Source organism: Cellvibrio japonicus Ueda107 (assembly GCF_000019225.1).
GTDB classification, from domain to species: domain Bacteria; phylum Pseudomonadota; class Gammaproteobacteria; order Pseudomonadales; family Cellvibrionaceae; genus Cellvibrio; species Cellvibrio japonicus.
Window position 1 is genome coordinate 2,561,958 of record NC_010995.1, and the last position, 922,746, is coordinate 3,484,703.

Below are 922,746 nucleotides of genomic sequence, written 5' to 3' on the forward strand. Positions count from 1 at the left end.
CACCGGGAACCAAAATAGCATCGGCATCACTGAGAATCCCCACACCTTCTGTCTCGACACGCTCGGCATCTATGTAGTTGATTTTGACTTTGGTGCTGGTGTGAATACCTGCATGGGTTAAAGCTTCAATCAGCGACTTATAAGCATCTAACAATTCCATGTATTTTCCCACCATGGAAATAGTGATCTGATTAGTGGGGTGCAACTTGCCTTGAACAACCTTATCCCACTCACTCAAATCGGCTTCAGGGCAATCAAGTCCAAGTTGCTCAACAACAATTTGATCGAGGCCGAAACTCTTTAGCAAACTGGGAATAGAGTAGATTGTGTCAGCATCAGGTAATGGAACTACGGCGCGCTCTGCCACGTTGGTAAAGAGTGCGATCTTACGGCGCGAGTCTTCATCAACCATTTTTTCCGAGCGGCATAGCAGGATATCTGGCTGCAAACCAATTGAGCGCAACTCTTTAACAGAGTGCTGGGTTGGTTTTGTTTTGGTCTCACCGGCTGTAGCAATATAGGGGACCAGTGTCAAATGCATCAATAATGAGCGGGATAACCCCAATTCAACTTTGAGCTGACGGACCGCCTCCAAAAAGGGTTGGGACTCAATATCCCCCACCGTACCACCGATTTCCACCAGTGCCACATCGACATCTTTGCCCCCCTCAAGAATACGACGCTTAATTTCATCCGTGATGTGCGGAATCACTTGTACAGTACCACCGAGGTAGTCTCCGCGGCGCTCCTTACGCAGGACAGTTTCGTATACTCGCCCCGTAGTAAAGTTGTTGCGGCGCGTCATTTTGGTACGAATAAAACGCTCGTAATGCCCAAGATCAAGGTCAGTTTCAGCGCCATCTTCCGTTACAAATACCTCGCCATGCTGGAATGGACTCATGGTACCTGGATCCACATTGATATAGGGATCCAGCTTCATGATGGTGACTTTCAGACCACGAGCCTCAAGAATAGCGGCCAATGAGGCCGAGGCTATACCTTTGCCCAATGAAGAAACAACACCACCGGTAACGAATATATATCGCGTCATGTAAAACCTGATTAACGTTGATAAGCGAAGCAGATAAGAAGATAAAACCCCCTGGAGTCCATGTAAGGCCAGAGGTTTCATCGTAAGGACGGGGCGTCAGGGTACCAGAAAGCCCCTTTGCGCTCAATGAAAAGCTGGTTCTCACCGATTAACGTCGCCGGTATCCTAAAGGCTATTGCATGAAAATCCGACCGAACGCACAAAAAATAAACACAACAAAAACAATCAGTTAGAGAAAGTCATCGCAATCCTGTGTCGATAGGGCCGTACGGATATGTACATTGCCAAACCCCCTCATTGCCAGGAAACGCTGCTGACGGGCTCGCTCTTTTGCCTCGGAGGGAAAGGCAGCACCAAAACGCTTTTGACGCTGCTGGCAGGCAGAATCAGCCCAATTGAAGGTATGACCGGAAAGTGTGTCTGCAATTACATCAGAAGTTATACCACGCGCTTTAAGCTCTTGTGCAATAAGAAGAGGCCCTTTACCCTGGCGGTAACGCATGACAGCAAATGCTTCCGCAAAGCGGCTATCACTTTGCAACCCTTCCTCGACTAAACGCTGAACCTCCTGATAAGCGTACTCAGAAGCTGCTTCACCAGGATATTTGCGACGGAGCTTATCCAATAACTCTTGCTGGGAGTGCTCACGCATGGCAAGCAAATCCATTGCTGCCATACGAATTTGTTGGGGGGTACTTGGGGTCAAGGAGAAATTATTTAACAGGAGGAAACTTCGCCAATACCTCAGTGACAGCCATGGACAGGATTTCACGCTGCTTTTGAGGCGACAGGCCACGACTCAGGCGTTTTTGTGATACACCACGCCACAAAGGCTTATCTGTTTTACCGTCTACGATGTCAATAATAAGACTGCCCTGTTCATAGACACGCACACCGGAGTTGACACCATAGAAGAAGGGACGTGGATAGGGGTAGTAATAGCCGCGACCATACCAGCCATAACCATACAACTCGTTGTAGCTGCGAGGATCAATTTTCTCCTCAACTACAACATGGTAATTAACGACAAAGTCAGGCTTGCTGTCTGCCGCTGGTGCCTGGTAGCGTTTTGCCAACTCTGCATCCACTGCTGTATGAATATGACTGAGGGTGAAGGGCGAAATTAGCAGATTTTCTTTAACATCCTGCCGGGTTTCAGCCACTTTAAAGGTTTTTAGTTGGGAAAAGTCATACCCGGATTCATAATCAGTTTCAACATAGGGTTTGGTGCTACATCCCACCAGCAGCATCACCAATACCAAAAAGCCACCGATAACCGAACGTTTCATATATGTGCTCCTCAATCGCATCGTCTATCTGCAATTGTTGAATCGCTATTAACTAAGTTCCATTGAGCCAGCTGCACACTTAACCCTCGCTGAAGCAGCCCACAAAAAAGCCCCGTTATGGGGCTTTGAGAGGAGTTGCTAAATTTACAGTATTTCTGCCTCATCGGAAACATCCTCTCCACCAGCACTTAATGAGAGTGCCTGTGTGGCCAGGAGTTCCGAGCGCACTTTTTGCTCCAGTTCCTGGGCAATTGCCTGGTTTTCCTGGAGGAACTTGATAACGTTGTTTTTGCCCTGGCCGATTTTGTTCCCCTGGTAACTGTACCAGGCGCCCGCTTTGTCAATCAGCCCTAACTTAACGCCATAATCAACAATTTCCCCCATGCGGTTGATACCCGAACCATAAAGGATTTGAAACTCTGCTTGCTTAAAGGGAGGGGCCACCTTGTTTTTAACTACCTTGACGCGAGTTTCAGAGCCAATAACTTCCTCCCCCTCTTTAACTGCACCAACACGACGGATATCAAGGCGTACAGAAGCATAAAACTTGAGCGCATTACCGCCCGTGGTGGTTTCCGGATTACCGAACATAACACCGATTTTCATACGGATCTGGTTAATAAATATCACCAGACAGTTGGCATTTTTGATATTACCAGTGATTTTCCGCAGGGCTTGGGACATCAGGCGAGCCTGTAAGCCGACATGGTGATCGCCCATTTCCCCTTCAATTTCAGCCCGGGGAGTCAGGGCCGCAACCGAGTCAACCACCAAAACGTCGATAGCGCCGGAACGGACCAGCATATCGGTCACTTCCAAGGCCTGCTCACCGGTATCAGGTTGGGAGACAATCAAATCGCCTACATTAACGCCAAGCTTGGTTGCATAAATGGGGTCAAGGGCATGTTCGGCATCAATAAATGCACAGGTTCCACCCTGGCGTTGGGCTTCAGCAATCACTTGCAGGGTTAAGGTCGTCTTACCGGAGGATTCTGGCCCATAAATTTCTATAATGCGGCCTTTAGGTAGTCCCCCGATACCCAATGCAACGTCCAGCCCCAGGGAACCGGTAGAAATAGCGGGGATTACCATTTGCTCGCGGTCCCCCATACGCATCACAGTTCCCTTGCCAAACTGACGCTCGATCTGGCCTAACGCAGCTTGCAACGCTTTCTCTTTATTCGCATCCATTGAACACCTCAACAATTCATCAAAAGGTTAATCTAATCTGGTTATAGCTGGTGCGTGGAATCGGTATGCCGGAAAGCACCAATGGACACAGCATACACCAAAAACCTGTATACGCAAACAGTACTAGTAATTTATACAGTGGTACTTTTGCCGCTAGTCCCAAGTCTGGCGATTAACCCTTCCAAGGCAACAATCACCGCCTGCCGCTGGATCTGCTGGCGATCCCCGGTCAAATGCAGCAGTTTTGCTTCACACCAACCATCCAAACTGCCCCAGGCAAACCATACACTACCCACAGGCTTTTCGACGCTGCCTCCACCCGGCCCGGCAACACCGCTAATAGCAACGGCAATTTGAGCCCCTGATATATTCAGGGCTCCGGTAACCATCTGCTGCACCACAGGTTTACTGACAGCGCCATGCTCTTCAAGCACGTGGGGATCAACTCCTAGCAGATGTTGTTTGGCCTGATTGGCGTAGGTTACAAGGCCATACTCAAACCAGTTGGACGAACCAGCCACTGCAGTAATAGCGGCGGCAACACCACCGCCGGTACAAGACTCTGCCGTTGCCACACGCCAATGGCGAGCGTTTAGCAGCTGCCCCAGAGTTTGGGCCAATTGATATACCCTATCCTGATCACTCATGAACAGCTCCCCGGATCTATACTCATTGCACCAAACCATCCCCTATGGCGATTCCCCCAGTACTATCCAGATCATCGATCAGGACCTGGCAGGACAGGGCTTGCCCTACTTTATTATGCTTTACGTTTTGCGTCACCTTCCCTAAAACATTGCAAAGATTATGCTGCAAATGCTCGAAACCAATCCAGCCAAACGCCTGGCCAGAACCGAGCTGGCCACACAGGCTTCTTATTAAATACAGGGGCAACAGGGATTCTTGAGCGTATTATTGGCTGCTAATGGCTGGTGTATTGTTTGGGGATATTAAAAAATAAAATCTCCGGCAAGACACTTACCGGAGATTAACTATAGCAACCCATTGGCGGGATTGTTAATTCATTAGCCTTTACGAACTCTGGCCAGCCGATCAACAACACTGATCAACAGATCGATCTCTTCACAGGTATTATAAAAAGCAAAACTGGGACGAACAGTGGTCTCTACACCAAAGCGACGCAAGATAGGCTGTGCACAATGATGACCTGAGCGCACCGCTATACCTTCGCGGTTTAATTCAGTTCCCACCTCTTCCGTTTTATATCCAGCCAGTGTGAAAGACAACACACTGGCTTTGTTAGCCGCAGTACCTATGATACGTACACCGGGGATATGTTGAATGCGCTGGGTTGCATAGGCGAGCAAGTCATGCTCATAGCGCGCAATACGCTCTATACCCACACGGTCCACATAATCCAGCGCTGCACCTAAACCTACAGCATCGGCAATATTACCGGTACCGGCTTCAAAACGGTTAGGTGGGTCCTGGAAAATCACCTTGTCGAACGTGACATCGGCAATCATGTTTCCACCGCCTTGCCAAGGTTCCAGTTGTTTCAGGTGTTCAGCTTTGCCATAAACAACACCGATACCCGTAGGGCCAAATATTTTGTGACCCGAAAACACAAAGAAGTCTGCATCCAATGCCTGTACATTAACGCGCATGTGAGACACGGATTGAGCTCCATCAACAATGACAGGAACACCAAAACTGTGGCCGATATCAATAATATCCTTGATCGGGGTCACCGTGCCCAATGCATTAGATACCTGGGTCACAGCAATAATCCGGGTACGACTATTGATTAACTTGCGATAGTCATCGAGCAGGATCTGACCCGTATCATCTACAGGAATCACACGAATTTTTGCTCCAACCCGCTGGGCCAGCAAATACCAGGGTACGATATTAGCGTGGTGCTCCAGTTGCGACACAATAATCTCATCGCCCTCACCCACACGTTGCTTACCAAACGTATTGGCCAGGAGGTTAATAGCTTCCGTAGCACCACGCACAAAAATAATATCGTCTGCAGAACGCGCCCCGATAAACTTGGCCACTTTATTGCGCGCACCTTCATAGGCGTCCGTAGCACGGGCGGCAAGCTCGTGGGCAGCACGATGGATATTGGAATTTTCGTGCTCATAAAAGTAACTGATACGATCGATTACGGCTTTCGGCTTATGGGTCGTAGCAGCATTATCAAACCACACTAATGGCTTGCCGTTTACCCTTTCTGCAAGAATGGGGAAATCGCGCCGAATAGCCTGTACATCAAAGCCCTGTTGCTGGGGCGCAAACAGGTTTTGCTTCGGCCCATTACCAAATACCGGCTGAACACCTGAATCCAAAAAATAAAAATGTGAATCCGGTACGGGTGATACTGTACCTGTTGGTGCGTCAAGGCGGGCAAACCCGAATTCGGCAGAGAGCAATGCCTGGACATCTTTTTCACCAGGCAGGGATAAACTTTGCACGGCGGTGCGATCACTGCCGGACAATTGTGCTTGATGGTAATTCGTCGACTGCGACTCCAGCGTATGGGGGACACCTGATACTGGAGTAACGGCTTTTTCCGAGGGTGTTTCCAAGTGGGTAATAAAACGATGATCGGCCAAAAGCTCGCGCAATTCGTCATCGCCCGGCAACCCAAAAGCCTGGGGCGAAACCTGCTGACCCAGTTGATCCAGTGAAATGCCGGCCAGAGGGTATTGATTGGCATTGTCAGCAAAGTAATAACCGGGCACAGCCGCAAGTTGCTTGTCCAGGGTCGGGCTGGTGACAGCCGGCTGCGCAGCACTGGCCCCAGCCTGGGGCCGTGCACCAGGATTCGTGGCAGATGCAGCTTGTAGCGCGGAAATACCCGATAAAAAAGGAACTGCATTCGGCAAGGACTGAAACATCTCATTGGCTAATGCGGCTAGATTTTCAAGGCTGGGCAAGTCCTGCAAATCAGCCGGTCCTTGATATTCACTCATATGCGATACTCAGGATTGTGTTGTGGAAATCACAGAGGCCACCCCCGGTATCATCGGCGAATAACGGATGATACTGAAATGGCACCCAGTCACCGTGCGAATGCCGTTACTTATAAGTATCGGGATAATCGTGATACTTGCCGACATCCACATCTTCCAACACAGCCACAGCGTCTTCTGTCAGGATAGCCAAAGAGCAGTAAAGTGAAATCAAATAGGAGGCGATGGCATTGCGACCAATTCCCATAAAACGCACAGACAAGCCAGGGCTTTGTTGCCCGGCCAATCCCGGTTGATAAAGGCCGATAACACCCTGGCGTTTATCGCCAACCCGCAGCAACAAAATCTTGGTTTTGCCATCCTCATCAATAGGTAACTTATCAGATGGGATCAGTGGTACACCGCGCCAGGTAATAAATTGCGAACCAAACAGGCTGACGGTTGGTGGCGGTACCCCGCGACGGGTGCACTCGCGGCCAAATGCCGCAATTGCCAGAGGATGAGCCAAAAAGAAGCCGGGTTCCTTCCACACTTTAACCAATAATTCATCCAGGTCATCCGGTGTTGGAGCCCCCGTCAGGGTAGAAATTTTTTGGGTTTCATCCACATTGGCAAGCAGTCCATATTCAGGGTTGTTAATTAATTCACTTTCCTGGCGCTCTTTGATTGTTTCGATGGTCAGGCGCAGTTGCTCTTTAATTTGGTCATGTGGGCTGTTATATAAATCTGAAACCCGTGTGTGTACATCAACCACACTGGTCACCGCATTCAGGAAATATTCGCGCGGTTTCTCATCATAATCGACAAAGGTAGGTTTGATTTCCGACTCGTCGCGCTGGGAACAGGTGACGGATACCCGCGTTGGGTTTTTCACACGGTTCAAGCGGAAAATACCGGCTTCCACAGGAACCCACTGTAACAGGTGCACTAACCAGCGCGGCGTAATGGTAGAGAGTTGCGGGGTGGTTTTGGTGGCATTGGCTAGCTGGCGGGCGGCATTATCACCAAGCGCCAGTTGGACTTCATTTTCGCTGGACATGCAAAACTCCTTTAGAGAAAGCGGGAACTGTAGAAAAAGTGGAAACAACCCATAGAAGAAAACGTACTAAGCTAAGATCGCATTGATCTAAACAGCGCTCAACCTGCTATAGCCGTCAGGATGAAGGAAGCCCCGCGCCTCCATGGCCTGCAAGGCTATCGCTGATGTCGCCGAATAAACCATCGACACAGCAAGTGTTGCCTAATCAACACGTGCCAGTTCGGAGCGTGATTTTTCGTCGTGCAATAAACGCTCGCTGCGCGCTATCAAATCAGACGTCGGAAGGTTCAATGCAGTGGCGATTTTGGATATGGTTGCCAGTGATGGAATGGCAACGCCCCGCTCTACTTCCCCTAGATAAGTACGATTTAAATCTGCCCGTTCAGCCAAAGCTTCCTGGGACAAACGATTGGTATCGCGCAATTGTTTTACGACACGACCAAAATAAATATTGATGCTCATACATCGATCTCCTGAGGTGCCTGCTGACAGCTACTGGCTTGAGTGATACTGGACCCGGGCGGCACACTGCGAGTAAGCCAGACATTACCGCCAATAACAGATCCCTTACCAATGGTGATACGGCCAAGAACAGTGGCACCGGCATAGATCACCACGTCATCCTCTACGATCGGATGCCGCGGCAGGCCTTTTTGCAGATGTCCCTTGTCATCGGTTGGGAATGTTTTAGCGCCCAGGGTAACAGCCTGATAAATACGCACACGCTCACCGATGACAGCGGTTTCACCAATCACCACACCTGTGCCGTGATCAATGAAAAAACCGCGACCTATTTCTGCACCGGGGTGGATGTCGATCCCGGTCAGTGAATGGGCCATTTCTGCAACAATACGTGCTAGTAAAGGAACACCCAATTGATACAGGGTATGGGCCAAACGGTGATGGATAATGGCAAGGACACCGGGATAGCAAAGCAGCACTTCGTCGACACTGCGCGCTGCCGGATCGCCCTGATAAGCCGCCTGAATATCCACATCAAGGGTGCGACGCAGCTCGGGTAATGCCGCCGCAAACAAACGCACAATTTGATTAGCCTGGACGTTGAGTTGCAGTTCCACCGTCAGGTTATGGTGCAACCGCGCGAAATAGTTCAGCTCCAATTGCACCTGCCTGAGCAGTTCATTCAAGGCTGCATCCAATGTGTGGCCAACGTAATAATCCTCGGTTTCTTCGCGTAGTTCCTGGGGCCCTAAACGCATGGGAAAAAGTGCCCCGCACAAATCGCGAATGATATGCTGCAATACATCGCGGGAGGGCAACTCACGCAATCCCGGTTCACGCGAACGACCGCGCTGCTTACGCCAGTCGTTACGCGCACTGCGCAACTCCTGCACAATTTTGTCCAGCTCCCAACTGGTTCCGTTAGGGAGCAGAGGCTCGGTCAAAGAATGGTCGCTCATGAAAAAATCCACACCTGATATTATTGTTTTTTGTCAACTCAATCCTGAACCCAAGGCAATCCCCGTTGACGCCAACCACTAATACGTCCACGCTGCTGGTTATCGTCCAAATCACCCTCAAAACCTTCACAAACGTTATACACACGAGTGAATCCGGCCTTGGTCGCGGCAATAGCGGCAGCAGCGGAACGTTTACCGCTCCGGCATAACAACAGGATGGCAGCGTCCCTGGGCAGTTTATTTTCCAGTTCACGTAAAAAGCGGGGATTTTTTATCAGCGCCGGCCCGGTTTGCCAGGCGATATGCAAGGTATTGGGTACATGCCCAACAAACTTGCGCTCTTCCGATGTGCGCACATCAATTAAATGGGCCTGGCCACCGACAAAGAGTTTCCAGGCATCTTCCGGGTTTACCGTACCGGCATAACCCAATTCACTATTAAGGGCTTCCTGTGTAGCAGCTAATAAAATAGCGGGGATTTCGCTCTCCCCGCTTTTCTTTTCTTCAGGTGTTGGGCTCTCAACAGTGTGGTTTAACGGAATCACTGTCATGGTATGTCCTCGATAAGGCGTTATGTGTTATCCATTAGCAGACGAATGGAGGAACACGGCGGATGGCTCGAGGCAACTATAGAGACGGCTATAACCGATGGGAAAGAATATATATCTATATCCTTATAATCGGACGCTAATCTGGATTTCGTCTGAAATCACATGGAAGCAACCCCCAAAAAATCAGCGTTATAAGCTAGGAATATTTAATTCTTTTATAATTTTTTCACGGCTACCTATGATGCTCGACAATATTTTTTGCATTAAAAGGCCGTTATATGCCCTTGACTGAATTAATGAATTATTTCAACGATCAACTGCAACAGCGCGCTAAAGCACAATCGCTCCCCAAAACCGGTTTTTTCAAGGTAAAAAATAATTATTGGGCACGCTTTGGCAATTTAATCCTGGGCAGCAGGCTTAATCCGTTACTAAGCCTGGAAACCAAAGAACAACTGGGTTACGACGCTGAATTATTGATTCGCACCACAACCGGCAACTTGCTGGATATCGATAGCGTTTTTACCTCGCTGGATGATCGCGAACAGGTTGTGCATCTCGACCGCCTGGTGAGGACGCTTCATTCACTCAACTATTTGCAGCAATATGACGGCCGCACGGATTTGCTTTCCCTGTCGGTACACCCCAGGCATATCATCAGCGTCGCGACCGATCACGGCAAAATCTTTGAAAAAATCCTCAGCGATTGCGGACTTGGCCCCGAGCGGGTGCTGCTGACCACCCGGTTACTGGATAGCGCCAGCCTGCCCCATTTCCATAATGCCCTGGGCAATTACCAGCGGCGCGGCTACCTGCTGGGTATCAGCTTATCCAGGGTCGATGAGCTGGACCTGCTGAAAAGGCTGAATGTCTCGCCCTATGCCTTAGTGGTGGATAACAGGAATATTGGAGCAGAGGTCCAGCAGTTTGCGCAGCACAGCCAGGAAGCATTTACCCTGCTGACACGCGCCACAATAGCTGCCGTTTCCGATGATGGAGACAATAACCTTCAGATACCCGCCTGAGTTCCGCTGGCTGATTTTTGAGATAGCATCTACAAAAAAACCAACACCGAAGTGTTGGTTTTTTTGTCAGTGGATACAGCGCAAAACAACTTGCGGACAGGAACACTAGCCCGCTAAAAACACCTTGGAATTTGTCGGCCGCGCATACACACTCGCGCCGATTTCCAGGTTCAGGGAGCGCTCCTGTGCGCGCGGCAATTCCACCTGCAACACCTGATCGCTGAGCTGATGTTGCAATTCGATACGCAAGACTGCACCGGCGGTACTGACATGGCTGACGCGGGCCTCGATAGCCCCCTCAATCGGTTGCGCAGAGAGTTCAATATCGTGGGGGCGGACATAGGCAATAGCCGCCCGGTCGCGCGCTTCAGCGTGTTCCGGGGCGGGCAACTTATAATCGCCGATATGCGCCCAGCCATTATCGACCCGGCTGTGAAACAAATTCACCTGGCCGATAAAGTCATACACAAAGGGGCTGGCCGGATTATTGTAGATTTCATCCGGTGTGCCTATTTGCTCGATCTGCCCTTTATTCAGTACCACAATCTTATCCGCCACTTCCATCGCCTCTTCCTGGTCGTGGGTGACGAAAATGGAAGTGATATGCAGCTCGTCGTGCAGGCGGCGCAGCCAGCGGCGAAGGTCTTTGCGCACCTTGGCATCCAGGGCGCCGAAAGGCTCATCCAGCAGCAAGACCTTGGGCTCCACCGCCAGCGCCCGCGCCAGGGCGATACGCTGCCGCTGGCCGCCCGAGAGCTGATCGGGGTAGCGGTCTGCCAGCCAGTCCAGTTGCACCAGATTCAATAATTCATGGACACGCGCGGCGATCTGGTCTTTGCTCGGGCGGCGGTCACGCGGCCTGACGTTCAAGCCGAAGGCAACATTGTCGAATACCGTCATATGGCGGAACAGCGCATAGTGCTGAAACACGAAACCGACCTGCCGCTGGCGTACATGCACATGGGTGGCGTCTTCGCCGTGGAATTCCACCACCCCGACATCGGGCTGTTCCAGACCGGCGATAATGCGCAGCAAGGTGGTTTTTCCGCAGCCGGACGGCCCCAGCAGGGCGACCAGTTCGCCGGTAGGGAAATCCAGTGATACATCGTTTAACGCCGCAAAATTGCCAAATTTTTTGTGAATGTTCTTAACCTGAATGCTCATAGGGTATCTCTTTAAAAAATTGTATTCCTGTGTGGCGGTTTTCCGCTCCCATACTTAACACGTGGCACGATTTCAGCTCAGGTCTCCTGCGCGGCCGCACGGGCCGCTTTTTCGCGGTCGCGTACATGCTGCCATTCAAGCAGGGATTTTACGAGCAGCGTTATCAGAGCCAATCCCGCCAGCAGGGAGGCGGCAGCAAAGGCGGCCGCAAACTGGTATTCGTTGTAGAGAATCTCAATGTGCAACGGCAGAGTGTTGGTCTGGCCGCGAATATGACCAGACACCACACTGACCGCGCCAAACTCACCCATGGCGCGGGCATTACACAGGATAATGCCATAGAGCAGCCCCCATTTGATGGAGGGCAGCGTCACCCGCCAAAAAGTCTGCCAACCGCTGGCGCCCAGGGTTAAGGACGCCTCCTCATAGGAAGTGCCCTGCTCTTCCATCAGGGGAATCAGTTCCCGGGCAATGAACGGAAAGGTGACAAATATGGTCGCCAGCACAATGCCCGGCACCGCAAAGATAATCTTGATATCGTTATCGAGCAGCCAGACGCCCAGCCAGGAATGCGCACCGAACAGCAGCACATAAATCAAACCAGCCACAACCGGCGATACGGCAAATGGCAGATCGATCAGGGTAACCAGTGCCTGTTTACCGCGGAACTGGAACTTGGTGATTGACCAGGCGGCAGCCACACCGAAAACCACATTCAAAGGCACGCTGATTGCCGCTGCCAGCAAGGTCAGCTTGATGGCGTGCCAGGCATCAGGTTCGGTAATCGCCGCCCAATAAACCTGGGTTCCGCGTGAAAAGGCTTCGACAAAAACGGCGATCAGGGGAATCACCAGAAACAGCGCCAGAAACACCAGGGCAACAACAATCAATAAAACTCTTACCCACAGCGGCTCCGTGGTAGCCTCGTTGGCGCGGCTAAAGCGGCGCCCGAAAGCAGAAACTGCACCGGCCATATCAACCTCCCGCCCGCTTGGCGCTCCAGTGCTGCAGCAAATTAATCAGCAACAGCAGAATAAAAGAGAAAACCAGCAGTACCACAGCCAGGGCTGCGGCACCGGCATAGTTGTACTGCTCCAGTTTGGTCACGATCAGCAGCGGTGTGATTTCGGTGCGGAAAGGCATGTTGCCCGCAATAAAAATCACCGAGCCGTATTCACCCACGGCGCGGGCAAAGGACAGGGCAAAGCCAGTGAGCAGCGCGGGCAAAAGCGCGGGAAACAGGATGCGGCGAAAGGTATGCCAGCGATTGGCGCCGAGGCTGGCGGCAGCCTCCTCGATTTCCTTCTCCAGTTCTTCGAGTACCGGCTGCACCGTGCGCACCACGAATGGCAAACCGATAAAAGTCAGGGCCACGATTACCCCCAGGGGCGTATAGGCAACCTTGATACCCAGCGGTGTCAGCCACTGGCCGATCCAGCCCTGGGGCGCATAGAGCGCGGTGAGGGCTATACCGGCTACCGCCGTGGGCAAGGCAAAGGGAAGGTCCACCAGGGCATCGATGATACGCTTGCCAAAAAACTGGTAGCGCACCAACACCCAGGCGACCACGAAACCGAAACATAAATTGATCAGCGCACCGACAAAGGCAGCGCCCAGGCTCAGGCGATAACTGGCGATGGCTTGCGGGTCCAGCACGGTTTTCCAAAACTCTGCCCAGGTCAGGGTAAAGGCCTTGGCAAATAACACCGCTAAAGGAATAAAGACTATCAGGCTCGCATAAAATGCAGCGCAACCCAGAGACAACCCGAAACCGGGTATCACAGATGGACGACGACTCATGTAACACCCTTGTGGTTGTATGGTGTTTTTAAGGTAAAAAACGTGTTGTAGAAAAACAGCACCGGCGTATGACAACCGGCGATGCCGGTTGGTCGGCACAGCGCTATCCAGCACAGCATTATCCAGGTGATAGACACGTCCCTGTGTCCATCCAGCAAATTACGTATTAATTGCCCGGCTTATAAATCTGGTCAAAGACACCGCCATCATTGAAGTGTTCTTTCTGGGCTTTCTGCCAACCGCCGAACTCATCGTCGATGGTAATCAGGTCAACCTTGATAAATTGGCTGGCGTACTTGGCCGCGATTTCCGGGTCGCGCGGGCGGTAGAAGTGCTTGCCGGCAATGTCCTGGCCGGTTTTGCTGTAAAGGAACTCAAGATAAGCCTGGGCTACTTTGCGGGTGCCGTGCTTATCCACGTTCTTATCGACAATGGTGACCGGTGGTTCAGCCAGGATTGACAAGGAGGGGACGACGATTTCAAACGCGCCTTCACCAAATTCCTTACCCGCCAGGAAGGCTTCGTTTTCCCAGGACAGGAACACATCGCCAATACCGCGCTGGGCAAAGGTAGTCAAACTGCCGCGCGCGCCTGAATCGAGTACCGGAACATTTTTGTAAAGCTGCGCTACGAATTCGCGCGCTTTCTCATCGGAACCCAGCTTCTTCTTGGCGAAGGCCCAGGCAGCCAGGTAGTTCCAGCGCGCACCGCCAGAGGTTTTGGGGTTGGGCGTAATGACTTGAATATCTGACTTGACCAGGTCATCCCAGTCCTTGACGTTTTTCGGGTTGCCCTTGCGCACCAGGAATACGATAGTGGAGGTGTAAGGTGAGCTGTTGTGCGGCAAACGCGATTGCCAGTCCTTGGGGATCAACCCGGCTTCTTCGTGGATGGCATCAATGTCATAGGCCAGGGCTAATGTCACCACATCCGCCGCCAAGCCATCAATAACCGCGCGCGCCTGCTTGCCCGCACCGCCATGCGACTGGCTGATATTCACTTTTTGTTTTTCAGTTTTTTGCCAATGCTCGGCAAAAGCGCGGTTGAAATCCACGTAAAGCTCACGCGTGGGGTCGTAGGAAACGTTCAACAGGTTTACATCCTTGGCGAGCACAGCGCTCGCTGCCAGACTGGTCGCTGCTACGGCAAGCCATTTAGTAAAAGCGTTCATTGCTATTCCTCAAATTCAGTTATCACTTCAAATACGCCACCGGCAGATACCGGAGCACAGAGTTCATCCCTCGCGGGACGGGCCAGATCGCGGCAATTTTTGCCTGACAGGCCACCGGTGTGGTCATGACAGCTACGAGGCCGTCATTCACACATCACTTCCGGCAGTCCGGTCAGTGCTTTAACAAAACAGTTTGTAAGGTTTATGCACCGGGATTATTTGGCGTTGACGCTTCTGTCCAGGCGCTTCTTTTCACGGCGTTCGAGCTGTACAACCTGACCGTTATGCACCTGGATCTCCAGCGAGCCAAATTGCAGATTGGCCAGCTGTTGTTTGATTTCTTCCAGTACATCGTCGGCGAGGGTGGCAGGCTCAGGGCGATGGTTTGCCATAGGGCCTCCTTCACACACCGGGCCCAATGCCCGGCAACGACGCCATCCTATAATCATCCGGATTAAAACAAAAAATACTGAATTTTTATTAGCTTATAACTTCAGTCAGAATAAAGATGGGTATAGACACCAACAAAAAGAGGCCAGGCAAGGAAATACAATGGAAACGCAGGAGGGAAATACGGCACATCCCTGTGCCCGGGGAATAATCCAAACCGGTTAAACCACATTCAAAACTTATAGTTCACCTGCAGCCCCCAGGTCTTGGGAGCGCTGATGCTATTGGGTTGGGTACCCGTATTGGGATTAGCGATTTGACGTAAATATACCGGCGCCTTATCCGTCACGTTGTTAATGAAGCCGGTAAATACCCAATTGCCATTGGCTGTTTCATAGGAGGCACGCACACTGCCAATCCAGTAACCGGAGGTTTCCTGCCATGGATCGTTTTGCACGGTGGCATTGTGGTAAATATGGCTGCGGTAGGACCAATCGGTTGCCAGGATAATGTTGCCGCTGGCCAGGGGAATAGTGTAATCCGTATCCAGGCGCACAGAGGTTTCGGGCGTGCGATAGAAGCTGTTGCCACTGGCATCAAATGGCCCGCCGTCACCAATGTAGTAAATGAAATCTGTGTATTCAGATTTCAGAAACCCCAGGGATCCACCGATACGCCAATTAACCGTTGCCAGGGCATTGAACTCCACTTCGATGCCCTTGACATTACCATCGGATTCACCAGCGGTACTGGTGGTATAGGTATTGGTACTGGTATTCAAATACGCACGCTGGATATTCAACTGCAGGTTTTTGATATCGTAGTAAAACACCGCCGTGTTCACGGTTAATTGACCATCGAGCCAGGCCGTTTTCAAACCAGCTTCGTAATCGGTCAGGGTTTCCGGATTGGTTTCAACGATATCACCATTAGTAATGGCCTGGTTAAAACCACCGGAACGGAAACCAGTCGCAATCCGGAAATAACCCAGAACATCGTCACTAAAGCGATATTCCGGTGTGATATCCCAAGTAAATTCATCCCAGGTATTGCTCTTGCTCACCAGGGTTACATTGGAAAATGCGGGGAGGATGCTGACACCGCCGGGCAAATACCAGCCGTTTTCACTGACAAAGGTGACGCGGTTACTGGTAGCCGTGTCGGTGACCGTCAGGGCTGTCTCGGTAATATCTTTTTTCTCTTCGGTGTAGCGTGCCCCCAGGGTAATGGATGCCTGCTCATTGAATTGGTATTTCACATTACCAAACAGGGCTTTGCTAAACGCATCCTGGTCCCAGGAGGACTCCGAATACTGCTCGCGTGTAGTGCCCACGGCAAAGCGCGCCGAGCGACTGTCATTGCGCGCATTCAGGTGATAGTAATAGGCGCCGAGAATCCAGCTGACCTGTTGATCTTTAGGCGAGGTTAAGCGCACTTCTTGCGATACCTGCTGCGAATCCAGTTCAGCCGTGGAACTGGTGCGATTCAGGGTGGTGTCCAGCGGCACACCAACCAGGGTTAAACCATTGGAATCGCGCGTACTGTATCCCGTCACCGATGACAGGGTATTTTCACCCAATTGCCAGTTCACCTTCAGGGTAGCGCTGTGATCCGTTTTATGGTCATAGCCATCACCACCCCAATAATCACTGTATACCGTTGGATTATTCCCGTAGGGCGGAATATAGGGTGTGCCACCCTGGTTAATGGTGCCATTGGGATCAACCTGGGTAACATCGGTTCCTGGCAAGGTGGTTGCACCCACGACATACGAGGGTGAGTCACCCGCATTGATTTCACGTGTAGACAAAATGAGTTGCGCATCCAGCGTAGGCGAAAAATTACCTAAAAACTGCACGCGGACGTTTTGGTCTTTCAGGCTTGGCCCCTCATTACCGGTCACAATATTGGTCGCCCAACCATCGTAAGATTCGTTGTAAATCGAAATACGGCCTGCCAGGGTATCGTCAATAATGGCACCGCCAAATGCAGATTCAACAATGCGGGTGTTATAGCTACCGTAAGTGAGTTTTGCATAGCCCTCGTTATTAAACGAGGCTTTGCGCGTGATGTAGTGAATCGCACCGCCGGTATTGTTCTTGCCCCACAGGGTTCCCTGGGGGCCGCGCAACACTTCTACCCGCTCCAGGTCATATAAAGGGAAACTTTGTAATTGCTGAAACCCAACAACAACTTCATCCACATAGATGGCTAAAGGGCCATCCTGGTTTTGGTTTGGATCATTGGTACCTATACCGCGTAAAAACCAGCGCGGTTTTCCGGTGCGGCCACCGCCCTGGGCTGACAGGTTAGGCGCCAGTCGCTCAATATCGGTTGATAAGACAACCTGCTTTTCATCAACATCCTTACCACTGACCGCCGTCAAGGTTGTCGGCACTTCCTGGATATTTTCAGCACGCTTCTGCGCGGTTACAACAACCGCTGCCAGCTTCTTGGTGGTGGTTGCCTCAACGTTTTTCTCCTCAATAGAATCCGCCGGTGCCTGTGCATAGGAATAACCGGAAAATGCCAGGTTGGCAATCAACAAAGGCAATAGTTTTTTCGACAAGCGAACAGGTTTTTTAATGTGGTGAGAATGCATAACTTCCTCTGGAAATGGATTTTGAAACTCCACTTCCCTTTAGCAGAACCTATGCCAATATAGAATTGTTTTGTAACTGACTGTTTTTATTGCGAATAGCAAAAAATCAAGCAAAAGATACTGATTAAATTCAAACAAATGGCACACAAAAAACTGTGTAAAACAAAACAATACTGCAATCTACCGAGCCAGAATGTCATTGTATTCCGGGAAGGGGATGTAAAAAATGCCCATCGTTTATCACGATGGGCATCACTAAAAGGTGCCGTATCAATATTGTTAAAAACTTCCTCGCCAATCAGTGCTTCCCTGATAATTAACTGATACCGACCAAGGGTTTCCTCCCCTGGGTTTGCAGGGCAAACAAATGGGCATAGAGCCCGCCAGGTTTATTGGCCAACTCAGCGTGGGTTCCTGACTCCAGGATTTCACCATTGCGCAACACCAGGATATTGGTTGCGTTCATCACGGTACTTAACCGGTGGGCAATGACAATTGATGTCCGCTCTGACATCAACTTCTCCAACCCCTGCTGCACCAGATACTCCGACTCGGAATCCAGGGCACTGGTCGCTTCATCGAGAATGATCAATTGCGGGTTCTTTAAAATAGCACGGGATATAGCAACACGTTGCTTTTCACCCCCCGACAGTTTGATTCCACGTTCACCGACCATGGTCTCATAACCCTTTTCCATACGTGCAATAAACTGGTGGGCATTCGCCGCCTCGGCAGCCGCCTTGATATCCAGCTCGGATGCACCGGGCTTGGCAAAGGCAATATTCTCACCAATGCTATCGTTAAACAGTGCCACATCCTGTAGTACAACCCCCATAATGGCACGGACACTGCGCTGCTGGTAATCGCGCAAATCGCGGCCATTAATCAGGATAACGCCTTTGGTCGGCTCATAAAAACGCATGAGTAATTTAACAATGGTCGTCTTGCCACTGCCACTGCTCCCCACCAATGCCAGAGTTTCGCCGGCATCCAGATGAAAGGAAATCCGCTTGAGCGCGTACTCTTCCGTCCCTGGATAACGGAAACTGACATCCGCAAAGGTAATACTTTTTAATTGTGTCAGTGGAATAGCATCTGGCTTATCAGCCTGTTCTGACGCTACATCCAGTAGTTCCACCAAACGCTCGGAAGCACTTTCAATTTCACTCGCCTGGTTGATCTGGCGCGAAATCGGAGAGATAGATGTGATCAGGGTTTGAGTTAAGGTGAGTACCAGCAAAATATCACCGGTTGTAAACCGGCCATGCAACGCACCATGGGTGATAATCGCAACCGCAATAAAAACCCCAAAGGTATTGACAACATTCAGTGCCTGTTCCGAGCGCCACTGGGTTTTATGCAGGTTATCCCTGGCTACCTTCCACTGTGCCTGGGTATCGTCGTAGCGCTGCTTAACCGCAGGCTCACCACCGAAGCTGCGCACGGTGGCAATATTCCCCACCATTTCCGCTAACAAACCGGTCATACGTCCGGCAAATTCCTGCCAACCGCGCCTATGCGGTTTGGTCCAGCCAATCGTGCGATACGAAATCCAAAAGTTAAACAGCAAAATACCCGTCATCATCAACCCCACAACAGGTACCTTGAGGGTGAGCACCACCAGGATAAAAAACATTTGCAGTATGTTGGCCAGGGTACCCTCCGTCAGGGACGATAACCACATGGTGATCGTGGTGATATTGCCGAACCTGTCCATGATTTCGCCGACCCGGGTTTTCTCAAAATAATCAATCGACTTTTGTGTCATATTGTCGAAAACACGCTGGCGAAACGTACTCACCGTATCCAGCCACAAATCATCAGCCTGTTTATTTTGCAAGGCACCAAAGAGCACAACGCCCAGGCGCAAGGCAAAAAAGCCGAGCAGCAACCAGATTACCGACGCTGTAGCGGAATCAAGGGTAATTTTCCCGGAGAATAATTGGGAAATAACATCGACAATGCCCTTATAGATATAGGGGGTTGCCGTACCGATAAACCCAAGGAAGGTACCCACCAGGATGACCCCTGCCACCCTGCCCCGGTACTCGGGTATAAATTGGATAACACGCCACAGGTTTTTCATCGACTGACCACTTCGCGAACAGCCAGGTCGTCAGCAAAGGAAAAAATACCCTCTGCGGTAAAACTATTCACCGGGTTGCGTGGTGTCGGCCTTTCCCGCTCAAGGAATTCTTCCGCTAATGAGGTGGCATCTCCCTGCTTGCCAACAGCAATCGCCAACTCCACCTGGAACCCTGCGGGAACCTGTAATAGCTCACGTGCTTTTTCACGGTCAAAACCGCCGATGGCATGGGTTTTCCAACCGAGGAATTCAGCTTGCAACGCAAGGTTGGCCCAGGCAGCGCCTGCATCCAGGGAATGATTGCGCAACGGCGTCGCCTCACTCGCTCCCTTACGTACATGTGTTGTCTTTGAAACCAGGATCACCAGGGCCGATGCCTTACTGGCCCACAAGCGATTTTTTTCATTCAGCAAATCGGCAAATGAATCCCAGTGTATCGAATCGCGCCTGGCATAAATAAAGCGCCAGGGTTGGGAGTTATTGCCCGAGGGCGCCCAGCGCGCTGCTTCAAACAGGCTAAACAATGTAGCATCGTCAATCACCTCGTTGCTAAATGAGCGGGGCGACCAACGCGCGACAAATATCGGATGTACTTCGTAGTCAGGGATACGCATATCTGAGGTCATTGCTATTACCTTTCATAAGTAAGTTTTTTAAGCGCCTGTCATCAGGAGCGCTATTCAAGGTTGTACCCGCTGGTACTTGTCGATATAAAACGGCTGCTTGCTTTCGGTCATGTGCAAAGCGGTGATATGTGGTTGTGGTGCAGCAGCCGTCGATGAAAACGCAAACGTGTCTTTATCCGCATCTCCATCCCACCAGGTGCGCACTGCCCAATCCGTTGCGGCATAGTACAGTGGCAAGGTATCGGGATACTGCAAACGCTGGTTGAACATCACATAGTGATTTTTCAGGTAGCGCCAGGGAATAAAATAGTGGTTGTGGATTAGCACCCTATCCAATGCCCTGGCCAGGGTTTCCAGCTCCTGCTGGCTCTCTGCATTCAGCAGCTGCTTAATCAAGGCATCCACCACCGGCGATTTCACACCGGCGAGGTTTTCTGAGCCGGGGCGATCCGCCGCTGCACTGTTAAAGACACGCCATAGCTCATCGCCCGGCATACGCGCTTCACGCAAACTGACCGAGGTGTAATCAAAATCGAAATTGCGCAAACGTGCGCGCAAGGTGGCGGCATCGGCAAGGTTATTCCTGACCTGGATACCGATTTTGGCAAGGTTGCGATAAATAGGATCGGTAAACGGGCTCTGCCGACGGCTGCCTGCAACCTCAATCACAAACGGTTCGCCCTTGTCGTTTTGCAAGACCCCATCGCGATAATGCCAACCCGCTTCCGCCAATAATTGCAGGGCAATATCCAGGTTATCGCGCAAGCGCAGTGGGGGCACAGTTGTCGGCTGCACAAACATGGGGCCAAATACCTCCGGCGGCAACTGATCGCGCCAGGGTTCAAGTACGGCTAATTCCTGCTCACTGGGATAGCCGGTAGCGGCCAATCTGGTATTGGAAAAATAACTATCGATACGACTAAACTCGCCATCAAAGATTTTGTCGTTGATCCATTCGAAATCCAGCGCATAATTCAATGCCTTGCGCACACGGATATCCTGGAAACGCTCCTTGCGGGTATTCACGACCCATCCGTTCATGGCTGGTGGGTTCGCATGGAGGAAACGCCGCTTCTGTATTTCTCCCGTGTCAAAACGCTTGCCAATATACTGGCAGCACCAATAGCGCATTTGGTTTTCGCTCAGGAAATCGTAATCGCCAGCGCGCAATGCCGCGACCTGGGTATCGCGATCCTTATAGAGTTTGTACACAATTCTGTCGAAATTAAATGAGCCCCGCTGCACCGGGATATCCCTGCCCCAATAATCCGGGTTGCGCGTATAGATAATGTCGCGACCGCTACGTGCCAGTTCAATAATATAAGGGCCAGTCGCCACAGGCTTTTCAAAACGCAAATCGGCAAAGTCGATATTCTCTTCCTGGCCCTGGCCCCACTTGGAAGAAAAAACCGGCAGGCTGCCCGCAATAAATGACAGATCCCGCCCCTTGCGCTTGTACACAAAGCGGATATGGCGTTCGTCGATCACTTCCACATCATCAATTTCACTGAAATAAGCAGAATAGCGTGGACTAACCGCCTTACTGGTCATCACCCTGAAAGAGTATTCGACATCGCGCGCGGTGACAGGATCACCATTGGAAAAACGCGCTTTGGGATGAAGGCGAAATACCGTAGAACCAAAGTCCGGGGCAACCTCAATATCATCCGCCAACAAACCATATTGGGTATTCAGTTCATCCAGGCCATTCACCGTCAGGGTTTCAAATACCAGTTCTACCAATCCGGGGGCCGGGACACCGCGCAAGCTATAGGGGTTGAACTTATCAAAGCTGCTGTTCAGTGTCACCAGCGACAACACCAGGCTGCCGCCCTTGGGAGCATCGGGATTAACGTAATCAAAATGGGAGAAATGGGCCGGATATTTGGGCTCGCCAAAAAATGCAAGGGCATGGGCAGCCCATGCAGACGATGGAGCAAACAGGACAGCAGCAAACAATAACGCAATTAATTTCATATATATGGCAATTACAATGAGGCCTGTATCAGGCTTTGGGTATAGGTGTGTTGTGGTTGGGCAATAATGGCTTCGGTATCACCTGACTCCACAATAACGCCATCCTTGAGTACATAAAGTCGATGTGCGAGGGCATTAACAACCTGCAAGTCATGGGTAATCAGCAAATAGCTCAGTGAGTATTTCTTTTGCAGACTAACCAGGAGTTCCAATACCTGATTCTGGATAGATACATCCAGCGCCGAAGTGGGTTCGTCCAGCACCAGGATTTTGGGCTTGAGCACAATGGCCCGCGCGATTGCGATGCGCTGGCGCTGGCCGCCGGAAAATTCATGGGGATAACGATCCAGCACAGATTCCGACAAGCCCACATCGCGCAACACATCCACAATACGCTGATAGTGTTCCGACTCACTGAGTTCGGGAAAGTGTAAATGCAGGCCCTCACCGACAATTTGCTCAATGGTTTGACGCGGGGACAGGGAGCCGAAAGGATCCTGGAAAACAACTTGCAAGCGCGCAGACAGTGCGCGCCTTGCGCGTTTTGGCAGCCGGTTGCACGCAATGCCTTCCACATGCAGGTCACCGCCCTGGGTGCGGATTAATCCCAGTATTGCCTGTGCCAGGGTGGACTTGCCCGACCCGGATTCACCGACAACACCGATGGTTTCACCCGCGCGCAGGGAAACACTGGCGCCCTGCAGGGCCACAAAACGCTCATCGCGGAACAGGCCGCGCCAACCGGTTATTTTTTTCGGGTATTCAACGCGCAAATTACGGGTTTCCAGCAACAAGGGCGCAGCGCTGGTAACAGGTGCTATACGCCTGACCGGGATGCTATTCAACAATTTGATGGTATAGGGATGGCGCGGCGCTGCAAATAAGGCCTCCGTGGTATTGGTCTCAACCAGCTTACCCTGCTCCATGACGGCAACCCGTTGGGCGAAACGGCGCACCAGGTTCAAATCGTGGGTAATCAACAAAATAGACATGCCCTCACCGGGCTTGCCCGCTTGGCGATTACGTTCCAGGTCTTCCTGTTGTAAATCCAACAACAACTTAACAATACGTGCCCGCACGGTCATATCCAGTGCCGTAGTGGGTTCATCGGCAATCAACAATTTGGGCTTGCAGGCCAGTGCCATGGCGATAACTGCACGCTGCAATTGCCCACCGGATAATTGATGCGGATAACTATCAACACGGCGCTCCGGTTCGCGGATGCCGGTGCGCGCCAGCAGCGCAATGGTTTTTTCACGCGCTGCGCGCGGGGTCAGGTTTTCATGCAGGATCAGGCTCTCGCTGATCTGGTTGCCGATGGTATAGAGCGGGTTAAGGGCTGACATGGGCTCCTGGAATACCATGGCGATATCGGCGCCGCGCACCTGGCGAATTTGCGCTTCCGATTTATCCAGTAACTCTTCACCCTGCAAGCGAATGCTGCCACTCACCCTGGCCTGTTGGGCCAGGCGCAAAATAGACAAGGCGGTGATAGTTTTTCCCGAACCTGATTCCCCCACCAGCGCCAGGCGCTCACCCGGTGCTATCTGCAGGCTGAGGTTATTGACAACCGCCTTGTTACCAAAAGCGATGTTGAGATTTTCAATTTCCAATAGCGGAGTTGATACACTCATCGTGAACTGCCACCTGTGTTTGCGTCAGACATGCGGGTATCAATGGCATTGCGCAATGCCTCACCCATAAAGGTCAGTAATAACAAGGTTGATACCAGAACCGTAAATGCGGCTACCGCAATCCACCAGGCATCCAGGTTTTCCTTGCCCTGTAATAACAATTGACCGAGGCTCGGGGCCGGGGCTTGCACACCCAGGCCAAGAAAGTCCAGGCTGGCCAGGGCCATAATCGCAGCGCTCATACGGAAAGGCAGAAACGTAATTACCGGGGTAAGGCTGTTGGGTAAAATATGGCGCCAGATAATTTGCGCGTGGGATAGCCCCATGGCTTTGGCAGCCTTGATATATTCCAGCTGGCGATTGCGCAAAAACTCGGCGCGCACATAATCCGAAAGAAAAATCCAGCCAAACAGGGACAACAAAACAAACAGCAACAGCAGGCTGGGTTCAAACAGTGAAGAAAAAATAATCAGCAGATACAGCTCGGGCATGGAACCCCAGATCTCAATCAAACGCTGGGTAATTAAATCCACCTTGCCGGCAAAATATCCCTGTATTGCACCTATAACAACACCGAGGATAGTCCCCACTATCGTCAGCCCCAAACCGAATGTCACCGATGTGCGAAACCCATAAATCAGGCGCGCCAAAATATCGTAACCGGCGATGTCCGTACCAAGCACATTATGGCGATCCGGAGGACCGGGATAATGGCCTGTATCGGAATAGTAATTGAGCGTGTCGTAATAAAAAGGGTTGGGTGGATAAAGGGCAAAACTTTGTTGCTCTTTAAACAGCTGGCGGATATAGGGATCGTTATAGTCGGTATAGATAGGTAACTTGCCGCCAAACACGGTCTCCGGATAATCCTTAAATAAGGGGAAATACCATTGCTGCCCATGATGGATCAGCAGGGGCTTGTCATTGGAAATAAACTCCCCCAGTAAACTCAACAGGTACAGGCTGGAAAAAATAATCAAGCTCCAGTAACCCAGGCGATTGCTCTTGAAGCGCAACCAGATACGACGGCGCGGTGACATTTTTTCCTGTACGTCAACTGCGCCGGTATCCACAGGTGTTAAACCGCTATCTAACGCAGGGGATTCGTCAACCGGTACATCCACAAGCGAACCATCGCGCTTTAGCAAGAAGCGCTGCCAAAAACGGCTTGGTTGCCCTTTAATGAGCGGTGGATTGGCAATCAGTGGTTGGTTAACAGGAGAGTTCATCGGGCCTCCACAGCATCAAATTTAATGCGCGGATCAATCAGCACATAGGCAATATCACCGACTAATTTGGTCATCAGGGCGATCAGGGTAAACAGATACAAACTGCCCATGACCACGGGATAATCGCGACTGTTAATAGACTCATAGGACAACAGACCAAGGCCATCCAATGAAAAAAGCGTTTCAATTAACAAGCTGCCGGTAAAAAATGCAGCAATGAAAGTGCCGGGAAAACCGGTCACCAAAGGTAAAAGTGCATTGCGGAAGACATGCTTCCACAACACGCGGCGTTCGGATAACCCCTTGGCACGCGCGGTAAACACATATTGACGGCGGATTTCTTCCAGGAAGGTATTTTTGGTCAGCAATGTCTTGAGTGCAAAACTGCTCACAACCGCGGCGGTAACCGGCAGGGCCACATGCCACAAATAATCCGTGACCTTGCCCCACGCACTGAGGTCATCCCAATTATCGGAAGTCAATCCACGCAAGGGAAAGACATCCCAGAATGATCCGCCACCAAACAGTACAATAAGCAATACCCCCAACACAAAACCGGGAACAGCATAACCTGTCAACACCAGCAAACTGGTCACGAAATCAAAACGCGATCCGGCGCGCACGGCCTTGGCAACGCCCAGGGGAACAGACACAAGATAGGTCAGCAGGAATGTCCAGATCCCCAGGGACACTGACACACCCAGTTTGGATTGGATCAGCGACCAGACACTTTCATTGCGAAAATAACTTTCACCAAAATCAAACACCAGAAAATTGCCCAGCATCTGGATATACCTATCCCACAAGGGTTGATCAAAACCATACAGGCTGGTGAGGTGCGCAATTTGCTGGTCATCAATACCCTGGCGGCCACTGTAACTCCAGCCACCACCGCTGGCTCCCCCTTCTACCCCTGTGCGTGCACTCTCGCCATCAATAGCAGCGAGCATATTTTCCACCGGGCCACCAGGTACGAACTGGGTCACCAAAAAAGTCAGCGTAAGTACACCTAGCAGGGTCGGGATCATGACCAGCAGGCGTTTAATCAGGTAATACCACATAGCCGTTCAGGGTTCCGTTAAAAACCGGGAATATCCATACCGTTTTAACGACGGCAGGACGATGACAGGCTGATAGCAGAAACCACGCCAACTTTTTGTGACGCACGAAATACAGGGTTAGCCATGGAAAAATCAGGGTTTGTGCAAAAAACAACAACGGGCAAGCAATCTGTTGCTGTTACAAAAGCAACACTTTAGAAATGCAGCTGTTGAAGCCGTAACAGCTGCCTTCACATCCAGTATGCTGGTTATATGCTTATAAAATTTTGATCCTTGCCACACAAAATACACCTGCCTATACTCGCGCCAACTTGTTATAACAAGTAATAATGCCAACACAGAGATAAAAACCATGCGAAAAAAATCGCCCAAACTGGTGCCCCTGTCACCAGTGCCCTTGTATAACCAGCTCAAGGAGCTTTTGCGCGGGCAAATCCTGGATGGAAGCTATCCTCCACTCAGTCGCATGCCATCCGAAAATGAACTGGGCAATGCTTATCAGGTGAGCCGTATCACCGTTCGCCAGGCCTTGAATGACCTGCAAAAAGAAGGGCTGATTTTTAAAATTCACGGCAAGGGAACCTTTGTGGCAAAGCCGAAGACGTTCCAAAACGTCAGCACCCTGCAGGGCCTTGCAGAATCTTTATCACAATTGGGCTATGAGGTTATCAACCGGGTGCATAGCTTTAAAACCGTAACGGCCAACACGATGGTTGCGCAACGTTTGCAGATGGCTGAAGGCACCAAGGTGACGGAAATAAAACGCGTGCGCCTGATTAACCGGGAGCCGGTCTCGCTGGAGGTCAGCTACCTTCCCCTGGCCCTGGGTGAAAAATTGGAAAAAGCCGATCTAATCACACGCGATATCTTTTTGATTCTGGAAAACGACTGCCATATCAACCTCGGCCATGCCGAACTGGCCATAGATGCCGTCCTGGCAGAAAGCGAATTAACGCACGCCCTGCATATCGAAGAAGGATCACCCATCATGCGCATTGAGCGCTTGACCCACTCGGACGATGGCACACCGGTTGATTTTGAATATCTCTATTACCGCGGTGATGCCTTCCAATACCGTTTGCGTATCGACCGCCAACGCCATGAGCGTCCACTGGCTGGCCATGGAGGTCTGGCACCATGAATCCCGACACGATCAATACGCATGGACAGGAATACGACATAGTCGTGATCGGCGGTGGCACTGCCGGCCCTATGGCAGCCATCAAGGCCAAAGAGCGCAATCCGTCATTGCGCATCCTGTTAATCGACAAGGCCAATGTAAAACGCTCCGGGGCTATCAGCATGGGCATGGATGGCCTGAATAATGCCGTCATCCCCGGCCATGCAACCCCCGAGCAATACACCAAGGAAATTACGATTGCCAACGATGGCATCGTTAACCAGGCCACCGTCTATGCCTATGCCAAGCACAGTTTCGCCACCATTGAGCAACTGGATCGCTGGGGGGTGAAATTTGAAAAAGATGAAACCGGTGATTACGCCGTTAAAAAAGTCCATCACATGGGCTCCTATGTGTTGCCCATGCCGGAAGGCCACGACATTAAAAAAGTCTTGTATCGCCAATTGAAGCGCGCGCGCATCAGTATCAGCAACCGCATCGTCAGCACACGCCTGCTCACCGACAACAGCGGCGGCGTGTGTGGCGTGATGGGATTTGACTGCCGCAGCGGTGATTTTCACCTGGTGCGCGCCAAGGCTGTCATCTTGTGTTGCGGTGCTGCCGGCCGCCTGGGCCTGCCCGCCTCCGGCTATTTGATGGGAACCTACGAAAATCCGACCAATGCCGGCGATGGCTATGCCATGGCCTATCACGCCGGTGCGGAATTGGCGAACCTTGAATGCTTCCAGATCAATCCGTTAATCAAGGATTACAACGGCCCGGCGTGCGCTTATGTGACCGGCCCCCTCGGCGGTTATACCGCCAATAACAAAGGCGAGCGATTTATCGAGTGCGATTACTGGAGTGGCCAAATGATGTGGGAGTTCTATCAGGAACTCCAGGGCGGCAATGGCCCGGTATTCCTGAAACTTAATCACCTGGCCGAAGAAACCATACAAACCATTGAGACCATCCTGCACAGCAACGAACGCCCGAGTCGCGGCCAGTTCCATACCAATCGCGGTACGGATTATCGCGAACAGATGGTGGAAATGCATATTTCTGAAATCGGCTTTTGTTCCGGCCATAGTGCCTCCGGTGTGTGGGTCAATGAAAAAGCCGAAACATCGGTAAAGGGTTTGTATGCCGCCGGCGATATGGCGGCCGTACCGCACAACTATATGCTGGGTGCTTTTACCTATGGCTGGTTTGCCGGTGAGAACGCTGCTGATTATGTCGCCGGGCGCGAGTACGCACTGCCCGACCAACAACAGATCGAACGGGAAAAAGCGCGTATCTATGCCCCGCTCTTGCGCGAACAAGGCCTGCCACCGGCGCAGGTGGAATACAAATTGCGTCGCTTTGTGAACGATTACCTGCAACCGCCCAAGGTCACACGCAAGATGGAAATTGGCCTGGAACGCTTCGCAATGATTGCGCAAGACATCGAGCAGATGAAAGCCAACAATCCCCACGAATTAATGCGCGCCATGGAGGTCGCCGTGATTCGCGACTGCGCCGAAATGGCTGCCAGGGCTTCGCTCTTTCGCGCCGAAAGCCGCTGGGGCCTGTACCACCATCGCGTGGACTATCCCGCACGCAATGACCGGGACTGGTTTTGCCATTGCCATCTCAAAAAAGATGAACAGGGCCGTATGGTGAGTTTCAAAAAATCTGTGGAACCCTACCTTGTTCCCTTGAATGAGCAGGAGCAAACCGCTTACCAGCACCTGCGCCTGAAATTGGCGACGGCCTGACCGGAGGTTAATGATTATGTCGCAACAAGCCCAGAATATTTTCTTTCGCAGCAATGCCCCGGTGACAGTCGATGAAGAAAAATGTATCGCCCATAAAGGCTGTACCGTATGCGTCGATGTCTGCCCCATGGATTTGCTGGCGATTAATCCGGTTACACAAAAAGCTTTTATGCAATACGACGAGTGCTGGTACTGCATGCCCTGTGAAACCGATTGCCCGACCGGAGCCGTCAAGGTGGACATTCCCTACCTGCTGCGCTGATTTACCGAATTGATATTTGCTACCCGAAAACTTCGGATGCTTTTTTCACAATACCTCTCGTAGCCCACCTCGCACCCGGGGCGGAGACGATTCCGACAATGACTTTAGAGAGGATGCTCCATGCGTTTTCATACCCGTGTATTAGCCTTGATATTTGCTACTGCTGCCAGCTTGACCGTACAGGCAGAAACCATCCGTGTTGCCATAGGTACCCAGGACACCACCATCAATTGCGCAGCGGGTGGTTTGATCGTGCGCGAATTAAACCTGCTGGATAAATATTTACCCAAAACCGGCAAATATAAGGATGTCAAATACGATATCCAATGGCGTAATTTCACCAGCGGCGCACCGCTGACCAATGAAATGGTTGCAGGAAAACTGGACTTTGGCGCTATGGCGGACTTTCCAGCATCGTTCAATGGCGTCGCCTTTCTCGATGCCGGCAAGCGCAGCCTGTTTATCAATGTACTCTCCGGCAGTATCAAGGGCAGCGGCAACGGCATAGTGGTACCGGCCGCATCACCGGTGCAATCCCTGAGTGAACTCAAAGGTAAAACCATTTCTGTGCCCTTCGCATCAACAGCCCATGGGGTGTTATTGCGTGCAATCCGCGCCCAGGGTTGGGACCCGGAACGGGATGTACGTATTATTGCCCAGGCACCGGAAATTGCCGGCTCAGCCCTGAAAAGCAATCGTATTGATGCCCACGCTAACTTTGTTCCCTTTGCTGACCTGTTTCCCAACCGCGGTTTCGCACGCAAAATTTTTGATGGATCACAAACCAATGCCCCAACCTTCCACGGCGGTTTGGTCGATGCCGCCTATGCAGAAAAATACCCGGAAATTGTCGTCGCTTATTTGCGTGCAGTGATAGAGGCCGACCAATTGTTAGCAGCAGAACCGGAGAAATACAGCGAGCTGATTGAAAAGGTAACCGGCATAGAAGCGGAAGTTAATTACCTGTTCCATGGCCCATTAGGTCTGCAAACCCGCGACCTGACCTGGAAACCGGAATTCCGCCAGGCTACCCAAACCGCGATCGAAACACTCAAAAGTATGAAACGCACCGAGCGCGACCTGGACATCAATCGTTTCATTAGCGATCAATACATTCGCACGGCATTCAAAGCAGCGGGCAAAGATTACGATAAGGCGCTGAACAATTACGAACCTGTGCCCCTGGCAGCCAATGATAATGTGACCGGAGAGCCGATTACCGATGTCAAACGCCTCGCCCAAATCTGGGTAAAGGATGAACCCAAGGTACGTCACTACGCCTCGCCGGAAGCCGCCTTTGCAGCACTGGCAGACCTGGAAAATGAAGGCAAGGGTATTCGCGCCGTTTACGCCCAGGCTTACGACAGTGGTATTAAACTGCTGGCAACCCAGGCCTGGTTTGTTGCCGATGACAAGGGCCAGCTCAACGCCTTCCTGCTCAGGGAACACGCCACTGCCTACGCCAGCAAGAACGGTGGCCAGGTACGCGACTTCGTGGCGGCCAGCCGCTAGGAATGAGCCATGAATACCCGAGCACACAGGCCACGCCAGTGGCAGCGCCTCGCCTTGCAGACCAGCTCCCTGCTGGCCTGCCTGGCCTTCTGGTACCTGGCCTCAACCTATAAATTCAATTTTGGCGTTATTGCCTTCACCTATGTACCTACACCTGGCGCGGTAGCGGATGCCGCCTGGAACCTGGTGATTTCCAGCAAGCTGCTGCCGCACCTTGGCAGCAGTTTAAGCCGTGTCTTTGCCGGTTATTTTTCAGCAGCACTGCTGGGTATTGCACTGGGTTTGTTAATTGGCCGCTCACACCGGGTCGAATCTTTTTTACTACCGCCCCTGGAAGTGCTCCGCCCTATTCCTGCCGTCGCCTGGATTCCCTTGGCCATATTGATGTTTCCCTCGTCAGAATTGTCGATGATTTTCATCACCTTTACCGGCGCACTCTTTCCCATCCTGCTCAATACCATCCACGGTGTTGAAGCAGTGGACAAACGCCTGATTGCCTCGGCTAAAAGCCTTGGGGCTTCCGCGTCGGCTATCTTGCGCGAAGTGATCCTGCCCGGCGCTGCACCCAGCATTATCACCGGCCTGACCATCGGCATGGGAACCTCCTGGTTCTGCCTGGTAACCGCAGAAATGATTTCCGGCCAATGGGGCATCGGCTATTACACCTGGGAATCCTATGTGATCCAGAATTACGCCGATATTGTCGTCGGTATGCTGCTGATTGGTGTACTGGGTATGGGCAGCAGCTTGCTGGTAAAAACCCTTGGTAATCTGTTTATTCCCTGGTACTACTTGCGGAGGCAAGTGTGATGAACGCATCCGAACAATTTCCCGGCAATATCAGCCTGCAACATATTTCCATCCATTTAGGACAGGATAAGGATCGCTTCCAGGCCGTCCAGGATGTATCAGTCAAGATTAAATCCGGCGAATTTATTTGCATCCTCGGGCCATCCGGTTGCGGTAAATCCACCTTGCTGGGCGCCCTTGCCGGCCACCTATTACCCAGTGGTGGAGAATTGCACGTGGATAACCAACCAATCCAGGGGCCTTCGCCAGAGCGAGGTATGGTATTCCAGCAACACACGCTCTTTCCCTGGCGCAAGGTTATCGACAATGTTGCGTTTGGACTCAAGATGCGCGGGCTCAACAAAAGCGAACGCTATCAGCAGGCGCGCGACATTATTTCACTGGTTGGCCTGGCGGGGTTTGAAGATCGCTGGCCCAGCCAATTATCCGGTGGCATGCAACAGCGGGTGGAGATTGCACGGGTATTGGTGAATCGCCCTCGCCTGCTGCTGATGGATGAGCCTTTCGGTGCATTGGATGCGCAGTGCCGTATGGATATGCAACAACTGCTGTTGGATATTTGGACGCGAATTCGCACCACAGTTATTTTTGTAACGCACGATATTGATGAGGCCCTGTTCCTCGCCGATCGCATCCTGGTCATGAGTCCCCGCCCCGGCCGTATTATTGAAGACTTGCCGGTGGATTTTGCCCGCCCACGCCACACAGAACTGGTAACCAGTGCTGCATTTATGCAGCTCAAGCGCCACTGCCTGGAATTGTTGCGCCATGAAGAAGGACAGGCATTGCCGCGTCTGTCCCCCCTGGGTTTACCCAAGGACACAACACCGCGTTTTGCAATTTAAAAAACATTATTCACCGTGAGCCGATATGTTTACCGACAATAGCGCTATCCTCGACCTGCAACCCCGCCTTGAACACGACGATGCCGGCGTGCGCCGCATCGCCCTGATCGAACTGGCTGACCTTGAAGACCCCGATGCCCTGCCCTGGCTGGTGAATGCCCTGCGCCTGGATAAAGACCCTCAGGTACGCAGCGAAGCTGCACGCCTGTTGGAAGCCTGGGAAGAGCCCGATGTCGTCGAAGCCCTGTGCCATGCATTAACCGATGCGGAAGCTATGGTTAACCAAACAGCAGCGCAAAGCCTGAGCCAATTGAAAAACCCCGACAGCGGGCGAATTATCCTGCCCTGGGTAAAGCATCCCAACACCAATGTGCGGCACAGCGCCTTGCGCGCACTGCGCGAAATACGCCTGCCGGAAAGTGCAGTGGTTGCACTGGAATCCCTGAACGATAGCGATGCGGGTATTCGACGCGAAGCCGTAGGTGTACTTGGCTGGTTGAAATACCAACCCGCACTGCCGCAACTGGCACAATTAGCCAGCGGCGATAACAACGCCGATGTGCGCCGTGCGGCCGTGGGCGCCCTGGGCTTTGCAGAAGATGCCAGTGTACTGTCCTCTCTGAACCAGGCATTGGCTGACAGCGATTGGCGAGTGCGTGAAGAAAGCGCCAGCACCCTGGGCAAATTACGCCATCACGACAGCGGCGGGATATTGATCCAGGCACTGCATGACGATTACTGGCAGGTGCGCCTGCAAGCGGCACGGGCCTTGGGTAAATTGCGTTTTGGCCAAGCATTGGCCGCCTTGATCGACACCCTGGGTCACAGCATCAGCAACCTGCGCAAAGAAGCAGCGCTGTCCCTGGGTGAATTGGGTAATGCACAAGCCCTGTCCGCATTACAACACACCGAACAGGATGCTGATCCCGAAGTTCGCAAAGCCGCGCGTATTGCCATACAGCAAATTACCCAGGCAACAGCATGAACCTGCCCGGCAATTGCCCTGCGCCTTTGGCAATTCGCAACCGGCGCAACACCCGCTCACTGGTTATCCAATGGACGGAAACTGACGCACACGAAATCTCCTGGATCGAGTTGCGTGGCAGCTGCCCCTGCGCAGGCTGCCGCGCCAACCGTCTGCGCGGAAACATATCACTGGTTGCGGAGGATATTGCAATCACCGCTATCCATCATATGGGGTATGGTGTGCAACTGGTGTTCAGCGATGGCCATGACCGGGGAATTTTTCCCTGGGTTTATCTCGCTAAAAAGCGTTGCTGAATGGCGACGTGTTTATCGCGCCTTTTCATACAAATAGCTTGCGCGGGGCTCTGGTGAAATATTGGGGTGAATGATATGGTTTTCCAAACGCCCCTTCCAGATAAACCCGCACTTCTCCAGTACCCGGGCCGAATTTTTATTTTCTATATCACATGTCGCTTGCACACGATTTATGGCAGGATCGGCCAAGGCTTTTTCTGCCAACATATTGATAACTTCAGGGATATAACTTTGGCCCCAATAATCGCGCCCCAACACATAACCGAAATCAACCTGGCAGCCATTTACCCTGACACTGCACATCCCCAACAATGTATTGGAAACCTTTTGTTCAACTACATAATCGAACCGCTCACCGGCATCCCAGGCATCCAACACACCCGCTAAAAAATCCCGGGTATCCGCCAGAGATACATGAGGTTTCCAGATCAAATAGCGTGTCACTTCCCGATCCTGGGCGTAGGTGGTAAAAATGGCCTCTGCATCCTCGAGGCTTGGTTTGCGCAACCGTAAACGCGCGGTATCCATGGTTTCTGTAAAGATATTTGGCATATAAACCTTAAATTAAAAAAGTTTTTTCCATCGCAAGAGAAAATCACACTCCCCCCACCCATTTGCATAGTCTTACGCCCACTGTACCACTAGCAAGATCAACAGGATCAACGAAATACACTGCCACACCAATACCGGATTGCGCTCCATCAACGGCGGGCGGTCCTTGTTGACAAAAGTGCTGTTCGGGTGATGCAGATCATGGATGAACTCCGACAAAACCTGGTAACGCTTGAGCGGGTGGATATGCACCGCCTTGCGCAGGCATTCATCCACCCAGACGGGAATGTTTTTATGCGATGTGTGCAGGCTGCGGTAGCGCAGCTTGCGTTGCGCCGTCAACTTCTGTGCCCTGGCGATACCAGCGCCGTAAGGCAGGCCGCCTCCCAGCATCTGGTAGGTGATGACACCCAGTGAATAAATATCCCCACGGGCATCGCTTTGCTCACCGAGAAAACATTCGGGGGCGGTGTAGAGCGCTGTGCCGTGGATAGTCTGGTCTTCGCTGCGACTTTCGCTGATGCCCGCCACCCAGGTGGAACCAAAGTCGATAATTTTCACGGTACCACTGGCATCGATCATGATGTTGTTGGGGCGTAGATCGCGGTGCACCATCTCCTGCCGATGAAATGCCTGCAAGCCTTTGGCGATCTGCTCCACAACCTGCCGCACCTTTGGCAGGCCGGGATTGGGGTTGTCCTGCATCCACTGGGTGAGGGTCTGACCGTCGATATATTCCGTCACCAGATAAAGAAAACGGCGCATGCGGGTTTGTGTGATGGCTTTGAGCACATGGGTGTTATCCAGCCGCCGGGCAATCCAGTCCTCCATCAAAAACCGCTCAAGGTATTGGGGATTTTCCCGGCCCTCGGTGGAGGGCACCTTGATCACCACCAGTTGCTGGTTCTGATTGTCCTGCGCCACATACACATGGCTGCGAGGACTGATATAGAGTTCGCGGATAATGGTGTAGCCATCAAACGCCGTGCGCGCTTCCAGCCGGGGCGGCAGCGGCATGGCTGACGCCTGCCGGGAAAGATCACTGACGTGATGATCCGGCAGGGATTCCACGCGCACCAGTTGCACACTGAGATTGTCCCGGCTACCGGATTCCAGCGCCTGCTGGCCAATCATTTTGGCCACCCGGTTCAAATCATCGGCCTGCGGCAATATCCCGGCCAGGGTTTGCGGATCAAAAAAATCGTATACACCGTCACTGGCCAGGACAAAAATATCGCCGGGCTCGAGATCAATCTGGCGATAGTCCAGCTCCAGATTCGGACGAATACCCAAAGCCGAGGTGAGGTAACTGGTTTCCTCATCCACCACACGGCGGTGATCCTGGGTCAGCAGTTCCAGGTGTTTGCCTGCCAGACGGTAAATGCGCGTATCGCCTGAATGCAGAATATGCGCCTTGCGCGATTTGATAATCAGCGTGCTGAAAGCACAGATATATCCCTTGTCCTTATCAAAACGATAGGGGCTATTGTGAGTCTGGGAAAACAGCCAGGAATTGATCGCCTGCAACACCCGCTGCGCTGAATGCCGGGTTGACCAGGCATCGGGTGTGGAATAGTAATCCTCGATAAAACCACTCACGGCGGTTTCACTCGCTATCTGGCTGACCTGACTGCTGCTGATACCATCCGCAATAGCCAATACAATTCCCTTGGCACCTAACAATGGCTCGCGCGGCAGGCGTGCGCCGATGAAATCCTGATTCACCGCCTTGCTGCCGCGCGATGTGTACTGGCCGATGCTGACGCGAAGTTGTTGTGAATCCATTATCAGGCATGACTATCAAGCAAGGCGACGCGCCGGGCTGGTACGTACATGGGTCAGATACAGCGGCAATCCCACCAGCAGGAAACCGCCCACCAGATTGCCCAGCGCCGTGGGCAATTCATTCCACAGCATATAGTCGGCCACGGAAAAATCACCGCCCATGATCATGGCGAAGGGAAAGAGAAACATATTGACGATGGAATGCTCAAAACCCATGTAGAAGAACAGCATCACCGGCATCCACATAGCCGCCATTTTGCTGCCCGCCGAAGTGGAAATCATCGCGCCCACAACCCCCATGGACACCATCCAGTTACACAGAATGCCGCGCACGAAAATCGTCAACCAACCCGCCACGCCATGGGACTGATAGCCCAGTGTCCGCGACTCACCAATATTACCGACCTTGGCGGCTATCTCACCGCCATCAACACTGTAGCCGTAAGTCAGCACAAACGACATAAAGAAGGCCACCGTCAGCGCACCGGCAAAGTTACCCACAAACACCAGCCCCCAATTGCGCAATACCTGTTGGATAGTCACACCTGTGCGTTTGTCGAGCCAGGCAAGAGGTACCAGGGTAAACACGCCGGTCAGCAGGTCGAACTTCATCAGGTAGAGCATGATGAAACCGACAGGGAATAGCACTGCACCCAGCAGGGGCGAACCGGTATTGATGGTCACGGTAATGGCGAACATGGCCGCCAGACCCAAAATAGCCCCCGCCATGAACGCCCGGATCAGCGTGTCCTTGCTGGACATATAAACCTTCTGCTCACCGGAGTCGACCATCTTGGTGACAAATTCACTGGGTTCGATATAAGCCATGATGTTGTATCTCCCAAACAGGAATGATTAGTAATACCCCTGTTGAGCAACCATCATGCCAGCCACCGTTATGACGTGTTTTCACAGGTTTAACGGCGATACGAAGACGTTTTATCAGGTTTATTGCCCCGGCAATGCACCAAAAATGACACGCACAGATGAAAAACAACCCTTAATGGAACACAAAAAATTTATATAAAGCACTATTAATGATCACATCGCATACACAAAGCACCTAATAAGTGCATATCTACTGTATTCATGGGACCTGGCAATCAAATCCGCCCAGACCAGGATGCGCTCCCTTTCAGGGTATCTCTACGGCTAATCCTTAATGCACAACCTCTATCTGCAAATATTTACCCAATTGCCTGGCAAGGGTGGATTTACCGGAACCACCGCTGCCAATGATCAGAATTTTTTTCACGAATACAGTCTCAGAACTTTGTTTATCTTATTCAGGGTGCTTCAAACTCCAGTGCTGCGATCACCGATGAGCAGGCGTTTTTAGTATCGTCACAGCACCAGCCGAGGCTATGAACGCAACCAGATATTGTCAAAGCGCCAGGTGGAAAAGTGTGAGCATTCTGCAGTAAGGCCGCCTACCCTATCGGTATAACCATCGAGGAAATTGGTAAAGCCCCAAATCAATAATCCGCCACGACTGTGCTGGATTTCCTGCGCCTCATGCACCAGTGGTGTACGCAATCCAAGGTCGGGTTGCGCCTGGGCAGCAAAATACAGCTGGGTAAAACGCTCATCACGGAAATTGGTTCGATTGGATGCCGAGGTAGGGCCATCCTGGCTGGTGGCCTGCGCCAGGAATGGTTGTCCCAATGAGCCGCCGGTACTCATTACCCATTCATTTTTACGTGGGCCATTGAAGGTAGCGTTATCAATTTTTTTCACATGGATCCTGACATCTGCCAAACGTGCCTGCTCGGCAAATACCAGTGCTGCATTGGCACCGGCTGCATCTGTGGTCAATTCCAGGGTGAGCTTGTCATGGCCCGCAGAACGCAATAGAGATTTTGCCTCGGCAATATCCAGTTGACGCTGCGGAATATGGCGGTTAAAGGTGGGATCATGGGGCGCATAAAGATCGTTGGCGATGCGCCCTTCACCGATCAATACCCGATCAACCAACTCCTGGCGATTGGTCAGTAAACGAAATGCCTGGCGAACACGCACATCATCAAACGGCGCTTTCGCCGTATTCATATTGAATGCGCGCCAGGTTCCACTCTCGGATACCAGCAATTTGGCTTTGGGATTATTATCAAACAGTGTTTTCTGTTCAGGGGCGATCGCATTGGCAATGTCAATTTGCCCACCGACCAAGGCCGCATAGCGGGATATCTGATCCTTAAAATCGATAATTTCCAATTCATCAGCATAGGGTTGGCCCGGCTTGAAATAATGCTCAAAGCGGGTAAATAGCGAGCGCTGCCCCGGTAAAAATTGTTTGAGTTTATAGGGCCCTGCCCCTACCGGATTATTCACCGGATGATAATCCACCGGCACTATGCCGCCAAAATTTACCCAGGTATCCGGCAGCGACAAAAACGAACGCCCCTCTTTAAAGCGAATACGCACGGTTCTGTTGTCAAGTTTTTCGAGATTGTCCCGATCGACAATATTGACATAATTTCCATAGGGCGATGCCAATTGCGGATCACTCAGGCGGCGAATGGAAAAAATTAAATCATCCGCATCAATGGTTTTTCCATGATGAAACTCCAGGCCCGGTTTCAGCCGTATAATCCAGGCTGTCGCATCTGCATTGACCTCCGCTTCCTCAGCCAGCGCCAGGCGAGGAAACATATTTTCATCCCATTCCCACAACTTGCTGTAAAGCGCAAAACCACGAATGGTACTGCCGGTACTGGTTGGCTTATGCACATCCAGTGAGCCCGTCTGGTCACCATCAATAACACCCAAACGCAAACGCCCACCATAGCGCGGTTCCGAGGTGTTGAGATCAAGCAAAGGCACAACAGGCGTATCCTGGCTGCAACCGGAAAGTCCACCGCCAAGCAGCAGCGAACCTCCCAACGCAGCACCTGATACCAAAAAACCACGGCGGGTTAATTCTTTATACATAAGCGGCCTTTTGCGTTGGTGTGGATTCAACGGCAGTGGCCTTTCTCGCCGCCAAGCGGCTTTTGTTGAGGATAGGTACGTCAAAACCGTGATCGAGATCCAGCAAGGGGAACAGCAAATCCGCTACGCGATGGGCTTCTTCAATCAGCGGCCAGCCGGACAGGATAAAGGCCTCCGCCCCCTCAGCTTCAAATTCGCGGATACGCGTTGCAATATTTTCCGCACTACCCACCAGGGTAGTACCTGCCAGCGGGCCCAGTACGTTAAAGCCATGCAATGCAGGCCCGGTCCAGATGTTGGGATAGATTTCAAAATCTTTTGCCGCAGGCAGGCGACCAGAGCGAATCACGTCCAGGTTTCTTTGCACCTGCGGGTCGGGGCTTTGATAGGTTTCAAGGGTTTCTCCCGGCGGCAACTGGCGCTTAATCGACTCAATAGCATATTCAACCGAGGTGTTATCCACCAGCCATTGCGCATAGTCCCATGCCTCTTGCTCGGTTTCGCGCACAATGATTTGCAAGCGTGTACCAAAACGCAATGTACGCCCCAGCTTGGCAGCCTCGGCAGCGACACGGCGGAATTTCTCACCCAGCTTTGGCGGCGTATTGGCAAAGCTGAGATACACATCAAGCAACTCTACCGAATGGGCAACACCGGGGGCCGAAGTACCGGCGCCCCATAACTCAACCCCATTGGGTTGAACGGGTTTTAAACCGCCACCACCGGCCACACCGCGGCGTGAACCGGCAGCAAGTTGCGGGCGCGGCGCCAGCTGGACAAATTTACCCTGGTAGCCATGTTCCTGACCCAAATAGGACTCCTTGAACGCCTGCCAGTATTCGCGGCTGAAGTCGTAGCGTTCGTCATGGCCATAGTGCACACCAAAGGCATGGGATGTAGCATCATTGCCATTTACCGCATTGAGCAACAGGCGGCCGCCGGAAAAATTATCAAACGTCAGTGCAATTTGTGCGAGCTTGGCTGGTGATAATAATCCCGGATGAATCGCAGCAAGGAATTTCATCCGCTTGGTCACCGACAGGGTAGCCGAGGCTACCGTAAGGACTTCATTGCCGCCAAAACCGGTAGCCAGCAATGCACCGTAATAACCCAGCTTGTCAATCGTCGCGGCCAACTGTTGCAGGTGATCAAAGCCCGTATCCCAACGCCCATCAGGCTCCCAGGGAACAGTGCCATCCGGTGCAGTCAGGTACCAGAGTATTTTCACCGCCATGATCAAGCTCCTTAAAATTTGTACTCAAATTGCGCCTGCACTGAACGACCCCGCATAGGTTGCAGAAAGGTGTTGGTTGGCGCCGATAGCCCATTTACAAAGTTCAATTCATCGGTCAGGTTAAGTACCTGTAATGCAGCACTCCAGTTGTCGGCGCGGTAGTAAAACGTGGAATCAATATTAAATTCATTGGGGATTTTCACTGTTTTACTCAGGTTTACATACCAATCACTGGTCCACCAGGCAGAGAGTTCTACACCAAAACCGGACGTAAAACGGTAATCGACAAAACCACTCAGGGTATATTCAGGAATTTGTACCGCATCAAAACGGCCGGCGGGCAATAGATTCAGAACATTGTTGTCACTGAATACCGTACTGCCATCCGCAACAAAGCCGCGTGGCGCAAAACCGGCTTGTGATTGGTATTCGTTATAGCCTTCAATTTTTGTCAGGTTCAATCCCGAGCGCAACTGTTCGCTAAATTGATAACGCAATACCGATTCAACACCAGTTACATGAAAACGGGCAATATTGTTGAATTGATCCGGATTGGTATCCCTGGCTTGCTCAAACCAGGCGATAGACCAAAAAAGGTTATCGCCAATATTGGTTTTGTAACCTACCTCATAGAGCTCACTCAAACTGTCAAACGCGAGGTCATTTAATTCGTTGGCACCATTCGGGTTTGCCGTTGAATTAGCCCCCCAGCTTAGGGTACTGGCAAAACCGCCGGTATTAATCGCAATAGAGCGATCATAGGTTACATAAACCGAGCTATTTTCGGTGGGTTTGACATACAGGCTGACCTGGCCGGCATAAAGGCTGTAGCTATCACTGTCCTTACGCTCACGCCCTTGCGGATCGAGATCGGCCAGCGGGTTTTTAATACTGGCATCAACATAGCTGCGGCTTGCGCCCAGGTTCAAACCATAGCGATTTTCAAACAGGAAATTATGCTGGGTAAATGCCGTGACCGTGGTCCAATCTGCCTGGGATGTATAAGACGCATAAGTCTCGGCATAGAGTTTTTTGCCATTTTCAATAGCGACCATACCCGGGAAGTTTAAATAACCGAAATACTCGGAATAAACCCTCACACCGGCGTTTTCACCAATCCAGGCAGCATTACCACCGGCAGGGTTTAGGTCTGTAATACCAAACAGGTATTGCGGACTTTTGGTCGAAGTATCCAGGGAAATATCATAGGCATTGATATGGAAAAAACTGTTATTGGCCGCGATTGAGCGATTTTTCTCGTTGCGGTAGATCACACCGGTGTTGGTGTCATGAACCACAGAGAGATTGAACAAGTTATATTCCCCCTTCCACAGGAACTCGGTGCGATTATCAACAATCTTGTCTTTGGACTGCACCTGGAAGGTGGCTGTTGCATCGGTGGTGTCGGCCGAGTCCTGGAAATAGGTGCTGTTAACCAGGCTGATATTGGCTGCCAAATCCCACTGTAAACGCAATTGGCTCTTGGTACGCTCGGAAGTATTTTGGTCTTCAGCGCGCTGCGAAACCTGGGGTGACAATTTCACCAGCTCATTACCTGCCAAAGTCGGGTCATAAATCCATCCACGCACCACGCCGGGCGACTGCAGGGTATTGGGTGATGTTGTCTGGAAGCTATCCTCAACAACCAGGTATTTTCCCGTAGCCGTATCGCGGCTGCGACGTACCCAGCCCAGCACGGTCGAATCTGCCGCACCGGTTGCAAAAACAGGGGACCAGTAATTACTGCCATTCTGGATAATCGGCGTAGCACGCCCGGCCCAGTATTGGCTGCTGTCTACCAGTTCCTGCGATGCACGGTTCCAGCCGTGGGTAATATTCCAGTCAAAATAATCGTCATAGCTGACATTCCAATCAAGGCGAAAATTCGAACTGGGCTGCCAGGCAATCGCGCCATAATAAGCATCAAAATTGCTTTCAACATTATCGTAATAATCCTCCCAGCGTTGACGGGTGATACTGACGCGGTATGCCAGGTCTTCACTGATTGGGCCTGTAGTATCCAGCGTTACGCGGGAACCGCTGCGTGAATCGCCATCGGGAACCCAGGTTCCCAATACACCGTTGATACGTGTTTGCTGCTGGTCGAACTTAGGTTTCTTGGTCAAATAGTTGATGTAACCACCGCTACCTGTTGCAGAGCCAAACACAACCGACGATGGGCCAGCCACAATATCCGCCCCTTCGTAGGCATTCAGGTTCGCGGGGTGACGCACACTGTAGCCACGCTGTCCATCCTGGAATACCTCGGAACCCTGGGCGCGAAAAATAGGCGCAATACCGGCATTTTGTCCACCGCCCTTGGTTAAACCGGGTGTGTACTTAATTAAATCGTCAGCGCTGAAAATGGGGTCTTTTGCCAGTTGTTCTGCGTTAATTTGTGACACTGAGCGCGGCGTATCCACAACAGAGGTCTCAGTGCCATAAATTCCCCTGACCTTGCGGCCCGGCAACACATCGTCAGCGCTGTTGACTTTATTGCCATGTACAATCACGGTTTCCAGGGTTTTGGATTCCTGCGTTTTTTTCCTGTCATCGACCTGGGCCACAACAGCTCCTGCCGAAAAAACACTTAACACCACAGCGCTATACAACAGGGTATGCGAAAAAGACTTATCGCGTGGATTCAAAAACAGCTTGGCTGACACTACCAACTCCTCAATGATATGAATATTGACGTATTGCTTATTCGCACCGGGATTTATAAAACGTGCAAACAAACTGGAATTAGCAGGCGGTCAGCAATACCTATGCCATATAAAATAAATAATTTTCCAGTGTGGAAATGGTGATTTATAAACATCCCTGTTTCCTGTTATTACACCTACCCGCACAGAAACAGGACCTATTGTTTACTTTTCAACAAGACCACAGATAGCACTGGAAAAATATCAACATCCGGGGTTTAACCTATCGCGTAAACTCACTGTTTGTTTTTACACAATTACCAAATTCGTTGTTGGCAAAAAGACAGGAGTGGCATCAAAAACCAACATTATCCAACCCAACAGCGTGAAGGAATGTATTGCCCGGCGCGCTAACCTATTCGTTGAAAATTATTATTTCCCCATATAAAACAATTATTTATTAGCTCAGTTCTTTGCCGGTTTAACTCCTTGGCAAAAACAGGCACACAAGCTGCTATGCAACCTATTATTTTATTTGGCCATTAAAGGTTTGTGTGATGGGTATTTCCGAAGCTAGCGCCACAACAGCCATTCCTACAGAGTTACGCCACTCATCATCTATTGCCACACCGGCTTCAGTGATAACGCCCATAACAGCAGCTGTCATTAGCAGCGAAGAGGAAGCGATTGCGATTGCCCATCAGGTTGCTGAGGATATTGCCGCGATCGCCAGGGATGCCAGCGAAAATAACCAGATCCCCTGGCGCCAGGCAGAGCGCCTGTCGCAATCCGGGCTGACCGCTATTTTTGTACCGCGGCACCTCGGTGGATTGGGCGCGTCGATCAAGACAGTGGTTGATGTGGTAAGAATCATCTCACGCGCTGATGGTGGTGTTGGCCAATTGCTGCAAATCCATAACGTCATGATTCGCGGTGTCTTTACCCGTCCGGACGATGCGTTTCGCCAAAGGTTAGTGAGCGATATCCTGAATGGAAAACGCTTTGGCAATGCACTGGCAGAAACAGGGGGCAAGAATAAATTTGCGCATAACACGCGTGTTGAAAAAACGGCAGATGGAAAATATGTACTGAATGGGCGTAAGTTTTATTCAACAGGCTCCTACCTGGCCGAATGGATATCCCTGACAGCCTCATCCGATTTGGGCCCTGTAGGTGTGCTTTTACACAGGGATACGCCGGGCTTGACCCTGGTAGATGACTGGCGTGCCTTTGGCCAGCAGCATTCTGTCAGTGGAACGGTTATTTTTGACAATGTCACCGTTGATGAGCGTTTTATCCCCAAACCCGGAAGTCCCGCCAGGGCAATGGCACGCACAGGATTAACCTGGCCGCAGATTTTGCACGCGGCGATCGATACAGGTATTGCCCGTGGTGCCCTGGCGGCAGCAACCGATTATTTACGCAATCACTCGCGCCCCTGGGTCGATGCAGACGTGGAGCGTGCCGCCGATGAGCCGCATATTATTAAACGCATTGGCGAATACGCAGTGGCGGTGCGCGGCGCCGAAGCATTATTGCGTTACGCCGCCGATATATTTGACCAGCACCTGCTTGACCCTGACAACACTGAATTACAAGACGAACTTATTCTTGCAGTTGCATCCGCCAGGGCACAATCCGATCACGCCTCCCTGTTTGTTTCCAGCGATATGTTTTCCCTGCTCGGTGCCAGCGCATCGCTGACGAAATGGAACCTGGATCGCTTCTGGTCCGATGCGCGCGTGCACACCACCCACGATCCGATTCGCTGGCGCCTGCACCATGTCGGCAACTATTACCTGAATGGTGTCCCGCCGGATGAATATGGTGCTGCCATTCGCGCCAAGCGCGCCGAACTGGCAGCGGCGGCCAACCCGGATGCCTGACTCTTTTTATGGTTAACCCACAACTGATTTTTCACGATTTTTTAAGGAGGTATCATGCCTGTTGAATTTGTCGGTGGGCTTTTCCCACGCAACCAATTAGCCGGCCCCGGCGGCAGTAACCAGGGCGGTATTGACCTTGAATATTTGCGCGACCTGGCACGGGCACACGAGCATGCCGGATTTGACAGTGTACTGACCCTAACCCACGATCCCTTGCTAACAGCCAGTTACGCCGCTGCACATACCGAGCGACTTAAATTTATGATCGCCCACCGCCCGGCACTCATCGCGCCTACCATTGCAGCGCGCGCATTTGCCACAGCCGACCATTACACCGGTGGCGGTCGCCTGCGCCTGCATGCGATTACCGGTATCACCGCGGAACCGGGACACGGGGAATTCCTGCTTGACAAGGATGAGCGCTATGCGCGTACCAGTGAATACCTGGATATTGTCAAACTGGCCTGGACCTCCGATAAACCCTTCGATTACGAAGGCAAATACTTCAACGTCAAAGACGCATTCATTCCATTAAAGCCGTTAACCAAACCACATATTCCTATTTCCCTCGGAGGCTCTTCTGATGCGGCCTACCCGGTGGCTGCACGCCATACCGATCTTTATGCGCTATGGGGTGAACCACTGGCCGATGTCAAAGAACAGATCGGGAAATTACGTGCAGCGGCGCAACAAGCCGGTGTCGAAACACCGCGTGTCAGCTTATCGGTACGCCTGATTATTGGCCCGACGGAAGAATTGGCCTGGAAAAAAGCCCGGGAGATTCAGGCAACCCTGGAAAAAAATTACCAACCTATTGCCGGTCGTGTTCCCGGTACCGGCACCAAGCGCCTGCTTGCGGCAGCTTCACGCGGCGAACGCCACGATAAAGCCCTGTGGTTATCGACCGCCACAGCCGTCGGGGCAACCCACGATTCCACTGCCCTGGTAGGGACACCGGACACCATTGTTGAAGCCCTGCTGGATTACTACGACATAGGTGTTACCACCTTCCTGAATCGCGGTTATGAGCCGCTGTATGACGCCCTGGATTACGGCCGCTGGATTATTCCCGCCGTGCGTGAGGAAGTGAAAAAACGCGAACAACAGGCAGCAAAAAAAAGCGCCTGACAACCCATCCAACATCGGTACTAACAACATTTGCACTAACGAGGTTTACCATGTCTACATCCAATACCGCCCGTGCTATTGATCAGCTGGCACTCAGTGAAGACGTTCTTGCCTTTATCGAAAAAACCCGCGATGAAGCCAGCCTGGCATTCCAGGTTTTCCGCGAAACCAACACCATTACCGCCAACGGTACGGTTGGTTTCGTCGAGCGGATACCCGGCCATGAACTGCTGGTTGAGCTGGGCGATTACACCCTGGTGGGCGCGCGTGCCGGTATTCAAACCGACCGCTGGAGTTTATTCCTGTTTGCCAACAACCTGACTAACACCCTGGCTAAAACCTCATCCGGCAATGTACTGGGAGGCTCAATTGAAGCCATTACCAGCGCGCCGCCGCGCACCCTGGGAATTAACCTCAACACCCAATTCTAGGCTCCACTCCCCTCGTGCCGGGAACATTTCCCTCCCGGCACGCCCTGCAGGGCAGGCCTCCAGCGCATATTCCACCAAACTCTATAGCTATAACTTTTACCGGAATAAGCTAAGAAAAAATCAGTATTTCTCGTTATAAATCGCGCTGATTAGTATGGCCCCGCTGTCGGCTAATCAGTCATCCCGCAGCACGAGTTAAGACGCGAACTGAACGCGCTACCTCTAATAACCCTTGAGCTTGCATAAAACACACACCACTGACCGGGCAACCGGACGTGACGTTAATCTGGAGATAACTATGTCATCTAATTTATTGTCGCGGTCAAATGGATCCTTGGGTAACCAGCATTCATTCGCTCGCAAAACCTTACCTGCCACTATCGGTATTGTTCTCAGCCTGCTCGCCGCACACCAGGCATCTGCCAATACAGCGGGATTGAATTTCTACGGCCGTGCCAACGTCTCTGCTGACTTCCTGGACAATGGTACAGACAGTGACCTCAACGTCTCCAGTAACTCCAGCCGCATCGGTGTACGCGCCAGTACCGACATTGCGGAAGGATTGAAAGGCCTGCTCCAGGTAGAGACCCAGATCAATTACGACAATGGCAGTGGCAACCTGGCCAACCGCGATACGTTCATCGGCCTTGAAGGCGGTTTTGGTCGCGTACGCCTTGGCCAGATTGATACACCACTTAAACAAATTCGCTCTGCCGTCGATTTCTTTGGCGACCAGATCGGTGACCTGCGCAACGTAACCCGCCTTAACGGCAGCACCGGCGCACCTTACACCAGCCAGGATTTCGATGCGCGTTTCAGAAACGGGGTTTACTACAACACCCCGGCATTTGGTGGCGGTTTTGTATTCAACCTGCACTACACGCCACAAGTGAACGAAGGCGCTAACCTGGAAGAAGATACCGCGGCCTACAGCACCTCTCTTACTTACGAAGCGGGCAACCTGTATTTCTCTGTTGCCACTGAGCAATGGGAAACGACCAATGACTCCAACGCCCTGCGCGTCGGTGCCCGTTACAAATTCACCAACCTGACATTGAGCGGCCTGTTCCAGCAAGCCACCATCAAAAACCAGGCGCTTGAAGAAGATGTACAAACCTTTGGTATCGGTGCCAGCTACAAGCTGTCATCCACCTGGGTTGCCAAAGGCCAGATTTATACCCTGGACCCCAAAGACCGGGATGACAGTGGTACTACCCTGGCTGTAGTCGGTGCCGATTACATCCTGAGCAACCAGTTCCGTTTGTTATTCGCCTATGCACAGGCTGATAACGATGAACTGGCGCGTTACCGTATTACCGGTGGTGGCGGTTATGGCGATGCAGTTGCCACTACAGTTGGTGAAACGGCAAGCGGCTTCTCCCTGGGCCTGCGTTACGATTTCTAAGTAGAATTGCTTCGCACATTCTGCGGTGTAAGTAACAAGGGGTGGGCCAATAAAAGCCTGCCTCTTGTTTTTTTGCAGGTGCGCTAACAAGGTCGCGGACACACGCCAATGTTGTACGACTACAGAGAACCACTGGAGATTGCCATGCATTTGCTCGGCGCCCTGGTTGCCGGTGGCGTTATCGGGCTTGAGCGCAGCTATCACGGACGACCTGCCGGTTTTCGCACACATACCCTGGTGTGCCTTGCATCCAGCCTGTTGATGACACTGACCTTCTATCAATCCAGCTGGCTGCCGGATGTCCCGCTCAATACCGTCAGGGCCGACCCGGCACGGATGGCTCAAGGCATCATGACCGGCATAGGTTTTCTCGGGGCCGGGGTTATTTTCAAAGAGGGATTGAGTGTTCGCGGACTGACGACTGCCGCCTCTATCTGGATTACCGCGGCGATTGGCATCCTGATTGGCGTCGGCTTTTATTTTCCGGCAGGTGTTGCAGTGATCCTTACCCTGGGCACACTGTCGCTGTTTCGCCTTATCGAAGCCAGGATGCCCAGTCAATCCTATGTCCATCACCAGATCAGTTTTGCGCGCAACCACATCATGCCCGAAACCGAATTAATTACCCTGCTTAACCGACAGGGTTTTACGGTATCCAATATCAGCTATCGCATTAATGGTGACAGTCAATTCGAATACCGCATGGTGTTGCAAACCCGCAACCTCGCCAACGTATCCCACCTGGCCAATATGTGGCGACAAGATACCAGTGTCCGTGAATTCCGTATTTCTCCAACGGGAGACTAGGCCATAGCGGTTTACGCGTGGCCGTTTCGTTATAAGCAAGGTCTAAATCGATATTTTGAACCGGTGCTGTCCCTCTTTATGATGCCAGGGTGTTTATTGTTTTGTTACAGAGTGGATCATTAAGCCCATGTGTCAATTGCTGGGAATGAGTTGCCGAGAACCCGCCACCATCAACTTTTCGCTGGAAGGGTTCCAGGCCCGTGGCGGCCTGACTGACGAGCATAAAGATGGTTGGGGCATTGCCTTTTTTGAAACCGATTCAGCGCATAATCGCTGCCGGATTTTTCTCGACCACCAACCCGCGGCTAATTCAGCCCTGCTTGATAACATCAAAGCGCAGCAGATTAAATCGCGCCTTATCCTGGCACATATCCGCAAGGCAACCTTTGGCGATGTCAGCCTGCGCAACTGCCATCCATTCCAGCGCGAGCTCTGGGGCCAGACCTGGGTGTTCTCACACAATGGCGACCTACACAATTTTCATCCGCTGTTGAGCGGTCGCTATCTTCCTGTGGGCGAAACAGACAGTGAACGCGCCTTCTGTTATTTGCTGGAACGACTGGAACAGTATTTTCCGCAGGCAACCGCACAAAAACCGCCGGATTATCGGGCGATCTACCAGGCCCTGCGCGCCTTGAGCCAGGAAATTGCCGCCTTTGGCACCTTCAATATGATGCTGTCCAACGGCGACCTGCTGTTTACCCACTGCTCCACCCATTTGGCGTATGTGGAGCGCCGCTATCCTTTTACACGGGTCACCCTGGTCGATAGTGAAACCAGCCTGGACTTGAGTGCGCACAATTCACCTGCAGACCAGATGATTGTGATTGCCACCAAACCGCTGACGCGCGACGAAACCTGGACCTGCTATCAACCGGGTGAAAGTTTACTGTTTCGCGCCGGTTCAGCGGTGGCAGGTAGCCATCGCTACCCGCTTTCACCTACAACAGAACAATCCATGGAACAATCTACGCAACCCTCTTTAACACTGCACACCGGCTACCCTGCTGTCACCATAAATTGGGCAATGGCATGAGTGTTATTGGCAGGCGACTGACACACAGGTCAGTCAGCACCTTTGCGATGCCCTGTATCGAATAACACAATATTGCCGTTGGCACTGACCGCAATCAATTGCTGGTTTACCCATATGGGAGATGCCACAAAAGCCCCCAGAGCCTTGACCTGCTCCACCGCCGCCTGCATTTGCACATCGGGAGCAAATAATTTTTCACTGCGCAATTTACCGGTGTGGTTATCCACAATATCGTTAATATCCCGACGTCCTTCCACCGTCTGGTAATACCACTGCTCCTGGCCGGTATTCTTGTCATAGGCATAGATTTCACCGGCCATAGTTGCGGCAAAGACATAGCGGTTTTCAGCAATGACCGGCGACGCATAGGTCCATAAACGGGTATTTTTGCGGTATTTCTCCTGGCCGGTTTTTTTATCCAGCGCGAGGAATAAACCGGTATCGGATGTGCCCAGGTAAACCTGTTTATCATCGATAGCCGCACTGCTGAGTACCCAGCTGCTGGCGGCATCGTATTTCCAGGCAAGGCTGCCATCGGTTAAACGCAGCGCATAAAAGAAACCATCGCGCGCGCCGATATAAACCCGCTGCGAATCGACGCGCGGCGAGGCGGTGAAGCCCTGCATGGCACTGTATTGCGGATCAGTCCCACCCTGGAATTGCCAGCGCTCGCTGCCCGTTTGTGCATCCAGGGCGTAGAGTTTGGTCTCCCAGTTGCCAATCAAAATATTTCCGCCGGCATACACAGGAGATGAGTGTACCGGCGCACCGGTATTAAAACGCCAGCGCTGATCGCCTGTAGCAGCATCCAGTGCATAGACGTGATGATCGCTGCTGCCGACATACAGGGTGCCGTCGATGACCAGGGGCGACGAGCCATAAAAATCCCAGGGATCGGGCACAGGCCCGGCGCTGGCGGGATAGCCATAGCCGCCAATAGCCGCAAAACGCTGTTCACCGCCAGTGGCAAATCGCCACAGGAGTTTTCCGCTGTGCTGCTCCAATGCGTAGACAAAACCATCACGGCTTAAAAAATGCACTCGCCCATCGGCAACAACAGGGGTAGACACTATGGCGGCCTCAGTGTGATACAACCATTGCAGGCGCCGCGCCTTTACGTCAAAGGCGTAGAGATTGCCATTTTCTGCCGCTACCCACAGTTGTTCACCCACCACCACCGGTGTTGCCGATACAGGTGCATATAGCGGGTAAGTCCAGCGCTGGGTTAATTTGCGCACATCGACCGTTTTATCCGCGTGCTTTTTGCCCACAGGCGATGACCCGACAGAGGCTGTCGTGCTACAGGCACTGGCGGCCATCAGCAGGGAAACAAACAGGGATGAATAAAAACGGGGACGAACATGGATAGATCTATGAAATAGCTTCATCGCAAAAGGCTCCTGGTGGTAAATACCCACTCAGGCTAGGCAGTTGCGCAGGCGGTGACTAATTAAGCCTTATTAATTTGTTTGAACCGGTTTTTGCAAACGCGTGACCAGGGTGCGAAAGCGCGGCTCATCACTCAGTGTGCTATAGGCCGGGTCAACGGCAATCCACAGCAGCGGCACTTGCGGCAGGGCCGCCGCCTGCTCCAGAAATTCCAGTGCCTGGGTTGTTTCACCAGCGGCCAGGGCATAGCGCGCCCAGGACAGGGGTGGCAGGTATTGGCCTAAATCGGCAGTGTCGCGCGTCTCTAGTAACCAGCGATTAACACCGGACAATCCCGCTTCGGCAAAGGCTGCTTGCACCGCTTGCAGTTTGTCGTCATCAAAACCGGCATCGGCCATTAACCACTGCCAATGGGCGAAGGACTCTTCTTCGCGCCCCATGCTGGCAAGTACACGCTGGGCAGATACGTGGTAATAGCGATCATCGGGTTCGGCCCGGGTGATGCGTTGCAGCTCTGCCCAGGCCAGATCCTGGCGCCGGTTCATTTGATAGATCCACACCACCATGGGTACCGAATAGTTGAGCGGATTATGCTGGCGCGCCAGGTCCATCAGCGCCAGGGATTCCTCAAAACGCCCCTGGGCAAGCCGCAGCTGGGCCAATTGCATCGGCGCCGTATCGCCCTCCGGTGCCAGGGCCATGGCGCGCTGGTAATTGGCCTCCGCCGTCAGGGTGTCGCGCCGACACCAGAAATACGCATTGCCGCGCTCGCGCCAGGCATCAACCAGGGATGAATCTATCTGGATCGCTTTATCGAGCAGCCCGATGACTTCGTCGCAGTGTGCGGGCTGGGCCAGCTGTTCCCCCAACAACCACATCTTGGCCTGGGCGATACCCAGGTAGGCGGCTGCCGTCCGCGGCTGGAGTTTAAGCACCTGCCTGAAACTGCCGATGGCCTGGCGCCAGCCCTCCGCCTGGCCACTGGCCAGTTGGGTGCCCGCCAGGACCAGGAGTTCATCCGGGGACGATACCGGCTTTTTTTCATCGCGGGCATACCAGGCTGTCAGCAACACCAGGCACGCAAGCAGGATAGGAATCCACAGTCCGGGAGACCTGGGGAATCGTCGGTGGGGATACCCGCGCTCCGCTATAACCGGGTTTAACGGAGCTGCTTCAGGGACAGGGGCTGGTGTGGCAGGAGCTTCTTCAACTGGTGCGGCGGAGGCAATAAATTGGTAGCCCACACCGGGAATGGTTTTGATATAGCGCGGACTGCGCGGATTATCCCCCAGCGCCTTGCGCAAATGACTGATTGCCACCGCCAGGCTGTCGTCGTTAACCACCTTGCCCTGCCAGATGGTGGCCAGGATACGCTCCTTTTCCAAGACCTCACCGGGATGGTCGATAAACATCAGCAGCAGAGCCACCAGGCGATGCTCCAGCTCTACCCGCTGGTCGCCGGAACTCAGGCTGTTGCTGTGCACACACAGGCGCCAGCTATCAATTGCAAAGACTTTCGCCGGGTGTTTGGGAAGATAGGTTTTGAGCGGGGATGCGCTGGTCTGGGACATGGGCCGATGGAATCCTGGGCAACAGGCGCACGACCTTAATCGCCCCTGTGTCCATTTGTCCAGCCATTGGGAGATTAAAGGCCCTTAAGAATCCTTAAGTCCCCCTGGTATTGGGTCCGCGGAGTTTAGCCACCGGTTTAAGCAGTTGCCGATTGCGCCAGGAGGGATTCCATGGCCAGCGCCAGTTTGACATCCAGATCACTGACCTGGTTACCCAGGCTGAAGGTGGTCAGGCGGATTTCCACACGGTTATAGGTATTGCACCAATGGGGATGGTGGTCCAGCCGGGACACAACCACCGCCGCTTGCCGCATAAAATCCATGGCCAGCTCAAAACTGCTGAACGTGTGAAAGCGACAAAGCTCGCGCTTAAGCCCCTGGCTGGATTTGATATCGGTAGTCTCAAGGATTTGCCAATCGGAAAGCTGGGCCAGGGCGGCAAGTTCCTGCTCCCGTGTTAACAACTCGGCACTACTGCTCATGATTCACCTCAATAACGGATAGGTTAAACGCCACACCCTCTGCCTGATGATTCGCAAACGAGATTTATCATACTCCTTCCCCAACCAGGAGCCCAAGTTCCCCCTGTGCAAGTCCGGGGCTCTGGCATAAAAAAGCCCACTCAAGGAGTGGGCCAGGCAGGTTTCAAACACAAGATCATCAAAAGGTTATTGGCAAACTGCACCGATGATCACGGATACAGAAATGCGAAAAGTACGGCTACCGAACCACATCACCTCTCCCTTCACGGGTATGTGGCTCGATAGCCGCAAAAAACTCGCCCATGGGCAAGGCATCAGCCTCACCAAACACCGATTCGTCACGCAGATACAGCTTGATTGCCAACCGGAGAGAGGGTGCCGGGCAACTCACACCGCTCGTTTGAACAGCTCAATCGCTTTCTTATTTTTATATACGGCATTGATTTTACTGATTAAATCATACTGATCATACTAGATGATCAAACCCAGATCACAAAACACTGATTTGTTATAGTCAAAATAACAATTAAAACTTATGGTTATCAGATAAACCGAAGGAAAGGCGATCAGGAAAGGAATAGAGGAAGGTAATCGCGGAGCCTATCAGGCCCCGGCGTAGATCTCGCGCACCAACTCACCCATGATCCTTGCCCCCTGCTCCACACGGGTTTCATCCTGGCAATAGGTTACCCGGATACATTCATGGCAGTGGCGCCAATCATCCTCCAGTCCGGGAAAGAAATGGTGTCCGGATACCACCAGCACACCGCGTGCCTTGAGCCGCTCATACAGCTGCTGGCTGCTGATCGGTAAATCCTTAAACCACAGCCAGAGGAAAATCGCCCCTTCGGGTTTGTGGATAGATACCGGTAAATCGCCCAGGTGTCGCTTGAAACAAGCCACGGCCGATTCCATGCGCTGGCGATAGAAAGGAGCAACCTGTGTACGGCTCAGGGGCAAGACCTGGTCATCGAGTAATAACTGGTGCAACAGGGCCGGCCCGAAATTGCCACAGGCGAGGTTGAGGATGGTATTGGCACGGGCAAAGGCCTGGATTAACTCGGGGCGGGCAACCACAATCCCGGTTCGCGCCCCCGGCAGGCCAAGCTTGGACAAGCTCAGCACCAGCACCGTATTGTCGTTCCAGGTTGGAGTGGCATGGGCGAACAGGATATTGGGGAAAGGTGTCCCATAAGCCCCATCCACAATAAACGGCACCCGGTGCTCGCGCGCCAGGGCATCCAGCCTGGCCATTTCATCGTCGCTGATGACATTGCCGGTGGGATTGGTCGGGCGGGATACGCACAGGGCTCCGGTATTGGATGTGATGCGCAGTTGGGTAAAGTCCACATGGTATTTAAAGAAGCCATCGGGTAATGCTTCGATACTCGGACGCGTCGCCAGAAAGGTATCGCCCTGGATTCCCTGGTCGCTATACCCCAGGTATTCGGGCGTTAGCGGTAACTGGATACGCTTGCGTGCCCCCTCGGCATAATCGCCGGAAAACAAATTGAACAGGATAAAAAAAGCTGACTGGCTGCCATTGGATAAGGCGATATTGTCGCGCGTGAGCGGCCAGCCATATTCCCTGGCCAGCAGCTTCGCCAGGGCATCCAACACCTGGGTATCGCCCTGGGGAGCCTGGTAAACCCCCAGCAATTGGTGAGCCCGCAGCGGATCTTGCAGGACTTTTGCCAATGCCTGCTCAAACACCTGCTCCATTGCCGGAATACGCGCCGGGTTACCGCCTCCCATAAAAATCATATCCGGGTTAACGCGCAGCGCCTCCCCAAGATCATCCATCAGGGTGACTATGCCAGCCTCTGTGCAGAGTTTTTGACCAAAGCGGGAAAACTGCATGGCGCCTCGCAGAATAGGGGGTACCCCAAAAAGGCGCGGATTATACGACAGACAGGGACAACACCCGCGTTAAATAAGCCCGAACTTCTTCAGCGTTTCTTCCAACTTTTCGGGGTTGACCGGCTTGCGGATAAAGTCCATCGCCCCCAGGGCAGTGACGCGCGCATGGGCTTCGGGTTGAACATCGCCGGAAATCACAATCACCATGGTATCAAGGCCTTCGTTTTTTACGGCCTCCAATACCTGGTAACCGTCCATATCGGGCATGGTCAGGTCGAGGAACACCATTTCCCCCTTGCCAGCGCGAATAGCCTGCAAGCCTTCCACACCATTGGTTGCAAAGGTGATATCAACATCCCAGTCTGGAGGCAGTGAGCGCGCTACCTGCTTGCGCGCCATCATGGAGTCATCACAGATCAACAGGGGTATGGTCATAAGGTGTTCAGTTGGGTTGATATCTTCACTGTGGTTTTATACCCCCTGGCTTCAACCGGGGTCTTGCCTGAGTATAGCCACAGATTAAACAAGGGTAAGATTTTTCACAGAAATTAACGCGCCAATGGCGGTGCATTATCAAGTGCTTGATTTACTGCAAAAAATGCCGATAACGTCAGATCCCAGGACTGGGCACGGGCATTATCCACTGCCCCCAATACCTGTTCGCTGGCCTGCCCCCAGGGCAATTCGCGGGTTAACTCATCCACACCGGGCCAATCGGGACGCTGGCCAATCCATTCCGCCAGCGTACTCAGCGTCAAAAGGCTCAGGTCGTAGCACAATACAAAATCACCCTGTTGGGTCTGGGCGATAACGTGCCGGCCCAGCAAACGCTTGCTCAGTCGCTGCCATTGCTGAGTGGATAAACCCAACAGCAATATTTGCCATTCACTCATGCTCTGGCCGCGCAAGGAGGCCTGGTGCAGGTGCCAAATCACCAGCAAACTGGCAAACACATCGGGATAGGCACGGTCGCGCAAACCGATCTGATAGAACTTGATGCTGTGGACAAATACAGCGCCGCCCAGAATCACCATCCAGGTCATATTCACCCACAACAGGAACAGCGGTAAGGCAGCAAAGGCCCCATAGACCAGGGTGAAGGACGAATGGCTGACAATCCAGGCAAAGATGGCCTTGAGAGCCTGGAACGCTATCGTCGTTAGCAAACCGCCAACCAGGGCGTGGCGTGTCGGCACCTTGCAATTGGGGACAGCAACAAACAACAGGGTGAAGGCCGCCCAATTCAACAACCAGGGCACATACTGGAAGACCAGCTCCAGTACCCCCAGGCTATCGTAAGACCCCACTAACAAGCGGAAGGATGTCAGGTAGGTACTCATCGCCAGGGCGACACCCAATAGCAGTGGCCCCAGGCTCAGGATGGCCCAGTACAGCAGGAAGTTGGCAATCCCGCGGCGCCCCTGGGCAACACCCCAGATAGCGTTAAAGTTCTTCTCGATATTCTTCAGCATCAAATAAGCCGATACCACCAGGAATACCCCGCCCAGCCAGGTTAGCTGGCGCGCCTGGGCAGAAAAGTTTTTGAGGTAGCGACTGATATCCTGCTCGTTGTTGGGGAGTACATGGGTAAAGATCAGGTTTTGCAATTGATCGCCCAGGTGCTGGAATGCGGGGATGATGGAAAACATGGCATAGGTCACCGTCATCATGGGAACGGTGGCGAAAAGCGTCATATAGGTCAGGGATGCCGCACTCTTTTGGCAAGCCTTGGCCTGATACTGCTGAACAATCAAATACAAAAAGCCCTTGAGCCAGTTCAACTGTTGCAGGAAACCTTGCTTGAAGTCCGTAACCGGGGTCGATAAAGCCATGGGAATGACATTCCTTAATAGTCAGGGAGAGTCTAGCCGCTATAATCAGCGCCCGACTGTTGTAAAACCAATTTTTGTAAAACCACAATCCGGGGCAAACACACGCCCACAGCGCTTGCGAGTTATTGAATGATCACACTCTACCACAACCCCCGCTGCTCAAAATCCCGCGATGCCCTGGCGCTGTTGCGCGCTAAAGGACAGGAGCCCGAGATAGTGCTCTACCTGGAAACCCCACCTACAGCCAAACAGCTCAAAGCCCTGTTGAAAAAACTGGGGATCAGCGCACGCGAGTTGCTGCGCAAGGGTGAAGATGCCTACCAGGAACTTAACCTGTCAGCCCCCGGCTTGAGTGAAACCGCGTTGATTGAGGCCATGGTCAGCAACCCCAGGCTGATTGAACGCCCTATTGCCATCACCGGAGACAAGGCGGTGATCGGCCGCCCCCCCGAAAACGTTTTGTCGCTGGTATAAGCGGAGTATTTTATGTCAGCCACTACCCCATACATCCTTATCCTCTACTACAGCCGCACCGGTTCTACCCTGGCCATGGCGCAACAGATCGCGCGCGGTGTCGAACAGGTGACCGGTATCGAAGCCCGTTTGCGCACGGTACCTGCCGTCTCACCGGTGACAGAGGCAAGTGAGCCAGCAATTCCCCCGTCGGGCGCGCTGTATTGCAGTGAAGATGACCTCAAGCAATGTGCCGGCCTGATCCTGGGCAGCCCTACCCGCTTTGGCAACATGGCAGCGCCGCTTAAGTATTTCCTCGATAACACCTCCAGCCTATGGCTCAATGGGGATTTGATTGACAAGCCAGCAGCGGTGTTCACCTCAACCTCCACCCTGCATGGCGGCCAGGAGTCCACCCTGTTGAGTATGATGATCCCCCTGCTCCACCAGGGCATGGTGCTGGCAGGCATTCCCTACAGTGAAGCCGGTTTGCACCACACCCGCACCGGCGGAACACCTTACGGCGCATCCCACCTGGCCAGCCAAACCCAGGGCAGCAGGCTCAGTGACGATGAAACCGGCCTGTGCCAGGCACTGGGTAAACGCATTGCACGCCTGGCCCTTGCGCTGTCCCGGCAGCCAGGATAAATCCCATTCAACCTGAAGAAGATATACGCATGACTGATATTCGCGAACCACAGGCTTCGAGTAGCGACCCCCCCCCCCTGGTGATTAGCCTGGAACAGGCACAGGTCATTTATCGCAAACTGCAAATAGGCCGCTGGATAGCCTGGCTGAGCTATGCCGGCCTGCTGGTGTTGTTTACCTTATTGAATCTGTTGCGCGACACCGGCAGTGTTAAATTCTGGCTGGTGCAAGTCATTCCGCTGTTAATTTTTATTCCCGGCCTGATACGCAATACCCATCGCACCTACAGCTGGTTGTGTTTTGTGGTGCTGATTTATTTTGTGGCCATCATCCCTATCCTCATGGGCCGCGGCTGGTGGAGTGACTGGTTCATTACCCTGCTCACCACCAGCCTGTTCCTCAGTGCCATGATGACCAGTCGCTGGTTGCAGTATTGGAATTACTACCTGGCCACCAAAGACAAGCCACCGGTCAATACCTAACCTTTTCCAGCAAAACATGTACTCAAAAATACTCACTTAACAAAAACACACACTTAAAAAGGAATCCCATCGTGTCTGTGAATCACTACGAACCAGCGCATGCGCGCGAACCCCAGCCGTCCGGCCCGGCGCCGAAAAAACGCGGTTTCATTCGCCGCTTGTTCAGTTTTATTGGCGCCAGCATTACCTGGCTGCGCAATACATTGCTGAACCTGTTTTTTATACTGATTGTTATTGCCATTATTGCCGCACTGGGTGCGGGAGCCCCCAAACCCCTGCCCACAGAATTTGCCCTGCGCCTGGCGCCTACCGGCATCCTGGTGGACCAACGCACCTACATAGATCCGACCAGCATGTTGCTATCGGATGAAAACCTGCAAGAACAGGAAACCCTGGTGCGCGATCTGATCGAAGCCATACAACAGGCCGCCACTGATAAACGTGTCAGCATGATTGTGATTGAACCGGGCAAGCTGCTCGGCGGCGGCATCAGTAAAATCAACGAAATTGGACAGGCGCTGGAAGCCTTTAAAGCCAGCGGCAAAAAAATCATTGCTGCCAGCCATTACTACTCACAGGATCAATATTACCTCGCCAGTTTTGCCGACGACATTTATCTACACGATATGGGCAGTGTTGAAGTCACCGGCTACGGTCGCTACATGGCCTATTACAAAACCGCACTGGACAAACTGGGGATCACCATTCACGCCTTCCGCTCCGGCAAATATAAAGATTTCCTGGAGCCCTTCCTGCGCGACAACATGTCCGACGAATCGCGCGAGCACAATAGCGCCTGGTTAAATGCACTTTGGCACAGTTACACCCAACAGGTGGAAAAAGCGCGCAACCTGGAGCCGGGCAGCCTGAATGATTTTATTAACAACATGGACACTTACCTGAAGCAGACCCGGGGCGACAGTGCCAAATTGGCGCTGGAAAAGGGCCTGGTTGATAAATTACTCAGCCGCCAGGATATGGAGCAATTGCTCGCCGACACAGTCGGTAAGAAAAACAGCAAAGGGCTTTATAAAAATGTAAGCGTAAAACGCTACCTGGCCGATGTGCGCAGCCAGGTTTCCCCGGAGCCAAACCTGGTGGGATTGATCACCGCTGTCGGTGGCATCCAGGATGGATCGCAGCGCCCCGGCAGCATAGGCAGTGAAAGTATGCTTAAACTGCTGCGCCAGGCGAAGGAAAATGACAATCTCAAAGCCCTGGTGATTCGGGTGGATTCGGGCGGAGGCAGCGCCTTCGCCTCAGAAATTATCCGCACAGAAATAAATGCGCTGCGCGACAAAGGCATTCCGGTATTTATCTCCATGGGCAGCGTTGCCGCGTCCGGTGGTTACTGGATTGCCACTGCCAGTGATGAAATCTGGGCACAGCCCACCACTATCACAGGATCCATTGGTGTGTTCGGTGCGTTTCCAACCCTTGAAAAAACACTCGGTAACATGGGCATCACCAGCGATGGCATTGCCACCACCGAACTGGCAGGCAGTATGAGCATCAGCCGCCCCCTGTCACCCAAGATGGGCGATATCGTCCAGCAAAGCGTGGACAATATATACCAGCGCTTTATCCATCTGGTTGCCGAAACCCGCCAGCAAACGCCGGAGCAAATCGATGCGGTTGCACAGGGTCACGTATGGACAGGAGCCAGGGCAAAAGAATTGGGGCTGGTTGATAACCTGGGTACCCTGGAGGACACCATTGCCGCTGTTGCAGAACGTGCTGGATTGGAGACCTACCGTGTCGAATTGGTTGAGCCACCCTTATCACCGCGCGAAGAATTACTGCGTTCCCTGGCAGAAAACAGCGCCTGGGGGTTCATACCCCATTCACTGTTGGAGTCATTGGCCTCCCTGCAACTCCTGAATAGCGTCAGCCCGATTATTAAACCGTTGCAGGAATTGCAACAGCTGAATGACCCGCAAGGTGTTTACGTAAAATGCCTGGAATGTGTGGCGCCCTAGCGCCACCCACTCCCCGCGTCCCTGCCATCACCCGGTATATCAAAACCGGGTGATAACCCCCACTTGCACAAAACGCGGCGTCCCCAGCGAAACCGGATAACTGGGTGAAGCCGCCGTCGCATTCACAACATAGTTTTCATCTGCCGCATTCTGCACCTCAATAAAATATTCAATACGCTCATCGCGGGTCAGATACGCCGCACGCGCATTGCCAATCCAATAGGCACCCTGTTCCTGCCACTCACGTTGGTAGACATTGCCATCCAATGCACGGGCCACTTCACCCTGGGCGGCACCCTGGCGCGCCGCATCATAGTATTGATGGCTGCGATATACCCAATCGGTTGACAATATGTAGGTACCGGCGCTGTCCGTGGGGATGCGGTATTGTGCATCCACCGAAAATTGGTGCTTGGGGGTACGGAAATAACGGTTACCACTGCGATCGACCGTTTGGGTAACACCACTCACAGACAACAACGGATAGAAATCCACATACCTGGCATCCACCAGGCTGTAAGCCGCACGCAATTGCAGGTTCGCAGTGGGGACCCAATGAGCCTCCAGTTCCAAGCCTTTTATTTCCCCCTGGGAAGCATTTTGCGAGAAAGAGCCGGAGGGTGGATTAATCAGGTTGAGCGGATTAGGTGCCTGCACATTAAGCTGGATATCCTTGTGGTCATAATAAAAAACGGCGGAATTGACATTGAGTGTGCCATCCAGCCAGGTGCTTTTCAGTCCCAACTCATAAGCATCCAGATATTCAGGCTCCACAACCGGGATATAAGGAACAACACCCGCAGCGATCTGCGCCGAATTCAAGGTAGGGATACTGGCGCCAAAGCCACCGGAACGATAACCGCGCGCGTAGCGGAAATAGGCCAGCGCATCGCGGTTGATTTGCCATTCCGGTGTAATATCACCCGTGACTTCATTCCAGCTATCCGCGGCACTGACTGCTTCATCGTAATTAAATGCCGTATTCAATGCAGCGGTATTCCACCAACTGGATACATTATTGAAGGTCGTTGCACCTGTCGGAGTACGCACTGTGTGAATGGTGATGTCCTTGTCTTCATCCGTCCAGCGCAAACCTGCATTCAGGCGGAAGCTATCGGTAAACTCATATTTAACACTGCCAAAAACGGCATAGCTCTCCGCGTCCTGCCCGCGCCATGTGCGCGAATAATTACTGCGGGTCGAAGGTGCAAAAGTAGCGCTGGCGGAATCCTGGACAAAAGAGTAGCGGAAAAAATGCAACCCACCGATCCAGGTCAATGGGCCATCCTGGGGCGAAACCAGGCGCACTTCCTGAGACGCTTGTCGGGAATAATCCTCACCACGGCCAGACGTTGTGTCACGTGTCCCGGTGTAAGTGGGCGGATGGCCGGAAAAGGATTTTGAGTGACCTTCACTCTCATCATAGGAACTAATGGATGTCAGCGTAGCACCACCCAATGCCCAATTCAGTTTTACCAACGCACCTTCGGTATTGGTAATATCTTCACTTTCACCAGCGTAATAATCATCACCTGCTTTTGGGTTGGTGCCATAGGCTGGCGTAAAACCAAAGCGGTCAGCACCGCCCGGCTCACTGTGCACCTGATAGGAATAACCACCGCCCGGTTCACGCTTGTGCAAATGCACTTTAACCAAGGCATTAAACGTATCTGTCACGTTAGTAAGCCACTGTACACGCAATGCATTCTCTTCAAAGCTTGGGCCATCATTACCGGTTGCCAGGTTCCTGGCATAGCCATCATAACTATTGTGATAAAACGCAATGCGTCCGGCAGTATGCTCATTGATAGCACCGCCCAAACCACCCTGGATGGCTTTAGCCCCCCAATCGCCCAAACTGGCACGCACATAGCCACTGGTGGCAAAATCCGGACGACGGGAAATGTAATTCACTGCACCGGCGGTAGTGTTCTTACCCCACAGGGTTCCCTGGGGACCACGCAATACTTCCACCCGCTCCAGGTCAAAGATGGGAAAAGACTGCAGGGAAGTCAGCGCCGTAAAAACTTCATCGTTATACACGCCCAACGGACTTTCTGTCGTCAGGTTTGGATCGTTGGAACCTATGCCGCGAATAAACCAGCGCGGACGCGAAAAACCGCTCTGCTGCCCGGATAAACCCGGCGCCAGGCGTTGCACATCATTGGAACTGGAGAGGCCTCGCTCAAGCACCTGGTCACCGCCGATGACCGCAATTGCCAAGGGTACCGATTGCACAGACTGCTCGCGTTTTTGTGCGGTAACAACAACGGCCTTGAGGCGTTTTGCATCCTGGCTTTGCGCTTCTTCGTTCGTTTTTTTACTCTCTTGCGCTTGGCTGCTGAGCGATATGGATGCAGTAGCCAACAGCGCGGCATACAGCACATTAGATTTAAATGGCATGCGACTTTCCCTCATTGTTCCAGGCTATGGTCATAGCAATTAATAATTACTTAACACAACAAATCGCCACCAAAGCAAATAACACGCCAATAAAAAAACGGAGGAAAATCAATGCGGATAATCAATTTACACAGATTGTATTGTTGTTGAATCAACGCGCGCTGTTTAAATATCAACAACATTTCCTGCCATCACCGATCGACAAACAGAAAAACTTTCCTTTACAACTGCTACGTCACTGCCTGTGTGAATAGAAATAACATTGGTATGAATTCTGCCTAATAGCCCCACAATAGAAATAAGTGTGCAAAAAGCAAAACCTCATCCAGGTTTCTATGCTCACAACCAGGAATCTAAATTCATGTGGCAATACTTAATCAAGCGCTTACTTGTCATGGTGCCCACGCTGTTGGGCATACTGACGCTCACCTTTATTGTGATGCAATTTATGCCCGGCGGCCCGGTAGAACATATGCTGGCGCAATTGGATAGCCATGGCGCCCGCTCCGGTGCCGACACCGGTGAAAGCGCCAGTGGAGGCTGGAACTACAGCGGCCGGCGCGGCATAGATGCACAACAGGTGGAGCAAATCAAAACCCTGTATGGTTTTGATCAGCCGCCGCTGGAACGCTATTGGCATATGTTAAAGAATTTCCTGCACTTTGAGCTGGGCGATAGCTATTACCACCACCAGAGTGTGGCGTCGCTTATCCAGGAAAAGCTGGCAGTCACCGTTTCCCTCGGCGTATGGACATTTTTCCTGACCTATCTGATCTCTGTACCCCTGGGTGTTGCCAAAGCCGTGCGCGCCGGCTCGCGCTTCGATTTTATTACCAGCCTGCTGGTATTAATCGGCTATGCCATGCCAGGATTTATTTTGGGTGTAATGCTCATTGTGTTGTTTGGCGGAGGTTCTTTCTGGGACATCTTTCCCCTGCGTGGTTTAACTTCCGATAACTGGCATGAGCTGGGCACCAGCGACAAGATCCTCGATTACCTCTGGCATGTCACGCTGCCGGTGACAGCGTCGGTAGTTAGCCTGTTCGCCATTAAAACCCTGCTGACCAAAAACATGTTCCTCGAAGAAATTCGCCGCCAATATGTGCTTACAGCACGCGCCAAGGGACTCTCGGAGCGACGCGTTCTCTGGAAACATATATTCCGCAATGCCCTGCTGCCGCTGGTGACCGGTTTTCCCGGCACCTTTATCGGTGCGTTTTTTACCGGCAGCCTATTAATTGAAACCCTGTTCTCGCTCGACGGTTTAGGGCTGCTGTCGTACGAGTCCATCAACAATCGCGATTATCCTGTCGTGCTGGGCACCCTCTACTTATTTACCCTGATAGGTTTGCTGATCAAATTATTGGGGGATATTGCCTATGTCCTGGTGGATCCACGCATCAAGTTCTCGGCACAGGAAGCATGACCATGAATGCCCCACTGTTATCCCCCACCGCTATCGAGCGGACCACCCTGTCTCCCACTCAAACCTCCACTGCAGATGTTGAGCCGATTACCCGAGCTGCACGATTATCACCGGGCCAACGTATTTGGCAGCGCATGGTTTTGCGCAGTTCGGCAATCCCAAATATCCATCCGGTTTTAGCCATTTCGAGTATGTAAATCCCGATGCTCCCAAAGGTGGTGTACTCAACCTGTCCAACACCGGTGCCAATAGCAGCTTCGATAAATTCAATCCCTTTAGCCTGAAAGGGCGGCCGGCACCCGGCCTGATGGAATTAATATTTGAAACACTCACTGTATACAGCCTGGACGAACGCAATACCCAATACGGCCTGCTGGCAGATGACATCGATGTTGCCGGGGATTTTACCTGGGTCATCTTTCGCCTTAATTCCCAGGCACGCTTTTCCAACGGCGACCCGGTAACGGCAGAGGATGTGAAATATTCCTATGATACGTTAAGCAGCCCTGCTGCCAGCCCCATCTTTGCCGCCTATTTTTCCGAGATTAAGCGTGTAGAAATTATCGACCCGTTGAAAGTGCGTTTTGTCTTTTCCCGCCCAGGTCGCGACCTGCCCTTTGTTGCAGGCAGCTTGCCGGTCTTTTCCCCCAAATGGGGTTTAACGGAAAACGGTGAGCGAGTTCCCTTTGCGCAATTGCGCAATGAACCTCCCATTGCCACCGGCCCCTATCGCATTGAACGCGCCATCGAATCGCGCGGTATCACCTATGCCCGCAACCCCGATTACTGGGGCAAGGATATTCCCGTCCGCCGCGGGACACTCAACTTCGACCAGGTGGTTTACAAACTCTACAAAGACCGCGATACCCAGGTATCTGCATTGCGTGCCGGGCAATACGATTTCTTTATGGAACACCAGATGCGCTACTGGTGTTGCCAATATATTGGGCACCGTTTCGATACAGGCGAATTAATCAAAGAGAAAGTACCCCACCAAAATCCACCGGCCATGGTCGGCCATGGTTTTAACCTGCGCCACGAGCGCTTCCAGAACCCCAAGGTACGTGAAGCACTGAATTACGCACTGGATTTTGAATGGGTAAACCAAAAAATTTTCGATAATCACTTTGGCCGGGTATACAGTTATTTTGCTACGACACCACTGGCGGCCAGCGGTCTGCCTAGCAAAGCGGAATTGGCAATACTGGCGCCCTGGCGCAACCAGCTGGACCCGGCTGTTTTTGGCCCGATGGTGGAACTGCCAAGCACCAAACCACCCTCCAGCCTGCGTAAAAACCTGTTGCATGCCCTTAAACTTTTTGGCGAAGCCGGCTGGTATTATCGCGACAATGCCCTGCGCAATGACCAAGGGGAACCCTTTGTCATTGAAGTCAGTGGTGCGCGCGGTGCCAATATGCTGATGGATCCCTATTACCTCAACCTGGGCAAGATCGGTATTGAAGTCAAGCGCCGCCAATCCGACCCGGCCACCGGGCGCAAGCTGATGCAGGAATTCAAATTCGACTTTGCGCCTATCGGTTTGCGCGAAGCGCGCATGCCCGGCGCGGAACTCTGGCGCAAATTCAACAGCGCCGATGCCGATGTGCAGGGCTCGGAAAACATCCTTGGCGTAAAATCGCCGGTGATCGATGCGCTGATTCTGAAATTGATGGATGCGCAGTCCTACGAGGAAATGGAAACCACTGCGCGGGCGCTGGATCGCGTATTGATGCACGGCCATTACATCCAGCCCTGGCGCTACCTCACCCACCACCACATCATCTACCACAAGCGCCTGCAACGGCCGGCTACCCTGCCGCTTTACTTCAACGCCAATGAATGGGTGATCAGCACCTGGTGGGATTCAACCCTGGAAACGCCATAGTACATAAGCCTGTTGATTCCATAGGGCAGCTTGTATATCCATATCCAACAATAGATTTTATGGCATGATCCAGCTACGCCCGCAGGCCTCGCTGGATCATCGGTTGGCAATAGCGTCAGAAGCTGTATTTCAGATTAAGGAAAACACTGCGTGACTCACCAAACCAGCCTTCGTTGCGAATGCTGGTGAAGTAGGTCTTATCAAACAGGTTATTGATATTGAGGGTCGCGCTCAGCTGCGAATTGAACTCATAGCGTGCCATGACATCCACCACCGTCACACTGCCCTGGGTAAAACCCGTCCAGTCGCTGATGGTCCCATCCAGCCAGCGCAGGTTGCCGCCAATACTCAAACCATCCAGCCATTCATGCGCGCGATACTGGGTAAAAAACTTGAAGGTTTTTTGCGCAACATGCGTCAGGCGCGGTTTTCCTTTGGCGTCGCGCGGATCGTTATCGCTGTACCCACCACCCACTTGCCAACTGCCGGAGAGCTGGCCTGAAATTTCCAGTTCGTAACCGGTGGTTTCCGTTCCATCGATACCTTGATACACGTAGCGGCCGGTCGGCCCGTAATTCACCGAACCACCGGGGCCTGGCACATACTCGGGCACATTGTCCTGTTGGGTTTTGTAGTAAGTCGCGAGGATATTGAGCTTGTCATCAAAAAATGCCAGTTTGGCACCACCCTCAAGGTTTGAACCTTCCGCAGGTTCAAGCAGGTCGCCATTGGCATCGTAAACAGTGGCGGGATTAAAAATATCGGTGTAGCTGGCATAGAGCGAAAGGTAGTCGGTGAAATCAAGCACTATGCCGGCATAGGGTGTCACCACCGAAGATTCCCTGCTGGTTGTGCCGCGCGTAACACCACCACCAGCGCTAGTAGAATCCGAGCGCGTTTCCCAGTTGCTGAGGCGGCTGCCCAAAATCACAGAGACGGAATCCGTCGGTTTCAAACGGGTGGCCATATAGGCGCCGCTCTGCTCTTCATAGGTCGCCCAGCCGCCTCCCGAGGGGCTGACATCCAGCTTTTTAAATTTACCCGTTTTGATGAGCGCATCCAGGTCATCAATCGGCTCCTCGCTGTAGTTGTAGTTCAAACCATCCTCTTCGAGCCGTAAATAGCTGCCCCCCAACACCAGGTCATGTTGGCGGCCGAATAAGTGGTAAGTTCCCACCGCATGTAAATTGACGGAGTCCTGCTCGGGTTTTCCTCCCCAGCGATTGGCCGCCACCACATCCTCTAAAAACCAGTCGCCATCCGCCAACGCGGTAGTTGGCATGACGCTGTCGTATTCGCGTTTGGATTTTTCCAGGTCGAGCTTCACGCGCCAGCCGTTATCAAAATAATGTTCCAGGGTTGAAAATACCGAGAGGTTTTCACGGGTGTGATAACCCCAGTCCGGGGTGAGGTTGGTACTGGCGGTAAAGTGGGTACGAGTGCCATCGGGGTAAAAAATCGGCGCGCCGAAACGGTCGCCACCGGTGGATTCGTGGTGCTGGTATTCAATACCGAAGGACAACAAGGTGGATTCTGCAATATTGGTTTCAATCACGCCGTAGAGAATGTCTTTCTGCAATGCCAGGCGATCCATTTCCAATTCATTGTCTTGCCATACAGCAACCAAGCGACCGCGCAGATTACCGCTCTCGGTTAAGGGGCCGCTCACATCCCCTTCAAGGCGCTGGTGATTCCATGAACCGTATTTGCCGGACACATAAGCCTGGAATTCGGTGGTTGGTAATTTGCGTACCAGGTTAACCGCCCCGGATGGCTGGCCGACACCGTTCAGCAAACCACTCGCGCCGCGCACCACTTCCACCCGGTCAAAAATCGCCATATCGGCAATATCATTCTGGAAACCAAAACGGGTCGAGCGGGCAACACCATCCACCTGATAGTTTTCCAAAGGAAAACCGCGTGAATAGATAATATTGTTATCCGATCCGGTCGGCCCGCTCTTGCTGAGTACCAGGCCCACGGTCTGGTCGAGGGCTTCGGATATTTCGTCCATACCCTGATCCTCAATCCGCTGGCGGGTAATCACCGTGACCGATTGCGGGGTTTCGCGGATTGACATATCCAGGCGTGTTGCCGTGTTGGTCAAACCGGTGGTGTAGGAGCCAGTGCCTTCGGTGGTACTTTCTACACGCACAGTTGGCAATATCACTTTGGGCGCTGCTTTTTCCAAGCGATAACTGCCGCTTGCTGCGTGATAGCGCGCTTCCAATCCTGTGCCGCGCAATAAAATGCCAAAGCCTTCATCCAGGCTGTAATTGCCTTTTAATCCAGCCGATTGTTGATTGGCAATTTCCTGTGGATCAAAGGTGAAGGATACGCCAGACGCAAGCGCGAAACGATTCAGGGTATCAGCCAGAGAACCGGCAGGAATATCGTAAACCCGTTGCTGGTGGGCTTCGCCCGCCGCCTGTCCTTGGGTAGTCGTCTGGGCAACCGCTGTCAGCACCGGCAAGCTGGATGCGCACAGCAGACTGGCCAAAAGCATGGATGGCACAGGATAGCGTGAAGCGGAAAGGCGCTGTTTCATAATCATGAGAGTCCTGTTTTTGGGGATGTGTGTGTTTTTGCATCCTCAAAGCCGGACAAACGAAAAAAAAGGGCAGATTTTTTTAAAAATTTTTATGGTGCCAACTCAATACGGATCCAGTAGGGAGTGGTGGCATTGATCCGGATGGGAAAGCGGCTGGCCAGAACTGCCAGGGTGCGGTCAGTATCCTTCACAGGGAATACGCCCGATACCCGGATCGCCGACGCCTCGGGCGATATACGCAAAATCCCGGGGCGATAGCGCGCCAGTTCGGTAATCACCTCACCCAGCGGTTGGTCATTGACCGCCAACTGGCCATGAACCCAGGCATCGGCATTGGCAGAAACGGGTTGCGGCTGCTCTACGCGCTCACGACTGAAGCGAACCTGTTGGCCCGCCTCAAGACGCACGGGAGCCGATCGGTTTTGCAGACGGATTTCCACCGCATGTTCCAGCACAGTCACCAGCGTGTAATCCTGCTGATCACGCACCACAAAACGTGTCCCTAAGGCGCGGATACGCCCCTGTGCCGTCTGGATTTCAAACGGACGGGACGCTTTACGCGAGCGGGACTCGTCAAACGAGCCGGATTGGTCCGCAGCGGTCTGGATAAGCACCTCACCGTGCAACAAGTGCAGCAGGCGCGTGTGATTGCTAAAACGTAAATCGATTTGCGTATCGGTATTGAGCAGCAATTGGCTGCCATCGTCCAGGGTAAATTGGCGCTGCTCACCGGTGCGGGTTTTAAAATCCGCCATGTACGTCCGCCAAGGCTGCTCGCGCCACATAAGCGCTCCACTGCCTAACCCCAATGCTAACCAGGCCCCCCCTTTCAGCAAACCGCGGCGGTTGGTGTTGCCACCGGTCAGCGTTGGAATAGCAATATTGCCCGGAACGCCTGCAAGGGCGTTGCGTACTGAATCCAACCGGCTCCAGGCGTCGGCGTGTTGCGGATGCAACGCCAACCAGTGTTCACATGCCGAACGCTCGGCAGCTGTCGCCTCACCGGAATTCATCAGCACATACCACGCAATCGCCTGGCGGCGAATATCGGGATCAATCACTTTTGCAGACGCGATAGGGTTCTCCATCGCCCCCTACCCCGCAACCATATCAAAACAATGCCCAAACGCAGTCGCCATGTCGCTTTTAACGGTGCGCAAGCTCACATCCAACCGGGCGGCGATATCGGCATAGGTCATGCCATCCAACTGGGACATTAAAAACACCTTGCGCACCCGTGGCTTGAGTCCATCCAGCAAGGCGTCGATCCGGATCAATACGTCCAGGATCTCCGCCTGCTCTTCCGGTGAAGGCCATTCGTCTTGCGCAAGCCCCGCCAGCGCCTCCAGATAGGCCCGCTCCACCGTCCGGCGCCGGAAAAAATCGATTAATAACGCACCGGCGATAGTCGAGAGATAGGATCTGGGTTCACGGATAGGAGCCGCCGCCAGCTGATGGGATTTGAGGATACGGACAAAGGTGTCATGGGCCAGGTCCTCCACCTGCACAGGACAATCCAAACGCCGCCGCAACCAGCGCTTGAGCCAGTGATGGTGATCGCTATACAGCGACTCGGTGAAGGAATGGGAAGATTGGCTGGGCATGGCGGACACAGGGTGATCTGTTTAACGATGCGCCATGCTGTCACAAATGAGACTTGTTCGCAATAATATCCATTTCGCAAAGCGCCAGTGCCAATCCCGTCGCCCCCTCCCTGGGACACTATGTACCTTAGAACTCTGTCCTCATAGAGAACGCAATATTGCGCGGTATACCGAGTTGCCAGTAAGAGGACCAGTAATCTTCATTGGTCAGGTTAGTGATATTCAGGGTAAATGAGGTCGGAAAGCGGGATAGTTGAGTTTGGTATCTGGCTCCGACATCAAACAGGGTGTAGGCATCAATCTCTTGCGTGTTCATGCTGTCCTTGTATTTCTTACCGGTGTAATACATACCGCCGGTAAGTGTTAGGCCGGGTATTTGTGCAACCGAATATTCGCTGTAGAGTTTCGCCATTGTCGATGCGGCGCCAATAGGTTTCTTCCCTTCCAGATTGGCATTGGTGGATTTTTCCACACTAAGGTCCATCAGCGTCCCACCCGCAATAATGGTGAGGTTATCCGTTACTTTGCCCGTGAGGGTTAATTCAATTCCCCGGTGTACTTGTTCGCCATCCTGGTTGCGCGTAATTTTCCCATCGGCTGTGCGCTCATCGAATGAATTGGCTTTGGCAATATTGAACACTGCTGAACTCAGTAGGATATGTTCGTTAATCGAATATTTTGCACCCAGCTCATATTGGGTACTGATGAATGGATCGAGGATTTCACCCGGGTTGTTGTAGATCGCCGGGTCATCAGGTACTACACTGCCAGGCTCCAGGCCTTCGATTGCACTTACATACAATGACAAATTTTGAATCGGTTTATAAATCACAGATGCTGTCGGCGTTAATGCGGAATTATCATAGGCAGAAGTGGTTAATCCAGCGGCGCTGAAATTTTTGGTTTTGATGGTTGTATAATTAAGCCCGACAATAGAACTCCACTGTTCATTAAAGGTAATGCTATCACCAAGCATGATATTGGTATTTTGCGTGTCGTTGGATTTATAGCGTGGACCGTAATCGGTTGAGCGCAAACCGGCAGGCATTTCCAAATCCATAAATTGCTCAAGGGTCAGGTTGGTGGGTACAACAAAGCTACTGTCGTAAACATAACTGGTGACATGGGTATTTTGTGTTGATGTATCACCCGATATGCCGAATGTGAGGTTATGTTGTACCGGTCCTGTGTTAAACAGGCTGTCCATGTAGGCATAGGCACCTTCGGATACCACAGTATAAGGTGCTGCTTTACCGGGGTTATAGAGGGTCCAGCCGGTCTCACTATAAATAGGGTAAATGATGATATGGTGCCGCTCATCTTCCTTGTACAAATAGGCTGAGCGGAAGCTGAGGCTGTCATTAATAGCAAAACTTGCCTTGATACTCGCGCGATCTGTCCTGGTATCGTTGTAGTTCCAATCGGGTGTGTAGGTTTCGCTGACATCAAACGCATCTGGCCAATAACTGATACCGGCTGAATAAAAGCGTGTATCCGGTTTATCAACATGCAAGGTGGTGTGCGCCGCTTCAAATTGCAGTAAAAAATCTTTGGTAAGATTCCAATCCAGTGCACCGCTCAGTAATTTTCGCTCAATGCTTTGTCCCTCTTTAGCCGTATCTCCATCGCTATATAAAGCGTTAACGCGATAAGCAAAGGTTCCGTCTTCATTCATCCTGTCGGACAGATCGGCGTGGACATAACCTTGCTGATTGCCGTAACTGCCAATGGTCAAGTTGGTGAGGCGATCATAGGTTGGTCGTTTCAACACATAATTGACTGTGCCGCCCACATTGCCTGCACCATACATAAAGCCGGTTAGGCCATTGATCACTTCAACCCTTTCCAATTCCTCGGTGCTCAAGCCGTAGGTGTAGCTGGACAATTTGACACCATCAACAACACCGGTACTTTGCGCAAAGCCGCGTACAGCCAGTGTTGGGTAACCAAATACAGTGAAAGGGGCATTGTTCTGCACAACAGGTGTCATTTTAAATAGCTGGTCAAAGCTGCCTGATGCCGTATTTTCAATGAGTTCTTCGGATACCACACTGATGGAAAAGGGGGTGTCCTGCAGGCTACGTGCTGCCAAAGGGCCTATCCCCTGGGTATTGGTTGCTCTATAGCCTTCAGCACTGGTGCCGGTATGGATGGCACCGGCGCTGACTTTAACAGTCTTTAGTTGCCCTACGGATTTTCGCTTTACTAACGTAATAACCTGATCCTCACTCAGGTGATAATCCAGTTCAGTGCCTGCAAGAATTTTTTCCAAGGCTGCTTTTCGTGTGTAAGTTCCACTTAATCCCTGACTCGTTTTTCCCGCAGAGAGTGTTCCATCAATCGCTAACATAACCCCGGCAGATGCCGCAAAGCCGTTAAGTACCTGATCCAGAGTGCCAGCGGGAATATTAAAGGTAATTAGGGTTTCCACCTGCGCCGCAGCGGGTGTTTGTGCGAATGCCGGAGCTGAAACGGCACCCCCTAGACAAGCCAGGAAAACAGCTTGTGGCAACAGGGCGCGACACAATAAGTGGTTAAAATAACGGGGGCGTTGGTCTGGCATGGTGCTTCCTCGAAAATGGCATTTGGATTCCGCCATAGGGCGTTAACGCATATCCCGAACGAGAAAGAAAAAGTGCTACGGATGACGTAAAAAATGCAGTGTGGCCTTCAACGCAGGCTAAGTGTGGTCCAATAGCCCAGCCGCGTATCAACCCTGACCGGCAATACCTGTTCCAGGGTACGCAAAATGCTATGGGTATCTTTTAACAAGTAAACACCGGAAACGATTAAATCGGCTGCCGCCGGATCACAACGCAAAATCCCGGTATGGTAGCGACTGAGGTTGGCAATAAAGTCGCCCAACCTTTGCTGCTCAGCAATCAACAAGCCGCGCGTCCAGGCGCTATCCGTGGCTACCGCCGTTTGGATGCTGCTTACCTGCTGTCGGCTGAATTGTGCAGCCTGGCCCGCCTCCAAACGTATCCCCTGCCCTTGTTTGGGCAGCAGCTCCACTGCCCCCTCAGCCACATCCACCTTCACGTCTTTACCACACTGGCGCAAGGTGAATTGCGTACCTATCGGGCGCACGACACCCGCAGCGGTTTCTACCCATAAGGGTCTGGCGATGCCTGCACCTGTATCAGCACCTGTCACTATCTGGACTTCACCGCGATACAAAATCAAACGCCGGCTGTCCGCACTAAACACAACATCCATCGCACTGGCGGTATTGAGCATGAGCTGGGTGCCATCGGGCAGTATCAGCTCGCGGCGCTGCCCACGCCCGGTGCGATAATCCGCACTCGCCATTTGCCATTGAGGGGATTGGCTGACGCCAAATCCTAAAGCGCCAAGGCTGCCTATGATTCCCAAGCCTACAAGCAACTGACGACGGCGGTGATCGACAACAGCGGTTTGACGCAACACACGACTGGCCAGCTGGTCGGGAACCTGCCCCAGTTGTTGGTTAACCTGTTGCACCTTGTGCCAGGCCAACTGGTGCTGCTGGCTAACCTGCAACCAGCACTCAAAGGCGCGCATGTCCTGCGGACTGACCTCACCCGACCAGAGTGTCACCTGCCATTCCATCGCCCTGTGAAGAATGTCCTGTGACAGGTCCGCGGTGTTAGCCGACTCGATCATGTCAGGCGCACTCACTATCGGTCACGGCAGACATGCAAGACTGGATCGCCATCAGCATGTATTTACGCACCGTCGCCACCGCAATATCCAAACGCAGGGCAATTTCACGGTAAGTCAGCCCCTCGAAGCGCGAAAGCAGGAAGGTCTCCCGTACCACCGGCTTAAGCCTGGCAAGTGCGCTATCAATACGCACCAGTACCTCAACAACCAAAGCCGTTTCCTCCGGTGAAGGTGCCAGGGTTTCCGGTTGGCTCGCCAACGCATCCAGATAAGCCTGTTCGATTAAGCGCCGACGATGACGATCAATCACCAACCCCTTGGCAATTTGCAGCAGGTACGGACGCGCCTGATCCTGGCTGGGAAAGCGGCCGGAATTGAGCAGCCGGACGTAGGTATCCTGCGCCAAGTCAGCGGCATTGTGTGAACAGCCCATACGCCTTCGCAACCAAGCATATAGCCAGCCGTGGTGGTCGCTGTAAAGTCGGGTAAGACCGGTGTCGGGATGCGTAGGCATAGGGTCGTCGCTGGGGGAAATTTGCGCGACATTTTCTTACAAATAAGACTCATTATCAATAATGAATGGCACGATGACTGTCTAATATCCTATAAGTGATTCCAAGTGCCAGAGTTGTATCACTGCGCTGGTGGTTATACACCCAGCACGCACACCCATCCCTGGGACAAGAGGTAAAGCTCCACCAGGTGATTCACTAAAACTCAACAGTTGCAGAGACCATCAATGTGCGAGGGTCGCCTATGCGGGTGCCGTTGAAGCCATTCCAGTAGTGCTCATTGGTCAGGTTGTGCAGATCAGCGCGGAAGGTTACCAGCTTTTTCGCCACATCCATTTGGTAACGGGCGCCGATATCGAACAAGGTATAACCGGGAACCTTGTCGGTATTCATGGTATTGCCGTAGCTGGAACCGTTGTAGCTCGCCGAAGCCGACAGGTTGAGGTTAGGCACAAAAGGAGCAGCATATTCAAACCTCACTTTCATAATCCGCTCGGCAACATCGACTGGTGTTTTGCCTTCCAACGCCGGGTTCTCATTTTGCTCCTCCACTTGTGCATCAAGCCAGGTAAAGCCACCAATAATGTTGAGGTTATCAGTCAGGTTTCCAATAGCTGTGAGTTCAATACCTTGATGCACTTGTTGCCCGTCCTGTACAAACCTGACGTTGGCTGGATCAATCATCACGTAATACTGCAACCCCTTTTCGATACGAAACACCGCAGCATCCAGCGCCAATTGGCTCACTTTGGCTTTTACACCTACCTCAACTTGTTTGCTGGTCAATGGATCAAAAACACCGGGATAATTCACCACAGTGACACTCTGGTTATTGTTGTAATACTGTGGAACCACTACGCCGGCCTCCAATGCTTCGATGTAACTTATATAAGTTGTGAGTGTTTCCACCGGCTTGAACAGAATTGACACCGAAGGCGTGAGTGCAGACTCATCATATCCCGTCCCGGTTTTTTGGGTGATGCTGGTATAGGCAGCCCCCAACAGCGCCGACCATTGCTCGTTAAAAGTGATGTCATCGCCAATCACCAAGTTGCGATATTCAGTATTGCTGCTCAGGATAAGTACACCGCGGTTGACCGGCGCCACATTAGTCGGGTGGGGGATGTAAGTCGGTGATGACATAGACAACCCAGAAAGGTTGATAGGGGCAGCATTGGTAGCAACGCCATTCTGATTCTGATACCGATACTGAAAGCTGTCGTTGTACTGGTATCCCGCCGTGAGTTTGTGTTCTACCGCACCGGTTTCAAACAACACGTCGAGATAGGCCGCCGCGCCTGAATCCTTCTGCTCACTGAGCAGCGTGTCCAAGCCCGGTGCATAGACCCCGGAAATCTGCTGGTTATAAGTGCCGGCGGAGGTGATGGTGTTGCTTGTACTTTCCGACCCGCGCGTGCCCCGGTTATCGATGTAGGCTGCACGCAATGCCACACGCTCACTGATTTGCCATTTCACATTGGAACCATAGCGATTGTAGTCGTACCAGCGGTTGGTCCAGGGTTGTCCCCAGGAGATGTCATTATCGATGCTATCAGCTGAAGGTCTTTTAACACCGCTGGCAAAATACCAGTAGGTTTGCGAGCCGTTCACATCGTAGGTGTAATCCATACCATGGATTTGCACCCAGAAGTCGTCAAACAAATAACCGTCGAACGCCAGGCTGTAGAAGGTTTTCTCAATTTCCTGGTTCTTGATGGCGCCATCGCCGCCCTGCTCTACCAGATTGACCCTATAGCCATACTTACCTTCGCTATCGAACTTGCCGCCAAAATCGCCGTGGGTGTACCAACTATCCCCACCCAAGCTGCTCAGTGTGAGCTGATTTACCCGCTCATCAGTCGAACGCTTGGTCACGTAGTTGGTAACACCTCCAACATTGTTTGCACCGTACAAAAAGCCTGATAGCCCGTTCAGGACTTCAATACGGGCAGTGTCTTCCATGGTTGCACTGTGGTTGTATTGATCATCCGGCACACCATCGCGATACGAGCGTTGTACCGAAAAGCCGCGCATCATGATGCGCGGCTGGTTGTTCTCATGTTGTGCCCGCACCAGCTGTGTCGTCGGATTGACGCGGTAAACCTGGTCTGGCGTAGTAGCTTGCAGGTTCTCAATCAGCTCTTCTGAATAGACATTGAGCGAGTAAGGTGTGTCTTGCAGGCTACGCCCCTGCCAGGCACCCACGCCGGAAACCGTTTCGGTACGATAGCCATTGTCTACCCCACCGTCCGTCGCCGTCGCGTTTACCTTTACTGTTTTCAAGCGCGCTGCCGCTTCCGGCTTTTTCCCGGCGGCTTGTGAATCTTCCGTCACAGTATCAGCCAGACTCAACGGACTGGCTGATACACCGGCCAGCAGCAGGCTGAAGCTGGTGTTGCGTAGTACGCGCATGGGTAGATGGAATTGTTGCAATCTACCGTGAGATTGTTGTCGCATGAAGATTTCCCCAAGTGAGTGATGTAATAGATAGAAGCTCGACCTACATCCACTCCTGCGATGGTGTTTCCAACTATAGGTTTGGATCAGGAAATACAGGAGAGGCTAGCCGCGAACAGGGCTAAAAGGCGCATTATCCTACAACTAATGATAATAATTTTCATTAACACTTGGTAAATATTTCATTTATCTTTATAGTCATAGCTTCAATGCCCTAACCAGATCCTGGAGCCGTTATTCCATGCAACCCCAGACAAACCCTGTGTCCCATGCAGAACTTGTACATATCCGCCGCAAAATCCGCTGGGGCGAGGAACCGGATAACTCCTTGTTGATCTCCCGTTGGCTGGCACAGGAAAATCAGGATCTGGAATCCACACGCGAGGAACTGCGCCAGCGCTACAAAACCCAATTTACGCTGTTGATGGAAACCATCGTTGATGAACTGGTTCCCGCCCACTGGCGCTGCCTGTGTCTCGACAATATCCACAGGCCATTGCAGTCCCTCAAGCAAATTTCGGATAGTTCACAAAGTGAAGGCCAGATTCGGCAACTGACGCGCGAACTGGCTATACAGAGCTATTACGTGCGCCACAGTTTGCGCTTTTAATCCCATTTAGCGATCTATCCACCTATCCTATACACACACCAATCTGAGGCCGGTTTGACGGTCATTAAGGTCAGCATTATGAAAACACGAAGTGAGCGCGATACATTTGGTCCTATTGATGTTCCCGCCGAACGCTTGTGGGGAGCGCAAACACAGCGCTCGCTGCAAAACTTTGATATTTCCGGCGAGCGTCAGCCACTGGAAATTATCCGCGCCCTGGCGCAAGTAAAACGCGCCTCAGCCAAGGTGAATTGCGCACTGGGTTTACAGGACAGTAAGAAAACGGACGCGATCATCGCTGCTGCCGATGAAGTTATTGCCGGCAAACATCCCGATGAATTTCCCCTGGTGGTGTGGCAAACCGGTTCAGGCACCCAAACCAATATGAATTTAAATGAAGTGATTGCCAATCGCGCGAGCGAACTTTTGGGCGGCCCGCGCGGCGATGAACGCCTGGTGCATCCGAATGATGATGTGAATCGCAGCCAATCCAGCAACGATGTGTTCCCCACGGCAATGCATGTCGCCGCCGTTGAGGCACTTACCAATCACCTATTGCCCGCCATTGCAACATTGCGAACAACACTGGAAAGCAAAGCGCGCGAGTTTGATGACATCGTCAAGATTGGCCGTACCCATTTGCAAGATGCCACACCGCTCACCTTGGGCCAGGAAATTTCCGGTTGGGTCGCACAGCTGCATCACGGCGAAAAACATGTGCGCGATGCCCTGCCACACCTGTGTGAACTGGCATTGGGCGGCACTGCCGTGGGAACCGGTTTGAACGCGCCCAAAGGCTATGCGGAACAAGTGGCCGCCGAACTGGCGCAGCTCACCCAATTGCCGTTCATCACAGCCCCCAGTAAATTTGAGGCGCTCGCCTCGTGCGATGCGTTAGTACATGCCCATGGCGCCCTGAAAACTCTCGCGGCCAGCCTGATGAAAATTGCCAACGATGTGCGCTGGCTGGCCAGTGGCCCCCGCAGCGGCATCGGCGAAATCAGTATTCCGGAAAATGAGCCGGGTTCATCGATCATGCCCGGCAAAGTAAATCCCACCCAAAGCGAAGCATTGACCATGTTAGCCGCACAGGTAATGGGCAACGATGTCGCCATCAACATTGGTGGTGCCTCGGGCAATTTTGAACTCAACGTATTCCGCCCGATGGTCGCACATAACTTTTTACAAAGCGTGCGCCTGTTGGCCGATGGCATGGCGAGTTTCAACAATCATTGTGCGGTAGGCATAGAACCGAACCGCACCCGTATTAACGAGCTGGTGGAGCGATCGCTGATGTTAGTGACAGCGTTGAACACCCATATCGGTTACGACAAGGCCGCACAGATTGCCAAAAAGGCACACAAAGAAGGCACCAGCCTGCGTGAATCTGCCCTGTCACTGGGCTACGTCACCGCCGCGCAATTTGATGAGTGGGTAGTACCATCAAAAATGGTGGGGCGTTGATCAAGGTACGCACTGTACAGTGCTAGAGTGGTATCAGGTGTCTTTCTAGCGAAAGGCGCCTGAATTAACTGTGCTGAACAAAGGAAAATGTGAAAAAACTCCTATAAAAAATCCCTAAGGCATACACCAAAGGGATTTTTTGGCAAGAAACCATTTAATAAAAATAATACTAGAACCTGTACTTCCCACTCACCGTCACACTGCGCGGTTCACCAAAGTCGGCGTAACCCCACATGGAGCGGTTGTAGAATTCGTCGAACAGATTGTCGATATTGAGTGAAACAGAAAAGGCTTCATTCAGGTTATAACGGGCCATAACATCCACCAACCAATAAGCCGGTTGATCCTGGCGCACATTGATTCGTTCGCCTGTTGCGCTGACGTCGGCAGCAATAGAAGATTCGTAGTAGGAATCACTTTGCCAGCGGGCGCTGCCACCTAATGTCAATCCCTCCCAGGCACCAACAAAGCGGTAGGTGTTGGTGATTTTAAACATTTTGCCCGGAATATAGGTATCGCGCACATTGCCGTCTTTATCTTCAGCTTTGTTGTAGGTAAAACCACCACTGATATTCCACTGCTCACTCAATGAACCGGCGATTTCAATTTCATAGCCATCGGTTTTAATGCCATCAATACTCTCGTAAATCCAGTTGCCATTCGGTAGTTGGCCCAAATCAGCCCACTGCGCGACATTGTCCTTATTTGCGCGATAAACAGCGGCGGAAATATTCAGGTCGTTATCGAAAAACGCCATCTTGATACCGGCTTCCGTATTGGTACCTTCTGTGGGTTCCAAAATATTGCCATCGGCACCGTATTGGCTTACCGGTTTGAAAATACCGGTGTAACTGGTGTAGAGCGAGAGGAATTCATTAACGTCGTACACAATGCCGGCATAAGGCGTCACCACATTGTCTTTGGATACATAGACCGCATCACCGCCATTGAGCAGATCAACACTTTTGTAACTCCAATCGCTGACACGACCGCCCAACATGAGTTTCAGTGGATCGGCAATACTAAAGCGCACTGTACCAAATACACCGGACTGGGTACCGGTTTCCCGGGTGAAGGAGCTGTTGAAAGCATTACTGTAATCCGGCGCTGCGGGTGTGGTATTCGTGTAAAAATTTAATGGGTCAACAGCGGCGTAATCGAATCCTAAATCAAATTCGTTACGGCTATAACTGTAACCAAAAACCAGGTCGTGGTTGCGCTCCAGGAACGAGAAATCGCCATTCACCATCAGGTTAACACTATCGGTATCCGATTCACGATCGGAGTACAGCGAATTGGGCGTGTTCCAACCACCCACATAGCTACCGGTTTCCTTATCAATATAATTGCCAAAGCTGGCATTACTCACATCCTGTGTCGCGTTTGAATAGCGGTAGGCGCTACGCACTATCCAGCCATTGCCGAAATCGTGTTTGACCTCGGGAGCAATACTCCACTGTTTAATGTTGCGATAAGCCCATTTTTGCCCGGTAGAAAAAGAGACATCGTGATCAATCAATGAACCATCGGTATAAAACGCCGGGTTGGAACTCCAGTTGTATACACCGCTGGCATTCACTTCGGTGTTATCAATCACCAGCGATAACAGGGTTTGTTCACTGACATCGGCTTCGAGGATACCGTAGAGCACCTTTTTTTCACGGGAGTAGCGATCAATGTAGGAGTCGCCATCGGAATAGGCACCTAAAAAACGGCCGCGGACACTGCCGCTGTCATTCAATGCACCAGACACATCGCCTTCCATGCGCCAGTTATTCCAGGAGCCGGCAGCCGCCTGAAGCGATGCCTGGAAATCGCGTGTGGGGCGTTTGCGAATCATATTCACCGTTGCCGAAGGCTCACCCTGCCCGCCCAGGATACCTGCCGCGCCTTTTAACACTTCGATACGCTCGGCCAGCATGGGGTCGATACTTTGGCTCACATCACCGGAATAGGTAGCGTTGGCCGGTGTCGTAATTAACCCATCCACCTGGACACCGGTATCCAATTGGAAACCGCGCACATACATCAAACTGTACTCAGAGGCATCACCCACCTTGCTGATGCCGGGAACATGGTCAAGTACCTGCTCCATATCCACCAGCCCTTTGTCTTCAATCATTTGGCTGGTCATGATGGTGACAGTTTGCGGGGTTTCACGCAGGGTCATATCCAGGCCGGTAGCGCCATTCATGGAGCGGGTGGTATAGCTGCCCGTTACCAAAACCTCCTCTGTCTGTTGCGATGTTTTTGCCACCGCCGCTTTTGGCTGGGCGGCTTTGACCACAGCAGGCGGCACACTATCGGCGGCCAGGCCACTGCCAGAAAAGCCCAAACCACAGAGAATACTGGCAATCGCCAGGGGTAATTTTTGCTGGTACATAATGAAAAAGCGCTCGAACGCGAGGAGACTAGAAAGGAAACACGCGGGCACTCACCACTACACCCCGTGTCGTTCGGCGCCTATTTTTACATTTATTAACAATAATTATCAGTTGAACATGCGTATCAATTGCGCAAAAAAGATGGAAGTTTTCACAAATTGAGCTGCGCCCTGTCAGCAGCCTGAGTCCCGTTGGGATAGATGCCCCCTGTCGGAGCCTGCTGTAGAAAAATGGATTCTTTTCTGTACAAGAATGTATGCCAAAGGATTTCAATCCCAACAAATAGACAAACACACTTACCCCAAGCTGCCCGCAAAACGCCGCGCATAATCCTCGCGGATAAAGGCTTCAACAACATAATCGATAAAAACGCGCGTTTTTCTTGGCAGCAGGTTTCTGCTGGCGTAATACAGTGAAATGGCGCCTGCATCGGCCCACCATTGTGGCAATACTCGAATCAACTCCCCCGATTCCAGGCACGGCAGAACATCGGGAACCGCCAACAGCGCCACCCCCAAGCCCAAGCGGGCCGCTTCGCGCAATGCGGCAGGATCGTTGACGACGATCGTCTCACGCAAGGCGGCAGTCACCTCGTCGCCCCGGGCATTGCGCATTACCCAGGTTCGGATTCGTCCGGTTGAAAGCGAGCGCATCACTATGCCATCCAGCGCTACCAACCCCGAAGGCTCAACCGGTGGTGTGAGGCCAGCGAGATAGGCGGGTGACGCCACGGCAATAATGTGCGCCGGAGCCAGGGTGCGCGCCACCAGGCCCGGCATCAAATCGAAGCCCCCGCCGATGGCGGCATCATATCCCTCGGCAACCACATCTACCGCCCGGTTCTCAAAATGCCATTCGGGGCGAATACGCGGATAACGCGCCAAAAACGTCGGTAATAAGGGCAATAAGTGGCTCACACCAAAACTGGGCGCCAGACTCACCTTGAGAACCCCCGTTGGTTCACCTTCTTCCACCGATACCGCTGCAATGGCCTCCTGCAAGGCAGCCAGATTGCCGCTGACAGATGCCAGAAAATGCTCCCCCGCCTCGGTCAAGGCCAGCTTGCGGGTGGAGCGATGGAACAGCCGTACCCCCAGATTGCGTTCCAGCATGGCCACATTGCGGCTGACGGCGGCCGGGGTCAACGCCAGGCGTCGCGCCGCCGCCGAGAAGCTACCGCTTTCGGCACTGCGCACAAAGGATTCAAGGTTGGCGAGGGTTTCCATTCGCTCATATTAAATTAATGCTTGAAAATAATTCAAATAATTACCATCTAATCATATGGAAATAAAAGCGCGATAGTGGCTCCACCCAACAAAACCCTGTAACACAATGGAGTCAATCATGAACAGTATCGCAACTAACCAACACCTTCCCCTGACTGGCAAAACCGCTCTCGTCACCGGGGGTTCCCGCTCAATGGGTGCGGCTATCGCCAAGCGCCTGGCGGCAGAGGGAGCAAGCGTCGCCTTTACCTACGCCGGTTCAAGGGCGCAAGCCGAAGAAACAGCGCGAGCGATTGAAGCTGCCGGAGGCCGTGCGCTGGCCATCCAGGCCGACGCAGGCGACCCCGATGCTGTCCGCGCCGCCATTGCCAGGACGGTTGAAGCCTTTGGCGGATTGGACATCCTGGTCAATAACGCGGGTATTGCCCTGGGTGGCCCGATTGACCAGATCACCTTTGAAGACTATCAGCGCATGATCGCCGTCAACGTGACCGGGGTCTTCGTGGCAACCCAGGAGGCTGTGCGCCATATGCCTGCGGGAGGCCGCGTCATTCATATCGGCAGCTCGATGACACGTTACGCCTCATTCCCCGGCGCGTCGCTCTATACGCTCACCAAGGGCGCTGTGACCGGCTTCAACCGCAGCCTGGTACGCGACCTGGGGCCACGGGGTATCACTGTCAATACGGTACACCCAGGCCCAACGGATACCGATATGAATCCTGCCGAGGGCGATCTCGCCAAATTATTGATCCCCAATATGGCCGTTGGGCGCTATGGACAAGCCAGTGAAATCGCCGATGTGGTGGCTTACCTGGCCAGCCCCGGCGCGGCCTTTGTGACCGGTGCCGACATAGTCGTCGATGGCGGTTTTACCGCATAAATCATTGTAAAGAGAACCAAGCCGGTTCTCTCCCTGTTGCAACCTTTTTACTTTTTTGAGGAGTCCCATCATGAGTACAACTTCCCCCATCGGCATCATTGGTGCCGGCAAGATCGGCACCGCTTTTGCACGCGCCCTGGCACGCCGCCATATACCGGCGATCATTGCCAACAGCCGTGGGCCAGACAGCCTGCGCGCCTTGACAGAATCGCTTGGCCCCGGCATCCGCGCTGGCACTCGCGAAGAAGCCGCCGCGCAAGCGCTGGTGCTGGTTGCGGTGAGCTGGTCGAAATTACCGGTAGCCCTGGCTGGATTGCCAGACTTTGGCGGGCGCATTGTAATAGACGCGAACAATCCCATAGAGGCACCGCTGTTCAAACCGGCGGAGTTGAACGGCCAGACATCGAGCGAAGTCTTTGCACGCCTGGTACCCGGCGCGCGGGTGGTCAAAGCTTTCAATCACCTGCGCCCTGAATTGCTGGCCGCCGACCCCGGCGTCCAGGGCGGGCAACGGGTTCTTTTCTATGTGGGAGATGATCCCCAGGCTAAGGCTGAGGTCGGTTCCCTGATCCGGCAATTGGGTTTTGCCGATATTGATTTGGGTGAGTTGATCCCCGGTGGAAAGCTGACACAGTTCCCCGGCGGCCCCTTGCCTGCCCTTGACCTTGTGCGGTTTGGCTAACGCTGGAGAACTTCATCATGTCTGCAACCCTGTTATTTATTCACGGTGCCTGGCTGACCCCGGCCATATGGCAGCCCTGGCAACGCCGCTATGAAGCACTCGGATACACCACCTTGGCACCCGCTTGGCCCTTGTTGGATCGCCCCATAGCCCAGTTGCGTGATGCGCCTGATTCCGAGCTGGGCCAGCTCACCCTCGGTCGAATCCTTGACCACTATGCCACCATCATCGCTACCTTGCCTGAGCCGCCCATCCTTATCGGGCATTCCTACGGCGGATTGATCGCGCAGATGCTGTTGGATCGGGGGCTTGGCAAAGCCGCTGTTTCCATCGCACCAGCACCCGCTGCCGGTATTTGGCCTGGCCTTAAAGCGTTTCGCTCAGCTTTACCGGTGTTCCTCGCCTGGCGCGGTTGGAGCCGCGCCCTGACCATGAGCCAGGAATCCTTTGCAAGGCATTTTGCTAATGGCCTGGATGAGTACGCACAACGTAAGGTTTATGAGGAGCATCTGGTGCCGACACCAGGACGCATCTACTACCAATCGGTACTGGGCATTAATTCATCCATTAATTGGCGTAAATCCGACAGGGCGCCACTGTTATTGATTGCTGCACAAAATGACCGGATTGTCGAACCGGGGATGGTGAAGCAGCAGTTTGAGCGCTACCGTGCTGCCTCTGCACATACAGAGCTGCATTCATTTCCGGAGCGGGGGCATTGGTTAATAGCCGACCAACGTTGGGAGGAAGTCGCCGATGCGGTATTGGCCTGGGCAAAGTTGCAATAGTGTATTGATGAATAACCATCAAGCCAGGGATCGGCTTTCAATCTGAACCGTTCAACTTTGCTGAAAAATGATATTGTCGATATGGTTGAACCTGCACTGAAAAACGCTCCGCAAACCAACCCGGCATTTAACTTCAGAGAAACCGATTGTGAACGATGAATCTAGCTGGCTATGCCTTATTTTCTTCATCGTTGCCCTGTTGTATGCCGCTGTTGGTCAAGCGGGTGCTTCAGGTTACCTGGCAGCCATGGGTTTGTTTGAGTTTTCACCCGACGCCATGAAAACCACTGCACTTTCACTTAATCTGTTAGTCGCCGGGATAGGAACTTTGCTGTTTTGGTGAGGTGGGCTGTTATCCTGGAGGACATTTTATCCCTTCGGCATTTTAGGGATTCCATTTTCCTTTCTCGGAGGTTTGATTCAACTACCGCCCCATTTTTATTACCCTGCTGTTGGTGCAATATTGCTGGTGTCTGCATTGCAGATGTTTCGCTCATCGCGCAAAAAAAACGTCAACCCACCCACAATTCCCACTCACCCGCCTTTCGCTCCCGCGTTATTAACGGGGGCCCTGATTGGGTTAATATCCGGTATGACCGGAACAGGCGGGGGTATTTTTCTCGCCCCCATCATCCTTACCATGAATTGGGTCAGCATGCGCAAAACAGCCGCCGTAACAGCGGCCTATAATCTCTTGAATTCAGCGGCAGCATTAGTCGGTTCTTATGCTGTTATTGATGCAATTCCACAAGCCTTACCACTCTGGCTTGTTGCCGTCGCTATAGGGGGCGCAATAGGTGCGTTCATCGGGAGCCGCTACCTACCGGAGCACCTGTTACGTTACCTGCTATCAATTATTCTGCTGGCATCAGGTATCAAATTAATACTGACATAACACTTCACATAAGTAGCTGAAGAAATACACATGCCATGTCGGCCCCAACCACAACAGCAGAATTCAACCATTACTTGTGACTGAGTATCAAGCGGGGTACTGCAGGATGCTCAGCGCTCGGTTTTAGGCAGCCACAGCACCAGGGGTGCAAGCAGCCTGGGTTGCCAGGCCAGTACAAGGGCAATGGTAAGTGCCGCTACTGCCAGCAGCATGACCCACACCAGGGACGCCATGGTGGCGTGATCCACTGCCAGGCAAAACACCAGGGAGATAAACAGCGAGGTTCCCCCCAAATAACGCAACAAGCGCACAGTCGCAGGCGACGGCAAGCCGCTCCGGACTTGCTTCCAGTGACTATCCATCGCCAATGCCAACCAGCCCATACCACAGATACCCAGGATGACCGCCGCCAGTAACAGCAGATTAGCCATGTTGCACCTCCGTCCCATTGGCGGAATTGGTCACTGGTGCAGGAATTGCCGCCTGCGCCTTGCGCCCCAAATGCCGCGCTGCAACCAGCGCCAGGCCGGCAGCAACCAGCAGTACCAAATCCAGGCCGGCTACCGGCCAATAACCCTCACCCAGGGTTTTACCCAGGTGATCACCTGTCGTCACCCAATTAAACAGCACCGCCAATGGTGCCAGCACAACCAATGCCAAACACTGCTCGCGCCAGGCCGGGTTAAGTCGTCCCTGGGCCACAGGTGCACTGCGCCAGAAGGCATGGGCCATCGCCAGCACCCAGGTGCCCCAGAAGCAATATTGCTCCAGGCTGCCACGCCCCGGCCAGGTGTCCGGTAAGGTTTCGGGCAGCAGGCGATTGGCAATCAGGATACCCAGGGTTGCAAGCAGCATACCTGTCACTGTAGTGACCGCCAGGGCATCTACCACGCGCGCGCCCTGGCTGCCCTGTTTGGCATGCTGGCGTTTGCGCTTTTCCACAAAAAAGATAAAGCCGGTAGCAATACACACACAGCCGGCCAAGCCGCCAAAGACATAGAGCCAGCGCAGCAGCCAATGGCGGAAATGCTGCAGGTGTAATCCGGTCAAGAACTCGTTGATATCGTCAACCAAACTGGGGGGAGGATCTTCACGCAGTACCTCACCGGTACTGGCTTTGAAATGGATACCCTCACCAGTCAGCGCAATACGATCCGTGCCCGCGCGATAAATACTCACATAGCCGTTGGCATCGCCCACATGGCGCAGGGCGAGAAAGCCAACCTCGCCCGCCATTCCCCGCTCGGCCCAGCGTCGCTGGGCCTCAGCCACCATGGCATCTACCGAGGCAATGGGCGCCGCAGTACCTGCGCGGTCGTGGGGCAGGCCGGTTTCTTCCGCGTCCAACACCTCGTGCTGTTCATGCAGCGGCTCCAGCTGGGTGTGGGAGACCGGGAAATAAATGCCGGCAAAAATCACCAGGCCGGTAAAGGCAAAGAAGAAGTGGAACGGCAAGGCGACAACACCGGTGAGGTTATGTAAATCCAGGGTGCTGCGCTGGGTGGTTTTTTTGGGGCGGAAGGTAAACAGCTCGCGGAATAGCTTGCGGTGCATGATCACCCCGCTAACCAGTGCCGCTAACATCACCAGCGAGGCAAACCCCACGATCCAGTAACCCAGGCTCATCCAGTGAAAATTCAGGCTGTAATGCAGCGGATAAAAAAACTGGCTGCCGATCTTCAATTGGTCGTCGGGGAAGGCAGTGCCTGTGCGCGGATCTATGGTGCGCGATCCCCACACGCTCTCTTCCGGATCTTTGGCATTGGGCACTATATAGCCGGCAAACAGGTTAAGTACCGGGTCGCGATGGGTGGTATAGGCGCCCCAGGTACGAACCGTGTCGTAATACTCGGGCATAGGGCCATCTACCCGGCTGCGCATGAACTCAATACTTTCCTTGCTCGGCTGCATATCTTCAAAAATCGGACGCAATAACTTATCAAAGGACGGCATGGGCTGCGGCTCATAGCGGGATTCGGGAATGGCCCAGCGATCTATCTCCCGATCAAACACCGACAAGGCGCCGAAGAAAAACACCGCCATCAACACAAAACCCAACACCAAGCCAAACCAGGTGTGTAACCAAGCCATGGATAAACGCAAATTCTGGAACATGGGTATCTCCTCACACCAACCAATGCTGGATTAACGATGCCAGAATAGTCATGAGTACACCGCCACCAACCAATACCAGCCAGGCGCGGCTAAGCGAGCGCACGGCAAAGGCCCACAAGAACACCGTCAGGTACAACAAAAAGCCCAGCATGCTGGACAGGTGCTCAGCATCATGGAAAGGCATTCCCAAGGCATAGAGCCCGGCCAGCGCCAAACCTATAAAACCCCAGATAAATACGTAGCCGCCCAGAATGGCAGCAGTAATCCGGATAAGGATGTGACGTCCCGAAGGAGTGGCCGATGAAACGGAAGAGGATCGTGCGGACATAAGCAATAACAAGGCTCGGCTAAAAACAGGAATTATTACATAAATGATAACTATTCGTATGAATAACGCCTAAATTCTTTTTCCAGCTACTTACGCCCCTTTAAATGACACAAAATACCAAATAGAAATTATTATTATTTACATGCCAAATTACGCTAGCTATAGTGCCTCCGTTTTTATAACAACAGCCCTTTTTACTGAAAGCGATCCTTGGGGAACCTATGACTACCTCCACTCCAGTATGTACCACTCGAATTAAACCGCTGGCCCTGGCTATCCTGACCATCGCCACACAAGGATTGATCATCAGCCCATGGGCCCAGGCTGCACAAAGCGCCGACGATGGAACCGGCAACAAGGCTGTGATGCCTACCGTCGTTGTTGAGGCCATGAGCGAACAAGACCCAAGCAAGAGCTACATCAACTACAAACAAGCCAGCGTGACCCGCAACGGACTGGATGTAAAAGACACACCGCAAACTATCGATACTATTGATGTACAGAAATACAAACTCTACGGAGTGAATGACCTGAGCGTGATGCTCACCGGCACCCCCGGCGTCAACACCCAATACGATATGCGCGGCGATGGCATTATGATCCGCGGCTTCAGTGCCGATAGCAGCGATATTTACCGCGATGGTATTCGCGAGAGCGGCCAGGTACGACGCAGTACATCCAATGTCGAGCGCATCGAAATCCTGAAAGGCCCAGCTTCCCTGCTCTACGGCCGCAGTGCCGGCGGCGGCGTGGTTAACATGGTGAGCAAGTACGCCAACTTTGAATCCTTCAGCAACGCTGGCCTTTACCTGGGCAGTTGGGGCAATCGCGGTTTCACCCTGGATATCAATCAGGTCAACAGCGAAAACCTGGCGGTGCGAGTGACTGCCGAAGCCGGTGACAGCGAAAGCTTCCGCGATGGCATTAGCAATGAAATCAACATGGTTTCCCCCAGCTTTACCTACAACAATCGCGCCGGCCTGGAGTGGACGGTACAGTACACCTACGACAAGTTAACCCGGGTTCCCGACCGCGGCCCCGCCTATGACAGCCTGCCCTCCGGCACCTCCATTCGTACCGGCTTTGCGCAGGAGGGTGATTATGTGGAAGATATCCTGAATTCCGTGCGCTCCGATGTCCGCTATCAGTTAACCGATAACTGGAACCTGCATTGGGTTATTGCCCACCGCGAAGCTGAACAAAACTTTGATCACTTTTTTGCCGGTACCTGGTGTAACGACCTGGGCAAAACCCTGGCAGGGGCAAACTGTACCTGGAATGGTTATGTACGCCAAAACTACGCCTGGCAGGAAACCATCAACAAAACCAACTCCCACATTATCGAGCTCAGCGGCCAATTCAATACCGGCAGCCTGGAACACCGCCTATTGGTTGGCATAGATTCCGCCTGGGAAGTGCGTGAACCCGAGTTGTTTAGCAACAGTGGCTCCAATAGCATCTATGGCTACATCAATCCGTTTAACAATGAGGATCGCTATAACGAACTGGCAACCAAGGGGCATCCTGCTGCATCGCAACACAACTTCCACCAAGCCGAAGCCCATGCCGCGTTTATCCAGGATGTAATTACCCCGGTTCCCGATGTAAAACTCATTGTGGGCGCGCGTTATGACTGGTATGAATTTGAATCCACCAACCGTTTGCTCGCACCGGGAGCTGCCAACCGCCAGCGCGGCTACAGCGATGGCAATGTCAGCCCCAGTGTGGGGTTAACCTGGCAACCTGTACCGGCACACAGCCTTTACGTTTCCTACAACGAAAGTTTCGCACCCTACGGTGGTCGCGGCATGTTGAGCGTGTCGCCCAGCAGTACCGCGGTATACGACGATGAACCGCAATTCCAAAACCAATACGAACTGGGCATTAAAAGTGACTGGCTGGACGGACGCCTGAATACCCAATTCGCCTTGTTTTCCATCGAGAAAAACAATATCCGCTATCGCCCCGACCCGGATAACGATCCCTTCACCTGGGCAGTCCAGGGCGAACAGCGTTCACGCGGTGCCGAGTTCAGTTTTATTGGCCGGGTTATTGATACCGTTTATGTACGCGGTGGCTTTGGCTGGCTGGACGCGACAGTAGAGGAAGACGTGGTATCACCGCTGTTGGTGGGTAATTATTTGGCCAATACCAGCAAGGAAAGCGGCAACCTGTTTATTCGCTATGTGCCCAGCGACCGCTGGTACGGCGAGGTGGGCGTAACCCACGCTGGCGACCAGTGGACGAACATTGCCAACACCAGCAAGCTGGATGGCTACCAGCGCATCGATGCAGCCCTGGGCTACAGCCTGAACAACATCAACATTACGCTGGCGCTTTCCAACCTGACCGACGAGGAATACTGGCGCTCATCCTCCATGCCCGGCTCACCCCGCAGCCTGCTGCTGCGCGCCAATTATCAGTTCTAACCCGCAATACAGAGATTATTGGCAAAAGGAGTTGCCCCTTCCCCTCAAAAACGTCAATCCGCCAACTCATCAAACGATGATTGGTTACTGGTATTGAGCTGGTAATACAAACCACCCTGCTGCATTAACTGTTGATGGTTGCCCTGCTCCACCAGGCGACCATGGTTTAGCACCAGTATTTGGTCTGCTGCGCGGATGGTTGCCAGGCGATGGGCAATGATAATACTGGTGCGACCTGCGCAGAGTACACGCAGTGCGCGCTGGATTTCCGCCTCGGTAAAGCTGTCGATATTGGCGGTGGCCTCATCGAGGATAAGTATGCGCGGATTCATCAACAAGGTGCGGGCAAAACTCAGCAACTGGCGCTGGCCAATCGACAGGTTGCGACCGCGCTGGCCCAGCGGGGTTTGGTACCCCTGGGGCAGGCGTTCAATAAAATCGTGGGCGCGCACGGCTTTGGCTGCGGCAATCACCTCTTCATCACTGGCGTTTGTAGAACCGTAACGCAGGTTATCCATAATGCTGCCAGAAAATAAAAACGGCTCCTGTAACACCATGCCAATCACATGGCCGAGGGAATCCTGGGTAAGGTCGCGCACATCCTGTCCATCAATCAATACCTGCCCTTGCCATACATCATAAAAACGGTGCAACAAAGCAGTAATACTGGTTTTGCCCGAGCCGGTGGGGCCGACCAGTGCAGCGGTGGTATAAGGTGCGATATGAAAACTGATGTTGTGCAATACCGGTTGATTGGGTTTGTAACCAAAAGTCACTGCACGGAACTCAATATCCGGCACTGGATTATCCAGCACGCGCGCATTGGGCTTATCCTGCAGGGTGACCGGCAAATCCAATACTTCGAAAATCCGGTAGGCCGCGGCCATGGCGCGCTGCAATACCGTGTATTGCATAGACAGGGTGCGAATGGGATCGAAAAAGCGCTGCACATAAAACAGGTAAGCAACCATCACACCAACCTCCACACGGCTGTGCAATACCGCTACACCACCTGCCACCACCACGATGGCCATGGCAAACCCGGTGAGGATATCCACACTCGGCACCATGATCTGCGAGGCGCGCGACGAGCCCAGCTGGGCGTCCAGGTTTTCCCGCGCTATAGGTTCATAGCGATTAAAGTTGAAGGATTCGCGGCGGTTTTCCTGCACAGTGCGAATACCATTGATATTTTCTGCAAGTGCGGAGTTGACGCGCGACGATGCCTCGCGCGCGCGGCGAAACTGGCGCCTGGCCCAGGGCAGCCACACCAGGCGGATCAAGACCAATACGGGCAATACTGCCAGCGTCAGCAATCCCAACTGCCAATCGAGCACCAACAGCACCACAACAATTCCCAACAGCAGGCATAGATCACCCAGCGCAGAAATGGAACTCTCCATAAATTCCTGCAAGGCATTTACATCGCCCTGCAAGCGCGCCATCAGGCGCCCTACCTGGGTTTGGTCAAGCAGGCCCAAAGACACCTGCTGTAAATGGGCAAACATGGCGCGGCGCAAATTAAAAATGACTCGCTGGGCAATACGTGCAGTGCCCCACTCCTGCAGGAAATTAAACGCAAAATTCAATAGTACCAGCACAGCAAATATCGCCAGGGCAAATGGCAGCGCTGTGGATAATGGCAGCACTGTGGATAGTGCAGCGGTTTCCGCCGCATTATCCACTACGCCGCGAATTGCCAGAGGGATTGCAACCTGTACCAGGGCGTAAAGCACCACAGCTAACATGCAGCCCGTTAATGGCAATCGATAAGGGCGGATATAACCCCACAAACGTCCCATAATGCCGCTGTCAAAACGGATAAAAATATCATCGTCAAGGTTGACACCATCCTGGTCGGGAGTACCCAAACGACCGCCACCGCCCGGGAAACGCCCCGCAGGTTGATCGTTAAGCAAGGACGATGACAAGGGTGAAGGAGAAGCCGGCATAGTCATGAACAACGTGTCCCTATATCTAACCGCGACGCGGTATCTGGCCGCAGTTGGTCGGGCAACTGTGCACTGGCGTATTGCAATTGCCAGAGCGCGGCATACTGGCCACCCTGGGCGAGCAATTGGTCGTGGTTGCCCCGCTCCACAATGCGCCCCTGCTCCAGCACCAGGATTTCATCGGCGTGTTTTACCGAAGACAGCCGGTGGGCAATGATGATGGTAGCGCGCTCATTGGCCTGGTCGCGCAGTCGCTCGCGCACCCGCGCTTCCGTGAGTGCATCTATTGCGGCAGTGGCATCGTCGAGGATTAGCAAGCCGGGTTTATTTAACAGGCCGCGTGCAATCGACATGCGCTGGCGCTGACCGCCGGACAGCGCGACACCGCGCTCGCCGACACGGGTTTCATAAGCCGCCGGCAAGCGTGCGATATGCTCATGGATTTGTGCTTGCTCAGCGACATCGCGTACATCGGCAGCGTCTGCCAGTGGCTCGCTGTAGGCCAGGTTGTGATACACACTGGTGTCAAATAAAAATACATCCTGTTGTACCAGGTTGACATGTTCACGCAATGACGCCAGGGTCAGTTGGCGAATGTCCTGGCCATCAATAGCAATACAACCCTGGTCCACATCATAGAAGCGGGGAATCAGTTGGGCGATGGTGGATTTGCCGCTTCCCGGCGGGCCGACAATAGCCAATGTCTGGCCAATACGCACCTGGAAACTGATATCGTACAAAGCGGGTGAATCTGTACCGGGATAGGTAAAACCCACGCGCTCGAAACGCAATTCTCCCTGGCCAAGTTGTAAGGGTTGTGCACCAGCTGCATCGCTGATTGCGGGTTGGGCATCGAGGATTTCAAACAGGCGACCACCGGCAGAACTGGCGCGTGCGCCGGCATTCACAATCATCCCCACCTGGCGCACCGGCTGTTGCAGGATCAACATAAATGTCAGGAATTCCGTCAGCAATCCCAAACTGAAACTGCCTTCGGCAACACGCTTACCCCCAAACCAAAGCACCAATCCCATCGCCGTATAAAATGCCAGGTTCATAATACTCATGGACCAGACCCGCGCACTGATACGTTCATCAGCTACCTTGAGCGCGCGCGCCGATACTTCGTCGAAGCGCTGCAATTCATATTGCTGGCGGGAAAAAGCGCGCACAACCCGCACCCCTTGCAGGTTCTCCTCCATTTTTAACGTCATATCTGACATTAGCTCTTGCAGGCGCAACCAGGTGCGGCGCAGGCGTATTCCCATAGAGCTTGCACGCACCAATACCACCGGAACAAAACTCAGCGCCAAGGCTCCCAGTGCCGGGTCAACACCCAGCAAACGCCAACTGCCAACCCCCAGCAATAACACCAGGGTGATAATGCGCAGCACACCCATTTCGAGGAAGGCGCGCACGCCCTCCAGGTCAAGCATCCCGCGCGCGATCAAATCGCCGGAGTGACGCAGATCGTGAAAGGTAAAATCCAGTTTTTGCAGTTTGTCAAAAAACGCCAGGCGCAAATCGTAGCCGACACGCTGGGCAATGTTTTCGCCCAAATAGCCCTGCACGCCGGTACACACACCACGCAGGCTGGCCGCTACCACAATCAATCCGGCTGAAAGCCATAACGCGTGGGTTGCACTGCCAACTACCGCGTGTGAACCTGCCAGCAACACCATGGCATGGTTAATCGATTCCCCCAGCAGGCGCGGTGTTACCAGGCCCAATATGGCAGCGCCCAGGGCACAGCTAATCGCTGCAGCAAAACGCCAGGGATAATTCAATGCCAGGCGGTTAAGGCGCCAGAGCACCTGGGGCATGGTTTTAAAATCAATAGCGGGGACTACCGCAACAGCAGCATCCCCGGAAGAAGGTTTGGCCATACGTCTATCATCAAAAAAAGGGGCTAAATCAACTAGCCAACAAGCTTCAGGCCACGCGATGTTTTTGGGTATTGTGTCGCTGGCTGTAAGGGTTCTCAGGTCGATCCAATCCCAGGCTTTCACGGAAAGTCCCGCCTTCGTACTCAGTGCGGAAAATACCGCGACGCTGCAATTCAGGTACCACCAGGCGGGTGAAATCCTCAAAGCCCTGGGGCAGATAAGGTGGTACCACGTTAAAGCCATCTGCACCGCGCTCGACAAACCATTGTTCGATAGTGTCCGCCACGGTTTTCACCGAACCTATGGCCTGCAAATGACCGCGCGCGACACGGAATCGCAGCACCAATTGACGAATAGACAGGTTCTCACGGCGCGCTAATTCCAATTGCTGCTGGAAACGGCCACGGCCATTTTCGCCACTCTGGTAGGGCAAATCAGGCAAGGGACCATCGACGTCATAGGCGGAAAGGTCAAATCCGCCGAAGTGTACGTTGCTGACATCGACCAGATCCTGCAACTCGCCAAATTTATCCTGCGCTTCCTGATCCGTTTCGGCCACAACGACCGATAGGCCGGGAGTGATTTTCAACTGGTCTTCGGCGCGACCATATTTGGCCATACGGCTTTTTACATCCTTGTAAAACGCCTGTGCCACTTCCAGCGATTGCGCTGAGCAGTAACTCATTTCAGCGATACGCGCAGCAAACTCGCGCCCGGTATCCGAATTACCGGCCTGCACCAGCACCGGATAACCCTGGATAGGCCGCGGAAAATCCAGCAGACCATCTGAGCCCAGGTACTCGCCCTTGAATTGCAGTGGATGCGCTGACGCAGGATCGTAAAATTGCCCTGCTGCACGATCGGGATGGTCAAAGGCATCATCATCCCAGGAATCCCACAAGCGCTTGGATAACTCGACAAATTCTGCGGCGCGCTCATAGCGATCTTCGTGGGCACGAGGCTCATCCAAACCGAAATTCAATGCGGTGTGCGGTGAAAAGGAAGACACAATATTCCAGCCGGCGCGGCCATTGCTTAAATGATCCAGCGAGGTAAATTTGCGCGCGACATGGTAGGGATGGTCGTAATTGGTATTCACCGTCGCCACCAGGCCTATGTGTTTGGTTTTCATGGCAATCGCCGATAACAGGGTGAAGGGCTCAAACTGGTAGCTGATGCCGCTGCGTCCGGTATCGGCCGTTATTTCACCCGAGCGCCCAATAAAATCGGCGAGGAAAAAGGTGTGGAATTTCGCGGCTTCTGCCAGCTGCGCACCGCGCACCCACCAATCGAGGCTGGGGCGGCCATTGTCTGCGGAGCTGGGATGGCGCCAGGCCGCCAGGTGATGGCCAAAGCGCTGCAGGAATACGTTGAGAATCAATTGACGTTTTTGGGTGGTCACGGTCGCATATCTCAGCAAAAAAATAATTTACGGGGAGAGGGACAACCCTTCCCCCTCGATTAAACCGGGTTATTAACCCGCGTAGGCGTAAGACTTTTCCAACAGGCCAGTGCGCTTCCATTGCAGTTCCAGCGCGCCGGGTGTGTATACCTGGGCACCGCCAATCTGCTCGGCAATCGCCTGATAGCGTGCCGCCTCTTCAATAAACAGGATCAGCTCCGACGTCTTGATAATGCCTTTACCCCAGAAATTGGCACCGCCGTTGGATTCGAGCAGCGCCGGTGGTGGAGCCAGTTCCGGGTGATTATCCAGGCGCTCGCGAATTACCTCCAACACACTGCGGGTACGCTCCAGGTGGTTGGGAATTTCACGCGCAAGCAGGTGGCGCGCCGCGGCCACATACAGGATTGGAAACGGCTTGTGTGCCAACGACCAACCCGACAGGAAATTGGTATGGGCGTGGATCACGGTATCGGCATCCAGGCGCGCTTCGTGCAGTACCAGGTTTTTGTTTTCCGCAAAGGAAGACAAACTCACTTTGGGGCTTTGGTCGCGCGCCAAACCGCCGGGAAAACGAATATTCAACAGGTGGTCGGTCTCGGGAATACGATGGGTAATGTGAAAGGTAAGACTGGCCGACAAGGTGCCATTCCTGCTCAGGGTTTGGAATGCATGGATTGCATCGGATTTGGCTTGCTCAATATAGGCAACCAGTTCAGCTTCATGGGTAACAGACATAATTTCTACCTTTAAAAATTTTCGATCAATTAACGATTGCGGTGGGTAATCACTATCAGGCTGCCTTGTTAGCCGCACGCGCAGCTTTGCGCTCTTCATAGAGTTTTTGCGCACGTGCCAATGGCCAGTATTCAATCCAGGTTCTCACGCTGAAGTCTTTTTCAAAGTAACCCCAGCGATGCAGGAAATCCTTTTGCACTTCCAACCCGAGCACATATTCAGGAATCAGTTTTGGCTCAAAATGCAGATGCAGTTGGTCGCCATGGGAACCGATGACTTCCTCGCGGGTAATATCACTGCCATCGGCGCGCAGCAGTTCAATCACTTCATCGGGATGCTCCCTGGCCCAATCAGCGGTTTCCAGCAATACCGCCAGGTAGCGCACAACCACCTCCGGATTTTTTTCCAGGAACGCGCGATCGACAGTGACCGGGCGCGGTGTGCCGTTGTTTACCCGCAGCAAGTGATCCGGCAAATCATTAATGTTAATGACCTGATGGAAGCGCGGATCTTGTGACAGGCGATAACCGCGTGCAAAACGCAGGAAAATGGCATCCACCTCACCGGCTTCCAATGCCGCTACTTCAACCGAACGACCGGATTCGCGCGGCTCCCGGCGCGGGCCATCCTGGGTGTCATAACTGGGCGCTTCTATATCTACCAGGGTGACGTCCTCTACGCTCAAGTCCGCCAAGCGCAGCGCCGTTTCATAACCGTGCTGCGCAGCACCGCGCTGGAAATCAATGACAGCATTGCGGTGCAAAGGCACGCCCAGGCGTTTGCCTTTTAAATCGGCAACCGTGCGGATACCACTGTCAGCGCGGGTGAGGATGCCCTGGTATTCATCCAGCCAGGTAATGCCTACCACGACGGTATCCTGCCCTGAACCCTTGGCCCAAATGGGCGGGATATTTCCACCTTCGCGGAACATGCCGGACTGGTTGTGGTTGTAATGGGAATTGCGTGTTGCCAGGCTGTGTGATTCACGCAGTGAGTGAAGTGTTGTACCGGGTTTGGCAAATTCCTCTTGCAGCCAGCCTTTGCGAATGGCCAGTGCAGAAGCTGTTGCTGCACCGCAGCGGGTGTACCAAAGCTCCACGGTATTTAAATCCTGTTGCGTCATAATCTGTACTCCGTTTGAGTCGATAACCAATGTCAAAACGGGTGTTAGCAGCTTCTATGCCAGAAAAAATTCCAGTATCAATTGCACTGGAAAAATCGCAGGGAATTGGTGGAAGTTTTTTTCTATTGCCTTGATTTCTCGCTAATTCCTGCCGATTTACACCAGTCCGTTAACATCATCGCGAACGACATGCCCGTATCAGCCAGAAAAAATTCTGCTGCTTTGCCAACAGATTACCCCTGCAAAAATCGGTACAGGCTGTGCAAAAGACAACAATCAACAAAAATAAAATGTTTAAAAAGGCACAGCTATTTTTGCTAACAACGCAACAGCAACTGTTGTTTTTATAACAACTGCACAGCAACTGCTGCGGTAAAAACCATACCCGGGTATCTGCAATGACCCATTTGCAGCCAGGTCCCGGCCCTCAGGATCAAGTGGTATGCATATTGCTCCCGCACCTGCCGGATCGCTTATGTGTTGCCCGCTGAATAACCGCTCATTCCGGCAGGTACACGCAAAGCAGCCATTCTGATTATTTTTGTTGTTGCGGATTTTGTGGATACCCCGATGAGTAGCCGATATACAGCGCTGTTGCGCAAAAAAACGTTCTGGTACGGGCTGGCCAGTTTGCTGGTGATCGCCGCCATCGCGGGTACCTTGTGGACAGACAAAAGCGCCAGAACAGATCCCCGAACTCCCGTTACAGGGGCACGCAATACACCTGCTGTGCCGGTATTGGTCGCCAGGGTTGAGCGGCGGCTCCTGAATATCGTGCAAACAGGCCTGGGCACTGTTATACCCGCGGCCAGTGTAGAAGTGCGCGCACGCGTTGCCGGGCAATTGCAACAGGTGCTGTTTGAAGAAGGGCAAGAAGTGCAGCAAGGGCAGTTGCTCGCACGCATTGATAACCGCCCGTTTACCGCCGCCCTGGAGCAAGTCAAAGGCCAGCTGGAGCGCAATCGCGCTTTGCTGGCTAACGCGCGCCGCGATTTGCAGCGCTACCAGGCCTTGCACCAGCAACAAAGTTTGTCGCAACAACAGATCGACGCCCAGTCCTCCCTGGTAGCGCAATACCAGGGAACAGTGAACGCCGATGAAGGCGCCCTGGCCCAGGCGCAATTGCAAGTGGAATTTACCCGGATTACAGCGCCCATCAGCGGCCGTATTGGCCTGCGCCAGGTGGATGCCGGCAACAACATTACCCCTGGTGACAGTGCTCCCCTGGCAATTGAAAACCGGCGACTGGGCAAGCCAGCATCCGCAGGCGGCACTCAAGCTGGTCGCCACGGAAACCGGCAGCAGCGAAGCCGATGCGGCGGCGGCTTACGGTGCGGAATTGCATCAGCACCTGATTCCTTCACTGAATGACGATGTGGTCGCCGGGCTTGAGCATCAGAAACGTTTCCTGCATCAATGGGGTTTCCTCGCCGCCGATTTTGATTTCGCCGCCTGGATTGTCCATGAACCGTTAAACCTCGCCCGCCAGTTGGTTGCCGAACAACCGCTGTTACCCCGCACGCCTCGCCAAGCCACCGCCTGAGGAATACCACCATGAGCATGAGATTGTTCTGGCGTTACGGCGATGACAATCGCCATCCGCCGCAGATGCTGGCGCGAGCCCTGGATCACCTGGGCTACACCGGCTACCTGCTCGCCATAGGCGCCGGCGGTGCCGATATGTGGACCACTGCCGCGGCCCTGGCGCAACACACCGAGCGGGTGAAATTCCTGGTGGCGGCTTATGCCGGGGTCACCTCGCCGCTGCAACTGGCCTCGCAGGCGGCCACCCTGGATAAATTGTCCAAGGGGCGGCTAGTGATCAACGCTATCCTCGGTGAAACGCGCATCGCGCTGGCCCATGGTTTATTTCTCGAACACGACGAGCGCTATGCCATGGCCGAGGAATACTGGTCGCTGTTCCGCCAGTTGTTCAGCGGCGAGCAGACAACCTTCGAGGGCAAATACATCCGGGCGCGCGGTGCCCAGTTGCAGGTCGAATCGGTACAACAGCCGCACCCGGAATTATTTTTCGCCGGCTCATCGGACCCCGCAATTCAATTGGCGGCGCGGCAAATGCAGACCTACCTTACCTGGGGTGAGCCGGTGGAGATGGCCGCGGAAAAAATCCAGCGGGTAAAAGAGGAAGCGGGCAAGCTGGGGCGCACACTGAAATACGGTATGCGCCTGCATTTGATTGTGCGCGATACCGATGAGCTGGCCTGGGCGGAAACCCAGCGGATTTACGACGGCTTCGACAAGGAAAAAATTGAGGTCGCGCTCAAGGTCAGGGCCACCTCGGATTCGGTCGGCGTGCAGCGCACAACGGAACTGGTAAAAAATAAATCCCTGAGCAAGGATGCACGGGAGTTCGAGGTCGCCCCCAACCTCTGGGCCGGTTACACCCTGACCGGCAAGGGGCCGGGCACAGCCCTGGTCGGCTCGCCGCAGACCGTTGCCGACCGTTTGCTGGAGTATTACAACGCGGGCATAGACACCTTTATCCTCTCGGGCAGCCCGCGCCTGGAAGAAGCCTACCGCGTCGCCGAACAGGTATTTCCGCTGTTGCCGTTCGAGGTGGACAAACCGGTTTCCATGCGGCGAACAGAAAGGTCACTGCGCGCCATCCTGGATACCAAAGACCTGGTGTCTGCCGGCTAAGGCTTTCCCCGCCAGCGCAGCAAATAATTACCCAACACAGAAACTGCATAATTCATCACCACGCCCAGCAGGGTGACCACCAGCGCACAAATCAGGATGATATCCATGCGTGCGGAAGCCTCAGCGGTCATCATCAGGTTGCCAAGGCCAGCTCCGGCATTGAACAGTAACTCACTGCCAATACAGGTGATCCAGGCGAACGGAATCGCCAACAATAAACCCGTAACCAGATTCGGCAATGCCGCCGGCCACAGTACCAGGCGAAATTGCTGCCAGCGACTAAAACCGTAAATCTGACCCACCTCGCGAAAGCGCCCATCGACATTGCGCAAACCTTCATAACTGTTCAGCACCATGGGATAAAACGCGGCCAGTGCAATAATAAACACCTTGGCCTCATCGCCATTGCCAAACCACAAGCCGATCAAAGGGGTTAAGCCCAACAGTGGAACCTGGCGGAGCGCGTTGTAGAGCGGATTCACCAGCAGCGCAACCAGGCGCGCGTAATACATCAACAAACCAAGGGATACTCCCGCAACAACTCCCAACGAAAGCCCCAGGGCTGTTCGCTCCAGGCTGCCACAAAAGTTAATCCATAATTCACCGGAATAAACCAGTTCCAGGAATGTACGGCCGACATCCTGTAAAGGAACAAAAGCATAGGCATGGGTTGCACTGCGACTCGATGTATATTGCCAAAGTACAACAATCAACAAGGGCAATAACAAGCCGCTCCAACCACTAAGCCATGTCTGCAACGGGATGAGCCTATTATTTTTTAATGCAGGTACTGCCACCCTGTTTTCTCCTGTCATCACAGATTATCGTTGGGGTTAGAGGGTTTCCAGCGCATCAGGCGATGCTCCAACAGGCGCAAACTTTTATCCAGGCCAAAGCCAATAAGCCCGGTTAGCACCACACCCACCAAAACAATATCGAGGCGCAACATTTGCCGTGCGAACTCCATCATCTGACCAATACCTGTATCCGCTGCCAGCAGCTCCACCGCCACCAGGATTAACCAAGCACGCCCCAAGGCTATACGCATTCCGGTAAGCACCGGCGGTACAGTGGCAGGCAGTAAGATATCGCGATACAACGCCAGGGGTTTAAGCTGATAGACTCGCCCCACTTCGATAAAACCACGGGGAATATTGCGCACTGCATCGGTTGCGGCTTGTGCAACCGGAAAGAAAACCGCCTTTACCAAAATTACAATTTTGAAGGTTTCGCCTATACCCAATAACAAAATCAGCATAGGGACCATAACCAGCGTGGGAATATGACGCAAAAGCTCAAAGGTAAGGCCAAGGTAAGCCCGAACCTGGGGAGAAATAGCGAGCAACACACCAACAATAACCCCCGCAACTGCCCCTATCCCAAAGCCACTGAATAACCGAAATAAACTGATACTGAGGTTATCCTGCAGTTCACCGCTCTCCGCTAGCTCAACAAAACTGGCCCACACCAGGGCGGGCGACGGCAATATCTGCTCCGGAACCCACTGCTGCAATGTCGCCCAATACCACAGCCATAAAAGCGCCAGGGGCGATATCCAGGCGGCCAGTGGCTGCAAAGGCCTTAGGGAAATATGGCGCAGGACAGCAAACCCGATGACCGGTTCTTTTACCTGCGCCTTGGCATCGACACCAGGGCTCAGCGGATTCATTCATTCGCCTCGACCGGGACTGGCCAATAATGTTCCAGTCCAAGGGCTTGAATAGCCACACTCACAAAACCGGCCTCAATCAATTCCTCTGCGGCGACAGGCTTGCGAATCAGGCGTGCACTCCGGGCATATGCATTCAAATCACGGTAATGCTCCAGCAAGTCAGGCCCCACCAGCGGTGACCAATAATTTTTCCAGCTGATATTGTCATCAAGGATATCCAGGCGGATCAGGGATTCAGGCAAGCCCATGCGCGCCTGCTCACGGATATAAGCATCCTGGTTCTCCGGTTGTGACACCCAATGCACAGCGCGCACAGTCGCTGTGGCCAGCAATTGGGTAATCTCGGGATAAGTGTCTACAAAGGATTTACTGCCCCAAAGTTCGGCACGCATACGCCAGGATACAGGTGCGACCTTGGTCGACCAGATAATTTTCCCCACGCCTTTTTCTGTCAGGGCATGGGCATCACTCAAGGTAAAAAAGCCATCGACATTGCCGGCAGACACTGCCGCTGCGCCGGCCTGGGGATTGAGGTTCATAATACGGAAATCGCGCAGCGTTAAACCCTCCGCGGCCACCAACTTGGCAAAGGTTGCCTCCCAGGGGCGCCCTCGATGCAAGGCGATACGCTTACCCTTTAAATCGCGAATCGTTTTTGCTATGGAATTTTGCGGTACGACCAGATAAGTATTGTTGCCGACACTACCCGGTACAATAAGGCGAGTGCTGATACCTGATGCATTTAAAATCAACGATGGCAAGTCACCGTAAAAGGCAAAATCAATTTTACCACTGGCAAAACTCTCATTGACCAGGGTCGCCACTGCCGCCGTGGACACCGGAATCCATTCAATTCGATACTTATGTTTTGCCAGCGCCTCGCGAAATAACTCATCGCGCGCAACGACTTGCGGAATACCCGCAAACGTCAATTCACCGGAACTGGCATTGGCCACTACAGCAACACGCAACACCTGCTCTGCCGCACTTGCACATACACTCCTGGCCAATACCACTATAATGAATACAGCAAACCACAAACGCGCTATATCAACTTTCAAAAACGTCATAAAAAACCACACAACCCTACAAACCATTGTTTGACACTGATTGCCAATCGATAACCGTTGATTGACCACCTTCTACCCCTCCCGCAAGCGGCAGAGAGTTAACAGTTAATAAATAGCAAGATATGAACCAGCTTATAGGGAAGGCGTAACTATCGTTTTGATTCCATCCCGCAATCATTGCCAGGCATTTACGGTAAAACTCACTAAAACAAGGCCTGTATTAAATCCCGGGTTTTAAAAAATAACATTTACTGCCAACAGCACCCGGGCAAATGTGCAAAACAAAACACTTGGGCAGCAATACCCGCTGTTGCATTACAAGCACATGCAGTGTTTGTTTTTAAACACAGGCGATTAAAATCAATCAAAATAACAGCCCGTGATGCGGCAGTGCTGAAAATTGCACACACAGGGCAGAGTGCAACAAAAAATTTCCAGCATGGCATATTTTCTGCTTTGAAACAGATATGACTAATGACCAGACCCTGGCAGGTTTTATCTACCACCACACTGACACAGTCAAGAGTACAACACCTGGAATCACCGCCCTGCAGTACAGCTGATCGAACAGCGCAGGCATTAACGCAATGGGAGTTATCATGAGCGCACATGCTTATTCAGCAGCAAGCCGACGTCATGCCCGCTATTACGTTCGCGACCTTGCGGTCGAGCAGCGCGCTTTACCGCGCAAAAAAGCCGATGTCGTGGTGTTGGTGCCACGCCAACAAAAACTCGGCGAACTTACACCACCCAAGCAGCACCGTGGAAGTTTCCTTCTGGCGCTACTACTGGTCGGCGCTGCGCACCTGGCTGTCGCCTGGCAACTGCTCAGCCAGCCTGAGCCAGTGATTACCAAGGCAGAAATTCCGCCCATGACGGTAGAGTTTTATCGCCCGCCGGTAGAGCAACCACCTCAGCCTGAGCAACCGAAAGAAGAGCCTCCTCCACCAAAACCAGAGCCAGTGGTCGAAAAACCCAAGCCTGTAGTGAAGAAAGAGCCACCCAAACCTGTGGAGAAAAAACCTGAGCCTGTGCAGGACGTTATTGTGCCAGAACCTGTTCCAGCACCACCGCCGCCACCTGCCGAGCCAGTGTTAACCAAAGCCACTGCCGATGCGGGCTACCTGCGCAATCCAGCGCCCCGCTATCCGGACTTTGCCCAGCAGCAAGGCTGGGAAGGCACAGTGCTGTTGAATGTTCATGTACTGGCCAATGGCAAACCCAAAGCCGTGGAAATCAAACAATCCAGCGGTCGTAAAATCCTCGACGACTCCGCTGTACAAGCGGTAAAACGCTGGACATTTGTACCCGCAAAGCTGGGCGAGACGGCAACGGACTCCTGGGTAGAAGTGCCGATTGATTTCCGTCTGGCCAACTAAATACCCAATCCATTGAACAATTAATTTTTGATGTAAGTGAGTAAGATTATGAATGAGCTTTATACCTTTGCTGTAGAACTGACCTTTTGGTTATTGATCGCCTTTTCGATCATCACCTGGGCGTTAATTCTGATAAAGGGCGTACAAAATATATTGGCCAGTAACCGCAATCGCCGTTTTACCCGCGCCTTTTGGAGCGCGACAGACCTGAATGCAGCCGCTGCATTGGAAAACCATCAGGGTTCTGCCGCACAGGTTGCACAGGTCGGTTTCCGCACCCTGCGCAGTGCAGATTCCAGTTACGGACTCGACCTTGAACACAGCTGGGATCGCCAGGATTTACTGGAGCGCCACCTGCGCCAGCAAATCCAGAAAGAGCGCCGCTCACTGGAAAGCGGCCTAGCGGTCCTGGCCTCCATCGGCACCACAGCTCCCTTCGTCGGTCTGTTTGGAACCGTGTTCGGGATTATCGAGGCATTGACAGCCATCACCAGCAATTCGTCGGCCAGCATCGAAGTGGTGGCCGGCCCCATTGGCCATGCGCTGGTCGCTACCGGTTTCGGCATCGCTGTGGCTATTCCCTCGGTACTGGCTTACAACTACTTCCTGCGCCGCCTGAAACTGATCGCCGCCGACCTGGATGATTTCGCTACCGACTTTGTTACCCTGGTGCAAAAAGCCGGTTTCCGCATCAAGCCCACCGCTATCACTACCAAACTGCCCAGCCGCAACAGCGAAAACAACACCGGCACCGATAAATCCACCGAGGTATTTGCATAATGGCTATTTCCAGTAGTAACAACGATAGTGACGAAGTATTGAGTGAAATCAACATCACACCCATGGTGGATGTTATGTTGGTATTGCTGGTGGTATTTATTATCACGGCTCCCTTGATGACCAACTCCATCACCGTCAACCTGCCCAAAACCGAATCCACGCCCCAGGTGCAGCAACCGGAAAAACCCCTGACCTTAAGCATCGATGCCAACGGATTGATTTTTCTCGATAAGGAAGAATTTCCGATCCAGTTTGTGGAAGAGGAACTCGCCGCACGCAAGGCGGCCAATCCGGATATACGCCTGAGCCTGAATGCCGATGAAGCCGTATCCTACGGTGTAGTGGCGAAAATCATGGTGATTATCGAGCGCGCCGGCATCGATAAATTGGCGGTGATTACACAACAGGATTCCCTGTAATTTTTTCTGATCGGAAAAGACCAAAAAGACGGTGAAAATACCGCCTTTTTGGTCTTTTAATTCCACCCTGTCAAATAGCGCTGTAGATATCCAGTCGATGAAACTCTGGCACGTCAGTGAAACACCCGGCATTAACCTTTTTGAACCGCGCCTGCCGCCAAGCCCCGATGCAGGCATAGATTATCCTGTCGTCTGGGCTATTGCAGAGTCACACCTGGTCAACTACCTGCTTCCGCGCGATTGTCCAAGGATTGCCATTCGCCGCGCGCCACATTCCACAGAAAGCGATATCCACTATTTTTTTGGCGCGGCGTCCGCCGAGGTGATTATCTATATCGAAGCCCCCTGGCTTTATCAATCGCTCAATACACCGGTATGGCTTTATGAAATGCCCGCCGAATCCTTTGCATGTGCCGATACCACGGCGGGCTATTTTGTAGCCTGCCAAACAGTTGCACCTATTTCGGCCCGTCAAATTGATTCGCCCTTATCCGAGCTGCTGAACCGGGAAGTTGAATTGCGCATAGTCTCCCGGCTTCGCACCATGGCGGAAACCATCAAAACGTCCTCCCTCACCTTTTCAATTATCCGCCTGCGCAATGCCCTGCCGTGAGGTGTGAAATTTTTTTCGTCTTCACAATTTCCATAGCTAAAAAAAGGGAGCACCAGGCTCCCCGAAACATTACGTGGCTAAATCAGGCGGCAGATTGTTTTATATTTGCCAATACGGTTTCCAGCGGACGCGGATCTATCCACTGACGGGCATCCACCAGGTTGGGGATAAAATTCCAGCGATGCAGGAAGCTGATAAAATCCTGCAAACCGGCGATTGAGGTTTCGGATAAATCGGTTTTCAAACGCAGATGCGCATCCTTGCCATAGGCCTGGGTTACCCAATACTCGCTGCTATTCGTCTCGCGCGCGAGGAAGCGGCGCGTATCGTCTGGATGCTGCCAGGCCCACTGCTCTGCGCGCAGCACTTGCTCAACGATATTCACCGCCGAATCAAAGTGCTTGTCGAGCAGGTTGATATCGACTGTCAGGGTACGCGGCGTACCGTTGTTGGCGCGGATCAGAGGCTCCGGGTGCGAACCTGTATCTATAACAACATGTAAACCGAACTGGTGAGCGGTGTGTGCCGCCGAAGCGCCTTTCAGGAAGATCGCGTCCACTTCGCCGCGCAACAGCCCCAACAATTCCGCACCGCGGCCACCCTGGCGACGGCCGCTGAAGGTATTGGTGCCGGTTTCGGATTTAGCGGCGGGCTCATCGCTGTAAGTACCGCCAATCACATAATCCACCAGCTCCACGTCGGCTACACTCAGCCCTTCCAGTTTGAGCGCATTTTCCAAACCGCGCAGTGCCTGTGCGCGGGAGAAATCAATTTGTACTTTTTCCCACTTGGGTAAACCGAATTTGCGGCCTTTGAGATCCTTGACGGTTTTAATACCGGATTCAGGCAGTGTCAGAATCAGTTGTACCTCATCCGCCCAGGACAAACCCAATACACGGGTTTCGCGACCGACGGAACGCGCCCAGATAGCGGGAATATTGCCGCCATGGCGCACGGAGTTAACCAGGGTGTGATCGAAATGTGATTCGCGCACCGCCTGGTCATTGGATTCACGCAACGATTTAATGTCGGTGCATTGGGATTTGAAACTTTCTTCCAGCCAACCTTTTTGGACGGCGATTCCCAAACCGGTTGGAACCGGGCAGCGGGTATACCACAGGACATCGAGCGGCTCTGAGTGACTCATGTGTGATTGCTCCTTTAAAAAGCCAATGGGTTAATTCAGTTGCAATTGGCTCAAAAGCAAGGCCCATGCCAGAGTCTGTTACAGAATAAACACCGCGATAACCCTGTATTTTCACGCAGCAGATACAGGCATTATCTATTGGGCTGTGCAATTAAAAACATCGCCCGTCACATTGATGTGCAAAATTCAGCATTACCCCAAGCGATGCTCTGTTGCCAGGGATGCACCATCGCGTGAAGATTCATCAAAAGAAGAATCGCGCAGCAAACCATGGCGTTTTAACAAGGTGCGCATCACATTGCGCGATATTCCCAGTAAAGCAGCGGTATGAACCTGGTTGTGGCTGCTGTAACCAAACGCCTCATGGACAATCAAACTTTCCAGGCAATCAAAATACGCGTCGTCCCCCCCCTGCTTGAATAAACGGCGCAGTTGCGTCGCAATAATATCCAGGGGACTTTCATTTAGGCTGACGCCTATACCATTCGACACAGAGCCAGGCACATGATCATTCCAACTGGATGGACGACGCCCATCCAGGTGTTCCCAACCACCAGTAACCTTCAGGTGTTCCGGCTTTATCACGTCCTCACCGGATACCAGCAGGGCAAAATGGATCACATTTTCCAGCTCGCGGATATTGCCGGGCCAGGCGTACTTTAACATCAGGTCAATGGACTGCTCGGAAAACACCGGTTTCTTATAACTCATCCTTTGGCTGTAATTCCGTAAAAAATATTCAGCCAGGGGCAAAATATCACCAGGACGCTCACGCAAGGGGGGAAGGCGAACATGGGCGATATTAATTCTATAAAGCAAGTCGCGTCGGAAGTGCCCGGCGTTCACGGCATAATCCAAATCGACGTTGGTTGCCGCCACCAGTCGCACATCGACTGGAATACTTTTGCGCGAGCCGATGCGAACGACTTCACGCTCCTGTAAGACACGCAGCAGCTTGACCTGCAAAGGCAGGGGTAAATCGCCAATCTCATCGAGGAACAGGGTTCCGCCATTGGCTGCTTCGAACCATCCCTCGCGCTTGCCGGTCGCTCCGGTAAATGAACCTGCCTCATGGCCAAACAATTCGCTTTCTGCCAACTGGTCACTGATTGCACCGCAATTAACAGCCAGGAAAGGCCCTTTCCGGCCACTCAGGTGGTGAATATGGCGGGCCACCAATTCCTTACCGGTTCCCGTTTCCCCACCAATCAGCACAGGCGCCTCACTCGGTGCTATACGCTCAATATAATCGAGCAGCTCTGCTGAGACGGGATCAGAGAAAACCAATGCCTTGGCCCTGACAGACAACGGCTGGGCGTTGCCTCCTTCCAACGACAGGATCATGGGTTGCTTGATATCTTCGCTCACAATAATTACTCAATGCTGGAAAGCTGTGCTGGGTTTTGGATAGCTGGAACAAGTGGCGCCAGTGTAAAAGCTGATCATCCATTTCTTAAGGAATTTATAACTATAAACTTATAACTGATTTCTTGTTATACCGATTAAAAAGCAACAGCCTGCTAACGCACCGCTCCAATCCCTGCTGGATAACCAGCAAATTTTGCATCTCCCCAACCAAAATGATCAAAAAGCAACATTGCATAAAAATTATGTTGAAAATGAAACAGACGGGACAGTTCACATAATTTTTAAAAAAACTTTTTTCGAAATAATTCGCGGTTTTTTTAGGGAATCCAGACGACTTATCACCTTCTTAAGGTGGCACAGATAGTGCTATCCGGTCTCCATCTGTATGCGAATTTTATCCCATACAGTGTTGGTTTATTTTTTTCCGGGGAATGTGTATGCGTTTTAGTAAAAAGCCCTTATCGATTATTGTGGGCGGACTCATTGGTATCAGTGCCACAATTCAATTGGCCAGTGCAGAAGAGGTTCAACAGGTATCAGCCTATCAGGAGGCAGATTCAGCCAAGGCAGGAAGTTCAACTTCCAATGCGTCATCAGCCGGGGCAAATGCGTCAAATCGTTTGGAAAATGTGTTGGTTACCGCGCAGCGGCGCAAGGAAAATATCCAGCAGGTACCCTCTGCCGTTAGTGTGATTGGCGGCGACAAATTGGTAGCAACCGGTGTTGGTCGCACAGCGGCAGAAATTACCCAATTCGTACCCAACACCTCCGCCGGCCAAAGCAATGGACACAGTCGGCCACGCTGGTGGATCCGCGGTGTGGGGACTGGTACCCAGGGACTGGACTCTCCCAGCCCGGTGGGTATTTACCTGGATGATGTCTATATCAGCAACGCCAGTGCTACTGCGTTCCCCCTGTTCGACCTGGAACGGGTTGAAGTATTGCGCGGCCCGCAGGGAACCCTGTGGGGTAAAAATACAACCGGTGGTGCGATCAACCTGATCTCACAAAAACCCAGGTTCACACCGGACGGTTACCTAAAGCTGGACCAGGGCAGCCATGACAGCACCCTGATCCAGGGTGCTGTTGGTGGCGCTATTATTGAAGACAGCCTGGCGGCGCGAATTTCTATCCACCAGGATACGCGCGATGGTCTTTTCAATAACAGTTTTACCGGCGAGAAAGATTTCGCTTACCGCGACTCTGCCACCCGTATCCAATTACTGAGTCGCCCTGCCGATGATGTGGAACTCCTGTTTAATCTGCACTACCGCGATTATCGTACCGATGGTGCCAATGCCACCGTCATAGGCACAGGAACAAACGGTGCCTTCTGGACCAACGGTGCCACCTATATCCCCAGCAAAGATCGCACAATCGTGTCCAGCAATGTCGACCAGTTCAGCGATATTAGCCAGGATGGAGCACTGCTCAACCTTAACTGGGCTTTGCCGGGCGGTTATGAATTAACATCTATCACGGCCTATGAAGGCTATGACAGTCAATCACTCAGCGACAGCGATAACACCCCGCTGGAAATTTCCCGTGGTTACACCGATGCCAAAACCAGCCAACGCTCACAGGAGATTCGCCTCGCATCCCCCAAAGACGGTAATTACCATTGGGTAGCCGGTGTGCATTATTTTACCGACCGCATTAATTCCGATGCTGCCAGCGGCACCTTGCCTACGGCACAAAAACCGGTTGGGCGCGCGGATGCCTACAGTGATACGGTGTATCGCCATGACAGTGAGAGCTATGCCATCTTTGGCAACCTCACCTATAACGTCACCGATCGTTTTTCCTTCACGTCCGGTTTGCGTTGGTCGCGCGAAGAGAAATCCATCGACCTGTATTACTACCAGGCGACGCCCAATCCGGTCATCTTTAATGATCAAACCCGCTGGTGGCTTCCCTCCTCAGTGTCCTCACCTATTGCATTGCGTGTACGCCAAGATGACACCAATGACTGGAGCGATTGGACCTACGACCTGACCCCCGCCTATGAACTGAGCGACAGCTCCCGTGTTTACGCACGTGTTGCGCGCGGTTTCCGCGGCGGCGGCTATAACAGTGCGCCACGCACCCAGGACAGCATCAGCGTACTGGAGCCGGAATACCTGACCTCTTATGAGGTGGGTTATAAATCAGAATGGCTCGATGGCCAGTTGCTGTTGAATGCCAATGTCTTTACCTACGAATACGAAGACATCCAAATCAATGCCGTATTGCCCTCCCCCACCGGTGCACTGTCGCAATTGCGCAATGCAGCAGAGGGTGACGCCCGCGGTGCCGAACTTGAAATCCAGGCATTGGTTACAGCCAATTTACAGGTGCGTATCGGTTTGGGATGGCTGGATACCGAGTTCAGCAATTTCAGTGATGTGAATGGCGATTATTCTGGTAATCGCTTCGTGCGCTCGCCGGAATTCTCCGGTGTTCTTTCATTGGATTACCAGTACCCGCTGGAAAATGGCAGCAGCCTCACCTTGGGTACCGATTGGAACTACCAAACCCGATATTATTTCTACACCAATAACCAGACAGATCCCAACCTGGCCCAGGACGACTACGGCACAGGCTCGGCACGTATTTCCTGGAAATCGGTCGATGAGCGAATAACCCTTTCGATCTACGCCAATAACCTGAATGACAAGCAGTATAAATTGCATACCTTGCCACCGGCAGCGGGGGCAGCCGGTAATACGGTCAACTGGTCTGAGCCGAGGAATTACGGCGTGTCGTTGGTCACACGTTTCTAAGCGGAAAAAATACAGGAGGATGGATTATCCAATCTACCTCCTGGACACAGGCCTGTTGCCGCCGATGTCCCGCGCCTTGTCAGCGCAGGTGGCATATGAATGGGATACCGACCACTATGGATACCGATAATTTTATGCCCAACAGATCCGGACGATTAAATCAACTGCTCTACGCCCGATGTCCTGTACCCTCACCGCTGGCACTTGCCATGCAATTGGGCTGGATTGAAGAAGCCATGTACCAATTGGCAGGCATCGAGGTTCGCTCGCTGTTTGAAAGTAATAACCCCGCCGACATGCCACGGCATTTCGAGATCAACCAGGTCAATGCGTTTCGCCAGGGTGGCAGCGCACCTGTCATCTGGGCCAAGTCCAAACACCAGGACACCCGCGTCATTGGTCTCACCTGGACCGATGAATACCAGACCCTGATTGCCCTGCCGCAATCCGGCATACACCAGGTCAAGGATTTACGCGGCCGTCGCATAGGCCTACCGCAACACAATATCCAACTGGATCACTCCCGCGCAGCGGCTTTGCGCGGCTTTTGTGTGATGTTGGAAAGTGAAGGCTTATCGCTAAAAGATGTGGATATTATCGATCTGCCCGACCATGAAATTCCCACCCAGGTACGCGATGGACAGGTTGTGTCTACCGGCACCGGACGGCGTGGACGCTACAGCTATAGCAGTGAAATCCATGCGATCAGCCACGGTTTGGTCGATGCTGTCTATGTGAAAGATGTACGCGGTGCCCAGGCGACCCATTTATTGGGGGCACAGGTGATCGCCGATATCAATCACCATCCCGACCCTTATATTCGCCTTAACAACTGTACACCGCGGCCCTTAACCGTTAATACCTGGTTACTGGATCATTACCCGCATTTGGTGGATTGCCTATTGCAACAAACCTATACCGCCGGCGAGTGGGCGTTGCGCCACCCGGATGAAACCCTGTCGCTCCTGAGTCGCGAGGTAGGCTGGTCGGAGAGTTGGGTTAGCTACGCCTATGGCAAAGAAGTGCATCGCAGTTTGCAATTGGATTTGAGCCAGGAAAATATTAAACGCCTGGGTTTGTATAAGGATTTTTTATTGAAATACCATTTTATTGAGCAGGATTTTTCCGTCAGCCAGTGGATCGATCCGGAACCCATGGAGCGTTTGCTTAAACAACTCAAGCACGGTAATAAACGCTCCCGGGTATTGCTCAATAGCAAAAGGCCAGCAGGGTTTAGCGGATTGATCCATTAAACAATAAAGCCCTTTTACCGGGCTTTATTGTTATCCCTTGGTCGATTCACTCACGCCGACAATGACAAGCTTTCCGGCGCAGTGACGACACTGGCACGACCTCGCACCAGGGGCAAGACTTCCTCGCCGACGCGATAGGCTTCTTCCAGGTGCGGGGTACTCGCCAGGATAAATGCATCGGCGCCCAGGGCAATCAAGTCATCCAGACGTCGGGCAACCTGTTCATAACTGCCAACAATTCCCTGCCCCTGGCCACCGCGCAACAGATTAAAACCCGACCAGATATTAGGCTCGATAATTAAATCCTTGTAGCTGTTAACCTGGCTGGGGCGAAAGCCGCTTTGGCGGCTGGCACCGACAGAATCCCCCTGGCGAGCCAGTTGCTGGCGATAGCGCTCCAACTGAACCGGGTCCAGGTTTTCAAAACCGCGGCGAACTTCGCGCCAGGCTTCCTCTTCCGTAGCACGGGCAACAATATCCACACGCACGGCGCACTTGATCTTGCGCCCCAATTGATCGGTCTTCGCTTTAACGCGATCGAATTTTTCACGCAGTTGTGCCAAAGGCTCCAGCCAGGACAAGTAATAGTCGGCGTGCCTGGAGGCAGAGACCAGCGCCGCATCAGACGAACCGGAAAAATAAATTTCCGGGAAGGTTTCGTGATTCAGGGGAAATGGCAAGCTGGCCTCTTCCACCTGATAAAAACGCCCCTGGTAACTAAAGGGTTTACCTTGCCAAACACCGCGCAAAATATCGAGGAACTCGGTCGTGCGTGTGTAGCGATCATCATGGCTGAACGAGTCCCCCCACCACAACTGCGCAGGTCCACCGCCGCCGGTAATAATATTAAACAGTGCGCGTCCACCCGTGGCACGCTGCAAACTGGCAGTCATGCGCGCGGCCGTTACCGGATTCAAAAAACCCGGCTGGAAGGCAATCATAAAACGAAAGCGACGGGTCTCCCGCGCCAGGAACGACGAAATCGCCCAGGGTTCATCTGTCATCGGAAAGGATGGCAGCAAACCGCCATGAAAACCGGATATTTCAGCGGCATGGGCGACTTCAGCAATATAATCAATGTAGCTAAAGCCATCCTGTCCACCACCACCCAAACCCGGATGGCGAATATGGTCCTGCCCCTGATACCAATCACCGCGATAAGGCAAGCGTGAGCGATGGGAACCCGGTTCACCATGGGTTGGAATACGCCAGAAAAAATCAATGCTCATTGTCTATCCTCTTAAAAATGCTCAGGCTGCCAGGGGTGAAGACGCCGACAGCGCTTTACGCAACAACGGCAACACATGCTGGCCAATACGATAGGCCTCTTCCAAATGGGGGCTGGCAGCCAGCACAAAACTCTCGATACCTGCACGGTGGTAAGCCAACAACCACTCAACGACTTGTGCATAGCTCCCCACTAAAGCAGCCGATGCGCCGGTATTGGCAACAGGCTGCGACCACAAGCCGGGCGCCAGGGATGCCACCGCACCCACATCGGCCTGCTGCCAAAAGCGCTGTGCATCGGCCAGGGCTTCCGCTTCTGACTCACGGGCCAATACATCAATGCGCAAACCCATCACTAAAGTGCGTTCCTGTTGATGAGCCAGTTGTTGCAATACAGTAATGGCCGGTACGAGCTTATCCACAGGCGCCGCCTCCAAAAGATGCACATCGGCCTGGCGTGCTGATAAGTCATAAGCTTCCTGCGTATCGCCGCTGAGATAGACGCGCGGAACCGGATTGCCCCCCAGAGGCCCCTGGAAGCCCCCGTCCAGCACTTCAAAAAATTCCCCCTTAAAACTAAAAGGCGCCTGGGTGATAACACCTTTGGCAACCGTTAAAAACTCATCGATACGCGCATGGCGTTTTGCGTTGGGCACAAAGTCTCCCAACTGGCGCCGCGCCGGTTCATCACCGCCCTTTGTCAATTGCCAGGCAAAGCGCTGGTTGCTAAAACGCTGGTAACTCACGGCATTTTTAGCGGCATATACCGACGAGCCACGCGAAGCTTCAAACTCGGTCAGCAATCGCAGGTGACGGGTAGAACGCGCCAGGTAACCGGCGATAATCCAGGATTCATCGCCCTGGGGGTCATGCGGAATCTGTATACCGTCAAAACCGGTCAAGTCCGCAGCGCGCGCAATTTGCAGCAGATAATCAAAATAGCTAAAGCTGTTACCACGCGGATCGGTAATGTCCTTGTGATAGGGGTAAGCCTCTCCGGGTAAACGCTCGCCACGTTTATAATGACGCGCATCGGCGTAGCGGGAATCGCGCGCACCAGGCAATTGCCACATAAATTCAACAGACATATCAACTCCTGATAATCAAACATCACCGGTAGACAGCAGCATATGTGCCAGATCAGGCAGGCGGGGCCAAGGGCAGGAAACAAGCTTGCGTTAGATCAAATAATCGCACTATTCGCCTGAAAAATGGGCTGCCACAACCCTGCTTAGGAAAGGCAGCCCGGAAAGCAGTGTTTAATTACCAACAAAACAATCCATAAATTGCTGGAAATTAAACAGCATGCGAGAGAAACAATCAGGCTTTACCACCTTGACGCCAGAGCTGCAGTAATTCGTGGGCGGCCTCCAATGGACGCGGATCAACCCAATCGGCAAAATCAAAATCGTTTTCCAGGAAACCGTGTAACCATAAGGATTTTTTCTGCTGCTCAAACCAGGCTAAACGCTGGGGCGACAAATCCGGATGGAGCTTTTTATGGAAATCATCGCGATAGGCTTCTACAACCGCACTGCTGCTGCCGCGCGTTTCTCCCTGCAAAATACGATGGACGTCTGCTTCATGGTCTACGGCCCAATCCGCTGCACGCAGGGTCTGGGCTAAAAAGCGCACCAGGGAATCGAAATGGTTGTTAATAAAATCTTCATGGACAGTAATAGGACGCGGTGTTCCGTTATTCACGCGATAGCCCGGGTCAGGTAAACGATCCAGGTCTATACCGACCACGACACCGGCAGCACGGGCTGCGTCAACCGCTGAGGCGCCCTTTACATAGACGGCATCTACCTTGCCCTGTACCAGGTAATCAATGCCACGCCATAAACGCAACCCGTCCTGCAGGTGCGATTCCAGATTTTCTGTGCGTGTGGGATTTTTACGATTGGAGGGCACCTCAACCAACTCCACATCGTCGAAAGTCAGGCCAGCGTAGTGCAGCACCCCGCGGTAACCCTGCAACGACATGCCCCGCGCAATACTGGTGCCGCGCTGGTGTGAAGCAAGCGCGTGCTCATTCCAGTCAGGTAGTGCCAAACGCTTGCCTTTCAAATCTTTCGGCTCACGGATAGCGGAATCCGGGCGAACCAGAATCGCTTGCCACTCCTCGATCCAGGTTAAACCGATCAAACGTGTGCGGGCACCCTGGGCGCGGGCGGCAAGTGCGAGGATATTACCGCCCTCACGAATCAGTGAGGGCAAATCGTGATCGTAGTGATGGCGGCCCAGATCGCGATTTTCCTGTAGCGTATCAATCGCAATCTTGTCATTGGCAAATTCATCGCCCAGCCAGCCCAATTTATAGGCAAGGCCAGTCGCTGTGGGTACAGGGCAGCGGGTAAACCAAATATTATCCAGCGCTGTTGCGACAGTTTGCTGGTCGAGTTGTTGTGGTGCTGTCATCGGGAACTCCTTGCTTGCATTGGGATATCGTAAAAAACTGCCGATACGGCAGTGTTCAATAAACACAAGCGCCCAAGCAGAAACTGTTCCACAAGCTCAGGGGAAACACCAAACCTGCCCTGCAACAGCTTGCCAGGTATCGGGAGGCAACACCCCAATATAAAAATCCGTGCGTCCTGCTGTGCGAAACACAACAGAACACAGGCATGGCGTGTTAACAAAGCAACAGCAAAAGGGTTTATCACATCCGTGCAACCTCAATACAACATAAGCACAGGTATTGTTTAGCCCACACACCAAGGCGTTGCCGGCAATCGCCGCGCCTCTATTTTTATCCGTTATTTTGGCCTGCGCCTTGCTATAAACATGCGCTGCGCTGTGTTGTTCCGAACACCGGATAACCCTCCTGTGCAGATACCAACAGCCACCTGGATAGGTTTTTTAACCACAGGCTGGCACATCAAGCTGACTTAATTATTGGTTTCAGGATTTTGCTTCCATGACATTTTCACTCACCCAACTTTTGCATTACTCATCCCTGGGTTCCGCCCTGTTATTACTGGGTTGCCTGGGCTGCCCGGCACAGGAAATCCACTGGCATGAGTAAATCCTATCCCCTTTTGCGCTGCCTTGCGCTCTACCGCGAAATGCCCTGGCGCTTCGCATTAACGGCTACTCTTTTTGCCGCCAGCAATTTGAGTATGGCCTGGCAACAATGGTTATTGGGACGCGCTATTCACGATGTGGAACTGGGTAAGGCAGTGGTTGCCCAGGCCGATGGTTCGCTGGATTATTCCGTGGCGCTCGGCTGGCTGGCCATTTTGGTGGCAGTGGCCCTGGGGCGAGGTTTGATCCAATACCTGGGTGGATTACTGGCCCTGATTATTGGACAGGATTTATTATTTATTTTGCGCGAACGGATTTTCGCCCAGGTACAGCACCTGGATTTGGCCTACCACCGCGAACACGGTGTTGGCGGCATGGTGACACGCACCACCCGCGACAGCGACAAGTTGCGCGATGCCCTGGTGAATTTCTGGCGCCAGGTGTTTGAAACAGCCCTGCTGATTATTGCCACGGTTGGCATGCTCTGCTGGTACAGCCCACTACTTGGATTGGTACCCCTGGTCATTACCCTGGGCGGCATGGCCATTTTGGTTAAGCAAACTGACAAACTGGTGACACTGGACCGCGCGGTTGGACAGGCCTACGACAACGTCAACCAAAATCTCACCGAAGGGGTTAGCGGTGTGCGTGTTATTAAAGCCTTTGGCCTGGAGCCATCACGCGTTGCCGATTTTACAACCCAGGTAAATCAGTTTGCATTTCACTCGCGCCAGGCGCTGGCTTATGCCTGCTCACACATTCCCCTGCCACAAATCATTATTGCACTGGGTCATGTGTGGGTATTGGCCTATGGTGCACACCTGGTCGGCAAAGGTGAATTGAATATCGGTGAATTGGTAGCGTCCGTGCTATTAGCCAATACCCTGGTATTGCGTGTGGAGGGTATCGGCAGGGTTATGCAGGTTTTTGCCGATGCCCGCGCGTCTGCTGCACGCATTTGGGAATTGTTGGATGCCCGCCCGACGATTGTCAGTGGCCAACACAAATTACCGGATGGTGAACTGGGTGTACGCCTGGACAAGGTTAGTGTCCATCCCGCGCAAAAAGACAAAGCGATCTTGCAGCAATGCGACCTCAACCTGAGGCCCGGAGAAATCATTGCACTGGTGGGGACTACCGGCAGTGGGAAAAGTACCCTGCTGGGATTATTGCCACGCCTGATCGAAGCCGATGAGGGACTCATCCAATTAGGTAATGACCAGCAAGGTTGGCAAGACATCACACAACTGGACACAGAAAACCTGCGCCGCCGTGTCCATGTTGTAGCGCAGGAAAGTTTTTTATTTTCCGATACCCTGGCGGCCAATATGCGCCTCGCCAAACCCGATGCCAGTGATGAAGACATCCTGGAGGCGCTGCGCCTGGCCAGTGCCGACGATGTGTTGCTGCGCCTGGAAAACGGTTTGGACACCCGCATCGGCGACCGCGGTATTACCTTGTCCGGCGGCCAGCGCCAGCGCATCTGCCTTGCCCGCGCACTGTTGGGGCAAGCGTCTCTGCTCGGATTGGACGACGCCACCAGCGCCCTGGATGCCGCTACCGAGCAGCGCATTATCGACAACATCCGCCAACTTAAACATTCCCAGGGGCGCAGCCTGAGCTTGCTGATCGTATCCAGCAAACTCTCAACCGTACTGCTGGCAGATAAAGTAGCCCTGCTGGAGCAGGGGCGCATTGTTGCCGTGGGTACACACCAGGAATTGGCGCAGCACAATTCCGTTTACCGTGAATTAATGGGAGTTTCCAGTGGCCAATAATTTTCGTGGCAATACTGCCCTCAGCGATATCCAACTGGAAGAAGCCTTGGCAAAAACATCGCTGGAACGCGGCATGTTCTCGCGCCTGGTCCCCCTGCTGGGACCGGTCAAACAACTGGTATTAGGCGCGGTGTTGATCGAAACCCTGCTGGTGGCTGCAATTTTTATGCGCCCCTGGCTGGTCAGCGAAGTGATCGACAAAGGCTTTGACCGCCAGGCAGCCAGCATCGCGGTGGATTACCAGGTCATCCTGTGGACCGCCATTGCCTTTGCCCTCACCTGGACAGCGCGTTTTATGTTCGCGGGCCTGGGACAATACCTGGCGGGTCGCGCCGCTATCCATGTGATTAACCAATTGCGCATTCGTGTTTTCACCCATGTGCAACAACTCAGTGTGGGCTATTTCGACCGCACCAAGGCCGGTCGTATTACGGCGCGCGCCGATAGCGATGTCAACGCCCTGGAACCGCTGCTGATCCAGGGACCGCCAGAGCTGCTCTCTGCCCTGTTGCGCTGCCTGGTTGCCGGTATCATGCTCTGGCTGATCTCCCCCCTGCTGTTTGCCAGCATTGCCGCCATAGTGCCCATCATGGTTATCGCCACGGTGATTTTTAAAAAAATCTCCCAGCGCAATTGGGGAATAGTGGCAGAAAATCGCAGCCGATTTACCGCCCATTTGGTAGAAACAGTAGCGGGTGTGCGAGTGATCAAACAAACCGCGTATGAACCAGCCAACCAGCAGCGCTACCATACCCTGGTCGATAACTTTAACAAGGCATTAGTACATGGAAACATGCGCGCCAGCTGGTTTGCCCCCTTCACAGCCGTGTTAACCACAGCCGCGATGGCGGTGCTCCTTGTTGTTGGCGGGCGCGCCATCGCACTGGACCAAATTACACTGGGCCAATTGGCTGCCAGTTTATTTTATGTATTTATTTTCCTGGCGCCGCTACAGGAGTTGAGCGATTTGTTCGAGCGCTATGCCAATGGCTCTGCGTGCGCCCAGCGTATTTTCCTGCTGCTGGATACCCAGCCGGAGATTGTCGATCCGGAGCACGCCCAGGCGTTGCAGGACATCAAAGGTGCAGTGTCTTTTAACCGGGTACAGTTTGCCTATTCCCCCCAGGCAAGCCGCTGGGTATTGGATGATTTGGACCTGCATTTACCAGCGGGAGAAGTCCTCGCCATTGTCGGGCCGACAGGGCATGGCAAAAGTACCCTGGTGCAATTGCTGACCCGTTTTTACGATGTCAGCCACGGCAGTGTCACCGTTGACGGCATTGATGTGCGCGCCCTGCGCCAAACCGATCTGCGTCGCCATGTGGGTGTGGTCCTGCAAGATAATGTCCTGTTCAGCGGCAGCATTCTCGATAACTTGCACCTGGCCGCGCCTGAGGCAAAGGATGAACAGTTGATCGATGCGGCCAAAGCCCTGGATGCCCATGACTTGCTCAATGCCCTGCCCGATGGTTATCACACACAGGTCGGCCCCTTGGGATCACTACTCAGCCACGGCCAGCGACAACTGGTGTGCCTGGTGCGCGCCTATTTGGCCAATCCAACCATACTGGTCCTGGATGAAGCAACCTCCGCTGTCGATGTTAAAACCGAGCGGCGCTTGCAAATCGCCTTGCGTCGGCTCTGCGAAGGTCGCACAGCGATTATTATCGCTCACCGCTTATCAACTATTCGCGATGCCGACCGTATTGCCGTCATTCGCGAAGGCAAGGTAGTGGAATTGGGCAAGCACGACCAATTGCTTAACGCACAGGGTTTCTACGCATCCCTGTACCAAGCCTATGAGGAAAACAGCCTGGGCGTATACCATCAACTCCCGACACGCCATGAGCTTGGGGCAAGCGATCGAAATAATCGCGCACAAGACCAACCAGAAAAACAGGCAATGCCGGTTTAAATGGCGTCCAAAAATAACCCGGCAATTGCCGGGTTATTTTTAGTATCAAGCTGTAACTGGATGGATTACTGCATTGATAAAACAACTAAAACACAGCCACCGACACTTCGGTGGACTTAATCAGGGCAACGACTTCCTTACCGACAACCAAGCCCAGGTCATCCACTGAACGCGTTGTGATTACTGAAGTAATAATGCCCGCCGGTGTTTCTATATCGACTTCGGACACCACCGAGCCCCGGACAATTTCCTTGATCTTGCCGTGGAATTGATTGCGAACATTCACTGCGCTGATAGCCATAATATTTTTACCTTAAAACCTATTCACCAGGATAAACGAACTTCGCCCAAACGGCCGAAATCCACAAATGTTGGCGCAGGTACCTTACTGGTATCCTCGCCGCTGATCTCCGCCAATGCCTGGCGTTTGATACTGTTAAATTGTGCGCTATTGCGATCGCGCGGATGGGGACTGGGCACACTGATGACACGTTTGATACGCCCGGGATTGGGCTCCATCACCACAATGCGATCCGCCAGGAATACCGCCTCTTCCACATCGTGGGTTACCAGGATCATGGTGATATTTTCCTTGCGCCAAATATGCTGCAGCTCCTGTTGCAGATAACCGCGTGTCATGGCATCCAGTGCACCAAAAGGCTCATCCAGCAATAAAACATCGGGGCGATTGACCAGGGCCCGGGCAATAGCAACACGCTGCGACATACCGCCGGAGAGCTGGTGGGGCCAGGCATTCTCAAACCCCTGTAATCCCACCAATGCAATATGTTGCTGCACCAGGTCTTTTTTCTCTGCGACAGAGGCTGAGGAGTTTTTCAAAGCGATGCCCACGTTATCAGCCACGGTTAACCAGGGCAGCAGGCGATGTTCCTGAAATACAATACCGCGCGTTAGGCTTGGGCCAGTTACGGCAGCCCCGCCCAGGGAAATTTCACCGGAGTAATCTACATCCAGGCCCACCAGCAAACGCAGCAGTGTGGATTTCCCGCAACCACTACTGCCCAAAATGCTGACGAACTCTCCCGGCAATACTGTGAGGTTAATATCCTTGAGAACTTCCAGGGACGAACCCTGGTGATGAAAATGTTTACCAATATTCTTTAAACGAAGAACCCGATCCTGGATGTGATGTACCACCATTACACCAGCGCCTCCACAGGCGTCGCTACCTCTGCAGTACGGCGATAAATACCCGATTGCAAACGGAATACTTCCTGGATAGCAATATCGATTCGCTCCTGCACCGTTGCACTGGTTAAGTCGTACCCCTCAAAATCCGAGGCCTGGCTGTAAATCCCTGTGGGCACGGTAAAAGCCCCCAGGCTATTAAATAAGGGACGCAAATGGCTTTCCAGGATCAGCGCATGATGGGCACTGCCACCATTAGCGGCCAGGATAACAGCCTTGCCCTCCAGGGCATCGCGCTCTACCAGGTCAAACACATGTTTGAACAGGCCGGGATAAGCGGCGCGATAAACCGGAGAGGCCACCACAAGCACATCCGCAGCTTCAATGCGTTGCAGCACCGCTTCCTGTTCAACCGGCAACTGCTGGCGATACAGTGCACCGCCAAATCCGGTCGCTACCTGCGCCAAATCAATCACCTCAGCCTCGACCTTTGCCAGGTGGGCAAAACGCTCTACGATGGCATTTACCAACCCATGGGTTTTGGAGGGACTGCTCACCCCCCCGGAAAAACCTAAAACTCGCATAACAATTAACTCCGCGAACATAAATTCAATAATACTGTTGTAAACACCTATCCAAAATTCATGTCCAGCAATACTTGTGCCATTGAATTTTTAATGAAATATCTTCAATCGCACACAACCATTGCTGAAAAACAAACACCACCCCGCTCCGCCTGCTTAAAAACCAACATTGTTAAAAGGCATTGTGCTATTCAAAAACATCGAGCTATATGGATATAAAAAAGCATTATTTTATTTTTAATGACGATGGCCCTACTGTTTTAACAGAATTTTTACGTTACCCGCTTAATCCACTTAAGGAAAAAATCATGTCGATTTATAAATACATCAGTTATGGCCTTGGTGTTGTTCTGGTATCGATGAGTGCTGCTGCACAGGCAGCCAGTGAATACCTGGTTAGCACTGAATGGCTGGAAAAAAACCTGAACAACAAAAACCTGCGCATCCTTGAAGTCAGCGTAGACCCGGGACAATTTGAACGCGGCCATATTCCCAATGCGAGCAATATTAATTGGCACACAGACCTGGTTGATCCGGTAAAGCGCGATATTGCCTCACGTGAAAATTTTGAAAAGCTGCTGCGTAATGCCGGCGTCAACCAGGATTCCACTGTGATCCTGTACGGCGACAACAACAATTGGTTTGCAGCCTGGGGCGCCTGGGTATTTGATGTGTACGGAGTCAAGAACGTTAAGTTGCTCGATGGCGGCCGCAAAAAGTGGGAAAGCGAATCTCGTCCACTCTCGGTAAAAGTTGCCAGTACAAAACCGGGCAATATCAAGGTAGCAGACGCTAACCAGGCATTGCGCGCCTTCCTGCCGGATGTGGTCAGTGTTGCAACGCAGGAAAATCCCGCGACCAAACTGGTAGACATTCGTTCACCCGATGAATACAACGGCAAGATTTTCGCACCGGCAGGTGTACAGGAATTGTCGGTACGTGCCGGCCATATTCCCGGCGCGGTGAATGTCCCCTGGGGCCAGGCAGTTGCAGAAGATGGCACCTTCAAGTCCCCTGAAGAACTGCGCAAGGTATATGCGGCTGTGGGTATCGATGGCACCAAACCGATTATTACCTATTGCCGAATTGGTGAGCGCTCCAGCCACACCTGGTTCGCACTCAAGAAAATCCTGGGCTACGATGTGAAAAACTACGATGGCTCCTGGACTGAATATGGCAACGCTGTAGGGGTCCCGGTTGCCAATGTAGCCGGCACAGTGTGGGGCGGTAAATAATCTATTCCCGCACCTGCTATCAACCATAAAGCTCCCCCATCGGGGAGCTTTTTATTTAAGAAGATAATCCATGGCTTTTTTGTTATCTCCCGGGGTATTAACACGCGGCCTTGCCCTGTTGGTTGCCAGCCTGTTGATCGGTGCCAGTTGGTACCTTGCCAATCTCCATGAGCGGGAACTCTCACTCGCGCTGCTATTGGGTGCCCTGTTCGGTTTTGTATTGCAGCGTTCCAAATTTTGCTTTTTTTGCATCACACGTGATTTTGTAGCGCAGCGCAATAGCCTGGGGTTGCTGGGACTGGTTGCCGCCCTGGCAACAGGTATTTTGGGCTACAGTGCCGTTTACGGTGCAATCCTTCCCACACCGGTTGAGGGCCGCTTGCCTCCGGATGCCCATATAGGCCCGGTATCCTGGGTACTGGTATTTGCTGCGCTGGTTTTTGGTTCGGGCATGAGCCTGTCCGGCTCCTGTATCAGTGCGCACTTGTACCGTTTGGGCGAAGGTGCCCTGGCCTCCGCTGTGGCACTTATTGGTGTCATCCTGGGTTTTATCCTTGGCTTTGCAACCTGGAATGATCTTTACCTGCGTTTTATCCAGGAGGCTCCTGTTGTATGGCTACCCCATTATTGGGGATATGGCGGCGCCTTGTTAATCCAATTGGGATTGCTGGGTTTTATTGCCTGGCTCCTGGTGAAGCATCACCGCACAGTTGATACACAACATACGCCAGTGTCTTTTTTTACGGCATGGTTTGTAAATCGATGGCCAACCTACCTCGGTGGAATGTTGATTGGCTCTCTCGCCACAGTGGCCTATTTTCGCATTGCCCCCTTGGGGGTTACCGCCGAATTGGGCAGCCTTGCACGCACCCTTGGCAGCGAGGCCAATATACTGCCCAGCCGTCTCGAAGGCCTGGATAGTTTTTCAGGTTGCGCTACGGCCATCAAGGAAACCCTGCTTTCCACGAATGGTGTTTTTATTGTAGGACTGGTGTTTGCTTCATTCGCGGCCAGCTTATTCAGTGGTCAGTTCGCGTTTGATCTACCCGACCTGCGCAAAGTGTTGCGTCATTTTGTCGGAGGTATCTTGATGGGATGGGCCAGCATGACCGCGCTGGGATGTACGGTGGGCACCCTGCTGTCGGGTATTATGGCAGGCGCCTTATCTGGCTGGATATTCGCCGTATTTTGCATTATCGGCTTGTGGCTAACCCTGAAGCTGCGCACCCGGATCGCCTGGCTGAAATAAGAGAAATGGCGCCGTCAAAAATAGCGGCTAACACCCATCGCCGGGCAGCGCCATTAATGCACATCCTGTGTCTTTTGCTGCTGGAAATATTCAAAGATAAATTTCAGGATCAAAGTTAACAAAGCGATGGAAGCCAGGAGCAAGGCCGCTGTAAAGGCGCCAATGCTGTTGTAATCCTGATGCAGTAACTGCACATGTAGCGGTAAGGTATTAGTCTGCCCGCGAATGGAACCGGAAATCACTGCCACCGAACCAAACTCACCTACCGCGCGGGCGGTTGTCAGTACAGAGCCATAGAGTAAAGCCCATTTAATATTGGGCAGGGTTATCTGCCAAAACAAACGCCAACCATTGGACCCCAGTAAGACCGCAGCCTCCTCTTCCTCATGTCCCTGGGTCTCCATCAGTGGAATCAACTCACGCGCCACATAGGGGCTGGTCACAAAGACAGTGACTAACACAATGCCCGGCCAGGCGAATACAAATTGAATTCCATAATCAGCCAACCAACTGCCAAGCCACCCCTGGTTGCCATACAACAATAAATAGCACAGGCCGGCAACCACCGGAGAAATAGCATAGGGAGCATCGATCAGGGCAATTAACAGGCGCCGCCCCCAAAAACGGAAACGGGTAACACACCAGGCGATCATGATGCCGAACACCATATTCACCGGCAAAGTAATTAATACCACCAACAAGGTCAGTCGAATCGCTGCCAACATATCCTTATCAAGCAGGTTCCGGGAAAAGAGGGTCCAGCCACCCTGGAATGCGGCGAAAAATATTAGCAGCAATGGCAGTATCAAAAAAATAAAGACAACAATAAGCCCCAACCACACCAAAAGGCGGGCATAGCCGATGGGTTTGCGAGGTGTATATTTCACGGCAACTACCTAAGTTTGGGGGAGAGATAAAACCGCTGTGCGATTTGCAGCAATAACAGTAATACCAGGGATACCGTCAAAATAAACAAGGCAACGGCCGCTGCGGCCACATAGTTGTATTCGCCAATATAGGTAAATACCATCAACGAAATCACTTCTGTGCTGTAAGGCATATTACCGGCGATAAAAATAATCGCCCCGAACTCGCCCAGGCAACGCACATAGGACAAGCCTACACCCTGCACAAAAGCCGGAAAAATATGCGGCCACACAACACGCCGGAATATTTGCCAGCGATTAGCACCCAGTGACTCTGCAGCCTCCTCAAATTCCGGTGACAAATCTTCCAGCACCGGCTGGAGACTCCTGACCACAAAAGGCAGGCTGGTAAAAAACATCGCAACCACTATGCCATAAAACGTGTAGGAGACTTTGATATCCACAGGCGCAAGCCACTGCCCTATCCAGCCATTGGTCGCAAATAGCGCCGATAAGGTAAGGCCCGCCACCGCTGTGGGCAAGGCAAATGGCAAGTCGATTAAACTATCGATTAGCCGCCTGCCGGGAAATTCATAGCGCACCAGGATCCAGGCCAACAGCAGACCTAATACCCCATTAAAAAACGTGGCCACTGCCGCTGTCAGGAAGGTGACCTTAAAACTGGCCAACAGGCGCGGATCGGTAAAATAAAATACCAGCTCATTCCAGCTAATTTCCGCCGCTTTGAGTATCAGGGTAATAGCCGGCAGGAGTACGATGAGGCTCAAATAAAAAACACTCAGCCCTAGGCTGAGTGTTAATCCGGGTAAAACGCGCTTAGGTCTGGAGAGCAAACGCGACGGTGATTTCAACAATGACGATTCCTCTCACAGACCAGGGTAATACACTTACTTTTTCGCCTGGCGCAACAATTGGTCGAGCACACCGCCAGTACCAAAATGCTCCTGGTTGATCTTGTCCCAGCTACCGAAGACATCTTCCACGGCAACCAGCTTCAACGCCGGGAAGTTGCTGGCATATTCTGCCTTAACCTTGGTATCGTGGATACGGTAGAAGAAATCGGCCAATACCCGTTGGGCGTCTTCCGTGTAGAGATAGTTCAGGTAGGCGGTTGCCACTTTTTCAGTACCCTTTTCGTTGGCAACTTTCTCTACCACAGCCACCGGGAATTCCGCCAGTACGCTGATTTTGGGCACAACGATATCATATTTGTCTTCACCATACTGTTTGCGGATCAGGTTGACCTCTGATTCAAAGGTCAATAATACATCGCCCAATTCACGCTCGACAAAGGATGTGGTTGCGCCGCGACCACCGGTATCGAATACCACCACATTACCCAGGATTTTGCTAACGAAATCCTTGCCCTTGGCATCATCATTCTTGAACTTGTCCTTGGCATAGATCCAGGCAGCGAGGTAAGTGTAACGGGCATTACCGGAAGTTTTCGGGTTGGGGAATACCAGCTTGACATCGCTGCGTGCCAAATCATCCCAGTCTTTTATACCCTTAGGGTTACCCTTGCGCACCAGGAATGCAGTGGTGGAGTAAAAGGGTGAGCTGTTATTGGGAAATTTTTTCCGCCAGTCAGTACTCACAAAATTGCCCTTTTCATGCAGTACATCAATATCCGTTGACTGGTTAAAGGTTACCACGTCGGCCTTTAACCCTTGCAGGATAGAGGCTGCCTGCGCGGAAGAACCCGCGTGAGATTGTTGAACCACAATAGGGGTTCCGTGCTGTTTCTGCCAATGCTCCTGGAATTTGGGATTAATAACCGCAAACAGTTCGCGCGATACATCATAGGATGCATTGAGGATTTCCTGCGCTGCACTGGCAGTACCCGAAAATACCAGCAAGGCAGCAAGTCCGAGTGCCTTCAAGCCTTTTGTGTGACTCATGTTTAGCTCCTGAAAAAGAATGTGGATGTCATCGGGTAATGATTTAAACACATAAACGAAAGCGAATTTATACTGATATTTTCTATGCTTATAGCTGCCCATCCACATGGCTCACACCAATATCAACAGCCCCTTAATTCTGCCTCTTACCTAAACATATTCCCCACAACAACAACCCTGCCAATATCGGCAGCCACATTAAAAATACACACGGCAAGCCCTGGTATTGTCCAAGGATACTCCCTGCCAAGGCACCCACCAGGGAACCGGATATGGTAAATAAATTATACACACCGGAGATTTTTCCCTTGTCCATACTGACCTTGCTGAGCTGCAGGGTTTTAATCAGGCTAACCAATGCAGAGCCGCAGGCCAGCATCAGTGCACCGGCTATTAGCCCGGCAAAATTGCTTACTAATCCCAACAATCCCAGACCCAATATGCTGAGTACATAACTGGCATTCTGCAGCCCCTGTAGTGAAAAATGATTCAGTAGATAACCCAGTACAAAGGAGGCGCCCACCATGGCCATACCATGCAGGGTAAGCAAGCTAACCGCCTGGTTTTTTGACAGTGACAGGGCATTAACCGCGAGCACAATAATAAACGTGGTAAACACCGTGTTAATGGCGCTGTTAATAAATTCAATCACACAGCCTTCCTTGACCACAGGGATATGCCACAACTGTTTAAGTTGGGTACCGAGGGCTTCTGATTCGGCTGATGATTCGCGAACCGGCTGTACAGTCGCTCCTGCTTCACCGGGCAGTACATTGCCACTGCCAAATACCATGACACCGAAGAGTGCTGCAATCAGTGCGTAACACCACAGGTAATCCACACTGCCCAATAATACGCTGGCCAAGAAAGGCCCCAGGATCATCATGCCAAAGGTCTGCGACCCGCGGTACCAACCCGCACGCGATACACTGACTTGCGACAGGTAATGTAAAAAAGCGCTGTTCATCGACACCACCCGGAAAGGCACGGCCAATGCAATCAATCCACGCAGCAAGGCAATGGTGTACCAGAGGTTTACCCATGGCATCAATGCATTTAGCAACATAGGCACCAGGCTGGATATGGCGTAAATCCGCCGCGCACCATAGCGCGCAATAATAAATCCCGCAGGCAGGGTTACCAGCAAACGCCCGATGGCTTCACATACCGCGATATAGCCTATCTGCGCATCTGTTGCTCCTTTATCCAGCGCATAAAATGTAGTCACTACCCTTCCCATACCGATGGCAATACCACCAATAATGGCGAGCAGCATAAAACGACCCAAGGTGAAATTAGCGCTCAACAATCAGCCCCAACAAAATAACCACTATTTGATAACTCCCACACAGTGCAATAGGCAACGCACTTTTTGCTTGCGCAAAAAACAAGGGCGCCTAAAGCGCCCTTACAAAAATAACACTGACGAATATATCAAATGCGTGGATCCGGTGTTAAGCGCAGGTAAGGCTTAACCGCTTTGTAGCCTTTCGGGAAGCGACGGGCAATTTCATCGGCATCTTGCAAAGCAGGGACAATCACCACATCCTCACCCGGTTTCCAGTTACCGGGTGTCGCCACCTTGTGATGCTCGGTGAGTTGCAACGAATCAATCACCCGCAAAATTTCATCAAAATTTCTGCCGGTGCTGGCAGGGTAAGTAATGATCAGGCGGATTTTTTTCGCCGGGTCGATAATAAACAGCGAGCGCACCGTCAGCGTGGCGTTAGCATTGGGGTGAATCATGTCGTACAGGCTGGATACCTTGCGATCTGCATCGGCCAGGATCGGGAAATTTACCTGGGTCAGTTGGGTTTCATTGATGTCATTAATCCATTGGTTGTGGGAATCCACCGGATCCACACTCAGGGCAATCGCCTTCACATTGCGCTTGCTGAATTCGTCCTTGAGTTTGGCTGTCAGGCCCAGCTCCGTAGTGCATACGGGCGTGAAATCTGCCGGGTGGGAAAAGAGTACGCCCCAGCCATCACCCAGCCATTGGTGAAAACTGATGGTTCCCTGGGTAGATTCCTGGACAAAATCCGGTGCTTCATCACCTAAACGCAAGCTCATTTCTGACTCCTGTTAGTCATGGTAGGAATGTTGGCGTTTATGCTAGGCGTTTATAGCCGCCGGGAAAAATACTCTTTTGGAACTTGCTTAGAACCAAATGCATATCGCAAATGGTTATATATGAATAACTTCTAATTATTTCCCAAGGCATTTTCAGCCCTCTAGCATGCGCGACTTTGACTGCTATACCAGACAACTGGATACCTAAGCCAATGAAAATACGCGACCTGGATTTATCCAACAGCCCCGTCAATCAGGAACATGAAGCACTGGGCCTGCCACCGGTGGAACAAATTCCCCTCCATCCGGTGATTCGCGCGGCGGTATGGTTTGCCGTACTCACCCTGATTGGCCTGGTTGTCCTAGGCCTAACCCAATTGTTTGGCGGCAGCTGGCAACAAGGGGTAGATAACATCAAGGCCACCCTCGACGACCGCATGTTCTGGAGTGCCCTGCTGGTCGGCCTGCTGGCGCAAATCGTCGATGGCGCATTGGGTATGGCCTATGGCCTTACCTCCACCAGCTTCCTGTTGGCCACAGGTGCTTCACCGGCACTGGCAAGCGCTTCGGTGCATATGGCAGAGGTATTTACCACAGGCATTTCGGGGGTATCCCACGCCAAGTTCGGCAATGTCGATAAAAAACTGTTTGTGCGCTTGCTGGTGCCCGGTATCGTCGGCGGCCTGCTGGGCGCCGTGCTGGTCACGCAAATTGATGGCGACACCCTCAAGCCTTTTATTACGGTATACCTGCTGTTGATGGGCGCTTATGTGCTCAGCAAAGCCTTTCGCAAACACATAGCCACCCGCAAGGGCGAGCCCAAACACGTCGCCAAGCTGGCGCTGCTGGGCGGGTTTGTCGACACCTCCGGCGGTGGCGGCTGGGGCCCGGTCGTTACTACAACCCTGGTAGGCACTGGCCATGACCCGCGCACCACCATAGGCTCAGTTAACTTCGCCGAGTTTTTCCTCACCCTCACCAGCGCCGCCTCGCTATTTATCCTGGTGGAAGAAAGTATTTGGCATGTGGTGATCGGCCTGATTGTCGGCGGCCTTTTTGCAGCGCCCTTTGCCGCTTATGCCTGCAAGAAGTTCTCGACGCGCACACTCCTGATCCTGGTAGGCCTGCTGATTAGCGGCATTTCGCTGTTTAACCTTTATAAAGCCCTGCTCGCCTGATTCAGCATCAATGTACCGCCCTTCAATGCGAAGGTATCATCAACAAACACCAATGGTGCAACCTGCATGAGCAGGCGGGCAGTATCAAGATAAACAGGATTCATGATTTAAGCACCAGCAGACCATCGGCTGAGCGGGATACCCAAGGCTGGTCGCTGCCTGTCGGAAGAGTAGCCGGATCAAGCTTTTTTACCCAAGGTAGCGAACCTTCCCAGCCAAGTTGAAGGCACAGTCGTACCGTCTTGACGCTTGTGCAGTGCTGCAACAGCTCGCGCAACACACCGACACGCAAGCTGTAGGTGCTTTCAACCAGTTCGCGGGCTTCCTGCAACGACTGGCGCACACCGACTTCGCTTAACAGTTCCAGCAGCGCACGCTCCGGTGTCGAAACCTGTGGCGCCCCACTACGCTTTTCAAAGGGAGTCACATGCAGTAAGGCATCCGGCTGTTCGTCGAACAAGCGCTTGCGACGGTACTCAGCCGGAAAGCGTTCAGTGAACCACTCCGGCAATCGACCAGCCGTCCAGCCGTACAAGTGCAGCATAGGCTGCTGCGATACGTATTGGCGCAGGCCATACCAATCAAGTGCTGATTTACCACCGACATGTAACCCGGAGAGCCTGCGTTGTAGCAGCAGTAAACTGGAATACAGCGCCAGAGGGTCATTGGGACGACAAAACACTCCACGCGCTAAACGTGTAAGCCAACCAGCCCGAACGTAGTGAACGGCAAGGTCTGCAGAGATGCCCAGCGCCGCCAAATCTTCCGATGTGATCGGCATCCCCGGCGTTAACCGGGTATAGAGCAAATTTAATTTACTTGAGTTAGTCGTAGCCATACTACGATTATGGCAATATTTTCAAAAAAAGCCAATTTGGCTTGATAGAAAAAGTCGTAGCCAAACTACGACAACCGCAAATAAGTCAAAAACCTGCCAGGTGCCAAAAACGCGCTGCTGTAACTCATATCAACATCAACGCGACAGAAACTATCGCTCAGCGGACTAGATCCTGACGTTTTAACTGGCGTTTTCTTGCCGTAGAATGCCGCCTCTCTCTGTATTTGTGTTCAATGAGTCAACCTATGTCCAGCACCCTCGAAGCCCACGACAGCCATACTCCCATGATGCAGCAGTACCTGCGTATTAAAGCCCAGCATCGCGATGATCTGGTGTTTTATCGCATGGGGGATTTTTATGAGCTGTTTTTCGAGGATGCCAAGCGCGCGTCCGAGCTGCTGGACGTTACCCTCACTGCGCGCGGCAAAAGCAATGGCGAGCCCATTCCCATGGCGGGAATTCCCTTCCATGCCGCCGATGGCTATCTGGCCAAGTTGGTGAAAGCCGGCGTTTCGGTCGCCATTGCCGAGCAAATCGGCGACCCGGCCACCAGCAAGGGCCCGGTGGAGCGCAAAGTGGTGCGTATAGTGACGCCAGGCACCGTCAGCGATGAAGCCCTGCTGGATTCGCGCCGCGATAATTTATTGGTCGCCCTGCACCAGGCGGGCGACACCTTTGGCATTGCTTCTTTAGATATGGCCAGCGGTCGCTTTCTGGTGCTGGAGGTAGAGGGACTGGAGGCCGCCCTGGGCGAACTGCAACGCCTGAACCCGGCAGAGCTGCTGATCAGCGATCACCTGACCACCCCCGAACTGGTGGAAAACCGCAAGGGTCTGCGCCGCCGCGGCCCCTGGGAATACGACCTGGAAACAGCCGAGCGTTTGCTCGTGCAACAGTTTGCCGTGAAAGACCTGGCCGGCTTCGGCTGCGACCACCTGAAAACCGCACTCTGCGCCGCTGGCTGCCTGCTCAGCTACGCGCGCGAAACCCAGCGCACCGCCCTGCCCCATGTGCGCAGCCTGGCCCACGAAAATCGCGATGAAGCGGTCATCCTCGACGCCGCCACCCGCCGCAACCTGGAGCTGGATACCAACCTTACCGGCGGCGATGAACACACCCTGTTTTGGGTGCTGAACCGCTGCGCGACCAGTATGGGCAGCCGCCTGTTACGCCGCTGGCTCAACCGCCCGCTGCGCGATATCGCCCTGCTGCGTGGCCGCCAGGGTGCGATTGCCGAGCTACAACAGAATTACGCCTTTGAGCTAGTGAACAACATCCTTAAACGTGTGGGCGATATGGAGCGTATCCTGGGCCGCCTGGCACTGCGTTCGGCACGCCCGCGCGACCTGTCACGGCTGTTAATGTCGCTCGCCACCTACCCGGAATTGCAAAGTGAACTGGCCCAGCGCCAGGCGCCACAATTGACGCTGCTCGCCCAGCAGATTTCCACCTTTCCCGATCTGGTGGATCTATTGGGCCGCGCCATCATCGATAACCCGCCAGTGGTGATTCGCGATGGCGGCGTGATTGCCGAAGGCTACGATGCCGAGCTGGACGAGCTGCGCAATATCAGCACCAACGCCGGCCAATACCTGCTGGATTTGGAAACCCGCGAGCGCGAGCGCACGGGCATCCCTACCCTGAAAGTGGGGTACAACCGCATTCACGGCTACTACATAGAACTCACCAGCGCCCAGTCGGAAAAAGCCCCTGCCGATTACATTCGCCGCCAAACCCTGAAAAATGCCGAGCGCTATATCACGCCGGAATTAAAGGCATTTGAAGATAAGGCACTGTCGGCCCAAAGCCGCGCCCTGGCGCGCGAAAAAGCCTTGTACGAAGAGCTGCTGGATATCCTCAACCAACAGTTAGTGCCGCTGCAGGACTCTGCAGCTGCCGTTGCTGAGCTGGACGTACTGGCCACCCTGGCCGAGCGCGCCGATGCCCTGAGCCTGAGCCGCCCGGAACTGAGTGAAACACCGGGTATTGAGATCCAGGGGGGGCGCCACCCGGTGGTGGAGCAGGTCACCAGCGCACCCTTTGTGCCCAATGACCTGGTGTTTAATCCCCAGCGCCATATGTTGATCATTACCGGCCCCAACATGGGCGGTAAATCGACTTATATGCGCCAGGCGGCGCTGATTGCCCTGCTCGCCCATATCGGCAGTTTTGTGCCTGCCCAGTCGGCGCGCATCGGCATTGTGGATCGCATCTTTACCCGTATCGGCTCCTCCGATGACCTGGCCGGTGGCCGCTCTACCTTTATGGTGGAAATGACCGAAACCGCCAACATCCTGCACAATGCCACCGCCAAAAGCCTGGTACTGATGGACGAAATCGGTCGCGGCACCAGCACTTTCGACGGCTTGTCACTGGCCTGGGCCTGTGCCAAGCATTTGGCCGAAAAAGTACGCGCCTTTACCCTGTTTGCCACCCACTATTTTGAAATTACCAGCCTGCCGGAAACCGTACCCGGCATAGTCAACGTGCACTTAAATGCCACCGAGCACCAGGACAAGATTGTGTTTTTGCATAAAGTACAGGAGGGCCCGGCCAGCAAAAGTTACGGCTTGCAAGTGGCCAAGCTGGCCGGCATTCCTGCAGAGGTATTGCGCGAAGCGCAAACCCAATTGCATTTGCTGGAAAACGGCGAACATCCGCATTCGATTAAAACCACAACGGCAGAATCCACAGTGGCTGACCCTACCAGTGTCGATGTATTACCCACTTCCCCACTGCAATCCGGTTTGTTTGATGCACTGCCCAACCCTGCGCTGGACGCCTTGAAAAAAATCAATCCGGACAATCTCAGTCCCCGCGAAGCACTGGAGCATATCTATCGCTTGAAAGAGCTATATTCAAAAGGCAAATAAGGTAAAAAGAATCATTCTTAATTAAGTATTTTCGCGACAAATCATCGCCCACTTTATGCTATTTGACGGTGATAACCGCTACCCAAACAGAGTCCGGCTGTTTAGAATGCGCGCCTCTGTTAAAATTACACACCTTGAATTGGTTAAGCTCTGGAGTCTCCTATGACGTTTGTAGTTGGGGAAAACTGCATCAAATGTAAACACACAGACTGCGTGGAAGTCTGCCCTGTGGATTGCTTTTACGAAGGCCCCAATTTTCTGGTGATTAATCCGGATGAATGCATCGATTGTGCCCTGTGCGAACCAGAGTGCCCAGTGAGTGCTATTTTCTCCGAAGACGAATTACCCGAAGACCAGGCAGTATTCCTTGAATTGAATGCCGAGTTATCGCAAGTCTGGCCAAACATCACCGAAATTAAAGATGCACCGGCAGATGCTGCCGACTGGGATGGTGTCCCTGGCAAGCTCCAGCACCTGGAGCGTTAATAGGTCGCTCAACACCCATAGCGATGCCCAAAGACCGCGCATATGCGCGGTTTTTTATTGCCGGCTATTTTTTATGCCCAGGATTTACCAAATCCCTGTTAATCAGAACCTTTTCTTCCATCTGCGTAAATTTGCCCTCCATCACTGGCGAAAAAGGTCGCTGTGCTACACTCAACAGTGATTTAGACCTGCCTCTTCCTTCTCTATAAGAAAGGCACTCGCTTTTAAAAAAGACTCTCGCTTTCCCGGAACAACCGTCACAAGAGGAATCTGTATGGGCATTCTCGATAAAAACTATAGTGAAAAACGCGATTTTATTCGGATGAAAATCAGTGCCCCACTCAACGCCAAACTATCCCTTGACAGTGACACCATTGAAGGACAATGCCGCGATTTAAGCGGTGGAGGCATGCAGGTAGAAACCACCACACCGGTTGCCGTGGGTACAGAGCTGGAAGTGGAAATCAGCTCTGCACACGGCCATAACCCAACCCTTAGAGCCAGGGCGCGTGTGGTTCGCAGTACGGCGGGAGAAAATGAAACCCATATCCTGGGCCTGGAAATTACCCAGGTTCTACAATAACCCAATAAACGCCATACCGCTCGCAACGCGGTATGGCCAATCGATGGCCTAGAACTCCTCGCTGTCAAAATCCTCAAACTCAAACGATTCTCCAGTTCCAAAGCTGTCTTCTATTTCACCGTTGTGGATCAGGTATTCCCGACGCTGTAAGTAAGCATCGCGAATAAACGTATATTTGTCGCCCGTCAGATTTTTTTCCAGCTCCAGCAAACTTGCCCGTGTGTTCAGGATGGATACGCCCAGCACGGTATTTTCCGTACGCACATGATCGATATAAGTAGTGGGATCAGCATACCAATCCACCGGACGGGCAAAACCATCACGCACTGTGCTCGGCCCCAGGAAAGGTAGTACCACATAGGGGCCGGCGTTTACGCCCCATACTGCCAGGGTCTGGCCAAAGTCCTCGCGATCACGTGCAGGCAGGTTCATATGCTGGGCCACATCCAGCAAGCCCCCCAGGCCCAGGGTGGTATTGACCAGCAGACGCCCGGAGTAATAAGCAGCACCGCTAAAATTCCCCTGAAGGCTGCCATTAATAATACTGGGCACCTCCATCACGTTATTGAAAATATTGGAAACCCCGCGCTCGAGCGGATCGGGCATGATGGTTTTATAACCAATAGCCAACGGCCGCAATAGATAGCGGTCAGTGACATCATTAAACGCAAACATGCGGCGATTGAACCCCTGCCAGGGGTCTACCTCATCAACAGCTACTGTTTGTACAACCTGTTCCTGCTGTTGTGGCTGTTCCTGTACCGGCTCGCCGGCAGCCTCTTCTGCCTGTGCCCCAACGGGCAACAGCCCCCCCCCTAAAACCATGCCAAGGGCCAACACCGTGGCAAGACCTGACAGCCTGGGGTTAATTGATGGGGTAAAAGGTATATACAAAGAAAGAGCGTTCATGAAAATCCCTGGAGATCTAGTCAGCCGAAGGGCCATAACCCTGAATAAATGGCGTCACTCTATCGAATCAGCTCTGGGGCAACAACTGGCAATTGTCACTGCCCCCACCGCTTTTACATCCTGTCGCGCATCCCACCCACGGAAAGTATCGCCCCATCGGACAGTACACGCGTCATCAAAATGACATCCAACTGCAACCAAACCTTCACCGTTCTGTAGCCCAAGCTTCACATTTGTCATCAAAGATAGCACCCACAAATGCGGGATGAGACCGCGTTGGCAGATTTACTTCACCTATAGATACAAGAGAGTTAAAGCTCATGAAAATCAAAACCTTGTTTGCGTTGAATGTGTTGGCAGCAACCCTGGCCGCTTGTGGTGGTGGCGATATTAATCTGAACCCGAGCAACACGGTCACCAACTCAAATAACACCACCAATAACAACACTGGCGGTGGAAATGGCACGACCAATCCCTGTGCAACCTACACTGCATCCGGCCAGCAATTCCAGGGAGTGTATGCCAGTAATAACTGTACCTATAGTGTTAACTTTGTAAGTGACACCCGTCCACTGAGCGTGGATCTGTTTATCCCTGAATTGCCTGATAACGGACTGCATATTTTTGAAGACAGCCTGTTCGTAGGTCGCGATGTTAGCGAAGCCGATGCGAATGCCGGTGTACGCGTCCCACAAAATGGTGAAGGCCCAACCCTGACTATCGCTGCCGGTGCCAAACTGGCTTTCTCTTCACCAGAAGATTACATGATGATCGCTCGCGGTTCGCGCATTATCGCAGAAGGTACGGCAGCCAAACCAATCATTCTGAGTGCGGTCACTGACTTGCGTGATAACGATGCGACAGAAGCTGATCGCGGTCTGTGGGGTGGATTGCTGATTAACGGTAATGGCCTTACTAACAAATGTACCGACGCACAGCGTTTGTCCAGTGGTGTAAACCCACATAATTGTCACATTACTGCTGAAGGCCGCCCCTCTACCTATGGTGGCAATAACAACAGTGAAAGTTCTGGCAGCCTGAGATATGTAGTTGTGAAACACGCCGGTTACGAAGTCGTAGACGGCAGTGAGTTAAACGGTATCACCTTCAACGCAGTAGGCTCAGGCACTATTGTTGAGTATGTACAAACCTATACAACGCAAGACGATGGCTTTGAAATGTTCGGCGGTGCCGTCAACCTGAAATACGTTGTGGGTGTCAATATCGGTGACGACACCTATGACTTCTCTGAAGGTTGGACAGGTAACATCCAATTTGCACTTTCCCTGGCTACCTCTGGTTCAAATACCTGTGTGGAAGCAGATAATACCGGTTCCGGTCGCGCGGATGACTTGCAACCTTTCACCAAAGGCCGCATTTCCAACCTGACCTGTATCACATCCAATGTTGACCGTGGTTTGGGTGATTCTCCCTCTGCCAAAGGTGACTCCGAAGGTCCTCTGTACCGCGAAGGGGTTTTCTTTGAAATGTATAACTCAATTATCACTTCCAATGCTGAAGGCATGGCCTCTAACGAATGTCTTGAGATTGTTGACTCTGAAGGTCCACAAACTATTGCAGCAGCAAAAGCCGGTTGGTCAGCGGCATCCAGTAACTTTATCGCCTGTACCGAAGCCCTTAAACAAGGCGTTGACCCAGCTAACAGCGATTTCTCATTTGCAACATGGCTGAATACTGGTAGCAACCAAAATAACGTGGTTGTCGATGGCAGTGTCGCTGGCAGCTTGCCCGTTACCATTCTCGACGGTTTGGCAACCAACCCACGTGCTTACCTGACAGCACCGGCATTTGCCGATGGCAACACCACACCAATCACTATTCCGGTATTTGATGTTACTCGCCTGGAAGACGACTTTACTCCCAATGCAGTACCTGCACTGGGCAGCGCGGGCAGCAGCAGTTTCTTCTCTGAAGTGGATTTCATCGGTGCAGTAAAAGCAGGGGATGACTGGACACTTGGTTGGACAGTAGGTCTGCACGACTAAGACGAGTCTGCGTCCTTGCTGTAAACGGCATCAACAGGGGCGCCTATGGGCGCCTCTGTTCTTAAGGCCAACAGTGAACAGGGTTCATCGTCTTCAGACCACCAGCAACGAAAAGGTCAGGATCATGCAAAAAAAATCGCTCAATCGACACAAATTATTTATCGCACTCTCCGCTGTCAGCGTGTCGCTTTCCGCAGCAGCCCAAGCCCAAACCGAAACAGCATCCGGCTCACAGACAATCATTGATGCTCCCGTACTTGAAGAAATGCTCGTGACGGGTCGTCAAGTCAGTGGTGCCCAATCCATTATTGACCAACGCCTGGAGGAAGCTTTTTCCGCCGATATTCTCGGTGGTGAACAAATCGCCAGAGCAGGTGATTCCAACATCGCTATTGCACTGACTCGTGTTCCTGGTGTTACTTTGGTGGATGGTCAATATGTCTATGTACGCAGCCTGGGTGAGCGCTATTCCAGTGTGCAGCTCAATGGCGCCGCTGTACCCTCCCCCGAGCTGACGCGCAATGTATTGCCGCTGGATTTATTGCCCTCGTCCATCGTAAAGACATTGAAAGTCCAAAAAGCCTACTCTCCCGACTTACCTGCACATTTTGGCGGTGGTAATGTCGATATACGCACTACCAGTATTCCCGAAGATTTCGTGTTTGAATTATCCTTGGGCACGGGCTCTAACAGCGAGTCATCAGGTGACGGCCTGGGCTATGCGAGTAACAAACGCAACGGTTTACCCCATGACATCGATCAGGCATTGGATTTGTACCAAGGTAAAATCAATGTCAACGGTATTATTGATATTATCGATACCGATGGCGGCTCACCAACTCCGGAACAATTAACCGAAGCGCGAACGATCAACCGCAATCTGATGCTGTCACTGGATCGCGATATCGAAATTGAAAAAAAATCCAACGACCTAGATTTAAGTGGCAACTTGACCTTGGGAAACTCCTGGGCACTTACCGATGACCTCAGTATTGGCGCACTCCTGAACCTTTCGCGCGATGAGTCGGTTCGCAACAAAAACCAACACCGCAAAGCCATCGGCGATCCCGAGCAGATTTATTCGTTTATTGAACGTACCATAGACGAAACACGTGAGCTGGCCGGACTTAATGCCGGCATCAATTACCAGGACATGCATCAGATAGCGGTGAATGCCTACAACATCCGCATCGAAGAAGATGAAGCCCAAATAGATACAGGGCATGATGCCAGCAACCGCGCCCAGGACGGAAGCCAGACCGTTGATTACTCAACACGCTATGAAGAACGTGAACTGGAAGTGTACCAAGTATTGGGAGATCATAAATTCGACCAGCTCAGTGGCGGCTTATTCGGCGACCTGAAAGTTGATTGGTTTTATTCCGATGCAACCGCGACGACCAATATTCCCGGAAAAACGTCCGTTAAAGGCAATAACCGCATCGACACAACAACAGGCGAACTTATTTCTACCCGTTTACTGGCCACATCTGCCATGGCCAGCGTTGCCTTTCTAAACCTCGAAGACCAGGTGGAAAGTTACGGGGTTAACGCCGCTCTGCCGCTATTGTTTGAAAATGCCGAAATTACCCTTTCCGGTGGGTACAGTTATAACGATAAAGCGCGCCAATATTATGGTTATACAGCCAATATTAATGCTATTGGTGTTTCAGGTAATGTCCTTGCCGGAACACCGGGGACAGTGCTGACAGACGCAACCCTCAGTAATCTGGCTAATCCCTTTGAACTCACCATGGGTGGTGGCCTGGGTACTGAAAGTTACCTGGCAGCGCAAATGATCGATGCAGCCTATGGGATGTTTGACGCTAAGTGGGATGATACCTGGCGCCTGACAGCCGGTGCGCGTTATGAGGATTATCGCCAGGCCGTCTTGCCTATCGACCTACTGGACTATTCCGGTGAGTACCTTGGTAAATTAATTGAAGACCTGCAAAACGATGGACAGCGCTTTGCTATTCGTGATGACGGTTGGAAACCATCCGTTGCCCTGACTTACATGAACCAAGGCTTCATGGGAGCAGAAGACTTCCAGATTCGCGCCAGCTACGCGAAAACCCTGGTGCGCCCTGACTTGCGGGAACTATCCGAAGTGTTTTACATAGACCCGGAATTGGGAATACAGGTGCAGGGTAATCCCAATCTGCAAAGCTCTGAGCTGGATCATTACGATCTGCGTACAGAATGGGTCTATGACAGCGGCGATAACTTTACCTTCTCGCTGTTCTATAAAGACGTGGCCAACCCCATTGAGCAAAGTCGCGTTCCCGGCTCAGATGACTCCATTGTGTTGACCTTCTACAACGCCATATCCGGAAAGATTTATGGTGCAGAGTTCGAAGGTTTAAAAACCCTCGGGGCAGGCTTCTTTATAACAGGGAATATCACACTGACAGATTCGGAAATCGTCTCTCCTGCCGATGGTGGCTTTACCAATATTTCACGCAAAATGACTGGTCAATCTGACTATGTTATCAACGCACAATTGGGCTACGACTCTGACAATGGAATGCATAGTGCTTCTCTGGTGTACAACGTTTTTGGTGAGCGGATCTACTACGCCGCACGCCTAAACGGACACGATGATGCATTCGAGCAACCCTTTAACTCATTGGATCTTATCTACTCGTTTTTCCCTACAGAGCAGCTGACTGCCAAAATAAAATTAGGCAACCTGCTTAACGAAAAACGTACCTTTGAACAAGTGAACTCAAATGGACAAAGTGTCACAATCCTTGAACAGGAAGTCGGTACCAGTTACAGCTTGGATGTGAAATATCGCTTCTAACCAACCTGTGTAATAAGAAACCCCAAAGCGGCTCTTGTAGCCGCTTTTTTACATTTTCAAGACAGGGGTTTTATCCGGAAATACATTCTTCTTAATCCAAACAGCATTTTTTATCCGAAGCCATGATTATTTTTTCGAAAAAAAGGCAGAAATTGTCACAATATATTCACATAAATGTGCATGGTGCAGTGCTAATCTAACAACAAGATCGACGCCAAAGCACTTTTTCGGTGCCCTAGCGCGGCGGTTGACCCACAATGGCCCATCAGCCCTTACGCCTTTTAAGGAGCACCCACATGAACAACAACAGCTCAAAAAACATGATTCGCTCGCTATTGATTATGGCAGCCATGGGTTCACTCGCCAGTTACGCCACAGAATATACACCGGCCAAATTTGGCGATGCCGCATCAGTATTAACCCAACACATTACCCTGCCCTCCAGTTTTGGTGAGGGGGTTAAAACGGTCGCGGTTTACTGCCAGGCCGATGTACTCACTACCGGTGACCTGAACAATATTAACTGTTACGAAAACAACTCTCTGCTCTCTATGAAAGCGTCTACCGAATCGGCACTGAAATCAGCCACATTTAGTGCAGCCAGTATTGATAGCCAGGCGATTCCGGTCAGGATGCAATTCCGGGTTATCTACTCTATCAGCGGAACCCAGGCACCTATTGTACTTTTACCCAACCTGGGAACCCTGCAAGCCAAGTATGGAGTGGATTACTTTGCCCCCCAGGAACGTTTGGATAAACACGACTGGTACGTCCAGTACTCCACGAAAACGCGCGGTGACGGCAAACTCTTCTTTGCCGATTCAAAAGTGACCCGTGTCATGGCCAATATCGAAGCAGATGGCGTCGTTGAGTCAGTCAGCACCATAGAAGCGGCTGCGCGCAAGAAAGCCGATGCCGATACCATCGAGAGCGCCTTGAAAAAATCCCGTTTTATTCCCGGATTTGTACAAGACAAGGCAACACCTATGCACTATATCGCCGTGGTGAATTACGAAAAATAATCACCGATTTCAGCAATAAAAAAGCCGCATAACTGCGGCTTTTTTATTGCGCCTGACCCGTCCTGAATAAAGTTGACACATTACAAAACACACTCAAACTCTATGGTCAATTGGATGCGCCCCATCGCCAGTGGTTTGTAACTCTCACTCAGTAAACGAAAACCTTTAGGGCACTCCGCCATCGCGCGCGGCAACAGCTGTGTACGGGCAAGAGACGTATTCGCCCATTGATCAACTTCTACCGACAGCGAAAAACGTTTGGATGTTACCGCAACAGCGGGCGCTGCCTCGGCTTTCGCCAAGGTTTTAGTGGATGTTCCCGGCCCTGTATCCAATACCGCCCCACCCTCGGCATTTTTTTTGAATGCCCGGTGTAATACACCATTCAGCCCGCGATTTGAGTAATCGCAGCCAGAGTGATTAACATTCATAGAGTCAGCCACATCAACCGCTGCTGCGCATTTGTCGTCAGAATTCTTTTCTGCATTGGTGTTGTCATCAGCTGTCGCCAGCACAGGTAACACACACAAACCCAGGATTGAAAAAACGCTCTTCATTTTACGCATAGCCATCACTCTGATCGAATTTAGAATATTTCGGTTTGAACCCGCTTTTCACTCCGGCATTCCCCTACCCGTCCATCAAAAGCCCGATTGTGGCAATTCCGGCCCCAAAGCACAAAGGGTGCCGAAGCACCCTTTGTTATCCTGACCAGGCCTGATTAGAATTTCAGGTCCAGGCCTATGCCGAGATAATCATCATCGCGGGCAGTGGCCGCCGGTAAATCAATGCTGTTTTCAACATGGGTGTAGTAGCCAAACAGGGTTACGTTTTTGGACAGTTTATAGTCCGCCCCCAAGCTGGCAGTTTCACCATCCGCCATTCTGACATCAGACTGGCCGTACTGTGCTTTCAGGACCCACTGGTCGTTCAGGTTCCACAGAACAGAACCCAGTACGCCATTTTCCTTGTCATTAACACCATCGTCATAAGACTCGCCCAATACACCTAACTGCACAGGGCCCAGGGTAAAGCGGCCAACCAGGCGCACAAGATCCACCCCTTCAGCTTCAACGTCCTGATCAACGGCAACACCCAGATAAAAACTGTCGGCAGTGTAACCAAAAGAGGCTGAAATACCATTATCAACATCATTGGTTTCTTTAGTGATGTAAGCCACCGAACCGGAGAAACCACCACCAAAGCCCGGAGTCACGTACTGAACGATGTTGCTGGCGCGAATTTCACCTTTAAAAATCGTGGTGATATCCCCTTCCAGATCATTAAACAAATCCACTTTTTCCTGAAGCACTTTGGTCGGTGTATCAAAGTGGCCGCCCATGATAGTACCGGCAGATCCCTGGAGACCTACATAAATATTTCGTTGACTAAAGGTGCCACTGCTACCTACGCCATCATCTACCTCAGTTTGATATTCAAACTGGTAGATCGCCTTGATACCAGACGTGATTTCCTCCCCGCCTTTGATACCAATACGCGAGGCGTTACTCACCAATTCGATCTTGTCTTCACCAACCGCTTCATCAGCATTTTGCAAAGATACATTGGCTTTACCGTAAACAATTACTTCGGCAGCTGCCGTTAGCGGCAGGGTTGAAGCAATCAGCAGAGCAAGTAAGGATTTTTTCATGGAGTCTTCTCCTTGAAGAGTCTATATGTTGTTTGGGAGTAAAAGCTGAACATCGAACGTTAGACACCGGCAGGTGACACCCGGATGACAGTTTGGCGACTATTATGTTAATAATTTATGACAATAATGTGACCAACAACAATTGTTAGCGATTTAGATTGCCAGAAATGCCCCATAATCAGGCCAGGAATACAAGGCGGGGGGATTTTGCCCAATTTTCGCCCAGCAAGAAAGACCTATAAGCGCTTTATTCGATGTGGCTCACCAAATGAAGGTCAAATAATTTCCTGATCAATTCTTCACCAGCGGTAAATAATTCCTCTGGATTAGCGTGATTAAGCTCCGCAGCAATCTGTTGTAGAACATCGCGCAAACATGCATCGGGTGTTGATTGCAAGAGGCATAACAGACGCTGGGTTAAGGCATTGGACTCCATGAATTTAACCTGATCCAGGCGATTGCGATATACCAATAAATAGGTCTGCTGTTCTTGCGTAGGTTGAAAATCAGGCGATATTTTATGCACTGGAAACTGATACAGCAGATTCATCACCAGTGGTGATACCCGAGGTTTGGCCCTGAGCAAGTTTGCAGGAGGAAAATCCCCTGCGTCAGGCAGCTCGACATGAGCAACATCCAGCGCCAACTCTACCCATTCATAATGGGCCAACTCAATTAAGAACGGAGGATCTGTCTCCTGCCGTCCTCGCTCATGGAGTAAATAAGCCAGGAACTCCTGGCTTATTTCCAAAAAATAGGGGGTTTGTGCCCGGTGCCGGGCAACAAAGCCTCGCACCAGCGCCAGCCAGCTGACATCATCCATCAGGCTGCGCAATACTGGAAAAGCACCTGCAATAAAATGCTCGATATTATTAAAAATCAAATCGCGATAAATCGCCAAACGCCGGTCCTCGATGTCAACCGGAGGTGGAAATTGTTGCGGATCGCGTAAATGTGCCGTAAAAATATATTGTGTTTGCTGAAATGATTTCATAAAACCAGAGACAATCCCGCGTTTTTATTCCGGTTACGTTGATCAGTCGCAATAGCCTGCAAGGCGGTGATCTGCTGTAACTCCGCCAACAACTCAGATATGGGCGGTATATTGAAATCACGCTCCAGCAACGTGGGTTTGACGCCGAAAAATTCGTAGCTATGGGCCAAGAGTTGCCACACAGGATCAATCACCGGAGCACCGTGCGTATCTACCCGCAAATCCTCTGCCTCGAGGAAGTGGCCTGCAATATGGATATAAGCCGTACGCTCACCCGGCAGTGCCCGCAAAAACTCAACCGGGTCATAGCCGTGATTGATACTGTTGACGTATACATTATTGACATCCAGCAAGAGGGCGCAGTCTGCCTCCCGGATAACGGCATTTATAAATTCCGCTTCACTCATCTCCTGCTGGGGAGCGCAATAATAAGAGGCATTTTCAATGGCAATACGCTGGCCAAGAATATCCTGCGCTTCGCGAATACGCCCGGCCACATAATGAACGGCCTCTTCCGTGAAAGGAATGGGCAACAAATCATAAAGCTGCCCTTGATCACTGGAATAACTCAGATGCTCGGAGTAATAGCGAATCTGGTGCTGCGCCATAAAATCCCGGATGTCACCCAGCAACTCGCGATTTAGCGGCGCAGGCGAACCTATGGATAAAGACAAGCCATGGCAGACAAAGGGGAAACGCTCGGTGTAGGCACGAAATTCTTTTCCCAGTCGCCCACCAACACGAATCCAGTTCTCCGGTGCGACCTCCATAAACTGGATTTCATCTGTGCCAAGATGGTTGAGTGGATGTAATAAACTCCGGCGCAAGCCTAAACCTGCACCGGATACCTCTGCGGTGAAATTATTCACTGCCATTATTGGGCATTACTCGGCTTTTTTATCGCCACCGCATTTGCCCTCACCACACTTGCCTTCGCCGCATTTACCTTCTGCACTTTTATCGTCTGATTTTTTATGGCCGGCACATTTACCTTCTCCGCATTTTCCCTCGCCGCATTTACCTTCTTCGGCTTTTTTGTTTTCAGCGCCACATTTGGCTTCACCGCATTTTCCTTCGCCGTCTTTATGGGCAAGGGTATAGCCTGCTGGCAGTGTATTGGCGGTAAAGCTGGCATCTGCAGCAGATGCCATCGGGGAAAGTACCGCAGACGTTGCAAAAGCAGCCCCGATCATCAGGGACAAAGAGGATGGTTTGTTATTCATGGGAATCTCCTTGGTAGGGTTTAAATGAATACAACGGGCACAACGAACGTAAATTATCACAGCCCCTGGCGAAAAATTACCCTTGGGACAATACCTGCTCCCATTGTTTATCCAGGCGCTTGTCAGAGACAGGTATGCGCGTCTTAAGTGTTTGGGCAAACAGGGACACGCGCAACTCCTCAACCCACCAGCGGTAGTCCATCAGGGACGATTGCTGGTTGATCACATAATCGCCCTCTTTTGCCAGGTAATCAACCCAGCGCTGGCGGTATGGTGTTATCTGCTGGATGGTCAGCTTGTCTTTTTGTGGATTCAGTTGGGCTTTCTCCAGGCGCAACAGGATTGCCTGCAAATAGCGCGGGTATTGGGCAAACCAGTCACGGGGCGTTTTGTATACCAATCCCGGATAAAAAAGTTCCGCCAACTGCTGCTGTATATCGCTCAGGGTATAGGCTAACAACAACATATTCTTTTGCTGTTTCAGCTGTTTTTTAAGGTCGACCAACAGGACCAGGCTGCTCTGCAACAGTTCTGCCAGGGACTGTGCAGTCGGAATTAACTGCTCATTGACTTGTTGCAAGCATGTCTCAAAAGCAGCCTGGGTACGTGGCATAGCGGTTTGATCTGATAACACCAGGTGTTTGATTGCCGCCATTACAAGGTCATCAATCACTTGCTCACGATTGCCAATACCCGCCAGGGTCAAGGCAACCTGTTGGGTTTTGAAGAGTTCCTTTTGTAAGTACTTCACTTTGGCAGCACTGCCAAGGAACAACAACCTGGCCAAACCGCGCTGGGTTATATCCAGTGCCTGCATCGGGTTATCCGTAACCTGCAAAGATACAGAGGTATGTTTATCGACCAATGCGGGGTAGGCGCGAATACTGACCCCTGCGCGAGGTAACTGGATCGACTGGGACAATTCACCAAAATCCCACTGGGTAATGGCATCACGCTCAATATTACTCGCTGCCGATTGGATATTTTGCTGTACACGTTCGCGATACTGTTCACGTAAAGGCGCCAGCTCACGGCCACTGGCCATTATTTTTCCACGCTCATCGAGTACATGGATATTAAATTGGTAAAACGCATCCAGGGGCGCATCCAGCCAGGCTTCCCTGGGTATCTCGATGCCTGTCAGTCGCTTTAGCTGTAACGCCAGGACTTCCGTTAATGGCTTATTGTCGGGAGTCACACTGGCAAGCACTTTATCCACCACATCGGGAACCGGGACAAAATGTTTACGCCATTGCTTGGGCAGGCCTTTAACCAGGGCAATACATTTATCGCGCAACATGCCCGGCACCAGCCACTCCAGACGCTGCTCAGGCACCTGGTGCAGCAAACTAACGGGCACCTGGATACTGACACCATCATGGGGGTGCCCGGGCTCAAAGTGATAACTCAGCGGGAACTCCATGCCGCGCCACTCAAGCTTGTTGGGGAATTGCGCCTGGGTAATATCCCCTGCCCCATGGCGCATCAAGGTCTCGCGATTTATATATAGAAGTTGGGGGTTTTGCTGTTCCGCTTTTTTACGCCAGGATTCAAACCCTGACCAATTCACCACATGGCTGGGAATGCGCTCGTTGTAAAAGTCAAAGATGACTTGCTCATCCACCAGGATATCGCGTCGACGCGCTTTGGATTCCAACTCATCCAGGTCTGCCAGGAGCTTTTGCTGGTGGGCAAAAAAATCGTCTTTAGCCTGGTGGCGACGTTTGGGGTGTTGTGCATATTGCCCTTCGACCAGGGCCGCCCGTATAAAAATTTCACGCGCTTGCGGAGGGTCTATATGGCTATAGCTAACGGCTTTTTTCTCGACAACGGTGAGCCCATAGAGACTGATTTTCTCATAGGCCATGACCTGGCCACTGCGGCTATCGTAGTGCGGTTCAAAATGCTGGCGTTTGATCAGGTGTTGCGCGGCCGCAATCACCCACTCTGGCTCTATCTTTGCAACGGTATGGGCAAATAATCGGGAGGTCTCAATCAGCTCGGCCGCCATAATCCACTTGGGTGTTTTTTTATGCAGGGATGAGCCGGGAAAAATCGTAAATTTGCGATTGCGCGCACCGAGGTATTCGCGCTCTTCATGGTTAAAACCAAGGTTTCCCAATAACCCCGTAAGCAACGCTTGGTGGATAGCCTCATAGGAGGCCGGTTCGGTATTCATCCTGAATCCGAGGTCTTTGATAGCCAAACAGAGTTGGTGATGCACATCGCGCCATTCGCGCAGGCGCAAATAAGAGAGAAACTCCTTTTTACAGAGCTTGCGCAACTGGTTTTGCGACAGTTCCTGGCGCTGCATTTCAAAATAATCCCACAGGCTGACATAGCCGAGGAAATCGGAATGTTCCGCATGGAAACGGCGATGCATCTGGTCTGCGGCCTGTTGTTTTTCAACCGGCCGCTCACGCGGATCCTGCACAGACAAGGCACTGACAATAACCAGGAGTTCGCGGATACAGGCATGTTGCTGCGCCGCCAGGAGCATCCTGGCAAGGCGTGGATCGAGCGGCAGTTTGCTCAGTTGCTGGCCAACAGCAGTCAATTGGTTTTTGGCATTGACCGCCTGTAATTCTTCCAGCAGTTTAAAGCCATCGCTAATCAGGCGATGATCAGGGGCATCAATGAATGGAAACTGATGGATATCCCCCATACGCAACTGCAACATTTGCAAAATAACGGCGGCAAGATTGGTGCGCAGAATTTCTGCATCAGTAAATGCGGGGCGAGCGTTAAAATCCTCTTCGCTGTAAAGGCGGATACAAATCCCCTCGGCGACACGTCCGCAGCGCCCCTTACGCTGATTGGCACTGGCTTGTGAAATTGGCTCTATAGGCAAGCGCTGCACTTTAGTGCGATAGGAATAGCGACTGATACGTGCAAACCCGGGGTCAATCACATAGCGAATGCCGGGAACGGTAATGGAGGTTTCAGCCACATTGGTAGCCAATACAATACGTCGTCCGGTATGCTGGGCAAAGACTTTTTGCTGCTCGGCCAAACTCAGGCGCGCATAAAAAGGCACGACCTCCAAATGGCTAAACTGTGCTTTGCGCAGGGCATCAGCCGCTTCGCGGATTTCGCGTTCGCCACTTAAAAAGACCAGTATGTCACCACCGCGCATGCCCCCGGCTTGCTTCTCATGGTCTTCAATTTCATGCACGGCATCCACCAGCGCGCTGTAAATATCCGGCTCTGCCTCAGACTCCTCATCAGCGCTGTATTCGTAAAGTGGTCGATACCAAACCTCTACCGGATAGGTTCGCCCGGACACCTCAATAATCGGTGCATTATTAAAATGGCGGGAAAAGCGCTCCAGGTCAATAGTCGCCGAGGTAATGATTAACTTTAGATCAGGACGCTTGGGTAACAGTTGTTTCAAATAGCCCAATAGAAAATCAATATTGAGACTGCGCTCGTGGGCTTCATCAATGATGAGAGTGTCATAACGGGTCAGGAATGGATCATGCTGGATTTCAGCCAGCAAAATACCATCTGTCATGACTTTAATCAGGGTGTTATCGTTAGAGTGATCAGTAAAGCGTACCTGATACCCGACTTTATCTCCCAGCGGGCTATGCAATTCTTCAGCGATACGGTTGGCAACGGTATTAGCGGCAATACGACGCGGTTGGGTATGGCCAATCAAGCCATGAACACCGCGACCAATGGTCAGGCATATCTTGGGCAGTTGCGTTGTTTTACCCGAGCCTGTTTCACCCGCGAGGACAACGACCTGGTGCTGATCAAGCAGCGCAGCAATTTCTTCACGCCGTTCACAAACCGGTAGTGGGGGAAATTCAATCTGCGCGGGCACCTGGGCATAGCGGGCAGCCGCCCGGGACTGGGATTGCGCCGCGAGTAGCAACCATTTTTCCAGGCCCTGCTCATAAGGTTTGCCCGCACGCGCTGTTTTTTCCAACTCTTGCAGTCGACGTGACAGGCGATGCCGGTCACAGGTCATCACCAACTTGAGAACTTGTTTATATTCTGACCACTCACTCATAACAGATGCCCGCCTTTCAGGGGCAGGCATCATAGCAAAAATTCACCGCCCTAACGCGCCGCCACTGCACCCAGCAAGACAAACTCCGTTGGTTGCAAGCGTTTGGGCGTAATAGCCACCTTGGCAATCGCTCCATTAAACCAATGGATCTGGTTCATCCGCGACCCGATAGAGGTTTTGGCATGGGCAGCAATCGGCAAGTAATCAACCTCGCCGGTTAATTCCTGTATGCCATTGACATAGGAAATAAATTCTCGCGACTGGTAAGTCACTGCCGCGTGATACCACTCACCAACCTTATGTACCCTGGCAGGATCAATTAACGTGTATTGGGACAGTTCGGATTTGATATAGGCATCCAGGTACCACTGGCGCTGGTCGTTCAAGCGCAATTCAATCGTAATACGGCGGTTGGGATTATCTTCTGCCTCGATATGGAAAAAGCGCGGCTCAGGATTAGCCGGAAAGACATCATTGGGTTTAAACAAAATTTCAATGGTAAATTCAGTAGCTCCGCTCAGGGGATTCGCATCCACCAACAGGCGATCACCATCGCCATCGAAATGAACAACCTGTTTGCCAACACGGGGATTATCGGCAGCAATGACCTGTGGATTGCCCAAGACAGCCACGGGTGCACCGCCGATCTCTGCCAATGAATCCAACGTCCAGATCACCGACATAGCAGGCGCCGGGGTATCGGGCAAGGGCGCAACGGCCGTTTTGGCACAACCGGCAACTAATGCCAACAGGATAAAAACTGCACCAAGGTTTATATTTTTTTTCATAGCTACGCGCCTATCAATGTAATAGTAGTCAATACCAGAAACCTGGCCCTAGGACACCGAAAGAATTTATGCCGATAAAAATCCTGTGACAGGATAAAAACCGGGGGCATCTCTCAATGCCCCCGGTGCGCAGATTATTCGTCGAGATTATTATAGCTGCTTTGTTGTTGCTGTAAGGTGCGCTCAACATCACCTGGCGAGCCGGTATGCCGGGCGAGCAGGCTGTATGCCACAGGGACAAAAAATAATGTCAGGAAGGTGGCCAGCAGAATACCGAAAATCACCACAATACCTATCACAAAACGCGTCTCTGCACCGGCTCCTGATGAAATCACCAAAGGAATGGCACCGGCAACCGCCGTCAAGCTGGTCATCAGGATCGGTCGCAGACGCGCCGAAGAGGCATCCAGTAGCGCTTCGGTAAATTCCATACCGCGATCGCGCAACTGGTTGGCAAACTCCACAATTAAAATACCATTTTTTGCTGCCATCCCGATTAGCATAATCAACCCTATCTGCGAATAGAGATTGAAAGTACTACCTGTTACATACAATCCAATCATGCCTCCCAGTATCGCCAGTGGAACTGTCAGCATAATCACCAGGGGATGCACATAACTTTCAAACTGCGCAGCCAGTACCAGGAAAGTCACCAGAATACCCAGCACAAAAATAAACATAATGGAGCCACTGGCGGTCTGGTAATCGCGCGAAAGCCCTTTGTAATCAACAACCACCGTAGATGGCAAATGCTCGCGCACAAGCCCATTCAGATGATCCAGAGCCTCACTCAATGTCAGGTTATCTGCCAGGTTGGCCTCAATAGTTAATGAACGCATACGGTTGTAGCGATTAAGGCGACTGGCATCAGCAATTTCACGCAGCGACACCACATTGGAAAGCGGGATTAATTCACCGCTGCGCTCCGAGCGAACATACATATTTTGCAGACTGGTTGTTGTGCGCTGCTCATTGCGCTCCCCCTGCAAAATCACATCGTACTCTTCACCATCATCGATATAGGTGGTCGCACGACGCGACCCCAACATGGCTTCCAGGGTCCTCCCGATATTATTAACACTTACACCCAAATCTGCGGCGCGATTGGTATCAATCACCACTTCGATCTGCGGCTTGGTCTCCTTGTAATCCCAATCAATACCAGTTAACCCCGGATTATCCTGCTCCAGTTTTTCCAGCAAGGTATCGCGCCATTGGGCCAGCTCTTCATAGGTTCCACCACCCAGTACAAACTGAACCGGCTTTTGCGCCTGGGAGCCAAACCCCTGGCGCATGACCGGTGCTGCAGTCACACCCGGTAAATCTGCTAATGCTGCGCGGATTTCATCCATGACAACAAAGGCGTTGCGACGCAGGCTCCAGTCATTCATGACAGCAATGATCATCCCGGAATTAAAACTTTCAATAGCGCCAAAAGAGCGTGGAGCACGCACCATCAGGCGAGTCACCTCACCGCTATCCACATAGCGCATCATGCGTTTCTCAATTTCCGCCATATAGTCTTCCATGTAGGCATAACTCGCTCCCTCGGGGCCATTGACCATGACAAAAAATGTTCCCCGATCTTCACGTGGTGCATATTCCGATGGAATCACTCGCATCAAAAGAAACATCACACCCACCATGGCGACAAAAACAATCACCATTGGCGTTTTATGGGTTAAACACCAACGAATGGTTTTTTTATAGCGCACACGCAGTGCCTGCATACCCTCGTTGATCTTTTCAACAACCGGATTTTTGGTGTCGTGTGATTTTAATACCTTGGAGGCCATCATGGGAGACAGTGTCAATGCCACCAGCGACGAAAAGCCCACTGCTGCTGCCATGGTAATCGCAAACTCGGAAAACAAACGACCGATATCTCCCTTGAGGAATACAATCGGAACAAAAATAGCGATCAAAACCAGAGTCGTTGCGATAACAGCGAAGCCAACCTCCTTAACACCATCGTAGGCCGCCAGTAATGAAGGCTTGGCTTTTTCCTCCATGTGGCGAACAATATTTTCCAGTACCACAATAGCATCGTCCACCACCAATCCAATCGCTAACACCAACGCAAGCAGCGTTAACATATTGACGGAAAAGCCCATCACCGCCAGGACGGTAAAGGTCGCAATAATCGAAACCGGCACTGCCACCGCCGGCACCAGGGTAGCTCGCACACTCCCCAGAAACAGGTAAATAACAATCACAACCAGCACTAATGCAATACTTAGCGTGAGGTACACTTCATGAATCGCACGCTCAACAAATACTGAACTATCGTAGCTGTCCCTCAGGGCCATTCCCTCGGGCAGTATGGCATTGATTTTGTCGCGCTCGGCTTTAACACCACGCGCCACATCAATTGTGTTGGCAGTAGATTGTTTTACGATACCGATACCCACCTGGGTAACACCATTACCGCGGAACAGGGTTCGATCCTCTTCAGTACCTTTTTCCACCCGGGCAACATCGCCCAAACGCACCAAATAGCCATCATTACCACGCTTGATAACCAGTTGGTTGAACTGATCCACTGTGCGATAGGAGCGCGCCATACGCACGGTAAATTGTCGTTCCAGGGATTCAATGCTGCCAGCGGGCAACTCCACATTTTCAGCGCGCAAGGCCATTTCCACATCATTAACGGTCAGGTCGCGTGCCGCGAGTTCGCGCCGGTCCAGCCACACACGCATGGCATAGCGTTGTTCACCGCCAATACGCACACGTGCCACACCATCAATCACTGAAAAGCGATCAATTAAGTAGCGCTGTGCATAATCGGTCAGTTCCGGCATGGTCATGTTTTCACCGGCAAAATTGAACCAGATAATCACGTCCTCATCGGAGCTGACCTTTTGCACTTCCGGTGGATCAGCCTCATCCGGCAAGTTACCCAGAGCGCGGGATACACGATCGCGAATATCGTTGGCGGCAGCATCCATATCGTGCCCGGTATCAAACTGAACCACGATATTGGAAATACCGTTCTCACTGGACGATTCAATAAAACGTATCCCTTCCACACCCGAGATACGATCTTCGAGCACCTTGGTAATACGGGTTTCAACAATGTTGGCCGCAGCACCGGGATAAGTCGTGCGAATAGAAACAACAGGTGGGTCAATATTGGGGTATTCGCGCAATGTCAGCCGCTCAAAGGCAACCAAACCAAACGCGATCAACAGCATGGACAGTACAGAGGCAAATACCGGTCGCTTGATAGAAACATCCGAGAGTATCATCAGCGGCTACCCTCAATGCTTTTTCTGTGTTAACAGGTCAGATAAAGAACTGGCTTCACCGGATTGCTGCTCGGCAACAGATTTTTCCTCGGCGATAACACTGACTTTTTGCCCACCCCGAACTTTTTGCAAACCATGGGTAACCAGTTTTTCCCCTGGCGTTAAACCGTTTAATACTTCAACAGCTCCTGCCAGGCGCTCGCCAATGGTAATCTGGCGACGCTCAAGTACCCTGTCGCCATCCTGGTCGTGCACCACAAAAACAAAATTGTTACTTCCCAGGGGAACCAGGGCCGATTCGGAAATCACCATCGCTTCACGCTCAGCAGCGTTAAGGTTTACCAGCATCAACATTCCCTGCTTGAGTTCATGTCGGGGGTTATCCAGCAGAGCGCGAACGGTAATGGCCCGGGTCACCTGGTCGATCTGGTTATCGATACTGAATACCTTTCCCTTGAAAATCTTTCCGCCCAAATCATCACTTTTTGCCTCAATTGACAGGCCAACTGTCAGGTTGCGCATATAAATAGCCGGCACGGTAAAATCCAGCTTCATCCGGCTGTCATCATTCAATGTCGTAATCTGATCCCCCGGGGAAACCAAAGCTCCCACACTTACATTGCGCAAACCCACAACGCCATTAAAAGGAGCCAGTAGAATCAAATCCTTCAGGCGCGATTCCGTGGCGTTATAACGAGCGCGCGCCGCCTCATATTCACGAACGCGCTGGTCTAATAGCGCATGGGATGCGGCCCCGCGTTTGACCAGGGCATCAACCCGATCCAACTGTTTCCTGGCTTCATCTGTATTAAAGCGAGCCTCCTCCAGAAGTGCGGACTCCTCCCGACTGGTCATTTCAACCAGTACTTGCCCCTTGGCGACGCGCTGGCCATCTTCAAAGTTAATGCGCGTAACCGTCTTGGTAACATTGGGAGTCAGGGTAATGGATTCATTCGCGCGCAAAGTCCCCAGGGCTTCAATGCGTGTAGATAAGTTTTTAATACTCACAGGTTGAGTAATTACGTCGACCAGCTGTGCTCCCGGCGTTTGGGCATGCAAACCGGCAGCTAGCAATAATGTGCAAAAACCGCTCAAAAGGCAGGGCGGTAATCGTCTCATGGTGTACTCCCTATCAGGAGCCGTCCGGGATGTCTTGTCATTGATACCGGCAGGCTAAAATGTGGTTGATGGTCATTGATCTCTGTTATTAACGGCAGCTTATATATCAATATTTATCAGGCGCGTTTCGCCTTCTTTCAGGTGGCAGCCTGCCGCTGGATTTTTCTGGTACGACCGAAGTGGGATAAAGGATAAATGCTGCCATGATACAGCCAGCAACTTTAACACTAGTTTACAAAAAACAAGGACTTAAGCCGGTTTCACAAGGTGGAGGGTGTAAAGCTGACCTGTTCAGAATCAAGCACAATAGAAGCCGAATTAATGCAATAGCGCAGCCCTGTGGGCTCCGGGCCATCGGTAAACACATGTCCCAGGTGGCAATCGCACCGACGGCACAACACCTCTGTGCGATACATACCGTGGCTGGTATCCAATTGCTCGCGAACAGCTGTTTTAGTCGCCGGCGTATAAAAGCTGGGCCAACCGCAACCGGCATCAAATTTGGTATCCGCATCAAACAGCAGCTCACCACAGCAGCGGCAGTGATAACGGCCTGGACGAAACTCTTGCCAGTACTCCCCGGTAAAAGGCCGTTCTGTACCTTTTTCGCGACAGATGCGGTACTGCTCGGGCGTTAGTTTTTCGCGCCAGAGGGCATCATTGAATTTTTCGTTATCACTCATGATGATTTCCTTGACAGATCAACTAGTTAAGGTCGATTATTGAACACATTTCCAAGCCCGCTACAACCCGATTAACTCCAGCCATGCAAGGCATCTTACTGTAAATGAACCTGATTAAGAAATCCGACAAACTCAACGGGGTTTGTTATGACATTCGCGGCCCGGTACTCGAACACGCTAACCGCCTGGAAGAGGAAGGCCATCGTATTCTCAAGCTGAACATTGGCAACCCTGCCCCTTTCGGTTTTTCCGCCCCGGATGAAATCATCCAGGATGTTATCCACAACCTCTCCGCCGCCGAAGGTTATACCGCTTCCAAAGGCCTATTCGCCGCACGCAAGGCCGTGATGCATGAGTGCCAGCGCCTGAGCATCCCCGGCGTGGACATCGACGATATTTTCCTCGGCAATGGTGCCAGCGAATTAATCGTGATGGCGATGCAGGCATTGCTGAATAACGGTGATGAAGTCCTGGTGCCCGCCCCCGACTACCCGCTCTGGACTGCCGCTGTCAATTTGGCGGGCGGCAAGGCTCGCCACTATTTGTGTGACGAGGAGTCCGACTGGTTCCCCGATCTGGCCGATATTGAAAGCAAAATTACCGACAGAACCCGCGGCATAGTGGTGATCAACCCGAATAACCCCACGGGCGCGGTATACAGCCAGGATGTGTTAGAGCGCATTGTGGATATAGCGCGTCGCCATAACCTGATTATTTTTGCTGACGAAATCTACAGCAAAATCCTGTACGACGATGCCGAGTTTATCCCCATGGGCCGCCTGGCCCAGGATGTGCTCTGCATCAGCTTTAATGGTTTGTCAAAAGCCTATCGCCTGGCAGGTTTCCGCTCTGGTTGGCTGGTGATCAGCGGCGCCAAGCATCGCGCTAAAAGTTACATAGAAGGCCTGGAAATGCTTGCGTCCATGCGCCTGTGCGCGAATGTGCCGGCCATGTTTGCCGTACAGACCGCCCTGGGCGGCTATCAAAGTATTAATGAATTGATCCTCCCCGGTGGTCGATTGCGCGATCAGCGCGATGCAGCCATGAAAGCCATTTCGGCAATTCCCGGAGTTTCCTGCGTAAAACCCCGTGGTGCACTCTACCTGTTCCCCAAAATCGACTTGAACCGCTACTCCATTAAAGATGACCAGCAAATGGTGTTGGACTTCCTGATTCAGGAAAAAGTATTGCTGGTACAAGGAACAGCTTTTAACTGGCCTAATCGCGATCACTTCCGCATCGTGTTCCTGCCACGTGAAGATGATCTCAATAAAGCCATCTATAAATTTGGCGATTTCCTCTCGCGCTATGCACAGTAATTATCACCTGCAAAAAAGCCAGCATCTGCTGGCTTTTTTTGTTTGTCCTATTCGGGTTCGTTAATACCTGGCGGCAACTGATAAACCAATAATTTCAATTGCCGCTCTGGTTGCGCGTCAGGAAAGTCCGTGTGTGGAACCAGCCGCTCAAGTAATTTTGCCTCCGGGCAGGATGCTGCAAAAACGGCTTTTAAAAAGTCATCTCCCAATTCCGGGGCATTCAGGCAGGCCAGTACCAGCCCACCTGCCGGCATTAACTCCGGCAAACGCCGCACCAGCTTGGCGTAATCCTTCTGCGCGATAAAACTGCCCTTTTGATAAGAAGGCGGATCAAGAATCACCAGATCAAAAGGCCCACGACGCTTGATCCTCCCCCAGGACTTCAAGATATCTTCTGCAAGAAACTCAGCGCCGCGCTTATCCAGATTATTTAATTGATGATTGGCACGACCAAGGTTGAGTGCCGCACTACTCATATCCACATTCACGACTTTCTCCGCACCTGCCGCCAGGGCCACCACAGAAAAAGCACAGGTGTAGGCAAATAAATTCAATACACGCTTGTTGATGGCTTGTTGCTCAAGCCACTGGCGCCCCGGTTCCATATCGAGAAAAAAGCCGGCATTTTGCTGGCGAGCCAAATGCACATGAAAACACAACCTGCCACGACGGGCATACAGCGGTTCTGGTAAGTCGCCCCAAAACACCTGGCTGGGAGCACCCACCTGATAGCGGTGTTGTACGACCAATGCCTGCACTCCGGGAGCCAATGGACGCGCCGCAGAAGCCACCCTATCCACCCAATCAGGTGCAGGTGGTGTCTCGTAAAGCGTGAGCAGAAGTACAGGAGAGAAATAATCGAGCGTGACAAATTCCAAACCGGGAAAGCAGCGACCGCGACCGTGAAAAAGTCGCCGGCTTTCCTGCGCACGTGAAGGCCATGAGCCCAAGGCGTCAAGGATGGCTTGCATCGGCAACCTCCCCCATCACCGCACCATAGCCCACCGGATATAACACCGACTCCTGATAACCCGTGATAACCGGGCGATAGCCACAAAAAGCCCGATCCAATTCAGGATCGTTGGTATCCACCAGGAGCGGACGGCCGTTCAATGCCAGGATTTTTCCGCGAGCGGCGATCACCAACAGATTGTCGATGCCCACCCGACGCAACACCGCAGGTGATAACTGCTGGTTACCACGCCCCAATATATGCCCCTGCCCACCAATGGCGGTCACGATAATTTTGCAAGGCCCTTTGTGTTCATCCAGCAGGGCCAACAATTGTGTGGCAGACACATCACAGGCAATCAATTGGTTATTCAGCAACACATCAACGCCCAGTAAACTGCCTTGCAGTCCCAGCTGTTGCAAAAATACTTGTGTCGTAGAGCCTGGCCCGACGATATACAGGGTATCGTCTTGCAATTGTTCAATCAGGGTTTCCGCAGCATCCAACTGTGCCAACTCATCGCGCTCCGTACCGGCATTTTTCACCTGTTGCAGGAGCTGCGAATCTTCCGGCACTAGCAGTGTTCCATAAAAACGCGCGCGCACCAGGCCCTGGCGAAATGCGTCTTCGTCGATATCTTTCACATCGCGCTCGGCAATATTAACCAGTTTTCCAGTGAGGAATTGCTGCAAGATATCGCCTGCCGCTTCGGGAGAAATGGCATAAACCCCCGAATGCATTTTGACGCCGGAAGGAACACCCAGGACAGGTTGGCGGATACCCGCAACATCGGCAATCAGGCGCGCCGTTCCATCACCACCGGCAAACAGGATTAAATCCACACCTGCCGCCATCAGCGCACGAGCGGCAGCACAGGTGTCTTCTGCCTGCGTCGGTTGATACTGGGCCTGCCCGACAATCACCGTGGCAAAACCCAAGGCTTGGGCCACATCGGCGCCCATGTCCTGCGCAAAGCAATAAATCGCAATGCGATCGGCAAACGCAGTCACAGCATTCAATGTACGAGCCATGCGTGCGGGGGCACGCTGTTCGGCACCGCGAGCCAATGCCTCGCGGCGAATCGCTTCACCATCAGTTCCTTTCAACCCCACACTGCCGCCCAGGCCCGCATAGGGATTAATGATCACACCTAATTTAAACACAACGGAATCCCAGTACCGTCAACCAATGGCGTGCGGCTTCAGCCTGGGCTGACAAGCGAACCTGATAGTTATGAAATTCACGACGGCGCGGATAGTGTTTACGCAAATGATCAAATCCGGCCCCAAACTCACTGTTTCCGGCGCATGCCAACTGTGCCTGTTCACGCAAACGCGCATCGTCCGCCGCTATGTCATATACCTGTTTAATCAGGTGTTTGGCCAATGGCCAAGGCTGGGTCAATCCGGCAGTATCCAGAAGATTATCGTCCAGGGGGGGTACCAGTTCAGACAAGTCTGCCTGCGGAGCAACACCAATATGCTTGCAACAGGCCTGGTAGATCATTGCAGTACCATTTAACTTTCCATCATAGCTATAGCCGGCAATATGGGGAGAGCCAATAGCAACCTCGTTCAACAATTCGAGGGATATATCCGGTTCGGGTTCCCACACATCGAGGACTACGCGCACATCATGGCGCACACGCAAACAATCCAGTAACGCCTGGTTGTCCACTACGGCACCACGTCCGGCATTAATAAGTATGGCACCGGGGCGCAACTGGGCCAGCTCCCGCTCACCGACCAGGTGAAAGCTGGGATAGGAGCCAGTGGTGACCAAGGGTGTATGCATACTGATAAAGTCGCAGGCGAGTACATCCTCAAGGGACGTGAGATCCGGGTTTTGCGCCAAAGTCAGGTTTGGATCGTAACAGCGAACATCCACCCCCTGGGCCTTGAGCCGACGGTAAAGCAGGCCGCCAACATTACCGCAACCAATAATGCCAAAACGCCCATGCAGCCAATGAATATCCAGATGGCAAAGTGCCGCATAAACGTATTCCACGACGGAATTGGCATTGCATCCGGGCGCACTGGACCAGGCGATGCCCTGTTGCTCCAGCCAAGCCTGGTCCAGATGATCTACACCTATAGTGCATGTGCCCACAAAGCGGACACGACTTCCCTCAAGAAGAGCCGCATTAACGGGTGTTACCGAACGCACAATTAACACATCGGCAGCGCGAACATCCTCAGCTGTCATGGAGCGTCCCGGAAGGCGTGTTATTTCACCCAAATGCCCAAAGAATTCATTAACCAGGGGGATATTTTCGTCAGCAACAATCTTCATAACATCTCAATAACATTGGAGTAAGGTGCGAGCCGTCAAGACAGGTTAAACAACACTCAACAGCACATCGGACAAGTGCTTTTGGGTACCCTGTTTTTAGACCTTGGGGTAATCGCGGAAAAAAGTAATCCGCAGCAGTTGTGCTTTGGGGGTTTAGCATATACCTTATATAGTGATGGCGGCCTTTTATGCCATCTCCCGGGACTTGTCTCCCAGCTCACTAGGGGGGTGTATTATGAAGACCTCGAACACTGGCCACAACATGGATAATGTGGTTGATATCTTCACTCGGAAAACCTACTCAGCCCTTCACGACGAGCGTTTTATCCGCCTGGCTCCCGAGCTGGATGGCCTGGAAATGCTCTACTCCAATGACAGCTCCTCCGAAAAGCTCTATAGCCTGAAAATCCTCTGCTGGGGTTTGCGTGCCAATGGTGAAGTTGTCGGCCTGGTGCCCTGGTTGAATGATATTGTCCCCTGCCCCGAACTTTGTGACCCATTGAATGGACACTGGGAGGGCTATTATGACCCGGGTATTGATGAAGTTTTTTTCGACGCCCCCATGCACAAAGTCATCGAGCTGGAAACCGCTGCCGAGTACTACGAAGTCCAGTGCGAAAGTGGCGATGATGTGATCCAGGAACTGCCGGATACTATAGGTACCCACGCCGTGCTGGCAATGCCAGGTACCAAACGTTTAGCCTTGGTCGAAGTCGTTAGCTGGTGCCTGCATTACGATGGCAGTATCTACGCCATGATTACTGACCAGAGCAAAGTTGTCAGTACACCAGTGTTACCGGGCGACGAGTGTTTATACGAAGCCCAGGCTAACGAAAACTTCCGCTATTTCTTCCAGCATCAGATCGCTAACAAGATCAAAGCAGAAGATCCGGAGGCCCTGGCAGCTATATCCATGCTGGTAGATGGGCTCTAGCTTCATACCTTCCCCCATAAAAAAACGCCGCAAAAGCGGCGTTTTTTTATGGTAATGGCCAAATATTACTCGCCACTCAATCCGTAGGATTGCAGCACGCCATTCTGGAATACCATATTCAGCAAGCCATCAATATCCGGCGTTTGTACACCAAATGCACTGGCTACTGCCTGGGCCGTCATGATTTTTTCCACAATACCGTTTGCCTTGTACTGAAGGGTTTGGGTCTGGCCTTCAGTGGCGGAAGACACTGGCTCTCCCAAGAGCTGAACCACCTGTTCCTGCGTACTGACCCCGGGTTTAAGGTAATTGGACAGCGCCTGGTTAAGCAAAGCTTCCGGAGATGACACCTGCTGTTCAACAGCCTGGGCTTGGGTTGCCACACTCTGCGCCTGGGTATTCACTTCATTAGCCTTGTTAACGGCCTTATTCAAACCGCCCAACAAATCCACAGCCATAACGGGTGAGGACAAGGCGCCGATCAAAAGCGCAATACTGATAGATTGCTTCATAACATCTCCCTAAAACATCAGATTAAACTTCATCAATATCTCTTAATTGACTGATCAGACAGCAATTAAGGCGGCGCATAGTAACGCATATCCCATCAAGAAACTGTGTCATTTCTTACGAATTACGTAGATATAGGTGTCATCATCCTGCCTTTGTTCCAACATCTCATGACCCAAAAACAGGCAAAACTTGGGGACATCGCGTGTTGTTGAAGGGTCTGTCGCCGTCACTTGAATAATATCTCCACTATCCAGCTCCCTGACAGCCTTGTGCAATAACATCACAGGCTCAGGGCACAAAAGGCCACTTGTATCTAAATACTTCTTAATGTGTTGATTCATAGTTTCAAAACGTCTATCAAATTTCAGGCAAATAGCGATTTGGTTGCTATGCTTGGTTTAAATGGATGCTAAAGGGAGGGGATGAGTTTAATACCGGGGAACCCTGTTCGATGTCTCGGAAAATACCAGATTATTGTATGCCTGCCGATTTCTTTTGTCGCCACAACCTGGAGCTAAGCTTCCGCTTGTTGCGCAACAAACACCCACTGCTAGCCAACGCGCTGAAAATAGCGCTCGATGAGCTAACACCCGTTGATTACCAGGATTTGCATGCCAGTTATACCGGCGAGATGCTGCTTAACAGCGAGCTGATTGAAAAACTTTCACCCCAAGTAATTGGCCAAATAGTATCCAGTCTTACCAACCTTGGCCGCCAGGCACTCCAGCAGCAGGATTTACCTCCGCGGCATATAGCCGTAATGCGCACCTTGATTGAGGATTGGGTAGCCCTAACCGAGTGGATTCTTAACCACTCCAGCGCCGATACCGGCGACAAAACCTCATACCATTAATCAACGCCGCCTCGTGCATCAAAAGACGCGCAGGTAGCCCGTCACTTCTTCCCGGTCATGGTAGAGCTGTTTGAAATCCAGCTCCGCCCGCATACCGAGTGAGCCCAACTCCCCCAGTATCCGTGTCCGGCATTTCTGGACTTCCATATAGCGCTGTTTCATCGGCAACTTGAGATTAAAAATGGCTTGGCGACAATGTCCCTTGCTAAACCATTTGATCACCATACTGGATACCCGCGCCGGCTTATCCACGATATCGCACACCAACCAGTCAACAGGCTTTTTAGGTTCAAACAAAAAACCGTCGGCCAACACATGGGTCACCAATCCGGAATCCAGCAGGTCTTTGTCCATGGGGCCATTGTCGATGGCTTCTACATAGATGCTGCGCTGTACCAGCTGCCATGTCCAACCACCGGGCGCTGCACCAAGATCCACTGCGCGCATACCCGGTGCCAATCGTCTATCCCAATCGGCAGCGGGAATAAAATGGTGCCAAGCCTCTTCCAGCTTCAACGTTGCCCGACTGGGCGCAGATTTGGGAAGGCGCAAACGCGGAATTCCCATAGGCCAGGCTGAACTGTTATTGACGGGGGCTACACCAAGATAAGCTTCCGTACCTGACAGGAATACCAGGTGCAAGCGCCACGGACTTTTGCGATCCAGGCATTTATGTGCATCCAATGCCTTACCAAAAGGAAGCAGAAATTTTTTAACCAATGCAGACAGCGCTTTACCTTCGTTGGTATCAACTGTTTCGCCCGTTAAGTCACTAGTTTTCGGCAGTGCTCGCGCCGCTTCCAGCAACGGACTTACCCGGTCGGTTACAGGCAGGTCGCTCAGATTGCCAAAACCCGCAAACCACTGACGTACAAAAATCAATGACTGGAACGGAAGCTGCCGTATTAGCGTTTCAGCGCCTCGTTCATCCTGGGTGATAAAGACGACAAAAGCCGCATTATCTTTAGTCTTGCTATAACCATAAATTCCCTGGGCGGCAGCCAACTCTGTGATTTCAGCAGCGCATTCCTTTTCAAACCCGGGACGACAATGAAGGAATAATTGGTTCACAATGATCTCAAGTTATCAGGATAAAAATTGTTCAGCATCACGTTTAGGTAACAATGTAACACTCTCGGTTTTCTCATCAAACACAATGACAATATCACCGCATTCAAGCTGATACCTTACCTGCGACACTTTTGTACCCAGGGGGACTTCTTCCCAGCCGTAATCCGTACCCTCGCGGGTAATGAATTCTTCGATGAGTCCCTGCAGGGCCTCGGGAGATAAACGTTGATAAGGAATGATCATGTTAGCCAGTTGATAAATTGCAGGTTAGTATCAATCAGAGTAGTCTTTGAGCATCAAACCGCTTTACTCTACCCATAATCCCACGATAAAACAGAAGAAGGACAGATTGTGAATAGCCAATTGATTCTCACCGTTATTTGCGACGATAAACCGGGCATCGTCGAACAACTCGCACAAACTATCAGCAATCACCAGGGTAACTGGCTGGAAAGCCGCATGTCCCATCTCGCCGGGAAATTTGCGGGCATATTGCAAGTAGCTGTCAATGAAATTCATAAGGCCAGCTTGCGCCAGGCCTTGACTGACCTGCACAGTAAGGGCTTTAAAATCATCGTTGAAGATGCCTTATCTGTCACACCAAGTGACTGCCGTCAATTCAGCTTTACGGTTGTCGGTGCCGATAGGCCCGGCATTGTACGCGAAATAGCCCAGGCTTTCTCTGTGCGCCATATTAACATGGGCGAACTGGAAACTGCTTGCTCCAGTATGCCATGGTCGGGTGAGCCTTTATTTGAAGCCAGCGGCATTATCGAGGTCCCCAAATCAGTCAACCTTAACGATCTCTATGACCAACTGGATAAGATTGCAGATGACCTGGCCATTGACATACGCCTCGAATCCTCCAGTGAGCAGTCGGTATAATCTCACCGCAAGGCATTAGGTGGATAGAACATCAGGGATGATGGTGCTTTTTATGCTCGTGTAATTTTTCGTCAAATTTTTCCAGCTCGATATTAATCGCCGTGGTAGAAATATTGACCTCATAAAAAGAAAATAATAGCGAAATCACCAGGAAAATCAGACTGGCTGCAAACAAGAATTTTCCCTCTATCGCCCAGCCTAATAGCAGAGCAAACATAGACAGGGTACAGAGCACAAACGACAAAACCCCAAAAGCCTGCATCAGGCGAATCACCTTCATGCGTATGCGCAAATTATGAATCTGGCGGATGACAACGGCTTTCGATGGCGCATCCTCCAGGTTACTCAATTGGCGAATCACATTGGCCAATACCACAAAGCGATTGGTATAAGCCAGCATTAACAATGAAATAGCCGGAAACAGCAGGCTTGGGGTTGTAACAGTTATTTCCATAAAAACAGATCATCACGTTAATCAAAACGTTCACGCCAGTAAATGATACGGTCGTGGCCGCGGTATTGCCCAAAGCCAAAGCGAGCGGTGGGCAATGAGGCATCAGAGTAATCGCCATCCTGGTTCCAGTCATAGCGAAGCCAGGGGTAGCTGGTGAGATTGATATCGACATCGAAATCGCCGGTACCGGAACCCGGTGCCTGGAAATAATGGGCAGCATTGCCACCCTGGAAAACGATATTCAGGGGATTCGCAGCCGAATGTCCGTAAATGCCGGTGGTTGATCCTCCGGCCAAGGGCACCACCAAATGGGCCGGATTGAGCAGAATCCCGGAAGGGTAATTGATGGCGCCGCGCGAAATTAATGTGCAATTATCTGCGCTGTTGATTGAAAATAAATTGCCCGTCCAATACTCCGTCACAAAATTCACCGGCAAATCGACAGACTCAGGTCCAAAGGCATCATCCAGGCGCAGGCGGCCAAAGCGCAGGTTAAGCGGCACAGAACCCAATTGCACGGCATTGCATGAAGTCCCCACACAGGCTGCCGCGCTATCGGCATTCATATTTTTTCCTGCCAGCTCACGCATATCGAAGCTATCCGTCAACCCCAGTCCCCAGCGTAAATCCGTGTAGGGGCCGTCGGGCGCGGCAGCCCGGTTGAAGGTGGCATTGGTGTTGACCTGCAAAATCCCCGCCGACCAATTTTTGGGGCTGCCCTCAACAATACGGGAACTGAGTAAAGCGCCATCGCCCATATCGGCATTTTCCGCCACATAATTGAGCGCCGGGCCGGCACTATAGGCAGGGCCATAATTGGATAGCACAGCACCGCTGGCACTCAACGCCTGCAACTCATAATTGAGCGGAATAGCCCCATGCGACATATAGGAAAAACTGCCGCAACTATTGGCCAGGAAACTCGCCACCATGGAAAAGCGATCGGGGTAAAAGCGCCCGATGGTATTACTTGCAATATAGTCCGGTGCGCCTGCGCCCATGTAATTGTTATCGGCAAGCTCCGGGCGCACGGTTAAACTGCCGACCTGCTCCCAGCTTATATTGGCGTTTTGAAAACTGCCTGCCGGTGCAGTGCTGGTAAAACTGCCGGCAATGGCGTTTGCCAGAATGGTAAGCGCGCCTCCACCCGGATAATCCAACGTAAACTCTTTCAGCACAATATTATTTTCCGTAGACGCCTCCCGCCCAAAATTCGGCGTCGGTTGCTGGTTGGCATTTTGCGCCTGCACGACCACCCGGAAAGGCGCGCCAGCGGCGACAAAACCGGCGGCAGCCCCGGGCGCCGAGGTTGCCCCCGGGTTAGCCTTTCCATCGAGCCCTTCAACCAGAGTGACCGCCAGGCGCTCGGGCCTTACCACAAAGGCATCGCTGCTGCCGCTTAGCGTAATCGCCGGATCATTGCCAGACGCCGCCAGGGGCAGCGCCGCATGCAGGCGAACCATGCCCACATCGGAATAATTTATCGGTACGGATGCTACCCCCGCTGCATTAAAGGTGAGTGACACCGGGGCGTAATTGATGATGCCCAGCGCACTATTCCCGGTAATCGCGGCACCGGCAGCGGTGAATACCTGGCCAGCGATGCAAGTGGACGGATCAACGCATTCATAAGCCAGATTGACGGTTCTGGTTCCTGTCACCCTCGCCTCGCAGGCGCCGGTGTTTTCGTTGGTGCGCATGGCTCTGAGTACAGGTGCCGAGTCTGTAATACCGGCGCGCTGATTGGGTATGGGTAAAAAACCACTGGCATTGGCGTAGAACTTGAGCCCGGCATTGGCAAAGGTTATCGGTGGATCCAGGGCGACGCTCTCGCTGACCACGCCATCGGTAAGATTGATATTCAGTGTGGCCGCCGTTGTCTGGCGCAGATAGGCAGTAAAACTGGTTTCGGCACCGGAAAATATGTAGGTGGGACTCACCCAGGAACCCGTCGCTGGCGCGGTGGATAACAGCACCTGTGTGCCTGCATTAGGCGCTACCAGATTGCCTGCCGCATCATAGGCGCGAATGGTGACAGGTTCCGCCGCGCAGGTTATGCCGGAACCACTGTGGAATATGCCGTAATAGCTCACTGCTGCCGGGCAGCCGACGATTGGCGAAAAGGTGGAGTCGCCGGGTCGCTGCCAGCGCAATGAAATCACGGCATGCACGCCCTGCTCATAAAATTCCAGCCTGAGCGGATAAACCGTGCCCGCGGTCAGGTTAATCGGCACACTAGTGTCCGTTGTCACCGCGTGATCACTCCAGTTATTAATCAATAATTGATTATTGACCCACAACCTCACACCGTCATCCGACAGGGTCTGGAATTGGTAGCTGCCGGTGGTTCCCACCCTGAGATTGGCATCCCAGCGCACCGAAAAAGTATCGTTGCCAATACCGGCAGGTCCCGGCGGCCCGGTGCCCCAATCAAAATCAATGATGGTGTCCTGGCGCGTTGCAACGGGGGTGCCGGACAAACTGGTATTGTTAAAAAACTGGCCGGTGGCGCTGCCGACAAAACCGCTGCTGCAATCCTGCGCGGGAACCTCACAGTAATTTGCCGTACTGGGATTGGGATCCGCCGCCGTGCCCAGCACATTGAACATATCTGCGCCCGGCATGCTCCACAGCAGGCGTATTACCGCCTGGCCACCATTTTCGTAATATTCGAGGCGCAGGTCATAGGCATAACCCGCTTCGAGCGTAATCGTCCCGCTGGTATTGGTCGTGGCGGAGTGATCGTTCCAGTTATCGATAAGCAGCTGATTGTTCACCCACAGCCGCACGCCATCATCCGACACCGTTTGGAAGCGGTAATTGCCGGTTACCGGGGCGCGCACGCGCCCGTTCCAGCGCGCGGAAAACTGATCGCTGCCAATGCCGCTGACACCGGGCGAACCGCTGCCCCAATTAAAATCCACACGGGTATCCACGCGCGTGCCTGCGGCAGTCCCCGACAGATTCACATTATTGAAGTAGGCGCCGGTAAGTCCGCCGATCAATCCCGTGGTACACACCGGCGGGGCGGCATTGCAGGCATTGGCAGGGGTCGAGTTCGGCAGGCAGGTTCCGTAGACCGCCCCGCCGTTAGTGACACGCACTGTCGCATAGCTCGGCGCCGTCAGGTCACCGTAGACCGTTGAATTGTTGACGGTAATGTCACCGCTATTGCTGCTGATCGCAATCGCCGAAGACGCAGAGCCCAGGACACTGCCATTTTGAATAGTGACAGTGCTCGCCCCCGAAATACTGCCGCCGGTCATAGTGACCCCCGATAGTGTGATTGGATTGGCGGACGTCATTACAAAATTGCCCGAGAGGGTTCCGCCGGTAAGCGACATGCCCGATTGCGCCCTGGCACCGCCAGCCAAGGTAGTGCCATTGGTCGTGATGGTGTTATTGTTGCTGGTTACCAGGCCGCCGACACTGCCGCCGGTCAAATTAATATTGCCGCCCGTGGTAATCGCTCCCGTCACCGCCGTATTCACCAGGGTCACCTCGCCGCTGGCAGCGGTGATACTGCCATTGATGGTATTAGTTCCCGCTGAAACCACCGTACCGTAACTGGAGACAAGATTGATATTGGCGGCAGCCGTGCCAATCGTACTGCCCGTCAGCGAAAAGCCGTTATTGGCAGAAATAGTAATATTCGTATTCGCTGTCAGTACATCGCCATTGGCAAGCGTCACGCGGCCGTGGCCAGTGCAGGTATAGGTTGTACCGCTAACACTCCAACTGGTGTCGCAAGGTGGATATTGACCGCTGGTCAAATTGTAGGTCGCCGCATTTACTCCAACAGCGATGAATAACAATAGCCCCGATACTATTCGCCTTAACAGGTTGCCTCGCGGTTTCAGGGAGTAGCTGTGCATTTATTCTTGCTCCAGGTAAGCACCGGCCTGAATCCTTCGCTCGGCAAGAAAGGTATCTGCACCACAACGCCCCTGGCTAGTTACTGTGTAGAAACTGGGTTGCCGGGTTGTCGTTTCTGAATAATTGGCAGAGTCTGATGGTGCACAATTACTGGCATCTGCATAAGTACACTGGCAATTCACCTGTGCAGAGCACAGGTTTAAGCCATCGATGCCACTAAGATTGTAAGTTTGGTTGAGGGAGACACAGCGGGCATCCACTGCAGCACGATTGGTTGCATCTGGAAAAAATAATACTTGCATAGCACGTTGCGCACCTGTTTCGGCGGCATAAAATGCCTGCACACTCAACAATTCCTGGGTAAAACTGCGGTTGGATTGTTCACTGGTACGTGCCACTACCAGCGCCAGGATTCCCATGACCACTAAAATAAAAATAGAAAGCGGGATTAAAAAACCCCGTTGGTATTTTCCCATCGCTGGACAGCGGTATCGATTAGGGAACATTGCGGATCATCGCCTCCTGGATAAAGGACAGGGATTCTCCGCGTCGACTAAATATCAATGAAATAACAACACCGGCATTACGGTTTTCCGTCCCTGTCTTTAACTCAAAGGGTGCACCGCCGGAACTGACACCATGCGCCATTAATCCATGGGCCTGATCGACATTGATAACATTATCGTTAACATCAAGACCTTCATAAAAGCGCAACTCATCCCCCGCCAGGCAAAAAGCCTGGGGGTTAGACAACAAATAAAAACGCTTGCGAATCGAGTTGCGCAACCACTGTTTTGCAGGCACCAGTTGTAATTGCGTTGTCGATGAGCCAGCGCCGTAACCCGTTCGGGAACCTGCATTAGCACCATAGAGTTCTACTGGAGATAAGGCGCCAATACTGACAAAACTGGCACTGCCAAATTCAATCGCGTGTGAGGAGACACCTATCACTGCTAATACCGGTGCCCCATTCGCCTGGTCAGGTACCGGTAAAATATAATTTCCCCCACCCGCTATCGGCATAAATTGCAGGCAGGCGCCATCATTGATAATACGCACCGAATAAGGCAAGGCACCACGCAACTGGCGAGTCATACGCTCCAGTGCCGACCGGGCAGTATTCACCAGTAATGCCCGCTCCTGGGTAGAGCGATAAGAATCCACCACACGCACTACAAATGCCGCGCTGGTGGTTGCCAATATCGCCAGCACAACCAACACCACAATCAACTCAATTAATGTAAAACCGCGCGAACCTAACGGGCGCAATCTGCTGCCGCACGTGCAGGAAGCCATCAGAAATTTGCCCTCTGGGCACTGAGGCGAATAACCTCTCCCATAGGAGTGCGAACACTAACGGTAATGGTTTTGAGGTTATCAGCCGCTGTAACCGTTACTGAGCGCTGATAGCCATCGAAGCTATCTGACCAGTTATGGAAATCATCGACATCATTCATATCAGGATCGGGGCTATTGTCACAGCTCTGTCCACCTGCAGTACCGCAGGCAGGAATTCCTCCAGTGGGTGTACCCTGGTCGTATTTCAGGGCAATAATTTCATCGAGTTTGGATTGGGTGGCCTCCAGGGCACGCATTCGAATCAGGGGATCGGCATTGGCACGTGCGGCCTGGTTAAACACGCCAATCAGCGCAACCAGGGCAATTCCCACAACGACGATAAATACAATCAATTCAATCAGGGTAACACCTGATTGCCAGCGATAATGTCTGTTTGCTCGATTAATAGCTGCCATAGGCATAGCCCGTGGACTCAACCGTTATGGTGGCCGACACCCCCGAACCACTCACCGTCACTAACCCCGCCTGCGTCTTACCCAGCCGATCAAACACAAAGACCGTTGCAGGTTGTCCGGATTGTTCGGAAGACAAACGAATTCCGTTAGGCATTTCCAAAGGGTAATAACCGATATTAACCGGGACGTTATCCTGATTCACACTGACACTGTTTTCCTGGATTTCCAGGCTGATACCACCACGGGCCATGGCCAGTTGTTGCGCCAATGAAAAAGCCGCGATGATGTCATCGCGGCTTCCTTGTACCCCAGCAGTGTTAATGCCCCCAAGACGAGAGAACAAAACAACGGATAATGTTCCCAGTAACACCATGACAGCAATCAACTCAATGAGGGTAAATCCCTTATTGCGATCAGCCATGATGGGAGCCTAACATCACCTAGAAATCAAGGTGCACCAAATCCCTGAAAATTAGCAGTACGACTTGAAGCTGTTTGAGTGACTGTACATACTGCAGTATCACCCAAATTGGTTAGTGCTACTGATCCAACCGTATAACCTGTAGGAATTCCACCAACCAGAACTCCACCAACATCATCGCAATCGGTCACTGGCATATGAGTCGTTCCGCCAGTCACACCAGCATTAGTAGCTACTGCCGCAGCATAGTTTAATGCCATCGCACTGCCCATATTACCGGCAATACCATCGACGGTAGCCTGTTCAGCTGCATCAGACATATCAATAAATCGCGGCAGGGCAGTAGCTGCCAAGATACCCAGAATCACAATAACCGCAATCAGCTCGATCAGGGTAAAACCAGATTGTTTCGTCATACAGCAAGCCTCCAGGGAGAGAAAATACATTAAGGATTGTTTACCGGTAAAACCGACATCCCTGAACGTGGACAAGACTACAAAGTCACTTCTGACAACCTTGGACAAGGATTTATCACGAACCGGCGGTCTTAGTCGAAACTATAGACGAGCTTTCGATGAATGCCAGTTTTCGCCCATGTTTATAGCGTGTAATTATTAGGGAATCACCAGGCGCACCTGACCTGTGTTTATCGAGTAATCAAAATAATACTCACCGGTCGATGTACCCAGCCAAAAATAACGGCACAGATGCCCCTGTACTGCCACATGGTAAGAGTATGCCCCACGCTGCTCCGGCTGTGCACTGAGCGGCGGCGGGTTTTGCAACAAGCTGTCCCATAAGGCTTTGCAATCCGCAGCCGTCAACCCTTGTCGCTCCACCGGCCCGGGTGAAACTGCCGCAGGCCATCCCTGGGGTGAAAAATACAAGAGGGTTATAGGGTCATCCTGTTGATTAATTGATGGGGAAACCGGATTGGTTGCTTTCTCCAGCAACCAATGTACACGAGCATTTACCACCGCCTGCAGGAAATGGTGCGATATAACCTCAAAACGTAAATTGCGCGCTTGCTCCGCCAGGTGTACATAGCGATTGAGCCCAACTGCCGCGATAATGCCAATGGCTATAGCGACAGTAAAATACTCGAAACGCCCAAGGCTGTAGTGTTTATTCAATCCGTCTTATCTCCGATCGAAATAGCCGGAATTGCGCTAACGCAAGGTTATTTTTGAATAGCGTACATATCCCACATCGGCAAAAATATACCTAGCGCAATAATAGTGACAAAACCCGCAAGCATCACAATCATGATCGGCTCGATCCGGTCACTGAGCTGCTTAACGTCGTACTCCACTTCACTTTCATAAAAACTGGCCACTTCCGCCAACAGTGCATCCACCTGCCCACTTTCTTCGCCCACGGCAATCATTTGCAATACCAGTGGTGTGAACATGCCGCTGACCAAATGGGTTTGATACAACCCCTCCCCGCGTTCAACACCCGCACGAATAGCGCGAATTTTATCGCCCAGATAAGGGTTATCGATGGCGCGCGCACTTAACTCCAACGCATTGGACAGGGGTAAACCGGCATTGAGCATCAATCCAAAAGAGCGGGCATAGCGCGCCAGGGAAGCGCGCTCAATAATATCGCCGACAATAATCAGGCGAAGCTTTTTTTGGCCCCATACACGACTGCCCTCCGGGGTTTTGATGTAGTGCAGGCACCAGGCCACAGCAGCCACCAGCACAAGCAAAATATACATCCAGTAATTCACAAAAAAATCGGATACGGTAATAAGGATGCGTGTTGGCAGGGGCAATTGCGCACCAAATTTCTCAAACAAACCGGCAAATGCAGGAATCACATAAATATTGATCACCGCAATGGCTACTGTCATCGCAATCAGTACAAAGGATGGGTAACGCAGGGCTGTTTTGATACTTTTTAAAGTGGAGTGGTCTCGTTCAAGGTACTCACTTAATTGTTTGAATACCACATCGAGTCGCCCGGCGTTTTCACCGACACTGACCATACTCACTATCATATTATTAAAAATCTTGGGATGGGCGCGCATGGCACTGGACAATTCTACACCCGCCTCCAAACGTTCCACTATGTCATTTAATGCCTGTTGGAAGGCGTAGTTGCGAATCGAGGCCGACAGACCGCGCAACCCCTTTACCAAGGGTATACCGGCGCGAGAAATGGTGTGCATCTGCCGGCAAAACATAATCAGTTCAACACTGCTAACCCGCCCTGCATTGAGCGAGCGGGAAATCCGGTCCGACAGGGTTAACTCTTCAACATGGGGCTCGATGCTGACCGGGGTAATACCACGCCCCAACAATTGGTTAACAGCACCATCCTGGGTAGAGGCATCCAACTGGCCGGTAACCAACCGGCCATCGCTGTTGCGACCTTTAAAATCATAAATGGCCATTGTCGTTATGCCTCATTCAAAGTTCATCAATCTGTGCCGAAATGGCCATGACTTCCTCAAGGGTTGTGACTCCCTTTGCAGCATAGTCCAACGCTGACTCACTCAGGGTTGTAAAATGAGGGCTGTTATAAGCTGCCTGTGTAAAGGCATTCATATCGTTCACCCGCAATGCCTCCGCCATCGGCTGGGTCAGCTCCAGCATCTCAAACACACCCAGGCGACCGCGATAACCCGTGTTGTGGCAATGCGGGCAACCTGCACCCCGCTTGAAACTCACCTCACTAAAGTCGCGTCCCTTGCCTATCGCTAACAATAACGCCTGTTCCTGAACATCGGGGGTGTGCGGCTGGATACAGCTATTGCAAATACGCCGCACCAGTCGCTGCGCGATAATCGCTTTAAGCGCCGCAGCCACCAGATAACCGTCCACACCTATATCCATCAGGCGCATGGCGGAACTGACGGCGTCATTGGTATGCAAGGTTGACAACACCATATGGCCGGTCATTGACGCGCGCAGGGCAATTTCTGCCGACTCGGCATCGCGGATTTCCCCCACCAGCAAAATATCCGGATCCTGGCGCAGGGTCGCGCGCAATACACTGGCGAAGGTCAGACCGATTTTTTCATGCAGCTGCACCTGACTGATACGAGGCAGGCGATATTCCACTGGGTCTTCAACGGTAATGATTTTTTTCTCAGGGCTATTCAGTTCTGACAAAGCCCCATAGAGGGTGGTGGTTTTACCACTACCTGTAGGCCCGGTAACCAGTACCAATCCATGGGGGCGCGTAATCACCTTGCGAAAGCGGCTGATCAGGTTGGGCGGCATACCCACCTTATCCAGGGCCAACACACCATCGGTATGATCCAGTAACCGCATCACAACGGACTCACCAAATTGTACGGGCATGGTGGAAATACGCACATCGATATTGCGCTGTTTGACTTTGAGGTTAAAGCGCCCATCCTGGGGCAGTCGTTTTTCCGAAATATCCAGGCCGGCCATCAATTTCAAACGAACAACGAGCGCCGATGCGATACGCTTTTCATTCATCACCTGTTCCAGTAATACACCATCGATACGATTGCGGATACGCAATACTTTTTCATCCGGCTCTATATGGATATCCGATGATTTTGCTGCAATGGCTTCCTCGAAAATCTTTTGCAGCAACTTGACCACGGGGGCTTCACTGTCAGTGGCATCGCTAATGAAATCTGCCAGGTCTACGGCGGATTCCTGCAGTTCCTCATCCAGCTCTGTCGCCAGGCTGGCAATTTCGCTGGCGCGGGTATAGGCGATATCCAGAACATCCAGCAGTTCGGATTCCCGCACGACCGCCGGCTTAAGGTTTTTCTGCAGTACACGCTGTAATTCGTCCAGGCAAAAAATATCCGTTGGGTCAGCCATGCCCAGCAACAGGCCGTCAAAATCCTCGCGCAGCAGAATCACCCGGTAGCGGCGTGCACTGGTTTCAGGCAGGCGTTGTACCAGTTCGCGATCAAAACGAAATTGCTTTAACTCGACGAAGGGAATATTCAATTGCGCCGACAGCAGGTTGAGCAGTGCGTTTTCATCGACATAACCCAACTCGACCAGCGTGGCCCCCAGTTTACGCCCGGTCAGCTTTTGCTCTTGCAAGGCATGTTGCAACTGGCTCTCGCTGATCATTTGTTTTTCGACCAGTAAATCACCAATGCGAATGCGTTTTTGAAGCGTTGTGTTCATGGGTGCTTATCTCAAGGCTAACCGCGCAATGCGGCGATACGCTGCTGAATATAATCGCGAACTTCTACTTGCAAATCACTGTATTCGGCCAAACGCTGGTAAGCACGCAAAGCACCTGTACGCTCATCCATCGCATCCAGTGCCAGGGCATAGCCCAACCAGTACGCCGGTTTTTCACCAAAGGTTTCCAGTAAGGCTTTATAGCTCTGCGCTGCTTTGGCGTATTGGACATGTTTTTGGTACAAACCTGCCAGCAGGGCCCGGTAATGCTCACCCTGCGCTGTGGCTGGATGCCGCTCCAACAGGTTAAGCGCCTGTTGGCCATCGCCCTCCAGCAAGGCCAGACGGGCCTGAAAATAATCCCGTTCAGCCGGATTCAGGGCCGGCATCGCAGAAATGCTGAGTGCCAGCTGTTCGCGATTTTCCTGCTGTACATAAAAATCCAATAATTGCCAACTGGATAACTCACTGGTTTGAGGGTTGCTGGCTACGAACTGTTCAAGTTGGGTCACAGCAATTGTTGTTTGGCCAGCCGTCCACAGTCTGCGTGCCTGCTCAACCTGCTGTGTATCCTGCCACTGGGGATTGGGCGCAACCGATAAGTGTGCTGGCATATTGTCATTTACAGGGGAATGGGACTGGGCAGCAAAAGGCTCCTGGATACTGACAGATTTTTCTACAGGGGCGGCTACAGCGGGGGATGACTCCTGGTTAGCTGATTTACTTGCCTCCGATACGGCGCCTGCGACACTAGCCCCGGGCGATTCGAGCAAGAGCGATGCGAAATGCTGCACAGGTTCATAAGCGGGAGCAACCAATTGCGCACGGGCTATCAGTGCCCTGGCCTCCTCGACATTATCCTGGTGATATTGGCGCTGTGCCATTGCCAGGTAGCGCTCAGCCAATTGCAAAATCCCCTGCTGTGCCAGGGGATTTGTTGCATCCAGGGACAGTATTTGTTGGTAGTAACGATAGGCGTTATCTTCAAAGGGAGAGGTCAAGCGATCACGGGCCAAGGCCTGGCGCGCTTGCGCCAGCAGGTTGTCAATATCGCGTTGGTGTTGGACCTGTTGGGTAATATCCGTCGCAGGCTCACCCTGTTCCTGCAGCTCGCCCCCAGTGTCTGTTGGCGCTGAAGATTCGGCATCCGCTGCTTCTGCAGCAACTTCATGATCGACCATCGCCAGGGGTATTCCGCTGGAATCGCTAACAACCGCGGGCTCATCGATCGGCGCTTGAAAGGACGCCACTATCCAGGGACGCAATAGCCAGAGCACGACGAGTACCAATAGAAATGTGGTGAGTGTTAACAACCAGGGAAAACCCGCAGGCCTGAACAGGCCGGAGGATTGCAACTCCGCCCGCCCATGGTCAACGGCTGCCTTTGTGAGCGCATCTTGCTCATGGGGGTTGTGGGCATGGGCAGACCCCTGAACCTGCGTCGACAGATCGCGCAACATATCGTTTAGCAGGCTCACTGCACAGCTCCCGCCAATACCGGGATAAACACCAGCGCAGCGGCTGCACTGGCTGCCAGGGCTGGCCACAACCAGTAATCGCGCCGGGCCAAAACCTGTCCCAGCTTTTTACTTTCGGCAGTATCCTTGATCGCACTCACCATATGGCGCCGTTCAACATGCGGGCTCGCCTGGCCATAGGCGGCAAGCATTGCCTTGTGTGCCATGACATTAATCAGGCGCGGTACACCGCCGGATGCCTTGTATAACAGCCGTACGGCGGCGGGTGAAAACAGTGAGGGACCTCGATAGCCCGCTGACTGCAAACGATAATTCAGGTAAGCCGCTACGCTGGGCTGGGCGATACCCTGTAAATATTCACTGAATACGATGCGCTGTTTGAGCTGGCGTAAATCCGGGCGCTCCAACAGGGTGTCCAATTCCGGTTGGCCAAATAACACCACTTGCAACAACTTGCTTTTTTCAGTTTCCAGATTCGTTAACAGGCGCAACGCTTCTATAGTTTCACGCGGCATGGCCTGGGCTTCATCAACCACCAACACCACCTGGCGCTTTTGTTGCGCCAAGTGCACCAGGCGCAAATTAATATCTTTTAATAATTGATAGGACGGTAATTCCGGTGAATAGGCAATGCCTATCTCTTCTGCCAAAAACCATTTCAATTCATCGGGTGTCAGATAGGGATTAGGAATATAGGCAGTGATGAAATGGTCGCCCAGGCTGGCCAGCAGCTTGCGGCTGAGCAGGGTTTTGCCCGTACCCACCTCACCAACGACCTTGATAAACCCCTCGCTATGGCGCAAGGCGAGCAGCAAGGTGCTCAATACTTCGCGATGGCTTTGGTTGTGAAAGAAAAACTGGGTATCGGGAGTGAGCGAAAACGGGTGCTCCTTTAATCCAAAATGTTGACGGTACATAACAGACCTCGCCGCAGCGTAATTTTCCCCGCGCAATCCCGCACAACTCAGGGATTGCGATAGGCCTCACCCATTATCTGCATGCTATCGCGCGACTCACGCAATTGAGCATCCCAGGTGGTATCATCCACAACAATAGGACGAAGCAATATCACCAGTTCGGTTTTACTTTTGGATTTGTTTTTGGTGCGAAACAAACTGTTGACGATAGGAATATCACCGAGTAGCGGGCGCTTGCCATCGGTTTGCCTGTTACTTTCCGTCATCAAACCACCTAATACAATCACCTGCCCGTTAGCCGCCTTTACAATACTGTCGGACTCGCGGATACCGCGTAGCGCGAGGGGCAGCGAGAAATTTTCATCGCCCACGGTAAACACCTTAAGTTGGTCCGTCACCTCACTGACAATGGGATGAATATGGAGGATAACCTCTCCCGCCTCAGAAATCTGCGGGGTGACATCCAGCGAAATACCGCTGAAAAATGGCGACAACTCAATATTCGGTGTATTGGTGATAGCGGCGGCATTGGTAGTGGTATTGCTGGAAATGCCTGTGACAAAGTATTCATCGTAACCCACGCGAATAACGGCTTTCTGGTTATTGACGGTAGAGACACGCGGACTGGACAGAACCTGTACCGCCCCCTGGGTTTCCAGTAATGACAGGAGCTTGGTGATATCAGCTACCTGCACCAAACCGGCAAACAGATCCTTACCCCCATACTCCGAACTTTCAGTAATGGTTCGGGTTGCATCGGTCATTTGAAAGCCTGGGCCGTAGTTCATTTCAAGAGAATCAGAAGCACTGATAGTGCCCCGACCGGAACCGTAACTGTACCCCAGTTGCCCGCTAATAGCCCCCCAGTTAACACCTGCTTCAAATCCTTCGCTTAACCGAACCTCAAGGATTTTGGTTTCCAAAATTACCTGGCGTTTTGCGCTCAATTCCGAACGCTCCAGATAATCGCGCACGGAACTCAATTCATGGGGCAAGGCTTTCACCACGACCATGCCTGCCTGGGGTGAGATCATTACCGAGCGCTCCCCCTCTTTTCCGCCAATAATGGATAGGATGGTTTTTTCCAGTGAATGCCAGAAATCAGTACGATTCAGGGTTTGTACCCGCGATCCCGGTGTTAAACCCGCACCGCTGACCTTTTCCTTGGCATTGCTTAACATGCCCAGCAGGTTGGCGGTATCTCCCGCACTTCCACTCGAATTATTGGTGTTGCCCCCCATGTTATTGCTGGTGGACTGGGCACGACCGACAAGAACACTGGTGTCCGATACCCCTACCCTCTGCACATCCAGATAATTAATTTGGAATACCTGGGTACGCAACTCATTGGCGTAGATGGTGTAAATATTCCTGTCGCGCTTAAATTCGTAGCCATAGATATCGCGGGTGACACGCAGCACATCGTCAACCGTGACATTTTTCAGATCCAATGTTACTGACCCGCTAACACCGGGATGTACAACAACATTGACTCCTGTGCCGTTTACCAACCCCAGGAAAAAATCCCGCGCGGAAACATTGTGCACGGAAACATCAAAGCGCTCCGCGGATTTGGGAGCGGAGTAAGCGCCAGAGGGATTCTGTAACAGGGATTGGGTTACCGCTGCTGGTGGAGACGCTGTTGCTGGCGAGCTATTCACCGCTTTGTCCAGCTCTTGCTCGGCGACCAGTTTTCCATCGCGGGTGTTACTGCAGGCTGCTAATACCATTAACAGGGGCAACAGGATGAATGGCAACAGCGGATGTTTTGTCACAGGCGACATGCTTATGGCCTCAAGAACAGAAATTTAGGGATGTCTTTTGATCACACTGGGTGCCAGGCGTAATACCTTCTGTCGCCCACCATCCGCCACAACCACACCTTGGGAATCTATTCGCATGAGTTTCATACCATTGGATTGGGGAATAATTTGTCCTTCACGCAAACTATGCCCATTAATAATGGCTAGCTTGCGCTGGTCGCTGATTAATACCGATGATAGGTGCAATTTTACTGCAGCCGGTTTTGCGACTGGCTTGTGATAATCCAGCGGCTCTGTAGGGTCGCGCCCCTGCTCGCCTGATTCAGCAAAGGCAGCCAACACTAAAAGCAGGAGAGCCAATAATAAAATGGGGCGTTTATACACCGAGCAGGCCCTCCTCTGAACTCAAGGTAAACACGCGCACTTCGATTTCCGCGGCAGGATAGGTATCGACACGGTAGTTCAGCGAATCCCAATAAAATTTCCACGAGAGGGATTCCAGCTGCTTTAGCAATGCCAGTAATTCAAAGTAACTGCCGCGAATACGCAATACCACCATATGCTGATAAACCCCGGCATCCGCTGAAGCGCTGGCCGTCGCCGCAGGGGCAATACCCGGCAACTGCAGCTGGCGCGCGGGCAAGGTTTTAACCCCCAACACCTCTACACGACTTAATGGAGAAAGTATTTCCTGCAATACTCTGGGTAGTTGATCAGCACTGATCAGGCCTTGGGACATATTCGATAATTGCGCTTCAACTTCATTGATGCGCTGCTCCAGTGCCCGAATTTCTTTTTGCTTTAATACGGCCGGGCTATTGGCTGCTGCCATTGTCAAATTGGCAATGTCCGTTTCCAGTTTTTTACGTTCACTGGCGATCAATTCCACATCGCCCTTAAGTTTGCTGCGCTGTTTATCAACCGGGGCTTGCACGAACAGACTCCATACCATCAAAAGTACGGCTAATACCGTCAACAGCAACAGAACCCGCTCGCGTAAAACGCGTCCATCTATTGCTTCTTGCAAGCGAACCAGCTGTTCTTTCCATTGATTCATGGGCGCTGTCCTCGCATTTTTTCATTCAATTCCAGCAAATGCTGCACGGCCGTTTTTTCGGCACTTCTGACACCTGTGTCCGGCAAAGGCTCTGCCAGCGAAAAATCAAATGTATCGCCAGCCTGTTCATCCGGTGATAACTGCAAAATACCGAAAGCCGTGCCGACAAACGATGGCTCGGTGCGCAAACGCTGTACATACAATGGAATTTCTTCTCCCGCACGGGTTTTCCCCAGCATCTCCGCGTAAGCACCCCCACGTGTTAACGAGAAGACACTTAATGAAAACCGGTCATTGGATTGGCGCGACATAGCCTCCAATTGTGCCGAGAAGCCGGTGCTGTTACCCAGGCTGCGACTCGATACCAGCATCACCAGGCGCTCGCGGCGCTCCAGTTCAGTGTGAGTCTTTAATATGTGTGCGTCCAACACGGCAAGATCAACCTGGGGCTGGTTGCGGCGCAACTGATCCACTTGCTGCTTGATTTGCTCAAGTTGTACTCGCTGTTGTCCTGCTTCATGCACCAATGAAAGGTTGTAACGGTGACTCAAGATACTGGCAAGAATAAGCAATACGACAAAAGCCAGGCTTATCCAGAACATGTGTATAGCGCGCAGGGGTTCACGGTTAGGCTGGAATTCCGGCAGGTAGAGATTGATCTGCTGCATACTAGCCTCCCACCTGATCCTGGCGCAGGGCAGCACCCAGGGCATTCAGGCACAACGACAAATAATGCTCGGGAATTCCCTCGGCAATTTGCAGCCCGGCGCGCAGGTCCAGCATATCGATCGTCATCGGCAGGCCTGCGCGTATTTCGGCGGTCAATTTGTCCGCGGTGACATTGTCGCCACAGAGATAAATATGGCTTGGAGGCACCTGGCGCATTTGCCGCTCGAAATAATCCAGCGAGCGCTGCAGGTCAAGAATTAATGCCTCTGCGGGTAAATCATCCAACAGGCCGGCGTTATAGGAGAGGACAAACTGGCGAGTAAGGTAAAGGTTGCCATCGCGTTGGATCTGCAAATTGCCACCACCCTGGACCAGTTTAACCAGGGCTACCCCGCGCTGGGTGTCGCAACAGGTTTCCACCAGATTGCGCAGGGCCATTTCCGGGATATCAATAGCCTTGAGTTCAAGCCCGGCAGTTTTGGCATAGTCCACCAGGGTTTCGATGTGTTTCTTCTGGGTGACCACAGCATAGGCCATGCGGCTGGTGCCACGGGCACTGTCCTCGGGCAGTAAAATGCCATCCACGACTGCCTCGGTAATCGGGAAATGCACTAGGTCTTTCACACGGTAACGCAGGGCTTCGGCCAGTTCCTCACGCGGTACCTTGGGGGCTTCCCCCAACAGCATCTGATAACTGCCGACACTCATCACCAGGTTGCAGGGAACCGTTTGCAACCCCAATTTGGCAATGCGCTGACGGAGCTGTTCAGCCGGATTATCCCCTGCATTGACCGGAATAAATTCGCAATGGACTAAATGCGGTTGCTGGGTTGCTGGTCGGTGGATATGAGCGAGGGCAACACCATCCGGGGTAAACTCAACCCCCAGGCATTGATGTTGCCCCTGTGAGCGATTAACCCAGTGGGTCAGGGTTTCGAACAGTTGCTTCAACAGCGTACCCTCGGGCTGTGGTAATGGTACTGGTTGTTTGTTATACGGCAGAATTTGGATGAAGCAACCTGCCAATTAATAACTGTTGTTTATAATTGACCGCTCAAACATAACGTTTACAAAGAACATAGACCATATAGGTAAAAACGCCAAATGTTTCACATAGTTCTATTCGAGCCGGAGATTCCCCCCAATACCGGCAACATTATTCGCCTGGCAGCCAACACCGGTTGCCAGTTACATTTAATTGAACCGCTAGGCTTTAACTTAGATGAAAAAAGCGTAACCCGCGCCGGAATGGATTACGCCGAAACCCAGGATGTGCGTATTCATGCCAGCTGGGAGCACTTTTTGGTACAAGAGCAACCAACGCGTTTATTTGCATTGAGTACAAAAGGAAGCCAATGCCACAGTGATGCACAGTTTGCCGCAGGCGATTATTTATTGTTCGGCCCCGAGTCGCGCGGCCTGCCCGCAGACATCCGAGAATCATTGCCCGCCAACCAGGTGCTGCGGATTCCGATGGCGGCCAATAGCCGCAGCATGAACCTGTCCAACGCGGTTGCCGTGATGGTTTATGAAGCTTGGCGTCAATTGGGGTATGCTGGCGCACTTTAGAGCAGTTGCCCCACAGTGAAAGTCATCTGTCCTGTCCAGTGAGTAGTTGTATGAGCAAGATCCAGATTATGGTAGGAAGTGTCTATGGCGGTGCCGAACAAGTGGCTGACATTGCCGCTGACCTGCTGCGCACCAAAGGCCATGAAGTCAGTATCAACACCTATGCGCGCCCGCAAGACCTGACGCGCGATGCCAGTGAAATTATCCTCCTGTGCCATTCCAATACCGGCTCCGGCGAGCTGCCCGATAACATCCAGCCTTTATATTTGCATATCACCCGCGACTATCCGCGCATTGCCGGTCGCCATTACGGCGTGATTAACCTGGGCGACAGTTGCTACACCACCTTTAACGAAGCTGGGGTGATGCTGGACGCCGCCTTCGCCGACCTGGGCGCGGTGCGTATCGGCGAGCCGCTGGTACTGGATGCCAGCAGCGGCGATGACGCCGCCAGCCTGACACGCGACTGGGTTGAACAGTGGTCGCTGTTGTTACCTTGATCGCACAGCTGTTGTTCCTGATCGCGATGCCTTACTTGAATTGATGCCTTACTTGAGTTGTATCCATGTCTGACCCCAAACCTATCGGCCTTTTCTATGGCACTTCCACTTGCTACACCGAAATGGCCGGCGAAAAAATCCGCAAGCATATCGGCGAAGAACGTGTTGATATGTTCAATATTGCCGAAACCCCGCTTGTCCAGGCAGAGTTTTACGATTACCTGATCTTTGGTATTCCCACCTGGGATTACGGCGAACTGCAAGAGCACTGGGAAGAGATTTGGGATGACCTGGAAACAGTGAGTTTTGCCGGGCGCAAATTTGCTATCTATGGCCTGGGCGATCAGGTGGGTTACCCGGAATGGTTCCTGGATGCCATGGGTTACCTCCACGCCAAACTGGTACACCGCGGCGGTATTCCCTGTGGTTATTGGCCGCGCGCCGGTTACGAGTTTGAAGCCTCAAAAGCACTCACATCCGATGGAGAATGGTTTGTCGGCCTGGCACTGGATGAAGAAAACGAATTCCAGCTAAGTGAAACCCGTATCCAACAGTGGTGCGCCCAAATCCTGCGCGAGTTTGAGTTGTGAACGATCATCCAGAATCCATGAGTAACGCCCGGTTTGACCTGCGTAACGCACAAATTGAATGGGACGATGAAGGCCAACCCCTCTCCAGTGAATTTGGCGATGTCTATTTCTCGCGCGCCAATGGCCTGGAAGAAACCCGCCACGTATTCCTCCATCACAACCAGTTGCCGGAGCGCTGGGCGGCGCTGGCTCCCGGCAGCCATTTCACCATCGGGGAAACCGGCTTTGGTTCCGGATTGAATTTCCTTGCCGCCTGGCAACTCTGGTTACAAGCCGCCCCGGCAGATGCGCGGCTGCATTTTGTGACGGTGGAAAAATTTCCCCTCACCAAACCGGACCTGATCCGCGCCCTCGCCCTCTGGCCGGAACTGGAGGCGCTGTCTACTCCCTTGATTGATGCCTATCCCTGCATCACCGACACCGGCTTCTATCGCCTGCATTTTATGGGCGGCCGCGTCAGGCTCACCTTGATTATCGAGGATGCCGCCCATGGGTTTAGCCAATTGCTCGGCAGCGCCGACCCCCGCTTTGCCCATGTTTGCGCCAAGGTAGATGCCTGGTTCCTCGACGGTTTTGCGCCGGCCAAGAACCCGCACATGTGGAGCGAGCAACTCTTTGAGGCTATAGGCACACTCAGCCAGGCAGGTACCACTGCAGCCACCTTCAGCGCGGCAGGCATTGTCAAAAACGGCCTGCGCTCGGCGGGTTTTACCGTGCAAAAAGTCCCCGGCTACGGTCGCAAGCGCGACATGGTGCGCGCACAAAAGCTGACTGATCGCCTCCTGCCCGTCCATGACGGTTCGCTCGATGCCAATGAGCTGGATAATACTCCCAGCTACTCGCCCTACCCGCTGCCCTGGACGGTGGACGGTACCAATAGCACTCCTACCGACAAGCGCGCCCTGGTCATTGGCGGTGGACTGGCCGGTTGCACCAGCGCGCGCGCCCTGGCAGAGCGCGGCTGGCAAGTCACCCTGCTGGAACGCCATGAACACCTGGCGGAGGAAGCCTCAGGCAATCCCCAGGGAGTGCTCTATGCCAGGCTATCGCGCAAGGCCGAGCCCCAGGCGGTGTTTAACCTTAACTGCCTGGACTTCGCCCAGCGCTTTTACCAACCCTATTGGACTATGGCCGGCAGCCGTTGCGGCGTACTGCAGCTGGCAGCGGATGCTGACGAGCAGCAACTCCAAACATTGCTCAGGGATAAGTTCAGGGATTGCAGCGAGCTGGTCCAGTTTGTCAGCGCCGACGAGGCCAGCGAGCTGGCGGGTGTTGCCCTGGCACATGGCGGGCTCTACTTTCCCCAGTCCGGTTGGATCAATCCCCCGCGCCTCTGCACCGCCCTGGTCAACCACCCCAATATCCGGGTTGAATACCGGCAAGCGGTGACTGCACTGGCACAGGCTGATGAAGGCGGATGGCATATACACACGGACCATACTGATCATGGCCTGTGGCAAAGCCCGGTGGTGATTATTGCCAACGCACGCGATGCCAGGCACTTTGATGAGACACGCGAATTGCCAATCAAATCGATTCGCGGCCAAATCAGTTACCTGCCTGCGACCTCCCTGAGCCAACCGCTGAAAACCGTCATCTGTGGCGATGGCTATCTTGCCCCGGCCGTTGATGGCCGGCACTGTGCCGGTGCGACATTTAATTTACGCGAGCAAACAGACCTACTGCGCGCACAGGATCACCAGGCCAACCTGGATAAGCTGTCGCAGGTATTGCCCAGCCTCGCCGAGGCCTGGAACCCCCTCAGGCTCGACCAACTTGATGGCCGTGTCGCCTTCCGCTGTACCTTTCCCGACTACCTGCCCCTGGTGGGTTCCGTCGCGGATACGCCCGCCATGGAAACCGATTTTGCCCCCCTGCGCCGCAATGCCCGCGCCTGGCTGGATACCCCCGGCAGCTATGTGCGCGGGCTCTACCTCAACATTGGCCATGGATCGCGCGGGCTGGCCTATACACCGCTCTGCGCAGAGTTGCTAGCCTGCCACATCAACCAGGAACCACTGCCGATTCCCCGCGAACTCGCCAATGCGTTGAACCCGTCACGCTTTCTGATTCGCGACCTGATCAAAAACCGGCGTTAGCAGCCTCGGGGGCCATCCCAGGGTCTATACTCTCAAAAAACCATTGGGAGACCAGGATCATGCTGACCAGCCGCGCCTATGCGATAGAAGATGATGCCGACTTTATCCATAATTTTTATGAGCGCCTGGTGGTGCAGGAAGCCTTCGACCAGAGTCCGCGCATCCAGCAGGGCGACCGCGATTTCCTCGCCGATGTCGCCTGTGTAGCCCTCAACCGCCTGCCGCCGCGCTATATACGCCACGATGTGGATATGACGTTCTTTATGTCGCCCCAGGACATGATGGAAATCGAAAACAAAGTGGCCACCGCCGTGGGCGATGCACTCCATTATGTGGAAGCGCGCGAGCGCGGCGAAGACCCCAGGCTACCGCCACTGGAAGTCTCCCTGATTGCAACACGCGCCGATAAACCGGTGAAAAATCCCGCGAAGGCCGCCGCTAAAAAAACTGACGATAAACCGGAAAAAACCAAAAATACCAGCGCCGCAAAAGACACCGGCAAAAAATCACCCGCCAAAACTACACGCAAAAAAACCTAGGGAACTTCTGAAATAACCTGGGAACCGCTGCCACAGGCGATTACCGTGCGCATCGCCTCTTCCACGCTCACATGGGGCAACAAATCAACACACTCGGACGCCAGGTGATAGACAAACCCGGAGGTCGGGATAGGTGCGGTGGGCGCATAGACCGTATAGTCACCATTGGCATGCTTGGCAGTGACTATGGCTGTGACCGACACACCCGCTGCGCGCCCCATCAGGTAAGCGCGACAGACCTCACCCTTTAGTAAAGACGTATTACCCTCGCCGCCCAGTAATTGGGTGATCACATCGCGAATAGTTTTGTAACCGGGTGCCAGGCGGGCCAGCCAATCATCAATCAGGTCATGCAGCCAGCCACCAATACTGGTGGATACAAACAGGCCGATTAAAAACAGGCCCAGCAGCAATAATCCAACGCCGATAATATCCGCTACATAACCGCTCACCAGGGTTTGCTCTACCAACCATTGGCTGAGGGGTTGTATCAGGTTCCTGATAGTGCGCAGCAACCATTCAACCAACCAGACAAAAATCAGCATCGGCAGTACCACCATAAAACCACCGATAAAGGTAATACTGACAAATGATCGCAAACGCTTCATGATGTGGGCCTTTTACACGACGGGATAATCAGGGTGAAACAGCTCGTAAAAACACTGGCGCTATTGTGCATGAGTCTCTGGCTGATAGCGATGAGTCCCGGGTCGGGCGCCGCGCCGACAATCCCCTACAAGATCATTACCGAGCGCACTCACAAGCCCACCCTCTTTACCCAGGGCCTGCAAATCGAAAACGACCAGTTTTATGAAAGCAGCGGCCTCTATGGCAAATCGCTGTTGGTATCCTACCCGGTGGAGGAACCGGAAGGCAGCACCTGGGCCAGGCTCTCTGCGCCCTTCACCCATAAACAGCCCCTGCCCGAACGTTTTTTTGCCGAGGGTTTAACCCTGTTGGATGACAAGCTGTACCTGCTTACCTGGAAAGAAGGCACCCTGCTGGTTTATGACAAAACCACCCTGCACTACCAGAAAAGCCTGGGCTATACCGGTGAGGGTTGGGGACTGACCACAGATGGCGAATACCTGATCCGCAGCGATGGCAGCGACACCCTGTTTTTCCATGCCCCACAGGACTTCAGGCTAGAAAAAACCATGAAAGTCCAGGACCAGGGCAAGGCCATTACGCGCATCAACGAACTGGAATATCACGCCGGTTTTATCTGGGCCAATATCTGGCATGAAGATCGTATTATCAGGATTGACCCAAATACGGGCGACGCGACCGGTGAGCTGGTGTTAAGCGCACTGCGCAACACCATGAAACTCAACAACCCGGAACAGGTACTCAACGGCATTGCCTGGGATGAAAAGCGCAACGGCTTTTGGATAACCGGCAAACTCTGGCCAAAGATGTTCTTGATCCAGCCTGGCGATTAACCGCTCACTGGGTCGCAGGCAATCATCAGGATCGTTTCAGCATCTCAGCCAAACCGGCCCCCACCACTGCGGCCCCGCCCTGCGCCCAACCGCCATCCACAGGAATAACCGCACCTGTGATGTAGCTGGCGTAATCCGATGCCAGAAACAGGCAGGCATTGGCAATATCTGCCGTTGAGCCCATACGCTGCAAAGGCACCGACTTTTCGACAGCGGCACGCATGGCAGGTGTCGGTGCAAGGCGTGCCATGCCCTCGGTATCGTCGATAGGCCCCGGAATGATCGAATTGATACGCACCCCCTCAGCGCCCCATTCCAGGCACAGGCTGCGGGTGATCATATCGACTCCTGCCTTGGCAGCACACACATGGCTCTGGCCCGCCATGGGAATCACCGCCTGGGGCGCGGAAATATTGATGATCGAAGCCCCCGGTTTACGCAGGTGGGGATATACCGCCTGCATCACATGAAAGGTGCCCAGCAGGTCTATTTCCACCACCGAGCGAAAACCGTTGGCCGACATACCTGTTGCCAGTGCCGGAAAGTTGCCGGCGGCACCGGACACCACCAGGTCCCATTGGCCCCAGGCCTGGCTCAGGGCATCAATCGCCTGCTTGAGCGCATCGGCCTGGCGCACATCCGCGCTGGCGCCATCGGCGGCTGCCGCACCGGCGGATAGCAAGGCCGCTACCGTGTCCGCCACCTTGTCTGCCGAACGGCTGATCACCGCCACCCTGGCCTCCAAACGGGCGAAGGTCTCGGCGATACCGCGATTGATACCGCTGGTACCCCCCACAACCAATACATTTTTCTGTGCAAACTCAAACGGCGTAGACATGGCAATCGCCTCAACTGTCATAAGGAAAGAAAATGGCTATCAGGAGAAACGGGAAAAATCCGGTGCGCGCTTTTCAAAGAAAGCCATGACCGATTCCTTGCATTCCTCCGAGCCAAGCCCCTCGGCAAAGCCGCGGTACTCGGCTTGCAAGCTGGCCTCAACCGCTGGCTGGGTCGCCTCGCGCAACAAAGCCTTGGTGCGCCGCACCGCTGCGGGAGGCTGCTGCGCCAGGCGCGCAATCCTGGCCTGGGCATAGGTATCCAGCTCTTCACCGGGCAAGGCGCGCGTTACCAGTCCCATAGCCGCCGCCTCTGCTCCGGAAAAGGCTTCGCCCAGCAGGAATAGTTCGGCCGCTTTCTGCTGGCCCACCACCCTCGGCACCAGGTAGCTGCTGGCATATTCAGGGCAGAGGCCAAGGTTGACAAATGGCAACTGCAAACGCGCATCCGCCGCCACATAGGCCAGGTCGCAATGCAACAGCAAGGTAGTGCCTATCCCCACCGCATGGCCACGCACCACGGCGACGACGGGTTTGGCGCAAAAACGCAGGGCATCAATAAAGCGCACCACCGGATGGCTGGGCGTTATCTCCGGGTCATTCATAAAGTCCATCAGGTCATTGCCTGCGGTAAAAAACTCGCGGGTACCGGTCAGTACCAATACCCGTACGCCAACATCCTTGTCCGCGGCGGCAATCAGCCCGGCAAGGGCTGAATACATCTCCAGGGTCAGGGCATTTTTACGTTCGGGGCGATTAAGGCTCAAAGTCAGTACACGTTCATCAAGGCTGGCCTGGACCTGGGAACTGGGGCTGCTGATCATGGAAAAATCCCTGGTGTTATTGTGAATGGCGGAGCAGGGAGTATAGACCCGCCTTGTCCGGGTCGCCCCGTATTACCCCACAAACGGAGAAGGCACACAGAGTTTCCCACCTTAACAGGGGCACAGGAGCATACAGAGGCATGGCACGGACCGGGTGTGACAGGTACAATTCGCCCCCTTGACAACTCCTGCCGTGACAAATCGAAAACCCTATGAATATCCGCGACTTACTTAACCAGCGTGTCCTCGCTGCCATGGCCACCTGCGGTGTGCCTGCCGATCTTCCCGCCCTGATTGCACCCGGCAAAAAAGCCGGTTTTGGCGATTACCAGGCCAACGGCGCCATGGGGGCGGCCAAAGCCATGGGTACCAATCCACGCGATCTGGCCGGCAAGATAGTCGCGGCCCTGGATCTGGAGGGTATCGCCGACAAGCTGGAAATTGCCGGTCCCGGCTTTATCAATATCTATCTCAAACCGGCATGGCTGGGCAAACAAATTGCCCTGGCACAAACCGATGCTCGCCTGGCGGTTCCCCAGGCGGAACACGCGCAAACCGTGGTGATCGATTATTCAGGCCCCAACCTCGCCAAGGAAATGCACGTCGGGCATTTGCGCTCCACCATTATTGGCGACTCACTCGCGCGACTGCTCGAATTCCTCGGCCATCAGGTGATCCGCCAAAACCATGTGGGCGACTGGGGCACCCAGTTCGGTATGCTGATTGCCGAGCTGGAAGAGCAACTCGGTGCTAAGGGTGATGCCGCGCTCGAATTAAAAGACCTGGAAGTGTTTTACCAGCAGGCCAAAAAACATTTCGACGATGACGCAGCCTTTGCCGACAAGGCGCGCGATTATGTTGTACGCCTGCAGGGCGGCGACGCACAGATGCTCAAGCTGTGGCAGCAATTCAAGGATATTTCCCTGCATCACAGCAGCGAAATATACCAACAGCTGAACGTCACCCTGACGGATGCCGATGTGCGCGGTGAAAGTTTTTATAACGACGACCTGGCACCGCTGGTTAAAGCGCTGCAAGACCAGGGCCTGGCGGTGGAAAGCGAAGGCGCCCAGGTGGTTTTCCTGCCGGAACTGGCCGATAAAGATGGCAATCCTTCCCCGGTGATTATCCAAAAACAGGGCGGCGGCTTCCTCTATGCCACCACCGACCTGGCGGCCCTGCGCTATCGCGTCAACACACTTAACGCCAAGCGCATCATGTACTTTATCGATGCGCGCCAATCGCTGCACATGCAGCAAGTCTTTACCATTTCGCGCAAAGCCGGGTTCGTTAGCGATGCTGTGAGCCTGGAGCACCTGGCCTTCGGCACCATGATGGGCAGTGATGGCAAGCCGTTCAAAACCCGCACAGGCGGCACCGTCAAACTCGCCGAGTTACTCAGCGAAGCAGTTGACCGTGCGGCCAGTGTTGTGAGCGAAAAGAACCCTGAGTTAGCCGGCGAGGATATTGCAGAAATTGCACGCAAGGTGGGCATAGGAGCGGTGAAATACGCCGACCTGTGTAAAACACGTACCAATGATTATGTATTCAGTTGGGAATCCATGCTCAGCTTCGAAGGCAATACCGCACCCTATCTGCAATATGCTTATACGCGCGTACAAAGTATTTTCCGCAAGGCGGGCGTTGCGCCGGAAACACTGGGCAGCCCTATCCTGTTAGGTAGCGAGCAGGAAAAAGCACTGGCCATTAAATTATTGCAATTCAGCGAAGTGCTGGACCAGATGGCGCGCGAAGCCATGCCCCACTTGCTCTGTACCTACCTGTACGATATTGCCAGCCTTTACATGAGTTTCTATGAGGCCTGCCCAATCCTCAAGGAGGGCGTGGACGCGGAGGTGCGCGACAGCCGTTTGCGCCTCTGCCATCTGGTAGCGAGAACTATCGCACAAGGCCTCGGCCTGTTGGGTATTGAAGTTATGGAGCGGATGTAATCTAATCTCCCACCAGCAGCAAGCGACACCCCAGGGGACCAGCTCCTGGGTGTGTTTACAGCACTGCATTACAAGATACAGCCCTACAATAATAATTTGCTGACGTAGGAGCCTCTTCAGAGGCTCTCTCAAACATCAGACTGCCCTGCGGCATTAGCACTTCGGTCAAGATTACCTCACTCCCACAATAACGATGGCAACACTGCGGAGGTAAGGATGAAACTACTCTGTGCACTCTTAGGCTTGTTATTACTCGGGCTGGGCATTCATTACATCACCCTGCGCGCCGATTTCAGCAACCTGGAACAACAACTATTCCAACAGCAGCAAAGCCAGCAAATGGCACTGGACCAGCAGCGCCAGGACTATGAAAAACAAATCCGGGATCTGCGCGAATTCATCGCCTTCGGCCAGGCCAGCCTGAATCAAACCCGAGCCGGTGGCACAACCGCCACGGCAGAATTATCGTCCAGCCAACGCGATACCTTTAGCGCCATCCAGGCGGATAATATCGCCCGCACCATCGATAAAAAATACCAGTTCCTGTTGGGCAGCCTGTCGCTCTCCAGCCAGGACCAACACAAGCTCCACGAACTCCTGCGCGAGCGCGAGCAAATACTGGGCAGCAACAGCGTCGGCTATTTTTCTTCACCGGAAGACATCGATAAAGCCATTCGCCAACAGCAGGAAGCCTTGGCGGATATTGATTATCGTATTACCCAACTGCTGCGCCCTGACGAAGTTAAAACCTATGAGCTGCTCAAGGACTCCAGCTATGAGCAATACCAAATGAATGATTTTTACAATCAATTGGGAGACGTATCATCGCTCACCGAAGACAAACGCCGAACCCTGTTGTTAAATAAACTCGAACAAAAGCAGGCCTTTAACAAGCAATTGGAAATTACCGGTACCGCCATTAACAAAGCGCATGGAGAAGAAAAACAATATTTACTGACGCAGGCCCACCAGGCCTTGCATGACTACAAGGACAATTATTTGCGCCAGGCGCGCGAGCAATTAACCCCGGAACAATTCGATAGGTTACGTGAATACGAACAGCAGCATTTCGATGAGATCTGGCAAAGCCTGAAAGCGGGATGGGGGGTCGAATAAACCCTCTCTGTTACCAGAGAGGGGCTACTGATTTTTGCGAGCCGATTAAAGGTTTATTGTTATAAAAATCAGAAAGCCGTTACATCAGATTTGCTAACATCGCAATTGGCGGTGTTCCAGTATTCACCGTACTTGGTAGATTCACTTCCTTTTTGTACACCCTTGAACTCCTCGCACACCTTGGGAGAGCCGGATTTGTAACCCTTGATTTTCAGGTTGCGAATCGTGGCTTTATCGCCAAAGTTACGGTTTACACCGGCAATACTGCCAATCGTTCCATCGACGGTTACGTTGTTAACAACCAGGTTGCGTGGACCGCCGTTGCTTGAGCAGTTGCCGCAAGAACGCCACAATTTTCCGTTCACACCCTTGGCAGTAAACCCGTTGATTACTTCAAAGGTACTGTTTTTGGAATTGTGTTGGAAAATCTTATCTGGTTTGCCACCAGGTGAGTTGCTGGTATTGTTATACGCAGAACCACCGGAAATGGTAAATTTTGTACCGCTGCTGATCAAAGAGGCTGCATCTTCACAGATATCCTCCCAGACCACATTCTCTGCACGACAGCTACCGCTCGTACAGTGAATACCGTCTGCACCACCACTGGCTGCAATACGCACATTTTTAATGGTCGCATTTTTCAGGGTAATGACAGGCGGTTGACCTTCCGCGTCACCAGGGCACGACAGACCGATTGTCTTGCCACCACAGTCGACGGTTTTGTTCTCAATAGTTGCACCAGCTTTACACTCCGCACTGCCGCCTGTCGAAGTGCTGGAAGTCGATGAACTGGACTTCGAAGAACTTGACGAAGAAACACTACTGGAGGATACACCCGTACCACTGGAAGGAATGGAACATTCTTTCACGGTTTTATCTGGAGCTGGATCAGAACCAAAAGTTGCTACGCTACAACTGAAAGAGCCGTTAAGCACTTTATAGACAAATCTGTCGTCTGCCCCAAAGGCCACGTTGGTGGATTGGCTTACAGAACAGGTTTGCCCAATTTTACAGATGGTTACGTAACCACTCGGGCGGTTGGCTGCCAAAGCAACTGCAGACACACCAACAAGAACACCCGTTATCATTATTTTTTTTAACATACTAAACTCCTAACGACAGATCATAATGATCGGAGAGGAGCAGATTTTGCACACAACAGGCAGAAAAAATACATCCACTGCATTCTGTTACTGCTGCGGCATAAACTGCTATGGTTTATGCCCGCAAAAATCCTAGCCGGAAAAATATAGCAGTTCGCTGCATGAGGTGAAACACTTTTTATGATTATTCATATAAAATAAAACGCTCACAGCAATGCGCGACCTCACTGGCCCTTATAAAGCCAGGCACGTGCAGGTTCCATAACATTCACTATAACGATTGCCATGCTGTTAGCCAGAAGTCATGCGGATCGCTTTCGAGATGACCGCTAACCAATAAGAATCGAATGACCGGTCAATGCCTTGGGGATAGTGTTACGCAGGAAGCTGCTTCATATTCCAGTCAACCACATGGGTCTGTTACATACAGCCACGTGCGACCGGAAGCAGCTGCCCGGCCTCCCACCACCATCCTGAATCACTAAAAAGCCAAGGGCTTCAAGGGCGCAATATGGGTTTTTCTCGATTTTTTTACGTTTATCTACCCGGTTTTTCGCGGGTTTTTCTCGTCGCGTTGGTGGGTACATCATTACTGGGTGGCTGCAGTAAACGCGATACCCACACACCGATTACCGAACAGCCGCCGACAATCAAGCTTGCACCTGTAGTAGACCAGCAGCGCTTCCATACGACCTATCTCGCCCATGTAACAACTGAAACAAATAGCCTGATAACCGGTACGGATGGCAGCATACTGTTACATAACCAGGCTGAAGGTTATTGGCGCGCCCTGCCCACGGCAGGCCTGACATCGAGTATTTTTGCAATAGCGGCTACGGATGATGGCCAGCAGATGATGGCGGTTGGCGAGGACGGGTTGATCATTATGTCCAACAACGCTGGCATTGATTGGGAACAACTGGCCGCTCCCACCACAGCGCATTTACGCACACTGGTTTTTGATCCGCTCAGGCAGGCCTGGTGGATCGGGGGGGATCAGGGTACCCTGCTAAAAACCCCGCGCGATCTTAGCCGTTGGCAAGCGGAGTCCTGGCCACAGGGAAAAAGTATTACCCAACTCAGTTATCATCCGGCGCAACAGCGATTAACCGCCAGCGGGGATGAAGGATTGATTGCCCTGCTCAATACCGATTCGCATTTCTGGCAACAGCAAAATATTCCTGCCAGCACCCGGATTACACAACACGCCGTTAATGACCAAAACACCACCATTGCCCTGACGACTGAAGGTAATGTCTTACGCAAAAATGCTGGCAGCATATCTTCCGCTTGGCAGATGGTCACCTTATCCCCCAATACCTATTTAAGTGGCAGTGTTTATGATGCTTTCCATCGCACCTGGATTGTGTTTGATAGCGAGGGGCACATTTACCTGAGCGATGACCAGGGCGAACACTGGGCAGCCGTTGCCGGGGTTGATACTTACCTCAATCGGGGTATTTACCTTGCACACATCCATCGGCTTTTACTCGTTGGGGACCGGGGCCTTGTTGCACTGTCGGATGATGGTGGCCGCACCTGGAGCCAACAATGGTTAAGCGATCAGGCTATCGAAGGTATTGTTGCACTCAATCCGCAAACATTACTCGCCTACGGCAATAAGGGGCTGTTGCTCGAATCCCTGGATGCAGGGAAACACTGGCATTTACTGCAGACACCTATAGACCCTTTTATCCACGAAGTGATTGCCATTAATCCCGATAAGCAGCGCTGGTTGGCGGTAGGCGCAAAAGGCTTGATGCTGGTTTCGGATGACCAGGGTAAAAGCTGGCAGCGACAGGAGAGTGCAACCCACCAGGATGATTACCTGTTCACGGTTATCCAGGAGCCCACAACCCATACGCTACTCAGCGCAGGGCCACCGGGCACCTTGTTGCGCTCAACCGATGCGGGCCATCACTGGGAGCGACAACTGAACCTGGACAACGCTGGTGAAGGCTATTTCCATCAACTGCTCAGCAATCGCAGGGGAACACTGGTCGCCCTCGCCGGCCCCGGTAAAACCCTCTACTCCGAAGACGATGGCCTCAACTGGCAAGCCGCACAAATAATCGGCGAACAACATTTGTACGCAGGCGTCTACGTCGACAAGGCCGAGGTATTTATTGCGGTTGGGCAATCCGGCGCTATCCAGCGCTCACACGATGGGAAAGTCTGGGAAGCCATTACTTCCAACGCCGGGCAGGACTTATACAGCCTGCTAGCCGATGGCAATCATATTTGGATTGGCGGCAATCGCGGCACGCTGCTTCACTCCATAGATGCTGGACAGCACTGGACGCTGGTGGACACAGGTACGACCAAAACACTGCAATACCTGACACAAACCCCCAAGGGCAGTTTAATCGCGACAGGTTCCCAGGGGTTAGTGCTCATCTCCCGAGATGCCGGCAAACACTGGCAACACATAGAGCCGCCCACAGCGACCAACCTGCGTCGGATTTACCATCGCCCCAATGGCGATTTATGGGTTGCCAGTCGCGCCGGGGAAATTTTCCGGTCGCAGGACGATGGCCAACACTGGCAGGCCTTACCTGCACTCACTAGCGCATCCATTAAAGGATTATTGATCGATGAATCCAGTCAAACCCTGATAGGTTACGGTGAAGCCCTGGTACGTATTCCCCTTCCTTAATCGTCATTAGAGCAGGTATCACAATGACAAGAGTTATCCTCCGTTTATTCATGATAGGCAGCGTTTTATGCGCTGTCTGCGCATGCAGCCTTTTCTCTGCCTCATCCACAATGCAAGGCTATGCCATAGAACAGCAACCATTAGCTAATGGCCTGGTGCAGATCCGTGATGCCAATGGGCAGGTGCAGACCACAACCACACGTGCAGATGGTTTTTACCGGATTTCAACCACCCATTTAACCGCGCCATTGCTGCTGAGCGTGAGCGCACAGGGTAACGCGGAAGATTGCCACCGCAACGATCAGCTGCGCCCTATTTGCCTGGCCAGTGTCGTGATGAAACTGGAACAGACAACCTATGGCAACATCAATCCGCTGACAGATCGTGTCGCGTCGGATATTGCCGTAACACTGGGCCATATCGGACCACAGCAATGGGTTAACCAACAGGGTGCGGTAAGCATTCCCGCCAGTGTGCATCAACAGGCCCTGGAAAATTTACATTCCGGTTTTGCAGATGCGCTGACACAGATAGGAATCGATACGACCAGCTTTGATGCCGCCCGTTTTCCAATGGAGCGCAACTCACAGCTTGCAGACTTGCTGTCACTGCTGCACCACAACCGCAATTACGACAACAACACCGGCAAAACCGGCCATGCAACCCTCAGCGATTTCAGCTTTCGCCCTATTGTGGGCCTGAGTGCAACAGGTGCCTATGAGCGCTTTGATATTGTGCGCGCACGCGCTGAACGGAATGCACTTGCCAAGGCCCGTACCCGTATTTTTATCGTCGGTGACTCCACCTCGGCGGTTTATGAACAATTGCGTTTTCCGCGCATGGGCTGGGGCCAGGTCTTTGAGCAGGAATTTACTGCAAACAGTGGTATCAAGGTGGTGACAGGCTCACGCGCCGGACGCAGTTCGCGCGATTTTTATAACGGCCGCTGGTTTGCCCAAATGGAATCGCTGATCCAGCCGGGCGATTATGTGTTTATCAACCATGGCCACAATGACCAGAACTGTGATAGCAATAAACCCGTTCGCGGTATGGCTGATGTCAGGAACCTCTGCACCTATCCCAACAGCGATAAGGGCGACCCCCAGTTCCCTGCCAACCAGCCCGAATTAAGCTTTCAATATTCGCTTGAACGCTACATCGAGATTGCGCGCAGCAAGGGTGCCATTCCGGTGATGTTTACCCCCACGGCACGTATCAAAAATGCCCGGGGCGAACAAACAACACCCGTGGTTCATACGCACCTTATCCGCGCTGCCTCAGGTAAACACTATCTGTTCACTGGCGATTACACCCAAACGATCAAAGACGTTGCCAGGAAACACCAACTGCCCTTAATCGACCTGGAGGCAAGGAGTATTGAATTTGCAAATCGTGTCGGCAATCCGGGTTGGAAGGATTATTGGTTGGTCGTGGACCCCGCGATCAATCCCTTCTATGCCAACAACGTTTCCGGCAGCCCGCAGGCACCCGACGGCACGCACTTCCAACAGCGCGGTGCCGAAGCCATGGCAAAACTGGTTGCAGAGGAAATTCGCAAACAACCAGCACTGACAGCCTTGGCTAAACACGTAAAGGGTGACCGCTGATCAGGATCGGGTTAACAACCTATCTATCTGTTGCAAATGGTCGATCAAAGGCGATGTGTTCAGTGATAAAGGCGCAAAGTATTGTTCGGCCATAGGCGCAATACCGCAGTTGCCGGGAAGCGGTAACTGCTGTTCAACCAGCGTGTACATGCGCGGCAAGAATATAAATTGCAGCCACTGCGGAAAGCTCATGGTGTCTATGGCAAATGGTTGCTGGCTGAGCAGCGCAGCCTCGGGTAAGGCATCACATTCCCACAGGCGCAATTCACGCAACTCCTTTTCCACGTCCATCAATATTTCCGCAAGGGCGATATGGAGATTGTGTGACATGGTTTTACCTCAATATCGGATATACATTTATCAGCGGCCAGGCGTGAGCATTTATGGATAAGCTGGCGCAATTATTTATGGATAACCTGGGTAAACGGCGGCAGTGAATTCAGTATGGCTTTGCCATAGCGCTTGGTAATGATGCGGCGATCCAGCAAGCTGATACGGCCGGTATCGGTTTCGGTGCGCAACAGCCGACCGCAGGCCTGGATTAACTTCAGGGATGCATCAGGCACAGTGATTTCCATAAAGGCATTACCGCCGCGCGATTCCACCCATTCAGACAGGGCCGCTTCAATCGGATCATCCGGCACCGCAAAGGGTAATTTGGCAATAATCACATGGGTACAGTAGCGGCCCGGTAAGTCCACGCCTTCGGCAAAGCTGGCCAAGCCAAACAATATACTGCCCTCACCCCCATCCAGTTTTGCTTTGTGCTGTTGCAGCATTTCCTGCTTGGAGCTATCACCCTGGATCAGAATGCGCTCGCGCAATGAGGCGGGCACAGCGTCATACACATCCAGCATTTGTTTGCGCGAGGAAAACAACACCAGGCTGCCCTCATCCACATCCACCAACTGCGGCAGCTCGGCAATAATGGCCTGTGTATGCTGCTCGGCATGGGTAGCTTCGATGGTTGCCGCCGGAATTTCCAGGGTAGCCTGCTGGAAATTAAAGGGACTGGGAACCTGGTGGTAACTGGCACCTGCCGGCGTACCGGCGCGCATTTGAAAACGCTGGAAATTGCCCAATGCGGTGAGGGTTGCCGAGGTAACAACGGCGCCGCAGACTTTTTCCCAGAGTGAATACTCCAGGGTTTTGGCTGCCAGGATCGGGCTGGAACACACCTCAAGGTCAAGGCTGCCATTTTGATCCACCGGCGTGAGCCAGCGCGCGCGCGGCACACTGCCCGGGCTGTCGGGTGTTGCAAAGGTAAACCAGAGATCGCGGTTCGCCTCGGCGCGCGCCAGCCAGGTTGCCACCACCGGATAGTGATTTTCCAAATCCACCTTGGGCACCGGGCAATGGGGATCTTCCATCGCCTCGCTTAATTCATTGGACATTTTGTTGAGCAGCTCGGCCAGTCGCTCAACGCTTTTATAAATCTCCACACAATCGAGCTGCAAATCGTCAGGCACGATCCCCTGGGGAAAACGGTAATGCGACTGGCGCTCTTCCAGGGCGATACGCTGTGCCAGTTGCTCAAAGCGCGGATAGAGTCGATCCAGGTATTGTTTGGTCTCCATAAACTGCGCCGGCAATTGCTCAGCATAGCGATCGACATTCCCTGCCCCACTGATATGGCCCAACATAGTGCCAAGGGATTTGTTGCACTGGTCCAGCCATTTGCTCGTGGCCAGCATACGGCTGTGGTGGGCGAAATGGTTCAAGGCTTTTTGCGGCAGGTGATGGCCTTCGTCAAAGACAAAGATGGCCTCTTCCGGCGCCGGTAGAATAGCGCCACCGCCAAGGGCGAGGTCCGCCAGCACCAGGTCATGGTTGGTCACGATGCAATCCACAGCATGGAGCGAATCGCGCGCGCGGAAAAAACTGCATACCGATACATTAGAGCAGCGCCGCCCCGTGCATTGGCGATGATCGGTGGTAATCACTTGCCAGGCATCCTGCTCCAGCGCCTGCGGCCAGGTATCGCGCTCCCCGTTCCATTTGTTACCGGCCAGGGCTTCCACCATGGACTGGTAGAGTTTGATGCTCTGCGCCGAAACGCTGGGATACTCGTCCTCGTAGAGTGCACGGGTGGGATTGATACCACTTTCGTACTCCGCAATCACATTATCCAGTTTGCTCAAACACAGATAACGACTGCGGCCTTTAGCCAGGGTAAACGAAAACGAGAGGCCGCTGTGGCGCATTAACTCGGGCAAATCCTTATTCACAATTTGCTCTTGCAAGGCCACTGTCGCCGTTGACACCACCAGTTTTTTGCCCAGGTATTTGGCGATCACCAGCGCGGGCAGCAAATAGGCGATGGTTTTTCCCGTCCCCGTCCCCGCCTCTACGACACAAATGTGGGCCCCGGCTTGCGCAGAAGGCACACGCTGATTATCTTCATCGAGTTCGATAGTGCCGAGGCTTTTGGCAATCTCGGCAATCATCAACTTTTGGCCGTAGCGGGGCTTCAGGCCTTTGCTGTCGAGAAACTGGCTATAGGCCGCCTGGATTTGCTTTTTTACTGCCTCAGTCAGCATGCGCGAGTTTACTCACCACGGGATTGGCGTAGATACCCAGGGCGATATCGCGATAGGCAGCGGGGATGGCATTAATACGCGCTTCAAATTCTGCACGCTCTGCCCCCAGGGAGGCACCCTCATACGGGGTTTGCGGGTGGCCGTAGGTTACCGCTGGCGCTTTGCCGTGGAGCATTTCGTAGGCAAAACAATTGGTCGCATGCAACACATAGTTACCCAGGATTTCGCGATCCAGATCTTCCACCAGGGCATCGGTATCCGCGTAATTACTTTCCAGGACCTTGCCAAACGCCAAATGGATATGGCCTTTTTGGCCAGCGATGCCCATCGCAATACTTTTTACATCTTCGTGTTCTTCCTTTTGATAATTCCCCTGGGTGCGCTGGTGATACAGCTCGCGCGCCTTGGCAGCATCGCAAGGATCAAGCTCATAGGAAATGGAGACAGGCACTATGCGCAATTGCCCGACGTAAGTCGCCAGCTCTTCCGTTTTAGGTTTGTTGAGGGTGAGCATGCCGAGCACGGCGGAATTGGTTTTATCGCAGCCATCTTTGGCGCGCCCTTCGCGCTGGGCGATCCAGATATTGGCATTGTCATTCACAATGGAATGGTAAATGTACGCTGACAGGTGCTTGGCCGCCTTGAGTTTTTCACGCGGCGCCTTGGCCGAGCGATTTACAATAAAACTTTTGTTGAGGCGCATCAGGTCAGAAACGTAAGGCTTGGTCAGCAGGTTATCGCCAATAGCAATGCGCAGGGTATTGCAATCGTTGTGGTACAACACCCAATTGACAAATGCCGGGTCCATGGCGATGTCGCGGTGATTGCTGATAAACAGATAGGCCTGCTGCGGATCGAGTTTTTCCAGGCCGGAGACCGTCAGGCTTTTGGTGGTGGTTTTGATCATGGCAGCCATGTACTTTTCCACCACATGCTGGAATCCCGCCACATCCTGCACCCCCGCCAACTCGCGTGTCAGCCGGTTCTTGGCCAAGGGGCGCAACAGCCAGCCCAACCACTGGCTGGCGTTGGGAAACTTGAGTTTTACCACCGCATCACTGAGTTCAGCATCGGCGAGGATACGGTCAAGTACAGGGCGAACTTCGTCGTCGTTATAAGGGCGGATATCGTCAAATTCGTTCATGGGAAAGCTCATTGCAAAGGCGTCTTGGCACCGGGAAAACACTCCCTGGCAGCCGTGAGCCAGGTCGGCGAAAATAGCCGCACAACATACCGAAAAGAGGCCCAAAATGCCACCGCAGCCGCCCCCGGCAGGAACTCGGGTGCGATGATGCCGTCCGCTTCGGGCAGCCCCCACGCGCAGCCTGTTGTGTGGATCAGATCCCCCCCAAGACGCCGATCAGCGCAAGCCTGAACTGTGACCTGGCGACCAGGCGCAAGAAAAAGCCACCGCTGGTCTGCCAGGGAAATCGACTCATCCACCAAGCCCCCCTAAAATCTGCCGTTCTCAATAAAATGCGCCATGCCAAAAACCGTCTAGACTCTCAGGCGACTATCCAGCAAAAAAACCTCCACAAAAATAAAACGGACCGGTTATTCAGCGGACGAGCAGACTTAAGGGCGACATCAAGCGTTATGAAGATACTTCTGGTTGAAGACAGCGCAACCCTGCGCCATGCCATGCGCAATTACATTATTGAGGCAGGCCATGAACCCCTGATCGCACGCAGCGGCGAAGAAGCCTTGCAAATGCTGGAAAACACACCGGTCGATATGATCATCATGGATGTGGAAATGCCCGGCCTGAATGGTTTTGAAACCACACGCTTGATTCGCGAATGGCTCGGTGGCCACTGGATTCCCATCATTTTTGTCACAGGCCTGAATGAGGATGAAAGTTATCGCGAAGGTATCGAAGCCGGTGGCGATGACTATCTGATCAAACCTGTCAGTTTTATGATTATCAAGGCAAAAATCCGCGCTATGGAGCGTATTGCCGAGATGCGCGACCAGCTTAACCAGCTCAATACCGAACTGGAGGCCCTGAGCCAACTGGATAGCCTCACCCAGATTTACAATCGCCGCACCTTCAATGACCTTGCCGAGCAGCAATGGGCGCTTGCCAAACGCCACCAGCTGCCTATCAGTGCACTGATGATCGATGTGGATCACTTCAAGCTGTTTAACGACCACTACGGCCACCCGGCAGGTGACAGTTGCCTGAAAAAAATCAGCCAGGCCATCAAAAGCTGCCTGCATCGCAGCGCCGACCTGTTCGGCCGCTATGGCGGTGAGGAATTTATCGTATTACTGCCGGAAACCGACACCCAGGGCGCCCTGCATGTGGCCCAGAGCATCAACCAGGCCATTGAGGCCCTGAACCTGCGCCACGATGTTTCTCCCAGCAGCCACCTGGTCACCGCCAGTATTGGCGGGGCTACCTGTGTACGCACCACCGGGCACAGTTTGGAGGAATTAATCAAAAGCGCCGACCGGGCGCTTTACAAAGTCAAACGCAGCGGACGCAACCGCGCGTTAATCGACGAGGTAGTCACCCACAAAACGCTCTTGATTGCCGATGAAACCGGCGAGAACAGCCGTCATTTCAGCAGCCTGTTGCAACAGCATTTCAACATTTTGCACTGTGACTCCCCGGAAGAATGCCTGGAACTGGCACTGGAGCTGCGCCCGGACATGATCCTGATTGATACGGGGATGGCCAGTGCTGCCAGCCACCTGCTCTGCCTGAGCCTGGCGGAACACCAGCGCACCGGAGGTATTCCCCTGGCCATCATGGCCGACCCTGCTGCCATCCCGACCTACCCCCAGGACAACCCCTGGGGCATACGCCTGGTACTGGACCGCCAGCAAAGCGGTCCGACCATCCTCAACAAAATCAGCCAGTTGATTGGCTAATTAGCGCGCAGCGAGCTGAACCAACGCACCTCGCGCGCGTACTTGTCCACCTGGTCCGCCACATCCAATACCAGGGCAAACAGGGCCATGCGAACCAGCACACCATTATCTGCCTGGCGGAAGATCGCCAGGTTGGGATTGGTATTCAGGTCGTTATCCAACTCATTGGCTTCCGCGCGCGAATCCCGCGGCAGGGGATGCATGATGACGGTATTGGGTTCACAGAATTGGGTATAGATAGCCTGGTTAAGGCGGAATCGGCCGCGGTAACTGTCCGCTTCCTCCTTGCTGGCAAAACGCTCTTCCTGGATGCGTGTGGAATACGCGATATCGATATGGGTAATGCTGGTGGGCAGATCATCGGTGATAGTGACCTTGTGCCCCGCCTGGCGCAAATCCTCAACAATATAGTCCGGCATGGCCAATTCCTTAGGCGATACCAGGGTGATACTTACATTGTTAAACAGGCCCAGGAGTTTGCACAGGGAGTGCACCGTGCGACCGTGTTTCAGATCGCCAATCATGGCAATGCGCAGGTCGTCGATACCGCGCCCCTTGGAGCGCAGCTCCTTGCGAATGGTGTAGAGGTCGAGCAGCGCCTGGGTCGGGTGTTCATTGGGGCCATCGCCACCGTTGATAACCGGCACCCGGCTGCCCTCGGCAAACTCGGCCACGGAACCGGCAGCAGGATGGCGCATACAAATAACATCGCTATAACCGGACAATACGCGAGCCGTATCGAAGAGGGATTCCCCCTTGGTCAGTGATGAACTCTCAAAACCGGTGGTTTCACGTACATTGCCGCCCAACAGGTTAAAGGCAGCGCCAAAGCTTACACGGGTGCGGGTGCTGGGCTCAAAAAACATATTGCCAAGAATGGCCCCCTCCAGCACACGCGTCACACGGCGACGCAGGGCGTAGGGTTCCATAGCGTCGGCCACATCGAAGATACGATTGATATCCTCGCGCTGAAATTGCTGGATGGAGAGAATATGGGCACCGGTGAAATTCACAGTAGGTCCTTAGCGGTTTACCGCTATCGCAAGGGGAGGGGGAAAACGGGCGACATTGTAGAGCCAGTCTCCCCGGATGGGAATTGCACCGGTGCGATTGCCGGGATTAACCGTCCCTAGTGCACCGGAATCAACGGCAGATGGGCCGTATCGGCACGCTTATCCTTGGCGGGTAGTGATGGCTTGATCCTGGCCAATGCCATCTGCGCCGTGGCGCGATAGGTGGTCAACTTACCCCCCATAATCGATAACACACGCGGGCGAAGCGGATCATCCACCTCAAACATCACTTCACGCGGACGGGAAAATGCCTGCTGGTCACTGCGCGGCAAAACCCGTAAACCGGCAAAGCTTTCTACCTGTTGTGGATCTATGTGCAAATGGGGGAAGTAATGCCTGAGGGTCGCCAACAGGTAGTCTTGCTCCTCCTGGCTACAGTGGGATTTTTCGGGGATGTCCTGATGGATTTTTTCTGTGGTTCCCACCAACAGCTTGCCCTCCCAGGGCAAGACAAAAACAGCGCGCTTGTCGGCTGGCGCCTCCAGGTAGAAATATTGATCCAACAGGGGCGGCAACAACAGATGGCTACCTTGCACCAACTCAACCCCCGGTGCCGATAAGGCGGGATCGACCCCGGCCAACACCTGGCTAACCCAGGGGCCGGCACAGTTAACCAATACCCGGCAACTGACAGCATGGCTGCCGCGCGCATCCTCATACTCCACCCGGCAGCGCTGGCCATTGCGATGGGCAGCTATAAAACGGGCCGGCATTTGCAATTCAGCGCCCAGGGTAACTGCCGATTGCAATACCGCCCGGGTTAAGGCGGCATCATCGGTTTGCGCTTCGTAATAGCGAAATACCGCCTTGAGCCCGTCCTGGCGCAAGCCCTTCAACTGATCCCATTCACGGCGTGGCAATTGGCGGAAACGCGAATGATGATTGAGCCCGGCCAGGAGCGAATACAGGCTCAGGCCAGCGCGAATAGTGAAGACACTGCGCACTGAATGTTCGTAAATAGGGATATGCAGGGGTTGGAGTTTGACCAGATCCGGTGCCAACTTCAATAACAGCTCGCGCTCGCGCAAACTCTCGCGTACCAGTCCGAACTGGGCGGACTCCAAATAACGCAAACCACCGTGAATCAGCTTGGAAGATTTACTGGATGTACCCGCTGCCGGTGCTGTTTGCTCCAGCACCAGCACAGAATAACCGGCGGCCGCCGCGGCCTGGGCTACACCTGCCCCCTGGATACCGGCCCCAATCACGACCAAATCGTATTTCATGCTTGCTATCCGCTTTTAACCCTGCAGTGCGCAATTGTAGTTGATAGGAAAATCGACATATCAAGACATCGCACAGATTCATGACAATTTATCGTTTATTTGCGCGACATCTCAAACTGATCATTTTGTATCGTCAAAAAGCCGTCGAAACACTGCTACAAACATAGTGTCGGAATCCTGTCGGGGTGCTCCAACCAGCCGCTGGGAAACCGGTTCAAATGCCGGATGTCTTGCACAAAAAGCGTCTGCCTGGGCTTCGTTTTCAGCGTATTGCCAACTGCAGGTCGCATAGACCAGATGCCCGCCCGGGCGCACCGACAGCGCGGCCAAATCCAGCAGCCGTCGCTGGATATCCACCAGTTCCTGCGTATCGGCGGGATTAAAACGCCAGCGGGCATCCGGGTTGCGCCGCCAGGTGCCCGAGGCGGTACAGGGTGCATCGACCAATACCCAATCAAAGCCCTGCTGGCGGGCAATCTCTTGCGGTAACTGCAAGGGTTGCTCACCTGTCCAGGTAAAACTGCGCAGGTTAAATAAACCGGCGCGCTTGGCTCGGCGTTTTAGCTCTTCCAATTTATAAGCGTACAAATCCGTTGCCACCAGGACACCTTTGTTTTCCATGGGAGCAGCAATCGCCAGGGTTTTTCCACCGGCACCGGCGCAGCAATCCCACACTTTTTGTCCTGGCTGCGCCTGTACCGCCGCCGCAATTTGCTGGCTGGCCCAGTCCTGGATTTCCACCAGGCCCTGTTGGTAAGCCGCCGTCGATGCCAGCCCTCGCCCACCCTGCGCAAACAAGTTCCCCTGCAGGTCCAGGCGCGCACTCACCCCCTGCTTCACCAGGGTGTCAGCCATTACCTGTGCAGAAACTCCCTGTTGCGGGCGCAGCCACAGGGGCGGCAGTTGCGTCTGCTGGTGGAAAAAATGCCTGCATTCCTCTGATGACCAATCACTGAGCCGCGCGCGCTCTGCCAGCAAGCCCGTCCAACCGGGACGCAGCCCATACCATAGGAAATACCATGGCGGTATCTCTGCAGCAGATGCCATATCAGCCACCGCTGCTTCGCACTCTGCATAAAACCGGCGGCGCTCCGCTTTGTCAGCAAGGCGCAAAGCCCCGGTATCCCAGCCCTGGCGCAAGGCAATCCAACCCCAAAATGCAGCCACCGGAATGGATTTCACTCGATCCGGCGACCACTGCCGATCCCACTCCAGCCAGTTGTGCGCCCATGTGCGCTGCCGGTAAGCCACTTCGAGTGCGGATGCCAATTGCAAAAAAATGACAGCCTGGCGCAGTCCCGCAGACAACCACAAATGTTCTGCAACAGGCAGTCCCTGTAATCCGCCACCCTGTCGCTGTTGTTGCTTTAACCAGCGATCCAACAACGGCAGGTTGGGTTCATCGATAAAGGTTCGCCAAAGACGCAACAGCGGCGCCCACAAAGGCATAGAGGAAATACGCGAATCTGTCATTTGCTATATACCGACCCCAACCCCGCCGCACTAATCACCAACAGTGCCCACCCCAACCAGCGGTAAAACACACGCGTATCACCACTGAGGATACGCTGGTGAAAACGCAGCCCAATCACATGGCCAATCGCTGCTGCGGGTAATAACCACAGGTGATGGATCAGCTGCAAATCCACCCCGGCGTAAATAAAGGCCGCCATTTTAATCGTGACCAGGATAAACCAGAGCACAAAGAGCGTATCGCGCAACTGCTGCTTGGCCACATGGGTGGCAAAAACCGCAATGATCAACGGAGCACCAATTAATGAGGTTCCACTGATATAAGCCCCCAACATTAAAAAGGTGACATCCACTGCCGGGTGGTTACTTTTGAAAGGTTTATTCAGGATGTAGGAAAGTGCGTAAACCGCAACAATCACAAAAATGATTCCGGTCATCAATTCCGCAGGCAAGGTCAATAACCCAAACACGCCGATCAATTTGGGAACGATCATGATCGCCATGGCTTTTTTAAGGTAAGCCCAATCCACGGTAGCGCTGGCCGCCTCGCCAACCTGCTGTTGCCTGTGCCAGTTTTGCCATACCGTCAGCGACGAAAAAAACAGCAGGTGTACCGCGATAATCGGCAGATAAACCAGTGGCTGGTTATCGATCAACAACAGGAATGGCAGCGACATTACCGCACCCCCAAACCCCAAACCGGAGCGAACAAACCCACTCCAGACAAAAATCACTGCAATCAACACATATTGGTAAATGGCCAGGTCTGCCATGGCATGTTGTACCTCTGAATCAACAGGGCCGCATTATAGGGGGCAACACACCAAACTGCCGGGGTAATTTTTTGTTTAGTGATTTGCACTGGCGCATCGGCAGGCGTAGAACAAAGGCAGAAAAGTCATACCGGCGTAAAAAGCATGGCCGGTTTTGATCTGCTTACACAAGGAGTCATCACAATGAGTAATACATTCTATTCCCTGCCGCCACTTAACCGCCGCCAATTACTCAAAACCCTCGGGGTCCTCGGCCTGGCAGGAGCAGCGCCCGGTCTCTGGGCTGCCACACCCCGAAGACGCCTGGGTGTCGCCCTGGTTGGATTGGGCTATTACAGCCGCGACCTGTTAGCTCCCGCCCTGCAGCTCACACAACACTGTTACCTGGCCGGCATAGTAACCGGCTCACCCGATAAAATTCCGCACTGGCAAGCTACCTACAACATTCCTGAACGCAATGTGTACCACTACGGCAACATGCATGAACTGGCAAACAACCCGGATATTGATGTGGTCTATGTCGTGACACCGACCGGGTTACATCAACACTTTTCAGTGATCGCCGCCAATGCAGGCAAGCATGTCTGGTGCGAAAAACCCATGGCAATGACCGCCAGCGAATGCCAGACGATCATCGATACCTGTCGTAAAAATAAAGTGCAACTCACCGTTGGCTACCGCATGCAACACGAGCCGAATACGCGCAGGCTAATGGCCATGGCCCGGGAAAAACCCTATGGGAATATTCGCGACATTATTGCGGAAGCGGGTTATCGCAGCGGCAGCACCAGCCACCACTGGCGCGCTGATCCCAAGCTGGGCGGCGGCGCACTCTACGATATGGGTGTCTATCCGCTGAATGCTGCCCGTTACACCTCGGGAGAAGAACCCATTGCAGTCAGTGCGCGCCAGGAAACCCAGAACCCGGTCTACGCCCAGGTCGGTGAAACTACCTGGTTTGACCTTGAATTCCCCAGCGGTGCCATCGCCAAATGCCTCACCGGTTATGACAGGAACCTGAACACCCTGCGCGCCAACTGCGAAAAAGGCTGGTATGAGCTGGTCCCCTTCCAGAGCTATTCCAATGTGCAGGGCCGCACCAGCGATGGCATCACGCTCAAACCCTCACCTGAGAACCAGCAGGCACGGCAAATGGACAACGATGCCCTGGCCATTATCAATAACACCGCTCCCTTGGTGCCGGGCGAAAATGGCAAGCAGGATATAGTGATTTTGGAAGCCGTGTTAAAAGCGATAACAGAAAAGAAAAAAGTACGCATTGGGTAAAACAATATATCGGTGCTCCCCCATACCGGGGGAGCAGATTACACAGCCTGTTTCTTCAATTTCTCAATTTCATCACGCAACTTCGCGGCCACCTCAAATTCAAGGTCTTTTGCGGCCTGGAACATTTGTTTTTCCAGCAACTCAATCGTCTTCCAAATATCTTTTGGATTGACCTCTACCTTGTATTTACCCTGCTTCTCCGCAATGGCCATGGCTTTGTTACGCGCGCTGCGGCCACCCGCTCCGGGCACTTGTGCGCCTTCGAGGATATCAGCGATTTGCTTGCGAATTCCCTGGGGGGTAATGCCCTGTTTGCGGTTGTGGTCGATTTGCTTTTGGCGGCGACGCTCGGTTTCGTCGATAGCGCGCTTCATGGAGCCGGTCATATTATCGGCATAGAGAATTGCCTTGCCATTCACATTGCGCGCCGCACGGCCGATGGTCTGGATCAGTGAGCGATCCGAGCGCAGGAAGCCCTCCTTATCCGCATCAAGGATTGCAACCAGCGATACTTCGGGCATATCCAGGCCTTCACGTAACAGGTTAATTCCCACCAGCACATCAAATTGGCCGAGGCGTAAATCGCGGATAATCTCCACCCGCTCAACGGTATCTATATCCGAGTGCAGATAACGCACACGCACACCATGTTCGGCCAGGTATTCTGTCAGGTCTTCGGCCATGCGCTTGGTAAGGGTAGTGACCAGTACCCGCTCGTTTTTTTCTGCGCGCAGGCGAATCTCCGACAGCACATCATCCACTTGCGTGCCTGCCGGACGCACTTCAATTTGCGGATCGACCAGGCCTGTGGGACGCACGACCTGCTCTACCACTTGTCCCTGATGTTCATCTTCGTATTTACCGGGAGTGGCCGATACAAAAATCATCTGCGGTGCAATACGCTCCCACTCATCGAAACGCATGGGACGATTATCCAGTGCCGAGGGTAAACGGAATCCGTACTCCACCAGGGTTTCCTTGCGCGAGCGGTCGCCTTTATACATGGCACCGATTTGTGGGACAGTAACATGGCTTTCATCAATCACCAGCAAGGCATCCGCGGGCAAATAATCGAACAGGGTTGGTGGTGGCTCGCCAGAAGTGCGCCCGGAAAGGAAACGTGAATAGTTTTCAATACCGTTGCAATAACCCAGCTCGTGCATCATCTCCAGATCATAGCGAGTGCGTTGCTCCAAGCGTTGCGCCTCTACCAATTTGTTGTTTTCGCGCAGGTACGCCAGGCGCTCACGCAACTCTTCTTTAATATTGTCAATGGCCTCCAACACAGTTTCGCGCGGCGTGACATAGTGGGTTTTGGGATAAATGGTATAGCGCGGCACCTTGTGCAGCACTTCGCCGGTTAAGGGATCAAATACCGAAATCTGTTCCACTTCATCGTCGAACAATTCAACCCGCACCGCCTCCATATCGGAGTCTGCGGGATATATGTCAATGACTTCACCACGCACCCGGTAGGTAGCGCGGGAAAAATCCATATCGTTGCGCGTATATTGCAGCTCGGCCAGGCGACGCAGTATCTGGCGTTGATCAATGCGGTCGCCGCGCACAATATGCAGCAGCATTTTCATGTAAGAGTCCGGATCACCCAAACCGTAAATCGCCGATACCGTCGCAACGATAATCGCGTCCTTGCGCTCCATCAGCGCCTTGGTCGCCGACAAACGCATCTGTTCAATATGTTCATTTACCGAAGAATCTTTCTCGATAAAGGTATCGGAGGAAGGCACATAAGCTTCCGGTTGGTAGTAATCGTAGTAAGAGACGAAATACTCAACGGCATTGTTGGGAAAGAACTCCTTGAACTCCCCATAGAGCTGGGCAGCCAGGGTCTTGTTGTGGGCCATGATCAGTGTGGGGCGCTGCACCCTGGCAATCACATTGGCAATGGTAAACGTCTTACCGGAGCCCGTAACCCCTAGCAGGGTTTGGTGTGCCAGCCCCGCCTCTATCCCTGCCACCAACCCGGCAATGGCTGATGGCTGGTCACCGGCCGGGGCAAACTCACTGTGGACGACAAACTGCTTGGACTCGAATGATTTGGTCATGGCACTCAGTACTGCTGGAAGATATAAAAACGGGATTGTAACGAAAACCGGAGCAAATCTCGCAACAAGCCGGGAAAATGGCCGACACCAAACTCGCTACCCTTGATCAATACTACACCTAAAGTCGGTCAAGCTACCCCAAACCACTGACAAACCATGTCAGTGACTCTTCAACTCTCGCGCCAGGGAAGTGTGATATGAACAAATTTCGTACCGGGATATCGCGATTGAAGAAACCGGAATTCCCCGTTTAGAACTTGAAATGCTATCAGACCCGCAAAAGTTGACCCGTGGAGAGCTATGATTTAGAAATATCAAAGCGGAACATTTACACAGAATCCAATTTTTTGTTCTGCTAACGTAATGATGTCCTCTGCATACACATACCTGAACACACCTTGACGACACATTATTCATAAAACATTAAAAAACGGGTAAATACACTTTCAGCAGTGAAACTTTTTACAGATTTCCACCAAGAGTGTTTTTACACTGGGCAGCTAACACGCCCTGGTCACCATCATCAACCACATGGAGGTTTAGCATGAAAATGCTTATTCAAATTATTACCCTCGGCTGGCTGCTATGCCTTGCCAGTGTCACCTGGTCACTTCCCATTACGGAGGCAGACGCGTTTATTGCCGACGATAAAAAAGCATTTCGCGAACAGGGCAGCAGCCTTATCTGGCTTGATGTCGACACGTTTGAAAATGATGATCACCTGGCAGACATGAAAACATTGGGGTGGCGCTTACCAACACAGGCCGAAGTGTTAAACCTGCTAGGCAATATTTTCTCACTCCACTGGGATTTAGATACCACAGTTCATTACAACGCCACCGAATTTCACGTTTCCGGCAGCATACCTTTCCCGGAAATGCTCGCCATGTTTGGTATTTTCAAAACCGTTGCGCCCGAATTTGATAGCGCGGGACAAACACATAACCTTGCTTTAGGCAGTTTTCTTGGCGAGGACGGCAACGTTAAACAAGCAGAAATTATTCTTTTTACCAATTACTACCCACCGTTTTACTACGCACCAGGAGACATTACTTACGGTGACTTCCATGAAACCGAACTCTACGGATGGATTCGCGATGAAAGCATTCTCTCCGCACCCTTCGCGCCCAGCTTGCTGGTACGCGAAGTATCAGTCCCGGAATCCAGTACCGTGATATTGCTGTTACTCGGCCTTGCCTGCCTTGGTTTAAAGCGCCGGGGTTTACTTAACCGGCGCCACACATTTTAGGCAGTTCCTGCTTAAGTACCTCGGCCAGATGACGTGTAGCCGGACCGGCAAAGTCCCGGTCGGCAAATGTCAGGTAAGTGGTGACTTCGCGAACATAACCCACCTCAACCGGCAAGTATTTCAGTCGTCCCGCCGCAATATCTTCATGGGTGTAAGGATCAGGCAACCAGGCGAAGCCCAAACCCATGCGAATGGCATCCAGGGATGTCTTGATATGGCTGACAGTCCAGCGCTGATCCGCTTCCTGCCAGCCTTCAGAACGACGGCGGTACTGGCCGGAGTCACGCACAATGATCTGGCGATGCTGGCGCATATCCTCGTAATTGATCGGACGCCCCAGCTGCTGTAACGGATGATCGGCGCTGGATACACCATGCATAGTCACAGTCACCAGTTTTTCCCCCATAAATCCTGGCGGCACCCTTCCTCCAATCGCTAAATCGACCTGGCGCTGTAGCAGGGCATCTTCTGTACCGCTCAGGACAGATTCAAATACCTCAACCCGCGTCTCGGGGAAATGTTCGGAAAAGACCTCCAGGCACTGCAATATCCTGGCGGGCGGAATAATCAGGTCAGCGGCGATCTTGATCAGCGGTTCCACCTGTACCGACAGGCAACCCGCCGACTTCTCCAGGCGCTCTGCCTGCTCAAGCAGCTGTTTGGCGCGGCGGTATAACAGCTCCCCCGCCGGAGTTGCCACGGCTTTGCGTCCCTGTAACTGGAAGACCTTAACACTCAGGGCTGACTCCAGTTGGGAGATGGCATAGGACACCGAAGACTGGCTCTTGTTGAGCAATTCGGCGGCGCGGGCATAGCCGCCGGCATCAATCACTGCCAGCAAGGCACGCCACTGTTCAAGGGTGACTTTGTTTTCACTGATCCCGATAACAGCCGGAGGGGTTATTTCCATACTCATAACGAAACCATCCAATAATTCGATCAAATCTAACCAAATATCGCTATTTATCATCAGCCAGTCAAATCATTTAATGGATTCATGGCGATTAAGCCACCTAACTGATGAGGAAATGACGATGGCAACCCTATTACAAATCAAGAGCAGTTTGTTTGGTGACAACGGCAACTCCAGCCAATTGGCCAATGAGTTTGTTGAACGCTGGAAAACACAAAACCCCAATGGTGAAGTTGTCATACGCGATTTTGCCAAAGAAGACGTCCCCCATTTGGATGCAACCCGCGTACAGGCACTGTTTACCCCGGCAGAACAGCGCACCGCTGAACAACAAGCCGTGGTTGAATATTCGGATAAGATCATTGCTGAAATCCAGGCAGCCGATGCGATTGTCCTGGGAGTGCCTTTATACAACTTCGGTATTCCCTCGACCCTGAAGGCTTATTTCGACCATATTGCCCGTGCCGGTGTGACTTTTAAATACACCGAAACCGGCCCGGTCGGCCTGCTTACCGATAAACCGGTCTACATACTGGCTGCACGCGGTGGCATCTACAAAGGCCAACCCAGCGATACCCAAAGTCGCTACCTGGTAGACTTCCTGAACTTTGTCGGTCTGAAGGATATTCATTTTATCTATGCCGAAGGGCTGAATATGGGCCAGAAAGACCAAGCCTTTGCCAGCGCGAAACACGAAATTGAACAGGAAATCGCGGCCTGATTGGCCGCCCTTTCCCCCAACCGGAGGAACCATGTTATGCAACGCCAACTGCAACAGATTATCCAGGGCCGCGACACCAGCGACGGCGCGGGTGTTCGCATCAAGCGCAGCCTTGGCCAGCATCAACACGCGCGTTTCGATCCATTTTTGATGCTGGATGAATTCGGCAGCGCCAGTGCCGATGACTACATCGCCGGCTTTCCGGCGCATCCGCATCGCGGCTTTGAAACTGTCACCTATATGCTCGAAGGTCACATGCTGCACGAAGACCACCTGGGTAACAAAGGCCACCTGCGCAACGGCGATGTGCAGTGGATGACCGCCGGGCGAGGCATTATCCATTCGGAAATGCCGCAGCAGGAACAGGGCCTGATGCGCGGGTTCCAGCTCTGGCTCAACCTGCCCGCTGCGGAAAAAATGAAACCGGCGCACTACCGCGATATACCGGCGGCGGATATTCCCCTGGCGATCCTGCCCAATGGCGGCACCATCAAAGTCATTGCCAGCAGCGCCTTTGTGGGAGGCCGGATTATCAGTGGCCCTATCCAGGGGCTGACGACCGAGGCTATTTATTGGGACATTCACTTGCCACAGCATGCCGAATTCCACCACGCGATTCCCGAAGAGCACAATACATTTTTGTATGTGTATGAAGGCGCAGTGGCTATCGGTGAAGACAAACGCCGACTCACCCAAGGCAGTGCGGGATTGCTTGGCAAGGGCGATCAATTAAGCGTACAGGCACTGCAGGACAATACCCGTTTCCTGGTTTTGTCTGGCAAGCCATTGAAAGAGCCTATCGTGCAATACGGCCCGTTTGTGATGAATACCACCGAGGAAATTGAACAGGCAATCCAGGATTATCGCAACGGAGATTTGATTCGCTACTAAACTTGTTTTTGCATAGTTTGCAGTGCCTCGCGCACTGCTTTTTTGTTTTCACAATACCGGTTTGACCAATACCGAAGGAGTTGTTATGAAAGTTCTCGCCATTTGCGGCAGCCTGCGCGCCAAATCCACCAACAAGGGCCTGGTAAGTTACGCCCAAGCCAATGCACCAGAGGGCATGGTGATTGAGCTCGCGGACCTCAACCAGGTTCCTTTTTACAACGCTGACCTTAGCGAGCGGCCCGAGGCGGTTAAAAAACTATTGCAGCAGATCGGCGATGCTGACGCACTCTTGTTGGCCTGCCCGGAGTACAACTATTCGATTGCACCTGCGTTGAAAAATGCACTCGATTGGGCCTCTCGCGAGACCAACAACACCCTCCTCAATGGCAAGGCTGTTGCAATCATGGGAGCGGGAGGAGGCATGGGAACGTCACGGGCGCAGTATCACCTGCGCCAGGTTTGTGTTTATCTAAACCTGCATCCGCTTAATAAGCCGGAAGTATTTGCCAACGCCTTTGCCAATACCTTTGATGGCGATGGCAACCTGGTGGATGAAAAAATACAGGCAACGATTCGATCCCAACTGATTGCACTGCAGGAGTGGAGCGCTCAACTCGCCAAATAATTTCCGTCATTTTGGCAATGACACATTAAGGGCACACAATGTATCGAAAGCATTCCCTGGTTCACCACCCACAAAAAAGGCGCTAATAGCCACTGCTGTCCCATAGTTCTACTCATAAGGCGAGCCTCATTTGAGGCTCGCTTTTTTTATGATTCGGCGGGTCCGGTATCAGGATGCTTTTTAGACTCCTACGCTCAAACAAATTTAACTGAATTACCCTCATGATCCGTTGAACTGTCCATCCCGCTTTAGTGCTGTGACGCGAAAATGCCAACAATAGATACGTAATCATGGCAATCCAAATTTGTGTTAACACCGCATTTCTTGAAGTGCCCACAAACGCTTTGATCTTCAGGTTTTGTTTGATCGCTTTGAAGAACAACTCCACCTGCCAGCGATCCTTATAAATCGCTGCAATTGTGGCCGCCGCCAGCTGAAAGTTGTTGGTGAGAAACTCATAGAATTTGCCGGTTGTTGCGTCACGATAGCCAATTCGACGCAACTTCGGTGCGCCGCGTTTGATCGCATGAGCGCTGGATAATTGAATGACCTGATCACTGATAATACCTTTGCTGCTGTCGGCATAGCGACGTTCTTCCACGCGATAGACGGCTTTGGCGCGCAAGCGGGTTACAAAGAAAACTCCTTTATCTGTCAATAACTTAAACCAGCGGTAATCCACGTAGCCTTTATCAAACGCAACGATGCTGCCTTTGGGAAAATCAAATTTTCGTCCCTCAATCATGTCGTTTTCCTGGCCATCACTGAGTGCGACAAACTCCGGCACTTGGGTGCCATGATTCAGGCCAACACTTAATTTTACATTTGCTGTGTCATCTCGATGCGCCGCCCAGGGAAATACCGACAGCGATAAATCAATCGCGCTGGCATCAAGGGAGTACAGCGGATTTTTAAACTGGAATTTGTGTTTGCCCTGCATGGATTTACAGCGGTGAAGCAGACGAGCAAATACGTGTTTGTAGAGTTCGGCGGGCTGTACTTCGTTGATTCGTGCCAACGTTGAACGGGCTATTGGCTTGGCACCGAGATGATAAAGTTTATGCTGCTGTGCTTCGAGATTGGATTGAATATCACGCAAGCTTTGGCGGCCAGAGAGCTGCGACATGGCCATGCCGACAAATTGATCCCAGCGGGTGGCCGAGCGCAATTTTTGGCCGACATGATGCTTTTTAGCTTCCGCTTCAAATTCATGTCTCGATAAAGGTTTGAGTAGTTGATGAAATGCGGTGTTAGAATGTGACAAAGCCTGTTTTCCTTTGTTTTACCAATGTTTGGTCGCACTTACATTGTATCAACTTGGAAAACAGGCTTTTCTTTTATCTACAAACTATGGGACAGCAGTGGCTAATAGCGCCTTTTTACTTGTCCCATTTTTTAGCTGTTGCCTTACCAGAAGATTACTCCAGCAAGCTGCGCAACATCCAGGCTGTTTTTTCGTGCAGTTGGATACGCTGGGTCAATAAATCCGCTGTAGCTTCATCTGCCGCTGCTTCCGCTACAGGGAAAATCGAACGTGCTGTGCGCACTACAGCCTCCTGTCCCTCCACCAACAAGCGGATCATATCCTGCGCCTTGGGCACTCCCACTTCTTCCTTGATACTGCTCAACTCAACATATTGCTTGTAGGTGCCTGGGGCATGGAATCCCAGGGAGCGGATGCGCTCGGCAATCAAATCTACCGCCAGGGCCAGCTCGTTATACTGGGTTTCAAACATCAGATGCAGCGTCTGGAACATGGGGCCTGTGACATTCCAGTGGAAATTGTGGGTTTTCAGGTAAAGTGTGTAGGTATCTGCCAACAGGTGCGATAGGCCTTTGGCAATTTCTTCACGGTGGGCCTGGGAAATTCCGATATCGATGTTCATAAGTACTCCTTAGGTACAGGGTTCTGATTAAGCGTAAAAAAAACCGCTCATAAAGGCCAGTTGTTGTTGGCTATGACAAGAATTGATAAATCCCGCAAAAACATAAGCGCTATACATCGTGGTTATAACCCTTAAGGTAAGGGCAAGTTCATAAACATCAAGGCCCAATCTCTTCCGCGCGACTTATACGTATGAAATTGCGCCAAGATCGCAGGGGGACAGATTACAGATGGCGGTAATGCTTCCCGCGTATAAAAGCCAAGGGCATGATAAAACGCCACTACCTGTGGCAATGCAAAGCAATAACACCCCGTGGACGAACCCAATACCCCTGGAATTGCCTGCACCATCTGCCGCCCCAGTCCCCTGCCCCGCCAGGCTTTGGCGACCAGCATATTGCGCAGCCAATAGTAACCATTCACATGGGGAAGCAGGCGCGCTGCCGCCAGGATTTCCTGGTGCTGATCGCGAATAACCAGAATTCGCTCCTGGCGACCACAGCGGAGTTTGTACCCCTGGGCACGATAAAATCGTTCAACGACAGGATGGGCTTCCGAAGCAAGCTCACAGAGTTCCACGCAATCAGCGACTACAACATCAGGCATCAGGGTTTATCTTTGGATGAATCGTCATCAAGGTTATCCAGTGGAAACAGGTTATCCGCCATCAACTGATCATCCGGTGCGATAGTGGTATGGGCTTCATCGATTGGAATGTCCATTTCCCTACCGGGCTCAGTCAGGTCAATGGCGACTGGAGGTAATTGGTCCCTGGTGGCAACAGGTGTATTCAGGGTATTTTCCATATCCTGTAATTCAGCCTGGTTTTTATTGCCCGCGATCATACGATAGACAAAGAAACCGATGATCAGTACCAATAGGTTAGCAATACCAACACCGATATACAGCAGGAGATTATTCGACGGCGGAGGCTCCTCAGCAGGAATAGCCAGAGAAGAACTACCGGTTGACGATGAAGACGCTATAGGATTCAGAACACTGGCTTCATCAGGATAATAAAATTCGTCGGCCAATAGGCGCTCTTCCAGCGGGGCGCCATCCAACCCGATACCCTTCATATCAACATAGACATGGTATTCAGCGGCCTGCTCGGCTACCAGGGAAAAACGCCATACACCGTCCTCGTTCACACGGATATTTTGTGGTGGCTGATCCTGGCCGGCAATGCTGATCAATGCCAATGCCCGGGTATTGTGTTTATCGACCAATTCGGGATTGGCGGTTATCCAATACTGGAATACTGCCGTTCCATTTTCCTGGCGGACCTCTTTTGAAATATGGAATGCCGATTCATTCACCTGCAGCTGGTGAACAAATTCCCGCCTAAAGGTTTTTCCATCAATCGATAAGCGAATCTGGTAATCACCGGCCTGGCTAAGGTTGGCAATCCCTGCCTGGAAAATACCATTAGCCGGCGCAGGTTCCATGACCAGGTCCTGGGTTCGGGCAAGCGGATCATCAGCGCGCGCCACGATGATGCGGGCTGCCAATAATTGTAAAAACTCCGGCGTGGTAATCGTTTGCTGGTTTTCTGCAAAGGAATACTGCAATTCCACAGGCTGGCCAAGCTGTACCTGGGTTTTCAATGGAGCAACCTGCAATTGCAAATTACTGACGACAGTTACCCGACTATTGGGAGCCATTTCCGTTTTAATTCGCCATTGTCCCGCCTGTGGTTGCTGTACGGTGATGAGATCGTATTTACCGGTCTTGTACCAGTTCACGTTATGTGCGGGATCAGTCTCGGTAAACTCCTTACCATCGGGCGCAATGATGATAGTGGCGGGAACTTCTGCCTTACGGAAAATCAGCGCGGTAAACTCCTGGATACTGGCATCGACCAAAAAGCCCTTGTCATCCAGGGGTACCCGCTCGGCGGGCACAGCCTGGTCAAAAATCGTTAAAAAAGCCTGCATTAATTCATCGGCACTTTGCGCTACGGCAAACACACCATCGGTTGTCAGGGCGAGTTTCTTCATGAGCTCCTGGTCTGCATCCTGCGACAGAGCAATGGTATGGACCACATAACCTGCGGCTTTTAATTGAGGCAGCAACTCTGTGAGTATGCGTTTGCGCTCCTGGATATTTACTACTGCTTCCGGATCTATATCGACGACACCATCGGTCAGTAATACCAGGTTTCGACGAAAGCCATCATCCCCTGCAACGACATCTTGCGCTGCCTTTTCCAGGGCAGCGCCTATATGGGTGTGCAGTGCAACGGAATTAATCGCAGAGGCGGATTTAGCGGCTTGCTGGCGCCAGGATTCATCAACCAGGCGATAAGGCACCAGCAAATTGACGGATTGGCCAAACGTCCAAATACCCGCCTTACTGCCATCCGGTAACAAGCGCACCATTAAATCCACAGCGGGGCGGCGCAGGTTGTGGGGGTCGGTTTTTTTCATACTGCCGGACACATCGATAATCATGCGTATATCGGCAGGTAGCACCTTGGAAGGCAGGGGAGCGGATGTTGTTTCTGCGCCAGTCCACAAGGAGAACAAGCTCAGTAATACCAGGCAGGAAAAAGAAAGAAACAGGCGATATCCCATGACAAGTCCCATTCATCTGCCGCCCACCCAGACAGTAGACTCCAGGGATTACACGGCAATAAAAACAGACCCCTTAAAAATGCCGGGGCCGAATATTGCCTTTAGTTATAGCAGCTATAGTGTGATTCGCCATTTTTGTGCATAGCCCATTAGCGTATGGCGCGAATAGGCTCTTCACTGAGCAATTCGTCGCGTGCAATTCGCTCGTCGCGGGTTAATTGTCGATGGGCGCTGGGAGCCAGTAACACATCCGTCGGATCATGGTAATCATCATCCTGCCGACGTGACGGCGGTGCTTCGTGATAAGCCTGGCCGCGGTTGCGCGTCAACAACTGGTAAACCAGGGAAAGCACCAGCGCAGACGCCCATAACCCCAACATCAGTTTGGCGATGGGTTTTACGGCAATAAAACCACCCTCAAGATAACCAAACGCCAGGGTATAGATTGCCGGGGCCATGATCATCTTTTCAACGTCGATGGCATAAGGGGTTAGTAGCAGCACCATCACGGTGATAACAAAGAAATGCACCCAGGCGCGCCCGGCGCGGCGGAACAGTAACCAGGTGGCCAGGCAGCAGCCGATAGCGCCGGCCACGTAGATCATCCAAGCATATTGGTATTCAGTGATATTTTCCATTCAAGATCTCCCCAAGGCTCTTATACCCAGCGAACAATATAATCTTCAAGATCGTCTAATGCGACTGTATTTTCGGCAACAACCTTTCCCGCTACGGACATGCCCGCCGTATGCACCGAATCAGGATCACCCGATATCAGCGGATGCCAGTCAAACAAGGGTAAACCCTGGTCAACCAGGCGATAGGCACAGGTTTCCGGCAACCAATAGGTGTCCCGGACCGAATCGGGGGTCAGCACCACACACTCTGCAACCAGTTGCTGGCGCTGATCATAGCGCGTACAGCGGCAGCGATCATGATCGAGATGGCGGCAGGCAACATTGGTGTAATAAACATCGCCCGTATCTTCGTCTTCCAGTTTGTGCAGGCAGCACTTGCCACAGCCATCGCACAGGGACTCAAATTCGTCCGGCGACATTTCCTGCAATGTTTTTGCAGCCCAGAATACCCGTTGTGCCACCATCGCCAGCCCCTGATTAGTGCCCGGACAATTTACTGTTAAGGGTACGAATACGCTTTGCCTCTGCATCGACAAGGTCACGCGGCGGCAATTGCAGGTAGTAGCCCTTGTCATTGAGGCTTTCGATAACCTTGCCAATATCGGCATTGGCCAGTTTTTTTTCCGGTGTCAACAGCAATACCATCGCCTGTTGTGGCTTTCCAAAGAGCGTTAACAGTTCCTCGGGAACACGCCCCAACCCCTCTTCTTTTTTAACGTAGAGGTACATGCCTTCCTCTTTGGGGCTGCGGTAAATTTCAGCAATGATTTTCATAGTATTAGGATGTTTTCCGTGAGCAACCAAATTCTTTTTTACAATTTGCAGTCTTGCGCCACCTGTAATAATCCTTCACCGATCAGCGTATAGCGCCAGCCTTTCAGTCGCTCCGGCAACCGGTAATCACCGCCTTTCATACCGGAGCGCACTATGGCTTCGTACTCTTTTTTGCGAATCAATACTTCCGCCGGAATCAGCTCGGCATCGGCTTTATCGCGCACAAATTGCTTCAGCGCCTTGAGCAGCGGCCCCTCGGATTGCGCCAGGGGTGGATCAAGTCGCTCAGGCCAGGTGGAAGGTTCAGATTCGAGCTGGCTTTTGGTGATGGCCAACAGGGTTTCACCATCATTTCTCAGGGTGCGCTGGGGAATATCGGCAATCTGTTGCAGCTGCTGCAGGTCGCGTGGTTTTTTACGCGCTATATCCCACAGGCTCGGCTCCTTGATCAACCGATTGCGCGGAATATCGCGCTGGCGCGCCTGGGTTTCGCGCCAGATACACAGCTGGCGCAATACTGCCAGCTCCTGCGGGCGCAACTTCCAGGCAAAGCCGACCTTTTGATAGGCATCGTCAAAATGATCCGGGGCACGCGCTTGCTCAACCAAATCAGCGCAATCACTTTTTACCCACTCCAGGCGCTGGCTGGTTTTCAGGATCTGCAACAGTTTGCCGTAGACCACCAGCATATGGGCTACATCCAGCGCGGCATATTTTAATTGCGATTGGCTGAGCGGGCGCTGCAACCAATCAGAGCGGGTTTCATCTTTGGGAATCTCGATACCCAACAGGGTTTTCACCAGATTGGCATATCCCAACCCAAATCCCAGGTTGGCAAAGGCGGCACCGATTTGTGTATCAAACAAGGGCGACGGCACCAGGTCCAACCAGCGCTGGAACACCTCCAGATCCTCCGAGCAGGAATGCAATACCTTGATCACCTTGCCATCGAGTAACAATTCGCGCAGGGGTTGCCAATCGGCAATAGCCAGGGGGTCAATCAAATAACACCCCTTACCATCGCCAATTTGCAACAGGCCTGCAATCGGGTAAAAAGTGTCGGTGCGCATAAACTCGGTATCGACTGCAATGGCACCCTGTTGACGCCAGCCGACACAGAGTTCAGCCAACTGGTCTGCGCGCTCAATCCAGATAGGTTCAGTGGGAATCAGCATCAGTTACACACGTTTTGGCAGGCCATTTACAAGCTTCTGCGGGATGAGAAGGCGTGCGCCAGGGTGCCGCCGTCGATAAATTCCAGCTCGCCGCCCAGAGGTACGCCGTGGGCAATACGCGACACGGTGACATTGAGGTTTTTAGCGCGCTCACTGATATAAAACGCGGTCGCCTCACCTTCTACCGTGGGATTGGTCGCCAGGATGACCTCGGTAACAGGCTCCTGTTGCAATAACTGGAGCAGTTGATCTATGCCGATATCCTCCGGCCCAACACCGTCAATCGGCGACAGGTGGCCAAGCAGCACAAAGTATTTGCCCTGGTAAGTCCCCGCCTGTTCAATCGCCAGCACATCCGCAGGCGTTTCCACCACACACAGCAAGCCGGGATCGCGACGCTCATTGCGGCAAATACCGCACAACTCCTGCTCGGTCAGGGTGCGGCAACGGCGGCAGCGCCCTACACCTTCGATGGCCTTGTGCAGGCTGCGCGCCAGGCGCTCGGCACCGACGCGGTCGCGCTCCAGCAAGTGCAATGCCATACGCTGGGCCGACTTGGGGCCAACCCCCGGCAAGCAGCGCAACGAAGACATTAATTCATCAATCAGTGGGCTAAACATACGTGCGGGTTACCGGCTGATTAAAAGGGCATTTTGAAGTCGGCAGGAATACCCATGCCCGACGTGATTTTGGCCATCTGCTCGCGATTGTTTTGCTCCACTTTGCGCACAGCATCGTTAACCGCGGCCGCCAATAAATCCTCCAGCATTTCCTTGTCTTCACTCAGCAGGCTGTCATCAATGCTCACACGCTTTACATCGTGGCGACCATTCATCACTACACTGACCAAACCGGCACCCGCTTCACCGGTGACCTCCGCCTTGGCCAGGTCTTCCTGCATTTTTTGCATATTGGCTTGCATTTGCTGGGCTTGCTTCATCAAGTCGCCGATATTCATGGCATGTCTCTCTTGTTCGCTCATTCATCAAAGGGTTAGGGTGCAGCTGCCGGCCAGATCACAGGCTCTATCGTGTCCTCACGGATACTGGCACCAAAGTGGGCAATCAGTTGCTGGACAATCGGGTCGTTATGGATAGCATCCACCGCCGCTTGCTGGCGCTCGGCGCGCAGGCGGATAGCCGTCAGCGCCGGTGTTTCTGCAGTCACCTGCCCCGGCTGAATCACCACAGATACGCGCTCTACAAAATAATCGCTCAACAAATCTGCCAGGCGTTGCTGGTGCCCCGGGTCATAGAGTGTTGAATTATTTTCATCGAGCACGAAATGGAATTCATTGCCGCGACGATCCACTAACTGGCAGTTGGATGCCGTACTTTGCAGGATGCCGCTCACACCCAAGCCAAGGTAAATATCCACCCAGTCCTGGGGCCCCGCCTGTTCATAGGCAACCTTGCGCAGTGTTCGCACAGCCACTGCGGGAGGGGAGTTATGGGATGGATTAGCACTTGCCTGGCTGGCGGCGGGTAACGCGCTGGGCTCAGGCGCCGCCAAAGGCGCCTCAGGCTTTTTTGGTTCATCGCCTCCAGGCGGCACGTCCAGGTAGGCTGGGGCCTGGGCATACTCGTCGTAACTGGCATCATCGCCATAATCAGGCGCATTATCGTAAGGGCCATCAAAAGGCGGGGTATCCGCAATCACCCTCGCAGCAACAGCGGGTTGTGGTGACGGCACTGGAGTCGCCACCGCCGCCGCAACAGGGGCTGGCACAGGCACAACAACAGGCTGGGGCGCCGGCGCGACTACTACAGGGGTTGGAGATACGGTCGGCTGCGATGGCACAGACAGCGATGGCACAGGTTGCTGCTCAACCGCCGGTACCGATGGCTGAGCGATCGGTGCCGGTTGGGCGGGAGCAGATTGGACAGGTGCCGCCTGGGAAACCCTGGGTGCTGACGATGCCGGTAAGGTTTGTGTTGGAACGTCCATGACCCCCTGGGGTTTGAAGGCCAGCATACGCAACAGCACCATCTCGAAGCCGGCGCGAGGATCTGGAGCCAATGGCAAGTCGCGGCGCCCCAACAAGGCGGTTTGGTAGAACAATTGCACATCTTCGGCCGCAATGCGCTGGGCCAGTCCCATGATTCGCTCGCGGTCACCATGGCTATTATCCACGGCTTCCGGCAGGGCCTGGGCAATAGCAATGCGATGCAACACCGATAACATCTCTGCCAGGGCACTGGCGTAATCCGGGGCCTGTTCGGACATCTTATCGACCGCCGCCAGCAAGGCACGGCCATCAAGTGACGCCAGTGCGCTAACCAATTCGTAAACAGCTGCCTGGTCAATCGTGCCCAACATGGCACTGACTTCAGATTCCGTAATCTTGCCCGAGCCGTAGGCAATCGCCTGGTCAGTCAGGCTCATGGCATCGCGCATACTGCCATCGGCCGCGCGCCCCAGATGCCAGAGGGCACTTTCCTCGTAGGGCACCAATTCCTGCTCCAGCACGAATTTCAGGTGCTGGACAATGCGCTCCGGATTCATGTTTTTCAGGTTGAACTGCAAACAGCGCGACAGGATGGTCATGGGAAGTTTTTGTGGGTCAGTCGTCGCCAGCAAAAACTTCACATGGGGTGGTGGCTCCTCCAGGGTTTTCAGCAGCGCGTTAAAGCTGCTGTTGGAGAGCATATGCACTTCGTCAATCAGGTAGACCTTGTAGCGGCCGCGGGTCGGTGCGTACTGCACGTTTTCGAGCAGCTCGCGAGTGTCTTCCACCTTGGTGCGCGAGGCGGCATCCACCTCGATCAGATCGACAAAACGGCCCTCGGCAATTTCGCGGCAGGCCGCGCACTGGCCACAGGGCTCGGAGCTGACGCCAGTTTCACAGTTGAGGCATTTGGCGAGAATCCGCGCAATCGTGGTCTTACCCACCCCGCGGGTGCCGGTGAACAAGTAGGCGTGGTGCAGGCGGTTGTGGTCCAGCGCGTTGATCAGGGCTTGCAGCACATGCTCCTGTCCGACCATTTCGCGGAACACTCGCGGGCGCCATTTGCGTGCCAGAACTTGATAACTCATGCCAATCACTACTCGCTGTCGAGGACCTTGAGGGCGCGATTATAGCCATAGCGACCGCCTCAGGACACTAAAAAGCCTGGTGCTGTATTGAAAGAACAAGATGTCAGGGGTATTCAGGAAGGAGACAGCGGGAGAAAAGGCAAACGGGAGCAAAGGAAATGGGTGGCGACCTAACCAGCCACACCCCGGCACATAACTTACTGCTACCGTTGCTCCCTTCCGGGCCTGGCGGGGTTCACAGATCGTTATTGCGAGGGGACCGGCTAGATCACCATTGCAGCTTGCAACCGGGGCAGTTGGCTGCCCGGCCTGCGCAAGAGGCGCGCATTATCATCACTTTGCCTGCGCAATGCAACCGCAACCCGCGTAATATCACCCGGGATTTTTTTAGGGCTTCCCTTGTATTTTCCTTTTGTGGCGCCATCAACTAGGCTCAACGGCAAGTTAGCCCAACCGGACGCAAGATTCGGCCAGGTTCCCCCGATTCCCTAACGCCAACACTCTAAGGAGCACATCCATGGCAACAGTAACCCTCAAAGGAAATCCCTTTAACACCAGCGGTGAGCTGCCCGCCACCGGCAGCAAAGCCCCTGCATTTAAACTGGTAAAAACCGACCTGTCAGAAGTCAGCAGCACCGACCTGGCCGGCAAGCGCGTCGTACTCAACATTTTCCCCAGTGTTGATACCCCAACCTGTGCAACCTCCGTGCGTACTTTCAACGCCGAAGCCAGCAAGCTGGATAACACCGTTGTAGTTTGTGCCTCCCAGGATCTGCCTTTTGCCTTGAGCCGCTTCTGCGGCGCCGAAGGCTTGAACAATGTGGTGCCCGCCTCTGCTTTCCGCTCTGACTTTGCCAGTGCTTATGGCGTAAAACTGGTAGACGGCCCCCTGGCTGGCCTGACCGCCCGCGCCGTGGTGGTATTGGATACCGATGGCACTGTGCTTCACGCTGAACTGGTGAGCGAAGTGGCCCACGAGCCTAACTACGACGCCGCACTCAAAGCCCTGGCGTAATCCGCACCGGCCCAAACCCCTATCTGTATAAGCCCCTATATCAGCAGGGGCTTTTTTATACCTGTCACACATTCCCCCTATTTTTCCCCGACTGCACAAATCGCCTCACCTGATAGCCAATAGGCTCCTATACTCAAAACTGCATGCCGGATCTGGTTCGGCACGGGAGGAGTAAAACGAGACTTTCTCCGGGGTTACCGGGAGTTAGCAGGGAGATTCAGGGGATGTCATCATCTTCCAATATCGGTTCCGTCATTACAGAGCCCGGTTTTTTTAATGAGCTGGTCGATACTATTCCCACCGGCGTAGTCGTTACCAATACCGCGGGACACATTATCTACATCAATGCCGAAACCGAGCGTCTGTTTGGCTATCTACGCCATGAATTGATCGGCGAATCCATTGATACGCTATTACCGGACCGCTTTAGCCGCCACCATGCGGCACTGCGCCATAGCTACCTGCAAAATCCCACCACCCGCCATATGGGCGCTGGTCGCGATCTCTATGGCAAACGTAAAAATGGCACAGAATTCCCACTCGAAGTTGGCCTGCGGCCCCTGTTTAACCGGGGTGAGCACTGGATAATCGCCACCATTGTCGATATCTCCGGACGCAAGCAACTGGAGGCCAAATTTGCCAAGGTAATCGAGGCCTCCCCTTATGGCCAGTTACTGGTCGATCAACGGGGTATTATCCAGCTCGTCAATCCCAGCTTATGCACTTTGTTTGGTTACACAGAGGAAGAGCTTCTCGGCCACTCCATGAATATTCTCTTGCCGGAGCGTTACCGCGAAGGTCACGATCACTTGCGCGATACATACCAGCATCAGCCGAGCTTGCGCGCAATGGGTGTAGGACGCGACCTCACCGGCCGCCATAAAAACGGTACCGAAATCCCGGTAGAAATCGGCCTAAGCCCGGTTGAAACCGAGAAGGGCCAATACACCCTGGCAGTTATCACCGATATTACCGAGCGCAAACGCCTGCAATTGAGCTTGCAACAAGCCAATGCCCATATGGAAGAGTTCACCTATGTTGCCTCGCACGACCTTAAATCACCCTTGCGCGGCATTGCAGACCTGGTGGAATGGCTATCAGAAGATTTACCCACAGGGCTTTCAGAGTCCATTTATAAAAATATTGATCGCATCAAATTGCGTATTGATCGTATGGAAAAACTGGTGGACGATCTGTTGCTCTATGCCCGCGCCGGCAAACGCGCCAAGGATGCAAGCCCGATTGCCGTAGAAGAGCTGATCCATGCCATTCTTGATGTACAACCCATTCCTGAAAGTTTCCAGGTTTCTATCAATATCATGCTGCACCAACTTATTGCCTCACGTACCCCACTGGAAACGGTATTGCGCAACCTAATCAGCAACGCCATCAAGCACCACGATGGCAAGCAAACTGATGGATGTCCATCCATCCAGATTCACGTTGAGGCGAGCGGTAACTTTGCCCTGTTTCGTATCCGCGATAACGGCCCCGGTATTCCCGAAACAGCCCAGGAGCGGATCTTTCGTTTATTTCAAACCCTGTCACATACCGATTCCAGTAGCGGCATTGGATTGGCTGTGGCCAAACGCATGGCCGAAAGCCACGGAGGCCACATTCAGGTGATCTCCCACCGTGGTGAGCGCGGTGCAGAGTTTCGCGTCTACTGGCCGCGCTTTCCGCGCAAAGAGTTTGTGGAATAGGAGAACCCCATGTCGATTAATATCTTACTTGTCGAAGACGATGATGTTGCCGCCGAAGCCGTGGTACGCAGCCTGCGCAAACATGCACTCAATGTGCCGGTCACCCTTGCCCAGGACGGACTGGAGGCACTGGAAATCCTGCGCCACCAACATCCGCAACAGCACATCGAAAAACCCTATCTGGTGCTGCTGGATTTGAATATGCCGCGCATGAACGGCTTTGAATTTATGCAGGAAGTGCGTGCGGACAGTAGCCTGCACGAAAGTGTGATCTTTGTATTGACCACTTCCGATAACGAACAGGATCGCGCACGCGCCTACGATAAGAATATTGCAGGTTACATGGTGAAATCGGCTATGGGGCCAAACTTTAACAAGTTGGCAACACTGCTCGACAATTACCGCAACGCGGTAAAGCTGCCGGGGGAATAAATGCTGCACCTCCCCACCTTCAGCAGCACCCCACTGCATGTATTAGTAGTCGATGATGACGATGTAGATCGTGAAAAAATCCTGCGCCTGCTAAAACAGACACCGCTGGACTGCGATATCCAGGAATGCAGTTCCGGACACGCCGCCCTCGAACTGATTCGCCAGCACCCGTTTCAATGTGCAATCCTCGACTACCAACTATCCGATACGCTTGGCTCCGAACTTATTGAGGCGATTCAACATTACAACCCCCAGCCTGTACCCATTATTATGGTCAGCGGATATAGCGATGAATGTCTGATTGCCAACCTGATGCGCGAAGGCATTTTCGATTATTTACCCAAGCGCAACCTGCATGCTGCCCAGCTACAACGCGCGATGGAGTGCGGCCTGGCCTGGGCAGAGGAAGAACACCATGCCAGTGAGCAGCGCCAACGTTTTATTGAATTGACCGAGGGACTGCCGCACTTAATCTGGACCTGCCTGCCCGATGGGCGCTGTGATTTCCTCAACCAGCGCTGGTGCGAATATACCGGGCAATCACAAGAGCAACAGCTGGGCTATGGCTGGTTGGAACAGGTTCATCCCGAAGATCGCGCTCCCCTGCTGAAAGCCTGGGCCGATTGCGTCAACAGTGGCACGCCCTTATCCATTAAATTTCGTATAGGCCGTTACGATGGCGAATATCGCTGGTTTGATACACGGGCTACCCCCCTGCTGGACGATAAGGGAAACCTCATACGTTGGTTGGGCAGCAACACTGACATTAATGATGTGGAAACCATGCGTCTGGCGTTAGCCAATAGCGAAAGGCGTTTCCATGCCGCGTTTGATTATGCCCCGCTCGGCATGGCACTGGTCAGCCTCGATGGCCAGATTCTCCAATCCAATGCAGCCTTCAACCAATTGGTGATGGCAACTGCACAATCCGGCGATCACGCGTCCTGGACGATGGAATCGTTCAGCCATCGCAAGGATGAACTCCACGAACAGGAATATCTTCGAGCTTTACAACAGGATGAAAGGCCTGTCGCCCATTTTGAAAAGCGCCTGTTTAACCACCAGGGCCAAGCCATAGACACCCAGGTAAGCGTGGCGCTGATCAATACCGATCACCAACAACCCTGTTACCTCTACCAGTTTCAGGATATTTCCGAGCGCAAACGCTACGAAGAGGAACTGCTTAAACTGGCCCATTACGATACCCTGACCGGTTTGGGCAACCGCCGCAAGTTGCTCAGCGAAATGGAATTTCTCATCCAAAAATCCCACCGGGCATCTGCGCCCTTCGCCTTGCTGTTTGGCGATCTGGATCACTTTAAACACATCAATGATAACCTCGGCCACGAAGCCGGCGACCTGCTCCTGCGCCGTATTGCACGGCGATTGCAAAAAGGGTTGCGCCGCGGCGACAACGTCTATCGCCTGGGGGGCGACGAATTTGTGGTATTGCTGCAAGACGTCAACAGATTTGAGGCGGTCATCACCGTTGCAGAAAAACTAATCCAACTGATTAAGCGCCCGATTCGCCTGAACAACCATGCTGTACATGCAGGGATGAGCTTTGGCATCGCCCTCTATCCAACCGATGGCGACACCCCGCAAACACTATTGCGCAATGCTGACAGCGCACTTTATGAGGCCAAAACCAAAGGCCGTGGCAGCCACCAGCTCTATCGCAAGGAATTAACAGATTACGTACACAATCGCCTGATGCTGGATGCCGATATTCGCAAGGCTATCCACAACCAGGAATTCGAACTCTATTACCAGCCGGTAGTCAACCTCAATAACCATCATGTGGAATACCTGGAAGCGCTGATTCGCTGGCACCACCCGGTGCGCGGACTTGTCAGCCCGGGTGATTTTATTCCCTACGCCCAGGAAAACGGTTTGATCAATCGCATTGGTGAATGGGTAATCAATGATGTCTGTCGGCAAGCAGAGGATTGGCACACCAAAGGCATTACACTGCCGATTGCCATCAATATTTCCGCACGCCAGTTTAACCAACACAACCTCGGCCAATTAATCCAACACGCACTGGCTGAACACCACCTGCAAGGCCAGCAATTAATCCTGGAAATCACCGAACAATTATTTATGGAGAATGCACAGGATAATATTCGCCAGATCGAAGAACTCAAAGCCATGGGATTGCGTATTTCACTGGATGATTTTGGTGTGGGTTATTCATCGCTCAGTTATGTGATGCGTTTTGCTCCCCACTACCTGAAAATCGACCGCGCCTTGATCGAACAGATTGACCAGGCAAAAGTGCCGCAGGATACCAGCGAGTACAAGCAGCAACAGCGTATGCTGCAAGCCATTATCGACCTGCAGAAAATTATCCCCATGACGATTATAGCCGAGGGGTTGGAAACCGAAGCCCAGCAACATTTCCTGATCGAGTGCGGCTGCGGTATGGCACAAGGATATTTGTACTCGCACCCACTACCCGCCCGGGATGTTCCCGGCCTGTTACAACAACTGGATAAGCAAACTATTCAGTAATACGTGTAACGCCGCGCAGGTTTTTCAAACAATGGGCGCGCGCCAGGGTTAAAAAATCCTGCACATAAGGACTGTGCAGCTGCTCTTCGCGCACAGCGGCATAGAGTTTTGCATGAACCCCCTCGACACCTGCCGGGCGCACGCTGATCAAGCCTTGCTCCACATATTCCGCCAATACCCAGTTAGGCAAAGCGCATACACCGCGACCACTGGCCACCAGCTGCACCATCATCAAGGTCAATTCCGAGGTGCGCACCGCCAGGGGTTCAACACCGGCAGGGTTCAAAAACTGCTTAAATACATCCAGGCGATTGCGCTCTACCGGATAGGTAATCAGTGTTTGATCGCGCAAATCCTCAGGCCGTAAAAAATCCCTGGTGCACAACCTGTGGTGGTTAGCGAGTGCAATCTGCATCTCATAACCAAACAGCGGCACATATTCCACATGCCGAATCGGTTGCGGATCGGAGGTAATCACCAGGTCAATATCCCCTAACGCCAGTGCAGGCAGTGGCTCAAAGGTAAATCCCCCGGAAAAATCCAGTTCGATACCCGGCCACTGGTTGCGATACAACTCAATTGTCGGCATCAGCCAGTTAAAGCAGCTATGGCACTCAATCGCCATATACAAGCGCCCTGCTTCACCGTGGGTCAGTTTTTTAATATCGCGCTCGGTGTCGGTTACCCTGGTCATCACCTCATCAGCCAGCTGCAGCAAACGTTTGCCCGCCTCAGTAAAACGCAAGGGGCGGCTTTTGCGCACAAACAGCTCGCACTCCAGGCGCGTCTCCAATTCCTTAATCTGGTGAGATAAAGCCGACTGGGTCAGAAACACCCGCTCGGCAGCCTCGACCAGGCTGCCGGTTTCACGCAGGGCAATCAGCGTCTTTAAATGGCGAATCTCTATCATTACCCCTCCTTTACTGGCCTTTAAGCCGTCGAATACTGGTAACACAAGCTCAATAGCCAACATCCTATCATTAATTAAATTCATCATAAAACTGAAAATAATCAGTTTGATTCATATTAATTCAGGTAACAGAATGATCCCATGCCCCACCACACCCCCGAGGGGCCAACCAATTTCATCATTGATTACCCGATTACAGGACACCCCATGAACCAGACACTGACAACCCACAACCTCGGCTTCCCACGCATTGGCGCCGACCGCGAACTGAAAAAAGCCCTGGAAGCCTATTGGCGCGGCGATATCACCCAGGCACAACTTGAACAAACCGGGCGCAAACTGCGCCAAACCCACTGGCAATGGCAAGCCGATGCCGGTTTAAGCCTTATCCCCACAGGGGATTTTGCCTGGTATGACCAGGTACTCACCCTGTCAGCCACCCTGGGCAACATCCCCCTGCGCCATCGCTCCCTAAGCCACCATAAGGGTACTGCGGACCACGGGCATTCCCATCAGGAATCCGGTTGCTGTAACCACACCGGCACCGAGGTCAGTGAATTTGCCAGCGAACCCTGCCAGGACATAGACCTTGATACGCTGTTTCGCGTTGCCCGCGGCCGTGCGCCCAGCGGCCAGGCCACCACCGCCTCCGACATGACCAAGTGGTTCGATACCAACTATCACTACCTGGTACCCGAATTCCACGCCGGCCAACAGTTCCAACTGAGCTGGACACAAATCATCGACGACACCCGCGAGGCCATCGCCCTCGGCTACAAGGCCAAGCCGGTCATCCTCGGCCCGCTCAGCTATCTCTGGTTGGGCAGGGAAAAACACAGCGGTTTTGATCGCCTCGACCTGCTCGACAGCCTCATACCCGCCTACCAGCAATTGCTCACCGCCCTGGCCGACACCGGTGCCACCTGGGTACAAATCGACGAACCCATCCTGGTACTCGACTTGCCAGGGCCCTGGCAGCGCGCTTTTGAGGAGGCCTACAACCGCCTGCAACAGCGCCAGCTGAATATCCTGCTCGCCACCTATTTCGGTGCCCTGGGCGATAACCTCACCACTGCCATCAACTTGCCGGTTGCAGGCCTGCACATAGACGCCGTGCGTGCACCCGAACAACTGCTGCCGGTTATCGATCGCCTGCCCGCACACAAAATCCTGTCTGTCGGTGTGGTCGATGGACGCAATATCTGGCGCAACGACCTGGCCAAGTCCCTCAGCCTGTTAAAGCCTGCGCAAGAGCGCCTGGGACAGCGCCTGTGGATTGCCCCCTCCTGTTCGCTGCTGCACTCGCCAGTCAACCTGGAGCGCGAAACCCAATTGCCTGCCGACCTTAAAAGCTGGCTCGCCTTTGCACGCCAGAAGCTGGATGAAGTCGCGGTACTGGAAACCCTGCTCTCCCGCCCCTTCGATTCTATTGCGCAGCAAGCACTGGCCCATAGCAACGCCATTGCCGAATGCCGCGCACAATCGCCCAAAACCCACAACCCGGAAGTGCGTGCCCGCCTCAATGCGATCACCGAAGCGCTGTGGAATCGCCAATCGCCGTTTGCACAGCGCATTGCCAAACAGCAGGCGCTACTGCAATTGCCATTATTCCCCACCACCACTATTGGCTCCTTCCCACAAACTGACGACATTCGCAAAACCCGCAGCGAATTCAAGCAAGGCCAAATCAACAGCGCAGAATATGAAAACCGTATTCGCCAGGAAATTGCCGACTGTATTGCCAAACAGGAAGCGATTGGCCTGGATGTGTTGGTACACGGCGAAGCAGAACGCAATGACATGGTGGAATATTTTGGCGAGCAATTGGATGGTTACACCTTCACCCAACATGGTTGGGTACAAAGCTACGGTTCACGCTGTGTAAAACCGCCCATTATTTATGGCGACGTCGCCCGCCCTGCCCCCATCACCCTCAGTTGGGCGCGCTACGCACAATCGCTCAGCAACAAGCCGGTCAAAGGCATGCTCACTGGTCCCATCACCATGCTCTTCTGGTCTTTCGTGCGCGACGATCAACCGCGCTCCACCACCGCCTTGCAAATTGCCCTGGCACTGCGCGATGAAGTGGTGGACCTGGAAGCTGCCGGTATCCAGGTGATCCAAATCGACGAACCCGCGATTCGCGAGGGTCTGCCGCTGCGCGACAAAGATCGCCGCGCCTATCTCGATTGGGCCGTCAAAGCATTCCGCATCACCGCCAGCGGCGTACAGGATGAAACCCAAATCCATACCCACATGTGCTACTCGGAATTCAACGATATTATCCAGGCCATAGCCGCCCTGGACGCCGATGTCATCACCATCGAAACCTCGCGCTCCGACGGCGAACTGCTGCAAGCTTTCGAACAATTCAACTACCCCAACGACATAGGCCCAGGCGTATACGACATCCACTCACCCAACGTCCCCGACGTCAACAGCATGGTGCAACTCATCAAACGCGCCGCGCGCCAGCTCCCCACAGAACGCCTCTGGGTAAACCCCGACTGCGGCCTAAAAACCCGCCGCTGGCCAGAAACAGAAGCTGCGCTGGTGAATATGGTGAAAGCAGCCAGGGAATTGCGGGAGGAGTTTGTAAGAGAGCAGGAGAGGGATAGGGTAATAGCTGCCAATTAAATACCACTACTCACGCGCTCGCGAAGAGCGCGACACTGAAACTGGCTCGCACGGCTCGCGCAGTACAAGTTTCAATCCACGCGCTCGCGAAGAGCGCGACTGTAATCAACGACCGGGCTTTCTGCTCGATACCCTCGTTTCAATCCACGCGCTCGCGAAGAGCGCGACGCAGCGGCAGATGGTTTCTTCCTGGCCGGTTTTGTTTCAATCCACGCGCTCGCGAAGAGCGCGACCCGGGAGCGCCGTTGGGCGCGGGACCCCGTGAGCGGTTTCAATCCACGCGCTCGCGAAGAGCGCGACTGGGTTTAACTGCTGGTGCAGATGCTCATTGAGTGTTTCAATCCACGCGCTCGCGAAGAGCGCGACCGATGCCGCGTAAGCGAACCTTTACCCTTGAGCAGTTTCAATCCACGCGCTCGCGAAGAGCGCGACCGGCGCTGGTAGTCGTACAGGGGCAATGCTGGCTGTTTCAATCCACGCGCTCGCGAAGAGCGCGACGCATAACCAGCTGCCAACCTTTGAGGTGTTATATGTTTCAATCCACGCGCTCGCGAAGAGCGCGACGCACCCGCTCGGCATCGGTACCAACAATTGTTGAGTTTCAATCCACGCGCTCGCGAAGAGCGCGACCACCTGTGGTGGGCTAGATGCGACTGCGGGAACGAGTTTCAATCCACGCGCTCGCGAAGAGCGCGACGTCCGCGAGGATCTGCGCTGTACGGGTGTAGTTCTCGTTTCAATCCACGCGCTCGCGAAGAGCGCGACTTTTAGACTGCAACGCAAAACAAATTTGCGTGGAGTTTCAATCCACGCGCTCGCGAAGAGCGCGACCCGCCAAGCAATCCACGTTTGTCACCGAATATCTGTTTCAATCCACGCGCTCGCGAAGAGCGCGACGGACAACATCCGGTGCTTTCAGCTTTCATCCACAGGTTTCAATCCACGCGCTCGCGAAGAGCGCGACTTCTTGATGCTTTACCAGGGCCACTTTGCTCCCTGTTTCAATCCACGCGCTCGCGAAGAGCGCGACCATTAAATTCAGGGCAGAGAGCAACACCACCTATGTTTCAATCCACGCGCTCGCGAAGAGCGCGACTCGATCAATAGATAGGTTAACATCTCGCCGAGTCGTTTCAATCCACGCGCTCGCGAAGAGCGCGACCGCTGCGCTTTTTTGCCCTCGGCAAAATTAGCCGGTTTCAATCCACGCGCTCGCGAAGAGCGCGACCCCTTGGCGCGCTTTATAGACTACTCGACCTGTAGGTTTCAATCCACGCGCTCGCGAAGAGCGCGACAACCGTATCACTGTCGGGTAGTCGTTTTTATTACGTTTCAATCCACGCGCTCGCGAAGAGCGCGACCAATCATGGCGGCTGCCAATAATCAATTAACGCCTGTTTCAATCCACGCGCTCGCGAAGAGCGCGACGGTATCAAGCCGCTGGCAAATGCTGCAAAAGCTGTGTTTCAATCCACGCGCTCGCGAAGAGCGCGACTATCCAATTTCGATTTACTCCGACCCATACATGAAGTTTCAATCCACGCGCTCGCGAAGAGCGCGACTTCGGGTTAATACCGCACCGACAGATATACCGGTGTTTCAATCCACGCGCTCGCGAAGAGCGCGACGCGCTTTAATGATTCTACGCGTGACTGATATGCAGTTTCAATCCACGCGCTCGCGAAGAGCGCGACTGCGCTACCCAGGTGAGCCGTCTGCACTCACCTGGTTTCAATCCACGCGCTCGCGAAGAGCGCGACTTATAATCCGCCGTGCCTGTCTCCAGGTAGACCGTTTCAATCCACGCGCTCGCGAAGAGCGCGACACTTTAGCGATGGCAACCAGAACATCAACAACAAGTTTCAATCCACGCGCTCGCGAAGAGCGCGACGGCAATTCCTCTACATGATCGATGACGTACCTCCTGTTTCAATCCACGCGCTCGCGAAGAGCGCGACTTGTGCGCGTTTACGCTCAGCGGCAGACATGGCAGTTTCAATCCACGCGCTCGCGAAGAGCGCGACCAAAAGTGTTTAAGGGGTAGGGTATGTTTATTCTGTTTCAATCCACGCGCTCGCGAAGAGCGCGACATCTGTTCGCGGCTATCGATCTGGCCAATCCCTGGTTTCAATCCACGCGCTCGCGAAGAGCGCGACGTGTGGTGGCCGTTGGCCTGGTGGCGTGGGCATTGTTTCAATCCACGCGCTCGCGAAGAGCGCGACCACATTAACCAGAGAAAACTTGGTGATGTCACAGGGTTTCAATCCACGCGCTCGCGAAGAGCGCGACGTTCAGCGTGTATTGATTCCTGCACTGCAAGCGGGTTTCAATCCACGCGCTCGCGAAGAGCGCGACACATGTACCCAAAGAGGCTACCTATTTGCTGGATGTTTCAATCCACGCGCTCGCGAAGAGCGCGACGCGTATCCATAACACGGCCACTGGGCACAAGAATGTTTCAATCCACGCGCTCGCGAAGAGCGCGACCCGGCTGGATGACATTACGCATTTGATTCATGGTGTTTCAATCCACGCGCTCGCGAAGAGCGCGACATTTATGCGCGTATGGTGTGGGGGCTCGACAAGTGTTTCAATCCACGCGCTCGCGAAGAGCGCGACTGGTGTTCAGGGATTCGCAGCTAAAGAGAGGCAAGTTTCAATCCACGCGCTCGCGAAGAGCGCGACTTTCTTATCCCTTGGTGTCAATTTCAATATTAATGTTTCAATCCACGCGCTCGCGAAGAGCGCGACTTACAAGCGGATCTTTGTTGTTGTTGAAATACAGTTTCAATCCACGCGCTCGCGAAGAGCGCGACCTGGTAGAGACTGCAGCCGCAGAAACCCTGTGCGGTTTCAATCCACGCGCTCGCGAAGAGCGCGACCAGGTGTCGGGCTCAGAGGGTGATATAGGGTCACTGTTTCAATCCACGCGCTCGCGAAGAGCGCGACCAAGGGGATCGATATTAGTGTTACCGATGCAGTGTTTCAATCCACGCGCTCGCGAAGAGCGCGACCCACCAAGATCGCTTAAAGATTTTTTGGCGTTAGTTTCAATCCACGCGCTCGCGAAGAGCGCGACCTTTAGGTTTGCCCTAACTCCAAGCCTTTCTGAGTTTCAATCCACGCGCTCGCGAAGAGCGCGACTTCGCCCGCTTCGGTCGCTTTGCCGATAATCGCATGTTTCAATCCACGCGCTCGCGAAGAGCGCGACTCGGAATGCTTGGTATTGCTGCGGTCGCAGAACTTGTTTCAATCCACGCGCTCGCGAAGAGCGCGACACGGCTTCAGCTATTGACTCGTCACCGGTGCGGCTGTTTCAATCCACGCGCTCGCGAAGAGCGCGACCTGAAACATACCTTCGCGCCAAGCAAATGCTTTTGTTTCAATCCACGCGCTCGCGAAGAGCGCGACCAGATCGGACGCGCTACCACTTCTTGTGCACGATGTTTCAATCCACGCGCTCGCGAAGAGCGCGACCTTCCGTGTTACCTGTCTGGTTGTAGTACCCGCTGTTTCAATCCACGCGCTCGCGAAGAGCGCGACAGGAGCTCTTGCCACAGTTGCACACCGGTGGCTTGTTTCAATCCACGCGCTCGCGAAGAGCGCGACTTCTCTTGAAGTTAAAGACGCTGCTACAGATGCAGTTTCAATCCACGCGCTCGCGAAGAGCGCGACCGAACAATGCGATACTTGTTGTTCTGTTAACATTGTTTCAATCCACGCGCTCGCGAAGAGCGCGACTAAGGCAAACAGCAGAAATTGATGGCCATAGTATTGTTTCAATCCACGCGCTCGCGAAGAGCGCGACACTATCTTGGGCGTGAAGTTGGTCGTCCTGACCTTGTTTCAATCCACGCGCTCGCGAAGAGCGCGACTAAATCCGTTAATAGAGCTCTTCTGATGGATAAAGTTTCAATCCACGCGCTCGCGAAGAGCGCGACGCGCGGCATTGCAAGGTAGAACTTTTACGATAGCAGTTTCAATCCACGCGCTCGCGAAGAGCGCGACTTTCCCAGGTGGTTAATGTCCGTACTTCAGTTTTTGTTTCAATCCACGCGCTCGCGAAGAGCGCGACCCCGCTTTACTGTATAGCCAAATACCAAGAGCGCGTTTCAATCCACGCGCTCGCGAAGAGCGCGACTGGATGAATAGTTACCATCGTACCGCCAGGCGTTGTTTCAATCCACGCGCTCGCGAAGAGCGCGACCCACCACCATCTGTTCCTGCCTTGTCCCAATAACGTTTCAATCCACGCGCTCGCGAAGAGCGCGACCCGAGATTATCAGCGCACATGCTGAGGCCAGTCTGTTTCAATCCACGCGCTCGCGAAGAGCGCGACCATTGACTCTGCGTAGCAGTGATCGCATCCAGGGGTTTCAATCCACGCGCTCGCGAAGAGCGCGACTACCAGCGTGTGAGTGGGGCGAACGATATAGCCGAGTTTCAATCCACGCGCTCGCGAAGAGCGCGACACAAACGGGGCTTTGACATACAAAAAACTTGCTGTTTCAATCCACGCGCTCGCGAAGAGCGCGACTTGTAGGGCCATCGGCTGTTGGCCCGGCTGGCAGTTTCAATCCACGCGCTCGCGAAGAGCGCGACCTTCCGCTGCGCGAATAATCAATTCAAATTGGCTGTTTCAATCCACGCGCTCGCGAAGAGCGCGACGTGCTACGAAGACAACCCTCACGATGCTCTTGAGGTTTCAATCCACGCGCTCGCGAAGAGCGCGACTTTCATGTCCGAATTATCAAAAACTTTCTGCGACAGTTTCAATCCACGCGCTCGCGAAGAGCGCGACTGCATTAAGGTAACCTATTGGTAAATAAAAAGAAAACTGAAAAATTCCGCTAACCAGGGATATATTTTCTGATTGGATTAAATCAAATCAGATTGAATTAAATTTATATTTGTAAATCAACAAGTTAAGAGTCCGCTAATCTACTGGGAAAATTGTGAGAACCATAGATTAGCGGACTAAAGAATAAGAGGGGTGCGGAGAGGGTCTTGTACAAATTTCGTACCAATATGTTCTATCTTTTGATGTCCCTTTTTTCCTAGGAAATAAAACCGTAGACTATCTTCGTTAGGGTCAAAAGTTTCCACAAGACTATTTTTTAAGTTGACGAACTGAGCTGGATCAACTTCGCATTCAAAAACAGAATTCTGAACCCTAACACCGTAATCCAGGCATGTTTTCGCAATATTACGCAGGCGGCGACTACCTCCTGGAGAGGTTACACTCACATCGTAGGTTATTAATACCAGCACAATCCCTCCTATTTTACGAGGTATGGAGTATAAAACTCTGTGTCACCACGAAGATGACGCGCCAAAAGCATTGCTTGACAATGAGGCAACAACCCTACAGGCACTAACTCTTCAAGATAAGGATGTGTTACCTCTGATTGCTTGCGTTCCTGGTAGGCAACCAGTAATGCTTTTCTTGCATCATCCCTTAGCCGCACTGCTCCACTGGACTCTGTTATAAAGTCACTTAATTGAACCTGTCGACGGTTGATTAGTGTTAATACAAAACGATCAGCCCAAGAAGAGCGAAATTCTTCTAACAGATCCAAGGCTAAACTGGCACGGCCGGGCCTATCTCTATGCAAAAAACCCACGTAAGGATCTAACCCAACACCTTGCAGTGCCGAAATACATTCCTGAGTAACCAGTGAATAAACAAAAGACAATAATGCATTAACGGGATCAGTAGGTGGACGACGAATCCTGCCACCAAAAAGAAATCCTGATCCACGAAGTAATTCATTAAACACGGCAAAATAAGTAGCTGCCGCCTCACCCTCTATTCCCATACACTCTTCTGTTGAACACGCCTGTTTCACATTGCGTAAACTGATAGCCAATCGATCAATGGCTTGGGCTAATAAGGGATTTTCACCGTGGTTACGAATTTCACGCTGTAGCACAGAACGACCATTAGCTACCTTGGCAGCTACCATTAAGCGGGCTATACCAACAGACTTCTCCGGATTATCAGCCCATCGATATTGCGTACGCCTGAGTAATACATTACCTGTTTGTTTGCCCTGAACACGGGCAAGAAATCGACCATACTCAGTATAGAAAGCCAGGCCAATACCCTGCTCTGCACAATAACCCATTAAAAAAGGCGATACAGAAACCCGACCAAAACACAATATATTGCCAACACTTAGGGACGGGAATTGGCCTAATTTATCATCCCCCTGTTTAACAACTATAGTCTCTCGCTCCTTGTGTAGATAAGACTCCTGTCGAGTGATATAGAGTGTATTGAGCATTTTCTTCATTCTGAGAAAATCCCATTAACATAAGACGATGATTTATCGCGACGAAACTTGTCTGGTTCACATAAATCAATTAAAGAACATCCCTTACAGCGTTTTTTGTCATCAATCGGTAAGGGTGTAACACCTGTAGATAATAATATCTGGACACTCTTAATTGCGGCCAAGGTGACATCTCTTAACGATTCATCAATCGACACTATTTCCCGACGACGAACCTCCCAGTACCATATTGCACCTTCCAATACCTGAATATTACGCATTTCCTCTAAACATAGCGCCTGGGCACACAACTGAATACGATCCCAATCTTCAACTTTTGGCTTGCCGCGCTTGTACTCAACCGGCTTTTGCTCGCCTGTCACCAAGTCAATTTCCACTAAATCCAACTTTCCTGTCAGCCATAATTGCTCAGCACTTACCGACACGCCACGCTCATAACGAATTCCTTTACGTGTTTCCGGCACACCACTATCCACACGCTGATGCAAAATCTGCCCTTCAGCAGTGTGATAATTTTCTGCCCATACTTGTTCGTTATGAATTAACGCACACTGCCTGGGGCAGTATGCGTAGTGTTGGAGGGCGGAGAGTGGGACTTGGCGGGAGTCGTCCAATTTAAAATCCATCAATTATTTCAGGCTTAAGACCATCAAGATCAGCAAGAAAAAAACTTCCATCAGGATTAACGGTCAATGAACGATGCACTTTCGCCGATGAGTGCTGGCCCGATTTGGAATCATGTTTCCACCAAATCACCTTCTCCACCGCCATAGAACCTTCTGGTCTCGCAGAAGATGCATCACCTTCAAATAACTTTGGTAGTATGGCTTTTATGGTTTCAGCATCCGCATCATTAAAACCGGTTTTTTCTGCCAACTGCGGCGACATTGCACCATAAGCAACGTAAATAGCACTATCAACCCTGTGTTTCATACCCATGGTATCGGAGCTTTTTTTGCTGCCATCACCATCACCACTAACACTCTTGGTAATTTGCGTACTGGTAATACTTATTGGTTCAATACTGAAAGCTGAATGAATACTCACTGGCCCACGAATAGGAATAGATACTCCATCCTTTTCTTCACTTTTAAAAGCAAATAGCTGACCAAAAGCACGAACATCGAACCAAGTTTCACAAGCTTTTTTTGCAGCGGCTTCTGGTTTTGTTTTTTTTGCGTTCAAAACATCTTTACCTAACACACCTTCAGCTCGAGCGCGAAGACTGGGGTATTCATCAGTTTTCTTCTCATCAGACTGGACAAAAATAGCCTCACCCGCGTCTTGTAAACGATCCCTTGTTTTACGTTTCAAACACACATCTGTAACTTCACCAAAACCATCATAATCTGTACGTGGCCGATTCCCATTCAACGGATCACCATTGGGATTTGCATTTTTCACGGAAAAAATAATGGCGAAATCAATTTTTTTGCTCAACGAACTCATTGTTGCTCTCCTTCATTAATGGTCAATTCTGTTTCTTCTGTGGACTTGGATATCCACATACCTTTTTCTAACTTATGTTCCCGTAACCATTTTCGCTGGCAATGAAACCCCAACAAGTATTCCCCACTTAATCGCTTTTCAGACGAAAAATCTGCCGGTATAAAAGCCGCAGAAATATCATCCAAAAGCTTGCTATAAGCTGACTCCAAAGGAGGTAACTTAGCCCTCAAGCGTTGTTGGTATGGAGCTAAAGCTTTGTGAATATTAAGCCAAGTTGATGCAGGCCGATCTGCAAAGCGCTGCATCAATCGGCTAGCATGAGTGCTACGACTCGGCTCACTTGCAACAACCATAGCCATCTCTTCAATTCGTTCGGCCACTGCCAATAGCCGCCCGAACAGGTAGTCCCGTCCGGTATATTGCATATCTAATGACATAACATATTCTCTCCTTTTTTTTGAATCGGGCTGGCGCTCCGGATGATGGAGACCGCGATACAACGCACAAGCAACACCAAGATTTCTCTCCCATTCCCAATGTTCGCTGTTGTTTCTGTTACTGGCTCGGCTGATAGCCAAGTTAACAATATCTATAGGTAAAGCTCTACCTTCCAAAATACAGGGCATAATCCTTTCATAAAGGCTCTTTTTAAGCTCTTCATTGCTTTTTACCACATCGCCATAAGCTGCCTGTAATATGTTCCATGGAGAAGGGGCGCTGACTGGCCAATACACCTTTGCTTTTTTCTTATTACCTAACTCGACCTCCGTACTAACACGTTGAGGCCAAGCAAGATGGCTGTGCCACTTCTCTATAGTTTGTACATAATCTTTAGCCATAAAATCGCGATAATAAATAATCGCCATACGTCCAGGAGTGGCAGAGTCCAATCCCATGATGACGATGCTTTCATGTTCCTTGAGGCTGGCGATACGCCCATCGAAATAACCCGCCATATACCGATTTAACGCTTTGGCAAAGTTTTGCCCAAGATCGCTCGTTATATCGGTTTCAGTAACCAAGATATCTTTTCCGCCATCAACAACCTCATCGAAATTATCTAGGTCAAGACTTGGCACTAATGGAGCAGGGATAGGTTTTCCTGATACTGCCCATGCAACTACAACTTGATCACCATTCTTGCTAGATTGATTAGCAATCAGCCAGCGCAATGTGTTGTGGGCTTTTTGAGTAATTTCAAAACCGACATTAGCAACCTGCTCTCCACCTATAAATCGACCACGAAAAGTAAAGCCGGATGTATCATTAGCTGATACCAGCTTTGCTTTATCACCTGTATGTCTGAGTTTTGCAGGATGATTTGACGCGGAGGGTTGTAATCGTCCAGACACATAACAAAGCTCATCCCCACCTGAATCCTCAGCATCAAAAGCTATCCACGACTGCTGTATTGAATTATCTTTCCAAGTATCAGGAAAAAGGTCGCCCGGAGTAATAACACTCCAGCAAACCATTGCATTACCTTGATCCAGCTCGCCTTTCTCCTTAGGTAAGGTTTTGAACAATAGGGGCAAAGGATTTTCATCACTTATATCGAACGGCCAAGAGGTTAAAAGCTTATTATTCTCACCCACATAGCAAACTTTAGCGCCTATCAGATCCTCAATCACTGTCTGCTTGCTGATGTAATTGCATACTGCTTGAACTTTTGGATGGCCAAACCGAGAATCACACCAATCTCTGATTTGAGACTGATACCCCTTAAAATAAGGACTTTTCTGTCCTCCAAATTTTTCATAGTCAGCTGCAACATATTGTAACTTGTCTGCTAAAGGATGTGGCGCTTCGCCACTACTTCTTCCTGCGGACCTTTCCGTAGCAGGCAAAATTATCTGTGTCTTTTCTAAAACTTTTGCACCAATAAAGTTTCCATCAAAATCTATTTGAATATTGATGTGGGCATTCTGCATAGTATGACTAGTCGGCATTAGCTGTTTTTCTTCCGGCAAATCCAGCGTCATAGCATTTTCATAGGTCTCGTAAAGCTTTGCCATCCAGCTCATAACGACTCCTCCTCTGCATCTATACCCAAAAAATTATCCCCCACGGCAAATTCTTTGGCCTTCATCTCACGAATAAAACGGCGCGTTTCGCAATCCTCTGGCCTTGGGAACTCTAAAACACCATGTTTCATGGTTGCATGCCAAAAACGGCTGTGAAATTCATCTTTTCCCGTTTCATCCGGATAATCGAAGCCGTGAAACATCAAACCAAAGGACAACTCATCTATAGCATCGTAGGCACCTGTACCCTCTCCAAATTCGCAAGGTGCTACATAGCCCTGACAATCCCTCACACCGAGGAAAATATCTTGCCTTCCCCCCTTTTCGAGCATGCGATTGGCAATGGCAAAATGCTTTCCGTCAATTCGATCCGCTGCCAATTCACTACGGTATTCGTTCCATTCAAAATGTGCCTCAACCTGATACTCTACTTCATGAAGAAAGGTATAAATCGCCAGGCTATTTCCGCCGCCCCAAACCAGAGGCTTAGTACCTTTGGTTTGAGTACGGATAGGCTTAATTACCCGAATCCGATCTACATACCAAATAATGGACGGCTTCCAGTAAATTGATTTAAGGATACCCTTGATCGCTTCATAGGTAGGAATATGGTAAGAGCATTTTTCCCCACCGATTTTTGTAATGGGATCAGTAAATAAAGCATAACGCCCCCAAAGCCTAAAACTGATACTGTTCTTCATGTTGTCCTCTATAAAATCTGAGCTGTCATTCTACCGACGCGCTCGGTCCCAAGACCAAAACTTTCGTTGTAATACTCTTCATCTAAGTAGTAAATACCATGTTCCGCTTGAATTTCATGTACGGCATTCTCCTTAATTAATTTATCCCATATATTGGGAAAAACATTAACACTGTATTTTTGCGCTTGTCGTAACAACTGATAGTAACGACGAGCGTTAAATTCCTTCGCTACAGAACAAAGCTCATTTACCAAATTACGCCCCTTCTTACCATACTGAACAATAACCGCTTGGGTTGGAGCATCAATAGCTTTGAATTGCCTTCCAGCCTCCATGAAGGCCTGACGTAAAAGCGTAACTTTATTTTCACGATTAGAAAAATTTTCATTACATCCGATACGAGAACTCAACAAGTTGAGTAAGCTATCATTCCTGTGTTGTTTTCCTACCAATAGATAGCTCATATCATCAGCTCGATCAAAAAAGTAATAGCGAAAATACTGCTTGATCGCAGCTGGTGACAGCATGTCTTCGTACTCCTCAGAAAGAACCCGTTCTGCTTTATCTTTACCAACATCAATGTCCTTTAGCATTCCTGTACTTTCACGATCTGGATTTATGACAAAGACCTGCCCTTTGATCAAATTCCCATGCTCGTCCTTCAACGTTCCATTCCTATTACAACGCCCCGCAGCCTGGGCGATAGAGTCCAAGCCAGCCAAAAAACGTATGACAGAGGAAAAATCCACATCAACGCCAGCCTCAATCAACTGTGTTGATAAGCAAAGCACGGGCTTTCTATGCTTTAGACGCTTTTTTATTAGGTATAGAAGAATTTTACGGTGGCGTGGACATTGATTGGTACTGAGATGAAAAATTTCAGAATCATTCACACATTCGGCACAACGCAGATATAATTCCTGCGCCCAGGCCTTAGTGTTAACAATTACCAAACAACTCCCGTGTTTCTGGAACTGCTCTAACGCTAGCGCCGATATTTCCGGGGCACTCCAACCACCAGGCTTTATCTGGTTATAAATATCCACCCGCCGGAGATCGACAAAATGTCGATTAAAATCCCCAGCCAACTCATTCCCTTCGGAAACTATTAATTGCCCCTTCTCCGGGCATTTCAACTCATTCAATAGGGGCTGAGTCGCTGTACAAAGTACAGCAGTAGTATTGCAACCCTGTACGAGAAAATTCATAACATTACAGAAAATATGCACGCAATTAATCGGTAATGTTTGAATTTCATCAAAAACAAGTACGCTATTAGCTAATTGATGTAAGCGTCTTACGCCCTTGGTTCCACCACTGAACAAAGTTTCCAGCAACTGCACCATTGTAGTTAGGACAATAGGTGCATCCCAGTTTTCCGAAACCAGTTTGCTCTGCCAGGTTTGCTGTTCCGGTTCCAAATTCGAATGATGCTCTAATACCCAAGGTCTAGTATCGCTTTTATGCTCTACTATCTCACGTATCACCTTAGCATTTTGCTCAATGATGGAAGTATAAGGAATAATATAGATAATACGCTCCAAGCCGTGATGCCGAGCATGATGCAATGCGTAACGTAAGCTGGCATAAGTTTTACCACCTCCTGTTGGTACAGTTAGCGTATAAAGCCCTTGAGATTTATATGCGTTGTTCTTGCAGTTATTAGAAATTTCTCGGCGCAACTCATCTACATAATTACGCACTGATAGTCTCGAAAGATGATTTTCCAGGCGATCAATAGCAACTTTCCAATTAATTGACCCTGACCTTTCCAGGCGTTCTTTTAATCTGATAGGGTCTTCAAATTCAGCGCTGTTGAGTCGATCCGCATCAATCAAACAGCTAAACAGGAAACGGGTAAAAAAACCTAAATTGAAGAAATCAATTGTCGATGGATTGGTAAAATCAACAAACCTGCGAAGTTGATTGAATAGTTTTTTCACCTGATCTACACTAGCAAGTTGATCCAGCTTTTCAAGAATTTCCTTATCTGCTGTTCGCTGACATTCGTCAAGATGTACTTTCTCATCAGGCTTACTCATTCGATTAGAAAATACAGGCTTATCATCAACACCTATACAGTCGATTAAACCGCTGTGGTGAGAAGCAATACATAGAGCCAAAATTTGACCACATAACTCTCCCTGCCCAGAATTACCGAAGCGTTTTAGCCGTTGCCAAACCAGCTGAGCCCCAGCCGTGGAGTGATCGACCTTCCCTTTCATGCCTTTAGCATCGACGTAGTCATCTTCATCAGGATTAATCTCACCCGTAGCTGACTTAATGTAGAGTTGAAATTCTTGGCTGTACTTACCAAAGTCATGCAGCAACCCAATCAGCCGTCCAGCTGATTCCGCATCTATCTTTTTGGCAAATGTGGCAGCCAAATTGCTTACTTCCGATAAATGGGCGCTAAGCTCTTGAATCTCACCATCTTTTTTTCTTTTATGCGCAATAAACATTTCTATTAGCCCAATATATTGCTTTTGTGTTTACTTACTCAGATCGTTTAGCGGACAAGTCTTAAGTCATTGATTTTTCATTAAAACCACTCCTCTTGCTACTCTACACCACAGCCGATAAATGATCTGATAGCAACTGCAAGATCGCAACCCTGACCAAAAACACAGGTAAACAAACTTGATAGATTTTTGGCAATTACAGGTTATTACCCCTCAAACAACCACTCCTTTATGTCAACCAGGTTGACACATATCAACTGCTGGGCCTCGGGGGTACCGTCGAGCACCTTGGTGTTGACCTGCAATTCGCGCAGCAGGTATTGCACCAGGCAACCGCGGGTTGTGATGGCGAGTTGGCCGTTTACCATTTGGTAGTCGTTTTCGAGGATTGCGCGTTTTTCAGGATTGAGGCGTGGGTCTGGCTGTAGTAGTACGGTGACTTGCGTATTCCAGGCCGTGTCACCGTTAGCGAGGAAAGTGGCTTTATCCAGCAATTCCGGCGTGCCGCGAAAACTGCTGAGTACAAAATCGCGATAAGCACGGCTTTTTTCGCACCAGGCACGCAGGTGCCAACGCAAACCTGTGCGTACAAAACAGTGTGGGGAGAGAATACGTCCGATGGAGTCGGGGCTGCTGAGCGAGGCATACTCGACATCAATACGGCGCTGTTGGCGTACAGCGATTACCAGACCACGCATGATATCCGGTGAAACCTGTCGCACCGGTATTTCCAGTGCGGCAGTGTAAGGTGAAACGGTGGCGGCATGTTCAGGCCAATGCCCGGTGTGCAGCCAATTCAGGTAGGCGTCTGCATCGGCGCTAATATAATGACGTTTGAAACCGGGAGAAGGTTTGTAGTTTTTGTGTGAGTTGTCATACACCAGGTTGTCGGGGAATAGTTGTTTGTAACTATTTATATAGGCGCTGCACTGTTGTCGGCTGAGGTTGAATTGCCGCTCCAGGTCTTTGGCGTTGATGCGTCCCTCCCAATAGACCAGGAGCTCTATAAAGGCATGACGCTGATGTGCTGTGGCTTTTCCCATGCGAGCCTCTCTTATTATTAAGGTGAGACTCAATAATAGCGTCTGGCTGCGCTTGATCAAGTCAAACGGCTTTCGCCAGACAGTTGAGAGGGATAAATCAGTTGAAATCCCAATTCACACCCACACTGATTTCCCTACCGCGATTGGGTACGCCGCCGACCAGGCCTGCGCCCTGTGGTGGTGAGGCATAGTCCTTATCCAGTGCATTTTTGGCCGCGAGAATGATGGTCGTGCTTGAGCCAAGTTGATAACCCAACTGGGTGTTGATGTACCAATAAGAATCCAGGGTCGCAAGTTGGTTGGTGGTGAGCAGGTATTGGCGTTCGCTGTGATAGGCCGCCGAGAGACTCCAGTTCCATTGACTGCGGTTGTAATTGAGGCCCAGCGAGCCCATGGTATCGGCTTCGCGAAAAAATGTGTCGGGCATGTCTTTAAAGTGGGTGTAATGGGCTTGCGCTAACCATTGCGGGTTTATTTGCCAGGCGAGTTTCATCCCAGCACCAATATGGGATTGATCTGCACCGTTTTCATTATCCAGGTTGGCATTGGTCACTAACACCGGGCGTCGATTGTGTTTGCTGTTGGTACCACTGGTCAAAGATCACCGGTGGCATGGGGCGCGCAAAAAAATAACCTTGCATTAAACGGCAGCCGCGCGCCTGTAACACATCAAATTCTGCGCGGGTTTCCACACCTTCGGCGATGGTCTCCTTACCCAGTGCCTGGGCCAGGGCGATGATAGATTCCACAATAGCAAGGGACTCGGGTTCTTGAAGCATTTCACGGACAAAGGATTGATCGATTTTGAGTACATTGATGGGGAGATGGCGCAAATAATTCAGGCTTGAAAAACCGGTGCCAAAATCATCGATGGCAATACGGAACCCCAGTTCGCGCAATCCTTTCAGGGTTTGGATAGCCGACTGTACATCCTGCATAAGCATGGTTTCGGTCAGTTCAAGTTCGATGGCATCAGGCACTAACTGCGCTTCCTGGAGGATATGTTTAACACGATCGAGAAAATCACCCTGGCGAAATTGCAAGGCTGAAATGTTGACGCTCACCACCAGATGGTTATGCCCCTGACGGCGCCATTCGGCAAGCTGTTTCACCGCTTGTACTAATACCCAGTCACCCAGGCCGACAATCAGGCCGGTTTCCTCAGCCAATGGAATAAATTCGGCGGGCGATATCAAGCCCCGCTCGCGGTGACGCCAGCGAATAAGTGCCTCCAGCCCCCAGAGTTGACCGCTGCTGCCGATAATCTGCGGCTGGTAATGCAGTTCAAAATCACCGGCATCTATGGCGCTGCGTAAATCGCTTTCGAGTTTGAGGCGATCCAGGGTTTTGGCGTTGAGTGTCGGCGTGTAGAACTGGTAGTTGTTGCGCCCTTTTTCCTTGGCAAGGTACATGGCTGCATCGGCATTCTTGATCAGGGTATTGGGGTCTTCACCATCATCCGGATAAACCGCAATACCGATACTGGGCGTTATGTGCAGGCTAATGCCATCTACCGTGTAAGGTAGCTGCAATTGCTCGCGCAATTTAATGGTGAGGTCGGCCAGGTTGCCCTCTGTCCTCACCCTGGGAAATAAAACCACAAACTCATCGCCCCCCAGGCGCGACACTGTATCGCCTGTGCGCACATTAGCGGTGAGGCGCTTGGCCGCTTCCTGCAGGATCTGGTCGCCAACGCCATGCCCCAGGGAGTCGTTCACGTTTTTAAAACGATCCAGGTCGATAAACAAAATACCCAGTTTCTCACCCTGGCGGCGCACCTGGGTGATTGCCATTTCCAGGCGATCATTGAGCAGGATACGGTTGGGCAAACCGGTGAGTGCATCGTGGTGGGCGAGGAATTCAATTTGTGCGCGCGAATTTTTGTGCTCGGTAATGTCGTTGAAGATAGCGATATAGTGTTCCGGTTCACCGCGTGAATTAGTGACCTGGGTGACCGAAAACCAGCTGGGGAATTCCTCACCGGATTTGCGCTGGTTAATCAACTCCCCCTGCCAGTGACCACGCTCTTTTAATAAGGACACCAGGTTGCGATAGAAACTGTAGGTTTGCAGCTTGGCTCCGACCTCCAGGGTATCTACACCCAATACATCTTGCTCGCGATAGCCCATGATAGTTTCATAGGCGCGATTGACAGAAATAATGCGAAAGTTAGCATCGGTTATCAGGATGGCTTCGTTGCTTGCTTCAAAAACCTTGGCCCAAAGCCGCAATTGATTTTCCTGCTGGCGGCGCTGGGTGATTTCGCGCACCACCAGAAGCACCTCCTGCCGGTCGCGCGGAACGATACGCGCCTCCCAGTGACGCACGCACATAGGATCGCGCGACCACTGGAACTCCAGCATCTGCATCCCCTTACCGCGCAGCGCTGCATCAATGCGTGTACCTATGAGCGCAGCGATGTCCGATGGCAGGTGATAGCTGCCATCTTCGGCGGAATGAAGCCACTCGCCCATATCGAAGACATAGGAACCAACCTGCATATCCAGTACCGCGCCTTCGCGGTGCAGGCGAATAATAATATCGGGCAGGTTGGATAGGAGTGCGCGGGTTTTACTTTCGCTCAAACTGAGATCGGCAAAGGCGCGGCTGGCACGCAATAAATATTGCAGGCGATAAGGTAAGGTGCCCCAGCTGACAGGCTTGGTAATAAAGTCTGTCGCACCCGATTCATAGGCTTTATTGATGGACTCCAGGTCATCCAGGCCGGTGACCATGGCAATGGGCAAGTCGTGACCGGGGTATTGCTGCAAGAGTTCGCGGCACAGGCTGAAACCATCGCCGTCCGGCAACAATACATCGAGCAAGACCAGATCGGGACGCTGCTTTTTAAATTGCAGGCGCGCGCCCTGGCAATCTCCCGCCGTGTCTACCTGGAAGCCTGCCTTCTCCAGGGTAGCTTGCATCATCAGGCGTGCTGCCTCTTCGTCATCGATAACCAGCACGCGTGTTATTTGTGGTTGCGTAGACTTCACGGTTTATATCCCTCTGCCTCAAAGTCAGATAAACGCACCAGTGCCAGCTCATACAACCGGCGAATGGTTTCCAGGCGCTCCCCTGCTCCACGTAAATCACCCTGGCGCCCCTGGGCCTCTAGCTGTCGGCAGTGATCGGCAAGCGCCACAATACCGAGGTTCGCTGCACTGTTTTTAAAACTGTGCGCGATTTTATACAGGCGATCGGTATCACTGTTGGAAAGTGCGTCTTCCATCGACACCAATAATTCAGGACTGGACGCGCGAAATAACTGGATCACACGCGGCAGGAGTCCATCGCGCAGGCTGTTTAATTGTTCCAGTACCTGAATATCCAACGCCAGGGGTGAAAAATCCAATGTTGTCGTTTGCGGATCAGTGACGTTACTGTTTTCAGTTAGAGGAGGCACAATTGAATCCTGTAAATAATGCTGGTCACGTGTCGGCAGCCAGCGCGCTAAAACGTCGTAAAGCTGCTCGGTGGAAAAGGGTTTGCTGAGGTAATCGCTCATGCCCCGTTCAAGGCAGCGCTCGCGATCGCCAACAATGGCATTGGCGGTGAGCGCGATAACAGGTAGCGGTGTGAGTCCCTGTTCCTGTTCGTAACGGCGCCAGCGGGCCGTCGCTTCGAAACCGTCCATGATCGGCATCTGACAATCCATTAATACCAGGTCAAAACTTTCTTCCTGCAAACGGGTAAAGGCCTCCTGGCCGTTGTGTGCCAGGCGGGCATTAATGCCCAGGGTTTGCAACATGGCACTGGCGACTTCCTGGTTAACGGGGTTGTCCTCTGCCAGTAATACCTTGCCATCAAGTTTTCCCGGAGAGGCCTGGCTGGTATTAGCAGCCTGCACCAGGTTGCGCACCTGCCTGGCAGACTCATCACCGGTCACCAATGCCAGTAATAAATTGTGCAACTCGGATTGCCGCACGGGTTTGAGCAAGGTAGGAATACGGGCATCGGCCAATCGATTGCCTGCCATACCCGCTGAACTGAGCACCACAATCGCCAGCTTATCGAAATGGGTATCGGCACGGATGGCATCAATCAATTGGCCGCCATCCATGCCCGGCATCATCCAATCCGTGAGCAATACATCCACCGGTGTCCCCTGAAGGCGCTGCTGGTGCAAAGCGCCTATAGCCTCGGGCGCGGAGCTTACCAGCAAGGGAGATATGCCCCAGGATTTAAGCCAGTATTCGAGGATTTCCCGATTGGCCTGGTTGTCATCCACCACCAACACACGCAATTCACTGAAACCTTCCATAACCTGTAAATTGCGCGTATCGGCCACCGCCGGTAACCGCAATTCAAAATAAAAATAACTGCCCTTACCCGGCTCTGACTCCAGGGCAATATGCCCACCCATTAACTCCACCAGGCATTGCGAAATTGCCAGGCCCAAGCCTGTACCACCGTAGCGGCGGGTCATGGACGAGTCAGCCTGGGTAAAAGCATTGAATAAGCGCTCGGCCTGTTCCACGCGAATGCCTATACCGGTATCGCGTACACCAAAATGCAGGTGCAACAGATTGTCTTCGCGCAGCAGCAGTTTGACTTCGAGGGTGACTTCACCCCGCTCGGTAAATTTGATGGCATTGCTCAGCAGGTTGGTGAGTACCTGGGCCAAGCGCGCAGCATCGCCTTCGGCAGACAGTGGCGGCAAAGGGGTATTGCACAGCAACTCCAAACCTTTGGCGTGCGCAATGGGTGCATAGCGCTCTGCCAGGTCCTCCACCAGTAGATTTAACTGGAACGGGTGTATTTCCAATTCCAGCTTGCCCGCTTCCACCTTGGAAAAATCAAGGATGTCATTGATGATCAGTAACAAGTCTTCGCCCGAGCGACGCGCGACACGGGCAAAGCGTTTTTGCTTGGGTGTGAGTTCCGTTTCCAGGAGCAAATTGGTCATGCCCAGGATGCCGTTCAGCGGTGTGCGGATTTCGTGGCTCATGACCGCCAGGAATTGGCTTTTGGCCTGACTGGCTGCCTCGGCACTTGCCGTTGCCTGGCGCCATTGCGCAGTGCGCTCTTCAACACGCAGCTCCAATTCGTCGTGCTGCTCGCGCAATTGTTGGTCCTGAGACTGCAGGCGATCAAGCATGGCGTTAAAGCGAATCGTTAAATGCGCCACCTCGTCATCACCGTCCAGGGATCTGGCGCGCAACTGGTAATTACCCTGGTTACCACTGCCAATTTGCTCGGCCAGCTCACTTAAATCCTGTAACGGCCTGGTAACCCGGTTAATCAGGTAGCGGGCCAGCGCCCCTGCCAGCGCTACCGCGACCAGTACAGTTAACAAGGTAAAGCCAATTTGTTGGTAAAGCTGGTGGCGCAGGTAACCTAGGTCGGCGTTTAATTCCAGGTGCCCAATTGTTTCCTGATCCCAGAGTACCGGTACCCGAATACGTTCATCCACGCTACTGCTGGCATTGGGGCCCTGGTATTTCGCCAGTAAAGTGCCATCGCTCAATTGCATGTGCGCTGACACTATCTGGGAAGCGGCACTCAAGGCATCCAGGGCATTGTGTGCCGCCTGGCGATCGCCAAACATGCCGGGTGCAGCCAAATTGTATGCCGTGGCCTGGGCGAGGATGTGCAATTGGTTAAGTGCCTGGTCGCAGGCCATGCGGTATTGCTGCCATACGCCGATAGATGCGGCAATCAACACAGCCAGCGAGCAAACCAGCATCGTCAGCAGGCCTATTTTGCGGGAGAGTGGCTTATTAATAGACATACTAACCATTGGCCCCCTTGTGATTCTTGGCCAACTTCAACAGTTGGCTGCTGACAGACACACCGGCATGGTTTATCGCTTGGGTATTGATCAAAAACTCAATCCGGCTTTCTGCATTGCGCTGCAGGATGATCGCGATGCGACCATCGCTTAACGGAGCCTCATCAGCCACCAAGACAACCCCGGGGGGCAACTCCTCAGGCAAAGGTATTTCCTCCCCGGTTAACGGCATATAAGCCAGATGGCAACCCGATAAAGTGCTGTTTACCTGGTTAACATCGTCCAGAAAAAACACCTGTATAGGGCGTGGATGCTGGCGGCGCGATATATCCTTCAATAGCTCGCGCAATTCATTCCGGGCCTGGAAGACGCAAAGATTGACGGGTGCACCATCAGACAAGGCAGGCCATTCAATAAATTTTAAGAAGTTATAAACGAAAGCAATACGCAGGCCGGTTTCGCTGGACCAGGCCGATACAGGTGCAAGCAGCCATCCCACGAACAACAGACGATACCCCAGATACCGCCCCACATGTGCGGGGCGCCAGCATCCAGACCACTCTGTCATACATTTCAGCAACTGTCCCACACATCATCCCTCTTGCGCGCCAGCAGCCGATTCTGGCTGACAGTAACCCATTGAGCATAGACCAGAATGCATTATCCGGTCGCGCAAACCATGGCCTATCACTGCTACCAACCTGCTCGCCTGGGGGAAGTTCCACGTCAATAAAGTGGAGTATCCAGGCACCAGGAAGCATCTGGTGGTATGATATGCAGCCTTTTTTCCCCCTTTCCGTCTGTTACTGTGGCCTCTGTTTATGCTGTTGTTTGTCGATAACCTCACCAACGTCGATTTCAGTTTCCTCGATCCCCAACGCGGCCTGCTGGGCGAAACCTGGCTGGCGAATGTACGCCTCCAGGGCGAGTTGGATGGCCAGGGCATGGTATGTGACTTTGGAACGGTTAAAAAAGTTATCCGCCACTGGTTGGACGCAGAGCTGGACCATCGCCTGGCGGTACCGGCGAAATCCTCGCAGATAGTCATTAAGGAAGAAGGTGACTTCCTGGATATTACCTTCCAGTTTGGCAGCCAGGGCGAGCAACTCCACACCCGTTCACCGCGCGATGCCATCGCCCTGGTCGATGCGGAAGTCTTGACAGCGGAAACCATCGCCGCCTGGTGCATCCGGCAATTGCAGTCCCACTTTCCCGAGAGCATCGATCGCCTGGAACTGGATTTCACCCATGAGCTTATCGAGGGAGCCTGGTACCACTACAGCCATGGATTGAAAAAACACCAGGGCAATTGCCAGCGCATCGCCCATGGGCATCGCTCGCGTATTGATATTTGGTGTGACGGTGAAAAGTCAGCAACGCTCGAGCGCCATTGGGCAGATTGCTGGCGCGATATTTATATAGGGACACGTGAAGACATAGTCTCAACAGCGGAATATAAAGGCACAGCCTATTACCATTTTGCCTATACCTCCGCCCAGGGCCCCTTTGAGCTGACCCTGCCGCAGCGCTGCTGTTATTTGATTGACACCGATTCCACTGTGGAATTTATTGCACAACATATTGCCCAGGAAAGCCGGGTTTTACAGCCACAGGCATCAATACGCGTCAAAGCCTATGAAGGTATCCACAAAGGTGCTATCGCCGAAGCCTGATTTTTTACAACGCATTTTTTACGCAAAAGTACATCCTCGCTGTTGCCAAAATTCACACCTGCTCGCAAAAGGCGTTTTTTCTCGGGAAAAAATGCCTTTTTTGTTGCCGACTGAAAAGTTATTCGCTATATATAGCGCCAATCCGTATTTGCAGCCGTTTTAGCCTGTAAATATAGGGGTTTTTGTGTAGTGCGGGCAGCCACCGGGGTGTACACACGCCAGGCCGGCTTGCTCAAAACTCATCCATTAATGACCGACAACAATTTCAACCCTTTGAGATCACGAAAAGGAAACCCATATGGCCATCAAAAAAGCACCCGCCGCTGCCCCCAAAGCAGCTGCCAAAAAAGCCCCTGCTGCTAAAGCGGCGCCTGCCAAAGCTGCACCGGCGAAAAAAGCCCCTGCTGCCAAAGCGGCTGCCCCTGTGAAAAAGGTTCCCGCCAAAGCGGCCCCTGCTGTGGTAAAACCCATTGCTGAGCGTCAAAACAAGAGCCAAATCGTCCAACAAATTGTTGATGCTACCGAACTGAGCAAAAAACAGGTCCAGGCAGTACTAGATGAGTTGTCCAATGTCATTGAAGGCCACATCAAGAAAAAAGGCGTGGGCGAATTCGTCCTGCCAGGCCTGCTGAAAATCACCACTGTGAAAAAGCCTGCGACCAAAGCACGCAAAGGCATCAATCCTTTCACGGGTGAAGAAGTGACCTTCAAAGCCAAGCCAGCGAGCACGTCTGTAAAAGTTCGCGCGCTGAAAAAACTGAAAGAAATGGCCCTCTAATCCTTTACCGGATTGGGAATACCATAAAAAAACCCGCTAGCGCGGGTTTTTTTATGCCTGGCAGCAGCAGCGGACTACAGCGGCGTAAAGCCCTCTCCCACCAAGGCATTCTGCAAACGGCGAATGCGATCCGCAAATACGTCTGACTCATAGACCTTAAACGGCAACCTGCCCCAAATCGGCTGCGGCCAGGCCGGGTCATCGGTAAAGCGAGCGATATGGTGTACATGCAATTGACGCACAACATTGCCCAGCGCTGCCACATTCATTTTGTCTGCATCAAACAGGCTGGTCATCACCTCTGCCAAACGACAGGACTCGCGGATCAATTGCAGTTGATCGACTTCATCCAGATGATGGATTTCATAAATGTCCTCACGCCGGGGAACCAGAATACACCAGGGATAATTGGCATCCTTGCTGAGCAGCAACAGGGACAGGTCAAATTCGCCAATCACCACGGAATCCTCGGCCAGGCGGGGATGGAGTTCAAACATAAGCTCACCTCGATCAGTCTTGCGGGTGACGGCAGGCAGCTATACCAAATGCAGTATCCACCGTAGAATAAGCACCTTTCACCCATTACCCATTGATAAACATTCCCAGTATAGCCAAGAAGACACCAGACCTATGCGCTCCAGTCGATTTTTAATTGCCACCCTCAAGGAAACCCCTGCTGATGCGGAAGTTATCAGCCATCAATTAATGCTGCGTGCGGGGATGATCCGCAAAATGGCCTCTGGCCTTTATAACTGGCTGCCACTCGGTTTGCGCGTCCTGCGCAAGGTGGAAACCATCGTGCGCGAGGAGATGAACAAATCCGGCGCGATGGAAGTCCTGATGCCCGTGGTACAACCCGCCGAGTTGTGGGAGGAATCCGGACGCTGGCAGCAATACGGCCCGGAATTACTGCGTATCACCGACCGCCATGACCGCCCCTTCTGCCTGGGCCCTACCCACGAGGAAGTGATCACCGACCTGATTCGCAACGAGCTAAAAAGCTACAAGCAATTGCCTGCCAATTTTTACCAGATCCAAACCAAATTCCGCGATGAAATTCGCCCGCGCTTTGGTGTGATGCGCTCGCGCGAGTTCATCATGAAAGACGCTTACTCGTTCCATCTGACGCAGGAATCCCTGCAGCAAACCTACGATGTCATGCACACCACTTACTGCAATATTTTCAGCCGCCTGGGCCTGGGCTATCGCCCGGTATTGGCCGATACCGGTTCTATCGGCGGAGCCTACTCCCACGAATTCCACGTGCTGGCCGATAGCGGTGAAGACTATATCGTCTTCAGCAATGGCAGCGACTATGCCGCCAATATCGAAAAAGCCGAAGCACTGCCCCCGGCAGCGCCCCGCCCTGCACCACAGCATGTGCTGCAGGAAGTGGCCACTCCGGGGCAACACGCTATTGAAGAGGTATGTGCTTTCCTGAAGGTTAGTGCGCAACAAACCGTAAAAACCCTGATTGTGCTCGGCGAAACACGCGAGGATGGCTCGCAACCCCTGGTGGCGCTGGTATTGCGCGGCGACCATGAACTCAATGAAATCAAAGCGGAAAAACTCACCGGCGTTGCAGCGCCGCTCACCCTGGCCCCGGAGGCGCGCATTAAAGCCGAACTGGGTGTCGGTATCGGCTCCCTGGGTCCGGTCGGTTTGCAAATCCCGATGATTGTCGATCACTCAGCCGCACACCTGGCTGACTTTGTGTGCGGTGCGAATAAAGATGGCTTCCACCTCACCGGCGTGAATTGGGAGCGCGATGAACAAGCCCCCCTGGTTGCCGACATCCGCAATGTGGTTACCGGCGATCCGAGCCCCTGTGGCAAGGGTACATTGGAGATCAAGCGCGGTATCGAAGTGGGCCATATTTTCCAGCTGGGAACCAAATATTCCGACGCCATGAAAGCCAGGGTGCTGGATGAGAATGGCAAGGAGCAAACCATGATCATGGGTTGCTATGGCATTGGTGTTACCCGTGTAGTCGCTGCCGCCATTGAACAAAACTTTGATGATAACGGCATTATCTGGCCCGATGCTATTGCGCCCTTCCACATCGCCATTGTGCCAATCAACATGGCCAAATCCGAGGCTGTGGCCACTAAGTGCGAAGAACTTTATGCGCAATTGAGCGCAGCAGGCCTGGATGTCTTGTTGATGGATGAAGACAAGGCGCGCCTGGGCGTCATGCTGGCCGATACCGATTTGATGGGCATTCCGCACCGTATCGTCGTGGGCGATCGCGGCCTGGAAGCCGGCAGTATCGAATACAAAGGCCGCCGCGATGCCGAGAAGCAGGAAATTGCCGTTGGCGATATTGTTGAGTTCCTCAAAGCCCAAGTGAAAATATAACCGCCGGCGGGTGCAGTCTTTGGGCTGCCCCGCACTAAACCTCCAATCAAGGGAAACCAATCATGGGAAAAGCTGTTCATTACCGGTTATTGGTTATCGGCATAGCCATCACTGCCGGGGTTTATGCCAATGAAAACCACAATACGATACCGGTACTTGAGGAAACCCTGATCAGTACCCCGCCCTCTCAGGCATTATTAACCGGTCAAATCGCACAAGGTGATTTAGTCCTGGATCGCCCCGGCACTATCGACAAAATAATATCTGTCACGCGCTGCGTGATTGACTGGCAATTGGATGCAGATTGCAAACTGGGCAATGGGATCGTTATCAGCCCATCCGACGCCCCCCAACCACAACCCACCGATAAAAACCCTTTACCCAGCACCAATCCCCTGACAACGATTCAATAACAAGCCCTGTTACATCGGCAGATAAAAAAACACCCGCTTAAACGCGGGTGTTTTTAGCATTGCGATAAGGTTATGGTCGCCAGGTATAAGGTGGTGCGATGGTCACTTCCGTCACACTGCTTACGCCGTTCCAATCATTGGGCACAAAACCATAAAAGGTATTACTGGTTTTACTGCTGGCAATAAATTCCAAATCCCCCAGCAGGGTTGCAGTGCCGGATACCGATTGGTTACTGCCGAACCACCCCAGCGGATAGAAAGTGCCCAGCACACGCGCTGACCCGCTAACACCAAAACTGCTGGCACCGTGATGGGGATGGGATGCGACGCCAATTAAACTCAGCGCCCCTACAGTACCGCCGGAAACAGTGCCGTTAACCACAGTGGCCTGGTCTTCAATACGTGCACTGCCCGTGACACTGCCCCCCAGGATTTTTGCATAGGGACCAACATAGACACTGCCCGGTGTACTGGCAGGTGCACAACCACCGCCGTTGCTGTGGCGCACGGTGCCATTGGGGCAGGCATCGCGCTGGCCATTGCGGAATCCCTGGGGCCAGGCGCCCTGCACTTCTACCATATAGGGATAGCGGTAGATCGATGGATAGGCCCTGCCATCCGCTGGGTTATCCCAGGTGATTTTCTGGTATTGCGTCGGTGTTGTGACAATCACCAAAAAGACATTCTCACCCGGGGTGATACACAGGTTCAGTTCTCCATCCACACCGCGTTGCAACTCGGTATAACGCGCCTGGGTCATGGCTGCATTGGTGGAGACCAAGCCCCAGCGCCACCCGGAATTGGCTCCGGACTGCACCACACCGCGGAATTTAACCTGGATGTTGGCTGCCCCCGCTTCGGGGAATAATTGAATCACGTTGTAGCCCCAACGCTGTGGTGCCCAATAGTAAGGTGATGCAAACCGACGGTTCTGTGCCCAGTTGCTATCCAGTGCTTCCAGCTGTGTCAAACGCAAACGGCGCGCGGTGTAATTACCGGGTTCGCTGTTGATTGCACCGTATTGCTGGCGATACACATTACCCTGGTCTGTTCCATTGGGGCTTTTATAATCCCAGGTCACGTTATGCATGGCCCACTCGCCAAAACGATCGTTTAATTGTTCGATATTCCAGCTCTGGCTCAGCATCAATTTTTGCCAGGGATCACGCTGCCCGGCAGGTGCGTTATAGGTCCACATCTGGTTAACGGCAGTGTGGCAATATTTGTCTTTAATAAACTCAAAAAATTGCCAGTTACAATAGCGATTACGAGTGTTGCCGTAATACAAATGCGGCATGTTTACCAGCATTTCCGAACAGTGCACATTGGTATTGAAAATCTGGTGTGGCATCCAGTTCGCGTGCGACTCATAAATCCAGCAGCCAACGCCGCCACAATCACCAAAGCCCTGGGTCATGGCCTGGACTCCGTGCATAAATTCATGGGCGAGTCCCCAGGGATCACTAGCCGCGCCCGGGCCTACCCACATTCCCATGTAGTTAATGCCATTGCGCGACCAACCGCCACCCCACAGTGGAAATTGATTATCAAAATGAACGGCAGCTTTATATTTCTGGGTGGAGTTGCAGTAAGGCTCCGGGAAATAAATCGGCGAGCCGAAGTAACTGTCCCAGATAGCCTCCAGCGTTACTGAAGCAGCCTGTGCATTCGCCATCGTAATGTTGGTGCCGTCACTCCAGTAAAACGCAAAATGTTCGGTTTCCAGGCGCAAGGGCGCACGGGTTTCACCGCCGTCACGCGGTGCCAGCCAGGTTCCACTGACACAATTATTGACTTGCGTTGCACAACTGGCACCCGCCCACTGGTTATCGGTGCGAGGCGTCACGCAGGCCATGACACTGCTGGCCACACTGCTACTGACACTGGATGCCCGCGAGCTGCTGGAGCTGGAAACGACTGCCAGGCTGGAAGAGGCGCTACTCACAACGCTGGATGACACACTGCTCGAAGAACGTGAACTGCTGGACACACTCACACTGCTTGATGAGCTGGATACAACCACTGATGAAGAACTGCTGGCAACGCTGGATACAATACTACTCGCCTGGCTGGATGCCAGACTCCCACACACACCACCCGTCACCGCTGGCAACTCAGCGATAGCGCCATTCTTATTCACTTGCAACCCAAATGCGACTGTTTGCCCAACAGGGATTTGGGCGTTCCAACTCAGGTTAGATGCAGCATAGGGGTTATTGCCGGTGATATTGGCATTCCAGCTATTGCTGATTCGATTTGTTGCGTATTGCCAATTGACTGACCATCCATTAATGGCGTTGGCCCCGGTATTGGTAATACGGATCTCGGCTGTCAGCCCGGTATTCCATTCATTGGTAACCACATACTGGCAGCTTGCACTTTGACTCACCTGGGCATTCACACCACCACAGGCGACCAAAAAGCCTGCAACACCTAAAAGCGATAGCCTACGCCATATTGCTGTTGTAGAAGTCATAATAAACTCCGGTTGTTTAGTTGTAATGGTTTGACCGAATTCACCGAAGCAAAAAAAATCCCGCAGAAGCCGCGGGATTTTTCAGGTTTTATTACCTGTTCTATTGATAACGACCTTATCAATATTTTTATGGTTCTCTGCCGTTTGCAAAAAAAAGATCGCTACGGCAGTCATTGCCGTAGCGATAATCACGCGATCGCTGGGATTAACGACCACTCAATGCCTCGACCACGCCCTGGTAGGCAGGTTTGGGCTGCAAGTTATCGTTAAATAACAAAGGCCAGTCAGGCAGGTTTTGATGGGTATAGAGCCAGCTATCCGGGTCTGCAATACCCCATACCGTAATACCGCCGCGACGCCCCGGGGGTACGACTTCCAGGTACGCCTGGACAATTTCCTTGTAGCGCGCTTTTTGCCTGTCCAGGCCGGCACAGGACACTGCACAGTCATTACGATTGGTGTAATCGTTACTGGAATTACCGTCATAGGGATTATTCAAACGCACATCCAATTCAGTAATCTTGATTTTGAGCGTTGGGCTGAGCGCGACAATCTTTTGCATAGCCTGGCGAATATTGGCGATGGACGGATAGTCGTTCATGACATGCATCTGGAAGCCAACACCATCAATCGGCACACCATTGTTTAGCAAGCGTTGCACCAGGTTTACCAGGGCTGTCGTTTTAGCGCCATTTTCTTCCGTGTTGAAATCGTTGTAGTACAACTCGGCTGTCGGGTCAGCAGCGCGGGCGCGCCGGAAGGCTTCGTCGATATACTCAGGCCCACCGAATTGGCGATAAAACACCGATTGGCGATAACCGTTTGCCGAACCGCGACCATCCGGATCATCGGCCGAATCAAACAGCGCCTCGTTGACCACATCCCAACTTTTTACCTGGCCGGCAAAGTGTGCCGCGACAGTATCGATATGGCGGGCAAAATCCTGGCGGAAATTGGCATTGCTATCACTTGCCCAGTTAGGTAATTGATAGCTGGGGTGCCAGACCAAGGCATGGCCGTGAACCGTTTGGCCATTTTGCGCAGCCCAACTCACCAGGCGATCCGAATTGGTAAATGAAAAATTGCTACCGGAATACATGTAGCTCATCTTCATAATATTTTCGGCAGTGATCTGGTTAAATTCGGCACGTACAATATTTTGGCGGGCGCTGCTGGTAAAGATATCGGCATTACCGCCACTGGCAGCAACAGCAACACCTATCGGGAAATCTGCCAGGCTGGCCAAACCGTTGCCGGTGGCAACCGAACTGCTACTGCTGGATGATGACGATCGAATAGATGAAACAACCGATGACGAACTCAGGCTACTGCTGGAACTGGACACGGGTGTGGAACTGCCGCTCCCCACAATACCAAAAGGTGCTGGCTGTGCGGCGCAGGTGGAACGTGCAATACAACTGCGCTGGTCTTCCCAGCCCCATCCATTGGTGGTCGTCACGCACAGTGGATAGAGTGTGCCGTACCAATTACATTGCTGGTTACCACTGGACGAGCCGGGTGTACTGCTGGCAACACTGGAACTGCTTACCGGACTGGAACTGGCCATAGAACTGATAACAGAGCTTGCGACTGAACTGGGCGAGCTGGATGCAATACTGGACGGGACAGAAGAAGCCGGAGCTGAAGAAGAGGCCACAGATCCCGAGCAGATACTGCCACCCACACTGGGCCGCTCAGCACTGCCGCCATTTTTATTCACCTGAAATCCAAAGGACACAGATTGCCCCGGCTGGATATTGCCATTCCAGCTCAGGTTTGATGCACTATAGGGATTACTGCCACTCACGTTGGCATTCCAGCTACTACTGAGTCGGTTGGTTGCGTATTGCCAATTGACAGACCATCCATTAATCGCACTGCTGCCGCGATTGGTAATCGTAATGTCGCCGGTATAGCCCGTGTTCCATTCGTTGGTAATGTTATAACTGCAAGTTGCTGTTTGTGCAGCAAGTGTATGGGCAAATAAGGCAGCACCAAGAAACGCTGCCGCACCCAGTGACTTTGCCATCGCTGTTCTCATGGTGTGATCTCCAAAAATAAAGGATAAGGATTATTATTGTTGTGCTTGCCTGTCCTTGAGCGATTGATCCTCTGTCGACCTTTCATAAAAATTATTCACAGCAAACAGTGGATGCCTGAACGGGCATCCACTGTTCGTATTGGCAATCAGAACATAATTACTGACATACACTTCCGGTTACTGCAGGCACCTGTGCACTGCCTGCGCCTTTGGTTCCCTGGAACCCAAACTCAGCCGTTTGTCCCGGTTGGATATTGGCATTCCAACCCAATGCAGATGCAGCATAGGGATTGTTACCCGTGACATTAGCATTCCAGGAATTGGTAATACGGCTACCGTCGCTGTAGCTCCAATTCACACTCCAACCGTTAATGGCACTGCTACCGTTGTTACGCACACGGATAACAGCGGTAAAACCGTTGTTCCATTGGTTGGTCACCACGTATTGGCAATTGCCGCCGGAAGCTGCGCTGGATGAGCTGCTGGAAACAACACTCGAACTGGAGGAAACAATGGCCGATGAGCTGGATGAAGAACTACTGGAACTGGAAGAGTTGATATTGGATGCCGATGAGCTGGAGCCCGGGAAATAATCGGAAAAATACACGGAGACAAAAGTGGTTTCGGTCGCTACGCCGCCGCGACCATCGCTGACGGTCATACTCACTTCGTAACCACGCTGGTTGCTGACGTGAATACTGGCGCTTGAACTGGAACCAGAGGCAACCACTGTGTTGCCTGAAATCACTTGCCATGAATAAGTCAAATTATCACCATCCGGATCAGACGCTGCCCCATTGATATGCAGTGTGCAACAGACCATAGAGCCCCCCTCGAATCCCGTTGCATTTGCACTGAGTTGCAAGGTCGGGCTGCGATTAGCCGCTTGGCTACTGGACGATGCAGCACCAACAATACCGTAGGGTGCAGGCTGCGCTGAGCAGGTACTTGCAGAAATACAGCTCTGGCTATTTTCCCAACCCCATCCACTTTGGGTGGTTACACACAGGGGATACAAGGTGCCGTACCAGTTACAACGCAATCCGCCGGAGACAGACGATGAACTGCTGGCTACGACAGACGAGCTGCTGCTTGAACTGGAGGGCATCGATGAACTGGAGCTGCTGGGTTGAATAGAGCTACTTGAGCTTGATGGAATAATCGATGAACTGCTGGAGCTGGACACCGGCACAGAACTGCTGGAACTGGATGAGGATGACGAACTGCCTCCCTGTGTTGCCGCAAAATCGTTGTAGAAGCCCAGTACCCACGCCAGCGGCGCATTCCAGTTAATGGTAATTTCATTGGTAGACCAGGCATCGATAGAGTCCAGCCAACAAGTTGCCGGACGGCTGGTACAACCACTCAGGCGGCTTGCAGACAAGCTATCTTCCAATCCGGCGTTGGGACCACCGGATAATGCACCTGGTGGAGCCCAGGGATAGTTGCTGTTAAGTGCACCTGCCCAAAAACGATGGTGGGGCTGGGCAACCGTATTAGTGCCCAAACCGGTAATAAATGATGTAGACAGCACATTGCTGCCGAACAAATAGTTAATCCCCTTGGAAACACCCAAAGCAAAGTTTTGGTTACCGGAGAAATCGTAGGCAAGTCCCATCAATACCAACTTATTGGCAATAACCGAGTTGGAACCCCAATAGTATTCAAGGCTGGATAAAGGCGCCGGGTAGCCCGATGCACTTTGCGTCGTTAGATGGGTGGATGCGATGGTTTGTATATGGTTGCGCGCGGCTATGCGCAAACTATTGGTATGTGTTGCTGGAACCACCGCCAATGACATGACACCCAGCAATTCAGTATCCGGCCAGCCAAAGTCGGTGCGCTCCAGTGTGTAGTTATTAATGGTTGGCAAGTATCTGCTATCGCCGGTGGTGATATAGAGCTCGGCAGCCGCCCAATAGAATTCATCGGCAACAAAGCGATCGCCATAACCGCCACCGCCATTATCGTAATTGCCGGAATAAATATCGTTGGGGTTTGCCTGTGCAGCATTCCAGGCGCGCTCGGCAGCGGTCAGGCACAGTGCGGCAAAACCGGCGTCGATGTCTTTCCAGATACGTGCAGCCTGTGCGGCTGTTGCCGCCAGGTTAAGTGTTGCAGCCGTGCTGGGCGGCACCAGGGCACGCTGTTGCGGATCTTCATGGGGTGCCAAAGGTAATCCCGTCCAACCCACATCGTGAATTTTGTGATGGGCCATACCTGCCTTGGCCTGGCCTTGTGGCACTTGCATGGCCAACATAAATTCCATTTGCCAGCGCGCTTCATCAAGGATATCGGCAACACCATTGCCGCTCTCGGGAATATTCATGCTGCCATCGGCAACAGCCGCCAGGTTACCGGTGATGTGTTGCGCACGCTCGTACAGGTTCAGCAAAGTCCATACGGAAATGCCACCATTGACAACATACTTGCCATGGTCGCCCGCGTCGTACCAACCCTTGGTAACATTCAGGGAATAATTACAGGTACCAGACCAACAGGGAACATTCATATCGCCCTTATTAGCGCCCTGGTTCAAATGCCCGGCCGGGCGCGACCAGCGGCTATGGCTTGCATAGGAGCCGCGACCACCACCGGTGTAGGGAGTTTCAATCGCGATGCCACTGCGGTTGTGGTAGAAATATTTTAACGCGTCATAAAACGCGGCATTGAAGGTTGTTGATGAAATACTAAAGGGATAACTGCTATCGCCACCGACCGTTAAGGTGAACCCACTGCCTGTTGCCGTGACTGAGGATAAATCAATGTGGTGAATATTGTCCCCGGATGATGCATCGCTGCCTTTGGGAATCGTTTGTCCGGAAGCAATCAAACTGCCATTGTGTGTTAACTGCCAGGTTTGTGCGCTGTTGTTACTCGCTTTATAAACAGCAATCCTATCGCCATTGGGGATATAACCCAATTGGTTGACACGGGGGTTACCCACCTCAGCCTGTGCCACACCCAAGGTACAGCCCACTAACACAAGTGCCTGTACTAATGGCTTGACCAAAGCCGGTATCTTCAATACGGAACGATTTATCATCGCCAAAGGCCTCAATATAAATTAGGGAATCGATGGAAACACCCACGCAATAGAACCGACGGTGTAACAGGTGCAGCGCACGGACTCGCGCAGAAAAGATGGGTGTCATCACAAAAATCGGCACATGGCACAACACCATGTACCTAAGGGGAATTAAAAAAGCCATCCTTAGCCGGGGCATCTCTCCAAATGCCTGTCCTGGCTCACTCTCACTCGGTATCAGCGCTGCATGGGATATGCAGCGCGCTCACCACTTGCGTTATTGCAGTGGTGGATAAGCGTTTTGCAACAGGATCTGGAACGCTTCTGAATGCCAGCGACCCGCGTGTGGAGCATCGGGGATGGAACCTGTCAGAGTGCCATTTGCTGTTGTGAAAGTTGGATCGCAGAAACGGTCGAAACCTTTCGCTGGATCTACCGGATCGATAATGCCGGCTCTACCAACACCATCAGACTCCCCTGGTGGTTTCACCCACACATAAGCATCGATACCCGCAGCCGGACTTACACGCGGACGCTCACCGATACCACCGTACTGGTTACACCAGTTACCGCGGTGATAGCGACGGTCTACGCGGGATTCGTCAACAAAGGTATCAACATTAGTGCTGGTAGATTGCGCCGTCGGACGATTTGGACCACCCCAACCATTGCGTGAGGTATCAATCAGCATACCAATGGTTGATGGGAAACCGGCTGCAATCATGCGTGTACGCCAGGCTTGTACGAAGGCCACTTCACTGAAGTAGGAGTTCCACTCATAGAACTTGGCTTGGCGCACCTGGGTACCGCCACCACTGCCTGGCATTGCACTGCTAGCCAATGAGTCGAGGAAAGGCTCATACACTGGGGTATAACCGGCGGTGTTGGAAACGAAACCGGCAATGCTGTTTACACCGGCAGTGGTGCCTTTAATGGCGTCACCGATCAGGGTAATTGCTTTGCCGAAGTTGTCATCCCAACCCAACCAGCCAGAGTGGCCAATATCAACATAAGAATAAACGTTGCTGATTTGCGACAGTTTATTCAGCGTGTAGCGGGTATTGGGAATGTAACCATGGGTCATATCAGCAGCTTCCTGACAAGCGGGAGTGCTCAAATTGGTAACCAGGTTGGGCAGTGAGTCCGGCTCGATAATCGCAATGATGCGCAGGCTGCTGTATTTCGGATCAGAGAAGATTGACGCAATTACATCAATGTACTCGTTGCGATAACGCGCAGTACCTTCCGGGCCCTGAACCAATTCACCGTTGGATGCCAAGGCATGGCAATCGCGGTTGGGCAGGTCATAGACTACAACCTGGATCAGGTTGGCATTTTGATCCAGTGCCGCATCCAGGTGATCGCGCAAACCAAAGCTGCCATCGGGCGGCTCAATCGCACCGATACGATCCATCCACACAGCGGTGTTGTAATTGGCTACTCTGGAGCCACCATTTTCCGCTTGTGCCTTGGCAGACCAAACCGGATCAATATACCAACGCGCATCCACGAAGGGGTTATCCAAACGTGGGCCCTGGCTGCTATTGACTGAAGAGCTGCTGGAGGACGATGAGGAGCGGATACTGCTGCTACTGGATGATGAGGGTACAACAACGCTGCTACTGCTGCTGGATGAAGGCACAACAACACTGCTGCTTGAGCTTGAAGAAGGCACAAGGCTGCTGCTACTGGATGATGAAGGAGTGACCACCGATGAACTGGAGGATGAACTCACACCGCAAGACCCACTGCCCACAATGCCGTAAGGACAGGGTTGTGAACTACAGGTGCTCACTGCAATACAGCTGCGATTATTTTCCCAACCCCAACCACTGGTCGTGGTTACACAAACAGGATACAGGGTACCGTACCAGTTACACTGCTGCGCAGTGATTGGCGATGAACTTGAGCTGCTTGGCACCGAGCTTGAGCTGGGAACGCTGCTCGGAACAGAGCTGCTTGATGGAACACTGGAAGGCACAGAGGAAGACGTGCTGCCACTGCAAATGCTGCCAGAAAGTTGCGGTACTTCAGCAGCGCCGCCATTTTTATCCACCTGGAAACCAAAGGTTGCACTTTGGCCCGGCTGCAAGTTGCCATTCCAACTGAGGTTGCTCGCTGAATAAGGATTGCTGCCTGAAACATTGGCATTCCAGGAACCACTCAAACGGTTAGCATTATATTGCCAGCTTACTGACCAGCTGCTAACGGCACTGGAACCGCTGTTAGTAACAACGATTTCACCCGTCAAACCGGTATTCCACTCATTGGTAATTTTGTAGGTACATGCTGCCTGGGAGCTATGGCTGGCAGCGATTAAGCCGAGGCTTAGCAAACCTGCCAAACCATAGGCTTTTTTCATTCTAGTTAACATGGAAGTTCTCCTGGATTCCAGTGATAAGGGTAAAAGTCGATGCAATTACCCTTGTTATTATTCGGTGCTATCACTATTGCGATAGCCACCCTGGCTACTACAACCTTGTATGCCACCATCACCGAAGTAACTGCAGCAAAGCCTGCTAGCGCGCCAATCCATGCAGGCATCCTTGAAGAAACAACGCAGCGCCTTATTTCACATATCAACCCGGTTGATATGCAAAAAATTGCATGCATACCTGCATACAATTGATAAAAAACGCCCACGCCATATCGATCAATCTGTACTTCACTCAAAATGACAGCGCTATCATTTTTAGGCGAGCGAAAACATTTTTCTTTGATCTAATTAACAAAGCCCTTTTTTTATTTAAATAATGTGGTGCAGATAAACTCTTTTCATTTATCTGCACCAGATCACTTCCCTTTCGCCCTTTGTTTGTCTCTAACAACGTCTACTTTGATGTTGCGCACAAAAAATAAAAATGTTGTGCGCGCGATCAGATAGCTTTCGCCAAGCCGATCATTAATTGCAAACCGACCCTGTCACAACAGGAACAGAGGCCGCCTGATTAGCGGATTTTGTTCCCTGGAATCCAAGCTCAACTGTCTGGCCAGGCTGGATACTGCCATTCCATGAAAGATGAGTGGCGGTATAGGGATTAGTGCCGGTGACATTGGCATTCCAACTGTTCGTCAAGCGTGAACCGTCACTGTAGCTCCAGCTAACACTCCAACCATTAATGGCTGAACTGCCACGGTTGGTGATACGCACTGCACCGGTGAAACCATCACCCCATTGGTTGGTCACCACATATTGGCAATTACCCGCAGGTGCAGCGGAACTTGCTACAGAAGAGGCGATACTGCTCGATGAAGATGACGACGAGCGAATGCTGCTGGATGATGAGCTGATAACACTACTGGTGCTGCTGACAACCGAGCTGGAAGAACTGGCAACAGACGATGAGCTATCCCCCACAATGCCCCAGGGCGCCGGTTGTGCACTACAGGTAGCACGGGCAATACAACTTTGGTTATTTTCCCATCCCCAGCCATTGCTAGTGGTGACACACAAGGGATAGCGAGTGCCATACCAATTACACTGCTGCCCACCGCTGACAGAGGATACAGAGCTGGATGAAGCCGAACTGGATGAAACAACACTCGACACTGCTGAGCTGGAGCTGCTGGATACCACAGAGGAACTGCTGGACGATGAACTGGATGCAGAACCGTAAACACTGGCCAGTTGTGCAGTAGCCTTAATACCGTTGGTACCATTGATTAGGCGATTCCCCCAGGTTGAAAGGCTATTCACATTCCAGTTATTGGTGATATCCAGAGACGCTACATTACTGCTATTGCCCGACCAGGACCAACCGAGGTATCCGATGTTGTATTGCTGGGCTACTGCCATAATAGAATCGGCATCGACAAACTCACCATAATGGTCAGCGCCAAACTCACCTACAATCAACGGCAGATTATGGGTCTGCATAAAGCGGGTCACATAGCTTTCCACTGTGGAGCGGGATTGATACACCTGATACATGTGGACACTAAACAGGGTATTTTTCAGTGTATCGGCTGCCGCAACGCTGGAAGCGTTATTCAGCATAATTTCTTCCCAATCCTGCCCCCAGTTAGCGGCATCCACAATCAGTGTATGCGTCAAGCCTGCGGTGCGAATACGTTGAATCGCCTGCTTATGTTGATCAACCCAGGTGCTGGCGGGCACGCCATTACCATAAGGTTCATTGGCAATATTGATCAATACATAATCTTCCTGGCCTTGTAGCGTTGCCGCCATATCGAGCCAATAGGTAGTAGCGTTATAAAGGGTTCCGGCAGAAGCCTGCTCACCGGAACCGGTGACATCGTGAACTTCCAACACCACAATTAGCTTATTTTGTTTGGCCCAGTTAATGATATTAGCCACTTCTGTAGCTGTGGTGCGGGTCCATTGCTGGCCATCTGCAAGCACAACACGCACGGTATTGGCTTTCACGCTGGCGATATCCGCAAGCGCCTGCTGGGTACGACTGGTGTACCAGGCATGCGGGTGATTAACACCGCGCATAATGAATGGATTGCCATTACCATCGAGCAATTGGGTACCGGAAATCTTAAAGCCGGCCAATGCCGCAGTCGCAGTCCCGATTAAGGAAAACGCAACAGCAGCATTAAATAAAAATTTTTTCATATTCATCGGTAACTTTCGGGTAGATCGCTTGGTAAAAACACCATCGTTGGAAAAAACGTCCAGAAAGGATTTAGCCATGTTTAGCTCCGTTATCATCGAATGCATTAACCAGAATGTGGCGTTTATCAACCGAAGCCTGGCGTCGATCCCGCTATCTAAAACAGGAATAACAACGCAACCCGCGCACAGGTTGATTCTTTAGCCACTGCTAAAACCATTGTGTTTTTTCCAAAATTTTTTCAGGGCACAACAAGGCTACTGGCACAATCCCATAAGAGAGCACGCAAGTTCATTCATAGCTTTGGTTGCGCCTGGCAACTGCCCTTATTGTTGTATTGGGTCAGCCACGTAAGCACGTTTGGTTGATGGGTGCTGGGCGGTAAAGCGGAGCAAATGCTAACTTCTCCACACAGCAGCTGTATGAGCCATTTTTTATAGTTAGTCAGAGAGATTTATCTGCCAGTACCCCGGCACTTTGTCGTGGATTGGAACCCTGTCGCGGATTATCAGGCCTGGAACCGGTTTTCACCGCTGACACCTGAATCACACGTAAAACTCGCTATCATTAAAATTGTTTTTGCGAGGGCCATTGCCTGACGACTTTTTTCAAGGTAGTGTAAATAAAAATAAATAGCAACCCCCTGCTATGGGGTTGCAGAGCCGATTGTCACCAAAATCATCAAACAACTTATCTTTGGCATTAAATTAATCGTGTATCAAAAAGAAAACGAGAAGGGTGACACAATTCGCATGGCAACAATATCCATAACCACTGCAATATGGATCACAAAAAATAAAAGCAAAACCTATAACTTTTAAAAACTTGCAAGAATGAAAAAGAAATAGCAAAGAACAAGGCGAAGGAAACCGCTGTTACCAGGATATTTTTTTATAGTTAACAACTTATACAACAACAATTTGCGAGCCTCTTTCGAGATATCGCACCTATCAACTCTGAATATGTTTGTAGTGGTTTTTTGCGGTTTTCCAGCAGAAAACTCCGACTTTCATTTTCTTCATCATTGAATCGCAGCAGCAAATGCACTGCCAGGATTAACCTGCACAGGCTATCGGAAACTACCGGCCGGCGAACATGTATCAACATGTAACCAGGCAATAAAAATCCGCAAATAGCCAACTGCAGCATCCCGGCCTACCCACAAAAAATATACGCATTTGTTGATGCCAAGCATCCGGCAGAAGCTCCTCCCTGGCACGACATGGTATCAATGCCAGCGGTGTTTGCTTCTGTATCGACTTTTGGAGAACAACAGAGATGAACATACGAGTGTTGCTAAAACGTAGTGTGCAAACCTCCCTGGCAATGGGGGCATTCATGGGGGCGCTGTGGGGCAGTATTGCGCCAAGCTGGGCGGCCCCGTCGGAAAATTACACCTGGAAAAATGTGCGAATTGATGGCGGTGGCTTTGTGCCCGGCATTATTTTTAACCAGAAAGAAGCTGACCTGATTTACGCGCGTACTGATATCGGTGGTGCCTATCGCTGGAATTCGGCCACCAGCAGCTGGATTCCCCTGCTGGACTGGGTAGGTTGGGATAATTGGGGCTGGAACGGTGTCATGAGCCTGGCAACTGACGCGGCAGATCCCAATCGCGTCTATGCCGCTGTGGGTATGTATACCAATACCTGGGACCCCAACAACGGCGCAATCCTGCGCTCCACTGACCGGGGCAATACCTGGCAGGCAACTCCCCTTCCCTTCAAGGTCGGTGGCAACATGCCCGGGCGCGGGATGGGCGAGCGACTGGCCATAGACCCCAATCGCAACAGCATTATTTACTACGGTGCGGAGGGCGGTAACGGCCTTTGGCGCTCAACGGACTATGGAGCAACCTGGGCCAAGGTCAGCAGTTTTACCAATGGTGGCAATTACGCCCAGGACCCGAACGATCCCAATGATTACCTGAATAAAATCCAGGGGGTTGTGTGGGTAACCTTTGATCCTGCGTCCGGCTCTGCCGGCAATACATCACAAGTGATTTATGTGGGTGTTGCCGACACGCAAAATGCCATTTATCGCTCAACCGATGGCGGTACTACCTGGTCGCGCCTTGCCGGGCAGCCAACCGGATTCCTGCCCCACAAGGGCGTTTATGATGCCGTGAACGGCGTGCTCTATATCGCCTACAGCGATACCGGCGGCCCCTATGACGGCGCCAAAGGCGATGTATGGAAATTCACCGCCAGCAGCGGAACCTGGACCAATATCAGCCCGATTCCCTCCAGCAGCTCCGATCTTTACTTTGGCTACAGCGGTTTAACCATTGACCGCAAAAATCCCAATACCCTCATGGTTGCGTCGCAAATTGCCTGGTGGCCCGATGCGGTTTTCTTCCGCTCCACCAATGGCGGTGCCAGTTGGACACGGATTTGGGATTGGACCAGCTACCCTAGCCGCAGCTTCCGCTACACCATGGATATTACCGAAGTGCCCTGGCTGAATTTTGGCAACAGCAATCCGGTTGCTCCGGAGGTGTCACCCAAGCTGGGCTGGATGAATGAATCCGTTGAGATAGATCCACACAACTCCAATCGCTTGATGTACGGCACCGGTGCGACTATTTATGCAACGGAAAACCTGACCAGTTGGGATTCCGGCGGCCAGATCCTGCTCAAACCCATGGTCAAAGGACTGGAAGAAACCGCCGTGCTGGATGTTGTGAGCCCTCCGGTTGGTGCTCCGGTTTATTCTGCCCTGGGTGATATTGGCGGCTTCCGCCATGATGACCTGACCAAAGTGCCCACCAGCATGTATACCACCCCCAATTTCAGCAGCACGACCAGCATCGATTTTGCCGAGCTGCAACCTGCCACTATGGTGCGCGTCGGCAACCTGGACAGCGGTGGCGGTATTGGGGTAACGACCAACGCGGGCGGCAGTTGGTGGCAGGGGCAAAATCCACCGGGTGTAACCTCGGGAGGCAATGTTGCCCTTGCAGCCGATGGTGGCGCTATTGTCTGGGCTCCCGGTGGTTCCACCAATGTTTACCTGTCCACCACCTTTGGCAGCACCTGGACGGCTATTAGTGCCTTACCCGCTGGTGCGGTTATCGAAGCAGACAGGGTCAACCCCAACAAGTTCTACGCCCTGGCCAATGGCACCTTTTATGTGAGTACCAACAAGGGGGCCAGCTTTAGCGCAACAGTGACCGCCGGCATCCCGGCGGCCGCGCGTAAATTCAAAGCGGTTTATGGTCGCGAAGGGGATATTTGGCTGGCGGGGGGCAGCAGTACCACGACCTATGGCCTCTGGCGCTCCACCAATTCCGGAGCCAGCTTCACCAAATTGGCAAGCGTACAGGAAGCCGATAATGTCACCTTTGGTAAGGCCGCTACGGGAGCGACCTACCCGGCGATTTACATTATCGGCAAGGTTGACAATGTACGCGGGGTATTCCGCTCCACCAATGAAGGTGCCAGTTGGGTGCGCATCAACGATGACCAGCGCCAATACGGCAACTTTGGCGAAGCCATTTCCGGCGACCCGCGCATTTATGGCCGGCTGTATTTGGGTACCAACGGTCGCGGCCTGCTGTACGGTGATTCTGCAGGAGTCGTCTCATCCTCCAGCAGCAGTGCAGTGAGCAGTTCTGTGAGCAGCTCCATTGCCAGCTCTAGCAGCTCATCCGCTGTAAGCAGCTCTTCCATTACCAGCAGTTCATCCATCGCCTCAAGCAGTTCTATTGCTTCCAGCAGCAGTTCGTCAGTGACATCAAGCCTCAGTGGCGAACGCTGCAACTGGTACGGCACACGCTATCCACTCTGTGTCACCACCCAAAGTGGCTGGGGTTGGGAAAACAGCCAAAGTTGTATTTCACGCAGTACCTGTGCTGCGCAACCGGCTCCCTTTGGCATTGAGGGCAGCGGCAGCTCTGCCAGTAGCACCCCACTCTCCAGTTCAAGTTCAGTGGTCAGCAGTGTGGTGTCTTCATCGAGCAGTATCAGAAGCAGCAGCTCTTCCAGCCTGAGCAGCAGTGTGGCCAGCAGTTCCAGCAGCAGCCTGGTTAGTGGTGCTTGCACCTATGTGATAACCAACGAATGGAACAATGGTTTTACCGCCGCCATTCGGATTCACAATAACGGTAACAGCGCAATTAATAGCTGGAGCGTGAATTGGAACTACAGCGATGGCAGCCGTATCACCAGCAGTTGGAATGCCACCCTCAGCGGTACCAATCCTTACTCGGCAACCGGGTTGAGCTGGAACGCCAGTATCCAGCCGGGCCAGACCGTTGAGTTTGGATTACAAGGCACCAAAGGCACTGGCAGTGCTTCCACACCCGTTGTAACAGGAACACCCTGCCAGTAATGGCGAAACCGTGACGGTTTTTCCCGGCCTGAAAACAACAAACCCGCCAATTGGCGGGTTTGTTGTTTAATGCTTGTTTTATTCCGGGCGCATATGCGGGAAAAGCAGCACATCGCGAATGGACGGTGCATTGGCAAACAGCATAATCAAACGGTCGATACCAATACCCTCACCGGCCGTGGGCGGCAAACCGTACTCCAGCGCACGCACAAAGTCGGCGTCGTAGTACATGGCCTCGTCATCACCGGCATCTTTGGCTTTTACCTGCTCCAGGAAACGTTCCGCCTGGTCTTCCGCATCATTTAACTCGGAGAAACCATTGGCCAATTCGCGGCCACCGATAAAGAACTCAAAGCGATCGGTTACCGCCGGATTGGTGTCACTGCGACGCGCCAGGGGCGATACCTCTGTCGGATACTCGGTAATGAACGTGGGTTGATCCAGTTTATGCTCAACCGTCTCTTCAAAAATTTCGGTCTGGATTTTACCCAAGGGTGTACCGGGTTTGACTTTCAGGCCCAAACGCTCAGCAACCTGGGTGGCACCTGCAACACTGCTGATTTGCTCGGCCGTCACATCGGGGTTGTAGTGCAGGATGGAGTCGAATACCGACAGGCGCACAAAGGGTTTGCCGAAATCGTATTCGCTGTCCTGGTATTTCAAGGTAGTACCACCCGTGACGTCGATACACAATTTACGCAACAGATCCTCAGTCAAATCCATCAGGTCTTTGTAATCGGCGTAGGCCTGGTAGAACTCCATCATGGTGAATTCAGGATTGTGGCGAGTGGATACCCCCTCGTTGCGGAAATTGCGGTTAATTTCAAACACACGCTCAAAACCGCCAACCACCAAACGCTTCAAATACAATTCCGGGGCGATACGCAAAAACATATCCATATCCAGTGCATTGTGATGGGTCACGAAGGGGCGTGCGGAAGCACCGCCGGGAATCACATGCAACATGGGGGTTTCCACTTCCATAAAACCGCGGCCGCTCATGTAATTGCGAATAAAGCTGATGCACTGCGAACGGAGGCGAAAGGTATCGCGCACTTCCGGGTTGACGATCAGGTCAACATAGCGCTGGCGATAGCGGATTTCCTGGTCGCTCAAGCCGTGGTATTTATCCGGCAGCGGACGCAGGGATTTGGTGAGCAACTGGAATTGCTCCAGGTTTACATACAAATCGCCTTTGCCGGATTTGTGCAGGGCACCGGTTACACCCACGATGTCGCCCAGATCCCACACGCCCCAGTTTTCTTTAATGACTTCCTGGGCGGCTTTGTCAGCGTAGAGTTGGATAGTGCCATCACCGTCCTGCAGCACCATAAAAGGGCCGCGCTTGGCCATCAGGCGGCCGGCAACACTGACTTTATGGTCGAGCGCTTCCAGCTCTTCCTTGGTTTTTTCACCGAAGGCGGCTTGCAAATCCACGCTCTTGTCCGTGCGACGGAAATCGTTAGGGAAGGCATTGCCCTTCTCACGGATAGCCGCGAGCTTCTGGCGGCGTTCGGCCATGAGTTTATTTTCATCTTGCGCGTTTACGGCAGAGGTTTCGTTGCTTGCAGGAGTATCTTTGCTCATAGTGTCGTCACTGATTCTTAAAAAGTAAAAACGCCAGGAATTACAAACCGGCCTTAAGGCTTTCAACAATAAACTGATCCAGGTCGCCATCCAGTACCGCTTGGGTATTGGATGTCTGCACCCCCGTGCGCAGATCTTTTACGCGCGAGTCATCCAGCACGTAGGAGCGAATCTGGCTGCCCCAGCCAATATCGGACTTGCTGTCCTCCATCGCCTGCTTCTCGGCATTGCGCTTGAGCATCTCCTGCTCGTACATCCTGGCGCGCAGCATTTTATAGGCTTTATCGCGGTTGGCATGTTGTGAGCGCTCATTCTGGCACTGCACCACGATACCGCTGGGAATGTGGGTGATACGAATCGCGGAATCGGTTTTGTTAACGTGCTGGCCACCGGCACCACTGGCGCGATAGGTATCGATACGCAAGTCCGCCGGGTTGATTTCAATCTCGATGTTGTCATCAATTTCCGGTGACACAAACACGGAACAGAAAGACGTATGGCGACGGTTGCCGGAATCAAAAGGCGATTTGCGCACCAGGCGATGTACGCCCGTTTCAGTACGCAACCAACCAAAGGCATATTCGCCTTCAAAATAAATGGTGGCGCTTTTAATACCGGCCACTTCACCGGCCGAGCATTCTTCCAGGGTGACTTTAAAGCCCTTGGCCTCACCCCAGCGCAGGTACATACGCAAGACCATTTCAGCCCAGTCTTGCGCTTCAGTGCCGCCGGAACCGGACTGGATATCAAGGTAGGCGTTATTGGGATCGGTTTCACCGGAGAACATGCGGCGGAACTCCAGCACCCCCAGCTCTTTTTCCAGGCGATCTATCTCTGCCTGGACATCGGCCACCATGGACTCATCGTTCTCTTCCACAGCCATATCCAGCAATTCGCCACAATCGGCAACGCCACTGTCGAGCGATTCGATGGTTTTTACGACGATTTCGAGGGAGGAGCGCTCGCGCCCCAGGGCCTGGGCGCGCTCGGGGTTATCCCAGACACTGGACTCTGCCAGTTCCAGTTCCACCTCGGCCAGGCGCTCTTTCTTCAGATCGTAGTCAAAGATACCCCCTAAGCACCTGGGTGCGCTCAGCGAGGTCTTTCAAGGCATTGAGTAAAGGATTGATTTCCATAATAAGGCGAGATTCTGTCTAAAACGGGCGCCATCACGGCGGGAATTTGCGAGGCGCGCATTCTACATGAGAAGCCCCGGCAGACCAAATCCCCCACCCAACCACCCCAGAACAGGTATACCACTGGCATAACAATCTTTCTTTTTACGCCATTCCCAAGCTATACTGACCGGAAAGGTAACCGATTACATAAATCCTATTTATTACCTTACACAGCAGCATAAAAATCCAGGCAATAATCATAAATTCCGGAGACACCATGCAAATCCCGAGACCATTACTTTCCTGGCTGCTGGGCCTGAGCGTTCTTTCCCTGCTTTCCGCCTGTGGAGGCGGAGGTGGCGGCGGCAATAGCTCCCCCTCATCCAGCCGTGCTGCCACGACATCCAGCTCCACCGCAACAACCAGCAGTACTTCGTCGAGCAGCCTATCCAGCAGTTCGTCGTCCGGCATAAGCTCCAGTTCATCCTCCAGTATTAGCTCCAGTTCATCCTCCCTCAGCAGTTCCAGTAGCTCATCCAGTAGCAGTGCTGCCGTGGCTACCTGTACTGTCGATGGTTCCGCCTGGAAAATCTGCACAACCGACAACGGCAGTTGGGGCTTCGAAAACAACGATTACTGTATTTCCCATAGCTTTTGCCCGGCCAATCGCACCAGCCTGCCCGAAGTGGCAACCCGCGAACTGCCGGTCAACCAGGATGCCAGCGCCAAAACCCGCCGGGTGTATAGCTACCTGAAAAGCATCTGGGGATCCAAAATGATTGCCGGACAGCAAGACCTGACCTGGAAAGACGCCATCGATATGTACCAGCGCGTCTTTGACGACACCGGTAAATACCCCGCCCTGATGGGTTACGACTTTATGAACTATGGCATGACCGCCAATTGGGTTGAGGGCTTGGGGCAAACCGAGGAGGCCATAGCACACGCCCAGCGCGGAGGCCTGGTCACCTTTGCCTGGCACTGGCGCGACCCGGCGCGGTTGAATACCGCCAATGTCAACAGCGCCGAGTTTTATAGCGAAAAAACCGACTTCACTATCCCCCTTGCCAATGGCGCCCTGGATACCAGCAGCCCCGCCTATGCACAGATCAATGCCGGTATCGATGTAATCGCCGCTGAACTGAAAAAGCTGGGCGATGCCGATGTGCCTGTCCTCTGGCGCCCACTACACGAGGCCTCCGGCTATAACGGCAACGGCTGGTTCTGGTGGGGCCGCGCCCGTACCGATGGCGCCCCCCAGGCCTATGCCAATATTTTGTTGTGGCGCCACCTGTACGACCGCCTGGTGAACTACCACCAGCTCGACAACCTGATCTGGGTGTGGAACGGCCAAAACCCGGCCTGGTTCCCGGGTAACGATGTGGCCGACATCATGAGTTTCGATATCTACGACAACACCGATAACAAGACCTATAAGTCGCAGCTGGCTACCTACACCCAGGTGCGCCAATACTCTGCAGAAAACAAAATGATTGCGTTGAGCGAAAACAGCTACATTCCCGATCCGGACAAGATCCAGGCCGATAACGCCTGGTGGTTGTGGTTTATGACCTGGAATGACGGCAACTTTAATGCCACCACGCTGGCATCTGGCACCCACCAGGACAATTTCTGGAGCGGCGACTACTACAACACCAGTGCGCATAAAACCCATGTGTACAACCACGACCTGGTGATTACCCTGGACAAGTTGCCTGACTTTAACGAGGCAGACTGATCTATCGCAAAAACCATGAAAAAAGCCCTCGCATGAGGGCTTTTTTCATCCAGGCAGATAACGCGTATCAGTCATCGGTAATTTCAATATCCGGCAAGCCGCTATCCTGTTCACGCTGCTGGGCGACCGCGGCGATAAGTTTGCGCGCAATGTCACGATAGCGCTGGCTAATAGCCGACTCCGGATCGGCCACAACCGAAGGCTTGCCTGAATCTGCCTGCACGCGAATCGACAAGTCCAGCGGCAGGGAGCCCAGCACCCGGGTATTGTAATCGCGCGCAATGCGCGCGCCGCCGCCCTCACCAAAGATATGCTCCTCATGACCGCAATGCGAACACACATGGATGGCCATATTTTCCACCACCCCCAATACCGGCACGTTCACTTTGCGGAACATTTCTATGCCTTTTTTGGCATCCAGCAGCGCGATGTCCTGTGGCGTCGTCACAATCACAGCCCCTGTAACCGGCACTTTTTGCGCCAGGGTAATCTGGATATCCCCCGTACCGGGCGGCATATCAACCACCAGGTAATCGACATCATCCCAGGCGGTTTGCACCAGCAATTGCTGCAATGCCCCTGTCGCCATGGGGCCGCGCCACAACATGGGAGTTTGCTCGGTCACCAGGTACCCCATGGAGATAGACTGAATGCCATGGGCGCGAATGGGGACCATTTTTTGCTGGCCTTGCTCACCGATGACCTGCGGGTGCTGCTGGCCTATACCCAGCATATGGGGTTGGCTGGGGCCGTAAATATCCGCATCCAGGATACCCACGCGTGCCCCCTCGGCAGCCAGTGCCAGCGCCAGGTTAACGGCCGTGGTGGATTTGCCCACCCCACCCTTGCCGGATGCAACAGCAATAATGTTTTTAACACCAGGAATGGATTGATCCAGCGTCGCCATTGCGATTACCTCTACACAGTTAACACCGATGTCCTTACCTAAGGAATCCTGTCAAAAAAAGTGGGCACACCCTAACAAAAAAGGGTGCCCGAGAGCACCCTTTTTTGCCGAACAGGATTGTTTTATGCCTTGGAAATATCCTCTTCCAACTCATCCAATTGCTCGTGGTCATGCTGGTGGTCTTTGGCCAGCAACATGTATACCGAAGGCAGTACAAACAGGGTGAAGAAGGTACCTATGGTCATTCCCAGCACCAGCACAATGCCGATGGAGTTGCGCGCCTCTGCACCCGGGCCTGAAGCAAAGATCAACGGCGTATGACCGGCGATGGTCGCAATACTGGTCATCATCACCGGACGCAAGCGCAATACTGCCGCCTCGCGGATCGCATCCAGCTTCGCCCGCCCCTGCTCCTGCAACTTGTTGGCAAACTCCACCACCAGGATACCGTTACGCGCAATCAATCCCATCAGGGTTACCAGGCCAACCTGGGAATAAATATTCAGGGTGCTGGTAAATCCATTGGTGAAGAAAGGCATGGGCATCGGCAATTTCAGGAAGGTGAAAATCAGCGCACCGAACATGGCCAGGGGCACAGAACCCGCCAGGATCACCAGGGGGTCACGGAAGCTGTTGTACTGTGCCGCCAACACCAGGAAGATCATGATAATCGCCAGGGTCAGCGCCGGCAGGAAGGTATTGCCCTCGCGTACTAACTGGCGGGTTTCACCGGTGTAGTCGATGCTGTAACTCTTGGGCAGGATCTTGCGCGCCTCGTCCTCCAAGAACGCCAATGCCTCACCCAAGGGCACGCCGGGCACCCCACTGAGCTTGACCGCATTCAACTGCTGCATGCGGTTAATGGTGCGCGGCTCGGTGGTGTGGCTGATGCTGGCAACCTGGTCCAGGCGGATCAAACCGCCATCCGGCCCGGTGATGTAAAGGTTGGCCAAGTCATCCGGGGTGAGGCGACCTATGCGCTTCACCTGGGGAATAACCTTGTAACTCTGGCCCGCCATATTGAAGCGGTTGACGTAGCCGCCCCCCATCAGGGTGCCCACATCGTTGGTAACCGTTTGCAAATCCAGCCCCAAATCCGCCACCTTGTTGCGGTCGATACTCAGTTTGTAGTCTGGCTGATCGACCTTAACATCCAATACCTGGAAGTAGAACTTGCCCGACTTGACCATGATTTCCTGGATTTTAAGGGCATACTCGTAAATCTCTTTAATGTCAGCGGTAGAAGCCAATACAAACTCAAAGGGGAACTGGCCGCCGCCCGGCAGGGCTGGAGGCGTCACCGGCAAGACTTTCTGGCCGGATATCTCGGCCAGTTTTGCCTGCACATCGGGCAGGATTTCATTCACACTGCGCTCGCGATCACCCCAGGGTTTAACCACCAGGCCGGCAAAGCCGCCTGTGGGCATGGTTAGCTGGAAGGTAAAGTCACTTTCCGGGAAACTCATCAACGCCTGGTTCACCTGGCGACCATAAAAGTCGGATTGGTCCACAGTCGAGTTGGCCTGGGCATCGACTATGCCAAAGATCACCCCCTGGTCCTCAGTCGGTGCCAACTCTTTGGGTGACATCATGTACAAAGGTACACACAAAAACGCAACCACAACCCAGAACACATAAATCCCGGCCCGGTTTTCCAGGGAAACACCCAGTTTTTCTGCATACCAGGTCTTGAATTTTTCAAAAGGCTTTTCCAAGGGCGCATTCAAGCCCTTGTGCGGCTTGAGCATACGCGACCCCAGCATGGGCGACAGGGTGATCGCCACAACCGCCGAAATCGTCATAGCACCGGCCAGGGTAATGGCAAACTCGCGGAACAGGGTCCCGGTCAAACCGCCTTGCAAGCCTATGGGGATATACACAGAAGCCAGGGTTACCGTCATCGCCAGGATGGGGCCGGCCAGTTCACGGGCCGCCACTATGGCTGCCCGGTAGGGCTTTAAACCTTCCTGGATGTGGCGCTCGATGTTTTCCACCATCACAATCGCATCGTCCACCACCAGGCCAACACAAAGCACGATGGAAAGCAGCGTCAGCAAATTCAGTGAGAAGCCGCAGATCTGCATGATAAACAGCGCGCCGATCAGCGACAGCGGAATCGCCAGCACCGGAATAATCACCGAGCGACTGAACCCCAGGAACAGGAAGATCACCAGCACAATAATCAGCAGGGTCTCGGTCAGGGTCTTAATCACTTCATGGATAGCGGCATCGATATATTCTGTGGAGTCATAGGCAACAGTGCCGCTCAACCCTGTTGGCAACTCGGACTTGATGATCTCCATTTCCTCATTCACGGCTTTCATCACTTCCAGGGAGTTGGCCGTAGGCGCGACCCAAACCCCCATGAATACCGCTGTATCACCCGAGTAGTTCACCACGACGTCATAGCTTTCCGCTCCCAACACCACATCGGCAATATCGCTCAGGCGCACAATGCCATCTGCCGTATTGCGGATAATCATCTGGCGGAACTCATCCACGCTGGTTAAGTCGGTATCGGCACGCAGGTTCACCTGGGTATAGCTACCGCGGGTCTGGCCTATCGCCGCCTGGACGTTATTGGCCGCCAGGGCTGCGCGCACTTGCACCGGCGTCACATTGAGTGCCGCCATGCGCTCGGGCTTGAGCCAGATACGCATCGCAAAGGTCCTGCCCCCCAGCACCTCCGCTTTCTGCACACCGGCTACGGCGGTCAGGCGCGGTTGCACCAGGCGCGTCAGGAAATCGGTAATCTGGTTTTGCTCCAGGATTTCCGAACTGAAGCTCAGGTAGGCCGCCGCAAATTCACTGTCGGCTGAATCCACACGAATGGCAGGAACCTCGGCCTCCGGTGGCAGGTTGCCGCGCACCTGGTTCACCTTGGCCGAAATCTCTGTCATTGCCTTGAGCGGATCGTAGTTAAGGCGCAGGTGTACCTTGATGGTGGACATGCCCATCACACTGGAAGAGGCGATGTAATCAATCCCCTCTGCCGACGCCACAGCGCGCTCGATAGGTGCAGTAATAAAACCGCGAATCAGTTCGGCGTTGGCGCCGACATACACGGTTTCGATTGTAATCACTGCAATATCACTGCGGGGATATTGGCGCACCGAGAGGCTACTGGCGGCCTGTATCCCCAGGATCAGAATCAACAGGCTCACCACGATAGAGAGCACCGGACGCTGAATAAAAATATCCGTAAATTTCATAAAGTCAGCTCACAGACGAAAAGCATTTGCACATGCGGGGCTACAGCTCCGCTCCCCCTATATCCCCGGCATCAACTGTCCGAGGGATTGGGCTCCAGCTGATATTCAGGGCTGGGTTGGCTGCTCAAAATCACAGCCTGGCCATTCAGCAGGCGGAAAGCACCGGCACTGGCTACCACTTCACCCGCCTTTAAACCATCGACAATCTCGATAAAGTCGCCGCGCGATTTACCCAGGCGCACAAACTGCTGGCGCGCGCGATGGCTGCCCTCTTTCTCACCGGGTTCAATCACAAACAGCGTATCGCCGAAGGGGGCGTAGATAACCGCCGTACTGGGCACGGCCAATATCTCTTGCGGATTGGACAGGGTCACTTGTACCTCTACCGCCATACCGGGAATCAACAATCCCTTATCATTATTGAGGTAAGACTGGACGATAGCGTTGCGCGTCAGGGTATTGATCTCAGCACCAATTGCCGTGATTTCACCCTCCACCTTGGCGTCGGAGCCGTCGCCAACACTGACTTGTACCGGCAGGCCGCGGCTCATTTGCACCAGCCAGAATTGCGGTACCGGGAAATTGACACGGACAGTATTGGTTGCCTGAAGCGAAACAATTTCGCCGCCCACTTGCAGGTCCTGCCCTAAATCCGCTTTGCGGATACCGAGACGGCCATCGAAGGGCGCGCGCACAATTTTCTTTTCCAGGGTCGCTTTAAGGTCATCGACATCGCCCTGGGCAGATTCCATTTGCTGCTGGGCTTCATCCAGGGCACTTTGCGAAATTGTATTGTTTTTACGCAGCGGCACCAGGCGTTCATAATTGGCCTTGGCCAAACGCAAACGGGCTTCAGCAGCGCTTAATTGCGCGCGCTCGTTTTCGGATTCCTGTACCAGCAGCACAGTACCTTTCTTCACCGGGTCACCGGATTTAAAAGCAATACTCGCCACCTTACCGGCCACCTGGGCGGTAATGACAATACCTTCCGATGCTTCAACAGTGCCCACAGCGGTATAGGTGTTAGGCCATTTCTGCACTTCAGCGGTATAGGTGCTTACCGTCTCGGTGGGTTGGGGCTGGTTTTCACCGGCCTGTACCATAGCCATAATCTGGCCAAACTTAATACCGGCAAGCAAAGCAACAATAAGCAGCAGCACACCCAGGGAAATAAAAATGGATTTAAGGGTTTTATTCATGATTGAAAAACCATCGCGTTGAAGGGAAACCGGAAAACAGCGTCAAAGGAAGGAGAAGCGCACAGCAGGCGGGCACATCCAAAACAGGGGAAGAGCCACACTCCCAATGACCCGGCATTTTGCAATGCCAGTGTATAAATACAAATAACCGACCACACGGTCTGACGGCATAGTAAAAGCATTCACCAGCCAAGCCAAGGCGCACAGGCATTTCTACGGCCAAGTGATGACATTCATCATGATGCCGGCCTGCAGCAGCAGCGCAGCATAGACGCAGAGATACAAACAATGCCAGCACAGCTACAAGTTTTTACACTTGTCCTGCCCGGCGCTAATATGCCAAGCCGCTCGCCACTCTCACCGATTAACAGACCTGACCAAGGAATCGCTATGACCTGGGCTCCCCACGCCACTGTCGCCACTATTGTTGAACATAATGGCCGCTATCTAATGGTTTACGAAGAAGCCGACGGGCAAAGAGTATACAACCAGCCCGCCGGTCATTTGGATCCACACGAAACCCTGCAACAAGCTGCCGTGCGTGAAACCCTGGAGGAAACCGGCTGGACGGTTAAGCTCACCGGTGTGGTGGGTATTAACCTGTATACCGCACCAGGCAATGGGGTGACCTACCTGCGCACGACCTTTATTGCTGACCCTGTCAGCCACAACCCCGATATCCCACTGGACAGCGGAATCCTGGAAGCCGTGTGGCTGAGTTACGAGGAAATCCTGGCGCGCAGAGACCAGCTGCGCAGCCCCATGACCTTGCAGATTATCGAAGAGTATCGCGCGGGACGCCGTTTTCCCTTGCGTGTGGTGGGTGAGTGAATGGACATGGCCAGACAGGTGTTATCCCCGCTGCAACAAGGCAGCCTGCTCCTGGAAATTTAAACTGCATCCGGCAATAAACGCATCTATATCGTCCAGGCGATAGCGATGCGCCTTTGCCGTACCCGGTTGCAACGCCTGCCGATCGGGAAACAGGCCATAACCGCTCAGCAGGGTGTACCAGGACATGGGCAAATAATATTTATCCATCTCGCGCCGGGTAATTTGCTCAACCACATTTCCCGCGTTAACCCAGGTTTGCAAGACCGCACGCAAATTATCGGAAATCGCCTGATGGCTGCGGTTAGCCAGCCAGTAGTCGGTATCGCTACGCGAATTACAGACATAGTGGGCAACAATATAATCGCGGACGCCTTCAAAACGCGCATTAATCCGCTGGTTAAACGCATCGCGGTTCGCCGGGGTGAAACCGCCCAGTTCCCAGGCATCGATAAATCCCTGGATAGTCTCCTGCACAATGTGCAGTGCTGTTGCCTCCAACGGCTCAATAAACCCCTGCGACAAACCGACTGCCAGGCAATTGTACGACCAATGTTGCTCCAAACGCCCCACATTCATTTTGAGGTGGCGCGCCTGTACATCGGCATCGAGCAAACCCAGCTTGCGGCGCAATTCGGTTTCAGCCTCATCCGCCGAACAAAACGCCGATGAATAGACATAGCCATTGCCAATGCGATGGGTCAATGGAATCTCCCAGGCCCACCCGTAACGCATAGCCGTAGACAGGGTTTGGCTGCCTATTACCGCTCCCTGGGGCGAGGGCATGGCAACAGCCGCATCATTAAACAGGTTGTCTGCAAATTTTTTAAACGGCACACCCAATGTCTTTTGTATCAGCAGGGCATTAAAGCCCGTGCAATCCACAAAAAAATCGGCAGTGATGATATGCCCCTGATCCGTTGTGACGGACACCAGCTCACCGGAACCTGCACGCTGGACTGATTGCACCTTCGCCTGGATATGGTTTACACCAAGGCCCACAGCCCGGTTACGTAAAAACTGCCCCAATAACCCCGAATCAAAATGATAGCCATAACCGATGTTGAACGGAAAATTAGGCGCTGGCAGCGGCCCCTTATGATGCTCGGCCAAATGGGCACTCAGGTAAAAACGGTCGGGGTGGGCATACACATCCACCCCATGGCGACGCACATCGCAGTTGTAAAAAAACGCCGGCTGGGTATGCAGGTCGATGTCGGAATCAAAGGGATGAAAATATTCCCCATAGCCCGGTTTGCTCGACCACCCCTTAAAGCGAATACCGTTTTTATAGGTGGCATGGCACGCAGGCATCCACTCCTGCTCGGCAATGCCCAGATAACCAAAGAAACGTTTTAGCTGGGGTGTCGATCCCTCTCCCACACCGATAATGCCGATGTCCGGCGATTCCAGCAGGCTGACCTCAACACCCGATGCAACCCAGCAATGGGCCATCAAATTAGCCGCCATCCAACCGGCAGTGCCACCGCCGACAATAAGGATTTTGGGCGGATTCGATTGACCATTCATCAGCGGAACACCAGACATTATTTTGCCTGCGCCCTGCGCGCAGCCAATTGTTGTTTCACTGTTTTAGCCGTCACATTATCCGGCTGCCATAGCAATACCTGATCCAGCAAGCGTTCCCCTTCACGCGCGTTACCACTCAAAATCCGCGCATGGGCCAGCGCCAGGTGGGCATTTATATTTTTTTCCGAGTAGTGCACGGCACGCTCCAACACGCGAATGGCCTCTCCGAAACGATTTAGCTGGATCAGTTCCGTACCCGCCGAGTAATTCACATCGACTGTCGTCGGTAAGGCGTCGGCCAAGAGAACCAGCGCTGTAACAGCACCGGTTTTATTGCCTTCTTTTTTATAGCCCTCATAACTGAGCTTGACCATGGTTAACCAGTCAATGCGTTTATCCACCATATCCTTACCCAATTGATCCTGCCAGTTGCGCACAGGCAACTCACGCACAGCGCGCGGCGTGTGCGTAAAGGGATAATCGGCCAGCAGGCGCTCGATAGATGATTCGGCGGTATAAAACTCGGCGGGCAATATGGGTATTTGCTGCCGGGCCAGCGGTGTATCTGCCCTGGGGGTTTTGGGTTGCAAAGGCAATTGGCGAAGCAATGGGGTGAAATAGGCATCTGCCAACCAGAAATACCCATCCACATTCGGATGCAAATGCTCCAGCATTACTTCCTTGCCAATAATGCGTTGTGGCGATTGCACCGCTAACTGGATTTCACTCTGAACCAAAATCGCGCCGGTTTTGGCAGAGACGCGCTGGATAATCTCATTCATCGCCGAGGGCGCACGAAAACGCAATTGATCCCAATCGCGCGCATTGGTGTACCAGGATAAGGCACTGGCATAGTCCTGTTGTCGATCGGCAAGCTGTCCCAGGCGATAAGCCGCCAAGGCATGTTGTTGCCTCCCGAGTTGCGCCTGTAATTGCACCTGTAGCCGGTGTACCTCATCCAGCGGGATTTGTTCAATATCCGCCGGGATAGATTCCAGAACCTGTGCCAATTCGGGCGCTGTTTCACCGGTATCAAAAGGAGCCTGGTGACGAAGATTACTGGCTACTGTACCTATCAACACCGGAACTCCGGCTTTCCGGTAGCGCTCCAGCAACAGCGTCATATTGCCTTCAAACTGTTCCAATCCCTGTTGATACAGGGCAGAGCCCAACACAATATTTTTTTCGCGCGCCACCCGCGCCATCAGGGTGCGATTGCCGGCCTCATCATTCGCTTGCGTGCGCGGCCGCTCACCTTGCCAGGTGACATACAAACGTTGCAGTGCCTGGTAAAGGCGCAGGTCTTTAAGGGCTAACATGAGCAAGGTGGTCGCGCGGCTGTGGCTGGCATAAGCCGACCCCACCCCCATCACGCCCAGGTATTCGTTGTGACCGGTATAAATCACCACCAGGTCCGGCTCAATCGCGAGGATTTCCCGGCTGAAATCCAGCAGGGTGTAAGAGTTAACGGCCGACATGGCCGTCTGTATCACTTCGACATAACGATCCGGGTACTGGTATTGCAAACGCTGCTGCAACATACCCGCAAGCGACGCACCCAGCCCATAGGGATAGCCCGCCGCCGATGATTCCCCCTGGATGACAACCCGCAGGGCATCGGGCCTTTTCTGCCGGGTAAAGTAGGTGGACTCAATCTTGACCGGCGGTGCCATTTCCGGTTTGGGGAAATAGCGGTTGACCACATGCGGATTGGTTAGCAGGTAGCCCGGTTGTGATGGATCGGAAATAAACAGGGGATAGGAATAGCCAAAACCCGATAACCGCAAAGCGGCTTCGATCAGGGCAAAAAACAAAAGCGGGATAGCCACCAGTACGGCGCGAAAAAACCAAATACGCATAAAACACCTGAGTGCGATTATTTATAAGAATGGTGTCGCTGCGATAGGAAAGCTTAGGCGATTTCTAATGATTCGTTATGGTTATCGACAAAATAACTGCCCAGCCGGATGTGCCGGTTACCATAACCAAATGCGGTGATTGCATCAAGTAAATCGCGCCATTACCATGCAGGTCACTCGCACACATAAATTTAATAAACAACCATAACTCACACGATCGGCCACTATGACACGCATTCTGGGGATTTCCGCCTATTACCACGACAGTGCCGCGGCATTGGTCATAGACGGCAAGATCATCGCCGCCGCCCAGGAAGAGCGGTTTACCCGTATCAAACACGACCCCGCTTTTCCCACCCAGGCTGTGCGCTATTGCCTGGATGAAGCGGGCTGTACCCTCGACCAACTGGACGCAGTAGTCTTTTACGATAAGCCGCTGCTCAAATTCGAACGGTTGCTGGAAACCTACCTCGCCCATGCGCCGCGCGGTTTTGGCTCCTTCCTGCGCGCCATGCCGATTTGGTTAAAAGAAAAGTTGTTCCTGAAAACCCTTTTACGCCGTGAGTTGCGTGCACTTCTACCAAGCCACACACTTCCGCCAGATACAGCACCTGCCGCCCCCCTACCCCGGTTGTTATTTACCGAGCACCACCAGGCACACGCCGCCTCGGCCTTCTTTCCCAGCCCTTTTGCCTCGGCAGCAGTACTCTGCCTGGATGGCGTCGGCGAATGGGCAACCAGTTCAGCCTGGTCAGGTCATGGCAACGACTTGCAACCCTTATGGGAAATCCATTTTCCCCATTCGCTTGGCCTGCTCTATTCCGCGTTCACCTACTACTGCGGTTTTCGCGTGAATTCCGGTGAATACAAGTTAATGGGATTGGCGCCCTACGGCGAGCCGCGCTATGTGGAGCAGATTTACCAACACCTGATTGATGTCAAACCCGATGGCAGTTTCCGGCTCAATCTCGATTACTTTGCCTATCCCACCGGCGAGCGCATGACCAACGACAAATTCCATGCGCTCTTTGGCGGCCCGCCGCGCTCGCCCGATACACTACCCACCCAAAAAGACATGGATCTGGCGCGCTCGATACAACAGGTGACCGAAGACATAGTGCTGAAGCTCGCCACCAGCCTCCACCGGGAAACCGGTATGGAAAACCTGTGTCTGGCTGGCGGTGTCGCCCTGAACTGCGTCGCCAATGGCGAGCTGCTGCGCAAAGGCCCGTTTAAGCAGATCTGGATTCAACCCGCTGCCGGCGATGCCGGAGGCGCCCTGGGAGCGGCCCTGCAAGCCTGGCACCAATACTACGATCAACCACGCACACCCGTCGCTGGCGACACCATGCAGGGGGCCTACCTGGGCCCGGCATTTGACGATGTCCACATCCGGCAACTGCTGGAGGAGCGCAACGCGCCCTACCAACACCTGGATGACGAACAACTCTACACCCATGTTGCCCGGCACCTGGCCGAGGATAAGGTGGTCGGCTGGTTCCAGGGACGCATGGAATTCGGCCCGCGCGCCCTGGGCAATCGCTCTATCCTGGGCAACCCGGCCTCGGCGGCCATGCAATCCACCATGAACCTCAAAATCAAATACCGCGAGTCCTTCCGCCCCTTCGCTCCAGCGGTCTTAGAAGAAGAGGCCGCCCGTTATTTTGAGCTGAATAGCACCAGCCCTTATATGCTGCGGGTAGCACCGCTCGCTAACGACTGGCGCCTGCCCGATAGCGGTGAACCCCTGTTTGGCCTCGACAAGTTAAAGCAATCGCGCTCACAGTTGCCGGCCATTACCCATGTGGACTACTCCGCGCGGGTGCAAACCGTCTCGGCAGAGACCAACCCGCGCTTTACCCGCCTGTTACACGCCTTTAAGGCACTGACCGGTTGGGGGTTGCTGATCAATACCTCTTTTAATGTGCGCGGTGAACCGCCGGTATCGACCCCGGCACAGGCCTATGACTGCTTCCTGCGCACCGAGATGGACTACCTGGTGATGGGTAACTACCTGCTGGATCGACACCAGCAATCCCCCCAGGCCATCCACCAGGCACGCCAGCAAGCCTTCGCACCGGACTAAGCCATGCACACATCCACACCGCCCACCACCAAAGCCTTGCGCGAATTTGCTTATACCCTGGCGATCGCCTTTCCAGTTGTCTTCTGCCTGCTGTTGCCCTGGCTGTTCAACTACGCTATCCCCTACTGGCCGTTGGCCATCAGCGGCATCTTGTTGCTGCAAGCCTGGCTCCATCCGCCCAGTTTGGCTCCCGTCCAAAAGCTCTGGATGGCCCTCACCGGAATCCTGGGGTGGATCAACACCCGGATTATCCTGGGCCTGGTGTTTTTCCTGCTGATCACCCCGATCGGCTGGATACAGCGCCGACGCCACAAACTGCATTATCATCCGAATGTTATCCCTGAGGCCGACAGCTATAAAATCCGTCGCTCCCAGCCACTAAGCCCTACCGATTTGGAGAATCCCTTCTGATGTTGGAATTCCTGCAAGACCTCTGGCGCTTTCTCAAAGTACGTAAAAAATTCTGGATGCTGCCCATCATCATCGTGCTGGTATTGCTCGGCGCCCTGGTAGTTGCCAGCCAGCAATCGGCCCTGGCAGGGTTCATCTATACGCTTTTCTAGGGTTTATCCCGATTCTGGGGCCTGTTCTGACACCTTGCATTGGCACAGCCGGTACGAGGCGGGTAAAATGCCCGCCTTTTTCCTTTGCCGATTCTGGTTGCCATGTCTGATGTAACGCCCTCCACTGCCCCTGTCACCACCAGCCGCTCCCCCGGTGCCAAGGTTATTGTCGGTATGTCCGGTGGTGTGGACTCCTCTGTCTCTGCCCTGTTGCTGCAACAGCAGGGTTATGCAGTTGAAGGCCTGTTTATGAAGAACTGGGACGAGGACGATGGCACCGAATACTGTACCGCCAAGGCCGACCTGGCCGATGCGCAGAGGGTGTGCGACAAGCTGGGTATCAAGCTGCACACCGCCAATTTCGCCGCCGAATACTGGGACAATGTATTCGAGCACTTCCTTGAGGAATACAAGGCTGGCCGCACGCCCAACCCGGACATCCTGTGCAACCGCGAAATCAAGTTCAAAGTCTTTATGGAATACGCACAGATGCTGGGCGGTGAGCTGATTGCCACCGGCCACTATGTGCGCCGCGCCGACCGCAATGGCCACACCCTGCTGCTCAAAGGCCTGGATCCGAACAAGGACCAGAGCTACTTCCTCCATGCCGTTGGTGAAGCCGAATTTGCCAAATCCCTCTTCCCGGTGGGTGAACTGGAAAAACCCGAGGTACGCCGTATTGCCGAAGAGCACGGCCTGGTCACGCACAACAAAAAAGACAGCACCGGCATCTGCTTTATCGGCGAACGCCGCTTCAAAGACTTTTTACAGCAATACCTGCCGGCCCAGCCGGGCGAGATCCAAACCCCGGATGGCCAGGTGATCGGCGAGCATATGGGCCTGATGTACCACACCATCGGCCAGCGCCAGGGCCTGGGTATAGGCGGTGTAAAAGGTGCCAATGAAGAGCCCTGGTTTGTGGCGCAGAAAGACCTGGGCCGTAATGTATTGATTGTGGTTCAGGGCACCGACCACCCGCTGCTCTATACCAACCACCTGCTCGCCCAGCAGACCCACTGGATCAACGGCAGCGCGCCTGCCAGCGAATTCCGCTGCATGGCTAAAACCCGCTACCGCCAGCCGGACCAGGCCTGCCGTGTGCAGGTACTGGATAACGGCAGGCTGGATGTGTTCTTTGATGAGCCGCAACGCGCCGTGACCCCCGGCCAATCCCTGGTACTCTACGATGGCGACACCTGCCTGGGCGGCGCGGTGATTGAATCCACCGATAATTGTTAAGCTTTATATCACCTTTAACCGATTGCGAGAGAGCGTTGCGTGAGCAAAAACTGGCAAGACATTACCCTCGCCCTGGCGGGCATTTTCCAGGCCACCCACCTGGTTGACCAGGTGGCGCGCACCGGCCATTTGCCGCCGGATGCCTTCAAATGCAGTATTGAAAGCCTGCTTGACCTGAATCCACCTGACACCCTGGCCGTTTATGGTGGCGATGCCGCCAACCTGCGCACCGGCCTTGAAATCATGCGCGAGCTGTTGCGCCCTAGCTCATCCAAATACCGTGAAACCCTGCGTTATGGGCTTGGGGTGTTACACCTGCAAAAAAAGCTCGCCGGACGCCGCGATATGCTCGGCGTGATCGGCAGCCGCATCGACCAGGCGGCCCAGCAAGCGGAAACCTTTGGCAGTACCCACGACAATGTGATTGCCAACCTCGGCGGCCTCTATAGCGAAACCATCAGCACTTTCCGCTACCGCATCCAGGTCAATGGCGAATACCAGTACTTGCAACAAACCCGTATCGCTAACCAGATTCGCGCCCTGCTGCTCGCCGCCATCCGCTCCGCCATGCTCTGGCGCCAGGTGGGCGGCAACCGCTGGCAGCTGTTGTTTTATCGCAAGCAAATCTCCTGGCAGGTAGAGGATTTATTGCGCCGGATGTGACTAGCGGTGCAACGGAAAGAATAGGCTTTCACTCAGAGCACGCCGTCAATACGTCCCTGTAGGCTCGAGGTCGGCATCCATGCCTCTCTCGTCCCTGAGCGAAAGCCTATTCTTCCCTCTCAACATCCGTAGTATTCGATACAAAATGTTTAATTAACTTTGATCAATGGAAACCACCATGAGCAATTCCTTCGACACCCTCTCGGCCCTCAACGCCGTCTCCCCGGTAGATGGCCGCTACGGCAGCAAAACCACTGCCCTGCGTAAAATTTTCAGCGAATTCGGTTTAATCCGTTTCCGTGTCGAAGTGGAAGTGCGCTGGCTGCAACAGTTAAGCCGCCATGCACAAATCAGCGAAGTGCCCGAATTCAGTGCCGCAACCAATAGCTTCTTGGATAACCTGGTTGCCAACTTTGACGAAAACCAGGCGCAGCAAATCAAAGACATTGAACGCACCACCAACCACGACGTAAAAGCCGTGGAATACTTCCTCAAAAAACAATTCGCCGGCAACACCGAGCTGGAAGCTGTTCTCGAATTCGTACACTTTGCCTGCACGTCGGAAGACATCAATAACCTGTCCCACGCCCTGATGCTGCGCGAAGGCCGTGAAGAATTCCTGAAAGACGCTGAGGCAATTGTGGCCGGCATTGTGAAACTGGCCCACGACTATGCCGAGGTACCCATGCTCTCGCGCACCCACGGCCAAACCGCATCACCCACCACCGTGGGTAAGGAAATGGCCAACGTGGCCGCACGCCTGCGCCGCCAGGTCAACGCGGTAAAAGCAGTGGAACTGCTGGGCAAAATCAACGGCGCCGTGGGCAACTACAACGCGCACCTGTCCGCCTACCCAAGCATCGACTGGCAAGCCAACGCACAACAATTTGTGCAAAGCCTGGGCCTGACCTGGAACCCCTATACCACCCAGATCGAGCCCCACGACTACATCGCCGAACTGTTCGATGCGGTTGCGCGCTTCAACACCATCCTGATCGACTTCGACCGCGATGTCTGGGGCTATATCTCCCTCGGCTACTTCAAGCAAAAAACCATCGCCGGCGAAGTGGGTTCCTCCACCATGCCGCACAAGGTCAATCCTATCGACTTTGAAAACTCCGAAGGCAACCTGGGCATCGCCAATGCTATTTTCACCCACCTGGCGCAAAAGCTGCCCATCTCCCGCTGGCAGCGCGACCTCACCGACTCCACGGTGCTGCGCAATATGGGTGTAGGCTTTGGCTACAGCATGATCGCCTACGCTTCCACGTTAAAAGGCATGGGCAAGCTCGAATTAAATCGCGCGCGCCTGGAGGAAGACCTGGACAACGCCTGGGAAGTGCTGGCCGAACCTATCCAAACCGTGATGCGCCGCTACAATGTAGAAGAACCCTACGAAAAATTAAAAGCGCTGACCCGCGGCCAGGCCATCACCAAAGAGCTGATGACCCAATTTGTGGAAACCCTGGATATCCCCGAAGAAGCCAAACAGTTATTGCGTGAACTGACCCCTGCAACCTACATAGGTAATGCGGTAGATCAAGCCAACGCCATTTAACACATGGTGAAATAAAGGGCTCGCAAGGGCCCTTTTGTTTTTTGAATCAACACAGTGTCGGATACCAACCATGATTGCTCCCCTCACCCATCTCGGCGATATGCCCATCGAAGAATTCCTGCGCGATTACTGGCAGAAAAAACCGCTGCTGATCCGCAATGCTTTTCCCGGCTTTGAATCGCCCATTGCGCCCGATGAACTGGCGGGTTTGGCGCTGGAGGAAGAGGTGGAGTCGCGCATTGTGCTGGAAAATGGAGCAACCCCCTGGGAATTGCGCAACGGCCCCTTCGACGAAGATACCTTTGCCAAGCTGCCGGAAAAACGCTGGACGCTGCTGGTTCAAGCCGTAGACCAATGGGTACCCGAGGTAAACCAGTTGCTGGATTATTTCCGCTTTATTCCCAACTGGCGCCTGGATGACCTGATGATCAGCTACGCCCCCGACCAGGGCGGTGTCGGCCCCCACTTCGATTACTACGATGTGTTCCTGCTGCAGGGACTGGGCAAGCGCCACTGGAAAATCGGCCAAGTGTGCGATAACAACTCACCGCGTGTGGAAGGCACGCGCTTGAAAATCTTGAGCGAATTCCACACCACCGATGAATGGGTACTGGAACCCGGCGATATGCTGTATATCCCGCCCGGCATCGCCCACTGGGGCAATGCGGTGGGTGATGACTGCATGACCTACTCTATTGGTTTCCGCGCTCCCAGCCATGCCGATATCCTCTCCGAAATCGGCCAGGAAGTTGCGCTGAATATTGCCGACGACCTGCGCTACAGCGATCCGGATTTAAAGCGGCAAAGCAATCCCGGTGAAATCGGCCCCGAGGCCATTGCACAATTGCAGCACATCATCCAGCAACACCTGACGCCGGAAACCATTGCGCACTGGTTCGGCAAATACATGACCGAGCGCAAATACCTGGAGCAAACCGACGAGGAACCACTGGAAATCGATGCCGACGACTGGCAAGCCGCACTGGCCGATGGCCAATTGCTGTGGCGCCACCCGGCAGCGCGCCTCGCCTTCCACAGCGATAAAAACGGCACCTTTTTATTTGCCGATGGTGAAGCGATTAACTGTTCACGCGAACTGGCTGAGTTAGTCTGCGCCGAAACAGAAATCAGCTGGGTGCAAATCAAACCCTTCGTGCAAGAACCTTTTGATGTGGCAGCGTTATCACAATTAATCAATCAAGAAACGCTGTTAATCGACGAATAATCAAAATGACCAACTCACAAGGGGTTTCGATATTTCTTCCGAGACCGTGTGCGGCATGGATGCCGCACTCGAGCCCCCAAGGAAGGGTTTACGGCGTGTCTCGGAAGAAATATCGGAACCCCCACCTGACACAGTGCAACTTAGAGATACGTCAAAAACGATAAAGCAAAATAGATTCGGTGCCACCGGCGGCTTTCCGGTGTTACTACTGTGACACGCCGTGAATCCATCCCTGGAGGCTCGTCGTCGACATCCATGTCTCCGACGGTCACAGTAATAACACCGGAAAGCCTATACATTGGACTTTGAACATGGCTGTTGAAATATTAAAGACTGACTGGCAAACCCACAGTGCGGAACTCACCCGAGTCCGCACGCTGGTTTTTATGGAAGAACAACAGGTCTCAGCGGAAGATGAATGGGACGGATTGGACAACAGTGCCACGCATTTTCTGGTCACCGACAATCAACAAACCATAGGCTGCGCACGTTTGCTACAGGAACATCACAACGGCCAAACCCTATTCCATATTGGACGTGTCGCCATACTCAAACCCCGGCGCGGGCAAGGTATTGGCCACCAATTAATGCAGGTAGTCATTAACCACTGCCGGCAACTCTCGCCAACAACCCCTATCTACCTGCACGCCCAATGCGAGCGGCAGCATTTTTACGAGGTGTTGGGCTTTGAAGTTGAAGGCGACATCTTTATAGATGCAGGTATTCCCCACATCAGTATGCGCTACAAAACACAATGACAGGAACCACCCCATGGCCGAACAATCCAGTGTCAGTGAATACTTATGGCTGTTAGACGGGCTCGACGATTTTCAACAACAAAGCCTCTTGCTGGTTCAACAAAGTATTCGCCAAATCGCCATCCTCACCCGCGACCTGGACGCCCCCGTCTATGACACGGCGGAATTTATCCAGGCCCTCTCCAACTTTGCCCGCGCCAGCCGCCATGCACAGGTACAGATACTCGTCAAAGACACCAAACCTGCCATAGAACGCGGCCATAAACTGATTCGATTAACACAACGCCTCTCCGGAAAAATCCAACTGAAAAAAATGACCGTAGAACCCAACAACAGCGAAATGGGTTTTATGCTGTGCGACAACAGCCAATTACTCTACAAAAACGACGAAGCCACCTACCGCGGCTTCGCCAACTTCCAGGCCGCACGCGAAGTACGACAACTGCGCGAACAATTTAATTATGTGTGGCAATACGCAGAGGAAGAGCCGGAGTTTAAACAGTTAAGCCTCTGACCTTTGGGCTGGATGCTATAGCCACACTCCAGGCTATCCATCGGATGAAGCGGAAAGGATGATTTGACCGGGGCTGACAGTCACTTGCAGCTCGGTACCAATCGGCAGGTTAGCCTGCTCCAGCCAATAACCTTTGAGCAGGATAAACGGCACAAACCGCGGGCGGGACTTTTTGCGGAAGGTCGGGCTGTGGAACTGATAATCGTAATAGCCTTCGCGGACTTTGAGCTGGCGATGGTAGGGAAACTTTGCAGTCGAGCGGAACTCTGGCTTATCATTGCGCTTAGCCATAATGGACTCCTGTTTAGTCTGTTGTGGTTAGCTGCCTCTGGGTGTTACCGCACTCAGGGGTAGCGCCTTTGTTTAAAGGGTTTTGAATGTAAGAATTGCTGCTTGAATGCTCCTTTATTTGGGTTGCAAGCAGGGATAATGAAACACCAAGAAGCTGTATAAATCAACAGTTTCTTGGTGTTTTTTTATGCGGGGGGAGCTGGGGGAGTTTACGTCTAACGTCGCACTCCGCAGAAAAATTGTCCGACGGCAGCGCCTTGTTAGCACTTTTTGCTGAGATACTGTTTACGGCCTTCATAGTCGCTCATATTGTTTGGAAATGGCCTTTTACAATTCGCACATATTGCCCTTTGCGTTTGGCCTCGCCTATAGATAAGCCTGTAGAGGCTACCTGGCATCCAGGGCTTATCAATAACCTCCAGTTCACTTTCACCGATATAACCGCACTCTGGGCATGCACACAAATAAAAGAAACGATCAGGTAGATTCGTTTCAAGTAGATCTATGAATTGAGCTGCCACTCCCTTTATGTATTCACTTTTATTTTCAGGGGTTAATCCGGTGTTAAAAATACAGTCTGAGCGGTCATTTACCATCCAAAGATCTTCGCTTAGCTCATCCCAAATACTATAGATTGCTTCGTAATCAGATTTCAAATAGAAGCTTTCTAGAATACCTACGCCTTTTTCTGGTTCAAGATCACCAGACACGATTTGCTTACAAAGAGCTTTCGCATAGATTTTTAGGCCTTTCTTTTTATCGGGAAGAGATAAACCAAGATCCTTAAGCGATTTTTGAAAATATATTTCAACTTCTTCTGAGTCAGGATGTCGTTCATATCCCATACTGGCTAGAATAGCGACATTTTCAGACTCAACATTTTCATACAGCAAAGACTCAGCCCATTCCGTATAGTCTTTCGAATAGGCACTACCTAAAGCGCGTTTTCCAGTAAGCAGTTCAAATTTCATATGAGCACTAACGCCCGGCACAGCGGGCAACTTGTAGCAGCAGCGGAAAGTTAGTCCACTGCTGCTGATTGTTATGGCTGTCGACTCGTTGGCCTGGTGTTATAAGGGCGCAAGAAGAAAGAGTCATTCATTTCGCGATAGCTGACATTGACGTCGTGACACATTGCCTTGATCAGGACGATCAACTCATCTTCGGAATCTACCCCAGGAGTAGTAACGGCTTTGTGGTGACGATTTAGAGCGTTCATCACCTTCGCTGAGCTATGGTACGCAATGAATATCTCGTTTAATGCTCGAGAGAATTCGTCGCCAGTCAAATCGTACCGATTCGCCATGAACCGCTTTAGCGTGTCCAGTTTCGATTTTCGCTGTTCATGGCGCCTGTAGTAAAAGGTTGATACTGCTACTCCGGCCAAGCCCGATACTAAAGATGATAGGACCATCCACAAAATTTGTTCGTTGCTCAACGCTGTCTCCGATTGCCATAACGCCTGAATTAAGCCGCGCCGCGTAGCGGCATGATCTTCCCCCGATAAAATAGACACACTTAGTTACACACTAAACGTTCTTCATATTCAACGGGACTTTGGTAATTAATACCCGAATGCAACCGGGCTGTATTGTAAAATCGGTTTATATACCGTCCGATAGCCGAACACAACTCCTTCAAACTCTCAAGCGTACTCCCACGAATCAATTCTGTTTTCAAACTGTGGTAAAACGATTCCATGTGTGCATTATCGGTGCAGCAACCAACACGATTGACACTGTGTTCCAATCCATGCCACCTGAGCATGGATTGGTATTCATGGCCAATAAATTCCACACCTCTATCTGAGTGAACAATAACTCCCCTGGGATAAGCCGTTCTACACGCTTTTTACCAACGCAATGTCCCTGCTTTTCAAGTGCTTTCTGAATGCGTGGGCTTCCATAGCGCCCCTCACTTTCTGTGTAGATCTTTTGAATCAACTGACTTACGGATGTATTCCAAGGCCATCTGCCACATCGTTAATTTTGTAATCAGGATCGCTACTGAGCTTGACCGCCCGGATTTTAAATTCTGTTGAATAAGCCCATGTCCTACGTGGATTTTTGTACCTTGGCATAATGACACCTTCTCGTTAGAAAAAGTGTCTACTAAATCGGGGGAGGTTCACCATCCGTTTGATTGCTTTGTATGATTGATTTCGACCGTTTCCATCAAATTCATAACGCGATAAGGTGGAGCCCATACCTGCGTCAACAGGTATTCAGTAAGGTAGCCCGATTGATTACTGGCGCCGTATATCGAGCCCGTTAACAAGCGTGGGCACCTTACTGATTCTACTTTTAACTCGAACAGTCGAATGGGCTCCAAGCCCGAATGTAGCAAGGGTGAGTTATGAATACAACTACCAACGCACACATTGATTGCCGCGAAAGACATGTAGGAATCGACATCGGTAAAAGCATGCTGGATGTGTGCATTTACGAACTTGATGTTTATTTGCAACACCCCAACACCCCGGAAGGAATTCGCACGTTACTGAAAAAACTATCGCGTTACAAGCTGACCCGCATTCTGGTTGAGGCAACCGGTGGCTACGAACGCGGCTTGGTAGAAGCCTGCACGGAAAAAGAATTGCCGGTCATCATTGTGCAGCCAACCCAGGTGCGCCAGTTCGCCAAAGCCCAAGGCATTATTGCCAAAACGGACAAGCTGGATTCGCGCTTAATCGCACGATTTGGTGCTGTAATGAAGCCGGAGGTTAGGCCATTAAACAGTAAAAAAGTCCGCTATATCAGAGACTTGTTATCGCGTAAGCGTCAATTGAATGAGATGCGAACCCAGGAGCTCAACCGTCAGCACAAGGCGCCTGCCATACTGGCAGCAACGCATAAGCGCCTGATCAAAGTGCTTGATAAAGAGATCGAATGGGTCAACCAGTTACTGGCCAAAGCGGTCAGCGAAGTGACCGAATGGCAGCGCACTTATGAGATTTTAAATTCTGTTCCAGGTGTGGGTGATGGCGTCACCTTTACCTTGCTTTTGCACGATATTGACCATTTTCCTTCTTAACATCCCCTTCCCCCAAAACAATATCTACATTTCTACGAAAAGCAGCAATACAACCACTGGTACTACCTTTTTTACACAACTCATCTATTGCACCCTCCATGCTTTCTCTATTTTGAATCGTTACCCAACGTTGCTTCTCTAAAAATTTAACAGGATCTCCGCTTGCATACCTATGCTGCAACTGGAAATAAGCTGTCTGCACCAAGTGAAACATGGCACCATGACCACTTCCCGACAATACCAGATTATTGCTTTCTTCATCATCAGGTGGCTCTTCAATCCATTTCCCGCCCGTCGCTGCATCGCCAAAAGCAGTAGCAAACTTTTTCGCAACCTGCACAGAGACCTGTGGGTTCAAACCTTTATTGTCACATTTGAGATCCGCTTGAGTAAGTGTTTCATCGGGATCTGGTTCATCCTGAGGATTAATAAGTGCACCACAAGTCATTTCCCAACCTAAATACGCAATCGTTGCAAGCACAACAGGCGTTGAATAACGCATATTGCCTTTATTTCGTACAAAACTAACCAAAGAGCGCTGCCCTGCCTTCAAATTCAATGTCACTGCGGCTTTTAAGGTACTTGGTGAATGAAGGTATTTCACAAAATCTTTCGCATCAGCGCCCTTCAAACTCTCTTTAATAACCTTGATAGCATCGGGTAATGCTTTAGCCTCAGCAGAAGATACTCTCGTAGCCACTGTCGCTAATGCTTTTCCAAATGCACGACCAGAAATACGCACAACAGTACCAGTTACACCGGCATGAGCCTGACTCATCATCCAACCCAGCGGCAACGCCGGTTGTTGTGGCTCAAACAAGGCTACTTCCGGTATTTCCCCTTCACCATCCCAACCCTCCGCCGGCAGCGCCAGGTATTCCACCCAGCTCAGAATGTCCTCTCCACTGTCCACCGTCCTGAACATAAACTCCAAACCCTTCCTCGCCTCAGGGTCGTTGTACATCTCCGCTATCACGATAAAGAACGGGATCATGTGCCACAGAATATCGAACTGCCCCTTCTTCGCCCGCGAGATCACTCCGCTGAACATGCCCCCAAAATACTTCAGGAACTTGGGATTAATCCCTTTCAAGGTTTTAAACAGAACACCCAGGCTCTTCGCAAATGGCTGTAAAACCCGACCCGGCGGTAGATAGGTCGCTGCGATGATCAGGTTGACGATAAACGTATCTCCCTCAAACTTGTCCGGATCCGTGACCGCATAGGCCAACTGTTGCAGTACTATCCCCAACTCCTGTACCGGCAGGAAGAAACCCACCACACTCATCACTCCACCCCAGAATCCCGCATGGGCCTGCGGGAACAGGAAGTTCAGCGGCAGGGCAACCGTCTGCAAATCCAGCGGGGTGCCCTCGCTGTGCATTCCCGCCATCACCTCGAAGGCTTGCAGGGAGATCAGCGACGCATATTGGTGAACCTTATCGGTATGCACCGCTACACGATGCAAGCTGATCTGGCCTCCATGTTCATGCAGCTTGCCGGTACTCCTGAGAGAAAGGGTTTCCAGTTCCTCCACCAGGGTGACGGTGGTTTGGGTGCTGCCATCGGCAAAGGTCAGTACCGGTGATGAAGCCCAGTTGTACCATTTGAGATTGTCGAGATAGCCGTTGAAGGCGCCGGCAATGACCAGGTCATGATTGGCTTCGGGGTCGTCATTGCCGCTGCTGTTGCCACTCCAGAGATAATCCACCGCACCGCTGGCCGGGGTTTCGTAACGCTGGTCGTTGACCCACAGTTCCAGCTTGCCCCCCTGATAACGGGCAGAGACCTGATACCAACGGGCGGGAAAGATCGGATTACTGGTGACCGTAAAGTCACCTTCAGTTGTACGTACACGGTAGCTGAAGCGCATACCGCTGTAACTCAGGCGCTGGCCACCTTGCCCCAGGTTGACCAGATCACCGCCAACCTCACCCTTGGGATACACCTCCAGGGTAAAACCCGTGTTCTGCGCTAAACCCAGGGCACTGACACCATCGCCCCAGGCCTTGCTGGTGCCCGGATTGAACGCCATGCTCGTGCCCGCTCCCAGGCGGGCATTCTGCTGCGGCGATACCTGCATTCCCTTTAACGGGAAGCGACCGCCGTCATCATCCAGGGTGTTGTCATCTATCTGGTTAAAGAAATAGGCCGCGATAGGCGCAAGGTTCGGATCGTGGCTATCCCCGAGGGTTACGGTGATTGGCTCGCCTACGGAACCCTTGACCTGGATACTGGCCGCCGTTTCGTAGGGAACATTAACGCCAACACCGTCGAACCGATCATAGGTGAAGGTGCCATTACCGGCGCGGTCACCTATGACCGCTGCATTGGCCACCTCCAGGTCACGCTCTTCCGGATTGGCATAATTAACGCTGAAGGCCTGACGCTTGACCGAGGTGCGCAATACCTGTGCGGTGATTTCACCAATCCCCTGGGAGCCCGGTGCGGTTACGGTGGTCGTGGCTTTATGGTTTTACCACTCGCTGTCCTCAGGATTATCCATATACAAATCCTGAACACCGCAAAGCTCCAATAACTCACGGATTTTGGGCAACAAATCAAAGATGATCCAGCCGCCATTAACACAGGTTTCAAATTGATTGCCATCCTGTTCCCAGGATTCAAAAATTAACGCTTCACCACCCGCATTACTTTTATCGCACTCGTCCATAATTTCAGTGATAAGTGCTGATGCCTGTTCACCAAATCGGTCAAATTGTTCTTCCAGCCAGGCACCACGTTTGTGGTCACACAAGCCTTCGGCTAGCTGTACCCAAAAGTCAGTATCCTTTTCAGGGCTGGTGAATTTAATATCGACATAAATTTCCATGCAGCTTATTGATTACCTTTTTTAGCTTCTTGCCATAATTCTTTAATTTCATTAGACACAACTAAAGAATCTAGAACCATAGGGAAATTAGTCAAAAATTTCATTCTAGCCTCAAGAGCATCCCCATCCAAAGAACCTACTTGCGACTGACAATCGATTATCGATTTGAACATAGATTTAATTATTTTAGCCGCCCTATGAATAAACTCACCTTCATCATCTTTTTCAAAAACATTATCCGGAAGCTGTTCAAGATAACTAGAAAAATAATTTATTTTTGTAATCCACTTTGGCTCATTAGCATAAAGGCCCGACAACCACCCTTTAATACCTAGAGAAAATTTTGCTGCAATTTTTCCGTAATCAATGTCAAAGCCAACTATTTTTTTTTCTTTTCCTACAGGAACACGTGATGCAATCACTGGCCGAAAAATTTCACCTGCAAAATAATCCCACATCGCAAGCTCCTGACTCTCATCAAGCGCACGACCGGACATATCGCCAAACTGGAAATAAAATATTTTTTCAAACTCCGATGCTGCTTCCTTTGTATCAAACATATGCTCAAAAATATAATCCCATGCCTCCGGTGTCTGAATTGGGAACCAGTAGAACTTGGCACCATCACTCATTTCTTCGCCATCACGAAGAGTCCCTGTCATAAAATAATGATGAACTTTTTCAACCTCCTTTTTCCTTAATCCTTCACTCAGGCTTTCTCCTATAGGCTTCCATAGCGCCTCTCGCCTTTTTATCCACTCCGGGTCTTTTGTAATCGACAAATCAATCATGCTGACTCCTATAACTCTTCTTCTTTGATAGCCTCTAATGCCTCTTCAAACCCTATTGAGGCCAGAGACTGTAAAAACTCTTTCAAATCCGCATATTCAATATGGTCTTTAGCAGTAATATTTTTACCCATATTGGTTTCAAATATATCCTTGTACTTTCCTTGATGCTCCTGAATCGGCTGGGTCAATCCACCATAGATAGTATCTTTATCATTTTGATTACCCAAACCAGGCGACACTTCAAGCTTGTTAGTCTTGGGGGACTTGATTTTAAATTTCTGGAAGCGCCATTTAAAATCATTTGATACCGATATAACCTGATTCTGATCCTGCTCATCTAAAGGCATACGTGCATGTTTAACATTAGCTGCTGCCCTGTCCAGAGAAAATTGCTTGGGCAATACATATTCACTGCCTTTATGACCTTTACCCAATCCCCACGCCTCAAAGGGTTTTCCTTTCGTCGCCGCAAGCTTTGTCAGACCTGGCCCCGTATCCGATAACGCAGAATAGGACTTCAACTCAATCCATTGCTCTGCACCATTACCTGACTCCAGAACAATATCCACTCGGCGATTGTATGATCCATAAATATTCTCTTTAAAGTTACTATCTTTTCTATTAGTTGCATCCTCATAGTCAACTCTTTTTTCGCTATCTTTATACAACCAAATCCACCGATTCCCCTCAATAGCCTTGATTTTCTTACCTCCTGCACGATGCAGTATTTGATAGTACGCAATCTGGTTCAGGTGATACATGGCTCCATGACCATGGGCAAAATCCCGGTAATTTTCGCCCTCATCAACTATCGGTTCTTCATCAAATTCCTTGGTTATAGAATCCGCCAACACTCGCTCATAAAGGCTATAAACTTCCCAACGGTTTTTCCCTCCGGTAATACCTTTATCGTCACACTCCAAAGCGGCAAGATTATCTGATGCACTTGCTTTTTCTTCTGCAGTAGCATCTTTCTTTTCGCCTGATTTAATATCCAACAACCTGCCACAAGCAAGTTCCCACTCCAAATAAGCTACTGTGGCAATAAACGTTATTGGTTTATAACGAGCATTAGTTTTACCCTTCAGGAAATTAGCCACACCTTTCGCACCTTGTCTAACCGCAACACCCGTTGCAGCCACCAGTAACCCAGGTTTAAACAGGTATTTTCTGATAGCCGCTGCATCGGCTGATTTTGCCGTTTGTACAATCACTTTTAGCGTATCCGGCAAATGCTCAGCAGATTCTTTACTAATCCTATTGACTGCTTTGGCCAGAGAAGCGCCAGCCACTTTCCCACTGATTCTCTTAAGCACATTCTTCTGCGCATAAGCCTGATTCATCATCCAACCCAGCGGCAACGCCGGTTGTTGTGGTTCAAACAAGGCTACTTCCGGTATCTCTCCATCGCCATCCCAACCCTCCGCCGGCAGCGCCAGGTATTCCACCCAGCTCAGAATGTCCTCTCCACTGTCCACCGTCCTGAACATAAACTCCAATCCCTTCCTCGCCTCAGGGTCGTTGTACATCTCCGCTATCACGATAAAGAACGGGATCATGTGCCACAGAATATCGAACTGCCCCTTCTTCGCCCGCGAGATCACTCCGCTGAACATGCCCCCAAAATACTTCAGGAACTTGGGATTGATACCCTTCAGCGTCCTGAAGAGGACTCCCAGGCTCTTCGCAAACGGCTGCAAGACCCGCCCCGGCGGCAAATAGGTCGCTGCGATGATCAGGTTGACGATAAACGTATCTCCCTCAAACTTGTCCGGATCCGTGACCGCATAGGCCAACTGTTGCAGTACTATCCCCAACTCCTGTACCGGCAGGAAGAAACCCACCACACCCATCACTCCACCCCAGAATCCCGCATGGGCCTGCGGGAACAGGAAGTTCAGCGGCAGGGCAACCGTCTGCAAATCCAGCGGGGTGCCCTCGCTGTGCATTCCCGCCATCACCTCGAAGGCTTGCAGGGAGATCAGCGACGCATATTGGTGAACCTTATCGGTATGCACCGCTACACGATGCAAGCTGATCTGGCCTCCATGTTCATGCAGCTTGCCGGTACTCCTGAGAGAAAGGGTTTCCAGTTCCTCTACCAGGGTGACGGTGGTTTGGGTGCTGCCATCGGCAAAGGTCAGTACCGGTGATGAAGCCCAGTTGTACCATTTGAGATTGTCGAGATAGCCGTTGAAGTCGCCGGCAATTACCAGGTCATGATTGGCTTCAGGGTCATCATTGCCGCTGCTGTTACCACTCCAGAGATAATCTACCGCGCCACTGGCCGGGGTCTCGTAACGCTGGTCGTTGACCCACAGCTCCAGCTTGCCCCCCTGATAACGGGCAGAGACCTGATACCAACGGGCGGGAAAGATCGGATTACTGGTGACCGTAAAGTCACCTTCAGTTGTACGTACACGGTAGCTAAAGCGCATACCGCTGTAGCTCAGGCGCTGGCCACCTTGCCCCAGGTTGACCAGATCACCGCCAACCTCACCCTTGGGATACACCTCCAGGGTAAACCCCGTGTTCTGCGCTAAACCCAGGGCACTGACACCATCGCCCCAGGCCTTACTGGTGCCCGGATTGAACGCCATGCTCGTGCCCGCTCCCAGGCGGGCATTCTGCTGCGGCGATACCTGCATTCCCTTTAACGGGAAGCGACCGCCGTCATCATCCAGGGTGTTGTCATCTATCTGGTTAAAGAAATAGGCCGCGATAGGCGCAAGGTTCGGATCGTGGCTATCCCCCAGGGTCACGGTTACCGGCTCACCCACCGCGCCCTTGACCTGGATATCGGCGGTCGTTTCGTAAGGGACATGGACGCCGACACCATCGAACCGATCATAGGTGAAGGTGCCATTGCCGGCGCGGTCACCTATGACCGCTGCATTGGCCACCTCCAGGTCGCGCTCTTCCGGATTACCATAGTTAACGCTGAAGGCCTGACGCTTGACCGAGGTGCGCAGTACCTGTGCGGTGATTTCACCAATCCCCTGGGAACCCGGTGCAGTTACGGTGGTAGTGGCTATTCCGTTGGCATCGGTGATTAATTCCGTGGCCTGCAAATAACCGTAAGTGCTGCCCAGGCTGACATCGATACCCGCTGCCGGTGCCCCATCCTGATCCGTGACCGTAACAACGACAGGGCCGGACTTGCCGGCCTCCAGATTCGTCGGCGCAGACAGCGCTACATTGAGTGGACGCACATTCAGATCAATCGTGTGGGACTGGTCGCCGACATGAATGGTCAGCCTGGCCTGCTCGGCATAATCGCCACCTTCCATCGTGACGCTCGCACGGCCGCTGCTCGTCGCCGTATCCGCCGACACTGTCAGCAACGCCCCTTCCGGGAAAAAGCTGACACCCGTACCGTCCGCCACCAGGTTATTGTTTTTATCCCGGATAACAAAGGTGACGGTGGTTTGCCCAAGGCCGCCGACCGATAGGTTGCCCTGGGATTGATCCACCGAAATCTGGGCCGGTACACCGGGAACCACTTCAAATTTAGGCAATTCGGCCTTGGTTTCCTCAACCCCCACCAGCTTGATGGCAACACGGGTAGAAGCGCCGGTTACCGGTGGTAAACGCACTTCGTTAAAGAAAACACCTTGGTCATCATCGCTTTCAGAGGTGGTTTCCAGGCTGGCGCCAGGCGCGCTCCAATTAACCACGATGGGGGTTTTGATTTTTTCTGAACGGTCTGCATAACCCAGCAGCCGCGCCTGTAATGGCACTACGGGATCGTCGGCACTGACATAAAGGGTACGTCCTGCATTTGCATCAAAGCCTGCAAGCTGGGTATCCAGAATGAGGTGTTCAAAGGCATATTCCCAGAGTATGTTCCCTGCATCCTGATTGGAATACAAACGAATCGTCAGGAAATCCTCCGGAGACAATCCGGCCAAGTGCTCTATGTTTTCAAAGCGTATTTGCTGGTTTGGCTCGACACTAAGGCGAATTTCTTCCTCCCCCAGTGCCAATACCAAATCCTGTGGGCCATCTATAGGGTTCAGTCGATCAACACCAGCCCCAAATAATGAATACAACACCTCGATCAGTTTGTCCGTCGATGCAATAACAGGTGTTTTTGCATCAAAGATATTGGTTTTTTCCTCTACACCATCATCCCGTTCAGTAATACGGTTAATCTCTGCAATTTCCAGCTCATATTGACTGAACTGATATTCGGGGCGATAACTCCACGAATAGGTTGGCAGGGGTTTTATGAGATCAACTACAGGCTCAGAACTCTCGTCATCGTCTTGCTCACGCTTGAGATCACGATAGGCCTTATAAATCTGCCATGTATCATTTTCATCAAATAATGGGGTTAAGAATGGCGTGAATTTTTGTGGTCGCCCCTCAAGGCCAACGCCGAAATTGGTACCGCTGAAATCCGGCTTTTCATTTTTCTGGGTGCCGGATACATGAACATAAAAATGCTCAGGGGTCGTCAGGTTATCGCTGATTTTCAGAACCTGGGTGTTACGCCCAGGGGGAATAGGGAAATTGGCCAAGTCACTTGGCGATACAGCCACCAGGCTCTGATTGCCCGCAGCACGCGCCAATCGACCGGTCAGCCCATACTGTTTCCCATTATCCTCACTTAATCCCTCCGGCAATGGGCGGCCATCGTGATCCAGCCACTCGGTAAAAACCTCGATAGCTGTATCGCTGGTTAAGGCTGCACCTTCCTGCCCAACCAAATACTCTTTATCTTTGTTTTCGGCATTCACAACCCCCTTGTCCAGAGTATATTTGCGCTCCGCCCAGATCTTCAGGTTTGGCGGCTCAAGGAAGGTATCTTCAAGTTTTACACTGAGTAAACTGCCACTGTTCATGCTGGCATCCGTTAATTGGATGCGCTGAGTCCCCACATAACCGGTAGCACGATTGATGACCACCAGGCGAATCCACTCCCCTGATTTGAGGTGATCCGCCTCTCGCTTGCGCAACGGCTCTGCCAAACGATAGTCTTCCGCCCAATCTTCCCAATTCTTGCTACGGTTAATCGCCCCTATATTCAGGTTGTGGTCCATGGGTCCACGCAACATCAGGCGATAGAAGTAGGACTGCTCACCTTCTCCCAAGCCGATATCCACCCGACTACTAATTTCTTCATCCTTTAACCCCTGGCGCTCCAAAACCAGTTTTCCGGTTGACTCACGGAATACCAAAATATCGGTATTTTTAAAATCATCTTTACTAATAGATTTGAGTAAACCATTGCTCTGGAATTTCTTTTCTGTATCGGCCAGCCGAACAAAATCAGGCTCTGAATCCGTTGCGCCAGAACCTTTTTTAATCGACGAACTGAGATATATCCCTTGAAGTGCAGCAGGATCTTGCAGGTTTTCCAAACTTTCGGCGGGGTAAGGCTCAAACACCTTTTTCGTAGAACCATCTTCTTGCGGCTGGTCTACCATACGCCCCAAAACAACGGTGTCATATTCACCATCACCATCAAAATCATAATGGTTTTGTGAAATGCGCTTATTATCCGCGGTTTCGGCTTCGTACTCGGTAATATTGGTTACCGATATTGGTGAGCCATCAGGATTGCGCAGGAAAATCCGGCCAGAAAGGAACATCACATCAACTTTCAAATCAATACTATAGAAATATGTGGACAAGGAGGCAGCCATCGCAGAAGCATTGACATAAGCCGCAAGCCCTAAAAAACCACCAACAGGTAATGGATCGTAACAATATGTCCAGTCCTGACGACGCAAATAATAAGGAATCAGTGGTGCGCCATAAGGGCTAAAATTGGCGTAATGCAGTTCGGCCCAGACATCTGTTGTATAGTCAAATCCTCCCGGGCAATAGGGGAGATAAAAACGCATACTGTATTTGCCTTGACTGTCTGTTAATGCCAGACTGCCTGGAAATACCTCCGGGCTGATATATACCTTTACGTGCTTAACTGGCCCGAAAATTTCATCATCATATTTACGTATTCCGCTATAAAACTCCTGCGATTCATTAGGGTCGCCAAAGAAGCCCACCCGTGGAGCAATATTGTTCACCGTACTGTGAATGACCTGTCCTTTATCATTTAGCAACAATGTTCCTTTTTCCGGGATCCCGGGTGCCTCTTGAGAAAGATCTACACTAAACGATAATAAGACCAATGGTTCCCAGGCACCCGAGTGACCACTTGTCAAAATACGGTTACTCTGCCCTCGAACCAACACACTTTTTACATAGGATTTCAGCTGTGGCTTAATGATATTGGTCTTGCCATCTGCCGCCTTGTAATCGGTCTGTTTAAATTTTTCGACTGAAACTATCTCTGCATCCTTAGCCAGATCATCCTTTCGGCTTTCCATATAGACATCGTACCGGGCCTTTTCCATACGATATTCATGTACAGAAATAATGCTGAGATCCTTAAACTCCCCGGTCCAGTTAACAACACTGACCTCTTCCCCATCCTCGTTATATTCCACCAGGATCGGTTTACCCTGAGTGTCCAGCACCATAGCACGAGCCATCACTGCACCATGCTTGAAGGCTTCCCCTGCAGGGGAAAGTGCACTGTATAAAAAGAGGAAAGCCAGGCAGATAAACCGGGGGAGCAGCCGAGAGAGATTTAACATAATTATGCCTAAAATCCGTGTCAGTTCAGTTGTTGTCTATTTCACTCAAGGCAGCAAAGCGACTTAGTGACAATAAGTATCGAAATAGGTATCTTTTTTATTAACAAGGAGGAAGAGGAAATATATCAGCATTATATATAAATAAAAACGACAGTCTCCTGTCATTTTGTCACAAAAATCAACATATAAACGGAGTAAATACCCGCTATTTCCTTGTCTTACAGGCCTATTACCCTCCCGATAGCGAACACCGGATGATGAGTGTCAACGAACTCACCTCAAATAACCAAACTACGCTACTACCATTCGGTAAGCGTCACGTTATTTGATTGGGTACCACTATGAGCATTAATTGCAGGACCAATACCACCAAAAGTGTTTATTCTTGCATTCTGATTAGCGGTTAATGCTGTATCCTGATTAACCGTCTCATCAAAACCTGCCGTATCTTGTATGCGAAGGTTTCGATAGGCTTTCGTGACGATGTTACCTGCCCCTGGTCGAGCCGCTACACCATTATTGTTCTCAATAGTACTCAAAATACGTGCATTGCTGTATGAGTTTGCCCCATAATTACTCACCGGAACGATGTGATCAATTTGCGGCTCGTTATTACTTGCATAATTTCGATCTAATAACTGTTGCCCACTGTGATCTGACTCCCCCCCTACAACAGGAGCAGGCAAAGGAACGGCTCCTGTTGCATTTGCCATATTATTTGCATATATGCCTGCGGCAATATTCATAGGGCCACCACCATAATGAAATCGTGTTGAACCGGTAAGAGTAGTTCTGGCCCTATAATTATTGGGAACATCCGGTTCTCGCCCTATATGAACCCGTTGTACCACAGGAGAGTTTTCCATTTTAGTTTGCATAGCACGCTGAACCAAAACCTGGGGGCTATCTTGCATAAGGCTCTGCTGCTGAACAACATTGGAAGCTCGATTATCAAAAAATTTCGAAAGTCCATTGTTATTGCTTTTGGCCTGCAATGTAATATTTGAAGAACTCATTTTTGCTAACGTAGAATAAGACATAAAAACCTCAACCAGCTGAATGTAAATTCAAAAATAAAATTTTATAAATTCCCATTATTCAGGCAACAAATGAAGGCTACTTTTAAATTCCCGCTTCCACAATCTATTTAAATGACTTTCGGCTTCCGCATCATTTATGACACCATAATTATTTATATCCACTAATTTTTCAGCAGATAAAAGCGTAGGGGTAATAATGTTCTCACCGGAAATGGTTTCCAAGATAGCCAACCCGGCATAAATTCCACTTTGTCCATATTTCGGTATGATTTGAACTACAGCAGGCTCATTTTTAAGATGAGAATTAACACCGATTAATATCAGCCGATTCTTAACGGGAAAACCATAATATTGATATTTCGCTGTTGTATTCACATTTAAGGGATATTGAATTGTTGCATGTAGATATCCAGGTAATTCAGCATTACCAAAATCAAAATCCCTGTAAATCCACTTTCCCACTCCATCTCTTGTTGTATATAGATAGCCAAAAAATCTTCTCCTAAATGGGATAAGTTCTTCTTCCTTAGACCGCCATGGAATGAGTAACAATTCATTTATCATCCTTAACACCCCTTCAAAAGGTGTTGGAGAAAAAACCAACGAGATAACTGAAGTCAGCCCGAAACCAATAATCACCCCACCAATAGGGGTCAACACTGTTTTTATAAATTGACTGTCCTCTAACAAAGCAGCTATTGATACAATCAGAATCCCCAAAATAAACATCAAAATCAAACTAAATATTTTTTTCTTTTTATCATCCAGTGAATATTCTACTGTTACATTTTCATTTTTCATGGTGTCCCTCATTAGATGTCGAATTCACGGAAAGAAAAAGCCAATCCCTACCCATAAGGAAAATATATCAATCAAAAGACATCAATAAAATTCATTATAAAATCAGGCTAGCCACAGAAATGGGGCATTTCAACTAAAAAATCTCTTGAGATATACACCTTAGCCTTCACCGGCACAAGTATCTCATCATTACTACGTATCAATGATCCTCTCCCAGCCCCTCCGGTAACAAGCGCTCCTCCTTGTCACACCACGTGGTATAGATTGTAATCTTTTCATCACTGCTCAAGCTCGCGCCGTCTGTACCAATCACATTATTGGCAGTCGTCTTGCCTTTATCCGGGCCGCATTACTGGTCGTCTTCCTCCAAGCTTATATTAACGCAACTGCTAATCTCTTCATCTTTCAAACCGCTGCAATCCAGTATTAACTGGCCTATGGGTGGACAAAAAGGCAGGACAGCCTTTTTGCACAGCGAAGCTGCCCGAAGGGCGAGGCACAGGGATGTGCCGAGTGAATCACGAAAAACTTCATTTTCTTTATACCTAAAAACAAAAACGGCAAGGGATTTTCATCACTTGCCGTTTTTATCAATCACTCAATATAAACTATTTCAACACATCAGGATCATTCAGCAATGGGTCGTGCATTTCGGGAATGAGCTGTCCGACCTGGCCTGGACATTCACTCTTGCTGGGATAGCCTTTTTGCCAAGTTAGATTCTTAGCTTCCAGCCAGCTCTTGACAGTATCTGATGCAGTAGATTGCTTTTGATATTCACCATTCACCAGTTTGTAGTGGATATAGGTATCACGAATCTTTTCAAAGCCTTTGACCGGGTCTTTCTTCAACCTCGACTGATAAAACTTTCGCCATACCAATATACCTTGCGTGTTTTCAGCTTCAAAACTACCCACATATATCTTTGCATATCCACGATAACCAATATCAGTAGTACCCAATTCTTCGTATAGCTTACGGGAACCATATTGCGGATCATTATCTTCATTCGTCAGCGCCAATCCGTTCTCAATCAACTCTGGCCAGTTTATCCAATCGGGATTATTGTACATAACTGCAAATATGGTCTTTTTCTTCTCTGGCGAGAAAATCACAAAGTCATTCATTAAAAATATAGCCAGGTCTGCTTTGCCATCTCCTGTCAGATCACCATAACGCAGTGAATTATGGTTAAAGCATCCATACAGGCCAAGCTCATCCTCATTGTATGCTGAACGGAACGGGATCAATATGCCGTGATCCTGAATTCGCTCTATGTACTCCGCCTCTATAAATTCTTGGGATCCCCAGCGACCTGTCCACCAAGGTGTCATACAATCCTCTGGCTCATCATCAACTGCGCAAGGACTGGCAGCTCCCAGTTTCCAACTACCGAGGTATTGTTTAGTAGACACATTCACCCCGTAAATATGATAGTTATCATAAAGGCGATACCAATTATTTCCTGCCCCCATATTGGTATATGCCAAACTTAATGAATCACTTAACCCATTATCTTTAACAACTTGCGATATAACTTGAGAAGCAACCTTTTCTTCGCTTGTCCTTTGCGTTTTACCAAAATCACTTGGCACTGCATTTACCAACTGAATTTCTTGGGAAAATACAAATGAAGAACTGAACATAAGTAATAATGCAAAATTTTTCATTTATTAAAACCTTAATTTCATTATGAACAGGCAATATTGCCAATACGAGATTTTATATCCCCGTTTTCATCAAGCGGAGCAGCATCAGTTCTAACTTGAGTCCAATTCTTACCATTTATCCACTCCCGTTCCCCATACGCAAAACACCAATCCTGACCAGCCTTCGGATTAGACTGCATTTTGATGGAACCATCAGGATTTTCCTCCGGCTGCCCACCTGCGTCCAATACCGGAATCTGATCCGGCTCCACACCACCTTTCCAAATATACTGGCGATAAGGTAAACCAAACTTATCCGTACTATTGCGCACATCGATACTGTATTCACAAGGCGCACAACTTCCCTTAGGCCGGTTTTTCAAAATAGTCGGCCAACTCTGGCTACCCGGTGAAGCGTTATACATCGCAATACCTTTTGCCAATAACTCGTATTTATCATCTGATGCAGACAATGATTTAAACGCCCCACACGTACTCCCAGTACAATTTTTATAACCCTTCGGCCCATTCGTGCCATGGGCTTTGGTCTGGCCACTGGTATTAAATACCAGATAAAAGGGGCCTGGGTGATTCAACCCTGTTGCATCCGCTGTTGTCGGCTTGGCTGAGGTATGAATGATAAATCCTTTCAGGTTGTCTAATGGATCAAAGTAGTTCAAACCGGCATTCTTATGCACTTTATACGGCTCCCGACTATAACGAAAATGAAACTGAACCTGGTTATAGCTCATACTACCCAACTCGTCTGCGCCACCCTCTGTCATCCTAAATCCTGTAAATGGACGACCACTTACGCTCCCCCAATGACTATCCGCTTCACGCGCTTTCCAAGCAACCAACAAATCTACCCGACTTTTTGCTGCCTTATCCAGGCCAGCCAATTCAAGAACAGTTTCATGAATCGCCTGCGTATAGGTAGCCGGGGCATCTGCATTAAAGCCATTTTGCCACAAGTCCGCTGCACTGCTGAGCCAGGTATCTGCATCAGGATGTTTTGCAATAAGAACCTTGGTGTTGTCGCCAGGATTTACATAATCCACCGCCAGTAGTGTCTGTGTATTACGGTATTTTGAATACACCTGATAGTATTCCCCCCAACGACCACCCAGGTCTTTTAAGGTCTGGTTATCGACTATACCGCTGGAGTCTTTACCTCCACTGCGACTGAATTTTCCTGCTTCCTTCGCAGAAATATGCCGCCCCTGGAACCGGCGTACCATTCCCTCCATTGCCACTTTACCCGCTGTGCAAGTATCCCATCCACCACTGTAAATATTCCTTATTTTCGCATCGGTGCCATCACAAGTTTGTGTATGACCTCTGTTTCCACCCCGATCAGAATTAATCCGATTGCCGGCCAATCCCGCATTTGAATTGGCCTGGTAATTTGAACCCTTTTGAGGACTAATCCCCAACTGCCACAACATCGCCTCCAACATAGCAACATCACTTCCCTTCATCGGCGCTTCCGTTCCTGTAGCCGGTTTGAGTTCACGAGTGTTAAATGTAAATGTCTGATCAAAATATTTCGTCAACTTCACCGGTGTCACTACACCACTGGAACCCGTCCCCTGCACGGGAATCGTATACTCAGCCTTCATCGTGGCAGCTACGCCCTTATCAGCCGTTTGTGTGCCTGCCCAATTGCTCCAGTCAGTTTCCTCCTCCTGACCATCCTTCACTGGCTCCCAATACACACTCCAGTCCCCGGTGGTATTCGGCAACTGTGGAATACTGAATTGGTGCTCATAGTCACTACCCGCTTCCTTCGTGATACACCCAACAGTATCCACTCCATAGCGATTGCAATAACGACCCTTGTATCCGATATTCCAGGTGACCTTCTTGACTTCCAACCCATCCAGGTTAGGCGGGATATAACGCAGGCGCAAACGCATCCCGCCCAGTGTCTTGATTTTGGGCTCCGGTTGCTGGGGGGCCGCATTCGGTGGCGTTACCGTTGGCTGTTCATCTTCCTTTGCCAACAGGGATAATATTTCTATATCGCTGCAAATCGCCGGGCCACTGGCGCCTGATCCACAGTGTATATCCGCCATATTGGGCAAGGCCCGTTTACTTTTCTCCTGCGTATTTCCCGGTACTTCGTAATACACATGCAACCCATTCCGCGTAAACACCCACAAAAAGGCAGGATAGCCTTTTTGCACAGCGAAGCTGCCCGAAGGGCGAGGCACAGGGATGTGCCGAGTGACTCCCACAACTCTCTATTCATTAAAAACAAAAACGGCAAGGGATTGCCATCACTTGCCGTTTTCTTTTTCAAGATAAGAATACCGCTTACTTCAATACATCCGGATCGTTCAGCAATGGATCGTGCATTTCGGGAATCAACTGTCCAACCTGGCCAGGACATTCGCTTTTGCTGGGATAGCCTTTTTGCCAAGTTAAGTTCTTGGCTTCCAACCAGCCTCTCACCACGCTTTGCTCTGTGCCTTGTTTTTGGTATTCACCGTTGACTAGTTTGTAGTGGACATAAGTGTCACTGATTTTCTCAAAACCTTTTACCGTATCCGCTAACAAATGAGACTTATACACCTTACGCCAGACTAAAATATCTTGTGACTGCGCCGATTCAAAATGCCCCACATACAACTTACCAAAACTCCGATAACCTTGCGACATGCTAAAGGGTGAATCTGTATCTGCACCACTTCTCGACCAATATTGGTAATAAGGTAACTCTTTAGGAGGCAATAAATGATCCATTGCACCATCTTCTGCAAAGATGGTTTCATGTTTTACTACATCGTTAAAGCCTAACTTGCTGGTAAAAATATTTTTATGCTTTTCTGGTGAAAAAATCAAAAAATCCAACGAGTAACCATTGAGCATAAACATCGCTAATTCCTTTTTACCATCACCTTCAATATCACCATAACGCAAGGGAACCCTACCCATACAACCCATTATGCTATCGTCAGTTTCCCGTCCTTGATCCCAGCCCATTTCGCCAAGAGCATATCGATCAATAATATCCTTTTCCAGAGTCTCATCTGGCCCCCAGCGACCTGTCCACCATGGGGTAAAACAATTTTCTGGGGCATCCTCGGCTTCACAGGGATCGGTAACACCCAGTTTCCAACTACCGAGGTATTGTTTGGCAGATACATTGACACTAAATATTTTCATATCGTCGTACAAACGATACCAGATTGATCCATCACCCAAATTTGTAGAGGCCATAGCAGCATACGGATCAACATCTGTGGATGCCAATATTTCCGACATTGCTATTGTCGCAGCTTTTTGCTCTGGTGTACGAGGCGAAACACCTCCATCACTTAAAACTGCACCAGTTAACACAATTTCGCCTGCTTTAAGTACATCGAAAGCAGCAAAAAAAATTATTACTCCAATTAAATATTTTCTCATTTGGAAACCCTATTAAATTATTGACAAGCAATATTTCCAGATGGCACTTGTGGTTTCCCATCAAGAGTAACACTGGCAGCCGCAGCTTTTACTTTCGACCAATCCTTACCACTCATCCACTCCTGCTCCCCATAAGCAAAACACCAATCCTGTCCAGCCTTCGGATTAGCTTGCATTTTGGTGGAACCATCCTCATTCGTCTCAGGACTTCCATCAGCACCTATCACCGGAATCTGATCCGGCTCCACGCCACCTTTCCAAATATAGGTCCTCGCCGGTGCACCAAAGCGCCTCAGTACTTGAATCGCATAAGTTCTATTGGAGTGAGCCCTACCCATCCTTGGCTTACCATTATCCAATCCGGGGTTAGTTGCTTTTAGCATATTTGCCCAGGTAGAACCCATTCCTGTACCACCGTTATAACTGCCAATCGCTTTGGCCAATAATTCATAAGCATCATCTACACGGTCTTTATCCATTGCGTAAAAGGTGTTTTCGCCAGCCAGTTTATAACCCTTCAAATCCACATTATTGGATTTTATAGTCGTCCAGCTACCACCGGTGGCAAACGCCCGCCTAAAACCACCACCGGAACCACATCCTATCGCCGTAGTAAACGCAACCATTCCCTTGATATTGTCATCCGGTTTATACATGTTGTAGCTCTTCAACTGGGGACAGAGATTCTGAAATGCCTGTACCCCATAACGGTATGCGTATTTAATCTGGTTATACCCAAGACTCGCAAATTCATCACCACCACCTTCAAACACCCGATAATGGGTTGCCGGGAACCCCTGTCCCCAAAATTTATTAGCAGACTCCTGGCGAATCCAGGCATCCAGCAAATCACCACGGGTACCTGTCGCATTGTTATTAACAGCAGCCAACATCGCATTATGTTTAGTATCTGTATAGGTTGATACAATCCCCGCATCCGTCACCCCATCCCAAATACTCACGGCTTCGTTTGACCAAGCCAGCTCAGGCGCTGCAATAACCGGCTTACTCTTATGGCTGACATAGGCCGAATAAAACTCTTTCCAGATTTTTTCCAGCATGACCAAAGTAGCTTGATCAACTACACCATTCGTTGATGAAGTCCTGCCTGCGTAATTATCAGTACACGACTCTTCATTCTTATCACAAGTTGCTGTATTCCTCCCTTGAAAACGACGTACCATAGCTTCCAGAGCAACTTTGCCATTCGCACATCCTACCCATCCACCACTGTAAATATTGCGCACTTTTGCATCAGAACCATCACAGTTTTCCGTCATCCCTGCTGCTCCACGACTTGAATGAATACGATTGCCTTCAGAACCTGCATTGGACTTTGTCTGATTACCACTTCCCCGTTGCGGACTAACCCCAAATCCCCATAACATCGCCTCCAATATCTGCACATCACTCCCTTTCATCGGTTCCGATGGTGCGGCTAGCGGTTTCAGTTCACGGGTTTTGATGTAAAAATCCTGCTCATAGGTTTTGGTAACCCGTTTCTCTTGCTGGGAACCCGCCTCAATCACTGGTAAGGTATATTCCGCTTTTACATAAGCCATAACACCATCATCATCTGCCCAGTTACTCCAATCTGGCTTTCCATCCTCATTGCGCGGTTCCCAATAAACACTCCAATCAACTTGCGGGCTTTTTTGCTCAAACTCTATATCAGGCTCTCGCTCATTCTGACTGGGGCAATGGTCTGACCCTATTCCGTAATCCAGACAATAAGCACCTTTTTTATTAATCTTCCAAGTGACCTTGGTCACCTCAATACCTTGTAGTGCCGGAGGGTTATAACGATAGCGCAAACGTATGCCACCCAATGTTTTTACTGACGGTGTTATGCCTTCGGCCTCTTCACCAATTGATTTACCGGTTTCGCCAGGTTCAAGAAGACTTAATATCTCAATATCATTCTCTACTTTGTTATCACGGGTTTCTGTATTACCCGGAATACTGTAATACACATGCAACCCATTCCGCGTAAACACCCACAAAAAGGCAGGACAGCCTTTTTGCACAGCGAAGCTGCCCGAAGGGCGAGGCACAGGGATGTGCTGAGTGACTCCCACAACTCTCTATACACCCAAAACAAAAACGGCGAGGGTTTTCACCACTCGCCATTTTTATCAATCACTCAATATAAACTACTTCAACACATCAGGATCATTCAACAATGGATCATGCATTTCGGGAATGAGCTGTCCGACCTGGCCTGGACACTCACTCTTGCTGGGATAGCCTTTTTGCCAAGTTAGATTCTTAGCTTCCAGCCAGTCCTTGACAACATTCGATGCAGTGGCTTGCCTTCGGTATTCACCGTTGACCAGTTGGTAATGAACATACAAATTGCCCAAAGTTTTAAACCCTTCCACTGAATCCTCTACCAATCTGGACTCATACAATTTCCTCCAGAGCAGAATATCCTTGGCATTTTCACTGGAAAAGTTCCCAACGTAGATTTTTCCAAGTGAACGCCAAGCAGGAAATAGCCCTCCTTTCCCAATCCTTAATGCGTCATAAGTGCTGCCAGCCAAATACTGGGGGTCTTTTGGTTGATCATGCTCTATACCTTCTGCTTCAACCTCATCCAAAGGCCATTCATCATCTTGATAATAGTGCATACTGAAAGTCACTTTTTTAAGCCCCGCAGAAAAAATTATCAAATTTTTTCCCAGCATGAGCACCAGTTCAGGCTGTCCATTTATATCACCATAACGTAGGGGAGCATTCTCAAAACAACCGATGGTATTTTTTTCGGCTTCACCAAAAATAGTATAAGCTGGTGTTCGTGTTTGAATAATGGAAAATGGATCAGATGGTTTGGAAAACTCCACACCCTGATCTACTGCCATCACTTCAGCCGCTGCCAAGTATTCACCTGATAAAATCAAATGATCTTTATACGGATCCAGTTTCCAACCACCTAAATATTGTTTAACCTCTGCATTTGCAGCATAGATTTTTTTTCCCTCTGACAACATATACCAAACCGACCCCAATCCTAAATTGGTAATCGCAATTGATGAGTTTACATCAATATTTTGTGACTCAAGAACATCTGAGACTTTTATAAGTTCTTTTCTCTGAGACTCGCTTATCCCAGCCAATTGACCATCAGTCAAAATAGCGTTTGATAGTTCAACTGCCCCAATACACTGAACCGAAAACAATAAAATGACTGCTATATAATTTCTCATTTAATTTTACCAATAAGTTTTTAATTACAATTAACTCTTCCCACAGGATTTTGGGGCTTCCCAAGATTAGTGAAATAACTAGCATCCGATTTTACTTTCGACCATTGTTTTCCACTCATCCACTCTTGCTCCCCATAACCAAAACACCAGTCCTGACCAGCTTTCGGATTAGCTTGCATTCTTATAGCCCCATGCTCATCAGTTTCAGGATTTCCATCTGCACCCAACACAGGAATCTCATCAGGCTCAACTCCACCCTTCCAAACATAAGTACGATACGACAAATTTAACTTATCGCTATCATGCATAATAGACATGGCGTAACGCATTGATTCTGTATTCGCAAATAACTTTTTCTCATCGCCACTTCTGTCTTTATAAGCTATGGCCTTCACATTAATAAAATCCTGCGACTGCGGTGAATGACGATCAAGCAACATATTGATCCATGATTTATTTGCTCCACCGCTAAATATCCCTGCTCCCTGATTATAACCACCAAGCCCCTTAGCCAATCGTTCATAATCATCATCTGAGTGATTTGTACCCGAAACAGCATTACTGACAGAACCGGCTTTAATCCGCTTCAGTGGGTTTGCCGTAGGCCAAGTATAAGTTCCTTGATAACTTGTACTGCCTGCAGCCGCAAATGCACGATAAAAACTACCACCACCACTACCACCATTTGCAATAGAACGTCTGTCATAAACGGCCATCCACGCAGCCTTGGCTATGATATTAAAACGTGCGTCATAATGATTCACGGCACTCGAACCATCTGCTCTATAAGCCGTAACTTCTCTCGCCGCTTTTTTATCACCATCTTCAGCGCTAGCGCCATAATTATAAGTATTCAGCAACTGATTAAAGCCTTTACTACCTCGCTCATCTGCACCACCTACAATAGTTCTATAGTCCCTCTGTTGCCGACTCGATACTTCCATTTGCGCCATCGCCTTTAAAATATCACTACGGGAAAAACTACTGCCTGTTAATGTTTGAATATTGCTATGCCTTGCAGCAGAGTAAGTGGCATCAATATTAGGAAATGAAATCCCGTTGGGATAATTAACTACCCCGTCCCAAACGGATTCAGCGAGGGTGATTGTGGCTGCATCAAGATTTGAATAGAGTACAGTTGCATTTCTCCAATAAGAATGGGCTTGCGCATAATGGCGCCAATGCAATCCAAGTTCTGCTATGGGATCATTATTGTTCTGTTTTGCCATATCCATTTTTTGTGTTGGATTAGCTATAGGACCAAAGCTGATGTAATTAAAACGCCCCACCATTTGCCCAACAGAAGGATTTGACGTCTTATACTCACTACGTGCCACATCCGTTGACAGACGAACACCACCGATTCCTGGCTTTGTGCTTGGTGACATGCCGATATTCCACAATATCGCCTCCAACATAGCAACATCACTACCCTTCATCGGCTCTTCCGTTCCCGTAGCCGGCTTCAGCTCGCGGGTGCTCAGCGTAAACGTCCGATCAAAATACTTGGTAACCCTTATCGGCGTCACTACACCACTGATGCCCGTCCCAGCAACCGGAATGGTATATTCCGCCTTTAAGCTTGAACCCACCCCAGTATCCGTCGTTTGCGTTCCAGCCCAATTGCTCCAGTCTGTCTCTTCTTCCTGGCCATCTTTCACTGGCTCCCAATACACACTCCAATCACCAGTCTCATTGGGTAAGGGCGGCACCGTTGGCTGTGTTTGTTCATAAGTATCGTTGGCTTCCTTTGTTACGCAAGCCACGGCATCAACACCGTAGCGATTACAATAACGCCCTTTGTAACCCATATTCCAGGTTACCTTGGTTACCTGCAATCCATCCAGATTCGGGGGAATATAACGAAAACGCAAACGCATACCTCCCAGGGTACGCACTTTCGTTTCAGGTGCAGCCATCGGGGGTGTGACTTCCTGATACCCTTCATCTTCCGGGGCCAGTAAGGACAGTATTTCAATATCACTACACGTCGTTGCACTGCAATTCACATCCGATATTTTTGGCAAAGCCCGTTTACTTTTCTCCTGCGTATTTCCCGGTACTTCGTAATACACATGCAACCCATTCCGCGTAAACACCCACTCCCACAACGTATTCGCCGCATCATGATTAAGGTATAAACGTATCGACAACAAATCCGTCGGATCCAGATAATCTATATGCGACAGATTATCAAAACGGATCTCCCTGTTCTTCCCAATCGTCGCCTTCACCTCACTCGCACCCAAGCCAAATACCCACTCCTGCTCGCCCTCCAAGGGGGTAAGCCGGTTCAGATTATTCGCAATCAGGGAATAGAACACCGTAATCAGATCATCATTACTGCGTATCGTGGGAATGCGACCCTCGCCTTCCTGTTCTACCAACAACTCCTGCTCATTCTTGTTGCCCGACTCGTCGGTATACTCACGAATAATGCTCTCCACTTCCAACGATAACTGGCTGAACTGGTATTCCGGACGAAGATACCAACTGTATGCCGCACGTGGCTTGATCGGCTCGCTATCCAGTTGTTCCGCATCGTAAGCGCGCTTTAACTGGTTCCAGGCACTCCAGCTTTTCCAATCCTCCGATTCATCGTTAAACGGTACCAGAAACGGCGTGGCATGTTTGGGACGGGTATCCAAGGGCGGGGGGGCACCGGGGTTAACATCAAAGCTGGGCTTCTCATGTTTTGATGTACCGACCACATGCACATAGAAATGATCTTCTGTTGTCAGGTTATCCTTCACCCGCAGCACTTCAGTGTGCGTACCTGGCTTGATGCCAAACTCACTCAACTTGCTATGCGAGACCGCATCCAGTTTGTTTTCTGCAGTGACCTTGGCCAAACGCGCTGTCAGGCCATACTGCAAACCATTATCCTCTCCCAGCCCCTCCGGTAATGGACGTCCCTCTTCGTCATACCACGCGGTATAGACTGTGATCTTTTCATCACTGCTCAGACTCGCACCTTCTGTACCAATCACATTATTGGCAGATGTCTTGCCTTTATCCAGGCCATACTCCTGCTTATGGTCTCGCTCTGCCCAAATCTTGAGATTGGGGGGTTGCAGGAAGGTGTCCTCCAGCTTGACATTCAGCATACCCATTATGTTTTTACTCGCATCCATCAACTGGACCCGCTGGGTTCCCATATAACCCGTCGCCCGGTTGATAACCACCAGCCTCACCCACTCTCCCGATTTGGGATGATCGGCTTCACGCTTGCGCAACGGCTCTGCCAAACGGTATTCCTCCGCCCAATCCGCCCAATTCTTGTGTCGGTTAATCGCACCAATATTCAAGTCATAATCTGCAGGGCCGCGCAGCATCAGGCGATAATAAAAATATTTATCATCCTCCCCCAAACCGATATCAACGCGACTGCTGATCTCTTCATCTTTCAAACCACTGCGCTCCAGTATTAACTGGCCTGTAGATTCGCGAAAAACCAAGATATCGGTATTTTTCAAATCCTCTTTGCTAATACTTTTTAATAACCCATTAGGCGCTGGATCAGCGGCCCTGTCCGATAGGCGAACAGCATTCGGCTGCCCTTGTACTTTTGGCAAGGAACTGAAATAAACCCCCTGATACTGACCATTCGCTTTGGCCACAAATACCTTCTTTATACTGCCATCGGGTTGTGGCTGATCCTCTATGTCTCCCACTTCAGACGTGTCATATTTACCATCACCATCAAAATCGTAAAACGTCTGGGCAGTCCTATCTGTTGCGGCAGCAGTCACATGGTATTCTGTGGTATTACCAACACTAATGGCTGAACCATCCGGGTTACGTAAGAATATTCGCCCTGATAGAAACATAACATCAACCTTAAGGTCGACGTTATAAAAATACGTGGATAAGGAGCCAGCTAAACCTGACGCATTGACATAAGCCGTAAGTCCTAAAAAACCACCAACCGGTAGTGGATCGTAGCAAAACGTCGAATCCTGGCGCCTCAGGTAATAAGGAAGCAGCGGTGCACCATAGGGACTGAAGTTGGCATAATACAGTTCAGCCCAGACATCTGTTGTATAATTAACCCCACCTGGGCAAATAGGCAGGTGAAAACGCATAATATATTTGCCTTGGCTATCCGTTAAGGCAAGGCTCCCTGGAAACACCTCTGGATTAATATAAACTTTTACGTGTTTGACCGGGCCAAAAATATGGTCATCATGTTTACGTATTCCGCTATAAAACTCCTGGGGCTCATTAGCGTCACCAAAAAAACCCACTCTAGGCGCAATATTATTCTCGGTACTATGAACAACCTGCCCTTTGTCATTCAGCAACAAGGTGCCTTTTTCCGGGATAGCGGGAACATCCTGCGATAAATCGACACTAAATGACAGTAATACCAAAGGTTCCCATGCCCCTTTGTGCCCAGAGGGAACAATACGATGACTCTGCCCCCGAACCAATACACTTTTTACATAGGATTTCAGTGGTGGCTTGATGATCGTAGTCTTTCCATCCGCTGCTTTGTATTCCGTCTGCGTAAACTCTTCGACAGGCACTATCTCGGCATCCATGGCCAGGTCATGTTTACGACTCTCCTTGTAAATATCGTATCGCGCTTTCTCCATGCGATACTCCTGTGCTGAAATGATACTGAGATCCTTGAACTCCCCGCTCCAGCTAACAACACTGACTTCTTCACCATCCTCGTTATATTCCACCAAGATCGGTTTTCCCTGGCTGTCCAGTACCATCGCACGGGCCATCACGGCACCGTGTTTCAGTGCCTCCCCAGTAACAGCGGCCATACTCCACAATAGAAGTATCGGTACAAAGGAAATACGTACAGCACGCAGTAATATCGCTAAAAAATCAAATGCCATCGGACTCAATATCCCTATTAATTCTGTTTTTGTATTTTGCATCAAGCGGCACAGCAACGGCTGTGATAGCGAATAGTGAGAATGCAAAAACGGCCCGGTACACAAGGTGTGTACATTATCGCACCTTGTATGGCACACAGGCCGCTCATGAGCCGACACTATAACTCAGCTTACCCGCCAGATGAAGCTGACAGGATGATGTGGCCGGGGTTGACGGTGACGTGCAGTTCTGTACCAATCGGCAGGTTAGCCTGCTCCAGCCAATAACCTTTGAGCAGGATAAACGGCACAAACCGTGGGCAGGATTTTTGGCGGAAGGTCGGGCTGTGGAACTGATAGTCGTAATAACCTTCGCGGACTTTGAGCTGGCGGTGGTAGGGAAACTTTGCAGTCGAGCGGGGCTCTGGCTTATCATTGCGCTTAGCCATAATGGACTCCGTGTAAGTCTGTTGTGGTTAGCTGCCTCTGGGTGTTCGAGCACTCAGGGGTAGCGCCTTTGTGTAAAGGGTTTTGAATGTAAAAACGGTTGCTTGGGGCTCCTGTGTTTGGGTTGCAAGCAGCCATAATGAAACACCAGAAGGCTGTATAAATCAACAGTTTTCTGGTGTTTTTTTATACGCGGGATTTGACAAATTTTCATGCCAGACAGTGCCCCATCACTCAAAACGACGATCTATCCCGATCCAACATCATGGTTACCATAGCGCTCTTATTGTTCATATTGCTCAATGCCATTAGTCGGTTTATTCATCTTCGACAACAAAGGCACTTCTTTAAAAGTAAACCCCAAAATAACACGACAGAACACATTCCCACAGGAAAACAACGTAAACCTGACTGGGTAAAACAAGAAATCATCAGATTAAAGGCATTTATGATTCACGATGGCGGTCGAAAGATTGCCGATACGTTTAACCGGCTTTATGCCGATAAACGGCAAATGACCGTAGGCAAAACCTTCGTTTACAACACGATTCAAAAACATCGTTACGACATTAGGGTATTGCGCAAAAAAATAAAGAACAAAAAGCCGCGCACCTTACCCAGGAATTTTGTATGGTCAATGGATTTAACCCGGATAACTGACAACCAACATCAACCCCACAACGTATTCGGCATTATCGATTCCGGAACACGGGCTTGCCTTTATCTGGATAAAGTACAGACAAAAGCATCCATCACGTTATTACGCTGCCTGCTGGATACGATAGAAAACCTTGGAAAACCCAGAGCTATCCGCACAGACAATGAAGCAGTATTTACATCACGCCTGTTTCGTTTCGGGCTATGGATTTTGAATATCAAACACCAAAGAACTGAAGTTTGCTGCCCATGGATGAACGGAAAGATTGAACGATTTTTTGGGACACTGAAGAGAAAGTTACAGCACTACACTATCCACTCCGCAGAAACCGTAGCCAATGACCTGGCCGTCTACAGATTTTGGTACAACCACATACGGACGCACCAGTATTTAAACGGAAGAACACCCGCAGAAGCTTGGGGCAAGCAGACACTAAATCTCAACAATCAACCTATTGGATTTTCTGCATGGGATAGTGCATTAACCGGATATTATCTACCACCTTCATAGCAACAGGATATTTGCTGACACTACAGCTCTGCACACGGAAATTTCATGTCCGGGGTTTTTCACATCCAGAACACAGAAATAGAAAGATTTTTCCCCCGCCACCCTTCAGCGGCAGAGAAAAAATCAGAAATAACGAAAAATTGTTAAAGAGCAAAGCTAGATTTTTAGATAAATCCAGCAAAAAACAGGCTTGAAATTAACCACCTAATGTACCGCGGACATTCGGACAGTACACCGATTTTTATTGCAATCCTGCAAAATCGGGCTTGAAATTGACCACTTAACGTACTGCGGACATTCGGACAGGACATCGGCTTCGCGCTTGCGCAACGGCTCTGCAAGACGGTATTCCTCCGCCCAATCCGCCCAATTCTTGTGTCGGTTAATCGCACCAATATTCAAGTCATAATCTGCAGGGCCGCGCAGCATCAGGCGATAATAGAAATATTTATCATCCTCCCCCAAACCGATATCAACGCGACTGCTGATTTCTTCATCTTTCAAGCCACTGCGCTCCAGTATTAACTGGCCTGTAGACAAAAAGGCAGGACAGCCTTTTTGCACAGCGAAGCTGCCCGAAGGGCGAGGCACAGGGATGTGCCGAGTGAATCACGAAAAACTTCATTTTCTCAATACTTAAAAACAAAAACGGCAAGGGATTTTCATCACTTGCCGCTTCTGTCTTATCAAACTGAAATCTTACTTCAACACATCAGGATCATTCAACAATGGATCATGCATTTCGGGAATGAGCTGTCCGACCTGGCCTGGACATTCACTCTTGCTGGGATAGCCTTTTTGCCAAGTTAGATTCTTAGCTTCCAGCCAGCCCTTGCCAGTATCTGATGCAGTAGATTGCTTTTGATATTCACCATTCACCAGTTTGTAGTGGATATAGGTATCACGAATCTTTTCAAAGCCTTTGACCGGGTCTTTCTTCAACCTCGACTGATAAAACTTTCGCCATACCAATATATCTTGCGTGTTTTCAGCTTCAAAACTACCCACATATATCTTTGCATATCCACGATAACCAATATCAGTAGTACCCAATTCTTCGTATAGCTTACGGGAACCATATTGCGGATCATTATCTTCATTCGTCAGCGCCAATCCGTTCTCAATCAACTCTGGCCAGCTTATCCAATCGGGATTATTGTACATAACTGCAAATATGGTCTTTTTCTTCTCTGGCGAGAAAATCACAAAGTCATTCATTAAAAATATAGCCAGGTCTGCTTTGCCATCTCCTGTCAGATCACCATAACGCAGTGAATTATGGTTAAAGCATCCATACAGGCCAAGCTCATCCTCATTGTATGCTGAACGGAACGGGATCAATATGCCGTGATCCTGAATTCGCTCTATGTACTCCGCCTCTATAAATTCTTGGGATCCCCAGCGACCTGTCCACCAAGGTGTCATACAATCCTCTGGCTCATCATCAACTGCACAAGGACTGACAGCACCTAGATTCCAACCGCCAAGATATTTTTCATTTTTTATATCAGCACTATATACTCTGTTTTTTTTGTCAGATATGTACCAATTATCTCCATCACCTAAATTAGTCCATCCCAAACAACTGCTGATCCTTTCAACCCCATTTGAGTACAAAACCTTAAACATTTCACCTCCCGCTTGAAGTTGTTCCTTAGTCTTTGTAGCAGGATTACCATCACATTTTAGTGCATCACTTAATTGAATACTTGCATTGGCAACAGACGAGAAAAGCACTACAACAATCATAAAATTTAGTTTCATTTTCATTTCATCCGGTTACTGACAATTAACTCTACCAATCGGGGTTTTATAATTACCAACAGCATCTGTACTTTCAGCATCGTTTTTAACATCTTCCCAAATCTTACTACTCATCCACTCCCGTTCCCCATACGCAAAACACCAGTCCTGACCAGCCTTCGGATTAGACTGCATTTTTATAGACCCATTCTCATCTGTTTCAGGATTTCCATCACTACCTAACACTGGAATCTGATCCGGCTCCACACCACCTTTCCAAATATACTGGCGATAAGGTAAACCAAACTTATCCGTACTATTGCGCACATCGATACTGTATTCACAAGGCGCACAACTTCCCTTAGGCCGGTTTTTCAAAATAGTCGGCCAACTCTGGCTACCCGGTGAAGCGTTATACATCGCAATACCTTTTGCCAATAGCTCGTATTTATCATCCGACGCCGATAATGATTTAAACGCCCCACACGTACTCCCAGTACAATTTTTATAACCCTTCGGCCCATTCGTACCATGCACTTTAGTCTGGCCACTGGTATTAAATGCTAGATAAAAAGGGCCTGGGTGATTCAACCCTGTTGCATCCGCTGTTGTCGGCTTGGCTGAGGTATGAATGATAAATCCTTTCAGGTTGTCTAATGGATCAAAGTAGTTCAAACCGGCATTCTTATGCACTTTATACGGCTCCCGACTATAACGAAAATGAAACTGAACCTGGTTATAGCTCATACTACCCAACTCGTCTGCGCCACCCTCTGTCATCCTAAATCCTGTAAATGGACGACCACTTACGCTCCCCCAATGACTATCCGCTTCACGCGCTTTCCAAGCAACCAACAAATCTACCCGACTTTTTGCTGCCTTATCCAGGCCAGCCAATTCAAGAACAGTTTCATGAATCGCCTGCGTATAGGTGGCTGGTGCATCTGCATTAAAGCCATTTTGCCACAAGTCCGCTGCACTGCTGAGCCAGGTATCTGCATCAGGATGTTTTGCAATAAGAACCTTGGTGTTGTCGCCAGGATTCACATAATCCACCGCCAGTAGTGTCTGTGTATTACGGTATTTTGATACACCTGATAGTATTCCCCCCAACGACCACCCAGGTCTTTTAAGGTCTGGTTATCGACTATACCGCTGGAGTCTTTACCGCCACTGCGACTGAATTTTCCTGCTTCCTTCGCAGAAATATGCCGCCCCTGGAACCGGCGTACCATTCCCTCCATTGCCACTTTACCCGCTGCGCAAGTGTTCCATCCACCACTGTAAATATCCCTTACTTTCGCATCGGTACCATCACAATTTTCAGTAAATCCTCTCGGATTACCTTTTTTATCGTTACCACGATTAGAGTAAATTCTATTACCAGACAAACCCGCATTCGAATTAGCTTGGTAGTCTGAGCCTTTTTGAGGGCTAATCCCCAACTGCCACAACATCGCCTCCAACATAGCAACATCACTTCCCTTCATCGGCTCTTCCGTTCCTGTAGCCGGTTTGAGTTCACGAGTGTTAAATGTAAATGTCTGATCAAAATATTTCGTCAACTTCACCGGTGTCACTACACCACTGGAACCCGTCCCCTGCACGGGAATCGTATACTCAGCCTTCATCGTGGCTGCGACACCCTTATCAGTCGTTTGCGTACCCGCCCAGTTACTCCAGTCGGTTTCCTCCTCCGAACCATCCTTCACCGGCTCCCAATACACACTCCAGTCACCTGTTGTATTCGGCAACTGCGGAATGCCGAATTGGTGCTCATAGTCACTACCCGCTTCCTTCGTGATACACCCAACAGTATCCACTCCATAGCGATTGCAATAACGACCCTTGTATCCGATATTCCAGGTGACCTTCTTGACTTCCAACCCATCCAGGTTAGGCGGGATATAACGCAGGCGCAAACGCATCCCGCCCAGTGTCTTGATTTTGGGCTCCGGTTGCTGGGGGGCCGCATTCGGTGGCGTTACCGTTGGCTGTTCATCTTCCTTTGCCAACAGGGATAATATTTCTATATCGCTGCAAATCGCCGGGCCACTGGCTCCTGATCCACAGTGTATATCCGCCATATTGGGCAAAGCCCGTTTACTTTTCTCCTGCGTATTTCCCGGTACTTCGTAATACACATGCAACCCATTCCGCGTAAACACCCACTCCCACAACGTATTCGCCGCATCATGATTAAGGTACAAACGTATCGACAACAAATCCGTAGGATCCAGATAATCTATATGCGACAGATTATCAAAACGTATTTCACCACCTTTTCCAATCGTCGCCTTAACCTCACTTGCCCCCAAGCCAAATACCCACTCCTGCTCGCCCTCCAAGGGAGTAAGCCGGTTCAGGTTATTCGCAATCAGGGAATAGAACACCGTAATCAGATCATCATTACTGCGTATCGTTGGAATACGTCCTTCGCCTTCCTGTTCTACCAACAGCTCCTGCTCATTCTTGTTGCCCGACTCGTCGGTATACTCACGAATAATGCTCTCCACTTCCAACGATAACTGGCTGAACTGGTATTCCGGACGAAGATACCAACTGTATGCCGCACGTGGCTTGATCGGCTCGCTATCCAGTTGTTCCGCATCGTAAGCGCGCTTTAACTGGTTCCAGGCACTCCAGCTTTTCCAATCCTCCGATTCATCGTTAAACGGTACCAGAAACGGCGTGGCATGTTTGGGACGGGTATCCAAGGGCGGGGGGGCACCGGGGTTAACATCAAAGCTGGGCTTCTCATGTTTTGATGTACCGACCACATGCACATAGAAATGATCTTCTGTTGTCAGGTTATCCTTCACCCGCAGCACTTCAGTGTGCGTACCTGGCTTGATGCCAAACTCACTCAACTTGCTATGCGAGACCGCATCCAGTTTGTTTTCTGCAGTGACCTTGGCCAAACGCGCTGTCAGGCCATACTGCAAACCATTATCCTCTCCCAGCCCCTCCGGTAATGGACGTCCCTCTTCGTCATACCACGCGGTATAGACTGTGATCTTTTCATCACTGCTCAGACTCGCACCTTCTGTACCAATCACATTATTGGCAGATGTCTTGCCTTTATCCAGGCCATACTCCTGCTTATGGTCTCGCTCTGCCCAAATCTTGAGATTGGGGGGTTGCAGGAAGGTGTCCTCCAGCTTGACATTCAGCATACCCATTATGTTTTTACTCGCATCCATCAACTGGACCCGCTGGGTTCCCATATAACCCGTCGCCCGGTTGATAACCACCAGCCTCACCCACTCTCCCGATTTGGGATGATCGGCTTCACGCTTGCGCAACGGCTCTGCCAAACGGTATTCCTCCGCCCAATCCGCCCAATTCTTGTGTCGGTTAATCGCACCAATATTCAAGTCATAATCTGCAGGGCCGCGCAGCATCAGGCGATAATAAAAATATTTATCATCCTCCCCCAAACCGATATCAACGCGACTGCTGATCTCTTCATCTTTCAAACCACTGCGCTCCAGTATTAACTGGCCTGTAGATTCGCGAAAAACCAAGATATCGGTATTTTTCAAATCCTCTTTGCTAATACTTTTTAATAACCCATTAGGCGCTGGATCAGCGGCCCTGTCCGATAGGCGAACAGCATTCGGCTGCCCTTGTACTTTTGGCAAGGAACTGAAATAAACCCCCTGATACTGACCATTCGCTTTGGCCACAAATACCTTCTTTATACTGCCATCGGGTTGTGGCTGATCCTCTATGTCTCCCACTTCAGACGTGTCATATTTACCATCACCATCAAAATCGTAAAACGTCTGGGCAGTCCTATCTGTTGCGGCAGCAGTCACATGGTATTCTGTGGTATTACCAACACCAATGGCTGAACCATCCGGGTTACGTAAGAATATTCGCCCTGATAGAAACATAACATCAACCTTAAGGTCGACGTTATAAAAATACGTGGACAAGGAGGCAGCCATCGCAGAAGCATTGACATAAGCCGCAAGCCCTAAAAAACCACCAACAGGTAATGGATCGTAACAATATGTCCAATCTTGGCGTCGCAAATAATAGGGAATCAGCGGTGCACCATAAGGGCTGAAATTGGCGTAATGCAGTTCGGCCCAGACATCTGTTGTATAGTCAAATCCTCCCGGGCAATAGGGGAGATAAAAACGCATACTGTATTTGCCTTGACTGTCTGTTAATGCCAGACTGCCTGGAAATACCTCTGGGCTGATATATACCTTTACGTGCTTAACTGGCCCGAAAATTTCATCATCATATTTACGTATTCCGCTATAAAACTCCTGAGACTCATTAGGATCACCAAAAAAGCCAACACGGGGAGCAATATTATTCTCTGTACGATGAATAACCTGTCCTTTGTCATTCAGCAACAAGGTGCCTTTTTCCGGGATAGCAGGAACATCCTGCGATAAATCGATACTAAATGACAGTAACACCAAAGGTTCCCATGCCCCTTTGTGCCCAGAGGGAACAATACGATTACTCTGCCCCCGAACCAATACACTTTTTACATAGGATTTCAGTTGTGGTTTGATAATAGTGGTCTTTCCATCCGCCGCTTTGTATTCCGTCTGCTTAAATTCATCGACAGGCACTATCTCGGCATCCATGGCCAGGTCATGTTTACGGCTCTCCCTATAAATATCGTATCGCGCTTTCTCCATACGATACTCGTGCACAGAAATGATACTGAGATCCTTGAACTCCCCGCTCCAGTTAACAACACTGAGCTCTTCACCATTCTCGTTATATTCCACCAGGATCGGTTTTCCCTGGCTGTCCAGCACCATAGCACGTGCCATCACTGCACCATGCTTAAATGCTTCGCCCGCAACTGCAGTCATATCCCACAATAAAAGTACCGGCACAAGAAAAACGCCCACAACTCGAGGTAATACCGTTAAAAAATTCAATGCCATCGGACTCAATATCCCTATTAATTCTGTTGCTGTATTTCACCAAGGAGCTGTTGAAAGCTTAGTTGCCCATCGACAACAGCCTTTATACGCTCTTGGTGATCGGGGTGTACCCAGGCATAGCCAACAAAATCCAGGGACTGCATTGTAATTTTTCCAATGCTGGTTACCTTATGGTTAACCATCTCACCAATGCCTATAGGCTCGATAACCTCTCGTTCCGGGTTATATCCCATAATGAAAACATAGCGAATAACCTCCGGGATATAGTCGTGGCCCCCATCCAGGGTCGGTACCGTCATGGTAATGCCAACATCGCCTTCAACAGTCACGCCGCGCGGCTGTGCGGCATACATCCACTGCGGCCAGGCGCCGGGGGCAACAGAAGTCCCAAGCTGGTCAAAAGGAAGGAATTGATACTGGACAGAACCGGATGTCCTTCCCTTATTAAACAGCAAACGGGTGGACGAAAAATCAAATCGTAACTGATCAGCAATAAAGCTGGCTTCGCCCTCAAAACTGCTCACCAACTGGAAGGGTGCAGATGGATTGAGTTCTGTTAAGCGGATCAATGGAATTTCATTTTTATGTCCCTCCTGGATATTAATAGTACGTACCAGTGTTCCAAATTCACGAGAGGCGAAATCAGGATTAATTTGTAACTTATATCGCCCTCCTGGAATCTCCTCGCCTGGTCTTTCCTGAAAGCCGAAGGCAAACCCACCATCACCATTGGTGATTACTGTACGGTCAATCTCAGGAAGGTTAAGGGTAATTCCCGCTAACGGTTGCCCAAATTGATCAACAACACCACCAATAATAAAGGTAGGCAATTTGCGCACTTTAAAGGTGAAATGCCCCACTTCCTCACCGTCATAAGAGACATCGACATAGAGTGTGGCATTAAAGCCGAATTGACGTGTTGGATAAAAACCTACCAGCTTCCCTCCGGGTAACAGCGATAATCCCCCAGGAACCAATTCGCGATCACGGTGTACGGTTTCCAGCTGGTATCCCTTGGCATCCAGGAAATCGAGCCCTGCCGGATCATTGTTAATGTAGGTTTTACCATGCAAGGTTTCATAAACCTTAACAGTTAATTTGGCAATATCTATTGCTTTATTAAACGACAGCTCAATGGGCTGATTAGGCTCTACATGCTCTTCGGCGTTTAATGGCTCATGGCCCAGTAGGGCTAATGGAATATCAGCTTCATTGCGCACTGAAAAATTACGTGATGCAGACGCAACCATTTCATTGTTTTCATTCAATGCCTGATAAACAATTTGATAATTTCCTGTTTGTGATGGCACCGAAATATTTCCGCTGGCCAAGGTACCTGCCCTGGTCAATTCGACACTCACATCACCAATACTGACAATTACTTTTCCGGTATCAATCAAACCATTAACCCGTGCAGCTACTTGCAATGACATTTCGCCGGCAATTCCTAACAACTCAGCATCCGACACCGGTAAAAGTGCATCTATAGCTACCTGAGCTGATGACACGAACATATAATCAACCACAGTTTTATTACCACCAAGATCAAAAGCAGCAATAGTCCATGCCGTCTCTTGCGAAGGTTGCAACTGTAAAGGCAAATTAAACGCATAAGAATTAGCTGTGGACGTGGGTGTTAATCGAACCGGTATATCATTGATTGTGACACTGGCCAGATTGGTATCTGATACGATCCCCTGAATAGTTGCCGGCGATTGGATAAGATAATTTACGGTTGGCGCAGGGCTAAGTCCGAGCAATTGAATGTGTGGGCTGCTATTATCCAGAAAATAATGTGCAGTTACTTGCGACTCTTTTTGCAACTGGTCAGTTGCTGCTATTAATAGCTCCAATTGCGATTGTTCAGGCTCGAAGGTAATTGCTTTTTCAAAATAATACTGATTATCACCTGATGCTGTAATCGCAGCAGGCTGACCATTTATCACTACACTTACAACACCAGCGTGACTCACAACCCGCCCTTTAAGAATAAAACTATTATCACGTAACTGTGCATTATTTAAAGGAGCAATCAATGATATGTCCGGCGCACTAATCGAATCTGCATCCTCAGGGTTATAAGTGAGAACCAATGTCTGTTGATCAATGCCATAGGGAGTCTCCGCACGTAAAATAAAGGTATTACTGCCCAATTGCAGCGGAACATCGGGCAGTACAAACTGGTAAAGATCCGGTTGCTCAGTACCAGACGGTGTTATTTGCCATTCATTCAGATAAAAGCGAACTTGTTCCAGGGGCATGGCAGTCTGGATGTTGCCACTAACTGTCACTTTGTTTTCACCAATCACAGAACCTGACACAGGAGCAACATGGCTAAAACGGGGCAATGCAATACGCTCGACACGATGACTGGCATCTGTATAGTTACCCGATAAATCCTGTACTCGTACTGTCAGGATATTCTCACCTACTCCCAAGGGTACAGTTGCCAGGAAGGATTCACCATCAAGATTGGCCAATATAACAGCCCCGGGGAAACGGGCATTGCTAACGGTGACACTGGCAATACCACTATGGGGTTGCACAGGATCCGATGCCGTCCCCTCCAGAACATATTCACCCACTTCAACTTGTTGGTGATCCGGATTGGCTATTGATAATAACGGAGCAATGGTATCCGGGTAGTCATTGGCATCCGATGGATCAGTGCCCCGCTCTATCTCGAACTCATTGGTAAATCCGTCGCCATCGCGATCCGGATCGGCATTATCACCAATACCATCGCCATCCATATCCGACCACTCTGATGGATCATCCGGGAAGGCATCTTCATCATTGTTGTAACCATCACCATCGCGATCATCGTCGAGCAAATCAGGAATACCATCACCATCACTATCCAGCGGTTTACTGGCAGGATCATCCGGGTCTGTGCCCAGTTGGCTTTCATAATCATTGCTGATGCCATCACCATCGCGGTCGGGGTCGCTGTTATCACCTATGCCATCACCATCCAGATCAGACCACTCCGTAGGATCATCCGGAAAAGCATCTTCATCATCCGGTACACCATCACCATCCCGGTCGGGTTTTTCGTAAGTAATATGAATACGTTGCTCTATAGTGCCGTCCGGTGTGGCAGCACGCAGGACAAGCGTATTTCCACCCAACTGTAACGATAGGTTTGGAACGCTGAAACCATAGACACCCGTCTCAATTGGCGATAATGAACCGGAGGCATTATTGAGGTAAAACTGCACGCTTCCTATTGGCCATGCCGTTGTAATAACACCACTGAAGATAATGGAATCCTGCTGGACCGTTGTTCCATCCGCCGGTATGAGTTCCGAGAAAGCAGCCAGTGATATGCGTTTTACCGGTATGGACACACTCGCCTGGTTACCGGCATGATCTGTGGCTGTCAGGTTAATAATATTGTCACCCAGCGATAGCGGCACACTCACCGAGAAATTGTCACCGGACAGCTCTGCGGAATAAAACGAACCTGTACCTATGCTGGCAGTTACTGTTGCAATACCGGATATGGGTTGGCCAAAGTCAATAGCCTTTCCGGTAAGGGTGACGCTGGTGCTGTCCAGGGGTGAACTCACTGGATCAACAGTGATTTGTGGAGGAGTGATATCGATTAGAGGTTGATATACAACACGCAGTGTTTTCTCGACTTCTCCATCCGGTGTTTGCGCCCGAACTACAATTGTGTTGAGGCCCGGCAGCAAACTGACCAATGCCGATTCAAACCCATAGGCACCTTCGGCAACAGTTACCAAGTCTTGCGGTTGATCATCAAGCCGCACACTCACTTGCTCAATAGGCCAGGCCGTAAAGATACGAGCCTTGATAGAAACACTAGCCTCTGTAGATTCGGAGTTATCAACAGGGGATATAAATTCAATGGCCGGCAGTGAAATACGTTTGACACTGGCCTGTAAGCTTGCCAGGTTATTGGCGAAGTCACGCGCTTCGATCACAAATGCATTCAGACCAAGTGTCAACGGAATCGTGACAGAATAATGGTTACCATTTAAAGCTGCTGTGCGCTGCTCACCTGTTGCCAATTTGAGGATGACACTGGCAATACCACTCCCCGCTTGAACAGGATCATTTACTGTTCCTGAAATGGTTAATACGTTTTGTGCCGTATTTTCCGGTACGGGATTAAGGGTTAATACAGGCGGCGTCACATCCGGTGGAACCTCATCCTCATCACAGATAGGCCCCATATCAGCCAGGTTTACTGCATCTGCCCTATAGACGACCGAACTCTCAGTCTCCATAACGATATTGGCCGCCGATAACGCACCGGTAATGTTTGCACCATAATCCAGGCGCCCATGTCCCAAACTGTAAACCAAGCCTACAACCTGGCTATTGGACAATAACCGTACATCGTTATAAGCGTAGATAACCAGCTTGCTTGCATCGTTGGTATTTTTATTTATACCCGCCATCCAGTTCAGGAAAATGGCATTTTTAACAAATAACCTGACTGTTCCAGAGCCGATAACATTTATTTGGCTATCGCTTTCAAGTCGAAGGTTTTCAATCCAGTAATCCCCTGCCGGTAAATCTGCCCTTGCAGCATAGGCTAAGGACAACTCCCTGATGTTGTAAGCCTGGGATTGAGGTACCAGCGTTAGGTGAGCACTGGCCGATACAGAAATAAGGTCGTAATTAACCTGGGCGTTTTGTCCGATTGTCTGGCTGCTCGCCCAGGGTACAGTAACCGATGTTGTCGAGTTGCTTGCCTGGAATGACAAATTCTGAAACTTTTGTCCCAGGACTCCCGTTGCTGCACACTGTGCAGTCTCACAACTTGGTTTTGTCGATCCAGCACCCGGTACAATCGCTTTTGTATTCAGTTGAGTGGATGATCCACTGCGCAATTGGGCATTGTATTTAAATTCAATCTGTCCATTTGGGTCATGGGTTTGCAAGCCGTTTGAAAATACGGTCCGACAATGATTAGCGGATGTATTGGCGCCTGCAGATGAAGATACGCTGCTGGATGAACTACTGGATGACGAACTTGAATTACTCGCGCAAAACTCTCCCAGGGTCGCGTTGCCTACCGCCAGGGATTGATAAATAACCTTTGATGATGATCCCAGGTAAGCCTGGTGGAAACTGGTGGCGCCGTAAAATTTCGCCTGGGCAAGCGCAAACCGGCTATGGGTATATGCCAAGGCGGAGACTTCAGCATCTGTTTGTAACTCGATATTTCCCTGGGAGTACAGGAATAACCTGCCAGCATTCAAAGGCTGGCCAGATCCCTGCATATTGGCATAAGCCTTATAGGGAAAAAGGACATTGCCCTTAACGTAAAGGCGAGCAGTACCATTACCCACTACATGGATCTTGCTCTCGGAAGCAAGTAGCAGTTGATCAATCCAGTAAATACCGGGAGCCAGATTCAGGGTCGCGGCATAGCCCAGGGACAATTTTTTTATCTGGTAAGCACCGCTTATGGCAGAAAAGGTTAACTGCGCGTTAGTGCCGATATTGATTGTGCGAAAACTTTTCTGTTGCGAAGATCCCAAGGTAGCATTGCCCTGATAACCCACCTGGTAATCCTGGGTGCTATTGCCTGAATCAATAGCAATCCCGGCCGCTGCCGTTACCCCTCCAGAGCCGTTGCAGGGGCCGGAGCCGCAACTTGGCAGAGGCGACCAGGATGCATTATTGACACGCGCTACTGACAAGGCTGTCTGAGAATTCCCCAATAGCTGGGCATTCCAATCAAAGGTGATCTCACCATCGGCCTTGTGGCTTTGCAGCGCCGCCGGGAACACAGTATCACACGACGGTTGTACCGATGCCGACGATAATATAGGGACAAGCATCACCATTAATGCGATCAGGTAGCGATAGTTTCCACCCCTGGAGGCTGCACACTTATTTGACCAGTAAAAATCCATGAGTATCTCTCATCAAGCCCTAACGACTTACTAAATTATTGGCGCAATTTTATAAAAATAATTACGGATTAATAACCTTAACATCCATTGTTTTAACCACATCATCGGTGGCTTTTTTCACCGCAGCCCGCAATTGCTGCGCGGCAAGCTTTTTACGAATATCAGCGCTTACTTCAGCGATGGGTTTTGGTGCTGTTTGTACGACATCACTAACCCTCACCAGGTAAATTGCCTTATCCACATAAATAAGGTCGGAGGTGGCCTGTTTACCCAGTTGATCAATGACCTTGCCCAACCGCTCATCCAGCAAGCCCGGGGCATATTTTCCTTCCTGGTATTCAATAGGTAATTGCCTGCTCCACTCTCCCGCCCTGGCTTTCCAGTCTGTAGAGGCTTTCAAGCTTTCAACCGCTGAGAGAAAAGCATCACGCTTTTTGTCATCCCCGGAATCACGCAGGAGCAGAAGCTGGAAATGCTTTAAAACGCCACCGCCAAACTCATTGGGGTGTGCATCGTAATAGGCGCTTACCATCTCCACCGTTACTGGCTCAGGGGTTGCATACCGGGCCAGGTATTCCTTTACATATAACTCTTCTTCGTAAGCCTGTACCGCTCGTTGAACACGCTGGGAGTCCTCTTCAGACATTGATGACTTGACCTGCAGGGTCATTGCTTTACTGGCAATCAAGCTATCAAGTACCTTGCCCCGCAATTCCCGGGTAATGGGAACCAGAGGTTGTGCTCCCAGCATCCGCTCCAGCATGTAATCAACCTGCTCCCGGGTAATTGCCTCACCATTTACAGTCGCAACCACAGAAGCTGATACCTCTGTGGATTTATCGGCACGATCACATGCCGGCAGGCATAAGAACAGGGTTACCAGCAGGGTCAGTTTTTTAGAAAACATAGCGATCACTTAATCCTGCCTGCGAACTTTGACAGTATTCACTAAACGCTCCGTCTCTGTCGCTTTTGCCTGGTTCCTTAATTGATAACGGATTTCACCTTCAACGGATTCCAGTGAGCGTTTTATCGTTTGGGGGCCTTCGAGCATTTTTACCACATGGAAACCAAAGGGAGTTATCAAGGGCTCAGAGATTTCTCCAGGTTTCATGGAAAATAGTTTTTTGGAAAACTCCGGATCAACTGCACCTTCTGCCAACCAACCAAGATCCCCGCCCTTTTCACCGGAAACCTTGTCTTCAGAGTAGCTTTTTGCCAAGTCTGCAAAATCTTCCCCTTTTTGCAACCGGCTATATATTTCATGCGCCGTACTTAACTTTGCCTGGCGCTCTGTCTCTCCCATAGTGGGATCAATGCGAACAAGGATGTGTGCTGCATGAACACGACTGGATTCATATTGTCCTTGATGTTCAGCGTAATAATTGCGTACAGCTGCGTCGTCCACTACACCGTTAAGATGCTCTTCAAAATACCGGCCGATTAACATTTGGCGCTTGAACTCCTCAAGCTCCGCCTGGATGACAGCCGCATCCAATTTTCCTGTTTTTTCAATTGCCGCCGCTAACGCAGCACGATTGACATATTCATCCAATGCCCGATCAACGCGCGCTTTATCCTGCTCCGGAATACGTTTGAATTTAAGATAGGCATTAAATTCTTCTTGAGAAATTCCCTTGCCATTAACTGACGCAATTGAGCCGGAATCGGAACATCCCATTAACAGTGCAGCCAGACAACACGCTGATGTTAATAATAATTTTTTCATACTGGTCTCCAAATAAAAACGCTTATTCATTTGTAAAGCTGACATCCAACTCAATCGGTTATTCATCGATCAAGTGCATCCATAACCATAGTCACAACCATAGCCACCATAATCGCTACCGCCCTCGCAACTACCGCCATAGCCATAATCACTGCCGTAATCGCAGCTCTCGTATGATTGTCCCCACCAATCGTTCATACCACCGTTACCATAGCCACCATAACCGCCATAGCTACCGTAATCGTTGCAGACGAAATCGAGGTAGTCGTACATTTCTGCCAATCGCGCGTCTATGGTGAACTCACCACCGCCGCCGTAGTAATCCTCAACAAATAGTTGGAACTCCCCTTTTGGCAGGCGCACGATAATTCCGGAAGTTCTGGCACAAGTAGTGTCTGCCGGGCTGAGTTTGCGACCATCAGCAGTCATGATGCTAATAGCAGGGGTGAAGTTGTATGAATCAACACGAATGACATAGTCACCATCATGTGTGACTTCAAACGGTGCGATGAAAACTTCCGGCGCCATCAGCTCACGGACAGCCAGCACACCTATTTCAAACGGTGTTGATGGTACGGGAATGCGTACGGGAATTGGCAATAGGCTATTCGAATAAGAGCCGTTACCCATCTCGCCATAACCTCCATAACCCCAGGTCCAGACGTTATTCGACTCATCCATAGCGAGGTTATGGAAAGAATTACCTGCATCAATACTGTGGATCACGGCTCCGTTAAATGCACTCTGGTCAATCAAGGTCGGAGTATATAACGACTGCCGATTACCGGTTCCCAAAGAACCATAATCATTGTATCCCCAAGTCCAAATACGACCCAGCTTATCCAAAAGCATGCTGTATCGATTGCCTACTTCGACCGACTGGACACCCACCCCCTCCAACGCACTTAAATTAACCTTAACAGGCACTAACGAATTGGCAGTCGACCCATTACCCAACTGGCCATAGCTATTGTTACCCCATGCCCAAACCTGGCCTGCATCATCCAGCGCTAGTACATGATAAGCACCAATATCAAAATCCACGACTTTATTACTACTCAGTGCAGACTGATCAGTAGCCGTTGGCAAGTAAAGATAGGATCCGCTGGAACCATTACCAAGACGACCATATCGGTTATCTCCCCAAGCCCACAGTTGCCCGGATTCATCCAGAGCCATATTGAAATAGTCCGTTGCTTTTGCTGCAACTACCTTAGCTCCAGCTAATGGCGACAAATCAACCAGAATCGGCACCAATGATCTTTGCGTATTATTGGTCCCCAATTGGCCCGATGAGTTACTGCCCCAGGCCCACACACGACCCAATGAATCCAGGGCAAGGCTATGACCATAGCCTGCCGAAATGGCAATAATATCTGCACTATCTTCCATTGATCTGAGCTGACTTAAATCCGTTTTCACAGGAGCATAACGATTATTATCATAGGTTCCATCCCCAAGTTGGCCGCTCCAGTTCATACCCCATCCCCACACTCTGTTTTTATCATCCAGTGCAAGTACATGATAATAAGAGGCTAACGAAATAATAGAAGCTGGCTGTATAGCGCTGATATTTGCCAAACCGGGTTTGCTACGCTGATAAATACTGGTATCCGATACCCCCAGTGAAGCGTATCCATTATTTCCCCAGGACCACAATGTATTTCCTACTGCAACCAGGCTGAAGTTAGAACCCACACTAAAGGGCTTAACATCGTCACGGGGACAACGCAGTGTTTTTGTCTCAACCAATTCCATAGAAGCATTGGATATTTCAACGTGCCCCAAGGGTTCCAGGGCATAGCGCGGACACTGGTAATCCACCACCACAGGAACAGTACACCCCGCACACAATACATGTTCAACCTCTGACTGCCCATTGACAGTAACGCCGGTATTACCAATAAAGCGTACAAAATAATCTTCTGTAGCAGATCCCTGGTAAATCAATTCTGCCGTATTTCCCGTTGTCTGAACCCTGGTAGAGACGTCAGGCGAACAATGCAGATTAACATTAGCTGCACCCAGAACACGCCCAACACTATCGCGCAGAATAATAGATTGTGTCGTTCCGCCGGCAGATTCACAAACCAGAGGGTCTACCTCGATTGTGTAGGTTTTTGTTACCGGGCCGGAAATCGTTACTTCGCGACTTAGGGGCTCTTTAAAACGTATGAGATTGTTATTGATCGCAACGGTGTCTTGTTTCAACGCATCATGCGCCAATGTCACCGTACCCACTGGTACAAATCCTTTGTAGCCCATAGGTATAGTCACTGTATCTTCACTGATATGAAGTTCGGCGGGCAATACCTCCGAATACAACTTGGCAACAAAAATCGGGGTTGACGTTTGGTAGACACCATCAACACCCAACTCGCCATTGTAGTTATAACCCCAGGACCAAATACCTCCTTCGTCATCCAACAATAGATCATGGTGAGAACCGGCACTGATCGAGATAGCAGACTTATCGCCCAAAGAACTTAGGTCCACTCTATTCAGGAAAGGATTATCACTATTGTTTTCACCGTCTGCTGAGCTGCTTGATGCACTGTAGTTATTGGCGTTACCCAATACCCAAACTTGATTATTCTCATCCAGCATTAACAGGTAATTATTACCGGCAGACATTTGTAGCGCTTTTCCACCTGATACTTCCGCAAGGTCAACTTGCACAGGCGCATAAGCAGATTCGGAATCCATACCCGTCCAATCCCCCACACGGGCACCCCATGCCCATAACCTACCCAACTCATCCAGCAGATAACCTTGGTCACCCGCAGCCTGGAGCGTCTTGATGCGGGTTCCACCCAGCGCAGACATATCAGCAGGGACAGGAATCGTAGAGCGATATATGGTGCTGGCGACTCCCAACTGCCCCCTGTCATTAATACCCCATGCCCATAGCTGCCCCTTATCATCAAGCGCAAGGCTGAAGCCCTCACCCGCCGCAATAGCCACAATAGCTGCGCCATGGAAAGCGGCAGGGTCAATTGGTTGCAATACCTGAGGTGTATCATATGTACCATTACCTAACTGCCCCCCGTAATTTTCGCCCCAAGCCCAGACCCTTCCTTTATGATCCAGGGCAAGATAATGATCATTACTGGAGACAAACGACTCTATTTTCACACCTTCATCGATTGGCAGTAGCTCACCACCGAACCACAAGCGTCCACTCCTATCAAGGGCGGTATTCGAATACATGGAGGCATTAACACCGACAAAGGTGGACGCTACATCAGCATTTCGCTTATCCGCTTCGGGTGTATAAATGGAAGAATAGCGATTATAAGGACGTCCCCATGCCCATAAGGTGTTATTGGCCAATACCAGATTATTGTTGTACCCGGCATCGTATGTCGGCATAGCGGCAGGACATGCAATGTGACGAGAATCAATCAGGGTGTCACCAATACGAATATTGAGCACACCTAGCCATTCAATATATTCATATCCTTGGCATACCCCTACGAAAATGTAGTCTTCACAACCTGCACAGACAGTATTTGTACGCTGCCAGCTGTCGCTTGTTGAAATAAACTCAAAAGAAAGCTCACTGCTGCCATTATTACGTACATACAAACTCATGCCTTCGCTGTGTTTATAGTGTGCAATTTCAATGTCCGGGAGACAACGAACAGTTAACGACTCATTAACCAGCACTCGATCATTCTGATCCTTCAACTGAATAGGCAGAGATTTATCGCCAACCTCTGTACAGATAGAGGAGTCGACCATCAAGTAATCATCAACAATAGCGATACCAGCCAAGTCAACAGAATACCCGGCATCAGCAAAACTCATCCCTTCGGTAACAGGCGTGATTTGTGTTATTTCAAAATGACTGCTCTTTGCATGCACAGCACCCAGCAATGTTTTACCTGAGCTGCCAATGGCAATAGGCACAATGGTGGAACTTGCGGCAAAGGTAACATCCGCGATACCTGGATTAGTATTGCCAATACTAACCGGTATAGGTACAGCCCAATCAGAATGGCCCTGACCTAGCTCTCCACTGTTATTGAAGCCCCAGCTCCAGACATCGCCGAGATTATCAATGGCGATACTAAATTGCTCTCCCACAGCAACACTGGCCAATCCAACATTATCTTTACCGGAAAAATCCTGGGTTAATGGAGCAGTTATATCATCGTAAGAACCATTACCTAATTGACCATAGGTATTTTTACCCCATGACCACAGTTTTCCCTGCCCATCGATAGCAAGATTATGAGCCGTATTGGTTGCAACCCTGGATAAGGCAACTCCATCCAACTGTGCATAGGCTACTGGTTCAACTTTATAAGCATATTGTTTTTTATAAATTGAACTCATGGATAGCTGCAAATGATATTGCGTCCCTGTCGCCATAGTGGCCCAGTAATATCTATAGATAGCCAGATAATAGGTGCCAGGAGCCTGAACCGTATGGGAGATATACGGATCGTTCCATGTATTACTGCCGGGATCCAGCGGACGTGACCATGAACAACAGGCGTTATCATTACTATTGATGTAATAACCATTGGCGTCCGTCAGCTCCATCATGAGGTTGGCGCCATTAGTACGGTCAATATCGATAACAATATTGGTGTCGGGCTCGTAAACCGTAAACTTATAATATTCAACACTATTGCCACTGATAGCCTGTACAGACACATAAGGAATAGTTGTTGAGTTTTCAACATCACTGTTTTCGCCCAACCCAAGCAAACCATCAAGGTTGATCGCATTATTCCTGCTGTTATTCATTTGTGTTTGTGGTTTAACCAAAGGCGTCGTCTGAGGTAATGCTTGTGGAGCATTTACTTCCTCCCCCACAATTCGCCACAAACTACCCTGACTATCAAGGATTGTGTTACGGGAAATCGATTTTAGTTGCCTTCCGTCCAGCAAACTCAAATCAATAGGCTGGATACCTGTAAAGCCGCATCCCAAACCCCACAGGCGAGAGAGATCATCCATCAGATAGTTTCTGCAACCATCTGTTGTCATGCTGATGACATTAGCCCCACCAAGTACGGAGAGATCAACTGCCATTGGCACTAATTGATTACCTGTCAATGCAATACCTAATTGCCCCAGATCATTACGTCCCCAGCTCCAGACATTTCCATTTTCATCCAAGGCAAACGCGTAATGATCAGCTGCAACAATGTTAACAATCCTGAATCCCATCAAGTTGGAGAGATCCACTTCCTGGGGTCTGGAGAAAGCACTGGTAGATCCAATCCCCAATTGACCATAGTTATTCAATCCCCAGGACCATAGGCGTCCCCTGTCATCCAGCGCAAGGCTAAATGCGTCGCCGGCGGCAAGCGCATTAATACTGGCACCATCCAATGCGCTGATATCCGTCATGACAGGTGCATATTGATCCTGCCAGTTGCCAATTCCCAATTCACCATTGCTATTTCTGCCCCAGGCCCAAAGGATATCGTTAGCCCACAATAATGTGTGGTATCTGCCAACCGCATGGAGCGACTTGCCCACCTCAATAACATGCAGCTTCACAACCTGTTGCACGAGTATGTCGAAGCGGAGCAACCTGACGGTCAGGTCTGCATCACCTTTTGCATGGGTAGTGTAAACGCCATCAAAATCCACTGTGGCAACTGCGCTATCGTTTGAAGAGAACTCAAGCAAGCCGGAGTTATTTGCCAACCTGACACCATTAAAGACACGGCCTTCATGTTCTACCCTGGCAGTGACATTCAGTGTGAAGTTGGCAGGATCCAGTCCCAAACGACGGGTGATTTCATTGGGTGAAACCTGGATCGCGCTAATCAATTCAATATCAACATCCGCGATTGATGGGTCTGTCGGATCAGAATCAGATACGACCTCTACATAATCCGGTACACCATCGTTATCCGTATCGACTTTATTGGGGTCGGTGAAGTGAATATACACTTCATCGTAATCACTGAGGCCATCGTTATCGCTATCGATGTTATTCAGGGCGCTGCCCAAAGCCGCTTCTTCGGCGTTGCTTAAACCATCGCCATCCAGGTCATCGTCGCCGTCAGCAATACCATTACCGTCAGAGTCACTATCAGCCGGATTCAGGCCAACCGCAATTTCCAGGGCATTACTCAAACCATCATTATCAAAATCACCATTGGCTTGTAGCACACCAAACGTAATTTCATTGCCGACCAGAATGGTATTTTCAAACTGATCATGGCCTTCCAGTCGCACATGAATGATTTGGCCATCGGGATAGGTTGTGCCTGTGTAAACCGGCATTGTGATTATCGGATCAGTGAGGTTAAGTGCAACGGGTGTTGAGTCCTCACCCAGTGGACCTACATAGGCATTGATAGAAAGATCCTGTGCATCAATCCCGTCAGCGAGCTGATACCCCAGGAGGATATCTGTGCCTTCCAACACATAGCGCTGTTGTGGCATATCCAGATATACAACAGGTGCACAGATATTGAAGGATTGCTCCAGCACTTCATCATTGGCAGCCAGGCCCCGCAGATCGCTATTCCGGGTATCCAGGTCGTAGCAACTGCCCAGTGCCAATGGCTCTTCGGGTGTAAAGATCAACTGCTGGTCTTCAACAACAAAGTCACCGGGTATTGCTTGGCCATTCAGGGTGATCAGCAGCGGGGCAACAGCAAAGGTATCGGCAGCCAAAGGCTCGCTATAGCTCATGGCAATCGGCGTAATATGCGAATCAACAGCGGTCTGTACCTGGATTTCCTCAATAGCAGGCTTCAACTTGAGGAAGTCGAGTTCCAGTGAGTCGTATTTGGCCAGTGTTGCCAGTACAGGATTAGTATCCGACGCCATTACCTTGACCTTCTCTACGTTGTCAGTACGCACAGTGAAGGTGCCATAGCCTTGCGCCAGATTAATCGTTGCCTGCTGGGCCATGTTATTAATCAGGGCCGAACCATCAACCAGCACATTCACTGCCACATTGGCTGGCGAAGTACCTGAAGCTGAATGCAGTTTATGGACACGGTTGTAATATTTATCAACCAGGGTGACACCAACAGTGACTGTCTCGCCAGCTTCCAGGCGATGTTCATCACCCAATGCCAGATTAGTGCGCGAGACTTCCTCCAGGCGAACCAGGAATGGATCTGCTGCGACAATGCTCAAGTTAATATTGTCGGTCTCGGTGTGATGGTTATTACCCTGCTGGTCATAGCGGGTCGTAATCGAGGTATAGGGCGCAGGCATCGCCAGGTTTGCCAAATAGGTACCCGACTGGTTGATCGCTGACACTGACAGCTGTGCCTGTCCGCCCTGCAGGCGAACCTCTGCAATTTCACCACCGGAGGCCAAAGGTGCAGAAGTAACCCCATTGGCAAACTCAAAATGGAATCCCGGATACGGCAGGGAAATCTGTACGCGGGTTACAGAGTCATGCTCTGTGATATTGCCACCGGCATCATAGCCCTGAATATGGATCGGGAAGGATTTGCCGGCCTGGATTTCAGGAATATGTGCAATACGCAGCTCGGTTGTTTCACCGGCAATAACACGCAGCCCCAGGCTGGTATTAATCTGCGTATTGGAAACCAATTCTGCCACCAGGCGATAGCGACCGGATTTAATCGCCGAGTTGAAGTTCCAATAAGCCAAGCCGAGCAAGTTGGACTCACTGGTTCCCAGCGTAATAACTGGCGCAGTACCACTGGACACGATTTCCTGTAATGTCCAGCGAACCTGCTGGTTAGGTACACGGCGGTTGGTTTTATCGACCACTTCAACCTGATAACCCACATGGTCGCCAACCGTGACATAAGCCAAGTTCAGGTTGGTATCTGCATCGGTATTGAAGAAACGCAATGCATTAGGTTTGTGGGTAAGATTGATGGCGTGCTCAACCGTATCACTGGCTTGTCCCAGATGATCCGTCAGGCGCAAACGGAAACGGTATTGATTATCCGCAATGTCATTAGCTGGGATAGCAAGGGTCTGCCTCAATTCGCTGGCCAGCAGTTTGTGCTCAACCCTGGTTTCCCTGCCCAACGCAGGATTGGTTTCCAGGAAAGAAACCACAACCGGATCAGCGCCATCGTTAGCAGCGGCAAAATTATTGACTGTCACTGGCACCAGTTGGCCATAGAAGGCATTGGCAGGATAACCCAGTGCCAATCTGGAGGCGTCAGGAACCTTGTCCGCAACGACAGCCAGCTCCAGGTCACGCACGCTTACCTGGCCCAGATCATCATAGACACGCAGGGTTAATACCTGGCTGATATCACTGCTCAAGCGCTCTGTACGACGATCGCGCACTATCACATTATTGAGTATTAAAGATTTCGCAGACTGCTGGACAGCCAAGGGTTGGGTAAAGCCATTCCACAGTATTTCTGCCTTTTCGATAGCAACCTGATCTGTCGCACGCAGATTGACCGACACAAAGCCCTGCTCAATCATATACACCGGTGTAGCAAGCAGATTTTCGATGGTGGGCGGTGTATCTTCGATAACCTCATACACCTGCGTAATCGATGACAGGTTGCCCGCCCGGTCTTTTACATCCAGTTGGTAGGTGATCAACTGGCCTTTGTCAGCACCTTTTTCACTGATACTCAGTGTTCCCTCTTCAAATCTGGCCGCAATAATAAGACCGTTGCGGCGCAATATGGCCGACTCAATACCACTTTCGGCATCGCTCACGGAAACGCTTAAACCATAGGCGTGCTTCTCAATAATCTGGTTATTGAAAATGGCACCGGACAAGGAAAATGCACTGACCTGTGGAGCATTGGTATCCTCTACGCGAATAATACGAACCGGTGTTGACTCTGTCAGGTTACCGAACGCATCAATGGCGCGAACCTTAAGATATTTGCCGGTGTCGGCAACACGATAATCACGGTAAATTACAAATTCCGGGCCATAGTGTTTACCAATGATTTTGTATGGCCCCTGCTCTGTGTCTGCTTCGTAGTATTCAACCATGCTGACAGGCTGGGTTGAGTTCCTGATATCAGCGCGCAATTCAAGGGGCTTGGGTACATAGGTGGCGATCCCCGCTTGCGGACTGGTAATGACAACACTGAACGGATTGGCCGGCAGGTCCTCACCCTGCAGCATGACTTTGCGCGGATTGGACCAAACCACCCTGCCCGCATCAGTCTCAATTTCTGCCTTCAACGTGAAGGGTTGACCATTGCGCAAATTGGCAGGAACCAGGGCTTCCAAACCATAGGGGAACTCAGCCGTGCCGCCAATCAACTGATCATTAACATAATAATTCACACTGTTAATCGCATCGGTTGCTGACAGTGAGAGGTTCAGGTAATCACCTTGCACAAACACCCGGTCAATTGCAGGCGTTTGCAACGCCGTATTAATACCTGGCAATTGACCATTGAGGTCAATGATCTTCACACCATAGTCACCCAATCCAACCGCCACATAGCCCTGATGTGCAGCAAGACCGGTAGCCAGCTGTGGCAGGGGAATCTGGATGTTGTTGTGCAGCTGCCAGGTTTTTACATCCAGCGCACGCAATTCACTGGCTGTTTCGGTGCGATATGCAACCCATAGGCTTGCGTCAGCATAATGCACGGCATTGATTGCCAGGGAGCCAGGAAGCTCTACTACAGAATCTGCAAAGCTGTTTAAATCCAGGCGGTGCAGGCTGGTACCTGTTGCAAAGAATAAGTAGTCGCCCGACATGCTGAGATGGTTAATAACATCAGCGGCACCATCCACCAGTGTCGTAACCACATTGTCATAGGGATCCAATGGCAACTGGCCTGGCTGGATACGATAGATTTTGCGGTTGATCGTACTCGCATAAATAGTTTCACCATGCGCAGCCAAACCGACAATCTCTTCACCTGCCGGTAAAGACACCACATCTTTTTGTGTTAACTGCAGTTTGTTAGCAAGGTGTAGGCGGTTGCCTTCGCTGGCTACCAGCAAGCGCGATGTTACTGCCATATCCGTGATGGCAATATTATTGAAAATCACCTGCACGGCAGGGGATGCAGACTGGTGCAGTTCCAGGGCATCGATGGCAACCAGCTGGCGCTTATCGCCATACACCAGATAGGCTTTACCTGCATCAAGCAGCACATGGCTGACAGCCAATGACCATCCTTTTTCCGGGTAGGATTTAACAGTCCAGTTACCGGCTTCACGTCCGTAATAGAGTGCACCATAGTAACTGGCGGCCGCCAATACCTGCCCCTGTTGGATAGCAACATCAACAACCCGCCCACGTGGCGTATCGGTTGAGTAGACAGTGAGCGGTTCGCCCACCTGTTGCTGCAAGTCAAGCACACTGCCAGCTGCATCGCCCAGCCACAACTTTCCAGCGTAAAGCTGTGCAGCTGTCACACTACCGGCCAGAGGGTGATTGAAATGACCAGCCTGGCTTACACCATAAGGATTGGTTACATCCAGCAACTGGATATCGCCATTGTTGCTGACAGCAATAATATAAGGAGCATATGCCAGCAAACGCTCTGCCTTACTGAAATTGCCATGACGCAGGATGCGCGACTGGCGATCGAAGGAAAGCAATTGGCGATGTTCCGTAGTGACATACCAGCGATCGGCGATATGAACCATGGCAACCGGTTCCGGCAGGAGGATTTCGCTACCGGCTTGCAATGTCAGCGAGGTCTGGGCGTTGTCAATAAACAGGGCCGAATCTGTACGCAAGACCACAAAGCCCTTATCGCGTACCTGGATATCCTGCGCGTCTTCAGTATCGACATAAGCAGACGTATTGTTTTTACTATCCAATACACGCAGCGGAATAGACGTTATCCAGTTGCCTTTGATATTGAAGCCTTGCAATTTACCATTGTTGATGGCTAACAAACTTTCGCCCTGCAGGGCCAAATCGGTCACTGTCCCTTCCAATGGGTAGAAGCTGAGTACCATAAAGTTTTCAGCCGGGTCGATAATGACCAGTCCCTGTTCCTTAAGCGCAACCAGCAGGCGATCACCTATACGTGCCAATGCCGTGACTTCTGCATCCAGGGTTACCAGCAGATCGCCCTGGTGATTACGCAATTCGCGTCCCTGTGCAAACCAGGCACGCGATGCATCAGGCAACATAACCGAGAAATGTTTGCCGCTATCTGCGGCCACCAATTTGAAGCCGGCAACCACATTGATGTGATAACGATAGGATTCGCTATTGCCATCTTTATCGGACAGGCTGGCAATCACATCAAAGCCATCAATATTTTCAGGAACCGTCATTTCCAGCAATGATGAACCGGATGCGATGATATTGCCCTGCATATCGCGCACTTCAATGCTGCTTTGATATTGCCCAAGGTTCTGCACATCCATGCGATAGGCAACACGACTTCCCGCAAATACAGTTGCGTTTACGCCGCTGAGCTTCGGCTGTGGCAATTGCTGCTGGGGATAGATTTGCACTGATACTTCACGCTCACTGAAGCGATAGCTATCGCCCCAATAAGCGCGTACACGCAAGGTATATGTATCCCTGACATTGACTTTGGGCAGGCGCATGCCAACCAGGCCATCGACAGTATTCACCAATACTCGGCTGATGAGGTTGCGATTGAAGTCCAGCAGTGCAATGTCCGCATAATGGAAAGACTCACCCAGGGAGTCTGCCGCAACATAATGCACATTGAGCAGGTCACCGGATTTGGTCGCGACATTATTGATTGGCGCAAGGATCGTGACGCTTCCGGCTTCGGGGTTGTTCGCTACCAGCGATACATTACCGTTAAAAGCCGGGGCGCCATTTACCGCCAGGCTCCAGGGCACACCGGCCTCCGCAGCAGGCATATCAGACCACTGGTAGGCAGCCGCTGGCATTAGCGCCATGGGCGATACCTGGCCTGCAATATCGATCTGTTGCGATCTGATACGTGCCAACTCACCTGCCTGGGTAACCACAGGAACCAATGCCCCCTGCGTCAGTGCTGCCGCGCCCAAGGGAGCGCTTACCGGTTCCGGCTGCAAACCAGAATTCACAACGACGGCTTGTTGGGCTGTATGTCCATGGCTGCGCGCCACCAGTACAAGATCATCTTCTGTCAGCACTGCACGCGCCAGGTATACGTAATAGCGATTACCATTATGACTGACCCGTGCAGGTATCCATTGACCTGCCTGGTTTTCAACATGCAGGCTCAATCCACCCGGAATATCGATTGAGGGCTCAACAACCAGCACACTGGCATGCGCTTGTTCAGTGACGGTGACAGACAGTGAGAAGGGTTGCGACTGAACCTGAATCGGATAGGCAACAACCCGGACACTATTGTTGTCGATGGTATCAAGGTATGCCGCGGCCGGAGTGATGACCAACTCACTGGCCATCACCGGTAATATCCCAATAATCTGGGCATTTTCCAGGGCGAACCATTGATAACCCTCTACTGACACAGTGCGAACCCAAAGGATTTCCCCATCGCTGGTTGCCCGGTCGATAGAGGCCGGTAATGCAGGTATCGCATCCAGTAGCAACAAACTGCCATCGGCCATGATTTCAAAGCGCGATAAATGCGCCCCCTTCCAGGTGTAGAGTGTGCTTCCATCAATATGGAAGCCTTCCTGGTCAATCAGGGCCGTAAAGAAGTCCTGCTGTACAACAGGTGCGCTATTGACTGCCAGGCTGAAGCCATAGAGTCCCGCCTCGGTCAGCGCATACAAGGATGGTCCCGCTACCTGCAACGACACTATAGGATCACGCAGTGATTGCCCTACCATGGCAACCAGTTGCTGATCAACCATCTGGCTTGCGCTAATGGTGTTGCCGTGGCGCAACCACAAGGTAGCACCACTGGCGCCCACGAGGTCACCCGATACTGACCAGGAGGCATTCGCCGCCTGTACACCGCTGGTATTGAGTGGATAGCGTTTGATGACCAGCTCACCGTCAACGCGCACCTGAACCACAATGGCAGTCCCCGCATTGGCGATCTGGAGAATTTCACCCTTGGCCGTTGCCTCAATCGTGCGCGAAGCCACTGCCAGGCGATAACCACCAGCGCGCTTGTTAAAGCCTGCCAGAACAGGTTCGGACGTATTGCCACTACCAACCGCCACCATAGCAAACAGAGTTTCCTCCGCACTGGCGGCTTCCAGATGGCTAACAGGAGCAGCACTGCTGAAATAAGGCACTTTCACCAGTGTGTGTTGACGTTGTTTTTCATGGCCGGATCTGTCTTTCAGTAATGTTTCAACACTGAGTGACTCACCTGAAGCAGAAACATGGGTAACCAGCTTTTGACCCAGTGGAGCAGTAACCGAAGTGGTGGCATCAACAGGATCTTTGACAACGACCAACGATTCTGTCGAGAAGTCAGTCATGGCATCCGGTATCCTGGTATCTACCCAGAGGGCAGAACCAGTCAGCACTCGCGCAGCCGGAGTCAGGTGCGTAATTACCTCTTCATCGATACCTTCATCATTGACCACATTGAGGAACCTATAACCCCTCAAATTGGCCTTCTGGATACGCGCCAGGATCACGACATTCTCATCAACAGCCGGCAAATCCAGGGTGACAAATTGACGCTCGGGATCCTTGGCATTGCGGGTGAGATATGCGCTGGGTACAGCAGCCTCAACACCGCCTATATCCAGGTACAGCTCTGCATCCAGTACATTGCGCAACAATACTTCGAAACGAACCGATTCCCCTTCCTGGAAAGTACTGCCATTGGCAGGTGCAATGATATCCACTTTGGGTGCACCGGCTTCTGCATCGTAGGGATAGAGCCTAATCGTCTGTACCGGGCTGATATTCTGGTTGGGGTCGGTCGCGCGCGCAGACAGGGTGATGCCGTGCTGCAAATCATCTTCGGTGGCGACAAAGCTATAGCGCGTCGGATCCGGCAATATCTCCCAATCACCGCCATTGCGTTGGATTTCGACGGTTTCAATACCGTATTTATCAAATGCCTTGATGATGACATCGGTACGTTCACCAATAGCAACAAAATCACCGTTGGCAGGCGAGACGATTTCCAGTGTCGGTGGTGTCCTGTCCAGATAAAGGGTGTATTGCTGCTCAAAGGTTTTCTCAAAACCAAAACCATAGGTAACCAGCAGGCGGGACTTGATTTCCACCGGTGCAACAGCACTTCCGACGGGCAGCAAATCCTTGATTTTGGGGTTGATAAACGACGCGAATACAGACCCCGTTTGCTTGTTGTAATTGGCAGTCACATCCACGGTGCCCGGTTTGACATGATCAACGCTGATCAATGCCTTGGAGACCATGTCAATATCGCCGTCGAGGTTATAGTGAACACTGGACCGTACAGACTCTTCCGGTTCCACAGGATCGGTATGGAAGCTCTCCAGTTCAATAATCGGATCGCGCAAACTGGCACGGAACGAACGCGCAGCCGTCAGTGAAACGGAACTGCTATCCCTGGCTTCCAGTTGTATTTCAAAGTAAGCGTGTTCCCTTTGGGCGGCATAGGATAGGCGGCCAATGTCATTCGGTACCAAGACTCCGGATTCCGGTGCATTGAATGCCGTCGATACACGGTAGGTGAAATTGATTTTGCCGGGATAGTTATCAACAGCACTCACGGCAAATTGATAACTGCGTCCACGGGTCAGCAACATGGCAGGATCTACGTCAACACCATCAGATACACGTACAACACGCAGGTCGCGAGGTGCCAGTGTATCCGGTGCAGTCAGGGTAGCCCGATAAATACCCGCCTGGGCAATGGATTGGCCAATAGCATTGTTATGCGCAATATCGGTAATGCCATTGATAACCACATCATAAAGTGCGTTGTTTTCCAGTGCCTGACCTGGCAACAGACGGAGGTTGATGGACACAGGAGAGACATTGACCAATTCAAAACGTGCAGAAATATCCTGGTCCGGTGCATTCGAGTAATCGCGGAATTTTTTAATAACACTGAAACTATCCGCTTTGACAGCTTCGTTGAATGTCAAACGCAATGGTCGACTCATATTCAATGTTTGTATGCCATCCATACCGGTCAACTGCACAGGTGCGGTATCGTCCACACCTTCCAACAGCAGATTGGCAGATGCAGCAACTATTTCATTGGTATCGGCCCGCACAATAACCAGTTGGTATTTAACCCCCGGAACTGCTTTAGGCGATGGGTCAACAATCAACCGGCCGGCGTCAAGGCGATAAGCAACCTTATTATTGTCACTGGGGGTATGGCCCGCGTTGTATGGGAAGAGGTGTACTGCCAATCGCCCTTCAAGGCCCAAACCATCAACCTGGATGCGATTGCCACCACTGTCACTCAGGGACTTATCACCACCCTTTTGGTTATTGGTAGTGATATTTTGTATCTCAATCGCCTGTGCGACCAGAACAGCAGCAGGAATGCTGGCAATCTGTGCGGCATTCGCCTGAGACAAGTGCAGAGTCTTAAGGCCCGTTGTCGAGAGTGCTGCCGAGAATGCCAGCTCAGTGCCGGATGCATTGACTGACCACTGGCCAGGTAATAATGCCAGTTCTCCCAGCGTTAACTGATCAACCAGCTGTAATTGCTGTCCAGTGACTTTATAGGTGGTCGCACGATTGGTAATCGTACTTTCTGGCATTACAGAAATAGCACGGATAGGTGACAGGCCAAACAAGGGCTCAGTCGTCATCAACCAGGGCAAATCAATATTGACACTGGCGCCGTCAATGTGATCTCTCGGAGCATTAAACAAGCCGACCTGATAACTACCACCCAATACATATCCTGCATTGTAAATGTCAAAATGCAACTGATCGCCCAACTGCATACTGGTTCCATGGAGTCGCTGTAAGCTGATGCGATCAATAACATCGACCAGAACCTCAGACCAGTTGGCTGGTTCCCCCGCAATACCCAACACGATAACGCCGTTACTGGATGCAATACGTTCCGGTTGCACCTGCCACAGGTTATTGAACGGCAGACGAGTATTGTAATAACGTCCACCCGCACGCCACTCCAGCAAATCAGCTTCAAATTTGAGATTGGTAATGCTGCTCACACTCGTAGCGCGTATATCGCTCAGATGGTTAAAGCGCAATTGCTGGCCCACTTTGTCCACATCATAGACACGCAGGCGCTGCGACGATTTATTCAGCGTCACTAACAATTCACCATTCAATACGGCATCGTCCTGGCTAATAGTGCCAACGCCAACGACAACAGCGTTCGGCTGACCGGCTTTAAGCGAAGACCAGTGCAGTATCTCAACGGCCGTATTACTGCGCACCAGTAAATGCGAACCACTAATTGCCACTGTCCTGGGGTCAACCAGCGAGAAGCCAAATGATTGATCAACCAGGTCAAGCTGTGCATAGCGACGGAACTCTACACGATCGCCATAAAGTACAGCGACACCATCCTGATCGTAATCCACATCGATCACACCCGCAGGCAGGGAAATCGTTTGGACATTGGTTCCACGTACTGCAGCTGCATAGAGCTTGCCACTGCCAAAACCTACCCAGCGATCACCGGCAAGATAAATTTCCGTCAGCGGGAAGCTGTTGGGATTATCGAAACGCCCCACCAATGCTGGTGCATAAATATTGGTAAGGTCATAGAAATGAATAACCGGACGCCCTTCATTGGCAAGCAATGCCAGATAGTGGTCATTCAATGCTGCCGCGGTGACAGGTGTAGACAGACTGCCTTTGGAAAGTAAGACAGGAATATCACTTTCCAGGGTACCGGACAGGAACCAGTTGGTTTTCTGGCCACTGCTATTTTCAAATGACAGCAACAGATCATCATGACGCACAAAGCCAAGGGTATTAGCCAGTTGATCTTTTGACGGCAGCTCAATCGTCAGCTCGGTGTTCTCAACCCGGTCAACACCGGAAACCGTATTGCTGACACTGATCGACAAATCACCCAAGGTATTATCCGGCAAGCGGAAACTGAGCAGGTTTGCGGATTCAAAACGTACATCCACTGCAGGTTTCTGGTTGACCAGCAATCGTGTCAGCGTACTGAAACCACGCCCCTTGATGGCAACCGTTGCCCCCGAATTAAACAGATACTGCTTCAGGTTGGGATCAAAGGTTTTACTGAGCAGGTCATAGGAACCTACACTTTCAATAACGGGATCGGCAATATACGTAAACGCAGCTTGACGGCTGTCAGCCAAATGACCATTGCGAACCTGCAATCCCACCACAACATTATCAGCCGGTGAAGTTGGCAGGGCAGGCAAACTGAAGCGCAACTCATTACTGCTGGTTCGCGTAATACTCTCCGCTGGAATTTCCCTGCTGCCCAGGAATACCCTCGTTGCTTCGGTGAAGTGGTTGCCAAATACACTAATCACCTCACCACCACGCCAGCTGGCAAATGCCGGCATCATATGGGCGAATTCCGGTTGCTGATGGCTTGATGCAACAAAACGGAAACTGTAATCGGAGCCCAGGGCTTCACCGTGTAAATCGCGGAGGGCCGCCGAGAGCGTTACCCGGTAACGCAAACCATCGACAAAGGGCTGTGCCGGACGATAGACAAGTTTGGTACCCGCATTATTTACCTGGCTGCTGACAGCACCCGCCACTTTCGCACCGTCCAGCGTAACGCTGAACAGTTCGTTTCTATTGGCTTGTAACTGCTGGGCATCCAGCAGGCGATTGAATTGGACTTCAATGGCTGTGTTCGCCGGCAGGACGGCCTCCGCCTCAGGAATATGATCGGTAATCACCAATTGCTTGTTCACAATGGTATTCAGGCGACCACCAATATGGTTGATGCTGCTTGCATCCTCTACCGGATTTTCAATGGCCTTATCATTCAGGTAGGCAAAGGTTGATCCCGCATAAAGCGCGCGCGGATGGAATGCGACCGTTGTGACATCACCCATGACCGAGAAATAATTTTTCAGGGTAATAGCCGCTTTATAGCGACCTTCCATCCAGGGCGACAGATCATACATTTGCAGATCACCCTGCCCTGCACTGACATACAGGTTTTGGCCGCGCAAGATCATCTGGCCAGCATAAATATCGCCATTGCGTACCAGGTAAGCCAGGTTGAGCGATGCGACCGGATCTGCACCACGCTCGGCATTTTCCTGGAACAGCAGCACAGAACCATTGGTGCCGGTCGAGACAAGGATCAAATTATTTTTAATCAGCAAATCGCGCGGTTTGAAGCGATTGCCACCCTGGTCGCGCACGACAAAATCGCGCGTTACGCTGTAATCACCAGACATTAACTCCACTTCAACAACACGGCGGAGGTCTGTTAATGCAACCCAGAGACTATTACCGGCAACTTCAATCGCATAGGGAACACCCTGCAGTTTCACCCGATCAATGGTCGTGCGTTTTTCCAGGCTGCGCGCTGCTGTGATTTGATAAATAGATACGCCTTCTGAGGTGGAGAGGTAAAGCAGGTCATCGACTACCACCAAATCCCGAATCAAACCGGACACCGCCAGTTGGTTAATCAATACCGGATCGGCTGCCAGGGTAATATCAAAGTGATAGAGGCGATCGCCACCCGCTGCAAAGAGGTTATTGCCCGAGGCGCCCAGTGCCACAAAGCCTGTAGTCCCCAAACCGCCGGTCACGTCGAAATGGTAGGGATTGGCTATGCCAGCAAAGTCTTTGTTGATAATGATCGGATGCACAGGATCAGAAACATCCGCTGCCACCAGGCGCGCCACATTGGAGCGCAGGCGTTTGGCAACACGGCCATCGCGATTGATGACTTCATATTCCCCACCGGTGACGGTATAGAGAATCTGGTCATGCAGCAGAATGGCGGAAATCGGACTGGGTTTATCCGAGGCCAAATCCACTGAACCGGTTTCCTTGCCTGCATAGAAATAATCGACCGGTGACAGGGAAACCTCTCCGGCAAACTGCATATTCTCTGCTTTTATTGTTGCAAAACCAAAGGGATTGGACGGTGCCCGCACCTGGATATGGTTACCGCTGAGTACACGCAGGTCACCTGCCTGCCTGTCGCCAATCGTAATACGTGTTCCGTGGTTAAACCCACGGCCATAAATATCAATGAGATTGCCACCCTGTGGCGGGCCGCGCAGCGGATTGACATCTTCGATCACTACACGCGGCAATACCACCACAGCACCCTGCTTGGTGTACGCCAGGTTACCTCTGATAATACGTACTGGCAGGGTTGTGGTGTTACTGCTCAGGAAAAGGTTGGGCACATCCACATCAATCTGCGTATCGCTAACCTGTTTGATCGCGGCAGCAGGCAAACGTGTCTCACCAATATAGACTTGCAACTCCGCCGCCGCACTACCAAAACCATTGCCCAGGATGACAGCCTGTTCACTGCCATCGGCATGGAAATAATGTGCACCCAGGGTATTGTTTACTTTCCTGGCGACTTTACTGATCTGTGGACGAGTAGCAGCGCTCAGCTCATAGGTAGCACCAACGGGCGTTACCAGATTTTCACCGCTCACCGCCGTCAATGCAGTACTCAAATCAAGGGCCACACGGTTACCCGCGATGTTTGCTGCGGTAAGTGCAATATCAATATAGCCACCGGCCAGTGTATTGGTTCCTCTGACACTAAAGGCATCATCGGCTAATGGCACCTGCTCACCATCCACAAGCACCAATGCAGAGCGCAAATGGGCTTCGTTGGTATTGATCAGGTTGTTTAGCTGGATGCGGATATATTCATTCGCCGCCAGGCTGCTACCACTCGCCGGAACGATAGACGTTACCGCCAGGCCCGGACTGCGACTTTCTGCAAGCCCTTGCGGTGAGGCTACAAACAAGCCTCCTGTATTGGCGATCAGCTCAGCACCAGGCTGCTGGATAGCATCCCAATAACTGGTTTGATAGCTACCGTCCGCCTGTTGCCGGTAAACAATACGCTCTTTACTACCGGTAATCGTGATCTGCCCATGTTGTACCAACATAGAGGCATTCACATCTGTAGCGGAGGCGCGTTCCAGTAACTGGATATGGTAACTGTCGCGATTGGGCAAATTATCAAAAATCGCCAGATACAATTGGGTATCGCGTTTCAACAATACATAAAGGTCACCGTTCAACCACTGCACATCCAGTGGCTGTCCCTGCAACGCAGTACCTGAGAAAACAATGGGGGTATAACCCACAGGTGGATTCAGTTCATCATCACCCAGGTCAAAGAAACGGATAAAGCCACTGCCCAAATCATCGGCTACGGACAGTGCCAACATATTACCCTGAGGGTCATATGACACATCGGTTGCCCTGTGCCCCGGCACCGGGAATTGCGTTAAGACCAGCGGCGTTTTGGGATCTGTGACATCAACGACCATCAGCCCATCCTGGCTGGCAGCCAGGAATGCTGAATTGCCCACGACCTCAACACCCAATACCGGCGCGCTGGTGCGGATCTGGCTTAAACGGATCGGACTTTCCCAAATACTGATATCAAAAATTTCAAAACCGGAGGGAATCAGGAAGCGATTTTTATCCGTCGGTTCTGCACCGGCCCTGACACCGACATACAACAAATCGCCAATAGTTTTTGCCCCGCCAATGATATGTGGTGGGTAGTTGGGCAAACCAACCGAGCGGCCAGCCGGCAAGGTATAGGAGAGACTGCCGACATGAATGTCCTGCCCATTAATCAGCAGGTAAACCTGATACAGCTTGGGTTCAATCGCTGTCGGCAAACGGAAGCTAAACTGCCTGAGGTTTTCAACATCATCTTTCAGGTCAACAACGGTGAAGCCTTCATCAGACACCAGTGAGTGCATCACATGGCCATCGGCTGAACGCATCAACACCTTGGCGCCCGGCAAAATAACATCGGAAGACGCGCTGATCGTAACCTTATATCCCCCTTCAAGATCGGCGGTTTCGGGTGAGACTTTGAATACAGCATCGCGGATATCTTCACCCGTCACTATGGCGCCCGGGAATTCTGCTGTGAGCAGATTATCCTTAACCCTGATGTGATGCTGGCCAGCACTCAAGGGTAAAAGGTCCAGCGCATTGGCGGGAATTTCCAGCGTGTGCTCATCGATCCAGGTGTAAGACACCGGATACTGGTCAACATACACTGCAACATCCGTGGAATTACGGAAACCGGCGCCGCGCAATTGGATAGCCTGTTGCTGACGGCGATGGTAGCTGCCATGGGTCACTTCATAAATCTGTGGCTGTAGCGCAGCCTCATCCGCCTGGATAAAGCGGCTAATAAACGGCGCCCACTGGCCAGAGCCGCGCAGATTACGTGCACCATTTACCGTGACCTGATAGCGAACACCGGAAAGACGTTCAAACGCCAGGGTAAACTCGGTGGCAGCCGAATTTTCCAATACCTCTGCTGACACGGTGACAGGAACATCAGCACCCGTATCCAGACGCTGGACACTGACAACGCTGGCTTCTTGCATGGATGCGAGCGTGACAGGCTCATTGAAGTGCACGCGATATTCTTCATTCGCTGCCAATGCGCCATTTTCCGCTGCGCTGGCAGCGACCACCAGGGCAGCCGGCAATTGCAGACTGCGCAAGCCGCTTCCACCACCCACAGCCACCAGGCGATCCTTGAAATAATCCAGGGCTTCGATGCGCTCCTGGTTACCCGCAGAAATAACCCTGGGCTCCAGTGGAGAGGAAATATCCAGCACAACAAGACCTGCGTCTGCGGCTACCAACAGCGTGCTGCCCAGGACAAGCAACCTGATCGCCCTGCCACCACCAGCCTGTAGCTTGTTATCAAATAACAGGCGGGTTTTCTGCTCAGGGCGATTCTGATCCAGAATCTCAATACCCTTGCTGCCCAGGGCAACAATCAAATAATCGCCGTAGGTCGCCATGTCATAGACGGTACCGTCAAAGGTATATTCCCGGGTTAAATAGGGATCAAAGATATTGGTGACACTGATGCGATCGCGGGATTTCTCAACCAGGCGGCTGGCATTCGTATCCTTCATATACGGGCAAGGATTCCACATAACACCATAAGCAGAACCGCTTGAGTAAATCCAACCCTGGGAATAATGGAGTGCGGCACCACCAGCACCCGATATCGAACCCATATCCACCGGATCCTGTGGATACATCAGGTTGGCCCCCAGGAGTTGCATACCATCGCCATGGCCGGGAGTAAATTGGCACGGATCTTTTGGCGGATCGGCATCAACTGAGGTAAAGGTACTGCCAAACAAGGCATAACCGTGCTTCTCGATATCCTGGATCATGCCCTTATCAAGCAGGGCTTCACTCAGTACCTGCAAGCCATTTTGCTCATCCAGGTTCAGGCGGGAAACACCGCCATGGCCATTGGCTACATACAGGCGTTTACGCCACTCATTGGCTTCCCATTCGCGCGTGGTTTTCACGCGGATCGAATCCAGTGATTGAGAGAGATAGGTACTGCCCAGACGAGCCAGATCCGCTTTTTCTGCTTCCGTTAAGACGGGGGCATCAATTAAATATTCACTGCCAAGGGCTTTACCATTGAGCTGATTCCACTTGAGGAAGCGATTAATCTCAGCAGCGCCCTGCGGACCGCTGGGCAGGGAACCCACACCGCCAACCAACAATGGACTGTGTGCCTCCTGAACCTCAAAGCTCAGCGCGCGCCAGGTTTCAGGAATCATGACACCTGTGCGCTGGTTGGCATCGCTGAACATCTCCTCCAGGGAGAAGTTCTGGTGGAAATAACCAGCCGCGGTGAACGCCACCCCCGTGTCCTGATCAATACGGATATCCAGCAAATTGGATTTCGCTGCCTGGATATTGGCAAGCTGGCGGATACCGTAACCATAGCCATTGGCTCCGCTCAACTCTGTTGTGCGGCCATAACTATCTTTGCCATACACATTTTTCAATCCGGGTGTGCCACGGGGTACAACAAAGGTCAGTTTGTTGCTGGACAACACCTGGATACTTTGGCCAGGTGAAGAGCCGACGCTGACAGACAAACCATCAGCTACCGAGTTACCCGGTTCAAAACCGTCACCATACAGGGTGACCTTGGTTCCACCCGGCAAAGGTCCCCACTGCGGCTCAATAGCCGTGAAACGAACCGGCGCATCAACCTGGATTGCACCATAGCGCACGGCTGTTTCATGTACACCGCCAAAATTTATATAGGCAGTCAAATCGTACATGCCTGCAGCGACTATCGCCGGGAGTTGCGCCTTGATAATGCCAATTCGGCTGTCATCCTGGCTGCGTACAACAGAATCGATCTGCAAGGATTGTGATCCCGCATACAACTGGATTTTCTCCTTGCTGATTGGAATACCAATCATGGAGACGGTAATGGGATATACCTGTTGCACAGGTACACGACGCGGTACTACCGCATTGATAGTCGGTGCTTCAGGGCGTGCTGCGCGATAGGTAAATGTAACCTGTTGTTCACTCTGCAATTTGTACAGGGTCAAATGCGTCTGGCCACCGGCTTGCAGCAAGGGTTTGACTGTTTTCAAACCTGCCTCAATCACTACCGTCAAACTGTCACCCGGGTTTAAGCCTGTGGGTTCTTTCAGCGTGATAATTGCATCGTTATTAACAATACTCACCTGGCTCGCCAACAGTTTTTCCTGTGCATTCAACACATAGAAATACTGTTCATTATTGGCTGACAGGGAAATATCTTTGTTGAAGCGCAAACGAATGTTAAGGGCACCTTCAACGGAGCGATCCAGAATCTTATTGGCCGGATCCACGCTGTGCAGCTTAAGTACTATGTCCGGTGTTTCCTGAATAACGCTGGCACCGGTAGTATTTTTACCACCGCCTATAGCGGAATAAGCGGTAGCCGCCACAACCTGGATATGGCTTTTTCCGTAGTTTTCAAAACCACCCATACGAATAGGTTTTAATGGATTGGTGATATCGATAGTCATCAGGCCTCGATCACCCAAAGCGACGTACACCATGTTGCCATTAAAGGCCACATCGTAAACGTAGCCGATATTGGTGACGCGAGACAGGATACGGGGATTATCAAGATCGGCCAGGTCGACAATAACCAATCCGGCATCACCTGCCGCCAGATAGGCATGCTGGCCATTAACTTTCACATGGGACGCCGGCACATCCAGGCTGCCACGCAGTGTCAGACCTGTTTGCGGGTGGCGTTCAATCAAATGAAATCCACCGGCTCCAGCAGTTTCTGCTTCCGTTAATTTCAGGGTGCTGAAGTTATATTCACCACCAACCACCGCATAAACGGCATTTTGTCCTGCGCCCCGTGAAACACGCGCAACATCCAGGGCCTTGCGTTCACCCGGCAATGCCAGGGTGTCGGTAAGATAGGTCTTGGTATGCAAATAGGCATCGACAATACCAAGGCCCCTTTCTGCCACAGCCAGCAGAACCTGGTCGTTATCAACCTCAAGCCCCTTGGCAAACGACGCCTCTAATGGAAGCGTTTTTACCAGTGTGGATGTCCACTGCTCACTGGTTTCACTATCGATGGCAGCAATAAAGAGTTGTGCATCCGACGCCTTTCCAGATGCAATACGCGCAGCGCTAATAAACAGGCGATCCTGGCCATTCTCAAAGAAGGCATCGACGCCCAGGGCATGAAAGCCACTCGGTAACGCCACCTTGGCCAGGATACGGTCATCGACACCGTCTTTATTACAATCCAGCAACGCCAGGAGATCATCCGGATTGCTCACACAGGTGGTATCGGCAATAAATTTGGATGAATCTATGTGGTAAATAATAACGCCCGAACTGCCTGCGGCCGCAAACAGATAAGTGCCTGTCGGGTCTATGGCAATATCATGGAAGGTGCCAACATTGTCCTGAATATTGGCTTTGACCGACTGCAGGTATTCGAATGCCTGTGGCTGGGTCCAGGTTTGGCCGTTATCCAGTTCAATACGAATATCTGCGAATCCCAGTTGACCTGGAGGCGTGATAAATTCCAGCTTCTCGGGACTGATCACCTTGATATTGACGGCAGGTACCTGGGTATCGCCGACATGCACGCGGGTACGCGCTGCACCACTGAGGAATCCTTTACCGACTACAGTAACCTTGGTTCCGCCATTAACACTGCCGAGTTTCGGAGTGAAGGATGTCAACACCAGGGGCTCAACATACTGTACAGCGCCCAGGCGCGACACACGGCGGCCATCACTCTCAATAACCGTAATAGTGGCTGCACCGGGATAATGCGCCGGGGCATTCAGCGAGTAACGTATCAGATTATTACCCAGGCTTTCCGATGCGATCACTGAAGCAGCTTCTCCTGAAATCAGGAAGCTCGGTGCAATTGCATGTTTAACCACCACATCTAATTGCCCACCGGATACAGTGATAAACGTTGGCGCAACTGATTGGATTTCCAAAGCCGACGCAGTGCCCTGTGCCGTGGTGAAAGGAATCACATGGTTAAACAGGCCCCTACTGCGACGGCTGCCTAACTCCGGCTTTAATTCAAGGCGGTATTTACCATTGGCTTCCAATATATGATCAGGTGTCACCAGAACAACCTGTGGATCCTGGTCATCGACAGAGACGGTAAAGCTAACGGACTCTCCCTCTGCAGTGTTGTTATCGCGCAAGAGCGACAGGTAGCGAGACAGATATTGATTTTCTGTCTGCAAATTCGGGATGGGAATCGGATGTGTAAATTTAATACGAATGACCTGGTCGCGCGCGACCCCCACAGCACCGGCTGACGGATAACTGGATACAATATCGGGAGTTAACGTGTCCACCATAGCCAATAGGCTGTGATTACCATTGGGCATACTGGCCAATACAATACCATCATCGGTGTAGTGTGCAGGCTCGGATTCCGGATTCAGGTTGAAACGTACATAACCCTCTGGCGTCTGGAACGCGCGGCACGCGGAAAGGTTAACCGCATCGACAACATCGACCAGGTCTGCACGACTGGTATCGATCAAGTGCAAATAATACTGGCTGGTGGAGTTTCCACACCCGGCCTGGCGAACCTGGGCAACCAGTGTCCCGACTGACTCAATGGATTTTAAGTTGCCCCGCAGTGGGAAGCCGTTATCGACATAGTGACCGCTGTACTTAAGGCTATTGGGATTGGACACATCGAACAACTCAAGGCCATTCATGCCAAATGCCAGGGTGTTCAGTGTTGCCACCGTGGTATTCAGGCTAAAGCTACCACCGGATACGCCCTTACGCACAACCAATGGCTGGACACCCAACTGGGGGATACTCGGTTGTGTCAGGTCAAAGACATAATTTTCTTTCGTTGTTGTGATATGCAGGCGATTCTCAATCACTGCAATATCATAAATATTCAACGCTTTTGATCGGCCTTCGTGCAAAGCAGATTGAATGACCTTCACAATTGCCGGTTTTAAAGGGTCCGCAATACTTAATACAACCACACCTTCATCAGCAGCATTTGCAATCAGGAGGCTATCTTTAACCAACAATGCTTTGGGGGCACGCTTGAGCGGCAATGGAATGCTATAGAGTATATCGCGATCCTTGGCACCACTCGAATTATCATAATTACCAGGTAAGCGGTTTTCCCGATCATAGACAAGTATCCAGCGCTGGTTTTCATAGTGCGTATCAATGTACGGAAATACATACCCCTCTGCCGCCACATACACATGGGTATCACCCAATGCCAGGGCCGTTGGATGGAGATCCTGGGGCAGATCGTAATAACCCAGGCCCAACATAGGTGCGGCCTCACCCAGCGCATCGCGCTGGTAATGCACGAGGCTGATCCAGCCGGGAACCATAAAATGATTGAAATCATCAACAAGGGTAATGTTTTTAGGTTCAGGCCCGCCATCCAGCTTAACCGGTGCACCCAACACATAAATTAAATTCAGCTTGTCATCTGACGCCAGATCCGCAATTTGCCCGGGCGGCAACTTGAGCGGATCAATCACAATTGTTGAAGGCAGGCCCTGTCTCTGGCGTTCAAGCTCATCCTTTATCAACTTCATCGAAAACGGTGTGCGGGTTTCCAAGGTTCTGGCAACACCCAGCTTGCCCATAAATAATGCCTGGGGCAGTATGAACCTGCGCCCGGTACTATCACTCAATTCAAGATCGACAAAGCCACGATAGTCATCACCAAAATCGCTCACACGCCAGGACATTTTCTGTGCACTGTATAAGCGCAGCTTGTCATTATCCACCGTGTATTGATTGACTACATCAGGCTGTCCACTGGGATAGGCCTTCAGGGTGAGCCCAGGATGGAAACCATAACCTACAATTTCAACTTCATCATTGGCACCGGTTTGATTGACCCGTACCACAGCGGGTGACACGAAGGAAATTTGCAGTAAATCCACATAAGTAAATCCGCCAATTACGATATTCTGCAAACCGGCATCATTCATAACTTCCACTGCCGCAGGACCGGCATAGTTCGGCGTAGTTGTTACCCGGAGGCGTTCATACCCCTCTGCATCAACCGGTATCAGCTCATCGATAACCACCGCCTGACCGCCGATCCGAACTTCCGGCACACTGCCGAAATACCTGCCGCGAATAACCACTTGGGCTCCGCCATCAATCGTGCCTATAGCTGGTGATATGGACACTATCTCCGGTGCAGGCGCGGAACCCGCTGCGGAGGTAAAGAAGGAGAATTTGTAATCGCGGGCAAGTGGATACCCTGTCAGCGGAGTAAGGCCCGCTTTAACAACAACGACATATTCCGTACCGGCCTGTAATTCACCGGCTGGTTTCAACTCCAGGAAGCGATAAGCTGGCTCATTGTTACGCTGTGCAAAGCCAACAGCAAAATCCGCCGTAACCTCTTCACCCAAAGCATAGTTACCTTCGGCATCGGCAATCACACCACCGCGGTAAACGCGCAGGTAATCGTTGAGGTTTGTTTCCGGCGGCAATACCGCAGAAAGTTCAATATCAATCACCGATAGATCTGTGCTGACCTGTTTTTCAGCCGCCGCCGGTGAGTGACCAGCGACAACCAATTCCGCCAACTCAATGCGATTAATGCCTTGCTTACCCGCAGCAACCTGCATAGCACCACGGGCAAGGATCAATTCACGCACAGCATAGTTATCCTGGGTAGCCTGGCGATTAATCATAACCGGGACAGTTGAGTCCGTTGTTGGATCATCAATTTTTTCCAGGTCGATAATCTCTACTACTGTCTGGGCAGGTTTATCTTCCTGATCAGCATAGAGCACACTTGCATAAGCCAGGTTGCCCGCCACACGGACATCAAATACACCTTTTGATACCAAATCCTGGCGCGCAGGCTTCAATTCAACAATACGGGATAGTTTGGGACCGTAGGGATCACTGATATCAATTTCATTGAGTTGGGAGACCAGCCCCTCGCCAGACATATCGGTGACATACAATTTGCTACCCACAATCTGCAGGCGATTGGCAATGCCCAGCGTATCTATCTGCGCAATAATAGGTAGTGACGGATCGAGGATATCCGCAATAACAATCCCTTCTTCCGATGCTGCAATATAGGCAAAACGCCCCTGGACTTTTACATCGCGGGCATAACCATTAGGCTTGATGTAACCAATATGATAAGGCGCAGCCAGTTTTGAAATATCGATAACCTGCACACCACCATTACCATTGGCCACAAATGCAACACTATCCTTGCGATCTACACCGTAAACCTGGATATAGGGCAGATCTACACGTCCTGCCAATAAATAGGGTAAACCGAATTGTTCATCACCATTGCGAATATTGAATATTAACAATTCACCATTTTGATTTTCCGTATAAACACCACCGGCTTCACTCAATTGCCCACTCAATCTATTTACAAATTGGCTGGATGAACCTGAGGATAAAAGAAGATCTGATGGTATACCCTGTTTGCTGGCGAGGATGAAATTGGCATCAGCATGCAGTTCAGCTATTGATCCTGCAAAAATTTGGCTGGCACGGTTAACCAATTCAGAATAAACAAACACATCCCCATTATCATGTTGTTCTGAACTGATATCGGCCAGGAATAAACCCGTGCAAACAGGACAGCTAGATGATGCGGGTGTTATGGGGTAATCAAGCCCTACTCCCTGTTCAACCAGGGATGGATCTATCGTTGACCATGCACCAACCATAGCCCCAGTACGCTCGCTGGATTTATATTGTGCAAGCGCACCGTAATATACAGTTTTGGCCGCAACACGACCAAGGCTATCATCCGTCGGCTTGAAGAAGCGGCGCTCGCTAACAGGCATACCGACTTCATGCAGTGTTTCTCCAACAACCTCATGGTTGGGAGTAACGACACGGGACACTATGCGCAAGCGCTCATTTTTTGCAGCACTGCGACTCAACAGATTGCCATCGGAAAACTCGGCCCAATAGATAAAGTAATGATTATCCGGGTCACTGGAGGGTATGGCCGGGCGGTTGGTCGCCGTATCATTGCGATACAGTTGGATTTCCCTGGGGCCGGCCAGGGTTACCCATTCACCGGTTTCCGATTGCGCCTCCCGAATCCAGCGCATAAAGACTTTGCGATCTGCCTCAACGCCAATATCCCTCACAGAAACAGCGGCAACCACAGGCTCGCCGGCTGTCAGGATTTCATGGTTGAAAGGTTGCAGGATACTGAGTTTGGGCGAAATCGTATCGTCAATACGTCCCACATGCACAACTTGTGAAAGGCCTGCCTGCCCCACAACATCATAGGCAATTGCCTGAATCGCAAATCCATCCACATTTTCCGGCGGAGTAATAACCGCGCGATAAATATGCTCCTGTGCAGATGTACCATTGGTGTGCGACTCACTGGCATAAGCCGTGTAAACCGCTTTGTCATTAACCAGGAATACTACGCGGTCGATCCCCTCGTAACCGAGGTCGTCAAATGTTTCTACAACAATTTCCAGATCCTGGCCATCGATAATGACGGATTGATTATTAGAGGGCTTAACGATAGTGGCCGTCGGTGGTTGATCGGCAACAATTTTCAAGGTTCTGGGGCTGGATAAAGGCGATACATTGCCGTCGACATCCGTTGCCTGCGCGCGGAAGCTGATATATTCCCCAACCCGCCCTTGCGGCACCTGGAGATGGAACTGGAAGGGAGCCGAGGAATCAATGCCAACCTGCGCGTAATTTAAATTGTTGACATTAGCGCCCAGGGCTTGCTGCAAACTGACATTGCTAACGCCGGCTTCCGGATCGTTGGCAATCACATTGACAACAATGCCGCGCCCGGCGGTGACTTCCATCACTTGATCGCCAACATTGCTGCCACGGGAATCGAGCACCTGGATTTGCTGTACGGTGGGCGCCGCATTGCGAACCAGGGTAACGGGACGTTCGAGCGTAGCAATATTTCCCGCACCATCACGCGCTGTCACACGGAACAACATGGCAAGGGAATCCGGCAGTTGGTCGGCGGCCAGGTGAGGAAGGTATGCCGCAATCTTACCGACGCTCAAATGTCCATTGTAAGGTGCCGCCAGCAGCAGGGCCTGGGAAATTTCCTCCTGGTCGCTGAATTGATTGTCGCCATCCTTATCGACAAACAATTGCGTACGCACCGATGTAACCCGCACATTGTCCCTGACCTGCAAGTCATAGGGTAAGGAGCGCATTTCGGCAACTGTTGTCCCCGATGCCAAAGGCAATGTGGCGCTAATTTCAGGAGCCAGCGTATCCTTATCAACACCGACAATCACAGGCGTCAAGGTTTCTACTGTGCGCGCAGTGCCGGTAAGCCGTTTTTCCGTCACTGCCGCCGTTAATGTCAAATCGCGGCCGGCCTGGCCATAAGGCACCTCAACCAGAAACTCATAGGGATATGTGCTATCGGTAATACTGCGGTCACCCGTGAGCAGGTTGGCTACATTAAGCACCACCTTGTCTACACCGACATCATCAACCGCGTTCACCTGTACCAGCAGGAATTCGCCCTCGGTGATTCGCTGCCCCGAAACCGGTTTGCCAATGGCCACTGTCGGCGGCACATCGCCAATAATTTCCAGGCTGATACTTTCATTGGCGATATGTTTATCGAGATCCCCATAAGCAGCGCCATAGGAGTCTATTGCCTCGACAAACAGGCGGACGCGATTATTGGCTGGATTATCCTGGTCAAATGCCGGCAGGTTGACACTGAAATTGTAGGGAGGTTGACGCAGCAGCATATTGAAAATCTGGGTCTCCTGCTGCTCGGGACCGTGGTAGGCAACCAGGCGCAGAGAATCTATGCCCACATCATCATAGGCATTGACATTGACATACAAAGCCGTGTTTTCAACCTGTTTGCTGCCATCCAATGGCTGGACGATATCCACAACCGGACGCTGGTCAATCCGCACCGGATAACTGACTTCCTTGATCCGCTTATTACCGGAAGGATCATAAGCAACGACCTTGAGCCAAATATCAAAACGGGTATTTTCATCCACGAGGACACCGGCAAACCGGCTGGCAATTTCCGCGATACGGTCCACATGAACTTCCTGCGAAAATATCGGCGTATCAATATTATTGGTCGTTATAGGATCGGCATCGGCATCGGGAATGGCATTGATGGTACGGATAGCGCCAGCATAGGGAAGTTGCTGGTAAGAGCCATCGGATTTCTTAACACCATAGGTTGAATAGATTTCAAACTTGGCCACTTTGACATTGTCATAGCCGCGGATTGCCAATTCAAAATCCGAAAACTCGGGTGGGCCATAACCTATAGCGGGGCGAACTATGGCCACCTCAGGGTTAATTTCATCGGCGGCACCAATAAAGGTGACTTCATCCCGGCCTATGGCGCCATCGGAATCCTGGATTTGCGCACTGAGGGTTATATTTTCGTTGTAGCGAATCAACCCCGACGGCACTGAGTAAATGTAAACTTTCTGTTTGGCATATGGACTATCCTGCCGGCCAAACTCATCGGCGATATCTCTCGAATACTTCTCTTCAAAAGCATCATAGATTTCATCAAAGGCCTGCTTGATAACCCCCTCGCCACCAGGCGCTTCTTTGAGTTCGCTACTGGGATGTAACTGCACACCATTGGCAAAGAGTTTTAATTGCTGGTCGCCCAATAAGCGATCGTCACTGGCAACGATGCCAACCTTGATACGGAAAGTACCCGCCACGATATATTGATTGTTGGCAGGCGCGGTGATGCGAATCTCCGGCGCAACATTAGCCAGGGGATGGACCAGGAAGGTTCTGCGGGCAATTTGCCCTACATTGTCGCTGAGCAGGATTTCATATTCCGTGGGCTCAGACTGATCAAAGGCAATCTCTACGGACTTGGATGGCACATGCCTTACCAATTCCTTAGGACATGCAGTCAACAAATTTTCCGGCGCGTGGATTACGGTGCGGGACCCGTCACGATTAATACGATTAACGGCAAAACTTTCAAGTCCCGCATCATCCTTCAATTCAGTAATAACACGGAATGTTTCACCGACCCTGACCCAGAATTCACCATAATTGATACGGCTCGCATCCTTGATAACTTTTCTATAAGTACCGTCAACCTTATAGGACGCAAACTCTTTAAATGCCAGTTGCGGATTTTCATTAACAACCACTGGCAAAGTAACCCGATGGGAATTTGACCTTCCCGAGCGATCTGTTGCAATCACCGACAGATTCAGGTCGCCGGCACGATAGCTATCCGGGACATCATATAAAAACCCGTAGCTCGATTTTGAAAACACGCCACCGAGCTTCGCTACCAATCCGCTGTCATCCAGCAACTGCAGATTATCGAGCCCCAATGAGTTATCAGAGACATTCACAGATACAGGTATGCGCGCTTTACGCATCACCTGAACACCATCAACCGGTTGCGCAATGGTCACCGCAGGCGAGGCATCGTCCGGTGCAATAATCCCTTGCAATAAGGGCTCTACCGGCAACATCCCCCGCTCACGGGAATGGCGATCCAGGGCCACGCCATAGAGTGTGTAGGCTTGCCCCTGAAACACGGCGGGAATGGATACGAACTCATTGTATATTTCACCGGCGGAGACAATCCGTCGCGCATTGCTAATATGGACAAAGCCGGTTTTATCACTGCCTGAGGACTGATCGAGCAAATAGAGGGTAAAACGATCCGCGCGCGGCACCAACCTTTTGGTTTCACCTTCCAGGTATTGAAGCGAATCAGGAATACTGCCACGCTCCAAATGCAGCTCTTTGAAATAGGATTGAATAAACTCTGCCCCGGCTCCTGTAAATTTCGGGCGAATCACGACATCAGCAACATCCTTGGGCAGCCATTTTGACAAGATAAGATTGCCATTATCAGCAGCCAGATCCGCGGCATGGATCACTACCGTCTGCTCCAGACCGGCACAGGGATCTAAGGGGCTGAACACAAGTTCATAATCCACTGAAATATCGGAAAAACTGATCTGTAGCGATGACACGGCTGTCGAGGTTTCAACACGGAATAAAGCCTTGCCATCGATAAATTCCAGATAAGGCTTTTCATTCACATACAAGCGCCCGGCAGAGGCGCCCGCTTCAGGATAAGCAAATGAAAACCTGCCAAGCGTCAAATTCTGATCATCGGTGCTCGCCCCGCCTGTAAATTCCCGCAGCGACAACTCCCCCAGGGAGGTCATGGCAACAAAGGCCCTGGCCGGGTCAGCGCTGCTAATAAAATCGTCATTAACCTGCAAACGATAAAATGCCAGGGCTCCCTGCATGGGTTCTCCATCAGGATGACGCGACACAAGTGATAGCTGTGGCGGGCTATCCGGGCTCACCTGGATGGTGTGAGAGACATTGGCTTTGTTGTTATTGGTATCGGTTGCTTCAATCAGCAGGGTAAATTCTGCACCCGTTGCCGCTATAGGTGCATAGCGCGCCAAATCGATAACATCGGAATTGGTAATGCCCAGCGACGGCTTATTGATATTGTCCCCGCTGAGGATAACCCGGGTTTCGGTATCAATAAGGGTTACACGGTAAGAGCTCAGATTGACATTATCAGCCAAGGCGATCTCCAGCTTGACCCGCTGACGGTCATAGAGTTTGGTAACCGGGCTCTTGAGCTGGATTTTTGGCGCTTCATTATCAACTTTGATCAATACATTAACAGAGGGAGAGAAACTGTTATTGATGCCATTGTCAGCCGCCCTGACTTTAAACACGAGCGACTTGCCGGCATAACTTGCAAAACTTGCCGGGATACGCACCCTGGCCTTGTAATCTGTGTATATTTTTGTTGCGGCAAGAACCGAACCCAAGGTTCCCGGATTCGGAATACGAATTTCTTCAATGCGGTCCGTGCGGCTAAACACCTCCCAGGGAACGACAACCTCCTGTCCCTGGTCATCCACAAACACGGCGGATAACTGATTCACATAAAAATCGTCAGTTGCAGTACCTGATACGTCAAAACTTTCGCCCGGATAGAGTTCCAGATCCTTTTCCGGGACAGTCATCCCGACAACAGGCGGCTCCGTATCATCAAGGATAACCAAATCCAGCAATTGCTCTGTTGTATGGCCGCCGTTATCCAGCGCTTTTACGCCGATATCAACCGAGCCATCGACGGGCTTATTAGGCACCCGGAATTGCGCACTGAAATACTGGTTACCACTAATAACTTTCTGGAGCTCTGTGCCCTGGTACTCTTTTACGGGGGTTTCAATACCATTCAGGCGCGAGAAAAAGACAACCTTCTGTAATTGCCGATCATCTGTGACCAGGGCATTCAGGGTAAACGCTTCACCTTCGACATAGCGGCTGCCGGCGGCAGGATGGCGGATACTAATAACGGGGGGCAAATCTGCGCTGACATCATAAATCCAGGAGGTATCCGCCTGATTACCATAAATATCCGTTGCAGTGACAACAAGTACCAACTCCTCAACACCGGCAGGCACCGTATACGCAAACGAGCCAGATTCTTCTTTCTTGTTTAAATCGGTACGGGAATGAACACTGGCATTGTTAACCTTGATCGCAATACTCGCCATACGGCTTTCATCGACTGCCCGCCATCCAATAGTCAACTGCTCCCCGGTATAAAGCACGCTGCCGGGAATAGGCGCAGAAATACCCGCCAAAGGCGGGGTCTGGTCGCGCTTTATAGGGACAGACTTGTTCAAAACATCTGAGGCCTGTCCCAGTTTATCGTAGGCAGTTACCTGCAATGATAAGAGCTGATCCTGATTCGCTATGGCATATAACGCCAAACCCAGCTCATCTGACACCTGCACCCTGCTCATAGGTGCCAGGCCATTGGTGTTATCGATTACTTTCGTAACCAGCAATTGCGAACCCACAAAATACCTGAGTTCAAGGCGCTCAACGGCCTTATCGTCTTTTGCCAGGATTGTTGTCTGCAACGCATCACGCGCGAAATAGCTGGTGCGATTAAAGGAGGCATCGGTTACGACAGGCTTGGCATCTTTGCGAATGGCAATAACCGCTTCAACACGGGAACTGTTGCCTATTTCATCATAAACAACCACAGAAACCGGGTATGGGTCATAGGGTACACTTTCGGCTTGCGAGAATGCAGGTGCTGTTACCAATGCCAATGCGGAATAGGCACGCAGTGCACCGGGAATATCCTGAAGCGGCAATTGGTCTTCACGCAGGACATCATTTTCATTGCCGGTGAGCACAAACCGGCTGCCCACTTTCCGGATTCCTTTCACTTCCAATCTGGTTGCACGAACATTGTCGTAACCCGCAACCTTGAATACAAATTCACTATTTTCTATAACATCGGCAATATCTTTTCCCGCATCACTTCCCGTAATAGCCGGTGAGGCAAGGTTAACCACCGGTGGTTCCTCATCATGCCCCAGCGTCACCCTCACCCGGTTGCTTTCTGCCTGCTGACCAGCGGTATCTGTAGCTACTGCATGCAATGTCAGCGCCTGTTCTTTTTTTATGCCTTTAGGCGTTTCGTATTCATAAGCATAAGGCGCAACCTTATCCGACCCGACCAATTGTTCATTGACATAAAAATCTACTCGTGCAATTGCTATGTCATCAACGGCATGAGCGCGGATAGGAATTGACAGGCCGGATACGAAAGACGCCCCTTCGGTTGGATTTGACAGTGCTACTGTTGGAGGTTCATCGCCCTTTACACTGGCCTTCACATAGTCGGAATAGCCAATTTCCTGGTGATAATCCACGACTTTTACACGGAAGCGCAGTACCTCACCCAATTGGTTCGGCAGTGGCTTATATTTAAAATTTACCGTTTCTGTTTTTGGTACCAGGCTATTCAAACTGGCACCATCGCCCGTTATGGTTCGACTGTCCGTAAACTTGTCATTCACATACAGCTCAACCTTGGTTCCCAAGGGCAAGGTATCATCTGTCACTTCGGCAACAATCGTGGATTCCTGGGATACGGTCAGCGGAGTGCCGGGTAAAGGCTGCAATATACGGGCAATCGGCGAGCTGTTTTTAATAATACGGATTAATTTTGCAGGGGCATCAGCAACGCCTTTGTTAAAACCATGGACACGAGCGGAGATAGCCAGGCTGGTTTCGCTGGTAGATACGGCGGGTACATTAGCCTCCAGGCGCCACAGCTCCACCAATTCCTCGGCATCTTTACCGCCCTCCGTTTTTACGGGCCGAACTTCCATCAAAGGAAAGCTCGCTTCACCAATCTTGGTGCCGTCAAAAAAGAATTCGACATGGGAAATGCCGGAGCTGGTTATCACATCAGGAAGAATGCCCAACGAGCTGGATATCTGCAGGGTTAGCGGGGATTTTTCAACATTGCGTTGGCCATCGACAGGTAATTCAAATTTATAGGGTGGTATGACCGGTGCAGGCTTGGCAATAACCTGTACGGTGTAATCCACAGACAATTGTTTTTGCCCTGCGGTATCAACAGCCAATGCACTGATAGTCAGGGTTTTGCCCTGGAGTTCTTCAGAGATAGGCATCAACAATTCATAAGGCGCCGACTTCCTATTGCCGATAGGCATGCCATCAAGGAAAAACTGTACATCCGAAATACCGACATCGTCTGCTACCAAAGCCTTAACCAGCAGTTCCTGTGCCGGTTGCACGCTGGTCGGCAGTTTTAATTCAATGCTCGGCAAACCATCTTTCGCAATAATTGGAACCAGAGAGGAAACACCGGCCAATTCACGTAAAGATAGCGCGATATAGGCCGGACTTGAAGAGGGGATCACCGACTGGGCTTTAACCTGGCCCAACCGGTTTTTTTCGAGTATCGCGGTATAAGCATTATCAATAGTGATAACGGGTGTCCAACTTGATGATATTTGTGTCCTGGTTCCATCATCAAATACACCTTCCAGCTCAGGCAGTGCATAAAACGTATTTAGCCGGCTTAATTCAAAAGCCTCATCCGAGGCAAAATCCTTAAAGCCTATACTGACCAGATTCTTACTGAAATCGACCACAACCGGAACAGCTATAGTATCCAACCCCGGGTAGGAAACCGTGATGGTGACATCGGTAGCGGCAGTCTCTTTGATTGGATAAACCACCCCGCCAGCCGTAACCCCCACCAGCTCAGGGTGTGAAGAGGTATAGGTAATACCATTGCCGGGGCCAGACACATCAACAACTCCCCGGAACTGAAAATCAATCGCCGGTCTCAATACCGGCGTTTGGAGGATATTGTTGATTACAATTTTGTTATTTGATAGCAATAGTGACTTTGGCTGTTCCTGAATACTATCGCCGGTAAAGGCGACCCTGGAAAGGGAAGTCTGATTCCCGGAGGCATCAACAGCGATAGCGTCAATCAATACAATCACATCTTGCGCTATGGCTTCAGCAGATAAAGTCCCCTCTATCGGCAGAGAAAGCATATAGCCCTGCTGGTCACTGCCAGTGGGATATACCCTGACCATTTGATCTGTCTTTGCAAAGGCTTTTTTACGCGCTTCGCTGATAACACCACCCGTCTCACGCAAATGTGAAGCGCGCAATCCTGCAACGCTGAATCCTACATATTGGATATCGGTATCATCGGTGGCATTGAGTGCTACCACCAGATTTTGTTGGGTGTCAGCAGAGGCGATGGCTACCGAATTAAATTCAAGGGAGGGCAATACATCATCATAGGAAAATGACTCTGTGTACTGGACAGTTTCACCATCGACCTTAGTGATTTTTGCCAGGGGATATAAGGCTTCTGAACCGTAAACTGAAAAATCAATAAAACACACATTTGGCGTTGAAATATCCCGACGCGCATCGGCAACAGAAAAAGAGGCAAGGCTGGATTGGCCACCCGCCTGGATACTGGCCACTGCAGAGCAATTGCTGACAGCCAATGTGTATTGGACAGTGGAATTTATTGGGGACAGTGGCGCCGCAACTCGAATATCCAGTTCGGCATGCACAGCATGACAGAAAAACTGACACGCCAAAAAAAACAGCACACATCTAGCCACACTGCGCTTTTGCATATAAATGCCCTGCGTAAACATCCTTAACTCCGTCTTTATTTAAGAGATGGTTAAGGCGATACCACTGTTCCCTTAGAAAAACAATTCCTACAGCGCTATGTACTTTAAGTTGCTAGCTGCACACAAATTTAGAGGGGAATATACAGAGTTTTCGTATCGCCAGGCATCTCGGCCTAATCATTCAGCATTCCTTATCTCACCTACCCTGTGTATTTGCGACACGGACATTTGAAATGAAACCTATGGGCAATGATGAATATAGCGTCATAATTGTAAAGTTTAATTAATCTCTGTCAAGGTATACTTGCTGCATCAAAATAACTAAACGAAATATTAATTACAAAAATATATAACAAAAAATACACCAAAAGAAAGCAACAAGAATTTGTGATAAAAATCACATTTATAGACAGCCGAACACCAGCCACTCTTGTCGCACTAATGAACATAGAAGCCGAAAAGAGACTATTAATAATATAAAAATCAATACATACAATTTACTCATTTCCAGGCATAACGGGCTATTCAGGATAAAGACTCCAGCCATTCATTGCACCTGGATAAAATGCAATGAAACTCTTCACCCAAGAAGTAAAATCTTCCAAAAAAATATTAACGTTTATAAAAAAATTACTGCATTACAAATCTTAAAATATGGATTTAACGGGCCATTCATATACTATCACTTAGTATTTATTAATAAAAAAACCCGCCATATAGCGGGTCTTTTATTAAATCTCATCTACTAAAAACGCCAGTTCCCCTGAACCCCCAGAATATTAACAGATGCATCAAATTCACCCTCCACATAATGCCCCGTCTGCAGTTCAGTATTTTCAATACGGGACTTATCCACTTTTATATAGGCGTAGCCAACATCTATAGATACATTTTTTGAAAGTTCATAATTAAATCCTGTACTAAACCATATCCGGTCTTGATCAGGAATCCGTGGATTTAATAATTCAGGATTAGTTTGCGGCGCCTCATCTGCCGCTACGCCAAAACGCCAGGTCCAGGCAAAACCAGGGTGATAACTCAAACCCACTGCATAGCGTATGGTATCTTTATACTTTAACTCCAGTTCACTGATAGTCAGGTTATTGCCAGTGTTAATAATATTTACACTTTGCAAGCTACTCCACTCCGTGCGAGCAACATCAACATGTAACCACCACCGCTCACTCAAAGCTTGAGAAATACTGAAGGTCAATGTATCAGGCAATGCGATACTGGTCTTAGCATCACCAGCCCTGGCATTTAACATTGCCGCACAAATAGTACCGGTTGTTGGTGCGGGTGGAACTCCTGTTGGATAACCTGCCCCTGGGCTACACAGTGCATTTAATGAAAATTTGGCGTCGCCACTCAGATCAAATTCGCCACCCTGCCGCCAGACCAATCCCAAACGGGTATAACTTGACGGTTTAAAATATAAGCTTAGATCAGCAACAAGGTCATCATCATCACCTTTGATGCGTGCACTACTATCTGTTGCAGGTTGTGGATTAATTCCCAGGGTAGAATCAACTCGGCTTTCCAATGTCACATCAAGACGCTGATAATTCAGTCCTATGCCAAGGGCCCAATAATCACCAAGATCAAGGGCAGCCACTGCATTGACATTAATCAACTCCAAATTACTGTAAGTGGCAAGATAACGTCCGGCCCAATCATCGCGATACTTACTCGACAACCCAAAAGGAGCATTAACGCCCAAGCCAAACGTTAATCGCTCTGCAACCGGATATGTCCAATATAGATTGGGAACAAAACCTGTTTCATCCGTTTTCCCTGGAGCACCATTGGTATTAGAATTTTGGTCGTTAAATTTGGCGCGAGTAAATATTGCATTTCCCGCCACAGTCAAATGACTTCCTTCCAGCTCTCCTATAGCAGCGGGGTTGAAAAATATACTGCTTGCATCTGAGACATAAGAGGCTGTACCTGAAAAAGCTTGCCCCAAATATGCAGGACTCTGTTCCAATATCTGAAACGATGTTGCGCTAGTATTGGTAGATAAGATAAGTGCCAAAGAACCAGACAAGGTATAAATCAGGGGTTGTTTTACGTTCATAATGCCTCCATTGCATTTTATCGCTTTATTAGTTTAGATTGAAAAGCAGACAAGATAGAAAGCATTAAAGAATAAAATAGACTAAAAAAATCACCTCATGTACTTATTAATAAGTCGCACAAAGTAAGATCACTGCAATAAAAATCGAGGGGTATTTACCGCGATAAAAAAGATTCTATCAGCGGAGAAAAATCATCCGGATCAATGAAATGACAGCAATAAAAGTTAAAGAAACTATCTCAAAAACTGCCCAGTGGCACTCGGGAACTGAGTCATATGCAGTAAGAAAAAACCTGCACAGGCAATGAGCAAAGCTAACATATGGAAAAAACAAAGCCAGCAGTTAGTTGATCGTGGAGTTTTAAATGATTACAGCGGGACGTTAAGTAATGATCACAAGATCTATCTTGTGTAGAAGATAAGATGGTCGGAACGGCGGGATTTGAACCCACGACCCCCACACCCCCAGTATGGTGCGCTACCTGGCTGCGCTACGCTCCGACATTTTGATAAGTGAACTGAGAAGCTCACTTAAGGGATCGGCATAATACCCGAAATTAGTTCGATTGCAACAATGAAATTAACGAAAAACCTAATGTTTATGACGAGTTAGAACCAAGCGCAACAAGTGGTTATGGATTAGCCAAAAAATGCTTATTTACTCTTCAGCAAATCAAGCAAATGCTCCAAATCACCCAGCATTTTATCTACTAATCTGGATAATTGCGCATCTTGCGGCGGTTGGGTTGCATCATTCGCCATTTGCAAACGGGCACCGCCAATCGTAAATCCTTGATCATAGAGCAAACTGCGAATCTGGCGTATGGTTAATACGTCCTGGCGTTGGTAGTAACGGCGGTTACCACGACGCTTGACTGGCTTCAGCTGTGGAAACTCCTGCTCCCAATAGCGCAGTACGTGTGGCTTGACGGCACAAAGCTCACTCACCTCACCAATCGTGAAATAACGCTTTCCGGGAATAACCGGTAGTTCGTCGTTATGACTTGGTTCCAACATAAGCTTCTACTCGTGCCTTCAATTTCTGTCCTGGACGGAAGGTAACTACTCGACGGGCGCTAATAGGAATCTCTTCCCCGGTCTTTGGGTTGCGGCCAGGTCTCTGGCTTTTGTCACGCAATTCAAAGTTACCAAACCCCGAGAGCTTTACTTCTTCATTGTTCTCCAAAGCCTGACGGATCTCCTCGAAGAAGAGTTCTACCAGCTCCTTGGCTTCGCGTTTGTTAAGGCCAAGATCCTCATAAAGCTTCTCGGCCAAGTCTGCTTTGGTCAGAGCACCATCCGACATACTTATTATTCCCTATCTGAGGGTAGCGGAAAATGTCACCTCCAGATGCTTAACCACAGCGTCAATAGAGGCATTGATCTCATCTTCATTAAGAGTGCGTGAAGGATGCTGAAAGGTCAACCCCACAGCAATACTTTTTCTTTGTGGATCAATACCTTTGCCCATGTATACGTCAAAGATCTTTAAGTTGACCAACAGCTCACCAGCAACGGTTTTCACAGCCTCCAGCAGAATATCAGCCGGTAAATCACGTGCTACCAGCAAGGCCAGGTCGCGGCGTACTTCGGGGAAACGCGATAGCGGTGAAAAGGCAGGAATTCGACCTTTCAGTAAACCACCCAAGTGAACCTCAAACAGGTATACCGACAGGGGAAGGTCCAGTTGCTGCTGCAAACTGGGGTGCAGAGCCCCGACAACCCCCAATAATTCACCATCACGGTAGATACCAGCTGTTTGGCCGGGATGCAGGGCACTGTGCTTGACTGGCTTGAAGCTGAAACGCTCCTGGTCACCCGTGATAGCCAGCAATGCTTCCAGGTCGCCCTTGATATCAAAGAAATCGACCGTCTCGGCTGTATTGGCCCAGGCTTCAGGAGCGCGACTGCCATAAATCAGGCCTGCCAATACAGGTTCTTGCTGTAAGCCCTGCTCGCCGGGCACAAAGCGCAGGCCGGATTCAAACAGACGCACACGGGTTTGCTGGCGGTTGAGGTTGTGGCGCAGCACATTCACCAAGCCCGGGAAAAGACTGGTACGCATCACGGCCATGTCAGCACTGATAGGATTGCGCAGCCCCACAGGCGTCACTTGCGGATCAAACAGCACCGAGAGTTTTGGCTCAATAAAACTATAGGTAATAGCTTCCTGGTAATCGCGCGCAATCAATTGGCGACGCAGCAGCGGCAGCCCCAGCTTGGCCTCGGGGCGCGCTTCAATTTGCAAAGGCGCTGCCAGGCTACGGGTGGGTAGACGGTTGTAGCCATATACGCGCGCCAACTCCTCAAGCAAATCTGCCTCTATGGCAATATCGAAACGGTAGCTGGGCACCGCAAAGATCCACCCCTCAGCACTGCTGGCGAGCAATTTAAGACCCAGGCGGGTGAGTATATCCACCACTTCACTATCGGCGATGTCCAGGCTCAAACCACTGACAATACGCACTTTACGCAGGCTGACCTGGCGCTCTTGCGGCAACTCATCATTGGCCACATGCACCACCGGACCAGCCTCGCCCCCCACAATATCCAACAACAGTTGGGTTGCGCGCTCTATGGCATCCACTTGCAATTGGTAATCCACACCCCGCTCAAAACGGTGTGAGGAGTCGGTATGCAAACCATAGGAGCGAGCGCGACCGGCAATGGCCAGGGGGTTGAAGAACGCACTTTCGAGGAAGATATCGCGGGTTTCAGCGCTGACTGCACTGGCCTTGCCACCCATGATACCCGCAATGGCCAGAGCCCCCTTGCTATCGGCGATAACCAGGGTGTCGGCATTGAGCTTGATCTCCTGGTCATCCAATAATTGCAGAGGCTCACCCTGCTCTGCCAGACGCACCTGAACACCACCCTGCAGCTTGCTCAAGTCGAATGCGTGCATAGGCTGCCCTAATTCGATCAACACATAGTTGGTTACATCGACAACGGCATCGATAGAGCGCAACCCTGAGCGAACCAGTTTGTCCTGTAACCAGGCGGGGCTTGGGCGAGTAATGTCGATATTGCGGATAACACGCCCTACATAGCGACTGCAGGCGCTTCCTGCGTGTAAAGCGACGGGGAAGGTATCAGCAATGGCAGCGGGGACAGGATGAATGGTCGGTTCACTCACCACAGCGCGGTTGAGCACACCCACCTCGCGCGCCAGGCCTTTCAGACTCAAGCAATCGCTGCGATTGGGCGTCAGGTCTACCTCAATCAGCTTGTCGTCCAGGTTCAGGTATTCACGCAGGTTGGTACCGACAGGCGCATCGGCGGGCAGTTCCCACAAGCCTGTATCGTCATCGCCAGCCTTCAACTCGGTTTGGCCGCAGAGCATACCGAAGGATTCAACCCCGCGCAGCTTGGCTTTTTTGATCTGCCACTTTTCTTCATGTTGAGAGGCACCGGGCAATTGTGCCCCAATAGTGGCGAACGGAATTTTAATACCCACACGGGCGTTGGCCGCGCCGCAGACCACCTGAGCGGGACCATCAGGCAAACCCGCCACCTGGCACACGCGTAACTTGTCGGCATCGGGATGTTGTTCACAGGCGATAATTTCCCCCACGATCACACCGGTAAAATCACCTGCCACAGATTCAACCGCGTCAACTTCCAAGCCAGCCATGGTGAGCTGGGCGACTAATTCATCAGTACCAATGGATGGATTCACCCACTCGCGCAACCAGGATTCACTGATTTTCATAATTCATTCGTTCCGTAGGTTGGGCAGTCATGCCCAACAATTGCTTTAACGCTAGATACACTCTGGAATTTGTTGTTCTGAATTTTTTGTTAGGCATGACTGCCCAACCTACGTTAAAACTGCTTTAAGAAACGCAGGTCGTTCTCGAAAAACAAACGCAGGTCATTTACGCCATAGCGCAACATGGCCAGGCGCTCCACACCCATACCAAAGGCAAAGCCGGTATAGGTTTCCGGGTCTACGCCACTGGCGTTGAACACCTCGGGATGCACCATGCCGCAACCGCCCACTTCCAACCAACCGGTACTTTTACACACACGACAGCCTTTGCCACGGCACTGGGTGCATTGAATGTCCATTTCCGCCGATGGCTCGGTGAAAGGGAAATACGATGGGCGAAAACGCACAGGGACATCCGCTTCGAAGAAGGCTTTGAGGAATTGGTCCATAGTGCCTTTCAAATCGGCAAAGCTGATATTTTTATCCACCACCAAGCCTTCCACCTGGTGGAACATGGGTGAGTGGGTCATATCGGAATCGCAGCGATAGACACGACCAGGGCAAATCACCCGAATAGGTGGTTTTTTATTTTCCATGGTGCGCACTTGCACCGGCGATGTGTGGGTGCGCAGCACATGGGTATCATCTACGTAGAAGGTATCGTGCATAGCGCGTGCCGGGTGGTGCGAGGGAATATTCAGCGCTTCGAAGTTGTGATAATCGTCTTCGATTTCCGGCCCTTCTTCCACGCTGTAACCCACGGCGGCAAAAATCTCTTCAATGCGCTGTAGCGTGCGCGTTACCGGATGCAAACCGCCGGTGTGCAGGCCGCGTCCGGGTAGGCTCACATCCACTACTTCGCTGGCCAGCTTGGCATTAATGGCCGCCTGCTCCAGCAGTTGTTTGCGTGTGTTTAGCGCCTCTTGTACGGCATCTTTGGCTTTATTGATTTCAGCACCGGCCGCCGGGCGCTCTTCGGGCGACAAACCGCCGAGGTTTTTCATCAATGCTGTGATATGGCCTTTTTTACCGAGGTAATCCACGCGCACTGCTTCCAGCGCATTCAGATCCCCAGCATCGGCAACCAGTTTTAGCGCTTCTTGTGTCAGCGCAACGAGATTTTCCATGAATGATTCCACGTAAGTTCAAGATGCCCGCCTCTTGACGCAGGCACTGAGGCAAGCTTGTCGCTAATCGATATTCAATAAAAAAGCCGCTCCTGCGCGTCCGGCGCTCGCGGCATAGCGTTCATCCTGAATATAAAAAAGGGGAAGAACCAAAGCTCTTCCCCTTTTCATCGCATCACAAAAACCCTTGCGGGCCTTCGGTTGTTGGACGATTAAGCAGCCAGAGCTGATTTAGCCTTCGCAACAACGGCAGCAAATGCTGCTTTGTCGTATACAGCCAGGTCGGCCAGTACGCGACGGTCAAGAACGATGCTCGCCTTTTTCAAGCCGGCAATCAGTTGGCTGTAGGTCAGACCTTCAGCGCGTGACTGGGCATTGATACGGGTGATCCACAGAGCGCGGAAATTACGCTTTTTAACGCGACGATCGCGATAGGCGTATTGACCAGCTTTGATAACTGCTTGCTTGGCAACACGGAATACACGTGAACGTGCACCGTAGTAACCTTTGGCAGCTTTTAATACTTTCTTGTGACGACGACGCGCCTCTACACCACGCTTAACACGGGCCATAATTCAATCCTCTCAAAATTCTCAATAGGCGCTAATTAGTTAGCACGGAACATACGTTGTACGCGTGGTACATCGGCTGCATCAACGATGCTGGTGCCGCGCAGTTGGCGCTTACGCTTGGTGGTCATTTTGGTCAGGATGTGGCTTTTGTTAGCGTGCTTGAACTTGAAGCCCGCGCCAGTCTTTTTGAAGCGCTTGGAGGCGCCACTGTGTACTTTAGCTTTGGTTGCCATGTGATAGAACTCCACACATTTAAGTCAGTAATTAAATAACCAAGGCAGCTAAAAGCCCGGCTATTTTCTCTTTTTGGGGGCGATTACCATGGTGAGCTGTTTGCCTTCCATTTTGGCGGCTTGCTCCACAGTGCCCAACTCGGTCAGGTCTTTCTCGATGCGCTGCATCATTTCCATTCCCAACTCCTGGTGGGCGAGCTCGCGGCCGCGGAACTTTAAGGTTACCTTGGCTTTGTCCCCATGCTCCAAGAAGCGGATCAGGGCCTTTAACTTGACCTGATAATCCGCTTCTTCCGTCCCTGGGCGAAACTTCATTTCTTTCACTTGCTGCTGCTTCTGTTTCTTTTTGGCAGCTGCTTTGGTTTTCTTGATTTCAAACAGATGCTTGCCGTAGTCCATGATTTTGCAGACTATCGGATCGCTATCCGCGACAATTTCCACCAGATCCAGGGTTGCGGCTTGGGCCGCTGCCAGGGCTTCTGACAGGGGCACTATACCTACCTGCTCGCCTTCGGCATTGATTAAACGAACTTGTTTTGCGTCGATCTGATCGTTGATCCGGGCCTTTTTAGAATTGCCTTTGGCCGCGGGGGCGTTGTCTCGTTTGATAATCGTATCTCCAAAAAATGAATCGGTACCCTGGCTTAACGCACTTATTCGGCAGAAAAAACTCTGCCTCGACGCGCTATATCGGCGGTCAAGTGCGCGATGAAAGCATCAAGGGGCATCACACCAAGATCCTTGCCGTCGCGAGTGCGCACTGCAAGTGATTGATTTTCAACCTCTTTATCGCCAACGACGAGCAGGTAAGGCACCCGCTGGATGGTGTGCTCGCGGATTTTAAAGCCGATCTTCTCGTTTCTCAAGTCCGCAATCACTCTAATGCCCTGTTCACGCAAGGCTTTTTCCACCCGTTTGACGTATTCCGCCTGGCTATCGGTGATATTAGCCACCACGACCTGCACCGGTGACAGCCATACCGGGAAGGAGCCTTCGTAGTGTTCGATCAGGATACCCAGGAAGCGCTCGAAGGAGCCCAGGATGGCGCGGTGCAGCATCACCGGGCGCTTGCGCACGTTATCGTCAGCGACATATTCGGCATCCAGGCGCTCGGGTAACACATAGTCCAATTGGATGGTGCCACACTGCCATGAGCGACCTAGGGCGTCCTTGATTTGGTATTCGATTTTGGGGCCATAGAAAGCGCCTTCGCCGGGCAGTTCTTCCCATTCCAAACCGGCGGCGCGCAGGGCAGTGCGCAGCCCCTCTTCCGCCTTGTTCCAGGTTTCCAGGCTGCCGGCGTATTTTTCCGGGCGCAGGGAGAGCTTGACGGCAATGTCGGTAAAACCGAAGTCGTCGTACACGCTTTTCAGCATTTGGTTAAACGCGGCCACTTCTGCCACTACCTGGTCTTCAGTACAGAAGATGTGGGCATCGTCCTGTACAAAGCCGCGCACGCGCATAATGCCGTGCAGTGCGCCCGAGGCTTCGTTGCGGTGACAGGAGCCAAACTCCGCCAGGCGCAGCGGCAGGTCTTTGTGGGAGCGCAGGCCGTGATTGAATATTTGCACATGGCCGGGGCAGTTCATCGGCTTAACCGCGAAATCGCGCTTTTCCGATTCGGTGGTGAACATGTTCTCGCGGTAGTTTTCCCAGTGGCCGGATTTTTCCCAGAGCACGCGATCCATAATCAGCGGTGTGCGCACCTCCTGGTAACCCCAGTCATTTTGCTTGGCGCGCATGTACTGCTCGATCTGCTGCCATAAGGTCCAGCCTTTGGGGTGCCAGAACACCATGCCGGGCGCTTCATCTTGCAGGTGGAAGAGGTCGAATTTTTTGGCCAGCTTGCGGTGATCGCGCTTGGCCGCCTCCTCCAGCAGGTTCAAATAGGCTTTGAGCTGCTTGGCATCGGCAAAGGCAGTGCCGTAGATGCGCTGCAGCATTTTGTTGTTGGAATCGCCGCGCCAGTAGGCACCGGATACCCGCATCAACTTAAAGTTGAGGCAGAAGCGCATATTGGGCACATGGGGGCCGCGACACATGTCGATATATTCTTCGTGGTGATAGAGGCCGGGCTGGTCGCTCTGGGGAATATCGCGCTCAAGGATTTCCAGCTTGTAGGATTCACCGCGCGCGGCGAACACAGCGTGGGCCTCCTGCCAGCTCACCTTCTTTTTCACCACGTCGTATTCGGTTTTGGCCAACTCCAGCATGCGCGCTTCCAGTGCCGCGATGTCCTCGTCGGTGAGTTTATGCTCCAGGTCTACGTCGTAATAAAAGCCGTTATCGATGGTGGGGCCAATGGCCATTTTCACATCGGGATACAGCTGTTTAATGGCGTGGCCGAGCAGGTGCGCACAGGAGTGGCGGATGATTTCCAGTCCGTCATCGTCTTTGGGAGTAAAGATCACCAGGTTGGCGTCTTCGCTGATCAGGTCATGGGCGTCCACGCGCTGGCCGTTGACACGGCCACCCAGGGTAGCCTTGGCTAAGCCTGGGCCAATAGAGGCAGCGACTTCGTACACAGAGACGGGTTTATCAAACGAGCGTTGGGAACCATCGGGGAGGGTAATAACAGGCATTTTCGATCCTTTTCAGTGGTGACCCCTACCAAAGGTCACGTGATAAAAATGGGGCGCAATCAATAAAAAAGCCCACACCTACGATTGTGCGGGCCGGCGAGTATAGTGGAGCGAAGGAAATGGAGGCAACCTCCAAATAGCCATCAATCCCCCAGGCCAGTGGTCCAGGTGTATTATTGAGGTAGCAGGTTACCCGGTGTGTTAATACACATCGCGTTTATAGCGATTACTCTCGATCAATTGCTGGAGTTCATTTTCACCCAGGATGTCCTGCAGTGCCTGGTGAACCCCTGCCCCCATGGCCATACCGCCACACACGTAGATGGCTGCACCACGATCCAGCCATTCACCGAGTTGCTGTTGCTTGGTGCGCAAGACATCCTGCACATAGCCTTCGCCATCGCGGGAATAAACCTCATCCAGTTCACTAAGGAATCCGGATTGATGCCAGGCATCCAACTCTTGCGCAAATAAACGATCCTTGCTGCGCTGGCGCTCGCCAAAGATCAGCCAATTTTGCGCCTGGTCCTTGAGGTAGCGCTGATGTAAATGCGAACGCAAACCCGCAATACCAGTACCGGCCCCTATCAGGATAACGGGCACCGACTGCTCCGGTGCATGGAACGATGGATTGTTGCGAATACGTGCGCTGATAGATTGCTGCTCGTCCGCAAACGCCGTCAGCCAACCCGAACCCAAGCCCAACTCACCCTGTGCATTAAATGCCTGGCGCACCACCAGATCGACTATGCCATCCGTCGGCAGCGAAGCAATGGAATATTCGCGATGAGGTAAAGGCTGCAATCCTTCCACCAAAGAGGATAAATCTTGCTCACGCAGTTGATGCAACTCAGGCAATACCGATTTTGCCAACCAATCGGCAAGTGGAACCCCTTGTACCCGGGTATCACCGGAAACTCCCGCCGCATTGAGCAAGGCTCTGACTGTGGCAGGGTTGTGTTGTGGTTTTATTTCCAGGATGTCGCCCGCCAGCCAGGGCGTATTACCCGGCCGTGGAGGTTGCAGGCTTACGCGGTAGACAGGAGCCCCCAGGCTATCCGGGTTGAGCAGTTGGCGAGATTGCAAGCGCCAGGCCTCATATTCCGGTGCAGCCCAGGCCGTCACCTGGGTGACACCACTTAATTGGGCAATCTGCTGCTGCCACTGCTGGATAGTGTGGGGATCACCATTATCCACATTAATGCGCGCAAATAACGGCTGGGCACCGCTGGCCAGTAACCATTGCTCGACCTGAGCGGCAAAGGCGCAATAATCGATATAACGCTTATCACCCAGTCCCAACACGGCAAACTGCAACCTTGATAAAGACAAGGGGGTTTTAAGGAACTTGCGTACAAAACCGCGCGCGGCATCCGGCGCTTCACCTTCGCCAAAAGTCGACAACAGGAACAACATTTTGGGTGCAGTTTCAAGGGTGGATTTATCCAGCGCGGCAATGTTTTTCACACTGGCTTTAATGCCACCGGATTGCAAAATCGTAGCGGTGTTCCAGGCTAATTGCTCGGCAGTACCTGTCTGGCTGCCATAGACAACCCAATAATCGGCATCGGTATGCAAACTGGCCACCGCAGCAGCTGATTGCCTGCTGTGCTTTTTCTTCCGGCGACGATCGAAATACAACAGGAAGCCGGTAATCGTAAACAGCGGCATCAACAGCGAGGCAATCATATTCACGATAATGCCGGGTGTACCGAACCACTCGCCGGTGTGCAATTCGTACAACCCCTGGTAAATACGTTTACCTAAGGGTTCCAGGGGTTGATAAGGTTGGTCGGCAACGATTTCACCCGAACGGGGATTGATGCTCATCGAGCTGCGCTGGCGATCATTCACGGCATCCGGCGTTACATAATTGACCACCACCGGATCCACGGGGGAGCGCGGCAAGCTCAAAGCAGCAAATTTAAAATTGCCCTCTGCCTTGCTTGAGAATACCGCCCAGGCCTGGTCGATCTGCACACTGGGCATCTCATGCGCTGTACTCTCGGAGCGCCCACCCATTCGCCCTTCCGGCCTTGCACGATCACCTTGCCTTGCCCGATCACCTCCGCGCTCGGCCTGCCCGGCTCGCTCACCCTGGCCACCGAAACCACCAGGGCCACCCGGCCCGCGACGCTCTTCCATAGGTTCACCGGTTAATAACTGGGATAAACCGCTTTTATACCAGGAATAAGACCAGGACAAGCCGGTTAAGGCCAGCAGCAAATACACAACCAATACCCAGGTACCCATCACCGAGTGCAGCGCCCAATAAAAATTGCGGCCTTTTAAACTGAAATCGATACGGAACCAGTTGCGCCAATTGAGCGGGCGGCGCGGCCAGCGCAAATACAAACCGGATAATGCAAAAAATACCAGGGCCAGGGCGCTAAATCCGGTAATTTGCCGCCCCCAGTTAGTTGCGCCCTGTTCAGAGGGAATTAATAACCAGCGGTGCAGCGAACGCACCGTACGGAAAAATTGTTCGCCGCGGATTTTGCCCAGCAGCTCACCGCTGTAGGGATTGACATAAATAGCCTCACCGCGACGCTCGCCCGGTGCGGGCATTACGCGAATCAAGGCGCTGCGCTCCAGATCGGGCCAGAGGGTAATTTGCTCGACCCGGTTATCCGGGCGCTGGGCATGGAAGCGCTCAATGATAGCGTCTGGCCCCAAGCGCTCCCCAACGGCATCAACGCGCACAATATCCGGGCTAATTATCTCCATGATCGGCCGCTCAAAACTCATCATGGCCCCGGTAATGCCGACTACCGCCAATACCACACCCGCTGTAATCCCCAGGAACCAATGCACCTGGAATAACCCGTTTCGTACGCCCATTCTCTATCTAACTCTTCTTGATGTTGTCTTGATGTTGCTGCAGCCTCCCTGCCCCCAAATCCATAACATAAATGACTGAAAAAATTATTCACCGGTGGCTAACTGCCAACCACCTCCCAGGGCTTTATAAACATCCACAGCAGCCGTCAGGCGCGCCTGGTGCTGTTGCACCAGGGCATCCTGAGCCTGGAACAGGGTGCGCTGGGCACTCAGTAGCGATAACAAGTCGTCGCTGCCCTCGCGATAACGCGCTTCGGTTAAACGCAAACTGCGCTCGGCCTGGGCCGTTATCTCGGTTTGCTGTTCTTCCTGCTGGCGGGTGTTATCTGCACTGGCCAGTGCAATATCCACCTCTTGCAGGGCGGTGAGTATAGCTTTGTGGTATTGCAACAGCAGCTCGGCACGCCTCGCTTCGCTATAGCCTTTTTGATTCAGCAAACGCCCGCCGCTAAACAGGGTTTGCGCCAATGACAGGCTCCAGTTGGATGCCTGGGTTGCCGGGTTGAGTGAAAACAGCTCGCTGGCACTGCGCCCGATACCGGCACTTAAATTCAACGAGGGAAAAAGTGCGGCGCGGGCAGCGACCAGGTTGGCATCAGCAGCCAGCAGGCTGGCTTCGCTCGCTGCAAGGTCGGGGCGACGCAGTATCAATTGCGCCGGGGTACCGGGAGTAATCTCAGGCACCGTCATCGCGCTGATTGGCTCCTCTGCCAAGACAAATTCCTGCGGTGTTTTGCCAACCAGAATCGCCAGGGCTGCACTGGCCTGGCGCGCCTGCAATTGCAAAGGCAACAGGCTGGCCTGCTGGCTTAACAGATTGGTTTTTTGCTGGGCAACATCGGCCGCTGACGCAGAGCCGTTGCGATACCGGGCATCCACAACACGCATAATACGCTGGGCGATATCGATATTCTTTTGCGCGGTATCGATACGCTCGCGCAGGGCCAACCACTGGAACCAACCGCTGGCAATCGCCGCGCGCAAGCTGAGTTGGGCAGCGTCCTGGTCGTAGCGTGTTGCGTTGTAACTCGCGCGCGCCGCGCGCCGCTCGGCCGCAACACCGCCCCAGAGATCGACTTCATAACTGATACGCACATCCAGGCTGCTGGACTCGGTGCGGCTCACCACCCCATCCGGTGCTTCACTGCGTCGCCTCCCGCTCGATGCCGATAAGTCCAGGCTGGGAAACCAACTGGCATTGGCAATGTTCAATTGGTATTCCGCCTGGCGCACACGCTCACGGGTAATCAGCAAATCCGGGCTTTGCTGGTCAGCCATGTCCAGCAATTGATTTAAGGCCGGCGCATTGAACGCTTGCCACCACTGCGGATCCATGGATTCGTCAGCGGCTACACCTGTTGCGAATTGTGCCGGGTAATTGATAACCGGTTGGGTGGGCAATGCAGTATGGGTACAAGCGGATAGGAACCCCATTGCTACAACCAGGGTCAACATGGGTTTTACAGGTTTCGCTAGCATCATCAACTTACTCCGTAGCCAGTGCGGCAACCGGGTCCAGGCGCGCCGCTGTGCGCGCTGGCAAATAACCAAACACCAGGCCCGTGCCAAAAGCGCAGGTGAATGCCAACACCACAGGGGCCAGGGAATAGGCCACAGACATCCCGAAATGGGACACCACGAAGGCGCAGCCCAATCCGAGCAACACGCCGATGATCCCTCCCAAAGCGGATACCGCGAGCGCCTCCAATAGGAACTGCTGCAGGATATTTACCTGGCGTGCACCCGTCGCCATGCGAATGCCAATTTCACGCGTGCGCTCGGTGACGCTGACCAACATGATATTCATCACACCTATTCCACCAACGAGGAGCGAAATAGCGGCGATGGAGCCCAATAAAATGGTCATGGTATTTTGCGTGGCAGAGAGGGTGTCAATTAACGAGGCCATGCTGCGGATTTGGAAATCTTCCACACCGTGGCGACCCAGCAATAACTGCTTAACCTGGCTCTCCACCGTGGCGATATTGTCTTCGCCGTCGACCGAGATAGTGATATTGCGTAGCGAGCGGGTACCGATAATACGCAAGCTACCCGTGGTGTAAGGCACAAAGACTTTATCGTCCTGGTCGCGCCCGCCAGGGTCGGCACCGCGTTCACTCATCACACCGATTACCTGGAACAGCACATTGTTAATGATCAGGTATTCACCCAATGGACTGCGCTCACCAAACAATTTAGTGGCAACGGTTTTGCCCAATACCGCGACGGTTGCGTAATTTTTTTCATCGTCTTCGGTAAAAAAAGTCCCTTCCGCCAAGGGCCACTTGCGCGCCATGGGAAAACCGCTGGCAGTGGCACTGACTTCGGTGGAATGGTCGAGGTTGCTGTAGCGCAGGGTATAGCTGCCATTGACTTCCGGCAGTGCAGCGGCGATGTGATCCAACTGGCGGATGGCCTCCACATCTTCCGGTATCAGGGTGGCAATATCACCGCGTCCGCGCTGGTTAGGCCCACCGGGTAATACCAGCAACAGGTTGCTCCCCATGGAGCTGATGCTATCAACAACGGATTTTTTGGCACCATCACCAATGGCAAGCATGGTAATGACCGATGCCACACCGATCACAATCCCCAGCAGGGTAAGTGCCGTGCGGAACAAGTTGTGGTGCAGCGAGCGCCAGGCGGTTTTAGCCGCTTCACGCAAATCACTGGCAAAGCTCGATTCACCACCGTGCAAGGGCACAGGCTTATCCTGGGTGTGCCTGGGCATTGGGCCGGGATCAGCAATCACCCGGCCATCGCGAATTTCGATCAAACGCTGCGCATGTTGGGCCACTTCAGCGTCATGGGTAATGAGAATAATGGTGTGCCCCTGGGTCGATAATTCTTTCAACAGGCGCATTACCTCGCGCCCACTGTGGCTATCCAACGCACCGGTAGGCTCATCGGCGAGAATAATCTGGCCGCCGTTCATTAAGGCACGGGCAATGGATACCCGCTGTTGCTGGCCACCGGATAATTGGCTGGGACGATGATGCATACGCTCGGCCAGGCCCAGCGATGACAACAACTCGGCTGCACGCGCCTGGCGTTGCCCAGGTGCCATGCCGGAATAAACTGCCGGCATTTCCACATTCTCACTCGCTGTCGAGCCGGCCAGGAGGTTGTAGCTTTGGAACACAAAACCAAAAGCTTCACGACGCAGGCGTGCCAAATCATCCTGGGACAGTTGCGCTACGTCCTGGCCGGCAAAGTCGTATCGGCCAGAGGTAGGTTTATCCAGGCAACCGAGGATATTCATCAGGGTGGATTTACCCGAGCCCGATTGCCCCATAATGGCAACAAACTCACCAGGGTAAATATCCAGATCAATACCGTGGAGTACTTCTACTGCCAACTCACCGTTATAAAAGGTTTTGGTCACCCCGGAGAGTCGGATAAGGGGATGGATGTCAGACATTAGCGAAGCATCCTTGGGCCGCCAAAACCGGGGCCTGCCTGGTTGCTTCGCGCCGCTTGCTGGCTGGTACTGCGCTGGCCAGCGATAACCTCTTCACCCTCGCTCAGACCTTCGAGAATTTCGGCCTGGACACGGTTGCTAACCCCGACACGAACGCGCCGCTCTTCAATATCGCCTTTGGCGTTAATCACTTTCACCATCGCCGGACGACCGGCCGGACGCTCACCCGATCCGGCTTCACGCGGGCGGCGCTCGCGGTTGGCGGCATCGCGCCGATCACCGCTGCCATCCCCTGCCCTTGCAGTCTCCGCCGCGATACTGCTGTTACCGCCTGTACCGCCTGCAGTATCCGGCCGCTCTCCCGGCGGTATTCCTCGTGGCCCTCCTGCCGGTGGCCCGTAGCTCAATGCTGATACCGGAACCAGCAGCGCATTTTTGGCCTGGGATACGATAAAAAATACCTGGGTACTCATTTGGGTCATGAGTACCCGCTGTTCATTGGGAACGTTAAACAGGGCGTTATACAACACCACATTGTTCACCACTTCCGGGGTCGGCTGGATCTGCTCCAGCTTGGAATACCAGCGGCGATCCTGCCCACCCAGGGTGGTGAAATACACCTCCATTCCCTCGCGCAATTTGCTCACATCCGCTTCAGATACCTGGGTCTTTACCGTCATGGTGGACAGGTCAGCCACACGCATAATGGTGGGCGCTACCTGGGTGGCGTTGAGTGTTTGGCCCTGGCGTGCATCAATTGTCACCACGGTTCCATCCATAGGCGCATAGATATTGGCGAAATTCAGGTTGGCTGCCTCAACTCGCAGGGTCGACTCCTGCTGCTTGATCTGGGCTTCCAGCGCTTTCAATTGCGCACGTGCCGATTTCACACTGGCCTCGGCTGACTGCAGGGCCTCAGCGGTCGTGGCATCTTCCTTTTGCAGGTTTTGCTGGCGCTGGTACTGGATTTCCGCCAATTGTAATTGAGCCTGGCGATCCAATAATTGTGCATTTAAATTAGTCAGCTGCGCACGCGTAGCATCGACCTTGGCCGCATAGACAGTGGCATCTATTTCAGCGAGCAGATCGCCGGCTTTTACTTCACTACCCACATCAACCAGGAGTTTTTTCAACTGGCCCGACACCTGGGCTCCCACATCCACATAATCGCGCGGCTGCAAGCTACCGGTTGCGGTCACCAGATTCTCAAGATCGCCGCGCACCACCGTTTCACGGATATAGTTCGGCTGATCTGCATCACCGGCCCAGAGATACCAGGCTCCTGACACCAATAGCACCACTGGCACCGACCATAGCAACCAGCGGCCTATGCGCTGACGAGTAATACCCGAAGAAGATTCAATAGAGGAGTTCATGCACAACCTGCAAGTCAGGAAAAGGAATTCAGAAGCTGAAGTATACCTGTGCTCGCGAGCGACTCCAGTAGCCAGTGACGAGTTACACACTGATTACACAATTGTGTGCAAGTGTTAATGGGAGTGGTTAATAAACATCCCGCCGATAGCGTCCGTTTTCGGATAAGGATTCCAAACATTCTGCGCCGAAAATTTGCGTGAGTGCCTGGTCAACACCCTGAGCCATTCCATGCAAACTGCCACACACATAAATGGCTGCGCCGCGATTAATCCACGCACGCAATTGTTCCCTGTGCAAAGGCAATAAATCCTGCACATAACAAGGCCCGGCATCAATTGCATCACGCGAGTAAACGCAATGCAGTTGTGTTAACAATCCGGACTGCTGCCAATGCAACAGGTCTGCTGCAAAAAAAGCATCATGGGCAAGGCTGCGCTCACCAAATAACAACCAATTCTCACTCGCAACAGCAGCGCTGGCACGAGCCGCTAAATGGGAGCGCAGGCCGGCAATACCCGTACCGTTACCAATTAAGATCAGGGGTGTAGCAATCGACGGGGAATGAAAATGGGGATTACTGCGAATACGTAAACGAATGGACGACTTCAGCGGGGCATATTCGGTTAACCATCCCGACCCCAAGCCCAATTGTTGCTGTGCATTGCGCACCTGACGCACCAGCAAATCCAGTGAACCTTCTGCTGGAACAGAGGCAATGGAATACTCGCGGTGGGGCAGCTCAGGCAAATGGGCAAGCACATCATTGATGGCAAGGGGTTGAAGCAGCACCACTTGATCATCATCAATACGCAGGTCACGAGTCAGTAACAATTCAGGTGCAATATCTGTGCGCGCCAATCGCTGCACAAAATCCGTGATAGCACCAGGGGTATTACAAGGACCAATCTCTGCAATATCACCTGCCTGCCAGGTATCGACCGCAACCTGCTCACTTGACGGTTGCAAACGCACATGGAAAGCAGGAGCCCCCAGACTACCGGGATTGGCACACTGGCGCCCACACAATATCCAATCCTGGTACCGGGGCGTACTCCAATCGACAAATTGCGTTTGGCCCGTTAACTGGCCGAGGTAATACTGCCAGTGGCGCAACGCACTTTCATCCAGGCGATCCACCTCGATAATGTCAGTCAAACACTGGGCACCGCGCTGATGTAATTCACGGTAAACACTGTGGGCAAAGCCACAGAAGTGGGTATAACTGGCATCGCCCAGGGCTAAAATGGCCAGCTGCACATGCGCCAGTTGCCCCGGAGCCAAGGTGCGCAGGTTGCGTGCAATAAAGCGATTCGCATTGTCTGGCGGCTCTCCCTCACCATAAGTGCTCAGTACCAGTAAACACAGCGTCGCTTGCTGCAAGCGTTCAGCGTCCAGGCGATTCAGGGGCAGGAGTTCTACCCGCCTACCCGCCTGTTGCAATTGTGCAGCTGTCTGTTGGGCGATGCGCAGGGCATTGCCACCCTGACTGGCGTACCCCAATAAAATAACCTTCCCATTGGAGCCACTGGTCGCAATAACGCTCGTCGTTTGTTGACGGCGATAATGTCGCCAAACAAACACACAGAAAGCACTGTAAACCAACAGCAGTGCAAAGGCAGAAACCAGTGAGTGGATAGGTGGGAGAATCACAGGAGTGAGCTCAATCAACTGGCCAGCAATCGCCGGATACATAAGTGACAGGGAAATAGGTAAAACCCAATTCCTGTTGCATAGGATTTAAACCAGCAACTGCTGCACCCTTGCAAATTCCACCAAGAGTGCAGTCTCTGCCATGTTATAAAACCCGACATTAATACAATCTTATTCGGGTAATACCTCAAATGTAGCCACATAGCTGCCACTGCGAGAAGTTGCAGGCTTTTTGGCCTTGTTGTCGCGATAAGATGCGCTCAACCAGTACATGCCCGCCTGCGGCCAGGTAATGGAAAAAGCACCGTCTTTCCCTGTCTCAACATTGATAGACGCCTGGTCATTACGGTAGCGCATACCACCGGGAATAATTTCTACCTTGGCACCCACGGCAGGTTTGCCATCGATCAGCAACTTAAACTGGGCGCTCTCACCCGCAAACAAATCATTCGGGTGAGTCACAGGTACCAACTCCAACCCCTGGTTGGTAGGCTTCAGTACATCCTTAGACGGTTCACCGGCGGTGACGAAGGTTTCCATGCGACGCGAGAACTGGCTCACTTCCAGGTTTTTGGCTTTTTTCGGTACGGCTTTTTCAAAATCACCGGGCTTTGGCGTTTCACCACGACCGGGCCAGAATTTGCGCTCACCGTCTTCGGTTTCCCAGCGCGCCGACAAACCATTGTTGGCCGTAAATACTTTATAGGTACCGCGCTGCTTCAGGTTTAGGTCGAAGGTGGTACGGTATTTACCCGAGTGGGCATTTTGAATCTCTACAGTGGTTCCATCGGGGCCGGCCACCTGCAGGCTGTTGATATTCATAGCATGGTAGTCGGTGTGGAAAATATCATTGGAAATAGCCGCATCAAAGGTCACCCAGGGATCATCACTGGACAATACCGTGGCAGCAGGCAAAATCCAGGCGCGGTGAGCTTGAGCAGAAACAGAAACAGCCAACAGTGCGGCGACAGTCAATAATTTCATTTTCATAACAATTACCTTCTTATCCTGTAAGTTGTAATTAGGGTTTGATATTCAGCTGGACAGCACCCAACTCGCTGCTGCCCTGCCCCTGCAGGTTTTGCGCATCCTGCACTGGCCAGGTGAAGGGAATTTGCACCAGTTCACGACCACCGACTTCGCGCGCCGCCTCCACAATCAGTTTGTATTCACCCGCGGGCAAATTACCCAGGGGAACCTCGCCCTGCCGGAAAGTCACCTCATGTTTTCCAGGTGCACGGGTGGCGCCACTGACACCATCTACCGGCATGGTGAGCGAGCGGCCACTGCGACGCCACCACTGCACCATATCCTTCAACCATTTTTCGCCTTCATTGTTTTTCATCTTCACGTCATACCACACCGCCAGGTTGATGATCGATGAGCGGTCGTGGTTTTCAATCCAGATAGCCACATAGGGACGATGGTATTCCGCTACATTCAAGCGTGGGATCTCGACTGACACCTGCAACTCGGAGGCAATCACCGGCAGGCTTGCCAGGAGCCCTGTCGCAACCCCTAATAAGATTCGACGCAATAACATTCGATGCGATGACATGCTGTGTCCTCAGTGAATAAACAAAAGAATTAATACCCAGGGTAGAACCAATCCAAGCCCGACCATCGGCCAGGTAGAAGGACGGCTGCCCGCGTGGCGCTGCAATAAAACCAACCCGGTTACACAAAAAATAATGCACGCCAGGGCGAAGACATCCAAAAACCAAAACCAGACCAGGCCGGTATTTCGCCCTTTGTGCAAATCGTTAAAATAGGAAACCCAGCCGCGATCGGTTTTTTCATAAAACACATCGCCAGCCTGTGTATCTATGGTCATCCAGGCATCACCACCTGGACGTGGCAGCGACAAATACACTTCACCATCACTCCACTCGGCAGCGCGACCTGCAACCAGAATACGGTGCTCATCCCTCAACCACTGGCCCACAGCCTCAGGCAAAGGGGCTTTTTCGTTTTCAATATCACCCTGCAACAAAACCAATAGGTGTTCCGGCAACTGTGTTTCTACCTGGGTAATGTTTGGTGTGGCAGGAATTTGCGAGGCATGGTTAAGCGTGATACCGGTAATAGCAAACAACAACATCCCCACCAGACAGATGGCGGAGCTAATCCAGTGCCATTGGCGGATGCTACCGACATAAATTTTCATGAACTATCTTCGCTACCACCTTAAAACCGGAGCCCCCTCCATAAACAGCAAGGGGGCAAATCGCTAAATCACAACACGAATGACAAACTATTAGAAACGAACGTTGACACCTAACCAAATGTTACGTGCCTTGTCCTTGTTGTTGTAATCATCATAAAACAAGGTTTCGTTACGTCCAGAGCCACCAACGTTGGTATCGATATAATCGCCATCGTTATTTAAATCGCGGAACTCAGCGCGATAAGTCGTGAAATCACGATCCAGCAAGTTGTTGATACGCACGTTAAAGGTCACTGATTCACTCGCTTTATAGGATGCGCCCAAATGCAGCACTTCATAATCCTTAAAGCTCAACTCTTCGCCGGTAATCACATGCACACCACGATAACGCTTGGATCGCGCTTCTGCCGTCAGGAACACATTAAACACTGATGATACCTTCCAATCCAGGGTGGTATTGGCCATGTGCTTGGCACTATTGCCCAGTGGACGCCCTTTATTGGCACCACTTTTTTGCTCACTGTCGGTATAGGTGTAATTAGCGCGAAGCGACACATTGTCGACAATGTGCCAGCGGCCAGCCAACTCGGCACCGTCGATAACTACCTCATCAATATTGACTGTCTTGCTGCTCGTTGTATACCCAAGATCAGCATAGTCACCTGTGCTTGAGCAAGCGATATTGGTACCGGCACCACAAGGCTCTGATGACAACTTGTCATCAAACTCATTTCTGAAAAAAGTAATATTGAAATTATGGCCATTAGGGTGCTGCCAATAAGCCGCAACTTCGGTAGTCCTACTGGTTTCCGGTTTCAGATCAGGGTTACCAAACATTGGCGATACGCCCTGTCCACCAAAGCCAACCACACCATCATAAAGTTGCGTTGTTTTCGGTGTTTTGAAACCTGTACTGACACCACCCTTGAATGTCCACTCTTCGCTCAGGGTATACACACCATAGAGACGTGGGCTCAAATGATCACCAAACACTTCGTGATCGTCATGACGCAATCCTGCAGTAATGGCCAAAGGCTCAATCACATACCAGGTGTCTTCAGCAAACAGTGAGTACATGTTATGTTCCTGCACACCACCGGGCACGCCAGACTCCATACCGAACACACCATCTTCCAACTCACCTTGAATCACTTGGGCACCAACAACAGTAACATGTTGCTGGCCCGCTAATTCATACGGCATATCCAGCTTGGCATCCAGCGTGTATTGGCTGCTTTTCAGAGTACGCTTGGGGCGCGGTAAAAAAGTTTCTTCCGCCAGGGCGCGACGCTGGGCAGTCGTCAAACCGACATAAGCACCAGTGCCATCCCACATTTCCTGGAGTTGCGCGCGCTCAGCCACTGTAAATGGCAATGTACGACCAAGGTTGTCGGTATCGACATAGGACAAAGAAACAAAACTGTTACCAAAGCTCCAGTTACCTTCATGGGTCAACGACCAAGTATCACGCGTAAATTCCTGCGTTGGGCTATAGCCAACCTGTGGTGCAACACGCGTGGTTCCATTGACGTTAGCGGTACGCCATACAGAGGCGATGTTATCCACAGTTCCCACGGGGTATTCATACTCACCGGCATCGTTCAAGCGAGGTGTATTGTCATACTCTTGTGTTGATGTGTCGGCGTCGAACCACAGTGACTGGTTGTCAGTTGGCGTCCATGAAAGGCGTATACCCAGCACCTGGTTTTCATTATCGACAGTCTTACCACCACCACCAAAGCCCAGTGAACGGATACGTTCAACACCGGCAGGATCAGTAACACTTTCATAGGTTGGGTTGGATGCCAGGCGATTGTAGGCACTACCGCGCACACTCAGGCCTAATTTCCCGGGAATAAGGGGACCCATCACATTAAAGTCGGTTGTAATGTCATCGCCGAAGGCATCATTGCTTTCGATGGTGCGACTGTGGCTAACGGATCCCTGCCACTTATCGGTGACTTTTTTGGTAATAATGTTGATAACACCACCCATGGCATCCGCTCCGTAGAGAGTCGATGCAGGGCCACGAATGACTTCAACACGCTCAATCGCATCCAGTGGAGGGATATGCCCAAATTGATTGCCACCAAAGTTGTTGGGATAAATATCACCATGGTTATTTTGGCGCTTACCATCAACCAAAATGAGCGTGTAATCAGACCCCATACCACGCATGGAGATAGTGCCCTGACCGGTTTTATCACGGGTTTCACCAACATCAACCCCTTCCAGGTCACGCACAGCATCCAGCAAAGTGGCATAAGGACGCTCAGATAACTCCTCTGCAGAAACTACCGAAATACTGGCAGGTGCGTCGGTAACCTTTTGCTCATAACCAGCGGCAGACACCACGACTTTTTGTAATTGCTTCTTGTCTTCTGCTTCATTGGTTTCTGCATAGGTACCTGCTGCAAACGCCAATGCGGCTATAGAACCGATTGCTTGAGGTAACAATGCCTTGGGAAAATGTGTCATGTTTCACTCCTAACTGCCCAATTTATGATCTAACCGTAAAAAATTCGCAAAATACTAACAATAATTATTATCATTAACAATATAAAAGATATTCAAAATAGCAATAAGTGCATATACACCTCTTTACATGCCCTAACGACAGGTAATTGGCTCATAGCTGCAGAACAGTCAGGGAATAGAAAATAAGAAGGGGGTAAGTAACGGTCTGAGATTAATTATCATTGACACTTTTTATGCAGGCCAACCCCATGTTTTGCCCCAAAAGCAGGAAATAAACCCCCTCCTCTTGCGAGAGAGTCATTTAACTTATTGCTCATATAACTATTTATGATTAGCCTTGAGCGAGGGAATACCAAGACAACATTAAGCGATATCAACACTATGAACCTACGACGCCATCGACTCTGGCTTATGCTGTGCCTGAGCCTGGCATTTACCGCTATGGCCGAGTCGCCAGGCGGTAAGCCTGTTCACATCCGTTTGGGAGCTGAAAACTCCTGGCCGCCCTACTCCGACGAGCAGGGTTTGGGAATTTCCACAAACCTGGTTCGGGCAGCTTTTAGCCGCCGTGGTATAGAGCCCAGTTTCTACGTACAACCCTACGCCCGTGTTTTACATGACCTTAAAGCGGGGAAAATTGATGGTGGCTATAACGTCACCCTTCAGGAGTCCACTCGCCATCTCTATATTTTTGGCCGGGAGCCTCTGCTGGTCCTCAAATCCTATTGGTACTTTCAGCCAGGACAGCATCCCGATATCAAGCGACTTGAAGACATACCGGAAGGATTTCGGGTAGGGGTTATCATCGACTACGAATATGGCGATGCCTACGAAGCCGTGCGTAGTCACTTTCGGGAAATCAAGGTATCCCAGCAAGCCCAGTTAATACGCTTGCTAAAACAGGGACGGATCGATGCAGCGCTGATGTTTGAACAAGAAGCCGAATACGCCCTTAACAAACTGGAGATACCCATCGCCACACTGGACAAACGTTTTCTGAGTCACAGGGGTGGCGTCTATGTTGCGTTTTCACGTAAAAACCCCCAGGCCAGGTGGCTGGCGAGGGAGTTGGACAAAGGATTGCAGGCGCTCAAAGAGTCCGGGGAATATGCGCAATTGATAACAGTCACTCCACCATAAAAAGCCAGTCAGGCACAGATTCCCCAAGGAACCTTAACTATTACATATAGGCGTTGGAGCGATCCGAATGGTCTGTGACATCGCGGATACCCTTTAACTCGGGCAACTTATCCATCAACTGAACCTCAATCCCCTGCTTCAGCGTCAACGCCACTGAACCGCATCCCTGGCAGCCACCGCCAAACTTCAGGATCGCAATCATATCCTCAGTCACTTCCACCAGGCTCACATTGCCGCCATGCGCCGCCAGGCTGGGATTGACATCGTTATAAAGCACATAGTTAATCCTGTCCTCCAATGGGCTATCGTCGGTAACCCGGGGCATCTTGGAGTTGGGGGCACGGATTGTCAGTTGGCCACCCATACGATCAGGGGAATAATCCACTTTGGCATCTTCCAGGAACGGCAGGCTGCGCTCCTCAAAATATGCCTTAAATCCATTCAGGGGCACGATAACATCCCCTTCTTTTTCTTCTCCCGGACGACAGTAAGCAATACAGGTTTCCGCTTGGGGGGTACCTGGATTGGCTACAAACATACGGATACCTATACCGTCATTATCCTTCTGCTTATCAAGCAACTCTTTCAGATACGTTTGGGCTGGCTCGGTAATTTCGACATTGACGTTTTGCATACAACCAGTAACTCTCGGCTTTTTCTCATTGGACAGGCGATATACCTGATTAAAATACTCGGGTATTCTACTGTAAAGCCAATAGGATAAAAACCGCGAAAGCCCTATGGATAGTCATAAATTTTGGCTATAAAAAGTCATAACAACACCGCCATCCTCAGTTCCCCGAATCATCTTGCGCCTGGAGCCCAAATAATGGGGAGTTTCTGCTAGAATTTGCGTCACTTTTCTATATCAATTTTTTTTGATATTGCCTCAGCTCTCCTGGGCAATATCCCGTGTTAAAGGTTATCCATGACTGTACCCGCCGCCCTGCACGCACGCCCCGCCGCTTTAGAAACACGAATAAGCGCCCTTTACCAAGCCATTCGCGAACGCATACTCATCCTCGACGGCGGCATGGGCACCATGATCCAAAGCTACAAGCTGAAAGAGGCGGACTATCGCGGCGCGCGCTTTGCCGATTACCACATGGATATCGCTGGCAACAATGACCTGCTGTCTATCACCAAACCCGAGGTGATCCGCGACATCCAGCGCGCCTATCTGGACGCCGGTGCCGATATCCTCGAAACCAACACCTTTAATGCCACGCGCATTTCCATGGCCGACTACGACATGGAAGACCTGGTACCCGAACTCAACTACGCCGCCGCCAGGCTGGCGCGCGAACTGTGCGACGAATTTACCGCCGCCAACCCGGCCAAGCCGCGTTTTGTAGCAGGCGTGCTCGGCCCCACCAGCCGCACCTGTTCCATTTCGCCCGATGTCAATGACCCGGGCGCGCGCAACGTGACCTTCGACCAGTTGGTAGAAAATTATGTCGAGGCAACTGATTCACTGGTAAAAGGCGGCGCCGATATTATTTTGATCGAAACTGTGTTCGATACCCTCAATGCCAAGGCGGCGGTATTTGCGGTGCAGCAGTATTTTGACCAGGCAGGTTTTGAGCTGCCGATTATGATTTCCGGCACCATTACCGATGCCTCCGGCCGCACCCTGTCCGGCCAGACCACCGAGGCCTTTTACAATTCGCTGGCCCACGCCCGCCCGCTCAGCATGGGTTTGAACTGCGCCCTGGGTGCCAAAGAGCTGCGTCAATATGTGCAGGAATTATCGCGTGTGGCCAACTGCTTCGTCAGTGCCCACCCCAACGCCGGCCTGCCCAACGAGTTCGGTGAATATGACCAAACCGCGCAGGAAATGGTGGAGATTGTCGAAGAATTCGCCGCAAGCGGCTTCCTGAATATTATCGGTGGCTGCTGCGGCACCACACCGGCGCACATCAAAGCCATTGCCGATGCCATGGCCAAATACCCGCCGCGCCCGCTCCCTGCTATCGAACCCGCCTGTCGCCTGTCTGGCCTGGAGCCCTTCAACATCACCAGAGACTCACTTTTCGTCAACGTGGGCGAGCGCTGTAACGTAACCGGCTCGGCGCGTTTCAAGCGTTTGATTGTGGAAGAGGATTACACCACCGCATTGGAAGTCGCCCTGGAGCAAGTGGAAAACGGGGCACAGGTCATCGATATCAACATGGACGAAGGCATGCTCGATGCCGAAAAAGCCATGGTGCGTTTTTTGAATTTAATCGCAGGCGAACCGGATATCGCCCGTGTGCCCATTATGGTGGATTCATCCAAATGGGAAGTCATCGAAGCCGGCCTAAAATGTATCCAAGGCAAGCCCATTGTGAACTCTATTTCGCTTAAAGAAGGCGAAGAGGAGTTTTTACACAAAGCCAAATTGTGTATGCGCTATGGCGCCGCCGTGGTGGTGATGGCCTTCGATGAAACCGGCCAGGCCGACACCATGGCGCGCAAAATGGAGATCTGTGCGCGCTCCTACCGCACCCTGGTCGATAAACTCGATTTCCCGCCCGAAGATATTATTTTCGACCCGAATATTTTTGCGGTAGCCACCGGTATTGAAGAGCACAACAACTACGCTGTGGACTTTATCGAAGCCACCCGTTGGATTCGCACGCACCTGCCCCACGCCGGTGTCAGCGGCGGCGTGTCTAACGTGTCCTTCTCTTTCCGCGGCAACAACCCGGTGCGCGAGGCCATTCACTCGGTCTTTTTGTACCATGCCATCAAAGCCGGTATGAATATGGGCATCGTCAACGCCGGGCAACTGGCGCTCTACGACGATCTGCCGCAGGAGCTTAAAGACAAGGTCGAAGACGTCATTCTCAACCGCCACAGCGGTGCCACCGAAGCACTGCTCGATATCGCCGAAAAATATCGCGGTGACGGCAATACAGGCGATAAAAAAGAAGACCTGGAGTGGCGCTCACTTCCTATTGCCAAGCGCATTGAACACGCCCTGGTCAAAGGTATTTCTACCTATATCGAAGCGGATACCGAAGAAGCACGCCAACACTATCCACGCCCGTTGGATGTGATTGAAGGTCCACTGATGGATGGCATGAATGTAGTGGGTGATTTGTTTGGCGCCGGTAAAATGTTTTTACCACAGGTGGTGAAATCCGCGCGCGTGATGAAACAATCGGTGGCTTATTTGCAGCCCTATATCGAAGCGGAAAAAACCGAAGCCTCCAAGCCCAATGGCAAAATCCTTATGGCCACGGTAAAGGGCGATGTGCATGACATCGGCAAAAATATTGTGGGGGTCGTGTTGCAATGTAATAACTTCGAAGTGGTTGACCTGGGCGTAATGGTGCCCTGCGACAAAATCCTCGATACCGCTATCTCACAAAATTGCGACATCATTGGCCTGTCCGGTTTAATTACCCCCTCACTGGATGAAATGGTGTTTGTGGCACGCGAAATGGAGCGTCGCGGCATTAATAAACCCCTATTGATTGGCGGTGCTACTACGTCCAAGGCACACACCGCCGTCAAAATCGATCCGGTTTTCCACCTCAACCAAGTGGTGTATGTACCCGATGCCTCACGCGCGGTGGGTATCGCCAGCACACTGTTGTCCGATGAACTGCGCCCCAAGTTTGTCGATGATGTCAAACAGGAATATGTTCAAGTGCGCGAGCGCAATGCCAACCGCAAACCACGCGGCACTGTGCGCACTTACCCGGAAGCCATCGCCAAAGGCTTGAAACTGGACTGGGAAAACTACATCCCACCGACACCGGCCTTTACCGGGGTAAAAGTGTTTGAAGACTACGATCTGAATATCCTGGTGGATTTTATCGATTGGACGCCTTTCTTTATCAGTTGGGACTTGGCCGGTAAATTCCCGCGTATCCTCAACGATGAAATTGTGGGTGAAGCCGCACGCGCACTCTGGGCCGATGCGCAAGCCATGCTACGTAAGCTGATTGACGAAAAACTGATTAAGGCTAACGGCGTTATCGGTTTCTGGCCAGCGAATACTGTGAATACCGATGACATTGCCGTATTTGATTCGGCAGGAAAACAACTTTCCATCTTGCATCACATTCGCCAACAACATTTAAAACAAGGCAACGAAAGTAAACCGCACATGTCACTCGCGGATTTTGTCGCCCCTAAAGAAAGCGGCAAACAGGATTACATCGGCGGCTTTGCGGTGACTACCGGCATAGGTGCGGAAGAACTCGCAAAGGAATACCAAAACAAAGGCGACGACTACAACAGCATCATGGTCAAAGCTCTCGCCGACCGTTTGGCCGAAGCTTTTGCTGAACATATGCACCAACGTGTACGCAGAGAATTCTGGGGCTACGACCGCGATGAAAATCTAGATAACGAAGCGCTAATCAAAGAACAATACAGAGGCATCCGCCCCGCCCCCGGCTACCCGGCGTGTCCGGATCACACCGAAAAAGCATCGCTGTTTAAGTTGCTCGATGCCGAGCAAAATACCGGCATCACCCTAACCGAACACTTCGCCATGCTGCCTACTGCCGCTGTCTCCGGCTGGTATTTCTCACATCCGGAATCGGTGTATTTCAATACCGATAAAATTGAAAAAGACCAGGTGGAAAGTTTGGCTCAGCGTAAAGGGGTGAGTGTTGCAGAGGTAGAGCGGTGGTTAAGTCCGGTGTTGGCCTATGAGCCGGGTACAGCAGAATAGTTAGCAGCAAGCAGCATTATTTTGGTGCTTACGATAAACCTGCACAAATTTCACTTCCATCACCCATTGCAATACAACAGGAGAATGGGCTTGTCACATCAACCACATCTCCACCCCCTGATCGGTTTGGGGGCATCATCCAGCGACATACATTTCTACATCGCCAATCGCCCACCGATGGATGACTATCCAACCCTGGCTGAATTGCGCGGGTTGGCCGCGGGTGAATTGGCGCATATCGTCAAACACACCAGCAATCACTGGCGCAAAGCTTTTAATGTCTATGCCAAATTGCTGTTTGATTGGTACACACAGCAAGGGCGCAAAGACCTGCCCGCCCGTTGGCAGGAATACCGGGACCTGGAACTTTTCCAACCCCACTCAAGGGAGGCTTTGGTTTTTAGCCCTCTGCCGCCCCCTCAGGTCACCACCCACACACTCAAGATTATTGCCGGGAAAACCTACGCTGCCCGGTTGGATTTACCCCCCCTGGTTTGGCTGGATGCACACTTTGCTATCAATCGGGATCACCACATTATTGTGGCGCCCTATCCGGATTACCGTCAGTTATCGAATGAGCGGATTGCGCGTTTGATCGAATTGATGCAGGCCATGCTTTCTCCGTAAAATTCGACCAATAAACAACCCCTTACACAAGGATCAGGTATGCCGACCCAAAGCCACCTCCACACACCTATTCACCTTGCCATGCTGGTTCTATTAGCCATCAGCCTGGTCGCCTCTGGATGGCAACCCTATGACCGGGCAACCTGGTTGATGGAGGTTGCGCCGGTCTTGATTGCCATTCCCATCCTGTGGTTTACACGCCGGTCCTTCCCGCTCACGGAACTGCTTTACTGGTGTATTTTTTTCCATGCGCTGGTGTTGATCCTCGGTGGAGCCTATACCTATGCCCGGGTTCCCCTGGGCTTTATGCTGCAGGACTGGTTTGAGTTATCGCGCAACCCCTACGATAAAATCGGTCACTTCTTCCAGGGTTTTGTACCGGCCCTTGTCGCGCGGGAGATTTTATTGCGCAAGGAGATTGTGCGAGGACGCACCATGATGGCGTTTATTGTGCTGTGTATCGTGCTGGCTATCAGCGCCACCTATGAACTGATTGAATGGGCTGCCGCCCTTGCCCTGGGCCAGGGGGCGGACGAGTTCCTCGGCACCCAGGGCGACCCCTGGGATACGCAGTCCGATATGTTTTTGGCCTTGATCGGGGGTATAGCAGCACTGGTGCTATTTGCACGCTGGCATGATACGCAGCTGCAAAAAATACCCTCCTTCCCTTGAACCATCGGTGCTGAAGCCGCGTGTATGACACTCAAATAAAGAACCTAAAAATACCTTTAAAGTCAAAAATAACAAAATAGAAGGTAAAAAATAACCCATAAATTGATATTATTTAATAAGAGGTATATTTTACCCCTTAATCGCAAAAATTAATCAATTTAAGGTAATAAAATACTCATTATGAATATTTACTCCATGACAAATCCGGCAATAACAGCTGCCCTGGGTGAGCGACTGGAGGAGTGGCGCCTCACCAGGAACATGACCCAACAGATGCTAGCAGCAGAAATTGGCATCACCCCCAAGAGCTACCGCCAGTTGGTTGCCGGTGGTGGCAAGCTGGAAAACTACATCGCCGCCCTGCGAGCGCTGCACAAGCTGGATTTGCTGGAGAACCTGTTAGCCCCTGTCCCTATAAGTCCATTACAGCAATTGAAGATGCGCGGCAAAGAACGGCAACGGGCTCGCCCCACACTCAGTAAGTCTCAACCTGGGGGAATGGCCCCGGAAGAACAGGGAGTCGATTGGTGATATGCAAAACCTGGCTGAAGTCTGGTTGTGGGACCACCTGGTAGGCGCCTTGGCATGGCAACCAGAGTATGGGTTTGCCAGCTTTGAATACACGCCTGAGTGGGTGAGCCTCGGCACCCAGATTGCCCCTTTGCATATGGTTGCAACCCCTGACGGGCGTATCTTCCAGTTCCCGCAGCTCAATCGCGATACCTGGAAAGGCCTGCCCGCCTGCTTTGCCGATACCCTGCCGGATGATTTTGGCAATGCGGTGATCAATGCCTGGCTCGCACGCAATGGTCGCGACCCCGCCAGTTTCACCCCCCTGGAAAGGTTGCTCTATACCGGCAAGCGCGGGATGGGAGCCCTGGAATATGCACCGGCGCTCAAACGCGCCCAGGGCAAAGCCGGACGTCTGGAACTGGAGTCGCTGATCCAGATGGCCCAGCAGGTGCTCAACCAGCGCAACCATGCCCAAAGCCACCTGCATGAACAGGAAGACCTGAGCGGGATCCTGCAGGTCGGTACTTCTGCTGGCGGTGCGCGCGCCAAGGCGCTGGTGGCCATCAACCAGGCCCGCACCGAAATACGCTCCGGCCAGGTAGATGCTCCCCAAGGCTTTGAACATTACTTACTGAAGTTTGATGGCGTGGTTGAACACGGCAGTGCACAGGAAGCCTTTGGTGACCCACAGGGTTTTGGCCGTATGGAGTTTGCTTACTACCTGATGGCAAAAGAGGTGGGTATCGATATTTCCCCCTGCGAACTACTGCCCGATGGCGAACGCGCCCACTTCCTCACCAAGCGCTTTGATCGCCAGGGCAATCACAAATTGCACTACCAGTCCCTGTGCGCCATGGATCATGCCGATTTCAAGCGCCCCGGGCACTATAGCTATGAGCAACTGTTTGTGGTCGCACGCCAGTTGCGGCTAAGCCGTGCCGAAGCCGTCGACATTTACCGGCGCATGGTCTTTAACATTGTGGCGCGCAATCATGATGACCACCCCAAAAACACCGGTTTCCTGTTGGATTCACTCCACAGCCGTTGGCGCCTGGCACCGGCATTTGATATTGCCTATAGCTACAAACCGGGGTCGCCCTGGGTTAATGCGCACCAGCTTAGCCTGAACGGAAAACGCGATGACTTTACGCGTGAAGATTTATTGGCGGCCGCTAAACTGATCAGCAATTTCCGCCGCGAGGCCGAGCAGATTATCGAACACGTCATCGATACTCTCAGTCACTGGGATGATTATGCCCGACAGGCCGATGTCCCTGTTGGGCTCCAGCGCGACATCAAGCAACACCTGAGGCTCACACTCTAATCCAATAACAATACACAGGATTTATTATGTCCCTGACCACGATTGTCTTCTTTACGCTGGTGGCAATCTTTGCCTGGCGTGGCTACCAAAAAGGATTTATCGGTTCGATTGCACGCTTGATGGGGTGGATTCTCGCCTATCCTGCAGCAATAGTGTTTACCAAACCCTTTGCCAGGTGGTTGGACACCCATACCGCATTGGATGGATTGATCGTGTATTTCATCGCCGGTGCCATTATTTTTCTCGCCACCAGCTTTGTCGTCACCCTCCTGCTCAACAGCCTGTCACGTTTAATTCCCGATAATGATTTCACCTCTGTCAGCTCCCGTCTAGGCGGATTAACCATGGGTGTTTTGCTTGGCGGACTCTTGGGGCTGCTCGCCGTCTATGGTTTAAGCCTGATCCAGAAACCTCAAATCGCTGAGCCAGAAAGCACTGTTGCAACGGATAGCCAGGATGCACCACCCACTTCCACCACCGGCCAAAGCCCACAGGTGCCAGCAGTGCATCAATTAACACAAGCCAAACAATCGTTTATTGAAGCCAGCGCCAAAAAACTGATAGGCACAGCGACCGCCAAAGCCGTTGATATCACCCTGGAAGACAAAACCACCAGCCAGGTTGCAAAAGCGTTTGTAGAAGACCCACAGACCATGCTGACGCATGTACAAGCCATCAGCAACAGTGGACAAATGCGCAACCTGATGGGCGATGAAAAAATCCAATCCATGCTCACTACCGGGGATATTCACGGCCTGATGCGCAACCCTGAATTCCAGGCCGTGATGAATAACGAACACATGCGGGCACTGCTGGCACAGTCCAATATTGATAGTGAACAAAGCAGCAAGGCAACGGCAGAAAAAATGGTGGCGGCCTGGAACCGGGTCAACCGACTAAAACACGATCCGCGCGTGATTGCGATAGTGACCGATCCGGAAATCCAGCAGCAACTCAATTCTCCCAACAAACTGCCACTGATGATGAATCCGAAACTCAATCAGTTGATGGAATTGATTTTCAGCAGCGACACACCGGATGCAACCGGTGCCGGTTCGTACCAGATAACCGATATTTCCACCGATGTATTAAAATCCGCCTCATCCGGGTCCGAGCAAACCACGTCATCCAGCGCCAAAACAACTATCTATCGCTGGACAGATGAGAATGGGCAAGTCCACTACGCCGATCAGCCTGTTAACGGCGCACGCCCATGAAGCAGCCAATACCGTCTCGCTATAAATTCAATGCGCGCAAAAAAGCGATATGTGCGGCGGGATCATCTGCTCCCCCATAAGGCAATAGCCTCCAGGTCTGCTCTGCCTCCATGTGCGCGCCGGGTTGGAGTTTACGATAGGGAGCATGCACTTCCATTTCCAACAATCCCTGGGAGGGATATTCAGGGATAGAGTCGAGATAGAGTTCAACCTGGCCCTGCTCGGGATGGATGACAGCGGTGGGTTGGAGCGGAAAGTGAATAATAAAAACCTGCCCTTCACGGAAGGCAGCCATCCAACCGGCAGATGGCTGAATAAAGGCTTTACCACGCACACCCGGTTTATCGGGATGCGCCTTGGATACAAAGGTAAAAAAACCATCAACCAAGCGATAACCCAGCGAACCTCGCTGTTCATTCTCCATATGCTCGACACGTACATCTTCCTGGCTGGCGACAGGAACATACACCTGTGAACTGGGCGGAACACGGGTGTTAAACCAGATATCCCAGGCAACCGTGGTATCGCGGATATTGGTGGCCCTGGCCATCAGGTGCAACTGGTCGGGTTTACCCTCCACCAGGGCGTAGTGCTTCTCCACCACGACACCGGAGACCGGACTGGCAGGCGTTCGCATCACCACACGGCGCTTATCGGCTTGAACCACCTGGTTTTTCGCCAGGATCAAATAAGGGTCAGGCGGCCAGACAGCCTTGGCCTGGGCACGGGCCGGATTAACCAGTTGCTGGGTCCACCATTGGCTCTGCGGGCCAAGCCAGGTTTCCTGGGCCAGATAACCGACATTATCGGCATCCGGAGCCACATAGGGCTCAGGTTCACTGATCACCGCTTCACCCTGGCGCAAAAAATTCTCTTTACCCGGTAGGGCTATTGCCAGGATGCGCCCACCAATATCCGGCGTCACTTCCACGGATATCGCCGAGGTATTCAAGGGAAGGCGCTGGATTTGTGCAGCACAGGGGTTAAACCAGAGAGAGCACAGCAGACCGGACAGACTCAACGCCAGGAAACCAGTACGCATAGATAGACCCATTCCTTCACGTGTTATGTTTTTATACCGCGGGTGAAAACCGGGATGGTGACAGTATGCCGGACAAAAGTCACCTCAAGGGGCAGCAATCACCAGCGGCGAGTGCTAGGCTTGAAAGGCTTGCCTAGCGTAGGAGCGGCATATGAGCGAATGCTACAAAAACAGTTTAATCCTGGTCGGCATGCCCGGTGCCGGTAAGAGCACCATAGGCCTGCTGCTCGCCAAACACCTCGCCAAAGATTTCGTGGATACCGACCTGCTGATCCAATTACGCGCCGGGAAAACCCTGGATGATATCCTGCGCGAGCAGGGATACCTGAAATTGCGCGCCCTGGAAGAAGAAGTGCTGCTCGCTACAGATTACCCAAACCACGTTATCGCCACTGGCGGCAGTGCCGTTTACAGCGATAAGGGCATGCAGCATTTGAAACAATTCGGACCTGTTGTCTTTCTTGATGTCACACAAGCCGAACTGGAGCAGCGCATTCACAACATGGAAACACGCGGGATTGCCAAGCACCCGTCACAAAGCTTCAGCGACTTATTTCTGGAGCGCCGCGATTTATATATGCGCTACGCCGATGTCATCATTGACGGCAACCACAAAACCCTGGATCAACTGGCAGATGAAATCATTTACTGGGAGGCCGAAAACTATGCGGCTATGGATGCCTGATACGCAACTGCTATCAGACCGAAATATTGATAGAGCCCTGGCTGGATTGACGCCGATCCTTACCGGCACGGGTTTCCAGTAACGGGGCCCTGGACGCTTGTCGGCGATCCTGTTTGCGCCGCTCCACAAACCCGGGCCGCAAATGGACGGGAATCTCTTCGCCCTCACCTATTCCATGGGAAGCCGTAGACTGGGTGACAGCCCTAACCTCCGAGGGACTATGAGGATTTTTGACCCGCACTGAGCGGGGTTCTATAGGACCAAGATAAACCATAGTCACACCTGATAAGGTTTTTCATCATCAAATTCACCGTATTCCATAGGATTAACACCACATCGCTCCACATAATCTCTATCGGCATTTACCGTGTTTTCTTGAAAACTACTCCCGGACATTGCACAAAACCGCAACACAAATCACAAAACTGCCGCTCACGATAAACCAGCCTGACCACACTCATTGCTTGACCCTATAACCAGGCTCTTTATACTGGGCCTCACGAAGGGGAGTAGTTCCCGCCGCGATGGTCGTCAGTACGAGTGGCTCCCGTAGCACTCCGGTCACGCGGGCAAGGTGCATGCACCTTGTGAACGAGACCTTTGTCGCAATGACAAAGGTCGTGCTATACCCATGTTACATCCCCCGTCATTGCGTTAATTATTGCTAATGACGGAGCCTGTCCCATGCTAAACGACATTTTATCCCCCCTATCGATACAATCCTTATTGCAAGCTATCTTTTCAAGTATTTCTCCTTTAAACACGCCAGCCATTACCGGCCAAGCTGCACACCATGCCAACCTGGCCACTGAAGCAGGCCTTTATGTACAAACGATTGGCACCTGGTGGATGTGGCTGATTTTTTTCACCCTGGTACTGGTTGTACTCGCGATCGACCTGGTGTTTGTCGGCGGTGGCAAACAACATCGGGTTTCGCTCAAAGAGGCAGCGACCTGGTCCATGATTTGGGTCAGCCTGGCCAGCCTTTTTGGTGCCGGGTTATGGTGGTACCTGGACCTAGAATACACACGGGAATTTGCCAATACCAAAACACTGGAATATTTCACCGGTTATTTAATTGAGAAGTCACTTGCGGTCGACAATGTCTTTGTTTGGCTGATGTTATTTAATTTCTTTGCCATTCCGTTTGAGCTGCAAAAACGGGTTCTCACCTACGGTGTGCTGGGTGCAATTATCCTGCGAACTATCATGATCTTTGCCGGTGTCTGGTTAATCGCGCACTTCCACTGGTTACTCTATCTGTTTGGTGCATTCCTGCTCATCACAGGCATTAAAATGTGGTGGATTGCCGATAAAGCACCCGACCTGGAACATAACCCATTGATTCGCTGGGTGCGTAATCACTTTTCAATTAGCGCCACACTCCAGGGAGAGCGTTTTTTTGTGGTGGAAAACGGTGTGAAGATGATGACGCCCTTATTCTTGGCACTCATCATGGTTGAAATCTCCGATATTATTTTTGCAGTAGATTCAATTCCGGCCATTTTTGCCATCACCTCAGATCCCTTCATTGTGCTGACATCCAACCTGTTTGCCATCCTGGGATTAAGGGCGATGTATTTCCTCCTGGCGGACATGGCCGGACGCTTTGCCTATATCAAATACGGCTTGTCGCTGGTGCTGGTTTTCATCGGTATCAAAATGCTGCTGATTGATCTTTATAAAATTCCGGTAGGCTGGTCACTCCTGGTTGTCGCCGTCCTGATTGGCGGTTCGGTATTGATCTCCCTGGCCAAGACCAGGCCAGGCAATCCGTATTAATGTTGTAACCATCAATCCCCCCCATAAACACCGGTGTTTATGGGGACGGATTGAACCAGTGTAGTTGGCGATGCAGTAACACGACCTCTCCCACAATAACCAGGGTGGGAGCATGGACCTCTTGTGCATCGACCAGGTCTGCAATGCTGGCCAAATCTGCCACCAGTACACGCTGCTGGGGCGTAGTGCCCTTTTCAACCAGGGCCACCGGCGTTGTGGCTGCACGGCCATGGGATACCAGCGTCTCGCAAATATCACGCAGGCCAACCAGCCCCATATAAAACACCAGTGTCTGGCCAGGCATCGCCAATTCCGGCCATTGCAAATTGGCATTATCGGATTTGAGGTGCCCGGTAACAAAACGTACTGATTGGGCGTAATCGCGATGGGTCAGGGGAATACCGGCATAGGCGGCACAACCGGATGCAGCAGTAATACCCGGTACTACCTGAAATGGAACCTGATGCTGGGCGAGCAATTCTATCTCCTCACCACCGCGGCCAAAAATAAAAGGATCTCCTCCTTTCAAGCGCAGCACACGTTTACCTTGCAGCGCCAAATCGACCAGCAATTGGTTAATGTTGTCCTGCTCCATACTGTGTTCACTGCGCCGCTTGCCCACATAGATACGTTCAGCATCGCGCCGCACTAATTCCATCACCGCATCGGACACCAGGCGATCGTAAAGCACCACATCCGCCTGCTGCATTAAGCGCAGGGCGCGCAGTGTCAACAATTCAGGATCGCCGGGACCTCCGCCAACCAGGTAAACCTCACCGCGCGTTATAGTCACATCATCGCACTGGATTTCTTCAGCCATCAGCGTTTCAGCCGCATCGGTTTGGCCGTTGAGGGTTAACTCCGCCGCAGGCCCCTGCAGTATTTTTTCCCAAAAACGGCGACGCCCCTCCGTATCACTAAAACGGGCCTTCACCCTATCGCGCCAGCGACTGGCTAACTGGGCCAGTTTTCCGTAATTAGCCGGAATCAGGGTTTCCAGTTTTGCGCGGATCAAGCGCGCCAATACAGGCGCATCACCACCGCTGGACACGGCAATTACCAGAGGAGAGCGATCAATAATGGCGGGGGTGATATAGGTGCACAAGGCAGGGCTATCCACCACATTCACAGGTAAGTTGCGCGCTTTGGCATCGGCAGACACTTGCGCATTAAGCGCTTCATCGTCAGTCGCGGCAACAACGAGTACACAGTGATCCAGGTCTGAGGATTGGTATTCACACTCCCGTAACTCACCTTGTTGCTGCGCCACCAGGTCGCGCAACTCGGCCGAAACCTCCGGTGCCACAACACGCAACACAGCACCGGCCTTAGCCAATAAGCGCCCCTTGCGGGTCGCCACATCGCCGCCCCCCACCAACAGGCAGCGACGTTGTTTCAGATCGAGAAAAACGGGAAAATATTCCATAGCACAAAACAGCTTAGCGAGAAAAATAAAGGCATCAATAAAAAAGGTGGGCATTGCCCACCCTTTTTTATTGTTTAACCGGAGCCAGGACTTCCTGGCCGCCCATGTAGGGCCTTAGCACCTCCGGGATAATCACACTGCCATCTTCCTGCTGATAGTTTTCCAACACCGCCAAGAGTGTGCGCCCAACCGCTAACCCTGAGCCATTCAGGGTATGCAGCAGTTCCGGCTTACCTGTTTCTTTATTGCGGAAACGAGCCAGCATACGGCGCGCCTGGAAATCGCGAACATTACTGCAAGAAGAAATTTCACGGTATTTATTTTGCGAAGGTACCCAGACCTCAATGTCATAGGTTTTGGCTGCCGAGAAGCCTATATCCCCGCCACAGAGAACGACGGTACGGTGCGGCAACTCCAGGTCATGCAGAATTTTTTCAGCATGCGCCACAAGCGCCTCCAGGGCTTCATCAGATTTTTCAGGTTGTACCAACCATACCAGTTCCACTTTTTCAAACTGATGCTGGCGAATCATGCCACGGGTATCGCGACCATAGCTGCCAGCCTCTGAGCGGAAACAGGGTGAATGAGCCACAAACTTGATGGGCAATTGATTGTCTTCAAGGATTGCATCGCGGTAAATATTCGTCAGCGGGACTTCTGCGGTAGGAATCAAATAAAACTCCCTATCGTCAGTCAGCTTGAACAAATCTTCTTCGAACTTGGGTAACTGCCCTGTACCAAACAGGGAGTCGCGGTTGACAATAAAGGGGATGTTCACCTCTTCATAGCCATGCTGGTTAATGTGTGTATCCAACATAAACTGCGCCAGTGCGCGATGCAGACGCGCAATACCTCCACGCAATACGGCAAAACGCGACCCCGTAATTTTAGTGGCAGTATCAAAATCCAGGCCGCCCAAGTCAGCCCCCAGGTCAACGTGATCCTTAATCGGGAAATGAAAGCTGCGTGGCATACCCCAGCGGCGGATCTCTACATTATCCTCATCGCTTTTACCTTCCGGCACTTCATCCGCCGGGATATTGGGAATAGCCTTGACAAACTCATCCCACTCGGTTTGAACCCTGGCCAAATCGGCCTCGGCATCAACCAGTTGTTGCTTGATCGATTCAACCGCTTGCATCAAAGGTGCGACATCTTCACCTGCCTGCTTGGCTTTACCAATCGCCTTGGAGCGGGTATTGCGTTCACTTTGCAGGTTTTCGGTTTTAATCTGAATTGCCTTGCGTGTTTCTTCCAACGCCTGAATTTTGGCCACATCCAGTTCATAACCACGCTTGGCCAAGCCTTTGGCTACCTGTTCAGTTGCAGTGCGAAGTAATTTTGAATCTAACATGATGATTTTCTGTTTTTTAAGTGAAAGAAGTTGTTAAAAAAACTTTTGCGTCAACGCCATGCCGACAAAAGCCATTAGCAAGCCCAGGACAACAGAACTACCGGCATAAAAAAGCGCATTCAACCCATGACCGCTCTGCCATAACTGGAGAATCTCCAGGGAAAATGCCGAGAAGGTTGTAAAACCACCCAGGACACCGGTGATAAAAAACAAACGCCAGGCTTCGGGTAAGAATGCCTTTTCCACCAGTATCACATAGGCCACACCAATCAGGCATGAACCCAGCAGGTTGACCACAAACGTACCCAGTGGAAATTTGTTATTGAACAATGGTGTCAAATAGCTAACTGCGGCAAACCTGAGTACCGATCCCAGCGCACCGCCTATCGCAATTGCCAACCACTGCATCACCGAATGCCACCTGCCTCATTTTTTATAGCGTTGATATCGACTTTGTTGATCAAGCTCGCGGAGATGCGCCAGCTTTTCCTGGATTTTCAGTTCCAGACCGCGCTCAACCGGATGGTAATAGCGCTTGTCAGCAATAGCCTCCGGCAGATAATTCTCCCCTGCGGCATAAGCCCCCGGCTCATCATGGGCATAGCGATATTCCGCACCGTAATCCATATTTTTCATCAGCTTGGTGGGCGCATTGCGCAAATGCAGGGGAACATCGTAAGCCGGTTGGGTCCGCACATCGGCCATGGCTTGGTTGAAGGCATTATACACAGCATTACTTTTGGGTGCGCAGGCCAGATAAACCACCGCCTGGGCGATGGCCAGCTCCCCCTCCGGGCTGCCCAGTCGCTCCTGTACATCCCAGGCAGACAAGCATAATGGCAAGGCGCGCGGATCAGCATTACCAATGTCTTCACTGGCCATACGCACTACACGGCGGGCGATATACAGGGGATCGCAACCGCCATCGAGCATACGCACTAACCAATAGAGTGCACCATCCGGTGATGATCCACGGACAGATTTGTGCAATGCCGAAATCTGTTCGTAAAAAATATCACCACCCTTATCAAAACGACGCACATCTGCTGCCAGCACTTCGCGCAGTACATCTTCGTTGATAACACGAACCCCCTCTTGCTCTTGCGCCAAATCCGCTGCGATTTCAAGCAAATTGAGTGATTTGCGTGCATCACCATCTGCCGCCTGGGCCAGGCTGTTTAATACCTCATCATCGACCTCAAGGCCAGACTTGCCCAACCCCCGCTCTGCGTCGGTTAACGCCTGGCGCATCACCTGTATTAATTGCTCAGGCTGCAACCCACGCAATACGTACACACGGCAGCGCGACAACAGTGCATTGTTTAATTCGAAGGAGGGGTTTTCTGTGGTGGCACCAATAAAAATAAAGGTGCCATCTTCCACATAGGGTAGAAATGCATCCTGCTGTGATTTATTGAAGCGATGAACCTCGTCAACAAACAGGATCGTTTTACGGCGTGTGCTGATTCGCTCCTGCTCAGCCGCTGCCACCGCTGCACGGATTTCCTTAACGCCGGACATGACTGCAGAGAGGGTTTCAAAACGGGCATTCGCCTGTTCGGCAAACAGTTTGGCAAGCGACGTTTTGCCGACGCCTGGAGGCCCCCACAAAATCATCGAGTGAAGTTGTCCGCGTGTAATAGCCTCGCGCAAGGGCTTACCGGCTGCCAGCAGGTGCTCCTGGCCGATGTAGTCATCCAGGTTGCGGGGCCGCATACGCGCAGCCAAGGGTTGGTACGCAGGTGCCGGATTGCCAAACAAATCACTCATGAAAGATTAATTCTTGATAATTTCTGTACCTGCTGGAGGAATAAAATAAAACTTCTCTTCCGGCAGCGTTTGATTGCGTTTTACGTTGCTCAGCTCACAACGGGTCATTTGGCCCAGTGAATCCTGAATGACAAATTCGCTCAGTTGACCCGCCCCAAAAACCAGAACCAATTGCTGAAACAGCCCCTCTGTCACTTTGGGAGTTAAGGTAAATTGCTCTGTAGTACCCTCCGCCTTGCGCGTGATGGTGAAGTTTTTGCGCAGCTTTTCGACATCTTCACTCAATAACAGCGCCGGGGTCTCGCGCAGATCATTGCTAAATTCACGCACATTGACCGTCTCAAGATCAGGGTCGTACAGCCAGATATTCTTGTTATTGGACACCAGCAATTGCGGCATAGGCTCGGCGGTATTCCAATAGAACTTGCCCGGGCGCATGAGCATAAAATCACCGTGGCTTTGTTCCTGGATTTCACCCTGGGCATCGCGGACAGTTTGGGTGAACTGGCCCTGCAGGCTATTCATGGCGTCCAGGTGCTTGCGCAATTGGGTTGCCGCCTGATCGTCGGCCATGGCTATCAGGGAACAACAAGCCAGCAACAGGGCGACACAAGATTGGAAAATACGCATAAAAAATCCCGAAACAATGTAATGAAGGTAGGGTGATACTAAGCGCCAAGCCGTGAACGCGATCTTAACAACCTAATGGCCTCCTCCTACCAATACTTCGCGGTTACCGTTGTGCCCGGCAGAAGAAACCACGCCGGCCGATTCCATGGTTTCAATCAGGCGGGCGGCGCGGTTATAACCAATGCGCAGCTTGCGTTGCACCGCTGAAATAGACGCCTTGCGCGATTCGATCACAAACTGTACAGCCTCATCGTAGAGGGCATCGGCCTCACCATCGCCATCCTCTCCCCCTTCACTGGCCAAGCCAGGTACAGGGATAGAGTTGTTATCGTCATCGGTAATACCATCGATGTATTGTGGCTCCCCGCGCTTTTTCCAATCAGCCACGACACGATGCACCTCATGGTCATCCACAAAGGCGCCGTGAACACGGATAGGCACGCTGGTACCCGATGGCAAGTACAACATGTCACCATGGCCGAGCAACTGCTCTGCCCCCCCCTGGTCAAGGATGGTGCGCGAATCAATTTTGGAGGAAACCTGGAAGGCCATGCGCGTGGGAACGTTAGCCTTGATCAGGCCGGTGATGATATCAACCGAGGGGCGCTGGGTCGCCAGGATCAAGTGAATACCGGCAGCACGGGCTTTTTGCGCAATACGGGCAATCAGTTGTTCTACCTTTTTCTTGTCCACAATCATCATCATATCGGCAAACTCGTCGATCACAACAACGATGGCGGGCAAGGTTTCCAAACGGGGGGGTGTTGCCTCTTCGGCTCCCGCCTCGTAATTTTCTTCAGGTTTGAACAGGGGATCGGGAATAGGCTCACCCGCCTTGTTGGCATCATCGATTTTGCGGTTAAAACCCGCCAGGTTGCGCACACCCAAGGCCGCCATCAGTTTGTAGCGGCGCTCCATTTCCCCTACGCACCAGCGCAGGCCATTGGCCGCGTCCTTCATGTCGGTGATAACCGGCGTGAGCAGATGGGGAATGCCCTCGTAAACGGACAGTTCCAACATCTTCGGGTCCACCAGAATCAGACGCACATCCTGGGGGGTGGACTTATACAGCAGGCTGAGCAGCATCACATTCACGCCCACTGACTTACCCGATCCCGTGGTACCTGCCACCAGCAAGTGGGGCATCTTGGCCAGGTCTGCGACAACCGGTTGCCCGGCGATATCATGTCCCAACGCCATCGTGAGCGGCGATTTGGCATTGTCATATTGCTCGGAAGCGATCACTTCAGAGAGTCGCACAATCTCGCGGTGGGCGTTGGGAATCTCTACCCCCATCACCGATTTACCGGGAATAACCTCCACGACACGCACGGAAACGACGGCCAGGGAGCGCGCAAGATCCTTGGCCAGACCGGAAATACGGCTCGCCTTGATACCCGGTGCGGGCTGGATTTCAAAGCGGGTGACGACAGGACCCGGTTGAACAGATACCACCTCGATATCGATACCAAAATCCTTGAGCTTTAGCTCCAGCATACGCGACATGGCTTCCAGGGATTCTTTTGAATAGCCCTTTTCACTGCGCTTATCGGCAGGATCCAACAGGCTTATCGGCGGCAGCTGACCAACCGCCGGCTCCAGGGATTCAAACAACGAGGGTTGCTTCTCCTTCTCCACCCGGGGACTGGGAACCGGCTTCTTCCTGGGGGGCTCAGCGATAATCACCGGGGCAACGCGTTTGGCTTCTACCCTGGCATGTTGCTCCACCACTTCACGGCGATGTTCCTGGGCCTTCACGGCAATTAATTTCTCCTGGCGTTCACGCTGGTACAACTGCCACTTTTCACGCACCTTTGCCAGGCCAATCAGAGTCCAGCGCCCCATGTCCTCCATGAGTTTCAGCCAGGATAGATCGGTAAAAATCGTCATACCCACTAGAAACAGTGCCAACATCAACAAGGTCCCACCGGTATAGCTAAAGGCACCGTTCACCCACTCTGCCATATGGGCTCCGAGAAGGCCGCCATTGGAGTTGGGCAGCACAAAACTACCACTGCTGTAGTGCATGGTGGCGATTGCAGTGGCCGATACCATGACCAGCACCAACCCCACAATACGCAATCCCAGAAACAACCCGTCAAACTCGCGTTGCCCCGTGCGATCGCGCAGTACCAACCAGGCGCGATAGGCAATCATTACCGGGAATAAATAGGCGATATAGCCAAAAAGCAGGAAAAACACATCCGCTAACCAGGCGCCGAAAGGGCCGCCAGCATTTTCCACCAGATCATCATCCCCTGTATGCGACCAGCCAGGATCTGTGGGGTCATAGGTCACCATCGCCAGCAATAAATAAAGGCACAGTGCCCCCAATCCTATGAGGGCACCTTCTTTCAAGAGGCGAACTAACAGGTTAGAGGTATGCTCAGGCGCAGGGGCTTTACGTGACGCGTTAGGTTTCAATGGTGTAATCCCGTGTATTCGTTATGGGTCAAACAGGCGGGTATTGTAATAACTGGAGCCAGATTTACCACCGGCCAGATCACTTGGCAGGAAACTGTTTTTGACGCTGGCATCGACGTTCGGCCACAACAGCCAGGATCGCCGCCTGTTGTCGGGGTGTTGCAGTGGCCCAATGTGTAATTTCCGCAAGGCTGCGAAAACACCCGAGGCAAATATCATCATCGTCCAGGCAGCAATTGCGGATACAAGGAGATGATAGGGATCGGCTCATGGAAGTAGGCTCCGTTTTATTACCAAAAAACATAAATGCTATTAATAATCAACAATTTTGGTGAATAAGTCTGATTTGAAGCAGATTTTTCACCGGCTGATCTACACTGGGTGCAAGGTGCCTCCCCATGCGCACCATAATGATTGGATAGTATCTCAGGGGTTATGGATAGAAAGAGACATGCACAATATCACCGCCTACCTACCTGGCCGTCTAGCAATTGTCTTCGGTACAGCCCTGTTATTAATACTTACCGGGGTCACTGTGATATTCACCTGGCATTATCCGGGTGCACTGGCAGGTATTTACGCCTATACCTCCTTGATGGCCTATAACACCGCTATCGGGTTCCTTATTGCCGGCCTGGGACTCCTGTTACTCCTCAAAAACCACAGGGGGGGGCTTATTACCTCCTCATTATTGCTGGTGCTCCTGGGTGTTATTACTCTACTCGATCTGGTTGCCGGTTTTTCCTTAAACAGCACCCAATGGTTTGAAGTGATGCTGGCTCAAGCCCCGGACAGACGCCAACCTATGTCTCCCACTACTGCGGTCGCTTTTATCACGGCTGGCATGGCCTATGTACTTGGCGGCAACCAGAAAGGTTATCCCAGTATCCTGGTATGCCTGGCCGGCATATTGATTATCTTCATCGCGGTTATCGGGCTCCTCGGTCGCGGCTTTGACACCCTACCCAGCTTTGCCTGGCTGGGCATCAAAATGGCCCCCCAGACTGCCATCGGCTTTATGCTGCTGGGTAGCGGACTCATCACATTACGTGTTCACGCTGCAGTGATTGCCTTTAATCGATTAGCTTTTTTTTATCGCCTGCTAACCGGGTTTATTTTTATGAGCCTGCTGTTTTTATGTATAGGCTCAATCAGTATGCTGCAAATTCGCAACGTTGCCTCCCTGACACAACAAATTTACCAACAACCCCTGCAAATCAAAAATACCGCATTGCGAATCAAGGCGACAGTGAGCACCTTGAATCGGGTTTTGAAAGACATTGCTGTTGACCCCACCGAAGATCATCATCAGGAGATTAGCCAGAAAATGACTGAGGCAAGGTCAAGGATTGATCAGGATATATATTTTCTAGCGCAGCTCCAACCCGGGGCCCAGGTTTTATCCGAACTTAAGCATCACCTTGAACTCTGGTACGCCCAAATCCGGGAAGCACAGATTGAATTGCAAGCCTCTAATTTCAGTGGCTATCGCGAACTTACTTTGCGACAAAACCAGGAAACAGCGATTGACCTTGAAGGTTTATGTGACACACTCGCATTAAAAGCCCAGAAAGAAATCGAGCAGCTTAACCTCCAGGCCAGTGATACCGAACGTCGGGCCGCCAACCTTATGCTCCTTGTGATTGCCGGATTTTTTATCGCGGGTATCGCTATAGCTGCACTTATTACGCGCAGCTTAAGCTGGCAATTACAGCAAATCCGCTTGGCTATGCTGGCCATTGCCGACGATAAAAGCCGGATATTGATTCCTTTTCTCGACCATCCTCATGAAATCGGCGATATGGCCAAAACCCTGGCCGTATTTGCCCACAATAATGATGAGCGCCGTCGCTATGCGCAGCTTCTGTTACAGCACCAACAAGACCTGGAGGCTATTAATCGCCGTTTGGCACAAACCAACAAGGAATTGGAAACCTTTGCCTATGTAGCCTCTCACGATTTGAAATCGCCCCTGCGTGGTATTGCCCAATTATCCAGCTGGATTGAAGAGGATCTCGCTGGCGGCGAAACGGAGGAAGTTAACAAACACACCCGTATGATGCGCAACCGTATCGCACGGATGGAAAAATTGCTGGACGATTTATTAGTATTCTATCGCGCGGGAAAAACCCAAGGTAATCTCGCGCTCGTACCCGTCGCCCAAATGGCGCGGGAGCTATTTGATATTCACAACACCAAACCCGGTTTGCGTTTGGAGCTGGATGAAGATCTACCGGTTTTTGAAACCCTGGCAGCCCCCTTTGAGCAGGTTATACGCAATCTTTTTTCCAATGCGATCAAACACCACGACCGGGAGCAGGGCTGGATCGCTATTCACTGCAACACACGGGATCATCGCTTCTACGAATTCCAGGTATGTGACGATGGACCGGGCATTCCCGAAAAATTCCAGGAGCGCGTTTTTGGCATGTTCCAAACACTCAAGCCACGGGATGAGCTGGAAGGTAGTGGTATGGGGCTGGCATTGATCAAAAAATTGGTTGAAATCTACGGCGGGCAAATTCGCCTGCACTCCCAGGGACGAGGTTGTTGTTTTACCTTTACCTGGCCACAAAAAATAACCCCTACAGGATCGTCCATACCACTTCAGGGAGTTGCATAAACATGGCAGACCAGCTCTATCCACCGACGCACCCACAATCATTGAAAACCGTAAATCTACTGATTGTCGATGATGATGACATAGATGTCACTGCGCTTAAGCGAACACTGCAAAAATTAAAGTTGCTCAACCCATTATATCGAGCCAAAGATGGCATAGAAGCACTGGATTTACTGCGCAATGGAGAAGTGCCCTCGCCCTACATTGTGCTATTGGATATCAATATGCCTCGCATGAATGGCCTGGAGTTCCTCGAACACCTGCGCGCAGATCCCGCACTGACCCATGCGATAGTATTTGTACTCACCACGTCCAAATCCGATGAAGACATCATTGCAGCCTATCGCGAACATGTTGCCGGCTATTTACTAAAACAGCGCATGGACAGTGATTTTATGCAGGTAGTAGGTCTGCTGGATCATTACTGGCGCGTCATTGAATTACCCAGTCCTCACCCCTGATGCTTACTGAGGAGAGTTATCTTGCATGAAGCTTTTACTGATTGATGACAATGAGCTGGATCGCGAAGCTATTATCCGCACATTTAAAAAATCCGAGTGGGATATTGATATTACCCAAGCTATTTGCGCTAACGATGGCCTGGTTGAATTTGATCGCAATGATTTTGATGCGGTGTTACTGGACTATCGGCTACCGGATATTGATGGCCTGGAAGTATTGCAGCTACTCAACCAGCATCTTCATCACCATGCCGCCATCATCATCTTGACAGGAGCCAGTGCCGATGATGAATTGGAGCGTTCGTTTATCGAAGCGGGCGCACAGGATGTCCTCTTCAAATCAGAAATTACCCACAAACACTTAACCCGTGCCATTACCCATGCACGGGCGCGGCACCAATTGGAGCGGCAACTCTACGACAGTCACCAGCGATTGCGCTCCCTGGCCGAAAATGATTCCCTCACTGGCCTCGCCAATCGCTACTACTTCGATGAAAGCCTGCGCGCTGCTATTGCCCGCGCCAAACGCCAACATGATCAATTGGCACTGCTCTTTCTCGACCTGGATAACTTCAAATTAATCAACGATAGCCTGGGCCATGTGGTAGGTGATGAAGTATTAAAGGAGGTAGCGCAACGGCTGCTGAATGTAGTTCGCGCCGGCGATGTCGTGTGCCGGCTCGGCGGCGATGAGTTTGCGATATTAGCGCACCACTTTGATACAGAAGAATCTATCAGCCAATTGGCACAACGTATCCTGGATGATTTGCGCAGCCCCATCGTGATCGGCAATACCGAACACTGTATCTCAACCAGTATTGGCATAGCTACTTACCCGGATGCCGGGAACAGCGCCAGCGACCTGCTGAAAGCAGCCGATATGGCCATGTATCGTGCCAAGCAGGATGGGCGAAATAATTTCCAGTTTTTCTCACCCGCCATGCAGGCACAAATGCAGGAGCGCATACGCACGGAAAAAGAGTTGCGCGCACTGATTCCCACCGACCATTTCATCCTCTTCTATCAACCGATTGTGGACGCACAAACCTGTACCATCTGCGGTGCGGAGGGGCTTATCCGCTGGGATCATCCGGAGCGGGGTATATTACCCCCGAGTGAATTCATCACTCTCGCAGAAGAAATAGGCCTGATTGGTGAAATTGATAGCCGCAGCCGGTTAAAAGCCTGTCAGCAATTAGCGGGCTGGCGCCAGCAAGGCCTTGTGGCGGATGATTTCGTGATGAAATTCAACGTCTGTGCCCAATTGTTAACAGATGACGATCTCTACCAAGGCATTCTTGATGACCTGCATACCTGTGAATTGCCTGGCAACTGTGTCAGCCTGGAAATTACCGAATCCATATTAATTAGCAACCTCGAACGCACGGCGCGCAAGCTCCAACAAATGCTGGACTATGGTATCGATATCGCCGTTGACGATTTTGGAACCGGTTATTCATCCATTGCCTATCTCAAGGAGCTGCCGGCACGCACGCTGAAAATCGACCGCAAATTCGTGCAAGGTGTCCCTGAAAACCCGGCGGATTGCCGTATCCTGCGCGCCATGATCGTCTTTGCCAAAAGCCTGGATCTTACTGTCGTCATCGAAGGCGTTGAAACACGGGAGCAGGCCAGGATATGCCGAGATTATGGTGCCGATTACCTTCAGGGCTACCTGTTTTCCAAACCTTTATCGCCCAGGGATTTCGAGCATTTTTTACACAACCACAATCACCGCGAATGGCAACTACGCCTTTCGACCCTGGGCGGCCTGATAACCAGCCCATGATGGGTTCAATAGCAAATCACTATCGAGAACAATAGCCAAACCTAATCCGCAATATTGATCCAGACAATTTTGCACCCCTCTTGTGTTTGGCCTATCATGCCCCCACTTTGCCATTTTCCGACTTTTGAACTGATTCAGTTAAGGAATCCGCTATGAGTGACGTACAACATCATCGCCTGATTATTCTCGGCTCCGGCCCTGCGGGTTACACGGCAGCCATTTATGCGGCTCGTGCCAATCTCAAGCCTGTGGTCATCACCGGTATGCAACAGGGTGGTCAACTAACCACAACCACCGAAGTAGAAAACTGGCCCGGTGGCCCGCATGACCTGCAAGGTCCAGACCTGATGGTACAAATGCAGCAACACGCAGAGCGGTTCAACACAGAAATTATTTTTGATCACATTCACGAAACCCAATTAACCGAGCGCCCCTTCAAACTGATTGGCTCTAATACCTACACCTGTGATGCGCTGATTATTTGTACTGGTGCCTCTGCACAATACCTGGGACTCCCATCAGAAGAAGCCTTTATGGGGCGTGGTGTTAGCGCCTGTGCAACTTGCGATGGCTTCTTCTACCGCGACCAAAAAGTAGCCGTGGTGGGTGGTGGTAACACTGCCGTGGAAGAGGCGCTTTATTTATCCAATATCGCCAGTGAGGTCACCCTGATTCACCGTCGGGATAAACTAAAATCCGAAAAAATCCTGCAGGATAAGCTTTTCGCCAAAGAGGCCAGTGGCAATATCAAAATCCTGTGGAACCATCAACTGGAAGAGGTACTGGGTAACGATTCAGGGGTGACTGGTTTGCGCTTGAAAAGCACCCAAGATGGCAGCCATCAGGAAATCGATGTTGCCGGAGTTTTTATCGCTATTGGCCACAAGCCCAATACGGATATCTTTGAAGGCCAGCTAGACATGCACAATGGCTATATCAAGGTAAAAAGTGGTCTTGAAGGTAATGCGACGGCAACCAATATCCCTGGCGTCTTCGCTGCCGGTGATGTGGCTGACCATATATATCGCCAAGCGATTACTTCTGCTGGCGCAGGTTGTATGGCGGCACTGGATGCGGAGAAATATTTGGACGACCTGTAATCGCAGGTGTTGTATCCATCAATGAAAAAGCCGCTGTTATAGCGGCTTTTTCATTATGCAGGAAGCTGTGGTGGACAATGGTAGCTCTCTTTAATGTTATGTCCATCAACCGAGTGCAGGTGAACATCAAATCCCCATAAGCGATGTAGATGTTTCAAAACCTCATCGGTGGACTTTCCTAAAGGTTTACGATTGTGCATGGTATGGTGCAAGGTTAAAGAGCGGTCGCCACGCACATTCACATTGACAATCTGTAAATTAGGCTCGCGGTTGCCCAGGTTATATTGTCCCGCCAAAGCCTCCCGCAAGCGGCGAAACCCCATTTCATTATGAATTGCATTAACCTGGATTTTCTCCTGCTGGTCATCATCCACAATGCTAAATAGCTTCAGGTCACGCATCACCTTAGGCGATAAAAACTGTAAAATAAAACTTTCGTCTTTAAAGTTCTGCATGGCGAAATGCACCGTTTTATTCCAATCCCCTCCTGCCATTTCGGGAAACCACTCGCGATCCTCAGCCGTAGGATTTTCACAAATACGCCGTATATCCATAAAAATGGCGAAACCCAACGCATAGGGGTTAATACCGGAATAATAGGGATTGTCATAGGCAGGTTGCGCAACAACGGACGTATGTGACTGCAGAAACTCAAACATAAATCCATCCGTCACATAACCGCGATCATAGAGTTCATTGAGCAAGGTGTAATGCCAAAAACACGCCCAGCCTTCATTCATCACCTGGGTTTGACGCTGCGGATAGAAATACTGTGCAATTTTGCGCACAATACGGATAACTTCCCGTTGCCATGATTCTAACAGCGGTGCATTTTTCTCCAGGAAATAGAGGACATTTTCCTGTGGTTCTACAGGAAACCGCGGTTGCTGTTTGACAATATCTTCAGCGGCTGCCCTGGGAATAGTTCGCCACAGATCATTTACTTGTTTTTGCAAATAAGCTTCACGTTCTTGTTGCCGATGCTCCTCCTCCTGTGCCGATATTGGGTAGGGTCGTTTATACCTATCTACACCATAATTCATCAATGCATGACAGGAATCCAGCACATCCTCTACCTGGGCAATGCCATAGCGCTCCTCACATTTACTGATGTAATTTTTAGCAAACACCAAATAGTCAATAATTGAACTGGCATCTGTCCAGGTGCGAAACAGGTAATTCCCCTTAAAAAAGGAATTATGGCCATAACAGGCATGGGCGATCACCAATGCCTGCATAGCCATAGTGTTTTCTTCCATCAGATAGGCAATACAGGGGTTGGAATTAATCACTATTTCATAGGCCAAACCCATCTGGCCACGCTTATAGGAGTGCTCTGTACTAAGGAAATGTTTGCCATATGACCAATGGCTGTAGCCAATGGGCATACCAACTGCAGCATAGGCATCCATCATCTGTTCCGAGCTGATGATTTCAATTTGGTTGGGGTAAGTATTTAAACCATACTCGGCAGCAATTTCACCCAGTATCTGGTCACAATCCTGAATCAACTCAAAGTTCCATTCGGAAGAGGTAAATAAAGGTTTCTTCATGCTACTTTCTTCTGAAACAGTTCACGAAAGACGGGATAAATATCTTCAACACCAATAATGTGCTGCAGGGAAAATTTATCAGGATACGATGCCCTCACTTCTTCGTAAGTTCGCCAGAGTGATTGATGCTCATTGGGAGTAATTTCGATATAGGAAAAATATTGACAGCTGGGAAGCAGCTTATCCACTATCAAATCGCGACAACTGTCAGAGTCATCCCCCCAATTATCACCATCCGATGCCTGGGCGCCGTAAATATTCCACTCCTCCGGTGAGTAGCGCTCTTCGATAATAGCATTCATTAGCTTTAATGCACTGGAGACTACTGTGCCGCCAGTTTCCCGCGAGTGAAAGAACTCATCCTCATCCACTTCTTTCGCACTGGTATGGTGACGGATAAAGACAATATCAGTCTTCTCATAATTGCGCTGCAAAAACAGGTAGAGCAAAATAAAAAATCGCTTGGCGACATCTTTTGTGGCTTGGTCCATGGAACCGGACACATCCATAATACAAAACATCACCGCTTTGGAACGGGGAATGGGTTGCTTGATATGGAGGTTGTACTTAAGGTCAAAGGTATCCAACCAGGGGATACGATTAATCGCCGTATACAGGCGTGCTGCCTCTTCCTGCAACGCGGTATAACGCAACCGATCACGACTGGATTCCGGCTGCGCCTCCAACTCCGACAGTTCAGATTCCACTTCATCCAGGCGACGCCGCTTACCCGCTGTCAATGCAATACGACGCATATTGGCAGAGCGCAAGGAGCGCACAATATTAATCTTGCCTGGCTGCCCTTCATTGGCAATACCAGCCCTTACCTTTTTAAACTCTTCGATGCCGGATAACTGCCGCTTCACCAGATTGGGCAATTCCAGGCCATCAAACATAAAATCCAGAAACTCTTCCTGTGACAAGGTAAAGGAAAAGTCATCCTCTCCCTCTCCGGAATCACTCGCCTGTTTACCGCCGCTACCGGCACCACCACCTTGCGGACGGGTAATCTTATCACCCTCTGAAAAGTGTTTATTGCCAGGAAGCACTCGATTATTAAAACCACCATCACCGTGGTGGATAACAGGCTCATTGATATCCTTGGCAGGAATACTGACTTTTCCCCCTTTATCTATATCGCGAATGGAGCGATTACTGACAGCATCGGAAACAGCTTCACGGATTTGATCCCGATAGCGGCGTAAAAAGCGCTGACGATTTACAGCGCTTTTGTTCTTGGCATTTAAACGTCGATCGATAATGTAACTCATCGCAAACCCTTAGCACCTGATGGAGCAAGTTAGCCTGAGGAAAACTGCCGGTTACAACCTCCCTGACTATTGCGACTTACGTACACGCAAATACCATTCAGATAACAAGCGGACCTGTTTCTCGGTATAGCCGCGCTCTACCATACGCTGTACAAAGTCCTGATGCTTTTTCTTGTCCTGCGCTGATGCCTTGGCATTGAAGGAGATAACCGGCAACAAATCCTCAGTATTGGAGAACATTTTCTTCTCAATTACCGTACGCAGTTTCTCATAGCTGCGCCAATCAGGATTTTTACCGGCATTATTGGCCTTGGCACGCAACACAAAATTGACAATCTCGTTGCGGAAGTCTTTGGGATTACTGATACCTGCAGGTTTCTCAATTTTTTCCAGCTCTTCATTAAGCGCTGCGCGATCCAGAATCTCACCGGTTTCATGGTCGCGATACTCCTGATCCTGAATCCAGAAATCCGCATAGGTGACATAACGGTCAAAAATATTTTGGCCATACTCCGCATAGGATTCGAGATAGGCTGTTTGAATTTCTTTCCCAATAAAATCAACATAACGGGGGGCAATAAACTCTTTCAAAGCCCCCAAATATTTGTCTTGCACTTCTTTAGGGAACTGCTCCTGCTCAATCTGCTGTTCAAGCACATACATTAAATGTACCGGATTAGCTGCAATTTCTGTCGGATCGAAATTGAATACCCTGGAAAGGATTTTGAATGAAAACCGGGTTGAAAGACCCGTCATTCCCTCATCCACACCAGCCATATCCTTGTACTCTTGCAAGGACTTGGCACGCGGATCTGTGTCTTTCAGGTTTTCGCCATCATAGACACGCATCTTGGAAAAAAGATTGGAGTTCTCAGGCTCTTTTAAACGTGACAGTACAGAAAACTGCGCTAACATACGCAGAGTATCAGGCGCACAGGGTGCCTTGGATAAGGAACTATTGTGTAACAGCTTCTGGTAAATTTGCATTTCTTCCGTAACACGCAAGCAATATGGCACTTTGACGATATAGACACGATCAATAAAGGCCTCATTGTTTTTATTGTTGCGGAAATTTTGCCACTCGGACTCGTTGGAGTGCGCCAGAATCACACCATCAAAAGGAATAGCTCCCAATCCCTCTGTGGAATTAAAGTTACCTTCCTGTGTTGCTGTTAGGAGCGGATGCAAGACTTTAATAGGAGCCTTGAACATCTCCACAAACTCCATAAGCCCCTGGTTCGCACGGCACAAGCCGCCACTAAAACTGTAGGCATCAGGATCGTTTTGGGGAAACTCTTCCAACTTGCGGATATCAACTTTACCAACCAGGGAAGAAATATCCTGGTTGTTTTCATCTCCCGGCTCCGTTTTAGTAATCGCAATCTGATTGAGAATCGACGGATAGAGTTTTACTACTTTAAATTGCGTAATATCGCCGTGGTATTCCTGTAAACGTTTAGCAGCCCAAGGGGACATAATTGTTTTTAGATAGCGACGGGGAATGCCATAATCCTCTTCCAGAATATTGCCATCTTCCTCCGGATTAAAGAGACCTAAGGGGGATTCAAATACGGGAGATTCCTTGATGCAATAAATAGGCATCTTTTCCATCAAGGTTTTCAACATTTCTGCCAATGATGATTTACCGCCACCCACAGGGCCAAGCAGGTATAAGATTTGTTTCTTTTCCTCCAGCCCCTGCGCAGCGTGCTTAAAATAGGAAACAATCTGCTGGATGGACTCCTCCATACCATAGAAGTCAGCAAAGGCTTTATAACGTTTGATAATCTTGTTAGAAAAAATCCGACTGAGACGGGAATCCTGTGAGGTATCAATCATTTCCGGCTCGCCAATTGCCATCAACATGCGCTCAGCAGCGGTGGCATAAACACTGGGATCTTTTTTGCAGAGTTCGAGGTACTCCTTTATCGTGAGCTCTTCTTGCTGAGTGGCTTCATAACGTTCACGGTAGTGATTGAAAATACTCATAAGTGACCTCTATTAGCGATTTGGAAACACCCGATAGGAAAGCTGCCGGGTTACAACCTACAACAAAGACGCCTGATTTAAGCATAGTCCCAATTCCCTGTTTGTATTCCTTGTTGGCATAAATAATTGCCAACTTTCTTACTTTTTTGTTGCATCCAAATAAATACACTCAAAAAGCGCGCCAAGAATGAAACCCTATCAATAAAAACCTTATCCCCTATTTTTTATAGCAGAATTCGCGCTAGACTTGCTTACTTAAACGAATCAGTTAGCAATCTCCGATCAATAGCCTGCCTTTATTTTTCACGGTAAGCACAGGTCATTTTTACACCCATCTGAGACCTATCGACAAGCCTAAAATATCCCTGCTTATGATCCCTTGGTTATCCCCTTATTCTCTTGAGTTTCCCGATGTGCGCCTGGCATTGGATGAACCTAATGGGTTGTTGGCACTCGGGGGGGACTTATCTCCTGAACGCCTGGTGTCTGCCTATCAACGCGGTATATTTCCCTGGTTTAACCCGGGAGACCCTATCCTGTGGTGGAGCCCCCACCCTCGCACCGTTGTTTTCCCCCATCAACACCATGTTTCCCGCAGTCTGCGCAAAACCTTACGCAAAGGCATTTACCGGGTTACCTTTGACCATTGCTTCGCCCAAGTGATGCGTGCATGTGCGGCACCCCGAGCCTATGCAAATGGCACCTGGATCAGCGAACAAATGATCTCCAGTTATACCCGTTTGCATGAGCAGGGCTACGCCCATTCGGTAGAGGTATGGCAGGATGAAAACCTGGTGGGAGGGTTATACGGGTTGTCTTTGGGCAAGATTTTTTTCGGTGAATCCATGTTCAGCCGGGCAGACAATGCCTCCAAGACAGGATTTGCCTACCTTGTTCGGCAGCTACAACAATGGGACTTTCGTCTGATTGATTGCCAGGTAGCCAGCGACCACCTTTTTACATTAGGTGCAGTGGAAATCAGTCGTGATGAATTTCAGAAAATGCTGGTACACTTTACAGAACAGCCCAGAGACTATCCTTTACACTGGCATGAAATCGATCCGGAAACCCGCTGGTAATTCCGAATCGCCTTCGAGGCAGCCATGAGCGACTTATCTACTCTCAAGTTGTTTGCAACCCAGCCGCACCCTTGTAGCTATCTGGACAAGCAGGAGGCTACCACACTGTTTGTGGACCCCGAAGCAAGGGTGGACAAAACACTCTATACCCAGCTATCCCAACTGGGCTTTCGCCGCAGTGGCGCACATCTTTATCGCCCCCAATGTTTGCGCTGCCAGGCTTGTGTCTCTTGCCGGATACCGGTCAATTTGTTCAAACCCACCCGCAACCAACGCCGCTGCTGGCAAAAAAACCAGGATCTCACCCTGCACCTGGTGAGCACCATTAAAACCCCCGAGCACTACCAGCTTTACACTCGCTATATTGAAGAGCGCCATCGCGATGGCGATATGTTCCCGCCATCGGAAGACCAGTACAACGCCTTCCTGACCAGTGAATGGAACCTTACCCAGTACATAGAGCTGCGTCATGATGGACAGCTGATTGGCCTTTCTGTGTGCGATCAGCTAGGGGATGGCCTATCGGCGGTATACACCTTCTATGACCCACGCGAAGAGTCCCGTAGCCTGGGGAAATTTGCCATATTGGCGCAGATCGAAAAGGCCCGCGGCCTTGGCCTTGACTATCTCTACCTGGGATATTGGATCAAGGAATGTGACAAGATGAGCTATAAAATCCAGTATCGACCATTGGACCTACTGGTGAATCGTCGCTGGATGCGCCTTAACTAGTTAAAACCTCACGTAATTTCCCGTTTTCTTGCCCCTTCCCCTTGGCTAGGCTGGTTAATTAAGGCACAATTCGCACCTATTTTTTCTAGCCCTCCCCATAACCGGGGACATTACCTAAAAACCGAGGAAAAAGCCGCATGGCGAAAGACGATTGCATTGAATTTGATGGTGAAGTAATCGACACCCTGCCCAATACCACTTTCCGCGTCAAACTGGAAAATGGCCATGTTGTGATTGCTCACATCTCTGGAAAAATGCGCAAAAACTACATTCGTATCCTTACCGGCGACAAGGTCAAAGTGGAAATGACCCCTTATGATTTGACCAAGGGGCGTATCACCTATCGCGCCCGCTAATTCAATCGGGTATCAGAAACAAAAAAAGCCGCACTGAGCGGCTTTTTTTGTGGGACCTTGATCAAAAATCACGCAGGCTGAGCCTGTTTTGCCTTAATAAGGATACTGAGCTTGTCTTCCACCGGATCCAGATCCACATCAACAATACCGCCACCTTGGGATAAAGAGCCGAAAAGGATCTCTTCTGCCAATGGTTTCTTCAGCTTGTCCTGGATAAGTCGCGCCATTGGACGAGCCCCCATTTTTACATCGTAGCCATGGATTGCCAGCCATTGGCGGGCGTCCTCGGATATCTCCAGGGTTACATGCTTATCATCCAACTGGGTTTGTAACTCCATCAGGAATTTATCAACCACTGTTTTGATAGTCTCCAGGGCCAAAGGCGCAAATTGGATAATCGCATCCAGTCGGTTACGGAACTCCGGCGTAAACATCTTTTTGATGGCTTCCATTCCATCCGTGGTATGGTCCTGATGAGTAAAGCCAATGGATGCCCGACTCATCACTTCAGCCCCCGCATTGGTGGTCATAACCAGAATCACATTGCGGAAATCCGCTTTGCGCCCGTTATTGTCAGTCAGTGTACCGTGATCCATTACCTGCAATAACAGGTTAAACACTTCTGGATGTGCCTTCTCTATTTCATCCAGCAGCAATACACAATGAGGCTGTTTAGTGATGGCATCCGTCAGCAAGCCGCCCTGATCAAATCCAACATAACCTGGAGGGGCACCAATTAAACGGGAAACGGTATGGCGCTCCATGTATTCAGACATATCAAAGCGCACCAGATCTATCGCCATGCACTTTGCCAACTGGCGGCACACCTCGGTTTTACCCACACCGGTAGGCCCCGCAAACAGGAATGAACCTATTGGCTTTTCTATCGAATTCAGACCCGCACGCGACAATTTAATGGCTGTGGCAAGCGTTTCAATTGCCTCATCCTGACCAAACACAGTTAACTTCAAATTCTGATCCAGCTTACGTAACAATTCTTTATCAGAAGATGAAACATTTTTAGGCGGAATACGGGCAATTTTGGCCACCACATTTTCCACATCACCGACACCAATGGTCTTTTTACGCTTACTGGGAGCCTGCAATTGCTGATATGCGCCTGCCTCATCAATGACATCAATGGCCTTATCCGGCAGGAATCTGTCATTGATATAACGCTCCGCCAACTCCGCAGCTGCACGCAGAGCTGCATCGGTATAACGCAGGTTGTGATGCTGCTCGAAACGGCTTTTGAGCCCCTTAAGAATTTGGTAGGTTTCTTCTACACTTGGCTCATTGACATCTACTTTCTGGAAGCGGCGGGACAGCGCACGGTCTTTATCAAAAATTCCACGAAACTCCTGGAACGTTGTAGACCCCATGCAACGGATTTCACCAGAGGACAGCAAAGGCTTGAGTAAATTGGAGGCATCCATCACACCACCAGAGGCCGCACCAGCGCCAATAATGGTGTGAATTTCGTCAATAAACAGTATGGAACTGCGCTGCTTTTTCAGCTCACTCAACAGGCTTTTAAAGCGCTTTTCAAAGTCGCCGCGGTATTTGGTTCCCGCCAGGAGTGCCCCCATATCCAGAGAATAAACCACACTATCGGATAAAGCCTCAGGCACATCCCCATCGACAATGCGCTTAGCCAGCCCCTCGGCAATTGCCGTTTTACCCACACCGGATTCACCTACCAACAACGGGTTATTTTTGCGGCGGCGAGATAAAATCTGGCATACCCGTTCCACTTCGAACTCGCGTCCTACCAAGGGATCAATACGCCCCTGCATGGCAGCCTCATTCAAATTGGTCGCAAAATTCTCCAGAGGACTCTGGCTATTGGACTCACTAGAACTTGACTCTTCCTCATGGCTCTCCTGGGGTGAAGAAGACTGATGGTGATCCTGGTGGTCACCATGACCTGCGACTTTATGAATACCATGGGTGATGTAATTCACTACATCAATACGGGCAATACTTTGTTGCTTCAGATAATAAACAGCCTGGCTTTCCTGCTCACTGAAAATAGCCACAAGGACATTGGCTCCGGTGACTTCTTGCTTGCCAGACGATTGCACATGGAAAACTGCACGTTGCAATACACGCTGAAATCCCAGGGTTGGCTGGGTTTCACGCTCGGTATCTGCTTCGGGAATCAATGGTGTTGTAGAGTCTACAAACTCAATCAGTTCTTTACGCAAGCCATTAAGATCTGCACCACAAGCGCGCAGCACGTTAGCAGCGGAGTCATTATCAAGGAGGGCGAGCAACAAGTGCTCCACGGTCATAAACTCGTGGCGTTTGGAACGTGCGCCTTTAAAAGCGAGGTTCAAGGTAACTTCAAGATCTTTACTTAGCATCGCACTACCCTCTTAACACTGGCTGGATCGCAAAACTACTCAGGGGAACTACTCTTTTTCCCCATCATCCACTGCTTCAATTTCACACAGCAGTGGATGCTGGTTTTCTCTGGAATATTGATTCACTTGCGCCGCTTTAGTTTCAGCAATATCCCGAGTATAGATGCCACACACCGCTTTGCCGTGAACATGTACTGTTAACATTACATGGGTGGCTTTTTCGCGCGTCATGGAGAAAAAGGTCTCCAAGATATGCACTACGAAATCCATGGGGGTGTAGTCATCATTTAACAAGACCACCTTGTACATTGACGGTCTTTTTAATTTAGGCTTTGCCGTTACAACAGCAAGGCCACCATCCGATTCGCCAGCAGAATCGTCGTTGTCTTTACCTAAGGTTAGTTGAAGGTTTACAAGATTGCCCATAGAGATTAAATGCGAATAAGAAAAGATTATTTAGCGGCAGACATTGTAACCTATCGTCATAACAGCCACTAATACGGATCAACGCTTGACTTTAGTTCAATTGTTGGATAAAAAACGACCCGATGCCGCACAAAAATGTAACATTTGTGCGCAAAAACAGAGCCCCGCTCTGTTGTCAGTCCAACACCCAAGGGTCAGGCAGTACTTGGGAACAATAATAATGAATGTGCCGTCATCCCGACAGCACGCGGACAGAAGGATCCCATTATGCCCACAGGCACAGTCAAATGGTTCAACAACGCCAAAGGTTACGGTTTTATCCTGGCAGATGAAGGTGGTGAGGATTTGTTTGCTCACTACTCTGCCATTAGCATGGATGGTTATAAAACCCTGAAAGCCGGCCAACAGGTCAGTTTTGAGATCACTCGCGGTGATAAAGGCTTGCATGCTATCAATATTGTGGCACCACAAAGCATTATCAAGCCCAGCAAAATACGCGATGCCCAGGTAACCACGGCTTAAATACTTTACTCGTTTTCTATCGCTTATAGCCTAATAACCATACCTGGCTCACGGAAAACGAACTGAGTTTCTCTAGCTTGCAACACCATAGCATCGAAGTACCTGTTGGTTTTCGGTTAATTTATGTGCTGCGAGACGTATACCAATGACCGGATATGTAGCCAATAACACTAAATATGTGGTTTTAAATTCCATTATTAACAAAAAAGGCCCCGGGATTTTGCCCCGGAGCCTTCTGTTACCACTGGCAGTTTATCTTAACAATCAAGCCAGGTTTGCCAGTGCTGCATTAAAGGTGGCACTGGGACGCATGGCTTTAGAGGTTTTATCCACATCAGTACGGTAGTACCCGCCCAGATCTACTGGCTTACCGGAGGCTGCCAGTAACTCGCCCACGATTTTCTGCTCATTGTCCACCAGGGTTTTGGCCAGAGGGGCAAAACGTGCCTTAAGCTCGGCATCGTCATTTTGCGCCGCCAGGGCTTCTGCCCAATAGGTGGCCAGGTAGAAGTGGCTGCCGCGGTTATCCAATTCGCCTGGAGCGCGGCCTGGTGACTTGTTGTTATCGAGGAACTTACCGTTGGCCTGGTCCAGGGTTTTGGCCAATACCTTGGCTTTAGTATTACCAGTGACATTGCCGTAATGATCCAGGGATTCGGCCAAGGCCAGGAATTCGCCCAGTGAGTCCCAGCGCAGGTGACCTTCTTCCACAAACTGTTGAACGTGCTTGGGCGCGGAGCCGCCGGCACCGGTTTCGAACAAACCGCCACCATTCATCAGTGGAACAATAGACAGCATCTTGGCCGAAGTACCCAGTTCCATAATGGGGAAGAGATCCGTCAGGTAATCGCGCAGTACATTACCGGTCACGGAGATAGTGTCTTTGCCAACACGGATGCGATCCAGGGAAAACTGGGTAGCCTCCTCCGGTGACAGGATGTGAATTTCCAGACCGCTGGTGTCATGGTCTTTCAGGTAGGTGTTGACCTTGGCGATCAATTGGGCATCGTGGGCGCGCTTGCTGTCCAGCCAGAAAACCGCCGGGGTGTTGGAGGCGCGGGCGCGGTTCACCGCCAGTTTTACCCAGTCGCGGATAGGCGCATCTTTCACCTGGCACATACGCCAGATATCACCTTCTTCCACGTTTTGCTCCAACAGCACCTTGCCGGAACTGTCGGTAACACGCACGACCCCGCTGGCAGGGATTTGGAAGGTTTTGTCGTGTGAGCCGTATTCTTCCGCCGCCTGGGCCATCAAGCCAACATTGGGCACGCTGCCCATGGTTTTGGGGTCAAAAGCACCGTTTTTCTTACAGTCGTCGATCACCACCTGATACACACCGGCGTAGCAGCGATCGGGGATACAAGCTTTGGTATCTTGCAACTTGCCCTGGGCATTCCACATTTTGCCTGAATCGCGAATCATGGCCGGCATGGAAGCATCTACGATCACGTCACTGGGCACGTGCAGGTTGGTGATGCCTTTATCGGAGTTCACCATGGCCAGCTGTGGGCGCTCAGCGTAGAGGGCTTTGATATCCGCCTCAATGTCCGCCTGCTGCTCGGCCGGCAGCGCTTTGATTTTGGCGTAAAGATCGCCAATACCGTTATTCACATCAACCTTCAAGGGCTCCAGCACAGCGGCGTGTTTCTCAAGCACAGGGGCGTAGAACACAGACACAAAGTGGCCGAACATAATCGGGTCAGATACCTTCATCATGGTGGCTTTCAGGTGTATTGACAGCAGCACGTCTTTAGCCTTGGCATCAACGATCTGCTCGGCAATATAAGTGCGCAGGGCATTTTTACTCATCACCGCCGCATCAATAATCTCGCCCGCCAGTACCTTGGTTGACTCTTTCAATACTTTGCTGTTGCCATCAGTCGTAACCAGCTCAATTTTTACACTGCCCGCGTCGCTGATCAGTGCAGATTTCTCGCTGCCATAAAAGTCATCGGCATTCATATGTGCTACGTGGGACTTGGAGTCTGCCGACCAGGCACCCATTTTATGCGGGTTCTTGCGCGCATAGTTTTTCACCGACAGCGGCGCACGGCGATCGGAGTTGCCCTCGCGCAATACCGGGTTTACCGCACTGCCTTTTACTTTGTCGTAGCGGGACTTGATGGATTTTTCTTCATCACTGGCGGGGCTTTCGGGATAGTCAGGCAGTTTATAACCCTGGGATTGCAGCTCTTTGATTGCTGCTTTTAACTGGGGAATCGAGGCGCTGATGTTGGGCAGCTTGATGATATTGGCCTCGGGAGTTGTCGCCAGTTGGCCCAGCTCGGCCAGGTGATCGCCAATACGCTGGTCTTCGCTCAGGTATTCGGGGAAAAGCGCAATAATGCGGCCAGCCAGGGAGATGTCTCGCGTTTCGATGTTAACGCCGGAGGATTGGGTAAAGGCTTGAACAATGGGGAGTAAAGAGTAAGTCGCTAAGGCAGGGGCTTCGTCAGTTTGGGTATAGATAATCTTGGAATCGGTCATTTTTTACGTTTACTCCGTTATGCGGGCGGCTAGAGCAGAGGAGCCCGCCAACGAAAAACGCCGACACGGCAGCCTCGTACAGAAAGGATGGCCCAAGGGCCAAAAAAATCGCGCGCAGTATAACAGTGCTGTAAACTTTTCGCATTCCCGGGCCTGTTAGGGCTCGGACGTTTTGGAACCATTAACCTGTTGTGAGTGATTGACCCGGCGATGGCTACACTGATTCTGTTCAATAAACCCTATGGTGTTTTGTCGCAATTTACCGCCAAAGAGGAGCGCCCCACCCTGGCGCAGTACATCCGCATCCCCAATGTGTATCCCGCAGGCAGGCTGGATCACGACTCCGAAGGCCTGCTGCTGCTCACCGATGATGGCGATTTGCAGCACCTTATCTCGCACCCTGCCCACAAACAGCCTAAAACCTATTGGGTACAGGTGGAAGGGGCACCCAACAGCTATGCCCTGACCAAATTGCGCCAGGGGGTGGAACTGAATGATGGGATGACACAGCCCGCCGAAGTGCGTTTGATCCCCGCGCCCAAGCTCTGGGAGCGGAAGCCCCCTATCCGCGAACGGGCCAATATTCCGACACAATGGCTGGAGATAGTGATTACCGAAGGGCGCAACCGCCAGGTTCGTCGTATGACGGCAGCTGTTGGCCATCCCACCCTTCGTCTGGTACGGGTGAAAATTGGCCCCTGGACACTGGAAGGTATAGAACCGGGTAAATACCGGACTGAAACGGTGCATGCCCCCAAAATGGGCAATACCACTAACCGTCGGCCATCCGGAAGTCGCCCATCAGGGGCAAAAACCGGCGTGCCCCACAAGACACCTCATCCCAAGGCAACGCAAGAGCGGGCTCATGCGGGACCGAGAGGCAAACCGGCAGCGCCCAAAAGTACAGCGGCAAAGCCGGCGAAAACCCTGGTGCTCCAAAAGCCCAAGCCCCGGATTCCCCCCCAGTCCTGATCTGCGGTCGGGCGGCCAATACGGGATGGTATAGGCCGGATCTCACTCAGTACCTGAAAACCAGGCCTTTTTCACGATACTCGCGAATAAAAATCCCGTGGCTGCCATCGCGTAGCGCCCGCTTGATCAGGTAGGTTTTATCGAGCTTGCGCTGCTCAACCTCCTCCAGGCTGATAACCTGTTCCTTCTCAAGCGGTTTGATGAGATCCATCACCACAATGATTTTGGGCAAATGCCGGAAACGATTATTGGTTTCCAGCACAATCCCGATCAGGCCATTAACCAGCTCCACGAGGCTGCCTGGCGGATAGAGCCCGACACACTTGATAAATTCCAATGCCAACCGCTCATCAAAGTGCGAACCGCGATCCTGGAAAATGCGTTTAAGAGCATCCGTACTGGGAATCGCACGCGAATAGCAGCGATCGGCAGTCATAGCATCATAAGCATCGACAATTGAGATAATACGTGCGTAATCCGATATCCCCGAGGCCTTCAGCTTGCGCGGATAACCTTCACCATCGACTCGCTCGTGATGGCTGTAGGCAACATCGACCGCCACATTGGGTACGCCTGGGGAAGACATCAGCAGATTGCGGCCATGGGTGGCATGTGCCCGCACCATGTTGAATTCTTTTTCAGACAGGGGCTCCACCTTATTGAGCAGTTCCTGGGGCACTCGCATTTTGCCAACATCGTGCAGCAGCCCACACAGCCCCAATTTTTCCAGCTCGGATTCATTCATTCCCAGGTGGCGTCCAAAGGCAACCGCCAGAATGCACACATTCAAGCAGTGTTCGGAAGTGTATTCGTCCTCGTTGCGCATACGCGCCATCCACAAAAGCGCATCGGGGTTGCGCAACACACTGTGCACGCAATCCTTGACGGTAGCTTTGGCGGCCTCGGTGTTTATCACTCCGCCAAAACGCGCATCATCCAGCAGGCTCTTGGTCAGGCGACGGGCTTCGCGATATACCCCCAGCGCCGCGCGGTGCTCCTGTTGGGCATCGACTTTATTGACGTAACTTTTTGCTTTAGCGATGGGAGAGCCGGAGACGGCCCGCGTTTCGGGGGGAACCCACTCTTCTTTAACCGCATCCACCCACACATATTCGGCGTATTCTGCCACCGTATCTATGTCGTCCAGGCTTTCGATCATAAAACCCTGCATCAGAAATGGCGTTTCCAGCCAATCCCGGTCGAGTTTGGACACAAACATGCCTATCTTGAGCTCGGATATATGAATTTTAATACTGCCTACTTTGGCATCCATATAACCTGCACGAACTTCACGGCTATCCAAGTGAACCTCTCAGAGAAGGTCATTATTGTTGTTATGTTCAGGGCAACTTATCTGGAGTCTAGCTCCGTTATACCTTGTTATACCAAGCCCATTAAGAATCTGCTAATAACTTTTTTTGCTGAAAAATGTGGATTAAAGCGCCTGCTTAGCCTCATCCCACAGACGGTTTAGCTCATCCATGCCGGCGTCTTCCATCGTCTTGCTCACGTTGGCTTCCATATAACCAAAGCGCGCCTCAAATTTTTGGTTGGCCCGCCGCAGTGCCTGCTCGGGGTCAAGCTTGAGAAAACGGCTGATATTGACCGCTGCAAACAACAAGTCCCCCAGTTCTTCCTCAATGGCGGCACGATCCCCTGCCTGGATAGCCTCTTCCACTTCCAGCAGCTCCTCCCGCACCTTGGCAATAGGCCCCTGGATATCCTCCCAATCGAATCCCACGACAGCAGCGCGCTTTTGCAATTTGGCAGCGCGACTCAGCGCGGGCAGGTTGAGCGGGACGTCGGCAAGTGCACCCTGTGCACCTTTTTCGGCACGCTCCTGTTGCTTGATGATCTCCCAGCGCGCCTTAACATCATCAGGTAAAGCATGGCGGCTATCGACACGACTGTGCAGGCTGCCATCGGGAAAGACGTGGGGGTGGCGGCGAATCAGTTTGGCAACCAGGCCGGAGACTATGCCATCAAAGGTAAAGCGCCCTTCTTCCCGGCCAATCTGGCTATAGAAAATAACCTGGAACAGCAAATCACCCAGCTCTTCTTTGAGATGGGCAAAATCTTCTTTTTCAATAGCGTCGACCACTTCGTAAGCTTCCTCCAGAGTGGAGGGCGCGATACTGGCGTAGTCCTGCTTGATATCCCAGGGACAACCGGATTGGGGATCGCGCAGGCGCGCCATCAGATAAAGCAGATCGTCAAGATGGTATTCGGTCACAAGCATTCCTTAAGCGTGTTTACGGCGTGCCGAGGCGATGTTCGGCAACTGGTTAAGCTTGGTCAGTACACGGCTGAGCTCAGCAAAACCGCGGATTTCCACCGTGACCAGCATATCCACGGTATTTTTGCGTTTATCCGACAGGGTTTGCATGGCGCTGATGTTGATGCGTTCACTATCGAGCAGCGTCGTAATATCTTTTAGCAGGCCATAACGGTCATAGGCTTCGATAATGATATCCACCGAGTAGGTACTCTGCGGCGTATTGCCCCACTCGACCTTGATAATGCGCTGGGGCTCGTCCGCCTGGAGCTGCAATATGTTGTTGCAATCCTGGCGATGGATAGAGACTCCCTTGCCCAGGGTGATGTAACCGGTAATCGCATCACCGGGAACCGGATTACAACAGTTGGCAATACTGGTGAGCAGGTTACCCACCCCCTCAATATAGAAATCCGAATCCTTTTTCCTGGCCGGTGATTTGGCCTTGAAAGGAATAAGCGGCTGTTGCGGATCGGCTTCATCCAACTGTTTCTGCGCGGCATTCAGCACCTGGCCAACACCGATATCGCTGGCACCGACAGCCGCATAGAGGTCGTCGAGGGTATTGAAACGCAGCTTTTTCGCCAGCTCTTCAAAATCGATATCCAGCAGCGCCAGGCGTTTGAATTCGCGATCGAGTAATGCCTGGCCTTCGGCAATATTCTGGTCGCGCGCCTGTTGCTTGAACCAATGCTGGATTTTGGCACGCGCCCGCGGCGTGTTCACATAACCCGATGCCGGGTTTAGCCAGTCGCGGCTGGGCGCCCCCAATTTGCCGGTAATAACTTCAACCTGGTCGGCATTATTCAGGTGATAGTTAAGCGGCACTATGCGGTTATTAACCTTGGCGCCGCGGCAGCGATGGCCGATATCCGTATGGATTTTGTAGGCAAAATCCAGGGGTGTGGACGAGCGCGGCAAATCGACGACATGCCCTTCCGGGGTAAAGACATAGATACGGTCCTCGTTCAGGCCGCCAATGTCGTCTTGCAAATGCTGGACATCGCCCCCCAGCTCCTCATGCCACTCAAGTACCTGGCGCAACCAGGAGATTTTTTGCTCGTAGGAGTCCCGCGTGTTTTTGGTATCCGTTCCCTTGTAACGCCAGTGAGCGCACACACCAAGCTCGGACTCTTCGTGCATTTCGCGGGTGCGGATCTGGATTTCCAGCACCTTGTTTTCCGGCCCCCAGACAGCCGTGTGCAGGGAGCGGTAGCCATTCTCTTTGGGAGAGGCGATGTAATCATCAAACTCGTGGGGAATATTGCGCCAGAGGCTGTGCACAATACCCAGTACGGCGTAGCAGTCACGCACAGTCGGCACCAGGATGCGCACCGCGCGAATGTCATAGACCTGGGAGAAAGGAATCCCCTTGCGCTGCATTTTCCGCCAGATACTGTAAATATGCTTGGCGCGCCCGGAGACTTCGCCATCAATCCCCGCCTTGTGCAACTCATTGCGCAGCAGGGCGAGCATGTTGTCGATATATTCCTGCCGCGCGAGACGGCGCTCATCGAGCAGTTTGGCAATGCGTTTGTATTCTTCCGGTTGCAGGTAGCGGAAAGACAGGTCTTCCAATTCCCACTTGATATGGCCAATGCCCAGGCGATGGGCAAGCGGCGCATAGATATCCGCGACCTCACGGGCTACCTGGCGACGGCGATCCGGGCTGGCATTTTTAACCGAGCGAATGGCACAGGTGCGCTCCGCCAGCTTGATCAGGGCTACGCGTACATCATCGACCATGGCCACCAGCATTTTGCGGATTTTCTCCGCCTGCTCCACGGCCTGGCTGCCCAGCACCCGCTCCTCACCCTCTTTGCGCTGGTAGCTGATGGCCGCCATGCGCAATACCCCTTTCACCAGCTTGGCGACAGTATCGCCAAAGTGCTTCTGGATTTCGGGTAAGGCCACCTTGTTTTCACGCACGGCACGGTAGAGCATGGCGGCGACCAGGGCATCCTGGTCCAATTGCAGGTCGGCAAGGATTTCGGCCATTTCCAGGCCGATACGGAAACAGGAGAAATCCTCTCCCCAGGAGTGATCATCATCATGGTGGATATCCACCAGGGAGAGACTGAGTTCAGCGGCGCGACGCAATTCAGCGCGAGTTGCATCGGTTTGTGCCTGCAGATGGTTAAGGCGGTCGATCCACGCCTCTATATCCACTTGCCCATCCGCCGCGATGGGGTGATCCTGTCTGACTTTAACCATAGTGATTGCCTTGCTTATTATGGTTGCCCCCAGCGCTGGAGAGGACGCGGAGACCGAGAGACTTGATGCTTAAGCCTGCTGTTGTACCAGCACTACTGCTTATACAAAAACAGCGCCATGGATTCCACATGGCTGGTGTGCGGGAACATATCCATCACTCCCAGGGCATCCAGTCCATAACCTGCCTCCGCCAAAAGCGCTGCGTCGCGAGCCAGGGTTGCCGGATTGCAGCTGACATAGACAATCCGCTGTGCGCTTAGTTGCCCTTTGCGACGCAAATCACGCAATTGGGTAACCAGCTCTTTTGCACCATCACGGGGCGGATCCAGCAAAATCGCACTGGCCTGGCTGCACAGTTGGCGCAGGCGGGGCGAATCCATCTGGCTGAGATCCGCCTTGAGGAACTCAAGGTTATCCAGTCCCAAACGAGTGGCATTAGCCTGCGCACGGGTCACCATGGGTTCAACCACTTCCAGCCCAATAACCCGGGCAACCCGCGACGCCATTGGCAGGGTGAAATTGCCCATCCCGCAAAAAAAATCCAATACCAGGTCATTAGTACCCGGAGCTAGCAATTCCAGTGCCTGTTGCACCATACGCCCGTTAACTGCCGGATTGACCTGGGTGAAATCCTGGGGGTGGAAATGCAGTGGCAACCCGGCCACATCCAATACCAGGTGCGGATCAACCGGGCTCCCTTCAAGGTCGGTCAAGCCCTGATTGCCATTCGGTTCCAACCACACCTGGCAGGATTCCCGCTGCGCCAATTCGGCAAGCGCTTGACGCTGGAGCGCAACCAGGGGCTTGGTATGGCGCACAATCACCGCAGGCCCCGACTGGGCGGCAACCAGCTCGATATGGGTGACGGCCTTGTTAGCGACACGGGCCTGCAACCACTGGCGTAAAGGCCCAATCAAACGATTCAATGCCGGCAGCAACACAGAACAGGATTCAATATTAGTCAGTGTTTTGCGTTGCTGCTGGCGAAATCCCAGAGTGACAGAGCTATCAGCCTCATACCAAACACCGAGGCGCGCACGGCTGCGATAGCCAAGGCTTTCACTGCGCAAAGGCGGCAGCACGCGCTTTGGCGTCAAACCGCCCCAGCGATGCACCTGTTCCAACACGACCTGTTGCTTCATCAACAACTGGGCTTCCGGCTTAAGGTGCTGTAACTGGCAGCCGCCGCAGGTCGCATAATGTGCGCAGGGCGGTTCAACCCGGTCGGGCGAAGCCAGGATGACATCCTCAACCCTGGCTTCGGCAAAACGGGGATGGTCCTCCAGCAAACGCGCCGTGACCGTCTCTCCGGCGATAGCGCCATCTACAAACAGGGTTTTGCCATCAAGGCTGGCCAAGCCGCGCCCGTCATGGCTGAAGCGATCGATCAATAATTCACCGAGGCGCTTGTTGCGCTGGAGTGGCTGGGGCTGCTCGCGGCGCGGCGCGGTAAGGCGCGGACTATCATCGCGTACATAGGGGTCGCGGCCAGCCCCCTTGCCATGAGGTACTGGCTTCTTGCCCAGAAAACCGGGCTTCTTGTAGGCCATAGGTGACTGCCTGTGAAATAGGGATAAGTAAGATGGAATTACTGGTTAAACAGACCGGAAGACAAGTAGCGGTCGCCGCGATCACAAATAATCACCACTATCACGGCATTTTCGACCTGTTCACCCAACTCAAGCGCTGCGGCTACGGCACCACCGGAGGAAACACCACAGAAGATGCCCTCCTGGCGCGCCAGATCGCGCATGGTGTCCTCCGCCAACGACTGGGGCATGTTGACAATGCCATCTACACGGTCGCGCTCATAGATTTTGGGAAGATAGGCTTCCGGCCAACGGCGGATGCCGGGAATCTGGGCACCTTCTGACGGCTGCAGTCCAATAATCTGGATAGCCGGGTTTTTCTCTTTCAGGAAACGGGAGGTACCCATGATGGTTCCCGTGGTTCCCATGGAGCTGACAAAATGGGTAATGGTGCCGTTTGTCTGCTGCCAAATCTCAGGGCCAGTGCCGGTGTAATGCGCGAGTGGATTGTCGGGATTACCAAACTGATCCAATACCTTGCCCTTGCCCTCCGCCTGCATACGCAGCGCCAGATCCCTTGCCCCCTCCATCCCCTGTTCGCGGGTCACCAGGATCAGCTCGGCACCATAAGCGGTCATGGCTGCCTTGCGTTCAGCGGTAGAGTTATCCGGCATAATCAGGATCATGCGATAACCTTTAATGGCAGCCACCATTGCCAGGGCAATACCCGTATTGCCACTGGTCGCCTCGATCAGGGTATCACCGGGTTTGATATCGCCGCGCAGCTCGGCGCGGGTAATCATCGACAGCGCCGGACGGTCTTTAACAGAGCCCGCTGGATTATTGCCCTCCAGCTTTACCAGAACCTGATTGCTGGTTTTACCCGGCAAACGCTGTAAACGCACCAGCGGGGTATTACCGACCACAGATTCAATTGTTGGGAACTCCATAAAAACCTCAGGTTTTGGTGGGTAATGCTGGCGGGAACCCCTGATTCGAACCAGCGATGACAGGTTGCGCTGCTTCGCGCGGGGCGGCTATTCTAACGCTGAAACCCCGGCGACGAAACTCATTCGGCCCCTTATCCCTGCGGCAAGGATCTATGAATAAGCAACCCAGCAGCGTAAAAAGAAGCCTGAAAAATTATGTCTGGCGCCTGATCTTTATTCCCTCGGTCATTGTTATTTTATTGATCAGCATCAGCCTGACCTTGTTGTGCATTTCCCAGCTCAATAAATACATTGATATGCGCGGCAGCATACTTGCGCAAAAAATGGCGCATTTGCTTCATCAACCCCTGCTGGATAACAACCTGCAACTGGCGCAACAAATACTCGCCGCTTCCATCGAAGAACCCTTTGTGCGCGCCACACACGCCTACATTGCCAAGAGCAACACCCACTTGCATTCCGGCCCGCAATTCCTGCCGGCAGAGGAACCGGCAGAGCCCAATATGCAAACCCCGGTCAAGCGCCACGCCTTCCATAGCATCAGGTTTGCCCATCCGCTGGTCGGTGTTGACAACCAGAATTCCCTTGGTTGGGTAGAAATTGAACTCGCCTCCTCGCCTTACCTGGTCGTGCGTTATGAAGCGATTATCCTGAGCCTTGCCCTGACACTCCTGTGTCTGGTTATCGGGGCCTATTTTGCGCTGCGGCTTTACCAAAAAATTGTCGATCCACTGGAACACGTCAAGGAAACCGTCAATCAACTGGCTCGCGGCAAACTCAACGAGCGCATCCGCGAACAACATACCAGCGAATTTTTTGGTTTGGCAGAATCCATCAATACCATGGCGGCGTCCATGGAAGCCGCACAGGAAGATATGCAAGCCCATATCGACAATGCTATTGAAGATCTGCGCGAAACCCTGGAAACCATTGAAATCCAAAACGTCGAACTGGATATGGCGCGCAAGGAGGCCCTGGAAGCAAGCCGTGTTAAATCTGAATTCCTGGCCAATACCAGCCACGAAATCCGCACACCGCTCAATGGCATCCTTGGCTTTATCAACCTGGCATTAAAAACGGAACTCAATGAAAAACAGCGCGAGTACATGGAAACCATCCGCGACTCTGCGCAAAACCTGTTGACGGTTATCAACGGCATCCTCGACTTTTCCAAAATTGAATCCGGCAAGTTGACCCTGGATTACGCCCCACTGCCCATTCGCAAAACGGTTGATGAAGTACTGCACATGTTGGCACCCGATGCCCATGAAAAGAACCTGCAACTCATCACCTATATTGAGCCCTGCATTCCACGCAACCTGCTCGGCGATGCCCTGCGCTTTAAGCAGGTTCTCTCCAACCTGGTGACCAACGCGATCAAATACAGTGATGCCGGCAACATTATTGTGGATATCAGCATTGCACAGCGCCAGGAAACCCAGATCACCCTCAAGGTGGCAGTCACTGACCAGGGCATAGGCTTGTCGCAGGAAGAACAGGAAAATCTTTTTTCCGCCTTTAGCCAGGTCGATAGTTCCAGCAGCCGCGAACACGATGGCACAGGTTTGGGACTGGCTATCTGTAAAGGCCTGGTTGAGCGTATGCACGGTGAAATCGGCGTGGTCAGTGCACCCGAACAAGGTTCCACCTTTTGGTTTACCGCGCGCCTTGGTATCGATAAGCGCCAACCGGCACCGAGTCAACTCGCCAACCTGAGCGATTACCGCATTTTACTCTGCGGCGAAAATGCCGACTCGCTTAAACAGCTGGAAAAATTGTTGCGCGAATGGCATGCCAATACCCACATTATCAGTGCAGTACACGATTGTTTTCCCATACTGCGCGAGGCCCGTGCGCAAGATAAACCCTTTGACTTACTGGTGTTGGATATAGCCCCTAATGAGCGCAAGATTCCTCCATTACTACTCAACAACCTGGCTGAGCAACTGGAAAGCGAATTCAACTGTACACTGGTTGCCTGTTGCACGCCGGCACACCAACGCTTGTTCCGTACCCATGCTGAACAAAGCAGTATTTTGTTTATTAATAAACCTATTGCCTATGATGCCCTGCTACAAACCCTGGGACGACAGCTGGATATCCATATCAAGGAAAACCGCGATCAGGATCAGGAGGATGCCCAGCGTCCCAGCGCACGGGTATTGCTGGTAGATGACAACCCTGCCAATTTACAGCTGGCTTCGGAATTGTTGCGCGGCCTTAATACCGAGGTCATCACAGCCAACAATGGCCCCCTGGCCATCGAGGCCTGCCAAACCGATGAATTCGATGTAATTTTTATGGATATCCAAATGCCGGGGATGGATGGCATAGAAGCCACACGCCGTATCCGCTCAATGGAATCCGGAAAACGACGCACGCCTATTATTGCCCTGACCGCCCATACGATTACCGAACAAAAAAGTGAGCTATTAATTGCCGGCATGGACGATTGCATCAGCAAACCGGTTAATGAAACCCAGTTGGCCCATATTATCAATCGCTGGGTTAGCCTCACGGGGAAAAAGAATGTCATCGTACAACCGGAAGAAAAAGAGCCGCTCGTACTCAACAAACTGCGCGAAACACAGCCTGGGGAACTTGGCTCCGTCGATATCCAGTTATGCCTCAAGCTGGCTAACAACAAACCCGCCTTGGCCCGCGATATGTTACAGATGCTGCTCAACTCGCTGGAGCAGGAAAAAGAACAGATCAACACTGCCCTCGCGCAAGAAAACTATGTGCAACTGGGTGAATTGATTCATCGCCTGTACGGCAGCTGCTGCTATTGCGGTGTACCCAAGCTAAAGCATATCAGCGGTTTGCTCGACAAGCTGTTCCAGGCCGGTGCCTACGACCATGCCAAAGATGCCATACCGGCGCTTATCCATGCACTGGATGATATCGTTCATTGGCAAAAGGATAAGAATATTGACGCGCTGTTTGGCCTGGATGAAATCAGTGAGGCGAACCGGGCGTAAACAGTTCCCGGCTTTTCAGCGGTCGTTTACCTAACAGGGGTTTAAACAACAGTCGCGCCAACTGCTTGGCTACACGGCGAGTATCCGCTGCGCTGTAATCACCTGCGGCAATGGCGAGCAAATGTGCACCGGCAATCCAAAAGCGAGGATCGCTATCTGCCGGGACGCTATAGAATCCCTGGTGAATATCACAAAGATAAAAATACCCGCTCTGAATAGGTTGCTGGCTGTGGCAATCGTGCAGAAAATCCAGGGCGTAGCCCAATCCCTGCAACAGCATAAATTCAAATTCACGCAGTAGCGGCTCCAGGGGCTCACCGCGATGCAGGGCATCCAGTGTCCATTCATAGCGCTCGAACAATCCTGTAATCACATCCTGCTCCGGCAACAAGCGAACCAAAAGCTCGTTGAGATAAAAACCGGAATACAGGGCATTACCTTGCAACTGTAGATAATGGTGATCCGTTTCAACGCCGGTAATTAGTTTTAATTCAGATTTGCCTTGCCAGTTTACCAGCAGGCGGTGGAAGGGATTTAACAACTGGCGCTTGTGGCCCTTGCTCTGGCGCACACCGCGCGCCACGGCGGTAATGCGTCCATACACCGGCGTTAATAAGTCAAGCAACAGGCTGGTATCGCGATAAGGACGCGCATGGAGGATATAGGCAGGTTGCAGGTCTACTCGCATGATTGCCCTCGCCCGCCAGATTCACACCATCAAAAATCGTTGTAGCCCAGACTGCGCAATGCGCGCTCGTCATCAGACCAACCGGATTTGATCTTGACCCAAAGCTTGAGCATGATTTTCATCTCAAATAATTTCTCCATATCGAGCCGAGCCTGGGTGCCAATAAGCTTGATACGTTCACCCTTGTCGCCAATCAGGATTTTTTTCTGGCCGGGTTTTTCGACCAGAATCAACGCCGAAATATTGAGCAAACTTCCCTCCTGCTTAAATTCCTCAATTTCCACGGCCATTTCATAAGGCAGTTCATCGCCCAATTGGCGGGTAATTTTTTCACGCACAATTTCCGCCGCCATAAAGCGCGAGCTGCGATCGGTAATCTGATCTTCGGGATACATATGTACCCCCTCAGGCAGGCGCTCAACAATCAAAGCCTCCAGGCGCTCCAGGTTGGCATTGCGCAAGGCCGAAATGGGCACAATCTCTGCCACATTCAGCTTTTCAGACAATGCCTGCAAATGAGGCAATAAACTGTCCTTATCCTCGATCTGATCGACTTTGTTAACCGCCAGGATAATGGGGCTTTTTACCTGGCTCAGGCGCTGGGCAACCGCATCGTCCTCTTCATTCCAGATAAACCGATCCACCACAAATACCACCACATCAACATCTTTCATGGCGGTACTTGCCGCACGGTTCATATAGCGGTTGATCGCTTTCTGCTGTCCCAGGTGCAAGCCAGGGGTATCCACAAAGATAATTTGTACATCACCTTCGGTTTTGATACCCACGACAGCATTGCGTGTAGTCTGGGGTTTGCGTGAAGTAATGCTGATTTTTTGCCCCAGCAGATGATTAAGCAGGGTGGACTTGCCGACATTCGGGCGGCCGACAATAGCAACATAGCCGCAACGGCCATTTAACACCGGGGAATCACTGGACATGGAAATACCTGAATAACAAACGGCTGGGCAGCCTAGAGTTTTAGCAATTTAAGCATGGCGGCGGCAGCCTGCTTTTCGGCTTCACGACGGCTGGAAGCTTGCGCCTGTGTCGACTGTTTGGCAATGGCGACGTGGCACTCGATTGTAAATACCTGGGCATGTCCTTCGCCGCCAACTTCCACCACCCGATACTCGGGTAATGGCTGGCGCTGGGCCTGGAGATACTCCTGCAAACGGGATTTAGGATCTTTGGCAGAAGTATCCAGGCTGATGGCGTCCAACCGATCGCCATACCAGGCCAGTACACGCTCCCGACAAGTATCCAGGCCTGACTCCAGGTAAATGGCACCAATAATGGCCTCTACCGCATCAGCCAGGATGGAATCGCGGCGATGTCCACCGGATTTAAGCTCGCCCTCCCCCAACACCAGGCACTCACCTAATTCAAATTCGCGCGCCAGTTCCGCCAGGGTATCGCCGCGAACCAGCTGTGAGCGCAAACGGCTCATCTGCCCTTCGCGCGCCTCGTCCAGGCGCAAAAACAAGGCTTCACCAATCAAAAAATTCAGGATGGAATCGCCCAGGAATTCGAGGCGTTCGTTATTGCTGGCCCCATGGCTGCGGTGGGTAAGCGCCAGTTGCAACTGGCGCTGGTCATTGAAGCTATAGCCCAGACGTTGCTCCAGGCGCTGGTATTTCAGATTAATCACGGGTCTCTGCTTTGAAGGGACGGCAGCACAACCCTGGGCGGGTGCTATCCAGATGGTTTTCAAACGTAAGCACTAGATCAATGTTATAAAACAGGTTAACGCGGGTTTCATAGTCAATCATTACCAGCACATTATTGTTGGAGCGATCGATTTCAATATTCTTGGTGGGGCCTTCACTGCGCACATTGTTAATCATGTAGAAATTGGCCAGTTTCTTGCGAATTTCAGCATCTGTCATATCACTCAGGCGAGAGCCACCGTCTTCCAGGCTTTTCAGCGCCGTCACCACATAGCGGTTTTCGGCATACAAAGGCACAACCCTGAATGCAAATAACAAAAAGAAACCGGCAACCAGGATAATCAGCATCCACTGGATCATGCTAAAACCGCGCTGCCCGGCCAGGTAGCGGCGGTTCAACCAGGCTGCACTTCGTGTCCGGGAAGTCAAAGAAACCATACTCATAGATGCCCCTTTTTAGATGCTAGTGGATAGCCTATAGGTATTGCAGGCCAGCTAATCAGACAGCCATAGTTGTAGCATCACCCCAAACCGATGCAAGCTGTCACACCTATTGAATCATACCCACGTTGCCAAAACTGGGAATACTGAACAATTTATCCCAATGCATCCACACGGCAAAGGCTTTCCCGACAATCTGGTCCTCACTGACAAAACCCCAGTCGCGACTGTCCAAACTGTTATCGCGATTATCGCCCATCATAAAATAATGACCTTCGGGGACGACCCATGACCCGGTGCGACTCAGCGGACCGGGAATAATGTTTTTGTGGGCGGTAAATTCATGACCATTAATAGTTTCTTTCACTTCGCGGACGACAGGTGCCAGGGGAGGCAGCTGGGCAACCAGGGTTTCGGGAACCACCTGCCCATTAATCGTCAGCACATGGTTGACATAACTGATCCGGTCACCGGGCACACCAATAACACGCTTGATGTAGTAAGTATCCGGGGCATGGGGCGGGAAGAACACCATCACATCGCCTGGCTCCGGCTTGTTAACCGGAATCACTTCAGTATTCAACACCGGCAGGCGAATACCATAGGTATATTTATTAACCAGAATAAAATCGCCCACCTTGAGCGTGGGAATCATGGAGCCCGAGGGAATCTGGAATGGCTCGACAAGAAAGGAGCGCACAAAAAAGACAATAAACAAAACCGGGAAAAACGATTTGGAATATTCGACCAGGATGGGTTCGCGTGCAGCGGCTTCACGAGCAGACGCATAAGCCTCTTGCGCCTTGGTGTAATCTTCGCGCACCGTTGCCGGTGCTCCGGCCTCAGGCTCGGGCAGTGACCGAAACGAGGCGAATTGTTTATCCACCAGTGAAACGCGCTGTTTGCGCGGTTTGGCCCAGAGAATCGCGTCCAGCAACCACACCAGACCGGTAACCAACACCGCAAGGGTGAGGATCAGGGGAAGATTAATGCTCATTCAATATCCTTGGGGAATTAACTGTCTATTTTCAGGACGGCAAAGAAGGCAGCCTGCGGGATTTCCACATTACCTACCTGTTTCATACGCTTTTTACCGGCCTTTTGTTTTTCCAGGAGTTTCTTCTTACGGGTAGCATCGCCACCGTAACACTTGGCCAATACATCTTTGCGCAGCGCCTTCACCGTGGAGCGGGCGACTACCTGGCCACCAATGGCTGCCTGGATGGCCACATCAAACATCTGGCGTGGAATCAGGTCTTTCATTTTCTCGACCAGTTGGCGCCCCATGTGCTGGGATTTATCGCGATGCACAATAAGCGCCAGGGCATCCACCTTGTCACCATTGATCAATACATCCAGGCGAACCAGCTTGGCAGGCTGGAAACGCAGGAAATTGTAGTCCAGTGACGCAAAGCCACGGCTGACGGATTTGAGGCGGTCAAAGAAATCTGTGACCACCTCATTCATTGGCAACTCATAGCGCACAGCTACCTGGGAGCCGGTGAACTGCAAATCTTTTTGTACACCGCGTTTTTCAACACACAGGGTAATGACATTGCCCAGATGCTCCTGGGGAACCAGGATATTGGCTTCCACAATAGGCTCACGCATTTCATTAATACTGCCCGGATCAGGCAGTTTGGACGGGTTATCAACAAAAATAGTTTCACCCTTGGCGGTTTCAATTTCATAAACCACAGTCGGTGCTGTCGTGATCAAATCGAGATCGTACTCGCGCTCCAAACGCTCCTGGATAATCTCCATGTGGAGCATACCGAGGAAACCGCAACGAAAGCCGAATCCCAGGGCATCAGAGCTTTCAGGTTCATAGAACAGGGAGGCGTCGTTAAGGGTCAGCTTGGCCAGGGCCTCACGGAAAGACTCAAAATCATCGGAACTGACCGGGAACATACCGGCGTAAACCTGGGGTTTGATCTTCTGGAAGCCCGCCAAAGCTTCCACATCCGGGGTTTGCGCATGGGTGATGGTATCGCCCACGGGCGCACCGTGGATGTCTTTAATACCGGCAACGACAAACCCTACCTCACCCGCTTTCAGTTCTTTGAGCTGCAGGGGTTTGGGCGTAAATACCCCCAGGCCATCCACCAGTTGTGACTTACCGATGGTCTTGGCAATAATTTTGTCCTTGAGGCGCAATGTCCCCTGTACGACACGCACCAGGGAAACGACCCCCAGGTAATTATCAAACCAGGAATCAATAATCAGGGCTTGCAAGGGCGCGCCTACATCACCGGTAGGCGGGGGAACCAGGCGCACAAGTTCCTCCAATACATCCTCCATCCCCAAGCCCGATTTGGCGGAACAGCGAACGGCCTCGGTCGCATCCAGGCCGATAATATCCTCAATCTCCTGGGCTACACGATCCGGCTCTGCCTGGGGCAGGTCCATTTTGTTGAGTACCGGAATTACCTCAAGCCCCTGCTCGATGGCCGTGTAACAGTTGGCAACCGATTGGGCTTCAACCCCCTGGGCCGCATCGACCACCAGCAAGGCACCTTCACAGGCCGCCAGGGAGCGGGATACTTCATAGGTAAAGTCGACGTGCCCCGGGGTATCAATAAAGTTCAATTGGTAGGTTTTGCCATCCCTTGCCTTATAGTTAAGGGTCACACTGTGAGCTTTGATGGTGATACCACGCTCGCGCTCCAAATCCATGGAATCAAGGACTTGAGCTTCCATCTCGCGATCGGATAAACCGCCACAAATCTGGATAAAACGGTCGGCAATGGTCGATTTACCGTGGTCGATGTGGGCGATGATGGAAAAGTTACGGATATGGCTCAGGTCAGTCACAGGCGCTAACTACTTAATAAAAATGGAAAAAAGTCCCCTGAATGGGGGGCGGCAAGAATGGCCGGCATTCTAGCCTATTTACCGGGGCCGTGCTATGCGGGGCCACAGACCCCGGATCAGCGCCAAACCGGGCAAGGCCCGGAAACAACAGCGCCGGCTATTTGCCGGCGCTGGCGCAACAAAACCTACGGGCTAACAATACCTACTTGATGGTGACTGACCGGAAAATTGCCCGTCCATCGCGGTAAAAGCGAATCGCCTGGGGCTCATTTTTGGGTAACCCCTTAACAACCTTTTGGTAATCCGCTGAGGATTTGATATCGGTAAATGCCAGTTGGGTGATGATATCGCCTACTTGCAACCCCGCCTCTGCCGCCGGGCTTCCGGATTTAATCTTACTCACCACTACACCCGCCTCCGCACCTCCGCGCCGGGTTTGCTCCAAGGGTGCAATAACCAGCCCTAATACATCTTCTGCGTCCTGTGCCGGCACCCTGGCAGGACGACTGGCCGCTTCTTCCGGCGATACCGGCAGCTTGCCTACGGTAACCCGCAGGGTCTGTTCCTTACCTTTGCGCATGATCACCAGGGGGACTTTCGTATCAGGTGCTGTACGGCCCACCAGGTAAGGCAGGTCACTTGAGGTATGCACCCCCGAACCATTGAACTTGATGATTAAATCCCCTGCTTTCAGGCCCGATTTTGCGGCAGGTCCATCGGGATCAACATCATTAATCAACGCCCCCATGGGTTTATCCAGGCCCAGTGAGCTGGCGAGGTTCTTATCCACATCCTGAATGATCACGCCCAGCCAGCCGCGATCCACCCGGCCTTTTTCTTTCAGCTGGGCGACAACATCCAATGCCAGGGAGGATGGAATCGCAAACGACAATCCTACCGAACCGCCGCTGGGTGAATAAATCTGCGAATTAATCCCGACCACTTCACCGTCCATATTAAACAGCGGGCCGCCGGAGTTACCCGAGTTGATAGCAACATCCGTCTGGATAAAAGGCACATAGTTACTTTCGGTATGTGCAGAGGGGATACTGCGACCAATAGCACTCACAATTCCGGCGCTGGCGGAATAATCGAGGCCAAAGGGTGAGCCAATAGCAACGACCCATTGCCCCACCTTCAGGGTTTCACCCTGTGCCAATACCAGGGTAGGCAGGCCTTTAGCATCCACTTTTAACAATGCCAGATCCGAGCGCTCATCGCGCCCTACCAATTCTGCCTGGAATTCACGCTGGTCACTCAGGATAACGGTAATCTCATCCATATTGCTGACCACATGATCATTGGTCAGCACATAACCATCCGCGGAAATAATAAATCCCGATCCGAGCGAGCCACGATCGCGCGGAGCCTGGCGCTGCTCCAACAGCTCGCGAAAAATATCGGGAAGGTTTTGCATGCTGGGCGGCAACTGCTGCGTCTGGCGCTGGCTGGCCGCTTTGGAAACTGCCGTGATTTTTACAACGGCGGGGGAATGCTTTTCGATGAGGTCAGTGAAATCCGGCAACTGCACCGCATAACCGGTGCCGGTGAATACCAAGGTCAACACGATGGCGGTAAAACCGGTGAATTTGGCAATCAATCTTTGCATGAAATGCTCCTGGTGGTCGATAACACACAAATACCCGACACGAAAAATCAGGCCCTGTGCAGCTTCCTGTCAGACTCTCGCCTGGATAAAAAATTCCCGAGGGATTTGGAGGCACTCACAGGGATCACCAAAACCTGCCCTCACTGAATTCACGGTTTCGGTTGCTTGCCCGAGCGCAGATCCTGGCTTTCCACCATCCGCTCAAGTTCTTTCAAGGTAAGGGCATCGCGCGGTTTATCAAGCACCCCCTCATCTGTTTTTTGCAAGGCAGCTCCGGCAGCCTGGCGCTGTGCCTGCTGTTGTGCGAGTCGCTCTTCCAGAACCTTGAGTTCAGCAGCCTCGGCATCTTGCCTGGCCTGCTCCTGGGTACGAAGTGCCTGGACACGTTTTTCCATCACCTGGCGAGTATCGGCATTTTCCAGGCGCACAGTGACGCGACGGTTTTGTGCACGCCCCTGCTCTGTCGCATTGGAGGCTGCCGGGTATTTGTCGCCATGCCAGCGACTGGTGATTTGCGCCACGTTCATGCCTTTGGCAATAAGATACTGGCTCACCAATTCCGCCTGGGTACGTGACGCATCCATACTCTGCTCTGCCTCATCGCGCTTGTCACTGTGAGCATCCACAATCACCCCCAGGACATTTTTATCAGCCAGCGAATAACGCGCCACCTTGTCCAACTCGCCCTTGGCTTTATTGCTTAATTGGCTGGCGTCGCGCTGGTAATGGAGCGTAATACGCGCAATCTGTGCAAAGGTATAGGGGATCAACTGACCGGTACATTGGCGGTAGGCGTCATAAGCTTTGGGGAAGTTACGTGGCGAAAGGCTCACCCTGAGCAGGGATTGCCCACCGTCGGATGATGCCCCGGTAAACATCACCCCCTGGCCTTGCTTGAGTTGGTCAAGCACCGGGGTAACGCCCTGTCCGGTAAGACGCAGGGATCGACCGGCGCCCTCCTGTTGTACCCGCCCCAGGCTAATCGGCGCCAGGTCCCCGCGCCAGGCGGGAGGTTGTGCACTATAGCTGACACTTCCGACAGGAAAGCCCTTGTGAATAGTACCGCGCAACTCCAGCACCTCACCCACAGCCGTTTTGTTGCTGAGTTGGGCCTCGCCAAAACCGGGGATGTCATGGTTAAGCAGGCAGCTGAATGCACCACTTTTGACCCGCCATTGGGATTCCTCCCAACTGGCGCCATAGCTCTGGGCCCAAACCGGATGCCCCCAGACAAGCGCACACCAGAGAACGCCAAACACCCGCGTTGTATACGGCAATTGCCTGGCAACCAATAAACGATCTTTCATACCAACAGGTCGCAACCTCATAACCCCTTCCAACGATTGGTAACCCGCCCGAGTATAGCCTGTGTCATTGCAAGGCTGCGCCGGGACAGCATTTTTGATAGGATGCGGCCAGTTTTTTGACCCACCACCGGATGTTTCCCCATGTCATCAGCGTCTGTTACCAGCCATTCCCCCCAAGAGCTCCGAATTACCCGTCCCGATGACTGGCATATTCACCTGCGCGATGGCGAAGCGCTGGCCCGCACAGTAGCGGATGCTGCACAGCAATTCTCACGGGCCATTGTCATGCCCAACCTGGTGCCGCCGGTACTGAATACCGAGCAGGCCCTGGCGTACAAAGCGCGCATCCTGGCAGCCCGCCCCGCCGGATTGCAATTCGAACCCCTGATGGTGCTCTACCTGACAGACAATACCGATCCCGCCGAGATTGCCAAAGCCAAAGCCGCCGGTGTGACGGCGTGTAAACTCTATCCTGCCGGTGCCACCACCAATTCAGCCTCGGGCGTCACCGACCTGAACACGATTTACCCGGTACTGGAAGCCATGCAAAAAGCGGGCATGCACTTCCTGCTCCACGGAGAGGTTACCGACAGCACAATAGATATTTTCGACCGGGAGAAGGTTTTTCTTGAGCGCACATTCAGCAAAGTTGTGCAAAATTTTCCCGGGCTGAACATGGTGCTGGAACACATCACCACCGCGGATGCCGCCGAATTTGTCACCCATGCCCCTGCCAATGTGGCCGCCACCATTACAGCGCATCACCTGCTCTACAACCGCAACCATATGTTAGCGGGTGGGATTCGCCCACATTATTACTGCCTGCCCATCCTCAAACGCAGCACACACCAACAGGCGCTGATCAAGGCAGCCACCAGCGGCAGCCCCAAGTTCTTCCTGGGAACCGACTCGGCCCCCCATGCCAAAGACAAAAAAGAAGCCGCGTGCGGCTGTGCGGGCAGCTATACCGCCTATGCCGCTATAGAGCTTTACGCCGAGGCGTTCGAGGACGCTGGTGCACTGGACAAGCTCGAAGCCTTTGCGAGCCATTTTGGCCCCGACTTTTACGGTCTGCCGCGCAATAGTGAACAGATTACCCTGGTGCGTCAGCCCTGGCAGGTTCCAGAGCACCTGGATTTGGGCCAGACCACTCTGGTTCCCCTTCGCGCCGGTGAAACCCTGCGCTGGAAACTGAAAAACCAGGCGGCCCAATGAACCCTCCCGAGCAAATGCGCGATCCCCACTCACCGCTGGCCCAGCGATTCCGCGGTTTTTTACCCGTTATCGTGGACGTAGAAACCGGCGGCTTTAACGCCCAAACCGATGCCCTGCTGGAAATTGCCGCTGTTACCATCCGCATGGATGAAGACGGTTTCCTACACCGCCATGAAACCTTTGCCTTCCAGGTAGAGCCGTTCGAGGGCGCCAATATTGAGCAGGCAGCACTGGATTTCACCGGTATCGATCCCGACAGTCCCGACCGGATTGCCGAACCGGAGCTGATGGTGATGACTGACCTCTTCAGCGCGGTGCGCCGCGCCGTTAAGGAAAGCGGTTGCACCCGCGCAGTGATGGTGGGACACAACGCCCATTTCGATTTGGGTTTTGTGAATGCCGCTGTTGAGCGCTGCAATATCAAGCGCAATCCATTTCATCCATTTTCGGTATTTGATACAGCCACGCTGGCTGGACTGGCTTTTGGTCAAACAGTATTGGCTAAAGCCTGTAAAACAGCAGGCATTGAATTCAGCAACAGCGCCGCGCATTGTGCGGCTTACGATGCGGAAAAAACTGCCGACCTTTTCTGCCTGATTGTCAATCGCTGGCAAACCCTGGGCGGTTGGTGTGCAAGCGATGATGAACTTGATGAGGATGCGGAATAACCTGCGTACCCTGTTGTTCCGGGAGGGACATGATGGCATTCGACCTGAAAGCTTACCTGCTCAGCAAACCTGAAGCCGGTGAAGATTTCCCCTTCGGCCCGGAAGTCGCGGTTTACAAGGTGCGAGGAAAAATGTTTGCCACCCTGGGCATAGAAAAACACCAGCAGCGCATGAACCTCAAATGTGATCCGCTGGAAGCCGAACAATTGCGTATGGTCTTTCGCGACAAGGTATTACCCGGCTATCACATGAACAAAAAACACTGGAATACCATTGTCGTCGATGGCACGGTTCCCGATGGCGAAGTGCAACGAATGATCGATAACTCTTACGCGCTGGTGGTTAAATCTTTGGGGAAGGCCGTAGCCTCCCTGCTGATCAGCCAAGCCAGGGATGTTACGCCCTGAGCTTAATGCTTTATTAGCCCACGCGGATATCCGGTAATTCTCCCGCCTTGATGGATAATTTTTCGGACGGGGCAATAACCTCCGCAGTTCCCTTCGCGATCAATTTGCCATCCTGGTTGTGGGCTTCACATGCCAGCGTTACCAGTTTGATACGCGCTTTAATCTCTGCGACCGTCAGGGTTACTGTCACCACATCGCCCGGCTTAACAGGGTGTTTAAACGCAATACTCTGGCTGCGATAAACCGAGCCGGGTCCCGGCAGGCATGTGGCAATAGCGGCAGACACCAGTGCGCCCGTCCACATACCGTGGCCGATAGGCTCACCAAAGGGAGTCGTCGCGGCATAATCCTTATCCAGGTGCACCGGATTGACATCGCCGGAGCAGGCCGCAAACAGCACAATATCCCGCTCTGTCAGGGTTTTGCTGTAGCTGGCCGTCTGGCCTACAGACAACTCGTTAATTGTGTAATTTTCAAGCAAATTCATGCACATACTCCGCATTTGGTGTAAAAAATGTGCATAGTTTACGCCAGATCAAATCCAATTGGCGCGGTGATCGATTGCACCCTGTAAAAAGACTATCGGGGTTGCTATGCTAGGCCAAACCAAACGATAACAACCCCCGATACCAGGGAAACACCAGGAGCTACTATGTCCAAGCCAGAAAAGATTTTCGTCGTTGTCGACCCCAACGACACCACTCACATTGCTCTGGAGCGCGTTATCATCACGTCTACTTTGCGCGATGTTAAACCCAAGGTTCACGCGTTTGTGGCTGTCGATCCCAATGCTGTTGATACCCGCACCGTTAACGAAAACGTATTCCGCGACCTGAGCTGGTTTGAATCTGCTATCAAAAACCCACTGATCAATGCCGGTATTGATTTCAACCTGGAAGTGTCCTGGTCAAGCGAGTGGCAAAAATCCATCATGGAATCCGCAAAACGCTTTGATGCTGACCTGATTTACCTGCCGGTTCACGCTACAACCGCATCCAGTCGTTTCCTGTTTACAGAATCCAAGTGGGAGTTGTTGAAAGGTGCCTACTGTCCAGTGGTGCTGATTCGCCCGGGTGCCAAAGCGCAGCGCAAGGTTATCCTGGCAGCAGTTAACTTCCAGGCCGAACGCGATGTGCAAAAAGAACTCAATAAAAAAATTGTCGCGCAAGCCAAATACTATGCCGAGGTTTATGGTGCAGACCTGCACGTCATCAATGGCTATATGGATTCAATGAGCTATCCGGATCGCGCCAAGATCCTTGCCGAAACCGGTTTGCCCAACGACAAAATCCATGTGGATAACGGCTACACCTCCGATGTGGTATCGGCATTGGCTGAAAAAATCAATGCCGACCTGATCGTGATGGGAACCCTGGGTCAAAATGGTATGACCAAAACCCGTCGCGGCAACACCGCAGAGCGTTTGATTGCTGCCGTCGATACCGACGTTATGGTCATTAGCCACGAATAAGTTTTGAGTAATGACGCTAAAAAAACAAAGGCCGGTGCAAACACCGGCCTTTGTTTTTTTACAGTTGCTTTTACAGCGGAATAATAGCCAAGCCTATTAGCGTCCAGACAGGTTATCCAGTTCTGTGCGCAACTTGCGCAACCAGGCATCGAATGCCAGGCGAACCTGGATATTGTTGGTAACGCGGTTGTTCTCCTCCCAAATACGTCCCAGGTCACGCTTGTCCGTAATAATGCCGACCGCTTTGCCAGTGATGGAATCGTAAAGGGACATTTCAATGGTCATGGTCCCCATTCCTTCGCTGTACACCTTCATAATGCCGGGGCGACCATCAGAGTCATCTTTACTGGCCAGTGGTGCAATTTGCAGGATACGCGACTTAATAACCAACACATCGTCACTCGCCGCTACTGAAGTTACATAGGTGCCGTCAGCAACCAGGTTTTTAATCAAGGCTTCGGTATAGCGCTCTTGATAATAGGCTTTATCGGCAGGCTTTAAGGTCCAGGGCGTATCGCGGGTAAAGTTGCGCGATGAAGACTTCAGGATTTCTACGTTTTCCATGTCCAACTGCTCAACCAGCAGTTTTTTGTACTTGGCAAAATCTACGCCTGGCGCGACAAAGGTTCCATCAAAACGGGACTTTTCAACCTGGCTCAGCCCCTGCTCCTGGGCTTTTTTCTGGGCTTCCTGTTCATGTTTTTTGGTGAAGGTACAGCCTGCAACAACACTGACAAGCAAACCCATCACCAGCACACGCATCAAACTTGATTTCACATGACTTTTCATAGATACCTACCTGTTGCTGCGATGATATACGGATGTTTATTAGAGGTTATTTAAAGGGTGAGGTTCATTACACAAACACTGAAACCGACAGCGACAACATCAAAAAAATGCGCCATGTTATTGAAGCATAAAAATAAATGGGCAAATCGTTATCCGTGGCCTGGATTTGTAATACTTTGTAGCACTAAATGCCCCAATAACAAAGGAGGCATTCGCCTCCTTTGTTATGGGTCCGGGATTCATGCTATCAGCCAGGGTTAACCCACAAACACCCGCGCATTGCGGAACAGGCGCAGCCAGGCGCCATCGTCTGTCCACCCATCCGGTTTCCAGGAGTTAGTAACAGCGCGAAACACACGTTCCGGGTGCGGCATCATAATAGTTACCCGGCCATCCGTACTGGACACACTGGTGATGCCCAGCGGCGAACCGTTGGGGTTGGCGGGATAGGTTTCGGTAACCCGCAGGCTATTGTCGATAAAGCGCAGCGCCACTGTACCACTTTCGTCGCAGCGTTTGAGTGCTTCCGCGTCGGCAAATTCGGCGTGACCTTCACCGTGGGCAACAGCCACCGGCATGTGCGAACCAGCCATACCCGCAAACAATACCGAGGGCGATTCCTGCACCTGCACCAGGCTGAAACGGGCTTCAAACTGCTCGGATAAGTTGCGCACAAAACGCGGCCAGTGACTGGCGCCGGGAATCAGGTTTTTCAGGTTGGACATCATCTGGCAGCCATTGCACACACCCAGGCTGAAGGTGTCATTGCGATGGAAGAAACGCTCAAACTCGTCGCGCACCCTGCTGTTAAACAGGATAGTTTTGGACCAGCCTTCACCAGCCCCCAACACATCGCCGTAGGAGAAGCCACCACAGGCCACCAGCCCCTTGAATTGCTCCAGGGATACACGGCCAGAGAGCAAATCGCTCATGTGCACATCAACGGCTTTGAAACCGGCACGATCAAAGGCTGCAGCCATTTCCACATGGCCGTTAACCCCCTGCTCACGCAATACCGCAATTGCAGGACGCACGCCCCCGTTTATAAAAAATGCAGGGTTGATAAAGGGGGCTGCCACATCCTCATTAAGGTCATAGCTGAGCTTTACACTTAAGCCGGGGTTAGGCTGGGTGATAGCAGCGAACTCCTGCTCGGCACAGGCAGGGTTATCGCGCAGTGCCTGAATACGGTAGCTGGTTTCGCTCCACAGTGCTTGCAAGCGCGCGCGCGGCTGGTCGAACAGCACCTTGCCATTCAGGCTGATATTCACGGAATCGCTGTTGTTCAGGCTACCGATAACACTGACGGTCAAACCGGCATCCACAAAGCGTTGTTGCACAGCGACAGATTGCGCGCGCGTCACTTGCAACACCGCACCGGCTTCTTCACTGAACAAAATCGCAAGCGCGTCATCGCCCAAACCATCCAGGTTCACGCTCACCCCGGTATGACCGGCGAAAGCCATTTCAGCGAGGGTTGCAAACAGACCGCCATCAGAGCGGTCGTGATAGGCAAGCAATTCATGAGCGGCAAGGCTCGTTTGCATGGCGTTGAAAAAACCGTTGAGCTGTCCGGCTGAATCCAAATCAGCAGGGGTTTGACCCAGTTGGTTATACACCTGTGCCAGGATCGAGCCGCCCAGGCGGTTTTTGCCATTGCCCAGGTCAACCAGCAGCAGATCGGTATCCCCCTTATCAATACGCAGTTGTGGCGTCAGGGTTTGGCGCACATCCACCACCGGCGCGAAAGCGGAAATAACCAGCGACAAGGGCGCGGTAACGGCCTTGTCGTCACCGCCCTCTTTCCAGGCAGTGCGCATGGACATGGAGTCTTTACCCACCGGCACGGTAATCCCCAGGGCCGGACACAATTCCATCCCCACCGCCTGCACAGTGCGGAAGAGCTTTTCGTCTTCGCCTTTGTGGCCAGCGGCGCACATCCAGTTGGCGGAGAGTTTTACGTCAGACAGTTTTTCAATGCGCGTGGCGGCAATATTGGTGATCGCCTCGGCAATAGCCATACGGCCGGAGGCAGGTGCATCCAGCAGCGCTACCGGGGTGCGCTCGCCCATGCTCATGGCTTCACCGGCGCAGGAGTCGTAGCTCACGGTAGTCACGGCGACATCGGCAACAGGAACCTGCCAGGGGCCGACAAATTGATCGCGCGCCACCATGCCGGTGACCGAGCGATCGCCGATGGTAATCAGGAAGTTTTTGCTGGCGACCGCCGGGTGCTTAAGTACGCGCTCAGCAGCGTCGTTCAGGTCGATACCGGCAGTGCTGAATTCGGTGGTTTGCGCCAGGTGCTTATCGGCAGTGCGGTGCATTTTGGGCGGTTTGCCAAAGAGTACCGACATGGGCAGATCGACCGGCTTGGCATCAAAGTGCTTGTCATTGACCAGCAGGTGTTTTTCATCGGTCGCTTCACCGACCACCGCGTAGGGCGCGCGCTCGCGCTGGCAAATGGCCTCAAAGCGCGGCAGGTCCGCCGGGGCAATGGCCAATACATAGCGCTCTTGCGATTCATTACACCAAATTGCCAGGGGGCTCATGCCCGGCTCATCGTTGGGTACATTGCGCAGCTCAAACTTGCCGCCGGTACCGCCATCTTTCACCAGTTCGGGGAAAGCGTTGGAAAGGCCACCGGCGCCCACATCGTGGATAAAGGCAATGGGATTGTTATTACCCAGCTGCCAGCAGGCGTCGATCACTTCCTGGCAGCGGCGCTCCATTTCCGGGTTTTGGCGCTGTACCGAGGCGAAATCCAGATCCTCGGACGAAGAGCCGGACGCCATAGAAGACGCCGCACCGCCACCCAGGCCGATCAGCATCGCCGGACCACCCAGCACAACCAGCTTGGTTCCTGCACCGAAGGGCGGCTTTTCGATATGTTCGGCTTTGATATTGCCATAGCCACCCGCGAGCATAATCGGCTTGTGGTAACCGCGACGCTCGCCATCGAAGTTTTCCTCAAAGGTACGGAAGTAACCGCAAATATTGGGGCGGCCAAATTCATTGTTAAACGCAGCACCACCGATAGGGCCTTCGATCATGATGTCGAGCGGAGTCACTATGCGGTTCGGCTTGCCGTAGTTTTCTTCCCAAGGCTGTTCAAAACCGGGGATCTGCAGGTTGGAGACAGTAAATCCCGTCAAGCCCACTTTGGGCTTGGAACCGCGGCCCACCGCACCCTCGTCGCGAATTTCACCACCAGCACCGGTACCCGCCCCCGAGAAAGGTGAAATGGCGGTGGGATGGTTATGGGTTTCCACCTTCATTAATAGATGAATGGGCTGCTGGGTGTATTCGTAGGCCTTGGTCTCCGGGTTGGGATAAAAGCGCCCGGCTTCATGACCCACTACCACAGCGGCGTTATCGGCATAGGCCGACAGCACATTGTCACCACCCACTTCATTGGTATTCTTGATCATCTTGAACAGGCTGCGCTCCTGCTCTTGACCATCGATAGTCCAGGAAGCGTTGAAGATTTTGTGGCGGCAGTGTTCGGAGTTGGCCTGGGCAAACATCATCAGCTCCACATCCACCGGGTTGCGTCCCAATTGGGTAAAGCTGGCGACCAGATAATCGATTTCGTCATCCGCCAGGGCCAGGCCCAGGGATTTATTCGCCGCTACCAGTGCCGCCCGGCCACCGCCGATAACATCCACGGTGGTTTGTGCGGCGGGCGCTTGCTGCACAAACAACTGCTCAGCCGCTTCCAGGCTGTCAAAAACCGTTTCCACCATGCGGTCATGTAATAAAGAAGCAAGAACCGCGCGCTCAGCGGCAGAAACATCGCCAGCCACATAGTAGGCAATACCGCGCTCGATGCGCTTTACGTTATCCAGGCCAGTATTTCTAGCAATATCCGTGGCCTTGGAAGCCCAGGGCGAAATAGTACCCAGGCGTGGCACCACCAGGAACAATGTCCCCTCGTGGCTAGCCTCTTTCTCTACCTTGGGTCCGTAAGTCAGTAATTGTGTTAACACTTGCTGTTGCGCGTTATCCAAAGGCGCTGTGACATGGGCAAAGTGGACAAATTCAGAACTAACGCCGATCACACCCGGCACCTTTTGTTGCAGGCTAGCCAGGAGTTTTTGGGTGCGGAAACTGGAAAGAGCGGGAGCGCCACGCAGGATTAACATAGTGGGAAGAGCCTCGGCATGGGGGTAGTGACAAAAGAGAGGCGCGCATTGTACTGGATTTGGACTGGCCCGAGAGCTTTTTATAGCCCTAAACCTGCCGATAACCCCCAAGCTGTTACCCGTCAGCGACCTGTAACCTCTGTAAAAAAACGCATTTTGGTACTTTTTTGCACAATTTTTTAGCAGCTTGCACCGTTATTTTTGTGTTTTTGCACCTCACAAGCACATTCTCAATGCGAAAAACGGCGCAAAAATATGCTTTTTATTAGATTTTTTTACACTAAGAAGAACTACAAAACAGCACAAAGAATAACTTAACGTTTTGATTTTTATAAAAATTATAAATAAATCATATTTATAAACAAAAATTCCTAGCCGATTCCTGCTCAAAAAACAAGCTATTCACGCTCAAAAACTGCCGATAAGATGGCCGCCATTTTGCACGGGTCAAAAATGGATTGGATTCGGCATGAGTGCACACACGAATTAGTAACACCCTTCGGGCGTTGTCATTCAGTAAACCGGAGAACCCCTTATGGAAATACGCAAGCTTTCGCTGTCCACCATAAGATCGATTATTACAAGCCTGTCAGTGCTTGTCCTTGTTATCTCTGCCAGCGCTACGCTGGTGCGCAGCACGCCGCCTAACGTGTTGGAGCAGGTTCTCGCCAGTGGCGAGCTGCGGGTGATTTCCACCAACGGCGCAACAACATTTTATGAAGGCAGCGATGGCCTGACAGGCTTTGAATACAGCCTGTTAAAAGGTTTTGCCGATTCCCTGGGTGTTAACCTGGCGATTGAAAACCAGGCGGATACACGCGAGTTGCTGCACGCCGTCGAGCAGCGCCAATACCATATGGGCTCTGCTGAGCTCACCGCACTGGAGAGCCAGGATTACCACCTGAGCTTCGCCAAGCCCTATATGCAAATTACCCAGCAGTTGGTTTACAACCACCGTTTGGGCACACCGACCAGCATTAAGGATTTGAAAGGTAAAGAGGTACTCATCCTCGCCGACTCAGCGCACAGCAAACGCGTTGCGCGGCTGCAGAAAAAATTCCCCAATCTCACCTGGCGCCCCATCGAAAATGGACAGATGATCGACTTGCTGGAGATGGTCCATAAGGGCGAGGCGGATTATGCCGTGATTGATTCCAATGCCTACGAATTACATCGCTACTCTTATCCACGTGCAAAACTGGCCTTTGATATCAGCAATCCGCAACCACTGGCCTGGGCCTTTCCCCACAGCAAGGACACCAGCTTGTTTGATGCGGCGCAACGCTACATGGCACAAATAAAAAGGGATGGCAGCCTGGCCCAGGTTACCAAGCACTTTTTTGAACGCCATATCGATGAAGTAACTACCGGCGAGGCGATGGTATTTGCCTACCGCCTGCAAAACCGCTTTCCACAGTGGTCTGATGCCATGAAGTCGGCAGCCACTGAGTTTGACCTGGACTGGCAAATGCTCGCGGCGATTGGTTATCAGGAGTCTCACTGGTTGGCCGATGCGGAATCCCACACCGGCGTGCGCGGCTTAATGATGCTGACCAAACGCACAGCGCGGGCCATGGGCGTCAATAACCGCGAAGATCCCCTGCAAAGCATCTACGGCGGCGCCAAGTATTTCCGCATGATGCTCGACCGCCTGCCTGAACGCATCCAGGGCGACGACCGGCTGAACCTGGCGTTAGCGGCCTATAACCAGGGCGCTGGCCACCTGGAAGATGCGCGCGTATTAACCCAGCGCATGGGGGGAAATCCTGATAAGTGGGAAGACGTGCGCAAGTACATGCCCCTGCTGTCGAAGTCACAGTATTACAGCCGTGCAAAACATGGCTATATGCGAGGCTGGGAGCCAGTGCAATTCGTAGATAACGTGCGCAACTATCACAAAATTATTGCGTGGCATGAACAGCAAAACGAATTGCGTTTGGCCAGCTACAGTGGCGGGGCATTAAGCTCACTGCATAAAGCGCCGACGGAAACTGCTGCCCAAGGCGAAAATCTCTCCCTGTAAGCCAACTTACACCTGCGTCGGTGATGGCTGACGCAGGTAGCGCTCAATACTCACCTCATCAATTTGCCCTGCTGCCAGAAAACGCTCGGCATACTCGCGATAGATACCCGAGGTTAAAAAGAGTTCAAACAGATCCTGATCCATGTGTTGATCGAGCATCATTTTGTACATGATCTCGACCGATTCGCTCAAGGATTTGGCTTTCTTGTAAGGGCGATCCGCCGCTGTCAGGGCTTCAAAGATATCGGCAATCACTAAAATACGCTCTGGAATCGACAGGTCACTGGCACACAATTTTCGCGGATAACCTGTTCCCTTCATGGTTTCGTGATGGGTAGAGGCATAGCGCGGCACACGCTTTAATTCAGGAGGAAAGGGTAATTTTTCCAGCATGCGGATAGTGCCAATAATATGTTCGTTAATTTTAAAGCGATCCTCTGTTGTCAGGGTGCCGCGTGAAATCGAGAGGTTGTAGATTTCACCCAGGTTATAGAGGTACTCGGGCACCTCCATTTTGATTCCCCAGGATGGATCATGGGAAGCGGAGCGCTGGCGCGCGATCAAATGCTCGGGTTTATCGGCCAGTAAATGTTCAAGCGCTGGGACAGCCTGCGCAGGAATTGCTTTCAGGCGCAATTCCTCGACCGGTGATAAACCCAGGCGATCATCAAAATAACGGGTCCAGGTAATCTTGCCCAGTTCACTAATGCGCTGTTGCGCCTGATCACTCAAAAATTCCCCACCCACATTGCTATTGGCGATAAAACTGAAGTCTTCGCGCAAGCGCTGGCGCCTGTGTTGCAGCTCCGCCTGGTACTGTTCAGCCCGTGTTGGGTCAGCGGCCACCGCGTTGAGGCAATCAATTTCTGCATCGCGCCACAACACCTCAAAACGCATACGGATTTCATGGATGCGGTTATAAATGGTTTCCAGCTTGCTGCCTTTGTCGACGATATGTTCCGGCATTGTGATCTTGCCGCAGTCGTGCAACCAGGCGGCAATTTTAAATTCACGATAAGCTTCCTCGCTATCAAACCTAAAATGACTTAAGGCGCCTTCATTGGTGGCTGCCGCCTTATCCGCCAGCATCAATGCCAATATCGGCACCCGCTCACAATGTCCCCCGGTGTAAGGGGATTTTTCATCAATAGCCTCAGCAATTAATTCAATAAACGCATCCATCAATTGCTGCTGTGACTTTTCGTAATGTTGTATGGACTGGGACATATCTACCATCGCCCACAGCAATTCATCGATTTCCTTAAGCCTGCTGGGCCGGTATGTAATTTCCGCATAGCGACGCTCTTTGACGCGTATGCTTTTATCGTGCAACCGATTAATCGGACGCACAATCAACTCGGCCAATGACCAGGAGAATGGCAGGATCAACAACACACAACCCACCGTAATGAGCACCGACCAACGCACACGCAATAAACTATCCCCCAGCACCTTGGCGGCGGGAACCACGACCGCAAAATAATCACTGGCAGGGCTATCCGGATTTAACGGTTCTACATAGGCCAGGTGTTCAGTACCGGCTATCTCAAAGCTCAAGGGATGACGCCGCTGAGCGCCAGTACTGCCAACCACCCCCAGTAGGGGTTTGTAGGGTACGGTAATAAAACCATCGCCCGCATTATTCGCAGAGAGCAGCCATTTTTGTTGCAGGTGCGCCTTGCGTGTAGAGTCCATCGTGGCGATGGATTTTTCCAACAATTTACCCAGGGGCTGTAAATGCGGCGGCATTAACAGGCGAAATGCTTCAGGCAGTTCAGCCTTACCGGTATCAACAGACTCGATATAGACCAGGCCCTCAATAAAATATTGACTGGCGGTGTAGTGAAGCACGGCGAAACTATCCAGGGTTGCATAGGCCCGACCATCGCGCACTGCCTCAAGGGCCGCCCTGGGGCTGTTCACCTCCAGGATGGCAATATCGGGATAAGCCCGGTGAATGCTGTAGATGCTCGACCAGCCACGGGGAATCGCCAGGGTTTTCCCCCGTAGCGCCGCAAGGCTGACAGAGGTTGGCTGCGCCATCCCCTCTTCTGCGCGCAGCGCCAATGCCAGGGGTAAATGCACAATGGGTTCACTCAAATAGCCGCGCTCGCGATTGCGGACGTTATCCGCAATCGGTTGGACGATATCCAGTTGCCCCTGCTCGTAATTCGCCAGGATCTCCGCCCAGCTATAGCCATTAATAAAGTTGACCTCCACACCCAATCGCGCTGCCGCCAGGCGCAATAAGTCAATGGTATAACCGCGCGGCTGTCCGGCGACCGCAAAGTCGATAGGTGGCCAGTCCAATTGGTTGGAAATCTTGATAACGCCCAATTGGCTGAGATACTGCTGCTCCGCCGCAGACAACGGCAAGGGCGCCAATTCAGCGAGGCTGTGTTCCGTAGTGCCCAGGTGATTGGATGCCAGTATTTCGCCAGAGGCCTTGTAGAGATAAATCTCCCCTTCCCGACTCAGGGGTTGCCTGCGCAGGTAATCCGAGAGCGACTGCAGGGTAATGTCTATCCCCAGCACCACCTCGCTGTGGGGGAGGCGAATGGAATAGGTCTGCCCCGGTACCTGGGGGTAATGGAAGATATAGGGTTGGGTTTTGTTGACCTTGCCATGCTCTGCATCACTGTACCAGCGGCGTTGGCGGGCATCATATTGGCTGGGCTCCTGGCGCTGGCGCTGCCAGCGGAATCCGCTATCAAAATAATCCAGCTGGCGCATGCGCGTCCCCTGGACCTCCCCCACCCGGTTAACCACCCAGCGATCGCTGGCCGATGCCTTGAGGTATTCGCGCATCTCCGGGCTGCTATCCAGGTTGATTACCTCCAGGAAATCGCCATTGGCCAAACCGAGATAAATGCTGGAATAGAGTGGATTGTTGCGCATGACCTCGGCAAACAATTCAGCAATACTGGCATCCCTGGCTGGGTCGGGCAGCTGATCCACTGGCAGGTGTGGATAGCGCGACAAGATGCGGGTTGCCTGGGTGGTGCGGCGATCCATGATCTGGAAGAACTCACTGGTGTGGCGCGCCGCAACCTGGTAGCTGGCCACAGCGGCATCCATCGCCATGGAGCGACTGAAGTGATATTGGAGCCCTATAGCAATCCCCGCTGTAAACAGGGCCGCAAACAGCACCACACTCACTACCGGTATACGTACCGACAAGCGCAATTTTCTGTGCAACGTCAGGAAAGCTGTCAAATCCGGAACCATAAAGAATCCTTATAAGGCCAGTGAACTATATCCCCGGAAAAGCATAGGCTCACTGACTATAGGAGTATTTATCAGCTATGGATACCTTCGCAGCCAATAAAGGACTTTAGCAGCGCAAACGAGTAGAATGCCGCCCCTGTCATAGCTTTTAATTAATGATGTCCCATGATTCCACGCATTGACCAAACCTCCCCCGTCCAGGCCCTGTATCTGCGCTTTATTGAGGCTTTGCGCACCAGCGGTTTTAGCGGTGACCTTAACCCCGATTATGCCAACCGCACTGTTTTGGCCACCGATAACTCTATCTACCAGGTGTTACCCCAAGGGGTACTTTACCCACGTCATACTGAAGATTTGGTCACAATCACCCAACTCAGCCAACAGGCTGAGTTCCATTCCATCGTACTGAGCCCCCGCGGTGGTGGCACGGGTACGAATGGCCAGTCACTCACCGATGGCCTGGTGGTAGATACCTCCAAGTACATGAACCAGATTCTTGAACTGAATGTGGAAGAGCGCTGGGTGCGGGTGCAATGCGGGGTGGTAAAGGACCAGTTAAATGCCGCTATCCAACCCCATGGGCTGTTTTTTGCCCCGGAGCTGTCAACCAGTAACCGGGCCACCATTGGCGGTATGATCAATACTGACGCCTCAGGCCAGGGCTCCTGTCGCTACGGTAAAACCCGCGACCATGTGCTGGAACTCACCACGGTATTACTGGATGGCAGTGTCTGGACGTCCAGGGCTATCGACGAGGGAGAGCTGGAATCGCTTTGGCGTCGCGCTGACCGCGTGGGAGAAGTCCATCGCATCATCGATGCTATCCAGCGCGAACACCACGCGCTTATCCGGCAAAAGTTTCCCAGGTTAAACCGCTGCCTTACCGGATATGACCTGGCTCATATCCGCGACCATGAAGGTCGCTTTAACCTCAACAATATTTTGTGCGGCAGTGAAGGTACGCTCGGGTTTATCACCGAGGCCAAAATCAACCTGCTACCTATCCCTAAATGCAGCGCACTGATTAACGTTAACTACCGCGATTTCAACGCCGCCCTGCGCGATGCCACAGCATTAATGAAGGCGAATCCAACCTCCATTGAAACGGTGGATTCCAAAGTGCTCAACCTGGCGATGAACGATATCGTCTGGCACAGCGTATCTGAATTCTTCCCTGCACCGGAGAGCGAGGAAAAAATCCAGGGCATTAACCTGGTGGAATACACCGCCGACTCCGAAGAAGCCCTGCGCGACGAGATCAAACGCCTGACCGACCTGCTCGACCAACAGGCGTCACAGGCAGAGACCGGTCGCATCAGTTACTCCCTGGCCTGGGGCAGTAGTGCCGTGAATAAAATCTGGGGAATGCGCAAAAAAGCTGTGGGCCTGCTCGGTAATGTGGAGGGCGAAATTCGCCCGGTACCCTTTGTGGAAGACACCGCTGTACCGCCGGAAAACCTCGCGGATTTTATCCTGGAGTTCCGCGCGATCCTCGATGAACACCAATTGATGTATGGCATGTTCGGCCATGTTGACGCCGGTGTATTGCACGTGCGCCCGGCGCTGGATATGAAAGATCCACAACAGGAAAAAATGGTGCGCGTCATCACCGATAAGGTGGTCGCACTCACCCAAAAATACAATGGTCTCTTGTGGGGTGAACATGGCAAAGGGGTTCGCTCGGAATACGCACCGGCCTTCTTCGGCGAACTCTATCCGCAAATCCAGCGTATCAAGGCCGCCTTTGATCCGCGTAACCAGTTAAACCCCGGCAAAATTGCCACGCCCGCTGCCAATATAGAATTATTAAAAATTGACGGTGTTCCTACCAGAGGCCAACAGGATCGCAAAATTCCGCTGCAGGTCTGGGAGGGCTATAGCGAAGGTGTGCACTGTAACGGCAACGGCCTCTGTTACAACTGGAATCCCAACGACGCCATGTGCCCCAGTTGGAAAGGTACACGCGAGCGCAAGCACTCACCCAAAGGCCGTGCATCCCTGATGCGTGAATGGCTCAAGCAGATGAGCGAGCGCGGCGTAAACCCCATCGCCGAAAGCAAAAAATTGAAACGCGCCAGTTTCCTGTTCAGCCTGCCATCACGGGTTCTCAACACCCTGGGCAAACGCCGCGGCGATTACGACTTCTCCCATGAGGTGCATGAGTCCATGATGGGTTGCCTCGCCTGCAAATCCTGCGTTGGCCAATGCCCGATCAAAGTGGATGTACCGGAGTTTCGCGCCAAATTCCTTGAGCTTTACTACAGCCGCTACCTGCGTCCGTTTAAGGACTATTTTATCGGTGGCCTGGAGTACATGATCCCTACCCTGGCCAAATTGCCCTGGCTGTATAACCTCACCATGAAGCCGCAATTCATGCAGACCTTCATGGCGCGCGTTATCGGTATGGTCGATAGCCCGCTGCTGACCGGGATCAGCCTGCACAAGGCAACGGAAAAGCTCGGTGTACCCTATGCAACCCTGGAAAATATTGCCCAGTTAAGTGCCGAAGAAAAAGCCCGTGCCGTTATCCTGGTACAGGATGCCTTCACCAGCTACTTTGAAACAGCGCTGGTCATAGACACACTCAGTTTGCTGAAAAAACTGGGGTTTGTGCCGTTGCTGGCCCCCTTCAAACCTAACGGGAAACCCTTGCAGGTCCATGGTTTTCTCAAGGCCTTTGCCAAGGCGGCAGATACCAATGCCACCCAACTGAATGGCTTGGCCTCTTCGGGAATTTCGCTGGTGGGTATAGAGCCGGCCATGACCCTTGCCTATCGTGCCGAATACAAAAAAGTCCTGGGCGACAACGCGCCCAAGGTTTTGTTACTGCAAGAATGGCTGGCCAGGCAAAACGACATACTGGCCCATAAAAAAGCCGACTTCCGCAAAGCTGATTTCTCGCTCCTGGCCCACTGTACAGAAAAAACCAATGCTGTGAGTTCGATCAAAGACTGGCAGTCGGTTTTCTCTACACTCGGCCAATCGCTAAAAGTGATCGATACCGGCTGTTGTGGTATGGCAGGTACCTACGGTCACGAGACAACCAACCTGGACACCTCCAAAAAGATTTATGCACTCTCCTGGTCTCAGGTAGTGAACGAACCCGCAAACGCGGGCAAGCTCACCGCTACCGGCTACTCCTGTCGCAGCCAGGCCAAGCGCATCGATCAGGTAAAACTGCCGCACCCTGTACAGGTCCTCTTACAACAATCGCTCTAATAACGCAGATGCTCTGAGACTATGAAACTATTACGCAAACTCTTTGGCACAAAACACAAGGTCGCCCCCGTAAAACCAGCTCCGTTGCCTGTGGCGGAAGTCAAACCGCCCAAGCCGGTGATCACCCTGGATGTGGTAGAGCAAACCCATGATGAAAACGAGTTGCTGAAACTTGCCAGCGAAGGTGCAACCAGCCAGTTGCGCCAGGCGGCGGCGGAAAAAATCCAGCAGCGCGAACGGCTCGAACAGTTGGCCAAGACAGCCAAAACCAAAGACAAAAATGTCTTCCGGATCGTCAAGGCCAAGCTGGATATCTTCCGCGCCGACGATGCCCGGCAAGCCGAGTTCGAAACCAGTGCCCTGCGCCTGTGTGAAAAACTGGAAAAACATGCGTACCTGGAAGCCGATGCCCTGTTCAAGGCCAGGCTGGCAATCCTGCAGCAGGAGTGGGAACTCCTGGCCGCCCAGGTGAGCGAAACGCTAACAGCCCGCTACCAAGCGGCCCTGGCGGTTTGTGAAGCCAAAATCCAGGCCCAGGCCGACGCCATCGCAGCAGAAGAAGAGCGCATCACCCTGGATCAGCAGGCGCGCGAACTGGCCAGCTCCGCGGTCGACAACCTCCAGCAGCTGGGACGCGAGCTACTGGCAAAAGCCCATATCGGCGACGATGAATTCACCGCATTTAACCTCAAGGTTCAGGAACTCGGCCAGGCCATGCGCCTGGCCGCCAATCGCGCTATTCCTTTGGATGACCTCAACAAAAGTTTTGAACAAGGCAAGCAACAATTATTAAACCTGCTCGACCAAATCAAAACCTCTGGCACCCTGACGCAATTATCGGAACAAATTGCACAGGCCGATAACTCAGAAACCGCACAAAAGCTGCGCGCCAAATTCAATCAGCAATTAAACCAGGCCAAACAGCTGGTGGCCGACCTGCCCGAGTTAATTACCGCAGCCAAGGCACGTGTTGATGATTGGTTCGCTGGCTGGAATACCAAAGAGCAAGCGGCCAGGGACGCCTTGCGTCACTACAGCGAATTAACCCGCAAGGGTCTATGGGCGGCAGAGCAAGGTTTTGTGCGCAAAGCGCGCGGTATTCACAAGGAGCTTCAGGAAAAACAGGCGCAGTTGGGCGAACTGCCTAAGCTACTGCAAGCCAAATGGGAAGAATTTGAAACACAATTGCACAAGTTGGGCGACTGGCACGAATTTGCTGTAACTCCGAAAAAAGAAGCGCTGATCGAACAGATGCAATCGCTTATTGGCAGCAAAATGGCACCGGAAGACCTGGCCAGCAAAATCCATGACCTGCAAGACAGTTGGAAAGAAGTCAGCCGTGGCGGCCAACAGCAGGATGATGATCTCTGGCAACAATTCCAGCAGGCATCTGCCCAAGCCTATGCCCCCTGTAAGGAATTTTTTGAAGCCCAGGCGACTGCTCGTGACAATAACCTGAGCAAGCGCCGTGAGCTGGTCAGCCAACTGCAAACCTACCTGGCCGATTACGACTGGGACAATGCGCTCTGGAAAGACGTTGAACAAACCCTCAAAGTTGCACGCCAGGAATGGCAGACCTATTGGCCTGTACCACGCAAGGCCGGCAACGACATCCAGAAAGAATTCGAAAACCTGATGGAACAATTATTCGGCAAAATTACCGCCGAGCTCGACCGCAACAAGCAAGCCAAGCAACACCTGATTGAGCAAGCCAGGCAATTAATTGCGTCTGACGACCTGCGCACGGCGACCGAGCAGGCCAAACAATTGCAAGCGAAATGGAAAACCATTGGTAAAAGCTGGCATAAGGAAGATCAGCAACTCTGGCAGGAATTCCGCCAGCAGTGCGATGCACTCTTCGCCCGCCGCAACCAGGAAGCTGACGCTGCCCGCCAACAGCGCCAGGCACAAGTTGAGCAGGCCAAAGAATTGATTGGCAAATTGAAAGGCTATGCCGGTTTAGCCTTAACAGAATTGGATGCAGCCAAGGCAGAAATAGAAGCGACCAAACTCGCGTTTGATAACCTGAGTTTGCCGCGTGAATCGGCAAAAGCCCTGAGTGAACAACTGCAAGCCGCCCTGGCAGCGATCAGCAGCACTCGCCAATCAGCGCGCGTGCAGGCAGAAAACCAGCGCTGGCAGGACCTGTTTGGTGCAGCCGAAGCCATTCGCCAGTATGAATTGGCCCTGATTGCCGCCAGTGATGATCAAGCCGTCACGGTTATCGCCGCCAAGGCAGCCGCGGAAGAATACCTGAACAACACCAGTCGCTGGCCAACAGGTACCCTGCCCCTGTTGCAACAGCGCCTGGCCAAGGCACCAACCCTGGAGGCGACTGGCGAAGCCGAGCGCGCACAACAATTGCGCCTGTTGTGTATCCGCGCTGAAATCCTGACCGGAAAACCCACCCCTGAAAGTGATAAAGCCTTGCGCATGAATTACCAGGTACAACAAATGCAACAAGCATTTGGCCAGAGGGATAGCCAAATTGAAGCCCTGGTCCAGGAATGGATTATGGTTGGTGGGGTTTCCAATCCGGATTACCCGGCCTTGTTGGCGCGGTTCCAGGACAGTCGTGCATCGGCTTGATAACACAGCCTGCACAGCATAAAAAAAGCGAGCACAAGGCTCGCTTTTTTTATGGCTGACGTTCGGACAGGCGCAATAACGAGTAAATTCAACGTAAAAAAATGGCGGAATAGAATTCCGCCAGAAAGGTCAAACACCCGTTTTGTTGGCGTCTGTAACAAGTCGCCATAAACACTGATAGACTATCAGCTTTACAACTTGGATACTAGTATTTCATAAGCACCCCGCAGCGCAACATGGTTATAGTTAATTTAACCATTAAACTATTTTTACTAATAATCAGCCATGGGTTAGTATGGCGCCTATCGCCACTGAGATGGCGAGCAAAAGCGGGGGTCGGATCATCCAACCCCATGGATGATGATCCCAATATAAGATTTATCTGTGCAGCAGGCTCACTCGACAGCGACTCAAACCGCTGTTTCACCACAGGTAAATCACTACTAACAGCCTGACCGCTGGTTTAGCAGTGATTAAAAAACAGGAGATACAACGTGGCTAAACAGCCCAAGATTTTGATGCGTCCTGAGTCCAAGGAAATATCCTACGATCGCCCGGCCGCCGGACAGATCCTTAATTTCATCCGCGATGCCATTGTGAGTATGGAATTACTGCCAGGTCAGATGATCTCGGAAACAGCCCTGGCACAGCAATTCGGCGTCAGCCGCACCCCTGTCCGCGAAGCCCTGATCCAGCTCTCCAATATCGGCTTTGTGGAAGTATTGCCCCAACGTGGCACCTATGTCTCCAAGTTCAGCATGGATAAAATCCTGCAGGCGCGTTTTATCCGCGAAGCCCTGGAGGTTGCCGTCGTCAGCCACCTGGCATCGGGTATCAGTGAAGATTTACGGCAGGAAGTTGTAGAGGCCTGCGAAAAAATTATTGCAGACCAGAAGCTTGCCGCTGCTGACGATGATCCTATCGCGTTTCAACACCTGGATGACGACTTCCACCAAACCATGGCGAACTACACCCAGTACCCGCGGGTCGCCACCCTGATTGAAGCAGAAAAGGCACATATGGATCGCGTGCGCAGCCTCAGCCTGCATGTCAGCGGCCAATACAAGCGCGTATTGAATCAACACGCGGCGATTGTAAAAGCCATCAAATCCGGTTCAGCGGAAAAGGCGGCCGCCGCTATGAGTGTCCATATGAAGGATGTCTACAATATCCTGGAGGTTATTCCCCAGGAACATCCGGAATATTTTGTATAGGTAACGCCAGCCACCCATTAAAAAACGCAGCGTAAGGCTGCGTTTTTTATAGCAATAACTCATCAAACACCAGGGCTCAAATAGCTGCCAATTTACCGGGCCGGTGCTCCTCGGGTAAGGGGCTGGCAAATGCAACAGATTAGTGCCATCCTCGCCCCTGTCCGATAACAGCCATCGATTCACATGAACCCGTCTACAGGAGTTGACCATGAGTTCTGGAAATTCACATACCCGCATTATCAGTAGCAATCGGGAGGAGAGCTTGCGCCTCGCCTATCGCCAGCACAGCGCCACCCTGCGCGCCTGGTTTGTGGCTTTTGGTGTGGCGTTCCCTTTATTTCTGGCAAGTAATGATCGTATCTGGGACGACTTTTCCGCCCATGAAAATGCCACCTGTACTGCTATCCTGTTTTTTGCCGGTGTTATCCTGCAAGTGGTACTGGCGATTATTGATAAATACACCGATCTCTTTTGTCTAAGTGCGTCCATGGGTCTCAGGAATGCCGACGAATGGGCAGTTAAAATGGGCTGCCTATGGCTTCACTACGACTGGCCCAGTATCCTGGGAGATGTGATTACGCTCCTGCTATTTATCTATGCGGGGTATAACACGATCAACATTCTGCTATAAACCAACCGGGGTTTACTTTATGAAAATCAAAGAGGAAAAACGCAATGGCCATGCCTTCCACCCGATTATGCGCAAGGGTGGCGTGCATGAAAAATCCAACAAGGCCAAGCGCCGGGCGACACGCCAGGACACGGTACGCCAAAGCCGGGAGTGGCGTGACCACTCTCCGGCAAAACCTGCTTGTGCCGCCTGACAAAACGCTATTTTTCTACAAACGCACGTTCAATCACATAGTCCCCGGCAATACCAATGCGCGGCGAGATAACAAAGCCAGCCTTATCCAAAATCCCACAGGTATCATCCAGCATCTGTGGACTACCGCACAACATGGCCCGATCAGTTTCCGGATTCAGTGGTGGCAAACCTATATCACGCAGTAATTTTCCACTGGCCAGTAGATCGGTAAGTCGTCCCTGGTGATAAAAATCTTCACGGGTTACGGTCGGGTAATAAATCAGCTTATTGCGCACTTCTTCCCCCAGGAATTCATGGTTGGGCAGATCCTTGGTAATAAAGTCGCGATACGCCAAGTCATTTACCTGGCGCACACCGTGAACCAGGATAATCTTTTCAAATTTTTCATAGGCCTCCGGGTCCTGGATCAAGCTGATAAAAGGCGCCAAGCCTGTACCTGTAGACAGCAAAAACAAATGCTTGCCCGGCTTGAGGTCGGACAACAACAGGGTACCCGTCGGTTTGCGCCCTACGAATATCTCATCGCCGACTTTTATGTGCTGCAATATGGAGGTTAAGGGCCCATTGGGAACCTTGATACTGAAAAACTCCAGGTGCTCTTCGTAGTTGGGGCTGGCAATGCTGTATGCCCGCAACAAAGGCTTTTCATGCTGGTGCAGGCCAATCATGACAAACTGCCCATTCTCAAAGCGAAACGATTCATCGCGGGTGGTGGTAAAACTAAACAAGCTGTCATTCCAGTGAGTCACTGACAATACTTTTTGGGTATTAAACGCACTCATACGGGGTTTTCCTGCCAAGGGGTTTAATGTGCAGTAGCACGCTCTTTTAACGCCGTCTGCAATTCCGGTAAGGCAGTAAATAAATCTGCCACCAGGCCATAGTCTGCATAGTGAAAAATAGGCGCATTGGGATCGTGATTAATGGCGACCACCAGTTTGCTGTCTTTAATTCCTGCTATGTGTTGCACAGCCCCGGATACTCCCACGGCAATATAAAGGTCAGGGGCAATCACAGTGCCGGTCTGCCCGACTTGCAAATCGTTTGGTGCAAAACCGGCATCCACACAAGCACGGGTTGCCCCTATGGCGGCTCCCAATTGCCCGGCTATGGGAGCCAGCAGTCGCTCGAAGTCATCCCCCAGGCTGCGGCCACCGCTAATCACAACCCGCGCTGATGCCAACTCCGGACGATCTGAATGATGAATGTCATCGCTTATCCAGTGACTGATTGCGCGTGACCGGGGAACAGGCAAGGTAACAATATCGGCATGGCCGTCACCGTGAACCGGCTTGAAGCTGGTCGTACGCACACTGATAATTTGCCGGGATTGGAGATTCTCTATTTGCGAAAAAATATTGCCGGCATATTCAGGGCGAATATAGGTTGCAGGTCCACTGATGTCGATAACATCCATAATGGGTGCAATATCGAGGCGCGCTGCGATTCCGGGCAATACACTTTTACCCAGCACACTGTGGGCACCCAGTATGACCGAATATTCACGGGCAATTTCCAAAACCAGATCTTGTACATCTTCAACCAAGGGGTGGGCAAGATGCTCGGCACTGGCCAATATGATCCTGGCCACGCCAGACAAGCTGGCCGCTTCACGAGCCATCTCATCCACCTGGTTGCCGTACACCAATACATCAATCGGCTGGTTCCAGCGGCTGGCCGCACCGATCAGTTGGGCCATAAAACTTTTTAACTGTTTGCCGTCATGTTCGGCCAGGACTAACACGCTCATTGCAATACCTCCTGCTCATCCAGGACTTTTACCAATTCAGCAACACTGCCCAGCTGCCTCGCCCCCGGTTTTGCGGCTGGCTCTGCTGATTTGATGACACGAAAGCGCGGCGCAATATCTACGCCCAACTCTGCCACCCCCAGCGTCTCGATATTTTTCTTCTTGGCCATCATCAAGTTAGGTAACTTGATAAAACGCGGTTCATTCAGGCGCAAATCCGAGGTCACCACAGCAGGCAACTGCAATTCAATTGTCTGGGTGCCCTTTTCAATTTCACGCGTAACCCTGACCACATTGCCATCCAATTCTATTCGAGAAGCAAATGTTCCCAATCCAACGCCCAACAAGGCCGCCAACATCTGGCCAGTCTGGCCGTAATCCTCACCAACGGCCTGTTTACCCACAAAGATCAGTCCGGGTTGTTCACGCTCCACCATCACACGGAGGATCTTGGCGACTGCCAGGGGTTGCAGAGGCGACGCTGTTTCAACCAACAGGGCGCGATCAGCACCCATGGCATAGGCGTGACGCAAACTGTCCTTTGCATCCGGCCCACCAATCGAAACCGCCAGGATGTCGGACACCAGGCCGCGCTCTTTCAAACGCACCGCTTCTTCCAGGGAGATTTCATCAAAAGGATTCATAGCCCGCCTGGCCTGGCTGAGATCAACCAGGCCAGATGCCGGATCGACCAGGGGCTTCAGGTTGTGATCCACCGTATGCTTAACCGCCACCAACACTTTCATCGCGGGCCTCCATTGATAAGCCACTCATTTTGAACTTGTGGATCATTCTATTTAGCGCTAGCATATTTGTTAAATAGATTATTTATATTTTTTATATACAAAAAACAGATATGAGATACACATTACGCCAATTAGAGATATTCGTTGCCATTGCCCAGCTCGGCAGTGTCTCCCGCGCTGCCGAGCAGATTGCCATATCGCAATCAGCCGCCAGTACGGCGCTTGCCGAGCTGGAGCGTCAATTTGACTGCCAGCTTTTCGACCGTCACGGTAAGTTATTGATTTTGAACGCCTTGGGCAGGAGCTTACTGTCTGCGGCGAGCAGCCTGTTGAGCCAGGCACAGGAAATAGAACAGCTGCTGGAGGGAAAAACGGCGCTGGGTAACCTGAAAGTGGGGGCTACCCTGACCATCGGCAACTACCTGGCGATACTGATTATTAGCGAGTTCATGCAACACCATGCGGAGTGCCATATCGACCTGCAGGTAAAAAATACCAAGCACATACTGCAACAGATCGCCAGCTATGAGCTGGACCTGGGGTTAATTGAAGGCAGTTGCCATCATCCCGAACTGGTTGCCGAGCCCTGGCTGGATGATGAGCTCGCCGTGTTTTGCGCTCCGGGGCACCCACTGGCCAATAGGGCTGAGCCCCATATCGAAGACCTTGTTGCCGCTACCTGGATCCTGCGCGAACAGGGATCCGGTACGCGGGAGACCTTCGATCATGCCATGCGCCATCACGCTTCTGCATTAAAGGTGCGCCTTGAACTGGAACATACCGAAGCCATTAAGCGCGCGGTGGAATCCGGTTTGGGGATAGGGTGTATTTCACGCCTGGCCTTACGCGATGCCGTCCGTCGCGGCAGCCTGGTCGAAATCAAAACCCCCATGCTGGATTTGCAGCGACAATTCATGTTTGTCTGGCACAAAAACCGCTACCAGACACCTGCCATGATTGGTTTCCTGGACTATTGCCGTTCACTGACAGGCCACCTGAAAACCGGTGATGATCTTTTGTTGCCGGCCACGACCTGATTCCCACAACACCTGTTACTTACCACCAACCCCGGTTGAGATAGCTATGACACAGCGCGATCAGATGGAATACGATGTTGTGATTGTCGGTGCTGGCCCCGCAGGACTCTCTGCCGCAATTCACCTTAAGCAGTTAGCCGCACAACACGCGCGTAAAATCAGCGTCTGTGTATTGGAAAAAGGGGCGGAGATAGGTGCACATATTGTCTCTGGTGCGGTGATAGACCCCATTGCATTGAATGAATTGATTCCCGACTGGAAGGAAAAACAGGCTCCAGTGACCAACCGGGTTACACAAGACCATTTTTGGTGGCTCGGTGAAACAGCGCAATTTCAATTTCCATCGACCCTGCTCCCTCCCCTGATGCACAACCAGGGTAACTACATTATTAGCCTGGGGAAATTATGTCGCTGGCTCGGCACCCAGGCAGAAAACCTGGGCGTGGATTTATTTCCCGGCTTTAACGCCAGGGAAATACTCTACGGCGACGACGGCAGCGTAAACGGTGTAATCACCGGCGATATGGGCATCGCGCGCGATGGCAGTCATAAGCACACCTTTTCTGCCGGTATCGAACTGCATGCGCGCTACACCCTGATAGCGGAAGGCACCCGTGGCTCCCTGACAAAATCCCTGGAGCAGGCATTCAATTTGCGCGAACACAGCGGCCCGCAAAAATACGGATTGGGTTTCAAGGAGATCTGGCAGGTTAACCCGGAGCGGCATCAACAAGGTTGTGTTATTCACACCCTGGGCTGGCCACTCAATAACGACACAGGTGGCGGCGGGTTTATTTATCACCTGGAAGACAACAGGGTAGCCATAGGGTTTGTGGTACACCTGGATTATCCCAACCCTTACCTCAATCCCTTTGAGGAGTTTCAGCGCTTTAAAAGTCATCCCGCTATTCGCCCCCTGCTCGAAAACGGGCAGCGCCTTGGTTATGGTGCGCGCACGATTAACGAAGGCGGTATCCAGTCCCTGCCCTCATTGATATTCCCCGGTGGCGCACTGATCGGATGTTCTGCCGGGTTTGTTAACTTAGCGCGAATTAAGGGCACCCATAACGCGATTAAATCCGGCATGCTTGCCGCAGAATCCATTATGGAAACCCTGGCCGACCAGCAGGCTCCCTTGCTGCACAGTTATCCGGAAAAACTCCGGGCCTCCTGGTTATGGCAGGACCTTTATAAGGTACGCAACGTAAAGCCGGCGCTTTCAACCTGGGGGACAATCGGCGGACTCCTCTATGCGGGAACAGATATGTGGCTGCATACGCTAGGCTTGCGCCTGCCCTGGACGCTCAAACATAAAAAGGCAGACCATGAAAGCCTGGTAACAGCAACCAAGGCAGAGCCAATCCACTATCCCGCACCCGACAGGAAAGTTACATTTGATCGCCCATCGTCGCTTTACTTGTCCAATATCCACCACGAAGAAGATCAGCCCATTCATTTAACATTGGCCGACCCCGAGCTTCCCATTGCGTATAATCTTGCACACTATGCCGCACCGGAACAGCGTTATTGCCCGGCGGGTGTCTATGAAATTATCCAGAAAGACCACCAGGATTTCTTGCACATCAATGCCGCCAATTGCATCCATTGCAAAGCCTGCGATATCAAGGACCCCTTGCAAAATATCACCTGGGTTCCCCCCGAGGGAGGCAGCGGCCCCTTCTATGACGCCATGTAACCTAACCGGGCTTAATCTGTACCACCATGCACATACACCATAAACATGGTAATTTGACGCTATCTTTTACCGCTTAACTGACCGTTAATCCCAGCTCGATTGCCATGAAACCATTAAAAAATATGCTGTTTTGGCCCGTTTTATTTATCAGCCAAACTATTGCCCTGGCCCTGCTCTGCTGGCATTTACTCGCGCAGGTACATTTTGCCTACCCGGCAGGCTATCAATTGCTCGACCTGCAAAGCCATATTGCCGAATTCGCACCGCTCAATCGCCATAAGGATGATTTTGAATTGGCAACCAAAGAAGACCATTGGCGTTTATTTGGTGAAATCAGCGATGCAGTGCAAAACCACGGCGAAGGCCTGCGCGATATTCGCTATAGATTGGCAAATGGAGAGACAACGGCATTCATGCACGAGGCAGAAATTATCCACTTGCAAGATGTCGCCAATGTCATTGATATTTTTTACATGACCGGTGCAGTCTGCTGGCTGCTCTGGCTAATCACCCTTGCCATCGCCTACTGGCAACGTTTTAGTCTGCCATCACCGCGAAAAATCCTGCTGGGTTTCATTGGCAGCTTATTGGTGCTCAGTTTGATTATTATCGCCATAGGGCCGACCAGCGTATTTTATTGGTTACATGTACAGATTTTTCCCGATGAGCATCAATGGTTTTTCTATTATCAGGATTCGCTGATGACAACCCTGATGAAGGCACCCGATATCTTTGCGTTCATCTGTGTATTACTGGTCCTGCTCTTAACGCTTTTTTGGGGCGCGAGCTTTTGGGGGATGAAAACCTTACTCTCAAAACCGGAAATTAACGCACCACCGCCGGCAAAGAACACACGAGCGACGAACACAAAGGCAGCGAAAAAAAATGCCCACCCAAAGCCAGGCCAATAGTTGCCTGGCTTTTTACACTCAAACACTTACACCTCAACGTCCAGCGTTTACTGCAAGCTGTGTGCTTCCAGGCTCACCAAGCCATCAATACCCGCCGGGTTATTGCCCTCTCCCTGCACCACTACATTCAACTGGCGCAGCCCTTGGCCAGCCGGTAAATTCAAACGCAATTCACCGGCGGCATAGTGCGTTTTTTGACCCAGTAATTTGCCATCCAGCCAGACCTCTGCCTTACCGGTAATGCGCCGGAAATGAATACTGGCCTTGCCATCGGATAAATCCTGGCGCGCGGTGAAATGGGTACGGTATAAACGCCAGCTGCCACCCTGGTTTTCACCCTGCGCGGGAGGATGTTCCAGCATGGGAACCTGTCCCCAGCCCCAGGTGTTCATATCGTTATCGGCTACCACTTGCAGTGGATCGGGGCGAGCCAGGCTCGCGGGCGAAAAGCGCCAATAATGCAACAGGCTGAGCACTGCGGTTGGTGCGACAAACGGCACCGGGGCTACCGCCTCTACCGGAATATCCAGGTGCGCTGTTTTTAACCCTGGTGCGCGGGCAGTGATACTCAACTTGCCACTCGACTCAGCATGGGATTGCACAATCAATTGCGCCAGCCCATTAAATAATGTGCGGCGGCTGCCCTTTTCATCCTCGTGGGAATTGGGGTCGCCATTGCCATGGCCAATGGATTTACCGGCCCCCTTAATCTCAAAGGTCACCCGCGGGCTCGCAACCGGGACAGCGCGGCCTTGGGCATCCAATGCACGCAGGGTAATCGGCATAGCATCCCGGCCATCGCCTTTAAGCGCCGTGCGATCCGGCATTAATTCCAGGGCAATGGCTTCACCGGTCGTTTCCACCTGTGTGTGCGCCACTTCCTGATCACCGTTATAGGCAATCGCTTCGAGTGTTCCCGGCACATAGCTAACGTCGAAAAAATTCATGCGATAGGGATCGACAAGCTGCTCACCCAACACACGACCATTGAGCAACAGTTTTACCCGCTCGCTATTACTCATCACCATCACGCGGATCTTTTCACCTTCTTTACCGGCCCAGTTCCAGTGGGGTGCAATATGTACCAGCGGACGGTCTTTAATCCACTGCACCTGGTGGATGTAATAAGCCGTTTTGGCAAAACCATTTAAATCCATAATGCCAAAAAACGAACTGACGGAAGGCCACTCATGAGGTGTAGGTTCACCGCGGTAATCAAAGCCAGTCCACACAAAACCGCCGGCAACGTAAGCGCGCGTATCAATTGCCTGCCAGGCATCGCGATGACTGTTACCCCAGTAGGCAAAGTCATCATCGTAGCTGGCAATAATGTGTTTATCCGGATCTGTGACAAATTCGCCGCGCGTCATAAATGCCGAGGTATCTTCCGAGCTGGTAAACGGCATATGCGGATTGGCAGTGTGATAGCGGTCATAATCAGGCACCTGGTAATTTGCGCCCAATACATCGACAGCATGGGAGACATTAAGCGGCGTAAAGAATCCGCCATTCATAGCCGCCGTTACCGGTCGGGTGTCATCCAGTGCTTTTACCGCAGCGGTCATGCGACGCACCATTTCATAACCAACCTCGCTGCCCTGCACAGGTTCTTCATTAAAGACCGACCACAACATAATACTGGGATGATGGCGGTCGCGGCGTACCATCCATTCCAGTTGCTTCAGGTAATCCGGGGAGGGATTGAAGTTGCGGTTTTCATCCATCACCACAAACCCCATGCGATCAGCCATATCCAGTACTTCCGCAGCGGGGGCATTGTGTGCAAAGCGGATGGCATTAACACCCAATTCCTTCAAGCGACGCAAACGGTATTCCCATATGGAATCCGGCACTGCCACCCCCACACCAGCGTGGTCCTGGTGGATGCACACGCCCTGTAATTTCACGTGTTGGTCATTAAGGAAAAAGCCGCGCTGTGCATCAAAACGGATACGGCGAAAACCGGTATGCAAACTGGTTTCATCGATAACCTTGCCCTCCAGCTCCACGCGGGTGTGCACACGGTAAAGCGCTGTGTTGTCTATTGACCAGAGTTGGGGATGGTTAATCCGCACGGGTAAATCCACCTGCTGGTGCGCCAACACATCCACCTGGGCAGCTGCCTTTTTACTGGCTACCTTTTTACCCTGGGGATCAAAAACGTCTACCCTGACTGTCACCTCCGCAGGCTGTTTACCGCTGTTGTACAAGCTGACATCAACAGGGATTTCCCAGCGATTGTTACCCCGCTCACGCGGCGTCGCATGCACGCCATCAGTCACAATGTGCACCGGACTGCGCTTGACCAGCCAGGCATGGCGATAGATACCGGCCCCCTCGTACCACCAGCCCTCCATCTGCTCCGCATCCACACGGATGGCGATGGTGTTAAGCGCGTCGCCATAGCGCAGATAGGGGGTGATATCGATATAGCTGGCGTTGTAACCCGACCAATTGCGATGCACAGGATTACCATTCACCCACAGGGTTGAGTGGGTCGCTATAGCGTCGAACTGCAATTCAAAATGGCGACCGCGATCAGCGTCCTCTACCCGCAAATAGCGCCGATACCAACCTATGCCACGCGGCCTGTAGCCCTGGGAAACATTGGCATTGGGGTCGAATGGTCCCTCCACGGCCCAATCGTGGGGCAAATCCAGCTTGCGCCAATGGGAATCATCGTATTCCAATGCTGCCGCCCCACCGGCATTGCCAGCCTTGGCGTTGTTATAGCTCGCGCCATGGCCTTTGATCTCGGGAAAAGGCACATCACCCAAATGAAACAGCCAGCCGCGATTGAGCGATAAGCGCTCGCGGGCCGATTCGGCAACCACGTCAGCAACAACGAGGGAAGGAAAACTGAGTAATAGCAGCAACCAGTATTGCCACAGGCGAGATGGGGCCATCGGGAGACTCCTTGCAGAATCTGTTATTAGATGCCACCCATTAAATCATATAAATAAGGAAAAATAAAAAGGCGGTCGCCTTCATCAACTCATTTGAATCCAGCGCCGCAAGCAAGGAGAGGGGCACGGAAGCGGTGCTATCCGCTTCCGGTAATCATGAATTAGCGGATAGTTCCCAGTACGTTGATCAGCTCACCATTCGCGGTGTCACCACTCAACTCCCAGAAGAAAGTACCACCGAGATTTTGCTGGTTAACATAGTCCATCTTGCCGGTCAGCGTCTGGGGTGTATCAAAGCTCCACCATTCGTTACCGCACTTGGCATAGGCAGTACCGGCAATGGTATAGGTTGTCGGACACTTGGTTTTCAGCACCTTGTAATCCTCGATACCCGCCTCATAGGAGCCTGTAGCCGCACCGGTTGCAGAACCGCCGGGAGCCAGTTGGGTAACACCGTTCCAACCGCGACCATAGAAACCAACACCCAGCAGGATCTTGTTAGCCGGAATACCTTTCGACTTCAGCAGCTGCACAGCATTGTCAGATTGGTAACCGGCAATCGGAATACCCGAGTATTCATAAAGTGCAGAGTGAGGAGCCGTCGGACCGGTCTTATCCCAGGCACCAAAGAAGTCATAGGTCATAGGCATGTAGAAATCGACATACTGTGCCGCACCGGCGTAATCGGCCGCATTGATTTTCGCCGCACCGGCGCCAATCGCAGAGGTCACCAGGTTGCTGCTGCCAAAACGGGCGCGCAGGGCTTGCATCAGGGTTTTGTACGATGCAAAACCGCTGGTATCACAAACCAGGCCACACTCGTTGGGGTATTCCCAGTCGATATCGATACCGTCAAACACATCGGCCCAACGCGGATCTTCCACCAGGTTGTAACAGGAGTTGGCAAACGCTGTCGCATTTTGTGATGCCTGGCCAAATCCGCCCGACCAGGTCCAGCCGCCGAATGACCAGATCACTTTCAGGCCGGGATACATCTGCTTGAGTTTGCGCAACTGGTTAAAGCTGCCGCGCAGTGGTTGGTCCCAGGTATCGGCAACACCGTCCACGCTATCTGCTGCGGTATAGGCACGCTCGTAATCGGCATAGGCATCACCAATAACACACTGGCCATTCTGCACATTACCAAAGGCGTAAAGGATGTGGGTCAGCTTGGCAGCAGAACCACTGGTATGGATATTTTTCACGTGATAATTGCGTGCATACACGCCCCACTGGGCAAAATAGCCAACCACTTTTTTGCCACCGGGATTCACCGAACTACTGGAAGATGCCACAGAGGAAGAACTTGAAGACACTGCGGATGAAGCCACAGAAGACGATACAACAGAGGAGGACACCACGGATGAAGACGATACAACAGAGGAGGACACCACGGATGAAGACGCTACCGATGAAGATCCACAACTGCCCTGTGCAGCCCAGACACCATCAGGACCTGAATTAGTTGCCGGATCTTGCCCCTGGGTCCACCACTTGGCCTGGTATTTCACACCATTGTGCGAAACCTGGTTGCCACCGGTGTAAACCGCCGTTGAATTCCAGGCAGATAAGCCGCCACAACCGACAACAGAGGATGTCGAACTTGCCACAGAACTGGCTACAGAGCTGGAAACTACAGAAGAGACACTCACGGAAGAGGAACTGCTGGAGGTACCAGAGCAACTGCCCAGGCCACTCCAGGCATTCGTCCATGCCCAACCTGAACCAGGTGCATAAGGCCCGCCTACCGTACACCAGCCACCCACCGTACATTGGTACGCAGAGCCACCGTTTTGCACAATAGCGCCAGTCGCATAACTACTGCCATCCTGATATTGGGCCACGCCACTACAATTGTAGGCGTAGGCTTTGCTGACCAGAACTGCGGGTAGCAGCGCCGACAGCATTAGGGTCTTAACAAGTTTCATAGTGTTTTCCTCAACGTTTTTATATAAATACGGTGGTTGATAAACAGACTTCTGCCGTACAGACAGCCTGCTGATAATGGATTGTGAACAACACTCTGTGAGGGCGATCCCACCCTCGACTCCTTGCCAAGCGATTAAGTTTTTTTGTTATTTCTCAGGCAAAACAATCCCACCCAGCTAAAAAGTGCAGCCGGATCACGTAGACGTTTGCGGAAAACTCTCTCATTAACTCCATTTCCAACATCTGGAAACCGATTAATGATTACAACGATGTCTCATACAGAGACGGTTACATACAACCTTGTAGGACAGCATACAAATACTAAAAAAAGCAGCGTTTTATCGGATTAATCACAGCTTGGTGTTATTGCTCGCGTGCCGTAATTAACCACTGGTGATGATGAAAATACACCCAGCTGGACAACGTTGTCAACAACATGTAACAAACTTGGCGTAAACGTCACATTTTGAAACGCGATTCACATCAGCAGTGCATGCCAGTCACTTTTTGCCCCATAAAAAAGCATACTTATTGCGCGCTAACACAACAATAAACAAACAGGCGACAAGAAAACGCCCCTGATTGCAGCAGGAATTACAGGGGCGAAAAAAGGGGAGAAAAGTGGAAGGTTATTACGCGTATAACCACCGACAATCAGCGGCGGGATTTTTTAATAAGGTCATAGGCCGCCTGGATTTCCTGGGCACGTTCAGTCGCCGCTTTTACCATATCATCCGGTAAGCCCTGCCCGATCAACTTATCCGGGTGGTATTCACTCATGAGTTTACGATAAGCCTTTTTCAGTTCGGCATCGCTGACACCAGGCTCAACCCCCAAAGCTTGATAGGCCAGCTGCAATTCATCAATCGCCGGTTTCTGATAATGGCCTTGATCGCGATACCCGGAACGAAATGCGTGTTGTGCGTTGAGCATGCGCAACAGCTGCTCAAAAGCAAAACCGGAAAAACCCAACTGCCCTGCCACATGCCGCAACACCCGCGCTTCCTGCTCATCCAGTTGCCCGTCCGCCATGGCAAGGTTAACCAGGTAAACCAATAACATCTGGCTGAGATTCGGGCTTGCACCGCAAACTTGCTGGAATTGCGCCAGGGTTTGGGCAATCACAAAATCTGCAGAGGTGCCTTGCTTGAACAGCTGTATAGCGTCGCGCCGATGCTCTGCCGTCAATCCCATTTTGGTCATCAGCGACTCTGTCAGGGCAATTTCTGTTTCGCTCACCCGACCGTCGGCTTTTGCCAGATGCCCCATTAACGTAAAGGTAGTTTCAAAAAAATTACGCTGGATTTTCTGTCGTTGTTCATCGCTTAACGGTGGTTTTGCATTGCGTTTTTTGTCCCAGAAAAAATGCCCGAACAATGCCCCCAACAACCCACCCAGCAGATTGCGCGACAACAGGGTTCCAAATAAAAAGCCTAAAATTTTTCCAATCATGAATAAGGTTTTCCACTCATCAATACAATAATAATGCAATAAACAACACGCTTATCAGGAACTGCAGGAAAGCATTGAGCACCCGGCTTTATGCCTGGCCCACTCAGGGCGTTTGGCAAAATACCGGTCAAATTCGGGTTGTTCATCGTAGGGGTTGCGCAACAGTGTCAACAACTGCTGGACCTCGTTGTAATCCCCCTGGGTCGCTTTATCAATGGCTTGCTGTGCCATGTAATTGCGCAATACATACTTGGGATTGGTGCGATTCATCAATGCACATCGCTGCACCTCCGTCCATCCGTTCATAACAACATCCTGCTGTATACGCCGGGCGTAGTCCATCAGCCATTGGCGCAGCATCGCAACTTGTGTCGCATCAGGAGTTTGGTAGCAGGCAGGCAAGAAGTGCGTTAATAGATATTCGTTACTGGCGTCAAGTAAATCGACAGATGCAATACTTGCCAGGCGCCGATAGAAAATCGTCATATCCATTTCGGTAGATTGCAAAACTGCCAATAGCGATTCCACCAGTGGCTGATCTGTTTCCTGCCGGAACTGACTTAAGCCCAGCTTAGCGGCCATATCCTGTTGCGAGCAGGCTTCGTATTGCGCACGAAAATATTCCAGTCCCGCTTGCAGAGGCTCTACTTCATTGATCAGGGGATAGATAGCATTTGCCAACTGAGCCAGATTCCAAAGGGCAACACGCGGCTGGTTTCCATAGCGATAGCGGCGGCCCTGGGCATCGGTGGTATTGGGTGTCCAGTCCGGGTCGTAGCCTTCCAGCCAACCATAAGGCCCGTAATCAATGGTTAACCCAAGGATTGACATGTTGTCGGTGTTCATCACGCCGTGCACAAATCCGACCCGCATCCAGTGTGCCATTAACTGTGCGGTGCGCTTACAAACGTCCTGGTACCAGCGCAAATAGGTGTGCTTATCCGGTGTATTGCCTTCAAGCAACGCGGGAAAATCTGCACGAATAGTAAAATCCACTAACTGGCGTAAAAGATCAATGTCGCCACGGGCAGAGAAAATTTCAAAATTGCCGAAGCGGGTAAATCCGGGAGCGACACGGCAGACAATTGCACCAGGCTCCCACTGGGGATTGCCGTCGTAGAACATATCGCGCCTTACCAACTCGCCCGTTGTCACCAGGCTAAGGGCGCGGGTGGTCGGTACGCCCAGATGATGCATAGCCTCGCTGCATAAAAACTCACGCAGGGAAGAGCGCAATACCGCCAGGCCATCAGCTGTGCGCGAATAGGGCGTCGGACCAGCACCTTTGAGTTGCAACGTCCAATGCTCACCGCGCTGATTGATGACTTCGCCCAAATTAATGGCGCGCCCATCCCCCAGTTGTCCGGCCCAATTGCCAAATTGGTGTCCGCCATAACAACACGCATGGGGCTCCATACCCGGTAATAAGCTATTACCGGCAAAAACCTGGGTAAATTCCGGCTGCGCCAGGATATCCGCGCCCAGATCCAGCAGGTCAGCAACGTCCTGTGCAGCCATGATCAACTGTGGCGCACTGACAGGGGTGGGAGTTACACGGGAATAAACCGCACCAGTGACCTGGCGGCGATAATTTTCAACAACAGGATCGGCAGGAAGTTCACGCACCAGACGGTTATCGAAGCGCAGATGCGCCAGGGAGCGAAGGGTCATAACCACAACTCAAACAGAGACTCGCCGAGTTTATCACCCCGTCGATTGACCTGCACTCCAACAGGGGGCAATGGGCAACCCCACCCTTGGTATCTGTCCAAGGAGACCTGGTGAAAAACCATCTATCGGCCAAGGGGCTGAACTCCATCACAGAACGCTGGTGTTAGGACAATTTTTGATGCCATTTCAATTGTTCATGAGCCCAAGTTCATCCATAAAAATGGATTGTCGTCAAAATTTTTTGTTTTCCCTTAAAGCTGCTGCACCAAAATCGTCAAAACTACCTTCGCCGAAAAGTCAAAATTCCATCTTTTGGGGTATCAAATGCAAACTGTGACGACAAAATGTTCATTTCGTGACTTTTTGCACCAGTGCCCCTGGAAATTTTGCGAAGTGAATCACACTTTTTTATGCGATCTTGAGCAAATATAACTTCCACACAAGTATCAGTACCAACCTCTCCTCACTCTCATGATGGTATTGATAGGCGTGAAAATATAATTATTAGCGACAAAACATAACGACAAAAAGCAATAGCAGCCGTGAGAGGCAAAGCGTTAATCGCGAGAAGTACCCTGTAAGGTGACCTTTGTTTCCCGGTCGTTTTACACCCTCATCAACCAACCATAATCGTTTTTGTGCCGCACACAAAGCGCAGTGGTTTCTATTGACTTAAAAAATCGTTGACCCTTTAGCACCCTGCCGTCTCTCTTCGTTGTTCGGCGTTGTGTTAATGAAAAATGTTAGCGCAATCATTTCACACTTGTAGTGATGATTGATTCACAAACAACAATAGAACAATCGGATTAGCCAATGAAAACCCTAATTGTTTATGTTCACCTGCTGGCGGCTTGTGTCGCTGTGGGCATTTTATTGATGCAGGACCTGGCATTAGCCAAAACGCGCGGCAAGCCCTTGTCGCATCAGGGAATTAAGGAGCTGACACGCGCGGCAGAAATTATTTCGCTGTCGCTTATCGTGCTTTGGATTTCCGGATTGGCATTGGTGTTGATTGGCTATATCGAAAACCCTCAGGAGTATCTGCTGAATCAGAAACTCTGGGCCAAATTCACCGTTGTTGCAGTCCTGACGCTTAACGGCGTGGTTCTGCATCATTTCAGTTTCCCGCGCGTAGTGTCCAATCGCGGCATTCTGGGACTGGGCAATATCGAAAAAGTCCTGGTAGTGCTTAGCGGCGCTATTTCTACCATCTCCTGGCTATTCGCCTGTTATCTGGGGATTGCACGTCCCTGGAACCACACCGTCGAATACAGCTTTGTCATGTTCGTGTACCTGGGACTGCTTGGCCCTGCCTGCATCCTGGCCTGCACCCTCATCCACTCCCTCAGTACCGGCAAAGGTCTGGGTATGAGCCGACGCGAAGAAGAGCCGACATCGATGCTCTCGGAGTCAATGCCACTAGGCAAACGCGTTCCTAAAGCCTGAGGTATCGATTTGTTTCACCGCTCGAATCGGCGCAGTTTCGGGCTCTTTTTACCCTTCGACAGGTCCCGTGGTGCCTACTGGTTGTTTAACACCGCGGGTTGTTGATGATCCATTGCCGGGCTTGCTCGGCATTTACTTACGAGGAAGACACTATGAGTAGTTTTACAGCCTCTGCGATCAACCCGCGCCTAAGGGGCAGGCTAGCGCGATCCCTTTGTGCGCTGGGGATTTCCCTGGCAAGCGCCGCTCTTTCCACACAGGTTTATGCCGGTTGCCAATACGTGGTAACCAACCAGTGGAATAACGGCTATACCGCCAGCATAAGAATAACCAACACAGGAACAAGTCCCATCAATGGCTGGAACGTGAGTTGGCAATACAGCGGCGATAACCGCCTTACCAGTAGCTGGAACGCTAATTTCAGCGGCTCCAACCCCTACTCGGCATCGAACCTGAATTGGAACGGCACTATCCAACCCAACCAGACGGTTGAATTTGGATTCCAGGGCAGCAAAGGCAATGCGACAGCGGAAGTACCGCAAGTCACCGGTGCAGTGTGTGGCAGCACGCCCTCATCGTCATCGAGTTCATCTGTTCCGGTAAGCTCTTCCAGTGCTTCGTCAGTATCCTCATCGTCTTCCAGCGCTATCGTTAGCAGCAGCTCCAGTTCGGTGGCGAATAACATCAGCTGGGATCTGGATAGCACGACGTCTTACCTGAACTTTGTAACAACCAAAAACCTCCACAACGTTGAAATCCATACCTTTGGCACACTGACAGGTTCTATCAGTACCGCCGGTGTCGCGACTGTGACGATTGATATGAATAGCGTGAGTACCGGTGTTGCCTTGCGCGATCAACGTGTGCGCGATCTGCTGTTCCAAACAGCAACCTATCCAACAGCCACCATCACCGTGAATGTTCCCAGCAGTTTGCTGAGCACATTAGCTGCCGGACAAACCACACAAACCGACCTGAGTGCCAACGTTAACCTCCACGGTGTGAGTGCAACGGTGACAACTCGTGTATCGGTACAACGCTTATCCAGTTCACGTGTTCTGGTTCAAAGCATGGCACCGGTTGTAACGCGCGCCGCCGACTTTAATTTAACCGACGGTGTGGAAGCCCTGCGTTCGATTGTCAATCTGTCGTCAATCAGTGCGGCAGTGCCTGTGGATTTCGCGCTTGTGTTTAACGCGCGCTAACTGGACGAGGCGAAAGAGAATCTATCATGAAAAATTTACTTAAACTCTCGATGCTCTCCCTGGGTTTGATTGCCTCCGGCAGTACCCTGGCGCAAGGTGCATGTAGTGTTAGCTATACAACAACCAACAGTTGGGGTAACGGTGCCCAGATCAACGTTGCGGTAAAAAATAATGGTGCAGCCGTTAGCAGCTGGGAAGTGTGCTGGACATTTAACGGCAGCGAAGTTATTGCCAATATGTGGGATGGCACCTTCACCGCCAGTGGACAAAACGTCTGTGTCAAAAACGCAGGCTACAACGGCAACCTGGCTAGTAACGCGACCGTGCAATTTGGATTTATTGTTAATAATCCAGGCAGCCAGGCACCTGGCGGTTACACCCTGAACGGTGCAAGCTGCGATGGCACAACCCCCAGTAGCAGCAGTTCGTCCAGCAGCAGCGCTCCACCATCCAGCAGTTCCGTCTCCAGCAGCAGTAGCAGTGTTGCCCCCACGGTTGCCCGCTGGTTGTTGGACGCCACCAAATCCAGTTTCCATTTTGTGACGGTAAAAAATATCAGCACAGCGGAAACCATGACCTTCAGCCAATTGCAGGGTACTGTTGCCACCAATGGCAGTGCGACACTGACCATTCCCCTGGCAACCATTTCCAGTGGTGTTGAAATCCGCAACACCCGTATGCAAACGCTGTTGTTTGAATCAGGCTACTTGCCCAGCTTGCATTTCACTACGCAATTGGACACCAGTGCATTGGAAAGCCTGGCAGCCGGTAGCATGCAGGTACAAAGCCTGACCGGTAACCTGATCCTGCACGGCGTCAGCAAAGCTGTCACGTTTGATGCAACGATTGTGAAACACAGCAATACCAGCATCAGTGTATCGCCGCGTCGTCCTATCGTGATCAACAGTGCTGATTTCGAATTGAACGCCGGTGTAGAAGCCCTGCGTGCGATTGCCAATCTAAGCAATATCGGTGAACGCGTACCTGTGTATTTCAAAATGTTCCTGACACGCGATAACCCAACCAACGTTGCGGCAATTGTATTGCCCACCGCGCCGGCTGCGCCCCAAAGCCTGCAGGGCAGTGTAAGCCAGGGCAATGGCAATGCCACGTTGACCTGGGCGGATGTGAGCAATAACGAGTCCGGTTTCCTGGTGCGTCGCTTAGGTGCAGATGGTCGCTGGACAACACAAACCAACCTGCCAGCCAATACCTCCTCTTATATCGATAGCCTGCTTTCTTCACCCGGCAGTTACGACTACAAGGTGATCAGCTATCGCGACAGTGTGCCCTCAACACCCAGTGCGGCCATTACCCTGGTATACAACGATGGAACAGGCAGCTCATCATCCAGCAGTGTTCCACCTGGCAGCAGCTCCAGTTCATCCAGCAGCACTAACGGCACTGGCTCAAGCAGCAGCAGTAGTTCTACCGGTTATCTGGTTGGCGATGCAACACGCGGTGCAAACCTGTGGAATACCCAAACCTGCGTGGCTTGTCACGGTGTCGACGGTGAGCGCAATGCATCCGGTACGCCAGCATTGACCCCGCTCAATCCAAACCGCGATCTCTATCGCCACAGCCGTGATACCCAGGACCGTGCACTGAGAGACTTCATTTCCATGTGGATGCCGCAAGGTAATGAAGGCAGTTGTACTGGCCAGTGCGCCGCTGATATTGAAGCCTTTATCCGCACCTGGCGCCGTCCCAGTGATGGTATCCCGGACAATCCGGTTTCCTACTTCTCCTGTCCGTCAAACGCATCTACCTATGGCCAGCGCACACTGCGTCTGCTGACCAAACAGGAATACCAGCGCTCTGTGCGCGATCTGGTGGGTTACCAGGAAGATGTTATCTCTCGTTTGCCCGATGATTTTATTACCGGCTCCTTCGTGAATAACAATACCTTGCTGGTTGACAGGTCCCGTTACACCAGTTATTTGTCCACTGCTGAGCGTATTGCAACTAACGTTGCGACTCGCTGGAACGCTGTCTTGAGTTGTACACCCAGCACAACCTGTGCTGACCGCCTGGTTAGCGAACTCGGCCCACGCATTTTCCGCCGCCCATTAACAACAGAGGAAACCAGTGCTTATCAAGCGGTTGCCCGAGGCACTGCTGCAGGCCGTACACCAGCACAGGGGATGGAAATCGCCTTGGCCGCCATGCTGTCTTCCCCACAATTCCTGTATCGCTCGGAATTGGGTGACGCCAGCGGTAGTGGCGTGTACAAACTCAACGGCTATGAGATGGCAACCTACCTCAGTTATACCCTCACAGGTACTACGCCCAGTACTACATTGCTGGCAGCGGCAGGTCGTGGTGATTTGAATACCGTCGCCGGTATTCGCCAGCAAGCTGCAAGCCTGTTAAACACTACCAATACCCGTGAGTTACTGAATGACTTCGTAAACCGCTGGCTGGGCACCGATCAGTTGGAAACCAAAGAAAAAACCGGCGTATCCAACTTTGGCACCCTGGCAAATGACATGAAACTGGAGCTGGGTAAAAACTTCGCCCACGCAATGCTGGACAGCAGCTCTACCTTCGCGTCAATTTACAACCCGAGCTACACCCATGTTAACCAGCGCCTGGCTTCACTCTACGGTCTGTCCTACACCAGTAGCGGTGCCGATGCCGATGGCTTTGTGCGCACAGCGGCCAGCGAGCGCGGCGGTATCCTGATTTCCGGTGCCTTCCTGTCTCGCTACGCCAGTGCAACCGATGCCAACCTGGTTACCCGCTCTGTTGCCATTCGTCGCCGGATGATGTGTCAGGATATTCCTGAGCCACCCTCAGGTGTAAGCCTCGACCGTGAAGCCCTGGCTGCGCGCGACAAGGAATTCTTCGAAGATCCGCGCACAACCCAGCGCATGATCTTCGACAGGATTACATCCGGTACCAGTTGCTCCAATTGCCATGGTGAAATCATTAACCCATTGGGCGGTGCATTGGAAAACTACGATACCCTCGGTCGTGTACGCACTGTGGATTTGAAAGGCAATGCGATTGTATCTACCGGTACATTCTTCTCGCCCTTCCCACAATTGCAGTTCCTCAACGACCCGGATCGTGTAATTCACTCACCTGCCATCCAATTTAGCGGTGGTAAGGATCTCGCGCGCACCATCGTTGAAGACCCAATGGTATCCGGCCTGGCACAGAGCTGTCTGGCAACCCAGTTCATGAGCTACAGCTCGGGTATCCACTCGATCTTCCTGATTGACTCCACCAGAAATGTCGGCTACGCACGCATTAGTAAAGAGGAAGAAAATGCCTATCGCTGCGGCATTACTAACTTGACCAACGTGCTGACCACCCGTGGCCCACGTGCCATGCTCGAAGAAATTTCGGCATTGGATTCTGTGATTTACCGGCAAGAGTGGGCGCGCTAATGCGCGCCCCATCAAGCTCGCCTTGTTAACGAATTGGAGTAAATAACATGAGATATAAAGACTGCTTCGACAAAGAACGCAGAGACTTCCTGAAAGTCGTCAAACATGCCGGTATATCTGCGGGATTAATTAAGGCTTCTTCTTTGCTTGCCGGTGTTATGCTGGCGCGCACAGCGGAAGCACAATCAGGCACGCCGACCAAACACTGTTTGGTATTTTCCGGTGGCGGTTGCCATCCGGATAAGTGGTTCCCATCCGGCTCCACGCTGCCAGTACAATCTGCCCAATTGCAGTCCCACTACAGCCGTATTGCACTGTTGCGCAATGCTTCACTCAGCGGTGCGGGCCATGGGGTTATGTTCCACCGCTTTAATAACGGCAGTTGGTCCGAGGACAGCTTCGATGTAAACCTGGGGCGCACCATCGGTGCCAACTATCCGGTGAGGTACCTGAACGTAGGTACTACAGCAGAATCTGCATTAAGCCGTGAAGGTTTTAATGGCAAACCCATTATTACCAGCCCACAGGCGGCATTGGACATTCTGTTTTCCGGTGGCTCTGGCGGTGGCAGTAGCAGCGGTAGTACAACCCCAAGAAAATCTGTGGTGGACTTGCACTATACTGCTATCAGCAGTTTGAGAACCAAACTGGGGCAGCACGAAAAAGACAAGCTGGACAGTCACTTCACAGCGATTCGTGAAATCGAAGACGCCCTGGATACCGGTACAAATCCGGGAGGCTCATGTCCACAACCACCAAGTACGGCAGTGACTGGTTTTGACGCCTTGTCAAAACTGCACACGGATATAGTGGCCCTTGCCCTGGAGTGCAATCTTACCGCGTCAGTCTCTATCGCTTTCGGTACCGATGCGCATACCCACTTCCTGGATGTACTTGGCCGCGAATCGCACCAGTCGCACCACAACCAGGGCAATATGCCACTCGCTTACACAGAGGATATTGCGTACATGCAAGGCTTAACCAAAAACCTGTTTGATAAATTCAATGCGAAGGGTTTGTTAAGCTCTACCATTGTGACCCAGGTATCTGACATGGGCGATGCCGACTCCCACGGTAACAGCAATGTGCCAATGCTGGTTGCCGGTGCGGGTATCACCGGTGGCAGGGTCATCGATATTGGCGGTAGAACCCAGTCCGAGCTCTATCAAACCCTCGGCCTTAAACTGCGTGCAGACCAAAGCCCCAACGGCGCTGCATACAGAAGCTGGGCTACGTCGACTATTTCAGGTTTGTAAGCGCCTGACTTGTTGTCACACTTTGACCGTCCCTAGGGTGAAGTCAAAGTGTGCAAAAGAAAACGGGTTGTTTATTGTTATCTTCACAATAAACAACCCGTTTTTCATTTATTGCTCGATAACATGAAAACTTTCACCATCCAACTATTTCATTTCAAATTCCGTTGCCATCCTTACATCACCGATTATCAATACCAACTTATTGCCGCATCAAGGAAATATGAATTTTTTACGGTAGTAATTGCGTAGGATGACCCCTATTGCATTCAGGATTCACGCCATACCCCGCCACAATGCACTTTCTAAAAAAGTACGCAATTGAATACGTATTCATAGGGTATATCTCTGTTTTTTTACATGCAATCAACGTTAATCTTTTTATTTTTTGTATTAGTAATCTATTTAATTTCTCCGCACACTTTCCCCATCCATACATATAGGGATTTTTAACGTGAAACGCTACGCTCTACTTATTGTTATTTTCCTACTCCTTGTTATTGCTGCAAGCGGTTTCTATATCAATACCACCAACCGGGATCAGGAACCTGAAGGTGTGGCAATTGAAATCTTCACAAAATTCTCCGGGCAGACACTTGGCTTACCGACAACAGAAAAAGAAACTGCAAGTGAGAACGCAGGGTTAGACGTATTAGGTCCGCTGTGGTTAAAAAAAACGCCGCAGAAAAAATGGTGGCATGATGCAGTGGTATACCAAATCTGGCCACGCTCTTATTACGACACCGATGGGGATGGCAATGGAGATTTAAAAGGCGTTACCAAAAAACTGGATTACTTGAAAGCACTGGGGATAACGGCTATTTGGCTTAACCCTATATTTGAATCCAATTCCACCCACGGTTACGACGTGATTGATTATTACCAAATTGAAAAAGACCTGGGTTCAATGGACGATTTTGAAGAATTGATTACAGCGGCAAAAACAAGCGGCATTAAAGTCATCCTGGATTTGGCACTCAACCATGTTTCCAATGACCATCCCTGGTTTATCAAATCCGCCAATAAAGAACCGGGTTATGAAGATTTTTTCGTGTGGAGTGAAACACTTCCCGCGGGCTACGGAAAAGCCTGGTCTGACCAGGTTGATCCACAAGCGGTGTGGCATTACGTCGCTGATAACTGGGCCTGGAAAACGACAAAAACCCGCAAAGACTGGTATTACGGTGCATTTGACCCCAGCCAACCTGACCTGAACTTTAAAAACCCTGCGGTGATAAAAGAAATTGAGCAATTGACCAAATTCTGGATCGACAAAGGTGTGGATGGTTTCAGGCTCGACGCTATCCGCTATATAATCGAAGAGGGGGGAATCCCCCTGCAAGCCGATACTGCCGGCACATTAAATTTTTGGAAACATTACAGCACTTACGTCAAAAGCATTAACCCGGATATTTTTTTAGTGGGCGAAGCCTTTGCCGACAGCGCTATTGCCGCACGCTATTTCAGTAATGGCAGAGGCCTGGACGCGGCCTTTGATTTTAGTTTTGGATTAACTGTCAGCGATACACTTAAAACAACAACCGCCATAACCACTGATGATACTGACACTCTCAACCAGCATTACCAGCGCATGCGTGAAACCCTGTGGTACAACCTTTACCATAAACACCAGAGCAGTGCTCCCATGTATTTTTTTGCCAAAGCACTCAACAACCACGATATTGATCGCATCCACAATCATTTTAGTGAAAACCATACACTGGCGAATATCGCCGCCGCCCTGCTGTTAACTACACCAGGTACACCGTTTATTTACTATGGCGATGAAATCAATATGCAGCAATTGATGTTGGGTAACGATATTTACCGCCGAGCACCAATGCAATGGAACTCACACCAGAATGCAGGTTTCAGCAGCGCCAAGACAACATGGATAGATCAACCCGCGACCGACACCCAAGTACCTGTACCGCCCCAAGCTGTATTGAAAACAACCTGGGAAACCAATTGGAATACATTTTCCAAGAGGGCAGACTACACTGTCGCGCAGCAGGAAAATAACCCCGATTCCACCTTAATGTTTTACCAGAGATTAATTGCCCTACGACAGAATGACGCGGTGTTAAAGCTGCCGGAAAAAGTGATGCAATACAACCACACCGGCAGCGCACTTATTGTTAAGTATGAAGTACAAAATGACAGCCGCTGGGTGATTCTCAACCTGAACCCTACAGCTGAAACTACGTTTAATTTACCGGCAGATATTCATGGAAACCATATTGATCTATTAAACAAGACAGACATTCTTCTAGCGCAACAGCTAACATTGACAGCAGGTGAATTATTGATTTTAAAACCAACACAATAACAGTAGACAGGACAACACTGAATTAGAGAAGGCATGCGGAATAAATGACACAACTCGTCAGGGGGGCGAGTGTCAAGCAATAACCATCACTGTACATACATAAGAATAGCGCTTAAAACTTTGTGTGTTGGTCGCCGCCTGGATAAACGGATCAGCCTGTAGGAAACGTGCAATACGCGCATCGTAAATCCGCCCGTTCATATGGATGATACCCATATCATCCACCATTTCATGGCCAGTGTAGCCACGGGTAGTAATAGGCTGGGTAAAGCCGGTGAGGCTTAAACTACTGATTACCTGACTGATGGTTTGCGCCGACCAATCCTCTCCACTGCGCCTTGCTCCCCAGGCATCAAAACTCATGGAGTGGGTGACCTTACCGGTACCATCGGTGATGGCATCCACTGAACCCAGGTGGTCAACGTAGAGGTATTTTTTATCTGAACCGTTGGCTTGCAGCACATTGTTGACAGTTCGGTAGGTATGTACCGCGCCGCCGACTGTTCGCTTCCATTCCACTACGGTTGAGTTATTGGTGGCTATGCGTTCGATATTACCCAGGTAAGTTGTGGTGGTTATGGTTGAACCTTTTTTATCCACACGCTGCCAGCGTGCACGATCCGGGCCGTAACTGAATTCAGCATAGTTATTGGCATCCTTACTGATTTTGCTGGCCATGTCATAACTGGTGTATTCAAAACCGCGACTATTGCCACTAGAAAAATCATGAAAACTTTTCTATGGCTTTAATTCATACTTGTCACGTATACTCTTCAACCCAATGCAAACTGCATGACCATCATAAAAAGAAGCGTCACAGCTTTGTTTTTTTACCAATCGATAATAATTAGAGTTATTTAAAAAAACTCCACTCTCGTGTTCGATATCAATGGATTCAAAACCAATTCTATCTATAACAATAGCAGCATTTTCAACAACGTCTTTTCCATGAACAACACTAGAAACATATAAGTATTCACCACGAAGCCCAATATCAGTAGACTCACGACACCCCTCCGTCAATAGCTCATGTAGCACTACTCTTTTTCTTTTTACCTGTTTTTCTCCAAATATGAACGCCTCACCATATATAACCCTATAACCACATGAAACAGAAAACGATCCTACAGCTCCATTCAGCCAAACAGGAGTATCTTTATCATTTAAAAACTCAAAATACTCCATTTTATATGGTGCAATGATCCCTTCTTTTCTTATAACTTTGTTTTTAGTATCAGCAGAACAATTCACTGTATTAATAAAAAAAAAGATAATTATCAAAAAATTACGAATCATAATATGGGCCTCTATCAATCCAGTCTTCTTATCCAGACTTCATTTTTCCCTGCATTATTTCCTGTTAAAGTTCTTTGCCAAACCCTACCAGAGTGAGCCTCTAATACCATTAAATCCCCTGATGAGTTTAATAAATAATTAACCTTTCCTTTCGTTAAAAATATATGATCACCTGGCCCAAAATTATTATTGGCTGATCCACTACCTTTAGGATGGCTATGTTGTACAAATGTATCTGTTGAATGATTTGGCAAAGAAGTAGAATCGGCAGTGCCAGGTTTATTATCCGTACTTAATACCAAAACCGAAGCACATCCAGAACTATCACATGTCTTTTCCACATGACCTGTTGAACCATGTTCTCTACGACGACTATGCTCAAAACCACCTGACTCTTTCCGCTCAATTATTAACCTATCAGTTTCAGGATCACTAACAACATCAGAGCCTGTCCATTCAACTTCACCACGCTTTCCCTCTCCTAACTGCTTCCATCCATCTCCCTCTCGTGTACAACGGATAGATTTACAATTTGCAGTAGCATTAACTTCTTCCACTCCCCCAGCCTTTATCCTCTGCACCCCAGCGCTCACCGCGTACATAAACGCCGCACTCGCCGCTCCATTCTTAAACTTACCACCAGTAATTTCCGTCGCTACGCCACCGACAACCGCTGATCGAATAAAACCACTCCAACCCAATTCTCCACTACTGCCACCGAGGGCTCCTATTCCCGCCGCAATAAATCCATGACCAAACTTGCCACCTTGCATTTCGGCCTGCATTCCTCCCCATATCGCCGAGGCCATCATCCCCGCTTGCGCGGCTGCACCGCTGAAGGCACCAAAAATCGCTCCTTTTATAATATTCCCGCCATTAGCTGCTGCACCTAATGCACCGCCGATCATGCCCGCAACAATAGCGCCAACTCCGGTTGCCACCAAAACCACCGTAACAATAGCACCGACAAAGGGTTTCAGTTCTTTCCATAGTTTCTTCAGGAAGAAACGTAAGCGCCTAACTAACCCCATCTATCGAGTTAATTGTTTTTTTACTAAGGTACTTTTCCTAAATTCACCAGGAGGCCTTATGAAAAAACGTAACGAAGAACAATGGCGAGCACTGTTTGCGCAGCACGACGCCAGCGGTGTATCAGCAGCCGTTTTTTGTAAGCAGAACGAGCTGTGCCCCAAATACTTCAGCTTGCGCCGCAAACAATTGGCAAAGATGGCCAGTAAAGAGGAAGCCGGTTTTGTTCGTGTAAAAGTAAAGCCCAAAATACCGCACGAAGCTTCTGGTGTGAAGGCTGCATCACTGACCATTCGCCATCATGTAGGCCAGCTTGAATTTGGCACACTACCGCCACCTCAGTGGCTGGCCCAATTGCTCAGGGCGTTGGCATGATCCAGTGGGATGATGTACCGGTATACGTACACCGGCAACCGGTGGATTTTCGCAAATCCATTAATGGGTTGAGTGTCTTGGTGCAGGAGTCCATGGCACTGGAGGTATTTTCCCGATCCGTGTTTGTGTTTGGCAATCGCACCCGCAATAAAATAAAAATCCTCTACTGGGATAAAACCGGGTTTTGTCTGTGGTACAAGCGGCTGGAAAAAGATAAATTCAAATGGCCACGCCGGGGTGATGCTGTGTTATCACTGACTCACGAACAGTTTGATTGGCTGTTGCGCGGGTTAGATATTGAAAAGCTTCAACCACACACAGAAAAATATTTCTTCTCGGCGAATTAGTGCTATCAACCTGCGCAGGTTTTTTATAAGATGTGTGGATGGAAAACAAACCCGATCTTCTGCAAGAAAATATTGATCTGCAAAAAATAGTTGCCGATAAAGACGATATTATTTCAGCGCAGGAAAAGTCCCTTCAAAGCAAAGAAAAGCGCATTCGCCTCCTTGAGGAATACATCCTCTCGCTTCAGCAAAAACAATTTGGCAGTTCCAGTGAAAAGCAGGAAGTGCTTCAAGCGGAGCTGGTCTTTACCGAAGCGGAGGATACCGCGGAAGCCGAAGCCCCTGAACAAGTGGATGCCTTTGCCGATGACACGGTTGTTGTAGCGGAGCATAAACGCAAGAAGAAACGTGCATCCATTCCCAAAGAGCTACATCGTATCGAGATTACCCACGATCTGCCTGAGGATCAAAAATGCTGTCCGCACGATGGATCGTTATTAAAACCCATCGGTTTTGAATCCCACGAACAATTAGACATTATCCCCGCCAGTGTTCGGGTGTTACATCACAAACGATTGAAATACGCCTGCCCCTGTTGCGAAAACTATCTTGTGACCGCAAAGAAACCCGCACAGCCGATTGAAAAAAGTATCGCCTCACCCGGGCTGTTGGCCCATATTGCCACGCAAAAATATGTAGATGCCATGCCGCTGTATCGCCAGACGGACATTTTCAAACGTATTGGTGTGGAGATGGATCGCACTACACTCGCCAACTGGATGATCCGTTGTGGAAACCTGGTGCAGCCATTAATTAACTTGCTGCACGAAAGGATGTTGGAACAAACGATTCTTCATGCGGATGAAACGCGTGTGCAGGTGTTGAATGAAACCGGTCGTGCGGCTGAAACACAGAGTTTTATGTGGGTATTGCGCAGTACGCAACCCACGTGTGCAGCAGTGCTTTATCGCTACGAACCGACACGCAGTGGAAAAGTAATCACGGAATTGCTACGTGATTTTAATGGCGCACTCATGACCGATGGCTATGCAGCTTACAACGCACCTTGTGAAAAAAAGGGTATTACCCATTTAGCCTGTTGGGCACATGCGCGTCGCAAGTTTATCGAGGCACAAAAAATCCAGGCGAAGGGAAAAACCGGTAAAGCAGATCAAGCGATTGCGTTTATCCAGCAGCTCTATGGAATAGAAAAGGCGATTAAGGACAAAACGCCGGAAGAAAAATATCAACTGAGACAAACACAATCGCTGCCGGTGTTACAAAAAATAAAAGTCTGGCTGGATAAAAGCTTGGCACATTCACCGCCACAATCGTTGATTGGAAAGGCATTGCATTATTTGCATGAACAATGGCCGAAGCTGGTTCGCTATGTGGAATCGGGGGATTATCCGATTGATAACAATGCAGCGGAGAATGCAATCCGCCCGTTTGTGATTGGGCGAAAAAACTGGCTATTCTCCACAAGTCCCAAAGGGGCCACGGCGAGTGCAAATTTATACAGTGTGATTGAAACCGCCAAGGCCAATGGGCTGGAGCCTTATGGGTATTTAAAAACAATCTTCACTGAATTACCCAATGCGACAAGCCTCGAACAGATCGAGGCATTATTACCGTGGAATTACAAGGATGGGGTTAGTTAGGCGTTTACGAAGAAACCGCTCGGGTCAGTGGCATTCAGTGGGTTATTCCACAAATAGCTGTAACGATTATAACTCTGCGTATTGGTCGCGGCCTGAATAAACGGATTAGCCTGTAGAAAGAAGACAATATGTGTATCGTTATCTACACTCAGCCATAAAAACTATTTCGTTTAAGTAACACAAAACAACTCAAAAAATATCCATTTTTATTATTGCTACTTAATTTTTTTAACACTTATCAAGTAGGCCTCATAATTGAATGGAACCCCAACCTCCCTTAAATCATAATCTCCATAAGAACTTAAATTCATCTCAACAAGATAGCGTTTATTTTTCTTTATACCAAAATCAGATGCTCGATTAAGATGTACTCTATCCCCATCTTTAATAAAGAAAAACGCTCCATTTTTTAAGTCAGGAACCACTTCAAGGATTACGGTTTTAAAACCGAAAGTTTGAGGCACAATATTATGTGACTCGACGTACAATGCGGCCACAACACGGCCACATGCTGAAAGAGCTTTAGCACTCAACTCATTATTTTGATTTTTCGAACATTGCTCACCTAGACGCTTATATTCATCAACAGCAAGCTTATCCACAGTAAGCAATCGGCCATGATCCATATAAGAGTTATAAAACTCAAACTTATTCAGCTCAAACATATCATTGTTCAGCATATAATTTACTGAAAACAACATCATACTGGGTACAAAAGGGGTAGGCGTATAAATCCTTTTAGTTTCCACATATTCAACACCACCAGCCTTTACACAATTCACCAGTACGCACAAAAGCAATACAAAAAATGATTTTATTACCATAAACTTCCTACCTCTTTTCGTGTTCTATTAGCTTGTCCAGTGTTTGATATCGATGCATCCCACTCGAATATGCGCCCTTTAGGATCAGAGAAAAATGCCCGATAATTCGGCGACGATCTGGTTATCTGTTTAGCCGTAGAATATGCTCCAGCCACATCGTCAGGACTCATACTATAAGAACCTCCCGTTGTCGGATGAGAATGAAATTCAGCAACATATTCAATAGCGCCTAATTCCTGAGCCATCCCATAAAGTGGACCCAGATTGACACTAGTGTGCCTACCCTCTACGGTCAGTGCTTCTAGCGCACCTTCACCATTTCGATAAACCAGTATCCCAACCTCCATCTTTCTTAAATCTTTTTTCGAGTATCCAGACATTCTTTTCTTAATAAGATCGACAACAGGGTCTTCGCTATTTTCTATCTTATGTGCTAATGCCTCATCATTAAATGCCCTTGAGAAAGCCCCCGTCATCGCCCCATTCGCAAACTTACCGCCAGACAACGTCGATGCTGTTCCCCCTACAATCGCCGCCGCCGTAATTCTCAGTGCGCGGTTGCCTGCATCAAAGTAGCTGGAACTAAACTTACTACCACCAATCCTGTCGATACCTCCAGCAAACGCTTGCGTAACCCCTGCCGATGCAAACCCATGACCAAATTTGCCTCCCTGCAATACCGACATGACACCACCAACAATTCCATGCGCAAATACCTTAAGGCCAAAGTCCGCTGCTTTAAGCCCACTCCCCAAAAAGTTACCGCTACCCTCTGCACCTTGAAATGCAGCCCCTACACTAAAGAAAGCCGCTCCACTCACTGCTCCAGTCAAGGCGCCCCGCAAAATATTCCCACCATTTGCTGCCGCACCCGCTGCTCCAGCGGCTGCTCCTGCCCCCATCGCTCCCCATATGCTCGCTGTGCATGGAGGGCAATACGCCGCCAACACAACACCAACAATGGCTCCCACAAATGGTCGGATCTTATTCCACAGCTTCTTGAAGAAATATCCACTTGGATCGGTCGCGTTTAATGGATTATTTAATACGTAAGAATAGCGGTTGTAACTCTGCGTATTGGTCGCGGCCTGAATAAACGGATCAGCCTGTAGGAAACGTGCAATACGTGCATCGTAAATCCGCCCGTTCATATGGATGATACCCATATCATCCACCATTTCATGACCAGTGTAGCCACGGGTAGTAATAGGCTGGGTAAAGCCGGTGAGGCTTAAGCTACTGATTACCTGGCTGATGGTTTGCGCTGACCAATCCTCTCCGCTGCGCCTTGCGCCCCAAGCATCAAAACTCATGGAGTGGGTGACTTTGCCGGTACCATCGGTAATGGCATCCACTGAACCCAGGTGGTCAACGTAGAGGTATTTTTTATCTGAGCCGTTGGCTTGTAACACATTGTTGACAGTTCGGTAGGTATGGACGGCGCCGCCGACTGTTCGCTTCCATTCCACCACGGTCGAGTTATTGGTGGCAATGCGTTCGATATTACCCAGGTAAGTGGTGGTGGTTATGGTTGAACCTTTTTTATCTATCCGTTGCCAACGGGCGCGATCCGGGCCGTAACTGAATTCAGCATAGTTATTGGCATCCTTACTGATTTTGCTGGCCATGTCATAACTGGTGTATTCAAAACTGCGTCCATCGCCGCTGATCACATTGCCGTTGTTGTCGTACCGATACGCCACACCATTTACCGAGGTGACCGCATGGGCACCGCCGTTGACACGGTCGTATACATAATTCCCCACGTCTTTTTTGTAGGTGATGTTGCCCAAGCCATCGTACTTAATATCCGGGGCTCCACCACACGCAGGGGTACGGCTCGGCAAGGTGGCGACCAAGCGGTTGAGGCCGTCGTAACAGAAGCCTTCTTCTTTGGCTTTGGATGTGCCGCTGCCAATCCTGGCGCCGGCGGTAATGCGGTACCTGAGGTTACCGACGGTATCCCAGTCGTAGGTGTTGTGCTGGATGTCGCGCAAGCCTGTCACCGTGGCTTGCTGCTTGCTCAGTAAGCCGGTGTAGGGATTGTAGGTATTTACCGTCACCGCACCATTGCCGCGCGTTTCACGGGTGACCTGGCCGCGTTCATTCATCTCCAGGATGGTGCTGAGTACACCGCGTGAACCATCGCGTGGGGCAACATCCACTGTGCGGTAGACATAACCATAGGCGTTGTATTGGGTTTGCACACCGCTGTCGGCGAACACCGATTGCAATACATCGCGCGTTTCATAGGCGCGGCCAATGCTGTCGTACTTAACGCTGGTGATGTAGTCCGAGCCATCCGGTAAATGGGTAAAAGTGATTTCGGGGCGACTCTTTGAATCATATTGCGTCTGGACACAGTGATTGCTGCCGCCACAGCTTGTTTGTGCATTGGCGATAGTGGCATTCACTTTATTCATAATGACGGCAGTGAGCTTACCTTTGGTTGTTGCGCTGACCGTACCGCCCAGGGGCGCATCATAGAACCAGGCAGTATTGCCATCCAACACACCCGCCTTGAAGTCTTTGCGGGTAGTCATACGACCCAGTGCATCATAGGTCATGCTGCTGGTGCCTACCGGGCCGGACTGTTCCGTCAGCTCACCAAAGGCATTGTATTTGTAGAGCCACCAACCATTTGTGGTGCTGGCGTTATTGCAGCTCACGGTGCCGGTGGTTTTAAAACCGCCCTTGTCAGGGTCGTGCATAGCCACCTTGCGCCCCAGGGTGTCGTAACACAGGGTCACGGTAACCGGGGCCACATTGGGGGAGGCATTGGGCGAGTCATCGGTAGTCGCCGTTAACAGGTCGCCCTTGCTGTTGTAGGTATAGGTGATAGTGCCGCCCAGGTGATCGCGCACACCGATAAGCTGGCCCAGGCCATTGCGGGTTTCTGTCCGGGTTTGCAGCAGCGCATTAGTGATGGTGGTTTCATAGCCGTGGTAACGACTGCTTGATAAGGAACCATCCGGCGCCTTGACCGATTCCACGCGACCCAAGCGATCATAGTGATAGGTAGTCCAACCTAGCGGTGAGCCGGATTCAAAGTAAGGCGTGCTCTGGTGTTTCAAGCGCCCCAGGATGTCGTATTCGCTGTCGGTGTAAACCCAGTGGCCATCAAAACCGACCGTGGCAGCGCGCAGTACACGCCCCACACCATCCAGGTAGTCAATGCTCCGGCCACCGCCTGCCACACGTTTGAGTCGATAGAATTTGGCACCTGCAGGGCACTGGACAGAGACACCGACATAGGTAGTACAGGCGGCAATATCTGTCCTCGACCAGGCGCCGCTGGCATCGCTGCGCAGATACTCAGCACCCATATCGTCGTAATAAACATCGGCAGTGACGTCGTTGGCATCCTTGACCTTGGTCGGTGCGCCGGTTACCGGATCACGCGCCGTCACACTGGCCGTATGGTTCAGGTTATTCAGGGTCGCGTTGACATAGCGGCCGATGCTGTCGTATTGGTAAGTCGTCTTACGGGTTTGGGTCAGGGTGCTGCTGGCTTTACCCGTGACACTCACCTCGGTTTTATTACCGAAGGCATCGTAAACATAACTCGTCACCAACTGATCGGCGGTGCCTTCTGCCACCACTTCCTTGGCGAGCAAACCCCTGTGCGGTGCCGATTGATGGTATTCAAAACGTACTGTGCGACTGGTATCGGCAACGCCGTTGCGGGTTGTAGTCACTGTGGAGCGTTCCAGGCGCCCCATTTGCCTTTCCCAGGCGCCGGTAAAGTAGACATTGTCCGTTTGCTGCACCAGTGTCTGCCCGCCACCTGCCGTTGTCACGGTGATCCGGCTGACATTACCGTATTCATCCGCCGCCATTTGCGTATCCGTGGTTACCGTTTGCAGAGGGGTTGTCCCCACAGAGCCGTCCGTGTTTAAGGCATAAGTGCGCTCAACGGTTTGTTCAACATAGGGCTGGTAACGCTTGCTGGTACTGGTGGCGTAGGTTTTCCGGTTCCATTTATTGGTGGCATGGCCCAGCACCTTGCCATCGTGGGTTTTGGTAATGGTTTCAGCCGGTGAACCGATATACGGCCAATCCTGGCGGTATTTGGTTTCTGTGGTAATGCCGGTTTGCATATCAACGGTTTTCAGCTCGGCAAAACCCAGCATCCCCCTGCCCGCAGCCTGCATACGCAGATGCTTGTAGTAATAACTGATACTGCTGGTTTTTGATGAGGCGCTACCGGGACTGGCGGAACTAGTCGCATGTAAACTCGACGAGGCTTTAGTAACAATTGGCATTCCGCCTATTGTTTCCAATACGGGGGCGTTTACCAGGTTGTTATGGGTTAGACCGGCAAAGGGATTATTCACCTGGCGATAATAGTCATCTGTATTAATGTTATAGGAGGTCACATTCGAGCAACTCTCGCCGATGAGCGTCACCGGAGGTGTGTTGCTCGCAACATAGCTATACACCGGTGTACAAACCTGCTTGGTGTCACCGGTAATTTTTATATCGCCAATGGGTAAATAATGTGCCGATTGACTAAGCGGCTCATAGTGAACACTGGTGTAATTACCAAAGCCATCGGTGATGCCATAGATTAAATCAAGCGATGTGCTGCCACTCTTTTTGCTGACCGCTAAATTACTGTAGCCTGATTTTTTACCCCAGGTAATTCGATCTACCCAGGTATCACCATTGGCATCGGCATAAATATAGGTGAGATCATTACTGGTCGTGGTTTCCAACATCTGCCATGCATTAAATGCCGAGGTTTTGGGATTCCAGTATTTAATCGATATGGGGTTATAGGTGTAACCCGCTCTGGCTTGGCGCCAGACAAGGTCAAGGTAGCCATCGCTGTTAATATCGGCAAATACCGGCTCCTGTAAGCCAACCCCCTCCAACCCTGCCGGAATGTCAGATAACAAGACTTCCGCAGAAAACCCCGCCCCCGTACTTAAGCGGTAATACCATCTGCCATTGGCTGTTTTTTTATAGAGAATATCCGACAATCCATCACCGTTAATATCGGCGCTCTGCACCTGGGATACAACCCTCTCGCCTTCTGCATAATCGACCGGCTTCGCATAGTACACAAACTGGTTATCACCATCCGCAACATAAACCCTGAATTCTGAATAAATAATATTCCTGCCAACCGCATGGGAATAAACCGCATGGTATACATTAAGTGCGATATCGACTTTTCCATCACCATTAAAATCGCCGAAGCTCACATTTTTTGAAGAAAGGCTTAAGGTCGCAAAACTCGTGATAGGGGAAGATGCTGGCGTCCCAGTGAACTGATAATCGACAGGTGAGCCAAACTGATAATAGGTATTGCTGGTTACTGCAGCACCCGGCCGAGGCTCAAGTGTGTAAAGTTTTCTTGAACCAGTACCATTTAGCTCAGTGACATCAGCCAAACCATCCGAATTAATATCGCCCACCACAATATTGGGACCAGTGAAAGGCAATATGCTATGGTATTGCAAATGCCATCCCGCTTGATTCGGCACCGATAAATACAGCTTCCACTGCTGTGCACCCGGATCGTAAACCATCAAATCCTGATGACCATCACCGTTGTAATCAATCACTTCGAATTTAGGCGCGACAGCACTATTTGAGTAATTAAACAAGGTTTTGACTGAGCTGGAAGCAGAACCTGTATTTGCAGCATCTAAAATATAATAAATAGTGGTAATGCCAAAATTACTATATTCCGACCACACATAATCCAATACACCATTGCCATTCACATCCAGGAAGGCGTAATTGGTTATAGTGGAGTTATTACCAAAATTTCTGTCCACAAGAGCCGTGTTGAAATTTACAGCCGCATTCTCGTGCCAGCTAAATGTGGTCGCCGGATAGCAAACTGTGCCCGATGTATTGGCGCATTCCGTAATACTTTTGACCCGGCTGTATGCACCGATTGCGGCGGGCGCGTAGTCGTAACCCAGCGTGTAATCGCGAAACACATGACTGCCATTGTAAGTCGTTATTTTTTTCAGGCGTTTGCTATTGGTAAATAAGTATCCTGCAACATAGCCGCTCGTCCAGTCATTGCGATCCTCATAGGTAAATACCATCTTGGCATTGTGGTTATACAAACTTTTGCTGGTGCCGTAGGCGTAGTAAATTTCCTTAATCCGATGTCCATCATTTGCATTACCTTCATAGAGGTAATTAATCGGATTGCCCACACTGTCTTCAAATTTGCTGATATTCCAGCTCATGACCCCACTGGCAGTCGCCACTTCTGAAGCAGCCGTACCAATATCACCATAAGTGGTTTTGGAGCCATCTTTGGCTACCGCTATAAAATAATCCGGGTTACCGCTGGTGCCTCCCACGGCGGTAACCGTTACAAAGGTTTCTATTTCTGTTTTATAAACACTGCCCGGTTGGCCATAGGTACCGGATGTCAGCATCAACCGCTGGCCATCCAGACAATACCTATCGTTAGCCGTCCAGGTAATGGGCCTGGCAACACCATCTTGCGATAAGGTTTGGCGACAGCGGCTAATGCTACCCAGGCCACCCATATTCCAACCCTTGCCGAGCAGACCATTATCCGCCTGGCTGGAATAACCGATATTCACTTGCGGTTTAACACCGGCCACACCGTCCGGCATGTTGATAGCAACGTTATAGGTTGCCGCGCCGGATTCATTCACGCGGAATTCACCGGCCACAGAACCGACAAATGTACTTGGCTTACCGGTGATAGGCGCGCTGTTGACAACACCGTTGGTTAATTCCGGGCTTAATGCCCCCACCGGGGTTTGGGACGTTACCGTAATCGTGTTGGACGTTCTTGCGTCCGAACAACCAGACGTTGTCGTGGTACAGGCACGTATGCTGTAGGTGTTGGCACCCACCACGGGATTTGAATCGGTATAAGCCGTGACGGTATTCGACGGTGTTGCTATTGATACGCCATTTCTCTGGATTTGGTAGTAAGTAAAAGGCTCTGGCGGCTTCGTCCAGGTAAGGGAAATACTCGGGGCAGTCAATGTGGCCGTTAACATACCGGGTGCGGATGGCTTAGGGTTTACCTGCACGGTCACTTCACCACGGTAGTAATACGTATTACCGGAAGGTGAGCACAAATATGTCCACAATTTATAGGTATAGGTGCCGGTGGGATTAGACTGAACATTAAACGGTTTTGTCTGAAGCCCTACTTCACGCAAAAGTTGGCCTGAAGTGTTCAGCTCCTGAATTTTATAGGGGTACGTGTAGCTGCCGCCATTACATGATGAGGTAGCATTGAATGTCCAATCAATGGTGTATGTCCCGGAAGTACTATAGGTAGGTGCAATAAAATTGGCTTTGGCCGGGGATACAAGAGTAATGATCAAAAACAACGACAAAAGAAAAAATTTTTTCATAATATTTTCCATAACAATCAATATTCGTCCCCTGATATGAAGCGCCTTAACTCGCCAGAGACAGACGCCGGCAGATTGCACTGCCTAAAAAAAGTACGCAACTGAATACGTATTCAACGCCAATATTCTTATATTTTGAAAAATAAGGATTGCCCTTACCTCAGGAATTGGCGATATAGCCCCACCCATATGTCATACATATACCATTTTTAAAGCAGCAATAATTTTATTTTATACCCAACAACTCAACCCGATAACCATCCGGGTCTTCAACAAAGGCAAGAATCGTGGTGCCGTGTTTCATTGGGCCGGGTTCACGCACAATTTTTCCACCGGCAGCTCGGATTTTTTCACAGGTAGCGTACACATCGTCACAACCTATAGCGATATGACCGTAGGCAGTGCCCAACTCGTATTTTTCTACACCATAGTTGTACGTCAGCTCAATGACGGTGTGGGTAGACTCTTCACCATAGCCGATAAATGCCAGGGTAAACTGGCCTTCGGGGTAGTCCTGTTGGCGCAACAAGGTCATGCCCAGAACCCGGGTATAAAACTCCAGGGATTTTTCCAGGTTGCCGACACGCAGCATGGTGTGTAATAAACGCATGGTTACCTCACTCACTAACACGACAATATCATTCTAAACATACAAGCAAACTATCGGCTGGTTTTTACAGCGATCGATAGACTGGTTACAACACTATTATAAAGTTGCCTGCGTCCGTATTAAAACTTAGTCGCGCCGCCAATGGTCACCTGGTATTCGCTGATACCATTGCGCTGTACCAGGGGCGTCGCAATATCCAGGCGTGCGACTGTGCCTATTTTGACGCGACTGGAGCTAAGCCTTAAACCAATACCGACGTTACTGAGCAACTGGCTCTCACCGTATTCCGGAAGCCCCCAGGCTTTGCCCATATCAAAAAAAGCCACAGCGCCAACACGCAAAAGGCTGAATAAGTGCAGATCGGAAAAATAGCGGCGCTCTGCGGTAAATACATAACGGCGGTTACCGCGCTGGAAATCTGTCGGGTAGCCACGCAGGCCGGTGATATCCCCTACAGTCAGTTCCTCAAACTGCGCCAGCTTGTTTCCCTGGGAATAATTTACGCTGAAATACCAGCGATTTTTTTCATCGTGGAAATAGTTGTAGGAAATGGTGGAACTCAAAACCTGGCTGCTGACATCATCCAGTTCTGCATATTGGCGACCATTGACTGAAAAGCCAAGTTCAAACAAATGCAGATCCTGTATATCAATCATCTGCGTATAACTGGCGATATAGCGCACTACCTCCCCAGGGTTGTCCCAATCTGAAGGACCATACCCCAGGCGCAGGCTAAGGGTTTTACCCAGTGAGATATCCTCGGCGCGCTGGATTTGGTTAACATTTTTAAAAACGCCGAAACGATTGTCCAGGTATTGGTATTCAACCCAGGAATAGGTCGCATTGCGATCCTGTGGTATTCCCATGGTCGTTTCTGCCGTTGCGGCGAATTCATCTTCCTCCTGGGAAAACCCCACCAACCAGCGCTGGGTATAATGCGAATTCACATCGCTAGCCAAACCGGCATAAACCTGGTTAAACCGGGAAAAATGCTGGTATTCGTTGATTTGCTCATCGCGGTAGCGAATGTCGTTGGTCAGAGCCAACTCTTCCACATGCATACCCGCCGCCCAGGGGGTAGCCAGGGCATGGAAAGGCTTTTCAATTTTTACCATCGAATTGCGGCCATCGGTGGTATCCGCGTAGTACAGGCGAGTACTGATTTGGGAGTTGAAAATATGCGGGTTAGTTAAGTTGTAACCCACCAGGTTGCGCTTGTCGGATTCTGCATAACTGATGGTGAGGCTATTGCCAGTCCCCAGAATATTGCCATCGGAAATGGCAAAACCGGTTTTGGTATCCTCGGACTCACGGCTGACGGAAAACTGGGGTTCCAGCGCCCAGGCATCCTGGGTCACGACCAGCAAATCCACCTGGTCGTCACACACCGTCACAGGCACTATGTAGGCATTGGTCAGGTAGGAGCGCGAACGCAGAATACGTTCACTTTCTTCTATTTCCTCTATTTTTAATGACCCGCCTTCTTCGAACAATAATTGGGCGCGAATAACACTCGGGCGGGTATTGATATGGAGCTTGTTTAACCAGAGATAAAGCTGGTGGCTGTCGCGCGGATCTTCCGGATCAAATACAGAAATGGTTTTGAACCCAATCTGGCGGATACGTTTTCCTTCCAATCCGCGGAACAGGGTGGTCTTGATCCGGGTATCGCCGGCGTCAGCGATTTTTTCACGCATACCGTTGAATGGCGTACAACTTGCGTCTGCATCCTGCACAGAAGCATCAGTTTCCGCCCGTACCGGTACCAGGCAACACCACAGGCTAAACATCAGACCTGCACGAAACATCATCTGCATCAATCGCTCTCACACTGGTTGGAAAGAGCCCCACACAAAGGGGCGAGGCTCTAAATTACCACGACATCCTTAACACATGCTGTAAAGAGTTGGGGAATTTGCCTCTCCCCCCATGATCGGGGTGGGAGGCCGGTCACCCTTTAGTGATGGTGGTGATGGGCGCCATGGTCCAGCGTGTTCGGAGCACTGGACTCCGTTGAGGATGCAGAGGATGACGGATGGTGATGTTCATGGCTGGAAGGGTGATCATGGCCCATGTGATGGCTATGGCCTCCCCCGCCCCACAGGGTCCAGAGTCCAAACAGGATAATGGAGAGCGCCAATACCCAGCGCACCTGCGGACGCTGCAGCCAGCGCCCCAGTTGCTGGGCAGCAATGCCTGTTGCCAATACCGATGGCAAGGTTCCCAGACCAAAGGCCAGCATGATTGCACCTGCAGCCAGGGCTTGCCCCTGGGCCATGGCATACACCAGGGCCGAATACACCAGGCCGCAGGGCAACCACCCCCAGATGGCCCCCAGCAACACGCCTTTGGATACAGAATCTACTGGCATGATTGTTTTGCCGATAGGCTGGAGGTATGCCCATAAATAGCGCCCCCCCGCCTCCAGGTAGGTCAGGCCTCGCCACCAGTCAGCCAGGTACAGGCCCATGGCAATCAGGAGCAAGCCCGCCAACCAGCGCAACCAGCCAATGGCTCCCCAGACAGCCAACTGGGCCGACAATAATCCCACCAAAAGCCCCATCAAGGCGTAACTCGCGATACGCCCGATGTTGTAGCTCAATAACACCAGCCAGCGCTTGCCTTTGGCATCTGCCGGGATTGCCATGCTGAGCGCTCCCATGATGCCGCCGCACATGCCAATACAATGGGCACTGCTAAAGAGGCCGAGCAAAAACGCCGCCGACAAGGAGGGTAAATCAAGCATCATACGGAGGTATTGTCAGAGGGGGGCTCAGCGGAACCGGAGGTTTTTCCAGGCGCTGAAGGCTTTGTGTCATCGGCATCAAACAGAATGCGGTGTGCCTCCGTATCCAGGTTGTCATATTGACCGTTATTGATAGCCCAAAAAAACACTTTAATGGCTATGGCAATAAAGATCAGGGCGCAGGGCACAAGAAAATACAAACTTTCCATGGGCAATCACAACAGGGTTAACAGCTAATGTTTCAGGCGCAGGGCATTAAAGATAACCACCAGCGAACTGGCCGTCATACCCATAGCGGCAAGCCAGGGCGGTACAAAACCGGCAGCGGCCAGGGGCAGCGCTAACAGATTGTATACCAGCGAGAAGCGCAAGTTCTGTTTGATCACACGCTGGGTCCGGTGTGCAAGCGCTATGGCATCCGCCAGCACCAGTAGATGGTCATTCAATAAAACCGCATCAGCACGGGTTTGGGCCAAGTCCGATGAGCAGGCCATGGCAACGGAAACATCCGCACCGGCCAATACCGGGACATCGTTAATCCCGTCGCCGACCATCAGCACTTTATCACCTGCTGCCTGGCACTGGCCGAGTCGCGACAATTTGTCACCCGGTGTTGCACCCGCACGGAATGTCTCTATTCCCAAATGAGCAGCCAGTTGCGCTACAGCACCGGACTGGTCACCACTGAGCAATTCCACCGCTATACCGCGCGCTTTAAGTCGTTCGATCAGGGGTTTTGCTTCTGCGCGCGCTTCATCGACCAGGCCAATCCAGGCCAGCAACTGTGTTTCGGAGCCCAACAGCAACCAGGTGTGATAGCCGTCAGGCATATCCGGCACAACCAGGCTCCCCAACTCTGCTGCAAATGCAGGGGTTCCCAAACGGTATCTCAACCCATCAATAACGCCTTCTACACCCGCCGCTGTCAGTTGCTTTACCTGCTCAGCCTGGCATTGGTCGCGCCAGGCGTGGAAGGCCATCGCTAACGGATGGTTCGACCCGGCCTCCAGCGCAGCCGCCAGAGCCAGCAAGCGCCCGTGTTGCGGTTCCCCATCAGCCAGGGAGATCACCCGTTCTACTGCAAACTTACCGCGGGTGAGAGTACCGGTTTTATCAAAAATAACCCGGTTGACTTGTGTCAGCGTCTCAATCACATGGCCACGTGCCACCAGAAAGCCTCGCTGGCGCAAGTTGGCTGTTGCGGCCGACAAAGCGGCCGGCATGGCCAATGCCAGGGCACAGGGACAGGTCACGACCAGGACCGAAAGGGTAATCCAGAAGGCATCCCCGGGCCGGTACCAAAGCCAAAAGGCAAATACCACCGTGCAAACTACCAGGAGTCGGGCAATAAAAAAGCGGGCGATGCGATCGCCAATCAATACCTGCTGTGGTTTTTCATCAGCAGCCTGGGATGCCATACGCTCAATGGCTGACAACTGGGTAGCCGCCCCCAGGGCAATGACTTCCACTTTTAGCGGGCTGTGGTGGTTCAGGGTGCCGGCAATTACCATATCGCCCGGCTTTTTGGAGACTGGCTGTGACTCCCCGGTCAGCAGGGCTTCTACCACGGCGCTCTCCCCTGCCAACACACGGCCATCGCAGGGGAAAGTCTCCCCCGGTTTTACCAGGATCATATCGCCAGCATTAAGCGTTTTTAACGGCAGGTTTTGCTCGATTTCACAGCCATTTTCCTCGCGGATACAACAGGCTGTCAGCGGCATCAGCTGCGCCAGGTTACCAAATGCCAGGCGGTTGCGGTGGCGCGCACGCAACTCCACATAGCGCCCCAACAACAGGAAAAAGGTGAACATGGAGACAGATTCAAAATAGACCTCACCGGTGCTGGTAATGGTTGCCCACACACTGGCCAGATAGGCCAGGCCTATTGCCAGTGCAACAGGTACATCCATCACCAGCTGGCGCATACGAATACTGCGCCAGGCCGCCTGAAAAAATGGCCAGGCGGAAAAAAACACCACCGGTGTGGCGACCAGCATGGACAGCCAGCGCAGGAAATCCAGCCAAAAATCCGTTGCTCCCGTGTACATACCCACCGCAACCATCATCGCCTGCATCATGCCAAAACCGGCAACGCCGATACGCATGAGCGAAATGCGGTTTTCCTTTTTAATGAGCTGCTGTTGCTGCTCATCGGTAGCAGGACGAGGGGTATAACCAATATCGACAAGAGCAGCGAACAGGGTCGAGAGCGGCGTATCTGCATCCCATATCAGGGTACAGCGATGGGTACTGACATTGACGGTAACGGATCGGACGCCGGGGAATTTTTTCAGGTGGGTTTCGATCAGCCAACTGCACGCCGCACAGGTAATGCCTTCCAGCAAAAGATTGGCCTGGCGCAGATTTGCGTCCAAAGGCACCACGAATTCACTCTGAACCTCCGGCAGGTCATAGATCTTCCACGACGCCAGACCACGCTCACCGGAATCTGGTCGCTCGCTCGACTGGGAGCGGAATTGATAAAAACTTTCCAGTCCGCCCTCGACGATAGCCGTTGCAACCGCCTGGCATCCCGGACAACACATGCGTTTGAGGTCGCCCTGGATACGCACCGGGTAATAACTGGCTGGAGGCACAGGCAAACCGCAGTGATAACAGGCGCACTCCGCACTGGTGTCGCGAGCGTTTTCCATCTAGTTAACTCGCGGTTGCAGCAGCGTGCTTTCACCTTTACTAAAGTTGATTTCACCACTCAGACTCCAGTCTGCCTGGTTGCGCTGGGCCAACTCCACCACCGGATACAGGGTGAGGTACCAGGCATACTCAGGGCGAATTGCCAGCTCGCCGTGATACTGGCCAGCGCCCATAGCGCGCAATTGGATTGGCTGGTCCCTGGATGCTTTCACCGGGTGGCTCATAAACAACAACAACTGTTCCGGTATCAGGGACGCATCATCGGGGATATGCGGAAAACGCAGGATAACTTCACCCGATTCCAGATCAAAACGCAGCTCGGCACTAAGCCCCAGGGCTTTGGCACGTTTGTCCTGATCCAATGTCTGGTTAATCATGCGCCCTTCTTTGTAGTAGTTATCGATGATTACATCGTCAGCATTATTAAGCGCAATGGAAACGGTAAAGCCACAAAGGATTATGATAAAAATCAAGGGCCCAAACACAAACCAAAACCAGAACTGGCGATACCAGGGCAATACATTCTCATCGATGGATTCAGTCATAGGAAATACTCGATTACTCATTCAAAAATACGAATACCCGGGAATCAGGGACCAATAAATGTCGTTTCATGGAAGGCGGTTATTTCGGCATTATCCCTGGCGCGCGCACGAATACGAATCTCGGTTTTCTTTTTCTTCAGATCCGCTTTTTTAACTTCAACCCGCACGGGAACCACCAACACTTCACCTTCCACTACAGGTATCGGACGGTAACCATCAATTCCAAATTTATGGGGCCCTTCAATAGTGACATCATAAACATGGGTTTGGCGATCCATATTACTAATCTTGAGGGTATAGACATTGATAATGCGATCACCGGCCACACGGTACATTTGTACGCCGCGATCACGCTGTGCCTCCACACCAACAGGAACCCGGGTGGCAATGGAGTACACAAACAGTCCCATCATAATGCTCAACATCAGGCCATAGCCTAACAGGCGGGGACGGAAAACCTTGGTTTTACCATTGTGGATGGCGTCCTCTGTGGTAAAGCTGATCAAACCGCGCTCGTAACCCATCTTGTCCATAACGCTATTACAGGCATCCACACACAAACCACAATCAATGCACTCCGCCTGCAAACCATCGCGGATATCGATATCGACCGGACACACCTGTACACACCAGGAACAATCAATACAATCACCCATGCCCTGGGCTTTGTAATCATCGCCCGATTTGCGCGGCCCGCGCTTTTCACCGCGCAAGGGATTGTAGGAAACCGTCAGCGTGTCCTTGTCATACATCACCGCCTGGAAGCGGGCATAAGGACAGATGTACTTACAGAACTGTTCGCGCATAAAACCCGCATTCATGTAAGTGGCAATCAGGAAGAAAAATACCCAGAAAGCTGTCGCCAACCCAAGATCAATGGTAAAAAAACCAACGATCAATTCGCGAATCGGTGTGAAATAGCCGATAAAGGTCAGGGAAGTGACAAGTGAAATGGCAATCCAAATGGCTTGCTTTGCGCTTTTGCGCCAAATTTTTTCAAAGTTCCATGGCTGTGCATCCAGCTTGATGCGCTTGTTACGATCACCTTCACACACAAACTCGGCCCAGATAAACATCTGTGTCCACACCGTCTGCGGGCAGGTAAAGCCACACCAGACACGCCCCACCAGGACCGTTACGGTAAACAGCAGGAATGCGGAAATCACCAATAGCCAGGCCAGGTACATGGCATCCTGCGGCCAGAAGGTCAGCCAGAGTACGTGGAACTTGCGCTCGGGCAAATCGAACAGCATGGCCGGGCGGCCATCAATGACCAGCCAGGGCATCAACAAAAAGCCGAGCATCAGGGGGATGCCGGTGTAACGCCGCAAACGCTGGTAAAAACCGGTGATACGCCTGATATAAATCTTGTCGTCAGCTTCGTAGAGATTTACATAACGGATAGACGCATCTTTGGAAGAGGAGCTAGATGCACTCTTGGCAGGTTTGTCACTCAAAGGGATTACCTCATCAGGCCAATGCTGGCATGTGCCACCCGGCTCACCGGCCCTATTAACTCCAAAGAAAAAGGCAGGCCATGGCCTGCCTTCCCTGGAGGGTTTGCAATCCGGGATTGCCCCCCTCGTAATTACTCACTGTCATTCATTGACAGACTGTACACATAAGCTGCTAACAAATGGATACGATCCTGTTTCAGGAGTTCGCCCTGGGCAGGCATAACACCCGCACGGCCATCGCGGATAGTCTGGCGAATCGTGGCAGGGTCTCCACCATACAGCCAAATATCATCCGTCAGGTTGGGAGCTCCCACAGTTTCGTTACCCTTGCCATCTGCGCCATGGCAAACCACGCAGTTGGCAGAGAACAACTTGGCACCGGCCTCCGCCTTGACGTCATCATGCTCACTACCAGAGAGTTTGAGCACATACTCGGCCAATTGAACAATCCCCTCCTCACCGACGACTCCCACCCACGCAGGCATGGCAGCCACACGTCCATGGGTAATGGTTTCAAGGATTTTTTCCGGGGTGCCGCCATACAGCCAATCATGGTCAGTCAGATTGGGAAAGCCCGGGTTACCACCACCGTCTGCACCATGGCAAATCGCGCAGTTGTTGGAGAACAGGCGGAATCCCATTTTCATGGCATCCGTATTTTTCGCCAACTCCTCGATGGGCATTTGGGCATAGGCACCATAGGTATCGGCATACAATGTCTCGGCTTCCTTTTGGTGGCTGCGCAATTCACCTACGGATGTCCACCCCAGGAAACCTTTCCAGCTCCCCAATCCAGGGTAAGCCGCCAGATAAAAAACCGTAAACACAAAGGTCAAAACAAACATAAAGAACCACCAGCGCGGCAGAGGATTGTCATACTCCTCAATACCGTCGTATTCATGGCCGGTCGTCTTGGCTTCCGTGTTTTCATCACCAACAACGGCACGCTTGCGGTTGGCAAAGAGTATCCACAACAGCAACACCAGATTGGTGACTGTCAGGACAATAATCCATAGGCTCCAAAAAGTACTCATAATCAAATCCGCCTCAATCGATGATTACTTGTGATCATCAGTTTGCTTGTTGTCTTGCTGCTGCCCGTCCACGGCTGACGGGGGCTCATCGGCAAAAGGTAAGTTGGCATCTTCCTCAAAGCGCTTTTTAAGCCTGGGCGAGAATGCCCAAAAACACACGCCAAAAAATGCCAGGGTTACCAATACCGTTGAGATTGCACCGAGTGTACTTGCGTCCATTAGCGTTTCTCTTTCAGCAATACGCCCAGGTTTTGCAAGTAAGCAACCAGGGCATCCATCTCAGTGACACCCTTCACAGCTTTCTCGGCCCCGGCAATGTCTTCCTCGGTGTAAGGAACACCCACTTTAGCCAGTGCACGCATTTTGGCGGCGGTGTGCTTGCCATCCAGCTTGTTGTCATACAAGTGTGGGTAAGCCGGCATAATGGATTCAGGAACCACAATACGCGGATTATAGAGGTGCACCTTGTGCCACTCGTCGGAGTAACGACCACCGACACGCGCCAGATCCGGACCAGTGCGCTTTGAGCCCCACAGGAAAGGGTGCTCATACACGGATTCACCGGCAACCGAATAATGGCCATAGCGCTCTACTTCTGCACGCAATGGACGCACCATCTGGGTATGGCATACGTGGCAGCCTTCGCGGATATAGATATCACGCCCCTCCAACTGGACTGCATTCAAGGGCTTGAGGCCTTCGATGGGCTCGGTGGTTTCTTTCAGGAAGAACTGGGGAACGATTTCCACCAATCCCCCAAAACTGATGGCAACGACCATCAGGATCGTCATCAAACCAATATTCTTTTCAACTATCTCATGACCTTTCATGGCATTCCTCTTAAACAGCTGGAGCCTGGGCAGTAGTGGCAGCTTCGTCTTTCGAAGCCTGTTTAGCCGCACTGATAGTGCGATAGGTGTTGTAGGCCATTACCAGCATACCGGTCAGGAAGAAGACACCACCGATCAGGCGCATGATGTAACCATCGCGACTGAACACCACGGTTTCAATAAAACTGTAAGCGAGCGAACCATCCGGATTAAAGGCACGCCACATCAGGCCCTGGCCGATGCCATTGATCCACATGGCAACGACATAAAGTACAGTACCTACCGTAGCCAACCAGAAGTGCAGGTTGATCAGCTTCACGCTGTGCATGGTTTCGCGGTTAAACAGTTTGGGGATCATGTGGTACACGGCACCGATGGAGATCATCGCAACCCAGCCCAGGGCGCCCGAGTGAACGTGGCCCACCGTCCAGTCAGTATTGTGCGACAGCGCATTCACATTCTTGATAGCCATCATCGGGCCTTCAAAGGTAGACATACCGTAGAACGACAGGGAAACCACCAGGAAGCGCAGGGTTGGGTCGGTGCGCAGTTTGTGCCAGGCACCGTTGAGGGTCATGATGCCATTGATCATACCGCCCCAGCTGGGAGCCAGGAGGATCAGCGACATCACCATGCCCAGGGACTGGGTCCAATCCGGCAGTGCAGAGTAATGCAGGTGGTGTGAACCGGCCCAAATGTACAGGGAAATCAGCGCCCAGAAGTGCACGATAGACAACTGGTAAGAGTAAACCGGGCGACCGGCCTGCTTGGGAACAAAGTAATACATCATGCCGAGGAAGCCGGCAGTCAGGAAGAAACCTACCGCATTATGGCCATACCACCATTGCACCATGGCATCAGCGGCACCGGCATAGGCAGAATAGGATTTGGTGAGGGTCACAGGAATTGCAGCACTGTTCACAATGTGCAGTACCGCAACAGTCACAATAAAACCACCGTAGAACCAGTTAGCTACATAGATATGCGAGGTTTTACGCTTGACGATAGTTCCGAAAAACACTACCGCATAAGAAATCCACACCAGTGCCAGCAGGATATCAATCGGCCACTCCAGCTCGGCATATTCCTTGGTAGAAGTCATACCCTGTGGCAGGGTGATAACCGCCAGCACAATAACCGCTTGCCAACCCCAGAAGGTAAAAGGCACCAACCAACCGCCAAACAGCTTGGTCTGGCAGGTGCGTTGCACAACATAGTAAGAGGTGGCAAAAAGCGCACAACCACCGAAGGCAAAGATTACCGCGTTGGTGTGCAGCGGACGCAAACGACCAAAACTGGTATAGGGAGACCAGAGGTCATTCAGTGCGGGCCATACCAACTGCGCGGCAATCAGTACTCCCACCCCCATACCCACTATGCCCCACACAATGGTCATAATGGCGAACTTGCGCACTATATCTAAGTCGTATGCTGGCGGATCCCCAGCTACTGTCGCATGACTACCCATAGGACGTTCCTATTACTTGAAGAGAAATGAAAACCTGGTGTCTCTATACAACTACTGCGGCATTCATTGAGCCTTGCAGTAAATATCAAGCCGGTTTCGCATGGCGACCGCTCTCTCTCTCACGAGGCTATAACCCCACGAATCGTGCGGCATTTTGCCTCAAGGTGAGGCATTTTGTCTCACCCCGGGGAGAATACGCTTGATATTTATCAAATTATTTATGCACTTTTAACCACATAGGTGATCAAGTGCGCGGTTTGCATCGGTAATGCGCAGCACAACCGATGCACGGAAGTTACTTAAGAATGCGTCCTTTGTTGGCGGCAATACGCATACGCAGGGCATTGAGCTTGATAAAACCCTCAGCATCTTTCTGGTTGTACGCGCCAGCATCATCCTCGAACGTAGCCACTTTCTCATCGAACAGGCTGTCTGCCGAGCGGCGGCCCACTACGTGAACGCTACCCTTGTATAGCTTCACCCGCACATCGCCATTTACGTGTACCTGCGACTCATCAATCATCGCCTGCAACATCTTGCGCTCGGGACTCCACCAGTAACCGTTATAGATCATCTCGGCGTATTTCGGCATCAGGCTGTCTTTCAGGTGTGCCACTTCGCGGTCGAGCGTAATGGATTCTATAGCGCGGTGGGCGCGCAGCATGATGGTACCGCCAGGGGTTTCATAGCAGCCGCGCGACTTCATCCCCACGTAGCGGTTTTCAACGATATCCAAACGACCAATCCCGTTTTCACCACCCACTTTGTTCAGGTAAGCCAATACGCTGGCCGGTGACATAGGCTCACCGTTGATCGCTACGATGTCGCCTTTCTCGTAGGTGAGTTCCAGGTAGGTCGCTTTATCCGGCGCAGCCTCAGGCGCTACCGTCCAGCGCCACATATCCTCTTCGGCTTCAGCCCATGGGTCTTCCAACACCTTGCCCTCATAGGAGATATGCAGCAGGTTGGCGTCCATGGAATAAGGCGATTTTTTCTTTTTAGTGAAATCCACCGGAATATTGTTTTTTTCACAGTAGGCCATCAGGGTTTCACGCGAGGTCAGATCCCATTCGCGCCAGGGGGCGATTACCTTGATGCCCGGCTTGAGCGCATAGGCACCCAATTCAAAGCGCACCTGGTCGTTGCCCTTGCCGGTAGCGCCGTGGGAAATGGCATCCGCCCCCACTTCGTTGGCAATCTCAATCAAGCGTTTGGCAATCAATGGGCGTGCGATAGAAGTACCTAACAGGTACTCACCTTCATAGATGGTATTGGCACGGAACATGGGGAATACGAAGTCGCGCACAAACTCTTCGCGCAAATCATCGATATAAATTTGCTTGACGCCCAGGGCTTGGGCTTTGGCGCGCGCGGGTTCAACTTCCTCGCCCTGACCAATATCGGCGGTGAAGGTCACCACTTCACACTGGTAGTTTTCTTGTAACCATTTAACGATGACCGAGGTGTCCAGGCCACCGGAATAGGCCAGAACGACTTTCTTGATAGACGACATAGGGAGCTCCCACTAAAACTCGTTAAGAATCCACTGGTGACATGGGCACAGAGTAGATCGGCACTGACAGGCGCCACCGCTGTGGCAGGGTGTAATTTGTGTGCTGACTCGGGCGCGGGATTGTACTCGTAAGACGGTTAAATTCCCACACTTGGTGAGGCTATTTTGCCGATTGAGGGGTTGAAAACCCAACAGATAAAAATAATTCTCATTTAAAAACTGCACAACAGCCCTATAGAAAAACAGCCAGGTAATCAGCCCGGCTGTTTCATCACAATATTGGCTAGATCCTCGTCACCCTGAAGAGCGCCTACAAACGAAAGGTTGCTACCTTGTCACCCTGAAGAGCGCCTACAAACGAAAGGTTGCTACCTTATCATTCAAACCGCGCGCCAGACTTTGCAGGCGACTGGCACGCTGCTCGTCGTTGGCTGCTGCATCAGCGGCATTATCAGCCACGTGCTTGATCGATAGCATATTGTTTTGGACTTCCTTGACGACCTGGCTTTGCTCTTCTGCCGCCGTCGCTATCTGCACTGCCATACTGCTAATTGTGCCAACCACTTTATTAATGCTATCCAACGCCTGGGAGGCATTATCCGCGTTGTCCACACTCCCCGTCGCCAGGCGCCGACTGTCTTCCATAATGGACACAGCATTCTGGGCTGTAGCCTGCAGGCTGCCGATCATATGTTGGATTTCCTCCGTACTGGCATGGGTGCGTTGAGACAGTACGCGCACCTCATCAGCGACAACCGCAAATCCCCTGCCCTGCTCTCCGGCACGCGCGGCTTCAATCGCAGCGTTCAGTGCAAGCAGGTTAGTCTGCTCTGCAATGCCCTGGATAGTCGCCAGGATGCCACTGATATCCTGGGCATTTTTATTGAGGCTGGAAATAACACCGCTGGCCTGTTCTACCTTATCGGCCAGGACCACAATGGAATCGCGGGTTTTATCTACCTGCACCTTGCCCTGGACGGCACTGGCCACCGACTCCCGTACAGAGTCAGCCGTATGTTCGGCGTGATGGGCAATTTCCTGGGTGGCATTGGTCATTTCGTTCATGGCCTGGGCCACCATGCCGATCTGCTGTTGCTGGGAACCGGACTCACCCACCGTATGGCGCGCACTGTCAGCCATGGAGCGGGCATTGGTTTGCAGCTCATTGGCCTGCTCGCGAATATGGGTGACCAGATCCCCCAGGTGGTCTACAAAAGAGTTGAAGTTAGTCGCCAACAAGCCAACTTCATCGCGGGATTTCACCGGCAGGCGACTGGACAAATTCCCACCACCCGATGCAATTTCAGCAAGAGACTGCGATACATCGTGCAAAGGCTGTAACTGCACCCCAATCAGCCAGTTAAGTACCACCATGGTCACCAGCAGCAATACCAGGATAACGGCAAGCTGCCCCACCAAGGTGGATTTCACCGGCCCGGTCAGCTGCTCCCGCTCCAGCAGCATCACGAGCACCATATTGGATTTGGGAATGGGATTGGCGAAAACCTGCAGGGTCTTGCCGCCCAGCTGTACCAGCGAAATTTCATTGCGATTGTGGGTCAGGCGCTCAATAAAAGCCTGGGTGAAATCCGGCGCTATGTCAGTAAGTGGCTTGTTAAGCAACTTGGCATCCGCGTGGGCAAACACCTTGCCGTTGCGCGCGATAAACATATAACCATTGCCTGGCAGATCTATATCGCGCAACTGCTGGACGATGTCCTCGATCACCACATCGATACCGAGGATCGCCTTGACGCCGCCATCGCTGTTCAGCACTGCGCGGCCCAGCGACACCACATTCTTGCCCGTAGCCGAGGCGATGGTCGGGTCCTCGATAGCCGTTTCACGCGGATTTTTCATGGCGCTGATGTACCAGTGCCAAACCCGCGGATCGTCGTTACCGGCAGCCATCTTCAGGTTGTTGGCGTTCACCAGCCGACCGTCGGAAAACGCCAGGAAACTGTTATCGACATCAGCCGAAATACGCAGTTGCACCAAATGGGCATTGTAGGTTTCCTCGTTAGCCGTTGCCGGAAAAGCTTCAAGGGACTTGCCCTTGAGCGCGAACCAGTCGGTGACATATTTGCTGAAGGTAGCGGAAATACCGCCGACCTGCTGGCGAATACTCTGCTCCATAGCCGTCATGGCCGAGCTGTAGGAAAGGTAGGACACCGCACAGCCAACGAGCAAGAGAGATAAAGCAACGGAAGTACTGATTTTTTTACGTAATGACCATGTTGCCGACATGGGGCCTCCGGTATGTTTGATCATCGCCTCGGGCGATACTTATTTGTTATTGGTGAAGGCAATCCTGTGCAAGGGGGTACAGCAGGCAAAAGATTCAGAGCGCCTCCCCCCTTAAATAACCATAGACCGATTAGCGCCATGTGCACCGAATCACTATCGATTTTCAGTTACAGCGCAGAAGCCGCCTCACCGCTGCGGGCAATAGCGGTATTCAAGGCTATCGGCATAATCCTGCAATTGCTTAAGGATCTGCCGTTTTTTGATGGGATCAGGCTGGGGGGGTTGTACATCCAATCCTGCCAACAGGGCGTGGATACGCTGGCGAAAGTCACTCAATACCAAGCTGGCGCCCTGATCAGGACGGGTAAGCCGGCCACAACAGAAATCGAACCAGCGCTGCTGCTCCGCCGGGTCAAGGCTCTCGGGGAAATTGCGGGCGCGATAGCGAAACAGCAGCTCCGGAAGGCGGCTATCCTCGAAGGTCCACTCCGTTTTGGCCAGGGCGTCGGGAGATAAGGTTCGCACACGGCTCATCAGGCGCTTGTCAGCATCGCTGAAAAAGCCGGCATAGAGCTGTTGCTCAGGGTCTGTGCGCCCGGTGAAATCCTGGGCGCTGTACAGTTCATCCAACTTTTCAGCCAGAGCTTCACGCTCGGTACGGGTCAATTGGGTCCACGCACGCAAGTGTTGCTCACAAATCGCCATATCCAATTGCAGGCGACGCGCCAAGGTCTCATCAACCATAGCAGTGGTAACCAGCATCGGGGTTTTATTAAGATGAATCTCCTTCAGAGGTAAACGTTCAACCCCCTCAGGTAAATCAGCACTGGCAGTAAACAGGCGAATGCGCAATTCATCTACCGGTAAATTCAACAGCGGTGAGGGATCGAACGCCAGGTTAAAGGCAATCACTGAATTTTTGTTTGCCGGATGGTAAGCCAGGGGCAGCACCAGGGCAGCATTGCCCTGCTGGCCAGGAAAGCGCGATGAAATATGTAACAAAGGCTTTTGCCCGTCGATATCGATCAAACTGGCTGCAAAGCGTTTGTCGCGCAAGCGAAAGGCATAATCATACAGCTTGGGCTGGCGTGACTTAAGCAGGCGGGCCATGGCAATGGTGGCATGCACATCCGATAGTGCATCGTGGGCCGCTTCATGGCTGATCCGGTTGACCTCGGTGAGCCTCTCCAGCTTAAAGCAGGGTGTGCCGTCCTCGTAATCGGGCCAGTGGATTCCCTCCGGGCGCAATGCGCGCGTCATGCGCAGTACATCAATCAAATCCCAGCGCGAGTTGCCATTGCGCCATTCGCGCTCATAGGGATCATAGAAATTGCGGTAGAGGGTATAGCGGGTCACCTCATCATCAAAGCGAATGGAGTTATACCCCACGCCACAGGTTCCGGGTCGCGCCAGTTCACGGTGGATCGCTGCAATAAAGTCAGCCTCACTGACCCCTTTGGCTTCAGCCTCCTGAGGGGTGATACCGGTAATCAGGCAAGCTTCCGGTTTGGGAAGCACATCCGGGGCCGGACGCGCATAAATCGTCAGCGGTTCACCCAGGATATTCAGGTCAAGGTCGGTACGCACACCGGCAAATTGCACAGGGCGATCGATCGCCGGACTCTCTCCCCAGGTTTCATAATCGTGCCAATAAAGGGTAATTTGCTCAGTAGAAGTCATTATCAATGCCTATATTGCGGACGCTATCCCACGCTTTTTACTGCACCGCTGCCTGTTGAACAGCTTCTGTGCAGCCAGGGATCAATCTATTTTTATCACACCCGGTTATGTCACCGAAGGCCAGCACTGTAACACCTGCCTGTAGCTTTCCCCTATACTGCGAGCCATTTTGTCCGGTTTTCCGCCCGACCGGATTATTTTATATGACCAGAAAAATTCAACCGTGGAGCCTGTTATGAGCGACCTTGAAAGTCTCTTTGCCAATAACCTTCGCTGGGCCGAGGATATCAAGCATAAAGACCCCAGTTTCTTTGCCAACCTGGCCCAACAGCAAGCTCCTGAATACCTGTGGATCGGCTGTTCCGACAGTCGGGTGCCCGCCAACCAGATCGTGGACCTGGCCCCCGGTGAGTTATTTGTACACCGCAATGTCGCTAACGTGGTCATACATACCGACCTTAATTGCCTGACCGTGCTCAATTACGCGGTAGAGTTCCTCAAGGTTAAACATGTGATGGTCACCGGCCATTACGGATGCGGCGGTGTTAAGGCAGCGCTGGAAAACCGCAAATTGGGACTGATTGATTACTGGCTGCGCAATATCCGCGACGTGTACTACAACAACAAGACAGAAATGGAACAAATCCGGGATGAAGAACACCGCCTGAATCGCCTGTGCGAGTTAAATGTTATCCAACAGGTTTACAACGTGGCCCGCTGCAATATCGTGCAAAATGCCTGGGGGCGGGGGCAGGAACTCACCATCCATGGCTGGATCTATGACATCAACGACGGCATTTTGCACCGGCTGATGGAGCCCATCGACCATCTGGAACAAATTCCCGAGCAATATCGCCTCTACTAAAACCCCATCTCTTCGATATTGCCCAATAAGGCCAGCCCAGTCTGGCCTTTTTATGTTCTGCCAAGCTATACCAATCTCCCCTCACAAGCTGACAAGGCTCAACTATACTCAAACGGGTATGACAGTACCCCGTCCATTTCCACACAACCGATGTTGTATACACCACAGGAATTTACGGATAGACAACGGGAGCAAAGCACTCGAATGCGCGGCAGCTTTCCACCATCTCAGGTATCGAGTATTGAGTTTCAGGTAGCCCAACTGCAACGCCAGGAGCAGTGCAACTCACTGTACGGCAACCTGCCCAGCTCCCTGCTGTTATCCATCATCATTGCAAGCATCCTCAGTGCCTCCCACTGGCAGCATATTGGCTATGATCGGGTTATCCTGTGGAATCTGTTACTGGGATGCGCGCTGCTCCTGCGTCTGATCTGCTGGTATTTCTGGCGTTACACCGGAAAAGCCTATCGCCATGAAATCTGGTTGTGGTGGTTTCGCCTGGGGACTTGCCTGGCAGCCCTGGCCTGGGGTTCGTCTGCCTATTTCCTTTTTTCAGTGGACAGTGCCATGCTGCAGGCGCTCTTGGCATTTTCGATTGCCGGTGTTGCCAGTGGCTCACTCACATCCCTCACACTGGATCGCGTGTCTTCCGTCACCTTTGTCTTGCTCACCGTATTTCCACTCAGTATCAGGCTGTACTTACAAGAAGGTACGGAAGCAATTTACCTGTTTATCATGTCACTGCTGTTCATTGCCTTTGTGCTAACAAGCAGTAGCCGCGCCCAGCGTAATATCGCAGAACAACTCCGTAAAAATATTGAGCTTGGCCGGCTAGCCAATGAGTTACATCGAAAACAGCACATTGAAGAAATCATTCGTGCATCACAATCGATCTTTATCGCCGAACGCAACAGCCTTGCCAGTTTACGGTTTATCCTGCATCAGCTACTCGACCTCAGCCAAAGTGCCATGGGCTATATCGGACGTATCGATTGGGACAAGCCGTCACAACAACAGCTGGTACGTGCCCTGCTGTTCGCGAGTGAGCCACACCGGGAACAGTCCCCTTCCCGTTTTCAGGCAAACCACTTGCCAGAGCAAGGAGAATTTCGCGATCTGCACCATTTATTCAATACAGCGATTACCACAGGCAAACCACTGATCAGCAATATCCCTGAACAAGACCAACGCTCGGGTGGCGCACCCACCGGGCATCCATCGCTTAATAATTTTCTTGCAATACCTATCTATATTGAAGAACAACAGGTCGCCTTGCTCGGCTTGGCCAACAAGCCAGGTGGCTATGATGAAGCCGATATTCATTTGTTAGCACCACTCCTCAATACTATTGCCCAACTGGTACAAGCTGCTGCCAATGAAGAAGACCACGCTAAAGATAAAGCCGCATTGGTAGAGCACTCCGTCAGTACACGGATTATTGTCGAGAATGTGGGCGACGGCATCATCATGATTAATCAACACGGACTCATTCAGGAGTTCAATCGCGCCGCTGAAATTATCTTCGGTTACAAGAAACAACAGGTGCTGCATAAAAACATCAGTATGCTTATGCCCGAGCCGGATAAATCCAGGCATGACGGTTATCTGCAAACCTATTTAAAAACCCACAAAAGCAACATTATTGGAAAGGGTCGGGAAGTGACTGGATTACGCAAAAATGGCGCTACCTTTCCTATGGATTTGTTGATCTCTATGGTGGCACACGATGAAGAGCCTTTATTTATTGGTATTGTGCGCGATAACAGTGAGTACCATACGTTTATCGCCCGCAAAAATATGCGTTTACTGGAAGTGCTTACCCAACAGGTCTACCAATGGCTGTTACTGACTCGGGCTATTAATCACAGCTACCAGGCGAATACCATCGCCCTCCCACAGGCCTTGCAGGATCAGTTACAACAGCAGGAATATCAAATCCACAAGGCATTAGCGAAATATTTTATTAACGAAGGCAATGGCCAGCCGGCCAATGTAAACCTGATCCGTAAAATCCGGGAATTAATTCGCCAAACCAACAATTTATTTGCACCACGACAACTCAACCTACTCAGTACGGAAAAGCGTGAGCACATATATATCAACTGCGATGAAAAACTGCTGGGGCTACTCATTCTCTTACTGAGTAATCAATTGATACAACAGCAGAACAGCGATATTGATATCAGCATCCACGAAGAAAAAAACCAGGCAAAGATCACATTATCAATAGAAACACCACAGGTTAATGACCAGGAAGCAACCGGAACACCCAGTGGAAGTAATGACAGCCGCGACTTGCTGGCGCTGATAGGACTCTATCATGGCACCCTGCAAAAACGACAAACTATTGGCTTTATGAATAACCAAAGTTGCCTATGTGCCATACAATTAACATTTCCGCTGGCGACATTTTCATTGGGCAGTTCCCCATAGCCATCGGATTTACAGGGGGATAGATTGGTTAACATACATCACTGCGCGAAGACAGGATTGCGCCTCATCCAGATACAACTCATCAACCAATTGTTTAACCAATAACAATGCCGGATCAGTACCGAGCTGTTGCCTGTCCGGGGTATTAAATATCGCAAAGGACGGAGCAGACACCTGCCATTTTACCGTTACCTGAAACTGGTTAACCGGCTTGTGGATGCCATGGCCCGGCTGCCATGCCATGGATAATTGCAAATAATCTTCATGCCCCAACAAAGCCAGGCGTTTCTGCCAATCCGTAAAATAATCCACCACACCGGCAGGCGTGTTTTTGCGGTTTGAATCCAACATCAACACCCCCTGATCCAATGCGAAAGCAACCACTTCACTAATCACCAGAAATAAATATTCCCTGACAGCAAAGGGTACACGCAAACCCTGAAACAGGGACATACACAAGGGGGGCAAATCCAGTTGCTGCAGTTCCTGCCCTCCCAGGCGCAATGACCACTCAATGGCAGCAGTTGGTAATTGTAATTCCGCATCCAGGGGGCGAAGGCCAATTCGTTGGGAAAAATGTTGCGCAATGATCGATGGGGATAATAAACACAAGGACACATCGTCTTCATAGTGAGTGTGTGTCACATGGGCTTGTAGTGATGCCATCAGCTGTTGGAGTAAATTCGCGGGCTGCTGCGCTATCACTTCGTGTACCCTGGCCAGGGAAAAAGCGTCTCCCACCGGACTCTTGGCTTCGAGCAAACCATCGGTAAAGACCAGAATCTCCCCACTCGCCGGTGTCGGGCAGCGGCTGACACCGGCATCAAACACAGGTTCATCGAGGATTCCCAGGGCCATATGATTCGAGGGAAATTCATGTAATACCCTGCCCTGGTCAATCCACAAGGCGGCAGGGATGCCGCCATTCCACACACAGACCTCATGGCGCTCACGATGTATCTGGATTACCAAGGCTGCCACAAAACGATCAACAGGCGTATCACGCACCAGCTTCCGATTCATTTCAGCCACGATGGTTTCCAGGTGAAACCCTCGTGCAACCATGGTGTTAAAGATAGCCACTACGGGCATGATGGTCATAGCTGCCGCAAGGCCGTGACCAGTTGCATCCGCCAGTAAAAAATACAAATCGCCACGCGGCGAAAAGCGAGCCAATGCAATATCGCCACTAAAGGTCGTGGAGGGATGTATCTGAATGGAAACGCCGTCAATCGAGGCCCTATTCTGGCGTACCAAATGTTCGTAGGTATATTTGGCAACAGCCTCTTCACGTTCGGCATTCAACTTGAAGCCGGCCAATTCAGTATTTTGCTGGCGAATCAGGCGTTGCAGGGCCCGGTTGCGGATCAGCGCAGACACCTTGAGTGCCAGCAATGACAGATTAACCGGCTTGATAATGTAATCCGCAGCCCCTAATGCAAAACAGGATTCCAGAAATTCATGGTCATCGCGCACACTGATCATAATGACCGGCAATTCGCCAAATAAATGTTGATATTCAGGATCGGTAAGGAGATCCAGGCCACAGCCATCCCCCAATTGGTAATCCAGCAATATCAAATCTATATCGACAGCCGTGCGCAAACAGTTTTTTGCCTCAGCAAGGCTCAATGCACACAGCGTGGACAACCCTCGTGCGCCCAGGTATTCGCAAAATAAACCGTTAAGGATTTCATCGTCATCGACGATCAAAACACGCTGCGGATGTTGTATGTCTTGCATGGCGCCAGGCAAGTCGCGTTGGTTGATGCAAACGCTTAACGAATATCAATAATTTTTTGCAGGTTAGCCAACTGCAGGATTTCCAGGATAGCCGGCTTGAGATTAATCATGGACACTTTCGCCTGCTGTGACTGGGCGCGCTTTTGCGCCATGACCAATAAACCTATGCCGGCACTGTCGATGTAATCCAGCACCTCACCATCAAGCACGATGTGAGAGGATTCACCCAGTGCATTTGTCACAGCCAGATTGAAATCACCACTGGATGAATAATCAAAACGCCTGGGCATGCGGATCGCCTTTGCCTCTGCCATAACGACTCCTGTTATCGCTGTATGTGGGGCGGAAAGAACTGCAATACAAATGTCACTTGTTATCAGGGATTATTGCAGTGCGGAAAAAGATATTGCTAAAGATAGCAGCTTTGTTTGTGGCTGCCGAAAACTTGTCAGGATTGGCGCAAAAATCTTTGCTGGATATTGCCATCCTGAAAACTGGATCGGCAGCCGAAGCTGCCGATCCAGGGAGAGGCCAACAGAATGTCCTTACTGTATTTCCAGTACGCCCTCTTCGATTTTAGCCTTCCATATTTGGGGGCCTGTGGTATGCACCGACTCACCACGGGAATCCACAGCCACGGTAACCGGCATATCTTTCACATCAAACTCGTAGATAGCTTCCATACCCAGTTCGGGGAAACCGAGTACGCTGGAGGATTTGATAGCCTGGGCTACCAGATAGGCCGCACCGCCCACAGCCATCAGGTATACAGATTTGTGATCGCGAATAGCATCAATGGCTGCCGGGCCGCGCTCGGATTTACCAATCATGCCCAACAGGCCGGTCTTTTCCAGCATGGTGCGGGTGAACTTATCCATGCGCGTAGCCGTAGTCGGGCCAGCTGGGCCCACCACCTCGTCGCGAACAGGATCAACTGGCCCTACGTAGTAAATAAAGCGACCTTTCAAATCCACTGGCAGGGACTCCCCCCTGGCCAGCAAATCGGTCATCTTTTTATGGGCGGCATCGCGACCGGTCAACATCTTGCCCGACAGCAGGATGGTCTCACCGGTTTTCCAGGTTTGCACCTCTTCCGGCGTGACTGTGTCCAGGTTGACCCGGCGCACGCTATCGCCTACCTCCCAGGTGATATCCGGATAATCTTCGATGGATGGCGGGGTTTGGCAAGCCGGGCCGGAACCGTCCAGCACAAAATGCGCATGGCGGGTAGCGGCACAGTTGGGGATGATAGCAATAGCCTTGTTGGCTGCATGGGTGGGGTAGTCTTTAACCTTGATATCCACTACGGTGGTTAAACCACCCAGGCCCTGGGCACCGATCCCCAGGCGATTTACCTTATCGTAGAGTTCAATCCGCAGCGCTTCGGCGCGATTGCTGGCGCCGCGCTCTTGCAGCTCCTGAATATCCACCGGATCGAGCAGCGCCTCCTTGGCGAGCAGCATGGCTTTTTCGGCAGTGCCGCCTATGCCTATGCCGAGCATACCCGGCGGACACCAGCCGGCCCCCATTTCAGGCACTACTTTCAGCACCCAATCCACCACCGAATCCGAGGGGTTCAACATGGCGAACTTGGTTTTAGCCTCGGAGCCACCGCCCTTGGCCGCCACATGCACATCGACGGTGTTGCCGGGCACTATGTTGTAGTGGATCACTGCCGGGGTGTTGTCGCCGGTATTTTTGCGGGCGCCGTCGGGATCAGCCAGAATCGAGGCGCGCAGTACATTATCCGGGTGGTTGTAAGCGCGACGCACACCTTCGTTGATCATGTCCGTAAGGCTCATGTCGGCATCCCATTGCACATCCATCCCCACCGTAACGAAAACCGTGACTATGCCGGTGTCCTGGCAGATAGGGCGATGACCTATGGCGCACATACGCGAATTGATCAAAATCTGGGCCATGGCATCCTTGGCAGCCTTGTTTTGCTCGCGCTCGTAGGCTTTATGTATGGCCTGGATAAAGTCCACCGGGTGGTAGTAGGAGATAAATTGCAGCGCATCGGCGACGCTGTCGATCAGATCTTGTTGGCGAATCACGGTTGGCATAATCACTTCTCTTCTCGTGAAGTTGGCTGAAACAGCAAAAAATCGGCGGCAATTTTACACCAGGCAAGTATCCAATCACCTCCAAACCTGCTACTGCGAGGCGAAAAAAAGGCGATTTCTGCAAATCGCCTTTTGGAACACTGGCGGAAATATAACCAGAGATTATTTTGGCACCAGGCCAATTTGCTGCCTGATCTGCAGCAGCTCGCGGTTAGTGCTGCGGCGGAATTCATCAATCGCCGCAATCGCTTCTTCATTCGTGCGGGTTTTGGCGGCAATACTGTCAATAGCCGCCAGCTCCAACTGCATACGATCCAGGCGCTCGCGCAAGGATTGAAGGTTTTGCGCCTGTTGGCTAATGCCTCCGGCCATGGTATCCACCTTCGCAATCGCAGCATCCACCGCGGCTTTACTGGTAGTCACCTCCTGTTTAAGGCTATTCAGGCCAGCCTTGGCATCGGCGCCATCTTTTTTCGCTACTGCGGTATCGCGGCCAACCGCGTTGATTTTTTCATTGGCCACGGCAAGCGCCTTGCGATTGTCTTCGGTACTGGCGGAGAGCTTGCGCAATTCACTGTCCAGTGTTTTCAGATTGGCTTGCAGGGTCACAACGGATGCGCTGGACTCTTCAGAGGTGAGATTGAGTTTCTGCTCCAGGTTGGCAATGCGGGCTTCCGCCTGCTGCAGATGACCCTGTGCCTGCAACAACTGCCAGGCCAGATATCCAGCTCCACCAACGGCCACCAGGGCAATAATCAAGGCAATAGCCGGCAGGGCACTACTCGACCGGGGCGGCGGGGGAGCATGGTATGTTGTGCTGGTACGAGGAGCCTGGCGCGGCGGAGGCAGGTCATCATGCGCGGGCACGGGACGGCGAGCGGGTGTGTCTGCCGGTTCATTCAGATTACCGGTTGATAAGGTAGGTTCTCTACGTTCCATAACGGCGTTTACCTGCTGGTTTGAGAAGGCTTGGAGGCGGCTAAAAAGGTGCGCCTATTCTATAGCAGCAGCCAACCTAAACATAGGCAACACTACAGCGGCGCAGGTTCCCAAGCATAAAAAAAACGGGCGCACGGCCCGTTTTTTTTATGGCGCTCACTAACGAACAAATTACTTGGCGTAATTGGCGTTTACAAAGTCCCAGTTTACCAGCGACCAGAAAGCCCCAATGTAGGTTGGGCGCGCATTGCGGTAATCAATGTAATACGCGTGTTCCCACAGGTCGATGGTCAGGATGGGAGTGACTGTGGCATCGGTCAGCGGCGTAGCTGCATTGCTGGTGTTAACAATAGCCACTGAACCATCCGCTTTTTTCACCAGCCAGGTCCAGCTGGAACCAAAGTTGTTGATAGCAGAATTAGTGAAATCTTCTTTGAATTTTTCGAAAGAGCCAAAGGCGCTGGTAATGGCATCCGCTACAGCACCGGTTGGCGCGCCGCCACCATTGGGGCTCAGGCAGTGCCAATAGAAAGTGTGGTTCCAGATTTGCGCCGCATTGTTAAATACCGGGCCAGAAGAAGTCTTGATCACATCCTCCAGGCTCTTGCCTTCAAACTCGGTACCGGGAACCAGGGTGTTCAGTTTATCCACATAGGCTTTGTGGTGTTTACCGTAGTGGAATTCCAGGGTTTCGACAGAAATGTGGGGAGCCAGTGCATCTTTAGCATATGGCAGTGCGGGTAATTCAAAAGCCATGATGTTTCTCCTAGGTCACGGTTGTAAAAAGCCGAGGGTATTATCCTCGTTGACAGCACGTTAGTTTTGTGAAAAAGCAGTAAATAATTATCAGCCGAAAATAGTGACGGCCCACCAGGGGCCGTCACTATAGCGCAAAATCACTGGATGAGGCGCAGACTGGCCCAAAAGTAGTCTGCGTCTATCCGGTTTCTTGCCTGTTGTTTGTTAACGATCATGAATCAGGTCTGCGCCATGATTACATCATGCCGCCCATACCACCCATGCCGCCCATATCCGGTGCAGCAGCAGGTTTATCTTCCGGCAAATCAGCAACCATGGCTTCGGTGGTGATCATCAGGCCAGCGATAGAACCGGCAGCTTGCAGTGCAGTGCGGGTTACCTTGGCTGGGTCGAGGATACCCATCTCAATCATGTCGCCATAAACACCGGTAGCCGCGTTGTAACCGAAGTTGCCAGAGCCTTTCTTAACAGAATCGGCAACCACCGAGGGCTCTTCACCCGCGTTAGCAACGATTTGGCGCAGGGGGGATTCCATGGCGCGACGCGCAATGCCGATACCCGCGTTCTGGTCTTCGTTATCACCTTTGAGGTCAGCGATGGCAGCCACAGCGCGAATCAGTGCAGTACCACCGCCGGGAACCACCCCCTCTTCCACTGCCGCACGGGTAGCGTGAAGGGCATCTTCAACGCGCGCTTTCTTCTCTTTCATCTCAACTTCGGTGGCAGCGCCCACTTTGATGACCGCAACACCGCCAGCCAGTTTGGCCACGCGCTCTTGCAGTTTCTCGCGGTCGTAATCGGAAGAGGTCTCTTCGATTTGTACACGGATTTGCTGTACGCGGGTTTTGATTTCTTCTGCTTTACCAGCACCGTCAACGATGGTGGTGTTGTCTTTGTTCATGGTCACGCGCTTGGCAGTGCCCAGGTGCTCCAGGGTGGCACTTTCCAGATCCAGGCCCACTTCTTCAGAAATCACCGTACCGCCAGTCAACACAGCGATGTCTTGCAGCATCGCCTTGCGACGATCGCCGAAACCAGGTGCCTTAACCGCCGCTACTTTCACGATACCGCGGATGTTGTTAACAACCAGGGTAGCCAGCGCTTCGCCTTCCACATCTTCCGCAACGATCACCAGCGGCTTGCCTGACTTGGCCACGCCTTCCAGTACCGGCAGGAGTTCGCGGATGTTGGAGATCTTCTTGTCAACCAGCAGGATGAACGGATTGTCGTGTTCAACGCTCATGTTGTCCTGGTTGTTGATGAAGTAGGGAGACAGGTAACCGCGGTCAAATTGCATACCTTCCACCACGTCCAGCTCGTTATCCAGGCTGGTACCTTCTTCAACGGTGATAACACCTTCTTTGCCTACTTTTTCCATCGCTTCAGCAATCAGGTTACCGATAGAGCTGTCACTATTGGCAGAGATGGTACCTACCTGGGAAATGGATTTGCTGTCAGCACAGGGAACTGCAATTGACTGGACGTGCTTAACCGCTTCGGCAATCGCCTTATCGATACCGCGCTTCAGGTCCATAGGATTCATGCCAGCGGCAACAGACTTGAGGCCTTCGTTCACAATCGCTTGTGCCAGCACAGTAGCGGTAGTGGTACCGTCACCGGCATCGTCAGACGCTTTGGACGCAACTTCTTTTACCATTTGCGCGCCCATGTTTTCGAACTTGTCTTTCAGCGAGATTTCTTTGGCAACGGAAACACCGTCTTTGGTAATGGTGGGAGCACCAAAGGATTTTTCCAGTACAACGTTGCGACCTTTTGGGCCCAGGGTGGCTTTTACGGCGTCGGCCAGAATATTGACACCGGCCAACATACGTTGACGTGCGCTATCACCAAATTTAACTTCTTTAGCTGCCATGATGTTTTACCTTTCAGAAATTCGTTAACACTAATCAGTGGATGATGGATAAAGCCGTCGACTTATTCGAGCACAGCTTTGATGTCGGATTCGTTGAGGATAACCAGTTCTTCACCATTGATAGTGATGGTATCGCTACCGGCGTATTTGCCGAACACCACGGTATCACCCACTTTGACATCCAGGGGGCGCAATTCGCCGCTGGTCAGAACGCGGCCATTGCCTACCGCAACCACTTCGCCCTGATTGGGTTTTTCTTTCGCAGCACCGGAAAGAATAATGCCACCAGCGGTTTTGGTTTCTTCTTCTTTGCGGCGAACCACAACGCGGTCGTGTAATGGACGAATTTTCATGAACGTGTGTCTCCTAACATTCAGTTTGTTTAGTGAGCAAAGTAATGATGTGGAACCAGGCACCGATACCGGATAAACCGGGTATGTAGCGGTATGGGGTTCCGGCCAGTGCCATATAGGGACGCCCTGACAGGTTTCAAGGCCATCACCTGGCTGTCTGTCTGACCGGAGAACCCGGAAAACCGACAGCTGAAAAACCAGGTGACACCTATCTGGGGCTGGGATTAAGGATTTCAACAGGCATCGTAAAAAAATCTGCGATTCCTGCTGAAAACCTAAGGCTTGGGAGGTGTGCGGCTAGCGCGATTGTCGTCGATACGAGGGGCATCAGCCGGTTTCTCCGCCGGTGAGGTATCGCCCTGATGCTCATAGACATTGCCATGTCGAAACGGGTTGCTGCGGCCAAATCCCTGCTGGAATTGGGCCTGGGTCACGATGCGCGCCATAAAACGCTGTAAGAGCAGGCGGCGCAGGGGAACAATCAGGATTAACAGCGCCAGCAGGTCCGACAGGAAGCCGGGTACTATCAGCAGGATAGCGGCAAAGCTGTTAAACAGGCCATCGACCAGTGCCTGTCCCGGCTGCCCGCCATGGCGCATGTCTTCGGCGGCCCGCATCATGCTCGCCGACCCCTGGATACGCAGCAGGTTAATGCCGAGTACAACCGCCAGAATCAGCCAGATTACCGTTGGCCAGGCGCCAATCAGGTTGGCAACACTGATCGAGAGCGCTATCTCGAAAATCAGGAACAGGGGAATCAGGAGCAATCGCATGGGAGGCCTCACAGGGATCAAGAGCCCGGCAGTTTACCACTTGTAACTTACACCTACCGACATACGGGTATCCGAGCGCGCCTTGGTCGGTTGAGGCTCATTATCGATCCAATAGTCAACCTTCAGCTCCGAATACACATTGCTCAGGATCATGGTGCTCAACCCCGAGCTGGTTTTAAGCAGCCAATCACTGTTTTCCTCCAGCGAATAAAGCAGTTCGTTATTGTGGAAGAAAGCAATGCCACCAGGAAATTCATAGCGAAAATCCGTCGCAGCACGCAAGGCAGCATAGGACGCACTCTCGTCGGTTAATTGTTCAGGGTCCTCAGGGATCTCATAACGCTGGTCGATATAGGCCAAACCCAGCTGCTGGGATAAGGCGGTCTTGCTGGTCTCCCAGAACTGGTACCCCGTACCCGAACCGAATATCGTCTGCCTGGCCAGGCCGCGCTGCTCGTCAGCCCCCAGGGTCAGGCTGTTATACCAGAACCAGCGCGCGCGAAAGAACCAGTCGAGGGAGTAGAGACTGCTCCAGCGCACCCTGGGGTCGGCATGGTTCCAGGAGGCTTTGGCATATTCACCGGCCAGTACATGGCGGAATTCGTCTTTACGCAACCGGGTCTCACCCTGCAGATTCCATTCATTGCGCACTTCATTACCACTGGAATAAGCACCCCAGAGGTTGAGTTTGCCGGTGTTGCGCATCACCCCGCGCACATAATCGTCATAGGGCAGCAGGGTTTTAAGGCTGAGCACGGGGACGCTGCGGGTTTTGGAGCGGGCACCACAGTAGTAAACCAACTGCTCCTCGTGGATGCCGTCGATAATACAGGCTATTTTATTGCCGGCAATTTTGTGGGGTTTATCGCTGTTGAGTTGTTTGATCCGGTTTTTGTTGATGCGCAGCTCACCGAAATTGTCGGACTGCCAGACCAGGTTTTCGCCTTCGATACGCAGGGCCTCACCCTGGATACGATCACCATTGGTGAGTTCAATCACGCCGGCCTGTGCCGCCGGACTGGATATGCCAATGCCCCACAGGATCAACATGACTGCGGGGAAAGAGGCGAGAGCGGAAAAGAGTCGTATCACAGATTGACTTATAACAGCTGGAGATTCCTGCATTAAACAGACCTGTACAGGGGAGCAGCAAACCAAAAAATGTTAATTTAGGTTAGCTTTCTTTACGCAATTCTACACGCCACCCAAACCCGGCTACGACGATATAGCAGTATTTCCTTATGAAACAACCCAACCAACAGCATCTGCAAGCCATTTTTCTCGCCCTGGCCTCGGTTCCTGCCGGCAAGGTGGTCACCTATGGCCAGCTGGCGGCCATGGCGGGTTTACCGCGCGCCGCGCGCCTGGCCGGTCGCGCCCTGCGCGACTTACCCACAGGAACCAGCCTGCCCTGGCACCGGGTCATCAATGCCCAGGGGCGCATTTCCCTGCCGGAAGGTTCTGAGGGGCAACATCGCCAACAAACCCTGCTGGAAGCGGAAGGTGTGGTTTTCGTGAAGGGAAAAATTAATTTGCGCCGCTTTGGCTGGCTGGCGCAGGACGACGCCTGAACACCCGGCTAATCACCAATAGCAGGATCAGGCTGGGTATCACCATCAGGGAGGTGATGACAAAGAACATCACCCAATTGCCGCCTAGCAGATCCACCAGCTCACCGCTAAAGGATGACAAGGTAGTACGGCCCAGATTGCCAAGCGAGGACAGGAGTGCATATTGTGCGGCGGAAAAAGCGCGCCCGGTCAGCCAACTCAGGAAGGCCACAAAGGCCACTGAGGAAAATGCCGTGGTGAAGTTGTCCACCAGGATAGCGGCGAGGAACAGCGGCTCGCTGGGGCCAGCCACAGCAATCCAGGCAAACATCAGGTTGCTGGCGGCCATGGCACTGCCGCCGATCAACAGACCGCGCACCAGCCCAAAACGCACATTGATAACGCTGCCAATCAGGGTAAACACACAGGTAGCCAACCAGCCAACCAGCTTCGAGTAATCCGCAATCTGCTCATTGCTGTATCCCACTTCGCGGTAGAACTGGATCGACATGCGGCCGAGGAAGGCCTCCCCCAGTTTGAATAAGAAAACAAAGGCGAGGATCATCAGCGCCAATTGCAAGCCGTTGCGACGCACAAATTCGGCAAAGGGCTCAATCACAGTCACACTGAAGCGCACCAGAAAACGCTGCCACAAGGTCTGGCTTAATCCCAGGCGCCGCATATAGATAGCTTCTGCCTGGGCTTGCAATTGCTCGCGCTCAGTGAGGGGCTCTGGCACCAACAGGGTGAATACCATCATCAGTCCCATCACTCCGGCAAGCAGCAGGTACACCTGGTTCCAGCCCAGGGCATCGGCATAATGGAACGCCAGGAAGCCCGGCAGCGAATAGCCTGTCCACCAGCCGATCACCCCCATGGCAGCAGCGGCCGATAATCGCCGGGTATCGCTGCCAATACTATCGATACGATAGGCATCCACCGCGACGTCCTGGGTTGCCGAGCAACTGGTGACACAGAGCGCAAGCAAGGACGTCCAGATAATGGCTTGCGCCGGGTCTGTGCAGGCAATCCCAAGGGTGGCGAACAACATCAGCCCCTGCATCACCAGTATCCAACTGCGACGCTGGCCCAGGCGTTGGCCCAACCAGGGTAATTTGATGCGATCGAGCAACGGCGCCCACAAAAAGTTGATCGCATAAACCACTGTCACAGAGCCAAAGTAACCGATGGCGGCGCGCGACAGGCCGGCATCACTCAACCACCCGCTCATGGCAGACCCTACCAATACCCAGGGAAATCCCGAAGCGCATCCCAGCAGGAAAATGCACAGCAGGCGCTTATCGCGAAATGCCATAAAGGTGTGACGCCAGGAATGGGAGGCTGAACCGGGGTTATGCAACATGGATAGGCGACGCAGGCAATGTAGTGGGGAAAAAACAACACGGGGTGGCATTGCCACCCCGCTGTCAGGATCAATCGCGGAAATTATTAAATTGCATGGGCATACCCAGCTCGGCAGCGCGCAGGGTAGCGATACACTCCTGTAAGTCGTCGCGTTTTTTGCCGGTTACACGCACCTGGTCACCCTGGATACTGGCCTGTACCTTGAGTTTCTTTTCCTTTACCAGGGCAACAATTTTTTTAGCCAGCTCCTTATCAATACCGGTGCGCACCGTCATATCGCGCTTCACTTGTTTGCCTGAGGTTTTCATGCTGCTAATGTCCAGGCAACTGACATCTATGCCATTTTTGGCCATCGCCGTGCGCAGCACATCCAGCATCTGGTCAAGCTGCATATCTGCGTCAGCGGTGATGGTAATGTCAAATTCCTTGCGCTCAAACTTTGCATCCACACCCTTAAAGTCAAAGCGATTGGTAATTAACCGCTGGGCCTGATCCACAGCGTTGGTCAGGGCGTGTTTATCAACTTCGGAAACCACGTCGAAAGACGGCATAACTAACCTCGGACTCTCACGGAATAAACGGGTACAGCATTAAACAAATAAAGTGGCAAAAGCGATGGCGCATACCCAAAACAACAGCGAGCGATTGTAGAGCGGCAAGCTGGATTTAATCAGTGCAAAGGAATAGCCGGGTTCGTTGTGGGTTGTCACCAGGTCGCCAGTCAGGTCTTCAATAATATCCTGGGTTTCCTCTTCCAACTCTTCCTGGTACTCCGCTTGTTGCTCGGGGTTCATCGCCGCCATCGCTGCATTGGAATGCTCGGTCTGCGCCCCCAGGGCACCGCGCAAGCACTCATTCAATACACTGGATGAAGCGCTTTCGATATCCAGCAGATTACGGCGCAGCGGGCTGGTTTCAAAGTTGCCGACAAAGGCCCAGGTCACGCCCATCAGGCGCACCGCAGGCAATTCGAGCAACCATAACCATTTGGCCGCAACCTGGGCATCCGCGCTGCCCTCTTCCGCCAGTTCACGGTAGAGCACACTCAACCGATAGAGCAAGGCGCCAAAAGGTCCCACAATCACAAACCAGAAAATTACCGCGAAAGTGCGCTCAAAGCCGCGGTACGCAATTGTTTTCAACGCCTGGGTGTGCAGCGAGCGCCAATCGTTAATTTCGATATCGCAATCCAGGTCTTTACCAACGGGTTTTTTGTTGCCGCGCAGATTTTCAACCCACAAGCTGGCGGCAACATTGTCACCTTTGTTGACCAACTCGATATAGGCTTTGACGTCCTCAACCAGGTTGCCACGGCCCAGGCTGTAGAGCAGTACAGGCACATAGAGGAAGAACAGCGAAGTCCGCCCAAGGTTGTGGTACAGCAGTACAAAAATGACCAGCAGCAGTACCAGCGGAATCAACAGTGCCAGCACCAGCGCCAACACAGGAACAGAGGCAATTCCCGGAATTTTGTGGAGGCGGTTGACCAACAGGCGGAACCAGCCATCGTATTGGATAAAACCGGCACGGCCCAACCAGTGAAGAATAGCGAGAACAACAACCAGGCTGAGAAAAATCATAAGAATCCAGTCACTTTATAGAGGCAAAAAAACGCGGCCAATCAAATGCCGGGCCAGGGTCAGTCTTGCGTCCCGGCGCGATCTGATCATGGCCAGTGATACGCGCAGGCGTAAGTTTAGGGTAAGTTGCCAGCAACTGGCGAGTGACTTTTTCCAGGCTTTGGTATTGCGCGTCGCTGTAGGGCACATCGTCTGTACCTTCCAGCTCTATGCCAATCGAGTAATCATTGCAGTTGGCAACGCCTTCAAAACTGGATACCCCCGCATGCCAGGCACGTTCCTCCAGGCTGACAAACTGTGTTATGGCGCCATCCCGCTCAATCAATAAATGGGCGGAGACTTGTAAATCCGCAATGGTGGCAAAATAGGGGTGAGCACTTGCCTCCAGGCGGTTCTGGAAAAACGCCTGCACATGGCCCCCGCCAAACTGGCCTGGCGGCAGGCTGATATTGTGAATAACCAACAGGCTGATCTCGGTACCGACCGGACGCAGATTAAAGTTGGGGGATGGACACGGCTGCGCCTCGCTGAGCCAGCCATTAGCAATAGGTAGCGACATAGACATCAGGCCGGAATTGTGCGATCGGCCGCCCAGCGGCGCAATTGGTTGATCTGTTCCGCCATCACGATGGACAGTGGGCTGGTCGATACTATTTCCCTCAGCAAAATAGTGGTATCCAGCGGCTTGGCCTCGGAGGCGGCCGAATAGAGTGCCGCCACTATGGCCTGCTCGATTTCCGAGCCGGAAAAACCCTGGGTGGATGTCGCCAGTTGCGCCAGGTCAAAGCCCCGGGGATCGCACTGTCGTTTGTTGAGATGGATGGTGAAAATATCGCGCCTCACCGACTCATCCGGCAGATCCACAAAGAAGATCTCATCCAGCCGGCCCTTGCGGATCAGTTCCGGCGGCAGGCGGCTGATGTCATTGCTGGTAGCGACAATAAAGACACGGGTGGTGCGCTCTGCCATCCAGGTTAACAGAGTGCCGAGCAAGCGCTGGGAGACACCGCCATCATTGCCATCCTGCGCCATGCCTTTTTCGATCTCGTCCAGCCACAACACACAGGGCGACATGGCATCGGCCAGCTTGAGCGCTTCGCGCAGGTTGCGCTCGGTTTCGCCGTGGTATTTGTTGTAGAGCGAGCCGACATCCATGCGCATCAGCGGCAATCCCCATAAACCGGCTACGGCTTTGGCGGCCAGGCTCTTACCGCCGCCCTGCACGCCCAATAGCAAAATACCCTTGGGGCGATCCAGTTTGGAATCTTCGCTATTGAACGCTTCGCGGCGGGTAACCAGCCAGCGCTTGAGGTTGGCCAAACCACCCACATTGGCGAAGTTTTCGGTCTGCTGCTCGAAACTGATCACGCCCTCCATATCCAGCAGGGCAAACTTGGCTTTGTTGATACGCGGCAAGTCTTCCTCGGTGAGTGCACCATCATTCCAGATAGCGCCGCGCACCAGGCGACGAACATCGCTGATACTCAAGCCCTGCAGGTTATTCACCAGTTTGCGCAGGGTCAGGTTATCGGTTTTCACCCGTGCGCCGGCGTGGCGGTCTGACCAGTCTTTGGCCTCCTCGCGCACTATGTCCATGATCTTGTCGTCGCTGGGCAAGGTGAGGCGGTAGGATGCGGAATACCGGGTGAGTTCAGCGGGCAGGCGCAATTGGTGGCTGAGCAACACCAGGGTATGGGGCACGGCAAAATGGTTGAGCGCGATATCCTTGAGCAAACGCACGACCTGGGGCTGATCGACCAGGAAAGGATGCAGGTCGCAGAGCGCGTAAATACCGGGTTGGAATTGCTGCTTGATCTGGCGCAACATGTCCTCGGCCCCGGTCAGCTCACTGCCTTTGGGAACCAATTGCGGGCCGAAGCTCATGCGCGCCAGGCCATCGGTCACTGACCAGCGATGCAAGTCCCGGCCCTGTTGGTTGGCCACTTTGAGCAACACATCGAGCGCTTTTTTTTCTTCGAAGGTTTCAATTACCAGCAATGGGATACGCGCATCCAGCAGCAACTTGATTTCATTGACGTCTTGCACACAGGTCTCCTTAGCCCATGGGGGAAAATAGGTTGCAAGCATGCAATGCCCGCTGCGTCCTTGCAACAGGCCCCGGTGCTGGACAGCAGCGACGGTTACCTGTTTTGTATCGGCCAAAAGACAAGCCTGTTTGACACAACGCATGTCTATCAGACCAAATTCTGGTTAAATGGCAGGCCTGCAAGAGGAAGCGATTATGTCCAACATCCATCTCAGCCTGATCGATAAACTTATCGTCAATGCCGACCGCGCCCTGCGCACCCTGGCAGCCGGTACAGACCTCACCGCCGAGCGCCCTTCCCCGGCTCGCGGGCAGGACAACACCGAACTGAGCCAGGATGAACGACGTCACGCCGCTGGACTGATGCGCGTCAATCACGCCGGCGAAGTCTGTGCCCAGGCGCTTTACCAGGGACAGGCACTGACCGCAAGATTGCCCGACGTGCGCGCGGAAATGGAAAAGGCGGCGGCGGAAGAAGTCGATCACCTGGTCTGGTGTCGCGAGCGGATCCACGAACTGGGCAGCCACACCAGCTACCTGAATCCCCTGTGGTACGGCCTGTCGTTCAGCCTGGGTGCTGCCGCCGGGCTGATCGGCGACAAAATCAGCCTGGGTTTTGTGGCAGCCACCGAGCAACAGGTATGCCGCCACCTGCAAGATCACCTGCAACAACTACCGGAAAACGACCATAAAAGCCGTGCCGTGGTGGAGCAGATGCTGGTCGACGAAGCCCATCATGCCGATGCGGCCCTGGCTGCAGGCGGCATCCGGTTTCCCGCCCCTGTACGCGGCGCAATGACGCTGGTATCCAAAGCCATGACATTTAGCAGCTACCGCTGCTGATACAACAGCCTGGGTTGTGCCGGACTGAGCCTATCCTCCAGGCCCATACAATTGCGCCACTCAATCCCAAAAGAGAATCTGCACGACAACGCGATGGCAAAACATGGAGCGTGTCTCAACGCCCTGCTACGGATTGTGTTTCCATAACTCGCCCACATCAGCCGGGTCGGGTGTTCCAACAACGATAACAAGCCCCGTCACCGCTCTGGTTCCCAGTGCGACACAGATTGCACACGCCAATACATCCTGACAGGCGCCTCCAGCGCATCGAACCCATCGATTCTCAAACCAATCGATGCACGAATCTATTGCCTTACCAACCAATCACCCGGAGAAGCATAATGAAAATAATGCTGCAAGGGCCGACTGGTGCGTCCTGTGGAAATGGCTCTCTCTTCCGCAATGCACCCCTATGGCTGACATTTCTGTTATTACTCACCCTGTTTGCAATAGCCCCGACCATGGCCCAGGCACCTGCAGCCAGCGACTTCCAGCGCGTGGCAGTCGCCGAGGGGCTGAACCTGCCGATGGAATTTGAAATATCCCGCGATGGGCGGGTGTTTGTCATCGGCAAATGCGGCGCTATTTACGCCTGGCAACTGGATGGCGGCACCCCGACGCAAACATCCACCCTGCCCAATGTGCGCTGTGTGTTCGAGGATGGCTTGCTGAGCCTGGCACTGGACCCGGAGTTCACCAGCAACGGTTATATCTACTTCCAATACACTGCGCCCGGCAGCCGGACACGGGTGTCGCGTTACAAGGTCAACCCCGATAACTCCCTGGACCTGGCATCAGAGTCTATCCTGCTGGAGTGGCTGACCGGTGCTGAAGCCCACGGCCATATGGGCGGCTCGATGCTGTTCGACCGCGAGGGCAACCTGGTCATTACCACCGGGGACAATACCGCTGCCTCCGGTTATTTCGCTCCCGGTGCCCAGGCCACCTCGGGTAACACCAACGACCTGCGCGGCAAGGTCTTGCGTATCCGCCCTACAGCGACGGGTGGTTACACCATTCCGCCTGGCAACCTGTTCCAGGCGGGACCACTGCATCGCCCCGAGATCTATGCCATGGGGTTCCGCAATCCCTTCCGCATCAACCATGATCCCCTGACCGGCTACCTCTACCTGGGTGACATAGGTCCCGATGCCAACGCTGCCAGCGCTGAAGGCCCCATGGGGATGGATGAGCTCAACGAGATCCGTGAAGCAGGCAATTACGGCTGGCCCTATGTCCTGGGTATCAACCAGCCCTATGCCGGTTTTGACCCCGCCAACCTGGTCAATAACCACCCATTAAATACCGGTGCTACCCAGTTGCCGCCGTCCAAGCCGGCGCTGTGGACCATCCTCCACCGCGCCATCATGGCCGGCCCTGTTTATCGTTACGATCCGGCGGTCGACAACGAATTCAAGCTGCCCGCTTACTACGATGGCAAGCTGATTTTCTGGGACTTCAATAGCAGCCGGTTTTTCACGATCGATTTAGCGGCGGGCAATACCCCTCCCATCGCACTGGACCTGCCACTCAATAGCCATAATGTCCAGGGCGCCATTGATGCAGAACTGGACCCGCGCACCCACCAGTTGTATGTGCTGCAATGGGGCTCAGGCTGCTGCGACCAGGCGCCGTTGGGCAATGGCGGGCTATACCGCTTTGACTATATCGGCGGCCGCGATACCGGCACCAACCTGGCACTAGGGGCTACCGCAACAGCGACTTCGGCTATGGGGCCATACAGTGCTGCCAATGCGATTGATGGCAACCCGGAGACACGCTGGGAGAGTGCCCATGCCGATCCTCAGACACTGACCATCCAGTTGCAGGATGAAGCGCTGATTACCGCTATCCGGATTACCTGGGAAGCTGCCTACAGTTCCCATTACGTCATTGAAGGCTCTATAGACGGTGTCACCTGGGAATTGCTGGCAGAAGAAAACGATGGCAATGGCGGGGTGCGCATCCACCTGATCGAGGCGGAGCGGAAATACCGCTATATCCGCCTGACAGGAACACAGCGCGCTACCACCTGGGGCCATTCCCTGTATGAATTCGAAATATTCGGCAATACCGATAGCGAACCGCCGGAGCTGACCGAATTCGCCTACCTGAATATGCCACGCACCCTGGATCCCCAATTTACCGGCGTCCCCCGGCAACTGTCACAAACGGGTGCATTCAGCGATACAGTGAACCTGGTGCCCAATGCCAATCTGCTGCCTTTCAGCCCCAACAGCGCACTCTGGTCAGATCGCGCCGGCAAGGCGCGCTGGATATCCCTGCCCAAAGACACCCGCATCGGTTGGCATGCGCGGGACAACTGGACCTTCCCTGAAGGCACTGTGGTTGTAAAACATTTTGAGCTGCCGATCGACGAGGCCAACCCCACCCTGACCAAACGCCTGGAAACCCGGCTCCTGGTCGTAAAAGCGGATGGTAAGGTCTATGGCGTCACCTACCGCTGGCGCGCCGATAACAGCGATGCGGATTTACTGACGACAGGCGAACAGGAAAATATCAGCATCCGCAATGCCAGCGGCAGTACCTGGATCCAAACCTGGGCCTACCCCAGTCCCACGGAATGTATCGAATGCCATAACGCCAATTCGGCCCAAATCCTGGGGGTTAACACCCGCCAATTAAATGGCAACGTCCAGTATCCCGGCCTGGGCTCCCTCAACCAGCTGGTGCACTGGAACAACCTCGACCGGTTCAATCCCGGCTTTAGCAATAGCCAGGTCGCCGGCTTTGACCGCACGGTAGCCATCACTGACCTCAGTGCCACCCCGGAGCAGCGGGTCAAATCCTACCTCGACACCAACTGCGCCCACTGCCACGGCACAGGCAACGGCGGTTCGCAATGGGACGCCCGCTTCAACACGCCGCTGAACCTGATGCGCATCGTCAACCAGGCCACCACCGGTATCCGCAATTACGCCAATGATTACGGCATTGCCAATGCCCAGGTGGTCACGGCGGGCAATCCCCACGAATCCATCCTCTATATCCGCGACAAGAGCATCGACCCGGCAGATCGTATGCCCCCGTTGGGACGAGCCCTGGAAGATACCCACTATATCCAGGTGCTGGAGCAGTGGATCAACAACCTGCCTTCAGGGCCGACCAATCCCGGCGAACCCATCCTGCTATCGCTGAACAAACCGGTAACGACGTCCTCGGTACAGGATGATCTGGTCGGAGCCAACACCGTGGATGGCAACCCGGCCACGCGCTGGGGCAGCGACTTTTCCGATCCCCAGTGGATACAGATCGATTTGGGTTCTGTACAGCCTATCAGCAGCATCCGGCTGCATTGGGAAGCGGCGTATGCCAGCGCCTACCGTATCCAGGGCTCTGTCAACGGCACCGACTGGAGCGACATAGTCACGCAGAACGCCGGTACCGGGAACCTAGAAACCTTTGATAGCCTGTCCGGTACCTACCGCTATATCCGGCTCACAGGCAGTGCGCGCGGCACGCCCTGGGGCTATTCCTTATGGGAGTTCGAAATCTGGGGCGGCGGCAGTTCACAACCGGAGCCCGAACCTGTCCTGCTATCGCGCAACAAGTCGGTAACGACCTCTGCCGTAGAGGGTGGCTTTATCGGTGCCAACGCTGTAGACGGTGACCGTAATAGCCGCTGGGGCAGCGAACATGGCGACAATCATTTTATCCAGATCGACCTGGGTGAGATCCTCACCCTCCAGCGGATTGTCCTGGAGTGGGAAGCGGCCCATGCCAGTGCCTATGTGATCGAGGTTTCTGACAATGCCAGCAGTTGGACCGAAATCTATCGCACGACCGCCGGTAATGGCGGCACCGATGACCTGGCAGTGAACAGCCAGGGCCGCTATGTCCGCCTGACGGGTATTACCCGCGCCACACCTTGGGGCTATTCCCTGTATGAGTTTGAGGTCTACGGCAACCCGGGCGGAACAGGGGAGCCGCCCGTACCGCAGCTTGGCATAGTGTCCCCCACGAACGGGCACGCGTTTCCAGCGGAAAGCAATATCCCCCTACAAATCTCGGTCAGTGATAGCAACTGGTTTTCCGGGGGCGGAGGCTACCGCTACTCACTCAACAGTGGAGCCGCTATCACTGTGGCACATGGCAATCCCGTCAATCTGGGTGTGCTGCCAGCAGGCAATCACACACTGGCGGTGACCCTGCTGAATGTCCAGGGGCAACCGGTAGGCAGCACTCATACCCTCACCTTCAGTGTCCGCCAGCCAGGGGGCAGCAACCCCGATACCCCCAGCCCGGCAAAACTGGCACCTATTGCAGCACTGGCATCCAGCCATATGGGCGGCGATGTCGCGGCTAACGCTATCGACGGCAACCCGGCATCGCGCTGGGAAAGCGAGCACAGCGATCCGCAATATATCCGCCTGGACATGGGCCAGAGCGTCCTCTTCACCCAAGTGCGGCTCCATTGGGAAGCGGCCTACGGCAAGGCCTACACCATCGATGTATCGGAGGATGGCAGCATCTGGCAGACCGCTTACCAGACAACGACAGGCAGGGGCGGGATTGAAGAGCTGGCGCTGGATGGACAGCGCGGACGCTATATCCGCATGCGCGGCACAGAGCGCGGCATAGGCTATGGCTATTCACTCTACGAGTTTGATGCCTACGGCATAGCCGCCGACACCAATCCCGCCCTGATTGGCATTACCGTACCTGGGGCGGGCCAGGTTATTCCACAAAGCCAGGGCGTGCAGTTGCAGGTAGATATCTCCGATGCCAGTTGGATAGCCAACGGCGGCAGCTATCACTATTCCCTAGACGGAGCCCCGGCCGTGCGTATCAACAGCCTGGATGCAGTGAACCTGGGCAACCTGCCTACCGGTGAGCACAGATTGCGGGTCAGCCTGCTCGACAGCGATGGTCTCGAAGTCAGTGTGCCGCGCCTACACAATTTCCGGGTGCTGTGTGACAGCAACTGCCCGCAGGTGCTGGTCTTCTCCAAAACCTCCGGCTTCCGCCACGGTTCTATCCCGGCGGGTATCGCCATGGTGGAAGCCATAGGCGCGGCCCACGGTTATAGCGTGACCGCTTCTGAGGATGCCAGCCTGTTCACTGCAACCAACCTGGCGCAGTACACCACCGTAGTATTTATGAATACTACGGGCGATATTTTTACCCCTGCGCAGAAAGCGGCTTTCCAAGCCTATATCGAAAGCGGTGGCGGCTATGTGGGAACCCACTCGGCAGCAGATACCGAGCACAACTGGGGCTGGTATATAAACACGCTGCTGGGCGGTGCCCGGTTTATCCATCACGGCGATGGAATTCCCAGGGCACGAGTAGAGATCGAGCAGGCCAGCCATCCGCTGGTAAGCCATATCGGCAGCGAGTGGTACCTGGCGGACGAATGGTACTTCTGGGCGCAAAACCCGCGCGGTGCTGGCAATGTCGAGGTGCTCGCCAACCTGGATCGCTCAAGTTACAGCTCCAACTATCCAGTCGAGGATCACCCGGTTATCTTCACCAACCGGGTAGGTACAGGGCGGGCCTTCTATACCGCTATCGGCCACGTGGATGAAAATTTCTCAGATCCACATATGGTTGAGACGATGCGCAAGGCGATTGAATGGACATCAGCAGATTAATCGGCAACATTTGCCGTTAGCCCACAGGGGCTCTTTACCCCCATCCCAAAAGGATGGGGGCTTTATTAGTCTGCGGAATGGATTTCGTAACTGTGGGTGATCTCCACACCACCGGCTTCCAGCATGATCGACGCCGAACAATACTTGGTCGCCGACAGTTCCACCGCGCGTTTTACCTGGGCTTCCTTCAGCGCTGTGCCGGTAACAATAAATTTCATATGGATTTTGGTGAAGGGAGATGGAACACCGTCAGCACGCTCGGCCTCCAACTCGCAACGACAATCCGTCACTTGTTGGCGCGCCTTGGTCAGAATGCTCATCACATCAAACGAAGAACAACCTCCCAAGCCCAACAACAACATCTCCATGGGACGCACACCGGTGTTGCGACCACCATGGTCTGGTGGTCCATCCATCAGCACGGCGTGCCCACTGCCTGACTCTCCCAAAAACTGGGCACCATCAACCCACTTAACCACTGCCTGCATAGACGACCTCATCGCTCATAGCGCATTGCAAAAGGGCGCTAGGGTAGCACAGGCGCCAATGAAACCGAAAATGTCACATAAATCTACACCATTCACAGAAACCATGATTTTTGGTAGACAATTCAAACGACTAGGCTTATAACTGCTTCACAATTTTGTTGCCTGTAAACCGGTTTCGCTAGCAGCAAAACTGCCTTATCGTCATAATAAATTTTATATTCCAATTCATCATATAAAACGTCTTTAGGATTAGGAGCCATACCTTGGTAGCCGTCTCGCTTACACCGCACATTAAGAATGTGGAAGAGTTTCTTGTTCATTGCCACCGTCGCCGCTACCCCGCCAAGAGCACGATCATCTACGCTGGCGACAAAAGTGATTCGCTTTATTACATCGTCAAAGGCTCTGTGACTGTGTTAATTGAGGACGATGAAGGTCACGAAATGATTGTCGCCTACCTCAATGACGGCGATTTCTTTGGCGAAATGGGACTGTTCGACGAAAAAGATTCCCGCAGTGCCTGGGTCCGCGCTAAATCAGAATGTGAAGTGGCGGAAATCAGTTACGCCAAATTCCAGGAAATTTCTGAAACCCATCCGGAGTTTTTGTTTGCATTAGGCAGCCAAATGGCACGCCGTCTGCGTGCAACAACCCGTAAGGTGGGCGACCTGGCATTCCTGGATGTCACCGGACGTGTTGCGCGCACCCTGCTGGAACTGTGCAAAGAGCCCGATGCCATGACCCACCCCGACGGCATGCAAATTAAAATCACACGCCAGGAAATCGGCCGCATTGTCGGCTGCTCGCGCGAAATGGTTGGCCGTGTACTGAAAACATTAGAAGATCAGGGGCTGGTACTGGTAAAAGGCAAGACCATGGTGGTCTACGGTACCCGTTAATACAGAGACTACATAAAATTCCATAATCAAAAAAGCCCGCATATTGCGGGCTTTTTTACAGATAAATGTCTCATCAGGAAAAGAATGCAGCCAAGGCTTGCCCCGGATCCTCGGCGCGCATAAAGGCTTCGCCGACCAGGAAGGCATTGACCTGGCGATCGCGCATCGCCTGTACATCCGCCGGCGCCAGAATGCCGCTCTCAGTGACAACAATGCGCTCGCTGCCAATCTTGTCCAGCAATCGATAGGTGGTTTCCAGGCTTACCTCAAATGTGTGGAGGTTGCGGTTATTAATGCCGATCAATTTATTCGGCAGCGCCAGTGCAATATCCAGCTCGCGCTCATCGTGCACTTCCACCAACACATCCAGCCCCAACTCCAGGGCAAGGCTGTTAAGCGCTTTCAATTTTGCAGGTTCCAGCGCGGCTACAATCAACAAAACGCAGTCAGCGCCCAAGGCACGTGCCTCGTAGATGTGGTATTCATCCACCAGGAAATCCTTGCGAATAACCGGCAAACTCACTGCAGCGCGAGCTTGTTGCAAATAGGCATCCGCCCCCTGGAAGAAATCCACATCGGTTAATACCGACAAACATGCAGCCCCCCCCTTCTCATAAGAGCGGGCCAATTCATCCGGAACAAAATGCGCGCGCATCACCCCCTTGCTGGGTGATGCCTTTTTAATTTCCGCAATGACGCCCGCTTTACCCGCTGCAATCTTGTGTTCAATAGCGCGTACAAAACCGCGCGCAGGTGCCTGCACTTCAGCGGCTTGCACCAGCTGCGCCAGGGAGACTCGCGCCTTGCGCTCGGCAATCTCTTCCCATTTGCGCGCGATAATCTTGCGCAGGACGGTGGGGGTTTCACTCATGTACTGGCCCTTAAATTCTGTAAAAATTGTAAACCCTGCAAAAAGTTGTTCGCTATTGCAGATATTGGGTGAAAGCAGCCAGCTCACGGATTTTTTCACCTGCCAGGCTGCTGCCTATCGCATCGCGCGCCATTTCCACACCATCGGACAGACTGCCGGCAACACCGCTCACATAAATTGCCGCACCGGCATTAAGGGCGATGATATCAGCTGCCTTTTCCGCATATTGGCCGCGGCGGTTGCCCAGCGCATCGCGAATGAGCAAGAGCGAATCTTCTGCATTACTGACACTCAAACCAATCAGGCTCTTGGACTGCATACCAAAATCTTCCGGCTTGATGATGTACTCGCGAATCTCGCCGCCCTTCAATTCCGCGACCTGGGTCTCTGTTGCCAGGCTGATTTCATCCAGGCCGTCTTTCGCATGCACAACCATCACATGCTCACTGCCCAAGCGCCCCAGAACCTCGGCCATGGGCTTGCACAGTTCACCGTTGAATACACCAATCACCTGGCGCTTTACATTGGCAGGATTGGTCAATGGGCCAAGCATATTGAAAATAGTTCGCATCCCCAGTTCCCTGCGCGGACCTATAGCATGCTTCATAGCGCTGTGATGGGAGGGGGCAAACATAAAGCCCACCCCGATTTCTTTAACGCAGCGGGCAACCTGCTCCGCGGTAATATCCAGTTTGATGCCGGCAGCTTCCAGTACATCCGCACTACCGGTAGAGCTGGATACCGAGCGATTGCCATGCTTGGCCACACGCCCACCGGCGGCGGCTACCACAAACGCGCTGGCGGTAGAAAGATTAAACAGGTTGGCGCCATCACCACCAGTGCCACAGGTATCTACCAAATAATCCACATCAATGTTAACGGGCGTCGCCAACTCACGCATAACCATGGCTGCACCGGTAATCTCATCCAGTGTTTCCCCTTTCATGCGCAAGGCCACCAGGAATCCACCGATTTGTGCCGGGGTAGCGCCACCCGTCATGACAATCCGCATCACACTAATCATCTCTTCAGTACTGAGGTCGATACTTGCTACCAGTTTTTTTAATGCTTGTTTAATGTCCATTGCCAATACCTTTTATTGTGTTGGGACTCTCCCCCGAGGGGGCGCTGTAGATATGTCCCGTTTGTGGATAGGAATCAGGTTAGACGCGAATACCCTGGAGGCCTAGTAGGCCTCCAGAAAATTGCGCAACATATCATGGCCATGCTCAGTCAAAATGGACTCCGGATGAAATTGTACGCCCTCCACGGCCAGGGTTTTGTGCTTTACCCCCATGATTTCACCCATACTGCCATCCTCATTTTGGGTCCAGGCAGTAATCTCCAGGCACTCAGGCAGGGTTGCTTTTTCGACAACCAGCGAGTGGTAACGCGTAGCCTGAAAAGGATTGTTCAACCCGCGAAACACACCGGTATTATTGTGATACACCGCTGAGGTTTTACCGTGCATCACATAGGGTGCACGAATAACCTTGCCGCCAAATGCCTGGCCAATACTCTGGTGACCAAGGCACACCCCCAGCAGCGGGATTTTTCCAGCAAAGGTTTTAATCGCCTCTACCGATACCCCTGCCTCATTGGGCGTGCAGGGGCCTGGTGATATGACAATTTTTTCCGGTGCCAGCGCAGCAATTTCGGCAATGCTGATTTCATCGTTACGCACGACCTTGACATCGGCTTTAAGCTCACCCAAATACTGCACCAGGTTGTAGGTGAAAGAGTCATAGTTATCAATCATCAGAATCATTGTGCATCTCCCACCATATCAACCGCCTTAAAGATGGCGCGCGCTTTGTTCATCGTCTCTTTCCATTCCAGTGCGGGAACTGAATCAGCCACCACACCGGCACCGGCCTGAACATAGAGCTTGCCGTCTTTGATCACGGCCGTACGTATGGCAATGGCGGTATCCATATTGCCATTCCAGGCGATATACCCCACCGCACCACCGTAGATACCGCGCTTTTCTGTTTCCAGTTCATCAATGATTTCCATCGCACGGATTTTCGGTGCACCGGACAAAGTGCCCGCAGGAAGGGCAGCGCGCAAGACATCCATCGCCTTGAGTTCCGGCTTGAGCTGGCCGGTGACATTGGAGGTGATATGCATCACATGGGAGTAGCGCTCCACCACCATTTTGTCAGTCAGTGTCACACTGCCCACCTGGGCCACGCGACCAATATCGTTGCGTCCCAGGTCAATCAGCATCAAATGCTCAGCAATCTCTTTCGGGTCATTGACCAACTCGACTTCCAGCGCACGATCCTCCTCCGGTGTACGACCACGACGACGTGTGCCGGCAATGGGGCGCACAGTCACTTCGCCATCTTCCAGGCGCGCCAGGATTTCCGGGCTGGAACCTACGACATGGTGATCACCCAGGTCGAGGAAGTACATATAAGGCGATGGATTGAGGTGGCGCAACGCGCGATACAGGTTGATGGGCTCCTGGGGAAAATCAATCGACAGGCGCTGCGAGATAACCACCTGCATAGTATCGCCAGCCAATACATAGTCCTTGATACGATCCACCATCTTGTGGAAGCTGGACTCACCGACATGGGACTGGAAACGGGCCTCGCTATGACCATCCGTCCCCAGGCTTAAACCGGATGTTACCGGCATTTCACCGCGCAGGCGCTGCTCCAATTCATCCAGGCGTGCATTGGCCTTAACGAAGGCATTCTCCACCTCGGGATTGGCATGGATCACCAGGATCAGTTTGCCGGCGAGGTTATCGAACACCAGTACCTCATCAGATACGCTGAGCAGGATATCCGGTGTGCCGATTACATCCCTGGGGGCACTGGCCTTAAGGTGCGGCTCCACATAGCGCGCGCAATCATAGGCAAAATATCCCACTAAGCCACCGGTAAACCGCGGCAAACCAGGCAATTCAGGTGCGCGGTAACGCTGCTTGAACTCTTCTACAAATGCCAGGGCGTCGGCGCACTGGTGGGACTCAATGACCTTGCCATCGCGCTCAATCACAATATCTTCACCAAAGGCTTTTAATACGGTGCGGGCCGGGAGGCCAATCATCGAATAACGCCCCCACTTTTCGCCGCCCTGCACTGATTCGAACAAATAGGAATAGGGCCCGGAAGCCAGTTTCAGGTAGGAAGACAAAGGGGTATCCAGATCCGCCAATACCTCACGCACGACCGGAATACGGTTATAGCCTTGGTCAGCCAATTGGCTAAAAGCATCGTAATTCATGACATTACCTTTGGAACCTGCCGCCGTATCGCCATGCAATTGGACAGGCGCAGCGCGCAGCTATTATTCATTTTTTGGGGAGTTGACCTGGCTCCTGTTTAACAGACCCAAGTGCAAACCAGAGAGACCAGCGGCCACAGGGTTGCCCTGTGTCTGGCAATAAGAATTAACGACGCCATCGGGCGACGTGCAATGCAGAATACTCGGTGCAGAAATGGGGGCGGTTCACACGGAAAGCTCCAGAGTCAGTTGAAGCCAGTGTACTCAAATAATGCTTCCATGCCTACCCTGAAAATCGCCTCTCTGATGCAGTTCACAGCGGATGTACCCAGGCACAACTAGCGCATTAATTCATACACACAAATATTGACTGCTGTTGCCAGGTTCAATGACTCTATGGCTCCACTGCCGGGGATGTTAAACATGTGCAGGTCGAAATTTTGCAGCTGTTCACGCGGTACACCGCGCGCCTCGTTGCCAAAGACATAACACCGGTGTCCTGCAAAGGCGTCATTACGAACCGCAACCCCGTCCATGTCGAGACAGGCAATGCGGGCAAAACGCTCTGCCAAGTGCGCCAGGGAGACATCCAGTTCCAAAGGCACATGGAAGATCGCCCCCATACTGGAGCGCACCACCTTGGGGTTATAGGGGTCTACCGATCCCGGACTTAACAGGCAACGAAAACCGCCAAACCAGGCCAACGTCCGCAGGATGGTGCCGAGGTTGCCGGGGTCCTGTATCTCATGCAGGTAAATTGCCCGCTCCCCATCCACCAGTGCCCCGGGTATATCCGGAACAGGTGCGACAGCCACAATCCCCGGTGGCGTTTGCGTATCAGCAATCTGCGCCATTTGCTTGTCACTGATTACCCGTGTTTCAAACGGGCTCTGCCAATGCTGGTATTTATCGGTCACCAACAACTGGCTATGCAGCAACGCTGGTGAAAGTTGCGCAGCCTTTTGTAACTCCAATACCAGATGCTCGCCCTCTACCAGAAAATGCCCAAACTGGTTGCGATACTTTTTCTGGTGGAGTTTTTTGATGTCGTCGAGTTTCATCGCCACCTGCCGTTTACGCCTGCAAATCCGCCAGCATGGCCTTGGCCAAGGCTTCGGCAACCTTGATGCCGTCAACACCGGCAGAAAGGATTCCCCCCGCATAACCAGCACCTTCACCCGCAGGATACAGGCCGCGAGTATTCAGGCTCTGGAAAGTTTCGTTATCGCGGGTAATACGCACAGGGGATGAAGTGCGGGTTTCAATGCCGGTAAGCACAGCATCCTCGCGGTCAAAACCGCGAATTTGCTTACCAAAGGCCGGCAGCGCCTCGCGAATGGCCTCAATCACATAATCCGGTAATGAAGGCGCCAAATCGCCCAGGCGCACACCGGGCTTGTAGGAAGGCACGACTTCACCAAACTCACCAGAAGGACGCCCGCGGATAAAATCCCCCACCAGCTGGCCGGGAGCACAATAATCACTGCCACCCAATTCATAGGCCCTGGACTCCAGCCGCTCTTGCAACTCTACGCCGGCCAGGGGGCCACCGGGGAAATCCTGCTCGGGATGAATCCCCACCACAATACCCGCGTTGGCATTGCGCTCGTTGCGTGAATACTGGCTCATACCATTGGTAACAACACGCTGGGGCTCCGAGGTGGCGGCAACTACCGTCCCACCGGGACACATACAAAAGCTGTAAACCGCCCGGCCATTTTTAGCGTGATACACCAGCTTATAATCTGCCGCCCCCAGTTCCGGATGCCCTGCATACTTGCCCAGGCGAGCCTCATCAATTTGCGACTGTGGATGTTCAATACGAAAACCGACGGCAAAGGGTTTTGCCTCAACAAAAACCCCGCGCCGGTGCAATGTGCGAAACGTGTCGCGCGAGCTGTGGCCTAACGCCAATATCACATAGCGACTGTGTATCTGCTGGCCATCTGCCAGTTCTACCCCCTGGATGCGACCGTCCCGCAACAAAAAATCCACGACTTTGCTTTCAAACCTGACCTCGCCTCCCAGGCGCTTGATCTCCTCACGCATGGTGGATACTACCCCGGTGAGGCGAAAGGTCCCAATATGGGGTTTACTCACATAGAGGATTTCTTCCGGTGCCCCCGCCTTTACGAACTCGTGCATCACCTTGCGGCCATAAAACCTGGGGTCTTTGATTTGGCTGTAGAGTTTGCCGTCGGAAAACAACCCGGCACCACCCTCACCAAATTGCACATTGGATTCCGGTGTCAGTACCTTGTTACGCCATAGTGCCCAGGTATCTTTGGTGCGGCGACGCACATCCTTACCACGCTCAAGCACGATAGGTTTGAACCCCATCTGCGCCAGGATAAGTGCCGCAAACAAACCGCAGGGACCAAAGCCAATCACCAACGGGCGCTCCGTTAAATTGTCCGGCGCCTGGGCTACCGGGTAATACCGGGTGTCGGGCGCGGGACGCACATTATTGTCGCGGGCAAAACGCTGCAGGATTTTTTGCTCATCGCGCACAACCAGGTCGATGATATAAACAAAGGTGATTTCACTGTTCTTCTTGCGCGCATCATAACTGCGCTTAAACACAGTAAATTCCAGCAGGTCGGCATCCTGAATCTTCAGGCGGGCAACTATGGCCTGGCGCAATGCCTCGGGGGAATGGTCAAGCGAAAGCGACAGCTCGGTAATACGGATCATAAAAAGTCCTGGCCGGTAACGCCGGCAAAGGGATTAAACGAAAAAAGGGAGAAGATCTACACTAACGCGAGCTGTGCACGCATCTCGCGAATCACCTGTGCATAGTCCTCAGCACCAAAAATAGCGGAACCTGCAACAAACGTATCTGCGCCGGCCTCGGCAACTGCGCGAATATTGCTTAAGCCGACACCGCCATCCACTTCCAGGCGAATGGGCAGGCCAGAGCGATCAATCAACGCCCTCGCTTCACGCAATTTATCGAGCACATAAGGAATAAACTGCTGGCCGCCAAAACCGGGGTTAACTGACATCAGCAGCAACATATCCAGTTTTTCGAGCACATATTTGATCTGTTCAAGGGAACTGGCAGGATTCAGCACAAGGCCGGCTTTGCAGCCTTTGCCCTTGATCAATTGCAGGGAGCGATCCAGGTGACGGGATGCCTCAGGGTGGAAAGTAATATAGGTAGCCCCTGCATCTGCAAACTGCACAATCAAATCATCGACAGGCTCCACCATCAAATGCACATCAATAGGTGCAGTGATACCGTAATTGCGCAAGGCTTTGCACACCATGGGGCCAAACGTCAGGTTGGGGACATAGTGATTATCCATCACATCAAAATGGATGATATCGGCCCCGGCAGCGAGTACAGCACTCACCTCCTCTCCCAAACGGGCAAAGTCGGCCGACAGGATCGAAGGAGCTATTTTGAAATCTCGCTTAAAGTTCTGCATAAAATGTCCGATTACCTGCAATTAAGGGAGGCATTTTACCCTGTATAACTCATGCCTCTGCAACCCACGGGAGATAATGACGCACGATGCTTCCGCCTGTTACCCGTCGATTACCCTCATGGTGCTCTCATGGGCGCATGAAAACCATTGCCTGCGGCCTGCTGATACTGGCCATGAAGACGCCCTGCCTGGCCCAAACACCCCCCAGCGACCCGACTCCACCACCAACAAACACCACTGTGTCTGAATCGTCAAGCAGCAGCACTTCCAGTCTATCTACTTTGGATCGCCGCCTCAGAGCCAAAGAATTGCTGGCAGACGCACTCACTGAAGAAAGCCATTGGCTGGAGACAACCGAAGGCAAAATCCTGGCCCTGTTCCGCCCGACGGAAGACAAGGTTACCAAGGGGGCTTTATTGCTCCTGCATGCAGCTGAAGACCCGCAGTCCTGGCCCCCCGAACTGGAGAACCTGCGCCAAAAACTGCCGCAATATGGCTGGGAAACCCTGGCGATCAGCCTACCCCAGGCTTATGCCCCTGAGCCGCCCAAACGGGAATTAGCCCCCGCTGTCGAAAGCCAAAGTTCCAGCAGCCAGGCAGATGATCCAAATACCAGCACAAACGCCGAAACAACCAACGCCAGCAGTTCACAATCCTCCAGCAGCACGCCGACAGAAGACAAACCACACACTGTGGCACGCGAGCAATTGATCAAGGCTTATATACTCGCCGCCCTGAACTTCCTCAACCAAAAAGGGCGCTTTAACCTGGTCGTGCTGGTTGATAACAGTTCGCTCTATTGGTGCATGCAACTGCTATCCCCCTCCATCAAAACCAACACGCGGGATCCCAATACCGTAGACGGCCCCCTGCAAGCCCTGGTGATTACCAACCTACAACCACAGGAGCCCCTGACTACTGCCGAACTGGAAGCCAGTTTTAGCCAATCACAACTCCCGGTAATGGACATTTTTTTCGGGCCGGATAATTCCGTACAACAGGCACAGCGGGATAAACACAGGGCCGTTGCCATGCGCAACAAATTACAGCACTACCAACAGACGTTACTGGAAGCGCAACCCAAGGTTGTCGAAGATGATTCCAACAGTTTTTTGCTGGCGAGGATAAGGGGATTTATGGAGAAAAAAGCACGGGGAACTGAAATACAGGCAAAAGAAGTGAAAAACCAACCCTAACAGCAATCCACTGAAAACAAGAAAGGCGCTGTTATAAGCGCCTTTCTTACCCTGTCACGAATCAATCCTTAACCCGCACAAGGTTTCAAACACACACGATTAGATGAGTGATCCCACAAAATTAGTCGCATCCATTGACCTTGCTTGGTCAACTAACCTTCCCTGAATCCTCCCTGTGTTGTGCATTTTGGGCAAATACAGCTCGTGTGCATAGTCGCCTTTCTCGTGATTTCTTGTAGGAAATCGACCATGGTTGACGCCGGACACCACCCTATAGCCTCACCCCATATCGCTGACACCTGTCAGCCACTCCCCTTGAACAACTCCAAACGTTTATGTAACTCGCTGACGTCAGGGGGATAGGAACCACGGGTCGCTAAATAATGGTGATTGAACAATGCAAAATAATCACTCAATACCCTGGCATTATCTTCTTCGTTCGCCACGGCCATGCACAGTGCGGCCGCTTCAGCCGTGGACACATAGTCTTCCTGGTGCGACTTGCGCACGGCATAACCTCTCTCGCGTGTATCCGGTAACTTGATACACGCAATACCGTCAAGCCAGCGACTTAAATGGAACATCCGGCCACTCTGTTTCCAGGTTCCATCCAGCAAGATAAAGGTGGGGATACGCTGATCACCGGACGGTAAATGGCTTACCAGGGCATGTCCAGGAGCGTTTTCGACAGGAAAAACCAGCAGGCACAAGCGTGCTGGATCTGCCAATAGATTCAGCAATGCCGGCTCAGGCTCCGTCCTGCTCCAACAAAACACGTGCGTTTGGCCCGGCAGCACATCGGCAATCAAACGCCCGGTATTGGTTGGCTTAAACACTTCGTCCCGATGCATCAGCAACACAAATTCACAACGGCTTGCCAAACGTGGACGCCAGTTACAAATACAGGCATAGCTTGCCAATTGGCACAACTCGCAACGCGCTACCGACTTACCGCGTGCTAAAAATTCACGGGTAGACTCTGCCAGGCGTCGCCTGCGCAACCGGTGATACTGGTTATCGAAAGACATAGACATAAAAATGAAATCGTACAAAAACAAAAAACCCGCAATATTGCGGGTTTTTGCACCTAAGTCATCTAGGGTTTGGTGCCCTGGGCCGGACTCGAACCGGCACGGCATTCGCCACTACCACCTCAAGATAGCGTGTCTACCAATTCCACCACCGGGGCTAATTCGTCAACTATATTAGTTTTGTTCCTGGCTGGCAGCTTCTGATGCAGCGGGCTCAGCTGTCGCGGGAACATCAGACTCTGCATTTGCAGCCGGCGCTTGTGCCTCGGGAATGTCTGAAGCAGGAACCTGGACAGCAGGAACTTCCTGTTGAATCACAGGAACAATTTCACCTTGGGAGGCAACTTGCGAATTGTTTTTCGCAATCACAGCCAGCCCAAAACTGGTACAGAAAAACAGGGCTGCGATCGTCCAGGTAGCACGGGTAAAAAAGTTGCCACTACCCTCACTGCCAAATACTGTTTGCGACGCACCGGCACCAAAAGATGCCCCCATGGCCGCACCCTTACCCTGCTGGAGCAAAACCAGGCCGATAATGACCAGGGCAGCCAACGCATGAATCACTAAAATAAATTTTTCCATGACTCGCTCTCTCGTCTATCGGCAGCTAATGTTTTAACTGCGGCCAGACATTACGGGCGGCTAAATTGCCGCTGAACATATCGTTAAAAATTCTTGTGCATCCAGTGATGCCCCACCCAGTAAAGCACCATCTATATCCGGTAATGCAAATAACTCTTTTGCATTATGTGCTTTGACACTACCGCCGTAGAGCACACGTACTGATTCAGCATATTGGCCCAATTGTTGGCGAATATGCCGATGGACTTCCTGCGCTTGTACAGGTGTAGCCGTCTTGCCGGTACCAACAGCCCACACAGGCTCGTAAGCCACGACGGCATTGGCAAAAGCATCAAGCCCAACCACCTCTATCACAGCGTTTAACTGGCGACTAATCACCTGTAGATGCAACCCTTGATCACGTTGCGCTACAGATTCACCAATACACAATATCGGTATCAAACCAGCATGTTGAGCTGCTATAAATTTTCGCGCGACTCGATCATCGGTTTCACCCTGCAATCGGCGGCGCTCATTGTGACCGATTATTGCAAATTTGCAATCCATATCTGCCAGCATGTGCGCAGATACCTCACCGGTCAAAGCCCCCTTTTCCTCTTCATTAACATTCTGCGCACCCAGCTCAATAGCAGAGCCCTGAAGAGTATCGCGAACTTGATAAAGGTAGGGAAAAGGCGGGCAAATAACCACTTGCACCGGGCTTTGCCCGGGCCAACCAGACAGGATTTGAGCAAGCAGTGCTGCATTCTCCTGCCGATTGCCATTCATTTTCCAGTTGCCAACAACCAGTTGGCGGCGCTTGGTGTTACTTGCGTTAATCAACAGCAGTCCCCCTCCAAAGCGGGCGCTAATACTAGCCAGATTGTTGTAAACATACAACCACATCTTGGCTTAAGCCCTGATTTTTCCAGTTTTTTGGCTAGGGCAACAGCAGCACCGACCAAGGCTGGGTTGGTCGGTGCTTACAAAGTCTGCGCTTTGATGGGTTTTTGGTCGCCAAATTGCCGATTTGCCTGGCTGCAGCGCCAGGCTGTTTTTTATAAAAGAGTTAACTCAGCGCCGCTTCTACAACACTGGCCAACTCTTGGGCCAACTCTTTCACCTGGGCTTTATCCTCACCCTCAACCATTACCCGGACAACAGGCTCGGTTCCTGAAGGACGAAGCAAGACACGACCGCTGCCGCCCAGCTTTTCCTCTGTGAGCTTAACCGCGCGCTGGATCGTCTCGTTATTAGCGAGGTCTGCACGTTTAGCCATATGCACGTTAATCATCACCTGGGGTAATTTGGCCATGCCTTTTTTAATCTTGTGCAGTTTTTGTCCCAGGGTAGTTATTGCCAACAGAACCTGCAGCGCAGAAATAATGCCATCGCCGGTGGTTGTTACATTGCTGCACACAATATGGCCGGAGTTTTCCCCGCCCAACCGCCATCCACGCTCACGCATCATTTCAATAACGTAGCGATCCCCCACCTTGGCGCGCGCAAAAGGAATACCCAGTTTTTTGAGCCCCAATTCAAAGCCAAAATTACTCATCAGGGTACCCACTACGCCGTCACAACCGCCGGCGTACTCCTGTTGATAGGCAGCGATGATGTAAAGCAGCTCATCGCCGTCGACAAGCTCACCTTTATGATCGACAAAAACGACACGATCTCCATCGCCATCAAAAGCAATACCAAGGTCTGCTCCCAGTTCTACGACCTTTTCCTGCAAGGCTTCCGGTTTAGTGGAGCCGCAGCCGCGATTAATATTAGTGCCATTCGGATCGACAAAAATTGGCGTGACATGAGCACCAAGTTCACTAAATACGTTGGGTGCTATGTTATAGGTGGCACCATGTGCACAATCGATAACAAGGTGCATACCTTTTAAGTTAAAGCCCCAGGGCATAGTGCCCTTACAGAACTCAATATAGCGACCGGAGGCATCCTGTATCCGCTTGGCCTTGCCCAACTTTTCTGCGGTTACCATAGGCTGCTCAAGTTGTTTTTCGATCAAGTCTTCCAGATCGTCCGGCAGCTTGGTGCCATTGCCGCCAAAAAATTTAATCCCGTTATCAACATAGCTGTTGTGGGAGGCGCTAATCACTATTCCTGCCTGCGCCTGGAAAGTACGTGTCAGATAGGCAACACCCGGCGTGGGCATGGGCCCCAGCAATCCGACATCAACACCCGCATTGATCAAGCCCGCCTGCAGTGCAGACTCAAACATATAACCGGAAATACGTGTGTCCTTGCCAATCAAAATCATGTTAGAGCCATCAAACCGGTCCATCAGCACACGACCTGCAGCCCACCCCAGTTTGAGCATAAAATCAGGGGTGATGGGTCCCTCACCAACCAGGCCACGAATACCATCCGTTCCGAAATACTTGCGTGTCATACATTGACTCCACTGCCTTTATATTCAGCAGCAATTTTTAAGGTGAAATGTTTAAGCTAAATTTTGCACAGCCTGTAATACCTTGAGCACATCAGCCGTCTCAGCAACATCGTGTACACGAATAATCGCTGCACCAGATTGCGCAGCACACAACGCCAATGCCAGGCTACCCGCCAAACGCTGATCGACAGGACGCCCCAGTAATTGCCCAAGCATTGATTTACGCGATACCCCTACCAATACCGGATAACCCAGCTCAGTGAACATCGGCAGCTGGCGCAAAAGCGCAAGATTATGATCGAGAGTTTTGCCAAAGCCAAATCCGGGATCCAGTAACAATCGCTCATCAGAAATGCCCACCTGGTGGCAAGCGTGTATTCTTTGACGCAGGAAATCGATAACCTCAGCTACCACATCATAGTAATCAGGTTTTTGTTGCATGGTTGAAGGCTGACCTTGCATATGCATCAGGCACACCGGCAATCCCGAATCTGCTGCGGCCTGGAGCGCACCTTCACGCTGCAAGGCGCGCACATCATTAATTAAACCGGCACCAACCTTTGCTGATTCACGGATAACAGCCGCTGTGCTGGTATCGACAGACACCAACGCATCCAGGCGATTTACCAATGCCTCCACAACAGGAACCACCCGATCAAGTTCTTCCTGTACAGAGACTGTCGCCGCTCCCGGACGAGTGGATTCACCACCGACATCGATGATGGAAGCCCCCTGTTGCAGCATGGTCTCAGCGCGGGACAATGCCAGGTCTATAGACAGCGTTGATTGCTGGTAATAACTTCCACCGTCCGAAAAAGAATCTGGTGTAGTATTGAGAATCCCCATAATACGGGAGCGACCAAGGTCAAGGCTATGCTTGCCGCACTGAATTCGGGTGATGGGATTAGCCATTAAAACAACTACCGAAAAAAATAACCCCGAGCAAACTCGGGGTTGGGATTACGCGTAAACTCATTAAGACATCAATGAGTGTTTGCCGGGCCACCAATAGGCCCGGCAGGATTCTCACCGGTTGAATCTGAATCTTTATCACGTAAATGGTTATTGAAGTCATCGTCATTCCATTCGCGCGGTGGGCGAACCTTGCGACGCGACATCAAATCATCAACTTGCTCGGCATCGATGGTTTCATATTCCATCAACGCATCTTTCATCGCTTCAAGAATATCGCGGTTATCTTCGAGAATTTTCCTGGCGCGGGTGTAGCATGCATCAATGATGCGGCGCACTTCCTCATCAATATGCTTGGAAGTTTCATCCGAATATTGTTGCGAGGCCATACCGGGATACATGCCTTCTTCTTCGCCGTAATGCAGCGGTCCCAATCTGGCGGACAGCCCCCATTTGGTGACCATGTTGCGGGCAATCGCTGTTGCACGCTCAATATCATTGGATGCACCCGTGGTAATCCCCTCTTCACCCAAGGTCATTTCCTCTGCAATACGGCCACCAAAGAGTGTGCAGATGCTGGACTCGAGAGCGCGTCTGCTCATGCTGTACTTATCGCCTTCAGGCAGGAACTGGGTAACACCCAGGGCGCGACCGCGGGGAATAATAGTGACTTTGTGTACAGGGTCGTGCTCAGGTACCAGGCGACCAACAATGGCGTGGCCAGCTTCGTGATAAGCGGTGTTTTCCTTTTCTTTCTCACTCATCACCATGGTGCGACGCTCCGCCCCCATCATGATTTTGTCACGCGCTTTTTCAAAGTCTTCCATAGTGACCAAACGCTTGTTGGCACGGGCGGCCATCAAGGCGGCTTCGTTTACCAGATTAGCCAGTTCGGCACCGGAAAAACCGGGGGTACCGCGCGCAATAACAGAGGCACTGACGCGCTCATCCAAAGGAACCTTGCGCATGTGCACTTTCAGGATTTGCTCGCGACCACGGATATCCGGCAAGCCGACATAAACCTGGCGATCAAAGCGGCCTGGACGCAGCAAGGCTTTATCAAGCACATCAGCACGGTTGGTTGCTGCAATGATGATGACACCATCATTACCTTCAAATCCGTCCATCTCTACCAGCAGCTGGTTCAGGGTTTGCTCACGCTCATCGTGACCGCCACCATGGCCACCGCCACGATGACGTCCCACTGCATCAATCTCATCGATAAATACAATACAGGGGGCTTGTTTTTTAGCCTGCTCAAACATGTCGCGCACACGGCTGGCACCCACGCCCACAAACATCTCCACAAAATCGGAACCGGAAATGGAAAAGAACGGGACTTTCGCTTCACCAGCAATGGCTTTGGCCAGCAAAGTTTTACCGGTACCTGGCGGCCCCACCATCAATACACCGCGTGGAATCTGGCCACCGAGGCGCTGGAATTTGGAGGGGTCGCGCAGGTATTGCACCAACTCCTGCACTTCCTCTTTTGCTTCATCCACACCGGCCACATCGGCAAAAGTGGTTTTAATCTGGTCCTCTCCCAGCAGCCGCGCCTTGCTTTTACCAAAGCTCATCGGCCCTCCCTTACCCCCGGCACCACCCTGCATCTGGCGCATAAAGAACCAGAAAACCGCAATGATCAGTAACACCGGAGCAATGGAAATCAGGATTTGGGACAGCAGGCTGGGTTTCTCAAGCTCGCGCCCTTCAAAGTTGACGCCATGGTTGTACAGGTCATCAACCAGTTTGTCATCGCGGACATAGGGGCGGATGGTCTTGAAGCGGGTATTGTCCTGGAAGACACCTTCGATGGTTTCGGGGGTAATCACAACATCCCGGACACGGCTATCTTTAACCGCAGTAATAAATTCAGAGTAACTGAGGTTCTGGGCTCCTGACGGGCGGTTGAAGTTCTCAAATACGCTGAACAGCACTACTGCAATAATCAGCCAGAGCACGAGGTTTTTGGTGATATCGTTCAAGGAGATTTCCTCTGGTTACAACAAATATTCAGAATAATCACTCAGGTTCAGGATACCGTCTGGCATCCCAGAAACCCTTTGCCTACCACATAGACCTCCCGCGAACGCGAGCGCGAGGCATCTGGCTTGCGAATAACAACCTTCTCAAAACATCCCTTGAGGTCTTTCAGGTACTGGTCGTAACCTTCACCGTGGAACACCTTGGCCACAAAATTGCCCTGGGGCTTCAGCACGCGTTTGGCCATGTCCAGCGCCAACTCTACCAGATACATAGCCTGAGGCTGATCTACCGCATTAATGCCACTCATATTGGGGGCCATATCAGAGATTACAAGATCAACCGGCGTATCGCCGATAGCCAGAAGGATTTGGTTAAAGACAGAATCATCAGTGAAGTCCCCCTGGATAAACTCCACACCTTCAAGGGTATCCATGGGCAGTATATCCGATGCGACCACCCGTCCATGTGTGCCAACCTGTTGGCCCGCTACTTGCGACCAACCACCCGGCGCAGCGCCGAGATCGACCACCAACATACCGGGACGGATTAACCTGTCCTTATCATTGAGCTCCAGCAGCTTATAACTGGCCCGGGTTCTATAGCCGTCGGCATGGGATTTTTTGACATACTGGTCACTGAAATGTTCTTCCAGCCAGCGGTTACTGCTTTTGGATCGGGCCATTTAACTCAATACTCTGTTTCAGGAAAGCGGATGATCACAGCCGTAACCCATAACTTCAGGTACAATACCTGACTTTTCGTTATCACACATGGCATCCCGACAAGAGGAGCCATTCATTAAAGGTAATTGTATGCCCATTAACCCGGACCGTAAAAAACAATTTCGCACTATTGGCCACAAATTGAACCCTATTGTGACTATTGCCGGTAATGGTTTGAGTGAAGGGGTTGTCGCTGAACTGACTCGCGCTTTGGATGACCACGAATTGATCAAGGTGAAACTGGCATTAGCCGAACGCGAAGAGCGCAAGCTGGTAGTTGAAGAGCTGGCGGAATTGCCCGGCGTCGAGATTATCCAGGAAATAGGCAAAGTCGTGCTGCTGTACAAACCCAACAAGAAAGCTAATCCTAAGCTATCCAACCTGCATCGCAATTGAGGTTTGTCATAGGAGTGCTGGCAGCCAGGTTACACAATGCCAGCACTCACGCCGATCAGATGAGCACCCACCCACTATAACTTCATGATTTTTATATATTTTTCCTAACTTATCCGCACAACCTTACCGGCTTTGGCTATCGGCCGGTTGACCCGGACCCTGCGTTACCTGACGCAGGAGATTGGCACGCGACTGATATTCTTCTGCCAGATTATTGCGCCGAATGGTCTTATAGAGCGATGCCAGATTATCGAGCACCAATAATCGGTTTTGTACATCCGGTGCGGGTAATTGTTCAAGCAGTTCCAGTGCCTGCTTAAACAAGGGTTCCGCCTTGCCGTATTGGCGGCGCAGATAGAGCGATGCCGCCAGTCCGTTTAATACAATCGCTTGGCCACGCCCATCCGCTATCGCCTGTAAAATGACCAATGCTGCCTGGTAATACTCCTCCGCCTGAAGGTATTGCCGCAGCGACAACTGTGTATCGGCCAGGCTGGAAAGAATCAGCGCCCGCTCCCGGCTCTGCTCACCGAAATGCTGTGCAACCATAGGCAGCAACTGCTGATATAAACGCGCAGCCTGCCGGTAGTCGCCCTGTTGGTGGGCCAGCAATGCACGCTCGTTTAGCGGTGGAATTTCCTGTGGATCGAAAGCTATCTCTGTGGCGACAACAAAGCCACTTGTAAACAAAAAAACCAGTAGTAACACTGGCATACGCAAGGAAAGTTTCATCATAAATCCACGGATCACCAATGACAAAACGGCGCACAAGGCGCCGTTTCCTATAGGGTAATTATTGTGCGGCAACATTATCCAAGGTCACTTCAAAGGACCAATCCGGGCGCTCCTTAATGTCGAAGTACCAGCGCAAATGGGTGTTGTGTTCGCGGAATTTGTAATCCGCTGGCGATACTATGGCGAACTTCACCGACTCGCCATTTTTAATCACCTGGCCTTCACTCAACCCTACCAGCTGTGCCACACCTGTGCCATCGTGCTCGGTAGTTACCTGCAGGTTGTGAATCGTGTAGTCGCCTCCGGATGCGGTAAGCATATATTTGAAGGTCAAGCCATTAGCGGTGTAATCGCTTTTAAATGGCAAGGTGAGGTTATGGTCACTGGCAACGGTTTCCACACTGAAATCAGGAATCGAACCTATACCTACAGTTACCCCCGTATATGCCTGGTTGCCACTTAATTTGAGTGCCGGGTAGTTATTGAGATCAGCCACCTTGACGCTAATGGTTTGCGGCGCAGAGGTTGCCATGCCATCGCTCGCTACCACGGTGTAGGTATAAGTGCCTGGTACCTGGGGTACAAATGAGTGGTATGCGGTAGTGGCGGCATCGGGCAGATCGCTACCGGCGGGCTGCTCGTCCAGTGTCCACAAATAATAGAGCGTATCTAAATCCGGATCGGTGTAAATCGGGTTAACCACAACGGTGGCGCCGGTGTAGGCAGGCTGGGTTTCGTCCATCCCCCAATAAGGATAAAGGCGATTGAACTGCAGAGGATTGATTGAGTAGGCACCGGGAATACTCACCGTAGGTGCATTGTTTTGCTGCTTGGCAAATATACGGCCGTAGGCAGGCAACACTACCGAGTTGGTCACACCGTGGCTGTCGGTAACTGCCAGCAGCACAATATAGGCACCCGGTTTATCGGTGACGATACCGGCGCGGGCATTTTTTAATACTGCGCCGGTATCCAGCGTCACATCTTCAAATTTCAAACTGGCGCTACTGCCTTCCGGTTTTTCAAACAACACCCAGTTGTAGGTGAGCAGGTCACCTTCAGCATCTTTACTGCCACGTGCGTCAAACCAGCCGGTATCACCCACCAGAATCGTACCGGAATCTACTGCCACACTGACCGTAGGTGCCGTATTGGCGCCTGTGCGCGCGGTAAAGGTACGGCGTGCAGGTGCTGCTGCATCCAGCTCACCATCGTTCACAGATAACTCTACGGTGTACTCACCTTCAACGGTTGGTGTAAAGCTGAAAGAACCTGAAGCAGACAAATCGGCCTGTTCGTAACCTGCCGGGGTACTGATCCATTTAAACTTGCGGTTAGCTGCACCTATGTACAGGCCATCCACATCCCAGGAATTACCACTCGACCACACAATTTTGCCAAGTTCCACTTCATTTGAATCCTTAGCGGTAAAAAAATTAAAGCGCGGTGAAGGATAAAAGCTCGCTACCGGTGCTGTGTTAGGTGCATTTTCTGGCAGGGTGACTTTAATGCTGGCGCTGGAAATATTACTCAGGCTGGTGCCATCAAATACCATCAGGTATACCGTCCAATTACCCACCACATCGGGAGTAATAGAAGGCGTGGCAGTATTGGCATTAGCTAACCCGGTTTCTACACGCAGTGCAGAACCATTTTGAATACCATTAAGCGCAAGGCCACTGTCGGCGCCAGGACCAAACAAATACCAGCGATAGCTCAACACATCGCCATCGGCATCACTACTTTGGCTACCGTCCAGGGTGAGGGTTTGGCCGCGCTCAATGGTGTAAGAGCCACCCGCGTTGGCCACAGGCTTGGTGTTGCTGATACTGGCAGTAATGCTAAGCAGCACGGGCTCGCTGGCCTTATCCTGGTAATAAACCACCAGGCTTGCACTGTAGGTACCGGCGACATCCAGGTGTAAATAATTACTGTTGCTCACCGATGTGGAAAAAACAGCCCGGCTGGTGGAGGGTTTTTCCAGCAGTGTCCATTCGTATTCCAGGTCGCGCACATCGCCGCCAGTGGGCGCCACACTGGCGCTGGCATCGAGCAGCAGGCTGGTGCCGATCAGCTCGTGATATTCGCTGCGGATAATCGCCACCGGAATTTCAGTGGTAGCGGTCACTGTCACACTGTCGGTTGCGGTTTTACTGCCATCACTCACTGCCAACTCAGCGGTGTAGGTACCCGGCAAATCCGCTACAAATGTGGGTTTTACTGCAGTGGCATCAGACAACTGCGCCGTACTGTTGCCCGGCTTGCCAGACAGCGTCCACTGATAACTCAGGGTCACATCGCTGCGCGTCGTGCTACTGCCCGAGGCGTCCAGGGTGACGGTTTCACCCATTTGTACAGTTTGGTCGGCGCCGGCATTGGCGACGGGTTTAGGTTTGCTGTCACCGCTGCCACCACAGGCGGCAAGCCATAGGCAGGCATACAACACTGCACTTAATTTAACTAACGATTTCATTAACCATCTCCGGTAGGTGTTTTTTGAAAACAGAAATTTAGAAATTAACGGTAAAACTCAAACGCGCTGTACGCCCTGGTGCCGGCACCATGCCCAGGCTCAGGGCGTCCAGGTAGTATTGGTCGGTGAGGTTGTCGACATTAAAGTCGATGCTAAGGATGTCGTTATGTTTCCAGCTGACGTAGGCATCCCAAATGGTGTATTCGTGCCAGGGTACCGGGCTGTTAAAACCGCGTGCGGTATCGTCATTAAAATCGGGCGTGGGTGTACGCTGGCCCATAAAGGTGCCGCGCACACCTATATCCAAACGCTGGTTAAACAGGCGCGCACCCAAGGTGGCATTGGCATGCCAGCGCGGGGGAATCATATTGTTAAAGTAGGAGTTGGCGACGCCATAATTATTACAGCGCTCGCGACGATAGCTACCGTAGTGGCACACTTCAATAAAATCGTAATAGGTGCCACCCAATTTGGTGTAGGCGATGCCCGTATCGTATTCCAGCGATAGCTCTGTACCATCGAGGCTTACACTTTCGATATTGCGCATCACAAAAAACTGACCGCTTTCTTCCCACAGGTTGGGCGAAGTGCGGGTTAAATAATCTTCGGTAATGTTATTAAAGTAGGCAAGCTTAAGCGCTAACCTGTCATCTTCGAACAGCGCACTGTTGGCAAGGTAGTTAATGCCTATTTCATTATTACTGGCGTGTTCAGGTCTAAGCGGATAATCCAGTGAAGGTTGAACTGACCAGCCCTGGGTGGTCTCAAATAAGCTGGGCATGCGATAGGCCTGGGCGTGGCGCGCGTAAAATTGCAAACCGTTCAACCAGGGCTCATAAATCACACTCACTACAGGCGCGGTGCCACTGTTGTTCGTGCGATAGCGGATAGGGTCACACTCGCCATCACCATCGTTATCGACACAGAACACACTTTCCACCCACAGGGTGTCGATAATATTACCTTCATCGTCGTACAGGTTTTCGTTGCGCCCGGTGGGAACCACCTGTTTGTGATCGTCAGTTTTGGCGCGGCTGTAGCGCAGTCCCGCCTGCCAGGTGAGTGTCGCTAGCGGCTTCCATTGCCAATCGAAAAACACACTGAATTCCGAGCGATCGCCGATACGACCATAGGAGGTATTGCTAATGGCAGTGATGCTGTCGCCCTCGCCAATATCGGTGTCCATATCTTCCCGCTGCGCCGACACACCGTAGTTCAGGTTGTGCAATCCCCAGTATTCCACTGTCATTTTGTTGCTGAGTTCTACACCAATACGGTCGTACTGCTCAGGCTCTGGCTCTGCAAATAAAAGATCTTCGGAGTAGTTGCGATTGATGGAGTCTGTGCGGGTATACCACTGGTTAAAACTTACATTGATCCAATCGTTGTCGGCCGGTTCCCAGTGGTAGCGACTGGAAAAGGTTTGTGCTGTCACCTCGCTGCCACGGGTTTGCTTGACCTCACTCAACCAAATTAATTGCGAGGGCATTAACTCGCCATAGGTGGAATCGTAGCGCTGGTAACTCAACTCCCAGATTTTGTCATCCGCCAAATAAATATTGCTTTTGAGCAACAGTGTGTTGCTGTCCATATTGCTGTTGGCAATGCGCTCTTCGGCGCGAAAGCGCGATACCCCCTCGCGCAAGGCTGTCACCTCGGTGTAAAACGGCAGCACGCGATATACCATTTCCAACTCGGGCACAGGGCCGTCGCTCCCGGAATAATAATTACCCTGGTTGCGCTCGGCGTAGGCCACCAGCACATCAACATTATCAAAGCGACGCGCCAGTGCCAGGCTGCCAGCCCAGCTGCGCAGGTCAAACCAATCGGGGCGATTCAATCCTTCATCCAGGCCGAAAGAGGCAGGCATGGCGTATTGGCCTGCACATAAACTCGCTACCGCGCAATTGATACGATAGGTTTTATTGGTGCCGTTCATTCCCGATACAGTGCCCACTTCAGGCGCGCTGCTGCTGTTGCCCATCAAGCTGCCGCGCGCGCGCATCCCCCAATCCTGGCCAGGTTTGATCACATCGTTAGCTTCGATGGTGCGCATGCTCACCACGCCGCCCGTTGCCCCGGTACCCTCGGCGCTCATCACCGGGCCTTTGCTGATCTCAATGGCGCCGATCAAATCCGGATCCACATAGGTGCGCGAGGCAACCCCGGCATAACCGCGCCATACGGTGGTTTCCTGGCGCGCTCCATCGATAAGTACAGGCACCCTGCTCTGTCCCTGCATACCGCGAATATTCACATCCAGGCCACCGGAGTTGCGATTCTCCCCAACCAGCACACCGGTAGTACCCTTGAAAATGTCGCCCACACTAGTGCCACGAAAGCGCTCAATTTCATCGCGCTTGAGCACGCTCATTGACCCGGCAGTTTGGTATACCTCATCGCTGATAGTGGTTGCCTGTACCCGCACAGGCCCCAACTGGATCGCGTCACTCCGGGTACGGGCAGCAGACGAGCGCACCAACTGCACTGTATTGCTGGAGGAGAAATACCACTGCATACCGCTATTGGCGAGCAGATGGTCTAGCGCCGCATCTGCACTCATCGTGCCGCTCAAACCCGCACTGGTGAGCTGGCTATCCAGGGAGCCGTCGACAATGACATCGATGCCTGTCACACGGGAAAACACTACCAATGCCTGGGCCAGGCTGCCGGACGCAATGGAAAACTGGAATTGTGTGGCGCTGGCCCCAGGACTTTGGGTCACCAGGTTATCGGCTGCCACTGCCGCTGTATCCAGCAGCGGTCCCATGAGAGCCAATAACAAACCACAGCGAGCTGATGTACGAATCGCGCTCACACATGCCCTACCGGAATATTGTTTTTTGTTCATAAAAGCCCAATCAAGAATGCGTCTCACTACAATGACGAGGTAAAGGCAAAAAAATCTGGGTGGGTTTGTTAATTTTTTTTAGTGAGGGAAAAAAAATGCAGCCACCGCGTTGGTGCGGGGCTGCATTTGAGGAAAGCGCCGTTGAATCAATCAGGCTATTGATAAATAAATGTGAGCTTACCGGCTACCGAAAAGGTTTTCAGGTTGAGTCCCTGTACCAGTTTGTCGAGCAGTTGTTCCGGCTGGCGGGTATCGAGGATCAGTGTGACCTGGTGCTGCGCCAAACTATCACCCAACAACACCAACTTGCCCGGATGCCAATGTTCCAGGATAGCCATCACCTCGATCAGCGGCTGGTTCAGGAATACCAATTGTTGATTGCGCCAGGACAGCAACAGGGATTCATCGGCAACCCCGATAGCGGAAAAACTGCCAGCGCGATAACTAAGTCCTTCGCCGGCATTCAGGATGCGCTGGTTTTGGCTATCGCCCTCAAGGGATACCCTTACCTGGTGTTCAGTGACTACTACGTCAGCACCGCGAGGCTGCAGGGATACGGCAAAAGCCGTCCCCAATGCCACAGTTTCACCACCGGCAGCCATTACCCGAAAGGGGCGCTGCGGGTTGGGAGCAACGTCAAACCACACATCGCCTGACAACACTTCCAGGCGGCGCTCCTTATCGCTGTAGTGCACGGCCAGTGCAGAATCAGAGTTCAGGTGTGCCCTGGAACCATCCGGAAGCAATACCACCTGCTGTTGACCGATGCCGGTGCGGTAATCAGCGCTGATGGAAAATGGCCAAAGCACCACGGCCAGAAATAAGCAGGCGGCCAAGCCTGTTAATGCCTGCCACGGGCGCTGGCGATACCAGGCCTGCGATAAGCGCCGCCCCCCGGCACCGGAAACTCCAATGGAGGTATCATCATTGGCAGCGGGTACGGCCAGTGCAACAGCACTATCGCGCCACAGGGACTGCAGCGCACTATAGGCCTGCCGATGGCGTGGATCACTGTTATACCACTGCTGGAACGCCTGCTGCTGCGACGCTGACACCGGTGGCTCCAACATCAGTGCAAACCAATGGCTGGCCTGTTCATCAATAGCGATTTGAGTATCCGTCACTCGGGATATCCTGCGTTATTCACGGTTGGACTGCCTGCCGTATGCGGGAGAAAACCCGGTTTGCCCACATCCGGTTACGACAGCCTGTTGTTATGATTGAAGACGAACGAAATAGGAAAAAACCCTGCTTTTGTACACAATTTCGTGGATATTGACAGCCTATTTCATCGTGACATGGCCCCTGGTTCCTTCGTTGGCCTACAGGCCACTCCCCTCGTCCAACTGCGACTTGAGCAGTTGTAGCGCCTTGGTGAAATGACTGAACACCGTTTTGGGAGAAATATTCAACGCTAAGCCAATCTCAGCCAGAGTCATGCCTTGTACCCGCGACATAATAAACACGTCACGGCAGCGCGGTGGCAACTGATCCACGGCGGCGCGAATATTTTCCAATCGCTGCTGACTCGCTGCGCGCACCTCCGGACCCGCCACCTCGGTTGGTATCTCGTCCAGGATGTCCTCCGGTACGCTATCGGTACAGCGAATCTGTTCACGGCGAAAGTGATCGATGACCAGATTGCGCGCGATACGAAACAAATAGGCGCGCACTTTCTGTATACCGGGCGGTTTTTCGTAGAGGGGCTTGAAGCGGATAAACGTGTCCTGCACCAGGTCAGCAGCCATATCCGGGTCGTTAACCTGGCGGCGTAAAAACTGCTCCAACTCTTTGTGGTGCTCTTTGAAAACGTCTTCGAAGCGACAATCTGCCATGGGCAACTACATCATTGGCGGTTAAATAAGGCGCCATGGTGACACCAATAAGAATAATTATCAACTGAGAATACTATTGATATAGGGCAGTCACTGCCCCAATAAAAGCCGGGCAGATTTTTTTAAAAAGCAGTGGGAAAGTTTTTAATGTCATTCGTCCTAACAATATCTGCGCTTGCATAAACGCTGTATTTATCCCGTGCAAACGGTGTCGATACCTATACTGCCCAAGGATTACTCCATGTCCCTACCCCTGAAAAGTGCCCCCCCTCCGCTGTCTGCCCTGTTAAAAGAAACCTCTACCGGTCATCACGAGGGACTGGATAAGCGCATCATGTCGCTGGCGCCCTTTTCCAGCCGCGAACGCTATGCGCTGTTCCTGCGCACAATGGCTCGCCTGCACCGGGTGACTACCCGCTGGTTCCAACACCATACCCTGAAAACCTGGCTTCCTGGTTTGGACGAACGCGATCGCGTGAATGCAGTGCTGCAAGACTGTACCGATCTGGGCGTCAGTCGAGAAGACCAGGCAGAAGATGCCCTGATTGCAGCGCGCATGGTCGTGGATAATCCCTACACTGCACTGGGCTGGGCCTATACCATCGAAGGGTCCAACATGGGTGCCGCCTTTCTGTTGAAGATGGCGCGCGCCGAATTGGGCCTGTCAGAAACTTTTGGAGCCCGCCACATGGCTGGTCACGATGATGGGCGCGGCTTGCACTGGCGCCGCTTCCGCGAAGCACTGGATGCAATTCCCCTCACGGAAGAACAGCGCGAACTGGCACAGCAAGGCGCCCTGGATGCCTTCAACTTTGCGCGCAAGAGTGTGGACGACTTGATGGCGGACAGCGGGCAATAATGCGCTGGGTGTGGCGCTGTCTGGCACTGGTTGCAGTGGCCTTGGGTTTGATTGGAGTCATAGTACCCGGCATGCCCACCACGGTATTTATGCTGATGGGCGCCGCTGCTGCCTCTCGCGGCTGGCCAGCCCTGCATGACTGGCTACTATCCCACCCGCGTTTTGGTCCGCCTATCCAGCATTGGCGCAACTACGGAGCCGTGCCGCGCAAAGCCAAATGGATGGCCTTGATCACCATGCTGCTGAGTATGTGGATGATCTGCAGCTCCGCCACTGCCCTATGGGTCAAGTGGAGTCTGCCATCCCTCATGAGCGCCATACTGTTATGGTTATGGACACGTCCGGAATGTCCCCGTAAAAATCCAGAGCAAGAGCAATGACAACAGCCCTGTATTATCAGGGTTGCGAACATCCCGACAGGGAAAAGCTGCCCAACACCCTCTCACTCATCAGCGTTGTATTGATTCACGCCCTGCTGATCGGCATGGCCTTTTGGCACCCCGCATACCTGCAGCCGGTACTGCCTGACAGTCCACCCCGCATCATGGAGGCAGCCCTGATTACGGCTGCGCCTCCCCACCAGCCGACTGAATTACCGCCAGGGCCGCAGCAGGTGGAGGCCGTGGCCACCCCCGAACCCATGGTCAAACCGGAACAAGCCCCCGAACTACTCACCCATAAAGAGGCGGAAACAGTTATTCGGTCCGCCCCCGAAGTGCCAAAACCCCCGCGCGAAAAAAAGGTTGAAGAGATTGTTAAAGAGGCACCTGTCGTCAACCCTGTGGACGCGACACAATCAGCCCCGGAAACGACAGCCCCGGCGGCGGTGGAAGCGCAACCTGCCGAAACAGCCACCGCCATCGCCACCGGCATACAACAGCAAATCCGCGCGGCAACACTCAACTGGCAAAGCTTATTGCAAATGCACCTTGAACAGCGCAAACGCTACCCGCGCCGCGCGCAAATGCGCCACCAGGAAGGTGTTCCCCTGGTGAGGTTTACCATGGACCGCAGCGGTCAGGTGTTATCTGCAGAACTTATTAAAACCAGTGGACATGGCGAACTGGATAAAGAGGCCATCGCACTGGTAAAACGCGCCGCACCACTACCGCCGCCCCCGGCGGATATTCAGGGGGAAACACTGACGCTGACCCTGCCAATCGAATTTTTTATTCACCATTAAATTCTCAAGCTATAAAAAAGCCGCGGTTAACACCCTGGTTAACCGCGGCTTTTTATTCCGCCCGCCATCCGATGGATAAGCGCTGTTTTTTATAAATGTTCTACTTTATCAATTTCGTATTCCACATCGCCACCGGGAGCGCGCACGATCACCACATCACCTTCTTCTTTACCCACCAGGGCACGGGCGATGGGCGAGTTCACCGAAATTTTGTTCGCTTTCACTTCCGCTTCGTCGTCGCCCACAATTTGGTAGGTCAAGGCTTGCTCGGTTTCTATATTGATAATAGTTACCGTCGTGCCAAAGATCACCTTGCCAGTATGGGGAATGGTTGTCACATCGATAATCTGGGCATTGCTGAGCTTGCCTTCGATTTCCTTAATCCGCCCCTCGCAAAAACTCTGCTGTTCACGCGCGGCAGAGTATTCTGCATTCTCCTTCAAATCACCGTGTTCACGCGCTTCTGCGATAGCCTGCACAATGCGCGGACGCTGGACCTTTTTCAGATCCTCTAATTCAAGGCGCAGTTTTTCTGCGCCTGTGATTGTCATTGGAAATTTAGTGCTCATCGTCATTTCCTTAAACTATTTCATGCGTGTGTGCAGATCTTGCAGACGACGCACTTCAATATCTTTAACTTCTTTGAGTGACATACACACCGCAAAACCCGCAGCCAGGGTCGTGTTGTAGTAAACACGGTGGTTTTCGGCACTGCGGCGGATCGATGAAGAATCGCGTGTCGCCTGGCGCCCTTCTACCGTGTTGATGATCAAATCGATCTCATCATTCTTGATCATATCCACAATATGGGGACGGCCTTCCTGAACCTTGTTAACAACGTGCACTTTCAGGCCAGCAGCCTCAAGGACTGCTGCAGTTCCGCGGGTGGCCACCAGTTTAAAACCAAGCTCGGCCAAGTCCTTACCTACGCTGACGATACCGGCTTTATCCATATCGCGCACGCTGATAAAGGCAGTACCCGACGTTGGGATACGGTTGTTGGCACCCAATTGGGACTTGCCGTAGGCCTCGCCAAAGCTGTTGCCCACCCCCATCACCTCACCGGTGGATTTCATTTCCGGGCCGAGGATCGGATCTACCGCCGGGAACTTGTTAAAGGGGAATACCGCTTCTTTAACACTGTAGTAATCGGGGATGATTTCCTTGGTAAAGCCCTGGGCTTCCAGGGAAACACCGGCCTGGCAACGCGCCGCCACCTTGGCCAGGGATATGCCGATACACTTGGACACAAAGGGCACGGTACGCGAGGCGCGCGGGTTAACCTCGATCACATAGATCTTGCCATCCTGGTAGGCCAATTGGGTATTCATCAAACCGATCACACCCAACTCGATCGCCATCTTCTTGACGATCTCGCGCATGTCATCCTGCACATCGGCAGGCAGCGAGTAAGGTGGCAGGGAGCAGGCCGAATCACCGGAGTGAACACCACACTGCTCAATATGCTGCATGATGCCGCCAATCACCACCTGCTTGCCATCGGAGACCGAGTCGATATCCACTTCAATGGCATTATTGAGGAAGTGGTCGAGCAGCACCGGCGCATCTTCCGAGACCTGTACCGCGGTGCGCATATAGGTGCGCAGCTCATCTTCTTTGTAGACGATTTCCATGGCGCGGCCACCCAGCACATAGGATGGGCGCACGACCAGCGGGTAACCTACCTGGTCAGCCGCAACCAACGCCTCTTCCAGCGAGCGGACAATAGCGTTAGGCGGTTGCAGCAAACCGAGCTTTTCAATCATTTGCTGGAAGCGCTCGCGGTCTTCTGCCTTATCGATGGCATCCGGGCTGGTGCCGATAATGGGTACGCCTTCTGCCTCAAGTGCGCGGGCAAGTTTCAGCGGCGTCTGGCCACCAAACTGGACAATAACACCTGCCGGTTTTTCTTTATGGACGATTTCCAATACATCTTCCAGGGTCACCGGCTCGAAGAACAGGCGATCAGACGTATCGTAGTCGGTAGAAACCGTCTCGGGGTTACAGTTGACCATAATGGTTTCGTAGCCATCTTCGCGCATGGCGAGGGCAGCGTGTACGCAGCAGTAGTCAAACTCGATCCCCTGGCCAATACGGTTGGGACCACCGCCAATCACCAGGATTTTTTTCTTGTCGCTGGGGTTGGCTTCGCACTCTTCCTCGTAGGTGGAGTACATATAAGCCGTGGAAGTCGCGAACTCGGCCGCACAGGTATCCACGCGCTTGTAAACCGGGCGGATATCCAAACTCTGGCGCTGGGTGCGAACCGCTTTTTCCGTGGTCGCCAACAACAGGGCGAGGCGCTTGTCCGAGAAGCCTTTGCGCTTCAAGCGGTAGAGCTGGTCGGCATCCAATTGGTTGAGGGATTTGCCGCGCAGGGATTGCTCGATATCGATCAGCTCTTTTACCTGTACCAAAAACCAGGGATCGATTTTGGAAAGGTTGAACGCGTCGTTGACACTCATGCCCATACGGAAAGCATCGCCGACATACCAGATACGCTCAGCGCCAGCGGTGGTCAGTTCGCGGCGCACTTTGGCAGCGCCTTCCTCGGTGGTGTAATCCACCTTGGATTCAAAACCGGCAGAGCCCACTTCCAGGCCGCGCAGGGCTTTTTGCAATGACTCCTGGAAAGTGCGGCCAATCGCCATCACTTCACCCACCGATTTCATTTGCGTCGTCAAGCGCGCATCGGCATCGCCAAATTTCTCAAAGGTGAAACGCGGTACCTTGGTGACGACATAATCAATTGAAGGCTCGAAGGATGCCGGTGTGGCACCACCGGTGATTTCGTTTTGCAACTCATCCAGGGTGTAACCCACCGCGAGCTTGGCAGCCACTTTTGCAATCGGAAAACCGGTTGCCTTGGAAGCGAGGGCGGATGAACGCGATACACGCGGGTTCATCTCAATAACGACCATGCGACCATCAACCGGGTTTACCGCAAACTGGACGTTGGAGCCGCCGGTTTCCACACCGATTTCACGCAATACTGCCACCGAGGCATTACGCATGATCTGGTATTCCTTATCGGTCAGGGTCTGCGCTGGCGCTACGGTAATGGAGTCGCCGGTGTGGACACCCATGGGGTCAAAGTTTTCAATAGAACAGACGATAATACAGTTGTCATTTTTATCGCGCACCACTTCCATCTCGTACTCTTTCCAGCCGAGCAGTGATTCGTCGATCAGCAATTCATTGGTCGGTGACAGGTCGAGGCCACGCGCACAAATTTCTTCAAACTCTTCCCAGTTGTAGGCGATACCGCCGCCTGAACCGCCCATGGTAAAGGAAGGGCGAATGATGCAGGGAAAGCCAAACTCTTTGGGTACTTCCTTGGCTTCTTCCATACTGTGCACGATACGCGCACGCGCACATTCCAGACCGATACGCTTCATCGCCTGGTCGAACAAATTGCGGTCTTCTGCTTTGTTGATGGCCTCTTCTTTGGCGCCGATCAATTCCACATTGTATTTTTCCAACACGCCGTTTTTAGCCAGGGCCAGGGCGCAGTTCAATGCCGTTTGTCCACCCATGGTAGGCAGGATGACATCGGGGCGCTCTTTTTCGATGATCTTGGCAACGGTTTGCCATTCGATGGGTTCGATGTAGGTGGCATCGGCCATGGCCGGATCGGTCATGATAGTCGCCGGGTTGGAGTTCACCAGGATGACACGGTAACCCTCTTCACGCAGGGCCTTACAGGCTTGGGCGCCAGAGTAGTCAAACTCACAGGCCTGACCGATTACAATCGGGCCAGCGCCGAGAATCAAAATACTGTTTATGTCGGTACGTTTTGGCATGTCGGCTCCGGTCAGGACGCTTTGCGGGCTTGCATCAATTCAATAAAGTGGTCGAACAACGGCGCCGCATCATGCGGGCCCGGGCTGGCTTCGGGGTGCCCCTGGAAGCTGAACGCCGGCTTGTCGGTGCGATGGATACCTTGCAGCGAACCGTCAAACAGCGATTTGTGGGTCGCGCGCAGGTTGGCAGGCAAACTGCTTTCTTCCACCGCAAAACCGTGGTTCTGGGCGGTGATCATGACCTGTTTGCTATCCAGGTCCTGCACCGGGTGGTTGCCGCCGTGGTGGCCAAACTTCATTTTGATCGTCTTAGCGCCGGAGGCCAGTGCCAGGAGCTGGTGGCCGAGGCAAATGCCGAACACCGGAATATCGGTTTCGAGGAAGGCTTTGATCGCTTCAATGGCATAGGTACAGGGCTCAGGGTCGCCAGGGCCATTGGAGAGGAAGATACCATCGGGGTTCATCGCCAGCACCTCTGCGGCACTGGTTTTGGCAGGAACTACCGTCAGGTTGCAGTCGCGATCCGCCAGCATGCGCAGGATGTTGCGCTTAACCCCAAAGTCATAGGCAACGACGTTGAAGGCTTTTTTGCCATCCAATACACGATGGCCTTCTGTCAGCGACCAACTGCTTTCATTCCAGGGGTAGGACTCGCTCACCGTGACCTCTTTAGCGAGATCCAGGCCTTTCAGGCCACCAAAGGCGTTAGCCGCTGCCAGGGCTTTGGCTTCATCCACATCGTCTCCCGCCATCAGGCAACCGTTCTGGGCACCTTTATCGCGCAGGATACGGGTCAGGCGGCGGGTATCTATATCGGCGATGCCGATGACATGACGCGCCTTGAGGTAATCGGACAGGCTTTCCTGGTTGCGGAAATTGCTCGCCAGCAATGGCAGGTCGCGAATCACCAGGCCCGTGGCCCAGATGCGCTCGCACTCTTCATCTTCACGGTTAGTGCCGGTATTACCGATATGGGGATAGGTGAGGGTAACAATTTGCTGGGCATAGGATGGGTCGGTGAGGATTTCCTGGTAACCGGTGATCGCGGTATTGAATACCACCTCACCCACCGATAAACCCTCGGCACCAATGGCGGTACCACGAAACACACTACCGTCAGCAAGGACCAGAATGGCCTTCTTCGGGGCAGGAAGGGATTCCTGAGTAGTCAAAACAACCTCCTGAGCTGGTTGGTTTTTTGGCTTTGAGAACACCGGAAGGCGTAGCGCCCCCTGGATACCCTTAGAGCAAACGAAATAAATAGCGGTTCGATGCACGCCAATAGACAGAATTCACTTTCTTAGGGCTCAACCGGGCAATCGCACTGACACTGATAAGGTGGGCTGCGCGATAAGTCATTGAGTTCAAAGGCAAAATTGATCTGGCTATGGAACGTTTGGTTGTAAAAAAGCGAGATGAAAACCAATTCTCATCTCGCTCTTTATGTTCTTGTGCGAACCTGTTTGTAGTTTTTAGGCGCCCTTGACAGGGTCAGGACGCAATCTGGCTGCGAATTCTACGGGACTGATGCCCGGCTGTCCATGGGAATCTGGCCGGAATCCCGCCCAAGTACCGATTGCCTGGCAAACTTGCCCGGCATCAACTCCGCAGGCAGGGAATGTGCTGCCACATTCCAGCTTAAGCTATTTAACGCTAAAGAGAAGGTCGGCCACCAGGTTGAATAGCGGCAGATCAGGGGCGAAAGCGTAACGCACAGCCCCTGATCCGGTTGTACACCGCCTAACGCAAACCCAACACATCCTGCATATCGAACAAACCGGACGTCTGCTGTTGCAGCCAAATAGCCGCGCGCACGGCACCGTTGGAAAAGGCCAGGCGGCTGCTGGCTTTATGGGTAATTTCGACGCGCTCACCGTCGGCCATAAACATGACAGTGTGATCGCCCACCACATCGCCGCCGCGCACGGTGGCAAAGCCGATGGTGTCGGCGGGGCGCGGGCCGATTTGGCCTTCGCGACCGTAAACTGCCACCTTATCCAGATCGCGCTCCAGCGCCTTGGCCAGCACTTCCCCCATGCGCACGGCAGTGCCTGAGGGAGAGTCTACTTTATGGCGATGATGGGCTTCATAGACTTCAACATCATACCCCTCGCCCAGCACGCGGGCAGCCAGGTCCAGCAATTTAAAACACAGGTTTACACCGGTTGAAAAGTTGGCTGATAGCAGCAGTGGGATCTGTGTTTGATACGCCAGGAGTTCGGCTTTTTCTGCGACACTAAAACCGGTTGTGCCAATCACAACCGGCTTGTTATGCGCCGCGCAGACCCTGGCGTTATCGAGGGTTGCCAGGGGCGAACTAAAATCGATAAGCACATCAAACTGATCGACCACCTCTGCCAGGCTGCCCACAATCGCCACCCCCAGCTTGCCCACATTGCCCAACTCACCGGCATCTGCGCCGATCAAGGAGCTACCGGAGCGAACAATGGCGGCGCCCAGGGCGGTATCGGGATTTTTGTGGGTGGATTCGATCAGTGCCTTTCCCATACGGCCAGCGGCGCCGGCAATTGCAATGCGAGTCATGTGTCTGTCCTGCGAATTAGTCATCGGTGTTAAACAGGTGGCCGAGTTTGCCCTGCTTGGTTTCCAGGTATTTGGCATTGTGCGGGTTGCGCCCGGTCTGGTGGGGCAAGCGCTCCGCGACATGAATCCCCATATCCTGCAGGGCTTTGACCTTGCGTGGATTATTGGTCAGCAATTTCAGGGATTGGATCTTTAAATGTTCCAGCATGGGTTTGAGGATCGAGTAATCGCGCATGTCGGCACCAAACCCCAACTGCTCGTTTGCTTCTACCGTATCAGCACCCTGGTCCTGCAGGTGATAAGCGCGGATTTTATTCAGCAGGCCTATACCACGTCCCTCCTGGCGCAGGTAAAAAATTACACCGCGTCCGGCCAGTGCAATCTTGTGCATGGCAGCCTGCAACTGCGGGCCGCAATCGCAGCGCATGCTGAACAGGGCATCCCCCGTCAGGCACTCGGAGTGAACACGGGCTAACAGGGGCTCGTCCCCACTAATATCGCCCATGGTGAGTACCACATGTTCTTTATCGGTTTCGTCGTCGGCAAAACCGTGCATCACAAACATGCCCCAGGGGGTAGGCAGTTTGGAGGACTCGATAAAACGAATAGTCACAACAAAACCTCTCGCATACAAACACAGGCCAGGGGCTCGCTACCTGGCCCATAGCCTTCGATTACTGGCGCGCCTTGAGTACCAATACGCCCTCTTCAACCGCCATATTCAAACGGCTTAGATAACTGTTACCCAGCAAAATGATTTCCGGGGAGCGCGATGTACTGACAATGGCCTCGACCTGTGTTAACTCAATATTGCCAACCGCAACCCGCTCCAGGGAAACCAAAAACCCCTTGGCCTTGCCATTGGCCGTGCTGACTTGTACTTCCTGGCCGGCCAGGAAATCAATCCCCAAGCGCTCTGCTTCCAGATAATTCAACGCCACCGTCGTGGCCCCTGTATCCACCATAAACTCTACCGGATGGCCGTTGATTCGCCCCGATGTAATGTGGTGGCCGCCGCGAGCAGAGGCAATGCGCACTTCCGCACTGGAGGCTTTGTTAAAACGTGTCGAGATACGGCGGTTTAACACCAATGTCTGGCGCTCACCCTTCACTTCCACAATCGCCCGCTGGCTATCCGCCGACACCAGCGTGACGCCTTCCGGACTGGTATTGCCTGTACGCAACATGCGCTGCTTGCCGTTAATGTCGATCAGCGCACTCCCCTGTGCCAACATTTTCACCTCCAGCTCTTGTGCAAAGGCCAGTGATGTAAAAACCAACATAAATCCGATTATCCAACGCGACATACCCTGACTCCTTGTTGCTTTCATATTCTTTTGTGTACGAGACCAGGCTTTACGCAAACAATCCCAGGCAGGCAATTATTTGCAGCGATATGCCGGCCAAAATACCGGCGAGTAAATCATCAACCATAATACCGAAACCGCCCTTCACACGACGATCCAACCAGCGAATAGGCCAGGGTTTCACAATATCGAAAAAGCGAAAGAGCACAAACCCAAGCAGGATCCAGATCCAGCCCTTGGGCGCCATAAACATGGTGACCCAATAGCCCACAAATTCATCCCACACAATGCCGCCATGGTCGTGCACGCCCAACGCTCGGGAGGAGCGCCCGCACCAGTAGACACCGAGGATAAAGGTCACTAACAACCAACTGAGGTAAATCGGCCAGGACACATCCTGAATCAACCAATAGATGGGTATCGCTGCCAGTGTGCCCATGGTCCCCGGTGCCCAGGGCGATAAGCCGGTACCAAAACCAAAGGCAAAAAAATGATCAGGGTTGCGCACTAGCTGCTTCAAGCTGGGTGTTGTCATGATTAAAAATGCTCGTAACCCTGTTTAGCCAACGAAAAAGGTTGCCCTTCGTATTCACAAATGACGCGATTGCCTGCGACCATTTCGCCAATCACACTGGCCTGCAATTGACCCTGTGCAATCAACATAGCAATGTCCGGCATATTCTCCGGCGCTACGGTAAAACAGAGTTCGTAATCATCCCCGCCACTGAGCGCCCACTCATAGGCCTGGGTGCGATCAGGATAGGCCACCAGTGCGGATGATAATGGCAAGGCCTCGACATCAATCACAGCCCCCAGGTCACTGGCAGTGCAGATATGTTGCAGGTCCGCCACCAAACCGTCAGAAATATCCAGCGCTGCACTGGCGAATGGGCGAATCCGTGCAGATGCCTGCAAACGCGGCTCAGGTCGATAAAAACGCTCGTGTAAATAGGCGTGGTCGTCGCCGGAAAAGCTGACCCGTCCCTGCAGACTAGCCAATGCCGCAGCACCATCGCCAACACTGTGGGTCACCAGGATAAAATCGCCGAGGTTAGCACCATCGCGGCGCAGCGCCTGACCGGGCGTGACAGCGCCCATCACCTGGATACTAACGCTGAGAGGCCCGGCCGTTGTATCACCGCCAATTAATGCAATGCCATAGCGCTTGGCGCAGGCAAACAGTCCACGGCTGAATTCACGCAGCCACTGCTCCTCCGCCTGTGGCAAGGTCAGGGCCAGGGTAAACCACAGCGGCTCCGCGCCCATTGCCGCCAGATCGCTGAGATTGGTACGCAAGGCCCGCTCCGCAATCAAGGCGGGCTCTGCCCCTTCGGGAAAATGCACACCGCTGACCAGTGTATCGACCGAAACCGCAAGCTGCTTGCCTTCCGGTATTTGCAACAGCGCGCAGTCATCGCCAATCCCCAGCACTACACCCGCGGCAGGCTGCTCGGCTTGCTCGCGCTGGAAAAATTGCTGAATCAGTTGAAATTCGCCGGGCACAATACAACTCAACAAGGTGAGGAAGCGGAGCTTCCGGTTATTTAGCGTTTGCCGCGCTCGGCGTTTACTTCCAACGCACGTAACACTTCGGCAGTTTTATCCAACACGCCATTAATAAATTTATGGCTGTCTTCTGCACCGAATTTTTTCGCCAGGGAAACGGCCTCGTTAATGACCACCTTGTAGGGCACATCAATGCGGTTTTTTAATTCGTAAGTCGCCATACGCAGCAAAGCGCGGGTGATAGCATCCAGTTCTTCCAGGGAGCGATCGACCAGGAAGGGTTGGAACTGTTCCTCCAGCCCACTCAATTGCTCGGGCACCCCATGCAATAGCTCATGGAAATAATCGACATCCACCTTACTCATATCGTTATCGGTGCGGAATTCAGCTTCGATGGCGTTAAGGCTGGAGCCTGCCATATGCCATTGATAAAGCGCTTGCATGGCATAGTGGCGAGCCATACGGCGAGTAGCGGCGATGTGGCTTTTGTCGGAGCCGGGGGAACTGGTCATGACACTTACCTGACAATCTGGGCCTGAAATCATCCGGGCCTGAAAAAGAACCGGCGATGAGGAGGCTCATCGCCGCGGGTTACCAACATCAATCGTGCTGGAAATACAAAAAAGGACCGGTCGACCTTATATCTTGCCAAACAGGGAAACCATTTCCAGCGCGGTGCTGGCGGCCTCCACCCCCTTGTTACCGGCTTTGGTGCCAGAGCGCTCAATAGCCTGCTCGATAGAATCCACGGTCAACACACCAAACGTAACCGGCACGCCATATTGCAGGGAGACTTGTGCCAGGCCTTTGGTGCACTCACCGGCAACATAATCGAAATGCGGTGTGCCACCGCGAATTACCGCCCCCAGGGCAATAATTGCATCGAATTCTTTTTTCGCTGCGATTTTTTGCGCCGTCAGCGGAAACTCAAACGCACCCGGTGCGTAATAAATCGTAATGTTTTCCTCTTTGATGCCATGGCGGCGCAGTGTATCCAGCGCGCCATCCTTCAAACTTTCTACCACAAAGCTGTTCCAGCGGCTCACAATCAGCGCGTACTTGCCCGCGCTGGCCGAAAAATCACCTTCGATAACCTTGATATTGCTCATAGTCTTGTCTCGATCATTCATCAATATTCAATTCAGGGGAAACTCAATGTTCCACATCCGGGCAAATATATTCCACCACTTCCAGGTCAAACCCGGACAGGGCTGAGTAGCGCATAGGCGCAGACATCACGCGCATTTTGCGCACACCCAGGTCGCGCAGGATTTGCGAGCCGGTGCCCACCTGCTTATATAACACCTCAGAGCTGCGGCGCTGCTGCTTGCCAGAGATCAACCAATCGACACTGTCCTCCACCTCCTGGGTGGATTCATCGTGGCAAATCAACAACACAACCCCGTTGCCTTCTTCACTCACCTTGCGCAAGGCATCCTGGTATGTCCAGCTTTTGCCACCGGCAACCGACGTGCGCTTCAGGCCCAGCACATCATGGGCAATATCCATGACATGCACCCGCACCAGGGTGGGTGAGCCGTCTATCTCACCTTTGGTCATGACAAAATGCAGATCGCCGCGCGCCAGGTCGCGGTAGGTATGCAGGTCAAACTCGCCAAACAGGGTGTCTACCTTGCGCCGATTGATGCACTCTACGGTCTTTTCTTTGGTCGCGCGGTAGTGGATCAGGTCGGCAATGGTACCGATTTTCAGGCCGTGTTGCTCGGCAAATCGCTCCAGGTCCGGGCGGCGCGCCATGGTGCCGTCAGGGTTCATCACTTCTACAATCACTGCCGCCGGTTCAAAGCCCGCAAGACGTGCCAGGTCACAGCCCGCCTCGGTATGGCCGGCACGGCTCATGACGCCGCCCGGTTGGGCCATGAGAGGAAAGATATGGCCAGGTTGAACCAGGTCGCCGGGTTTGGCATTCGCCTTAACCGCTGCACGCACCGTCAGCGCGCGGTCGGCGGCGGAAATTCCCGTACTTACCCCTTCTGCTGCCTCAATAGAAACCGTGAAGTTAGTGGTGTGCTGGGATTTGTTATCGCTCACCATCAGCGGCAAATCCAACTGTTTACAGCGCTCGGGGGTGAGCGTGAGGCAGATGAGTCCGCGCGCGTGGGTAGCCATAAAATTGATGTCTTCCGGGCGCACCTGCTCGGCCACCATAATCAGGTCACCTTCATTTTCACGGTCCTCGTCATCCATCAGGATGACCATCTTGCCGTGACGCAGGTCCTCAATCAGTTCTTCTATGGTATGTAACTGCATAAACCTTCCCGTTGCCGATAACCCTGCCTGAAAGCATCAGGCAAAACCATTTTTTGTCAGAAACTCCAGCGTAATACCGCCCTGCCCGCTGGATTCGGCAGCCTTGTCACCCAGCATCAATCGCTCAAGGTAACGCGCCAATACATCTACCTCCAGATTGACGTTAGTGCCCGTTTGGTAAGTGTCCATAATGGTCCACTGGAGGGTATGGGGTACGATATTTAACTCAAACACGGCACCATCCACTTTATTGACGGTAAGACTGGTGCCATCGACGGTGATTGAACCCTTGTGGGCGATATATTTCGCCAATTCTTTGGGGGCACGTATATGGAAGCGTTCAGAGCGGGCATCCGGAAAACGCTTGACCACCTCGCCCACACCATCCACATGGCCACTCACAATATGCCCTCCCAAGCGGGTTTGCGGGGTAAGTGCCTTCTCCAGGTTCACCCTTTGCCCCAGTTTCCAGCCTGGCAAAGTAGTGTTATCCAGGGTTTCGCGCGATACATCAGCCCAGTAGCCATCACCCGGTAGATCCACAACCGTCAGGCAGACACCATTGGTGGCAATCGAATCCCCCAAATGCACATCTGCCAGGTTGAGGTGATGGGTTTTGATACGCAAACGCAGATCGCCATTTTGTGGCTGCAGTGCCACCACCTCACCGATTGCTTCAATAATACCGGTAAACATAGGCGCCTCTAGACGATCAGGGAATTGTTGTTAGCTGCAGCCGCCGGAACCCCCAGGTCGATTACCCGGGTCCTGGCAATGTGATCATGCAGGCAGCGGTTACCGTCGCGAAAAATAAACAGCCAGTCAACCAAGCGCAGCAGCGCTCCTATACCAGATATCAATCCAAGCGCCCATTGGCTTACATAGCGATTCAGGATCAGATTGAGCAAGGGAACACGGCGCCCCTCAAGATCCACGATGGCAATATTCATGGCGCGCTTGCCAATGGTCTGTCCATAGTGCTGCAACAGGAAACCGTTTAGCAGCAGGAAAATACCATACTGGAACGCCAGCATTTTAAGCACAAGCTCTGTGGTCATCGGCACAGGTGTCTGGCCGGGCTGATAGCTCTCCACCAGCTCACGCAACCCGAGATATTCCACTACCGGCGTCAGGCAGAGGATCATGATAAACCAGTCGATACACACGGCCGCCAGGCGCTTGCCGCGCGATGCCGTATTGTCAGATTGCCCGGGTGGCAGAGTAAAAAGCGGCTGTGGTTCACCGGGCACTTCCGGGGTATTCAGTGGATCAGTCAAGGGACACCTTTGAGTTACAAAATCGCGGGTTGCCAGCCGGATATAGGCTGGATAAACCTAGTATTCGACATCCGGCACGGCGGTAATACGCCAATCCTGGCCCAGGGCGCGCATGTCGGTAATCTTGAGCGCAAGGCTGGCGGACATGGTTTCCAGGGGCAACTCAAACAGTGGGCGCGCCTGGCTACCGAGTAATTTGGGGGCCATATAGACCACGACTTCATCCAGTAATCCGCGACGCAAAAAGGCACCTGCCAATGTTGCCCCCGCCTCTATCAACACCTCATTGCACTGACGCTGGGCCAGCTCGCGCACCAGGGCTTCAAGGTCGATACGCCCGTCCCGTCCCGGCAGGGCCAGCAACTCGACATGGGCAGGCCAGCCATCCAGTTGCGCTCCGTCAGCAGTGCCATTGTGCACCAGCAATATAGGACCGGGTACAAGCTCAGGGGAATTGGGGTCGGCGGTTTGCATAATCAAGGCATCGCGCGGCAATTGCAGGCGCGAATCCAGGATAACCCGCAGGGGTTGGCGGCGGGCAATGTCCTCTGCCCTGGGTAAACCCAGCTCGCGAGCGCGCAGGGTAAGTTGGGAATTATCCTGCAATACCGAACCTATGCCGGTCACTATGGCACAGGAGGCTGCGCGCAATCGCTGCACATCAGCCCTGGCTTTGGGGCTGGTGATCCACTTGCTCTCACCGCTGGCCATCGCCGTGCGACCATCCAGGCTCATTGCCATCTTGCAGCGCAACAGCGGACGCTTGCGCTCCATGCGCGTGATAAAACCGGGATTGAGCGCGCGCGCCTGCTCTTCGAAGAGTGGGCCATCAACCTCAATACCTGCCGCTGCCAACCTCTCCAGCCCCCTGCCAGATACCAGGGGATTGGGGTCTTCCATGGCATAGACAACACGCGCCACACCGGCATCGATGAGCGCCTGCGAACAGGGGCCGGTTTTACCGGTGTGGTTACAGGGTTCAAGCGTGACATACGCTGTAGCACCGCGCGCCTGCTCTGCAGCAATCCGCAAGGCATTAACTTCGGCATGCCCCTCTCCGGCACGCACATGCCAGCCCTCGGCAATAATCTGCTGGTTTTTCACCAGCACACACCCTACGCGAGGATTGGGCATGGTGGTGTAGAGGCCACGCTCCGCCAAGCGCAGGGCGCGCGCCATAAAACGATGATCGTCGCGAGTCAGCGCCATGGTTTAATTTTCCGGTTGCTGCTCAAGGCGATCGATTTCCTTGCGGAACTCGTTGAGGTCTTTAAAACGGCGGTATACAGAGGCAAAACGCACATAGGCGACTTCATCGAGCTTTTGGAGTTGCTCCATCACCTTTTCCCCCACCAGCAGGGATTTGACTTCGCGCTCACCGGTAGCCTGGAGGAAGTGCTTGATATGGTTGATCGCCGACTCTATGGCTTCGATGCTCACCGGGCGTTTTTCCAGCGCACGCAATAAACCGGCACGCAGCTTATTTTCATCGAAGGGTTCACGTGTACCGTTTTGCTTGATGATGCGCGGCATCACCAGCTCTGCCACTTCAAATGTCGTAAAACGCTCGTGACAGGAGAGACACTCGCGACGGCGACGAACCTGGTCGCCTTCAGCCACCAGGCGGGAGTCAATGACTTTGGTGTCTTCGGCGCTACAAAACGGACAATGCATGGTCATCAGCCCCGGCGATTGAAAAAGTGGGCGCATACTAGCATAAAGACATGCAGACCGCAGACCCTGCCGATAGCAGGCCCCTATCGATAGGGCGCGATCAACGCTTCAAGTTCTCCCTGGTCGCGCATCTCGGTTAAGCGGGATTGCAAACGGGTTTTGATGGGCTCAGGCAGGTTTTTATCGACAATGTAGAACAATTGGGATGGCGGTATGACACTGCTAAAGTCGATCAAATGGAACTGGGTTAAATTGAGTTGGTTCTGGCGCAACAACCAGTGGGTTCTCAGGTCCTCTGCCAGATAAAAATCCCCGCGGCGCTGCATCAGCATCGCCAGGGCACTGCTGTGATTGGGAGCATAAACCAGCTGGATTTCCTGCTGCTCAATCCAGTCGTAAAAAGTCCGCGCATAGGTATAGCCCAGGATCACAATTACCCGGACACGCTTGATATCCGCCACCAGTGGCTGGGGAGAGCCGTCCGCCATACGCGTTAGCGTATAGCGGAAATCAACAATAGGGACAGGGATATACTCACCCTGGGCCATAATTTGCGGGTCGGTCCAGGTGGGGGCGCCATAGCTGATCCAACGGGGAAAGCGCTGGGAGACAATCTCCATTTTCAAGCGCTTATAGGGACGAATCAGAATATCCAACGGCGTCTCAAGGGGTTTGAGTGCTGCCAGCAGAATGTCGGTGATAACACCGGAATGCAGGGGAACCGAATCCTCAACCATGGTCTCTGCGGAAATCAGCGCTGGCGCTGGCGATAACAGCGGGCGGTGATTCGATACAATTTGGAAAGGTTCTGACGCCCCATCAGATACAAAATAATGAAGTGGTAATACCGGGGAGGCATTGACCGGCACTCCCCCAAAACAGGCACCAAAGACCATTAACCCACAAGCTATTCGCCCCAGGTAACTCATCAAGCCGCCGCTACCCGATTCCGGCCATTGGCTTTCGCGGCGTAGAGAGCAGAATCAACACGTGCAAATAAACTCACCAATCCTTCCCCTTCAAGCTGTTCGGCAACACCGATGCTGGCGGTAATTCTAATCAGCTCCCCTTCCAGCCGGATGTTGTCCAGGGCTAAGGCATGGCGGAGCTTTTCTGCAACACGGACGCCAGCATCGCACGCAGTATTTTTTAGCAGAACCATAAACTCATCAGTTCCCCAGTAGGACAATACATCACCTTCACGCAGGTGCTTATCAAGGAGAGCCGCCGTTTCCAACACCAATCTATCGCATCCCATACGGCCATGGCGCTCACGTACCTCCGGATACTGATCGAGCGCCAGGAAAATAACACAAACCGGTGTGCGATTACGTAATGATTCGCAAATAGCCTGCTCAAACAACAAGCCAAACGCATGGCGATTCAGCAAGCCGGTCAGCGAGTCGCGCTCAGCTACATGATCCAGGCGTTGGTAAAACTGCCTAATCACCAGGAAGCTAACCGCGGATACCGCCAGGATTGCCAATACGCCAACGGCCAAATTGCGCAAGATCCACTCATGATCACCCCAGGCAGTGATGACAAATGCCGGGGACAAAATCAATGCCAACCACACCAGCAATGCATATTTACGACAAAAGACGGAGAGCATATGAGGTACCTCCACCTGAGGGATGCCACCCAAGTCTAGCAAACCTTCGCCCGCCCTACGACTTGCCAACCGCCCCCCATAAAACAGAGCCCCCTGATCTGGCATCAGGGGGCTCATTACATACAAGTTATAGTGAAACTTTGGTTAGAGCTGCAGGCTAATGATGGTGCCCACTATTGAGGGGAATTTCGAGGAAATCATGTTTACCCGGTTGGGATAACTCCGCACCGGCCGGATTTTTATAGACCCAACCACTACCCCCCACCGACTCCATGGTGTAACTGCCTTCCGGAGTTGTCACCGTGGCAAATACCGAATTAGCCCCGTAAGTCATCACCACAGGATAGTCAGTACCATGGCCATCCAGATAACCGCGCCAGCTATAGTCGCCATTAGGATTGTCATGGCTGGCAGACACACTCGCGGTCAGTTCACCGACTCCCGGCAACAACAAGCTTACGTGTTCACCGACCGCTGGATAATAGGGCTTATCCATATCTAGCTGAACCTGTTCGTAAATACGCACACTTTCCGGTACTGGTAACGAGGGATATGCCGCTTTTGAGTCTGCCCGACCCCAAGCCCGTGTAGCAACCGGTTGAAGCGCCGCTGCCGCATTATCTTGCTGAACATCGGTAGCCTGCAGCTTATTTTCCTGACCCACAGGAGGAGATACCACTAAACCACTGTCTGGCAATACCTGGGGTGAAATCACCTTGGTACCCAGGTGTACTTCCGGTTTGCGCGATTCATCAGGGATCACCCCATAAACTACAAACAGTAGCAAGGCAGTCAAAACCAATATCAGATGTGCACGTCGATCCGCCCACACACTACCGGAAACATGATTAGAAAAAAGGGACATAGAAAATAGCCTGATGACTCATTTACTGAACAAATACTAGACATTGTAGACAGCAAAAGCGAACGCTCGTTGCCCGATAAAAAACAAAATCTAACTTTTATTAAATTTTCTTTTTTCAGTTATTAATTATTGCCATAAGAAACACGTTTTCTCGCTCACATAACATACCCATCAGGCATCCCCCCCTTTGATAAAAATAGGGGCAATAAAAAAGCAGCCATAAAGACTGCTTTTTTATTTGCGTTCCGATAAGGCAGATTAATCCGCGTATACCGGGAACTCCTTGCAAAGGCTAGCCACCCTGGTTTTAACCTGCTCAATGACTGCATCGGCATTACCAGCTTCCAGGGCAGCGAAAATATCGCAAATCCAGTTAGTTAACTGGATACATTCCGCCTCTTTAAAACCACGGGTAGTAATTGCCGGAGTACCAACACGAATACCAGAGGTCACGAAGGGCGAACGCGGATCATTGGGTACAGCATTCTTGTTAACAGTGATGTGCGCTTTACCCAGGGCTTCATCTGCATCTTTACCGCTGTATGGCTTGCCAATCAGGTCAACCAGCATCAGGTGGTTCTCGGTGCCGCCAGAAACAATTTTGATACCGCGCTCAATAAAGGTCGCAGCCATTGCCTTGGCATTCTTTACCACTTGCTGTTGGTAATCTTTGTACTCGGGCGTCATGGCCTCCTTAAAGCTGATCGCCTTGGCGGCAATCACGTGCATCAACGGGCCGCCCTGGCCACCGGGGAACACGGCGGAGTTGAGCTTTTTCTCAATCTCTTCATTGGCTTTTGCCAGGATGATACCGCCGCGGGGGCCGCGCAGGGTTTTGTGGGTGGTAGAAGTAGTGACATCCGCAATTTGTACCGGATTGGGGTACAGGCCAGCCGCAACCAAACCCGCCACGTGGGCCATATCCACCATCAAGTAGGCACCTACTTTGTCAGCAATATCGCGGAAGCGCTGCCAATCCAATACTTGTGAGTAAGCAGAGAAACCCGCCACGATCATCTTTGGCTTGTGCTCAAGGGCCAGGCGTTCAACCTCGTCATAATCCACCAAACCGGTTTCCGGGTTCAGGCCGTACTGCACCGCGTTGTAGATCTTGCCGGAGAAGTTCACCTTGGCGCCGTGGGTCAGGTGACCGCCGTGGGCCAGGCTCATACCCAGTACGGTATCACCCGGGGCGCAGAGTGCTGCATAAACCGCTGTGTTGGCCTGGGAGCCTGAGTGAGGCTGCACGTTGGCATAATCGGCGCCGAACAGCTGCTTGGCACGCTCGATGGCCAGGGCTTCAGATTGGTCTACATACTCACAACCGCCATAGTAGCGCTTACCTGGATAGCCCTCGGCGTACTTGTTGGTCAGCTTGGTACCTTGGGCAGCCATCACCAGGGGGCTGGTGTAGTTTTCCGAGGCGATCAGCTCGATATGCTCTTCCTGGCGACGACCTTCATTTTGGATGGACGCCCAGATTTCCGGATCAAAAGCAGCAATCGTTTGGGTTTTATCAAACATAGGTAAGTCCTAGGTTGACCGGCAGGCCAGGGAACAGGCTGCGGTGTTAATGGGAAGGGGAAAATTGGCGCGCATTGTACACCAAGCGCCCAAAAAGCTTCCACGCAAAAAACTCATGGGCGATGGGAATCCGGCTCATACAAAAAGCCCCTTTTGGCACCTCCAATTGCCAAATGGCGCGCAACACAAAATTACCCATAAAAAAATATCCATAGATAAATACTTTTTGTTGACTTATTTATATTCATTTATACCATAAGATAAATAACACCAATAATTCAGGGAAGCGGTTCCTCCCCACAGGCTATTACCTGCCCACCGCTCTCCTTAATTAAACCACCAGGTAACGAATACCGACGCAGTATTCAGGGCGCACTTTCAGGAATTACCCGCAAGATCACCCAACAGTCAGTATCTTGCTGATGCATGGCATCAGGGCACAGGGAGTCGGGACTGGATTAAACACTCAAGGAGAACAAGATGTATAAGAAAACATTCATCGGTCTTAGCAGTTTGATAGTGTGCGCCTCACTACAGGTGTCCGCTGCCAATGGTCCCCTTTTTATCAACTCGTCAGGACAGGGAAGCTGTACCAGCCCTACCTGGGTTACGCTGTACAGCGGCAACCAACCGGCCCCCGTTACCGTTTTTGTTGAAGTAAAAGGGTTGAGATGTGCCCAAACCGGCAGCGCCAATGTGGTTGTCAGGCAAACCACCAACGGCGTGTGCAATAGCGGCGGGCTTGGCTTAAATAGCAATGACTACAACTTTGAAGGCAGCATCTGTGGCACCTGGGCGGTATACCCCAAAGTACCGGATACGGTTGTTCAATGCCCCTACCCGAATGCACTGGTTTATTCAGGTTTGAACTCCAGCAATATCGGCAGTTATATTCCCAGTGCACTCAATTACTGTGGCCATAACCTAAATCCCAATTGTGCAATTTCGGTGGTAGCTACCAATACAGGCTATACCACCAACCCACCCCTCAGCATTTATTGCAGTTCAAATACACAATAAATTTTCGCGGGTGATCAATAAAAAAATCCCCACCATGTGGGGATTTTTTTAGGTCAGCACTGCACCTGTATTAACGCGGGCGTTTAATGCTCACACTTTTACCGGTATAGGTAACAGCTTCCGCAGCAGCCTTGTCAAAGTTAGTTGCATCAGCGGTTGGCCCCGCAATGAAACGCACACGAATATTGCGTTCATCTGCCATACCCGTGAAGCTGCCAACGCGATCACCAATGATCAGGGTGCCTGTTACATCATCATAGCTCAGCGGGATACGTGACCACTCGCCCTGCTGATATTTGAGGCTACGGCCATCGTCCTCGTAAATATCAAAGCTGCCATTAGCGCCGGTATATACCGTAATCAGCAATGGAGAGTTCAACCCCTCATCCACATGCTGGATCAATGGCCCTGTTGGCACTATAGCACCTGCCTTCACAAATAAAGGAACGCGGGCCAGAGGGGCATCTGCAGTGATGGTTTGACCACCTGCCAATTTTTCACCGGTATAGAAGTTATACCAGTCACTGCCGGCGGGCAGGTAAACATCGCGCGAACGCGCCTTGTACTCATACACTGGATTCACCAGGAAGGCTGGACCAAACATATATTGGGTATTGATATCCCAGGCCTTACGATCGTTGGGGAAGTCCATCACCAGGCCACGCATAATAGTGCCATCTTTGTGATAGGTATCACCGCCCAGGGTATAAATATAAGGCATCAGGTAATAGCGCAGCTTGGTGTACCACACCATGGCGTTGTATACCTCGGTTCCCTCATCCGCAATATTGAAGATCTCACGGTAGGGATTTTGTCCATGCGAGCGATACAAAGGAACAAAAGCACCGAACTGATACCAACGGGTGTTCAATTCCTGCCACTCATCCACTTGCTCCGCATCCAGTGCAGTCCACGACCCCACAAAGCCTTTTTTCCCGTGACGGAAACGGTCTTCCGGCGTAAACCCGCCAATATCAAATGTCCAGTTAGTAACACCGGCCAGGTTAGTGCCAATACCTGCGGCAATCTGGTCTTTCATATCTGACCAACGGGACACTATGTCTCCACTCCAGATAGCAGAACCCGTGCGCTGGATACCACCGAAACCGGAGCGAGTCAGAATAAAGGAGCGCTTGTCTCCATCGGTCGCCAGCTCGCCCTGGTAAACACCTTCGGCATGCGGCACAGCGTAAGCATTAAAAATCTCTGCGCCATTACCGCGGGCATTAGGTGTCATTAACCACTTACGCTTTTCAAAAGTCAGGTTGGAGTGAATATCCGGCTCTACGGCATCCAGCCACCAGGCATCAAAACCATGGACGTTGATCTTGTCGCGAATCTGTTTCCAGAAAATAGCTGTGGCTTCCGGTGAGAAAGGATCATAGAAAGCGTTCAAATAACCCTTGCCAATCCAGTCGAGGTTTTTCTCGTCCAGGTTGCGATTGAACATAAAACCTTTGGCATTGAGCTCTTTATAGTTATCCGTTGTAGGATAGAACTTGGGCCACACGGAAATCATAATTTGCGCATTCATGGCATGGACTTTGTCCACTAATGCTTTGGGATCAGGGAAAAACTGCTTATCGAAATCATGGCTACCCCAGGCATCCTCCGGCCAGTAAGACCAGTCAAGCACGATGTTATCGATAGGAATCTTGCGGTCGCGGTACTCTTTCAGATTCTGGATAATTTCATCCGATGACTTGTAACGTTCGCGGCTTTGCCAAAAACCATAGGCCCATTTAGGCAACATGACGGACTTACCGGTCAACTGGCGATAGCCAGAGATAATATCGTCCTTGGTGTCACCAGCGACAAAGTAATAGTCAATGGCCTTACCCGTTTCCGATGCCAACGACAATTCATGTTGTTCATTGGCAGGCAGGGGATCCAGGTGACGCAGATGGAAGAAACCGCCATCAGGCTTCCAACTCACCTTGAGTTTATGTTTATCGCCCGCATTTAACTCGCGATAAAAATTGTGGTACCAGGGGTTCCAGTTCATACGCCAGCGATCCAGTACCACCTCACCATCCAGTGACAACTGGGCATAACCGGAGTTATACATTTTGAATTGATGCTTGCCAGTAGCCTGGGCTTCAATCGAACCTTCCAATTCAATACGCAAGGTATTGTTTTTGTAGGCACCCGCCACTTCCTCAGGGAAAGGGTTTTCCAGCTCATTGCCTTGCTTATAGAACTGGTGATTGAAATCAGCCTCAACACGTGTGAGTTTTAACTCATCACCGACAAAGTAACGAACTGTTAAACCACCTTCTTTGCCCTCTGCGTCATACAATTTAAGCGACTGGTTCAGTGGCTGCGCTTCGCGTGGATCACCAAAGCGAGTAATTGAGTTGTTATCCCACAACAAACCGTAATTGCGACTGGAAACGAGGAAAGGAATCGAGATCACCAGGTTATAGGTGGTGAGTTCTACATTTTCACCCGCATAATTCACCTGGCCATTCTGGTGCTGCCCCAACCCGAAGAAGCCTTCATCACTACCGCGATTAAACTCCTGGCGCAACGCATAAGAATCGGCATCAACCGGATCCGGATCATGAATGACTGGCGAGAAAGTACCACGGTTTTCCTCTTGTAGCAGCACATTACCCTTGGCATCACGGAAGCTCACCGTACCATCAAGCAGGGATACCTCTGCGCTGACTTGTGAGGTTTTTAAAACCAGTTTTTCCCCTGCCTGGTCCACGCTAAAAGGAACGTTGGTTGCAGGTTTGGCGACTACCTGGATAGATTCAGGAACAATACCAAAATCGGTACCCGGCAATGCAGTTACCCGAATAATCCGCTCACCCATGACTTGCAGACGCAGCTTTTTCACTGTGCCCTCTGGCAGGGTTAACACTACACCTTCTGCCGTGCGCTCTACCTGGGCTAATGCCTTAACCTGCTCAGTTGCCGACTTGGCCGAACTGGAGGATTCATTACCCGTTTGTTTGGAGCAGGCCTGTAGCAGCGCGACAGATGCCACACCGATAATACAGTGCCTGAGCCACTGATGTGCCGATAACATGATCATTTTCCTCATTCGCTATTAATTGTGAAAACCTGAACTACTGAACGCTATAGCTGGCCATTTTGACACGCAGCAGGTGTGGACGATCGGTAAAATTCAACCCCCAGTCAGTCTGGTCACCATTCCAAACACGCTCCATGACCCACTTACCTTTTTCAAACCGCCCTTCTTCTACTCGTTCAATCATAAATTTCTTACCCGCTAATTCTTGCGAAGGTTTAAATTCAACCCTTGCCTTATAAGCCGTCACCAAGTATTCGTTATCATCCAGCTGGGCTATTAATGCTCCACCTGCTGCCGGCGTATTACCCTCTGGCGGGGTAACCCAGAACATGGGGCGACCATAGGTCACTTCTGCATCCCAGAGCCCCAAATCCAATTGCTGGGTCAAGGCACTCGCCCGATCTTTCTTATGCTGTTCCTTTTCTTCCGGCGTCGCTTCCGCATTCCATATTTTTTGAGTTTCTGTGGTGCTATCCAATGGCTCAGCTACACCCCAGACCTGGCCTTGGTAACTCAACCTGGCCCACTCGCGCATCATTGGGTTAACCAGGCGATACACTTGGGCAAACTGTTCAATCGTTTCATCGTTATAGACTTTGGCGCCGAGTGGATAATTGGTGTAGTCAGTATCGTCCATACCGAAAGGTGAAAAGCCGATCCCCCCCTTACCCAAGGTGGGGAATAGATAACGTGCAAAAGGTTGATCATTACCAATTTCGGCAACAAACAACGCATTATCCGGACGGGTATAAAGTTCTAATACCTTACTAACAGTTTTATAATCGCGGAAATAAATATCAGGGGCAATTAAATCAATATTAGGTGCCGCTGCCTTCCAGATATGCAAGACATTATCGGTGCCACCACCACTGGAATATTGGCCGGGTAATCCCGGGTTAAATGGATTACGCAGGGCCACATTGACATACATCGGCAGGTTTTTAATAGCTTTACCCGCCACGGTAACCTCATCGCAATAGCGCGCAATCTGGTACGCATGGAAAAACTCATCGGCATCCCTTCCGAACACCTGAGACCAGGTACCAGGCTTTAATTGCAGTTTTTGTATCAGGTCATCAGGAACCGCTGCATTAAAGACTGCCTGTGCCATCGGTGAATAATCGCGCACGGCGCCATAGGTACCTACTTCATTTTGCACCTGCACCATAATGACGGTATGGTCTTTATCGCGCTTGGCCAGATATTTCATCAACTCAACAAAAGCCTTTTTATCTGCCGCCAAAGTATTTTGGCCCAATGGAGACAACGAATTCAGGGTATCGCCATCCTCTTTTACAACGCGGGGAAAGCGCGCATTATCCAGTTTCACCCAAGCCGGGGCATAATGGGGAGCATTATTTTTCCAGGTGGCAAACCACAGCAACACCAACCTTACCTTGCGTTGACGCGCCTCTTTTAGCAACACATCAACAAAGGAGAAATCAAACTGTCCCTCTACTGGCTCAATTTGTTCCCAGGCAACCGGAATACTTAACGTATTCGCCCCCATTTTTTCCATGGAAGGCCATACGTCTTTCAAGGCATCGGGATAATTACTGGAGTTGTTGGTTTGCGATCCCAAAATAATGTAAGGAGCGCCATCTACCATCAAGGCATGTTTGCCATTATTGGATAACAACTCAGGAAGTGGTGCGGCAACACAGGTGGCAGATAATAAGCCACAGCCCAATGCAACACTCAATCGACGCCATAAATTCACGATGACGGTGGGGAAACACTTATCGTTGTTGGTTTTCCACATGAGACTCTATACCCCTGTTTTCTATAACTTATAGATATGATTTTTTTGCACAGGAATCTTAATCAATTTGAACGTCATTGGGTTTTCTTTTCTGCGTTTTTTACCCATGTTTACACAGGAAAATACGGTTTATTTCAATTGTAAAAAAATAAACCTGTGCCTGAATAAATCAGACACAGGTTTCTACTGTACGCTTATTTAAAAACGAGCGCGCAGGCCTACAGCAAAGCGAGCATCCTGAGCATAGGAGTAGGCAATATTATCACCCGCGCCATTCTGATCCATGATCCCGATGGTTTTCTCCTTGAGCAGATTAGTTGCCTCTGCAGTAATCGTGTAATTATCAAGGAAGGTATAGCTGATGGACGCATCCAGTTGACCATAGTCATCGTTATACACAGGGATTGAGGCTTTGCCTGACCAATCCGGGAAATCTGGATTAAATCCGTTTCCACCCCAAGCAATCAGGTACTTGCTACGCCAAGAATAAGCCAAACGAGCAGAGAAGCCATCCTTTTCATACATACCCACCAAGTTAAAGGCATTTTTGGATAACTGATCAACTGGCAATTGACCATAGGCAGACCCATCTGTGTCTACAGGTGCTGCTCCTGAAGTACCATTCGAATTAGGCAACGAGACATCAGCCTTACTATCTATATAAGTGTAGTTAGCTTGAATACCTAACCCATCAAATGGGGCTGGTAATGTATCAAAGAATTTATTGATGCCGATCTCCAAGCCATTGATATCACCACTGCCAACATTATCCAACCACGTAGCTGTTCCTGAGAAGTCTCCAATCGCATAAGGAGCGGTTTTCTTTTTGAAAAATCCTTCAACTTGTTTATTAAACAAAGCCGCATAAACCATACCGCCAAGATCATCAAAATACCACTCAATGGATAAGTCAAACTGAGTAGCTTCCATTGGCTTAAGATATGGATTGGTATCTTGATTCAAATTGTAGGCTCTGATAATACCTGTTTCCTGATCGATATTAGGATCAACCGTAACGAATGCCTGCATATCTGAAAATGATGGTGCCCAGATAGCTTTAGATGCGGCAAAACGAATATATACATCATCCGTTGCTCGCATACGCAGGTTAAAACTAGGCAACACATGAGTGTCACTGACCTTGGCTTCTAGCGGCTGTGTTATACGTGGCACTACAACCACATCACCAACTTTCCCTTCATTGACAACCAAAGTACCTGAAGCAGTATTATCAGTCTGCACAACTCGCACACCTAAATTACCATCAATAGGCAGTGCCAAATCATCAAAACCATAGTTGGCCATCATGTACATAGCCATCGATTTTTCAGACTGAAGATTTCTGTAATCTGGATTACTAAGACGATTCCACTCTATATATACCTGTGAATCACATGCCCATGAAAATGGCTCGTCAGGACAAGTGCTGTTAATTGCATCTGTAGTAGCTCTGAAGTTTTTAACGGCCGCAGCAGAATACAAATAACCCGCTGCTGGAACAGTCACGTCACCGCGCTGGAAGTCACTAAACTTGTACAATGCCAAATATTCTTCTGCCTGTCCCTCAGTAACCTTAGGCAAAGTATTTTTATCGTATCCATTAAACCATGTGGCATAACGAGTATTCCAATCATAGCCAGTGTTAATATTATCGGCTTCTTTCTCGGAATATCTCACCCCAGCTTTTATTGATTTAACTACAGCTCCTTCGAAATCATATTCCGCATCAAAACGAGCTGTTTTCGCTTCGGCATTGTTTCTTTCAAAGTGAGTCATTTGCTGACCCAGACTATAATTTGAGTAATCCGCCATGTATTGAGGATCAATCAAAATGGTCGGTGTTTCTGAGCCCATACCATCCATGTACGCCTCTGCGGGAATTACCTTTAACCCCAGAGTGTAATCATCAACTTTTGCCTCCGCTTTTACGTATTGAAAATCTGCTGAGAATTTCCAATGATCGTCTGGAGACCATTTAACACCAGTAGAGTAATCTGTAGTTTTGGAGACATTATTTGCCCAGCGGGTGCTGGTACCAAAATCCAATCCCCAATCTGCCGGATTTGCTACAGTCACGGTACCAGATCTCATAGCACCATTGTCACTGTAAACCCAATCATTATCTGCAGTTGGTACTAATGCCTGGTCACCATTACCACCTTCTAAAAAGAAAGCATTTTCATCGTATGTAGTATCGTGCTTACTCCGGAAAGCCGTAAAGTAAACTTCTGCTTGGTCATTAGGTGCCCATTGCAAAGCGAGGTATGCACCTTCGCGTGTGCTCTGATAGTCGTTGCGACGCCAATCTACCCCTTTGGAGACCCATACATCGTCCCCATCAATTGTTCTCGGCAAATAAGGACGAGTGTAAACCTGATCTGAACGGCTCGCCAAATCGGAGGTAGATGCGTTAATCAGAACACCAAATTCACCAACCGCTGTCTCCCAGCGATTGCTATACAATCCCGAGTACTCACCATTGGTTTCTTTTAATTGATCGCCATAGTTAGCTTTGGCAGAAACACTGATCAATTGTTCATCCGAGTCAAAAGGCATGCGTGTACGCAGATTGACCGTACCACCCAACCCACCTTCAATCATGTCTGCTGATGGGCTTTTATAGGTATCAACCGCATACATCAACTCGGCGGGAACATCTTCAAAACTTAAACCACGACCGCTGGCCGCAGAGAATACATCGCGACCATTCAACTCGGCACGAACCTGGGTCAAACCGCGAATAGCCACACCACTACCTTCAGCAGCAGGATGCTCTGCATCGTTATTGGTATAGCGACCAACAGATACACCAGGCACACGTTGCAACGCTTCTGTAACGCTGCGATCGGGCAATTTACCGATGTCTTCTGCAACCAGCGAATCGACGATAGTTGACGCATTTCGCTTGATATCCTGTGCAGACTGAATACTTGCACGCTGTCCAGTAACGATAACCTCTTCTACCTGATCAGCATTTTTTGAGTCCTGCGCCACTGCTGGCATCGAAGCAGCCCCAACCATCAAGGATAACCCTGATGCCATACCGATATAAACGGGTAGTTTTTTTCTCAAAAATTGTTTCTTATTGTTAGTTGTCATGATTTTCTCCAGTTTAAGTTATTAGAACACCCCTAAAACAATCTTCCGCTGCACACTTATTGGTATCAGCATCTGCACAGCCCAGGTTTACTTCTGCATACTCAAGAGATACTCGCCGCCTTCCTTGACATTGATAACTACTTCCCCTTGCCGACAGCGAACCGGCCTGGTTTTCGCCAGCCCTTTTTGCGCAATCCTGAATTGACAGACGTCGACCAATGCCGAACTGCGCATACGTATCCGGCCAGTATGATTTGACCGTAAATACAATGTGGTTAACGATTTGTTAGTCCATTGCATATCGAGTGTTATTCCACCTCTTGCGCGCAAACCGCGAACATTACCTGTTGCCCAGGCGTCGGGTAGCGCAGGTAAAAACTCAATAACACCGTTGTGACTTTGTACCAGCATTTCTGCAACGCCGGCGGTTGCACCGAAATTACCGTCAATTTGGAACGGAGGGTGATTGTCCCAAAGGTTTGGCAAAGTGCTGCGTTGTAATTGTTCACCCAGGACTTTATGGGCACGATTACCATCCAGCAGGCGCGCCCAGAAATTAACTTTCCACGCCTGTGACCACCCGGTACCACCATCACCGCGGGCATTCAGTGTTGTGCGTGCTGCCTGCAGCAGTTCCGGCGTTTTACGGGGATCTATATAGCGCCCGGGATGAAGCGCAAATAAATGAGAAATATGGCGGTGATCATTTTTGGGATCGTCAATATCTTCTTTCCATTCCTGTAATTGTCCCCAGGAGCCGATACGAATGCCTCGATCCATATTTTTTAAAGTCTGGTCTACAAGGCGCTTGAATTTCTTATCCCCCACCAGTGCTGCTGCCTCAGAGGTATTACGCAACAGATCAAAGACTATCTGCTGCGACATTGCGGCACCGGTCGTAAATGGCCCATGTTCCGGCGAAAAGCTGGGGGTTACGACCCATAAGCCATCACGTGGATCTTTCACCAGGAAATCCAGCCAGAACTCTGCTGCGCCTTTCATTAAGGGATAAGCCCTGTTGCGCAAAAAAGCCTGATCGCCAGAGAATAGAAAATGCTCATAATAATGTTGTGCCAACCAGGCACCGGCCTCGGGTTGCCAGAATGCCGTTGGCCAATCAATCACACCGGTAAAGCCCCAGATATTGGTATTTAAAAATAACGCCCATCCTTTGCTGACATCGGCAATACGCTGTGCGGAGATGTTCCCCGGTTCCACCAAACTATCGACAAAATCAAAATAAGGCTGCATCAATTCCGGCAAATTGGCGGTTTCTGCCAGCCAATAATTCATTTGCAGGTTGATATTGACATGGTAATCCGCATTCCATGGCGGCGTAATGGAGTTATTCCATACGCCCTGTAAATTTGCCGGCAGTGAACCAGGGCGAGAAGACGCGATAAGAAGGTAACGACCGAATTGAAAATAGATTGCTTCCAGGCTGCGATCCAATGCCGCATTACCGGTTTTGTATTGAGCCAATAATGCTGGTGTTGCCAGTGAGTGCACTCCCTGGCCTATATCCAGGGCCACTCGCTTATAGAGAGACTGATAGTCCTGCGTATGGCGTGCCAACAGCTGTGCATAGTTTTTTTGCAATGCAGCAGCCAGCGTATTGCTAATCTTTTGCTGTGCATAGGATGCATCCGCCTGGCGATAGTGCGGATAACGCTGTGCATAATTGGTAGCGGCCGCGAACACAATAGTCACAGCATCTGCCCTTTTCACCTGAAGCGACTGCTGCCCGCTGTTATCGAGGTTGCCCCCTTCAGCAACAACAGCAATGCGCGCGGCAAATCCCAGTTTGTTATCTTGCAGTTCACCCACTATATCCAGCTGATTACCCTCTATACGGGTGGTCACCTGGCGATTATCGGGGGTACGCAAACCAACACGCAGGTGTATTTGCCCTGGCTTATCGGCACTTAAACGCACCACAATCACTCCATCGGGATAACTGGCAAAGTACTCCCGCGTGTAAGTCACACCCTCTTGCTGATAACCCAGGATGACCCGCCCCTCATCAAGGGAGAGGCGTCTGTTGTATTTGATGACACCGCTGTCATTTTCGGGAAAGGAAAGAATAAGATCCCCGAACGTTTGATAATCCCCATACCCCAGGATTTTTCGCCCCATCAGTTCAGCCGCTTTCTCCGGTGAAATAGATCCATCCTTGCGGATACTATCGCGCACCTTTGCCAAGGCACTTGCCTGGGATTCAGCGGGAATACCAAAATCGTAACCACGCACAGACCCGGGGCCACCGGTCCACAGGGTTTTTTCGTTGAATTGGATAATGTCCTGTTCAACTCCACCACTGATTACAGCACCCATAGCACCATTACCAATAGGCAGCCCTTCCCGCTCCCAATCCGTTGCGGGGCGGTCGAATGCTATCGCCAGGGGAACTGATTCCCGGGACACCTCTGCGCTCATGGCCAAACCTCCCCCAGACAGGAAAGTCAGCAATAAGCAGCAACGGCAAATCAGGTGTTGGGTATTAACAGAAAGTGTCATGGTTATAATATGGTATATATGACTATTAGATTTATCTTATGCCATTATTTTTATCGGTGCAAGCGTTATTACCTATGCAACAACAATCATTTTGGCGCCTGCTACAAAAGGAAACAGCCCTCTACAAACAAGCATTCGATATAAGATCACCGCAACAGCACGTCACTGCCCGCTCAACGTAAGGCCTTCACCTCATTTCCGCTGCCATAAACACAATCCCGGCACCTTTTTCCGTTGTCCAGCTAACCAGAAACAGACAAGGAACCGGGAAAATACTCAATGGGTTAAACGCTTGGAATAAATCAGGAAATGGCAGACATAACGGTTACTCAACCGTTCGAAGAAATTCAGCATGGGACATTGCATGCTGGCAGCCCTTGTGGATGGCGCTTTTCATTTTAGCCATGATACTGCGGGCCTTATCCACATCCAGCTGAGGCTCAACACTACCAAGGGGCTCTCTGCCAAATCCATAAAACATGCTAATCCAGCTCTCTTCTTTAAAAGATTCCTGCTCTATGAGTTTTATATCGCCGGATGACGCAAAAATCGCTATTTTTTCTTCGAGTGTTGCAGGGATTGGCATATCCCTGACGTACTGCCAGAACGGCCCATCACAACCATTCAATTTGTAGTGCAGAATAATAAAATCCCGGATTCGCTCATATTCAAGCCGGTTCAAGCGGTTTGCTTCTGCAACATGCTTCTCATTGATTTCAAAATTAACCAGGAAAGCGGCCAGCTTTGCGATACCGGTTTGAATCAATGAAATACTGGTTGACTCCAACGGCTCTAAAAAACCACTGGAAAGCCCGATAGAAACACAGTTTTTGTACCAGAAAGAATCCCGCATACCCGTTTTGAACCTGATAAGCCGTGGATCTGTCACCGGCTCGCCGGCCAAGTGGCCGAGCAACTCCTGTCGCGCCTGGTCATGGGCGATAAACTGGCTGGAATACACATAACCATTACCAACACGATGCTGTAATGGAATGTGCCACTGCCAACCGGCAGTTCTGGCCGAGGATCGGGTAAATGGATCAGGATCAACAACGCGGGTGGTCTGGATCGCAACAGCACTGTCACATGGCAACCAATGGCTCCAATCTTCGTAGCCAACACCCAGTGTTTTCCCAATTAATAAGGCCGGAATTCCAGTGCAATCAATAAACAGATCGCCACTTATCACCATACCGGATTCCATGTGTAGGGAACTGATATACCCCGTTGTTGCATCCAGCTGCACACGTTCCACCTTGCCTTCTATACGGCTGACGCCTCTTTTCTCAGCGTATTCGCGCAAAAATTTTGCAAATAGAGACGCATCAAAATGATAGGCATAGTTGTACCAGGCTAATTTACTGTCCTGGTCAAACGAGGGTAAGGCAAACTTCCCTGCCCTGGCCAATTGGGTGCACAGGCAGAATGCCTCCAGCCCTTCTTCATAATCCTGTTTCTTTTGGGACCACCAGGTTTTGTGGAAAGGGCGATCCTCCAGCGGAACACCATAGCCCGCAAAGGGGTGAAAGAATGACTTACCTGCCCCAGCCCACTCCACAAATTCAATGCCCAGTTTAAATGTCGCATTGGTAGCACGAAGAAACTCACTTTCCCTGATATTCAAGCCCTTAAGAAATTGATGGATACCCGGTACGGTCGCTTCACCAACACCGATAGTACCTATTTGATCGGACTCAATAAGGGATACGCGAATACCGGTCTTATCCAACCAGTGCGCCAAATAGGCTGCAGACATCCACCCCGCCGTACCTCCGCCAACAACCACAATGCTAGAAACCGGTGCAGACACCATGACAGCCTCCTGATTCATTTATTATTTTCGGAATTATTAACATCAAATAGTCAGATAGATAATATCACACACCTTTGCAAGGTTGCGCCTAGTCCCCAGGATGGCATGGGTGTTGCTCCTACTGTTTTATCGCAATACCAACTACCTGCTCGCCCTACTCCGGCGTCACCACAGGGCAAACAACCATGGGAACAAGCACCACAAGATTGCATACAGCCGCTATGAACGCACCATCAAGCAGCAAATCCCGCCAGGAATATGCACATTTCTGCGACCTTTTTTACCAGCGGCTGGATGCATTGACCCTGATTAAACAATTGATCCATATGGTCAAGACAGTGCAGCGCCATCGCGGCATGAGCATGGGGATGCTGGGCGGAAACCTGAGTTTCCGCGACGACCTTGCCAAGCTGCAAACCCAACAGGAGCGCCGCCTGCGCCTGCTGCAGGCCTTTGCTGCCAGGGCGGGCAACCTGTTAAGCGAAAAAGACCAGGAAAACCTTAACAGTGCATGGGCAACGATCTGCCACGATTGGCAACAGGACAGTGTGATTGATAACTACGAGCTCCATTGCCACCTGATCGAACAGCTGTTGAGCATGGTGGCAACATTAGGCAAGCAATTAGAGCAACCCACCTCTATCACACTCACGGAGCTGAATAATCCCAACGTCACCCACAATGACGACCCACCGTTTCCCAACCGATACAAGCATCTTGAAGTATTGCACTTTTCCACACGCTTGATGCCTGCTGTTGCCGAGCAATTGGGGCGAATTCGCGCCCTGGCGACCTACGCAGCGGCAGTGGGTGTATGTGATAAGGACTACGCGGGCAAACTGCGCTATGTCATTCAATGTACACGCGTCAATAACGAAAAATTGCGCCATCAAACCAAGCGCCTGGAAGGCCTGCTGGATGCAGAGCTGGGTTTGCTGGGGCAATTAAAAAGCTATGAGATAAAACTGGAATTCCTGCTCAGTATGATTGAATCCGACGTGCTTGCCGCCCATTCCATCCACGCTGACAGCAATCGCTTCTACAACCTGGCGACTGATATTATCGATGTGTATTTGCAGGTCGTTGAGGACGGTGTCGAGCTTCTGGCCCAATGGCATGAGCAGGACATTGATCACTGGGTTGAGGCCTATCAATAATTGGGTTTGCCAGTTGCGGCCGGGATGGTAACAATAGGCGTTTCGACGGACCATTGAGCGCTCCCCATGCCCAGATCACTGCCCGCAACCTTTTACTCCGGATACCTGACGCACCTGATTGCACTCGTTTCCCTCTTTGTATCCTGCAACCTGCAAGCAAACGAACCCGCCACACCAACCCCCGTGCTTGAGTTAACCCAAGAGGAAATGAGCCAATGCCTCTCCTCAACGGTAACCGGAGCCGACGAAACCATGACCATCGCCCAGCTCAAAGAAGCCTGCGTCAAGTTGAAGGAGCTCTCAGCCAGTTCATCGGGCGATACCGATGGCTCGCCAGCTGCCCAACCGGACGAAAAACCCCAGGGGTTGCTCGATAACCGTTTTGCCATGGAAGCGCTTAGCCGCGCCAATCGCTTTTTGCTGACACCTCACAAACGCAACTATTTTTTACCGGCCAGCTATCATCGTCGCCCTAATGATGCGCCCTATCTCAATACGGATACATCACTCTCGGAATTAAACCATACCGAAGCGGAGATGCAGCTCAGTATCAAGATCCTGATCCGCGAAAACATTTTTGATGATAATGGCCATCTTTACCTGGGCTATACCAACCACGCGTTCTGGCAAGTCTATAGCGACCACGACTCAGCCCCCTTCCGCGAGACCAATCACGAACCGGAATTTATCCTGAGCTTTCAAAACGATTGGAAAATTTTGGGATTTCGCAACGCATTGAATGAGATAGCGATTAACCACCAATCCAACGGGCAGGGGAAATTGCTATCGCGCTCCTGGAATCGGTTGATGCTGCGCTCTGTGTTTGAGCGGGGTAATCTTGTGTTTTCGCTTACGCCCTGGTACCGCCTTCCGGAAAGTAAGCAGCGCTATCCCGGTGACCCGGACGGGGATGACAATCCGGATATCCTCGATTACATGGGTCACTTTGAATTCAACAGCGCCTACAAACACAAGGATAATATTTTCAGCCTGATGCTGCGCAATAACTTTTCCACTAACAACACGACCATGGAGTTGGGCTGGAGCTTTCCATTAAGCACCAACCTGCGCGGCTATGTGCGCTACTTTGAAGGCTATGGCCACAGCCTGATTGATTACAACTACCGCCAACAGGTATTTGGGCTGGGTATTATTTTTACCGACCTGTTTTAAGTAAACAGACATAAAGAAGAGAAAAACAGAAACAGTAATTTGTACAAAGGCGGGGGAGGTATTAACCAATAAAGCACTTAAAATATATCGCCCATCATTTCCACCAACTGGCGAATCGTATCTGTACTCTGGGGTGAAGCATCAATAATGGCACAACCCATCCAGAATTTTCCGGCCAGATCGGCTTCACGTGTCCACAGGCAGTCCACCCCCAGGTGTATCACGCTTTGGCCATTTACTGGCTCAGGTACATGCAGGTCAAGGGTATACAGCTTATCTTCCTCCAATGAAATATCGCCCATGATCATCAACCCCTGGGTATGGATATTCACCAGGCGTCCGATATAAACATCGCGCAAGCTATCGTAGACATCCACATCGCCATTGATGGTGTGGCGCTCTAATTCACGGTCGTGCTCGAATGAACAAGGGTGTGTCATTTTATGCCTTCCCTACCTTGAGCGTATCGGCACGCTCGTTCAAGGTGTGATAAATATTTTCCAGGGCACGTTCAAAGAAAGGTTTGGTACTGCCGACAATAATCTTCGCCTTACCCGCCAGCATATCTCGCGCCAACTGCAAGCCACCGGCCAGGGAAACTTTGCGCCCCTGTTGATCCACCAGCATATAATGCTGGGTCTTTTTGTTGTACCAGGCAACCTTGAGGCGCTTGCCACCTTCGAATTCAAACCAGGTACCAAACTCCACCATTTTCAGGCTATCGACGATTTTGATTTCATCGGCCGAAGCTTGCTGTGATCCACTTAGCATATGGCCTGCTTTTTCTGCCGCCATGGCTTCCAGTTTAGTACGCATAGGAGCCGGTGCAGGCTCGGCTTTACGGCTCAGCAGCGCCATGCGCTGCAATGATGAAACCGCATCCAGTAATTTGCGCCCCTTAGCCTGCTCATAGCCAATCGTTTCAAAGCCGCGCTCTAACGCACGCAATACCTGATCCTGGACCTCCAGTTGGCGCGCTTTATCGTCTTGCCGGGTTTTAGGTTCCAGTGTCCATAACAGATCATCGACAATGTGCAGTGAGCGCTTCCAGCTTTCTGACTTTTCGCCGTAACGCAATAAAATAAACGACAGGAAATCAGACCAGGGTTGCAACAGCAGCAATAACACCGCCGAGGGCATATCGCGGCCATCGGTACGCTTGCGCACTTCGGTATTCACCTGGATTTTTGCTTCACGCAGCCTTTCTTCACCCTGAGCCTTTTCCAGGGCGCGACGCTCCATCAAATCCTGGCGACGCGCTACATTGTGCGTATAGGCATTAAACTCGATCAACAACTCAGCAAAAATCCGGGTATCGTTTTTAAATTCCTGCAACAAACGGAAAACCGTTGTTTTGATCTTGGTAAAAATATCGTATTGATCGCTGCCATCATTACTCACCCAGCGCACACCCGCCTCTGCCAGGCTATTCAGTAATACCCGCGCCGGATGTTCAGGCTGCTCGAAAAAATCCTTATCGATAAATGCAATTTTCAGGAAGGGTGTATGCAAATAGCTAAGCAGCGCCTTGACCGAATCGGGCAAATGTTCATCCGACAACATGTATTCAAACAACATGCCCACCAGGTCGATGGTTTGCATATCGCCCGCATCCACTGCGCCATTTTCATTTTCGCTGGCGATTTGCTCCATCATCTGCCGACTCACATCAGACACGGCTTGAACCGGCAGGGCATCGGTATTGGCAGAATGAATACTGGCCAACGCCAATTGCGTTGTATTTACCGCATGAACCTGCAAATTATCCAGCACACTGACCAATTGTGTTGGACTGTAAACCTGCAAACTGGCCTGGTTGGCAGCAGGCACAGCGGCAATCGGCGCGGCAGTCACAGTATCCACCGCTGAAGCGGTTGCCTGGGCATACCGGGCAGCGCCCAAGGCAGGCATATGCTGGATCACATGGGTTTGCAGCAGGCGTATGGCATTGAGCAGGCTGGTTTGGTACTGGACATCGCCCGGGCTCAGTGAGCCGCTCAATAACTTATCGCTGGCACGGCGTTGGAACTGCTGTGCATTTTCCAAACTATCAGCCGAAGGAGGCTGCTCCACCTGGTTTTCTACCGCGTCACTTGTTTCAAAAGGATCGTCTGCCACTGCATCCCCTGCCGTTTTCCCTGCGCTATTCCCGGGGGAATCTGCATTGGGTGCAAAACGCAAATTCGGCAGCAGGTTTTGGCGGATGAGGTAATCATTTAACTCGGCATAGAGCCCATCCAGCAGACCGATGACATCCTGGTCAAATACCTTGTAACCAATAATTTTGGTTTTCACATCAACGTCGAGGTGACTGAGGACCTTGCGCAGGGCCTCACAGAACTGCACCGGGCTGGCAGGATTGGAACGCTCTTCAATCTTGTCCCCATCATTCAGGAGCGCCAATCGCTGTTGCAATGCCCAGAGCTGTTCTGCAAAAAAGTTATCGGCACGATGGGTGATGGAGGTGATCGCAATGGTTTCTTCCAGGTCGGAGTGCTCTACTAACGACAGGATATCGCCGCTAAAACGCTCTTCACCGGTCAGGGTATTGAGGGTTTTGTTTTTAAACTTCACATAACCATTTGCCAGGTGCTGGCAAAATTCTTGTTCCGCCGCCTGCTGCACAGCAGCCAACAGGTTTTGGGTCTCGTACAGGCCGACCTGATCCTTATTGGATTTTGCCTGCTCGGCCAGCTCCATGACCTGTTTACACCACTGTCGCCAAAACGTCGGAAATACCCGGTAGGCAAACCCGCGCGTCAAATCGCGGCACTGCTTGAGGTGTTGGATCACAATCTGTTCGGTCATGGTCACCGCCGAGTACTGGGAAGACTTGGGGTCGACACCGGGTAAACCTGAGTTATGCATACGAGTTCCATGCCTTTCCATTCTGACGTTTCCTTAGCTCTCGCTAGTGTGGATGGGACAGGCGCTGAATTGAGCGACAAGACAATATAACCAGATTGGGTTGCTTGTTCCATCACCTGTTTGAGCTAGTTCACAAACCTATGGCCAATAAAGCATTGCGCAAAGAATAACCAGAGACAAGCCCTTTTCCTACTGGCGCTGTAGGCATCACAACGTCCATACAGCAATAAGCACCAGGCAATTACCGGATACGGTGATGGGCAAAACCATCCATTGCGCACCATTTGTTACCACCAGGCATTCAGCCTCGCACCAAAAGCAGGCAAGCATAAATTACCCAGCCTTCAGACACATCAAATAAAAGCAATAAAAATCAACTAGATACCGAGTTGGCACCTATATTGCCCATCAATCATTGAAATAACCGATTCGCACTCTGGGTGCCTAAGGTATTCGACAATCAGTAATAGAAAGCTAGGGTTCCGATTTTCCGGTGGTTGCGCCGGCTAAAAATGACTGGTCCGAGAGCTTTCGACCTCACAGTGAGGTTACACGGCGGGATAAAAGCCCGGGAGACGAATGGCCCTATAGCCAGAGTGCTCCCTGTTTTACAAGACCGCGGTAATCACAAAAACCACTGGAGGTTGTTCATGTTGCGTCACTCACGCCTGATTAAGCCATTACTCGCCCTTACACTTTCCCTTTCCGCTGCCCTGGTCCAGGCCGAATCCTTCAAGGTCTGCTGGTCTATTTATGTCGGCTGGATGCCCTGGGGCTATGGTGACGAACAAAAGATCGTTGATAAGTGGGCTAAGAAATACGGCATCGAGATCGATGTTGTGCAAATTAACGATTACATCGAATCCATTAACCAATATACCGCAGGCCAATTTGATGGCTGTGTAATGACGAACATGGATGCGCTCACCATTCCCGCCGCCGGTGGTGTAGATACTACGGCGCTGATTGTGGGTGACTTCTCCAATGGTAATGATGGTGTCGTACTCAAGGGCGCCAACAAAACGCTCAAGGACATCAAAGGCCAATCCGTTAACCTGGTCGAGTTGAGCGTGTCCCATTACCTGCTGGCCCGCGCACTGGAATCCGTCGGTTTAAAAGAAGCCGATGTCAAAGTGGTCAACACATCCGACGCTGATATGGTGGCCGTGTATGGCACCAAAGACGTAACCGCCGTCACTACCTGGAATCCGCTGCTCAGCGAAATCCTCAGCCAGCCCAATAGCACCAAGGTCTTCGACTCCTCGCAAATTCCCGGCGAAATCATGGACCTGATGGTCGTCAACAGCGCCACCCTCAAGAAAAACCCGGCACTGGGTAAAGCCCTGGTAGGCGCCTGGTACGAAATCATGGGCATCATGAGCGGTAGCGACAAAGCCGCAACAACCGCCAAAACAGCTATGGCTGTCGCCTCCGGTACCGACCTGGCCGGTTACGAGGCGCAACTGGCCAGTACCAAGATGTTTTACAAACCCACTGATGCGCTGGCGCTGGTTAATAGCGATGAATTATTGAAAACCATGCAAAAAGTCGCGGAGTTCTCTTTTGATCACGGCCTGCTGGGCGATGGTGCGCCCGATGCGGAATACATCGGCGTCCAGGGCCCCAAGGGTGTGTACGGCAATACCAACAATATCAAATTGCGCTTCGACACCACCTATATGCAGTTAGCCGCTGACAACAAACTCTAACACTGGAATAACGCGGCTTCCCACTCGTGGAGTATCCACGGGGAGCCGCGCAAAAAAACTTCGACCACGGCATTCACATGAAACGATTGATCAACCTGACACCGAGTAAACCCGTCAAGCTGTTACTGGGGATACTGCCCTTTGCTATGATTCTGGTGATCTATCTCATCGCCTCGGATGCCCGCTTGGCCGAAAATCCCAATGACAAATTACTGCCCAGCTTCAGCCAAATGGGTGATGCCATCAAAACCCTGGCCTTTGAACCCAGCAAACGCACAGGTGAATACCTGTTCTGGCAAGACACCCTGAGCAGCCTGGAGCGATTGGGCCTGGGTATTTTAATCGCCGCCGCCCTGGGTTTTAGTATCGGCATATTGACCGGTGCCATTCCCACACTGCATGCGCCTTTTGCGCCGCTGCTGACCATTATCTCGCTTGTGCCCCCCATGGCCCTGCTGCCGATTTTATTTATTGTGTTTGGCTTGGGAGAGGTCTCCAAAGTTGCCCTGATTGTTATCGGCGTTGCACCGTTTATTGCGCGCGATATTCAACGCTGCACTCAAGAAATTCCATTGGAGCAATTGGTAAAAGCACAAACCCTGGGTGCTTCAAGTTGGCAAATACTGCTGCGTGTACTTATCCCGCAACTCCTGCCGCGCTTAATCAATGCCGTGCGCCTCTCGCTCGGTGCCGGCTGGTTATTCCTGATTGCGGCCGAAGCCATTGCCTCCACCGATGGCCTGGGCTATCGCATTTTCCTGGTACGCCGTTACCTGTCGATGGATGTCATCCTGCCTTACGTTGCCTGGATCACCCTGCTCGCCTTTGTCATCGACTGGCTGTTGGCCAAGCTCAGCCAGCGCTGTTTTCCCTGGCATTACCAGCATGGCAAATAGCGTTGTGAGCCTTAAACCATGAGTGTTATCCCTTTCGACAAAAAACTCCTCGACGCCAAAAGAGCTAAAGCCATGCCCATGATCCAGGCCAAGAATCTGTGGAAAACCTACGGCAACACCGTTGTACTGGAGCGAATGAACCTGAGCGTCAACGCCGGGGAATTTATCACCATGGTCGGCACCTCCGGCTGCGGTAAAAGCACCTTTCTCAAAATGCTGCTGGGGATGGAATCGCCCAGTTCAGGTCAACTGCTGCTCGATGGGCAAGCCATTCCCAACGAGCCCGACCAGGCGCGCGGCATCGTGTTCCAGCAATACTCCGTCTTCCCGCATTTAACCGTGTTGCAGAACGTCATTATTGCGCGTGAATTTGAGCACTCCCCCTTACTGGGCACGTTATTCGGCACTAAAAAGCGGGCGGTTATTGATGAAGCCAAAAGCCTGCTGGCCTCCGTCGGATTAAGCCATGCACTGGATCGCTATCCCCACGAATTATCGGGTGGTATGAAACAGCGCCTGGCCATTGCCCAAGCCCTGATTCGCCAGCCGCGCATCCTGTTACTGGATGAACCCTTTGGTGCACTCGACCCGGGTATTCGCGCCGACATGCACCAACTCATCCTCAAACTATGGCAAGAACACAAGCTCACCGTGTTTATGGTGACGCACGACCTCAGCGAGGGCTTTTACCTGGGAACACGCTTGTGGGTATTCGACAAACTGCGCCACGACCCGCAAGCACCCGGTGCCTACGGTGCCAATATCACCTACGACTTACCCGTCGGCAAACGCGCCGCGCAGATCCCCGATGACATCCAGGCCCGCGTACAAGCAGCGACGGAATAACGGTTAGCGCAAGACACAGGAAACCTGTTTATGAGCAAATTGATATACACCACCACCCTGCCCGGCAATGGCCACTGGTCACTCGAACTGCGCCGCGGCAGCCTGATGACCATCACCGACATCGAGGGCGGCGCCAATGTCGGTATGTTGTTTTACAACCCGCGCAACCTGCTGGAACGCTACAACGCCCCCGACACACTCAAGTGCCAGCACACGTTCAAACTGGAGCGCGGCAACTGCCTTTACTCGGATATGGGACGAATCTTCGCGTCCATTGTGGAAGACCATTCTGCAAACGGTGCCGGCAACTGGCACGACACCGTGTGCGGCACCAGCAATGCCCGGAGTGTTGCCTTACGCTGGGGCCAGCGCGATTATCAAACCGATCGCAACCAATGGCTGCAAAACGGTTACGACGCCTTTTTGGTGGAGCTGGCCAAATACGGATTAAGCCGCGCCGATATGGCATCCAACATTAATTGGTTCAGCAAAGTCGTGGCCGATGATGCCGGCAATATCCACCTGGACACCGGCAACGCCTGTGCCGGCAACAGCGTCAGCCTGCGCTTTGAAATGGACACGCTGGTTGTACTCCACACCTGCCCTCACCCCTTAAACAACGCGGAAAACTATCCCTTCAAACCGGTGCAGATTGAATTGGGTGAAGCGGATCCGGTAACAGCAGACGATTACTGCAAAAACTTCCGCCCGGAAAACCAGCGCGGGTTCCAGAACAACGAACTTTATTATCTCGCAGCAAAAAACTGATTTGAGGCACCAACAACATGACACTCAAAGAAAGCACACGCAATCCAGAACAAGCCATCGCCCGCCACCAGGTCAAAGCCGGCGACTATTTCCTCGGTGAAATCAAACAGGGCCAAACCTTCCGCCTTGTCGACCTCGAAGGCAACCAGGCCGCCGACGTCCTGTTTTACAATGCCAAAGATCCCAGCGAGCGCTACAGCGCCATGGACACCATCCGCCACCAGGGCAATCTCTACCTGGGCGCGGGAACCACACTCATCTCCAACGCCAACAACGAACTGCTCGACATTGTCGCCGACACCTGTGGCCGCCACGACACCCTGGGCGGTGCCTGCGCCACCGAAAGCAACACCGTGCGTTACAGCCTGGAAAAGCGCTGCATGCATGCCTGCCGCGACAGCTGGATGCTCGCCATTGCCGAACACCCGGAATTCGGTATCCACAAACGCGATATCACCCACAACATCAACTTTTTTATGAATGTACCGGTAACTGCACAAGGAGGCCTCACCTTCGCAGATGGCATATCGGCACCGGGTAAATACGTCGAGCTGACGGCCAAGATGGACATCGTCATGTTGATCTCCAACTGCCCGCAGCTAAACAACCCCTGCAACGGTTACAACCCCACCCCCATTGATGTGATTGTGTGGAACTGAGTTAAAAACGCTTGCCGACCAGTTAAAACACCTCAGTGGACGACCACTGTTGTACTTCACCCACGGGACGGCCCGTCGGAGCATTCCATGTTCGCCAAAGTACTCGTTGCCAACCGCGGCGCCATCGCCACGCGTATCATTCGCACCCTGAAAAAACTCAACATCCATGCGATCGCCATTTACGCCGAATCGGATGCAGATTCACTGCATGTCCGCCTCGCCGACGAAGCCTGGTCCCTGGGAGAAGGCGCAGCGGCACACACCTACCTGGATCGGCAAAAAATTATCGCCATTGCCCGGCAAACCGGTGCACAGGCAATACACCCCGGATACGGTTTCCTCAGTGAAAATGCCAGCTTTGTTGCGGAATGCGAAGCCGCCGACATTGTGTTTATCGGCCCCACCGCCGAACAAATGATTACCTTTGGCTTAAAACACAAAGCGCGGGAATTGGCGCAGGCAGCCGGCGTTCCCCTCTGCCCCGGCACCGACCTGTTACCCAGCCTGGAAGACGCCACCCAAGCCGCAAATTGCATCGGCTACCCGGTGATGCTCAAAAGTACCGCCGGCGGCGGCGGTATCGGCATGCAGCTGTGCCATAGCGACAGCGAGCTGATCGCCGCCTTTGACAGTGTGAAGCGATTGGGCAAAAACAACTTTGCCGACGATGGGGTATTTCTCGAAAAATTTATCGCCGCTGCCCGCCATATCGAAGTGCAGGTGTTTGGCGATGGCCAGGGTACAGCCGTGGCCATCGGTGAGCGCGACTGCTCCAGCCAGCGCCGCAACCAGAAAGTGGTCGAGGAATGCCCGGCGCCCAACCTTCCCGAGGCACAGCGACAGGCTATGCAACAGGTCGCCGAGCAACTCTTGGCCTCCGTCTGTTATCGCAATGCAGGCACGGTTGAATTTATTTATGACTCGCTCGACAACCGTTTTTATTTTCTCGAAGTCAACACCCGCTTACAGGTCGAGCATGGCGTCACCGAGGAAGTCTACAGTGTTGATCTGGTTGAGTGGATGCTGAAGCAGGCCGCCGGTGAACTGGGCAACCTGCGCGCGTTGCGCGCCCCCTTATCCCCCCGAGGTCACGCTATCCAGGTACGGGTCTATGCAGAAGACCCGGTACTGAATTTCCAACCCTGCGCCGGTTTGCTCAGCAAGGTGGAATTCCCGGCAACCAGCGACCAGGTTCGTATCGATCACTGGATTGAAAGCGGTATTGAAGTGCCGGCGTATTTTGATCCGATGCTGGCCAAGATTATTGTCAAGGGCGACAACCGCACCCAAGCCCTGGCGCGCCTTGACAACACGTTGGCACACACACATATCTATGGCATAGAAACCAATCTGGGCTACCTGCGTCGCCTGCTGCAGGATGACACCCTGGTCCAGGGCAAGATGACAACACGCTACCTCAATCACTTTATCTACCAGGCACCGCGTATCGATGTATTGCAGGGCGGAACCCAAACCACCATCCAGGACTACCCCGGTCGCCAGGGTTATTGGCATGTCGGTGTTCCCACTTCCGGCCCTTTCGACAGCTACTCATTTCGCCTGGGTAATCGCCTGCTCAATAATCCGCAAACCGCGGCCGGTTTGGAAATTACCCTGCAAGGCCCCCTGCTCAAATTTGGCGGCGCTACCCATATCGTCATCACCGGCGCCGCCATAGAGGCAAAGCTGGATGGCAAGCCGTTATCGCTCAACCAGGTACACGCTATCAACGCGGGCCAGCAATTGCATTTGGGGCGGATCACTACCGGTGCGCGCGCCTATTTGTGTGTGGCAGGTGGCATCCAGTGCCCGGATTACCTGGGTGCAAAATCCACCTTCACCCTGGGACAATTCGGCGGCCATAACGGTCGCGCCCTGCGTGCCGGCGATGTGTTAGCACTCAGCCACGACACCGCATTATTAGCAGCCGATACGGGCAACCTAGCAACTGACACCACCTTACCAGACGATTTATTACCAACGATTGGCAACCACTGGGAACTACGGGTTATCTACGGCCCCCATGGTGCGCCGGATTTTTTTACCGACCGGGACATCAACACCTTTTTCGCAACAGATTGGGAAGTGCATTACAACTCCAGTCGCACCGGCGTGCGCCTGATCGGCCCCAAACCCGAATGGGCGCGCAGCTCCGGCGGTGAAGCCGGCATGCACCCCTCCAATATCCACGACAACGCCTATGCGTTTGGCACCGTGGATTTTACCGGCGATATGCCGGTAATCCTCGGCCCGGACGGCCCTTCACTGGGCGGCTTTGTTTGCCCGGCGACGGTCATCACCGCCGACTTGTGGAAGCTGGGACAAGTGCGGGCGGGCGATAAAATCCGCTTTGTTCCCATCGCGATTGAAGATGCCGTTGCACTGGAAAAAGCACAATGCCACACACTGCACTCGTTGACGGCAAGGCCCCATGACTATCAACCTGTCGTGCCCGACACACCGATTGTGCAAACCCTGCCGGCAGAGGAATTTGGTGAGGATATTGTCTACCGTGTCGCGGGCGATCATTTTTTATTGGTCGAATATGGCCCACTGGAACTGGATATTCAATTGCGCTTCCGCGCCCATGCGCTCATGCAATGGCTGGAAAAAAATTCCCTGCCCGGCTTGCGTGAACTCACCCCCGGCATACGCTCACTGCAAATCCACTACGACAGCCAGCAACTAGCGCTACCACTCTTGCTGGCTCACTTAAAACAGGCAGAGCAGGCACTGATAACACAACTGGCAGAGCTGCGCGTCCCTTCGCGCATTGTCCATTTGCCCCTGAGCTGGGATGACGAGGCCTGTCAGATTGCCATTCAAAAATATATGCAGTCTGTGCGCGCCAATGCCCCCTGGTGCCCCAGCAACCTGGAGTTTATTCGTCGCATCAATGGGCTGGACAGTATCGAAGCGGTCAAAGACATCGTCTTCAACGCCTCTTATCTGGTCATGGGGTTGGGCGATGTTTACCTGGGCGCACCGGTTGCCACACCGGTAGATCCCCGCCACCGTTTGGTCACCACCAAATACAACCCGGCACGCACCTGGACAGCGGAAAACTCAGTCGGCATTGGCGGTTCTTACCTGTGTATTTACGGCATGGAAGGCCCCGGTGGCTACCAGTTTGTCGGTCGCACCCTGCAAATGTGGAACCGCTATCGCAAAACGCGCGAATTCCAACAGCCCTGGCTGCTCAACTTCTTCGACCAGATACGTTTCTACCCGGTCAGTGCCGAAGAGTTACAGCGCATCCGCCGCGACTTTCCCCAGGGCCGTTACAACATCACGATTGAGGACAGCAGCTTCAGCCTGAGCGAATACCAGCACTTTATCGATCAACAGGCCGACTCAATTAACAATTTCAAACACCAGCGCGAACAAGCCTTCGACCAGGAGCTTGCACGTTGGCATGCCAACGGCCAATTCAACTACGAACAGGCAGAAATCGTCGAAGACAGCGAGGAAACGGAACTGCCCGAAGACGCCATCCGCATCGACAGCTCCGTCTCCGGCAGCGTCTGGCAAACACAGGTCAAGGTAGGACAAGCGGTAAACGCCGGCGACATCCTGCTCATCCTCGAATCCATGAAAATGGAAATCAACATCACGGCTCCCTGTGCAGGCACAGTGACGCATCTGTTGAAAACAGATGGCGCAAGAGTGCAGGCAGGGCAGACGTTGGTGGTGTTGGGAAATTAAATCATTAATAACAAAAACCCGGCCTAAAGCCGGGTTAAGATTCCTGGGAGATACAACAAGAAATCGTCAGTTACTTGAACGCTTGTCGCGCAAGCTGCTAATAACAGACTCCAGGGCACGATCAAACAACATGCCATCATCGAGAATAGTCAGGCGTTTGGTTTGCAGGGCAAGTGCCAGGCTTTCACGGCTTTCTTCCGCGACTTTCATGCCGGCGCGATTAACGAAGATATATTTTCCTACTGAGCGAATCACCGCAGCCAGGCGACAGCGGTATTTTTCACCGCCCTCACCTTGCATTTCAAACCAGGTGCCTTGCGTAATATTGCTGACCAGCGCCAAATGCTGTGCATCAATCTGGGCACTGGTGCTTACCTGGGTAGACTCTGTGGACTGAGCATCCTGTTCCACATCGTTCACGACAATAAATGTCTCTGGTACTGCTGATGCCTGCTCCTCATTAGCAGCGACATCGGCTAAGGGTGCTGGTACCGGTATTGCAGACTCGGGATCTATTGCCGGCGGGATAACAACCGGTTCACTGACAGGTGCTGATACTCCCGCATTAACCTCTTGCTGCACAGATTCCGTTACAGGAGCCAATAGTGGCTCAGCTGCAGAGACTTCCGGTTTTGGTGCAGTAGTAAGTGGCTTGGTATCAGCAATCGCCGGTTTTGCCGCTTCACCGCCACGCAGGCGAGCCAAGTGGATGGTTTCCAGCTGTTTGAATAACTGGGTAGTTTCAAAGGGACTGAAAGAAATGCTTTCCAAACCGGTACGCAGCTTTTGTAACAGATCGGGAACCAGTTTCAGTAAACGCTGGCGATTATCCTTATCCATAGCCGCGGTAACACTCCACACCAGCTGGTGTGCGGTGACACAGCGATCTTTCCATTCCTGGCTGCCAACACCCTGCTTAAGGCAGGTAATAAACATGACGTTTGCCCACGCCTCCCGCAGCATTTTGCTGGCAGCGACCGGGATATCGTGTCCACGACAAATACGGTTAAGTTCGGCATCCACCTGGGCGCGGGCGCGCTCGGATTTTGCTTTGCCATCCTCCGCATCAATAGTGCGCTGTTCCAGGATTTGCGCGCGGCGTTTTTCCTTTTCCAGATAAGAACGGAAGTCAACCAGCAACCGCTCAAAAATGCTCATATCCGTTTCGAAATCACGCAGGATAGTGCTTACGGTCTCCTGCATTTTTTCGTACAGGCCATCCTTACGCTGGCTGTCTTCAGCCGTTTCCTGCCATCCAAGACAAGCCATCGCCATTTCGTTTAACAGGCGACGCGCAGGATGTCCGCCTTTACTAAAAAAGGTTTTATCTGCAATAGCTACTTTCACCATAGGGATCTGTAAGCGGCCAATCAGCGCCTTCATAGGTGCTGCCAGGTTGCGATCGTCGAGGATAAACTCAAACATCATACTGACGAGGTTAATAACGTCGTCATCCACCTGATTAATGGCAGCAGGCTTTTGATCCGCCGAAGATGCCAGCAATTCACTGAGCAAAGAGCGCAGGTTCACCGGAGCTGACACACTGGCAACCGGCATATTCTGATGCTGGGCCAGCGAAAGCGCTTTCAACAGGTCGCGTGAGGATATTTCTTCACCCACCTCGGCAGGTTGTGCATGAGTGCGGGAGGTTGAGCCCAATAAATCCCTCAGGGTATGAAGTACCTGATTGGTTTGATCATCGTAACCAGCTGTACTGCCAGCCGAACCTGTTGGCGCCATACCAGAACCGATACCTGCACCATAATGGTTGGATGGAGCCTGGGGCTGTGATGGTCTTTTAGGGCGTAATTCCTGTTTGAGTGATGGGAGGATATTGGCATCAATCAGCGTTTGGTTGAGCGATTCAAACAATTTACCCAGTTTGCTCATCACCAGGTTATCGAACAACTTGAACAGAACCAGCTTGGCCTTGACATCAATATTGAGCGACTGGGTAGAATCGGTAAATGCATGACAAATGACGTCTGCACCAATAGGATTATTTTTTTGGTAAACCTTGACGGGAACCAGGTGGTCAATACGCAAGGTCAAGTGCTGGATAAGTTCGGCAAATTGCTCATTGGCCTTATTGATCATGCCCTCCGTAGCAACCATCTCCTCCAGCTCATCATTCTTTACCAGGGACAACTCATCCAGGGAGAAAGGCTTTTCTTCTTTTTGCTGTTCATCACGGTAGGCATTGTGATCAAATAACTGGGCAAATTTAACATCAATGCTGCGGAAAAAGCTGGCTTCCATGGTACGACGACGTATACGCACTTCGCGCATGGAGTCGAAATACAGGTTTTGATCGTGGTTGCTGTTGGCTTTATCTGCCAGTTCGAACATGGCGTCATCAACCTTGTCGAACAGCTCACGCAGCATGGTTTGCAACTGCTGGCGAGCCTTGTCGCGCAAGGTGTGCATAGCCGCAGGCATGCGTGTCAGTACTATAGGCGCCTGGGTAGAGGTATTGCGCTCAGGGTTCAGTTGAACAACCTTTTTGGGGTCGGTCTTCATCTGTTCGGACATGGTGGTTTACCATTAGTGAAAACTAGCGTCACTTGAGTATAACCAAGCCGGTTTTCCGCTAAATAACTAAATGTCGATACCGAGAGACATATCACAAATCGCTATAACTCATCGTTTGATTTATAGTATTTTAATTAACATTTAGAATTAGACGCTTACTTAAACGCCAGTCAAGCCTGATCACTTTTTGAGCCCAACACAATGTCTACCTGCTTAAATATCCAGCCGATTACTCCAGCCCTACTGAGTGACATAACCGAAAGCGTCATGCGGGCGTTGAGTGAGGACATAGGTAGCGGAGACATTACGGCGCAGCTAATCCCCGCACAAAACACGGCAAGTGCCCGTGTCATCACGCGTGAAGACTGTGTATTTTGCGGCCGACTTTGGGTCGAGGAAGTATTTCGGCAACTTGATAGCGAGGTCGCAATAGAATGGCATGTAGAAGACGGTGATCAAGTCAAAGCCAATACAGCCCTATTCTCCCTGCGCGGCCCCGCGCGCAGCCTGTTAACCGGCGAAAGAACTGCACTTAACTTTGTACAAACCCTATCGGGTACAGCCACCGTCAGCCGTCATTACGCGCAACAGGTTGCACATACCGGGGTAAAACTCCTGGACACCCGCAAAACCATTCCCGGATTACGCCTGGCACAAAAATATGCTGTCACCTGCGGCGGTTGCTTTAACCACCGCATCGGACTCTACGATGCCTTCCTGATCAAAGAAAACCATATTGCCGCCTGTGGAAGTATTGCCCAGGCAGTTGCTGAAGCCCATCGCATAGCACCAGGCAAACCCGTTGAAGTAGAAGTGGAAAACTTCGCAGAGCTGAATCAAGCGCTGCAGGCAAATGCAGACATTATTATGCTGGATAACTTTTCGGTGGACGATATGAAAAAAGCCGTAGCAATGACCGCAGGCAGGGCAAAACTGGAAGCCTCCGGTAATATCACCAGTGAAACACTGGTGACCATCGCGGAAACGGGGGTGGATTTTATTTCGATTGGTGGGTTAACCAAGCATTGTCGGGCAGTGGATTTGTCGATGCGGGTGACAACCAACACTCAACACAAACCACGCTAACAAATTGAACCAATGGCTATACACGCATCCTGATTATAAAGCAGAATTATCTTCATCTACCCAAGCCATGAGCAACGAACGTACAAACAAAAGCTCGCCATCCGTATGAATACTTCGTCCGTACTGCTCCTCCAGCAATTCAATATTATTATATTTACCTAAGGCAATCTGCACTAACTGCAAAGCGACGTAGAAAGTAGGATCAAGAATTCTATAGGCATCATTGCGAGACTCGCGATTGTCCAACCAAGCACGTAATAATATATCGGCTTCAGTATAATCCCGTTTAGCCAAGGCCCCCATTAACGCCAACATTTGCGCAAACTCTGTAGGTAGCTGCTCGCACTCAATCCATATTGGATTAATCAATACCCCTTCTTGCTGGTCAACTGGCAGATGGGCCAATGTATTCTGCAACAGCTGCAGAGCAGCGATAATAGCCGCAGATTCCTGTGCCGCAGTCCATGGTTTAGGACAGCGGCCAAGTTCACGCAAACCCGCTGCTATCCTTGTGGTATCCACCCTAATCTCCTGCAAACCCTTTGTAGAGTCTGGACGCAATGACTCAGCTATTTTGCTGGCATTTGCAACAGATAAATAGCGCGTAAAGAGGTGTGTATCCGTTACTTTTTCAAGTGAGATTTTTGGCTCAACAATACCTAATACCTCCAATAAAGGAAGATCAATTGTAGGCAACCCCATAATAGCCCTGGCAGCAGAGCCTTTATATCGAGTCTTTGGTGCATTGATGCTTAACAAAGGGAAATAATCACTGTTTGCGCGATTAGGATACAAACGCGATAGGGTTTCCAAAAGCTTCTTATCTGCAACCCTACGAAAAGTAATTTGCTCTACATTTGAAATTCCGGCTTTTGCAAGATCATCCCGTATTTTTTCTGAAAATAATCTTGAAAAATCAGGCTTTGTCAGTTGGCGAGCAGGACTAGCTACAATTATCAAATCAGCATTATTCGCAAGATACGCATGATAATCAGCGAATGCAGGCGTAAGCGCAGCAAGCACTGAACCGACCAGTTTTTCATCAATTTCATACAATTGTAACCATTGAACAAAAAGTCCATCTTCATTCAATAACTTAGGAACATGTTGATAAAACTCTTTAGAAAATAAGCTACCTACGCCACTAATCCAAGGATTAGAGGGCTCAGAGATAATCAAATCGTATTTCTGTTGCTGACTGGAGAAATAACTTTTAGCATCATCAATTATAATGTGGGATCTGGGATCCTTATAGGCTCGCTCCACCCTTTCACCAAAAAAGCGGGCGCCATCTACCATAGAACTCTCAATTTCAACAGTATCTACCCGCTTAACACGAGAATCACCTAAAACAGCATGTGTACTTAAACCAGAACCAAAACCTATAATTCCCACACGAGATGGAGTATCTTGATAGCCCAATGGGATGGCAGGCAGCAATACCATTGTTGGCTCATCTTGGCTAATCAATGCCTTCTCTGAAAAACGAATGGCAGCATCAATTTTACCGTTTGTAGCAATTCTAATATTCCCATTTACAGCATCGACAATGGTAGCAACACTTGCGGTCTTTCCGTCACGATAATAAATCACCTTATCTTGCTCATGCCGCAACTCAGTTAACCCTGTCCGATAAACACCAGAACTTAACTTCATAGGATCAAATGGAACATTTGTCATTGCCAATATTGTGGCAAAAAAGATAATCGCAGCAGCCACACCAGTTCCAATGAAATCTCGTTGAGTATAAGTATTGAGTCTCAACAGAATAACACCAACTAACATATCGACAACGGCTGCCAATATAAGTGCGAGCTTTAATCCTAATACCGGAATTAAAAAGTGAATCGTTGCAAAAACGCCGAGAATAGCTCCCAAGGTATTCCATGCATATACGCGCCCAATAGATGGCTCACCCTGACCATTTCTTAACAAAGCAACAGTAAAAAGTGGCAAAGTGGTTCCAGCGAAGAAGGCAGCAGGCATCATAATTAAAATGGCGATTAATGCTGTACCCAAATTATATAATTGATAACCGCCATCCGTACGCGATAAGGACTCCATCAAGAAGCCAACCCAACTAAAGGCATTAGCATAGAAAAACAGAGACACAAGAGCTGCCAACCCCATCAATACTTGCAGCCACCCTACAAGACGCATAGGATCGCCAGTAGTGTCAGCTCGACGCCTCACCCAAAACCCACCAAATGCAATACCTGCTATAAAAGCAGCCAGCATCAACTCAAATGCATGCAATGTACTCCCTACAGCCAGGCTCAGCATACGAATCCAAATAATTTCGTAAGCAAAAGATGCTGCACCTGAAAAAAAAGTGGCGATCAAGACAACTTTTAACAAACGACGACGTTCTTCAGACAACTGTCGTCCTTCCGTCGAATTAGAAATTGGTACCGCATGCCTTGCCTGCTCATTACCGCGACTCAACACCCATGCCAGAGCAGCCACAACTAAATTCAGCACCCCAGCGGTCAGGATAGCGCCGTGTAACCCCAGATTGGGTAAAAAAATGAAAGCAACCGCCAGCACGCCCAGGGCTGCACCAATACTATTCGTAAAATAAAGCCCTCCCAATATACTGCCGTCATTTCCAGAAAAGCGTCGGATAATTCCACCACTCATTAAAGGAAAGGTCATACCCAATAAAATCGTTTGCGGCAGAATCAATAAAGTTGCCAGCAGCCATTTATAGATCCCCACCAATCCCGGTGCTTCCAGTACAGGAATCAGCTTGTTGTAACTGAAATCAACAATACCAACAAAAACCCAATGAAAGACCAGAGCCAACACACCAATAATCGCTTCAATAATGGCATAACTGCGAATCAGGTTACGCCACTCTTGACCTACCCGAGCAATCAATGCTGCACCTAAAGCCATCCCGCCCATAAAGATAGCCAGAACTAGCGCCTGTGCGTAAGCAGCATGCCCCAGAAATAATCCCAGATAATGCGACCAAATAGACTGGTAAATTAACCCGGCAAAACCGGACAAGACAAACACACTTAACAATAACTTCAAGCGAGGAGGGATTGCAGACACAGACGAGCCCTTTTTAAGATAAATCGTTATTTAAAGACACAATCTCTTTGTAAACACAGAGAAGGCAATTTTCTACAAGGCCCCAAAAGCCACCAATACTGTCATAAAGGCCATGGCGTTAAATCAACAATAGCAACTACCTCAGGCACATCTTGCCTTAACAAGGCAACCATGGATTTCTCTCTGGTACCAATAGGTAACCATGCATCAGCAGCAGGCCATTCGGCTAATATAGCTTCCAACTGTTGCTCATTATTATATTTTTTCAGATCATCCAGTGGCTTGGCCTCTTGCCGAATCTTATCAGCTCTATTCAGTAACGGCACATAAAGCTCTGGACGCAAGTGCATCCCCACACCAGCAAATGCTGTCTCTAAAACCAATTGATTGTAAGTTGCCAGATCCTCTGGTGGTAATACGGAAACCCATCGCGGCCCCCACCAGGAAGCCCTACGATATTCTGCGGCAGCTTGGTTTAAATTACGTTGATCAATCTCGCGAACACGCACAATATCAAATCGATCACTATTAAATACTACCCATACAGGCCGCCCTTCAGCCACAACCAAAAGACCATACACAAAAGCAATCAATTGAAAAAATACAATGACTATATAGTCAAAAAGCAAACCCTTTTTTCCACGCCGGGCAATTAATAAGGTAATCAAAGGACCCAGTACAACATCAACGAACAACACAACCAAAAAAATATCAGCCACACCTGTTATATGATCATAAGGAGCAGGATACCAAACACCAAACACCAGCAACATAGCCAATACGGCTAATATTGCTGAACCACACAAATGGATCAAAAACGCTTTTAATCGATAACGAATGGCCATTTTCGCCTACAAACTGCTCTTTTTTTTAAAAACGCGGACGATAAGATGATTCTACTGTCCCACCATCTATACTGTAAGCCACAGTACCTGAAGCATTCATTTTTGCACGCACTACAACGGTTTTTGCAGCAAGGTCTGCAGGCACTTGCAGCACCTTGGCTCCACAACTCACATGCTGTGTGGCACCATTAGCATAGAAAATTGCCGTAATTAGGCCATCCACACCATCGAGAGTATAGGTAACTTGCTCAATCCGCCCCAAACACGTTGTTGCCTCAGTTCCATCAATTCCCGTCCCCATGTCCGCATAGTCTGCGGGCATACGTTTATTTTTGGCAGAGAACTCAGATATAGCCAACTGTAAAGGTCGAATAGCAGTCAAAATTTCTGATGTACTTACACTGCGCACACTGTAGGTTTGATATTGCGGCACAGCAACTGCTGCCAAAATGCCAATAATAGCGATTACAATCATTAATTCAATTAATGTAAACCCTCTATCATTTCTCATTTATCCCCTCCTCCAAATCCATTTATAGCTGGTGGTGTTTATATCACCCAGATTTTTTGGAAAAAAAAAGCCCTGTAAAAACAGGGCTTTTCACATTAGCTTCTATTAATCCAGTTTAGGCAAATATTTGTCATCAACGGTAGACACTGTGGAGTTAATAACAAACTTGACTGCACCACTGGGACTAACAACTCCATCCACAACTACAGTTTTTGAATCCAGATCCGCCGGAACAGTCAACTTGGCACCGCCACAAGCTGCATCTTGAGTATCACCATTCGCGTAAAATGTGGCAGTGATTCTACCATCAGTACCTGATTTGGTGTATCCAACAGTTTTAACACGACCAAGGCAACTTTTTTCCTCTGATCCATCGAATTGAGCACCTAACGTATTCGCATCCGCTGGCGCTTCACGATTCATTACAGCATATTCACTGATAGCCAGCTGCAACGGGCGAATAGCGGAGGTTACTTCAGAGGTACTGGTGGTACGCACTGTATAAAGTTGATATTGCGGAATAGCAACCGCAGCCAAGATACCGATAATTGCAATCACAATCATCAATTCAATAAGGGTAAAACCTTTTTGCATAGTCTTTTTCATAAACTATCTCCGGTATGGATTTTCAGTTGTATACGGGCAAAGCGCCCAAGGTTGATTCCTCGACTTAAGTCTAGGCAAGCGTTATGCCATTCGTTGAGTTCCATATTCCAGATTCATCTTTTTGTGATAAGCGTAACAATACAACACAAAACCTTATGAAAATAAGGGTAACACATGCCGTTGCAGTCAAGGCTACTGCTTATTATCCAGCACTCATACCGGGCTCACACTCACAAAACAGGGCAAGGCATGACACTTTTTGTCACCCACAAGCTAAGCTCACCTGATCTCGATAACAACCATTGCCTGCAACACTAGGTTCAGGTGCAGAATATCGAATAGCCAATTGCCCCAGATGGTGCTTTAATTAAAGTCCACATAACTTAAGGTTTAGCGAATAACTCTTTGATTTAAGGGCACTCTTGCATGAACACCCCGGTATCCTCCCTCAGCGGTTTAGCAAGGCGCTTGGTTTCCGATAACCTGCTTGATCCTGATCTTGCCGGTAAAGCGATCATCCAAGCCAAGAAAGATAAGGTTCCTTTTGTTCACCATCTAGTGAGCAATGGCATTCTGGATGCCCGGATAATTGCAAGAGTAGCCGCGGAAGAGTTTGGGACACCGGTATTTGATTTAGGGGCACTCAATAAAGACACCATCCCACAAAAGCTGGTTGATGAAAAACTTATACGTAAACACCAAACCTTGCCTTTATCCCGGCGAGGCAACCGATTGTTTCTGGCAGTTGCCGACCCTACAGACCTGCATGCACTGGACGAAATCAAATTCAATACCGGTATCAACACCGAGGCCGTTCTGGTTGAGGCCGATAAGCTCAAAAGTACTATTGAAAAATACCTAAGTTCCCAGGAAGAACCCCTGAGCCTGGGTGATGGTTTGGACTCTGACCTGGAAGATTTGGATGTTGAGACCATCGACACCAACGCATCCACCGGGGATGAATCTACCGAAGCCGATGAAGCCCCTATCGTTAAATACATTAATAAGGTACTACTGGATGCCATCAAGGGTGGCTCTTCGGATATTCACTTTGAACCCTACGAGAAGAGTTATCGGGTTCGCTTCCGTACCGATGGTGTACTCCACGAGGTATCACGCCCACCTGTAAACCTGGCAACACGGATGGCCGCACGCCTGAAGGTCATGTCGCAAATGGACATTTCCGAGCGTCGGGTGCCACAGGACGGACGCATTAAGCTGAAAGTATCGAAAACCCGGGCTATCGATTTCCGGGTTAACACCCTGCCGACCCTGTTTGGGGAAAAGATTGTACTGCGTATCCTCGACCCCAGTTCTGCCAAACTGGGCATTGATGCACTGGGCTATGAGGATAATCAGAAGAAACTGTACCTGGATGCCCTCGCCCAATCGCAAGGTATGATCCTGGTTACCGGCCCGACCGGTAGTGGTAAAACGGTATCCCTTTACACGGGTCTCAACATCCTGAACACTGCGGAGGTCAATATCTCCACTGCTGAGGACCCGGTAGAAATCAACCTGGAGGGTATTAACCAGGTACAGATGAATACCCGGGTGGGACTGACCTTTGCCGAAGCCCTGCGCTCCTTCCTGCGCCAGGACCCGGATGTAATCATGGTGGGTGAGATCCGTGACCTGGAAACCGCAGAAATCGCCATTAAAGCCTCCCAGACCGGTCACCTTGTCCTCTCCACACTCCATACCAACTCTGCCCCCGAAACCCTGACCCGCCTGCTTAACATGGGCGTACCGGCCTTTAACGTGGCTACCTCCGTCAGCCTGATTATTGCCCAACGCCTGGCACGGCGCCTGTGCCCGACATGCCGCAAACCCGCTACCGATATCCCCGAAGAGATCTTGAAGCAAGAGGGATTTGACGACATAGGGATACCAAGAGCAGAATTCCAGCTTTTCCATCCCGTGGGTTGTGACAAGTGTAACGGCGGCTATAAAGGCCGGGTGGGGGTTTATGAAGTGGTTCGCATCACCCCGGAGATTGCCAATCTTATAATGGAGGGCGGCAACTCGTTGCAAATCGCCCGTGTCGCCAAAGAAGCCGGCTTTAATAATTTAAGAGTCTCAGCCCTGCGCAAAGTCGCGATGGGACTAACCAGCCTCGAAGAGGCCAATCGCGTAACCAAGGATTAACCCCCTATGGCAACAGTATCAGCAACCAAAACCGCCAGTACTGCTAAAAACAAAACTGCAGCAGTAAAAGTAAAGGCCAAACCAAGCCAAACAACCAATACATATATCTATAAGGGTGTTGATAGAAAAGGAAGTAAAATCCAAGGAGAGATTAATGGCACAAGCCCAGCGATCGTCAAAGCCTTACTTATCAAACAAGGAATAAATGTTAAAAGTGTTAGCAAGAAATCCAAACCTTTGTTTGGGACTTCGGGTAAAGCAATCAAGCCAGCCGATATTGCTGTTTTTTCACGACAAATGGCAACAATGATGAAAGCTGGTGTCCCTTTAGTGCAAGCATTCGACATTGTTGCTGATGGCTTAGAAAATCCCAACATGAAAAGCCTTGTACTCGAGATTCGAGATGATGTAGCAGCAGGTGGTGGCTTTGCAGCTTCATTGCGTAAGCATCCCAGATACTTCGATGACCTCTTTTGCAACCTGGTAGATGCTGGTGAGCAATCTGGTGCATTGGAGACGATGCTAGATCGTATTGCTACCTATAAAGAAAAGACTGAAGCATTGAAGGCCAAAATCAAAAAGGCAATGACCTATCCAATAGCCGTAATTGTTGTGGCTATTGTTGTCACGGGGATCCTGCTCGTAAAAGTAGTTCCACAATTTGCAGCAACCTTTGCCAGTTTTGGCGCTGACTTGCCAGCTTTTACACTATTTGTGTTACACCTGTCTGATCTTGCTCAGCAATGGTGGTTCTTAGGCATGATTGGTATTGGAGGTTCCTTTTATCTCTTTAAAGAGGCAAAACTTCGCTCCAAGAAGTTCGCTTATTTAGTGGATCGCTATGTTCTAAAACTGCCAATTATTGGCAAAATTGTCTATTTATCCATCATGGCTCGATTTGCAAGAACGTTGTCCACTACATTTGCTGCAGGCGTTCCCCTAATTGACGCACTGACCTCAGTTGCAGGTGCTGCGGGAAATCGCATTTACAGTGATGCGATTTTAAAGGTACGAGAAGATGTATCTACCGGTATCCAACTGAATGCTGCATTACGCTCTGGGAATCTCTTCCCTACCTTACTAGTGCAAATGTCTGCCATTGGTGAAGAATCCGGTGCTCTGGATGAAATGTTGGATAAAGTAGCCATCTATTATGAGGGAGAAGTAGATAATATGGTGGATAACCTGACCTCTCTTCTGGAACCCATGATTATATCTGTACTAGGGATTCTCGTAGGTGGACTGATGGTAGCTATGTATTTGCCCATTTTCCAAATTGGTGCTGTTATATAAGGATCAAGCAGATCTTGCTTCAAAACACTCAAGCCTTGACTGGTATTCAAAGCATGCCACTGTTTGATGTACTTGCTTTATATCCATCATTTACCTTTATATCTGCCTTGATTTTAGGGTTATTGGTAGGCAGTTTTTTAAATGTCGTTATCTATCGACTTCCCAAAATGATGGAGGCCGAATGGAGAGAGCAATGTCAACAATTGATATATGAAGCAGACCACTTGGTTGTCACCGAATCAGAACAAGCAAATATTTCACTTGATTCTACTTCTATAGCCAAAAAAGAAACATTCAATCTGTGTGCGCCTCGCTCATCTTGTCCTCATTGCGGACACAATATCACTGCGTTGGAAAACATCCCGATCATCAGTTATGTATTTTTAGGGGGTAAATGTTCCGCCTGCAAAAATACAATCTCCCTGCGCTATCCCTCGGTTGAGCTTGTAACTGGCGTACTTTCTGCGCTAGCCATCGCGTTTTTCGGGGCAACCTGGGCAGGTTTGGCTGCATTGGTGCTTACCTGGGCACTGATCGCGTTGACCATGATTGATCTGGATACCTATCTGCTGCCTGATGACATTACCTTACCCTTGCTCTGGTTAGGGCTTATCGTAAACAGTTTTGGATTGTTTACTGATCTGGCCAGTGCTTTTTGGGGAGCGGTAGCGGGATACCTGACCCTCTGGTCTGTTTATCAGTTGTTTAAGTTGTTAACCGGTAAGGAGGGTATGGGTTATGGCGATTTCAAGTTGCTGGCCGCATTGGGCGCATGGATGGGCTGGCAAATGCTGCCGCAAATCATCTTACTGTCTTCCCTGGTAGGTGCGGTGATTGGTATTACGTTGATCATTGTGAGAGGGCGCGACCGGAATATTCCTATCCCTTTTGGCCCTTATCTGGCGATTGCGGGCTGGATTGCTTTTCTCTGGGGCGATAGGATTAACGCGACCTATCTCAAGATTTTTGTTCCTTCCTGAGGGCTGTGGTTATGCCCGTTTCCCTGATTATTGGTTTAACTGGTGGTATTGGCAGCGGCAAGTCCGAGGTGAGTCGACGCTTTGAAGCCCTGGGTGTCCCCGTTATTGATGCCGATCAGATTGCCCGGCTAGTGGTTGAACCTGGCACAGAAGCCTTGGCGTCCATCCAGCATCACTTTGGCGACGATATACTCCTGCCTGATGGCACACTGGATCGCGCCCGCTTACGCCATCGGATATTCACCCATCCCGATGAGAAAACCTGGCTCGAACAATTGCTGCATCCGTTGATTAATCAACGTATAAGGGATGAACTGCAGCAGGCAACAGCCACCTATGTCATGTTGTCGTCCCCCCTGCTGCTGGAAACCCAACAGCATTTGCTGGTCGACCGCATTTTGGTGGTTGATACCAGCGAAATGCTCCAGATTGAGCGCGCATCAAAACGGGATGCCAGCCAGGAAACCCAAATACGTGCGATTATGGCAACACAGCTGTCCCGGGCCGAACGCTGCAGCAGGGCAACAGACATCATCCAAAACCATGGTGACCTTGTCGACCTTGATGAGCAGGTCACCAAATTGCATCAACTTTATCTGGAGCTGGCGGACGGCTCACAACCTTCCTGATGACACACAACACCATGATTAACCAAACACAAAATGCGCAGGGTGCCTTAACACTGAAATGCCCCAGCTGCCAGAAAATCGTTTTCTGGAACGATGATTATCCATTTCGCCCCTTTTGCAGCGATCGTTGCAGGCTCATTGATTTGGGCGAATGGGCCAGTGAAAACCATCGGATTGCCGGAGAACCAGCAAAGCCATTTTCTGACTTTGATGAAAATTAAACCGGAATTATCGCTTACTCCCCGGCTGCTTTTTGCATTTGCTCCAATTGACGCCTGAGTGTGACCAAAGCGTTACTAGCGCGCGATAAATGCGCGGCCATCACCAATGAATGATTGGCCACCAAACCAAAACCACTACCGTTAAGTACAACGGGACTGTATAGCGGAGCCTGGCTGGCCTCCAATTCATGAATAGCATCATCCAGGGCTGATCCTGCCTTGGTATCTGTTAAAACTGCAGCGAAATCCACCTCAATCGCGCGCAGCAAATAAACCATCGCCCAAGCCGAACCGCGCGCTTCATAAAAGACATTGTCAATTTTTAACCAGGGTGTCCTTAGAGCTATACCTTTTTCATCAATACCCTCACCTGCAACACTGGCACTTAGGCGTTGGCTCAGGCGGCCGAGTCGCGTTTCAAGCCGGGCAAGCCACACATCCAAACTGGCAGCATCCGTTTTAAAAGCCACCTGATTGGCACTTGCATCGTATAAACGATGCAAGTACGCACGCAGATAACCCACCCCCTCCCGGTACTGGGATTCAGTTGATGGTATTAACCAGGAGTCATGGGAGAACTGGAAACGTGATTCTGCTTTTTGCAAGTCGGGATCCTCGCTACCCGATGGCCGCAATGCCAGATGTTCACGCATTACCCTGCAGGTATCGCGCACCTGTACAACAACGCCATATTCCCAGTTAGGCATATCGTCCAGCCATATCCCAGGTGGGGTGAGGTCGTTATAGAGATAACCGCCCGGTTTCTTCCACAAGCTCTGGGCGATATAGATAAGGCTGGCAGTAGTCGCTGCACCAAGAGGTGTGATATCCAAAGGAGGAGACACTATTTCAGATTGCCGCAAAACGTCAGCTTGCACTTGGGGCAGGGAAACCAGTGGTGGGCGAAAGCTCCAATAAAAGCCAGTGACCAGGACAACCACCAAATAGGTAGCAATTACCAACCAGACAAGTCGCCAACGCAACCCCGTGTGCTCCAGCTCATCCTGAACCTCATCCACCTCATCGCGCACACGATGTACACCGGAATTCCACCATTGCTTGAGTCGAGCAATTCGCATAAGCCCTCCGCGCCGACAGGCCCATGATAGTGGACCTAGTGATGAGGCCGGTCGAAGGCGCTCCTCGCGATAGCCGTAACCTCGATACGGGTTTTGTCGCTAAACCCCAGTTCCAAGTGTAGCTTGTCACCCGTTTGCAGGGAGGTTTTAAGCCCCTGCAATAACAAATAGGCACCGTCCGCGTTAAGCTCAACCAGGGTTTTAGCAGGCAAGGGCAGCGACTCCAGCACCTGCACAGGCTTGCCGGAACCAGCAACCTGACGAATAACAATGCGCTCGGCATAAGCAGAATGGGCGCTGACCAATGCAATGTTCTTATCGCCGGTATTTTGCAAACGAACAAACACCTGGGGCTCCTGCACGCCCGGCAAAGGCACGATAACCCTGGCATCGTAGGCCTTTACCGACGATAGGACAGGTAGCTGCATACTGGAAGCAACCTCCGTAGCAACACAGGCATGGGCCAAAAGAAAAGTGAAAAAACCAACCCAACATCCACATAATTTCATACGCAGGTTATTCCCTACTATAAGGTCCTAATCAGGTTATTGTGCATGCGGCACCAGCTTAACCCGGGGTGGATTGCCAATCTGGATATCGCCACGCACCAGATACCCCGGAACAGCAGCACGCAATTGCTGGTAAATCCAGCGCCCCTCTACATCATTACGCGCGACAATCATCGCCAGGCCGTCAGTCGCTTTAAGCTTTTGCGCAATCTCGTTTAAACGCGCCAGTATCCGCGGATCTTCCTTACCTAACAGCGACGCCTCCAACAAATATTCGTCGGGATTGCCGCGATAGGGAGTTGGCGGTGGAGCGGATTTAATCTGTTCCCGGAGCCCTTCACTGACCTCTTTAATGAGCAGGTTGTCCGGATCGACAATACGGGCATTATTCAACATGGTTGTCGCCCGCTCATATTGACCGCGTGCCGCTGCCTGGCGAGCCAGATCCACATAGCGCAATACTATGCCCTGGATACCGCCCTTGGCACGCTGGTTATTCGGGTCCAGCTTGAGTACCGCCCTGAAATAATCAAAGGCATTATCATTGGCAGGGGTCAATAGTTGATCCTGGGAAAGCGTGTATTCACCATTGAGCAGCAACATACGGATCGCGTGTTCCTGCTGGGTTTCCATACGTTTGGCAGGTACCGCAGGCTGCACGGGTTCGGGAATTGGTTCAGGCTGTTTGAGGAACGGCCATTGGCAACCGCCAAGGAAAACAGCCAACAAAGACAATAACAATAAACAACGAGTGGAACTCAACATAAATCAGACGGTCTCCGGCCTGAAGAGAACAGGTGCACATCCCGGGAAGGGTTTACGAAAAATAACCAATAGCTAGGCTAGAATACTGCAGCTCGGCGACGCTTATACTACTGGAATACAGCCTTGGGGATATAGCCTATCCAACCTGAACAACAGCTGTGCACCTGCGACAATAATGTAATTTTCGATTACCTGATCCTGCCACTACGACCAAGGCCAGACTGCGAATGACACCAATTGCCACCACATCAGAATCCTGCTCCTCCAAATCTGCATACAACTCCACGTGTCGGCGCTGGATTTATAGCCTGGCAATACTCTGGCTGGCCACCTGTGCCTGTCTGGTGCAAGCGCAGGATTTATTGGCCCCCAAAAGCAGTCCCCTGGGCAGCAATCTGCTCACCCAACAGGATGAATTCCTTCCCGTCGATGAGGCCTTTGTTCCCAGTTACCGGATAGCACAAGGAAAATTGCTACTGCACTGGGATATCGCCGATACCTACTATTTATACGAAGAGCGATTCAAATTTCGCTCTCCCGATGGCGTCTCCCTAACGCCTGTTTATACGCCCGGAAAGATGAAATATGACGAGCTGTTCGAGCGTGAAACCATGGTGCACTATTACCAGGTTACTGCGGCATTTGACCTGGGCACACAGCGGGAACGTTTCACGCTGAATCTCGAATACCAAGGATGTGCCGATGCAGGGCTTTGTTATCCCCCCCAAAAACGTCGCCTCGCCATAGACCCGGTAGCCCAGACCGCTTCGCTCGATAACTCAACACCTGTGCAGGCTTCACCGATAACCTCTCCCCCCGCAGCCGACACCTCCACACCCACCGCAGCATCCGGCTGGCTATTACAGGCGATACTTTTTGCCATTCTGGGCGGCGCTATCCTGAACCTTATGCCCTGTGTATTCCCCGTGCTGTCCATCAAGGTTATGAGCCTGGCGGCCGCTGACCGGCGCCGCCTGGGATTACACGGCTGGATATATACCCTGGGCATTGTGCTTTGCTTTGTGGCTTTCGCCATCGCACTGCTAGTCGCACGCACAGGCGGCGAAGCCATAGGCTGGGGATTCCAGCTGCAGTCGCCGGGGCTGATCGCCGCCCTCACTTACCTGTTCTTTGTGATGGGTTTGAGTATGTCCGGCCTGGTTCACTTTGGCTCGGGCTTAATGGGTGCAGGCCAAAACCTGACCCAAAAATCCGGGCTGAGCGGTTCCTTTTTTACCGGCGTGCTGGCCGCAGTCGTCGCCAGCCCTTGTACCGCGCCTTTTATGGGTGCCGCACTGGGCTTTGCCCTGACACAGCCGGCTTACGTTTGTATTGCGATCTTCGCTGCCCTGGGTTTTGGGATGGCACTCCCCTTACTGCTCCTGTGTTACATGCCGGTACTGGCGCAAAAACTCCCGCGCCCGGGCGCCTGGATGGATAACCTCAAGCAATTCCTGGCTTTTCCACTGTACCTCAGTGCTATCTGGTTGCTGTGGGTCTATGGCAGGCAAACCGGTACTACCGCCATGGCGGCGCTGTGTGCCGGTGCCCTGGCTATTGCGTTTGCCTGCTGGCTGTACGGCCGCCATGCACAAGGCCTGACCCAGATGCTGCGCCGTGTCGCGATTGTACTGTCGCTGGCTACCGCGCTGTGGCTGCCTTATAAGGAGTTGCATCCTTCCGCAGCGCAAGCCGGGGATCATTGGCAGGCTTACAGCCCCGAACTTTTACAATCCCTGCGCGACCAGGGTCGCCCGGTATTCGTGAACCTGACTGCGGACTGGTGCCTGACCTGCCTGGCAAATGAGCGGGTCACACTGGATACCGACACCGTCAAAACCCTGTTTGCAGAGCATCAGGTTGCCGCACTTAAAGGGGATTGGACCAATACCGACCCACAGATCACACAGCTATTGCAAGAATATGGCCGCAGTGGCGTGCCTTTATACCTCTGGTTCCCTGCAGATCGGCCGGGGAAAGCGGATGTTTTGCCACAATTACTCACCAAAGATCATCTTATTCAGGCAGTCACACACGCCAACTAACCACATATTGGCGACGTTTAAAGAAAATGGAAGATTTTAACTGTAAAGTTTGTCAACTTCCTGCATCTTGCTGTTAACGGCAAGCAAGATGCAGGGATCATCTGCCAAAACGGCTATTTGCAACCGCGTTTTTAGATAATCTGCAACTAACTTCTGCAATCGTGCAGCGATTTTCACCTATCTGAACAAAAATATACGCCTATCATGGACAGCGCCGTTTTTTTACGGCAAACTCCCCGCACTTTGCAGTTAATCAACCGCAAGACGCGTGGCTAGACACGGAATATCTGACAATACATCACAATATCCCAGCAGGATCTCCGCTAATGGCAACCATCTTGGTACTTCATGGCCCCAACCTGAATTTACTCGGACTGCGCGAGCCCGGTATCTATGGCGCTACCACACTGGCGGATATCAACCAGACCCTGAGCGAAATGGCCACCAAGGCAGGCCACCACCTGCAATACCTGCAAAGCAATGCCGAATACGAATTAATTGATCGCATCCACGATGCGCGCAAAGAAGGTGTGGACTTTATTATCATCAATCCCGCCGCTTTCACCCACACCAGTGTCGCCTTGCGCGATGCTCTGTTGGGTGTCGATATCCCGTTTATCGAAGTACATCTATCCAATGTCCACAAACGTGAAGCCTTCCGCCACCACTCCTTTTTTTCCGATGTGGCGCAAGGTGTGATTTGTGGTTTTGGCGCAACCAGCTACGAGCTGGCCTTGCAAGCCGCATTCAAAATACTTGGTACACCCGTTTAGCCCCCTTAACAAACACAACAATATTTGTTGCAGAGAGGACCCTATGGATATTCGCAAAATTAAAAAACTGATTGAGCTGTTGGAGGAGTCCAACATCGGCGAACTGGAGATTAAAGAAGGTGAAGAATCCGTGCGCATTGCACGCAACAGTGGCACCACCCAATACTTCACCTCGGCTGCACCTGCCTTTGCTGCCCCTGCTGCACCGGCACCACTAGCGGCTGCACCCGCCGCTGCAGCACCTGTCGCCGCCCCGGTCGCTGCTGCACCAGCCACTTCCGGCCACGTAGTTAAATCGCCCATGGTAGGTACTTTCTACCGCTCACCCAGCCCCGGCTCACCTGCCTTTGCGGAAGTGGGTAAAACCGTAAAAGTTGGCGATGTGATTTGTATCATCGAAGCCATGAAAATGATGAACCAAATCGAAGCCGACAAAGCTGGTGTTATCGAAGCCTTCCTGGTAGAAGACGGCAACCCCGTTGAATTCGACCAACCTCTGGTCACTATTGTTTAAGACGCCCGGTTTAAGACACCTGTTTGTTTAAACACGACCCCGACAGAGGATTCGGTCTATGTTTGAAAAAGTTCTGATCGCCAACCGCGGCGAAATCGCGTTGCGCGTACTGCGCGCCTGCAAGGAGCTGGGCATCAAAACCGTTGCCGTGCACTCGCAGATCGACCGCGATTTAAAGCATGTGCGCCTGGCGGATGAATCGGTCTGTATTGGCCCCAACCCCTCGCCCAAAAGCTACCTGAATATTCCGGCCATTATTGCCGCCATGGAAATTACCGACTCGCAAGCGGTACACCCCGGCTATGGCTTCCTGGCAGAGAACGCCGACTTTGCCGAACGCGTGCAAAAAAGCGGTTTCACGTTTATCGGCCCGGACCCGGATGTTATCCGCATGATGGGCGACAAGGTAGAGGCGATCAAGGCGATGAAAAAAGCCGGGGTCCCTACCGTACCCGGCTCCGACGGCCCATTGCCGGAAGATCCGGAAGAGTGCCTGAAAATCGCCAAGCGCATCGGCTACCCGGTGATCATTAAAGCCGCTGCCGGCGGTGGCGGTCGCGGTATGCGTGTAGTGCATACCGAAGCTGCACTGATCAACTCCATTCACGTAACCCAGGGCGAAGCCAAGGCTGCCTTTGGCGATGGCACGGTATACATGGAAAAATTCCTGCAGAACCCGCGCCATGTGGAAGTGCAGGTTTTATCCGACGGCCAGGGCAACGCCATTCACTTGGGCGATCGCGACTGTTCCCTGCAGCGCCGCCACCAAAAAGTATTGGAAGAGGCACCTGCCCCGGGGATTCCCCAGGAAGTGCGCGAAGCCACCTACGCTTCTTGTGTAAAGGCCTGTATTGATATTGGCTACAAGGGTGCAGGTACTTTTGAGTTTTTATACGAAGACGGCCGTTTCTACTTTATCGAAATGAACACCCGTATCCAGGTAGAGCACCCGGTATCGGAAATGGTTACCGGTATAGACCTGATCAAAGAGCAGATCCGTGTTTGCTCCGGCTTGCCACTGTCGATCAAACAATCTGACGTGGTGATCCACGGCCACTCCTTTGAGTGCCGCATCAATGCCGAAGACCCGAAAACCTTTATGCCCTGCCCCGGCCTGGTGAAAAGCTTCCACGCACCCGGCGGCCTGGGGGTACGTGTGGATTCCCACCTGTACAATGGCTACACAGTGCCGCCCAACTACGATTCCATGATCGCCAAGATCATCACCTACGGTGATACTCGCGAGATCGCCTTGAATCGTATGCGCAACGCACTGGACGAAACCATTGTGGATGGCATTCGCACCAATATTCCGCTGCAACAAATGCTGGTACGCGATGAAGCCTTCCGCAAGGGCGGCGTTAACATCCATTACCTCGAGAAAAAACTCGCTGAGTAATTTGCTGTGTTACACAAGCGCCCCGGTGTTGCAAAACATCGGGGCGTTTTTATTGTTAATTCCGGAGAACTGATCATGCCCTGGCTACAACTGAAAGTGATTGCCCCGCGCCGCTACGTCGAATCCATCGAAAACGCTTTGCTAGCCGCTGGCGCCGCCTCAGTTACCCTGCAAGACAATGCCGACCAGCCCATTTTCGAACCCGGCCTGGGTGAGACGCCGCTGTGGGATAACGTCAAAATTACCGGGCTTTTTGATGCAGAAATCGATACCGCCAAGGCTATCGCCCTGGCCGAGCGCCGCTTTGGCAACCCGCTGCCACAACACCAATGGGAACAGCTTGAAGACAAGGATTGGGAGCGGGAATGGATGAGCAACTACCATGCAATCCGCTGTGGCGAACGCCTGTGGATCTGCCCCAGTTGGCAGGAGCCACCCGAACCCGACAAGATCAACCTGATGCTCGACCCCGGCCTCGCCTTTGGCACAGGTACCCATCCCACCACCTTTTTGTGCATGCAGTGGATCGACCAGCAAGATTTCACCGATCTTGAGGTTATTGATTACGGGTGCGGCTCAGGCATCCTCGGGATTGCCGCCTTGTTATTGGGCGCCCGCAAAGTGGTCGGGGTAGACATAGACCCCCAGGCCCTGCTGGCAACCACCGAAAATGCCAAACGCAACCAACTGCCCGCTGATGCCATGCCCGTCTATTTGCCGCCGCATTGTCCCGCGACGCAAGTTGATGTGATGCTCGCCAATATCCTCGCCGGCCCATTAGCCGAACTGGCGCCAACCCTAAGCAACATGACCAAACCGGGAGGCAAACTCTGCTTATCGGGTATATTGTCCGTGCAGGCACAGAGTGTGATGGATGCCTACGCCCCCTGGTTTGATTTTGATCCGGTAGCCACACACGAGGAATGGGTTCGCCTGACCGCAATCAAAGCACGCGCCTGACATTCCCCGGCACAATGCCCCGACAGGAAATAGAGTGCGTTAGTTGGCAATGTTGACGGACAAATTAACACTCCAGGGACACGAGAATTTACCGCCGCTTTGCATAAAGTTACACTGATACTCTTTGAAAATGATGCCTGCGAAAGCACGCACGAGATACAACCCGATGACAACCGGCGTTACAGAGAAGGATAAGAGCAGATGACAACCGCCAGCGCCACCATGGTAACCCGCTGCCCCAAATGCGGTACTGCATTTCGCATTACCAATACCCAGCTGCAATCGGCCAAGGGAGCAGTGCGCTGCGGTTCCTGCTTGCATGTTTTCAAAGCCCAGGACTACCTGGTCAAAACCGGCAAACCGGCAACTCCACCGGCATCGTCGACATCCGCCAGCCAACCTGCCCCCAAACCCGTCCGGGCTCCCGACAATGCTCCCGGAAAGCAGCCAGCTCCCGCAGCGGCGATACCGTCACCGGCAACCAGAACGGCGAGCCCTGCACGAGCAGTGACCAAACCGGCAAGTGCTGCACCGGAAAGCAAACCAGCGGCCAAACAAGTCAATCAACCCCTTATCCGTAAGCCTTCACCGGACTCCGTAGATGACATCCTCATCAGCGACGATATGGATGAGAGAAGCAGCAATGCCAAAAGCTACGAGTTTGACAGCTTTATGGACATAGAGCTCAAACCACCGACCAGCCTATCCCTCTTTGATCGCAGCCTGCGCGAAGAAAAAGAAGAAATCAAAGACACTGCCGATGAGTCCTGGGCAGAGCAACTGATCGACGAAGAGGAAGAACACGAACAGCTGGTAAAAGTAGTGCCCAGGAATCCGGGTGATACAAAGCCGGAACAGCGAGAGGAGGACGAGGTTGCCGCTGCCGAGGCCTTTTTCCAGGAAGCCGACAAAACCCCATCTGACACGCGCAATAAGGGCCTGGTTTTTAGCCTGATCAGCGACAGCCATGAAGCCACCCCCGCAGCAAGTACTCCTCCAGCCCGAGCAGAGGATGATGAACTGCCTATCAGCGATGAACTCGCCCGCTATCCCAACGCGGGCGAAAAACCGGCAGCCCACACACTGGAATCGGCAATAGACCACTCACTCTTCGAAACACCGGACGAACAATCCTCCGAGGCCAGGCGCCAGGTCAAGACCGACCCCAAAATACGCGCCTATGATGGTTCACGCGCTGCACTGCTCATGAATATCATGCCGGCCCCTATTGAGTTCACTGCCAAACGCATGCGGCGTTGGTACCAGAGTAAACTCTGGCCAACCCTGAGTGTTTTAGCGCTTATTACCCTGGTAATCCAGATCGGCTGGCTAAAATTCGACTACTTCAGTCGCGTGGAGCCCTACCGTACCGCCTACCTTTACTTGTGTCCGGTCATAGGTTGCACCTTGCCCACACTGGTAGACACCCAGCAGATACGCGCTTTCAACCTGGTGGTGCGCGCGCACCCGGAAATCCAGAATGCCCTGCTGGTCGATGCCATCATCCTCAACAAGGCGCCCTTCGAGCAACCATTCCCCGACCTGGTTCTGGCCTTCACCGACATTAACGAAAAACCCGTTGCATCGCGTCGCTTCACACCCAGTGAATACCTGGGGGGAGAACTGGCAGGGCGCGACCTGATGCCTCCGGAACAGCCTGTCCACCTGACTCTGGACCTGGTTGACCCCGGCCCCGATGCCGTGAATTACCACGCATATATCCCCTAATCCGCAATGCGCCATGGGTAACGATAAAAAGCCGGCAGCTACCGGCTTTTTATCTACCAGCTCCCTCCCTGCAGCAGAAAAACCCTGTATAAATCGCCGAAAACATACAAAACTCAACTTAAGATCTAGACTTAGGGTTATTTTCCGGCAACACCGCGATGGTGCCATGACGCAACCCGCCCCCATACAGGGCCTCACACTAACAAGGTTCTGGCTGGCAAGATTTTAGTTGGCAAGGTTTATGACGAAAGTGCGACTGCCTAATTCCACCAGTCTCCCCAAAGCTTTATGGCTGTTATTGTGGGTGTTGGCTGTATTTGCCCAACCTGCCAACACCACCTCACCCACAGGAACAACCGCCCCTCCACTTCCCACCCAGGTCGCTTACAAACAAGCTGAACTGGTTTCCAGCGATCGCTACCTGTTTGAAGTGGAGGTCATGATCCTGGCGCTGGAGAAAACCCTTGAAGATGACGGCCCCTACGAGCTGCAACCCATACACCCGATGAATCGTGCCCGCAATCTCCTGGCGCTGAGCCAGGACACCTACCCGAACCTGGTCATGCTGCTGAGTTACGAAGACAGCCTGCTGGACGACGGCAACCTCATCTATATCCCGATCCCGCTTGATCGCGGTATTTTCAGTTATCGGCTCTGCTTTATGCGCGATGAAATCAAACCCCGTATGCAAGGCATCAAAACCCTCAAGCAACTCAAAGGGTTCCACTTTGGCAGCGGTGTCGGCTGGGCAGACACGAAAATCCTGCGCCATAACGGCCTGACCACTCTAGAGGCTGACACCCTGCTCAGCCTGTTCCGCATGACCAAGGCCGGCCGTATTGATCTGTTTTGCCGTGGTGTTGGCGAGTATTACAGCGAACTCACACAACAGGGCCAAACCATCGATTTAAGTGCAGACGACGAGATTGCACTCTACTACCCGCTCCCCAAATTCCTGTTTGCCCACAAGAACAGCAAAGCCCTCATGGATCGTATCCAGCGCGGGCTTAAACGGGCACTGGACGATGGCAGTTTCGACCAGCTCTGGAAGCATGAACACGAGCAACATCTGCAACAAGCCCACCTCAAGACACGTCGACTGATCATTCTGGAGAACCCGCTTATCAGGAAACTGCCACCGGATTACCAGCGCTACGACATCAACCCCATGGAAAACCCGCCATAAAGCGGCGCTCATGCCGTATTTGACGCCAGAAAACAAGCCCTTCGTATTAAAAAACCCGCTTTTTATCGCTCAAAAAAACACCATTTTTTGTGTTTTTTTCGTTCCCATCCCCCCCCTAAACGGGTATGATGGCGACCCTTTTACGCAGGCACCCGGCTATTGATATTGCCCTTTTTTCAACACAGGGGGCAGGCGGATTTGAACTCCGCATCAGCCGCAACCAAGATACCCAACTCCGTGTTCACTATCGGTCCTTATTGCATCGACAGTCAGGTCATTCTCGCGCCCATGGCGGGTGTGACCGATCGCCCCTTTCGGCAGTTGTGCCGGGAACTGGGCGCTGGAATGGTAGTCTCGGAAATGCTGACGGCAGACTCGACACTCTGGAGCAGCCGCAAAAGCAGCCTGCGCATGGATCACACCGGTGAGGCAGAACCCATTGCAGTACAAATTGCCGGGGGTGATCCGGAAATGCTGGCTGAAGCGGCTCGCCTCAACGCCGCCAACGGCGCCCAGATTATTGACATCAATATGGGCTGCCCAGCCAAAAAGGTGTGTAAAAAGGCAGCGGGTTCCGCCCTGTTACAGGATGAACCCCTGGTTGCATCCATTCTGGAAGCAGTTGTCAAGGCAGTGGATGTGCCTGTAACACTCAAGTTTCGTACCGGTTGGAGCAGCGAAGTGCGCAATGCCCTGCGTATTGCACGCATTGCCGAAGACAGCGGTATACAGGCGCTGGCGTTACATGGGCGCACCCGCGCTGATGGTTTTGCCGGTAGCGCTGAATACGACACGATTGCCAGTGTGGTCCAGGCCGTGAAGATTCCCGTCTTCGCCAACGGCGACATAGCGTCGCCCGAAAAAGCCAAAGCCGTATTGCAACACACAGGGGCAGCAGCGGTCATGATTGGTCGTGCCGCACAGGGGCGCCCCTGGATTTTCCGGGAAATTGAACACTATCTCCGTACCGGTGAGCAGTTACCCGAACCGCCCCTGACCCAGGTCAGGGATATTTTATCGACCCATCTGCGTGAGCTGTATGCGTTTTACGGCGAAGTCATGGGCCCGCGTATCGCCCGCAAGCATGTGGGTTGGTACCTGCAAACCGTCCCGGACAGCGAGAGTTTTCGCAAAGCCTTTAACGCCATAGAGCACGCAGAAGTACAACAAACCAGCGTTCAACATTTTTTTGAACAGCTGCTTATGAAAGAGGAAAAAGCCGCATGAACACCGCAACTTTCTTTGCTGACGCCACCCCGGCCCAGGCCGCCGCTCCCACCCAGACTCAAGCTCAATCGCTGCGCGGCTGCGTTGAGCAAGCCGTAGACAACTACTTCAAGCATCTGGATGGCCAGGACGTCAGCAATGTGTACGAAATGGTATTGGCAGAAGTCGAAGCGCCGATGCTTGAAATCGTGCTGAAGTACACTCGCCACAACCAAACCCGCGCTGCCCAGGTGTTGGGTCTTAACCGCGGTACCCTGCGCAAGAAATTGAAACAATACGGCCTGCTCTAATCGCTGCAGTACCGCACTAAAAGGGGTGAGCCAAGAGCCACCCCTTTTGCTTTTGCACCGTTTTGTTTTCATTGAACCCTCCATCGATCCCAGGAATTGCTTATGTCCATCACTGCCGATCTTGTTGCTGTCAAACGCGCGCTTATCAGCGTGTCCGATAAAACCGGTATCGTCGAATTTGCCCAGGCCCTGCACGCCCAGGGAGTAGAAATCCTCTCTACCGGTGGCACCTTCAAATTGCTCACCGACAACAAGATTCCCGCTATTGAAGTATCTGACTACACCGGCTTCCCGGAGATGATGGATGGCCGCGTTAAAACCCTGCACCCGAAAGTGCACGGCGGTATTTTGGGACGTCGCGGTATTGATGAAGGCGTGATGGCACAACACGGCATCAATGCGATTGATATGGTGGTTGTAAACCTGTATCCGTTTGAGAAAACCGTAGCCAAGCCCGACTGTTCCCTGGAAGACGCAGTAGAAAATATCGATATCGGCGGCCCCACCATGGTCCGCGCCGCTGCCAAAAACCATGCCCACGTGAATATTGTGGTCAACGCATCCGACTACACCCGCATTCTCGCCGAGCTGGCCGCCAATCATGGTGCCACCACCTACAAAACCCGTTTCGACCTGGCGATCAAGGCCTACGAACACACCGCTGTTTACGATGGCGCCATTGCCAATTATTTCGGGCGTTTGGTGGAAGGTGGCAACGCCGATTTTCCGCGCACGTTCAATGCGCAATTCCAGCAGGTACAAACCCTGCGCTACGGTGAAAACGCCCATCAGAAAAGTGCGTTCTACATCGAGAAAAATCCGGCGCCCGGCACTATTGCCACCGCCAAACAACTGCAAGGCAAAGAGCTGTCCTACAACAACATTGCCGACACAGATGCGGCGTTGGAAACCGTTAAACTGTTTGATGCACCTACCTGTGTGATCGTCAAACACGCTAACCCTTGTGGTGTCGCCAGTGGTGATAACCTGTTAGCAGCCTATCAACGCGCTTTCGATACAGATCCGGAGTCTGCTTTTGGTGGCATTATTGCGTTCAACCGCGAACTGGATGTTGCCACTGCCAGTGCGATTGTGGAAAAGCAATTTGTGGAAGTCATTATTGCCCCAAGCGTCGCTGCCGGTGTGAGCGAAGTGGTTGCTGCCAAGAAAAATGTGCGCCTGCTGGTGTGCGGTCAATGGGGTGCAGCCCCTAACGATTTCGACTACAAACGTGTTGCGGGCGGCCTGCTGGTGCAGGATCGCGACAATGGCATCATCACCGCCAGCGATTTGAAAGTTGTCACCAAAAAAGTACCGACCGAAGCGCAAATGCGCGATTTATTATTCACCTGGAAAGTCGCCAAGATGGTGAAATCCAATGCCATTGTGTACGGCAAAGACAACGCCACCATCGGTGTGGGTGCGGGCCAGATGAGCCGGGTAAACTCCGCGCGTATCGCAGCAATTAAAGCCGAACACGCCGGTTTGCAGGTGGCAGGTTCCGTTATGGCATCCGATGCCTTCTTCCCCTTCCGCGACGGTATCGACAACGCCGCGAAAGTGGGTATTGCCGCGGTGATCCAGCCCGGGGGTTCCCTGCGCGATGAAGAAGTCATTGCCGCCGCCGATGAACACGGCATGGCCATGGTGTTTACCGGTATGCGTCACTTCCGTCATTGATTTTGCAGGTTGGGCAGCCCTGCCCAACCTGCGTCAGCAACACAACAAAGATATCGCCTTATGAATATTTTAATTATTGGCAGCGGCGGCCGCGAGCATGCCCTGGCCTGGAAAGCGGCGCAGAGTGCGCAGGTCGACAAAGTATTTGTTGCACCCGGCAATGCCGGCACAGCACTGGAACCAAGGTTGGAAAACGTCGCGATCGACGTGTTGGACTTTGCAGCCCTGGCCAACTTTGCCGAACAAAATCATGTTGGTCTTACCATTGTCGGCCCGGAAGTGCCTTTGGTCGCCGGTGTGGTGGATTATTTCCAGGCGCGCCATTTATTGTGCTTCGGCCCAAGCAAAGGCGCTGCACAACTTGAAGGCTCCAAAGCCTTTACCAAAGATTTCCTCGCACGCCATAAAATTCCAACAGCGGATTATCAAAACTTTGTGGAAGTAGAACCCGCCCTCGCCTACCTGCGTGAAAAAGGTGCCCCCATTGTGGTGAAAGCCGATGGCCTGGCGGCGGGTAAAGGCGTGATTGTGGCCGAAACCCTTGAACAGGCTGAAGCGGCTGTGCGCGATATGCTCTCCGGCAATGCCTTTGGCGATGCCGGTTGCCGTGTGGTTATCGAAGAATTCCTCAGCGGTGAGGAAGCCAGCTTTATTGTGATGGTGGATGGCAACAATGTATTGCCCATGGCGACCAGCCAGGATCACAAACGCGTTGGCGATGGCGATACCGGCCCCAATACCGGCGGCATGGGCGCTTATTCACCGGCACCGGTTGTTACCGCCGCCGTTCACGAGCGCATTATGCGCGAGGTGATTTATCCCACGGTACAAGGCATGGCGGCAGAAGGTAATACCTATGTGGGGTTTCTGTACGCGGGCCTGATGATCGATGCTTCAGGTGCACCCAAGGTTATCGAATACAACTGTCGCTTTGGCGATCCGGAAACCCAGCCCATCATGCTGCGTTTGCAATCGGATCTGGTAGCACTTTGCCTCGCCGCCCTCAAGGGTGACCTGGGCAACACCACCGCTGACTGGGATTCGCGCGCTTCTGTAGGTGTAGTCCTCGCTGCCGGTGGTTATCCCGATGCCTATGCCAAAGGCGACATCATTTCCGGTTTGCCGACGGTCGACCTGGCCGGTGAAAAGGTTTTCCATGCGGGTACTGCACTAAAAGACGGACAAACGGTCACAAACGGTGGTCGTGTCCTTTGTGCAACAGCGCTGGGAAATACCGTTTCCGAAGCCCAGCAGCGCGCCTATACACTGGCCCAACAGATCAGCTGGAAAGATATGTTCTACCGCAAGGACATTGCCTACCGCGCCATAGCACGCGAACAGCAGTAATAAGGTTCGATAACAGGGTGAGCTGTTGAACCTCACCTTGTTATCAAGCTGAAACAAGCCCCAGGCAAACTGATGTTATTGTATGAACCGCAACCCTTTTTCGTCAGTTATGAATGCAAGACTCCGCTTACCGATACTCACAGTGCTCACTGCACTTACCCTTCTCCTGCTCAGTGGTTGCGCACATCGCCAGTTCAGTGATGACAACTGGCCAAGCAATATGCCGCCGCGCGCGTACTTCGTAAAAACCTACGAAGCCGATGAGGCCAACAGAGCTATTCAAAGTGAACAGGAATATTTGACCTGGATTCTGCGCTTTTACCAGGGCTGGGAGTTATACAAACGCGGCTGGGTAAAAATGACTGATGAATTACTGACGCAGGTCGATGACCCATCCCAGGCTAAGGAAGTAAAGTATAAAGTGGAGCGTATTGGTCGCCTGGTTTCCGGAGAGTGGGCCAAGAAATCCAACACGCGCACTATTTATTTGCGTCATGTGTCGGTGTGGGGTAATGCCCTACTGGAGTCACTGGATCGCGATGAGGCCTTGCCCCTGATCAATCGCATTAACCAGGATGTGGACGACCTGCTGGCCCATCGCATCAGTAAAGATGTTATCACCGCCGATCGCTACTACCCGCAAGACCCCGACAATCCCTTTCTCTAAAACCAGACTGAATACAAAAATCAGGACGAAAGTACTTTCAGCGCAATTTCAGAGCCGGGTAAACCGTCTTGTGCAATCAGCACAATCATGCCGAGGAATAGTGCCACTACCACCAGGTACCAGAGTACGCAAAACCAGATACCGTAAGTGCTTAACGGCGTAATATCTTCGGCCAGGCCAACACGCCAACCGGTAATGATATCGATCACCCCCAGCACAATAAAAAAGACAATGAAATAAAAACCCATCTTCCAGGACACAACAAAACACAGCGCAGAAATGCCCAGCAAGGCGATCAAGGCTAGATAATTGCGCCCGGAAAACACCAGGGATTTCACCACGCGCCCACCATCGAGCGGATGAACGGGAATCAGGTTAAACAAATTGATCAGTGCACTGGTCGACGCCACCAGGCCGGCAAAATGACTGTCCGTTACCCGATACACCAGGTAAAACACCAGGGTCATTACCAAACCAAACACCGGCCCCATCATGGAGATATACACATCCTGCCAGCGGGTTTTAGGATGGTCGCCCACCGCGAGGCCGCCCACAAAGGGAATCAGGTACATACCCTTGGTGGGAATACCGAATTTTTTCATTGCGCGCAAATGGCCATATTCGTGAAATACCAGGACGGCAATTAGCGCCAGCGCAAACTCCAGGGTAAACATCAGGCTGTAAACGGCAACAGAGGATGCCATCAGGGCCACCTTGAATACATTGACGGCTTTGATCAGCTTGAATGCCACCAGTCCCAAAGACAGCCAGGAAGTTTGGCGCACGGCGGGCTGTGTTGACACAACCGCCTCACCTCCGCCGATGGGGTTTTCAGCCGATCCCATCATCAAGGGCAACACTTCACCGCCCAGCCTTTCTCCCTGGCGCCACAACTCATACCTGGCTGTCTGATGACGAATATCCAGCGCAATACGCAAGCGCAACTCACCCAATGCTGGCAGGGACAATTGATGCTCACTCTCTGGCCCGAACTGGCGCACCTGCGACACCGTTTCACCATTGACCAAAACCTGTTCGTCACCCGACCAGGGTTTGGCAATAACCTCAAAGCGATGGCCCGCATAATCAAATGAAAAACCCGGCATAAATATCCTCGCGTCTGCTGGCCTAAGGGCCAGCCAATCAATACACTGTCGGCACAAAGACGCAGACAGGTTTCAACCTATGTTACGAATTGGCCAACAAAACCGCTTAACCATCATCAAAAAAACCGATTTCGGCATTTTTCTGGATGGAGGCAAGTTTGGCAACATTTTATTGCCCAAGCGCTATGTCACGGAAACGATGCTTATCGGCGATAGCCTGGATGTATTCCTTTATTACGATTCTGATGACTGCCTGATTGCTACCACACTGACCCCCAAAGTCATGGTGGGTGAATGCGCTCTGCTGGACGTAAAAGAAGTCAATAGTATTGGCGCCTTTCTTGATTGGGGTTTACCCAAAGACCTGTTGGTACCTTATGGCGAGCAACACAAACCCATGGAGGCCGGCCATCGCTATGTGGTCTATGTCTATCTCGACGCCCACACCGGTCGCATTACCGCCTCCTCAAAACTGAGTCGTCACCTGGAGGAACGCGCCAGCGGTTTCAAACCCGGCCAGGCTGTCAACCTGTTGATTTGCGGGCGCAGTGACATGGGCTACAAGGCCGTTGTCAATCACACACACCTCGGGCTGGTTTTCCGCGATGAAGCCCTGCGCACGCTCACCTATGGCGAACAGCTGACCGGCTATATCAAAAGCATCCGGGCAGATCGCAAAATTGATTTGAGTTTGCAGGCGCGCGGTAAAGATGCCAAGGACTCCCTGGCGGAAAAAATCCTGGCGGACTTGCAGCGCCGGGGCGGGACTTCTTACCTTACCGACAAAAGTGAACCGGATGACATCTACAAAGCATTCCAGGTCAGTAAAGGCAATTACAAAAATGCCCTGAGCCTGCTCTACAAGCAGCGCAAAATCCTGATTGAAAAAGACAAGATCACACTGGTGTAACCTATGAAAACAATTCGCTGGGGAATTATCGGGGTCGGCGATGTCTGCGAAGTGAAAAGTGGCCCGGCTTTTTACAAGGCACCGGCTTCGCAATTGCTGGCAGTCATGCGCCGCGATCCTGCCAAAGCGCAAGACTATGCCCTGCGCCATGGGGTTCCACTCTGGTCTGATAAGGCGCAGGTCCTGCTCGATCACCCGGATATCGATGCTATTTATATTGCGACACCACCGGCACAACATAAGGATTACGCCATCGCGGCCTTGCGTGCCGGCAAGCATGTCTATATCGAAAAACCGGTGACACTCAACGCCGCGGAATGCGATGCCATTATCGCAGCGGAACAACACAGTGGAAAACGTGTTTGTGCCGCCCATTACCGCCGTTATGTGCCCTGTTTTAATCACGTTATTGAATTGATTCGCCGTGGCGCCATAGGGACACCGCTACTGGTGCAACTGGATATGCTGCAACCCGCCGCATCAAGCATTATTACCACCACAGATGATAACTGGCGGGTTAATCCCGCCCTTTCCGGTGGCGGGTTGTTCCATGATTTATCGCCGCACCAGCTAGACCTTATGCTGCATTGGTTTGGCCCGGTTATTTCGGCACAAGGTTTTGCCATCAATCAGCGCCGGCTTAATCCGGCCGACGATTGCGTACACGGTTGGGCCCAATTGCAATCCGGCGTGGTATTGCAGGGGCGCTGGCATTTTGCAGTAGCGCCAGGACAAACCCGTGACCTGTGCGAAGTCATAGGCAGTAGCGGCAGAATAACAATCAACTTTTTTGGCCAGCAGGTTATTCGCCTGTACAACAGTGAGGGCGAACAGGAATTTACCATCCCCAATCCGCCCCATATCCAACAGCCGATGATCGAGCAGGTAAATGCCTACTTTCGTGGTGAGCGCGACAATCCGTGCAGTATGGCGCAAGCCAAGGCGGTGATGGCTTTAATCGATTGTTTTAGCCAGGGCTTGCCGCATCCATTAATCCCTGGCTAATAAATAGGGAAATAATGCGCGCTTTTGTTGCTCGCTCAGTGCAGCAACACAGCGCTGGTTGCGCTCGGGTACCTGGTCTATATCCGGAAAATACGCCAGGGCTTTTTCAAGGCTGGCTTCGCGAATGATATGGATGATGGGATAGGGCGAACGATTGGTAAGATTTGTATCATCTTCCGGTGCTGCCCCGGCAAAGCAATAATCCGGGTGAAAGCTGGCCAGTTGGTAAACTCCACTCCAGCCCTCTCGCTTAACCAGGCGATTGGCCCAGCCGAGAAATTGGTTGTAATCAAAAAAATCCTGCAAATACGCGGGCACTATCACCAGGGTGGTTTCAATCACATCTGCCGGCTCGCTATCAAGCAACGCCATTTCAGCGCGCAATACATCCAGCAGCTGCTCATCATCCTGTGCACGACCAATCACAAAACGCACCCGCTGCTCCTGTGTCGGCTTTGCTGCAAAAGGGCACAGGTTCAAACCAATGACCACCTGGTTTAACCAGCGTGTGACCTCGGCAACCAGGCTGCTATCGGATAGAGCGTTTTGCGATGGTGGGGAAGACATAGGGCTCTGCGCCAGACAGGTTAATCATGTGCTGATCGGACGGGCCAGCCATAAGCCCAGGCCTTCGATAAAATCCAACACCAGTTCGTCGTCACAAGCTTTGTATTGCGGATGCCCTGCCTTGCGGAACAGTGCTGACAAATCCGATTTGGTCAATTCGATAGTAACCAGGCGCAACAGGTCGCGCACATCCTGCTCATGGAGTTGATAGGCAATACGTAATTTTTTAAGCACATCGTTATTGCTTAACTTCGTCTGTTTATTCACAACTTCCACGCTGGCTTCCGGCTTTTGTCCACGCTGCTGCACAATCCATTGGTTAAGCAACTGGAGCAACAGGTATTGCGGTAAGTCTACAGATGCCGGTGAGGACTCGGGCACCAGCAAAGCATCCACCTCAGCAGGTTCCAGCTCTACGTCGATCGCCGCAAACCAGACCTGGAGTTCGGGTCGGCTGATAGCGAGGGATTGTGTAAGTTTGCGTAAAATGGCGTTCGTATTCATACCAACCACAATAGAGTGCGAGAAAGTGCGCGCATTCTATCAGATGACCGAAATAATCATGGAGCCTGCTTATGCACCCGTTTACCGAAGTGGACCCCTTCCAACCCGAACTGGTTGCAGGGCGCAAACGCGCCAAAGAGTTGTGCCAACAGCTAAATGCCCTAAGGGCCGACCAGCACAAAGCGCGCAAACCTATTTACCAGGCGTTGTTTGCACAGGTTAGCCGGGCCTATATCGAGCCCCACTTTTTCTGCGATTACGGCAGCAACATTTACCTGGGGGATAATTTTTACGCAAACCACAACTGTGTCATCCTGGATGTGGCCGACGTGCGTATAGGTGACAGGGTTATGTTTGGACCCAACGTACAACTTTATGCCACCACCCATCCACTCGATCCTGCCGAGCGCGCTACGGGAAAGGAATTTTGTGCAAACATCACGATTGGGGATGATTGCTGGATTGGTGGGGGAGCCATTATTCTGGCCGGCGTCACTATAGGGGCGGGCTCAGTGATAGGCGCAGGAAGCCTGGTCAACCGCGATATTCCCGCCGGCGTCGTGGCGGCAGGCAACCCCTGCAAGGTAATAAAAAACATACACAAAGCACAAAAAAACAACTAATTTTCATCAGGTTGCTGCAATTCCCTGTATTTTTGCTTGCCCACGGGCCGGTATTTTTTTAAGGTTCATCGCCACGCCTCCTTGAACACCCCTCAGGGTATTCAACAGTCGCCAGACAACCATAACCTTAGTGGGGGCTTTTCAGGCTACACCTTGCCAACAGTGTTTCTATCATCGGCGGGAAACAACCTTTCCACGCCTATGTATTAGCCACAGGGCACATGCATAGGCAATAGCACATGCAGTAAACGATTCGAACAACAGGCCGGAGTCTCCTGGCGGTAATGCTGTGCGGGATTTTTTGATACAGAGAGGTCATCATGCAGGACTTATTGCTCGAGCAGGGGCTCGAATTACTGGTTTACGGAATGGGCACGGTTTTCGTGTTTTTGATTTTGCTGGTGTATGCCGTGAACCTGATGTCATGGATCATCGCCACCTATTTTCCGGAGCCTGAGCCGCAAGTTGCGCCCCATCCAAAACCCAACATAGCGCAACATCCCGTCGATGAAACCACACTGGCTGTTATCAAGGCAGCTATCCGCCAACACCGCGACAAGCTGCAAGGCTGACCAGGAGATCGTCATGATAAATTCCAATAACCCTCTGGGCATCACCGATGTCGTACTGCGCGATGCGCACCAATCCCTGTTTGCCACCCGCCTGCGTATCGACGATATGCTGCCTATTGCCGAAAAGCTCGACCGTGTCGGCTTCTGGTCGCTGGAAACCTGGGGCGGCGCCACCTTTGATGCGTGTATCCGCTATTTGGGCGAAGACCCCTGGGATCGTATTCGCGAACTGAAAAAAGCCATGCCCAACACCCCACAGCAGATGCTGTTGCGCGGCCAGAACCTGCTGGGCTATCGCCACTATGCCGATGATGTGGTGGAAACCTTTGTAGAGCGGGCAGCGGCTAATGGTGTGGATGTGTTTCGCGTGTTCGATGCCATGAATGATATGCGCAATATCGAAACCGCCATGAAAGCGGTAAAACGCGTGGGCAAACACGCCCAGGGCACGCTCTCCTACACCACCAGCCAGGTTCACACCCTGGATGGCTGGATCGCCCAGGCCAAGCAAATTGAAGATATGGGCGCAGACTCCATTTGTATTAAAGACATGGCCGGCCTGCTCAAACCCTATGATGGCTACAAACTGGTAAAACGCCTGAAGGAAGAGTGCGATATCCCCATCCATATGCAATGCCATGCCACTACCGGCCTGGCCCACGCCACCATCCTCAAGTGTGTCGAAGCCGGTATCGATAATGTGGATACCGCTATTTCCTCCATGTCCATGACCTATGGCCATAGCCCTACCGAAACCCTGGTAGCCACCCTGGAGGGCACCAATCGCGCCACGGGGCTGGACCTGATCCTGCTGGAAGAAATCGCCGCCTATTTCCGCGAAGTGCGCAAGAAGTACGCAAAGTTCGAAGGTTCCCTCAAGGGTGTGGATGCGCGCATCCTGATCGCCCAGGTGCCCGGCGGCATGCTCACCAATATGGAGAGCCAGTTGCGCGAGCAAAACGCGCTGGACCGTTTTGATGATGTGCTGGCCGAAATTCCCCGCGTGCGTGAAGACCTCGGCTTTATCCCCCTGGTCACCCCCACCTCGCAAATCGTAGGCACCCAATCGGTGATCAATGTGCTGAGCGGCGCGCGCTATAAAACCATTTCCAGGGAGACCGCCGGGGTACTGCGCGGCGAGTATGGTTCAACCCCCGCCCCGGTCAACCCTGAATTGCAAGCGCGCGTCCTGGAAGATGGCGAACTGCCTGTCACCTGCCGCCCCGCCGATAACCTGGCCCCCGAACTGGAGCAATTGACGCTGACGCTGGAAAAAGAGGCCACCGAGCGCAAGATCAGGCTGCACAATGGCGATCAGCAAATTGACGATGTGCTCACCTATGCCCTGTTCCCGCAAGTCGGTTTGAAATTCCTCGCCAACCGGGATAACCCGGCAGCGTTCGAACCCGTGCCAACGGGTCGCGAAACCGGGGTGCCAACCAACGACAGCGGCGATGAGGTTTACACCGTTGAACTAGAGGGCCGCCAATACACCGTCACCGTCAGCAATGGCGGCGACCTGACCGGGATAGTGCCTATAAGCGGCAGCCATGCCAGTACTCACAAGGCCAGTGGTGGCGCGAGTACACCGATTAACGCGCCCCTGGCAGGCAACATCGTCAAGGTGTTCGTCAAAGAGGGCGATGTCGTTGCTGAAGGTGAGCCGCTGTTGTTACTGGAGGCCATGAAAATGGAAACCCAGGTTAGCGCTCCTGCTGCCGGTGTCGTTCGCAGTGTCGATGTCAAAACCGGCGATGCGGTCACTGTTAGCCAGCAGCTGCTGACACTGGCCTAAGGAGCTGTCCATGGAATCCCTGTTAAAACTCTGGACTTCTACCGGTATTTACAACATGCAATCCGGGCAACTGATCATGATCGGTATCTGCCTGGTGTTGTTATTCCTGGCCATTCGCAAAGGTTTCGAACCGCTATTGCTGGTACCCATAGGTTTTGGCGGCCTGCTCGCCAACCTGCCAGCGGCTGGTATGGCGTTTTCGGCGATCGAACAGGCACTGCACAATGGCACACCGGAAATTGGCGCCGCCCTGGCACAGTTGGTGGGACTGGCAGCCGATACACCCGATGGACAGATCTACAAAGCGCTCAGTGCCGATCCGGTGATTTACCAAACCGCCCTGCATATGGTGCAAAACGCCGGTTATGGCAACGGTATGCTCTACACCTTCTACACCGTGGCCATTGCCAGTGGTATAGCGCCGCTGGTGATCTTTATCGGCGTTGGGGCCATGACTGACTTCGGCCCGCTGCTGGCCAACCCCAAGACCCTGCTGCTCGGCGCCGCAGCCCAGTTTGGTATTTTCGCCACTGTATTGGGAGCCATTGCCCTGGGGTATTTTGGCCTGGACTTCTCCATTGCCGATGCCGCCGCTATCGGCATTATCGGCGGCGCCGATGGCCCTACGGCCATTTATGTCGCCAGCAAACTGGCGCCCGATCTGCTGGGAGCCATCGCTGTTGCCGCCTACAGCTATATGGCGCTGGTGCCACTCATCCAGCCGCCCATCATGCGCCTGCTGACCACCAAGGCCGAGCGCGAGATTGTGATGACCCAATTGCGGGTAGTCGGCAAGCGGGAAAAGATTGCCTTTCCGGTGATTATGCTGGTGCTGGTTGGTTTGCTGCTGCCGGATGCGGCGCCGCTGCTGGGCGCTTTCTGCCTGGGTAATTTGATGCGCGAATGCGGTGTGGTGGATCGCCTGTCCGATACCGCCCAAAACGCGCTGATTAACATTACCACCCTGTTCCTCGGCCTGGCGGTAGGCTCCAAGCTGGCAGCCGATAAATTCCTCGACCCCAAAACCCTGGGCATCCTGGCATTGGGGATTATGGCTTTCGGTTTGGGTACAGCGGCGGGGGTCATTATGGCCAAGATCATGAACCTGTTCAGCAAGCACAAGGTGAATCCGCTGATTGGCTCGGCCGGGGTTTCTGCCGTACCTATGGCCGCAAGGGTTTCCAACAAACTCGGCCTGCAAGCTAACCCGCAGAACTACCTGCTGATGCACGCCATGGGGCCCAATGTCGCCGGGGTGATTGGTTCGGCAGTTGCCGCCGGGGTGATGATCAGCATCGTCAGCTCATTGCCGGCAGGCTGATCCTTCCTGGCAGCAGTGCCTCTAACTAATAAGGGCGGTCTCTGACCGCCCTTATTATGTTGTCCAGGGAGTTACTGATAAACCCTCACATAATCCACGTACATACGCTGCGGGAATACGCTACCGGCATCCGGGCTACCGGGCCAATTGCCCCCCACCGCCACATTCAGCAACAGGAAGAAAGGTTTGTCGAATGCCCAATTGCCATAGTTTTGCACCTGGCTGCGGCTGACACTGTAGAAGCGGTTGTTATCGACATACCAGACGATTTCATTCGTATTCCACTCCACCGCATACACATGGTAGTCGGCGTCCACATACTGGCCCATTTGATAAGTACCCATGAAAGGAGTGTTGCCCGAATAACTGGGACCATGGATAGCGCCATGGGTAATAGTGGGCTCAAAACCGACATGCTCCATGATGTCTATTTCACCGGAGTTGGGCCAGCCTACCTGGCCAAGGTCGTTACCCAACATCCAGAACGCTGGCCAAATCCCCTGTGTTTGCGGCAACTTCAGGCGCGCCTCAATACGCCCGTATTGGAAGGTTTTCTTATCGCGCGTAATCATACGTGTTGAGGTGTAATTACAGCGCCCATACCAGCACTGGTAATTGCCGGGGTTGTCGCGCCGCGCTTCGAGCACCAGGACATTACTGCCCGCCTGGGCATCGTATTGGATAGAGGCATTCTGCCCGCCGGTGTAATACTGCAGTTCGTTATTACCCCAGCCGCCACCGCCGGTTTCAAAAGTCCAGTTAGCCGTGTTGATGTTGTTAAACTCATCGGCCCAGACCAGCGGACGATTGGAAGACGCCGCGCGCACAATGACCGAGGTCACGTTATCGTTAAACCCTTCATTGACCAGGCAATCATCATCGGCGGTTACCACGCGCGACGTACCGGTGAAATTATTACCCTGGTACAACACCGCCTCATAACCGGCAGCAACGCGCAACGAGGAGGCATCGTTATCGATAAACCCGCGCGACTGGAGCGCAGCCAGGTTGTAGGAACCAACATCCAGCCCCACAGACCAGCCGCCGTAATTGCAATGCTGGAACACCGTGACCTTGGCAGAAGCACCATTGGGCACGATTTCAATCCAGTTGAAATTCCAGCCATTGGTACGGGCAAATACCCCCAGGTTGTAGGTACCCGCATTGATATTGACGTTGCGTGTCACCGTGGTCCAATTTTGCCAGCCGCCAGTGGCCGGGATGGGGAAATCGCCCAATACAATGCCGCCTGCATTCAAATCGACTGACGCTGTTGCACCATTGGGTGATGCAACGCGCATGCGGACGGTATAGCTGCCGCTGGAGGGAATGGTGAGATTGTTGTAGGCCAACCATTCATTAGCCTCAATCCAACCTACGTTATAGCCCCCGCCGGTATCACTGGTGGCTTCAATGTCTACATCATCACCGCGATAGACACCCCCGGTGTTACCCGGCGTGGTGTCATAAAACGCATTGTAATTTTCAGCCTGGAAAACCACGGCACTGGCACCCAGCGAAAGACCAAACCCCGCCAGGGTGAAGCAGCCGCAGCGAATTAACTGCGTAATTTTATTCATGGTTGTTATCACTCGTGATCAGTTGTGAAAATAATGAGGTTGCAAACCCGCCTGTTTTCCCTGTGTTATCCGTATTTTCCCCACTGGCAAAGGCTCTTTTTTTGCCAGCATCCGATCCACGCTAATCGAGCAAAAACACAAATTCAATCCGATAGAATCCGGATTTCCGGCAATAAAACGTTCGACTTTACGCCGTTTACCAATATTCATACTTATTGCCATGGGTGGTGCCACTTTTGTCGGTAACACACAACCGAAAGTGAACCGCAGGTATTTTTTACAGTGTTGATCCAGGCGAAATTTTTGCGACCTAAGGTAACAATTCTGTTATCAGGTGCGTAACAGCATTATCTGCACGATTTTCTGGCGAAAAATAATGGAGGGATTAATCCGGATGAGTGCCAGGTTACGCCGCACTTAACTTGGGAATGTCCACCGGCGCGAGCGCTGCCCGCACCGGGCAGGATAAGGCGTTAACGAACAGCCCCTATACCCAATGATAATAATTCAAAGCCGCCGGTCGAGGTTTGCACACGAACCTTATTGGTGCCCTGCTGCAATTCGACAACGCCCAATACCTGGTTGTACCAATCCGCGGAGGCAGCCAGGGCTTGTTCAACCTGCTCCACCTGGTTGACACGCACTCCCAGGCGACTTTCCGCTACAGCAGCACGCACGCTTGCAGAAATTGTATAGTGCGCGGCCTTGTCAACCTCAATCGTATATTCCAACCACTCACCGGCTTCTATGTGATTCACATAATAGGCCTTGCGCTTGTCATCATGGGCAATATCGACACCCTCATTCCGGTATACCCTGCCGCGGTTCCAGGGCATGCGCTCACTGCCGGTAGACACATGATAATTCGCAGAGTCCTTATCCCAATAGGCATGCCCACTCAGTCCCACATCAAAATCTACCGCCGCAATTTTTCCACCCCGCCTGGTAATGCGATGCGCCTTGAAAGGGATGGTCATCGCTGAATGGGGTTGACGCAACATCGCATCGACAACGTCAGTGTGTATACGATTATGTTCATAGCGCAGGTCATGGGTTGCCAGTTGCATCAGTGCCTTTTTCGCCACAGCCGGTGTCGGTCGTTCAGCTTTTCCCTGCCAGTAATCCACCAGTTTCCAGTAATCTGCATTGGGTTGTATTTCAAGCGGATTGTTAAAACCGATTTTCTTTAACGGCCACCAGGCCCAACCGATGCCCTGGGACTCCACCAGGCGAATGGCATCGGTAAACCAGAGGTTGGAATTTTCGCCCGCTTCCCCGAGCCAGAGCGGCATATTGTATTTTTCGCGCAGATCGAGATGGCCCTGGATATCGGCGAGCTGATTGTAATTCCAGTATTTATGGAAACTGAGCACCAGGTTCTTATCCCAGGGCGGGAGAATGCCGGCGTAGTTATTACCCCAGCAATTGCCCTCGATAATAATCATGTGTTTGTCATCCACTTCGCGGATAGCGCGCGTGATGTCCACCAGCAATTGCCTGAGCGGCTGGTTTTGGGTTTCCTTGCAGCCGTTTTTGTCCTCGGGATTTTCAAAACCCCAATTGGGTTCGTTGATAATGTCGTAACCGCCCACGGCCGGTTCATTGGCGTAGCGCTGCGCCAATTTGCGCCAGAGCGCGATGGTTTTTTGCCGGTTGGCTTCGCTCTGCCAGAGCGAAGGGGTGTCGGGATTGCGGTCTGAAATAGGCAGGTCGTTGCCCTGTCCACCCGGCGCTGCGTGCAAATCCAGGATCACATACAGATTGTTGGCCCTGGCCCAGGCAATTAATTGGTCCGTCAAGGCAAAGCCCTGCTCCAGCCAGGTGTCCTGCCCCGCGACAGGCTCCTGCTCTACAGGCAGGGTGTAAAGGTTGTAGTGCATGGGCAGGCGCACCGAATTAAATCCCCAGCGCGCCATGGCATCGATATCGGCCTTGGTGGTGTGGTTGGCCAGCCAGGCCTGGTAAAACGCCGCCGTTGCCTCAGCGCCAACCAGCGCCTCTATTTTTGCGCGAATCACATGCTGCTGGCCGAGATTGCCGAGGCGCAGCATATAGCCCTCCTGCAACATCCAGCCGCCCAGGCCAACACCGCGCAGTAAAATCCTCTCCCCCCGCTCATTAACGATGTGTTGCCCCTGCGCACGCAGATAACCCTGGGCCTGTGCAACACCCGAAATGACGATGAGTAAAAACAGCAACCAATTGATAGGCCGTAGACAAATCACATTTATGTCCTCTTCACTCGTTATTATCCGCTGTCATGGTTAGTAAACACCGGGGTATTAGGTTCACCCGGTATTGCTATCCTACTAGCCGACACCCGGGCAGGCGTTTGAATAAAAACGAAAACGTCCCTGTTGTCTTCCCAGTTTGGGCCGTCCCTTTAAGTGGGAAACCAATCAATGGCTGGTAATGTTGAAAGGATTCAATTACCGGAAAAAAATCCAAGCCCCCACGTGGACACTGCCTGCAATTTCTGCCAGTGTGTTAAGCATTGTCAGAGGGGTAGATAACCATAACAGCAAACCAATAAAGGCAATAACCTCCATAGATGCTAATGAACGAAACCATATTCAATATCCACGATCTGGTGCTGATGATGACTGCCATCCAATGCGCCTGTTTCGTAATCCTTATTCTGGTAACCAATCCGCGTACGAATAACAGCAATTATTTTCTCGCTGCCTTCTTGCTGACACATGTCTTTATTCCCATGCACGAACTGGTACTCTGGGGCGCAGATTTCAAAATGATTGCACTCGATCATTATCCGCGCTTATTTATGTGGATGGGTTTTGGTTACTATCTCGATGCAGCCCTACTGTATTTTTATATCAAATCCCTGGTCTACCAGGACTTCCAGCTTCGTTGGCGCGATAGCCTGCACCTGATTCCCCTGGCCGTTTTTGCGCTTTTTTTGACGTTTACCTTTTACAACCACAGCCTCGCCGAACGCATCATCCTGATCGACGATGATATTTATATGTACAGCCCCGGCTATCTCAGTATGGATTTACTGTGCAAATTGGCGCGCATCAGCTACTGCGCAGCCTGTCTGTTATTGATCAGGCAATATCGCAATCGTTTAAAGATTACCCACTCCAATATCGAGCGGGTGGATATTCGCTGGCTGATATCCCTGGTGATTGGCTTTCTGGTTATCGCCATCATGGAGGCGGGTTTGGCATTTGCCAAAATCCTCCATTTGTTTGTTCCATTCCACCCACATTGGTTTGAAGTTATCGGCTTGACCGGTTACTACGTGGTGTTTGTCCTGGTGTTGGCGCTGGTATTTACCAGCATCCGCTATTTTTCCGGCTTTATTGCCATTGCGCAGAGGGAGGCGCACCGGCAAATTCCCGAGGAAAATTTATTCAACCGCCATTTCATCGACAATATCGACACGACCATGCGTGCGCACAAACCCTATCTGCAACCGGATCTAACCCTGGATATGCTGGCCGAAACCCTGGAGATACCGGCGCGCGACCTGTCGCTGATTTTCAGCCGCCATTTCGACAGCAATTTCTACGAGTTTGTGAATCGCTACCGCATTGAGGAGGCCAAACGCATGCTGGCCGACCCAAAACATAAAGGCAAAACCATCACCCATATCTACCTGGATGCCGGCTTTAACAGCAAATCGGTATTCAACACCCTGTTTAAAAAATACCTGGGCCAGACGCCCTCGGAATACCGCCTGGCGCAGCTGCGTCACGCGTAAAAAATAAAAAAAGCCGCGGCAAGATTGCACGCGGCTTGCGCTTAACGGCTTAACAATTTATCAGTAGATCTCAAACTCCCACAGCGAAATGCCATAGCCACCGGCGCGGGTCACGCCCAGGATACGCACATAGCGGCCACTGGCCGAGAGCGAATGGACATCCACACCGCCGTCGCTGTCGGCTTCCGTCACCAGCGTAGACCAGTTGGTCGCATCGTTGGAAACCTGGATATGGTAGGACTTGGCATAGGCATCCTCCCACACCAGGCGGACGCTGCTGATCGGCCTGACACTGCCCAGGTCGACATAGATCCATTGGCCATCGAGGAATTGGCTGCCCCAGCGGGTGCCGGCATTGCCATCGGTCGCATTGGCAGCCGCCCAGGCTTCACCCTCGATGGAGGAGGCCACTGTGGGACGGTTGAGTGCCAGGTTGCCGACAGGTGTCGCCACACTGCTGGCGGCACTCGACAGGGACGAGGAAGACGAAGAATCCACAGCAACCGAACTGCTGGAAGCGCTGCTCAGCGATGAGGAGCTTACCTCGCTGCTTGAGCTGGCTGCCGATGACGTCGAAGCACTGGAGCTGCTGCCGGTTCCGGCGAGCGAGAATTTTATCCAGTTGATATTCACCGGCTGGTCGAATACCAGACGCAGTTTGCGCGCGCCCATACCCAGGGTCAGTTGCGCCTGGGTATTGGCCCAGGTTTGCAGGCCGCCGGTAGCAGGAATATTGATAACCCCGGTTGGTACACCGTCCACCAGCACATTGATGCTGCCGCCGGTTTCACTGGCTACGCGCAGATCGAGATCGTAGGCGGTAGCTGTGCTGGTCAGGTTGTACTCCACCCAGCCGCCGGCCTCCATATCGCTCAGGTTGAGGAAGCCGGAAGCATCGCGTGTTTCCTCAACGCGGACACCGCTGCGCGCCGCGTAATTCTCGGCCTGCACCAGCTTGGGCAGGGTGTGCACACTGGTCTCGCCGTGAACCGGCATATTGACGTAAATACTGCCCAGCTCGGTCAGCACGCCGGACTGGCGATAATCAAACAGCCCGTTAAAGGGATGCCCGTTGCGGCGGCCGGTAAACCAGGCATAGCGCTCCATATCCGAATTGCTTTCAAAGGAATCCACCACCTGGATCAGCATACGCTTCTGGTCGTCCAGGGTTTTCACCGTTTCCCAGGCGGAAAATTCTGTCATCCAAATGGGGCGGCCGTATTTTTTAAACTCGTTCACATACCACTCGACACCATACACATCCGGCATATAGGCGTGGATGGAAATGGCATCCACCCGGCAGGTGGGACAGAGTTCAAAAAAATCATCCAGGTAATCGAAAGGGCTGTAATAGGTAGTGCCGTTTTCGGTGACGCAATGGCCGCAGAAGTTCATGGCGACACTGACGATCTTCAAACCGAACTCATCAGCGATGGCTTCCAGCCGCGGCCATTGGGCAACCGCCTGGGAAGGGGTCATATTGGCCTGGTCGATAAAGTTGGGCTCGTTAAAGGCGAGGATGTACTTCACATCCGGGTGGGCGGCGATATAGGCGCGCATGGCAGCGTCGTTAAAGTTGCCGTTCCAGGCCATGGGCGCAAACTCCACACCGTATTGCCGGTACACGTCCTTTATCATCAAATCCGGGCTGTGGCTCCAGTTGTACCACCAGCTGATGCCCCTGGAGATAACCGCCAGATCCTCCAGCGAGTGGCTGCCGTAACCCAGGCCGCGCTTGGCGCTCTTGGCCTGGCCGTAATCCTTGTCGATAAAAATAAACGTCCTCGCCGTCGAGCTGAGTTCGCCGTCGCTCACTGTCAGGGTGACATGGTAGGCGCCTTCGCTGGTGTAGGTGTGGTTGACATTCACCCCGGTCGCGCTGGTGCCATCGCCAAAATCCCACACATAACTAAGTTCATCGCCATTGACATCAACGGACCTGCTGCCATCAAAGTTGATGATCGCCGGCGCTATACCGCCCATCAGCGAGGTTTTGATCGCGGCCGATGGTGCGCGGTTAACCGGGGTGCCGTTGGTGCCCGGGTCCTGCGCCGCCTGGCCGCCGGAGAGATACACATCATCGATACTGATGCCGTCGGTTTCACCGCCGCCCAGCACTTGCAGCAGTTGGCGCACATCAAACAGATCCAGATCCCTGGCCAGCTCGCTCATGGGAATCTCGATCTCGTGCCACTGGCCGTCGCGCACAAAGCCGTAGGGGTCATTACCGGCCTTGAACTGGATCCACTTCTGGCCGATACCGTCCTGGGAGCCGCTTTTAAAACCTATCTGGAAATCGCCGGGGTGGGTGGTTTTCAGGGAAAAATGCAGCTTGGCTTCGGGGTTGTCGAACGCGGTGAGGTTAAAGCCATCACGCGCAGTCAGGCCCATGCCGAACCAGCCCTTGCCGGTGGATTTCAGGTGCAGGGCCGAATTGCCCTCTTTGTTATCACCGTTCTCCAGGGTCAGGGTTTCGTCCCACAGGAACAGATCACCGCTGACGCCAAAGGCAAATTCACCGGCATTCTTATGCGCCGGAGTCTCGGTATAGATACCGAAATTGCCAAACTCGGGCGCTTGCAGGGCGATGCTTTCGCTCAGGTAGATATTGTCAAAGGCAATTTCCATGGGCTCGGCCGGGCCGGGGCCGAAGACGCTGAAAAAGGTTTTGATGGTTTCAAAATCCAGGTTGCCGAATTTGCTCAGCGGGATAGCCACATGGTGCCACTCGCCATCGCGCACCAGGCCGTACTGGTCGCCGCCCTCATAAAAATCCACCTTGCCATCGCCACCCGAGGTGCTGGCCATGCCGATGCTGAAATTGCCGGGGGAACTGGTTTTGATATCCAGGTGCAGGTAGCCATGCTGGTAATTGCGCATGTTGTAGTCCTTGTGCAGCAGGCCCATGCCCCACCAGTCGCCGGGCGCGATGGAATAGGCCAGGGCGCCGCTGCCCTCGGAGGGCGTGGTGGCAATATTGGTCATATTGTTCCACACATACAGATTGGTGCGGTCGCCCCAGTTCAGCTCATTGAGTACCGGCGTGGTTTCCGTGCTGATGCCGAAATTGCCGCTCGGCAGGTCGTCGTTGGCCACAGACAGCTCAGTGTGCTCATTGGCGTAGAGACGCACATAGTCCACATACATCCGGGCCGGGAAAGGCGCGGTGATCTGCGCGGGGTCGGTGATCTCCACAAAGTTCCAGCCACCCACGGCGAGGTTGAGGATGATCGACGCCGGGTTGTCGCGCAGTTCCGCCATATTGGCGTCGGTGATTTCCATGGTGAAATAAGGATTGTTATCCACGCTGATGGTGACATGGGTGGGCGTCCACTCCAGCCTGTAGGTGTGGTAGTCCTCATAGAAATTGGCAGGCAACTGGGTAGATTGTGCAAAGTCAGCCTGTAGCCAATCACTCCAGGTGCCCGATTCGTGCCACCAGTGCACAGCGGCGGATACGGACTTGTTGACCGTGCCGTCCAACTGCGCGGAGCGATAACCCGCCTCAAGGATGTCCCACTCGCCGGATTTGGGCCAGCCGTCCAGGCCAAAGTTGGTGCCCAGCATCCAGAATGCCGGCCACAGGCCGTTATCCACCCGCGGCAATTTGATACGCGCCTCCAGGGTGCCAAAGCGGAAGGACATGCGCCCATTAGTATGCAGCCGTGCCGAGGTGAACTCCCGACCCTCATAGGCTTCGCGCCGGGCCTCGATAACCAGCTTGCCATCTTCTATATAGGCGTTTTCACTGCGCGCGGTGTAATACTGCAATTCGCCATTGCCGTTGCCATCGCCACCGACCTTATAGGACCAGATGGAATGGTCGATCCGCGTACCGTTAAATTCATCCGCCCAGAGTGGAGTAGGTGTTTGTGCAAAGCTGGTAGGGGGACATAGCAGAACACCCAGCGCCAGTACGCCGGGCATGAATAACCGCAAGGGAGTTTTCATGGTAATACCTGCGAAATTATGGTTATTGGTTTTGCATGAGTCATGCTTGAACGTCTCTCGGGGCCTGCGGGCCCTGAACCGGGCGGATAGCTCCGCCAGGCCGAAAGAGTTTCACTCCAATTTCCATCCGCAGCGTTCGCCTGAGCGTGCAAACCCGTATTTTTCAGGTTTGCCTGGTGTGTACCATCCGAACACAACCGCCATCCAGACCGATAAAACAGTAATGTCCGCCACCGGTGTCCCACTTTGGGTATTTACAGGTATAACTGGGAATACCAGGTGCGGAACAAGTTAACCCAGAATGATATGCGGAATAAAACGCGAGGAATCCTTGGTAATCAAGGTGGCATCTTCACGGATACAGATACCGGCGGCACTGTCACCGACCACCCAGCTGCCGAGCATGGTGTAGGTATCCTGCCCACGCTGGTGGTCGCAGAACTTCGGCAGGGGTTGCAATGCCTGGCGGATATAGCGTCCGTCGCTGTAAGGCCCCTGCGCCGTCACCCTATCGCCCGCGGCGGTGATCATCTCCACATTGGCCCCCTCCCGTGAGAATAAGGGCTTGCGTACCCATCCCGGCCCCATGGGCTCGCTGCGCGGGGTTTCAAAAAAGGCGGGCAGCAAGTTGGGGTGATTAGGATAGCGCTGCCATAACAGGGGCAGTATGCCCTTGTTGGAGAGCAGCATTTTCCAGGCCGGTTCAATGAACTGGGTTTGGCTGGATTGGATCACCGACGCGAAATCCTCACGCACCATAAACTCCCAAGGGTAGAGCTTGAACAGGCCGGCCATGGCAGTACCCTGCTCATCCACCAACTGGCCATTCAATTCGCCGATGTCTTCCAGGGCGATATAGCGATTCTCCATTCCCACCTGGGTGGCCAAATCCATCAGATAGGCTACGGTTCCCTTGTCTTCAACACTGTCGCGCACACTGGCAAAGTAAAACGGCTGGGGCAATGCCAGCTCAGCAAAGGCCTGTTCAAGTTTGTCTTGCAGCGAGTTGAACTGGTCGGCCTGGGCCGGGAGCTTGCCGCTGCCGATCTGCTCCTCCAGCCATACCCACTGGAAAAAACCGGTTTCAAACAGCGAGGTGGGCGTGTCGTAATTCAGCTCCAGCAGTTTCGCGGGGCCATTGCCATCGTAGACAAAATCCATGCGCCCATAGAGGTGGGGCTCGCCCCTGTTCCAGGAATTCCAGATATAGCTCCAGAAATCGCGCGGAATATCGAGCAGGGTCAGCATTTCCTCGCTGCGGGTAATATCGCCCACCATGTCCATCACCATCTGGTGCAGCGCTTCGGTGGGTGTTTCCAGATCCTCCTCTACCTGACGCAGGCTGAACTGGTAATAGGCGGTTTCATCCCAATAGGGCTCACCGTCAAAGGTATGAAATAAAAACCCGACTTCCTCAGCATGCGCGCGCCAGTGGGCGCGCTCCTCGATGGCGACACGCTTCATAAATCAGCCGCCAAAGCCGGTCGCCGGGGCACGCATGGCGGCCTGCTGGCCAAAACCGCCGCGGCGCACCACCTGGCCTACCTTGGGCTGCACCTGAGAGGGGCGCAGGGTAATCGGGCCAATGCCTTTCGACACCGGCTGGTTGGTGGCAGTGCGGAAAGTGCTGCGATCATCGCGGGATTTGTACAATGGCTGGCTGGGAATGGCGCGCTGGTTCCTCGCCTGCAGGTTTTGCGCATTAGCGCCCCCCATCAGTTGGCCCGCCAGGAATCCCATCATCATCGGCATAAACACACTGCCACCGGATGTCGTTTGATAAGGGGCTGTTTCACATTGGCCAGCACCAAAGTCAGCTTCACACTCCTGCTTGTTCAGATACTTGGGCGCTACTTGCGGGTGCAATGCCTGGGCAGCGGTATAGTCAGACTCACACTGTTCAGCACTGACCACCAGGGATTGGGCACACTCTGTCGGGCTGGAGAACACCACGGCAGACTGCTCGCGGTCTTCACCGCACCCGGCCAGCATCAGGGTGGTTGCCGGCACCATCAATACCAAAGCGGCTTTTTTACTGCGTTTCATGGTCTTGCTCCACTCTCTCAATCGATTAATAGGTCATGCAGGCAGCGTTGAGCATACCAACGGCAATAGCGGCTGCACCGGAAAAGGCACCGGCGGCAACTTCCCCCTGGGTGATACGCTCCGGCAATTGTTTCAGGCTAAAGCGCAACACCACAAACGTCAGCACTTGTACCACCAGGGCAACTGCGCCCCAGATCGCACAATCCACCAGAGACAGCGAGTTGGTGATTGCACTGGACAAGGGCCAGGCAAAACCGATCAGCGCACCGCCAAAGGCCAGGGCCGCAGAGGTGTTATTAGCGCGAATCAATGCCAGTTCATCCTGCGGCGTTACCCAGGTGTAGACACGGATAAATATAAGCAGAAGGACGATGGCCAGGGCGAAATACGCCAGGAAAGCCGGCAGGCCAGCCAGGGAGGAGAGTGTGGTTTCAAGCATGGTAGATCCTTATGGGTGATGTTAACCGGCAACGACAATGTTAAGGCTATTCTGAGTGGGGGCGATTCTGACATAAAAAGCAGGCTCTCCATACCTGCGTACCTGGAATCTTCCGGCTTATAAACAATCGAGGGCGAATCGACTATTTTTGTGCAGCACATATAACCAACAGTACTTTATAGAAAAATTTTAATACCCCACCATCTTGCACTTGCGCAATATTCAACCTAGACTGTCATCACTCAAATTCCGATAACTGGTTCACATTTTTATGCTCAAGCAAGTGTCCATCGCGGTCTCCTTCTTTCTCGCTGCCAATGCCAGTGCCCTGAGTATCGACCTGGGTCCGGCAACGGGTTATAACATTTTCGTGAAGGAAAACTTCCAGCAACCAGGCGCTGATTCCCACGGCAAAATTGCTGTTGGCGGCAACGCCGATATCGGCCAATTCGACGTAGCGGTCAACCACGATCCCAGCTACTACCACTCAGGTCCCCAACTGTGGACTGACCCCAATGTGTACGATGACGTATTGGTCGTGGGTGGCAACCTGAAAACCACCGGTTGGGGCAATATCAAAGGCAACGCGATTGTAGGCGGCCAGGTGGTGTCCGGCTCCAATCCCAACTCTGCCAAAGGCACCATTACGTACGGCAACCCGATCGATTTTGAGGCGGCCTTTGATTACTTTGATGACCTTTCTGCCACCCTGGCAGGATTGGACAATACAGGTTCTATCAACTTCCTGTACAACAACTGGATCCAGTTGGACGGCACCAGTGATGCGGATCTCTATGTTGCCAATATCACCGGCCTGGTGCTGAAAAATGCTACCGACCTGACCGCCCCCGGCCTGACCCAGACCGATACCCTGGTGATCAACGTCAGCGGCAAAGATATCCACTTTGACTCACTCAACTACGGTATCCGCGAGCACTTTGCCGCGCTGGATTTATCGCCCAGCAATATCCTGTTCAATTTTTACGAAGCGGAAAAATTGACCTTCGACTACGGTGGTTTCCGCGGCAATATCCTGGCACCCAATGCTGACTTTACCTTCTACTCAGGCGACCTGAGTGGCCAGGTGATTGTGAAGTCCTGGACCGCTGGCTGGGGCGCACAAGCCAACCTGTGGGATGGTTTCTTCGATCCCTACGGTTCTGACGAGCCAACACCACCCACCGTGGAAGTCGCTGAATCGTCTGGCTGGGCCTTGTCACTGATTGGTATTTTCGGTTTGATCATGCTGCGTCGCCGCAACCTGCAAGCCAAAGCCTGATTTCCACACTTATCCAAAAGCCGCTTTTCGACGACCTCGAAAAGCGGCTTTTTTTATACTGCCAATGTTGACTACACTTCCCTGACCCATTTCCGCTTGCCCACGCAAGCTTCACCCAGCCTCAGGGATTTCTATGAAAGTCGATAATATTCTGCAAACCATTGGCAATACACCGCACGTGCGCATCAACCAGCTGTTTCGCAGCGATATTGAAGTCTGGATGAAAGTGGAGCGCTTTAATCCCGGCAGCAGCATCAAAGACCGTATTGCCCTGGCTATGATCGAAGAGGCCGAAACCAAAGGCCTGATCGATAAGGATACCGTTATTATCGAGCCCACTTCCGGTAATACCGGTATAGGCCTGGCCCTGGTGTGTGCCGTTAAAGGTTACCGCCTGATCCTGACCATGCCCGAGTCCATGTCGATCGAGCGCCGCAAATACATGAAAGCCCTGGGTGCTGAGTTGGTGCTCACCCCCAAGGAATTAGGTATGGGCGGCACCATCGCCAAGGCCAATGAGCTGCTTGCTGAATACCCCAAAAGCTGGATGCCGCAACAATTTAATAACGCCGCCAATGTTGAGGCCCACCGCAATACCACAGCCCGGGAAATCCTCGCCGACTTCCCCGAGGGGATTGATTACCTGATTACCGGTGTGGGTACCGGCGGCCATATCACCGGCTGCAGCGAAGCACTCAAACAGCATTTCCCGCAATTGCAAACCTATGCCGTGGAACCGGAAAAATCACCGGTCATCAGCGGCGGCCAGAAAGGCTTGCACCGTTTGCAAGGCATAGGTGCCGGTTTTATTCCACAAATCCTCAACAGGGATACCCTCGATGGCACACTGTTGGTCAGCGAGGAAAGTGCATTTGATATGGCGCGGCAATGTGCGCTGAAAGAAGGGATTTTTGTCGGTATTTCCTCGGGAGCCAGCCTTGCTGCAATCGCCCAAAAGCAAGCTGATATGAAACCCGGTAGCCGCGTGCTGGTATTCAGTTACGATACCGGCGAGCGCTATTTGTCGATTGAGGATTTGTTTTAATTATTGTCACTCGCACTTAACCAAAACCCGGTCGTCGGTATTAACACCAACGACCGGACTCCGGTTTCCATCTGAAAAACGCGCCCTATTCCACCGCAACCACAACGACCGATTTAGCAGGCAGCTCCAGCGACAATTTGCCATTCACGGCTTTCGCAGAATAACTCACCGGCTTGATCGCATTGGGATTGGCAAAGGTGTTATGCGCATCCATCGCTGTCGCTGTCAGCAACTGGCCACTCACCCCGCTGGCAGTTACACCAGGTAATGCAAGCGCTACCGTCTCGGCCTGGTTGGGATTGGCATTGACCAGGGCCAGGTACACTTTGCCATCCTTACCGCGCGCGGCTGAAGCGCTGATCGCCGGCACGGAGGATTTCCCCAAACGGTATTGGGACACTTTTTTCAAGCTGACAGGCAGCGATGTTGCATCCTGGAAGGGTACATACATCTTGTACGCATAGTAGGTGGGCGTCAGGATCATTTTTTCCTTATCGGTCAAAATCATGGCCTGCAACACATTGACCATCTGCGCAATGTTGGTCATGTGCACCCGATCTGCATGCTTGTGGAAAATATTGAAGTTAAGTGCCGCTACCACCGCATCGCGCAAACTGTTCTGCTGGTAAAGGAAACCGGGATTCTCGCCCGCTTCCACGTCGTACCAGGTGCCCCACTCGTCCACATAGAAGCCCACTTTTTTCTCGGGATCGTTTTTATCCATGACTTTTTTGTTGTTGACGATAAAGTCATCCATGCGCAGGGTATTCACCAGCGTAGACATCCACTCCGCCTCCGGGAAGCCGATGGCCGCACCTTTCTTATCCCATTTACCCGTGGGCAGGGTGTAGTAGTGGAAACTAACGGCATCCATTTTCAAACTCCAGTTGGGTTTGACATTGGCGGTCAGGTGGGCAGCCCAGCTGGTGTCTTCGGTATGGCCGCCGCTGGCAATCAATTTGGGTGCATTGTGGGCAGGGGCCTTCAGGAAAGTCGCGTAGTGGTTGTACAGGTTGGTGTAGTACTCGGGCGTCATATTGCCACCGCAGCCCCACGCCTCATTACCAATTGCAAAATACTGGACCTGGAAGGGTTTATCGCGGCCATTTTTACGGCGCAATTCCGCCAGGGTTGATTTACCCTCCGCCGTCATATATTCCAGCCATTCGGCCATTTCCTGGGGCGTTCCGGTGCCCAGGTTGCCATTCACATAGGCTTCAGCCCCCAGAATCTCCACCAGGTCAAAAAACTCGTGGGTCCCCACGGCATTATCCTCTTCCACGCCCCCCCAGTTGGTATTGACCTTCACCGGGCGCTGGTCGCGCGGGCCTATGCCATCACGCCAGTGGTATTCATCCGCAAAACAGCCACCGGGCCAACGCACCAGGGGCACGTTAATATCCTTGAGCGCACCCACCACGTCATTGCGCCAACCGCGGGTGTTGGGGATGCCGGACTCCGGACCAACCCACAGTCCTTCATAAATACCTCGTCCCAGATGCTCGGCAAATTGGCCATAGATGTTCTTGTTAATCACCGGACCGGATTTGGTGGTATCTATGGTGATGTGGGTATTGGCGAAGCTGCCGATGCTAAAACTCAAGCCAAGTGCGGCGATGAGGGGTTTCAAACGGCGCATGGGATTCTCCTTTGTTGTTATCGGGAATTTTTATCAAACGTGAAACCGTGGGAGAATACAGGCCATAAGATATTATTGTCCTACAATTTAACCTATTTTTACGGTTATCCCGGGTATCAGTTAAGCAGGACAAATTCGCCGCCCCGGCAACCGCTGGGGCGGCGAATCAGTCAAGAGAAAAGACTATTTAACTATCAGGGTCGGACGCTGATAGACCTGCTCGATGTCGCGATTGAACGCTGTGAATTCATCGGCATAAAAGGCCTGGAAGTCCTCCAGGGTGCCATTGTTGATATTCTCCGGGCGGTTAGCAGGCACCCAATAATGGGGAACCTGGGTGCCATTGGGGCCAGGAACTCCCTGCGGGGCATTGCGCCATACCAGCAGGAAGGCAATCTCGCGTGCATCCGGATCGGCCTTGAGGCCGGAGATAAGCTTGCGATACCACTGGTTATCATAGAGCCCGGCTTCAATGTCGGGAGCGCGTATACCTATCTCGGAGATCACCGGTATTTTGCCCCGCGCTTCCGCCATGCGGGCAACCAAGGCCGCATTGGCCACCACATTGCGGAACCAGTCAGCGTTGTCCGCCACCGGGCCATAGGTATCAAATCCCAGTACATCCACCCACTCATCCCCCGGATAACGCTCCAGGTAATTGGCCTCGGTCACGTCCCAAAAGTTGTTGGGCGAATAGGCATACAGGAAATTGCGCACACCTTTCACATCGCGCAAATACTCGACGGAATAGCGGAACAATTGCTTGTATTGTTCAGGGGTTGATTGCTTATCTCCCCACCAGAACCAACTGCCGGTATTTTCGTGGTACAGGCGAAAGATGACCGGTATCAGCCGCCCCTGCTCGTCTTTCAGGTTATTGGCCCACTCGGCCACCTGGTCGAGATAGCCATTTAATACCGGGTTATAGGCGCCTCCAGGCAGGGAATCCACAACAGCCGGGGTTTGATCCCAGGAAGTGCCAACGGGCCATACGCCCTTTTGGGTATCGGTTTTTGGATTATCAAAATGCGAGCTCACCGTAATGATGCCCCCGCGCGCATAAGCCTTTTTTACTTGGGCGACAATATCGCCCTCCGCTTTAGGGGCAACAATAGACAGCGTGTCCCAACCATAGACCGCTGCAAAATCACCAACGGCATTAAAGGTATCGGATTGGGTACCATCTGTGCGGGTAATAGTGAGTCCCTGGGTTGTTTCGTGCTGGTGCCCAAACATAATGGAATGTCTGCGCTGCTCCTGCATAAACGCAAACAGGGAACGGGTTTCCATGGTCGCCTGGGAATCGACCAGTTTGACCGTAACAGGTTTGACATCTGCCCTGGATGCCGATGATTTATTAGCGGCGTGATTACAACCCAACAGCGCTATCAGGCAAATGCCCAAGGCAAAGCTCTGCGCAGCCCATGGAAGGCGTGCAGTGGTAATAGTTTTCATTGTTGTCCTCTCGGGATTTTTTACGACTTACTGGCAGGCGATTGCACTCAATCGGCACATTCGCCCAAGACATCAAGATTCGGCGATCTTGTTAATCAGTCATTCCCGGCTGTTGTTATCAGGTTGGCCAAACAAGGTTGGCATTCCAGGACCGGCTTTATACACAGCCAGTGCCTGGAGGATTTATTTGCTTACATTTCTTAGCATTATTCGTCATCTTGCTTTCGCTTAGGGGTGGTAGCGCACACGGATGCCCAGATCAAATGACAGGCGCAATTCGTCCGCCCTTAGCTCCCTGGGGAAAAAACACCCGGAAATATGGGCCTGGCAAAAACTGGCCCCTTCCAACTGGCAATTGCGAAAATCAATACCGCGCAGGTCCGCACCACGAAAATAGGCATCGCGCAGATCCAGGCCATTAGCATCCAGCTCACGCAGATCCAGGCCGCGGAAATCACCACCGCGCAACATATCCGGCTTGACCTCCCCCCGCGCCTTGCGCTGGTTAAATTCGGCTACTTTTTCCGCGCGCAGCAACTCAAACAGGGGATTGCGGTGAACAATAGGTTTGGTCATAGGGGCTCCTTGAAAAACTACAGGCTGGACTATCAAACTATAGTTCATTCCCGCTAGCTTGCCGGCAGCTACCCCGCCACACCCTGCCTATTTTGTTACCTGCCTGATACACCTATAGCCTTTTTTTATACCCGGTTCGGTTGGTTTTTCCAGCGGGCTCGGGTTACACTAATCGACAAGTCGCAATATAGTGACACGCCCAATTACTAATGCTGTTCGTTTGGTTATCCACTCAGAGCCTTTGGGCAGGCAATCCTCGGTCAAACTTATCCCGCAGGGCTATTGTTTCGCTATGAAACAAAACCCAGCGCTATAAAAAGTCTTTCAACTGACTCCCAACAATAAACAGGGTGGCTTCCGGCCATGCCGTTATGAGCCCACAAGGTGCTTCAGTTGAGCTATAAACCTGCTGAGTTGCAGCGCGGCTTTTGCTGCGGCTCGGTGCACTTGAGGAATTGTGAGAATGAGCTTTATCCACGACGACTTCCTGCTCGATACCCAACAGGCAAAAGTGCTCTACCACGAGTACGCCAAGAACATGCCCATCATCGATTACCACTGCCACCTCCCCCCCGAGCAAGTGGGTCAAAACAAGCAATTCCGCAACCTCTATGAAGTATGGCTGGCAGGTGACCACTACAAGTGGCGAGCCATGCGCTCCAACGGTGTCGATGAGCGCTACTGCACAGGCAATGCCAGCGATTGGGAAAAGTTTGAAAAGTGGTGTGAAACGGTTCCCTACACCCTGCGCAACCCCCTGTATCACTGGACCCACCTGGAATTGCGCAAGCCCTTCGGAATCACTGATCGCCTGCTTGACAGCCGCTCGGCAAAACGCACTTGGGATGAGTGTAACGAGTTGCTCGCCACCCCCGAATTCAGCGCGCGCGGCCTGATGACCCAAGCCAATGTGAAACTGGTGTGCACCACCGACGATCCGATTCACGACCTGGCCCACCACAAAACCGTAGCAGCGGATAAATCCTTCAAAACCGCCATGCTGCCCACCTGGCGCCCCGACCGCGCGATGATGGTGGAAGATGCAGAGAGCTACAACAAATACCTCGACCGCCTCGCGATTACTGCCGATATCAACATCAACACTTTTGATGATCTGATCAAGGCCCTGCAAATCCGCCACGATTATTTCCACGAAAATGGCTGCCGGCTGTCTGACCATGGCCTGGAAACCGTTTACGCGGCGGATTACACCGACAGTGAAATCAAAGCCATATTCCTGAAAATCCGCGCGCACAAGCAACTCGACGCGGTGGAAATCGAGAAATTCCAATCCGCCATGATGGTGGAGTTTGCCCTGCAGGATCACGCCAAAGGCTGGGTGCAGCAATTCCACATCGGCGCTATCCGCAACAACAACCCGCGCCTGTTCCGCACCCTGGGCCCGGATACCGGTTTTGATTCCATTGGCGATCACAACTACGCAAAGCCTCTGGCAAAATTCCTCGGTCGTCTGGACGACCAGAACAAGCTGGCCAAAACCATCCTGTACAACTTGAACCCACGCGATAATGAAATGATCGGCACCATGATCGGCAACTTCCAGGATGGCTCTGCCGCGGGCAAGATCCAGTTCGGCAGCGGCTGGTGGTTCCTCGATCAAATGGAGGGTATGACTCGCCAGATCGAAGCCCTGAGCCAGCTGGGTTTGCTGAGCCGCTTTGTGGGTATGCTCACTGACAGCCGCAGCTTCCTCAGCTATTCGCGCCATGAGTATTTCCGTCGCATCCTGTGCGGTATCTTCGGCCGTGATATGGTGAAAGGCCTGGTACCTGACGATACCCATATGGTGGGTAAAATGATCCAGGACATCAGCTTCAACAACGCCAAAAACTACTTTCCGTTTGTGGTACCCGAATAAGTATTTATTGGCGAGCTTACAACAACCGAAAAACCCGGCATCTGCCGGGTTTTTGTATTTACCCCTGAGGTATGCGTGAATCAATCCTCACTGGATATTTTTCTATTTGCGTTGCGTATTACCGCGCCTACATTTGCCTTGATGTTTTTGGGTATGGCCCTGGTCAGCCTGGGTTGCATGAGCAGTCGCTTTATCAAAGGCGCCAATCAGCTTGTCTATAAGCTGGGATTGCCATTAATACTCTTTACCACCTGTGCCAGTGCCAATTTGCACATCGGCGAAAAACTCAACCTGTTAATCGCCTTTGCCTTGATGACATTCATTGTGTTCGGCGGCAGCTGGTTAACAGCGCTATTGTGCAAACAGACAGACGATGCGGGAGTGATTGTACAAGGCGCTTTTCGCGGCAACCTGGTGATCCTGGGGCTGGCATTTGCCGTCAATGCCTATGGGGAGCGCGGGATGGCCATGGCGACCTTGCCAGTGGCCTTTACCGTTGTGATTTACAACGTACTCTCGGTATTTATTCTGGATCGCAACAAAAGCTGGGCAGGAACCTTCAAAGGCATTATTACCAACCCGCTGATCCTTGCGATTGCCGCCGGCTGGCTTTACAACCTGAGCCCCGCCACTTTTCCGCAGGCAGCCCAGGAAAAAACACACCTGATTACACAATTCGTGTTGCCACTGGCCCTGGTGTGTATTGGTGGCAGCTTGAATGGTCGCCGGTTGGTTTTTTTTGATGGAGCCTCCATCATCGCCAACCTATGGAAGCTGGTGCTGTCGCCGCTCATCGCCTGTGCATTGGGTATTGGGCTGGGCGTGCAGGACGAGCTGCTGGTGATTTTGTTTTTATTGGCAGCTGCCCCGACTGCCGCCGCGAGCTATGTGATGGCAGAAGCCGCAGGAGCCAACGGCAAACTCGCCGCGACTATCGTGGCACAAACCACATTCCTGGCGCTGTTCAGCGTTACCCTGGGGCTGATGATGATTTCCCACCTACAGTAAACCAGGATTCACGCAATCCCTGAAACGGCGATTCATAAATAAAAACATGACCTGCCTGGGGCTGTTGCTGAAGCTGCTCATCGGACAATCCCACCCTCGCACTGGTCACCGCCAGAAAATTTAGCTGCTCACCGCCCAAAGCGACGCAAGTTGGCTGGGTCACCGGCATGGACAACTCAAAATCCAATTTGCCATCAGGTGCATAACGGCGCACACGGCTGCCACCCCACTGCGCATTCCACACATAACCCTGCGCATCGACACAAGCCCCGTCAGGCTCAACACCGGGCTCGGTTTCAGCAAAGATGCGCCCGTTCGACAAGCGGCCATACCGCACATCAAAATCATAAACACGAATCTGATGCGTAGGTGAATCAGCGTGATACAAACGGGAAGAATCAGGACTCCAGCAGAGCGCGTTGGATATACGCAACCCGGATAAATGCCGGCTTGTCTGCAAATGCCGGTCAAGGCAATACAAGCCTGCGGACTGGCCTTCGGCCTGCTCAACCAAAGACCCCATCCAGAAGCGCCCCTGGCGGTCGCAACGACCATCGTTGGAGCGATTGCCAGGAATACCGGCCTCAGGCCTTGCAATCCACTCCACACTGCCAGTGTCCGGCTCAAACCAGGCAAAACCTGATGCAAATGCGGCGAGCAAACGCGAATCACCGTTTACAAAGGCAAAACACGCCAGGCGTTCAGGCAACGGCCAGGTATCCAGGCGGTCTGACAACAAGCGATAACGGTACAAGTGGCAGCCATGAATATCCACCCACCAGAAACATTGATCCCGGTGATTCCACTGGATACCTTCGCCAAGCAGATTAGCGCAAGGCACTACACAACAGAGTGAAAGTGTATTCATTGGTGTGACCTATCACTAACAAAAACGCCCCTACATGGGGCGCTTTTGTTGGTTACTGAAGACGCTTGAGCTTACCACCATGTGGCATAGATCGCAGCCAAAATCAGCACAACACCCACCGAGGCAATATTAAAACCGGAGGTAGTTTTGAAACTGATGTCATCGAGGTGGATAGCATTACTCTGCTCTTTCGCTCCACCCAAATAGGTAACCAGTGCCGCCAATACACAGCAGAGAATAAATACCAGGCCAACACGATCCATAAAGGGCACTTCCGGCAGGAAGACTTTAAATGACCAGGAAAGAACAACCGAGGCGATTGCCGCTACCAATGCAGAGTTGGCATTGGCTTTCTTCCAGAAGAAACCAAACAGGAAAATAACCACAATACCCGGGGTGAAGAAACCCGTGAACTCCTGAATAAACTGGAATGCCTGCTCGGATTGTCCAACCAGGGGCTTGGCCAGAACAATAGCAATCAACATGGCTGCAAATGCCGTCAATCGACCCACAAAAACCAATTTGTGCTCCGACGCCTCTTTATTAATGAGCTTCTTGTAAATATCCATCGTGAAAATAGTGGAAATACTGTTACTCATGGAGCTGAGCGAGGAGGCAATTGCAGCCACCAGTGCGGCAAAAGCAATGCCCAGTAAACCATGGGGTAAAAGTTTCATCATTTCCGGATAAGCCTGGTCAGGTTTGCTTAATTCCGGTGCTAAAACAACGGCACAGATACCTGGGAGCACCACAATAATTGGCACAAACAATTTGATATAGGCTGCAAATGCCATCCCTTTTTGCGCTTCCTGGATACTCTTGGCGGCGAGTGCGCGCTGGATGATGTATTGGTTAAACCCCCAATAGCTGATATTCATAATCCAGAGGCCGCCAATCAATACTGAAATCCCCGGCAAATCCATATAGATCTTGTCGTAGTTGGGGTTGTCCGACGAAATAATCATGTCAAACTTTTCGGGAGCTTTTTCCAGCAAGGTGCTAAAGCCTTCGATAACACCATTGCCCCCCGAAATCTGGTTAAGTGCCAGATAGCTGACAAACAGCCCGCCCAACACCAGCATGATGACCTGGATAATATCGGTCATGGCAACCGCTTTCAGGCCACCGTAAATCGAGTAAACCATCGAAAACAATACCAGGAAGACCATGCCATAAAGCATATCAACCCCAAGGAATTGCGAGATTGCCAGAGACCCTAAATACAATACTGATGTGAGGTTTACAAAGGTGTACAGCGCCAGCCAGAAAATTGCCATGATGGTGCGCACGCGACCGTCATAGCGGTTTTCCAGGAACTGCGGCATGGTGTAAATACCGCGCGCCAGAAAAATCGGCAGGAAATATTTGGCAATAATAATCAAGGTGATTGCCGCCATCAGTTCATAGGCCGCAATCCCCATACCTATGACATAGCCGGAACCCGACATACCGATGATTTGTTCGGCGGAAATATTCGCCGCAATCAGCGATGCACCTATCGCCCACCAGGGCAAGGATTTACTGGCAAGGAAATAATCACTGGCATCTTTTTCATGCCCTTTTTTCTCTCGGGAGACCCAATAGGCAACAAAAATCAGAATGACGGCATAAAGCCCGAATACCGTCAGGTCAAGAGCATTTAAATGCATGGATGTACCTCTAGCTTGAAGTTATCAGTTGTAGTGATATGTGTTGATTATTCTCGTAGCACGCTTGCTGATTTTTCACACTCGCTACAAACATTCACCCGCCGAAGCGGGTGAATGCAAAGTCAGGAAAACGGTGCGATTTATCTTTCTTTATATTCTGCCGCCGTCAATGACGAACTCTTGGGCAGTAATCATGGCTGCATCATCAGCTGCTAAAAACAGGGCCAATTTGGCCACATCGTGGGCACCCAGACGTTTTTTCAGGCACACACGCTTCATCAACTCGTGTTCTTCCTCTACGGATAGCCATTTCTCCAATTGTTTGGGAGTCGCTACCCAACCGGGCAATATCGCATTAACGCGGATATTGTCCTCGCCAAAATCCGTCGCCAGGGATTTGGAAATCCCCAGGATTCCGGCCTTGGCCGTGATATAACTGGCCAGCTGTGGCGGCGCCCATTCGGTGTTGATGGAGCTGATATTGATAATCGAACCACCACCCAGGCGCGCCATCATCGGCTGTACCGTCTGCGCCGCAAAAAACGCAGGGTGAAGGTTAACGGCCAAACCGCGATACCAGAGCTCTTCGCTCAAACTGCGCGTGTCATAACGCTGGTCATTGGCGGCGTTATTAATCAATACCCGAATATCGCCCTGCTCGGCACCAGCCGCCACAATAGTCGCTTTAAGGGCACTTATATCACTCACATCGCAATGCCTGTACCAGGGACGGCGATACCCTTTGGCAACCAGCTGGTCACACAGGCTGAGCGCTTCGGCATCATCCAGGTCAACAAAGGCTACCTGCGCGCCCTGCGCGGCAAAGGCTTCCACAAGCGCCGCGCCAATACCCGTTGCACCGCCCGTGATAAACACACTAGCGTTTTCCAGGCTGGGGTAGCGCGTATAACCCTGATGAGGGGAATAGCTGTACATGATCTGGTCTCTCTCGCTCGGCTGCTCAATCACATCTAGACACTCAGTGTAGACCCGAGCGCTATCTGGGTTTGACCAAAGAACGATTGATCAGATCCATGACCTCCACCAGCAGTACTTTTACCGCTGCAGCCGCCTGCTCCCTCTCACCGGCACAAATCGCATCATAAATACGCTTATGATCCTCGTAGTTGGCTGCAAGTACCCCTTTCAACTGGTTGGTACTGGCAATACTCACACGCAAAGCCACCTGGATGAAATCGCGCAGCTGATAGAAGAAGCGATTGTTGCTGGCACTGAGAATGGCGCAGTGGAATTCAATGTCCGCCACCAGCGGATCATCCTGGCCTTCATCGGCCTTTTTCATACGCGCCAGGGCATCGCCAATCGCCTTGATACGCGGGCCATCACTCGCGTTCTCTGCCGCTAATGCAGCCGCCTCCGGCTCAATGGCCATACGCAATTGGGTGAACTCGCGCAGCAACTCCAGCGAAGGACGTGCATTGAGCGTCCAGCCAAGGACATCAGCGTCAAACATATTCCAGTGGGTACTGGGCATTACCCTGATCCCCTGGCGCGGGCGCGATGCGATCAGCCCCTTGGCTGTCAGCATCTTCACTGCCTCACGAGTGACACTGCGGCTAATGTTGAACTGTTGTGATAACTCCGCCTCGGTAGGGAAGGATTTATCAATGGCGTATTGACCTTGCACAATTGCCGCACCCAGTTGATGGGTGAGCTGGTGCGTTAAATTGCGTCCCGTATCCAGCATAGTTATTGAGCCTATTTATATTATATATATGTCAAGAATCCTACAAGTGATTTTTACGTCTGTGGAGAAACAGGGATTCCGAGGTATCTGACCATTTGTTGTGTCCAAAAAACAAAACCCGCGCTCCCTCAGGAGCGCGGGTTATTTAACTAGAGCAGACGGGTTTAGTCACGCAAAAATTGCGTCCAAATCGCCGCATGGACGCACAAAAATTACTCGTCGCGGGGATGGACGTTTTCTTCGATAGCCTCCAGGTTGGCATGGCGAACATCCTCGCCATTGACCAGATAGATCACATACTGGGCCAAATTGCGTGCATGATCACCAATACGCTCCAGGGCGCGCAGCGACCACATGATATTCAGCACCCGGGTGATACTGCGCGGGTCTTCAATCATAAACGTCACCAGCTCGCGCATGGCCGTACTGTATTCCATATCCACGACCCTGTCGGTCTGTACAACCGTCAGAGCCATGTCCAGATCAAGGCGGGCAAAGGAGTCCAATGCATCCTGCAGCATACGGGAAACATGGCCACCGATATGGCGCACTTCAATATAACCGCGCGGCGCCAATCCGTCCTTGTGCATAGCGATAGCCTGACGGGCAATTTTGCTCGCCTCGTCGCCAATACGCTCAAGGTCGGTAATGGCCTTGGTAACGGCAATAACCAGGCGCAAATCACTGGCAGCGGGCTGGCGACGAGCCAGGATACGGACACATTCCTCATCAATGGTCACTTCCATATTGTTAACACCGATATCCGCTCGAACTACCTGCTCTGCGCGTTCAATATCAGCATCAATCAACGCCTGGATGGCATCATTAACCTGGCGTTGCGCCATGCCGCCCATTTCCGACAGATGGGTACGAATCGCTTCCAGCTCTATGTTGTATTGCTGGGAAATATGATGGGTATGACTGGTAATATCCATGATCGTGCTGCGCCTCCGCATTAACCGTAACGGCCGGTGATGTAATCTTCGGTTTGCTTTTTACTGGGATTGGTGAAAAGCGTATCAGTCAAATCATGCTCGACCAAATCCCCCATATACATAAACGCTGTGTAATCAGATACCCTTGCCGCCTGCTGCATATTGTGGGTTACGATCACAATCGTGTATTTGTTTTTCAACTCATTAATCAGCTCTTCCACCTTGAGGGTGGAAATTGGATCAAGGGCAGACGCCGGCTCATCCAGCAAAATCACTTCCGGCTCAATCGCAATAGCACGCGCAATCACCAGGCGCTGTTGCTGGCCGCCCGACAGACCGAACGCGTTATCGTGCAACCGGTCTTTCACTTCATCCCAAAGCGCAGCACCGCGCAATGACTCTTCCACCACTTCATCCAGGACACGTTTGGATTTTACTCCCTGCAAACGCAGGCCATAGGCAACGTTTTCATAGATGGACTTGGGAAATGGATTGGGCTTTTGGAACACCATTCCCACCTGGCGACGCAACTCTGCCACATCGACTTTAGGATCATAAATATTGGTGTGCTCAAGCAGTATCTCACCTTCGATACGGCAGGCATCCACCAGGTCATTCATACGGTTGAAACAGCGCAATAATGTGGACTTACCGCAACCGGATGGACCGATAAACGCAGTCACTTTTTTCTCGGGAATTTTCATATTCACGCTATTGAGTGCGCGTTTGTTACCGTAATACAAATCAAGGTTCTTCACCTCAAGCTTGATGGGTTGTGCATCAAGCGCATCTGCCGCAGCAACTGGAGTCATAGTCGTGTGCCTGTAAGTCAATAAGATAAAACGGGATAAGCCAATTAATCCGACGCGCTGCGATATTTTTCTCGCAGGTTATTGCGGATACGAATTGCAGTAATGTTAAGCACAATAATCAGCAGTACCAGCACTAATGCCGTCGCATATACCAGCGGGCGCGCTGCCTCCACACTCGGACTCTGGAAACCGACATCGTATATATGGAAGCCGAGATGCATGATTTTCTGGTCAAGGTGGATATAGGGGAAATTGCCATCAATAGGCAGCGAGGGCGCCAACTTCACCACACCGACCAACATCAGCGGCGCGACTTCACCGGCCGCGCGCGCAATCGCCAGGATCAGCCCTGTCATCATGGCAGGCGTAGCCAAGGGTACGACGACCTTCCACAGAGTTTCTGCCTTGGTAGCACCAAGCGCAAGACTACCCTGGCGAATACTGCTGGGAATCCGCGTCAAACCTTCTTCGGTTGACACTATGACAATCGGTAATGTCAGCAACGCCAGTGTCAGTGATGCCCAAAATAAACCAGGTGTTCCAAATGTTGGGGAAGGCAAGCTCTCAGGGTAGAAGAGCTGGTCGATATTTCCCCCCAGGGTGTAAACGAAAAAACCAAGGCCAAACACACCGTAAACAATCGAAGGAACGCCGGCCAGGTTATAAACTGAAATTCGAATGATTTTGAGCATAGTCCCGTCGCGGGCATATTCGCGCAGATAAATTGCGGCAAGAACACCAAATGGCGACACAATAATTGACATCACCAATACCATGGTAATAGTGCCAAAAATCGCCGGAAAGATACCACCTTCGGTATTCGCTTCGCGCGGCTCATCCGTCATAAATTCCCAGAAGCGCTCAACATACTGCCCCGCTTTTGTGAACACTCCCATGGTATTGGGACGGGTCACACGCACAATATTATCCAATGGAATGGTGATATTTTTTCCATCTGCGGTGCGCACATGTAATTTGTCGCGCTTGGCTAACAACAATATCTCATCGCGATCCTGTTTAACTTGCGAATAGCGCTGTTCCAGTACCGCGCGGCGCTCTGCAAATTCCGCATCGGCAATCACCAGCCGCTCCCTGGTTACACCTTTTAATTCCAGGCGTCTGCGTTCCAGACGCAACTCATCCATTGCGCGATTAATACGGCCAATATCTGTTTTTTCTATCCGATGAATTTGCGCATGCAATTCCAATGCACGTGTTACACGACGATCAAGTTCATCCCAAAAGCTTGCACCTGTCACCTCGACAATGGTTTTATCGCCTTCCTGGATTGCCAGGGGAAAACCATAAAAGTTGCCCCATTCGCGTCGCTCTACCACAATTGCATCGCTGGGGTAAGTCCACTCCCCCATCCCCATTTCCATGAACCAAACAAAATCGCGGCCACTCACATCACGATTTCCCAGTTTGATCAGGTAACGACTCAATAGCTCCTTGCCATCTTCAACCTGATAACCGCCATCACGGGCAACACTGGCAGCGATAATTTCCTCGCGTACAAATTCCCCCATGATTTTCTGTTGCTGTCCATCGCGGTGAACCACTGTGGTCTCAAGAATATCTGCCGGCCAAAAATGACCAAAACCCCGTACCGCAATCAAACCCACAATGCCAATGACCATCACCAGGCTAGCGGCCATGGCCCCGGCATTTAACCAGATCCAGGGCGCGCCGCTGGCAAACCAGCCGGTTTTGCGTCTTGTCAGATTCTTCATAACGAACTTCCGAAAAAATGAGCCGGTGATTAAAGATTACTGTAGCGCTGGCGCAACCGCTGACGCACAATTTCCGCCAGGGTGTTCACCACAAAGGTAAATGCAAGTAGTACCAGCGCCGCCAGGAAGAGCACACGGAAATGCGTACTGGCCACAGCTGTCTCGGGCAACTCCACCGCAATGTTTGCCGAGAGGGTTCGCATACCTTCAAAGATATTGAAATTCACCACCGGGCTGTTACCTGTCGCCATCAATACAATCATGGTTTCACCAACAGCGCGGCCAAAGCCCATCATCACCGCCGAAAAAATACCCGGGCTAGCAGTGGGCAATACCACACCAACAACCGTCTGCCAACGCGTAGCACCTAATGCGAGGGAACCCTGGGTGAGATGCCGGGGCACACTAAAAACAGCATCTTCGGCAATTGAGAAAATAGTGGGGATAACGGCAAACCCCATCACGATACCAACGACCAATGCGTTGCGCTGATCATAGTTAATACCGTTATTGGTAAACCATTGGCGCATGCTGCCATCAAATAACCAGACCTCGGTATGGGCGCTGATAGCGACACAAGCCCAACCGGTTAACACGATAGGCAACATCAGAATCACCGCTTCCCAACCCGCAGGAACCCGCTCGCGAATCATGCCGGGCAAACGGCTCCAGAGATAGCCAACCAACAACATAACCAGCGGTACCGCAACCAGGATGGCAAAAATAGCCGGCAGATGATTTTCTATAAAAGGCGCCAGCCAAAGCCCGGCGAGGAAACCCAAAATGACCGTAGGCAAGGCTTCCATGATTTCGATGGTAGGTTTAACCAGGCCTCGCAACTTGGGTGTCATAAAGTAAGCGGTATAAATTGCGCCCATCACTCCCAATGGAATAGCAAACAGCATGGCAAAAAATGCTGCTTTTATCGTACCCAGGGACAAAGGTACGAAACTCATTTTGGCTTCGAAGCTGTCACTACCGGACGAGGCTTGCCAAATATAGTCCGGTGCTTCGCGTCCTTCGTACCATACCTTTTGCCACAAAGAGCTGAACGATACCTCCGGATGGCGATTCCATACCTCAGCAATCATTAAAGACTGGCTGTCATCCACAATTAAAGCGCGGCTGTTAATGGGTGATATTGCAATGTGACGAATCGCTTTATCACTCAATTTTTCAATGAGTAACGTGCGCTCCGAGGTTGCATAAAATGCGCCCAGATTACCGCGGTCATCGCCGACCCAGAAACCACGGCGGCTGTATTCGGGGCTGACAACGGTAATTGCGCCGGACAAGGCATCAAAATCACGTACATGCTGAACGTGGTACTGGTTATCAGTATCACGCACCAGGAACCATTGGCTGATTTCACCCTTGGCAGTTCCGATAACCAGTGACCCGGTACCCACCAAAAATTCCATGGCGGTAATTGCGGCATCCGATACTTTTACCCCGGCGCGCTGTTCTGCAGCCGCAGGGTTCAGGATATTGAATAAATAGAGTTTGGATTGATCAGAGGCGACAACCAGGTGCCTGCCAGACTCATCAATCTGCATAAACAAGGCGCGCTCACCGGATGGTAATGGTGGTAATGAATACACATCCTGCATCACACGGGTTTCACCGGTTAAAAAATTCTGGCTGCTGGAAAAAGAAGCCAGCAAAATACGTTCATCGGCGGTAACCGCCCCTAACAGGATGCCGCCGTGAATTTCCTGCAATGCCACCAATCGAAGTACAGCACCCTGCTCATCAACCAATAAGGGCGATGACTCCAGGGGATAGGCAATGCCCGGGGTAATTTCACGCTGGTCATTGGGGTAGCTCAAGGCATAACTGGGTTTTAATACCAGAACCTGACCATTGCTGTATCCCAGTGCCACCAATCCACTGGAGGGAATGCTCTTACCAACACTGGCCAACTGTGCGGCCTCGGGAATTGCCATACTGACCTGGGCGCGCGCTTGTTGGCGATTGACATCCCAGAATCGAATATTTCCCTTGGCATCTATAAAAGTTCCCAGCTCTTCGTAGCGCTCAAGTGTCATGTAGGCGATAGATTCCTGCTGTCCATAATGGGTTGCAGGTACATTTTTTTTGATCTCGATTGATGCGCCGCGAAATAAAGGGGCGACTTCTGAAAATAAATAGAAAAAAATCAATCCCAGAGAGAAAACGACAGCAATACCAGCCGCCGTAATTCCATAACGGGAAAATTGGTCTTTAAAGCGGCGAATCTTGCGCAACCGGGTGCGCTGCTCGGCAGTCGGCATCAAACTATTCATTGGCTTGACCGGTATCTTAAGGTTGGACATAGGTGCATTACCTGGCAGCTGTCTGGCGTTGGAATCCTAGCAACACCAGATGACAGTTTTGTTACAAAACCATTCGCACTGTCATAGAACTGCAACACTTTTCTGCAGGCTAAAAAAAACCGCCGAAATCATCGGCGGCTTCCAATAACCAAGCGACAGGCGCTTACTTCTGCAACTCAGCCAATGCTTTTTCAGCCATGGCAGCAGGCAGTGGAATATAACCATCACGCTCTACGGTTTCCTGGCCTTGCTTGGAAAGAACCAGCTTCAGGAATTCCAATTGCAACGCGTCCAGGGGGCGATTTGGGTGTTTGTTGATATACACAAACAGCACCCGTGACAGCGGGTAGCTACCATCCAGGGCATGGGCAGCATCCGGAGTAATAAATTCCTGGCCCTCTTTACGCGCAAGCGGCACCGCACGTACACCGGAGGTGATGTAACCAATACCGGAATAGCCAATACCGTTCAGCGACTCAGACACACCTTGCACTACCGATGCAGAACCCGGTTGCTCGTTGATAGAAGCTTTGAAATCGCCCTTACACAGGGCTTCTTCTTTAAAGTAACCATAGGTACCGGAAACAGCGTTACGGCTGTAAATGGTGAAATCGCGCTTTTCCCAGGCACCGGTCAGGCCTACCTCTCCCCAACGGGTCATATCTTTGGGCGCACCACACTTGCGGGTAGCCGAAAAGATGGCGTCCACCTGGGGAATTGTCAGGCCTTTAATCGGGTTGTCTTTGTTGACATAGACAGCCAAAACGTCAATTGCGACAGGAACAGCGGTGGGCTTGTAGCCATGCTTGGCTTCGAATGACTGGATTTCTTCCGCTTTCATAGTGCGGCTCATGGGACCAAAATTAGAAGTCCCTTCAGTCAAGGCTGGTGGCGCAGTGGAAGAGCCCGCGCCCTGGATCTGGATATTAACGTTGGGATACCACTTTTTAAAATCTTCTGCCCACAGTGTCATCAGGTTGTTCAGCGTATCTGAACCTACAGAGTTAACAGTACCAGAGACACCTGTAGTCACTTTGTACTCAGGCAGTTTGGAATCAACTGCTGCTTGCAGGGCAGCAGCGCATACCAATGAGCTGGCGACAACCAACCCTTTGATTATTTGCTTGGCGTTCATAGAGCGCTCCATTCACAGTAGGTAAAAAACGCGACAGTAAAACGTAATGGGTACAGGATCGCTTGTTGATTCCCGTTACCGCGGGGTGGGCTTGTTCCACCACTGTCGCCACTCTACCCAGCGAATATGACAGTTATATGACCAATACACGCCATGTCACAAAAATGTCGCGAGACTGTCATCTTTACGATTGCTATTGCACGCGCAAAACAAAACACCGCCAACAAGGGCGGTGTTTTTAATTCCAGGAACGCGAATAATCGTTTATTTGACGACCCTTAAGCCCGGTCGCTTGGTAGCAGATTTAATATCACGCGCTGGGCTGGGCGCAGGAGCCGGTGCAGGAGGCGTTGGGGGTTTGGGGGCTTCCTCTGGCTCAAACATCATGCCGCGACCGTTTTCACGGGCATAGATCCCCAAAATGGCATGACAGGGAATAAACAAATGGTTTGCAACACCGCCAAACCGGGCACTGAAAGAGAGTGTGAGGTTATCCATCACAAAATCGCTGACCGCCGAAGGCGCAATATTCAGAATGATTTGACCATCTTTATTGACGTGCTGCTGGGGAACACGCGTTCCCTCAATATGGGCATCAACCAAAATATGCGGGGTACAGTTATTGTCCACAATCCACTCGTAGAGCGCTCGGATGAAGTAGGGACGACTGGAGGTCATGGACATGAAACTTACCTTCTATCAAACAACGGGGGCTGGCCAGAATAACAACATCACCCTTAAAACAAAACGGGCGACTTGCGTCGCCCGTTAGTGCTCATCTGCTGACTAGTGAATATCACGCCAGAACTCGCGATTCAGGAAGTAGACAAAAATGAACAATATCACCAGGAAGCCTAAAACCCAGTAGCCGATCTGCTGGCGCTTCACGGCAACAGGCTCTGCCACATATTCCAGGAAGTTCACCAAGTCGTATACAGCCTGATCGAACTCCTCGGTCGACAAACTGCCCTTGATCTTACCTGGCTTGAGGGCACCGCAGTGCTCATCCATTTCAATCTGGCCAACCTCGTTACGCAAGGCACCGCCATGGTGATTCAGCTTTGGACCAGCACCGCACTCCAACAGGCCTTGTGGGCCAATCAGGACATGGGGCATACCCACATTGGGAAACACACGGTTATTCACACCAAAGGGCCGTGTGTCATCTTTGTAGAAGTTGCGCAGGTAGGTGTACAGCCATTCCGGGGAGCGCGAACGGGCCACCAGGCTTAAATCCGGAGGAACTACACCAAACCAGACCTTGGCATTTTGCGGACGCATGGCAATCTCCATTAACTCACCGATGCGTTGATCGCCAAAGATCAGGTTCTGCTCAGCCAGCTCATGCGGGATATCCAGGTCATCTGCCACTCTTTCATAACGGGAGAATTTGGCAGAGTGGCATCCCATACAATAGTTGACGAAATACTTGGCCCCGCGCTGTAAAGATTCCTTGTTCTTAAGGTCAGGAACCATTTCATCACAGGGGATACTGCCGCACGCAAAAGCACCTTCAGCCGCAACAGCCTTAATGGGTACTACCGTCAGGATGATAAACAGGGCCAAACCGGCAAATACCAGGAGTTTGGGCAACCCCTTATCCTGTGTGCGGCTAGGCTCAACCAGGTCTTTGTCACGCGTAGCCAGCTTGGGCAGCACAGCAAAAATAATGGCCAGGGCAAACGTGAGGATGTAGAGCAACACGGGAATATCATTCGTGCCCAGGTAATCAATACCCATCCAGGCAAAAATCACAGCAAACACACCACACAGCACCCATGAAATCTTGGAGGTAGCTTTTTCCGGGCTGGTCGTTGTCCATACCGGCATGGTGAGGAAGTAGGCGAAATAGAATGCCGTAGCAATCTGCGACAGGAAGGTCCTGCCATCCGTCGGCGATTTAACCCCTAAATAACCAAGCACCACGAACATAGCCGCAAAGGTAATCAGCATGATGCGCGGGATATGGCCGCGATAGCGCATGGATTTCACCTTGCTGCGATCCAACCAGGGCAGCACAAACAAGAGGGCAATGGCTGCCCCCATGGCAATGAAACCTAACAGTTTAGCGGTGAGCACCAGTGGGCCCAGCTCAATTTGCAGGGTTACGGCGCGCAGCACCGCATAGAAAGGGGTGAAATACCATACGGGCGCAATATGGGTTGGGGTTTTGAGGTTATTAGCCTCCTCGAAGTTGGCGTACTCCAGGAAGAAGCCCCCCATCTCCGGCATAAAGAAAATCACGAAACAGAAGGCAAACAGGAATACCGTTACGCCCACAAGGTCGTGTACGGTGTAGAAGGGATGGAAGGGAACGCCGTCGCGAGGAATACCGTTCTCATCTTTGTTCTTCTTGATTTCAACCCCATCCGGGTTGTTGGAACCCACTTCGTGCAACGCCAGGATGTGCATCACAACTAACGCCAGCAACACGATGGGCAAGGCAACAACGTGCAGGGCAAAGAAACGGTTAAGAGTAATGCCGGAAATCAGGTAGTCACCGCGAATCCACTGCACCAGGTCTTCACCGATCACAGGGATCGCACCAAACAGGGACACAATTACCTGGGCGCCCCAATAGGACATCTGCCCCCATGGCAACACATAACCCATGAACGCTTCAGCCATCAGTACCAGGTAAATCACCATACCGAAGATCCACACCAGTTCGCGTGGCGCTTTATAGGAACCGTACATCATGCCGCGGAACATATGCAGATAAACCACGACAAAGAATGCAGATGCTCCGGTTGAGTGCATATAACGGATAATCCAACCGTAATCCACATCGCGCATGATGTACTCAACCGACGCGAATGCACCTTCAGAGGAGGGAACGAAGCTCATGGTGAGCCAGATACCGGTGACCAGCTGGTTCACCAGTACCAACAGAGAAAGCACACCGAAGAAATACCAGAAGTTAAAGTTTTTGGGCGCGTAGTACTTGCCCATGTGGGTATCCCAGGCCCGCTGAACCGGGAGGCGTTTATCAACCCACTGCCATAAACCAACTAACCAATTCATATCAAGCCTCCTGATCCTCACCGATGACTATCACCGAGTCGCTTTCATACCTGTAAGGCGGTACCTCCAGGTTGAGCGGCGCAGGAACGCCTGTATAGACACGACCAGCCAAATCGTACTTGGAACCGTGACATGGACAGAAGAAACCACCCTGCCATTTCTCTCCCCCCAAATCCGCAGCACCTACATCCGGCCGGAATAAGGGCGCACACCCCAAGTGGGTACAAATCCCCAGGAGTACAGAAAACTCTTTTTTGATGGCGCGCTCAGGGTTTTTGGCATAGGGAGGTTGCTGGGGTTGATCGGAATTAGGATCAAGCAGCAGATGCATTTCTTCGACCTTCTTAAGGCTATCCAACGACTGCTGGGTATGGCGTAGGATGTAAACTGGCTTGCCGCGCCACTCTACGGTCACCATGGCGCCTGGTTCAACTTTGCTGACGTTATATTTGACGGGAGCACCGGCCGCTTTAGCTTTGGCGCTTGGGTTCCACGAACCCACAAAAGGAATTGCTGCACCTACCACACCTACGGCACCTACTACAGAGGTAGCCCCGATAAGCATGCGGCGACGCGTTTGATTAACAGCGTCATTACTCATGACGATTTTCTCCCCTAACGGCTTTAGACGGCTAGCGAGTCACTGGTTTGCCGGGTTTCCACCGGTCTTCGACGACTACCCAAAAGGCGGGCAATCTTAAAGAATTAACGCTTTTCTGACAAGAATAACCACACAAACCCTGGGTTATCTTGCGCAAAATCAAAGTATAAAAAAACGCCCAAGCCATTGATGACTTGGGCGTTTTTGATCGCCATCCGACAATCGACCAAAAACTGATCTGACCGCCGATTAACGCTTGGAGTACTGTGGTCTCTTGCGAGCTTTGCGCAGACCCACTTTTTTACGCTCAACTTCACGGGAGTCGCGGGTAACGTAGCCAGCTTTACGCAGCTCGGAGCGCAGATTCTCATCGTACTCCATCAGTGCGCGAGTCAGACCGTGACGAATTGCGCCCGCCTGACCGAAGCTACCACCACCGCTCACGGTGACGTTAACATCAAACTTCTCAACCAGATCAACCAGTTCGAGGGGCTGACGAACCACCATGCGCGCCACCGGACGGCCAAAGTATTCATCCAGGGGACGGTCATTAACGGTGATAACACCGCTACCCGCTTTGATAAAAACGCGAGCGGTAGAGGTCTTGCGACGACCAGTACCATAGTATTGAGTTACAGACATGTCTCAGCTCCCCTTAGATGTTCAGTTCTTTTGGTTGCTGAGCAGCATGTGGATGCTCGGCGCCCGCGTAAACTTTCAGTTTTTTGAACATGGCATAGCCAAGAGGGCCTTTGGGCAACATACCCTTAACCGCTGTTTGGATAGTGCGCTCTGGTGCTTTCTCAATCAACTTGTCAAAAGTGATTGATTTGATACCACCGGCGAAGTTGGTGTGGTGGTAATAGACTTTATCAGTCGCTTTATTACCAGTAACACGCACTTTAGCGGCGTTGATAACGATGATGTAGTCACCGGTATCAACGTGCGGGGTGAATTCTGGTTTGTGCTTACCGCGCAGGCGGGAAGCGATTTCCGCAGATAAACGGCCGAGGGTTTTACCAGCCGCATCCACGATGAACCAGTCGTGTACGACAGATTCAGGTTTGGCAACGTAGGTCTTCATGTTATTCCTGCCTAAAGAATGTGGATTTAGCCCCTTGAAAAAGGGAGGCGGCATGTTACACATCCAAAGGACAAAACTCAACCTGCATTTTATTCAGGGCGATGAGGGCGGGCCAGGTACTCCCGGCTTTGCATTTCCAGCAAGCGGCTGACTGTACGCTGGAACTCAAATTCCAGCTTACCTGTACTGTAAATCTCAGCCAACGGGCGTTCAGCAGAAATAACCAGTTTTACCTGGCGGTCGTAGAATTCATCAACCAGGTTAATAAAACGACGCGCCTGATCATCCTTTTCACGCCCCAGGGCAGGCACGTTGCTCAACAATACTGTCTGGTATTCGCAGGCCAGCTCGATATAGTCATTCTGCGAACGGGGGCCATCACACAGCTCCACAAAATCAAACCAGACAACATCCTCCGCCAGGTAGCGGGCAAGGATCAAACGCCCTTCCACCTCCAGGTCAACCCGCTCCCGCACCTCACTAGTGGCGGGAACCAGGCTGTCGAAGCAAGCTTTTAGGGCGACATCCGCGTCTGTCCCCAGGGGGGTGTAATACAACTGGGCCTGTTCCAATGCGCGCAATCGATAGTCGACCCCGCCATCTACATTCACGACCAGAGTATGTTTGTTGAGCAAATCAATCGCCGGCAGGAATCGAGCCCGCTGCAAACCGTCCTTATAGAGGCCATCAGGCACGATATTGGAGGTGGCAACCAGGGTGACCCCGCGCGCGAACAAGGCCTCCATCAAGGTGCCCAAAATCATGGCGTCGGTAATATCCGAGACAAAAAACTCGTCAAAGCAAATAACCCTGGCTTCGCTGGCAATGATGTCGGCAACACGCTGCAGGGGATTTTTCTGGCCATCCAGCTTTTTCAGCTCGGCGTGTACCCGGCGCATAAAGCGGTGGAAGTGGGAGCGCATTTTCTGTGCAAAAGGCAAGCTCTCATAAAAGTTATCCATCAGGTAAGTCTTGCCCCGGCCAACCCCACCCCAAAAATAAAGGCCGCGCACAGGCTCGTGCTCCCCGTTGGAAAAGCGACGCAAAAGCCCGCCCCAGAACGACTGTTTCTGCTCTTCCTTCCAGGCTGCCACCAATTGCTCGTAGAGCGACTGCAAATGCTCCACAGCCCTGGCCTGGGCAGGATCATGGCGAAAATCGGGACGCTGCAAATCGCGCTCATAGCGCTCGCGGGGGGAGAGAGGCTGACTCAAAAGGCACTGGCTCACTGCTGACAGGTTGAGAGAGGTTCAGGTTGGGACAGGTTGTGGGGCGAACTCTACTGCAAGCAGGGCGAGGCCACAAGCTAGCCTATCCTGTGATATGATTTATTCACCCTTCCCGCCAGTATCCCATCAAGATGTTTGAAAATCCCCTGGCCCAGTTTTTCGGGCTATTGAGCTTTGCCCTGGGTATCTACTGTTTTTATCAACGCAGTGATCGCCGCCTGAAAATCATTATGTTTGTCATGCAATTTAACAATTGCATCCATTTTGCCCTGCTCGGCTCATCTACTGCCGCCTTCAGCTCCTTGTTATCGGTAATACGCACAGGCCTGTCGCTGCACACCCGCTCACGGCTGATCGCCTGGCTATTTATTGCACTTAGCTTTGGATTGGGACTCTGGCTGGCCGAGCGCTGGCAAGACATGCTGCCCGTTATCGGCTCCTGTATCGGGACCTATGCCCTTTTTTGCCTGCAAGGTATAGGTATGCGGATCGCCTTCCTGATAGGTGCCTGCTTTTGGCTCAGCAATAATATCTGGGTCGGTTCCCTGGGCGGCACCCTGCTGGAATCAACCCTGATCTGCGTCAACCTGCGCACCATCTACAAACTTTATCGCTATGGCGGGGAAAACTAGGCTTTTTCCCTTTCAAGCACGTGGATCAAGTGTTCGTTGAGATCCGCCTTGAGTGTCGTCAGCAGGCCATGAAAAAAATGCCCCGCCTCCGGATAAGCCAATAGCTGGGCTGGTGGCGATAGTTGTGCAGCCCAGGTATGAACGCCCTTCGCATCCACCAGTTCATCCCGGCCGCCAATAACGACTGACACAGGACAAGGGAAACGGCCGCCGCGGTCGTAGGCATAACGCTCTACCGGTGGCGCCACCAACAATAAATGGGCCAAACCTCTTGCTTCGTGACTCGCCTGGGCAGCCATGGCAGAACCAAATGAAAAACCGGCCAACAGCAGGCGGGACTGCGGGTAACCTGTGCCGATCCAGGCCAGCACTGCCTGTAAATCCGCCAGTTCGCCGCGCCCTTTATCAAAACTTCCCTGGCTCTTACCCACCCCGCGAAAATTGAACCTCAGGGTATCTATCCCCAAATCGCGATAAGTGCGCATTAAGGTAGTCACGACCTTGTTATCCATGGTTCCACCTTGCGAGGGATTGGGATGGCATATCACCGCTACCCATCCCTTGCCAGCGGCGCAACCCGCTTCTGCACCACGGTGCAAAATAGCCTCGATAGGCCCCACGGTTCCCCCAATAAAAAAAGCGCGCTCTTTTTCAGACAATCCCCATTGAGTCATGCAAAATCTCCACCGGATACAAACCTGGCAACTTGCTACGATTTTTTTGCCCATTTTAATGAGAAAATGGACTTATAATAGATTCATTCATACCTTTGCCTGTCGCCCTGACAAGCAACCAGCCGAGGAGCTTCTCGTGTATTCACTCAGTACTCTCATCATCACCGGTTTTGTATGTCTGTTGGCCGGCGGCGCCCTGGGTGCCCTGGCACTGTATGTGTTTCGCCAACAACTTTTGGGGCAGTCCATAGAACAGCAACTGCACCAGGCCCAAAGCGAGCTTCAAGCTTACCAGCGCAGTGTGGCAGAACATTTCTCGCAGACCTCTACGCTGGTCAACAACCTGACACAAGCGTACCGTGAAGTCCACGAACACCTGGCAAATGGCGCCCTGAAATTGGCCACACCTGCGATCAGTCGCCAGATCCTCGATTCAGCCAATACCGGAGCCACAGGCAGCACCCAGGCGTATATCAGCGAACAGCAAATAGAACCACCGCGCGATTGGGCGCCCAAAACACCAGGGTCTAAAGGCGCGCTAAGTGAAGACTATGACCTGCATGATGAGCATGAACGCACCCCTCGCGTAGCCACAGAAAGCGCAGATGACTATGACTTTGATGGCAAAGCCAATCGTTACTGATGGCCTTTTTGCAAAGGCCAGCGTTTGATAACCAAGCCCCGCCTTTGCGGGGCTTTTATTCTCAGCCCCAAGATAACCCGCCCTGCCGGAGCCCTGTATGAAGCTTGAACGCCTTGTCACTTTTCTAGGCTGGCCCATCGCTGCAGGCATTATCATCGCACTTCTGGTACTGCTGCTGTTCCCGCAACTGCGACTGCAACAGCCCCCCGCTGTTAACGCAATAGCCACACCGACACCGCCCCTGGGGGTGGTATCCTATGCCGATGCCGTCAGCCGGGCAGCACCCGCCGTCGTCAATGTATACACCGAAAAGCGGGTCATTACCCGCTATGAAAACTTCCGCAACAATCCCTTTTACCGCCACCTCTATAACAACTCCAACCTGCCCCAGCAGGAGCGGATGGAAAAAACACTTGGCTCCGGTGTTATCGTCGACGCCAGCGGTTTGATCCTCACCAATAACCATGTCATCAATAGCGCTGACCGTATTGCGGTGCTGCTCTACGATGGGCGCGTTACGTCTGCGCGCCTGGTTGGTATAGACAATGAAAATGATCTGGCTGTGTTGAAAATCCAGGCCGACAATATTACGCCGATTCCCCTGGGTGACTCGGACAAGGTACGCGTTGGCGATGTGGTACTTGCAATAGGTAATCCATTCGGCGTTGGCCAGAGTGTCAGCCAGGGCATTGTTAGTGCCACAGGTCGCTGGAATGTAGGGCTGAGCGAAGAGGCCTATCGAGAGAACTTCATCCAGACAGACGCCGCGATCAACCCGGGTAACTCCGGGGGCGCGCTGATCAACGCTTATGGCAACCTGATCGGTATCAATACCGCCGTGCTGGATGAAACCAATAACTCCGCCGGTATCAGTTTTGCGGTTCCCGCCAAAACAGCGATGGAGTCTCTGCGACAAATAGCAGCCCATGGGCGTGTCATTCGCGGTTGGTTGGGGATTGAGGGAGGCAAACACCCGGATTATCCCGGAATTTATATCACTAATATTGTGCCCAACGCTCCCGCGCATTTGGCGGGGCTGTTACCTGGCGATGCCTTGACGCATATTAATGGCGAAGAAATCCGTGATGAGCGCCACTGTATGGAATTGGTCAATAAACTAGTGCCCGGCGACATCGTCAAATTGCGCATCCTGCGCAATGGACAGGTACAGGAACTTGAAGCCATTGCCGGTGAGCGAAGCACCAGTCAAACCAAAACCTGATATCGAAAAGCCGCAGACAGCACAGGGGCCGACATCATCGGCCGCTGTGCTATAGAAAAACCTATCCGGCTAGTGAGTATAGATTCCCTGACTGCGTAAGTACTCTTCATAGTTACCGCGAAAATCAATCACACCGCCCGGTTGCATGTCGATAATACGCGTGGCCAGTGAGGACACAAACTCGCGGTCATGGCTCACAAAAATAAGTGTGCCCGGATAGTTTTCCAGCGCCAGGTTAAGCGCCTCAATAGACTCCATATCCAGGTGGTTGGTAGGTTCATCCATCAACAACACATTGGGGTTAATCAGGCTGAGTTTGCCGAATAACATACGCCCCTTTTCACCGCCGGATAAAACCTTTACCTGCTTTTTCACCTCGTCATTGGAAAACAGCATGCGCCCCAGGGCACCGCGCACCAACTGTTCATCGCCTTTGGTCCACTGTTTCATCCAGTCAAACAGGTTGGTGCTCTCGGCAAAATCCGCCGCATGATCCTGCGCGAAATAGCCCACTTCCGCCTGTTCAGCCCACTTCACCACACCGGTATCGGGCTGTAAATCCCCGTACAGGCAACGCAGCAGAGTGGTTTTACCGGCACCGTTGGGGCCGATAATCGCAAGGCGTTCGCCCGCCTCAACTTGCAGGCTTAAATCGCTAAACAGTGTGCGATCAAAGGTTTTGCCAATACTGTCCAGGGTCACCGCCTGACGGTGCAATTTTTTATTTTGCACAAATTTAATGTAAGGGCTGACGCGACTGGAAGGCTTAACATCTTCCAATTGGATTTTATCGATTTGTCGTGCGCGCGAAGTGGCCTGCTTGGCCTTGGATGCGTTGGCCGAGAAACGGCTCACGAACGCTTGCAGCTCGGCAATTTGCGCTTTTTTCTTGGCGTTTTCGCTCAGTAATTTTTCGCGCGCCTGGGTGGATGCCATCATGTAATCATCGTAATTACCGGGATAAACGCGCAGCTCGCCGTAATCCAGGTCCGCCATGTGGGTGCACACGGCATTTAAAAAATGGCGGTCGTGGGAAATGATAATAATGGTACTGCTGCGCTCACTCAGCACCTGTTCCAACCAGCGAATGGTATTGATATCCAGGTTGTTGGTGGGTTCGTCCAACAGCAACACTTCCGGGTCAGAAAACAATGCCTGGGCCAGGAGCACACGCAGCTTCCAACCAGGCGCCACTGCACTCATCAGACCAAAGTGCTGCTCAATGGGAATATCCAACCCCAGCAGTAATTCACCGGCGCGCGCTTCGGCGGTATAGCCATCCATTTCGGCAAAGGCCACTTCCAGTTCGGCTACACGCATGCCATCTTCTTCGCTCATTTCTGCCTTGGCATAAATGCGGTCGCGCTCTTCCTTAACGGCCCAAAGCTCGGTATGGCCCATGATCACAGTATCGATAACTGAATAGTCTTCGTAGGCAAACTGATCCTGCTTGAGCTTACCCAGGCGCGTGTTGGGTTCCAGCATCACCTGCCCGGCGGAAGGTTCCAAATCGCCGCCGAGGATTTTCATAAAGGTGGATTTACCGCAACCATTGGCGCCGATCAGGCCATAGCGGTTGCCGTTATTAAACTTGACGGACACATTCTCAAACAGCGGTTTGGCACCGAACTGCATGGTGATATTGGCAGTAGAAATCACAACAGGTTTCTCATGGTTAAACAGTAAAAAGGCCCGCCCCCGAGAGCGAGCCCTTTGGTTAAAGGCAACACACAGACTACTTGATAATACGGTATTCCGCCGAGCGGGCGTGCGCTTCCAGGTATTCGCCGCGCGCCAGTACCGAGGCAGTTTTGGCAAGCTCCGAGGCGCCTGCGGGTGAGCACATGATAATCGAGCTGCGCTTTTGGAAATCGTACACCCCTAAAGGCGATGAAAAGCGTGCGGTACCCGAGGTAGGCAGTACGTGGTTGGGACCAGCACAATAGTCGCCCAAGGCTTCGGGCGTGTGGCGTCCCATAAAGATGGCGCCGGCGTGGCGAATCTGCGGCAGCAGCGCTTCCGGATCGGTGACCGACAACTCCAGGTGCTCCGGCGCAATGCGGTTGCTCAACGCAATAGCGTCGGCAATATCCTTTACCAAAATCAGGGCGCCGCGATTTTTGAGCGAGGAGGAGGCAATGTCATTGCGCTGTAATGTGGGCAGCAATTTGGCGATAGACGCCTCTACCTTATCGAGATAGTCCGCATTGGGGCAGAGCAAAATCGCCTGGGCCTGTTCGTCGTGTTCCGCCTGGCTGAATAAATCCATAGCGATCCAATCCGGATCGGTTTCTCCGTCGCAGATCACCAAAATTTCCGAGGGACCAGCGATCATATCAATAGCCACTTGGCCGAAGACTGCACGCTTGGCCGTGGCTACATAAATATTGCCAGGGCCAACAATTTTATCCACCTTAGTAATAGTTTCTGTACCGTAAGCCAGTGCCGCCACCGCCTGCGCACCGCCAATGGTAATCACACGATCTACACCGGCAATAGCGGCGGCGGCCAACACCATGGGGCTGATTTCACCATCGGGGGCGGGCACAACCATAGTCAGCTCATCCACACCCGCCACCTTGGCGGGAATAGCATTCATCAATACCGACGAGGGGTAAGAGGCTTTGCCACCGGGAACATACAGGCCTACACGCTCCATGGCCGAAATTTGCTGGCCGAGCACAGTGCCATCGGCTTCGGTGTAGCGCCAGGAATTCTGCAGCTGGTGTTGGTGATACTGGCGAATGCGTTCGGCAGCCACTTGCAGAGCCTGGCGCTGTTCAGGACTGATATTGTCCAGGGCGGCGTGTAGCTGCTCGGGGGCGACGACCAGATCGGCCATGGTTTGTGCACTGCGGCGATCGAAGCGGTTGGTGTATTCCAGTACAGCGGCATCGCCACGGCTTTTTACCTGCCCCAAAATATCGCCCACAACCCCGGCAACACGTGCATCACTCACAGACTCCCACGCCAGCAACTGGTCAAGGCGCTGATTGAAATCGGCCTGGCGGCTATCTAAACGGTTCACTAATGTCGACATAACATATTTTTCAAAAAGGGATTTGCACATTCCTACCGACAAACCAACAAGCCAGGAGGAAAGCATAGTGTCCCTTGCCGGATCGAGAGAGGCGTGGATGCCAACCTCGAACCTACAAGGACGTATTTACGGCGTGTCCTGCAAGGGGCGCTATGCTTCCCAGGCATCCCGCTCGCAGGTCGGTATGTTCATCGAACCATTACCGATCGAACCATCATCAAACACTCACCCCCAAAATACCCATTGCCATTCACAATGGGCTGCATAGGCTTATTGACTAACGGCCTTTTGACTAACAGCCTTGGCAATAGGATCGATAATGGCTTGAATCAGCAGGTGCTTCATTTTCATGGAGGCCTTGTTCACGATCAAACGTGAACTGATATCGGCAATGTGTTCGCGCGGCTCCAGGCCGTTGGCACGCAGGGTATTACCGGTATCGACAATATCCACAATCTCATCGGCCAAATTCATAATCGGGGCCAGTTCCATCGCCCCATAGAGCTTGATCACGTCAATCTGACGCCCCAGGCTGGCGTAATACTGCTTGGTCACATTCACATATTTGGTGGCAACGCGAATGCGCCCGGCGGGTGTCTGCTGGCCTTTTACCCCGGCCGTCATCAAGCGACAGCGGGCAATGTTCAAATCCAGTGGCTCATACAAACCTTCGGCGCCGTTTTCCATCAGGGTGTCCTTGCCGGAAATCCCCATATCCGCCGCGCCAAATTGCACATAAGTAGGCACATCAGCACCGCGTAACAACAGCAGGCGCACATCCTCGCGGTTGGTGGGAAACACCAGTTTGCGGCTTTTCTCCATATCTTCCAGAGGCTCAATACCCGCCGCTTTCAGCAGTGGCAGTGTCTCCTCCAGAATGCGCCCCTTGGTGAGCGCTATGGTTAGCATCTGACTCATAGTGTTAACTCTTGATACGGCGCACGCTGGCACCCAGGGCCTGGAACTTGGCCTCTATCGCCTCGTAACCGCGATCTATGTGATAAATGCGATCGATCAGGGTTTCACCATCGGCTACCAGGCCGGCAATCACCAGGCTGGCTGAGGCGCGCAAATCCGACGCCATAACCGGTGCCGCCTTCAAGCGCTCCACACCGGTGACTATAGCGGTATTGTGCTCCAGCTCTATATGGGCGCCCATACGCTTTAGCTCTGCCACTTGCACCAGGCGATTCTCAAAAATTGTCTCGGTAATATGGCTAATCCCATCCGCTACCGCATTCAGTGCCATAAACTGCGACTGCATATCGGTAGGAAATGCCGGGTAAGGTGCAGTTTTCAAGCTGACTGCCTTGGGGCGGCGACCGTTCATATCCAGCGCAATCCAGTCTTCACCCGTGGTAACGTCTGCCCCGGCTTCCTGCAACTTCACAATCACCGCTTCCAGGATACTGGCGCTGGTGTGGGTTAGGCGCACCTTGCCACGGCTCGCTGCAGCCGCTACCAGGTAAGTGCCCGTTTCGATGCGATCGGGCATAACGGAGTAATCACAACCAGTAAGCGACTCCACGCCCTCGATAGTGAGGGTAGATGTACCTATACCGCTGATCCTGGCGCCCATGGCAACCAGCAGATTAGCCAGGTCAACAATTTCCGGCTCGCGCGCAGCATTCTCCAAAATGGTTTTACCTTCGGCCAATACCGCTGCCATCAGCAGGTTCTCGGTGCCACCCACAGTGACGGTATCCATCAAGAAATGGCAACCCTTCAGGCGACCCTGACGGCGGGCGCGAATATAACCGCCGTCGATTTCAATGCTGGCGCCCATGGCCTCCAGCCCACGCAGGTGAATATCTACCGGGCGTGAGCCAATAGCGCAGCCACCGGGAAAGGACACATTGGCCTCACCGTAGCGCGCCAGCAAAGGGCCCAGCACCAGAATGGAGGCGCGCATGGTTTTTACCAGCTCGTAGGGCGCGGTGTAAGAATTAATGGTATTGGGGTCCACAATGACTACATGGTCGCCCTGAATTTCGATGGTCAAACCCAGGGTGCGCAAAAGCGCAATCATGGTGCTAATGTCATTCAGGTGCGGCACATTGGCCAGACGCACCTTGCCCTGGGCGAGAATAGTGGCTGCCAGTATTGGCAGGGCCGCATTTTTGGAGCCGGAAATACGCAACTCACCGGTGAGCGGACCGGAACCGGAAATCAAAAATTTATCCATTGCCTGTCTTGTCTAAAACGGCCCATAGGGCTGGAGTCGATACTTGGGTTACTGTTGCTGTTGTTGCTGCCATTGCTCTGGAGTGAATGCCCTGATGTAATCCACAGCATGGATACTGCGATCCGCAAATTGCTGACTGAGGGTACCCAGCACCAATTGTTGCTTTTTCACGGGAGTCAGGCCGGCAAAGGCAGGGCTAACAATGACCAAGCCGATATGATCGCCCTGAACCTCTACGGATTTAACATCAGCCCCAGGTAACTGGCTCTCAATCAGCGCTTTGATTTGTTCGGCTTGCATAGGAATCTCGTGTCGGGGAAAGAAATCTGGCTGACAGCCATCAATAAGCGGCGCAGTTTACCGGAATGGCATCAAACCCGCATCCCAAATCAACGGAAGCCCGATAAGCGCCACAAAAGACACCATCCCTTAAGAACAAAGCCCCTGGAATCCAGAGGCTTTACAAACAGGGCGGAACAGATCTCAGACAATCAGGCTTCTGACAACCAGTTGGCGATCACCTTGTCCAGATCATTGTTGTACTTGCGCATAGCCGATTTAAACTGGCTGGAGAACGACATCCCCAGGTTCACCCCATTCAGGGTGACATTGATTAACTTCCAATCACCGCTCCTGGACTGCACCATACTGTAATCGAGCTTGTGTACAGTCCCCTTGTCATTTACCTCCTGGGTAACTGTCACACGCTGCGGATTCTTCTTGTCCGCAGCGACATTCACGACCTTAATATCGCTATCCACATAACCCGCAATCCCCTTGGCATAGGATTTCACCAGACCATTGCGAAATACGTCCAGGAATTGCTTGCGCTGGTCAGTACTGGCTTTGTCATAGGCTTGCTTACCCATAACGTGGGCAGCGATATAACCAAAATTCACCACCTCATCCAACGTGGTTTGCACCTGCTTGTAATAAACATCATCGCTGGCTTTCTGTGCTTTTTGTGCACGAACATGAACAAATAACTCCTGAGTCACGTTTTCTACGACAACGCGCGGATCTGCTGCCTGCGCAGCATTGGACTCTGCCAGTACACTCCGGGCACCCAATGCCAGCAGCAAGCTCGCAACCAACACGACATAACGATTCACAACCATTGTCTTCATGCAAACACCTTCCGTTTACCAATAAACCTATACCTGGAGCTACCAATACGCTGCTATCCAGCGCCTGGACGAACCCGAGAAACTATTGAGTGCGCCTGTGTGACCATCAAATCACCCGATGGTGCCTCGACTTTTCAATTCTTGAGCCTTTGTGATACTCCACCACAGCAATTGGGGCGGCACTATAGCACCGTCGTACAGCCCCCATTAAGTGACGCTTGTAAAAATTGCACAATCTTCCATCCAGGCGGTTTTATCACTCACAACAGCCTCTATAATGCCCGCCTTGGCCGTTGTACAGGATACTTCCATGAACTCATTTGACTATGTCCAGTCCGCCCGCCGTACTATCCGCCTGGAAACAGAGGCTATTGCGGCCCTGGAGGAGCGCATAGGCGAGGATTTTCGCCGGGCCTGTGACCTGATCCTCGCAGGAAAAGGCCGGGTCATTGTGACCGGGATGGGGAAATCCGGGCATATCGGCAAAAAAATCGCGGCTACCCTGGCCAGCACAGGCACCCCCGCCTTTTTTGTTCACCCCGGCGAAGCCAGTCACGGTGACCTTGGTATGATCACCAAAGACGATATAGTCCTGGCAATCTCCTACTCCGGCACATCCAATGAGATTGTGACACTCCTGCCTTTACTTAAAAGGACCGGAATCAACATCATCAGCATGACCGGCAATCCCCAATCGATTCTGGCGGAAGTGGCTGAAGTTCACCTGAATATCTATGTTGCTACCGAAGCTTGTCCACTGGATCTGGCCCCCACCTCCAGTACCAGTGCAACCCTGGTTTTGGGTGATGCTCTTGCTATCGCCCTGTTAGAAGCACGGGGTTTTACTGCCGAAGATTTCGCCTTTTCACATCCCGGCGGAGCCCTGGGGCGCAAGCTCCTGCTACGTTTATCCGATATCATGCACACAGGTGATGAAATTCCTCGGGTCTCTTCTGACACACCATTACTCGAAGCCTTGATGGTTATATCAGCCAAAGGTTTTGGTATGACTACAGTGACAGATGCAACCGGGCAGTTCCTGGGCATCTATACCGATGGCGATTTGCGCCGCAGTATTGATCGCGGCGTGGACATCCACAGCGCTAAAGTGGGTGACTTAATGAATCCCAATCCCAAAATACTGCGCGACAGCACCCTGGCAGCAGAAGCATTAAAGTTGATGGAAGAATCAAAAATTAACGTATTGCTGGTCAGCAATGCAGAAAATCACCTGATTGGCATCGTAAAAATTAACGATATCCTGCGCGCAGGTATCATCTAGCCGGCAAATCGATTTGAGTAAACTATGAGCACCAATTTACACAACCGCCTGAGTGCTATACGCCTGCTGCTGCTCGATGTGGACGGGGTACTTACCGACGGTCGCCTCTACTTCAATAACCAGGGCGATGAATTCAAAAGTTTTAATACCCTTGATGGACAGGGGATCAAAGCCCTGCAACGCAGCGGTGTCAGGGTTGGCATTATCACCGGGCGTACCAGTGAACTGGTTGCACGCCGTGCGCGCGACCTTGGAATTGGTATTTTGGTCCAGGGACGGGAAGACAAATGGGATGCATTGCAAGAAATACTCCTTGAGCACCCTTACCCCCTGGAGCAGATAGCCTTTATGGGTGATGACTGGCCTGACCTGACGGTAATGACGCGTGTCGGCCTCGCGCTGTGCGTTGCCAATGCCCATGCTGCCGTCGCCGAACGCGCCCATTGGCAAAGTGAAGAGCGGGGCGGTGAAGGGGCTGTGCGCGCTGCATGCGATCTGCTAATGCAAGCGCAGGGCAGCTACCAGGCCGCACTCGCCCAATACCTGCCAACACCCGGAGCGCAGTAATCGTGAAGCCTGCCGAACAACGCTTGCGCGAGTTACTGACCACGCCCTGGACACTGGTCATTGCCCTGGTTGTCAGTTTCAGTATTGTCAGCCTGTTTCACGGTAGCGGTAAAAAAACAGGGCTAGCAGATACGGAAAAAACCTTTCCCTACACCTTTATTACCAGCGTTGAAACACGCGAATACAACGCCCAGGGCTTGTTGCAATATCAATTGAACACGCCCCTGGTTACCCATTTCCAGGTCAATCCGGATGCGCCGGGCGAACAGGATTACACCCTGTTTGATACCCCCAGATTACGCTTCCAGGATAACCCTGATGAAGCGCCCTGGCACTTATCTGCCCATCTGGGACGCAGCAGCCTGAATGGCAAATTGCTCTTCCTGAGCCAGGATGTATTGATCCAGCAGGAGACAGCCAGCCAGGGGTTAATCCAGATAGAAACCACTGAGCTGCTGGTAAAACCCGCAGAGCAATACGCCGAAACCGACAAAGCTGTTAAGATGCGCAGCGCCAAAGGCCAGGTGGACGCCGTGGGTATGACAGCGCTTATGCGCGACAGCCGCGTCCAATTGCAATCCGATGTCAGAGCCATTTATGAACCGCGTTAAACTCCCTTTCCTCGCATTTCTGGCCAGCAGCCTGTTACTCACCCTGGCAACCCCGGCATTGGCCTTACCGGAAGATCGCAACCAGGTGATCCGCGGCACAGCTGACACCCTGGTCGTTGATCAGAAAATCGGTGAGTCAACCTACAGCGGTTCAGTGCGCATCGAACAGGGCTCATTGGTAATTACGGCGGATATCATCAAGGTGCGCACCCGCCCCGACGGTTCGCCGGATAAGATCGTTGCCACTGGCTCTCCTGCGCGCTTCCAACAGCAACCCAGCCTGGACCAAAAGGTGATTGTTGCAACCGCTAAAAGCATCACCTATACCCCGGACAATGAGCATTTACTGCTGGTTGAGGAGGCCGCCATTGAGCAAGATGGCCAGGTCATGAAAGCGCCGCATATCAATTACGACCTCATCAATGAAGTCATGAAAGCCAAGCAAATTGATGGCGCTCGTGTCGATATCTATATTCCGCCCAAAACCGAAGCCAAGCACTGACCCCATGCCCAGATTGCACGCCCAGAACCTTGCCAAGAGCTATAAAAAACGCACTGTCGTTGTCGATGTGTCCATGACCGTCGATAGCGGTACCATTGTCGGTTTACTCGGCCCTAACGGTGCGGGTAAAACAACCTGTTTTTACATGATTGCGGGTCTGGTACCGGCAGATAAAGGACGCGTACTGATTGACGATCTGGATATCACTCCTTTGCCGATTCACGGGCGCGCACGTGCCGGCATTGGCTACCTGCCACAAGAGGCATCGATTTTTCGCAAGCTGTCTGTCGCCGATAACATCATGGCTATCCTTGAAACCCGCAAGGATCTCGACCGCAAGCAGCGTCTGGAAAAACTCGAATCCCTCTTGGGTGAATTCCATATCACCCACATTCGCAACAGCCTGGGTATGTCCCTATCCGGAGGCGAGCGTCGCCGCGTGGAAATCGCCCGCGCCCTGGCGACCGACCCACAATTCATCTTGCTGGATGAACCCTTTGCCGGTGTAGACCCGATCTCCGTAAGCGACATTAAGGAAATTGTTCGCCACCTCAAGGATCGCGGAATTGGCGTATTAATTACTGACCATAATGTGCGTGAAACCCTGGATATCTGTGAAACTGCTTATATCGTGAGTGAAGGTCACATTATTGCCTCCGGCCAGCCGGAGACAGTGCTTGCACACCCCAGGGTACGAGAGGTTTATCTGGGTGAGCATTTCCGTATCTAACCACCACCCAGGGTGCTACAACCGGAAACATAGCGATTTCTGCGACCGCAACAACTTGACAATTCTTAATTTTTAATCATTAGGCACAAAGATTGCTAAGGCTTATTGATTGGGAATCAAAGCCTGTCTAAACTCCACTAAAAGAAGGTTGGCGTTTTATCTATCCATACCTGCGTACATCCGGTGTCTACCCAGGACACCACCCCGGTTTCACCCTGAACAGGTTTTGTTGCCCCCATAATGAAGCAATCACTCCAATTAAAGCTCGGTCAGCAACTCACCATGACCCCGCAGTTGCAACAGGCCATTCGCCTATTGCAGCTTTCCACGCTGGACTTGCAACAGGAAATCCAGGAAGCACTGGACTCCAACCCCATGCTGGAATTGGAGGAAAACTACGAGGGTGGCAATGAAACCAACTACGACACTGGCGAACCGGATACCAGTGATTACGAGCGAACCCTTGAGGTCGCCGCAGATCCAGCAGCAAACACCACAGACCAGCTGAGCGACAATTACACTTCCAGTACCAGCACTGACAGTTATTCCAGCAGCGAATCAAATGATTACGCCAGTAGCAATGGAGAAGGCTTTGAAGCCGCGGCAGAATCGGACTTTGACGCCGACAGTTTTGGCGATAGCGCCGGGGACTGGTCAGACTCCATCCCTGCTGATTTACCGGTAGATACCAGTTGGGACGATGTTTACCAGGCCTCCTCCAGCAGCAGCTCCAGTAACTACGATAACGAAGACAACGATTTTGAGAGCCGTCGCGCCACAACCGATTCGATTTATGACCACCTCACCTGGCAACTGAACCTGACCCCCATGTCTGACCGCGATCGCCTGGTTGCCATGGCAATTATCGACGCAGTAGAGCCCAGTGGTATGCTCTCTATCAGCATCCACGAGATCTATGATGGACTGGCAGCAGAGCTTGAAGAGCTTGAAGAAGATGAAGTGGTCGCCGTACAACACCGTCTGCAGCAATTTGATCCCTGCGGTGTATGCAGCCAAAACCTGTCCGAATGCCTGTTGGTACAACTCCAGCAATTTGATCCACAAACCCCTTTTCTGGAGCCCGCCAAACTGATTGTTAAGCAATACCTGCCACTCCTGGGTAGCCGCGATTATCGCCAATTGATGCGTCGCACCAAGCTCAAGGAGGCAGAACTCAGCCAGGCGGTAACACTTATCCAGGGGCTCAACCCGCGTCCGGGTGACATTATTGCCAGCGGCGATACTGAATATGTAGTGCCTGATGTCTTTGTGGAAAAACGTGACAGTCGCTGGATTGTGGAGCTCAATCCCGACATAGCGCCACGTTTGCGCATCAATTCAGACTACGCCTCTATGGTGCGTCGCGCTGACTCCAGCAGCGACAACACCTTCCTCAAGGATAATTTGCAGGAAGCCCGCTGGTTTCTCAAAAGCTTACAGAGCCGCAACGAAACCCTGCTCAAGGTAGCCAGCTGTATTGTGGAAAAACAGCGCGGCTTTCTCGAGTATGGCCCCGAAGCCATGAAACCCCTGGTATTGCACGATATTGCAGAAATTGTCGGCATGCACGAATCGACTATTTCACGGGTAACTACGCAAAAATACATGCATACCCCCCAGGGGATTTTTGAACTCAAGTACTTTTTTTCGAGTCATGTCAGTACAGACAGTGGCGGCGAGTGTTCATCGACAGCCATACGCGCCATCATCAAAAAGCTGGTGAGCGCAGAGAATCCGAAAAAACCCCTGAGCGACAGCAAGATTACCGAATTGCTGGCAGAACAGGGTATCCAGGTTGCCAGGCGCACTATCGCCAAGTACCGTGAATCGCTCAATATTCCGCCATCCAATGAACGCAAAAGCCTGTAAATCCAGGCCCAATACCCAGGACAGATGGCGAACGCCGGGACGCACCAACAGGTTGTTATCAGTTGCAACTGCTGAATCAACTGTCATTTTTTACCAGTCCGCGTGAAACGAGAGGATGTACTTATGCAAATAACTATCAGTGGCCACCATCTGGAAGTTACTGAATCGCTCAGGGATTACGTCAATAACAAATTGGAAAGACTCAGTCATCACCATGATCGTATAACCAATACCCATGTCATCCTCTCGGTGGATAAACTGATTCAAAAGGCAGAAGCCACAGTTCATGTCAGCGGCAAAGACTTGTTTGCTGATGCGACCCATGAAGACTTATACGCAGCTATTGATGCACTGGCTGACAAACTGGATCGGCAGTTGATCAAGCATAAAGAAAAGTTGCGCAGCCACCGTTAAGCCACACCAACCCAATCAGCCTCGGAGCACCTGAGCCGGGGCTTAACGACAAGAGAAGATACGACGACAGTAACCCTATGGAAATTCAAGCGTTAATCAGCCCCAAACGCACGCTTTGCCGCGTTGAGGGGGGCAGCAAGAAACGAGCCCTGGAACTGTTGGCCAACACCATCGCCCAGGATGTCACCCATATTGATGCGGAAGACTTATTTCGCCGCCTTATCGCACGTGAGCGCCTGGGCTCAACCGGCATAGGTTATGGCATTGCCATTCCCCACTGCCGGGTGGAAAACTGTCAGGGAACCGTTGGTGCCCTGATCACGTTGACCGAGCCAGTCGACTTTGACGCAATAGATTCACAGCCCGTCGATATCCTGTTTGCCATGCTGGTGCCCGAAGAGGCCCATGACGAACATTTGCAGACCCTGTCATCCCTGGTTAATGCGCTCAACAAAGCGGAATACCGCGATAAATTGCGCGCAGCCGCCAGCGACCAGGATCTGTATGAAGCCGCAATCAGCTAAGCGAGTCCAACATGCACCTAGTGATTGTCAGCGGTCTATCCGGATCGGGAAAAACGACAGCGCTCCATGTCCTTGAGGATGTGGGGTTCAACTGCATCGATAACCTGCCTGTTAGCCTGCTACCCGCACTGGTTGCACAGATTGAAATCCACAAGGATCAGGCGCAAAAGTTTGCCATAGGCATTGATGTGCGTAATGCCTGGCAGGATTTGAGTCTCTTTCCCAAGATGGTATCCACCTTGAAAGAGGCCCATCTGCCCTTTCACACAATCTACCTGGACTCCCATCCTTCCGTTCTCATCCAGCGCTTTAGTGAAACCCGTCGTAAACACCCGTTAAGCGACAAGAGCACCAGCCTTGAAGAAGCTATAGCGCTGGAGCAAAACCTGCTCGAACCCATCCGCGATGCGGCCGACCAAACAATTGATACCAGCCACCTCAACCTGCATGAATTGCGCGATCTGGTTAAGGATCGGGTGGTGGGGCGAACCGAAGCCACCATGGCAATCCTGTTTGAATCCTTTGGGTTTAAACACGGCACCCCGGTTAATGCCGACCTGGTCTTCGATGCCCGCTGCCTGCCCAATCCCCATTGGAAGCCACACCTCCGCCCCCAGACCGGGTTGGATGCTGACGTTGTTGAGTTTCTCGAAGAGCAGGTCACAGTCCAGGAGATGTATGCTGATATAGAGCACTATTTAACGCGCTGGCTACCCCGCTACCAGGCTAATAATCGCAGCTATATCACAATTGCCATCGGCTGCACCGGAGGCCAACATCGCTCCGTATACTTGAGTGAACGTTTAAAAAAACACTTTGACCAGTACTACCAGGATGTCCAGGTGCGCCACCGCGATATTCATAAACACCAGAAGCACCATAACCATGCTCCAGCAAACTCTTGAGATCATTAACAAACGCGGCCTCCACGCCCGTGCCGCCGCCAAACTTGCCAGCCTCGCCAGCAAGTTCAAGGCACAGGTGCAGGTACGTGTTGGTGAAGGCAATTGGGTCGATGCTAAAAGCGTTATGTCTCTGATGCTGCTTGCAGCCGGTCAGGGCACACAGCTGCAAGTCAGTGCCGATGGCGCTGATGCACAACACGCGCTCGATGAAATCAGTACGCTTGTGACCGACTATTTTGGCGAAGGGGAATAACACGGGTTGTTATTAACGGCGCTTTTGCCTACTCTGTGCGCCCACTTTTTCACAGCCAGCACTGCTATGGTTTACGACTACGACGACGTCAATCCCGATGATTACATCCGCAGCAAATCGCAGGTCAAGCGCGATATGCATGCATTGCAAGCCCTGGGCGAAAGCCTGATCCATATGAATGAAAAGCAACTGGCGCAGATTCCCCTCAGTGAACAAATGCTGGATGCCATCTACATTGCGCGCAAAATGCCCCCTAAAGAGGCCCGCCGCCGTCAAATCCAGTACATAGGCAGATTGATGCGCGAAGGTAATCACGAAGAAATCCAGGCAGCGGTTGAAAAAATCCAGAACCGCAATGACCAGTACATCCACCGCCAACATCAAATAGAGCGCTACCGCGACCTGTTGATTGAAGGCGACAAACAGGTCTTCCAGACCCTGGTAACCTCCTGCCCCGGTATTGATGTGCAGCACCTGCGCCAATTAATTCGCGCCGCCCAGAAAGAGCGCGAGGAAAACAAACCGGCAGCCAGCGCACGCAAGTTATTTGGGTTTATCCGCGAGCAATTGGAAGCCCAGGACTAGGTGCCTGGCCTTCCCCGCTATCGCGCAATAAATCGGCGCCTCCCCCTGCTGTCGCTCCAGGCGCTATATCTTCCGGCCTCATCAGCAAGCTATTGGGCGCTTTCTTTTTCACGCTGTCACGCAAACTCTCTTCACTCTCAAACAGGCGATCAAAGCGCATTTTGGGATTATCCCAACTGCCTCGGATGCTGTAGCTGATGCTGGTGACCTGATCAACCTGCCGCTTAAATAATTTGCTCACCACATAGATGCCCGCGGCAGCGGGCAGCCCTGTTACCAGTGCGGTAAAGAATGTCAGGTTGCCTGCCACAGGCAAGGTGGCGACCAAACGGGTGCGGATACGCTCGCGCTTGAGGTCGATAGTCCCCGCCATTTGCAGGCGGCTTGATGGTCCACGCACCTCTAATGGATCAACAAAAGTCAGGGTACCCCGGCTAAAACTGACCTTGCCATTGATTTCATCGTACGCCAGGCCACTTTGGTAGAGATCGGAAAAGTCCATGCGCATACGCCGCGCCAGGGAGTCGAAATTCAATACCGACAGTAACCGCAAAATACCATCGCCACCCGCCGACACATTGCGCTTGAAGCGCCCCTTCTCCATACGCAGGCTCATATCACCCTGGATATCCACCAATTTGAAATCCTGGGGGGAGCCCGGCCAATAGATATCCAGGTTGAAATAGGCTGATTGGCTTTCCAGCGGGTCGGGTTTGGACCAGTGGCGCATCACCTGGGCAATATCTCCAGCGCGCAAGGCACCGATAAATCGGGTCTGGGGACCTTGATCACCAATGACCCACAGCATCCTGGCGCCCTCAGCAGGCTCTTTAGCACCTTCGATACTCAAGCCACGAATACTGCCCCGGATTTTGTCAATCACGACGCCCCGGCTGTTGGGGCGCAGTTCGAGCGACCAACTGCCGTAGTCATCCCCGGCTACCGCTAATTGCTTAACCTCAATATTCGCCAGTGGTAAATCGCGCGGGTCCAGCAATTTGCGCTCAGGCAGTTCGGCAGCTGCCACGCTATTACCGCTCTCCGCTGCAGGTTCTGCAGGCAACCCCAGATCCTCCCGGGTAAAACGCAAATAATCCAGCTTGATGTCCAGTGGGCGGTGCGCATCCTGGGGAACCTGGATAGCACCGGCGACCACCGGGTTTTCTACCTGTAACTGCCAACCGCGCCAATCGCGGCGGGCTTCAACCTGCAGATCACGCAAATTGAGGCTGCCCACCTGATAGTTGCCCAGTGTTAATTGCGCGCGAAATGGCAAGCCGGCAATACGGCTTTCATCAACCGGGACAACCACCGCAGGTGCAGGACTACTGGAGAGCGGTGTAATGCGCGTTTGATAATCCTGGTAGCGCACCAGCAATTGTTGCCATACATCCAGCTGGAATTCCGCTAAATACCCCTTTACCAGAAATGCCGGGGAATCATCCAATTCGGCAATTTCAGCCAGCGCAATGCCTGCGTTCAGTAACTGGTTAGCCGCACCCCGCTCCAGCAAAAATAAAGCATCCACCCAAGCGCGCTCACCCACCGCCAGGGACTTTTCCAGGTTGGCGGGTTTGTGATAGGAAACATCTACCAGGGTTTCCTGCTCATCCAGCCAAAGTTCCACACTCAGGTTGCGCTTTCCCTTGGCAGGCTTGCCCAGCTTGCCCGGCAGGCTCACGGCAACATCCTGCAGATCACTTTTCACCTGCACCCGCGCAAAGGCAGTGGAAGCAAATCGGGTACGGGCATCAGCTTCGGCAGGTAATTGCGCACTCATCTGATCCATGAGGTCACGCGGGCGATGGTTCAGCTCTACCCGCGTCTGGTAGGGGATTAATCCCTGTAAAAATAACAGTTCCGGACGCTTGCTCCAGGCGGCCAGGGTACGCGCCTCAACCTTGCCTTGCAGGTCGATCTGTGTCTGGTTGTAGCCCTTGAGCACACGGGTATTGAGTTTGGCTTCAACAGGCTCTCCGAACAGGCTGGCAACCAGCCCCTCACTGGAAAGCCCTGTGCGGCTATCGTAGCCAATGCGTCCCTCCAGGTTTCGCAGCGTCAATTGCAAATTCTGCAACTCAAATGCCGGCGCCCTGAGTTGCACATTCACTTGCTGGTGGGCATCAGGCGGGTTAGCCACACCAGTGCCCAAGGGGATAGCAAGGTCGAGATCCGCCTGCATATCACCCGTCAGGAACCAGGTATCCATAGTGCCGCCGATATAGCGACGCAGTATGCCTTCGCGCAATATGCGCAGGCCGTCGGTTGCAGGCCCCGCCAGGGAGCCTTTGACTTGCAGCAATGAGCCATTACCGCGAGAGCGCGGCTCCATGCGCACCTCTGCAGCCTGGATGCGGCTGTCGTAAGCCTCCGCGTTCTGGATACTGGCAGCAACCCGGCCGTTGCTAACCAACAGGCGTCCACGCAATTGCTCCAGGGCAGGCCACCCCGGACTGTAATCCAAACGGCTTTCGGCCAGATCCAGGTAAAGGTCAAAACTGCGCGCCATGGGATTCTTATTGTTAAGGGTGGCGCGGTAAACAAAACCGGCGGTGCGTGCAATACCGGGGTTATCCTGCCCTACACTCTGGGCTAACCAGCTCTGTATCGACTCGGGGGCCAGGGCAGGCAAGTATTTCTGGTACAGGCCGGCACTGAGGTTACGTCCCCCGACCTGCAAGTACAGATCTATATCGCCAGTATTGCGCTGCCAGGGCATAAACAACCAAAAATACCCTGTCAAATCCTCACTGCCCTGGCGAAAACGCAGGGCGCCGCTATTCACATGGATTTTGTTGTTGGCTGGATCCAGGCGCCAGGCCACTTGCCCTTGCGCCTGCTCATAGGCCATAGGCTCGGCATAGCTGGGAATATAATGCATGCTAAAGCCTTGTTGGCTGTCGATATTGACAAAGCCACCGCGCTGACCCACCTGTACATAACCATCCACACCGGTCAATGCCGGTGCCCCACGCCAGGCGTTTACGGCCACCTGCGCCAGGTTCGCACGCAATTGCCAATCCGGTGTTGCGCGCAGGGGCAAGTTCAATTCCACATTGTGCAATTGTCCGCGCGGAGCCAGGGTTACCAGTACATCCTGGGCAATGCCCTGCCCCAGGGCGCCTGATTCATTCAATAAAATCGCCAAAGGCTCAAGGTCCAGGCGATCCAGGTTAACGGCGAGCTGTTGTTCAGCCAGGGTATAGCGCAAGCCGAGGTTAATTGGTGCCAGTTCACGCGCCTTCAATTGTGCTTGCAGATCGCGTAACTGTATTTGCCAATCGCCACCATAGCGCCAATCGCCGACCAGGGCTGTGTTGACATCATCCAATTGCAGCTGGCGCCCCGCTACGGGTAACAGCAAGCGCTGCACCCCAATATTGCCAGTGACCGCAAAACCTTTACCGCGCTTATCACTATCCAGCCACAAATTGGCATTTACCCAACCTTCACTCCTGATGGCATCACTCACAACACCGCCCAACAGGAAAGCCGAAAGCGCCGCTATAGGCTCACTGGTCGGGAACTGGTTGAGTTGCAGGAAGCCACGGGAGCGGAATTGCTGGCGGTTGCGAGGGTCGCCTTCTCCTTCGACGACCAAATACACACTGCGCACCTGTTCATCGACATCCACCTGCAACGAAAGACGGTGAAACTTGCCCGCATTTTCAAGCAGCAGTGACGGTGAATTGAGGTTGACCTGCTGGCCATTATTAAAGCCAAAACGCAGATGGCTATTTTGAAACTCAATGCGCGTGGAGAGCAGCAGCATGTCAATCAGCGCATCCACTTGGGCAGGAGATGCCGGAGCCTTGTCGGTAACAGGGGCCGGTGACTCACGTGGCGGCAGGCCGCTGACATGCCATTTGCCATCCAGCCGCTGCTCAAAATCCATGTGTACATCAGAGAGGAGGATATTGCTCCATACCCAGCGCCGGTTCATTAGCGAACCGAGGATATCGAGGCGTACACGTGCGCGCTCCACCGCCACAATGGATTTGTCCGACACGCTGCGAATACTTAACTGCTGCACATCCAAACTGGGCTTTAACCCATCCCAGGTAGCATCGATACGGCCAATATCGACCTGGGCATTGAGCTTTTGCGAGAGATATTGGGCGATGTCCTGGTTGTAGTCACCGAGGAGATGGGAAAAGCTCCGCCCGGATTGCACCATCACCGCCAGGGCGATGATCAGCAGTGCACTCAGCAAGTAGGACCACTTGACCAGTTGGCGGAGGGCGCGAGTCATGCTTCTCTATCGTAGTTCCAAGGTTGTTGTCAGGCATCCACTGGTCAGCTAGACCAGCACAATATCGTACTGTTCCTGGTGGAAAAGTGCTTCAACCCTGAATTCAATGGTTCGCTGGATAAACGCTTCCAGGTCAGCCACGTAACTGGCCTCCTCATCCAGCAGGCGATCCACAACCACCTGGGATGCCAGCACCAAAAACTTATCATTATCGTAAGCCCGCGCCATACGCAGGACTTCACGGAAAATCTCGTAGCACACGGTCTCGGCAGATTTGACCTGGCCGCGCCCCTGACACACCGGGCAGGGCTCGCACAATAACTGGCCAAGCGACTCACGGGTGCGCTTGCGCGCCATTTCTACCAAACCCAACTCCGAAACGCCGGTAATGCGGGTCTTGGCCAGGTCTTTTTCCAGGGCTTTTTCCAGGGTACGCAACACCTGCCGCTGGTGCTCCGGGTCCTTCATATCAATAAAGTCGAGGATGATGATCCCACCCAGGTTGCGCAAGCGCAATTGACGCGCAATCGCCGTTGCCGCTTCCAGGTTTGTCTTGAAAATGGTTTCTTCCAGGTTGCGATGGCCCACAAAGGCACCGGTATTCACATCTACCGTGGTCATGGCCTCGGTTTGCTCAATGATGAGATAACCATTGGATTTGAGCGGCACCCGGGTTTCCAGGGCGCGACGCAATTCCTCTTCGACGCCATAGAGCTCCAACAGCGGGCGCTCACCACTGTACAACTCAATCAGGTCGACCAGTTGCGGCGCATATTTACTGGCAAAATCCTGCATTTGCTGCCAGGTCAGGCGCGAATCCACTCGCACCCGATCAATAGGGGCACGCGCCATGTCGCGCAGAGCGCGCAGATAGAGTGGCATATCGCGGTGAAGTTCCGCAGGCACTCCCAGGCTCGGCAGCCTGGCACTCAGATCCGTCCACAACTGCTGCAGGAAGGGGATATCTGCAAGAATAGCCGCTTCATCTGCCCCTTCAGCCACCGTGCGTACAATAAAGCCACCCGGAATCGACTCTTCTGCCACCACTCGCTCCACAATCTGGCGCAAGCGCTCGCGCTCGGGCTCATCCTCAATACGGGTAGACACCCCTATGTGGGATGAATTGGGCATGTACACCAAATAGCGGGAAGACAGCGTTAGATGGGTCGTCAGGCGCGCGCCCTTGGTGCTGATAGGATCCTTGGCCACCTGGACCAACAGGGTGTCACCTTCGCGCACCAGGCTGCGGATATCCGGCACCTCGCTGCGACGCAGCTCGCCCTCGGGGGGTTCCGGCATCATATCGGCAGCGTGGATAAACCCGGTGCGCTCCAAGCCAATATCCACAAAGGCAGCCTGCATACCCGGCAATACCCTGACGACTTTGCCGCGGTAGATATTGCCAACATAGGTCAGCCCATGGCGACGTTCCAGGTAAAACTCCTGCAAGACCCCATTTTCCACCAGGGCAACACGTGTCTCCACAGGAGAAACATTAATCAGGATTTCTTCACTCACACCGGACTCTCCTGCATCGGCGCTTGCCACCAGGGCACGCCCAGCTCTCGTAACAGGGCAACGGTTGCTTCAATGGGCAAGCCAACTACCGAGGAATAACTGCCCTGGATAGATTCCACAAACACAGCCCCCAATCCCTGGATAGCATAGCTACCGGCCTTATCACGCGGCTCACCGGTTTCCCAGTAAGCGGCAATTTCCGCATCGCTCAAAGCGCGAAAGCGCACCTCGGTTATCGAAAGACGCTCCAGCACCCGCTCCCTATTGCGCAAAGCCACCGCAGTAATGACCTGGTGTGTGCGCCCGGACAGTTGGCGCAACATTGCCAGGGCATGGGTGCGATCGCGCGGTTTTTCCAGGATGACCCCATCCAGCACCCCCAGCGTATCCGCCCCCAGTACGGGAGCTGCGGGCAAACCGGCAGCAGCAACAGCGGCCCAGCCAGCGGCAGACTTTTCGCGCGCCAGGCGCTGCACATACACCAGCGCACTCTCATGGGGGGCGGGCGTTTCCGCGACATCCACTGATACCACACGATGGGCAACGCCTATCTGGTGCAGCAGTTCACGGCGGCGCGGCGATTGGGAGGCAAGGTAGATAAACGGATCACTCACACGGACGACCTGTATCAGTGGAGTTGGTAACGCTGGCACAAACGATCGAGCCAAACACAACAGAAAGGCCAAAAGATAGCGCTGGTGACGGCAGGATAAAGAAACGCGACACCGGACAGCTGGCGCCCGGCCATGGACTGAACCCAGTTATCGGTCAATTGGGCAATCCCCACCAGGACAAATACCCATCCCGCCTGTTTCCACCGAGGAAAATTGCGCACCCGCTGGTAAGAGAGAAAACAAATATAGGCCACGATAATCAACCCGAGGCTGTGTTGCCCAAAGGGCACACTCTCCAGCAAGTCCTGGAACAAACCCAGCACGCACAAAAAAACCAGGCTCACGGACTGCGGCATGTTTAACATCCAGTAAATAGCCACAACCAACACAAATTCAGGGCGCCACCATTGCCAGATGAAAGGCAGCGGATAGACAGACAGGATCAGGGCCAGCAGGTAGCTGAGTAACATCATCGCCCATAATCCAACACGCGAAAACATTATTGCTCTCCGCCGCCAGAAACGCTGGATGCCGCCCTGGCCCTCGGGTTCAACAACTGGGTTTTTCCCGCCTGGTCACGGTTCTCGAATACCAGCAAAAGATGGCGACTGCGATCCAGTTTCGCCATAGGCCTGGCTGTTACCGTCAAAAAAGCCTTGCCCGGATCGCGCACCACTCGCTCAACCTCGGCGACGGGATATCCCACCGGAAAGCGCTCCCCCAGGCCGGAACTTACCAGCAGGTCGCCCTCGCGGATATCCGTATTGGCCGATACATGGCGCAAGCTAAGCCGGTTGAGGTCGCCCGTCCCCTCGGCGATAACACGTACACCATTGCGGTTAACCTGTACCGGAATGGCATGGGTTGCATCGGAAATCAGCAAGACGGTGCTGCTCTCATTGCTCACTTCCACCACCTGACCCATCAGGCCAAAGGCATCCAGCACCGGCTGCCCCTTGAACACCCCCGCACTACTGCCCCGGTTGATCATCACTTTATGGCTAAGGGGATTCGGCGAAACCCCGATAAGTTCAGCGATCAGGACGCTGTCCTGCAGCATCTCACTGGCATTGAGCAGTTGGCGCAAACGCACGTTCTCGGCAGCCAGGGAAGCCATTTGCTGGAGCTTACGCTGGTGAATCAACAGCTCTGCCTTGAGGTGGTCGTTCTCCAACTGCAAATCGGCACGGGATACAAATAGCCCTTTGCGCCAATCATTAACACGGCGGGGAATATCGGTGAGTTGATAGAACGGTGTCACGAGGAATGACAAGCGCTCACGCACCGGCTCCAGGCGATCGGTATAAAGGCCGACCACCACTACCCCCATGATGATAAAAATGAGTAGAAAGGCGCGGGAGCTGGCCGAAGACCCTCGGGAAAATAACGGTTTAATGGTGAAATCCCCCGTTTAACCGGGCGATGGCAAAGGCACACCGCCCAGTGCCGAATTACGACGATAACAGGTCGATATTGCGCTTATCGCTCATTTCCAGGGCCATACCGCCACCGCGAGCCACACAGGTCAGCGGGTCATCCGCCACAATAAAGGGCAGGCCAGTCTCATTGGACAGGAGACGATCAATATCGCGCAACAAGGCACCGCCGCCGGTCAGCACAACCCCGCTTTCGGCAATATCGGACGCCAATTCCGGTGGCGACTGCTCCAGGGCACTTTTCACTGCCTGGACGATACCCGCCAGCGGATCTTGCAATGCTTCAAGGATTTCATCGCTGCTCAGGGTAAAGCTGCGCGGTACGCCTTCAGCCAGGTTACGGCCGCGCACGTCAATCTCACGGATCTCGCTACCGGCAAAGGCACAGCCGATCTCCTGCTTGATACGCTCAGCAGTGGCATCACCAATCACACTGCCGTAGTTGCGGCGCACATAGTTAACAATTGCCTCGTCAAAACGGTCGCCACCGATGCGCACTGAATCTGAATAAACCACACCATTGAGGGAAATAACCGCGATCTCGGTAGTACCACCACCGATATCAACCACCATGGAGCCACTGGCCTCTGCCACCTTGAGGCCAGCGCCAATCGCCGCCGCCATAGGCTCTTCAATCAGGCGAACTTCACGCGCACCGGCACCCATGGCCGATTCGCGAATCGCGCGCTTTTCAACTTCGGTGGACAGGCAGGGAACACTGATCAATACGCGTGGGGAGGGGTTAAACCAGGAGTTTTCATGCACTTTGCGGATAAAATGCTGGAGCATTTTTTCAGTCACCTGGAAATCGGCAATCACACCATCTTTCAAGGGGCGAATGGCGGTGATGTTACCCGGAGTACGACCCAGCATACGCTTGGCCTCTACACCGACAGCCTCAACAATCTTGGTGCCATTGTGGTGGCGAATCGCCACTACCGACGGCTCGTTCAATACGATGCCGCGTCCGCGGACGTAGATCAAAGTGTTTGCTGTACCCAGGTCGATGGAAAGGTCGTTGGAGAAAGCCCCACGCAGAAGTTTTAACATGTCGAAACGAAGCCTTAATAATCAAGAAACTGTTTTTAGTAGAAAGAATTCTGAGCCAGGCACAGCTGACTGAAATGAGTGACGCAACTGCATCCACAAAGTACCGGACACTTCACGATAACCCGCTGCAATCTACCTTCGGGAGCGGCAAAAGTTCCGGTAGCGTTTTAAAGCGGTGAAGTATAAGTGAATTTTTTACATTTATCTGAGCTAAATCACCTGCCGAAAGGAATTTTTCCAGGTTTTTTTCGGGAAAACAGCAAGGGGCAATTCCCAACCAGGCCTCTCACCGGTATCAGGGATTTAGAGGCAGGCACAAATGTGGTACCTTGGCCGCCTATTTTTACCCCGAGCACCCGCTCCCCGCCTGGCGTCATCCGGTTTGCGCACCGATGGAACCAGGCAGTGCTACCTGTATTCCACCAATTGGAGTTAAACCCCATGGCTGTAGATACCTCTGATATTGCCAAGCTGGCCACATTGGCACGTATACAGATTTCCGATGAAGCGGCTGTTGAAGCAGCCAAGAGCATTTCCGATGTCCTCGCCCTCGTTGACCAACTACAAGCGGTCAATACCGATGATGTACTGCCGATGGCGCATCCGCTCGACGCTACCCAGCGCCTGCGCCCTGACCAGGTGAATGAACCCAATCAGCGCGAGCTATTCCAATCCATCGCCCCGGCAATCCAGGATGGTTTGTACCTGGTACCCCAGGTCATTGAATAACCGCCTGCTCTACAGGCCGGCAGCATCGCACTCATTTTTATAAGCCGGTGAAATATCACCGAACAGGATCAGGACTTTCGCAATGCATCAGTTCACCATTGCCGAGCTGGTTAAAGGTCTGCGCAATAAAGACTTTTCCAGCACCGAAATCACCCAGCATTACCTCGACCGCATCGCGCGGCTTGATAACACCTACAACAGTTACATCACTGTTACCGGAGATGTCGCCTTGCAACAGGCAGCCGCTGCCGATAAACGCCTGGCAGCAGGGAACACCTCCGCCCTCTGCGGTGTGCCTATTGCGCACAAGGACATTTTCTGTACAGCGGGTGTGCGCACTTCTTGCGCCTCTAAAATGCTCGACAAATTTATTGCCCCCTACAACGCTACCATCGTGGAAAACTACCTGAAAGCAGGTGTGGTAATGCTGGGTAAAACCAATATGGACGAGTTCGCCATGGGCTCATCCAACGAAACCAGCTGGTACGGCCCGGTGAAAAACCCCTGGAACACCCACTGCGTACCCGGCGGCTCTTCAGGTGGCTCTGCCGCCGCCGTTGCCGCCCACCTGGCACCTGCCGCCACTGCATCAGACACTGGCGGCTCCATTCGCCAGCCAGCTGCTCTCTGTGGCCTTACCGGTATCAAGCCCACCTATGGTCGCGTATCCCGCTGGGGCATGATTGCCTTTGCCTCCAGCCTGGACCAGGCAGGCATACTGTCGCGCACCGCCGAAGATGCCGCCCTGCTGCTCAATGACATGGCGAGTTACGACCCCAAGGATTCCACCTGTATAGAACGCGATGTACCCGACTACACCGCAGACCTGAACAAACCACTCAACGGCCTGCGTATTGGTGTACCCAAAGAATATTTTGGCGAAGGGTTAAATCCGAAAACAGCAGCCCTGGTGGAAGCCGCCATTAAGGTTTACGAAAGCCTGGGCGCCAGCATTCACAGCGTCAGCCTGCCACACACCCACCTGGCCGTACCGGCTTACTACGTGATTGCCCCGGCGGAATGCTCCGCCAACCTGTCGCGCTTCGACGGTGTGCGCTACGGCCATCGCTGCGAAGATCCAAAAGACTTGATGGACCTGTATATGCGCTCGCGCAGTGAGGGTTTCGGCGCCGAGGTAAAACGCCGGATACTGGTGGGCACCTACGCACTCTCTGCCGGCTACTACGACGCCTACTACAGCAAGGCGCAAAAAGTACGCCGCCTGATCAAGCAGGATTTCGTCGATGCCTTCCACCATGTGGATGTCATCCTCGGCCCCACCTCGCCTTCACCTGCGTTTGAGTTCGGCTCCAAGGGCAAGGACCCGGTAGCCATGTACCTGGAAGATATCTACACCATCGCCACTAACCTGGCGGGTCTGCCCGGCCTTTCCATTCCCTGCGGATTGGTGGATGACAAACCGGTCGGCTTGCAACTCATTGGCAACTTCTTTGCCGAAGCGCAACTGCTCAATGCAGCGCACCAATTCCAGCAGGCCACCGACTTCCACCAGCAAACTGCCCCAGGCATTGAATAGGAGCAACGACTATGCAATGGGAAACTGTTATCGGGTTGGAAGTACACGTTCAACTCGCCACCAAAACCAAAATTTTCTCCGGCGCCAGCACCGCTTTTGGCGCTGAGCCAAATACCCAGGCCTGTGCGATTGACCTGGCGCTACCCGGCACCCTGCCAACACCCAACGCCGAAGCTTTCCGCTTCGCCACCATGTTTGGGCTGGCAGTCAATGCTGAAATTGGCAAACGCTCGGTGTTTGAGCGCAAAAATTATTTCTACCCGGATTTGCCCAAAGGCTATCAAACCACGCAGTTGGCCGAGCCAATCGTTGGCGCTGGTTATGTTGACCTGGAACTTGAGGGGGGCCGCACCAAGCGCGTGCGCATCCATCACGCGCACCTGGAAGAAGATGCGGGTAAATCCCTGCATGAAGACTTTGCCGGTATGAGTGGTATCGACCTGAACCGCGCCGGCACACCGCTGATTGAAGTGGTTACCGAGCCGGATATGCGCAGCGCTGAAGAGGCCGTGGCCTTCGCCAAAAAACTGCATTCCATTGTCACCTCACTGGAAATCTGCGACGGCGATATGAGCCAGGGTTCCATGCGTTTCGACGTCAATATTTCTGTGCGCCCCAAAGGCCAGGAAAAATTCGGTACCCGCACCGAAACCAAAAACCTCAACTCCTTTAAGTTTATGGAAGAGGCGATTGCCCTGGAGGTAGAGCGCCAAATCGATGTACTGGAAGACGGTGGCAAAATTATTCAGGAAACCCGTTTGTACAACGGCGACACCAAAAAGGCGCGCAGCATGCGCAGTAAGGAAGACAGCAACGACTACCGCTATTTTCCCTGCCCCGACCTGCTGCCCGTCATTCTGGATGACGACTATATCGACGCTGTACGCCAGCAAATGCCGGAGCTGCCCGATGCTCGCCAGGCGCGCTTTATCGGGCAATACGCACTAAGCAGCTACGATGCAGGCCAACTGTCTGCCGATAAATTGGTTGCCGCTTTCTTCGAACAAACGGCACAACTGTCGCAGGATGCCAAACTCTCGGCCAACTGGGTGCTGGGTGAATTAGCAGCTCATTTGAATAAGACCGAACAACGCATTAGCAACTCCACTGTCACCCCTGAATTACTGGCAGGCCTGATAGCACGCATTAAAGACGGCACCTTGTCCAGCAAAATCGCCAAATTGGTGTTTGAAGCCATTTGCAACGGCGAAGGCGATGCCGATAGCATTATCGATACGCGCGGTTTAAAACAGGTCTCCGATACCGGCGCGCTGGAAAAAATGATCGATGAGGTTATCGCGAAAAATCCACAGCAGGTGGACAACTACCGCAATGCCGACGACAGCAAGCGCCCTAAAATGCTCGGCTTCTTCGTGGGTCAGGTAATGAAAGCCAGCCAGGGCCAGGCCAACCCGCAGGCACTGAACGAATTGTTACTGAAAAAATTGAACACTTAAGAGATAGCAACATGAGCCTACGCAAAGACAAAGAAAAAGTCCTCGGTGAAATTTTTGACGAGGAGCGGATCAAAACCTTTTTGGACTATCCGGCACCAGCCGGCGTCAATGCAGATTATCATTTACTGGAAAAAGCCTACCGCGGCATGCGCGGGGAAAACTTCAGCACCTTCGTGCGCCTGTTTGCAGAAGCGGGTCGAGATCTGAATGCTGTAGGCCCAGAGGGGAAAACATTTTTGCAAGTGGTGAAGCACCATCGCAACGGTGAGGAGTATGCACTGGCACTAGAAGCCGCAGGAGCACAATAACCTTTCACCAGTCCAATAAAAAAGGCAGCCACAGCCACTGCTGTCCCATAGTTTGTAGATAAAAGAAAAGCCTGTTTTCCAAGTTGATACAATGTAAGTGCGACCAAACATTGGTAAAACAAAGGAAAACAGGCTTTGTCACATTCTAACACCGCATTTCATCAACTACTCAAACCTTTATCGAGACATGAATTTGAAGCGGAAGCTAAAAAGCATCATGTCGGCCAAAAATTGCGCTCGGCCACCCGCTGGGATCAATTTGTCGGCATGGCCATGTCGCAGCTCTCTGGCCGCCAAAGCTTGCGTGATATTCAATCCAATCTCGAAGCACAGCAGCATAAACTTTATCATCTCGGTGCCAAGCCAATAGCCCGTTCAACGTTGGCACGAATCAACGAAGTACAGCCCGCCGAACTCTACAAACACGTATTTGCTCGTCTGCTTCACCGCTGTAAATCCATGCAGGGCAAACACAAATTCCAGTTTAAAAATCCGCTGTACTCCCTTGATGCCAGCGCGATTGATTTATCGCTGTCGGTATTTCCCTGGGCGGCGCATCGAGATGACACAGCAAATGTAAAATTAAGTGTTGGCCTGAATCATGGCACCCAAGTGCCGGAGTTTGTCGCACTCAGTGATGGCCAGGAAAACGACATGATTGAGGGACGAAAATTTGATTTTCCCAAAGGCAGCATCGTTGCGTTTGATAAAGGCTACGTGGATTACCGCTGGTTTAAGTTATTGACAGATAAAGGAGTTTTCTTTGTAACCCGCTTGCGCGCCAAAGCCGTCTATCGCGTGGAAGAACGTCGCTATGCCGACAGCAGCAAAGGTATTATCAGTGATCAGGTCATTCAATTATCCAGCGCTCATGCGATCAAACGCGGCGCACCGAAGTTGCGTCGAATTGGCTATCGTGACGCAACAACCGGCAAATTCTATGAGTTTCTCACCAACAACTTTCAGCTGGCGGCGGCCACAATTGCAGCGATTTATAAGGATCGCTGGCAGGTGGAGTTGTTCTTCAAAGCGATCAAACAAAACCTGAAGATCAAAGCGTTTGTGGGCACTTCAAGAAATGCGGTGTTAACACAAATTTGGATTGCCATGATTACGTATCTATTGTTGGCATTTTCGCGTCACAGCACTAAAGCGGGATGGACAGTTCAACGGATCATGAGGGTAATTCAGTTAAATTTGTTTGAGCGTAGGAGTCTAAAAAGCATCCTGATACCGGACCCGCCGAATCATAAAAAAAGCGAGCCTCAAATGAGGCTCGCCTTATGAGTAGAACTATGGGACAGCAGTGCAGCCACAGCTGCCTTTTTTATTGGCGTGAAAAAGAGCTTATTCGTTCGGAATCAATTCCAGTTCTACACGACGATTCTGCTCGCGCCCCGTCGGTGTATCGTTGCTGGCAACGGGATAGCGTGAACCATAACCATATGCCTGAATACGCGCACTGGCCACTTTCTGGCTGCGCAGATACATAGCAACACTGTCCGCACGGCGCTCACTGAGTGGCTGGTTAATACTATCACTACCGGTAGAATCGGTATGGCCGGTTACTCGAATCGAGGTCTGGTTGAACTCAGCTACAACCTTGGCAACAGAATTTAACACCGGAAAGAAATCCGAGCGGATATCAGCGCTACTGGTTGCAAAGGTGATATTGCCAGGCATGATCAGATAAAGGTTATTACCTTCGCGTCTCACCTGTACACCAGTACCTTGCAGCTCGGCGCGCAGCTTGGCTTCCTGGCGGTCCATGTAGTTACCTACACCACCACCGATAACACCACCAATAGCGGCGCCCTTGAGGGCACGCTCACGGCGATCTTTGGCGTTGTCGCCTGTTGCCGCTCCCAACACCGCGCCAGCGACGGCACCAATACCGGCTCCTTTTGCGGTTTTACTGGTTTTTTGCTCGCCAGTGTAGGGATCTGTTGTCGTACAACCGATCATGGTAAAACTGAGCAAGAGTGCGATGATGTATTTCATGGAGTGTTTCTCTCTGTGAATAAAACCTGTTGGTGTAAAACGAAGCTTCCTTTATGCAGGTGGGTTGTAGCTCTTAACCGAATTACCAGAAACTAACCTGCGCCACCTGCAAAAATGTACCTGCATTTTTGTTGTCCCCGACTGAACAACAACTGAACTTTGACGACACTCATCGCAATTCAGAGTTGTCATATTAGGCCAGAGACTGCAACAATGCGCCAGCAGATTCCTCTGCTATTTGATCTATTCTGTTAAATGGAACTACAACTTTACGCCAGAGTGGGCACTTTTATGAACACAGTATTTCACAAACCCTGCTGGTTACTATTGGTTCTGGTACTTGGCATTACAGGTTGCCAGAAATATTCCGTTAGCCTTAATGACAAAGTCATTTATACACCACCGGGATTATTCAAGGATTATCAAATTACCGATGAACTTCTGGCAGGCTGCGTTGAACAAACCATCAGCGATAAGCAAATCACCCAGATTGAACAACTGACCCAGTTGAACTGCAGTAATGCAGGTATTCGCTCATTAGCCGGTCTGGAAAAATTCTATGCGTTAAGTGAACTGAACCTGGCCTACAACCAACTCACGGATGTGACCACACTGGGCAAATTGGCGCGACTGCAGAGACTGGTACTCACCGGCAATCCTATTGAAGATGCCACGGCCCTGTTGCCTTTGGTTAATCTGCAGGAGCTTAATCTGGCTGAAGTCAGCCGCTTGCGCTGCGCCTCCCTGGATCAACTCAAACGCAACCTGGCAGAACAAAAGGCCAAGGTGATATGGCCCGGGCATTGCGATTCGTAAATAAATCCAGCAGGAAATAACCTGACCGAGGATGGCTAGACTGATTTTCCCTTGATAAACATTAAACCGATAGTATTGCGCAGTTGGTGTACAACCCTCATCGGCACAGCATCCTGGTTAACAGCGCCAATGGTTTTACGGAATTTCACCATCACCTCGGTGCCAATCGGAGGGCACACCTGGTTTTCAATCTATACCTGGGCACCGCCGTCAGAGATGTCTTTGGCAAAGCCAACAATAGTGCCAAAACTCGGATGGGACATCTCAACCCGAAAGGAAGTAGAGGTACGTTCATACATTCGACGTTCGATCACAGTCTTTTCTCCCAAGGTTTATACCCAACAGCAGCCATAGCCGGGCTTGCGATTTTGCTATCAATTGCCAGAGTATAGCCAGAATAGTGAAATATGCCGCCAATAACCTAAAAGCGTGAAAAAAGTAACAAATTGCTATAAGAAAAAAGGGAGCGACATTTGCTCCCTTTACATAGACAGCCAACCGGATAACAGGCTTAGAAGGTTAATCCCAAACGCTGGCCAACCAGCTCGTAGGACTCAACCACATTGCCCAGATTTTGACGGAAACGGTCTTTATCAAGCTTTTCACGCGTATCCTTATCCCACAGGCGGCAACCGTCCGGTGAGAACTCATCGCCCAGGATAACTTCGCCTTTGTGCAGCCCAAATTCCACCTTGAAATCCACCAACAGCATATTGCCTGCGGCAAACAGATCTTTGAGTACTTCATTAATTTTGAAGGTTAGCTCTTTCATGCGCGCCAATTGCTCACGAGTTGCCCAGCCAAACGACTCTACATGGGATTCATTGATCATTGGGTCACCCAAGGCATCATTCTTGAGGAAAAGCTCAAAGGTGGGCGGATTCAATACCTGGCCCTCCTGCACACCAAGGCGACGAACCAGGGAGCCGGCGGCCAGGTTGCGCACCACACACTCCACAGGAATCATGTCCATTTTTTTAACCAGGGCTTCAGTATCCGACAAGAGCTTTACAAAATGGGTAGGGATGCCAGCAGCCTGTAATTTGCCCATGATGAACGCATTGAACTTGTTGTTCACCATGCCCTTGCGATCCAGTTGCTCGACACGCTTGCCATCAAAGGCCGAAGTGTCGTTACGGAAGAGCATGACCAGATGATCCGGGTCGTCAGTGTTAAAAATGGATTTTGCTTTACCCGCGTAAAGTTGCTCGCGTTTTTCCATGATGGATCTGCCTGAAAAAATGAAAACCAAAAAGGATTAGACCACCGACAGCCAGTCAAAACCCTGATTTTGACAAGCATAGGTAACCTGTTTGACCGCTGCAGTAACAGGCGCTAGCGCTGCCTGGGCTACTGCAAGCGAGTTATTCTGCTGGCTGATATGTGCCACAACCAAGTGTTGCAAACGCGCACAGTTCAAGCGCTGCAAGAAACCGGCCGCCTGCTGGTTGCTTAGATGCCCCCAATGACCACCCACTCGCTGTTTCAGGGAGTGGGGGTAAGGGCCATAGGCCAACATCACCGGATCGTGATTGGCCTCCAGCACCATGGCATCCAGATCCTGATAACAGGCTTCGACGTGGGGCGTAATACTACCCAAATCCGTCAGTATTCCCAAGCGGCGGCCAGCATACTCAAACACAAACTGTGTCGGCTCACGTGCATCATGGGGCACAGCAACCGGCTGCACCCACAAGTTTCCAATGTTAAATGGGGTATAGGATTCTATCAGGCGCAAATCCGGCAGTTCGCCCAATGAACGGCTGTGGTAAGTCCCGGGCGTCATATAGACGGGCAACTGGTAGCGACGCGCCAGGGCCGCTACCCCTTTGATATGATCCGCATGTTCATGCGTCACTAAGATCGCATCAAGGTTACCCGGGCTCAACTCAAAACGGGCCAGACGCTGCTCCGCCTCCCTGACACTGAATCCACAATCAATCAATACATGGCCCTGCCCCCAGTTCACCAGAGTGGCATTGCCGCGACTGCCACTCCCCAGGGATGCAAAACGAAACGGACCATCCATTTAAATCAGATTTTTACGCAACAGCGTCAGCAGCTCACGCGACTCACCCAATTTTAAGCGCTTACCATAAGGGTCGCGGATCTGGACCTGGTAATTGCCTTCATCACCGCTAATCACCAACAGGTAACCGGGTGCCTTGGGCAGTTCTTTCTCTTTGCGGCGATTGGAGACAGGTGCGTTTTTGAAATCATCCCCGGTCAGCATATTGGTTTTGATCTGCGCCAGGCTATAGGGTGTTGTCGGCGGTTTGGGATCCAGGCCAATACGGAACAGTCGGCGCAACCAACCCGGTTTGTTTTCTTCCGGATCTATGTATTCAACGTAAAACAAACCGGCATCCGCATCGGACTCGAAGGTCGTGAATCCATCCTGCTTAGCGGCATAACCCAGGGTTGCCATGGCACGCTGATGATCCAGTTTGATATTTAATACGGGCTCACCGCGCACCATGGTCAGCCCCGCTTTTACAGAACCCCCAATCGACTGCGCCAGGAGTGAGGTGCCGCCTTCACTGACATCACTGGCCAGGGTTGCAGCCAGTTCGTCCAACAACCATTTTTCACGCTCTGCATTTACCGAGCGGCGCGGCCAGGCTGCATCGGGGGCACGATCCTTTTCACTGACCGGAATACTCATGTGCAGGATATGGATTTCACTGGTTTCCGGCTGGACGCCCTGGTCTATTTGCAGGCGATAACGGTCATAGGTGTTGAGATCGGTTTTAAATTGCAGCCAACTGGTTTCAATAATCCCCTTGCCAATGTCTGCGCGGCTCACAGCCAGGTCGTTGACATTCAAAAAATTGCGCACGCGCGGCCACACCTCGCCGGGAGAAACATTCAGCAGAATCCAACTCTCCCCTCCCACGCGCTGGATTTTTACGTTCTCCTGCACCAGGTTAGCGGAAATAGGCATGGGACGCGGCACGTCGAAACCGGACGCCTCCGGGTCATAGCCAAAATCTGTCGCTGTAATGGCGGGAATCGGGTACAGCTCACCCATGGCCTGGGAGTGCTTGCCTGGAGGCAAAACCAAAGGAGGAATATTGTCAGCTTTCAGGTAATCACTTTCGCGATTGCGAAAAATCCCCTCTTCCCCAAAAAACAAACCACAACCCGACAACATCACACAGAAGAGCGAGAGCGCGGCATAGCAGGAGAAAGCAGTAAAGCGTTGGCAGGTGGTGGTCATTATTGTCATGTCAGCATCAGGACTCATGAAAATCGTCGTAAAACAACCTCTGGCCAAACAGCACCAGAGCTGGCCAGCCTTAAAGGCCAGCCAGTTGCATGGCTGTTTTAACCTGTTGATGGTACTGCGCCGACAGGCGTGTCAGCGGCAGGCGAATGCCCGATTGAATCAACCCCAATTGTTCCACAGCCCATTTGACCGGAATCGGGTTGGACTCAACGAACATGGCGGTATGTAATGGCAGCAGTTGCGTGTTGATAGTGCGCGCTTCTTCAGCCTTTCCCGCCAGTGCCAGTTCACACATACGTGCGATGGCAGCAGGTACGACATTCGCAGTGACAGAAATATCCCCTTGGCCACCTAAAAGAATTAATTCCACCGCTGTGGCGTCATCGCCGGAGATAATCGCAAAACCTGGCGGAGCCTGGTCAATGAGCAATCTAGCCCGCTCCAGGTCACCCGTTGCCTCTTTGATACCTGCAATATTGGGCACCTGCGCCAAACGCAGGGCAGTTTCCGGTTTCATGTCCACCCCGGTACGGCCGGGAACGTTGTAGAGATACTGGGGAATGGCCACTGCATTGGCGATATATTCATGATGCAGGAACAAGCCTTCCTGGGTTGGCTTGTTGTAATAGGGGGTTACCAGCAGGCAGGCATCGGCACCCACATCTTTGGCAGCCTGGGTCAACTCGACGGCTTCACTGGTAGAGTTGGCGCCAGTACCGGCAATCACCGGGATACGCCCGTTTACCTGATCAACTACACGTTTAATCACTTGCAAGTGTTCCTGCACATCCAAGGTGGCGGATTCACCCGTAGTACCAACCGCCACTATGGCGTGGGTCCCCTGTTCCAGGTGCCAATCGACCAATTTATGCAGACTGTCCCAGTCGAGGGTGTTGTCTGCATGCATTGGGGTTACCAGGGCAACCATACTGCCTTGAATCATCAGTGACTCCGTTGTAGATCGTTATCGCGTAAATAGGCGTGCGTGTATCCGGAAGAAGGCGCCATGGTACTGAGGCAGGCGCAGCTAAACAAGCGGATTCAGGGGAATGAACCCGCTTGTTTACTTTTTGAAATCCAGCATGCGCTGCAAGGGCACCATGGCGCGTTGCGCCAAGTGCGGATCAACAAAAATTTCATTGTCGGTGCGCTCAAACACATCCACCAGATTATCGAGCACATTCATTGCCATCCAGGGACAGTTAGCACAGGAGCGGCAAGTCGCCCCACTGCCCGCAGTGGGTGCGATATGGAATACCTTGTCCGGGTTGAGCTGTTGCATTTTGTAAAAGATGCCCTGATCCGTCGCCACAATAAACTCGCGATTGGGCAGGGTTTGCGCAGCCTTGATCAGTTGCGAGGTAGAACCAACCACATCGGCCAACTCCACCACAGCCCTGGGTGACTCCGGGTGAACCAACACCGCGGCGCCGGGGTAAAGCAGCTTTAAATCCTCAACCCCTTTGGCCTTGAATTCCTCGTGCACAATACAGGCCCCATCCCACAGGAGCACATCTGCACCGGTTTTTTGCTGGACATAAGCGCCCAAATGCTTGTCCGGTGCCCAGAGAATCTTTTTGCCCTGGCGATCGAGATAGTCCACAACATCCAGCGCAATACTGGAAGTCACCACCCAATCAGCGCGCGCCTTCACCGCCGCCGAGGTATTGGCATACACCACAACCTCACGATCCGGATGCTGATCACAGAAAGCGGCAAACTCGTCGGCCGGGCATCCCAAATCCAGCGAGCAGGTAGCTTCAAGGGTGGGCATAAGGACACGTTTTTCCGGGGACAGGATCTTGGCCGTTTCCCCCATGAATTTTACCCCGGCCACAATCAGGGTTTCTGCCGGGTGATTCTTGCCAAAACGCGCCATTTCCAAGGAATCCGAAACGCAGCCACCGGTATCTTCTGCCAGCGCCTGGATCAATGGATCGGTGTAATAGTGTGCAACCAACACGGCATTGTGCTGTTTTAGCAGTCCTTTAATGCGCGCTTTGTAATCAGCCTCCTGTTCCGGTGTGTATACCGGGGCGCTCCATAGGCGCGCCAGATGCTCTTTTACCAGATCGCGGGAGTGATCGAGACGGACAGCGACATTCAGCTCTTCAGACATGCAAGGCCTCACAGGAATAATAACCGGCAATAGATACCACACCGGTAGGCGGCAAATTCTATCACAGCACCGGCGTTCAACTGTGCCGGAAGAATCTTCATCCGAAAAAACAAAAAAGCGCCCTTGCGGCGCTTTTGGTTGCAGTCGTAACTGCGAATCTGGTGGGTCGTGCTGGATTCGAACCAGCGACCAATTGGTTAAAAGCCAACTGCTCTACCGACTGAGCTAACGACCCTGAAAACGGCTGCTAACAAGCTTGCAGGTGGATGACACCTGTCGCATGCTTACTGTGCCTGGCATGAATTTGCCTGGCTAAAATGGTGGGTCGTGCTGGATTCGAACCAGCGACCAATTGGTTAAAAGCCAACTGCTCTACCGACTGAGCTAACGACCCAAATGCGAGGCGCGTATAATACTGTTTTAGATCGAAAAGACAAGTTTTTTTTAGCCGTTTTTCGTTAACCACCAATTGCTTAATAGATATTGGTTATTAAAAGAACTTTTTGCTAAGTTTGGAAACAACCCGAAAAAATGTGTCAGGGCATCACAGGATTCAATAATTCAGGCCCGGAAACCATAGCTCTGTGCAACCAGCGACTCAATGGCAGCAAACCTCACCTATGCTTAAGTGACGTTTGTCCCGACACTTACCGGTGTTTACCGGTTGTTGCGGAATGTCCGAGCAGCCAGTAGGCGCAAGGGAAGCTCAATACTAACGAGACTAAGCATGTCTGTTTCTCTACCTAGGAATGGCGGTACATCTATTATCGGCAATATGTGGCCACTACAGCTGGCGGTAGCCCTGGCCTATGGGATTACCGGTTGGCTGGGCCTTAATATTCCGCTTAGCGATGGCAATATCACCCTTTTCTGGTTACCGACAGGTATAGCAGTTGCCGCTTTTTACCGGTATTCCTGGACGCTATGGCCGGGGGTATTCCTCGCGGCCCTTATCGTTTCGCTCAGTACCGGCCTCCCCTGGCTCAATAGCGGGTTAATTGCCCTTGGCAATACCCTTGCACCGCTACTGACTTGTTATCTCCTGCGCCGCACCGATAGCAACATCACCCGCCTGACGCCGCGCGATAGCATAGGTTTTCTGCTATTCAGTGCCCTGGGCATGATCGTCTCCGCAGCGACCGGTAGCCTCAGCCTGTTGCTGCTGGGACGCGAGGTGTTTTCTGTGGCGCAAGGATTCCTGAACTGGTGGATGGGGGACAGCCTTGGTGTATTCCTGGCCGCGCCCCTGTTGGTGAATTTTTCCCTGGGCGAATGCCGTCGCGCCCTGGCCCAGCCACGGGAGCTAATCCTGATTATTCTGGCCAGCCTGGTTGTTGCAGCCCTGTGCTTTCCGCTCAACAACCTGACCAGCCATTCTCCGGCAGGGGTTATACATCTGCCGATCCTGTTCACCAGTTTTATATGCATGGCCTGGGCCGGTTTGAGGTTCGGGCTGCCCGGTGCCAGCCTGTCCACCCTGGGGTTCGGTCTTGTCGCCCTGGTATCCACCATCCAGGGGTTGGGTCCCTTGAGCTTCGATTCGACACAACTCAGCGCCTGGATGATTTGGATTTATGGCTTTTGCATGACCCTCCTGGGGTTGATGATCACCTCGGCACATACCCAGTTGCGTACCGCAAGCCACCAGTTGGATGAAACATCACACGAGCAGGCCCAGCAGAAAAAGCACCTGGAAGCGATTATCCACGCCATCCCCGACCTGCTGATCGAAACCAACCGTGAAGGGCATTGCCTCTGGGCCAATGGCCCCACTCATTGGCATGGCTTGCACAGCCATGAATTGCCGGGTCGCGAGCTGCGCGAACTTTTGCCTAGCGATGCCTGGCAAACCTGGTCACAGGCAATCCATGAGGCAGACGACTGGGGGATATCACAAGGTAAAAGTATCCATCTTATCCAGGGCACACAAAGCCTCTGGTACGAACTCTCCATTGCCAAAAGCAGCGGGCAACGCCCCCATGAAGACCGGTTTGTCTGCCTGGTACGCGATATCACCAAACGAGTGAATATTTACCAGGCCGACCTCGCCAATGAACAGCGTTTTCGCAATATATTTGAAGCGACACGCAATATCGCCGTACAGGGATACAACCGCTACCACGAAGTTATTTTCTGGAATAAAGCCAGTGAAGATCTCTACGGTTTTAGCGCCCAGGAGGCCATGGGCCAAAAACTGGAACATCTGATCATTCCCCCCTTCATGCGCAATGACGTTTTCAATGCAATAGAAAACTGGCATCTGCATAACCAGGCGATCCCCTCCGGGGAATTGCCGTTACACAATGCCAAAGGTGAAGAGGTGTGGGTTTATTCCAACCATGTGATGATCAATACGCTGGACAATAAGGAAATGTATTGTCTCGATATAGACCTGAGCACCCAGCGCGATGCCCTGCAACAGTTGGAACAGGAATTAATGGAGCGCCGCCAGATTGAAGGAGCCCTGCGCCAGAGCGAACGCTTATTGGAAAGTGCACAGATCATGGCGCGCCTGGCCTACTGGGAATGGGATCCACAGGACGATAGCTATAAATTCAGCCGCTCCATGGTGGAACTATTCGGCTTGCCTGCAGCACAGCTCACCGGGCAACTCAAACCCTTTCTGGCAGGATGCATGCCCGCCGGACAACGCCGCCATTTTATCCAAAGCCTGAGTACCAGCCTTGAACACAAAACCCCGATAGCAACTGAAATCAATCTGCTATTACATGGCCATCCTTACTGGTTTGCGGTCCAGGGCAATATCGACGAACATGCTGATGGCACACTGTGTATGCGCGGTACCTTACAGGACATTACTGAACGCAAGCGTTTGGACGCAGCACTGGCTGCTGCCGCTGCCGATACGGCCTCGACAGCAGACTTTTTTGAAACCATGTTGCGCGCACTGGCAGAAGCACTCGAAGTGGAGCATGTGCTGATCAGTTTGCTCAACCCCGATGATCCCGCACAGGCCAGTACCCACACCTATATCAAGTACGGACAACTCCAGGAAAATTTTGACTATTCACTGAACGGTACACCCTGTGCCAACGTTGTGGATGAGAATCTCTGCTTCATCACCACCGGGGCAAAAATACAATATCCCGATGACCACCTTTTCCAACTGAGCAATATCGATAGTTATCTCGGTGTGGGAATTCGCAATCCACAAGGGCAGCATGTGGGCATCCTGATCGTCATGAGTGAGAAAGCCTTAAATGTCTCACCCCAGGTACGCTCGCTACTATTGATTTTTGCGGAACGAATTTCCGGTGAACTTAACCGTGCCAGCGATCAGGAACAGATTTATCGCCTGGCATTCTTTGATCCACTCACCCGCCTGCCCAATCGCCGGATGCTTATGGATCGCTTGCGACTGATTATTGCCCAAAGTGCCCGAACCAGCCAGCAAGGTGCATTGTTGTTTATTGACCTGGATCACTTCAAATTACTCAACGATACCCGAGGCCACCATATTGGCGACCAACTATTGGTACAGGTAGCGGAGCGTATCAGCAGTATTATTCGCACCACAGATTTGGCAGCGCGCCTGGGAGGCGATGAGTTTGTCGTAGTGTTTGACAATCTGGGCACAGACCCGGACAAAGCGGCACTGGAGGCCAAGCATCGCGCAGAACAGCTGCACGAATTAATTAATTTGCCCTACCCGCTACAACAATCGGTATATCACTGCACGATCAGCATAGGGGTCAACCTGTTTAATGCGAATAATACATCCATTGATGATCTGTTACGTCATGCCGACGTAGCCATGTACCAAGCGAAAGACGGTGGACGCAATACCATTCGCTTCTTTGATCCGCACATGCAATCGCGCCTGGAAAAACGCGCTGAAATAGAAGCAGACTTACGCAGTGCCCATGAGTCCGGAACCCAGTTAACCCCCTATTATCAAGCGCAGGTGAATCATACCGGTGAAGTGCTTGGTGCCGAGTTACTATTGCGCTGGATACATCCGCGCAAGGGAACCATTGCACCAGGTGATTTTATTCCGGTAGCCGAGCAAACCGGATTGATTGTTGCCATCGGTCGCCAGGTAATTCGCATGGCCTGCAAACAATTGCAATGTTGGCAGCAGCAACCGGGCTTTGGGCACCTGACATTGGCAGTGAATGTCAGCCCCATTCAATTCAACCAATCCAGTTTTGTTGAAGATGTTATCAGCTGCGTGCTGGACTACGATGTCAATCCTAACCACCTGAAGCTGGAACTGACAGAAAGCTCCCTGCTAAAAAATGTTGAGCACAGCATCGAAAAAATGCAGCGCTTGCAAGAATTTGGCATTAGCTTCGCGATGGATGATTTCGGTATAGGTTATTCGTCCCTGTCCTATTTGAAGAAATTACCCCTGGATCAGTTGAAAATTGATCGAACCTTTGTGCGGGATATTACGATAGACCCCAATGATGCGATTATCGTGCGCACCATTATTGCCATGGCGGCCAATATGAACCTGAATGTCATTGCCGAGGGTGTGGAAACGGAATTACAAAAACAATTTCTTGAGCAAAATGGCTGCCTGCTGTTCCAGGGATATTACTTCGGCAAGCCCATGCCGCTGGATGCCTTTGAGGAACTGATCCATATGCCGCAGCAATTGATCCGGCACAGCATGAGCGATTAGCAGCGTTAGAACGCGTAACGTGTTGGATCGGCGACACCTGCCTGCTCAAAGCCCTGCTTGCGCAGGCGACAGGAATCGCATTTACCGCAGGCTTCACCGCCATCATTGGCTTGGTAGCAGGAGACGGTCAGGCGGTAATCCACCCCCAAGGCCAGCCCTTGCTGGATAATTTGCGCCTTGGTCAGGTTGATCAGGGGGGTGCGAATATGGAGTCGCTCACCTTCGATACCGCGCTTGGTGGCCAGGTTGGCCATCGTCTCATAGGCGGCAATGTAATCGGGACGGCAATCCGGGTAACCGGAATAATCCACCGCATTAACGCCAATAAAAATATCCAAAGCCCCCAGGACTTCTGCCCATCCCAGGGCAATCGACAAAAACACGGTATTGCGCGCAGGTACATAAGTTACCGGAATGCCGCTGGTCTCCTCTTCAGGTACATCAATAGACGTATCTGTCAATGCCGAGCCGCCGATAGCGCCAAGGTCCAGGCGAATAACCTTATGTTCCAGGCTGCCATGGGCTTTGGCGGTAATTTCCGCCGCCTTTAGCTCTGCGCGATGGCGCTGGCCATAATCGAAACTGATGGTGTAACAGTCATAGCCCTGGCTGCGGGCAATAGCGATCACCGTGGTGGAATCCAGCCCCCCGGAAACCAGGATCACTGCTTTTTTACGCGACATAGGCTTAGCTCCTCATCAACAATGACAACAACCCGATCAATGGCCGGGTTCATCGTTCCACAGCAACTTATGCAGCTGTAATTGAAAACGTACGGGGAGATTGTCGGCGAGAATCCACTCCGCCAGCTCCACCGGCTTTACCTGTCCATGAGAAGGTGAAAAAAGCACCTCACCTGCGCGGCTGGCGAGTTCGTACTCATCCAGCTTGAATCTGGCCCATTCGTAATCTTCGCGATTACAGATGACAAACTTGACCTGATCCTGCTCACCCAACAGCGGGATATTCTCCCAGCGATTGCGCCCCACCTCCCCCGAGCCCGGGGTTTTGAGGTCCATCACTTTGCTGACACGCGGGTCTACATCCTCCAGGGGCATGGCACCACTGGTCTCAAGCGATACGCCGTAACCGGCATCGCAGAGCATCTTCAGCAGGGTGACACACTCGCGCTGCGCCATAGGCTCCCCACCGGTGACGCAAACATGACGTGGGTGATAACGGGCAACGCGCGCCAGGATCTCATCCAGCGACAAGCGCTCACCACCATAAAAAGCGTACTCCGAATCACAATAGCCACAGCGTAATGGGCATCCCGTCAGGCGCACAAACACCGTAGGCAAGCCCACAGTGCGCGCCTCACCTTGCAGCGAGTAGAAGATTTCGGTGATTTTTAGGCTGGCCTGGGTCATGGATGCGATTGGAAATCCGGACGAGGATAAGTAATGCTTAAGGTGTCGATTGACAAAAGACGCGCAGTGTACCCAAAAGCGGCGCGATTTACTCGCCCAACCCTGCACTGGTATGCTGGCAGATCCCTGTTCACCCGATATTTTGGCTGACTAACGCTGCTGTAGAGCTATGAAACCCACGAAAACCCGCCGCGAGCTGCATAACGAACTGGAAGAGCAAGTCCGGGAATACCTGCGCACAGGCGGCAAGGTCAATGAAGTACCGCGCGGTCTTAGCGGTCGCCCTTACGCACAAAGCCCCTTGATCAGTATCTTTGAGGGTACCAGCCACGAAGACCGCACTCCCGTACCGGAAGTGGTTGCCGCCATAGAAGCCCGCAAAAAGCCCCAAGCACCAGCCAGGCAGCGCAAGCCTCGCCCCCACAAGCGCGTCATCCTGGATGACTTTGGGCAGCCCTTGCGCTGGGAATGGGTGGAAGACTAGGGGCTTTCCTGGGGCTGATAAATACAGCTGCGATTACGACCTTCACGCTTGGCCTGATACAGCGCCTGGTCAGCCGCCCGCTGCCACTCCAGGAAGCTGATCCCCGGTTGCCAGGGCGCTAAACCCAAGCTGATGCTGCAACACAAAGGCGCCAGCCGGGGTTCATGTTCATCGGCAAAGTTCATAGTGGCAACGGCCTGGCGCAAGCGTTCCGCCGTTGCCAGGGCTGCCGGCAGAGAGGTATTAGCCAAGGCCAGGGCAAACTCCTCACCGCCATAGCGCCCCAGTAATTCGTGTTCGCGCAGATTGACTTGCAGGCACTGTGCAATTTGCTGGAGTATCTGGTCGCCGCGACCATGGCCATAGGTATCATTGATCATTTTGAAATGATCCACATCCAACAGTACCAGGCATAAAGGCTGGCCGCTGCGCTGGGTTTGGTTAATCAGCGCCAGCACCCGCTCCTCCCAATAACTGCGGTTAAACAGCCCGGTCAATCCATCGGTGCGGCTCAAGTGTTTAAGCAGTTCTTTTTGGCTGTGTAACTGCATGGCAAAACGATAGGTAATGGAGCCTATCGCAAGTGGATAAATCACCAGCATGGGTAAGGCCGCATAGATCATCACCGGGTCACTGCTCAGGTTGAACTCCCAATGCAAAAAGCTGCGCACCACCAGCAGGCCCATTAAGAGTCCGGCCAGGGAAGTAACAACACCGCGTAAAAACAGGCGAAAGCCGCCAGCTGCAATATTATTCATCCACAACATCATCAGGATCAGGCAACTACCCAGGGGATTAAACCCCATCAGGGCGACCCAGAATCCGCCTGAGGCGGCATCCAGTTGTAAATGGAGATGTTCGCGCAGGAAAGGAGATTGGCTGCGTTTAGCCAGCCAATAGGCAATATGGGGCCAGACAAATCCGTTGAGGAATAAAAGTGCCCAGATCCAGGCGGGCTGTTTGAGCGGGTAGAGCGTAGCACCTACCACCAAAGCTCCCAAACCAAGCCCTAATACCCTGGCCGGGTATACCCGGCGGACAAACCGCAGCCCGCGCCGCGAAGTCGATGATGTCGTGTTCAACCCTTGTTTTCTACCACTTGGTGCCAGATACAGGAATCATGATCATGCTTCGTATCCTAGAGCATTTTTACGACAAATAAAGTTTTGCGCGCCAAAAATCCATAAAAGCTGCATAAGAAGTGTAAGGACATGGCCAACCGGGCCATCGGCTACAGCCAATCTTTACGTTTGAAATACCAGTAGGGTGCCAACCCGGAAACAATCATCAGTGATATGGCCCAGACGTAACCATAGCGCCACTCCAACTCAGGCATAAAGCTAAAGTTCATCCCGTAGAGACTGGCAACCACCGTCGGCGGCAGGAAGATGACCGCGGCAATCGAGAAGGTTTTGATGATCTGGTTTTGTTCGATATTGATGAAGCCCTGGGTGGAGTCCATCAGGAAGTTGATCTTGTCAAACAGGAAGGCCGTGTGCGACATCAAGGTGTCCACATCGCGCTTGATTTCGCGTGCCGTTTCCTGCAACTCAAAGGATTCCCGCAAGTGGCGCTGCAAAAAGGAAATCGAGCGCTGGGTATCCATCAGGCACAGGCGGATCTTGCCATTGCTGTCTTCCAGCTTGGCCAGCCTATCGATGGCATCCTCCAGTTCGGCATCGGTGTCTTCCAGCACCATGCGACTGACCTCTTCCAACTTGCGATGGATATCTTCCAAGGCATCCGCCAGGTTTTCCACTTTTTGCTCAAAAATGGTAACCAACAGGTCTTGCGGTGAACTGATATGGACCTGGCCAGCGCGGGCGCGCATACGCAGCAAGCGGAAATCGGCCTGGTCCTCTTCGCGCACGGTAATCAGGCGGCGATCCTGCAAAATAAAGGCGACAGTTGCCGTACTATGGCGACCGGACTCCCCCGGTGCGAGAAACAGGGAGTGCACGTGGATGCCGGATTGGTCCTGGAAATAGCGGGCCGAGAATTCGATTTCCTCTACATCGTCCGACTCAGGCAACTCGGCGCGCAGGAAGGTATTCAGCTCCTCCCGCTCTTCATCGGAGGGCTCATGGGCATCAATCCATAGCGAATTGGCCATGGCCTGGCGCAGGTGTTCGTATTCGTGTTTGTCTTCACGCAGGGCAGTACCTTGAACCCTAAACATTCTCAACATCAGTGTCGTCTCCTCAAGGTGTGCAGTGAAGCGGACCGGTATCCTGGCAGGATGGGTCCCGGCGGGGTTGGCGCTTTATAGCATATTCTTTTGACAGTTAAAGCGTCGTCTTAAGATTAGCCGCTAACCGCCCTTCGTCGCGATCTTTTCTTGTGAGGATAGAAACCGGGTTCCCCCTCCGGCCGGGTCTTGAAACGGCGATGCACCCAGAGGTACTGGTCGGGAGCAACGCGTATTGCATCCTCCAGGATACGGTTTACCCGGGTTGCATCGGCCACATCGTCACCACTGGGGAAATTATCCAGCGGCGGCTGTACCACCAGGCGGAAACGGCCTTTGGCTTCACGGTAGCAAAAGAAGGGAATAACGGCAGCCCCCGACAGTTTGGCAATACGCGACGTCGCTACGACTGTCGCCGCCTGGATGCCAAAAAAGGGAGCGAAGACACTGTGCTTGGCACCATAATCCTGATCCGGCGCATACCAGACGATATGCCCCATACGCAGGTTTTTAATCAATTTACGGGTATCGTTGCGCTGGATGGCATCGTCGTTTACCCGGCTGCGGGCTTTGGCGATCGCGTAGGACATCAGTGGATTGGGATCGCTGCGATACAGGACATCGGCTTTGATATGGTAGGACATGATCAGGCCGGAAATATCAATGGTGGTCAGGTGTGACCCCATCAGCAACACACCCTTACCCTCGGCCAGGGCATTTTCGATATGCTCCAGCCCGGTCAGCTCATAGCGGCCGCGCATTTTGTCCTTTGCCCCCCAAAGCCCCATGGCCGTCTCGGCAAAACTCAAACCACAGGCATAGATAACCCCGCGCACCATATTGTCCCGCGCCCTGGCATCCAGCTCGGGAAAACAGTATTCAATGTTGATTGCTGCAATACGCCGCCGCGCTGGAGCCAGATAGAACAGTAACCAGCCAAGCCCATAGCCTACCGCCTGGTTAAGGCGTACCGGTAGCTGGGCAATTAACCAGAAAAAGCCCAGTAGCAACCAGGTAGGCCAAAAACGGGGGGCAAGAAAAGCGCGCTCAAAAACGGGAGATTTGGGATTATCCGAACTCATGGTTGCTCTATATCTGAGGCCAGTTAACTGGCCAGGTTGGCAGGAGGCGCAAAATTATAGCAAGGCTGGCTGAACAGGGAATGATGCGACCATAACAAAGGTATGGGGAAAACGATCGCAGCCCCCCCTGGTACTAGAGATTCACAACCACATAGGCAATCAGTGCAATACCACCCAGCAAGCTAATGGCACACAAACTTAACCCCAGCAAACGCTGGCGTGCCCGTGCCTGCTCTTTTGCAACAGAGTTAGTATCCTGCTCCAATTGGTGGGCGCGAACGGCAAGATCGCGGGATTTCACCAGTTTCCGGCGCACCTGCTGCAGGGCGGCTATATCCCTGGCCAATGTTGCCTGTGCCTCGATGCCGGCTTGCTGTTGCTGGCAATTCAAGTCATCCAGTTGTCTGTCCAACTGGCGCAGCTTGGCATCTACGGCAGCGGAAACCTGGCTAATCTGCATAGGGCCCTCTCTTGGCAACGGGGGATACAAGCCTTTGGCTCTGCCCTGTATCCCATATCGGAAAAGAAACAGGCAGCCGAAGCTGCCTGAATCGAAAATAAAAACCGGCTAATAAGGAATTAACCAGCCACAGCGGCGTCAATCAGGGGCTTGAGTTCGCCCTTCTCGTGCATTTCGGTGATGATGTCACAACCACCAATCAATTCACCGTTGACCCACAATTGGGGGAAGGTTGGCCAATTGGCAAACTTGGGCAATTCGCTGCGAATTTCCGGGTTGCTGAGTATATCGACATAGGCAAAGCGCTGGCCACAGGCCATCAGCGCCTGGGAGGCGCGCATGGAAAAACCACACTGGGGGGCATTGGGCGAGCCCTTCATGTAAAGAATCACTGGATTCTCGCCAATTTGTTGTTTGATTGTCTCTAAAACATCCATCCTAATTCACCTCGGATCAGAGTAATGATGGGCAGCACAAAACCGCCGAAAAACCAAGTAATGCAGTCAAGTATTGCCATTTTACCCCAGCTATTCGTTGTCGGCCAATTGGCAAGCGCGAACAAGCTGGTTAATGTTGTTATTAAGGGTCGCCAAGGTGCGACTTAACCCGGGATATTGATTGATGTTCAAATTGCGTGTTCAGGTGTTTCTGGCCTTTGTGGGATTTGCGCTCCTGCTGACCATGGGGCTGTTTTTCTATTCGAGGCTAAGTTTTGAGCACAGCTTCACCCGCTATCTGGAAGGCCGGGAAAACGAGCGCAATGCAGTACTGCTTGAGGCCCTGTCCAGCCACTACCAGCGCACAGGCAGCTGGGATGCCTTCCAGCAGCCGGGGCGCTGGGAATGGTTTGTTAACCAATATCGCCGCATGGGACAAGCCATGCCGGAACCTGAGCGCGAACGCGACAGGGAGCCGCCACAGGAACCGCCGCGCTGGAGTCCTCCGGCCCAGCCGCGCATACAACCCCTGCCCGACTGGATCAACAATGAACGCTGGATTTTGCGCCTGCGCGCCCTGCGCACCCGTTTTATCCTGCAGGATGCAGACAAGCGCCAGGTAGCGGGCGAAGAGGCAAACCACGAACATTACATTTATTCGCGCATCCAAAGCCCCGATAACAAAACCCTGGGATACCTGGGGACGCCGATCAATCCCGCCCTGCGCGATCTGCTGGATACCCAGTTTGCCGAACGCCAGCAAACCCATTTCCTGGTCATGACCCTGATAGCCTTGGGGATTGCCCTGCTCTGCGCAATTCCCTTGTCCTACCTGCTAACCCAGCGCGTACAGCGCCTGGCCCGCCATGTGCAATCACTCAGTGCAGGCCGCTACCAGGAGCGCCTGAGCGTGAGTGGCAGCGATGAATTATCCACCCTGGCACAGCACCTGAACCATTTGGGGCAAAGCCTGGAACAGAGCGAGCAGACCCGCAAGCGCTGGGTAGCCGATATATCCCATGAGCTGCGCACCCCCCTTGCTGTCTTGCAGGCAGACCTTGAGGCCCTGGAAGATGGCGTGCGCCATTTCGACGCAAAAGCCCTGGCGCGCCTGCAGAAACACGCGGCGCGCCTGACCCATCTGGTTAACGATCTCTACGAATTATCGCTGACCGATATAGGTGCGCTCAGCTATCGCAAACAACCATGCGAACTGTACGAACTGGTCAGCGAACTCTGCCATTCACTGGACGCTAAATTTGTCCAGGCGGGACTGGATTTCAGCACAGACCTGGGCAGCGATAAAATCCCGGTATTTGCCGACCCACAGCGTCTGCAGCAGTTGCTGCTCAATGTGCTGCACAACAGTATCAATTACACCAATAGCCCCGGCCAGGTTCGCCTCTGTTTGCAACGCGATGACAAAAGCGCACTCATTCGCATTGATGACACGGAACCCGGCGTTGATCCTGAATTGCATGAAAAATTATTTGAACGCCTGTACCGCGCCGAATCATCGCGCAGCCGCGATACCGGCGGTGCCGGCCTGGGTTTGAGTATCTGCCGCAACATTGTCGAGGCCCACTCGGGCAGTATTGCGATTAGCAACAGTGACCTGGGTGGACTAGCCGTTAGCATCAGGCTGCCCCTGCTACAGGAATAATGACCTTAGGAACCAATAACGATGAATATTTTGATTGTGGAAGACGAAATCGATTTGGGCGAGATTTTGCGCGATTACCTCAACGCCGAAAACTACACCACCGAGCTGGTGGGTGATGGTGAAAGCGCATTGGCCAGGATCCGCAATGGCCAGTGGGATCTGATTATCCTCGACCTGATGCTGCCTAAACTTGATGGCTTGAGTGTATGCCGCGAGGTGCGCAAGCAATCGCAAGTGCCAATCATTATGACCACCGCCAAGGTAGAGGAAATTGATCGCCTGTTGGGTCTGGAGGTCGGTGCTGACGATTATATCTGCAAGCCGTTCAGCCCGCGTGAAGTCGTCGCACGGGTAAAAGCAGTCCTTAGGCGCAGCCAGGCTCCCAGCGGCGCGGACAACAGTATCCTACACCTGGATAAAGAGGCCATGCAGGTGCACCACCAGGGCCAGAGTATCGAGTTAACCGCCATAGAGTTCCGCATTCTGGAAACCCTGTTTGCACACAAGCACAAGGTCGTCTCGCGCGACCTGTTACAGAAAAATGCCTACACTGACCACCGGGTGGTGAGTGATCGCACCATGGATTCGCATATCACCAAGTTGCGCAAAAAATTACAGCAGATCCACCCGCAGGAAATTATCCACTCGGTCTATGGAGTGGGTTATCGCCTGCAGGTGGAGTAATCCTCAGGCTTGCACAATTGCTCCACAATGGTTGTGCGATGCTTACACAAGTTCAGGAAAAATTCAGTGTCATAGTGTCACCTGGGTAACCTATCTGGAGACACTATGAATAGCCTGGATAACAATAGCGCTTCACGCGATCTGCAACCGACCACCACATCAACCCCATCTTATAATTTACACGATCCCCACAGACGCAAGGCGTTAGGTGCCCTGGGCTTATTTGGCCTGGCCGGCGCAGCAGGCCTTATCAGTTGTGGGGGTGGCTCGTCCGGCAGTAACAGCACCGGCACCAGTAGTGCCACTACCAGTAGCAGCACCACAAGCTCCAGCGCCACTACCAGCAGTATCGCTACCAGCTCCAGCAGTAGCGGCTCCGGCAGCTGTGTGGTTATTCCGACCGAAACTATCGGCCCTTACCCGCTATCCACCCTGCTCGATAATTCGCTGATCCTGCGCGAAAACATTGCGGAAGACAAAACCGGTGTGCCGCTGCAAGTCAAACTCAAGCTGGTTAACGTCAATAACAGTTGTACGCCTGTCTCTGCCTATGTGTATATCTGGCACTGTGATAAGGATGGCAACTACTCGGGTTATACCACCGAGGTCGGCAAAACCTATTGCCGCGGCATCCAGTATACCGACACCGATGGTGTTGCCAGTTTTACAACGGTTTACCCCGGTTGGTACGCCGGGCGAATTACCCATATCCATTTCCAGATTTTTTTAACCAACTATGGCAGCAATGCCCAATCCAGCAAAATTTCACAAATGGCATTTCCGCAGGATATTACCCGCGCGGTGTATAACTCGACGCTTTATACCAAGGGGCAAAATACCTCCGTGACCAGCTTCGCGACTGACAATGTGTTTAGTGATGGTGTGGAATACCAACTGGCAACTGTCACCGGTAGTGTCAGTGACGGTTATGTCGCTGAATTGGAGGTGGGACTGGCGCTTTAGTTTGCGCGAGTCGACGGCTGCTGCGCCAATTTCTTTTTGGTCAAGGCAGTCGCCTGGTGCTCAAGCGGATTTTCCGGCCAGGGATGGCGAGGGTAGCGCCCGCGCATTTCTTTTCTTACGTCTGGATAGGCTTGTTGCCAAAAGGTTTGCAAGTTGGCAGTAACCGCCAGGGGACTGCCGTTGGGTGATAGCAAATGGATTTTCAGGGGAATACGCCCCTGTGCCAGTTGCAGCTGTTCGCAGCCAAAGAATTCCTGCAACTTGGCCGCTACCTGTGGCTGGCCTTCACTGGAAAACTCTACCGTCACCCGGCGGCCACTGGGGAGTTCAATCGCCTCCGGTAAAAGCGCGGCTATGTTCTGGACATTGTCATAACCGAGGTAAAACTCCAGGGCAGCCTGCCAGGGCAACTGGTCGAGCTGCGTTTGCGCCGTTAAAAATGGCAACAGCCAATCATCCAGGTTCGCTATTAAATATTCCTCATCCAACGCCGGTAACACCAGTAAACCGCTACTGGCTACCAGGCGGGCACGCTGCAACAAACGCTGGGCATTGGCGGGCCATCGAAGCGAATCCCATCCCTTTTGTTGAATGTGTTCGCGCACCTGTTGCAACAGCGCACGGGGAATGTCCGACGCGGGTAATGGCTGCCATTGTTCGTCGATCAACACCCCGCCCATACGCCAGGCGGTGCCCATTTGCCAGCGCTGCTGTTTGAATTCCAGGCGGGTATCGCACTGGCTGAATTGGCGTTGTTGCTCACGATTGAGTACCAGCGGTAGCCCGATACCACTGTGGCCTTTGGCTTTAGGACTGATCAGCGGGAATACGGCCCAATCACTGTCGCATGACGCTTGCACACTGATGCCGGAATTCACGCGGTAGCGACCGGACTCCTGGCGATAACCAATACGGTCGTTAAACGCGCGCGCCAACGCCAGGGCGTCGACTGCCACCAGTTCGCGCTCTACCTCAACCAACGCCAGTACATTCAACCAGCGCTTGCACTGGACTTGCCATTGGCGATTACGGGCGCGCTCACGCCCGGCGCTGTCCAGCCACGACACCAGGTCTTGCTCCGCCGGCCAGTCAAAATGCAAGGCCAAGGCGAGCAACAAGAGCGGCCGGGCAACCTGTTGCTGTTGGTTGAGCAATAAGGCCGCTACGCGCGGATGGGTTCCCAGTTCGCTGACGCAGCGCCCTGCATCGGTAATCATTCCCTGTACATCCAGCAATCCCATCAACTGCAATTGCTGCTGCGCGAATTGCAAGGCGAGGCGATTAGGGGGTTCTAACCAGGGCAGGCTCTGCGCCGGACTGCCCCAGTGGGCAATGCGCAATGCCAACGGCAAATAATCGGTCGCGCGGATTTCCGGTAAATCAGCCGCCGCCAGGGGCTGGTCTTGCGACCAGAGGCGAATGCATTGACCCGCCTGTACCCGCCCGGCACGGCCGCGACGCTGCTCGGCACTGGCCATACTGATGCGCGCAGTGCGCAGCCGCGACAACCCCGTGCGCTGTTCGTAATCCACACGGCGCGCTAAACCCGAGTCAATGACCAGGGTGACATCGGCAATGGTGAGCGAGGTCTCTGCAATATTGGTGGCGAGGATGACGCGCGGCCCCTGCGCCGGGTCCAGCGCATTGCGCTGTTCCTGTGCCGCAACCTGGCTGTGCAGGCGAAAGAGTTGCACGGAGGGATAGGCATCGTGTAACGCCATTGCGCAATCGTCGATCTCGCGCCAGCCGGGTAGAAACACCAGTACACAGCGAGTTTGCCAATCGCCGTGGTTCGCCAGGGCTCGCAGCAACTGCGCCGGCAGTTTTTCCTCCTGGCTGAATTGGCCGCTGCCCAGGGCTTTAGGCGGCTGGTAGTGCACGCTGACCGGGAAACAACGGCCCGGTGCAAACAAGCGATGGTGAATCTGCTGTTGCAGGGCGGGATCAGGCGTTGCACTCATCACCACCAATTGCACATCATCGCGCAGGATTTGCACCTCTTGCAGCAGCGCCCAGAGCAAGTCCTGGTTAACACTGCGCTCGTGGATTTCATCGAGCATTACACAGCCGACATCTCCCAGTTCCGGGTTGGCCAGCAAGCGTTGCAATAGCACGCCGGGCGTCGCCACCAGCAGTTGTGTGCGGGATGATACGCGCGAGTCATAGGGCACCTGGTAACCCACGCGCTCACCGCAGGCTTCACCCAGCAATTGCGCCAGGCGCACTGCCAGTGCCTGGGCGGCAAGGATACGCGGCTGTACCAGGATCACCTGTCGCCCCTCAGCAACCTGTGCCAATGCCCAGAGTGGTGCCAAAGTAGATTTACCTGCACCTGGCTCCGCTTCGAGCAGGAGTGGCGTCTGCTGCAAGGCGGACATAAACCCGTCGCGCAGAGCGCTGAGTGGTAAATCGGGGAGTTGATCGAGCCAGGTATGTGTCACGATAGTGGGATAGAAACAGTGGCAACAGGATGGCGGCGAGTCTACCAGACCAGCGGCGCTCCCGCTTCGGCACCCGAGACTTGCAAGGTGCCGGCATTGATTAATTCACCAATATCCTCGCGCATGGAAGGGCTAAAGGTTTGCGCCGGGCGATTACCTGCCATCAGGCCTACCACACGATTGCGACCGGATTTTTTGGCTGCGTAGAGGGCGCGATCGGCAGTATCGACCACCTGCTCCCAGCGCAGCGCCGTGGGCGCCTCGGGATAAAAGGGATAGCAGGCAAACCCCATGGAACAACTCCGGCGCAACACCTGGCCATCACCCGGTTTGAATTCGTAATTAGCCACCGCCTGGCGAATGCGCTCGGCCATTTCCGGTGCTTCGGTACGGTTGGCAAAGCGCACCACAATCAAAAACTCCTCACCGCCCCAACGCACCAGGTAATCCGATTCACGCACAGCGGTTTCAAGTAACCGGCTAAGCTGTTCCAGCACCTTGTCACCGGCACCATGGCCATGGTTGTCATTGACCGATTTGAAGTGATCCATATCGAGCAGCATAAAAATCAGGTCGGCATCTGTCGGGGCCGGCCCCTCTACACCCGTTGCCCTGTCTGCCAGCCAATTCTGGTAGGCGCGTTCGGCCATGGCGACATCAGCCGCAATAAACTGGCTCAGGAAACGGCGATTCTTCAAGCCGGTCAGCGGGTCGGAAAGGCTGGCAGCCTCCAGTTTGCGATAAGCCTCTTCCAGTTCACGCTGGGATTGGCGCAAGCCCTCATTAAACAATTTGAGCCGCTGCACATGGTTAAACCAATAGAGGATCAGGGCAATCGCCAACACATACACACAATAAGCCCACCAGGTTTTCCACCAGGGCGGCAGCACCCGGATCTGCAGGCGGGTGGGGGTTTCGTTCCACAAACCATCGCTATTGGCTGCCTTGACCTCGAACACATAGAGCCCCGGGTCCAGGTTGGTATAGGTGGCACTGCGTTTGTTGCCCACCCGGTGCCAGTTGGCATCAAACCCCTGCAGGCGATAGGCGTATTGGTTGTTATCCGGCAACTGGTAACTCAGGGCAGCAAATTCGAGTGAAAACACAGAGTCCCGGTGACTGAGGGTGAGCTGGTCGGTGTAACCAATGGTCTGGCGCAACGGAGAGTCCTCTGCCCCTACCGCCACAGGTTGGTTGAAAATTTGCAACTCGGTAATCACCACCTGGGGTACCTGGGTATTGAGGTGCAACTCCGCGGGATTAAACAGGGTAAAGCCGCGACTGTTACCAAAAAACAAATCGCCGGTGCGGGTGTTAACGGGGGTGTTGCGATTAAACAGGTTATCGTTCAAACCGTGGCGCTTGTCGTAATTGGTAAAACGCCCCGTGCGTCGATCAAACCGCGACAGGCCGCGCTGGGTCCCCAGCCAGAGGTTGTCCTGGCGATCCGCGACAATACCGGCCACTACATTGTCGGCCAGCCCATGCTGGCTGGTGTAGGCGATGAAAGTCCCCTTGTCGCGATCCATCAGGTTAAGGCCACCGCCATCCGTACCCACCCAGAAATTGCCCTGGTCATCCTCATAAAGCGCAAAGACAAAATTGGCCGACAGGCTGGTGGGGTCCTGGGGATTGTGGGCATAGCGAGTAAAGGTGCCTTTTTCACGGTCGAGCAGGAACAAACCGCGAATACTGCCCAACCAGATATTGCCGCGCTTATCCTCGTATACCACCCGCGCATAGAGGGTGCCGTCACCATCCATCTGCTCGGGGCTGGGCAGGTAGTAACGGAAGCTATCGCTGCGGCGCTGGTATTGGTTGAGGCCCAACTCTGTCGCGACCCAAATATCACCTCGACTGTCCTCTATTACTGACCAGGGCTCGCGACCGCGGATCGCCGTGGGATTTTCAGCACTGGGCAGGTAGTGGTGAAACCGGCCGGTGGCCAGGTCGAGTCGATTCAAGCCGCCGGACCACACGCCCAGCCATAACTGGTTGCGGGAATCCTGTACCACCGATAGCACTGTGTTACCGCTCAAGCTATTGGGATTGGCAGGGTCGTGACGGTAGAGGGTAAACAGTCCCTGCTGGCGGTCGTAATAACTCAGCCCATAACCGGCACCCACCCAGAGGTTGCCTTTGGGGTCTTCAAAGGCAGAGAGCACACCGCCATCAGCCACCGAATTAGGGTCGGCAGCACTGTGGCTGTAATTGCGAAATACCGAGGCCTGGCGGTCGACACGATCCACCCCCGCCGGGAAAAACCCCACCCAGATATCACCGAGGCGATCGACAAACAGGCGATTAACCACATAGTTGCCCAGGCTGGTCGGCAGGTTTTCCTGGTGGGTAAAACGGTAGAACCTGTCGCTGTCCCTGGGTCGCTGGTAAACGGCACTGCCATCCCCCACCCAGAGATTGCCCTGGTGATCTTCGCGGATCGCCCAGACAATGGCGCCCTTTTCAGTCGTATCGTGCACCAGTCGCTCGAAATCGTCCTGGTCCCGTCGATAGCGGTTGAGGCCGCCGCCATAGGTGCCTACCCACAGGGTATTGTGCCGATCCACATACAATTCACGCACATCCGCAAAACTGGGACCGGGGAAATAGCGCTCTGCTTCAGGGGGATTGACCGCCTGGGTGCCAGGGGCTGCTGCTGGATAATGGCGCAGCTGGCGCGCTACAGGGTCGTAATGCCCCACCCCATGCACCTGGTACCCGAGCCACAGCGTGCCCTGATGATCCAGGACCACACGCCAGATAATACTGCTGCCTTCGCTCGTGGGCAGCGCCTCCGGGTGGTAATCAAACTGGCCGCTCACCGGGTAGAAATAGGCAAGGCCGGCGCGGGAGCTGACCCAGAAATTGCCCTGGGCATCTTCAGCCATGGAGGTGATATCACTGCCCGCGGCCCCGCGCGGATCGCCCTCCACCAATTGGAAATGTTCAAAACGGTCGCTGCGCGCATCATAGCGATCCAGGCCACTGCGGGTTGCCACCCAGAGGCTGCCATCACTGGCGAGCAAAAGATCATTGATATAGTTGTTGCTGAGGCTGCCGGGGCGCCCCTCCTCGCGGTGATAGATCTTGAGGTTGTAACCATCGTAGCGCGCCAGGCCGCTGGCCCCGCCAAACCACATAAAGCCCTGGCTATCCTGGGCCATGGCGTTGATATAACCAATGGTTGCCACCTGATCCGGCAACACATGGCGAAACGCCAGATGAACCTCATCGGCCAATGGCCGGGCCCAGAGCGGACAAACCCAAAGCCAGAGCAATATCACGATCAATAAACGCCCCGGTTGAGTGGGCACAGAAATTGGCAAACATCCCATACGCAGCAAGCTCACACATCAGATCGCCGATTACGGCGACAAGCTATCGCACAGCTTAGTCGAATTTTTCAACAATGCGGCGAACAGATTCACTTGCAGGGCGCTCATGCCTAAAAAAACGCCCTGCCAAATTGGCAGGGCGCAGTAGTACAGGATGCCTTTTTAACACTGCCCCAGTTAGTGCACGGCCCTGAGCACCGCCGGGGACGTCAGTTGCTGCAGTACCAGGTTACCCGGCGCAACAACCCTTGAGCAGCTCATATTGGCCGCCACAGACAGGTCCGCAGCGCGGCGCGCCAGATCGTTAAAGTGGCGCATCACCGCCGGGTTGCGCGGATCGGGAATCGAAATACCGGTCAGGAAGCCCGACAGGAATGCCGGCATACCGGGGATCGAGTTGTAATCCAGGTGCGCAAACGGTGTACTGGTTTCCATCAAGTGGCAGCCACTGCAGGTGTTTAACGCAAACTCAAACAATGCGTCGTCACGGATAGTCGCCGGGGGCGGGGTTACCGGTGCCGGGGAGGTCGGGATAGTCAAAGCCCCCGAGGGTGCCGACCACATACCGACTACCGGTGAACTGCCCGCCAGGAAAGGGCTGCCCGGAACCGGGAATTCATCGGGGACAATATGCTGGCCAGACGGTGGGCCAACCAGGCTTGGCCAGTTGAGGTTGAGGTAATTGGCCAGGGTGGCGCTGTTATTGAATCCGATATGGGGTTCCTGTTTCACCGTCGTTTCAATCAGGTTACCGCCGGAATCCGGCAGGACAAATTCACGCATCTCCCAATGGGGCGACCCCGGCAACAGCTCATTGGTACGCACCTGGCCTATCGCACTCTGGTTGGGGCCAAAGGGGTTGGCACCGGCAGCGGCAAACACCTGGGTCAGTGAGTTCAGGTCCTGGTTGTAATTGGCCGAGGACGCCAGGTCTATCCATTTGCGCGCCCAATCGCGAATATTGGTACAACCCGTGATAGGTACCTTGTACTCCAGGATGATGGTTTTGCTGCGGTTATTGCAGTTGCCATCGTGCAGGGCAAACACAAAACGCCCCTCACCGGCGTCACCGCCCGCATAAGGCCCCGTGCCGCCGCGCAGGTCGGCGCGCAATACAATCCCGAGCAAGCGAAATGGGCTCTTGTCCGGCAAGAGGTCGGCACCGACGCCACCACTGCGAATTTCCCAGTTGCGAATAACCTCTTGATAGACCAACGGGCGCGCCGCCACATTAAAGCCGTTGACCACCTGGTTATTGGCCCAGTGACGGAACAGGCGTTTAATGTAATCCGATGTCGATGACGTGCCATTGGCAATATTTTCCATCAAACGCCAAAAGGTCCAATCGCCCGTGGGATTGCCAACCGGTGATGTATTGGTGCCATTACACGCCCAGGTGCGGCTCGGATCATTCACGACACTGACATCGGTAATCATCAGTGAACGGGGAACACTAACCGAGCGGCTCACAGGTGCCGTATCCAGGGGAATTCCCATAGGCAGGCTGACCAATGGCAACTCAATGGTTTGATCAATGCGGATCAGGCTGGCATCAAAGGGCAATACAAAACTCTGCTCCTTGTTGCCATTGATGGTAATCAAGCGCGCGCTGTCCGCCCCTATCGCCAGGTGTTGAATCCCCAACTGCTGGCGATTGCCCGGCGCAAAGACAGGGGATTTTTCCGCTGCGTTTTTGTCCAGCAATTGCGCATTGCTTTTGGCAAACGCGTCAAAATCAAACTCGATTTTGGCGGAGAAAATACCATCACCTGCACGAACATCCCCCTGACTGCCATCGTCTACCAGGGACACCAGCGTTTTGCCAAAACTAAAGGTCAGCGCCTTACTGCGTTTTTGCTCACTGGGAAAGGCCGCACTGATCAGTGCCACCTTGTCATCGAGCCGCGTCAACTGCAATTGCGCAGGCTTGTGATCGACCGCCGGGGTTTCCAGGTTTTGCGCCTGGAGCCCAACAGCCATACAGAAACTCGCCGGTAAGGCGAGTGCGAGAAGGTTTGTCCTGAGTCTCATGGTTAACACCCTTGTATTTATCTGAATGGAAGAATCCCTCGGAATCAATACGCACTGACACAGATGGGCACACAGCGCTCTACCCCTCCCTGAATTTCCCTGTGCTGGGCTAGTGATAGAAGCTTGAAAACTCTGTGTCAAACTGACCATGAGAAGCTGTCGCGCCATACCGCGCAAACCAAAATCCACATGCCAATGGGTGGTTTTTACCCAGTAAAAACTGTTACGAAATCACCAGTTGGCATTGAAAATCCTATAGAAAACAGAACATAAAAAAGCGCATCCACCACTGTGTACAACCAGCAGTGAATGCGCAGGGGAGGGAAATTATTGCAATTGGATTGACAGAGCAGCTTTATGCGCCATACCATGTAACCGATAACATTAATGCAACTATTTAAAATAAATAGGTCACTACGGAGATAGCCATGAGCTGCAAACAAAGGACTGTGAATCGAGTCCAATTCTGTAAATCACCATTCATAAATACACTAATCGCCACTATTGGTGGGTTATTTTCAATCTTCGTTGCGTTGCCATCTTTTGCTGCGTGTGAAGGTGCACTAGCTGACTACAATGCCGTATTAAACGGCAATCCAACAGCGGTCAACTATCAAAGTGACAAAAGTCGAGCAGAAGCAAACTTGGCAGCCTGTATGCAGGCTGAGGCCCAGAAAAATACTAATCAACCCAATATCCCGCCTGAAGAATTACTCGTAGAAGGTGACCTGGAGGCGTATTTAAGGCAGCAGGAATACCTTAGGCAGCAAAGGGCTCTTGAGAGAGACAGGTTAGCCGCACTGGAAGAATTGAAGTCGCTCCTTAAGGAAGAAGCCAATCTAATTGCAAGCAATGTTGCCAAACAACCTATCCAAATGAATCCTGCCTATGAAAATCTGGGAGATCACAAAACCTGCCTGCCAGTCATGATAGAGACAGGCAAAAAAATCCTAACGCATATTGATTTTACCGAAAATACCGAATTTCCGTTGCATATCACGAGAAACTATAGCTCTTACGATGGCAGTTCCTATCTGTTTGGTCACAGATGGTCAACGAAACTCGATAGGCACCTGATGTTTTCATTTAAAGACGGCAGATGGTGCAATTTCAAACTAAACAATACGGTCAGTACCGCATGCTCAAGCACTAAAAACAGTGACACGCTCAAAAAAATATACCTAAACAACACTACACAATTCAGCGACGAGTTTATATTCAGCGCAAGTACAAGCCGTTGGACAACAACTGAAGCCAATAATAAAAATTTAGTTTTAACGCAACTCACTGATCAACGCTGGAAGCTGGAAAATAAAGAAACAGGTGAAACCGAAATTTTTGGCCTAAATGGCAGGCTGGAATCCATCATCAACCGCCATAGCCTTAGCTGGGTACTGGGTTACGACTCAACATCCAGTAACAAACTACAATCCATAACCCACAGTTCAGGAAAAATACTTCGTCTTGAGTGGGGTACCAACAGTCACATTAGTAAAGTCACTGACACGGACAATAAAGTCATTGTAAGCGCCTAACTAACCCCATCTATCGAGTTAATTGTTTTTTTACTAAGGTACTTTTCCTAAATTCACCAGGAGGCCTTATGAAAAAACGTAACGAAGAACAATGGCGAGCACTGTTTGCGCAGCACGACGCCAGCGGTGTATCAGCAGCCGTTTTTTGTAAGCAGAACGAGCTGTGCCCCAAATACTTCAGCTTGCGCCGCAAACAATTGGCAAAGATGGCCAGTAAAGAGGAAGCCGGTTTTGTTCGTGTAAAAGTAAAGCCCAAAATACCGCACGAAGCTTCTGGTGTGAAGGCTGCATCACTGACCATTCGCCATCATGTAGGCCAGCTTGAATTTGGCACACTACCGCCACCTCAGTGGCTGGCCCAATTGCTCAGGGCGTTGGCATGATCCAGTGGGATGATGTACCGGTATACGTACACCGGCAACCGGTGGATTTTCGCAAATCCATTAATGGGTTGAGTGTCTTGGTGCAGGAGTCCATGGCACTGGAGGTATTTTCCCGATCCGTGTTTGTGTTTGGCAATCGCACCCGCAATAAAATAAAAATCCTCCTGGGATAAAACCGGGTTTTGTCTGTGGTACAAACGATTGGAAAAAGATAAATTCAAATGGCCACGCCGGGGTGATGCTGTGTTATCACTGACTCACGAACAGTTTGATTGGCTGTTGCGCGGGTTAGATATTGAAAAGCTTCAACCACACACAGAAAAATATTTCTTCTCGGCGAATTAGTGCTATCAACCTGCGCAGGTTTTTTATAAGATGTGTGGATGGAAAACAAACCCGATCTTCTGCAAGAAAATATTGATCTGCAAAAAATAGTTGCCGATAAAGACGATATTATTTCAGCGCAGGAAAAGTCCCTTCAAAGCAAAGAAAAACGCATTCGTATTCTTGAAGAATATATCCTCTCGCTTCAGCAAAAACAATTTGGCAGTTCCAGTGAAAAGCAGGAAGTGCTTCAAGCGGAGCTGGTCTTTACCGAAGCGGAGGATACCGCGGAAGCCGAAGCCCCTGAACAAGTGGATGCCTTTGCCGATGACACGGTTGTTGTAGCGGAGCATAAACGCAAGAAGAAACGTGCATCCATTCCCAAAGAGCTACATCGTATCGAGATTACCCACGATCTGCCTGAGGATCAAAAATGCTGTCCGCACGATGGATCGTTATTAAAACCCATCGGTTTTGAATCCCACGAACAATTAGACATTATCCCCGCCAGTGTTCGGGTGTTACATCACAAACGATTGAAATACGCCTGCCCCTGTTGCGAAAACTATCTTGTGACCGCAAAGAAACCCGCACAACCGATTGAAAAAAGTATCGCCTCACCCGGGCTGTTGGCCCATATTGCCACGCAAAAATATGTAGATGCCATGCCGCTGTATCGCCAGACGGACATTTTCAAACGTATTGGTGTGGAGATGGATCGCACTACACTCGCCAACTGGATGATCCGTTGTGGAAACCTGGTGCAGCCATTAATTAACTTGCTGCACGAAAGAATGTTGGAACAAACGATTCTTCATGCGGATGAAACGCGTGTGCAGGTGTTGAATGAAACCGGTCGTGCGGCTGAAACACAGAGTTTTATGTGGGTATTGCGCAGTACGCAACCCACGTGTGCAGCAGTGCTTTATCGCTACGAACCGACACGCAGTGGAAAAGTAATCACGGAATTGCTACGTGATTTTAATGGCGCACTCATGACCGATGGCTATGCAGCTTACAACGCACCTTGTGAAAAAAAGGGTATTACCCATTTAGCCTGTTGGGCACATGCGCGTCGCAAGTTTATCGAGGCACAAAAAATCCAGGCGAAGGGAAAAACCGGTAAAGCAGATCAAGCGATTGCGTTTATCCAGCAGCTCTATGGAATAGAAAAGGCGATTAAGGACAAAACGCCGGAAGAAAAATATCAACTGAGACAAACACAATCGCTGCCGGTGTTACAAAAAATAAAAGTCTGGTTGGATAAAGGCTTGGCACATTCACCGCCACAATCGTTGATTGGAAAGGCATTGCATTATTTGCATGAACAATGGCCGAAGCTGGTTCGCTATGTGGAATCGGGGGATTATCCGATTGATAACAATGCAGCGGAGAATGCAATCCGCCCGTTTGTGATTGGGCGAAAAAACTGGCTATTCTCCACAAGTCCCAAAGGGGCCACGGCGAGTGCAAATTTATACAGTGTGATTGAAACCGCCAAGGCCAATGGGCTGGAGCCTTATGGGTATTTAAAAACAATCTTCACTGAATTACCCAATGCGACAAGCCTCGAACAGATCGAGGCATTATTACCGTGGAATTACAAGGATGGGGTTAGTTAGGCGTTTACGAAATAAAAAACATCAGCAACAATAGACACCCGTGCATAAAAAAGCCTGCTCAGACTCACTGCTGTCCCATAGTTTGTAGATAAAAGAAAAGCCTGTTTTCCAAGTTGATACAATGTAAGTGCGACCAAACATTGGTAAAACAAAGGAAAACAGGCTTTGTCACATTCTAACACCGCATTTCATCAACTACTCAAACCTTTATCGAGACATGAATTTGAAGCGGAAGCTAAAAAGCATCATGTCGGCCAAAAATTGCGCTCGGCCACCCGCTGGGATCAATTTGTCGGCATGGCCATGTCGCAGCTCTCTGGCCGCCAAAGCTTGCGTGATATTCAATCCAATCTCGAAGCACAGCAGCATAAACTTTATCATCTCGGTGCCAAGCCAATAGCCCGTTCAACGTTGGCACGAATCAACGAAGTACAGCCCGCCGAACTCTACAAACACGTATTTGCTCGTCTGCTTCACCGCTGTAAATCCATGCAGGGCAAACACAAATTCCAGTTTAAAAATCCGCTGTACTCCCTTGATGCCAGCGCGATTGATTTATCGCTGTCGGTATTTCCCTGGGCGGCGCATCGAGATGACACAGCAAATGTAAAATTAAGTGTTGGCCTGAATCATGGCACCCAAGTGCCGGAGTTTGTCGCACTCAGTGATGGCCAGGAAAACGACATGATTGAGGGACGAAAATTTGATTTTCCCAAAGGCAGCATCGTTGCGTTTGATAAAGGCTACGTGGATTACCGCTGGTTTAAGTTATTGACAGATAAAGGAGTTTTCTTTGTAACCCGCTTGCGCGCCAAAGCCGTCTATCGCGTGGAAGAACGTCGCTATGCCGACAGCAGCAAAGGTATTATCAGTGATCAGGTCATTCAATTATCCAGCGCTCATGCGATCAAACGCGGCGCACCGAAGTTGCGTCGAATTGGCTATCGTGACGCAACAACCGGCAAATTCTATGAGTTTCTCACCAACAACTTTCAGCTGGCGGCGGCCACAATTGCAGCGATTTATAAGGATCGCTGGCAGGTGGAGTTGTTCTTCAAAGCGATCAAACAAAACCTGAAGATCAAAGCGTTTGTGGGCACTTCAAGAAATGCGGTGTTAACACAAATTTGGATTGCCATGATTACGTATCTATTGTTGGCATTTTCGCGTCACAGCACTAAAGCGGGATGGACAGTTCAACGGATCATGAGGGTAATTCAGTTAAATTTGTTTGAGCGTAGGAGTCTAAAAAGCATCCTGATACCGGACCCGCCGAATCATAAAAAAAGCGAGCCTCAAATGAGGCTCGCCTTATGAGTAGAACTATGGGACAGCAGTGGCTCAGACTTAGCTTTAAAAAACGCCATATTGTTCATGGCGTCTAGATTAAGTGGTTTAAATACAAGTTAAAAAATGGCTGATGTGTATGTTGATTATTTGTTAGGACTTTTGAAATAGCTTTTAGTTTAATAGTAATTATAGACTGAATCAGCAATAGAGGCTGACGCAAAATCACTAATCGTCTCTGATATTTAAGGACTTTAAGACAGGATAATTGGAAACCTTATCGTTGTCATGATCTAGGGATTGGGGATCTGTCACTTTTTGTTGATACCGCCGGAAACCATAAACAGAAGATATTAAAGTGCTTCTCTTTCTGTTACTCTTTAGCTCACATGAATTTATCAATCTACTGTAGGGCAGGTTTTTGGGAGGAGATTTGCTCTATGATGAGTACCATATGCATGATTTTGATGAATGAATAAGTAAGGCTAAAAATCAAAGAATCTAATTAACGCTTAAGGAGATCAAGTTTGCGTTCACCAAATACAATCATTTACTGCGTAATTATTATTTTTATAGGATCATTCTCTTTTTTCAGTGCTATTGCAAACGAGATTGAGTCACCTATGGAGACTTGGAGCAAAGCCAGAGCATCATCAGATTTTTCAGGTTCGGTTTTGATTGTCAAAGGTGATGACATTCTCTTTGAGAAAGGCTTTGGCCTGGCGGATAAAGAAAGCAATCAGCCCTTTACAGCAGATACTGTGGTTGATGTGCTTTCGTTAACCAAGCAATTTACGGCGGCAGCAATACTTAAACTTGAGGAGCAAGGTGTATTGTCTGTGAGCGATACACTGGATCGCTTTTTTGACAAAGTGCCAGAAGATAAAAAGAACATTACGCTTCACCACCTGCTAACCCATACCTCAGGACTGAAGGGAGACTATAAGTGGGATTATCGTAAAGTCACGCGTGAAGAGTTAGAGAAAAATGCCTTGAATTCGTGGCTTCACTCTGAGCCCGGAGAGAAATACCACTATTCCAATGTTGGCTACAGTTTACTGGGCATCATCATTGAAAAGGCCTCTGGTAAAGGTTATGAAGAATTTTTATATGAGCAGTTTTTCAAACCGGCAGGCATGAATCATACGGGATATATCAAACCGGAATGGGAGTCTAAAAATCTTGCTGTCGGTTACCGAAGTCGTGCTGTCACTTTCCGCGGCTGGCTGGCGCGCACGGCCTATTGGTTAGGTGCGAATGATCGATGGGGAACGCCTTTAGATCAATATTGGGCAAAAGATGGGCCATGGTGGAACCTTAGGGCAAACGGTGGCTTGCTCTCCACTTTGAATGACCTTCATCGCTGGCATCTGGCACTGGAAAACAATCTTGTCTTATCCGAGAAATCAAAAAGAAAGCTCTTTACTCCTCATGTTAATGCTGAGAGTCAATACTATGGCTACGGTTGGCATGTTGAGAAAAACAATGATGCCGAAACTGCCGCAATATATCACACAGGCGGTAATCCTTACTTTTTCTCTTTGTTTTATCGCGATATCAATAGTGACGTTTTACTATTATTTGTGACCAATGATTGGAACTCGGTAGACTCTGGATCGTTTTATGGATTAAGTGAGGCAATGGAGGCTGAATATTTTATTCAAAAATAGTTGGGTATGTACCACAACACAAAAAGCGCAGTAAGGCCTTCACCTTCGACAAAACCCAGGTTCCCTGGTTGATGACGGTTCCCGGGGGGGGATACCCGTGCTGGTGATGGTGTGTATTTCCTGCCCGGGTTGAGTTTGATTTCGATGTTTTCGCCAAGGACAATGCCCAGTTGCTGGCCAAGCGCGATGCAGAAAAGTCGATCCTGTTTGCCCCGGGCAACCGCCAGCAATTGGGTGTGTAGCGGCTGGCGATCAACGGTTTTAACGTGACGATGCGGCCTCTGGTTTACCAGGAGATAATTCGCAATTGGGAAATCCGCAGTGGTGGGCTGGGGCAGATCTCTTGTCGCAGGAAAGCCCTTTCCGCCTGCTGGGGATAGTGCTGTGCGCCGACCTGCGTGGTGGCACTGGCCCCTATGTCGGCGGTGATGCAGGTGAGGGCCGCGTTGTGTTTGCCCTGCACGATGGCAACTGCAATAACCGCAGCAAGACCATTATCCATGGGGTGCCGATCAGCGGTTGCGCCCAGATTCGCACCTGGGTGCAGAAATGGGTGGTGCTGTCCAGCTCGGCCAATGGGTATTCTGGCCGGTATTTCCATCCCTGATCTGCGCAATCCGGCGGTGATGCGCCATTTCAATGATCCGCCTGTTGGCAGGGCGTTCTTTTGAGACATAGGTTTAACGGGTGAAGCTGTTCATCACATTGTTGAAATTTTCGACTAAGCTGTGCCATAGCCTGTCGCCATAATTGGCGGTTTGATGGTAAACGCCTAACTAACCCCATCCTTGTAATTCCACGGTAATAATGCCTCGATCTGTTCGAGGCTTGTCGCATTGGGTAATTCAGTGAAGATTGTTTTTAAATACCCATAAGGCTCCAGCCCATTGGCCTTGGCGGTTTCAATCACACTGTATAAATTTGCACTCGCCGTGGCCCCTTTGGGACTTGTGGAGAATAGCCAGTTTTTTCGCCCAATCACAAACGGGCGGATTGCATTCTCCGCTGCATTGTTATCAATCGGATAATCCCCCGATTCCACATAGCGAACCAGCTTCGGCCATTGTTCATGCAAATAATGCAATGCCTTTCCAATCAACGATTGTGGCGGTGAATGTGCCAAGCCTTTATCCAACCAGACTTTTATTTTTTGTAACACCGGCAGCGATTGTGTTTGTCTCAGTTGATATTTTTCTTCCGGCGTTTTGTCCTTAATCGCCTTTTCTATTCCATAGAGCTGCTGGATAAACGCAATCGCTTGATCTGCTTTACCGGTTTTTCCCTTCGCCTGGATTTTTTGTGCCTCGATAAACTTGCGACGCGCATGTGCCCAACAGGCTAAATGGGTAATACCCTTTTTTTCACAAGGTGCGTTGTAAGCTGCATAGCCATCGGTCATGAGTGCGCCATTAAAATCACGTAGCAATTCCGTGATTACTTTTCCACTGCGTGTCGGTTCGTAGCGATAAAGCACTGCTGCACACGTGGGTTGCGTACTGCGCAATACCCACATAAAACTCTGTGTTTCAGCCGCACGACCGGTTTCATTCAACACCTGCACACGCGTTTCATCCGCATGAAGAATCGTTTGTTCCAACATTCTTTCGTGCAGCAAGTTAATTAATGGCTGCACCAGGTTTCCACAACGGATCATCCAGTTGGCGAGTGTAGTGCGATCCATCTCCACACCAATACGTTTGAAAATGTCCGTCTGGCGATACAGCGGCATGGCATCTACATATTTTTGCGTGGCAATATGGGCCAACAGCCCGGGTGAGGCGATACTTTTTTCAATCGGTTGTGCGGGTTTCTTTGCGGTCACAAGATAGTTTTCGCAACAGGGGCAGGCGTATTTCAATCGTTTGTGATGTAACACCCGAACACTGGCGGGGATAATGTCTAATTGTTCGTGGGATTCAAAACCGATGGGTTTTAATAACGATCCATCGTGCGGACAGCATTTTTGATCCTCAGGCAGATCGTGGGTAATCTCGATACGATGTAGCTCTTTGGGAATGGATGCACGTTTCTTCTTGCGTTTATGCTCCGCTACAACAACCGTGTCATCGGCAAAGGCATCCACTTGTTCAGGGGCTTCGGCTTCCGCGGTATCCTCCGCTTCGGTAAAGACCAGCTCCGCTTGAAGCACTTCCTGCTTTTCACTGGAACTGCCAAATTGTTTTTGCTGAAGCGAGAGGATGTATTCCTCAAGGAGGCGAATGCGCTTTTCTTTGGCGTGAAGGGATTGTTCTTTTTCTTGAAGGGATCTCTCATGCAATGAAATAATGTCGTCTTTATTCGCAACTATTTTTTGCAGTTCGATATTTTCTTGCACAAGGTCAGAAATATTTTTCATGGGTATATTTTATAAAACCCATGCACAGGTTGATAGCATTAACTGACAGAAAAGAAATATTTTTCAGTATGCGGTTGTAGCTTTTCGATATCCAATCCACGTAATAACCAATCGAACTGTTCATTGGTGAGGGATAACACGTCATCGCCCCGGCGTGGCCATTTGAATTTGTCTTTTTCCAGCCGCTTGTACCACAGACAAAACCCGGTTTTATCCCAGTAGAGGATTTTTATTTTATTGCGGGTGCGATTGCCAAACACAAACACGGATCGGGAAAATACCTCCAGTGCCATGGACTCCTGCACCAAGACACTCAACCCATTAATGGATTTGCGAAAATCCACCGGTTGCCGGTGTACGTATACCGGCACATCATCCCACTGGATCATGCCAACGCCCTGAGCAATTGGGCCAGCCACTGAGGTGGCGGTAGTGTGCCAAATTCAAGCTGGCCTACATGATGGCGAATGGTCAGTGATGCAGCCTTCACACCAGAAGCTTCGTGCGGTATTTTGGGCTTTACTTTTACACGAACAAAACCGGCTTCCTCTTTACTGGCCATCTTTGCCAATTGTTTGCGGCGCAAGCTGAAGTATTTGGGGCACAGCTCGTTCTGCTTACAAAAAACGGCTGCTGATACACCGCTGGCGTCGTGCTGCGCAAACAGTGCTCGCCATTGTTCTTCGTTACGTTTTTTCATAAGGCCTCCTGGTGAATTTAGGAAAAGTACCTTAGTAAAAAAACAATTAACTCGATAGATGGGGTTAGTTAGGCGCTTACTTTATTTCTGTGTATCAATAAGAAATCGTAATCTGCTGTGGAGCAGTAGCCACTATGGTTCCGCTTCCGACCGGGTTTTCTTCATAGAAAATGGCCGAACAGGTAAATGACGATGGGAAACTCGCAGCCACGTAATTGCTAATCCATTGTTTATCAGATGTTATTTCTGCCTGCACATCCTGGATAGCCTGGTTTAGAGCGAACTGATCAAGCAGATTCTCTATTTGTACTAACTGGGCACTTCTCACTGGTGGATTAGGAACCTGGATAGGTGGAACAAAAAATTGTGGGGCATATCCTAGGGCAAGATGTTGAAAATACGCGGCATTAATGAAATTCATAACAAGCTGGTAATTTGTCTGGGCCTGGTTATCCGTGTCCACCAGATTTTGGAATGCTTGATTCGTGTTATACAGATTTTGGTAAGACAACGAATAGAGCTGCCCACGTCGGTTGGCAATCATTTGCTGCATATTATGAGTTTGGTCGTACATCTGATGTAGTTCAGTAATAACAGGGCCAGGCGTATTGTATTGGGCGGTTACCTGGTAATCCGCCGCTTTATTGGCGGCTTGCGCAGCACCGGAATGACCAGCCCAATTTTTTACAGGCTTTTCTGCACCGTGTAGATGCTGAGAGTTAAAGGATCTGGAGCCGGGGGCCAGATTGGTAGCCTGGCCCTGGCCGCCCAGGTTGTCATTGAGCAGGTGTAACTGTACCCAGGGGTTACCACCGGTGAGATTTACCAGATTGGCCCATTGTGGAGGCCGGATACCGCCTACCCCCGAGCCATAAGCAGGGTTGTGAATACCGTTGCGTCCCCCCAGGAGGCCAGTATTGTTGGCGGACACACCACCATAGGCAGGGGCCTGCATGCCGGGCATCGCAGCATTGGTGGGTGCCTTGGCTGCATTAGGATTAAACGTACCGGATCGAGTAGCGAGTTGGATAATTTTCGCCATCTGTATGGTAGAACTGGGCGTGCTTAAACCACGTGAAGACTTTTGCGCAACCGCCTGTTGCCCCATGCTTTGGGCTCTCGCGCCCATGGTGTCTGCTTCCTGCTCCAGGTGTACATCATCATTGACCGGAATCCCGGCCTGAAGCTGGGTAGTGGGTTTCACGCGCCCCTGGGCTTGTTGTACAAGGTGCCAGGCCTCGTGAGGAAGGTGCTGCTCCTGGCCTGGCCCCAGATGGATATCGCTACCCTGGGCATAGGCATGAGCATTCAATTGGGCTGGCTTGGCAGAATTGTAGTGGACTTTGACATGGTCAAAACTCATACCTGAGAGGGATTCAACACCGGCTTTCAACTGGCTGGGCAAGCCAGTGTTATTGGCCACCTGAATTTGCGCCAGGGATTGGCCCCGACCAGATTTCATTTTCCCTTGCCAAGGCTCGTCATCCTCTTCAACACGCTGAATAATATTGGTCACATAACCGCTGGCTTTGCACTGAACCAGGGCAGATTCTTGCATTGAGGCATTATGAGCTTTTAATTGAGCCTCTTTGGCACTGGCGGCCATCAGGCTTTGCTGGGTCAACTGCGCAATGGCGGAGGGGCGATTATCTGTAAAGGCAGGTTGCGGGTGGTGCGTATTTGATACCTGCCGCCGGGATGTGGATTGCTGTGCCGTTGCGTAAGTGCTCATTGGTTATCCTTGGCTAGCGCTTGCAGAAAATCTTGTGTGAAATATAAACATCAAATGCAGCTGGCGCCAGTATATTTTTTGCCCTGGCCACCATTGTGGTTTTGTTTCAGGATTCGGCACCCATATTCAAAACCGATAATTCTCTTCTCTACAAGCTGATTGACCTCCGCCCAAAATCAGTCCCGGCGATTGCTAGAGAATTTGCCCTGGTTGTCCTGATAAAAAATGAAAAATTTTGCAATAACGCGTCTGGTCAGGATGAACATATCGAGGCCAGTCGCAGCAATGGCTTTGTCACCCTCAAAGTGATTACCTATCTCAATTGTGCACATATACCGGATCAACCGGAGCTTCGGGTTTGGAGCAATACTGCAACTCTGTCACTGTCAACAAGCTCACCATCCGGCATGGCTACTGCATGTCTCTGCGCGCATCGTATGGTATTCCAGATTTCAGACATACATGAAGGTGTTAAAACTATCTACTACGTCCAAAATGGAACAGTGCTTGGACATGTGGATACTCCCGAATAAATGACTACAAATAACCTTGCGCTTTACTCCATAAAAAAGCGCATCTACCAGCGTAAACAACCACTGGAAAATGCGCAGGGGGAGGGGAACATCATGCGGCCGATCCTGGCAGTGTGGGTCGGCCTTGTTAGTTAATCGCGCTAGAAAGCAATATCCAGGGAAACCCTGGCCAGACGCCCGGGTGCCGGGAAACCTATATCCGTGTGGTAATCGGCATCCGCCAGGTTTTCCAGGTTCAGGCCCAAACGGCTGTGGGGATTGAATTGCCAATAGGCGCTGGCATCCAGACGGTTGTAACTGTCGAGCGTCTGCTGCTGCCCTTGACCATCATGGAGACTGACGGCGAAGCGTTCATCGACATGCAGGTAATTCAGGTTGAATTGCCAGTCGGCGTTGGGCTGGTAATGCAGCGAACTGCCCAGGGTCGATTGGGGGCGTCCGAGCAGGTTGTTATCCGAAGACAGCATATCGATATCGGTATAGCTGCCCTGCACGCGCCAGTTGAGTTGGGTATTGACCTGCCAGTTGACGCTGGCCTCCGCGCCCGCAGTATCCACTCGCTCGCGGTTTACATTGCGGAAGGTGTCGCTGTCGAAATCGATCAGGTTGCGGTATTCCTGCTCAAACCAGGTGAGGTTGGCGGAGACAGCGCCATAAGCCCAATCAACGCCCAGTTCGCGGGATGTGGAGGTTTCCGGTTTCAGGTCCGCATTTCCCACCAGCGGATGGCCCAGGGCAGAAAAACTGGGCAGCTTGTAACCTTCACCGGCATTGGCAAAAAAGCTCCACTGGTCATTCAGGCGGTAGCGCACGCCTGCCTGGCTGCTGGTATTGGATGCGGCTGAATCGGGGTCATCGTAGCGGCTGCTGGCCTGGATCAATAAGCCGGGCAGCACATAACCATTGAGGTTGATAAATGCACTGTCGGTGCGCCGTGACAGGGAGAAATCTGCCGGCATCAGGAATCCGAAATCCAAATAGCCTTGGCTCTCACCTTTTTCTTTTTTGCTTTCCAGCCCCAGGTTGGCCCAATAACGTTGCTGGTCGCCCAGGGTATTTACCCAACTGACAGTCGTGCGGGTAAATTGGTTATCGGCGCCATTGGGTGGAACCGCGTTATAGGGCAGGATGCCGGGCGAATCATAATTTTCCTCGCGCTCGTACCAACCGGCACTGAGGCTGCTGCGCCAGAAATTATTGATGGCATAGCGCCAGGCAAGGGACGCCTGTTTATCCGTATATTCACTGGTATCCAATGCATGACTTTGCGCCAGCGCCGGGCCGCCGCTCTGCTCCGGGTAACTGGTGCGTTCACCATCAAAGTAACGCAGTGCCAGGTCGAGTTGATGGGCCTCGTTGCGCCAATCGAGTCGCGCATTCCATTCGCTGTTGCTGGCGGTGCTGCCGCGCACGGGTTCACCGGCATCACGGCTCTGGGCGCTCAGGCTGTAGCCCAGACTCCCCGCCTGACCGGTGGCGGCTATGCCACCGCTTTCATAACCCTTTTCCCCCAGGCGGGCATTAATACGCGTCAGGCGCTTTGCCGGTGCACGGGTGATGATGTGGATAACACCGGCCAGGGCATCGGAGCCGTAAATGGCCGATTGGGCGCCGCGGATAATTTCGATGCGCTCAATGGTTTCGATATTAATGCCATTCAAATCGAAGGCCCCGCCACGGGTATTGGTGGGGTCATTCAATTGCACCCCGTTGAGCAATACCAGTGTGTGGTTGGCTTCGGCACCGCGCAGGTTAATAGAGCTGATACCGCCGGGGCCGCCCTGCTCTTCCACCCAGAGGCTGGGAATCTGGCGCAGGGCATTAACCAGGCTATTGCCTCCCAGTTGCTGTAACTGTTGCTGGTTGATGACCGTCACCGATGCCGCCAGCTGCTCGCTACTGACCGGGCTATAGCTGCCGGTGACCATTAACTCCTCTACTGCCGGTGCCGCCACCACTTGGGCCAGGGGCGCACCGATCAGCAGTACGGCGAGAGGTACAGGTAACTTCATTTGCGTTTTCTGCCTTTCTATCAGTTATTTTTTTATGGTGATTACTTTTCAGGATTTCCGGTCGATGCTTATCCGTCCCGGCATCAGGCAATGACTCCACCGCGCCAATGGCTTTCCGGCAGGTTGGTAACGCCCATGAGTTTGGCGATATCGCCAAAGAGCTCATGGGTTCCCCAGACGCGATAACCATTGTTAATGCCATCACCACCGTAGATCACTCGACCCATTTGCAGGGAGCTACCTGCACCGCCTGCCAGGGTAACGGCACCGGCAGCACCACCGTGCTTGGAGCCATCACCCACCTCGGAGAACATCACCACCAGGGTGTCATCGAGGATGCCCTTGGCTTGCAGTTGCTCCAGGGTGTAGGCCAGCAGCGAGTGATACCAGCGCACCTGGGCGGTGTGGGGTACATCACCGGGGCGGTGGGATGCGTTATGGCTGGCAAATTCGTTGTACCAGCGGGTGATATTGCCCACCGTGCCGCCCGCCGGATCGGCTTTAATTCCCTGGGCGATAGCATCTTGTGACATCTGCCAGCATTCGTCGTAGGAGTAATTGACCAGGTTGCCGTTTTCATCGCCCTTGGACAGTTGCAGGGTCGCTACGCGGTGCAGACCACACGCAAAGGCGCCGACGATATTGTCGATCTGCGCACGGCATAGATGCGGGAACATCTGCCATTGGGTTGGCGACAGCTGGCCGGTGGAATAGGCATAGGGATCGGCCATGGGGTTGGGGTTGAAACCGCACTCCCCCACCTGGACACCGGTTTGGTCGCGCAGGCGAACCAAGGCGCTGGTGTGCAGGTCGATCTTGTCCTGGCGCGATTTTTCCAGGGCGGCATTAGCCAGGCTGTCGAAATCGCTCAGGATAGCGTCGTACATGCGACGCTTAAGATCCGAAACCTCGCCAGTACCGATTTTCAGTGCCAGCTTTTGTGCCACATCCGCCGGATCGTTATTGGGGATGGGGCGCTGGCTGGTGTTGACATTGCGCGGCTTGGAAATCATCGCATCGGCCTTGGGCCCCGTGCGCACGCCCAGGCTAAGCACACCTTCATCGCCCAGCCGCTCGGCAATCAGGTGATCGATACTGGCGCTGCCGTCACTGATCTGGTTATTACCGGTGAGGATGCCGCGCATATCGTTATAGTGAGCACCCGCGCCTGAGCCTATGTCCAGGTTGAGGTTTTTGAACACAATCATACGGTTGTGCCAATTCTTCAGTGGCCCCAGGCCAAAGCTGAGTTCATTGCCATTGGTGATGGTGCCGCTGTCCTGTACCGGGCCCCAGTTATAGGGCACAACCCCATTGGGGTAGTACAAAAACAACACCCGGCGCGCGCCTGCGGTTTGAGCCATCACACTCTGGCCCAGCATCTGCCCGGCAAAGGGCAGCAGCAGGCCAGCACGAGCCAGGTTCATCAGGAATTTGCGGCGTGAACGGTTATTCAAATGATTCATTGACGTTTCTCCTCAAGGGTTCAGCCACTTAGCGGCGCAGCACAAAGCTGTCAGCCTGGGTCAGGTCAATCAGCATGTCGCGCAGGCCGCCGCCATTGCGCAAATCGCTGCTGTAGCTGCGGATAATCGGCTCATCCGACAGGGTTTCCTTGCGTCCCACGGTGTAGCGATAGAACTGGCGTGAGAAGCAGGCTTCACCCTGGCCACTGCCTGCGATCAGGCCGGCCAGCTCAGTAATGGAGTTGTAGGCAATCGCGGCACTGTTGGGATCCAGCGTCGTTTCAGGCGAGTAGAGGCTCTTGATAGCACCGGTGGCATTGATCGCGCGGGTTTCACCATTACCCAGTGTCTCTACGGCACGGAAGAGCGCATTGCTGCCGAAACTTTCGAAACCGAAACCAACACCGTCGATGTACTGGTGGCAGGCCGCACACGCCGGGTTGCTGGTATGGCGCGCCGTGGCATCGCGGTTGCTGTCACCCGGCTCAAAGATCACGTTGAAATCAGCCGCTGCCGGCGGTGGGAACTCCTGGCACATCAGCACTTCGCGCACATACACGCCGCGCTTGATCGGCGCCGGGTTGATCGTGCTGGTGCGCGACGCCAGGAAGCTGCCGTGGCCGAGCAGACCGGCGCCGGCGCGAATATCGCTGGTGTTGTAGGGAGCCTGTACCCAGTTGCTGCCGGTCACACCGCTGATACCGTAGTGCTGTGCCAGCTCACCGTTAACCCAGGTGTAATTGGCCGTCAGCAAATCACCGTAGGGCTTGTTGGCCTTGATCGCCTCGATCACAAAGCGAACGGTTTCCTCTTTGAAAGCCTCCACCAGGGTCGTGCTGGAAATACCGGCAAAACCGTATTGGTTATTCACCAGCCAGCCGCCGGCAAAGCGACGCAGACCGCGCTCGGCACGCGCATCCGCCAGCAGGCGCTCAACCTGGGTAGCGATGTTGAAGTTACTGTTGGCGGCGGCATCAATCAGGGTATCGTCCGGTGCACTCACCCAGAAGGTGTACGCCAGCAGGGTCGCAATCTCATGGTTGGTCAGGCGGTAGAGACCGGTCGCCTGATCCAATACACCCAGTTCCGAGCGATACATGAAATGGGGCGAGAGCAATAGCGCCTGCACCAGGGTACGGCCACCGTCGGTGCTATCAAACAGCGATACATAGCGATTGACCTCGGCAGTCGCCAGCGGACGGCGGAATAGCTTTTTACCCACGCGCTCAACCACACAGGTGTTGTTGGAGCAGCCGCTCACCAAACCGGTAAAGCCCTTCTGGGTAATCGCGCGGTTGGCGATATCCGCAGCTACCATTTCATAACCGACGGTGCGATCGCTATCCACCTGCAGGAAGGAGGCGGTATCGAAGTTGCGGATACGGCCGTCAACCGGTACCGGCCCCATAACACTGGCAGGGAAGTCGATCGCAAAAATATCGCGCACCGAATTGAGGTATTCCTCGCGTGTCAACAGGCGCAGGTTGCGGCTATCCAGGCCCTGCTCACCCGCCGGACAATCGGTACACACCGGCGGCTCCCAGGCATTGGCCATGATCATGCTGGCAATGCCATAGGCACAATCCCCCGGTTGGGTACCGGTACATTGGCTGCTGTTGCCCATGGGCATGAAGTTGTCGATGTAATCCGCGAGCAACTCCAGGGTCCAGGCACTGCTGTCGTGCAGGCCATTCAAGGCATTGGAAACACCGCCGGTCCCCTTATCACCATGGCAACTGGCGCACTGGGCGGCATAGAGATCACGTGCTACCCCATGGTCATCACCACCGCTGCCAAATACCGCTTGCAGGGACAGGTTATGACCCGGAATCACCAGCTGCACCTCGGACACCGAAGGATCGGTAAAGATGTACGGCAGCCCATCGCCGGTCCATCCCATAAAGTGGGTGCCATAGGGCGCCTCGTCGGCAGTCACGGTCACCACTGTGCCTTCGGCAAAATCGCGCTCGTTATTGGGGGTAGTGCCGGCGATGACTGACAAGCGCGAGAGCGGACCGCCATTACCACCATCATTCCAGGGCTGCCAGGCACCGTTCACATAGCTGGACGAGGCGCTGATATTGCGCAGGTCCGGAGTCTGGGCACCGGCGCCATTGTTAAAGATGACGTTAATGCTGCCATTATTCAGGTACTGCGGATCAACCACATAAGACCACCAGCCATCACTACCGGTCAGTTGGATCCCCGGCCAGGCCTGCACGACCTGGTTGGTGCCATTCACCACAGTCCACAGGTAGATGTACACATTGTTCCAGTTGTTGGGATTGTTGAAACGCAGGGCCAATCCGGGAGTACTGCTGGTCAGTGTCAGGGTTGCGGTGAGCCCCTGATAGCTGGCCTCTACCACGGCCTCGCCATTGGCCAGGCGGGTCAACAAACCACTGCTGTTCACCGACGCCACATTGGCACCGCTCACCATGCGCCAGCTCACCTGGCCGTAGAGATTGGCTTCGGTACCATCGCTACGCACACCATAAGCCACCAATTGTTGGGTACTGGTGAGCTGGGTTGTCGCCGGAGCGATCTGAATGCTGGTAACAGGCGCTGCCGATGAGCTGGATGAACTGCTGGACGAGCCGGTTGCCGTCACGATCAATTGCACACTGGCGGTATAACCATCGGCCTGTGCAGTAATGGTGGTAGAGCCCGCACCAATACCTACCAGGCTTACCTGGGCACCACTGGCCTCCATTACCGAAATCACGCTGGGATCAGAGGATGACCAGGTAACATTTCCCGTTACCGCCGCCGTAAATTGGTTGTCATAGAGCGACTGGACGCTCAGGGTGACATTGGTATAAATCGGCAGGCTGGTTTTGTTGCTGGTCAGCGATATGCCCACTTGCTCGGCGTCCACCGCATCAATCCATTGCTGGAAGAGGGTCTCAGCCGCCGGGTTGGTATAGCGCGTACCCTTGGGCATGCGGTTGCTATCCGTGGTCTGGTAAATGTAGATCACACTCTCGGCGTGGCTGAAGGGTTTCAGGCGCAGGTTTTGGCCACTGGCGACATTCACCAGGCGCATTTGTGCCAGGGGGGTGTCATAACGCATATCCATAAAAGCACTGGAATGGCAGTGTGCACAGTTGGTATGCAGATAGGATTTGGCTCGCTCACCGACATCCGCACTCACATCATCCACCGCCGCGAACTTGCCATAACTGCCGGCGTTATTGATACCCGCTGTAAACAGGCCAATGTGATTGAACACGGTAAGCTGGTTATCCACCTGGCCCTGGTAATTGAAATTACCGTTCAACTGGCGCGTGTGAATGCCCAGGGGATCTTTACTGCCGCTACCCACATGGCAGGAACCGCAATCGGCGGCGGACATGACCGCGCGCTCGCGATTCACCACTCCGCCATCGCTAACGTTTGTCGTTTCACGCACCAGGTTTGCATCAGTGCCCGCGGTATTCCAATGGTAGTTAGCCGCTTGCCATCCCTCTTCCTGGCGGAAGAGTACTGAGGTTGTAAAGGGTTTTTGGGGATTGGTCGCCGTGGCGATGCTCATGTGTTTCACCAGCACCGTGCCCACAGGCAGATCCCACTTGTTGGTTGGATCAAAGCCGATATTTTTGTCATTAGGTAGCGCGATGAAATGACGCACGTGTGCACCATCAAACCAGCCCTGGGTATTGACCGAATACTCAAGAACACCATTCACAGGAATCAAATTCTGCAAATCCGCAAATAGACCGGTTGCAGACAGCTTCGCCGGAATTTGAACCGCGGCTGCCGCATCATCGACAACCCGATAAATAGTGGAGCGTCCACCGTATTCCACACCATAGGTGGATACCAGCAAATCTTCGCCACTTAAATCTGTACCAAAGGACGCAATATTTTCGGGGAAAGCCTCACTCACAATCGCTTTGGCTTCGCCATCGACAATGGACCAGATACGCTTGGTAACATAATCACCGAAAATAAAGCGGCCATTGAGTCCAGGCAATTGGTTACCGCGATAAACCACACCGCCAATAATGGAGAAACCGGTGGGGTGCGCATAGCCATCGCGGGGCGGTTCAAAATCTGTTGCACAGTTTTTAGTAGGTGCGCCACCAAGGTCACCGCGGTTAGTCAAGCCTTCACACACCGGCCAACCGTAGTTCTTACCCTTTTGGATCAGGTTAACTTCTTCGTAACCGGCCTGGCCCACTTCGGTTTGCCAAATGGTATAGGGGGTCTCGGTATCGAAAGACCAGCGCCAGGGATTGCGATGGCCATAGGACCAGATCTCACCGCGGAACGCCGGATTATTCACAAAGGGATTATCAGCCGGAATTTCGTAATACAAACCATTGACCGCTTGCGCCAGCGGTTTAATACGAATCATGGTGCCCAGCAGGTTACTGGTGATCTGTGCATTGTTATTGGTGCGCGGATCCTGCGGATAGGAAGTAATCGCACTGTGACCATAGGCACCGTCACCAATGTTGAGATACAGATAACCCTCTTCCGGGTGGAATTGCATCATGCCACCTTTGTGATCCGGACCCGGCTGGGGTACGCGCAAGAGCTCTACCTTGGAATTGGCAACCACACCGCTTGGGTTGAGTGGATTATTAACCGTCCAACGCTCCAGGATGCCATCACCAAAGGTACCATTTGCAGCACGCTCGTTATCGTCGGTGCCATGAATGTAATACACATAGAAATAGCCGTTGGCCGCAAAGTTGGGGTCAAAGGCAATACTCAACAAACCCTGCTCGTGGTAATTGCGCACCACATTATTAATATTCAGCAAGGTACGCACCTGACCGGTGGTCACATTGGGATCATTCGGGAAGACATAAACACTGCCAGGTTTATCCACCACGTAAATCAAATCATTAACACCATCGGCCAATACCTGTACCGGTGCCATAAATTGATCATCAAGATTGGGATAGGCTTTTTCAAAACGATAATTGCTACCGGATACATTACCGGTAATCGGGAATTTTAACGGGGCAGCCAGTAAGGGACGCGCCGCCAAACCGCGCGTGGGAGCCACAACATTCAGCACCAGGGTATCGGTCGACGTCTGGTTCAATTCATTGGTCAGCGTCAGGGTAACGGTGTAGCTACCGGCTTGTGCCAGCGATGGCGTAATCACTTGCGCACCGGTCAACGCACCAGCCCAGGCTGGACTGGTCCATGTTGCAGACACATACTCACCGCGCGAGGCAGCAGCAGACAATACCTGACGTGTATCCTTATTCACAGTGCGGTCTGCACCGGCATTGGCAACCAATTCACTCGGCGCACCGCATACATCAGGCGTCTGCCAGGTATTGTTACGATAACAGGTAAAGGGCACCACAAAGTTCAGGTTTGCAGTTTGCGGGGCACCGCGGTTATTAAATACAACACTACCGCTGGCAATGGCCGGATCGAAATCAAAGCTGTACCACTGGTTACCCAGATCACGCATGGTCTCACCTGGCCAGGTGGAACCGGCACGAGCAGGCAATATGTTGAAGAAATGAATAGAGGGATTGGTATATCCCAGGGAGTTATGGAAATAAATGCGGGTCTTCTGTGTTGCTACCGAGCTACTGGATGAACTGCTGGAAGAAATCGCTACCGAAGAACTGGACGAAGAAGAAACCACAACAGAGCTGGAGCTGCTGGAAACAACAGACGACGAACTACTGGATGAGCTGGGCACAACTGACGAACTGGAAGAGGATGATGAACTTTGTGTACCAACACTGAAACCACACTGAGCCAGGGTTTTCCAGGTGCCGCCCTGGTAACAGGCATTGGGGGCCGTAAACTGTAAATCGCCTGTCTGCGGATTGCCGTTATTACTGAATTTCACGCCCATCGTGGTTGGCATGGCACCGGTCAATCGACTGGCAAAATCAAAACAATAAAAACTGCCACGTTGGGTCATGGCAGCACCCGGCCAGGCGGGATAGGAAGTAATGGAGCCCGATGGTGATGCATTCCAGAAATAAATATAGGGATTGGCGTAACCCGCGGCGTTGTCGTAACACAGGGTGGTAGACGTTACCGACAATGTCGAAGACTGGCTGCTGCTCGATACCACCACTACTGAACTGGAGCTGGAACTGGAACTTGCAGGCACAGACGAGCTTGAACTGGAAACACTTGATGAACTGGCAGCGCTTGAGGATGTGGACGATGAAGCAAAACCACAAGCACTCAGGTTTTTCCACACACCGGACTCATAGCAACCCAGGCCGGAAGAATACGTCAAATCTGCTGTTTGCTGGCTGCCATTGCTACTGAAAATAATACGCAAGCTGGTCGGCATAGTGCCATTAGCCAACTCCGCAGTTACGTCATAACAATAAAACTGGCCGCGCTTGGTCATAGCTTTTCCAGGCCAGGCAGGCAACGGCGTTACTGAGCCGGCCGGTGCCGGGTTCCAGAAATAAATATAAGGGTTAGCGTGATTGTTCGTATTGTTGTAACAAATGCTGTTAGCCGAAATCGTGATTGGCAGCTTGGCGGCTACCACTGCCTTGGTGTTGTCATTAAAGGTGATGTGGTAATCACCATCGCCACCGGCAATAAGGTAATCCGTTGTTGGATAAGCCTCATTCCAGTTATTGCTGTAGCGACTGATCTTGAAGCGCGGATTGGTCCCCGAAAAACTTTGCTGGGTTTCCCACAGTCCGGTACTGGAATTTTTCACCATCGCCGTAGCTGCCCAATTATTGGGCGTACCACGGAAATGGGCTTCCGGCCAATTTTGCGCCTGCGCCAAGGCTGCCACACCTATCAGCAACACGGCGACCAACCATTGCATGCGCTTGCCCAGGGCAGGAAGCAAGTGCGCAGCAGTCCGATACAAGGCAACACCTTGAGACAGCATGGAGAACATAGTCTTTTCCTGTTTCCGCACCCACGTGCCCGACAGATCAATGTCAGCACTGGGTATCGTTGTTATGTCAGCTACCCGGTTTATCGGAAAAACGCTGCATCCATCACCGTGTACACGCCCCCATCGATGTACAAAGCACTACAACCTTCAGCGGTAATTTTCCCGATAGTGTTTTTTGTTATTGCCAAACCGTTTTATTTTTATTGCTTGTTGTGGCCATGCTGACAACGCCATGATAGGAACACAAACAGCTTCACCAGGCCACACAAACGGCAGGCAAAAACGAACCCGTAACGCGAAAAAATGCGCTAAGTAGGTATCACTGTCTTCCTGAGTTTTACGCCAAGGCTGGAATGGCTCGCACGGTCACATTGTGCTTTTCAAGCGTCTTTTTTTACTAACAACTACAAGTTATTGGTTATTGTGTTTACACGGGTAGATTAGGATTTGATGCACAGAAAAAAGTTTTTTCATCATCAATAGAAATACTTTTGCCTGTACCGTCTCAGAGTAGATTAACCACCACTTGCATGCAAGATGAATACGTATGCAACAACATGCGTCAAAAAACGTCATCCACCCGATGGGAAAACACGCCATTAACCGGTGAACAGGAGAAACAAAAAAGGAAAACAGTGAGGACTTTGGTAACAGCGGCGGTATGCCACACTGGCATACCGCAAGTGAAACATCAGGGAAGGCTACAGGGTTTTATAACAACCATTGTTGTAGCTGGAATATTGGTAAGCTCAAGGACACTATGGCCATCTGCCAACGATAGTTGTTGATTATTCACCAGCCAACAGCGGGTATTTTCACCGTAAAACCGAATCCGATAATTGCGCTTTTTTATCGCCCCCTTATAGTCCCCAAGACTTTCATAAATTCTCAGTTCCCTGGCAGCATGGTTGAATGCAAAAGAGGTGACCTGCTGCTCACCGCGCAGATAGGCCATACTGGTATCGTCGTCCTCAATAATCCGTGCATTAGCATTTGCCCCAACATACACATCCAGCAGCAACACCGTTTTATCCTGGAAAGCTGTCGATAGCGCACGCTGGTAACGCGGAATAATCGCTCCCTGCTTAACATACAGTGGCAACTTGCCGGGGGTTACCCCCAGTTCCAGCTCGGCCTCACCGACGATGGCCTGATCGCTCTGCCAGGCATACCAGTTACCCGGCGGCAGCCACAGGTTTTTTGTGCCGGTATTATCCACAACCGGCGCAACCAGCAAGCTATCCCCCCACAGGTATTGCAAATCAAATTGCCAGGCTTTTTCATGCTGCGGATAATCCAGCAACAATGGGCGCGCGATAGGGAGGCCCGTTGCTGCTGCCTGATGCGCTGCGGTATAGAGATAAGGCATTAATTCATAGCGCAATTGTGCGAAATAGTGGGCAGTCGCTTGCGCGCCAGCAGACCGGTCCAAAGGCCAGCGCGATTGGCCCATACCATGAGGCTTCCATATCGGAGAAAAACTACCAAAGGCCATAGCCCACTGCTGGTACAAGTCTTCATCCGGGCCGTGTGCAGCATTCCAATCATAAAAGCCGCCAGCATCATGCCCCCAGAAGGGAAACCCGGACAGCCCCGCCAATTGCATGGCGCGAACCTGATCTTGCATGTCCCCATAGTTGGGATAAATATCGCCGGTCCATAAGGTCGCATAACGCTGTGCCCCTGCTGTCATACCGCGCACCCACACAAATGGACGTTTTTCTTTTAACGCTGATTGATCCCATCCCTCTTGTACCAAGGCTTTAGCGATCAGGAAAAACCAGTAGTTGCGCATTTCAGCCCATGTGCTGCCATTGGCGAGACGCGTGGCACCATCAGCCGCTCCCATCTCATCAAACTCATCAATCCAAAGCGCATCACCGGGAAAACCCAACGCCGGATCCAGTGACTGCTGATAAAAAATTTGCCAAAACCAGTGGCGAAACTCCGGGTTGGTAAGGTCCGGTGCACTGGTATTAAATTCAATATTCCCGATAGGCGGTACATTAAAACCGGCTTGCCAACCCTCACTGTATTGCGCAATACAGCGATTGATATCCAGGGTCATAATTAATCCTTCGGATACCAGCCAATCGGCATAGGCACGCGGATCAGGGTAGCGCTCCCTATCCCAGGCCATACGCGATTCGCAGCGTTTTCCACCACCTGCACGCCAGCGGTTATCATTAATAACATGATCCAGGGGAAATCCCGCAGCGCGGTGCTGCCGGATTTTTTCCCGCCACCAGTTTTCGTCTGAAGGTGTCGCCGTCGTATGGTCATGGCCCTTATCGGAAAGCTGCAAGCCAAATACGGCTCTGGCAGGCAAGCGGGGACGTCCGGTTAACTGGGTATAGCTATCCAACACCTGGCGCAATTCCGGCCCTGCGATAAAAAAATAATCCAGCCGCGCTCGCTCGCCAGGATTGGCCAAGCCCAGGGAATATTCATTTCCATCGCCAAAGCTGAACTCGTTATCAAAGGTGCTATTGAGAAAAACACCATAACCTTTGCTGGATAAATAAAAGGGAACAATCAACGGCGCCTGCTGAATAGGTTCACGGCCATAATTACGCTTTATACGTTTGCCGCGTAAATCAAGGCTGGAGTCACGTCCGTAGAATCCATGACCCAGCCCACTGAAGTGTTCTTTGGAATCCAGCAGAAAATGTAATCGGATTTGCTGTGTATCCCATTGGGTAGAAAGCTCCTGCAATACCGGATGCCCTTGTTGCACAAAACTGACGACCAGGGTTTGCTTATCAATACGAACCTGAAATTCAGGATTATCCGGGTGCTGTAATACCCAAAACGCTTTACTATCCTGCAAGATAAATTCACGAGGCCAAGCATGGCTCTCGACCATTTCATACTGATTATCCGGTAAAAAATGCTCATTAGCGCGAACGCGCTGTACCCGCACTATCCGTTCGCCATAGGGCGTAACTCGCAGCGACGCTCCATCGGCGGATTGCACCAGCCATGAACCATTCTCCAACACAGGAGCTCCCGGACCTGCCGGTTGGCAACCCAACAAACAAAAAAACAATCCATAAATCATCAGGCGCATAGACAACTCACACTTTATTGTTATCAATAAAAATTCAACACGAATAGTTAATTTGTGGGATTGCAAGTTAACTCGGCGAAACAGTCCGTAGAGTGACCAACATAGGTATCAGAGAGTAACTAACATAGACATGACGAATGATTAACTTGCAGGACAGCAAGTTAACACAGCGAAGCTGCCCGCAGGGTGAGCCACAGGGATGTGGCGAATGAATACGTATGCAAATTATTCAAACCACAAATTCACACCTACCATCAGGCTTCTGCCCTGGGCGGGTTCAAACGCGCGGCTATTGCTTTGGTTGACAATGACGGAGCCAACATAGTTTTCATCGCTGGCATTGGCGAGCTTTAACCACCAGTGCAGCGAATTATCGGCCAATGCCCTGTACCCCTCTACCCCCATGTCAATGCGATAAAATCCTGGAGCGAAGGACGTGTTGCTATCACTGCTGGCAATGCGACTTCGCTTATGCAGGCCAAGGCTGAATATGAGTTGTCGATTGGCGAGCGGATGATAATGGATATCCCATTGATACTGTTCAGCAGCAACACCTGGCAACTGATGGCCAACCAATTCTGCACGACTGTAATAGGCATCCATAACCTGGGCATTGATTTGCATGCGCCAGTGGGAATTCAGATTCCAGTGCCCGGATAATTCCACCCCCTCTCGTTGCGTACCCGCTGCATTGCGATAACTGGTTCGTCCACCGATAGATTGGTCGACAACCAGTTCATCCTGTGTATCAATCGCAAAGGCTGTCAGAGTAAGTTCCCCCACTGTATTGCCGACACGAACACCGGCCTCCTGCTGGCGAATACGTGCGGCATCCAATGCAATGTTTAAACCCGGGCCTTCATTGCGATATGCCATTTCCGTTAGGGTTGGCGTTTCAAACCCGCCACCCGCCGAAAAAAAGAATGACCAGTTTTTACCTGATTGGTATCGCCCACCCATTGCATAAGACTGATCGCGATAATCGCGTGCACCAGAATCATCAGGATTATTAACGTTGATAAAATAATCCTTTACCGAAAAATCCACACGACTGCGACGTAAACCGGCATACACATCCAATGCGCTATTCCATTGCCACTGGAGCACTGCAAACGCATCGCTGGATTCCACTTCACCCGATTCATCGCGACGCAAGTCACCGGCAATACCCTGGTTATTCACATACCCGCGCCGGCGATCATCCATGTACGCCCAATCTGCCCCCAGGGTGATGTTTAGTGGCCGGTGCCAGAATAAAAAATCGCGTCCCAGATTGATACTGGCTCCGCCAAAGTCCCGCGCTAAATCAACAACACCACCACTGCTATTGAGTGCCGCGCCACTAAAGCCGAGATATTGCGTTATGTCGCGTACGCCGGTCCAGGCAGCAGCTTGCCAACGCCAATCATCCTGTTCCTGGCGCAATGACACACTGGTTTGACGATGGTCGACGCGCTTGTGGGTATTGAATTGTTCCGCCAGAGGATTGGCCTGGTAGGGGTCGTTTTGCCATTGCTCTGGTGTTAGTCCCAGGGGATCTTGCAGCAAGGGATCCTGGGTGTGCGCATGTTTAAGGTTGATTTGCAGGGTATCGGTCAGGGTATAAAAAACCTGTGCATTCCACTGCTGTCGCTCGGCATAAGCATGAGGCCTTGCACCCAATTGCTCCATGGCAGCAACGCCCAGGCTAGCAGCAAGTCCATCAATATTTCCCTCCAGGTTAAGGCTTTGACGGCGCAGTCCTTCCTGGCCACCGCTTAAACCTATACGGGCGCGATGCTGTGTGGGAATGGCGGAACTCAAAGCAATAACACCACCGGCGCCACTACCGTAGAGTCCAGCCAGCGGCCCACGAATGACGTCGACATAGGCGACCTGATCCAACATGACCGAGGACAACTGCCCTTGCCCATCGGCCTGGCTCATGGGCACACCATCCAGCAACAGATCAACACCGCGAACCCCAAAGGCGGAACGGGCGCCAAAGCCGCGCAGGCTGATGCGCGCGTCCTGTGCCAGATTGGTTCGATTATCGACCTGCACACCGGGCAATCCCTGTAACCAATCGGCCACTTCCGCACCAGGGCCAGGTAAAAGATCCTGAGTACTCCTGGTCACCAGATTGACCGACAGTGCTGATGGGACTGTTGGCTTTGCCGTAACCACCAGCGTTTCCAACACCTGTCCCGATGAAGCCCAGGCGAGTGAGGGCAATAACAAGCCCGCACCCAACAACAAATGAAATAAAGGGAAGGAATAAACAGGCACATTCACTGGCAGCAACTCCGATGCAGTACTCGGGGCAATTGTCGCCAATCGGTAATCCCCTGGTCACGTGAACATACGTAGTTTTACATTTGTGGCACGTATAAGTGAGCTAGTCAGTACGTCCACGCTTGCGTCGACGTTTTTCCTCGTAAAGCAACTGGTCCGCCTTGGCAACCAACGCTTCCAGGGAAACCATCTCCTCTGCACGAAAGCTGTAACACCCCAAACTGCAACCGAGATGATAGGCCAGGTTACTGGTTTGGTTATAGCGGTCGAATTGCTGGTACAGTCGCCCCCGCAAATCCTCTTCACCCTGCTGGCCGGAAGTAAGCACAACAAATTCGTCACCACTCAAACGGGCGATTAAATCATCCGCACGAAAACTGGTACTGATCAAACTTGCAGCAACACCCAATGCAAGATCGCCCTCACTGTGTCCATGGGTATCGTTAATCTTTTTCAAATCATCAAGATCGATAAATACCAGGCGTATATCGCGCCCGCCGTGGCTGTTTACCCAGGCTGGGGCGCGGTGGAAAAAACCGCGCCGGTTGAGTAACCCCGTCAATTCATCGCGCTCTACAATATTGATAAGGCGGGCATTCTGATGGTTGCGGATATCCAAATGACGCTGCAAATGCTGCTGCTGTTGTTGTAACTCCTCAGCTACTATGGCGCCTACCAATATGCTGGAGAGTTCATGGCGCAACCACTCCAGGGGAATGCGCGGATTATCCGTCATATCCAGCAGCAACAAACCATAGTGTCGATTTTGGTGGAAGATCGGCAATACAACCTGCACCAACGAGCGATTGATACAAGGCGTTTCGCCCAGTAAAACATCCAAAGGAATAAGTTGCCCCGGGCGGGATTGGTCTAATTCGCCATTGACCATCACTAACATCAAACGCAATTCGCGCGGAATATCCACACCAAATAATTGATAATCAAAACTGTGGGGATAAAGTCCCATAACGCATTGGGTAACCCCTATCTGGCGCAGAGTTGTCTCCAGCAGCTGACAAATACCCGCCAGCGAGAAATCGGTCAGTTGCGTTTTAACCAGACGAGAAAGTATCTCCGCATCATGCTCCTCACGTTGACGAATCGATAGCTGATAAGCGCGCAATTTATCAATAATCACCAATTGCCACTTTTGTAACTGCTCTGCACACGCCAGGATATGCCCCACAGAGGGCGCTGAGCGTAAAGAGGGGCACACATCCAATAAATGGCGCTGCAAATAAAACACGAGTGCCTGTAAATGGCTAATATCACCTTCAGTTGCCAGGCATTCGTTGGCGAATTCACCAATAGCGACATCCATCCAGCCGGATTTTTCAAACTGACGTAAGCAATGCTCAAGGAATAGCAAATAGCTTTTATAGACAGTTGCCCGTGTTTCCGGCAACCCCAGATCAGCCAATATCCGCTCGCGATAATTCGCCCCCTGCTCTGCCGGGAAAGCTTTGCTGTCCTGCCGTGCACCACCGCGTTCACCAATACAACCGCAGGATTGCCGCACGACCAAACGCATAGGCACCTTGGTCACCAGGGGAATGGAATTGCCCTGCATGTGCGACAACAATAACTCCAGGGCAATTTGCACCTGGGTCGTCATGGGTTGGTGCACGGTAGTAATCATAGGTGCTTCGCGCTGGGCGGACAGCAGATTATCAAAACCGCAAATGGCAAAATCGCCCGGCACATGCAGGTTGCGTTCCTGCGCTACGGTCAATGCCGCCAATGCCATGGTGTCATTGGCGGCGACCAACGCCTCAAATGGCACCTGTCGCGCCAGCAACTCCTCCATGGCGCGTCGCCCTCCATCGCGCTCAAAATTCCCCTGCACAACCAGCGCCGGTTCAAAGGGAATATGTGCTTTTTGCAAGGCGGAGAGATACGCTGCAAAACGCTCTTCTTCATCGAAGTGGCCATCTGCTCCACGCATATAGGCAATACGGCGATAACCGTGGATCCCTATCAGGTGGCGAAACAGCAACTCCGCACCGGCGCGATTATCCACAATGACCGAGGGATTACCCGGCGCCACAAAATTCATACTCAACAGCGGTGTAGAACCGAACAGCGAGAATACCTGGCTGATCTCGTCCTCATAGGCTCCCGCCTGGTAGCTGTTGGTAAGCGATAAAATACCGTCCAATGGCAAGTGATACGCCAAATCAAACAGCACATTGAATTGGCGATTAAACAATTGGGTAGAATGCAGGTGTCGTCCGGGGAAAAACACCAGCCGCAAATCATGCTGGGCAGCTTTTTGCATAAGCCCCAATACCAGGGCAGCGGCAAGGTCATCATCAACTCGATGAATCAGTACTCCAATGGTTTTGGCAGCAGCACCCGTGATGGGGGGGATATCCGGCGAATCGGATGTGATCTCAAAACTGGTCAAGCGCACAGCTCCTGATACAGGGATGGGCAAGGCACCGGAGCATTTCACCAGTCAACCTGACCTGCCCCGTAAATACATGGCACAAGTATAGGCAGAATTCCCAATCCAGCCGGATTTTCTGCCCCGGCGTTGTGCAGTCTGTGAGGAAACCTCACGACTAATAACAGCCCAGCTTCTATACTCTTAAGGCAGGCCGGATATACCCTCAGGTATGGTCTGTCAGGATTGGAATCCTGTGTGCCCGGCAAGGGCGCACCTTAACAAAAGGCAGTAACCGTAATGCCCCATGAATTTCGTCAAGCCTTCAGCGAGCTACGCCAGGCATTTATTGCCGGTCTCCCCGAACGCGCCCACAAACTTGATCAGGTTTGGACCCATCTGCATCGCCTGAATTGGAACGAGCAAGGCATTCGCGCCCTGCAACGGTTCTTCCATAAACTCAGCGGCAGTAGTGCCACCTACGGCTACACCAGTATTAGTGGCAACGCCCAATACCTGGCTGGCTACCTGCAGGAACTGCTGGACCTCAAACGCCAACCGGGCAACAACGAACGCGAACATATCAACCAGCGTATAGAAGCGCTGCGACAGCAGATGGTGCAGGCGAGCGAGCTGCCCAGCCTGACAGAGGCGATCGGTGCGCCACCACTGGCCAACCAAGCCCTCTATAACCAACAGTTGGTGTATGTCATTGAGCCTGATCGCGGCCATGCATCTCTCGTATGTCGCTACCTGCGCCGCGCCGGTTTGCAAACCCAATTCTTTGAAAATGTGGGTGACTGCATGACCCACCCCCATGAAAACAGTCCGCAGGCCATCCTGCTCGATGCCGACCTTCACCCCGAAGGGGTCGTTGCCGTTATACGTTCACTCAAGTCGTTATTCAGCGAGCCGGTACCGGTGTTGCTTATGTCCGCGCGCAGTGATGCCCACACTCGCCTGCGCGCATTGCGCGCCGGTTGCGATGACTACCTTATCAAGCCGCTGAACTTTAATTTACTGCTGGAAAAGCTGCTGCAAACCCTGCATCAACCCAATCGTATCTACCGCGTCATGATTGTGGAGGATGACCAGGATATGGCCGAGCTGGAAGCGGAAATCCTGCGCTACGCCGGTATGGAAGTCCTGTGTATCAACCGCCCCCTGCAAAGCCTGGAGAAAGCCAACACGTTCAAACCGGACCTGGCCATCCTGGATATGCACATGCCGGAAATGAACGGCATAGAACTGGCCAGACTGCTGCGCCAGGACCCGGAGTTTTTACTATTGCCCATTATCTTTGTGACGGCAGATACCGATGTGCAGCTACATCGGCAAATCCAGGCCCTGGGGGTTAATGCGCTGCTGGTAAAACCGCTCGCAGCAGAGCAACTGATCAAACTCTGCGAGCAAGCGCTGGTCAGTACCAATTCACTGAAAAACCGGGTGGCGCGTATTACCCAACGCAGCTACCAGGCTCACCAGATTACGCCCGGTTATTTCTTTGCCGCCGTGGAAGAGGAAATCCACAACGTCAATCTCGGCCAGGACCAAAGCGCCCTTTATTACCTGAGTCCTAACCATTACCAGGAACTGGTTGATCGCCTGGATCGCATTGAACTCAGCGCCTTACATGAAGCCTTTTGCGAACACCTGGGGGAAATCCTCGGAACGGATGAGCATTGGGTTGAGCTGTCGCCCTTAGTGGCCTGTGTGATGACCTGTCGACGCAGCCTGCAATACCACCACCAACGTGGAGAACAATTGGCCAAGCACCTGAGCCAACACCCCTACCGTATCCAGGCTAATCCCCTACTATTGGATTTTGGCGTGGGCTTGGTGCCCCTGAACATCAAGCTCGGTAGTGCGCACCAGGCGCTCCTGGCCGCTGAAGAAGCCTTTGAACAACAAACCGGTCACCCTCCGCAAGGTGATAACCATATCCCGACACCGCCCCATCCCTTGGTCAATACAAACGCCGGATTCACTGGAGATTCGTTGGATATCAACAAGGATCTGGTACTGACCTTCCAGCCAATCATTAGCCTGGAAGACGCCCAGATAGAGCACTTTTCGGTACTCACCCGCCTGCGCCGCAGCGATGGCGAACTGATTCCCGCCAGTCAGTTCCTGCGCCGCCTGGACGAGCCCGGCAAGCGCCTGGAATTGGATCGCTGGGTCTTGCAAAAAGCAGTCAGCACCATCGCCGAAAACAGCAGTACCCGCGAACACGCCACACTCTTTATGCACCTGGATAAGGAAACCCTGGCGAAAAAGAACTTCTTTTCCTTTGCCGCCAATGTACTGCGCTCTTCCCGCCTACGCGGCAGTGGTCGCCTGGTATTTATGCTAGAAGAACCCTGGGTACTTGAACACCCTGCCCTGGCCCAGCGCATTGCCCAATCCCTGCTCGACATAGAATGCGGTATCTGCCTGACCCATGCCGGTAACAGCGAGCACAGTATCCGGATTATTAACCAATTGCCCCTGCATTACGTCCGGCTTTCACCGCACCTGACCGCGCAGGGCTACAACCCCCAGGAGTTGAAAGCCATACTGGCTGCCGCACGGGATAATGGCGTCAAGGTTATCGCCACCCAGATCGAGGATTCACACAACCTCTCAAGCTTGTGGATGCAAGGTATCCGCTTATTCGAGGGCTTTTTTATCCAACCGCCAGACAGTGTTTTCCACCTGCAAAACGACATTGTGTTTGCCAGGGAGTTTATACAACAGCCAGGTTTTGACCCTGCCAGCCAAGGCTGATCAACACCTGCGGGACCTGCCAGAATTTGCCAATAAACGCAATAACTTATATATTGGCCGTTCGTTTTTGCGCGCGTTGAGATGCCGACCTGGCAATACAGGTGAGACTCAGGCAATACGGGTAAGACTCTGGCATTAAATCCTGCGCAGCTTCACGACAAGTGTTTGGTGCAGCCACATCACCTGCGCACCACCACTGGTTAATCCCCCCAATTCCCGCCCGATTAGCCCGTTTATGACTGGCTGCGGGGGTTTGTTTTTTTGGAGAATGCAATGTCCAGCCTTATGAACACTTTCGGCACCAGAACACTCACCCTTGTGCGGGGCGAGGGTAGCCGCGTGTGGGATGACCAGGGCAAATCCTATCTGGATGCCATTAGTGGTATCGCTGTCTGTGGCCTGGGCTATTCCCACCCGGCTGTAACCAAGGCACTGGCCGAGCAGGCCGCCACCCTGATCCATGTCTCCAACCTCTACAATATTCCCCAGCAACAGCACCTGGGCGATTTGCTCACCCAATTCAGCGGTATGGAGAAAGCATTCTTCTCCAACTCCGGTGCAGAAGCCAATGAAGCGGCGATCAAGATTGCGCGCAAATACGGTAATGACAAGGGCGTAAAAAGCCCCTCGATTATCGTGATGGAAAACAGTTTCCATGGCCGCACCATGGCCACCCTGAGCGCAACAGGCAACACCAAAGTACAAATTGGCTTTGAGCCCCTGGTTGAAGGCTTTGTGCGCGTCCCCTATGACGACGTACCTGCGGTAAAAGCCGCGCTGGCACAGCACGACAATATCGTTGCCATACTGGTCGAGCCCGTACAGGGCGAGGGCGGCGTACGTGTACCGGCAGCCGATTATCTCAACCAACTGCGCACCCTGGCCGATGAGCATGATCTGCTGCTGATGCTCGATGAAATCCAGACCGGCAATGGCCGTACCGGCACCTTCTTTGCGTTCCAACATAACGGCATACTGCCGGATGTATTGACCACCGCCAAAGGCCTGGGCAATGGTGTCCCCATTGGCGCCTGCCTGGCACGCGGCAAAGCCGCCGAGGTATTCCAGCCAGGTAACCATGGCACCACCTTTGGCGGTAACCCCCTGGCCTGTAGCGCCGGGATTGCCGTACTGGAAACCCTGCGCAATGACAACCTGCTCACACGCGTGCAATATCTGGGCGATAAACTGCTAGCCGGTTTCCGCCAGGCACTGGCAGGTAACACCAAGGTGGTCGATATCCGCGGCAAGGGATTAATGCTTGGTATTGAACTCAATGCCCCCTGTCCTGAGCTGGTTCAGAAAGGGCGCGACCTGGGAGTATTGATCAATGTAACCGCCGGCAGCACCATCCGCCTGCTGCCCACCTTTATTCTCACGGATGCAGAAGCTGACGACCTCATCAGCAAGGTGGTTCAACTGGTGACAGAGTTTTAAACAAGCGCGCGCAATAACGCGCGCGCTGCAATAAAAGAGCAACGATTATGGTTCCCTCAAAGGCACCGAGACATTTCCTAACCTTAAATGACGTCAATAGCGCCGAGCTGCAACACATCATCGCGCGCGCCATCGAACTCAAAGCCCTGCTCCGCCAGGGCAAAGCACCAGCCCTATTCGACAATAAAGTGCTGGCGATGATTTTCGAAAAAAACTCCACCCGTACCCGGGTCTCCTTTGAGTCCGGAGTTGCCAAGCTAGGTGGTCACGCTATTTTCCTGTCAACCAAGGATTCCCAGCTGGGCCGCGGCGAACCCATCGAAGATGCCGCACGCTGTATTGCCAGCATGGTAGACATGGTCATGATTCGCACCTATGGCCACGCCACCGTAGAACGTTTTGCCGAGTATTCGCGCGTCCCTGTCATCAACGGCCTGACCGACGAATACCACCCCTGTCAATTACTCGCCGATATCCAGACCTATGTGGAACAGCGCGGCTCACTGGCGGGAAAAACTGTTGCCTGGGTCGGCGATGGCAACAACATGTGTAACAGCTATATCCAGGCTGCCGAGTTGTGTGACTTTGAACTGCGTATCGCCACCCCCAAAGGTTTCGAACCGGAAGACGAATTTGTCACGCCTTACCAACATCGCGCCAGCGTTAGTAACGATCCGCGCGAAGCTGTTGCCGGTGCCGACCTGGTGGTTACCGATACCTGGGCGTCCATGGGCCAGGAAGATGAAAAGAAACAGCGCGAAAAGATTTTCATCGGCTACCAGGTCAACAAGGAACTGATGAGTTACGCCAAAAGCGATGCCCTGTTTATGCACTGCCTGCCCGCCTATCGCGGCAAGGAAGTCAGCGCCGATATCCTCGACGCACCCGATGCGGTGGTTTGGGAAGAAGCAGAAAACCGTATGCACGCGCAGAATGCGCTAATGGAATTTTTATTTAATCAATAGTCCCTGCCAAGGTCGCCAGCCAACGCTGGCGACCACTCAGCCGCCCACTACAACGTCTTCTGGCCCCTGCCAATTTATCTTCCCCGCCACTCAACCGGCGCAGCCGTAACTTTTATGACTGGCCAACGGCCCGAAGCCACTGGCATTCCGGTTCGCCCGTTTAATTATTTTTCATGAAATACCCATGCGTTTTATCAGCAGCACCAAAATGGCACATCAGCAGACAACGTTGTCAATTGTCGCACCACAAGCACGCCACTACAAACACCAAAACATGACAATCTTTCCCAAAAGTCAGGATTTTTGCCCCAAAACCATGCTTTTAATAACAATAGGAAATCTAAAATTATTTTTATATCTCTTATATGAATAAAAATAAGGGAAACATGCCTCTCTTGTGAAAAAACAGTTTAAAAATGACGTAACTTTTAGTAACAAATAAAAAACATTCAGACCTATAATCTTCCCTGCGCGCGCTTCATCATTCCAATCATCCACTGAGTTTATGTTGAGGTGTTTATCATGTTAAAACCCCTGGTTTCTGCCGCTGTTTTTGGGCTCGTCAGTTTCGCCAGTGTTGCCCAGGCCGCTGATTTTGTTTCTCACCGGGAGGTCTCCGGTGTTATCACTAAAATCAATGCGGCAAAACATACAATGACCGTCATGACCGAGCAGGGAAAGACCGAAAATTTTTCGATTGCGCCCCATGCCCGTGTTGCTACCGTGAAAGGTAAAAACCTGTCGCTGAGCCGTTTGGAGATCGGTCACAGCGTCACCCTTAAGCAACGCTTTCAACCCCTTGCCGGATCAGAAATCAAAGGGGAAATTCTCGCGATTAATCACAGCGACCTGAGTGTAAAAATTCGCGAGATGAACAGCGGCAATATCCTCCACGTCAAATTTGACGAGCAGGCCCACAGCACTGGTATAGGTGCCAACAGTTTTGAAAACCTGCGCAGAGGGAATGATCTGGTTGTTCGCAACACTGCCAAATAACAACAGCTCTATGTTTTTTCATTTCTATAAGAACTGTTGCATGACCACTGCAACGAGCCCCGCGTCAGGGGCTTGTTGTCTCTCAAACACTTAAATTGACTTCCTGGACAACACCCACCTCACCCGTCTCTTTCAGATAGATTCCGGAGTTGGCAATTTCGCCCAGCGAATTGTTATTCGTATCTTTCAATTGAAAAGGTGAGCTTACATGGCCGAGAAAAATCGCCCCCACATTCATATCACCTAACGCCATTAACTGGGAACTTCCATCTTCGTTCATCATCCAGATACGCAATTGATGATAAATACTGTCCCCCTCATCAATAAACTGATTACCGTCCTCATCAAACTGCGCCAACTCGGCAAACCCGCGTCCAGTCGTGGGGCCAAATAATTCGCTGCCGTTATTGATAATGCCATCGCCATTACGATCCAACGCCAAAAAACCGCTGCCAGGCCTTAGCATGGCAATCTGTTCCTCAGTGCCATTGCTATCCAGGTCAAATGCAAACCGGGTCTGGCTAAGCTGCGCCCCCAAGCCATCAAAATTAATAACCAAGGGGTCAACCATCACTGCATCGCCCATGCGAATCTCCAGGTTAGACTCGCGCACAAATTCGCGGCTCATCGCCAAATCCACATGAAATGAAATCTCCCGGCCATCCTGGGTTCGAATAACCCCTTGGGCCTGGAACTGCAACTGCTCGCGCTCTTCGTAGCGCTCCTGCCGCTGGTAAACCAAACCTGCCCCGGAGCGCAATGCACGTAAAGGTAAGGATGTATCAACACTAATTAGCTTGGGGCCCGCCCCCTCCCCAAGGGTACTTGGGTCTTTCATATTCAAGGAGCGTCCACTGATAGCGTCAAAGGTCGCCTCCAGGATCATCAGGTTCAAGCGCGAGCGCGAATCCAGTTCTGTACTCAAATCCAGCGTCTGCACCTGACGATACCTCGCTAACAAAGCACCAGCCTGGGACAGATCCACCTGGATCGACTCTGTCGGCAATGGCTCAGGAACTGCTACCGGCACTGGCTCAGGCCCCGCCCACAACTGCAACCGCTCACGCACCAGGCGCTGTTCCTGATACTCCTGCTGCGCTGCCATCCGAACCTGTGCATTGGCAATAATCATCTCCACCTCCCGCAGGGTTAATTCAATAGAAAAAGGCTAACCAACCCTGTAGCGGCAAAAATGCGTATTTTTTGAGCGAAAAATATCGTTTAGATTAGAGTTTTTAGTTATTAATAATGATTAATTAATGACATCCAGAATCTATGTTCACATTCGAAGTTATGGTCACGCTACAACTGCCCCGCCCTGCAATACTTATCAATATAAGCATCCTGTGTCGGTATCACATCCAGGCATTTGCTAATCACCTGGCGAATACCGCGCAAACGATTCTCCAACTCTTCCACAGGCATGGCATCTACAATAGGGTTGTACCCCTCAGCCACTATCCCCTGGCCATGCATGACTGCCAACCAACTGGACTCATCAAACAATTCATTGTTATCCCGGTACAAGCGCGAACTGGAACGATAAAGTTCCAACTTGCGCTGTAAGGATTCAGGAATCTCCATAGTGCGGCAATGGTTCCAGAACGCCGAATCATCGCGCTGGGTTGCTTTATAATGGAGAATAATAAAGTCGCGGATACCCAGATATTCATCATCCATGTATTTATTAAATTTTTCCTGCTCCGCCGTAAAACTGTCTTTCCGTGGAAAAAGTCCCAGAAACTTTGAAATCACTGATTGCACCAGATGAATACTGGTGGATTCCAAGGGTTCAAGAAAACCGCTGGCCAACCCAAGTGCAACACAATTTTTATTCCATACCTTGCGCCGCTTGCCCGTGACAAAGCGCAACTGCCTCGGCTCGGCCAACGGCTCGCCATCCAAATGATTGACCAGAGTATCCAGTGCAGACTTATCATCAATAAATTGGCTGCTGTATACATGACCGTTACCCGTGCGGTGTTGCAGGGGAATCCGCCATTGCCAACCGGCTGTGTGAGCCGTTGCGCGGGTGTAGGGAATCAATGGTTCAACACGCCTGCAGGGAATGGCAATGGCGCTATCCGCCGGCAAATAATGGGACCAGTTTTCATAGCCTGTATGCAAAGCACCTTCAATCAAGAGCCCCCTGAAGCCGCTGCAATCCATAAAAAAATCCGCTGCGTGTACCGAGCCATCCGTCAACAACAGGCTTTTAATAAAACCATTGTCATGGTTTTTATTGACCTGGGTAACCTTGCCTTCAACGCGCCTTACTCCCAACGCTTCTGCATAGCGGCGTAAATAGCGCGCATACAAGCCGGCATCAAAATGATAGGCATACGCAATTTTGGCCAGAGGGGAATTGGGGACATCCATTGGCCGGGTAAATTTATTGTGATAACACGCCTGTATATTCAACGAGTAATCGCTGATATCCGGTGACAAGCCCAATTTAAATGCTTTTTGCCAATAATGGTAAAATTGTACATTGTGAAGATCTGTACCATAAGTGCTAAAAGGATGAATATACGCACTGCCGATGGATTTCCAGTTGACAAACTCAATGCCCAATTTAAACGTACCCTGGGTTGCCTTGATGAAATCATTTTCATCAATCCCCAGCACACTGTTGAAAATGGAAATCTGCGGGATAGTAGCTTCACCCACCCCCACGGTACCTATCTCTTCCGATTCAATTAAAGTAATCGAACAATTGCGCGTAGTAATCACCTTGGCCAGGGCAGCCGCGGTCATCCAACCCGCCGTACCGCCACCGAGGATGATAATGGATTGGATATTATTGGAATCACTCATGTTTATATTCGCCTACAAAACAATGTGCTCAGCCCGGTACTACCATAAAACAAAAGCACAGCTATACGCTGTGCTTTTGCCGTAAGTACATCATGTCATTAACAAGCAGCCAAGAATTAGAAAGTTGCCTGTATAAACAATCCCACTCGACGATCATTCACAAAGTAAGAACGCGGAGTCCTCACCCCCTCCTGGTTGTATTGGATGGATGTCCGGGTCACTTCATCCAGCAGGTTGTTGGCCTCCAAACCGATTTTGATGGTATCGTTCAAACTGTAGGATGCAGACCAATCCAGTTGCCCCGTCGCCTCGCCATAAATGGGCGAGAAAGCAATCACATCGCGCGAGTTGAGCAAGTAGCGTGAACGCCAGCTATAAGCGAAACGCGTCTGGAATGTGCCATTATCGTAGAAGACCACCAGGTTATAATTATCTTGCGATAATCCCTCCAGTGGTAAACCGGTAAAGTTCCTAAAGGTGTCCTCTGGACTGTCGGTAGGATCGAACTCTGAACTACCATCATCCGCATCACCATCGATATAGGTGTAGCTGGCCTGGATACCAAAATCCGTCAGGGACTCATGGATAAAACCAAGTCCGGTTTGTCCCGCCAGTTCATAGCCGCGAATCTCTGCCGATCCACCATTAATCGTCCTGGTAGAACTAACCTCCTGGGTAATACCATTCTCGGGATTGGTCACCAGCTCCGTTTCCGTAGCCTGGCGGAAATAGCCATCGACATCTTTATTGAATAAGGTCAGCGTCAACGATCCCAAATCATCGAAGTACCATTCGAGGGCCAAATCCACATTAACGGCTTCTTCCGGTTGCAGGTAAGGATTGCCTGCACCATTTGCGTAGAAACCTTCGTGGATAACACCAGTCACTGCATTGGAATCAGGATCGTTAAGGACGGTCATAACAGACGAGATATTGCGTTGGTTCCTGACAGCATTCAATTCAGGCAGGTATATGGCCTCAGATACTGCCAACCTGGCCAGCAGATCATCGGTCAACTCAACTTTAAGGTTGAAGCTCGGCAACACCTTGTCAAATTTTTTACCCCTGATAGTAGTGGCCAGCGTCCCATCGCCCGTCTGGTAATCAATAACATCCTGCGGCAAACTCGGATCCAGTCCGGGATTTTGCAACTCAGCACCTACAGGATTGGGGAAATTGCTCGCACCCGTGGACGCAAGCTCATAGGTAACATACCTCAAGCCAACATTACCCGAGTAACGCAGTGCGCCATCTTCACTGCCAAAATCAACCCGCACATAGGCGGCGTAACGGTCTTCCTCCGTCACATAAATTTCCGAGGGCAGGAAGCTGGTTCCAGGAATAACACCTGCCCGACGGTGCAACGGAACCCAGGCACCATCAACTGTCCTGCCATCATTAGCAACCAACTTCTGGTACATATTTTCCGTACTGGAAAGGAAAGATTCTGACGGGAACCAGAAAGTATTGTTGCCTTTTAACGCATTGCCGGACAGGTGTGAATCAAAGGTAAATTGCTCCACCATGCCAGCATCCAGCAAACCATCATAGAAGGCTTCGCTCCCCTCTCCCTGTGAAGACCATGTCTCTGTCAAACCACCCCAGTTCCAAATGGTTTCACGCACAGTCACTTCGCGATTGGAAAAACGTAAACCTGTTTTTACGCCGGTAATCCATTGGTCATCAAAGGTATATTCAGCATCCAGTTGCAGCGCAAGCTCATCACCCTCATTTTCGGAAATATGATCCATAGCCGAGCGCATGAAATAGCTTTCCGGATTTGCAACATTATCGTTAAGGAATTCCAGCTTGGGGTTATCTTCATCGCGGATATCCAGATAAATATCGGAAAAGAACTTACCATGGGCGGTGTTGTCTTTAATGCTGTTTTCCGCTTTTACATATTGAACATCTGCCCAGAGCGTCAAATTATCACTGGGCGATAATTTCAGGTTAAAACTCCAATCATTGATAACACGCTCATCTTCACGCGCGCGCGCGCCGGCAACATACGGCACATTACCCCAGGGGTAGGTTCCCCCCAGCAAGGTGCCCGACCTGAATTGGCAGGGAGTCGCATCGGAAGCCGGGCAGGCAAAGGTGTAATCATCACCGAGTGTGATCCGGTCTGTCCCCGCATCACCGGTAAATGGTTGCGCAGGCGATTCAATAAAACGCTCGTTCCAGGCGACGGTTGAATCCGAGCGGATAAACTCCAGAGTGGCCAGGACTGTATCTGATGGATTGGCCCATTGCAGTGAACCGGCAAAGCCTAAACGGTCTCGATCATTAAACTGCTGACGCGCTGAAGCGGCATTGGGCACTATGGGTGTAACGCCGTTGCCTACATCCGGGGCATCTTTTTCGTAATAGTTGTAAATCCCTATACCATCACCCCGCGAGGTGAAGTTGGATGCAGAAACAGAAAAGAGGGCTCCCACTTTACCCAGGTCTGTGTCCCACACATTACTCACAATACCGGAGATAGACGGATTAACATCCTCTATCAAATCACCATAACTACCCTTGACAGTGACCCCGGCGGTAAAACCGTCTTTATCAAAAGGCTTGCGTGTATTCAGGTTAATCGTTCCCGCGATGCCGCCTTCAATCAAATCGGCAGTCTGGTTTTTAGCAACCTCAACAGATCCAACCAACTCGGGAGGAATATCGGAGAAACTCATGCCGCCATCGGCACCAGCGCTAAAGGCATCGCGGCCATTAAATTCTGCCCTTACACGGTTCAAGCCCCGAATAGTGACATTCCCCCCCTCAACAGAAAAGTGATCCGGGTCATCAGAAGCTTCAAAACGTTCAATCGCCACACCGGGCACACGCTGTAATGCTTCAACAACGGATTTATCCGGCAGTGCGCCAATATCACTCGCCGTAATCACGTCAGTCACTGTTGCGGAATTACGTTTTATTGCCTGCGCACTCTCAAGGCTTTGCTTAATACCATAGACGACCACCTCCTCAACAGGTGGCTCGGTATTCTGCGCATAAACCGGTGCATTTAATGCAACTATACACATTGCCAACAAAGATTTTTTAAAGAGAGGTGCCGATTGTGTTTTGTTGGTTTTTTGCTGTTTATCGTAGTCTTGTTTTTTATAGTTACTCATAACCAAGCCTGTATGTGAATTATATGTAAGAGTCTTATCCCCGCACTGCTTCTAGCGCAGAAAACCCGAATGAACGCCACCCTGAAATATCAGGCACAGCTATCACTCCAATAGGATACCTGCCAACAATAGCCTCCTGTTTCAATCAACAGTTCGTGAAGTACAACCTGTGTATTTTCATCCTGTATTGCATTCGCCCCTCAACGCTCTCACAGCAATCCGGATTACAACAGGCAATTGCCAACCGATAATTCAGTAGCCAACATTGACTCCCAGCACTTAATTTCGGCTATCAACTAACTTAGCCAAAAGGCACTTGCCACAATTAGCGCTTTTATTATTGAGAGCCGGTACTGCCCTATCTACTTTTCATCTTATTCATCTCCAGAAATTAACGTCAACCCAAAGTCCTTCTAAAAAACAAGCATATTAGAAATATCAACACAGATTTTTTATTGCTATATCAAACCAAAGACATACGAATCATCATCTGTAATTTTTTTGTTTCGTCTATGAAAATAATCTACAATACACCAATCATTTTATTCAAAATGACCATAAGCCAGCATAAAAAACCAAAATAGATCAAAATTTAATCCATCGCTATAAAAAATAAATCAGTATTTTTTCAAACAATAGGATGTCTGTAATTCATCGGAGCGTTGATCGGACACGCAGGTACCAATGGCAGGAACTTAAAATGTGTGGGCATTTTTTAAATGCACTGATTAATAAAAATCCTGGTATGGAATAATTTCCAAATAATCCATTATTGTTCACTGTATTGAACAAAAGTACGAAGGGCCGTTGGCCAGAAAAATTTCAATCAGAGCGCATTAAGAACTGTTGCGAGCTGCTGCAAAAAAAATTAAAAAGGACTAATTTTCTAATTAATTTTTTGCAATCAGGTCAGCGCAATCCATTAATCTGTTAAAGGTTAATTGCTGGCTAACGCCGCTAGCTGACGCTTGTAACGCTGATGGAGGATATTAACGCGGAAGACGTAGGTTTTGGTTTCTTCGTAGGGAGGAATGCCATTGTGGCGCGAGACTGCCCCCGGCCCTGCATTGTAGGCGGCGGTTGCGAGGGTGATATCGCCATTAAAGCGATCGAGTAACCAGGCCAGGTAGCGTGCGCCGCCCTGGATATTTTGCGCGGGATTGTAGGTGTCCCCCACCCCCATATCCTTGGCTGTCGCCGGCATCAGTTGCATTAATCCCATGGCGCCTTTGCGCGAGCGCGCGAGTGGATTGAAATTGGATTCTGCATGGATAACAGCGCGGAGCAATGCCGGGTCAAGGTTGTAGCGTTTAGCCGCCTGGCCAATGGAGTAACTGAATTCACTGAGATAAAGTTTGGTGTGATGCCAATCGACTCTCGACAGGGCACTGCAGGCATAACAACTGTTATAGACAATGACCTGGTAATCCGTCTTGTGCGGGACACGGTCCGAAAATGTGACGGCACCGGCTTTGTGATATTTATAAAATGTAAATGGCTGCTTTTTGGATTTTGCGGCTTCGGCAGCCTTGCGTGCGGCTTCCTCGGCAGCGGTTCGCTCTGCCACACGCCGAACCTGCTCTTCAAAATCCACAGGTTCACCCGGTTGAACGTCCATTACAGCTGCAGCAACCGGTGCCTGTTCGATATGGGCATCCAACACCGACACTTTGAAATCCCGCCCATCGGCCACGACCTTGCCTGCCCACAGGGCCAGTAACAGGCAAAGTTGTATAGGGAAGGACTTCATTGACAAACCTCAGGAACGCACGACAGATCCCGGGAGCGCATCATCCACAGCCAGATGAATCAGCGAACCGGGCCTTTCAGTGTAGCCCAGAACCGGAGCTGCACCTGTCACCAAAAGTGGTTTTCGTGAACAATTCACGCTATGGATTATGACTCCAGCCACACATCGCGCGCCCAATGCCATACCGAAGGCCAGGTTTCGTCGGTCAGGTCGCCATCGCGCCAGAACACCACTTCGCCCTCCGGTTCGACACAGTAGTAGTTGCCATTCACTTCACACAGCGGCATCAGGTAACGGGGAACCCCCAGGGACCAAGCAGTAGCAGTCACTTCCGGCAGGTAGGTATGGGAATGGGGATCAGCCGCCGTGACGGGCTCAATACTGCCATAGACCACATCGCTGACCTCCAGCAGGAACCTACGCATATCGCGCGGGATAGGCAGGAGGATCTCCTCCTCGATCTCGACTAGCTGGTCCTCGTCGGGTAAGTCCAGGGGGACGGGGACGGGTTCGTTATATTCGCGCAATAGCTCGATAACGTCTTCCATCGGGCAACCTGTTTGTGGATAAGGGAAGTGGACTATAGCCCGAAGCTTTACCAGGGCACAACCATCCCTCGCCGCACCGACCCGAACCAGGGGAGCCACTAGAAACCATCTCGAAAATCAGCCAGCGAGACTCAGGCAAGGCGAAACGGCAGCGAGGAGCGGAGCTGGCTTTTCAATGCGGCACCAGGCCGTTGGATGATTTTCGAGATGGTTTCTAGCGGCTTGCCGGCATGTCCGCACCGAACAGGGATAGCTGGTGATCGACCAATTCGTTCAGGGATTTATTGAGGAAATGCAGGATACTATCCGCCACGGGGGTGAGCTGCTTGTCGATATAGTGCTGGTAATCCACCGGACTTTGGCGCAACGACCAATCCACCTCATAAGTGCCCAAGGGCTCGGGGCCATTGATGGTCATGACATAGCTGATCCAATCCCCGCGCCGCAGGCGCTCCCCGGTCCACTGCACATATTTGCGCGCAGCCTGTACATGGGGCGGGACATTTTTCTGGTATTCGTGCAACTGGCGCCGCAGCCGCTTGCGGTAAATCAGGTCATCATCGCGCTCGCCCGCCAGTACAGCCGTCGTCGCAGTGCGCACGTACTCGACATAGTCTTCACCATCAAATACCTTGCGGTATAAATCGGCCTGGAACTGTTTGGCCAGCTGGGTCCAATCTGTGCGCACATTTTCCAGGCCTTTAAAAATCATTTCGCGCTGGCCGTTGACATCAATTAAACCGGCGTAGCGTTTTTTAGTGCCCAGCTCAGAGCCGCGTATGGTCGGCATCAGGAAACGCAAATAATGGGTTTCGTATTGGATTTCCAGCGCACTGTTTAGTTGATAGTCCTGTTGCAGGGTTTCCTGCCACCAGGCATTCAGTTCGCGCGCCAGGCGCACGCCTATGCTGTTGCATTGCTGTGGTGATTTGGGCGCATGCCCAAGGCAATTATTTTCCAGCCAGACAAAGAGCGAATCCGTATCGCCATAAATAACCGTGTATCCCTGTTGTTCAATCCAGTCGCGACTGCGCTGGATAATGTCATGGCCGCGCAGGGTAATAGAGCTGGAAATACGCGGATCAAAAAAACGGCATCCGGTTGAGCCCAGGACGCCATAGAAGGAATTCATAATAATTTTGATGGCGTAGGACAGGGGTTCGTTGCGATGTTGCTTGGCGCGATCGCGCGCAGCCGATAATTGTTCAATTAACTGCGGCAGTATATGCCCTTCCCTGGCAAAGCTGGCGCCATTAAAACCCGGGGCGGTGTGCGCCTCATCCAATTGCTGATGCTGGGCAATCCAGAACGCACAGGGGTCAACCAGGAAACTGCGCATAATGCTGGGATACAGGCTTTTAAAATCCAGCACCAGCACATTGTCGTAAATACCCGGGCGCGAACTCATGACATAACCACCCGGGCTAAAAACATCCGACTCCAGCTCGCCCAGATTGGGAGCGATATAGCCGCGCCGATGCAGGCGCGGTAAATACAAATACTCAAAGGCCGCCACTGAGCCGCCAACGCGATCGAGCAATAACCCGGTGAGCTGGCTGCGCTCCATGGCAAATTCGAGCAGGTGCTGCGAGGTGAAAATGGACCAGGCCAATTCACAGTCGCGCAGGTTATATTGCGCCAAAGCCAGTTTGTCATTGTGGAACAGGTGTGTAATATCGCCACCGCGATCACTGCCGCTGAGCAGTTTGCCTTCGCCTAACAACTCCTCTGCCACATGTTGCAGTGCATAGGTTTCAAAGCGCGGATTGGCCGCCTTGAGCAGGTCAATGCCATCCAGGGCAACACGCCCCGGAATTACCACAAAACTGCGCCCGCCATCGCCCTCTTCATGGCGCCAATGGATCGACTGCCCGGCTCGCCCCAGTCGCAGGGATATGTTCAAACGCTGACACAATTTTTCCAGTACCAGCAAATCGAATTGCACCAGATTCCAGCCAATGACAATATCCGGATCAAGTTGCTCGATACATACAAAAAATGCCTCAAGGCAAGTCCTTTCATCGCTACAAAAACGCACACTTTCTGTGTCTTGTCCCTCACCAACCATCAAGACTATTTTGGCCTGCTCGCACCAGATACCGATGGAATAGAGTTGCGTTGCATCCATGGAGGTTTCTATATCCAGTGACAGCATACGCAATGCAGGCCGCCATAGGGGCTCACTTACCGGCACCAGGCGCGGATTGATGAGGGGGGAGCGAGTGTCAGTGCTTTCCAGGTCGGCCGCAGCGGTAATGAAGCGCTCCATCAAATAGCGCTCAGTGGGACGGATATCACTTTCCCAATAGCAGATCCTGGCCTGGTCCAGCAGTGTCTGTGCATCGCGCGCCAGGCGATGCTGCTTGAAATAGAGTGCACAAACCCATTGGTTGCGAAAGGTTTTCAGCTCCACATCCGCCATGCGCCAATCGCGCAGGCCGCGCAATAACGCCGATATTTGTGCTGCCTGTTCACGTGCAATAAAAAAAACGACCTCCTGGCCGGTAACCTGGGTCCAGCAGGGGCCATTATCGGTCGCCCACCAGAAATCCAGCACGACACCTTCGCGGGTATCGCGCCATTGACGGGTGAGTAAAAAAGCCTGGGGCATGGTGGAATCAGGTCATCATCTGGCCAAAACTGTATAAGTAACCAGTATATCGCCTGCGCCTGCGAAACCCAACGGAAAAAACACCGGGGCTCCGGCTTTGCCATCACGGCAAGGGGGAGCCCCGCGCAACCAGTGGAGAGAATATGGGGATTATTTCAACACGCGACTGGAGCTTGCCGGATGCCAGGGTTCGGGCACGTACGTAGTACGCGCCAGCATTTTGTAATATTCCAGGTCGTGTTCCGGTTGCTCATAGTTGGCAGGAATGGGTCTACCGGCTACCGATTGGAAATAGAGCACACAGGAGTTCCGCCAGCGAACAGCCTCGCGCTCCTGCACCTGTAATAAGGCTTTGACCTGGGCAAAACGCGCTGCATCCACATAAGCCTCTTGCTGGTCCCAGGTGCGCTGCATGGCGCGAACCTGTTCAACACCTTGATAATATTTATGCACCAATTCTTGCCACAGGTTGCGACCGGATTGCATGCGGTGATCCCAACTCAGGTGATGGAACCACAGGATTAAATCCTCAGGTACGCTATTAAGATCGCCCCAGGCCTTGGCGATAGGCTCGGGATATTGTGCCAGGGCATTGGAGCCGGTTTTGGTGCGATTGAATCCTATGCCGGTTTTACTGGCGCGATGGTAATAAACCGCCGTCCAGTCTGCGCGCGGTAAGTCATCCGTCCAGGGCGCCGGGCCATAGTGATCGCCCTGTGAGTACAAATGCGTCAACCCAAGTGGTGAACGATAGTTAACCCCGGCCTCGCGCGACACCAGCATCATTTGTTTTACCGGTTCAATAAATGCCGGCTGGTTGCTGAAGGTCATACGCAACCATTCATCGGCAGCGGTGGCAGCACTGATCTGGTGATCCCAGGCCATGCGCCCGAACGCATACCAGCTGGATTGCACAAAGGGATGCCCGGTCCAGTTGCGGTCTGTGCCCGGATTAATCACACCGGCCATACCGGTATGGCGGGTTTTAAACACCTTGCCTTCGAGGATATTGCCAATGGTAGAACCCTCACCCCGGGCATGGGTTTCTGTTTTCAGGGATTCTTCAAACAAGGGCCCTTGATAGGCCAGGTGTGTCGCAAACCCGAAATATTCCTGGGTAATTTGGAACTCCATCATCATATTGGTGCGCGACATACCGGCAAACAATGCCGAGAAGGGTTCACGCGGCTGGAAATCAATCGGGCCATTTTTAATTTGCAGGATAACGTTATCGGCAAACTTGCCATCCAACGGCATAAATTCGTCATAGGCACCGCGGAAACGATCTTCAATATCCGGGTGATACACAAAGGCGCGCCAGAAAACCACACCGCCGAACGGCTTCAGTGCGGCAGCGAGCATGTTGGCACCCTCGGCATGGTCGCGGCCATATCCCTGTGGGCCGGGTTGCCCTTCAGAATCAGCCTTCACCAGGAAACCGCCAAAATCGGGGATATAGGAATAAATTTTTTGGGCGCGGGTTTTCCACCACTGCTGTACACGCGGGTCTAATGGATCCGCCGTATCCACGTCGCCAAACGCGCGCGGTGAATTGAAATTAATGGATAAATACATCTTGATGCCGTATGGGCGGAACGCATCGGCGAGTGCTGCGATTTTCTGCAAAAATTGATCACTCAATACACGCGGGTCGGCGTTAACATTATTGATCACCGTACCGTTAATACCCAGGGACGCATTGATACGCGCATAGTCGGTATAGCGCGGCGCTAAATAATTCGGCAAGGAGCCCCAATCCCACAGAGACAAACCGGCATAACCGCGCTCCACCACACGGTTAAGGTTATCCCAATGGTTAACAACACGATGCTGCAAGCGCGGGGCGCTGGACAGTGATAGTTTTTCCAACGCGTGCTGCGTCTGGATCAGGCGCAGCAGGTGAAAACTGCCATAGAGCACACCCACGTCGGAATTCGCCGCAACAATCACTACATGGCGCTTGTTAATGCGGGTCTGCTCCAGCAAATAGCCTTCAGCGCCCAGGGCTTGCAAACGCTCACCGAGATTCAGTGAGGCAATCAGGGGAGAATTGTCCGGGGTGCCAATGACCAGACTGTAGTCCTTGAGTTTTTCATCGCGCGCAACAATCGGTTTGTTCAGCAAGCCCGATAATCCTCGCTGTAATTCAGCAGCAGCCGCGTTTATGGTTGGACTATCGCCCGCCACATGCAGATGACGAATCTGTTTTTGGTAGGTTTTCAGCAACGTCTGGTCTGCAATGGGTTGGTAACGCAACCACATATCATAACCATCTTCAGTCTGGGCCATGGCTGGCTGCAGGCTGGCAAAAAACACAAGGCAAAGGAATAACCGGGCAAACGTGGACATAACTTAACTCAACCCCTGGTTGATTATTATCGGATAGTCGCTAGACTTATGGTCAATTGAAATATAACACTAGTATACAAGAACACCAAATCAATTACTGTTAAGCGCAGACATAAGAACTGATAACGCCGACATATCCATCACCCCCCAATCGATAGCGATAAATACCGAGGAATCCACTATGCAAGTATCACGCAGGAAACTACTCCAGCTTATGGGTGCCAGCGCCGCCCTGGTGCCAGCCGTTAAATTGCAGGCCGCCAGTGCCCCGACTGCCACTAGCCTGAAAACAGCGTACCAACAGGATTTCCTGATAGGTGCAGCGCTGAGTGCCAGCATTATTAACCAGGCAGATCCCCAGTTAGTTACCTTGATTGCCAGGGATTTTAACTCCATTACCCCGGAAAACTGCATGAAGTGGGGTGAGATCCGCAACGCAGATGGCAGCTGGAAATGGGCCGATGCCGATGCATTTGTCGCCTTTGGCGAACAGCATAACCTGCATATGGTTGGCCACACCCTGGTATGGCATAGCCAGATTCCCGACTCCGTATTTAAAAATAAAGACGGTAATTACATCAGCAAAACAGCCCTGCAGAAAAAAATGCAGGAGCACATCACCACCCTGGCAGGCCGTTATAAAGGCAAGCTGCACGCCTGGGATGTGGTCAACGAAGCCGTCGACGATAACCTGAAAATGCGCGAGAGCCACTGGTACAAGATTCTCGGAGAAGACTTTATTTACCAGGCCTTCAACCTCGCCCATGAAGTCGATCCCAAGGCGCACCTGCTGTATAACGACTACAACATTGAACGCACTGGCAAGCGCGAGGCCACGATTGAGATGATCAAACGCTTGCAAAAACGCGGCATGCCCATCCATGGTTTGGGCATCCAGGGGCATATGGGGATAGATACGCCCCCGATCGCCGAAGTCGAAAAAAGTATTATCGAATTTGCCAAACTCGGCTTGCGTGTTCACTTTACTGAACTGGATATCGATGTGCTTCCCTCGGTATGGGAATTACCGGTTGCCGAAATTTCCACCCGCTTTGAGTACAAACCGGAGCGCGACCCCTATACCAAAGGCTTGCCACAAGAGATGCAGGATAAACTGGCGCGCCGCTACGAAGACCTGTTCAAACTCTTCCTCAAGCACGCTGATAAAATCGATCGTGTTACCCTTTGGGGCGTCAGTGATGATGCCAGTTGGCTGAATGATTTCCCGATTCGGGGACGCACCAACTATCCATTGTTATTTGATCGCCAGCATGAGCCAAAGCCTGCCTACTTCCGTGTACTGGATTTGAAACAATAATCCAACAGCCCCCGGGGAAAACCCGGGGGCAATCTCATTACCAACGCATTTTTTCCCGGATAAATGCCGTCAATTTTTCTGCATTAGCCTTGTGTTGGGCAATACGCGGATGCTGGCCATAGCCGGTAAAGTCAAAGAAAACCGTATCCAGCTTTTCATCTTTATTATCCTTTCTCATGCGTGCTACCGCTGTCTTGATGTAGTCTGGCCATTTGTCATTAGCCGTTGCATCCATACTGCCCAGGGCACAGATAATTTCCGCCTTGGGATATTGCGCGCGAATACTGCGCACAAAATCGATATACGCCTGGATACGCTGCTCATCGTCGGGAATAGGCTGTAATTTTTTCTCGCGATCAATCAGCCAGCTATCATTCTGGAACAAATTGATCACCACCACATCCGGGGTCCACTGACTAAAATTCCAGCGACTATCGTTGTTACCTACCGCACTTAACTGATCGTAAAACTGCGGCATGATAAAGGGGAACCAACTGATCATAATGCCGATACCACTTTGTGAAATGGTATGCAATTCCGCATTCAGGTTGCGCGCCGTAATTGCGCCATAGGCCCAATAATGATTTTTTTCCGACAGCAAATGGTCTGCGCCATTATCAGCACCTTCGTTGCCCATACCACTGGAAATAGAGTCGCCGTAAATTTCCATGCGGCGCTTGGGGCGCTCAGGAGGCAATAGCAACCTGGCCCCATTGGCTAGCACCAATCCCTTAAACGCTGTGCTGCCCTCCTCACCCTCCGTGCGCTTGTAAATTTCCAGGCTGTGCTCACCTTCACCCAGGGTGCTGGAAATCCAATAGCTATGCTCACCCTGTTTGGCTTCCAGTACAAACGGATGCCGGGTTTCTCCATCCACAATAATATTGAAATAGTTTTTACCCAGTTCATCGTCCAGTACCACCGCCAGATAGGTACCGGTGAAATTGGCTTTGATACTGGTACCCGGCCAGGACAGGCGCGGCGCCTGCTTATCGGAAAAATCGACCCGACCGGTATAGAGATAATACGCATGGGCAGCGCCGATCAGGTTGGTGGCAGCCGGCTCCGCCTGGGCTGCCAGTGCGCAGCTCCACAGCCAACAAACAGCCAAAGGCAGCAAAAGTTTAACAATGTGTTTCATGGCAAATCCTCATCAAGGGCGACAAAAATTGTTGTTATCGTGTGTTGTTTGCCGTTGTGTGGAGGCCATTGTAGCTGATCTGCGCCGGGCATGGAGGCAATAAAAAACGGGGCGGCGAATTTCTCCACCGCCCCGTTTTTTACACGAGTGATTATTTCAAATCAAAGCGATCGGCATTCATCACCTTTACCCAGGCCTTGACAAAATCGCGCACGAATTTCTCGCGGTTGTCGTCTTGCGCGTATACCTCGGCGTAGGAGCGGAGGATGGAGTTGGAGCCAAATACCAGGTCCACACGGGTTGCACTCCATTTCACAGTGCCGGTGTTGCGCTCGACAATGTTGTAGCTGTTTTTGCCCGTGGGTTTCCATTGGTAGGCCATATCGGTGAGGTTAACGAAGAAGTCGTTGCTTAACACACCGACCTTATCGGTAAACACACCGTTTTTGCTGCCGCCGTAGTTGGCACCCAGTACGCGCATGCCACCCACCAGCACCGTCATTTCCGGTGCGGTCAAACCCATTAATTGCGCGCGATCGAGCAACATTTCCTCCGGTTGTACGGCGTAATCTTTTTTCACCCAGTTGCGGAAGCCATCGTGGACAGGCTCAAGTGGTGCAAAGGATTCTGCATCCGTTTGCGCGTCCGTCGCATCGCCGCGCCCCGGAGCGAAAGGCACAGTGATATTGACACCGGCATCGCGCGCCGCTTTTTCAACAGCTGCCGCTCCGCCCACTACAATCAAATCGGCGATACTGACTTTTTTACTGAGTCCGGATTGGATTCCCGCGAATACGCCCAGTACTTTCTGCAAACGGGCGGGCTCATTGCCTTCCCAGTCTTTTTGCGGAGCGAGGCGAATACGCGCACCGTTGGCACCGCCGCGGAAGTCCGAGCCGCGGAAGGTGCGGGCACTGTCCCAGGCGGTGGCAACCAATTCCGCTACACTCAAACCGCTGGCGAGGATTTTTGCTTTTAAATCGGCAATGTCAGCATCGCTCAGGGTGTAATCCACGGTCGGAACCGGATCTTGCCAAATTAAATCCTCTGCCGGGACATCGGCCCCCAAATAGCGCGCTTTGGGCCCAAGGTCGCGGTGGGTCAATTTAAACCAGGCTCGTGCAAACACCTCCGAGAAGTACGCGGGATCGCTGTAAAAGCGCTCGGAAATTTTGCGATATTCCGGGTCCATTTTCATGGCCATATCCGCATCAGTCATTAAGGGCGTGCAGCGAATGGAGGGATCTTCAACATCAACCGGCATGTCCTCTTCTTTGATACTGACGGGTTTCCACTGCCAGGCACCGGCCGGACTTTTGGTCAGTTCCCAATCGTGGTTTAACAGCATGTCAAAGTAGCCGTTGTCCCATTTTGTGGGATGGGTGGTCCAGGCACCTTCAATACCGCTGGTGACCGTGTCGCGGCCAATACCACGGGTTTTGTGGTTCACCCAGCCCAGGCCCTGCTCTTCCACATCGGCCGCTTCCGGGTCTGGCCCCAGGTTAGCCGCATTGCCATTGCCGTGGGCTTTACCTACGGTGTGACCGCCCGCAGTAAGGGCCACCGTTTCCTCATCGTTCATGGCCATGCGCGCAAAGGTTTCACGGATGTCTTTGGCAGTACGCAGCGGGTCGGGATTGCCGTCCACACCTTCGGGGTTTACATAGATCAACCCCATCATCACGGCTGCCAGGGGATTTTCCAAATCGCGCTCGCCGGAGTAGCGGCTGCCTTCGCCACCGCTCTTGGCCAGCCATTCTTTTTCCGAGCCCCAGTAGACATCTTTTTCCGGGTGCCAAATATCCTCGCGACCACCGCCGAAACCAAAAGTTTTCAACCCCATGGACTCATAGGCCATGTTGCCGGCGAGGATCATTAAATCCGCCCAGGAGAGTTTGTTGCCGTATTTCTTTTTGATCGGCCACAGCAGGCGGCGGGCTTTATCCAGGTTGCCGTTATCGGGCCAGCTGTTGAGTGGTGCAAAGCGCTGGTTGCCGGTGCCTGCACCGCCGCGGCCATCGGCGATGCGGTAGCTGCCCGCGGAGTGCCAGGCCATGCGAATAAACAAACCGCCATAGTGGCCCCAGTCGGCAGGCCACCAATCCTGGCTGTCGGTCATCAGGGCTTTCAGATCGTTTTTCACGGCTTGCAGGTCGAGTGTTTTGAAGGCGGCGGCGTAGCTGAAATCATCACCCAGCGGGTTGGTCTTGCGGTCGTGTTGATGGAGTATGTCCAGATTTAATGCGTTGGGCCACCAGTCGGTATTGGATTTACCAGAGGCAGTCACACTGCCGTGCGTAAAGGGACATTTGCCGGTCGATGTGGGTGGGTTGTTATCCATAGCAGTCTCCTGTTTATCGGCTAATCAGTTGGGCAATTCAGGGGTAGCAAGCGGACGAGGTTTCCCTTGTGAGCTGACGACCCCAAAGGTTTTATAAGCCCTGATGCTTGCTGTTTTTTGAACAACACAACTTTAGTTCAAAAGCAGGACAACAACTAAATTTATATTGAATAACTGAACGATAGTTTTAATTTATAGAGATATAAGCGCCGGGAATACAACTCCGTTTCATGTCCTATGGATGCCGGCGATTAAATTGCAGCAGTGCGTCCGGTTTATCGGTAAATACAGCATCGACACCCAGCGCGTTCATGTATGACCAATCGTCCTCGTGATTGACTGTATACACCCAGTTTTTCAAACCGCGCTGTTTGGCATCCGCGATTAACGCTGGGGTGATAAAACTTAAATGACTATTCAGGGAATAGGCGCGCAAGGCATCGCAACAAGCGGCATAATCCAGGGGAATACCTTCGATTAATACACCACGTTTTATGTTCGGCAATTGCTGCATAGCTTGGTAAAGTTGTTGGTGATCAAAACTGGAAATGATGTAGTGCTCGTCACTCACATGAGAACCCAGTTGATACTCTTTAAGCACGCGCGCCAAAACAGGCACGACATCCTGTCCCTTGATTTCAATATTGAGTAATGCTTTATCTGCAACCAACGCCAGCACCTGTTGCAACCGGGGAATAGGTTCGCCATTTGCTAAATGCTGTTCACGCAAATAGGCCAGGGGTACATCGGTAATCACCCCCTGCCCGGAAATGACTCGCCCCAGGCGGCGATCATGGGTGACCAGTAATTCACCCTCTACCTGGAACACATCGATTTCAATGGCATCCACGCCCATGGATAATGCCCGCTCAATAGCCGCCAGGCTGTTTTCCGGCAAGGCTGTTTCCCCCGCCAGTGGACCACCTCGATGAGCAATACAAGCCAATGCCATAATTCACCTTACCCGTGAAAAAAATTTGGAAAGATGGCAGCATAGCAGTCTTTTTATTGACACCCCACAATCCCGCCATTCGATATAGAGATTTCTCCCATGAGTGAATACTGGCCAATCATTGAGCGAATCCTGGCCCATAACATGGTCGGCAAGGCCCTGCTGGTACTGGTATGTATCCTGGCCTTTTGGCTCGGCTCCAAATTATTAAACAAGATTGTTCACGACATCAGCCTGCGCCGCTCCCTGGGGGATTTGCGGGTACTTTACATTACCCGCCTGATGAATATCGCCATGGTATTTTTATGTGTGGTTGTCGTGTGTTTTATTCTGGGTTTGGGTTACAGCGAAATTTCGGTATTCCTGTCATCCATTTTTGCTGTCGTTGGTATTGCACTCTTTGCCCAGTGGTCCATTTTGAGTAACGTCACTGCCAGCATGCTGATTTTTTTCGGTTTCCCGTATAAGGTTAATGACCGCATTAAAATCCTTGATAAGGACGATGACATCAGTGGCATTATTATTGAGATCAGCATGTTCCACGTTATTCTAAAACGCGATGACGGCAATGTGATTACCTATCCCAACAGTTTGATCCTGCAAAAAGCGGTCTTGAAATTGGAGCATCCCCTACCGGTGAAAAAAGAGGATGAAAACGAGGACGGTTGATTAAACCTGTCGCGCAAAGGAAAAGGGGCGATGTGTAGCGCCCCTTTTCCTTATTGGTTTGTAAAACCCTTATTGGTATCACAAAACCGCCACAACCGCCCTGGCAACGTAATCAATATTCTGTGCACGCAAGCCGGCTACGCTGATACGGCTGTTGTCGGTCATGTAAATGCTGTATTCACTGCGCAGTTTCTGCACCTGTTCAACATTGAGTCCCAGGAATGAAAACATACCCCGCTCCTGTGCGATAAAACTGAAATCGCGCTGTTGCTGTAATCCATTCAGGGCGGCAACCAGGTCGACACGCAAACCGGCAATGCGCTCGCGCATGCTGGTCAATTCACGCTGCCATAGGGCAGTCAACTCCGGGGAGTGAAGGATAATATCCACCAAGGCTGCGCCATGGGCGGGTGGCATGGAGTAAAGTCCGCGCGTCACACTGAGTAACTGGCTGTTGGTGGCATCGGCTTGTGCAGCATCGGCCAGTACCAGGCTCAAACTACCTGCACGCTCGCGATACAAGCCAAAGTTTTTGGAAAACGAGGTGGCGATCACGACTTCCGGTAAACGCGAGGCCAGCAGGCGCAAGCCATAGGTATCTTCATCCAGCCCTTCACCGAACCCCTGGTATGCCATATCCACAAAGGGAATCACACCGCGCTCCTGCAACACATCGGCAACCTGGTCCCACTGCGCGCGCGACAGGTCCGCACCGCTGGGATTGTGGCAGCAGGCATGGAGCAGCACCAGGTCGCCGCGCGGGATTGTCTTCAAGGTCGCCAACATAGCCTCAAGGTTAATGCTGTGGGAGGTGTAGTCGTAGTAGGGATATTCTTTCAGGCTCAGCCCTGCACTACCCAGCAGGGGAATATGGTTAGCCCAGGTAGGTGTGCTTACCCAGATACTGGCGCCAGGCTTGGCGCGTTGGATCAATTCCGCAGCGACCCGCAAGGCGCCACAACCGCCGGGGGTTTGGATGGTTCGCACGCGATTGGCCAGGACCGCCACATGCCCTTCGCCATAGATGAGTCGAGTGACAGCCTCGTTGGCACCGGGATAACCGGCGGGTGGGGTATAGGCCTTGGTCGTTTCGCGGGTAATGCGCTGCTTTTCCGCTTCAGCCACAGCCGCCATGATCGGGGTTTGCCCTTCATCGTTTTTATAAACACCGACGCCCAAATCGACTTTGGCGGGGTTGGTGTCTTTGGCATAGGCCATGCTCAACCCCAGGATGGGGTCGGCGGGAAGGAGTTTGAGGGTCTCGAACATAACAGGCTCCAGCCGGATCGGCACAAGTGACTGATGGCAGCGAAGGTTCAATGCCACCGGAAGGCGGCGATTATACGCGTCCGGACCGCCATGGTATAAGCCGGGGTAAATCCCGCCGGGTTGTGATAAGTTGCTCGCCTTTTGCAAACCCTGCTGCTGAGTGTTTTGATGATGTCCCCCGGCGACCACAATACCCTGCCCGAATGGGCGATTAGCGAACCCGACAACCGCCTGAAACCCGCTATCCAGGCACGTATCGACCAAAAGACCAAACCTCTGGGGGCTCTGGGCCAGCTGGAAAACCTGGCCCTGCAGATTGCCCTGGTTCAAGGGGCACCGGAGCGCCTGGCGCTGGACCGTCCGTTGATGCTGGTGTTTGCCGCCGACCACGGGATTGCGGCTGAGGGAGTGAGTATTGCCTCCAGTAAGGTCACCGCACAAATGGTGATGAATTTTCTCGCTGGCGGGGCGGCGATCAATTGTTTTTGCCGGGCAAACCATTTGCCGCTCAAAGTGATAGACGCCGGCATCGCCGATGAGCTGCGCCCGGCACCTTTCGCCTTGATCAACCAGCGTTTGGGACAGGGAACCGCTAACTTTGCCCAGGGGCCTGCCATGAGCCGCACCCAGGCAATCGCGGGGCTGCGTATGGGCGATACCCTTGCCGCAGGAGAAATTGCAGCCGGCTCGCGCCTGCTGGCATTTGGTGAAATGGGCATTGGCAATAGCAGCTCCGCCGCTGCCATACTTGCGGCACTCAGCGGCGCACGGGATGCCGCCGATATTGCCCGGTGTGTCGGCCGGGGCACAGGGATTACCGCGGAGCAACTGGACAAAAAAATTGCGTTAGTGCAGCAGGCTATCGCCCGTATTCACGACACTTCACCATTGAATGTACTCATGGAAGTCGGCGGCTTTGAAATTGCGCAGATCTGCGGTGCCATGCTGGCAACCGCTGCCGCAGGCCAGTTAATTCTGGTGGATGGTTTTATCGTGAGTGCGGCTGCGTTGCTGGCCGTGCGGATAAATCCCCGTGCGCGTCACTATATGATTTTTGCCCACCACTCCGAAGAGCCGGGGCACAGGTTGATCCTGCAATTACTGGATGCCAAACCGCTGCTGGATTTGGGATTGCGCCTGGGTGAAGGCACCGGTGCCGCACTGGCATGGCCACTGGTACAGGCAGCCGCCAGTTTTTACAACCAGATGGCGACCTTTGAAAGCGCCGGAGTCAAGGTATAACAACATCCCAACATGTCGCGGCAACGATGAAACAACAACTTCATTTATTCCTGCTCGCCCTGGGCTTTTTCAGTCGAATTCCCATTCCCGCCCAAGTGGAGTATTCGGCAGAAAACCTCAACCGCGCCAGTCGTTATTTTGCCCTGGTCGGCGGTTTGCTGGGTGCCCTGGTTGCCTTGGTATTTTGGGCAGCCCAGCACCTGTTTCCAGAGACAGTCAGCCTGTGGCTTGCCATGGTATTCAGCCTGCTGCTAACCGGTACCTTTCATGAGGATGGACTGGCCGATACGGCAGATGGTTTTGGCGGTGCCTTTGAGCGCGACAAAAAACTGCTGATTATGAAAGACAGCCGCATAGGTAGCTATGGTGCCTGCGCGCTGGTCATGGCACTGCTGGGCAAGTATTTGCTGCTGATTGAAAATACCGACATCATCACCGCACTGCTCATTGCATACCCTTTGTCGCGCGCTGTATCAGGCAGCCTGATTTTCAGTATGGTTTACGTCGCCGACACTGATACCAGCAAAAGTAAACCCCTGGCGAATAACCAATCGCGCACGGATTTATTCATCCTGTTACTGGGCATACTGCCCTTTTTTGTTTTACTGCCTTTAGTACAAACACTCATCCTCCTTGGGTTGTTAATCCTGCTGCGCCAATTAGCCATCACCTATCTCGCGCGCCAGATTGGCGGATACACCGGGGACACATTGGGGGCAGTACAGCAGGTGGCTGAACTGGGTATTTACGGAGCGCTGCTCACCTTCCTATGAACACCAACATCATTACCTTGATGCGCCACGGCCAGGTGGCGGGTAGCGCCGGCCTTTACGGCCATACCGATATTGCCCTGAGCGAACAGGGCTACCGCACGGCCATGGCACGTTTGCAACAGCTGCACCAGGCTCCCCCTATCACGCGCATCATCAGTTCACCGCTGGTGCGCTGCCAGCAGGTGGCCAGGGAGTTTTCGATCCGGGAACAGATTCCCCTGCAACTTGATAACGACTTTATGGAAATGCACTTTGGCCACTGGGATGGCATGGCCTTTAGCGATGTGCAGGATTGGCAGGCACTGGAAGCCTTTTGGGATAAACCCGCCGAGGCTGCCGCACCCGGCGGTGAAACACTGGCGCAATTTGCCGGGCGGGTGATTAACGCCTGGGACAGGTTGCTCGATGAAAACCACAGCGGCCATCAATTATTGCTCTGCCACGGCGGTGTAATTCGTATTGTGATTGCGCACCTATTGCAGCTGGACTGGCGCAATGCCGCGCTCTTTCGCCAACTCAATATCGACTACACTAGCCACACGCGCATCCTGCTGGCCGATCACCCCCACGCGCGCCCCGTCATCCAATGGATAGGCGCCACTCACTAACTTGCGCTACCGATGTACAGAGATATTTCACACCATGAATGAGCCTGTTTCACAATCCCTGCCCAACCACGACCAAAGCCTGGTGGTGCGCACCCTTAACGAGTGGCGTCAATTGGGGATATTGGGCGCACCGATCCTGGTAGCGCAGCTGGCGCAAATGGCCAACGGTGTTATCGATACGGTGATGGCCGGCCATGCCAGTGCGACAGACCTGGCGGGCGTCGGCATAGGGACCAGCCTGTGGGTGCCTATCCTGTTATTTTTTGCGGGGGTATTAGGTGCGCTGCAACCCACGATTTCCGGCCAGCGCGGTGCGGGAGCCATGCACCAGATTATCCCCACCACCTGGCAGGGGATTTACATTGCCATGGCGGGCATGGTGCTGATGGCAGCTATCATCCTCAACCTGGATCCGGTACTGCAACTGCTGCAGCTGGATGCCGCTACGGCAGCCATTGCCAAAGGCTACCTCGCCGCCTTCGCCTGGGGTATTCCGGCCCTGTTGTTACTGCTGGCCTTGCGTGGCTTGACGGACGGCCTGGGGCATACCCGCGTCATCATGAGTTTTTCCCTGCTGAGTACCTTACTCAATTTACCGCTCAATTATTTTTTTATTTACGGCGTAGATTTCGGGTTATTCATCCTGCCCGCGATGGGCGGTATCGGCTGTGGCTGGGCCACCAGTATTGCCAACTGGGCAGCAGTGATTGGCTTGCTGATTTACCTCAATCGCAGCCGTGTTTATGCCAACCTGCATCTGCTCGGGGAATGGGTTGCACCTTCGATGGCAGATATCAAACGCCTGCTGCGCCTTGGCCTGCCCATTGGATTTACCCTGTTTGTGGAGGTGAGCATGTTTTGCATGATCGCGCTTTTCCTCGCGCCGCTGGGGGCAATCACCGTAGCGGGCCACCAAATTGTACTCAACGTGATTTCGCTGCTGTTTATGCTGCCCCTAAGCCTGGGTATGGCACTGACGTTGCGCGTGAGTTTTTTAGTGGGGGCGGGAGATGAAGCGGAGGCCCGCCTGCTGGCACGCAGCTCCCTGCTGCTGGCGCTGGGTATAGGGGCAATCAATGCGCCCCTGTTATTGTTCGGGCGCGAGTGGATCGCCGGCCTCTATACCTCGGATGCCGCCGTACAGGCCGTCGCGGCCAAGCTCTTTGTACTGGCCGCTTTTTTCCAATTGGCCGACGTCATCCAGGTCACCATGATTAATGTGCAGCGCGGCTACAAAGACACCAAAATTCCCATGCTGATCATGCTGCTGTCCTTCTGGGCCATCTGCCTGCCCCTGGGTTATACACTGACTTTTACCGACTGGTTAGTGGAACCCATGGGGGCATCCGGTTTCTGGACCGCGCTTATCGCAGGCCTGGTCTGTGCAGCCCTGTTGTTGACCTGGCGTATGTGGCGTTTCGATCCGCGCCATAGCCCGGTTAATACCCAAGTGCTTCCGGCAAATTAGCGATGCTATCGAGCAATATATCGGGTGTTACCGCTGACTGATCAAAATAGGCCTGGCGAAACTTACCGGTTTTTACCAGGCACCCCCCAATACCCATCGCCTGGGCGCCGCCCACATCACTGTCAATATCATCGCCGACCATCAAGGCCTGCCCGGCACTAACACCAACGGAATCCAGCAACCCCTGGAAGAAATCGCGATTGGGTTTACCCATCACCAACGCGGTTTTACTGCTTACATATTCGAGCCCCGCCACAAAAAAACCTATATCCGCCTTAAGCCCGTCAGCCGTTTGCCAAAAACGGTTTTTATGCAGCGCAATTAATTCCGCTCCACTGTGCATGGCATTAAACAACCGGTTAATCAGTGCCAAATCCCAGGCATCGCCGATATCCCCCAGCACCACATAATCAGGCGCAGCCTCATCCCAGGCAAAGCCACTGAAATCCGGCTTGATCGCCTCTGCCACCAGGGGCCAAATCCGCAGCGGTCGCCCGGCTGCCTGCTGCAACGTTTCCAGCGCCAGGCGTGCCGCAACAGGTGCACTCACCAATTCCTCATCCGCCAATTCAAATCCCAGGTGGCGCAGTTGCGCGATCAACTGGGCCTGGGACTTGGTCGTGGTATTGGTGAGGAAGCGCAGGACAAACCCCTCCCGGCGCAGGTGTGCCACTGCCTCAAGCGCGCCGGGAATCGGGTCATTTCCCACATACAAGGTTCCATCAAGATCGAGCAGAATCAACGACCATGGCGTTTTCATAGATCTGTCCCCACAAACACGATAATCACCAAATCACAGCATAAACCCTGCCAATTGCCCGGGTGATAATAGCTGTGTATTCAGCGCGGGATTACCACTCATTTTGCGGCTCTACACGCCCCGGCGTATACTCAGCACCCCGTTAGATCCCCCTTTTCTGCACAAACATAGAGAGTAACCATGTCGAAGTTCTGGAGTCCCGTGGTGCGTGCGCTGGAGCCTTATGTGCCCGGTGAGCAACCACAGATTGATGGTCTGATCAAACTCAACACCAATGAGAGCCCCTACCCGCCCTCCCCCAAGGTGCTTGAGTTAATGACCCATGACGCCATTGACCGGCTGCGTCTCTATCCCGACCCGGACTCCAAAAAACTCAAGGCCACTATTGCCAGTTACCACAACATCAGCCCGGAACAGGTGTTTGTCGGCAACGGTTCCGACGAAGTCCTGGGGTTGCTATTTATGGCATTTTTCCAGCAGGGCAAAGCAGTGCTGTTCCCCGATATTACCTACAGCTTCTACCCGGTCTACTGCAAACTGTTCAACATCGACTACCGCACTGTCCCGCTCAATGACAACTTCGATATTGACTTTAACGATTACCCGCAGGACAACAGCGGTATTATTTTCCCCAACCCCAATGCACCCACGGCAATCGGTAAACCCCTGGCGGAGATCGAAGCCCTGCTGCAACGCAACAGCGAAACAGTGGTCGTGGTCGACGAAGCCTATATCGATTTCGGCGGCCAAACCGCCATAGCGCTGATCGGTAAATACCCCAACCTGCTCGTGGTGCAAACCCTCTCCAAATCCCGTGCCCTGGCGGGGATGCGTGTCGGTTTTGCGGCAGGGCACAAGGATCTGATCGCAGGCCTGGACCGGGTAAAGAATTCGTTCAACTCCTATCCACTGGATCGCCTGGCCGAAGCGGCTGCTGTGGTAGCGTTTGAAGATGACAGCTATTTCAAACGCTGCTGTAACAAAGTCATCGCCACCCGCGACTACACCGTGCGGGAACTGGAAAAACTCGGCTACCAAGTACTGCCCTCCCAGGCCAACTTTGTCTTCGCCGCCCCACCCGCCGGCAACGCCGCCGAGATCGCCCAATACCTGCGCGACCACAAAATCCTGGTGCGCTACTTCAACAAACCGCGCATCAACCAATTTTTGCGCATCACCATCGGCACGGATGAGCAGATGCAAAAGATGATTGAGGTGTTGCAACAATATTGATCACTCAAACAAAAACCCCGGCACTTTGGCCGGGGTTTTTGTTTCATACCAAGCGCAGGACATTAATTTTCCGGCAACTCAATATTGGCGGGCGCCTGGCTGCCCACCGCGACAGTGCCATTGTTCAACACAAAGGTCACCACCTGGGCTTGCATTTCTGCCGTCACCTGGGGCGCGCCGCCCTCCGGGCGCAGCAGCGACGCATGGCCGCCCGCATTGAGTTTGACAAAACCAACACCCAACGCCGCGCTACCCGTTCCCAGTTGGGTAGCGCCCAACAACCTGGCCATGGCTTCGGTGCCGGTCAGGGGCGCCGAGGCGGCCCGGTTGGGGATCACCGCATCGTCTTTCACCTGTTGCAATAGCACGGGCGTACCCAGGCTCCCCAGGGTTTCAGAGAAATTTACCGGATCGGAAGAGTCCAGTGTGGATTGGGCCGCATACATAAAGCGCTCATAATTGGTCGTTCCCACCGTCACCCCACTGGCCGCCAAACCGCTGTTAATCACCGGCGCAAAGGTGTTGGAGTTAATCAGCACCTGGCTAACCTGGGTAGCCGCGGTCGACATAACAACCCCCTGTACCGGATTGAGGTTAGCGGTCAACCCCACCTGGGCATCACTGGCTATCGCCCGCTGGTTTACGGTCACAAACACATTACCCAATATACCGCCGAGGGACACCCCCACAACATTGACACGATTGAGGTTCAGGCCAAGATCCAATGCATCTTCCAGCAGGTCACTTAAATTGCCCAGACTGGCATTCAGGTTTAACAAATCCATCACCGCCTGGCGATTGTTATCGCGCGTATTGGCGAGATACCCCAGGTTGATAAATTGCGCACCCGAACCATCGGTTGCTCCCGGGTTATCAAAATTCATTGCCGCCGGTGCCCCACCGCTACCTGCCACATTGAAATGGCGCTCCTTAGGCGCGTTATCCCCATAGAGCGCAGCAAAGGGAATCGACTGGCTGCGCTCCACGTTAAGCACATTGACAAAGGCACTATTGGCCGGCACGCCATGCACCGGCAGGTCTATCGCCACAGTGGCCACACAGTTGCTGGCCAGGGTGTGGGCCAGGGCCAGCACCGAGGTGCGATCACTGGTAATACCATGGACATAAAGCACCACGGGATAGCCGGTAGCTGCATAAATTTGCCCGCAGTTGGCTGCCCCCGCATAACCGGGAACCCGGCTATTGGATGGCATGGTGACTTGCAGGGGGATAGAAACATCGGTGGTTTTGGCGGCAAACGGGTAGCGATAGGTCACGTTGTAAGTCCCATCCACATCCGCCGGTAACTCGCGGCCCAGGGCAGCGGCCAGTACCTGGTCAGGGCGCCAATTGCGCTGCAGGTAGTCGAACGAGCCCGCCTGGCTCGGTACAGACTGGTAATAGGGCAGTTTGATATAGCCGGTATATAGCGTGCCGACATTAGCGGCCAACTGGCTGCTAAACGCCGAGAAATCCACGCCGGTTAAAGTCGATAGCCCTAAAGAGCGCGCCTTGGGGGTTGGCAGGAGGTTATTGCCATCCAGTACTACCGCATTGCTAACGGCAGTCGCCGGCGCAACCCCGGCGGCAATCTGGGCTGCCGCCACCGCCGCGCGTGGCGCGGCCATGGCGATCAGCGGTGTTTGCGGATCGGTGGTGGTAAAGGTGTAAGTCAGCACTAACTTTTCTTTAGCGGCGGCAGGCGTAAGCTGGCCGCCACTGGCAGCGGCGAGGAACTGGCTGGCCAGGGTCTCCCAGCCGGTAATTGCCGCGCGCACCGGTAATAGCGCCCCCGGGACTGCGTAACTGGAATCGCGCAGGGCGTTATAAGACCAGGAGCGGGTCAACGCACTGCCGGACGCATCTTTCACATCGTCGGTGACAATCACCAGATACTTGCTCTTGGCCGCCAAAGGTTTGATGGGACGAATACGCAGGGTGTTGTTGCTGCCGCCATCCAGGGACACCACCTGGACATCAAAATTGGCCAGGGCCTTGATCCCTACGACATTGGCAGGATCGAGGGCATCATTGGTTCCGGTATCCAGCTGCACCAGGAATACCGTCTGCCCGGCAATTGCTGTCGCTGGATTAACACTACCACTCACCAGCACGTCGAAAAATGCCGAGGTAGAAAAGCCATCCAGCACATTGACAGCCGCCCGTACCGGGTCAGTAGGAGTGCCCACATCGGCAGTTCCATCGGTGGTAGCTGCCTTGGCAAAAATCAAATCGGAGTTAAAGGGTACATCGGAGATGATCGGGTCAAAACGGGGATGGGTGCCCACCACAAAGGCTTCAGGACCGCTTGGTGCCGGGGCTTTTTCCGTATCGCTACCACCACATCCCTGGAGAACCAGCAGGACAGTGGCCAAAGAAGACAGCAGGAACCGATTAGATTTATTGTTCATGATACTTTCCTGGATCAGGGGAGATTAAGATGTCTGACATGTGATTGTTATAAACAGACAAAGCCTTACGTGGCCATGGACAATGCCAATGGTAAAAAGTGTAGCCAGCTTTTGCCGATGTGCGAGCCTAAAATCCGGGAACCCGTTGGCGAAAAAGCAATTACTCGGAAAGGAACCATTACCGCTAAAAACAACAAAGGAGGCAAATGCCTCCTTTGAAAACAGAATTGCCACTCCACTTATACAGCGACTTCAGCGAGGTTCCCCTTTTCTTCAAGCCAGGTTTTGCGATCATTGGCGCGCTTTTTGGCGAGCATCATATCCATGATTTGCAGGGTTCCGTCAACGTCTTCGATAGTCAATTGCACCAAGCGGCGAGTGTCCGGGGCCATGGTGGTTTCGCGCAATTGCAGTGGATTCATTTCCCCAAGGCCTTTGAAGCGCTGTACATTCACCTTGCCCCTTTTATTCTCGGCGGCAATACGATTGAGAATGCCATTTTTTTCGCTTTCATCCAGCGCGTAGTACACATCTTTACCGATATCGATGCGATAAAGCGGCGGCATGGCCACAAAGACGTGGCCATTGCGCACCAACACGGGAAAATGTTTCACGAAGAGCGCACACAACAAGGTGGCAATATGCAAACCATCCGAGTCCGCATCGGCGAGAATACAAATTTTGTTGTAACGCAATTCGCTCAGGTCTTCGCTGCCGGGATCCATACCTATAGCAACAGAAATATCGTGAACCTCCTGACTAGCCAGGATCTCTGCTGAATCCACTTCCCAGGTATTCAGGATTTTTCCGCGCAACGGCATGATCGCCTGGAATTCACGGTCGCGCGCTTGCTTGGCCGATCCACCGGCGGAGTCACCCTCTACCAGGAAGAGTTCACTGCGCGAAGTATCGCCGCTGGAACAATCGGCCAATTTCCCAGGCAAGGCCGGCCCCTGGGTGACTTTTTTACGTGCAACTTTTTTACCCGAGCGCACACGCTTCTGCGCGTTACTGATACAAAACTCGGCAAGTTTATCGCCCTCTTCCGTGTGCTGGTTGAGCCAGAGGGCAAATGCATCCTTGGCAATTCCCGACACAAACGCTGCCGCTTCCCGTGAGGTCAACCGCTCTTTGGTCTGCCCGGAAAACTGCGGGTCATAATGTTTGTAGGAGAGCACAAAACAACAGTTATTCCACAGATCCTCGGGCGCCAATTTAATACCGCGCGGAATCAAATTGCGAAACTCACAGTAATCGCGCATGGCGTCCATCAGGCCGGTACGCAAACCATTAACATGGGTTCCGCCCTGGGCAGTGGGAATCAGGTTTACATAGCTTTCCTGCACCAGCTCACCACCTTCCGGCAGCCACTGTACCGCCCAGCTGATGGCTTCTGTCTCTGCCTTGAAATCGCCCACAAAGGGCTGCTCGGGCAAACTGATCCACTCCTGGGTTGCACCGGCAAGGTAATCTTTTAAACCATCTTCGTAATACCAGACATCTTTTTCACCGGTCGCTTCATCGAGGAAGCTCACCGTTAAACCCGGACACAATACAGCCTTCGCCCGCAGCACATGGCGCATGCGCGTAACCGAGAATTTGGGCGAATCGAAATACACAGGATTGGGCAGGAAACGCACACTGGTTCCCGTCTGGCGCTTGGGACAGGTATCGATAATGTCCAGATCGGTGGCTTTGTCGCCATTGGCAAAGCCCATGCGATAGACATTGCCATCGCGCTTGATGGTCACTTCCAACTGCTCGGACAGCGCGTTTACTACCGACACCCCTACACCGTGTAAACCACCGGAGAATTGGTAGTTTTTGTTAGAGAACTTTCCACCGGCATGCAGGGTACACAAAATCACTTCCACACCGGGCTTGCCCTGCTCCGGGTGAATATCCACCGGCATACCGCGACCATCGTCAGCCACGGTGACCGAGTTGTCTTTGTGGAGAATAACCTCAATGCTCTTTGCATGCCCTGCCAGGGCCTCGTCCACCGAGTTGTCGATAATTTCCTGGGCCAGGTGATTGGGTCGGGTTGTTTCGGTATACATCCCCGGGCGTTTTTTTACCGGGTCTAATCCTGTGAGTACTTCAATATCTTCTGCGGAATAATTAGCCATAAATCGTTATCAATCTCTCAATTACAAACAGCAGCAGCGCTATTCGCCACGCAAAAAAGCGAGGCCCTGAGCCAGGTAGCACTCAAAGCCCTGGAAACTGTGGTCGCCACCCTCTTCAATTGTCTGGCGGCAACCCTGGTATTTGGCGACAGCAGCGCGATAATCCAGCGTTTCATCACCGGTCTGCACCAGTAGCCAGTAATTGGCCAGGCGCGTCACCGGAATATCTGTCGCCATAATCTCATCAATGTGCCGTGCATTCAGGCGGTAGCTATCATCCGTGTGATACCCCTTGAGGTCAACCTCAAGATAGGCGGGCATAAAATCCTGCGGACGCACGGCCGGGTTTATCAACAGGGCGCGCAGATTATAGGTTTCAGCCAACCAGGTCGCCCAGAAACCACCCAGGGAACTGCCCATCAAATACACAGGCTGCGGCAGCAGGGACTCCACCATACTGGCCAGGGTATGGCGGGTTTGCTCCGGGTAGGGAGTCAGGTGCGGGCAGAAGTAGGTAATCTCAGGATGGTTACGGGCTAACCAGCCCTGTACCTGCTGTGCCTTGAACGACAGGGGAGAGCTTAAAAAACCGTGGATATACAGCACAGCCGCCATGGGTAAGCGATCAGTAACCGGCGGACTTGTAGTCGATGACGTACTGTTTTCCAGTCACCCGCTCAACCCCCGTTGCGAAGCTGCCATCCTCATTCAATTCAAACCAGCGATAGCCCGGCATAAGCGTATCCACCGCAAAGTTTTCACAATGGGGCTTGAACTGAACACAGGTGGAGGGGGTTGCATACAGGGCAATCTGTTTATGCCGGCTGGTAAACTCCTGGTGTACATGCCCCCAGGTAACCAATTTGACGTGAGGATGGGCATCCAACACTGCAAAAAACGCATCGGCGTTGCGCACTATGTATTGGTCAATCCAGGCACTTCCCACAGGTACCAACTGGTGGTGCAAGGACACAATCACATGCTTATCAGGATGCCTGGAAAGCATATTATCGAGGAAATCCAACTCGCTGGCCGCCAATTGACCATAAACCTGGCCCGGGACACTGGAGTCCAGAAGCACAATCAACCAATTACCCTGTTGCATCAGGCGCGCCTCAGCCAGAGATTGCAGGCTGCTGCTGGCCATGATATCGGAGGAATCGTGATTGCCCGGGAGCCAGCCAACCGGCTGGGAAAAGTAGCGGCGCACAATATCGGAGAAACGCTTGTAGCATTCAAGGTGGCCGGCACTGGCGATATCGCCAGTACACAGCAAAAGGTCAAAGTCCGGCTCATTCTCCCGGATAAGCTGCAATACATCCTCAAGGCTTTGATCAGTATTCAAACCTAGCAGCGACTCGCTTTGCAGCGGCCCCAGGTGGCAATCAGTAATCTGTATCAGGCGCACTGCGGCTGTGGTCCCTTGGCGAACTGTTTTGAAAACGAAGGATCTATTCGGGCGGCTTACGTCGCCAAACCCTGCAAACTATCCAGCAACGATATACGCTAATCCGGCTCTTCGCTAGCCTGCATTCCCGTTAAATAACAAAATTGCTTCATCCTTCAAGTGATGAGTCATCGACAATGTGACAAAGTCGACCAGCTGACTGATGCGGCCATCACAGCGCAATTCCCCTAATCGGCCAGAACCAGCGTTACATCATCAAGGCTATGGCCTTCTTCCAGGCAAAGCTTGAGCCACTCCCCCAGAAACTGGTTGATCTGCAATTTTTCGTCCGTCTGGTACATAGCGGGATTGGGGTAGTGGTAGCGCGGACGCAAACGTTTATGCCCCTCCCAGGCCAGCACTTCCGCAAGGCAGGCATCCAGGTAAATACGCACCGTCAGGCGCGGCATTTTCAACCACTCGGACGCCTGAGAGGACTGCAAGGTTAATACCAATGTTGTGGTATAGCGTGAGCGCTCAATTACCTGGATATGGTGCAGCCACTGAGTAGAACCCCGACTCACCATAAAGCGATAATCATCGGACTGCATACCCGCCAATAGTTTTTGAATGCGATAGTAATTGGCTTCGCATTCTGCCTGCTGCAAAGGTAAATTAACGTGGTAGGACTCTTTGGGAGCTACTTGTTGGCGGCGTGAATAGTCTTCGCGCAATCTGAACATAAAATATGAGAACCAGCCAAAAAATGAGGGCTCAGGAAAGTGATCGTTAACTCAAGTGTTAGCCAGACCTGCAGTTAAGTCAATTGCCGCAATGATTTATTCCTGGCCAGTCATTTGTGTGCGCAAGCGCGGGCGATTAGCCTGTAGCCATTGCAAACAAATCAAGGCCGCGGCGTTATTGAAGGCCCCACTGTATAGCTCTGCAAAGACATCCCCGGCAGTAAATACGTGCACGCGAATATCCTCGCCCTCCTCCGGCAAACCGTAGACACCGCCCGCCTGGCTGAGATCGCACAACCCACAAAAAAGATGCAGCTTCTCGTCACTGCCACCGGGACTGGACAGGTAATTACAAATGTACTCCATCCGGCAGGGCTCGACATTGGCCTCTTCGATTAGCTCGCGGCGCGCAACCTCTTCCGGGGATTCGCCCGGCTCCAACATACCGGCAACCACTTCGTAGCACCAGGGACCATTGATTTCATCCATGGCCCCTACACGGAATTGCTCTACCATACCAATCAAATCATGCTCAGGGTCATAGAGTACAACGGCAACCGCTTCACCGCGCACAAACAATTCGCGTCCAATTTCTTTACCCCAACCGCCGCCAAACAAACGATGCCGGAGAAAGACTTTTTCAACACGAAAAAAACGTTTATACAGCTGCTCGCGGCGAATGATTTCTACATCGCCACGGGTAAATACCGGTTTATCAATTGCCATTCCCTAAACCCTGTTAGACCTTGTGATAAAGTTCTGCGCCCTGCTCTATAAACTCGCGCGCTTTCTCTTGCATTTCGGCTTCGACATCAATCATTTTTACCAGCTGGTCTTCGCTAATGCCTTCGACATTAACACCTTGCTGCGCAGCGTAGTCACGCACTTCCTGGGTGATTTTCATCGAGCAAAACTTGGGGCCGCACATGGAGCAAAAGTGCGCAACCTTGGCGGACTCCTTGGGCAGCGTTTCATCGTGATAAGCGCGCGCGGTATCCGGGTCCAGGCCCAGGTTAAACTGATCCTCCCAGCGGAATTCAAAACGCGCCTTGGACAGCGCATTATCGCGCAACTGGGCGCCCGGATGGCCCTTGGCCAAATCGGCAGCATGGGCGGCAATCTTGTAGGTGATAATGCCTTCTTTCACATCCTTTTTATTGGGCAATCCCAAGTGTTCTTTGGGCGTTACATAACAGAGCATGGCACAGCCATACCAGCCGATCATGGCAGCACCGATACCGGAAGTGATATGGTCATAGCCGGGCGCTATATCCGTGGTCAGAGGCCCGAGGGTATAGAAAGGCGCTTCCTTACAAACCTCCAGTTGTTTATCCATGTTTTCCTTGATCATGTGCATGGGCACATGGCCCGGGCCTTCGATCATGGTTTGAACATCGTGCTTCCAGGCAATTTCTGTCAGCTCGCCCAGGGTTTCCAACTCACCAAATTGCGCGGCGTCATTGGCATCCGCAATCGAACCGGGGCGCAAACCATCACCCAATGAAAAACTAACGTCATAGGCTTTCATGATTTCACAGATTTCCTCGAAATGGGTATAGAGGAAATTTTCCCTGTGATGCGCCAGGCACCATTTGGCCATGATAGAACCGCCGCGCGACACAATACCGGTCACTCGCTTGGCAGTCAGGGGAACGTAACGCAACAGCACACCGGCGTGAATAGTAAAGTAATCCACGCCCTGCTCTGCTTGCTCAATCAGGGTATCGCGGAAAATCTCCCAGGTGAGGTTTTCCGCTATCCCATTGACCTTTTCCAAGGCCTGGTAAATCGGCACAGTACCAATAGGCACATGGGAATTGCGGATGATCCACTCGCGCGTTTCATGGATATTTTTACCGGTCGATAAATCCATCACCGTATCTGCCCCCCAGCGCGCACCCCAGGTCAGTTTTTCCACCTCTTCCTCAATGGACGAGCCCAGCGCAGAGTTACCGATATTGCCATTAATTTTCACCAGAAAATTGCGGCCAATAATCATTGGCTCCAACTCGACGTGGTTGATGTTGGCCGGGATAATAGCGCGGCCACGCGCCACTTCGGAACGCACAAATTCCGGGGTAATTTCCCCGGGGATGTTTGCCCCGAAACTCATGCCCGGATGCTGTTGGTTAAGTACACCCAATTCGCGCACTTGGGCCAACGCCATATTCTCCCGGATGGCGATATATTCCATCTCCGGAGTGATAATGCCTTTTTTGGCATAGTGCATTTGCGACACATTCATACCCGGTTTGGCACGACGCGCCTTGCGTGTCAGGTTAAAACGCAAATGGGCTAATTTGGGATCATCGAGTCGCTCGCGGGTAAAAATCGATTGGCTATCCGACAGGATTTCCGTATCGCCACGCTCTTCAATCCAGGCGCTGCGAATATCGGGCAGTCCCGCGCGCAGATCAATGGCAACCTCAGGATCGGTGTAAGGACCTGAGGTATCGTACACACGCACCGGTGGATTTTTCTCACCGCCAAAATCGGTAGGTGTGTCGTCAAGGGAAATTTCACGCATAGGGACCCGGATATCATTGCGGGAACCCTGCACATAAATTTTTTGCGACCCGGTAAAGGGTTGTACCGAAGCCTGGTCTACTTCGGCGGTTTGGCTGAGAATTTTATCGACGCTGGTGTTCATGGGCTAACCTCTCGGATTTTGCACGGGATGCGTGTTCAAGCACTTAATAAAATGAATAGAAATGGTGCACGGGCCCCGCTCCTTGCCCAATATGCAGTTTTTCGGCATGTGCCAATGCCTGATGCAAATACGCTTTGGCAGACTTTACCGCGTCCTGTAGCTCCAACCCCTTGGCCAAGCCCGCCGCTATGGCGGATGCCAGGGTGCAGCCCGTCCCATGGGTATTGCGTGTTGCAAGGCGCGGTGCAGAGAAGACCGTTATCCCCTCAGCAGTAACCAACAAATCGCTGGCATCCATTGCGCCGGCATGGCCACCTTTCATTAACACGGCCTGGGCCCCGAGGCCCAGTAAAGCCTGCCCCTGGGTTTGCATTTCTGCCTGGGTCTGTGCGGGTGCGGTATTCAGTAAGACAGCGGCCTCATGCAGGTTGGGCGTTACCAGCCGTGCCAGAGGCAAGAGCTCCTGCAGCAAGGTGGCAATCGCATCCTCTGCCAATAAGCGATCACCACTGGTAGCGACCATGACCGGGTCAAGGACGAGAGGAATTTGCGGGTAACAGCGCAGGGATTCAGCCACTGCCGCAATAATATCGGCTGTGGCCAGCATGCCGGTTTTGATGGCCCCCACGGGAATATCGCTCAATACCGAGCCGATCTGCGCCTGCACAAAAGAGGGAGGAATAGGGTAAACCCCTTGTACACCCAGGGTATTTTGGGCCGTCAGTGAGCTAATCGCACTGCAGCCAAAAACACCCAGCGCAGAAAAGGTTTTAAGGTCAGCCTGGATGCCGGCACCGCCACCGCTATCGCTGCCGGCAATGGTTAGGGCAATGGGTGTCATGTTCATAGAGTTTCCGCTGGAAAAGGCGCGGAAAGAGAGCGCAGCATTAGCATTGCCGCAAGTGAAGAGCTCTCGTTCCCTACGCCGGTACTAACCGGATCAGGTCGGCGGGTATTTCTCAGCCCCGCAAACAGATACGGAGCACCCCGACAAGAAAGTGGGCAGTCTATTGGACTTGGGAGGGAGAGTAAAGCAAGGGACAGGGCGAAAGCCTGTCCCTTCCCGATTGGTCAGGGTTGCTGGGATTTCAGCAAACCCAACTTGCCGGCTAGCAACGAGGTTGTTGTGGCCTGGATCAGGATAGTGCCCAGAATAAAGATAAAGGTAATCGCACCAACGACATCCATACCCGGAACTTTCATACCCGCCAGGATACCGACCAGTGCTGCCGGAATCACCCCGGTCTCGCGAGTCCAGCTCATAAACAGCAACTCTTTCAGACTCCATTTGGCACGGCGGTCAGGGGCGGCGCAGAGAAAGACCGTCAGCGGACGCGCGATTACGATAAACACGGCTAACAGTGCCAAGCCAATACCCAGGTACTCCTTGAGCAGATGGAAATCCACTTGGGAACCCAGTAGGATGAAAATAAACATGCGCATCAGCAATGCGGTGTTGCCCATGTAGTCTTCCAGGTATTCGTGTTCGTGATGATCCAGGGGAAGGCCGAACGCTTCCTTGTTGCCGATAATGACACCGCAGGTGAATACCGCCATAAAACCGGACGCATGAACCGCATCCGCCAGCAAATACACGGTAATAACGGCCAGGATAATCACAAAAGGCGTGACATCGCGGAAGATACCGAAGCTATTGTGTGCCATTAAAAATGCGGCGGCATAGCCAACCAGCCCACCGAGCAACAATCCCATGCCGACCTCCCAGGCCAGTGTCTGCAATGAGCCGGTCAGGCTAAAACCACCACCGGTACCCATGACATACCCAACCACCGCAAAGGTTGCGATGGCCCCCATGGCATCGTTAAGTGCCGATTCACTCATCACCGTTTGGGATACCCGATCCTTAATGGGGACTTGCTTGAAAATAGGAATCAGGGTTGCCGGGTCGGTTGAGGCAGTCAGCGCACCTAACACCAGGGCTATTGCCAGTGGCAGGCCAAACCAGACACCTACCGCGGCAGTGATCGCCCCGGTAATCAGCACACCGAGGGTCGATATCAACAGCAGGGTTATCCAAACCTCACGCAGTACCACAAAGCGCAGCGTGGCGCCGCCTTCAAACAACAGGTAACAGGCGCCCACGGTCAGGATCATCTGGTTCATCACCGAGTCTGCCGGCACATGCAATAAACCGCCAATGGTCGGACCAAGGGCAATACCAATCACCAGAAACAGAACAATATCCGGCACCTTGATCCGACGGGCGAGAACGCCACCCAGCAAACCGGCAAAGATAATAACCCCGACATACAGCAAATCGTGCTTGGCAACCTCAAGTGATGACATAAAACCCCCTGGGCAAAAGTAATGAATAAAAAATTGCGTGCATGCTGCCAGTTATCTGTCTGGCCACTTATAAATTGTGTGTAAATTCGCGCCCCTGAAAACGGACGCAAAAAAACCGGGGGAAACCCGGTTTTTTTGCGTGCCTGTGATACCGGTCCTTATTAACCACCAAACAGGCTGTTTGCCAGAAACACGGCCACCACGTAACCACAAGAGTATGCGATTAACACCAAAGGGGTATAACGCAGGAAAGCACCAAAGGTAAGTCCCTGCACTTTGCTCATAGCGATAATACCTGCAGCCGAACCTATCGCTAACATTGATCCCCCCACACCCACACCATAGGTCAACGCCAGCCATTCAGCAGTAGGCAGTATAGGGTCGGATTTCAATAAGGCTGCCGTCAGCGGCACATTGTCAATCAAGGCGGAGCACAGCCCCATCATATAGTTAGCATAGGTCGGAGCGACCTGGGTATAGAAGCCAGTCAACACATCCAGGGTGCCTATCTCCTTCAACATACCCACCAACAATAGTACGCCCAGGAAGAACAACAGGGTTTCGTACTCAATCTGGCGCACATATTCAAGGATGCGGGTCTCCTCCGGATCCATGTTCATAAAGTGCCCAATAAAGAACATGATGGATAACCCTACCAAAAAGGTCAGTACCGGCGGTACATGGAAGAAAAAGTTAAACAGCATGGTGCAGAGAATCGTGCTAAAGAAAGTCACCACAATGGCCCAATCCATGCCGGTAAAACTGCGTGGATCTTTTTCAGTCGTCACTACACCGGTAACCCCGGGGAACATCAGACTGGCAAGCACAAGAACGCCAGCGATGGCAGGAAGCCAGAGTGTCAGTAGCTGGAGCATGGTGACATGGCCCGACAGGAAGATCATCAGGGTGGTCACGTCGCCCGTAATCAGGGCAACACCACCCGAGTTAACGGCAAAAACGACCAGCACCGCCATTTTAATCCTGGTTCGCTTGTCCACATTAAATGCGTGAACCAGGCCCAGGGTGACCAGGGTTGCAGTCACGTTGTCGCAAATCATCGATAACATCATGGCAAACAGGGCTACGATCAGCATCAGTTTGCGCTTGGTCATTTGCGCCGGGCAAAAACGCTGAACAACCGTCTGCACGATACCCTTGGCATTGAGGTAGGCCACAAAGGTCATGGTCGCCATCAGAAATAACCATAACGTGGCGATCTCAAGCAGGTTATGGTTAAGTTTTTCCAACATTATCTCCTGCTGGGATTCCCCACTGGAGAACATAAACATTACCAACCAGGAAAGCGCGCCAAAAAACAACGTTATCTTGGCTTTATTGATATGAATAACCTCTTCAAAGATCACCCCCAGCAGGGCGAGCAAGGCAAAGATCACCAGTACAACTTCCAGGGTAAAAGACATTAGAGAGTCCTTAAGTTAGCAGCTAATAAAACTGGCAAGATGGATGTTTAAACAGTCGCACAGGCATGACCAGCCAGGGCGCCATGACATAATAAAAATGCGCCAATCCATCAAATGGCGCGCATGATAAGAGCCCCCCGGGATGGAAGCAATCCGCAGTCGGTAAAAGCCTCAATAAATGCCCGTTTATCCTGTTTATTTGCCCCATTTCCCATTTTTTCAGGCAAAAATCACTCCAGTTCATTGATAACACGGTTAACTGCACAGGCTGAATCCAAACAGCCGCGTCATACATCTAAAGGGGATATAAGGAAGGCAAGCCAGGCACAGGGGGACAGGATAATGGTGGGTGACAAGTCAACAGGGGGGATCGCTTACATTTGTAACTTCACCCTCATGGGGGCTACGTTTAACCTCTCTTTACCTCCTTAAACCTCTCTTTTCTCGACCACAGGCCAGCCAACGGCTACACTCGATCGACTCGCAACCCTCGCGCTTGTTGCCCTGAGGTTTACTGGCTACTGCCTTATATTGGAATCTGTCGCTGAATCGGAATTTAACTTGAGACCTTCGGAAAACCCTATGAAAAAGACCAAGCTTTACCTGCTCGTCAGCCTCTTTTCCCTGACCCCATTTACCGCTAACGCCAACAGCCTGCTGGATGTGTATGAGCTGGCCCTGAAAAACGATGCCCAGTTAAAAGCAGATACCGCCAAATATGAAGCAGGCCTTCAGAATAAAGCGATTGGTCGTGCCGGTTTGCTGCCTACCATCACTGCCGGAGCCTCATTTACCAAGTCCGATATAGACACCACCAACAATCTCACCAATACCACCGTCAATTCGGATACCGATTCCCTGGGCTGGGATATCTCCCTGACCCAACCGCTGTTTAATATGTCGCTGTGGTACAACTATCAACAGGGCAGCAAACTCAGCGAGCTGGCTGAAGCGCAATACGGGGCGGATCAGCAAAGCCTGATCGTGCGTGTAGCAACAGCTTACTTCAATGTGTTGAGGGCCATTGAAAACCTGGAAGCCACCATTGCCGAAGAGCAGGCGTTGGGCAAGCAACTGGAACAGGCCAAACAGCGCTTCGATGTAGGCCTAACCGCAATCACCGAGGTTCATGAAGCCCAGGCAGCCTATGACAGTGCCACTGCAGCCACACTGGAAGCCAGAGGCCTGATTGGTATCAACTTCGAAGCGCTGGAAGTATTAACCGGACGCCAGGAAACAGCCATTGCCCCCCTGGCCCCCGCATTTCCGGTCGTACCGCCATCGCCCGCCAACAGGGCTGATTGGGTAGAGTTTGCCCTCAAAAACAACTACGGACTCAAAGCAGCCAAATTACAAGCCGATGCGTCCCTGGACAGTGCGAAATCCACCAAAGCCGGGCATTTACCAACACTGGGATTGTCCCTGGGTTATTCCGATACGGATACGGACGGCACAGAAGCCAATACCAACTTCGACACAACGCGCGAAGGCAGCAATATCAGCTTGAACCTGAACGTGCCCATCTACAGTGGTGGAGAGACTTCTGCACGCAGCCGCCAGGCCTATGCCCAATACAACCAAAACTTTGAAATCTACAACAGCACACAGCGCAGTGTTATCCAGAATGCCCGCTCCCTGCACCTGACCATGGAAACCGATGTAGCGCGTATACAAGCGCGCAAGCAAGCGGTGGTTTCCAACCAATCAGCGCTGGAGGCAACCCAATCGGGTTATGAGGTAGGTACACGCAATCTGGTGGAAGTGCTTCTGGCCCAACGCAATTTGTATCAGGCGCGCCGCAGCTATTCTGATGCACTGTTTGATTATGTGATCAACTCCTTCCAATTGCGTGAAGTCGCCGGCATGTTAACGCCTGCCGACGTACAAGCGATTGACCAATGGCTGCAGGACAATGCCCTGAGAAACCGCGCGCAATACGATAACTACTAAACGCATTTCACATAACCGGCAATCTTCTTATCCATAAAAAGATTGCCGGTTTTTTTATTCTTGCGACTGATAATCTTGTAACCTTGCCCTCGCTGCTATTTCCCACACAACCCTGCTTAATTTCTGTGGCAAAAACATGAAACAGGCAGCATTCTGACGACAAGAAAATATAATTGGCGCGTAAAAATATTTTCATTCCCTAAAATGAGCGTATAGTCACCCTGCTTTTCGCCGTATCAAAAGCCTCAATAACAATAAAAGCTTGCTTTGCGATCATCGGAAAAGTCGTACCCTCCCCTCTTTGCATAGCATGCCGGCATTTCGGTCAATCCGTCCTTTTATTCCCATAAACTGACGAGATTGTAATCATGTTAAAAAAAATAGTTATCACAGCTGCATTACTCGGCTGCGCTGCCAGCGTACTCGCTGCTGCCAACCGTCCCAGTGGTTATGTCACCATTTGTAAAATCGGGCAAACATGTTCAGTAAGCGGTACGACCAATGTTGCCTTTGGTGCGTCGGGACAATTCGTTTACAAAAACCTGAGCGGAACCTTCTCCTGTTCTGTGGCAACCTTTGGTTCCGATCCGATTCCCTCCAAATCGGTAAAGGAATGCTCGATTCCACAATCCGGCTCAGGTGGTACCACATCATCCAGCTCCTCATCGTCCTCTAGCAGCAGTGGCGGCGGAAGCAGTGGCAGCATTACTGGTGCAAGCTGCTCCAATGGCTCTACCACCAATGTATCGTCAACCATCCTGGTTACCAGTGGCACTTACGACGGCGGCTGTCGCGTATTTAACGCCACCAGTGCATTGGGTGATGGCAGCCAGAGCGAAAGCCAAAAACCCGTATTCCGGGTAGAAAATGGCGCGACGCTGCGCAATGTTGTCCTCGGCAACAATGCGGCCGATGGAATTCACTTCTACAACGGTGGCACCATCGACAATATTCGCTGGAGCAACGTTGGTGAAGATGCCTTTACCATCAAATCTTCCGGTACTGTTAATGCCAGAAACATCACTGGCTATGCCGGTGAAGACAAATTTATCCAGGTAAACGCGGCATCAACACTGAATGTTTCCAACTGTGTTGTTGATAATATGGGTAAGTTCCTGCGCCAAAACGGTGGTACTACATTTAAAATTGTCGTCAACGTGGACAGATGCCAAATTTCCAATATGAAAGAAGGCATTTTCCGCACTGACAGTTCAACCAGTACCGCGCGCATTACCAATAGCCGCCTGCGCAATGCTGGCAGTATCTGTATTGGCAAATGGGCAAGCTGTACCAGCTCAGGCATTACTAATTATTAATTGGGCATCGACAATTAATAATTAGTAGCCATAAAAAACGCCGGGCTGCCCCGGCGTTTTTTATGTTTTAATTTATTCCATTTATATTTTTTTGGCTTGTTATTTTTCGTTCTGTTATTTCTGTACCATAACCAGCCTTTCCCCTGCTGCCAGGACGTTGTCCTGATCCACCAAAAGACCGCGCAACCCTGCACTGGTGGAAGTCGCAATACTACTCCAGGTTTTCCCTTCATCCATCGACCGCAATAAATAACCATCTGCAGCCACCACATAAATATGCCCCTGCGTATCAATCACACCTTTGCGCAATTCACTGTGAATACCCGACGCGATTTGTTGCCAATGTATACCTGCATCTTCCGAGCGCAAAATCACACCCTCACCACCCAAAGCCAATAATACCTGTTGATTTACCGCAATCATGCGTCGTAAATCAGCAGCAACATGGGTTTCCAGAACACGCCAATGTTTACCGTTATCCTGTGATACCTGTAAAGCGCCATTACTCCCCAGCAGGAACCACTGTCGGGAATCCACATGGGCAAAAATACCATACCAATCAATTGAAGGATCAGAGGAGTGATAGTGCCAAGAGCTGCCCTGATCATCACTGCTTGCCACCAGACCACCGCGCCCTGCTGCCATCCACAGAGATGGACTGGAGGCTAAAGGCATAGCAGTAATTTGCCAAAAAGCCTGGGTATCCGTTTGCTCCATTGCAGCACTTACTGACTCCCATTGCAAACCACCATCCACTGAGCGCTTATGTCGCCCCCAGGCTTCAAGTGCGAACAGATTACCGCTGTGTGAATCATAGAGAAGATCGGTGAACGCTTCCCCCTGATCAAACTCACTGTAATAAACCGTTTGCCAACTGCGGCCATCATCACGGGAACGCATAATCGTTCCCGTGGGACCGGCAGCAACTATCGACTGTGTTTCAGGTTCAACCAATATGGCGCGAAAGGCTGGCGGTGTGTTGGGGTCGCGATAGGCAACGGTGACCGAATGCCAGGTGTTGCCACGATCATCCGAGCGCAAAATCATCCCCAGATCCCCTACTGCCAACCAATTGCCCGCAGGTGTGGTCATTAGCTCGCGTAAATACATATCCACACGCGGGGCTAATGGTTGCCATATCTGCCCTTGATTATTGCTGAGTGCCAGGGCACCGCCTCGACCATAACCAATCCATACACTGTGGTCTGCCTTAAAGGCAAAATGATCAACCGCAAGCAGCGCCGACTCTCCACGGACCTTCCAGGTTTTACCGGCATCTGTTGACACAAAATGGGCGCCGGCAGTCCCCAACACATGTAAGGATTGCCGCAGGGGATCAAATGCAATTGCCGATAAATAAGGCATGATTGCGCGAAACTGCATGGTCAACATCTGCCATTGCGTCGCACCTTCAGTCCCACGCAACAATTTGCCGTTATGGGCTGTCATGAAAAAAGTATCGTCCTCAGCCAGATAAAATCCCCCGGTAAAATAGGCCTGGCCATCGGACTCAAAACGCTCCCAGGAATTTCCCTCATCTTGCGATACCCACCAGACCCCATAGGTGGAGCTGGCCACCAGTGTCTTATTGAATGCATAAAATGCCGTCACCGGCGTCTCCTGTTGCAATGCGTGAAAACTCCATGTTTTCCCCATGTCATCCGAAACGCCCAGTAACCCGGATTCACCGCCCAGCAAAAGTCGCTGATGGTGACTGGTTACACCTAGCGCGGTAATTTTTTGTGTTTGATAGGATGATGGCAGCTGAAAGACCTCCCATGTCTTACCGGTATCAGAGGAATAGGGCAAATAACCTGTCTCACCCAGCAGGTAAATACGCTGGGACTCAGGCAAATAAACCAGTTTACTCAAATCCTTTTCAGCAGGATTGGGGGTTGCGGCGGCAAGTGCCGTTGACCCGGTGTGATGCGATGATGAATACACAGCTACCCAACTGATACCTTCATCCGCTGAACGGTACAGTGTCCCGTCCTCCATCAATACCAACGCACTGGCATCCTGTAATAAAAAATCCTTAACCGCCTGTGTGCCAGGCAATGCAACTCGATTCCAGTGATGGCCATCCGGGGACCAGCGCAAACTGGCATCCGTTCCCCATATCCAAAAGCGCTGCTGCTGTGGATCATAGAAACTCCCGGTGAAATCGGGGTTAACAACCTGGGGAAACCGGGATGCACTGTGAACATCCTGTCGCAGTCCATCACAGGACATTAATGCCAGCCACAATAATGGCAACAGCAACAAGGAGATTTTCTGGTGAGCAATATAAAAAACAGACATCGTCGGCCCTTCTGCAGACAGGCTGTGTCCTTGATTTTGAATACCTGTCTATCAACACAGCACATGGTTTATTGCCGACACGGAACATTATTCTTATAGATCAAGCGCGAGTTTACCTTGCCACCTGATTAAAAAAATACCAAAGGTTAACAGTTTTTACGCTAAACAAAGCGACGCTTTAGCTTTATAGGTTGCGCACAGCACTATTTTATAAAAGGCTGTATAACGGCAAGTGTTCTTTGCAATGCACCGCGATTATTTTCCGCCACAGCCAAGGCCGCTGTACCGCAGGCGTGCATCTGTGCAACATCGTCCAATAACCCAACGCAGGCATTGGCCAATGCCTCTGATGAACTCACTACTGTCAAAGCGCCCGCCTCCCGCAAAAGCCGCGATACTTCGGCAAAATTAAACAGGCTCTCACCACTCAGCAAAGGTAATCCCCAGGCTGCCGGCTCGATAAAGTTATGCCCGCCCCTGGCAACCAGGCTGCCTCCCACAAAGGCCAGGTCGCTGGCACCAAACAGCAATAGCAACTCCCCCATGGTATCGCCAAGGAAAATATCCATGGCGGAATCAACACGGGTTGAACTTCGCCGACCAAGGTGAAAACCGCGAGACTCACACAATCCGGCAACCTGGTCAAACCGCTCCGGATGCCGGGGAACCAGGATTAACAACAATGATTGAGCCCACGGATAAGGGGCGGCGCGAATGCGGGCAAATGCGTCAAGGATAATCTCGTCTTCACCCAAGTGGGTACTGGCCGCAATCCAGATACGCCGACGTCCCTGATCCGACAGTATGGATTTTAATGCTGCGGCCTGCTGCCTCAGCTCATCAGGCAGGGTCAGGTCAAACTTGATATTACCCGTCACAGATAGATTGGACTCAGGTAAGCCTAATTGCATAAAACGGTCGGCATCTGCCGTATTTTGAATTGCCGCCCGCGTCAGCTGCTTTAACATCGGGCGTGTCAATGCAGAAAAACGGCGATAGCCACGCGCTGATTTTTCGGACAAACGGGCATTGATCAATATCGCCGGAATATGTCGTTTAGCACAGCCGGCCAGGGTATTCGGCCACAGCTCCGTTTCCATGATAACCAGCAGTGCGGGCTTTATCCGCACCAGAAAACGCGTGATGGCATCGGGCAAATCATAGGGAGCATAGACATGGAATACGTTATCGCCCAAGGCAGCGCGCACGCGTTCGGAGCCTGTCGGCGTTGTGGTGGTAACCACTATCTGTACATCAGGCTGGGCCAATAACTGCCGAATCAAGGGAAGTGCCCCCAGGAACTCTCCCATGGAAACCGTATGAATCCACACCACTTTTTTATGCGTCACTAGCGGAGAAAAAAAACCAAAACGCTCAGCCCAGCGCTTACGATATGCCGGTGCTAACCGGCCACGCCAATAGAGACGCAAAAGGATTACCGGCAATAACAGATAAAAAAACAGGGTATAGATAAAGCGCATAAACGGATAGCTCATCCATCAAGGCCAAAAGGCGCGAATAGCAGCAATGCCCTGGGCGCCTGCCAATTTTGCCTGGTCAAGCTGCGCGGGTGTAACGCCTCCCAGGGCATACACCGGCACATTAATCTGTTTCACCCAGTCCGCAAAAGCGGGCCATCCCAAGGGAGTCGCACCAGAATGCGATAAGGTCGGCAATACCGGCGACAAAAATACATAATCCACACCGACACGCTCCGCCATTTCCAGCTCCTCCGGATTATGACAAGAGGCTCCCAGACACACTTCGTCGGCCACCGGACGCTGCCGGCAATGACGCAACTCGTGTCGATTTAAATGCAGGCCAGCCATGGGGTAATGCAGCTGGATCTGCTCAAACTCCACCACCGAGGTGTTAATTTGGAACTGCACAGACGTTGATGCCAAAGACTCCCCTACCTGCGCAATTAACGGCAGGTGCGTATTGGCTGCCAACTGTCTATCGCGCAACACAAACATACCCGCACCGGATTGGATAGTATGCTGCAACTTTTTAACCAGATCGGCCGCATCCCGGTACGCGCCACTAATCGCACACAAGGATGGCAAACCAAGGGCCTTAATGATGGGCCGGTTCGCCGCAGGAAAGGCATAGTGCCCGAGATGCCCAGGAGAAACCCAGCGCACCGGTTGGCCCTCGTTACCCCTAGGCTCACCGCTAAATGCCGTAACCCGATACACATCCAGCAATACGGCTTTATCCGGGTACTGATGGCGGATCTGGATTAATGGCTCGCAAGCCTCTACATCAATGGCCAATTCTTCACGCAATTCGCGCGTTAACGCTTGTGGCGTTGTTTCGCCTGGTTCCAATTTACCGCCGGGAAATTCCCACAATCCGCCCTGATGGGCGTCTGCTGCGCGCTGTGCGATGAAAATCTCACCGCATGCATTTTGAATAACTCCCACCGCGACATGAATTTGCTTGGACATCTATTTTCCTTTAAGCGACAGGATTTTCTTATGATCGATAATCTGCATTAATGCGCACATATTCATAGGAAAGGTCTGTGGTCCACAGGGTTTCTGCACAATCTCCACGCCCCAAGTGAATGTTGATAGCAATATTGGCCTGGCTCATAACAGCCTGTCCCTGCTCTTCGGTATAGGTTTTCGCCCGGCCGCCCTTTTCAACAATCAGCACATCATTCAAATGCACACGCACGCTGGTTGCGTCCAGATCAGGCACACCGGCGTAACCAATCGCGGCTACGATACGCCCCCAATTGGGGTCAGAGGCAAACAGGGCCGTCTTGATCAATGGCGAGTGGGCAACCGCATAGGCAACATCCAGGCACTCCTGCTGGTTTGCACCGCCCGCCACCGCCACCGTTACAAACTTGGTAGCACCCTCACCATCACTCACAATGCACTGTGCCAAATGTACAAATGCAGCCAGAACAACCTCGCGCAATTTTTCATAGAGCTCGCCATCCGGTGATGTGATCTCGGGCAGGTTCACTTGTCCGGTGGCGATAAAAATACAGGAGTCGTTGGTCGAGGTATCGCCATCAATTGTGATGCGGTTAAATGATTTATTAGCGGCTTCCCGACACAACTGCTGCAAAACCGGTTGGGCAACTTTTGCGTCTGTAGCGATATAACCCAGCATGGTGGCCATATTGGGTTTAATCATCCCCGCACCTTTGGCAATACCATTAACCGTGATGGTTTGTCCCTGATAGTCGAATTGTTGGCTGAAGCCCTTGGGGCGGGTATCTGTGGTCATAATACCTGCACCGGCGTCATCCCATCCCTGCTCACTGGCTTTCGCCAGGGCGTCGGGAATCACCGCCAGGATTTTTTGTACAGGTAGCGGCTCACCAATCACTCCGGTTGAAAACGGCAATACCTGCTCGGTGGTTACACCAGCCTGTCGGGCAATTTCAGCGCAGGTCGCTTTTGCATCCAGCAAACCTTGCTCACCGGTACAGGCATTGGCATTACCGGAATTAATCACCAGATAGCGAATGGCAGCTTTGCTCAAATGCTCACGACATACGGTTACGGGCGCTGCGCAAAAGGCATTTTGTGTAAAAACGCCGGCCACCTGGGCGCCTTCAGCCAACTCAAATAACACGACATCGCGACGCCCTGGCTTTTTAATGCCAGCACTCACAGCGGTTAATTTTACGCCCTTGACGGGATGCATGTGTGGAAAAGGATATTCACCAACGGCCATACCATGAGTTCCTGTTAATAAATGACAGCGATAATTGTGTGCTAACCAATATAAAGAAGGGCGCAAAATTGCGCCCTGAGTTTTTTTACCTGACTATCACTCCAGTTGGCCGTGACAGTTTTTGTATTTCTTTCCAGAGCCGCAGGGACAGGGGTCGTTACGCCCTACTTTACGGCCCTCTCGCACAACGGGTGCCTGGCGCTGGGGCGCAGCAGCGGGCTCAGATTCAGCCTCGGGCGATTCCGGCATAGCCGACAACTGTTCATGGCGCATCTGCATTTTTTGGCGCGCCAATTCTTCGCGGCGCTGAATCTCCATGGCTTCCATTTGCTCACGGGTAATGGGTTCTACACGCGCCAACAAGTGGATAGTTTCGTGCTTGACGCGCTGCAGTAACTGTTGGAACAACTCGAAGGATTCACGCTTGTATTCCTGCTTGGGATTGCGCTGTGCATAAGAGCGCAGGTTAATTCCCTGGCGCAGGTGATCCATAGCCGCCAGGTGCTCTTTCCAGGAATTATCAAGTACCTGCAACATTACTTGTTTTTCAATTTCCAACATAATCTCGCCAATGCGCTCGCACTTGGCATCGTAGGTTGCCTGCACTTCGTCAAGAATTCTCTTGCGCAGTGGCTCTTCGTGCAAGCGCGTATCTTCTTCCAACCATTTGGCAATAGACAGCCTCAAGCCAAAATCCACCTCAAGCTGTTTTTCAAGGCCTGCAATGTCCCACATATCTTCGATAGATTGCGGCGGAATATACTGACTGACCACATCATTAAGCACATCAGCACGCACAACCGTAATAGTGTCGCGGATATTTTCGGCATCGAGCAATTCATTGCGCTGATGGTAAACAATCTGGCGCTGGTCGTTGGCCACATCGTCAAATTCCAACAACTGCTTACGAATATCGAAGTTGCGCCCCTCTACCTTGCGTTGCGCATTTTCAATCGCGTTATTCACCATGCGATGCTCAATCGCCTCACCTTTCTCCATCCCCAGCGCCTGCATAAAATTACGCATGCGGTCCGAGGCAAAGATGCGCATCAGGTTATCTTCCAATGATAAATAGAAGCGGGTTACCCCAGGATCGCCCTGGCGACCGGCACGACCGCGCAACTGGTTATCGATACGACGCGATTCATGGCGCTCAGTACCAACAATATGCAAACCACCCGCCGCCAATACTATGTCGTGGCGCTTTTCCCACTCGGCCTTAATCGCATCGATTTGCTCGGGCGTCGCATTTTCCAATTTTTCAACTTCGGATTCCCAACGGCCACCCAATACAATATCGGTACCGCGACCAGCCATGTTGGTTGCGATGGTGACCGTACCGGGACGCCCTGCCTGGGCAATGATTTCTGCTTCCTGCGCGTGGAATTTAGCGTTGAGAACCTGGTGCTTGATGCCCGCACTGGTCAGGCGGCGGGACATTTCCTCCGAGGTTTCAATAGACGCGGTACCAACCAGCACAGGGGCATTGTTTGCCGAGAAGGCTTTTACGTCCTCGACAATCGCCGCGTATTTTTCTTCCAGCGACAAGTACACCTTGTCGTTCATATCAATACGCTGGATAGGACGGTTGGTTGGGATCACAACAACATCCAGGCCATAAATTTCACGGAATTCATAGGCCTCTGTATCAGCGGTACCGGTCATCCCCGCAAGCGTTGGATAAAGGCGGAAATAATTCTGGAAGGTGGTGGACGCCAACGTCTGGCTTTCACTCTGGATTTCAACGCTCTCTTTCGCTTCAATCGCCTGGTGTAGTCCCTCTGATAAGCGGCGTCCCGGCATGGTGCGCCCGGTATGCTCATCAATTAAAACTACCTGGCCTTCCTGGACAATGTACTCTATATCGCGATGGAACAACGCATGGGCACGCAGTGCCGAATTAACATGGTGTAACAGGGTCAGGTTGTTAGCCGCGTAAAGGTTTTGATCAGGTGCCAGCAGGTTTGCCTTAATCAACAGTTCTTCAACGTGTTGATGGCCGCCCTCGGTCAGCTCTACCTGGCGGGACTTTTCATCGACAGTGAAATCGCCAGCCACAGAAATAACACGGCGATCACCGTCTTCGCCATTATCAATCTGACGCGTCAATTTAGTGACTAATTGATTAACGCGCTTATACATCTCCGCGCTGTTCTCTGCAGCACCGGAGATAATCAGCGGAGTGCGCGCCTCATCAATTAAAATAGAGTCCACTTCGTCAATAATCGCGTAATTAAGTGGACGCTGGACTTTATCCTGCTTACTCAGCGCCATGTTGTCGCGCAGGTAATCAAAACCATATTCGTTGTTGGTACCGTAGGTAATGTCGGAGGCATAGGCTTGGCGTTTGAGTACAGCAGGCTGCATGGATTGGATAACACCGACACTCATACCCAGGGCTTCATACAGTGGGCGCATCCAGTTGGCATCGCGCGATGCCAGGTAATCGTTAACGGTTACCACATGTACCCCTTTACCTGCCAGGGCATGTAAATAGGCAGGCAAAGTCGATACCAGAGTCTTACCTTCACCTGTGCGCATTTCGGCAATACGGCCTTCGTGGAGTGTCATCCCCCCAATCAATTGCACATCAAAGTGGCGCATGCCTAAAACCCGGCGTCCGGCTTCACGCACAACCGCAAACGCTTCCGGCAATAGTTGATCCAGCGTTTCACCGGCGCTATAGCGATTGCGCAGCTCTGTTGTCTTTTCCTTGAGCTGTTCATCGCTCAATTTTTGCAGTTCCGGCTCTAATGCGTTGATCAGGGTGACAACCTTGCCCATGCGCTTGAGTTCGCGCTCATTTTTTGAGCCAAAAATCTTTTTAATTAATTTTCCGATCATTTTTTATACCGTTTAAATCTGTAACTCTGAGAACGCACAGCCTGAATAAACAAAAATTCCCACCATACAGAGGGAATTTTGCCGGAAGGTTTTAACCAAGGCTGGCAAGTAAATAGGAAGGCGCCGACTAAAGCAAGTAGCTTGCCCGGGTTGCGCTATGTTGGGGGGAGAAACTAGAAATTTGTGCGGCGGATATAAGAGGCCGGATCAACCACCCTGCCGTTCTTATAAACCTCGAAATGTACATGGGGTGCAGTGGAGCGCCCTGTTGAACCGGAGAGGGCAATAACCTGCCCTTTCTTAACCACATCACCCACCTTCACTTGGTTGGATTTATTGTGGGCATAACGAGTAACCAAACCGGAACCGTGTTTGATTTCTACCAGATTGCCGTATTCCGGATGACGCCCGGCCCAGTTGACAACCCCGGCAGCAACACTGGTGACTTCAGTACCTTCGCGCACAGCAAAGTCGATACCGGCGTGGAAGGCTCTCTTGCCCGTAAAGGGGTCCCTACGGAACCCGAACCCGGACGTCATGCGCGTTTTTGCAACCGGACTACCGGCAACTATCGCCTCTTGCAGCAGGTCACGATTGGAAAGCAGGGAATCAATGATATTGAGCTGTTGCTCGCGACTATCGATCTGCCGGGATAATTTATCAATCGCTTCAAGGAAGCCAGGGGCAGAATAAACAGCATCAGGGCTGGATTGGGATGGGCCACCGAGGGCGGGAATACTGCTGAAATCGAACTCACCCTGATCCAGTTTTGCAGCGGCGGTGAGCTTTTCCCCCAAGGCATCCAAACGAATTAATCTAGCTTGAAGTTCGGCGATCTTGGAGGTAAGTGCGGCAATTTGTGCTTCTGATGCCAGGCGATCCTGCTCAATTTTGCTGTCGCGATCCGACAGCATTCGCATCCAGCTTTGCTCATCGCCACCAAACAGACCGGCATTTTCTTCCGACATCAACCAACTGTATCCCCAGGCACCCAGTGCAGCGGGAATACCCAGGAGGCAGACTGACAGGAAGGCACGCGTCCAGGCACCAAGAGTGATGCTTCGCGCTTGCGCATGGTCTTTGTTGACGATAATTATTTTCATTAAGAGATCTACATATTTTCAGGCCAAAAGCGACTCCACTGTGGATTCGGCAAACATAAAGCCAAATCCAACCAACGGTAGACAATTAGGTTTAAGGCGATTCCCTGGACAACACCGTCAAAAAAACAGTGTTAAAAATCAGGCAGTTACATTAACTACGCGGGGATGCAACTGTGTAGATATCCCTTGCTTACCCCCAGCATTCATAGGGGTAAGGCAGAATATCTCACAGACAAGAAGGGATTAACAAGCGGAAAGTTTCATCGCGATTAATTCTTTCAAACCTCTTCACAAATTTCAGGCAACAGCTAATGGGCGCAAATAATCGATGGGAACGGGCTGTTCATCCTCAAAAGTAACCCACTCCCAAGCATCTTTTTGTTCAAGAAGCAGCCGAAGCGCACGGTTATTAAGAGAGTGACCCGATTTGTGAGCACGGAAGTCCGCCAGCAAACCATGGCCCAGCATATACAGGTCACCAATGGCATCCAGGATTTTGTGCTTGACGAACTCATCCTCAAAACGCAAACCATCTTCGTTCAGGATTCGGTACTCACCTACCACAATGGCGTTAGCCATACTGCCACCCTGGGCAAGTCCCTTGGAGCGAAGGTATTCAATCTCATGCATAAAACCAAAGGTACGGGCACGACTGACTTCTTTTACAAAGGACGCCGTTGAAAACTCAACCTCGGTCTGGGGGCGTCGATCACGAAAGACGGGATGGTCAAATTCAATACTAAAGTTAACCTTGAAACCGTCGAATGGCGTAAAGCTGGCGTATTTATCGCCATCGCGCAGAGTCACTTCTTTTTTAACACGCAGAAACTTTTTCGGGGCATCCTGTTCCAGGACACCGGCCGACTGGATCAGGAATACAAACGGCCCGGCGCTGCCATCCATAATGGGGATTTCTGCCGAGTCCAACTCAATCACTGCATTATCAACACCCAATCCAGCCATAGCAGACATCAGGTGTTCAACGGTAGACACACGCACGTCGCCTTTGATGAGGCATGTTGATAAGGTGGTCTCACCAACATTGTAAGGATTGGCAGGAATTTCAACCGGCGGATTCAGGTCGACACGACGGAATACAATGCCGAAATCGGCTGGCGCAGGAAGCAGAGTCAGCTGGATAGGCTTACCGGTATGCAAGCCAACACCCGTGGCACGGATAGGATTTTTCAGGGTTCTTTGTTTCAGCATCTGGACTTCCTCCAAATTCCACCAGAACAAGCGGAACAATTCGTGGTTTAGCGCCGCTATGGTAACAATCCAGAGATAGTTGAACCAGTTAACACAAACAATCACCCCTATAAATAAGGGGTATGAACTTTTATAGCTGGTTGAAATGCAATCAAACGATCAAACCGGGTCATCTGTGGGTGTGGCACAGATGGCCCGGTTTGATCCACAAATTTACAACGATCGACAATATCGCCAATCCTGCGGCAAATATCGCCAAAGTACAGCAAACCTGTGCGCTAACTAGTCAGCCTGGCGACGCAGGAAAGCAGGAATGTCCAGGTATTCCAACTCTTTTTCACCCAGGGGCGCCGCCAATGCCGCCGCCGAAGAGCCATGGCTGTTGGCACGCAAGTGGGCAGGACGATCCAGTGCTGCATAATCAACCGGTGCGCTGCTGCTGCGCCGGGTATTATCGACCACCACTTTGGTAGGCGCTGGTTTAGTCTCTTTAGCCTGGGTTGTAATACCAAGGCCAGTTGCCACTACTGTCACTCGCAGTTCGTTGGTCAACTCCGGATCAATGACTGTACCCACCACAACCGTTGCATCGGCAGAGGCAAACTCTTCGATAGTGCTGCCCACTTCTGAATATTCACCCAGGGACAAATCGATACCGGCGGTGATATTCACCAGGATACCGCGTGCACCTTGCAGGTTGACGTCCTCCAACAGCGGGCTGCGAATTGCCGCTTCCGCCGCTTCGCGTGCACGATTTTCACCCGTCGCGCGACCGGTTCCCATCATCGCCATACCCATTTCAGACATCACCGTACGCACGTCAGCGAAGTCAACGTTGATCATACCCGGACGGATGATCAGGTCCGCAATACCCTGCACTGCGCCCAACAATACGTTGTTGGCTGCCTTGAAGGCATCGAGCAAGCTGGTGGATTTACCCAGTACCGACAGGAGTTTTTCATTGGGAATAGTGATCAGCGAATCAACGCGGGCACTCAGTTCCTTAATGCCTTCCTCTGCAATCACCATGCGCTTGCGCCCCTCGAACGGGAAAGGCTTGGTGACTACCGCAACCGTGAGGATACCCAAGTCACGCGCGACCTCGGCAACCACAGGTGCAGCACCAGTACCTGTACCGCCCCCCATACCTGCAGCGATAAACACCATATCAGCGCCGCGCAGTACTTCGGCAATACGCTCGCGATCTTCCATCGCCGCCTGGCGACCGACCTCCGGGTTGGCACCAGCACCCAGGCCTTTGGTCATCGAGTGACCCAACTGCAAGACGGTGCGGGTATCAATATCTTTCAATGCCTGTGCATCGGTATTGGCGCAGATAAATTCCACACCCTCAATCTTACTGGCAATCATGTGTTTGACGGCATTGCCACCGCCACCACCGACACCAATCACCTTAATAACAGCGCTTTGCTGGAGACTATCAATCAACTCAAACATGGCCACACCCCTTTTGTTTCCTTGAAAAGCATTAAAAACTGGTTGAAAACGGATTAAAAATTACTCTGAAACATTTTCTTTATTTTGCTTAATAAGGAACCGGAAGATTCCTTATTACTGGTATTGCTATAACCTCGCTCCTGGTGCTGCTTCATCGCATAGATCAGCAAACCGACACCGGTCGAATAAACCGGATTGTTAACAATGTCAGACAAGCCACGGATATTTTGCGGTGCTCCCAGGCGAACCGGCATATGGAAAATCTCCTCAGCCAATTCAATAACACCTTCCATTTTCGATGTGCCGCCGGTCAATACAATGCCGGCAGCAATCAAATCCTCATAACCACTGCGGCGCAATTCTGCCTGCACCAGGGTAAATAATTCGTCGTAACGGGGCTCAACAACCTCAGCCAATGCCTGACGCGACAAATCGCGCGGCTGGCGATCCCCTACACTGGGAACCTTGATGGTTTCATCCGGGCTGGTCAGCTTGGCCAGTGCACAGGCATATTTGATTTTAATTTCTTCGGCATTCGGTGTCGGAGTGCGCAACGCCATGGCGATGTCATTGGTCACCTGGTCACCGGCAATCGGAATCACTCCGGTATGGCGAATGGCACCGTCCTTAAAGATGGCGATATCCGTTGTACCTCCACCAATGTCGACCACACACACACCTAACTCTTTTTCATCATCCGTCAGCACGGCATAACTGGACGCCAACTGCTCAAGAATGATGTCTTCAACCTCAAGCCCACAGCGGCGGATACACTTTTCAATATTTTGTGCTGCATTCACCGCACAGGTGACCAGGTGAACCTTGGCTTCCAGGCGAACCCCGGACATTCCCAGAGGCTCTTTAACACCATCCTGATCGTCGATCAAAAACTCCTGCGGCAGGATATGCAAAATTTTCTGGTCCGCCGGAATGGCTACTGCCTGGGCAGCATCGATAACCCGCTCCAAATCCTGGGAAAACACTTCGCGATCGCGAATCGCCACAATGCCATGGGAGTTGAGGCTGCGAATATGGCTCCCGGCGATGCCGGCATAAACAGAATGAATCTGGCAACCGGCCATCAATTCGGCCTCTTCAATCGCGCGCTGAATTGATAACACCGTCGATTCAATATTAACCACTACACCTTTTTTCAGCCCGGTGGAGCGATGTGAGCCTATACCGACGATTTCCAGCTGGCCTTCCGGGGTAATGGCACCAACAATAGCAACAACCTTGGATGTACCTATATCCAGGCCGACTATCATTTTGTTGTCACTGGTATTTGCCATTCAGTAAACCTCGTCTGCGGACACTCGGGTCTGTTTGTCATGTTAAGGATGCGTTGGCGCATTCCGGGTCGCATTTGTCGTCGCGGCTGCAGCGCGCAAGTATTTTTTTGCCGACTCTGAACCCTCTACCCAGCGCACCGCCAGACCGTTGGAGTAGCGAACATCAATCGCTGCAATATCTATCCAGACGCTGTTTAAGTGCGTGTCGTATACAGTAACAAATCGGCGCATTTTTTCCATCACCTTATCGCGTCCAATTGCGATTTCTACATCATTTTTTAAGGTTAAACGCCAGGATTTTTTGTTATCGCATTTCAACGCGATCACATCCAATCCACGCGAGCGCAACAACTGCGATAAATCCTGGTACTGCTGCAAGATTTCCACCGCGTCAGATTCATTTCCCTGGAGCCAGGGCAACCCCGACAAACGGTCGATTTCTTTTACACGAACAATCTGTCCACGCTGATTCAGAAACCCATCACCCCAGCGTGCAATGGGTTTTTGTTCGGCAATTTTTACCACCAAGGTATCCGGCCAACGGCGCTGCAAACTGACAGAATCGACCCAGGGATCATCAGTCAATGTTCGCTTTAGGCGCATCAAATCCAACTGCAAAAAGTTGTTATCAATTTCATCACTGATTAACTCAGTCGCCCGCGCTTTGGTGATGAAATGAAACTCACCTTCAACAACCACACTTTTAAAGGGCCGCTCCAGCAATTTTTCGAGCGGTTCATAAGCCCAATAGCCGCCAACTGCAAGGCAAACCATCAGGGGAACCCATAGCCAGCGTGGATCAAACCAGGCGAAAAAATCCGGTTTGGCTACCCTCGCCTTATGGTTTCCCATGCGTTCACCGCGCGGAGTTACCCGCGCATAGCCCTGTTCACGTCTCGCCGGTCGCGTGGGCCGCTCCGTTGATGTATCCGCCGACTGTCGACGGCGAGGATTGGGAGCCTCCAGCAATACATCGGGCACCATGTCTTCCCTGGAGTCCATGAGTACATCCCGCGGTGGCGACTTGCGCTCACGTCGACGCGGAGTTGCCGGCACCTCATCCAAAATATCCAGCGGAGACCCCAAGCTCGGTTCTATACGTGGTTCTACGCGCGTAAAATCTTCGCCATCATGCGCTGATGAATCACGACCTCCCCGCCTGCGCATAACCTACGCAACAACCTCACTGCCTGCGGTCACAAGGCTGGCACGCAGAATGGTGACAACCAATTCGGTAAAACTTAACCCTACTGCTTTTGCGGCCATGGGAACCAGGCTATGGCTCGTCATTCCCGGTGCGGTATTCACCTCCAACAAATAAAAATTTTGTTGTGCGTCAGCCATAACATCAACACGCCCCCAACCGCGGCACCCCAGGACATTAAAGGCAGTCAATGCCAACTGCTTTAGTTCCTGTTCTTTTTCAGCAGACAAGCCGCAAGGGCAGATATAGCGAGTATCTTCAGCAATATATTTGGCATTGAAGTCGTAGAAGCTGTGGTCAGTTTCCAGTCGGATGGGGGGCAAGGCCTCGCCATCAAGGATGGCAACGGTATATTCCGCACCGACAATCAAACGTTCAGCCAGTACACTGCCTTGATAGTCAGTCGCCTTTACAAAGGCGGCCTGTAAATCTTCTGCCGTTTTTACCCGCGACATACCGATACTGGAACCTTCGTTGGCAGGTTTAACCATCACTTCCCCACCGAGGCGTTTCAACTCAGCCACAAAATCTGATTCGCGCGTGAGCACCGCAAATTCCGGTGTAGGCAAATGTTGCGCAGAACTCTGACTGTAACCACACCATAAAAATTTGGTACGCAGTTTGTCCATCGCCAGGGCCGAGGACTGCACGTCGCTGCCGGTATAGGGAATATGTAAAAACTCCAATAACGCCTGAATACGACCGTCTTCACCACCGGGGCCGTGCAACATCAAAAATGCACGATCGATATTGGCGGCCTGGATATCGGCAATTACATTGTCACCCACATCAATGGCAACATGATCGATACCCGCGTCCTCCAGCGCAGCAATCACCGCAGCACCACTTTGCAGCGAAATCTCGCGCTCCGCAGACAGGCCACCATAGAGCACGCCGACACGCCCCAACTGTTGCTTCAATGTTTCATCAATAGGCAGCTTGACTGCTTGCATAACCGCATAAACCTCTAAAGCCAGGCTTTCAAAAAATTATTTCAATTGGCGTTTGGCAAGTTCCGGGGCGAGCACACCCACATTGCCGGCGCCCTGGGTAATCACTATGTCGCCAGCGCGCACCAGATCCTTGATTACATCCGGTACACCATCTACCGTCTCCACAAAAACAGGTTCAATAACACCACGTGCACGGATACTGCGACACAAGTGGCGACTGTCTGCACCGGGGATCGGCTCTTCGCCAGCGCTGTAAACTTCGAGCATAACCAGTGCATCAACGGTGGAGAGCACTTCGACAAAATCTTCGTAAAGATCGCGTGTGCGCGTGAAACGATGTGGCTGGTAAACCATCACCAGGCGACGCTCCGGCCAACCATCGCGCACAGCTTTAATAACCGCAGCCACTTCGCGCGGATGATGACCGTAATCATCCACCAGCATGGTACTGCCATCACCCACCGGGAAATTGCCATACACCTGGAAGCGACGGCCAACCCCCTGGAAGTTAGCCAATCCAGCCTGGATAGCGGAATCGCTGATACCTTCGTCAGTCGCAACCGCAATAACTGCTGTGGCATTGAGCACGTTGTGAATACCGGGAATATTCAAACGGATGTGCAAGGGCTCAGGATTGCCAGGACGCAACACATCAAACTCAGAAGACATTTTATCCTGACGGATATTGGTTGCCCGGAAATCACAATGTTCGTTAAAACCATAGGTCAGGATTGGGCGCGCCACATCGGGAATAATGTCGCGAATCACCGGGTCTTCGCCGCAGACAACCGCCAAACCGTAAAAGGGCAGGTTGTGCAAAAATTCCACGAAGGTTTTTTTCAGCCTGGAAAAATCCCCGCCATAGGTTTCCATGTGGTCTGCATCGATATTGGTCACTATGGCAACCATCGGTTGTAAATGCAGAAACGACGCATCGCTCTCATCGGCTTCAGCCACCAGATAACGACTGCCACCCAATTGCGCATTGGTGCCGGTGCTATTGACCAAGCCACCAATAATAAAGGTAGGATCAAGATCAGCAGCGGCCAGGATAGATGCCAACAAACTGGTGGTGGTAGTTTTTCCATGGGTACCGGCGACGGCAATGCCATGGCGGTAACGCATCAGCTCGCCCAACATTTCTGCACGGCGCACTACCGGGATACGCAGCTCGCGCGCGCCCACTACTTCGGGGTTGGTATTGTTGACCGCACTGGAATTAACCACTACATCGGCGCCTTGTACATTGCTCGCATCATGTCCGATAAAGATACGGGCACCTTTTTGCACCAGCCGCTCAGTCACACTGGATGCCTTAATATCAGAGCCAGAAATTTCATAACCCTGGTTCAACAAGACTTCAGCAATACCACTCATACCGGCACCGCCGATGCCGATAAAATGAATGCGTCGAATACGGCGCATCTCAGGCACTTCATATGCACCAATGGATTTATCCATGGGCTACCTCCACACAAACATTGGCTACCGTCGCCGCCGCATTTGGATGCGCTAAATGTTGCGCGCGTTGCGCCATCGCCATAAGCGCAGGGCGATCGGCCAATGTGGTTGATAAAAGCGCAGCCAAATCCGCTGCGGTCAATGTTTGTTGCACCAATGCCACCCCGGCATTGGCACTGGCGAGGATATGGGCATTGCGGGTTTGGTGATCATCGATGGCTGTCGGCAGGGGAATCAATGCCGATGCCACACCGGCCGCCATTAATTCCGATACGGTTAATGCACCAGCGCGACAAATCACCAAATCAGCCCAGGCATAGGCAGCGGCCATGTCCTCAATAAACGGTTCAACCCGGGCATTCACTTGTTGCTGCAAGTAAAGCGCTGCCGTGGATTCGCCATGGGCCTTACCTGTTTGATGCCACACCTCAGGGCGCTGACCTTCATTCAGTTGAGCCAGGGCCATCGGTAATAATTCATTAATCGCTTTTGCTCCCAGGCTGCCACCAAGCACTAATAGATGCGGGTGCTCTTGTGCGCGCGCTTGATAGCGCTCTGCCACAGGCGGCAATTGATAAATAGAGGGACGCACCGGATTGCCTACCACTTTTACAACCCTGGTTGATGTGTTGTGGAATGCACCATCAAATGCCGCTAATACTCGTTGTGCAATACGCGCCAAGAGTCTGTTGGTGGTACCGGCAACGGCATTTTGTTCATGGATCACCAAGGGCTTGCCCAGTAACCGGGCTGCAACACCGCCAGGGCCAGATGCAAAACCACCGAATCCCAGCACCAGGTCTGCATTCATTTTGCGAATAATGCTAATGGCCTGGAAAACAGCCTTGGTAATCAGGAAGGGGGCTTTTAATAATCCTGTTAAACCGCGCCCGCGAACGCCCTCAACCGAAATCAGGTTGAGGGGAATATTGGCTTTAGGTACAAGCGTGTTTTCTATGCCTTTAGCCGTGCCCAGCCATTCAACAAGTGCACCGCGCGCGCGCAATTCTTCTGCAACGGCCAGCGCAGGAAACACATGCCCACCGGTGCCGCCAGCCATGACCAGGATACTCAGGGTTTTCATGCGCTGGCCTCCACTAAACGCCGACGCGGGGTTTTGGGCTCCGCGACTGGCTCAGGTACGGCAATGGATGATTCCCATTGGATGCGCATAATGAATGCCATCAATACACAGCAAATCAGTAAACTACTGCCGCCATAACTGATAAAGGGCAAGGTCAAGCCTTTTGTTGGCAGGAGGCCAGAGGACACGCCAACATTGATAAACACCTGGAAGCTAAACAAAATTCCGACACCGAATGCAGCCAATGCCGGGAACATGCGCCCTGCGGACAGGTTATTCCTGGCAATCTGTAAAATGCGCACAATCAAGGCGACAAACAGGCCAACAATGACAACTGCACCGAGCAGTCCGAATTCTTCCGCGATAATGGCAAAAATAAAATCAGTGTGGGCTTCGGGTAAGAAGAAGAGTTTTTGCAAACTGTTTCCCAAACCGAGCCCCACCCATTCACCGCGCCCAAAACCAATTAGCGATTGGGTTAGCTGGTAACCGGTATTAAATTGATCAGCCCATGGATCGAGGAAGGTAATTAAGCGCTGCATACGATAGGGGGACAAAATAGCCACTGCCCCCAAACCCGCCACACCAATCATAATCAACAACAGGAAGTGCCAAATGCGTACACCGGCAATAAACATCATGGCAAAGACAGTTGCGCTGAGTACCACGGAACTGCCAAAGTCCGGCTCCAGCAATAACAGCCCCACAAATACGCCCACCACCAATAATGGTTTTAAGAAACCTTGCCAACCAAAATGCAATTCCTGATAGCGACGCGCGAAAAAGCTGGCGAAGAAAACCACCGCACAGAATTTGGCAATTTCAGACACTTGTACCGAAATAATACCCAGGCTCAACCAACGCTGGCTGCCATTGACTCGCTTTCCGATACCGGGAATCAGTACCACTACCAATAAAAAGAGGGTGATTAACAGGAAGGGCCCGGCATAGGCCTGCCAGACACTGGTTGGGATACATACGACAAACAGGGCCAGCACCATCCCCATGACCATATACACCACATGGCGTTTGGCAAAAAACCAGGCATCGTCATAAGTGACGGCTGCAAATGATACGGATGCAGACGCAACCATCACCAAACCAATAGACATCAAGGCCAGCCACAAACACAGGAGTGTCCAGTCGATACGCAGGCTCAATGGCAATTGATGGTTTGGAATGGCGGATAGGCTCATAAAGTCACCCGCTCCTGTACGGCAACACAAAACTGTTCGCCGCGATCTTCGTAATTTTTAAACATATCAAAACTGGCACAGGCGGGAGATAACAACACGGCATCACCCGCCGTTGCCAGTGCAAGCGACAGGTTCACCGCATCTTTCAGGGTTTGCGCAACGTGCACAGGAACCTGCTCGCCAACCGCACTGGCAATCAGAGGGGCATCGCGCCCTATTAACACCAGTACACAGCGACTGGCAACCAGTGATGCCGTTAATTCAGTGAAGTCCTGCCCCTTGCCATCGCCGCCCGCAATCACAAACAGGCGTGAAGGTACGCGCGCCAAACCGTTAATAGCCGCCAGGGTCGCACCTATGTTGGTGCCCTTGGAGTCGTTGTAAAACTCCACACCATCAATACTGGCAACATACTCACAGCGATGACGCAAACCGCGAAATTCGCGCAAAGCACCCAGCATGGCCGCCATGGGAATACCCGCCGCATCGCCCAGGGCCAGGGCTGCCAGTGCGTTATCAATATTGTGGCGACCGCGGATTTTCAATTCGCGCGCAGGCAACAGGGGCGTGAGGTTTTTAGCCAGATACTCTTCACCATCCCGATCCAGCAATCCAAATGCACCGAAGTCGGCACGCCCACCGAAATAAACCGGCTTGGCGCCAACGGCCAGGGGAGGATGGGTGAGGATATCGTTGCGGTTTACAACAATATTTTCCGCCCCAAAATAAATACGTAACTTGGCCAGGATATAAGCGCGCATATCCGGATACCTGTCCAGGTGATCCGCACTGATATTCAAAATAGTGGCCACCTTGGCATTAAGTTTGTTGACCGTTTCCAGTTGGAAACTGGAAAGCTCCATCACATAAAGCTCAATATCATCGCGCAGCAGTTCCAGTGCCGGTGTACCGAGGTTACCGCCTACAGCAACCTGAATACCTGCCGCTTTTGCCATTTCTCCCACCAGGGTGGTCACGGTACTTTTGGCATTGGAACCGGTAATGGCAACCATTGGCGCCCTGGCATGGCGCACAAACAATTCGATATCACCAATAATGGGAATGCCAGCCTCGCGCGCCTGTACCAGGGCGGGTGTTGCAACGGCGACACCGGGGCTGACAATAATTTCGTGGCAGGCCAGCAAGGTTTCCGCATTTAACGCACCGCACTCGACACGCACACCGGGAAACTCTGCCTGGACAGCAGCAAGGTTGGGTGGATTATCGCGCGTATCCAGCAATACAAATGCCTGCTGCTGCTGCGCCAAAAAGCGCGCTACCGACAATCCGGTAATTCCGGTGCCGATAATCGCCTTGAGGTTACTGGTTGCAATCATTTGTGACACAGCAAAGGTTCCACGCAAAAAATTAACGGAATTTCAGGGTTGCCAGACCGATCAATACCAACACCAGGGTGATAATCCAGAAACGTACAATGACGCGCGGCTCAGGCCAGCCTTTTAATTCAAAGTGGTGATGGATAGGTGCCATGCGGAAAATACGCCGCCCGGTCAATTTGAATGACGCCACTTGCAAGATGACCGATACCGTCTCCAATACAAAAATGCCACCCATGATAAACAGCACAAACTCGTGGCGAACGATGACCGCCACCAGGCCCAATGCTGCACCCAGCGCGAGTGCACCCACATCACCCATAAAAACCTGGGCCGGATAAGTGTTAAACCAAAGGAAACCCAAACCGGCCCCCACCAGCGCACAGCAAAATACCGCCAACTCACCGGCACCGGGGATATAGGCAATGTGCAGGTATTGCGCGAATTGTGAATGCCCGGCCAGGTATGCAATCAATGCCAGGGCACCGGCAACCATCACACTGGGCATAATGGCAAGGCCGTCCAGGCCATCGGTGAGGTTAACCGCATTGCTGGTTCCCACAATCACAAAGTAGGTAAAGATGATGTAAAACAGCCCCATGTTCAGGGCGACATTTTTAAAGAAGGGAATAAACAATTGCGTTTCGGCAGGCGCCTGGGCAGTACAAAACAAAAATACGGCAGCGCCAAAACCGGCAATGGATTGCCAAAAATATTTCCAGCGCGCTGGCAGCCCCTTGGGGTCGCGCTTGGCAACCTTGCGATAATCATCCACCCAGCCGACAGCACCGAAAATAGCAGTGACAATCAACACCACCCAGACATAGCGGTTGCCGAAATCTGACCAGAGCAGTGTACTGATAAACATGGCCGATAAAATCAGGGCACCGCCCATGGTGGGGGTACCGGATTTGCTCAGGTGTGTTTGCGGGCCATCACTACGCACCGCCTGGCCAATGCGCATTTCGGTCAATCGGCGGATCACCCAGGGACCGAGCAATAACGAAATACCCAAGGCGGTGAGTACACTCAAAATAGCGCGCACGGTGAGGTACTGAAACACTGCGAAGCCGCGCATGTATTCTTGTAAGTATTCTGCTAGCCAGTACAGCATCAGTGTGTCTCTCCGGAAGTTTCACAAAGTTCACGCACGACCAGATCCATTTTCGAACTGCGCGAGCCTTTCACCAGGACGGTGGTACCGGACGTTAATAAAGGAATTAACGCGGCCAGCAGTTGATTGCGCTCGGTGAAATGTTGGGCACCTTCACCAAAATGGCTGCTGGTATTGGCAGTCAGCACCCCCAGGGTAAAGAGTCGGTTGATATGTTTTTGTTTGGCGTAATCACCCAGGGCGGCGTGCTGCTCTGTGGCAGTTTCGCCCAGCTCGGCCAGGTCGCCGAGTACAAGGATGGAGTCCTCTGCTTGTGCCAATACATCAATGGCTGCACGCACAGAGCCGGGATTGGCGTTGTAGCTGTCATCAATGATCAGGGCATTGTGGATACCGCGCTGGCGACTCATGCGTCCGGCCACCGGTGCGAAACGGGCAAGGCCGCGCTGGATTTGCTCCATGCTGGCGCCCAGTGCATACGCGCAAGCCGCCGCCATTAACGCATTGCGTACAGAGTGTTCACCCTGTGCATTGAGAATAATGCGCAAGCGCTGGCGATGGATTAGCAAATCAAAGGCGAGGTGCTCACTGGCATACTCGATAGCCTCTGCCCGGCAATTTGCATCGGGATTTGCCAGCGATACCGTTAATGTTTTTTTACCCGCCAGTTGTTGTATCCATTGGGGAGCAAACGCATCATCGATATTGACGACGGCAATACCCCCCGTTACCAAGCCGCCATAGATTTCGCTTTTGGCGTTGGCAACACCGGCAATGGAGCCAAAGCCTTCTATATGGGCAGGCATCACATTGTTAATCATCGCCACCTGGGGCTTGGCCAGCGAACAGGCATAGGCAATTTCGCTGGGACCGCTGGCCCCCATTTCGATCACAGCGAATTGGTGGCGCTCTTCCAACTCAAGGAGTGTTAGCGGGACACCGATGTGATTATTGAGGTTGCCGCGCGTCGCCAGGGTTTCACCACATTCGCCCAAGATACTGGCGACCAGGGTTTTCACCGTGGTTTTACCACTGCTGCCGGTAATGGCGACCAGGGGACCGGTAAATAAACTGCGATTCAGTGCCGCCACCTGGCCCAGTGCCAGGGTGCTATCGGCGACAACCAACTGCGGAAGCTGAATAGCGGGATTAAATTTTTCCACAACCATAGCGCAGGGCTGCCTGGCTTCGGCTTGTGCAAGAAAATCATGGGCGTCAAAGCGCTCACCGCGCAGGGCGATAAATAAATCACCGGCATCCAACGTGCGTGTATCCGTGCTGACGCGAGTAAACATCGCATCGCCACCTTTTAATTGCGGCTTCAGGGCATTGGGTAGTTTCTGGCTGAGCATGAAGTAAGCCAGGCTGCTGAGTGCAATGGGGCGCATCATGGCTGGCCTCCGGCGTACACCTGATCGCGCTTGGCGATACGGCGCTGCAACGCGAGGCGCGCTTGCTGGCTATCGCTGAACGGCAGTGTTTGATCAGCGAAAATTTGGTAGTCCTCGTGTCCTTTACCTGCGATCAATACCAGGTCACCCGGCTTGGCCTGTTGCACCGCAAAATCGATAGCCTGGGCGCGATCGGCCAGGACCAGGCAACCATTGGGATTATTCAAGCCACGCACTATGTCGGCAGCGATACGCGCCGGGTCTTCCGAGCGTGGATTATCATTCGTCACAATCACATAGTCGCTCAGTTTTTCGGCAATACGCCCCATCAGCGGACGCTTGGTTTTATCGCGATCACCGCCACAGCCAAACACTGTCCAGATGCGATCAGCCTGGTGCTCACGAATGGCCTTGAGTGTGTTTTCCAACGCATCCGGGGTGTGGGCATAGTCCACCAGTACCTGGATCTCCTGCACATCGGCATCCACCACAACCGGTTGCATACGCCCCGGTGCCGCCACCAGGTGCGGAACCAGCGCGAGGACTTGTTCAAGGGGAGCGCCCTGGATACAAGCGGCAGAGACAACCGCTACCAGATTGCTGAGATTGAACAATCCGAGCAGCGGCGAGTGGAATTCGGCCTCCCCCCAGGGACTGACCAACCAGGCACTGGCACCGCTGGCGTGCAGGTGGATATCGCGCAGGTAAACATCCGCCGGCTCCTGCAGGGAGAAACCAATAGCACTAACCCCGGCCGGGGTTTTAGCTGCCAGGGCCTTAACCCAGGCATCATCCATATTGAACAGGGCATGCTTGAGGCCCGGCATAAACAGTAATTCGGCCTTGGCCTTGCCATAACTTGCCAGATCGCCGTGATAATCAAGGTGATCCTGGGTCAGGTTAGTGAAGATGGCGGTGTCGAATGCCAAACCGGCAACACGTTTTTGTTGCAGGCTGTGGGAAGACACTTCGATAGCCGCCGAGCTGGCACCGCCCGTGCGCAACTGCCGCAGGATGCGCTGCAGTGCAACAGGGTCCGGAGTCGTCAGCCCGGTGGTTGTCAGCAGGCTAATTTGCTGGGCAATAGGTGTCAGGGAATGCTTGTCTACCAATCCATAGCCCAGGGTGCCAATAACGGCAGAGCAACCCTGCCCGCTCACACCCGCCAGCAGTTGGGCTAACAACAGGCTGCAGGTTGTTTTGCCGTTGGTTCCGGTAATGCCCACCAGGCGCAACTCGCGGCTGGGATGTGCGTAATAGCGCCCCGCCAACTCACTCAAGCGGGCGGTCAATTGTTCCAGTGCGATCACCGGGACTTCACCAATCCAGTGAACCCCCTGCCATTCTTTATCAGCTTCGACAAAAACGGCAGCAGCGCCCTGCTCTACCGCGTTGGCGATAAATTGACGGCCATCGGCCCGGGTTCCCACCAGGGCGATAAAGATATCGCCCTGCTTTACCTGGCGACTGTCAAGGCACAGGCTGCCCGGCACCAGGCTGGCGGCTTTACCCAGCGCCAGTTCCGGCAACCATTGGCCCAATGTCAGTGAGGGTCTGTTCATCAGGTTGCCGACCCCGCTTTGTTCGCAGCTGGCACTGGCTTGGCCGGGGCTGTATCACCCGCCGCTTTGCGCGATGCCAGCGCGGATTCCGACTCTTTGGCGTTATCCGGTGCGACCTTGAGCATACGCAGGGCATCTTCAGCCACTTTCGAGAATGCGGGGGCGGCAACATAGCCACCGTTACCGAAGACACCGGTACCGGCCGGCTCATCAATGACCACCATCGCCACAATGCGCGGATCATCTGCGGGGGCCATACCGATAAACGAACCAATTTGTTTTTGGGCAGCGTAGGAGCCGCCAATGGCTTTAAAGGCCGTACCCGTCTTGCCCGCCACCGAGTAGGAAATCGCCTGGGCGCGACGCCCCGTACCCTCCGCCGTCACCACACGTTTCAACATGTCCTGTACTTGCTGGGTGTAATCTTCAGCCACCACCCGCTCACCGACCGGGGGGGTATCGACACGCAACAGGGAGACAGGGCGCTTGATACCGCCGCTGGCAATCACTGCATAGGCCTGAACGGCCTGGAGCGCCGTGATATTGAGCGCATAGCCATAGGACATGTTGGCGCGCTCGATACGCTGGCTGGCCTTAAACAGCGGCAGGCTACCCACGGCTTCACCGGGAAAACCGGTACCTATCGGCTGGCCAATCCCCAGGCGCGCAAACATACCGCGCAGGGTGCCGGGCTCCAGGGCAAAGGCAATTTTGGTCATGGCGATATTGCTGGATTTGGCAATTGCCATGGCCATATCCAGGGCGCCGTAGTTCTGGTGATCCTTGATCGCCTTGGTGCCGACCATCATGTAGCCGGGGCTGGTATCGATCACATCGCTGGCTTTGAATTTACCGGTCTCCAAAGCCGCCAGTACCACCCAGGGTTTAACGGTGGAGCCAGGCTCATAGAGGTCGGTAATTGCCCGGTTGCGGATCCCCTCCCCCCAGTTGCGGCTGCGGTCATTGGGGTTGTAGGACGGCAGGTTGGACATAGCAAGTACTTCGCCGGTGAGTACATCCAGGATCACAATTGACCCCGCCTTGGCACCGGCAGCCTCCAGCGCTTTGCGCAACTCGCGATGGGCCAGGTATTGCAAGCGCAGGTCGATACTCAACGCCAGGTTTTGGCCGGAGCGTGCCGCCTTCACTAAACGCAACTCCTTAACCGTGCGCCCACGCAGGTCTTTGAGCACTTCCTTGGCACCGTTTTCACCGGTAAGCCAGGCGTCGTAAGCCAGCTCCATTCCCTCCTGGCCGCGATCGTCCACATCGGTACGGCCAACCAGGTGGGCCGCAACATCGGCGGCGGGGTAATAGCGATGGTATTCCACCTGTTCATAAACACCGGGGATATCCAGTGCCAGTACAGTTTGGGCCGCCTGGGGTGCCAAACCGCGCTTGAGGTACATGAATTCTTTTTTGCTGTAGCGCTCAAGGCGGGCTTTGAGGTCGGCGGGATTCTGCTCCAGAGCCTTGGCCAGCTCAGGAATACGATCCACTGCTGCCGCCAGTACCTTGGGGTTTGCCCACAGGGTAGATACCGGGGTGCTGACCGCCAGGGGCTCGCCATTGCGATCGGTAATCACACCGCGATAGGCGGGGATTACCTCGGTACGCAGGGTGCGCGACTCACCCTGGTCTTGCAGGAATTGATAGCCGCGGTCGGCATTGGGCAACACTTGCAGGCTGGCCACATGGGCAATCAGGGCAACTACCATGGCAGCCATGGCCATACCCACGGCATAAAAACGCCAGCGCGCTACCCGCAAGGGCTTGTTTTTAACCGGGGCCGCCGGGCGGGCAGAGCGGGGCTCAAAGGCGGAGGGTTTCATCAGTTAACCTCCCCTCTTACCATGACGATGTCGTCCGGTGTGGGAGCCGTCATATTCAGCTCGGAGACGGCCGCATGCTCAACACGGCTATAGGCAGCCCAGGTGCTTTGTTCCAACAGGTATTGGCCCCACTGCACCTGCAGTTGCGAGGCTTCGCGGCGCAGGGTTTCCAGTTCGTTAATATCGCGCCTTACCACCTGGGTTGACGCAACCACAGCCAGGGCAGACGCAATCGCGGCGACCCAAAGCAGCGCAATCAACAGCAATTGTCCAGCTGTCAGGGGGCGCTTATGTAGTGGTTGAAAACGGTTCATGAAAACCCTGGCGTCACTAATATGGTTGATTTTGTATAACGGGCGAAAACTCAGGATTTACTGGCTTACAACTTCTCGGCGACACGCATGACCGCACTGCGCGAACGCACATTGGCTTCCACTTCCTGATCACTGGCCTTCATGGCCTTACCGAGCGAACGCATGGTCTTGTTTAACTGCGCCTCGCGCAGGGGTAACCCCTTGGGTACAGGATCACCCTGTTCCTGCTGGCGGATGAAGCGTTTGACCAATCGATCCTCCAGCGAGTGGAAACTGATCACCACCAGCCGGCCACCGGGGGCCAGGACATCAACCGCCTGGGCCAACACAGCTTCCAGGTCTTCCAGCTCCCGGTTAACCTGGATGCGGATCGCCTGGAAGGCGCGGGTTGCCGGGTGCTTGCCTTTTTCCCAGGCCGGATTGGCCGCTTTTATCACTTCTGCCAGGTGGCCGGTGCGCACAAAGGGGCGCTTTTGCCGCTCGGCAATAATGGCCCGCGCCATACGCTTGGCGAAACGCTCTTCACCGTACTCCCTAAGTACCCAGGCGATCTCATCCTCACTGGCGGTGTTGACCCATTCCGCTGCACTGGGGCCGCGCGTCTGGTCCATACGCATATCTAGCGGCCCATCCTGCATAAAGCTGAAACCGCGCTCGGCCTCATCCAACTGCGGAGAGGACACCCCCAAATCCAGCAAAATACCTTGTACCCTGCCCACCAGGCCGCGTTCGGCAGCGAGGTTTTTCAAGCTGGCAAAGGAATCGTGGGCGATGGCGAAGCGCGCATCGGTCGCGAACTTCTCCCTGGCAGTTGCAATGGCCGCCAGATCTTTATCGATTGCCAACAACCGGCCTTCAGAGGCCAGGTGCTGCAGAATCAGGGCACTGTGCCCTCCGCGCCCGAAGGTTCCATCGATATAGGTACCCTCGGGGTTGCTAACCAGGGCTTCAACCGCCTCACCCAGGAGCACGGTCACATGCGGCAATTGGTTCACCGGCAACCCCTAGAGCGACAGTGAGAGCATTTCGCCGGGGATCTCATCCTCAGCGGGGGCATTGAGTAGAGCCAGCCAGCTTTCCTCGCTCCAGAGCTCCAACTTTTTACCCTGGCCAACCAACATGATTTTTTTATCCAGGTTGGCGTAATCGCGCAGGGTTGGCGGCACCAGCACACGGCCATTGCCATCGATCTCCAATGGCGTGGCATAACCGATCAGGATGCGCTTTACGCGCTGGGACACCTTGTTGAAACTGGGGAGGGCTTCGATCTGGGGCAACAATGCCAACCATTCGTGTTCGGGGTAAACGAGCAAGCAGCGGTCTTCAGTATGGGCAGTCACCACCAAACGGCCGCCACAAGACTCCACCAACGCGTCACGAATACGTGTTGGTATCGCCATGCGACCCTTGGGGTCCATGCTGATGGAATGACTACCTGTATACACTTTTCACCACTTGGAGGGCTTATTTTCCACAAAAAACCACATTTACCCACTTTTCTCCACGCTGCTCACTATAAATCGGGGCAGGGCAAAGTCAAGCGAGTCGCACGCAAAAAAGGAGCGAAATCACGAGAAAAATCAGGAATCTAGCGGGGAAAAGTCAGGAAAATATCAATTTGGCGCGGCTCAAAAAACAACATATCCAAATAAAACAATGCAATAGCAACAAAACTTAAGGTAATACATTAAGTTTGAAACTATTTAGCGTTTAATTTGGGGAATTATTAGAAACTTTGGATCTATGAGGGTTGACCATACCTGGCCATAAACGCAGAACCCTGCCCTTTTAAGGCAAGCGAAGAAGTGGGGCAGGCTACCCCAGGCAAGTGTTACTGGCAAGACGGGCTCGCAAAATTTACGCAATCTTCGTGCATCAATTGCCGATTAATGCTTGTTGTAGCGACGGCGCATTTCACTGATACCCGTCTTGACCCAGGCCAATAAGTCATCGGCAAACAGGGGTTTGGAAAAATAGTACCCTTGCACCAGATCCACACCCAACTCCTGCAGCACCAGGAAGTCCTCCTCGGTCTCCACCCCTTCTGCCACTGTCGTCAGGTTGAGGTTTTTGGCCAGGGTAACGGTGCTGGCCAGGATGGTGTATTGCTGTGGGCGCGAGGCGACACGATGCACCAGCGACCGATCGATTTTGAGTTCGGTCGCCGGGACACGCGACAACTGCTGGGCATTCGCAAAACCTGTACCGTAATCATCAATGGCGATATGAAAGCCCTTAAGGCGCAAACGCGCCAGGGTGCGGATAGCACTGGCCAGCTCTCCCAAAAGTGCATTTTCGGTGATTTCAAACGTAACGTCGGCAGGGGCTACCCCAAAGTCCTGGGTCATTTTGAGCAGCCAATCCACCATATCTGCATCTGCCAGGGACAAGGGCGATAGGTTAAAGGCCAGATGAAAGCGCAAGCCATACTGCTGCCAGCGGCGTTTGTGTTCAAAGGCTTTCTGGAGCAGGTAGCGCGTCAAGGCATCAATCAGCCCATGCCGCTCTGCCAGGGGAATAAAAATACCGGGGGAAATGATTCCCTTGGTTGGGTGCTTCCAACGCGCCAGCGCTTCGACCCCGCGCAACAACAACCCCTGCACCGTCAGCTTGGGCTGGAAGGCCAGGGTAATTTCATGGTTGGTAATCGCATGGCTCAACTCAACCGCCGTGACCTCCTGTTCGGCAGCAACCTGCAAGTTGCGATTCTCCGGCTTGTTATCCTGGATAAAACGCAACAGGCTGCATTCAAGCACATCCGGCAAGAGCGGCTTTTGGAAGGTTCCCAGCACATGCAGGCCATCGGCCTCCGCCATGGTGCCCACGCTGGCGATCAGGATGGGATCCTTGGCACTCAGGATAATCACACTGCTGGCATATTTCTTCTGGGCGATGGAGCGGATCAGTTCTACGCCATCCATCACCGGCATTTCCAGGTCGACCATAACGATGTCCACCGGATGTTCCTGCAACACGCTCAAGGCATCTACGCCGTTAGCCGCGTCATGCAATTGGGTAACGCCCAGGCTTTGGCACAGGTCGCGCGCATATTCACGCTGGGTCGTACTGTCGTCCGTAATCAGCAGACTCAATTCATTGATGGTTGATTTCATGCTTTACCCTCAATCACAGCGGGAATCTGCGCAAGCGGCATCACTTCCTTGGCAGCCCCCAATTGAATTGCCTCTTTGGGCATACCAAATACCACACAGGATGCTTCATCCTGGGCAATCGTACGACTCCCGGCCTGGCGCATCTCCAACAGCCCGCGCGCACCGTCATCCCCCATACCGGTCATGATAATACCCATGGCATTGCGCCCGGCAGAGCGCGCCGCCGAGCGGAACAAAACATCCACAGACGGACAATGGCGGTTAACACTGGGGCCGCGAAAGACCCTCGCCACATATTGCGCGCCCGAGCGTTGCACTTCCAGGTGATGCCCCCCTGGTGCTATCAGCACTCGACCGGGAATCAGCCTGTCTCCGGTTTCGGCCTCTTTGACGTCGACATCGCACAAGCTATCCAGGCGTTTGGCAAAGGCGGCGGTGAACTTCTCCGGCATGTGCTGCACAACCGCAATACCCGGACAGGTGCGGGAAATCCTGCTGAGAATCTGTTCCAGCGCCTGGGTACCCCCGGTGGATGTGCCCATTACAACAATAGAATCCGTCGTCATCGCCATGCTCACCAGATCAGTATTTTGCGGTGCCCGGGACTTGGGAAGCTCCTGGCGGGCATGGCGGTGCACATGGGCAGATGCCGCAGCGCGCACGGTTTGCCATAACAAATGCTTGGCCTCCATCAAAAAATCCTTCACCCCCAATTGCGGCTTGGTCACTATATCCACCGCGCCGGCAGCCAGGGCTTGCAGCGATAATTCAGCGCCCTTCTCTGCCAGGGAGGAGCAAATAACCACCGGGGTAGGTCGTTCACCCATCAGTTGACGCAGGAAGGTCAAGCCATCCATACGCGGCATTTCAATGTCGAGCACAATCACATCAGGCCATTTTTTTTGCATGTGGTGGCGCGCAAAAATCGGGTCCGACGCCGCCGCATACACATGGATATCCGGCGCTTCATTAAGCACCACCGCCAATACCTGGCGCACGACGGCCGAATCATCAATTACCAATACATCTATGGTCATTTCGCTACTACCGGATCAGGTATTCATATCATAACGTTTCAGCTGGATCTCACCCGTGGCTAACACCAGTATCACCGAGCGGGAGACCCGCCCCCCCACATCGGATTGAAACAGTTGGACTTTTTCACGCGCCAGCCACTGGCGTGCGTACAAAATATTTTCATAGCCAACCGAACGCGGAGAGACAAACGAAAACATGTTTCCCCCGCCAAAAATACCAATGCGGTATTCGTCCAATGGCGCACACGCCAACATGGATTTTTTCATTTGCTCCAGCGCATTCAAGGCATAGCGGCAGTCACCCTGCTTACTACTCACATGACCGGGCGGCAGCGGTAGCAAGTAATGGCACATACCGCCAATCTTGTAATGGGGATGCCAGCTGCTCAGGGCGACACAGGAACCCAACACGGTATGCAGCCGCTCATAGTTATTGCCAAAGTACCACTCTCCCGGGTGCAGGCTATGAAGCGGTTTTAAACCACCCAGCAGTTGCATAGGTCACCTTCAGCGGGCACTTAATCGGTAAATGGCCGGCCTTATGGGTGCAAAGTAAGGCGTCAGACCGTGCAGGCTTTCCGAATGCCCTACAAACAGTAGACCATCCGGCGCCAGGCATTTGGCAATGCGCTCGAGAATTTTCACTTTATTGTCGTTCTCAAAATAAATCAGCACGTTGCGCAAAAAGATCAAATCGAATTTTCCCATGTCGGGAAAATCCTCATGCAGGTTGAGCGTAAAAAAATCTACCGCCTGGCGCAGTTCCTGATTCACCCGGATATTGCCCGCTTGCGGCCCGATACCCTTGCGGCAAAAGCGATGCAGGTAATTCTGGGGGATATAGCGAATACGCAATTCCGGGTATATCCCCAGGCGCGCTTTTTCAATCACCTTGGCATTCACGTCCGAGCTGAGCAGTTCCCAGGAAACCGGACAGCGATCAGCAAGAACCATCGCAATACTATAGGGCTCTTCTCCGGTTGAGGCGGCGGCACTCCATACCCGAAACAAACGCTGCCCCTTGCTTTTCAAGCCGGGCAGTATGTCATCGCGCAGAAAATCAAAATGCTTTTGCTCACGAAAAAAATAGGTTTCATTGGTGGTGATCAGCTCCAGGGCCGTATTTAATTCCATACCGCCCTGGGGACTTTGGATGTAGCGATAATATTCGGCGAAATCCTTGACCTCACAGGCCTGTAGACGTTTCCACAGGCGATTGCTTAACAGTGCTTTCTTCTGGTCTGGCAAAAAAATTCCCAACCGTGCATGAATCAACTGCTGAAACAAGCGAAACTCTTTATCGCTGGGCAAGGGTACCGATGCAGCATCCACACTCATAACAACACTCGCTTTAGACCATATCCATCACCCAACACCACAAACACCCCGGATACCTAATCAAAACGCACAAAATTATGATCATCATCGACCAGCGTTGCTTTTACTTTAGGTATGGCACTGGCATTAAGCAGGGATTGTTGTACAGGTTTGGCAGATCCCACCTGGAGTTCACGGGTTTTATATTTTACGTTTTCCAACTTGAAATAGGTCATGGACTCCTGCAGGCGGACGGCTTGTGCACTCATTTCCTCCGCCGTAGAACTCAACTCTTCGGATGCGGCCGCATTTTGCTGCAAGGTTTGGCTGACCTGGCCAATCGCAGTGTTGATCTGCCCTACCCCGGCATTCTGCTCCTGGGATGCCGCGGCGATCTCCTGCACCAGGTCTGCCGTTTTGCGAATTGCGGGAACCATATTGTTCAACATGCTACCCGCGTTTTCCGCCGCCCTGACTGTTCTCGTTGCCAGGGTGCCAATTTCCTGGGCGGCAACCTGGCTGCGCTCCGCCAGTTTGCGCACCTCCGATGCCACCACCGCAAAACCGCGGCCATGTTCACCGGCACGCCCCGCTTCAATGGCGGCATTTAATGCCAATAGATTCGTCTGATAGGCAATATCATCGATCACCGTAATGCGCTGAGCAATTTTCTGCATGACTTCGATGGTACCCAGTACCGCCTCTCCACCAGTTGCAGCATCGTTGGCCGCCGTTTGCGCAATGCCATCGGTGATTTTGGCGTTCTCGCTGTTTTGGGCAATAGAGGCCGACATCTCCTCCATAGAGGCAGAGGTTTCTTCCACACTGGCAGCCTGTACCGAAGCACCTTTAGCCAATGATTGCGCCGTCGCATTGACCTCTTCCGATGCAGAAGACAACGCATCCGCTGAACTGCGCACCTCGGCGATAATACCCGCCAGTTGCCGACACATATTGGCGACACTGGCCAGGAGTGAATGGCTATCACCAGGTTTGAGTTGAATATCGAGGTTCAGGTAGCCATCTGCCACCTGGGAAACAATGTCGGAAGTATATGCAGGCTCACCGCCCAGGGTAGAAAAGAGGTTGCGAAAAATAACCAGCATCACCGCAATAATAATCACAGATGCAGCGGCACTGATCATAATCAACAGGGTTAGTGTACTGTGATAAACCGCTTGGGTTTTTTGCTCGGTATCTTTCAGGTATTGGGTAAATCCTGCCAGTGTTTCTGTCGCCAGCGCTTCCATTTGGCGGGCAGCTTCGCGATCCATCCCCGATACCAGGCGATCCACTTTTTTACCTGCTTCAGGATCACTGACCTCAAAGTTCTTCAGCGCATTCCGGTAGTTATCACCCAGCGCACGATGTTCTTTTTGCAACGATAAATAAGCCTCAACAGCTTCACCACCCTGCTCACGCAATTTAACGGCACGGTTTATGTGTTCACTGACCTCAGACTCTTCATTGAGAAACCCCTTGGAATAGCGCTCATACAACTCCGGGTTATTGCCGCGAATCAGGATATTTTTCCATTCCTGTACCTGGGTTTTAAAATGCGTGGATGCCTGCTGGACATTGACAAGAATGTCCGCACGTCGCTGGATATTGACGGAACTATCGGAAACAATCTGGTGATATTGGGATAACTGGTGATAAGCAGACATTCCCAACACAGCCAAACCCAACACAATAAGCGTGCTGAGCAATAATATTTTGAACCTGAGGGTAAGATTGGTCAGCATAGGTCACCTCTTGTCTATCCTTAAGCAGTGATAAGGGTTAATGGTTTATTCAAGTTGAGCCTCAACCAAATGTGCCAACTCGCGAATAGACAAGGTGCTATTCGCATCGAGCAACACAACAAACGCATCTCCCTGCTTGGCTATGCCCTGGATAAAATCGGCGCGGATGTTGGCACCAAATGAAGGCGCATCCTCAATATTATCGGCCTCAATTTCGATAACCTCGCTCACGGCATCAGCCAATAGGCCAAGCACATGGTTTTGGTCGTTATTGTGCATTTCCACTACGATGATGCAGGTGCGACGCTGCACCTGGATCGGCTTGCGCCCCAAACGTACCGCCAGATCAATAACAGGCACCACTTCGCCGCGCAGGTTGATAACACCGCGTAAAAAACTGGGCATCAAGGGCACCTCTGTAATACCGCTGTACTCAATAATTTCCCGTGTCTGGGACAGCTCCAAGCCATAGTGCTCATGGCCAATGCGAAAAGTCAGGAATTGTTTTTTCAGTTTTGAAACCGCTATTTTGGGGGCAGTGGACTGGCTCATTTGTTAATCTCCTGCAGGCTACCGCCAGCGATGTTATTGCGCACTTGTTCCTTTGCAATGGCAAAGTGAATTAATTGCTGGATATCCAGAATCAAGGCGACGGCACCTGTGCCCAACAGGCTGGAGCCGCCAATACCCTTAAGCGCCTGGAAAATGGGCCCCATGGGTTTAACCACCGTTTGTATTTCCCCGTGCAACTCATCGACCACCAAACCGGCACGTTTATCGCCAAACTGCACCACAACAATTTTCTCGCGCTCCACCTCGGCGGTGGGCAGGTTGAAAATATCGCGCAGGCGTATGTAAGGCACCTGGTCTCCACGCAAATTGACACAGTGTTGCCCCTGGATATGGTTGAGTGATTTCAGATCCACGCATTCGAGGATGGTGTTCTGCGGCACAATGAAATCCACTGCACTGGCAGCCACATGGAAACCATCGATAATGGCCAGGGTTAGCGGCAGGCGGATCGTAAACTGTGTCCCCGCGCCCAGTTCGCTATCGATGTCGATACCGCCCTGCAAGGCTTCGATATTGCGCCTGACCACGTCCATGCCCACCCCGCGCCCGGATAGGTTGGTCACCTGCTCTGCCGTCGAAAAGCCGGGATGGAAAATCAGTTGGAATAATTCCTGTTGGCTGAGTTGCATGCTGTCGTCAATCAAACCATTGGCAAACGCTTTTTTGCGAATGCGCTCTACATCCAGGCCGCCGCCGTCATCGCTGATACCGATGACAATATTGCCGGCATCATGGCGCGCCGTAAGCTTGAGTGTTCCTGCCGCCGGCTTGTTGCGCTCGCGCCTTACATGAACTGACTCAATGCCATGATCCATGGCATTGCGCACGATATGCATCAGGGGGTCATTGAGCTTTTCAACCATGGAGCGATCCAGTTCAGTGTCTGCCCCCTCAATCACCAGGTCAATTTCCTTGCCCAGGGATCTGGCTGTATCGCGCACCACACGCTTGAATTTATGGAAGGTTTCACCAATCGGCACCATGCGCAGCGTCAGTGCCGCATCGCGAATCTGCTCGGTGAAACTGCCCATGGTCGTCACCGCTTCACTTAACACTGGATTCGCCAGGCTGGATACCAGCAGATCAATGCGCTGGCGATTGATAACTAATTCGCCAATCAAATTGATGAGTTTGTCCAGCCGATCTGCATCCACACGGATAAAACGATTTTCCGGACTGTTCTTGCGCTCGTTGATAGTTTTTTGTTTATCGACAGCCGCATCGACAATTTCCGCAGCGACTACCTGGTTGTCCACCAGGATGGTACCGATTCTGGGAACCGGTTTTTGTTCAATAGCCTGTTGTTTTTGGGCCGCCAGCGCGTCCTCCAGTTCCCGATAGGTAATCGCGTGGCTTTTTACCAGTATCTCACCCAACCGATGGATATTTTCCGGCAGGGATTTGATCAGGTTGATATAGGCTTGCACATTACTGCGCGGCGGAATGATTTTGATATCTGAATCATCGCGCACAAACATAAAGGCATCTTCGATTTCCTGCTGGCTGGCCTGCGACAGCAAACTGATTTCAAATCCGAGATACAGATCTTCGGGATCATACTGCTCAAGTGGTGGCAAGTTGTCGGCAAGGGTAGCGATATGGGTTACCTGCCCGAGAGTATTGAGGAAACGAATAATCGAGAGCGGGTCCATGCCATTGCGCAACAGATCGCGTCCCAGTCGCACAGAGATATGCCAGGCCTCTTTTTCCGATAAAGCCCCCGCCGCTGCAGGCGTGTATTGCGAATGCGCTGCCACAGGAGCGCTCGTTGGGCTGCTCTGCGCTGAAGATGAACTGCCCAGCCAGGGAGCCAGCGATGCCAATAGCTGTTGTCCTTGGGCCAGGCACTGCTCGTCATTGGTTTGGTTGTGCCGGGCATGATCCACCAGGAGGACAATATGATCGCGGCAGGGCAACAAAATGCTGAGCAGATCGGTACTCAGGGTAATTTTTCCATCGCGCGCGTGATCCAGCAGGTTTTCCACGGTATGGGTAAAGCGCACTATGTCATCCAGCCCAAAGAGGCCCGCCGACCCTTTAATGGTGTGCACAGCGCGAAATAATTCATTGAGTGTTTCGCGATCTTCCACATCCTCGTCCAGACGCAACAAAGCCGCTTCCATAACATCCAGCAGGTCTGCGGCTTCTGCGAAAAATGTTTGCAGGGCACTGTCGAGATTCATAGGCATAGCCCCTTATTGAGCCCTGGCAAAATGGCTGTGGATATCGAGAGTGGAAAAGACGGCATCAACCAGCTCATTGGTTTTGGCAAGCACAACCTCTTTGGCGACGGCGCTAAAAAACTGGCGAATAAACAACAGGAGTTGTACACCGGCCGTATCCAACTCGCTGACGGATTGCAAATCCAGTGCGACCTTGGCAGAAGAGACTTCGGGCTCGGCAAAGAGTGCATCCTTAAGCTGGGAAACGGTATAAATGGTAAGTTCACCGTCGAACACCAGGGTGGTTGTATCCTTGCTCTTTTTGCGAGAGACGGTCATGGCGTGGGCCTCACTGGATTAGCATGGAAACGGCTTGCAGCATTTGCTCGGGACGGAAGGGTTTGACAATCCAGGCTTTGGCGCCGGCCGCCTGGCCTTCACGTTTTTTATCATCGGCACCTTCCGTCGTCAGCATGATGACGGGGGTAAATTTGTAATTGGGTTTTTGCTTCATTTCCTTCACAAAGGTAATACCATCCATATTGGGCATGTTCACGTCCGAAATCACCAGATTGATTTTTTGCCCATCCAGTTTACTCAGCGCATCGCGCCCATCCGATGCCTCCACAACGGTATAACCGGCACCGCGCAAGGCCATGCCCACTACCTGGCGAATACTTGCAGAATCATCAACCACTAAAATCACTTTGGACATGAGTCCCCCTAACCAATAAAAAGACAATTCACACTAAAAACAGCGATGGATACTGAGCGGTGTATCCTGTTTTAAAAGAAGGTAATTTCAGATTTTTCCGGCGCCCGCGTATGGTTTGCACCATGGTGCACATCGACTTGCTCAAGCGTGGTGTAGGTGCGGCGTATTTCAGACAACCACTGCTGGATATCCAACGGCTGAATCCTGCTGCCCTGACGCAGGTGGGACTCATGTTCCTCAATTACCGCCACCAGCTTATTCATATCATGGGTGACATGCCCCAAGATCTGGCTGACACGATCCTGGAATTGCAGGTTAACCAGCACCTCTTCCACACTGTGCTGCACCCCGGTACTTTCCTGCTCCAGCACATGGGCAGATTGCAGAATATGTTCACTGGAGTGCTGGAACTGCTCGATAACCTGGGAGATAGATGACTCCGAGGCACTGAGCCGCGAACTATCTTCCTCCGCATAAGCGGTTGTGCGATCCAGGGTGGTTTGCAAGGTGGAGTTCACCTGTTCAATGCGTTTACCAATGCGTGAGCCGGTTTCACCGGAGCGGGTGGACAGTGTGCGCACCTCATCGGCAACCACCGCAAAACCGCGGCCATATTCACCGGCACGTGCCGCCTCAATCGCCGCATTTAACGCTAACAAATTCGTCTGCGATGCAATGCCCGCCACCTCGGCACTCATTCCACTTAATTCCACTGTGATCTTGGACAAGCCGGAAATCTCACCCAGCAAGTCATCGCGCTGTTCGATCGCATGGCGCAGGGTCTCGGTGATCTTACCCAATTCCCGGCTGGCAAATTGGATAACACCGCCAAGGCCGGTATCCCCTTTCATGCTGCCCGCTGTTGCACTGGAGCTGGCCACAGCCGCTTGCAAACGGCTGTGGATATCGGAAAAACGATTTACCAATTGGGCGACACTGGATTCCAATTGATGGCGAGCCAAGTCTGTTTGCCTTTGCCAAAGCGGCAAGAGTTCGCGGATAAGATGCTGGTAGTTTTCCACCAAAATTTTATGTTGTTCAGCCTGTTGCACCTGTAAACCCAATGCGGCCAGTTCCAGGTCTGTATCGCGTTTGCTGTTGCGCAGCGCCAGCCACTGCGTTCCCAACCAGGCACACAAACCCAGGATGACAACAGCCCACACCAGCTTTACCAAGGTGCTGGTCGCCGTAAAAAACACCAGCACCAATGCCACTACACCGAGCAGCACCAACCCCGCCAATGGCAAGAGCGATGGTTGCCCGACCGGATTTGACGAAGCGGCCGCTGCCTGACCGTAATGATTTCCGGTATTCATAAATAACACTCAATTGCAAAGTAGAAAGACAGTTAACCGGCCAGCACGAGCCCCCGGTTATCCGGGAACCTGAGACCTGAATCAGCAAGGAGGCAGAACCTGGAGGCAATCCCAGCCTGCCGAAGCATCGTCGTGGTTGGTGGGGCATGACGTCACTAAGGTATAGACGCGGTTTAAATTGATGTCAAAAGAGGAGGATTGAGTGTTTTTACTTATAAACCCATGGCCGGTTACACCCTCAAAAACCATCGGTGTGAGATCGCGGAAAATGCGCAATAAAAGCGGGGAAAGCGCTGCCATGACAAACTCATGACAGCGCGCAGGTTGGCCGGGCAGAAACCATTGCCCATAAAAAAACCTGTGCCCGTTGAAAAAGCACAGGTTTTTTATGGACGATAAAGCGAGAGGATATCAATCAACCCGTATTGCGCATACCGGCAGCAATACCGGCCATAGTGACCTTAAGGGCACGCTCAAGGTCCGGACTGATATTTTCACTACTGCGGTAGCGCTTCAACAATTCTGCCTGGAGATAATTGAGTGGAGCCACATAAGGCTTACGCACTTCCAGCGATTGACGCAGCATAGGGTCATCACTGAGCAGCACATCCTGCTTTTTCAGGGTATTGAGCAATTGCTCAAGGCTGGCCAGATCCCCACGCAATTGCTCACCCAGGCCGCGGTATTCTGCCGGTACCAATTGCTGTTCGTAGTAGGTGCAGATGGGACCATCTGCCTTGCCCACCACCATTTCGAGCAAATCGATAAAACTGGAGAAGAAAGGCCAGTTGGCCATCATCTCGTCCAGCAGCTCCGGATCATTCGTCAGGGCATATTCAATGGCCTGGCGGGTGCCCAACCAGGCGGGCAGGTTGAGGCGCACCTGGGTCCAGGCAAATACCCAGGGAATCGCGCGCAGGCTTTCTACACCACCGGTCGATTTACGCTTGGCCGGACGGCTGCCCAGCGCCAGCAGGCTCAGTTCCTGTTCGGGTGTCAGGTTGCGGAAATAGGGGACAAAATCCTTGTGGCCGCGCACAACGCTGCGGTAGCCCTCAAGGCTGGCCGTGCCCATGCGCTCGATCAGGTCGCGCCATTCCGCTTTGGGTGCCGCATTGGGCGACAGGGTGGCGCGCAGGGTCGCCACCAGGTAGGAAGACAGGCTCTTGAAGGCGACGCGCGGCAGGCCGAACTTGTAGCGGATCATTTCCCCCTGTTCAGTCACGCGGATACGCCCCTTGACGGAACCGGGCGGCTGGGAGGCCATGGCTTTTTCTACCGGGCCACCACCGCGCCCCACAGTGCCGCCACGACCGTGGAAGAGCACCATGGAAACCTTGTATTTGTCGGCCAGGGCTACCAGTTTTTCCTGGGCCTTGTACTGCGCCCAGGTTGCCGACAGCTTGCCTGCATCTTTGGCGGAGTCGGAATAGCCGATCATGATGGTTTGCTGATGGCTGGAATACTCCTGGTACCAGTCCAGTTCCCACAGGCGATCCATCACACTGGGCGCGCGATCCAGGTCGTCGAGGGTTTCAAAGAGCGGCACAATCGGCATGTTCCAGGTCATACCGCATTCTTTGAGCAGGAGCGCAACGGCCAGCACATCGGAAGGCTGCTGCGCCATGGAAATGATGTAATGGGACAGGATCTCGCGCGGTTCCTCGGCGATGATGCGACAGGTCGCCAGCACTTCTGCGGTATCGTCGCTCATCGGCCAGTTGTGTGGCATCAGCGGACGCTTGCTTTGCAGGGCATCCAGCAGGAAGGACTGGCGCTCCTCCTCAGACCAATTGCGGTAATTACCCAACTCCAGGTACTGCACCAGTTCGTCAATGGCCTGCACATGGCGCTCGCCATCCTGGCGGATATCGAGCGGCACCAGGTTGATGCCAAAACAGTGGACACGGCGAATGGTATCCAGCAGCGGGCCATTGGCAATATGGGGCAGGTCTACTTCATTGAGCGAGTTAAAACACAGGTTGAGTATACCCAGCAGGTCTTCGCGGCTGGTGATGAGATCAGCGGGTGATTCGATATTGCGCCCTTGCAAGCGCGCCTCTGCCCACTCCAGGGTTGACTGGATACGTTTGCGCAGGTCGTACATGGCATCGCGATAGGGAGTGGCACTGTCGGGATAGAGTGCGCGCAGCTCGCTATTCGCCTCGCTCATGCTCAGGTCGCCACCCAGGTTGTAGATGTCGCGCGCATAAAGCTCGGCAGCCATCCAACGGCCCAGCAAGAGCACTTCGCGGGTAATTTTGTGGGTGACATTGGGATTGCCATCGCGGTCGCCGCCCATCCACGAATAAAACTTGAAGGGGCGCAGGCTGGATGGCAGGGACCTACCCAGATGGCGTGCACAGACGCGATCCAGGTGGCGGATAAAATCGGGAACCGCCTGCCACAGGCTGTTTTCAATAACGGCAAAGCCCCATTTGGCTTCGTCCACGGCAGTGGGACGGATTGCCCGGATTTCGTCGGTGGCCCAAATTTCCTCTACCAGGCGGTGCAGGCGGCCGCGCAATTTATCCTGCTCAAAATTCAGCAGGCTGGGATTCTGGCGATCGGCCAGGGTATCTACAATCTGGTCGTACTTGCGAATCAGGGTGCGGCGGGTAACCTCGGTCGGGTGCGCGGTGAGCACCAGTTCGATGCGCAGCTTGCCGATCACGCCAGCCAGGGCATCTTTACCCTTTTCTTCGGCCAGTTGCTGCAAAAGTATTTGCAGCTTGTCATCGCCTTCGGATTCCGCGCTAGAGAAATACTCCTGGTCGGCGATATTAGCCAGGTTAAGGAACTGGTTAAAAGCGCGCACGATGGGCAGCACGTCTTTATCGTCCAGGCTGCTGAGCATAGTCACCAGCGGTGCAGAATCGCCATTCTCCGCCTGATTAATCGCCTTGCCCACCTGACGAATCTTCTCGACCTTATCAAAAAGGTCGGCACCTTCGTGAGCGTGAATCGTCTCGCCCAGGAGTTCTCCCAGCAGGCGGACGTTCTCGCGGAGGGTTTCAGGCAATTTCAGCATGGGGGTTCTCCAGCAAGGTCAAGTAAATCAGTTACCAGTTAACAGGAACTATGAACACTGACGGCGCAGCGCGACAGAATTGTGCACGTTATTGGACATAAAAGCACAGCCCGGAACGCCCCTTTATACAGACACAAAAAGGGCGGCGCAGATTACAAACTCATCCCCGCAAGTGCAAGCCCGGCGAGGGTATTGACACGTAAATTCGCCATTAACCTTTTTAGTGTGGCCCATCATCACCGCGGTATGGCGCTGTTACCAGCACAGTACAGATGGATACTCAGCAAATAGCATGCCTTGGCTCCCGGACCAAACCGGGCAACAAGACACCCGGGTTGGTACGGGCACCACTGATCAAACTAACGCCCGTTTAAGCAAACTCCAGCGCCATCGCATTCCCGGCCGTGGAGCCCAAAGCTTTTACACACACTTATCCACAGATACTGTGGAAAACGACCTGGGGATATTGACCAGACGACAGTCAAAACGCATTTATATCGATCAGTGCAGATCCCCCCTGCTGAGATCCCTCTACTGGTTATCCAGGAATATTAGCCATAGCTAATTTACCAGCCATAAATATAATTTATAGTATTTATGGTTGACGTAGACGACTGCCGCCAATAGTATCTCGGGCGTTGACAGTGGATGTTAATTCCTTCCTTCACATCCTCATTATCCGAATCTGTCATTTATCAATAACCAATAATTTATTTAAAAGGATTGCGCCCATGCGTTTGTTTCTTATACGCACCTTAATGGGTATGTTGATGTTTTTGTGCTCAGGTATTTATGCCTATGGACAAACATTTTCACTACCTTCAACAAATACAACGGGGACTTACTCAATTAGTTACTCGCATCCAGCTGGAGTAATAGGTTCGACCGTGATTGAGGAGTTAGTTAATGGCAATTGGATACCCATAGGTGGTGGAGGCTCGTTAAGTGGTGTTATAAACATCACCAAAACCCAAAGTGGGACTTATTCAGTAAACGCCTAACTAACCCCATCCTTGTAATTCCACGGTAATAATGCCTCGATCTGTTCGAGGCTTGTCGCATTGGGTAATTCAGTGAAGATTGTTTTTAAATACCCATAAGGCTCCAGCCCATTGGCCTTGGCGGTTTCAATCACACTGTATAAATTTGCACTCGCCGTGGCCCCTTTGGGACTTGTGGAGAATAGCCAGTTTTTTCGCCCAATCACAAACGGGCGGATTGCATTCTCCGCTGCATTGTTATCAATCGGATAATCCCCCGATTCCACATAGCGAACCAGCTTCGGCCATTGTTCATGCAAATAATGCAATGCCTTTCCAATCAACGATTGTGGCGGTGAATGTGCCAAGCCTTTATCCAACCAGACTTTTATTTTTTGTAACACCGGCAGCGATTGTGTTTGTCTCAGTTGATATTTTTCTTCCGGCGTTTTGTCCTTAATCGCCTTTTCTATTCCATAGAGCTGCTGGATAAACGCAATCGCTTGATCTGCTTTACCGGTTTTTCCCTTCGCCTGGATTTTTTGTGCCTCGATAAACTTGCGACGCGCATGTGCCCAACAGGCTAAATGGGTAATACCCTTTTTTTCACAAGGTGCGTTGTAAGCTGCATAGCCATCGGTCATGAGTGCGCCATTAAAATCACGTAGCAATTCCGTGATTACTTTTCCACTGCGTGTCGGTTCGTAGCGATAAAGCACTGCTGCACACGTGGGTTGCGTACTGCGCAATACCCACATAAAACTCTGTGTTTCAGCCGCACGACCGGTTTCATTCAACACCTGCACACGCGTTTCATCCGCATGAAGAATCGTTTGTTCCAACATTCTTTCGTGCAGCAAGTTAATTAATGGCTGCACCAGGTTTCCACAACGGATCATCCAGTTGGCGAGTGTAGTGCGATCCATCTCCACACCAATACGTTTGAAAATGTCCGTCTGGCGATACAGCGGCATGGCATCTACATATTTTTGCGTGGCAATATGGGCCAACAGCCCGGGTGAGGCGATACTTTTTTCAATCGGTTGTGCGGGTTTCTTTGCGGTCACAAGATAGTTTTCGCAACAGGGGCAGGCGTATTTCAATCGTTTGTGATGTAACACCCGAACACTGGCGGGGATAATGTCTAATTGTTCGTGGGATTCAAAACCGATGGGTTTTAATAACGATCCATCGTGCGGACAGCATTTTTGATCCTCAGGCAGATCGTGGGTAATCTCGATACGATGTAGCTCTTTGGGAATGGATGCACGTTTCTTCTTGCGTTTATGCTCCGCTACAACAACCGTGTCATCGGCAAAGGCATCCACTTGTTCAGGGGCTTCGGCTTCCGCGGTATCCTCCGCTTCGGTAAAGACCAGCTCCGCTTGAAGCACTTCCTGCTTTTCACTGGAACTGCCAAATTGTTTTTGCTGAAGCGAGAGGATATATTCTTCAAGAATACGAATGCGTTTTTCTTTGCTTTGAAGGGACTTTTCCTGCGCTGAAATAATATCGTCTTTATCGGCAACTATTTTTTGCAGATCAATATTTTCTTGCAGAAGATCGGGTTTGTTTTCCATCCACACATCTTATAAAAAACCTGCGCAGGTTGATAGCACTAATTCGCCGAGAAGAAATATTTTTCTGTGTGTGGTTGAAGCTTTTCAATATCTAACCCGCGCAACAGCCAATCAAACTGTTCGTGAGTCAGTGATAACACAGCATCACCCCGGCGTGGCCATTTGAATTTATCTTTTTCCAATCGTTTGTACCACAGACAAAACCCGGTTTTATCCCAGGAGGATTTTTATTTTATTGCGGGTGCGATTGCCAAACACAAACACGGATCGGGAAAATACCTCCAGTGCCATGGACTCCTGCACCAAGACACTCAACCCATTAATGGATTTGCGAAAATCCACCGGTTGCCGGTGTACGTATACCGGTACATCATCCCACTGGATCATGCCAACGCCCTGAGCAATTGGGCCAGCCACTGAGGTGGCGGTAGTGTGCCAAATTCAAGCTGGCCTACATGATGGCGAATGGTCAGTGATGCAGCCTTCACACCAGAAGCTTCGTGCGGTATTTTGGGCTTTACTTTTACACGAACAAAACCGGCTTCCTCTTTACTGGCCATCTTTGCCAATTGTTTGCGGCGCAAGCTGAAGTATTTGGGGCACAGCTCGTTCTGCTTACAAAAAACGGCTGCTGATACACCGCTGGCGTCGTGCTGCGCAAACAGTGCTCGCCATTGTTCTTCGTTACGTTTTTTCATAAGGCCTCCTGGTGAATTTAGGAAAAGTACCTTAGTAAAAAAACAATTAACTCGATAGATGGGGTTAGTTAGGCGCTTACCTTCTTATGAGCCCTTATACCCTTAGCACAGAGAATGAATCATCACAAAAAGATACAGCCGGATATGTATCAATTCTTTTCACAAATACAAATGTATATCGAAGAACCATTGATTCCGCACCTATTATTGGCAGCGGCAAAGAAGATTACTCTATAAAAATAGGCTGTATGGGACGAAGTGACTGCATCGCCAAAATAGACTCGATACATATTCTTATTTCATCAAAAAAGAACACTGTAAAATCTTGCGAAAAAACAATTTATGCACGCATCATTATAAACCCAGATTCAACTGCATATGGCGAAAGCAAAAAAAACGAAGCAGACATATACGATATTGATCACACAGGAAAATGCGTAACTCACCTAGGTAATTCTTACAAAATTAAAAAATCAATTTTTGAAATTTTAAACAATAGACCCATTCAAGAGTGGTAAAAAAATCCCTGTTACATCTATAACAAAGAAAACAGCTTATGTGAAATTAACTATACGTAGACAGCCTCTAGTACACATCGCGTAAATAGCGCTTATCCATGTTCAACTTGCGGATGTAGTTCACGGTCTCTGCTTCATCCAGTTTGCCGTACTGCTGGATGATATCGCGTAGCGCCTGGTCCACGTCCTTGGCCATGCGGCTGGCATCGCCGCACACATAAAAATAAGCGCCCTGCTCCAACCACTCCCACAATTGTGCCGCTTGCTCGCGCATACGATCCTGTACATAGATTTTTTGTGCCTGGTCGCGTGAGAACGCGAGGCTCAAATGGGTCAGCACACCCTCCTGTTGGAATTGCCGCAATTCATCCTGGTAATAAAAATCCGAAGCGGCGTGCTGCTCGCCAAAAAAGAGCCAATTTTTACCGCGATCACCGCGCGCCTGGCGCTCCTGCAAAAAACCGCGGAAGGGTGCTATGCCGGTGCCCGGCCCCACCATAATCATTGGCGCATCACCCTGCTCCGGCACATGGAAATGCTTGCTCGGCTGCACAAAAATAGGCACATCCACATCCTGCGCGCGATCCGCCAAAAAAGTAGATGCCACGCCCTTGCGCATTTTCATGCTGCCGTGGAAACGGTTATAGCGCACGGCGGATACCGTGAGATGGACTTGCTGCGGACAGGCCTTGGGGCTGGAGGCGATGGAATAGAGACGCGGCTGCAAACGCTTCAACAACGGCAGGAATTCCTCCAGGCTGGTGCGGATGGGGAATTCCTGCAGGATATCCACCAACTGGCGGCCGTAGAGCCAATCTTGCAGGGCTTTTTTGTGTTCCGCGTCGAGCAGGGTCTTCAACTCACCGCCAGCCGCCCGCTCAGCAATAAAATGCAGCAGCTCCAGGTTTGGGCGACATATTTCATAATTTTCCAGCAAGGCCTGTTGTAAAGGTTTTTCCCGCGTGTCCACCACCACAGGTGCATCGGCATTAAAGTTGAGCGCCTGCTCCAATTCGAATACATAGTCCGGGCAGTTTTGCGGCCACACCCCCAGGGCATCGCCGGCCTCATAGGTAAGACCGGAATCACCCAGGTCAAAACCAAACTGGCGGACATCCTTACCGGAGCCCTCGCCGCTCAATGTCCGGTTGACGACCAATCGCGCCGGATAGGGATTCGCCTTGCTATAGCCTGTTGTTGCAGAAGCGGGGTTGGTGACTGTCATGGATACGGGATTCTTGTCCTGGGAAACCTGGGGAGCCAATTGCTCCATCAGCTTAGCAAACCAGGCTTGTGCCGGCGCCTCGAAATCCGTGTCGCAGTCCACCCGCTCCAACAAAGGCTTGGCACCCAGCGCCTGCAGGCGGGCATAGAGTTTTTTACCGTGGCCACAGAATTGGTCGTAGTTAGAGTCGCCCAGGGCGAGCAGGGCAAACTGCAAATCGGCTAACGCGGGGGCCGGATCGGCATTCAGCTGCTGCCAGAAAGTGCCGCCATTATCCGGCGAATCGCCATCGCCAAAGGTGCTGGTGATAAATACCGCATACCTGGCGGCGGCGAGCTGGTCGAGGGACAGGTCGTTCATGGCCTGGAGCCTGACACTCCAGCCCTGCTGGCCAAGTTGCCCGGAAAATGTTTCGGCCAGCGCTTCGGCATTGCCGGTCTGCGAGGCCCAGAGCAGGAGCAACTCCGGTTTGCCGGGTTCCGCCTGGGGAGCAACAACCCCCAGGGGCAACACACGGCTGAACATACCCGCCAATAAACCGTTGATCCACAACTTATGGGCAGGAGCAACAGGTGCATCCGCAGGCAGGGCCGGCACCGCAGCCAGTGCGTTGGCGCTGGCATTCAGGCCACTGATATAACCGCTGAGATACTGTTGCTCCTGAGCCGATAAGGCTGGCGTTGCGACTTCCTGCACACCGATTTTTTCGGCAAAGGTTTTGATGAGCGTCATGCTGGTTTCCTCGGCCACCGCCGCAAATGCCACAGGGCTGAGTGCGTAATCAACGATGGAATCGCGCGACCGTTGCGCGCCTTCATCGCTGGCAAATACCTGCACCCGCTGGAGGGCGACAGCGGCAATTTTTAATTCAGGTTGCTGTGATAGGGGGTCGACGTGGTCACTGGTCAGCGCGTTGATGCACAGGTTTTCACCGTAGACATCGTTCCAGTGGATAGGCGCAAAACAGCATCCGGGTTGCACTCTATCGGTAACCACCGCAGGCAACACGGCATAGCCGCGCCGCGAGCGAATTTCGACCTTGTCTTTGTTGTTAATACCCAACTCGGCCGCATCCTGCGGATGGATTTCCACGAAAGTGCCGGGGTTGAGTTTGTTGAGCGTGGGAATCTTCCCGGTCTTGGTCAGTGTGTGCCATTGGTGCTGTACACGCCCGGTATTCAGGATCAGCGGGAATTCCGCATCGGGCATTTCCGCCGGCTCAACGTGGGGGCGGGCGTGAAATACGGCTTTGCCGGAGCCGGTGGCAAAACGCAATTCCGGTTTGCTGCCGTCGGGATTAATTGCCAATGGCTGGTGGATTCCGCTGTTGATGTAGCGAATAGGATTGCGCTCGCTGCCCTGTTCTGCACAGGGCCACTGCAGCGGGGTTTCGCGCAAACGCGCGTAGCTGGCGCCGCGCAAGTCATAACCGGTATTGGGGTTATAGGTGCGTTTGATTTCTTCAAACACGGCTTCGGCAGAGGGAAAGTCAAAGTGCTCAGCATAGCCCATGGCTTGTGCCACACGCGCAATGATTTCCCAATCTGCCATGGCTTCACCCGGTGGTTTGACAGCGGGCTGCATCAGGGTGAGGTTGCGCTCGGAGTTGATCATGACGCCTTCGGCTTCTGCCCAGAGTGCGCCGGGGAGCAAAATGTCCGCGTAACGATTGGTTTCCGTATCCAAAAAAGCATCCTGCGCGATCACCAGCTCGGCCGTTTGCAAGGCATCGATCACCGACTGGCGATTGGGAATCGAGGCCACCGGGTTGGTGCAGATAATCCAGCAGGCTTTTATGTCCCCCTGCGCCATGCGCTGGAACAAATCCACCGTACCCTTGCCCACCTGTGTGCGCAGGCTGCCCGGCTCCAGTTGCCAGAGGTTTTCAATAAAGTGGCGATCCTCCTCCACCAGCAGCGTGCGCTGGCCGGGTAAGCCCGGCCCCATATAACCCATTTCGCGCCCACCCATGGCATTGGGTTGACCGGTTAATGAAAAAGGTCCACTGCCGAGACGGCAGATCTTGCCAGTAGCCAAATGCAAGTTGCAGATAGCATTGGTACTCCAGGTGCCGTGGGTACTCTGGTTAAGTCCCATGGTCCAGCAGGTTATAAACTCGGGGGCGGCGCCAATCAGGTTCGCAGCCTGCACGATGGCATCCACGGCAAGGCCGGTGATGGCGCTGACCTTGTCCGGTGTGTAATCCGCCAGGAATTCCGGGAAAACCTCCCAACCCTGGGTATAGCGCGCAATAAAATCCGCATCGATGCTGCCCTGTCGGTGCAGCAGGTACAGCAAGCCGTTGAGCAGAGCCAGATCGGTGCCCGGTTTGATCGGTAAATACAGGTTGGCTTTTTCTGCCGTGGTAGTGCGGCGCGGGTCCACCACAATCAATTTGGCTCCGGCCTTGACCCGATCCATCATGCGCAAATACAGGATGGGATGGCAGTCGGCCATATTGGCGCCAATCACCAAAAACAAATCCGTGTGATCAAAATCCTGGTAGGAACCGGGCGGTGCATCCGAGCCCAGGGAGAGCTTATAGCCAGTGCCGGCACTGGCCATACACAGACGTGAGTTGGATTCGATCAGGTTGGTACGGATAAACCCCTTGGCGAGTTTATTGGCCAGGTATTGGGCCTCGATCGACATCTGCCCCGAGACATAAAAGCTGATCGCCTCGGGACCATGGGTATCGAGGATATCGCGCAGGCGCCTGGCGGTTGTGGCAATGGCTTCCGCCATAGGGGTTTTAACCGGGTCGCGCTGGCGCTCGCGGCGTACAAACGCCGACTCCATGCGCCCGGAGTTGGCCAGCGCTTGGGCGCTGGTCTGGCCCTTGGTACACAGGCGGCCCTGGTTGGAGGGATGCTGTTTATCGCCACTGACTTTGGTCACCCGGATGCCATCGGTTTCGAGGATCATGCCGCAACCGACACCGCAATAAGGGCACACACTACGGACAGCACGCGGCCCCGACGATAAGACAACAGCAGATGATGCAGGTAACACAGAATCAGGCATAGGTTTGCAACTCCTCATTGCGAGGGTTTTAGCAAGCCCTATGCCACGGGTCGACCATAGGCAGGCACAGGCGTTTATAGGGAGTTAAACGCCATAATTGCACCATTTAAAAACATCAAAAATGCAAGTCACCACCAAACGCACAAGAGTTGGGCGACAATAAAAAATCCTTTTTGCACCACGCCAATACCAAAGCAGCCACTGTGCACACAAACAATGCACATCAGGTCCTGAATTGACCCACCAGCTGCTGGAGCTCCTCCCCCACCTTCGCCAGGGACTCGCCCGATTCGCGCGAGTGGGCGGCATAGCCACTGGCGCGCTCGGTAGCATCGGCAATCGCATGCATATTCTGGTTGATGGACTCGATCACCTGGGTCTGCTCCTCCGCTGCCGTGGCAATCTGCAAACCGCGCTGGTTGATGGTGCTGACCTGGTGGTCAATCTCCCCCAGCGCCTGGGCCGTAGCACCAACCATCTGCACAGACACATCACCCTTGACCAGGCTGCGCTTGATAGAGTCGCTGGCAGACGAGGTACTGGCCTGCAAGCGCTGGATCATCGCCTGGATTTCCTCGGTGGACGCCTGGGTGCGCGCCGCCAATGCACGCACTTCATCGGCCACCACTGCAAAACCGCGCCCCTGCTCCCCGGCGCGCGCCGCTTCGATGGACGCATTCAACGCCAGCAGGTTGGTCTGTTCAGCAATGCCGCGAATCACATCGGAGACGGCGCCTATGCCGCTCACATCCGCCTGCAACTGTTCCAGCCCCTCGGTGTTTAAGCGAACCTCCTCCGAGAGCGCATGGATGTTGTCGATAGAGCGGCCCGCGGTTTTTTGCGCATCCTTGGTGGTGGATTCAGCGAAAGTAGCCGCGTTGGCAGCCTCCTGGGTACTGCGCGCCACCTCTACCGCCGAAGCGGCCATCTCGTTCATGGCACTGGCAACCTGCAGGGTTTGTTCGCGCTGGTGATCCAGGGTTTGGAAAGTCGCGCTGGTATCCTGTGATACCTGCTGGCTGATACTGGCTACCTGGCAGGTCAATTGCTGGATACGCTGGATCATCCCGTGGATGGAATCCACAAAGCGGTTAAAGGCACTGATCACCGCCCCTATCTCATCCCGGGTGTTTTGCGGGATACGGCGGGTCAGGTCGCCGCCGCCCTGGGCGATACTTTCCAGGCTGTGGATGAGGTTATTGAGTGGCCGGAGTGTTTTGTTGGCCAAATAAATCGCGACTGCGGCGATCACGACCAATAATCCCAGGGCAATCACACAGATGCGCAAGAGTGTGGAATCTATGTACGCCATACTGATAGCGGCAGCTTCCGTCAGGGTGGTATCCACGCCATCGACATAAAAACCGGTACCCAGCATCAGGTTCCACTTTTCCAACCACACGGCATAACTCAGCTTTGGATAGGCCGTATCCCCCTGTCCCAGGCGCGGGAAATGGTAGGTTACATAACCCCCGCCAGCCCTGGCCTGCTTGACCAGCTCGTTGATCAGGAATACGCCGTTAACATCTTTGTAGTCGCGAAAGCTGTCGCCAATCCGGGCATTGTCACTGCCGGAAAATACGCGAACCGAATTGCCATCGTAGCCAAAGAAGTAGCCGTCACTGCCGTACTTGAGACGCTTGAGCAATTCCAGGGCCTGTCGGGCCTCAGGGCTATTAATATCGCGGGAGGCATCGTAGAGAGGCTTGATCAGCGACAGGGCAACGTCCAATGAATGGCGCAGCTCGGTCTTATGCGCCGCCATGAGCGTATCGCGCAGCAGGGCAATGTCTTTCTCAACCGCCCGGTGCATACGTTCACTCACCAAGATTAAGAACAGCGCCAGGATAATAAAGCCGGGGACCAACCCCAGCAGGATAAGCTTGGCCTTCATTGATAGGGAATTCATGGTTCTCTCGCTTGCTGAGGTTTGTAATGGTTATGATTTGGGCGTGAGCCTATCCATCTTATAGTTCAACTTACTTTATCTTATCGTCCAATGTCGGGCAGACTTTACCCTTTCCAAATTGTAACCGGCTTCAATTTAGGCGCCAGCCAAGATATATCCATCCTGCGTATTTAGTCTCAACAGGCAGGATGGATATAGCACTACCCTGGGTGTGAGCCATGAAATGACATTAACCGGCCCTAATAGCGAACAAGGGTTCTAAAATCGTCTATATTCAACAACATATATATTCAACGATATGGTTATAACCCGTCCCCAAGTGGCAACCAGCGATGACCTCAAACCCCCGTATTACAGCCCAGACAGTCAGGCTACTGGTTCCCGAACAGGACCTGGCCAGCCTGGGCTTTTGCGGGGGCAACCGGGAAGCCCATGTGCACAAGTGGATACAGCAACTGCCACTCACCCAGGCCCAGCAAGTCAGTGCCCTCCTCTACCGCGCCCTGCCCGAGCTGGTGCGCCTTAAAGCCCCGGCGGAAACCCGCCTGGCCATGTTGGAGTTGATGCGCTCCCCGGTATACCAATGCCTGGAGGTACTCGCGCAACGCTATCTGAACCAGCCCCTGATACTGCCTGAGGCCGCGCTGAAAACCGCAACCCTGGCCCAGGCAATCCAGAAACACCTCAACAACGCCTACCTGGTTGCTGTACGCGACCTCTGCCACCAACCGGCAGATAAGGCCAATCCCGAACTACAGGCCAAAGCCATACACCGGGCCCTGACCGGACTGGGGCAACAACTGCTGCGCAACTACCAGTTGTATATTCCGGTCAGCAACCAGATCTGGAATGAAGTCCACGCGCTCTACCAATTGGCTTGCCTGCTTGGGGTAGAACAGGTTGCTGTCGAGGACGCCCTGCCCTACCACCGCGGGCTACCCCACATAGAGCAGGTATATCTGCGTTTATTGTTACTCGCCTGCTCCCGCCCCAACCAATTGCGCCAGGATGAGGTTGCCCGTTGCTACAAGATACTGGAAGTCCTCGCGCCCCAGGCCGAACTGGTGAACTACCAGGCCGAGGGCAAGGAAAACCTCTATGTGGTACTCGGCAACAGCAACCGTCCACCGTTTTACAAGTCGCGCCTGGACTTGCGCGAGGCTAAGCAACAGGCCGATAACCTGCTGGAGCTGCGCACGTCCAGGCTGGTTAAAAAACTGGAAGAGCTTACCGCCACCACCGGGGAAGATATTCCCGCCGCAGACAGCGCCCTGGGCCAGCTAACACCTGCCCTGACCAAACACCTGGCCCAGGCCTGGAGCCATCTGGCATTGCGCAGTTTTGAGCGCCAGGAGGTCAGCGCGGATATCGAAGTGACGGTAGGGCTCACCAATATCCATTACCACCTGGCCAACGAAGAGCCTTTTCCGATTTTCCTCAAGCAACCGGATACCCTGGGCGATCGCGATGGCACCAGCATCTTCCAAAAGCGCGGTGCCAAGCTGAAGATGCAGGACACTGCTCAAAAAGAGGACGATCCCTGGGGCGAAACCTTTGATATCACCGGTACGATTTTTGATGGCGCACAGCGCTCAACGCTGAATATTGAGTCCGCACTCCAGGCGCGCGAAAAAGAAAGCTACGCAGGCCAGCATCCGATTTTTAAAGTGCCCCTGATCGACCGCAGTCCCGGCGGTTTCGGCCTGGAATGGCGCGGTGACATACCGGCACAGGTCAAGGCCGGAGAGCTGGTGGGGCTGCGCGAATACGGCCGCACCAGGTGGAGCCTGGGGGTTGTGCGCTGGGCCCACCAGATCAAAGGCGCCACCCAGCTCGGTATCCAGGTACTGGCGCCCCAGGCCGTACCCGTGGCCCTGGCGGTTGTGCATAAGACCGGTGGCTTCTCTGAATACCTGCGCGCGCTGCAAATTCCCGAGCTGCGCGCCATTAACCAACCGCCGAGCCTGGTCACCAATGCCATTACCTTTCACGAATATTCCAAGGTGCGCCTCTACCGGCGCGCCCAGGCCGGAAATCACGGCGATGACGAAAGCCTGCAACTGACCCAACGTTTATTCGCCACAGGGGCCTTCAGCCAGTTTGCCTATCGGGTATTGGCCACCCCCAAAGCGGAAAACAACAAGGGGAGCGACAAACAAGTGGACGACTTCGACTCCATTTGGGAGCAGTAGCCCAGCGCCGGAAAAACAAACACCTCGCACAGGAAAAAAAGACAAAACACTCGACCGTGTCGCAGAAATTCAGTATCGGGTTGAGTGGACGACTGATTCAGGTAAGATTGCCAAACGCGTCTCATCCTGGGGCGCCGACTGAATGACAAGCAACTTGCGATACACGGCAAAAAATATTGCTCCATCGGCAAGTGGCATATGGAGAGACACCTCCAGGGAGCGCAGAGTAAAAAAGAATACGCCAGCGGATAGCGGCGCCCTCAACCACAAGTGTTTTTTTATGAGCCACAGTGAAGCCACAATCCGGTTGCTGATCCTCAACAATAGCCGCTCCGAAGCCGAGCGCCTGATCAGCATGCTCCACGCCTCCGGGCACCCCTGCCGCGCCCAGCACGTCGAAAGTGAAGAAGCCCTGGTTAAATTACTCCAGGAGCAGAGCTGGGATCTGTTGATCGGCAGTGACAAAACAACCAACGTCAATCTCCAGGCCGCCATCAAGCAAATCCGTCGCCTCAACAAAGATGTTCCGGTAATCCTGCAACATGAGGATGAAGATCCCTCGGCGGTGGTCGAGGGGCTGCGCCTGGGTGCCGTGGATGTTGTGGGGCTGGACGACGACCAGCATCTGCTGCTGGTTATAGAGCGCGAACTGGCCAACCGCGAACATCGCCAGGCGCGGCGCACCGCCGACCGCCGTTTCCGCGAGGCGGAGCGCCGCAGCCAGCAATTGCTCGACAGCTCGCGCGATGCCATTGCCTATGTACAGGATGGCCTTTACCTCTACGCCAACCAGTCTTTCGCTGAACTCTTTGGCTATGAAGACAAAGACGATATCGAAGCCATGCCAATCATGGACATGGTGGCTGATCGCGACCAGGCGCGGCTAAAAAATTTCCTCAAGGATTTCACCTTTAAGGGCGAAGATGCCGAGTCCAGCACCCTGGCCTTTAGCGGTATTACCCGCAATGACGAAGAAAAACCACTGAGCCTGGAAGTGTCGCTGGTTACCTACGACGAAGAACCCTGCATCCAATTCCTTGCACGCGCCACCCTTGCCGAAGCCGGCAACAACGAAGAGCTGGAAGCGCAACTCAAACAAATCAAATGGCAGGATCTGGTTACCGGCCTCTACAACCGCCAGTACTTGATCAACCAGTTGGATCACCTGATCGACAATGTGGACGACAAACAGCACTACTGCCTGCTCTATATTGACCTGGGTGATTTCAACGAGCGCGTTAAAACCGTTTTCGGTGAAACCGGAGCTGACCTGGCATTGGGCGATGTCGCCGCACTGTTGCGCGCCAAGGCGAATACCCAGGACATTATTGCGCGCATGAGCGATTCCAGTTTTGCCCTGTTAATCCCCAACATCAAAGCCGACGCCGCCATCAACCGCGGCAAGCAGTTAAATACCGATATTGAAAACCACATCATCGATATCGACCACAAAACCCTGCAGGTCAATTGCAATATCGGTATTTCACTGATTAACGAAAACACTACCAATACCAATACCGTGATTGAGCAGGCGCGCACCGCCATGGACAAGGTGCGCAGCAAGGGCCATAAAGTCGCCCTGTTTGAACCCGATCAACCCAAGCAGGAACAAAAGCTCGACGCCGCCGCTTCGCTGCAACAGGCCCTGGACAGCGATCGCTTCCGCTTGTTATTCCAACCCATTATCAGCCTGCGCGGTTCCGACGAGGAGTACTACGAAGTCTACCTGCGCATGGTGGATGAAAAAGACGAAGAAATTTCGCCCAAGCATTTCCTCGATGCCGCCGCCTCGATTGGGGCCAATACCAAAATTGATCGCTGGGTAATCCTCGAATCGATCAAGATGCTGTCGGAGCACCGCGCCAAAGGCAACAAGACCAAACTCATCATCAATATCAGCGGCCAGTCGCTCTGTGATGAAACCCTGGTGCCCTGGCTGGGCGTTGCCTTCAAGGCAGCAAAACTGCTCAGTGACTCCATTATCTTCCAGGCCCAGGAAATTGATGTCACCAATCACCTGAATGCGGCCAAGGCGTTTGCCGAAGGCTTAGCCAAACTGAAAACAACCTTCTCCATCAGCAGTTTCGGTTGCGCACTCAATCCCTTTAGCACCCTCAAGCACGTGCCGGCATCGCTGATCAAAATCGACGGTTCTTTCACCACCGATATCCAAAACAACAATGAAAATCCCGAGACCTTGATTCACCTGATCGAGCAACTGCACAGCGAAAACAAAATTACCCTGGTGCCCTTTGTGGAAAACGCCAGTGTACTCTCCACCCTCTGGCAGGCCGGTGCACATTACATCCAGGGTCACTATTTGCAGGAGCCAAGCCACAGCATGAATTACGACTTTAATATGGAGTCCTGATTCGCGCGCAGACAGGGATTGTCTGTACTTGCACACGTTTTCCGCTTGGAACAACCCCATCCCTTTTATTTTTAAATATAAAAATAATTTTATGATTCAAAAAGAAACATTCCCAAAAGGCTATTTTCCTTAGGTAACCTGCTGCGTTTCTGAAACACCCAAAAAATACTATTTGTATTATTTTTATGGTCTTTTAGTCAAATAAACCTTTAGGATGACAAGCGCCGTTGTCACAACGGCTGTCGCGGAACGCGCTGCGAAACGCTGTTATCACATCCCCCGATACAGGCTTCAAACGCTCTACGGCACTATCCCCTGGCACCGGGACCAGCAGGGTTTTCCGGTGCCAGGGTTCCATCCATCAGCTAAAGGAAAATAATAAAATGAAGTCCTTAAGTTCAGTTCTCCTGTTCTTGTTCGCTTTCTGTCTAACCCCCTTTTCCCAGGCGCAGAATTGCGGCAGCGGTGGCGGAGCCACGGTTTGCCTCAGCGCCACGGGCAACGCCAATAACATCAGCCTGAGTTGGACGATCAGTGGCAGCATCTCCAATGTCCAGGTCTATCGCGATACTGACAGCAACCCCAGCGGCCGCTCACGCCTGGCGACGGTCAGCAACTCCACCACCAGTTATACCGACACCAGTGCGGTAAGCGGCACCCAGTATTGGTACTGGATCAAGTTCACTGCCGGCGGCAGCAGTTACAACTCCGGTGCCGCCAGCGCTACACGCGGCACCTCCTGCAACGCCACTGCGGTGACGCCCTATATCAACGTCAACAACACCTGGACCCAGAGCTCGTCGGCAACTATAACGGCGGGTGCACAGGTAGTCTTCGGGCCCCACCCCACCACCGGCGGCGCCTGGGCCTGGAGCGGCTGCGGCAGCTCGGGCAGCGCCCGTGAACAGACGGTCTACCCCAGCGCCAGTTGTAACGCCACCGCCGTCTACACCAACGCGTGCGGTGCCAGCAGCAGCCAGGTTTTCAGCGTAACGGTCGGCGGCTCCAGCAGCGGTACCATGCGCAACCTGACCAGTGTGCAATTGGCCAGGTTGATGGGCGCCGGCTGGAACCTGGGCAACTCCCTTGAGGCCATCGGCAGTGAAACCGCCTGGGGTAATCCGGCGACCACCCAAGCGCTGATCAACGCGGTAAAAGCGGCCGGTTTTAAAACCATCCGCATCCCCGTGTCCTGGAGCCAGTATGCCGATGCCAATTACAACATCAGCAGTAGCTGGATGGCGCGCGTCAAGCAGGTGGTGGATTACGCTAAAAACGCCGGCTTTTACGTGATTATCAATATCCATTGGGACGGCGGCTGGATGCAGCCCACTTACGCCAACCAGGCCGCCGTCAACAGCCGCCTGACCAAGCTCTGGACGCAGATCGCCAACAATTTCAAAAACTACGACGATTACCTGCTGTTTGCCGGTACCAACGAGGTCATGGTGGATGGCGACTACGGCACGCCCACCTACGAGTACTACACGGTGCAAAACAGCTTCAACCAGACTTTTGTCAACACGGTGCGCGCCACCGGCGGCAACAACGCGGTGCGCCACCTGGTCGTGCAGGGTTTCAATACCAATATCGATCACACGATCAGCTTCGTCAGCATTCCCAGTGATAGTGCCAGCAATCGCCTGATGATGGAGGTCCATTACTACGATCCCTATAACTTCACCCTGAATGCGTCGAGCAATATCTGGCAGTGGGGCGCCAACGCAACCAATTCCTCAGCCACCGAAACCTGGGCTAACGAAACCTACGTCAATACGCAATTCCAGCGCATGAAAACGCGCTTTATCGACAATGGCGTAGCGGTGATCCTGGGTGAATTCGGCGCGATTTCGCGCACCAATATCCCCGGTGCCGAAAGCTACCGCACCTATTGGAACCAATACATTACCCGCGCCGCCTACACCCGCGGCCTGGTGCCGATCTATTGGGACAATGGCTACACCGCTAACAACGGCATGGGTTTGTTTGACCGCTATAACGGCGCACAGGTATATCCCAACCTGATCAGCACCATTATCAATGCGGCGCAATAATATCGTGCGGGAAAGCGTGTAACGGAAATGACGGGAGAGCCTGCACGGCTCTCTCGTTTCAGGGGAATCGTTGCAGGGAGAATCAGCGCAGCTTATCCCGCTCGCGGAAACCGAGCAGATACAAAATCGCATCCAATCCCAGGTTGGAAATCGCATGCTGGGCAGAGGCTTTTACCAGGGGTTTTGCACGGAAGGCGACCCCCAGGCCGGCAACGCTCAACATGGGCAGGTCGTTGGCACCATCGCCCACGGCAATCACTTGCTCAAGGGTAATACCCTCTTGTTGTGCCAGCATCGCCAACAACTCCGCCTTGCGCTGGCCATCGACGACTATACCCTTGACCTCACCGGTGACCTTGCCATCGACAATATCCAATTCGTTGGCATAGACATAATCGATGCCCAGTTTTTGTTGCAGGTAGCGGCCAAAATAATTAAAGCCGCCCGAGAGGATCGCGGTTTTGTAACCGAGCTTTTTCAGGGTGGAAATTAATTTCTCTGCACCTTCGGTCAAGCGCAGCTGCGCTGCAATGCCGGCAAGTACCGACTCATCCAGGCCTTTGAGCAGCGCCATACGGCGCGCAAAGCTTTGCTTGAAATCCAGCTCGCCGCGCATAGCCGCTTCGGTAATCTCAGCAACCTGCTCTCCAACCCCCGCAGCCTTGGCCAATTCGTCGATAACTTCGGCCTCAATCAGGGTAGAGTCCATATCGAAACACACCAGGCGGCGGTTGCGGCGATACACCGTATCGCTTTGGAAGGCAACATCGATATTCAAGCGCGCAGACAACTCCATAAAATCGGCGCGCAGGGCGAGCATATCAGCCGGTGTACCGCGCACGGTAAATTCCACGCAGGCGCTGCCCTGCTCGTCCTGTACCGGTTTTTCCAGGTCTGTCAGGGCGACACGGCCAGACAGGCGATTGATGCTGTCGATGTTCAGCCCATGGCGCGAAATAATGGTGGTCAGCTCAGCAATTTGTGCCGCCGTCACCTGGCGCGCCAACAGGGTCACAATATGGCGCGCCTTACCTTGCTGATCCACCCAATGGCGGTAGCTGTCCGCAGAGATACTCTGGAAACGCACCTGGATATCCTGTTCGGCACAAGCCTGGCGGATCGCTGCCAGCAACTGCTCGCGCGCTTCTGGCTGCATATCCAGGCTAACCAGCATTCCCAGCGCCAGGGTGTCGTGGATCACCGCCTGGCCAATATCGAGGATACGGGCGTCCCATTGGGAGAGCACCTGGGTAATGGCATAGGTCACACCGGGTTTATCCTGGCCGGATGCGTTAATCAGTAAAATTTCGTTCACCTTGCCTCGCTTGCCCTGGGGATGGGAACTTCTGCTGGGGAATGGGGTGTCAATGCATCGGGGTACATACGCCGGGGTAACAAGCCCACCCGATGGTGAAAATTCCCCAAGGGTTGAATTTAAAGGCGCGCATTCTAGCCTAATTGTCAGACAGGGCACAGATTCCCCAGCACAGGAAAGCGAACGGATTGGCACTGGCCCCCGTGCCTGGCGTCGCCGAATCCGCTAGAATGCGGCGCCTAAATACACCTGAAAGCACGGGCAACTGAAGGACAGCGACACACAACCTGCGGAAAGTAGCACTAGCTACCCGCAGCACCCGGACCACAGATCAACAAGGATTCGCAAACACCATGAAACTCGCCAACACCTGTAAAGCCTATCCCCAACTGACGCTCTGTAGCCTGTTGCTGCTGTTCCTGGGGATTTTTGGTGGGCTGATGTACTACACCAATACCGAAGGTAACCAGCGCGAGCGCACCCAGCTCTATGGCACCGCGCTGGCGGCAGGTGCAGCCCGCCAGGCAGTGACACCGGCCATGCAGCAGGATCTGGTCAGCATGCAGGCGATATTGACCGAGCTACAGCAGCACACCTGGGTGCAGGGTGCCAGCATTCACAACGTGGAAAACCAGCTACTGGTACAAAGCGGATTCAAGCCAAACCAGGTGACCCAGGGCCGCCGCTATCACTTCTCCGCTCCCATTGCGCTGCACAATAATATTTACGGTTATGTGGAAGTGGTACTGGACGTGCCGCGCCACAGCGAGCGCGATTACCAGTTTTTCCTGCTCTGGATACTGGCCGTGTTTAGCTGCCTGTTCATTATCGGCTGGTCTATCTACCGCCATTGGTGGGTACAACTAAAAGACAAGATGCCCAGTGCAGGCGAGCTGGTGACCGCAATGGTGGAAAAAATGCCCACGATTGAGCCTATTCCCGAGCCAGAGCCGGAGGCACCCAAGCAAGTCTCGGTGCGCCTGAGCCTGCACATCACCAATATGGAGCGCCTTTACCAACAGCTGAACAGCGAGAGTTTTGCCAACATACTGCGCCGCTTTGAAAAGCAATTGCAAAGCGTACTTAACCTGTACAATGGCCAACGCCAAATGCTATCGGGTGATACCCTGCTCATCGATTTTACCGGTGAAGCCTATTTTGAATGTGCGTTCCGCGCCGTTTGCTGTGCGCAACTGATGGCCAACCTGGCCACAGCAAGCCCCAGCCCGCGCCTGCAGCTGGCGGCGGCGATACACGAATTGTCAGAGCCAACCAATGACAAGCAATCGCTGCTGCGCGATTTTGTGGTGCAACACAACAATCACCTTAAACCGGACAAGGGCGAGATACTGGTCAGCCAGCGCCTGATTGACACCGATCTGCAACAACACCTTGAACTGGTGCTGGACAGCGGCAAATTTACCGGGCTTAAAGCGCCCTATGCTGAATTGGTTGCACGCCAGGAGCAGCAATTAATAGCCACGCTGGAGCCCCAGGCCCGCTAGGGAATCCCCGCTTCGCAGCCGGTGTTGTTTACCGCGCGCTTGGCGGAGCTTGCCCGGGCTTTTGTCGCGCGCTGTCATACAAGCGTCATCCATTCATCACATAACTGTCACGCGACCGTCATAACCTTGGTGGAAATCCCCCCGCCAGGCTATGACACTCCATGCTCAATATCGAACAATCTGTTGTCGACAAATTCCCCGGCTTTGCCGGGCGCTCGCCCCTTGTGCGCAAATCCACCCTGTCGCTCCTGCGCAAGCTCACCCGCGAGCAGGAAATTAATGCCTTCCTGCACGAACACCAAGGCCAGCGCGGCATCGATTTTATCGATCGCATCTTCGAGTATTTCAATTTCAGCTACAGCATTTCCCAGCGCGAGCGCAACAATATTCCCGCGCAAGGCAAGGTGGTCATTATTGCCAACCATCCGATCGGCTCCCTCGATGGCCTGGCATTGCTGCGCCTGGTCAGTGAGGTGCGCAAGGATGTGAAGATTGTCGCCAACGATATGCTCATGGCATTCGAGCCCTTGCACGATTTATTTTTACCGCTCGATAACATGACGCGCGGCGCTTACAAACAAAGCTACAAAAATATTGTACAGGCCCTGGCTGACGAGCAGGCGGTGATTGTTTTCCCCGCCGGTGAGGTATCGCGCGCAAGCCCTGCCGGTATCCGCGATGGCAAATGGCAATCAGGCTTTTTGCACTTTGCGCGCAAGGCCAAAGCGCCGCTATTGCCCATTTTTGTCTCGGCCAAAAACTCACTGCTGTTTTACAGCGCCTCTATGTTGTTCAAACCCCTGGCCACCGCGCTACTCGCCCACGAAATGTTTAACAAGCGCTCGGCAGAGATTAAATTCCGCGTCGGCGAAATGATCCCGCACCAGGCACTGGACAATAACCAGCTGGTAGATAAAGCGCTGATTAAACGCCTGAAAAAACACCTGTACAAAATCGGTAAGGGTAAAAACCCGATCTTTGTTACCGAAAAAACCATTGCCCACCCGGAAGACCTCGCCGCCCTCAAAAAGGAACTGAAAACGGCACAACTGATAGGCGCTACGCGCGATAACCACAAAATCTTCCTTTGCGATTACGCTCAACACCCCAGCGTACTGCGCGAAATAGGTCGCTTGCGCGAGCAGACGTTTCGCCTGGTAGGTGAAGGGACCGGCAGCCGTCGCGACCTGGACAAATACGATCACTACTATCGCCACCTGGTACTCTGGGACGATGAAAAACTCTGTATTGCCGGCGCCTATCGCCTGGGTGATGCCGAGCGGATTTTGCACAAAAAAGGGATTAAGGGACTCTACACTGCCGACCTATTCGACTATCAACCGGCAGCACAGGAATACCTGCAGCAGGGCCTGGAACTGGGCCGCAGTTTTGTTCATCCGGATTACTGGGGTAAAGCCAGCCTGGACTACCTCTGGCAGGGACTGGGTGCCTACCTGCAACACCATCCACACATCCGCTATGTATTTGGTCCCGTCAGTATGAGTGCCCGGTACCCCGAAACACTACGCGATATGCTGGTGTTTTATTACGAGCGTTACTACCGCCAGGATGACCCCTTAGCCGATGGCAAACACCCGCACCTGATGGATGAAAACCGCCAAATCGAATTGCAACAACAATTCGCGCACCTGAATCGCGAGCAGGGTTTTGAACTATTGCAACAGCGTTTCCAGGAACAAGACTGCAAGGTGCCGGTACTCTTCAAGCAATATGCAGCACTCTATGAAGAAGGCGGTTACCAACTCCTGGCCTTTAGTGTGGATTCGGAATTTGGCAACTGTGTCGATGGTTTATTTATGGCAGACCTTACCCTGATGAAGGCCAACAAGCGCGCCCGCTATTTGGGGGAGTCATCCAACTGACACAGCCGTACACCAATCACCACGATATCAGGGAAGCCGGCGCACATTAAAATCCCCCGGCTGGTACCAATAGCGCTTGTTGCGATAATTCGTCCCCTCAGTCAAACCGGGATTAGGGATAGCAATCATGCGCTTGGTCACTGGTTTGCCCGATGCATTACGTCCAGGCTTCTTCAGGGGAAAGGCGGTGCGGGTCAGGGCTTGCGAGCGCAGGTAGTTTACAAATTCACCGTCATCAATCATGCGCTCAAGGCCGCGGGTTATCCATTGCGCCAGGGCCTCGTTATCCCGTTTTACAAAAAAATAAATCGCCAGCGGATAATGCAAGATCAACGAGTCGTATTCTTCCAGGTCCGGATACTCTTGCTGGAATTGCGCCAGCTCGGTGTGGGTCTCGAAATAGGCGCGCGGAAAATAGTCGCACTGGAGGCTCCCCAGACGCTGCAAAATCGTTTCGTAACCCGCCAGTTCGCGCACACTTAATTCTGCCGCACGCATAATCGCAGTATCAGGCCAATCCAGCCCCTGGCAGGCCTTGAAGCCGCGCAAGTCAGCAAGGCTGTTAATACCATCAAATGTCTTGCGCTGGCTGCGATGGATAATAAAACGACGATACCCCTCCAGACCTCGCACCAGGGGAATGCGGATTGCGCGCAATTGCTGCTCCCGGTCGGGACTGGTTCCCATCCAGTAGATATCCAGCAAGCGACCGCGCGTTAACTCGTGCAATGCACGCCCTTGCTCAATATGCAATTGCTCCACCAACTGCGGCACAGGCTGGCCATCAGCGCCCTTCACCAAGGCCCGACGCAACAGGCCAACAAAATAATCCTGTGCAGTATGAAATTCCGGGTGTACTGCGGGGATTCTAAGCACTTGCTCCTGCTCAGAGGCCCATGCACTACCAGTCAACCACAGCAAAACGAACGTACAGTATCTATTCACAAATCATTTCCGACGAGGTTCACGATGCAGACAGTATCCCGGGCAAACCACACAAAAAGTCCCCGGTTAAAATAATAACAAGAATCCATGTCGTCAGTTATTCCCTCGTCAGATCTACACCAGAGTTGCAATCAAGACTAAAGTATAGGTTAATCCGCCCCATTCACCGGATATCACCGGTCATAAATAGCTGAATTATTGGATCTCTATGCACGTTCATATCCTCGGTATCTGCGGCACTTTTATGGGCAGCCTGGCACAGCTGGCCAAGGCACTGGGCCACAGGGTCACCGGCAGCGATGCCAATGTCTACCCCCCCATGAGTACCCAATTGGAACAGGCCGGTATTACCCTGACCCAGGGTTTCGATCCGGCCCAGTTGGAACCCGCTCCCGACCTGGTGGTTATCGGCAATGCCATGAGCCGCGGCAACCCGGCGGTGGAATATGTTCTCAACCAGGGTATTCCCTATACCTCCGGCCCCCAATGGCTGCACGATTATGTACTGCCGGGCAAATGGGTGCTGGCCGTGGCGGGTACCCACGGTAAAACCACCACCAGTGCTATGCTCACCTGGATACTCGACTACGCCGGCATGGCGCCGGGTTTTTTAATTGGCGGGGTGACCAACAACTTCCCCACCTCTGCCCGCCTGGGCGAAACGCCTTTTTTTGTGGTGGAGGCCGACGAATACGACAGCGCCTTCTTCGACAAACGCTCCAAATTTGTCCATTACAATGCACGCACGGTCATCCTCAACAACCTCGAATTCGACCATGCCGACATCTTCCCTGACCTGGCTGCCATCCAGCGCCAGTTCCACCATCTGGTGCGCACCATTCCCAATAACGGATTGGTTATCAGCCCCGCCGCTGACAAGGCATTAGCCGACGTACTCACCATGGGCTGCTGGACGCCGCAACAACCCTTTGCCGTCATCAACAAGGATACAGATCCCGATGCCGCCACACCGGAATGGACAGCTACCTTGCTCGCCGCCGATGGCTCCGCGTTTAGCGTACAGCACAATGGCGAGGAGATCGCACAGGTACACTGGTCGCACACGGGCATCCACAACGTCAACAACGGTTTGGCCGCACTGATTGCCGCACGCCATGTAGGCGTCACACCAGAGATCGCCGCGCAGGCCCTGCAACAATTTGCCGGCGTCAAACGCCGCATGGAATGCCTGGCCGATGTGCACAGCATCAAAGTCTATGACGACTTCGCCCACCACCCCACAGCCATCAAAACTACCCTCGCCGGTTTACGCGCTAAAGTGGGCGACGAAAAAATTATCGCCATCATTGAGCCCCGCTCCAACACCATGCGCATGGGCGTCCACAAAAACGCCCTCAACCACAGCGTCACCGACGCCGACGACGTCCTCTGGTACCAACCACCCGATGTCGACTGGGCCATGGACGAGGTCATCAACAAAAGCCCCGTTCCCGCCAAGCTGGTGCACGACCTGGATGAGTTAATCCACTGCGCTATTTCACTGAGTGAACCTGATACGCATATTGTGATTATGAGTAATGGGGGATTTGGCGGAGTGCATCAGAAGTTGGTGGAGCAATTGAAAAAACATGCTCTGTAGCGCTATAGAGCCAAGCCACTAACTACAAGGTAGCTTGGCATTTTTCCGGGAAAAAACACACTTTCCTTCAATTCGCTCAACTAGCCCTATATCATTCCCACTTCTGCAAAACTCGGTCATTACCTGCAAACAGCGCCATAGAGCCTGTCACTACAAGAATCACTGTTTTTCAATCTTGTCGAAAAGAGAGCTTTATCATGAAAATTGCATTAATGAACGAATTCAGTCAGGCCGCTAAAAATGCGATCGTATTGAAACAACTGCAAGACGTAGCTGCCGAACAAGGCCATAGTATTTACAACGTAGGAATGAGTGATGATAACGATCATTACCTGACCTACATTCACCTGGGTGTTATAGCCAGCCTGCTGCTGAACTCCAAAGCCGTGGATTTTGTGGTGAGCGGTTGTGGCACTGGCCAGGGCGCCATGATGTCCCTGAATGCCCACCCAGGTGTATTTTGCGGTTATTGCATAGAACCCACCGATGCCTACCTGTTTGCCCAGGTGAATAACGGCAATGCCCTGGCACTGCCTTTTGCCAAAGGCTTTGGCTGGGGTGCGGAATTAAACATTCGTACCATTTTCGAAAAAGCCTTTACCGGTGTGCGCGGCCAGGGCTATCCCGCCGAGCGTCGCGAATCACAGGTGCGCAACGCTGGCATACTGACCCAGGTAAAACTCGCCACCGCCAAGCCTTACCTGGATGGCCTGCGTGCGATTGATCCGGAGATTGTTAAAACAGCAGTTACCGGTGAGCG

Annotated in this window: 689 protein-coding genes, 4 tRNA genes, 1 other RNA gene, 6 pseudogenes, 1 CRISPR repeat array and 2 riboswitches (2 of these 703 running past the window's edge); of the genes and pseudogenes, 238 read left to right on the top strand and 462 right to left on the bottom strand. The window is 52.2% G+C overall.

Translation table 11 applies throughout. From position 1 onward, the window contains the following. From CJA_RS10805 to CJA_RS10850, 10 genes are all read right to left on the bottom strand, one after another. Positions 1-1,051, bottom strand: the 5' portion of a protein-coding gene (locus CJA_RS10805) for a CTP synthase (protein WP_012487827.1). The gene continues 572 nt to the left of window position 1, outside the view; only the first 1,051 of its 1,623 coding nucleotides appear in the window; the start codon lies at positions 1,049-1,051; the stop codon falls past the left edge of the window. 229 nt (positions 1,052-1,280) lie between these two features. Then, the gene (locus tag CJA_RS10810; protein ID WP_041551453.1) at positions 1,281-1,727 is read right to left on the bottom strand and encodes a regulatory protein RecX; all 447 of its coding nucleotides are present in this window, start codon (positions 1,725-1,727) and stop codon (positions 1,281-1,283) included. 37 nt (positions 1,728-1,764) lie between these two features. Further along, positions 1,765-2,340, bottom strand: coding sequence for a DUF4136 domain-containing protein (locus tag CJA_RS10815; RefSeq protein ID WP_012487829.1), 576 nt, complete (start codon positions 2,338-2,340; stop codon positions 1,765-1,767). Between the two features lie 144 nt (positions 2,341-2,484). Next, on the bottom strand, positions 2,485-3,531 hold the full coding sequence (gene recA / locus CJA_RS10820; RefSeq protein ID WP_041551454.1) for a recombinase RecA: 1,047 nt from the start codon (positions 3,529-3,531) through the stop codon (positions 2,485-2,487). Positions 3,532-3,662: 131 nt separating this feature from the next. After that, positions 3,663-4,178: a CinA family protein gene (locus CJA_RS10825; protein WP_012487831.1), complete on the bottom strand. Its 516-nt coding sequence runs from the start codon at positions 4,176-4,178 to the stop codon at positions 3,663-3,665. Between the two features lie 378 nt (positions 4,179-4,556). After that, complete coding sequence (locus tag CJA_RS10830; protein ID WP_012487834.1) at positions 4,557-6,473, bottom strand: family 2A encapsulin nanocompartment cargo protein cysteine desulfurase; 1,917 nt, start codon at positions 6,471-6,473, stop codon at positions 4,557-4,559. Between the two features lie 106 nt (positions 6,474-6,579). Continuing rightward, positions 6,580-7,512 (bottom strand): family 2A encapsulin nanocompartment shell protein, encoded by a 933-nt coding sequence (locus CJA_RS10835; RefSeq protein ID WP_012487835.1) that lies wholly within the window; start codon positions 7,510-7,512, stop codon positions 6,580-6,582. A gap of 201 nt (positions 7,513-7,713) precedes the next feature. Then, the gene (locus CJA_RS10840; RefSeq protein ID WP_012487836.1) at positions 7,714-7,974 is read right to left on the bottom strand and encodes a helix-turn-helix domain-containing protein; all 261 of its coding nucleotides are present in this window, start codon (positions 7,972-7,974) and stop codon (positions 7,714-7,716) included. Continuing rightward, positions 7,971-8,933 carry a serine O-acetyltransferase EpsC gene (gene epsC / locus CJA_RS10845; RefSeq protein WP_012487837.1) on the bottom strand — a complete coding sequence of 321 codons (963 nt, stop codon included), beginning with the start codon at positions 8,931-8,933 and terminating at the stop codon, positions 7,971-7,973. Before epsC ends, CJA_RS10840 begins: the two co-directional genes overlap by 4 nt. Positions 8,934-8,971: 38 nt before the next feature. Continuing rightward, positions 8,972-9,484 carry a rhodanese-like domain-containing protein gene (locus tag CJA_RS10850; protein ID WP_012487838.1) on the bottom strand — a complete coding sequence of 171 codons (513 nt, stop codon included), beginning with the start codon at positions 9,482-9,484 and terminating at the stop codon, positions 8,972-8,974. A gap of 278 nt (positions 9,485-9,762) precedes the next feature. Between CJA_RS10850 and CJA_RS18690 the strand changes: the two genes are divergently transcribed. Then, complete coding sequence (locus CJA_RS18690) at positions 9,763-10,509, top strand: hypothetical protein (RefSeq protein ID WP_012487839.1); 747 nt, start codon at positions 9,763-9,765, stop codon at positions 10,507-10,509. Between the two features lie 105 nt (positions 10,510-10,614). On the opposite strand, the gene CJA_RS10860 is transcribed toward CJA_RS18690, so the two are convergent. The 12 genes from CJA_RS10860 to CJA_RS10910 all read right to left on the bottom strand — a co-directional run bounded on the left by CJA_RS10860 (position 10,615) and on the right by CJA_RS10910 (position 26,249). Continuing rightward, positions 10,615-11,673: a sulfate/molybdate ABC transporter ATP-binding protein gene (locus tag CJA_RS10860; RefSeq protein ID WP_012487840.1), complete on the bottom strand. Its 1,059-nt coding sequence runs from the start codon at positions 11,671-11,673 to the stop codon at positions 10,615-10,617. A gap of 77 nt (positions 11,674-11,750) precedes the next feature. Continuing rightward, positions 11,751-12,647, bottom strand: a complete 897-nt coding sequence (gene cysW, locus CJA_RS10865; protein ID WP_012487841.1) for a sulfate ABC transporter permease subunit CysW — start codon at positions 12,645-12,647, stop codon at positions 11,751-11,753. Position 12,648: 1 nt separating this feature from the next. After that, entirely contained in the window at positions 12,649-13,473 is an 825-nt protein-coding gene (gene cysT, locus CJA_RS10870; protein ID WP_041551455.1) for a sulfate ABC transporter permease subunit CysT, read from the bottom strand. 166 nt (positions 13,474-13,639) lie between these two features. Beyond that, on the bottom strand, positions 13,640-14,644 hold the full coding sequence (locus CJA_RS10875) for a sulfate ABC transporter substrate-binding protein (protein ID WP_012487844.1): 1,005 nt from the start codon (positions 14,642-14,644) through the stop codon (positions 13,640-13,642). Positions 14,645-14,859: 215 nt separating this feature from the next. After that, a complete protein-coding gene (locus CJA_RS19070) occupies positions 14,860-15,036 on the bottom strand; it encodes a YezD family protein (RefSeq protein ID WP_148208855.1) in 177 nt (58 codons plus the stop codon). Between the two features lie 230 nt (positions 15,037-15,266). Then, positions 15,267-17,636 carry a TonB-dependent receptor gene (locus CJA_RS10880; protein WP_012487846.1) on the bottom strand — a complete coding sequence of 790 codons (2,370 nt, stop codon included), beginning with the start codon at positions 17,634-17,636 and terminating at the stop codon, positions 15,267-15,269. A gap of 316 nt (positions 17,637-17,952) precedes the next feature. Next, positions 17,953-19,722 (bottom strand): ABC transporter ATP-binding protein, encoded by a 1,770-nt coding sequence (locus CJA_RS10885; protein WP_012487847.1) that lies wholly within the window; start codon positions 19,720-19,722, stop codon positions 17,953-17,955. Beyond that, complete coding sequence (locus tag CJA_RS10890; protein WP_041551456.1) at positions 19,719-20,348, bottom strand: nitroreductase family protein; 630 nt, start codon at positions 20,346-20,348, stop codon at positions 19,719-19,721. Before CJA_RS10890 ends, CJA_RS10885 begins: the two co-directional genes overlap by 4 nt. Before the next feature lie 54 nt (positions 20,349-20,402). Next, a complete protein-coding gene (locus CJA_RS10895) occupies positions 20,403-22,325 on the bottom strand; it encodes an extracellular solute-binding protein (RefSeq protein WP_012487849.1) in 1,923 nt (640 codons plus the stop codon). A gap of 11 nt (positions 22,326-22,336) precedes the next feature. Then, positions 22,337-23,959 (bottom strand): ABC transporter ATP-binding protein, encoded by a 1,623-nt coding sequence (locus CJA_RS10900; RefSeq protein WP_012487850.1) that lies wholly within the window; start codon positions 23,957-23,959, stop codon positions 22,337-22,339. Further along, entirely contained in the window at positions 23,956-25,188 is a 1,233-nt protein-coding gene (locus tag CJA_RS10905; protein WP_012487851.1) for an ABC transporter permease, read from the bottom strand. The genes CJA_RS10900 and CJA_RS10905 overlap by 4 nt, the downstream gene beginning before the upstream one ends. Continuing rightward, a complete protein-coding gene (locus tag CJA_RS10910; RefSeq protein ID WP_012487852.1) occupies positions 25,185-26,249 on the bottom strand; it encodes a microcin C ABC transporter permease YejB in 1,065 nt (354 codons plus the stop codon). Before CJA_RS10910 ends, CJA_RS10905 begins: the two co-directional genes overlap by 4 nt. Before the next feature lie 352 nt (positions 26,250-26,601). Here CJA_RS10910 and CJA_RS10915 point away from each other — a divergent pair, with 352 nt between their 5' ends. The 8 genes from CJA_RS10915 (at position 26,602) to CJA_RS10950 (ending at position 33,836) form a co-directional block, all read left to right on the top strand. Continuing rightward, positions 26,602-27,390 carry a GntR family transcriptional regulator gene (locus CJA_RS10915; RefSeq protein WP_012487853.1) on the top strand — a complete coding sequence of 263 codons (789 nt, stop codon included), beginning with the start codon at positions 26,602-26,604 and terminating at the stop codon, positions 27,388-27,390. Beyond that, on the top strand, positions 27,387-29,126 hold the full coding sequence (locus CJA_RS10920; RefSeq protein ID WP_012487854.1) for a fumarate reductase/succinate dehydrogenase flavoprotein subunit: 1,740 nt from the start codon (positions 27,387-27,389) through the stop codon (positions 29,124-29,126). The genes CJA_RS10915 and CJA_RS10920 overlap by 4 nt, the downstream gene beginning before the upstream one ends. Positions 29,127-29,142: 16 nt before the next feature. Beyond that, on the top strand, positions 29,143-29,388 hold the full coding sequence (locus CJA_RS10925) for a 4Fe-4S dicluster domain-containing protein (RefSeq protein ID WP_012487855.1): 246 nt from the start codon (positions 29,143-29,145) through the stop codon (positions 29,386-29,388). Between the two features lie 120 nt (positions 29,389-29,508). After that, complete coding sequence (locus CJA_RS10930; protein WP_012487856.1) at positions 29,509-30,900, top strand: ABC transporter substrate-binding protein; 1,392 nt, start codon at positions 29,509-29,511, stop codon at positions 30,898-30,900. 9 nt (positions 30,901-30,909) lie between these two features. Further along, on the top strand, positions 30,910-31,710 hold the full coding sequence (locus tag CJA_RS10935) for an ABC transporter permease (protein WP_012487857.1): 801 nt from the start codon (positions 30,910-30,912) through the stop codon (positions 31,708-31,710). Further along, positions 31,710-32,555 (top strand): ABC transporter ATP-binding protein, encoded by an 846-nt coding sequence (locus tag CJA_RS10940; RefSeq protein WP_012487858.1) that lies wholly within the window; start codon positions 31,710-31,712, stop codon positions 32,553-32,555. Before CJA_RS10935 ends, CJA_RS10940 begins: the two co-directional genes overlap by 1 nt. A 25-nt stretch (positions 32,556-32,580) precedes the next feature. After that, positions 32,581-33,540, top strand: a complete 960-nt coding sequence (locus tag CJA_RS10945) for a HEAT repeat domain-containing protein (protein WP_012487859.1) — start codon at positions 32,581-32,583, stop codon at positions 33,538-33,540. Beyond that, the gene (locus CJA_RS10950) at positions 33,537-33,836 is read left to right on the top strand and encodes a DUF971 domain-containing protein (RefSeq protein WP_012487860.1); all 300 of its coding nucleotides are present in this window, start codon (positions 33,537-33,539) and stop codon (positions 33,834-33,836) included. Before CJA_RS10945 ends, CJA_RS10950 begins: the two co-directional genes overlap by 4 nt. A 12-nt stretch (positions 33,837-33,848) precedes the next feature. Here the strand turns inward: CJA_RS10950 and CJA_RS10955 are convergent, their stop codons facing one another. The 6 genes from CJA_RS10955 to CJA_RS10980 all read right to left on the bottom strand — a co-directional run bounded on the left by CJA_RS10955 (position 33,849) and on the right by CJA_RS10980 (position 43,004). Beyond that, a complete protein-coding gene (locus tag CJA_RS10955) occupies positions 33,849-34,388 on the bottom strand; it encodes a GNAT family N-acetyltransferase (RefSeq protein ID WP_012487861.1) in 540 nt (179 codons plus the stop codon). 72 nt (positions 34,389-34,460) lie between these two features. Further along, on the bottom strand, positions 34,461-36,173 hold the full coding sequence (locus CJA_RS10960) for a bifunctional protein-serine/threonine kinase/phosphatase (RefSeq protein WP_041551457.1): 1,713 nt from the start codon (positions 36,171-36,173) through the stop codon (positions 34,461-34,463). A gap of 15 nt (positions 36,174-36,188) precedes the next feature. After that, a complete protein-coding gene (locus tag CJA_RS10965; RefSeq protein ID WP_012487863.1) occupies positions 36,189-37,001 on the bottom strand; it encodes a formate/nitrite transporter family protein in 813 nt (270 codons plus the stop codon). A gap of 534 nt (positions 37,002-37,535) precedes the next feature. Beyond that, entirely contained in the window at positions 37,536-39,104 is a 1,569-nt protein-coding gene (locus CJA_RS10970; RefSeq protein ID WP_041551458.1) for an ABC transporter substrate-binding protein, read from the bottom strand. Further along, entirely contained in the window at positions 39,097-40,338 is a 1,242-nt protein-coding gene (locus CJA_RS10975) for an LLM class flavin-dependent oxidoreductase (RefSeq protein ID WP_012487866.1), read from the bottom strand. Before CJA_RS10975 ends, CJA_RS10970 begins: the two co-directional genes overlap by 8 nt. 11 nt (positions 40,339-40,349) lie before the next feature. Then, positions 40,350-43,004: a TonB-dependent receptor plug domain-containing protein gene (locus CJA_RS10980; protein ID WP_012487867.1), complete on the bottom strand. Its 2,655-nt coding sequence runs from the start codon at positions 43,002-43,004 to the stop codon at positions 40,350-40,352. Positions 43,005-43,540: 536 nt separating this feature from the next. On the opposite strand from CJA_RS10980, the gene CJA_RS10985 reads away from it, so the two are divergent. The 6 genes from CJA_RS10985 to CJA_RS11010 all read left to right on the top strand — a co-directional run bounded on the left by CJA_RS10985 (position 43,541) and on the right by CJA_RS11010 (position 49,676). Continuing rightward, positions 43,541-44,869 carry an acyl-CoA dehydrogenase family protein gene (locus tag CJA_RS10985; RefSeq protein WP_049765444.1) on the top strand — a complete coding sequence of 443 codons (1,329 nt, stop codon included), beginning with the start codon at positions 43,541-43,543 and terminating at the stop codon, positions 44,867-44,869. Positions 44,870-44,923: 54 nt separating this feature from the next. After that, on the top strand, positions 44,924-45,997 hold the full coding sequence (locus CJA_RS10990) for an LLM class flavin-dependent oxidoreductase (protein ID WP_012487871.1): 1,074 nt from the start codon (positions 44,924-44,926) through the stop codon (positions 45,995-45,997). Positions 45,998-46,047: 50 nt separating this feature from the next. Next, positions 46,048-46,428, top strand: a complete 381-nt coding sequence (locus tag CJA_RS10995; protein WP_012487872.1) for a TonB-dependent receptor — start codon at positions 46,048-46,050, stop codon at positions 46,426-46,428. A 298-nt stretch (positions 46,429-46,726) separates the two neighbouring features. Further along, on the top strand, positions 46,727-47,833 hold the full coding sequence (locus CJA_RS11000; RefSeq protein ID WP_012487873.1) for a porin: 1,107 nt from the start codon (positions 46,727-46,729) through the stop codon (positions 47,831-47,833). Between the two features lie 108 nt (positions 47,834-47,941). Continuing rightward, positions 47,942-48,640, top strand: a complete 699-nt coding sequence (locus CJA_RS11005) for an MgtC/SapB family protein (RefSeq protein WP_012487874.1) — start codon at positions 47,942-47,944, stop codon at positions 48,638-48,640. Between the two features lie 127 nt (positions 48,641-48,767). Beyond that, the gene (locus CJA_RS11010) at positions 48,768-49,676 is read left to right on the top strand and encodes a class II glutamine amidotransferase (protein WP_012487875.1); all 909 of its coding nucleotides are present in this window, start codon (positions 48,768-48,770) and stop codon (positions 49,674-49,676) included. Between the two features lie 29 nt (positions 49,677-49,705). On the opposite strand, the gene CJA_RS11015 is transcribed toward CJA_RS11010, so the two are convergent. The 6 genes from CJA_RS11015 to CJA_RS11040 form a co-directional block, all read right to left on the bottom strand. Next, positions 49,706-51,064, bottom strand: coding sequence for an outer membrane protein assembly factor BamB family protein (locus tag CJA_RS11015; protein WP_012487876.1), 1,359 nt, complete (start codon positions 51,062-51,064; stop codon positions 49,706-49,708). A gap of 72 nt (positions 51,065-51,136) precedes the next feature. Then, positions 51,137-52,636 carry a winged helix-turn-helix domain-containing protein gene (locus CJA_RS18695; RefSeq protein WP_012487877.1) on the bottom strand — a complete coding sequence of 500 codons (1,500 nt, stop codon included), beginning with the start codon at positions 52,634-52,636 and terminating at the stop codon, positions 51,137-51,139. 137 nt (positions 52,637-52,773) lie between these two features. Further along, positions 52,774-53,118: a 4a-hydroxytetrahydrobiopterin dehydratase gene (locus CJA_RS11025; RefSeq protein ID WP_012487878.1), complete on the bottom strand. Its 345-nt coding sequence runs from the start codon at positions 53,116-53,118 to the stop codon at positions 52,774-52,776. A gap of 603 nt (positions 53,119-53,721) precedes the next feature. Next, positions 53,722-54,978 (bottom strand): valine--pyruvate transaminase, encoded by a 1,257-nt coding sequence (locus tag CJA_RS11030; protein WP_012487880.1) that lies wholly within the window; start codon positions 54,976-54,978, stop codon positions 53,722-53,724. 69 nt (positions 54,979-55,047) lie between these two features. Then, entirely contained in the window at positions 55,048-55,413 is a 366-nt protein-coding gene (locus CJA_RS11035; protein ID WP_012487881.1) for a response regulator, read from the bottom strand. Between the two features lie 113 nt (positions 55,414-55,526). Continuing rightward, positions 55,527-56,810 carry a YihY family inner membrane protein gene (locus CJA_RS11040; protein ID WP_012487882.1) on the bottom strand — a complete coding sequence of 428 codons (1,284 nt, stop codon included), beginning with the start codon at positions 56,808-56,810 and terminating at the stop codon, positions 55,527-55,529. Positions 56,811-56,939: 129 nt separating this feature from the next. On the opposite strand from CJA_RS11040, the gene arsC reads away from it, so the two are divergent. The 4 genes from arsC to sppA all read left to right on the top strand — a co-directional run bounded on the left by arsC (position 56,940) and on the right by sppA (position 60,372). Continuing rightward, positions 56,940-57,284 carry an arsenate reductase (glutaredoxin) gene (gene arsC / locus CJA_RS11045; protein ID WP_012487883.1) on the top strand — a complete coding sequence of 115 codons (345 nt, stop codon included), beginning with the start codon at positions 56,940-56,942 and terminating at the stop codon, positions 57,282-57,284. 12 nt (positions 57,285-57,296) lie between these two features. Then, entirely contained in the window at positions 57,297-57,911 is a 615-nt protein-coding gene (wrbA, locus tag CJA_RS11050; RefSeq protein ID WP_012487884.1) for an NAD(P)H:quinone oxidoreductase, read from the top strand. Between the two features lie 29 nt (positions 57,912-57,940). Further along, complete coding sequence (locus CJA_RS11055) at positions 57,941-58,393, top strand: DUF2069 domain-containing protein (RefSeq protein ID WP_012487885.1); 453 nt, start codon at positions 57,941-57,943, stop codon at positions 58,391-58,393. A 71-nt stretch (positions 58,394-58,464) separates the two neighbouring features. After that, a complete protein-coding gene (sppA, locus tag CJA_RS11060; RefSeq protein ID WP_012487886.1) occupies positions 58,465-60,372 on the top strand; it encodes a signal peptide peptidase SppA in 1,908 nt (635 codons plus the stop codon). 39 nt (positions 60,373-60,411) lie between these two features. Here sppA and CJA_RS11065 read toward each other — a convergent pair whose 3' ends face one another. Then, a complete protein-coding gene (locus CJA_RS11065) occupies positions 60,412-62,775 on the bottom strand; it encodes a TonB-dependent receptor (RefSeq protein ID WP_012487887.1) in 2,364 nt (787 codons plus the stop codon). A 361-nt stretch (positions 62,776-63,136) separates the two neighbouring features. Between CJA_RS11065 and CJA_RS11070 the strand changes: the two genes are divergently transcribed. Further along, a complete protein-coding gene (locus CJA_RS11070; protein WP_012487890.1) occupies positions 63,137-64,201 on the top strand; it encodes a microcin C ABC transporter permease YejB in 1,065 nt (354 codons plus the stop codon). Between the two features lie 124 nt (positions 64,202-64,325). Next, on the top strand, positions 64,326-66,086 hold the full coding sequence (locus CJA_RS11075; RefSeq protein WP_012487891.1) for an extracellular solute-binding protein: 1,761 nt from the start codon (positions 64,326-64,328) through the stop codon (positions 66,084-66,086). A 115-nt stretch (positions 66,087-66,201) separates the two neighbouring features. Here CJA_RS11075 and CJA_RS11080 read toward each other — a convergent pair whose 3' ends face one another. The 7 genes from CJA_RS11080 to CJA_RS11110 form a co-directional block, all read right to left on the bottom strand. After that, on the bottom strand, positions 66,202-68,640 hold the full coding sequence (locus CJA_RS11080; RefSeq protein WP_049765445.1) for a TonB-dependent siderophore receptor: 2,439 nt from the start codon (positions 68,638-68,640) through the stop codon (positions 66,202-66,204). 86 nt (positions 68,641-68,726) lie between these two features. After that, entirely contained in the window at positions 68,727-69,725 is a 999-nt protein-coding gene (locus CJA_RS11085) for a FecR domain-containing protein (protein WP_012487893.1), read from the bottom strand. A gap of 6 nt (positions 69,726-69,731) precedes the next feature. Beyond that, positions 69,732-70,241 (bottom strand): sigma-70 family RNA polymerase sigma factor, encoded by a 510-nt coding sequence (locus tag CJA_RS11090; protein ID WP_041551460.1) that lies wholly within the window; start codon positions 70,239-70,241, stop codon positions 69,732-69,734. Between the two features lie 127 nt (positions 70,242-70,368). Beyond that, positions 70,369-72,804 (bottom strand): TonB-dependent siderophore receptor, encoded by a 2,436-nt coding sequence (locus CJA_RS11095; protein WP_012487895.1) that lies wholly within the window; start codon positions 72,802-72,804, stop codon positions 70,369-70,371. A 107-nt stretch (positions 72,805-72,911) separates the two neighbouring features. Beyond that, positions 72,912-73,886 carry a FecR domain-containing protein gene (locus CJA_RS11100; protein WP_041551461.1) on the bottom strand — a complete coding sequence of 325 codons (975 nt, stop codon included), beginning with the start codon at positions 73,884-73,886 and terminating at the stop codon, positions 72,912-72,914. Position 73,887: 1 nt separating this feature from the next. Continuing rightward, positions 73,888-74,400: a sigma-70 family RNA polymerase sigma factor gene (locus tag CJA_RS11105; protein ID WP_012487897.1), complete on the bottom strand. Its 513-nt coding sequence runs from the start codon at positions 74,398-74,400 to the stop codon at positions 73,888-73,890. Between the two features lie 196 nt (positions 74,401-74,596). Continuing rightward, entirely contained in the window at positions 74,597-76,855 is a 2,259-nt protein-coding gene (locus CJA_RS11110; RefSeq protein ID WP_012487898.1) for a TonB-dependent siderophore receptor, read from the bottom strand. A gap of 241 nt (positions 76,856-77,096) precedes the next feature. On the opposite strand from CJA_RS11110, the gene CJA_RS11115 reads away from it, so the two are divergent. Further along, the gene (locus CJA_RS11115) at positions 77,097-77,465 is read left to right on the top strand and encodes a hypothetical protein (protein ID WP_012487899.1); all 369 of its coding nucleotides are present in this window, start codon (positions 77,097-77,099) and stop codon (positions 77,463-77,465) included. A 78-nt stretch (positions 77,466-77,543) separates the two neighbouring features. Continuing rightward, a complete protein-coding gene (gene fumC / locus CJA_RS11120; protein WP_041551462.1) occupies positions 77,544-78,929 on the top strand; it encodes a class II fumarate hydratase in 1,386 nt (461 codons plus the stop codon). A 169-nt stretch (positions 78,930-79,098) separates the two neighbouring features. On the opposite strand, the gene CJA_RS11125 is transcribed toward fumC, so the two are convergent. Then, entirely contained in the window at positions 79,099-81,312 is a 2,214-nt protein-coding gene (locus tag CJA_RS11125; protein ID WP_049765448.1) for a TonB-dependent siderophore receptor, read from the bottom strand. A gap of 297 nt (positions 81,313-81,609) precedes the next feature. Then, a complete protein-coding gene (locus CJA_RS11130) occupies positions 81,610-82,539 on the bottom strand; it encodes a LysR family transcriptional regulator (RefSeq protein WP_012487902.1) in 930 nt (309 codons plus the stop codon). Between the two features lie 118 nt (positions 82,540-82,657). Between CJA_RS11130 and CJA_RS11135 the strand changes: the two genes are divergently transcribed. The 5 genes from CJA_RS11135 to CJA_RS11150 all read left to right on the top strand — a co-directional run bounded on the left by CJA_RS11135 (position 82,658) and on the right by CJA_RS11150 (position 85,787). Further along, positions 82,658-83,422: a 3-oxoacyl-ACP reductase family protein gene (locus tag CJA_RS11135; protein ID WP_012487903.1), complete on the top strand. Its 765-nt coding sequence runs from the start codon at positions 82,658-82,660 to the stop codon at positions 83,420-83,422. 70 nt (positions 83,423-83,492) lie between these two features. After that, positions 83,493-84,104, top strand: a complete 612-nt coding sequence (locus tag CJA_RS11140; RefSeq protein ID WP_012487904.1) for an NADPH-dependent F420 reductase — start codon at positions 83,493-83,495, stop codon at positions 84,102-84,104. Between the two features lie 17 nt (positions 84,105-84,121). Beyond that, on the top strand, positions 84,122-84,892 hold the full coding sequence (locus tag CJA_RS11145; RefSeq protein WP_012487905.1) for an alpha/beta hydrolase: 771 nt from the start codon (positions 84,122-84,124) through the stop codon (positions 84,890-84,892). Positions 84,893-85,040: 148 nt separating this feature from the next. After that, positions 85,041-85,235, top strand: coding sequence for a hypothetical protein (locus tag CJA_RS19670; RefSeq protein ID WP_202944157.1), 195 nt, complete (start codon positions 85,041-85,043; stop codon positions 85,233-85,235). A 6-nt stretch (positions 85,236-85,241) separates the two neighbouring features. After that, positions 85,242-85,787 (top strand): sulfite exporter TauE/SafE family protein, encoded by a 546-nt coding sequence (locus tag CJA_RS11150; RefSeq protein ID WP_202944212.1) that lies wholly within the window; start codon positions 85,242-85,244, stop codon positions 85,785-85,787. A 110-nt stretch (positions 85,788-85,897) separates the two neighbouring features. On the opposite strand, the gene CJA_RS11155 is transcribed toward CJA_RS11150, so the two are convergent. Genes CJA_RS11155 through CJA_RS11165 form a run of 3 tightly spaced genes read right to left on the bottom strand, consistent with a single transcriptional unit; the run spans position 85,898 to position 88,230 of the window. Next, positions 85,898-86,218, bottom strand: coding sequence for a DUF3325 domain-containing protein (locus CJA_RS11155; RefSeq protein ID WP_012487907.1), 321 nt, complete (start codon positions 86,216-86,218; stop codon positions 85,898-85,900). Next, a complete protein-coding gene (locus CJA_RS11160; RefSeq protein ID WP_012487908.1) occupies positions 86,211-87,902 on the bottom strand; it encodes a PepSY-associated TM helix domain-containing protein in 1,692 nt (563 codons plus the stop codon). Before CJA_RS11160 ends, CJA_RS11155 begins: the two co-directional genes overlap by 8 nt. Before the next feature lie 10 nt (positions 87,903-87,912). After that, entirely contained in the window at positions 87,913-88,230 is a 318-nt protein-coding gene (locus CJA_RS11165; RefSeq protein WP_049765449.1) for a hypothetical protein, read from the bottom strand. Positions 88,231-88,451: 221 nt separating this feature from the next. On the opposite strand from CJA_RS11165, the gene CJA_RS11170 reads away from it, so the two are divergent. Then, complete coding sequence (locus CJA_RS11170) at positions 88,452-90,659, top strand: TonB-dependent receptor (protein ID WP_012487910.1); 2,208 nt, start codon at positions 88,452-88,454, stop codon at positions 90,657-90,659. A gap of 53 nt (positions 90,660-90,712) precedes the next feature. Here CJA_RS11170 and CJA_RS11175 read toward each other — a convergent pair whose 3' ends face one another. The 5 genes from CJA_RS11175 to CJA_RS11195 form a co-directional block, all read right to left on the bottom strand. Then, a complete protein-coding gene (locus tag CJA_RS11175; protein WP_012487911.1) occupies positions 90,713-92,617 on the bottom strand; it encodes an ABC transporter ATP-binding protein in 1,905 nt (634 codons plus the stop codon). After that, the gene (locus CJA_RS11180; RefSeq protein ID WP_012487912.1) at positions 92,614-94,497 is read right to left on the bottom strand and encodes an ABC transporter ATP-binding protein; all 1,884 of its coding nucleotides are present in this window, start codon (positions 94,495-94,497) and stop codon (positions 92,614-92,616) included. The genes CJA_RS11175 and CJA_RS11180 overlap by 4 nt, the downstream gene beginning before the upstream one ends. Before the next feature lie 46 nt (positions 94,498-94,543). Further along, positions 94,544-95,899, bottom strand: coding sequence for an LLM class flavin-dependent oxidoreductase (locus CJA_RS11185; RefSeq protein ID WP_041551464.1), 1,356 nt, complete (start codon positions 95,897-95,899; stop codon positions 94,544-94,546). Between the two features lie 72 nt (positions 95,900-95,971). After that, positions 95,972-96,637, bottom strand: a complete 666-nt coding sequence (locus CJA_RS11190) for a class II aldolase/adducin family protein (protein WP_012487914.1) — start codon at positions 96,635-96,637, stop codon at positions 95,972-95,974. Positions 96,638-96,692: 55 nt separating this feature from the next. Then, positions 96,693-97,760, bottom strand: coding sequence for an ABC transporter substrate-binding protein (locus CJA_RS11195; protein ID WP_012487915.1), 1,068 nt, complete (start codon positions 97,758-97,760; stop codon positions 96,693-96,695). Positions 97,761-98,330: 570 nt separating this feature from the next. Here CJA_RS11195 and CJA_RS11200 point away from each other — a divergent pair. From CJA_RS11200 to CJA_RS11210, 3 genes are read left to right on the top strand one after another with little or no spacing between them, the layout of a single operon-like run. Beyond that, positions 98,331-99,131 (top strand): efflux RND transporter periplasmic adaptor subunit, encoded by an 801-nt coding sequence (locus tag CJA_RS11200; protein ID WP_012487917.1) that lies wholly within the window; start codon positions 98,331-98,333, stop codon positions 99,129-99,131. Continuing rightward, complete coding sequence (locus tag CJA_RS11205; protein WP_012487918.1) at positions 99,100-99,303, top strand: hypothetical protein; 204 nt, start codon at positions 99,100-99,102, stop codon at positions 99,301-99,303. The genes CJA_RS11200 and CJA_RS11205 overlap by 32 nt, the downstream gene beginning before the upstream one ends. Positions 99,304-99,314: 11 nt before the next feature. Beyond that, positions 99,315-100,421: an LLM class flavin-dependent oxidoreductase gene (locus CJA_RS11210; RefSeq protein WP_012487919.1), complete on the top strand. Its 1,107-nt coding sequence runs from the start codon at positions 99,315-99,317 to the stop codon at positions 100,419-100,421. Here CJA_RS11210 and CJA_RS11215 read toward each other — a convergent pair. The 3 genes from CJA_RS11215 to CJA_RS11225 are packed head-to-tail and all read right to left on the bottom strand — an operon-like array spanning position 100,418 to position 103,163. Beyond that, positions 100,418-101,179 (bottom strand): ABC transporter permease, encoded by a 762-nt coding sequence (locus CJA_RS11215; RefSeq protein ID WP_202944158.1) that lies wholly within the window; start codon positions 101,177-101,179, stop codon positions 100,418-100,420. The genes CJA_RS11210 and CJA_RS11215 overlap by 4 nt on opposite strands. 56 nt (positions 101,180-101,235) lie before the next feature. Beyond that, positions 101,236-102,090 (bottom strand): ABC transporter permease, encoded by an 855-nt coding sequence (locus tag CJA_RS11220; RefSeq protein WP_012487921.1) that lies wholly within the window; start codon positions 102,088-102,090, stop codon positions 101,236-101,238. Then, positions 102,087-103,163, bottom strand: coding sequence for an ABC transporter substrate-binding protein (locus tag CJA_RS11225; protein WP_041551465.1), 1,077 nt, complete (start codon positions 103,161-103,163; stop codon positions 102,087-102,089). Before CJA_RS11225 ends, CJA_RS11220 begins: the two co-directional genes overlap by 4 nt. A gap of 599 nt (positions 103,164-103,762) precedes the next feature. Between CJA_RS11225 and CJA_RS11235 the strand changes: the two genes are divergently transcribed. The 4 genes from CJA_RS11235 (at position 103,763) to CJA_RS11250 (ending at position 106,354) form a co-directional block, all read left to right on the top strand. Further along, positions 103,763-104,542 (top strand): energy transducer TonB, encoded by a 780-nt coding sequence (locus CJA_RS11235; RefSeq protein ID WP_012487925.1) that lies wholly within the window; start codon positions 103,763-103,765, stop codon positions 104,540-104,542. Positions 104,543-104,590: 48 nt separating this feature from the next. Next, entirely contained in the window at positions 104,591-105,322 is a 732-nt protein-coding gene (locus tag CJA_RS11240) for a MotA/TolQ/ExbB proton channel family protein (RefSeq protein ID WP_012487926.1), read from the top strand. Continuing rightward, positions 105,322-105,741, top strand: coding sequence for an ExbD/TolR family protein (locus CJA_RS11245; protein ID WP_012487927.1), 420 nt, complete (start codon positions 105,322-105,324; stop codon positions 105,739-105,741). Before CJA_RS11240 ends, CJA_RS11245 begins: the two co-directional genes overlap by 1 nt. Positions 105,742-105,838: 97 nt before the next feature. Next, positions 105,839-106,354 (top strand): DUF6886 family protein, encoded by a 516-nt coding sequence (locus CJA_RS11250; RefSeq protein ID WP_041551467.1) that lies wholly within the window; start codon positions 105,839-105,841, stop codon positions 106,352-106,354. 82 nt (positions 106,355-106,436) lie between these two features. Here the strand turns inward: CJA_RS11250 and CJA_RS11255 are convergent, their stop codons facing one another. Then, entirely contained in the window at positions 106,437-107,501 is a 1,065-nt protein-coding gene (locus CJA_RS11255; RefSeq protein ID WP_012487929.1) for an ABC transporter substrate-binding protein, read from the bottom strand. Between the two features lie 192 nt (positions 107,502-107,693). Then, the gene (locus tag CJA_RS11260) at positions 107,694-108,869 is read right to left on the bottom strand and encodes a sigma-54 interaction domain-containing protein (protein ID WP_012487930.1); all 1,176 of its coding nucleotides are present in this window, start codon (positions 108,867-108,869) and stop codon (positions 107,694-107,696) included. 437 nt (positions 108,870-109,306) lie between these two features. Between CJA_RS11260 and CJA_RS11265 the strand changes: the two genes are divergently transcribed. Next, positions 109,307-111,631, top strand: a complete 2,325-nt coding sequence (locus CJA_RS11265; protein WP_012487931.1) for a TonB-dependent receptor — start codon at positions 109,307-109,309, stop codon at positions 111,629-111,631. Positions 111,632-111,726: 95 nt separating this feature from the next. Next, entirely contained in the window at positions 111,727-112,884 is a 1,158-nt protein-coding gene (locus tag CJA_RS11270; protein ID WP_202944159.1) for an ABC transporter substrate-binding protein, read from the top strand. 50 nt (positions 112,885-112,934) lie between these two features. On the opposite strand, the gene CJA_RS11275 is transcribed toward CJA_RS11270, so the two are convergent. From CJA_RS11275 to CJA_RS11285, 3 genes are all read right to left on the bottom strand, one after another. After that, positions 112,935-114,113, bottom strand: coding sequence for an LLM class flavin-dependent oxidoreductase (locus CJA_RS11275; protein ID WP_012487933.1), 1,179 nt, complete (start codon positions 114,111-114,113; stop codon positions 112,935-112,937). Between the two features lie 21 nt (positions 114,114-114,134). Further along, positions 114,135-115,199 carry an LLM class flavin-dependent oxidoreductase gene (locus CJA_RS11280; RefSeq protein ID WP_012487934.1) on the bottom strand — a complete coding sequence of 355 codons (1,065 nt, stop codon included), beginning with the start codon at positions 115,197-115,199 and terminating at the stop codon, positions 114,135-114,137. Positions 115,200-115,431: 232 nt separating this feature from the next. Next, the gene (locus CJA_RS11285) at positions 115,432-116,532 is read right to left on the bottom strand and encodes an ABC transporter substrate-binding protein (RefSeq protein WP_012487935.1); all 1,101 of its coding nucleotides are present in this window, start codon (positions 116,530-116,532) and stop codon (positions 115,432-115,434) included. A gap of 599 nt (positions 116,533-117,131) precedes the next feature. Between CJA_RS11285 and CJA_RS11290 the strand changes: the two genes are divergently transcribed. Both CJA_RS11290 and CJA_RS11295 read left to right on the top strand, forming a co-directional pair. After that, positions 117,132-118,916, top strand: coding sequence for an ABC transporter ATP-binding protein (locus CJA_RS11290; protein ID WP_012487938.1), 1,785 nt, complete (start codon positions 117,132-117,134; stop codon positions 118,914-118,916). Continuing rightward, positions 118,906-120,831, top strand: a complete 1,926-nt coding sequence (locus tag CJA_RS11295; RefSeq protein WP_012487939.1) for an ABC transporter ATP-binding protein — start codon at positions 118,906-118,908, stop codon at positions 120,829-120,831. The genes CJA_RS11290 and CJA_RS11295 overlap by 11 nt, the downstream gene beginning before the upstream one ends. Positions 120,832-120,916: 85 nt before the next feature. Here CJA_RS11295 and CJA_RS11300 read toward each other — a convergent pair whose 3' ends face one another. The 3 genes from CJA_RS11300 to CJA_RS11310 are packed head-to-tail and all read right to left on the bottom strand — an operon-like array spanning position 120,917 to position 122,564. Next, positions 120,917-121,132: a TOBE domain-containing protein gene (locus CJA_RS11300; RefSeq protein ID WP_012487940.1), complete on the bottom strand. Its 216-nt coding sequence runs from the start codon at positions 121,130-121,132 to the stop codon at positions 120,917-120,919. A gap of 23 nt (positions 121,133-121,155) precedes the next feature. Then, positions 121,156-121,992 (bottom strand): ABC transporter ATP-binding protein, encoded by an 837-nt coding sequence (locus CJA_RS11305; protein ID WP_012487941.1) that lies wholly within the window; start codon positions 121,990-121,992, stop codon positions 121,156-121,158. Beyond that, a complete protein-coding gene (locus tag CJA_RS11310) occupies positions 121,992-122,564 on the bottom strand; it encodes an NAD(P)H-dependent oxidoreductase (protein ID WP_012487942.1) in 573 nt (190 codons plus the stop codon). Before CJA_RS11310 ends, CJA_RS11305 begins: the two co-directional genes overlap by 1 nt. A gap of 308 nt (positions 122,565-122,872) precedes the next feature. On the opposite strand from CJA_RS11310, the gene CJA_RS11315 reads away from it, so the two are divergent. Together CJA_RS11315 and CJA_RS11320 are read left to right on the top strand one after the other, a co-directional pair. Continuing rightward, entirely contained in the window at positions 122,873-123,799 is a 927-nt protein-coding gene (locus CJA_RS11315) for a sulfurtransferase (protein ID WP_041552317.1), read from the top strand. A gap of 70 nt (positions 123,800-123,869) precedes the next feature. Further along, positions 123,870-125,048 carry a YeeE/YedE family protein gene (locus CJA_RS11320; protein WP_012487944.1) on the top strand — a complete coding sequence of 393 codons (1,179 nt, stop codon included), beginning with the start codon at positions 123,870-123,872 and terminating at the stop codon, positions 125,046-125,048. Between the two features lie 53 nt (positions 125,049-125,101). Here CJA_RS11320 and cysW (CJA_RS11325) read toward each other — a convergent pair whose 3' ends face one another. From cysW (CJA_RS11325) to CJA_RS11345, 5 genes are all read right to left on the bottom strand, one after another. Continuing rightward, the gene (cysW, locus tag CJA_RS11325; protein ID WP_012487945.1) at positions 125,102-125,935 is read right to left on the bottom strand and encodes a sulfate ABC transporter permease subunit CysW; all 834 of its coding nucleotides are present in this window, start codon (positions 125,933-125,935) and stop codon (positions 125,102-125,104) included. 5 nt (positions 125,936-125,940) lie between these two features. Then, a complete protein-coding gene (gene cysT / locus CJA_RS11330; protein ID WP_012487946.1) occupies positions 125,941-126,789 on the bottom strand; it encodes a sulfate ABC transporter permease subunit CysT in 849 nt (282 codons plus the stop codon). Between the two features lie 33 nt (positions 126,790-126,822). Continuing rightward, on the bottom strand, positions 126,823-127,836 hold the full coding sequence (gene cysP / locus CJA_RS11335; protein ID WP_012487947.1) for a thiosulfate ABC transporter substrate-binding protein CysP: 1,014 nt from the start codon (positions 127,834-127,836) through the stop codon (positions 126,823-126,825). Between the two features lie 133 nt (positions 127,837-127,969). Next, positions 127,970-129,142, bottom strand: a complete 1,173-nt coding sequence (locus CJA_RS11340; RefSeq protein ID WP_012487948.1) for an MFS transporter — start codon at positions 129,140-129,142, stop codon at positions 127,970-127,972. A 128-nt stretch (positions 129,143-129,270) separates the two neighbouring features. Beyond that, positions 129,271-129,909, bottom strand: coding sequence for a peroxiredoxin (locus tag CJA_RS11345; protein ID WP_012487950.1), 639 nt, complete (start codon positions 129,907-129,909; stop codon positions 129,271-129,273). Between the two features lie 212 nt (positions 129,910-130,121). On the opposite strand from CJA_RS11345, the gene CJA_RS11350 reads away from it, so the two are divergent. Further along, positions 130,122-131,087, top strand: coding sequence for a sulfite exporter TauE/SafE family protein (locus CJA_RS11350; RefSeq protein WP_041551469.1), 966 nt, complete (start codon positions 130,122-130,124; stop codon positions 131,085-131,087). On the opposite strand, the gene CJA_RS19880 is transcribed toward CJA_RS11350, so the two are convergent. Together CJA_RS19880 and CJA_RS11355 are read right to left on the bottom strand one after the other, a co-directional pair. Beyond that, positions 131,066-131,191, bottom strand: coding sequence for a hypothetical protein (locus CJA_RS19880; protein WP_012487952.1), 126 nt, complete (start codon positions 131,189-131,191; stop codon positions 131,066-131,068). The genes CJA_RS11350 and CJA_RS19880 overlap by 22 nt on opposite strands. Next, a complete protein-coding gene (locus CJA_RS11355) occupies positions 131,188-131,925 on the bottom strand; it encodes a type IV toxin-antitoxin system AbiEi family antitoxin domain-containing protein (protein WP_012487953.1) in 738 nt (245 codons plus the stop codon). Before CJA_RS11355 ends, CJA_RS19880 begins: the two co-directional genes overlap by 4 nt. A gap of 245 nt (positions 131,926-132,170) precedes the next feature. Between CJA_RS11355 and mutS the strand changes: the two genes are divergently transcribed. The 3 genes from mutS (at position 132,171) to CJA_RS11370 (ending at position 135,867) form a co-directional block, all read left to right on the top strand. Further along, complete coding sequence (mutS, locus tag CJA_RS11360; protein ID WP_012487954.1) at positions 132,171-134,798, top strand: DNA mismatch repair protein MutS; 2,628 nt, start codon at positions 132,171-132,173, stop codon at positions 134,796-134,798. Positions 134,799-134,960: 162 nt separating this feature from the next. Continuing rightward, on the top strand, positions 134,961-135,284 hold the full coding sequence (fdxA, locus tag CJA_RS11365) for a ferredoxin FdxA (protein WP_012487955.1): 324 nt from the start codon (positions 134,961-134,963) through the stop codon (positions 135,282-135,284). Positions 135,285-135,558: 274 nt separating this feature from the next. Continuing rightward, a complete protein-coding gene (locus tag CJA_RS11370) occupies positions 135,559-135,867 on the top strand; it encodes a PilZ domain-containing protein (RefSeq protein WP_012487956.1) in 309 nt (102 codons plus the stop codon). A 48-nt stretch (positions 135,868-135,915) separates the two neighbouring features. On the opposite strand, the gene CJA_RS11375 is transcribed toward CJA_RS11370, so the two are convergent. Continuing rightward, complete coding sequence (locus CJA_RS11375) at positions 135,916-136,776, bottom strand: MlaA family lipoprotein (RefSeq protein WP_012487957.1); 861 nt, start codon at positions 136,774-136,776, stop codon at positions 135,916-135,918. Positions 136,777-137,096: 320 nt separating this feature from the next. On the opposite strand from CJA_RS11375, the gene CJA_RS11380 reads away from it, so the two are divergent. The 3 genes from CJA_RS11380 (at position 137,097) to CJA_RS11390 (ending at position 142,610) form a co-directional block, all read left to right on the top strand. After that, a complete protein-coding gene (locus CJA_RS11380; RefSeq protein WP_012487958.1) occupies positions 137,097-138,782 on the top strand; it encodes a hypothetical protein in 1,686 nt (561 codons plus the stop codon). 124 nt (positions 138,783-138,906) lie between these two features. After that, on the top strand, positions 138,907-141,588 hold the full coding sequence (locus CJA_RS11385; protein WP_041551470.1) for a TonB-dependent receptor domain-containing protein: 2,682 nt from the start codon (positions 138,907-138,909) through the stop codon (positions 141,586-141,588). Positions 141,589-141,884: 296 nt separating this feature from the next. Then, a complete protein-coding gene (locus tag CJA_RS11390) occupies positions 141,885-142,610 on the top strand; it encodes a hypothetical protein (RefSeq protein WP_012487960.1) in 726 nt (241 codons plus the stop codon). An 80-nt stretch (positions 142,611-142,690) separates the two neighbouring features. Here CJA_RS11390 and CJA_RS11395 read toward each other — a convergent pair whose 3' ends face one another. From CJA_RS11395 to msrB, 10 genes are all read right to left on the bottom strand, one after another. Then, positions 142,691-143,176 (bottom strand): hypothetical protein, encoded by a 486-nt coding sequence (locus tag CJA_RS11395; protein ID WP_148208858.1) that lies wholly within the window; start codon positions 143,174-143,176, stop codon positions 142,691-142,693. Positions 143,177-143,331: 155 nt separating this feature from the next. Next, positions 143,332-144,261, bottom strand: coding sequence for a porin (locus tag CJA_RS11400; protein ID WP_012487962.1), 930 nt, complete (start codon positions 144,259-144,261; stop codon positions 143,332-143,334). A 247-nt stretch (positions 144,262-144,508) separates the two neighbouring features. Next, positions 144,509-145,255 carry an HvfC family RiPP maturation protein gene (locus tag CJA_RS11405; RefSeq protein ID WP_012487963.1) on the bottom strand — a complete coding sequence of 249 codons (747 nt, stop codon included), beginning with the start codon at positions 145,253-145,255 and terminating at the stop codon, positions 144,509-144,511. Further along, positions 145,252-146,130, bottom strand: a complete 879-nt coding sequence (locus CJA_RS11410) for an HvfB family MNIO-type RiPP peptide maturase (protein ID WP_012487964.1) — start codon at positions 146,128-146,130, stop codon at positions 145,252-145,254. The genes CJA_RS11405 and CJA_RS11410 overlap by 4 nt, the downstream gene beginning before the upstream one ends. A 9-nt stretch (positions 146,131-146,139) precedes the next feature. Beyond that, positions 146,140-146,478 (bottom strand): HvfA family oxazolone/thioamide-modified RiPP metallophore, encoded by a 339-nt coding sequence (locus CJA_RS11415; protein ID WP_041551472.1) that lies wholly within the window; start codon positions 146,476-146,478, stop codon positions 146,140-146,142. Positions 146,479-146,554: 76 nt separating this feature from the next. After that, positions 146,555-150,496: an ATP-dependent RNA helicase HrpA gene (gene hrpA / locus CJA_RS11420; protein WP_012487965.1), complete on the bottom strand. Its 3,942-nt coding sequence runs from the start codon at positions 150,494-150,496 to the stop codon at positions 146,555-146,557. Positions 150,497-150,546: 50 nt separating this feature from the next. Further along, complete coding sequence (locus CJA_RS11425) at positions 150,547-151,284, bottom strand: LamG domain-containing protein (protein WP_012487966.1); 738 nt, start codon at positions 151,282-151,284, stop codon at positions 150,547-150,549. 134 nt (positions 151,285-151,418) lie between these two features. Next, entirely contained in the window at positions 151,419-154,535 is a 3,117-nt protein-coding gene (locus tag CJA_RS11430; RefSeq protein WP_012487967.1) for an efflux RND transporter permease subunit, read from the bottom strand. A 12-nt stretch (positions 154,536-154,547) separates the two neighbouring features. Continuing rightward, positions 154,548-155,654, bottom strand: coding sequence for an efflux RND transporter periplasmic adaptor subunit (locus CJA_RS11435; RefSeq protein ID WP_012487968.1), 1,107 nt, complete (start codon positions 155,652-155,654; stop codon positions 154,548-154,550). A 260-nt stretch (positions 155,655-155,914) separates the two neighbouring features. After that, entirely contained in the window at positions 155,915-156,337 is a 423-nt protein-coding gene (msrB, locus tag CJA_RS11440) for a peptide-methionine (R)-S-oxide reductase MsrB (protein WP_012487970.1), read from the bottom strand. Positions 156,338-156,441: 104 nt separating this feature from the next. Between msrB and CJA_RS11445 the strand changes: the two genes are divergently transcribed. After that, positions 156,442-157,656, top strand: a complete 1,215-nt coding sequence (locus tag CJA_RS11445; RefSeq protein WP_012487971.1) for a pyridoxal phosphate-dependent aminotransferase — start codon at positions 156,442-156,444, stop codon at positions 157,654-157,656. Between the two features lie 47 nt (positions 157,657-157,703). Here CJA_RS11445 and CJA_RS11450 read toward each other — a convergent pair whose 3' ends face one another. From CJA_RS11450 to pdxB, 3 genes are read right to left on the bottom strand one after another with little or no spacing between them, the layout of a single operon-like run. After that, complete coding sequence (locus CJA_RS11450) at positions 157,704-158,627, bottom strand: class I SAM-dependent methyltransferase (RefSeq protein WP_012487972.1); 924 nt, start codon at positions 158,625-158,627, stop codon at positions 157,704-157,706. After that, positions 158,611-159,771 carry an ATP-NAD kinase family protein gene (locus CJA_RS11455; RefSeq protein WP_012487973.1) on the bottom strand — a complete coding sequence of 387 codons (1,161 nt, stop codon included), beginning with the start codon at positions 159,769-159,771 and terminating at the stop codon, positions 158,611-158,613. The genes CJA_RS11450 and CJA_RS11455 overlap by 17 nt, the downstream gene beginning before the upstream one ends. After that, positions 159,764-160,900, bottom strand: coding sequence for a 4-phosphoerythronate dehydrogenase PdxB (gene pdxB / locus CJA_RS11460; protein WP_012487974.1), 1,137 nt, complete (start codon positions 160,898-160,900; stop codon positions 159,764-159,766). Before pdxB ends, CJA_RS11455 begins: the two co-directional genes overlap by 8 nt. A gap of 235 nt (positions 160,901-161,135) precedes the next feature. On the opposite strand from pdxB, the gene CJA_RS11465 reads away from it, so the two are divergent. Beyond that, a complete protein-coding gene (locus CJA_RS11465) occupies positions 161,136-161,834 on the top strand; it encodes a hypothetical protein (RefSeq protein WP_012487975.1) in 699 nt (232 codons plus the stop codon). A gap of 65 nt (positions 161,835-161,899) precedes the next feature. On the opposite strand, the gene CJA_RS11470 is transcribed toward CJA_RS11465, so the two are convergent. Then, positions 161,900-162,346, bottom strand: a complete 447-nt coding sequence (locus CJA_RS11470) for a hypothetical protein (protein WP_012487976.1) — start codon at positions 162,344-162,346, stop codon at positions 161,900-161,902. A 108-nt stretch (positions 162,347-162,454) separates the two neighbouring features. Beyond that, positions 162,455-162,688 carry a sulfurtransferase TusA gene (gene tusA / locus CJA_RS11475; protein ID WP_012487977.1) on the bottom strand — a complete coding sequence of 78 codons (234 nt, stop codon included), beginning with the start codon at positions 162,686-162,688 and terminating at the stop codon, positions 162,455-162,457. Between the two features lie 137 nt (positions 162,689-162,825). Here tusA and CJA_RS11480 point away from each other — a divergent pair, with 137 nt between their 5' ends. Further along, positions 162,826-163,200 (top strand): hypothetical protein, encoded by a 375-nt coding sequence (locus CJA_RS11480; RefSeq protein ID WP_148208859.1) that lies wholly within the window; start codon positions 162,826-162,828, stop codon positions 163,198-163,200. A gap of 18 nt (positions 163,201-163,218) precedes the next feature. Here CJA_RS11480 and rlmM read toward each other — a convergent pair whose 3' ends face one another. Both rlmM and CJA_RS11490 read right to left on the bottom strand, forming a co-directional pair. Then, positions 163,219-164,271, bottom strand: a complete 1,053-nt coding sequence (gene rlmM / locus CJA_RS11485; RefSeq protein ID WP_012487979.1) for a 23S rRNA (cytidine(2498)-2'-O)-methyltransferase RlmM — start codon at positions 164,269-164,271, stop codon at positions 163,219-163,221. Positions 164,272-164,286: 15 nt separating this feature from the next. Next, positions 164,287-164,514 (bottom strand): YheU family protein, encoded by a 228-nt coding sequence (locus tag CJA_RS11490; protein ID WP_012487980.1) that lies wholly within the window; start codon positions 164,512-164,514, stop codon positions 164,287-164,289. 108 nt (positions 164,515-164,622) lie between these two features. Between CJA_RS11490 and CJA_RS11495 the strand changes: the two genes are divergently transcribed. After that, on the top strand, positions 164,623-165,156 hold the full coding sequence (locus CJA_RS11495) for a glycine cleavage system transcriptional repressor (protein ID WP_012487981.1): 534 nt from the start codon (positions 164,623-164,625) through the stop codon (positions 165,154-165,156). Positions 165,157-165,187: 31 nt separating this feature from the next. On the opposite strand, the gene CJA_RS11500 is transcribed toward CJA_RS11495, so the two are convergent. From CJA_RS11500 to pilM, 17 genes are all read right to left on the bottom strand, one after another. Next, positions 165,188-165,610 carry a DUF2721 domain-containing protein gene (locus CJA_RS11500; protein ID WP_012487982.1) on the bottom strand — a complete coding sequence of 141 codons (423 nt, stop codon included), beginning with the start codon at positions 165,608-165,610 and terminating at the stop codon, positions 165,188-165,190. A 17-nt stretch (positions 165,611-165,627) separates the two neighbouring features. Next, entirely contained in the window at positions 165,628-169,485 is a 3,858-nt protein-coding gene (locus CJA_RS11505; protein WP_012487983.1) for a DUF6701 domain-containing protein, read from the bottom strand. Further along, positions 169,486-169,992: a pilus assembly PilX N-terminal domain-containing protein gene (locus tag CJA_RS11510; RefSeq protein ID WP_238526758.1), complete on the bottom strand. Its 507-nt coding sequence runs from the start codon at positions 169,990-169,992 to the stop codon at positions 169,486-169,488. Next, positions 169,982-170,782, bottom strand: a complete 801-nt coding sequence (locus tag CJA_RS11515) for a PulJ/GspJ family protein (protein WP_012487985.1) — start codon at positions 170,780-170,782, stop codon at positions 169,982-169,984. The genes CJA_RS11510 and CJA_RS11515 overlap by 11 nt, the downstream gene beginning before the upstream one ends. Then, the gene (locus CJA_RS11520; RefSeq protein ID WP_041551473.1) at positions 170,782-171,240 is read right to left on the bottom strand and encodes a type IV pilus modification PilV family protein; all 459 of its coding nucleotides are present in this window, start codon (positions 171,238-171,240) and stop codon (positions 170,782-170,784) included. Before CJA_RS11520 ends, CJA_RS11515 begins: the two co-directional genes overlap by 1 nt. Then, positions 171,227-171,661: a type II secretion system protein gene (locus tag CJA_RS11525; RefSeq protein ID WP_012487987.1), complete on the bottom strand. Its 435-nt coding sequence runs from the start codon at positions 171,659-171,661 to the stop codon at positions 171,227-171,229. The genes CJA_RS11520 and CJA_RS11525 overlap by 14 nt, the downstream gene beginning before the upstream one ends. Positions 171,662-171,687: 26 nt before the next feature. Beyond that, the gene (locus tag CJA_RS19885) at positions 171,688-172,077 is read right to left on the bottom strand and encodes a type II secretion system protein (RefSeq protein ID WP_041551474.1); all 390 of its coding nucleotides are present in this window, start codon (positions 172,075-172,077) and stop codon (positions 171,688-171,690) included. 198 nt (positions 172,078-172,275) lie between these two features. Further along, entirely contained in the window at positions 172,276-172,794 is a 519-nt protein-coding gene (locus CJA_RS11535) for a hypothetical protein (RefSeq protein ID WP_041551475.1), read from the bottom strand. Between the two features lie 47 nt (positions 172,795-172,841). Continuing rightward, the gene (locus CJA_RS11540) at positions 172,842-174,062 is read right to left on the bottom strand and encodes a type II secretion system F family protein (protein ID WP_012487991.1); all 1,221 of its coding nucleotides are present in this window, start codon (positions 174,060-174,062) and stop codon (positions 172,842-172,844) included. 16 nt (positions 174,063-174,078) lie between these two features. Then, complete coding sequence (locus CJA_RS11545) at positions 174,079-175,794, bottom strand: GspE/PulE family protein (RefSeq protein WP_012487992.1); 1,716 nt, start codon at positions 175,792-175,794, stop codon at positions 174,079-174,081. 17 nt (positions 175,795-175,811) lie between these two features. Next, positions 175,812-177,272 carry a hypothetical protein gene (locus CJA_RS11550; protein ID WP_041551476.1) on the bottom strand — a complete coding sequence of 487 codons (1,461 nt, stop codon included), beginning with the start codon at positions 177,270-177,272 and terminating at the stop codon, positions 175,812-175,814. Continuing rightward, positions 177,269-178,189 (bottom strand): ExeA family protein, encoded by a 921-nt coding sequence (locus tag CJA_RS11555; RefSeq protein WP_012487994.1) that lies wholly within the window; start codon positions 178,187-178,189, stop codon positions 177,269-177,271. The genes CJA_RS11550 and CJA_RS11555 overlap by 4 nt, the downstream gene beginning before the upstream one ends. Positions 178,190-178,236: 47 nt before the next feature. Beyond that, positions 178,237-179,973 (bottom strand): pilus (MSHA type) biogenesis protein MshL, encoded by a 1,737-nt coding sequence (gene mshL / locus CJA_RS11560; RefSeq protein ID WP_012487995.1) that lies wholly within the window; start codon positions 179,971-179,973, stop codon positions 178,237-178,239. Positions 179,974-179,997: 24 nt separating this feature from the next. After that, the gene (locus CJA_RS11565; protein ID WP_012487996.1) at positions 179,998-180,336 is read right to left on the bottom strand and encodes a hypothetical protein; all 339 of its coding nucleotides are present in this window, start codon (positions 180,334-180,336) and stop codon (positions 179,998-180,000) included. Beyond that, a complete protein-coding gene (locus tag CJA_RS11570; protein ID WP_012487997.1) occupies positions 180,329-181,009 on the bottom strand; it encodes a hypothetical protein in 681 nt (226 codons plus the stop codon). Before CJA_RS11570 ends, CJA_RS11565 begins: the two co-directional genes overlap by 8 nt. Beyond that, positions 181,006-181,677, bottom strand: coding sequence for a hypothetical protein (locus tag CJA_RS11575; RefSeq protein ID WP_012487998.1), 672 nt, complete (start codon positions 181,675-181,677; stop codon positions 181,006-181,008). The genes CJA_RS11570 and CJA_RS11575 overlap by 4 nt, the downstream gene beginning before the upstream one ends. A 1-nt stretch (position 181,678) precedes the next feature. Further along, positions 181,679-182,629 (bottom strand): type IV pilus biogenesis protein PilM, encoded by a 951-nt coding sequence (gene pilM / locus CJA_RS11580; protein WP_148208860.1) that lies wholly within the window; start codon positions 182,627-182,629, stop codon positions 181,679-181,681. 153 nt (positions 182,630-182,782) lie between these two features. Between pilM and trmL the strand changes: the two genes are divergently transcribed. The 5 genes from trmL to CJA_RS19075 all read left to right on the top strand — a co-directional run bounded on the left by trmL (position 182,783) and on the right by CJA_RS19075 (position 186,975). Beyond that, a complete protein-coding gene (gene trmL, locus CJA_RS11585; RefSeq protein ID WP_012488000.1) occupies positions 182,783-183,247 on the top strand; it encodes a tRNA (uridine(34)/cytosine(34)/5-carboxymethylaminomethyluridine(34)-2'-O)-methyltransferase TrmL in 465 nt (154 codons plus the stop codon). 50 nt (positions 183,248-183,297) lie between these two features. Then, entirely contained in the window at positions 183,298-183,747 is a 450-nt protein-coding gene (locus CJA_RS11590; RefSeq protein ID WP_041551477.1) for a flavodoxin domain-containing protein, read from the top strand. Between the two features lie 65 nt (positions 183,748-183,812). Continuing rightward, complete coding sequence (gene fldB, locus CJA_RS11595; protein WP_012488002.1) at positions 183,813-184,337, top strand: flavodoxin FldB; 525 nt, start codon at positions 183,813-183,815, stop codon at positions 184,335-184,337. Next, positions 184,334-186,436, top strand: coding sequence for a bifunctional tRNA (5-methylaminomethyl-2-thiouridine)(34)-methyltransferase MnmC2/FAD-dependent 5-carboxymethylaminomethyl-2-thiouridine(34) oxidoreductase MnmC1 (gene mnmC / locus CJA_RS11600; protein WP_012488003.1), 2,103 nt, complete (start codon positions 184,334-184,336; stop codon positions 186,434-186,436). The genes fldB and mnmC overlap by 4 nt, the downstream gene beginning before the upstream one ends. A gap of 59 nt (positions 186,437-186,495) precedes the next feature. Further along, positions 186,496-186,975: a late competence development ComFB family protein gene (locus CJA_RS19075; protein ID WP_012488004.1), complete on the top strand. Its 480-nt coding sequence runs from the start codon at positions 186,496-186,498 to the stop codon at positions 186,973-186,975. Here the strand turns inward: CJA_RS19075 and CJA_RS11610 are convergent. After that, a complete protein-coding gene (locus CJA_RS11610; protein WP_012488005.1) occupies positions 186,972-187,583 on the bottom strand; it encodes a DUF502 domain-containing protein in 612 nt (203 codons plus the stop codon). The two genes, CJA_RS19075 and CJA_RS11610, sit on opposite strands and share 4 nt — an antisense overlap. Positions 187,584-187,616: 33 nt before the next feature. Between CJA_RS11610 and CJA_RS11615 the strand changes: the two genes are divergently transcribed. Further along, positions 187,617-188,417: a glutaminyl-peptide cyclotransferase gene (locus CJA_RS11615; RefSeq protein ID WP_012488006.1), complete on the top strand. Its 801-nt coding sequence runs from the start codon at positions 187,617-187,619 to the stop codon at positions 188,415-188,417. Between the two features lie 25 nt (positions 188,418-188,442). Here the strand turns inward: CJA_RS11615 and CJA_RS11620 are convergent, their stop codons facing one another. Both CJA_RS11620 and CJA_RS11625 read right to left on the bottom strand, forming a co-directional pair. Continuing rightward, complete coding sequence (locus CJA_RS11620) at positions 188,443-189,255, bottom strand: SDR family oxidoreductase (RefSeq protein ID WP_012488007.1); 813 nt, start codon at positions 189,253-189,255, stop codon at positions 188,443-188,445. 39 nt (positions 189,256-189,294) lie between these two features. After that, positions 189,295-190,077, bottom strand: coding sequence for an enoyl-CoA hydratase (locus CJA_RS11625; RefSeq protein WP_012488008.1), 783 nt, complete (start codon positions 190,075-190,077; stop codon positions 189,295-189,297). 212 nt (positions 190,078-190,289) lie between these two features. Between CJA_RS11625 and argS the strand changes: the two genes are divergently transcribed. Beyond that, on the top strand, positions 190,290-192,029 hold the full coding sequence (gene argS / locus CJA_RS11630) for an arginine--tRNA ligase (protein ID WP_012488009.1): 1,740 nt from the start codon (positions 190,290-190,292) through the stop codon (positions 192,027-192,029). A gap of 216 nt (positions 192,030-192,245) precedes the next feature. After that, positions 192,246-193,145: a hypothetical protein gene (locus tag CJA_RS11635; protein WP_012488010.1), complete on the top strand. Its 900-nt coding sequence runs from the start codon at positions 192,246-192,248 to the stop codon at positions 193,143-193,145. Positions 193,146-193,213: 68 nt separating this feature from the next. Here the strand turns inward: CJA_RS11635 and CJA_RS11640 are convergent, their stop codons facing one another. Continuing rightward, positions 193,214-194,014: a pectate lyase gene (locus tag CJA_RS11640; protein ID WP_238526759.1), complete on the bottom strand. Its 801-nt coding sequence runs from the start codon at positions 194,012-194,014 to the stop codon at positions 193,214-193,216. Positions 194,015-194,759: 745 nt separating this feature from the next. On the opposite strand from CJA_RS11640, the gene CJA_RS11645 reads away from it, so the two are divergent. Further along, positions 194,760-196,904 (top strand): sialidase family protein, encoded by a 2,145-nt coding sequence (locus CJA_RS11645; RefSeq protein ID WP_012488012.1) that lies wholly within the window; start codon positions 194,760-194,762, stop codon positions 196,902-196,904. Positions 196,905-197,014: 110 nt separating this feature from the next. Then, complete coding sequence (locus CJA_RS11650; protein WP_238526760.1) at positions 197,015-198,511, top strand: rhamnogalacturonan acetylesterase; 1,497 nt, start codon at positions 197,015-197,017, stop codon at positions 198,509-198,511. On the opposite strand, the gene CJA_RS11655 is transcribed toward CJA_RS11650, so the two are convergent. From CJA_RS11655 to CJA_RS11665, 3 genes are all read right to left on the bottom strand, one after another. Continuing rightward, a complete protein-coding gene (locus CJA_RS11655) occupies positions 198,512-198,841 on the bottom strand; it encodes a YqcC family protein (RefSeq protein WP_012488014.1) in 330 nt (109 codons plus the stop codon). Positions 198,842-198,912: 71 nt separating this feature from the next. Further along, complete coding sequence (gene dinG / locus CJA_RS11660; RefSeq protein WP_012488015.1) at positions 198,913-201,051, bottom strand: ATP-dependent DNA helicase DinG; 2,139 nt, start codon at positions 201,049-201,051, stop codon at positions 198,913-198,915. After that, positions 201,041-202,195 (bottom strand): 1-acyl-sn-glycerol-3-phosphate acyltransferase, encoded by a 1,155-nt coding sequence (locus CJA_RS11665; protein WP_041551479.1) that lies wholly within the window; start codon positions 202,193-202,195, stop codon positions 201,041-201,043. Before CJA_RS11665 ends, dinG begins: the two co-directional genes overlap by 11 nt. 452 nt (positions 202,196-202,647) lie before the next feature. On the opposite strand from CJA_RS11665, the gene CJA_RS11675 reads away from it, so the two are divergent. Then, positions 202,648-203,928 carry a GGDEF domain-containing response regulator gene (locus tag CJA_RS11675; RefSeq protein WP_041551481.1) on the top strand — a complete coding sequence of 427 codons (1,281 nt, stop codon included), beginning with the start codon at positions 202,648-202,650 and terminating at the stop codon, positions 203,926-203,928. Here the strand turns inward: CJA_RS11675 and CJA_RS11680 are convergent. The 4 genes from CJA_RS11680 to CJA_RS11695 all read right to left on the bottom strand — a co-directional run bounded on the left by CJA_RS11680 (position 203,925) and on the right by CJA_RS11695 (position 208,473). Beyond that, positions 203,925-204,941, bottom strand: coding sequence for an aspartate carbamoyltransferase (locus CJA_RS11680; protein ID WP_012488018.1), 1,017 nt, complete (start codon positions 204,939-204,941; stop codon positions 203,925-203,927). The two genes, CJA_RS11675 and CJA_RS11680, sit on opposite strands and share 4 nt — an antisense overlap. 116 nt (positions 204,942-205,057) lie before the next feature. Then, positions 205,058-206,227 (bottom strand): glycerol-3-phosphate dehydrogenase/oxidase, encoded by a 1,170-nt coding sequence (locus CJA_RS11685; protein ID WP_012488019.1) that lies wholly within the window; start codon positions 206,225-206,227, stop codon positions 205,058-205,060. A gap of 120 nt (positions 206,228-206,347) precedes the next feature. Then, positions 206,348-207,700 (bottom strand): RsmB/NOP family class I SAM-dependent RNA methyltransferase, encoded by a 1,353-nt coding sequence (locus tag CJA_RS11690; RefSeq protein WP_049765453.1) that lies wholly within the window; start codon positions 207,698-207,700, stop codon positions 206,348-206,350. Then, positions 207,697-208,473 (bottom strand): sulfite exporter TauE/SafE family protein, encoded by a 777-nt coding sequence (locus CJA_RS11695; RefSeq protein WP_041551482.1) that lies wholly within the window; start codon positions 208,471-208,473, stop codon positions 207,697-207,699. The genes CJA_RS11690 and CJA_RS11695 overlap by 4 nt, the downstream gene beginning before the upstream one ends. Before the next feature lie 183 nt (positions 208,474-208,656). Between CJA_RS11695 and CJA_RS11700 the strand changes: the two genes are divergently transcribed. Next, entirely contained in the window at positions 208,657-209,760 is a 1,104-nt protein-coding gene (locus CJA_RS11700; RefSeq protein WP_012488022.1) for a Gfo/Idh/MocA family oxidoreductase, read from the top strand. Positions 209,761-209,798: 38 nt separating this feature from the next. On the opposite strand, the gene uvrB is transcribed toward CJA_RS11700, so the two are convergent. Then, positions 209,799-211,826, bottom strand: coding sequence for an excinuclease ABC subunit UvrB (gene uvrB / locus CJA_RS11705; protein WP_012488023.1), 2,028 nt, complete (start codon positions 211,824-211,826; stop codon positions 209,799-209,801). 544 nt (positions 211,827-212,370) lie between these two features. Between uvrB and CJA_RS11710 the strand changes: the two genes are divergently transcribed. Then, the gene (locus tag CJA_RS11710) at positions 212,371-213,075 is read left to right on the top strand and encodes a PEP-CTERM sorting domain-containing protein (protein WP_012488024.1); all 705 of its coding nucleotides are present in this window, start codon (positions 212,371-212,373) and stop codon (positions 213,073-213,075) included. Here the strand turns inward: CJA_RS11710 and CJA_RS11715 are convergent. Then, complete coding sequence (locus tag CJA_RS11715) at positions 213,053-213,991, bottom strand: LysR family transcriptional regulator (protein WP_049765529.1); 939 nt, start codon at positions 213,989-213,991, stop codon at positions 213,053-213,055. The two genes, CJA_RS11710 and CJA_RS11715, sit on opposite strands and share 23 nt — an antisense overlap. A gap of 118 nt (positions 213,992-214,109) precedes the next feature. Between CJA_RS11715 and CJA_RS11720 the strand changes: the two genes are divergently transcribed. From CJA_RS11720 to CJA_RS11730, 3 genes are all read left to right on the top strand, one after another. Continuing rightward, on the top strand, positions 214,110-214,709 hold the full coding sequence (locus tag CJA_RS11720; RefSeq protein WP_012488026.1) for an FMN-dependent NADH-azoreductase: 600 nt from the start codon (positions 214,110-214,112) through the stop codon (positions 214,707-214,709). Between the two features lie 36 nt (positions 214,710-214,745). Beyond that, complete coding sequence (locus CJA_RS11725; protein WP_012488027.1) at positions 214,746-215,600, top strand: pirin family protein; 855 nt, start codon at positions 214,746-214,748, stop codon at positions 215,598-215,600. 85 nt (positions 215,601-215,685) lie between these two features. After that, on the top strand, positions 215,686-216,225 hold the full coding sequence (locus CJA_RS11730; protein WP_012488028.1) for an NADPH-dependent FMN reductase: 540 nt from the start codon (positions 215,686-215,688) through the stop codon (positions 216,223-216,225). 112 nt (positions 216,226-216,337) lie between these two features. Here the strand turns inward: CJA_RS11730 and CJA_RS11735 are convergent, their stop codons facing one another. The 4 genes from CJA_RS11735 to CJA_RS11750 all read right to left on the bottom strand — a co-directional run bounded on the left by CJA_RS11735 (position 216,338) and on the right by CJA_RS11750 (position 220,686). Continuing rightward, positions 216,338-217,489, bottom strand: a complete 1,152-nt coding sequence (locus CJA_RS11735) for an IS4-like element ISCja2 family transposase (protein ID WP_012485938.1) — start codon at positions 217,487-217,489, stop codon at positions 216,338-216,340. Positions 217,490-217,643: 154 nt separating this feature from the next. After that, a complete protein-coding gene (locus CJA_RS11740; RefSeq protein ID WP_012488029.1) occupies positions 217,644-218,111 on the bottom strand; it encodes a Dps family protein in 468 nt (155 codons plus the stop codon). A 131-nt stretch (positions 218,112-218,242) separates the two neighbouring features. Beyond that, positions 218,243-218,716, bottom strand: coding sequence for a GNAT family N-acetyltransferase (locus tag CJA_RS11745; RefSeq protein ID WP_012488030.1), 474 nt, complete (start codon positions 218,714-218,716; stop codon positions 218,243-218,245). Then, on the bottom strand, positions 218,716-220,686 hold the full coding sequence (locus CJA_RS11750; protein ID WP_158304063.1) for a VWA domain-containing protein: 1,971 nt from the start codon (positions 220,684-220,686) through the stop codon (positions 218,716-218,718). Before CJA_RS11750 ends, CJA_RS11745 begins: the two co-directional genes overlap by 1 nt. Between CJA_RS11750 and CJA_RS19465 the strand changes: the two genes are divergently transcribed. Continuing rightward, a complete protein-coding gene (locus CJA_RS19465; RefSeq protein ID WP_158304064.1) occupies positions 220,685-220,831 on the top strand; it encodes a hypothetical protein in 147 nt (48 codons plus the stop codon). The two genes, CJA_RS11750 and CJA_RS19465, sit on opposite strands and share 2 nt — an antisense overlap. Before the next feature lie 4 nt (positions 220,832-220,835). Here CJA_RS19465 and CJA_RS11755 read toward each other — a convergent pair whose 3' ends face one another. The 8 genes from CJA_RS11755 to ffs form a co-directional block, all read right to left on the bottom strand. Next, on the bottom strand, positions 220,836-221,324 hold the full coding sequence (locus tag CJA_RS11755) for a hypothetical protein (RefSeq protein WP_012488032.1): 489 nt from the start codon (positions 221,322-221,324) through the stop codon (positions 220,836-220,838). A gap of 20 nt (positions 221,325-221,344) precedes the next feature. Next, positions 221,345-221,788 carry a YcgN family cysteine cluster protein gene (locus CJA_RS11760; RefSeq protein WP_012488033.1) on the bottom strand — a complete coding sequence of 148 codons (444 nt, stop codon included), beginning with the start codon at positions 221,786-221,788 and terminating at the stop codon, positions 221,345-221,347. 13 nt (positions 221,789-221,801) lie between these two features. After that, positions 221,802-222,098: a YcgL domain-containing protein gene (locus CJA_RS11765; RefSeq protein WP_012488034.1), complete on the bottom strand. Its 297-nt coding sequence runs from the start codon at positions 222,096-222,098 to the stop codon at positions 221,802-221,804. 38 nt (positions 222,099-222,136) lie between these two features. Then, positions 222,137-223,273: a ribonuclease D gene (gene rnd, locus CJA_RS11770; RefSeq protein WP_012488035.1), complete on the bottom strand. Its 1,137-nt coding sequence runs from the start codon at positions 223,271-223,273 to the stop codon at positions 222,137-222,139. 26 nt (positions 223,274-223,299) lie between these two features. Then, entirely contained in the window at positions 223,300-223,893 is a 594-nt protein-coding gene (recR, locus tag CJA_RS11775; RefSeq protein ID WP_012488036.1) for a recombination mediator RecR, read from the bottom strand. Positions 223,894-223,913: 20 nt separating this feature from the next. Continuing rightward, positions 223,914-224,231, bottom strand: a complete 318-nt coding sequence (locus CJA_RS11780; RefSeq protein ID WP_012488037.1) for a YbaB/EbfC family nucleoid-associated protein — start codon at positions 224,229-224,231, stop codon at positions 223,914-223,916. Between the two features lie 35 nt (positions 224,232-224,266). Beyond that, positions 224,267-226,309, bottom strand: coding sequence for a DNA polymerase III subunit gamma/tau (gene dnaX, locus CJA_RS11785; RefSeq protein ID WP_012488038.1), 2,043 nt, complete (start codon positions 226,307-226,309; stop codon positions 224,267-224,269). Positions 226,310-226,478: 169 nt separating this feature from the next. Next, an RNA gene (gene ffs / locus CJA_RS19080) (signal recognition particle sRNA small type) lies at positions 226,479-226,574 on the bottom strand. 252 nt (positions 226,575-226,826) lie between these two features. On the opposite strand from ffs, the gene tpx reads away from it, so the two are divergent. From tpx to CJA_RS11810, 4 genes are all read left to right on the top strand, one after another. Continuing rightward, positions 226,827-227,324 carry a thiol peroxidase gene (tpx, locus tag CJA_RS11795; protein WP_012488040.1) on the top strand — a complete coding sequence of 166 codons (498 nt, stop codon included), beginning with the start codon at positions 226,827-226,829 and terminating at the stop codon, positions 227,322-227,324. Positions 227,325-227,548: 224 nt separating this feature from the next. Beyond that, positions 227,549-229,027: a sensor histidine kinase gene (locus tag CJA_RS11800; RefSeq protein ID WP_012488041.1), complete on the top strand. Its 1,479-nt coding sequence runs from the start codon at positions 227,549-227,551 to the stop codon at positions 229,025-229,027. Positions 229,028-229,036: 9 nt separating this feature from the next. Further along, a complete protein-coding gene (locus CJA_RS11805; RefSeq protein ID WP_012488042.1) occupies positions 229,037-229,459 on the top strand; it encodes a response regulator in 423 nt (140 codons plus the stop codon). Then, a complete protein-coding gene (locus CJA_RS11810; protein WP_012488043.1) occupies positions 229,460-231,973 on the top strand; it encodes an EAL domain-containing protein in 2,514 nt (837 codons plus the stop codon). Here the strand turns inward: CJA_RS11810 and CJA_RS11815 are convergent. Next, the gene (locus CJA_RS11815) at positions 231,963-232,883 is read right to left on the bottom strand and encodes a LysR family transcriptional regulator (RefSeq protein ID WP_012488044.1); all 921 of its coding nucleotides are present in this window, start codon (positions 232,881-232,883) and stop codon (positions 231,963-231,965) included. The two genes, CJA_RS11810 and CJA_RS11815, sit on opposite strands and share 11 nt — an antisense overlap. Before the next feature lie 207 nt (positions 232,884-233,090). Here CJA_RS11815 and metE point away from each other — a divergent pair, with 207 nt between their 5' ends. Beyond that, the gene (metE, locus tag CJA_RS11820) at positions 233,091-235,520 is read left to right on the top strand and encodes a 5-methyltetrahydropteroyltriglutamate--homocysteine S-methyltransferase (protein WP_012488045.1); all 2,430 of its coding nucleotides are present in this window, start codon (positions 233,091-233,093) and stop codon (positions 235,518-235,520) included. A 68-nt stretch (positions 235,521-235,588) separates the two neighbouring features. Continuing rightward, a CRISPR array of direct repeats spans positions 235,589-240,321; the repeat unit is 32 nt; unit sequence GTTTCAATCCACGCGCTCGCGAAGAGCGCGAC. A gap of 176 nt (positions 240,322-240,497) precedes the next feature. Here metE and cas2 read toward each other — a convergent pair. From cas2 to CJA_RS11875, 12 genes are all read right to left on the bottom strand, one after another. Beyond that, the gene (gene cas2, locus CJA_RS19085) at positions 240,498-240,791 is read right to left on the bottom strand and encodes a CRISPR-associated endonuclease Cas2 (RefSeq protein ID WP_012488048.1); all 294 of its coding nucleotides are present in this window, start codon (positions 240,789-240,791) and stop codon (positions 240,498-240,500) included. Between the two features lie 8 nt (positions 240,792-240,799). Beyond that, a complete protein-coding gene (gene cas1c, locus CJA_RS11825; RefSeq protein ID WP_012488049.1) occupies positions 240,800-241,816 on the bottom strand; it encodes a type I-C CRISPR-associated endonuclease Cas1c in 1,017 nt (338 codons plus the stop codon). After that, positions 241,813-242,442: a CRISPR-associated protein Cas4 gene (cas4, locus tag CJA_RS11830; protein WP_083766860.1), complete on the bottom strand. Its 630-nt coding sequence runs from the start codon at positions 242,440-242,442 to the stop codon at positions 241,813-241,815. Before cas4 ends, cas1c begins: the two co-directional genes overlap by 4 nt. Continuing rightward, the gene (gene cas7c / locus CJA_RS11835; RefSeq protein WP_012488051.1) at positions 242,432-243,265 is read right to left on the bottom strand and encodes a type I-C CRISPR-associated protein Cas7/Csd2; all 834 of its coding nucleotides are present in this window, start codon (positions 243,263-243,265) and stop codon (positions 242,432-242,434) included. The genes cas4 and cas7c overlap by 11 nt, the downstream gene beginning before the upstream one ends. Then, entirely contained in the window at positions 243,262-245,289 is a 2,028-nt protein-coding gene (cas8c, locus tag CJA_RS11840) for a type I-C CRISPR-associated protein Cas8c/Csd1 (protein ID WP_012488052.1), read from the bottom strand. The genes cas7c and cas8c overlap by 4 nt, the downstream gene beginning before the upstream one ends. Next, positions 245,286-245,990: a type I-C CRISPR-associated protein Cas5c gene (gene cas5c, locus CJA_RS11845; protein ID WP_012488053.1), complete on the bottom strand. Its 705-nt coding sequence runs from the start codon at positions 245,988-245,990 to the stop codon at positions 245,286-245,288. Before cas5c ends, cas8c begins: the two co-directional genes overlap by 4 nt. Positions 245,991-245,998: 8 nt before the next feature. Continuing rightward, positions 245,999-248,452: a CRISPR-associated helicase/endonuclease Cas3 gene (locus CJA_RS11850; protein ID WP_012488054.1), complete on the bottom strand. Its 2,454-nt coding sequence runs from the start codon at positions 248,450-248,452 to the stop codon at positions 245,999-246,001. Between the two features lie 206 nt (positions 248,453-248,658). Next, positions 248,659-249,495 carry a BrxR family helix-turn-helix transcriptional regulator gene (locus tag CJA_RS11855; protein ID WP_012488055.1) on the bottom strand — a complete coding sequence of 279 codons (837 nt, stop codon included), beginning with the start codon at positions 249,493-249,495 and terminating at the stop codon, positions 248,659-248,661. Positions 249,496-249,592: 97 nt separating this feature from the next. After that, on the bottom strand, positions 249,593-250,093 hold the full coding sequence (locus CJA_RS11860; RefSeq protein ID WP_148208861.1) for a TonB-dependent receptor: 501 nt from the start codon (positions 250,091-250,093) through the stop codon (positions 249,593-249,595). Continuing rightward, positions 250,026-252,488, bottom strand: coding sequence for a two-component system response regulator (locus tag CJA_RS11865; RefSeq protein ID WP_238526762.1), 2,463 nt, complete (start codon positions 252,486-252,488; stop codon positions 250,026-250,028). Before CJA_RS11865 ends, CJA_RS11860 begins: the two co-directional genes overlap by 68 nt. After that, entirely contained in the window at positions 252,485-255,226 is a 2,742-nt protein-coding gene (locus CJA_RS11870; RefSeq protein WP_238526763.1) for a response regulator, read from the bottom strand. The genes CJA_RS11865 and CJA_RS11870 overlap by 4 nt, the downstream gene beginning before the upstream one ends. 1 nt (position 255,227) lies before the next feature. Continuing rightward, a complete protein-coding gene (locus tag CJA_RS11875; protein ID WP_041551484.1) occupies positions 255,228-255,794 on the bottom strand; it encodes a YfiR family protein in 567 nt (188 codons plus the stop codon). A gap of 253 nt (positions 255,795-256,047) precedes the next feature. Here CJA_RS11875 and CJA_RS11880 point away from each other — a divergent pair, with 253 nt between their 5' ends. Next, positions 256,048-256,899, top strand: coding sequence for a 6-carboxytetrahydropterin synthase (locus tag CJA_RS11880; RefSeq protein WP_012488060.1), 852 nt, complete (start codon positions 256,048-256,050; stop codon positions 256,897-256,899). 298 nt (positions 256,900-257,197) lie between these two features. Further along, positions 257,198-257,677 carry an HU family DNA-binding protein gene (locus tag CJA_RS11885; protein WP_012488062.1) on the top strand — a complete coding sequence of 160 codons (480 nt, stop codon included), beginning with the start codon at positions 257,198-257,200 and terminating at the stop codon, positions 257,675-257,677. Between the two features lie 74 nt (positions 257,678-257,751). On the opposite strand, the gene CJA_RS11890 is transcribed toward CJA_RS11885, so the two are convergent. Continuing rightward, a complete protein-coding gene (locus CJA_RS11890; protein WP_012488063.1) occupies positions 257,752-258,174 on the bottom strand; it encodes an HIT domain-containing protein in 423 nt (140 codons plus the stop codon). Between the two features lie 133 nt (positions 258,175-258,307). Here CJA_RS11890 and CJA_RS11895 point away from each other — a divergent pair, with 133 nt between their 5' ends. Together CJA_RS11895 and CJA_RS11900 are read left to right on the top strand one after the other, a co-directional pair. After that, complete coding sequence (locus CJA_RS11895) at positions 258,308-260,035, top strand: proline--tRNA ligase (protein ID WP_041551485.1); 1,728 nt, start codon at positions 258,308-258,310, stop codon at positions 260,033-260,035. Between the two features lie 62 nt (positions 260,036-260,097). Continuing rightward, the gene (locus CJA_RS11900; RefSeq protein WP_012488065.1) at positions 260,098-260,448 is read left to right on the top strand and encodes a hypothetical protein; all 351 of its coding nucleotides are present in this window, start codon (positions 260,098-260,100) and stop codon (positions 260,446-260,448) included. A 70-nt stretch (positions 260,449-260,518) separates the two neighbouring features. On the opposite strand, the gene CJA_RS11905 is transcribed toward CJA_RS11900, so the two are convergent. From CJA_RS11905 to CJA_RS19090, 4 genes are all read right to left on the bottom strand, one after another. After that, a complete protein-coding gene (locus tag CJA_RS11905) occupies positions 260,519-262,924 on the bottom strand; it encodes a DUF6055 domain-containing protein (protein ID WP_012488066.1) in 2,406 nt (801 codons plus the stop codon). A gap of 205 nt (positions 262,925-263,129) precedes the next feature. Then, positions 263,130-264,953, bottom strand: coding sequence for an endo-1,4-beta-xylanase (locus CJA_RS11910; RefSeq protein WP_049765454.1), 1,824 nt, complete (start codon positions 264,951-264,953; stop codon positions 263,130-263,132). A gap of 169 nt (positions 264,954-265,122) precedes the next feature. Further along, positions 265,123-268,011 carry a glycoside hydrolase family 9 protein gene (locus CJA_RS11915; RefSeq protein WP_012488069.1) on the bottom strand — a complete coding sequence of 963 codons (2,889 nt, stop codon included), beginning with the start codon at positions 268,009-268,011 and terminating at the stop codon, positions 265,123-265,125. A gap of 259 nt (positions 268,012-268,270) precedes the next feature. Next, entirely contained in the window at positions 268,271-270,367 is a 2,097-nt protein-coding gene (locus CJA_RS19090) for a glycoside hydrolase family 6 protein (RefSeq protein ID WP_012488070.1), read from the bottom strand. Positions 270,368-270,406: 39 nt separating this feature from the next. Here CJA_RS19090 and CJA_RS11925 point away from each other — a divergent pair, with 39 nt between their 5' ends. Continuing rightward, a complete protein-coding gene (locus CJA_RS11925; protein WP_012488071.1) occupies positions 270,407-270,622 on the top strand; it encodes a hypothetical protein in 216 nt (71 codons plus the stop codon). Between the two features lie 273 nt (positions 270,623-270,895). On the opposite strand, the gene CJA_RS11930 is transcribed toward CJA_RS11925, so the two are convergent. Next, a complete protein-coding gene (locus tag CJA_RS11930; RefSeq protein WP_012488072.1) occupies positions 270,896-272,653 on the bottom strand; it encodes a cellulase family glycosylhydrolase in 1,758 nt (585 codons plus the stop codon). A 1,198-nt stretch (positions 272,654-273,851) separates the two neighbouring features. Here CJA_RS11930 and CJA_RS11935 point away from each other — a divergent pair. Next, the gene (locus tag CJA_RS11935; protein WP_012488074.1) at positions 273,852-276,905 is read left to right on the top strand and encodes a cellulose binding domain-containing protein; all 3,054 of its coding nucleotides are present in this window, start codon (positions 273,852-273,854) and stop codon (positions 276,903-276,905) included. Positions 276,906-276,983: 78 nt separating this feature from the next. Here CJA_RS11935 and lysS read toward each other — a convergent pair whose 3' ends face one another. Next, complete coding sequence (gene lysS / locus CJA_RS11940; RefSeq protein ID WP_041551486.1) at positions 276,984-278,492, bottom strand: lysine--tRNA ligase; 1,509 nt, start codon at positions 278,490-278,492, stop codon at positions 276,984-276,986. A gap of 40 nt (positions 278,493-278,532) precedes the next feature. Next, a protein-coding gene (gene prfB, locus CJA_RS11945; RefSeq protein ID WP_148208862.1) for a peptide chain release factor 2 occupies positions 278,533-279,628 on the bottom strand; the annotation gives its coding sequence in 2 pieces (ribosomal slippage) (positions 278,533-279,555 and positions 279,557-279,628; 1,095 coding nt in all). Positions 279,629-279,887: 259 nt separating this feature from the next. On the opposite strand from prfB, the gene CJA_RS11950 reads away from it, so the two are divergent. Beyond that, positions 279,888-281,348 (top strand): glycosyl hydrolase, encoded by a 1,461-nt coding sequence (locus tag CJA_RS11950; protein ID WP_012488077.1) that lies wholly within the window; start codon positions 279,888-279,890, stop codon positions 281,346-281,348. Between the two features lie 67 nt (positions 281,349-281,415). Here the strand turns inward: CJA_RS11950 and apbC are convergent. The 3 genes and pseudogenes from apbC to CJA_RS11965 form a co-directional block, all read right to left on the bottom strand. Further along, positions 281,416-282,252, bottom strand: a pseudogene (apbC, locus tag CJA_RS11955) (iron-sulfur cluster carrier protein ApbC); the annotation flags it as partial. Positions 282,253-282,377: 125 nt separating this feature from the next. After that, entirely contained in the window at positions 282,378-285,467 is a 3,090-nt protein-coding gene (locus CJA_RS11960) for an efflux RND transporter permease subunit (protein ID WP_012488079.1), read from the bottom strand. Between the two features lie 71 nt (positions 285,468-285,538). Next, positions 285,539-286,666: an efflux RND transporter periplasmic adaptor subunit gene (locus CJA_RS11965; RefSeq protein ID WP_012488080.1), complete on the bottom strand. Its 1,128-nt coding sequence runs from the start codon at positions 286,664-286,666 to the stop codon at positions 285,539-285,541. Positions 286,667-287,056: 390 nt separating this feature from the next. Between CJA_RS11965 and CJA_RS11970 the strand changes: the two genes are divergently transcribed. Beyond that, positions 287,057-287,497 (top strand): NUDIX hydrolase, encoded by a 441-nt coding sequence (locus CJA_RS11970; protein WP_041551487.1) that lies wholly within the window; start codon positions 287,057-287,059, stop codon positions 287,495-287,497. 21 nt (positions 287,498-287,518) lie between these two features. On the opposite strand, the gene CJA_RS11975 is transcribed toward CJA_RS11970, so the two are convergent. After that, on the bottom strand, positions 287,519-289,045 hold the full coding sequence (locus CJA_RS11975; protein ID WP_012488082.1) for a tryptophan halogenase family protein: 1,527 nt from the start codon (positions 289,043-289,045) through the stop codon (positions 287,519-287,521). Beyond that, entirely contained in the window at positions 289,045-290,886 is a 1,842-nt protein-coding gene (locus CJA_RS11980) for an SGNH/GDSL hydrolase family protein (RefSeq protein ID WP_012488083.1), read from the bottom strand. Before CJA_RS11980 ends, CJA_RS11975 begins: the two co-directional genes overlap by 1 nt. A gap of 226 nt (positions 290,887-291,112) precedes the next feature. Here CJA_RS11980 and CJA_RS11985 point away from each other — a divergent pair, with 226 nt between their 5' ends. The 9 genes from CJA_RS11985 (at position 291,113) to CJA_RS12020 (ending at position 299,492) form a co-directional block, all read left to right on the top strand. Continuing rightward, on the top strand, positions 291,113-292,972 hold the full coding sequence (locus CJA_RS11985; protein WP_012488084.1) for a carbamoyltransferase family protein: 1,860 nt from the start codon (positions 291,113-291,115) through the stop codon (positions 292,970-292,972). 3 nt (positions 292,973-292,975) lie between these two features. After that, the gene (locus CJA_RS11990; protein WP_012488085.1) at positions 292,976-293,383 is read left to right on the top strand and encodes an SxtJ family membrane protein; all 408 of its coding nucleotides are present in this window, start codon (positions 292,976-292,978) and stop codon (positions 293,381-293,383) included. Next, positions 293,383-293,535 (top strand): DUF5989 family protein, encoded by a 153-nt coding sequence (locus CJA_RS19535; protein WP_012488086.1) that lies wholly within the window; start codon positions 293,383-293,385, stop codon positions 293,533-293,535. Before CJA_RS11990 ends, CJA_RS19535 begins: the two co-directional genes overlap by 1 nt. Positions 293,536-293,637: 102 nt before the next feature. Continuing rightward, positions 293,638-294,774, top strand: coding sequence for a tRNA 2-thiouridine(34) synthase MnmA (gene mnmA, locus CJA_RS11995; RefSeq protein ID WP_012488087.1), 1,137 nt, complete (start codon positions 293,638-293,640; stop codon positions 294,772-294,774). 39 nt (positions 294,775-294,813) lie between these two features. Then, entirely contained in the window at positions 294,814-295,437 is a 624-nt protein-coding gene (gene hflD, locus CJA_RS12000; protein ID WP_012488088.1) for a high frequency lysogenization protein HflD, read from the top strand. 178 nt (positions 295,438-295,615) lie between these two features. Next, positions 295,616-296,995, top strand: a complete 1,380-nt coding sequence (gene purB, locus CJA_RS12005) for an adenylosuccinate lyase (RefSeq protein ID WP_041551488.1) — start codon at positions 295,616-295,618, stop codon at positions 296,993-296,995. Positions 296,996-297,065: 70 nt separating this feature from the next. After that, positions 297,066-298,220 (top strand): cupin domain-containing protein, encoded by a 1,155-nt coding sequence (locus CJA_RS12010; RefSeq protein ID WP_041551489.1) that lies wholly within the window; start codon positions 297,066-297,068, stop codon positions 298,218-298,220. A 311-nt stretch (positions 298,221-298,531) separates the two neighbouring features. Next, on the top strand, positions 298,532-298,978 hold the full coding sequence (locus CJA_RS12015; protein ID WP_041551490.1) for a GNAT family N-acetyltransferase: 447 nt from the start codon (positions 298,532-298,534) through the stop codon (positions 298,976-298,978). 13 nt (positions 298,979-298,991) lie between these two features. Further along, a complete protein-coding gene (locus CJA_RS12020; protein ID WP_012488092.1) occupies positions 298,992-299,492 on the top strand; it encodes a DUF7931 domain-containing protein in 501 nt (166 codons plus the stop codon). A 33-nt stretch (positions 299,493-299,525) separates the two neighbouring features. On the opposite strand, the gene CJA_RS12025 is transcribed toward CJA_RS12020, so the two are convergent. From CJA_RS12025 to CJA_RS20020, 5 genes and pseudogenes are all read right to left on the bottom strand, one after another. Beyond that, positions 299,526-299,783 carry a SymE family type I addiction module toxin gene (locus CJA_RS12025; protein WP_012488093.1) on the bottom strand — a complete coding sequence of 86 codons (258 nt, stop codon included), beginning with the start codon at positions 299,781-299,783 and terminating at the stop codon, positions 299,526-299,528. A 260-nt stretch (positions 299,784-300,043) separates the two neighbouring features. After that, on the bottom strand, positions 300,044-300,754 hold the full coding sequence (locus CJA_RS12030) for a hypothetical protein (protein WP_012488094.1): 711 nt from the start codon (positions 300,752-300,754) through the stop codon (positions 300,044-300,046). Positions 300,755-300,825: 71 nt separating this feature from the next. After that, positions 300,826-301,197 (bottom strand): DUF6680 family protein, encoded by a 372-nt coding sequence (locus tag CJA_RS19935; protein WP_337999149.1) that lies wholly within the window; start codon positions 301,195-301,197, stop codon positions 300,826-300,828. Positions 301,198-301,301: 104 nt separating this feature from the next. Further along, a pseudogene (locus CJA_RS19095) lies at positions 301,302-301,723 on the bottom strand (IS3 family transposase); the annotation flags it as partial. Between the two features lie 8 nt (positions 301,724-301,731). Further along, the gene (locus CJA_RS20020) at positions 301,732-301,863 is read right to left on the bottom strand and encodes a transposase (protein WP_392397689.1); all 132 of its coding nucleotides are present in this window, start codon (positions 301,861-301,863) and stop codon (positions 301,732-301,734) included. 275 nt (positions 301,864-302,138) lie between these two features. On the opposite strand from CJA_RS20020, the gene CJA_RS12045 reads away from it, so the two are divergent. Then, a complete protein-coding gene (locus tag CJA_RS12045; RefSeq protein WP_012488095.1) occupies positions 302,139-302,816 on the top strand; it encodes an IS110 family transposase in 678 nt (225 codons plus the stop codon). On the opposite strand, the gene CJA_RS12050 is transcribed toward CJA_RS12045, so the two are convergent. From CJA_RS12050 to CJA_RS12110, 13 genes are all read right to left on the bottom strand, one after another. Further along, positions 302,776-305,223, bottom strand: a complete 2,448-nt coding sequence (locus CJA_RS12050; protein ID WP_012488096.1) for a LamG domain-containing protein — start codon at positions 305,221-305,223, stop codon at positions 302,776-302,778. The two genes, CJA_RS12045 and CJA_RS12050, sit on opposite strands and share 41 nt — an antisense overlap. Before the next feature lie 69 nt (positions 305,224-305,292). Next, entirely contained in the window at positions 305,293-305,649 is a 357-nt protein-coding gene (locus CJA_RS12055; RefSeq protein WP_012488097.1) for a hypothetical protein, read from the bottom strand. Between the two features lie 5 nt (positions 305,650-305,654). Continuing rightward, positions 305,655-306,440 (bottom strand): hypothetical protein, encoded by a 786-nt coding sequence (locus tag CJA_RS12060; RefSeq protein WP_012488098.1) that lies wholly within the window; start codon positions 306,438-306,440, stop codon positions 305,655-305,657. Positions 306,441-306,448: 8 nt separating this feature from the next. Further along, a complete protein-coding gene (locus CJA_RS19540; protein WP_187422466.1) occupies positions 306,449-313,048 on the bottom strand; it encodes a hypothetical protein in 6,600 nt (2,199 codons plus the stop codon). Positions 313,049-313,347: 299 nt separating this feature from the next. After that, entirely contained in the window at positions 313,348-314,088 is a 741-nt protein-coding gene (locus CJA_RS19345) for a hypothetical protein (RefSeq protein WP_148208863.1), read from the bottom strand. Between the two features lie 54 nt (positions 314,089-314,142). Beyond that, a complete protein-coding gene (locus tag CJA_RS12075) occupies positions 314,143-314,889 on the bottom strand; it encodes a hypothetical protein (protein ID WP_041551494.1) in 747 nt (248 codons plus the stop codon). A gap of 608 nt (positions 314,890-315,497) precedes the next feature. Further along, positions 315,498-316,559: a hypothetical protein gene (locus tag CJA_RS12080; protein ID WP_012488101.1), complete on the bottom strand. Its 1,062-nt coding sequence runs from the start codon at positions 316,557-316,559 to the stop codon at positions 315,498-315,500. Between the two features lie 20 nt (positions 316,560-316,579). After that, a complete protein-coding gene (locus tag CJA_RS19545) occupies positions 316,580-318,544 on the bottom strand; it encodes a hypothetical protein (protein WP_187424734.1) in 1,965 nt (654 codons plus the stop codon). A 313-nt stretch (positions 318,545-318,857) separates the two neighbouring features. Beyond that, positions 318,858-319,952, bottom strand: coding sequence for a hypothetical protein (locus tag CJA_RS12090; protein WP_012488103.1), 1,095 nt, complete (start codon positions 319,950-319,952; stop codon positions 318,858-318,860). 17 nt (positions 319,953-319,969) lie between these two features. Continuing rightward, positions 319,970-321,925 (bottom strand): hypothetical protein, encoded by a 1,956-nt coding sequence (locus CJA_RS12095; protein ID WP_148208864.1) that lies wholly within the window; start codon positions 321,923-321,925, stop codon positions 319,970-319,972. A 180-nt stretch (positions 321,926-322,105) separates the two neighbouring features. After that, positions 322,106-323,158, bottom strand: a complete 1,053-nt coding sequence (locus tag CJA_RS12100; RefSeq protein ID WP_012488105.1) for a hypothetical protein — start codon at positions 323,156-323,158, stop codon at positions 322,106-322,108. A 20-nt stretch (positions 323,159-323,178) separates the two neighbouring features. Continuing rightward, entirely contained in the window at positions 323,179-328,011 is a 4,833-nt protein-coding gene (locus CJA_RS12105; RefSeq protein ID WP_041551497.1) for a hypothetical protein, read from the bottom strand. Between the two features lie 170 nt (positions 328,012-328,181). Beyond that, the gene (locus tag CJA_RS12110; RefSeq protein WP_012488107.1) at positions 328,182-328,439 is read right to left on the bottom strand and encodes a SymE family type I addiction module toxin; all 258 of its coding nucleotides are present in this window, start codon (positions 328,437-328,439) and stop codon (positions 328,182-328,184) included. A 263-nt stretch (positions 328,440-328,702) separates the two neighbouring features. Between CJA_RS12110 and CJA_RS12115 the strand changes: the two genes are divergently transcribed. Next, positions 328,703-329,605: an integrase core domain-containing protein gene (locus tag CJA_RS12115; RefSeq protein ID WP_148208865.1), complete on the top strand. Its 903-nt coding sequence runs from the start codon at positions 328,703-328,705 to the stop codon at positions 329,603-329,605. A gap of 204 nt (positions 329,606-329,809) precedes the next feature. On the opposite strand, the gene CJA_RS12120 is transcribed toward CJA_RS12115, so the two are convergent. The 27 genes from CJA_RS12120 to CJA_RS12250 all read right to left on the bottom strand — a co-directional run bounded on the left by CJA_RS12120 (position 329,810) and on the right by CJA_RS12250 (position 406,413). After that, positions 329,810-330,196: a hypothetical protein gene (locus CJA_RS12120; protein ID WP_148208866.1), complete on the bottom strand. Its 387-nt coding sequence runs from the start codon at positions 330,194-330,196 to the stop codon at positions 329,810-329,812. Positions 330,197-330,304: 108 nt separating this feature from the next. Then, complete coding sequence (locus CJA_RS12125) at positions 330,305-331,375, bottom strand: hypothetical protein (protein WP_041551498.1); 1,071 nt, start codon at positions 331,373-331,375, stop codon at positions 330,305-330,307. Positions 331,376-331,384: 9 nt separating this feature from the next. Beyond that, the gene (locus CJA_RS12130) at positions 331,385-332,395 is read right to left on the bottom strand and encodes a hypothetical protein (protein WP_012488112.1); all 1,011 of its coding nucleotides are present in this window, start codon (positions 332,393-332,395) and stop codon (positions 331,385-331,387) included. Then, a complete protein-coding gene (locus tag CJA_RS12135; protein WP_193345321.1) occupies positions 332,392-336,195 on the bottom strand; it encodes a hypothetical protein in 3,804 nt (1,267 codons plus the stop codon). Before CJA_RS12135 ends, CJA_RS12130 begins: the two co-directional genes overlap by 4 nt. 92 nt (positions 336,196-336,287) lie before the next feature. Then, the gene (locus tag CJA_RS12140; RefSeq protein ID WP_041551500.1) at positions 336,288-342,167 is read right to left on the bottom strand and encodes a hypothetical protein; all 5,880 of its coding nucleotides are present in this window, start codon (positions 342,165-342,167) and stop codon (positions 336,288-336,290) included. Positions 342,168-342,228: 61 nt separating this feature from the next. Further along, positions 342,229-343,074 (bottom strand): peptidyl-prolyl cis-trans isomerase, encoded by an 846-nt coding sequence (locus CJA_RS12145; RefSeq protein ID WP_148208867.1) that lies wholly within the window; start codon positions 343,072-343,074, stop codon positions 342,229-342,231. Between the two features lie 9 nt (positions 343,075-343,083). Further along, complete coding sequence (locus tag CJA_RS12150; protein ID WP_012488116.1) at positions 343,084-343,896, bottom strand: peptidylprolyl isomerase; 813 nt, start codon at positions 343,894-343,896, stop codon at positions 343,084-343,086. Positions 343,897-343,965: 69 nt separating this feature from the next. Next, the gene (locus tag CJA_RS12155) at positions 343,966-382,176 is read right to left on the bottom strand and encodes an RCC1 domain-containing protein (protein WP_148208868.1); all 38,211 of its coding nucleotides are present in this window, start codon (positions 382,174-382,176) and stop codon (positions 343,966-343,968) included. Between the two features lie 745 nt (positions 382,177-382,921). Then, complete coding sequence (locus CJA_RS12160) at positions 382,922-384,253, bottom strand: OmpP1/FadL family transporter (RefSeq protein WP_012488118.1); 1,332 nt, start codon at positions 384,251-384,253, stop codon at positions 382,922-382,924. A gap of 424 nt (positions 384,254-384,677) precedes the next feature. Continuing rightward, positions 384,678-384,754, bottom strand: a tRNA-Pro gene (locus CJA_RS12165). Positions 384,755-384,907: 153 nt separating this feature from the next. Next, on the bottom strand, positions 384,908-385,270 hold the full coding sequence (locus tag CJA_RS12170) for a MerR family transcriptional regulator (RefSeq protein WP_012488119.1): 363 nt from the start codon (positions 385,268-385,270) through the stop codon (positions 384,908-384,910). After that, positions 385,251-385,559 (bottom strand): integration host factor subunit alpha, encoded by a 309-nt coding sequence (gene ihfA, locus CJA_RS12175; RefSeq protein ID WP_012488120.1) that lies wholly within the window; start codon positions 385,557-385,559, stop codon positions 385,251-385,253. The genes CJA_RS12170 and ihfA overlap by 20 nt, the downstream gene beginning before the upstream one ends. Before the next feature lie 12 nt (positions 385,560-385,571). Continuing rightward, complete coding sequence (gene pheT, locus CJA_RS12180; protein WP_012488121.1) at positions 385,572-387,965, bottom strand: phenylalanine--tRNA ligase subunit beta; 2,394 nt, start codon at positions 387,963-387,965, stop codon at positions 385,572-385,574. A gap of 113 nt (positions 387,966-388,078) precedes the next feature. Next, on the bottom strand, positions 388,079-389,092 hold the full coding sequence (gene pheS, locus CJA_RS12185; RefSeq protein WP_012488122.1) for a phenylalanine--tRNA ligase subunit alpha: 1,014 nt from the start codon (positions 389,090-389,092) through the stop codon (positions 388,079-388,081). A gap of 212 nt (positions 389,093-389,304) precedes the next feature. Continuing rightward, the gene (rplT, locus tag CJA_RS12190; protein WP_012488123.1) at positions 389,305-389,664 is read right to left on the bottom strand and encodes a 50S ribosomal protein L20; all 360 of its coding nucleotides are present in this window, start codon (positions 389,662-389,664) and stop codon (positions 389,305-389,307) included. 35 nt (positions 389,665-389,699) lie between these two features. Then, positions 389,700-389,897 (bottom strand): 50S ribosomal protein L35, encoded by a 198-nt coding sequence (rpmI, locus tag CJA_RS12195; protein ID WP_012488124.1) that lies wholly within the window; start codon positions 389,895-389,897, stop codon positions 389,700-389,702. A 60-nt stretch (positions 389,898-389,957) separates the two neighbouring features. Then, positions 389,958-390,554 carry a translation initiation factor IF-3 gene (gene infC / locus CJA_RS12200; protein WP_425321171.1) on the bottom strand — a complete coding sequence of 199 codons (597 nt, stop codon included), beginning with the start codon at positions 390,552-390,554 and terminating at the stop codon, positions 389,958-389,960. Beyond that, positions 390,551-392,479 (bottom strand): threonine--tRNA ligase, encoded by a 1,929-nt coding sequence (gene thrS, locus CJA_RS12205; protein WP_012488126.1) that lies wholly within the window; start codon positions 392,477-392,479, stop codon positions 390,551-390,553. Before thrS ends, infC begins: the two co-directional genes overlap by 4 nt. Positions 392,480-392,680: 201 nt before the next feature. After that, positions 392,681-395,320, bottom strand: a complete 2,640-nt coding sequence (locus CJA_RS12210) for a PepSY domain-containing protein (protein ID WP_012488127.1) — start codon at positions 395,318-395,320, stop codon at positions 392,681-392,683. An 84-nt stretch (positions 395,321-395,404) separates the two neighbouring features. Next, on the bottom strand, positions 395,405-396,802 hold the full coding sequence (locus CJA_RS12215) for an efflux transporter outer membrane subunit (RefSeq protein WP_012488128.1): 1,398 nt from the start codon (positions 396,800-396,802) through the stop codon (positions 395,405-395,407). Between the two features lie 4 nt (positions 396,803-396,806). Further along, entirely contained in the window at positions 396,807-398,741 is a 1,935-nt protein-coding gene (locus CJA_RS12220) for a MacB family efflux pump subunit (RefSeq protein WP_012488129.1), read from the bottom strand. Further along, a complete protein-coding gene (locus CJA_RS12225; protein WP_049765456.1) occupies positions 398,741-400,117 on the bottom strand; it encodes an efflux RND transporter periplasmic adaptor subunit in 1,377 nt (458 codons plus the stop codon). Before CJA_RS12225 ends, CJA_RS12220 begins: the two co-directional genes overlap by 1 nt. Before the next feature lie 127 nt (positions 400,118-400,244). Continuing rightward, a complete protein-coding gene (locus CJA_RS12230) occupies positions 400,245-401,768 on the bottom strand; it encodes a sulfite reductase subunit alpha (RefSeq protein WP_158304065.1) in 1,524 nt (507 codons plus the stop codon). 171 nt (positions 401,769-401,939) lie between these two features. Next, on the bottom strand, positions 401,940-402,758 hold the full coding sequence (locus CJA_RS12235; RefSeq protein WP_012488132.1) for a DUF4198 domain-containing protein: 819 nt from the start codon (positions 402,756-402,758) through the stop codon (positions 401,940-401,942). 31 nt (positions 402,759-402,789) lie between these two features. Next, positions 402,790-403,326: a DUF2271 domain-containing protein gene (locus CJA_RS12240; protein WP_012488133.1), complete on the bottom strand. Its 537-nt coding sequence runs from the start codon at positions 403,324-403,326 to the stop codon at positions 402,790-402,792. A gap of 9 nt (positions 403,327-403,335) precedes the next feature. Continuing rightward, on the bottom strand, positions 403,336-403,935 hold the full coding sequence (locus CJA_RS12245; protein ID WP_012488134.1) for a PepSY-associated TM helix domain-containing protein: 600 nt from the start codon (positions 403,933-403,935) through the stop codon (positions 403,336-403,338). A 90-nt stretch (positions 403,936-404,025) separates the two neighbouring features. Beyond that, the gene (locus tag CJA_RS12250; RefSeq protein ID WP_012488135.1) at positions 404,026-406,413 is read right to left on the bottom strand and encodes a TonB-dependent receptor domain-containing protein; all 2,388 of its coding nucleotides are present in this window, start codon (positions 406,411-406,413) and stop codon (positions 404,026-404,028) included. 381 nt (positions 406,414-406,794) lie between these two features. On the opposite strand from CJA_RS12250, the gene CJA_RS12255 reads away from it, so the two are divergent. After that, positions 406,795-407,553: a substrate-binding periplasmic protein gene (locus tag CJA_RS12255; protein ID WP_148208870.1), complete on the top strand. Its 759-nt coding sequence runs from the start codon at positions 406,795-406,797 to the stop codon at positions 407,551-407,553. A gap of 40 nt (positions 407,554-407,593) precedes the next feature. Here CJA_RS12255 and nfuA read toward each other — a convergent pair whose 3' ends face one another. Next, positions 407,594-408,187 carry a Fe-S biogenesis protein NfuA gene (gene nfuA, locus CJA_RS12260; protein ID WP_012488137.1) on the bottom strand — a complete coding sequence of 198 codons (594 nt, stop codon included), beginning with the start codon at positions 408,185-408,187 and terminating at the stop codon, positions 407,594-407,596. A gap of 294 nt (positions 408,188-408,481) precedes the next feature. On the opposite strand from nfuA, the gene metH reads away from it, so the two are divergent. From metH to CJA_RS12290, 6 genes are all read left to right on the top strand, one after another. Further along, positions 408,482-412,225: a methionine synthase gene (metH, locus tag CJA_RS12265; RefSeq protein WP_012488138.1), complete on the top strand. Its 3,744-nt coding sequence runs from the start codon at positions 408,482-408,484 to the stop codon at positions 412,223-412,225. 84 nt (positions 412,226-412,309) lie between these two features. Continuing rightward, a complete protein-coding gene (locus CJA_RS12270) occupies positions 412,310-412,852 on the top strand; it encodes a DUF6942 family protein (protein WP_012488139.1) in 543 nt (180 codons plus the stop codon). A 39-nt stretch (positions 412,853-412,891) separates the two neighbouring features. Then, complete coding sequence (locus CJA_RS12275; protein ID WP_012488140.1) at positions 412,892-413,524, top strand: DUF2238 domain-containing protein; 633 nt, start codon at positions 412,892-412,894, stop codon at positions 413,522-413,524. 180 nt (positions 413,525-413,704) lie between these two features. Further along, positions 413,705-414,055: a helix-turn-helix domain-containing protein gene (locus tag CJA_RS12280; RefSeq protein ID WP_012488141.1), complete on the top strand. Its 351-nt coding sequence runs from the start codon at positions 413,705-413,707 to the stop codon at positions 414,053-414,055. Between the two features lies 1 nt (position 414,056). Next, on the top strand, positions 414,057-415,361 hold the full coding sequence (locus CJA_RS12285; RefSeq protein ID WP_012488142.1) for a type II toxin-antitoxin system HipA family toxin: 1,305 nt from the start codon (positions 414,057-414,059) through the stop codon (positions 415,359-415,361). Positions 415,362-415,387: 26 nt separating this feature from the next. Beyond that, complete coding sequence (locus tag CJA_RS12290) at positions 415,388-416,578, top strand: CvpA family protein (RefSeq protein ID WP_012488143.1); 1,191 nt, start codon at positions 415,388-415,390, stop codon at positions 416,576-416,578. Between the two features lie 19 nt (positions 416,579-416,597). On the opposite strand, the gene CJA_RS12295 is transcribed toward CJA_RS12290, so the two are convergent. Beyond that, on the bottom strand, positions 416,598-417,620 hold the full coding sequence (locus CJA_RS12295) for a DUF4380 domain-containing protein (protein ID WP_012488144.1): 1,023 nt from the start codon (positions 417,618-417,620) through the stop codon (positions 416,598-416,600). 151 nt (positions 417,621-417,771) lie between these two features. Here CJA_RS12295 and CJA_RS12300 point away from each other — a divergent pair, with 151 nt between their 5' ends. Next, on the top strand, positions 417,772-418,305 hold the full coding sequence (locus tag CJA_RS12300; protein ID WP_012488145.1) for a shikimate kinase: 534 nt from the start codon (positions 417,772-417,774) through the stop codon (positions 418,303-418,305). 13 nt (positions 418,306-418,318) lie between these two features. On the opposite strand, the gene CJA_RS12305 is transcribed toward CJA_RS12300, so the two are convergent. Continuing rightward, positions 418,319-418,579 carry a hypothetical protein gene (locus CJA_RS12305; RefSeq protein ID WP_041551502.1) on the bottom strand — a complete coding sequence of 87 codons (261 nt, stop codon included), beginning with the start codon at positions 418,577-418,579 and terminating at the stop codon, positions 418,319-418,321. A gap of 410 nt (positions 418,580-418,989) precedes the next feature. Between CJA_RS12305 and CJA_RS12310 the strand changes: the two genes are divergently transcribed. Beyond that, entirely contained in the window at positions 418,990-420,087 is a 1,098-nt protein-coding gene (locus CJA_RS12310; RefSeq protein WP_012488146.1) for a TerC family protein, read from the top strand. A 37-nt stretch (positions 420,088-420,124) separates the two neighbouring features. On the opposite strand, the gene cysG is transcribed toward CJA_RS12310, so the two are convergent. The 7 genes from cysG to CJA_RS19105 form a co-directional block, all read right to left on the bottom strand. Continuing rightward, the gene (gene cysG / locus CJA_RS12315) at positions 420,125-421,513 is read right to left on the bottom strand and encodes a siroheme synthase CysG (protein ID WP_041552359.1); all 1,389 of its coding nucleotides are present in this window, start codon (positions 421,511-421,513) and stop codon (positions 420,125-420,127) included. Positions 421,514-421,580: 67 nt separating this feature from the next. Beyond that, positions 421,581-422,867: a serine--tRNA ligase gene (serS, locus tag CJA_RS12320; RefSeq protein WP_012488148.1), complete on the bottom strand. Its 1,287-nt coding sequence runs from the start codon at positions 422,865-422,867 to the stop codon at positions 421,581-421,583. A gap of 33 nt (positions 422,868-422,900) precedes the next feature. Then, entirely contained in the window at positions 422,901-423,275 is a 375-nt protein-coding gene (gene crcB, locus CJA_RS12325; protein ID WP_012488149.1) for a fluoride efflux transporter CrcB, read from the bottom strand. An 18-nt stretch (positions 423,276-423,293) separates the two neighbouring features. After that, the gene (locus CJA_RS12330; protein WP_012488150.1) at positions 423,294-424,637 is read right to left on the bottom strand and encodes a replication-associated recombination protein A; all 1,344 of its coding nucleotides are present in this window, start codon (positions 424,635-424,637) and stop codon (positions 423,294-423,296) included. A gap of 6 nt (positions 424,638-424,643) precedes the next feature. Then, positions 424,644-425,267, bottom strand: a complete 624-nt coding sequence (lolA, locus tag CJA_RS12335) for an outer membrane lipoprotein periplasmic chaperone LolA (RefSeq protein ID WP_012488151.1) — start codon at positions 425,265-425,267, stop codon at positions 424,644-424,646. A gap of 72 nt (positions 425,268-425,339) precedes the next feature. After that, complete coding sequence (locus CJA_RS12340; RefSeq protein WP_012488152.1) at positions 425,340-427,691, bottom strand: DNA translocase FtsK; 2,352 nt, start codon at positions 427,689-427,691, stop codon at positions 425,340-425,342. Positions 427,692-427,770: 79 nt separating this feature from the next. Then, positions 427,771-427,995, bottom strand: a complete 225-nt coding sequence (locus CJA_RS19105; protein ID WP_012488153.1) for a DUF1289 domain-containing protein — start codon at positions 427,993-427,995, stop codon at positions 427,771-427,773. A 147-nt stretch (positions 427,996-428,142) separates the two neighbouring features. On the opposite strand from CJA_RS19105, the gene CJA_RS12350 reads away from it, so the two are divergent. From CJA_RS12350 to trxB, 4 genes are all read left to right on the top strand, one after another. Then, positions 428,143-430,314, top strand: coding sequence for an ATP-binding protein (locus CJA_RS12350; protein ID WP_148208871.1), 2,172 nt, complete (start codon positions 428,143-428,145; stop codon positions 430,312-430,314). A 2-nt stretch (positions 430,315-430,316) separates the two neighbouring features. Next, positions 430,317-430,775: a response regulator gene (locus tag CJA_RS12355; protein ID WP_012488155.1), complete on the top strand. Its 459-nt coding sequence runs from the start codon at positions 430,317-430,319 to the stop codon at positions 430,773-430,775. 25 nt (positions 430,776-430,800) lie between these two features. Beyond that, positions 430,801-432,564 (top strand): putative bifunctional diguanylate cyclase/phosphodiesterase, encoded by a 1,764-nt coding sequence (locus CJA_RS12360; RefSeq protein ID WP_012488156.1) that lies wholly within the window; start codon positions 430,801-430,803, stop codon positions 432,562-432,564. 152 nt (positions 432,565-432,716) lie between these two features. Beyond that, on the top strand, positions 432,717-433,664 hold the full coding sequence (gene trxB, locus CJA_RS12365) for a thioredoxin-disulfide reductase (protein WP_012488157.1): 948 nt from the start codon (positions 432,717-432,719) through the stop codon (positions 433,662-433,664). 53 nt (positions 433,665-433,717) lie between these two features. On the opposite strand, the gene CJA_RS12370 is transcribed toward trxB, so the two are convergent. The 3 genes from CJA_RS12370 to CJA_RS12380 all read right to left on the bottom strand — a co-directional run bounded on the left by CJA_RS12370 (position 433,718) and on the right by CJA_RS12380 (position 438,477). Continuing rightward, positions 433,718-435,217, bottom strand: coding sequence for a SpoVR family protein (locus CJA_RS12370; protein ID WP_012488158.1), 1,500 nt, complete (start codon positions 435,215-435,217; stop codon positions 433,718-433,720). Continuing rightward, on the bottom strand, positions 435,214-436,488 hold the full coding sequence (locus tag CJA_RS12375; protein ID WP_012488159.1) for a YeaH/YhbH family protein: 1,275 nt from the start codon (positions 436,486-436,488) through the stop codon (positions 435,214-435,216). Before CJA_RS12375 ends, CJA_RS12370 begins: the two co-directional genes overlap by 4 nt. A 66-nt stretch (positions 436,489-436,554) precedes the next feature. Continuing rightward, on the bottom strand, positions 436,555-438,477 hold the full coding sequence (locus CJA_RS12380) for a PrkA family serine protein kinase (protein ID WP_012488160.1): 1,923 nt from the start codon (positions 438,475-438,477) through the stop codon (positions 436,555-436,557). A gap of 371 nt (positions 438,478-438,848) precedes the next feature. On the opposite strand from CJA_RS12380, the gene aat reads away from it, so the two are divergent. The 3 genes from aat (at position 438,849) to infA (ending at position 440,644) form a co-directional block, all read left to right on the top strand. Beyond that, on the top strand, positions 438,849-439,556 hold the full coding sequence (gene aat / locus CJA_RS12385) for a leucyl/phenylalanyl-tRNA--protein transferase (RefSeq protein WP_012488161.1): 708 nt from the start codon (positions 438,849-438,851) through the stop codon (positions 439,554-439,556). 24 nt (positions 439,557-439,580) lie between these two features. Beyond that, complete coding sequence (locus CJA_RS12390) at positions 439,581-440,288, top strand: arginyltransferase (RefSeq protein ID WP_012488162.1); 708 nt, start codon at positions 439,581-439,583, stop codon at positions 440,286-440,288. 137 nt (positions 440,289-440,425) lie between these two features. Further along, positions 440,426-440,644 (top strand): translation initiation factor IF-1, encoded by a 219-nt coding sequence (gene infA, locus CJA_RS12395; RefSeq protein ID WP_012488163.1) that lies wholly within the window; start codon positions 440,426-440,428, stop codon positions 440,642-440,644. Positions 440,645-440,712: 68 nt separating this feature from the next. Here infA and clpA read toward each other — a convergent pair whose 3' ends face one another. Next, positions 440,713-443,010, bottom strand: coding sequence for an ATP-dependent Clp protease ATP-binding subunit ClpA (gene clpA, locus CJA_RS12400; RefSeq protein ID WP_012488164.1), 2,298 nt, complete (start codon positions 443,008-443,010; stop codon positions 440,713-440,715). 48 nt (positions 443,011-443,058) lie between these two features. Continuing rightward, the gene (gene clpS, locus CJA_RS12405; RefSeq protein ID WP_012488165.1) at positions 443,059-443,436 is read right to left on the bottom strand and encodes an ATP-dependent Clp protease adapter ClpS; all 378 of its coding nucleotides are present in this window, start codon (positions 443,434-443,436) and stop codon (positions 443,059-443,061) included. A gap of 267 nt (positions 443,437-443,703) precedes the next feature. Between clpS and cspD the strand changes: the two genes are divergently transcribed. Continuing rightward, a complete protein-coding gene (gene cspD, locus CJA_RS12410) occupies positions 443,704-443,958 on the top strand; it encodes a cold shock domain-containing protein CspD (protein WP_049765459.1) in 255 nt (84 codons plus the stop codon). Between the two features lie 264 nt (positions 443,959-444,222). Here cspD and CJA_RS12415 read toward each other — a convergent pair whose 3' ends face one another. Beyond that, complete coding sequence (locus CJA_RS12415) at positions 444,223-446,448, bottom strand: NADP-dependent isocitrate dehydrogenase (RefSeq protein WP_012488167.1); 2,226 nt, start codon at positions 446,446-446,448, stop codon at positions 444,223-444,225. 210 nt (positions 446,449-446,658) lie between these two features. Here CJA_RS12415 and CJA_RS12420 point away from each other — a divergent pair, with 210 nt between their 5' ends. Further along, positions 446,659-447,420 carry a pseudouridine synthase gene (locus tag CJA_RS12420; RefSeq protein ID WP_041551504.1) on the top strand — a complete coding sequence of 254 codons (762 nt, stop codon included), beginning with the start codon at positions 446,659-446,661 and terminating at the stop codon, positions 447,418-447,420. 46 nt (positions 447,421-447,466) lie between these two features. Here CJA_RS12420 and CJA_RS12425 read toward each other — a convergent pair whose 3' ends face one another. The 5 genes from CJA_RS12425 to cysM all read right to left on the bottom strand — a co-directional run bounded on the left by CJA_RS12425 (position 447,467) and on the right by cysM (position 454,388). Further along, complete coding sequence (locus tag CJA_RS12425) at positions 447,467-448,723, bottom strand: HD-GYP domain-containing protein (RefSeq protein WP_012488169.1); 1,257 nt, start codon at positions 448,721-448,723, stop codon at positions 447,467-447,469. A gap of 132 nt (positions 448,724-448,855) precedes the next feature. Next, positions 448,856-449,659 carry a nucleoside triphosphate pyrophosphohydrolase gene (gene mazG, locus CJA_RS12430; RefSeq protein WP_041551506.1) on the bottom strand — a complete coding sequence of 268 codons (804 nt, stop codon included), beginning with the start codon at positions 449,657-449,659 and terminating at the stop codon, positions 448,856-448,858. A 3-nt stretch (positions 449,660-449,662) separates the two neighbouring features. Beyond that, a complete protein-coding gene (gene relA, locus CJA_RS12435) occupies positions 449,663-451,909 on the bottom strand; it encodes a GTP diphosphokinase (RefSeq protein WP_012488171.1) in 2,247 nt (748 codons plus the stop codon). Between the two features lie 92 nt (positions 451,910-452,001). Beyond that, on the bottom strand, positions 452,002-453,459 hold the full coding sequence (gene rlmD, locus CJA_RS12440; RefSeq protein ID WP_012488172.1) for a 23S rRNA (uracil(1939)-C(5))-methyltransferase RlmD: 1,458 nt from the start codon (positions 453,457-453,459) through the stop codon (positions 452,002-452,004). A 38-nt stretch (positions 453,460-453,497) separates the two neighbouring features. Next, complete coding sequence (gene cysM, locus CJA_RS12445) at positions 453,498-454,388, bottom strand: cysteine synthase CysM (protein WP_012488173.1); 891 nt, start codon at positions 454,386-454,388, stop codon at positions 453,498-453,500. 152 nt (positions 454,389-454,540) lie between these two features. On the opposite strand from cysM, the gene CJA_RS12450 reads away from it, so the two are divergent. Next, positions 454,541-457,369, top strand: a complete 2,829-nt coding sequence (locus CJA_RS12450; protein WP_158304066.1) for a response regulator — start codon at positions 454,541-454,543, stop codon at positions 457,367-457,369. Here CJA_RS12450 and recO read toward each other — a convergent pair. The 8 genes from recO to CJA_RS12490 all read right to left on the bottom strand — a co-directional run bounded on the left by recO (position 457,347) and on the right by CJA_RS12490 (position 465,898). After that, positions 457,347-458,057, bottom strand: coding sequence for a DNA repair protein RecO (gene recO, locus CJA_RS12455; RefSeq protein WP_012488175.1), 711 nt, complete (start codon positions 458,055-458,057; stop codon positions 457,347-457,349). The two genes, CJA_RS12450 and recO, sit on opposite strands and share 23 nt — an antisense overlap. 29 nt (positions 458,058-458,086) lie before the next feature. After that, positions 458,087-458,998 carry a GTPase Era gene (era, locus tag CJA_RS12460; protein WP_012488176.1) on the bottom strand — a complete coding sequence of 304 codons (912 nt, stop codon included), beginning with the start codon at positions 458,996-458,998 and terminating at the stop codon, positions 458,087-458,089. Positions 458,999-459,030: 32 nt separating this feature from the next. Beyond that, entirely contained in the window at positions 459,031-459,699 is a 669-nt protein-coding gene (gene rnc / locus CJA_RS12465; protein ID WP_392397699.1) for a ribonuclease III, read from the bottom strand. 1 nt (position 459,700) lies between these two features. Then, positions 459,701-460,171: a DUF4845 domain-containing protein gene (locus tag CJA_RS12470; RefSeq protein WP_012488178.1), complete on the bottom strand. Its 471-nt coding sequence runs from the start codon at positions 460,169-460,171 to the stop codon at positions 459,701-459,703. 106 nt (positions 460,172-460,277) lie between these two features. Continuing rightward, the gene (lepB, locus tag CJA_RS12475; protein WP_012488179.1) at positions 460,278-461,165 is read right to left on the bottom strand and encodes a signal peptidase I; all 888 of its coding nucleotides are present in this window, start codon (positions 461,163-461,165) and stop codon (positions 460,278-460,280) included. Positions 461,166-461,182: 17 nt separating this feature from the next. Further along, positions 461,183-462,982, bottom strand: coding sequence for a translation elongation factor 4 (lepA, locus tag CJA_RS12480; protein WP_012488180.1), 1,800 nt, complete (start codon positions 462,980-462,982; stop codon positions 461,183-461,185). A 202-nt stretch (positions 462,983-463,184) separates the two neighbouring features. Beyond that, positions 463,185-464,591 carry a DegQ family serine endoprotease gene (locus CJA_RS12485; protein WP_012488182.1) on the bottom strand — a complete coding sequence of 469 codons (1,407 nt, stop codon included), beginning with the start codon at positions 464,589-464,591 and terminating at the stop codon, positions 463,185-463,187. A gap of 149 nt (positions 464,592-464,740) precedes the next feature. Further along, positions 464,741-465,898 (bottom strand): MotY family protein, encoded by a 1,158-nt coding sequence (locus CJA_RS12490; RefSeq protein WP_041551507.1) that lies wholly within the window; start codon positions 465,896-465,898, stop codon positions 464,741-464,743. A gap of 141 nt (positions 465,899-466,039) precedes the next feature. Between CJA_RS12490 and pyrC the strand changes: the two genes are divergently transcribed. The 3 genes from pyrC to CJA_RS12505 are packed head-to-tail and all read left to right on the top strand — an operon-like array spanning position 466,040 to position 468,188. Continuing rightward, complete coding sequence (gene pyrC / locus CJA_RS12495) at positions 466,040-467,113, top strand: dihydroorotase (protein WP_012488185.1); 1,074 nt, start codon at positions 466,040-466,042, stop codon at positions 467,111-467,113. After that, a complete protein-coding gene (gene rnt / locus CJA_RS12500) occupies positions 467,110-467,781 on the top strand; it encodes a ribonuclease T (RefSeq protein ID WP_012488186.1) in 672 nt (223 codons plus the stop codon). Before pyrC ends, rnt begins: the two co-directional genes overlap by 4 nt. A 32-nt stretch (positions 467,782-467,813) precedes the next feature. Continuing rightward, complete coding sequence (locus tag CJA_RS12505; protein WP_012488187.1) at positions 467,814-468,188, top strand: MmcQ/YjbR family DNA-binding protein; 375 nt, start codon at positions 467,814-467,816, stop codon at positions 468,186-468,188. 13 nt (positions 468,189-468,201) lie between these two features. Here the strand turns inward: CJA_RS12505 and CJA_RS12510 are convergent, their stop codons facing one another. Next, on the bottom strand, positions 468,202-468,675 hold the full coding sequence (locus CJA_RS12510; RefSeq protein WP_012488188.1) for a MaoC/PaaZ C-terminal domain-containing protein: 474 nt from the start codon (positions 468,673-468,675) through the stop codon (positions 468,202-468,204). A 165-nt stretch (positions 468,676-468,840) separates the two neighbouring features. Here CJA_RS12510 and CJA_RS12515 point away from each other — a divergent pair, with 165 nt between their 5' ends. Continuing rightward, positions 468,841-469,659 (top strand): universal stress protein, encoded by an 819-nt coding sequence (locus CJA_RS12515; RefSeq protein ID WP_012488189.1) that lies wholly within the window; start codon positions 468,841-468,843, stop codon positions 469,657-469,659. A 96-nt stretch (positions 469,660-469,755) separates the two neighbouring features. Here CJA_RS12515 and CJA_RS12520 read toward each other — a convergent pair whose 3' ends face one another. After that, positions 469,756-470,448, bottom strand: coding sequence for a DUF3313 family protein (locus tag CJA_RS12520; RefSeq protein WP_012488190.1), 693 nt, complete (start codon positions 470,446-470,448; stop codon positions 469,756-469,758). A 257-nt stretch (positions 470,449-470,705) separates the two neighbouring features. After that, positions 470,706-474,593 carry a phosphoribosylformylglycinamidine synthase gene (purL, locus tag CJA_RS12525; RefSeq protein ID WP_041551508.1) on the bottom strand — a complete coding sequence of 1,296 codons (3,888 nt, stop codon included), beginning with the start codon at positions 474,591-474,593 and terminating at the stop codon, positions 470,706-470,708. 535 nt (positions 474,594-475,128) lie between these two features. Here purL and mltF point away from each other — a divergent pair. Continuing rightward, positions 475,129-476,616, top strand: coding sequence for a membrane-bound lytic murein transglycosylase MltF (mltF, locus tag CJA_RS12530; RefSeq protein WP_012488193.1), 1,488 nt, complete (start codon positions 475,129-475,131; stop codon positions 476,614-476,616). A 6-nt stretch (positions 476,617-476,622) separates the two neighbouring features. Here mltF and CJA_RS12535 read toward each other — a convergent pair whose 3' ends face one another. Beyond that, positions 476,623-479,844 carry an HD domain-containing phosphohydrolase gene (locus tag CJA_RS12535; RefSeq protein ID WP_012488194.1) on the bottom strand — a complete coding sequence of 1,074 codons (3,222 nt, stop codon included), beginning with the start codon at positions 479,842-479,844 and terminating at the stop codon, positions 476,623-476,625. 165 nt (positions 479,845-480,009) lie between these two features. Here CJA_RS12535 and ydiJ point away from each other — a divergent pair, with 165 nt between their 5' ends. The 5 genes from ydiJ to CJA_RS19470 all read left to right on the top strand — a co-directional run bounded on the left by ydiJ (position 480,010) and on the right by CJA_RS19470 (position 487,690). Continuing rightward, entirely contained in the window at positions 480,010-483,063 is a 3,054-nt protein-coding gene (gene ydiJ / locus CJA_RS12540; protein ID WP_012488195.1) for a D-2-hydroxyglutarate dehydrogenase YdiJ, read from the top strand. A 21-nt stretch (positions 483,064-483,084) separates the two neighbouring features. Continuing rightward, positions 483,085-485,652: a DUF349 domain-containing protein gene (locus CJA_RS12545; protein WP_012488196.1), complete on the top strand. Its 2,568-nt coding sequence runs from the start codon at positions 483,085-483,087 to the stop codon at positions 485,650-485,652. A gap of 494 nt (positions 485,653-486,146) precedes the next feature. Then, entirely contained in the window at positions 486,147-486,866 is a 720-nt protein-coding gene (locus CJA_RS12550) for a GntR family transcriptional regulator (protein ID WP_238526767.1), read from the top strand. A 208-nt stretch (positions 486,867-487,074) separates the two neighbouring features. Continuing rightward, complete coding sequence (locus CJA_RS12555) at positions 487,075-487,497, top strand: hypothetical protein (RefSeq protein WP_012488198.1); 423 nt, start codon at positions 487,075-487,077, stop codon at positions 487,495-487,497. A 19-nt stretch (positions 487,498-487,516) separates the two neighbouring features. Continuing rightward, positions 487,517-487,690 (top strand): hypothetical protein, encoded by a 174-nt coding sequence (locus CJA_RS19470; protein ID WP_012488199.1) that lies wholly within the window; start codon positions 487,517-487,519, stop codon positions 487,688-487,690. Between the two features lie 7 nt (positions 487,691-487,697). Here CJA_RS19470 and CJA_RS12560 read toward each other — a convergent pair whose 3' ends face one another. From CJA_RS12560 to CJA_RS12570, 3 genes are read right to left on the bottom strand one after another with little or no spacing between them, the layout of a single operon-like run. Beyond that, a complete protein-coding gene (locus tag CJA_RS12560; protein ID WP_012488200.1) occupies positions 487,698-488,474 on the bottom strand; it encodes a ferredoxin--NADP reductase in 777 nt (258 codons plus the stop codon). Positions 488,475-488,497: 23 nt separating this feature from the next. Then, positions 488,498-489,442 (bottom strand): electron transfer flavoprotein subunit alpha/FixB family protein, encoded by a 945-nt coding sequence (locus CJA_RS12565; protein ID WP_012488201.1) that lies wholly within the window; start codon positions 489,440-489,442, stop codon positions 488,498-488,500. Continuing rightward, positions 489,439-490,188, bottom strand: coding sequence for an electron transfer flavoprotein subunit beta/FixA family protein (locus CJA_RS12570; protein ID WP_012488202.1), 750 nt, complete (start codon positions 490,186-490,188; stop codon positions 489,439-489,441). Before CJA_RS12570 ends, CJA_RS12565 begins: the two co-directional genes overlap by 4 nt. 110 nt (positions 490,189-490,298) lie before the next feature. Here CJA_RS12570 and CJA_RS12575 point away from each other — a divergent pair, with 110 nt between their 5' ends. The 3 genes from CJA_RS12575 to CJA_RS12585 all read left to right on the top strand — a co-directional run bounded on the left by CJA_RS12575 (position 490,299) and on the right by CJA_RS12585 (position 493,832). Beyond that, complete coding sequence (locus tag CJA_RS12575) at positions 490,299-491,225, top strand: LysR family transcriptional regulator (protein ID WP_012488203.1); 927 nt, start codon at positions 490,299-490,301, stop codon at positions 491,223-491,225. Positions 491,226-491,271: 46 nt separating this feature from the next. Beyond that, positions 491,272-492,921 carry an electron transfer flavoprotein-ubiquinone oxidoreductase gene (locus CJA_RS12580; protein ID WP_041551509.1) on the top strand — a complete coding sequence of 550 codons (1,650 nt, stop codon included), beginning with the start codon at positions 491,272-491,274 and terminating at the stop codon, positions 492,919-492,921. 104 nt (positions 492,922-493,025) lie between these two features. After that, positions 493,026-493,832 (top strand): lipoprotein intramolecular transacylase Lit, encoded by an 807-nt coding sequence (locus tag CJA_RS12585; RefSeq protein ID WP_012488205.1) that lies wholly within the window; start codon positions 493,026-493,028, stop codon positions 493,830-493,832. Positions 493,833-493,879: 47 nt separating this feature from the next. Here CJA_RS12585 and galA read toward each other — a convergent pair whose 3' ends face one another. The 4 genes from galA to CJA_RS12605 all read right to left on the bottom strand — a co-directional run bounded on the left by galA (position 493,880) and on the right by CJA_RS12605 (position 501,790). Then, the gene (galA, locus tag CJA_RS12590; protein ID WP_012488206.1) at positions 493,880-496,738 is read right to left on the bottom strand and encodes a beta-galactosidase GalA; all 2,859 of its coding nucleotides are present in this window, start codon (positions 496,736-496,738) and stop codon (positions 493,880-493,882) included. Positions 496,739-496,899: 161 nt separating this feature from the next. Next, positions 496,900-498,666 (bottom strand): glycosyl hydrolase family 18 protein, encoded by a 1,767-nt coding sequence (locus CJA_RS12595; RefSeq protein WP_012488207.1) that lies wholly within the window; start codon positions 498,664-498,666, stop codon positions 496,900-496,902. Between the two features lie 655 nt (positions 498,667-499,321). After that, entirely contained in the window at positions 499,322-500,119 is a 798-nt protein-coding gene (gene djlA, locus CJA_RS12600) for a co-chaperone DjlA (RefSeq protein WP_012488208.1), read from the bottom strand. A gap of 54 nt (positions 500,120-500,173) precedes the next feature. Continuing rightward, complete coding sequence (locus tag CJA_RS12605; RefSeq protein ID WP_012488209.1) at positions 500,174-501,790, bottom strand: protein adenylyltransferase SelO; 1,617 nt, start codon at positions 501,788-501,790, stop codon at positions 500,174-500,176. Between the two features lie 813 nt (positions 501,791-502,603). Here CJA_RS12605 and CJA_RS12610 point away from each other — a divergent pair. From CJA_RS12610 to CJA_RS12630, 5 genes are all read left to right on the top strand, one after another. Further along, the gene (locus tag CJA_RS12610; RefSeq protein ID WP_012488210.1) at positions 502,604-503,236 is read left to right on the top strand and encodes a DUF2214 family protein; all 633 of its coding nucleotides are present in this window, start codon (positions 502,604-502,606) and stop codon (positions 503,234-503,236) included. Between the two features lie 152 nt (positions 503,237-503,388). After that, positions 503,389-504,441, top strand: a complete 1,053-nt coding sequence (locus CJA_RS12615; protein WP_012488211.1) for a cellulose binding domain-containing protein — start codon at positions 503,389-503,391, stop codon at positions 504,439-504,441. A 26-nt stretch (positions 504,442-504,467) separates the two neighbouring features. Then, complete coding sequence (locus CJA_RS12620) at positions 504,468-507,836, top strand: DUF1592 domain-containing protein (RefSeq protein ID WP_012488212.1); 3,369 nt, start codon at positions 504,468-504,470, stop codon at positions 507,834-507,836. Positions 507,837-507,883: 47 nt separating this feature from the next. Next, entirely contained in the window at positions 507,884-509,092 is a 1,209-nt protein-coding gene (locus CJA_RS12625) for a DUF1552 domain-containing protein (protein WP_012488213.1), read from the top strand. A gap of 451 nt (positions 509,093-509,543) precedes the next feature. Then, complete coding sequence (locus CJA_RS12630) at positions 509,544-511,418, top strand: alpha-amylase family glycosyl hydrolase (protein ID WP_012488214.1); 1,875 nt, start codon at positions 509,544-509,546, stop codon at positions 511,416-511,418. Between the two features lie 72 nt (positions 511,419-511,490). On the opposite strand, the gene CJA_RS12635 is transcribed toward CJA_RS12630, so the two are convergent. The 3 genes from CJA_RS12635 to CJA_RS12645 are packed head-to-tail and all read right to left on the bottom strand — an operon-like array spanning position 511,491 to position 513,745. Then, positions 511,491-512,096, bottom strand: a complete 606-nt coding sequence (locus CJA_RS12635; RefSeq protein WP_012488215.1) for an RHS repeat-associated core domain-containing protein — start codon at positions 512,094-512,096, stop codon at positions 511,491-511,493. Positions 512,097-512,156: 60 nt separating this feature from the next. Beyond that, positions 512,157-512,714 carry a hypothetical protein gene (locus tag CJA_RS12640; RefSeq protein WP_041551510.1) on the bottom strand — a complete coding sequence of 186 codons (558 nt, stop codon included), beginning with the start codon at positions 512,712-512,714 and terminating at the stop codon, positions 512,157-512,159. A 14-nt stretch (positions 512,715-512,728) separates the two neighbouring features. Further along, positions 512,729-513,745 (bottom strand): hypothetical protein, encoded by a 1,017-nt coding sequence (locus tag CJA_RS12645; RefSeq protein ID WP_012488216.1) that lies wholly within the window; start codon positions 513,743-513,745, stop codon positions 512,729-512,731. A gap of 58 nt (positions 513,746-513,803) precedes the next feature. On the opposite strand from CJA_RS12645, the gene tnpA (CJA_RS18700) reads away from it, so the two are divergent. Genes tnpA (CJA_RS18700) through tnpC (CJA_RS12660) form a run of 3 tightly spaced genes read left to right on the top strand, consistent with a single transcriptional unit; the run spans position 513,804 to position 516,066 of the window. Then, complete coding sequence (gene tnpA, locus CJA_RS18700; RefSeq protein ID WP_012485813.1) at positions 513,804-514,118, top strand: IS66 family insertion sequence element accessory protein TnpA; 315 nt, start codon at positions 513,804-513,806, stop codon at positions 514,116-514,118. Beyond that, entirely contained in the window at positions 514,115-514,465 is a 351-nt protein-coding gene (gene tnpB / locus CJA_RS12655) for an IS66 family insertion sequence element accessory protein TnpB (protein WP_012485814.1), read from the top strand. Before tnpA (CJA_RS18700) ends, tnpB (CJA_RS12655) begins: the two co-directional genes overlap by 4 nt. A 38-nt stretch (positions 514,466-514,503) precedes the next feature. Then, positions 514,504-516,066 (top strand): IS66 family transposase, encoded by a 1,563-nt coding sequence (tnpC, locus tag CJA_RS12660; RefSeq protein WP_049765460.1) that lies wholly within the window; start codon positions 514,504-514,506, stop codon positions 516,064-516,066. Between the two features lie 215 nt (positions 516,067-516,281). Here tnpC (CJA_RS12660) and CJA_RS12665 read toward each other — a convergent pair whose 3' ends face one another. The 16 genes from CJA_RS12665 to sbcB form a co-directional block, all read right to left on the bottom strand. After that, positions 516,282-516,890, bottom strand: a complete 609-nt coding sequence (locus CJA_RS12665) for a hypothetical protein (RefSeq protein ID WP_041551511.1) — start codon at positions 516,888-516,890, stop codon at positions 516,282-516,284. Further along, the gene (locus tag CJA_RS12670; protein ID WP_012488218.1) at positions 516,884-524,263 is read right to left on the bottom strand and encodes an RHS repeat-associated core domain-containing protein; all 7,380 of its coding nucleotides are present in this window, start codon (positions 524,261-524,263) and stop codon (positions 516,884-516,886) included. The genes CJA_RS12665 and CJA_RS12670 overlap by 7 nt, the downstream gene beginning before the upstream one ends. Before the next feature lie 226 nt (positions 524,264-524,489). After that, on the bottom strand, positions 524,490-524,873 hold the full coding sequence (gloA, locus tag CJA_RS12675; protein ID WP_012488219.1) for a lactoylglutathione lyase: 384 nt from the start codon (positions 524,871-524,873) through the stop codon (positions 524,490-524,492). A gap of 119 nt (positions 524,874-524,992) precedes the next feature. After that, positions 524,993-526,684 carry a BamA/TamA family outer membrane protein gene (locus tag CJA_RS12680; RefSeq protein ID WP_148726211.1) on the bottom strand — a complete coding sequence of 564 codons (1,692 nt, stop codon included), beginning with the start codon at positions 526,682-526,684 and terminating at the stop codon, positions 524,993-524,995. Positions 526,685-526,830: 146 nt separating this feature from the next. Continuing rightward, positions 526,831-527,622 (bottom strand): sulfite exporter TauE/SafE family protein, encoded by a 792-nt coding sequence (locus CJA_RS12685; protein WP_012488221.1) that lies wholly within the window; start codon positions 527,620-527,622, stop codon positions 526,831-526,833. After that, positions 527,619-527,828, bottom strand: coding sequence for a cbb3-type cytochrome oxidase assembly protein CcoS (ccoS, locus tag CJA_RS12690; protein WP_041551513.1), 210 nt, complete (start codon positions 527,826-527,828; stop codon positions 527,619-527,621). Before ccoS ends, CJA_RS12685 begins: the two co-directional genes overlap by 4 nt. Before the next feature lie 24 nt (positions 527,829-527,852). Continuing rightward, positions 527,853-530,273, bottom strand: a complete 2,421-nt coding sequence (locus CJA_RS12695; RefSeq protein ID WP_012488223.1) for a heavy metal translocating P-type ATPase — start codon at positions 530,271-530,273, stop codon at positions 527,853-527,855. Continuing rightward, positions 530,274-530,819, bottom strand: a complete 546-nt coding sequence (locus CJA_RS12700; RefSeq protein WP_041551514.1) for a FixH family protein — start codon at positions 530,817-530,819, stop codon at positions 530,274-530,276. A gap of 44 nt (positions 530,820-530,863) precedes the next feature. Next, positions 530,864-532,276: a cytochrome c oxidase accessory protein CcoG gene (ccoG, locus tag CJA_RS12705; RefSeq protein ID WP_012488225.1), complete on the bottom strand. Its 1,413-nt coding sequence runs from the start codon at positions 532,274-532,276 to the stop codon at positions 530,864-530,866. A 131-nt stretch (positions 532,277-532,407) separates the two neighbouring features. After that, entirely contained in the window at positions 532,408-533,310 is a 903-nt protein-coding gene (gene ccoP, locus CJA_RS12710) for a cytochrome-c oxidase, cbb3-type subunit III (RefSeq protein WP_187422469.1), read from the bottom strand. A gap of 24 nt (positions 533,311-533,334) precedes the next feature. Further along, a complete protein-coding gene (locus CJA_RS12715; protein ID WP_012488227.1) occupies positions 533,335-533,529 on the bottom strand; it encodes a CcoQ/FixQ family Cbb3-type cytochrome c oxidase assembly chaperone in 195 nt (64 codons plus the stop codon). Next, entirely contained in the window at positions 533,529-534,140 is a 612-nt protein-coding gene (gene ccoO / locus CJA_RS12720; protein ID WP_012488228.1) for a cytochrome-c oxidase, cbb3-type subunit II, read from the bottom strand. Before ccoO ends, CJA_RS12715 begins: the two co-directional genes overlap by 1 nt. A gap of 10 nt (positions 534,141-534,150) precedes the next feature. Further along, complete coding sequence (gene ccoN / locus CJA_RS12725; protein ID WP_012488229.1) at positions 534,151-535,608, bottom strand: cytochrome-c oxidase, cbb3-type subunit I; 1,458 nt, start codon at positions 535,606-535,608, stop codon at positions 534,151-534,153. 295 nt (positions 535,609-535,903) lie between these two features. Beyond that, complete coding sequence (locus tag CJA_RS12730) at positions 535,904-537,121, bottom strand: argininosuccinate synthase (RefSeq protein ID WP_012488230.1); 1,218 nt, start codon at positions 537,119-537,121, stop codon at positions 535,904-535,906. Between the two features lie 351 nt (positions 537,122-537,472). Continuing rightward, positions 537,473-539,368: a methyl-accepting chemotaxis protein gene (locus tag CJA_RS12735; protein ID WP_012488231.1), complete on the bottom strand. Its 1,896-nt coding sequence runs from the start codon at positions 539,366-539,368 to the stop codon at positions 537,473-537,475. Between the two features lie 186 nt (positions 539,369-539,554). Further along, positions 539,555-541,048, bottom strand: coding sequence for an exodeoxyribonuclease I (gene sbcB, locus CJA_RS12740; RefSeq protein ID WP_012488232.1), 1,494 nt, complete (start codon positions 541,046-541,048; stop codon positions 539,555-539,557). A 235-nt stretch (positions 541,049-541,283) separates the two neighbouring features. On the opposite strand from sbcB, the gene can reads away from it, so the two are divergent. Together can and CJA_RS12750 are read left to right on the top strand one after the other, a co-directional pair. Beyond that, complete coding sequence (gene can, locus CJA_RS12745) at positions 541,284-541,913, top strand: carbonate dehydratase (RefSeq protein ID WP_012488233.1); 630 nt, start codon at positions 541,284-541,286, stop codon at positions 541,911-541,913. A 204-nt stretch (positions 541,914-542,117) separates the two neighbouring features. Then, on the top strand, positions 542,118-544,346 hold the full coding sequence (locus CJA_RS12750) for a PAS domain S-box protein (RefSeq protein ID WP_041551515.1): 2,229 nt from the start codon (positions 542,118-542,120) through the stop codon (positions 544,344-544,346). Positions 544,347-544,355: 9 nt separating this feature from the next. Here CJA_RS12750 and CJA_RS12755 read toward each other — a convergent pair whose 3' ends face one another. The 9 genes from CJA_RS12755 to CJA_RS12795 all read right to left on the bottom strand — a co-directional run bounded on the left by CJA_RS12755 (position 544,356) and on the right by CJA_RS12795 (position 553,977). Next, positions 544,356-546,089, bottom strand: coding sequence for a PP2C family protein-serine/threonine phosphatase (locus CJA_RS12755; RefSeq protein WP_041551516.1), 1,734 nt, complete (start codon positions 546,087-546,089; stop codon positions 544,356-544,358). Between the two features lie 35 nt (positions 546,090-546,124). Then, positions 546,125-546,403 (bottom strand): STAS domain-containing protein, encoded by a 279-nt coding sequence (locus CJA_RS12760; protein ID WP_012488236.1) that lies wholly within the window; start codon positions 546,401-546,403, stop codon positions 546,125-546,127. A 231-nt stretch (positions 546,404-546,634) separates the two neighbouring features. Beyond that, a complete protein-coding gene (locus CJA_RS12765; RefSeq protein ID WP_012488237.1) occupies positions 546,635-548,155 on the bottom strand; it encodes a fumarate hydratase in 1,521 nt (506 codons plus the stop codon). Positions 548,156-548,317: 162 nt separating this feature from the next. Then, on the bottom strand, positions 548,318-549,094 hold the full coding sequence (locus CJA_RS12770) for a hypothetical protein (RefSeq protein WP_012488239.1): 777 nt from the start codon (positions 549,092-549,094) through the stop codon (positions 548,318-548,320). A 171-nt stretch (positions 549,095-549,265) separates the two neighbouring features. Next, on the bottom strand, positions 549,266-549,850 hold the full coding sequence (locus tag CJA_RS12775; RefSeq protein WP_012488240.1) for a superoxide dismutase: 585 nt from the start codon (positions 549,848-549,850) through the stop codon (positions 549,266-549,268). 238 nt (positions 549,851-550,088) lie between these two features. After that, positions 550,089-551,726, bottom strand: coding sequence for a chaperonin GroEL (groL, locus tag CJA_RS12780; protein WP_012488241.1), 1,638 nt, complete (start codon positions 551,724-551,726; stop codon positions 550,089-550,091). Between the two features lie 62 nt (positions 551,727-551,788). Then, a complete protein-coding gene (locus CJA_RS12785; RefSeq protein WP_041551517.1) occupies positions 551,789-552,079 on the bottom strand; it encodes a co-chaperone GroES in 291 nt (96 codons plus the stop codon). Between the two features lie 275 nt (positions 552,080-552,354). Further along, positions 552,355-552,852 carry an FxsA family protein gene (locus CJA_RS12790; RefSeq protein ID WP_012488243.1) on the bottom strand — a complete coding sequence of 166 codons (498 nt, stop codon included), beginning with the start codon at positions 552,850-552,852 and terminating at the stop codon, positions 552,355-552,357. A gap of 33 nt (positions 552,853-552,885) precedes the next feature. Further along, entirely contained in the window at positions 552,886-553,977 is a 1,092-nt protein-coding gene (locus CJA_RS12795; protein WP_238526768.1) for a DUF481 domain-containing protein, read from the bottom strand. Positions 553,978-554,093: 116 nt separating this feature from the next. Between CJA_RS12795 and CJA_RS12800 the strand changes: the two genes are divergently transcribed. Further along, on the top strand, positions 554,094-554,423 hold the full coding sequence (locus CJA_RS12800) for an MGMT family protein (protein WP_012488245.1): 330 nt from the start codon (positions 554,094-554,096) through the stop codon (positions 554,421-554,423). Here CJA_RS12800 and CJA_RS12805 read toward each other — a convergent pair. Genes CJA_RS12805 through CJA_RS12825 form a run of 5 tightly spaced genes read right to left on the bottom strand, consistent with a single transcriptional unit; the run spans position 554,380 to position 559,435 of the window. After that, the gene (locus CJA_RS12805; RefSeq protein WP_012488246.1) at positions 554,380-555,816 is read right to left on the bottom strand and encodes an AmpG family muropeptide MFS transporter; all 1,437 of its coding nucleotides are present in this window, start codon (positions 555,814-555,816) and stop codon (positions 554,380-554,382) included. The genes CJA_RS12800 and CJA_RS12805 overlap by 44 nt on opposite strands. A 19-nt stretch (positions 555,817-555,835) precedes the next feature. Further along, the gene (locus CJA_RS12810) at positions 555,836-556,318 is read right to left on the bottom strand and encodes a YajQ family cyclic di-GMP-binding protein (protein WP_012488247.1); all 483 of its coding nucleotides are present in this window, start codon (positions 556,316-556,318) and stop codon (positions 555,836-555,838) included. Positions 556,319-556,357: 39 nt separating this feature from the next. Beyond that, the gene (gene ampE, locus CJA_RS12815; protein ID WP_012488248.1) at positions 556,358-557,347 is read right to left on the bottom strand and encodes a regulatory signaling modulator protein AmpE; all 990 of its coding nucleotides are present in this window, start codon (positions 557,345-557,347) and stop codon (positions 556,358-556,360) included. 10 nt (positions 557,348-557,357) lie between these two features. Further along, positions 557,358-557,906, bottom strand: a complete 549-nt coding sequence (gene ampD / locus CJA_RS12820; RefSeq protein WP_012488249.1) for a 1,6-anhydro-N-acetylmuramyl-L-alanine amidase AmpD — start codon at positions 557,904-557,906, stop codon at positions 557,358-557,360. Positions 557,907-557,911: 5 nt separating this feature from the next. Next, a complete protein-coding gene (locus CJA_RS12825) occupies positions 557,912-559,435 on the bottom strand; it encodes an AAA family ATPase (protein WP_012488250.1) in 1,524 nt (507 codons plus the stop codon). Between the two features lie 154 nt (positions 559,436-559,589). Between CJA_RS12825 and coq7 the strand changes: the two genes are divergently transcribed. Beyond that, complete coding sequence (gene coq7 / locus CJA_RS12830; protein ID WP_012488251.1) at positions 559,590-560,237, top strand: 2-polyprenyl-3-methyl-6-methoxy-1,4-benzoquinone monooxygenase; 648 nt, start codon at positions 559,590-559,592, stop codon at positions 560,235-560,237. A gap of 341 nt (positions 560,238-560,578) precedes the next feature. Beyond that, entirely contained in the window at positions 560,579-565,852 is a 5,274-nt protein-coding gene (locus CJA_RS18705; RefSeq protein ID WP_012488252.1) for a discoidin domain-containing protein, read from the top strand. 65 nt (positions 565,853-565,917) lie between these two features. On the opposite strand, the gene CJA_RS12840 is transcribed toward CJA_RS18705, so the two are convergent. Continuing rightward, positions 565,918-566,340 carry an OsmC family protein gene (locus CJA_RS12840; protein ID WP_012488253.1) on the bottom strand — a complete coding sequence of 141 codons (423 nt, stop codon included), beginning with the start codon at positions 566,338-566,340 and terminating at the stop codon, positions 565,918-565,920. 263 nt (positions 566,341-566,603) lie between these two features. On the opposite strand from CJA_RS12840, the gene crp reads away from it, so the two are divergent. Continuing rightward, complete coding sequence (crp, locus tag CJA_RS12845) at positions 566,604-567,239, top strand: cAMP-activated global transcriptional regulator CRP (protein WP_041551519.1); 636 nt, start codon at positions 566,604-566,606, stop codon at positions 567,237-567,239. Between the two features lie 73 nt (positions 567,240-567,312). Here crp and trpC read toward each other — a convergent pair whose 3' ends face one another. From trpC to rpe, 7 genes are all read right to left on the bottom strand, one after another. Then, positions 567,313-568,110 carry an indole-3-glycerol phosphate synthase TrpC gene (trpC, locus tag CJA_RS12850; RefSeq protein ID WP_041552380.1) on the bottom strand — a complete coding sequence of 266 codons (798 nt, stop codon included), beginning with the start codon at positions 568,108-568,110 and terminating at the stop codon, positions 567,313-567,315. 52 nt (positions 568,111-568,162) lie between these two features. Then, positions 568,163-569,194, bottom strand: a complete 1,032-nt coding sequence (gene trpD, locus CJA_RS12855; protein WP_012488256.1) for an anthranilate phosphoribosyltransferase — start codon at positions 569,192-569,194, stop codon at positions 568,163-568,165. Between the two features lie 102 nt (positions 569,195-569,296). After that, entirely contained in the window at positions 569,297-569,878 is a 582-nt protein-coding gene (locus tag CJA_RS12860) for an anthranilate synthase component II (RefSeq protein WP_012488257.1), read from the bottom strand. Beyond that, a complete protein-coding gene (gene trpE, locus CJA_RS12865) occupies positions 569,875-571,350 on the bottom strand; it encodes an anthranilate synthase component I (RefSeq protein WP_041551520.1) in 1,476 nt (491 codons plus the stop codon). The genes CJA_RS12860 and trpE overlap by 4 nt, the downstream gene beginning before the upstream one ends. A gap of 338 nt (positions 571,351-571,688) precedes the next feature. Further along, complete coding sequence (locus tag CJA_RS12870; protein ID WP_012488259.1) at positions 571,689-572,411, bottom strand: TrmH family RNA methyltransferase; 723 nt, start codon at positions 572,409-572,411, stop codon at positions 571,689-571,691. Between the two features lie 13 nt (positions 572,412-572,424). Then, positions 572,425-574,044 (bottom strand): NAD(P)/FAD-dependent oxidoreductase, encoded by a 1,620-nt coding sequence (locus tag CJA_RS12875; RefSeq protein ID WP_012488260.1) that lies wholly within the window; start codon positions 574,042-574,044, stop codon positions 572,425-572,427. A gap of 56 nt (positions 574,045-574,100) precedes the next feature. Next, positions 574,101-574,781, bottom strand: coding sequence for a ribulose-phosphate 3-epimerase (gene rpe, locus CJA_RS12880; protein WP_041551521.1), 681 nt, complete (start codon positions 574,779-574,781; stop codon positions 574,101-574,103). A 137-nt stretch (positions 574,782-574,918) separates the two neighbouring features. Between rpe and CJA_RS12885 the strand changes: the two genes are divergently transcribed. Continuing rightward, positions 574,919-575,977, top strand: a complete 1,059-nt coding sequence (locus CJA_RS12885; RefSeq protein WP_041551522.1) for a DUF3530 family protein — start codon at positions 574,919-574,921, stop codon at positions 575,975-575,977. Between the two features lie 302 nt (positions 575,978-576,279). On the opposite strand, the gene CJA_RS19110 is transcribed toward CJA_RS12885, so the two are convergent. The 8 genes from CJA_RS19110 to rlmE all read right to left on the bottom strand — a co-directional run bounded on the left by CJA_RS19110 (position 576,280) and on the right by rlmE (position 583,556). Next, on the bottom strand, positions 576,280-577,011 hold the full coding sequence (locus CJA_RS19110; RefSeq protein ID WP_041552382.1) for a tRNA-uridine aminocarboxypropyltransferase: 732 nt from the start codon (positions 577,009-577,011) through the stop codon (positions 576,280-576,282). Positions 577,012-577,081: 70 nt separating this feature from the next. Then, positions 577,082-577,166: transfer RNA gene (locus CJA_RS12895), tRNA-Leu, on the bottom strand. 16 nt (positions 577,167-577,182) lie between these two features. Then, positions 577,183-577,590: a preprotein translocase subunit SecG gene (secG, locus tag CJA_RS12900; RefSeq protein ID WP_012488264.1), complete on the bottom strand. Its 408-nt coding sequence runs from the start codon at positions 577,588-577,590 to the stop codon at positions 577,183-577,185. Between the two features lie 60 nt (positions 577,591-577,650). Then, a complete protein-coding gene (gene tpiA / locus CJA_RS12905; RefSeq protein WP_012488265.1) occupies positions 577,651-578,412 on the bottom strand; it encodes a triose-phosphate isomerase in 762 nt (253 codons plus the stop codon). A 226-nt stretch (positions 578,413-578,638) separates the two neighbouring features. Beyond that, on the bottom strand, positions 578,639-579,976 hold the full coding sequence (gene glmM / locus CJA_RS12910; RefSeq protein WP_012488266.1) for a phosphoglucosamine mutase: 1,338 nt from the start codon (positions 579,974-579,976) through the stop codon (positions 578,639-578,641). A gap of 51 nt (positions 579,977-580,027) precedes the next feature. After that, positions 580,028-580,888 (bottom strand): dihydropteroate synthase, encoded by an 861-nt coding sequence (gene folP / locus CJA_RS12915; protein WP_012488267.1) that lies wholly within the window; start codon positions 580,886-580,888, stop codon positions 580,028-580,030. A 71-nt stretch (positions 580,889-580,959) separates the two neighbouring features. Continuing rightward, complete coding sequence (gene ftsH / locus CJA_RS12920) at positions 580,960-582,873, bottom strand: ATP-dependent zinc metalloprotease FtsH (RefSeq protein WP_012488268.1); 1,914 nt, start codon at positions 582,871-582,873, stop codon at positions 580,960-580,962. 47 nt (positions 582,874-582,920) lie between these two features. After that, the gene (rlmE, locus tag CJA_RS12925; protein WP_012488269.1) at positions 582,921-583,556 is read right to left on the bottom strand and encodes a 23S rRNA (uridine(2552)-2'-O)-methyltransferase RlmE; all 636 of its coding nucleotides are present in this window, start codon (positions 583,554-583,556) and stop codon (positions 582,921-582,923) included. Positions 583,557-583,686: 130 nt separating this feature from the next. Here rlmE and CJA_RS12930 point away from each other — a divergent pair, with 130 nt between their 5' ends. Further along, positions 583,687-583,992 carry a YhbY family RNA-binding protein gene (locus tag CJA_RS12930; RefSeq protein ID WP_012488270.1) on the top strand — a complete coding sequence of 102 codons (306 nt, stop codon included), beginning with the start codon at positions 583,687-583,689 and terminating at the stop codon, positions 583,990-583,992. Between the two features lie 123 nt (positions 583,993-584,115). Here the strand turns inward: CJA_RS12930 and CJA_RS18710 are convergent, their stop codons facing one another. The 5 genes from CJA_RS18710 to CJA_RS12955 all read right to left on the bottom strand — a co-directional run bounded on the left by CJA_RS18710 (position 584,116) and on the right by CJA_RS12955 (position 591,886). Continuing rightward, entirely contained in the window at positions 584,116-584,727 is a 612-nt protein-coding gene (locus CJA_RS18710; RefSeq protein ID WP_158304067.1) for a tetratricopeptide repeat protein, read from the bottom strand. Between the two features lie 58 nt (positions 584,728-584,785). After that, positions 584,786-587,200, bottom strand: coding sequence for a PKD domain-containing protein (locus tag CJA_RS12940; RefSeq protein WP_012488272.1), 2,415 nt, complete (start codon positions 587,198-587,200; stop codon positions 584,786-584,788). Between the two features lie 37 nt (positions 587,201-587,237). After that, positions 587,238-590,018 (bottom strand): TonB-dependent receptor, encoded by a 2,781-nt coding sequence (locus tag CJA_RS12945; RefSeq protein ID WP_012488273.1) that lies wholly within the window; start codon positions 590,016-590,018, stop codon positions 587,238-587,240. Positions 590,019-590,206: 188 nt separating this feature from the next. After that, positions 590,207-591,175 carry a FecR family protein gene (locus CJA_RS12950; protein WP_012488274.1) on the bottom strand — a complete coding sequence of 323 codons (969 nt, stop codon included), beginning with the start codon at positions 591,173-591,175 and terminating at the stop codon, positions 590,207-590,209. A 198-nt stretch (positions 591,176-591,373) separates the two neighbouring features. After that, positions 591,374-591,886 (bottom strand): RNA polymerase sigma factor, encoded by a 513-nt coding sequence (locus CJA_RS12955; protein WP_041551523.1) that lies wholly within the window; start codon positions 591,884-591,886, stop codon positions 591,374-591,376. Between the two features lie 241 nt (positions 591,887-592,127). Between CJA_RS12955 and CJA_RS12960 the strand changes: the two genes are divergently transcribed. The 3 genes from CJA_RS12960 to CJA_RS12970 are packed head-to-tail and all read left to right on the top strand — an operon-like array spanning position 592,128 to position 593,928. After that, complete coding sequence (locus CJA_RS12960) at positions 592,128-592,745, top strand: biliverdin-producing heme oxygenase (protein ID WP_012488276.1); 618 nt, start codon at positions 592,128-592,130, stop codon at positions 592,743-592,745. Continuing rightward, positions 592,745-593,125: a YbaN family protein gene (locus tag CJA_RS12965; RefSeq protein ID WP_012488277.1), complete on the top strand. Its 381-nt coding sequence runs from the start codon at positions 592,745-592,747 to the stop codon at positions 593,123-593,125. Before CJA_RS12960 ends, CJA_RS12965 begins: the two co-directional genes overlap by 1 nt. Next, entirely contained in the window at positions 593,122-593,928 is an 807-nt protein-coding gene (locus tag CJA_RS12970) for an energy transducer TonB (RefSeq protein WP_012488278.1), read from the top strand. The genes CJA_RS12965 and CJA_RS12970 overlap by 4 nt, the downstream gene beginning before the upstream one ends. Before the next feature lie 89 nt (positions 593,929-594,017). Here CJA_RS12970 and greA read toward each other — a convergent pair whose 3' ends face one another. The 19 genes from greA to glyA form a co-directional block, all read right to left on the bottom strand. Beyond that, entirely contained in the window at positions 594,018-594,497 is a 480-nt protein-coding gene (gene greA / locus CJA_RS12975; protein WP_012488279.1) for a transcription elongation factor GreA, read from the bottom strand. 15 nt (positions 594,498-594,512) lie between these two features. Next, positions 594,513-597,731, bottom strand: coding sequence for a carbamoyl-phosphate synthase large subunit (gene carB / locus CJA_RS12980; RefSeq protein WP_012488280.1), 3,219 nt, complete (start codon positions 597,729-597,731; stop codon positions 594,513-594,515). Between the two features lie 11 nt (positions 597,732-597,742). Next, positions 597,743-598,903 carry a glutamine-hydrolyzing carbamoyl-phosphate synthase small subunit gene (gene carA, locus CJA_RS12985; protein WP_041551524.1) on the bottom strand — a complete coding sequence of 387 codons (1,161 nt, stop codon included), beginning with the start codon at positions 598,901-598,903 and terminating at the stop codon, positions 597,743-597,745. Between the two features lie 568 nt (positions 598,904-599,471). Beyond that, complete coding sequence (dapB, locus tag CJA_RS12990; RefSeq protein ID WP_041551525.1) at positions 599,472-600,275, bottom strand: 4-hydroxy-tetrahydrodipicolinate reductase; 804 nt, start codon at positions 600,273-600,275, stop codon at positions 599,472-599,474. Positions 600,276-600,291: 16 nt separating this feature from the next. Next, positions 600,292-600,888, bottom strand: a complete 597-nt coding sequence (ribA, locus tag CJA_RS12995) for a GTP cyclohydrolase II (RefSeq protein WP_041551526.1) — start codon at positions 600,886-600,888, stop codon at positions 600,292-600,294. Between the two features lie 61 nt (positions 600,889-600,949). Then, positions 600,950-601,582, bottom strand: a complete 633-nt coding sequence (locus CJA_RS13000) for a retropepsin-like aspartic protease family protein (protein ID WP_012488284.1) — start codon at positions 601,580-601,582, stop codon at positions 600,950-600,952. A gap of 49 nt (positions 601,583-601,631) precedes the next feature. Then, entirely contained in the window at positions 601,632-602,117 is a 486-nt protein-coding gene (locus CJA_RS13005; RefSeq protein ID WP_012488285.1) for a phosphatidylglycerophosphatase A family protein, read from the bottom strand. 2 nt (positions 602,118-602,119) lie between these two features. Next, complete coding sequence (gene thiL / locus CJA_RS13010; protein WP_316246145.1) at positions 602,120-603,085, bottom strand: thiamine-phosphate kinase; 966 nt, start codon at positions 603,083-603,085, stop codon at positions 602,120-602,122. Between the two features lie 41 nt (positions 603,086-603,126). Then, the gene (gene nusB / locus CJA_RS13015; RefSeq protein ID WP_049765461.1) at positions 603,127-603,600 is read right to left on the bottom strand and encodes a transcription antitermination factor NusB; all 474 of its coding nucleotides are present in this window, start codon (positions 603,598-603,600) and stop codon (positions 603,127-603,129) included. Between the two features lie 126 nt (positions 603,601-603,726). After that, positions 603,727-604,197, bottom strand: coding sequence for a 6,7-dimethyl-8-ribityllumazine synthase (ribH, locus tag CJA_RS13020; protein ID WP_041551527.1), 471 nt, complete (start codon positions 604,195-604,197; stop codon positions 603,727-603,729). Between the two features lie 43 nt (positions 604,198-604,240). Next, positions 604,241-605,359 (bottom strand): bifunctional 3,4-dihydroxy-2-butanone-4-phosphate synthase/GTP cyclohydrolase II, encoded by a 1,119-nt coding sequence (gene ribBA / locus CJA_RS13025; RefSeq protein WP_012488289.1) that lies wholly within the window; start codon positions 605,357-605,359, stop codon positions 604,241-604,243. A 36-nt stretch (positions 605,360-605,395) separates the two neighbouring features. Further along, complete coding sequence (locus CJA_RS13030) at positions 605,396-606,055, bottom strand: riboflavin synthase (protein WP_012488290.1); 660 nt, start codon at positions 606,053-606,055, stop codon at positions 605,396-605,398. A gap of 8 nt (positions 606,056-606,063) precedes the next feature. Continuing rightward, the gene (locus CJA_RS13035; protein ID WP_049765462.1) at positions 606,064-606,636 is read right to left on the bottom strand and encodes an RDD family protein; all 573 of its coding nucleotides are present in this window, start codon (positions 606,634-606,636) and stop codon (positions 606,064-606,066) included. Between the two features lie 57 nt (positions 606,637-606,693). Beyond that, the gene (gene ribD, locus CJA_RS13040; protein ID WP_012488292.1) at positions 606,694-607,845 is read right to left on the bottom strand and encodes a bifunctional diaminohydroxyphosphoribosylaminopyrimidine deaminase/5-amino-6-(5-phosphoribosylamino)uracil reductase RibD; all 1,152 of its coding nucleotides are present in this window, start codon (positions 607,843-607,845) and stop codon (positions 606,694-606,696) included. 3 nt (positions 607,846-607,848) lie between these two features. Further along, positions 607,849-608,310 (bottom strand): transcriptional regulator NrdR, encoded by a 462-nt coding sequence (gene nrdR, locus CJA_RS13045; RefSeq protein ID WP_041552391.1) that lies wholly within the window; start codon positions 608,308-608,310, stop codon positions 607,849-607,851. 83 nt (positions 608,311-608,393) lie between these two features. Beyond that, positions 608,394-609,047 carry a transporter substrate-binding domain-containing protein gene (locus CJA_RS13050; RefSeq protein ID WP_158304068.1) on the bottom strand — a complete coding sequence of 218 codons (654 nt, stop codon included), beginning with the start codon at positions 609,045-609,047 and terminating at the stop codon, positions 608,394-608,396. 191 nt (positions 609,048-609,238) lie between these two features. Next, positions 609,239-609,922: a GGDEF domain-containing protein gene (locus CJA_RS13055; RefSeq protein ID WP_049765463.1), complete on the bottom strand. Its 684-nt coding sequence runs from the start codon at positions 609,920-609,922 to the stop codon at positions 609,239-609,241. Between the two features lie 157 nt (positions 609,923-610,079). Continuing rightward, entirely contained in the window at positions 610,080-610,787 is a 708-nt protein-coding gene (locus CJA_RS18715; RefSeq protein WP_012488296.1) for a hypothetical protein, read from the bottom strand. Positions 610,788-611,045: 258 nt separating this feature from the next. Then, complete coding sequence (gene glyA, locus CJA_RS13065) at positions 611,046-612,311, bottom strand: serine hydroxymethyltransferase (RefSeq protein ID WP_012488297.1); 1,266 nt, start codon at positions 612,309-612,311, stop codon at positions 611,046-611,048. A gap of 480 nt (positions 612,312-612,791) precedes the next feature. Here glyA and CJA_RS13070 point away from each other — a divergent pair, with 480 nt between their 5' ends. Next, positions 612,792-613,331: a hypothetical protein gene (locus CJA_RS13070; RefSeq protein WP_012488299.1), complete on the top strand. Its 540-nt coding sequence runs from the start codon at positions 612,792-612,794 to the stop codon at positions 613,329-613,331. Positions 613,332-613,401: 70 nt separating this feature from the next. Here the strand turns inward: CJA_RS13070 and CJA_RS13075 are convergent, their stop codons facing one another. From CJA_RS13075 to CJA_RS13095, 5 genes are all read right to left on the bottom strand, one after another. After that, positions 613,402-616,368 carry a TIM-barrel domain-containing protein gene (locus CJA_RS13075; protein ID WP_012488300.1) on the bottom strand — a complete coding sequence of 989 codons (2,967 nt, stop codon included), beginning with the start codon at positions 616,366-616,368 and terminating at the stop codon, positions 613,402-613,404. 40 nt (positions 616,369-616,408) lie between these two features. Beyond that, on the bottom strand, positions 616,409-618,136 hold the full coding sequence (locus tag CJA_RS13080; RefSeq protein WP_012488301.1) for a DUF5597 domain-containing protein: 1,728 nt from the start codon (positions 618,134-618,136) through the stop codon (positions 616,409-616,411). A 198-nt stretch (positions 618,137-618,334) separates the two neighbouring features. Then, a complete protein-coding gene (locus CJA_RS13085; RefSeq protein ID WP_012488303.1) occupies positions 618,335-621,235 on the bottom strand; it encodes a TonB-dependent receptor in 2,901 nt (966 codons plus the stop codon). An 87-nt stretch (positions 621,236-621,322) separates the two neighbouring features. Continuing rightward, a complete protein-coding gene (locus tag CJA_RS13090; protein WP_012488304.1) occupies positions 621,323-623,671 on the bottom strand; it encodes a glycoside hydrolase family 95 protein in 2,349 nt (782 codons plus the stop codon). Positions 623,672-624,077: 406 nt separating this feature from the next. Beyond that, positions 624,078-625,565, bottom strand: a complete 1,488-nt coding sequence (locus tag CJA_RS13095; RefSeq protein WP_012488307.1) for a tryptophan halogenase family protein — start codon at positions 625,563-625,565, stop codon at positions 624,078-624,080. Positions 625,566-625,786: 221 nt separating this feature from the next. On the opposite strand from CJA_RS13095, the gene CJA_RS13100 reads away from it, so the two are divergent. Further along, positions 625,787-626,722: a hypothetical protein gene (locus CJA_RS13100; protein WP_238526770.1), complete on the top strand. Its 936-nt coding sequence runs from the start codon at positions 625,787-625,789 to the stop codon at positions 626,720-626,722. A 66-nt stretch (positions 626,723-626,788) separates the two neighbouring features. Next, entirely contained in the window at positions 626,789-627,895 is a 1,107-nt protein-coding gene (locus CJA_RS13105) for a phospholipase A (protein WP_012488309.1), read from the top strand. A gap of 77 nt (positions 627,896-627,972) precedes the next feature. On the opposite strand, the gene CJA_RS13110 is transcribed toward CJA_RS13105, so the two are convergent. Next, on the bottom strand, positions 627,973-628,335 hold the full coding sequence (locus tag CJA_RS13110) for a PilZ domain-containing protein (RefSeq protein WP_012488310.1): 363 nt from the start codon (positions 628,333-628,335) through the stop codon (positions 627,973-627,975). A gap of 1 nt (position 628,336) precedes the next feature. After that, entirely contained in the window at positions 628,337-630,763 is a 2,427-nt protein-coding gene (locus CJA_RS13115) for a DUF1631 family protein (protein ID WP_049765464.1), read from the bottom strand. A 463-nt stretch (positions 630,764-631,226) separates the two neighbouring features. Continuing rightward, a riboswitch (guanidine-I (ykkC/yxkD leader) is annotated at positions 631,227-631,340 on the top strand. Between the two features lie 73 nt (positions 631,341-631,413). On the opposite strand from CJA_RS13115, the gene CJA_RS13120 reads away from it, so the two are divergent. From CJA_RS13120 to uca, 6 genes are all read left to right on the top strand, one after another. Beyond that, on the top strand, positions 631,414-632,472 hold the full coding sequence (locus tag CJA_RS13120; RefSeq protein WP_012488312.1) for a putative urea ABC transporter substrate-binding protein: 1,059 nt from the start codon (positions 631,414-631,416) through the stop codon (positions 632,470-632,472). A gap of 77 nt (positions 632,473-632,549) precedes the next feature. Then, on the top strand, positions 632,550-633,368 hold the full coding sequence (locus tag CJA_RS13125; protein ID WP_012488313.1) for an ABC transporter permease: 819 nt from the start codon (positions 632,550-632,552) through the stop codon (positions 633,366-633,368). A 72-nt stretch (positions 633,369-633,440) separates the two neighbouring features. Next, the gene (locus CJA_RS13130; protein ID WP_012488314.1) at positions 633,441-634,214 is read left to right on the top strand and encodes an ABC transporter ATP-binding protein; all 774 of its coding nucleotides are present in this window, start codon (positions 633,441-633,443) and stop codon (positions 634,212-634,214) included. Between the two features lie 30 nt (positions 634,215-634,244). Continuing rightward, positions 634,245-634,982 (top strand): urea amidolyase associated protein UAAP1, encoded by a 738-nt coding sequence (locus CJA_RS13135; protein WP_012488315.1) that lies wholly within the window; start codon positions 634,245-634,247, stop codon positions 634,980-634,982. Positions 634,983-634,999: 17 nt separating this feature from the next. Further along, positions 635,000-635,641, top strand: coding sequence for an urea amidolyase associated protein UAAP2 (locus CJA_RS13140; protein WP_012488316.1), 642 nt, complete (start codon positions 635,000-635,002; stop codon positions 635,639-635,641). An 87-nt stretch (positions 635,642-635,728) separates the two neighbouring features. Beyond that, on the top strand, positions 635,729-639,346 hold the full coding sequence (gene uca / locus CJA_RS13145; RefSeq protein ID WP_012488317.1) for an urea carboxylase: 3,618 nt from the start codon (positions 635,729-635,731) through the stop codon (positions 639,344-639,346). A 66-nt stretch (positions 639,347-639,412) separates the two neighbouring features. Here uca and CJA_RS13150 read toward each other — a convergent pair whose 3' ends face one another. Continuing rightward, positions 639,413-641,878, bottom strand: a complete 2,466-nt coding sequence (locus tag CJA_RS13150; protein WP_012488318.1) for a DUF1631 domain-containing protein — start codon at positions 641,876-641,878, stop codon at positions 639,413-639,415. A gap of 201 nt (positions 641,879-642,079) precedes the next feature. Here CJA_RS13150 and nadC point away from each other — a divergent pair, with 201 nt between their 5' ends. Further along, complete coding sequence (nadC, locus tag CJA_RS13155) at positions 642,080-642,964, top strand: carboxylating nicotinate-nucleotide diphosphorylase (RefSeq protein WP_012488319.1); 885 nt, start codon at positions 642,080-642,082, stop codon at positions 642,962-642,964. Between the two features lie 33 nt (positions 642,965-642,997). Here nadC and CJA_RS13160 read toward each other — a convergent pair whose 3' ends face one another. The 5 genes and pseudogenes from CJA_RS13160 to CJA_RS20030 form a co-directional block, all read right to left on the bottom strand. Then, positions 642,998-646,024 (bottom strand): fused MFS/spermidine synthase, encoded by a 3,027-nt coding sequence (locus CJA_RS13160; protein ID WP_012488320.1) that lies wholly within the window; start codon positions 646,022-646,024, stop codon positions 642,998-643,000. A gap of 101 nt (positions 646,025-646,125) precedes the next feature. Continuing rightward, the gene (gene tfpZ, locus CJA_RS13165; RefSeq protein ID WP_012488321.1) at positions 646,126-646,869 is read right to left on the bottom strand and encodes a TfpX/TfpZ family type IV pilin accessory protein; all 744 of its coding nucleotides are present in this window, start codon (positions 646,867-646,869) and stop codon (positions 646,126-646,128) included. Between the two features lie 25 nt (positions 646,870-646,894). Beyond that, complete coding sequence (locus CJA_RS19890) at positions 646,895-647,380, bottom strand: pilin (RefSeq protein ID WP_012488322.1); 486 nt, start codon at positions 647,378-647,380, stop codon at positions 646,895-646,897. A gap of 105 nt (positions 647,381-647,485) precedes the next feature. Further along, positions 647,486-647,803, bottom strand: a complete 318-nt coding sequence (locus tag CJA_RS20025) for a pilin (RefSeq protein ID WP_238526867.1) — start codon at positions 647,801-647,803, stop codon at positions 647,486-647,488. Between the two features lie 74 nt (positions 647,804-647,877). Next, a pseudogene (locus tag CJA_RS20030) lies at positions 647,878-647,986 on the bottom strand (pilin); the annotation flags it as partial. A gap of 426 nt (positions 647,987-648,412) precedes the next feature. Here CJA_RS20030 and pilB point away from each other — a divergent pair. From pilB to yacG, 5 genes are read left to right on the top strand one after another with little or no spacing between them, the layout of a single operon-like run. Further along, on the top strand, positions 648,413-650,134 hold the full coding sequence (gene pilB, locus CJA_RS13180) for a type IV-A pilus assembly ATPase PilB (RefSeq protein ID WP_012488324.1): 1,722 nt from the start codon (positions 648,413-648,415) through the stop codon (positions 650,132-650,134). A 6-nt stretch (positions 650,135-650,140) separates the two neighbouring features. Continuing rightward, positions 650,141-651,427: a type II secretion system F family protein gene (locus CJA_RS13185; RefSeq protein WP_012488325.1), complete on the top strand. Its 1,287-nt coding sequence runs from the start codon at positions 650,141-650,143 to the stop codon at positions 651,425-651,427. Positions 651,428-651,480: 53 nt separating this feature from the next. Next, positions 651,481-652,407 carry a prepilin peptidase gene (locus CJA_RS13190; protein WP_012488326.1) on the top strand — a complete coding sequence of 309 codons (927 nt, stop codon included), beginning with the start codon at positions 651,481-651,483 and terminating at the stop codon, positions 652,405-652,407. A gap of 11 nt (positions 652,408-652,418) precedes the next feature. Then, positions 652,419-653,036 carry a dephospho-CoA kinase gene (gene coaE / locus CJA_RS13195; protein WP_012488327.1) on the top strand — a complete coding sequence of 206 codons (618 nt, stop codon included), beginning with the start codon at positions 652,419-652,421 and terminating at the stop codon, positions 653,034-653,036. A 14-nt stretch (positions 653,037-653,050) separates the two neighbouring features. Then, complete coding sequence (gene yacG / locus CJA_RS13200) at positions 653,051-653,257, top strand: DNA gyrase inhibitor YacG (RefSeq protein ID WP_041552406.1); 207 nt, start codon at positions 653,051-653,053, stop codon at positions 653,255-653,257. Between the two features lie 14 nt (positions 653,258-653,271). Here the strand turns inward: yacG and CJA_RS13205 are convergent, their stop codons facing one another. The 3 genes from CJA_RS13205 to CJA_RS13215 form a co-directional block, all read right to left on the bottom strand. Beyond that, the gene (locus CJA_RS13205; protein ID WP_012488329.1) at positions 653,272-654,336 is read right to left on the bottom strand and encodes a DUF2333 family protein; all 1,065 of its coding nucleotides are present in this window, start codon (positions 654,334-654,336) and stop codon (positions 653,272-653,274) included. Between the two features lie 35 nt (positions 654,337-654,371). Further along, on the bottom strand, positions 654,372-654,764 hold the full coding sequence (locus CJA_RS13210; protein ID WP_041551529.1) for a copper chaperone PCu(A)C: 393 nt from the start codon (positions 654,762-654,764) through the stop codon (positions 654,372-654,374). Positions 654,765-654,881: 117 nt separating this feature from the next. Next, positions 654,882-655,610, bottom strand: coding sequence for a tetratricopeptide repeat protein (locus CJA_RS13215; protein ID WP_012488331.1), 729 nt, complete (start codon positions 655,608-655,610; stop codon positions 654,882-654,884). A 227-nt stretch (positions 655,611-655,837) separates the two neighbouring features. On the opposite strand from CJA_RS13215, the gene CJA_RS13220 reads away from it, so the two are divergent. The 12 genes from CJA_RS13220 to CJA_RS13275 all read left to right on the top strand — a co-directional run bounded on the left by CJA_RS13220 (position 655,838) and on the right by CJA_RS13275 (position 669,426). Next, a complete protein-coding gene (locus tag CJA_RS13220) occupies positions 655,838-657,655 on the top strand; it encodes a protein-disulfide reductase DsbD family protein (RefSeq protein ID WP_012488332.1) in 1,818 nt (605 codons plus the stop codon). Positions 657,656-657,981: 326 nt separating this feature from the next. Next, complete coding sequence (aroQ, locus tag CJA_RS13225) at positions 657,982-658,428, top strand: type II 3-dehydroquinate dehydratase (protein WP_012488333.1); 447 nt, start codon at positions 657,982-657,984, stop codon at positions 658,426-658,428. 43 nt (positions 658,429-658,471) lie between these two features. Beyond that, entirely contained in the window at positions 658,472-658,942 is a 471-nt protein-coding gene (gene accB / locus CJA_RS13230) for an acetyl-CoA carboxylase biotin carboxyl carrier protein (RefSeq protein WP_041551531.1), read from the top strand. A 58-nt stretch (positions 658,943-659,000) separates the two neighbouring features. Then, a complete protein-coding gene (gene accC, locus CJA_RS13235) occupies positions 659,001-660,341 on the top strand; it encodes an acetyl-CoA carboxylase biotin carboxylase subunit (protein ID WP_012488335.1) in 1,341 nt (446 codons plus the stop codon). Positions 660,342-660,416: 75 nt separating this feature from the next. After that, positions 660,417-661,301: a 50S ribosomal protein L11 methyltransferase gene (prmA, locus tag CJA_RS13240; protein WP_012488336.1), complete on the top strand. Its 885-nt coding sequence runs from the start codon at positions 660,417-660,419 to the stop codon at positions 661,299-661,301. A gap of 201 nt (positions 661,302-661,502) precedes the next feature. Next, positions 661,503-663,029: a DUF3426 domain-containing protein gene (locus tag CJA_RS13245; RefSeq protein WP_012488337.1), complete on the top strand. Its 1,527-nt coding sequence runs from the start codon at positions 661,503-661,505 to the stop codon at positions 663,027-663,029. Positions 663,030-663,270: 241 nt separating this feature from the next. Beyond that, positions 663,271-664,215, top strand: coding sequence for a type 2 periplasmic-binding domain-containing protein (locus CJA_RS13250; RefSeq protein WP_148208875.1), 945 nt, complete (start codon positions 663,271-663,273; stop codon positions 664,213-664,215). Positions 664,216-664,452: 237 nt separating this feature from the next. Continuing rightward, positions 664,453-665,442 (top strand): tRNA dihydrouridine synthase DusB, encoded by a 990-nt coding sequence (dusB, locus tag CJA_RS13255; protein WP_012488339.1) that lies wholly within the window; start codon positions 664,453-664,455, stop codon positions 665,440-665,442. Further along, positions 665,439-665,732: a DNA-binding transcriptional regulator Fis gene (gene fis / locus CJA_RS13260; RefSeq protein ID WP_012488340.1), complete on the top strand. Its 294-nt coding sequence runs from the start codon at positions 665,439-665,441 to the stop codon at positions 665,730-665,732. The genes dusB and fis overlap by 4 nt, the downstream gene beginning before the upstream one ends. Positions 665,733-665,834: 102 nt before the next feature. Beyond that, a complete protein-coding gene (purH, locus tag CJA_RS13265; protein WP_012488341.1) occupies positions 665,835-667,412 on the top strand; it encodes a bifunctional phosphoribosylaminoimidazolecarboxamide formyltransferase/IMP cyclohydrolase in 1,578 nt (525 codons plus the stop codon). 60 nt (positions 667,413-667,472) lie between these two features. Beyond that, positions 667,473-668,759: a phosphoribosylamine--glycine ligase gene (gene purD / locus CJA_RS13270; RefSeq protein WP_041551532.1), complete on the top strand. Its 1,287-nt coding sequence runs from the start codon at positions 667,473-667,475 to the stop codon at positions 668,757-668,759. Between the two features lie 142 nt (positions 668,760-668,901). Then, positions 668,902-669,426: a hypothetical protein gene (locus tag CJA_RS13275; RefSeq protein ID WP_238526771.1), complete on the top strand. Its 525-nt coding sequence runs from the start codon at positions 668,902-668,904 to the stop codon at positions 669,424-669,426. Positions 669,427-669,446: 20 nt separating this feature from the next. Here the strand turns inward: CJA_RS13275 and CJA_RS13280 are convergent, their stop codons facing one another. Beyond that, a complete protein-coding gene (locus CJA_RS13280) occupies positions 669,447-670,532 on the bottom strand; it encodes a site-2 protease family protein (protein WP_012488344.1) in 1,086 nt (361 codons plus the stop codon). Between the two features lie 79 nt (positions 670,533-670,611). On the opposite strand from CJA_RS13280, the gene CJA_RS13285 reads away from it, so the two are divergent. Continuing rightward, on the top strand, positions 670,612-671,442 hold the full coding sequence (locus CJA_RS13285; RefSeq protein ID WP_012488345.1) for a CvfB family protein: 831 nt from the start codon (positions 670,612-670,614) through the stop codon (positions 671,440-671,442). Between the two features lie 3 nt (positions 671,443-671,445). After that, positions 671,446-672,447 (top strand): Gfo/Idh/MocA family protein, encoded by a 1,002-nt coding sequence (locus tag CJA_RS13290; RefSeq protein ID WP_012488346.1) that lies wholly within the window; start codon positions 671,446-671,448, stop codon positions 672,445-672,447. Here the strand turns inward: CJA_RS13290 and CJA_RS13295 are convergent. Together CJA_RS13295 and CJA_RS13300 are read right to left on the bottom strand one after the other, a co-directional pair. Then, complete coding sequence (locus CJA_RS13295; protein WP_012488347.1) at positions 672,433-673,014, bottom strand: DUF1415 domain-containing protein; 582 nt, start codon at positions 673,012-673,014, stop codon at positions 672,433-672,435. The two genes, CJA_RS13290 and CJA_RS13295, sit on opposite strands and share 15 nt — an antisense overlap. Positions 673,015-673,038: 24 nt before the next feature. Then, positions 673,039-673,518 carry a DUF1456 family protein gene (locus CJA_RS13300; protein WP_041551533.1) on the bottom strand — a complete coding sequence of 160 codons (480 nt, stop codon included), beginning with the start codon at positions 673,516-673,518 and terminating at the stop codon, positions 673,039-673,041. A 71-nt stretch (positions 673,519-673,589) separates the two neighbouring features. Between CJA_RS13300 and CJA_RS13305 the strand changes: the two genes are divergently transcribed. The 4 genes from CJA_RS13305 (at position 673,590) to CJA_RS13320 (ending at position 677,829) form a co-directional block, all read left to right on the top strand. After that, positions 673,590-674,141 carry a sugar O-acetyltransferase gene (locus CJA_RS13305; RefSeq protein ID WP_012488349.1) on the top strand — a complete coding sequence of 184 codons (552 nt, stop codon included), beginning with the start codon at positions 673,590-673,592 and terminating at the stop codon, positions 674,139-674,141. A gap of 320 nt (positions 674,142-674,461) precedes the next feature. Further along, positions 674,462-674,713, top strand: coding sequence for an OadG family protein (locus CJA_RS13310; RefSeq protein WP_012488350.1), 252 nt, complete (start codon positions 674,462-674,464; stop codon positions 674,711-674,713). A gap of 13 nt (positions 674,714-674,726) precedes the next feature. Further along, positions 674,727-676,508 carry a sodium-extruding oxaloacetate decarboxylase subunit alpha gene (oadA, locus tag CJA_RS13315; RefSeq protein ID WP_012488351.1) on the top strand — a complete coding sequence of 594 codons (1,782 nt, stop codon included), beginning with the start codon at positions 674,727-674,729 and terminating at the stop codon, positions 676,506-676,508. Between the two features lie 10 nt (positions 676,509-676,518). Next, complete coding sequence (locus CJA_RS13320; RefSeq protein WP_012488352.1) at positions 676,519-677,829, top strand: sodium ion-translocating decarboxylase subunit beta; 1,311 nt, start codon at positions 676,519-676,521, stop codon at positions 677,827-677,829. A gap of 71 nt (positions 677,830-677,900) precedes the next feature. Here the strand turns inward: CJA_RS13320 and CJA_RS13325 are convergent, their stop codons facing one another. From CJA_RS13325 to CJA_RS13330, 3 genes are all read right to left on the bottom strand, one after another. Then, on the bottom strand, positions 677,901-679,409 hold the full coding sequence (locus tag CJA_RS13325; RefSeq protein ID WP_012488353.1) for a family 16 glycosylhydrolase: 1,509 nt from the start codon (positions 679,407-679,409) through the stop codon (positions 677,901-677,903). Positions 679,410-679,427: 18 nt separating this feature from the next. Next, positions 679,428-679,619 carry a hypothetical protein gene (locus tag CJA_RS19355; RefSeq protein WP_148208876.1) on the bottom strand — a complete coding sequence of 64 codons (192 nt, stop codon included), beginning with the start codon at positions 679,617-679,619 and terminating at the stop codon, positions 679,428-679,430. A 263-nt stretch (positions 679,620-679,882) separates the two neighbouring features. Beyond that, positions 679,883-681,634: a cellulase family glycosylhydrolase gene (locus tag CJA_RS13330; RefSeq protein WP_012488354.1), complete on the bottom strand. Its 1,752-nt coding sequence runs from the start codon at positions 681,632-681,634 to the stop codon at positions 679,883-679,885. Between the two features lie 332 nt (positions 681,635-681,966). Here CJA_RS13330 and CJA_RS13335 point away from each other — a divergent pair, with 332 nt between their 5' ends. Next, positions 681,967-683,133 carry an AraC family transcriptional regulator gene (locus CJA_RS13335; RefSeq protein WP_041551534.1) on the top strand — a complete coding sequence of 389 codons (1,167 nt, stop codon included), beginning with the start codon at positions 681,967-681,969 and terminating at the stop codon, positions 683,131-683,133. Between the two features lie 60 nt (positions 683,134-683,193). Here CJA_RS13335 and CJA_RS13340 read toward each other — a convergent pair whose 3' ends face one another. From CJA_RS13340 to CJA_RS13355, 4 genes are all read right to left on the bottom strand, one after another. Then, positions 683,194-687,084: a glycosyl hydrolase gene (locus CJA_RS13340; protein ID WP_012488357.1), complete on the bottom strand. Its 3,891-nt coding sequence runs from the start codon at positions 687,082-687,084 to the stop codon at positions 683,194-683,196. 291 nt (positions 687,085-687,375) lie between these two features. Beyond that, on the bottom strand, positions 687,376-688,548 hold the full coding sequence (locus CJA_RS13345; protein ID WP_012488358.1) for a glutathionylspermidine synthase family protein: 1,173 nt from the start codon (positions 688,546-688,548) through the stop codon (positions 687,376-687,378). Positions 688,549-688,551: 3 nt separating this feature from the next. Then, positions 688,552-689,130: a DUF1190 domain-containing protein gene (locus CJA_RS13350; protein WP_012488359.1), complete on the bottom strand. Its 579-nt coding sequence runs from the start codon at positions 689,128-689,130 to the stop codon at positions 688,552-688,554. 25 nt (positions 689,131-689,155) lie between these two features. Then, positions 689,156-689,569 (bottom strand): DUF350 domain-containing protein, encoded by a 414-nt coding sequence (locus CJA_RS13355; protein WP_012488360.1) that lies wholly within the window; start codon positions 689,567-689,569, stop codon positions 689,156-689,158. Positions 689,570-689,840: 271 nt separating this feature from the next. Here CJA_RS13355 and CJA_RS13360 point away from each other — a divergent pair, with 271 nt between their 5' ends. Both CJA_RS13360 and cysK read left to right on the top strand, forming a co-directional pair. Next, complete coding sequence (locus tag CJA_RS13360) at positions 689,841-690,848, top strand: choice-of-anchor A family protein (protein WP_012488361.1); 1,008 nt, start codon at positions 689,841-689,843, stop codon at positions 690,846-690,848. 133 nt (positions 690,849-690,981) lie between these two features. After that, positions 690,982-691,893, top strand: a complete 912-nt coding sequence (gene cysK / locus CJA_RS13365; RefSeq protein ID WP_012488362.1) for a cysteine synthase A — start codon at positions 690,982-690,984, stop codon at positions 691,891-691,893. A gap of 85 nt (positions 691,894-691,978) precedes the next feature. On the opposite strand, the gene CJA_RS13370 is transcribed toward cysK, so the two are convergent. From CJA_RS13370 to CJA_RS13380, 3 genes are all read right to left on the bottom strand, one after another. Next, the gene (locus CJA_RS13370) at positions 691,979-693,532 is read right to left on the bottom strand and encodes an alpha-N-arabinofuranosidase (RefSeq protein WP_012488363.1); all 1,554 of its coding nucleotides are present in this window, start codon (positions 693,530-693,532) and stop codon (positions 691,979-691,981) included. Between the two features lie 183 nt (positions 693,533-693,715). Continuing rightward, a complete protein-coding gene (locus CJA_RS13375) occupies positions 693,716-694,987 on the bottom strand; it encodes a glycoside hydrolase family 26 protein (protein ID WP_012488364.1) in 1,272 nt (423 codons plus the stop codon). Positions 694,988-695,215: 228 nt separating this feature from the next. Then, positions 695,216-695,563, bottom strand: a complete 348-nt coding sequence (locus CJA_RS13380) for a pentapeptide repeat-containing protein (protein WP_012488365.1) — start codon at positions 695,561-695,563, stop codon at positions 695,216-695,218. A gap of 463 nt (positions 695,564-696,026) precedes the next feature. Between CJA_RS13380 and uxaC the strand changes: the two genes are divergently transcribed. After that, the gene (uxaC, locus tag CJA_RS13385) at positions 696,027-697,442 is read left to right on the top strand and encodes a glucuronate isomerase (protein WP_012488366.1); all 1,416 of its coding nucleotides are present in this window, start codon (positions 696,027-696,029) and stop codon (positions 697,440-697,442) included. 75 nt (positions 697,443-697,517) lie between these two features. Then, positions 697,518-698,450 (top strand): AEC family transporter, encoded by a 933-nt coding sequence (locus CJA_RS13390; RefSeq protein WP_012488367.1) that lies wholly within the window; start codon positions 697,518-697,520, stop codon positions 698,448-698,450. On the opposite strand, the gene CJA_RS13395 is transcribed toward CJA_RS13390, so the two are convergent. The 15 genes from CJA_RS13395 to zapE all read right to left on the bottom strand — a co-directional run bounded on the left by CJA_RS13395 (position 698,413) and on the right by zapE (position 715,528). Next, positions 698,413-699,318, bottom strand: coding sequence for an SMP-30/gluconolactonase/LRE family protein (locus CJA_RS13395; RefSeq protein ID WP_012488368.1), 906 nt, complete (start codon positions 699,316-699,318; stop codon positions 698,413-698,415). The two genes, CJA_RS13390 and CJA_RS13395, sit on opposite strands and share 38 nt — an antisense overlap. A 71-nt stretch (positions 699,319-699,389) precedes the next feature. Continuing rightward, positions 699,390-700,967 (bottom strand): sodium/sugar symporter, encoded by a 1,578-nt coding sequence (locus CJA_RS13400; RefSeq protein ID WP_012488369.1) that lies wholly within the window; start codon positions 700,965-700,967, stop codon positions 699,390-699,392. 150 nt (positions 700,968-701,117) lie between these two features. Then, the gene (locus CJA_RS13405) at positions 701,118-701,903 is read right to left on the bottom strand and encodes an SDR family NAD(P)-dependent oxidoreductase (protein WP_012488370.1); all 786 of its coding nucleotides are present in this window, start codon (positions 701,901-701,903) and stop codon (positions 701,118-701,120) included. Between the two features lie 61 nt (positions 701,904-701,964). Continuing rightward, complete coding sequence (locus CJA_RS13410; protein ID WP_012488371.1) at positions 701,965-702,675, bottom strand: FadR/GntR family transcriptional regulator; 711 nt, start codon at positions 702,673-702,675, stop codon at positions 701,965-701,967. A 212-nt stretch (positions 702,676-702,887) separates the two neighbouring features. After that, complete coding sequence (phoU, locus tag CJA_RS13415) at positions 702,888-703,610, bottom strand: phosphate signaling complex protein PhoU (RefSeq protein ID WP_012488372.1); 723 nt, start codon at positions 703,608-703,610, stop codon at positions 702,888-702,890. Positions 703,611-703,630: 20 nt separating this feature from the next. Beyond that, positions 703,631-704,422: a phosphate ABC transporter ATP-binding protein PstB gene (pstB, locus tag CJA_RS13420; protein WP_041551535.1), complete on the bottom strand. Its 792-nt coding sequence runs from the start codon at positions 704,420-704,422 to the stop codon at positions 703,631-703,633. Between the two features lie 44 nt (positions 704,423-704,466). Continuing rightward, positions 704,467-706,155: a phosphate ABC transporter permease PstA gene (pstA, locus tag CJA_RS13425; RefSeq protein ID WP_012488374.1), complete on the bottom strand. Its 1,689-nt coding sequence runs from the start codon at positions 706,153-706,155 to the stop codon at positions 704,467-704,469. Between the two features lie 29 nt (positions 706,156-706,184). Further along, positions 706,185-708,470, bottom strand: a complete 2,286-nt coding sequence (locus CJA_RS13430; protein ID WP_012488375.1) for an ABC transporter permease subunit — start codon at positions 708,468-708,470, stop codon at positions 706,185-706,187. A 163-nt stretch (positions 708,471-708,633) separates the two neighbouring features. Next, positions 708,634-709,605: a PstS family phosphate ABC transporter substrate-binding protein gene (locus CJA_RS13435; protein WP_012488376.1), complete on the bottom strand. Its 972-nt coding sequence runs from the start codon at positions 709,603-709,605 to the stop codon at positions 708,634-708,636. A 264-nt stretch (positions 709,606-709,869) separates the two neighbouring features. Continuing rightward, entirely contained in the window at positions 709,870-710,289 is a 420-nt protein-coding gene (locus tag CJA_RS13440; RefSeq protein WP_012488377.1) for a ClpXP protease specificity-enhancing factor, read from the bottom strand. 102 nt (positions 710,290-710,391) lie between these two features. After that, positions 710,392-712,629: a ubiquinol-cytochrome c reductase gene (locus tag CJA_RS13445; RefSeq protein WP_012488378.1), complete on the bottom strand. Its 2,238-nt coding sequence runs from the start codon at positions 712,627-712,629 to the stop codon at positions 710,392-710,394. A gap of 1 nt (position 712,630) precedes the next feature. Then, positions 712,631-713,230: a ubiquinol-cytochrome c reductase iron-sulfur subunit gene (gene petA / locus CJA_RS13450; RefSeq protein ID WP_012488379.1), complete on the bottom strand. Its 600-nt coding sequence runs from the start codon at positions 713,228-713,230 to the stop codon at positions 712,631-712,633. Between the two features lie 249 nt (positions 713,231-713,479). Continuing rightward, positions 713,480-713,872 (bottom strand): 30S ribosomal protein S9, encoded by a 393-nt coding sequence (gene rpsI / locus CJA_RS13455; RefSeq protein ID WP_012488380.1) that lies wholly within the window; start codon positions 713,870-713,872, stop codon positions 713,480-713,482. 13 nt (positions 713,873-713,885) lie between these two features. Continuing rightward, positions 713,886-714,314 carry a 50S ribosomal protein L13 gene (gene rplM / locus CJA_RS13460; RefSeq protein WP_012488381.1) on the bottom strand — a complete coding sequence of 143 codons (429 nt, stop codon included), beginning with the start codon at positions 714,312-714,314 and terminating at the stop codon, positions 713,886-713,888. An 89-nt stretch (positions 714,315-714,403) separates the two neighbouring features. Further along, complete coding sequence (zapE, locus tag CJA_RS13465) at positions 714,404-715,528, bottom strand: cell division protein ZapE (protein ID WP_202944161.1); 1,125 nt, start codon at positions 715,526-715,528, stop codon at positions 714,404-714,406. 146 nt (positions 715,529-715,674) lie between these two features. Here zapE and CJA_RS13470 point away from each other — a divergent pair, with 146 nt between their 5' ends. Next, the gene (locus tag CJA_RS13470) at positions 715,675-716,175 is read left to right on the top strand and encodes a YgjV family protein (RefSeq protein ID WP_012488383.1); all 501 of its coding nucleotides are present in this window, start codon (positions 715,675-715,677) and stop codon (positions 716,173-716,175) included. Here the strand turns inward: CJA_RS13470 and CJA_RS13475 are convergent. Continuing rightward, complete coding sequence (locus CJA_RS13475; RefSeq protein ID WP_012488384.1) at positions 716,172-716,849, bottom strand: alpha/beta hydrolase; 678 nt, start codon at positions 716,847-716,849, stop codon at positions 716,172-716,174. The two genes, CJA_RS13470 and CJA_RS13475, sit on opposite strands and share 4 nt — an antisense overlap. A 136-nt stretch (positions 716,850-716,985) precedes the next feature. Here CJA_RS13475 and CJA_RS13480 point away from each other — a divergent pair, with 136 nt between their 5' ends. Next, positions 716,986-717,492: a Z-ring associated ZapG family protein gene (locus CJA_RS13480; RefSeq protein ID WP_012488385.1), complete on the top strand. Its 507-nt coding sequence runs from the start codon at positions 716,986-716,988 to the stop codon at positions 717,490-717,492. A 97-nt stretch (positions 717,493-717,589) separates the two neighbouring features. Then, a complete protein-coding gene (locus CJA_RS13485) occupies positions 717,590-718,714 on the top strand; it encodes a S1C family serine protease (RefSeq protein WP_012488386.1) in 1,125 nt (374 codons plus the stop codon). Between the two features lie 69 nt (positions 718,715-718,783). Here CJA_RS13485 and CJA_RS13490 read toward each other — a convergent pair whose 3' ends face one another. The 6 genes from CJA_RS13490 to CJA_RS13515 form a co-directional block, all read right to left on the bottom strand. Then, the gene (locus CJA_RS13490) at positions 718,784-720,373 is read right to left on the bottom strand and encodes an ABC-F family ATPase (RefSeq protein WP_012488387.1); all 1,590 of its coding nucleotides are present in this window, start codon (positions 720,371-720,373) and stop codon (positions 718,784-718,786) included. Between the two features lie 76 nt (positions 720,374-720,449). Further along, positions 720,450-721,754 carry a histidinol dehydrogenase gene (hisD, locus tag CJA_RS13495; RefSeq protein ID WP_041552416.1) on the bottom strand — a complete coding sequence of 435 codons (1,305 nt, stop codon included), beginning with the start codon at positions 721,752-721,754 and terminating at the stop codon, positions 720,450-720,452. 270 nt (positions 721,755-722,024) lie between these two features. Beyond that, positions 722,025-722,672 carry an ATP phosphoribosyltransferase gene (hisG, locus tag CJA_RS13500; protein WP_041551536.1) on the bottom strand — a complete coding sequence of 216 codons (648 nt, stop codon included), beginning with the start codon at positions 722,670-722,672 and terminating at the stop codon, positions 722,025-722,027. Between the two features lie 4 nt (positions 722,673-722,676). Next, a complete protein-coding gene (murA, locus tag CJA_RS13505; RefSeq protein ID WP_012488390.1) occupies positions 722,677-723,939 on the bottom strand; it encodes a UDP-N-acetylglucosamine 1-carboxyvinyltransferase in 1,263 nt (420 codons plus the stop codon). 48 nt (positions 723,940-723,987) lie between these two features. After that, positions 723,988-724,239 carry a BolA family protein gene (locus CJA_RS13510; protein ID WP_012488391.1) on the bottom strand — a complete coding sequence of 84 codons (252 nt, stop codon included), beginning with the start codon at positions 724,237-724,239 and terminating at the stop codon, positions 723,988-723,990. A 191-nt stretch (positions 724,240-724,430) separates the two neighbouring features. Continuing rightward, positions 724,431-725,066: an MlaC/ttg2D family ABC transporter substrate-binding protein gene (locus tag CJA_RS13515; RefSeq protein WP_012488392.1), complete on the bottom strand. Its 636-nt coding sequence runs from the start codon at positions 725,064-725,066 to the stop codon at positions 724,431-724,433. Positions 725,067-725,376: 310 nt separating this feature from the next. Here CJA_RS13515 and CJA_RS13520 point away from each other — a divergent pair, with 310 nt between their 5' ends. The 11 genes from CJA_RS13520 to yjgA all read left to right on the top strand — a co-directional run bounded on the left by CJA_RS13520 (position 725,377) and on the right by yjgA (position 733,308). After that, a complete protein-coding gene (locus tag CJA_RS13520) occupies positions 725,377-726,348 on the top strand; it encodes a KpsF/GutQ family sugar-phosphate isomerase (RefSeq protein ID WP_012488394.1) in 972 nt (323 codons plus the stop codon). A gap of 24 nt (positions 726,349-726,372) precedes the next feature. Further along, entirely contained in the window at positions 726,373-726,915 is a 543-nt protein-coding gene (locus tag CJA_RS13525) for a KdsC family phosphatase (protein ID WP_012488395.1), read from the top strand. Positions 726,916-726,917: 2 nt separating this feature from the next. After that, positions 726,918-727,526 carry an LPS export ABC transporter periplasmic protein LptC gene (gene lptC / locus CJA_RS13530; RefSeq protein WP_012488396.1) on the top strand — a complete coding sequence of 203 codons (609 nt, stop codon included), beginning with the start codon at positions 726,918-726,920 and terminating at the stop codon, positions 727,524-727,526. Further along, entirely contained in the window at positions 727,513-728,028 is a 516-nt protein-coding gene (gene lptA / locus CJA_RS13535) for a lipopolysaccharide transport periplasmic protein LptA (protein ID WP_158304069.1), read from the top strand. The genes lptC and lptA overlap by 14 nt, the downstream gene beginning before the upstream one ends. Before the next feature lie 4 nt (positions 728,029-728,032). Further along, positions 728,033-728,758, top strand: coding sequence for an LPS export ABC transporter ATP-binding protein (lptB, locus tag CJA_RS13540; RefSeq protein WP_041551537.1), 726 nt, complete (start codon positions 728,033-728,035; stop codon positions 728,756-728,758). Between the two features lie 240 nt (positions 728,759-728,998). Further along, complete coding sequence (locus CJA_RS13545) at positions 728,999-730,627, top strand: RNA polymerase factor sigma-54 (protein WP_012488400.1); 1,629 nt, start codon at positions 728,999-729,001, stop codon at positions 730,625-730,627. A 123-nt stretch (positions 730,628-730,750) separates the two neighbouring features. Further along, positions 730,751-731,041, top strand: coding sequence for a ribosome hibernation-promoting factor, HPF/YfiA family (gene hpf, locus CJA_RS13550; RefSeq protein WP_012488401.1), 291 nt, complete (start codon positions 730,751-730,753; stop codon positions 731,039-731,041). Positions 731,042-731,118: 77 nt separating this feature from the next. Continuing rightward, positions 731,119-731,565 carry a PTS IIA-like nitrogen regulatory protein PtsN gene (gene ptsN, locus CJA_RS13555; protein WP_012488402.1) on the top strand — a complete coding sequence of 149 codons (447 nt, stop codon included), beginning with the start codon at positions 731,119-731,121 and terminating at the stop codon, positions 731,563-731,565. Positions 731,566-731,576: 11 nt separating this feature from the next. Continuing rightward, entirely contained in the window at positions 731,577-732,470 is an 894-nt protein-coding gene (gene rapZ / locus CJA_RS13560; RefSeq protein ID WP_012488403.1) for an RNase adapter RapZ, read from the top strand. Next, on the top strand, positions 732,451-732,723 hold the full coding sequence (locus CJA_RS13565; RefSeq protein ID WP_012488404.1) for an HPr family phosphocarrier protein: 273 nt from the start codon (positions 732,451-732,453) through the stop codon (positions 732,721-732,723). The genes rapZ and CJA_RS13565 overlap by 20 nt, the downstream gene beginning before the upstream one ends. Positions 732,724-732,789: 66 nt before the next feature. Beyond that, positions 732,790-733,308, top strand: a complete 519-nt coding sequence (gene yjgA / locus CJA_RS13570) for a ribosome biogenesis factor YjgA (protein ID WP_012488405.1) — start codon at positions 732,790-732,792, stop codon at positions 733,306-733,308. On the opposite strand, the gene CJA_RS13575 is transcribed toward yjgA, so the two are convergent. From CJA_RS13575 to CJA_RS13600, 6 genes are read right to left on the bottom strand one after another with little or no spacing between them, the layout of a single operon-like run. Continuing rightward, positions 733,277-737,560 carry a YhdP family phospholipid transporter gene (locus CJA_RS13575; protein WP_012488406.1) on the bottom strand — a complete coding sequence of 1,428 codons (4,284 nt, stop codon included), beginning with the start codon at positions 737,558-737,560 and terminating at the stop codon, positions 733,277-733,279. The two genes, yjgA and CJA_RS13575, sit on opposite strands and share 32 nt — an antisense overlap. A gap of 48 nt (positions 737,561-737,608) precedes the next feature. Next, a complete protein-coding gene (rng, locus tag CJA_RS13580) occupies positions 737,609-739,078 on the bottom strand; it encodes a ribonuclease G (RefSeq protein ID WP_012488407.1) in 1,470 nt (489 codons plus the stop codon). Continuing rightward, on the bottom strand, positions 739,075-739,692 hold the full coding sequence (locus tag CJA_RS13585; protein ID WP_041551539.1) for a Maf family protein: 618 nt from the start codon (positions 739,690-739,692) through the stop codon (positions 739,075-739,077). Before CJA_RS13585 ends, rng begins: the two co-directional genes overlap by 4 nt. A gap of 14 nt (positions 739,693-739,706) precedes the next feature. After that, on the bottom strand, positions 739,707-740,192 hold the full coding sequence (mreD, locus tag CJA_RS13590; RefSeq protein ID WP_012488409.1) for a rod shape-determining protein MreD: 486 nt from the start codon (positions 740,190-740,192) through the stop codon (positions 739,707-739,709). Beyond that, positions 740,192-741,088 carry a rod shape-determining protein MreC gene (mreC, locus tag CJA_RS13595; RefSeq protein WP_083766869.1) on the bottom strand — a complete coding sequence of 299 codons (897 nt, stop codon included), beginning with the start codon at positions 741,086-741,088 and terminating at the stop codon, positions 740,192-740,194. The genes mreD and mreC overlap by 1 nt, the downstream gene beginning before the upstream one ends. Before the next feature lie 55 nt (positions 741,089-741,143). Further along, a complete protein-coding gene (locus CJA_RS13600; RefSeq protein WP_012488411.1) occupies positions 741,144-742,178 on the bottom strand; it encodes a rod shape-determining protein in 1,035 nt (344 codons plus the stop codon). A gap of 441 nt (positions 742,179-742,619) precedes the next feature. On the opposite strand from CJA_RS13600, the gene gatC reads away from it, so the two are divergent. From gatC to CJA_RS13625, 5 genes are all read left to right on the top strand, one after another. Further along, complete coding sequence (gene gatC / locus CJA_RS13605) at positions 742,620-742,907, top strand: Asp-tRNA(Asn)/Glu-tRNA(Gln) amidotransferase subunit GatC (RefSeq protein WP_041552419.1); 288 nt, start codon at positions 742,620-742,622, stop codon at positions 742,905-742,907. 82 nt (positions 742,908-742,989) lie between these two features. Next, on the top strand, positions 742,990-744,444 hold the full coding sequence (gene gatA / locus CJA_RS13610; RefSeq protein WP_012488413.1) for an Asp-tRNA(Asn)/Glu-tRNA(Gln) amidotransferase subunit GatA: 1,455 nt from the start codon (positions 742,990-742,992) through the stop codon (positions 744,442-744,444). 11 nt (positions 744,445-744,455) lie between these two features. Then, positions 744,456-745,901, top strand: a complete 1,446-nt coding sequence (gene gatB, locus CJA_RS13615; RefSeq protein ID WP_012488414.1) for an Asp-tRNA(Asn)/Glu-tRNA(Gln) amidotransferase subunit GatB — start codon at positions 744,456-744,458, stop codon at positions 745,899-745,901. A gap of 11 nt (positions 745,902-745,912) precedes the next feature. Beyond that, the gene (locus tag CJA_RS13620; RefSeq protein WP_012488415.1) at positions 745,913-746,209 is read left to right on the top strand and encodes a PA4642 family protein; all 297 of its coding nucleotides are present in this window, start codon (positions 745,913-745,915) and stop codon (positions 746,207-746,209) included. 135 nt (positions 746,210-746,344) lie between these two features. Then, positions 746,345-747,496 (top strand): IS4-like element ISCja2 family transposase, encoded by a 1,152-nt coding sequence (locus CJA_RS13625; RefSeq protein WP_012485938.1) that lies wholly within the window; start codon positions 746,345-746,347, stop codon positions 747,494-747,496. 60 nt (positions 747,497-747,556) lie between these two features. Here CJA_RS13625 and CJA_RS13630 read toward each other — a convergent pair whose 3' ends face one another. Further along, entirely contained in the window at positions 747,557-748,210 is a 654-nt protein-coding gene (locus CJA_RS13630; protein WP_012488416.1) for a YiaD family glycine zipper/OmpA-like lipoprotein, read from the bottom strand. Between the two features lie 291 nt (positions 748,211-748,501). Between CJA_RS13630 and CJA_RS13635 the strand changes: the two genes are divergently transcribed. Next, positions 748,502-749,026, top strand: a complete 525-nt coding sequence (locus CJA_RS13635; RefSeq protein WP_012488417.1) for a leucine-rich repeat domain-containing protein — start codon at positions 748,502-748,504, stop codon at positions 749,024-749,026. A gap of 191 nt (positions 749,027-749,217) precedes the next feature. Here the strand turns inward: CJA_RS13635 and CJA_RS19900 are convergent, their stop codons facing one another. From CJA_RS19900 to CJA_RS13675, 8 genes are all read right to left on the bottom strand, one after another. Further along, positions 749,218-749,340 carry a hypothetical protein gene (locus CJA_RS19900; RefSeq protein ID WP_012488419.1) on the bottom strand — a complete coding sequence of 41 codons (123 nt, stop codon included), beginning with the start codon at positions 749,338-749,340 and terminating at the stop codon, positions 749,218-749,220. A 197-nt stretch (positions 749,341-749,537) separates the two neighbouring features. Next, entirely contained in the window at positions 749,538-750,248 is a 711-nt protein-coding gene (purC, locus tag CJA_RS13645; RefSeq protein WP_012488420.1) for a phosphoribosylaminoimidazolesuccinocarboxamide synthase, read from the bottom strand. A gap of 36 nt (positions 750,249-750,284) precedes the next feature. Beyond that, a complete protein-coding gene (locus CJA_RS13650) occupies positions 750,285-751,055 on the bottom strand; it encodes an MBL fold metallo-hydrolase (protein ID WP_012488421.1) in 771 nt (256 codons plus the stop codon). Next, positions 751,056-752,273: an outer membrane protein assembly factor BamC gene (bamC, locus tag CJA_RS13655; RefSeq protein WP_238526772.1), complete on the bottom strand. Its 1,218-nt coding sequence runs from the start codon at positions 752,271-752,273 to the stop codon at positions 751,056-751,058. It lies immediately after the preceding gene. A 52-nt stretch (positions 752,274-752,325) separates the two neighbouring features. Beyond that, positions 752,326-753,198, bottom strand: coding sequence for a 4-hydroxy-tetrahydrodipicolinate synthase (dapA, locus tag CJA_RS13660; RefSeq protein WP_012488423.1), 873 nt, complete (start codon positions 753,196-753,198; stop codon positions 752,326-752,328). A gap of 120 nt (positions 753,199-753,318) precedes the next feature. Then, positions 753,319-754,374 (bottom strand): quinolinate synthase NadA, encoded by a 1,056-nt coding sequence (gene nadA / locus CJA_RS13665; RefSeq protein WP_012488424.1) that lies wholly within the window; start codon positions 754,372-754,374, stop codon positions 753,319-753,321. A 159-nt stretch (positions 754,375-754,533) separates the two neighbouring features. Further along, positions 754,534-754,609: transfer RNA gene (locus CJA_RS13670), tRNA-Lys, on the bottom strand. Positions 754,610-754,692: 83 nt separating this feature from the next. Further along, positions 754,693-754,768 (bottom strand) — tRNA-Lys (locus CJA_RS13675). 333 nt (positions 754,769-755,101) lie between these two features. On the opposite strand from CJA_RS13675, the gene CJA_RS18730 reads away from it, so the two are divergent. Then, positions 755,102-759,022, top strand: coding sequence for a bifunctional diguanylate cyclase/phosphodiesterase (locus CJA_RS18730; protein ID WP_012488425.1), 3,921 nt, complete (start codon positions 755,102-755,104; stop codon positions 759,020-759,022). A gap of 5 nt (positions 759,023-759,027) precedes the next feature. Here the strand turns inward: CJA_RS18730 and queC are convergent, their stop codons facing one another. Further along, positions 759,028-759,705, bottom strand: coding sequence for a 7-cyano-7-deazaguanine synthase QueC (gene queC / locus CJA_RS13685; protein ID WP_012488426.1), 678 nt, complete (start codon positions 759,703-759,705; stop codon positions 759,028-759,030). 36 nt (positions 759,706-759,741) lie between these two features. Further along, positions 759,742-760,392 carry a 7-carboxy-7-deazaguanine synthase QueE gene (queE, locus tag CJA_RS13690; RefSeq protein WP_041551542.1) on the bottom strand — a complete coding sequence of 217 codons (651 nt, stop codon included), beginning with the start codon at positions 760,390-760,392 and terminating at the stop codon, positions 759,742-759,744. A gap of 169 nt (positions 760,393-760,561) precedes the next feature. On the opposite strand from queE, the gene CJA_RS13695 reads away from it, so the two are divergent. Then, positions 760,562-760,876: a hypothetical protein gene (locus CJA_RS13695; protein ID WP_012488428.1), complete on the top strand. Its 315-nt coding sequence runs from the start codon at positions 760,562-760,564 to the stop codon at positions 760,874-760,876. Here the strand turns inward: CJA_RS13695 and CJA_RS13700 are convergent. The 5 genes from CJA_RS13700 to grxD form a co-directional block, all read right to left on the bottom strand. Next, complete coding sequence (locus tag CJA_RS13700) at positions 760,873-761,958, bottom strand: diguanylate cyclase (RefSeq protein WP_041551544.1); 1,086 nt, start codon at positions 761,956-761,958, stop codon at positions 760,873-760,875. The two genes, CJA_RS13695 and CJA_RS13700, sit on opposite strands and share 4 nt — an antisense overlap. A 149-nt stretch (positions 761,959-762,107) precedes the next feature. Beyond that, entirely contained in the window at positions 762,108-763,064 is a 957-nt protein-coding gene (gene corA, locus CJA_RS13705) for a magnesium/cobalt transporter CorA (RefSeq protein ID WP_012488430.1), read from the bottom strand. A gap of 116 nt (positions 763,065-763,180) precedes the next feature. Beyond that, on the bottom strand, positions 763,181-764,146 hold the full coding sequence (gene lpxL, locus CJA_RS13710) for an LpxL/LpxP family Kdo(2)-lipid IV(A) lauroyl/palmitoleoyl acyltransferase (protein WP_012488431.1): 966 nt from the start codon (positions 764,144-764,146) through the stop codon (positions 763,181-763,183). 133 nt (positions 764,147-764,279) lie between these two features. After that, positions 764,280-764,606: a hypothetical protein gene (locus CJA_RS13715; RefSeq protein WP_041551546.1), complete on the bottom strand. Its 327-nt coding sequence runs from the start codon at positions 764,604-764,606 to the stop codon at positions 764,280-764,282. A gap of 119 nt (positions 764,607-764,725) precedes the next feature. Next, complete coding sequence (gene grxD, locus CJA_RS13720) at positions 764,726-765,043, bottom strand: Grx4 family monothiol glutaredoxin (protein ID WP_012488434.1); 318 nt, start codon at positions 765,041-765,043, stop codon at positions 764,726-764,728. 184 nt (positions 765,044-765,227) lie between these two features. On the opposite strand from grxD, the gene CJA_RS13725 reads away from it, so the two are divergent. The 3 genes from CJA_RS13725 (at position 765,228) to CJA_RS13735 (ending at position 768,353) form a co-directional block, all read left to right on the top strand. After that, on the top strand, positions 765,228-766,706 hold the full coding sequence (locus CJA_RS13725; protein ID WP_049765468.1) for an ATP-binding protein: 1,479 nt from the start codon (positions 765,228-765,230) through the stop codon (positions 766,704-766,706). A gap of 21 nt (positions 766,707-766,727) precedes the next feature. Continuing rightward, entirely contained in the window at positions 766,728-767,390 is a 663-nt protein-coding gene (locus tag CJA_RS13730; RefSeq protein ID WP_012488437.1) for a response regulator, read from the top strand. 105 nt (positions 767,391-767,495) lie between these two features. Further along, positions 767,496-768,353, top strand: coding sequence for an intradiol ring-cleavage dioxygenase (locus tag CJA_RS13735; protein ID WP_012488438.1), 858 nt, complete (start codon positions 767,496-767,498; stop codon positions 768,351-768,353). Here CJA_RS13735 and hrpB read toward each other — a convergent pair. The 3 genes from hrpB to CJA_RS13750 form a co-directional block, all read right to left on the bottom strand. Next, entirely contained in the window at positions 768,350-770,794 is a 2,445-nt protein-coding gene (gene hrpB / locus CJA_RS13740) for an ATP-dependent helicase HrpB (protein ID WP_012488439.1), read from the bottom strand. The genes CJA_RS13735 and hrpB overlap by 4 nt on opposite strands. A gap of 41 nt (positions 770,795-770,835) precedes the next feature. Further along, a complete protein-coding gene (locus tag CJA_RS18735) occupies positions 770,836-774,144 on the bottom strand; it encodes a ligand-binding sensor domain-containing diguanylate cyclase (protein ID WP_083766872.1) in 3,309 nt (1,102 codons plus the stop codon). A gap of 162 nt (positions 774,145-774,306) precedes the next feature. Continuing rightward, complete coding sequence (locus tag CJA_RS13750) at positions 774,307-776,109, bottom strand: choice-of-anchor X domain-containing protein (protein ID WP_148208880.1); 1,803 nt, start codon at positions 776,107-776,109, stop codon at positions 774,307-774,309. Positions 776,110-776,588: 479 nt separating this feature from the next. On the opposite strand from CJA_RS13750, the gene CJA_RS13755 reads away from it, so the two are divergent. From CJA_RS13755 to CJA_RS13785, 7 genes and pseudogenes are all read left to right on the top strand, one after another. After that, positions 776,589-777,695 (top strand): DUF6531 domain-containing protein, encoded by a 1,107-nt coding sequence (locus tag CJA_RS13755; RefSeq protein WP_012488444.1) that lies wholly within the window; start codon positions 776,589-776,591, stop codon positions 777,693-777,695. Between the two features lie 68 nt (positions 777,696-777,763). Further along, positions 777,764-778,078 (top strand): IS66 family insertion sequence element accessory protein TnpA, encoded by a 315-nt coding sequence (gene tnpA / locus CJA_RS18740; RefSeq protein ID WP_012485813.1) that lies wholly within the window; start codon positions 777,764-777,766, stop codon positions 778,076-778,078. Continuing rightward, positions 778,075-778,423: pseudogene (tnpB, locus tag CJA_RS20035) on the top strand (IS66 family insertion sequence element accessory protein TnpB). Before tnpA (CJA_RS18740) ends, tnpB (CJA_RS20035) begins: the two are co-directional and overlap by 4 nt. A 38-nt stretch (positions 778,424-778,461) precedes the next feature. Further along, on the top strand, positions 778,462-780,024 hold the full coding sequence (gene tnpC / locus CJA_RS13770; protein WP_049765376.1) for an IS66 family transposase: 1,563 nt from the start codon (positions 778,462-778,464) through the stop codon (positions 780,022-780,024). 165 nt (positions 780,025-780,189) lie between these two features. After that, a complete protein-coding gene (locus tag CJA_RS13775) occupies positions 780,190-781,341 on the top strand; it encodes an IS4-like element ISCja2 family transposase (protein ID WP_012485938.1) in 1,152 nt (383 codons plus the stop codon). A gap of 497 nt (positions 781,342-781,838) precedes the next feature. After that, the gene (locus CJA_RS13780; RefSeq protein WP_012488445.1) at positions 781,839-782,981 is read left to right on the top strand and encodes a serine hydrolase domain-containing protein; all 1,143 of its coding nucleotides are present in this window, start codon (positions 781,839-781,841) and stop codon (positions 782,979-782,981) included. Between the two features lie 307 nt (positions 782,982-783,288). After that, entirely contained in the window at positions 783,289-783,588 is a 300-nt protein-coding gene (locus CJA_RS13785; protein WP_012488447.1) for a hypothetical protein, read from the top strand. Between the two features lie 165 nt (positions 783,589-783,753). On the opposite strand, the gene tnpC (CJA_RS13790) is transcribed toward CJA_RS13785, so the two are convergent. The 4 genes from tnpC (CJA_RS13790) to CJA_RS19130 form a co-directional block, all read right to left on the bottom strand. Beyond that, on the bottom strand, positions 783,754-785,337 hold the full coding sequence (gene tnpC / locus CJA_RS13790) for an IS66 family transposase (protein ID WP_012486949.1): 1,584 nt from the start codon (positions 785,335-785,337) through the stop codon (positions 783,754-783,756). Positions 785,338-785,375: 38 nt separating this feature from the next. Continuing rightward, positions 785,376-785,726 (bottom strand): IS66 family insertion sequence element accessory protein TnpB, encoded by a 351-nt coding sequence (gene tnpB / locus CJA_RS13795; protein ID WP_012486948.1) that lies wholly within the window; start codon positions 785,724-785,726, stop codon positions 785,376-785,378. Beyond that, on the bottom strand, positions 785,723-786,037 hold the full coding sequence (gene tnpA, locus CJA_RS18745) for an IS66 family insertion sequence element accessory protein TnpA (RefSeq protein ID WP_012485813.1): 315 nt from the start codon (positions 786,035-786,037) through the stop codon (positions 785,723-785,725). The genes tnpB (CJA_RS13795) and tnpA (CJA_RS18745) overlap by 4 nt, the downstream gene beginning before the upstream one ends. A 94-nt stretch (positions 786,038-786,131) precedes the next feature. Next, positions 786,132-787,769, bottom strand: coding sequence for an eCIS core domain-containing protein (locus CJA_RS19130; RefSeq protein WP_012488449.1), 1,638 nt, complete (start codon positions 787,767-787,769; stop codon positions 786,132-786,134). Positions 787,770-787,864: 95 nt separating this feature from the next. Here CJA_RS19130 and CJA_RS13810 point away from each other — a divergent pair, with 95 nt between their 5' ends. Then, positions 787,865-788,302, top strand: a complete 438-nt coding sequence (locus CJA_RS13810; protein ID WP_012488450.1) for a hypothetical protein — start codon at positions 787,865-787,867, stop codon at positions 788,300-788,302. A 140-nt stretch (positions 788,303-788,442) separates the two neighbouring features. Here CJA_RS13810 and CJA_RS13815 read toward each other — a convergent pair whose 3' ends face one another. The 6 genes from CJA_RS13815 to CJA_RS13840 all read right to left on the bottom strand — a co-directional run bounded on the left by CJA_RS13815 (position 788,443) and on the right by CJA_RS13840 (position 806,393). Continuing rightward, positions 788,443-790,314, bottom strand: coding sequence for a TonB-dependent receptor plug domain-containing protein (locus CJA_RS13815; protein ID WP_012488451.1), 1,872 nt, complete (start codon positions 790,312-790,314; stop codon positions 788,443-788,445). 83 nt (positions 790,315-790,397) lie between these two features. After that, on the bottom strand, positions 790,398-791,780 hold the full coding sequence (locus tag CJA_RS13820; RefSeq protein ID WP_012488452.1) for a DUF1552 domain-containing protein: 1,383 nt from the start codon (positions 791,778-791,780) through the stop codon (positions 790,398-790,400). A 28-nt stretch (positions 791,781-791,808) separates the two neighbouring features. After that, a complete protein-coding gene (locus CJA_RS13825) occupies positions 791,809-798,642 on the bottom strand; it encodes a starch-binding protein (RefSeq protein ID WP_012488453.1) in 6,834 nt (2,277 codons plus the stop codon). 691 nt (positions 798,643-799,333) lie between these two features. Next, a complete protein-coding gene (locus CJA_RS13830) occupies positions 799,334-801,643 on the bottom strand; it encodes a glycoside hydrolase family 31 protein (RefSeq protein ID WP_158304070.1) in 2,310 nt (769 codons plus the stop codon). Between the two features lie 294 nt (positions 801,644-801,937). After that, positions 801,938-804,028, bottom strand: coding sequence for a TonB-dependent receptor family protein (locus CJA_RS13835; RefSeq protein ID WP_238526773.1), 2,091 nt, complete (start codon positions 804,026-804,028; stop codon positions 801,938-801,940). A 61-nt stretch (positions 804,029-804,089) separates the two neighbouring features. Next, positions 804,090-806,393 (bottom strand): substrate-binding and GGDEF domain-containing protein, encoded by a 2,304-nt coding sequence (locus tag CJA_RS13840; protein WP_012488458.1) that lies wholly within the window; start codon positions 806,391-806,393, stop codon positions 804,090-804,092. 279 nt (positions 806,394-806,672) lie between these two features. Between CJA_RS13840 and CJA_RS13845 the strand changes: the two genes are divergently transcribed. From CJA_RS13845 to CJA_RS13860, 4 genes are all read left to right on the top strand, one after another. Further along, positions 806,673-809,138 (top strand): response regulator, encoded by a 2,466-nt coding sequence (locus tag CJA_RS13845; RefSeq protein WP_012488460.1) that lies wholly within the window; start codon positions 806,673-806,675, stop codon positions 809,136-809,138. A 273-nt stretch (positions 809,139-809,411) separates the two neighbouring features. Next, positions 809,412-810,575 (top strand): aspartate aminotransferase family protein, encoded by a 1,164-nt coding sequence (locus CJA_RS13850; RefSeq protein ID WP_012488461.1) that lies wholly within the window; start codon positions 809,412-809,414, stop codon positions 810,573-810,575. Between the two features lie 47 nt (positions 810,576-810,622). After that, the gene (gene argF / locus CJA_RS13855; RefSeq protein ID WP_012488462.1) at positions 810,623-811,540 is read left to right on the top strand and encodes an ornithine carbamoyltransferase; all 918 of its coding nucleotides are present in this window, start codon (positions 810,623-810,625) and stop codon (positions 811,538-811,540) included. Positions 811,541-812,062: 522 nt separating this feature from the next. Next, positions 812,063-812,536 carry a hypothetical protein gene (locus tag CJA_RS13860; protein WP_012488463.1) on the top strand — a complete coding sequence of 158 codons (474 nt, stop codon included), beginning with the start codon at positions 812,063-812,065 and terminating at the stop codon, positions 812,534-812,536. An 82-nt stretch (positions 812,537-812,618) separates the two neighbouring features. Here CJA_RS13860 and CJA_RS13865 read toward each other — a convergent pair whose 3' ends face one another. The 7 genes from CJA_RS13865 to CJA_RS13895 form a co-directional block, all read right to left on the bottom strand. After that, positions 812,619-813,668: a hypothetical protein gene (locus CJA_RS13865; RefSeq protein ID WP_012488464.1), complete on the bottom strand. Its 1,050-nt coding sequence runs from the start codon at positions 813,666-813,668 to the stop codon at positions 812,619-812,621. Positions 813,669-813,838: 170 nt separating this feature from the next. Then, positions 813,839-815,353 (bottom strand): tryptophan halogenase family protein, encoded by a 1,515-nt coding sequence (locus CJA_RS13870; RefSeq protein ID WP_012488465.1) that lies wholly within the window; start codon positions 815,351-815,353, stop codon positions 813,839-813,841. A 116-nt stretch (positions 815,354-815,469) separates the two neighbouring features. Continuing rightward, on the bottom strand, positions 815,470-818,478 hold the full coding sequence (locus CJA_RS13875) for a TonB-dependent receptor (RefSeq protein WP_012488466.1): 3,009 nt from the start codon (positions 818,476-818,478) through the stop codon (positions 815,470-815,472). Between the two features lie 937 nt (positions 818,479-819,415). Then, positions 819,416-820,228 carry a lytic transglycosylase domain-containing protein gene (locus tag CJA_RS13880; protein WP_083766873.1) on the bottom strand — a complete coding sequence of 271 codons (813 nt, stop codon included), beginning with the start codon at positions 820,226-820,228 and terminating at the stop codon, positions 819,416-819,418. A 146-nt stretch (positions 820,229-820,374) separates the two neighbouring features. Next, entirely contained in the window at positions 820,375-820,776 is a 402-nt protein-coding gene (locus CJA_RS13885; protein WP_041551551.1) for an SMI1/KNR4 family protein, read from the bottom strand. 214 nt (positions 820,777-820,990) lie between these two features. Next, on the bottom strand, positions 820,991-823,387 hold the full coding sequence (locus tag CJA_RS13890; protein ID WP_012488470.1) for a DNA polymerase II: 2,397 nt from the start codon (positions 823,385-823,387) through the stop codon (positions 820,991-820,993). Positions 823,388-823,537: 150 nt separating this feature from the next. Next, positions 823,538-825,736 carry an extracellular xylan exo-alpha-(1->2)-glucuronosidase gene (locus CJA_RS13895; RefSeq protein WP_012488471.1) on the bottom strand — a complete coding sequence of 733 codons (2,199 nt, stop codon included), beginning with the start codon at positions 825,734-825,736 and terminating at the stop codon, positions 823,538-823,540. Positions 825,737-825,917: 181 nt separating this feature from the next. Here CJA_RS13895 and CJA_RS13900 point away from each other — a divergent pair, with 181 nt between their 5' ends. Next, positions 825,918-827,054 (top strand): endo-1,4-beta-xylanase, encoded by a 1,137-nt coding sequence (locus CJA_RS13900; RefSeq protein WP_012488472.1) that lies wholly within the window; start codon positions 825,918-825,920, stop codon positions 827,052-827,054. Positions 827,055-827,091: 37 nt separating this feature from the next. Here the strand turns inward: CJA_RS13900 and CJA_RS13905 are convergent, their stop codons facing one another. The 3 genes from CJA_RS13905 to CJA_RS13915 form a co-directional block, all read right to left on the bottom strand. Continuing rightward, positions 827,092-828,195, bottom strand: a complete 1,104-nt coding sequence (locus CJA_RS13905; RefSeq protein ID WP_012488473.1) for an SGNH/GDSL hydrolase family protein — start codon at positions 828,193-828,195, stop codon at positions 827,092-827,094. A gap of 151 nt (positions 828,196-828,346) precedes the next feature. After that, a complete protein-coding gene (gene katG / locus CJA_RS13910) occupies positions 828,347-830,536 on the bottom strand; it encodes a catalase/peroxidase HPI (protein WP_012488475.1) in 2,190 nt (729 codons plus the stop codon). A 235-nt stretch (positions 830,537-830,771) separates the two neighbouring features. Then, a complete protein-coding gene (locus CJA_RS13915) occupies positions 830,772-831,488 on the bottom strand; it encodes a glycerophosphodiester phosphodiesterase (RefSeq protein WP_012488476.1) in 717 nt (238 codons plus the stop codon). Positions 831,489-831,587: 99 nt separating this feature from the next. Here CJA_RS13915 and CJA_RS13920 point away from each other — a divergent pair, with 99 nt between their 5' ends. Continuing rightward, complete coding sequence (locus tag CJA_RS13920; protein ID WP_012488478.1) at positions 831,588-832,157, top strand: mechanosensitive ion channel domain-containing protein; 570 nt, start codon at positions 831,588-831,590, stop codon at positions 832,155-832,157. A 78-nt stretch (positions 832,158-832,235) separates the two neighbouring features. On the opposite strand, the gene CJA_RS13925 is transcribed toward CJA_RS13920, so the two are convergent. Continuing rightward, complete coding sequence (locus tag CJA_RS13925) at positions 832,236-833,426, bottom strand: amino acid aminotransferase (protein ID WP_041551554.1); 1,191 nt, start codon at positions 833,424-833,426, stop codon at positions 832,236-832,238. Between the two features lie 141 nt (positions 833,427-833,567). On the opposite strand from CJA_RS13925, the gene cobT reads away from it, so the two are divergent. Genes cobT through CJA_RS13945 form a run of 4 tightly spaced genes read left to right on the top strand, consistent with a single transcriptional unit; the run spans position 833,568 to position 837,517 of the window. Continuing rightward, entirely contained in the window at positions 833,568-834,668 is a 1,101-nt protein-coding gene (cobT, locus tag CJA_RS13930) for a nicotinate-nucleotide--dimethylbenzimidazole phosphoribosyltransferase (RefSeq protein ID WP_012488480.1), read from the top strand. 26 nt (positions 834,669-834,694) lie between these two features. Further along, a complete protein-coding gene (locus tag CJA_RS13935; protein WP_012488481.1) occupies positions 834,695-835,441 on the top strand; it encodes an adenosylcobinamide-GDP ribazoletransferase in 747 nt (248 codons plus the stop codon). After that, on the top strand, positions 835,438-836,049 hold the full coding sequence (cobC, locus tag CJA_RS13940) for an alpha-ribazole phosphatase family protein (RefSeq protein WP_012488482.1): 612 nt from the start codon (positions 835,438-835,440) through the stop codon (positions 836,047-836,049). Before CJA_RS13935 ends, cobC begins: the two co-directional genes overlap by 4 nt. A 34-nt stretch (positions 836,050-836,083) precedes the next feature. Continuing rightward, the gene (locus CJA_RS13945) at positions 836,084-837,517 is read left to right on the top strand and encodes an MATE family efflux transporter (protein ID WP_012488483.1); all 1,434 of its coding nucleotides are present in this window, start codon (positions 836,084-836,086) and stop codon (positions 837,515-837,517) included. On the opposite strand, the gene CJA_RS13950 is transcribed toward CJA_RS13945, so the two are convergent. Continuing rightward, on the bottom strand, positions 837,489-838,277 hold the full coding sequence (locus CJA_RS13950) for a TIGR01458 family HAD-type hydrolase (protein WP_012488484.1): 789 nt from the start codon (positions 838,275-838,277) through the stop codon (positions 837,489-837,491). The genes CJA_RS13945 and CJA_RS13950 overlap by 29 nt on opposite strands. 180 nt (positions 838,278-838,457) lie before the next feature. On the opposite strand from CJA_RS13950, the gene hisC reads away from it, so the two are divergent. Continuing rightward, positions 838,458-839,510, top strand: coding sequence for a histidinol-phosphate transaminase (gene hisC / locus CJA_RS13955; RefSeq protein WP_012488485.1), 1,053 nt, complete (start codon positions 838,458-838,460; stop codon positions 839,508-839,510). A 62-nt stretch (positions 839,511-839,572) separates the two neighbouring features. Here hisC and CJA_RS13960 read toward each other — a convergent pair whose 3' ends face one another. The 10 genes and pseudogenes from CJA_RS13960 to nhaD form a co-directional block, all read right to left on the bottom strand. Next, a complete protein-coding gene (locus tag CJA_RS13960) occupies positions 839,573-841,921 on the bottom strand; it encodes a hypothetical protein (protein ID WP_012488486.1) in 2,349 nt (782 codons plus the stop codon). A 239-nt stretch (positions 841,922-842,160) separates the two neighbouring features. Beyond that, positions 842,161-844,050, bottom strand: a complete 1,890-nt coding sequence (gene parE / locus CJA_RS13965; RefSeq protein ID WP_012488487.1) for a DNA topoisomerase IV subunit B — start codon at positions 844,048-844,050, stop codon at positions 842,161-842,163. Positions 844,051-844,089: 39 nt separating this feature from the next. Continuing rightward, positions 844,090-844,665 (bottom strand): YqiA/YcfP family alpha/beta fold hydrolase, encoded by a 576-nt coding sequence (locus tag CJA_RS13970; protein WP_012488488.1) that lies wholly within the window; start codon positions 844,663-844,665, stop codon positions 844,090-844,092. Between the two features lie 10 nt (positions 844,666-844,675). Beyond that, positions 844,676-845,467 (bottom strand): annotated as a pseudogene (gene cpdA / locus CJA_RS13975) (3',5'-cyclic-AMP phosphodiesterase); the annotation flags it as partial. 218 nt (positions 845,468-845,685) lie between these two features. Next, positions 845,686-846,180: a DUF1249 domain-containing protein gene (locus CJA_RS13980; RefSeq protein ID WP_012488491.1), complete on the bottom strand. Its 495-nt coding sequence runs from the start codon at positions 846,178-846,180 to the stop codon at positions 845,686-845,688. Positions 846,181-846,276: 96 nt separating this feature from the next. Next, the gene (locus CJA_RS13985) at positions 846,277-846,906 is read right to left on the bottom strand and encodes an NUDIX domain-containing protein (RefSeq protein ID WP_012488492.1); all 630 of its coding nucleotides are present in this window, start codon (positions 846,904-846,906) and stop codon (positions 846,277-846,279) included. Positions 846,907-846,919: 13 nt separating this feature from the next. After that, positions 846,920-848,830 (bottom strand): phosphomethylpyrimidine synthase ThiC, encoded by a 1,911-nt coding sequence (gene thiC, locus CJA_RS13990; RefSeq protein WP_012488493.1) that lies wholly within the window; start codon positions 848,828-848,830, stop codon positions 846,920-846,922. Between the two features lie 43 nt (positions 848,831-848,873). Further along, entirely contained in the window at positions 848,874-849,677 is an 804-nt protein-coding gene (gene thiD, locus CJA_RS13995) for a bifunctional hydroxymethylpyrimidine kinase/phosphomethylpyrimidine kinase (RefSeq protein ID WP_012488494.1), read from the bottom strand. 53 nt (positions 849,678-849,730) lie between these two features. Next, positions 849,731-849,830, bottom strand: a riboswitch (TPP riboswitch). Positions 849,831-849,901: 71 nt separating this feature from the next. Beyond that, a complete protein-coding gene (locus tag CJA_RS14000) occupies positions 849,902-851,137 on the bottom strand; it encodes a cation:proton antiporter (protein ID WP_012488495.1) in 1,236 nt (411 codons plus the stop codon). A gap of 161 nt (positions 851,138-851,298) precedes the next feature. Then, positions 851,299-852,558: a sodium:proton antiporter NhaD gene (gene nhaD / locus CJA_RS14005; protein ID WP_012488496.1), complete on the bottom strand. Its 1,260-nt coding sequence runs from the start codon at positions 852,556-852,558 to the stop codon at positions 851,299-851,301. Positions 852,559-853,140: 582 nt separating this feature from the next. On the opposite strand from nhaD, the gene CJA_RS14010 reads away from it, so the two are divergent. Beyond that, a complete protein-coding gene (locus CJA_RS14010) occupies positions 853,141-854,508 on the top strand; it encodes a TolC family outer membrane protein (protein WP_041551556.1) in 1,368 nt (455 codons plus the stop codon). 368 nt (positions 854,509-854,876) lie between these two features. After that, positions 854,877-855,824: a pectate lyase gene (locus CJA_RS19135; protein WP_012488498.1), complete on the top strand. Its 948-nt coding sequence runs from the start codon at positions 854,877-854,879 to the stop codon at positions 855,822-855,824. A 114-nt stretch (positions 855,825-855,938) separates the two neighbouring features. Here CJA_RS19135 and CJA_RS14020 read toward each other — a convergent pair whose 3' ends face one another. The 33 genes from CJA_RS14020 to ppc all read right to left on the bottom strand — a co-directional run bounded on the left by CJA_RS14020 (position 855,939) and on the right by ppc (position 898,187). Further along, on the bottom strand, positions 855,939-858,125 hold the full coding sequence (locus tag CJA_RS14020) for a YCF48-related protein (RefSeq protein ID WP_012488499.1): 2,187 nt from the start codon (positions 858,123-858,125) through the stop codon (positions 855,939-855,941). 203 nt (positions 858,126-858,328) lie between these two features. Continuing rightward, positions 858,329-859,621: a lipid IV(A) 3-deoxy-D-manno-octulosonic acid transferase gene (waaA, locus tag CJA_RS14025; RefSeq protein WP_012488500.1), complete on the bottom strand. Its 1,293-nt coding sequence runs from the start codon at positions 859,619-859,621 to the stop codon at positions 858,329-858,331. Between the two features lie 3 nt (positions 859,622-859,624). Beyond that, positions 859,625-860,575 (bottom strand): Nudix family hydrolase, encoded by a 951-nt coding sequence (locus tag CJA_RS14030; RefSeq protein ID WP_012488501.1) that lies wholly within the window; start codon positions 860,573-860,575, stop codon positions 859,625-859,627. A gap of 28 nt (positions 860,576-860,603) precedes the next feature. After that, positions 860,604-861,824 (bottom strand): bifunctional glutamate N-acetyltransferase/amino-acid acetyltransferase ArgJ, encoded by a 1,221-nt coding sequence (argJ, locus tag CJA_RS14035; RefSeq protein ID WP_012488502.1) that lies wholly within the window; start codon positions 861,822-861,824, stop codon positions 860,604-860,606. A 96-nt stretch (positions 861,825-861,920) separates the two neighbouring features. Beyond that, positions 861,921-864,668 (bottom strand): preprotein translocase subunit SecA, encoded by a 2,748-nt coding sequence (gene secA / locus CJA_RS14040; RefSeq protein WP_012488503.1) that lies wholly within the window; start codon positions 864,666-864,668, stop codon positions 861,921-861,923. Positions 864,669-864,841: 173 nt separating this feature from the next. After that, a complete protein-coding gene (locus CJA_RS14045; protein WP_012488504.1) occupies positions 864,842-865,771 on the bottom strand; it encodes a M23 family metallopeptidase in 930 nt (309 codons plus the stop codon). A gap of 297 nt (positions 865,772-866,068) precedes the next feature. Further along, complete coding sequence (gene lpxC, locus CJA_RS14050; protein ID WP_012488505.1) at positions 866,069-866,980, bottom strand: UDP-3-O-acyl-N-acetylglucosamine deacetylase; 912 nt, start codon at positions 866,978-866,980, stop codon at positions 866,069-866,071. A gap of 282 nt (positions 866,981-867,262) precedes the next feature. Next, a complete protein-coding gene (ftsZ, locus tag CJA_RS14055) occupies positions 867,263-868,438 on the bottom strand; it encodes a cell division protein FtsZ (RefSeq protein WP_012488508.1) in 1,176 nt (391 codons plus the stop codon). A 53-nt stretch (positions 868,439-868,491) separates the two neighbouring features. Beyond that, positions 868,492-869,730 carry a cell division protein FtsA gene (gene ftsA / locus CJA_RS14060; protein WP_012488509.1) on the bottom strand — a complete coding sequence of 413 codons (1,239 nt, stop codon included), beginning with the start codon at positions 869,728-869,730 and terminating at the stop codon, positions 868,492-868,494. Positions 869,731-869,772: 42 nt separating this feature from the next. After that, a complete protein-coding gene (locus CJA_RS14065; protein ID WP_012488510.1) occupies positions 869,773-870,897 on the bottom strand; it encodes a cell division protein FtsQ/DivIB in 1,125 nt (374 codons plus the stop codon). Positions 870,898-870,900: 3 nt separating this feature from the next. Beyond that, the gene (locus CJA_RS14070) at positions 870,901-871,887 is read right to left on the bottom strand and encodes a D-alanine--D-alanine ligase (protein ID WP_012488511.1); all 987 of its coding nucleotides are present in this window, start codon (positions 871,885-871,887) and stop codon (positions 870,901-870,903) included. A gap of 36 nt (positions 871,888-871,923) precedes the next feature. Beyond that, positions 871,924-873,348, bottom strand: a complete 1,425-nt coding sequence (murC, locus tag CJA_RS14075; RefSeq protein WP_012488512.1) for a UDP-N-acetylmuramate--L-alanine ligase — start codon at positions 873,346-873,348, stop codon at positions 871,924-871,926. Further along, the gene (gene murG / locus CJA_RS14080) at positions 873,341-874,432 is read right to left on the bottom strand and encodes an undecaprenyldiphospho-muramoylpentapeptide beta-N-acetylglucosaminyltransferase (protein ID WP_012488513.1); all 1,092 of its coding nucleotides are present in this window, start codon (positions 874,430-874,432) and stop codon (positions 873,341-873,343) included. Before murG ends, murC begins: the two co-directional genes overlap by 8 nt. Next, the gene (gene ftsW, locus CJA_RS14085; protein WP_012488514.1) at positions 874,429-875,628 is read right to left on the bottom strand and encodes a putative lipid II flippase FtsW; all 1,200 of its coding nucleotides are present in this window, start codon (positions 875,626-875,628) and stop codon (positions 874,429-874,431) included. Before ftsW ends, murG begins: the two co-directional genes overlap by 4 nt. Then, positions 875,625-876,965 (bottom strand): UDP-N-acetylmuramoyl-L-alanine--D-glutamate ligase, encoded by a 1,341-nt coding sequence (murD, locus tag CJA_RS14090; RefSeq protein ID WP_041551557.1) that lies wholly within the window; start codon positions 876,963-876,965, stop codon positions 875,625-875,627. Before murD ends, ftsW begins: the two co-directional genes overlap by 4 nt. 31 nt (positions 876,966-876,996) lie before the next feature. Further along, positions 876,997-878,079: a phospho-N-acetylmuramoyl-pentapeptide-transferase gene (gene mraY, locus CJA_RS14095; protein ID WP_012488516.1), complete on the bottom strand. Its 1,083-nt coding sequence runs from the start codon at positions 878,077-878,079 to the stop codon at positions 876,997-876,999. Then, on the bottom strand, positions 878,079-879,470 hold the full coding sequence (locus tag CJA_RS14100) for a UDP-N-acetylmuramoyl-tripeptide--D-alanyl-D-alanine ligase (protein ID WP_012488517.1): 1,392 nt from the start codon (positions 879,468-879,470) through the stop codon (positions 878,079-878,081). Before CJA_RS14100 ends, mraY begins: the two co-directional genes overlap by 1 nt. Further along, on the bottom strand, positions 879,467-881,032 hold the full coding sequence (locus CJA_RS14105) for a UDP-N-acetylmuramoyl-L-alanyl-D-glutamate--2,6-diaminopimelate ligase (protein ID WP_012488518.1): 1,566 nt from the start codon (positions 881,030-881,032) through the stop codon (positions 879,467-879,469). The genes CJA_RS14100 and CJA_RS14105 overlap by 4 nt, the downstream gene beginning before the upstream one ends. Next, the gene (locus CJA_RS14110; protein ID WP_012488519.1) at positions 881,032-882,864 is read right to left on the bottom strand and encodes a peptidoglycan D,D-transpeptidase FtsI family protein; all 1,833 of its coding nucleotides are present in this window, start codon (positions 882,862-882,864) and stop codon (positions 881,032-881,034) included. The genes CJA_RS14105 and CJA_RS14110 overlap by 1 nt, the downstream gene beginning before the upstream one ends. After that, complete coding sequence (gene ftsL, locus CJA_RS14115) at positions 882,864-883,178, bottom strand: cell division protein FtsL (RefSeq protein WP_012488520.1); 315 nt, start codon at positions 883,176-883,178, stop codon at positions 882,864-882,866. The genes CJA_RS14110 and ftsL overlap by 1 nt, the downstream gene beginning before the upstream one ends. A 65-nt stretch (positions 883,179-883,243) precedes the next feature. After that, complete coding sequence (rsmH, locus tag CJA_RS14120; protein WP_012488521.1) at positions 883,244-884,173, bottom strand: 16S rRNA (cytosine(1402)-N(4))-methyltransferase RsmH; 930 nt, start codon at positions 884,171-884,173, stop codon at positions 883,244-883,246. A gap of 9 nt (positions 884,174-884,182) precedes the next feature. After that, on the bottom strand, positions 884,183-884,623 hold the full coding sequence (mraZ, locus tag CJA_RS14125) for a division/cell wall cluster transcriptional repressor MraZ (protein ID WP_012488522.1): 441 nt from the start codon (positions 884,621-884,623) through the stop codon (positions 884,183-884,185). A gap of 441 nt (positions 884,624-885,064) precedes the next feature. Further along, the gene (locus CJA_RS14130; protein WP_012488523.1) at positions 885,065-886,291 is read right to left on the bottom strand and encodes an EAL domain-containing response regulator; all 1,227 of its coding nucleotides are present in this window, start codon (positions 886,289-886,291) and stop codon (positions 885,065-885,067) included. Then, positions 886,288-887,328, bottom strand: coding sequence for a protein-glutamate methylesterase/protein-glutamine glutaminase (locus CJA_RS14135; protein WP_012488524.1), 1,041 nt, complete (start codon positions 887,326-887,328; stop codon positions 886,288-886,290). The genes CJA_RS14130 and CJA_RS14135 overlap by 4 nt, the downstream gene beginning before the upstream one ends. Before the next feature lie 15 nt (positions 887,329-887,343). Beyond that, the gene (locus CJA_RS14140; RefSeq protein WP_012488525.1) at positions 887,344-887,826 is read right to left on the bottom strand and encodes a chemotaxis protein CheD; all 483 of its coding nucleotides are present in this window, start codon (positions 887,824-887,826) and stop codon (positions 887,344-887,346) included. A 9-nt stretch (positions 887,827-887,835) separates the two neighbouring features. Beyond that, positions 887,836-888,666 (bottom strand): CheR family methyltransferase, encoded by an 831-nt coding sequence (locus CJA_RS14145; protein ID WP_012488526.1) that lies wholly within the window; start codon positions 888,664-888,666, stop codon positions 887,836-887,838. Between the two features lie 56 nt (positions 888,667-888,722). After that, positions 888,723-890,390 carry a methyl-accepting chemotaxis protein gene (locus tag CJA_RS14150; protein WP_012488527.1) on the bottom strand — a complete coding sequence of 556 codons (1,668 nt, stop codon included), beginning with the start codon at positions 890,388-890,390 and terminating at the stop codon, positions 888,723-888,725. 45 nt (positions 890,391-890,435) lie between these two features. After that, positions 890,436-890,942 (bottom strand): chemotaxis protein CheW, encoded by a 507-nt coding sequence (locus CJA_RS14155; protein ID WP_012488528.1) that lies wholly within the window; start codon positions 890,940-890,942, stop codon positions 890,436-890,438. After that, positions 890,939-893,146, bottom strand: a complete 2,208-nt coding sequence (locus tag CJA_RS14160) for a chemotaxis protein CheA (RefSeq protein ID WP_012488529.1) — start codon at positions 893,144-893,146, stop codon at positions 890,939-890,941. Before CJA_RS14160 ends, CJA_RS14155 begins: the two co-directional genes overlap by 4 nt. A 12-nt stretch (positions 893,147-893,158) precedes the next feature. Then, complete coding sequence (locus tag CJA_RS14165; protein WP_012488530.1) at positions 893,159-893,464, bottom strand: STAS domain-containing protein; 306 nt, start codon at positions 893,462-893,464, stop codon at positions 893,159-893,161. A gap of 10 nt (positions 893,465-893,474) precedes the next feature. Further along, on the bottom strand, positions 893,475-893,840 hold the full coding sequence (locus CJA_RS14170; RefSeq protein WP_012488531.1) for a response regulator: 366 nt from the start codon (positions 893,838-893,840) through the stop codon (positions 893,475-893,477). A 71-nt stretch (positions 893,841-893,911) separates the two neighbouring features. Next, entirely contained in the window at positions 893,912-895,156 is a 1,245-nt protein-coding gene (locus tag CJA_RS14175; RefSeq protein ID WP_049765470.1) for a methyl-accepting chemotaxis protein, read from the bottom strand. Positions 895,157-895,571: 415 nt separating this feature from the next. After that, positions 895,572-898,187, bottom strand: coding sequence for a phosphoenolpyruvate carboxylase (gene ppc / locus CJA_RS14180; RefSeq protein ID WP_012488534.1), 2,616 nt, complete (start codon positions 898,185-898,187; stop codon positions 895,572-895,574). 731 nt (positions 898,188-898,918) lie between these two features. Here ppc and CJA_RS19360 point away from each other — a divergent pair. Then, positions 898,919-899,188 carry a hypothetical protein gene (locus CJA_RS19360; protein WP_148208882.1) on the top strand — a complete coding sequence of 90 codons (270 nt, stop codon included), beginning with the start codon at positions 898,919-898,921 and terminating at the stop codon, positions 899,186-899,188. Here the strand turns inward: CJA_RS19360 and tnpC (CJA_RS14185) are convergent. From tnpC (CJA_RS14185) to tnpA (CJA_RS18755), 3 genes and pseudogenes are all read right to left on the bottom strand, one after another. Then, positions 899,185-900,747 (bottom strand): IS66 family transposase, encoded by a 1,563-nt coding sequence (gene tnpC, locus CJA_RS14185; protein ID WP_049765376.1) that lies wholly within the window; start codon positions 900,745-900,747, stop codon positions 899,185-899,187. The two genes, CJA_RS19360 and tnpC (CJA_RS14185), sit on opposite strands and share 4 nt — an antisense overlap. 38 nt (positions 900,748-900,785) lie before the next feature. After that, a pseudogene (gene tnpB / locus CJA_RS20040) lies at positions 900,786-901,134 on the bottom strand (IS66 family insertion sequence element accessory protein TnpB). Next, a complete protein-coding gene (gene tnpA, locus CJA_RS18755) occupies positions 901,131-901,445 on the bottom strand; it encodes an IS66 family insertion sequence element accessory protein TnpA (RefSeq protein WP_012485813.1) in 315 nt (104 codons plus the stop codon). Before tnpA (CJA_RS18755) ends, tnpB (CJA_RS20040) begins: the two are co-directional and overlap by 4 nt. Before the next feature lie 86 nt (positions 901,446-901,531). Here tnpA (CJA_RS18755) and CJA_RS19365 point away from each other — a divergent pair, with 86 nt between their 5' ends. Beyond that, a complete protein-coding gene (locus CJA_RS19365; protein WP_148208883.1) occupies positions 901,532-901,963 on the top strand; it encodes a hypothetical protein in 432 nt (143 codons plus the stop codon). A gap of 67 nt (positions 901,964-902,030) precedes the next feature. Here the strand turns inward: CJA_RS19365 and CJA_RS14200 are convergent, their stop codons facing one another. Continuing rightward, the gene (locus CJA_RS14200; protein WP_012488535.1) at positions 902,031-906,212 is read right to left on the bottom strand and encodes a sulfite reductase subunit alpha; all 4,182 of its coding nucleotides are present in this window, start codon (positions 906,210-906,212) and stop codon (positions 902,031-902,033) included. Positions 906,213-906,435: 223 nt separating this feature from the next. Beyond that, positions 906,436-908,121 carry a methyl-accepting chemotaxis protein gene (locus tag CJA_RS14205; protein ID WP_012488536.1) on the bottom strand — a complete coding sequence of 562 codons (1,686 nt, stop codon included), beginning with the start codon at positions 908,119-908,121 and terminating at the stop codon, positions 906,436-906,438. A gap of 332 nt (positions 908,122-908,453) precedes the next feature. Here CJA_RS14205 and CJA_RS14210 point away from each other — a divergent pair, with 332 nt between their 5' ends. From CJA_RS14210 to CJA_RS19800, 3 genes are all read left to right on the top strand, one after another. Next, the gene (locus tag CJA_RS14210; RefSeq protein ID WP_012488537.1) at positions 908,454-910,313 is read left to right on the top strand and encodes a hypothetical protein; all 1,860 of its coding nucleotides are present in this window, start codon (positions 908,454-908,456) and stop codon (positions 910,311-910,313) included. Between the two features lie 280 nt (positions 910,314-910,593). After that, the gene (locus CJA_RS14215; protein WP_041551558.1) at positions 910,594-912,684 is read left to right on the top strand and encodes an EAL domain-containing response regulator; all 2,091 of its coding nucleotides are present in this window, start codon (positions 910,594-910,596) and stop codon (positions 912,682-912,684) included. A 383-nt stretch (positions 912,685-913,067) separates the two neighbouring features. Then, positions 913,068-914,738, top strand: coding sequence for a glycoside hydrolase family 5 protein (locus CJA_RS19800; RefSeq protein WP_012488540.1), 1,671 nt, complete (start codon positions 913,068-913,070; stop codon positions 914,736-914,738). A gap of 82 nt (positions 914,739-914,820) precedes the next feature. Here the strand turns inward: CJA_RS19800 and serB are convergent, their stop codons facing one another. Further along, positions 914,821-916,053, bottom strand: a complete 1,233-nt coding sequence (gene serB / locus CJA_RS14225) for a phosphoserine phosphatase SerB (RefSeq protein ID WP_041551560.1) — start codon at positions 916,051-916,053, stop codon at positions 914,821-914,823. A gap of 353 nt (positions 916,054-916,406) precedes the next feature. Between serB and CJA_RS14230 the strand changes: the two genes are divergently transcribed. Further along, complete coding sequence (locus CJA_RS14230) at positions 916,407-917,558, top strand: hypothetical protein (RefSeq protein ID WP_012488542.1); 1,152 nt, start codon at positions 916,407-916,409, stop codon at positions 917,556-917,558. 161 nt (positions 917,559-917,719) lie between these two features. Continuing rightward, entirely contained in the window at positions 917,720-919,441 is a 1,722-nt protein-coding gene (gene olsF, locus CJA_RS14235) for a bifunctional ornithine lipid synthase OlsF (protein ID WP_012488543.1), read from the top strand. Between the two features lie 27 nt (positions 919,442-919,468). Here the strand turns inward: olsF and CJA_RS14240 are convergent, their stop codons facing one another. Beyond that, positions 919,469-920,317, bottom strand: coding sequence for a type 2 periplasmic-binding domain-containing protein (locus CJA_RS14240; protein WP_012488544.1), 849 nt, complete (start codon positions 920,315-920,317; stop codon positions 919,469-919,471). A 277-nt stretch (positions 920,318-920,594) separates the two neighbouring features. On the opposite strand from CJA_RS14240, the gene mpl reads away from it, so the two are divergent. Then, complete coding sequence (gene mpl / locus CJA_RS14245; protein ID WP_012488545.1) at positions 920,595-921,986, top strand: UDP-N-acetylmuramate:L-alanyl-gamma-D-glutamyl-meso-diaminopimelate ligase; 1,392 nt, start codon at positions 920,595-920,597, stop codon at positions 921,984-921,986. A 197-nt stretch (positions 921,987-922,183) separates the two neighbouring features. Continuing rightward, on the top strand, positions 922,184-922,746 hold the 5' portion of the coding sequence (locus tag CJA_RS14250; RefSeq protein WP_012488546.1) for an RpiB/LacA/LacB family sugar-phosphate isomerase. The gene runs 76 nt beyond the window's last position; the window shows 563 of its 639 coding nt (coding positions 1-563); it begins with the start codon at positions 922,184-922,186; its stop codon lies beyond the right edge, outside the window.

Excerpts from the sequence above, each read along its gene's own strand:
- CJA_RS10810 (WP_041551453.1), bottom strand. The coding sequence starts at position 1,727 with ATGGCAGCAATGGATTTGCTTGCCATGCGTGAGCACTCCCAGCAAGAG.
- CJA_RS10815 (WP_012487829.1), bottom strand. The coding sequence starts at position 2,340 with ATGAAACGTTCGGTTATCGGTGGCTTTTTGGTATTGGTGATGCTGCTG.
- recA (WP_041551454.1), bottom strand. The coding sequence starts at position 3,531 with ATGGATGCGAATAAAGAGAAAGCGTTGCAAGCTGCGTTAGGCCAGATC.
- CJA_RS10825 (WP_012487831.1), bottom strand. The coding sequence starts at position 4,178 with ATGAGTGATCAGGATAGGGTATATCAATTGGCCCAAACTCTGGGGCAG.
- CJA_RS10830 (WP_012487834.1), bottom strand. The coding sequence starts at position 6,473 with ATGAGTGAATATCAAGGACCGGCTGATTTGCAGGACTTGCCCAGCCTT.
- CJA_RS10835 (WP_012487835.1), bottom strand. The coding sequence starts at position 7,512 with ATGTCCAGCGAAAATGAAGTCCAACTGGCGCTTGGTGATAATGCCGCC.
- CJA_RS10840 (WP_012487836.1), bottom strand. The coding sequence starts at position 7,974 with ATGAGCATCAATATTTATTTTGGTCGTGTCGTAAAACAATTGCGCGAT.
- epsC (WP_012487837.1), bottom strand. The coding sequence starts at position 8,933 with ATGAGCGACCATTCTTTGACCGAGCCTCTGCTCCCTAACGGAACCAGT.
- CJA_RS10850 (WP_012487838.1), bottom strand. The coding sequence starts at position 9,484 with ATGACAGTGATTCCGTTAAACCACACTGTTGAGAGCCCAACACCTGAA.
- CJA_RS18690 (WP_012487839.1), top strand. The coding sequence starts at position 9,763 with ATGCCCTTGACTGAATTAATGAATTATTTCAACGATCAACTGCAACAG.
- CJA_RS10860 (WP_012487840.1), bottom strand. The coding sequence starts at position 11,673 with ATGAGCATTCAGGTTAAGAACATTCACAAAAAATTTGGCAATTTTGCG.
- cysW (WP_012487841.1), bottom strand. The coding sequence starts at position 12,647 with ATGGCCGGTGCAGTTTCTGCTTTCGGGCGCCGCTTTAGCCGCGCCAAC.
- cysT (WP_041551455.1), bottom strand. The coding sequence starts at position 13,473 with ATGAGTCGTCGTCCATCTGTGATACCCGGTTTCGGGTTGTCTCTGGGT.
- CJA_RS10875 (WP_012487844.1), bottom strand. The coding sequence starts at position 14,644 with ATGAACGCTTTTACTAAATGGCTTGCCGTAGCAGCGACCAGTCTGGCA.
- CJA_RS19070 (WP_148208855.1), bottom strand. The coding sequence starts at position 15,036 with ATGGCAAACCATCGCCCTGAGCCTGCCACCCTCGCCGACGATGTACTG.
- CJA_RS10880 (WP_012487846.1), bottom strand. The coding sequence starts at position 17,636 with ATGCATTCTCACCACATTAAAAAACCTGTTCGCTTGTCGAAAAAACTA.
- CJA_RS10885 (WP_012487847.1), bottom strand. The coding sequence starts at position 19,722 with ATGAAAAACCTGTGGCGTGTTATCCAATTTATACCCGAGTACCGGGGC.
- CJA_RS10890 (WP_041551456.1), bottom strand. The coding sequence starts at position 20,348 with ATGACCTCAGATATGCGTATCCCTGACTACGAAGTACATCCGATATTT.
- CJA_RS10895 (WP_012487849.1), bottom strand. The coding sequence starts at position 22,325 with ATGAAATTAATTGCGTTATTGTTTGCTGCTGTCCTGTTTGCTCCATCG.
- CJA_RS10900 (WP_012487850.1), bottom strand. The coding sequence starts at position 23,959 with ATGAGTGTATCAACTCCGCTATTGGAAATTGAAAATCTCAACATCGCT.
- CJA_RS10905 (WP_012487851.1), bottom strand. The coding sequence starts at position 25,188 with ATGAACTCTCCTGTTAACCAACCACTGATTGCCAATCCACCGCTCATT.
- CJA_RS10910 (WP_012487852.1), bottom strand. The coding sequence starts at position 26,249 with ATGTGGTATTACCTGATTAAACGCCTGCTGGTCATGATCCCGACCCTG.
- CJA_RS10915 (WP_012487853.1), top strand. The coding sequence starts at position 26,602 with ATGCGAAAAAAATCGCCCAAACTGGTGCCCCTGTCACCAGTGCCCTTG.
- CJA_RS10920 (WP_012487854.1), top strand. The coding sequence starts at position 27,387 with ATGAATCCCGACACGATCAATACGCATGGACAGGAATACGACATAGTC.
- CJA_RS10925 (WP_012487855.1), top strand. The coding sequence starts at position 29,143 with ATGTCGCAACAAGCCCAGAATATTTTCTTTCGCAGCAATGCCCCGGTG.
- CJA_RS10930 (WP_012487856.1), top strand. The coding sequence starts at position 29,509 with ATGCGTTTTCATACCCGTGTATTAGCCTTGATATTTGCTACTGCTGCC.
- CJA_RS10935 (WP_012487857.1), top strand. The coding sequence starts at position 30,910 with ATGAATACCCGAGCACACAGGCCACGCCAGTGGCAGCGCCTCGCCTTG.
- CJA_RS10940 (WP_012487858.1), top strand. The coding sequence starts at position 31,710 with ATGAACGCATCCGAACAATTTCCCGGCAATATCAGCCTGCAACATATT.
- CJA_RS10945 (WP_012487859.1), top strand. The coding sequence starts at position 32,581 with ATGTTTACCGACAATAGCGCTATCCTCGACCTGCAACCCCGCCTTGAA.
- CJA_RS10950 (WP_012487860.1), top strand. The coding sequence starts at position 33,537 with ATGAACCTGCCCGGCAATTGCCCTGCGCCTTTGGCAATTCGCAACCGG.
- CJA_RS10955 (WP_012487861.1), bottom strand. The coding sequence starts at position 34,388 with ATGCCAAATATCTTTACAGAAACCATGGATACCGCGCGTTTACGGTTG.
- CJA_RS10960 (WP_041551457.1), bottom strand. The coding sequence starts at position 36,173 with ATGGATTCACAACAACTTCGCGTCAGCATCGGCCAGTACACATCGCGC.
- CJA_RS10965 (WP_012487863.1), bottom strand. The coding sequence starts at position 37,001 with ATGGCTTATATCGAACCCAGTGAATTTGTCACCAAGATGGTCGACTCC.
- CJA_RS10970 (WP_041551458.1), bottom strand. The coding sequence starts at position 39,104 with ATGTATAAAGAATTAACCCGCCGTGGTTTTTTGGTATCAGGTGCTGCG.
- CJA_RS10975 (WP_012487866.1), bottom strand. The coding sequence starts at position 40,338 with ATGGCGGTGAAAATACTCTGGTACCTGACTGCACCGGATGGCACTGTT.
- CJA_RS10985 (WP_049765444.1), top strand. The coding sequence starts at position 43,541 with ATGGGTATTTCCGAAGCTAGCGCCACAACAGCCATTCCTACAGAGTTA.
- CJA_RS10990 (WP_012487871.1), top strand. The coding sequence starts at position 44,924 with ATGCCTGTTGAATTTGTCGGTGGGCTTTTCCCACGCAACCAATTAGCC.
- CJA_RS10995 (WP_012487872.1), top strand. The coding sequence starts at position 46,048 with ATGTCTACATCCAATACCGCCCGTGCTATTGATCAGCTGGCACTCAGT.
- CJA_RS11000 (WP_012487873.1), top strand. The coding sequence starts at position 46,727 with ATGTCATCTAATTTATTGTCGCGGTCAAATGGATCCTTGGGTAACCAG.
- CJA_RS11005 (WP_012487874.1), top strand. The coding sequence starts at position 47,942 with ATGTTGTACGACTACAGAGAACCACTGGAGATTGCCATGCATTTGCTC.
- CJA_RS11010 (WP_012487875.1), top strand. The coding sequence starts at position 48,768 with ATGTGTCAATTGCTGGGAATGAGTTGCCGAGAACCCGCCACCATCAAC.
- CJA_RS11015 (WP_012487876.1), bottom strand. The coding sequence starts at position 51,064 with ATGAAGCTATTTCATAGATCTATCCATGTTCGTCCCCGTTTTTATTCA.
- CJA_RS18695 (WP_012487877.1), bottom strand. The coding sequence starts at position 52,636 with ATGTCCCAGACCAGCGCATCCCCGCTCAAAACCTATCTTCCCAAACAC.
- CJA_RS11025 (WP_012487878.1), bottom strand. The coding sequence starts at position 53,118 with ATGAGCAGTAGTGCCGAGTTGTTAACACGGGAGCAGGAACTTGCCGCC.
- CJA_RS11030 (WP_012487880.1), bottom strand. The coding sequence starts at position 54,978 with ATGCAGTTTTCCCGCTTTGGTCAAAAACTCTGCACAGAGGCTGGCATA.
- CJA_RS11035 (WP_012487881.1), bottom strand. The coding sequence starts at position 55,413 with ATGACCATACCCCTGTTGATCTGTGATGACTCCATGATGGCGCGCAAG.
- CJA_RS11040 (WP_012487882.1), bottom strand. The coding sequence starts at position 56,810 with ATGGCTTTATCGACCCCGGTTACGGACTTCAAGCAAGGTTTCCTGCAA.
- arsC (WP_012487883.1), top strand. The coding sequence starts at position 56,940 with ATGATCACACTCTACCACAACCCCCGCTGCTCAAAATCCCGCGATGCC.
- wrbA (WP_012487884.1), top strand. The coding sequence starts at position 57,297 with ATGTCAGCCACTACCCCATACATCCTTATCCTCTACTACAGCCGCACC.
- CJA_RS11055 (WP_012487885.1), top strand. The coding sequence starts at position 57,941 with ATGACTGATATTCGCGAACCACAGGCTTCGAGTAGCGACCCCCCCCCC.
- CJA_RS11065 (WP_012487887.1), bottom strand. The coding sequence starts at position 62,775 with ATGCCATTTAAATCTAATGTGCTGTATGCCGCGCTGTTGGCTACTGCA.
- CJA_RS11070 (WP_012487890.1), top strand. The coding sequence starts at position 63,137 with ATGTGGCAATACTTAATCAAGCGCTTACTTGTCATGGTGCCCACGCTG.
- CJA_RS11080 (WP_049765445.1), bottom strand. The coding sequence starts at position 68,640 with ATGATTATGAAACAGCGCCTTTCCGCTTCACGCTATCCTGTGCCATCC.
- CJA_RS11085 (WP_012487893.1), bottom strand. The coding sequence starts at position 69,725 with ATGGAGAACCCTATCGCGTCTGCAAAAGTGATTGATCCCGATATTCGC.
- CJA_RS11090 (WP_041551460.1), bottom strand. The coding sequence starts at position 70,241 with ATGCCCAGCCAATCTTCCCATTCCTTCACCGAGTCGCTGTATAGCGAT.
- CJA_RS11095 (WP_012487895.1), bottom strand. The coding sequence starts at position 72,804 with ATGCCAGACCAACGCCCCCGTTATTTTAACCACTTATTGTGTCGCGCC.
- CJA_RS11100 (WP_041551461.1), bottom strand. The coding sequence starts at position 73,886 with ATGATCGAGTCGGCTAACACCGCGGACCTGTCACAGGACATTCTTCAC.
- CJA_RS11105 (WP_012487897.1), bottom strand. The coding sequence starts at position 74,400 with ATGCCTACGCATCCCGACACCGGTCTTACCCGACTTTACAGCGACCAC.
- CJA_RS11110 (WP_012487898.1), bottom strand. The coding sequence starts at position 76,855 with ATGCGACAACAATCTCACGGTAGATTGCAACAATTCCATCTACCCATG.
- CJA_RS11115 (WP_012487899.1), top strand. The coding sequence starts at position 77,097 with ATGCAACCCCAGACAAACCCTGTGTCCCATGCAGAACTTGTACATATC.
- fumC (WP_041551462.1), top strand. The coding sequence starts at position 77,544 with ATGAAAACACGAAGTGAGCGCGATACATTTGGTCCTATTGATGTTCCC.
- CJA_RS11125 (WP_049765448.1), bottom strand. The coding sequence starts at position 81,312 with ATGTACCAGCAAAAATTACCCCTGGCGATTGCCAGTATTCTCTGTGGT.
- CJA_RS11130 (WP_012487902.1), bottom strand. The coding sequence starts at position 82,539 with ATGGAAACCCTCGCCAACCTTGAATCCTTTGTGCGCAGTGCCGAAAGC.
- CJA_RS11135 (WP_012487903.1), top strand. The coding sequence starts at position 82,658 with ATGAACAGTATCGCAACTAACCAACACCTTCCCCTGACTGGCAAAACC.
- CJA_RS11140 (WP_012487904.1), top strand. The coding sequence starts at position 83,493 with ATGAGTACAACTTCCCCCATCGGCATCATTGGTGCCGGCAAGATCGGC.
- CJA_RS11145 (WP_012487905.1), top strand. The coding sequence starts at position 84,122 with ATGTCTGCAACCCTGTTATTTATTCACGGTGCCTGGCTGACCCCGGCC.
- CJA_RS11155 (WP_012487907.1), bottom strand. The coding sequence starts at position 86,218 with ATGGCTAATCTGCTGTTACTGGCGGCGGTCATCCTGGGTATCTGTGGT.
- CJA_RS11160 (WP_012487908.1), bottom strand. The coding sequence starts at position 87,902 with ATGTTCCAGAATTTGCGTTTATCCATGGCTTGGTTACACACCTGGTTT.
- CJA_RS11165 (WP_049765449.1), bottom strand. The coding sequence starts at position 88,230 with ATGTCCGCACGATCCTCTTCCGTTTCATCGGCCACTCCTTCGGGACGT.
- CJA_RS11170 (WP_012487910.1), top strand. The coding sequence starts at position 88,452 with ATGACTACCTCCACTCCAGTATGTACCACTCGAATTAAACCGCTGGCC.
- CJA_RS11175 (WP_012487911.1), bottom strand. The coding sequence starts at position 92,617 with ATGACTATGCCGGCTTCTCCTTCACCCTTGTCATCGTCCTTGCTTAAC.
- CJA_RS11180 (WP_012487912.1), bottom strand. The coding sequence starts at position 94,497 with ATGGCCAAACCTTCTTCCGGGGATGCTGCTGTTGCGGTAGTCCCCGCT.
- CJA_RS11190 (WP_012487914.1), bottom strand. The coding sequence starts at position 96,637 with ATGTCTGTTACCCATGAAGCTGAACTGGTTGCCTATATTGAGCAAGCC.
- CJA_RS11195 (WP_012487915.1), bottom strand. The coding sequence starts at position 97,760 with ATGACGCAACAGGATTTAAATACCGTGGAGCTTTGGTACACCCGCTGC.
- CJA_RS11200 (WP_012487917.1), top strand. The coding sequence starts at position 98,331 with ATGAGTAGCCGATATACAGCGCTGTTGCGCAAAAAAACGTTCTGGTAC.
- CJA_RS11210 (WP_012487919.1), top strand. The coding sequence starts at position 99,315 with ATGAGCATGAGATTGTTCTGGCGTTACGGCGATGACAATCGCCATCCG.
- CJA_RS11220 (WP_012487921.1), bottom strand. The coding sequence starts at position 102,090 with ATGAATCCGCTGAGCCCTGGTGTCGATGCCAAGGCGCAGGTAAAAGAA.
- CJA_RS11225 (WP_041551465.1), bottom strand. The coding sequence starts at position 103,163 with ATGACGTTTTTGAAAGTTGATATAGCGCGTTTGTGGTTTGCTGTATTC.
- CJA_RS11235 (WP_012487925.1), top strand. The coding sequence starts at position 103,763 with ATGAGCGCACATGCTTATTCAGCAGCAAGCCGACGTCATGCCCGCTAT.
- CJA_RS11240 (WP_012487926.1), top strand. The coding sequence starts at position 104,591 with ATGAATGAGCTTTATACCTTTGCTGTAGAACTGACCTTTTGGTTATTG.
- CJA_RS11245 (WP_012487927.1), top strand. The coding sequence starts at position 105,322 with ATGGCTATTTCCAGTAGTAACAACGATAGTGACGAAGTATTGAGTGAA.
- CJA_RS11250 (WP_041551467.1), top strand. The coding sequence starts at position 105,839 with ATGAAACTCTGGCACGTCAGTGAAACACCCGGCATTAACCTTTTTGAA.
- CJA_RS11255 (WP_012487929.1), bottom strand. The coding sequence starts at position 107,501 with ATGAGTCACTCAGAGCCGCTCGATGTCCTGTGGTATACCCGCTGCCCG.
- CJA_RS11265 (WP_012487931.1), top strand. The coding sequence starts at position 109,307 with ATGCGTTTTAGTAAAAAGCCCTTATCGATTATTGTGGGCGGACTCATT.
- CJA_RS11270 (WP_202944159.1), top strand. The coding sequence starts at position 111,727 with ATGAATGGGATACCGACCACTATGGATACCGATAATTTTATGCCCAAC.
- CJA_RS11275 (WP_012487933.1), bottom strand. The coding sequence starts at position 114,113 with ATGAGCATTGATTTTTTCTGGCGTATTCCAACCCATGGTGAACCGGGT.
- CJA_RS11280 (WP_012487934.1), bottom strand. The coding sequence starts at position 115,199 with ATGTCTGTTGAATTTATGTGGCAATTGCCTGGTGCGCGCGATTCCCGC.
- CJA_RS11285 (WP_012487935.1), bottom strand. The coding sequence starts at position 116,532 with ATGACAGCACCACAACAACTCGACCAGCAAACTGTCGCAACAGCGCTG.
- CJA_RS11290 (WP_012487938.1), top strand. The coding sequence starts at position 117,132 with ATGAGTAAATCCTATCCCCTTTTGCGCTGCCTTGCGCTCTACCGCGAA.
- CJA_RS11300 (WP_012487940.1), bottom strand. The coding sequence starts at position 121,132 with ATGGCTATCAGCGCAGTGAATGTTCGCAATCAATTCCACGGCAAGATC.
- CJA_RS11305 (WP_012487941.1), bottom strand. The coding sequence starts at position 121,992 with ATGGTGGTACATCACATCCAGGATCGGGTTCTTCGTTTAAAGAATATT.
- CJA_RS11310 (WP_012487942.1), bottom strand. The coding sequence starts at position 122,564 with ATGCGAGTTTTAGGTTTTTCCGGGGGGGTGAGCAGTCCCTCCAAAACC.
- CJA_RS11315 (WP_041552317.1), top strand. The coding sequence starts at position 122,873 with ATGTCGATTTATAAATACATCAGTTATGGCCTTGGTGTTGTTCTGGTA.
- CJA_RS11320 (WP_012487944.1), top strand. The coding sequence starts at position 123,870 with ATGGCTTTTTTGTTATCTCCCGGGGTATTAACACGCGGCCTTGCCCTG.
- cysP (WP_012487947.1), bottom strand. The coding sequence starts at position 127,836 with ATGAGTCACACAAAAGGCTTGAAGGCACTCGGACTTGCTGCCTTGCTG.
- CJA_RS11345 (WP_012487950.1), bottom strand. The coding sequence starts at position 129,909 with ATGAGCTTGCGTTTAGGTGATGAAGCACCGGATTTTGTCCAGGAATCT.
- CJA_RS11350 (WP_041551469.1), top strand. The coding sequence starts at position 130,122 with ATGAAAATACGCGACCTGGATTTATCCAACAGCCCCGTCAATCAGGAA.
- CJA_RS19880 (WP_012487952.1), bottom strand. The coding sequence starts at position 131,191 with ATGAATCCTGTTTATCTTGATACTGCCCGCCTGCTCATGCAGGTTGCA.
- CJA_RS11355 (WP_012487953.1), bottom strand. The coding sequence starts at position 131,925 with ATGGCTACGACTAACTCAAGTAAATTAAATTTGCTCTATACCCGGTTA.
- mutS (WP_012487954.1), top strand. The coding sequence starts at position 132,171 with ATGTCCAGCACCCTCGAAGCCCACGACAGCCATACTCCCATGATGCAG.
- fdxA (WP_012487955.1), top strand. The coding sequence starts at position 134,961 with ATGACGTTTGTAGTTGGGGAAAACTGCATCAAATGTAAACACACAGAC.
- CJA_RS11370 (WP_012487956.1), top strand. The coding sequence starts at position 135,559 with ATGGGCATTCTCGATAAAAACTATAGTGAAAAACGCGATTTTATTCGG.
- CJA_RS11375 (WP_012487957.1), bottom strand. The coding sequence starts at position 136,776 with ATGAACGCTCTTTCTTTGTATATACCTTTTACCCCATCAATTAACCCC.
- CJA_RS11380 (WP_012487958.1), top strand. The coding sequence starts at position 137,097 with ATGAAAATCAAAACCTTGTTTGCGTTGAATGTGTTGGCAGCAACCCTG.
- CJA_RS11385 (WP_041551470.1), top strand. The coding sequence starts at position 138,907 with ATGCAAAAAAAATCGCTCAATCGACACAAATTATTTATCGCACTCTCC.
- CJA_RS11390 (WP_012487960.1), top strand. The coding sequence starts at position 141,885 with ATGAACAACAACAGCTCAAAAAACATGATTCGCTCGCTATTGATTATG.
- CJA_RS11395 (WP_148208858.1), bottom strand. The coding sequence starts at position 143,176 with ATGCGTAAAATGAAGAGCGTTTTTTCAATCCTGGGTTTGTGTGTGTTA.
- CJA_RS11400 (WP_012487962.1), bottom strand. The coding sequence starts at position 144,261 with ATGAAAAAATCCTTACTTGCTCTGCTGATTGCTTCAACCCTGCCGCTA.
- CJA_RS11405 (WP_012487963.1), bottom strand. The coding sequence starts at position 145,255 with ATGAAATCATTTCAGCAAACACAATATATTTTTACGGCACATTTACGC.
- CJA_RS11410 (WP_012487964.1), bottom strand. The coding sequence starts at position 146,130 with ATGGCAGTGAATAATTTCACCGCAGAGGTATCCGGTGCAGGTTTAGGC.
- CJA_RS11415 (WP_041551472.1), bottom strand. The coding sequence starts at position 146,478 with ATGAATAACAAACCATCCTCTTTGTCCCTGATGATCGGGGCTGCTTTT.
- hrpA (WP_012487965.1), bottom strand. The coding sequence starts at position 150,496 with ATGAGTGAGTGGTCAGAATATAAACAAGTTCTCAAGTTGGTGATGACC.
- CJA_RS11425 (WP_012487966.1), bottom strand. The coding sequence starts at position 151,284 with ATGAAAAAAAATATAAACCTTGGTGCAGTTTTTATCCTGTTGGCATTA.
- CJA_RS11430 (WP_012487967.1), bottom strand. The coding sequence starts at position 154,535 with ATGATACTCTCGGATGTTTCTATCAAGCGACCGGTATTTGCCTCTGTA.
- CJA_RS11435 (WP_012487968.1), bottom strand. The coding sequence starts at position 155,654 with ATGAGACGATTACCGCCCTGCCTTTTGAGCGGTTTTTGCACATTATTG.
- msrB (WP_012487970.1), bottom strand. The coding sequence starts at position 156,337 with ATGAGTGATAACGAAAAATTCAATGATGCCCTCTGGCGCGAAAAACTA.
- CJA_RS11445 (WP_012487971.1), top strand. The coding sequence starts at position 156,442 with ATGAACCTGATTAAGAAATCCGACAAACTCAACGGGGTTTGTTATGAC.
- CJA_RS11450 (WP_012487972.1), bottom strand. The coding sequence starts at position 158,627 with ATGCAAGCCATCCTTGACGCCTTGGGCTCATGGCCTTCACGTGCGCAG.
- pdxB (WP_012487974.1), bottom strand. The coding sequence starts at position 160,900 with ATGAAGATTGTTGCTGACGAAAATATCCCCCTGGTTAATGAATTCTTT.
- CJA_RS11465 (WP_012487975.1), top strand. The coding sequence starts at position 161,136 with ATGAAGACCTCGAACACTGGCCACAACATGGATAATGTGGTTGATATC.
- CJA_RS11470 (WP_012487976.1), bottom strand. The coding sequence starts at position 162,346 with ATGAAGCAATCTATCAGTATTGCGCTTTTGATCGGCGCCTTGTCCTCA.
- tusA (WP_012487977.1), bottom strand. The coding sequence starts at position 162,688 with ATGAATCAACACATTAAGAAGTATTTAGATACAAGTGGCCTTTTGTGC.
- CJA_RS11480 (WP_148208859.1), top strand. The coding sequence starts at position 162,826 with ATGCCTGCCGATTTCTTTTGTCGCCACAACCTGGAGCTAAGCTTCCGC.
- CJA_RS11490 (WP_012487980.1), bottom strand. The coding sequence starts at position 164,514 with ATGATCATTCCTTATCAACGTTTATCTCCCGAGGCCCTGCAGGGACTC.
- CJA_RS11500 (WP_012487982.1), bottom strand. The coding sequence starts at position 165,610 with ATGGAAATAACTGTTACAACCCCAAGCCTGCTGTTTCCGGCTATTTCA.
- CJA_RS11505 (WP_012487983.1), bottom strand. The coding sequence starts at position 169,485 with ATGCACAGCTACTCCCTGAAACCGCGAGGCAACCTGTTAAGGCGAATA.
- CJA_RS11510 (WP_238526758.1), bottom strand. The coding sequence starts at position 169,992 with ATGTTCCCTAATCGATACCGCTGTCCAGCGATGGGAAAATACCAACGG.
- CJA_RS11515 (WP_012487985.1), bottom strand. The coding sequence starts at position 170,782 with ATGGCTTCCTGCACGTGCGGCAGCAGATTGCGCCCGTTAGGTTCGCGC.
- CJA_RS11520 (WP_041551473.1), bottom strand. The coding sequence starts at position 171,240 with ATGGCAGCTATTAATCGAGCAAACAGACATTATCGCTGGCAATCAGGT.
- CJA_RS11525 (WP_012487987.1), bottom strand. The coding sequence starts at position 171,661 with ATGGCTGATCGCAATAAGGGATTTACCCTCATTGAGTTGATTGCTGTC.
- CJA_RS19885 (WP_041551474.1), bottom strand. The coding sequence starts at position 172,077 with ATGACGAAACAATCTGGTTTTACCCTGATCGAGCTGATTGCGGTTATT.
- CJA_RS11540 (WP_012487991.1), bottom strand. The coding sequence starts at position 174,062 with ATGGCCATTTATGATTTTAAAGGTCGCAACAGCGATGGCCGGTTGGTT.
- CJA_RS11545 (WP_012487992.1), bottom strand. The coding sequence starts at position 175,794 with ATGAACACAACGCTTCAAAAACGCATTCGCATTGGTGATTTACTGGTC.
- CJA_RS11555 (WP_012487994.1), bottom strand. The coding sequence starts at position 178,189 with ATGTACCGTCAACATTTTGGATTAAAGGAGCACCCGTTTTCGCTCACT.
- mshL (WP_012487995.1), bottom strand. The coding sequence starts at position 179,973 with ATGTCGCCTGTGACAAAACATCCGCTGTTGCCATTCATCCTGTTGCCC.
- CJA_RS11570 (WP_012487997.1), bottom strand. The coding sequence starts at position 181,009 with ATGAATCAATGGAAAGAACAGCTGGTTCGCTTGCAAGAAGCAATAGAT.
- CJA_RS11575 (WP_012487998.1), bottom strand. The coding sequence starts at position 181,677 with ATGCAGCAGATCAATCTCTACCTGCCGGAATTCCAGCCTAACCGTGAA.
- trmL (WP_012488000.1), top strand. The coding sequence starts at position 182,783 with ATGTTTCACATAGTTCTATTCGAGCCGGAGATTCCCCCCAATACCGGC.
- CJA_RS11590 (WP_041551477.1), top strand. The coding sequence starts at position 183,298 with ATGAGCAAGATCCAGATTATGGTAGGAAGTGTCTATGGCGGTGCCGAA.
- fldB (WP_012488002.1), top strand. The coding sequence starts at position 183,813 with ATGTCTGACCCCAAACCTATCGGCCTTTTCTATGGCACTTCCACTTGC.
- CJA_RS19075 (WP_012488004.1), top strand. The coding sequence starts at position 186,496 with ATGCTGACCAGCCGCGCCTATGCGATAGAAGATGATGCCGACTTTATC.
- CJA_RS11610 (WP_012488005.1), bottom strand. The coding sequence starts at position 187,583 with ATGAAGCGTTTGCGATCATTTGTCAGTATTACCTTTATCGGTGGTTTT.
- CJA_RS11620 (WP_012488007.1), bottom strand. The coding sequence starts at position 189,255 with ATGTCTACGCCGTTTGAGTTTGCACAGAAAAATGTATTGGTTGTGGGG.
- CJA_RS11625 (WP_012488008.1), bottom strand. The coding sequence starts at position 190,077 with ATGATCAGCAGCCCCAGTTCCCAGGTCCAGGCCAGCCTTGATGAACGT.
- argS (WP_012488009.1), top strand. The coding sequence starts at position 190,290 with ATGAATATCCGCGACTTACTTAACCAGCGTGTCCTCGCTGCCATGGCC.
- CJA_RS11635 (WP_012488010.1), top strand. The coding sequence starts at position 192,246 with ATGAAACTACTCTGTGCACTCTTAGGCTTGTTATTACTCGGGCTGGGC.
- CJA_RS11645 (WP_012488012.1), top strand. The coding sequence starts at position 194,760 with ATGGGTTTTTCTCGATTTTTTTACGTTTATCTACCCGGTTTTTCGCGG.
- CJA_RS11650 (WP_238526760.1), top strand. The coding sequence starts at position 197,015 with ATGCAAGGCTATGCCATAGAACAGCAACCATTAGCTAATGGCCTGGTG.
- CJA_RS11655 (WP_012488014.1), bottom strand. The coding sequence starts at position 198,841 with ATGTCACACAATCTCCATATCGCCCTTGCGGAAATATTGATGGACGTG.
- dinG (WP_012488015.1), bottom strand. The coding sequence starts at position 201,051 with ATGCTGACTGAGGCAGTAAAAAAGCAAATCCAGGCGGCCTATAGCCAG.
- CJA_RS11665 (WP_041551479.1), bottom strand. The coding sequence starts at position 202,195 with ATGAACGAATTTGACGATATCCGCCCTTATAACGACGACGAAGTTCGC.
- CJA_RS11675 (WP_041551481.1), top strand. The coding sequence starts at position 202,648 with ATGAAGATACTTCTGGTTGAAGACAGCGCAACCCTGCGCCATGCCATG.
- CJA_RS11685 (WP_012488019.1), bottom strand. The coding sequence starts at position 206,227 with ATGAAATACGATTTGGTCGTGATTGGGGCCGGTATCCAGGGGGCAGGT.
- CJA_RS11690 (WP_049765453.1), bottom strand. The coding sequence starts at position 207,700 with ATGACAGATTCGCGTATTTCCTCTATGCCTTTGTGGGCGCCGCTGTTG.
- CJA_RS11695 (WP_041551482.1), bottom strand. The coding sequence starts at position 208,473 with ATGGCAGACCTGGCCATTTACCAATATGTGTTGATTGCAGTGATTTTT.
- CJA_RS11700 (WP_012488022.1), top strand. The coding sequence starts at position 208,657 with ATGAGTAATACATTCTATTCCCTGCCGCCACTTAACCGCCGCCAATTA.
- uvrB (WP_012488023.1), bottom strand. The coding sequence starts at position 211,826 with ATGACCAAATCATTCGAGTCCAAGCAGTTTGTCGTCCACAGTGAGTTT.
- CJA_RS11710 (WP_012488024.1), top strand. The coding sequence starts at position 212,371 with ATGAAAATGCTTATTCAAATTATTACCCTCGGCTGGCTGCTATGCCTT.
- CJA_RS11715 (WP_049765529.1), bottom strand. The coding sequence starts at position 213,991 with ATGAGTATGGAAATAACCCCTCCGGCTGTTATCGGGATCAGTGAAAAC.
- CJA_RS11720 (WP_012488026.1), top strand. The coding sequence starts at position 214,110 with ATGGCAACCCTATTACAAATCAAGAGCAGTTTGTTTGGTGACAACGGC.
- CJA_RS11725 (WP_012488027.1), top strand. The coding sequence starts at position 214,746 with ATGCAACGCCAACTGCAACAGATTATCCAGGGCCGCGACACCAGCGAC.
- CJA_RS11730 (WP_012488028.1), top strand. The coding sequence starts at position 215,686 with ATGAAAGTTCTCGCCATTTGCGGCAGCCTGCGCGCCAAATCCACCAAC.
- CJA_RS11740 (WP_012488029.1), bottom strand. The coding sequence starts at position 218,111 with ATGAACATCGATATCGGAATTTCCCAGGCCCACCGTGAAGAAATTGCC.
- CJA_RS11745 (WP_012488030.1), bottom strand. The coding sequence starts at position 218,716 with ATGCCTGATGTTGTAGTCGCTGATTGCGTGGAACTCTGTGAGCTTGCT.
- CJA_RS19465 (WP_158304064.1), top strand. The coding sequence starts at position 220,685 with ATGACAAGTCCCATTCATCTGCCGCCCACCCAGACAGTAGACTCCAGG.
- CJA_RS11750 (WP_158304063.1), bottom strand. The coding sequence starts at position 220,686 with ATGGGATATCGCCTGTTTCTTTCTTTTTCCTGCCTGGTATTACTGAGC.
- CJA_RS11755 (WP_012488032.1), bottom strand. The coding sequence starts at position 221,324 with ATGGAAAATATCACTGAATACCAATATGCTTGGATGATCTACGTGGCC.
- CJA_RS11760 (WP_012488033.1), bottom strand. The coding sequence starts at position 221,788 with ATGGTGGCACAACGGGTATTCTGGGCTGCAAAAACATTGCAGGAAATG.
- CJA_RS11765 (WP_012488034.1), bottom strand. The coding sequence starts at position 222,098 with ATGAAAATCATTGCTGAAATTTACCGCAGCCCCAAAGAGGAAGGCATG.
- rnd (WP_012488035.1), bottom strand. The coding sequence starts at position 223,273 with ATGCTGATTCCCACTGAACCTATCTGGATTGAGCGCGCAGACCAGTTG.
- recR (WP_012488036.1), bottom strand. The coding sequence starts at position 223,893 with ATGTTTAGCCCACTGATTGATGAATTAATGTCTTCGTTGCGCTGCTTG.
- CJA_RS11780 (WP_012488037.1), bottom strand. The coding sequence starts at position 224,231 with ATGAATATCGGCGACTTGATGAAGCAAGCCCAGCAAATGCAAGCCAAT.
- dnaX (WP_012488038.1), bottom strand. The coding sequence starts at position 226,309 with ATGAGTTATCAAGTTCTGGCACGCAAATGGCGCCCGCGAGTGTTCCGC.
- tpx (WP_012488040.1), top strand. The coding sequence starts at position 226,827 with ATGGCAACAGTAACCCTCAAAGGAAATCCCTTTAACACCAGCGGTGAG.
- CJA_RS11800 (WP_012488041.1), top strand. The coding sequence starts at position 227,549 with ATGTCATCATCTTCCAATATCGGTTCCGTCATTACAGAGCCCGGTTTT.
- CJA_RS11805 (WP_012488042.1), top strand. The coding sequence starts at position 229,037 with ATGTCGATTAATATCTTACTTGTCGAAGACGATGATGTTGCCGCCGAA.
- CJA_RS11810 (WP_012488043.1), top strand. The coding sequence starts at position 229,460 with ATGCTGCACCTCCCCACCTTCAGCAGCACCCCACTGCATGTATTAGTA.
- CJA_RS11815 (WP_012488044.1), bottom strand. The coding sequence starts at position 232,883 with ATGATAGAGATTCGCCATTTAAAGACGCTGATTGCCCTGCGTGAAACC.
- metE (WP_012488045.1), top strand. The coding sequence starts at position 233,091 with ATGAACCAGACACTGACAACCCACAACCTCGGCTTCCCACGCATTGGC.
- cas1c (WP_012488049.1), bottom strand. The coding sequence starts at position 241,816 with ATGAAGAAAATGCTCAATACACTCTATATCACTCGACAGGAGTCTTAT.
- cas4 (WP_083766860.1), bottom strand. The coding sequence starts at position 242,442 with ATGGATTTTAAATTGGACGACTCCCGCCAAGTCCCACTCTCCGCCCTC.
- cas7c (WP_012488051.1), bottom strand. The coding sequence starts at position 243,265 with ATGAGTTCGTTGAGCAAAAAAATTGATTTCGCCATTATTTTTTCCGTG.
- cas8c (WP_012488052.1), bottom strand. The coding sequence starts at position 245,289 with ATGAGCTGGATGGCAAAGCTTTACGAGACCTATGAAAATGCTATGACG.
- cas5c (WP_012488053.1), bottom strand. The coding sequence starts at position 245,990 with ATGAAGAACAGTATCAGTTTTAGGCTTTGGGGGCGTTATGCTTTATTT.
- CJA_RS11850 (WP_012488054.1), bottom strand. The coding sequence starts at position 248,452 with ATGTTTATTGCGCATAAAAGAAAAAAAGATGGTGAGATTCAAGAGCTT.
- CJA_RS11855 (WP_012488055.1), bottom strand. The coding sequence starts at position 249,495 with ATGGGAAAAGCCACAGCACATCAGCGTCATGCCTTTATAGAGCTCCTG.
- CJA_RS11870 (WP_238526763.1), bottom strand. The coding sequence starts at position 255,226 with ATGTCTATTAATAAGCCACTCTCCCGCAAAATAGGCCTGCTGACGATG.
- CJA_RS11875 (WP_041551484.1), bottom strand. The coding sequence starts at position 255,794 with ATGACAGAGTGGTCTGGATGCTGGCGCCCCGCACATGTGGGGCGGTAT.
- CJA_RS11880 (WP_012488060.1), top strand. The coding sequence starts at position 256,048 with ATGCTGTTGTTTGTCGATAACCTCACCAACGTCGATTTCAGTTTCCTC.
- CJA_RS11885 (WP_012488062.1), top strand. The coding sequence starts at position 257,198 with ATGGCCATCAAAAAAGCACCCGCCGCTGCCCCCAAAGCAGCTGCCAAA.
- CJA_RS11890 (WP_012488063.1), bottom strand. The coding sequence starts at position 258,174 with ATGTTTGAACTCCATCCCCGCCTGGCCGAGGATTCCGTGGTGATTGGC.
- CJA_RS11895 (WP_041551485.1), top strand. The coding sequence starts at position 258,308 with ATGCGCTCCAGTCGATTTTTAATTGCCACCCTCAAGGAAACCCCTGCT.
- CJA_RS11900 (WP_012488065.1), top strand. The coding sequence starts at position 260,098 with ATGGGAAAAGCTGTTCATTACCGGTTATTGGTTATCGGCATAGCCATC.
- CJA_RS11905 (WP_012488066.1), bottom strand. The coding sequence starts at position 262,924 with ATGACTTCTACAACAGCAATATGGCGTAGGCTATCGCTTTTAGGTGTT.
- CJA_RS11910 (WP_049765454.1), bottom strand. The coding sequence starts at position 264,953 with ATGGCAAAGTCACTGGGTGCGGCAGCGTTTCTTGGTGCTGCCTTATTT.
- CJA_RS11915 (WP_012488069.1), bottom strand. The coding sequence starts at position 268,011 with ATGATAAATCGTTCCGTATTGAAGATACCGGCTTTGGTCAAGCCATTA.
- CJA_RS19090 (WP_012488070.1), bottom strand. The coding sequence starts at position 270,367 with ATGTTAACTAGAATGAAAAAAGCCTATGGTTTGGCAGGTTTGCTAAGC.
- CJA_RS11925 (WP_012488071.1), top strand. The coding sequence starts at position 270,407 with ATGCAATTACCCTTGTTATTATTCGGTGCTATCACTATTGCGATAGCC.
- CJA_RS11930 (WP_012488072.1), bottom strand. The coding sequence starts at position 272,653 with ATGGCTAAATCCTTTCTGGACGTTTTTTCCAACGATGGTGTTTTTACC.
- CJA_RS11935 (WP_012488074.1), top strand. The coding sequence starts at position 273,852 with ATGAACATACGAGTGTTGCTAAAACGTAGTGTGCAAACCTCCCTGGCA.
- lysS (WP_041551486.1), bottom strand. The coding sequence starts at position 278,492 with ATGAGCAAAGATACTCCTGCAAGCAACGAAACCTCTGCCGTAAACGCG.
- CJA_RS11950 (WP_012488077.1), top strand. The coding sequence starts at position 279,888 with ATGCAAATCCCGAGACCATTACTTTCCTGGCTGCTGGGCCTGAGCGTT.
- CJA_RS11960 (WP_012488079.1), bottom strand. The coding sequence starts at position 285,467 with ATGAAATTTACGGATATTTTTATTCAGCGTCCGGTGCTCTCTATCGTG.
- CJA_RS11965 (WP_012488080.1), bottom strand. The coding sequence starts at position 286,666 with ATGAATAAAACCCTTAAATCCATTTTTATTTCCCTGGGTGTGCTGCTG.
- CJA_RS11970 (WP_041551487.1), top strand. The coding sequence starts at position 287,057 with ATGACCTGGGCTCCCCACGCCACTGTCGCCACTATTGTTGAACATAAT.
- CJA_RS11975 (WP_012488082.1), bottom strand. The coding sequence starts at position 289,045 with ATGTCTGGTGTTCCGCTGATGAATGGTCAATCGAATCCGCCCAAAATC.
- CJA_RS11980 (WP_012488083.1), bottom strand. The coding sequence starts at position 290,886 with ATGCGTATTTGGTTTTTTCGCGCCGTACTGGTGGCTATCCCGCTTTTG.
- CJA_RS11985 (WP_012488084.1), top strand. The coding sequence starts at position 291,113 with ATGACACGCATTCTGGGGATTTCCGCCTATTACCACGACAGTGCCGCG.
- CJA_RS11990 (WP_012488085.1), top strand. The coding sequence starts at position 292,976 with ATGCACACATCCACACCGCCCACCACCAAAGCCTTGCGCGAATTTGCT.
- CJA_RS19535 (WP_012488086.1), top strand. The coding sequence starts at position 293,383 with ATGTTGGAATTCCTGCAAGACCTCTGGCGCTTTCTCAAAGTACGTAAA.
- mnmA (WP_012488087.1), top strand. The coding sequence starts at position 293,638 with ATGTCTGATGTAACGCCCTCCACTGCCCCTGTCACCACCAGCCGCTCC.
- purB (WP_041551488.1), top strand. The coding sequence starts at position 295,616 with ATGAGCAATTCCTTCGACACCCTCTCGGCCCTCAACGCCGTCTCCCCG.
- CJA_RS12010 (WP_041551489.1), top strand. The coding sequence starts at position 297,066 with ATGATTGCTCCCCTCACCCATCTCGGCGATATGCCCATCGAAGAATTC.
- CJA_RS12015 (WP_041551490.1), top strand. The coding sequence starts at position 298,532 with ATGGCTGTTGAAATATTAAAGACTGACTGGCAAACCCACAGTGCGGAA.
- CJA_RS12020 (WP_012488092.1), top strand. The coding sequence starts at position 298,992 with ATGGCCGAACAATCCAGTGTCAGTGAATACTTATGGCTGTTAGACGGG.
- CJA_RS12025 (WP_012488093.1), bottom strand. The coding sequence starts at position 299,783 with ATGGCTAAGCGCAATGATAAGCCAGAGTTCCGCTCGACTGCAAAGTTT.
- CJA_RS12030 (WP_012488094.1), bottom strand. The coding sequence starts at position 300,754 with ATGAAATTTGAACTGCTTACTGGAAAACGCGCTTTAGGTAGTGCCTAT.
- CJA_RS19935 (WP_337999149.1), bottom strand. The coding sequence starts at position 301,197 with ATGGTCCTATCATCTTTAGTATCGGGCTTGGCCGGAGTAGCAGTATCA.
- CJA_RS20020 (WP_392397689.1), bottom strand. The coding sequence starts at position 301,863 with ATGCCAAGGTACAAAAATCCACGTAGGACATGGGCTTATTCAACAGAA.
- CJA_RS12045 (WP_012488095.1), top strand. The coding sequence starts at position 302,139 with ATGAATACAACTACCAACGCACACATTGATTGCCGCGAAAGACATGTA.
- CJA_RS12055 (WP_012488097.1), bottom strand. The coding sequence starts at position 305,649 with ATGGAAATTTATGTCGATATTAAATTCACCAGCCCTGAAAAGGATACT.
- CJA_RS12060 (WP_012488098.1), bottom strand. The coding sequence starts at position 306,440 with ATGATTGATTTGTCGATTACAAAAGACCCGGAGTGGATAAAAAGGCGA.
- CJA_RS19540 (WP_187422466.1), bottom strand. The coding sequence starts at position 313,048 with ATGTTAAATCTCTCTCGGCTGCTCCCCCGGTTTATCTGCCTGGCTTTC.
- CJA_RS19345 (WP_148208863.1), bottom strand. The coding sequence starts at position 314,088 with ATGTCTTATTCTACGTTAGCAAAAATGAGTTCTTCAAATATTACATTG.
- CJA_RS12075 (WP_041551494.1), bottom strand. The coding sequence starts at position 314,889 with ATGAAAAATGAAAATGTAACAGTAGAATATTCACTGGATGATAAAAAG.
- CJA_RS12080 (WP_012488101.1), bottom strand. The coding sequence starts at position 316,559 with ATGAAAAATTTTGCATTATTACTTATGTTCAGTTCTTCATTTGTATTT.
- CJA_RS12090 (WP_012488103.1), bottom strand. The coding sequence starts at position 319,952 with ATGAGAAAATATTTAATTGGAGTAATAATTTTTTTTGCTGCTTTCGAT.
- CJA_RS12100 (WP_012488105.1), bottom strand. The coding sequence starts at position 323,158 with ATGAGAAATTATATAGCAGTCATTTTATTGTTTTCGGTTCAGTGTATT.
- CJA_RS12105 (WP_041551497.1), bottom strand. The coding sequence starts at position 328,011 with ATGGCATTTGATTTTTTAGCGATATTACTGCGTGCTGTACGTATTTCC.
- CJA_RS12110 (WP_012488107.1), bottom strand. The coding sequence starts at position 328,439 with ATGGCTAAGCGCAATGATAAGCCAGAGCCCCGCTCGACTGCAAAGTTT.
- CJA_RS12115 (WP_148208865.1), top strand. The coding sequence starts at position 328,703 with ATGGTTACCATAGCGCTCTTATTGTTCATATTGCTCAATGCCATTAGT.
- CJA_RS12125 (WP_041551498.1), bottom strand. The coding sequence starts at position 331,375 with ATGAAAATGAAACTAAATTTTATGATTGTTGTAGTGCTTTTCTCGTCT.
- CJA_RS12135 (WP_193345321.1), bottom strand. The coding sequence starts at position 336,195 with ATGACTGCAGTTGCGGGCGAAGCATTTAAGCATGGTGCAGTGATGGCA.
- CJA_RS12140 (WP_041551500.1), bottom strand. The coding sequence starts at position 342,167 with ATGGATTTTTACTGGTCAAATAAGTGTGCAGCCTCCAGGGGTGGAAAC.
- CJA_RS12145 (WP_148208867.1), bottom strand. The coding sequence starts at position 343,074 with ATGTTTTCTAAAAAACTGACCCTGCTGGTAACCCTGTTCTTATGCCTG.
- CJA_RS12150 (WP_012488116.1), bottom strand. The coding sequence starts at position 343,896 with ATGAAAAAATTATTATTAACATCAGCGTGTTGTCTGGCTGCACTGTTA.
- CJA_RS12155 (WP_148208868.1), bottom strand. The coding sequence starts at position 382,176 with ATGCAAAAGCGCAGTGTGGCTAGATGTGTGCTGTTTTTTTTGGCGTGT.
- CJA_RS12160 (WP_012488118.1), bottom strand. The coding sequence starts at position 384,253 with ATGAACGTAAAACAACCCCTGATTTATACCTTGTCTGGTTCTTTGGCA.
- CJA_RS12170 (WP_012488119.1), bottom strand. The coding sequence starts at position 385,270 with ATGTTGGAACCAAGTCATAACGACGAACTACCGGTTATTCCCGGAAAG.
- ihfA (WP_012488120.1), bottom strand. The coding sequence starts at position 385,559 with ATGTCGGATGGTGCTCTGACCAAAGCAGACTTGGCCGAGAAGCTTTAT.
- pheT (WP_012488121.1), bottom strand. The coding sequence starts at position 387,965 with ATGAAAATCAGTGAATCCTGGTTGCGCGAGTGGGTGAATCCATCCATT.
- pheS (WP_012488122.1), bottom strand. The coding sequence starts at position 389,092 with ATGGAAAATCTCGTTGCGCTGACACAAGAAGCGCTAAAACTGGTTGCC.
- rplT (WP_012488123.1), bottom strand. The coding sequence starts at position 389,664 with ATGGCCCGTGTTAAGCGTGGTGTAGAGGCGCGTCGTCGTCACAAGAAA.
- rpmI (WP_012488124.1), bottom strand. The coding sequence starts at position 389,897 with ATGGCAACCAAAGCTAAAGTACACAGTGGCGCCTCCAAGCGCTTCAAA.
- thrS (WP_012488126.1), bottom strand. The coding sequence starts at position 392,479 with ATGCCTGTTATTACCCTCCCCGATGGTTCCCAACGCTCGTTTGATAAA.
- CJA_RS12210 (WP_012488127.1), bottom strand. The coding sequence starts at position 395,320 with ATGGGCGTACGAAACGGGTTATTCCAGGTGCATTGGTTCCTGGGGATT.
- CJA_RS12215 (WP_012488128.1), bottom strand. The coding sequence starts at position 396,802 with ATGATGCTAGCGAAACCTGTAAAACCCATGTTGACCCTGGTTGTAGCA.
- CJA_RS12220 (WP_012488129.1), bottom strand. The coding sequence starts at position 398,741 with ATGTCTGACATCCATCCCCTTATCCGACTCTCCGGGGTGACCAAAACC.
- CJA_RS12225 (WP_049765456.1), bottom strand. The coding sequence starts at position 400,117 with ATGAACTCCTCTATTGAATCTTCTTCGGGTATTACTCGTCAGCGCATA.
- CJA_RS12235 (WP_012488132.1), bottom strand. The coding sequence starts at position 402,758 with ATGAAAATGAAATTATTGACTGTCGCCGCACTGTTGGCTGTTTCTGTT.
- CJA_RS12240 (WP_012488133.1), bottom strand. The coding sequence starts at position 403,326 with ATGTCATCGCATCGAATGTTATTGCGTCGAATCTTATTAGGGGTTGCG.
- CJA_RS12245 (WP_012488134.1), bottom strand. The coding sequence starts at position 403,935 with ATGAAAATTTATGTCGGTAGCATCCGCCAATGGCACTGGATTAGCTCC.
- CJA_RS12250 (WP_012488135.1), bottom strand. The coding sequence starts at position 406,413 with ATGACACATTTTCCCAAGGCATTGTTACCTCAAGCAATCGGTTCTATA.
- CJA_RS12255 (WP_148208870.1), top strand. The coding sequence starts at position 406,795 with ATGAACCTACGACGCCATCGACTCTGGCTTATGCTGTGCCTGAGCCTG.
- nfuA (WP_012488137.1), bottom strand. The coding sequence starts at position 408,187 with ATGCAAAACGTCAATGTCGAAATTACCGAGCCAGCCCAAACGTATCTG.
- metH (WP_012488138.1), top strand. The coding sequence starts at position 408,482 with ATGACTGTACCCGCCGCCCTGCACGCACGCCCCGCCGCTTTAGAAACA.
- CJA_RS12270 (WP_012488139.1), top strand. The coding sequence starts at position 412,310 with ATGGGCTTGTCACATCAACCACATCTCCACCCCCTGATCGGTTTGGGG.
- CJA_RS12275 (WP_012488140.1), top strand. The coding sequence starts at position 412,892 with ATGCCGACCCAAAGCCACCTCCACACACCTATTCACCTTGCCATGCTG.
- CJA_RS12280 (WP_012488141.1), top strand. The coding sequence starts at position 413,705 with ATGAATATTTACTCCATGACAAATCCGGCAATAACAGCTGCCCTGGGT.
- CJA_RS12285 (WP_012488142.1), top strand. The coding sequence starts at position 414,057 with ATGCAAAACCTGGCTGAAGTCTGGTTGTGGGACCACCTGGTAGGCGCC.
- CJA_RS12290 (WP_012488143.1), top strand. The coding sequence starts at position 415,388 with ATGTCCCTGACCACGATTGTCTTCTTTACGCTGGTGGCAATCTTTGCC.
- CJA_RS12295 (WP_012488144.1), bottom strand. The coding sequence starts at position 417,620 with ATGCGTACTGGTTTCCTGGCGTTGAGTCTGTCCGGTCTGCTGTGCTCT.
- CJA_RS12300 (WP_012488145.1), top strand. The coding sequence starts at position 417,772 with ATGAGCGAATGCTACAAAAACAGTTTAATCCTGGTCGGCATGCCCGGT.
- CJA_RS12305 (WP_041551502.1), bottom strand. The coding sequence starts at position 418,579 with ATGGTTTATCTTGGTCCTATAGAACCCCGCTCAGTGCGGGTCAAAAAT.
- CJA_RS12310 (WP_012488146.1), top strand. The coding sequence starts at position 418,990 with ATGCTAAACGACATTTTATCCCCCCTATCGATACAATCCTTATTGCAA.
- cysG (WP_041552359.1), bottom strand. The coding sequence starts at position 421,513 with ATGGAATATTTTCCCGTTTTTCTCGATCTGAAACAACGTCGCTGCCTG.
- serS (WP_012488148.1), bottom strand. The coding sequence starts at position 422,867 with ATGTTAGATTCAAAATTACTTCGCACTGCAACTGAACAGGTAGCCAAA.
- crcB (WP_012488149.1), bottom strand. The coding sequence starts at position 423,275 with ATGCAGTGGTTGGCAATTGCGATAGGCGGTGCGCTGGGATCGGTACTC.
- CJA_RS12330 (WP_012488150.1), bottom strand. The coding sequence starts at position 424,637 with ATGAGTGATTTGTTTGGCAATCCGGCACCTGCGTACCAACCCTTGGCT.
- lolA (WP_012488151.1), bottom strand. The coding sequence starts at position 425,267 with ATGCGTATTTTCCAATCTTGTGTCGCCCTGTTGCTGGCTTGTTGTTCC.
- CJA_RS19105 (WP_012488153.1), bottom strand. The coding sequence starts at position 427,995 with ATGTTTTTTGGTAATAAAACGGAGCCTACTTCCATGAGCCGATCCCTA.
- CJA_RS12350 (WP_148208871.1), top strand. The coding sequence starts at position 428,143 with ATGCACAATATCACCGCCTACCTACCTGGCCGTCTAGCAATTGTCTTC.
- CJA_RS12355 (WP_012488155.1), top strand. The coding sequence starts at position 430,317 with ATGGCAGACCAGCTCTATCCACCGACGCACCCACAATCATTGAAAACC.
- CJA_RS12360 (WP_012488156.1), top strand. The coding sequence starts at position 430,801 with ATGAAGCTTTTACTGATTGATGACAATGAGCTGGATCGCGAAGCTATT.
- trxB (WP_012488157.1), top strand. The coding sequence starts at position 432,717 with ATGAGTGACGTACAACATCATCGCCTGATTATTCTCGGCTCCGGCCCT.
- CJA_RS12370 (WP_012488158.1), bottom strand. The coding sequence starts at position 435,217 with ATGAAGAAACCTTTATTTACCTCTTCCGAATGGAACTTTGAGTTGATT.
- CJA_RS12375 (WP_012488159.1), bottom strand. The coding sequence starts at position 436,488 with ATGAGTTACATTATCGATCGACGTTTAAATGCCAAGAACAAAAGCGCT.
- CJA_RS12380 (WP_012488160.1), bottom strand. The coding sequence starts at position 438,477 with ATGAGTATTTTCAATCACTACCGTGAACGTTATGAAGCCACTCAGCAA.
- aat (WP_012488161.1), top strand. The coding sequence starts at position 438,849 with ATGATCCCTTGGTTATCCCCTTATTCTCTTGAGTTTCCCGATGTGCGC.
- CJA_RS12390 (WP_012488162.1), top strand. The coding sequence starts at position 439,581 with ATGAGCGACTTATCTACTCTCAAGTTGTTTGCAACCCAGCCGCACCCT.
- infA (WP_012488163.1), top strand. The coding sequence starts at position 440,426 with ATGGCGAAAGACGATTGCATTGAATTTGATGGTGAAGTAATCGACACC.
- clpA (WP_012488164.1), bottom strand. The coding sequence starts at position 443,010 with ATGCTAAGTAAAGATCTTGAAGTTACCTTGAACCTCGCTTTTAAAGGC.
- clpS (WP_012488165.1), bottom strand. The coding sequence starts at position 443,436 with ATGGGCAATCTTGTAAACCTTCAACTAACCTTAGGTAAAGACAACGAC.
- cspD (WP_049765459.1), top strand. The coding sequence starts at position 443,704 with ATGCCCACAGGCACAGTCAAATGGTTCAACAACGCCAAAGGTTACGGT.
- CJA_RS12415 (WP_012488167.1), bottom strand. The coding sequence starts at position 446,448 with ATGACCGATTCCAAGATTATCTATACCCAAACTGACGAAGCCCCTGCC.
- CJA_RS12420 (WP_041551504.1), top strand. The coding sequence starts at position 446,659 with ATGGCTACACTGATTCTGTTCAATAAACCCTATGGTGTTTTGTCGCAA.
- mazG (WP_041551506.1), bottom strand. The coding sequence starts at position 449,659 with ATGCTTGTGACCGAATACCATCTTGACGATCTGCTTTATCTGATGGCG.
- relA (WP_012488171.1), bottom strand. The coding sequence starts at position 451,909 with ATGGTTAAAGTCAGACAGGATCACCCCATCGCGGCGGATGGGCAAGTG.
- rlmD (WP_012488172.1), bottom strand. The coding sequence starts at position 453,459 with ATGGCCTACAAGAAGCCCGGTTTTCTGGGCAAGAAGCCAGTACCTCAT.
- cysM (WP_012488173.1), bottom strand. The coding sequence starts at position 454,388 with ATGGAGTTCCCAACAATTGAATCTGTGGTCGGTAATACCCCGCTGGTG.
- CJA_RS12450 (WP_158304066.1), top strand. The coding sequence starts at position 454,541 with ATGAATAAGCAACCCAGCAGCGTAAAAAGAAGCCTGAAAAATTATGTC.
- recO (WP_012488175.1), bottom strand. The coding sequence starts at position 458,057 with ATGCGAGTAGACCTGCAACCTGCCTATATCCTCCATGCGCGTCCTTAT.
- era (WP_012488176.1), bottom strand. The coding sequence starts at position 458,998 with ATGTCCAGTGATTCCCCGGTGTTAAATGGCCGTTGCGGCTATGTTGCT.
- CJA_RS12470 (WP_012488178.1), bottom strand. The coding sequence starts at position 460,171 with ATGAGTATGGTTTCTTTGACTTCCCGGACACGAAGTGCAGCCTGGTTG.
- lepB (WP_012488179.1), bottom strand. The coding sequence starts at position 461,165 with ATGAGCATTAATCTTCCCCTGATCCTCACCCTTGCGGTGTTGGTTACC.
- CJA_RS12485 (WP_012488182.1), bottom strand. The coding sequence starts at position 464,591 with ATGCAAAGATTGATTGCCAAATTCACCGGTTTTACCGCCATCGTGTTG.
- CJA_RS12490 (WP_041551507.1), bottom strand. The coding sequence starts at position 465,898 with ATGAAAGATCGTTTATTGGTTGCCAGGCAATTGCCGTATACAACGCGG.
- pyrC (WP_012488185.1), top strand. The coding sequence starts at position 466,040 with ATGTCATCAGCGTCTGTTACCAGCCATTCCCCCCAAGAGCTCCGAATT.
- rnt (WP_012488186.1), top strand. The coding sequence starts at position 467,110 with ATGAACCCTCCCGAGCAAATGCGCGATCCCCACTCACCGCTGGCCCAG.
- CJA_RS12505 (WP_012488187.1), top strand. The coding sequence starts at position 467,814 with ATGGCATTCGACCTGAAAGCTTACCTGCTCAGCAAACCTGAAGCCGGT.
- CJA_RS12510 (WP_012488188.1), bottom strand. The coding sequence starts at position 468,675 with ATGAATTTGCTTGAAAATTACACAATTAACGAGTTGTCTGTAGGCCAG.
- CJA_RS12515 (WP_012488189.1), top strand. The coding sequence starts at position 468,841 with ATGTCCAAGCCAGAAAAGATTTTCGTCGTTGTCGACCCCAACGACACC.
- CJA_RS12520 (WP_012488190.1), bottom strand. The coding sequence starts at position 470,448 with ATGAAAAGTCATGTGAAATCAAGTTTGATGCGTGTGCTGGTGATGGGT.
- purL (WP_041551508.1), bottom strand. The coding sequence starts at position 474,593 with ATGTTAATCCTGCGTGGCGCTCCCGCTCTTTCCAGTTTCCGCACCCAA.
- mltF (WP_012488193.1), top strand. The coding sequence starts at position 475,129 with ATGGAAATACGCAAGCTTTCGCTGTCCACCATAAGATCGATTATTACA.
- CJA_RS12535 (WP_012488194.1), bottom strand. The coding sequence starts at position 479,844 with ATGGTTCCGGATTTGACAGCTTTCCTGACGTTGCACAGAAAATTGCGC.
- ydiJ (WP_012488195.1), top strand. The coding sequence starts at position 480,010 with ATGATTCCACGCATTGACCAAACCTCCCCCGTCCAGGCCCTGTATCTG.
- CJA_RS12545 (WP_012488196.1), top strand. The coding sequence starts at position 483,085 with ATGAAACTATTACGCAAACTCTTTGGCACAAAACACAAGGTCGCCCCC.
- CJA_RS12555 (WP_012488198.1), top strand. The coding sequence starts at position 487,075 with ATGAGTTCTGGAAATTCACATACCCGCATTATCAGTAGCAATCGGGAG.
- CJA_RS19470 (WP_012488199.1), top strand. The coding sequence starts at position 487,517 with ATGAAAATCAAAGAGGAAAAACGCAATGGCCATGCCTTCCACCCGATT.
- CJA_RS12560 (WP_012488200.1), bottom strand. The coding sequence starts at position 488,474 with ATGAGTGCGTTTAATACCCAAAAAGTATTGTCAGTGACTCACTGGAAT.
- CJA_RS12565 (WP_012488201.1), bottom strand. The coding sequence starts at position 489,442 with ATGAGCGTGTTAGTCCTGGCCGAACATGACGGCAAACAGTTAAAAAGT.
- CJA_RS12570 (WP_012488202.1), bottom strand. The coding sequence starts at position 490,188 with ATGAAAGTGTTGGTGGCGGTTAAGCATACGGTGGATCACAACCTGAAG.
- CJA_RS12575 (WP_012488203.1), top strand. The coding sequence starts at position 490,299 with ATGAGATACACATTACGCCAATTAGAGATATTCGTTGCCATTGCCCAG.
- CJA_RS12580 (WP_041551509.1), top strand. The coding sequence starts at position 491,272 with ATGACACAGCGCGATCAGATGGAATACGATGTTGTGATTGTCGGTGCT.
- CJA_RS12585 (WP_012488205.1), top strand. The coding sequence starts at position 493,026 with ATGAAACCATTAAAAAATATGCTGTTTTGGCCCGTTTTATTTATCAGC.
- galA (WP_012488206.1), bottom strand. The coding sequence starts at position 496,738 with ATGGCCCCATCTCGCCTGTGGCAATACTGGTTGCTGCTATTACTCAGT.
- CJA_RS12595 (WP_012488207.1), bottom strand. The coding sequence starts at position 498,666 with ATGAAACTTGTTAAGACCCTAATGCTGTCGGCGCTGCTACCCGCAGTT.
- djlA (WP_012488208.1), bottom strand. The coding sequence starts at position 500,119 with ATGATTGGAAAAATTTTAGGCTTTTTATTTGGAACCCTGTTGTCGCGC.
- CJA_RS12605 (WP_012488209.1), bottom strand. The coding sequence starts at position 501,790 with ATGACCCTTCGCTCCCTGGCGCATCTGCGCTTCGATAACCGTCTGGTG.
- CJA_RS12610 (WP_012488210.1), top strand. The coding sequence starts at position 502,604 with ATGAAAACCCTAATTGTTTATGTTCACCTGCTGGCGGCTTGTGTCGCT.
- CJA_RS12615 (WP_012488211.1), top strand. The coding sequence starts at position 503,389 with ATGAGTAGTTTTACAGCCTCTGCGATCAACCCGCGCCTAAGGGGCAGG.
- CJA_RS12620 (WP_012488212.1), top strand. The coding sequence starts at position 504,468 with ATGAAAAATTTACTTAAACTCTCGATGCTCTCCCTGGGTTTGATTGCC.
- CJA_RS12625 (WP_012488213.1), top strand. The coding sequence starts at position 507,884 with ATGAGATATAAAGACTGCTTCGACAAAGAACGCAGAGACTTCCTGAAA.
- CJA_RS12635 (WP_012488215.1), bottom strand. The coding sequence starts at position 512,096 with ATGGCCAGCAAAATCAGTAAGGATGCCAATAACTATGCTGAATTCAGT.
- CJA_RS12640 (WP_041551510.1), bottom strand. The coding sequence starts at position 512,714 with ATGATTCGTAATTTTTTGATAATTATCTTTTTTTTTATTAATACAGTG.
- CJA_RS12645 (WP_012488216.1), bottom strand. The coding sequence starts at position 513,745 with ATGGGGTTAGTTAGGCGCTTACGTTTCTTCCTGAAGAAACTATGGAAA.
- tnpA (WP_012485813.1), top strand. The coding sequence starts at position 513,804 with ATGAAAAAACGTAACGAAGAACAATGGCGAGCACTGTTTGCGCAGCAC.
- tnpB (WP_012485814.1), top strand. The coding sequence starts at position 514,115 with ATGATCCAGTGGGATGATGTACCGGTATACGTACACCGGCAACCGGTG.
- tnpC (WP_049765460.1), top strand. The coding sequence starts at position 514,504 with ATGGAAAACAAACCCGATCTTCTGCAAGAAAATATTGATCTGCAAAAA.
- CJA_RS12665 (WP_041551511.1), bottom strand. The coding sequence starts at position 516,890 with ATGGTAATAAAATCATTTTTTGTATTGCTTTTGTGCGTACTGGTGAAT.
- CJA_RS12670 (WP_012488218.1), bottom strand. The coding sequence starts at position 524,263 with ATGAAAAAATTTTTTCTTTTGTCGTTGTTTTTGATCATTACTCTTGTA.
- gloA (WP_012488219.1), bottom strand. The coding sequence starts at position 524,873 with ATGCGTTTATTACACACCATGCTGCGTGTCGGCAACCTGGAAAAATCC.
- CJA_RS12680 (WP_148726211.1), bottom strand. The coding sequence starts at position 526,684 with ATGATGTTTCGTGCAGGTCTGATGTTTAGCCTGTGGTGTTGCCTGGTA.
- CJA_RS12685 (WP_012488221.1), bottom strand. The coding sequence starts at position 527,622 with ATGATGCTTGATTTACCCTCCTTGTCGGCGGCGTTTTTGCTCGGCCTC.
- ccoS (WP_041551513.1), bottom strand. The coding sequence starts at position 527,828 with ATGGAAAGTTTGTATTTTCTTGTGCCCTGCGCCCTGATCTTTATTGCC.
- CJA_RS12695 (WP_012488223.1), bottom strand. The coding sequence starts at position 530,273 with ATGGAAAACGCTCGCGACACCAGTGCGGAGTGCGCCTGTTATCACTGC.
- CJA_RS12700 (WP_041551514.1), bottom strand. The coding sequence starts at position 530,819 with ATGACTGAATCCATCGATGAGAATGTATTGCCCTGGTATCGCCAGTTC.
- ccoP (WP_187422469.1), bottom strand. The coding sequence starts at position 533,310 with ATGAGTACTTTTTGGAGCCTATGGATTATTGTCCTGACAGTCACCAAT.
- CJA_RS12715 (WP_012488227.1), bottom strand. The coding sequence starts at position 533,529 with ATGGACGCAAGTACACTCGGTGCAATCTCAACGGTATTGGTAACCCTG.
- ccoO (WP_012488228.1), bottom strand. The coding sequence starts at position 534,140 with ATGAAAGGTCATGAGATAGTTGAAAAGAATATTGGTTTGATGACGATC.
- ccoN (WP_012488229.1), bottom strand. The coding sequence starts at position 535,608 with ATGGGTAGTCATGCGACAGTAGCTGGGGATCCGCCAGCATACGACTTA.
- CJA_RS12730 (WP_012488230.1), bottom strand. The coding sequence starts at position 537,121 with ATGTCGTCTATCAAGAAAGTCGTTCTGGCCTATTCCGGTGGCCTGGAC.
- CJA_RS12735 (WP_012488231.1), bottom strand. The coding sequence starts at position 539,368 with ATGTCGGCAACATGGTCATTACGTAAAAAAATCAGTACTTCCGTTGCT.
- sbcB (WP_012488232.1), bottom strand. The coding sequence starts at position 541,048 with ATGACTTCTACTGAGCAAATTACCCTTTATTGGCACGATTATGAAACC.
- can (WP_012488233.1), top strand. The coding sequence starts at position 541,284 with ATGAGCGACCTTGAAAGTCTCTTTGCCAATAACCTTCGCTGGGCCGAG.
- CJA_RS12750 (WP_041551515.1), top strand. The coding sequence starts at position 542,118 with ATGCGCGGCAGCTTTCCACCATCTCAGGTATCGAGTATTGAGTTTCAG.
- CJA_RS12755 (WP_041551516.1), bottom strand. The coding sequence starts at position 546,089 with ATGCAAGACATACAACATCCGCAGCGTGTTTTGATCGTCGATGACGAT.
- CJA_RS12760 (WP_012488236.1), bottom strand. The coding sequence starts at position 546,403 with ATGGCAGAGGCAAAGGCGATCCGCATGCCCAGGCGTTTTGATTATTCA.
- CJA_RS12765 (WP_012488237.1), bottom strand. The coding sequence starts at position 548,155 with ATGCCAACCGTGATTCGCCAACAAGATCTGATCGACAGCGTCGCCGAT.
- CJA_RS12770 (WP_012488239.1), bottom strand. The coding sequence starts at position 549,094 with ATGGAACGTAGAGAACCTACCTTATCAACCGGTAATCTGAATGAACCG.
- CJA_RS12775 (WP_012488240.1), bottom strand. The coding sequence starts at position 549,850 with ATGGCTTTTGAATTACCCGCACTGCCATATGCTAAAGATGCACTGGCT.
- groL (WP_012488241.1), bottom strand. The coding sequence starts at position 551,726 with ATGGCAGCTAAAGAAGTTAAATTTGGTGATAGCGCACGTCAACGTATG.
- CJA_RS12785 (WP_041551517.1), bottom strand. The coding sequence starts at position 552,079 with ATGAAAATTCGTCCATTACACGACCGCGTTGTGGTTCGCCGCAAAGAA.
- CJA_RS12790 (WP_012488243.1), bottom strand. The coding sequence starts at position 552,852 with ATGCGATTGCTCCTGATTCCCCTGTTCCTGATTTTCGAGATAGCGCTC.
- CJA_RS12795 (WP_238526768.1), bottom strand. The coding sequence starts at position 553,977 with ATGCAGGAATCTCCAGCTGTTATAAGTCAATCTGTGATACGACTCTTT.
- CJA_RS12800 (WP_012488245.1), top strand. The coding sequence starts at position 554,094 with ATGAAACAACCCAACCAACAGCATCTGCAAGCCATTTTTCTCGCCCTG.
- CJA_RS12805 (WP_012488246.1), bottom strand. The coding sequence starts at position 555,816 with ATGCCACCCCGTGTTGTTTTTTCCCCACTACATTGCCTGCGTCGCCTA.
- CJA_RS12810 (WP_012488247.1), bottom strand. The coding sequence starts at position 556,318 with ATGCCGTCTTTCGACGTGGTTTCCGAAGTTGATAAACACGCCCTGACC.
- ampE (WP_012488248.1), bottom strand. The coding sequence starts at position 557,347 with ATGATTTTTCTCAGCCTGGTTGTTGTTCTCGCTATTCTTCACTGGTTG.
- ampD (WP_012488249.1), bottom strand. The coding sequence starts at position 557,906 with ATGTCGCTACCTATTGCTAATGGCTGGCTCAGCGAGGCGCAGCCGTGT.
- CJA_RS12825 (WP_012488250.1), bottom strand. The coding sequence starts at position 559,435 with ATGCTTGCAACCTATTTTCCCCCATGGGCTAAGGAGACCTGTGTGCAA.
- coq7 (WP_012488251.1), top strand. The coding sequence starts at position 559,590 with ATGTCCAACATCCATCTCAGCCTGATCGATAAACTTATCGTCAATGCC.
- CJA_RS18705 (WP_012488252.1), top strand. The coding sequence starts at position 560,579 with ATGAAAATAATGCTGCAAGGGCCGACTGGTGCGTCCTGTGGAAATGGC.
- CJA_RS12840 (WP_012488253.1), bottom strand. The coding sequence starts at position 566,340 with ATGCAGGCAGTGGTTAAGTGGGTTGATGGTGCCCAGTTTTTGGGAGAG.
- trpC (WP_041552380.1), bottom strand. The coding sequence starts at position 568,110 with ATGAGTGAAACCCCCACCGTCCTGCGCAAGATTATCGCGCGCAAATGG.
- trpD (WP_012488256.1), bottom strand. The coding sequence starts at position 569,194 with ATGGACATTAAACAAGCATTAAAAAAACTGGTAGCAAGTATCGACCTC.
- CJA_RS12860 (WP_012488257.1), bottom strand. The coding sequence starts at position 569,878 with ATGATTCTGATGATTGATAACTATGACTCTTTCACCTACAACCTGGTG.
- trpE (WP_041551520.1), bottom strand. The coding sequence starts at position 571,350 with ATGAATTACGATGCTTTTAGCCAATTGGCTGACCAAGGCTATAACCGT.
- CJA_RS12870 (WP_012488259.1), bottom strand. The coding sequence starts at position 572,411 with ATGAAACTCGACGACATCAAAAAACTCCACCAGAAAAAGTATCGCAAC.
- CJA_RS12875 (WP_012488260.1), bottom strand. The coding sequence starts at position 574,044 with ATGATCCGTATTACCGAGCTGTCGCTTTCGCTTGACCATTCCCCCGAG.
- rpe (WP_041551521.1), bottom strand. The coding sequence starts at position 574,781 with ATGCAGAACTTTAAGCGAGATTTCAAAATAGCTCCTTCGATCCTGTCG.
- CJA_RS12885 (WP_041551522.1), top strand. The coding sequence starts at position 574,919 with ATGAAAACCATTGCCTGCGGCCTGCTGATACTGGCCATGAAGACGCCC.
- CJA_RS19110 (WP_041552382.1), bottom strand. The coding sequence starts at position 577,011 with ATGTCTATGTCTTTCGATAACCAGTATCACCGGTTGCGCAGGCGACGC.
- secG (WP_012488264.1), bottom strand. The coding sequence starts at position 577,590 with ATGGAAAAATTTATTTTAGTGATTCATGCGTTGGCTGCCCTGGTCATT.
- glmM (WP_012488266.1), bottom strand. The coding sequence starts at position 579,976 with ATGACACGCAAGTATTTCGGAACGGATGGTATTCGTGGCCTGGTTGGT.
- folP (WP_012488267.1), bottom strand. The coding sequence starts at position 580,888 with ATGGCTAATCCCATCACCCGAATTCAGTGCGGCAAGCATAGCCTTGAC.
- rlmE (WP_012488269.1), bottom strand. The coding sequence starts at position 583,556 with ATGGCCCGATCCAAAAGCAGTAACCGCTGGCTGGAAGAACATTTCAGT.
- CJA_RS12930 (WP_012488270.1), top strand. The coding sequence starts at position 583,687 with ATGCCCATTAACCCGGACCGTAAAAAACAATTTCGCACTATTGGCCAC.
- CJA_RS18710 (WP_158304067.1), bottom strand. The coding sequence starts at position 584,727 with ATGATGAAACTTTCCTTGCGTATGCCAGTGTTACTACTGGTTTTTTTG.
- CJA_RS12940 (WP_012488272.1), bottom strand. The coding sequence starts at position 587,200 with ATGAAATCGTTAGTTAAATTAAGTGCAGTGTTGTATGCCTGCCTATGG.
- CJA_RS12955 (WP_041551523.1), bottom strand. The coding sequence starts at position 591,886 with ATGGCAGATTGTCGCTTCGAAGACGTTTTCAAAGAGCACCACAAAGAG.
- CJA_RS12960 (WP_012488276.1), top strand. The coding sequence starts at position 592,128 with ATGTCCCTACCCCTGAAAAGTGCCCCCCCTCCGCTGTCTGCCCTGTTA.
- CJA_RS12965 (WP_012488277.1), top strand. The coding sequence starts at position 592,745 with ATGCGCTGGGTGTGGCGCTGTCTGGCACTGGTTGCAGTGGCCTTGGGT.
- CJA_RS12970 (WP_012488278.1), top strand. The coding sequence starts at position 593,122 with ATGACAACAGCCCTGTATTATCAGGGTTGCGAACATCCCGACAGGGAA.
- greA (WP_012488279.1), bottom strand. The coding sequence starts at position 594,497 with ATGAGCACTAAATTTCCAATGACAATCACAGGCGCAGAAAAACTGCGC.
- carB (WP_012488280.1), bottom strand. The coding sequence starts at position 597,731 with ATGCCAAAACGTACCGACATAAACAGTATTTTGATTCTCGGCGCTGGC.
- dapB (WP_041551525.1), bottom strand. The coding sequence starts at position 600,275 with ATGACTCGCATTGCAATTGCCGGCGCCGCTGGCCGTATGGGAAAGGCA.
- CJA_RS13000 (WP_012488284.1), bottom strand. The coding sequence starts at position 601,582 with ATGTCGCGTTGGATAATCGGATTTATGTTGGTTTTTACATCACTGGCC.
- CJA_RS13005 (WP_012488285.1), bottom strand. The coding sequence starts at position 602,117 with ATGACAACACCCAGCTTGAAGCAGCTAGTGCGCAACCCTGATCATTTT.
- nusB (WP_049765461.1), bottom strand. The coding sequence starts at position 603,600 with ATGACCAGTTCCCCCGGCTCCGACAAAAGCCACATCGCCGCTACTCGC.
- ribH (WP_041551527.1), bottom strand. The coding sequence starts at position 604,197 with ATGAGCAATATCAAGGTTATCGAAGGTGATTTTTCGGCCAGCGCGGGC.
- ribBA (WP_012488289.1), bottom strand. The coding sequence starts at position 605,359 with ATGCAGTTACATACCATAGAAGAACTGATTGAGGACCTGCGTCACGGC.
- CJA_RS13030 (WP_012488290.1), bottom strand. The coding sequence starts at position 606,055 with ATGTTTACCGGTATTATTGAAGCAATCGGTGAGGTGGTGGCACTGCAG.
- ribD (WP_012488292.1), bottom strand. The coding sequence starts at position 607,845 with ATGGCGCTGACTCGCGACGATCATCGTTTTATGGCGCGCGCCCTGCGC.
- nrdR (WP_041552391.1), bottom strand. The coding sequence starts at position 608,310 with ATGCATTGTCCGTTTTGTAGCGCCGAAGACACCAAAGTCATTGACTCC.
- CJA_RS13050 (WP_158304068.1), bottom strand. The coding sequence starts at position 609,047 with ATGGTTGAGGATTCGGTTCCCCTGCATTCCGGTGTTATCACCGACATT.
- CJA_RS13055 (WP_049765463.1), bottom strand. The coding sequence starts at position 609,922 with ATGCTCTCCGTCTTTTGTCGTAAATATGCATTGCTGGTGTGGTTGGCA.
- CJA_RS18715 (WP_012488296.1), bottom strand. The coding sequence starts at position 610,787 with ATGTCCCTTTTTTCTAATCATGTTTCCGGTAGTGTGTGGGCGGATCGA.
- glyA (WP_012488297.1), bottom strand. The coding sequence starts at position 612,311 with ATGTTTGATAAAACCCAAACGATTGCTGCTTTTGATCCGGAAATCTGG.
- CJA_RS13070 (WP_012488299.1), top strand. The coding sequence starts at position 612,792 with ATGTATAAGAAAACATTCATCGGTCTTAGCAGTTTGATAGTGTGCGCC.
- CJA_RS13075 (WP_012488300.1), bottom strand. The coding sequence starts at position 616,368 with ATGTTATCGGCACATCAGTGGCTCAGGCACTGTATTATCGGTGTGGCA.
- CJA_RS13080 (WP_012488301.1), bottom strand. The coding sequence starts at position 618,136 with ATGTGGAAAACCAACAACGATAAGTGTTTCCCCACCGTCATCGTGAAT.
- CJA_RS13085 (WP_012488303.1), bottom strand. The coding sequence starts at position 621,235 with ATGACAACTAACAATAAGAAACAATTTTTGAGAAAAAAACTACCCGTT.
- CJA_RS13090 (WP_012488304.1), bottom strand. The coding sequence starts at position 623,671 with ATGAGCGCAGAGGTGTCCCGGGAATCAGTTCCCCTGGCGATAGCATTC.
- CJA_RS13095 (WP_012488307.1), bottom strand. The coding sequence starts at position 625,565 with ATGGTGTCTGCACCGGTTTCTAGCATTGTGGTTGTTGGCGGAGGTACG.
- CJA_RS13100 (WP_238526770.1), top strand. The coding sequence starts at position 625,787 with ATGAACGCACCATCAAGCAGCAAATCCCGCCAGGAATATGCACATTTC.
- CJA_RS13105 (WP_012488309.1), top strand. The coding sequence starts at position 626,789 with ATGCCCAGATCACTGCCCGCAACCTTTTACTCCGGATACCTGACGCAC.
- CJA_RS13110 (WP_012488310.1), bottom strand. The coding sequence starts at position 628,335 with ATGACACACCCTTGTTCATTCGAGCACGACCGTGAATTAGAGCGCCAC.
- CJA_RS13115 (WP_049765464.1), bottom strand. The coding sequence starts at position 630,763 with ATGCATAACTCAGGTTTACCCGGTGTCGACCCCAAGTCTTCCCAGTAC.
- CJA_RS13120 (WP_012488312.1), top strand. The coding sequence starts at position 631,414 with ATGTTGCGTCACTCACGCCTGATTAAGCCATTACTCGCCCTTACACTT.
- CJA_RS13125 (WP_012488313.1), top strand. The coding sequence starts at position 632,550 with ATGAAACGATTGATCAACCTGACACCGAGTAAACCCGTCAAGCTGTTA.
- CJA_RS13130 (WP_012488314.1), top strand. The coding sequence starts at position 633,441 with ATGCCCATGATCCAGGCCAAGAATCTGTGGAAAACCTACGGCAACACC.
- CJA_RS13135 (WP_012488315.1), top strand. The coding sequence starts at position 634,245 with ATGAGCAAATTGATATACACCACCACCCTGCCCGGCAATGGCCACTGG.
- CJA_RS13140 (WP_012488316.1), top strand. The coding sequence starts at position 635,000 with ATGACACTCAAAGAAAGCACACGCAATCCAGAACAAGCCATCGCCCGC.
- uca (WP_012488317.1), top strand. The coding sequence starts at position 635,729 with ATGTTCGCCAAAGTACTCGTTGCCAACCGCGGCGCCATCGCCACGCGT.
- CJA_RS13150 (WP_012488318.1), bottom strand. The coding sequence starts at position 641,878 with ATGTCCGAACAGATGAAGACCGACCCCAAAAAGGTTGTTCAACTGAAC.
- nadC (WP_012488319.1), top strand. The coding sequence starts at position 642,080 with ATGTCTACCTGCTTAAATATCCAGCCGATTACTCCAGCCCTACTGAGT.
- tfpZ (WP_012488321.1), bottom strand. The coding sequence starts at position 646,869 with ATGGCCATTCGTTATCGATTAAAAGCGTTTTTGATCCATTTGTGTGGT.
- CJA_RS19890 (WP_012488322.1), bottom strand. The coding sequence starts at position 647,380 with ATGAGAAATGATAGAGGGTTTACATTAATTGAATTAATGATTGTAATC.
- CJA_RS20025 (WP_238526867.1), bottom strand. The coding sequence starts at position 647,803 with ATGAATCGTGAAGCGCCAGCGGATGCGAATACGTTAGGTGCTCAATTC.
- pilB (WP_012488324.1), top strand. The coding sequence starts at position 648,413 with ATGAACACCCCGGTATCCTCCCTCAGCGGTTTAGCAAGGCGCTTGGTT.
- CJA_RS13185 (WP_012488325.1), top strand. The coding sequence starts at position 650,141 with ATGGCAACAGTATCAGCAACCAAAACCGCCAGTACTGCTAAAAACAAA.
- CJA_RS13190 (WP_012488326.1), top strand. The coding sequence starts at position 651,481 with ATGCCACTGTTTGATGTACTTGCTTTATATCCATCATTTACCTTTATA.
- coaE (WP_012488327.1), top strand. The coding sequence starts at position 652,419 with ATGCCCGTTTCCCTGATTATTGGTTTAACTGGTGGTATTGGCAGCGGC.
- yacG (WP_041552406.1), top strand. The coding sequence starts at position 653,051 with ATGATTAACCAAACACAAAATGCGCAGGGTGCCTTAACACTGAAATGC.
- CJA_RS13205 (WP_012488329.1), bottom strand. The coding sequence starts at position 654,336 with ATGCGAATTGCTCGACTCAAGCAATGGTGGAATTCCGGTGTACATCGT.
- CJA_RS13210 (WP_041551529.1), bottom strand. The coding sequence starts at position 654,764 with ATGCAGCTACCTGTCCTATCGTCGGTAAAGGCCTACGATGCCAGGGTT.
- CJA_RS13215 (WP_012488331.1), bottom strand. The coding sequence starts at position 655,610 with ATGTTGAGTTCCACTCGTTGTTTATTGTTATTGTCTTTGTTGGCTGTT.
- CJA_RS13220 (WP_012488332.1), top strand. The coding sequence starts at position 655,838 with ATGACACCAATTGCCACCACATCAGAATCCTGCTCCTCCAAATCTGCA.
- aroQ (WP_012488333.1), top strand. The coding sequence starts at position 657,982 with ATGGCAACCATCTTGGTACTTCATGGCCCCAACCTGAATTTACTCGGA.
- accB (WP_041551531.1), top strand. The coding sequence starts at position 658,472 with ATGGATATTCGCAAAATTAAAAAACTGATTGAGCTGTTGGAGGAGTCC.
- accC (WP_012488335.1), top strand. The coding sequence starts at position 659,001 with ATGTTTGAAAAAGTTCTGATCGCCAACCGCGGCGAAATCGCGTTGCGC.
- prmA (WP_012488336.1), top strand. The coding sequence starts at position 660,417 with ATGCCCTGGCTACAACTGAAAGTGATTGCCCCGCGCCGCTACGTCGAA.
- CJA_RS13245 (WP_012488337.1), top strand. The coding sequence starts at position 661,503 with ATGACAACCGCCAGCGCCACCATGGTAACCCGCTGCCCCAAATGCGGT.
- CJA_RS13250 (WP_148208875.1), top strand. The coding sequence starts at position 663,271 with ATGACGAAAGTGCGACTGCCTAATTCCACCAGTCTCCCCAAAGCTTTA.
- fis (WP_012488340.1), top strand. The coding sequence starts at position 665,439 with ATGAACACCGCAACTTTCTTTGCTGACGCCACCCCGGCCCAGGCCGCC.
- purH (WP_012488341.1), top strand. The coding sequence starts at position 665,835 with ATGTCCATCACTGCCGATCTTGTTGCTGTCAAACGCGCGCTTATCAGC.
- purD (WP_041551532.1), top strand. The coding sequence starts at position 667,473 with ATGAATATTTTAATTATTGGCAGCGGCGGCCGCGAGCATGCCCTGGCC.
- CJA_RS13280 (WP_012488344.1), bottom strand. The coding sequence starts at position 670,532 with ATGCCGGGTTTTTCATTTGATTATGCGGGCCATCGCTTTGAGGTTATT.
- CJA_RS13285 (WP_012488345.1), top strand. The coding sequence starts at position 670,612 with ATGTTACGAATTGGCCAACAAAACCGCTTAACCATCATCAAAAAAACC.
- CJA_RS13290 (WP_012488346.1), top strand. The coding sequence starts at position 671,446 with ATGAAAACAATTCGCTGGGGAATTATCGGGGTCGGCGATGTCTGCGAA.
- CJA_RS13295 (WP_012488347.1), bottom strand. The coding sequence starts at position 673,014 with ATGTCTTCCCCACCATCGCAAAACGCTCTATCCGATAGCAGCCTGGTT.
- CJA_RS13300 (WP_041551533.1), bottom strand. The coding sequence starts at position 673,518 with ATGAATACGAACGCCATTTTACGCAAACTTACACAATCCCTCGCTATC.
- CJA_RS13305 (WP_012488349.1), top strand. The coding sequence starts at position 673,590 with ATGCACCCGTTTACCGAAGTGGACCCCTTCCAACCCGAACTGGTTGCA.
- CJA_RS13310 (WP_012488350.1), top strand. The coding sequence starts at position 674,462 with ATGCAGGACTTATTGCTCGAGCAGGGGCTCGAATTACTGGTTTACGGA.
- oadA (WP_012488351.1), top strand. The coding sequence starts at position 674,727 with ATGATAAATTCCAATAACCCTCTGGGCATCACCGATGTCGTACTGCGC.
- CJA_RS13320 (WP_012488352.1), top strand. The coding sequence starts at position 676,519 with ATGGAATCCCTGTTAAAACTCTGGACTTCTACCGGTATTTACAACATG.
- CJA_RS13325 (WP_012488353.1), bottom strand. The coding sequence starts at position 679,409 with ATGAATAAAATTACGCAGTTAATTCGCTGCGGCTGCTTCACCCTGGCG.
- CJA_RS19355 (WP_148208876.1), bottom strand. The coding sequence starts at position 679,619 with ATGAATATTGGTAAACGGCGTAAAGTCGAACGTTTTATTGCCGGAAAT.
- CJA_RS13335 (WP_041551534.1), top strand. The coding sequence starts at position 681,967 with ATGAACGAAACCATATTCAATATCCACGATCTGGTGCTGATGATGACT.
- CJA_RS13340 (WP_012488357.1), bottom strand. The coding sequence starts at position 687,084 with ATGAAAACTCCCTTGCGGTTATTCATGCCCGGCGTACTGGCGCTGGGT.
- CJA_RS13345 (WP_012488358.1), bottom strand. The coding sequence starts at position 688,548 with ATGAAGCGTGTCGCCATCGAGGAGCGCGCCCACTGGCGCGCGCATGCT.
- CJA_RS13350 (WP_012488359.1), bottom strand. The coding sequence starts at position 689,130 with ATGAAACGCAGTAAAAAAGCCGCTTTGGTATTGATGGTGCCGGCAACC.
- CJA_RS13355 (WP_012488360.1), bottom strand. The coding sequence starts at position 689,569 with ATGCTTGAAACCACACTCTCCTCCCTGGCTGGCCTGCCGGCTTTCCTG.
- CJA_RS13360 (WP_012488361.1), top strand. The coding sequence starts at position 689,841 with ATGCTCAAGCAAGTGTCCATCGCGGTCTCCTTCTTTCTCGCTGCCAAT.
- cysK (WP_012488362.1), top strand. The coding sequence starts at position 690,982 with ATGAAAGTCGATAATATTCTGCAAACCATTGGCAATACACCGCACGTG.
- CJA_RS13370 (WP_012488363.1), bottom strand. The coding sequence starts at position 693,532 with ATGCGCCGTTTGAAACCCCTCATCGCCGCACTTGGCTTGAGTTTTAGC.
- CJA_RS13375 (WP_012488364.1), bottom strand. The coding sequence starts at position 694,987 with ATGAAAACTATTACCACTGCACGCCTTCCATGGGCTGCGCAGAGCTTT.
- CJA_RS13380 (WP_012488365.1), bottom strand. The coding sequence starts at position 695,563 with ATGACCAAACCTATTGTTCACCGCAATCCCCTGTTTGAGTTGCTGCGC.
- uxaC (WP_012488366.1), top strand. The coding sequence starts at position 696,027 with ATGAGCTTTATCCACGACGACTTCCTGCTCGATACCCAACAGGCAAAA.
- CJA_RS13395 (WP_012488368.1), bottom strand. The coding sequence starts at position 699,318 with ATGAATACACTTTCACTCTGTTGTGTAGTGCCTTGCGCTAATCTGCTT.
- CJA_RS13400 (WP_012488369.1), bottom strand. The coding sequence starts at position 700,967 with ATGCATTTAAATGCTCTTGACCTGACGGTATTCGGGCTTTATGCCGTC.
- CJA_RS13405 (WP_012488370.1), bottom strand. The coding sequence starts at position 701,903 with ATGTACAGCTATTCCCCTCATCAGGGTTATACGCGCTACCCCAGCCTG.
- CJA_RS13410 (WP_012488371.1), bottom strand. The coding sequence starts at position 702,675 with ATGCTGGATACGGGACGCAATTTAACGCACCAGCTCACCCATCAACTG.
- phoU (WP_012488372.1), bottom strand. The coding sequence starts at position 703,610 with ATGGATATTACCAGTCATACCCATCATATTTCCCAGCAATACAACATA.
- pstB (WP_041551535.1), bottom strand. The coding sequence starts at position 704,422 with ATGACTCCAGTTGCTGCGGCAGATGCGCTTGATGCACAACCCATCAAG.
- pstA (WP_012488374.1), bottom strand. The coding sequence starts at position 706,155 with ATGAAGAATCTGACAAGACGCAAAACCGGCTGGTTTGCCAGCGGCGCG.
- CJA_RS13430 (WP_012488375.1), bottom strand. The coding sequence starts at position 708,470 with ATGTCCAACCTTAAGATACCGGTCAAGCCAATGAATAGTTTGATGCCG.
- CJA_RS13435 (WP_012488376.1), bottom strand. The coding sequence starts at position 709,605 with ATGAACGCCAAGCAAATAATCAAAGGGTTGGTTGTCGCCAGCTCATTG.
- CJA_RS13440 (WP_012488377.1), bottom strand. The coding sequence starts at position 710,289 with ATGTCCATGACCTCCAGTCGTCCCTACTTCATCCGAGCGCTCTACGAG.
- CJA_RS13445 (WP_012488378.1), bottom strand. The coding sequence starts at position 712,629 with ATGAATTGGTTAGTTGGTTTATGGCAGTGGGTTGATAAACGCCTCCCG.
- petA (WP_012488379.1), bottom strand. The coding sequence starts at position 713,230 with ATGAGTAATGACGCTGTTAATCAAACGCGTCGCCGCATGCTTATCGGG.
- rpsI (WP_012488380.1), bottom strand. The coding sequence starts at position 713,872 with ATGTCTGTAACTCAATACTATGGTACTGGTCGTCGCAAGACCTCTACC.
- rplM (WP_012488381.1), bottom strand. The coding sequence starts at position 714,314 with ATGAAGACCTACGTTGCCAAACCTGAATCTGTCGTACACGACTGGTTC.
- CJA_RS13470 (WP_012488383.1), top strand. The coding sequence starts at position 715,675 with ATGTTTGAAAATCCCCTGGCCCAGTTTTTCGGGCTATTGAGCTTTGCC.
- CJA_RS13475 (WP_012488384.1), bottom strand. The coding sequence starts at position 716,849 with ATGACTCAATGGGGATTGTCTGAAAAAGAGCGCGCTTTTTTTATTGGG.
- CJA_RS13485 (WP_012488386.1), top strand. The coding sequence starts at position 717,590 with ATGAAGCTTGAACGCCTTGTCACTTTTCTAGGCTGGCCCATCGCTGCA.
- hisD (WP_041552416.1), bottom strand. The coding sequence starts at position 721,754 with ATGTCGACATTAGTGAACCGTTTAGATAGCCGCCAGGCCGATTTCAAT.
- hisG (WP_041551536.1), bottom strand. The coding sequence starts at position 722,672 with ATGAGTCAGATGCTAACCATAGCGCTCACCAAGGGGCGCATTCTGGAG.
- murA (WP_012488390.1), bottom strand. The coding sequence starts at position 723,939 with ATGGATAAATTTTTGATTTCCGGTTCCGGTCCGCTCACCGGTGAGTTG.
- CJA_RS13510 (WP_012488391.1), bottom strand. The coding sequence starts at position 724,239 with ATGCAAGCCGAACAAATCAAAGCGCTGATTGAGAGCCAGTTACCTGGG.
- CJA_RS13515 (WP_012488392.1), bottom strand. The coding sequence starts at position 725,066 with ATGAAGACAATGGTTGTGAATCGTTATGTCGTGTTGGTTGCGAGCTTG.
- CJA_RS13520 (WP_012488394.1), top strand. The coding sequence starts at position 725,377 with ATGAACTCATTTGACTATGTCCAGTCCGCCCGCCGTACTATCCGCCTG.
- CJA_RS13525 (WP_012488395.1), top strand. The coding sequence starts at position 726,373 with ATGAGCACCAATTTACACAACCGCCTGAGTGCTATACGCCTGCTGCTG.
- lptA (WP_158304069.1), top strand. The coding sequence starts at position 727,513 with ATGAACCGCGTTAAACTCCCTTTCCTCGCATTTCTGGCCAGCAGCCTG.
- lptB (WP_041551537.1), top strand. The coding sequence starts at position 728,033 with ATGCCCAGATTGCACGCCCAGAACCTTGCCAAGAGCTATAAAAAACGC.
- CJA_RS13545 (WP_012488400.1), top strand. The coding sequence starts at position 728,999 with ATGAAGCAATCACTCCAATTAAAGCTCGGTCAGCAACTCACCATGACC.
- hpf (WP_012488401.1), top strand. The coding sequence starts at position 730,751 with ATGCAAATAACTATCAGTGGCCACCATCTGGAAGTTACTGAATCGCTC.
- ptsN (WP_012488402.1), top strand. The coding sequence starts at position 731,119 with ATGGAAATTCAAGCGTTAATCAGCCCCAAACGCACGCTTTGCCGCGTT.
- rapZ (WP_012488403.1), top strand. The coding sequence starts at position 731,577 with ATGCACCTAGTGATTGTCAGCGGTCTATCCGGATCGGGAAAAACGACA.
- CJA_RS13565 (WP_012488404.1), top strand. The coding sequence starts at position 732,451 with ATGCTCCAGCAAACTCTTGAGATCATTAACAAACGCGGCCTCCACGCC.
- yjgA (WP_012488405.1), top strand. The coding sequence starts at position 732,790 with ATGGTTTACGACTACGACGACGTCAATCCCGATGATTACATCCGCAGC.
- CJA_RS13575 (WP_012488406.1), bottom strand. The coding sequence starts at position 737,560 with ATGACTCGCGCCCTCCGCCAACTGGTCAAGTGGTCCTACTTGCTGAGT.
- mreD (WP_012488409.1), bottom strand. The coding sequence starts at position 740,192 with ATGTTTTCGCGTGTTGGATTATGGGCGATGATGTTACTCAGCTACCTG.
- CJA_RS13600 (WP_012488411.1), bottom strand. The coding sequence starts at position 742,178 with ATGTTAAAACTTCTGCGTGGGGCTTTCTCCAACGACCTTTCCATCGAC.
- gatC (WP_041552419.1), top strand. The coding sequence starts at position 742,620 with ATGGCTGTAGATACCTCTGATATTGCCAAGCTGGCCACATTGGCACGT.
- gatA (WP_012488413.1), top strand. The coding sequence starts at position 742,990 with ATGCATCAGTTCACCATTGCCGAGCTGGTTAAAGGTCTGCGCAATAAA.
- gatB (WP_012488414.1), top strand. The coding sequence starts at position 744,456 with ATGCAATGGGAAACTGTTATCGGGTTGGAAGTACACGTTCAACTCGCC.
- CJA_RS13620 (WP_012488415.1), top strand. The coding sequence starts at position 745,913 with ATGAGCCTACGCAAAGACAAAGAAAAAGTCCTCGGTGAAATTTTTGAC.
- CJA_RS13630 (WP_012488416.1), bottom strand. The coding sequence starts at position 748,210 with ATGAAATACATCATCGCACTCTTGCTCAGTTTTACCATGATCGGTTGT.
- CJA_RS13635 (WP_012488417.1), top strand. The coding sequence starts at position 748,502 with ATGAACACAGTATTTCACAAACCCTGCTGGTTACTATTGGTTCTGGTA.
- purC (WP_012488420.1), bottom strand. The coding sequence starts at position 750,248 with ATGGAAAAACGCGAGCAACTTTACGCGGGTAAAGCAAAATCCATTTTT.
- CJA_RS13650 (WP_012488421.1), bottom strand. The coding sequence starts at position 751,055 with ATGGATGGTCCGTTTCGTTTTGCATCCCTGGGGAGTGGCAGTCGCGGC.
- bamC (WP_238526772.1), bottom strand. The coding sequence starts at position 752,273 with ATGAGTCCTGATGCTGACATGACAATAATGACCACCACCTGCCAACGC.
- dapA (WP_012488423.1), bottom strand. The coding sequence starts at position 753,198 with ATGATTCAAGGCAGTATGGTTGCCCTGGTAACCCCAATGCATGCAGAC.
- nadA (WP_012488424.1), bottom strand. The coding sequence starts at position 754,374 with ATGTCTGAAGAGCTGAATGTCGCTGTCCGTCTCGATCACTCCCGCGAT.
- CJA_RS18730 (WP_012488425.1), top strand. The coding sequence starts at position 755,102 with ATGTCTGTTTCTCTACCTAGGAATGGCGGTACATCTATTATCGGCAAT.
- queC (WP_012488426.1), bottom strand. The coding sequence starts at position 759,705 with ATGTCGCGTAAAAAAGCAGTGATCCTGGTTTCCGGGGGGCTGGATTCC.
- queE (WP_041551542.1), bottom strand. The coding sequence starts at position 760,392 with ATGACCCAGGCCAGCCTAAAAATCACCGAAATCTTCTACTCGCTGCAA.
- CJA_RS13695 (WP_012488428.1), top strand. The coding sequence starts at position 760,562 with ATGAAACCCACGAAAACCCGCCGCGAGCTGCATAACGAACTGGAAGAG.
- corA (WP_012488430.1), bottom strand. The coding sequence starts at position 763,064 with ATGTTGAGAATGTTTAGGGTTCAAGGTACTGCCCTGCGTGAAGACAAA.
- lpxL (WP_012488431.1), bottom strand. The coding sequence starts at position 764,146 with ATGAGTTCGGATAATCCCAAATCTCCCGTTTTTGAGCGCGCTTTTCTT.
- CJA_RS13715 (WP_041551546.1), bottom strand. The coding sequence starts at position 764,606 with ATGCAGATTAGCCAGGTTTCCGCTGCCGTAGATGCCAAGCTGCGCCAG.
- grxD (WP_012488434.1), bottom strand. The coding sequence starts at position 765,043 with ATGGATGTTTTAGAGACAATCAAACAACAAATTGGCGAGAATCCAGTG.
- CJA_RS13725 (WP_049765468.1), top strand. The coding sequence starts at position 765,228 with ATGTTCAAATTGCGTGTTCAGGTGTTTCTGGCCTTTGTGGGATTTGCG.
- CJA_RS13730 (WP_012488437.1), top strand. The coding sequence starts at position 766,728 with ATGAATATTTTGATTGTGGAAGACGAAATCGATTTGGGCGAGATTTTG.
- CJA_RS13735 (WP_012488438.1), top strand. The coding sequence starts at position 767,496 with ATGAATAGCCTGGATAACAATAGCGCTTCACGCGATCTGCAACCGACC.
- CJA_RS13750 (WP_148208880.1), bottom strand. The coding sequence starts at position 776,109 with ATGGCTGTTGGGCTCCAGGCGCAAAACCTGGAAACCCCGGCGGTCGAT.
- CJA_RS13755 (WP_012488444.1), top strand. The coding sequence starts at position 776,589 with ATGAGCTGCAAACAAAGGACTGTGAATCGAGTCCAATTCTGTAAATCA.
- tnpA (WP_012485813.1), top strand. The coding sequence starts at position 777,764 with ATGAAAAAACGTAACGAAGAACAATGGCGAGCACTGTTTGCGCAGCAC.
- tnpC (WP_049765376.1), top strand. The coding sequence starts at position 778,462 with ATGGAAAACAAACCCGATCTTCTGCAAGAAAATATTGATCTGCAAAAA.
- tnpC (WP_012486949.1), bottom strand. The coding sequence starts at position 785,337 with ATGAAAAATATTTCTGACCTTGTGCAAGAAAATATCGAACTGCAAAAA.
- tnpB (WP_012486948.1), bottom strand. The coding sequence starts at position 785,726 with ATGATCCAGTGGGATGATGTGCCGGTATACGTACACCGGCAACCGGTG.
- tnpA (WP_012485813.1), bottom strand. The coding sequence starts at position 786,037 with ATGAAAAAACGTAACGAAGAACAATGGCGAGCACTGTTTGCGCAGCAC.
- CJA_RS19130 (WP_012488449.1), bottom strand. The coding sequence starts at position 787,769 with ATGAGCACTTACGCAACGGCACAGCAATCCACATCCCGGCGGCAGGTA.
- CJA_RS13815 (WP_012488451.1), bottom strand. The coding sequence starts at position 790,314 with ATGAAGTTACCTGTACCTCTCGCCGTACTGCTGATCGGTGCGCCCCTG.
- CJA_RS13820 (WP_012488452.1), bottom strand. The coding sequence starts at position 791,780 with ATGAATCATTTGAATAACCGTTCACGCCGCAAATTCCTGATGAACCTG.
- CJA_RS13825 (WP_012488453.1), bottom strand. The coding sequence starts at position 798,642 with ATGTTCTCCATGCTGTCTCAAGGTGTTGCCTTGTATCGGACTGCTGCG.
- CJA_RS13845 (WP_012488460.1), top strand. The coding sequence starts at position 806,673 with ATGCCCCATGAATTTCGTCAAGCCTTCAGCGAGCTACGCCAGGCATTT.
- CJA_RS13850 (WP_012488461.1), top strand. The coding sequence starts at position 809,412 with ATGTCCAGCCTTATGAACACTTTCGGCACCAGAACACTCACCCTTGTG.
- argF (WP_012488462.1), top strand. The coding sequence starts at position 810,623 with ATGGTTCCCTCAAAGGCACCGAGACATTTCCTAACCTTAAATGACGTC.
- CJA_RS13860 (WP_012488463.1), top strand. The coding sequence starts at position 812,063 with ATGTTAAAACCCCTGGTTTCTGCCGCTGTTTTTGGGCTCGTCAGTTTC.
- CJA_RS13865 (WP_012488464.1), bottom strand. The coding sequence starts at position 813,668 with ATGATTATTGCCAATGCACAGGTTCGGATGGCAGCGCAGCAGGAGTAT.
- CJA_RS13870 (WP_012488465.1), bottom strand. The coding sequence starts at position 815,353 with ATGAGTGATTCCAATAATATCCAATCCATTATCATCCTCGGTGGCGGT.
- CJA_RS13875 (WP_012488466.1), bottom strand. The coding sequence starts at position 818,478 with ATGAGTAACTATAAAAAACAAGACTACGATAAACAGCAAAAAACCAAC.
- CJA_RS13880 (WP_083766873.1), bottom strand. The coding sequence starts at position 820,228 with ATGAAGTCCTTCCCTATACAACTTTGCCTGTTACTGGCCCTGTGGGCA.
- CJA_RS13885 (WP_041551551.1), bottom strand. The coding sequence starts at position 820,776 with ATGGAAGACGTTATCGAGCTATTGCGCGAATATAACGAACCCGTCCCC.
- CJA_RS13890 (WP_012488470.1), bottom strand. The coding sequence starts at position 823,387 with ATGCCCCAGGCTTTTTTACTCACCCGTCAATGGCGCGATACCCGCGAA.
- CJA_RS13895 (WP_012488471.1), bottom strand. The coding sequence starts at position 825,736 with ATGTCCACGTTTGCCCGGTTATTCCTTTGCCTTGTGTTTTTTGCCAGC.
- CJA_RS13900 (WP_012488472.1), top strand. The coding sequence starts at position 825,918 with ATGCAAGTATCACGCAGGAAACTACTCCAGCTTATGGGTGCCAGCGCC.
- CJA_RS13905 (WP_012488473.1), bottom strand. The coding sequence starts at position 828,195 with ATGAAACACATTGTTAAACTTTTGCTGCCTTTGGCTGTTTGTTGGCTG.
- katG (WP_012488475.1), bottom strand. The coding sequence starts at position 830,536 with ATGGATAACAACCCACCCACATCGACCGGCAAATGTCCCTTTACGCAC.
- CJA_RS13915 (WP_012488476.1), bottom strand. The coding sequence starts at position 831,488 with ATGGCATTGGCTTGTATTGCTCATCGAGGTGGTCCACTGGCGGGGGAA.
- CJA_RS13920 (WP_012488478.1), top strand. The coding sequence starts at position 831,588 with ATGAGTGAATACTGGCCAATCATTGAGCGAATCCTGGCCCATAACATG.
- CJA_RS13925 (WP_041551554.1), bottom strand. The coding sequence starts at position 833,426 with ATGTTCGAGACCCTCAAACTCCTTCCCGCCGACCCCATCCTGGGGTTG.
- CJA_RS13935 (WP_012488481.1), top strand. The coding sequence starts at position 834,695 with ATGAAACAACAACTTCATTTATTCCTGCTCGCCCTGGGCTTTTTCAGT.
- cobC (WP_012488482.1), top strand. The coding sequence starts at position 835,438 with ATGAACACCAACATCATTACCTTGATGCGCCACGGCCAGGTGGCGGGT.
- CJA_RS13945 (WP_012488483.1), top strand. The coding sequence starts at position 836,084 with ATGAATGAGCCTGTTTCACAATCCCTGCCCAACCACGACCAAAGCCTG.
- CJA_RS13950 (WP_012488484.1), bottom strand. The coding sequence starts at position 838,277 with ATGAAAACGCCATGGTCGTTGATTCTGCTCGATCTTGATGGAACCTTG.
- hisC (WP_012488485.1), top strand. The coding sequence starts at position 838,458 with ATGTCGAAGTTCTGGAGTCCCGTGGTGCGTGCGCTGGAGCCTTATGTG.
- CJA_RS13960 (WP_012488486.1), bottom strand. The coding sequence starts at position 841,921 with ATGAACAATAAATCTAATCGGTTCCTGCTGTCTTCTTTGGCCACTGTC.
- parE (WP_012488487.1), bottom strand. The coding sequence starts at position 844,050 with ATGGCTAATTATTCCGCAGAAGATATTGAAGTACTCACAGGATTAGAC.
- CJA_RS13970 (WP_012488488.1), bottom strand. The coding sequence starts at position 844,665 with ATGGCGGCTGTGCTGTATATCCACGGTTTTTTAAGCTCTCCCCTGTCG.
- CJA_RS13980 (WP_012488491.1), bottom strand. The coding sequence starts at position 846,180 with ATGTTCAGATTGCGCGAAGACTATTCACGCCGCCAACAAGTAGCTCCC.
- CJA_RS13985 (WP_012488492.1), bottom strand. The coding sequence starts at position 846,906 with ATGGCAATTGATAAACCGGTATTTACCCGTGGCGATGTAGAAATCATT.
- thiC (WP_012488493.1), bottom strand. The coding sequence starts at position 848,830 with ATGAACACCAGCGTCGATAAAATTCTCAGCCAAACCGCCGAAGTAGAC.
- thiD (WP_012488494.1), bottom strand. The coding sequence starts at position 849,677 with ATGAACATGACACCCATTGCCCTAACCATTGCCGGCAGCGATAGCGGT.
- CJA_RS14000 (WP_012488495.1), bottom strand. The coding sequence starts at position 851,137 with ATGTCATCACTTGAGGTTGCCAAGCACGATTTGCTGTATGTCGGGGTT.
- nhaD (WP_012488496.1), bottom strand. The coding sequence starts at position 852,558 with ATGTCTTTTACCCTGGAAGTTGTACTGGTGATCTTTGCCTTGCTCGCC.
- CJA_RS14010 (WP_041551556.1), top strand. The coding sequence starts at position 853,141 with ATGAAAAAGACCAAGCTTTACCTGCTCGTCAGCCTCTTTTCCCTGACC.
- CJA_RS19135 (WP_012488498.1), top strand. The coding sequence starts at position 854,877 with ATGTTAAAAAAAATAGTTATCACAGCTGCATTACTCGGCTGCGCTGCC.
- CJA_RS14020 (WP_012488499.1), bottom strand. The coding sequence starts at position 858,125 with ATGTCTGTTTTTTATATTGCTCACCAGAAAATCTCCTTGTTGCTGTTG.
- waaA (WP_012488500.1), bottom strand. The coding sequence starts at position 859,621 with ATGAGCTATCCGTTTATGCGCTTTATCTATACCCTGTTTTTTTATCTG.
- CJA_RS14030 (WP_012488501.1), bottom strand. The coding sequence starts at position 860,575 with ATGTCCAAGCAAATTCATGTCGCGGTGGGAGTTATTCAAAATGCATGC.
- argJ (WP_012488502.1), bottom strand. The coding sequence starts at position 861,824 with ATGGCCGTTGGTGAATATCCTTTTCCACACATGCATCCCGTCAAGGGC.
- secA (WP_012488503.1), bottom strand. The coding sequence starts at position 864,668 with ATGATCGGAAAATTAATTAAAAAGATTTTTGGCTCAAAAAATGAGCGC.
- CJA_RS14045 (WP_012488504.1), bottom strand. The coding sequence starts at position 865,771 with ATGAAAATAATTATCGTCAACAAAGACCATGCGCAAGCGCGAAGCATC.
- lpxC (WP_012488505.1), bottom strand. The coding sequence starts at position 866,980 with ATGCTGAAACAAAGAACCCTGAAAAATCCTATCCGTGCCACGGGTGTT.
- ftsZ (WP_012488508.1), bottom strand. The coding sequence starts at position 868,438 with ATGTTTGAGTTGATTGATAGTCTCCAGCAAAGCGCTGTTATTAAGGTG.
- ftsA (WP_012488509.1), bottom strand. The coding sequence starts at position 869,730 with ATGGCAAATACCAGTGACAACAAAATGATAGTCGGCCTGGATATAGGT.
- CJA_RS14065 (WP_012488510.1), bottom strand. The coding sequence starts at position 870,897 with ATGCGCAGGCGGGGAGGTCGTGATTCATCAGCGCATGATGGCGAAGAT.
- CJA_RS14070 (WP_012488511.1), bottom strand. The coding sequence starts at position 871,887 with ATGCAAGCAGTCAAGCTGCCTATTGATGAAACATTGAAGCAACAGTTG.
- murC (WP_012488512.1), bottom strand. The coding sequence starts at position 873,348 with ATGGATAAATCCATTGGTGCATATGAAGTGCCTGAGATGCGCCGTATT.
- murG (WP_012488513.1), bottom strand. The coding sequence starts at position 874,432 with ATGAAAACCCTGAGTATCCTGGTCATGGCTGGCGGCACCGGTGGGCAT.
- ftsW (WP_012488514.1), bottom strand. The coding sequence starts at position 875,628 with ATGAGCCTATCCGCCATTCCAAACCATCAATTGCCATTGAGCCTGCGT.
- murD (WP_041551557.1), bottom strand. The coding sequence starts at position 876,965 with ATGATTGCAACCAGTAACCTCAAGGCGATTATCGGCACCGGAATTACC.
- mraY (WP_012488516.1), bottom strand. The coding sequence starts at position 878,079 with ATGCTGTACTGGCTAGCAGAATACTTACAAGAATACATGCGCGGCTTC.
- CJA_RS14100 (WP_012488517.1), bottom strand. The coding sequence starts at position 879,470 with ATGATGCGCCCCATTGCACTCAGCAGCCTGGCTTACTTCATGCTCAGC.
- CJA_RS14105 (WP_012488518.1), bottom strand. The coding sequence starts at position 881,032 with ATGAACAGACCCTCACTGACATTGGGCCAATGGTTGCCGGAACTGGCG.
- CJA_RS14110 (WP_012488519.1), bottom strand. The coding sequence starts at position 882,864 with ATGAAACCCTCCGCCTTTGAGCCCCGCTCTGCCCGCCCGGCGGCCCCG.
- ftsL (WP_012488520.1), bottom strand. The coding sequence starts at position 883,178 with ATGAACCGTTTTCAACCACTACATAAGCGCCCCCTGACAGCTGGACAA.
- CJA_RS14130 (WP_012488523.1), bottom strand. The coding sequence starts at position 886,291 with ATGAAATCAACCATCAATGAATTGAGTCTGCTGATTACGGACGACAGT.
- CJA_RS14135 (WP_012488524.1), bottom strand. The coding sequence starts at position 887,328 with ATGACCATAGATGTATTGGTAATTGATGATTCGGCCGTCGTGCGCCAG.
- CJA_RS14140 (WP_012488525.1), bottom strand. The coding sequence starts at position 887,826 with ATGCAACTGCTGGGTGGTTTAAAACCGCTTCATAGCCTGCACCCGGGA.
- CJA_RS14145 (WP_012488526.1), bottom strand. The coding sequence starts at position 888,666 with ATGAGTGTGGATGCTGCATCGGTACCCTTGCCCAGCGATAAAGAGTTT.
- CJA_RS14150 (WP_012488527.1), bottom strand. The coding sequence starts at position 890,390 with ATGCTGACCAATCTTACCCTCAGGTTCAAAATATTATTGCTCAGCACG.
- CJA_RS14155 (WP_012488528.1), bottom strand. The coding sequence starts at position 890,942 with ATGAGCCAGTCCACTGCCCCCAAAATAGCGGTTTCAAAACTGAAAAAA.
- CJA_RS14160 (WP_012488529.1), bottom strand. The coding sequence starts at position 893,146 with ATGAATCTCGACAGTGCCCTGCAAACATTTTTCGCAGAAGCCGCAGAC.
- CJA_RS14165 (WP_012488530.1), bottom strand. The coding sequence starts at position 893,464 with ATGACCGTCTCTCGCAAAAAGAGCAAGGATACAACCACCCTGGTGTTC.
- CJA_RS14170 (WP_012488531.1), bottom strand. The coding sequence starts at position 893,840 with ATGTCCAAAGTGATTTTAGTGGTTGATGATTCTGCAAGTATTCGCCAG.
- CJA_RS14175 (WP_049765470.1), bottom strand. The coding sequence starts at position 895,156 with ATGAATACCGGAAATCATTACGGTCAGGCAGCGGCCGCTTCGTCAAAT.
- ppc (WP_012488534.1), bottom strand. The coding sequence starts at position 898,187 with ATGCTGAAATTGCCTGAAACCCTCCGCGAGAACGTCCGCCTGCTGGGA.
- CJA_RS19360 (WP_148208882.1), top strand. The coding sequence starts at position 898,919 with ATGCGTTTGTTTCTTATACGCACCTTAATGGGTATGTTGATGTTTTTG.
- tnpC (WP_049765376.1), bottom strand. The coding sequence starts at position 900,747 with ATGGAAAACAAACCCGATCTTCTGCAAGAAAATATTGATCTGCAAAAA.
- tnpA (WP_012485813.1), bottom strand. The coding sequence starts at position 901,445 with ATGAAAAAACGTAACGAAGAACAATGGCGAGCACTGTTTGCGCAGCAC.
- CJA_RS19365 (WP_148208883.1), top strand. The coding sequence starts at position 901,532 with ATGAGCCCTTATACCCTTAGCACAGAGAATGAATCATCACAAAAAGAT.
- CJA_RS14200 (WP_012488535.1), bottom strand. The coding sequence starts at position 906,212 with ATGCCTGATTCTGTGTTACCTGCATCATCTGCTGTTGTCTTATCGTCG.
- CJA_RS14205 (WP_012488536.1), bottom strand. The coding sequence starts at position 908,121 with ATGAATTCCCTATCAATGAAGGCCAAGCTTATCCTGCTGGGGTTGGTC.
- CJA_RS14210 (WP_012488537.1), top strand. The coding sequence starts at position 908,454 with ATGACCTCAAACCCCCGTATTACAGCCCAGACAGTCAGGCTACTGGTT.
- CJA_RS14215 (WP_041551558.1), top strand. The coding sequence starts at position 910,594 with ATGAGCCACAGTGAAGCCACAATCCGGTTGCTGATCCTCAACAATAGC.
- CJA_RS19800 (WP_012488540.1), top strand. The coding sequence starts at position 913,068 with ATGAAGTCCTTAAGTTCAGTTCTCCTGTTCTTGTTCGCTTTCTGTCTA.
- CJA_RS14230 (WP_012488542.1), top strand. The coding sequence starts at position 916,407 with ATGAAACTCGCCAACACCTGTAAAGCCTATCCCCAACTGACGCTCTGT.
- olsF (WP_012488543.1), top strand. The coding sequence starts at position 917,720 with ATGCTCAATATCGAACAATCTGTTGTCGACAAATTCCCCGGCTTTGCC.
- mpl (WP_012488545.1), top strand. The coding sequence starts at position 920,595 with ATGCACGTTCATATCCTCGGTATCTGCGGCACTTTTATGGGCAGCCTG.